The organism is Christiangramia flava JLT2011, from assembly GCF_001951155.1.
GTDB classification, from domain to species: domain Bacteria; phylum Bacteroidota; class Bacteroidia; order Flavobacteriales; family Flavobacteriaceae; genus Christiangramia; species Christiangramia flava.
This window is the reverse complement of record NZ_CP016359.1, coordinates 1,140,001-2,062,746: the sequence shown is the minus strand read 5'-3', so window position 1 is coordinate 2,062,746 and position 922,746 is coordinate 1,140,001. Positions and strand designations below refer to the sequence as shown.

Genomic DNA, 922,746 nt, shown 5'->3' with positions numbered 1-922,746 from the left:
TGTTCCGTATCTATCGCCACCAGCTGGTTCCAATCTGCCCAATATTCCTTTTCACTGAAGTCGAAACCTCCAAGAATGTTGTGATTGATCTTGCCGGTATTGAAATTTCCGTAGAGATAAGTCTGGAAATATTTTCCGGTAGAAAGCGCATCCCAGATGCTTACGTAGCGATGAGCGTCGCCATTATCGGCAAGGTCCAGCAGCCAGGTAGAATTCCCCTCCTGGTCGTAACGAAGGCTCGCCAGCTGAACGCGAACGCTCCAGTTATCAGAAAATTGGTGATTCGCATTGATGAAAGCTGAAAGTTCCCGAATATCGGTCACCGGGTAATTGGTGTCAGTAAACTTAAAATCGCGGTCCAGGCTGCCATACCCATCTTCGCTGGGGGCGAACACATAGGCGGTACCGATGTAGCTTTCGGCCTGCTGAAGATTCAATTCTCCAGTTACCGATGTTTTATCAGAAATCTGGTACGTTAAGGCCGGTGCAACCCCATAGCGTTGCGCATCCTCATTGCCGCGGTGAGAATCTGAAGTCTGGTACATTCCGTTTAAACGATAGAGCAATTTGCCGTTATTGGTCAGTTTCCCGCCAAGGTCCAGCGTCCCTCTATACGTGTCATAACTCCCCAGCATGATAGAGGCCTGGGCGACCGGGTTTTCGGTTGGTTTCTTGGTCACGACATTGTAAAACCCGCCAGGCTCCCCGGCAGACATCATAAAACCTGCCGGTCCTTTCACAAATTCGATACGCTCCACGGTGCTCATATCCTCAGAAAGAGGCCCCCATGTTCCCTGCACATTCACTCCATTCCTAAAGGCTGGCAACCGGAAACCTCTCATATTCACCCTGGCAAAATGGCCCCAATGTTCGATCATGGTCACCCCGCTCACGTTCCTGATCACTCCTTCCATCATATTGGTGACCTGCTGATCCTGTAACAGGTCATTGCTGATCACCTGGATATTTTGCGGAACCTTGAAAATTTCAGTATTCAATCGAAGGCTCGAACTGGGCTCGTTGGTCACGTAGCGGTTCTGGTGGCCTTCCAGGATCACTTCACTTAATTGTTCTTCATTTACCTGCAACACTATCACCGGAACTTTCACAGTTTTACCGGCCTGCACCTGAACTGGAATATCGCGGGAAATATATCCTACGGAAGAAACCTTCAAATTATACGATCCTTCTGCCACATTTTTCAACCTGAATTCTCCGCGTTTATTGGTGATGGTACCAAGATTCAGACTCTCAATCATAATATTCACATCGGGAATAGGCGATTGATCTCCCGAGGTAACTTTTCCCTCAATCACTCCTGACTGGGCATTCAGCGCCAGTGAAACGAATAATACACAAATTAAACTGGTAATTATTTTCATCTAATATTTGCTATTTTTAATTAGTCTAAATAAGTTTGACGCAAATTTATAGAGTTCGCCTGCTATTTAAATGACGGAAAATGATAAAAAAAAGACGTGATTCGGAAAATGTTCCCATACTGGACTTGAGGAATGGACAGGAGTCTCTGGCCAGCAGTATTTCAAGAAAATCCAGCAGTATTTCGACGAGTAAAGAACAATTCGAACTCCATCCCGATTTTGGTACTGGTAATATTCTTCGGTTAAAGACGGGCAGACTCTGCGTCAACATCAGCAAAATCCATCTAACAAAAGATCTTCACTTTTTGCCGAAAGAAACACCGGGATTCCTGCAACTCTTCTTTATTCTTAGCGGTGAAAAGATTTTCAGGACGGCCAATAACCAGGAATATTTGTTAGAAAGCATGCAGGCCTGTATGATCCAAAAGACTTTTGAGAAGGAGGTTCGTATCCTGGCTGATAAGATCCTGAAGGAGATACAGATCGCTGTGCCTCTGGATTATTTAAAGGAATATGACGTTTTTAAGAATGAAGCTGGAATCGAAGAAGAAATCATCCTGCTACCTATTCACGAACAGGCTTTCTCCATTTTAGAGGATATTCAGGAAAATGATTTCAGCGAGCAGGCAGATGTCATCCTGCTTCGGGCCAGGATCCTGGAACTGATTGCCATTCTTCTGAAAACCCACACTAAAAATGCTACGAACGACCTAAGCGCTACTCCTGATCATATTCTGAAAAAATTATCCCATATCAAAAAAACCATCCTGTCTAATCTGCGCACCAATTTTTCTCTGGAAGACCTTGCTATGGAATCTGGCCTGAACGCTCATACCCTGAACAACGAATTTAAAAGGGTCTTCGGTTGCTCCATCAACGAATTCAGTATCTCCCAGAAAATGGAAAAAGCCAGGCAGGACCTGGAAAACACGAATAAAATGATCTACCAGATCGCTGAAGAAGTGGGTTATAAAAACGCCACCCATTTTTCTGCGGCCTTTAAAAGGAAATATCGCTGCACGCCCCGGCAGTTTAGAAACCGACTATAGGCTGACGCGATTTTCAAAGAAATAGGTTAACTTCAGGCGGAAACCACTGGCCTATTCCTTAAAAATGAAATTTTTCCTTTCTAAATTTCCTGTTTTCCTGTTGTTATTGCTGTTGAACATTTGTTGCCAGCGGCCTGTTGAAAAAATCACGAAACATTCGGAAAAAGCCGAAAAAACCACTACTAAAGCATCTGTTGCCATCCTCGGAATGCTGCATTTCGTTTCCAAAAACAACACCGTTAGCCAGGAAGAAACCGACATTTCCAATGAGAAAACCCAACAGGAAATCAAAATTCTTATCTCCAAACTGAAGCAATTTCAGCCTACCAAGATCGCCGTGGAAAGGCCTTATCGATCAGAAGAAGAATTAAATCGGGCATATCAGCAATTTCTCCATGGAAATTATGAACTGACTGATGAAGAAACCGATCAGCTGGCGTTTCGACTGGCAAAAGATCTGGGTCATGAAAAACTGTATCTGGCTTATGCCCCGGTGAATTTTGACTTTGAGTCGGCTATGGAATTCGCCTCCCAGCATGACCAGCAGCAGCTCGTGGATTCCATAATCAGCAACGCCAGGGAACTAGCTCAAAATTATGACCGTATCCTCGCAGAAAAATCACTGACGGCAGCGCTACAGTATTTAAATTCGGAAGAAGCGATCAATAAAAATCATTTTGGCTATTTGCTTACCACCCAGATTGGGGATGAAGAAAATCGCATCGGGACCGAAATTGTGGGAGAATGGTATAAATCGAATCTCAATATCTACCGGAATATTCAAAAATTGGCAAATTCCAATGACGATCGCATACTGGTGATCTACGGGCAGGGACACCTGAAAATACTTGGGCAATTGATCGAAGATTCTCGCGATATGGAATTGGTTCCTATCGAACAGTTTTTAGAATGAATCGAAATACACATGACCTGCCAATAAAAGGTTAAACAGGTCAAAATCATACGCCTGCCGAGGATTTAATATGTATTTTCAAAGCTCTCAAACTCTTTGCAATGCGTATTGAAAAAATCATTTTTTTGCTGCTGAACCTGCTTTTGCTGATTTCCTGCAGGCAGCAAACCGAAAAAACTCGTCAGGCAGACCGAAATTCTGAAGAAGTGACCAATGAAATTTCTGCTCGTGCAACTACTCCCCCCAAAGACCTGGCGACCATTAAAAAACGCTTTTCGGAAATTGAAACCGTGCGGAAAACTGGCAAACTTGATACCATATCTTTCAATTACCATTGCTATAATGAACGCTCCGGGAAAGTCACATTTTATTCGGAAAATGAGAAGCTTGTGCTTATCGAACATCGGTACAATGAATATTCTCACCATGAAGCGACCGACTGGTTTTACCTATATAATAAGGAGCCATTTTTCGTGTTTTTAGATCGGCTCGACTGGAGTTTCGATAGGCAATCTGGCGGCGAAACGCAAACCAGGGACCAGATCACGCAATCGCGCCTGTATTTTCTGAATGGTAAGGCTCTTCAATGCCTGGAGAAAAATTTCGAGAGAACTTCAAATGCCGGATCAGTGGAAACAGAAATTCCCAATACAGAGACTGACTGTTCCAAAGCTTCGGAAGCGCTTTCCGAATTTCAGAAATTATGGAACTCCAGGAATTCCAATTCTTCCGAAGTATTTTGCAACACCGCCTAATTCTCTGAAAAGCTTTTTGAACTGGCAGTTTTATAAGACAATAAGTTTTACTGAAGCTTAATAGTTATTAACTATCAAAATTTTAAAACTATAAGAAATAAACATTGTAAATTTAGATTGTTACTAATTAAAACTTTCAGAAATGGCAAATAACGGAAATCACAATGGTTCTTCAGATAACCATAAGGTTTGGGAAGTGAATGAATCCAGCAAATGCCCTTTTATGGGCGGCGCGGTGAAATTTACGGCCGGAACCGGAACTTCCAACGAAGACTGGTGGCCAAACCAGTTAAATCTTCGCATTCTTAAACAACATTCTTCCAAATCTAACCCGATGGGAGAAGATTTCAACTACGCGGAAGAATTTCAAAAACTGGACCTTGAAGCCGTTAAAAACGATTTAAGACAACTAATGACCGACTCCCAGGATTGGTGGCCGGCAGACTACGGACATTATGGTCCGTTTTTTATTCGTATGGCCTGGCACAGCGCCGGAACCTATAGAATTGGTGATGGTCGCGGTGGAGCCGGATCAGGTTCGCAGCGTTTCGCACCCCTGAACAGTTGGCCCGATAATGCCAATTTGGACAAAGCACGCCTGCTTCTTTGGCCAATCAAACAAAAATATGGTAAGAAAATTTCATGGGCAGATTTGATGATCCTGACCGGAAATATGGCTCTGGAAAGCATGGGCTTCAAAACCTACGGATTTGCCGGTGGTCGTGAAGACATCTGGGAACCGGAAGAAGATATTTACTGGGGAGCGGAAGGCGAATGGCTTGGAAACAAAGAGCGCTATGCTGAAGGCAATACATTGGAAAATCCGCTTGGAGCAACCCATATGGGACTGATTTACGTGAACCCGGAAGGACCTAACGGAAATCCAGACCCAGTGGCTGCCGCTAAAGATATTCGGGAAACATTCGGTAGAATGGCCATGAATGATGAGGAAACCGTCGCTCTTATTGCCGGTGGACACACCTTCGGAAAAACACACGGTGCCGCCGATCCTGAAAAATATGTTGGCGTAGAACCAGCTGGTGCTACCATCGAGGAAATGGGACTTGGATGGAAGAATACGTTCAACAGCGGGAATGCTGAAAATACTATTACCAGTGGTATTGAAGGAGCCTGGACTGATACCCCTACAAAATGGAGCAACAAGTTTTTTGAAAACCTGTTCTCTTATGACTGGGAAGTACATAAAGGTCCCGGAGGAGCTTACCAGTGGAGACCAAAAGATGGCGGCGGAGCAGGAACCGTTCCAGACGCTCATGATCCTTCCAGAAAGCACGCGCCGTTCATGTTGACGACCGATCTTGCTTTGAGAATGGATCCTGATTATGAAAAAATTTCCAAGCGTTTTTATGAAAATCCTGATGAATTTGCCGAGGCATTTTCCAAAGCATGGTATAAACTGACGCACAGAGATATGGGACCAAAATCCCGATATCTGGGACCAGATGTCCCTTCGGAAGATCTGATCTGGCAGGACCCGCTTCCGGCTGTAGATCATGAGTTGATCTCAGACAGCGATGTGGATGTGCTAAAACAAAGCATTCTGGATTCCGGATTATCGGTTTCTGAGCTGGTTTCTACAGCATGGGCTTCGGCTTCTACCTTTAGAGGGTCAGACATGCGTGGAGGTGCCAATGGAGCGCGTATTCGCTTTGCACCGCAGCGTCACTGGGAAGTGAACAACCCGCCACAACTACAGAAAGTGATTAGCAAACTGGAAGCTATCCAGGAAGACTTCAATAATTCCCAATCTGGAAACAAGAAAGTTTCTCTTGCAGACCTGATCGTTCTTGCGGGAAGTGCCGGAGTCGAAAAAGCTGCAGCCGATGCCGGTCACAGTATTCAGGTTCCATTTACCCCAGGCCGCGTGGATGCGCTGGAAGAACAAACCGATGTAGAAGCTTTTGATGCACTTCAGCCAACTTCAGATGGTTTTAGAAACTATTTCAGAAAAATGGATAATGTTTCGACCGCCGCTGAAGAAATGTTGGTGGATCGTGCACAACTCCTCACACTAACTCCTCCTGAAATGGCAGTTTTGGTAGCTGGTTTAAGAGTGATGGATGTGAATTATGATCAGTCTAAACATGGTGTATTTACAGATCGACCAGGCCAGTTAACAAACGATTTCTTTGTGAATGTACTGGATATGGGAACAACCTGGAAAGCTACTGATGACTCTCAGGCGTTTTTTGAAGGAAAAGACCGACGTACTGGCGAGGTGAAATGGACAGGCTCCCGAGTAGACCTGATCTTTGGATCCAATTCTGAATTACGTGCTTTGGCTGAAGTTTATGCCTGCGAAGATTCTAAGGAGAAATTCCTGAACGACTTTGTAGCAGCATGGACCAAGGTCATGGAACTGGATAGATTTGACCTCAAATAATCTCTATATATTTTTGAAAACGGCTCTTTCAAGGGCCGTTTTTTTATACCCTTTTTGCCTTCATTTCGGAAATTCGACCTTTTATGATCCAGCCAATTCCGAAGAAGATCATAATGGTACTAAAAAACTGGTAGTCACTCCGGTCGCTTAGGAAAGCAATGCAAAGGCTCACCATTACGGTGATGATGCCTAATAATTTGATTCGGTTCATTTTAAAAGATTTGGGTTGAGAGTAGTATGAGAATGGAATTTCAGTATGAGTGTTCCTTCTAATCGCAACCAGCTTTCCATCCCGCTTCGGGAATTGATCCTGAGATCTTAAAAACAGCAAAAGCAAATTGAAAAGTTCCTTCGGAAGGTTGAGAACCAGTTGTAGGTTTGAGTAGCGTTTTTTCATACTGACCATTTAGGCGAGCTTACGTAAAACATAGATGTAGGGCCTATCTAAAAAACGTAATCCTCTTTATATCAGAGCCTAAAATATTATTTATTTCGAAATAATTGTTTTGCAAGAGTAAATTTTAACATTTCAGTTGCTTCATTTTCAGTCCTTTGCCATGGGGTCGATGAATTTTTCGAGCCTTTCTGAAGTGATTTCCGGTGTAGCTCCTTCTTCTGAAGCTACCAAAGCTCCCATCGCACAGGCACGATCCAGCGCATGCTGTGGATTTTCCTCCCCTAGCAGGTTAGCCAGTAAGGTGGCTAGGAAAGAATCTCCCGCGCCAACAGTATCTTTCACCTGTACCCTGTATCCACTGTTGTAATATAGCTTTTTGTCGTGCATCAGAACGGCACCATAGGCACCTTTAGTCACGCAAATGCTGCGATCTGGAAATTTCACTGCCATAAACAGCAGATTTTGTTCCAGAGAGTGATACTTGGACCCAAGCATTGCCGCCACTTCATACAGCTCGTCATCATTGAATTTGATAAAATCGGTGTATTCCAAAAGTTTGATCAGCAATTCCTTGGAATAGTGGGGAGGCCTTAAATTGAGATCCAGGATGTTGTAACGGCCCTGTGGGAGCAAGCGGAATAAGCTTTCCCGACTCTTGTCGTCCCGGTTAACCAGGCTTCCAAAAACGAAAAAATCAGCCTCTTTCACACTCTTCTCCATGGCTTCAGTCGCTTCAATCTTGTCCCAGGCCACCGGGTAATCTATAGTATAAGTAGCCGAACCACTTGCCGATAGTTGTACCTGCACTTTGCCTGTTTCGAAGCTGGGGTCTTTTTCGATATTTTCCGTTATGATATTATTGGCCTTGAGGTACGCCAGCAATTCTTCTCCCTTAAGGTCATCTCCTACTTTGCTGATCATTTCCGTAGTTACACCAAGGCTGCTTAGCCGTAAAGCTACATTTAAAGGTGCACCGCCAATTCGTTCTTTATCGGGAAAGACATCGAATAAAATTTCTCCGAAGCAAACCGCATTCAGTTTTTTTGCCATATTTCAAGTTTCTTTTCTAAAGTTAGAAAAAGATTAGATACTAGTTCAGAAGCAGAGCTTACCATTCCGGAAGGGTTTTAACCGGGGCAATAGCCACATCATTGATCTTCCAGTGAAAACCAAGAATTTCCTGGTAGGCCCATTCCATTTTTTCCAAGTTGATTTCCCCATTTGGGATAAAGGCCACCTCGCCCAGGTAAACCTGACCATCTTCTCGAAAACGCACATTTACCGCCTTCACCCAGTCCCAGGTCAGGATCTTTTCTTTCAGTTCTTCGATGATCGGGTCTTTCTCTTCTTTTTCGAGCGTTACGGGGTAGCGGTCCATCAAATCCTGTATCGCGGTGGTCACATAGGTGAGTCCGTCTTTCAAAACAGACACCGAAATAAAAATCGCCGCAACGGCATCTGCCCACCACCATCCGGCACCAAGCCCAATGATTCCCGCTATAGCCGCGAACGCGGTCATATAATCGGCTTTTTGAGCTTTCGCATCCGTAAACAATACTTTATTGTGCAGTTTTTTCGCCAGCGGAAGCTTTTTGAATCCCAGGTACATCGCCGGTAAAGAGCTGTACAGCAAAGCTGCAATCATCACCCAGCCCAGCCATACCTGCGTGTCTCCCAAAAACACCGTTCCAATAGTTGGGTGTTCCCCTTTCAGTAAAGTGATACTGGAATCGATCACCAGAAATAGGCCCATGACCAGCAGGGCCGTGGCACCAATCAGGAAAGCGATCGTAAACACACGGTGGTAGCCATACCGAAATTTATCGTCTGGTTTCTTATTATTGATCTTCGTGGCTATGAGAAAAACCACCGATGGTACCATTCCCAGCGTATCCTCCAGCCAGGCAGATTTCATAGCTTCTGAACTTCCCATAACCAGGAACATTACCACCACTACCGATAACTGATAGCCAATAGTTGCCCATTCCAGCTTTTTGGCTTTTTCGAGAGACTCCTGCAATTCAGGGGGCAATTCAAAACTTCTGATCCCTCTCATGGCTGCTTGTTTTTATGAATGAACAACTCCAGATGCTGCAAAAGTTTATTCTCCCCCTTCGGAATAAGAAATACATGTACACTGTCATACGGCCTGCTAAGCCCAGCTTTTTTAACCCAGATCGTATTTTTATCGAAACCACCGGCCAGGATCGCGATTTCCCGTTTCTCCAGTTTTTCGATCAGGTCACTTTCTGAACCATAGATAAATTCCGTCTCCAGGTTTTCACTACGGGCAAATTCCTTAAGAAAGTCGATTTCTTTACCCTCTTCATTTTTGCTGGTAAACGGAATATTCTCGGTCACACCAATTTTCAACTGGTGTTCCTGGGCGTTTTCAAAAGTGTTTTCCGGATCTTTCGGAAAGTTACAGGCAGTTACCAAAAAGGCTAGCAGCACGTAGAATTTCATAGATTAAATGTACTCCCGGCGACCAGTGAAAAAAAGAAATCGCAGTTAATCTTTTGTGAAATGAATCAGCTCTTCCAGTTTCAGGATGGTTTCCAGTTTCGGGTCGTGGTTTCAACGCCTAGTTTCTTCTCAAAGAATGCGTTTGAAAGTTTCGTTTGGTGATATTTTCCAGGAATTTTCAGGTATACGCCGTGCGAACCTAGCTGGAATTGATCTGCTCCATTCGTATAGGTTTTGTCCCTTTCAAAATCTCTTGAAAAAACTTCGGTTGCCAGGAACACAAAATGCTTCTCGCTCAGTTCTGCTTCAAAAGGATATGCTGAAATTATTTCGGTAACATAATTTCCTTCCAACGCTACCACAGGCACTTCGAATCCAAAACTACTCCAAATCAGCTCTTTGATCATTCCGGCGATGTCCTTGGAGCCAACACCGGGTTTTTCAAGGATCAAATTTCCACTCTGGATATAGGTTTGTACCTGCTCAAAACCTGCTGTTTCCAAAAACTTACGAAGATCCTGCATTTTAATCTTGCGGTGACCTCCCACATTGATCCCGCGTAACAAGGCTATATATTTCATTTTGCTGGCTGACAGTTTACACAAAAATAGCTGGTTCTTCCGGCAATTTTAGCTTTTTCAATCTTTCCATTACCACGCGGACAAGCGGCTCCCGCTTTTCGATATGGCGTGATATAGCTTTGCGGTAAACTCGAACTGTCCATTTTACTTTTCGTTACTCGCAGCAATACTTTTTCAATATTTCGGAAAATTGCCTTCAGTTCTTTTTGATTCAGGTCGTTTACGGCAGTAGCTGGATGGATACGGCTCTGAAACAGTATTTCGTCAGAATATAAATTGCCAATCCCGGAAATGATCTTCTGATTCATCAAAAAACCTTTCATACTGCCTCTGCGACCATCGGCCAGTTCCAGAAATTCTTCTTCTGAAGCCTCCAAAGCATCCTGTCCCAATTCATGTTCTTTCCGGAAAACTTCCGCATCTTCCACTAAATACACCCTGGCGAGTTTTCTTGGACAGGTAAAGAACAACTGAAAATCATTCTCAAAATGCAGCGTGAAATAGGTATATTTTGGTGGTTCCTCTCCCTGCCGGTATTCAAAATTCCCGGTCATCCCAAAGTGAAAGATCAAGGTATTTCTATTTTCAGTAGCTACGAAAAGGTATTTTCCCAAGCGCCTGCTTTCCTTCAGCTGGTCTCCCTGCAATTGCTGAAAAGCGACTTCCTTAGTTCCAAGGATTAGCTCCTCAGGCGCGGAAACTTTCCTGATTTTCTGATGAAGAGCGGTGGCGTCGAGGTATTTTTTAAAATAGGAAACTTCAGGTAATTCAGGCATTTTCAGGTTTTTCTCTCCAGGAAATTACGGAAAAACGCCACGGCTGCTTATTAAGAAACTGGTAATTTTTCATCACACCAATGCCGCAACCAGGAATCCAATATAGGTTCCCAGCGCGGTTCCAAGGGAGCCTACCAGAATTGCCGGAAGCAACAGATCATCCCTTTTAAAACTTTCAGCAAGAGCCAGGGCCGTACTGGAACCACCAATATTGGCCTGAGAAGCGATCGCGACGATCGCCCAGTCTAATTTCAACAAAACCGACATTCCCAGCAGGAAAATTCCGTGGATGGCGACAATACTAACGGTAAAGATCAAGATCTGAAACGCATAATTCCCAACTTCCACCAGGGCACTGATCTCGCAATACGCACCAACTACCGCTAAAAACAGGTAAATACTGAACAATCCCAGCATCCTGGAAGCAGCCATATTTCGGATACTCCGGAATTGCGCCAAAATCAGGGCTACGGTTGTCAGCACCAGGATCGAAGGCAGGTTAAGCCCTTGTTCGGCGAACCAGTTCGCTATACCTTCAGAAAAAAGAATGGTGAGCATCCCCAGGTTCAAGACGATTAGTAATTGCATCAGGCTAACCGGTTTCGCTACATCGGTATTTTTTTCGGCCGTATGCTGAATATTCTTCGGATGCGGAAAAATCTTCTGAAAAACGGGCAGAATAACCAGTGTCACAAGCATCCAGACCGTAGTGACTATATTATCGGCCACGACCAGGCCGGTGTATTCAGCACCTTTCCGAAGCATATCAAATTCAATGGCCAGCGCGTTAAAATTGGCGCTTCCACCAATATAGGTCCCGGTCATCATCCCGCTGATCGCCGCGTAATCTTTCCCAAAAACCAACTGGTAATCGATGATTTGCAAAGCCACAATCACCCCAATCGCTGTTCCCAAAGCGCCCAGGCCAAAAGCAAGCAACATAGGCACTCCCGCTTTCCTGATATTTTTTAGATCTACACCGAGCAGGAGAAAGAAAATACTGGCAGGAGCCACGTAATGGAAAATATGCCCGTATAAGGGAATGGCAGTGGAAGCGCTGGGAATTAACCCAGTGTTTGCCAGGATGGCCCCGAACAAGATCACCAAAAGCGACGCACTGATATTTCGTAAAATTGTATTCCTGGCCAGCCATTCGCTTGCCAAGATGACCAAAATAAGAATTGTAAGAACCGTGAACGCCTGCATTCGAAATTGTAATTTTTAGAAATTTAGACTAAGAATTTTTCATGTTGATGCCAATTATTAGCCTTTACGCTGAAAAGTACGCAAAAGACACTTATTCTTTAACAGTTAAAATTTTCAATTTTTAGATTTTTTTAACTTACTTCCAGTCAAATTACAGAAAATGTCACGATTCCTACTCATCGGTCTTTTTCTAAGCCTTGTTCCTGTTTTGGTGCTGCTGGCTCATCGGTTTTACTATATCCGGAAAATAAGACCTTTCTTCAAACGCCAGAAAAAACTATACGAAAAGCTCAATAGTGAATTTGATAATGATCAGAATTTGCCTGTCTAAAACCGGACTATCACCTCTTTATTTAACTGATATTTGGGTTTCCTCTTGAGAAAACTTTAACTAGCACTGGTCAAAATTTGGCTATTTTTGAGTGGAACTAAGCCTGCACAATGGAAATTTTTGCTCAACCTGATACCTGGGTCGCCCTGCTCACTCTTACTTTCCTTGAAATTGTACTGGGAATCGACAACATCATTTTTATTTCCCTGGTTGCGGGCAAAGTGGAGGAAAAAGATCAAAAAAAAGCGAGGCTTGGCGGTCTTTCCATCGCCCTGGTCATGCGAATTTTACTCCTCCTAAGCATTACCTGGATCATTGGTCTAACCAAACCAGTTCTCACGCTTGCAGATTTTGAATTAAGCTGGCGCGATATCATCCTTATTGCCGGTGGAATTTTTCTACTGGTCAAAAGCACCCTGGAAATACATCATAAAGTAGAAGGTCATGAAGAAAACGGTACCAAAACCGGAAATACTGCTACCCACCTTGGATTTTCCTCTGCCATTATCCAGATCGTCCTGCTAGATATTGTATTTTCCTTTGATTCCATTTTAACCGCGGTTGGGCTAACGGATCAACTAATCCTGATGATCATTGCGGTAATAATTGCTATTATCGTGATGATGATTTTTGCCAAACCGGTAGGGAAATTCGTAAACGATCATCCAACCATTCAGATCCTGGCATTATCATTTTTGATACTGATTGGCGTGATGCTGATCGTGGAAGGCGCTCACTATCATGTTCCCAAAGGCTATATCTATTTTGCAGTATTCTTTTCGCTGGCCATAGAAATGCTGAACATGCGCTACCGGAAAAAGAACGACTAATCTTTTTGCAGTTTTTTGATCGCTGCGGAAAGATCCTGAACTTCAGCATCCATATTTTTCCAGGGATCATCTTTACTTCCCAGTCTTCGGAAGATATTTTTTATGGTATAACGCTGCGCGGAAAGATCTTTTTTGGAAAGTTCGTCCCAGTCTAAAGGCGTCGCGACAGGTGCTCCCTCGATCGGCCTGACGGAATAAGGAGTGACCGCAGTTTGCCCAAAACCGTTCCGAGCCACGTCGAGATAGATTTTTCCATCCCGTTTTGCTTTTCGGGAAGCAGTAGTGAACATTTCAGGGAATTCCGCTTCCAGTTCTTTGGAAGCTGCCTGGGCGAAACTGCGTACCTCATCAAAATCATACTGGCGTTTGATGGGAATACTAATATGAAACCCGCGACTTCCCGTGGTCATGATAAAACTCTTCAGTTCGAATTCCTGCTTCAGATATTTCCTGATTTTTCGCGCAGCCAATTTCAATTTCTGAAAATCGTCTTCTGAAGGATCGAGGTCAAAAATGAGCCTGTCTGGAAGATCTGCCTGGTCTTTTCGGCTAAGCCAGATATGCGGGGTAATGCAGGCCTGGTTTGTGAGATACATGAGGGTGGCTAGATCATTACAGATAACATAATGAGTTTCCCCTCCCTCCTTTTTTTTGATAGTTTTGGTAGGGATCCAATCAGGAAAATAATCAGGCGTATCCTTTTGATAAAACTGCTTGTCATTGATGCCATTGGGAAACCGAATCATGGTAAGCGGCCGGTCTTTCAGGTAGGGCAGGATGACTTCGGAAATTTTCTCATAATAATCCAGCAGATCGCCTTTGGTCAAACCTGCTTCCGGGAAAAAAACCTTTTCCAGGTTACTCAATTTTACATTTCGTTTTCCGAATTTCCGTTCTTGATCCATGCTACATTTCTTTAACGACCTTTTTGGCCGGTTTATCTTTTCTCAGGCCCAGGAACCGCGGGTGTCGCAATTTGTTGGTTTTCGTCCACTCTGTAAAAGCCACCTCGCAAACCATTTTGGGTTGCAACCAGTGTACTTCTTTGGAAGGCAGCGAACCAGGATGCTGAAAAGGGCAATTTTCCTGTGCCACTTCCGTCATGTCAGTTTTGATCTTTTGGAGCATGGAATCTGTAAAACCTGTTCCAACTTTACCTGCATATTGCAGCCCTTCCTGGTCATAAAAACCGATCAGCAAAGCCCCAAAACCCTTCCGCTCGCCCTGAGGATTGGTATACCCGCCGATCACAAATTCCTGCTGATTTTCACATTTGAATTTCATCCAGTTTGAAGACCTGCTGTGCGAGTAGGTGGAATTTGACTTTTTGGCGATGAGACCTTCCCATTTCTTGTGGCAGGCTTCCTTATAAAATTTTTCGCCATCTTTTTTCGGTAGGGAGTAAAGCGGATAGGATCATTAAAATCAAATTCCTTCCGAAGTAATTTTTTCCTCTCCAACAAAGGCGGCAGTCCAACGAGATTAAATCCATCAAGATGCATTACATCAAAGAGATAGAGAAAAACCGCCGTTTTAGAACTGGCAATTTCCTTTTTATCTTTTAAATGCATGCGTTTTTGAAGTTCTGCAAAACTGGTGATCTTTCCTTTGAAGGCGACGATTTCCCCATCTGCTATAAAATCAATTTTCAGCTTTTCGAGGGCTTCAACCAATTCGGGATATGTATTGTTTTCAGACTGCTGATTGCGGGAAAACAACTGCACTTTTTTCCCTTTTTTGAAAACCAGGCAACGTTCCCCGTCCAGTTTTCGTTCGTAGATCCATTCTTCGTCTGAAAAGACCTCGTGGGTGAGTTTTGCCAGCATGGGTTCCATCCAGTCTGGCTGCGCTTCTTTTTGAAGAAGCTCCCGAAATTCTTCAGAAATTTCCGCAGAAAGATCAGCCATTTTTTTCCGCGTCCTTTTGAATTTCTTTCATCGTTCTTCCTGTTAAAACCGATTTCTTCTCGGTGCTCACCGGGTTTCTCCTGGCATCAGCCTGGTCATCATCCACTTTTTTCAGGATCCATTGCTCCTTTTCCCCTTTCCGCGTACGAATAAGCGTATATCCGCCCCGCAGCTTCTTTCCATTCAAAATAAAAGTACTGTGCCCTTCCCTCAATTGTTCGGCCATACTGATCTTCTCGCCCTGATCGTTGGTTTTATCATTCTCGTAAGTACCCGCATCCCAGACCATGACCGTTCCCCCGCCATACTGGCCTTCCGGGATTACTCCCTCAAAATCGGCATAATTCAACGGGTGATCCTCCGTCCTGATGGCCAGTCGCTTTACATGAGGATCTGTGGAAGGGCCTTTAGGCACTGCCCAGCTTTTCAGCACCCCGTCTACTAAAAGCCTGAAATCGAAGTGCAGGTTGGTCGCGTTATGCATCTGAATGACAAAAATCTGTTTGTCTTCGTCCTTTTTGTGCACCTCATCGCCGAACGGTTCCGCGGAAATATCAAAATCGCGCTTTTCCCGGTATTTCTTCAGAAAATCCTTTGCCATTTTTTATAGATTATGGGTTTTTGCGAGGTCATCTGCAAGCTGTGAATCCCCTCCCTTACCACGTTTCCGGAGTTGGTCCATGACCCGGTTCACATCTTCAGGATGATAGGACTGGTGATGCTTGGAAATTCCTTCGATTTTAACTGGCTGCAACCAGAAACCGGTAATAAGAGGAAGGTGATCAGCGAGCATTTTGGCCGGAATTTCATCGTAAAACAGCGGTTTTTCCTCTCCCTTTTCAAAAAATGCTACCAACTCTTTCAGGCTAAGCTCCAGTTCTTCCCGGCTTTGAATCCTGATTTTGGCATTTACGTGAACCGCAGAATAATCCCAGGTGCTGATGTCTTTTTCGCGATACCACGAAGCCGAAACATAGGCGTGTGGCCCCTGGAAAATGATGAGCGCATCTGCACCCTCTTTTAAATACTGCTGCTGTTCGTTGTGATTGGCCATATGTGAAAACAGCAAAAAATCAGTTGCACTTCCCTTAGGGAGGACCGGAATATGGGTTGCCAGCAACCGCTGGCCGTTCATTACTAGAGTGGCAAACGGGTGCTTTTTGATGAACTCATAAAAAAAAGCATTCTCGTCCTTCCGATATTTTTCCGGTCTGTACATTTTATTCTGATTAATGATGAAAAGGGCATTTCCAGCCTTTTTCAACTGCTCTACCGCTATATTGGCGAGCTTCGCTATTACTTCCAAAATCTTCGAGCATCGGGTTGATCGTTCCCTGCAAGGCGCGATCCCGATCACGGATGCGATCCCTGATGGCTTCATACGTTCCCATTTCCCGCAGCTTTTCAAACTGCCAGTGAAGGTTAAACGCCAGAGCCGCATGCGGACTCTGCCTGGCCTTTCTCGAAGCCTGTGGATGCAAACCCACGATATAAAAAGCCTTCCCGCAGAGACTGAAACTGAAATGTTCATTTTCAGGATCGGCACTCACCTCCTGGTCCCAGTCGCAATGATCTGCCTGGTGCAGAAAATGCAACTGTTTCCACAGCAGTTTTTCAAATTCAATTTCGGAATATTTCGGCGAATTCGGAAATACCGCTAAAAATGTTTCAAAATCATTTGATTCAAAATCATAGTTCTCCACGTAACTTTTCAAATCCCTAATCAGTTTCTGCGCAGTTTCCGCGGTTCCGAATGAGGGATATTCAAATAATTGCACCTTATCCATACTGAAAACGGTTTGCGCCATCATACACGGGTGCTCGTTTTCCAGGATAAAATCCTCAAAGTCGGATTTCAGCTTTAACTTAGGATCCTGAGTGATATTCTTAGAATTTCGGGTAGTTGTATCGATGGTTTTCATAGGTTTATTTTTTAACATTTTTCAGAAGCCATTGTTCCAGTTCTGTTTCTTCATCTGAAGTATGCAAAACCGATATATCACCGGTCGTTTCAAAGATTACCGCTCGTACCTGTTGCAGTTTCAGCACATTAGCCTCTCGCAGTTTCGAGCGCAGATCATCTTCACTAACCCTGGCTTTTTTTAAGTTTTTATGTAAGATTTCAGTACCGTTCATCAGCAGCAATGGGGAATTATCTACCGCGGCCTTGATGAATTCAAAACGCCTTAACAGCGCCACGCTCAACTGCAGGAGATAGATCGAGGCCAGCCCAATGATGCCTTCCAGCAAACTCACGCTGGCAGAAAGCACCGTGGTCGCAATGACCGATCCTACGGCCACGGTCATCGCAAAATCAAAACTGGACATTTTGGAAAAACTGCGTTTACCCGCCAGTCTCGTAAAAACGATGATCGCAATGTAGATTCCTACGGCGCTCAAAACAATGGCAAGGAGCGTGACCCAGTCTGTACTGAACCATTTTTCAAAAGAACTACTCATCTTAACCTCCAATGATTTCGCCACCATTAATATGAATTACCTGGCCGGTCATGTAACTGCTGTCTTCACAGGCAAGAAACACATAGGCAGGTCCTACTTCGCTGGGTTGGCCGGGTCTTCCCATCGGCACTTTCTTTCCAAAGTCTGAAACATCATCGAATGTGGAAGGAATTAACGGCGTCCAGATAGGCCCGGGAGCAATGGCATTGACCCTGATCTTGCGGTCCACCAACATTTTCGACAGCGAACGGGTGAAACTGGTGATGGCTCCTTTCGTGCTGGAATAATCCAGTAAATGCTCGCTCCCGCGGTACGCAGTAACAGAAGTGGTATTGATGATCACGCCTTCTTCCAAGTGTTCAAGTGCCGCCTTGACCATATAGAAGTACGGAAATATGTTATTCTCAAAGGTCTTCTGAAATTGTTTTGAGGAGATCTCTTCTACGTCTGATTTTGGGAATTGCATTGCCGCATTATTTACCAGAATGTCCAGCTTCCCGAATTCACTGATGGTTTTTTCCAGGGCTTTGATACAAAAATCCTCTTTTCGAAGATCACCTTTCAAAATCAGGCATTTCTGGCCTTCCTTTTCTACCAGTTTCCTCGTTTCCCGAGCATCCTCCTGCTCCTCGAGATAAATGATCGCCACATGGGCTCCCTCGCGGGCAAAATGCACTGCGACACTGCGGCCAATCCCGCTGTCTCCCCCGGTGATCAGCGCGACTTTACCTGTTAATTTTTCGCTCCCGCGATAATTCTTCCGGATGATTTCCGGTTTCGGATGCATCTGGTGCTCCTCTCCGGGCTGTGACTGCTGTTGATCAGGCACTTCCTTCACTTTACTCATACTACTTTTTTTAGGTTGGTTTTCAGAATATTTCAGCGGTTAGGCCGTTCTTGTTCTTTAAAAAATTAAATTACAGCCTGTTGACGCCAATTAAATGTTAAGCCGTCTTAAGCATTTCAAAAATTCGCGTTTTCGGTGTCATTTGCGGCAACATCCAAAGCGATTGAACTAAATGGAGAATAATTTCAGAATCAAAAGAATTGGTCATCGTGGCGCCAAAGCCCATATGGCCGAGAATACGCTGGAAAGCATTTCAAAAGCCCTGGAAATTGGCGTGGATCTCATCGAGATCGACGTTCATAAGTGTGCCAGCGGTGAACTCTGGATCCTCCATGACTTCACGCTGGATCGCACCACGAACGGCAGCGGGGAAATTGCAAAAAGATCTGCGGAAGAAATTGCCAGTCTGAAAGTTGAAGGCCGCTATAAAATACCATTGCTCACAGAAGTGCTTGATCTTATCGAGGGCCGGTGCGACATCAATATTGAACTGAAAGGCCTGAACACCGCCGGTCCCGTATGCCGGTTGATCGCTAAAAAGATCAAGGCTGGAAAATGGACCTATTCCAATTTTATCATTTCCAGTTTTCAGAAGAACGAACTTTTCAAGGTGCGGCAGTATGATGAGCAGGTGCCAATTGGCATTCTAAGCAAGGCCAGCGTACCGGAAGCGATAGAGCTGGCTAAAAAACTTCATGCCAGCGCGATCCATCCTTCCCTTGGTATCATCACGCGTGATAACGTGAAACGCTGCCACGAAGAAAACCTGAAAGTGAATGTCTGGACCGTTAACGAATATAATGACATCCAACGCATGCTCGAATTTGGTGTGGACGGGATCATTTCCGATTTTCCTGACAGGCTAAATCAGCCTTTCCTGAAACTGAATCCCTGAGAAAGCCTATTTTTGCAGCATGAATACTTCAGCTTACGATATTTTGATAGTAGGTGGTGGCGCAGCAGGATTTTTTGCGGCCATCAATGCTGCGGAATTTAATCCGAAACTGCGCATCGCGATTCTCGAACGCGGAAAAGAGGTGCTGCAAAAAGTCAAAATTTCGGGTGGTGGCCGCTGCAATGTGACTCATGCTGAATTTCTTCCGAAGGAATTATCAAAAAAATATCCGCGGGGTGAGAAAGAGCTGATCGGCCCTTTTCACAATTTCATGACCGGTGACAGCATTGCCTGGTTCGCGGAAAAAGGAATTGAGCTAAAAACCGAAGAAGACGGGCGTATGTTCCCGGTTACAGATGATTCTCAAACCATTATTGATTGTTTTACGAAAAGCTGCCGCCGCCTCGGGATCGAAATTCTCACGAAAACGAGCCTACAGAATCTTCAGCAGGAAGAGGAAGGCTGGAAGTTGAAAACCTCCCAGGGAAACTTTTCCGCCAAGAAATTACTGCTGGCCACCGGAAGCAATTCCAGGATATGGCAGTTACTGGAAAAATTGGGATACGATATGGTAGAAGCGGTACCGTCTTTATTCACTTTCAATATTCAGGATGACCGTATTGACGGGCTTGCAGGGGTCGCCAGGGAAGCAGAAGTGCGCGTTCAGCAAACCAAATTACAAAGTTCCGAGCCACTGCTCATCACACACTGGGGAATGAGTGGCCCTGCCATTCTCAAATTATCGGCCTGGGGCGCCCGTGAACTACACCGGCTGAAGTACCAATTCCAGATCGAGGTCAACTGGATTCCGGGCATGGAGGCTGATGGTATGCTGGAAAAACTAAAAGAACTGAAAATTGCCCATTCCAGGCAGTTCGTTCCCAGCAGACCGCAATTTGATTTGTCCAAACGGCTCTGGCAAAAACTCGTAAGCGCAGCCAATATTCCTGAAAAGACGAACTGGGCAGACCTAAACAAAAACCAGCTGCAAAGTCTCGCTGAAGAGCTAACCGCCTCCGTATTTCAGGTAAACGGAAAAAGTACTTTTAAGGAAGAATTTGTGACAGCCGGCGGGATTGATCTCAAACAGGTGAATTTCAAAACTTTTGAAAGCAAGATTCATCCTAATTTATTCTTCGCAGGAGAAATCCTCAATATCGATGCGATCACCGGGGGTTTTAATTTTCAGAATGCCTGGACGGGTGGTTTTCTTGCCGCAAAGGCAATGGCAAAAAATTAATTCAGTCGCCAGATCTCAAAATTGAGCGCCATGGCGAACAGCACCCAAACCGCGTAAGGAACGAGCAGGTATGCCGCAGTAGCATTGACGATCCTGAACCATCGAATGGTTATCAGGATGAGGATAAAAAGCGCGGTGATATCGATCAAGGCTAAAAAAGGTTTCTGAAAAGCGAAAAAAAGAAGAAACCAGAATCCATTCAGAAAAAGCTGAAACCCGAAATGGTAGAGGGCTGTTTTTACCCATTTATGATAAAAGCCCTTACTCCAAACGATTCCTGCAGAAATTCCCATCAGAATGTACATAATGATCCAGACCGGACTGAAAATTCCCTGCGGTACTTCGAACCAGGGACGTTGGAGGGAAAAATACCAGTTTTCGAAACCAGCCTGCGCTGCCACCACGCCTAAAACCGCAAAAACCAGGCAGACGCCAATGGCAAAAGAACTCCTTATGAATAGCTTTTTAGACATTTGGTGGTTGGTTGGACTACTAAAATAACAATTTATTTGAATTGTATTTCACCTGCCGGCGTGAAGAAAAGTTTAACTTTGACAAAAAATTCTGAAGATGCTTCACAAGGAATTCGTTCCGGAAACCAGCGAGAACCTCCCAGAAAAAGGGAAAGTGACCTGGCAATCTCCCAGCAATATCGCCCTGGTCAAATACTGGGGAAAAAAAGAAAACCAGATCCCGGCAAACCCGTCGGTGAGTTTTACCCTGAGCAATTGCCACAGCACGACCAGCTTTCAGTATCAACGAACTGAGAGCGCTACGCTGGAATTCGATTTCTATTTTGAAGGGGTTAAAAAGGACGATTTTAAACCGAAGATCCAGAAGTTTTTTGAAAGAATCAGGGATTATTCACCTTACCTGCAATCGTATAAATTGGAGATTCACAGTGAGAATTCCTTTCCTCACAGCAGCGGTATCGCTTCTTCGGCCAGCGGAATGAGTGCGCTAGCTCTTTGCGTAATGAGCCTGGAGAAAGCTATTTTCCCGGAAATGTCTTTGGAATATTTTAATCGGAAAGCCTCCTTTCTGGCTCGTCTTGGCTCCGGAAGCGCGAGCAGAAGTATTGAAGGCCCACTAGTAGAATGGGGAAAACATGCAGATTTTGAAGAATCTTCAGATCTTTTCGGAATAAACTATCCACATGACCTTCATGAGGTGTTCAAAACTTATAAGGATACGATCTTACTGGTTGATAAAGGGCAGAAGACCGTAAGCAGTACCCTGGGACACGATTTGATGCACGGTAACCCGTTTGCCGAAGCGCGTTTTAAACAGGCCAACAGCAACCTGGCTAAATTAATCCCGATCCTGCAAAGCGGCGATCTTCCGGCATTCATCGAGATCGTGGAAAGTGAAGCGCTCAGCCTGCACGCCGTAATGCTCAGCAGTATCCCGTATTTCATCTTAATGAAGCCGAACACCCTGGAAATCATTCAGCGAATCTGGGAATTTCGCAGGGAAACAGGTGTCCCGGTATGCTTTACCCTGGATGCCGGTGCCAATGTGCATGTGCTCTACCCGCAACATTCTGAAAATGAAGTTTTAGAATTGATTAAGAATGAGTTAGTTGCGTATTGTGAGAACGGTCACTATATTTGCGACGAAATTGGCAGTGGAGCGCGACGAATTGACAATGGATAATTGACAATGGATAATGGAGTAGAGAGAATGTGATAAAATCCAAGAGTTTTCAGTTCTCAGCAAAAGTTGTTAATTTGTATAAGTTTCTTACTTCTGAGAAGAAAGAATTTGTAATGTCCATGCAGGTTTTAAGATCTGGAACGGCAATAGGAGCATTGGGTCGTGAAGCAGAACATGCTGAGAGCAAGGCAGATTTTATTCATAAATTGTCAATTGGCCTTAAAGAAGCCAACGAAACAGAATACTGAATTGATCTTTTAAATGAATGTAATTATTTAGATAAAGATTAGTTTGAAGAAATAAGAAATGATATTGAGGAAATATTGAGATTACTCATAGCCATTATTAAAAGCTCAAAACAAAAGTAATTTTCAATTTTCAATTATCAATTTTCAATTGAAAGCATATGAAAGGACCTCTATTCTACTCGAAAATACTTTTGTTTGGTGAATATGGAATTATCAAAGATTCCAAAGGCTTGTCCATCCCTTACAATTTTTATAACGGTGCGCTGAAGGTGGATGAAAACCTAAGCGACATCAGTAAAAAATCGAACGAGAATCTGCGGAAATTTGCTGCATACCTGGAAGAATTGCAGGAAAATAATCCGGAGCTGGTTCATTTCGATCTGGAGTCACTTCGAGCAGATATTGAAAGAGGTATGTATTTCGACTCCAGCATTCCTCAGGGATACGGCGTTGGAAGTAGCGGCGCATTAGTCGCTGCTATTTACGATAAATATGCGACCGATAAAATCACTGTCCTGGAAAATCTTACCCGCGACAAGCTGTTGAAACTGAAGAAGATCTTCGGAGAAATGGAATCTTTTTTCCACGGAAAATCTTCTGGTCTTGACCCACTGAATTCTTATTTAAGCATCCCGATCCTGATCAATTCTAAAGAAAATATTGAACCGGCCGGTATTCCTTCTCAGACCGAAAATGGCACGGGAGCCGTTTTTCTTCTGGATTCAGGGATTACGGGTGAAACAGGCCCAATGGTGAGCATTTTCATGGAGAACATGAAACAGGAACCTTTCAGAAAAATGCTGAAGGAGCAGTTCGTTAAGCATACTGATTCCTGTGTGGAAGATTTCCTGAAGGGTGATGTAAAATCTCTGTTTTCTAACGTAAAGAAACTTTCTCACGTGGTACTGGACAACTTTAAACCTATGATCCCGGCGCAGTTCCATAAACTTTGGAAAAAAGGTATCGAAACCAACGATTACTATCTGAAATTATGCGGTTCCGGTGGCGGCGGGTATATTCTTGGCTTTACCGAGGATATTGAAAAAGCCCGTAAAGCGCTTAAAGGTTACAATTTAGAGGTCGTTTACAACTTCTAAAACTTCAATTACATGTCGGCCAGCAACAAACGCCTGCTACTGAAAATTTTCAGCCTTTTTTCGGTGGTTCGCGGTTACAATATTCTCGTGGTCATCATTGCACAATACCTGACCTCGGCCTTTATCCTGGCCCACGATAAGCCTCTTCGCAAGATCCTTTTTGATCCAAACCTGTTTTTTCTGGTGCTGGCAAGCTCCAGCGTCATTGCATCTGGCTACATCATCAATAATTTTTACGACAGCGAAAAAGACCTCATCAACCGGCCCAAGAAAACCATGCTGGACCGCGTGATCAGCCAGCGAACCAAGCTTTCGGTTTATTTTATGCTGAATTTCGCTTCGATCTTCTTTGCCAGTTATGTTTCATTTCGCGCAGTAGTATTCTTTTCGGCATACATATTTGTGATCTGGCTGTATTCTTACCGCCTGAAGCGCATTCTTTTCCTCGGGAACCTCATCGCTTCGATCCTCACCATCACCCCTTTTTTCGTGATCTTCATTTATTACAAGAACTTTGAAACGGTCATTTTTATCCATGCGATGTTCCTGTACCTGATGATCGTCATGCGGGAACTGGTAAAAGACCTGGAGAACATGCAGGGCGACCTCGCACAGAATTACCAGACCATTCCACTGGTGTATGGCGAAAAATGGAGCAAGTTCTTTTTAAGCATCTGTGCTGTTCTGGCGGTCATCCCGCTTATGTTGCTGGTTTCACGTTTTGAAATTGGGCAAATGGACTATTATTTTTACGCTTCCCTTTTCCTGCTGGTGCTGTTTTTACTCCTGTTATTCTTCAGCAAAGCAAAATGGCAGTATCTTTTATTGCATAATATCCTGAAACTGATCATTGTCGCCGGTGTTTTCAGTATCTTATTGATCGATCTGGATGAGGTGATCAACAGGGTTTTTTAGCGCTAAGCGATTCATTTTAAAACATTTCAATAAAATTGGCTTCCCCGAAGCTAAAACGTATCTTCGCAAAAATTTTGAGCTATGAGTAGAGGCAGTAACGATTCAGGATCCAAATACAGCGGAAGACAGGGCGGCGGAAAAAGGCGCAAGTCTTACGCTCGTGGTAACTCTCCTATTAAGAAAAAAATGGAAAAGAGTCCGCTTTCTAATGAAGATGGGATCAGGCTCAATAAATTCATCGCCAATAGCGGCGTTTGTTCCCGTAGAGAAGCCGATATGTATATTGCAGCCGGGAACGTAACCGTAAACGGGCAAACGGTGACCGAAATGGGTTACCGCGTGAAACTTACAGATGATGTTCGGTTTGACAATCGCAGGCTCAACCCGGAAAAACCGGAATATATTTTATTGAATAAACCCGCAGGATTTTTCGTTACCGGGAACCCCGAAAAAGGCGGGCGCACCGTAATGGAGCTTATTTCCAAGGCGACTTCAGCCAGGGTTTCACCTATCGGGAAGCTCGATAACCAGGCAAAAGGCCTGCTATTATTCACCAATGATGGTACGCTGGCAAAGAAACTGGCCAAACCAAAAAACGGGATTCGCCAGATCTACCAGATCACGCTGGATAAGAACCTATCTTCCGAAGATTTTGAAAAGATCAAAACCGGTGGGGTGTTTATTGAAGGTTCCAAAGTTTCGGTTACAGCCATCAGTTTTATCGAGGATCGCCCGCATACTGAAGTAGGACTGGAACTCAACAGTATCAAGGAACACATCGTGACCAAAATCTTCAAAAGTCTTGGTTATAATGTGGAAAGCCTCGACCGCGTGGTCTTTGGCGGACTCACTAAAAAGGACCTACCAAGAGGTCGTTTTCGCAACCTGACGCAGCAGGAAGTGATCAATTTGGGAATGCTATAAATTTTTTAAGCAAGGTTTACTTTTTTTAATACTTTTACATTGTCAAAAAATACAGAAGCCGGGTGAAAATTCCGGCTTTTTATCGATTTGTATGTAATTGAGAAAAAGCTTAAAATCCCGAATCACGCACGCCAGATCGCTGGCCGTCAATGGCATTCGAACTTTCCGAAAATCTTCCGCAGGCTTTCTTAACATTAATTTACCAGTCGATTTTTTTGACCCTTTAAATTATTCTCTAATTTTTAGCTTTAAAAATTTCCGCAAAAATTGAATACCAAGTACAGCGACCTGATCGATCAGACCTATTATTTCCCTCAGGAGGAATTCACTTTAGAAGGCTCTGAACTCAGGTTCCACGACATCGACCTAATGGAGCTGGTTAAGAAATACGGTGCTCCATTGAAATTCACCTATCTGCCAAAGATATCAGACAACATTAACCGCGCAAAAGGCTGGTTTAAAAGTGCTATTGAAAAGCACAATTATAAGGGGTCTTATAATTATTGTTATTGCACGAAAAGCTCGCATTTTGAACATGTGCTGAATGAAGCGCTGAAGAATGATATCCATATCGAAACCTCTTCAGCTTTCGATATCAATATTGTTGAAAAACTGAAGCAAAACGGCAAACTCAGCAATGATAACTGGGTGATTTGTAACGGTTTTAAAAGAGACCAGTACATTGAAAACATCAGCAGGTTATTGAATGGCGGCCATAAAAAGTGTATTCCGGTGATCGACAATTACGAGGAGCTTGACCTGTTGACTGAAAAGATCGACAGTAAATTCCAGGTTGGCATCAGGATCGCCTCAGAAGAAGAGCCGAAATTTGAATTTTATACTTCGAGACTTGGGATTGGCTATAAAGATATCGTTCCGTTCTACAAGAAGCAGATCATGGAAAATGAGCAGGTAGACCTGCGCATGCTGCATTTCTTTATCAATACCGGTATACGTGATACCGCCTATTACTGGAACGAACTCAATAAATGTTTAAAAGTTTACATCAACCTGAAGCGCATTTGCCCTTCTCTGGATAGCCTGAACATTGGTGGCGGCTTCCCGATCAAGAATTCCCTGGCCTTTGATTACGATTATGCCTATATGGTTGAAGAGATCGTGAACCAGATCCAACTGGCCTGTGAAGAGGCAGAGGTAGATGTTCCCAATATTTTCACAGAATTCGGAAGTTTCACCGTTGGTGAAAGCGGCGGTGCGATCTACGAGATTTTGTACCAGAAACAGCAGAACGATCGTGAAAAATGGAATATGATCAATTCCTCTTTCATTACCACCCTGCCAGATACCTGGGCGATCAGCAAAAAATTCGTCATGCTGGCGATCAATCGCTGGAATGATGAATATGAGCGCGTATTACTGGGTGGCCTTACCTGTGACAGCGACGATTATTACAACTCTGAGCAGCACACCAACGCCATCTATTTGCCGAAGTTCAAACGGGAGAAACCGCTCTACATTGGCTTTTTCAATACCGGCGCCTACCAGGAAACGATTGGCGGTTACGGTGGTTTGCAACACTGCCTTATCCCTACTCCAAAGCATATTCTCATCGATAAGGACGAGAATGGGAACATCAGCACTAAAGTTTTTGCCGAACAGCAAAAAGCAAGTGAAATGCTGGAAATTCTGGGATACAACTAATGCCGTTAAATTTTTATACATTTAAACAACTAATAACCAATTAAATAAACCATGAGTAGAAAGAATTACGCCGGGATACCCGATAAATATGCCCGTCTGGACGAGGCTAAGGTGGTATTGATTCCTGTGCCGTACGACGGTACCAGCACCTGGCAAAAAGGAGCCGATAAAGGCCCGGATGCTTTTTTGGATGCTTCAGAGAATATGGAACTCTATGACATAGAAACCCGTTCCGAAGTCTATAAAAAAGGGGTTTATCTTGCACCGCCGGTTACCGAGGATGCTTCTCCTGAAAAAATGGTGGAGGCTGTCTACAAAACGACGAAGAACTACATCAAACAGGAAAAGTTCGTAACGCTTTTTGGAGGGGAGCATTCTATTTCCATAGGAAGTATTCGCGCTTTCAATGAATCGTTTGAAGATCTTACCGTGGTTCAGATCGATGCTCATGCCGATCTCAGACCGGAATATGAGGGTTCCAAATGCAATCACGCCTGTGCCGTTTACGAAGCCAGTAAAGAGACCAACCTCATACAGGTTGGCATTCGCTCTATGGATGTTTCAGAAACGGAACATATGGACGAAAACCAGGTTTATTTCGCTCATGATCTTTATGAAGACTGGATGGATGATGCCATTGGCCAGATGACACCCAACGTATTCCTAACGATTGATCTGGATGCCTTTGATCCTTCCATTATGCCTTCTACCGGAACGCCGGAACCAGGCGGACTTTTCTGGTACGAGACGCTTGATTTTCTAAGAATGATCTTCAAGAAAAAAAATGTGGTTGGCTTTGACATTGTAGAGCTTTGCCCGAATAAAGAGGAGAAATCATCAGATTTTCTTGCGGCGAAGCTTTATTATAAGATGCTCAGCTACAAATTCAAATATTTAAATTATAACGAAGAAGACGACGAAGATGAATAAAGGACATATTTCCCAGTTCATAGAAAAATATTACCTGCATTTCAATGCTGCCGCACTGGTAGATGCTGCTAAAGATTACGAAAAGCAGCTGGAAAATGGTGCTAAAATGCTTGTTTCCCTTGCAGGTGCGATGAGTACTGCAGAACTAGGTAAAATTTTTGCCGAAATGATTCGTCAGGGAAAAGTAGATATTATTTCCTGTACGGGTGCCAACCTGGAGGAAGATGTGATGAACCTGGTTGCACACAGCCATTACAAACGCGTTCCAAATTATCGTGATCTAACCCCGCAGGAAGAATGGGATCTGCTGGAAAAAGGACTGAACCGCGTGACCGATACCTGCATCCCTGAAGAAGAGGCATTCCGCAGAATACAGGAACATATTTTCAAGATCTGGAAAGATGCAGATGATAAAGGAGAAAGATACCTGCCGCATGAATACCTGTACAAATTGCTATTAAGCGGAGTGCTGGAAGAGTATTACGAAATTGACCTGAAAGATAGCTGGATGTACGCCGCTGCGGAAAAGAATTTACCAATAGTTTGCCCGGGTTGGGAAGACAGTACTTTAGGGAATATTTTCGCTTCCTACGTGATCAAAGGGGAATTGAAAGCGACTACTATGAAATCGGGTATCGAATACATGACCTTTTTAGCCGACTGGTATACCGATAATTCTGAAAAAGGTATTGGTTTCTTCCAGATTGGTGGTGGTATTGCAGGTGATTTCCCAATTTGTGTAGTGCCAATGTTATACCAGGATCTTGAAAGAACAGATACCCCTTTCTGGAGCTATTTCTGTCAGATTTCAGACTCTACAACGAGTTACGGTTCCTACTCCGGTGCCGTTCCAAATGAAAAGATCACCTGGGGAAAACTGGATATTAACACTCCAAAACATATAATCGAAAGTGATGCTACGATCGTGGCGCCGCTTATTTTTGCCTATCTCTTAGATATGTAATTAACACAGTTTTACAACAACTTAAAGCTACTCGATGTAAATAATTGCTTAACATTGAGTAGCTTTTTGCTTTATGAAAAAACTGATCCTAACCTTCGTCTCTTTATTTCTTTTCATCCTTAGCTCCTGTCATACACCAAGCTATACTTTTAGCACCAGGTCTTCAAATGATCCAATCAAATTTCAAGAAGGGAACTACCTGGTTTATACAAGAGATATCCCAACACGATTGCAAAAAGATTTTGAAAAAGAATTACTGGAAAATTTTTCAGCTTATGTTGGGCGTAATAATCTAAAGCTGGCCAGTGAAACCAGCGGACTCATTTTGCCAGCCCGAATTCCTATTTCGCCCGATAAAAAATTACTAAACGAGCTGAAAATTGGGGCAGAATCGTTCGATTATCTAATCAATATCCATACGAATATGGCAAGCGATGATATAGGTTCCATGCAAATTGGGAATCTGTCATCATCTGACAGGAACAGTGTTTCGGTGAGCCTCGAAATCATCGATTTAAACGTACCAGGAAGTATTTATATTCAGGAAGTTTACTCCGTTCTGCAGGCTTATAAAGATACCAAAGATTTTTCCTTTGCCGTCACAGCGGAAAAAATGATGGACAAATCTTTCAAAAAGATACTTTCAAGAATTGAGAAAAATTATATCGACTAATTATGGGAAACTGGTTGGTATTCGGATTAGGATTTTTAGCGCAATTGCTTTTTTCAGCGAGGCTGATCACGCAATGGTTAAAATCTGAAAAGTCCAAAAAAGTCGAAACGCCGGTACTCTTCTGGAAACTGAGCCTGCTCGGCGCCATTTTTCTTTTTATCTACGGTTTTCTTCGGAATGACCTTGCGATCATGATTGGCCAGTTCCTAACCTATGGTCTTTATTGGCGTAATCTTAAAATTCAGCATGAATGGAGCGATCGCAATATTATCTTCAAAATTAGCACAACCATTATCCCTTTTCTATTGGTCGCCTACGTGATTTTCTTCGGAAACCTGAACTGGAGCGATCTTTTTAAAGGTGAGAATCTTTCGGAATGGATCGTAATTATGGGAATCGTTGGGCAGATCGTTTACACCTCCAGATTCTTCTATCAGTGGTATTATTCAGAAAAACATAACGAATCCAGCCTGCCTCGAATATTCTGGATTCTTAGCTTAATTGGCTCCTGTATTCTTTTTACTTATGGAATTTTCAGAAAAGATCCGGTTTTAATGTCGGCTCACTTTTTCGGCGCGTTAATTTATGTCCGAAATCTTTACCTCATCAAGAAAGCCAGCTGCCAGGAAGAGCATCCAAAACATTTATGTTAGCAGTGCCTGAAAAGGCTTTTTTCTTCCGAATAATTCCAACATAAAATACGAAGCAACTGCCAGATATTCCAGTGCTACCAGCCATAGATTCTCCTGGTATTCCGGGTTGGAATAGGCAACATAACTAAGAATGATCACCAGGGTCCAGATGATCATATACCTGAAACTTGTAAAAATCGAGAGCATCAATGGGATGGTTAAATACCACGGATGAACGGTCGTGGAAAACAGTAGATATATACTTACCGCAAAAAGCATACTGGTGAAAAGCTGTTTCAGGTTTTCAGCTTTCCGAAGAAAAGTCAGGATCATAATTAGTAAAAAGGTACAGATCGCCAGAGCTGTCCCTGCACTTTCGATAATATTATAGCCTTTATCCAGGTAACCGAACCAGCGAACGATATAATAAATACTCGCATTCCATTCAAATTTATCAAACCACAGCCCTATACTGGAAGAAAAATTTTGAACCACCTCTTCGGAATAAAATGGAAGAAAACTGACCATTACCACGAGGCTGGTAACAAGATAATAAACCGGCAATTTTAAAAGATTTCTCTTTTCCCTGAAATAAGGAATCAAAAATGGCAACAGCACTAAGGGCAAAAGTTTTACCGAGATGGCTAAACCCATCAAAACAGCCGAAAGCAACCATTTTTTCTGATAGAGCAAGTACAGGGAAAACACCAGAAAGAAAGCCATAACACCTTCAAAATGCAGATTACCGGTAAGCTCGATGATCACAAAAGGATTCAGAATATACCAGAAAATACGATGTTGGGGCAAATCAAGCTTTTTTAGCAGCTTCCAGCCAATAAAGAGCGTCCCGATATCTGCCAGTATTAAAATGATGCGCATGACCACCACAGAGCCAAGAATGCTTTCTGGCGATAGAAATCCCGCGATTCCAAAGATCAACTGACTCACCGGAGGATAATTCGAATAATGACCAGCACTTAAATTACCCATTCCGGCAACCAGTTCCCCGCCTTGGGATAAATTAAAATCTGGTTGCTGCATTAGTTGATCTGGCGTAAACTGATATGGATTCATTCCTTCAGCAATAAGCCTTCCATCCCAAATAAACCGGAAATAATCCTGGGAAAGATCTGGAAGCGCCAGTAACCACACTAACCGAAATACCAATGCAGCTCCGGCCAGAAACCAGAAATTATTTTTCTGCATTTGTATCAGATTAAAGCTTAAGTAAAATAATGCCAGGTATAATCCGGCTAATTTGAAAAAATCGGTACGATCGAGATCGTAAGCGAAAGAAAAATAGAAAGCTGTACAGGACAGCACGAAGATGATCGGCAATTTGTAAAGTTGCAATTTCTTAAGATCCATCAAAAAGCTTTGCCGCTAAAATAGCTAAACTTCGGCTTTCAGACTATTGAAGAAAACAAAACCGAATCCGCTGAACAACATAAGGTGAAAAACAAGTAATCCGAAGTCATTTAAATGGAATGCGCTCCAAATGGCAAAACCGAAATAGAGAAACAGCAAACCTTCGATCACGATATTTTTAGAAAAGCGGCCGCTTAAATAACGATTTCCTTTCCAGCTGTCTTTCAGGTTGGAGATATTAAATTTCGGCGTACGAATAAATTCAGATTTTTTTCCAAAATGTCCTTCCAGAACTGCCAGGCTGTTGTGAACAGAAAATCCCATAGCGATAGAGAAAAACGTCAAAAACATCCCGATAAACCTGAAAAATGTTCTGAAAGAATTTCCATGAATACGGGCATAAGCCACATAATAGCAAACAAAAAAGATCAAGGTACTTACGGCAAAAGCGGCAAGAACATTAAAATACCAGCTGAATGCAGGATTGGTGCTTTTTATATACAGAACTGGAACACTTAGGATCGACAGTAGTAAAACGATCAAAAACATGCTGGAATTCAGCAAGTGAAAGAAACCATGAAATTTGGTACTAAAAGAAACCGATGAATCATTCAGCAATTTCCAGTAATTTTTTCTGAAATTTTCAGCTGCGCCTTTATTCCACCTAAATTGCTGACTTCGTGCCGCACTGATCACAACCGGCAATTCAGCCGGAGTTTCGACATTCTCGAGGTATTTGAAATCCCATTTTTTCATCTGGGCGCGGTAACTTAGGTCCAGATCTTCGGTTAACGTATCGCCACTCCAATTACCGGCATCAAGAATACACTCTCTTCGCCAGATGCCGGCTGTACCATTAAAATTGATAAAATTCCTCCCGAAGTTTCTACCGGTTTGCTCCAGAATAAAATGAAAGTCCAGAGCAAATGCCTGAATTCTGGTCAGCAATGAATAATCGCGATTCAAATGACCCCAGCGCGTCTGCACCACGCCTATATTTTCGTTCTTAAAATATGGAACGGTTTCTTTCAGCCAGTTTTCTCCCGGAACGAAATCAGAATCGAATACCGCGATGAATTCCCCGCTGGCGATCTGCAAACCTTCCTTCAATGCCCCGGCTTTAAAACCGACACGTTTTTCTCTTCGGATATGCTGAATATTCAACCCGTCATTTTGTAATTCCGAAATAATTCCTGCCGTTTTTAAAACAGACTGATCGGTGGAATCATCTAAAACCTGGATCTCCAGCTTATTTTTTGGATAATCTATTTTGGCAATATTCCGAAGCAGTCGCTCCACCACGTAATATTCATTGTAAAGTGGCAGCTGGATGGTTACCTGCGGATACCCTTCAACATTAAAATCAAATTTTTCTGAAGTATCGACGCTTCGTTTCGCGCGGAAATAATTGATCAATAAATGCAGTTGGGACAGGCTGTACAGGAAAATCACCAGTAAAGCCAGCGTGTACACAACAATTATCGCACTATCAATCATTTAAAACTGTATTTAAAGATCCAGCCAAGGATTTTTATGCCTGCAAATATAGCACCTTTCACCGTTCCGGAAACTTTTGATACGCCTATCCGGTTTCTGTAGTGAACGGGAACCTCGGCATAGCTTAAGTTTTGTCGTAAAGCTTTCAGCTGCATTTCAACGGTCCAGCCATAAGTCTTGTCTTCCATTTGCAATTGCAGCAATTTCTCATATTTGATCGCCCGAAATGGTCCAAGATCTGTAAACTCTGATTTGAAAAATACTTTCATCAGTGATGTGGCAAGCCAGTTTCCGAAGATCTGCGGAAAGGTCATGGAGCCTTTTTCCCGCCATTCAGCAACCCTGGCACCAATGACCAGGTCTTTATTTTCTTCCTGGATCGGCTTTAAAATCAGGTCCATTTCCTGCGGAAAATCACTATAATCACCATCAAGAAATACGATAATATCAGGCTTTTGGTTTTGTGCGGCGATATGCGCCATTCCGTTTAAACACGCATAACCATAACCTTTCTGAGCTTCGGAAAGTACCGTAGCTCCGGCTTTTCTTGCAACTTCTTCCGTAGCATCGGTCGAATTATTACTTACCACGATCACCTCCTCAACATAGCCTGGAATATCGTTTATAACATGACCAATCGAATCTGCCTCGTTATGGGCTGGAATAATAACCTTGATTATTGAATGCTGCAAGAGTTGCTAAAAATTTTGTGATTGGTCGAAAATTGCCACGGCTCTTACAGGCGAACCGGTTCCTCCTCGTATTTTAAGCGGAAAAGCACAAAATCTGAAACGGCCTCGGTCCACCAGTTTATCCAGGTTGATCATATTTTCATAATGCGTAAATCCCAATTCCCCGCAAATGTGGTGGACTTCTTTATTGGAAATCTTCGGAACGCCTGGCGACATGGTCTCCACACCAAATGCTGAGATCCCATGGTTTCCCATTCACCTGGCGGCTTCAGCTGAAATTCCCGGTCCGTCGGGCCAGTTTTCAGTATTAAAATGCTTTTGATAATGACCCGTATGGAGCAAAATAGTATCGCCAGCTTTCAGAGTTTCATCGATATCTTTTAGTTTTTGCTGAATTTCTTCAGAAGTAATGATCTCCTTCAATCCCTTTTCAGAAAAATCAAGGCAAAGACCCTCCGTATAAAACATGCTCAGCGGCATGGTGTCTATAGATTTACCTTTATCCTCCTTCCGCATATGGCTTAAAGCATCCACATGCGTGCCGGTATGTTCGCTCATTTCCAGCTTATATACACTTGGAGTTGGCTCGCCAATGATCTCTTCCCCATTCCATTCTTCATGCGAAGCATGCATGCAGATTTTCACTTCAGGAAGAACTTTATAGACAGGCATTCCATCGTAAATTTCCTGGCTCAGATCAATAATTTCCATTATTCTGATTTCTGGTTCAGCAAATCTAACAGGTTTACGTCGTTTCCAAGAAGCACTTCTTCAGAATTAATCCTGTTTTTTGTTGAAGCATTTTCCAGTTTTAAAACACCACGCGGACAAACCGCAGAACAAATTCCGCAGCCCACACAACTGGAGCGAACGATATTCTGACCTTTCTGGGCGTACGCGCGAACATCGATGCCCATTTCGCAATAAGTGGAACAATTACCACAGGAAATACACTGCCCCCCATTTGTCGTTATTCGGAATTTGGAAAACAAACGCTGCTGCATTCCAAGGATCGCCGCCATAGGGCATCCAAAACGGCACCAGACGCGACTTCCGAAGATTGGGTAAAATCCAACACCAATTACCCCGGAAAATGCTGCGCCAATCAGAAAACCATACCATTCACGCAATTTATAAGCATCAAAAAAGAAGATATTATAATTCCCACCGAAATAGTTGATCGAAATAATTCCTAAAATGATGGCGAGATACGCAATGGCACCAATTTTGGCATCCTTTGCCAGTTCGTTGCGCTTAAATATCATGATCAAACTGAAAATTACCGTAAGCAGTCCGGCCATGCCCCATAAAAAGAGATCTTTGGTCAGCCAGAAACGATCGGCATTTTCACCGAGGTAGGAATAAACAACGGCAATGGTCATTACCGTTACAAAAACCAAAACGGAATGTATGACCCAGCGCTCGACCTTCCAGGCAAACTGCGATTTATCAGACAAATGGCGATAAGGGTCTCCGGCAGTTTCTGCGAGACCACCACAACCACAAACCCAGGAGCAATACCACCTTTTGCCATACCTGTAAGTAAGGATTGGTGTGATCACGAAAATGGAAATAATTCCGAAGATGAGCATCAAAACACCCAAATTACCAGCAGACAGGAATCCGTCGATGCGATAACCGGCGAACAGGTCGTAATTGAGTGGCCAGATATTTTTGAAATCGTAATAAGGTTCGTTCAGTTTTGCCAGAATCTCCGGGATGATAAACGCGAAAGCAGTCTGGAAGAACATGACCGAAATTGTGCGAATCACTTCGTACCTGTTATGGCGATATTTCAGAATAAATTTAAAGCCGAAAATCAAAATTGCCAGCGTATAAAGCGTTCCGTACACAAACCACTGGCTGGCAGGATTACCACTAATAATTCGGCTTAAAGGATCAAAAAGTGCTATGACACCCGTATTGTCACCTTCCGCATTGAGTCCCAAATATTGTGGAAACCAATAAAGAATAATATAAAACAGTGTGAGGGCAATTCCTGCTATCCAACCCAGAATTCCACGATTGGTCATGGATTTAAACCAGACACCGTCATTTTTGATTCCGGCATGCTTACCATTGTAAGCATGGACCGCAAAAACAATGGTTCCAATGCTGATCAAACCTAAAGACAGACTTAGAAAAAGTGCTTTATTCGGAAAACTGACGTTTGCAACTGCCAACAGCAAAATGCTCAAACCAATTAATCCCGCGGTTGTGGCAATTTTCTGAATTGTTGAAATAGATGCCGGGCTTTCACCGGTCATAGCCATATTATGTTCTATTCTACTCATATCGTTGCCTGCTGCAGGTTATTTTTAAAACTTTGAAATATTTGTTTTTCATAACGATCATAAAACTCCGGATCGAAATTGGCCTCTTTAAGATTTGCCAGTACATAACCAATTTTACGCTGTTCATTCAGCCAGCGATCGATCACTTCATGCCGAAGCCTGATTCCATACGTATTGATTCCCTGAAACAATTCTGTTTCCGAATTAAAAGAAATCGTGATTGCTCTAGGTTCAGTGGTATGTTGCCAGCGAAAGTGTTTTTCATATTCCTTCGGTTTTGACCATACCCAGCCATATGTTTGATATTCCACATCGAAAAATTTAGCCGAATTGAACCAGTTTCCGGGATTGTATTTTTGCTTATTCCCGGTTAAAGTCAGGGCCACAGTTTCACCCATCATACGGCCTGTATACCAAACAGCCTCCACAGGTTTTCGCTGACCGATCGCCTTTCGCTGCTGTGCGCAGTCTCCAATTGCATAAACATCAGGAATATTCGTTTCCAGAAATTCATTAACGAGAATTCCATTATCAGTTTCTAATTCTGAACCTTTTAAAAATTCAATTGCCGGTCTCACCCCGGCACAAAGGCCTACCAGTTCACATTCAATTTCTTCTCCGGTTGAGGTAGTAACCGATCGCACCCTACCATTTTCACCTGGATTGATCGTTTCAAGCTGGGTCTCTTTCAGAATTTTCACTCCGTGAGATTCGATATGTTCAGCAATCATTTTAGCATCTTTTAGTGGCAGAACGCTATGCCAGAACTCTTTTTCCCGAACGAGCATAGTAACCTCGATCTTACGTGTTCTAAGCATTTCTGCCAGTTCCACGCCTATCAAACCTCCACCAACAATCACTGCTTTTCGGGTGAATTTGGTATTTTCTTCCAGCTCGATCAAATCCTGTTTACTAACCAGTCCCTGCACGCCAGGCAAATCCTGCCCTTCCCAACCGAATTTATTCGGGATTGAACCTGTAGCCAGGACTAATTGATCGTATTCTATCGGGCTTCCGGAAGAAAGTCTTAATTTTTTCTGATCAAAATCGATCTTTTCCACCCAGGCTTTCACCAGGTTCAGGTCATTCTTCTCCCAGAACCAGTTTTCATAGGGCTGTAAATGATCCCATTTCATATGACCCATATAAACATACATCAAAGCTGTTCTGGAAAAGAAATAATCTGATTCCCCGGAAATTATCGTGATCTTATGATCTGATCTTTTCCGAATATGACGAGCTGCAGTGATGCCGGAAATTCCGTTGCCAAGAATAACAATATGCTTCATGAAAATTTCATAATTTGGCAATGAACTGTCGCTGAGAATTGCGGAAGTCCTGCATAGTAAAGTACGCAGAAATATAGCAGAATCCCAAGACCGTATTCAATTAAGATGAAAACTACCAAATTGCTTTTTAGAAATGATTTTTCCAGCATGCTTTTGCTGATGTTGCTTTGGGTTTCTGCCAGTTCCTGCCAATCTGATCAATTACTGAAAAAGTACAATGGGATAAGCCTGGTCGCTTCTCGCGATAGCCTAACGGAAAAACAGGCAAACCGATTGATAGATATCAACGCAAACGCCGCTGCGTTGATGCCCTATGCTTTTCTTAGTTCGGAAGATTCTCCCGAGTTACATTTTAATTCAGACAGGCAATGGTTTGGGGAGCGGGTGGAAGGCATTGAACAGGCAATAGACAAATTGCATCAGCATAACATAAAAGTGATGATGAAGCCACACATCTGGCTTCGGAATGGATCATTTACCGGAGATCTTAATTTTAAAACTGATCAAGACTGGGCTCAATTCGAAAACTCTTACCGGGAATATATTTTGCTGTATGTTGAAATCGCCGAAAAACACCAGGTGGAACTTTTCTGTATCGGCACAGAACTCTACAATTTTGTAAAAAACAGGCCTGAATTCTGGGGTGAATTGATTGCTGAAATTCGTGATCAATATCATGGCAAACTTGTTTATGCTGAAAACTGGGATAAAGTAGATCAAACAGAAATTTGGAAATCGCTGGATTATATTGGTGTCGATGCATACTTCCCATTAAGCGACAAAGTCGCACCGAAACTACAGGAAATCAGGTCGGGCTGGCAGAAACATAAATCGATGTTGAAAGATCTTTCCGAGGAATATGACAAACCCGTTCTCTTTACAGAATACGGTTACCGAAGTATTGATTTTGCTGTAAAAGAGCCCTGGCATTCGGGCAGGGAAAAAACTGAAACGAATCATGGTTTACAAGCTCGCGCTCTGGAAGCCACCTACCAGGAATTCTGGACAGAAAACTGGTTTGCAGGAGGGTTTCTTTGGAAATGGCATCAGCATGAAACCAGCGGCGGACTTGAAAACGATCGTTTTACTCCGCAAAATAAACCTGCGGAAAATACCATAAAAGAATACTACAGGAAATTTAAGCGTTAACCCGCTTGTAGTAATGGCTGTAGAGTTCTTCTGCTGTAGCACCTCGCCTTCTCTTCCAGTAAATCTCTATAAAAAGTCGTTGGGTATTCCAAACGCCAAGACGATTGTAGAGCCTGGCAGAAGTAGTGATCCACTGCTTGATAACCGTAAATTGCTTTTTAATATATAGGCGCCTTATTATCTCATTATCCTCATAGACCTTATAATTTTCATCAAAACCTCCTATTTCATGGAATAAGTCCTTTTCGACAAATAAAGACTGATCGCCTCCCCGACACGAAATATGGTTCACTTTGGTGAATTGGCCCATTAAGTTAAGCCACCAGTGATTTTTATCAAATTTCATTTGAAAACAACCGGCTTTCTTTCCCTTCTTGACCGCATCAATTATAAGCTGATCAAAATGCACTGGAGGAAAACTATCAGCATGAAGAAAATACAGGATTTCACCTTTTGCGATACTGGCACCCGTGTTCATTTGCACCGCCCGCCCTTTATCTGAAGGAAGGTAAAAAACCTTTGGATGATCTTTTGCAATTCTGGCTGTACGATCGGTACTACCACCATCCACCACGATTATTTCCTTTATCAATCCTGCGGAAGCAACCGATAAATGTTCCAGCAGCTTCGGAAGTTGTGCCTCTTCATTAAAAACCGGGATGATGATACTCAGCATCCTATTTAATTTCATTTAAATTCCAGTCGTAATCTTTATAAGTAATTCTCACTCCCGAATTGATCTTGGTATTCGAGAACTTGTTCACATAATCTATTACAGTTCCGTTTTCAGTGAAATCCTTTTTATACCAGTCGAAAATTGAAGAAAGTTTCGCTGAATTTTTCGAAATATCATTTTTATCGGAATTGATAAATTCAATGGCTGCTTTATCCAATTGTTCATTGATATGCGCAGCGGTATAGGCCTCGTTCATCAATTTTGGGCAGGACATGGAAGCGCAGTTAATGGCAAAATGAATTCGCGGTTCCTTCATTTTCCGAAGAATACTATTCTCAATTCCTCCCAGCGAAATAGTTTTATCGCCGACTTTCACAAAATCGTTGGTCCATGCTCCTTTAATATCCTTGATACTTTTCACCGGATAATTTTTTAAGATCAGGTCAACCGTATAGGCATTGTACAAATTGATGTAATAGGCCAATTGTTCCTGTACAGACCAGTCTTTCGTTGGCTCCTGGTTAGATAACATTTCCAGGTATTTATTCAGTTTCTCCCGGTCATTTTTAAAATCCTTGTAATCTACCATTCCGTTAGATTTCACGTGTTTTTTCAGTAACTCGTCCCATATAGCGTGATCCACATTTACAGCGGAATTTGCCGTGGTAGAAGTAAGTTTATCTGGCACCTGTGTAGAAGGCAGGCCTTTACTTGTCAGTCCCGCGCTGGAAAGCAACGAGCAGGACGCGCAAAGACAAATACCTATTACAAAAACTGAAAGATTTAAAAATGACTTTTTCATAGTTTAATTTTTAGCAGCAGCCTCCACCATCATAATGAAAAGTAGATTCGCTGATGAATATATCGTCTCGTCCAAGCGCTGCCAGTGCACCCGCAGTTTTATCGCATACTGCCAGTGGCTGATTTTTGAGTAAAACATGACCTTTTTTATCATCAAAATGATCATCTTCTCCATAATAGATCGCCGCCTTACCGGTAAAAATACATGGTCCGTCTTCGGGCATTGGATCTTTAATCGCAGCAACTTCAATAGACTCTATATATACGAGTTCTTCGGTAGGATAGTTTTTAGGATCCAGAATTCGGTAAGGTTTTCTTGCGCGAATTTCAATTGTTCCGAAACCAACATCTGTCAACGCCTTAACATAATCGGCTATTGAAAGGCTTCCGCTTAAGCATAAAGCTCGCAGGCGCTCATCATTACGCAGTTCCTCGTTCATCTCCTGTTCGCAGGTTGGATCGCTCATCACGAGCCTGCCATGAGGCTTCAGTACGCGATACATTTCCTTAAGCGCTTTCGTAAGTTCTTCCGTTTTGAAAATATTGAAAAGACAGTTCTGTGCGGCAACATCGATAGAATTGTCTTCAACAGGGAGATCTGTAGCATCACCTTTTTTCAGGTCCACAAATTCCGATTTGAACCAGGGGTTCTGTTCTTCAGCAACTTTAAAATTCTTCCTGGAAGCTTCCAGCATCTCATCAACCACATCAATGCCCACCACACCATTTTTCTGACGAGAAAAATAGGCGAATTGCAGCAGTTCCATACCTCCGCCAACACCAACATAAAGAATTCGCGGATTATTGGTAAGATCCCTTGCATGAACGGTGCTTCCGCAGCCATAATTCATTTCCTGCATGATCTTCGGAATTTTCAACCCCGGAAGTTCCCAAATAGGATTCGTGGTGCAGCAAAGCCCCACTTCTGGCGTTAAGGCCGCATCTCGATAGACATTCTTGGTTGTTTCTAAGTAACTGCTCATATTAAACTTGCTGAAGTAATTCTTTAAATAATTTCACCATACTGGGTTCTGCTTTCGCGGCATTGGCCAGAATATCCTGAATATCTACCTTTTCAAGGTTCGAAGGATCGCCCTGATCTGTGATAACTGAAATTGCGGCAACAGGAATATGCAAATGATTAGCCACGATCACTTCAGGAACGGTACTCATTCCCACAGCATCTGCGCCGATCATTTTTAAATAGCGGTACTCCGCCCGTGTTTCCAGTTGAGGACCTAAGACCGATGCATAGACACCTTTATGAAGCGTGATATCGTGCTTTTTGGCAGCCACTTCAAAAATATCGTTCATCTCTTTATTGTAGGGTTCGCTCATATCTACAAAACGTTCCCCAAGTTTTTCAACTCCATGGAATGCCAGCGGCGAACCACCCTGCAAATTGATATGATCTTCGATGAGCATCAACTCCCCTTTTCCGAAGTTTAGATTGATCGCACCGGAAGCATTGGAAACCAGCAAACGCTTCATTCCCAAACGCTTCATGACGCGAACGGGATAGGTTACGTCAAAAAGGCTATAGCCTTCATATAAATGAAATCTTCCCTGCATGATTACAACCTTTTTCCCTTCGAGACTGCCAAAGATGAGCTTGCCCTTATGGAATTCGACCGTGGCCGTGGGAAAATAGGGAATATGATTATAGCTTACTTCTTTCTCGATCTCAACATCATCCAGCAACTGCCCAAGGCCGGTGCCCAGGATGATCCCCACTTCCGGCTCCCCGAAGCCGCGGGATTTCAAATAATCTACCGATTCATCTATACGGTCTGTCATAATTCTATAAATTTTTGGAAGGCCGGATGATCTCTAATATCATCCAGATAATCTACATCATTTCGGGGCTCCATCAACTTCAGCTGGTACTCTTGCAAATCCTGAAGCGTATTCTCCAGCACTGTATTGGTTCCCCAATTTTTGTTTTTAAATATTTCCGAATTTAAGGATTTCATTCCTAATAAATAGTATCCGCCATCAGTTGCCGGGCCAATAACGAAATCATGATTATTAAGAGACTCGAAAGCAAGCCGGATATCTTCTTCAGAAATATCATAGAGGTCTGTCCCGATGATTAGAATTCTCTCAAAACCCTCACTGAATCCATTTTCAAAAGCATGTTGCATCCTTTCACCAAGGTCCGGAGAGGACAATTGTTCTTTCTTTTGAAAAAGATCATTATCCCAGATATCACTATTATTGATCTCATCGGAATACCAAACCTGCCTGGTCGCAACGACTTTTGATGTGAATTTAACGGAATGATCTAATAAAAACTGGTAAATCTCCAGTGCTTTTTTATCTCCTACATCTTTTGCAAGCCTGGTTTTGACTTTTCCAGCCACCGGATTTTTAGTAAAGATTAAAAGAAGATTTTTTTCTGATTGTTCTGAGGTCACTAATATACTTTTTTACCGTTCGTAAGCCATTTAGCCCAGTTTTTAGAAAAAACATGCACACTATCAGTGGGCTTTCCATTCCTGAAAACGTCATAACCGGTATTTTTCCATTCAAATATTCCACCGTATAAATTAGATACATTAGAATAACCGGCTTTCCTGATCTTTTCAGCGATATTTTCAGAACGGATACCTATCGAGCAATATACCACGATGGGCGCAGACTTATTTTTAAATTTCTGTGAAAACTTTTCAATGGAAAATTCTTTATAACCAATAAACTCGGCCTGAGGCAGATGACTAACATCATATTCCTTTTTCTCCCTTGCATCTGCAACCAGCACTTTTTGATTAGTCTGCATCATTTTCAATTCCTGAACCGATACATAAGGCACTTCCTGATTATTGTATTTCTCAAGCAAATGCCTGAGATCACGCTGGCCGTGAGCCAGGTTCAGGCCGAAAAGGATCACTATCAGGTTTATATATAATTTCATCATTTTTTAATAGTTACGAAAATATTCAGGCGGTAGATGTTATGGTAATCTAAAACCTGATCAATTCACCCTGCCTGGACGCTTCCTCGGCTGGAAGAATTTCCATATTATCCCAAATTCCAGTTTTAAGAGTAGCTGCATATGCAGCAGGCAGGTTATTTTTAAGCATTAACTCGTTGGCTTTTACGTGATCATATTCCAGCTGCTGAAATTCAACTAAATTACTGGAGCTATCATCCAAGATCGCATACCAGGTCTTGTTTGAGCCGTCGTTGGCCGGCATCCCGATAACCCCAGGATTGATCCAAAGTTTTTCGTTTTTAGAATCTGAAAATGGCAAACCGCAATGCCCCGCCAGGATGATATCACTTTTCGTATGATCGAAATTTTGCTGTTTTTTATCCCAGCTGGTTGATTTGAAAATAAATTCTGAAGTATTGAAAAATGAACCGTGCACCACAAAAACCTTTTTCCCGGCATACCTAAACTGAATGTGTTCAGGGATATTCTTCATCCGGTTAACCGATTCTTTTGAAAGCATCATTTTCGCAAATGGATACCATTCTTTGGAAAAGTCATCACAACGCGAACCTTCGCGAAAATCGCATCCGCAATCCTCCTCATCATTCGCCAACTGGATTTCCACATTCCCGGCAATCGTTTGTGCTCCCCAACTTCTGAAAAACTGGATAGTTTCCTCGGGTTGCGAGCAATAACCGACTATATCGCCCGTGCAAATACAGTTTTCCGGAGAAATATCAAGATCTTCAGCCAGTTCTTGCAGGCTTTGCAAAGCCTGAAGATTGCTGTAAACTCCCCCAAAAACGAGAATTTTTCCAGACAACTCTCCTATATCATTTATTTTTTTATCCATTTCGGAATAAAGAATAAGATTATACAACTTAAAATTCCCCAAACATTGATCCATAACAGCTCTGCATAAGGGCCTTCGGTTAAAATCAGGTTTTTGGGAAAAGTTTCAAAAACGAGCAGCAACCCGAAAAATAATCCGCAGAAAACGCTCAAATAAAAGCTAATTTTCGGAACCTTTTTATTCCAGAAAATAAAAACCGGGGTCAAACCAATGACCATGGTTCCACTTATAGTCGTTGCTGAAAGAATTTCGGCTTCTAGGAAAATTGGGATCGTACCCAAAACTGCCACGCCGATCATCACCAGCCTCCCTATTCTTACTGTTTTCCCAAATTTCAGATCTACCGACAATAATTTTGAAGAGGAAGAAAATGTAGAATCGAGTGTGGAGGCAGCAGAAGTGATCATTATAAAATTAATGATCAGCAATATTCCAACACCAAAAGCTTTTCCTACCTCAACAGCAGCCTGACCTGCCATTCCTTCTTTTTGTGCGTAAACACCAATTATGCTGAAAAGTACGATACAAAGTCCGCCGAAGACACTGGAATACAGAAAGCTCTTTAATGTAATTTTGGGATTGCTAATGAAGCCTCGATCGGTCAACACAGGATCATGAAAAGGATAACTGAAGGATTGTAAAAGTGCCGCCAGGAGTAAATTCAGTCCGGTAGACATGCTCCAGGTTCCGGAATTTATCACTTCAGAAACTTCCAGTTCACCAATACTAAAAATACAGGCGAGAATCACAAAAAGCATCAAACCAAAAAGAACCATCTGGATCACATCGGTAAAAATAGAACTGCTTAACCCGCCTTTTATAGCGTAGGCCAGTGTCAGACCTGTAAAGACAAGAATCGACCAATAATATTCAGATGTTCCAATATCGCCAAAATAGCTACCAATCACCATGGTATTGGACCATACTTCATTAAACAAACGAATACTGATCAAAATGGAAAAAATGGCAATCGCGCCTCTTCCGAATTTCGAAATTAAAAAGTGATGAATACTACTGTAACCGCCCTTCGTTCGTAATAAATAGATCACCACACCAGCTACAGCAAAAGAAAGGTAGTAACCGGCATAAGCCAGACCACCAACAATCCCGAAGTCCAGCCCCAGATTGGCGGCATTGGTAATACTTTTGGCAAAAACCCAGGAAATGATCAGACTTCCCGTGAGCGTTAAAAAGCCGGGAGCCTTTTTTCCCAGCGTGGCACTAAAAAACTGGTTTTTAGATCGCGCTCTTGGAGAAATGATAAATAAGGCAATGCTGGAAAATATCAGCAGCCACCATTGCCAGTAAACCGGGTTTATTTCAGATAAATCTATGAGCATTTATAAATTATTCGCTGTCCCACCATACCGGCGCGTTGATGCTGTTACCATTCGTATTTTCGGCTGCCTGATCATAGTTTTCAGCATTTAAAGCTTCCTCTTCCGCAGGATACGGCATGCGCACAGGCAAAAGATCATTATTCAGACTGGCAGAAATGGGTTTTAAATTAGGAAAGCCCGTTCGTCTCCATTCTATCCAGCCTTCGTAGCCGTTTATCATATTGGCGATCCATTTTTGGGTAATGATCTGTTCCAAAGGATTCTCCCCTGCATCATAAGCCGCAGGACCTTCCAGATAATCACCTGGTAAAGGCGTGTTCCAATAGTCGAAAGCCTGCATCACTCCTTCGTTGTAAAGCATTTCCGCATCGGCCGAAATATACCCTTTTTCGGCAGCCTCTGCCAGCCAGAATTTCGTTTCCCAGGCTGTTAGAAAATTAGCATCCAGCATTGCCGTGTTCTCGCGAAAGATCATTCCAGCATAGGAATAATCTGCTGGAGAAATAGAGGTTTGCGAAGCGTCAATACCATTTATGAGACCGTTATAGGTGTTGCCATCATTGGCTGTTGGACGGAAAAGAACTGCCACCCGAGCATCATTTAATTCAGAAAGAATTTCGTCCATCGTTTCAGCCATCACAAAATTATTAAAATCACCAACTCTTAATTGCTCCATTCGGAAGCTGTTCGGTTCACCGGAAGTAAAATCAAAAACGGCATTCTGCTGGTTATTCATGATATAATCTCCCTCCGAATATATTTGCTGAAGTTCTGCCGAAACATCCATTTTCGAGGAAATTCGCATAAGATGTTTAATTCGAAGAGAATTGGCAAAACGAACCCATTTAGTTAGATCGCCATTGAATAAAATATCACCTTCCAGTGGAATACTGCCTTCATACGCCTGAATCGCAGCGATTCCTTTTGCTAGGTTATCAAGAATTCCTCCTTCACCTAAATAGATATCTTCCTGCGCATCGTATGCGGGAGTCGTAGTAAGTTCTTTTCCTCTAAAAGCATTATAATAAGGAACATCGCCATAAAGATCTGTAAGAGCCGCAGCCATATAAGCCTTTAAGATCAAAGCCGGACCTTCATAAACCCTGTAGGCAGGCTCATTTTGTGATTGTTGCAAAATGATTTCGTTATCCCGTAAATTGGTATAGATAACCGGCCAGGGATTACCACCTAATTGCGGAGATTTAAGTGCATGACGGTCAAAAAGGTTAAAATCCAGGGCTGTTAAATATTGCCCTAATAGATTACCTGCCACAAAACCTTCATAAGACATTTGCTCGCCGTAATCATAAATAACCTCACGAAGCAATAAAGAAGGCTCCACTTCCAGCGGTGCATTAGGATTGGTGTTGATCTCCTTAAAATCCTTGGTACAGGAATTCGCTGAAAGAATCAAAATCAAAATTGCTGATATATAAACTACTTTTTTCATTGCTAATTCCTTTAAAAATTAATTCCGGCTTTAAAGCCAATACTTCTTGTGGTGGCATAAGACATATCTTCCACCCCGCTAACAAAACCATTTCCCTGAACCGCCAATTGCTCCGGATCGAAATGTGGAATCTCACTGAAGGCAAAAAGATTACGGCCGATCAAAGCCAAATTCACCGTCCCGCCTTCTTTCATAAATCCAAGAGCATTCTTTTTCAGGTCAAAAGTATATCCCAGCGAAAACTGGCGCAGCTTCAAATAGGAAGCATCATAAACATTATTTTCTTCATGGTTGCGATCATAGAATTGACGGTAATAAGATTCTGCCGAAACACGCGTGGTGTTTTCTACATAGGTCGGGTTTTCTGGCGTGCCAACATTTACTACTCCGCTTGGCACAATTCCGTCTTCCCTGCCAGGCAAGGTCTCTTCCAACTGTCCACCAACGGCTGCCAGAGAAAGCGTTCTGGAAACCAGAATTCCGCCCTGTCTCCAATCAAATAAAAATGAGAGATTCCAGTTTTTGTAACTGAACTCATTATTAATTCCCATCATGAAATCAGGATTGTAATTCCCAAGTTTTTGCAGGTCATTATTCGCGATATAACGGCCATCTTCAGTTAAAATAAATCTCCCGTCATCAGTTTTTTGATAACCCGTTCCATAGAGGTCACCAATTCTTCCACCTTCTTCCACCTGCAACCAAACGGTCTGGTCAGGATTGTCATAAACCCTGTTGTAAGCCAGGGTAAGACGTCCGGCTTCCTGCGGCAGTTCTTCTACTTCGGAAATATTTCTGCTGAAATTGATCTTTGTATCCCACCTGAAATTATCTGAAAGTACAGGCACAGCCCCGGCAATGATCTCAACACCCTTTGACCGCACTTTACCAGCATTTACCACTTTTTGGGTGTATCCTGAAGAAATTCCGATTGGCAAAGAGAGTATTTGATCTTCTGTCAGCGCATTATAATATGTGAGATCAAAACTCAGGCGATCCCTAAAAAACCTGATATCCGCACCAACTTCAAAAGAAGTGGTCTGTTCCGGTCTTAAATTAGGGTTCGCAATAAAATCCTGATCGCTGAAAGTTGGCTGAGACAAATATGGCGTCTGTGCAACAAAAGCTCCTGTGGTCTGATAGGGATCAGTGTCATTCCCAACCTGCGCCCAGCTGGCCCTCAATTGTGCATAAGAAATTGCCTCTGGAAGATCGGTCACTTCAGACAAAATAAAACTAGAGGAAACAGATGGATAAAAGAACGATGTGTTATCTACCGAAAATGGTGTGGCAAGCGAACTCGACCAGTCATTTCTGCCCGTAACATCCAGAAATAAGAAATCTTTGTAACCAAATTTTGCAATTCCGTAGAAGCTATTGATGCGTTTTTCTGATTCGTACTGGTAAATTTCCACCGGCGATGCTGCATTGGTGAGCTTAAAAATTCCGGGCTGTGCAAGGGTTGAAGCTTGCGATTGCTTGTTGGAAGCATATTGGTCCAGTCTGTTTCCACCAAGGGAAATATCTGCGGAAAAGATTCCGAAATCTCGGTTGTAATTCAGCAAAAAGTCGGTATTCACTTCACGAAAAACTACTTCCTGTTCACCGTATGCTCCATTTTTAAACCTGTTTGAACTGAAAGCTCTTTTAAATTTCCGCAATTCTGAAGAATAATCCATTCCCGAACGAATGTGCAGACTTAGATTTGGTGTGATCTGCTGTTTTGCAGAAATATTCCCAAAAACACGGTCTCTTCCGAAGGAATTGGTGTTTTCGTACATGATGAAATAAGGATTATCAAAATAAGTATAGTTGTACGAAAACTGCTGAATATTTTCCAGCCCAGGCTGCCAGTAATCTTTCAAACTGTTTATGTTTAGAGATCGAGGTCCCCAGGCAACCAAAGAATAATTCAGGTTTTCTGAACCGTAACCGTTAGCAGGCCTATTATCACTGCCAGAATTGACATAATTAACAGTCGCATTTACTACCAGTCCTTTTAAAGGTTTGAAATTCAATTTTGCGGCAACCGTCTGCCTGTCGAGATCTACACCTGGTAAAATTGATTCACTGCGAAGATCGGTGAAGGCGAGGCGGTAATTTCCATTGGAAAAACCAGATGATACTGCCGCGTTATTGATCGTGGTAACGCCAGTTCGGTAAAAATCTTTCAGGTTATCTGGATGCGAAACAAAAGGTGTAGCAGAAATAGCTTCATTCCCATAAACCGAGGTATCCCCACCACGAACCACGGTACCGTCAGCAAGCATTACAGGGCTATCAAATTGCGGGATCATGTTACCTGCATCCAACCTTGGCCCCCAGCTATAAGTGATCAAATCGTTCACACCGCCGCCAAGACCATCCACGAACTCAAATTCTCTAGAATTTCCCTGACCATATTCATTTTGAAATTTTGGCAGCTGAAATGGTGTATCAATAAATACGCTGGAATTAATACTCACTCCCATTCCCTGAGCTTTTGAACCATCTTTCGTTTCAATTATGATCACCCCATTAGATGCCCGCGTACCATACAGTGCAGCGGCACTGGGACCTTTCAGTACAGAAACCGAAGCAATATCATCAGGATTGACCTCCATTGCACCGTTACCAAAATCTACTTCCTGGAAACCGGCAGCAGCTTCAGATGTTCGAGGGAAAACTGTATTATTATTTATAGGAGTGCCATCTACAATAAAAAGCGGGTTATTATTAGAAAAGGATGCTTCTCCCCTAATAACGATCTTAGTGGAAGAGCCGACTCCGGTTGCACCCTGACTGACCGTAACACCAGCCATTTTTCCGCCTAAATTATCTAAGAAATTAGGAGATTTTACCTCACTTATTTCACCGCTTTCCACACTTTGAACCGCGTAACCAAGCTCCCTTGTTTCGCGTTCCAGCCCCAGAGCGGTGATCACCACTTCGTTTAGCAATGCTTCAGCCTCGATCAGGCTAACATTTATTCGATCGCGACCGTTAATAGATACTGTTTTACTTTCAAAACCGAGCGAAGAAAATTCCAGATCTCCGTTGAGATCGGTTAATTGCAATTCATACAAGCCGTCGGAATTTGTTGTGGTTCCAACAGGCGAATTTTTCAGAATAACATTAACGAATGGCAGCGCGGCTCCCGAACTATCGGTGACTTTACCCGTGACGCGTTGCTGTGCAAAAATTGGTAATGACAGGCACATGGCAATGCCTACAAGAATATATTTCATTGGTTAGCCTCTTAAAGGTTTCAGATTTGTTTTATGATCCAGGTTTAAATCTGAAAAGGCGAACCTTTATTAAAAAAATGACGAATGAACACGAGTTGCTGCACTTGAATCATTTCGGAGAAAAATGTCTGTGCAGACTTCGTAATTTTAAGAATTATAGTTCGTAATACATCTCCAACAAACTGAAATGTATTGACGATATGCTTAAGATCAGATTCGTTATCTATATCTCTAAGGCGCTCCAGCCAAACAATGTTTTCGAACTTTTTGCCGAGTAAGCGCCTGATGCATTTAGTTAATTGAGCCGTTTGCCACGGCAGTTTCAGAAATTGTTTTTTACAGAACAACTCCTTCCGCATACCCATTAAGTAAAAACCCCCATCAAAAGATGGCCCCAGAACCATTCCATTGTTTTTAAGCGAGGTCGCGGTTCTTAGAATATGGTTTTTTGACAGCCCCGGTGTATCATTCCCGATACTAATCACATTTTGATAGCCTTTCTGAAAAACAGAGGCAATAGCGTGCGTAAACCGCTCACCAAAATTAGAGCCTTTCTGTTCTTCTTCTGAAAAAAGGAAATAAGGCAGACCGGTGCTTCTGGCAATTTTCAGCACCTTTTGATTAAGATGGTCAAATAGCAGTGCTGACCTTTGGATTTTCTTGGTCTTCAGTTCTTCCGAAGAAGAATTGGCAAAAATGAGTATGGCGGTTTTCCCGGTCATAAAGTTATTCGGCTACAGTTCCCTGGCAACTACTTCCAGCACCGGCAGTACAACCGTAACAATGCTGAGAAATCACGATTTCCCGATCATTCAGCAAGTCCTCGTTATATTCACTGATATGCTTCACTTTACTGTCTACCTTCAGCTCGAGCATCTGGTTGAAATCGCAATCATACAGCCAGCCGTCCCAGCTTATCGAAATGGTGTTTCTGCACATCACATTTTCTACAGCTGCAGGATTATAGGCATCTACCAGTGCATACATATAATCTTCATAATTTTCAGAAGCTATTAAATATTCCAGGAATCGGCTAATTGGCAGGTTTGTAATCGCAAAAAGATTATCAAAATCGATATTAAAGTCCTCTTTCAAAGCAACTTTAAAATCATTTTCCATGGCCTTCTGATTGGTTGGCAGAAAAGCTCCTGCAGGATTGTATACCAGATCCAGTTTTAAACCGGTTCCTTCCTTAGCATAACCAACCTTATTCAGCATTTGAAGAGCTTTTATCGATTTATCGAAAACTCCGCTGCCACGCTGCTTGTCTGTTTTCTCTCTTTTATAGAACGGAAGAGAAGACACCACGTGAACGTTGTGCTTTTTGAAGAATTCCGGTAGTTCGTGGTATTTTTTATTCGCCAGGATTATAGTAAGATTGGAACGAACGATAAAGTCTTTAATTCCGGCTTTTGAAGCTTCCTCCACAAACCACCTGAACTCCGGATTCATTTCTGGAGCTCCCCCCGTTAGGTCCAGGGTATGCGCGCCGGTAGTTTTGATCACTTCCAAACACTGTTGCATGGTTTCCCTGGTCATGATCTCTTTTCGGTCGGGACCTGCATCAACATGGCAGTGCGAACAGACCTGGTTGCACATATAGCCGAGATTTATCTGAAGGATTTCCAGTTTTCCTGGCTTGAACGGCTTATGACCTGTGTTGGCAATCTTATCTTTAAATCGAGGCAGATCACCATCTTCAAACATTCCGTTATCTAATATTTCCAATTGCTTTTTAGGACTGGAAAGATCATCTTTCCGCGCCTTTAGCGATTTAACTGACATAAATTGGTTTTAAAAATTAGTAGCTGAAAGCAAAAATTGCTTACATACTCAGCTTCTTATATTTATTCATCATTTGCACGCCATGAACTAAGGTTGCTCCACTTTCGATGGCTGCGCCCGCATGAACCGCCTCCATCATTTCCTCTTTGGTTATCCCGCGCTGCAAACCATCTTTGGTATAAGCATCGATACAATACGGACATTTTACCACGTGTGCTACCGCCAGTGCGATCAGGGATTTTTCTCTTGCAGACAGTGCTCCCTCCTCAAAAACTTTCCCGTAATAATCGAAAAATTTCGTTCCCAGTTCTTCACTCCACTCAGTGATCTCCCCAAACTTCCGAAGATCTGCCGGATCATAATAATTTTTAGACATGCTGTTGATTCTTTATAATATGTACGAATAGATTGGTCTTCCAGTTTTAGAAGATTTGCATCTGAAGGTAAGGCATTCGTAAACCCTATCCAAAACCAAATACCACTGCGCACGCGGGCGCAACGAAAATTAACAGTTTCGATCGATCAAAATAACGGAAAAGCCCCGTGAACAGGGCTTTATAACGTTTTTCGCACTAGATTTATCCCAATAGCTGATAAATAGCCTTACAATTCTTAATTTTTTCAGCCAAATAATAACTTTACGTTAATATTTTTTTACAATTGAATGTTAAAAAGCGTTAACTTTAATAGCGCTTTTTCTATGAGCTACACCATGAGAATTGACGTTAAAACCCTGCCAGTCAACGAAATAATGCAAGACCTTTCCGAAGGTTTCAAAACCGAATTGTTCAATAATAGCGGAGAATTTCGCATAGATATCCCCAAAGATTGCGGAGTTGGCTATATAAGGGGGAGCAGCTTTGATTCAGGCATTGGTTTTATCACTTATAACTGTCAATTTTACGAGGATGTGGAAATTCATTTCAGTCTTAACACAGTACATCCCTTAAAATTTATATTCTGTTCAGAAGGAATGGTGGGGCATTCTTTTCAGAAGACCGATCAGGTAAACAGCATCGACACTTACCAGAACATAGTGGTGAGCAGCAGCGGTTACGATGGCCATGTGCTCTATTTTAAAAAGAACACTCCCACGCATGTGTCGAGCCTGGAGATCATTCGCTCAGTTTTCGCTCATCGTTCCAATTACGATTTCAAAGATCTCGATCCAACTTTGAAGGAGCTTTTCAAGGATTCCGTTTCCAAGCAACAGTTCTTTTACCAGGGAAATTACAGCATCAAAGCTGCTGATTTGATGGAAGAGATCAACATCAAGGAGCACACCGGTTTCCTTCGAAGCCTGTTCCTGGAGGGAAAAGCTTTCGAGATGCTGGTGATCCAGATCGCACAGTACCAGGATGACGAAAACAGTGACAATCTTCCGCAGATCCTTCGGAAATCAGACATCCAAAAAGTGGATTACGTGGCTAAACGCATCCAGGGCGACCTCAGCACCAATCATACGGTGGAAGCGCTCGCCAAGGAGGCCGGAACCAACGTGAACAAACTTCAGGAAGGCTTCAAATATGTGTACAATCTTACCGTGAACAAATACATGCAGCAGGTAAAACTGGAAGCCGCGAAGGAAATGCTGATGAATTCTGAAAAGAATATTTCAGAGATCGTGACAGCGATAGGTTTGAATAACAGAAGCTACTTTTCAAAAGTATTTAAAGAGAACTACGGCGTGAGTCCGAAATATTTCCTGAAAGCCCGGAAAGCTATCAAGGAAGAACTGGATGACCAGGATTAATTTCCGGTGAATTTCGAAGGAATTTCCCGGGGATCAAAATCCCATAAATACGGCAGACCGAAGTAGATTATTAAGCTGATCACTACTATCGAAAGTATATTCAGCCAGAAACCGGTTCGGATCATATCGGGTATTTTCAGGTATCCGGAACCAAAAACCACCGCATTGGGCGGCGTGGCAACGGGAAGCATAAAAGCACAGGATGCGGCAAGGGTGGCTCCTACCATCAAAAAGTATGGATGCAGGTTAAGGGCCAGCGCCATCGAGGCCAAAATGGGTAAGAGCATGGCTGTTGTTGCGAGGTTCGAAGTGATTTCGGTTAAGAAATTTACGGCGGCTACCAGGATCACAACCAGTAACAATAACGGAAGGTTTTCCAGGTTCACCAACTGACTCCCGATCCATTCTGCCAGGCCGGTCTCGCTAAAACCGGTAGCCAGCGCCATCCCTCCTCCAAAGAGAATGATAATGCCCCAGGGAATCTGCACCGCTTCTTCCCAGGTGAGCAATTTTCGGTCAGCGTCTCCTGCCGGGACGAGGAAAAGCAGGACCGCCGCCGCCATCGCTATGATCGTGTCGTCTATTGCCGGAAAAAGCTTCTGAAGTAAAAAACTTCGGCTGATCCAGCAAAAGGCGGTAATGATAAAAATAATCATCACTCTTTTTTCCGAAGCGCGCATGTTCCCTAATTGCTTCAGAAGCCGCCTGATTTCCTGTTTACCACCGGGAAATTCCTTTTGTTTAAAATCAAATGCCCTGGATGTCAAATATTGATAACACAGGAACAAAACCAGCGCGGAAACCGGGAGACCCAGGACGATCCATTTACTAAAGGAAATTTCGATCCCGTATAATTCTTCCACGATTCCGGCCAGGACCAGGTTAGGCGGTGTTCCTATAAGCGTAGCGATCCCACCAATAGAGGCACTGTAGGCAATGGCCAACATAAGGGCTTTTCCGAAGATCTCGGTTTCATTTTCGACCGTTTTCGGATTATCTTTCAGCTGGGCGATAATAGCCGTTCCAATAGGCAGCATCATTACTGAAGTCGCGGTATTGGAGATCCACATAGACAGGAATGCAGTCGCCAGCATGAAGCCTAAGATAATCTTCTTGATATTCGACCCGATAAGGTTGATGATGTTCAAAGCAATTCTTTTATGTAAACCCCAGCGTTCGATAGCCGCCGCGAGGATGAACCCACCGAGGTACAAAAACACATATTTATGGCCGTAAGATTCCGTCGTAGTTCCAATGTCTATCGCTCCGGTCAAAGGAAAAAGAACGATAGGCAAAAGAGCAGTCACAGCAATCGGAACCGCCTCCGTCACCCACCAGAGCGCCATCCAGATGGTCACACAGAGGACGGAAAAGGCATTTTCAGACAGACCTTCTGGCCCGCCCAGAAATTGCAAGAATAAAAAAATCGCCGGACCGGCGAATAAGGTGATTTTCTTTAAAACTGAAGACATTCCAATCGCGTTTTCATCGGGAAGATACTTAATTTTAGAAGTCTTTCCAGCCAGATTATGGCCTGCCGGAATATTTTTCAGAAATTTAAAAAAACAACGACAATGAACGAACTGGAAATCAAAGCCTCCATACAGGTCCTGAAACCCGCTTCAGAAGTATTCGAAGCGATCGTAAACCCTGAGAAAATGTCTCATTATTTCATTTCTGAAAGTACCGGAAGAATGGAAAACGGGAAAATAGTAACCTGGAGATTTCCCGAATTTGAAGGTTCTTTTCCCGTGGAAGTAGAAAAAGTCGTAGCGGGTGAATTCATCAGTTTCCGTTGGGAAGGTTCCCAGGGAAAACAATTGCTGGTTACGATGAAACTGGAAGAACGGGAGGGGAACAAAACCGTCGTTCATATAACCGAGGGCAAAATGCCTCAGAGCGAGGAAGGTATTGCATGGTACGGAAGGAACAGCGAGGGCTGGGCTAATTTTCTAGCCTGCCTGAAAGCATATCTGGAATATGGCATCAACCTGAGAAAAGGGGCTTTCGATTTTATGAACAACTAAACGCTACAAATGAAAAAATTACCTAAAAAAGAATTACTGAAATGGGCGATCCTGATACTGGTCGTTGCAGCCTGTTACCATATCATACAGGATTGGGAACATTTCAACGATGGTCTAGGAATATAAAAAAACCCGACATACAAGTCGGGTTTTTAATTTATCTATGGGAGATGATTACATCATTCCTGGCATTCCGCCTCCCATTCCACCTGGCATTCCACCACCTTTATCCTCTTCAGGAAGGTCGATCAATGCACATTCGGTAGTTAGGATCATACCGGCAACAGAAGCTGCATTTTCCAGTGCTACTCTGGTTACTTTCTTCGGATCAATGATACCAGCTTTCAACATATCCACATACGTATCAGTCTTCGCATCGTATCCAAAGTCTTTCTTACCTTCCAGCACTTTGTTGATTACTACAGAACCTTCTCCTCCAGCATTCTCAACAATCGTTCTAAGTGGTGCTTCGATTGCTTTTGAAACGATTTGAACACCCGTAGCCTCATCATTATTTTCAGCTTTGATGCTGCTCAATACAGACTGTGCTCTAACCAAGGCTACACCACCACCGGCAACGATACCTTCTTCCACAGCCGCACGCGTTGCGTGAAGCGCATCATCCACACGGTCTTTCTTTTCTTTCATTTCCACTTCTGAAGCAGCTCCCACATATAGTACGGCTACACCTCCTGCTAATTTCGCAAGACGCTCCTGAAGTTTTTCACGATCATAATCTGAAGTAGTTGCTTCGATCTGAGCTTTGATCTGGTTCACTCTTTCCTTAATCGCTTTATCATCTCCTGAACCATTAACGATAGTCGTATTATCCTTATCGATCGCCACTTTTTCAGCAGTACCAAGCATATCTACTGTAGCATTTTCTAAAGAGAATCCTCTTTCTTCAGAAATTACTGTACCACCAGTTAGGATAGCGATGTCTTCAAGCATTGCTTTTCTTCTGTCACCAAAACCTGGAGCTTTTACAGCTGCAATTTTCAGTGATCCACGAAGTTTGTTCACTACAAGAGTTGCAAGAGCCTCTCCATCCACATCTTCAGCAATGATCAATAATGGCTTTCCAGACTGAGCTACTGGCTCAAGAACTGGCAAAAGATCTTTCATGGAAGAGATCTTCTTATCGAAAAGAAGAATATACGGATCTTCCAGATCTGCCGTCATTTTTTCAGAATTTGTCACGAAATAAGGAGAAAGGTAACCTCTGTCAAACTGCATACCTTCTACTACATCAACGTAAGTTTCGGTACCTTTTGCTTCTTCTACAGTAATCACCCCTTCTTTTCCAACTTTCCCGAAAGCCTGAGCGATCAAATCACCAATCACATCATCGTTGTTTGCTGAGATAGAAGCTACCTGCTTGATTTTTTCAGAAGAATCTCCAACTTCTTTTGTTTGCTTGGCAAGATCAGCAGTTAAAGCTTCTACTGCCTTATCGATTCCTCTTTTAAGATCCATTGGGTTTGCACCGGCAGCAACGTTCTTCAAACCTTCTTTTACGATAGCCTGAGCAAGAACAGTTGCAGTGGTAGTACCATCACCAGCGATATCGTTGGTTTTAGAAGCCACTTCTTTTACCATTTGCGCTCCCATATTTTCGATCGCGTTTTCCAGTTCGATCTCTTTCGCCACGGTCACACCATCTTTAGTAACAGTTGGTGCTCCGAAAGATTTACTAATGATCACGTTACGACCTTTAGGCCCTAAAGTTACTTTTACTGCATTTGCCAATGCATCAACACCGCGTTTAATTCCATCGCGTGCCTTGATGTCAAATTTTATATCCTTTGCCATGTTATTTTAATTTTTGAGAGAATGAATTCTCTTAAACTGGTTAATTAATTTTTTTTGAATTGCGGAAGAGAAACCTTCCTATACTTTTTTGAAACTTATACTATCGCTAGTATGTCATCTTCCCGCATGATCAGGTAATCTACCCCGTCGAATTTGAATTCGGTTCCGGCGTATTTTCCATAAAGCACCATGTCTCCTTCTTTTACGGTCATTTCATGATCTTTGGTACCTTTTCCTACGGCCACAACTTTTCCTCTTTGAGGTTTTTCTTTTGCGGTCTCAGGAATGATGATACCAGAAGCAGTTTTGGTTTCTGCTGCAACAGGTTCTACAACAACCCTGTCTGAAAGCGGTTTAACGTTTAGTCCCATTTTTTTCTCTAATTATTTAGGTTAAATAAATTTTTAATGATCGGTAACGAATATTTCGAAAATTATGCCATCAGGGGATTTCTGCCAAAGCCGAAAACAAAAATGCCAGCTTGTCATAAGCTGGCATTTTCATAGTACTATTTTGAGTATTTCTACTGCGCCGTGTCAGCTTGAGTAGCCTGATCATTAGCCGTATTTGTGGCAGGCTGAGCAGGAATATTGGTTTCTACCGGCTCATCGCTTTCAAAGATCCCGCTTTCCTGGGCTACCGGGCTGTCCATGATCGTCACGTTAGACAAAAGGATCAAAACCAGTAAAACCGTAGCCAGTGTCCAGGTAGACTTGTCAAGAAAATCTGTTGTTTTCTTAACTCCTCCCATTTGTTGACCGCCGCCACCAAAAGAAGAAGAAAGTCCGCCTCCTTTAGGATTCTGAACCATGATCACCACCACTAGCAAAAATGCCACGATGATTATTAGCGCTAAAAAGATTGTGAATGTGCTCATTCTTATTCGTTATTAGTATCTTGTAATTTCTGTATTGCCCGAATTTGGTCTGCAAAGAAACCACTTTTTTCGGGATTTTTCAAAATTAAAATTTTATATGCCTGAATGGCTTTTTTATAGTTTTTCTGTTCCAGGTAAACTTTCGCCAGGGTCTCGGTCATCAGGGCCTCCGGAGTTGCCAGGCTCTGCTCTGCCAGGTTGGCTTTCGGAGCCGATTTTACAGGCTGGATCTTCGGATTCTTGGAAATAAACTCTTCGATAAGCTCAAATTTTCGTGAGCGTTCTTCGGAATCTGAATCGGTTTCTGAAACCTGTTCTTCTTCGCGTTCGATCGGCTTTGCCCTCGTTAGCTTCAACCATTCAGAGAAAGAATGTGATTCACTTTTGCTGAATTCCAGAGGCTTTCCAATTCCGAGCTGATCCTTTTCCGAAATTTCCTCTTTGGAAACCTCCTGCTTTGGCGCCCTCTCAAAAAGGCCGGGATCCATCACCCTTTCAGATTCAGACTGCTTCATCTTGATCGCCTCATCGATATCGATGCTGCGGCGACCATGTATTTCCTCCGCCTCGTAAACCGTAATCTCCTTCAACCTTTCTTCCTGTTCCCTGATTTGTTTGGCAATCGAATTCTGGCTGAATTCTTCCGAAGTAATAAAATCGAAAAGTACGCTGCGGTCAGCCGTGTAAGCCGCTGTTTTCTTCAGGGCCGGGTTGTAACTGAATTCCTGGAATTCCTTCAAACCTTTTAACCTGATGGCTCTTGCAGCCTGAAAATAGGGATATTTGGCGATGATCTTTTCCAGCTCACGGGTTTGCTCCGCCGAAATTTCCTTCGGGTGATCGAGTAAATATGTAAGCTGTTCCTGATCCATTACCAGTTACTTAATGCCGCGTTGAATACATCCTGAGTGATGCGGTTGTAGATCTCATCCAGCGCAGTTTGTAAATTAGCCCCTACTAACTGCACATTTGCCGGGTAGTCATAAAAGAACGAAAAACGCCTTTCAAAGTCCTGTTCCGGCACCAGGGTATTGTAATACCGTACGTTTATTCCAATTGTGAGCCGGTTTTGAGCCGCCGTGCTCTGGGCGGTTGCCGACATTGGCGAAATGTAATATTCCACGATCTCGCCTTCAAAGATCAGGTCTCCGTTATTGTTCACCAGGCTTAACCGAGTTTGGTTCTGGATCAACTCCTGAAGCGATTGCGTAAAAGCCCGGTCTATTCCCGGTTCTACCAGATCGGCATTATTCTGGAAAAAGTTCACCTGAAAGGTTTCCGCCTCACCCACGTTAGCGCCGGTAAAACTATATATTCCGCAGGACTGAAGTGTAGACAGCAACACCGCGCAAAATATGATCATTGGTTTTTTCATTCTTATTTAGGCCTTATATTTTTAGCTTTCCGCAGTAAAAACCGGCATGTAAACCGGATTACAGAATAACTGGAAGCTATAAATTATATTGTTTGATCTTTCGGTAAAGCGTGCGCTCGCTGATCCCCAGTTCTTCCGCAGCGGCTTTCCTTTTCCCGTTATGGCGCTCCAGCGATTTTTTGATCAACTCCAGCTCTTTATCCTGCAGGGAAAGCGTTTCTTCTTCCTCAATTTCCTCGGCAAAATAATATTTATCTTTTTCAGAAGGTTTGGAAGGCGTTCCCTGTTGCGGGATTTGAAGCACTTCCAGGTCATCTTCATCGATACTGGCTTCATCGATATCTTCCGCATTACTGCCATAGATTTTCTGGATCAAGCCTTCATTTTCATCCTGCACTTCCTTGGAATTTCCATTTTCCATCAACTTCAGCGTGAGTTTCTTGAGGTCGTTCAGGTCGCTTTTCATATCAAAAAGCACCTTATAGAGGATCTCTCTTTCGTTGCTGAAATCGGAATCTTTTTTGGCTTCAGAAATCACCGCAGGGAGATTACTGCCTACATCGGGCAGGTAATGTTTCAGTTCTTCTGCATTAATGCTTCGTTCCTGCTCCAGAACAGATATTTGTTCCGCAATATTCCGAAGCTGCCTGATATTCCCGCCCCAGCGATATTTCGTTAATAATTCCACAGCATCGTCCTCCAGTTTAATGGTAGGCATTTTATATTTCAACCCAAAATCTGCAGCAAACTTTCTGAAAAGCAGGTGAATATCCCCTTTTCTTTCCCGCAATGGGGGTAAATTGATCTCCACTGTGCTCAGCCTGTAATAGAGGTCCTCGCGGAATTTTTCCTTTTTGATCGATTCAAACATATTGATGTTGGTCGCCGCCACGATGCGCACATCGGTTTTCTGAACTTTGGAACTCCCCACCTTGATGAATTCACCGTTCTCCAAAACGCGAAGTAACCGCACCTGCGTAGGCAGCGGTAGTTCTCCAACCTCGTCCAGGAAAATGGTTCCCCCATCAGCTTCCTCAAAATATCCCGAACGGGTTTGAGTCGCACCGGTAAAAGCCCCTTTTTCGTGACCAAAAAGTTCACTGTCTATAGTCCCTTCCGGAATTGCACCGCAGTTCACCGCAATGTATTTGTTATGTTTACGATGGGACAACGAATGAACGATCTTTGGGATACTTTCTTTTCCCACACCGCTTTCACCGGTCACCAGGACCGAAATATCGGTTGGAGCAACCTGTATCGCTTTTTCAATTGAACGATTCAGCTTGGGGTCATCCCCGATAATTCCAAAACGTTGTTTAATTGCCTGAACTGATTCCATGAAAGTTATTCGCTATATAAAAATTCTAAATACTGGATCACCACGTCTTCCGGACGAAAAATAAAAGTCTGACTCATAATGGCATCGCCATCGTATTCCACCTCTATATCCAGTTTTTGATTTTCAGAATATGTTGAAGGATAAATATTTTTAACACGATTATTAGGACCGAAAGCCCTAAGCGCCGTAGTAATTTCGTAATTGTAAAGTTTCTGTTTTGAACCGAAGATCAGGAAAGGTAAGGTGTAGTTTTGAAAGAAATATTGAAGCGGATTGGCTTTATCGTCGTATTCGTAACCAAAAACTTCTGTAATTGAACCCAGTCCCTCGTAAAAAGTATAGACTGAATTCTGGGTCACATTTCCACTTGCGTCGTAACTCAGATCATCGGAATGCAACAGGGTTCCGCTGCCATTGAAATCTTCAAACAAATCCAGGCGATCATTGTTGAAAGTAAAAACCACTCTGCCGGAATTAGCCTGCGTAGTATTCAATTTCTGCACTTCCAGTTTGTCACCAGACCAGTTTATCTGCCGGTTCACAAAATTGCCACTTTCCGCATCATATTCTTCCACAGCCGATAATTCTCCGGAACTGTCATAAGAATATTTAAGATCGGTATACACTTCTCCAGCCACATATTCGGTCATTCGCACCAGCTGGTCGCTATCGTTATAATCTACTTCCAGCTTCGTTTGCCCGTTGATGGTCGTTTTCAGTAGTTTCCCATCGGCGTAAGAATGTTCATAAACGTCACCTGACTGACTATATGTTTGCTTATAACCGATGAAATTGCCAATATTTCCTGATTCTTCTCCATCATACCTGGGCGAATCTTCTCCCGAACAGGATAATAATACCACGGAAAAGCAAAACGCGTACAGCCAGCCGAAATTCTTCATAAGGTTCTTAGATTTAGTTATTTTCACTGTAACCCACCGCTTCACCAATAAGGGTAGCGCTGGTACAGTCTTCGATCCTGACGTTCACAAAATCCCCGATCTGGTAGTTTTCTTTCGGAAAGACAACCATGGTATTCTGGCTATTTCTTCCAGCCCAGTGAGCATCAGATTTTTTAGATTCTTTCTCAATGAGAACTTCCACCGTTTTACCCAGGAATCTCTCGGTATTGTATTTACTGTGCTCCTGTTGCAGGTTCACGATCTCGGTAAGTCTTCGCTTCTTCACTTCTTCCGGTACGTCATCTTCGAATTTTCGTGCCGCCATCGTTCCAGGTCTTTCAGAATAAGCGAACATAAATCCGAAATCATATTTCACGTATTCCATCAGGGAAATGGTATCCTGGTGATCTTCTTCCGTTTCTGTAGGAAAACCAGTAATCAGGTCATGCGAAATTCCGCAATCCGGAATGCGCTTTTTGATGTTATCAATCAGCTCAAAATATTCCTCACGTGTATGCAGCCTGTTCATTTTCTCGAGCATTTTGTTGCTCCCGCTCTGAACCGGCAGGTGAATATAGTTACAGATATTCTGGTATTCTGCCATCACGTCGATCACATCCAGGGTCATATCCTGCGGATTGGAGGTAGAAAAACGGATCCTCATTTTTGGCTGAGCTTCAGCCACCATTCTCAGCAATGAAGCGAAATTGGTAGCGGTAGCTTTTTGGATTTCCGAAGCATTTTTAAAGTCTTTTTTGAGTCCGCCACCGTACCAAAGGTAACTATCCACATTCTGACCAAGCAGCGTGATCTCCTTGAAACCTTTTTCGGCCAGGTCATTCACCTCTTCAATAATACTTTGTGGATCACGGCTTCGCTCCCTTCCGCGGGTAAACGGAACCACACAAAATGTACACATATTATCACAACCGCGGGTGATCGAAACAAAAGCCGAAACACCATTAGACTGCAGTCTTACCGGCGAAATATCACCATAGGTTTCTTCCTTGCTCAGGATCACATTAACGGCATTTTGCCCTTCTTCTACTTCGTTGATCAAATTCGGAAGATCTTTATAGGCATCAGGACCAACGACGAGGTCTACAATTTTCTCTTCTTCCAGGAATTTGCTTTTCAGGCGCTCAGCCATACAACCAAGCACACCAACCTTCATCCCTGGATTGATCCTTTTTACGGCATTGTATTTTTCCAGTCTTTTGCGAACGGTTTGTTCTGCCTTTTCTCTAATGGAACAGGTATTCACCAGAACCAGATCTGCCTCTTCCAGATTTTGAGTAGTATTATATCCTTCTTTTGAAAGTATGGAAGCCACAATCTCACTATCGTTGAAATTCATCTGGCAGCCGTAACTTTCAATAAAAAGTTTCCTGCCATTTCTCTCCTGAGGCTCCATCACCAGGGTATTCCCCTGCTTTTTTTCGTCTATGATCTTCTCCATAATTCCTTAATAACCTGAAGGTTTTTAGACTGGCAAAGATAGTGCTAAACACCATTCTGACAAAGTGACAGAAAAAAATTTTAGTTTTCTACGCAACCTTTTGAAACCTCCTACATCTAAAGATTGCTAACCTAGTCTAATAATGGCGAAATATTACATATTTATTCCATTCCTGTTACTCAGTTTTTTTCTGGTTTCCTGCGATAAGGAAACCGGAGAAACGGTAACGGTGGCTGTTCCCATCACACAGTCGGTAGCCGATTTCAGGGCCTCCGTCAAAGTGGAAGAGCCGCAATCGATTCGCGAATCTGGAAAAATCTACGCCTACCAAGACTATATTTTTGTCAATGATAAGAATGAAGGAGTTCATGTTATTGATAATTCTGACCGCTTCAATCCGAAAAACATTCAATTCTTAAAAATTCCTCGAAATACCGATGTTGCCGTTAAAGATGACAAACTCTACGCAAACAACGGTATGGATCTGGTCGTTTTCGATATTTCAGACAAAGACAATATCAAGGAAACCGGCAGAATCGAAGATGTTTTTCCCAATTACCATCAGGTGGTTCCGGAAGGCGTCGCGTATATAGATACTCAGGATTTTAATCCTTCCGAAGAAGTGATCATTGGTTACATCATGGAAACCAAGAAAATTGAATACGCCATGGAAACCATTGAAACTGGAGGCGTTTTCTTTTCAGAAAATGGCGCTTTATCCAATGATGCAGGCAGCGGAAGCGGTACCGGTGGTTCTTTTGCAAGATTCAGCATTCTGGACAATCTCCTATATATCGCGGACGAGCAGAAACTTTCTGTCCTGGACATCACCAGCGGCAGCAAACCTTCCGTATTAAACAGCGTGAGTGTAGGATGGGACATCGAGACGCTCTTCCACTATGACGGCTACATGTATATGGGTAGCCCGCGAGGACTTTTTATTTACAGCATCGAAGACCCTCTTAACCCACAATTTGCCTCCTACGTTCAGCACGTTATGGGCTGTGATCCCGTGGTCGTCAAAGATGACCTCGCCTATGTAACGATTCGCGGCGGAAATGGCTGTGGGCAGGAATTTAACCAACTGGACATTGTTGACATCAGTGATAAAACGAACCCATCAATAATAAAAACATATGAAATGAGTAATCCTCACGGTCTTGGCATCAAAGACGACTGGCTTTTCGTTTGCGATGGCAGCGCAGGACTGAAGGTTTACGACATTGAAGAAACCCCCGATCTTAGGTTAATAGATCAATTCAGCAACATTAACACCTATGATGTTATCCCACTTGAGGATAAGCTGCTTATGATCGGGGACGGCATCCTTTATCAGTATAGCTATAAAGGTAACGAGATCAATTTGTTAAGTAGCTTTGCTTTAAATTGATTTCCTTTTTGTTTGGTTTTTTGAAAAATCCCCGTTTGGTCGCGGGGATTTTTTTATTGGTCATTGCCGTAATAGGAATCTAAAAACTGATAGCGGGCTTCCGTTTTGGATGGCACTACTTCAAATACCTCATCCATAATCAGGACAGGAGGCATTTTTTCATCTTTTTCGACGGAAGGCCATTTGACCAGACCTTCGCCATTCGGATTCCCGGTTTTGATAAAATTCACGAGGTATTGCTGAATGGTTTCAGAAATCTCAAAATCAGTTTCTGTGAGATACGGGAAGCGCTCTTTGGAAAGATTGCCTAAGAAATACTCAATTTCCGAAGCATGAGAAGCTCCCACAGGCTGATAGGGCGCATTGGGATCAGAAGGCCTGATCCTGCTGAACAAATAGCGATACACGGGCGCAGTTGAGTGAGCTACCTGAAGAGCTGCCCATTTCCAGGTACTGTACGAAATAAACCGGTCTGAAGCCAGATCTGCAGCAACCATCTTCACAAATTCGTCATTTTCGGGATTATAGAGTTCAGCTACTTCTTCAAAATGATCGGGATACATATTTTTTAAGACCTGCTGAAAATTGGCCTTGTTGATTTCTTTTCCCTGAAAGAGACCTTCGCCGCCAACCTCCGCAGAATTCCAGCCTACCAGAAGCGGGATCTGTGCCTGCTCGCCAGCTCGAAAAATTTCCGGTAAGGTCTTCGGAAAAAAATAGCCGTCCACCACCGTAGGAAAACCAAACTGGCCAGATTCCTGGTAAATTTTATAGATCGTATCGGCCGGGAGTTTCCGGAATTCTTCAAAAGTATATCCCGCCTTTTCCAAAAACTCAACACCTCCCTGTTCCGCTTCGGCCTGTGGCACGGGCGCCAGCGTGGGCTTAATGGATGCGCCACTTTCTCCAATAGCGCCGGCCAGAAATTCTGTAGACAAAGGCGAAGCCATTTGAGCGCTAACAGAAATAGAACCGGCAGATTCACCTGCGATCGTAATCATTTCGGGGTCTCCACCAAAATTTTCAATGTTCTCGTAAACCCATTTCAGGGCTGCAGACTGATCAAGCAATCCGTAATTCCCAGACGCGCCATAATCGGCTTCATTGCTCAATTCCGGATGCGCAAAAAACCCAAAAATATTGAGTCGGTAATTTACTGTGACGCTAACAATTCCCTTTTTCGCCAGTGCGGCGCCATCATATCGGGGCTCTGAGCCATCACCGGCCACAAAACCGCCACCATAAAAATAGACCAGCACGGGTAATTTTTCAGAAGAAGATAAAGCAGGAGACCAAATATTCAAATAGAGGCAATCTTCGCTTTTGCCATCTCCGCGATAGATCATATCTCCAAAAACATTGGTCTGAACGGCTGCCGGCCCGAAATCCCGGGCTGCTTTCACACCGTCCCAATCTTCGGGTTCTTGCGGGGCTTTCCATCGCAATTCGTCAACAGGCGGTTTCGCGTAAGGAATACCGAGAAAATAGTTCAGATCTCCGCGTTTTTCGCCCTGCAACTTTCCGTAGTTTGTTTCAACAACGGGATTTTGAGCAAGAAAGCTGAAACTGATCAACAGAAAAATGGCCGATAAATAATTCTTCATAGATTTTAAATTGCATTAGCAATCACCAATCTAATACTTCTTTTTGGATATCCTGTTACCGGTTATCTGCCTTTGAGCGTTACTTTTAAACCTTTTTACAGAATCTTTCCGCAGTTTCGAATGCTTGGTTTTTCTTCCCTGTACGCGGGCACGCCATTTTCTCCAGTTCCGGGGATGCATTTGCTCCCGCATGAACTGGATGACCTCTTTCTCGGTAAGATTGAATTGATATTCAATGGCTTCAAAGGGCGTACGATCTTCCCAGGCCATAGCGATAATTCTATCTATCTCTCTTTCATTGAAACCATATTCTTCTGCAATCATTTTGTCTAATCTTTTTAATTAAAGATAAAACAATTTTAGAATCTGGCATAAAAAAACCCTTCATATACGGAAGGGTTTCTCTAATCGTTCGGTTCTAATTAAGCTTCAAAAGGCTCGATAGAAACGTATGATTTATCTCCCTGCTTCCTGGCGAATTTTACAATTCCGTCAACTTTAGCATGAAGTGTATGGTCTTTACCTGCGTAAACGTTCGCACCTGGATGGTGAGTAAATCCACGCTGTCTTACTAGGATATTTCCAGCGATAGCAGCCTGACCTCCGAAGATCTTCACTCCTAATCGTTTCGATTCTGATTCTCTACCGTTCTTGGAACTACCAACTCCTTTTTTGTGTGCCATTTTATTTCGTTTTTAGTAGTTTAAATTTTTAGCTTAAAGCTTCGATTAATTCTGCTTTTTTCATTGAAGAATATCCTTCAATTCCTTTCTCCTTAGCCATTTCTCTAAGCTCAACTACAGTGTGGCTGCTCAAATCGTCAGATTTTTTAGCTTCCTGCTTCGCTTCTTTTTTTGGCTCCTCTTTCTTAGCAGCAGATTTTTTCTTTCCGTCGATGCTGATATCCTCGATAAGAATTTCAGTAAGAGATTGACGGTGTCCATTCTTCACACGGTATCCTTTTCTTCTTTTCTTCTTGAAAACGATTACCTTGTCTCCTTTTAGGTGACGGTTGATCTTAGCACCAACCAATGCACCTTCTATAGCCGGGGCGCCAACGGTGATATTGTCACCATCACCAGTAAGAAGAACTTTATCGAAAGAAACGCTGTCTCCTTCTTTACCTTCCAAACGGTGAACAAAAACCTTCTGGTCTTTTGCAACTTTGAATTGCTGCCCTGCTATCTCTACAATTGCGTACATAGCGTATGATTAATTAATTTAGTTTCAAAATTTACCAGCCGCGTTTTCACGCAAGCGGGTGCAAATATACTTCTAATTAATTAATTGACAAAGGTTTTTTGTTTTTTGCAATTATAAGGTATGTTCCTTAGCTTGCTTGGTATTCCATGAATCTTTAAAAAGCTGCATGTAAGCGAGAGCCAGCACGATACTGGTAGAAAAACCCATCAAAGCTATCGTGAATAACACCATTCCTATAGTGGTTCTGTAAAAGGTCGCCCACATGGAAATCAACTGGTCAAGAAAATCAGGATTCAGCTCGGTGGCATAGAGCGCAAAAAATATCAGGAATATGATGGTCGCATTGATCCCGGTGAGAAAGACGGCGGAAAAAGCCTTCTGATATTTGAATTTATTGGCCTTACTTTTCCTGTAAGCCAGCAAGGCCATCCAAAGCCCCACAGCCATAATGATTCCGTTGAAAACACTGAAGACCGGATTTACGTGCAGCCCGAAAACCGATAATAGCAAGAAATAGGCAATAAGGCCTGCTGCGGTAAAAATTCCGTATAAAATGGGGATCTTAAAACTCATCATAACAAGGGTTTTAAGTAAATTTCCTAAAAATGCACCTTTTATTGCCTTAATAGCTTGTTAATTTTAACACAATACATTAAAAACCCATATACTGCCAGAGATTTTGTAACTTTTTCAACAAATCAATACCTATCATTCACATAAATGAAAATTCATTCAAAATGATCAACAAACTAAAACTATTTGCCTGTACGCTTCTTGTGGGAGCTACAGGTTTTGCTCAGGAAGTAGCTTTCACTGAGTATGATTTAGACAATGGCTTGCACGTGATCCTGCACCAGGATAACACTGCGCCCGTTGTTACCACAGCTGTAATGTATCACGTGGGCGGAAAGGACCGGGAAGACGGCCGTACCGGGTTTGCCCACTTTTTCGAGCACCTGCTTTTTGAAGGCACCGAAAATATTGGTAACGGGAAATGGTTCGAAATCGTGAGCTCACACGGCGGAAGTAACAATGCCAACACCACGCAGGACCGTACTTATTACTATGAGATCTTCCCTTCCAACAATCTGGAACTCGGTTTATGGATGGAATCGGAGCGTATGCTGCATCCCGTTATTAAGCAGAAGGGCGTGGATACCCAAAACGAAGTGGTGAAGGAAGAAAGACGTTTGAGATATGACAATTCTCCCTACGGAAATCTGCTTCAGTCAATGTCTGCCAACCTATTCGAGAAACATCCGTATAAAGACCCGAACGTAGGCTATATGGAAGATTTGGATGCCGCACAGTTAGATGAGTTCAAGGCATATTTCGACAAGTATTACGTGCCGAATAATGCCGTACTGGTAGTGGCCGGAGACCTTGACATTAAGGACACCAAGGAAATGGTCCAGAATTATTTTGGCGACATCCCTGCGGGTGAAGCGATTACCCGAAGCTTTCCCGAAGAAGCACCGATCACCGAACAGGTCAACGCCAAAGCATACGATTCCAACATTCAGATACCCGCGACCGTTATAGGCTACAGAACGCCTTCATTCACGGCTAAAGACTCTTACGTACTGAATATGATCTCTGATTACCTGAGCGATGGAAACAGTTCCAAACTCTATAAAAAACTGGTAGACGACCAGAAACAGGCGCTGCAGGTTGGAGCTTTCAACCTCGAACAGGAAGATTACGGAATGTACCTGATCTTTGCGCTTCCGTTAGGAGAAACTTCTTCGGAAATCTTAACCACAGAGATCGAAGAGGAAATCGCTAAACTTCGCAATGACCTCATTTCAGAAAAAGATTTTCAGAAACTGCAGAATAAAGCAGAGAACAGTTACGTGAATTCCAATTCCAGCGTAGCAGGAATCGCCAATTCACTGGCACGAAACTACTTGCTTTATGGCGATACGAACCTCATCAATGACGAGATCAAGATCTATCGCAATATCACCCGCGAAGACATCAAGAGAGTGGCTAATGAATATCTAAAGCCTAACCAGAGAGTCGTATTAGAGTATTTACCTGAAAGCAGCCAGGCTGAGTAACATTCAAAAAAACATGATGATGAAAAAAAATATTTTCGCAATAGCCTTACTCCTGCTTGCCTCAGTTGGAGTAAATGCACAGATTGACCGTAGCCAGATGCCCGAACCGGGACCGGCTCCAAAAGTGAACGTAGAGGAACCGGAAACCTTTGACCTGGATAACGGACTCAAAGTAATGGTCGTGGAAAACCATAAATTGCCAAGAGTCGCAATGTCTCTTCGTTTTGACAATCCGCCGCACGTGGAAGGCCAGAAAGCCGGAGTTTCCGGAATTACCGGCGACCTGCTGGGAACCGGAACACAGAACATGTCTAAAGACGACTTCAATGAAAAAGTTGATTTTCTGGGTGCTCGCCTGAATTTTTATTCAAACGGTGCCAGCGCCAATACGCTTTCAAAATATTTTCCTGAAGTACTGAAATTGATGGCTGATGGAATCCTTCACCCGAAATTCACCCAGGAAGAATTTGACAAATCCATTGCCAGAACAGAAGATTTTCTGAAAAGCAGCGAAAAGGATGTATCATACAATGCCAGAAGAGTTCGCTCTGCCCTGGCCTATGGTAAAAATCACCCTTACGGCGAATTCCAAACGCAGGAAACGGTGAAAAACCTTAGCCTGGCAGACGTTGAAAACTATTACAAAACCTGGTTCTCCCCGGCCAATGCGTACCTGGTAATCGTGGGCGATGTAGATGAAGACGAAGTAAAAGACCTTGTAAAAGGGCAGTTTTCTTCCTGGAAAAAATCTCCGGTTCCAGCGGCCAATGTTCCAGCTGTGAGCAACGTGAACCAGACAGAGATCGATTTTATCGATATGCCTAATGCGGTACAAAGCGAGATTGCCCTGGTAAACACGATTAACCTCAAAAAGAAAGACGATGATTATTTTCCTATCCTCGTAGCCAATAAGATCCTTGGAGGCGGTGGAGAAGCCCGTCTATTCCTGAATCTTCGTGAAGACAAGGGCTATACTTATGGCGCCTACTCCAGTACCGGAAATGACAAATATGCGGCAACTTTCGTAGCCAGCGCAAGCGTACGTAACGAGGTAACCGATAGTTCTGTAGTGGCTTTTCTGGATGAGATCTACAAGATCAGAAACGAGCAGGTAACCGCTTCGGAACTCGCGAGAGCGAAGGCCAAATTAACTGGTGATTTCGTATTGTCTCTTGAACAGCCTTCTACCATCGCAAATTTTGCTATGGAAATAGAAACCGAAGATCTTGATGATGATTTCTATGAAGAATACCTGGAAAAGATAGATGAAGTCACTGCTGAAGACGTACAGCGGGTTGCCAAAAAATATTTCCTAGCTGACAATTCCAGGATCGTTATTGCTGGTAAAGCCAGCGACGTACTGGAAAACCTGGAAAAAATGACCTATAACGGAAAAACCATCCCGGTTAAATTCTATAACCGTTTTGCGGAAGAAGTAGAAAAACCTGTGGCCAAAAAGATGGATCCTTCAGTTTCAGCAGAGACTGTTTTCAATAAATACATCGATGCCATTGGAGGCCGCGAAGCAGTTGAGAACGTGGAAAGCGTGGTAATGCTGGCTTCAGCAACGATCCAGGGAATGGCGCTAGACCTGGAAATGAAACGCACCAAAGATGGCAAATTAAGCCAGACCATTTCCATGAATGGAAATGCAATGAATCAGCAGGTTTTCAACGGGGAAAGTGGCTACCTGATGGCTCAGGGACAAAAAATGCCGTATAACGAGGAACAGATCGAAGCTGCAAAAGGAGAAGCCAATCCGTTTCCAGAGCTGAATGTTGGCGACGCCAGCGTGACCGGAATCGAACAAGTTGAAGGTAAGGATGCCTATGCCGTAAAGCTTAGCGACAATACCGTAAATTATTACGATACCGAAAGTGGACTGAAGGTAAAAATGGTTAAAACAATGTCCCAGGGAGGCCAAACCATGACCATTCCAACGGTTTACGCAGATTATCAGGAAGTAAAAGGTGTGAAATTCCCATTCAGCTTGCAGCAGAGCATGGGACCGCAATCTTTTGAATTCAAGGTTTCTGAAATCAAAGTAAACGAAGATGTTTCCGAAGAAGACTTCAAAGTAGAATAATATTGATATTGCATACTGAAAAAGCCGGCCTGAGTGCCGGTTTTTTTTATGCACCAAACTTTTTTTTAAGAGCAATCAGGTTCCGTGACCTGTTCACGATAAAAACTCCAACAAGAATCACTAAGGCAGAAAGCAACTGCCAGCTACTGAAAATTTCTCCATCCAATATTCCCCAGCCCAACGCCACTATAGGAATGGTATAAGTAACAGAAGTCGTAAAAACCGGGTCAGAGATCTGAACCAGTTTATTGAAAATGATCATCGCGATACCCGTGCCAACAATTCCCAAGATGGCCACAAAAACCAGGGAGGTTTCAATTTCAGAAGTTAATTGCTGTTCAAAGAATCCGCTGAAAAAGAGGATGAGAACAGCCGGTAAAAGCAGGCTGGCAAAATTTCCCGCGGCGATCCCAAGCGGAGAAATATCAGCCATTTTCGTCTTCAAAATATTCACATTGAACGCGTAGCAACTGGCCGCCAGCACCACCAGCAAGGAATACACGTAATTCTGATCTGGGTTTACGCTGGCTCCACTCAGTATAAGACCTGCGGTTCCTAACAAACCAATCACTACCCCTATAATTTTATTCTGAGAAAACACCGACCGGAAGAATAACGCTCCGAAAATAAGCGTCATCAAAGGCGTGGTAGCATTCAAAATGGAGGCAATGGCGCTGTCTATTTCAGTTTCAGCAAAAGAAAAAAGGTAAACGGGGAAGAAAGACCCCAAAAATCCGGAAATCACGATCCACTTCCATTGCCTGGCGTTCAGCTTCATGATTCTTCGGAAACCAACAATGATCAGGAAAATCGCAGCAAATATGATCCTGAAGGAACCAACCTGGTACGCATCCAGCCCAACCAGTGATTTTTTGATAAGAATGAAGGAACTTCCCCAAACCAGTGAAAGGAAGACCAGATAGATCCATTTAAGTTTTCCTGCGGCCATCGCGAATAATTAAGCCGCAAAAATCTGAAAAACTATCGGTTTTAAACAGGACTTTTCAATTTTCCTCTTTCCACCGAAGGCTTTCCATGAGATGGCGAATATCATTCCGGAGGTATTCCGCGGCGGGAACAATACTGTCGTAATTTGGAATGCTGTTGAAATAGACCGATCCGGTTATGAAATGCCTCGTGCTATCAGTAAGATAAAACTGGGCCTGCGAGGCGGCATTCCCTTCAACCTCGTAAAACATTCCGTAGGTTTTATGAAGATCGTTGGTATAAATATCACCCTCGATCACATCAGCTTTGATGGTATGCTGCAATGGCAGTTTTTGAGCATCGGTCAAAAGAGAATCCAGGTTGTTCTGGACCGGGCGGTACGTTAAAAAAATAGTGCCTTCCATTTCCGGGTAGATCAGGTCGATCCAGCAGGGAATCTTATTTCGGGATGGCTGCACTTCGGCGATTTTATTGATATCGAAGGTATAGGGACAACCAATATCCACACGATGGTAATTTGCGGCGGGATAATTAAGTGCCAGAAAGGCCCTGGGTTTCGGGCGAACATCGTCCTGGCAGGAAACCAGAAAACCAAAAATCAACAGGCTCAGTATTCCTAAAATTCTACTCATTCCGCAGGTTCCGTTGACTGTATACTCAGTTTGATTTGTTTGATACGTTTGTCGTCTATCACCTCGATCTTGAAGTGATAATTGCCAAATTCAATAACGTCATTCTTCTTCGGAAATCCTCCCGAAATCTCCAACAGGAAACCAGCCAGCGTATCAGCCTCTCCTTTCTGATCTTCAAAAAGCGAAGGTTCTTCCACTTTTACAATCTTGTAGAAATCTTTGAGCGGCGTTTTACCCTCAAAAACGAAATTCTGCTCGTCCAGTTTGGAGTAAATCAGGTCTTCATCGTCAAACTCATCGCTGATGTCTCCCACGATCTCCTCGATGATATCTTCCAGGGAAATGAGTCCGCTGGTTCCTCCGTACTCATCTACAACGATGGCCAGGTGGTTTTTCTTGTCTTTAAACTCGTTCAACAGGTCGTCCAGCTTTTTATTTTCAGGAACAAAATATGGTTCCCGAAGCAGGCTATTCCACTGAAAGTTTTTTCGATCGATATACGGAAGCAGGTCTTTGATGTAGAGTATTCCCACTACATTGTCTACATTTTCCCGAAAAACCGGGATCCTGGAATACCCATTTTCGATGATCTCCGGAATGATATCTGAAAAATTGCTTTCCTCGTTCAAGGCAAAAATGTCCATTCTTGGACGCATTACCTGCTTAGTGTCAGTATTTCCGAAGCTTACGATACCCTGAAGGATCTTTTGTTCTTCTTTGGAAGTATCTTCCTCACTCGTTAATTCCAAAGCCTGAGAAAGGTGATCGATGCTGATAAAGCTTCGCTGTTTGCCTAATTTCTCATGAAGATACAGCGTTACTTGCCGCATGGGCGTGCTTAATGGGGAAAACAAGGTGTCCAGCACATTGATTGGATACGCCATAAAATTCGAAAACTGTACTTTGTTCCGGCTCGCATACACCTTCGGAAGGATCTCCCCGAAAAGCAGGATTAGAAAGGTAACCAGGCCCACTTCAAAGAGGAAGCGCACATCTATTCCGAAGAATTCGGTATTCATACCACCGAAAATATCATCAGCCACACTGTCAAAAAGCAGCACGATAGCGATATTGATGAAATTGTTGGCCACGAGAATCGTCGCCAGCAGTTTTTTTGGCTTTTCCAGCAGGCTGATAACAATGCTTTGCGTTTTGGTTCTTTTGCCGTCTTCGGTGATAAAATTAGCCGGAGTAAGAGAAAAGAAAGCTACTTCCGCACCAGAAATAAGCGCAGAACATAACAGCAGCACCAATAAAAAAAAGAAGCTTAAATATTGGGTAAATCCCAAAGTGGCTAAAAACAAAAGCAAACTGGGAGGTTCCGAGTCCAAATGCGATAGTTTTAGTTAAACTTTAGAATGGTAAATCGTCATCTTCCTCTTCCTGGGAGTACGATTCATTCTTGTTATAATTTTGATTTGCAGGCCTTGATGGCGTGGCGTTTCCACCACCCTGGCGATTGGAATTGCCCTGGTAACCAGCATTCGAATTCCCCTGATAACCAGATTCGCTCTCACCTTTAGGGGTTAAAAACGTAAAATCTGTACAGTGAATTTCTGTCTGGTAACGTTCATTGCCCTGGTCATCCTGCCATTTCCTGGTTTTGATACGGCCTTCCACGTAAACGCGATCGCCTTTTTTCAGGTATTTTTCACAAATTTCTGCCGCTTTGTTTCGCACCACTACATTATGCCACTCGGTATTCGTCACTCTTTCCCCGGTGGTACGGTTGGTATAACTTTCATTAGTGGCAAGTGGAAAACGACCTATGCTGCCGCCTCCTTCAAAATAATGCATCTTTACGTCATCTCCGGTGTGCCCTATCAACATTACCTTGTTTAAAGTACCTGTCATCTTTCTATTTTTTAAACCGATAAACGGTTGTGATTCTTTAATTTATTCTAAAATACTAAAAATTCTGCCTCAGGCCGAATCGAAAGGCAAAGATATGAACAAGAATTTATTTGTAATCTTCCGGCAGGTATTCATTTAGGAAATTCTGGATCAGAACGGGAACCGGATATGCCGAAATGCTTTCCAGCGGAACCGTATTTTCCTGCTCCTTGACCTGGACCCGCCAGAATGTAGTGTACAGATGCTGGTGAGACAATTTATGGATCACCGGCTCCGGATTGAAAATCTCTACTGAAAAATCTTTCTCCTTAATATATTGCCGAAAAAGTTCATTTTGGCGCAGTTCCTTTTCTGAAATCTTCTTCTTGGTCTCTACCAGCGGAAACTGGTACAAACCGTGCCAGATTCCTTTTCCGGTTCGCTTTTCAATAGCCGTCTCTTCATTCCCGGTTTCAATAACGAGGTAGTTGAAATAGCGCTTTTTCACCCTGGTCTTCCTGAGCTTTACCGGCAGGTCTTTAATTTTATGGGTTCGCAGAGCCACACACTCCTCGTTAAATGGGCAAACTTCGCAGGCGGGATTTGCAGGTTTGCAGTGCAGCGCCCCGAATTCCATGATCGCCTGGTTATAGGTAGAACGATCAAAATTCACCTTTTCCAGCGCCTCTTCCGCGAGCTTTTTAAAAAGTTTTTTGCCTTCCGTAGTATTAATAGGTGTTTCGATCCCTTTAAGCCGGGAAAAAACCCGGAAGACATTCCCATCTACCAGGGCTACCTTTTCATTATAACAAAAGGAAGCAATGGCGCTTGCCGTATAATCCCCTACTCCTTTCAGTTTCAGCAATTCCTTATAACTACCGGGAAATTTTCCGTTTAGCTCATAAGCCACATATTTAGCGGTTTCGTGAAGATTGCGTGCACGGGAATAGTAACCAAGTCCCTGCCAGAGCTTCAATACTTTTTCCGAAGAAGCGGCAGCAAGATCTTCGATCTCTGGGAAAGCCTCGATAAATTTTGTATAATAAGGTAATCCCTGTTCAACACGGGTTTGCTGCAGCATGATTTCGCTAAGCCAGATATGGTAGGGGTCACGGGTGCTGCGCCAGGGCAAATCCCTTCTGTTTTCGAGGTACCAGTTCTGTAAAGCATTGGGAAATTCCATAATTAATAATGAGGGATGGCAATAATAGGAGTTTATTGCGTTATTATTAGTGAATTAGGTTTGAAATATTGAAGATTTAATTCTTATATTTGCCCCCTTGAAAATTAGAAACCCCAATTTATAAAAATTTAAATAGCACGAAAAATGACGAAAGCAGATATCGTAGCAAACATTTCAGAGAAATTAGGAATGGAAAAAGGTGACGTTCAGGCTACTATTGAATCGTTTATGGAAGAGGTGAAGACGTCTTTAGAAAGCGGCGACAACGTATACCTGCGTGGGTTCGGAAGTTTTGTTGTAAAGACAAGAGCTGAAAAAACCGGAAGAAACATTTCAAAAAACACTACTATTAAGATCCCTGCACACAACATCCCTGCATTCAAACCTGCAAAGATATTTGTAGAAGGAGTTAAATCTAACGTAGAGGTAAAATAACCAAAATACGATCCCGGCTTTCGGGTCGGGTTCCAAAGAAATTAGTATTAATCTTTAAAATATTGCACTATGCCAAGTGGTAAGAAAAGAAAAAGACATAAGGTGGCCACTCACAAGCGTAAGAAACGCAGAAGAGCAAACCGCCATAAGAAAAAGTAGTTTTCACACTACTTTTTTTATTTAATCGTTCTTTGAAATCGAAACCCGGTAGGCTATACCGCCGAGGTTTCTTCAGGCTTTAAAACCCTGTGAAATAAATAATGTTTAATCCATCTGTATCCGTCTAGCACAGATACGGATCAAAAATCTGGAAGTGTGGACAAAGAATTAATTATCAGGTCCGAACCTTCTGCTGTAGATTTTGCCTTAACAAAAGATGGAAAACTTATTGAACTCAACAAGGAAGAAGACGGGAATAAATTTAACGTAGGCGATATTTTTATTGCCAAAATACGCAAACCCGTACCAGGCCTTAATGCCGCATTTGTAAATGTTGGCTACGAGAAAGATGGTTTTTTACACTATCACGACCTGGGACCCCAGATATCTTCATTGCTGAAGTTCATCAAACGTGTAAGCACAGGTAAATTAAAAGATTATTCTTTAAAGAATTTTTCTTTTGAAAAGGATATAGACAAGAACGGCGCTATTGCCGATGTCTTAAAATCCAATCAGTCCATTCTGGTTCAAATCGTAAAAGAACCAATCTCTACCAAGGGACCGAGAATTAGCTCGGAACTATCCCTTCCCGGGCGATACATCGTCCTGGTACCGTTTTCCAACCGCGTATCGGTCTCTCAGAAGATCGACAGCAAAGAGGAAAAAGAACGGCTCAAGAGACTGGTTAAAAGCATCAAACCAAAAGGTTTTGGTGTAATCGTGAGAACCGTGGCTGAAGGCAAAAAAGTAGCAGAACTGGACAGAGATCTTCAAAATCTTGTAGGTCGCTGGACAGCCATGTGTAAAAAACTGTATAAACCGCATCACCCGTCAAAAGTACTGGGAGAACTCAACAGGGCATCGTCCCTGTTACGTGACATTTTTAATGACACGTTCACCTCTATTTGCGTAGATGACGAGACGCTTTATACACAAATTAAAGACTATGTGAGCGAAATTGCTCCTGAAAAAGAATCAATCGTAAAACTGTATCAATCCAACCAACCAATTTTCGAAAAATACGGTATCGAAAGACAGATCAAAACCTCCTTTGGGCGTACTGTTTCCATGAGTAAAGGCGCCTACCTGGTAATCGAGCATACGGAAGCCATGCACGTGATAGACGTGAATAGTGGGAACCGCTCGAACAAATCCAAGAACCAGGAAGATACCGCGTTAGAGGTCAATATGATTAGCGCCACAGAGATCGCCCGCCAGCTGAGACTGCGCGATATGGGCGGAATTATAGTGGTAGACTTTATCGACATGAATAAAGCCGATAACCGCAAAAAGCTTTTTGACCATCTTCGGAAAGAAATGAGTGACGACAGGGCTAAACACAAGATCCTGCCTCCGAGTAAATTCGGATTGATCCAGATTACAAGACAGCGCGTAAGACCCGAGATGAATATCAAAACCCGGGAAGACAACCCCAACGGAAACGGGGAAATCGAAGCACCAATCAGTTTGGTGAATAAGATTCAGGTCGACCTGGAAAAACTGGTCAAAAAAGACCATAAAAAGATCACGCTTACCGCGCACCCATTTATTGCAGCCTTTTTAACCAAAGGCTTTCCATCTCCCCGATCAAAGTGGTTTGTTGACCATAAACGTTGGGTGAAAATTTTACCAAGAGACGCTTACACGTATCTAGAATACCATTTCCACGACAAAGACGGGGAAATGATTCAATAAATAAAAACGCCTTTCAAGCAATTGGGAGGCGTTTTTTATTTTTAATACTCTGCCAACAAAGCTTTAGCAGCCCTTTAACCTTCCTGTACATTCTCCTGAAATATCTTTATCTGGTTAACCATTAAATACTAGATCATGAAAAATTTGGAAGAATTATTTGAGCACCAGTTGAAGGATTTGTACAGCGCAGAAAGCCAGCTCATCAAAGCCCTCCCAAAAATGCAGAAGGCAGCTCATGATGACAAATTAAAGAAAGCTTTTGAAGGTCACCTGGAAGAAACCAGGGAACACAAAAAAAGATTGGAAGAAATCTGTAAAGAACTCGGTATTAAACCTACCGGTGAAACCTGTAAAGCCATGCAGGGACTCATCAAAGAATCTGAAGAATTTCTGAAGGAAGACGCTTCTGAAGAAGTACGTGACGCCGGGATTATTGCCGATGCACAACGCGTGGAGCATTATGAAATCTCCGGCTACGGAACCCTCGTACGCTATGCCAAACAACTTGGCCACAAAGCGATCGCGAACAAACTTCAAAAAACTTTAGACGAAGAGTATGATGCCGACAACAAGCTGGACAAGCTGGCAGAAGGTCAACTGAATGCCAAAGCAGTCTAAATGAAACCAGTAAAAATCCCCGGAAAAACCGGGGATTTTTTTATTGCTCCATCTTTTTACTGTAATTATTGTGATGCATTAATCGATACACCTTCCCATTTTCATCGCGCTCAAAAACAACCGTCTCACCAAGCTCCTGATTATCCCTAATCCTTCTAAAAGTATCACCCTCCACATGCTGTAAATAATCCATTCCTTCACCAGGATTGCCGGTTGGCAGATCCAAAGTCACCAGTTTATCACCCCAAACACCAATATACATTTCATTATACCAGGGTTTCAAGTCATAATACCCGGTGTAGTCGGAGAGATTTGGAGCTGTTTTAAGGCTATCTTTTTCAGGTTTCTTTTGAGCTAAAATGCTGCGAATGCCATTAGCATATTTCGCAGGGTTTTCACCACCGGCATTGATCATCACCACATAAGCGATTTTACTCTTTGGATTCAGCTGAAGAACCGTTCGGTAACCCGGGCAACTTCCGCCATGACCAACCCATTTACTTCCGTCAGGACCTTTATAAACCGCAAATCCCAGACCCCAGGTAGTTTCAAAATCAGGATCGGTCCAGTGCACATTCTGCATGTATTTCAAAGTGGAGGATTGGATAATTTCTGTTTGCGAAGAATCCAGTAAGCGGAATTGCCAGGAGGCAAATCGCGCCAGATCTTCAACATTGGATGAAAATCCGGCCGCAGGCTTGATCCCATTTGCCTGAAAAAACTGGACCTTTTTTCGGCTACCATCTCGATATTGAGGGGAATAACCAATCGCCAGCTGGTTTCCGTAAAGATCTTCCGGCAATTCAGTCCTGGTATCGTCAAGGCGCAGTGGCTCTAAAATATTCTTCTGGATATACTCATCATACGGCATTCCGGAAACTTCTTCCACGATCTCACCCAACAGCGTCAAACCCAGATTGCTATACTGAAAATAGGTAGAAGACGGGTAAAGTGTTTCCTGGTTCTTCAGGTTCGAATCGATATCTTTCTTGGCCGGAAACGGAAAATCGGGACCGGTCCAATACGGAAAATTGGCTTCTCTGGGCAAACCGGAAGAATGCGTCATCACTGAGCGAACCGTAACCGGCCAGCTATCATCAAATTGTTGTTTCAGGTCAAACCAGGGTAGCAGATCTTCAATTTTATCATCCAGCCGCAATTTGCCTTCTTCTACCAATTTCATAATAGCTACGGAAGTAAAAAGCTTGGAAATAGAGCAAATGCTGCAAATCGTGGTGGTTTCCGCGGCCACACCAGCTTCCATATTAGACTCACCATAGGCATTTTTCCATAAGATGTCCTGATCTTTTACCACGGCCACGCTAATAGCCGGCAACTTGTCGTAATCGTGCTGGGCATCCAGCCACACATCAATGATCCTGGCAACATCTTCATGGATTTCATCAGACTGGGAAAAGCCGAAATTTGCCAAAAACAGGCATACAATAAAACTGATTTTTTTCATAAGGCGGGTCGATTAGAAGATTGAAATTCGAAATTTTCTTAAAAATAGGATATTTTTGGTTACTGCTAATTTCCTTATCTCGCAGGCATGAATTACCAGGAAAGAAAAAGTTACACCGTAGATGAAGCCATGCAAAAGCTGATGCACTTTTGCGCCTATCGTGACCGTTCGCAAAAGGAGGTCGAAGATAAGCTGGATAAGATGCATATGATCCCGCAGGCCAAGGAGAAGATCATCATTCGGTTGATGCAGGAGGGTTTTTTGAACGAAGAACGTTTCGCCCGTAGTTTCGTCCGCGGAAAATTCCGCATAAAGAAATGGGGAAAGATTAAGATCACTCAGGAGCTTAAATTCCGCGAAATTTCCACTCCCGTTATCAAACTTGGCTTATCTGAAATTTCCGAAAAAGATTATCGTAAAACGCTTTATGAGCTTGCCGAAAAGAAGCTGGAAAAGATCCAGGAACCCAATAGTTTCAAGAAAAAGAAGAAACTCAGTGATCACCTCCTGCGAAAAGGTTACGAAAACAGCCTGGTCTTCGATTGCGTGAATTCGCTTATTGATTGATATGATGCTTTTTGTGAGTGCGCGTTACTGCCTGCCTGTTTTTATAATCTATCCATCGTTGCCCGCGCATTTTCCGCATATAATTATCAAAATGTCTCATAAAAACAAGGTTGTACACGGCTTTTGAAAAATTGGTCAGCGTTCTTGGAGTGGCACGCAAACTCATGGAAAAACCGGCGGTAAGATAGGTCATATGATGCCAGTACCCTTCCGGCATATAAAGCGTTTCGCCATGGTTCAGCTCGGTAATGTAACCCTGTGCTTTCTTCAAGACCGGGAATTTTTCAAAATCAGGATCATTAAAATCGATATCTTCTCTACTGATCAAAGCATGTGGCACCTTGTAGAGATTTTTGCTTTCTGAAGGTGGAAAAAGGATGCATTGTTTCTTTCCGTGGAAATGAAAATGAAGAATATTCGCATAATCGATATCGTAATGCATAAAAACCTTGGAATTTGCTCCACCGAAGAACAGCATGGGCAACTGTTTCAGAAATCGAAGTCCGATATCCGGAAAACTGAAATCCTCCTGGAGTTTTGGGACCTGTTTCAGCAAATTATACAGGAAAATGCGGTAGTTCGTGGGTTCGCGCTCCAGCAGATCGATGTAGTCACTCATTTTCATTTCGGCATGAGCCTCGTTGAACTTGAACCTGGAAGAAATAGGACGATCATCATATAGGGGCACGGTTCGGTCGCCGGCCATTTCCCGAATATATTCGAGATTCCATTTCCTGTAGGCAGGCCAGTCCTGGATCAGCTTTTTGATCACCACCGGCTTTTGGGGGCGCACATAATCCCGTACAAAATCATCTTTCGAAATGCTTTCTATGCGCGTTACCTGTTTCAGCTCCATCTTGACTTCATTTATCAATTCCTGCGTGCCGGTGCGTCTTCCTGATGGCCATTTTGTTCTTATGGTCGATCCACTTCTGGCCCTGTAATTTCCGCATCAAATTATCATAATTCCGCATGAACAAAAGATTATTCAGCACCTCCGCGATCTTTTTAGGTGATCTCGGCAAAGACCTCAAAGTAATAGACAAACTGGGAGTTTCATATTTTATAAAATGCCACCATTTACTGGGTATAAAAAGTCCTTCACCGTGTCCCAGCCTGGCTTCGAAACCTCGAGCCCTACTAAGAGCGGGATAGGTTTGAAGGTCTGGATCATCCATATCGATGATCTCCATGCTCACGATCGAATAAGGCACTTTATAAAGAAAACCGGTCTGATCTGGCGGGTATAGCAACACTTTTTTCTTACCCGTAAAATTAAAATGGAAATTATTGGCCAGGTCCATATCATAGTGCATCACCACTTTGGAACCTGCACCACCCACAAAAAGAACGGGCAGTTTTTTAAAGAATTTCACTCCAAGATCGGGATACTGAAAATCATTCACCAGTTCCGGGCAATTCTGAAGCAGGTTAAAGAAAAACATGCGTAAATCTGAAGGGCCTTTTTCCAGAATATCGATATATTCTGAAAATTTGATCTTCATCGCCGGGCCGTGGCTGTTCTCCCTGCCTTTGGCAGGCTGGCTGTCATAGAGCGGAACCTTGATATCACCGGCTTTTTCCCGAAAATATTCAAAGTTCCACTTTTGGTATGCTGGCCAGTTTTGGGTAAGATCTTCAAAAATGACCGGTTTCTGCGGAACAAAATAATCCCTCTGGAATGCTTCTTTTGAAATTCCCCTGACTCTCGGAATATTTTGAAGATCCAGTTTCAAATTTGGCTGATTTTGTTAGGCCTTGGTTTTGGCTTTTTCCTGCGCCTGAAGATTTCGCTCGATCTGGTGCCCGGGTCTTGACCATCTTGGTTTTTCTCCCTGGGCCTGGTAGGCAGATTGTTCGGCGTCCACACTAACAGGCTGCGCTTTCTTCTCAAATGCTTTCTGCGGATTAAGTCCCAGCATTTTGAACATTTCCATATCCTCATTCACATCAGGATTTGGAGTCGTTAGCAGTTTATCTCCGGCAAAGATGGAATTCGCTCCGGCAAAGAAACACATAGCCTGGCCTTCTCTGCTCATCTGCGTCCTTCCTGCGGAAAGTCTCACCTGTGTTTCGGGCATCACGATCCTCGTCGTGGCAACCATCCTGATCATATCCCAGATCGGCACCGGCGTTTGCTCTTCCATAGGTGTTCCCTCTACGGCTACCAATGCGTTTATTGGCACCGATTCCGGTTGAGGATTCAAAGTAGCAAGAGCAACAAGCATTCCCGCTCGGTCTTCTTTTTTTTCACCCATCCCGATGATCCCTCCGCTACAAACCGTAACATTGGTCTTGCGAACGTTATCAATGGTTTTCAGGCGATCTTCATATCCGCGGGTAGAAATCACCTCTTTATAATATTCTTCCGAAGTATCTAAATTGTGGTTATAAGCATACAAACCGGCTTCGGCAAGTCTTTGCGCCTGGTTCTCGGTAAGCATTCCCAAAGTACAGCAAACTTCCATATCCAGTTTATTGATGGTACGAACCATCTCCAGCACATTATCAAACTCCTCGCCATCTTTCACGTTTCTCCAGGCTGCACCCATGCAAACCCTGGAACTCCCCGAAGCCTTGGCACGTAGCGCCTGCGCTTTTACCTGGTTCACGCTCATCAGGTCGTTTCCTTCCAGATCAGTGTGGTAACGGGCAGCTTGCGGGCAATAGCCGCAATCTTCCGGGCATCCACCGGTTTTAATAGAAAGCAATGTGGAGACCTGAACGGTATTCGGGTCGTGGTACTCACGATGGACGCTTGCCGCTTCGTACAGCAGCTCCATCAAAGGTTTGTTATATATCTCTAGAATCTCTTCTTTCGTCCAGTTATGTCTAGCCATGTAAAATGATTTGTATTCAAAAATAAGGAAAACTAAGCTTTTAAGGCCTTCACCTGTTAGCCGATTTATAAACCGAATAGCTAACAATCACATCCTGCGACCAATAAGTATGGAAACAGCATTGCCGCCAAAACCTACTGAATTCACCAGGATATTGTCCAGTTTTTCGGGTTGCTGCTGAAATTCTGAAAACGGAACCGTCAAAAACTGTTGCTTCTGAAGCATCAAGATAGCCATTTCCAGACTTAATACACCAGATGCCCCAAAACTATGGCCAATTTTCCATTTATTACTGGTCATTGCGGCCAGATCTTTCCCAAAAACCGCCTTTATAGCATTCACTTCAGCAGCGTCCCCGCCAATGGTGCCCGGCGCATGCAGCACCACCGCGTCAATTTCCTTTGGGGCTCTGCCGTTCAATGCCATTTTCATGGCCTTCTGAATGCCTTTGCCATTTTTGGAAAGCGAAGCCCCGTGACGCAACTTTTCCGTAGAAAAACCAATTCCCTTGATCCAGGCCCTGGCGTTTTCTGCCTCTCTTTGCAGCGAAACAATCCCTGCTGCTTCTCCCAGAACCATCGTATTCTCCTGTTTTTTCATATCCAGCGACCTGCATGGAAATTCCGTTTGACGGGAATAGATCTTCATAGCCTGCATCTGCGCGAGGGTAAAACCGGTAAGTGGCGCCTCGCTTCCACCGGCAAGGAAGGCGTCAGAAATACCGCTATTCATCCACGCGATCGCATTCAGGATGGCATGCATCCCGGTGGAACAGGTGATACTATGAGAAAATTCAGGCCCTTCCAGTTTAAGGTCTTGCGCAACCCAGGACGAAATATTTCCAAGGGTCGTGGTGGGAGAGGTATACGTGCTTACTTTTCCGGTTTCGATATATTCCTGATGGTACTTCTCGAAAAGCCTGGTCGCACCACGGCTACTTCCGATATTGATGCCTGCGGATGTAGAAACAGGAACACTTTCAAAGGCTTTCCTTGCGGCCAGCACCGCATAGAGCACCGAATTGTCCAGATTTCGGAATCTCGGATCTTCCGTACGCAGCTTTTCCGCGGAGGTTTTCAAAGCAGCAGGCAACCAGCCCGCAGGCTCGGGAAAATCAGTTTCCGGCCGCTGACTTAAAAAATGCGTTTCTTGGAGGTAACTGTTCCAGATTTCTTCAGAAGTTGACCCAAGTGGCGACACACTCCCAACTGAAACTATTCCTATCGGGTCTTTCAAAACAAAATTTTTGACAAAAATACATCAGAAGCGCTGGAATTACCAGCAAATCAGCTTTAGATTCGGCTCTTTTCAGGCTCATAATATAAATTACGAGTAGAAAGCATCTTTCTCTTTCCGGCGGCCACCTCCGAGATCTCCAACACCAGCTTTTCTTCCAGTAAATTCCATAATGGCTGATCGTTTTTCGGGATTTCAGGAAACACTTTCCGCAGGGCATGATCCCATTCCGTATAATGCTGGAGAATATCATCTGGCATTACCAGTTTTCGCGCAGTTCCTTCATCGATAGGCTGAAAAGATTCAATAAGGTTCAGGTAGCCATAATCATCGGTAAGCTCCTCTCCCGGCTGGATGTCCCGAACTGCAAGTTCAAAATTATACGCGGTAGAAAGACAATTGGACCGGAAACTATGATTGACGAATTTTCCGAAATCCCAACATAACACATGCTCGCCACGACTATTGCGAAAACTGTATTTTTCCAGCATTTCCTGCTCCAACTCGTTCATCCCAAGCGGGGCATCAGGCTCGAATATACTGTCCAAGGCATCCTGAACCCAGGTTATGGTGCCTTTTGGGATGAGTTTGGTGGCAACCACGCCATAACCAACGGCCTCACTAATCCATTTCAACTGCGTATCGGGGTGTATCATCTTCATCAGGATTAACCTCCTAATTTAGCTAATAACCCATTTGGCTTTCAGAAAAAGATTAACGCAAAAGACAATCTTAAAATTCGCTAAAAACCTGCTCGATAACGCTATAGGTATACTGAAGATCTTCCTCCGAGATCACATAAGGCGGAACGATATAGATCGTATTTCCAAGAGGTCTCAGGGCCACTCCCCGATCCATAAAGAACCGGAAAAGCTTATTCCGAAGATTCCCGTAGCGCTCCATTTCCACGTCGAGTTCAAAGGCCAGGATCACTCCGATATTTCGAACATTTTTTGCTTTCGGCTGCCTTTTGAGTTTTTCCGCAAAGGCCTCGTTCGATTTCCTGATCTGCGCTATATTATTCTGCATCTCGGCTGAATGCAACAAATCAATCGCTGCCAGCGCCGCAGTACAGGCCAGCGGATTGGCCGTATAGGTATGACCGTGAAAAAGTCCTTTAGCGATATCTTCGGAATAAAAAGCCTCGAAAACCTTCTGACTGCAGGAAGTGATTCCCATGGGAAGTAGCCCCGCGGTTAACGCTTTAGACAGGCATACAATATCTGGTTTTTCAGAAAGATAATCTGAAGCGAAGAATTTTCCCGTTTTACCGAAGCCGGTCATCACTTCATCGGCCACCAGAATAATATGTTCTTTTCGGCAAAACTTCAGAATTTCATTTAGGCCTTCTGCATCATGGAATTTCATGGCGGCAGCGCCCTGTATCAAAGGTTCATAGATGAAACCGGCAATCCCATTTTCGGCATGCAACACCTGGATTTTTTCGAGGATTTCAGCAGTATTTTCGCCATTTGGTACGGGAATACGCTCCACCCGGATAAAATGATCTTCAAAAGCACCATTATAAACCGAAAGTCCGGAAACCGACATCGCACCGAAAGTATCTCCGTGGAAACCGTCTTCAAAAGCTAGCATGACCTTTCGGTCATTTCCAAGGTTGTGATGATATTGCAGGGCCATTTTAATACCGATCTCGGTTGCCGTGGAACCATTATCGTTAAAAAAGAGCTTTTGCTGTCCCTTCGGAAGAATCGCTATCAGCGCCTCCGAAAGCTTGATGGCCGGTTCATGAGTGAATCCGCTGAAAACAACCTGGTCGAGCCGGGTCATCTGTTCTGCAACCCTACTGGTAATATATGGATTGCAATGACCATATACCGCCGTATACCAGGAGGAAATCCCATCAATATATTTTGTTCCCGAATCATCAAAAAGATGCGCTCCTTCAGCGCGAACGATGGGCAGGGCCGCAGCGGCGGTCTTGTGCTGCGTGAGCGGGTGCCACAAATGTTTTTGATCTCTTTCCCGAAGATCGCTATTTATAGTTTGCATAGATTTTCCTTAAACTTTTCTGCATACTCCTCCACCACCCGCTCATCAAAGTACGGTTCTTCTTCGATACGGCCAATGATCGACACACCGGCCATTTTGGTGATCACATCTTCAGTAGAAGGATGCGCTTTTCCACTAAACAGGATTCCGATATTTTTGATCCCACGACTCTTTAACACCTCCACACTTAGCAATGTGTGGTTGATGCTTCCAAGATAATGGCGCGAAACCAGAACAACCTTATGTTCCGGGCTAATCAGATCGAGAATGGTTTCAGTATCATTCAGCGGAACCAGCAAACCACCCGCTCCTTCGACTACAAGATCCTTTGAAGTTTCCGGAAAACGGATATTCCTGATAGCTATCTCAATCCCGTCAATTTCAGCAGCAGCGTGTGGACTCATTGGTGTATTCAGCGCATAGGCGTTCTCATGAAAATGAACCTCATGAGAACCCAGTAGTCTTTTGATCTTGTGCGTATCACTGTTCTCAAGATCTCCCGCCTGCACCGGTTTCCAGTAATCGGCCTCCATAGACCTGGTCACGATCGCGGCCGCAACGGTCTTTCCAACTTCGGTACTGATCCCGGTAATAAAGAATGTTTTTGGCATTTTTAAACTTTGGATACAAAAGTACCCAAGAGTTTCAAGACCTCCGAAATTTCAGCCCGGGAATTGTAGGCATGAATGCAAAATCGCAGTCGCTCCTCGCCTTTCGGTACGGTGGGAGAAAGAATTGGCTTGACGATAAAACCCGACTTCAGCATTTCTTCGGAAAGCTTTTTGACCGCATCATTTCCCGGAACCAGGCAGCTCCGGATCGCCGACTCTGAAATAATGAAATGCTGTGACAATCCTTTTTTCTGAATTTCCTCTTCGAAAAACTGAAGATTATCCCGGAGTTGCTGCAATTCGCCTGGTTCGCGATCCAGTATTTCTTCAAAATATCCATAAGCCGCAGCAATTGTCGCCACCGAATGTGGGCTCATAGCCGTGGTATAAATGAAACTTCTGGCGAAATTCACGAGATAATCCTTCAGTATTTTGCTCCCCAGGATCGCCGCACCGTGACATCCCATAGCCTTTCCGAAGGTGACGATACGTGCAAAAACCGCTCCTGACTCCTCCTGAAAAAGGCCTTTATAATCCTTCCCGCAAACACCAATAGCATGCGCTTCATCTACAACAAGCAAGGCCTGAAATTCCCGTACGATTTTTAAAAGCTCCTGAACATCGGGCGAGTCACCATCCATAGAAAATACTGATTCTGTTACCACATAAATCGTATCAAAATGCTGAAATTTTACCAGTAGCTCCCGAAGATGCCCAAGATCATTATGCCGGAATTTGAAACTTCTGGCCAGGCTCATGCGCAGACCATCGCGAATGGAAGCATGGGCATATTCATCGAAAAGGATCACATCTCCTTTCTGCGGCACCGAGGAAAAAAAGCCCATATTGGCATCGTAGCCGGAGTTGAACAAAATTGCCGATTCACTTTGGTGAAATTTAGCGACTCGTGCCTCAGTTTCTGCGAAAATTGCCAAGTTCCCGGAAAGCAAACGCGAACCTGTAGCGCCATTTTTAAGCTTTTGGAGCTTCAGTATTTTTTCAGCTTTTTCATAAATAAGCCGGGAAGAGGAAAACCCCAGGTAATCATTCGAATAAAAATCCACTCCTTCCGAGGGTAGTTTTAACTCCCGAAGTGAGTTTTCTAACTTTCTCTTAAGAAGTTTTTTTTCTAATTTCATGGGAAACGCCATAAGACAAAGATAAAACTACTAATCAATGGATTTAAAAGAATTTACGATAAAGGCAGTAATCGCCGTTATTGCCGGTTTATTAATAGGGCTGGAACGCGAGTTCAGAGGCAAGCACGCAGGGCTGAAGACCCATGCGCTGGTCGCACTGGGCGCCAGCGTCTTCATTTGCCTTTCCCTGGAATACGAAGGCGATAAATATGTGGATATTACCCGTGTACTCAGCCAGGTCATTATCGGGATCGGTTTTATTGGCGCCGGAACGATCATGAAAAAGGGTAAGGACGTGGAAGGTTTAACCACAGCAGCTACGATCTGGTGCAGCGCGGGCATTGGCTGTCTTTCAGGTTTTGGAATGTTCCTCGAGGTCGTGGTGGTCACGCTCCTGATCGTAGTCGTAAATTATTTCTTCGGAAAGATTGAAAAGAAAATTCTGAAGCACCTGGACTCCAAGAAGAACTCAACAGATTAATTGCGTTTTTCCTTATTTTCGATCTTGGTGTGATCTACATTATCTTCAGGAGTATCATCTACAACACTTTTCAGAATGTGACTGTTCTTCTGATATTTCCCCTGTAGATCGTCCATCACCGATTTATCCCAGAGTTTGATCCCGACGAAATAAGAGGCACGGCCAATAAGGTGTGCACTCACCGGAGCAGTTAGGAAAATAAACAGGATGATCACAAAGGCCTGGGAAGTCACCCCGGAATTACTGAAGAAAACAGCCGTCGCCATCAAAACCAGTCCAACACCTAAGGTTGCGGCCTTGGTCGTTACAGAAATTCTCAAATACGTATCAGGCATTCGCACCAGCCCGATCGCCGCAAAAAGAACGAATAATGCTCCAAAAGTTGCCAGTGTACCTATGATTATTTCGATCATTTCTTCTTTCTTTTTTCCAGGTAATAAGACAATGCCACCGTGCTCAGGAATGCGATCAATCCCAGGATCAATGCACTGTCCAGTAGGGTGGAATGATTGTAAATGATGCAATACACCCCAATGATCCCGATACCCGTTGTAATCAACAGGTCCAGTGCGATCACTTTATCAGCAATCGTTGGTCCCTTCAGCAGTCTCCAGAAAATCAGGATCGCTGAAAGGATCAAAACGGGCAATATGACATAATATAGATAGTCGTGTAACGTCATGACATTATCTCCAAAATTCTTTTTTCAAAACCGTTTTTGATACTCTTGATGAATACCTCGCGGTCTTTGATATACATCGCGTGAACGAACAACACTTTGCGGTCATTCGATACATCAATACTCAGGGTTCCGGGAGTAAGAGAGATCATATTGGCCAGCAATGTGATCCCGATATTTGATTTCACGTCCAATGGAACCATGATGATTCCCGGTGTCATCTTCAGTTTGGGTGTGATCACCTCGTAAGCAACTTCCAGGTTCGCCTTGATCAATTCATACAGAAAAGTGACCAAAAGCAGGATAAGCTTCGGAACGATCACGAAATATTTGGAATGATTTCTTTTATAGGTAATCAACCAAAGGATATGAAAGTTCAGGAAGAAGCCGAAAACGTAATTCTCAAAGGAGAAATCCCCGGTGAGTGCCACCCAGATAAAGGTCAGTAATATATTTGATATAAACTTGCTCTTCATTTTTTGACAATTAACGCTTCAAAACCGTATCTATATAACCCTGATTGTTCACCAGTTCATCGGCAATCCTGGCTGATACTTCCTGAATATGCTCGGCGCCGAAACCAATATACAAAGATACCAGACTTAACAAAGCCACCGGCACCACCAGCTGAATCCTTTTCAGCTTAGGCAGATCTGTAAAAAACTGAAAATTCCTGCTGCGTTTTATTTCTTTTCCGTCTTTCCAGAAAACTTCTGCCCACAATTTCGCAATGATCACCAGCGTAATAAAACTGGCAAATATAATGGCGGCTACGGTGAAATAGCTACCCTGCGCAAAACCAGCCTTGATCAGGTTGATCTTTGGCCAGAAACCGGAAAGCGGTGGTATCCCAACGAGGGAAAACAGCGGGATGAAAAGTAACAGACTGATCTTTGGCCAGGCTGCATACAATCCGCCAAGATTCCGCATGCTGTTGGAGCCTTTAATCTTATAGATCAGCCCACTGAGCATAAACAGGTTCGTTTTTACCACAATATCGTGAATGAGGTAGAAAATAGCTCCTGCAATGGCAATTTCAGTGAACATTCCCAGTCCTGCAATCATATACCCAATATGGCAAATGATGAGATAGGAGAATATTTTCCGGATATTATTCTGAACCAATGCTCCAACCCCACCACTAATCAGCGTAAAAATAGCGATCACGATGAGTAAAGTGTTGATGAAGTCATCCCCATGGAATATCAGGGTAAACACGCGAAGCAAGGCATACACCCCAACTTTTGTGAGTAAACCACCAAATATGGCAGAAACGGCAAAAGGCGGTGTATGATAGGATGCCGGCAACCAGAAATACAACGGAAAAACCCCGGCCTTAATTCCGAAGCCGATGATAAAGAGAACACCGGTGATCTCCACCAGTCCCTGGTTCGGAACCTGCGAGATCTTTTCAGCAAGATCGGCCATATTCAAACTGCCGGTAAGTCCATAAAGAACAGCAATGGCAGTAAGGAAAATGATTGACGCGAGAATATTCAGCGTAAAATACTTTACGGCTCCTTCGAGCTGTGCTTTTTCACCTCCAATGGTGATGAGCACAAAGGAACTGATAATAATAATTTCGAACCACACATAGAGATTGAAGATATCTCCCGTCAGGAAAGCACCATTAAGTCCCAGCAACAGGAAATGAAAAATGGGAAAATAGCCAAATTTCAAACGCGCTTTTAAAACCGAAGCTGCCGAAAAGATAGATACAGCAAGGCCTGCCAGAGAGGTAAGTACGACCAGGGTAGCGGCAAAAGTATCGGCTACAAAAGTAATCCCGAATGGTGCGGGCCAGTCTCCAGCCTGCACGGTATGAGTACCATCGGTCCACGTGAAATAGAAAACCACTCCGGCCAACGCGACGGCCAGTGTGCTGCCTATCACGCTGAAGATCTTCTGAAAACGGATATTATTCCAGCCGAACATCAAGATGATACTGATGGCGATCTGAAGGAATAACGGGTATATGATTAGTTGTTCTGTCATGAATCTTCGTCGGTTGCGTTCATTTCGTCCAGATCATCTGTACGAACCACGGTATGCGCTCGTTTCACCAGTACAATGGCGAAAGACTGCAGTCCAAAACTGATCACAATGGCGGTTAATATCAGGGCCTGCGGAACAGGATCAGCATAAGCTTCCGTAAGCAGATGTGCGTCCCCCGGGATGATAGGCGGCGAACCTTTGGTAATTCTTCCCAGCAGGAAAATCAGCAAATTCGCGCCATTTCCAATTAGGATAATTCCAATGATGAGTTTCACCAGACTTCGGCGCAGCATCATATAAATACCAGCCGCGTACAAAACCCCGATCATCAATGCGATTAATATCTCCATTTAGGCTGATTCTGAAATTGTAAAGATTATTGTTAAGGTCACCCCGTTTACCACGAAATACACTCCGAGGTCAAAGAACAGGGTCGAACCGATATTTCCTAAAATTGGTACAGCTTCATGAGACCACAAACCGGTCATAAAAGGTTCGTCGAACAAAGCTACCGGTGCCAGACCGCTTAAAAAAGAAATACTAAGACCAATAGGAATCAGGTATCCAGGGTGCATGACCAGCAGATCCTTGGTTCTTTTCAGGCCATTCGCAAATGAATGCAGAATGAACGCGATCGAAGCGATAAGACCACCCACAAAACCACCACCGGGAAGGTAATGCCCCCTCAAAAGAACGAAAATGGAAAACAGCAGCAATACCGGTAAAAGGTAATTCGATGCAGTTCTTAAAATTATCGTGGTTCTCATAATTTTCTAATCGTAATGTCTTCTTTCAGATTTACGCAATCTCAGTTTCATTAACCCAAATACTCCCAGTGCCGCAATCGACAGTACCGAAATTTCAATCATGGTATCAGCTCCCCTGAAATCTACCAGGATCACGTTCACGACATTCTTTCCGTGGGCAGCGATATAGGCTTTTTCAGCGTAATAATCACCAATTTCGGTATTTGCCGGAACTGCCAGTACTTCCAAAGCGATCATTGCGATCATTACCCCGAAAACGGTAGAAAGTACTCCATCCCTGATTCTCGTTTTATAATCTGACAGTTTCAGGTACCGCGGCAGCTTATACAACACCAGCACGAAAAGGATCACCGTAAGTGTATCGATCGAAAACTGGGTCATTGCCAGGTCGGGCGCGCTGTAAAATACGAATATCAAACAAATAGACCAGCCAATCACTCCCATCGCCACAACAGCAGCCAGCCTGGACCTCGTAAATACGGTATAGATACAACCAGCGATCAGCACTAGTGTCACGACGATTTCTGAAATGGTCGTCTCCGTCAACCGCATATAATCTATTTCAAAACGCCCGTCGCGAAGCATAATATAGCCCACAACTCCTACCGTGAACAGGATGATGGTAGAAATGTAATTTCGTAAATATCCATTCTGAAAAAAGCGCGTCCAGTACTGGGAGAATATTTTAAAGCCACCGTTGAATTTCCATAACAGGTTTTCCGGGGCTATAGCGTCTAATTTTGCGATGCCGTTCTCCAGTTTTGCTGAAGGTTTTATCAGGAAATACAAGGCTGTTCCAATTCCGATCGTAATTGCACTCAATAGCAGGACCTCATTGAATCCGTGCCATAGGGCCAAATGTATTTCTGAAGCATCCACGCCCATAGCGGTCACCAGTGGCTTGATCAGTGCGCCTTCGATCAAAAATGGTGCAATTCCTAATACAATTCCCAAAGCTCCTAAAAGCAATGGCGGAGCCCATAAAATAATACCCGGTTTTTTGGTATTCTGAAGGTTTTCCGGAAGTTTTCCGGTAAATGGTTTGATCCCAGCTACAAATCCGGCATATAGCAACAGGATTTTAGTTGAAACGATGGCGATCACCATTAAAATCACCATCCATTCAGCTTTGGAAGTAGATTCATAAATCAGCTCTTTTCCAACGAAACCAATACTTGGCGGTATACCCCCACTGGAAATTGCACCCAGGATTGCGGCAACTCCAACCAGCGGCATAATTTTAAATAAACCTGAAAGCCTGGTCACATCGCGAGTATGAGTTTGGTGATCTATAATTCCCGTAACCAGGAATAGTGTTGCTTTATATAATGCGTGTACGATAATGAAAACTGCGGCCGCCAAATAAGCTTCTTCAGTTCCAAATCCGATTAGAAAAACCAGGATTCCAAGCGCCGAAATCGTGGAATAAGCGAGTACCCCTTTTAAATCGGTTCTGAAGATGGTATGAATCGCCGAGTATAACATGGTAATTGCCCCAACGATTATCAGGGTATAGCTCCAGATATCCTCTCCACCAAGAATGGGACTAAAACGCATCAGTAAATAAATACCTGCTTTAACCATAGTCGCTGAGTGCAGGTAAGTAGAAACCGGAGTTGGTGCTTTCATTGCTCCCGGTAACCAGAAATGAAATGGAAATTGTGCCGATTTCGTGAAGGCCGCCCCGAAGATCAGGATAACCGCAAGCGGATAAAGCTGATTACTTCTGATCGCCTCACCCATTGTAAGCATTTCAGAAATACTGTAAGTTCCGGAAATATAATTCAGTAATAAAGCTGCCGCAAGCAGTAAAAGTCCGCCAATACCGGTAATTCCCAGAGCGGTCATAGCCGACTTCCTCGATGCCTCGCTATCATTATTAAAACCGATCAGGAAAAATGAACTGATACTGGTGAGTTCCCAAAAGGTAAATAAGGTGATCATGTTATCTGAAAGCACCAGACCAAGCATGGCTGCCATAAATAACCCCAGGTAACCGTAAAAACGGTCCAGGTATTTATGACCTTTTAGATAAGAAGATGTGTATAAGAAGACCAGGAAACCAATTCCCGTGATCATAAGCGTGAACAGCATGGATAATCCATCCAGCTTAAAACTCAGATCCACATTGAAAGAAGGAATCCAGGAGTATGTTCTTGTAATTATTTCCCCATTGGCTATCTCACCAATAAACCGGATAAAGTAGATGAAAAGTCCTAAAGGAATTAAAGAAGACAGGATTGCCAGCTTACCTCTAAAAAATTTTCCCGCGAAAACGAGAAAAATGGCAAATAAAAATCCTGTAAGAATTGCGGTAAGCATACTTAGATATATCGTTCCTGGCAAATATAATAGTTATTCTTGAAGATTTCCCGAAACAAAAAGAGATAAATCTTAAGGAAAAAGCAGCTTTTAATTTATTTATTACAGAACTCGTGTTTTAAAGAAATTAATTTAGGAAAAATCTAAAAAACGTAAATTTTCGGTAGAAAGATTTTTTATATCCAATTATCGATAAACAATAATTCCATATCTTTGTTATTGATAAACGATAATAAGTTATATGAGACCACCTTCTTCATTAAAGACGATAATTAATATTTCTTACTTCATTTTAATAATTAAATGGATCATGGAATTAATCCTGTTATTATATGTTTTGTTTGGTGGCAGAGTTAGACCTTCCAGTTATTTTCCTGAAATGCTATCCATAGCAGAATCAAAAATGATTACCATAATATTATTGATCATTCAACTTTTTGTCTCTGCACTATTCATTTATGCTGTAAAAATTATTCTGAAGCTTGTCAGTAATTTTAATTCAGGAAAATTATTTACTCAATACCAAATAACCGGATTAAAACTGGCTGGACAATTGATTATTACCGTTACGTTAGCCAAAGCAGCCTTGAAATTCTTTGAAGAAGCCACAATCAATAGTCGCGTAGGGATTGACATTAATTTCGATGAAGGCTTTGGCAGTTTCTGGCTCGTTATTGCAATCGGCCTGTTTTTTATTTATCTGAGCGGTATATTTTCAAATGCAAAGCAATTAAAAGAAGAAAACGACCTAACTGTATAATTATGCCTATTCAAATCAATCTTGATAAAATTTTGGAAGAAAAAGGCATGAAAAGTAATGAGCTGGCAGAGATCATTGATATCACAACAGCCAACCTTTCCATTCTCAAAACCGGAAAGGCCAAAGCCGTAAGGTTTTCGACACTCGAGGCTTTGTGTAAAGCATTGGAATGCCAGCCCGGCGATATTCTTGAATACACTGCGGAATAAGCCATTTTTCTGAAGACAATTTTTTACTTTAGGACTCACTTCAAAAAAGCAACATGAAAAAAATTCTGATCCTTTTCCTATTTGTCGGTTTTAATCTTGCCGCACAAACCAATACCTATGAAATTTCTTTTGAAAATGCCGCACATCATGAAGCCGTGATCAAAGCACATTTCCCGAATGTTAAGTCAAGAGATTTAACAGTCCGGATGAGCCGTTCTTCTCCGGGACGCTATGCGCTGCATGAATTTGCCAAAAATGTGTACGGATTTAAAGCCACCAACAGCAAAGGAGAGGAATTAGATTTTACCAGAACAGATCCCTATTCGTGGAAAGTTCAGAATACTGATGGAGAGATCAACATTGAATATATCTTGTTTGGAAACCGCGGTGACGGAACCTATTCCCAAATTGATGAAACACACGCCCACCTTAATATCCCGGCGACTTTTATGTATGCCGAAGATCTAAAGGACCGCCCGATTGAAGTCGATTTTGATTTACGAGAAGACCTGGACTGGAAGGTCGCTACACAGCTGAAAAAGATTTCAGGCACTAAATATTCGGCTCCAGATCTTTATTATTTCATGGACAGCCCTACGGAAATCAGCAATTGGTCTGAAAGAGAATTTGAGGTGGATGGCCAGACCATCAAATTTGTTTTGCATCACCTGGGAACCGAAGAGGAGCTTGATCAATATTTTGACCAGGTCCAAAAAATCGTTTTACAGGAAAAACAGGTTTATGGAGAATTGCCAGATTACGATTACGGCGAATATGTTTTCCTGGCCTGCTACCTGATCAATGCTTCAGGAGACGGAATGGAACATCGAAACAGCACCATTTTAACCAGCACTCGTTCATTGGAAAATGGCGGGATGAAAGGAAATATCGGAACTGTAGCACATGAATTTTTTCATTGCTGGAATGTGGAACGTATTCGGCCTGAGGGACTGGAACCTTTTAATTTCAGCGAAACCAACATGAGCGATTGTTTGTGGTTTGCCGAAGGATTCACCAGTTACTATGACGGACTCATCCGCGCGAGAGCAGGGATCACGGAAAACGAGGATTATATCAATGGATTGGCTGGAACTTTCAATTATGTTTGGAATTCACCAGCACACGAGTATTTCAATCCGATAGAAATGAGCAACCAGGCACCTTTCGTAGATGCCGCGACTTCAGTAGACCCTACAAACCGTGAAAATATGTTCATTTCTTACTATTCCTACGGAAGCGTTCTCGGTTTAGCACTGGATCTTTCTCTAAGAGAAAAAGAACTGAACCTGGATGATTTCATGAAGAAAATGTGGAATAAATATGGTAAGACTGAAGTGGCCTACGATGTAGAGGATATTCAGCAAACCTTATCTGACTACGCCGGGAAAGAATTTGCCGATAATTTCTTTAGCAATTATATTTATGAGAGTGAAATGCCAAACTACCAGGAATTATTAAGCAGCGTTGGTGTGAAACTGGAACAGAAGAACGACGATCCGTACTTTGGAGCACGACTAACTACTAAAGACAGTACAGTTTATATATCAGGAAATACGGTGAAAGGTTCCCCGGCATATGAGGCAGGACTGGATAAAGGTGATGAAATTGTTTCAGTTAATGGAAAAATAGTAACTTCAGAAGAAGAAATTCAGGAAATGATGACAGGTAATCAAAATTTGAAGATCACCTTCCGAAGATATGATAAAGAGCAAACAACTGAATTAAAACCCGGAAAAAACCCGGAGTACACCATCAGTATTGATGGAAATGCCAAAAAGGAAGCCGTAAAAAAACGAGAAGCCTGGCTGGCCAAGAAATAGATCAATAAAAAAGGCCTTTCAAATTGAAAGGCCTTTTTGTTTATTCAGTATTGGGAAAATATTAATCTGCCAGAATAATGGCTTTATTATCTTTCATTTCCAAAACTCCTCCTTTTACATGGAAGTAAACCGTATCCGGCTCTGAAGTGGAAGTACGGAACAAATCTCCTTTTGGCTTCACCTCATTTTTACCTCCTGAAGGCAAATCTATTTTTACATCTCCTTCCACTAAAGTAGAAACGATCGGCGCGTGATGATTCAGCATCTGGAATTCCCCATCATGTCCGGGAACTTTCACAGCTTTCGCTTTTGCGCGAAAAACTACTGCTTCTGGAGTTACTATTTCTAAATACATATTCTTTAGTATTGAGTATTTGAGTAGTTAGTGGTTCGAACCAATTGCTCTCTAACCGCTAAATCTCACTTCAATTTATGATTCAGCAAGCATTTTCTCTCCGGCCTCGATAGCTTCTTCGATCGTACCTTTCAAGTTAAATGCTGCTTCCGGAAGGTGATCCAACTCACCATCCATGATCATATTGAATCCTTTGATCGTATCCTTAATATCTACCAACACTCCTTTAAGACCAGTAAACTGCTCTGCTACGTGGAATGGCTGAGAAAGGAAACGCTGCACACGTCTTGCACGAGATACCGCTAGCTTATCTTCTTCTGAAAGTTCTTCCATACCAAGAATCGCGATAATATCCTGAAGTTCCTTATAACGCTGAAGTAACTCTTTTACTCTTTGTGCACAAGCGTAATGCTCTTTTCCTAAAATCTCAGGAGTCAGAATTCTTGAAGTAGAATCAAGAGGATCTACCGCAGGATAAATACCTAGCTCCGCAATCTTACGAGAAAGTACGGTTGTAGCATCCAGGTGGGCAAAAGTAGTCGCCGGCGCCGGATCTGTCAAGTCATCTGCAGGTACATAAACCGCCTGTACAGATGTAATCGAACCGTTTTTAGTAGAAGTAATACGCTCCTGCATCGCACCCATCTCTGTTGCTAGAGTTGGCTGGTAACCTACCGCAGAAGGCATACGTCCAAGAAGTGCCGATACCTCAGAACCAGCCTGAGTAAATCGAAAAATGTTATCTACGAAGAAAAGAACGTCTTTTCCCTGTCCTTCTCCAGCTCCATCACGGAAATATTCAGCAATGGTAAGACCAGAAAGGGCCACACGTGCACGTGCTCCAGGTGGTTCGTTCATCTGTCCGAAAACGAAAGTCGCTTTCGATTCTTTCATAGTTGATTTATCCACCTTTTGAAGATCCCATCCTCCATTTTCCATAGAGTGCATGAAATCATCACCGTATTTTATAATACCAGACTCAAGCATCTCACGAAGAAGGTCATTCCCTTCACGAGTACGCTCACCTACCCCGGCAAATACCGAAAGACCACCGTGACCTTTCGCAATGTTATTAATCAATTCCTGAATAAGTACTGTTTTACCAACACCAGCACCACCAAAAAGACCAATTTTACCACCTTTTGCATAAGGCTCAATAAGGTCGATTACCTTGATACCTGTAAAAAGCACTTCAGTAGACACAGATAAATCTTCAAATTTTGGTGCCTGGCGGTGAATCGGAAGTCCATCTTCACCAGCTTTTGGAAGGTTTCCTAAACCATCAATCGCATCACCCACCACGTTGAATAGACGACCATATACGTCTTTTCCAACCGGCATCTGGATAGGATTTCCAGTAGCAAGAACTTCAACTCCACGGCTTAATCCATCAGTAGAATCCATAGAAATGGTTCGTACTGTATCCTCACCAATATGAGATTGTACCTCAAGCACTAATGTAGAACCGTCTTTTCTGGAGATTTCCAAAGAGTCGTAGATCTTTGGTAGTTCGGCATTTTCTGAGTCGAACACAACGTCAACTACAGGACCAATAATCTGGGCAACTTTACCTGTGACTTTAGACATTTATCTAATTCTTTAAATATTTATGATAACAACTTTAAAAACCTATCCTGCTGATTTCAAATTCTCTAATCACAAAACAGGTCTTTTTCAGGCTGCAAAGATAATTTTTTCTTGCAAAAAACATATTGAAATATCAAGAACTTTTCAGAAGGCAGAATTATAGTAATCAATTACTTGAGAAGCAATTAGAAAACTTCCGTGAGGATTCACATGGCTATCACCGCGCAGGTAGGTTTGCTCTTTGCTATCCAACAATTTTTCCAATACGTTGATATATGGAATTCCCCTTTTATCCATTTCCACATACAACCTATCCAGATTATCCGGACGCTTAGGAAGTGGCACCTTGGAATAATAGATTGTTTCTTTATTCGGAATTGGTAAAAAGACAAAATGTATTCCGTTGTTTTCAGTAAGTTTTTGCATTTTTTGGAGCTGATCTGCAATCCTGCTGATCTGCGCATCAGAAAACACCTCCGCTGACTCCCCTTCCAGAAAATACAAATCTTTATCAATTTTAGACCGCGGAAAAGATTGCGCTTCAGCCAGTAATTCATACTGAAAATATCTCAGTGTAGGAAGATCCAAACCTTCATTTATAAATTTCTTAATACCCGATACTGCCTTCCAGTCACTAAACTCTTTTTCCCGATTAAAATGGAAAGTTTTGGAGGTATCAACTCCAAATATTACCGGTAAATTGCGCTCAACAATTTCATAGACCAGCAATTTTGGTTTAGCATAGCGCGAAGAAATATAATTCAGATTATTATCAAACCCAAAAACCCCTTTTACCCGGATGCTGTTCGCGCGAAGATTTGACAGGTCATTGATTTGCTGATGAATAGTTTCGTCCTGCCGAAGCATTACCAGACTGGAAAAGGAATCTCCGCAAAGCATGATATCAAGATCTTCGTAGATTTTGTTATTACGATTCCCATAATCATCGGTCACCAAATTAGTCTCCCGCGGAACCCTGGACAATTCTTCTTCAACAACATAAGAAGGATCGTTTTCATTAGGATAATAAAATGTGTCGTAAAAAAGATTGGAACCGGGGCGTTTGAAATCTCTATAAATACCAGACATTATATTTTCAAAACCGAAGAATAGCAAAATCAACAGAAAAAAAAGTGTGATATTTTTTAGAAATCTCTTCATCAGAATTGAAAATATATAAAAGGTGGCTGATAGGTGTTAAAAACACTCATGATCCATAGACCTAGAAAAAGGTAAATACCCCATCTTAAAGGCCTTTTCAGCCTATCCAGCGAGGAAAGATTTCCTGGATCATTTCTCAACAGAAAATCAAAAAGAAACAAGATCAGTACTTCCTCCATTCCGGATCGATGGGTATACGGAATCTGAAATTCGGAAAAACATTTCCAAAGATATAGCAGCGCATCTCCAATGGTATCACTTCGGAAAAACGCCCAGGTAAGAGTGACGAGAAAAAAAGTTAATCCAACCTTCAGCCAGTGTACCCAAACGGCATCTCGAGTAGGTTCTTTCCTTTTCCGAATAAGAAAAACCGGAACAAACAACATTGCGTTAGCCAGTCCCCAACCAATAAATGTCCAGTTAGCTCCATGCCAGAAACCACTTAAAAGAAATACAATAACAATATTCCGAACAGCCAAATTTCGAGACACTCTGGAACCCCCCAATGGGATATAGACATAATCTCTGAACCAGGTGGACAATGAAATATGCCAGCGTCTCCAGAATTCAGTTACATTTTTGGAGAAATACGGAAACCGGAAGTTCACCATTAGATCAATTCCCAACAACTTTGCGGTACCAATAGCAATATCAGAATACCCACTAAAATCGCAATATATCTGAACGGCAAAATACAGCAGCCCCAAAAGCAGAACGCCTCCATTTAAAATTTCATAATTCGGGAAAATCTCTTCGACCTTATAAGCCAGAGCATCAGCGATGACAATTTTTTTAAAAAATCCCCATAAGATCATTCTCAGGCCTGTAACCGCTTGAGGATATTTGAATTTTCGTCGATTTCGAATTTGCGGCAATAAGTTCTTTGCCCGCTCGATGGGTCCGGCCACAAGCTGAGGAAAAAAAGATACAAAAGCGGCAAAATTAAGCAGGCTCCTTTCAGCAGGAATTTTTTTTCGGTACACATCTATTGTGTAAGACAGAGTCTGGAACGTGTAAAACGAAATTCCAACTGGTAAAACCACATCAATAGCCCAGTTATTCACGGAAGAAAAGCCAAGGTTCGCCGCCAGATCATACCAGGAATCCAAAAAGAAATTGAAATATTTAAAAGCGGAAAGTATCCCCAGGTTCACCAGTAGACTCAGGTACAAAAATCGCTTTTCACCAGGCTTTCTAGCCAGTTGAAGTCCGCAAAAATAATCTACCAGCGTAGAAAAAACGATCAGGAACAAGAAGCGCCAGTCCCACCAGCCATAAAACAGGTAGGAACCTCCCAAAATCAGCACATTCTGCCACCGAATCTTTCGCGACGGAATTAACCAGTATAAGACAAAAAATAAGGGAAGAAATAATAGGAAATCTACGGAATTAAAAAGCATATGATTACTCTAAAATGATACACTTTTTAATTCCATAGATAAAAATTTATTCCACGGTAACAGATTTCGCCAGGTTTCGTGGCTGATCCACGTTTTTACCAAGCATTACCGCAATATGATATGATAGTAATTGTAACGGTATAGTAGTTAAGAGCGGAGTAAGCGCTTCGATCGTTTCCGGCACTTCGATTACGTGATCTGCCAGTTCGCGCACCTCTTCATCTCCCTGAGTCACGATACCAATGATCTTTCCTTTTCTGGATTTGATCTCCTGAATATTACTCACCACTTTCTCATAATGGCCTTTTTTGGTAGCGATCACCACAACAGGCATCTGCTCATCGATCAGTGCGATAGGACCATGTTTCATTTCCGCAGCAGGATAACCCTCTGCGTGGATATAAGATATTTCTTTTAGTTTTAGAGCTCCTTCCAAAGCTACCGGGAAGTTATAACCCCTTCCAAGATAAAGACAATTTGGAGCATCTTTATAGATTTCAGCGATTTTCGTGACTACCGCATCAGATTCGAGAGCCGTTTTAACTTTGTCCGGAATTCTTTCCATTTCCTGCAGATACATATGGAAGTCAGAATTGGAAATCGTACCCTTGAATTTCCCCAATTTCAATGCCATCAGGGTCAAAACTGTAATCTGAGTGGTAAAGGCTTTTGTTGATGCCACCCCGATTTCCGGACCCGCATGCGTATAAGCTCCCGCATGAGTTTCCCTGGAAATAGAAGAACCCACCACATTACATACACCGAAAGCAAATGCTCCTTTTTCCTTTGCCAGTTTGATTGCCGCCATGGTATCAGCCGTTTCCCCACTCTGAGAAATAGCGATGATTACGTCATTTTCTGAAATTACCGGGTTGCGATACCGGAATTCCGAAGCATATTCTACTTCCACCGGGATACGCGCGATCTCCTCAAAGACATATTCCGCTACCAGACCAGCGTGCCAGGAAGTTCCACAGGCTACAATGATGATCCTTTTGGCATTCGAAATACGCTCCATATTATCATCAACACCCGCCATCCGGATAATTCCTTTATCAACCAGCATTCTTCCGCGGAAGGTATCACTAATCGCATTCGGCTGCTCATGGATCTCCTTGAGCATAAAATGCTCATACCCGCCTTTTTCAATTTGCTCCAGGTTCAACTGAAGTTCCTGCAGATATGGATCGACCAGGGAATCATCTTTGATTTTCCTGATTTTAACTTCTTTTTCTCTACGAATAACCGCCATTTCTCCATCTTCCAGGTAAATCGCATTATTCGTAAATTCGATAAACGGGGAAGCATCTGAAGCCACAAAGAACTCACCTTCTCCCACCCCAATAGCCAACGGACTTCCCAAACGGGCAACTACCAGCTCATCAGGTTTTGTTTTATTAAATACTGCAATCGCGTAGGCTCCAATAGTTTGGTTCAAAGCAATTTGAACCGCCTTACCAAGCTTAACTCCTTCATTTTTGATTACATCTTCAATAAGATTTACCAAAACTTCGGTATCTGTATCACTCTTGAAAGTGTAGCCCCGCTTCTTCAGCTCTTTTTTTAAAGCATCATAATTTTCAATGATTCCATTGTGAATGATCACTAAATCGCCTGAGTTGGAATAATGCGGGTGCGAGTTCACATCATTCGGCTCTCCGTGGGTTGCCCAGCGCGTGTGGCCTATCCCTACAGTTCCATCGGTTGGGATTTCGCTCTCCAATCGCTTTTTAAGATCAGAAACCTTCCCTTTGGTCTTGCTCATCCTCAGCTCATTCCCATTATATAATGCTATACCTGCACTATCATAACCTCTGTATTCCAGCCTTTGAAGCCCTTTCAAAACGATAGGATAAGCTTCTCTATGACCAATATACCCAACTATTCCGCACATAAATTCTAATTATAATCTGTGTAGTAAATTTGTAATTTAAGTCTTTTATCTTCATTTTCAGCTCCACTTCCGTATAATACTGTCCCTCGTGGAGTCAACAAATCACCCGCCGGCACCCGACTAACATCTTCCAGACCTTGCACAGCTGAAAAACCGGTCACATTAATATTTCCCGTAACCACCAAACCTAATTTTGAAGCGTCTAGATCATTGTTCAGGATTTCATTCACATATTGCGTAATCCTAAATTTGTAGTACACACCTTTACCGTCTTCTCCTCTTTCCATTCTTGGAGCAAAGGTAATGGCTGAATTCAGTGGATCTGTAGAAGAAACTAGCGGATCGCTGTAATAATCTATCAGCAACTGATTGTTTTCTACGTCATACAACAACAATCTTTCTGGCTCTTCAGCAATTCCTCTTTCATCCTGGTTGACGTAGAATATTAGGTTTGCTTCATTTATCAGCCAGTCATTCGCCCTTAATTCCGTCAATATTTCCTGATTTGGAAAAAGGTCGATAATAGCCATACTGCCTTCCTGACCTTTCAGATATAGATTTTCAGCATCCTCCACACTATCCTGAGCGGCGATTTGTTGCTCCAGAGCTTCTGAAAATTCACCGGTATACACGTTGAACTGATTGTTCACGGTTGAAGGAGAATAGAAATCCAGATCAAAAGTCCCTCGCTTGTTCACCGTTTCATCGTCTTCTTCAGTATCGTAGGTGTAATACAAACGGATATTAGCCTCTGTATCACTACCCAGATTCAGCAATGCCTGAACCCCTTCAGAAGAATTAGATTCAGCCTTGATATAAATACTTCGGAAGTAATTCTTAAAATTGAAATTATTTAAAAGCTCTTCGCTTCCTACTTTATCGATGATTTTTTTCTGAAAATACTCAACCGGTAATTTTACGCGAAGCGCAGGAGCCTTAGTGAGCGTATCATTATCACCAATCTCATCAATCTCTATCGTTTGATAAGGCTCTTTGGATGGTTGGAAATTTTCCTTTTCGTACAACAACTCCACGATGTTATTTTCGATCTGAGCCTGCTGATCTGAATAGTATTTTTCCCGTTGCTCAAAAGAGGCCTCAGGATCATATTCATTCAGAAAAAATGACGTTTCGTAGATTGCTAAATTGAAGGAACCTGTTCCAAAGATAGAATCCAGTTCATAAATGGTTTCCCCTTCGGTATCAGTGGTTTCTTCAGAATAATAAGGTATGGTAAGCACCACACTGTCTAATTCCACATTATCTCCAAAATCCGGATCCATCAGCCCCAACGACAATTGCGACACGATACTGGCGGTAGTTTCACCATAAATGTCATCTTTATGTGTTCCCAGCGCCAGATTGGAAAGGTTGTTTGTTTGAATGGAATTGATTCTTCTAGTATATGAATTCACCTCCACTTCCCTTAACGAAACATCAGTAGGGTTGTTGATGATTTCTCCACCAACATCTGAAAACTCATCATCACAACCGGTTAAAGTAAAAACAACAGCCAGAACAGCTGTTAAAAGAGTCAGTCTATTTAATTTCATGTAGTCTTAGTTACTATTCAGACAATACTTTTGTAGCATAAAATTCCTGGTATGCCTGGGTAAACGCTTCTTTTTCAGCATACGGAAGAACCGGCAGTCCTAATTTCTCAGAGAATTTTTGTAGTTCCTGCGGCACATTGTCTCCACCCATTACCACGGCATCAGAATTTTCGATGGCCGTTTTAAGAATCCCAACAAAATTCGGGGTCTTCAAATGTTTGACATTTGAATTTTCAAGACCGTCGAAAAGCACTTTTTTATGCATCTCATTATCTAACGTTCCATCGAAACTTTGATTGTAAACAGAAGTCACAATTTTCGAATCTTTGAAAAGCGGCTCATTCCCATAGTAATTTCTAAGGTAAAGCGGTAAAAGAGATGCCAGCCATCCGTGAACATGAATGATATCGGGTGACCAGTTCAGTTTTTTTACTGTTTCGATCACGCCTTTGGCAAAAAAGATAGCACGTTCGTCGTTATCCGGAAAAAGATTTCCGTCCTCATCGGTCAAGGTTGCTTTTCTTTTGAAATAATCTTCGTTATCGATGAAATACACCTGCATGCGCTCTTTCGGGATAGACGCAACTTTGATGATAAGAGGCATGTCCAGGTCATTGATCACCAGATTCATCCCAGACAACCGAATTACTTCGTGCAACTGGTGTCTTCTTTCATTGATATTACCGAATTTCGGCATAAAAATCCGGATTTGTCCTCCCAGATTATTTACCATTTTTGCGGCTTCGAATGATGTAGATGAAATTTCGGTTTCAGGTAAGTAAGGTATAACTTCAGACGAGACGTATAACACTCTCTTATCTTTCATAAATTCTTTGCTTTAGTTACGTTTCCGAATAAAAAACACGCAAAATTACAAAAATTTATGCAGATTGCCTGAGATATATTAAGTTTGCACGCTGTTAATTTTATAATAAAATGCAGATTTTTAGGGAGAAGAGCGCTTTACAGAAGGCCGTTAAGAAGGTGAAATCTAACGGCTTGCAAGTGGGTTTAGTACCCACGATGGGAGCCCTTCATGAAGGTCATCTTTCACTGGTACAAAATGCGCTGGAACAGAGCGACCAGGTAATCGTGAGTATTTTTGTAAATCCCACGCAGTTTGATAATTCGGAAGATTTGGAAAAATATCCCAGAAATCTTCAGAAAGATCTCTCGCTTTTGGAATCTATAGCCCAGGATATATGGGTTTTCAGCCCCGATCCTGCGGAAATGTACGGCGAAGCCATTTCTTCGGAACACTTTGATTTTGAAGGACTTGAAAAAGTGATGGAAGGCAAATTCAGAGCCGGACATTTTGACGGTGTAGGAACCATTGTGAAGCGTCTATTTAAAATTGTCACTCCAGACAAAGCTTTCTTCGGGGAGAAAGATTACCAGCAGCTCCAGATCATCAAAAAACTGATCAGGATCACCGAACTACCCGTCGAGATCGTGCCCTGCCCCATCCTTCGCGAGGAAAATGGCCTTGCAAGGTCTTCCAGGAACGAGCGTCTAAACAGCCGGGAACGAGAAAACGCTGCCTTCATCTACCAGACCCTGCAAGATGCCAGGGAGCTGTTTGGCACAAAAAGTGCTGAACACGTAACCAACTGGGTGACAGCTGAATTTCAGAAGAATCCCGATCTCCAACTGGAATATTTCGAGATCGCAGATTCAGAAACCCTTCAAAAAATTGAGAAAAAGAAAAAAGGAAATCATTACAGGGCGTTTATTGCCGCTTACGCTGGAGAAGTGAGGCTAATTGACAATATCGCACTGAACAATTAAACAAAAAATGCAAATTCACGTAGTAAAATCAAAGATCCATCGCGTAAAAGTTACCGGCGCAGACCTCAATTATATTGGTAGTGTGACCATTGATGAAGACCTTATGGAAGCTGCAAATATCATGGAAGGTGAAAAGGTACAGATCGTCAACAATAATAACGGGGAACGCCTGGAAACCTATGTCATCCCGGGTCCACGCAATTCCGGTGAAATCACTTTGAACGGTGCTGCAGCCAGAAAAGTTGCCAAAGGCGATATTTTGATTATTATTGCTTACGGAATCATGGAGCAGGAAGAAGCTAAAAATTTCAAGCCGGCCCTTGTTTTCCCTGATGAAGAAACAAACCTTCTGAAATAGCACAGTTTGAACAAAAAGACTATCAGATTACTAAAAATTATCATTCCCCTGTTTTTGGGGATTTTTTTAATCTGGTATTCCCTGGGTTCGGCGACACCCGAAGAACGCCAACAGCTTTGGGAAAGCATTCTCGCGGCAGATAAGACCTGGGTCGCTTTATCCTTCCTTCTCGGCACCCTTTCCCATATGTCACGTGCCTGGCGCTGGCAATACATGCTGGAGCCAATGGGATATCAAGCTGGTTTTAAGAATCGTTTTATGGCAGTTATGGTCGCCTACCTTGCCAATTTTGGAATCCCAAGATCCGGTGAAGTGTTAAGAGCGGTCACGCTCACCACTTATGACGACATTCCTTTTGAAAAAGGCTTCGGAACTATCATTTCGGAACGGGTTGCCGATCTTTTTATTCTCATCGCCATCGTGCTGGTGGCCATTTTTCTGCAAACCGATGATCTCCTGGCCTACCTGCATCAGCAAAACATCAACCCACTATATACTTTTCTGATCTTTTTCGGCCTGGTTGGAATCATCATCTTAGGGTTGAATCTTGTAAGACGTTCTACCTGGAAGCCTTTCGCAAAGATCAGGAAACTGGCAAAAGGCCTGCTGGAGGGTATGCGCAGCATTCTGACGATGGAGAAAAAATGGGCTTTTTTAGGGCATACCGTTTTCATCTGGACCATGTACGTGTGGATGTTCTACGTCATTAAATTCTGCCTGCCCGAGACTGCTTCAGTAGCCGCGGGGAGCATCATGGCTGCTTTTGTGGTGGGATCTTTCGCCGTTTCAGCAACTAACGGAGGCATAGGAGTTTACCCGCTTGCCGTGGCCGGGATTCTCATTTTTTTCGGGGTTCCAGATCATGCCGCCGAAGCCTTCGGTTGGATATCCTGGGCCACACAAACCTTTGTGGTTCTGGTTTTTGGAGGTCTTTCCTTTATTTTATTGCCTGTTTTAAACAATAGGAAATAATCCTTACCTTACCCGTCCGAATCAATACGAAACCTATGAAACGATTATTACCTGTGTTAGGGGCAATTTTCTTGCCGCTGCTATGCCTGGCCCAGATCAAATACGAGAATATTTCCTCGGAAAAACTGGGTGAAAGTCGGCAGATCAAGATCCAGCTTCCAAGAAATTACGAAGAAAATACCGATAAGACTTATCCCGTACTGCTGGTACTCGATGGCGATTACCTATTTGAACCGGTAGCCGGTATGGTAGATTATTATTCCTACTGGGAAGATATCCCGGAGATGATTGTTGTGGGGGTGAACCAGGATGGTATCCGCATGGAAGACACCAAATACAGCAAACAGGATTTCCTGCCGGTTGATAAAGGCGCGAAGTTTTTTGAATTCCTCGGAATGGAATTGCTGGCTCACATCGATCAAAAATACCGAACCGGGAATTTCAAGATCATTATGGGGCATGACTTCACCTCCAATTTTATCAATTATTATCTCCTGAAGGAAAACCCGATCTTCCGCGGATATATTAATCTAAGCCCGGATCTAGCTCCCGGAATGGCCGATCATATCGTGAATTCCCTGTCTAAATCTGAAACACGTAGCTGGTATTATATGGCCACCAGCGATGAAGATATTCCCACGCTGAAAAAAGCCATTCTGGCATTTAACAACCAACTGAAGGGAATTGACAATAAGAACCTGCATTATAAATTTGAAGAATTCGAAAATACCTCCCACTATACGCTGGTTGGAAAAGCCATTCCTTCAGCAATTGCCGATATTTTTTCAATCTACAGGCCTATCAGCCAAAAAGATTTTAATGAGACCTTGCTGCAAACAAGCATCTCTCCAACCCAGTTCCTAACTGAAAAATACCAGTCTATCGAAGACCTTTATGGCGTTCGCAAGAAGATTCGCCTGAATGATTTTTTGGCCGTTTACCAGGCGATTGAAAAAACGCGAAATTGGGAAGAATTCAAACCCCTTTATAAAATGGCCTTCGATAATTTCCCTGGTACGATGCTCGGCACTTTTTTCGAAGCCCGGTACGAAGAAGAAACCGGCAACCCCAAACGCGCCATGCGCATTTACCAGAATGCCTACGGCCAGCAAAAAATCGCCTTTATCGATACTGATTTTATGCTCGCAAAAGCCGATGCAATTAAAAAAGATTTCGGTTATTAGCGAAAACTAAAATCAGCTATGGCAAAGGTCAAAACCACCTTTTATTGCCAGAAATGTGGCGCTCAGTATGCAAAATGGCAGGGAAAATGCAACGCCTGCGGGGAATGGAACACGATCGTGGAAGAAATGGTTTCCAAACCCGATCCCAAAGACTGGAAAACTTCTGCTAAAAAAGAAGCGGTAAAGGCGAGCAAACCCCTTTTAGTTGCTGAAATTGAAACCGCCCCGCAACATCGAATGGTCACCAGCAACCAGGAACTCGATCGAGTGCTAGGCGGCGGACTCGTTCCCGGATCATTAACCCTGCTAGGCGGTGAGCCCGGAATTGGAAAAAGCACGCTGCTGCTTCAGATTTCGCTTCAGCTGAAATACCGGGTTTTATATGTTTCCGGAGAAGAAAGCCAGCAACAGATCAAGATGCGGGCCGAACGTATCAACCCGAATCCGGCCAATTGCTATATCCTAACCGAAACCAAGACGCAGAATATCTTCCGCCAGATCGAAAGCATCGAGCCTGAAGTGGTAATTATTGATTCGATACAAACCCTGCATAGCGATTATATTGAAAGTTCGCCGGGAAGTATTTCCCAGATCAGGGAATGTACGGCGGAACTGATCAAATTTGCCAAAGAAAGCAATACTCCGGTCATCCTAATCGGGCACATCACCAAAGAAGGCAGTATAGCCGGGCCAAAAGTGCTGGAGCATATGGTGGATACGGTGCTTCAGTTTGAAGGTGACCGCAACCATGTGTACCGAATTTTAAGAGCTCATAAGAACCGTTTTGGTTCCACACATGAATTGGGAATTTACGAAATGCAGGGCAGCGGACTCCGGGAAGTGCTCAATCCTTCGGAAATCCTGATCTCCAAACACGTGGAGGAATTGAGTGGAACGGCCATTTCAGCTACATTGGAAGGCATGCGCCCGCTCATGATCGAAATCCAGGCGCTCGTAAGCACCGCCGTTTACGGAACTCCGCAACGCTCCACGACCGGTTACAATGCCAAAAGACTGAACATGCTACTGGCAGTTTTGGAAAAAAGAGCCGGGTTCAGGCTGGGTGCCAAAGACGTTTTTTTGAATATAACCGGTGGAATCTCGGTGGATGATCCCGCGATAGACCTCGCAGTGATCGCCGCCATCCTTTCTTCCAATGAAGACATTCCGCTGGAAAAAGACATTTGTTTCGCAGCTGAAGTTGGCCTGGCAGGCGAGATCAGACCTGTGACCAGAGTGGAGCAACGAATCGTGGAAGCCGAAAAACTGGGTTTTGCCTCGATCATGATCTCTTCTCAAAGCAAAATTCCGAAACGGGAAAGCGGCATTCAAATCATAAAAGTATCTAAAATTGAGGATGTTGTGAGCCGTTTGTTTGGGTAATTGGCATAATTGCTGATTATATTTGCGACAAGTTGTTGCAGATCATGTCGGTTAAAAAATCACTCTTTTATTTCCTCATTTTAATACTTACTTCGTGCTCCCAAATCGAGAAAGCGAAAGATAAAATCATCGGTTTATCTGAAAAGGAACAATATCAGAAAGACCGGGAAATTTCAGATGAACTGTTCCGGTTTTGGCAGGACCAGGCAGAGATTGGTCTTCGCGATTCCGTGGCCGTAGAATTGCCTTATTCTGAGATTGGGCGACTGCAGCCCAGGAGTTTTGCAGTTTACAGTTATGAGACCTACCTTTTGCCCGGAGAGATCATTGAAGCACACTTTGAAACCGACAGCAGCCAGGTTCTGATCTTTTCAGACATCTACCGCCAGAATAAAGAAGAAGTTTCCGGTTTTCAAAAACTGGCATCCGGTAAAGCTTCCGAAAAAAATATCCAGTTCGAATCCAGGCAAGCAGGTTTGTATAAAGTCATTTTTCAGCCGGAGATCGAAGCAAACACTCCTTTCCGCATTCACATCTCGAAATCACCGGCCTACCTTTTCCCCGTCATGGGCGGTCGTAACGCCGATATTGGAAGTTATTTCGGAGATATTCGCGACGGCGGAAAGCGCAATCACAAAGGTGTGGACATTTTTGCCAAAAAAGGCACTCCGGTGCTGGCCGCCGTGTCCGGAAATATTGGATACACGGGTGAGAAAGGCCTTGGAGGTAAACAGGTGTGGTTACGTGACCCTAAAAGACGGCAATCGCTTTATTATGCGCACCTGGACAGTATCAAACCGGGAATTGACCGTGTAAATCTGGGTGATACTCTGGGATTCGTGGGAAATACCGGCAATGCACGAACCACGCCATCCCACCTGCATTTCGGGATTTATACCCAGCAGGGCGCGATAGACCCCATTGGCTATGTATACCTGCAGGAAGAAGCTGATAACATTGCTTCGTCGGAAAAAATCATGCCCGCCAGGCTCAGTATTTCAGCCAGAAAAGCCGTATTAAGAAATAAACCGGCCACCAGCAATTCTGAAATTCTCAGAAATGCCGAAGCCGGTGAAATTTTGAGCGTGCAGGGAAAGTCGGCTGATTGGTTTCATGTTCGAGACAGCCTGCATCGTTCGGCTTTTATACACGAAAGCCTGGTAACTCCCATGAATTAAGGTGCCGGATTTGGAATCGAGTGATGGATTTTATCGATCTCCTTCAGAATTTCTTCAGAAAGGACCACATCGATACTGCTGATGTTTTCCTTCAGCTGTTCCATGGAAGTAGCCCCAATGATATTGCTCGTAACGAAAGATTGCTGGTTCACGAATGCAAGCGACAAGTGTGTGAGGCTTAAACCATGCTGATCTGCCAGCTTTTTATAGCGGCGAGTCGCTTCTGTTGCGGTGTCACCGGAGTACCTTTTATACTGCGGAAAAAGACTCAAACGCGTATTTGGCTGGATACCGTCCAGGTGTTTCCCGGAAAGCACGCCCATCCCCAGCGGTGAATAAGGCAATAATCCCACATTTTCGCGATGCAGCACTTCTGTGAGCCCAACCTCATCTTTACGATTCAACAGGCTGTACGGGTTTTGAACGGTACTTACACGCGGCAATTCCTTCTTGCTTTCCTCAAGAAAACGCATCAACCCAAAAGGTGTTTCATTGGAAAGGCCAATATTCCTGATCTTCCCTTTAGCTACCTGCTCCTGAAGATTCTCTAGAACTTCCAGGAAATTATCTTCCCATTCTTCCGAAGTATCGTGACGATATCCTAATTGTCCAAAATAATTGGTATTTCGTTCCGGCCAGTGCAACTGGTAAAGGTCGATATAATCTGTCTGCAGTCGTTCCAGGCTTTTGTTCACCGCATCTTCCACAGCCTCTTTAGAAAAGTCCAGTTTTGGTCGAATATGAGAGGCCATAGCGGCGGGACCGGCAATTTTGGATGCCAGGACCACTTCTTTTCTTCTTCCGGTCTTTTTGAACCAGCTCCCAATGATCTTTTCGGTGCTTCCCTGGGTTTCAGGTTTTGCAGGAACGGAATACATTTCCGCAGTATCAATAAAATTTACGCCTTTCTCCAGCGCGTAATCGATCTGTTCGTGGCCTTCGACTTCCGTGTTCTGCTCCCCCCAGGTCATGGATCCCAGGCAGATCTTGCTTACTTCAATATCAGTATTTGGTAATTTCGAATATTTCATGCAAATTTTTCTTTCAAAGGTAATCGTTCACCTTCACAAATTCAATTTTACGAGTTTCCACAAATTACCATTACCTTAAAACTAATTGCCAAAACCTTAACAGCCAAAACATTATAAGAAGCTTAAATTGTCGCAAAAAACTATGAAAAAATTACTTTTTGTGGCCATCTTTCTGGGATGGTCACCGGTATTTGCGCAACAACCCAATTATCAAAATTCAGCAGTGAACGCCAAACTGCCTCTTACTCCGGAAAAAACGACCGCCAGCACCGAGGCATTACAGGCCACGTTATACGAGCTGATCGAACAGAAACATGCCGTGCACCAGGCTCACTGGAATTTACGCGGACCTCAGTTTATCAGCCTACACGAACTTTTAGAAGAATTATACGGCGATCTTTCCGGTTATATTGATGCTGTTGCCGAACGAAAACTGGCTTTAGGACAACCTGCAGACGGCCGCCCCCCCCAGGCTGGACAACAGGCCAATCTTGGAACTATTCCGGAAGGATTTCAGAAAGATCATGAGGTCGTCGCTTCTTTGACCGATCGATATCAGAAAATTAGCGAACGGCTGGGAAAACGCATCGATTCAGTCGCTGAAACGGACGCGGTCTCCCAGGATTTGCTGATTGGCTTAAGAAATACCATTGATCTGCACCTCTGGAAACTCAGAAGTTTCACATACAACTACTAGTTGCTTTCCTGAAGCAGCTTCGTGATCTCATCCAGTTTTGGAGTAAGGATCACCTCTATACGACGGTTCTTGGCTTTGCCCTGAGCCGTTTCGTTTGTTGCAACGGGAGCAAATTCGCCCCGTCCGGCAGCAGTAAGATTTTGTGGGTCGATCCCGGAATTTTCGCGCAATATCTGCACAATGGAGGTAGCACGCTTGGTAGAAAGATCCCAGTTATCTTTTAACTGGCCGCTTCCGTTATAGGGTACGTTATCAGTATGGCCTTCAATTAGCACGGCGATATCAGGGTTTTCAGCCAGGACCTGTCCCAGTTGCTTCACCGCCTTGCGTCCCTCAGCATTTACAGCCCAGCTACCTGAATCGAATAGCAGCTTATTTTCCATGGATACATATACTTTTCCGTTTCGTTGTTCCACGGTTAGCCCTTTCCCTTCAAAATTGGTCAGCGCATTGGAAACGGCATCTTTGAGCGCGTTCATTTTCGCGTCTTTTTCAGCAATCACACGTTCCAGTTCATCAACTCGCTGACTTCTTGACCGTAAATCTTTTTCTAGTTTTTCCAGCCTGTTCTGCTCCTGCAGCAAAGCGGCTTCTTTCTCATCCAACTGGGCCAGCAATTCCCGATTCTGCCGAGAATTTTCCGCGATGGCTGCGGAAGAATTGGCTTCCAAAGCGTCATACGAGCTTTCAAGGCTCGCATAATTTTTCTTCAGGGCTTCCAGTTTCTGAAAGAGATCGTTTCGTTCGGCAGTGAGACTTTCATGCTCCTCGCGCAGTTTATCCAGGTCGGTCGTTAGCCTCTTATTATTTTCACTGAAATCGTTCAGGTCGTCGTTCATCGCGCGGTTCTCTCGTTGCAAACTGGCATTTCGGCTTTCAAGTTCTTTATACTTCTTAGCCGAAACACAGGAATTCAGCAAAATGCTCAAACTCAGGATGGCTATAATTCTTATTTTCATGATGTTTTCTTTAGTCGATTTCTACTAGAACGGGACAATGGTCACTATGGTATGCTTCTGGCAAAATAACCGCTCTTTTGAGGCGGTCGCGCAAAGGTTCCGCTACCAAATTATAATCGATCCTCCAGCCTTTATTGTTATTTCGGGCATTGGCACGGTAACTCCACCAGGAATAGTGATCGCCTTCTTCATTGAAATGGCGGAAAGAATCGATGAAACCGCTCTTCATAAAACCTTCTATCCAGGCGCGTTCTTCCGGAAGAAATCCTGAAACGGTTTTCAGTCGTACCGGATCGTGGATGTCGATCGCCTGGTGACAAATATTGTAATCGCCGCAAATGATCAGGTTTGGCACCGATTCTTTCAGGTCATCGATATATTCCTGAAAATCATCCATAAAGCGAAATTTGTGTTCCAGCCTGTTTATATTGGTCCCGGAAGGCAAATACAAACTCATGACCGAAAAATCCTCAAAATCGGCACGTATCGTTCTTCCTTCAAAATCCATATAATCTATACCGGTTCCATAAACCACATTTTCAGGTTTGTGCTTGCTGAGAATCGCCACGCCGCTATAGCCCTTTTTCTCGGCAGGATGCCAATAATGGTAAGGGTAGCCAGCCTCTTCAAAATCTTCGAGATTCAGCTGGTCTGGTTGCGCCTTGATCTCCTGAAGGCAAACCACATCGGGATCGCATTGCTGCACCCATTCTAAAAAACCTTTTCGAATGGCGGCGCGTATGCCATTCACGTTATAGGAAACGATCGTCATGAAATTGAATTTTACCCAAAAATAAGGCTATCTATTCAAATTCCAAGGAACAGTTCGTGCTATTACTTCACAATGAATCGCTTGACCTTCCCCACTTTTCGGGTTCCAACGCGAACCAGGTAAACGCCCCGTGCCGCATACGACATATCCAGGTCATACACATAGCCATCGCCATTGTTCTCCAATTTGTTCTCCAGCATTTTTTGGCCGAGAATATTGTGAACGGTAATACGAAGTGGCTGGTCAAAACTGGTTTCCATCACCACGCGGTACTGGCTGTCCCCTTCGGTTAACACCACGAGACTGGCTTCATTCAGGATGAAATCTTCAATATCCAGGGTAGAATCGGTCACGTTTACTGAATAGTCATGCGTGGTTCCATAGTCCATAACAGAACACGGGTCATTCAGATCTCCTTCGTAGCGCGTGTCCCCTGCTCTGATTCTGAGCAGATGCTGACCAAGCGGCGCATCATTCGGAATAGTAAAGTCAAAAGAATAAGAAGTGTTTGGTGCGGCAATGACTTCAGAAGTGATCACACGCTCCTCATCATCAAAAACACCATTGTCGTTCAGGTCTATCCACATCGAGAATTTTTCAAAATCCTCTTCACCAAAATAGGACTGCACGGTTACCGTAAAATTCCCATCGGAACGGTCCAGATCGGTTGACGCACTGATAAAATCGTTATATCCGTCTCCACAAGGGATTCGTTCATTCAGGATATCGCCCAGTTCAAAATAAGAAATTCCATCGCCAAAAGAACAATCTGAACCTTCTGGAATACAGTTCAGGTTGGCCACCGATTTGGTTTCAGAATCATTCGTAGGATCAAAATCGTCTGTCAGGTTCGTTCTTGCCGTAATTTTATAGCGGCCAAACGGTGAGAGATTTGCCGTTTCATTGAACGTATATACCGCAGCACCACCCACAGGAAGTACCTCGTTATACACTTCATTGACGCTGGAATTATTCCCTACCTGGTAGCTCACAGGAATATCCTGCTGCGGTTCCCCTCCAAAGTTTTCGATAGTTACTGTCACCTCTTCTGAAGCAGAAAGATTTTGCCCGGTCGCCGGAGAATCTATGGAAGTCACTCCTACATCTCTTGGCGGAAGGTTCCGAACTTCTTCTTCAATACTGTCATTACCGATAGCCGAGTCGTTGCTCAGGCTGGTAGTGATGGTGATGGTATAGGTAGTTCCAATTTCTGAAAGATCAGCAGGTTCACTGAAAGTAAATTCCTGGGAACTCGTAGCTGCCAGGGTTCCGGTAAATGTTTCGGTCACTGCAGGACCACCATCAATACTGTAAGAAACCTGGAAATTGGATTGCGCATTGGTCCCAAAGTTCCTGATACGCACCGTGATCTGTTCCGAATCTGTAAGCGTTGCATCCTGCGGACTCACCAGGGCAATTGGCCCAATATCATTCCCGGTGCTGGCTGCGATCCTGAAAACTCCAATTTTATTTACCCGATCCACGCCCCGGAACATTTCGGCATTGTGCCAGAAAGTAATTCCATCAGCCGGATCTACGCTTAAATGGGCGTAATCCCCGTACCTCGTATTTGGATCTGGGCTGTCCCCCTCTACGATAGATTGTTCTTCAATAGTCATCAAACCCCGCTGATCATTAGCAAACCTTCCGGTATAGCGAATCGATGGATACACCGGGCTTTCAGGATTATCATCCAAAACGGTAAATCCCAGACCAATATTCCCGCGGGTATCAATACCAATACTTCCGCTGAAACGATCATGATTATCTGGCGCATAAGTTCCCTCCTGGTACACTGTCCAGGCTCCGCCGCCACTAGGCTGTCTCAATTCATACCAGCGAATCCCGGCATGCTCTGCCGGAGAAGGATCTATATCTACCACGAAATTCATCACCACAGAATTGTGATCTGAAAATCGGCGATATTGTGTCATATACATCATCGTTGCCTGCAAGGCATCAATGTCTGGGGCGTTTTCCGGCTGCGAGAGATTGGAAAAAGAGCCTCCGTCAAAAGTTGCAATAAACGGTGATACACCAGCCGCCTCGTTCAGTTCCTGGCTTTCAGCGATCGTGGAACTGGCCACATTGTTCCAGTCTACATTCACCAGCCAGAGCTTTAAATGATCCTCGCTTACACCCGCCCAGGCATCATCCTGCATGAAAACGATCGGTGCATTCCCGCGTGGAGGCAATTGCTTCCCAACGGTGTGAAAGCCAGCCGGACTGTAAAACCCATTAGTTTCAACACCCGGCAACGGAAAAGAAGCCACTTTAGCGGTTTGGCCGAGCAACATTTTATCGCGCTCCAGCACGTAAATCACCTGGCTTTCATCTGCCGTATTGGTGTTTTTATTAGTTGTGATATAATAACCGTCACTCCACACACTGATCTTCGGGTAATCTGGCAAAACGCCATTAGTCTCGAATCTATACGTATACCAGCCATCGTTAACCGGGTCTGGCCCTTGTGAAACCGCTACCAGGAAACTTTCAGGAGTATCACTAAACTGACTTAGAATGAACCTGTCTGCCGCTTCATCATACACCACGATTGGGTCTCCCAAAACCTCATTCTGAAACTCTCCGCCGATACTTGCCAGTGAAGCTGCATCAGTAAGTGGATTTCCGCTTTTATCCCAGATCCTGAAAGCCGAATTCCACGCGCTCAGGTAATGGTTTGGCCCGGCAACGCCAGTGGGATCACTGGGAGTGGAACGGGTTATAGCACCATCAAATGTGAATAAAGGTGCTTTGGCCTTGATCTCCCCCATTTTCTTTTGCAGTGCAGGATCTTCCGTCTTCGGAAGTCCTTTCCCGGGAACCACTTTATTGATCCCACGGTTACGAGGATTATATAATTTGAATTCCGATTCCGGCGGCACCAGTTTCCCTTTGGAAAGTGCCTGCGAAGGCACGGCTTTAGCTGAATCTACGTATACGGGTCCCGCCTGTTGTTTCTGTGCGAAAATGCTGAAATTAAGAAACAGTGAAAAGGTAAAAAGCAGGAGTAATCTATTCTTCATTATAGTATCTTCTTCAAAAATTTCTTAAAAATAGACAATATAGGAATAACTGAAATAAAAAAGGCAATTAATAAATCAATTGCCTTTTGGTTCTCTTGTCTTAAAATTTCGATTATTTTTCGAAACCTTCCATCCAGGTCCTGAAGTCGGTTTCCTTGGCGATCAGCGCTTTAACTTCTGAAATTGGTACGCGCTTCTGCTCCATGCTATCTCTAAATCGAACCGTTACCGCTTTATCTTCGAGCGATTCGTGGTCTACTGTAATGCAAAGCGGAGTTCCGGCTGCATCCTGCCTTCTGTATCGTCTACCAATCGCATCTTTTTCGTCATACTGCACACGAAAATCCCATTTTAGATCGTCCACGATCTGCTGAGCTAGTTCCGGTAAACCATCTCTTTTTATCAAAGGTAATATAGCGGCTTTTGTAGGTGCCAAAACTGCCGGTAATTTCAACACTGTCCTGGTATTGCCATCTCCCAGATCTTCTTCTTTTAAAGACGATGATAGCACCGCCAGGAACATCCTGTCCAGTCCAATGGAAGTTTCGATCACGTAAGGCACATAATTTTCCTTCAGTTCCGGATCGTAAAAACGTAATTTTTTACCTGAAAATTCTTCGTGCGCTTTCAGGTCAAAATCGGTTCTGGAATGAATTCCTTCCAGTTCTTTAAATCCGAATGGGAAATTGAATTCAATATCGGCTGCGGCATTGGCGTAATGCGCCAGTTTTTCATGGTCGTGGAAACGATAATTCTCTTCTCCAAGACCCAAGGATTTATGCCAGTTCAGTCGGGTTTCCTTCCATTTTTCGTACCACTCCAGTTCTTCTCCTGGACGTACAAAAAACTGCATTTCCATCTGTTCAAATTCCCGCATTCTGAAGATGAACTGCCTGGCTACGATCTCATTTCTGAAAGCTTTCCCTATTTGTGCAATTCCGAATGGAATCTTCATCCTTCCGGTTTTCTGAACGTTCAGGAAATTCACGAAAATCCCCTGAGCCGTTTCCGGTCTTAGGTAAAGTTGTGTAGCAGAATCAGCTGAAGCTCCCAGTTTCGTACCGAACATCAGGTTGAACTGTCGCACTTCTGTCCAGTTCTTAGAGCCGGTTTCAGGATCGGCGATCTCCAGCTCTTCGATCAAAGCTTTAACATCTGCCAGGTCTTCATTGGTAAGTGATCTGGCCAAACGCTCCAGGATCTCTTTACGATCTCCTAAATATCTCTGTACCCGCGGATTGGTGTTTTTGAACATTTCTTCGTCAAAATCATCAAAACGCTTTCTGGCTTTTTCGATCTCTTTTTCCGCCTTCTGAAGTAATTTTTCAGCATAATCTTCCACCAAAACATCAGCACGGTACCGTTTTTTGGAATCTTTGTTATCGATCAGAGGATCGTTGAATGCATCTACGTGACCGGAAGCTTTCCAGGTTGTTGGATGCATCAGGATCGCTGCATCGATTCCAACGATGTTCTGATGCAGTTGCGTCATACTTCTCCACCAGTATTCCTTGATGTTTTTCTTTAATTCAGCACCATTTTGTCCGTAATCATAAACGGCACTGAGACCATCATAGATTTCACTGGATGCGAAAATGTACCCATACTCTTTAGCATGAGATATTACGTTCTTAAAAAGATCTTCTTGTTTTGCCATGCCGCAAAAATAAAAAAACCGCCCTGAATTATCTCCAGGGCGGTGGTTATTTCCTTGTTATTATTGTTAATCCAGCGTAAAACTGGCAGTTCCCAGTAAAATATTATCATTATACACGTAAACCTTGTAAGTTCCTTCTATCAGTTTATCTTCTGAAGCTTTGGCAAGGATGCAAACATCCAGCTCTTCGTTTTCATAATAAACTTTTGAAGTAGCACTGTAGACCATTGGGCCGCCGTCATGCTGCACCACGATCTGTTCGCCTACCAGTTCATTTTCCGGGTTATAAACCTGGACGTACATATTCTTTTCGCCGGCTTCGGCCAGGTCGTTATTGGTAATGGTAAAACAGGTTCGTACCTGGTCTACTCTTCGGTTATTATCATTCGGAACGATCTTGCCGCTATTTCTAACGATCACACCTTCTCCCTTGAGATTGGTCACTTTCAGTCTTGCAGCTTTATCCACTTTGGTGCTCAGGCTCTGGTTCGTGGTTTGAAGAGAATCTGAAATCCTGGTTCGCTCCTGCAACGCCACGCTGGTACTATCCAGGGAAGTAGTCAAACGCTGGTTTTGTGAACTCAGGCTGTCTACCACTCTGAAAAGACGTTCCTTTTCAGCTTTCAGATTGCCAATTTCGCGACGATACCTGGAAATAAGCACCAGGTTGGCCTCGTTGTCTTTTACCGAGTCCAGCAATTTGGAAATTCGATCACGGGCATTGACCAGGTCCTGATCCATGATCTCATTTTCCTTGATCGCCTCATCATATTTCACTATCAGATCATTCAGCTCGTCTTCAATGGCTCCTTTTTCCTTTTGAAGAATCGCCTTATTCTCTTTCTCCTCATTATAAAACTTGATGGTATAAATACTGAGAGCAATAAGCGCAACAGCCAGAATACCGGTTAAGATTTTTAATGCGGTGTTGTTCTTTTTTTCTGTCATCACATTTTGATTTAGTTTGTAAATTTAGTCGTTTAAACAGGTAAGCTACAAGCCGTTAACAAATGTTTCACGATTTCCTAAACCTGCTATACCCGCGATTATGCTATATCTGCGGGACAGATTTACTGAAAAATGAGCAGGTGGTTTGCACTTCCTGTCTACATGATTTACCGGTAACGAATTACCATCTAGATAACGACAACCCGGTCAAAAAAGTATTTTACGGTCGCGTGCCGGTAGTCGATGCCACGGCATTGTTGCATTTCCGGAAGAAAGCGGCTGTCCAGCAGCTGATCCATGAGCTCAAATATCGCGGAAAGGAAGAAATTGGGGTTTTCTTCGGAAGATGGCTGGGTGCGGAACTTTCAGAATCTGAAAAATTTACAGGTGTGGACCTGGTCATTCCGGTGCCGCTACATCCTTCCAAACTGAAAGAGCGCGGTTATAACCAGGTTACCAGGTTCGGGCAGGAAATCGCCCATTCACTGAATGCTGAATTTTCCGAAGAAATCCTGATTAAAACTACCGCCACGAAAACCCAGACCTTAAAAGACCGCATTTCCCGATGGGGGAAGATCGAAGAAACACTCCGTCTTCAGCAACCCCATAAAGCCGAAGGAAAACACATCCTGCTCGTGGACGACCTGGTCACCACTGGCGCCACACTGGAAGCCTGCGCCCATAAACTGCTGGAAATCCCAAAAACGAGCATCAGCATTGCGACCATGGCAATTACCGACTAGAACTTTCGTTGTAAACTAAATAATCGTTTCTTTGCTAAACCATTCAGGAGTGATATGAAGAGAAAAATTCCCGGTTTTGTTCTGGTTCTGGCCCTGCTTTTCTGCACGGTGCAATGCGCGAAAAAAGGAACGATCGAAGGTGGACCAAAAGATGAAGATCCGCCAAAATTTGTAAAAGCGAATCCTGAAAACTACACGACCAATTTCGAGGGAGACGAGATCAGGATCTTCTTTGACGAGTATATCAAACTGGATAAGCCTACCCAGCAGATCATCATTTCACCGCCGATGGATCCCAAGCCGAATATCATGCCGCTGGGAACCGCCAGGAAAGACATCAAAATCGAGATTTTTGATACGCTGGCGGAAAACACCACTTATCTCATCAACTTCGGAAAAAGCATTGTAGACAATAACGAAGGTAATTCTTTTGATTATTTCAAATATGTTTTCAGCACCGGCGATTACATCGATTCCCTTTCGGTTTCCGGGAGCGTGAGAGATGCCTTGGAAAAAGAGCCGAAAGAGCCCATCTCGATCTATCTGTACGAAAAAGATACCTCTTACACCGATTCTGCCGTGTACCAGAAAACTCCGCGTTATGTGACCTATTCTAAAGACAGTATTTTCTCCTATTCCCTGGAAAACCTGAAGGCCGGAACGTATAAGATGGTGGCGATCATGGATAAAAATTCCAATTATCTCTACAATCCGAAGAGTGAAAAGATCGGCTTTATAGAGCAGGATATCGTCATTCCTACAGATTCCACTTATGATATTACAGTTTTTAAGGAAGAACTGGCCTTTAAACCGAATCGCCCTTCCCAGCTGAAAGGTAATCAGCTGCTTTTTGGCTATGAAGGCAAAACAAAACTAGACAGCGTGCAGATCAATCTGCTCAATGCCGTCCCAGAAAATTACCAGGCGCGCATCATGAAGGTGAAGGAAAAAGACACGTTGCACTACTGGTTCAACATCCGCCCAGAAAGTGACAGTCTTTCGTTTGAAGTAGTCACCCCCACGACCCGTGACACGGTTTGGGCAAGAGTTTCTCAACAGGACCGTGATTCTCTGAAGGTAAGCACCGAACCCGGTGGAAGCATTGGACTGGAACAGGACTTTAAAATAAGCGCCAATACGCCCATTGTCAAGTTTTCAGAAGAACAGATGAGCATAATGGATCAGGATTCAGCTGCGGTACCATTTACAACGGCTTTCAATCAAGTACAAAACGAGCTCAGCCTGCAGTTTGAAAAAAGGCCCGAATCAAAATACCAGATTTCGCTGCTTCCCGGTGCGGTAACCGACCTCTTCAGCGAAAGCAATGACAGTATCATTCAGAATGTTTCCACCAAATCGCTTCGGGATTACGGAACGATCATCATGACCCTTCCAAATGTGAAGCAATACCCAATTATTGTTCAGCTTACAGATACCAAGGGAAAGGTGCTTTCTGAAAAATATTCAGAAGCCAGCCAGACGCTTAACTTTCAATATCTGAATCCTGGAAAATATCTCGTAAGGGTCATTTTCGACAAAAATGAAAATGGGAAATGGGACACCGGTGATTTCCTGAAAAAGCGCCAGCCGGAAATCATTAAATATTACCGGGATACGCTGGAAGTCAGAGCCAATTTTGATTATCCGAAGGCGATCAATGTAGAGTAAAACGATCGCGATCCTGTAGGAACCTTAGTTTCGAGCGGGTTTCCTGTAAATGTGAGCGGTCTAGGCTTAATTCACTGGTAAAAACCCCGTCTCGCTCCACCTCTGTAAGATCTTTACCTAACGAATCGTAGGCAGCAGAATGCCCATTATAAACATAGCCATCCCCATCTTCACCAGTGCGATTCACACCCACGCAATAACTCATATTCTCGATAGCCCGGGCCTTTAAAAGCGCATCCCAAGCATTCACCCGTTTTTCGGGCCAGTTTGCCACATAAATGAGCAGGTCATAATCTACCGTATTCCTCGCAAAAACCGGGAAACGCAGGTCGTAACAAATAAGCGGGCAAATCTTCCAGCCTTTGTAGTCCACGATCAGGCGATCTTTACCAGCCGTATAGGTAAGGTCCTCCTTAGCCAGTGTAAAGGTGTGGCGTTTATCATAAATCTCATAACTGCCTTCGGGAAACACGAAGAATAATCGGTTGTAATAATGGCCGTTTTCTGAGATGATCACACTTCCGGTAACGGCGGCATTCTTCAGCCTGGCCTGCTCCTGCATCCATTTCAGTGTAGGGCCCTGAGTTGGCTCGGCAAGATTTTCCGCATTCATACTGAAACCGGTCGTAAACATTTCCGGAAGAATGATCAATTCCACCTCGTTTGATATGTTTTCTATTTTTTCGGAAAACATTCGCCGGTTCGCTTCGGCATCTTCCCACTTCAGATCGGCCTGTATAAAGGCTATGTTCAGTTTTTCGCTCATACCCAAAATTACCAATTTTAGCATTGCAATGCCAAATACTTGTTAAATGGTTGGCGATCAAACCGTGATTAGATAGTTTTAATCTGAAAATGCAACTGAATTATGAGCGTAACCACCTTTTTTCAAAACGATTCGTACCTCTCCAAAACCAGCCGCAGCCTCATTTCAGGTTTCGTGGGCGGACTAGCCGGAACGGCTGTGAAATCTTTGATCGAGTACTATTTACCCGTACGGAAAGTACAGGATCGTTCGGCCCAGATCAAAATCATTGACGACCTGTCTACCAAGATCACCGGCACTCCCATCAGCACTTCCAATGAAGCACTGGCCGAGCAGCTGGTAAATGTTCCTTTCGGCGGATCGCTGGGAGCCGCTTATGGCTACGGAAAAAAAGATCGGGAAGGCCTCAGACCCATGGATGGGATTGCATTTGGCGCCACGACCTGGGCATCCACCCATGAAACATCTTTGCCAATTCTTGGCCTGGAAAGAAAACCAACCGATACGCCGGTAAAAATGCAGATGAACGAACTCTTCGCCCATATCGCTTTTGGAGTAACAACTGAAGTGGTTCGGTTTTATGTGAACCGGCAATTACACTACAAACGGGTTCGAAAATAGGCAATTTTCAATCGGTATTTCCTTTGCTGTGAAACTTACTTTTCCAGCTGCTTCAACATTTTCCGAATGCGGTCTTCCAGTTTTTCCGAAGATAGCTTTTCACGGAGTCGGTCTGTAATGATCGGAAAGGAGAAGGGTGTCGGTTTTTCACATTTTTTCCAGACGATCTGCTGTTGCTGAATTCGTTCCAGAGCTATTCGCAATCGGCCTTCCTCCAGCTGGTGCTCAAAAGTTTCCCGAAAAGCCTGCTGATACAGCAAATTATCTTCTTCATAATCCCGAAAAACACTGAACAATAACTGCGAATTCGACTGAAGATGTTTGCTCTTGACCAGTTTATTGGGATAACCGGTAAAAACAAGTCCGGCGATCACCGCAATATCGCGAAATTTTCTCCGTGCCATTTCCGTAGCGTTCAAACTTTTATACAGGTCGTCCATCAAATATTCCGGAGAGAAAAGGTTGTTATCCAACACCTGTTGCATATCAATCTCCTGGTCAGACAGCAATTCAAAACCATAATCGTTGAACGCCAGCGAAAAACTAATGGGCGAAAGCAAACTAATGCGGTAAGCCAGCAAACTTCCCAGCGCTTCGTGCACGAAACGCCCCTCAAAAGGATAGAAGATCGCGTGAAAACCTTCACGGGTTTTAAAAGTTTCGATCAGGAATTCATCTTTTCCCGGGATGATACTTTCACGCTGCTGCCGCTTGAAAATGGGTCGTAATGCATTCAGTTCTTCAGAAGTTTTGGTGGTTTTCTTCAGTTGGGAAGCCTCATACATTTCCTCCCGCAGCAATTCAGACATCTGTGCCGAAAAGGTCATACGCCCACCCTGCCAGCTCGGGATTCTTGCGGTCTTTTTCTTGGAACGCTTCACCAGCACCTGCATATTCTTGATGCGAACGAGTTCCAGGTTGCGGCCTGCAAAAGTAAAGACGTCGCCGGGCTTCAGTTTGGAAATGAACCATTCTTCGATAGTACCAATATAGCCGCCGGTAATATATTTCACGGAAAGCATGGCGTCACTCACGATGGTCCCGATCTGTAACCGGTGTCGCATGGCCACGCCGCGGTTGTGGATCTTGAATTTGCCATCTTCCTCGATCTCCACTTTTTTATATTCATCATACGCCTGAAGACTCTGACTGCCTTTGGTGATAAAATTGAGGATCCAGCGCCATTCATCCTCGGTTATCCCCTGGAAACAAAAGGTCGAGGCAATCTCCGGAAAAATATCTTTCGGGTAAAAACCATCTGAAACTGCCAGCGTATTCAGGTACTGCACCAGCACATCAAAACTCATCAGGTAAGGCACGCGATCTTCCACCGCTTTTTTGGCCACGGCTTTCTGAAGTGCGGAAGCCTCGATCAATTCTATAGCATGAGTAGGCATAAAATAGATCAAACTGACTTTCCCTGGCTGGTGACCACTACGCCCGGCACGTTGCAGGAAGCGCGCGACGCCTTTGGGACCGCCAATTTGAACAATGGTTTCCACAGGAGCAAAATCAACGCCCAGGTCCAAACTCGAGGTGCATACCACCGCTTTCAGACTTTCATTCCTGATCGCCTGTTCCACCCACAAACGCGTTTCTTTGTTGATGCTGCCGTGGTGCATGGCGATTTCTCCTGCAAATTCGGGATATTTCGCCAGGATCTTCTGAAACCAGATCTCACACTGCGACCGAGTATTGGTAAACAGCAGGGTGGTTTTAGATTCCTTGATAATGGGGATAACCTCATCCAGCAGATGAATCCCGAGGTGTCCGCGCCACGGGAATTTTTCCATTTTCTTGGGAATAATTGATCGAACATCGATCTTCTTATTCAGGTTAGCACGGATCATCACCGAATTTTCCAGTTCCGGAGAAGCTGGACCCAATAAGACTTCCCGCGCCTGTTGCAAGTTGCCAATGGTAGCTGAAATTCCCCAAATCCTCAGGTCTTTCGCAACCTGCTTCAGCCGGGAAAGTGCCAGTTCCACCTGCACACCGCGCTTGGAACCTAATAATTCGTGCCACTCATCTACCACCACCGCCTGCAGATCTTTAAAAGTTTTCGCGTAATTCTTGGAAGACAACAGCAAATGCAAACTTTCAGGAGTCGTAATCAGCAAATCTGGTATGGCTTTTTTCTGGGCCGCACGTTCCTTTTGCGGAGTATCTCCGGTACGAATTCCAACACTAAAGTTGGTTCCCAGTTCTTCGGCAAACCTACTAGTAGCCTGTTCAATTTCAACTGAAAGCGCCCGAAGCGGCGTGATCCAGATCGCTTTCAATCCTTTTTGATGCCTACTTTTATAATCAGGATTTTTACGAATATAGTCCAGAACGATTGGCACCCACAGCGCATAGGTTTTCCCACTTCCGGTAGGAGCATTCAGCAGCCCATTCTTCTTCTGAAGATAGGCTGTCCAGGCATCCTTCTGAAATTTGAAAGGTTTCCATCCCTGGTTTTCGAACCAGTCTTCCGCAATGTGTATAAGTTCCTTCCTGTTCATTTTTAAACTGTAAAAAAAGAACCTTCAGAATGCCGATCCTGAAGGTTCTTCTCACTTTTAAATCTCGTTAGATCGTTCCATTTTTCGATTGCTTAGCTGCGGAATTTTTCTCTTCCCGCTTTTCGAAAAACTGCGGATACTGCTGTTTCAAAAATTGCCGGTGCAGGGAATCCATTTCCCGTATTTGCCGTTGAAAACTTTCAGAATTGAAATGATCGGCAAATAAATCACCATGGAAAAAATGGCTATTTCCCGGAATGCTATCATTGAAAAAGGATTGCATAAAGGCCGATTGGTCGTTCATGCCGTTTTGACCTAAAAATTGCTGAAAATGGCTCATGAGCTCGTCCATATCTGCGGCCGAAATCGTATCACCATCTACCGAACTATAGGAATACGTGTAAGTGGAATCATAGCTGATCAGGTTCCCATTTTCGTCATAATCACGGTTAACTTTCCAGCTACCTTTGGGTTTCACTTCATCCTTCCCGGTTTTCATCGCGCTTGGATCAGGATCTTTTTCCTGTGCCTGGCAACTGCTCAAACTGAAGAGCAACATCGCCAATACCAACATTTTCGCTTTCATCTTATTTCCAATTTTAATTCAACGAAACAGTTAAAAATGAACGCAGGAATTTGCACAAGTTCAGTTCCAAATTGCCCATTTTCAGTATTAAAATTTAGCCAAAATTAGGACCTGTCAGGGAATCATCGCCTTCAGGTCGTCTAAGGTATTCGCCTCCTCGATCTTTTTATCGGTTCGCCATCTTAAGATCCGCGGAAACCGCGTTGCCACACCACTTTTATGACGGCTGGATTCCGCGATTCCTTCAAAAGCAATTTCAAAAACATGCTGTGGGGTCACGCTGCGAACCGGTCCAAATCGCTCCAGGGTGTTCTTCTTGATCCAGGCATCCAGTTTACGGAATTCCTTATCAGTGAGGCCCGAGTAAGCTTTGGCAAAAGTGACCAGTTCTTCTTTTTCTTCATCCCAAAGCCCGAAAGTATAATCTGTAAACAAATTGCTGCGCCGGCCGTGGCCACGCATGGCATACGTAAGAACCGCATCGATGGTGAGGGGATCTACTTTCCATTTCCACCAGTCTCCTTTTTTCCGGCCAACTAAATAGGGAGAATCAAACCGCTTCAGCATCAGGCCTTCTGACATGACTTCGCGAGCCTTTTCCCGTTCCTTTGCGGCCTCTTCCCAACTTTCAAAACGAATATTTTCAGATAAATACAACGGTATCCCTTCGGAAGAAACCTCGGCAAATAACTTTTCGAGAATTTCGCGCCTGTACCGAAAACTTTTATTCCTGATATCTTCACCATCCCATTCCAGAATATCGTAGGCTTTCAAAATGACCGGGGTTTTCTCCAGCAGCTTTTTCGTGATGCTTTTCCTTCCAATTCTTGTTTGCAAATCTTTGAAAGTCCCTATCTGTCCTTCCGGAAATGGTAAAATCTCACCATCTATCACCGTTCCATTCGGAATGGTATTAACAAAAGCCTCAAATTCCGGGTATTTATCGGTTACCAGTTCTTCCCCTCTGCTCCACACAAAAAGTTCATTGTTTCGTATGATCACCTGTGACCGGATGCCGTCCCACTTGTGTTCTGCGCTCCACTCGCTCACATCCCCAAGCTCCTGCGGCTCTTCTTCGATCGCGTAGGCGAGATAGAACGGGTAAGGTTTGGATAAAAAATCTTCTTCGTTTTCTTCCAGAATCAGCTTATTGAAAGAAATCCTTGCAGGGTCCCAATTCCCCATCAGTTTATAAGCCAGGATGTCCTCATCAATCTCGGTCGCTCTAGAAAGTGCGCGCGTCATAAGTTTCTGGCTTACCCCAATCCGGAAACTCCCGGTGATCAGTTTCGTAAATACAAAGCGCTCGTAATAGTTCAGGTTGAGCCAGTTCTCAAAAAGGTATTCTTTCTTCTCTTCTTCGGAACGCGGCTTCAGTTCGATGATCTCCTGAAGAAACTGGTTCAGGCTTTTTTCAGTAGACGCTTCGGAAGGTGGAATGACCAGCGCAATGGTTTCCGCTAAATCACCCACAATATGATAGGATTCCTCAAAGAGCCACAACGGAATATTTGCCAGTTCTGAAGCCCAATTTCTCATAAGAGTGGTATTCACAGGTCGTGGCGGACGGCGGTGACTTAAAATCGCGATCGTCCAGACCTTGTCTTTTGAAGGGGCGTTCAGGAAATAATCGGTCAGCGCCTCTACTTTCAAAGTGGTTTTATTCGTGGTGTCGAGTTTTTTGATGAGATCGGCAAAAAGTTTCATTCGCTGTCTTTTTCATTATTGGATTCCAGTTGCCCGGTTTCTCCTTCATACTGCGTTTCTTCGGTTCGGGCGTCATATCCCTGTTCCCGGAGGTAACGAGAAAAAATATCGGTATAACCATGGGTACAGATGATTTTCTCACAACCGGTTTCTTTGATCGAGGTTAGCAATCCCTGCCAGTCACAATGATCGCTGAGCACAAAACCGCGATCGATCGCACGCCTTCTGCGGGCACCCCGAAAAGTCATCCAGCCACTGGCCGAAGCTGTCACGTAGGGCACCATTTTCCGGATCCAAGGGGAACCGTGAGCGCTGGGAGGCGCAATGACCATATGCCCCTTAATTTCCTCTTTTTTCACATCGCGGGTGATTCGCGTGGTTTCCGGGAAATCCATCATGGGGCGGAGCACTTCGGTCATATTCTCCACCGCACCATGTGTAAAAATTTTACCGATGGAAGTGTCTAAATGCTTTAGTAAACGTTGCGCCTTTCCGAGAGTATATCCAAAAAGAATAGACGTTCGGCCATCAGCCTGATTTTCCATCCACCAGTTATTGATGTCCTTCATCACCTGCTCCTGTGGCGTCCATTTAAAGGCGGGAAGGCCAAAAGTACATTCCGTAATAAAGGTGTCGCATTTCACCGGTTCATAAGGTACCGCAACGCCATCATCTTCGGTTTTATAGTCACCAGTAAAAACCCAGACTTCGCCTTTATGCTCCACTCGGATCTGGGATGAACCAATGATATGACCAGCCGGATGAAATGAAAATTTCACATTATTGATAGTGAAGGTTTCATTCCATTCTTTTCCGGAGACCTCAATATCGCCAATGCGGTGTTTGATAATGGGCACATTGGTCACATGGGTAATATATTTTTTATGACCCCACCGTGCATGATCGGCGTGCCCATGGGAGATAATGGCCTTTTCGACCGGGCGCCAGGGATCCAGGTATACATCTGCCGCGGCGCAGTAAATTCCTTTATCGTTGAAAGCGAGTAAGGGTGTTTTCATAGTATTTTCTGAAGAATTCTGAATTTACCTATTATCAACCTCAGCGGGAAGCAGATTAAGAAAAGAATAACGATTGAACAGCATTATTTTTTCCGAAGCCTTTAAACTGAAAAACATTCGCGAATCCCTATATTTGTAACTTAAAACTTTTATAGAATGTCCTTTTCAGATCTATTTGGCTCGGGTGAGCATTTAAGAAATTTAAGTCATTTTGCGTCTATCGTAAACCTTGCTGCCATTGATGGCGAGATCAATGAGCACGAAGAAAAACTACTGAAAAGATTTGCCAGAAAACTGGATATCAGCGAAGAAGAATATGACAAGGTGATGCAGAACCCCAAAGCTTTTCCATTGGTGGGATACAACAGCGTGGAAAAAAGACTGGAGCGTTTGCACGATCTTTTCAAAATAATTTTTGCTGATCACGAAATCGACGACGAAGAAAGCGAGCTGATCAAGCGTTACGCGATCGGGTTAGGCTTTTCGAGCCAGGCTTCTGAAGGTATCATTAAACGTTCCGTTCAGATCTTCAGCGGGCAGTTAAGTTTTGAAGATTACCGTTATTTACTGGAAAAAGAAAACGACTGATAGTCGGTTCTTTCAGCAGATTTCCGCATAAAATTCTCTGCTTTTTCCACCATTTTTTTGCTTCCGCAGAAGAAAGGTGATCGCTGGTGCAATTCATTCGGTACAATATCCAGAATGCGCTGAAACCCGTCGCTGGCTTTGCCGCCGGCCTGCTCGGTGATAAACGCGATAGGATTGCATTCGTAGAGCAGTCTCAGCTTGCCACTTGGAGCTTTCGAGAATTGGGGGTACATGAAGATCCCACCCTTAATCATGTTCCGGTGGATATCTGAAACCATCGAACCGATATATCTAGACGTATACGGGCGGTCATCTTTTTCTTCCTGGCAGTATTTGATATAATCTTTTACACCCTGCGGAAAATGCACATAATTCCCTTCATTGATCGAGTAAATTCGGCCATTTTCAGGGTATTTCATGTTGGGATGCGAAAGGTACCAGCTGCCGAGTGCCGGGTTAAGGGTAAAACCGTTAACCCCATGGCCGGTGGTGTAGACCAGCATGGTGGAAGTTCCGTAGATAATATAACCCGCGGCAACCTGTTTATTCCCGGGTTGTAAGAAATCTTCCATTTGAACCGGTGTGCCAATGGGCGTGACACGCTGGTAGATCGAAAAAATAGTTCCCACTGAAACATTCACATCGATATTGGAGCTCCCGTCCAGTGGGTCCATCAGCAAAACATACTTATTCTTGTCATCACCATTATGCCCTTCGATCCTGATGAAATCATCCTCTTCTTCTGAAGCGATCCCACAAACGATCTCCCGGTTGGTCAGGGTCTGGATGAATTTTTTATTGGCCATTACATCGAGCTTCTGCTGCTCTTCACCCTGAACATTTCGTTCCCCGTAAGCACCGATAATGTCTACTAAACCGGCTTTATTCACTTCATGGTTCACCACCTTGGCAGCCAGCCTGATGGAATTGATCAACCGGGAAAGTTCCCCGGAAGAACCAGGAAAATCGGCCTGATTTTCAATAATAAATTCACCAAGGGTTTGATTTGGTTTAGGCATGGTATAAGTTTGTTGTTAGGGTGGCTAAAATAGCTAAATTAGACCCAACTACAACGTTTTCGTAAATAATCTTGAAATTAATTGATATGGATATAAATGTGAGACCGGCACAACCACAGGATATGGCCTCGGTGCTGGAATTAATCAATGAACTGGCCATTTTTGAGAAAGAACCCGATGCCGTGATCATTGACGAGCAGGACCTGATCCGTGACGGGTTTGGGGAGCATCCCGCTTTTCACTGTTTTGTGGCCGAGGCCGATGGCGATATCCAGGGAATGGCTCTTATCTATTTTCGCTACTCCACCTGGAAGGGAAAGACGGTTCACCTGGAAGACCTGATCGTTCGCGAGGCCTACCGCGGAAAAGGAATTGGTTCGGCACTGTATACTGAAGTGATCCAATTTGCCACCGATCAGGGCGTGAAACGTACTGAATGGGTCGTACTGAACTGGAACAAACCGGCAGCCAATTTTTACCGAAATTCAGGGGCCGATGTCCTGGAAGACTGGGATACCGTGCAGATGCACGAACCGGCTATGCATGCCTACCTTAAAAATAAAGGCAGGCTTTAAGAGTTTATTATCATTCTTCTGAAAAGCAAAGCGTATTTTTGTTAAAACACCGAAATTATGGACTATACGATACGCGAAGCTAAGCGCTCAGACATGAAGATCGTGCTGGAACTCATCAAAGAACTTGCAGCGCATGAAGGCCACCTGGAAGATGTGGAAGTGACCGTGGAGGATCTCGAAAAAGAAGGTTTTGACCAGGGTAATTTCAAATGTTTTGTGGCCGAGGTCAGCGGAAGAATTGAAGGAATGGCGCTGGTTTATTTCCGCTTTTCCACCTGGAAAGGAAGAACCGTTCATCTGGAAGATCTCATCGTAAGAGAAAATATGCGTGGAACCGGTTTAGGTGGAGCGCTATACCAGGAAGTCGTGAAATTTGGCCACCAGCACGGTGTAAAACGTATTGAATGGGTAGTTTCTGAAGGGAATACCAATGCCATCGAGTTCTATGAGAATACCGGTGCCCAGATCAAGGAAAGCTGGAGGACCGTTCACATGGAAGAAAGCGGCATCGAAGAAAATGCAAAGAAAAAGTGATTGAAGTCTATAAATTCGGGGGAGCTTCTGTAAAAGATGCGGAAGGAGTCAAAAACCTCGTACGAGTTTTAGAGAATAATAAAGACAAAAACAAGCTCATCGTTGTTTCAGCAATGGGAAAAACCACCAACGCACTGGAAGTGGTGGTAAACGATTACCTTAACGGACTCCAATCTCCGGAAAGTCTTTCCGAAGTAAAATTATTCCATCGAAACATCCTGGACGGTCTTTTTCACCACGACCAGGAACCGGTTTATTTCAAGGTGGATCAGCTTTTTACCGAACTGGAAAACTTTCTTCAGCATAATAAATCTAATAAATACGATTTCGTTTATGACCAGATCGTGAGTTTTGGAGAACTTATTTCCACGACCATTGTTAGCGATTACCTCAACACCCGAAATATCACCAATAACTGGCTGGATGCTCGCGATTTTATCAAGACTGACAGTACGTATCGCGATGCGCAGGTGAACTGGACGCGCACGCAGGAAAAGATCCTCGATCTGCTCGACCCCGGCAAATTGAATATCACACAGGGTTTCATCGGTTCAGATTCCAATAATTTTACCACTACCCTGGGCCGGGAAGGGTCTGACTATTCCGCTGCGATTTTTGCCTATTGCCTGAATGCGGAAAGTGTCACGATCTGGAAAGATGTTCCGGGAGTGCTCAATGCCGATCCGCGTTATTTCGAGAAGGCTCAGCTGTTGAACAAAATATCTTACGAAGAAGCCATTGAACTGGCTTTCTACGGTGCGTCCGTGATCCACCCCAAAACCTTACAACCCTTGCAGCGTAAGGAAATCCCGCTTTTTGTTCGGTCTTTCATGGACCCCATTCCCATGGGCACCGCAGTGAGTAAGGGCGACGGGATCGATCCGGCCATTCCGTGTTTTATCGTGAAGAAAAACCAGGTTTTGATCTCCCTGTCTTCCCTGGACTTCTCTTTTATGGTAGAAGAAAATATTTCTGAAATTTTTCGGCTTTTCCACCAGTATCAAATGAAAGTGGATCTCATTCAGAACTCAGCGATCAGCTTCCGCGTATGTGTGGATAACAAATTCAACCAACTGGAGAAACTCGTTCAGCATCTGAAGGCCAGGTTCAAAGTGAACTATAAAACCGGTGTTTCCCTCTATACTATCAGGCATTTCAGTGAACAGGCCATTACAGAACTGGAAAAAGACAAAGTGGTTCTTCTGAAACAGCTCACACAAAATACCGTCCAGATGGTCACCGAAAACTAAATTTAGTTTTCCTATTTTTGAGTAACTAAACCAATCTGTTGCCATGGGTATCGTCACCGCGAAAGAGGTCGCCAAAGTCATGAATCTGGATCACCTGGGCTTCCTGGGAACCGGTCTTGGCTGGATGATCCTGAAAACCACCAAACTTTCACGCATCAATAAGGAATACGATAAACGAAAGCACCTGCAGGGTGTGGAGTTCATCGACTCGATCCTAAAGGAATTCGATATTCATTTTGAAATTCCTGAAAAAGACCTGAAACGAATCCCAAAATCGGGCCCCTTCATCACCATTTCCAACCACCCGCTTGGAGGGATCGACGGCATGATCCTGATGAAAACCGTCATCGAGCAGCGACCAGATTATAAGGTCATCGCAAATTTCTTGCTTCATCGCCTGGACCCGTTACGACCTTATATTCTGCCGGTCAACCCCTTTGAGAATCATAAAGAAGCTCAGTCCAGCATTGGCGGGATGAAAAACGCGATCGCACACCTTCGCGAAGGCAATGCACTCGGAATTTTCCCGGCAGGAGAAGTTTCTACTGATAAAGATGACCGCAGAATCGTGGACAAGCCCTGGGAACCCTCGGCCATGAAACTGATTCAGAAAGCTAAAGTTCCCGTTGTACCCATTTATTTTCACGCGAAGAACAGCCTGTTTTTTTACCGACTCGCCTCCATGAGCGATGTGTTGCGAACCGCCAAACTGCCCAGTGAAATGCTGTCGCAACATCGCCGGAAGATCAAGGTTCGCATTGGTCACCCAATTTCAGTCGAAGACCAGCAAGAGCACAGAAACCTGGAAACCTATACGGCCTTTTTAAGACGGAAAACTTACATGCTGGCGAATGTTTTTGAAAAGAAAAAGTTGCTTTCCAAGCTTCCGAAGAATTTTAAAATTCCGCGTTCACCGAAAGATATCGCTTCAGAAACCGAAAAGGAACTGATGGCCGAAGAAGTAGAAAACTGCCGAAAACTGGATAAAAGACTGCTCGTTTCCAAGAATTACGAGGTTTTCCTGGCAAAAAGGGAGATCATCCCGAATATTCTGAATGAAATTGGCCGTTTACGGGAGATCACTTTTCGTGAAGTGGGAGAAGGCACCAATAACAGTACCGACCTGGACCAGTTTGACGATTATTACCACCATTTGTTCTTATGGGACAACGAGGCCAACAAGATCGCCGGCGCCTATCGTATGGGAATGGGCCACGAGATCTATGCCGAGCATGGAATCGATGGTTTTTACCTGCAGGACCTTTTCCGGTTTGAACCCGAACTGCATAAAATGATGAGCCAGTCTATCGAGATGGGGCGTGCCTTCATCATCAAGGAATACCAGCAGAAACCTATGCCGCTCTTTCTACTATGGAAAGGGATTGTTCATTGCACGCTGCGTTTTCCGGAACATAAATACCTTATTGGCGGGGTGAGCATCAGTAATAAGTTCAGCAATTTTTCGAAATCGTTGATGATCGAATTCATGAAATCGAACTACTACGATCCGTACGTGGCCCAATATGTTCATCCGAAAAAAGAATTCAAGGTAAAACTGAAAGATGCTGATAAAGACCTGGTTTTTGACGAAAGTGAGGCCGACCTGAACAAATTTGACAAAATAATAGATGAGCTGGAAACCGAAAATCTCCGGCTGCCGGTGCTGATCAAAAAGTACATTAAACAGAATGCGAAGGTGGTTGCCTTCAACGTGGATCCACTGTTTAACGACGCGGTTGACGGTTTGATGTACATCAGGATCGCTGACCTTCCGGAAAGTACCGTCAAACCGGTAATGGAAGAGTTTCAGAAAGAGTTGGAAGAGCGCAACAGCCACTCCTAACTCAAAATAATCAATAAGCCACAGAGGAATTGGTGAGGAAGAAGAGGCTTTTCCTATTTAGTCATGAAAGCAGTAACCAGATCCCGCTACGGTGGCCCAGATCTTATAAGTATCTCAAAGCTGCCCGCTCCAACCATCCAAAACGATGATATCCTGGTACGGGTTGAATATACGACCGTGAACAGGACCGATTGCGCCCATCTTACAGGCGAACCCAAAATAAACCGCCTGGTAACCGGCATTGTCAAACCCACTAAATTGATACTGGGCACCGATTTTTCCGGCGAAATTGTGGAAACGGGAAAAGCAGTCAGGAATTTTACCAGTGGGGACCGCATTTTTGGTTTTAAAGACACCGGCTTTGCTTCGATGGCAGAATACCTGGTTTGCAAAGCAACAGACCCCATTCTTCAAATTCCGGAAAACGTTGATTTTTCTATAGCTGCTGCTTCCCTGGAAGGCAGCCATTATGCCCTGAATTTTCTCAATAAGGTTAGGCTCAAACCGGGACAAACCGCGCTGGTCAACGGCGGAAGTGGCGCCATAGGTTCTGCCCTGCTTCAGTTTTTGAAAAATTACCAGGTGGAAACCGTCACGACCGGGCCGGCCTCGCAGGTTGAAAATCTGAAAAATCTCGGGGCTTCAGAAGTCATCGATTATAAGCCAGCTGATTTTAGCCAAATTTCAGAAAAATTTGATTTTGTGTTTGATGCGGTGGGGAAGAGCAGGTTTAAGACCTGTAAAAATTTACTGAAGAAAAATGGGATTTATATGTCTTCGGAAACCGGTCCAGGAATGGAAAATCTCTGGCTCAGCTTCCGAAGTATTTTCGCACAGGGACAAAAAGTACGATTTCCATTCCCAAAAGATATCAACGGCAGTCTTCGAATCATGGCCGAACTGCTTAAAAAGGAACAATTTTCTCCGCTTCTGGACCGAAGTTTTCCTAGTGATGATGCTGAACAGGCTTTTCAATATGTCGCCAGTGGGCAGAAAAATGGCAATGTATTATTGCAAATTTCAGCAGATAGATTCCGCAGCTAATTTTCTTGCTACATTGAGCTGTCATCCAGTGTTTTTGGGCTCTACGCCTGTTAAGATACTGTTATATCAGCAACTCCGATTCGGGTTTCTTCACTATCGTTAGTATCTTGCAAAAAAAGACCCTTATGGAAAGAATTCTCATCGCTGGAGCAACCGGGCACACCGGAACCAGGATAATCGAAATATTGAAAAATACCGAAAATTTCAAACCTGTGGCTATGATCCGGAAGGAAGATCAGCAACAGATCTTTGAAGACATGGAGGTAGAAACGGTGGTGGCCGACCTGGAAGGGGATTTGAGCCACGCGTTGAAAGGAATCGACAAGGTGATCTTTGCAGCCGGTTCCGGCAGTAAAACCGGCCCGGAAAAGACGACGGCTGTCGATGAAGAAGGCGCGATCAAACTGATTGATGAAGCCAAGAAAGCAAAAGTGAAAAAATTTGTGATGCTCAGCGCCATGGGCACCGATGATCCATCCAAAAACAAGGAGCTGGAGCATTATCTCACGGCCAAGAAAAAGGCAGACGACCACCTTCGTGAAAGCGGCATTACTTATACGATCGTACAACCGGGACGACTGAGCAATGATATGGGACTGGCCAAAGTTAAACTGGCTGAAAAATTGAACGAAAGGGGGGAAATCTCCCGCGACGATGTGGCGTTCATCATGGTTATGAGCCTGGCCGATCCACTGGTTAAAAATATGTCTTTCGAGGCGCTGGAAGGAGAAGAATCGATCAAAACTGCAATGATCGAGCTTTCCAGACTCTAATAAAAAAAGCCACCTTTCCAGGTGGCTTTTTCAGTTATTGAAAGGCCTTATCTATAGGCTCCCATAATTCGATCTTATTGCCTTCCGGATCCAGGATCCAGCCAAATTTACCGTATTCATAAGTTTCCATTTCACCAACTACCTGCACTCCTTCCTCTTTTAAAACTTTCAGCAGTTCTTCCAGGTTTTCCACACGGAAGTTCATCATGAATTGTTTTTCTGAAGGCTTGAAGTATTCGGTTTTATCGCTCATTGGGCTCCACTGCGTGGAACAGTCGGCCCCATCCTGGTCTTTCCACCAGAACGTGCATCCATACTGATCGGTGTTCAATCCTAAATGATCTTTGTACCAGTTTTTGGTAGCATCAGGGTCTTTCGATTTGAAAAAGAAACCGCCCAGACCGGTAACACGTTTTTTCATACATTATGGTTTATCTCCTTCGCCGAATTCCTTAATGATCTTGCCGGCGATCACCTCTGCCAGCTTTTTATGCGATTCTACCGTCCAGCCGGCGATATGCGGACTCAGGATCGTATTGGGCATGAACATCAGCTCGCGCATCGCTTCCGGGATGGGGTCTGCCGCGCTCATGGCCACGTTCTTTCGGTTTGAAAAAAGGCTTTCAAAAGAAGCTTTTTCATATTCCAGTACATCCAGGCCTGCACCCAGCACTTTGCCATTTTTCAGGGCGCTTACCAGGTCTGCCGTGACAACGTTCTTTCCCCTGGAGGTATTGATGAACCAGAAAGGCTTTTTAAATTTATCAATAAATGCTGAATTAACCATCTGGTTGGTTTCTTCGGTCCATGGAACGTGCAGGCTTACCACATCGGCCTTTTCCAGGAATTCCTCGTAACCTACCTGCCTGGCATTTTCATCAGCAATTCCTTCTTTGATATCAAAGAAAATCACATCCACATCAAAGCCCCGCAGTTTTCTGGCAAAGGCTTTTCCCATATTTCCGTAGCCTATGAGCCCAACGGTTTTGCCATCGAGTTCGATACCCCGGTTTTCCTCGCGCTGCCACAGGCCTTCACGCACTTCTTTATCAGCTTTATTCAATTTATTAAAAAGAGAAAGCAACATTCCCAGCGAATGTTCCCCAACGGCATTGGCATTCCCTTCAGGTGCCGAAAACAGCTTGATTCCCTGCTCTTGCGCAAAATCCACATCGATGCTTTCGAGGCCGGCACCCACCCGCGCGATAAATTTTAAATTCGGAGCCGCTTCTAAAAATTCGCGGTCGATCTTATAGCGACTGCGAATGACGATGCCGTCATACAGGTGTTGATTTTCTAATGTTGTCTCTCTGGATTGTTCGCAACCTTCAATATTATGATGCCCAGCTTCTTCCAGTTTTCGCATAAGCTCCGGATGATTGGTATCAGCATGAAGAATGATCATTTGTTCTGTTTTTGTTAGCAATTTATTTCTACCGAAATTCCCTTCGGTTTCTGAAAAAATCAGAGCTACAAAGTTACAGAATGATTTTTACTGACTGTAAAATTGAGGTTAAAAACCAAGGATCGCCTTCGCGATCAGGAAGTACGTAAGAATCCCGAAAACGTCGTTACTGGTAGTGATAAATGGGCCGGTAGCCACCGCAGGATCTACATTGTTCTTATTCAGAATAATCGGGATAAAAGTACCAATTAAGGCTGCGATCACGATCACAGAGATCAGCGCCACGCCTATACTCACTGATTCGTTGAAGGAGGTATGAAAAAAATAGGTGCTGATCACGAATACAATGAGTGCGATGGAAATCCCGTTGATGAGCGCCAGGCCAAATTCTTTTGCAAGTCTGGAAACAATATTTCCCTTGAGCGTATCATTTGCCAGTCCCTGCACAATGATTGCGCTGGATTGTACGCCTACATTCCCGGCGGTCGCCTGGATCAGCGGTACGAAAATGAGCAATTCCTTATAATCGGTTAAAATGGTCTGGAAACCGGAGATAATACTGGCCGCGCCAAGCCCTCCAAACATACCGATAAGCAGCCAGGGAAGTCTTGCCCTGGTTTGTTTAAAAATGTTATCATCGGCCTCCACATCTTCGGAAATACCCGCAGCCATCTGGTAATCTTTTTCGGCTTCTTCCCTGATGAAATCCACAATATCGTCAATGGTCACACGCCCTACCAGCCGTCCCATTTCATCTACTACGGGAATGGCTTCCAGGTCATATTTCTGCATGATCCTGGCGACTTCTTCCCCTTCCGTATGTACATTCACATAATCTACCTGCGGAATGTACACATCACTGATGTTGGCGTTGCTGGAGGCAGTAAGAAGGTCTTTTAGAGACAGGCGGCCTTTCAGTTTATTCTTGTCGTCTACCACGTAAATGGAATGCACTCGTGTTACATTTTCAGCCTGTTTGCGCATTTCAGCCATACAGCCCGTAACGCTCCAGTTTTCGTTGACCTTGACCAGCTCCTTTGCCATCAAACCACCAGCAGAATCTTCATCGTAACGAAGCAGCTCCACGATATGATCAGCATGCTCTTCATCCTCGATCTCGGCAATTACGTCCTGTTGCAGTTCCGGGGAAAGTTCCGAAATGATATCAGCCGCATCATCGGTATCCATTTCGTTAAGCTCATCGGCGATCTCTTTCGGCGACAGGTTTTCCAGGATGCGTTCCCGCACGCCTTCTTCCAGTTCCATCAGCGCTTCGGCTGTCTTTTCGCTGTTGATGAGTTTGACGAGGTAAGTGGCCTCATCGAGGTTGAGCTCGGTCAGGATTTCAGCAATATCAGCATGGTGCACGTCTTCCAGGTGCAGCAGCAATTCCTCATCGTTCTTTTCTTCGATGAGAAACCTAATCTTTTCAATTAATTCGTCACTTATCTGAAACTGCATACGGCTCAATCATTTTGGTCAGTTCAATAAACTGCTGGAACCCGAGTTGTTCCGGCCGTGAGCCAAATATAGCATCTTCCCTCAAATTATCAGGAAGATTAAGACTTTTTAAACTATTCCGCAGTGTTTTGCGGCGTTGGTTGAAAGAAGTTTTAACAATTCGGAAGAAAAGCTTTTCATCGCACTCCAGGTGAAAATTCTCTTTACGGGTAAGCCGAAGCACCCCGCTGTCTACTTTCGGCGGCGGATTGAAGACGGAAGGCGGGACCGTGAAAAGATATTCCGCCTCATAGAATGCCTGCACCAGAACGCTCAAAATTCCGTAGGTTTTGGAACCCTCTTTTTCACAGATTCTCTTGGCGACCTCCTTCTGAAACATCCCAGAAAATTCCGGAATTTGTTCCCGCATTTCCAGCATTTTGAATACGATCTGCGAAGAGATGTTGTACGGGAAATTCCCGGTTATCGCAAAAGCTTCCTCTCCAAAAACTTCCGTAAGATCATACCTCAGGAAATCCTTCTCATGAATGCGGCCACGCAGATGCAGGTAGTTGTTCTCCAAATATTCCACACTTTCAGAATCGATCTCGATCACGTGGACTTCTACCGGTTTTTCCAGTAAATACTTCGTTAAAACTCCCATTCCGGGGCCAATTTCCAGTACTTTGGAATACTGCTGAAGGTTCAGGGTATCTGCGATCTTTGCGGCAATATTTTCATCTTTCAGGAAATGCTGTCCCAAATGTTTCTTGGCGCGTACATCGCCTGCCGAAGATGCTTTGAAATTTTTACCCATTACTGCTCGCTTATCACTTCCAGTTCGGTACGAAAACTCACCACTTTATCACCAAACCTGGCTGATTGTTCTCTGAGCTCGCTGGCGTTCTCCCGGTAATAACGTTCCAGCAACTGCTTGTTTTGAGCTGTATACTGAATGGAATAGGTAATGCCACCCATAGGTTCCTTGACCAAAACTTTTGTCATCAAAGCCTTGTGAAATTTGCCGGTATCAAGCATGGCGGGAATGTGTTCCGATCTCATCCATTTCACCCACTCATCGTGAATCGTTTCGTGAACATTACAGGTCACGTTATAAATAATCATATCCTGGTTTTTTACTCTAGATTATCGCCACGGAGTATTCGAAATTTCTTCCGGGCATCAACAAAATAAATACTGTCTGCAAAGTTAAAGATAATTTGCTCGTAAAACTCCTTTGCCTTTTCAGGTTGGTTGAGCTGGTTGGCGTACAGTTCCGCCAGGAAGTAATTCGCATTGTCTGCCAGGATATCTTTTCCGTGAAGTTCGATGATCTTGTGATAATTACCTGCAGCTTTTTCAAAATCCTGTTCTTTTTCAAAGAGTTTAGCCTGTTTGTACAGCGCTTCATCTTCAATTTTTTCACCTTTATGACCGGTTAAGACCGAATCCAGAACGGTGATTGCCTGCGTAGGTTTTTCCTGGAAGGCCAGCAGGTCTGCCCGGGCATACTGCTTCAGCGCCGCCTGTGTGGAATCTTCGATGGAATTATCAGAGATCAACAAGCTTAGCTCTAAAGCATCATTGGCGATTAGCTGCGAAGTAGAAGACTTGAGAACCTTCAGCTGGGTTTGCGCCCATTCAAAATCACCTTTGAAATAGCTGGTTTTGGCCACTTTAAATCGTGCTTCCTGGGAGAGTTCATTGTTTTTTACCAAATGCTGCACCTGTGAATAGAAGATGAGTGCCTCATTGAATTTTTCCTGCATCACCAGAATATCGGCCGTAGCCATTTTCACTTTGGCCTGCTCAAACTCGTTCAGATTCGATTTGGAAAGGTTTTTCAGCAGCGCTACGGCTTCCTGTTTTTTATCGAGACGGAAGGCCATGAAATTGGCAAGATCCACCTGTATATCCAGTGTTTCAGACGTGTAACCATACTCTTCCAGCAAACTGCGATATTCCTGCTCCAGTTTTTCCAGTTCTTTACCAGAAACTGTCTTTTCCTTTAAGCCCAATTGAAAATGTCTGCCCCTTAAATTGAAGGTAGGCGACGGTGATTCTTCGATGGCATAGGCAATGATCTCTTCAGCAGCCTCATAGTCCTCGGCGTTCTTTGCCATCACCGCGAGATTCAGGATTCCCTGCAGGTTCTTTTCACCGCGTTTATAGATGGCACGCTCCTGGGCGAAGGCTTTTCCGAAGTCTTTCTGCTGAATAAACAGCCAACTCAGCATTTCGTTATACAGCAACGAGGGATTCTCCTGCGAGCGTTTCAATAGCAGTTTCCTGAAAATGGTATTCCCCTCACTGCTCGCATCTTCTGAAATATACCGGTTGAACTCGCGATTGGCAATGCTGTAGAATTTCATGTCATCCTCGATAAGATCCAGGTAATTGCTGAACATCTTCTCGATCTTCCCCTGCTCGCCGTAGATCCTTGCAAGCTGCAAATTGTAGTTTTTATCAGTATTCATTTCCATGGCCTGCTCGTAAGCGGAAGCTGCATAATCCAAAAGGTTATACCGCTCAAACGAACGGGCGATCGAATAGGCATAATTAGGCCTTCCTGCCAGGCTTTTCAACGCTTCTTCATAAAACTGTTTAGCTCTTTCGGCATTGTTCTGCAGTTCGAAATTGTGGCCCAGTTCTATTAAAATAGACGGATTGTTAGCGGAATTGTTCAAGCGCTGGAATAACAGTTTTTCGGCTTGATCAAATTCCTCCAACTGCTGGAGAGCACCTACCATGCCCTCGAAAAAAGTCATATTGGCAGGGTTCTTTTCATAGAGCTCCTGGTAAATCTGAAGTGCTTTCTCGTATTCTCCCTGGTCAAAAAAATTACGTGCGAGCTGATCAGATTGTGAGAAAACTGAAAAGCTGAAGCCCAGGCAAATTGCTAGAAATAGAAAACAGCGCATATGTAAATATAAAAATTTGCGCTGTTTTTATGGTTTTTCGGTAGAATTAATCGATGGTATCGAAGCCGCAATAAGGCACCAGAACTTCCGGAACTTTAATACCGTTCCCGGTCTGGTAATTTTCCAGGATTCCGGCGAGCACGCGCGGCAATGCCAGGGCACTTCCGTTCAGGGTGTGTGCCAGCTGCTTGTTTCCTTCAGTATCTTTATATCTCAATTTCAACCTGTTGGCCTGGTAAGTTTCAAAATTCGAAACCGAACTGATCTCCAGCCAGCGATCCTGCGCGGTCGAGAACACTTCAAAATCATAGGTCAACGCCGAGGTGAATGTAAGATCTCCCCCACAAAGTCTCAGGATCCTGTACGGTAATTTCAGTTCGCGCAACAGGTTCTTTACGTGCTCCAGCATTTCATCCAAAGCTTCGTATGATTTCTCCGCTCTTTCCAGGCGAACGATCTCCACTTTATCGAACTGGTGCAAACGGTTGAGTCCACGAACGTGTGCACCATACGAACCGGCCTCTCTTCGGAAGCAAGGCGTATAACCGGTGCATTTTACCGGAAAATCTTTTTCCAGCATCAGGTTATCGCGAAACATGTTCGTGATCGGCACTTCCGCAGTAGGGATGAGATACAGGTCGTCGTTGGTAACGTGATACATCTGCCCTTCCTTATCTGGCAACTGGCCGGTCCCAAAACCGGAAGCTTCGTTGACCATCAATGGAACCTGAAATTCGGTATAACCGGCTTCTGTAGCCTTATCTAAAAACCAGGTGATCAAGGCTCGTTGCAGTCTTGCTCCCTTGCCTTTATAAACCGGAAAACCGGCGCCGGTAATCTTGTTGCCCAGTTCAAAATCTATGATATCGTATTTTTTTGCCAGTTCCCAGTGTGGCAGAGAGCCTTCAGCAAGTTCCGGAACTTCTCCTTCACGAAAAACCTCCTCATTATCGGCATCGCTCGTTCCTTCGGGTACCGAATCGTGCGGGATGTTCGGGATGGTATATAACAATTTCTGAAGTTCTTCCACGGCAGCGTTCAGCTCTTCGGAAAGTATTTTGGAATCTTCCTTTAGTTTTCCGGTCTTTTCCTTCAGCAAATTAGCTTTCTGATGTTCCCCATTTTTAAAAAGCAGCCCAATCTCTTTGGAAAGTTTATTGGAAGATGAGAGGGTTTCATCCAGTTTTGCCTGCGTCGATTTTCTTTTTTCATCGAGACTCAACACTTTATCAAAAACCTCTTTTGCATCAAATTTTCTCTTCTTCAATGCCTGGATGTACGCATCCTTATTTTCCGCAATATTAGAAACCTGTAACATGGTCTACTTTTTACAATGATTTATGAGGGCACAAATGTAACAAAAGCCGGGAAGATAATCGACCTGAAATTCGGCTATTCGCTGGCTTCGTCCTTGTTGGCAATTTTGCGGTTCACCCGGTCGAGATCGGCCTGGTAAAATTCCCATTCCGGGTTTTCCGTTCTTTTCACCAGTTTCAGTGCCATCTCATAATTTTCTTTAGCCTTCTGAAGCTGTTGAACCTGTTCATAGGCCATTCCCAAGGTAGAATAAGCGTCAAAAGATTCAGGATGTGCTGCCACATTCGCTCCAAAAGCTTTGATGGCATCTTCCTTAAAATCGTCAAGACGCATCAGTGCAAACCCAAGATCGATCAGCGTTTCCTGGTCATCCACCTGAAAACCATATTTTTCAGTAAGCTTCTCAAAATATTTCTGCACATCCTGTATTACCTGTTCCGGGCCTCCATTCCCAATGATCTCTTCCCTTGTACGCGGAATTTCATACTGCGTTGGCGCAAAGACAAATCGCAACCCGTTGAACAGCGCCGGAAGACCCGTAGATTGATGCGTTTCCTCTGGCATAGGTTCAAAATGGAAACGCAGATCAGCCTTTTCGTGTTTGTTGATGTAATTCATGAACCTTCCGCTGAGCTTATAAGTATCGCCCCGCATCGTGCCTTTATTTTCGCTGGCTATGGTAAGGTAAAAGCTGGCGCTCAGATCCGAAGGATCTTCAAAAACCTCTTCAAATTCTTTGGAAATAAGATCGTTGTGGTACCACAAACTAGGGCTGATGGTAATATAGGCATCGAAAAGTTTCGGATTTTTAAAAAAGGTATACGTGCTGAAAAGTCCGCCCAAGGAATGTCCCGTTAGCACCTCGTAAGGCGCGGCTCGATAGACGGAGCGAATATACGGAATCAGCTCCTGCTCCAGGAAGGCCATAAAATCATCGGCCTGGCCCGTAAGCCCAAGCCGGTCCTGCTCTTCCTGACTCAGATCTGGTGATTCCGGGCTAAGATCACGATTTCTATTGGTATTCCTTACGCCCACGATGATCATTTCCGGAATAAGCCTGTTGAGGTACAGGTAATCTACCGTCCCCACGGCATGCGAAAAATTGAAATAGCTATCCAGAAGGTAGAGAACAGGGTAGGTTTTATCAGGATCTTTGTCGTAATTCTTCGGAAGATGAATTTCCAGGATGCGGTCTTCCTGGAGAATTTCAGAATAAAGATGGCTGGTTTTCCCAATTATGATATCTTCTTGTGCAACGGCGGAAAAACAGCATAAAAAGAAAACTATTAACAGTTGAAATCTCATTTTTAGATCTTAGAATTCGCTCTAAGTTATAGATTCAACCGTTATAAAAAAACTGAAGCTGCTATTTTCCTTCGGAAGGTAAGATCCAGTCGTGGTGCGAGAACTGTTTCCATTCCTCGGCGGCCAGGTCTACTTTGGGATCAATAAGCGGGTGATAGTCCCCGCCGTTTACACTGACTTTTCCTTCCGCAAAAACCGAAACATCCATACCTTTTTCAGCATATTCTTCTTTCAATCGCTGTGCGAACTGCCAGATCATATCCGGCTTGGAAGGTATGGCACGTAACTGCTTTCGCGACAAATATTCGTCTTTATCCACAATAATCGTATCCTGAGTTCCCTTTTCCACCACCTTAAAGGTCACCCGGCCGCTTTTGCCACGCAGCATCATGCGCCAGCTTAAACGATGCCCTTCCTCGGTCCAGAGTACATCATCCTGAAAAAACCAGTGCCTCAGCGGTAAACAGAGCTGCACCGTAAACCAAATTCCGAAGAAAGCGAGAAGGAAATTCCTATGAGATGGAACGATCACTTCATCTCCATCATAAAACGGTTTTTTTCCCCGAAGGAAGACTTTATTGACTTTTTCCACCGGAAAGAAAAAGATACAGAAGGCCAGCGACAGATACGGAAAGATCCCGATATGAAAAATAAAACTGTTGAAAAGGTGAAAGAAGATCGCCGCCAGAAATGCCGGAACCCTGGTTCGTCTCCACAGCAATAACGGAATGATCAAAAAGTCAAAAAAGAGTCCGAAGTACGCGATGGCATATTTGATCCACCATTTCTGGAGAAAATCACCTACCAGCCAGTAATCGGCTTTGGAGCGCATGAGCATGGCCGGGAACGAACCATCCAGCCAGTCAGGATATAATTTTGCGATCGAAGCATATGAATAGACGATCCACAATTGCACGACGATAAACAGCCAGACCCAGCGCGGCATGGAAATCTTCCGAATTTCGGGATGTCGCCAGGCATCGATCGAAAACCAGCGATGTGCTGGCAACAGGCTCATGATGAAACACAGCAACATGAGCAGGTAATAATGGTTGTTATAACTGGATTTCTGCATCAGGTAGACCGATGCCCACATGATGCCGTAACAAATCATGCTTACCCGGTACCGAAAACCAAGCATCACAAAAATACCAAACAGCCCCATGACTCCGTAATACCAAAGCATTCCGTTTCCAGGAAGGGGTTGCAAAAATTCAAAGCCTATAAAATTAAAGGTGAAATTGGGCTCGATCATGGTGCGTCTTACCCAGCCGGAAAATATGGCGCCAAAGGCTTCGATCGAGATCAATAAGCCGAATAGCACGCGAAAGACCACCAGGGCCGCGTTGTCTACCCGTTTAAAAAGCCAGCGATCAAGCATTGATTTCAGCTATATAATTTTCAGAAAATGCACGGTCCTGCTGCATGGCTTTTTTCAATTCTTCCACGGAAGCAAACTTCTTTTCATCCCGAATACGCTTCAGTAGCCGGATTTGCAGTTTTTGATCATACAGGTCCTGGTTGACCTCAAAAAAATTCGTTTCAATGGTCTTTTCCTTACCGCCAACGGTTGGATTAGTACCAATGTTCATCATTCCGTACTTCAAAATTCCGTTAATTCTCGCAGATACGACATACACGCCATTTTTCGGGATCAGTTTATAATCCTCTTCCAGCTGCAAATTGGCCGTAGGAAAACCCAGGTCTTTGCCAATTCCCCTTCCGCGAACGATAGTTCCGCTGAGCATAAATGGATGGGTAAGATAGGTATTGGCCTTTTCTACCTCACCTTCAGCCAGTGCATTCCTGATCTTGGTGGAGCTTACCGCTACTTCCTCCACTTCCTGTTTACTGATCTCCTCGACCTCAAAACCATATTCTTCCCCGAATCGCTTCAGGTCTTCGATATTAGCCGTACGGTTTCTTCCGAAGCGATGATCGTAACCAATAATGATCTTTTTTGCACGGAGTTTATGAACCAGGATGTCGCGAACGAATTCCTGGGCTGTCAACCTGGAAAACTGAATGGTGAAAGGATGAATGACCAGGTGATCGATGCCGGTATCCTCCAGCAACTGCACGCGTTCCTCGATGGTATTGATGAGTTCGATACCGCTTTCCTTCTGCAGCACCATTCGTGGATGCGGAAAAAAAGTAAGCACTACCGATTCCAGGGAATTGGCTTTTGCCGAATTCACCAGTCGCTCAATGATCTTGCGATGCCCGGCGTGAACGCCATCAAAAGTACCGATGGTCACCACCGTCTGGTTTTCACTGGTAAACGAATTCGCGCCTCTATGTCTTTCCAAATCTGCTATTTTCCGTTAAATGAATTCATGGTGTTGGATACCCCGGCCGTTCCAAATGACTGGATGAGTTCTGCTGATATTTTCAGGCGTTCCGGCAACTCCTTTCGTTCCTGCTCGTTCCATTCTCCCAATACGTAATCTACCTGCTGCCCTTTTGAGAACTGGTCGCTGATCCCAAACCGGAAGCGGTTGTATTTCGTGGTGTTCAGTTGCGCCTGGATATCTTTGAGCCCGTTATGCCCGCCGTCACTGCCTTTGGTTTTGAGCCGAAGGGTTCCGAACGGCAAATTGAGATCATCGGTCACCACGAGTAAATTCTCCAGTGCGATCTTCTCCTTCTGCATCCAGTAATTTACTGCCTTTCCGCTTAAATTCATATAGGTATTGGGTTTGAGTAAAATGAAGGTTCGGCCTTTAAAGCGAAAACTAGCGACATCGCCCAGCTTCTGGGTTTCAAAATGCACCTCTTTTTCACCGGCGAGTTCCTCCAGGATCTTAAAACCGATATTATGACGGGTATTCTCGTATTTCTCGCCCGGATTTCCCAGGCCAACGATCAAAAACTTCTTCATGGGATCAATTTTCTCCCCGGGTTTCTTTTTCCGCAATATTCTGCCGAAGAATGAAAGCATCCAACTTTGTTTTGGTAAAGATAAAATTAATAAGACACTTTCAAGAAGTAAAACCGGGTTGCAAGTTTATTCAAAAAAAAAGCATTCCGAAAATTGGAAAAAACCAACCTGGAATGCTTTTAAAATTATGAAAGTAAGACGACTAGTTGTCTTCTCCTTCTTTTACAGCTGCAACATCATCAGTTTCAGTTGCTGGAACCTCATCAGCTGCTACTTCGTCTTCATCCTCATCGTCTTCAAGATCTTCCACGATGTTACGTGAAGTTCTTACCTGACAGATTACAGTGTTATCTGGATGCTGAATCTTGTAATCATCGCTGGTTACGGCAGTCACATACAGTTTCTGACCGATCTTCAGTTTAGTTACGTTTGCAATGATGTAATCTGGAAGATCACCTGGCAAACCTCTAACTTTCAAACGACGAAGGTTATATCTCAATACACCACCATTTTTAACTCCTCTTGCAACACCTTCTGTGTGAATTGGAATTTCCATAGTGATTGGCTTGTCATCAAAAATCTGGTAGAAATCCATGTGCATGATCGCGTCAGTCACCGGGTGGAACTGGATATCCTGAAGGATTGCGGCATAAGACTCACCACTTTTCAATTTAATTTTTACCGTGTGTACATCTGGAGTATACACAAGGTTCTGGAATGCGATTTCCTCAGCTGCAAAGTGTAGTGGATCCCCTTCTACCCCGTACAATACGCAAGGAACCTGTCCAGCATTACGTAGAGCCTTCGTTGCCTTCTTGCCTACGCTTTCTCTTTTAGATCCGTTGATCGTAATTGATTTCATTATAAAACTTTTTTGTTAAGACAGGTGTCGTCAGTCGTTTTTTCAGAAAGCCTTCACCTGCGGAAAAATTTTTCAGGCTGCAAAAGTAAGTTTTTTTCTTCAGCTATAAAACACTGAAACAGAAATTATTCAGTATTTCCGAAGCATTTCCGTATGACGGGCTTTTTTCACAAATACTTAAAACTTTGTCATCCCATTTTTAAGTAACTTGAAATTTGCCAAAACACCGAAAATTCGCTCATGACCACTACTGAAATCGAAACTCCCTTTAAACGAATCGCCGCGATAGACCTGGGTACCAATTCCTTTCATGCCGTGATCGTAGACATCTATCCCGACGGCAGTTTTCGAACGGTGGATAAACTGAAAGAAATGGTCATTCTTGCTGAGAAGGGCATGAGTGACCACCTCAGCGAAGAGGCCATGACACGGGGTCTCGATGCACTCAAGCGCATCAAATTTCTTTGTGACAGCCAGGAAGTGGAAAGCATTCTCGCTTTTGCCACCAGTGCAATTCGAGAAGCCAAGAACGGCGGGGAATTCATTCAGCGAATTTACGCGGAAACCCAGATCAAAGCGCGAGCGATCCCTGGAAAGCGCGAGGCACAACTCATTGGCTATGCCGTGCGCCACAGTATTTCCCTCAATGACGAAATGGTGCTCATGGTGGATATTGGCGGCGGAAGCGTGGAATTCATTATTGGCAATCATAAAGAAATGCTGTACCATAACAGCCTTAAACTGGGCGTCGCCCGGATGTCTGCCAGGTTTGTGGAAAACGACCCGATCTCTGGAAAGGAGATCAAAAAACTTGAAAAACATTTCCGCAAAAAGCTCAAAAAAGTATTTAAAACGGCCGAAAAGCACGAGGTTAAAACCATTATCGGCTCTTCTGGAACCATGGAGAACATCGGGGCGATGGTGGCCAGCAGGCAGTCCCTACCAGCTGATATTACTCTCAACGAACTGGTTTTCGAAACTTCAGCGTTCCAGGAACTCTATAAAGATTTCATCCAGATGGATCGCAAGCAGCGCTCCAATATCAAACAACTGGACGAAAAACGGATCGACATTATCAACCCCGGGATGGTACTGGTGAAGTTGCTGTTGGAAAAGTTACCTATTGAACATATCAAAATTTCCGAAGCCGCATTGAGAGACGGGATGATCCTGGAATTCATTCAAAAAGAACAGCCAAAACTCGCCATGGTGCAGGATTTTCCGCATCCCAGGAAACGCAGCATCTATGAATTGCTTAGAAAATGCAACTGGATGGAGGAACATTCTGCCCACGTGGCAAAAATGGCGCTGCAGATATTCGACGTTTTCAAAAAGGAGCTGGAACTGGAAGAAAAAGACCGCGAATTGCTGGAATATGCCTGCCTGCTGCACGATATTGGCTATTATGTTTCCTACCGGAAACACCACAAACATGCCTTATACCTCATCAGGAACTCAGATTTGCGGGGCTTTACGGAAGATGAGATCAATATCATGGCACACGTTGCACGCTATCACCGCCGTTCCACGCCAAGTAAAAAGAGGCACAAATTCTATAAAAAACTTCGGAAATCTGTTAGGAAAAAGATCCGAAAACTATCGGCAATATTGAGAATTGCTGATGGCCTGGACCGCAGCCATTACCAAAATGTACAAAAACTGGAGATCGAAAACGAGCAGAAGCAGATCCGGTTTTTGATCAAAACCATGGCCGATCCCGAACTGGAAATCTGGGGCGCTACCCGAAAAGCAGGCTTACTGGAAAAAGTTACCGGTAAGAAGCTGGAGATCTTTTCGCTGGAAAAACCCGACGAAATGGAACCGGAACAGCCTCTCACCGCTAAAAATTCTGTATGATTACATCAGGAACTTCGAACTGATGGAACGGTTATCATGCACGCGCTTCATCACATCTGCAAAAAGTTCGGCACAGCTTACCACTTTGATCTTTCTGCTTTCCTGTCGCAACGGAATGGAATCTGTCACGATGAGTTCCAGTAATTTTGATTTTTCGATACGATCGTAGGCCTCACCTGAAAGAACCGGGTGTGTACAGATCGCTCTTACCGACTTCGCTCCTCTTTCCATCATCAAATCAGCCGCTTTGGTCAGCGTCCCTGCCGTATCGACCATGTCATCCACGAGCACCACATTCTTACCGGTCACATCACCAATGAGTTCCATATGAGAAATCACATTGGCCTTGGCGCGCTGCTTGTAACAAATCACCACATCGCTCTCCAGCGCTTTGGAATAGGCATATGCCCTTTTGGAACCGCCCATATCGGGAGAAGCCACCGTAAGATTGTCCAAATTCAGACTTCTCAAATACGGAAGAAAAACGGTGCTGGCAAACAGGTGGTCTACCGGTTTTTCAAAAAACCCCTGGATCTGGTCGGCGTGGAGGTCCATCGTAATAATACGGGTGGCACCCGCAGTTTCCAGGATACTGGCGATCATTTTGGCCGCAATTGGCACACGCGGTTTGTCTTTACGATCCTGTCGTGCCCAGCCAAAATAGGGCATCACCGCGGTAATATGTCTCGCGGAAGCCCTTTTTGCGGCATCCAGCATCAGAAGCATTTCCATAAGGTGATCACTGCCCGGATGCGTGGAACCAATGATAAAAACCCGGGAACCACGAACCGATTCTTCAAAGGAAGGCTGGAATTCACCATCACTATAAGTGGAAGTGATCACATTCCCTAATTTGCTTCCGTAATGTTCGGCGATCTTTTCCGCGAGTTCGCGGCTTTGAGTACAGGTAAAAATTTTAGCTTCAGTAGCAGCCATGTTGTGTTGTTTAGTTGTGTTTTCAGTGCTGCAAATTTAAGAATTATTCCGTCCCGCAGAAGCTAAATCAGGAAGACCTGCAAGAATCCTTTTATTTTTCTGAAAATGGCTAAATTCGAGCCGATTCTGTTGAAAAACAGTCGAAATTTCAGAAAAATGATCAAAAAACTGACGCATCAAAACCGAACCACTTCCGAAGATATTCGCGCCGTATTTCAAATTTCCTATGCGGTAGAGGCCGAACTGCTGCAAGCCACTGATTTTCCTCCGCTGAAAAGACCGCTGGAAGCATTTACCAACAGCGACAATCAGTTCTTCGGATATTATATGAAAGACGAACTGGCCGCTGTCATGGAGATTGATAAAAAAACAGCCTCGGTTCACATCCAGAGCCTGGTGGTCCAGCCGAAATATTTCCGAAAAGGGATTGGCAGAAAACTGGTAGCTCATGCCTTTGAGCAGTACCAAACCCCACTTTTTACTGTGGAAACCGGACTCGCCAATGAGCCGGCAACACAGCTTTACCTCCAAATGGGCTTTTCCAAAGTACTCGAATACGATACCGAGTACGGCATCAGGAAAGTGCGGTTTGAAAAAGTTTGCAGCGATTAAAGCTGGGAAAAAGACAGAGGCCGCAAATAGGTTTGGATGATATTAGACACCGTATTTTCATATTCTTTCATTCCTGAAATTCGCTTCCAGTCGCTGTCAGTTCCAAATCGCTGCCAGGCTTCGCCGTTCTCCTTGCGGTCTTTAGTGACCAGCAGGTAGGTTAGCGAAGGCATCTGGTCACCCGCAATATTCTTCCCGAAGAACACGATTGGAAAATTGATGTTTTTAAAAATATTGAACTCCTCTTCGTTGAACATTTTCAGTTTTCGTCGCAGTGCGTCCTCATTATAACCCTGGTAGGTACGCAACTCGAAAAAATTAGATCCTTCGGCTGGTTTCTGAAGATTTGGAAATCCGCTTTCGGCGAGCATCAAACTGGTTTCATACCGCTGGTACGGAAATTTATCGGGAGAAATCGCCCAAAAAGACGCAGCCGCCTGCTGTAAGGATTCGTCTTCCTGCAACAAGCCCGATATTTGTTCAAATTCCCGCATGTTCTTATAAGGAATGAGTACATACAATTTTTTCGGCAAGGTTGGATCGGCCTCTTCAAAAACGCCTACCACTTCCACTCCGTTACGGTTCAAAGCCGGAATCAGGGCCTGTTCGAAATATTCGTGAAGCGTCTTTTCAGAAGTTCCGAATTTTAAATAATAGGTACGGAGTTCGTAAACTTCGGCCTGAGCAAAAGAAACCAGGTTTACAAAGAGAAAGGCAATCAGGAAAATGGATCTGGAGATCATAAAAAATGAGATTTTGGAATGAACTAAAAAACTGCAGCGGAATTTACGGATTTCCACCAATGATTTCCCAGAAGATTTCAGTTTTCAATTATAATTCATGAAAATCTCAAAAAAATAATACTTCCGTTAATCACAGTTTAGTGAAAAGCTAATATGATCATCACTATTCCACATTAACGGCTGCTGCTGCATTCGATCTAAATGAACCTGATCGACCTTCACACAAGATAAATTATCCATTCTTGTTAAAAACATGCCATTCAGATTTAAATTAGCCGAGATATCGAGAGAGTTGAGAGAGAATGTCGAAAATGAAATATTCTCTAATTTTTGATTGTCGGACAGATTAAGAGTTGAAACATTCTCGGTATTATACAAGAAAAGCTCTCGAAGTTCTTTTAAAGCGCTCCAATTGTAATCATTTATTTTAGTATAGCCTATACTCAGACGCTCCAGATTCGGAAATAAAGAATAGTTTAGTTCCTCTAATACAAAACTATTTAATTGTAGATCTTTTAGATTTGAATCAGTATCGCTTATCAATTCCCTAAAATTTTCACTTTCTATAATGACATATTCCAGATTTGGCTGATTGGAAATATCCATGGTTTCAATCGACTCGGTATAAGTAATTTCAAACCCGCGCAGACTTCCCGATTGAGGAAGCAAAATTGTTTTGGCTTTTCCTCTTTCGTAATAAAAAGATTGGAGCTTTGAATTAGAACTAAGATCTAACGATTCTAAAACCGGAGAACTCATAAAAAGCCGCTCCAAATTCTTATTATTCGAAAGATTGATTTCTGCAATTTTCCCATACCAAATGTCTAGCTTTTGTAAGGCTGTGAAATCTTCTATACCCTCCAGTGAAACATCCATATTTTCATCAAAAGCTAAACTTAGATCGGCTATAATTTTTATTTTCTCCGTAAGAACATAATTGTCTAAAACATTGTCGTAACCTAAACTTATCAGATACCCTTCAAATTCATCATCTGGCACGTAGGTTTTTTCTCCGCATTCCGTTGTCAATAAAGATTCCAGTTCACTTCTTTCTACCGGTTGGTACGCTCTGGATTCGGTGGATTCACCATTGATAAACTCCTTTAGTTCTCCATCAATTATTCCATAGGTATATATCACATTTCCGGAAGTTTTTGAATGAATAAAACTTAAACGATTTGGCGAGTTGTCGGTCAATACCAATTCACCCTCATGGATCTGGTTATTTTCCACCGAATAGCACCTGTAAGCATTCCAATTCTCGTATCGCCTGAACCAGGTACCATTGTCGTAATCCTTAAATTCGATAAATATTTTTGTACCATCAATTTCAGCTTGCCAAACTGTCGCGTCATTACAATTTAGAAATGAATAACACTCACCAACTTCATGAACATTGCCCGGGCTGGACTGAATGTTCTTAGAACAAATATCAGTTAGTTGAGCCGAGAAAGAAAGCGATTCGTTTGTGAACCTTATGTTCCCCAATTCACCAGCATTTCCCAGATCAATTTGTTTTTCACTCTTAACTGTATAATTTCCTGTTAAGGTTCCACCTCGATAGTTGATTATAAATGTTCCATCGGCATGAAAAATAAAGCTGTAAAAATAACAGGCGTCGGCAGATTGTTTCTCGAAGCCTTCACTGGCAAGGGTTTCCGAATTATCCACATTCCATGTTCCAACAATCTTTTCTTCCAGTTCAAAGCTTTCTGTCTCCGGAATATTTTCAGGATCAGACGGTTCATCTTTGGAACAGGAAACGAGAAGGCTCAGGCACAGAAGAACCCGAAGGATTGAAATTTTCATGTGTAGCAAGTTAGATCACTAAAATATTAAAAATTGACTATCAATTACTTACACCATGAATATTAATTTTCACAAAAATCATTTTGATTCTTGCAAAATTTCCTATTTTTGCCGTCCAATTATGCTCGAGTGGCGGAATTGGTAGACGCGCTGGATTCAAAATCCAGTTTCTTCGGAAGTGCGGGTTCGATTCCCGCCTCGAGTACTTAAAATCAAGCCGACTTTTCAGTCGGCTTTTTTGTTTTTACATCCCGATTTCCGTTTCAACATTTCTTTCCAAAAAATAAAACCGCGCTAAATGCCCGTGTAACAAGGGTTACCAAAACTGTTGATTCTGCCATTTACTTTTGTTCCATCAAAATTTAAAAATGGAATTAGTAGAAATCTTTGGTTATTTAGGAGCGATCCTCATCGGTCTTTCTTTAGGTCTTATTGGTGGAGGTGGTTCCATCCTCACCGTTCCGATCCTGGTATACGCTCTGTCACTAAACCCTGTGCTGGCCACCGCCTATTCGCTTTTCGTGGTGGGAACAACCTCGCTGGTAGGCGCCATCAGAAATATGTTCAAAGGGATGGTAGACTTTCGCACAGCGATCATCTTCGCCATTCCCGCATTTATCGCGGTGTACCTTACCCGTGCTTTCCTGATACCCGCACTCCCGGAAAACCTTTTCCAGGTCGCAGGAATTATGATCACAAAGAACCTGGCCATCATGCTGTTCTTTGCTATCATCATGGTGCTGGCGTCTATCTCCATGATCAGAAACAAGCGCAAAGAAAATGACGAAGAGCAGGAAGTCTCTTATAACTACCCGATTATCGTGATCGAAGGCCTCGTGGTGGGAACCATTACCGGGATCGTAGGTGCCGGCGGCGGTTTCCTGATCATACCGGCACTGGTACTCCTGGCGAAATTACCCATGAAAAAAGCTGTGGCCACTTCCTTATTCATCATCGCCATTAAGTCGCTGATCGGCTTCATCGGGGATGTTCAGAATATGGACATAGACTGGGTTTTCCTGATCTCTTTCACCGCGCTTTCCGTCATCGGGATCTTTATAGGAGTGTGGCTCAATAAATTTATCGACGGAAAAAAACTGAAAAAAGCCTTTGGCTGGTTCGTGCTGGTCATGGCCGTATATATTTTAACAAAAGAACTGGTGTGGAAATAAACCTTACCAAAAAACGCTATAATCTTTTTAACTTTAAAAACTGTAGAATGATTCAGCTGAAATTGCTGAAGAAGTTCTCCCTCAAAAAAATACGAATATGAAAATTGAACAAATTTATACCGGTTGCCTCGCCCAGGGTGCTTATTATATTGAAAGCAACGGAGAAGTAGCCATTATCGACCCGCTTCGTGAAGTTCAGCCGTACATTGAAAAAGCTGAAGAAGCCGGAGCCAGGATCAAATACATTTTCGAAACCCATTTTCACGCCGATTTCGTTTCCGGGCACGTCACACTTTCTGAAAAGACCGGTGCGCCTATCATTTACGGCCCTAACGCCAATCCAGATTTCGACGCCATTATTGCTAAAGACAACCAGGAATTTCAATTAGGAAATATCACCTTCAAAGTCTTGCATACCCCGGGTCACACCATGGAAAGCACCACCTATCTTCTGAAGGATGAAAACGGAAATGATCACGCGATCTTTACCGGTGACACCCTGTTTCTTGGTGATGTGGGCCGGCCAGACCTGGCACAAAAAGCAGCCAGTATGACCCAGGAAGACCTTGCCGGAATCTTGTTCGATAGTCTTCGCGAAAAGATCATGCCGCTTTCTGATGATTTGATGGTGTATCCCGCGCACGGTGCCGGTTCTGCCTGCGGAAAGAACATGATGAAAGAAACCGTAGACACGCTGGGCCATCAGAAAGAAATGAATTACGCCTTGCGTGCCGATATGACCAAAGAAGAATTCATCAAGGAAGTAACCGATGGTCTTTTACCGCCACCAGCCTATTTCCCGATGAACGTGAAAATGAACAAGGAAGGATATAAGAATATTGAAGAAGTGATGGAAAAAGGCCAGGTTGCCCTGTCTCCAGATGCTTTTGAAGCTGCCGCTAATGAAACTGGCGCCGTGATGCTGGACATTCGTCACCAGCATGAATTTGCAAAAGGCCATGTGCCCGGATCTATTTTTATCGGGCTGGACGGAAGTTTTGCCCCATGGGTTGGAGACCTCATCAGGGATGTGCAGCAGCCAATCCTTTTGATAGGCGATCAAGACCGAATCGAGGAAGCGATCACTCGTCTCTCGCGAGTTGGTTTTGACAATACGCTGGGATATCTCGAAGGCGGATTCGAAAACTGGAGAAATTCCGGTAAAGAGATCGATACCGTTAAATCTATTCCGGCAACCGAATTCAAAGCGATCAAAGATGCGGAAGATGTTCCTGTTTTTGATGTTCGGAAACCTGGCGAATACCTTTCAGAACATGTGATCGATGCGAATCATACCTCTCTTTCAGAGATCAACGATCATTTAGCAGAATATCCTGAAAACACCGATTTCTATGTGCATTGTGCCGGCGGTTATCGAAGCATGATCGCGGCCTCCATCCTGAAAAGCCGTGGAATTCACAACCTGGTGGATGTACAGGGAGGTTTCAAGGCTATTAAAGAAGCCGGGGTGAAAACTTCAGATTACGTATGTCCTTCGACATTATAATAAACAATCATTCAAATTTAAAAAGGGCGACTGAAAGGTTGCCCTTTATTTTTTTCTGAAAACCAGGGTGGTCATGGCCCGGACATCCTGCACGTTGGTGGTTTTAACAGGCTCGATCAACTCCAGTTCAAAGCTGGTCAATATTTCGGAAATATTATTACGTGTGATGAAATAGCCCGCGCTTTTCTTGTTCTTCGGATCCTGAACTTCAGGACTTTTCCCGTCGAGACCAATATTGGAAGCCACCCGAATAAGCAAACTCCCACCGGGTTTTAAAACCCTCACCAGCTCCGCGAACATATTTCTGAAGTGCTGCTGGTCTTCAGCGAAATGCAGCACGGCGCAGCAAAGCACGTGTTGAAAAAACTCGTTTTCGTAGGGCAGCTCGTCCAGCCTTCCTTCCGTGAAATTATCAGAAAAATCGGGATACTGAACTTTGGCCATTTTCAGTCTTTCCGGGTCCAGATCCATTCCGTAGATCGTAAAATTATTCCGGTAGAACCATTTCAGGTTTCGGCCCTCCCCACACCCGGCGTCGAGAATGGTCTCGGTTTGCTGATAACGTCCCTTCAGTATCTGGTCAATGACATAGATATCCACATTTCCGAAGAGATCCAAAGAATCCTGAAATTTCATAAGACGGGGGTTTTGTGTAACACGAGTTGCTGTAGCAGTGATTTTTGCTGCTTAAATTTACGTCATAATTAAAAGACCTGCGAAAAAATAGATTTTTACTTAGCAACTGTCGTTGTGATTATTGATGTAGTTTTATTTAAATGGTTAGAATAAAAGCGGCAGCTCTGCCGCTTTTTTCATGCTCAAACGTAACACAGGTTACTGCCAGGATCAGTCTTACAGAGTACTTTTACCGGTAACTAAGTAGTAACTAAAATTTAAAAAATATGTTCTTGAACAGGTTATTTGGAACAGGAGTACAGGATGATACGATCAGGGTTCTTTCCCCGGAAGCGTTCAGAGATGCGGTACAAAACAAAAAAGTGCAGTTGATAGATGTTCGTACGAAAGCTGAATTTAGCCAGGGCGCGATCAAAAACGCGGTAAACCTGGATTTTTTTCAGCCACAACAGCTGCTGAACGGCGTTAAGAAACTCGACAAAAACAAGCCGCTTTACCTGTATTGCCGTTCCGGAAACCGCAGCCAGAAAGCCGCAAGATTACTGAAGCAGGAAGGTTTTACAGAGATCTATGACCTGCAGGGCGGTATTGGTAATTATTAGCAACAGCTTTGGACCTTAAATATCTTTTTAATGAAAAAAATCGGGTTAATTGGCGGCACCTCCTATCATTCGACCATAGTTTATTATAAACTGATCAATGAACTGGTGCAAAAAGAGATCGGAACGGCAAAAAATCCGCCTATGCTGGTATACAGCGAAAATATCGAACTAATGCGTTCCCAGGATTTTGAAAAGATCAACGCAGCTTACCTGCAAACAAGCCAGATGCTGGAAAAAGCAGGCGCTCAAGCTATTGTAATCTGCGCGAACACACCGCATCTGGTCTATGATTACGTGCAACCGAAGATCAATATCCCCATTCTGCATATCGCCTCTGCGACTGGAGCCGAAGCCAAAAGTCTTGGTCTAAAAACTTTGGGACTGCTGGGAAATAAACCCACGATGACCAAAGGTTTTATTCCGAAGATCCTAAAAGAAGATTTTGGCATCAATACCCTGATCCCGGAAGCTCACTGCCTGTCTACTGCTCACGATTATGTTTCCTGCGAATTAACACAGGGCCAATTCACGGAGGAAAGCAGAAAATTCTTCCTGAACCAGATGGACCTCCTGAAAGCTCGTGGCGCCGATGGTATTATTTTAGGATGCACCGAACTGCCTATTCTTTTCCAAAATGTGGCTTATGATATTCCGCTACTTTCCACTACCGATTTACATGCGAAAATGGCTGCTGATTTTATCACCGGAAAAATATAATCGCGCTTAATACAGAGAGTTATAACCGCTGTAGTGTAACCAATGTTACCGGAAATTTAAGCCCTGAGGCTTATCTTTAATATCTAAATTCACAACCATGGCAACTAAATTTCAAGTGCTCATCATAGGGGGCGGCACAGCCGGCATCATGACCGCAGCACAACTACTCAGGCAAAAAAAGACAAATAGTGTCGCCATTATCGAACCGGCAGACACCCATTATTACCAGCCGGCATGGACACTCGTAGGCGCCGGAACTTTTGATTATAAGAAGACGGCGAAACCAATGTCCAAGGTCATCCCGAAAGGGGCAGAATGGATCAAAGATAAAGCAACCGGCTTCGACCCAGAAAACAACCTCGTACATACCGCCAGCAGCGGCGATATTTCTTATGATTACCTCGTAGTGGCGCCAGGACTCACATACGATTACAGTCTGATTCCCGGCCTGGGAGAAGCTATGGACAAAGGCGTGGTTTGCAGCAATTATACCGATCCTGAACACACCTGGAAAGTCCTGAAAAATTTCAAAGGCGGGACCGCGCTTTTTACGCAGCCTGCAACACCCATTAAATGTGGTGGCGCGCCGCAGAAGATCATGTACCTGGCGGAAAGTTATTTCAGAAAAAGTGGTGTTCGCTCGAAAACCAATATCGTCTTTGCCACTCCGGGAACGATCATTTTCGGAGTGAAAGAGATCGCCAAAACCTTAATGAACATTATTGACAGGAAAGATATCAACCTGAGGTTTTTCCATAAACTGGTTGAAGTGGACGCCAAGAACCAGATCGCCTGGTACGAACTGGTCAAACAACCGGAAGCAGGCGGCTGCATCCTTCGTTCCGAAGAAACCGATACGGTGAAAATCGACAAAAATTTCGTCTATAATTATAAAGATGTTAAAGTAAGCGTGAAAAACGGCCGGTACGGGATCCATTACGATATGATGCACACCGCGCCGCCAAGTGTTGCTCCTGCTTTCGTGCGCGAATCCTCACTGGTGAACGAGGCCGGCTGGGTAGATGTAGACAAGCACAGCCTGCAACATCGCAAATATCCCAATATTTTCAGTCTTGGGGATGTAGCGGGACTGCCCACTGCCAAAACCGGGGCCGCAATCAGGAAACAGGTGCCCATCGTGGTAGACAATATAGACCTGTTGATGCAACAGGATCGCATTGGGAGCCTGTCTTACAACGGATATTCTTCCTGCCCGCTGGTAACCGATTATGGCAAAATGGTACTGGCCGAATTTGATTACGACCAGAATTTCAAACCCGATCCAAAACTAAAACAGCTCCTGATAAAAGACAGTTCCAAAGAACACTGGAGACTGTGGATCCTTAAAAAATATGGTCTTCCATACCTTTACTGGAACAAAATGCTAAAAGGCAAAGAAGTATAACTACTAACTCTACTTAACTGGAAGGTTGCGGTTTGTACTGCAACCTTCTTTTTTCTAAAAATTTATGTTAGTCGGGTTTATTTTTGGAGACAGATCACTGGAAAACCAACATACAATTTTCTATTTATGACCACTGATGCACAAGAGTTCTGGAATGAGCGCTACGCCGCCTCGGAATATATTTACGGGATTACTCCCAACCTTTTTCTACAAGAGCAACTGGAAAAACTGCAACCCGGCAGTATCTTATTACCGGCAGACGGGGAAGGCAGAAATGCTGTTTACGCCGCTAAAAACGGGTGGAAGGTCACTGCTTTCGATATTTCCGAAGAGGGAATGAAAAAGGCCACGCAACTGGCTTCTAAAAACGAGGTCTCGGTAGACTTTCAGGTTCAGAATGCGGCGGAATTTGAGTCGGCTGAAAAATTTGATGTCATCGCTTTCAGTTATGCGCATTTTCCGGCTGAAATTCGGAAAAATGCCAATCAGCACCTGCTGAAATTTCTGAAGCCCGGCGGCACGGTAATTTTCGAAGCTTTTGCCAAATCCCAGCTCGGCAGAACTTCCGGAGGACCCAAAAAAGAAGCCATGCTGTATTCCATCCCGGAAGTAAAATCAGAATTTCCCGGTCTTCAGTTCAATTTACTCCGGGAAGAACTGGTTGAACTTTCCGAAGGAAAACACCATCAGGGTGAGGGCTGCGTGATCAGGTTTGTAGGGGTGAAAACAGGAAAATAGCACCACTACCAAAGCTCGCCAGCCTGCGATGTAACTTTTGTTACCGTATGAAGCTTAAAAAATCAGCATATTTGTGCCAAAATAATTGATATGAATTTGATAACAGATCCATGGCCGTGGTATATTTCCGGGCCGCTTATTGCCTTAGTCATGTTCCTGCTCCTGTTCGTTGGAAAACAATTCGGGATGTCTTCCAACCTGAGAACTGCCTGTGCAGCCATTGGCGCCGGAAACAAAGCCGATTTCTTTAAATTCGACTGGAAAGCGGAAAGATGGAATCTTACAGTGGTTTTGGGAGCCATAATCGGCGGATTTGTAGCCGCGCATTTTATGAGCAACAACGTAGTGGAGATCAACCCGGAAATCGCAAGCCAGCTGGCGAACGATTATGGTATTACAAGTGCCGGGAAAAGTTACCTTCCGCCAGAATTATTCGCGACAGAAGTCCTCACCAATCCTTTTAACATTGCCATTCTTTTCATTGGTGGCCTGTTGGTAGGCTTTGGCGCAAGGTATGCCGGAGGTTGTACGTCTGGACATGCCATTTCAGGACTGAGCAACCTGCAGTTGCCTTCCCTGATCGCAGTAATTGGCTTTTTTATAGGGGGTCTTTTCATGATCCATTTTTTGTACCCATTAATATTTTAAGATATGAGATATTTCACCTATTTGATCATTGGTATTTTCTTCGGAATTATCATGTATAAATCGGAAGCTGCCTCCTGGTTCCGAATCTACGAAATGTTCCAGTTCGGTAGTTTTCACATGTACGGTATCATTGGTTCAGCACTTGTGATCGGGATTATTGGGGTACAGGTCATCAAAGCCAAGAAGATCAAGGCTTTGGATGGTAGTGATATGAGCCTTGCTCCTAAAGACAAAAGCGTTGCCCGCTACCTTATTGGAGGGATCATTTTTGGTCTTGGCTGGGCGCTGGCCGGTGCCTGTCCTGGCCCAATGTATGTACTGGCCGGTTCTGGTTACGTGACCATTCTGGTTGTGATTCTCGGAGCTGTTTTCGGAACATTCTTATACGGATTGCTCAGAAAAAAATTGCCTCACTAAACTTACTAAATTAGCGGTTTGCCGCTTAGGATATTACAGCCCGAAAATGTACGTTTTCGGGCTTTCTTTTTAGCGGAATTTCAGGCGTGACATCTAATTGAATTTTCCGTAAAATGTTAAAAATTTCGGTTTAACAATCCACTCGAAATCTTCTGAAGATCCAGGCTTAAACACCTGCACCACAACATTTTTAAAGCTATTCTGAAATTTATTTGTAAATTTTCCAAAAATTAACTGTAAGACTTCCCGTACAATACACTAGGCACTCGGGGACTTTTCAGTAAATTTGAAAACCTGGCTAAAATCAAAGTATTGAGAAAATTTTACACGAAGGCTTAAAGGATACACTCCGTTAATCTATGGTCAAACCCATCTTTTATCAGAAATTTATCCGCTACGCCGCTGTCATGATCTGGTGCGTATCTTTCCTAGCAATGCTTGGATGGCTGCTGGGTATTGAAGTATTGACGCAGGTTTTACCAGATCTGCCCACGATGAAATTCAATACGGCATTCTCTTTCTTTTTGCTCGCATGTGTGATTTTCTGTACCCAGGAAAAACGCTGTTTTAAGATTTCCCAGGTTCTCAATTTTCTCCTTTTAGCACTTACCCTTACCACGCTGTTGCAGGATATTGGAAGTTTGAATTTTGGGATCGATCAGCTCATTACTTTAGACCAGAGAGGGATTGACCGCGGGAATCCTACTCCCGGCCGCATGTCTATGGCTACCTCGCTCAGTTTCATCTTACTCAGCATTTCGCTGATGCTTATTCGATCGGGCAACAAAAAAGCCAGGAAACTCGCCTCCTATTTCACGCTGCTTGTGGTACTAACGGCGTTTTTCGCGATCATCGCCTTTATCTACCAGGTCCCAACCTTCAATAAGATCACCTTTATTTCTTCCATGGCGATCCATACTGCGATCGGTTTTTTGATCTCCGGAATGGCCATCTCTCTGATCATCCCAAAATACGGGATCACCGAACTTTTTACCAGCAAGAGACTGGGCAGTTTCATGATCCGGAAGCTGTTCTTCCAGTTGCTGCTCGCCATTGTACTGGTTTCCTACCTTACTTTATGGGCTTTCAGAAAAGGCTATTTCGCTGCTGATTTTTCGATCTCCCTCGTCGCGGTATTACTGATATTTGTTAGCGTTTTGATGCTGATGTTCGTTGCCACGACCATCAACCGGATTGATCGGGAGAAACGTGCCGCGCAGCAGGAATTACAGGCAATACAACTCTACCTCAACGCCACTCCAGATCCCCTGATCGTGGTGAATAAAAAAGGAGCCATCGAAGTCGCCAACCAGCTAATGACCAGTGTTTTCGGATATACTTCGGAAGAACTGGAAGGTAAAACCATGACATCGCTCATTCCGCAGCGATTCCACGCTAAACACCGGGAACATTTGCAGACCTACCTTGAGCAGATCGATTCCGAAAAACGAAATAAAAAGAAACAGCATGGTTCTACGGTCATTGAAGTTTTCGCGGTTAAGAAGAACGGCGAGGAATTTCCGGTGGAAATGACGTTGAATTCCACCCGAACTGCCAACGGCTTTATTACCATTGCCGCTTTCCGCGATATCAGCCGAAGGGTGAATGCCGAGAACAAACTGCAAACTGCCCTCGAAGCATCGATCGTGGGGATTTGGGATTTTGACCTGGTAAACAACCAGCTTCACTGGGATGAAACCATGTACCGCCTCTACGGAAGTAGTTCCAGCACAGAACAGTCTAATTACGAGCTCTGGAAAAGCAGGGTTCACGAGGACGACGTGGATGAAATCGAAACGCTGCTACAGGCTGCCATTGCGGGAAATGCCCATTATGATACCAATTTCCGCGTGATCTGGCCAGACGGTTCCCTGCACTATATCATGGCAAAAGGCACCGTATATCGCGATGAAAATAACAAGCCTGTGAGAATGCTGGGCACGAACTGGGATGTAACCGAACAGAAAGCCCTGGAGAGCTCACTGGTAGAAGCCCGGCGCAAAGCTGAACAAGCCAGTAAATCAAAGTCGGAATTCCTGGCCAATATGAGCCATGAGATCCGTACGCCGCTAAACGGGATCATCGGTTTTACCGATCTGCTGATGAAAACCCCGCTAACCGAAAGTCAGGACGAATACCTTCGAAACGTCAATATATCGGCAAACCTGTTGTTGGATGTGATCAACGATATCCTTGATTTCTCGAAGATCGAGGCCGGAAAGATCGAATTGCACTGGGAAGAGATCGACATCTACGAGCTTTGCGAACAAACCATTGATATTGTTAGGCACCAGGCCGATCAAAAGAAACTTGAAGTCCTGCTGAACATCGATCCGAATGTAAAACGCTACATCTACGCCGATCCCGTGCGACTACGGCAAATTCTCACCAATTTATTGGCAAACGCCGTGAAATTCACGAAAAAAGGGGAAGTGGAATTGAAGATCGAAAGCCAAAAATGCCCAGGAAATCAGGAAAGTAAAGCCTGTTTTCTTTTCAAGGTTCGGGATACGGGAATTGGTATCGCGGCAAATAAAATGCACAAGATCTTTGGTGCTTTTGACCAGGAAGACACCTCGACAACTCGAAAATATGGCGGAACGGGCCTTGGTCTTACCATTAGCAACAAATTGCTGGCTTTGATGGATTCCAGACTACAGGTGAAAAGTGAGCTGCACAAAGGCAGCGAATTTTATTTCGAGGTCGAGTTTGATGCTTCAGACCGTAAACCCTCACAAAAGGGGAACCTGGATCACCACATTCGCAAAGCACTGGTGGTAGACGACAACCAGCGGAACAGGCAAATCCTGGAAGGCATGCTCGCCACGATGGATATTGAGACCGTCCTGGCGGCCAACGGGATCGAAGCCATCAACCTTCTGAAAAACCAACAGTTTGACCTGGCGATTGTAGATTACAACATGCCCTATATGTCTGGGACCGATGTAATCAAATATTTCCGAAAGACGCTGAATTTAACTTCGGAAGAATTCCCGATCATGCTGCTCCACAGCACTTCTGAAGATGCAGTCATCGTACAGGCCACACGGGACTACGAGATCAATTACACGGCGACCAAGCCGATCAATTCAGATCGCCTTAAAAACATTATCGATAAACTCGGTAAGGAGGTGGCTCCAAAGACAGAAAACGAGCATTTTTCCGAAGCAGTTTCCGAAAACAAAAGCACGATCGCTTCCGAAGAAAATATTACCGTGCTGGTGGCAGAAGACAATCCTGTGAACCAGTTGCTCGCCAGGGAGATTTTAGGAAAAGTCGTCCCCAACGCGCGTTTGTTCATGGTTGAAAATGGTCTCGAAGCCGTGGAGGCCTATCAATCTGAAAAACCAGACCTTATTTTTATGGATATCCAGATGCCGGAAATGAACGGTTTGGAAGCGACCAGGGAAATACGGAAGATCGAAGAAACGCTGAAAGTTCATATTCCTATCATTGCATTTACCGCACGGGCCTTGAAAGGGGAACGCGAAACCTGCCTGGCCAATGGCATGGACGATTACCTTTCCAAACCCATCGTCCTGGAAAAATTAAAGACCGTATTAGACCATTACCTGGTTTCCTAGTTTTTATGTAACCTCCTGTATTTTAATTAAATCGACATTTGTTAAGGAAGTCTTACGGAGCACCGTTATTTCTTCAATTTGGCTTATTTTAGGAAAAACAGCTCTTTAATTGCTGAATTTCAACCGTATATGCCGAAGATTTCCCAGCCATTTCAAGGTTCCCTTTATGCTTGCGACAGCCTGCAAAACCCGAGACTATTCAAAATTTTGATTTGGTGCTTTCTTTATCTTCTGTTATTAAATGCCTGCTCCCCAAAACTTAAAAATTATAAACCACCCGTGGAGCAACCTGAAAATTTTTCCTATTCCGGCAGCGAGGTCGTTTCCGAAGAATGGTGGAAGGAATTTAATGATCCTAAGCTCAATACGCTAATCGACTCGGCTCTTACCAACAACCTGAACCTGGCCACCACCTGGGAACAGTTTCAGGAAGCTAAAGCCATCAGGAAAAGGCAATCCACATTTTTACTGCCAGATATAGAAGCGCAGTCCCGTGCCGCTATGAGCAGACCGGAACCCGATTTTGCAGGTGGTGAAAATGTACAATTGGGAGTTTCCGCAGCTTATGAACTGGACTTGTGGGGACGCATCAGAGCTTCCGTACAGGCAGAAGATTTCAGGATGCAGGCTTCGTATTTTGATTACAAAGCAGCGGCCATAAGCCTTTCTGCGGAAATCGCTTCTACCTGGTATGAATTGGTGACCGCAACCGAGCAATTGCAATTGGTTGAAGAACAGATCAAGACCAATGAAGATATCATGAAACTGATTCGTGCTCGTTTTGGTGCCGGGACGATCAGGGCCGTAGATATTCTTAGACAGGAACAATTACTGAAATCTACACAGGACCTTCGCATTATTTACGAGACAGACGTAGCGACACTCCAGAATCAGCTGGCGATATTGGTGGGAAAACCTCCTCAGAATTTTTCTGAAACAGCCTTAGATAGTCTTCCGCAGATTTCGCAGTTACCCGAAACTGGCCTGCCGTTGGAACTCGTGAGGAACCGGCCGGATGTACAGCGACAATATGCCCTTTTAATGGCAGCTGATCGTGATATGGCGGAGGCAGTTCGAAATAAATTTCCCAGGCTTAGCTTGAATCTTACCGCACAGGTTCGTTCCAATAATTTTCAAAATCTATTCAACGAATGGGCTTATACTCTCGCTGGAAATCTCGTAGCTCCGCTTATATACTGGGGTCGTCTAAGAGCGGAAGTTGACCGCACTGAAGCGGTTAAGAATCAGCAGTTATACCAATACGGACAGTCGGTGCTTACCGCTTTTCAGGAGGTGGAAGATGCATTGATAAGGGAACAAAAGCAAAAACAACGTATAGAAATACTGGCAGAACGACTGGAGCTCGCACAAAAAACAAATAAACAGTTACAAATAGAATTCATAAACGGTCTGAGCGAATACCTGGATGTCCTGCTTTCACTGGACCAGCAACAGCAGCTACAGCGGAATATGCTTCAGCGAAAAAGAGAAAAAGTTCAAATCAGGATCGATCTGTATCGTGCGCTTGCGGGCGGATTTGATACCGGAAGATCGCCACCTGTAGAATAAGTTAAGAATATGATCAATAAAAGAATTATACTGATAAGCATGGGAATCCTGGCGGCCGCCATACTGGTCATCGTTCTCATATTTTCTACGGAACCCACCGCGCAAAGTGAAGGTGCCACAAAAGAATCGGCGATGCTGGTGAGCACTGTACCTGCAAAAAAGGGCAATTTCACTCCGAATATCGTCGCCACCGGAACTGTAAGACCACTGAATGATGTAATTCTTAGTCCGTTAGTGAATGGACAGATCACCAGAAGATCTGAAAAGTTCGTTCCAGGCGGTTTTGTAAAAAAAGGAGAAGTACTGCTACAAATAGATCCAACCGATTATCAGAATAACCTGGAGCTACGAAAAAGCGAATTATTACAGGCCCAAACCGACCTGGAAATGGAAATGGGAAGGCAAAAAATCGCACGACAGGAATTACAATTAATTGGTGGCGACACACTTTCCGAAGAACAAAAAGACCTTGTTCTGAGACAACCTCAGCTCAATGCAATAAAGGCCAGAATCCAATCAGCACAGGCAGCCGTTAACCAGGCGCGTACAAATCTAGGACGTAGTACTATCACCGCTCCTTTCGATGCTCATATAGTAAACCAAAATGCCACTGTCGGCTCGCAGGTATCCCCCGGTGACAACCTCGGGCGACTCACCGGAACCGATTTCTACTGGGTCAATATTACCGTTCCTGTAAATAAACTCCGCTGGCTCGATTTTAAACAAGATAGTAATGGTATCGGTTCTATGGTAAAGATCATGAATGAAACAGCCTGGGGAGAAGATGCTTTCAGGGAAGGTTTTCTTGATCAGCAAATTGGTGCGTTAGATGATCAGACCAGGCTTGCCCGTTTGCTCGTGAAAGTGCCTGATCCGCTCGCGACCGAAAAAGATTCTACTGATAAACCGAAAATGATCATTGGTTCATTCGTAGAAGCAAATATCCAGGCAAAGGAAATCGAAGATGTGGTAAGATTGAACAGGGATTTCATCAGAAGCAATAATACGGTATGGGTGATGAAGGACGGGAAACTGGAGATCAGAGAGGTGAAAATTCTGCTGAATGATGCCCAGTATGCCTATATCACTGAAGGAGTGAATAATGGTGAAGAAGTAGTTACCAGTAATATCAGCACGGTAACAGAAGGAGCTGCCCTTCGAAAAGAAAATGACAGTACAGCAACCAGTAATTCCGAAGAATAAGATGGGAGAAAAAGATCAGAATACCGATAAAGGCTGGATCGCATACATGGCAAAGAATTCCATTGCCGCAAACCTGCTCATGTTTATTCTGATTGGCGGAGGTATCTGGACGATGTTTCACATTCAGAAAGAAGTTTTCCCGCAATTTCAGCTTGATTTTGTAGAAATAAATGTGGGCTATCCCGGTTCTGCACCTGAAGAGGTGGAACAGGGAATTCTTATGCCCATCGAGGAAGCCGTTCGCGGCATCCAGGGAATCAAGGAGATCGTTTCCACAGCGCGGGAAGGATCTGGTAATGTAACCATTGAGCTGGTGGCGGGTACCAACCGTATGAAAGCCTTCCAGGACATTGACCAGGCAGTGAACAGGATTCGTACGTTTCCCGATGATATCGACCAACCGGAAGTGAGCCTGCAGGACCGGGTTCGTGATGTGATGGAGGTAAGTTTGTATGGTGAAGTTGATATCTGGACGCTTCGAAAACTGGCAGAAAGGCTGCGAACGAGACTTTTGAGTAACCCGGAAATTACGCAGGTGGAACTGGGCAATATTCCGGAATATGAGACGAGAATTGAAATTCCGCGTCATAATTTAAGACAGTACAATTTAACATTGGGCGGTGTAGCCAACATTATCGCACAATCAAGTGAGGATGTTCCTGCAGGGTCTGTAGAGACCAATTCCGGAGAAATCCTGTTACGCATGCAGGAACGCAAACAATGGGCAAAGGAATATGGTGAAATTACCATAATCAATTCACCTAGCGGTGCGCAGGTAAAACTTCAGGATATTGCTACCATCACCGACGGATTTGAGGAAACTGGTTTTCACGGTCAGTTTAATAGCACTCCTTCTATCGGCCTGGAGATCTTTAGAGTTGGTGATCAGTCACCCATGGAAATTGAAGAAAAGGTAAAGGAAATCCTGGAAGAATTTCAGTTACCGCTCGGAGTTCAGTCCAGGATCGATTCCAATCGTGCTGAAGATTACCGGGAACGTCTTTCACTTTTAACTGAAAATGGGATCATGGCAATTTTCATCGTTTTGATCATTCTTGCCCTGTTCCTCGAATATCGCCTGGCCTTCTGGGTGATGGTTGGAATGACGGTTTCCTTCATTGGAGGAATGATCGTTTTACCAATTATTGGAGTCAGTATCAATATGATCTCCATGTTTGGTTTCCTCGTTGTTCTGGGAATAGTGGTAGATGACGCCATTGTGGTGGGAGAAAATGTTTATGAATACCGGCAGCAAGGAATGAACCCTCTAAAGGCAGCAATTAAAGGAACTAAAGACATTTCCAAACCGGTCGTATTCAGTATTATGACCACGATCATCGCATTTATTCCGCTGCTCTTCATGCCCGGAGAAACAGGAAAGTTCTGGTGGCCGCTACCCGTTGTAGTGATGGTGATCCTGGTGGTTTCTTTAATGGAAGCCTTATTCATTCTACCAGCTCACCTGGCGCACATTAAAAAGAAAAAGAAAAAAGGTCTTATTCTGAAATTGGAAAAATGGCAGGATCGTTTTTCTAATGGTTTTAACCGGGTTATCGACAACTATTACCGGCCATTTTTAGAAAAATGTCTGAAATTCAGATATATCACGCTCAGTGCTGCATTAGCACTTTTGCTGATGGTTGGTGGTTATGCTTATAGCGATCACATGGGAATGATCATGATGCCCGAAGTTGCTGCCGATGAAATTGAAGCCGGTATCAGGCTTCCGGTTGGAACCACGCCAGACCAGGCTGCTGAAGTCGCAGAAGAAGTAACACGGGCCACCCAGAAAATGTTTGAAGAACACAATCTTTATGAAGCTGCGGAAGGGATCAAAACAAATGTGCGCGGTCAGAATTTTATCGATGTGGAGATCGTGATGTTGCCACCCGATGAGCGAACTATGACCGGCCGGGAGATGATCGCACTCTGGAGAGATAATATTGGAGAAATTCGCGGGGTGGACCAGATTACTTTTGAAGCTGAACGAGGTCCAGGTGGTTACCAGCAGGATATCAGTGTGGACCTTAGCCATGAAGATATCAACGTTCTGGAAAAATCAAGCAGAAAGTTCATGGAAAGCATGAAGACTTTTGAAAATACTCGTGATGTAAACGATAATTACAATAAAGGAAAACTTCAATATGACTTTAAACTGTTACCTGAAGGTCGAAATCTGGGATTGACCTCCAACCAAGTGGGTCGCCAGGTACGGGATGCGTTTTTTGGAGCGCTCGCCATGCGACAGTTGAGAGGAAATAATGAAGTAGAGATCAGGGTAAAACTACCATATGAAGAGCGTAAAGATCTAAACAACCTGGAAGAATTTATCGTTCGCACCAATGATAGTATTGAAGTACCACTTCTCGATGTGGTAAGCGTGAACCAGGAAGAAGCATTTACCAGCATCAACCGTCGTGACGGAAGAAGGGTCGTGAATGTGGGTATGGACGTAGAACCTGCAAATACCGTTAGCCAGGTGATTGAACGTGTAGAAAATGAAATTTTACCACAGCTAAGAAACGATTATCCGGGACTTACATGGACATTTGAAGGCAGCCAGGCAGATATGCGCGAATCTACCAGCAGTCTCTGGGGCGGCTTTATCATGGCGCTTTTGATCATTTACGCATTGCTCGCAGTAGCTTTTGGAAGTTATACGCAGCCACTCATCGTCATGTCTGCTATTCCCTTCGGAATTGTGGGTGCAGTTATCGGCCATATTATCCTTGGTTATGATCTTTCACTGGTTAGTTTAATGGGTGTTATTGCTTTAACGGGAGTTGTGGTCAATGACTCGCTGATTATGATCGACTTTGCCAATAAGGAAAAAGAAGGCAAATCGGCATTTGAGGCAATTAAAGAAGCTGGTCTAAGGCGTTTCAGGCCAATCTTGTTGACGACTTTGACAACTTTCGGCGGACTAACACCTATCATCATGGAAACATCCAGCCAGGCTTTCTATCTAATTCCCATGGCGATCTCGCTAGGTTTTGGGATTATCTTCGCCACTTCAATCATCCTGGTCATCGTTCCCTGTTTATTCCTGGCTTTAGAAGACCTGAAGAACTATTTCCGGTCGCACAAGCGGCACACACTACCCAGCCATTCTGCTGGTTAATTGCGGAGTAGCCCATTTTCAGAAAACAGGCAGGGAAAGCTATCAGTTTTCGGTAAATCCAAGTCCGAAGGTAATGATATTGGCATGCAGCCCGGAATCACGCTGGTAATAATCATATTTTAGGTCGATGGTCTTCAGCCCCATACTTCCAATTTTAAGAGAGGTGAAAATATCAGTATAATTGATTCCAATTCCGTACTGGTTCGCCTGAAAATCAGATAAATCAAAATCTGAAGTATAATATTCTTCCGAAGATAAATGGGTGTTATACGGCGCAAAATAATCGGCCGCGCTTTGCTGATAATATCGGTAAGATGGATAAACCGTGAATTTATCGTTCAATTTTACCGGTACCTCCAGGCTGGCGGTATGAGATACGATTCCCCAATCATCGCGGTAAAAGCGGTAATAGGAACGCAGGACAAAGGTCTGGTTCAGGTAATAATTCAACCTGCCGCCCACCGCGGTCTTCAGGCGGGAATCAGGAAGGTGCTCAATATCATCAGCCAGCTGAAAATCATCAATAAAGAAATCCTGAAAATCCTGGAAATACACCCGCTGAAATGGCGTGGAAAGCAATCCCTGCTGCAGCACGAGATCCACCAGTAAAGAACCTTGCAGTCTTTCCGTCAGGATCTGTGAAAAATTCAGGCCTAAAGAATAAGAATTTCGGCCTTTTTCGGTCAACTCTCGAAAAGCCGGGGCATAGCCCAAAGAGGCCGCATTCTGGTAAGTGAAGGTTCGGTTTTGAGCGTAGGGCCGCAACTCGTAAGGATAAATGATCTTCCAGGTATCGAGGTACACATTTCCGTGGAGCGTGAACTCGGTATTTTTTTCATTGAACAGCCAGGTATAGCTTCCGCCAAAGCCAATTGAGGTATAATCGTATTCGTTGGAAAAAGAAACTTTTCCGCTTACGATACGGTTGCGGTCATCGTTGCTATGGCTGTAGCTGCCCGTCACATTTGCCCAGGTGTCGCTGGAGGAAGCCCCGGAAGAGGCGGTAAAAGGATCGGCATAATTAGTATCAAAAGGGTCTATATTGCTGGAAGAAGCCGAAGTATAAGCCGAAATTCCCGCATCGATGGTCAGCACGTCATCGTCATTGATCGGGATCGAAACCACTACGGTCGGAGCAGCATCGGTGAGTTTTTCGGTTCCAAGTCCGCCAGTAACCGCGGCATTGTTTCCGTCCTGCGAATAATAGCTTCCAAGGAAATCGATCTCGGTACCTTCCAGCACTCTTTTCTTAAAAGTACTGGTGGAATCCTGCGCGAAGATCTGCAGGCTTCCCAGAAAAAAAACGAGCAAAATGGTATAATTTCTCATCATCTTTTTCTAGTTACAGCCGCAACCGCCGCCGGTTTTACCTCCGTTCGCTCCGGCAGCTGCTTCCCGGTATGCCTGGAAATTCGTCTCAAAACGATCGGCTTTCCGCGTGCCAAGCAGCATATTGGGATCGTTGATATATACTTTTTGATATTCCTTTACCGCGGTGCAGGAGTTCATTGCCATGAGCAAACCCAGCAACATCAAGAATTTCCATTTCATAAGGAGTCCAGTTTTATATTTTTCGAGGTGTGTACTTTGCCATTCGTATCTACAATAATACAGTCAATACCTGGTAGCTGGTTGATCCGGTCTATGCCGGTTTCGATTCCCATCACAAAGACAGAAGTTGCCAGCGCGTCGGCCAGTTCAGCTTTTGGGGCAAAAACGGTCGCGCTGATGATTCCCGTAGCCGGGTAACCGGTCTTCGGGTTGATAATATGACTGTAGCGCACCCCGTTAAATTTAACAAATTTCTCATAATCTCCGCTCGTCACCACCGCCCTGTCTTCCAGCGGAAGCAAGGCAAAAGCATGTTCTTTGTTCAACGGGTTGGTAATCGCTACTTTCCAGGTATCTCCATTGGGCTGTGTTCCCCAGGTATTCATATCTCCGGAAGCATTGATGATCCCGGCGGTTACTCCTTGAGAGCGTAGGAGATCCTTCGCCCTGTCTGCCGCGTAACCTTTCCCGATCGCCCCAAAACCAATTTTCATTCCTTCCTTCTTCAGAAAAACAGAATGATCATCCGGGTGTAGAATGATATTTTGATACCCCACTTTGGAAACCGAATTTCGGATAGCTTCTTCGGAAGGCATGCTCCTCATGCTGCCGTCAAATTTCCAGATCTTATCCATCGAGGCGTAGGAGATATCGAAAGCGCCATCGGTTATTTCAGAAATTTTTAATGCCCTGCTGATGAGGTTATAGAGTTCAGGATCTACTACCACCGGCTTTATTCCCGCGTTCCTGTTGATCTCCGAAGTCTGGCTGGCAGGATCCCAGCTGGAAATGAGCCGCTCAATGCGCTGAATTTCGCTTACAGCTGTGTCTATATACTGATTTGCTTTTTCTGGATTTTCAGCAGTGACGGTAATTTCAAACCGACTGCCCATGAGTTTCAGCGTGCGTTTATGGATTTCCTGGGCCTGCAATTGCAAGCCAATAAGAAGAACCAGCAAGGAAAAGCACTTTTTCAAACTATTGTTTTATGTTGGCGTTCAACGCGGCGATGTACTGTTTAGGAGATTTTTTTTCGTAACCCATGTTTCCCAAAACTTTCCCGTTTTCATCTAGTATCACTACAAACGGAAAATAGCCGTAAGGATTATATTTTTCGGCCAGTTTTTCATTCTTTGCAATTTGTGCTTCCGGCAGCTGGTGCTCTTTTTTCTTCGGGAAATCAGCCTGTAGCATCACATAATGGTCTTTCGCGTACTGCTGAAATTCTTCTGTGCTCCAAACCTGCTTGTCGAGTTTGATGCAGGGCGCACACCAGTCAGACCCCTGGAAAACCAGGATTATGGGTTTGTGTTCTTTGGCTGCTTCTTTTTTAGCCGTATCAAAATCGGTTTTCCATTCCTGGGCATAAGTAAAACTTCCCAGAAGCAATAGCCCTATAAAAATGAGTTTTTTCATAATGTGAATTTTTATTGTTCCAGTAACTGATAGGCTCCTGTTACTAGAAATTTCGTTCCAGATTTGAATTTTTCCGCATTTTCAATCTCCTGAAAGTTATTAAAATTTTGGCCAGTTTTCACTTTCTCACGAGAAAGGTAATAATCTCCCTGCGAACTAACCGAATCCAGTTGCAACACATACTGCTGCCCGTCCAGATCTGTAATGCTTTCAGATGGCAGCGAGGGCAATTCCCTGGAGCTGGTAATGATACTCGCGTCTACATACATGCCCACCGCCAGCTGCTTTTCCAGGTCCTCTTCAAAATGCCCGTGAACCCTTACAGTGCGTTTTTCGGGATCGATACTCGCGCCGATAAGATGTACTTCAGCCGTGAGGGTATCACGGGAATTTTCGGGAAGCGTAACCAGTATAGGCTGTCCCTTTTCCAGGCTGCCAAGATCTTTCTCAAAAACGCTTAGCTCCACGTGGATGTGATCGGTATCAATGATCTGCATCAGGCTTTGCGCTTCTGAAACATGCGTCCCTTTACTGATCATCACGTCACTAACCTGCCCGCTGATGGGCGAGTAAATATTGATCGTTGAAACGAACTGCCCTTTTTCCACATTTTCGGGATTGATATGAAGCATCTGCAATTGTTGCCGGAGTGCGTTATAACGCGCCTTATTGCGATTATATTCGCTTTTTGCTCTTAAATAATTTTTTTCAGAAGTAATTTGCTCATTATAGAGCGTTTCCTGTCGCTGGTATTCAGATTCCAAATAGTCCATCTGCTCCCTGGTTTCCAGGTAATCCTGCTGCATTTCCACATATTTAGGATTTTCCAGGCTCACCAGTAACTGACCTTTCTTGACCTGGTCTCCTTCCAGCAAATACGTGTTCTTCACGTAACCCTCGGCAAATGTCGTGATCATGGCTTTGTTTTCAGGTGGCACATCGATCACGCCGGTAGCTCTGACAAACTGCGGAAATTCCCGATTTTCGATCGTTCCCAGCTCCATGGAGTTCTGTTGAAACTGTTGCGCGCTTACCCGAATTTCAGAAGAAGATTTCTGGTCGTCTTCGATATTTTTTTCTGAATCGTTTCCGCAGCCGGTAAACCATAAACTTAAGGCAAGAAACGGTAGTATTTGGAATAACTTATTTCTCATTTTCTGAAGGAATTGTTAGGTAATGGTACTCGATCACGGCCTGGTTGTAAGCGTTGAGGTTCTCGAGGTAATTCAGCTGGATCTCGTAAGCATTGCCGAGGCTCTGGATATATTCAAAGAAATCGATCTCTCCTCCTTTGTAGGAGCGCCTGGCCGTTTTCAGCAATTCTTCAAAAAGGCTTCTGCCCTCTGACTCGTAATAATCCAGTTCCTGCTGAAATTTTTGAAGTTCTCCCAGCAAGCTTTGTTCTTCCGCTGCCAGCAGTTTTAAATTATTTTCTTTCTGAAAACGGGCACTTTCGGTCTCCAGCTTCGCCGCTTTGACCCGTGCAGCTCGCCCACTGAAAAGGAAAGGGATCTTAAGGCCTACCTGGTAACCGTGTAAATTCCCGGAGATCTGGTCGTTGCTCCCCTGAAAATATTCTAGGCTCAGGTCTGGCAACCAGGTTTGCTGAGCCAGCAAATTTTGCCGTGCATTTGCCAGTTCAACCTGTTGACTGAAGTAGTCGGTATAAGGAGAATCTCCCGATAAAACATCTATTTTCTGCATATCTGAAACGGCAATTTCTGGCAGCTCATCGGTTTGGACAATTGCCTGCAATTGGGATTTCACAGAATTGATCTGCAGGTTGATCTGCTTTAACTGGGTGTTGATGAGTTGGTATTTGGCTCGAGCGGTGATTTTTTCCAGGTAGTTGGTTTCTCCGAGTTCAAATTTTCTGCTTGCCGCCTTCGAAAATTGCGCATACAAACTATCCAGCGATTCATACACCGTGAGTTTTTGCTGTTGGTATAGATATTCCTGGTAAGCTTTGGCGAGTTCCTTCTTCAGTTTCCACTTTTCGATTTCCAGTTTATCTTCCAGCAATTGTGAACTTTGCTGGTAGAGCTTTTTCCGCGAAAAATAGACTGTTGGAAATTCAAAATTCTGCATGACGCCGAACACTTTCAGAGGTTCATTGTTGGCGAGGTTATTCTGGTCATACTGGTAAAAAAATTCTGTTTTATCCAGTTCCCAGGCGGCATTCATCAGCGCTTGTCCAGACTCCAACCCGGCTTCCGAAGATTTGATTCCGAAGTTATTTTGCAAGGCCAGCTCATACAGCTGCTGAAGATTGCCAATTTCCTGCGCCTGTGAGAAAGTGGGAAGCAACAATAACAGGAGCAGCATAGAAAGCGGTTTGATCTTCAGGTTTCCACCAGCCTTTTTTTGTTTCTTTTCCTTGTTAAAAATCGAATAGATCACGGGCAGCACGACCAGTGTGAGCACCGTGGAAGTGATGAGCCCGCCAATGACCACGGTCGCCAGTGGTCGTTGAACTTCGGCTCCGGCACTGCTGCTTACCGCCATGGGTAGAAAACCGAGCGCCGCTGCGGAAGCGGTCAGGATTACCGCTCGTAAACGATCTTTGGCTCCTTTGATGATGAGCTGGTCGTCATTTTTCATTCCGGTTTTTTGCAATTCCTTGAAATGTTCGATCAGTACGATCCCGTTCAAGACCGCAATTCCGAACAAGGCAATAAATCCAACTCCAGCCGAAATACTGAAAGGCATTCCGCGCAGCCAGAGTAAAAACACACCACCAACCGCTGCCAGTGGTATGGCCGAATAGATCATCGCCGCGTCCCGGATGGTTCCAAAGGCAAAATACAACAGCATGAAAATCAAAATAAGTGCAATGGGAACGGCAATTTTGAGACGTCTGGAAGCGCTCTGCAGGTTTTCGAACTGCCCGCCATAGGTGATATTATAACCTGGAGGCAACTGAATATTTTCATCGATCCGGCTGCGGATGTCTTCCACGACCGATTCCAGGTCACGATTTCGAACATTGATTCCCACTACGATCCTTCGTTTCGTATCATCCCGGGAAATCTTGGCAGCTCTCTTCTGATAGGTGATCTCGGCCAGTTGCGACAAGGGAACCTTTTCACCGGAAGGCGTGTCTATATACAGGTTCTCAAGATCTGAAATATCGCTCCTGCGGTCCTGGGCCAGGCGTACCACCAGGTCGAATTTCTTTTCACCCTCGAAAACACTGCCGGCGCTAAATCCCGCAAATCCCATCGAGATCACTTTGTTCACATCTTCGATATTCAACCCGAAACGCGCAATCGCATCGCGGCGGTACTTCACACCCATTTGCGGCAGCCCCACGATCTTTTCCACCGTGATATCAGAAGCGCCGGGCACATCGGAGATCAGTTTTCGAATTTCGTTGGCTTTGTTGTTCAGGATATCGAGATCTTCCCCAAAAACCTTCACTGCAATATCAGCCCGCACACCGGTAATGAGTTCATTGAACCGCATTTCGATAGGCTGCGTGAATTCAATTCCCAGTCCAGGAATGATAGAAAGCGCCTCCTTGAATTTTTCAGCCAGTTCATCTTTGGTATCGGCAGAGGTCCATTCACTTTTTGGCTTCAGGCTAATGATCACATCGCTTTCTTCCATAGACATAGGATCTGTAGGAACTTCCGCAGCGCCAATGCGGCTTACCACCTGGTCAACTTCCGGAAACTGTTCCAGTAGTATTTTTTCAATCCGGGTGGTCACTTCAATGGTTTCACTCAGGGAAGTTCCTGTTTTCAGCACCGGCTGGATCACGAAATCGCCTTCATCCAGCTGCGGAATGAATTCTCCGCCCATTTTGCTAAAGATAAAAACTGTTAAGGCCAGCAAACCAGCCGCAATTCCCAGAACCAGTTTCTTTTTGCCCAGCGCCCACTGAATGGTCCTGACATATACTTTATTCAGCCTGGCAAGGATCTTTTCAGAAAAACTATAGCCTCCTTTGGAATCGGCCTTCAGAAAAAGGGAAGAAACCACCGGCACGTAAGTAAGGCAAAAGATCATGGCGCCGATCAGGGCAAAACTGAAGGTGAGCGCCATAGGACGGAACATTTTCCCTTCCACGCCGCTTAGCGACAATATTGGAATGAACACGATAAGGATGATAAGCTGTCCAAAAATGGCCGAATTCATCATTTTCGACGCGCTTTCATAGGAAGCCTGGTCTTTCAGGTTCCGGATTTCTCTTCGATCCAGACTTGAAAATTCCCTTTTTTTCCTGATGATCTGGTAAGCGGTATATTCTACAATGATCACGGCGCCGTCAATAATAATCCCAAAATCGATCGCCCCAAGGCTCATCAGGTTGGCATCAATCCCGAAAAGGTACATTAGCGAAAGGGCAAATAACAGGCACAGCGGTATGACCGAGGCCACGACCAAACCGGAGCGAAAATTTCCCAGGAGAATGACCACCACAAAAATAACAATCAAGCAACCTATGATGAGGTTTTCAGCAATTGTATGCGTGGTCTTGGCGATGAGCTCGCTGCGATCCAAAAATGGCCGGATCACCACTCCTTCCGGCAGGTTTTGAGAAATTTCTGCCACCCGCTTTTTCACATCCTGGATCACTTTATTGGAATTGGCTCCTTTCAGCATCATCACCTGGCCTAGTACAGTTTCACCGTTTCCGTTAGAAGTGATCGCACCGTACCGGGGCGCATGTCCAAAACCAACTTCCGCGATATCTTTAATATAAACCGGCGTATTTCCGCGAAGACCCACGACGATATTCCGAATATCCTCCAGCGAAGCAACGCGACCTTCGCCGCGAATGAAATAGGCCTGGTTCAGTTTTTCGATATAACCGCCCCCGGCAATGCTGTTGTTTTTCTGAAGTGCGGCCATGACTTCAGCAATCGAGACATTCATAGCGTTGAGTTTCCCGGAATCTATGGAAACCTCGTATTGTTTTTTATAACCGCCCCAGGCATTGATCTCCACTACCCCGGGAATTCCCGAAAGTTGCCTTCTTACGATCCAGTCCTGTATGGTTCGCAATTCCTGTGCAGAATATTCGTCTTCATAACCTTTTTTAACATCAAGCGTGTACTGGTAAATCTCCCCAAGCCCCGTGGTAATTGGCCCCATCGTGGGTGTCCCGAAACCTTCCGGGATGTTTTCTGAAGCAGCCCTGATCTTTTCAGCAATTAACTGCCGCGGAAGATAGGTTCCCAGATCATCTTCAAAAACAATGGTAACCACGGAAAGTCCGAATTTTGAAACCGAACGGATTTCTTTCACACCCGGGAGATTGGCCATTTCCAGCTCCACAGGATAGGTGATGAACTGCTCCATATCCTGAGTGGAAAGATTTTCTGAAGTAGTGAGGACCTGCACCTGGTTATTGGTAATATCAGGAACCGCCCCGATGGAAATTCTGCTTAATGCGAACAGTCCAAAACCGATCACGAAAACCGTAAAAAGCAGGATAATGAGTTTGTGCGTAAGGCTGAACCGGATAATTTTTGAAAGCATAAGTCCTGTTTAACAGTCCTTCAAAATTATTGAGTACCAGCCTATTCCTGGAATTTACTCCCTTAAGATTGGCTTAAATATGATGGTGACCACGGTTCCTTTCCCTTTGATGCTCTTCATTTCCAGCCTGGCACCAATTTCTTCCGCGGCTTTTTTCACGATTGAAAGGCCCAGGCCGTTCCCGGGAGCTCCGGAAGAATCTTTAGCTCGGTAGAAACTCTGGTACAGATGGTCGAAATCTTCTTCGGCAATGCCCACTCCATGGTCTTTGATGACGCAATGAATGAGCCCGTTTATTTCCTGAACCGCGATTTCCACGAGCCCGGCTTCCGCAGAATATTTAATGGCATTTCCAAGGATATTGTCTAAAATAAGCTGGGAATAATACTCTGGGATCAGCGAATGTTCCAGGGCATCATACTCCAGTTTGACCTGGATATTCTTCTGCTCGATAAACCATTTCTGGCGAGCCAGGCAAATATTGATGACGCTTGTTATGAGGATTCCCTCATCGTTTTCCACCAGGTGCGCCTTATCCATTCTCGCCAGGATGAGTAGCTGCTCCAGGGTGTGAGTCATGGAATCGATCACGTCCAGGCTATAGTTCACTGTTTTCTCGTATTCGCTGGTGGCGCGTTCCTTTCTTATAAGCACTTCCAGGTTCCCTCTTAAATTGGTCAGCGGGGTGCGCAGCTCATGGGAAGCATCCATCGTAAATGCCTTTTCCCGGTCCATCGCGGCCTGAACCCTTCCCAGCAGTTCATTTATCGCTGAAGAAAGTGCATAGAGTTCATCTTCGGTTTCGGGTAACTGCACTCTTTCGTGCAGGTTGTTGCGGGTGATCCTGTTCGTGGTGTGGATGATATTGGCAATTGGTGAAATGTTCTTTCCGGCGAGGTAGCGGGAAATCAGGAACAGCACAATGAGGATGAGCGGGTAAAGGATCAGTAAAGTATACTTTAGTTTGGACAGGAGTGTCAAAGCCGAATTGATCGAAAGCGCCCCGATCATGTACCCTTTCACTTTTCCATTTTTTGTCAAAGGCAATTGTGCCTGCCTGACAGATTTATGGCTGAGTTCTGAATTGAAATAGGAGTTCTCCCCGGTTGCCACCAGTTGAAGAATGTCTTCCTTCAGGTTTGGTGATTTATCAAATACCTGTCCTAACGTATCGGTGATCTGGATAAATACCGGGTTTACCTGGACTTCCAGGTGTTCGCGCTCTTCCAGTTCAGCCTTATTGGTAAAATAAATAGTGTCCTTCGCAATCGTAATTTCCTGGCTGTGCTTCTGTATCTCGAACTGCAGGTCAGCATCAATACTTTCATAGATCGTGTTCCTAACCAGCAGGTAGATCGAGATAAAAGTTCCCAGGATGATCACCGCGGTCACGACGATATAATACAGTGCAATTCTATTTCTGAAATTCAGTTTCATGAGGGATCCTGTGCTAGGTAACCCACACCTCGAATGGTCTGGATGTATTCTTTATCGGTAATGCCCAGTTTTTTCCGAAGGGAATTCATAAAAACATCGATCACGCCCGTATTGTATTCAAAGTGGATATCCCAAACCTCGCGAATGATCTGGGTGCGTTCGGAAACCCGGCCCTTGTTGCGCACGAGAAACTCCAGTAACTGGAACTCCTTCTGGGTAAGGTTCACGGGAGTTCCGGCTTTAGTGACCTCGTATTTCTGAAGATCGATCTGGATATCCCCCAGCTGCAAAATTTCCGTTTCAGTAGTACGGTTTCTCCATTGCACCTTGATGCGTTCCAGCAATTCTACAAAATGGAAAGGTTTCTTGATATAATCGTTGGCGCCCGCCTGCAGCCCATCGATCGTATCCTGTACGGTATCTTTGGCGGTTAGAAAAATAATGGGTGTTGCAGCGTCTTTTTCGCGGAATTCCCGGCAAATTTCAGGTCCGCTCAGGTCTGGAAGCATCCAGTCCAGGATGACCAGGTCAAACTTTTCGTCAAACAGGAGTTTCAGTGCCGGTTTGCCTTCAGTAGCCACTGTCACCATATAACCTTCCTCCTCCAGTCCCTGGCGGATAAAGTTGGCAATACCGGGTTCGTCTTCTACGATTAGGATTTTCATCCCTCAAAATTGTTCAAGATTAGGAAACCTTCGGAAAATTTCTCCTTAAGATTCGCTTAAAATTAATAGAATCAGTCCAGACTCTGCCGATTTTCTGCGGAAATACCCAAAAGCCGCTTTAGAAAGTCTTTAGAAAGCACTTGTAATTTTGACCAAAATAAGATCGTGTTGCGCTTACGCTGGATAATTTTATGCTGCTTTTTAATGGCCAAAATAGCCGTGGCCCAGGAAAATTCGCTGAATTATTTCCTGGCCGCTGCGGAAAATAACAATCCAGATTTACTGCAAAATCAGAACCTCGTGCAGGTAGGAGAACTGCAAACCGAACTGATACGGGCAGAAAATGATTTCCAGTTCTCGGCTACTTCGGAAGTAATGCTAGCACCATATTTTAACAGCAATGGCAATTTTATGGAGGTGACCACCACGCCCTCGCCAAACGCCTACGGGTATGCCGAGCCGGTGAGTAACGGCGCGCTGTATTCCGCCCAGCTAAACATCGCTAAAAACATTTTCAATCGCTCTCAGATCCAGAATCTTCAGTTCCAGAACAAGATCAGTAACCGCGCTATAGAATTGTCTTCGGAAGAAATTTGGCACCAGCTGAAAAAACAGGTCACCGCCGCCTATATACAGGTCTACCAGCTGCAGCTGCGGAAAGAATTGCTGCAGGACCTCATCGAAGGACTAAAAAACCGACTGGAAGTGGTGGAACTGCTGGTAAAAAAAGGAATTTTACTGCAAAGCGACTACCTGCTGCTGCAACTGGAGATCGATAATCGGAATCTGGAAATGCAGCAATTAGAGAATAATTTCCAGTCGAACCTTCTCAGCCTTCAAAATGCCGTTGGCCTGGAAAAAATATCGAACGATACACTTCTGGCTCCCGAAATCCCCCTTTCTGCCGAACTGGAGGTGTTCCTTTCTGCCTCCCAACAGAATTTTCAGGAACACCTTCGTCCTACTGACAGTTTACCTGAAAACCATTCAATAAAAAACCTGTTTTCTTCCTCAATAGCAGGAAAAGACTCCCTGTTCTTCGAGCGAAAATACACGAATGACAGCCTGCAATTGATCGCGGAACAGCAGGTATTTGAAAACAAATACCAACCCCAGCTTACCGCTTACGGCAATATTGGCCTGAATGCCGTAGACCTCGATCAGCTTCAGCATAACCTGGGATTTAGCGCCGGTTTGCGGCTTAGCATTCCTATTTACGATGGCGGGCAGCGGTCCATCAAAAGGCAACAGCAGCAACTGAAGATTGACAATCTCCGCACTCGCCTGCAAAATCAGGAGCTTCAGCGAAACAATACGCTGGAAAGCTTGAGAAATCAACTGGCCGCTATTCAGAAGGGATTGAAGCTGGTATCCAGGCAATTGCAAAAACAGGAAAACATCCTGGAGATCTACAAGATCAGGATGCTGCAGGGGCAGGTTTCGGTCATTGATTACCTTAAAATGATCGAAAACTACCGCGTAGATCTGGAAACTCAACTTCAGATGCAGGTCAATTTCTGGTTGCTTCAAAATGAGTTTAACGCGACAAACTGGTAAGTCATGAAAAAGATCCTGGCATTTTCAATATTTCTAATATTTCTTGCTGTTTCCTGTAAAAAATCAGCCGAAACTTCCGCAGAGAATATTGCACCCATTCGTGTAAAAACCGCCGTGGTACAGCGAAAAGACCTTCAGGAAAAAATCATTTTCAACGGCGTCACCAGTTTCCAGCAACGAGAACAGGTAAGATCCAGGGTGACCGGCTATATTTCGTGGATGCCCTTTGAAATTGGGGATCCCATTCAAAAAGGTCAGGCTTTTGCCAGCCTGCGAACGAAGGAACAGGACGCATTGGGGCAGGCCGCAAAAATCGATTCTTCCCTGGCGAAATTTGCCAAACCTATTGTGGTTACCAGCAACACTAACGGCGTCATTTCCAGTCTGGCCGTTAATGTGAACGATTATGTCGCGGAAGGTGATGTGCTGGCATCGATTTCTCAACCCAATACCTTGGTGGTAAAAGTAAGCGTCCCTTTTGAATTCATCAATCGCATACAGCCGGGCGATTCCTGCCGGGTGCTGCTAAGCGAAAACCGGCAAATCAAAGCCCGGATCAGCCGAAAGCTTCAAAGTACCGACAGCATTGGCCAGGCGCAGCAGTACCTGATTCGGTTACCATATGCTGAATTACCTGAAAATTTAAATGTACAGGTGGAATTCGTGATCAGCTCGGTGACTAATGTGCTGAGTGTGCCCAAAAAAGCGATCCAAACCAACGAGTTGCTGACGCGATTCTGGGTTATGAAAGTTCAGGATAGCCTCGCCATCAGGCAGGATGTTAAACCCGGGATGGAAAGTGACAGCTTGGTGGTCATCGAGTCTAACGGCCTGCAGGCCAACGACCGTGTGATTATCCAGGGGGCTTACCAGATGCAGGATTCCACCAGGATCAGTATAGAAAAACCATGAAAAACCTGCACTCCAAATATAAATATCCGTTGCTGGCACTGGGGGTACTACTTCTTTTGGCGGGAGGCTACACCTACCAGAAAATGCAGACCGGCTTGTTCCCCAATATCACATTCCCGAAAATCAAGGTCATCGCTGATGCCGGCCAGCAACCGGTGGATAAGATGATGACCACGGTGACCATCCCATTGGAAAATATCATCAGGCGTACCGAAGGCTTGCAATATATTCGAAGCGTTACTTCGCGTGGCAGCTGTGAAATTTCAGTTTTCCTGAATTGGGATATGGACATCAATACCGCTCGTAGCCAGATAGAATCCTACATTCAGCAGTCGAAAGAAGAAATCCTTCCCAATACCAGTTTTTCCGTAGAAAAAATGAATCCTTCCATTCTTCCCGTAATGGGATACTCGGTGGAAGGTGATGGCAGCCTGTCGCAGGTAGACCTTAAAAAGATTGCAAAATACCAGATCAAACCCTATTTACTGGCTACTGAAGGGGTTTCAGATATTGCCGTCATCGGCGGGAAAGACAAGGAATATGAGATCATCCTGAAGCCTTATGCGCTTCAGAATCTTCAGATTTCGATAAAAGACATACAGGATGCCGTGAATAATTCCAATATCCTGCAATCCAACGGTTATATCACAGATTATGACCGAATGTATCTCAACCTTACCAATAACGCGATCGAGAACCTGGCCGACCTGGAAAATGTCGTGGTGAAAAGCAGCACGAGCAGGACGATCAGGCTGAAGGATATCGCGGAAATACAGGTAAACCAGGCGAAAGAATACGTAAAAGTCCTGGCCAACGGAAAAAACGTACCGCTTTTGGCCATTATCAAACAACCCGATGCCAATCTCATCGAGGTCAATAATAATATTGAAAAGAAAGTCGCGGAACTTGGAAGCATTATTCCCAAAAATGTAAGGATCAGGCCGTTTTACAAGCAGGCGAATTTCGTGAATTCCAGCATTCGCAGTATTAAAGACGTATTATGGATCGGGCTTGTTCTGGCAATCCTGGTGGTCATTATTTTTCTGCGGTCATTTTCTGCCAGCATGGTCATTGTGTTCAGCATTCCGCTGAGCCTGGCACTCACGCTACTGGTCATGGATGCTGTAGGTTATACCTTTAATATCATGACCCTGGGAGCTATCGCCGCTGCAATTGGGCTCATGATCGATGATGTGGTGATCGTGATCGAACAGATCCATAAAATAAGGGAAGAACATCCCAAAAAACCCCTCAGCTGGATCGCCCGCGAAGCCATTTCGCATCTATTTCCTGCAATGGTTGGATCGTCGCTCAGCACTTTGCTCATCTTCGTGCCTTTTATTTTGATGACTGGCGTGGCGGGCGCTTACTTCAAGGTGATGGCATACAGCATGATCATCGCTCTGGCGGCTTCCTTTCTGGTTTCGTGGATCATCGTTCCCATTCTCGCCGTGGTTTTTTCCCGCGGAAAAGAGATCCGGCGGAAAAAAGAACCCAAAACCCGCTGGATCCATAAAGTATTGGATCTTCCGTTGATCGGGATCGGTTTTGCGGCAATCTGTATAGCGGTACTGATCATTGTTCCTTCAAAGCTGAATTCCGGTTTTTTACCCGAAATGGATGAAGGCAGTATTGTAATGGATTACCAAAGTCCCGGTGGCACGACCCTCGAAGAGACTGCTGCGATGCTCGACCAGGTGAATCAAATCCTGAATGAACAACCGGAAGTTGAAGCGTATTCAGCAAGACTTGGAACCGAAATGGGATTTTTCATCACCGAACCCAACAGCGGGGACTACCTCATCAAATTAAAGGATAAACGCCAGATTGCCACCATGGAAGTGGCCGACGAGATCCGGAAGAAGATCGAAGCCAAGCTACCCGCACTTCAGGTAGATTTTGGGCAGGTAATTGGTGATATGCTGGGTGATCTCATCAGTTCGGTTCAGCCAATCGAGGTCAAGATCTTCGGGGACGATATTTCGCATTTGCAGGAACTTTCAAAAAAGATAGCTTCAGAAATCGAAAAGATCAGAGGAACGGCTGATGTCAATGACGGGATCATACTCTCCGGCCCGGAAATTTCCGTAGAACCGAAAAATGATGTACTGGCAAGAATCGGGATTTCCCCGGCCGATCTGCAGCTGCAACTGCAAACCCGTATTGGCGGTACGATCGTGAGCACAATGATCGATAATGAGCAGCTCATCAATATTCGCCTGATGTATCCGCAGACCTATAAAAATTCTATTCAGGATCTTCAGAATTTCCAGGTAAATATCCCTGGTGGCTCCACGCTGCCGCTTCCGCAACTGGCAAGCATCCAGCTGAAAAAAGGAGTGGCCCAGGTAAACCGGGAAAACCTGAAATCTATGGGCGTGGTGACCGCCAGGCTGGATCATCGCGATCTTGGTTCCACGCTGGCTGAAATTCAGCAGAAACTGGCAAAAAATGTTAGCATGCCAGCCGGATATCATCTAGAATATGGCGGCTCCTATAAAGAGCAGCAACAGGCCTTCAGCGAACTACTACTCATCCTGATCCTCGCGATCCTGCTCGTGTTCATCGTCATTCTATTCCTCTTCCGAAGGATTAAAATTGCCGTGGTGATCGTGGGAATTGCCATTTTAGGGGTTGCGGGATGCCTGTTGAGCCTTTTGTTAACCGGCACGCCACTAAACGTGGGTAGCTATATGGGAATCATCATGATCGTAGGGATCATTGGCGAAAACTCGATCTTTACCTACCGGCAGTACCTGGAAATTGAAAATGAAAAAAGCCATAAGGAAAAGATCGAATATGCCATTGCTGCCCGTTTGCGACCCAAATTAATGACCGCTTTTGCAGCCATTATGGCCTTAATTCCCCTCGCTCTGGGAATTGGTGCCGGGGCTCAATTGCACCAGCCGCTGGCTATCGCCGTGATAGGCGGGATGATCTTTGCGCTTCCCTTACTGCTCATCGTGCTCCCCACCATATTAAAACTGATCAAAGAATAATCAAATAGTTCTGTTATCTTGTAAATTCATTGTTGAAGCTGCTGAAAGAATTATGAAAATACTGATTGCCGAAGACGAAAAAGCCCTGCAAACTTCCATCAAAACCTTCCTGGAAAAAGATGCCCATGTTTGCGAAACAGCTTCAGATTACGAAGAAGCGCTTTATCGCATCTCGCTTTACGATTATGATATGGTGTTGCTGGACATCAATTTACTGAATGGTTCCGGGCTGGATGTCCTGAAACAATTGAAAAAATCCAGGAGCGAAGCAGGTGTCATCATCATTTCTGCCAACAATTCCCTGGACAATAAGCTGGAAGGTCTGGACCTGGGAGCCGATGATTATATCACCAAACCTTTTCATCTGGCCGAACTCAATTCCCGGATCAAAGCGGTGCTTCGCCGGGGCAAATTCGGCGGTAACGAGGAACTGCAATTTCAGGAAATCACCATCCAAACCAGGTCTAAAACAGTGCTCGTAGAGAAGCGGCCCATCGAATTAACACGTAAAGAGTACGATCTTCTGGTCTTCTTTATCACCAACGAAGGGCGTGTGCTTTCCAAAGAGATCATTGCCGAACACCTTTGGGGCGACCAGAGCGATATGCTGGATAATTTTGATTTTATCTATGTGCATATCAACAACCTTCGGAAGAAACTCGGCAGGGCATCCCATTATATCCAGACAGCCTACGGTTCGGGTTATATCTTTAAATCTGCCTGAAATTGAAGAACAAAAGATCCATAACGCTCCTTCAAAAAACCTCCAAGGCCTTTATCCTCATCAGTGTGCTGCTGATTCTTTTCAGCACGCCGGTGCTCTATTTCTTTATCAGTAAACTGATGGAACAGGAAGTGGAAGAAGAGCTGTACTCGCGAAGTTACAGGCTGGAACATTATGCGACTGAAAACGGGCAATTAATAGAACTGCCGCCGGTTTTTGAGATCGTGAAAACGCCGCGTCTTCGTCCTGAGATTTTAAAAGACACGCTCATCTATGATCCGTCGCAGGATGAAACGGAACTTTTCCGCGAATTGAGCACTTTTAGAACCATCAACGGGGAGATTTACCGCATTACCGTGCGATCCATGGTCGTAGAAACCCAGGAGATCGTGGTGATCACGCTGGTATATTTTCTTATCAGTCTCGCCCTGGTATTCGTGATCCAGTTCTATTTCAGCAGGGCCTGGAATCGCAGGATCTGGAAACCTTTTTTCCGAAACCTGGAAGCCATGCAGCATTTTTCCCTGCAGGCGGCCCGCCCGGTTGAACTGGTAGACAGCAATATTGTGGAATTTTCAGAATTAAAGACCGAGATCGAGACGCTTACCTCGCGGGTGATCTACGACTATAACAACCTGAAGGAGTTTACTGAAAATATTTCGCACGAACTTCAAACGGCACTGGCGATCATGCAGGCCAAACTGGAAAATTTCCTGAACGAATCTGCGATTAGCGACCAGCAATTCGAAGAACTTTCCAATTTGCAGCGCCATATTCGCAGGCTGGCCAATCTCAATAAAAAACTGGTGTTACTGGCAACGCTCGATCAACGCCAGAAAAATGATTATCAGGAAATCTCTTTGAATGATTTGCTCGAGGAGATGGTCATCAACTTCCGGGAGATCAGTCCTGTTGAGATCGAACTGGAAAAAAAAAAAAACCTGACCCTCTTTTCAGATCCGGAGCTTATTCAGTCTTTGATCGGAAATCTGCTCAGCAATGCCATCAAGCATACCGAAGGTGATGGACCTATTAGAATAACGATCGACCATGACAGGCTGGAGATCAGTAATCCTGGCGATGCCGAGCTGGAAGATGCCGAGCGAATCTTCAGGCGTTTTTACCGAAAAAACGAGCGTTCCAAACCCGGTAGCGGACTAGGCCTGGCGATCGTTCAGAAAATCTGCGAAGTCCTGCAATATAATGTCACCTATCATTTTGCCGAAAACAGGCATTTTTTCAGGATCATTTTTAATTAAGAAAGTTTTAATAGCCAACTTTAAAAGAACTTTAGAATTCAGCAGTAGTTTCCCTATTCAAATGTTTTAACATGAAAAAGTGGACACAGGCTGGAGTTTTTTTCCTGATGTTCTTGCTGATCGCCTGCGGAAAAAATTCCGAAGTAGACAGCCAGGTACAGGAAGCTTTCAGCAAAAGGTTTCCGGATGCACAGAAAGTGACCTGGGGAAAAGAAAACTCAGAAGAATGGGAAGCGGAATTTGAGCAAAATCAACAGGAGTTTTCCGCGAATTTCAATACCGACGGAAAATGGCTCGAAACTGAAGCTGCAATCCCAATGGAGCAGCTGCCGCAAAAGATTTCCGAAGCGGTGAAAAGCGATTTCTCCGAAGCTCAGATCCGTAAAATCTTCAGAATAGAACAACCTAACGAATTTTTTTATGAACTGGAGTTGCAGCAGGACAATCGGGAAATAGAAGTACTGTACAAGGAATCCGGGGAATTGCTGGAACAAAAAACCGTCCAGCAAATAGAAGAATATCATCAGGAAGGAGACGATTAAATTCTCGTTAAATTGTTAAATTCAAAGGAGCCGCGTGGCTTCTTTTAGTGTTTTTAGAAATATGAATAACGATTTTAAAAACTATATTTTTATACTAATTTTCAGCCTGTTCCTGTCATTCCAGGGACACGCTCAATTCATCAAACAGGAAAGTCCCGGTATCAAGACCGCGGGTGACGTGCTCTTATTTGCAGTGCCTGCCTCCACGCTGGCGACCACGCTCATCTTAAAAGACCGGGAAGGTAGCTGGCAGTTCACCAAAGGTTTTATCCTGAATCAGGTCGTGACTTTTGGACTCAAAGTGGCTCTCAATAAACCCAGACCGCATCACAACGGGGATAACGCTTTCCCTTCCGGCCATACTTCCACCACTTTTCAAAGTGCCGCATTTATACATGAACGCTACGGCTTCAAATACAGCATTCCCGCTTATGCGCTGGCCGGTTTTACCGCTTTTAGTCGCATTAATGCCCAGAAACATGACGGTTACGATATCCTGGCCGGGGCAGTGGTGGGGATCGGGAGTTCGCTTATTTTCACAAGTCCGTATGAACGGGAACACATGGAATTGACCTTTTCCAGCAATGAGCACGCAGCTTTACTGGGTTTCACCTATAAATTTTAAAACGTGAACAGTATTTTAGATTTTTTCCTCCACCTGGATAGTCATCTTTTCACCATGATCATTGATTATGGCGTCTGGATCTATGCCATTCTTTTCGCGTTCATTTTCATCGAAACCGGCCTGGTCGTCATGCCGTTTTTACCGGGAGATTCCCTGTTATTTGCTGCCGGGACATTTTGCGCGGGCGTGGTGAACGATGCCGGGCAAACGGCTGAACTCAATCTTTATATTGTACTCATCAGTCTAGCTGTGGCCGCCATCCTGGGCGACAGTCTGAATTATTACCTCGGAAAGACCGTGGGACTGAAAGTACTGGCCTGGAAAGTTTTTGGAAGAACCCTAGTAAGTGAAAAGCACATTGATAAAACACGGAGTTTCTATGCGAAACACGGCCCAAAAACCATCATTCTTGCACGCTACGTGCCGGTAGTTCGCACCTTTGCGCCATTTGTAGCCGGAATTGGGGAAATGCACTTCGGAAAATTCATTCGCTATAATGTAATTGGCAGGATCTCCTGGGTTTTGCTGCTGGTACTGGTTGGCTATTTCTTCGGAAACCTGGATTTCGTAAAAAACAATTTTGAACTGGTGATCCTGGGAATCGTGATCCTTTCGATCACCCCGATGATCATCGAATTCATCAAATCCAAAACCCGGAAAAAGGAATAAGCCTTGCTATTTTCCAAAATGATCCCACTATAGAAAACTGAAATCTCCGATCAGGCCAGATCACAAAAAATTCGTTATTTTTACAAAATTAAACGTACATTATACATTTATAACGAATGATGGCTATGTTCAGAGATCTTATTGGCCCTATGCTGAAAACCGGGCTGCTTTGCCTGTTATTTTCGGCCTGTTCTTCAGGAACCACTTCGGAAGACCTTCCGGAGACTAATGACGATTCCCCGGTTAGCGAAACTCCGGAAGAAACACCTGCTGAAACTCCAGAAGAAACCAACTTCTATTATGGTGCCGATCTTTCTTACGTGAATGAAATGGAAGATTGTGGCGCGACCTATTACAACGCTGATGCGCAAGCTGAAGATTCTTACCAGATTTTTGCTGATGCCGGTGCCAACCTCGTTCGTGTTCGCCTCTGGCATTCTCCAGAATGGACCAGTTATTCCAATTTTCAGGATGTTAAAAAAAGTATTAGTCGGGCTAAAGCGGCTAACATGCAGGTCTTGCTGGACTTTCATTATTCTGATACCTGGGCAGATCCTTCCAGACAGGAAATCCCTGCAGCCTGGGCGGCAGTGAAAGACAATACGCCGGTTCTGGGAGACTCACTCTACAACTACACCTATCAGACGCTCAAAAAATTAAAAGAGGCCGATCTTTTGCCTAATATCGTGCAGGTGGGAAACGAGATCAATGGGATGATCCTGCAGCAGGGCGAACTGGAGTGGCCTATAGACTGGGACCGCAACGCATATTTGCTCAATAAAGGTATCCAGGCAGTTAGAGATATTGCTTCACAAAACGAATCAAATATCGAAATCATGCTGCATATCGCGCAGCCAGAAAACGGACTCTGGTGGTTCGAGCAGGCGACAGCAAACGGCGTGACCAATTTCGACTGGATCGGCCTTTCCTACTACCCCATCTGGTCTGACTACAACCTGGAGAATGTCTCCTCAGCGCTTCAAACGCTGATCAGTACCTACGACAAAAAACTGATGGTCGTGGAAACCGCTTATCCTTTCACTCTTGAAAATGCCGATTCGGCCAACAACATTCTCGGGGAAGACGCGCTGGTTGATGGTTTCCCGGCGACACAACAGGGCCAGCTGGATTACCTGAATAAATTACAGGAAGTGATCGAGAATGCCGGTGGCAGTGGCCTGGTTTACTGGGAACCGGCCTGGGTTTCTACCAGTTGCAGCACGCAGTGGGCTCAGGGTTCTCACTGGGATAACGCCACGCTTTTTGACCACCAGAACAAGGCGACTCTGGGAATGCAATTTTACAATGCTTCAAAATAGACAACCATGAACAAGCTCTATAAACAATACTTTTTACTTCTTTTTTGCGCGCTTCTGCTGAATCATTTTCAGGTAGCGGCGCAGCGTGAATCCAGGGAACTTCAGAAAGGCTGGAAATTTGCCAAAGGACCACACCCCGAAGCCGTAGACTCTGAATTTGACGACAGTTCCTGGCAGGATGTTCGAATTCCTCATGACTGGGCTATTTCCGAAGATTTCATCAAGGACGGAAATGGCAGCACCGGCAAATTGCCCTGGAAAGCTGAAGGATGGTACCGAAAAAAACTGGAAATTAACGAAGCTTATAAAAACAAGAGAATTTACCTGGTTTTTGATGGCGTCATGGCCTTTCCGGAAGTTTACATAAACGGAAAACTAGCCGGAAAATGGGATTACGGATATAATTCCTTTTACCTCGACATTACCGACTTTCTGAATTTTTCCGAAGAAAACCTGCTGGCGGTTCATGCCGATACCCGCGAGCACGACAGCCGCTGGTACCCGGGTGGCGGCCTCTATCGCAAAGTGACCATGCTTGTCACAGACCCTGTTCATGTAGATATTTGGGGAACCTATGTGACCACTCCCATTATCAACGCTGATACCGCCACGGTACGCATCAGCAATCATATTCTGAATACTTCCAAAATGGGCGATTCTGTTCGCCTGAAACAGGTGATCTTAGACCCTTCGGGCGAGCAGGTTTCCGCAGAAAAAATGACCAGGTTTCTTGCAGCCGGTGAAGCTGCTTATTTTGAAACCAGCGCGAAAGTTCTGAAACCTCAGCTTTGGGATCTCGACGCTCCCAATCTCTATAGCACGCTCAGCCAGGTTTATGTAAACGGGCAACTTCGGGACGAAAAAAAGACCAGTTTTGGGATTCGAAACATTGAATTCACAGCCAACGATGGTTTTCATCTGAACGGCCGCCGGGTACAGCTGAAAGGCGTGAATCTCCACCACGGTCAGGGTCCCTTAGGAGCTGCATTTTATCCCCGTGCGGCGGAAAGGCAGCTGGAGATCATGCAGTCGCTGGGCGTGAATGCCATCCGTAACAGCCATAATGTTGCCGCGCCAGAATTGCTGGAGCTCTGCGATAAGATGGGAATCCTCTTTTTTGACGAGATATTTGATAAATATGATGCCAAGGCTGATATCGTAGACACCACCGATTTTGAGGATTTTGCGCATCGAAATATTCGGAATTTTATTCGCCGCGATCGCAACCACCCTTCGGTTTTCATGTGGAGCGTGGGCAACGAGATCGGTGATGTGCAGTGGAATATCAATAATGGCTTCCGAAGGCTTCACACCATGCTGAACTATGTGAACAAATATGATCCTACCCGCCCCACCACTTTGGTGAATGACCAGTTGCGAAGCGCAGAATTAAGACATTTTGACCTGTATGATGTGCACAGCTGGAATTACGGAAGGCGCTATCGAATTGCCAGAAAACTGCAACCGAATAAAGCTGTGGTCATCAGTGAATCGGCTTCCACAGTAAGCACGCGCGGCTTTTATGAATTTCCGCTGCCAGAGAAAAAGACTGATTTTACCAAATCGCTTCAGGTCAGTTCGTATGATCTCAATGCCCCGGAATGGGCCGAAATCTCAGATGATGATTTCATGTGGCAGCAGCAGGAACCGTATGTAGCTGGCGAATTCGTCTGGACTGGTTTTGATTATCTCGGCGAACCAACGCCCTACACCAATAAAGAAGTCGAAGAGCTGGGCTTTGATGCGGAAGCCGCTTCCAGGAGTTCCTATTTCGGGATTGTGGATCTGGTGGGAATTCCGAAAGACCGGTACTATTTATATAAAAGTTACTGGAAGCCAGAAGAGCAGACAATCCATATTTTGCCGCACTGGAACTGGGAAGGCCGGGAAGGCGAGAAAACTCCAGTTTTTGTATATACCAACGGCGATTGCGCTGAACTTTTCGTAAACGGAAAATCGTACGGGAAACAATGCAAAAAACCCGAATCAACGGTTTCTACTGAACGTTTCCGACTCATGTGGAACGACGTGGTCTATGAACCCGGAGAAGTAAAGGCCGTAGCTTACAAAGACGGTAAGCAAATTGGCGAAAAAATACTGAAAACAGCCGGAAAAGCAACCAATTTCAGCTTAACTGCAGATCGAAAGATCATCCAAGCAAACGGGAAAGACCTGTCTTATGTGCTGGTGGAAGCATTCGATAAAAAAGGAAATCCCGCTCCCCTGGCCAATGATGTTTTGCAGATCGAGGTCACGGGTGAAGGCCATCTGGCAGGCGCTGGAAATGGAAATCCGCAGTCGTTTGAAGCGTTTCAGAACGATACGGTGAATTTATTCTACGGAAAAGCCGTCATCATCCTGGGTTCTGATTTTGAAAAAGGCACACTGAAATTACGTGTGAAAAGTGCCAACCTGGGCACCGAGACCATCAGTATCAAAGCAGAATAGCATAACTGAAATATTCAGCAAACAAAAAACCGGGGAAATCCCGGTTTTTGTATTTATTGATTTTTCTTCATGAACCAACGGTAATAGATCAGGATGCCCAAGACTACCACCAGGATCACCACGCCTCCTATAATCCTCATAAAAACCAGTTTTAAATTCAAAGCATAAAATAGCCAAAATTTTCGTAGTAAACCCGGCTTTTTCAAAACTTTAGGGATATTCTAACATGCCTGGATTCAGTTAAAACGAGTAGGAAAATCAGCTAAAAAATTTGCGGAGTACTGCCCCAAAATGGAACGGGAGGTTGTATATTTGCAGCGTGAAACAGTTGTTGCCTTTATTTGCAATTCTGATCGTGCTACGGCCCGCTATGCCGGTAGCAACCTATTTCCTGAATTACGAGTATATCGCGACCGAGCTTTGCGAGAACAAGGACCGGCCGGAGCTGAAATGTAACGGGCAGTGTTACCTTATGAAGTCGCTGGCAGAAGCCGCCGAAAAGGAATCCCAGGATAAAAAGGAACAATCTGCCAAAAAAGTGGAAATTCCGCTGCTGTTTTTGCAAAGTTTACCAGAAAGCAGGATGACTGCCATCAGTGAAGAACTGCAGCACAACTTTTCTGCGGAAGACCCGCTCTACACATACCTGCTTACGGGTACCATATTTCACCCGCCCTGTAGTTAGCCGCCCACTGCATTTTTTACTAACTACAATTGTATCCTATGATTTTAAATTTGAGAAAAGTCCTGCTGGCAAGCATGACCTTACTGGTATTTTCCTGCGCGGAAGATACTTCTGAAAAATATGCCGAATACGAAAAACTCTTTCAGCAGGTACTGGAAGTTCACGATGAAGTAATGCCGAAAATGGGAGATCTTCCCGGGCTGGAACAACAACTTCAGAAAATTGCCGATACCAGTGCGAATCCGCGCATCTATTTGGAAGCTGAAAAACAGCTGGAAAGATCAGACAGCCTGATGATGGGCTGGATGCACAGTTTCAGTGACGAATTCGTGAAAAAGAAACCTTCGGTTAAGAAAATGAGCAACCAGGAAATCCAGCAGGAAATAGATGCCCTGCAGGCAGAACTCAAAAAAGTTCGGCGTATGGAAGACGAGATTTCGGCCAGCCTGATCAATGCCCAGGAATTAGTGCGATAAACCATGAGAATTACAGGGTCACTGGTGATCCTGATCGTGCTTTTCAGGCCTCTTTTACCGGTTTTCGACTACCTTTTCCACTACGAGTATATCGTAACCGAAGTGTGTGTGAACAGGGATCGCCCCGAGCTGGAATGCAACGGGAAATGCTACCTGATGCGCAGTCTTGCGGAAGAGGCAGAACGGGAACAGGATGATAAAAAGGGCAAACTACAGGAACGCTATGCATCCACGCTCCTCTACCACGAAGCTCGTCCATACGGGCTGGTTGCTGAATTTGTAGCTTCCGGCGAGATTACGCGCATTCCGGTTTGCTGTCGCTGTTCCTACACGTTCCTTTTTGCTGAAAAGCCTCTCAGGCCACCGCAGTTTCAGGTAATTATTTAAGCCTGCTTTTTGGGAAGCACACTTCCCGAACAGCCATACCTATGTCTAAATTTTAAATAATTATCATGAAAAAATATATTCTGAACAGCCTGATGGCCATTCTTACCATCAGCAGTATTTCCTGTTCCACAGATTCTGAAGAACAGCTTAGTGGCCATAATGACCTGGTCATCGAATTCGATAATGGTTTCAACGGCAACGATCTGCTGCTGAACACCTCCGGCTATGAAAGCATCAATCAGGAACAACTGAAGATCAGCCGACTCAATTACATCGTCAGTAATTTCAAATTAACCACCGCTTCAGGAACGGTTTTTACTTATCCTAAAAACGATTCCTATTTCATAATCAACAAGGAAACCGGCCATACCGAGGTGGTTTTGAAGGAGGTACCGGCAGGTGAATATGCCAGTATCAGTTTTGGAATTGGTGTAGACCAGGAAAAATACCTGCAGGGTGCGGAAGGCCAGGGAGATTTTCTCAGCCTGGCGGAAGCGAATGAAATGATGTGGGCCTGGCAGGCCGGCTATAAATTTCTGAACTACGAAGGAAGTTTTACAACCGCCACTACTGCTGAAGCTCAGAACTTCAAGGTCCATATGGGAAGCCACGGCAGCAGCCTGGACAACTACCGTGCACTCAGCTTGGCATTGCCTTCCAGCGCGTTGGTGAGCAGCGAGCTGAAACCGGTGATCCACCTTGCTGTAGACGCCTCTAAAATTCTGAATGGGCAGTACCAGTTAAGTCTGGAAGAGAAATCGGTCATCATGGTCGATGAAAACAAAAGCCCCCAGATCGCTGAAAATCTTACCGGGATGTTCCGCGTAGATCATGTTCATAACGGTGCCAGCGGCACCCATTAATTCATCGCCGGGAGCCTTCGGGTTCCCGGTTTATAAAGAATGTATGATGAACAAGATATATCTGGTTTGGCTGCTGGCTATTTTTACGGCCTGCTCCAAAGACGCGGTGTACATCCCGCTTGATGAAGAAATACAGGTTTCCATACCTGAAAATTTTCCGGAAATCCAGTACGATCTTTCGGCCAATTCTCCTACCAAAAGAGGTTTTGAACTGGGTAAAAAACTGTTTTATGATGGTAAACTTTCGGCAAATGGCGTGATCTCCTGTGGTTTTTGCCATGAACAGCGCTTCGCTTTCACGCACCACGGCCACCAGTTCAGCCACGGGATCGAGGACCGGGAAGGCATTCGCAACGCGCCGGCCATCCAGAACATGGCATTTTTAAAGGAATTTGCCTGGGACGGAGCCACTGCACACCTGGATCTTTTTCCAATCATTCCTATTACCAATGAGGCTGAAATGGGCGAAACCATGACGAATGTACTGGAAAAGCTCCGGGCTGATTCCGAATATCCTAAACTCTTTTCAGAAGCTTTTGAAGAGGGAGCGATCACTCATGAAAACTTTCTAAAAGCGCTTTCCAAGTTCATGCTCATGATGGTTTCCGCGAATTCGCGCTATGACCAGTTCATTCGCGGTGAAAATGGGGAAAGCTTCAGCCAGACTGAATTAAAAGGCATGCAGCTTTTTCAGCAGAAATGCAGTAGCTGCCATCAAACCGACCTGTTTACTGACCAGGCCTTCCGCAATAACGGATTGCCGGTAAACCCTAAAATCAATGACCTGGGACGGGCAGAAGTAAGCGGGAAGGCGGCCGATAATTACAAATTTAAGGTCCCCAGTCTGCGCAATGTGGGCGTCACTGCGCCCTATATGCACGATGGCCGTTTCGGAAGCCTGGAAGCAGTCCTGGATTTTTACGATCACGGCGTGGTTGATTCGCCAACTTTAGATGAGAAATTGCGACAAAACGGCCAGTTGGGAATCCCCATGAAGGAAACTGAAAAAACGGCCATTATTGCTTTTCTCCAAACATTAACCGATACCATATTTTTAAATGATGAACGATTTTCTGAATATTAGTTTGTACCTGTTCCTGCTCATTTCCAGCCTTAAAATGAGCGCCCGAATTTCCAAAGACAGCCTGGCGATAGATGAACCGCGAGGGAACGAAACATATTTTTGTGATGCCTGCGGCTGCGCGTCTACCGGTGGCAGCATGGGTTTTAGCAGCCTGAGCGGTGGCAGCTTCATAGGTTTGCGATATCTCGGGCAGGAGTATCGATCGCGGGATGGCATTTATGAAAATTCAGCCTGGATCGAGGAATATTTCAACACACTTCAGCTATGGGCAAACTATCCTGTTAGTGACCGAATTTCAGTAAGTGCCATCCTGCCCTATCATTTCCATCATCGGCAATTCGCCAATGCCACGTCCCAGCAAATTTCCGGGATTGGGGATTTCAGTATCCTGGGATTTTATAAAGTCTTCAGGGAATACCAGCAGGAATATCTGGACGCTGAGCAAACAGATTTCCGTCAGGAACTTCGGTTTGGCGGTGGAATTAAGCTGCCTCTGGGTAGCTACCAACGCGCTAATAATGAAGGCAGTGTGAATCCTGGTTTTCAGCTTGGCACCGGTAGCTGGGATTTCATCCTCGCGGGTTCCTATCAGCTTAATTACCGGGACTGGGGCGGAAAATTGCAGGCCAATTATATCCTGAAACAGGAAAACCAGCAGGGCTATCGCTTCGGAAATCAGCTCAATACGAGCCTGCTCTTTTACCGGAATTTTTCCTGGATAGACCTGAAAAAAGTACTGCCGGTGAACCTGGTGCTGTATTCGGGAGTCGCGCAGGAAATATTTGGGAAAAACCGTTCGTTCGGGCAGCCTGTTCAGCATACCAGAGGCTCGGCTGTATTTGGAAAACTGGGAGCAGAGTTCAGCTATGGAAAATGGAACATCGGTGCCAGCTATATCAAACCCCTGGCCCAGAATCTGAACAACGGGCAGGTCGTGGCAAAAAACAGGCTGAGCCTGTCGCTGAATTATTTGCTTTAGGAATCTTTGCGAAGATCAGTTCCAGCTCAATTGGTAATTGATATCCTGAAAACCGAGGTAAACCGGCTGATTTTCGCAAAGCACTAAACGCTTTAATTCGGCCAGATCATCTTTTTCCAATTTTAGTAACAGGTTGGGCTGTGAGGTGGGAATAATGGCGAATTTACAGGAACATCCGGGATTGGGACAGCAGGAATCGTAGATGTCCAGATCCTGCACAAAACTCCTGAAAACTTCCATTTCAGAATAGCTGAATTCGTAACAGATATTCCTGAAATTCATCCAGAAAAGTCCGTTTTTTTGTAAATGGAACAGTTGGCCGTTGCGGGTCTCGCTGATCTTTTTTACCTCGCACATACTTCAGAATTTATTATTTAGATTAATTCTAAACTAAAACGAAGATAGCGAGGCTGTGGAGATTAAGCAAATTATTTAGAATCATTTTAAATAAAATTCGGGACTATCAATAACTTCGGCAATTTTAGACGCAACCGAAAAGAAATTTCCGCATCTATCCTAAAAACGTCTAATCTTCAGAATATGAAAACTCTTTCCAGACTGCTACCCATGTTCCTGCTCATTCTTGCCTCCTGTGAAAAAGGCGGTACCGGAGATGCCTATTTTAATAATACTGATGGATTATATTTTGAAGGCTCCGGTGACCAGTACAACGAAATAGAAGAAAATCCCTTTATCGAAACTTCAGAAAACGCCATTTCCACCTTTTCGATCGATGCTGATGGAGGTTCCTACGCCAATGTGCGCCGGTTTCTTCAGCAGGATAACCAGCTACCCGTAAAAGACGCCGTCAGAACAGAAGAGCTGATCAATTATTTCGAGCTGGATTATCCTCAGCAACCTGGTGAAGCGATCAGTTTGAACGGAGAAATTAGTAGCAGCCCCTGGAGTGAAGGTCATCGCCTGCTAAGAATTGGCGTAAAAGGAAAGGATATTCCGCGGGAGGAATTAGGGCCGTCCAATTTTGTATTTCTTATCGATGTCTCAGGATCCATGGGTAGTGAAGACAAACTCGAAATGCTGAAGAACGGTTTTAAAACACTGACTGATGAATTGAGTGACGACGATCGAATCGCCATCGTTACCTATGCGGGAGAATCGGGCGTATTGCTTCCGTCCACACCGGGGAGCGAAAAGAGCACGATCAAGGCAGCGATCAGCAAACTCGGTGCCGGAGGTTCCACAGCCGGAGCCGCCGGGATCACGACCGCTTACGAGATCGCGGAAGCCAATTTTATAGAACATGGCAATAACCGGATCGTTATAGGAACCGATGGTGATTTCAACGTAGGGGCTTCCTCGCAGGAGGAACTCACCGAATTGATCGAGCAAAAAAGAGAATCGGGCGTATTTATTACGGTTTTGGGCGTTGGCCGCGGAAATCTTCAGGACGGGATGCTCGAACAGATCGCCAACAAAGGAAACGGAACCTACGAGTATATAGACAATGTTGAACAAATGCGGAAAGTGTTCCTATATGATTTCAAGAAGTTCTACACAGCTGCCAAGGATGTCAAGATCCAGGTGGAGTTCAGCCCAAAGGTAGTTCAGGCGTACCGACTCATAGGCTACGAAAATCGCGTGCTGAATACGGAAGATTTTGAAGACGATGAAAAAGATGCCGGCGAAATTGGTATTAACCAGAATATTACCGCGCTGTACGAGATCATCCCGGCCGTAAATGCCGATTATGCTTTGCCCGCCATCACCGTAGACTGCAGGTACAAACTGCCAGACAGCGATTCGAGCCTGCCGATATCCTTACAGGTTTTTGACGAGCTTACGCCTTTTTCCCAGTCTTCCGGTTTTATGAAATTCAGCGCAGGTGTGGCTTCTTTCGGGATGTTGCTGAGAGATTCTGAATTTAAAGGCGACACCAGTTACGAAAAGGTCCTGCAATGGCTGCAGGCTGCACAGTTACACGATGAACATGGCTATAAGGCGCAGCTTCAGGAACTGGTTCAAAAAAGCAATAGCCTGTAGATGCGGCACAGAATATCCTGAAAAAGCCGAAAAATGACATTGCTCATATTTCGGCTTTTGGCCTTCCGGTACTTTTGCTGAAATCTTTCTGTCATGAACCAAAACCTGATTTCCAAATACAACGTTCCCGGCCCACGATATACCAGTTATCCAACCGTACCGTACTGGAACGACCAAACATTTTCCTTAAAAGCCTATACCGCTTCTCTGCGGAAAAGCTTCCGCGAAAGCAATGAAAGTGAGGGCATCAGTCTTTACATACATCTGCCGTTTTGCGAGAGCCTGTGTACTTTCTGCGGCTGCAACAAAAGGATCACCCGGCAACACTCGGTTGAAGTTCCTTACCTGCAAAGCCTGCTGAAAGAATGGAAACTTTATTTGGATATTTTCGGCAAAAGACCGGTGATCAGCGAACTGCATTTAGGCGGCGGAACACCTACTTTCTTTTCCCCTGAAAATCTCCAGCGACTTATTGATGGCATTTTTAGTAACGCCAGGCGAGGTCGCCGGATGGAACTTAGTTTTGAAGGGCATCCTAACAATACCACGATGGCACACCTGGAAACGCTTGCCAGTTTGGGTTTTAGCAGGGTGAGCTACGGCGTCCAGGATTACAACGCGACCGTTCAGCAGGCCATTCACCGTATTCAGCCTTTTGAAAATGTGCAGAAAGCGACCCTTCAGGCGCGGGAGGCTGGTTTTATTTCCGTAGGGCATGACCTGATTTTTGGACTGCCTTTTCAGAAGACCGAACATATTGAAAAGACCATTGAGCAAACCATTCAGCTTCGGCCAGACCGCATTGCTTTTTACAGTTATGCGCACACTCCCTGGCTGAAAGGCAATGGCCAGCGTGGATTCAAAGAAACCGACCTGCCTTCCGCCGAAGAAAAAAAGCGACAGTATGAAACCGGGAAAAAAATGCTGCTGGCAAATGAATACCTGGAAATCGGGATGGATCATTTTGCACTGAAATCTGATAGTCTTTCAAAAGCCATGAATTCCAAGACACTGCACCGCAATTTTATGGGCTACACCTCTTCCAAGACGCAGCTCATGGTGGGGCTGGGCGTTTCGGCTATTGGAGACAGCTGGTATGCGTTTGGGCAGAACGTCAAAGGGGTGGAAGAATATGAAGCACTGGTGAACCAGGGAATTTTGCCAGTTTTTCGCGGACATATCCTGAATGAGGAAGACCAGAGCCTGAGAAAACACATCCTGGAACTGATGTGTGACCTGGAAACCAACCTGGAAAATACCCGAATTTCGGCGGAAGAAGAGCAGGCTATTTTAGACAGCCTTTCGGAAATGGAAAGCGACGGATTGATCTTTCTGAGCGACCGGAAAATCCAGGTCACAGAAAAAGGCCGTGGCTTTGTAAGAAACATCGCCATGGCCTTTGACTTGAGACTGAAAAGAAACCGACCCGAACAACGGCTTTTTTCAATGACCGTTTAATGGTGAAGGGCCATTTCTCCCTCGATCTGTACCTCGATTGCTGCAATTTCAGCGATGATCTGTTTTCCCAGATCCTGATTATAAAATACCTGCAGCTGCTTTTTAATCTCGTTGTCTACCCTACCATGCAGCTTTTGGTACTCATTCACCATTTGCGTAGCCATTCTGGACCTTGGCCCCCATTGGGCGAGGACGTTCAGGGCTTCATCGGTGATCAGCAGCTGGAGAATGGTTTTTTGATCCTTCCCTAAACGCTTCATCAAATCCCGGTTTTCATTCATGATCAGGATCTTCAGCTCAATATTTTCAGAAAGCCCAGCGAGCTTTTTGAGTACCGGCAGGGTTTGCGCCGCGTCATCACAAAAGGATTCTGCGAAGAGTAACCAGTATTGCCGGTCTTCCACTTCCTGAAAAATACTCTTTTTTTCAGGTGTTATGTCTACCAGGTGTTCCATGCGTTTCATCCTGGTATAATTCAGGCGGGTCGCATTTACCCGGTTTTGGGTCCATTCACCGGTGGTGCTGGTGGTAAGAATAAGTCGCTCCACCAGCTGCCGGTATTCTCTGTAATTTATTGCCTTTTGCAGGCTTTTTTCCAGCAAGGCCTTCATAATTTAAGTTTTTTAATTCGGAATTTTCATGGTCATCACCGGAACTGTGGAATGATTGGCAATGCTTTCTCCCGCGCTTCCGTAGAAGAAATGAGCCAGCCCTTTACGACCGTGAGTGGGAACGATCAAAAGGTCCACATCCCGTTCAGCAGTATAATTGAAGATACCGCTCTCCAGGGTGTAATCGCTAATGAGATCCACCATATCAAATATCTCCGGATTGTCTACTTCAGCATTTTGAATGAAACGCGAAGATTTGGCCAGGATCTCTGAGGTACTGGAAAATTTCTCCGGCAAATTCACATGCAACAGCCTGGGTTCGCAGCCAAACAATTTCAGGAAGCGGCGAATGTCTTTATAAGGCTGAACAGATTCCTCGTTGAAATCGGTCACGAAAACTGCCTGGCGAATCTGGAAATCTTTTTCTCTTTTTTTGACTACCAGCACCGGAACTTCGGAACTGCGGATCACCTTTTCGGTATTAGAGCCTACGAACACATCACCTATCCCGGAAAGTCCGTGTGAGCCCATGACAATAAGGTCTGCCTGCCACTCGGCTGCCACCTCGTTCAGTTCGTGGAATTTTCGGTAATTGCGCACGGTCACGTGCACTTCAATGCCTTCCAGATACTCCTTTTTCAGGAAGCTTTCAAATTTCTTATGTGTAAGTTCCATGTAATGAAGCACATCAAAGACTTCTTCGGTTTCAGATTTGGTGAAAACCGCATCGGAGAGCCCGAGCATATGAACTACCACAATTTCAGCATTTTCGAGGTGCGCGATCTCGGCAGCCACCTGTAATGCATATTCTGAATAATCAGAAAAATCGACGGGTACAAGTATTCTTTTCATGGTTGAAAGTTTTATACCTAAAATTACCCGAATAGCTCGTGGTAAAATATGACGGGTGTCAGTAAACCCCATTTTCAGCCAGGAGTTTTAGAATTTCCTTAAAACAGCTTCATGGAATTTATGCGTACCTTGAAAGGAAAAAATGAAATTTGGAGGCACATTCTGGCTGGCTGTTTCCAGTGCGTTGCTGGTCGCGCTAACGATCCTCGCGTATTTTGGAGGCGCCTTTCCGCTGGCATTTTTCACCATGCTATCGGGCCAGGCCTGTTTACTAATCGCCGTCTATCGCGTGCTCCGGGAACCCTATACCGGCAGTAAAACTTTCGATGATTTTTACGAAGATCATCCCTCACCTTGAATTCGGAAGGTTTTTTAGCTGACTTTCGAAAATTTCTGAAAATGTTTTTAACTTTAATTCGCCTTTCCGAAAAGGGCGTAACAATCAAAAATCAGAAAACTTGAACGAAAGTCTCCAGCAGAACAAAGACATTTTCAACATCCTGTTCGAAGCGGCTTCTGAAGGGATCATCGTGGTCAATTCCAGTCAAAAGGTAGTGGCCACCAACACCGCGGCAGCAAAGATGTTCGGCTATGAAAAAACCGAATTGCTGGGCAAGGATCTCGACGTGCTGGTACCTAAGAAATACCACCATTCCCACCATCGCCACGTAGATCATTTTATTGAGAACAGTGAGAAACGGCAAATGGGCCACGGCCGGGAATTGTACGGCGTAAAAAAAGACGGTTCGCTGTTCCCGGTGGAAGCAGGACTGAACCCTTTTGAAATAGAGGGCGAGAAATTCGTGATGTCGCTGGTGATCGATATCAGCATCAGGCTGGAAACGCAGCGGCAAATCAAGGAACTCAATACCCAGCTGGAAGAGAAGATCAGGATCCGGACTTCAGAGCTCAGTGAAAGCGTGGAGAAGCTGAAAACTGCCAATCTGGACCTGGAAAGCGAAGTCAAACGCCGGATGGAAGCGGAACGAAAGATCAAGGACGCCCTTCAGAAGGAAAAGGAACTCAGTGATCTCAAAACCAAATTTCTTTCGCTGGTATCGCATGAATTCAAGACTCCGCTTAGCGGCATCCTGAGTTCTGCTACGCTTATCGGGAAATATCAAAAAGAAGAACAACAGGAAAAAAGGGAGAAACACCTGCTGACCATCAGGAACAAAGTGCATTACCTGAACAATATCCTGAACGATTTTCTTTCCATCGAACGACTGGATAGCGGGAAAGGCCAGTATAAATTCATCGAATTCAGCCTGAAAAGACTGATCAATGAAGTGGTGTACAACGCCAATATCACGCTCAAAGACGGCCAGGAACTGCTTTATCCAAAGGAGCAGCAGGACCTGTTGCTCTACCAGGACGAGAAGATCGTCGAGCTGATTCTTTCCAACCTGTTGAGCAATGCCGTAAAATATTCCCCGGAAAATACCACGATCGAATTTCGGGTGAACGTACAGGGTGACCGCATCCTTTTTGAAGTGGAAGACCAGGGAAGAGGAATTCCGCAGAAAGATCAAAAACACATTTTTGAACGCTATTTTCGGGCAGAGAACGCCCTGCTTGACCAGGGAACCGGGATTGGGCTGAACATTGCCAAGGCGCACCTGGAAAATCTCGGCGGAAGCATCAGTTTTAAGAGTATTGAACATAAGGGAACGACCTTCCGGGTAGAATTACCGGTAAAAAAAGTTTAAGATGAAACACCTCCTACTTATAGAAGACGACGTCACGGTTCGTGAAAACACCGCAGAATTACTGGAACTTTCAGATTATGAAGTGACCACTGCCTCCAACGGGAAACTTGGCATTTCCAGGGCGGTTGAAGTGCTGCCAGACCTGATCATCTGTGACATCATGATGCCGGAAACCGATGGCTACGGCGTGCTGGAAGCATTAAGCCAGAACCCGAAAACAGCCAATATCCCTTTCATTTTTCTCTCAGCAAAGACCGAGCATAAAGACATTCGCAAAGGGATGGACCTCGGGGCAGACGATTACCTTACCAAGCCATTTGAAGAGGAAGATCTGCTGAGCGCCATTGAAAGCAGGCTGGCGAAAGTGGCCATTTTGCGATCTTTTGATCAGCGTACGGAAAAGGCAGAACCGGGTTCTTCGCTGAACGATCTCGATGACCTTCGGGAAACCTTCCGGGACCAGGCATTGCTCGATTATAAAAAAGGAGAAGCAGTCTACGAAAAAGGCAAACAGTCCAATTACTTCTACCTTGTCAAAAAAGGCGTGGTAAAGGCACATCGAATGGACAACCAGGGCAAGGAGCTCATCACCGAACTGTATAAGACCGATGATTTTTTCGGCAACCCGGTAAAGAATAGTCAGAGCGCCTACGAAGATTATGCTACTGCGATGGAGGAGACGCAATTGTATGCCGTTTCCCGCGAAGAATTTCACCGCATCCTTTCTCAAAACCCCAGAATCACGCTTCAGCTCATCGAAGTGCTCAACAAGAACCTCTCCGAACTCAAACAGCAGTTGATGGATATGGCCTACGGATCTGTTCGGAAGAAAACGGCCAATACCATTCTCCTGTTTGCGGAGCGCATTGAAAAACATCCGCTGAAAAGCATCCGGATTTCCCGCGCAGATCTCGCCGGTGTTGCAGGAATGGCCCCGGAAAGCCTCATTAGGACGCTGTCAGATTTTAAAAAAGAAGGGCTTATCGAGATCGAAGGAAGGAACATCAAGATTGTGAATGCCGACGCCCTGAAAAAGATCAGCTAAAAAATCCAAAATTCGCAAGAACTGATTTTGGTCATTTTTAAGGCCTGCCTATTCGCGTAATTTCGTTCAGACAAGAATGAACGAATGAACGTACTTATTTTAACCGATTTCTCGGAAGTTTCGTCCAACGCGGCCCGTTATGCGGTAGACTTCCTCCAGGATACTGAAGCGAATTTCTATTTTCTCAATATCCAGGATTTCGATTTTAAGCGTTCCTCGCTGAAGAACCTTGACCGGAAACTCATCGAGATCCTTCATAAACTGGAACAAAGTGCCGCCGAACTGAAGGCTTACAGCACCAGTCCCAGACATCATTTCAACACCATCCTTTCTTCGGAAAACCTTATCAGCGCGGTTCGCAAAGCGCTTACGGAAAAGAAGATCGACCTGATCTTCATTGGCGCAATTAGCCATAAAGTGCACCACCATCCCATTTTGGGCGACCATGCTTATGAGGTTGTTCGAAAAATCCGGTGTAATATTTTGGCCATACCCGCCAATTGTACCTATCGTTTTCCTGAAAAAGTCCTGCTACCCATAGATTATTCGGTGCAACAGGAAGAAGAAATTCCTACTATCATTTCCCAGAACAGTTTTCTGCACCGCAGTGATTTCACGGTCTTGAAATTAAAGGAAAACCAGCGCAGCCTGGTGCTCATTAGCAATCCGCAGCAAACTGAAACCAGCTTGGTGGAAGAAAACCAGGGTGATTTCAGCGAGGAATGGTTCGGCGAGATCCAGCAGGATTATGACCTGATCTTCATCATTGGGAAAAACCTGAGTATTTGTGACCGTTTCTTACATTATAAACACGGCATTACGGCCAATATTGACCTGCATCTGCCCATTTTTGTCTTCCACAACCCACGGTAATTTCCAAATTTTTTACTGAATACTTCGGAAACTGATCGCTCCTTCAGCGGTTGTGCATTTTCCTGCTTTTTATACTGAAAACAAAAAATCCTCCGGCGAAGCTGCTGCTCCTGCCGAAGGATTTCGATCTCTGGTTGGTTTATCTGGTTCAGCTGAGCAGGTTCAGCAGGATAAAAATACTACTAACGCCCAGGCTGAGAATTAACGAATTGAAGACAAATTTTGGCGACAACTGTGATAATACCGCCGCATTGTACCACATGGCTACCACTACGATGAGCCCGAGTTGGATCATGTGGTAGAATTCGTGACCGTTCATAAGCACCAGCATGGCGGCAATGGAACCCAAACCACTCGAAAGAATGATCCCGGTTGTGGCTCCCGCCTGAAAATCCCTGCTAAATTCAGTTAATTGTCTTTGATAGATTGTCATGATTTCCCGTTTTATGATTATCGCATAAAATTAGTTTGAGGCTGTCTCAGAAAATATGACCGACATCAGTTTTAGCTGGATTTCAGGCATTTAATCGCTCATAGGCCTGCCTGGAAAGCTGCTCGCGGAAATCTGGGTGGGCAATCGAAATAAGTGCTTCTGCCCGCTGTTTCAGGTTTTTTCCGAAGAGATCCACCACGCCATACTCGGTCGCGACGTAATGCACGTGGGCCCTGGTAGTGGTCACACCGGCTCCTTCCTTGAGGTACGGAACGATCTTGGAAACGCCTTTATTGGTGAGCGCAGGCATGGCGATAATAGGTTTTCCGCCATCTGAAAGCGCAGCACCGCGAATAAAATCCATCTGGCCGCCCACACCTGAAAACTGCATTTTCCCAATCGTATCGGCACAAACCTGCCCGGTAAGGTCAATTTCTATCGCTGAATTGATCGCGGTCACTTTCGGGTTCTTGCGGATGATCGCCGTATCATTGGTATAGGCCGCTTCCTTGAAATGCACCAGCGGGTTATCATCTATAAAATCGTACAATTTGGACGATCCCACTGCAAAACAGGTCACCAGTTTCCCGGTTTTCACCTGTTTTTCCTCGCCGGTGATCACGCCTTTTTCTATGAGCGGAAGAACCCCATCAGAAAACATTTCCGTATGAATCCCAAGCCTCTTATGATTGGTAAGATTGCTCAGGACGACGTTCGGGATTCCGCCAATGCCCATTTGCAGCGTGGCACCGTCTTCGATCAGCCCGGCTACATGCCAGCCGATCTTCTTCTCGACCTCTGTAGGTTCCGACAGGTTATGAATATGGATAGGATGATCTATCTGCACCGCCGCATCGATTTGGCTGATGTGGATGATCCCGTCACCATGCGTTCTCGGCACCTGTGGATTTACCTGTGCGATCACTTTTTTCGCATTCTGGATTGCCGGAAGCGTAATATCCACGGAAACTCCAAGCGAGCAATACCCGTGTTTATCTGGCGGCGACACCTGTATGAACGCATAATCCAGCGGAAGGATATTTCTTCGGAAAAGCACATGGATCTCACTCAGGAATATGGGAATATAAGCACCGAAATTGGAGTTGACGGCCTTGCGAACATTACCGCCCACAAAACAGCTGTTCGTTTTAAAGGAAGCGTTATAAGGTTCCTGCGTATACAGCGCATTTCCTTCAGTATGGATCTGGATGAGTTCCACGTTCTCCAGTTCCTGGTATCTCTCGCAAAGCGCATCTATTAACGCATTGGGCGTCATGGCGGCACCCTGGAAGAATACGCGCTGGCCCGACTGTACTCCCGAAACCGCTTCAGGAGCTGTTACCATTTTTAGTTCTTTCATGTTTTTAGTTTATAAGGTACTACCGCTCAGAGAATTTTGAAAATTTTCCGGTAGTTATATGGAATGATCAACCTGAAGGTCAAAACTGATCTCGATCTCCTCGTCTACCTCGATCAGGCCCAGCGCTTTTTTAGGCGGCTCCAGGCCAAAATCTCTAATGTTCAGCCGAAGTTTCCCCTGATAATGAGAATCGCTGATCAGCACCGGCAAATCGTATTGTTGCTGTTCACCCGCCAGGCAGATCTTTACAAAAGCTCTGCAATATTGTTCAGAAATTGGCTGAATTTTAAGGATACTGATGCGTATCTCTGGAAAGCGATCAGACTGCAGCAGGTCACAAAAATCCTCGTTCATACGCCGGTTTCCGCAGTCAAAAGCGGCAGCCCTCAGGCGAATATCCAGGTCGTCCAGCAAAATGCACTGATCTTTTACCGTATACAGGATTTCCCGCTGGCCGCTGATCTTTTCGGTGTCAAAAACGCAATGAAATGTGTTCACATTGGTACTGCCGGTGATCATCAGTTTGCTTTGAGGCAGTAACCGAAGAGCGGTGGATTCCACTTCGGTCTGGGCAAGGAGGAGCATATGGATGAAAATAGCGAAAATGGGCAGCAGCTTTTTCATGACTTCAGGTTTTGGTGTGTGTGAAATTATTGAAAGAAGAAAGGCCTGCCCTTTACGAACAGGCCTTCCCAACCTTCGATTTTAGAAAGCAATGGCTGCTTCAACCATAAATCCATTGAACTTTCCGTCGTTATGAATATCTGTTACGGGATAATCATTGTATTTCTGGTTCACATATTCGGCTTTCATCAGGATGTTTTTGGTCATGAACCATCCGGCTCCAAGCTGGAAGCGGTTCACGCTCACATCTTCCCCGCTCACGAGCGTACCGTCTACCACGTTGTAACGGGTGCCGAGGTAGAAATCTTCAGTTTCTCCAAAACGGTAGATCAATTCTCCTGAATACTGGTTCCAGGTACGGCTATCGGTTTCCGTAGAACGTTTTCCTTTGGCGTTTTCATAGATTCCGAAGAATTCGAGTCCGCCAACCTTGAAGAACGGGTTGATCATTACAGAGGTCATTTCGTTTTTAAGATCAGGATTGATCCTACCGGCTCGGAAACCGTCTCCGGCACCATCCACATCGGTAAAAACATTGTAATATCTGGAACCTGCGCGGTCACCGCTATACAGGTAAGCGCTACCGGTTTGGTTGGTGTGGTAAATGGATCCGGTTAGACGGAACCTGAAATCATCGCTGATATAATCGTCATATCCAAATTTGGCAAGGAAAGACGGGCTGGTGGTTTCCGGTCTGGTTACGGCCTGGTTCAGTTTACCATTGGTAAGTCCTAACATCCCGATCCATCCGTTGCTGAAATAGTACACTTCGGCGCCAACTTCAGTAGTAAAACTATCCATCAGGTAGTTCCCAATGAACGGGTTGTGCAAAGACATGGCGTTATCTGTTCTTCGAAAGTGGGCATCACCATAGTTATTTTCCATGTGACCAATTTTCACCCGAACGTGGTTCATCAGATCTTCTGCAAAACCCTGGCTAATGAAATTCAGCTTATCAATCTGGATATAACCGCCTTTTACATAGGTTTCTGTATGGTGCTGAGAAGACAAGTAAGTTCTCAGGTGCATGCGAACCCCGTCGTAAAGCACTACATCGAGATCCAGGTTGGCAGTTGCAAGGTTAAAGTTATCACCAATTTCCTGTAATACCGGTGTGCCCTCGGCACCGGAATTTTCGTGATCCAAAGCCTGGAACTGCAGCGTGGAAGCTCCTCCAATTCGCACGTGAACGCCGTCATAAGAAGTGGTGGAATCTTTCACCGCTTCAAAATCGTTGACTCCGCGCTGGTCTGGTTGCCGGTAGTTGTCCAGGTCTCTCTGCGTCTGCGCAGTTAAAGGTATCGTAGCTAAACTTAGCAGGATCGCACTGAATAATTTGATAGAAGTTTTCATGACTATTGATTTAAAGGTTGAAGTTTTATTTTCTAAATATGGTTTTGAATTTAACGGTGACCATCTTGCCAGTCGTAATGGTGCCGAACATGGCTGATGGTGGCTCTATTTGATAAGCGGTCATATCGATGTCTTTACTGCCTTGCAGCTCCACACGGTCGCTGGCGGTTTTCAGGGTGAACTGCAGTTCGGTATCCCGCTTCACACCGGCTATTTCCAGTTTACCGGAAGCTTTCACCAGGTAAGTTCCTGCCGCAGTCTCTTTCATGGAATTCACTTTTTCCATCCGGAAAACAATGTTCTTATGATCGCCGGTATTTAGCGCCTTATACGTATTCTTATCCATGCCGCTTTTCCCGCTTTTCAGGCTTTCGGCTTCCACGCTAAACTGGAGTTTTTCGATATCATCGATCTTACCCTCATCAGTCTCCAGCGTGATCGTACCAGAACAGCTTTCGGCTTCGATATGCCAGTCGTGGATGTTGGAGGTTCCTTCTACCAAAACGCTGGTCGCATTTTTATTTAACTGGTAGGTTTGTGCCTGAAGGTTGAAGTTCCAAACCAGCCCAAGAAGGCTAAGACTAAGGAATTTCATGGTGCCATTGAATTTCATAATAATTGCTTTTAAAATCATTACAAAATTGGGCCAGGAGTGGTTCTTAAATTATGACGAAAATCAGCTTTTGAAACATTTTACTTTTTTCTGAAAATCTAGTGTTTACAATAGTTTCCAGCTATTTTGAAAAAGATGACAATGGTCATTTTTCCGAAAGATTAAAGAGCGCATTTTTGAAAACTGTTCCAAAAATGTGTATAAATGAATTGCTACCACTGCGGAGAAGAATGCCAGGAAGAACACCTATATTATAAAGACAAGAATTTTTGCTGCAACGGTTGCAAAACGGTCTTCGAAATCCTGGAAACCAATGATCTTTCTTACTATTATGAGCTGGAACAGGCTCCCGGGATCTCTCCGAAAACTAACAAAAACCGATTCGCTTTCCTGGATGATGCTGAAATAGCCGCCAAATTCCTGGAATTCCAGGACGGGGACCTCAGCATCGTTTCATTTTTGATCCCTTCCATGCACTGCAGCTCGTGCATCTGGATTCTGGAAAACCTGAAAAAACTAGAGCCCGGTATTAAGAGTTCACAGGTAGATTTTCCCAGGAAAACCATCAGGTTAAGTTTCAGGAACCAGTCGGTTTCCCTGCGCGAAGTGGTAATTTTGCTCACACGCCTGGGATATGAACCCAACATCTCCCTGGACGATTTCGAGAAAAAGAAAGAAAAGGTGGATCGCCAGCTCATTTACCGGTTGGGCGTTGCCGGGTTCGCGTTCGGCAATATCATGTTCCTTTCTTTTCCGGAATATTTCGAGCTGCGGGAATTTTGGCTGGAGCAGTTTAAACCGGTCTTTCGGTGGCTCATGTTCTTTTTCTCACTTCCGGTCGTTTTCTACGCGGCCAGCGACTATTTTTCCTCGGCCTACAAAGGGCTCCGCTCCAAAATGCTCAATATCGATATCCCGATCGCTCTGGGAATCATCGTACTTTTTGTAAGAAGTTCAACCGATATTCTTCTGAATTTGGGAAGCGGTTTCTTTGATAGTTTAAGCGGACTCGTTTTTTTCCTCCTGCTAGGCAAGTTCTTTCAGCAGAAAACTTATCGGTTTCTGTCTTTTGAAAGAGATTACAAATCGTATTTTCCCATTGCCGTGACACGCCTTCGTAGCGAAAATGGGTGTTTTGAAGAAGAGCAGGTGCAGGTGTACCAGATCCGAAAAGGTGACCGCATTGTCATTCGCAACGCCGAACTCATCCCCATGGATGGTTTACTTTTAAGCGAAGAAGCCCTTATCGATTACAGTTTTGTCACTGGCGAGGCCGAACCGGTATCCCGCAAAAAAGGTGATCACTTGTTCGCAGGCGGCAGGCAGCAGGGTGGGCTCATTGAGATCGAGGCAACCAAAGAAGTAAAACAAAGCTATCTTACACAGTTATGGAGCCATGAAAGTTTTACGAAAAAAACTGAAAAAAGCTTTAAAACCCTTACTGACCAGATCAGTCGGCGGTTCACTCTAAGCGTCATCAGTATAGCGATATTATCAGGAATTTTCTGGCTTTTTTACGATTCTGCTCAGGCCTTAAATGTAATCACGGCTGTGCTCATCATCGCCTGTCCTTGCGCGATTGCCCTGGCCGCACCTTTTACGCTTGGCAATCTGCTTCGCATCTTCGGAAAAAACCGACTCTACCTTAAAAATGCTTCGATCATAGAAAAAATGGCTGGGATCGATACCATAATTTTTGACAAGACCGGAACGATTACCGCGACTGGGAAAAAACAGATCTCCTATGAAGGTATAACCCTGAGTGAGGAAGAACTGGAACTGCTCAGCTCCAGCCTCCGGGCGTCTAACCACCCGCTGAGCCGGTCGTTGTACGCCTTGCTTAAGCGGCACCATATCAAAGTACTGGAGGATTTTGAAGAGATCCCCGGAAAGGGAATTTTAAGCAGGCAGGGTAACAATCATATGAAGATTGGTTCTACCAGCCTGCTTGGCCAGCCGTCAAGCACCGAAAACTTTCAGAAAACACAGGTCCACATCAGCAATAATGAGGAATATAAGGGATATTTTACTTTTCAGAACCTGTACCGCGAGGGAACAGCGGCACTTTTTCAGCAGTTATCTAAAAACTATGAAGTGATCCTGCTTTCCGGAGATAACCAGGGTGAGGAACGACGCCTGAAAGAAATGCTTCCGAAGAACGTCCAGATGCACTTCAACCAGAAACCCGGCGAAAAACTGGAATTCGTCAAACGCCTGCAACAACAGGGTAAAAAAGTGATGATGGTAGGCGACGGACTCAACGACGCGGGAGCTCTTGCCGCCAGCGATGTGGGTATCGCGATTTCAGAAGACATTAACGTGTTTTCCCCGGCATGCGACGGGATCATGGACGCCAGATCTTACCAGCAACTTGGCCGTTTTCTGAAAATTTCACAGGGAGGAATCTCGATCATCCAGTGGAGTTTCCTGCTTTCACTGGCCTATAACCTCGTAGGGCTGGGATTTGCCATAAGTGGCAACCTAATGCCAGTGGTAGCAGCAATCCTGATGCCATTGAGTTCCATTAGCGTGGTCGTTTTTACCACGTTCCTGAGCAACCTGATTTCCCGGAAAATAAAATCGGTATAAAACCCGAAAGCTGACCAATGTCATTTTTTACCAGCCAGGCGGCCAATACTTTTACCACCACAAAATACCGATGATGAATATCATTTACCTCTTACTGGCGATAAGTGTCATAGTAGCACTGGTCTTTTTCGCGGCTTTTATCATATCGGTCAAAAACGGGCAATACGACGATGTTTACACCCCTTCTGTACGCATGTTGTTTGAAGATGAGCTCGTGGATCAAGAGAAGGAAACCCATCAACAATCTACAGTCAATAAAGTGAAATCAAATTAATTATGGAAGTACAGCAATTTTATTACGATAACAAGATCGTAAAGAAATTTATCATCGCCACGATGTTCTGGGGGATCATCGGGATGAGCGTAGGGCTACTGCTCGCTTTTATGTTTCTTTTCCCCAATCTCACTGAAGGCATTTCCTGGCTGAGCTTCGGAAGGCTTCGCCCGCTGCATACCAACGCGGTAATTTTTGCATTTGTAGGGAATGCGATCTTTGCGGGCGTTTATTATTCTACCCAGCGGTTACTGAAGGCGAGGATGTTCAGCGATGCACTGAGCAATATCAATTTCTGGGGCTGGCAGCTCATTATTGTGGGAGCGGCCATCACATTGCCGCTGGGTTATACCACGTCAAAAGAATACGCTGAACTGGAATGGCCTTTTGATATCGCCATTGCAGTGATCTGGGTCTCTTTCGGGATCAACCTCATTGGGACCATGCTTCGCAGAAGACAGCGGCATCTTTATGTAGCCATCTGGTTTTACCTGGCGACATTTGTAACCGTAGCCGTGCTGCATATTTTCAACAATATTGAACTTCCTGTAAGCGCACTCAAAAGCTATTCGGTATATGCCGGGGTGCAGGACGCACTGGTGCAATGGTGGTATGGTCATAATGCCGTGGCATTTTTTCTTACCACGCCTTTCCTGGGCTTGATGTATTACTTTGTTCCGAAAGCTGCCAACAGGCCGGTTTACTCTTATCGCCTGTCTATCGTGCATTTCTGGTCGCTCATTTTTATTTATATCTGGGCCGGGCCTCACCACTTGCTTTATACCGCTTTACCAGACTGGGCACAAAATCTTGGTGTCGCATTTTCGGTGATGTTGTTGTTCCCATCCTGGGGAGGAATGATCAATGGTTTACTGACCTTACGCGGGGCCTGGGACAAGGTTCGCGTGGACCCGGTACTCAAGTTCATGGTGGTCGCTATTACTGGTTACGGAATGGCCACTTTTGAAGGCCCCATGCTTTCCCTGAAAAACGTCAATGCGATCGCTCATTTCAGTGACTGGATCATCGCGCACGTTCATGTGGGCGCACTCGCCTGGAATGGCTTTCTCACCTTCGGAATGGTTTACTGGCTGGTTCCGAAATTGTTCAAAACCCAATTATGGTCGGTAAAACTTGCCAACACCCATTTCTGGATCGGTACGCTGGGCATCATTCTCTATGCCTTACCGATGTATGTAGCCGGGTTTGTCCAGGCTTCTATGTGGAAACAGTTCAATCCAGACGGGACACTTACCTACGGAAATTTCCTGGAAACCGTTACCCAGATCATCCCGATGTACTGGATGCGGGCCATCGGGGGCAGTCTATACATTTTGGGAGCCTTTGTAATGCTCTATAATATTGTAAAAACCGTCAAACAGGGCAGCACCGTGGAAGATGAGCTGGCTGAAGCCATGCCGCTGGCAAAAGTAACCCACAAACGTACTGCGGGGGAAGCCTGGCATAGCTGGCTGGAAAGAAGGCCGGTAAAATTGACCATTTACGCCACGATCGCTATTCTGATTGGTGGAATGGTTCAGATCATTCCCTCGCTGATGGTAGATGAATACGTCCCGGTAATTTCCAGCGTCAAGCCTTATACACCACTGGAACTGGAAGGCAGGGACCTGTACATCAGGGAAGGTTGTGTTTCCTGCCATTCCCAGATGATCAGGCCATTCCGAAGTGAAGTGGAACGCTATGGTGAATATTCAAAAGCCGGCGAATATGTATATGATCATCCGTTCTTATGGGGTAGCAAGCGCACCGGGCCAGACCTACATCGCGTGGGCCAGAAATATTCTGATAACTGGCACCTGAATCACCTGTACGATCCTCAAAGTACCTCCTCCGGTTCGATCATGCCGAGCTATCAATGGCTTATCAATAACGAACTGGACAAATCCAAAACAGAAGAAAAAATGCGTGCGATGCAAACACTGGGCGTGCCATATTCCGAAGAAGAGATCGCCCGCGCCCAGCAATGGATGCAGGAACAGGGCACCCAGATCGAGCAGAATCTGTATACAGATCCTGATTTTGCTGCTTCTTATGAAGCCAGCAAGCAGGCTGCTGCCGAGAATGGGGAAGATTTCATCGACATGCGCAACCGCGAGATCGTAGCACTTATCGCTTACCTGCAACGCCTGGGAACCGATATCAAAACCGGTGACGAAGAACTTTCAAGTACAACCAACTAAAACTGCCAATCATGTTGAAATATGTAAAAGGACCTTTGGAAAATATAGACGGGGTAGCGATCTATCCCATCATTTCGCTGCTCATTTTCTTCCTATTCTTTGCCGCGCTGTTCTGGTGGGTGATAACGGCCAGAAAGGAATACATCTCTGAAATGAGCAATATCCCCCTTGAAACCGAAAAGGCTCATACTAACCTAAGTTCTCTAAAACAAGGATCATGAAAAGACTATTCAGCTTTCTAAGAATTACCGGCTTGGTGGTCCTGGCGATCATCCTAACAGAGATCACACTGGATACGGGAGACCAGTGGGCTTTCGAAAAATATCCTGTGCTATGGCTGATCCTGGCCGTGATCCTTGTACTTGCCATCGCCATCGAAGCTTCCGTAGCATCGCTGGAAAAAATACTTTTCAGGTCCTTATCACCAGAAGCACAGCAACGCTACCTCAACCATACTGCTGAAAAGCGTGCTGCCAGATTTGCCTGGATCAGTCAAACTTATGAGCGCTTGCTGGACAAAAAACCGATTGAAAAGGAAGATGAGATCATCCTGGATCATAATTATGACGGCATCAGGGAACTGGATAACAGTTTACCGCCATGGTGGCTCTATGGTTTTTACGCGAGTATGATCTTCGCCTTCATTTACCTGGTAAATTACCACCTCCTGGGAGGAGATACCCAAAAAGAGGAATATGTGCAGGAAATTACCCAGGCTCAGGAAGCGATCGAAGCTTATAAAAAGACCGCCAAAGGGCTGGTTGACGAAAATACGGTGGAATTGCTTACCGGGGAAGACGACGTCAAAGCAGGGCAGGCCATTTTTACCGCTAATTGCGTAGCCTGTCATAAAGTAGATGCCGGGGGCGGAATTGGCCCCAACCTTACCGATGATTACTGGATCCTGGGTGGTGGAATCAAAAATGTGTTCCATACCATCTCCGAAGGTGGAAGACCCGGAAAAGGAATGATTTCCTGGAAAACCGATCTGAAACCTGATGAAATTGCGCAGGTGGCAAGTTATGTGCTCAGCCTTCACGGCACCCAGCCGGCAGAACCTAAAGAACCACAGGGTGAACTCTGGATAGACCCTAATGCTCCGGTAGATGAAGTGAGCGTCAAAAATCAAGGTGATGACATCGAAATCATCATGGAAAATACAAGCGAAGAATAAGAATTATTTGGTGTGGAAAGGGAGAAGTTCAGAGACAGTATCGCAACCGTAGACCAACAGGGCAAACGCTCGTGGGTGTATCCAAGAAAACCCGCTGGCCGGTTGTATCGCTACCGCCAGTACGTTAGTTACCTCTTGCTGGCATTTCTGGTCGCTTCTCCCTTTATCAAAATTAACGGAAACCAGTTCCTGATGTTTAATGTACTGGAGCGGCGCTTCAGTATTTTCGGGTTCACCTTCTGGCCGCAGGATTTTTACATTTTTGTGCTCATTATGATCATCGGTGTGGTGTTCATCATTCTCTTTACGGTCGCCTTCGGAAGAATTTTCTGCGGATGGATCTGCCCCCAGACCATTTTCATGGAAATGGTTTTCCGAAGAATTGAATACTGGATCGAAGGAGACCGCGGCAAACAGATCAAACTGGACAAACAAAAATGGAACGCTGAAAAGCTGCGAAAAAAACTGATGAAATGGAGCATCTTTTTCTTCATTTCCTTTTTGATTGCCAATATTTTCCTGGCGTACCTCATTGGTAGCGACCGCTTGTTGCTGTATGTTTTTGAAGGTCCATCCGCTCACCTGAGCACCCTGCTCTCCCTGCTTATTTTTACCGCCGTTTTTTATTTTGTTTTTGCCTGGTTTCGCGAACAGGTTTGCGTGATCGCCTGCCCTTACGGTAGGTTGCAGGGTGTGCTGCTGGATGAACGCTCTATCGTAGTGGCGTACGATTACCAGCGAGGGGAAAAGGAAAAAGGTCGGGCCAAATTTAAGAAGAATGAAAACCGCGCCGCGACCGGTAAAGGTGATTGCATTGACTGCCTGCAATGCGTGCAGGTTTGCCCTACCGGAATCGACATCCGGAACGGGACGCAGCTGGAATGCGTGAACTGCACCGCCTGTATCGACGCCTGCAATACGATGATGGAGGCGGTTGATCTGCCCAAAGGCCTGATTCGTTATGCCAGCGAAGCCAATATTCGGAAAAAGGAGCCGTTTCGATTTACCGCCAGGTTAAAGGCTTATTCCGCAGTATTGCTCATTTTGATAGGCGTGCTTTCAGGTTTGCTTTTTCTCCGAAGTGATATTGAAGCCAATGTACTTCGGCTGCCGGGACAGCTTTATCAGCATCGGGAAAACGGGATTATCAGCAACGTTTACACTTATAAACTGATCAACAAGACCAGCCTCGACTATGAAGACCTCCAGTTCCGCCTTTTATCACATTCCGGAGAAATTGAAACGATCGGGAACCAGTTTATTAGCGTAGCATCGAACAGTTTCAGCGAGGGAACTCTTTTTGTGAACATCAGCCGGAAGAGCCTTGCAAAAGAAAAAGAAAAACTGGAGATCGGCGTGTACAGCAACGATCATCTAATTGAAACCACTTCGGTCACTTTTATGGGGCCGAGAACTTATAAATAAAACTCATGAAAACGAAATTCAACTGGGGAACAGGACTGGCGATCGGGATGATTTTGTTCGTTTCTTTCATACTCTTTCTCGTAACCACGATGCTTACCAGTGCAAAATATGAGCACGACCTGGTTACCGAAGATTATTATGCGGCAGAATTGCACTACCAGAACGACATTGATGCAGAACAGAACCTGCAGCGCCTTCCAAGCCCCGCGATCCTTGAAAAAAAACGGGAGGGACTGAAGTTTCATTTTCCTTCGGGAATGGACCCGGAAAAGATCGAGGGCAGGATTAGCCTGTATAGGCCTTCGAACAAGCAATTGGATTTCAACTACCAGCTCAGGCAACCTGAAAATGCTGAAATTGTGATTCCCGCAAAGCTGCTTCAGCCGGGAAGATGGAACCTCATCGTTTTCTGGAATTATGAAGGCAAAGAATTCCTCTATAAAAAAGAACTGGTGTACTGATGTTACTTTCTGCTGTCATATTGGGAATATTCGGTAGTCTTCATTGCGTGGGAATGTGCGGGCCCATTGCCTTCCTCCTTCCGCTGGACCGAAAACATCCCGCAAAAAAATTACTGCAAACCGGGCTCTACCACCTTGGCAGACTACTGAGCTATGCCAGTCTTGGATTATTGGTTGGATTGCTGGGAAGCGGCTTTGCCCTTTTCGGAGTTCAGCAGGAGTTATCGATCGCAGTAGGCGTTATCATGCTCGTTTTTGTGCTCATCCCAAAACTGAATCCAGACAGGATGCAGTTTAACGGAAAACTCTGGTCACTAGCAGGAAACATCAGGAACAAGTTGGGCCAGGAACTGAAAAAGAAAAAGCCGGAAACCTTTTTTCTGGTGGGAGTTCTGAATGGACTGCTGCCCTGCGGACTGGTTTATATGGCAGTATTCGGAGCGATCGCTACCGCCAGTTTACTGGAAAGCTCACTGTATATGATGCTCTTCGGAATAGGAACCATCCCGTTGATGACCACAGCGATATGGCTCGGAACGATCCTGAATCAAAACCTTCGAAAACGCCTGGTACGACTGATTCCTATTATGACTTTTGCGGTGGCGTGCTGGTTTATCATTCGGGGACTGGGACTGGAAATTCCGTTTTTGTCACCTGGCGAAAATGTGGCCGTTCAACAGGTTGGAGCAGCCATCAATTGTCATTGATGCTGTGTAACAGAAGTAGCTTCAGAAACTCAAAACCCGAATTAAATTTATAGTATAACAATCTAAAATTCAACAACATGAAAATAGAACAGATATATACCGGATGCCTCGCCCATGCCGCTTATTATATAGAAAGCAATGGAGAAGCTGCAATTTTTGACCCGCTGAGAGAAGTTCAGCCATACATCGATCGTGCAAAAAAAGACAATGCAAAGATCAAATACGTTTTTGAAACGCATTTTCATGCCGATTTTGTGAGCGGTCATCTCGATCTTCAGAAAAAAACCGGGGCACAGATCGTTTTTGGTCCCGGTGCCAAACCCAATTATGAGGCTATCATTGCAGAAGATGGACAGCTTTTTGCCATTGGGAACTACAAGGTTAAAGCGATCCATACCCCCGGGCATACCATGGAAAGCACCACCTACCTGCTGGTAGACGATAATATGAAAGAACACGGCATCATCACCGGCGACACGCTGTTCATTGGAGATGTTGGCCGTCCGGACCTCGCCCAACATGTGGTGGCCGATCTAACCGAAGAAAAACTGGCCGGTCATCTCTACGATTCCCTGCGCAATAAGATCATGCCTCTAAGAGATGATCTGATCGTGTATCCCAATCACGGCGCGGGTTCAGCCTGCGGAAAGAAGATGAGCAAGGAAACCACCGATACTCTGGGCAATCAGAAAAAGACCAATTACGCCCTTCGTGCCGATATGACCAGGGAAGAGTTTATCCAGGAATTGCTTACCGGACTTACCACGCCGCCGGGTTATTTCCCTCAAAACGTGTTAATGAACATTGGGGGTTACGAAAGCTTTGATGAGATCATGAAACAGGCTGCGACTCCGTTAAAACCTGCGGAATTCGAGGTTGCAGCCGGAGAGCTGGAAGCACTGGTCCTGGATACCCGTGATGCCGAAAATTTTGCGGAAGGACATATTCCCGGCAGTATCAATATCGGGCTGGATGGCAATTTTGCTCCTTGGGTTGGAGAACTGATCCCTGACCTGGAAACACCCATCTTACTGGTTACTGAAATTGGTCGTGAAGAAGAAGCGATCACCCGCCTATCCCGGGTAGGATATGACAATACCCGCGGATACCTGAAAAACGGCCTTGGAAGCTGGAAGAGAGCTGGACTTGCAACTGAAAAGATCAATCGCATCACGGCTGAAGAACTTAAAAAGCTGCTTTCCGAACAAAAAATCAAAGTCATAGATGTTCGTAAAAAGAGCGAATACGATTCAGAACACCTGCTCGATGCCATAAATGTTCCTTTAAACCAGATCAATCAGCATTTAGACCAGTTCGCAAAAAATGAATTTTTCGTCCTGCATTGTGCGGGGGGCTACCGAAGCATGATCGCCGCTTCCATATTACAGCAACGAGGATGGGATAATTTCAGCGATGTGATCGATGGATTTAAAGCTATCAAAGAAGCAGGATTACCGGTATCTGATTACGTTTGTCCTTCTACACTTTTATAAATCAAGCCTCAAGAGGAATAGAAAAGCCGCATGAAAATACGGCTTTTCTATTTCATAATTTAAGAGACGGTATAAATCCTTACCGGTCCAATCATTCCGGAAGATTGCAATTTCTGGTAAGAGGTCCATCCCTGGGCAACCGGGTTATCTTTTAATGATTTCATATAATTTCCCAAAGTTGTTGTAATTTGAACCTGTAGTTGATTACTGCCTATTCTCAAGGCCTTCCCTAAACGATATTGATGTTTGCCGTACCAGACACTCCCCAATTTGTTTCCATTCAGGATAACTTCTGAAATTCCGTAAACTTTACCTAGATCCAAGAAATATTGACCAGCATCTGCGCCAAAATCAAAATTGGTTTGATACAATAGAGTACCCGAAAAATTTTGAAGATCATCCGTTTCCTTTAAATCTTTCAAAAGTGGCCATTCCCGATTTTGCAAATTTCCATCCACTTTATGCAATTTGATTTTCCATGGGCCATTAATCTTTTCCATTTCGGTTAAAATTCCCATTTCTGACACAAATTCTTCGGTTGTCCATTGATCCCGAAGTACTATTAGTTTTGATTCAGCCGGGCCGAGTTTCAGCAAATAAGAACCGTTTGCAGCCAATTTTATACGGAACTTCTCTCCGGTTTCGGGGTCCCAAACTTCAGCAACCTTTCGGGAACTATGGAATATAAGATCTGTTTCCTGTGATTCAGACTGATTATAATTGACAAAAAAATAATAGTCGGCTGCGTCAGAACCATACCTAATGTGACTCAAAAATTTATTTGGTTTTGAGATCTGAATACCTGGATCGATTCCGAAACGCTTCTGAATATTTTGATACCAGCTAATAAAATCTTTTTGAGGTCTATCTACTATCCCGGTTTTAGAATCATCTGGGAAAGCTTCAAAAATTTCCGCAATCTTCCTATTTTCTTCAGCCTGTTGAAGCATTGCCGTTTGAGTTGGTTTTTGACCCACGAAAATAATTTTCCCTCCCTGTCTTTGAAATTCAGCAATTTTCCGGGCGGTTTCTGGCAGCATACTTACCACATCCAACAACATTAGCACGCGATACTTTCTTTCGTTGTAGACAATTTGCTTCGGTTGGATCTGTGATTGTTGAATGATTTTTTCGCTGATATAATCTGCCGAATTTCCGCACTGTTGAATGGCTTCCCAAACCTGATGCTGATAGGAAGGATACGCCATTTCCGGAAAAGGATCGCGCATGGGCCCATGTATTTTCCAAAGATCTGCTATGGGATGCAAAATTGCGATATCTGAATGGAGTTCCGTATTCTGGAAAATAGCATATAACCTTGCTTTATAATCTGCCCATTTTCTGAAATAGGGCCACCAGGTATTGCGCTCATTCAAAAATGTACCATATCGAATCCAGCCTGGAAATGGTGCTTCAGGCGGACTGTAATTGAATCCATGCAATATAGAATGAGTGACACCAGACAAAATACTCTGATCTCCAGCAATCTTAATCTCTTCCAGCGTTGTAGTAAAAACACGATTTGTATTGGTAATCTCTTCGCAACTCACCAGTTTTTTACCAGCAAACCGGGCACCACTGGAAACAAATTTATTGATCATCGTATAGGCACGACCCTCCCGGTAATTTTCATCGGAAAATACCGCCCCTGCGCTATTTCCCATCCAGGTTTCATTTTCAGGAATATCAATATGCATACTGCTTTCCAGGGGATGACATTCCCTTCCGTAGGCCTGCATCCTTGACTGTACCCCGTGAAGATGACACCAGTTTGTAAAAGGTTCTATGAATCGCTCACGGAAAAGATCATTTTTTAGGGTTTCAAAATCATAGCGAACCCTGTTAATCTTCTCCTGAAATTCATCTGAAAATTTCGCTCCATAATCCTCTTGCACGGGATTTCCCATATGCCCGATCTTAAAGAGCAAAAACGGCAGGTATTTTTCGAGGTCATAACCGAAACGTTCCTTAAAAACTTCTGGAAAATCTTCATTCCAATTAGCCCCTTCAAGTTCAATACTATCTGTAAAAAACGCCCGGAAATAATTGCCAAAATTGCCGAGCTTTTCAGTGAGTCTTTTAGACATTCTTTCAAAATAGTTCTGTATTGCAGACTCATTGAAGTGATTCAGGACCGGACCATTTGCTCCTGGCGCACCATTGATCACCGCCATATAACCGGTGATTTTCACCAGATAATAAAGCTCTTTGGGGGTTTTCTGAGCCTGGATCCTGATCATCCCCTCTGCATCTGGTTGAATATCTATTGCAAAATTGGTAGTATTTAGGTTTTGTGGAGCAAGCTTTACCATATGTAGTTCCTTAAAACTGTTGGAGTGGGGAGAATAGATCTTCGGACTTACTTCATCTAGAATATCAGTCACTGGTATGGAATAATCTGTATTGGCTTGCAGGCTACGAGTTCCCAATGCCATTAGCTGAATTTGCTCTTCTTTTTTTAAAAATTCTCCTCCAAACGGCCAGCCTGAACCCACGATCATATCACAAATTAGTCCACGTTTTTTGGCCTCATTTACAGTAAATTCTAACATTTCCAGCCATTCGTCTCCCAGCCATTCTAAAGAAGAAATGCCAAGGTCATTTGTTCGCTCGGGAAATTTAATAGGGTTAATCTCTACTCCTCCAATACCAGCGGCCTGAAGAACATCCAATTCCCGAAGCAATTCTTCCTTACGCAGTTTATCCCCATTCCACCACCATCTTACAAATGGCCTAAATTTATTTTCAGGGTCCTGGAATTTTTTAAAATGATCCACGCTAATATCAGATTCACTCGGAAAAATTTTTGAATAGGAATTGGTATAACTAAAAAATGATATGCCTAATGAAGAAAGTGCTGATAATTGGAGAAAATCTTTTCTATCCATTCGTGTTAAACTTTCTTAAATCTACGCTAAATCGTTTTAGTTAACAAATTTTATTCCTCAAACTGAAAGATCTCTTCGATTTGCAATTTGAATAATTGCGAGAACCGAAAGGCCAGAGGCAAACTGGGATCAAACTTGCCTTTTTCAATAGCATTGATGGTTTGGCGGGAAACACCGGCTTTTTCTGCCAGTTCTGCCTGGGTCATATCCTTTTCTGCACGGAGTACTTTGAGTCGGTTTTTCATTTGAACTGGAAGTGTGATCGAACAATAGAGATTAAATAGGATATTCCCACGAGTAAAACCAGGTGACTGATCTCAGCATCAAATCCAATCACGTTCGTCACATCAAGCGCCGAATAGGTAATTCCGCCAACTACTGCGACGCCAAGGGCAATTCCCATTGCCTGTAACGCAATAAGCCTCTGTAATTCGTCCAGAGATTTCACATACTGGATGTTCGCCCGGATCATCATAATTCCTACACCCAGGTTTATTAAAATGAAAATGATCGTTAGAACCTTATTATCGTTCCATAAAAATTCTGACCCAAATATTGCCAGGGTTAAGCTGAATACCCATAAACCCGTCCACATCGCGAGCTTTTTGGTACGCTTCTTCTGTAAAGTGATGTAAGTCATTGTAAATAAAATTTGATTAATTGTAAAGTTTATTTTACAAATATAAATTTAAAGATTGAATGTCAAGCATACTTTACAAAAAATTTACAATGGAAATATCTGAGGTCCTAATTTAGACCGTTTAATAGGCTGCAGTGAGAGAAAGGCAATAGGCCTCATCTCTGTTTCCATAAATCGGAACAGAGATTTCGTGAAGTTATAGGCGTTCTTGCTTCAGAAGGTATTACGAGGCTAAAACATTGATGACCGCACTTACCACCGCGACTAAAATAAATGCCAAGGTAATGGTCGCCATGATTTTAACAACCGGATGAACTCCTTCTAAAGAATGTTTGTAGTTGTGCAAGAAATCGGTAAAAAGTTCCATACGCTAAAGTTTTAAGGTTATAACTGACTATAATTTAGCATTTTATAGCCTTATTAAGAAATCAAATCGTTGAAGGCGAAGAATATTAGATGTAATGCATAGGCGGATCAAACACCTGTTAAAATTTCCTGCAAAATTGTCAAATGGAGTCCTTATTTTTAGCAAATAGAGTAGTTTCCTCCCATGCGAAAATATGATGCGGTTATAATTGGCTCTGGTCCAAACGGTCTGGCAGCCGGTATTGAAATGAGTCGACAGGGTCTTCAGGTTTTGATCCTGGAAGCACAGGAAACTATTGGCGGCGGAATGCGTTCAGGTTCGTACACGCTTCCAGGTTTCATCCATGATCATTGCTCGGCGGTTCATCCTGCCGGTTATCTTTCGCCGTATTTCAAAACCTTACCGCTTACCGATTTCGGTCTCGAATGGATACACCCGGAAATTTCTGTGGCCCATCCTCTGGAAAACGAACCGGCAGCCATGCTCTATCAGTCGATTGAGAAGACCTCTGCGGAATTGGGACTAGATAATGAAAACTGGAAGAACTCCTTCAGCTATTTCGTAGAACACGGTGAAAAGCTGCTCCGCGCTGGGATGGCACCATTGCAATTTCCGAAAAATCCCTTTTTATTGGCTAATTTCGGTATCAAAGGTTTGCAATCAGCTGAAAATTTTGTTCAGAAAAACCTGGTGACCAACCGGGCAAAGGCTCTTTTTGCCGGTTGTGCTGGACACAGCATACTTCCGCTATCCAAAAGATTAACGGCGGCTGTAGGAATGATGTTCGTCATCCAGGGCCATCTCGCAACATGGCCGGTGATTAAGGGAGGGACCGAAAATTTAGCCGTGGCCCTCAAAAACTATTTTTTAAAGCTAGGCGGAGAGATCCAGACTTCCTTCAGAGTCGAAAATTTTGGTCAGCTACCCGAAGCTTCCTGTTATCTTTTCGATACCAGTCCTGCCCAGTTGATCAAAATTGCCCAGGATCAACTTCCGAATTCCTATACCAAGAAACTGAAAAATTACCGGTATGGGCCAGGAATTTTCAAGCTGGATTGGGCGCTTTCCGGATCAATTCCCTGGAAAGACCCAAATTGTGAAAAAGCCAGCACTGTTCATGTAGGTGGGACTTTTGCTGAAATTGCCCGTAGCGAAGCCTCCGTGTGGAAGGGTCAACACGCGGATGAACCGTTTCTTATCCTCTGCCAGCAAAGTGAAATAGACCGCTCGCGTGCCCCCAGGGCTTCGCATACCGGTTATGCTTATTGCCATGTTCCACAGGGTTCAAGGCTCGATCAAACAGCCGCTATCGAAAACCAGATCGAACGTTTTGCTCCAGGCTTTAAAGACCTTATCCTAGCTCGGAAAAGCACTAATTGCAAAGAGTTTGAGGATGATAACTCCAACTATCTAGGCGGAGCAATCACCGGTGGAGTGGCCGATCTGAAACAATTTTTCTTCCGGCCAGCCATTAAACTGGACCCCTACAGCACGCCCAATAAGAAAATTTTCATCTGTTCGGCTGCTACTCCACCGGGCGGCGGGGTTCATGGAATGTGCGGCTATTATGCCGCCAGATCGGCTTTAAAAAAGGTTTTTGGCAAGAAGGCTTCGACGATTTGAAATACTTCTAAAGATTTTCTTTAAGGAAGGTTAAATAATTATAATTCAACTTCTTAAGCTAAACCATTTCAGTTGATTTAGTTACCTTCAAAAGAAAAACTATGAGCCATACTGTAAAAATCAAGTCGATTAACCAAATTACCCACGACGTCAAGCAGTTCAACCTGGAAAAACCTTCCGGTTACGAATTTACTCCGGGCCACGCCACCGAGGTTTCCATCAACAAAGAGGGCTGGAAAGACGAAAAACGCCCATTTACCTTTACCAGCCTGAACGAAACTCCCGAATTGCAATTTACCATTAAGATCTATCCCGATCATGATGGTGTGACCGAACAACTGGACAAACTGGAAGCGGGCGATGAGTTGATCATTCGGGATACCTGGGGTGCCATTGAATATAAAGGTCCGGGATATTTTATCGCCGGTGGAGCAGGAATTACTCCCTACCTCGCTATTTTTCGTGAACTGGAAAAAAAGGGTGAAACTGAAGGCAACCGACTCATTTTTTCCAATAAAACCGATAAAGATATCATCTTAAAAGAAGAGCTGGACCGCATTATGAATGGGAAAACAACCTACGTGATTACCGACCAGGAAGACACCAGTCACACCAAAGCGTATCTCGACGAAGACTTCCTGAAAAAAGAAATTTCGGACCTGGATAAGCGCTTCTATGTGTGTGGTCCACCGGAAATGACCGAAGAAGTAGAAAAAATTCTGAAAAAACTGGGAGCCAATACTGATTCTATTCAACTAGACGACCAGTAATTCACTGAAAATAAGGCTTTTAAACTACCGTAAAATATTTTTCAGATTTGTATCAGCGAATGGTTTTTCATCTATATTCGCACGGTTTTTAAATCAATGACAAATGAAAAAATTTTTACTTGGTGTACTACCGGTTTTTGCAGTGATCACAATGGTTTCATGTCGCGAAAATTCAGCTGAAAGCGCTGAAGATCTTAGCGAAGAAACCAGCATCAACTCAGAAATGATGGAAGAAGCTCCGGTGATGGAAGAAAAAACTGTAGACAGTATGGAGACTACTGTTGATAGTTTGACCACTGCTGTAGATTCGGTAGCTACCGAAACAGTTGAACAATAAGCTTATTCAAGACTATTTCACAGGGCCCTCATACGAGGGCCTTTTTTTGTCACACACCCCATTTTCTTTGCTTTTAAACCAATAAATCGTACTTTCGGGTTTCTTTGAGAAAAAACCCTATATGTCTCAATTCTGGCTTTACCTTCAACTCGGTCTGGAACACGTTCTGGACTGGAACGCATACGATCACATTCTTTTTCTTGTTGCCCTGGTGGCTTCATACAGTTTTAGCAGCTGGAAGCAGGTTTTAGGCCTCGTCTCGCTTTTCACACTGGGACACACACTGGCGCTTTTTCTTTCCACCTACGGAATTGTAAAAGTAGACACCGCTTATGTAGAATTTCTGATTCCGGTTACGATCATCGTTACTGCACTCTACGATATATTTACCGCCGGAAAGAAACTGAAAAACCAGAATATCAACCTGCTCTATTTCACAACGGTTTTCTTTGGGCTAATTCACGGCCTGGGATTCTCTTCCTACTTCAAAATGATCGCGGCTTCTTCAGATAGTAAACTGGCACCACTGCTGGAATTTGCCCTGGGCATCGAACTCGCGCAGCTTATCGTGGTCCTTTCGGTATTGATCCTGGCCTTTATCCTTCAGAATATTCTGAATATTTCCAAAAGAGACTGGATCCTGGTAGTAAGCTCCATTGTGATTGGGATCGTGCTGCCAATTCTGAAAGAAAATTACCTGGCGCTTTAGATTTTGACCAATAAAACTTTACATTTCCAGATAATCATTTAATTTGCAGAGAATTGTTATCGGAATTTGCCTGAATTAAATGAAAAGGGAAAAACAGCTGAAATACGATAAGGCTTATCTTCGTATTGCCAAGGAGTGGAGCAAGCTCTCCCACTGTAAAAGAAAACAGGTTGGCGCACTGATTGTAAAAGACAGAATGATCATTTCTGACGGTTATAACGGAACTCCAACCGGTTTTGAAAATTTTTGTGAGGATGAAGAAGGATATACTAAATGGTACGTTCTTCACGCCGAAGCAAATGCGATCCTGAAGGTAGCGGAATCTACGCAAAGCTGCAAGGATGCCACTTTGTACATTACCATGTCTCCCTGTAAGGAATGTAGCAAGCTCATCCACCAATCAGGAATTAAACGCCTGGTGTATCAAATTGACTATAAAGACAATTCCGGATTGCAATTTTTAGAAAAAGCTGGCGTTGAACTGGAACAAATATCAGAGCTGGAAGATTGAAAAAGTATCAGAAAATATACACGCCCCTGCTATTGAGCATTGCCTGTGCCCTGGGTATCTTACTGGGAGCACACCTCAATTATGGTGTTTCTGACCAACTTTTCTCTTCCAATCCCAAAAAACAGAAGCTGAACCGGCTCATCGATTACATAGATTATGAATATGTAGATGAAGTGAACACCGATAGCATTGTGGATGTCACGGTGAATAAGATATTGGAAAACCTGGACCCGCATTCGGTTTATATCCCAAAGGAAGAATATGCCTCGGTAAGCGAGAACATGAAGGGCGATTTTGTGGGAATTGGCGTGAGCTTTTATAAAGTGAACGACACAATTGTGGTAATTCGGCCACTGGAAGGTGGTCCCAGTGAAAATATAGGCATTAAAGGAGGCGACCGGATCTTGTATGCCAATGGCGAGAAACTTTTCAATAGAGACATCAGCGATGATTCATTGACCAACCAGTTAAAAGGAAAAGAAAACAGCAGGGTTACGCTGAAGGTCTTAAGAAAAGGCATTCAGGATTTGCTAACTTTTAAGGTAAAGCGTGGGAAGGTGCCTTTGAAAAGTGTAGACGCATCTTATATGCTAACCCCGAGCCTGGGATATATTAAAATCAATCGCTTTGCAGAAACCACTTTTTCGGAATTTCAAAAAGCAATCAAAAACCTGAAAAATCAGGGTGCCAAACAGATCGCCCTGGACCTGAGAGACAATCCCGGAGGTTACCTTTCCGAAGCCATTAATATTGCTGACGAATTTATTTCTGATGATAAGCTCATCCTATTTACTAAAAATAAAAGCGGCTCCATAGAAAAGACTTTCGCCGAGCGTGAAGGAGAGTTTGAAAACGGAAAAGTATACGTGCTGATCAATGAAAATTCTGCTTCCGCGAGTGAGGTAGTGGCCGGAGCGCTTCAAGACAATGACGTGGGAACGATCGTTGGTCGCCGCAGCTACGGGAAAGGCCTTGTACAGCGCGAAATGGGACTTGGGGATGGAAGCGCCGTTCGGCTTACCATTGCCCGATATTATACGCCTACGGGGCGTTCCATTCAGAAGCCTTACGATAATGGCAATGACGCATATTTTAAAGATTACATGCGCCGCTACAAGAACGGAGAACTGAACAGCCAGGACAGCATTCATGTAAATGATTCACTGCGATATACCACGCCTGGCGGAAAAGTGGTTTACGGTGGCGGAGGTATCATTCCCGATATTTTCGTACCCAAAAATACCGACGCTGAAAAGGAAAAACTGATCTTCCTGCTGCGCGGGGGCTATATGAGCCGATTCGTTTTCGATATTCTGGAAAAAGACAGGTCTCGCTACAATGACATGTCTCTGGAAGAATTTGAAAATAAGGTGGAGGTTAGCAATGAAATGCTGAAAGATTTTTCTACTTACCTGAAAAGAATGGGGGATGTACGAATAAACTTAAGTCAAAAACAGCATGAACCCCTCTTAAAGAAATATCTGAAAGCCGAAATGATCCACCAGCTTTTCGGAACTAATGCATTTGAACGATATTTAAATACCGATGACCGAATAATCGATAAAGTTATCGAATTGTCCGAGCAAAAGTCCTAATTTGGACATGGTGTGAATTTTTTAGCCTTAAATCTAACTGCCTTACTGCCTTTTCTACCCCTGATGTTTTTCATCATTGCGGTAAGTTTTCGCCTGCTCGATAATAGCAGTTTACTCTTTCTTCAGAAAGACATTCTAGTTACCTCTTCCAATGTTTCCCGGAAACTATTAAAGAAACAAATTCGCGAGAATGAAGACCGGGAATTTACCCAGAAACTCAAGCGTGCGCTGCTCTTTAGAAACCTTCAGCAAAGTTTCCTGATTTTCAGCGTGGCGACCCTGCCATTTTTGGCAATGTACCTCTTCTAGTATAGCTTATCGTGAACCTTGGTGTGCTCACCACCATTCCAAACCGTTAGAATATCTGTAGCCACCGCTGCGCCACTTCCTGCTGCGATGGAAAACTGGCTTCTCCACCCGGCAAGCGTCCCGGCAACATACAAACCCTCTTTAACAAGATGGTCCTGGTTCTTCAGTTCAATTCGGTTTTTTTCGAGCTTGGCTCTGGTATGCGGGATCACGTAATCCTCCAGTCCGGAAATTCGGTTGGGAGAATTGTAACCGGTAGCGATTACGACCATTTTCGCCTCATAATCGGCCTTATTGGTCTGTACTTTGAACCCGGAACCAGCTTCAGTAACCGACTTGACTTTTTCCTTTTCCAGAATATCCACCCCGGGATATTGCTCGCGAAGATGGTCTTTGGCCTCCAAAAGGATTTCAGCACCACTCTTTCCGGGGATTATTCCGAAGGCATTATAGAGTTTTGCTGATTGCAGATGAGAAGCCTTCTGGTGCATGACAATTCCCACACGTTTGCCCTCACCGAAACTCTTTTGCAGTCCCGAACCAAGCACCAGTGCACAGGAAATTCCTGCCACTCCGCCACCAATGATCATCACATCGTACTGCATCTAAGAATTGGCTTTTTTGGAAATGCTCCTGGAGATCAGCAAAATTCCCATCAGGCAAATTACACAAAAGCTGGCAAGGATCACGATAAGGCCGTTCCCGCTATCTCCCTCAAAAGGAGCCTGAATATCTAATACGCTAATGCTGATACCTATAAATACAACCGCAAGAAAAATGATTGTGAAAATAATGTACTTCATGAAAATAAACTCTGAATATTCGCCGCGAAAAGTTTAACGGCTATCGCCAGAAGGATCACCCCAAATACCTTTCGCACTACATTGATTCCCTGGGAACCCAGAATCTTCTCAATCTTTGAAGAAGATTTCAGGACCAGATATACAAATATAATATTGAAAACGATAGCTACAATAATATTTACCGTTTCATATTCAGCCTGAAGGGAAACCAGCGAGGTCATGGTACCCGCCCCGGCAATCAAAGGAAAAGCCAAAGGCACTATGGATGCCGTCTCCGGCGCATCGTCTTTATAAAGGCTGATGCCAAGGATCATTTCCAGCGCCAGGAAAAATAAAATAAAAGAACCCGCCACGGCAAAAGAATTTACATCAATCCCAATAAGGTTCAGGATCTCTTTTCCCAAAAACAGGAAAACGATCATGATGATCCCCGCCACGATCGAGGCTTTTTCACTCTGAATATGACCCGTTTTTTTTCTCAGGTCGATGATGATCGGGATACTCCCCACGATATCAATCACCGCAAAAAGAACCATTCCAGCCGTAAATATCTCTCTGAAATCAAGTACGTTAAACATAACCCACCTCTTTTAAAATTGGCCGCAAAAGTACTTCAAGCTTTCAGATTTCTAAATACCTTTCCGGGTTAAATTTATGTGAATTTTCAGGCCTTCATTTTTAAGAGAAAATTATCTTTGCAGCATGTTTCAATTAGGCAAAACTTTAGTTTCAGAAGAGATCATTAAAAATGACTTCGTGTGCAACCTCTCGGCCTGCAAAGGCGCCTGCTGCATAGACGGGGAAGCCGGCGCGCCGGTGGAACCCGAAGAAGTTCCTATCCTCGAAAAGATCTACTCGAAAGTGAAACCATTTCTTCGGAAGGAAGGAATTGAGGCCATTGAAAAACAAGGCACCTATATTCAAACTGAAAACGGCGAACTCGAGACTCCGCTCATTGATGGAGCAGACTGCGCCTACGTCATTTTTGATGAAAAAGGGACTGCACTTTGCGGTATTGAGGAGGCGTATAATGCTGGAGAAATAGACTGGAAAAAACCGGTTTCCTGTCATTTATACCCTGTACGTGTGGATGAATATACCGCGTTCTCGGCAGTGAACTATCATCGCTGGCAGATCTGTGATGATGCCTGCAGCTTAGGAAAAGAACTACAGGTACCGATCTATCAGTTTGTCAAGGAAGGACTCATTAGAAAATTCGGAGCAGACTGGTACCGGGAGCTGGAGGAAACCGCAAAGGCTATCAGAAAGTAATTTAACGCTTTTATAACTTTTCAATAGGCTGAATTACAGAATCTTATAAGTATATTTACAAAACTCTCATTTAGAGATCACATAAATTCCCCGGTCTCGACTCCCCCGATTATTTTACTGAAAGATTACCCTAACAAAGGTAAACAGTTTTACCTGTTTCATATTAATTTTTTTATAGGTGAACCAACCAGAAAATTAGGTAATTCTGTTTTCGAAGTAAGCCGGTGAGAACGACCGGCTTACTTTTTTACCAAATCTCTAAAATTTAACATTTATTTTGTCAGATTTTCACTCTTCCCATTCACGCTTAATAATTTAAAATTCACCCCCGGAGCTTTTCGTTCATAAAATTATTAACATATTATAATCGACTAATTTTCAGCTATTTAAATTGAATCTATTCAGTTAAGTAATTCTTCTGCATCATTTCCCGTGTTGAAAACTTTGTTGAAAACGTTTGGGCTGATTTCTTTCATTATCTGTCTCATTTTTAAATATTTGTTAAATACTTTTCAATTAACCATAACCGAAAACACTAAGACCAATGGCGCAGCAGGAACCCATTTTGCAGGAAAATAAAGACCGGTTTGTGATCTTCCCGATCAAACACCATGATATTTGGGACTGGTACAAGAAAATGGAGGCCTGTTTCTGGACTGCTGAAGAGATCGATCTACACCAGGACCTGAACGACTGGAACAACAAATTGAATGCAGACGAGCGCTATTTCATCAAACACATCCTGGCATTTTTTGCCGCTTCAGACGGGATTGTCAATGAAAACCTGGCTGAAAATTTTGTGAACGAAGTCCAGTATTCAGAAGCCAAGTTCTTTTATGGTTTTCAGATCATGATGGAAAATATCCATTCTGAAACCTATTCCCTGCTTATCGACACCTATGTGAAAGACGACAAGGAAAAAGATAAATTATTCAAGGCGATCGAAGTGTTTCCGGCAATTAAGAAAAAAGCCGACTGGGCACTGAAGTGGATCGAGTCTGATTCTTTTGCAGAAAGACTGATCGCATTTGCTGCCGTCGAGGGGATTTTCTTTTCAGGAGCCTTCTGCTCGATCTTCTGGTTGAAAAAACGAGGATTGATGCCGGGTCTTACTTTCTCCAATGAATTGATTTCCCGCGATGAAGGAATGCACTGCGATTTTGCGGTTCACCTTCATAACAACCACCTTCTCAACAAAGTCTCAAAAGAAAAGATCCGCGAGATCATCGTGGATGCCCTAAATATAGAGCGCGAGTTCATTACCGAATCGCTACCTGTTAGCCTTATCGGGATGAACGCGAAACTGATGACGCAGTATCTGGAATTCTTAACCGATCGACTTTTAGTGGAACTGGAATGCGAAAAAGAATACAATGTGTCGAATCCGTTTGATTTTATGGATATGATCAACCTGCAGGGGAAGACCAACTTCTTCGAAAAACGCGTGAGCGAATACCAGAAAGCGGGAGTCATGAACAAAGACAAAGAATCGGATAACATCAGTTTCGACGCCGATTTTTAAAAAGCGCAACTGCGTCGTGCCCCCCAACGCGGCGCAAGTTGGACTTTTCAACAATTCATTTTTTTAAATTTTTCAATTAACCGAAAGTTTCGGGTGGGATCGTTTTGTCCCTTCCGCAGCCCAGACTAACAAAATTTGTAGCGCATGTATGTAGTTAAAAGAGACGGACGAAAAGAACCGGTGATGTTCGATAAGATCACCGCCAGGGTTAAAAAACTCTGTTATGGCCTGAACGAACTGGTAGATCCTGTAAAGGTCGCCATGAGAGTGATCGAAGGATTGTACGATAATGTAACGACCAGTGAACTCGACAATCTGGCTGCGGAAATTGCCGCGACCATGACTACATCCCACCCGGATTATGCAAAACTGGCTGCCAGGATTTCGGTTTCCAACCTGCATAAAAATACGAAGAAGACTTTTTCTGAAGTGATGACCGATCTGTATGAGTATGTAAATCCGCGTACTGAAGAAAAAGCTCCGCTTATTTCAGATGAAGTATATAAAGTGATCATGGATAATCGGGAAAAACTGGATTCTACGATCATCTACAACCGCGATTTTGGCTACGATTATTTCGGTTTTAAAACTTTAGAGCGCTCTTATTTACTGAAGATCAATGGTGAAATTGCTGAAAGACCGCAACACATGCTTATGCGGGTTTCTATTGGTATTCACCCTGATGATCTTGATGCGGCCGTAGAGACCTACGAGCTGATGTCTAAAAAATATTTTACACACGCTACCCCAACACTTTTTAACGCCGGAACTCCAAAACCGCAAATGTCTTCCTGTTTCTTATTAACGATGCAGGATGATAGTATCGATGGTATTTACGATACGTTGAAGCAAACCGCGAAGATCTCACAATCGGCTGGAGGAATAGGATTATCTATTCACAATGTGAGGGCTACCGGTTCTTATATCTCCGGAACCAACGGCACCTCTAACGGAATCGTTCCAATGCTTCGTGTTTTCAATGACACCGCGCGTTATGTAGACCAGGGAGGCGGAAAAAGAAAAGGTTCCTTTGCCATTTATATGGAACCCTGGCATGCTGATATTTTTGATTTCCTGGATCTGAAGAAGAACCACGGAAAAGAGGAAATGCGTGCCCGTGACCTGTTCTACGCGATGTGGATGTCTGATCTTTTTATGAAACGTGTGCAGGAAGATGGAAAATGGACGCTGATGTGCCCGCACGAATGCCCTGGACTGTACGATACATACGGAGACGAATTTGAAGCCTTGTATACCAAATACGAAACTGAGAATAAAGGCCGTAAAACGATCAAAGCACGCGAACTGTGGGAGAAAATATTAGAATCTCAAATTGAGACCGGAACTCCGTACATGCTGTATAAAGATGCAGCGAACAGGAAATCGAACCAGAAGAACCTGGGAGTGATCCGTTCTTCCAACCTTTGCACGGAAATCTTAGAATATACCAGCAAAGATGAAGTGGCTGTTTGTAACCTGGCTTCCATCGCGCTGCCGATGTTCATTAAAAACGGCGAATTTGATCACAAAGAATTGTTTAAAATTACCAAGAGGGTGACCCGCAACCTGAATAAGGTGATCGATCGCAACTACTACCCGGTAAAAGAAGCTGAAAATTCCAATTTCCGTCACCGTCCTGTGGGACTAGGTGTTCAGGGACTTGCCGATACGTTCATTAAACTGAGAATGCCATTTACTTCAGATGAAGCTAAAAAACTGAACCAGGAGATCTTCGAAACTCTGTATTTCGCTGCTGTTTCGGCTTCCATGGAACTGGCAAAAGAAGAAGGACCGTATTCCACTTTTGAAGGTTCACCGATCAGCCAGGGTGAATTTCAGTATAACTTATGGGGAATTAAAGACGAAGACCTTAGCGGAAGATGGGATTGGGCGAAATTGCGTAAGCAGGTGATGAAAAACGGAGTTCGCAACTCCCTGCTTCTGGCACCAATGCCTACCGCTTCGACTTCACAGATACTTGGAAATAATGAAGCTTTCGAACCTTATACTTCCAACATCTACACCCGCCGAGTACTTTCCGGAGAATTTATCGTGGTAAACAAACACCTGCTGGAAGACCTGGTAGCACGCAATCTTTGGAACGACGACGTGAAAAATGCCATTATGAGAAACAATGGTTCTGTTCAGGATATTGACGTGATCCCGGAAGATCTGAAAGAACTTTACAAAACCGTGTGGGAAATGAGTATGAAAGACATTATCGATATGTCTCGCCAGCGCGGATATTTTATCGATCAGTCACAATCGCTTAACCTGTTCATGGAAAATGCCAATTACAGCAAGCTCACGTCCATGCATTTCTACGCCTGGAAAAGCGGACTCAAAACCGGTATGTATTACTTAAGAACGAAAAGTGCTGTAGATGCTATTAAATTTACGCTGGAAAAAGAAACTAAAAAAGAACCGGTTGCTGAAGCTGTAGCAGTAAAGGCTGCTGAAAAAATGCAGGCCCAGGCCGTGATTTCAGCCCAGGCTGAAGAAGAAGGAGCTTTGTCTCCTGAAGAACTACGTGCCATCATCGCCCAAAGCAAGGAAAGCGAAGGAGATGATTGCCTAATGTGCGGTTCATAATTCCATTGCCATAGTTGTTTTAAAGGGGAAGTGAAAACTTCCCCTTTTTTAATACTTTTGAATTCGAAAACCAATATTCATGAACTGGGAACAGCTGTTATCACTCAAACGCTTCGGCGACAAGCATAAAAGACTTCGGAAAGAGCAAAACGAGACCCGCCTGGGCTTTGAAGTAGATTACGACAGGATCATTTTTTCTTCGGCTTTTCGCAGCCTTCAGGATAAAACCCAGGTTATCCCGCTTTCCAAAACTGATTTTGTGCATACCCGGCTCACGCATTCCATGGAAGTTTCCGTGGTTGGGCGTTCGCTCGGGCGGCTGGCGGGACAAAAGATCCTGGAAAAGCACCCGCATTTAAAAGACACCTTTGGGTACCAGATGAATGATTTTGGTGCCATCGTTGCAGCTGCGGCATTAGCACACGACATCGGGAATCCGCCTTTTGGACATTCCGGTGAAAAAGCCATTGGGGAATATTTCAGTCACGGGAATGGAAAGCGATTTAAAAATTTGCTGACCGATAAGGAATTTCAGGACCTGGTGAAATTTGAAGGCAATGCCAATGGTTTCAGAATTCTGACAGAAAACCGGCCCGGCATCACCGGCGGACTTCGCTTGTCATACGCCACGCTTGGAGCTTTTACCAAGTATCCGAAGGAATCCCTTCCGCATAAACCGAGCAGGAATATTGAAGACAAAAAATTCGGCTTCTTCCAGTCGGAAAAAGAGATTTTCCAGGAAATTGCTGAAGAACTGGGACTTCACCCTACTCGAGAAGGAAAAGATACGGGGTATACCCGCCATCCGCTGGCATTTTTAGTGGAGGCGGCAGATGATATTTGCTACACGATCATCGACTTTGAAGACGGAATTAACCTTGGACTGATTGACGAAGATTACGCGCTGGAATACCTGATCAAACTAGTAAAGGACAATATCAATACCTCGAAATACAACCAGTTAGGAAACACCGCCGATCGCCTGGCTTACCTGCGTGCCCTGGCGATCAATACGTTAATCGTGGAAGCGGCTGATATTTTTATTGCTAATGAAGAAAAGATCTTAAATGGCGATTTCCATGAATCTTTGTTCGACAAAAGCAGTTATGAGGCACAGATAAAGGATATCATTAAAATAAGCATCGAGAAGATCTACCAGAGCGAAGAGGTGATCAGCAAGGAAATTGCCGGTTACAGCATGCTATCTTATCTACTGGATTTATACACCCGAGCGATTTTGCCGGAACGCAATGAGGAAAATTCTAATTTTCACAAATTATTACTGAAATCGACTCCGAAAATCGCCATTTTGGACGAAAAAGAATCGGTTTACGAAAAACTGATCGGGATTTGCTCGTACGTGGCTTCTTTAACCGATGGATTGACGGTGGCCTCTTTCAAAAAGTTTAAAGGAGACAGCGTTTAAAATTCATATACCAGACCCACTCCGAGCATCTGCTTCAACTGAACGCGGGCTCCGCTGGTTTCCAGTTTCCCGTCGCCGTTGGTATCTTCCTTGAATTTCACATCATCGTCATAGCGCACGTGTGAACCCACATTGGCTTTGACGTATTTGTTGACTTTCATGTTTACATTCAGCTGCCAGTCTACATCGATATTTCCGAAGTTATTCAGGTAATCTGAATACAGGCTGAGCTGGTTGTCCAAATTGATATTTTCCCAGACCTCTTTCCGGAATTCACTGGTGACCAGTACCCCAAATTCCGTTCGTACATTTTCGCCTTCTTCGATGATATTGCCCAGTTGGTCAGTTTTAGCAGGAGTTACCCCGAACATTCCTTCATTGGCAAGCCGCTGGTCCAGCACAAAGGTCGATTTGATGGTTAAAGGAGAAATATAGGCTGTGAGATCTTCCACAGGATCTGAATATTCGCTTCCAACCCCCAGAAAAGAATAGCCAGGCGCCATAAATTTCGAAATTGGTGTGTCACGATCAGGGTATTTATAACCGTGCGCAAACTGCGTATTGAAACTGAATTTTCCCGAATAATACCAGTTCGAGGTACTATCTGCCCGGAAACCAAACGAAGAATTGAACCTGATCTCATCATCGGTCTTACGAACCTGGCGCCCTTCCTGGGCATTCAGGCCGTAACGCAAAGAAGCTGAATTTTTCCAGATGGTTAGTTCTTTTTCATAATTCCGCTCAAAACTCGAGTAAAAAAGCGCTGATACCGAGTTATTACCACCGGAATTCCAGTTCACAAAAGCCACTTCTGTAAGGTTGACCCCAAAAGTGTTCTTTTCACTCCAGTAAACCAGCATCGTATCTGAAACGGTCGTATCGCTCTCTTTTTCAGTTAAGCGCAGGGAATTGGGAACATGCACTTTCAGGCTATCAGTAGGTTTCGCAAAAGAATTCAGGCTAAATAGTAAGAGGCTTAGTAATAGGAAATTTAACTTCATTCGCTGCTTCAGGTTTTCGGATTCACAAAAATATAAAAATCACAACATAGATTCCAGCTTCTGCCGTATAGCTTCAACGTCAATTTTTGCGATTTCTTGTAATTGCGAGACACTTCCTTGGGAAATAAACGTATCTGGTACGCCTAAAATAGAAATTTTTCCTGAATAGCCTAATTCTGAGGCGGTTTCCAGCACCAAACTTCCGAAACCTCCTCGTGCTACCCCATCTTCTATAGTCACGATCTGGTCAAATTCTGAAAAAATATGCTTCAGCATATCCAGATCGAGGGGTTTGACGAAACGCATGTCATAATGAGCCACAGCACCGGGATTTTTCAGTTTCTGAATGGCTTCGGAAGCATTTTCAGCCATATTCCCGATGCTCAGCACGGCGATCTGATCCCCGTTTTTTAGTTTTTCAGCTTTTCCGATAGCGATCTTTTCAAATGGCAGTTTCCATTCTTTCAACACTCCGCGCCCCCTGGGATACCTGATCATAATGGGATGCTCCAGTTCCTCCTGGACGGTATACAGCAAATTGCGTAACTCGGTTTCATTTCGAGGTGCTGCAATCATCAAGTTGGGAATACAGCGGGCATAGGCAATATCAAAAACGCCGTGATGGGTTGGCCCGTCCTCACCCACGAGTCCTGCGCGATCCAGGCAAAAAATAACCGGCAGGTCCTGCAATGCTACATCATGTATCAGTTGATCATACGCTCGCTGCAAAAATGTGGAGTAGATAGCGCAATAAACGCTAAATCCCTGGGTTGCCATGCCTGCGGCAAGGGTAACCGCATGCTGTTCGGCGATTCCCACATCAAAAGCCCTTTCAGGAAATGCTTCCATCATGTACTTTAATGAACTTCCGGTAGGCATCGCGGGAGTAATACCGATGATTTTTTCATTCTTTTCGGCCAGTTCCACCAATGTAAGACCAAAGACATCTTGGTATTTGCTCGGCAGACCTTCCTGATTCTTCGGAAGCAGTTCGCCGGTTTCGGGTTCAAATTTGCCGGGAGCGTGGTATTTAATCTGGTCTTCCTCCGCTTTCTTCAGGCCCTTTCCTTTCTTCGTGATGACATGTAAAAATTTCGGACCTTTTATCTGTTGAAGCTTTTTTAAGATACTGATCAGACCCGGCAGGTCATGCCCGTCAACCGGACCGAAATAATTGAAATTCAGCGCCTCGATAATATTATCATTCGCCGGTTTATGCCCGATCTTAGCCCTGGTAAGGTATTCCTTCAGTGCTCCTACACTGGGATCAATTCCAATAGCATTATCATTGAGGATTACCAGTAGATTGGCATTGGTAACACCGGCGTGGTTCAGACCTTCAAAGGCCATCCCACTGGCAATAGAGGCATCACCGATCACGGCGATATGCTGTTTTTCCAGTTCTCCCTGCAATTTCGAGGCAATTGCCATTCCCAGTGCCGCAGAAATCGAGGTGGAGGAATGTCCCGTTCCGAAAGCATCATATTGGCTTTCTTCCCGCTTCGGAAAACCACTCAAACCATGAAGCTGACGGTTGGTCTCAAAAATTTCCCTTCGCCCAGTCAATATTTTATGACCATATGCCTGGTGGCCTACATCCCAAATCAGTAAATCCTGAGGTGTATCGAAAACGTAATGCAACGCAATCGTCAATTCCACCACGCCCAGGCTGGCACCCAGATGACCTTCTTTGGTAGCCACGATATTGATGATGAACTTCCGAAGTTCCTGGCTCAGCTGCAGTAACTCCGATTCATCGAGCCTTCGCAGATCTCGTGGAGAATGGATCGTATTCAGAATATTTTCTGCCATAGGCTAACAAAGGTACATTTTGCCATTTTAATGTGCACGCTTCCTAAAATTGAAATTCAAAATTATATCTTTCCGAAAAATTTAGCGATGCTTACTCCGTTCACCGATGATTATTTTATGAAAAAAGCCTTTGAAGAAGCTGAAGCGGCTTATGAAAAAGGTGAAATTCCGGTGGGCGTTGTGGTCGTTATTAATGATCGCATTATTGCGAGAGGCCATAATCTTACCGAAACGCTGAACGATGTAACCGCCCATGCTGAAATGCAGGCGATTACGGCCGCTGCGGGTTTCCTCGGCGGTAAATACCTCCATAACTGCACGATGTACATCACGCTGGAACCCTGCCAGATGTGTGCGGGAGCGCTTTACTGGAGCCAGATCTCGAAGATCGTTTTTGGAGCAAGCGACAGTACGCGGGGCTATAGAAAATTCGGCGTGCAGTTACACCCAAAGACCGAAGTGAAATCGGGCGTTTTAGAGAATGAATGCGGGGAGTTGCTGAAACGTTTTTTTATTGAAAAGCGCAATCTGAATTAAAAGAAAGCCTGCCGGATTTCACTAAAATTGAAACACCCACCGAACAGGCTCTCCAACACAACTATTCCGCGTGTTGTTTCACCCGGATGTAGTCTACATAAAATTTCTGCGGAAAAATAGCATCGTCTACTTCCGGCCCGCCAAAATTGCCTCCAATGGCCATATTTACCAGTAAGTAAAACTTTTTTCGGAAGGGATAGGTCTCTGCGTCGTACGATTCCGGCTCAAATTTGTAAACCGATGTTCCGTCCACGAAAAATTCGATAAAATCCTTATTCCAGTCGACTTTATATACGTGGAAGCCATCTTCAATCCCTTCAATTTTTGTTTTTTGTGTATTCGCATTATCGGCGTGCCTTTTGGGAGTATGCAAAGACGTATAGAGCATTCCCGGCTCTTTGCCCACATATTCCAGCATATCGATCTCGCCACTGGCAGGCCAGCTCACCTCATTAATATCGGCCCCCAACATCCAGACCGCAGGCCAGATTCCCTGACCGGTTGCCAGTTTCGCACGAAATTCAATTTCGCCAAATTGAAACTCTAATTTATCTTTTGTCGTTATTCTACCTGAAAAATATTTTTCTCCATCTTTTACCGCAGTGATTACCAGCTTTCCATCTTCCACAGCGACATAGTCCCTGTTATAGATCTGGCGTTCATTGTTCCCCCATCCGCAGAGATTCGGGCAGCCGTCGCCTTCTTCATAGTTCCATAAATCCATATTCAAAGAGTCTCCGTTGAAATCCTCCTGAAGGATCACTTCCTGTGCAGATAGCTGTAAACTGAAAACACCGAGAAATGTACTAACGAGATAAATACTTAAGTTTTTCATTATTTCAATTCAAATTTTATGCTCTGCACTTCTGCAGAATTAGTGCCAACCATCGCTTCAAATTCTCCAGGTTCAGCAATCCAGTTTTCACCATCATAGAACTGAAGCATTTCCGAAGAAATTTCAAAACTGATTTCTTTACTTTCTCCTGCTTCCAGTTCGACTAATTCAAATCCTTTCAGTTCTTTTACCGGTCTGGCGATTTTCGCAACCAGATCTTTAACATAGAGCTGAACCACCTCTTTTCCTTTAACCGAACCTGTATTTGTTACAGAAACTTTCAACGTTAAGGTACCATCTTCGGTCAGACTTGCGGAAGAAATTCCAGGTTTCGCATATTCAAAACTGGTATAGCTCAAACCAAATCCAAAAGGATATAAAGGTCCATCTTCCACATCGGTATAATGTGAATAGGTCACATGCTGCGGGTTCGACGGTCTACCAGTATTCAAATGATTATAATACAAAGGTTCCTGCCCGCTGTTTCGTGGAAATGAAACCGGTAATTTCCCGGAAGGATTGTATTTTCCAAGAAGTACATCGGCGATCGCGTTACCGCTTTCGCTTCCCAGCTGCCAGGCTTCTACAATAGCAGGAATATTTTCAGCAGCCCAGTTGACCTCAATTGGTCGACCATTGATCAGTACGAGTATAATATTTTTATTTACTTCAAATACCTTGTCCATCAATTCTTTCTGAAGACCGGCAAGGCTAACATCTGCCTGACTTCTTCCTTCTCCTGTCTGGAAAGCATCCTCTCCAAGCACCAGGATCACTTTATCTGCATTCTTTGCAATTTCTACTGCTGCGGAAATTCCCGAACGATCTTCCTTTTCGATCTCCAGTGGCATAAGGAAACTTCTTTCTCCTTTTCCTAATGCCACTCCTTTTTCAAAGCTCATCGACCCTGAAAAATCTGAATTCTTAAACCCTTCGATAACCGAAACAGCCGAATTTTTCTCGCCCTGTGCTCTCCAGTTTCCAATCGGTGTGTCTTTATCATCTGCCAGCGGGCCAATAATGGCAATATTTTCATCCCCTTTTAAAGGAAGAAGCTGCTGTTCGTTTTTCAGTAGCACAATCGATTTTCTGGCAATATCACGAGCCGTGTTCAGATGATCTTCTGTAGAAAATTCAGAAGCCAAACCAGCATCGGAATAGCGATAAGGATCATCGAATAAGCCCATTTTGAACTTAACTCTCAGAATACGACGTACCGCGTCATCTAAAATATTTTCATTAATAGTTCCGTTCTCAACCAGGCTTTTCAGTCCGCTTTCGTAAGCACCACCTTCCATATCCATATCACTTCCGGCTTTAACCGCGATCCTGGCCGCATCGGTTTTATCTTTTGCGATACCGTGCGGAATCAATTCTGCGATCGATCCCCAATCGGAAACCACAAAACCATCCCAGTTCCAATCGCCTTTCAGAATATCCCTTTGGAGGTATTCGCTTGCTGTTGCCGGAATTCCGTCTATCGTATTGAAAGAGTTCATAAATGTGGCCGCACCGGCTTTTGCCGCAGCTTTGAAGGGAGGCAGAATAAAATTGTGTAATTCCCTAATTCCAATATTTCCGGAGTTATAATCTTTCCCTCCTTCTACAAATCCGTAGCCTGCGAAGTGCTTGGCAGTAGCGGCAATGGTTTTGGGATCAGAAAGATCTTCTCCCTGGTAACCACGAATTTTTGCCTCACCAACTTTTGAAGTTAGAAACGGATCTTCCCCGGAGCCTTCCATGATTCGTCCCCATCTGGCATCTCGAGACACATCGATCATTGGCGAAAAAGTCCAGTTTACACCATCTACAGCCGATTCCAACGCTGCGATTCTAGCCGATTCTTCCATTGCTTCAAGATCCCAGCTGGAAGTTTCAGCTAAAGGGACTGGAAAAATCGTTTTATAACCATGGATCACATCATACCCAAACATCATCGGGATTTTCATCCTGGAGTTTTCCATATTGAGACGCTGAGCCTGTTCCGTCGCTTCTACGGAAAGGACATTTAGCATAGAGCCGACCATACCTTTTTTAACCCGGTCTTCTTTCTCCTTATTTCCTTTATCAGAAGCAGGACCGGTAAGATCCCAACTGCCATTATATTGTACCATCTGGCCAATCTTCTCCTCCAAAGTCATCTTTTGAAGTACAGAATCCACCTTTTCTTCCACTCTGTCTACCGAGCTTTTGATCTCAGAGATTTGAGCAAAACTTGTCACGCCGACGAAAGCCGACATAAAAAAACAAAGTATTTTTTTCATGATAAGAAAAATAAAACCCGGAACTTCTGTTCCGGGTAATTATTGCAATTCAAACAATTATTGATAAACTTTTACGTAGTCAATTTCCATTGCTGATTCACTGAAAGCAGGATCAACATCACCTCCAAGATTACCGCCCATAGCAACATTCAGAATCAGGAAGAAATCTTTATTGAAAGGTTTGTCAGAGTCATTATCAAAAGTGAAATACACTTCACCGTCCAAAAGGAATGTGATCGCATCTTCGGTCCATTCTGCGGTATAGGTATGAAATTCTGAAGAAGGGTTTTCAATAGTGGATGGCCCCACCACAGCATTACCGCCAGAGTTTCCAGGAAAATGCAAAGCTGATTGTATTCTGCCAGGCTCTTTTCCTACCCATTCTAAAATATCAATTTCTCCTGTTTCAGGCCAGCCAACCCCATCAAAGTTGGCGCCAAGCATCCAGAATGCAGGCCAGGTTCCAACTCCTTCAGGCAACTTGATTCTCGCCTCTACTCGACCATAAGTGAATTCATATTTATCCTGAGTAGTAATCCTTCCAGAAGTGAAATCAAATCCACTTTCAGATTCTCGTTTTGCTGTAATAAAAAGACTTCCATCCTGTACCGTTACGTTATCCTGAAGGTAATATTGCAATTCATTATTACCCCACCCATTGGTACCATTTCCAGTCTCGAAATTCCAGCTATCAGTATCTAAAGAGTCCCCATCAAATTCATCTGACCATACCAGGTTATTAAATTGAGTCTCAAATTCAGCTTCTTCCTCACCGCCATTTCCGCTTTCCTGCTGCTGATCATAAGGAGTGGTAGTAAACTTCAGGTACCATGCTAATGCAGGGTTGTTACCCATAATAGCCCGAACATACATACTATTCTCATCGATATCTAGAATTTCATAAGTGCTGGTGCCAATATAGTAACTCATAAAACCACCATCAGAAAAATCCATAACAGTACCGGTTGAGCTTTCAATTCCGGAAGTTGCCGGAGACAATGTAACAGTCTTTTCACCACCTGTATCATAGGCGATACACTGGTCACCACTCCCTGTTGGACCGCCAAACTGCCCAACATAATCAACATTGAAGAAAGTTGCACCATTATTATTCAGATTATAAGTGAAATTGTTCTCTCCGGTAGTACTAAATGTTAGCACATCTGTATAAAAACAAGCACTTGCCTCAGCTCCGGCTTTTTCAAATGGAGCCGCAGAATAATAAATAGGACTGTCAAAACCATCTCCTGAGGATGGACCTACACCTAAATGACCCGGCTGGAATGCAGCCACATACCACATCTTAGAACTTCCTCCAGTAAGGAATTCTTTTGTTTCAGGATCTGAGAAGTCACTTTCTACACTAATTTCTATTCTTTTAGAACTGCTAATTCCGCCTTTTCCATAAGCCACAACAAGTACCTGATAGGTGTTCAACCCATTACGGCTATAACGTTTTGTATAAGTTCCGTCTAATGACGTTCCGGTTGTTTCGTCCCCAAAATTGAATTTATAGGTTATCGCATTATCAGCGCTCACATCGAAAACGACAATTCCGGAACCGTCAGTACTGATATCTGTATCTATCTGGATATTTGTGGGCACTACCATGCTTTCCAGCTGGAGATCGTCTTCATCCCCGTCGCATCCGGAAAACATTAATAAAACTACCAATAGGCTAAAAATCATTTTTAATTCTTTCATAGTTCTTATTTTTCCTAGTTATGGAAATAAACATTATCCACATATACATCGGCCTCTCCTGCTGGAGCTGCTGAAAATATCAGCTGGGCGATATTGGAGGTATTTGTCAATCCTGTAAAATCTGACAACGGGATATCCAAACTTACCCAAGTATTTGGTGTTACAGTGAATTCTAATTCATGCTCTGTATCATCACCGCCCTGGTAGGATCCATTTGGGCCAAAATCAACTAATTTCACTCTAAACACAGTCGCATTTCCTGTCCAGTAATCAGTGTGAAAATGAGTCATTCCTGACGCATCAATTTGATTTGAAGTTGTTTCAATACCAACAAAATTCAGGCTACTGTAATATTTTACTACATTTCCGGCAACGCTTACTTCCGCATATCCTGAATCTGACCAATCTGTTTTCCAGGTATCAACTGGAACGTTTGTGTAGGCATCGCTAAACATTGAAATAACTTTTGAAGCTTCTAATGTTGGAGTTGGTGCCGCTGAAGTTGGTTCAGTTCCACTTCCACCAGTTTCTCCATTAAGAACAATATCATCTATATAAAAAGTTCCTGCTGTAGTTCCAGCAAAATCAAGGAAGATAGAGAATTGATTGTATTGACCTGTAGGCGCAAAATCAGCTCCATTTTCAGGATCACCATCAACATAACTTTTTCTTGCATTGTTGAAGTCGAATGTCAATTCTTCCCAACCGGTTCCACCGTGATTCACTTCCACTTCATTAGCTCTTTCACCATTTACTCCAGTTTCAAATTTGAATAATACAGGATAGGCAACTTCAGAATAAACCTTCATTGTGATTGTCTTGTTGTCTGAAGAAAAATCTACCGGCTCATCTAAAGTAAAGGTCACTGCTTCATACTGCTGACCCGCATTTGTTACAGCACCTACATTAGTATCTACATCGTTAATACCATTCTGCTGAGGATTTGCGACTACTTCAAAACCTGCCCCTGAGTTTGTATAAACTACGTTTTCATCATCAAAAGTCACAGGAAGTTTAAAAGGATCGGTCATGATCATTTCCTGCATGATATCATCAAAATAGAAAGTTCCTGCAGTTTCTTCACCTATTTCAACAAATAATACCAATGTATTGTATTGTCCGTCAGGTACGATAGAAGCACCGTTATCATCAGCCCCGTCAAGATAACTTGCAACGGCATCGCTGGCAAAGTTGAATGTCAACTCTTCCCAACCTGTTCCACCATGATCTGCTGACACTTCAACAGGACGCTCTCCATTAGGCCCTCCTTCAAACTTCACCAAAACTGATACAGCTTCTTCGGAATAAAATTTCATCGAGATAGTTTTATTATCTCCACTGAAGTCTACTGGCTCGCCCAAATTGTAAGCACCACCTTCATATAAAGATCCAGAATTGGTAATTGCACCTACTTTAGAAGCTTCAGGATTTGCACCACTTAAAAATGGGTTATCTACTACTTCAAAGCTTGCACCGTTGAAAGTACCCAATGCATAGTTTACTGTTGGTACATCATAAGTGATTGGCAGTTTAACCGGGTCGTTTGCTTCTGGCACGACTACTTCTACGGTTGTCTCGGTGGTTGCAACTCCAGCTCCTTTAGCCACAACTCTTACTGTGTAAGTACCAGGAGCAGCATATGTATATGTAATAGTTTCATCTGGCATCAACTGCGTAGGCTCTTCATCCTCAGCATCTCCAAAATATACATCATACATTGTGGCATAATCTGCCGTAGCACTGATGTTGATCGTTGCAGGATTAGAAGCATCCTGATCGATATTTACCTGAAGATTTTCTGGAGCTTTAAAAGCTATTACCAGTCTCTGGTTAAATTCGCTTGTAAGCCCAGTTGATCCAACCGCAACAATTCTTACCAGGTATTCACCTTCTCCGTATGTATAAGAGATAGTTTCACCGGCAGCAATTTCGGTAGGAGTTTCATTTTCTTCATCGCCAAAATAAACCTGAAAAGTCTGGGCACCTTCACCGCTTGGTGTAATGGTCACAGTTCCAGAATCGTCCTGTGCAATATCAAAATCAGCGGTAACATTTGCAGGTGCGGAAACATCCTGAAATGCATAATTTGTAATCTCTTCATCCTCGCACGCAGTAAAACAAAGTGCTGATATGAATAAAACCATTAATAATCGAAATATTTTCATTTTCTATAATTTGTTTAGTTGTATGATTAGTATCCTGGATTTTGCTCCCAATTGTTACCTGCTAATTCAATCTCTATTTGTGGAATAGGGAAAACTTCATTTTTTCCTGTTTGGAAACCTTCAATTTCTGCGACAGCTCTTCCTGTACGAACCAAATCGAAAAATCTGTGTCCTTCTCCCAACAATTCCACCCTGCGCTCCTGATAAATAGCGTCCAGCAGATCAGCTCCATTTTCTGTAACCGGATTAAGTTCTGCACGTTCTCGAACTCTATTCAGGTACATCTTGGCTTTTTCTGGATCTGAATTTGACTTGAGATAATTGGCTTCTGCAGCCATTAACAACACATCGGCAAACCTGATGGAGCGATAGTTATTTGGGTTTGTAAGGTTCTGATCTCCTGTGTTCAGATCTCCTTTTCTAGCAAGATATTTTCTATTATAATAACCGGTGTGCTCATAACCTTCAACGTAAGTTGCTCCATTTTGAGCAGCGAAAGATTCTATATCCAGGATTGCCACATCTTCACGAATATCTCCGTTTTCAAATGCGTCAACAGCATCCTGTGTTGGAACATTAAAACTGAATCCAGAGTCAAAAACCGGCCCGTTATAGTTTCGAATTCCATTAAAACCAACAGCAACATTCCCTTCACTACACTGAAGACATCCAAAGCCTGCGCCTTCTTTATCGGTATACTGAATTTCAAAAACAGAACCAGGTCCGTTTTCGCCTTCCTGTTCAAAAATTGATGCATAATCCTCAACTAAAGAATACGGCCCATTAATAACCTTTTCCAAAGCAGTAGCAGCTTCAGCATATTGTTCCTGATATAAATAAGCTTTTCCCAGTAACGCATTCGCAGCTCCTGAAGTAATTCTTCCTGCCTGCTCCTGAGTAGCCGGAAGGTTTTCAGCAGCAAAAATCAGATCTGCTTCAATTTGATCATAAACTTCCTCTTTTGGAGTACGCTCAACACTAAACTGATCTCCAAACTCTAATGGTTTATCTACCACAAGGGGCACATCACCAAAGAATTTTACCAATTCGAAGTAATAATAGGCTCTTAAAAATCTTGCCTGGCCAATCACTTCATTTTTCCCAGGAAAATCTGTCTTGTCCTGGTACTGCAAAATATAATTGGCACGATTAACTCCCGCAAACATCCAATTCCATACATCTCGTAATTGCTGGTTTACCGGGGTATGCTGCATATCATCAATTTGCTGAAGACCTATAACATCGTTAGCGCTTTCTCCTCCAGCCAGTGTATTATCTGAAGCAATTTCGCCGATCATCACATTTAAATATGTTGCCTGCAACAAATCGTAAGCACCAATTAATGCCTGCTGGTAGTCTTCTTCAGAATTAAAATAGTTATCTGAACTTTCATTTTCTGAAGTCACCTCAACAAAGTCATCACTACAGGCAACACCTATACAAAGTGCTAAAGCGAAGACTATGCGATTTTTGATTGTATTCATTTTCATCTTCATTTTTTTAGAATTTAAAGTTTAAACCTGCAGTATAAACTCGTGGTACCGGATAGAATCCCTGATCTATCCCTCCTCCAATTGGAGCTCCGGAAGATGCCGATGGATCGTAACCTTTATAATCAGTAATTGTAAATGCATTATTCACAGCCAGGTAAAATCTTAATTTTCTGATGCCTAGCTGTTCGGTGATATTCTCACCCAGGCTATATCCTAGCTGAACATTTTGAAGTCTTAAATAGGACCCGTCTTCTACATAGAAATCTGAGAAAACACTATTATAGTTCGCACCTATGTTTACTCTAGGATAGGTATTTGAAGTTCCTTCTCCTGTCCATCTATTCAAGACATAAGAGGTCTTATTGGTTCGTGTTTCATTACGATCGTAAGCTCGAACAATGTCGTTACCTACAGATGCAAAAGCGTAAGCCGTAAAGTCAAAATTCTTATAGTTAAACCCAAGATTCAATCCCATTGTATAATCTGGAATAGGATCTCCAATTTCTACCCTGTCATCTGGCGTGATCACTCCATCTCCATTTTGATCTACGTAACGCAAATCACCAGGATGAGCATTTGGTTGAGAAGGTCCGGCAGCAACTTCCTCGGCATTCTGAAAGATACCATCTGTCTGCAAACCGTAAAAATAACCTATTGGATGACCTGCTTCCATTCTTGCAGGAGCGTCTCCCTGTCCAACCGCGAAAAATCCTCCTGGTACAAATCCATTTTCATTAGCTACAGAAAGCACCTCATTTTCCAGGGTCGTTAAATTCCAATTGATGTTAAAATCAAAATCATCATTTACAATTTGTCTGTATCCAAGACTGAATTCCCAACCTTTATTTTCAACAGAACCAGCATTAACTATAGGAGCTCCAGCTCCTGGTGCTCCCACACCTAAAATTCCTGAAACCTGAGGTGTAAGTAAAAGCTTATCGGTTTGTCTTTTGAAATAATCTACGGTCAGGTCTAATTTATCTCCAAACAACCTTGCATCAATTCCAACGTCAAAGGCAGTTTGTTCTTCCCATTGTAATTCAGGGTTAGAAAGTCTACCTGCTGCTACACCGTAATAAAGGGTATCGTCAAAAACATAAGTTCCTTCTCCGTTAAGTAGAGACACGTATCCAAAAGCACCAATACGGTCATTACCTAAAATACCGTAACTACTTCTTAGTTTAAGAAAACTGACTAAATCTCCATTTCCGTAGAAGTCCTCTTCACTGATGACCCATCCGGCAGATGCTGATGGAAACCAGCCAAATTTGTTTTCAGGACCAAAGTTGGAAGATCCGTCACGTCTAATTACTCCTGAAAGCAAGTATCTTTCATCATAATTGTATTGCAAACGTGCGAAATAAGACAATAAGCGCTGATCGAAAATTCTGTTACTTACGTTTATATAATTGTCTACTACATCTGAAGCGTTTTCAATACTGGCGTTTTCAAAGCTATTACCAGGAATGTCATAACCGGTAAAACCATAAAAATCACCGGTAGTTCTAAACACAGAAGTTCCTACAAGTGCCTTGACGTTATGAAGATCATTAAAAGTGTTATCATAAGAAAGGAAGGCATCAAATGTATAATCTCTATAGAAATTGGTGCTTTCACTTACCACGTTTCGATCTACGTTAAAGACTTTACCAGATCCGTAATATGCCTGAGGCTGAAAATTAATTCCTCTCACTTCAGAATAATTGAACTGATACCTTGTCTCGGCTTTAAAATGCTCCAGGAAATCATAGCTTAAACCTGCTGTTCCCGTGATCTTATCTACCTGGCTATTGTTATAGGTATTTTGAATCTGCGCAACCGGGTTGATTACCTCGTTCCCAAGTAACTCCGCAAGACTAAAGTCTCCGTTTTCATCATACACCGGTATTGTTGGAGCCATATTGATAGCATTGAACAAAACAGATCCTAAAGCATTCTCTGCAAGTGTCTTTCTATTGGAGTGAGTATAAATAGCAGTTGTAGACAGCTTTAGGTTTTTTATAATATCGTAGTTGAAATTCATTCTACCGGTAAAACGCTCGAAATTGGAAGACTCACCGCCTACGATACCATTTTGATCCAGATAACCAGCACCAAAAGAATAAGCTGTCTTTTCACCTCCTCCGGAAATACTAAGGTTAGTATCAGACATTAGTGCCTGTTGGAAGACCTCATCCTGATAGTCGGTACCCTCTCCTAAATTTCTGTAATTTGGGAACGGTGGATTCTGCCCACCGGCAACGAAAGCTTCATTAAGAATTACCGCATATTCTGTTGCATTTAAAACCGGCAGCTTGCGACTTGTTTCCTGTAACCCTGTGTAAGCATCAACTTCAATTCGTAGATCAGTATTTTTATAACCACCTTTAGTGGTTATTAATATCACACCATTTGCAGCCCGTACTCCATAGATACCTGCTGTTGCATCCTTTAGAACACTGATATTTTCAATATCATTTGGGTTGATAACACTTAGATCTTCAATTACAGCCCCGTCTACAAGAATTAATGGCCTGGAATCTCCGTTGGTTGAAATACCACGGATATTGATCGTAGAAGCACTACCCGGCGATCCTGAGGTAGAAGTGATATTAACCCCGGCTACTCGCCCCTGTAATGCCTGTTCCACACGAACCGGATTTAACTCTTCTATCGTTCCGCTACCAACAGTACTTACTGCACCAGTAACTTCTTTCTTAGATTGAGTGCCATAACCAATAACCACTACTTCATCTAAAGCTTCATTATCAGCGGAAAGTTGAACATCTAGTGTTTGCTGATCTGTAATTCTTATTTCCTGGGTATTAAAACCTAAATATGAGAATTGAAGAATATCTCCAGATGTGATATTCCCGATAGTATAATTCCCATCGAAATCGGTAGTTGTTCCCCGAGACTGATTTTTTACAAGGACGTTTACACCTAATAACGGTATTCCGCTTTCGTCTGTAACATTTCCGCTCACCGAAAACGATTGAGCGTGCGCTGCTAAAAACCCGCTTAGAATTACTATTAAAAGACAGGTAAATTTCTTCATGTGATGAATTGTTAAAATTTTTATTCAATGTACCAATACGGTGTAAAGTTTTATAATGACGCACCTTTACAAAAATTCTACAGCGAATAAAAACTTAATAATCTCACTACATTTTTAATAAATACTTAATAATAATAGCTGTTTTCAAGGATATGATAAGATCGTTAAAAAACTCTGAGAAAGAAGGAATTATGATTAATGTAGAGTTTATGTAGAGTTTTTTGAAGACTCTGTTAAGGTTAAATGGAAAGAATATAGTCTGTTAAATTCTCATTTCGGTCTAAATTCATCTTTTTACGCAAACGATATCGTTTAATCTCTACACTTTTGACCGAAATATTTAGCAGTGGTGCAATTTCTTTTGAAGTAAGATTTAATCTTAAATAGGCACAAAGTTTCAAATCGCTTGAAGTTAATTCTGGATGCAAGCTTTTCATCTTCTTTAAAAAATCCTTATCTGCATTATTAAAAGCTTCTTTGAAGAAATTCCAGTTATCTTCTTCATCAATATCCTTGTCTATGGTTTTAATAACTTTTTTGACCTCAGAAGATCCTTGTTCTTTTTCTAATCTTTCTTTAATACTTGAAAGAAATTCATTCTTTTTAATAAGGCTCATGGTTGATACGGCCAACTCACGGTTCTTGCTTGCCATATCCTGCTCCAGTTTCTCCTTTTGTAGTTTAATGATCTCCTGCTCGGCCTCAAGATTCTTCATCTTCAATTGTCTTTCATTTTCAGCTATAGCCTTTTTATGGTGTCTCCTATATAATAGGTGAGCTGTAAGAAGAATCATTAAAAAGATAAAAATGTAGATTCCGACTGCCAGATTGCTTAAGTAATAGGGCTTTTGAATTCTGAAAGTATAGAACGCGCCATCGGTTACCTGATTGTCGAGTTTAGCCTTCACTTCGAATTTGTATTCTCCGAAGGGAAGATTTTCAAAAGTAGCGATTGATTGATGAGACCAATCGCTCCATTTTTCAGTAAAACCGTTTAGACGGTAACTATATAGCGGCAAATTATATTTTTGATAGCTGGGAATACCAAATTTGAATGTGATATTATTCTGTTTATAGTCGAATTTTGGATCTGTATTTAAGGATACGAGATTATACTCAGTATTTACTCCGCCCGATAAAACTTCTCTGATTGAAATACTCGCCAGATTAGAATTTGGTTCAACAGAAGTATCAGAAAATCTTAAATAACCATTCGCTACGCCTAATAACAGTTTGTCCCCGGCGATTGAAATATTTTCGTAACCCCTTGCAATATTCCGATAGGACTGATCTATATACAGGTTTTGTACCTGATACTTATCACCAAGACCTGAAGGAGTAATTTTAAAAATAGCATCCTGAGAAAAACCCCAAAGTTCACCAGGCTTGGTAACGATCATTTTGCCCGAAACCCGATTGTAATCCTCTGTAAGCTCATTCAAGCCATTTTTCTTGGAAAATGAATTGGACGCCTGGTCGTATTTATAAATATGATCCTGTGAGCTATAGTATAAGGTATCATCAAATTTGAACAGACTGGAAGTAATTCCCGACTCTCCATTGAAGTTATAATTGTCAATTATTTTATAAGCTGATTTTTTAGGATCAACTTCCAAATGAAAGACTCCTTTGTGTTCATTACTCACCCAAACTGTTCCGTCGTTACTCAATATCAGGTCTTTGGAAGAATGCGGAAATTCAGGTAACATTTCTGTACACTCAAATACTTTACCTGTCCTCTTTAAAAAACTAATTCCGTTGTAGTGACCCTGGATATAAATTGAATCGGAATATTTTTTAACCTTCCAGGTTCCCAGGCGATCACAGATTTTTTCAGAAGTTCCAGCGTTGATCAAAAAAGTCCCATTATTATGGCCCATAAATACTTCCCCACCAATTTGATCGAGACTCCAAACCTGGCCGTTCCTTCCAGGAACGAGTTTAAAATCCTGATCATTCGATCTTCTAAGATATAAACCCTGATTAGTACCAACGTATAATCCCAAATCAGTTTGCAGCGCAGTGTAAACAGAACCAATGTCTCCTTTTATATCCTTAAATGCAGTAATTTCAGAATCATAATCGACCATGGCAATTCCATAATCCAGGCCTGCCCAGATATTATTTTCAGAATCTTTGAAAATCTCCAGAACCGTATTATTTAGCAAAAGGTTCTTCTGATCTATGTTGTTAGATATCTGCCCGTCACTACCAATAGTAACCAGGCCTTTGCCAACTGTAGCAAGGACGAGCTGATCATCGATGAGCTCGGCATCGAATATCGCAATCTGGTTTAATTGTTCTTCAGCTTCGGTGTAAAATTTAAATAGAGTATTGCCATCCCACTTAAAAAATTCACTGTTACCACTGACAAATGCTAATTGATTCTCCTTTTCAAATAAAAACATGATAGCAGTTTCTCCCAGCTGCTCATGTGGAATGACTAATTCTGAAGTACCAGCAACAATTTTAAATAAACCTGTATTCACAAGCTGGTAATAAATGGTTCCATTCAGCTTAAATATTCTGGAAATAGGCTCGCCATAAGGGTTATCCAGCAATCGAATGACTTCCGTTTCAGGATTGTAAATATAGATCCCATTAAAGCTCCGAAAAAGAACCAGGTCATTCAAGGTTTCTATCTGCCAGAACTGCTCCCCATCATTGATATCATTCGGAAATTTTGAAACAAGACTATGATATTCCATTTTTCCGAAGTCATTTTCAGTCCAATAACCCGCCTCCATGTAAGCACCGGTATACACACGATCCTTGAAGGCTTTCACCGATCGAACTATGGTTTTATTCGGAACCGGATATAGTGTCCACTCCTCTGCATCATATTTTAAAAGTCCGCTGCTATTGGCAAAGTAGAAACTCTTTTCCTCATCCTGGGAGATCATCCAGTTCTGGTTTCCCGCCGCGTATTCATTTGGGCTGTAATTGATCACCGGTGGTAATTCCTGGCTCTTTAGAATCCCAGAAAGGAATAATACAATGTAAATGATATGGCGTCGCAAGAATGAAGGCATGATTATGTGTTCCGAAAGTTACACAACCGGCTGCAAACATGAAATTTTCCAGCCCAGTTTTGACCGAAAACTTATTAATAAAACTTTTAGCTTTAGATGTTAAATATTGATAAATCCTTATGTTTTCAGGCTGATATTGAATTCTTTTGAAAGTTAAACAGCTAACTACTATTTACCAATCATACACTCTATGTTCTCAAAAATTACGGATCGATTTTTCTGGAATTCCCTTCTGGCTGGTATCTTTTTACTCATTGCGACTGCAGCCACCGCGCAAACCAAAGAAGTGGAACATTCTGTTTATATCACTTCCAATACCGGTCTTCGCACCAACGAAACCAATAGGCAGATTCTCTCTCAAATCGTAGAAGCTTCCAAAAAAGAGGATTCTTCGACCCTAGTGATAATTGGAAATGTAACTCCTGAAGGCGGTTTTCCAAACAAAGATAATGGCCGGGAAGAGGTAGAGGAATATCTTCAAAAGAACATTCTTGATCTGGTAAAAGATTTTAAGGGAAAAGTAGTCTTCACGCCTGGATATAACGAGTGGCAGAACGATGCACCGGACAATATTGATGACCTGGAATCATTTTTACAGGATAACGCCGAAGCAGATGTTGACTTCTGGCCTAATGACGGGTGTCCCATAGAAAGCGAAAGCCTGAGTGATGATGTGCAACTCATCATGATCGATTCTCAATGGTACCTGGAAAATTGGGATGATCACCCTTACATCAATAAAAAATGTGAGATCAAAACCAGAACCCAGTTTCGGGAAGAGTTCAACGATGAATTGGAAGATAACCAGATGAAAACCGTACTGGTTGCAGTGTATCATCCGGTAATGACCAATTCAAAAATTGGATTTTTTCAAAAGATCATCGGTTATGGAACCCAAACACCGCGTAATCCCCAACTGGATGAACTGATGGGAACATTAGCTACTCTCGCACAGCAATACAATGACGTGATTTTCCTTTCCGGAAAAGATCAAAATATTCAGTTCGTTCAGGATGATGGAATAGAGCAGATCATTGCGGGTACCACTGAAAATCCCAAAAAAGCAAAGCCTATTAAACGGCACGGAGATTTTGCCTATTCTGACCTTGGATTTGCGAAAATGTCAGTCTTTAAAGATGGTAGTTCTGAAGTGACGTATTTCAAAAGTACCGAGTCAGGCACAGAAGAATTGCAATCTCAACAAATATCAAGAGAAAGACCAAAACTTTCAGAAGTTAACTGGCCGAATACGAAAATTGGTGCCACAAAAATCACTTCAGTTTATTCCGAAGAAGAAACGGATAAAGACGGACTTTATCGCGCAATTTGGGGAGAACATTACAGACCGCTATACAGTAGAGAATTCGAATTCCCGGTGCTCTATCTGGATACAATCCCCGGAAACCTGGAAGTTTTGGGTGCCGGTGGTGGTCACCAGTCAAGATCCCTTGGTTTTAAAGATGACGAGGATCACGAATATACGCTGAGAGCCCTGAAAAAAAGTGCTCTGCAATACCTGCAAACTTCAGTAGTTACCACCCATTACGTCGAAGATTTTCTAGAAAACACCGTGGCCGAACGCTATGTACAGGATTTTTATACCACTGCCTTTCCTTACGGAACCTTTCCGGCCGGAAGACTGATGGATGAAGTAGGCATTTATCACCCCGACTCTAAATTATATTATGTTCCGAAGCAGGAGGCCTTAGGCATTTTCAACCAGGAATACGGTGACGAACTGTATATGTGGGAAGAACACGTGGGAGGTGAAAATAAAGATCTTGAAGTCTTCGGAAAACCGGACGATATTCTAAATACCGCTGATCTTTTCAAAGAAATCAGGGAGAGCAAGGATGCCTATATCGACGAAGATCTTTTTATCCGTGCCCGATTGCTGGATATGCTCATGGGTGACTGGGACCGTCATGACGGCCAGTACGAGTGGGCTGAATTTGAAGATGAAAATGGCAAAAAGAAATACCTTCCAATTGCCAAAGACCGTGACCAGGTATTCCCAAAAAATGACGGATTTGCGCTTTCACTGTTAAAACTGGGCTTTCCGCAGTTCCGCGCTTTGGAAAATTATACCGATATGGTAAAACATCCAAAATGGTTTAACACAGCGGCGTATTCCATAGATGAAGCCTTTATCAGAAATGCAGGTTGGGAAGACTGGCAGGAACAGGTAAATTATATACAGGAGCATATTACTGATGATGCCATTGAAAATGCCTTTGCCGTCCTTCCGGAAGGCATTCAGAACGACTCTTATACCACGCAAATCAAGGAAACCCTGAAAGCCAGAAGAGGCAATCTTGAAAAGATCGCCAGGGAATATTACAAGCACCTTGCGGAATTTGATATGTTTATCGGGACGGAAGATGATGACCACTTTCTCATTACCCGGAAACCAAATGGCATTACCACTATCGAAGTAAAGGATGAAGATGGTGAGGTCATCGCTGAAAAAACATACGATTCTAAGGATACCAGGATGGTTTGGGTGTATGGTCTCGATGGAGATGATGAGTTCCAGATCACCGGTGAAGGCTCTTCGTTGCTTCCACTGAAAATTATTGGAGGGGAGGAAAATGATGTGTATGATTTTCAGAATAAGAAGAAAGCCAAACTATATGATTATAAGAGCAAGGACAACACTATTAAAACTCCTGGCGCTCGAAAAATGCTGGTAGATTCCTACGATATCAATAATTACGATCCTAAGAAGAAAAGGATCAGGCAGTATACACTTTTCCCAAGTGCCGATTTCAATTCGGATGTTGGTTTAAAATTAGGCCTGAAAAATACGTACACAACTTATGGTCTGGCGCGCAACCCGTTTACCACGAGACAAAGCCTCTCTGCAAACTATTTCTTTACCACTCAGGGCTTTGATGTAAATTATACTGCGGAATTTGCGCATATTTTTTATAACTGGAACTTCGGGTTGAATGCCTATTATTCCAGCCCGAACTTCACGTTGAATTACTTCGGAAGCGGAAACGATTCACAATATGATCCTGATGAGGTGGCAAAAGATTATAACCGCGTGAAGATCCAGCAATGGCGTTTCGCTCCATCCTTGATCTGGAGAAATAACCCAACCACATCGTTTACCATAAAACCCATGATCGAATCTATTGAGGTGGATTATGACGAAGGCAGGTTTGTAGCTGATACTTTTGCACCAACCAATCCGGTTTTTGACAGTCAGATATACGCTGGTGGCGAGCTAAACTATAATTACTGGAATAAGGACCGGGCTGCTTTTCCTTCCCGCGGAATGGAACTGGACCTAACGGCCGGATATAAAACGAATATTGATGACCACCAGAACGAGTTCGCATACATCAGGCCGATGCTGGCATTAGATTATCCGCTACACGAAAGTGGTTTCGCCGCGATAGCTACAAAAATTGGCGGGGAAGCAATCATTGGTGATAATTATGAATTTTACCATGCTGCCCAACTTGGTGGTGGAAATACAAATAGCCTAAGAGGATACAGAAACGAGCGTTTTAATGGGAAATACGCATTTTATCAAAATATTGATCTACGAAGTGGAATCACCCAGTTTAGAACCAATTTCATCCCCTTAAGAATGGGTGCCAGCGTAGGTTTTGACTACGGTCGCGTATGGTTGGATGAAGATAACAGCAATGATTGGCATACCGATTATGGAGGCTCTATTTTCATAAACGCGTTCAAAGCATTTACCGGAAATATTGGCTATTATGTGGGAGATGAAGGCGGAAGGCTGAATTTCACCTTTAACTTTGACTTCTAAAATAAATTGATCGGGTTACTAAAAAAAGCGGCAAGAAAAATCTTGCCGCTTTTTTATTTAGAAAGGTATTGGCGGATCAAAACCTGCCCTGCTTTCCATAATTACTGTTGGCTCTGTTACAGAAGGCATCAAAAGCGTGACTCTGGAAGTTAACCAGAAAACCACTAAGGCAATGAACAGCAGGAAAAGCAATTTAGAGATCCAGCCCACAATGCGAATTTTAGTATCGAGGTTGAAACCATCCAACAGCTTCGCCTGGTATAGCAAATATTTCATTTTGGTTGTAGTTGATGAGGTTTGACGCTGATTTAAATTCAGGCGAAAACCCGCAGGCAAATTAGCAATTAACCCAATTTCAAACACTTAGCCTTCAGAAAACTGTCAACACACATATCAACAATTGTTAAAATAAAAAACCTCCTGTAAAAGGAGGTTTTGAATTACTACGGAAATCAGAATGGCTATTGATCGCTGTAATCAAATTTTTGTCCACCAACTGAAACTTCGACCATCGCACCAGCCTTCGGCATCGTGGCGATCGCCCTTCCGTTATTGAACTCTACCGCTTTTGCCTTTCCTTTATTAATAACGACTGCGGAAGCATTTCCCGAAAGTTTATAATTACCTTCTTTGAATTTGTTCAACTCATTTTCAGTCTGGAACAAAATGATCTGGCGATAAGCCTGACCACCAATTTGCAATCCCACGTCCAACTGGCGCATTTCGGCAAAACCAGCCACTTTGCCATTTTCGAACAGCACCCCGTTCCCAGCGGCACCACCTAAAATGTAAGCTCCTTTTCCAACATTCGGAAAAATTACATAGCCAGCGGCTTTATCCATTAACTCAGAAAGATTCGTACTGTTTTCTACAAATAACTCACTTGCCAGTTCGGCGTCCTCGATCAATTTCGCTTTTTTATCATGATCCACAACCTGCTCATCGGTTTTTTGATCTTCCATGTCAGATTGTGCATTTACATTGACATTCGATAGCATCCCGGCTGCTAATAACAACAGAAATGCTCCTTTTCTCATTTTCATATTCTTCAATTTTTGGTTTTGATCAAAATTAGAAAAGCTTCAGTGGAAGGTTTGTTAAGCAGAAGTTATTTAGCGAAAACTTAGCAGGAAGTTCAAAGAAGTGTTAAGAAGCCGAAAGTCTCTGTCAATAAAAAACCCTGAAGAATTTCAGGGTCTTATTATTAAAGTAGCCTCACCAGGAATCGAACCTGGATCTAAAGTTTAGGAAACTTCTATTCTATCCATTGAACTATGAGGCCAAAGACTCCCGCAAAAATAACTGTTTCACGCAGAAATTAAAAACCAGATTTTAGGATTAATTCTTTTCTTTTCCGTAGGTCTTTACCTAACTTCAGAATTCCTTAAAATAATGATGATGCAAGCAATACGATCCCTACCAGTAAGCTTTTTAATGATCTTGATGACCGCATGTGGCAGTGGGCCCCAGCAACAAACCAAGGAGTACACCGGCACCGTCAAGCCAGCCGGTATCACCAGTTATCAGTACGGCACTCATCGCCTGGAGACAGCAACCGAAAATTTTGCTTTAAAAAGCGACAGTATAGACCTCACTCGCTACGAACAGAAGCAGGTCACTCTTACGGCCACCAGCATAGAAGGCTATCCAATTGATGGCGGCCCTGCTTATCTGAATGTGATATCCATCAAAGAATAATTTGGGCGGGAATAGATACTGCGTTTATATTTGCCCAAAAATCTCCATGAAAAATGCCTATTTAGTACTGCTTCCTTTACTTTTATTCGGTGCCAGCACTTTTGCGCAGGAACACGATTCTAAATGGGGTGCGTGGTATATGTATTTTTTAAATCACCAAATCCAGGATTCCAAATTTGGTATTCAGGCAGATGCGCAATATCGCGACTGGCAGCTGGGTGGCGATTTCCAGCAGTCTATTCTTCGTGGTGCTTTGACCTACCAGCCAATCCCGGAAATAAAGGCGGCGTTCGGTTACTCTTATTTTGTAAATGGCCCGGAAGGAAATGCCAAAACCACCAGTATGGAACATCGTATTTTTCAGGATATCAATTTTCCCCAGAAGGTGGGCAGTTTTATGAGCCTGAATCACCGCTTACGACTGGAAGAACGATGGGTGGAAGACCAGGATTTCAGAACCCGGGTGCGCTATGCCGCGGCATTTACTATTCCAATCACTAAAAATGAACATGGAGCGACAGGTTTCTACCTCGCGATTTTTGACGAGATCTTCATCAATGGTCAGACTCATATCGGGAATGGACGTGAAGTGGGGCTTTTTGATCGAAACTGGTTATATGGCGCGCTTGGTTATGCGCTTTCTAAAAACCTGAAAGTCCAGTTGGGAGCTCTCAACCAGGTAACCGAAAATTCCGTAAAGAACAACCTCCAGGTTAGTTTGATCCATAGCTTCTGAAAATGATGCGGATTCCCTATCTTTAGCTTCCAACAAGCTGAAGATCATGAAAAAAATTATGCTATTTTGTTTCCTGCTTACAGGAATCTTTTCCGTGAACGCTCAGAACGCCGGGATCGATAAAGAGGCTTTTGCCCATACCTTTTCGATCGTTGCCCGTGATACCCTAACAGGCGAAATGGCCGTCGCCATACAGAGCCACTGGTTCTCTGTCGGCTCCCTGGTCTCCTGGGGAAAGGCAGGCGTTGGCGTCGTGGCGACTCAGTCTTTTGTAAATCCCGCGTATGGACCGGAAGGTCTGGCACTGATGGATGAAGGAATTGCTGCGGAAGAAGCCCTGACCCGCCTCATCGAAAAAGATGAAGGCCGTGCTTACAGGCAGGTCGCTTTCCTCGACGCTACTGGAAATGTTTCAGCGTATACCGGGGAAAAATGCGTGGAATCTGCAGAAGATATGCAGGGAAAAAACTTTTCCGTTCAGGCTAATATGATGCTGAACGACCGGGTAGTTCCGGCTATGGCCGAAACATTTGCAATGAATCCCGATCTTCCTCTTGCGGAAAGAATAGTCAAAGTCCTTCAGGCCGCTCAGGAAGCCGGTGGCGATATCCGCGGAAAACAATCAGCCGCACTCATCGTGGTAGGTCCCGATAAAACTGATAAAGAATGGGAAGAAAAGAAGATCGATCTTCGCGTAGACGACAGCGCGAATCCTATCCAGGAACTTGCCAGGCTGCTGAAGGTGCATCGAGCTTACGAACACATGAACAGGGGCGACCTTGCTGTAGAAGCTAACGACATGGAAAAAGCCCTTTTGGAGTATGGCACTGCAGAAAAAATGTTTCCAGATAATCTCGAAATGAAATTTTGGAAAGCCGTTGCCCTGGCTAACAGTGGCCGACTTGAGGAAGCAAAACCCATCTTTGAAAAGATCTTTGAGCAGGACGATAACTGGCGGAAAATGATCTTTCGCCTTCCACCTTCCGGTTTGCTGAATCTTTCCGAAGAAGAAATAAAAAGTATCACCGAATAAAATTATAGGCTTATGAAAATCTTTCAAATCTTAGCAATTCTGGTATTATGTCTTGCAGTTTTCACCTCCTGTAAAGAGGAGGAAAAAAAGGAAACTCCTGTATCAACCGCCCAGCAGCCAGCGACTAATACCGCTGAAACTTCCACTGAGAAGACCGAATTAAAATACAATCCTGAACATGGTAAAGAAGGGCATCGCTGCGACCTGCCAGTAGGAGCCCCACTGGCAAACACTGATGCCATGCAGCAACAGCAGTTGCAGTCACCGGTACGCATCCAGCCAAATACCCCGGCAATCAATCCGCCGCATGGGCAACCCGGCCACGATTGCAGTATTCCTGTGGGAGCCGCTTTGAATTAATAAAACGATAAAAAGCCATCCTGAAGATGGCTTTTTTTATTCCCAGAAAAGATCGGTAAATGCAATGCGGTAGACCTTTTTCTGTTCATCAAAACGAATCTGATAAGAAGCGGCATAGTAGTAGCCAGTCCTGGCAAAGTTTTCTGGCTGTTGAATGCTATAATGATCTTCAAATTCCCTATTGTTCAAAAAGTCCCAGGTGATCATGGGTTCATAGAAGATGAAGTTCCCATCATAAGAACCATAGATGAAAGTATGATCAAAAACCGACCCTGCTAATTCCGGGGAAAGGGCGCTCAACCAGTGCTTACCCATCATAGGCACATAACCTGGTGTATCAAAATAGGTTTCCGGCCAGAACATGGAAGCTGGTAATTTTTCAGCCAGGTCTGGGCTGTTGATCGCCAAGACGTCCTCTTCAGGAATCCAGTAAAAGTGCATATCGAAATGAGGCAGATCGTACACTCCTGGCGGTTCATGCCCCATGGGATTCCATCCCAAAGCGATATGATCAATAATAAGATCTTCCGCCTTTTTAGGCAATTCCAGGATGATTTCAGCATCCAGATCAGGCAGTTTCCGCATGGCTTTTTCAGAAATTTCAAGGCCTACAGCAACGGGATTTCCTTCCTTGGTAAGGCTTAAAAAACTTCGAACTACACCATTGCCAAAAGGTACGGCAGGACCATAGAAATCATTGGAATTTGCCACTTTCAAATCTACAGACTGGAAATTTTCCTCGGGAATAATTTCGGTTTGGCAACTGAATAGAAAAGTTACTAATAGGAAGGTGTAAAGCAGGGATTGGGGCGACAAAATAAATTTTGGATTTTTCATTTTGATCGCGTGTTTGGTTAAACCCCAAATTTACACAATTAACTGTTTTTCAGGTAAATAAAGGAAAATAACTACCATGGGTAAAATCCCTGAATTTTAGACGAGAGAAAAAAGCCGGATTTTCATCCGGCTTTTATTTAATCAGTTATCAGTTCCGTCGCGGTTACCTTCCCGGGCTTCAGGCCAGGTCATTTGTTCCCCAGTTCTCCTGTTCATAGGCAGATTGATCTTTTCCCTCGAAGTTCTGTCTGGATCTTCGCTGGCCATATAGGCCAGAACTGCGGTTAAGATCACATTATTCCGAAGGTCATCCCAAACGATCTTGTCGTACGTATCGCGGTTGGTATGCCAGGTATAATTCCAGTAAGACCAGCTCAGGGAGCTTAAATTAAAAGCGGGAGCTCCTGCAGCTACAAACGATGCGTAGTCTGAACCACCCCTCCCCGGAGTTCCTGGAAAATTCGTCTCGATATGTTCGCTTACCTCATCCGGTACGGCATACAGCCAGCTTCCAAGGTAGTCGTAGGCATTTAGAAATCCGTTTCCGGAAATATTGACCACTCGTCCGGTTCCATTATCCTGGTTGAAAACTGCCTGGACATTTTCCACGATTTCGGGATGATCTTTTACAAAAGATCGTGAACCGTTCAGCCCTTGCTCTTCACTTCCCCAATGACCTACTAGAATGGTTCTTTTAGGATTTGGATAGAGTTTTTTCAGGATTCGCATAGCTTCCATCATGACAAGCGTCCCGGTACCATTATCAGTAGCGCCGGTAGCGCCGTCCCAACTATCGAAATGAGCCGAAAGGATCACATATTCTTCCGGTTTTTCAGTACCTTTTATTTCAGCGATCGTGTTGAAAGTTGGCATTTCACCAAGGTTTTCTGATTCTGCCACTACCCGAATCTGTGGCTTATCACCGTATGCTGCCAGCCGGTATAGTAATCCATAATCTTCCAGGGCCATATCAATTGTCGGGATCTTTTCAGTATACGCTGAAAAGACCTTATTCACGCCAAAACCACGAGACCAGTAAGATGAAATGATCCCCGCAGCACCGGCTTTTTCCAATGCCTTCGGAAGTTCGCGCCTGTCTAGACCCGTATTCCCGGTACGAGTATCCCAGAGTTTCCCCAGCGAATCCCGCTCGGCTTTCATTTTTTCAAAAGAAGCTTCCGTTGCCCATTCTTCCCAGTTATCATCAGGCCTTCCAGTTGGTTGTGGCATGGAGATCATCACGAATTTACCTTTTACCTGTTTTAATTTTTCCACAAAATCAAGCGAATCTGTCGCTTCCGGAAGAACGACTACCTCGGCAGTTACCGGTTTTTTGCCTGTAGAAGGGCTCCAGGCCAGCTGCCTGGCTTCCAGGCTCACCACTCTCGGAGCGACCAGGTCTACATGCGTGATACCGCGTTTCCAGCCTTTCCATTTTCCCCATTGCTGATTTTCAGCCGGGATTCCCCATTCTCCATATTTTGCGACCGCCCAGTCGTGGGCCTGTTTCATTTGCGGAGATCCTACCAGTCGCGGTCCTACCACGTCCAGTAATTCATGTGCCAGTTCTTTTAACTGACTGTTTTCATTGGCTTCCGCAGTGATCTTTTCAACGATTTCCTGTTGCGTCTGTGCAAAAACACCCGCCGTGGCAAATACCGCAGAGAGCATCAAGGTTTTAGTAATTTTCAACATGTTTGGATTGGTTATTTAAGGTATATAAGTTCGGAATTTTCTTAAAACTCCAGGCTTTTGACCCTTCAGGTATTTAAAAGTTTAAAGAAAATCTAAATTTAATTATCTTGGAGCACCTAAAAAGGCCAGACTTTCTAAACTTTTTCCAAATTTGAAATTATGACAAAAAGACTTCTTGTCTTCGCCCTGATGCTTGCCGGAACAGCCGCAGCATTTGCCCAAACCTCTGAACTCAGTGTTGAAAAGATCATGAAAGACCCGAAATGGATGGGGAATTTCCCAAGTGCCGTTTACTGGGGAAATGATAGCCAGAATATCTATTTCGATTACAATCCGGAAGTAAATGAAAGCGATTCTCTTTATCGCATCAACATCAACCATCCTGAAAAGATCTTAAAGGTGTCTGCTTCAGAAGAGAAAGAACTGGTGCCTCGCCGCGGTGATTTTAATGCTGATCGTTCCCGAAAGGTCTATGCTGAAAATGGCAATTTATTCCTATACGTTTCAGCAAACAGGAAGAAGGAAGAACTTCTCGATCTACCGGGCAGGATTGAAAACCCTCAATTCCTGGCAGATGAAACCAAAGTTGCTTTCCAGATCGAGGATAACGCATTTATTTATAATCTGAAAGCCGGTACGGTACTGCAACTCACACACATAGACAAGCAGGGCGCTTCCAGGAAAAATTCAGAAAAAAAATTATCAGCCAAAGACCAGTTTTTGGAAGACGAGAACCTGGAATTGCTGGAAGTGGTACAGGAAAGAAAAGAAAAAAAAGAAAGTTCTGAAGCTTACCGCAATGCGATCAAAGACGAGCCAGATTACACTTTCTACCTCGAAGGAAAAGACCTTGGCGATCTTACGGTTTCACCAAATGCCAAATTTGTCACTTTTAACGTGATCGAACGCGAACGCGGAAAAAACACTGAGGTTCCAAACTACGTAGATGCCAGCGGTTACACGGTAGACCTCCCGGCAAGAAGCAAAGTGGGCGACATGAAATATTCCGCAGAAATGGTATTGTATCAAATTGAAAAAGACACCGCACTGCAGATCGATTTCTCCGGTTTACCAGGAATTTCAAAACTGCCCGATTACGCGGCCGATTATCCTGAAAGAGATTGGAAAGAAACCCCGCGGCAGGTCATCCCAAATTCCGTATACTTTTCAGAAAATGGCGAGAATGCGATTATTAATGTTCGTTCTACTGATAATAAGGATCGCTGGATCGTGACACTGGACCTGGAAACCGGCAAACTTGAAACCCTCGATCACCAGCGTGATGAAGCCTGGCTGGCAGGCCCGGGAATTGGTTATACGTACTACGGTTACCAGACCATGGGCTGGTTGCCAGACAATAAGAATATTTATTTCCAAAGCGAAGAGAGCGGCTACTCCCATCTTTATATTCTGAATACTCAAAATGGGAAGAAAAAAGACCTGACCAAAGGCGATTTTGAGGTTTTCGATCCGTTTATTTCAAATGATAAAAAGCACTGGTATCTCACGACTTCTGAAGTAGATCCTGGCGAAAGACATTTTTACCGCATGCCACTGATGGGTGGAAAAATGGAAAAACTCACCAGCATGACCGGCAACAACGACGTTTCTCTTTCACCAGACGAGAAATACATGGCCGTTTATCATTCTTATATCAACCAGCCCTGGGAATTGTATTTGAAAGAGACCGGAAGCAATTCAGATGCGAAACAACTCACCAGCGGACAATCGGCTGAATTCAAACAATATAACTGGAGAGAGCCAGAGATCATTCGGTTTCAAGCGGAAGATGGCGCCATGGTTCCGGCCAGATTATATGTTCCCGAGGAAAATGCAAAAAATGGCGCCGCAGTGGTATTCGTACATGGTGCAGGATATCTTCAGAATGCGCATAAATGGTGGTCCAGCTACTTCAGAGAATATATGTTCAACAATTTGCTTACCGATCTTGGCTATACCGTTATAGACATCGATTACCGCGGAAGTGCGGGTTATGGGCGTGACTGGAGAACGGGCATTTATCGCCATATGGGCGGAAAAGACCTCAGCGACCAGGTTGATGGTGTAAAATACCTGGTGGAAAATTATGATATCGACCCGGAAAAAGTGGGGATTTATGGCGGCAGCTACGGTGGGTTTATTACCCTGATGGGAATGTTCACTCAGCCGGAAACCTTTAAAGCCGGTGCCGCATTGCGTTCCGTAACCGATTGGGCACATTACAACCACGGCTATACCTCCAATATCCTGAACGAACCTTCAGAAGATCCCATAGCCTATCGCCGTTCGTCCCCGATCTATTTCGCGGAAGGTTTGGAAGGCGACCTGTTGATCGCACACGGGATGGTTGATACCAATGTGCATTTCCAGGATGTGGTAAGACTGGCGCAACGATTGATCGAACTGCATAAAGACAACTGGGAAATGGCCGTTTACCCGGTCGAAAATCACGGTTTTGTGGAGCCAAGCAGCTGGACCGATGAATATTCCCGTATTCTGAAATTGTTCAATGAAAGCTTACTCGGAAAATGATCGACCTTGAATACGTAAGAAATCAATTCCCGGCACTCCAGAAGGATTTTGTATTCATGGACAATGCCGGCGGTTCTCAGGCTCTGGGAAAAGTGATCGAACGCATCAGCGGGTATTTGGTACACCATAATGTTCAGTTAGGAGCCTCCTATAAAGTTTCAGCAGAAGCAGGCCAGAAATTGCGCTACACCATGAACAGGATTGCAGAATTCCTGAATGCTTCCCGACCGGAAGAAGTGGTGATTGGTTCCTCAACGACCATGTTACTCAAATTGCTGAGCCTGAGCATCTCTTCCCAATGGCAAGCTGGAGAGGAAGTGATCGTCACCAATACTGATCATGAAGCCAACGTTTCGCCGTGGACGGCCCTTCAGGAACGCGGGATCATCGTAAAGACCTGGGAAGTCAATAAAGAAACGCTGGAACTGGAGATCGCTGATCTACAAAAGCTTTTGAGTCCAAAAACCAGGCTGGTTGCCGTAACGCATGCCTCCAACGTTTTAGGCTCAATTAATCCCATAAAAGAAATTGCGAAGACCGTGCACGACGCCGGCGCTTTGATTTGCGTGGATGGTGTGGCTTATGCCCCGCACCGGCAAATAGACGTTCAGAACCTCGATGCCGACTTTTATACTTTCAGCTGGTATAAGACCTATGGGCCTCACCTGGCGGTGATGTATGGTAGATTCGAGGAACTGCAGAAGCTGGACAGCCTGAATCATTACTTTATTGGCAAGGCGGATATCCCGTATAAATTACAGCCTGGGAATTTCAATTTCGAACTGACCTACAGTACACTGGGAATTCTAGAATACTACGAAGAACTGGGAACGGTTCACGACCATGAGGCCAAAAATTTTACTTCCAAGATCCAGGCAGCCTTTAAAGTGATGGCCTGGCAGGAGGAAAAACTGGCTGAATTGTTATTATCCTACCTTCGCTCAGTGCCTGAAATAACCATTATAGGTATTACGGAAAGCGACCGGCACAGGCGGGTTCCCACCATCAGTTTTGTGCATGAAAACTTCCGAAGTGATGAAATAGTGGAAAAAGTTGATCCACACCGTATCGGAATTCGATTTGGAGATTTTTACGCTAAAAAACTCATCAAAGCTTTAAAACTGGAAGAAAAGAACGGTGTCGTGCGGGTGAGCCTTGTTCATTATAATTCAGAAAATGAAGTAAAAAGACTGATCAGGATTTTCCAAAGCCTATTTTAATTTTTCTTCCAGGCGTTAATGGTCCAAAAACATTCTAAGAATTGCTTTATTTCAGAATAAAAAAACCGCTTCTACCGAAGCGGTTTCTCTTTATAGTATGCAGGTTTTCTCTTATCCTATAGCCCGCTTTAAATCAGCAATCAGGTCTTCCTCATCTTCCACCCCTACACTCAATCGAATTAGGGAATCCACAACTCCCGTTTTCTGCCTTTCTTCCGCAGGAATTGAAGCGTGCGTCATACTTGCCGGGTGACCTGCGAGAGATTCCACACCTCCAAGCGATTCAGCCAGGGTAAAGACCTTCAGTTTTTCCACGATATCAGTCGCGCTTTTAAGCGTATTTTCCCTGGTCGTAAAGGAAATCATCCCGCCAAAACCTTTCATCTGTTTCTTTGCGATATCGTGGTTCGGGTGATCTTCAAAGCCAGGCCAGTACACCTTATCAATCTTCGGATTGGATTTTAGATATTTCGCCACCGCTTCCCCATTTTCACAATGCCGCTGCATTCGAAGATGCAGGGTCTTGATTCCGCGAAGCACCAGGAAGCTGTCCTGGGGACCGCACACGGCACCACTCGCATTTTGAATGAAATATAGTTTTTCAGCCAGTTCCTGATCTTTTACCACGAGTCCGCCCATGACCACATCGCTGTGACCGCCAAGGTATTTGGTCGCACTGTGCATCACGATATCTGCACCAAGTTCTAGCGGTTGCTGCAGGTAAGGCGTGGCAAACGTGTTATCTACCGCAAGCAGGAGCCCGTGCTTTTTAGCCAATTTCGAAAAGGCCTCGATATCGATAATATTCATCATCGGGTTAGTGGGTGTTTCTACCCAAATAAGCTTTGTATGCTCGTTGATCAGTTTTTCAATTCCATCGGTGTTCTGCATGCCCACGAAATGGAACTTGATACCAAAGTTTTCAAAGATCTTGGTGAACAACCGGTAACTGCCACCATACAGGTCATTGGTCGAAATGATTTCATCGCCGGGCTTGAACAGCTTCATCACAGCATCTATCGCTGCCAGGCCTGAACCAAAAGCCAGCCCATATTCTCCATTCTCGATACTGGCAAGCGATTGTTCGAGCATGGCACGTGTAGGGTTTCCACTTCGGGAATATTCAAATCCTTTGTGGCCTCCCGGAGTGCTTTGGGAATACGTACTGGTTTGATAAATTGGCGGCATCACAGAATTGTATGCCGGATCTGCATTTTCCTGTCCCCCGTGTATGGTTTTCGTATTGAATTTCATCTGCTAAAATTTTGATAAACAAATGTACAGCGCTATTGGGCAATCACAAAATTGCCGTTACCTTTATACAGATTTTAATACGTATTGCTGTGAGAAAATTATGGATTATTCTTGTCGTTGCGGGCTTGTTTTTTTCCTGTAAAAACGATGAGAAAAATGAAAAGATCGAAACCGAGAACACAACTATCAGCTTCAACTCCAAGACATTAGAAAAAAGCCTGGACGATTGCGAGCCGGAACAGGGCGAATGTACTTTTATCAGCATCAATTATCCTATTGCCTTCGGAAAGGATGATGCCGCAGCCCGCATCAATAAAAGCATTCAGAATTTTATTCGGAATACCGTTGATTACGAGGATGAGTCAAGTTCCAAGACTCCGCAGGAACTGGTTGATAATTTCATCGCCAACTACCAGGAAACCGCTTCAGAATTTCCCGAATATGAATTGCCATGGGAGGCGACCATTACCGGCAAAACACTCTTTCAGAATGAAAACATGATCTGCCTGCAGTTCAATACCGATATGTTTACCGGTGGCGCCCACGGTTACCGAAGTGTGAATTACCTGAATTTTGATGCCAAAACCGGGAAAAAACTTCAGAATACCGACCTGTTTACCGCGCAATTCAGGGATTTTGTAGAGCACCGCTTCCGTGAAAAGCATCATATCCCTGAAGGTTCCAACATCAACAGTACGGGAATGTTCTTTGAAAATGATGAGTTTCACCTGCCAGCAAATATTGGCTTTTCCAAAAGCGAGGTCATCCTGCATTATAATGCTTACGAGATCGCTCCTTACGCTGCCGGTGATTTCCGAATGGTTTATCCAAAATCTGAAATCGAGCAGTTTTTAAAAACTTCTTCGGCTAAAAAACAGGCATAAGCCTTCAAAAGCTTATGATTTAAAGGCAGGGATTGCTCAAAAAGTGCAATCTTTGCCTTTTTAATTTTCTGGTAAACTTTCTGGCCATGCAACATATTTTCTACCTCTCCACCTGTGACACCTGTAAACGTATTTTAAAAGATATCGAAGCTCCGGCTGATTTTATACTTCAGGATATCAAAAAAGACCCGATCACAGCGGAACAACTGGAAAAAATGAAGGACCTTTCGGGAAGTTACGAAGCGCTTTTCAGCCGCAGAGCCAGGCTGTATAAAGAACGGAACCTGAAAGATCAGCAGCTGAAAGAAGAAGATTACAAAAAGCTTATTCTCGAACATTATACGTTCCTGAAACGCCCGGTCATCATTAACGATCAGAAAATTTTCATAGGAAATACTGCTAAAACCACCCAGGAAGCCAAAAACTCGATTCATGGCTAACAACCGGATCCTGGCTTTGCTTGCAGCATTCGGTGCGAGCGCTATCTACGGCATCAACCACACGATCGCCAAAGGTGTCATGCCGCTATATATTGAGCCATTCGGCTTCATATTGCTGCGCGTAAGCGGGGCCGCCATCCTATTCTGGCTTCTCAGTTTTTTCGCTCCTAAAGAAAAGATCGCGAACAGTGACTGGCCCAGAATTGTAGGTTGCGCCATTTTCGGGATGGTGATCAACATGCTGTTTTTTTTCAAGGGACTGAGCATGTCAACACCAATCAATAGCTCGGTGATCATCACGCTTTCTCCGGTGATGGTGCTGATCCTTGCTGCCATTCTTATAGGAGAACGCATTACGCTGCTAAAAAGCCTTGGAATCATCATAGGACTTGCCGGCGCACTGGTATTGATCCTTTTCAGCAAAGAAACTGGTGGAAATGGGGAGAATATTCCGCTTGGAAATATGCTTTTTATCGTCAATGCCTTTTCCTACGGGCTTTACCTCATACTGGTAAAACCGCTGACGCAGAAATACCATTCCATTACCCTGATGAAATGGTTGTTCTTAATTGCCATTTTCATCAATCTGCCCGTAACCTATTCTGAATTTGTCGCGGTAGACTGGGCGAACCTCCCATTCGATGCGATCTGGAAGCTAAGCTATGTGGTTTTGGGCACAACATTCATGACCTATTTGCTGAATATTTATGCGCTAAAGCAGCTTTCAGCTGCCACCATCAGCGCTTTTATCTATTTGCAACCGCTCATCGCCATCAGTTTTGCGATCGCTGTGGGTGCCGACGAACTCAATATGACCAAAGCCATTGCGGCACTACTGGTTTTTGTGGGAGTGTATATGGTTAGCATCAAGAAAAAATCAAAAAAAGCCGCGGTGACTGATTAGTGATAGGTCTTTACGATCGGGCTACCGGTGAGAACAGTTAATGCTCTAAGAACAACGACAATCCCAACGGCTATTATCGCGATATTTGCCAGTAATAATACTTCTTTATTCTTTTTCTGAAGGCGAAATTTCGTTTTACTCAAGGGCAAAGCCTGCAAGGTTTTTTTCAGGTGAATGGTATCATGACGTTTCAGCTTTGGTAAGATGTGGAACAGGCGTCCGTAATCCCATAACAACTGTATCAAGATTTTTCGTTCCAGTTAAATTTCAAGCGGCGACCGGCGGTATCGGTTATTTTGACATCAGTTCTTTTTTCCGAAGCTATTTTTAAACTTACAGATCCTGACTGGTACAAGCTGCAACTGTGAAAAAGAAAACCGAATGCGTAAACAGCAGAATTCTTCTGGCTTTCCGAAAACTTTGTCATAAAGTTCATATTGCCAATATTCCGAAAATATTGCAACAGGCCATAAAAATGACCATTTTCCGGAGTCCGCTTATGATAGAATCTTAGAAAGTTTGGGAGCAGCGGAAGTGTTTTTTATCCCTTCCAGTTCGCTGAAATATTCGATCAAACCCTCTTTATCAATATCATAAATCTCTTGAAGACCTTTGGCGATCGTTTTCAAATACGCCGCGCTTGGAGCATTGATCTCTTCGGAAAGGTACAGCGGACTGGTAAAAGAAATGACCGGTTTCCCTTCCAGCTCCCCGAGATACAGCAATTCGCCGTAACGCCCGTTCGGCAAACAATTATAAGAACCATTTTTCCGAAGTGCCTCAAAATCGATCTCTATCACCCCTTCAAAAATAAGCTCCTGCCTCACTAGGTCTTTGAATTGTGAGACCCCGATCTGGTAAACCCTTCCAAGGGATTGTTTGTTGCTTTTCTCCGGATTCAGAAAACAGATCCCGCCACCATCCCAGGTCGCTGATTCCTTCGCAAAATAAACCTCATGCGGAATGGTAAATGCCCTGGAATCCTTAGGTTTTGTTCGATCTTCACAACCTTTGAAATGCTTTTTCGCACCGGCAGGAGTTCCCCCGTTGATGTAACACAAAAACCGGTCTTCGCAGATATTGGAACCATAACAGGCGTACCATACATCTGTTAGTTCAGTGTGCATACTTTATATATTCTGAAGTTCTTCCGCGCTGAGATCCTGCGGCATTCTTCCATGCGCCCGGGTATCTTTACTGGTAAGCACTCTGAAATCTGCTGAATGTTCAATCGAATCGAACTTTTGATACAGCTCCTTTGGTAATGCCGTCAGTTTACGGGCTTTCAGATCGATCCAGGCGCCCATCATTTCGCAGGAGGCACAATGACGGCCTTTATAATCGTACATATTATGAACAAACTCGAAGTACATTCCATCTTCAGAAAGGCCTTTCAGCTCCAGGCTTACCGTAACCGGCTGCCCCCCGAAGATCTCCTTGAAATAATAAATACTTTCGTAAAAGACTACCGGCCCGAGATTGTAAGCGGCCAGTTCTTTTTGACCGAAGCCATTTTCCATTAAAAAACCCATACGGGTATGACTCATAAAATTCATATAAGCCGAATTGGCCAGATGTCGGTTAGCGTCAAGATCGCTCCAACGAACTTCAAATTGCTTGCTGTACATGCTGCTTTTTTATCAAAACTACCAATTAATAGTATGCATGCATAATAAATTTTCGATAAGTTTATATTAAATTCGATGTATGCCCATTATTCGGTCAACCTATAACCCGAAAGGGATTTTCAGGAATCCTGATATTTCCACGATCTATGCCGCTACCTTGCGCCAGGTTCCCGATCCGGGATTTGAAAAAGAGCGTCTCGAACTTAGTGACGGCGATTTCCTGGACCTCGAATGGAGCAGGGTTTTCGGAAGCAAAAAGATCATTATACTGCTTCACGGGCTGGCCGGGAATGCCAACCGACCTTACATGAAGGGAATGGCACGCATTTTTAATCTGCACGGCTGGACTGCCTTAGCCTTGAATTTGCGCGGCTGCAGTATGGAGATGAACCGAAAATTCCGAAGTTATCATGCCGGCGCCAGCGATGACCTTGCGGAAGTAGTGCTCCACGTACTGCATTTAAAACAATTTGACAAAATAGCCATTTGCGGTTTCAGTCTCGGCGGAAACATCAGCCTGAAATATCTTGGTGAAAACCGAAGTATTCCGAAGGAAATAATTGGCGGGGCGGCAATTTCAGTCCCCTGTGACCTTGCGGGTTCGCTGGGCGCCATCAATCGTATGAGAAATTTTATCTACTCCAGCCGTTTTGAAAGAAACCTGAAACAAAACCTGCTGCAGCGGGCAGAAAAATTTCCCGAATACATTTCCAAAGACACCATCAAAGCCTGTAACTCCCTTCGTGACATCGATGAACTCTATACTTCGCGAGCACATGGTTTCGAGAACGCAGCTGACTATTACGACAAGTCCAGCTCGCTTCAGTTCCTGGAAAACCTGCAGCGACCAGCCCTGATCCTGAATGCCAAAAATGACAGTTTTTTATCGCCTTCATGTTACCCGCAGCACCTTGCAGAAAATTCCGCAGAACTATTTTTGGAGACCCCGGAACATGGCGGGCACGTAGGATTCGTGCTTCCCGGAACTCATTTTTACCATGAGAAAAGGTGCCTGGAATTTCTGAATTCGCTGTAAGCCACGTCTTCCTGACAATTGGTAGTGCTATAGAATTGATTATCTTTGCGCAAGCTTTTAAAATGCAGGAATGATTCAATCCATGACAGGCTTCGGGAAAAGCATCTCTCAAATTCCCAACAAAAAGATCACCGTAGAGCTGAAATCGCTCAATAGCAAGAATTTTGACCTAAACGCGCGCATCCCTTCACAGTATCGTGAAAAGGAACTGGAATTGCGCACGCTTATTTCCAACTCGTTGGGTCGCGGCAAGGTTGATTTGTCAATTTTCGTGGAATACACAGGCGAGCAAACCTCTACTAATGTGAATACGGAAGTGGTTAAAGCCTATATGGAGCAACTGAAAAAACTGGTAGACACCAGCGATGTGGAATTGCTGAAAATGGCCGTAAAAATGCCCGATGCCCTGAAAACAGAGCGCGAAGAGATCGATGAGGAGGAATTCAAAGCGATCGAGGAAGCGGTGCAGAATGCCCTGAAAGAGATCAATAATTTCAGAAACGATGAGGGAGAAGCCCTTGAAAAAGACCTGAAACTTCGTATTCATAATATTCAGGAACTTTTAAAACAAGTGATCGAAATGGATCCGGAACGCGTGGAAGCGGTACGCGAAAGACTTCGGAAAGGAATTGACGAAATCAAGGAACAGGTTGATGAAAATCGATTTGAACAGGAACTCGTATACTATATCGAAAAATTTGACATTACTGAAGAAAAAGTAAGACTCGAAAATCATTTGGATTATTTTCTGAAAACCATCAATTCTTCAGAGAGCAACGGTCGTAAACTGGCATTTATCTCACAGGAGATTGGCCGGGAGATCAACACCATAGGAAGCAAATCCAATTTCGCACCCATGCAGCAGCTCGTGGTGCAGATGAAAGATGAACTGGAAAAAATCAAGGAACAAATCTTAAACGTACTTTAATGAACGAAGGAAAACTGATCGTGTTCTCGGCTCCGTCCGGTTCAGGAAAAACCACTATTGTTCGTCATTTATTGAAACACCCGGAATTGAAACTAGACTTTTCCATTTCGGCAACTTCCAGAGAACCCCGTGAAAATGAGGTTCATGGAAAAGATTACTATTTCCTTAATCTGAAAGACTTCAAGCAAAAGATCAAAAACGACGAATTTCTCGAATGGGAAGAGGTTTATCGTGATAATTTCTACGGAACGCTGAAAAGCGAAGTGGAAAGGATCTGGAAAGAAGGCAAGCACGTGATCTTTGATATCGATGTGGTGGGAGGCCTGGATATCAAGAATATATATCCTGAACGCACGCTTGCCGTTTTTGTGAAGCCCCCGAGTATCGAAGAACTGAAGATCAGGTTGAAAAAACGAAAGACCGAGAGCGAAGACAAGATCAATATGCGGGTCGCAAAAGCTTCCATTGAACTGGCTACCGCGCCACAATTCGATTTTATCATTGAAAACAACAATCTGGATATCGCCCTGAAAGAGGCCTACGACCTGGTAGCCAATTACACCAACGCTGTAAAGCCTGGCGATGCATAAGAAAACCGGACTGTTTTTCGGCACGTTCAACCCTATTCATATAGGCCACCTGATCATTGCTAATCACCTAGCTGAATTTTCAGACCTGGAAGAGATCTGGCTGGTGGTCACGCCACATAATCCGCATAAGAAAAAGAAAACCTTACTGGACAATAACCAGCGATTGGAAATGGTTTACCGGGCCTGTGAAGATTACCCGAAATTACAGCCCAGTAATATCGAGTTTTCCCTGCCACAACCCAATTACACGGTGAATACCCTGGCGCATCTCCAGGAAAAGTTCCCCGAAAGACAATTTTGCCTGATTATGGGAGAGGACAACTTGAAGGGTCTTCCTAAATGGAAAAATTATGAGGTTTTGTTGGAAAATTATGAGATCTATGTTTATCCAAGGATTTCCGAAGAGACGAATACTGAAGATCTGGCAAAACATCCGAGGATCCATATGATCGACGCCCCGATCATTGAGATCTCGGCCACCCATATTCGCAACAGCATCAAAGCCGGCAAGAATGTAAGGCCATTGCTACCTAATAAAGTATGGGAATACCTGGACGAAATGAACTTTTACCGGTAAAACCGAGAGGTAAAAGACTGTTTAAAAACCTGCTCTTGAATATTCTTGGTGGCTGATTGAACCTACTTTTTTCATGGTGGAACTACAAGCCCAGAACGTCGACTGCTCTCAGTATAATACCCTCAAAGCTCTTAAACAGTCTTTTTATCTTTTAGATTCCATAGGCGGAATACGGAGTACCTGCCCTGGATATATTTTATCGGGATCCTGAAGCATGGGTTTGTTCGCTTCAAAAATCAACGGATATTGATTGGGATCACCATAATGTTCTTTTGAAATTTTGCTCAGGGTATCGCCACGTTCCACGGTATGGAACACCGCTTCTGGCTCGATATTTTCCACATCCATTCTATCATCTACCTGTGCAATACCTTCAGAATTCCCAACGACGAGCACCACTTTTTCCCGGGTTGCCTGGTCGAGCGCTCTTCCCGAGATGATCGCCATGTCTTCTTCAATGAAAATATCCAGGTTTTTGACCTTCAGGTTGAGATCTTTGATTGTTTCCTCCAGCTTTTTGGCGGCCTTTTCATTTTCTTTTTTCTCGTCTTTAATGAGTTTGTCACTTCGGCCGGCATCAGTAGCCCGTTCTTTATCTACTCCAAAAATCTTTTTACCTGCGTCTTTAATAAAGGAGAATATTCCCATTGGTTGGTTACATTTTGATTATAGTTAAATGTACAAAAGCAATGGAAGTTAATTGTTTACAGCTTTGCTAAAATTTTGCAAAAACTGTAAAAATTAAAAAAACCGCCTCTCGCGAAACGGTTTTTTCAACTAAATAACCAACCAAAAAAACTAAGAAAATTTCTTCTCATTTTTATTTGAGAAGGAAAAAGACATTAGTATAACGCCCATTCTTTCGCTCGCATTGTAATGTTTTGAAATTATTATTGTTAAAGTTTTCAGCCATATTTTTTTACGAATAACGCAACGCATCTACTAAAACACCAATAAAACTTTAAAAACCTTGAAATTTGCCTATTTTTGAGGGAGTAAAAGCAAACTATGGAAGGAACTCCCAGATTTGGTGTAATTGGCGGCGGTAGTTGGGCTACCGCGATCGTAAAGATGTTATGTGAAAACCTGGAAAAGGTGAACTGGTATATGCGCAGTGTATACGCACTGGAACACATCAAAAAACAGGAACATAATCCCAATTATCTCAGTTCTGTGGAATTCGACGTTTCTCAGCTGAACCTGAGCAATGATATCAATAAGATCGTAGAAGAATCAGATTACCTCATTTTTGCGATCCCTTCCGCATTTCTGAAGAGAGAACTGGACGAGCTACAAATTCCATTGGAAAATAAAGTCGTTTTTTCGGCCATTAAGGGAATTGTTCCGGAAAGCAGTTTGATCGTGGGCGAACATTTCAACAGGTATTTTGATGTCCCCATGGAAAATATTGGAGTGCTTACCGGGCCCTGTCATGCTGAAGAAGTGGCACTGGAACGACTTTCCTATTTGACAGTCGCCTGTTATGACGAACAGAAAGCGGAACTGGTTGCCAAATTTCTATCCAGCGACTACATCACCTGTAAGATCAGTGATGACGTGATTGGTACCGAATATGCCGCGATGTTGAAGAATATTTATGCCATCGCTGCCGGGATTGCGCACGGCCTGGGTTATGGCGACAACTTTCAGAGCGTTTTGATGAGCAATGCCATTCGCGAAATGAAGAAATTCATCAAAAAAGTGCACAAGATGAAGCGCAATATCAACGATTCGGCTTATCTGGGTGACCTGCTGGTTACCGGATATTCTATTTTTAGTCGCAACCGAATGTTTGGAAATATGATTGGTAAGGGTTATACAGTAAAGAGTGCTCAAATGGAGATGAGTATGGTCGCGGAAGGCTATTATGCTACAGAAAGCGCATTTAAGATCAATAAAGAACTCAAAGCCAAAACGCCAATTATCAATGCCGTATACAATATTCTCTACGAGGGAAAAAACCCTAAGAAGGTGTTTAATAAACTGGTAGACAAACTGGATTAAATAAGATTTTTCCTACATTTTAAAGTTTTTAAATCGCTGAAAGTAAGTTTTTTATAGTTAATTTGCTTTTATATCGATTTATATACTACTTTAGCCTTCACAAATCTATTTAACCAAATTTGTCATGAACAAAAAACTACTCCTACTGGGAATGGTGGCGGCAATGACGTTTACTGCCTGCCAGCAAGATGAAATTTCTGATTCTATTACTGAAAATGAAGCCCAGTTACCCCTCCCAAAGACCGTAGCGGCAACAGCATCTACCAAAATTCACGAGCCGGTAAGGCTTGACTCTCTTTCGGCCCAGATACACGAACCGGTACTTACCGGCCCTGGTTCTGAAATCCACGAACCAGACTGGTTCGAAGCGAATGCCTGGTTTTCCTGTGGCTCTGCTTACGAAGGAAACGGAAATCTAACCGTGACCAGGAACAAGGAGCAGTCGTACTGCGATCATTTTATAGAATTGAACAAGATCAGTGTGGGTGGAACCCTTAATATGTATGCTGAAGAAGGTCTTCATGTAGCCAATACCGTAAACACTCATTATTATGGAGTGTTCAATTTCATGGGAGATATGGAAATTGGAACTGCTGACGATCCTCAGGATCTGGTAATCAACTATGGTTCACACTTCGTATTCCAGGGGAATATTCATGTTACCGGAAACCTGGTCATTAACAACGGTGGAACCTTTACCATGATGGGACATGACCACCAGGACCATACTTTTATTGTAGATGGTGATATCATCATTGAAGAGGGGGCTATCCTGGAAGATGAAGCCGGAGATCCTTCAGAACATGATGCCGATCATACGCACGAATAAGTTTATATAGTTAATTTGACAGCTTACTGAAAACCGGGTTCTTACGATCCGGTTTTCTTATTTATAGCTTTCCGTAGTACTTTTCTTATAGGAAAATTCGCATTTCAACGAAAATAGCTGGTTTTCAACGATTTTAGATGCCATCATCCAGATTAATGTCTATTTTCGATTACCCAAATTAACCAACTATGAACCGAAAAGTACTACAATTAGGCCTTCTTACAGGCCTGTTATTCACCTCCTGTCAAAAAGACGAATCTTCTGAAACAGATTTCCAGGAGCAGCAATTTAAAACCAACACTTCCGAAGAAGAACTTCAGCAGGCTATCAAGTTTGATGAAACCGGTGTCATTGGAGTGTCTTCTCCAGATCTTAATCGCGATGCTGCAGACGTAGCCTTGTTCGCTATCGAACAAATTGGCTATTTAGAGGCTCCTGTGATCAACAACACAGCCTTACACGCTACCCATGTGGATGTACGCGGTGATTTCGCCTATGTTTCCTATAATAAAGAAGGCGCAACCTATATGGGAGCCATTGATATTGTAGATGTAAGTAATAAATATGAGCCGCGTTTGGTAAGCAGGATGAAAACTGATTATGCCGATATAAATTCTCTTTACGTCGATGCTACTGGAACTATCGTTTTTACAGGAGCTTCTGAAAATGGTGGTGATAATGGTAATTTTACGCTGCTCGGTTTTGTGAATACCGCCAACGGCAATTTTTCTTCAGACTTTTCTATTGACGAAGGTATTTCCGGTTACGCCGGCGTACATGTCTTCGAATATCATGACAATACGGTTTTCCTGAGTGGAGCCAACGGAATTGCCGGCGCCTTGAAGAATTTTACAACCGCGCAGGATTTTTCGAGTTACAGGGAGTTTGACCAGCGTGACATCAGATATGGCGAATTCAACGGTGAATCCATAGCCATGCTATCAGGCGAAGGGAAGTTGATGAATATCAGCCTGGATGACAGCGACTTCAATGAACTTTCAAGCATTTCCATCAGCAATCTTACACCAGAATCTAAAAGAACACTTACTTGGTATGGCGACAATGTAATCATTTCACAGGGTGGCCAGGGAGCAGGAATTTATAATTTCAGCAGTAATACCGAGCTGGCAAATCTTCCTCTTAAAATGCACCCGGATGCTACTTTTGTGAGTGAGGGCGACAAGGTGACGAATGCGGTTTCAACCGATGGAAATTTTGTGTACATGGCTAACGGTGGCGCGGGGCTGGATATCCTGAAACTGGACAGCAGCTTCGGAACCATTGGGGAAGGAATTGCCGAAATTAGCGGGAGCGCCAATTTTGTTCAGGCTAAAGGGGAATATATATACCTGGCTTCCGGAACGGGACTGCATATCTTAAGAATTCTTACCAGCGACGATACGGCGGTTTCTGACTCGTTCCTGGATTGCGAAAGCTATGACATCTATACCGGTGATAAAAATCTTACGATTCCATCTGACGTGGAGGTTTCTTACAGCGGTCTGGTGAACCTGAAACATTTGAACGTGAACGGAACCCTGAATGTGTGTGGAGACCTGATCGTGGAAAAAAGCACAAATCTGGCCAGCCAGAGCTCATTGAATATGAATGGGAACTTCACGCTGGGAAATCAGAAAAATTCAGAAAATCTCGTGATCAATTCAGACAGCAAACTGAAGATCTCCGGAAATATGACCATTTACGGTGATCTTTACATCAGCAGTGGCGGGATTCTGGAATTCGTTGGAGATGATTCCTCCATTTACGTGACTGGGGAAGTGAAGATCAACAGCGGGGGTATGGTAACCGGTACTTTTGAGGACCTGAGCAATAAATTCGATTAATCTAGGAAAAAGAATTTCAGCAATAAAAATAACCCTGGCCCAACGGCCGGGGTTTTATTTTGCGAGTATGCCTTTATTGGGGATGACAGGCAGTTTCTTTTCAGCATTTTTGCGAATGCTTCCTTTCTTAAACAGGAATTTTTTATCGAACATCTGCGAATTCTGAAAATAACTTACCCGGAATTCGTTATTCAGTTTCAGAACATCCTCCTGAAGAAATTCAATTTTAGCAAAAGATTTAGCGGGAAGCAGCTGCATTTTATGGCGCATGACTGAAGTTTCCGTTTTCTTATCAAAACCTTTGGAGACGATGAGCACCATTTCCAGCTCTTGGTTGCTGTCATTTATCAGGTATACATTCCAGTCGTCTGTGCGGAAATCTTCATTATATTCCTGGACCGCAGCCACGTAAACATCAGCTACTTCAGGGATCGAAATATCTTTCTTCAAAACTTATCTTCGGCTTTTTTCTTAACTTTTTTCCATAGGAACCATAAAACGGGGACCGTAATGAGCAGGATGATCGCTCCCACTACCAATTTGATTACCGCGATCACGAAAACCGCGTAGGCGATAAGCGCCAAAACAGCCAGTCCCAACACCAAAATTCCTTTTTCTTTCATTACAGGGCAGATTTGAATTGTTCCAGGAAACGCAGGTCATTCTCATAGAACATGCGAATGTCACCAATTTGATACAACAACATGGCGATACGTTCGATTCCCATCCCAAAAGCAAAACCAGAGTATTCGGTAGGATCGATATTGCAATTGCGCAGCACGTTCGGGTCTACCATTCCGCAACCCATGATCTCCAGCCAGCCAGTACCTTTCGTAATTCGGTAATCGGTTTCTGTTTCAAGACCCCAATAGATATCTACTTCGGCACTTGGTTCGGTAAATGGGAAGTAAGAGGGTCGTAGCCTGATCTTGGACTTTCCGAAGAGTTGCTTGGTAAAATACAACAGGGTTTGTTTCAGGTCTGCAAAAGACACATCTTTATCTATATATAAACCTTCAACCTGATGGAAAATACAGTGAGAACGGGCAGAAATCGCCTCGTTACGGAAAACCCTTCCCGGGGAAATCGTCCTGATAGGCGGCTTATTTTCTTCCATATAGCGTACCTGCACGGATGATGTGTGCGTTCTCAGGAGAATATCTGGGTTCGTCTGGATGAAAAAAGTATCCTGCATGTCTCTTGCCGGATGGTATTCCGGAAGGTTCAGCGCAGTAAAATTATGCCAGTCATCCTCCATTTCTGGTCCTTCGGAAACATTGAAACCAATATTGGAAAAGATCTCGATGATCTGGTTCTTCACGATCGAAATAGGATGTCTCGACCCAATTTCAATAGGTTCTGAAGGCCTGGAAAGATCTCCATAAACTCCTTTTTCGTCCTGGTTCCTGTCTAATTCTTCCTTCAGCGCATGAACACGAGCCTGGGCTGCTGTTTTGAGTTCATTCAATACTTGGCCGAATTCTTTTTTCTGCTCGTTTGGAACATTCTTGAATTCCGCAAAAAAGTCATTTAAAATTCCCTTTTTGCCCAGGTATTTGATACGGAATTGTTCAATTGCTTCCGCATTTTCAGCATTAAAATTTTCAACCTCAGCGATATGCCCTTTAATCTCGTCTATCATGGCTTTTCTTTCAGAAGCGCAAATTTAATAAAATTTCAACCGATACAGAGGCTTTATCAATGCAATTCAGCGTTGATCTGTTTCTGCCGAATTTCCCTTTCCCGGTCCAGAAAAATATAGTTCATCATAAAGAAAACGGAAAGCGCGCCGAAGCAATGCCAGAGCCAGTGACTGCCCATGGGAAGAATATAAACAAAGCGATCCATGATCCGGAAACTGATGGCCAGACAGAAACAAAAAACGGCCAGCGCAACCATGTTCCAGTGTCGCATATGTTCCGTGTACATATAGACAAAGAGCGGTAGCAGCAAACCTAAAGCTGTACCAATATAGCCTGCGGAAGTTTGAAGCGATACCGGCCAGGGCAACATCCTGTTCCCCACGACCAGCAGCAGGACGATCCCGATAAGCAGCGCCCGTCGCTGCCCGCTGGTTCGCAACTTCGCTATAAAATAGACGCTCACGGCGAAACAGAGAATGATAATAGGCAACCAGTCCAGGTACATCCAGAAGTCATGGCTCCGAGTGGCATGATAAACGGTACCCCCCACGTAACCCAGGAAAAGAATGGGCAAACACCAGGCTAGAAAGGCCTGTTTTCGTGCCTGCGGGTAGACTTTAACCGAAAAATAGATGATAATTAGCAGGAACAGGATGTTGCTGTAGGTATTAAAAGGTTCTACCGGCAGTCTCCCCTGCAGGGTTTCCTGATAGATGGGCCCGCTATCCTGCGGAAATGACACCAGAAAATGCCCAAAATCCATTTAAGAAATGTATTCTTTTTGAAGGAAGTAGTTCACGATGGCCTCCTTCATCAAAACTGATTGTTCTCCTGATTTCAGGTTCGGTAACTGCTCCTTGGTTTTAAAATGCGGCCAGCCATCGTCATCATAGAATTCAAATTCATAGTACCCATACGGCTCCAGAAGAGTACAAATGGCTATATGCATCAAATCTAATTTGTGGTCTTTTTTATAGCGGCGGTGTAATTGCCCGAGCTCCTGGACCCCGATCAGGTAAATAATGGCATCCAGCTCCATCAGTTCTCCGTCTGCAAATTGGTGAGAAAGTTTCTTCTGTACTTCATCCCACCGGTGTTTCAATTGTTCATCTCTTGCCATATTGCAAATATAGCATCTGGAATCAATTTATTGTTATATTTGATTTTATGAATTCCGTAGACATCATTCTTAGCCTGGTCCTGCTTTACGGACTGGTTAGAGGTTTTTTCAGAGGTTTCCTGGTAGAACTGGCTTCGCTCGTGGGAATTGTCGCCGGGATCTATGGCGCAGTGCATTTTTCCCAGTATGTAGGTACGTTGCTGTCTGATCTTTTTGACTGGAAACCGGAATACCTCAACCTTATTGCTTTTGCGCTCACCTTTATCCTGATCGTTTTCCTGGTGTCCCTTGCCGGCAAAGCTCTGACCAAAGTGGCCAGCCTGGCTATGCTGGGACTGGTAAATAAATTACTGGGGGCAGTTTTTGGGTTTCTGAAATCTGCTTTCGTAGCCAGTGTGATTATCATGTTCTTCAGAGCTACGAATGAGCACGTGGAAATTGTGGAAGCTGAAACGCTGGAGGATTCGGTTTTGTACGAACCGGTAGAGTCGATTGCCCCGGTCATTCTTCCGTCTATCATTAAACAGGTAAAAGAAAAGGACCTGCTGGAAAAACCCGAAGAGCGGAGCTAAAATTCAAAGATCCGAACAGTGACAAAGTCACTATCCGGATCCTTTTCATGTGCTATATTCAACAAATTATATTTACAGAACTGTTACCTTTCCGGTGCTGATAGAGTACACAGCTCCAACGATCTTGATTTCACCGTTCTCTTCCATCTCTTTCAGAATAGGACTTTTTTCTCGAATTCTCACCAGGGTCAATTCCACATTTTTTTGCACTACTCCGGCGACAAAATCTGCATTCTGAGAGTTTCTTTCACCAGAAGTTTCTGTTGCTTCCACGGCAGGTTGAATGTTGGAAAGCAAATGGGTAATATTTCCCAATTCCACATGATCGCAAGCCGATTTAACAGCACCGCAGGCCTCGTGTCCTAGCACCATCACCAATTTACTACCCGCCACTTTGCAAGAGTATTCCATACTTCCGAGAATATCTGTATTTTCAAAATTTCCAGCAACACGAGCAGCAAAAACGTCTCCTACACCCTGATCAAAAACAGTTTCCACGGGAACACGGGAATCAATACAGCCAAGAATGACCGCTTGGGGCCACTGCCCGCCACTAGTTTTATTGATTTGCGACGCATAATCACGACTGTGCATACGATTTTCGACGAAACGCTTATTGCCTTCCATCAAATCCTCCAGCACTGCCTGCGGAGTTAATTCTGACTGTTTTTCCTGGTCGATAATATCACTAATCATAAGGCTATGTTTTTAATTTTGATTTAAAGTTAAGCAGTCTTTTTTTTCTGCTGAAAGAAATCATAGTAACTCTCAGGATTTTTAACGGTTCCACGTTCCGAAATGATCTGAATATCGATATTTTTTTCCGCTGCCTTAATTTTAAAATCATCCAGAATTTCAATAATATCGTTGTCCAGGTATTTCGTTTTAGTAACATCCATAATAAGAAACGAATCTTTATCAAGGTTGTTCAACTCTTTGATGATCGCTCCTTTGTTGATAAATGTCACTTCTTCCGCCAGGGTCATTTTAACGGTTTTGCTGCCGCTATTTGGGTTCTCGATATGCAGGAAATAAGAGTTTTGGTATGATTTGATTAGAATTACGCAAATTCCCACGACCAGGCCTAAACTGATACCGATCAGAAGGTCACCGAAAACAATTCCCACTACGGTAACCACAAACGGAATCCATTGTTTCCACCCTTTTCGGAACATCTCAATGAACAGTGCCGGTTTTGCCAGTTTATATCCTACAATGAACAGGATTGCCGCCAGGACCGAAAGCGGGATGTAATTCAGAATATTTGGAATAATGATGATCGAAATCAGCAAGAGAAAACCATGCATGATCGCTGAAAGTTTGGTTTGCCCTCCAGACTGGATATTGGCTGAACTTCGTACGATTACCTGTGTTATAGGCAGACCGCCGATCATCCCGGAAAGCACGTTCCCGGTTCCCTGGGCGAAAAGTTCCCTGTTGGTAGGAGTGGTCCTTTTATGCGGGTCAAGCTTATCTGTCGCTTCCACACATAACAAGGTTTCCAGGCTCGCTACCAGTGCGATGGTAAAACCGGTTATCCACATATCCATGGTCCCGATCATTTCAAAGGAAGGCAAAGTGAACTGGCCAATAAAGGAGTCAAAGCTGTCTGGAACCGGTACGGCTACCAGGTGATCTTTCATGATTCCAAAAGTTTCCGAACCCCTGGTCATCAGGTAAAAAATGATCCCGATAGCCACCGCTACCAATGGTCCCTGGATCAATCGAAAGATCTTTGCTTTTTTGGTCAGAACTGCTTCCCATAAGATCAGGATAGCCATACTAATAATAGCGATCGTAGTGGCGCCGGGGCTAATGCCGTTAACCATATTCAATATTTCTGAAAAGGTATTTTCACCGTCAACCTGGAAAAATGCCCAGTCTCCAAGTGGATCATCATCGTATCCGAAGAAATGCGGAATTTGCTTGAGAATAATGATAATCCCAATACCCGTTAACATTCCTTTGATCACCGAAGATGGGAAATAGTAGCCTATGATCCCTGCCTTCAATAATCCAAAGACGATCTGGATAGCACCACCTATAACCACCGCCAGCAACAGGTTTTCATAACCCATATCCGTAATGGCTGCCAGAACGATGGCCGCCAGCCCGGCAGCAGGACCACTCACTCCAAGACTGGAGCCACTTAAAGAACCTACAACAATACCACCAATGATACCGGCAATCAACCCGGAAAACAAAGGGGCGCCACTGGCAAGGGCAATACCCAGACATAAAGGGATTGCTACAAAAAACACGACGATACTCGCCGGAAAATCTTTATTGAGATGTTTGAACATAATATACTGGTTAGGACAGGCAGCAACCTGTATGGTGTAAAATAAATGACGACGACACCCTGGAAATGGGATACGTTAAAAAATCGGGTTGTTCTGTAAAACGAAAATTAGGCCGCTTTGGGCGGAGGGGAAAGTACATTCAGAATCACAAGATAATTCCGCTCCTTGTAGTGAAACTCATCATCATGCTTCTGGTGAAAAAGGATGCTTTCTTCATTCTTACGGATCTCTGCAAAGTGAAACTCCAGGTCTACCTGATTCTTGGAAGAATTTTCTTCTTCATCCATATTGAAAGCCACAGAAATATCAGCCTGGTCGTTGACTATAGTAATGATACTAGGCGCCACGAGAAAGCTGATGAAAATAAAAGAAAGTATGTAAGCTAACTTCTTCACCCGCCAAAAATAGCATTTTTAAATATATAATTTAAAATATAAGGGTTCTTTTGTTAAAAGCGTGAGAATTTTGAAATTATAGCCTTCTTAAATTAGTAGAATTCGTCCAGCCCTGAGCTCCATTAGCCAGTTCGATCCTGGTCCATTCCTGGTAATCTTCCAGAATCTTCGCCTTGGTGCCTTCATGCAACTGAAAACTGGCGTCTCCTCTCAAATTTGGCTCATCACGAACATCGGCTTCTTCACTGAAAATGATCGCATACTGGTTATCTTCCACAAATGCACGCTGCTGAAATCCAAAGACTACGGCCGCGATACAGAAAACCATACTTAATGCAGCAACCCCCAGGAATAGGCGTTTTACAAGTGGTCTTCGGGAATAGTAATAAAGCAGAAACAGCACAACGAACAGAACGGAGAAGAAAATAGCAATTCCCGCCCAGGCCCCGCTGGAAAAAGTAGCAATCAGGTTTTGAAGGCTTTGAGACAGCCCGCGATCTTCCACGTTTTCAATATCATCTATGGCCATATTCCGGGCGAACTCTATGTTATTCTGAATATCCTTATCTGCAGGATCCAGCTGTAAAGCCTTCTCAAAATAAAAAATACTCGGCGCTATATGGTTGAGCTTGTAATGTGCGTTGGCCAGGTTGTAATACAACTCTGCTGAAGTCTCTCCATTGTCCAGTACTTTCTCGTATTGCTGGATGGCGCTTTCATAATTTCCCTCCTGGTATGCAGAATTTCCTTTTTCGAAGAGTTCCTCGTTTTGAGAATACCCCAGCAAACTCACAAAAATCGCTATGACGGTGATCCAGTTTCTCATCTTACAATTGTTTATCCAGAGTTGAAATAACCTGAGCTGCTTTCTCATAATCCTGTTTCATCGCATCAGACGATGCCGGCGTATACCTCGCAAATTCACAACTGGAGAGCAGCGATAGGAATTCCTGAATAGTGCTGTGCTCCACCCCGCGTTCCTGTAGGATCGCTTCGATACGGTCCTTGCTCATATCACTTGTCTGGATGCGAAGTTTAGCCTTCAGGTAATTGTGAAGCGAACGTTCCAGTGCGAGGTAAAATTCCTTTTGGTCGCCCAGATTCCTTTTAGCTTCGGAAAGGTACTTTCGCGCGAGCTTATCGGCTTTACGAATCCTGTTCCCTTTTACATCCCTGGCCCGCTCTTCTCGTTTTTTTCCGAAGAAAATAAATAGCGGAATTAGTGCCAGCGGAAGCACCAGTGCGCTCCAGAAACCTGCCGATCCCAGAAACTGGCTATTTTCAAGTGGCTTTAAACGGGTCTTCAGCTTGATGAAACGGAATTGTGAATCGTTGATAGCCACTGCCTGTTTGTTCGGGTTGCTGATCCCGCTACTAGAATTTGCCGCTACAGGCCCGTTTTCCACATTCAGCAGCAATTCTTCCGAAGTCTTTGTTTTGTACGTTCCTGTCTGCGGATCGAACCACGAGAACGACAATGCCGGGATGGGATATTTGCCTTTTTTCGTGGGCACTACCGTATAATCTTCTGAAATACTTCCCTGCATCCCACCCAGATTCGTGGTCACATTCTCTTTTCTTTCCGGTGAATACATTTCCAGGGATGGCGGTGCGGTAAGTTCCGGAAGATCAAACAATTTCAGATTTCCGTTTCCTTTCACCTCCACGGTGGCCTGCAAACTTTCCCCGGCATTCAGAGTATTCCTCGACAATTCCACATTGAAATCGAAATCTCCAACAGCTCCTGTGAAGTTTGCGGGTTTCCCGTCTGGGAGGGCCTTAACGTTGATTTTCTTATTATCTGCCGCCACCGTCTGGTTCACGGTCTTGTAGATCCTGCTTCCGAAAATGTCCCGCCGATTGCTTGGAACATCTACCGCTACAGAAAGCGCCAGTGGTTCAATATTCAATTCTCCCGTTTTCTGCGGATATAAAATAGTCTTTCGAAGAATGACGTAACGATAAGGTTCTCCCATGTATTCGCCATCCTGAACTCGCATTTTCTGATCGATATTCTGGCTCCAGAAATCGGCATATTTCGGGCTGTCCAGTTCCCGCCAGTTGCTCACACTAATCCGCGGACTCACATAGAGCTTATAAACCACGGTAATCGCTTCGTTCAGGTAGGGATTCGATTTGGAAACCTCAGCCACCAGATGCAGGTTACTGTCCGCAATCATTTCAGAATTATCGCCATCAGTAGGCTTGTCTACAGCCGCGCCAACGTTCACGGCAATAGGAGAGGTTTTATAGATCTTGTTTTCGATCTCTACTTCGGCCTGGCCAATTTCCAGTTTCCCACGCTCCTTAGGCTGAAGATAAAAGCTATAGGTTTTGGAAAAAGACATTTTTCCATTCAGAAAACTCTGGCTTACCTTCTGGTTCGGGCCGCCTACCACGGTAAATCCTTCAAAAGATGGTGGCCTGAAATTGTCCCCGTCATCATTCATTTCAAAGTCTACCCGCAGGCGTTCGTTAATTCCCAGTTGATCCCTGCTCACTTTTGCCTCGAAACGCACCTGCGCCTGAAGCAAACCGCTTGCAAACAGTAAAAAACTTAAAATTAAAAACTTTATTTTCATCGTATTGTTCTGATCTTCGGTCTATTCGTAGGATAAAATTTTTCGTTACCAGTCTTTTTCGGTTCTGACCTTCACTCCTTTTGCCTTTTCAGCATTGATCTTATCCTGAACTTTTTTCTCTTCATTATTCATGGCTTCCAGTAAACTCTTGATCTGCTGTGGAGAAAGCTGTCCCTGAGCGGCCTTTGGCTGCTGTTGCTGCTTTTTATCCCCGTCGCCCTGCTGATCCTTAGGCTGCTCGCCCTGTTCGTTCTGCTGGTCTTTATTCTGGTCGCCTTCTTTTTTATCCTTGTTGTTTTCTCCTTCATCTTTTAGCTGCTGATCCTTGTTTTGATCACCGCCTTCGCCTTCGTTCTGGTCTTTGTTTTGATCCTGATCCTGTTGGTCCTGATCTCCGCCGCCGCCATCGTTTTGCTGATCCTTATTCTGATCTTTATCCTGATCCTGGCCCTGCCCGTTCTTTTGTTCTTCTTCCTCTTTCTGCTTCGCTAACGCCAGATTATAACGGGTCTCATCATCTGAAGGATCGTTCCTAAGTGCGTTTTTATATGCTTCTACCGCGCTGGAATAATCCTTTTTCTGCATATAGGAATTTCCAAGATTGTGATAGATCTGGTGCTTTTCACTTTTGCTCTCGGCTATTTTTGCCGCCTGTTTCAGCCTGTTTTCCGCAGAAACCGTGTTCTCTTTGCCATAATACAGGTTTCCCATATTGTATTTTGCGACCGTATTCGAAGGGTCTTTGGCGATCGCCTTGCGGTACTCAGCTTCTGCGGAAGCATAATCATTTTCTGAAAGCGCTTCCTGAGCCTCGTAAATATAACGATCAGATTCCTTTTTCAGCTTCTTCGGATTTTCCTGCTGTGCATGAACCGAAAACACCGATAGTATAAATGTCAAAACCCCTATTTTAAGCTGCTTCTTCATGCTTCTCCTTCTTGTTTTCGTTGAACAGATTCAGTTTTTGCAACCAGGATGTCGCCCGTTGCAGGATGAATATATCAAGAAATAATAGTGCCAAAGCCAGTCCCAGGAACCATTGAAAATGAGATTCATAGTCGGCAAACTGCTTGGCTTCAAATTCGCTTTTTTCGATATTCTCCAATTCTTCCTGGACTTTTTCCACCACATCGGCTGTCACGCGACCGTCAATATACTCTCCATTGGCGGCTTTTGCAATCTCCTCCAGGGTTCCGGGGTTCAGCTTGGTAATCACCGTTTCGCCCTGCATGTCTTTTTTATAATTCTGAACGATGCCATTTCGTTTGATCGGGATTGGACCTCCTTTTTCGGTTCCCACCCCAATGGTAAAAATACGAATCCCTTTTTTAGCGGCCTCTTTGGTAATATCGTCTACATTCCCCTCATGATCTTCCCCGTCACTGATGATAAAAAGCACCCGGTTCGTCTGCTGCTCGTCATCAAAATAAGTCGTGGAAAGCTCAATGGCATCGCTGATCGCCGTTCCCTGCGAAGAGATCATATCGGTATTGAGCGATTGCAGGAACATTCTGGCTGCGGAATAATCAGTAGTAATAGGCAACTGCGGAAAGGCACCGCCGGCGTAGGCAATGATCCCAATTCGGTCACTGGCCAGACTATTCAGAATCTGACTCACCAGCTGTTTGGATTTTTCCAGCCTGGACGGAGCAATATCTTCCGCATCCATACTTTTGGAAACATCGATCGCGAACACAATATCCAGACCCTCCCGCTTCACTGTTTTCATCTTGGTTCCCATTTTCGGGTTCACCAGGGCCATAATCAAACTGGCAATGGCCAGTAATAATATACTCAGTTTCAAAGCCGCTTTAAAGGAAGACCGGTTCGGTGCGAGGTAGCGCAACATCTGGCTGCTCGCAAATTTCTTGCGGGTTCTCCGCTGCCAGAAGAGAAATGCAAAGTAGAGCAGCAGAATCGCAGGGATGACGAGCAACAACCAGAACCATATTTTTTCTTCTAAAACCACCATCTATATAAAACTTCTGAATAACGTATAACGCAACAGGATCTCAAAAAGCAGCAACGCACCGGCTAACAATACCAGCGGCCTGAACTTTTCATCATAATTATAATAACGAAATTCTTCGATATCTGTTTTCTCGAGCTGGTCGATCTGGGAATAGATTTCCTCGAGTTTCTCATTATCGGTAGCACGGAAATACTGCCCGCCAGTGGCATCAGATATCTGCTTCAGCAAAGCTTCGTCAATCTCTACCGGCACATTCCCGAACTGGAGCCGGCCATTTCCAGTCATCCCGATGGGAGAAAGTGCCATTCCGTTGCTTCCCACACCAATGGTATAGACTTTAATTCCAAATTCCACGGCCAGTTCGCTCGCGGTATTGGGGTCAATAAATCCGGAATTGTTCACTCCATCGGTTAATAAAATTATGACCTTACTATCGGCTTTACTGTCTTTCAACCGGTTTACGGAAGTGGCAAGTCCCGAACCAATCGCCGTTCCGCTTTGCAGCACATTGGTATACTCAATATCCTCCAAAGCCTTCAGCACAATAGCCTTATCACTGGTGATAGGCGTTTTGGTAAAACTCTCTCCGGCATAGACCACCAGGCCAATCCGGTCACCAGGCCTTCCTTTTACAAATTCTTCCGCCACACTTTTGGTAGCGTCCAGCCTGTTTGGTTCCAGGTCCCTCGCCAGCATACTGGCAGAAACATCTATTGCCATCACGATATCTATACCCTTGGTACTGCTGGTCTTTGTGGAAACATCAACCGTTCTGGGCCTGGCCAGTGCGGTGATGATAAGTGCCAATACCAGTAGCCGAAGCACAAAAAGTACCGGGCGTAATCTGGCCAGAAGGCTGCTTTTCGCACGAAAACCCTTCGTGCTGGAAATCTTTAGTTCTGCCGTTTGCCGGTTTCGCTTCCAGATATACCAGGCAATGGCGATTGGCAGCAGTAAAAACAGCCAAAAGAAACCCGGATTTTCAAAATTGAAGTTGGCAAACATTATTCTTCCTGATTAGTATTTAATTCCACTGAATTGATGATGCGCTCTGAAAGTTCCCGGGCGTATTGGTCATCTGCATTGAACACCACGATAACCTGTTCAAAACCGCCCTGCTCGGCAAAATTCAGAATAGCGTATTCATTCGGGATAGACTGCCCGGTAACCGGATTTTTAGCATCCAGCGTTCCGAAGACCTTCATTCCTTTTGCCCCGCCAACAGTAGTGAAATCTTCCTGTTTCATGACGATATTCGTGGCACCCTGTTGTTCCAGTACGCTGTAAATTCCGTCTATCGCCTTTTTCATGTCAAATTTCACTTCCCCTTTGAACTGTATGGTGTTTACGGTGACATAGAAGTTGCTGAGCAGACTTCCGTAACTGAAAGTTTCAGCTCCCAGCATGTTGCTCTTCGCCTCGTCTGGCAAATTCATCTCACCCCTTTTCAGAACTCGCGGGGTGGTAATGGCTACGGAAGGATTTCCGTATTCACTGCGAATCCAGTCACCTTCCAGCAACTCCTTGGTAGGATGCCCGAGGTAAGTATCTTTGACATAGGTAAATCCTTTAGTCACGATGAGAGTGGTAATGCCTATTCCCAGGATCATGATCACGGCCAGAACTCCAAAAATGATCCTTCTGCGTTTGCGTTTGCGCTCCAGTTCACTCTGGTAGGCCTCATCCTGAAGCAATTCTTCTTCGGTAGGCTCAGGAACCGATTCACGAAGCCCCTCGATAATCTGCTGTGTACGGCTGCGATCTTCTTTTGCGGTGATCACATCCGGCTTATTATTGGCAAATTTCGCCAGGTCGGCTCGTTCCAAAATGATCCTGAAATCCTCAATGGTTTTTTCTGAAAGATTTAAATGTCCGCTGTCTTTTTCAGCTTCCAGGTACCTGATCAGTTCCCCGGTAGTACTTTCCAGGCCTCGATCATAGATCTTGCGATCCAGGAATTTCCTGGCAGAAAAACTCAATTGCGAGTAATATTCTTTAATATTTCTTTTTTCCAGCAAATTAGATTCGTCGAGCTGGTGCAGTTCTGCCATTGCCTGTTCGTAAGGCGGCAGTTCTTTTTCTTCGTTTCTTTTCTTTCTTCCGCGGATGATGAGCCAGCCCACCACGGCGGCTACCAAAGCAATGGCCAGCAACCACCAGACCCAGTCTGGGATTTGAAGCCCACCGGAAACCTCAACGGAAGGTTTGATAGGATAGAGTTTTTGTTTGGTGGTATCTACCACGACATCCCGCACTTCCACCGAAATCGAATCAGTATAAAATTTCTGATCGCGAATCAAGACTTCCTGTCGTGGGATCACATACTGGCCGGAATCGAACTGTGTGAGGAAATACTCCTTCAGTAAACGATAGCCGTTTTGATCTTTAATAGTATCTGGCTCGGGCGATTCTACCAGTTCCAGTGGCGAAAAAGTTTCTCCTTCCGGAAAAACGACCATCGCATCTGGATCGCTTTGCACATTGATCTGGTAGGTGATCTGTTCCCCGATCTTGATACTCGAGGAATCGATACTGGCTTGAACGCTTTGTGCAATTGCCGAGTTCCCACAGAAAAGAATGGCTATAAAAAACAGAAATCCCAGGTAGGCTGAGATAGTGGTTAGCGGTCTTCTGTTTTTATTTAAGATTTTCATGCTTTTAGGCTCTCCTTTTAAAATATCCGAGCAATTTTTTCACGTAACTCTCGTCGGTTCTATTACTAATTACTCCGGCTCCGCTTTGAGAAAAACTCTGCTGAAAATAATCCAGCCGCTCACGGTAATACTCTGCATAGGCATTTCTAACCGATTTTGACCCGGTGTTCACCGTTACGTATCTTCCGGTTTCTTCATCATACATTTGTACCAGTCCCAGATTCGGGATACTTTCCTCTCCTTCATCATACACCCTGATACCGGTTACATCGTGCCTGTTAGCCGCAATTTTTAAAGTATGCCGGTAATCGTCTGCCAGGAAATCTGAAAGCACGAAAACGATCGCTTTCTTTTTCATGACATTCGAAAGGTATTTTAGCGCATTGGCGATATCCGTCTTTTTACCCGCCGGTTTGAATTCCAGCAGTTCGCGAATGATTCGGAGCACGTGCAATCTTCCTTTCTTCGGCGGAATATAGAGTTCGATCTGGTCTGTAAACAGCATCAGCCCGATCTTATCATTGTTCTGCGTAGCTGAAAAGGCCAGCGTGGCAGCAATTTCAGTAATCACATCTTTCTTGAACTGCTCCTGCGTACCGAACATTTCTGAAGCTGAAACATCTACCAGCAACATCATGGTAAGTTCCCTTTCTTCTTCAAAAACTTTTACAAAAGGCTCATTATAACGCGCAGTCACATTCCAGTCGATACTTCTCACGTCATCACCAAACTGGTACTGACGCACCTCGCTAAAGGTCATCCCTCTTCCCTTAAAAGTAGAATGATATTCCCCGCCGAAGACGTGATCGCTCAGCCTGCGGGTTTTAATTTCAATTTTCCGTACTTTCTTGAGAAGCTCTTTTGTATCCATGTGGTTCAATGAACAATTAGCAATGATCGATCTAGAGGATCACCACTGTTAATTGATAATTGTCAATTGCTATGGTACTTCAATTTCATTGACGATCTTGTTAACCAGATCTTCAGAAGTAATATTTTCAGCCTCAGCCTCGTAAGTGATACCTATTCTGTGACGTAATACATCATGAACAACGGCACGAACATCTTCCGGCACCACATAGCCACGACGTTTAATAAACGCATAACATTTAGAAGCGATCGCCAGGTTGATACTACCCCTAGGTGATGCACCAAAACTGATAAGCGGCGCGATATCCTTCAAATTATAGTTTTCAGGATTTCTGGTCGCGAAGATGATATCGAGGATATACTTTTCGATCTTTTCATCCATATAAACCTCTCGAACCGCCTGTTGTGCTCGAAGAATCTGTTCCAGATCTACAACGGGATTTACTTTTTCAAAACCGCCTTTAAGATTTGCCCGAATGATTAGTTGCTCTTCAGCCATCTGCGGATATTTGATAACCGTTTTCAGCATGAAACGGTCTACCTGCGCTTCCGGCAACGGATAGGTTCCTTCCTGTTCTACCGGGTTTTGAGTAGCCATTACAAGAAATGGCTTATCCAGTTTAAAGGTCTCATCACCAATGGTCACCTGCTTCTCCTGCATCGCTTCCAGTAAAGCCGACTGAACTTTTGCCGGCGCCCTGTTGATCTCATCTGCAAGGACGAAATTGGCGAAGATCGGCCCTTTCTTAATACTGAAATCGTTCACTTTCATATTATAGATCAATGTACCAACAACATCTGCCGGCAAAAGGTCTGGAGTGAACTGTATCCTGCTAAAGCTTCCGTGAACTGCCTGCGAAAGGGTATTAATGGCTAGTGTTTTCGCAAGTCCCGGTACTCCTTCTAATAAAATATGGCCCTGACCCAATAAACCAATAAGTAATCGCTCAACCATGTGTTTCTGGCCAACAATTACTTTATTCATTTCTCTGGTTAAAAGGTCTACAAAGGCACTTTCTCTTTCAATTTTTTCGTTAATACTGGCAATATCAACTGATGAATCGTTTTCCATCATGATTTTCAGATTTTAGGACGTGAATATACGCACAAGTTGTTAGCGTCGCAAGTCCGAAAATATTGAGTAACGCCCTGTTAAATTTTGGTTAAAACTAAAAAAGGCGATGCTCTCACATCGCCTTCAAAATATTTATTTCTGAATTACAGTTCGATCAATTCCAGTTCTGTAGTTTCATTAGCTTCCACTTCAACCGTTTCAATAGTATAAACTGAAAGTCCGGAAGCTACATCTGGAGTGATGGTCAGCATATACGTTCCCGGAGGTACTCCGTTCAAAGAAAAATGCCCTTCCGCATCAGTATAAGCAGAAATTGTATTGTTCGTGTTGCTGATTTTTACCAGGCTCTGGATATTGGCAGGAGAAACAGATCCTACTACCGTTCCTGAATTGATTTCGGCAGCCACGCGAATTACCGGTTTCAAATTATAACCACCGTTCCCGGTAGTCACAACCGACTGATCTACGTCGAAATCCAGCATATAGGCATAGCTCTCACCAGGTTCAAAATCCTGGTTTAACTGAAGTTTTAAACCAGACTGCTGCGCGCTAGGCGTGTTTAGTGGCTTCGATTCCCCGTCCACTACAATACTGTTATTGGTTCCCAGGACCAGCCTGATCTGGCTCACAAATCCAGCAGGAACTTCGGTATCAGCCAGTAGTTCAGATACTCCACCGGTTAGTTCCAAAAGGTCATACACCCCGGTATTCACATTCTCAACGCTAATCCAGCCATCTCCATCATCATCACCTTCCAGTTCGGCATCGCCTTCAGCGTCGACATGGATCATGATATCCTGAACATCGATCAATACGGCATCATAATCTCCGGGAGCATCGGTCATTCTAACTGTTAGGTTGGCGGTTCCTCCACCATTTACAGACCCATCATCTTCTTTGTCACAACTTGTCAAGCCAACGACTACCATAGCGGCAAGTAAAAGTGTTTTTACATTCAAAGTTTTTAAAATTCTCATATGTAGCAATTATTGGTTTGCCCGAAAAACGACAATCACCATGCAAAATTTCATCTTCCCAGATTTATTAACGAATTTTAACGGACCTTAACGAGGTATTAATATGCAAAGCAATCGCTCAGCAATATTGTTTAGTAATTTAGAGCTAAAAAACTGACTATGAATAAAACTGCCCTGATAACCGGTGCCACCAGCGGGATTGGTAAATCTACCGCCATCCGCTTTGCAGTGGAAGGTTTTCGCCTGATCCTCTGCGGAAGAAGACTGGAACGACTGGAACAATTAAAAAAAGAACTATCTGTGGAAACTGAGGTACACATCCTCAATTTTGATGTGAGGAATCGTGAGGACGTTTTCAGTGAGATCGCTTCGCTTCCTCCGGAATTCAGCAACATCGATATCCTGGTAAATAATGCCGGAAATGCTCATGGCCTGGACCCCATCCAGGAAGGTAGCATTGAAGACTGGGAAGCGATGATGGACATTAACGTGAAAGGCCTCCTGTACGTTAGCAAGGCGGTCATTCCGAAGATGATCGAAAAACAAAGCGGCCACATCATCAATATTGGTTCTACAGCCGGGAAAGAGGTCTACCCAAAAGGTAATGTGTATTGTGCCAGTAAGCATGCGGTAGACGCGATCAATCAAGGAATGCGAATTGACCTTAACGGGAATGGTATTCGTGTGGGAGCCGTCAATCCCGGACTCGTTCAAACCGAATTCAGCGAAGTTCGCTTCAAAGGTGATAGTGATAAAGCCGACAAGGTTTACCAGGGCTTCCAGGCCTTAAAACCCGAAGATATTGCAGATATTATTCATTTTGTGGTCACTCGACCTTACCATGTGAACATTGCTGATCTCGTGGTTCTTCCTACCGCTCAGGCTACCAGCACGATCGTAGACAAAAAGGCCTAAATCTCAGGGCATGATCAACAAGCGTCTTCTTATTAAGAACCTGCTCGCACATAACGACGAGAACAGCTTCTATGACAAGAAACGCCAGCTGAACATTGGGGAAAAAGAAGGAAAAGCCAAATTCCTGAAGCATATCTGTGCACTCTCCAACAGCAACCCGGAAAACAATTCCTATATCGTGATAGGCGTGGAAGATGAAGATAACGCGATCGTGGGAATCGACTTTTTTGACGACAGCAAGATACAGAACCTGGTGAACGCTTATCTCACCAATCCGCCACTTATTTCATATGAAAATATTCCTTTCCCGCACTTGCCTGATAATCTGGTGGTGGGACTGGTGACCATCCGGCCAAACCGCGGCAGGATCTGTTCCCTGCGGAAAAACATCTGGAAATATTACGGCGGCTCTATTTTCCTGCGAGACGGAAGCATCAGCATGCCGAAAGTTTTCGACATTGAGATCAAAGACGTGAATTCCGGTTTGGTTGCTTCGATTGAAAATAATTCGCACAATAATATCGAGCATACGCTGGACGGTGTTTTCGATTTTATGAAAAAACGAAGAGACTATCATCCTGCCTACCAGGTTTTCAAGGAATATTTCGTGGTTTGCTGGGCCGGGAAGGAAAAGAAATCTCATGAGGAAACCTATTTTTCAAGGGTCGATATTGAACTTATTAACGAGCAGGTGAAACTGTTCTATTCAGATCTGGATGAAGTAAGCATTAACGTCACGCCAGAGCAGTTCGAAATTGTGGAATATGTGCATCTCGGGCTTCAGGACCAGTTCAAGTACTACCCCCTGGAGCGGGTCACCATCAGTTTTAAAGATAATGCCAATTACGATATAGACAGCCAGTTGCTTTTTGAACCACCGCAATTCGATAAAAAAGTGCTGCATCATATTTACAATACTAATAAAGCCCTGGTGGAACGCTTAAAAAAAGGCTACGAATTAACCGCAGGCCAGAAAAAGGACCTGAAAAACCTGCCTTCCACCTATTTAATACTTTATTTAAACGATTTTAAAGAAGCTTTAACCCAACTCGAAGTGGCCAAACCCTACCTTAAGGCCTATAACCAACAGGTGTATCAAAGCTATAAGGAGAGTATGCGAATTTTACGAAAAGTAAAATACAATTAAAATGGGAAGAAAACTGGCAATTGGCGATATACATGGCGGGCTGAGAGGCCTGGTGCAACTACTGGAACGAATAGATCTTACACCAGAGGACCAGCTCATTTTCCTGGGAGATTACGTTGATGGCTGGAGCGATTCGGCCAATACAGTCACCTACCTCATCGAACTGGCAAAACAGAATTCCTGTATTTTCATCCGCGGAAACCACGACGACCTGGCACATCGCTGGCTGGAAACCGGCGAGCTCAACCAGAAATGGCTTGAACACGGCGGCCAGTCCAGTATCGATGCCTACCGAAATTTTTCCGAAGACGAGATTAAGGCACACCTGAAGTTTTTCAGCGAAATGTTCAATTATTATAAAGACGATCAGGAACGCCTGTTCGTGCACGCAGGTTTCACCAATCTCCACGGGCCCGATTTCGAATACCATGAAACCGGCTTTTACTGGGATCGCACCCTGTGGGAAATGGCGCTTTCGCTGAACGAAAACCTGCAACCAGATCACCAGTTCTACCCAAAACGTCTTCAGCATTTTGAAGAAATCTTCATTGGGCACACTCCAGTGACCAGGATTGGCGAAACCACGCCGGTTCATAAAGCGAATATCTGGAATGTGGATACCGGCGCGGCTTTCAAAGGTCCCGTTTCCGCGATCGATGTAAACACCAAGGAAATCTACCAGAGTGACCCGGTTCACGAGCTTTATCCGGGCGAAAGCGGTAGAAATTAATTGAAATTTGGTAAATCCTGTCGCTACTTCTTCATATCTTTGAATTTCAATTCATTCCGACTTTGTCTTGGAAAATTTTGGAAATTTGGAAAACTGCATGCTTATTGCAGGAAATTAGAAAAGTAAGCCCCGGAATAATAAAATATACAGAATGGCATTAGAGAATAAAAGGTTAGAGGTAATGCAAACTGTCGAAAAACAGGTTCAGGGTTTTATCGACAAATACCTGATACCTGTTGATGATATATGGCAACCCACCGATCTGCTTCCCAATTTACAGGATGACAATGGCTTTGAAGTGGTACACCAGATCAGAGAAGAAGCCAAGGAACTTGGTTACGATTTCTGGGTAGTGCTGGTAGCCGATATGGTTACGGAAGAAGCGCTTCCAACCTACGAATCCTGGTTGATGGATATGGAAGGCGTGGAACAACACGGCAAATCGCGTGGAGAACAGAATGCGTGGGCAAAATGGGTACGCCACTGGACCGGCGAGGAAAATCGTCATGGCGACACGCTGAACAAGTACCTTTACCTTTCCGGTAGAGTGAACATGAAAGAAATTGAGAAAACCACTCAGCACCTGATCAACGACGGGTTTGATATCGGAACCGGAAGAGACCCTTACCGAAACTTCGTTTATACCAGTTTCCAGGAGCTGGCCACCAATATCTCTCACAAGCGCGTGGGACAGCTGGCCAAGAAAAAAGGAAATAAAATGCTTGGAAAAATGTGTAATATCATCGCCGGTGACGAGATGCGCCACTACATGGCCTACCGCGATTTCGTAAAAACCATTTTCGAGATCGATCCCAGCGAGATGATGTTAGCCTTCCAGGATATGATGAAGAAGAAAATTGTAATGCCGGCACAGTTCATTCGTGAAAGCGGCCAGGGCATTGCCGAAGCTTTTGAAAATTTCTCCAACGCCGCTCAGCGTCTGGGCGTGTATACCACGGAAGATTATATAGACATTCTTCGGAAACTGAATTCCTTCTGGGAGATCGACAATATGCGTTCTCTTACAGATGAAGCCGAAAAAGCAAGGGATTACCTGATGAAATTGCCAGACAGAATGGCAAGGATCGCTGAGCGTATCTCGGTACCTCAGGATGCCCATAAATTTAAATGGGTAGAATCCAACGGAATGATTTAAGAATCAGCAACCTGGAAAAACCCGTTTCTAAGACGGGTTTTTTTATGCGCTAATTTTAGTACTTTCACGACTCAGACTCCGAATTATGAAAAAAATATACTCCTTTTTATTACTGGCACTCACACTTCAATTCCTCCAGGCACAGGAAAAAGCCAATGAGATCAAGCTCAATATTGGTAACACCATCGCTATCGCTTCCGTAGAGTTTGGCTACGAGCGGTTCTTCGATGATCACCAGTCTATAGAAGCCATGATCCTCATCAATGACCGTTTCAATTATAAAACGGAAGGAGATGACAGGAATTTCAATACTACCAGCTACAAAATTGGTTATAATTATTATTTTGGGGAAGAACTTCCGGGCTCCGGCCTGTATGTGAATCCGTTTTTAAAGCTACGAAATGGAGAATTTGAAGAAGAGGTTCTATTAACCGGCAGCAGTGGTACGGTGACCAAAACTACCGATATGAGTTCCCTCGCGATTGGGCTGGGGCTAGGTTACGAATGGAATTTCAACAACACCTTTGTGATAGGGCCATTTGTGAACCTGGGAAGGAATTTTTCCGAAGAAGTGAAAGACCGCTTCTCTGCGATCGAGTTCAATGCAGGCCTTAATATTGGCTACCGCTTTTAGGTATTAAGACTTTATTCGTAATGTTTTCCAGGCCTTGTACTTTGCAAGGTCTTTTTCAATTAAATTCAGGCAGAAAGCGATCACAGCCGCGTCGTCCAGGTAACCCAATACCGGGATAAAATCAGGGATCAGGTCTATAGGCGATAACACATACAGCAAGGCTGCGCCAACAGCAGCCACGATATTAAAAGGAATCTCGCGGTAATTCCCGCTGGCATAATCCCTCACCAGCGAAAACAGGATCTTTGCATCATCCATATAACGCTTCAGTTTCCCCTTGTTTTCAAACTTTTCCAGGATCTTTTCCTCTTCATTGATCACCGTATCCATATCGTTTTTATCGAAATCTTCGGTGCGTTTTCTATGCTCTTCTTTTGCTCTTTCTTCGGAAAATACGCTCATGTGATTCTTGATTTTTCAGATTTTCGAAAATAAAGATTAATCGTGCGTGCGCCAAAACCCCTGAGCGATTTATAGGTTATTTAACTAAGCTACATCCGGCTTTTTTCTTCGGAAAGCGAAGCTTCCTTGATATTTCTGGTTTTCTGGTTTCCGAAGTTGTACGTAAGGGTGAGGGCAAAGACCCGAGTTTCCCACTGATTCAGCCAGTCGGTACGCACATCATCCTGTTCCATGATCGAATGCCATCGCGAACGCTTGAGGATTTGTCTGGCGCTGAATTCAGCCTTGAACCGGTTATTCCAGAATTGCTTCTGAACATTGAGATCGAGATCATAAGCAGGAAAAAATCGGGTATTCCCACTTTCCGAAGCACCGCTGTAAAATGCATTGAAATTAAGTTTCCAGTCGTTTTCCAGGTCAAAATTCTGATAAATAGACAGATCATAGCCAAAACCACCATGATCATAGGTATATCCGGGAATTTCAGATTTTTCATAAGAATGGTAACCACTTGCGTCGAACTGGATCTTCCACCATCCAAACGGCTTATAGGGTGCGGAAAAGGAAATTCCGAGGTTATGACCACGCGCAGCATTGGCCTGGTAATAATTCGTAAAATTGTCTTCCCGGTCAAAATCGATCACCCGCGTGATCTTGTCTTTGTAAAAATAGCCATACAAACTGGTCACCATATTATTATGGCTGTAATTGAACTGAAAACTGTGATAAAACTGTGGCTGCAGGTTTGTATTCCCACGTTGTAGCGTGTAAGGATCCAGGTATTCGTAGAACGGATTCAGGTCTTTATAATCAGGGCGGCCAATTCTCCGACTGTAGGAAAACTGGTATTGAGCTTCTTCCGCTTCATAATTTGCTGAAAATGACGGAAACCACGCGGTGTATTTAGCACCATTCTCGCTATTTTTTGAAACCCCTTCATAACTGATGTATTCTGCACGAAGTCCTGCCAGGAAATTCCAGTTTTCGATTGCATAACTCAACTGCCCGTAGGCGCCCAGCAGCGATTCGTGGTACTGGAAACGATTGTCCAGCAATTCCTCAGCAACCAGCAGCTGCGATGGGTCATTAGCCTCGTAATTGTTCAGGTAATCTGTCCTCACCTGTGACCATTTCCAGCCGGTTTCAAGGCTCATTTTTTCTGAAAACTGCGTGGAAAAATCTAATTGCCCGGAATAAATATCGTACGCAGTTTGGTTGAGCGTGCTTAGCACCAGCATCTCGCGGCCTTCCGGGTTTACTGGATAAGAATTTTTCAACAGAATGGAATTTTCAGCATCATATCTGGAGAAATTCAGCTGTGCTTCCAAATGACTCTGATCTTCGTTCCAGGAATTTTGGTAAAAAACATTTCCCGTCACAGTGCGCGTAGGGATATCAGCTTTTTTATCCAGGAGAACTTTTTTATACAATTCTTCGGAGCGAAATTCCCGGGTTTCCCCATTCGTTTGCTCGGCCGCAGTGCCCGAATTGTATCGCCAGCTGGTACTGATGGACTGGTTTTTTGGCAGTGACCGTTCGACACCCAAACTCAGGCTACGCGAAAAATTGCGTGGCAGCCAAAGGTTGGTTTGAATGATTTTTTGACTATAATTTTTATCGAAAATGTCCTGTTCGATCTTCCGGTCGTTGATCGATTCGCTTTCGTTATAATATCCGCTTACATTCACATTCCAGAGCGAATCACTATAATACAGGTTGGCGCCGTTTCGCCATTTGTAAAATCCCCCATACCCAAAAGAGGTGTAAGTACGACCCGTAATTCCCGGTTTTCTTCCTTTTTTCAGTACAATATTGATGATTCCGGTGGTACCCTCAGCTTCATAACGGGAAGATGGCTGGGCAATGATCTCCACTTTTGCAATATCTTCACCCGTAAGTGAGGAAACGAATTCCCGAAGCGCTTCCCCCTTTAGAAAAGAAGTTTTTCCATTGATCAGGATCTTCACGCCGCTACTTCCCCTAAACTGGATATTCTGGTTCTGGTCCAGTGAAATACCGGGAATTTGCTGCATGACCTGTAAACCGTTCCCCGCGCCAGCAATACCGGCCTTTTCGATATCAAAGATCATTTTATCGCCATCCAGTTTGACGGCTTTACGACCATCGGCCACCAATTCTACCTCATCCAGCTGGTCACTGGAAATTTGCAGGTTAATTTTGAGGTTTTTGAGCGGCAATTCGGTCTTTCTGATCTCCTGGGTGTAATCTTCAAAACCCATGGATTCTGCCTTCAGAATGGCAATTTCAGAAGTTTTTTTCAGCAGTATCTCAAAAAGCCCATTTTCGTCACTGTAGGCATAGCCTAATAAATTTTCAGGATTACCACTTTCGTAAACCGAAATGGTCGCGAAAGGCACCACTTCCCCTTCCGAAGAAATGCTTCCGGAAACCGAATCCTGCGCGGAAATGGCCTGTTGCAACAGTAATGTGATCAATAATGCAATGAATTTTTTCATGATGAATGATTTTCTGAAAACAAGATTAAACAAAGGCATCCTGTTATTTTAAAAGTTCTGATGACCCCCTGCGTTCCTGGGATATTCGGCTTTTGCTGCAACCACAGGGATTTTGTTGTACGGTTTGCGGTGTTCGTCCTGAAAACCGGGATTTCCAACCTAAGATCTCTGAAAATCGCCGGGAATACTGTTATTTTGAAGCCTATGACCAGAGCACAGGAAATACGGTACCATATTATCTTCTGGATCCTGTTCATCGCGATGGATAAAATTGCGGCGTTCATGTTTCGAGAATCGCGCTATGAGCTGGATTGGCGGCTGATGCAGGCGGTGTTCTTCACCACGGTGCAGGTCCTGGTTTTTTACCTTAATTATCTTTTTCTGGCGCCACACACTATTCCGCAGAAAAAATATAAAAGTCTCGCGCTGGGTATTGTGATCCTGATCCTGGTCTTTGCCGGCCTGCGATACCTGTTGGAAGAAGTGATCTTGTTCGAGATCACGGGGAATCACAATTATTTTGGCAATTCCAGGCGCTTTACTTTTTACGTGTACGATAATTCGTTTTTCGCGACGCGCATCCTGATCCTCAGTTTTGCATTCTACCTGGTAAAACGCATGCTGAAAACCAATCAGCAACTGGCGCAACTGGAAATTGAGAAAAAACAGGCCGAGTTGCAAAGCCTGAAATCGCAACTGAGTCCGCATTTTTTGTTCAATACGCTGAACAGTCTGTATTCAGACCTCTATGATACCAGTCCAAAAGCGGGAGCCGATATTCTGAAGTTATCTGAAATGCTGCGTTACGTAACCTATGAAAATGAGCATGACGAGGTGTTGCTGAAGGACGAGATCCAGTTCCTCCAGAATTATATCGATCTTTTTCAGCGAAGGTTTGACCACGAAGCGAATATTGAAGTGTACTTTCCGAAGGAGATCGGCAGCGAAAAGATCCCATCGCTGATGTTGATCCATTTCGTGGAAAACGCCTTCAAACATGGTATTCTGAGCGAGCCGAAAAAACCGGTGATCATTTCCATCACTTCGGAAAAAGACCAGCTTCACATGCACACATCGAATTATTTCCGGACGCAGGTAAGCTACGATGAACAGGGAATTGGCTATAAAAACATCAGAAAAAGACTGGAACTGATCTATCACGAGAATTTCAAACTGGAAATTTCCCAGGAAAATGACCATTTTCAAACCGAATTAAAAATACCTTTTCTATGAGCCTGAAATGCATGATCATCGATGACGAACCGCACGCCATCAGGCTACTGGAAAAATATGTAGACCAGTTGCCGGAGGTGAATTGCGTGGCCATCTCTACCAAACCGGTCGAAGCGCTGGCCCTTTTACAGCAACACCAGCCAGATGTGCTCTTCCTGGATATACAAATGCCAGACCTCACCGGCATCCAGCTTTCGAAACTGGTAAGTAAAGATGTCAGGATCATTTTCACCACGGCCTATTCTCAATTCGCTGTGGAAGGTTTCGAGCTCAATGCGACCGATTATCTTCTAAAGCCAATTTCCTTTCCGAGGTTCGTGGAAGCTGTTGAAAAAGTAAAAAATCAGTCATCAAAAACTGCGGAAAGACCAGCGATTTCTGAAGATTATTTTTTCGTGAAGACCGATGGTAAGAACAACTTCCGTAAGATTGCCTACCGGGAGATCCAATATTTGGAGAGCATCCGTAATTATGTGGTGATCCACCTGGAAAACGAGCAGGTCGTGACCTATAATACGTTGAAACATTTCGAGGAAAACCTGCCGGAAGATGAATTCGTCAAAATTCACAAATCTTTCATCATTTCACTTTCCAAGATCACGAAAACCGATTCGCAGGAGGTCACAGTTGCCAACCAAACCCTGCCACTTGGCGACACGTACCGCCAGCAATTCTTTACAAGGATCAACCAGCGCAAAATATAAAACCCGTTACTTCGCAGCAACGGGTTCAAATTCTTATTACCTCAACCGGTTTACAGATCGAATTTGATTCCCTGTGCCAGAGGCAGTTCAGTGGTATAATTGATCGTATTGGTTTGTCTTCTCATGTAGACTTTCCAGGCGTCAGAACCCGATTCGCGGCCGCCGCCGGTTTCCTTTTCCCCACCAAAAGCACCGCCGATCTCGGCTCCTGAAGTTCCGATGTTGACATTGGCAATTCCGCAATCTGAGCCTTCCGAAGAAAGAAATCTTTCGGCTTCCCGAAGATTATTAGTCATAATTGCTGAAGAAAGTCCCTGTTTTACACCGTTCTGAATCGCGATAGCATCGCTCACATCTCCGGAATATTTCAGTAAATACAGCACCGGTGCGAAGGTTTCATGTTGAACGATCTCAAAATGATTTTCCGCTTCAGCGATTGCCGGTTTCACATAACAGCCACTTTCGTAACCTTCGCCTTCCAGCACGCCGCCTTCCACGAGAATGTTTCCGCCTTCTTCCACCACCTTATCCAGAGCCGACTGGTAATTTTTCACGGCATCTTTGTCGATTAGCGGTCCTACATGGTTGTTTTCATCCAGTGGGTTCCCAATCCTGATCTGCTTGTAAGCGTTGACGATCGCATCCTTCACCTTATCGTAGACTTCTTCGTGAACAATAAGTCTTCGCGTAGAAGTACAACGCTGGCCGCAGGTTCCAACCGCTCCAAATACCGCACCGATCACCGTATTCTTAATATTGGCATCTGGCGTAACGATAATGGCGTTATTTCCGCCAAGTTCCAGAAGCGATTTTCCCAGTCTTGCGGCTACTGCCTGTGCGACAATTTTTCCCATTCTGATGGATCCCGTAGCAGAGATCAGTGGGACGCGTTCATCTTTGGTCATCATTTCACCTACCCGGTAATCCCCGGTAATCAAAGCTGAAATTCCTTCCGGAACACCATTTTCAGCAAAGACCCTGGCAGCAATATTCTGGCAGGCGACTGAAGTTAGCGGTGTTTTTTCAGATCCTTTCCAGATGCAGGCGTCTCCACAAACCCAGGCAAGCGCCGTGTTCCAGGACCATACGGCTACCGGAAAGTTGAATGCGGAAATAATTCCCACTACTCCGAGAGGGTGATATTGTTCATACATGCGGTGTCCTGGGCGTTCGCTGTGCATCGTCAAACCGTGCAGCTGCCTGGAAAGACCAACTGCAAAATCACAGATATCGATCATTTCCTGAACTTCACCAAGACCTTCCTGGTACGATTTACCCATTTCATAAGATACCAGTTTTCCAAGCGGTTCCTTAAGCCTTCGGAGTTCATCGTTGAACTGGCGAACTACTTCTCCTCTTTTGGGAGCCGGCCAGGTTCTCCATTCTTTAAAAGCTTCTTCTGCAGTCGTGATCACTTTTTCGTAATCTTCCGCAGTGGTTGCTTTAACCTTCCCGATAAGAGCACCGTCAACCGGTGAATATGACTCGAGCACTTCCCCGTGGCTGAACCAGTTTTCGCCGGTAGAAGTCCCGTTATTTATTTCGTTTAAGCCTAAATCTTTCAGGGCTTGTTTAATCCCAAATTCTTCAGCGATTTTATTCATTAAATTGCGTTTTTATCTGTTATTTTGTGTAGTTCTTGCGAAAATAATAAATTTTAATCGCTAATCCTCATCAGATACAAAACGCGGATCACTTTCCATCACATGGCCACAATTGTCGCAGGTGCGAAGTTCCTTGCTTCCGTAGAAATGCCTGAAGTGTTTCAGAAAATCGGTTTCAATATCCTGCAACGGAAAATAAACTTCATACAGCTTGTGATTGCAATTATCGCAATACCATAACAGTCCGTCTTTTCCTTCAATATCCAATCGCTTTCGTTCTACAACCAGTCCCAGAGAACCCTCTTGACGGACGGGCGAATGTGGCATTTTTGCCGGATGCAGGTACATATCGCCCGGGCCTAATTTCATCGTTTTTTTCTCGCCCTTATCCTGTACATGTACCTCAATAGTTCCTTCCAGCTGGTAGAAAAGTTCTTCGGTTTCGTTATAATGATAATCTTTACGGGCGTTTGGCCCGGCCACGATCATGACGATATAATCCTTGCTTTCTTTATAGAGGTTCCGGTTTCCAACCGGTGGTTTCAGGCTGTCTCGGTTCTGCTCGATCCACTTGCTGAGATTAAAAGGTTCGTTAACTGGCATAATTTTAAGTTTTCCTAAAATTACCCAATTGAAAAAGATTTACTGGCGAGATTAGCATGAATTTAAGTCTTTGTGGCCTGTTTTAGATCAGGTTGAAATTGACTAACTTTCGGCAAACCAATTTTTATGAAACAGCTTTTACTTTTCCTGAGCCTGGTGTTCTTGATTTCCTGTAACGAACAGAAGGGCGAAAACAATGAGCATACAGCCACTTCTTCAGAAAGAAACCAGCAACAAGAAACCGATACCCTGCCAAACTTTGGTATCGTGATCCATGGTGGTGCCGGCACCATCCTGAAAGAAAACATGAGCGATTCTCTCGAGCTGGCGTATAAGCAGAAACTCGAGGAAGCCATTCGCACAGGTCACGAGATCCTGGCCAACGGTGGTACTGCGCTGGAAGCTGTGCAACGAACCATCAATGTGATGGAGGACAGCCCACTTTTCAATTCAGCGAAAGGAGCAGTTTTTACCAATGAAGGTAAGAATGAGCTGGACGCATCGATTATGGACGGTGCCACGAAGAATGCCGGAGCCGTTGCCGGTGTGACCAATGTTAAAAACCCAATTAACCTGGCGTACGAGGTGATGGTTAATTCCGAACACGTGCTGCTTTCCGGAAAGGGCGCTGAACAATTTGCGAAAGAACAGGGACTGGAAATAGTGGATCCCAGTTATTTTTATACGGAAAGAAGGTTCAAAGCAATGGAAAGAGCCCGTGATCGCGAGAAAGAAGCCACCAATCAAACAGCTTTTTATGACCCTTTTATAAAAGACGAAAAATTCGGAACGGTGGGCTGCGCCGCTCTCGATAAAAACGGCAATCTGGCCGCGGGTACATCTACAGGCGGGATGTCTAACAAAAAATATAACCGTATTGGTGATTCCCCCATTATTGGAGCCGGAACTTACGCCAATAATGCAACTTGTGCCGTTTCCAGTACCGGCTGGGGTGAGTTTTTCATTCGCGGCGTGGTGGCTTACGATATTTCAGCATTGATGGAGTACAAAGGTTTAAGCCTTCAGGAAGCTGCCCGGGAGGTCATACAGAAGAAATTACCGGAAATGGGTGGTGACGGTGGTATCGTTGCTATCGACCACGACGGTCATGTGGCGATGGAATTCAACACGGCCGGCATGTATCGCGCAACGATGAACAGGGATGGCGAACTGGAAATCGGTATTTATTCCGAATAAATTCTTCAGAATTAACAAAGAAAAGTCGGCCGCGTGCCGACTTTTTGCTTTTCAGATTAAACCATTTAGCTGAAAACAGTCTTAATACTAACGGGTCTTAACAAAACTTTAGTTTGTTTGGTTCGGTAAGTTCCGAACTGAACATTTAATTTTGCACCCAAAATCACAGAAAATGAACTGTTGTTCTCCGGAAAAAAGAAAACTGATCGAGGAATTAGGCCTTCATTTTGAAAAGGCGCATCAGCTGGCACCCCTGGCAGCCCGCATCTATGCGACGATGATCCTTTCTCCAAACGACGGTCACACTTTTGACGAGATCATGCAGATCACCGATGCCAGCAAAAGCTCGGTAAGCACCCAGCTGAATTTGCTCATGCAAACCAGGAAAGTAGATTATTTTACGAAACCCGGGGATCGCCGGCGCTACTTCAGGGCCAGCAAAACTTACCTGGAAAATACCCTGAAGGAATATCTGCAGGCCATTTCCGAAGAAATACGGTTAATGGAAAAGGTTATCGCGTTCAATTCAGAAAACAACAAGGAAAAATTTGAAAAAGACGGCCATATCCCATTGATGTTCAAGGATTATTTACTGGCCCAAAAGAAAAATTTACAGCTCACTATCGAGCGAGTTTCAGAACATCAGAACAACTAAACGATCAAAAATTGCTATGAAAAAGAAGAATTTGATTCTTTCCTTATTGGCCCTTGCTAGCTTAGCAGGCCTATATTCCTGCGGCAACGATGAGGCTAAAGCTGAAAATGCCCAGGCCAATACCACAACTCCCGTCTATCCCGTTCTGGAAATTTCCCGGAAGACCGTGACGGCTTACAATGCTTATCCGGCCACTATCGAAGGTTCGGTGAATTCGGCAGTACGCGCAAAAGTATCGGGGTATATTACCAATGTTCTGGTACAGGAAGGCGAAGAAGTGAAAAAAGGGCAGTTGTTATTTCAGTTGGAAACCGAATCCCTTTCGCAGGATGCACAGGCTGCTAAGGCCAATGTGAACGCTGCCCAGGTAGAAGTAGACAAACTGAAACCTCTGGTAGAAAAGAACATCATCAGCGAGGTGCAACTCGAAACTGCCAAGGCAAAACTGCAACAGGCGAAAAGCGGTTATAACAGCATTGCTGCGAATATTGGCTATGCACAGATCAAAAGTCCGGTAGATGGTGTGGTTGGAAAAATTAATTATCGCAAAGGCGCATTGGTGAGTCAGCAAGATCAAACGCCGTTGACGCAAGTGTCTTCCATTGAGGAGATTTTTGCCAATTTTTCGATGAATGAAAAAGAATTCCTAGACTTCATGAGCGAGTCGAAGGGCAACAGCACTTCAGAAAAAATTGACAGTTTACCGAAGGTTCAGCTGGTCATGGCCAACGGAAAGAATTACGAACTGGAAGGAAAGATCGAAACTATTTCAGGAAGCATCGACGAACAGACAGGGACGGTGAATTTCCGGGCGAAATTTAAAAATACTGGTTTACTAAGAAACGGTAGTACTGGAACCATCAGGGTACCGAAAACCTACGAAAAAGCATTGGTTGTTCCGGCTCTTTCTACCTACGAACGCCAGGGTTCTACCTTCGTGTATAAGCTGAAGGGCGATTCACTGGTTTCCAGCGCCATCAGCATTCTAAATGAGGTGAAAAAACTATATGTCGTTGATGAAAATGACGGTGTGAAAGAAGGAGACCTCATCCTGGCGCAGGGAACTTCCAAAGTTCGGCCGGGAATGAAGATCGAGCCCAAAAAGGTGAGCCTGGACAGTATCACTAATTCGTTTGACCAGGTATTCAAATAATCCCAGATTATGCTAAGAACATTTATTGAACGTCCCGTTCTTTCTACGGTTATTTCGATCATTATCGTTATCCTGGGAGTGCTTGGACTCACGCAGCTTCCGGTAACGCAATATCCAGATATCGCCCCCCCAACGGTACAGGTAAGCGCCTCCTATCCCGGCGCCAATGCCGAAACCATCGTGGAAAGTGTGATCATCCCAATCGAAGAACAGATCAACGGGGTAGAAGGAATGAAATACATCACCTCCAGTGCCAGTAATAATGGAACTGCGAGTATTCGCGTGTTTTTCGAACAGGGTTATGATCCAGACATTGCCGCGGTGAACGTGCAGAACCGCGTTGCCAGAGCAAATGCGGTGCTTCCTTCAGAAGTGATCCGCTCGGGAGTAACCACTACCAAAGCTCAGAATTCAGCATTATTATATGCCGGTTTATATTCTACGAATCCCGATTATGACGATACATTCCTTCAGAATTACCTGAATATTAACGTTAAACCTGAACTACAGCGAATCAATGGTGTGGGTGATGTGAACGTTTTCGGCGGAAAGGATTACGCGATGCGCGTATGGCTCGATCCAGCGAAAATGGCCAGTTATGGACTTGTTCCCGGTGACGTCGTTGCTTCTATTGGAGAACAGAGTCTGGAAGCCGCTGCAGGTTCTTTAGGTCAAAATGCCGGGGAATCTTTTGAATATGTACTGAAATATGGCGGGCGTTATAAAACGGCTGATCAGTATGAAAATATCATTATCAAAGCCCAGCCCAATGGAGAATTTCTGCGACTCAAGGATGTGGGCGGTGTGGAACTGGGTGCGCAATCTTATTCCTCGCTTTCCAGGTCGAAGGGTTACCCGGCGCTGAGTTTCGGGATCTTCCAGACCCCGGGATCGAATGCCCAGGAGATTATTGAAAAGATCTATGACCGCCTGGAAGAATTAAAAAAGGATTTTCCGGAAGGAGTGGATTACATTATTAATTATGATACCAATAAATTCCTCACGGCATCGATCTCGAAGGTGCAGCACACCCTGATTGAAGCTTTTATACTGGTGTTCCTGGTGGTTTTCATTTTCCTCCAGGACCTCAAATCCACCCTCATTCCGGCAATTGCCGTACCGGTTTCCATCATAGGAACCTTCTTTTTCCTGAACCTGCTTGGATATTCTATCAATCTTCTTACGCTATTCGCTTTGGTGCTGGCCATCGGGATTGTGGTAGATGATGCGATCGTAGTTGTGGAAGCCGTTCACGCGAAACTCGAAGGTGGTGAAAAAAGCGCCCGTAAAGCGTCCGTTTCAGCTATGAGCGAAATTGCGGGGGCGATCGTTTCCATCACCCTCGTCATGGCCGCCGTATTCATACCCATTACCTTTATCCAAGGACCGGCTGGAGTTTTCTACGAGCAGTTCGGGGTAACGCTGATCATTGCGATCCTGATTTCCGCGGTGAACGCACTGACCCTGAGCCCCGCTTTATGTGCCTTATTTCTGAAACCGAAAGACGAAGAAGATAAAAAAAGGAATTTCCTTCAGAAGTTTTACCGAGCTTTTGATGCCGGTTTTGAAGCCACCAAGCAGAAGTATTCTCGCTCGCTGGGATTTCTAACAAGGCATAAATGGCTGAGTTTGGGTATTCTTGCGCTCACTGCAGTGGGTATCTTTTTCATCAATAAATCCATTCCTTCAGGCTTTGTGCCTACTGAAGATCGCGGGGTAATCTTTGTAAATGGTGACCTGCCGCCAGGCTCTTCACTTGATCGTTCTTTTACGACGGCCACCCAGCTCTACGAGCAAATGCAGACCGTTGAGGGAATACGAACCGCTACCGTGATCGCCGGAAGAAACTTTTTCTCGGGCGCCGGTAGTTCCAATTTCATGGGATTCATCATTCTCGAAGACTGGGATGACCGCGATACCGATGCTACTTCCATAGACAATATCATTGCACAGCTCAACCAGAAATCGGCCAGCTTCAGCGATGCGAAGATCATCTATTTCACACCGCCTTCGGTACCTGGTTTTGGTAGTGCCGATGGTTTTGAGATGCAATTGTTGGACCGTGAGGCCGGCAGCCTGGAAGATCTGGATGAAACCGCCAACGAGTTTGTAACCAATTTGATTCAACAGCCCGAAGTGGCTTACGCTTCTAATCCTTTTAGCACGAATTATCCGCAGTTGCGAATAGATATAGATGTGCCAATGGCGAAAAAAGCCGGCGTGGGCGTAAACGATATTTTGTCGGTATTGCAGGGTTATATTGGTGGAATTTATACGGCGAATTTCAGCCGCTTCGGAAAACAATACCGTGTATTTGTGCAATCTCTGCCGGAAGACCGTGTAAACAAGGCCAGTCTCAACAGCATGTTCGTACGAACTTCGGAAGGAGAAATGGCCCCGGTTTCACAGTTCGTAAGCCTCAACAGAATTTATGGACCGCAAACCATCAGCAGGTTTAACCTGTTTAACGCCGTATCCCTTAACGGAACCGCTGCACCGGGTTACAGCTCCGGGGGTACGATCGATGCAATTCGCAGAACGGCTTCCAAAGTTCTACCACAGGGTTATGATATTGCATTTTCAGGATTGACACGAGAAGAGATCGCATCAGGCGGACAGGCCGGAATCATTTTCATGCTCAGTATCGTATTTGTTTACTTCCTGCTGGCGGCCCAGTACGAAAGCTATTTATTGCCATTTTCGGTAATTCTCTCCCTTCCTATTGGGGTTGCGGGCGCATATATCGCCACCTGGATGGCCGGACTGCAGAATAATATTTATTTCCAGATCGCCCTGATCATGCTGATTGGACTGCTGGCTAAAAATGCCATTTTGATCGTGGAATTTGCGAGGCAGCGCCGCTATGAAGGTCTTTCAATTACTGAAGCGGCACTGGATGGCGCAAAGGTAAGGCTCCGCCCTATCCTAATGACCTCTTTTGCCTTTATTCTGGGGCTTTTACCACTGGTACTCGCGAATGGGGTAGGCGCACAGGGTAACCGCTCCATCGGTACCGGTGCTGCAGGAGGATTGCTTGTGGGAACGATTTTCGGCTTATTCGTGATCCCGGTGTTATTCATCATCTTCCAGTGGTTACAGGAAAGAATTGGGAAAAAGCCAGACGCCGTTATTTCAAAAAATGATACAGCAAATTAGAACTATGACATCATCCTATCTTAAAATATTGATCACGGGTCTTGCCTTTTTAAGTTTGCAATCCTGTTTCGTGGCCAGAACCTACGAACAGCCGGAAGTGGTCAGGGAAGAATATTACCGAACCGATGCTTTCCCACAGGACAGCCTGAATATGGCTGAAGTTTCCTGGAGAAATATGTTTAACGACCCACAGCTTCAGCAGTATATCGAAGAAGGCCTGGAGCAAAATATTGATATTCGGGTGGCCATCCAGCAGGTACTTGTCGCTGAAGCTTACGTAAAACAGGGAAAAGCCGGGTATCTTCCAACTTTGAACGCCAAAGGCCAGTATACGCACCAGGAACTTTCGGCCAACAGCCAGTTTGGAGGGCTTTTTTCTTCAGTAGACCAGTATGAATTAAGTGGAAATCTCTCCTGGGAAGCCGATATATGGGGAAAGATCAGGAGTCAGAAAAGGGCTTTCGAAGCAAGCTACCTGCAAAGTGTTGCCGCCCATCAGGCAGTCAAAACAAGATTGGTAGCCGATATCGCTTCGACTTATTACCAGTTATTGTCCCTGGATGAACAAATTCAGATTACCGAAGAAACGATTGAGACCCGGGAAAATAGCCTGGAAACGACCAGAGCTTTAAAAGAAGCAGGAAATCTTACGGAAGTTGGTGTGAAACAAACCGAGGCCCAGCTATACAATGCACAGGGAATCCTGATAGATTTGAAGAACCAGCGCAAGATTCTTGAAAATGCTTTTTCGATCTTGCTGGGACAAAGCCCAGACGCCATCAATCGTAACAGCCTGGATGAACAAAAGATCACTACTGATCTACAGATTGGAGTTCCGGCCCAGCTCTTGAGGAACCGACCCGATGTGATCGCGGCGGAATATGACCTGGTAAACGCATTTGAACTCACCAATGTTGCCAAAAGTAACTTCTATCCCAGCCTTACACTCACCGCAACCGGCGGACTGCAGGCTTTGAATGCTTCAGATTTACTGGATACCAATTCCCTTTTTGCCACCCTTGTTGGCGGTCTCGCACAGCCGGTCCTTAACGGAAGAAGGATCAGGACGCAATTTGAAGTTTCCGAAGCACAGCAGGAACAGGCCAGGCTCAACTTCAGAAAAGCCATTCTGAATGCCTCCAAAGAAGTTTCAGATGCCTTGTATTCCTACGAAGCGGCCACTGATAAAATTTCAGTAAAAAATAAAGAATTTGAAGCCTACGACCTGGCTACCAGTTATTCCGAAGAATTGCTGAACAACGGTCTGGCAAATTACCTGGAAGTGCTTACCGCCCGGCAAAATGCCCTGAATGCGCGGCTTAGCCTAACCACCGCCCGTTATAACCAGTTGAAGGCCGTCGTAGACCTGTATGAAGCGCTGGGTGGCGGATGGAAATGATTTTTGATTTTGTTTAATGTTAGTTGTTGGTTAGAGTCAGCCCCGGGAAATCCTATTTTCGGGGCTGATTTTTTAGTTTTTCTTCAGATTATTTCTGAAAAGCTCTTTGTATTTTTATAGGAAAATACCGAGTTATGAAAAGTTCCTTCAGCGAAATCATTCAAAGTGAAAAACCTGTACTGGTTGATTTTTTTGCCGACTGGTGTGGCCCGTGTAAAATGCTGGCACCAATCCTGAAAGAAGTCAAGGAAGAACTTGGCGATGACGTGAAAATTGTAAAAATCGACGTAGATAAAAATCAGCCGCTTGCCGCCAAATATCAGGTTCGTGGCATACCTACGATGATCCTTTTCAGGAACGGCCAGCAGATCTGGAGACAATCTGGTGTACTTCCAAAGGAAGAGATCAAGAAAAAGATTGTTTCCGCGTAAAATTTACTGCAATTTACCGCCCTTGGCGACCCACCAGGGGTGCACTTCGACCTCCAGTCTCCCGGCCTTGACCATGGGATCCAGCCGCGCCAGGCTATCAGCTTCCTGCTGCGTTGGCGTGTTGTAAACTATAATCCCACGAAGATCGCCATCATCACCCATCGGCCCGGTTAAACTCGTATAACCTTCGGTATACATCCTGCTGAGATGTTCCAGGTGCCTTTTCTGAAGTTCCGCTGCCTCTGTAGAATCCTGGTTACGGTTGGGACCAGATTTCAGGAAGACCAGGAAGTATTGCTGCATCAAATAACTCGTGTCGTCCTCCTTGTAAGTAAAAGTTTGATAGCCCTTTTCCTGAAGCTCGCGGGCAATCTCTTCCTGTGAGGGAGCCTGCACCGAATCTTTGGTTTCTTCCAGTTCTTCAGCCTGTTGTTCCCGTGATTCCGGGTTGCCACATGACAAAAGTATTAGTGCAAAAAGGAAAATGAATTTATTCATCCTGTTGATTTTTTATCGGTTTCTTGATGAGTTGTGAATTATAGTAGCGCAGGTCCCCGGTCACTTCTTTTCCCAGCCACTGCGGACGCTCAAAATCCTCATCTTCGGTTTTCAGTTCGATTTCGGCAATTATAAGACCGGTATGAGCTCCGAAAAACTCGTCCACTTCAAATGTATGTCCGGCAACAGGAACCAGAAATCGTGTTTTTTCGATCATTCCAGGTTCGCAAATTTTCAGCAATTCTTCAGCTTCTGCGGCTGGAATAGCTTTTTCCCACTCATATCGGGACATCCCCGAATTACTGGACTTTCCCTTGATCGTGAGGTAGCCGGTATCACCAGTCAGCCTCACGCGCACGGTACGTTGTGGATCTGTATTCAGGTAAGCCTGGCGGAAAACTTTCTGTTCCGTGGCTTGTTTTTTAAAATCTTCGGAAGTTACCAGGAATTTGCGTTCGGTTTCGATCATACATTTTCTTTTGCTGCAATATCCTTTATTTCATCTGATTCTAAAATCTTTTTGTCAAAATGATGATTAGCCAGGAAGATCATGGATTTTGCAATCTCTTTGGGATGAATGCTGCGGTATTTCTTTAATTTCCCGCGAAGCAGCGGGTTCAGGGCTTGCATCAGTTTTTTTCCGAAGAATTCCGCGGGACGTGATTCTTCCCGGTCTCCCGAAATCAGGGCAGGTCTTAAAATATGAGTCTTCGAAATTTTGGCATCCAACACGGCGCCTTCCATTTCACCCTTGGTACGGTTATAAAAAATACGACTATTCTGGTTTGCGCCCATGGCTGAAATTACCAGAAAAACCTCAATACCGTTTTCTGCAGCCATTTTTGCGGCTGTTGCGGGAATGCCGAAATCGATTTGCCGATACGTATCCTTATCGGGAGTCTTTTTCTGGGTAGTTCCCACGCAGCAATAGACCTCATCTGCCTGAAAGAGGTTTTTGAATTGTTCCATCTCAAAAAGATCGATCAGGTATTCTTCAATTTTCGGGTTTTTCAGGCCTGTTCGGCTCCTGGTAAAAAGCTTGATCTGCTCATAGCGCTCATCCTTCAGCAAAAGATCCAGCAAAACGCCTCCGGTAAGACCAGTAGCGCCTAATATAATGGCGGTTTTTCCAAATCGCTGCATGAAATGAGGTATTTTTTTAAGGTTTAAAGTCTTCTAAAATTAGTACTTTTAAACCGAATTCCCGACAAACTTTTCAATTCTCCGGTGGAAGACCAGCGAAAAATAATACATATCGATATGGATGCCTTTTATGCTTCTGTGGAACAGCTGGATAATCCCGATCTGCGTGGAAAACCTGTGGCCGTTGGTGGCAGTTCTGATCGCGGCGTAGTAAGCGCCGCCAGCTATGAAGCCCGTAAATTTGGTGTGCGAAGTGCTATGAGCAGCATTATTGCCAAAAGAAATTGCCCGGAACTCATTTTTGTGAAAGCCCGTTTTGAACGCTACCGCGAATTATCGCAGCGCATCAGGGAAATTTTCCTGGAATATACTGATCTGGTAGAACCCTTGTCACTGGATGAGGCTTACCTTGATGTTACAGAGAATAAGAAGGGAAATCCCAGCGCAACGCTCATCGCGCAGGAGATCAGGCAAAAGATCAAGGAAAAAACCGGTTTGAATGCTTCGGCGGGAATTTCCATCAATAAGTTCATCGCCAAGGTGGCCAGTGATGTGAACAAGCCCAACGGCCAGAAAACGGTGGGCCCCGAGGAGGTCATCCCTTTTCTGGAAGAACTCGATATCCGGAAGTTTTATGGTGTTGGAAAGGTGACTGCCGAAAAAATGTACCGTCTCGGGATTTTTACCGGGAAGGATCTCAAGGAAAAAAGCGAGGAATTCCTAACGGAACACTTCGGTAAAAGCGGCGGCCATTTCTACAAGGTGGTGCGTGGTATTCACCTGAGCCCGGTGAAACCCAATCGCATCAGGAAATCTCTGGGTGCCGAAAGAACTTTCAGCGAAAATATTTCTTCGGAAATCTTTATGCTGGAACGTCTTCAGAATATTGCCGAAGAAATTGAACGGAGGTTGCAAAAAAGCCAGGTAGCGGGGAAAACGGTCACACTGAAGATCAAGTACAGTGATTTTACGCTGCAAACACGCAGCAAGACGCTGGCCTACTACATTTCTTCCAAAGACCTGATCCTGGAAATTGCCAAAGAATTACTATATCAGGAGAAAATGAAAAATTCGGTAAGGTTATTGGGGATCTCCCTTTCAAATCTGAATACCGAAGATGAAAAAGAGGAAAAAAAGGAAATTTCGGTTCAGTTAAAATTTAAGTTTTAACCAGTTAATTTTCAGCAGATGAAATCCATATTCAGAATACTCATCATAGCCCTGATAGGCGTGTCGATCGCGATATTAATTGAAATGCTGCTATTGTATTCGCAGAACAAGGCGGTAGGTTTTACGATTTCAGATCTCGGGGAATATTCCATCGTGTTCTTTATCACCTCGTTCCTCGTCTACTTTCAGCATAGAAAACGCAAAAAAAGAAAGCCGCAAAACTAGTTTTGCGGCTTTTCAATTTCCAAATAAATTTTTTATTCGATCTCTGAAACTCTGAGGGTATTGACCATTCCCTTAGCAGTAATTGGCATCGCAGCCAGATTGATGGTAAAATCACCGGCTTCCACGAACTTGTTCTTCTTCGCCAGGTCATTGATATCATCAATAGTTTCATCGGTGCTAACGAACTTATCGTAGAAAAAGGCCTTCACGCCCCATAACAGGCTCAATTGATTCAGGATACGGTGGTTCGAAGTGAACACGAGAATATGTGCTTCCGGTCTCCACGCAGAAATCTGGAAAGCAGTGTATCCGCTATTTGTAAGGGTGCAAATCGCTTTGGCCTTGATTTCGTTTGCCATATGGGCCGCATGAAAACAAACCGCTTTGGTAATGTAGCGTTTGGTGCGTACGTGCGGTGGCTCATGTGGAACCTTGATGAGTGGCGAATTCTCCACGCTTTGAAGAATCGATGCCATCTTCTGAATTACCTGAACCGGGTATTGTCCAACGGAAGTTTCCCCACTTAGCATCACGGCGTCTGCCCCGTCCATCACCGAGTTTGCCACATCGTTCACCTCTGCCCTGGTAGGCGTGAGGCTGGTAATCATGGTTTCCATCATCTGGGTAGCGATAATAACCGGTATTCGGGCTTTTTTTGCCGTTAGAACCAGTTTCTTCTGAATCAGCGGAACTTCCTGTGCCGGAACTTCTACTCCCAGGTCGCCACGCGCCACCATCAGCCCATCACAGTAAGCTACAATCTTATCGATATTGGCTACACCTTCCGGCTTTTCGATTTTGGCGATGATTGGTATTTTATATTGTGAATGCTCACGGATGAGATTCTGCAATTCGATTAAATCTTCTGCGTGACGCACAAAGGAAAGTGCGATCCAGTCTACCTCCAGCTGGCAAGCGAATTTGGCGTCTTTCACGTCTTTTTCAGTCAAGGCAGGAAGCGAGATATTGGTATTGGGAAGGTTGACACCTTTTTTAGATTTCAACGGGCCTCCCTGAATAACCTTGGCCTTTACCTCATCTTTTTCATTGGTGCTGAGTACCTCAAAAATCAGTTTTCCATCATCCAGAAGAATGCGTTCCCCGGCTTTTACATCTCTTGGGAATGAATCATAATTCATATACACCCTTTCAGCAGTGCCCTTAAATTCTTCACCGGTCGCAAAGGTGATCTCATCTCCTTCACTTACCACCACTTCTTCTTTCATGACACCAACACGCAGTTTAGGTCCCTGCAGATCAGCAAGAATTGCAGCATTGAAACCTTCTTCTTTGTTCAGATCCCTGATCATCTGGATGCGCTCCTTTACATCTTCATAATCGGCATGAGAGAAATTTATCCGGAATACATTGGCACCTTCCTGCAGCATTTTTCGCAGGATATCCTTGTTACTTGTGGCCGGGCCTAAAGTCGCGACAATTTTAGTTTTTTTGTTGGTGGGCATTATTCGAATATTAGATTTTGTTTGGATTTTAAATTTTCTGTGTCAACCGCATAGGCTGCCTGGATCTGGGGTATTTGCGAAACCTTTGTTAGCAGGCGGCTGAAATCTTTCTGCTGCATTTCCTCGCTCACTTTCAGGAAATAATCCACCTTATTATACTCGGGTACGAGGTAGACTTCCTGAGGCCTTACTTCCTCTTCAGCAAAGAGCGAACCGGAACTTAAAATACGTTTAGGCTCTCCCTTGAATTTATTGGCTACCAGGTGAAAAATGACGGGACAGGAAGGATCTTTATGAGCGTAAAGAGCGTAAGCAGCCTCGATTTCTCCGTGGTTAAAGTCTATATCCCTTCTTTCGCGCTGGAGCTTCAGATCAAGATACTTATTTAAAAAATACGCCATTTTAAATCCTTCAAGTGAGGAATAAATGGCGATGAGATTAAAAAAGTCGTCTTCAACTTCTAGCAGCATTTTATGCGATTGCATAAATCAACACTTTAAGAGTTTAAAGATAATATATGATTGAGAAAATGACGATTATAGCCCCAAAAAATTCATAATTTTTTACGAAAACGTTTTAGTTTAGGTTAAATCGTTAAAAATTATTCCATTTTATTCTGAAGCGCATAGTATGCTCTCTTCGAGGCTTTTTCCTCTGCCTTTTTCTTGGAGGTTGCTCGCGCTTTAGCCACTACACGGTCGTTGATGCGGAGCTTGACACCAAAATGTTTGAGCTCATCCCGACCGGTATCTTCATACACTTCGTAGTCGAATTCCTTTTTTTCTTTCTGGCACCATTCAATGAGCAAACTTTTGTAACTGATGACCTTCCCTTCCAGTTGCTCAATATCGACATACGGGTCGATCACGCGTTCGTAAATGAAACGCTTACAATATTTATAGCCTTTATCCAGATAGATCGCACCAACCAGCGCCTCAAAAAGATTTCCGTGTACGTTCACTCCAAATTGTTCCTTCGGGATATTGGTCTCGATATGATCGATAAGCCGCAGGTCTTTTCCGAGCTCATTGAGGTGCTTCCTGCTTACCACTTTTGAACGCATCTTGGTAAGGTAACCTTCATTGCCACCGGGAACGGCTTTAAACAAATGGGAAGCAACCACGGCACTGAGCATGGCATCCCCCAAAAACTCCAGCCGTTCAAAATTGATCGCATTTCCATCAGCATCCTTTTTATTCAACGAGCGATGGGTAAAGGCCCTTTTGTAATGGGAAATATTCTTAGGCCGAAACCCGAGAATTTGAGTAAGTACATTAAAAAAATTCCCGCCTTTAGAAGAGCGGGAATTTAATATGTTTCTTATAACACTCATGGATTTACTCGTGAAATTTCTTGAAAGCTACACAGGCGTTGTGACCTCCAAAACCAAAGGTATTGCTCATCACCACGTCAATGTCTCTTTTCTGAGCTTTGTTCAGAGTAAGATTCAACTCCGGATCAATATTTTCATCTACCGTCTCGTGATTGATTGTTGGCGGAATGATACCGTTCTTCATCGACAGGATGGAGGCAATGGCCTCAATCGCTCCGGCTGCACCAAGAAGGTGACCGGTCATAGACTTGGTTGAATTGATATTGATATGCTTGGCATGTTCTCCAAAAACCTTTGAGATCGCCTTCAACTCGGCAACATCTCCCAAAGGGGTAGAAGTTCCGTGAGTATTGATGGCATCCACGTCTTCAGGTTTCAGGCCTGCATTGCGAAGGCAATTTTCCATCACGGCTACCACACCGTCTCCTTCTGGATGCGGGGCAGTCATGTGATAGGCGTCTGAAGACAATCCACCACCCAATACCTCGGCATAAATCTTCGCTCCTCGGGCTTTCGCGTGTTCGTATTCCTCAAGAATCAAAGCGCCTGCTCCTTCTCCAAGAACGAAACCATCTCTGGTAGCATCAAAAGGTCTTGATGCAGTTTCCGGAGTTTCATTTCGGGTTGAAAGCGCATGCATGGCGTTGAAACCTCCCATTCCTGCAATCGTTACGGCAGCTTCAGAACCACCGGTCACGATCATATCTGAATAGCCCAGACGAATGTTGTTCAACGCATCGATCATGGCATTAGCCGAAGAAGCACAGGCAGAAACCGTCGTATAATTCGCACCCATAAACCCGTGGCGAATGGAAATATTACCAGGAGCAATATCTGCAATCATTTTCGGGATAAAGAAAGGATTGAATCGAGGCGACCCGTCTCCCTGAGCAAAGTTGATCACTTCGTCCTGGAAAGTCTCAAGTCCACCGATACCAGCTCCCCAGATAACGCCAACTCGATATTTATTGACTTTGTCCAGGTCTATTCCGGAATCTTTTATGGCTTCATCAGATGATACTAAGGCATACTGAGCAAAACGATCCAGCCTTCTTACTTCCTTTCGATCGAAGTAATCCAGCGGATTGAAATTTTTGAGTTCACAAGCGAATTTAGTCTTGAACTTTTCGGTATCAAAATAAGTGATAGGAGCACTACCACTTTTTCCGTTAACCAGTCCATCCCAGTATTCGTCGAGATTATTACCGATTGGGGTTAAGGCTCCAAGCCCTGTAACTACAACTCGCTTTAACTCCATAAAGGTGTTTTAATTTTTATTTTTTAGCGTCTTCAATATAAGAGATTGCCTGACCTACAGTGGCAATATTTTCAGCCTGATCGTCTGGAATCTGGATATCAAACTCCTTCTCAAACTCCATAATCAATTCCACTGTGTCTAATGAATCAGCACCCAAGTCGTTGGTGAAGCTTGCTTCGTTTACAACTTCGTTCTCGTCAACTCCTAGTTTGTCAACGATGATAGCTTTTACTCTTGATGCAATGTCTGACATAATTTTTTATTTTAATTTTGATTAGGTGGCAAAAATAAAAAACTTTATTTTAAAACCGATTTTTACTCAAAAAATGTGATTCTAATTTACAACAATTTCAATTAAACCGATTAATTTTACCCTTTAATTAATGTTAAGAGCCTTATTTTGAGCAATCAACAAAAACCACCCAAGAAGATTGTAATTTTTGCCTCCGGCAACGGTACCAACGCCGAAAATATCATCAAACACTTTCAAAAGTCAGAAAAAGCAGAAGTTGTGGCTCTTTTCTCCAATCGCCGGTCTGCCGGAGCTCTCAAAAAGGCCCATGATCTCAACGTGAAAGCCCTTCATTTCGATAAGGAAGCAATTTACCATTCCCATGAAGTTCTGAATGTGCTTCGAGATATGAAACCAGACCTTATCGTCCTGGCAGGTTTTCTTTGGCTCATGCCCAAGCGAATCCTTCAGCAATTTTCGAATAAGGTGATCAACATCCATCCTGCCCTGCTTCCGGCTTATGGCGGAAAAGGGATGTATGGATCGCGGGTTCACGAAGCGGTGATCGCCAATAAGGAAAAGGAAAGTGGAATTAGCATTCATTACGTCAACGATCAATATGACGAAGGCCGAATAATTTTCCAGGCAAGAACCCAGCTGGACAATACTGATACGCCAGACAGCCTGGCGCAAAAGATCCACGAACTGGAATACCGCCACTTCCCGGAAGTAATTGAAGAACTCCTAGAAAAACAGGCTTAGTGCAACAACCAACCGTTCATATGTATACCGATGGTGCCGCAAGAGGCAACCCCGGTCCAGGAGGCTATGGTGTTATCCTGGAATGGGTGGGAAAACCCTACAAAAAAGAATTTTCCGCAGGCTATAAGCATACTACGAATAACAGAATGGAATTACTGGCCGTAATCGAAGGCCTTAAAAAATTAAAGAATCCGGGAACCAGCGTCCTGGTTTTTACAGATAGCAAATATGTGGCAGATGCGGTGAATAAAGGCTGGGTCTTTAATTGGGAGAAAAAGGCTTTTGTAAATCGAAAAAATCCTGATCTCTGGATGGAATTCCTGAAAGTATACCGAAAACACCAGGTCAAATTCCAGTGGATCAAAGGCCATAATGATCATCCGCAGAACGAGCGGTGCGATGCACTGGCAGTGATTGCCTCCAAAGGAAAAAAGCTGCTGGACGATAAAGGTTACAAGCCGGGAAATTGAAGTTTACTGCTTGAAAAACAAACTGTATATTTGCAGCGTAATTTTAAAACCAGTTATGAGCAAATTACTAATCGTGGGGACCGTAGCCTTTGATGCTATTGAAACTCCATTTGGTAAAACAGATAAAATCCTTGGTGGAGCCGGAACCTATATTGGCCTTTCTGCTTCCAATTTTGATGTGGAAAGCGCCGTTGTTTCGGTAGTTGGAGAAGATTTTCCTCAGGAATACCTTGACCTGCTCACCAGAAATAATATCAATATTGACGGTATCGAGATCGTGGAAGGCGGAAAAACATTCTTCTGGAGCGGCCGTTACCACAATGATCTGAACACTCGTGATACGCTGGATACGCAGCTGAATGTTTTGGCAGATTTCAACCCAAAAGTTCCTGATACTTTTAAAGATGCGGAATATGTGATGCTTGGAAACCTCCATCCATTAGTGCAATTGAGCGTACTGGAACAGGTGGAGAATCCGAAGCTGGTTGTGTTAGACACCATGAACTTCTGGATGGACAACACTTTGGAAGACCTGAAAAAGGTGATCGCCAGGGTAGATGTGATCACGATCAACGACGAGGAAGCAAGACAACTTTCAGGAGAACACTCCCTTGTAAAAGCTGCGAGAATTATTGCTAATATGGGGCCTAAATATATAGTAATCAAAAAAGGAGAACACGGCGCCCTGCTTTTCCATCAAGAACAGATCTTTTTCGCACCGGCTTTGCCACTCGAAGAAGTTTTTGATCCAACCGGTGCCGGGGATACCTTCGCCGGAGGCTTCATAGGCTATCTTGCCAGAACCAATGATGTGAGTTTTGAGAATATGAAAAGTGCCATTATCTATGGTTCGAACCTGGCCTCCTTCTGCGTTGAGAAATTCGGAACGGAACGCATGGAAAGCCTCGATAGAAGCGAAGTGAACGAACGGCTGAATGAGTTCAGGAAACTGACTCAGTACGAAACCAAAATGAACTAAAATAACATGCCCTGTAATTTCAGGGCTTTTTTTGTGACAATACCTACAACACAACTACAACATGAGTGACGCTTTAAAACATGAATGCGGGATTGCATTGCTTCGCCTACTGAAACCTCTTGATTATTACAAAGAGAAATATGGCACAGCCTTTTACGGGGTGAACAAAATGTACCTGATGATGGAAAAACAACACAACCGCGGCCAGGATGGAGCGGGTTTTGCCAGCATCAAACTCAACACCCTTCCTGGAGAACGCTACATCAGCCGAATTCGCTCCAACCAGGCGCAGCCCATTCAGGATATTTTCGAACAAATCAACCAGCGCATCAATGATGAAATCAAGGCAAATCCGCAGTATGCGGAAGATGTGGAACTTCAGAAAAGGCATATTCCCTATTTGGGAGAATTGTTCCTTGGACATGTTCGTTACGGAACCTTCGGAAAAAACAGCATAGAAAGCGTTCACCCTTTCCTGAGACAGAACAACTGGATGCACCGAAACCTCATCGTAGCCGGGAATTTCAATATGACCAATGTTAACCGCTTATTTAACAACCTTGTGGAACTTGGTCAGCACCCGAAAGAGCGGGCAGATACGGTGACCGTCATGGAAAAGATCGGGCACTTTTTGGATTCAGAAGTTCGAAAGCTCTATAAAAAATTGAAGAAAGAAGGTTTCTCAAAAAAAGAAGCTTCCCCGCACATCGCTCAACAACTGAACGTTGCCAAAATCCTGAAAAAATCTTCTAAACTTTGGGACGGAGGTTATGCCATGGCCGGACTAATGGGTCACGGTGATTCTTTCGTTTTGAGGGATCCAGCTGGAATTCGCCCTGCCTATTATTATAAAGATGATGAAGTTGTGGTGGTCGCTTCAGAAAGGCCAGTGATTCAAACTGTTTTCAACGTAGATTTTGAAGACGTGCAGGAATTACCTCCAGGTCACGCGATTATTACCAAGAAGAACGGCAGCACCAAGATCAAGGAAATTATCGAACCTTTGGAGCGAAAGGCCTGTTCTTTCGAAAGAATTTATTTCTCCCGCGGTAGTGATGCTGAAATTTATGAAGAACGGAAGAAATTAGGTCGTTTGCTTATGCCTCAGGTACTGGAAGCCATAGAAAGAGACACACTCAACACTGTTTTCTCCTTTATTCCGAATACGGCGGAAACTTCATTCTACGGAATGGTGGAAGCCGCACAGGACGAACTAAACCTTCAGAAGAACGAGGCAATTTTAGCTGAAAAGGATAAACTCACCAACGAACGCCTGCAGGAGATCCTTTCTCATCGTCTTCGGACGGAAAAGATTGCGATCAAAGATGTAAAACTCAGAACTTTTATTACGGAAGACAGCAGCAGGGATGATCTGGTCGCCCACGTCTATGATGTGACTTACGGCGTAGTCAAGGAGAGCGACAATCTGGTTATTATTGATGATAGTATTGTTCGCGGGACCACGCTCAAAAAGAGTATCATCAAAATGATGGATCGCCTTAACCCGAAGAAGATCGTCGTAGTGTCTTCAGCTCCGCAGATCAGGTATCCAGATTGTTACGGGATAGACATGGCCAGGCTGGAAGACCTCGTGGCCTTCCGCGCAGCATTAGAACTTTTAAAAGAAGCCGGCCGATACGAACTGGTGGAAGAAGTTTATGAAAAATGCAAGGAACAGGTAGACTTGGAAGATCAGGATGTTCAGAATTTCGTGAAAGAGATTTACGAACCATTCAGCGACCAGCAGATCTCTGATAAAATTTCAGAACTACTATGTGATCCCGAGATCAATGCCGATGTAAAAGTGATCTACCAAACGGTGGAAAACCTGCATGAAGCCTGCCCTAAGAACCTTGGAGACTGGTATTTCACAGGGGATTACCCTACTCCGGGAGGTAACCGCGTGGTTAACAGGGCATTCATGAATTTCTTTGAAGGGAAAAAGGATCGCGCGTATTAAAAATGCATTTCATCTAATTTATAAGCCCTTCGTCTAATAATCTTTGGGCAGAACATTTTTCTATCTACTTTAGTATTGCCATAACATAAGTAGGTTAAGTTCATGGTAGATTTGGGGCAAAAAAAGGTGGAATAACATTCCGCCTTTTTTTATTTTAGGCCGATTCTTCTTTAAAATTCTGTTTAGCCTTTTTTTAACCCAATTCAACAAGAAAAAATTCCATTCTTTTTAACTGATTTTCAGGTAGTTCGTCTAAAATATCTTGACGATACCAACTTTCTTTTTATCTTTATTGAACCATAGCATAAGTAGGTTAAGTTCATGGTAGATTTGGGGCAAAAAAAGGTGGAATAACTTTCCACCTTTTTTTATTGGTAAACTTTTCAGCATAAAAAAAGGCTACGATCCCGCAGCCTTTGATAGGTAAAGTTCAAGGATTATTTCGCTTTAGCGTACCTGCTTGAAACTTCTTGCCAGTCGATCACATTAAAGAATGCATCGATATATTCAGGACGTTTATTTTGATAATTTAGATAATAGGCATGTTCCCAAACATCTAATCCAAGAATAGGTTGCCCTCCGCAGCCAATTCCTGGCATGATCGGGTTATCCTGGTTTGCAGAAGAGCAAACTTCTACTTCGCCGCCTTTATGCACACAAAGCCATGCCCATCCGGAACCAAACTGGCCGGCAGCCGCTTTGGAAAATTCTTCTTTAAAAGCTTCAAAAGAACCGAATTTTTTATCGATCGCTTCAGCCAGCTCGCCTTCCGGCTTTCCTCCACCTTCGGGAGACATGATCTCCCAGAATAAACTGTGGTTATAGAAACCGCCGCCGTTATTACGAACAGCGCTGTTAGACATGTCCAGGTTCTGAAGGATGTTTTCAATATTCTTTCCTTCCATATCCGTGCCTTCAATGGCCGCATTCAACTTACTGGTATATCCTGCATGGTGCTTGTCGTGATGGATTTCCATCGTACGAGCATCAATATGAGGCTCCAGTGCATCGAAAGCATATTTCAATTTTGGTAACTCAAATGACATAATTATTCAATTTTTTTTAGTGATTAGTACTTAAAATACTCTCAAATTTAGCCATTCACATAGTTTCAGGAAATTTTTTCATGTTATAAAATACTTAAAAGGCTTTCAAGGCTCGCCCGCATTTTTATTTTAGTTTTATATTCTGAAATCAACTGAAAACTTCCGGTTTTTGAAAAACTCATTCACCATTTATGATGCCTCCGCCGGCTCCGGAAAGACCTTTACCCTCGTGAAGAAGTATCTTTCCATATTATTGCGTTCGAAGCGGGCAGATACTTACCGCAATGTGCTGGCTATCACCTTTACCAATAAGGCGGTTGCCGAAATGAAACGGCGTATCATCGAAAATCTTTCGGCCTTTACCAGCGAGCGCACGAATTTGGCCAATAATGACATGATGAAAATCCTGGCGGAAGAAACCGGGCTTTTCGAAAATGAGATTCGGCAGAAATCAGCTGAAATTCTTAAAAGTATCATTCATAATTATGCTGCTTTTGAAGTTTCCACGATCGATGGTTTTACACATCGCGTCTTGCGAACCTTTGCCCGCGATCTGGAGATTCCCATGAATTTTGAGGTAGAATTAAATGCTGATGACATACTTTCCGAAGCAGTGGACAGTTTGATCAATCGCGCGGGCAACGACGAGGAACTTACCAAAATATTAATAGAATATACGCTTTCCAAGACCGATGACGACAGGAGCTGGGATATTTCACGCGACCTTTTCCAGATCGCGCGACTACTGACCAATGAAAATAACCAGAAAGCCATTGCGATTCTCAGGGACAAATCGGTTGAAGATTTTAAGAAATTCAGAAAGCGCCTTTCCGAAGAGATTAAAAAAGGTGATCAGCAATTGCAGGATATTGGAACGCAATTTTTCCAGCTGTTGGAACGGAACGGGGTCGATCAAAAAAGTTTCAGTCGGGGTTCCGTTCCCGGATATTTCCAGAAACTGGTAAACGGCGATAAAAACATCAATTTTGAAACCCGCTGGGCTCAGCATATCGATAGCGACACGCTGTACACTAAAACGACTCCGGAAGATCAGAAAGCGCAGATCGATGCTCGCCAGGCAGAGATCGCAGAGCTTTTCGGGCATTCCAAAAAAGTCTTTTTTCACATTCAGTTCCTGGAAGAGGTTCAGAAGAATATCGTGCAATTATCACTGTTGAACGAGATCAACCGGGAGGTAGAACAGATCAAAGCTGATCGCAATATTTTGCTGATTTCTGAATTCAACCCGAAGATCAGCCAGCAGGTGAAAGACCAGCCTGCACCGTTCATTTATGAACGACTTGGAGAACGCTATCGGCATTATTTTATAGACGAATTTCAGGACACCTCGGTCATGCAATGGCAAAATTTGATTCCGCTTATAGATCATAATTTGTCGAGTACCGAGGAAAATTCGAGTCTCACACTGGTAGGAGATGCCAAACAAAGTATCTATAGGTGGCGCGGCGGAAAGGCCGAGCAGTTCATCGAACTTTGCGGGGAACAGAATCCCTTCCCGGTAGAAAAGGAAAAAATTCAGCTGCCCGATAATTTCAGGAGTGGTTCTACCATCGTCAATTTCAACAATGAATTTTTCAGTTTTGCGGCCGACTCGCTCAGTTTTCCGGCATATGCCGAATTATTCCGAAGGGGTTCCCAACAACCTAAAAAGGGTGATTACGGATACGTCAACCTGCGTTTCCTCGAGAATTCCACGAAAGAAGAAGAGCTGGAAAATTACCCGGAAGAGGTTTTAAAGATCATTCAGGAACTGGATGAAGCGAAATTTCAGCGCGGCGATGTTTGTATTCTCACCAGGACGCGCAGAGAAGGAGTGGCCGTAGCCGAATTTCTTTCGGAAAATGGCATTCCGGTAGTCTCTTCGGAAACCTTGCTGCTGTCTCAATCTTCAGAAGTGCTTTTTATTATAGCCCTTTTGAAATTAAGCCTGCAACCCGAAAATGAGGAGATCAGGCTAGAGGTGCTCGATTATTTGATGCAGCAAAAATTTCCTGAAAGTTATACTTACGAGAAATTGCTGGACAGCCTGAAGCATGAAGTTTCCCATCTTTTTGACTGGTTGCGGGAAGAACAGGTCGATTTTCAACTGGAAAAAATCCAGCGACTGTCGCTTTACGAAGCCTGCGAATATATTATCAGGAGTTTTGAACTGGTAACAGAATCAGATGCACATCTGCAGTTCTTCCTGGATTTCGTATACGAAAGCAGCCAGAAAAACCTGGGGGGTATTCATCATTTCCTGGAAAACTGGGAGAAAAATAAAGATCGTTTAAGCATCGTGGTCCCGGAAGCCGATGATGCCGTGAAGATCATGACCATTCATAAATCCAAAGGCCTGGAATTTCCGGTGGTGATCTATCCTTTTGCCAATTCCAAAATGCAGGATACGCGAAAAGACAATCTATGGATCGACCTGGAAGATGAAGATATTCCTGTGGCCTATGTAAGCGCCTCCAAAAAAATGATGGACTGGAACCTGAGCGCTTCGGAAGCCTACCAGGAATTGTTGCATCAAAATGAACTGGATACCCTCAATGTATTTTATGTAGCCTGCACCAGGGCTGCTGAACGACTGTATATTCTAAGCAATAAAAATGACAAACCTTCCGGCACGGTAGCCGATTTGTTGTTTGATTTCGCCGGAAATCAATTATCAGCCAATAAAAATGAATTCCAAATTGGAACAGCGGAACCGGCAAAGACGCAAAAAAGTGAAATTTCCTCATCGGTTACGGCCCGCACTTTCTATACCTCATCTGTTCAGAACGAAGCCGTGAAAATCGTGACGCGCGCGGGAGCGATGTGGGATTCGAGCCAGCAGGAAGCCATCGAAAAAGGAGAAATTCTGCATGAGATCCTGGCTTTCATTCATACTTCGGAAGATTTAGAAGCGGCGATGATTAAAGCTATAGCCATCGGCTTAATTTCAGAAGACGCTAAAGCCGAAATTCAGCAGCAGATCGAAAAAATCATCCATCACCCGGAATTACGCCTTTTCTTTTCCGGAGAAATGAAAAATATCAATGAGCGCGATATCATTGACTCCAATGGGGAACGACTGCGGCCAGATCGCCTGAATATCGATGGAAAAACGGTTCATATTATCGATTATAAAACCGGCGGTTTTACCGATATGCACGAAAATCAACTGCGAAAATATTCCGAAGTACTGGAAAATATGGGATATACTATAGGGGAGCGCCTGTTGATCTATACTCATAATCCTATTCGTATCGAAAAAGTATAAATAGAAGACTAACTTTAGCAAAAAATTCAAAACATGTACGGAGCAATTAAAGAACATCTGGAAAAAGAACTGGAAGAAATTAAAGAAGCCGGGCTCTACAAAAAAGAGCGTATCATTACCACGCCACAGGACGCGGTGATCAAAATCGCCAGCGGGCAGGAAGTGATCAATTTCTGTGCAAATAATTACCTGGGGCTTTCTTCACATCCTGAAGTAGTGCAGGCAGCGAAGGACACCCTGGATTCCCATGGATTTGGAATGTCCAGCGTTCGTTTTATCTGCGGAACTCAGGATATTCATAAAGAACTGGAACAAAAGATCGCCGATTTCTACGGAACGGAAGATACTATCTTATACGCAGCTGCTTTTGATGCGAACGGAGGTGTTTTTGAACCATTATTAACCGCTGAAGACGCGATAATTTCAGATTCTCTGAATCACGCTTCGATCATAGACGGCGTGAGGCTGTGCAAGGCTGCCCGATACCGGTACGAGAACGGAAATATGGAAGACCTGGAGCAACAACTGATCGCTGCGAACGAAAAAGGGGCCCGCTTTAAGGTGATCGTCACAGATGGTGTCTTTTCCATGGACGGCCTGGTGGCACCTTTAGATGAAATATGTGACCTGGCAGATCAATACGATGCCATGGTCATGATCGATGAATGCCATGCAACGGGATTCATCGGGGAACACGGTATTGGAACACTGGAAGAAAAAGGAGTGCTGGGAAGAATTGACATCATTACCGGGACCCTTGGTAAAGCGCTTGGTGGAGCAATGGGCGGCTATACAACCGCCAAGAAAGAAATCATCGAAATTCTGCGTCAGCGCTCAAGGCCTTACCTATTCTCAAATTCCCTTGCGCCAGCCATTGTTGGGGCATCGATCAAAGTCTTTGAGATGTTGAAAAACGATGCCAGTTTAAGAAACAAACTAAAGGAGAATACTGCATATTTTAAAAAAGGTATCAAAGAAGCTGGTTTTGAGATCATCGATGGAGAAGCCGCAATCGTTCCTGTAATGCTGCATGACGCCAAGTTATCCCAGCAGATGGCTGATAAACTGCTCGAGGAAGGGATCTACGTGATAGGTTTCTTTTATCCGGTCGTTCCAAAAGGCAAGGCCAGAATCAGAGTTCAACTTTCAGCAGCACATGAAAAGGAACATTTGGACCAGGCAATCAAAGCTTTCAAAAAAGTGGGAAAAGAACTGGGAATCATCAGCTAAAATTGCCCTATAAAAGTGTTGATATTTAGGAGCTAAAAGCTTCGGAAACGGCCTGTAATCGCGCATCAATTAAGAAAACTTTATTATTTCAAACTTTGTTAATATGCATGAAGCGCATACTTTTGTTTCCAATTAACACTTAAAACTAAACTATTAAATATGAAACATCTTAGCAAAATTGTATTAGCCGCATTCCTTATGTTAGGCTTTACTTCAGTTCAGGCACAGGATGCTGATAATCCTTGGGCTATCGGAATTGGAACTAATGCAGTAGACTTTTACCCTACCGGTGAAGATGCACCTCTTGGTGGTTTCTTCGACGAATATTTTAATGCTGATGAGCACTGGAATATTCTACCTGCCGTATCCAGAATCTCTCTTTCTAGATATATCGGTGCAGGTTTAGTAGCAGAACTTTCTGGTACGATCAACCAAATCGATAAATACGGTGACAGAAGTGTGGCTGACCTTTCTTACTATGGTTTAGATGCCTCTTTGGACTATAGCCTACGAGCCATGTTGAACGACGGATGGTTTGATCCTGTTGTAGGTATTGGTGGTGGTTACACCTGGATTGGTGATCAGGACGGAGAAGATATCTCTAACCTTGATGCTGCTACTTTAAACGGTAAGTTAGGTTTCAACATTTGGTTAGGAGATCACGTGGCTCTTACTGCTGAATCTAAGTACAAGCACGTTTTTGAATCTGAAACTGCTTCACATTTCCAACATGCTGCCGGTATTAAATTCGTATTCGGTGGAACTGATACTGATGGTGATGGAATTTACGATAAAGATGACGAATGCCCAGAACAGGCAGGTCTTCCAGAATTTAACGGATGTCCTGATACTGATGGTGACGGAATCGAAGATCGCCAGGATGCATGTCCAAACGAAGCTGGTCTAGCTGAATTCGACGGATGTCCTGATACTGACGGTGACGGAATTGCTGATCCAGATGATGAGTGTCCAGAAGAAGCTGGTACTGCCGAAATGAACGGTTGTCCTGATGCTGACGGTGACGGTGTAAAAGACAGTGAAGATAACTGTCCTGACGAGGCTGGTCCTGCTGAAAACGACGGATGCCCATGGCCAGATACTGATGGTGACGGTGTACTAGATAAAGATGACGAATGTCCAGAAGAAGCTGGTCCTGCTGCATCTAACGGATGTCCTGAGCCAACTGTAGAAGTGGTTAAAGAATTGAACGAATATTCTAAAACTGTTCTTTTCGATCTTAACAAAGCGACTATCCGTCCAGAATCTGAAGAAGCACTTCAGTCTATCGCTGACATCATGAAAGAATACTCAACTACCGTATTCCACATCGAAGGTCACACAGATAGTACTGGTAGTGATCAGTATAACCTAAAACTTTCTAAAGAGCGTGCTGCTTCTGTAATGAACTGGTTGAGCGAACATGGTATCCCTGCTAACAGATTAACTTCTGAAGGTTATGGTGAAACCAGACCAATCGCTACTAACAGTACTGCTGCTGGTAGACAAGATAACAGACGTGTAGAGATCTCTCTAGATAAAGACAAAGAAATGAAAGAATCTGCTGAGACTGAAAATGACTCAATGCAGTAATCAGATTCGTTTCTGAATAAATAAAAGTGTTAGAAACGCCCCGCAATTGCGGGGCGTTTTTTTATTTTAGAGCAATGAAATCATTCATCTGCGAAGTACTAGAAAAACTTCAAAATTCGGGAAATTCCATCTCAGAAATGGTCTTCGTGCTTCCCAGTAAAAGGGCAGGCGCATACCTTCTAAAAGAGCTTTCTGAAATTGTTACTCAACCTGCCTTTGCACCAAAAGTGCTCAGTATCGAAGAATTCACAGAAGAAATTTCTGGATTACAGGCAATCGACAATACCATTAGCCTGTTTGAGTTTTATGAAGCCTATAAGCGCATCACTCCAGCCGAAGAAAAAGAAGATTTTGAAACCTTTATCACCTGGGCGCAAAGCCTCATCCATGACTTCAATGAGATCGACCGGTATTTGATAGACTATCGCCCGTTCTTTGATTATTTATCGGGAATCCAGGATATCAAGCACTGGTATTTGCAGGATGAAAAGACGGAACTTATCCAGCGCTACCTCAAATTCTGGAAAAAACTACCCGATTTCTACGAAGAACTTCGGGAACGATTACTGAAAAAAGGCAAAGGCTATCAGGGCCTGATCTATCGAAAGGCAGCTGAGAATGTTACCAATTATCTAGTCAACAACAATACCGCCCATATTTTTATCGGTTTTAATGCACTGAATTCTGCCGAACAACACATTTTTCAGCAATTCCTGGAAGATGGTCAATCGCAGGTTTTCTGGGATATAGATAGGGTATTCTATGAAGATCTTGTGCATTCAGCAGGCATGTTCATGCGGGATTATTTCAGCAACTGGAACTACTACCAGCAAAAACCCTTTCAGGAACAGGCAAATCTCTTCAGCAATTCCAAAAAAATGGAGATTATCGGTATTCCAAAGAATATTGGCCAGGCAAAATATCTTGGAGAGATCCTTCAGCAAATCCCAAAAGAGGAACTGGAAAATACCGCGATCATACTCGGCGAAGAAGAATTGCTGCTCCCCACGCTAAATAGCCTTCCGCCATCAATCACTGAGCTGAACATTACGATGGGTTATCCAGTTAAAAACGCGCCTGTAAATGCCCTTTTTGAGGCTTTATTCCAGTTGCACTCTCAGGAGCAATCGCAATATTATTACAAAGACGTGGTGTCTATCCTTTCCCACCCATCCATGGAAAGTATGTTGGGAGAAAGTGCGCAGGTTTTTATTCAGAAGCTTCGGAAAGAAAATATCGTATATTTTGGGTATGAATTGATCGCCGCACACTTCAAAGACCCTGAACATCAGAAGGTAATTCGTGCCGCTTTCCAACCTAAAAAGCAGACGGTAACCGACTTTCTGAAAGATGTCCAGCAGCTCATTTTCAGTTTAAAAACTATTTTAAAGGAACAGGAAGATAAACTGGCACTCGAATTTCTATATCATTATCACACGCTCTTCAATAAACTTTCGAGCCTGAACGCCCAATACGATCATATCCAGACCGTCAAGTCGCTTCATGGCTTTTTTCGGGAACTGGTTGCGACCGAAAACCTGGATTTTCAGGGCAGGCCGTTTCAGGGACTGCAACTCATGGGAATGCTGGAATCGCGGGCGCTGGATTTTGAAACGGTGATCATAACCGGTCTCAATGAAGGAACCCTTCCGGCAGGAAAATCAGATTCTTCCTTTATTCCCTACGACCTCAAAACCGAATACGGCTTACCAACCTATCGAGAAAAAGACGCGGTATACACGTATCACTTCTACAGAATTCTGCAACGCGCCAAAAAGGTTTACCTCCTCTATAATACGGAGGCCGACGGGCTGAACTCTGGGGAAAAGAGCCGTTTCATCACTCAGCTCGAAGTCGAAAAACAGCCCGCTCACGATCTTTTACAAAAAGTGATTAGTCCAAAAGTGACTATTAAACCACAGGAATTACATCAGGTTGAAAAGACCGAAGCGATGATGGCCAAGATCAAATCACTGGCAGTATCGGGCTTTTCTCCTTCGGCTCTCACTACATATATTCGGAATCCTTTGGATTTTTACCGTCAGTACATTTTAGGTGTCCGCGAACAGGATGAAATGGAAGAAACCGTAGCTTTTAATACACTGGGGACGGTGGTACATGACAGTCTCGAGGCTTTTTACAAACCTTTGGAAGGTCAGTTTCTTTCCGAAGAGATTCTTCTAGGTTTTATGGGTCGTGCAGATGCCGAAGTGGCGCGACAGTTCGCAAACACGTACAGCAAGGCACCGATGAATCGCGGAAAAAACCTGCTGATTGCTGAAGTGGCGAAGCGCTACCTTCACAATTTTCTGAAGTTTGAACTGGACCGTGTCAAAAATGGCGATGAAATTCAAATTTTGCAAATAGAGACTAACCTCAAAACTGCCGTAGCGATTGAAAGCCTGGATTTTCCCGTCTACATTCGCGGAAAGGTGGATCGTTTTGAGGCGGTGAATGGTCTTCCGCTGGTGATTGACTATAAGACAGGGCGGGTGGAAAATTCCAAGGTCACCGTGGAAAACTGGGAAGCTATCACGACCGATTATGATAAATATTCTAAAAGCTTCCAGATTTTAACCTATTTGAGTTTGCTCGCCTTAGATAAAGACTTTACTTTCCCCTCCGAAGCGGGAATCATCAGTTTTAAAAACCTGAAATCAGGTTTGCTGAAGTTTGAGAAAAAAGAACCCGGAAGTCGGAAAAAAGATTCCCTCATCACCACCGAAACAATTCAGGATTTTCAGCTTGAATTAAAAAAACTAATAGTCGAAATTTGCGACCCCGAAATTCCTTTCGTGGAAAAAGAAATTAAAACAGCTTATGGAAGTTTCTAAAGAACTGAACCTCGTGATCGAGGGCAAACACAATAAACCCATTACCCTCGACCTTATTTTTAAAGATGATGGCAAACCGAAGCCAATCGTGATATTCTGTCATGGTTATAAAGGTTTTAAAGATTGGGGAACCTGGGAACTGATGGGAGAAAAAATGGCTGAAGAAGGCTTCTTTTTCGTAAAGTTCAATTTCAGTCACAACGGTACCTCTCCTGAAAACCTAACAGAATTCCTCCAAATTGAGGCTTTTGGAGATAATAATTACATGATCGAACTGGACGACCTCCAATCGGTTATCGACTGGCTGTTACTGCCAAATTTCAAATATGCCGGCCAGATCGAGGTAGACGACATGAGCCTGCTCGGGCATTCTCGCGGCGGCGGGATCGCTGTGCTGAAAGCTTCGGAAGAAAGAAGGATCACAAAACTGATCACTCTGGCTTCAGTTTGTGACTTCGCTTCCAGGTTTCCGGAAGGAAAAAAACTGGAACAATGGGAGAAAAAAGGCGTGCAGTATATCGTGAATACCCGCACCAAACAACAACTTCCGCATCACTACCAGTTTTACAAGAATTTCAAGGAAAACAAGGAACGCCTGAACATTAAAAAAGCGGCGAAAAAATTACAAATACCGCATTTGATCGCTCACGGAAGCAGTGATACCAGTGTTTCTATTGGTGAAGCCGGGAATCTTTTTGAGTGGAGCCCTGCGCCGAAACTTCTGCTGGTAGAAAATGCCGATCATGTTTTTGGAGCGAGCCATCCGTGGGAAAAAGAAGAACTGCCAAAAGAATTCAATTATTTTCTGAAGAATGCACTGGAGTTTTTAAAAGCTGATGCTTCCGATCTTTGGGACGAATACCTTTCAGATGATGATAACTAATAAAAAAACCACTGCGAAAACAGTGGTTTTTTTGTGGAGAATATCGGAGTCGAACCGATGACCTCTTGCATGCCATGCAAGCGCTCTAGCCAGCTGAGCTAATCCCCCTTACGCTGGCAAATGTAGTGATTTTTCCGAAATACTAAAATCTTTTACAATTTTAAAATGACTATTAAAAAAGCCGGCATAGAAGAGCTTCCGAAGATCAAGAAATTAACCGAAAAATGCGCTGCAGCGCTCCGCGAACTGGAAATCTTCCAATGGAACGAGCACTATCCTTCCCTGGAAAAACTACGGGAAGACATCGAAAAGCAGGAATTATATAGCATTTCCGAAGCAGAAGAACTGCTCGGCATCATCGTGATCAGTGAAAAGATCGACGACGAATACCTCGCGGTGAAGTGGCTTACCGAGAGCAACCGCAACCTTTATATTCATCGCCTGGCGGTAAACCCGGAAAACTGGGGACAGGGAATTGCCAGGAACCTGATGGATTTTGCCGAAGACCTGGCTCGAAAAGGTAATTTTCTTTCAGTAAGGCTAGACACGTTCAGCCAGAACTTAAGAAACCAGAAATTTTATGAAGCCCGCGGGTACCAACGTTTGGAAGACATTTATTTCCCGAAGCAAAGCGAGTACCCGTTTCATTGCTACGAACTGAAACTCTAAGACAAAATAGCTATTTTTGAGCCCATGTCACAGCTGGAAAATTCAGTTAGTTTTAGAAATATTAATAAAATCGCTATTCCCGCGATCATCGCCGGGGTTGCCGAACCCCTGATCTCGCTTACTGATATTGCCGTGATCGGGAATGTTGGAAAAAATTCGGTGGAAGCACTGGCTGCCGCGGGAATTGTGGGTTCATTTCTTTCGGCAATTATCTGGATCGTAGCGCAAACGAAAACGGCAATTTCTGCAATCGTTTCCCAGCATCTTGGCGGCAACCGCCTGCATGCGGTTAAAACGCTCATTCCACAGGCCATTTTGTTCAATTTTCTTTTCAGCATTTTGATCTATGCCGTCACTGCTTTCTTTGCCGGTGCGATTTTCAAGGCATACAATGCGGAAGGCCTGATACTGCAGTATTCCGAAGATTATTACCAGATCAGGGCGCTTGGGTATCCCCTTACGCTGGTAACTTTTGCTATTTTCGGGATTTTTAGGGGCCTGCAGAATACACTTTGGGCGATGAAATGCAGTCTCACGGGTGCCGGAGTCAATATCGTGCTCGATTACGCGCTGGTTTACGGAATTGAAGGGCTTATCCCGCCAATGCATTTGAAGGGCGCGGCAATCGCCAGTTTATGCGCCCAGGCTGTGATGCTCGTGATGGCTTTCTGGTTTTTCTTCAAGAAAACACCATTTAATCTGAAATTAAGCCTGAATATCAATCCGCGAATGAAAGGCATGCTGTTAATGGCCGCAAACCTCTTCGTTCGTACCGCAGCCCTGAATTTCGCGATCTATCTCGCCAATGCTTATGCTACTGATTATGGCAAGAATTTTATAGCCGCACAAAGTATCCTCATGAACATCTGGCTGTTTTTCAGCTTTTTCATTGATGGTTATGCCAATGCCGGAAACGCTATTGGAGGAAAGTTACTGGGGGCAAAAGACTATAAGAATCTCTGGGAACTCAGCAAAAAGATCAGCAAATATGCCGTGTATATCGCACTGATCCTGATGGCTATCTGCGGACTCCTTTACAACCAGATCGGTCTACTTTTCAATAAAGATGCGGCGGTTTTAGCACTTTTCAGTTCGGTTTTCTGGGTCGTGCTGCTCATGCAACCGGTGAATGCCATCGCTTTTATGTTCGACGGAATTTTTAAAGGCCTGGGAGAAGCCAAATACCTTCGGAATGTGCTCCTGGCCGCAACCTTTCTCGGTTTTACACCAACCTTGCTCCTTGCCGATCATTTTGGCCTGAAGCTGTATGCCATCTGGATCGCTTTTTTCGTGTGGATGCTCATTCGCAGCAGTACTTTGGTGGTCTACTTCCGAAGAAAATACCTGCAAAAAGACGTTTAGATTCTGTTAAGCCATACTTCAGTTCATTCTGAAATCTTACCTTTGGTAAAAACCCGTATTATGACCGATCGCGAAGACGGAAGTCTCTATTCTGTAATCGAAAATGGCGTGGCGAAGATCGAGTTTGGCCATCCCGCCAGCAATTCATTTCCTTCAGTTTTACTCGACAGGCTTGCTAAAAAATTCCAGGAACTTTCCGAAGATCCTGAAGCGAAGGTCATTCTTCTACAATCGGAAGGCGAGAAGGCTTTTTGTGCCGGGGCGTCCTTTAACGAGCTCGTCGCGATCAATGATATGCAAACGGGAAAACTATTCTTTTCCGGTTTTGCCAAGGTGATCAATGCCATGCGAAAATGCCCAAAACTTGTCATTGCCCGGGTTCAGGGAAAAACGGTTGGAGGCGGCGTTGGCCTGGTAGCTGCCTGTGATTATGCAATGGCCACGGAAGCTGCTGCCATCAAACTTTCAGAACTGAGCATCGGCATCGGGCCTTTTGTGATCGCGCCGGCCGTAGAGCGAAAAATGGGAAAAGCAGCCCTGGCGGAACTCACACTTGGCGCACACGAATGGAAAAATGCCTACTGGGCCAAGGAAAAAGGTTTGTATGCCCGGGTTTTTGACAACCTGAAAGAACTGGATGAAGAAGTGATCTTTTTCGCAGAAAAGCTTGCTTCCTATAATCCTGAAGCACTTTTGGAAATGAAAAAACTACTCTGGAAAGGCACCGAAAACTGGGAGCAATTACTCCAGGAAAATGCGGCGATTTCCGGGGAACTGGTGTTATCTGATTTCACCAAAAAGGCACTTGAAAAATTTAAAAAATGATGTCCTTTTCCAATTTTCTTTATCTTTTAATTCAGGATCCGGCACAGAATGAGGCTTATGAATTAGGCTATAAAATTGGCTATATAATTGCTTATGCTATCCCATTTATCATGGCTCTTGGCGTATTACTTTTGATAATTTATTTAATCCGAAGAAAAAGAAAATCGGCATCATGAGTTTATTTCAGCAACCAGAATTACCTCAGGACAAAGCTCCCACCGAAACCCAGAAATGGGGCTGGAAATTGGAAGATTTCATTTCTGAAAATTTCTGGTACCTCTTAGGAATCCTGTTATTACTGGCAGTTTTCTATTTTGCCCGCTATCGCTGGAATAAGAGAAACAGCCGTAAATATAGAAATTGATATGGACCAGGATATTTGGCAGTTTTTCAGTTTTATGAGCGGGATGGGCTTCTGGCTTCTCCTGGCAATCATTTTGATTGGCGTATTCGTCTTCAGAAAGCTGAAAAAATAGTTACCTCGTTTTCAACCAGCCTGTGATACTATATCGCGGCACCTTCACGATTTTCACTTCGTGTTCCAGTTCCTGGCTTTCAAAGATCACAATCCTCCCCGCCAGCGGATAGATGGCGATTTCCTCCTCCACTCCATTTTTGTCCAGGTAGATCGCCAGTTCACCGCCATTTTCCGGAGGCCAGTTTTCCTTGTTCAGGTAGCACACCATGGATAATTTGCGGCGGCCGTCATTCAGGAACGTATCCAGGTGGCGCTTGTAAAAAGTCCCTTCAGGATAGACCGCATAATGAAATTCCTTGTTCAAAATACCCATAAAACAGGTTCGGTTCAGGTAACTTACCAGCGAATTGATCTTGTCAAAATAGATTTTTTCTGCTTCACCGGCTTTTTCTTCATCCAGCCATAAAATAAAATCGCCACGAATGCTCTTTTCAATCACCTCGTTCGTCTTGTTCCCGATCGCAGCTTTCTTGAATTCGTGGTCCTGGTATTTTTCCATGATGCTGTCCCGAAGCAAGTCTACCTCTTCCGAAGCAAAGAAACCGTCGATCACGCTGTACTTGCGTTCGAGCAGATCAGCAATGATTTGTTCATAAAGCGGATTTTCCTCGAAACCTATCTGCTCAAAAAGCTCATCTGTAGTTCCCATTCCTGAAAAAATTTCGCAAATATACTTTCTCTGCATCATTTAAAAACGTTAAAATTTCGGCCTCAAAAAATGCAGTATCTTTGTAGCAAATTTGCAGAAAATGAACAAGATCAGAATCACTAAACAGTTTAATTTTGAGACCGGTCACGCGCTTTATGGCTACGACGGAAAATGCCGAAACGTGCATGGCCACTCCTACAAATTAAATGTGACCGTGATCGGCACCCCTATAACCGATAGTGAAAATGTGAAATTTGGAATGGTCATCGATTTTGGTGACCTGAAGAAGATCGTGAAATCTGAAATTGTAGATAAATTTGATCACGCCACCGTTTTTAATAAAAACACGCCGCATGTGGAACTTGCTGAAGAATTGAAAAGTCGCGGGCATCACGTGATCCTCACCAATTACCAGCCGACCAGTGAAAACATGGTCATCGATTTTGCCGAAAAAATCCAAAAACACCTTCCCTCGCACATCCGCCTGCATTCCCTGAAATTGCAGGAAACCGAGTCCAGTTTTGCCGAATGGTACGCGAGTGATAACGAGTAGGGCGCAACCCTTACGGGTCGGGCTATCCGCTCATAGTCCCGCAAACGCGGGAGCTAACCGCTGCTATCCCTTGCGCACATCACCTCAGCCTGAAACAACTGCTGTTTAAAATTCGAACAAAAATCAGTTTTCCATATCTTTACCCGCGAATTCAGCAATTATGAATATTCCCGAAGGCAAAAAGATCTATTTTTCCAGCGACAATCACCTGGGCGCACCCACCATGCAGGAAAGCAGGAAGCGCGAGAAGGTGTTCCTGGAATGGCTGGAAGAAATCAGGCAGGATGCTGCTGCGATCTTCCTGCTGGGCGATCTTTTTGATTTCTGGTTCGAATACCAGCACGTGGTTCCAAAAGGTTTCGTAAGAACTTTAGGCAAGCTGGCTGAAATTAGCGATAGTGGAATCCCTGTTCACTTCTTTGTCGGGAATCACGATCTCTGGATGGAAAATTATTTTGAAGATGAATTGAACATCCCGGTTTATCGTCAGCCAAAAGAATTCGAATTCAACGGGAAAAAGTTTTTAGTTGGTCATGGAGACGGTCTGGGTCCTGGCGATATAGGCTACAAGCGCATGAAAAAGGTTTTTACCAATCCCTTTTCCAAATGGCTTTACCGCTGGCTGCATCCAGATTTGGGAGTTCCTTTGGCCCAATATTTTTCAGTAAAGAACAAAATGATCTCCGGTGAGGAGGACATGGAGTTTTTGGGCGAAGAAAAAGAATTCCTGATCCAGTATTGCCGCCGGAAACTGGAATCTAAAGACTATGATTATTTCCTGTTCGGGCACCGGCATCTTCCGTTGGATATTCAGCTAAATCAAAAATCCCGGTATGTAAACACCGGGGACTGGATCAATCACTATACTTATGCCGAGTTCGACGGACAGGATCTGCTCCTGAAAAATTTCCGCCAGGCTTAAAACTCTACCGATTCGCGAATATCGCGCAACTTTAACTGCAACGTGGTATTCCCGTTCCAGGTATTTTCATCTATACTATAAACGGCATCAAAACGCTTGTGGTCTTTGATCATTTCCAGTTTCTCTCCAAGATTGAACCCGATCACATTGAAAGCAGGCCCGCCATCCCGCTGTTTAACCTGGCATTTCAGGTGACTCCGGTCTTCTCCCACGCACTTTCCAAAACCGGTATCTATCAGGCCACGAGTCAGGAAAACAGGCGACATATTCCCCGGCCCAAAAGGAGCGAATTGTTTTAAAATCCGGTAGAATTTGGGGGTGATCTCCTCCAGATCGATCTCGGCATCAATGAGGATTTCAGGAGTAAGCAGTTTTTTATCGATCGTTTGAGAAACCACTTCTTCAAATTTCTGTTTAAAATTCTCGAACTGATCTTCCATTAAAGTAAGTCCCGCGGCGTATTTGTGACCGCCGAACTGTTCAATATGATCCTTACAGCCTTCCAGAGCTTCATAGACATCAAAACCGCGTACCGATCTTGCTGAAGCAGCCAGTTTTTCACCACTTTTCGTAAAGACCAGCGTAGGTCTGTACCAGGTTTCCGTGAGTCGGGACGCTACAATCCCAATCACTCCTTTGTGCCAGTGTTCGTTGTAGACCACGGTGGTCATTCGGTTTTCTTCCTCCAGCTCAATGATCTGTTGCCGGGCTTCTTCAGTTATGATCTTATCAGCATCACGCCTGTCGCTATTGAAAACTTCAATTTCTCCAGCCAGTTCTGCGGCCTTTTCCGGATCTTCTTCCGTAAGCAAATTCACGGCATGCTGCCCGTGTTTCATCCGCCCCGCTGCGTTGATGCGTGGTGCGGCGATAAAAACCACATCACTAATCGTTACCGGTTTGCGATTCCCAATCAAGCTCGCGAGTCCGTTTCGGGGCGCCACATTCAGCACATGCAGGCCATGGTAGGCCAGAATGCGATTTTCGCCGGTAATCGGGACAATATCGGCGGCAATGGCGGTCGCAACCAGGTCAAGGTAGGTCACCAGGCTATCGGTTTCTTCATTATGGAATTGGGTATAAGCCTGGATCAATTTAAAACCCACCCCGCATCCGCAAAGTTCATCGTAGGGATAATCACAATCTGTTCTCTTAGGATCGAGAACGGCAACAGCCTCCGGAATTTCAGCACCGGGCCGGTGGTGATCACATATGATAAAATCGATGCCTTTGCTCCGGGCATACGCCACTTTTTCAATTTCCTTGATACCGCAATCCAGCGCGACGATAAGGCTGATGTCATTATCGGCCGCAAAATCGATTCCCTGGAAAGAAATTCCGTAGCCTTCTTCATAACGATCAGGAATATAAGTGGCCACATTGGGGTGACGGAATTTGAGCCACGAGTAAACCAGGGAGACGCTGCTGGTACCATCTACATCATAATCGCCATAGATCATGATGTTTTCACCGTTTTCGATCGCTTCAGAAAGACGTTTTACCGCCAGGTCCATATCTTTCATCAAAAAAGGATCGTGCAGTTTGTCCAGGTCTGGCCTGAAGAAATCTTTGGCTTCCTGAAACGTCTCAATACCCCTTTGCACCAATAATTTGGCTACCGGAAGACTTACGCCAAGCTCTTCGGAAAGTTTTTCAGAAACAATAGAATCGGGTTTGGGTTTGAGAGTCCAGCGCATAAAAATCGTGATTTTTGAATTGAAAAGCCAGTGGTTTCAGGAATGCTAAAATTACAATTTCAGCATAAAATCTCCTGAATTTTCAGCTGAAGTTTTGGAATAATTTCCTGCTCGAACCAGGGGTTTTTAGCGCGCCAGAATCTGTTTACCGGCGAAGGATGCGGAACAGGCCAGAACTCTGGCTGAAATTGCTCAAAATCACGAACTTTCTCTGTTAGTTTTCCAGGACCGAGGTAATAATTCGCTGCATACGCTCCAATCAGGATTTTGAGTTTTACTTCTTCGAGATGTTTCCAAACCGGCTCATGCCAGAGCGGTGCGCATTCTTTCCTGGGCGGTGCATCACCGGTCTTCGCTTTCCCCGGATAACAAAATCCCATTGGCAAAATGGCGAAATTGTTCTTATTGTAAAATGTATCCTCGTCCACGCCCAGCCATTCCCGCAACTTTTTTCCACTTTGATCTTTCCAGGCGATACCGCTTTCGTGTACCACCTTCCCAGGCGCCTGACTAATCAGGATTATTTTGGAATTTTCAGCAGCTTCAATTATAGGATTGGGACCTAATGGCAAATGCTGTTCACAAAGCCTGCAATTTCGTATTTCCGCAAGCAGCTCTTTCATCAATTTTTTCCGGCAACGATAATAACAATTTCTCCTTTTGGGGGATGCTGTGTATAGTGTTCTAGGACTTCAGTTGCTGTGCCGCGAATGGTTTCTTCATGGAGTTTGGTGATTTCCCGCGAAACGGAAACCCTCCGTTCTGAACCAAAATATTCCGCGAAATGAGAAAGTGTTTTCAGCAACTTATGAGGGGATTCGTAAAAGATCATGGTTCGGGTTTCTTCCGCCAATAGATTCAACCGGGTTTGTCGACCTTTTTTAACTGGTAAAAAGCCTTCAAAGACAAATTTGTCATTTGGAAGTCCGCTGTTCACAAGCGCCGGCACGAAGGCTGTGGCTCCGGGCAAACAATCTATTTCAATTCCCGCTTCGACGCAGGCGCGGCTTAGTAAGAACCCCGGATCGGAGATCGCAGGAGTTCCCGCATCGCTGATCAGTGCCATGCGTTCGCCAGATTTGATCCTGTTCACGAGGCCTTCCACGGTTTTGTGCTCATTATGCATATGGTGACTGAGCATAGGAGTGGAAATGTCGAAGTGTTTCAGAAGTTTCCCGCTGTTCCGCGTGTCTTCGGCAAGGATCAGGTCTACCTCTTTCAGGATTCGAATGGCCCGGAAACTCATATCTTCCAGGTTTCCGATCGGCGTGGGAACCAGATAGAGTTTTGACATTAGTCGAATTTATTCTCAATATGAGCCATAAAACGCTCTTCGTATTCTTCTTTGCCCTGCCAGTGATTATAATCTGGCTTCACGATCTTATCGATGAATTTCCTGGCTTCTTCCAGGCTGTTAAAGGTGTTTAATTGTGATAGCACCCGGTTGTAATCAGCCGTATTCCCATCAAACAAATGCCTAATAAAAGCAAGGCGCTCGTTCAAGCCAATATTGATTCCTTTTTTCAACCGGTCGTTTAGTGAGCGAGGTTTGTTCTGCTGGTGCTTTTCCACATGATTTACCGGTTCAAAATTTGGAAGATTGTCGTAATCCACATCAAAATTAAAGCCTCGATCTGGTTCTGGTGTAGGTTCCTGCTTGGGGATTTCCCTGGTAGGAGCAGGCTCTGGCTCATTCATTTTATTCATCATGGTATCCACCTTTGCCGTCTCTGGTGGCATCTGAGCCACAATATCCTTGATCTTTTCGGTGTTGGGCTCCGTAATCGCATCGGTATCCTCGTTGAACTCCATTCCATTGGGATAGCGCTCATCGTAATCGGGCTCCGGTTTCCTGACCGGTGCAACAGGTTCCTGCTTTACCGGTTCTGGTTTCTGTAGTGAAACCTGATTTTCGAACTGAGCTTCGAGATTGTTTTCCGTAAATTCCAAAATAGCTATTTTCTCATATAATTCACGCGCGCGCTGCTTCATATCTGCCAGGTTCGAAGTACCCTGAGCGTTCAGGATTGATTCGGCTAGTTTTTTAAGCTCTGCTTCTAATTTCTTTTTCATCGGTTGTGATTTGTATGATTACGAGTGGATAACATCTGAAATTGTCCAAAATTAATACCAAAAGGCTCTTTCAATGGGTTTAATAACTTTCAGCATAACACTTCAGGCAGGGTTGGATTTTTAATAAATTTGTTCCACCTTTATGCGAAAGAGGTATTTCCCATTTCGACTTGAAAATTACAAAATGTTTCTCGAAAATACAGTAAATCACGAAGAGCAATTTGGTTGGATTGAGGTGATCTGCGGTTCGATGTTTTCCGGTAAGACCGAAGAACTCATCCGCCGGCTCAAGCGCGCCAAATTTGCCAAACAAACGGTTGAGATCTTCAAACCCGCCATCGATACGCGGTATGATGAAGAAATGGTGGTCTCTCATGACGCCAATGAGATTCGTTCCACGCCGGTGCCTTCCGCATCCAATATCAGGATCCTGGCAGATGGTTGTGACGTGGTGGGAATAGACGAGGCCCAGTTTTTTGATGATGAGATCGTGACGGTTTGCAATGACCTTGCGAACCAGGGAATTCGGGTGATCGTGGCCGGCCTCGATATGGATTTTAAAGGAAATCCCTTTGGCCCCATGCCCAATTTAATGGCCACTGCGGAATATGTGACCAAAGTACACGCGGTCTGCACCCGCACCGGCAACCTCGCCCAGTACAGCTACCGGAAGGCGATCAACGACGACCTGGTATTCCTGGGAGAAAATGAAGAATATGAACCGCTGAGCCGGGCCGCATATTACAAGGCCATGCTGAAGGAACGCGTGAAAAAGCTGGATGTGAAGGAGCCGGAAGAACTGCAAATCAAACCCAAAGAAGAGAATGCCTGAAGCCAAAGAAACCGTTCTGGAGATCGATCTCGGGAATCTGGCACACAATTATCAATATTTCAGATCAAAGATCGATAAGAACGTCCGGTTTTTATCGGTTGTCAAAGCCCATGCCTACGGAAGTGATTCCGTTGCCATTGCGCGAAAACTGGAAGAACTGGGAACCGATTATTTTGCAGTCGCTTATGTGGAAGAAGGCATCAGGTTGCGCGAAAACGGGATCACCAAGCCCATTTTGGTGCTTCACCCGCAATTCACCCATTTTGAAGAGATCATCAAACACTGCCTGGAACCCAATCTGTACAGTGAAAAAACACTGCGGGCTTTTATTGAAACGGCGGAAAAACTGCAGCAGCAGCATTACCCGGTTCATATCAAGCTCAATACCGGCCTGAATCGTCTTGGTTTTGATCCGCCTGAACTACCAAGGGTCATCGAGCTTATTCAGCATACCAAAACCTTAAAAGTCGCGTCCATATTTTCCCATCTGGCCGCCAGCGAAGACTGGCAGGAACGAGACTTTACCGTAGGGCAGATCGACCTTTTCCGCAAAATGAGCTGGCAGCTTATCGAAAACCTGGAAGCGGAACCACTGCTACATATTTGCAATACGTCTGGGATCATTAATTACCCGAAAGCCGCATTTAATATGGTGCGAACGGGAATTGGCCTGTATGGCTTCGGAAATGACAAAACCGTGGATCCGGCACTCAAACCGGTAGTGACTCTCAAAACCATTATTTCACAGATCCGAACCATTGAAAAAGGCGCTACCGTAGGGTATAACCGCGTCTTTACGGCACAGGATACCACGAAGATCGCAACGCTACCCGTTGGCCATGCCGATGGCATCAACCGCATCTACGGAAAACAAAAAACCGGAGTACACATCAATGGTCAGTTTGCGCCGATCGTGGGGAATGTGTGCATGGATATCATTATGGTGAACATCACCGGGATCGATTGCGAGGAAGGCGACGAGGTGATCGTGTTCGGCGGCAAGTACCATCCCAATGATTTTGCCGAAGCGGGCGGAACCATCTCCTATGAACTGATCACCGGCATTCAGCGGCGGGTGACCCGAAAAATCGTCAACGGATAATTTTAACAAATATTTTGATTTTTTTAACTAAATTTAGCCTGTAACCTTAAAACTAAAAGCATGGCTTTTTTCAAAGATTTCAAAGCATTTCTTTTTCAGAAAGACATTATCATGCTGGCAACGGCAGTGGTAATTGGTGCGGCATTCAACAAGATCGTATCTTCCGTAGTAGATGATGTGATCATGCCAATCATTGGGCTAATAACCGGGGGAATTGATTTCTCGCAAAAGTTCATTTCGCTAACCGGCGAACATTACGATAGTCTCGACGCAGCCCGTGAAGCGGAAGCCGCTGTGATCACCTACGGAAACCTGATCCAGGCAATTATCTATTTCATTATTATTGGCCTGTTCATCTTCCTGGTGCTCCGTGCTTATGATAATATGAAGAAAAAAGAAGACGTTCCTGCTGCTCCGGCTCCAAAAGGACCAACTCAGGAAGAACTGCTTACCGAGATTCGCGACGAATTGAAAAAACGAAACGTCTAAACCATAAGAAGTACGCTTACCGCTACACTACTTATTTCAACTATAAACCCCGGCCGAAAGCCGGGGTATTTTTTTGAACAAAATCTCTAAATGCGTTTAAAATTCTAAATTTCAGCATAATTTGGAAGCCGAAAGGTTTGGTATTTCAGTACAGTCAATACCTTTGCAGTCAAAATTTTAAATTCTGAAAAAATGAAAGTAGCCGTTGTAGGCGCTACCGGAATGGTAGGAAACGTCATGCTGAAAGTTCTGGAAGAACGCAATTTTCCCGTAACCCAATTGATCCCTGTGGCATCAGAAAAATCGGTTGGAAAGAAGATTGCTTTCAGCGGGAAGGAATACGAAGTGGTAAGCCTGGAAACAGCCGTTTCCATGAAACCAGCGATCGCTATTTTTTCCGCGGGCGGCGATACTTCTCTTAACTGGGCCCCAAAATTTGCGGAAGCCGGTACCACGGTGGTAGACAATTCTTCAGCCTGGAGGATGCACCCAGATCATAAACTGGTCATTCCGGAGATCAATGCCAGGCTTTTATCGAAAGAAGACAAGATCATCGCGAATCCTAACTGTTCCACCATTCAGTTGCTCATGGCGCTGAAACCGCTGCACGATAACTACGGCATCAAAAGAGTCGTGGTGTCTACCTATCAATCGATTACCGGAACCGGTGTCAAGGCTGTAAACCAGCTGGAAAGCGAATATAAAGGTGAAAACGCGGAAATGGCCTATCCGTACCCTATTCATAAAAACGCGCTGCCACATTGCGACGTTTTTCAGGATAATGGGTACACGAAAGAAGAAATGAAACTGACCAATGAAACCAAGAAGATCCTTGGGGATGATTCGGTAAAAGTGACTGCCACGGCCATTCGCATTCCGGTAGTAGGAGGACATTCAGAATCTGTCAACATCGAATTTGAGAGAGATTTCGACGAAGCACAGGTTCGCCAGATCCTTAATGATTTCCCGGGTGTTACGGTTCAGGACAATCCTACGACCAACACGTACCCGATGCCGATCTATGCGGAAGGTAAAAATGATGTTTTCGTGGGCCGCATCAGGAGAGATTATTCCCAGCCAAATACGCTCAATATGTGGATCGTAGCTGATAATCTTCGGAAAGGTGCCGCCACCAACGCGGTTCAGATTGCGGAATACCTAAAAGAACACCATCTTTTGTAGAAAAGTTATAAATATTTCCGAAGCCCGAAAACTGTATTTTTTTCGGGCTTTTTTTGTGCTAACTTTAGGCGACTTAAGAGCTTAAAGATGAAAAAACTAATTACCGGAGTTTTCAGCGCAGGTGTTTTGAGCATCAGCCTGAATGCAAATTGCCAAAATCAACAACAATTGGACTATCCTGAAACGAAAAAAGTAGATACCGTCACCGATTATTTTGGGACCAAAGTACAAGATCCCTATCGATGGCTGGAAGATGACCGTAGCCCGGAAACTGAAGCCTGGGTGAAGGCTGAAAACAAAGTAACCTTCAATTACCTGGACAAAATCCCGTATCGCGATCAATTGCGCAAGCGTTTGACCGAATTATGGAACTACGAAAAACTCGGTGCTCCTTTTAAGGAAGGCGGAAAGATCTATTTTTTCAAAAATGATGGTCTGCAGAACCAAAATGTGCTGTATCGCAAAGATTCGGAAGATGCGGAAGCCGAAGTGTTCCTCGATCCCAACAGCTTCAGCGACGATGGCACCACCTCTCTTGCCGGAATGAGCTTTTCCGATAACGGTAAAATTCTGGCCTACGCAATTTCTGAAGGTGGAAGCGACTGGCGTAAAGTGATCGTAAAAAATGCCGAAACCGGCGCGATCATGGGCGATACGATCAAAGACGTCAAATTCAGCGGACTTTCCTGGAAAGGCAACGATGGTTTCTACTATTCCAGCTATGACAAACCAGACGGAAGCGAGCTTTCCGCAAAAACCGATCAGCATAAATTATATTACCACAAACTGGGAATGGCACAGAGCGAAGACCAGGTAATTTTTGGGGATTCTGACGCTCAAAAGCGCCGCTATGTGGGCGGAAGTGTGACCGAAGATGATCACTACCTCATCATTTCAGCCAGAAATTCTACTTCCGGAGGGGAATTATACCTGATGGATCTTACTGCTGAAAATCCTGAACTCGTAACGATAATTGACAATTTTGACACCGATTCGTACGTGATCGATAACGAGGGCAGCAAGTTGTACATAGTAACCAATCTGAATGCTCCAAACCGAAGGATCGTTACTGTAGACGCTTCTGATCCCACTCCCGAAAACTGGATGGATTTCATCCCAGAAACCGAAAATGTCCTGTCCCCATCCACCGGCGGCGGCTATTTTTTTGCGGAATATATGAAAGATGCGATCTCCCAGGTAAAACAGTATGATTATGACGGGAAACTCGTTCGTGAGGTGGAATTGCCAGGCATTGGCTCGGTTGGTGGTTTTGGTACCAAAAAAGAAGAAAAGGTGAGCTATTACTCATTTACCAATTATGTAACACCGGGAACGATCTATAAATACGATATAGAAAAGGGAACTTCTGAAGTATATAACAAGCCTGATATCGATTTCAATTCCGAAGATTATACCAGCGAACAGGTATTTTACGAGTCGAAAGACGGGACTAAAATTCCGATGATCATCACCTACAAAAAAGGCACGCAGCTGGACGGGAAGAATCCAACGATTCTTTACGGTTATGGAGGTTTCAACATTAGTCTTACCCCTGGATTCAGCACCGCGATGAGCGTTTGGCTGGAGCAGGGTGGTATCTACGCCGTTCCAAACTTAAGGGGAGGTGGAGAATATGGTCGCGAATGGCACGATGCCGGTATCAAGACCAAGAAACAGAACGTTTTTGATGATTTTATCGCAGCAGCGGAATATCTGATTGACAATGGCTATACTTCCAGGGATTATCTTGCTGTTCGCGGTGGTTCCAATGGCGGTCTGCTTGTAGGAGCGACAATGACTCAACGACCAGATTTAATGAAAGTTGCTTTACCGGCAGTAGGTGTTATGGACATGCTTCGTTACCACACCTTCACAGCCGGTGCGGGTTGGGCTTATGATTATGGAACTGCTGAAGATAATGCTGAAATGTTCCAGTATCTCTATAATTATTCGCCAGTTCACAATGTGAAAGCCGGAACCGAATATCCTGCCACCCTGGTGACTACCGGAGATCATGATGACCGCGTGGTACCAGCACACAGCTTTAAATTTGCTGCGGAATTACAGGAAAAACAGGCTGGAAATGAGCCAGTATTGATCCGTATTGAAACCAAAGCAGGTCACGGTGCCGGGAAACCAACCAGTATGATCATAGACGAATACGCCGATATTTTTGGGTTTACGTTCTATAATATGGGCTTTGAAGCGCTTCCGAATGATATTGATAAAAACATGAAGAACTAACTTCCTTTCAAATTATTGAAAAGCGGCCTTTGAGCCGCTTTTTTTATAAGATCAATAATACCAGGAACACCGCGATCTGGAAAAAGATTCCCACAACCATAGCCGCAAGATAAGCCGAAAGGATGCTGAGCATACTTTTAAAAATATTGATCGAGAAAACTTTCCAATATAAATAAGTCCCAATGGCAAAAGTGAGAAACCAGCTCAGGTAAATAATAAATGAATAATCCATAAAGAAAGTCACCAGGCTGAACAAACCACTGAGCCAGTAGATCGTTCCAAAAACGAGGCAGTTAATGGCCATATGTTCCGCAAAATTATAAGCTTTTTTTCGGAAGAACAGGAAGGTCACCAGGGCGATTAAGGGAATGGCCAGGGTAAGCACCAGGTTCTGGTAAGACATATAGATTTCCTGTGCCTGTGTAAATTTTTCGTAGAAAGACAGTCCCGTAGCAGCGTCAAGCTGATCATAATTTCCTTTACTGCTTTGCTGAATGTTACTGATATAATTCCGGAAAGAAGGATTGGCCAGCATGATGAAAGTGGAAAAAGCCACCCCAATAATCAGATAACGAAAGGGATTCTGGATTTTCCGGCGATTTCCATGAAGATAAATCTCAACTGTTTTGGAAGGTCTTTTCAACATGGAGATAAAAGTGGAAAGAAGACCTTTTTCCAGGTAAAGGTGGCTGAGAACTTCGGTTTTGATCTCCTCAATCGTGAGTCGTGGGTACACCGGTTGCGGCTGAAGATCTTCAGATTTCTCCATTGAATTTTCCATGACAATAGCTAAAGGTTTGGCATATAGATAAATATATAAAATTTCGGTTTTGGCTTACAAAAATTAGTAATTTGAGCTTTAAAATTTTCGATTTATGTTAGAACTGCAGAAGGTTTCCTTCGCTTACGACCAGACACCAATTCTCGAAAACATTACATTTTCCGCAGCGGAAGGACAGCATATTTCGCTGATAGGGGAAAGTGGTTGTGGCAAAAGTACCCTTCTGAAACTGATCTACGGTTTACTTCATACTGACGGAAAAATTTTCTGGAAGGACCAGGAACTGCTCGGGCCGAATTATAACCTGGTTCCCGGCGAAGAATTCATCAAGTACCTTGCACAGGATTTCGACCTGATGCTCCCGCTTTCGGCGGCTGATAATGTGGGAAAATATCTCAGTAATTTCTACCCGGTAAAAAAGAAACGACGCATCAGGGAGTTACTCGAAGTGGTCGAAATGGAAGACCTTGCTGATGTCAAAGCGAAGCACCTGAGCGGTGGCCAGCAGCAACGGATCGCACTGGCACGAGCGCTGGCTAAGGAACCGGAACTTTTACTGCTCGATGAACCTTTTAGCCATATAGACCATTTCAGAAAGAATAATTTACGAAGAAAACTTTTCAGTTACCTCAAGCAGCACCAGATCACCACCATCGTTGCCACCCACGACATGACAGATGCCCTGTCTTTTGCCGATCGTACGATCGTACTTAAAAACAGGAAGATCTACGCTGATGCTGCCCCGGAAGATCTCTATAGCATGCCTCCCAATAAATATGTGGCTTCGCTTTTTGGCGATGTGAACCACCTGATGTTGCGAACGCTGGATGTTGAAGATAGCAGGAAACGCGTGCTCATTTACCCGCATGAACTCAAGCCTGCTTCTTCGGAAGCTACTTTGCAGGCAGAGGTTTTAAGATCGTATTTCAGTGGCTCCTATTACTTAAATGAAGCTTTGCTTCAGAAGGAAAAGATCTTTTTCCGAAGTGAGCGCGCGTATGAAAAGGGAGAAGTTGTTCCGCTGGAAATAGATGAACAGCTAATTCGCAGCAGGCTGGCCTAGAACCAGTAACCTATGCTAAACTGAAAAACCCTCGGGTAAGCGGTATACCCATAATAGGATGCGCCATTGGCATCAGCAATTTCCACAAATTCGCGGTTGACCGAAGACGTCCCGAAACAGTAACGAAGGTCAAAGCATAAACCTGATTTCAACTGATAGTCTACTCCGGCAATTCCGCCAAAACTGGATTTTTCATAATATTCTTTTCCGCTTTCCGCAGACAGTAAAAAAGAAAGCTGGTCACCGCCGTAAATTCCAAAATTTCCCCAGTTGGCCCGGAAAAATAATGGCCAGTTCAGGTTGTTCAGCCGGTCATCCTTATGGCCTTCCGCAGCGAACTGTAGTTCAGATTGCATTCCGAAGCCTTCACAAAAGGCATATTTCACCATCCCGCCGGCCTGGTAACCCAACGCAGCAGGTGGATTATAATTTTCAATATTGTAACGAATATCAGCGCTGTTCAAACCTGCCTTGAGGCCGAACTGGAACTGTGCCTGACACAGACTGCTGAAAAATAATAGCAGTAAAAATGAATGTTTCATACCCTACAAAAAAGTGCGTAATAGTAGCAAATTTCTGCACAGCTTGTATGAAGAATTTTTAGGCGATACTGTTAATTTTTGTGGACGTTTCCCGGAAACTGAAAAACTCTCCTTTTTTCTTGCCCAGCATGGCCTGGGCGATGGGTGAATGAACCCCAATGGCATAATAACGCTGGTGATCCAGGTAGATCTCACCGGCCGGCACCGAGATGAAATAGCGTGCTTTACCAGTATCTACGATAGCACCAAGCTGCACGGTTTCTTTAGGTTCCAGATGCTGGACCCGGTTGAGGGTTTTTAACTGCTTTTCAAATTCCACCAGTTGCTGGCTCAGTTTGTTCCATTCGATATTGATCATTTCCCGGCTGGTTTCATACTTATCGCCCGCGCTGCTCTTGGATTCGTTCTCAAGATCTTCCTTGAGCCCGTCCATAGACTTTTTCAGAGAAGCTACTTTCTCATCGATCTTTTCCCTGCAAATCCTGATCAGTTCTTCGCGTATGCCCATCAATCCAGCTTAAATTTTCCGTAGTTCCACATCTGGCGTACGATCCAGTTCTTCCGTCCCTGTATATAGTTACTTGCGGGGTTCGCACGGTATTCCCTGGGATTGGGAAGTATGGCCGCAATCGCCGCTGCTTCCTGAGCGCTCAACTGGCTGGCATCTTTATGAAACCAGAATTGTGCTGCAGCCTGCACACCATACACTCCTTTGCCCATTTCCACACTATTGAGATACACTTCTAGAATTCGTTCCTTGCTCCACATATTTTCGATCAGGAATGTGAAATAAGCTTCCAGGCCTTTCCGAAAATAATTTCGTGCCGGCCACAGAAACACGTTTTTAGCGGTTTGCTGGGAAATGGTGGAAGCCCCGCGCACTCTCTTTCCCTTCTTATTATCTTCGATCGCTTTTTCGATGGCTTCAAAATCAAAACCACTGTGATTAACGAAGTTCTGATCTTCACTGGTGATCACAGCCAGCTGCATGTGACGCGAAATATCTTCCATCGGCACCCAATCATGCTGAATGGATTCCTCAGGATTTTCAAAATACCTGATCGCCATAAGCGGTGTAAAAGGCACCGGCACCCATTTGAACAGCAGGGTGATAAGAATGCTGAAAACAAAAAGATAGGCGATCGCTTTGAGTAAAAATTTGAGTATTCGTTTAATCATATTCTAAAGCTAAATTGGCAAGGTCTGTTCCCACCTGGCTTCCAATGGCAATTCCCATTCCGCCCAGTCGAACTCCGCAATACACATTTTCATCCAGTTTTTTCAGGACCGGTTTTTTCTGGTTGCCAACGCCCATGATCCCGCTCCAGGAGTAATCGATTTCATATGAATGCCCAGGTAAAATGGTGGTTTTCAGCAGCTCTTTCAGTTTTTCCTGAACTACCGATGTTTCACCAAATGTATCAGTTTCTTCTGTTTTAAAATCTAAATTTCTTCCGCCACCAAAAAGAATTCTGTTTCCCACATTTCTGAAATAATAATAACCCCGGTCCAGATGGAAAGTCCCTTCGAACGGCAATTTGGAAAGTGGTTTGGTGATCAGGACCTGGGCCCTGGCTGGTTTCACCTCCTCAATTCCCAGTCTGCTGGCAAATCCGTTGGTTGCGATGAGCAGGTGATCGGTTTGTAAGCGAAATTTATCGGTTTCGATAGTTACCCGCCCATTCTCTGGCTTCATCTTTAAAACCTTACAATTATTGAGGATCCTCACCCCGGCTACCTGGACTTTCTTCAGTAAAGCGGTCATCATTTTCCCGGTATCGATCTGGCCTTCAAACTGACTGTAGATCAATTTTGGCTGAATTTGCCTAAAACCAAATTGATTTGCCTTTTCGCTGAAAACTGCATCGTGAAAAATGGGTCTTAACAACTCGTTTATTTCGGGGATCTTCTGAAGGCATTCAGCATATAAGGCTTCATCTGAAGGCGAAAAAAGCTCGTAACCGCCAAAGCTTTGATACCCGATCGCGCGATCACCCAAATTTTTTCGAAGCAATTCCAGCCCATTTACGCGCTTTTTTACCAGTTCCACCACTTCGTCTTCGGAATGCGTGCGCAAGTCGTCCAGTATCTCCGAAATACTCCCAAAACAGGCAAAACCGGCATTCTTGGTGCTGGCACCTTCCGGCAAAATCCCTTTTTCAAGGATCAGGACATTGGCTTCCGGACGAAGCTCTTTCAGGCGCAAAGCACAGCTGAGTCCGGTAATTCCACTTCCTATTATGGTATAGTCAATTTTCGAGAACCAGGAATCGCGCTCCCAGAAGGAAAAGTTCATACATTCTATTTTCCTGCTGAAATTACAAAAATTAGCGCATTAAAAAACCCCGGAAGATTCCGGGGTTTGATAGTATTAAGCTTCTTTGGGCTTCATCTGGAAGTCTTCCATGAACTTCGTAGTATAATTCCCTTCGATATAATCTGGATGATCCATCAGCTGGCGATGGAACGGAATAGTGGTCTGGATCCCTTCGATCACAAACTCGTCCAGAGCTCGTTTCATCTTATTAATGGCTTCCTCCCTGGTTTGAGCGGTCGTGATCAATTTTGCAATCATCGAATCATAGTTCGGCGGAATGATATACCCGCTGTACACATGTGTATCGATCCTTACTCCATGACCTCCCGGTGCATGTAAATTGGTAATTCTGCCGGGAGACGGCCTAAAGTTGTGGTATGGATCTTCCGCATTGATACGACATTCAATAGAGTGCAGTTGCGGGATGTAATTTTTACCAGAGATCGGCACACCTGCGGCTACAAGGATCTGTTCGCGAATCAGGTCATAGTCGATCACCTGCTCGGTAATTGGATGCTCTACCTGGATACGCGTATTCATTTCCATAAAATAGAAATTACGGTGTTTGTCTACCAGGAATTCCACGGTTCCAGCTCCTTCATATTTAATGAATTCCGCAGCTTTTATTGCGGCTTCCCCCATTTTCTTACGAAGACTGTCAGTCATAAATGGTGACGGAGTTTCTTCTGTAAGTTTCTGGTGGCGACGCTGGATCGAACAGTCTCTTTCTGAAAGGTGACAGGCCTTACCGGTGCTGTCTCCAACGACCTGGATCTCGATGTGACGAGGTTCCTCGATCAATTTTTCCATGTACATGCCATCGTTCCCGAAGGAAGCATCTGCCTCTTTTCGAGCCGATTCCCAAGCTGGCTCCAGGTCTTCTTCTTTCCAAACGGCGCGCATTCCCTTACCTCCACCACCGGCGGTGGCTTTCAGCATTACCGGGAAACCTATTTCCTTAGCAACTTTCAGACATTCTTTATAATCTTTCAGAACACCTTCTGAGCCCGGTACACACGGTACTCCGGCGGCACGCATGGTCGCTTTGGCCGTAGCCTTATCTCCCATTTTTGCGATCATATCTGGTGATGCACCAATGAATTTGATCTCATGCTCTGCACAGATCTTTGAAAATTTGGCATTTTCTGAAAGGAACCCGTAACCCGGGTGGATCGCATCTGCGTTGGTAATTTCCGCGGCAGCGATGATATTCGAAATTTTCAGGTAAGAGAGGTTACTGGGAGCTGGGCCAATACAAACCGCTTCGTCAGCAAATCTTACGTGAAGACTTTCGGCATCTGCAGTTGAATATACTGCAACCGTTTTAATCCCCATTTCTTTACAGGTTCTGATCACTCTTAGAGCGATTTCTCCCCTGTTGGCTATCAATATTTTTTTAAACATACCTAATGCTTTTATGCTGCCGGGGAAACCGGCAGGTTTTTAAACGGGTAGTTAGATTAAGAAGGATCTACTAAGAACAATGGCTGGTCGAACTCCACAGGTGAAGAATCGTCTACCAATACTTTTACGATCTTTCCGGAAACTTCACTTTCAATTTCGTTGAAAAGTTTCATGGCTTCGATAACACAAAGTACGTCACCTTCTTTTACCGTTGCTCCAGTCTCTACGAATGCAGGCTTATCTGGAGAAGGTTTTCTATAGAAAGTACCGATGATCGGGGATTTTACAGTGATGTATTTAGAGGTATCTTCTCCGGAAGATTCGCTCTTTTCAGCGCTGCTTTCCTGAGCCTGTGGCGCCGGCGCCGGGGCCTGCTGCTGTGGCTGTACAGGAATTTGCTGTTGGGGCATCTGCCCACCTCCAACAGGAACCTGTTGAACAATTGTTGTTTCTTTTTCGTCTCCACCTGTCTTGATTGTGATCTTTACATCACCGGTTTCCAGCTTTACTTCGCTAGCACCAGACTTGGCAACGAATTTTATCAGATTCTGAATTTCTTTTAAATCCATAATATTTGGTGTTGGTTTTTTATGAGTTATAGGCCCATTTCAGGTACGCGGCTCCCCAAGTGAAGCCACCTCCGAAAGAGGCGAAAATCAGGTTATCTCCCTTTTTAAATTGTTTTTCGTAATCGCTTAACAAGAGTGGTAAAGTTGCTGAAGTAGTGTTTCCATATCTTTCGATATTCATCAGTACTTTCCCCTCATCGTTCAGGTTCATCCTATTCGCCGTAGCATCGATAATGCGTTTATTGGCCTGGTGTGCTACCAGCCAGTTCACATCAGTATTGGTCAGGTTATTGCGAAGCATGATCTGCTCACTCACTCCGGCCATGTTAGATACGGCGAATTTGAAAACCGTTTTACCATCCTGGTGCACATAATGCAACTTCTTGGCGACGGTTTCTTCGGAAGGAGGCATCAATGATCCTCCTGCGGAAATTTTTAAAGATTCCCGGCCAATACTGTCTGACCTTAAAATCTCGTCCTGAAGTCCAAGTCCTTCCGTATTCGGTTCCAGAAGAACCGCACCGGCACCGTCTCCAAAGATGATACAGGTCGTACGATCTGTATAGTCTATGATAGAAGACATCTTATCTGCTCCAATGACCAGCACTTTCTTGTATCGCCCGGATTCAATATAGGCAGCACCTGTAGAAAGTCCATAAAGAAAGCTGCTACACGCAGCTTGCAAATCATAGGAAAAAGCATTGATAGCTCCGATCTGGCTGGCCACATGAACACCGGTAGCAGCTACTGGCATATCTGGTGTGGCAGTAGCCATCACGATCAAATCTATTTCTTCAGGATTGATATCAGCCTTCTGAATCAGGTTTTTTGCTGCTTCGATGGCCAGGAATGAGGTTCCTTTTGTGGGGTCTTTGAGAATTCTTCTCTCTTTAATTCCAGTTCTGGTGGTGATCCATTCATCTGTCGTTTCCACCATTTCTTCCAACATTTCGTTGGTCAACACATCTTCGGGCACATACCCGCCTACAGCTGTAATTGCTGCTGTGATTTTACTCATAAAATAGGATTTAATTCACCCGTAACCGGCCCACAAACATATTCAACATTCATAGTAAATTACTAAAATTAATTCTAACCGGCTTGCAAATTAAGGTCTTTTTAGGACTTAATCAACTTAAAACAAAAAACTCCCACGATGTGAGAGTTTCTCTAGTTTCTATGCGCTTAAGTTATTAAGCTTCAATTTCTTCCGTATTGTCAATCAATACCTGGCCACGGTAGTATAATTTACCTTCATGCCAGTGAGCTCTGTGGTAAAGGTGTGGTTCACCTGTTACAGCATCTACAGCTACCTTAGGAGCCGAAGCTTTGTAATGCGTTCTTCTCTTATCTCTTCTGGTTTTAGAAATTTTTCTCTTTGGATGTGCCATGGCTTCCTGTTATTATTCGTTTAATAAATTTTTTAGTTTATCCCAGCGAGGATCTGTTTCATCCTCATTTTTCTTTTTCTGATTTTTCAAACTAAGCTCTTCCAGCTTATCAAGTACTTCAGATTTCAAGGTGCCGTCTTCTACTCCCGGATGAATTTTCTTCTGCGGAACAGACAACACGACCAGTTCGTAAACGTATTGCTGAATATTCACCTCATATTCACCGTGAGGCAAAATCAGTAAATCTTCATCTTCATTATTGAATTCCTCGCCAAACTTGATCACCAGAAACAATTTGCCATCTATGGGCTGATCGTATGGTTCGTTGGTAAGGTCACAATTCACATTCACAGTTCCTGTTGCCAGAAAAGTAAGCTCCATCATAGTGGTTTTCTTTTCGAACAGCAGGTCGATCTTCACATCGGCACTGTTGAACTCCTCGTACTCAAAATGTTCAAAGAACTCGTTATCTAACTCATACTCAAACTGGTGTTTCCCAAGTTTTAATCCCTTAAAAGGAATTGTGAACTCATCTAAATTCCTCATCGTCATCAGTTTTGAGCACCTTCCGATCCCGGAAAGGCGGGTGCAAAGATATAAAAATTAATCAATTACAAATGAATTATAAACAAAATTTGTTTATATCTTTCTTCCTTGTTTTTTCAAGGGGTTACTGGTTAATTCCTTGTATTCTTCCCGGGCTTTGAAAATTTCCAAGGCCTTGAAAACCGCTTCTTTAAAAGAATTAATATTCGCTTCGTTCTTGCCGGCAATTTCAAAGGCCGTTCCATGATCTGGTGAAGTCCTTACTTTACTCAATCCTGCGGTAAAATTCACTCCTCTCCCGAAGGATAGGGTTTTAAACGGAATAAGTCCCTGGTCGTGGTAGCTGGCCACGACGGCATCAAAATTTTGGTAATTCTTGCTTCCGAAGAAGCTATCAGCCGAATAAGGCCCAAAAACCAGATGCCCCTTATCCCTGATTTTCTGGATGGTGGGCTTCAGAATTTCTTCATCTTCCTTACCAATCACACCATTATCCCCACTGTGAGGATTGATTCCCAAAACGGCAATTTTCGGTTTTTCTACCCTGAAATCCTGCTTTAAAGTCTGCTGAATGATCGCGATCTTATCTTCGATCAGTTCCGGGGTAATGGTATTGGCGATGTCTTTTAAAGCCACATGATCTGTCAGCAATCCAACTTTCAGATTGTCGGTGATCATAAACATAAGGCTCTTGCCATTCAGTTCCCGCGCCAGGTAATCGGTATGCCCGGGAAAATTAAATTTATCTGACTGTATCGTGTGTTTATTGATCGGGGCTGTGACCAGCACATCGATCTCGTCACTCTTTAACGCCTCGGTAGCCGCTTCCAAAGACCGGAAGGCATAATCCCCGATCCTGGTATCTTCTTCTCCAAAATTGACCTTTACATTCTCTTTCCAGACGTTCATGACGTTGATCTTCCCGTCGATCGCCTTCGAAGGTTCGTCGATACCCTGGAAATGCAAGGACAGGTTAAAATGTTTTTTCAGAAAATTGATAGTCTTGGAATTCGCGAAGATCACCGGCGTGCAGAATTCCAGCATCCTTGGATCGTCAAAAGTCTTCAGCACGATCTCACTGCCTATCCCATTCAAATCTCCTATACTTATTCCCAGTTTGATCATTTCAGAATGTTTCATACACTTTCGCGATATAATATTTACATTTACCCACAAATGTAACAATTAAAGAATACAATGTTTACGGGTATTGTTGAAGAAACCGGCAAAATAAGCCGCATCGAAAAGGAGAATGAGAATCTGCATCTTTTTGTGGAAGCTGAAATGACTCCTGAACTAAAAATAGACCAGAGCGTGGCTCACAATGGCGTTTGTTTGACGGTAGTCCATATTTCTGAAAAAGTGTACCAGGTAACCGCTATCAAGGAAACTCTTCAAAAGACCAATCTTGGCGACTTAAAAACCGGAAATGCTGTAAACCTGGAACGCGGCATGAAACTGGGCGCAAGGCTGGATGGGCATATTGTCCAGGGACATGTAGACCAGACGGCGATCTGCAAAAATATCGAAGAAGCTTCAGGAAGCTGGATATTCAGTTTTGAATACGATCCAAAACAGGGAAATGTAACTATTGAAAAGGGCTCGATCACAATAAATGGCGTAAGCCTCACAGTGGTCAATTCAGCCAGGAACAGTTTCCAGGTAGCGATCATTCCTTATACCTATGAGCATACGACATTTAAAAATCTTCGGAAAGGGGATACGGTCAATCTGGAGTTTGATGTGATCGGGAAATATGTCAAGCGACTGACAGAATTAGGTTAACGAAGTTCAAAATTCCGCATTTTATAGCATCCGTACATGACACCTACAGCCATCAGTAAATAAACGTAGTCATCTATGGGCAGACAAAGTCCTACCGGCGGCGGAACACCGGTGCTGCCTCCATCGCCACTGGTCCCCGGATCACATGGCGGATCAGTATGACTCTTCGTGTCTGGAGCCGGCGGGTCCTGACCCCTTACCGCGAAGGAAAGAGATACTGAAAGTAAAAGGATCAAAACTAAATCTCTGTACTTCCTCATGGATGTTTGGTTACTATCGGGCCCCTTCTAGGGCATAAATTTAGAATATTTTACGGATTTCCTCCATCTCACCACCATAAAATTGGGGAAAGCCGGTCATCGGGTGAAATCTGCTCACAATTATATACGAAAATCAAAATAATTTGGTTTTACTAGTTTGTGGGGATTGCAAAACCATAGGGGTAAGTAAATAGTACTACAAATGTATCAATATAATTGACATATATACATTTAAGAAACTAAAAGTTAAGGGGTTAGTGGCTTTTCTTGAAGACAAATCTAAAACCGGATTACCGCTTTATACGTATGTATAGGAAAACTATATATTCAAATGGCAGATTCTAAAATCGAAAACATCGTTAGTGCTGTGTTGATCTCGATCGCATTGATGGCCATTTTATATATCGTGTTCTTCCAGGCGTGAAAAGGTTCTATAAAAAAGCCCGTAAAACTAACACGGGCTTTTCTTAGAATATTAATTCCAACAAGAAATTTACTGCTTTAAATTAGTGGAATAAAGAGAAATAAAACTAGCACCAGCTGCATTAAATTTCACTTCTCCATTTTGAATTATTTCAGTTCGTCAACAGATACTTTATCCATATCTCCATAATCAAGATTCTCCCCGGCCTTACCCCAGATAAAAGTTAAAATGGAGATCCCGGCACCGGCATGTATAGACCATTGGGGCGAGATCACCGCCTGGTGGTTCTGAAGAAAGATATGTCTTGTTTCCTGCGGCTGTCCCATAAAATGACTTACGGTTTGCCCTTCTGCAAGGTCAAAATAGAAATATACCTCCAAACGTCTTTCGTGAGTATGTGGCGGCATGGTATTCCAGATATTTCCTTCCTGAAGTTCGGTCATTCCCATTTGCAACTGGCAGGTATCTATGACCGAATTTACCAGCAGCTTGTTAATGACCCTTTTATTAGAATATTTTGAATCTCCCAGCTCAACAACCTCAGCTTCTTTTTTAGTCACCTTTTTCGTTGGATAGGATTTATGCGCAGGAGCTGAATTGATATAGAAATAAGGTTGTTCATCGGTAGCCTCGAAAACTACATCTTTAGGACCTCTACCTACATATAGAGCTTCCCTGTGGCCTATCTCATATGACTCCCCATCTACGGTAATCTTTCCTTTACCTCCAAAGTTGATCACTCCCAATTCGCGACGGTCTAGAAAATTATCAGCCTTAAGCTCATCGATAGCTTCCAGTTTCAATGATTTTGATACTGGAAAAGCTCCTCCGGGGATGTACCTGTCGTACATGGTATAAGTAAGTGAAATTTGGTCTTTGACAAATAATTCCGGAATAAGAAAATGCTCCCTTAATTCCTCGGTAGTATATCCTTTAACATCCTTAGGGTGATGTGCATATCTAAATTCTGATCGTGTCCTAATTTCTTCTTTTTGGATTGAACGCAATCGATTACACGATTAAAATGATTTTTTTAAATTTTATATTATCACTCCATTTTTATCCAAAAAACTAGATTTTTTGAATTTTTAGAATTAAATAGTTTTAGGCTTATTGAGGTTTAGAATTGAAGAGGTCCAATTTTTAATTAACTTAAACTTTTATTAGTGCTGATATATTGAATCATGAAACTTCACTTTGTACGTATTCATAATTTCTAATTTAGAACCATTATTTATATTTAGGCTTACATTGTTCAGATTCCAGTTTTTACTAAAATTTATCTGGCCAGCTTTTTCTGAGTGTATATGCACATCTTTTAAATTCATATTTTCGACCAAGGAACTGTCTATACCGTTCACATTGATTGCTCTTTTGGCATTTTTCACTTCAATATTGTATAAAGTTATATCCTTAAATTTAGGAATACCCTTAAATGCAGGCTCTACTTTTTTAAGCATAGTCTTCCAGTGTTCGGGAATTTTATTTATATCATACTCTTTTGGCAATTTGGAATAACTATAAGTTGGATTCCAGTTCATTGAAACTTCCATAAATGTACCCACGCTATCCATTTTTATATTTTCAAGATAAATATCTTCAACAGTTCCTCCACGGGTAGTAGCAGATTTAATGTTAAGTCCATTTCTGGCCCCCATTCCCTGAATATTTGAAACATAAACATGACGAATATCCCCGGAAGTTTCACTTCCTATAGTGAATAGACCTGCACCCTGTCTCGCTATACAGTCTCGAATTACCACATATTCAGTAGGCCTGTCAACCCTTAACCCATCCCAATCCCTACCTGCCTTAAGACAGAAATTATCGTCATTACAATCGATATCACAATTTTGTACCAGTATCCATTGAGAAGAATCGATGTCTATGCCATCAGTACTTGGACCATGCCCCCCAATATTATTCCGAATAGTTAATCCATCTACGGTAACATATTCAGAATAAAGCACCTGGACAGTCCAGAATCCTGCTTTTTGAATATTCAGATCTTTTAAAAAGATATTTTTAGAATTAGAAATTAAAAATGTTCTTGGTCTTTGGGCATCATAGTCAACAATCCATCTCAGACCTTTGGGTTCATACTCCCTACGTGATTTCCAGTAATAATCCCAAAAGACCTTCCCCTGGCCGTCAACAATTCCATTTCCACTTATTGTAACATTTTTTTGATCTCGCACATTTATTAAAGCCGCAGGCCATTCCAGTTCTACTCCGGCAACCCGGGTGTCTATTAATGGATAATCTTCTATATTCTCACTCCCCCGGATTTCGACGCCCTTATGAACAATAAAATGAACACCCTCCTTAATAAATATTGAGCCTGTAAGGTATATCCCTGGTTTAAAAGCAACAGTTCCCCCTCCATTTCTAAAACAATCATCTATAGTCTTTTGAATTGCATTTGTTGTAAGAGCGGAACCATCATTTATAGCATTATAATTGTTGACAAAATAGGTACTGTCTTTGAATTTATTTTCTTTAGCACCTACCTTGTCTACCCAGTCGGGCCGAAATCCCTGCCTCTTTTCTTGTGAATTCATGACTACTTTTCCCTTCTGATTATCCTTATCCTTACAGGAAACCACTAAAAAGAAAAAGATTAGAAATATACGATAAGAGACCATGTTATTTATTTTTTCAAATTAAAGTGAGTGTATTCAATACTTTTATATTCTTTTCCTTTCAGTAAAATAATGCCAATGAAATTCATCCATATAAATATTTAGCAATCTACTCTCGCCTGGTAAAACCTACTTAAAACTAAAAATAATGTCCCACAGAGCAACCAGGCTGGTAATGTTAGAAAAGAAAGAAACACGTCGTATTGAATAGATATGTAATAAAATACTCCGAAGCTAATTATCCAGGCCCAAAAAACTGCCAGATTGAATCGCCCTCCTGTTTTTTGTGCATAAAAGGATTGTATCCCTATCTTTTTCCCAAAGAAATATTCAAATACAATTACTGCACCCACTGGAGCCAGTATAAAGCCATATAAGGCTACAAAATCTAATAAACGCATGGCAAATGCTGGAAATAGACCAGCAATAGTTGCTATTCCTCCGGCAATAATAGTGACCCAGAAGGTAGAAGTTTTGGGCAGAATTGCCTGGAATGCTAAACCGGCTCTATATATAGTTGGGTTCGCAGTTGTCCAGCCTGCAAGAATTACCGCTATAATTCCGAAAAATCCAATTGCATTATAGGCTAATGGACCAGGAGCAACGGGCGGAGCCTCACCGTTATTAAGAAAAACAAGAGCTTCAGGAGATTTTAAATAAACCGCATACAAAAGACAAGCTGATATCCATGCAATAAAATGACCAACATACATACCTGCTGCCGTGGTCCAGCCTGTATTTGCTCTTTTAGCAAAACGAAACACTGAAAGATCAGACATACCTATGTGCATAGCAGCATTTGCAAACCAGGACCATAAAAATACATGCCAGAAAGTATATTTAATTTGTCCTGGAAATGGTTCACTTCCACTCCCCCAAATATTCCAGAAATCACTAAAATTATTCACATTCAATTGAAAAAGGGCTACAATTCCACAAACTATGAAAGCCAAAACAATTATAGGAGACATCCAGTTGGCCGCTTTGGCTACCATTGAATAACCTCTAGCAGCAATAACTGAAATAACGGTTCCTATTGAAAGTACTATAACCACCCATGTGACGCCGTTTGGCAATGTATCTGTAAGCTGAGGCATTTCCATATCAAAAGGAATCCCCACCGCTGTTGCAGAGATTGTAATCATTGCCCCAGCTAGAAAACAAAATAGCATCCCATTTGCTAAATTATATATAATAACCAACCGCGTACCGCAGATTTTTTCTAAATGATAATATAAAGTGAATCTAAATTTAGTTCCGATTTCAGCAGTCAAAAATCGCCAGCTTAATACGGCCATAAGATTTCCCAGGATTAGCCCGAAGATCAAATCGAAGGCACTTACCCCGGTAGTAAGGAATAATGGGCCTATAACGAATTCTGTTCCTGCAGCATGCTCTCCTGCATACATACCAAGAAAGCTTTTCCAGCTTTTCCAGTTAGATTCCGGAACAGCCTCTCTCTCAAATTCACCTCCAGAAATTTCTTTTATTGCCACTTCCTCCTGATTATTTAAGGCCATGCTAAGTATTCTTTAAATTAATTCTTGATTAAATATTTGGGTAAATCTTCTACTTTATCACAGCACAATTGGTCCATCACTTGTTGGAATTGTGTTTTCATCATGCTAATGGTATGATCACCTCCCTGATCTCCTAATGCGGCAGCGCCATACATAAAGGACCTCCCCATAAAGGTGAATTTAGCACCGCAAGCAAGTGTACGAGCAATATCAGGACCTGACCTTAAGCCACTATCCATCATGATTTCAATTTTATCATTATATTTTTCAACAATATTTTGAAGAGAATGGATAGTTGATTCACCAGCATCCAGCTGTCGACCTCCGTGATTTGAAACTATAATACCATCAAAACCCATTCTTATCGCGTCTTCGGTGTCCTGTTTTGATGACACCCCCTTCAGCACCAATTTACCTTCCCATTTATCCCTAATGGGTTTTATCAAATCTTCATTCAGGCGGCCAGAAAATGTTTTATCCATAAACTGCCCAAGTTGTTTTAGATTTAAGCCTTCAGGTGTATAAGGTTTCAAATTCTCAAAAGTAGGTTGACCATATTTTAAAGTATTCAAGGCCCAGGTGGGTTTCCCTAGGATTTGTAAAATATTCTTAAACGACATTTTTGGAGGCAATGCAAGCCCATTCCGTATATCTCTTGGTCGATACCCAAAAGTAGGAACATCACATAGTAGTACCAGTACCGGACAACCTGCATCTTTTGCTCTACTTAAAATATCATTTCTTACAGAATTTTCTACGGGATTATATAATTGGAACCAAGCCTGGCCATCAGTAAGTCGGCTTGCTTCTTCAATATCCATGGTAGTTACTGTACTCAAAATAAAAGGGATATTGTGTTTATATGCAGCCGAAGCAAGAATTTGAGGGGAATTTGGCCACATAAGACCTTGAAGTCCTACTGGCGAAATACCAAAAGGAGCATCGAATTCCATTCCCAGAACTTTCGTTTTTGTAGAACTATTTCCATAATTGCGCAAATACCTTGGTTGCAACTGCACCTCTCTAATTTCTCTGGTATTGCGACTAATATTTACGTCTTCATTACAGCCTCCATCCAGATATTCAAAAGCAAATGCTGGTACTCTTTCTTTTGCTCTTTGCCGAAGATCTTCTACAGAAGGATACTTAGAATTAAAGGCCATTGTTAATTAATTATAAATGGAACGTGCTTTTTCAAAGAGTAATTTTTCTTTAAAAATTTAGAATTTAATTTTTTGTCTGAAATAGAAAGTGCGGCACCAAGAGCAGAGCCCAGAGACGATTTCGTGGTTCTTAAAGACATATTCCGCAAGTAGTGAGACAGCAACTGTATGTAGACATTATTATCTGTAAAGCCGCCATCTACGTATAACTTGTAATTGCTGGAGTTGCCCTCTATAGTTTTAATACTTTCAGCCTGAACTTTTACCAGCTCGATCATTAAATGATGATAGGCCTGCTCTACATTATAGTAATTGATTATAGTTTCAGAAGGCATATTCTCAGTTTCAAGACTAAACCACCTGAACATAGGTTCAAAATCTTTGGTTATCTCGTAATAAATATCATAATCGAACAAGATCTTTTTATGAAAATCTTTCGGAACCTGGTAATAATCTGAAAGAAATTCAATTTGCTTTTTGAACTCGTTCCCTAAAAATAACCTGGAAGCTTTTACCGCTTTCCCGTTAATACGCATATAATTTATACACCCTTTTTCAACTTCCAATTTAGACAATTTAGAGTCTGAAAAAGGATTGAAAGAGATGCTCCAGGTTCCAGTGGAAACCAGGATGAAATTTTCCCTGATGCTGCGTACATACGGCAAAAGTGCCGCCGAGCTATCATGAATACCTACACCAATTTTTATTCTTTTGCCATTATAGTTCATATTAAAACTGGTTTCCGTAGAAACAATTGGCGGCAGGATCAAGTGTATGTTTTCTTCATAGATCCAGCTATGGTAATCCCTTTTCTTGTAATCCCACATGGCCGTATGACAACCTATACTGGTATATTCACTTATTGGAATTCCCGTGAAAATATAACTGAGATATTGTGGTAAATGCAGCGAGTATTTAATTTTTTTAAAGATTTCTGGCTGCGTTTGCTTGATCCAGTAAAGTTGCATGCCCGAATTAAGCAATCCTGCTTTAGGCGATCCTGTTAATTCCTCAAAATCCTCTTCAGGACCATATTTTTCATAAAATGATTCTATTACTGAAGCGTCTATATCTTTCGTATAATTGTATAAGGGAGTAAGAATTTCATTATTTTCATCTAAATGCACCAAACTGGCTCCATAAGTAGAAAAATTGATGGCAGAGATATCGTATTTTTCGGTTTCAAGAATATCGTTAAAGACCTTTCTCATCCAGTTTTTTAAGGATTCCAGATCTTCTGTAGGATATCCATCTTCGTCTTTAATTTCATCGATCCTGATATATTCCCTGTGAAGTTCCTGAAACTCTTCATCGAAAAGAAAAAATTTCTTGTTCGTTTTTCCGATATCAAAAACAGCCGTTACCTTTCCCTGACTCATGTTGATTATTTTTATAGACCCGTAGCGATTGTTTTATTTCCTCTTTCCAGAATTAGATTTTTACGCACGTTAAAACTGCGATAAGCTTCCAGAGGATTTAAAGGAGCATCTTGCTTTAATCTTGCTGCCTGAAGTATAACTCTTACATCGAAGCGATAAGCATCCTGCAGAATTTCCTGGCATTTTACCACATCATGAGCCAATTGTGCTTCTCTAAGTTCCTTTTGATCTATAAGCAATGCCTTTGTGTAAGCCAGCAGAATAGCTTCTATAGACTGTAGCAGATCCTCCAGAGGGTCTTTGATGTTATGACTGGCATCTATCATCCACGCCAGTTCGGGATTGTTAGGATTATTCTCCATGCCATAAACCAGTTCATTAAAAATAAGGAAAAGGGCATATGGTTTAATAGATCCTACCGTAACATCATCATCCCCGTATTTGCTATCATTAAAATGAAATCCTCCCAATTTGCCTTTATACATTAACGTAGCTACAATTTGCTCGATATTGGTATTTGGCAAATGATGCCCAAGATCTACAAGAGTATAAGCTTTTTCGCCGCAGGCATTAGCTAGCATCAGGGAAGTTCCCCAATCCTGAATGGTTGTGCTGTAAAAATTAGGTTCGTAGGGTTTATATTCAATGAACATTTTCCAATCTTTTGGAAGAGTATCATAAATACCTTTCAAGCTGGTATGAGTATTATCCAAGGCTCGTTGAAAATTTAACTGACCAGGAAAACTAGCGCCATCGGCCAGCCAGACAGTAAGACTTTTAGAACCCAGCTCTTTCCCTATTTTAATGACCTCACGATTATGCTCTACAGCAAAATCTCTTATTTCCTGATCTGAATTGTTTAAGGAACCAAATTTATAGCTCTTTTTAGCATCTTTCTGATCCTGGAATGTATTAGAATTCATAGCATCGAAAGTGATCTCATTGCCTTTGGCAATTTCCTTGATCGCCTCAATATCCTTCGGGATATCCCAGGGAATATGTAAAGATACAGATCCGGCCGATCTTGTAAGCGCATGTAATATTCCAACATCCTGAAGTTTTTGTTCCAGGGAGGAAGGTTCTCCTCCATAAGAGAAACGTCCAAAACGAGTACCTCCTGCGCCCAAAGCCCAGCTAGGAATTGCCACCTGGAAATCGCTTACTTTCTTTACGATCTCTTCTATATCGATCCCTTTTTTCTCCAGCTTATCGGAAACAAAATCGAATTCATTCTGGAATGAATTCTTATATTTCTTGTTATGATCTGAAATATTATTTTTATCAATTTTCATAAATCAGCTTAAAATCAGGTATTAAAAAGGGATCGCCATTTACTGAAAATCCCTTTTTGAATTTAAAAACAAACTATTATCTTACAAAGGCGTTAGCCATTCCTCCATCAACATTTATGGTGTTTCCCGTACTTTTATCTAAAATTCCAACACATGCAAATACTCCATTAGCAATATCTTCCGGAAGAATAATTTCCTGTAAAAGATTTCTTTTCGCGTAATGCTTTGGAAGGTCTTTAACCTCAATCCCATAAGCTTTAGCGCGACCTTCTGCCCATTCACCTTCCCATATTTTACTTCCCACGATCACTCCATCAGGATTTACCGTGTTTACTCGAATATGATCTGGCCCCAATTCAGCAGCAAGTAAACGTGTCATGTGCTGCTGCGCCGCTTTTGCAGTCCCGTAACCAACATTATTTGGGCCTGCAACCAGTCCGTTCTTACTAGCAATATTAACAATATCACCTCCAAGACCTTGTTGTTTCATGATCTCCACTCCTTTTTGAGCTATCAGGAATTGACCTTTTACTAAAATATCCTGAAGCAAGTCCCAATCTTTCTGGGTCGTATCTTCTAAAGATTTAGAAATGGCCAGTCCTGCCGAGTGCACGATAATATCTACTCCACCAAAAGCCAAGTTAGCTTTTTTATAGGCGGCATCTATAGATTCTGCTTTGGTAACGTCACAAAGTGCTCCATGTACCTGGTCGCGTTTATATGTAGCAACCGCTTCCTTTAAATTATCTTTATTAATATCTGTAAGCACTACATTGGCTCCTTCTGCTACTAGTTTATCTGCTATCGCTTTACCAATTCCTCCTCCAGCTCCAGTAACCAGTGCTACTCTACGGGAAAGAGGTTGTTCTGCCGGCATTCTTTGTAATTTGGCTTCTTCTAAAAGCCAGTATTCAATATCAAAGGCTTCCTGTCTTGGCAATGAGGTATATTCTGTAATCGCTTCAGCACCACGCATCACATTGATCGCATTTACGTAGAACTCGCTGGCCACTCGCGCCGTTTGCTTGTTCTTGGCAAAACTGAACATTCCAACACCAGGATAGATAATGATCACCGGATTTGGATCTCTCATCGCCGGGCTATTATCATGCTTACAATTTTCGTAATAGTCTTTATATTCTTTTCTATATTGTTCGAAATCTGGCCTTAATTTTCCTAAAACATTTTCTGTTTTTGAAATGTCTTCAGAAGTCTCCAGGTTTAAGATAAGAGGCTGGATCTTTGTTCTTAAAAAGTGATCTGGACATGATGTTCCCATGGGCGCAAGCCTTTCCAGGTCGTTACTATTAATAAATTGCAATACAGTATCAGAATCTGTAAAATGACCTATCATTTGGTTTTCTGAAGATACCAAACCGCGCAGTAAAGGCATTAAAATTGCTGCTTTATCTTTTCTTTCTTCAGCAGGAAGACTTTCTAATTTTTTCCCCCCGAAAACCTCTCCATTTTCTTTGATCTTACTAGCTATGTATTCTGAAGCAGTTTCAATCACCTCAAGACTGTTCATATAACATTCGTAAGAAGTATCTCCCCAGGTAAAAAGACCGTGGCTACCCAGTACAATCCCGCGTATTCCAGGATTTTCCTCCAAACATTTTTCCAGTTGTAACCCCAGATCAAAACCAGGTCGTTGCCATGGCACCCAACCCATAGTACCCCCCCATATCTTTTTAGTTACTTTTTCGCTGTCTTTAGCAGCAGCCACCGCGATAAGCGCATCTGGATGTAAGTGGTCTATATGTGCGAAAGGTAAGAGTCCGTGTAAGGGGGTATCTATAGAAGGAGCTTTACTGTTCAGGTCATATATACAGTGGTTAAACAAGCCAACCATTCTATCTTCATCAGTAATTCCCTGATATACGTTCTTAAGATCTCGCAATCTTTTGGTATATAGTCCGGCAATTCCTTCCCTGGTTAAAGTACCGATATCTCCTCCGGAGCCTTTTACCCACATAACCTCAACATCTTCATTGGTTAGCGGATCTTTTTCAGTGGTTTTACAACTCGTGTTTCCTCCTCCAAAATTCGTGATCCTCAAATCTGCACCCAGAATATTGGATCTATATAAAAATAAGGCCACCTGATCATCTCCTAATGAAGCAGCTTTTTGCTCGTCCCATAGATAGTCTACATACTTAAAAGTTTTTTCCATGATAATTTTTAAAGATTAGCATTTTAATCAAATTTAGGTTTAATTGATATAGAGGCTATCCTGTAGTGTACTGTTCAGGGAAAGTTTTGATATTAAGACTTAATCCCTGAAATAATTAATTAATTTTATAAACTTTTAGCAATTATCGATCAAGAGTATGTTCCCATTAGATATCAAAATCAACGAAGATTCCAGAATTCCAAAATATAAGCAAATCGTAGATTCTATAATTTCCGATATCTCTCATGGAAATATTAAGGTAGGAGAGAAAATACCCTCTATTAATGAACTTAGTGAACATTTACTTCTTTCCAGAGATACGGTGGAAAAAGCTTATCGGCTATTAAAAGAGAAAAAGGTCATCGTCTCGGTAAAAGGAAAAGGATTTTATACCTCTAAAACCGACCTAATTTCCAGGGTGAACATTTTATTCATGGTGAATAAACCGAGTGTTTATAAAATGATCATCTATAATTCTTTTGTAGATGCCCTAGGAGTGAATGCTCATGTAGACATGTTTATTTATCATTGTGATGAATCTTTGTTTCTAAAAACCATGGAAAGAAACATGGGTGCCTATGATTATTACGTAATCATGCCTCATTTTAGAGATGAAAACTCTCATCACGTAACTTTCACACCTTCAGTTCTGGATACTTTAAAAAAAATCCCTACAGATAGTCTCATCATGCTGGATAACGTGAAGGATATGTTGAATACTGAATTTAGCTCCATATACCAGGATTTTAAACAGGACATTTTCAATGCACTTACCGAAGGATTGGAAAAGATCAAAAAATACGACAAAGTGATCTTAGTGTATCCAGAGAAATCTGCCAATCCATATCCCCGTAGAATACGCACCGGCTTCATAAAATTTTGTGTAGAAAACAATTTCGATTATGAGATCCTGCATGAAATCTATGACGATATGGAGTTACAAAGCAAAGATGTGTATGTCACCATACAGGAAAGAGATCTCGTGAACTTGGTTCGCCAAACCAGGAAAAAGAAGCTGATTCTGGGCAAAGACATTGGTATTATATCTTACAATGAAACTCCATTAAAAGAACTCCTGGGAATTTCGGTAATTAGTACAGATTTTAAAACTATGGGGGAATCTGCTGCCTATATGATCCTGAAAAATAAAAAGGAAAATGTAAAAAATGTCTTCAATTATATTGAACGAAATTCAGTTTAAAAAGTGAACTCATAACAGTACAGGATACACTTACTATAAAGCTTTACTAGTTTAGTTACTAAATTAACTCTTAGTACTTATAGATCCCGGCGCCTCCGATATCTAAAGATAGTTCGTTTAGCCTGAAAGATTTTGGAGCTACCAAACCTTATTCTGAAAAAGTACGCCATTTAAATCACCATTAATACTATGGCTGCGAACCACTCGAAATATCTTCTTCAAATAATATGTTTATGTTTTCTGGGCTCTCAAATCTATGCTCAGGAAAGTAAAAAAATATATCTCTCTGGTAAAGATTCTGAAACCGACACTATAATATGGGACTTCAAGGTTACCGATGGCCAGAACAGCGGAAAATGGAGTAAAATAGAAGTGCCTTCAAACTGGGAAATAAAGGGTTTTGGGACGTATACCTACGGCCGCTGGTATAAGGAATTGGAACAGGAAGAACCCAGCAAAGAAGAAGGATTTTATAAATATGAATTCCAAGCTCCAAAAGTATATGATGGCCAACGCGTGATCATCAAATTTGGCGGGGTAATGACAGATACTGAAGTAAAAGTGAATGGTCAACTTGCTGGAGAAATACACCAGGGGGGATTTTATGAATTTCAGTACGATATCACCAATCTTATTAAATATGATTCAGAAAATCTTTTAGAAGTACATGTTTGGAAACATTCTGCCAATCCTACCGTAAATAATGCGGAACGTAAAGCAGACTGGTGGCTTTTTGGAGGAATTTACCGTCCCGTTTGGCTGGAGATCACTCCAGAAACTCATATAAGTCATGTTGCGGTAGCTCCGGAAATGGATGGTTCTTTAAAAGCCAATCTACTGCTGAAGAATATTCCGAAGAATACCGAACTAAAAGTTAGTCTTCAACCAATTGGAAATGATGCATCCTATAAATCTTTCAGCTTTCCTGTAGTCGAAGCATCTGAAGAAACTATTCTTGAATCAAAATGGGAGAATATAAAACCATGGAACCCTGAAGATCCAAATCTTTATGATCTTAAATTAAGTTTGATAAAGGGGAATAAAGTACTCCATGAAGTAACCGAACGTATTGGCTTTCGAAGTATTGATTTTAGAAAGAAAGATGGCATATATGTAAATGGTAAAAAAATTATCATGAAGGGGGTTAACCGCCACACCATCTGGCCGGAATCTGGCCGAAGCACCAGTAAACGCATAAGCATCATGGATGTAAATCTTATTAAGGATATGAATATGAATGCAGTACGTTTTCATTATCCTCCAGACAATCACTTCCTGCAAGCCTGTGATTCCCTGGGATTATTTGTTTTAGATGAACTAGCCGGCTGGCAAAATCCTTATGACACCTCAACCGGTAAAAAACTGATCAAAGAAATGGTACAGCGAGATGTGAATCATCCATCGGTTATTATCTGGGACCAGGGAAATGAAGGTGGCTGGAACGAAGAACTGGATACCGTTTTTTCTGAATATGATCCTCAAAACCGAATCGTTATTCATCCCTGGGCTGACTTTAACGGTTGGGACACACACCACTACCCTACTTATCTTACCGGAGTACATAGGTTTGGCAATGGTGAGAATGTTTTCTTTCCTACCGAATTCATGCATGGTACTTATGACAATGGCCATGGTGCCGGACTTGCCGATTTTTGGGAACGTTATACTAAAAGCCCGTTGTTTGCCGGTGGATTTCTTTGGGTTTTTAATGATGAGGCAGTTAGACGCACAGATTGGGATGGCGATCAAATCTATGATTCTAAAGGCTCTCTCGCACCCGATGGAATATTGGGACCACACCGTGAAAAAGAAGGCAGCTTCTATACCATAAAAGAGGTTTGGGCCCCGGTTCAGTTTCAACCAAAAGAAATCAATAAAAGCTTTGACTGTAGTTTCCTTATTACTAATACATATCTCTTCACCAATTTAGAGGAGATCCTCATGGAATACAAAGTAAAAAAGGCCGGAATAAATTCTTTTTATGAGCAGGATGATGTAGCCATTATCTATTCTGGAAAAATTGATGTTCCTAGTATTGAGCCCGGTGAAACACGAAAAATCAACATTCCGGTAAAAGACGAATTCTTCAGCGGAGACTGGATCGAAATTACCGGAACAGACAAGCATGGCCGGGAGATCTATACCTGGACCTGGCCTATTCATAAAGCGGCATTTTTTGCCGAAAAATTTCTTCAGAAAAAAGAATCGGCAACTGAAGCGACGGTAGAAAAGAATAAAAACGAGATCAAACTTTCCGGCGGCGAAATAACAGTGATCCTGGATGCTGAAAATGGCGAAATCATTCATATTGAAAACACTGTAAATGAGATCGCATTTCTAAATGGTCCGCGTCCTGTTGGCATGAAAGCCGCAGTGGAGAAAGTTGAAATAAAAAATAAGGACGGTAATGCCATTGCTTTGGTAAGCTATGCCGGTGGGATCCATACGATAAAATGGACCATGTTTCCCGATGGAAGGTTAAAAATGGAAATGACCGCCTTAAAAAATGCCGGCACAAGTAGTGGTTTTGACGGTGCCTTTTATGAAGGTGAAATCAATAAGTTCGGGATCACTTTTGATTTTCCGGAAGAGGAGGTAGAAGGTATCAAATGGTTTGGAAAAGGTCCATATCATGTCTGGAAGAACAGGCTGCAGGGGACCGAATATAATATTTGGGAAAAAGATTATAACAATACCATTACGGGTGAAAGTTTTGAAAACCTTATCTATCCTGAATTTAAAGGCTACCACGCCAATCTTCTAGCGGCTAAAATTCTTGCTGGAGAAAACAGCTTCAGGATCTTCAGTGAATCTGATAAACTGTTTTTAAGACTTTTCACTCCTGCAGAACCAAAAAATGCATTCCCCGGAGCACATGCGCAACCTGAATTTCCAGAAGGTAACATTTCTTTTATGTACGAGATCCCCGCGATGAGAGCTTTCAAACCTCTTTCACACCAGGGGCCCAGCAGCCAGCCTACCAATATCAGGATTAAAAAAGGAGATGACGGTATTACCATGAACCTATGGTTCGATTTTAGAAATTTTCAGAGTAATTAAATATTTCAAATGAAAACATTCAATTATTTGATCGTACTAACATTCTCGCTTTTTATGATCAGCTGCGAGGAAAGTGATTCAGGAGAAAAACCTACAGTTTATATGGTTGGCGATTCCACCGTAAAAAATGGCCAGGGTGATGGAGCCGGTGGCCTTTGGGGATGGGGTGATTCCCTCGGCCAGTTTCTGGACACCACTAAAGTTAACGTGCAAAATCATGCACTTGGCGGCACCAGTAGCCGAACCTTTCAGGACAAAGGGCTATGGGAACCAGTTAAAGATAGTTTAAAAAAGGGAGATTACGTATTAATCCAGTTTGGACACAATGATGCCGGGCCCATAAATGATAATTTTAGGGCACGTGGGACTATTAATGGAACTGGTGAGGAAAGCGAAGAAATAGATAATATTCTTACGGGAAAACACGAGACCGTGCATAGTTATGGCTGGTATATTCGAAAACTTGTAAAAGAAACCAAAGAGAAAGGGGCGATTCCAATCATCATGTCGCCTATTCCGCGAAATGACTGGGAAAACGGCAAAGTTCCAAGGAATGCAACTACTTATGGTGGCTGGGCAAAACAGGTGGCTGAAGAGGAAGATGCTTACTTCATCGATCTGAATGAAAAAATGGCTTCTCAAATGGAAGAAAAAGGCGAACAAAACATCACCGGAACTTATTTCTATGACAGAGATCACACCCACACTTCAGCAAAAGGAGCGGTGATGGCTGCATCTCTAATTATCGAAGGCTTAAAAGAATCTGGTAGTTCACTGAAAAAATATCTCCTGGAAGATCCTGAAATTCAAACCCCTACAAAGAAAGACGTATATCTTATTGGTGATTCTACAGTAGCAAATAACAACGATACTTTAGTGGGCTGGGGAGTTCCAATGGATAAATACTTCGATACTACCCGCGTGAATGTGTACAATAAAGCTCGCGGTGGCAGAAGCATTCGTAGCTTTAGAGGAGAAGGTCTCTGGGATGAGGTTTTGAAGGATCTGGATAAAGGTGATTTTTTATTAATACAATTCGGGCATAACGATGGCGGTGAAGTGGACCAGCCTAAATATCGCGGGTCTCTAAAAGGAATGGGAGATGAAACACAAACAGTTGAATTTAAAAAAGATAGTACTGAGGTGGTGCACACATATGGCTGGTATATGAAAAAATATATCACTGAAACAAAAGCTAAAGGGGCCACGCCCATTGTTCTAAGTATGATCCCGAGAAATATCTGGCATGCTGAAAAAGTAATGCAAAATGGGCGAAAGAAGCTGTAGCTATCGCGGGCGGGCATTTTATAGACCTCAACGATTCTATTGCCAGGAGATATGAGCAAATCGGCCGGCAGGAGGTTAAAAATCTTTTCCCGCAGGATCATACGCACACCAATATGGAAGGTGCTGAATTAAATGCCTTAATAGTGGCAAAATCGCTGTACGGTTTAAAACAAAGTGAACTACGAGATTATATCTTTTTCCCAAAAGAATAAATCTCCAATTATATAGTTCGGAATAAATAAAAAACGCTTATTCCGAATTGTTCTGAACTGCATCCCGTGCTCCAAAATCTCCGGTCGTTTTCCTGAAAATTTTCTGGTCCTCGAGGAATTCAGAATCTTTTAAATGGATATTTTCAGAATTTTTCAATCTTAAGATTGGAGCGTTTCCAGCTCTTTGCGCATCTAGGTTATAAAGTTCTGCATCCCGTACATCTTCAAAAATAAGAGCTGGTCTAACCTCTTCTCCTAAATGATAGATATTGATGTTATGCATTTCAACATTTTCAACATGGCGTAAGAAAAAACCATAAGAAGGCATTATTCCCATTTTTGCCGGTTCCGGATAAGTTTTTATATGTTCGGGAACCACTTTTTGAATCTGTGTTTTTACTGAATCCAGAGGTTTATACCATATATTAATATTACTGAATCTTACATTTTTAATATTGTGACCGGGAATTCCGCCAACAATACTGGAAAAATGGGAATCGGCATTATAAACGTTAATGTTACTGATATTCACTCTTCTCAATTCCCCCGGTTCTACACCTTCTGGTCCGCGCATTCTCCCCGCAAGTCGCAAAAAGAACGGAGAGTTAGTTGTGTTACGCATAGTGATGTTGCTTATTGTAACATCTTCCAATAAACCGCCATCCACAGTTTCCAGTGCCAGACCACGGGAACGGTCAAAAACACAGTTACTGATAGTTATATTTTTAAATCCTCCATTGGATTCTGTTCCAAATTTTATCCTACCAGTAGGACCTTCCTGATCGGGAACCAAATGTCCCTCTTCCGTTTTAAAAGTACCATCTATAAGAGTACCCACATCATAGCCAGAAACCTGACAATTCGTGATAGTAACATTTTCTGTAGGCCTGGCATAACCCAAGGCGAAAGAACTTTTCAGGCAGATGGCGTCATCGTTTGGAGAATTCACTGTACAATTGGAAATCCTAACATTTTTACAGGAGTCTATGTCTATCCCATCCCTGTTGGTATCTATCTTTAAATTATCAATGGTAAAATTATCTACTCCTGTAGCCAGAATTCCGAAATGGCCTCCCTTGATAATGGTAAAATCTTTTAGAATTACATTCGTACAAAGTTTGAGGGCGATGGCCTTATTTCCTCCACCTTGCCACATGAGATTCCCTGCAGGAATACCTTTCTCATCCCATTGTTCATGATCATAAAAGCCCCTGCTTAAGTTTTCTCCCAGGATAGTTCCCGGCCCAGAGATAGTAACATTATCCAGGTTCTCTCCCCAAATCAGGCTGTTTCGCCAGTAGCTGTGCCCATAATCCTGGTATTCATTCCCAGCACCTTTACCCGGCGCATCATAACTTCCGCCATCATTCTTTCCTGCTGCCTTTAGAATAGAACCAGCTTCCAGGAAGAGATGAATATTACTTTTAAGCCGAATGGAATAACTAAGATATGTGCCTGTAGGAAAGTAAACCATTCCTCCACCTTTTTTTGCAGCTGCTGTAATAGCTTTATTAATCGCCTCTGTATCTAACGTAGTCCCATCACCGGCAGCACCGAAATCTTTGATATTATACCTTTCAGTAGCGGTACTAATCGCCGATATAAGCAGAAATAAAAGGCAGAAACAGTATTTTTTAAGGTAATTAGGCATTGTACTATTTATTCTTTTTACATATTATTAAAACTTATGGGTATGAAATTCCGGTAAAACCCCCGGAAATCATCTTGCAAGAAAAATTTGTGTTCGATATTTTTTTACTCCATATGAAAAACCTCTTTCAATGGCTTCTCAACGGGTGAATTATCTGGGTTGGTTTCCATAATATCAGCCATATAATCCCACCATTTTCGCAGAATAGGTTCTACGGTAAGATGATCAACGTTCGCATCATCCTTCAATTTCTGAACGGCAAAAAGCGACATCGTTTCTTCATCTAAAAAGATGCTATAGTCGTAAACTCCTCTTTCTGAAAGTAACTTACTCAATTCAGGCCAGATTTCATCATGTCTCTTTTTATATTCTTCTTCAAAACCCGGAAGGAGTTTCATTTTAAAAGCTTTGGATCCCATTTTTAATATTAAATTTTATTCGGATATGTTCTTTGCAGCCAATCTGCCGGTACGGGAACAATTACAATATTCATGGAACGTCCATCTTCTGAAAGCATGGCCGATTGAATTTGAATTTTAGTACCATCGGGCTTAAAGCTTGGATGAAGGTGATCTGCCGCCGTTTGTTTATGTCCGGTAGTTAGCATTTTCATTTCTCTGCTATTCCTGTCTATGAGGTACAGGCTTCTGGAAAAGTCGTCGCCCACTGCCCAGCGCCCGTCTGGGGAACCGTGTACATGCCAGAGTCCGCTTCCACTGGAAGTCTGTCCCGCAATGATCATTTCCCTGGTTCTAAGATTCACTATAGCCAGACCGGTTGGTTTTTCCCTGGTTCCTGAAGGGCCCCAACTGGTTTCCTGGCCAGGATTTTCAGGATCTCTAATTCCGGTACTTGTAGTAGCTTCTTCAAGAGGCTGTTTTTCAATATCAATATCTCTGTGCCCCATGATAGCCATCGCTACTTCATCTTTCGAGATCACGGCTTCATGAGTTACCCATTCATAATCGGCTTCAGGATAGAGCGGACGCAAACCGCTGCCATCTTCCATTACCGTCCAGGTTCTTTGCGGGGATTTGCCCCCTGTTTCCCACGAGAACATTATTTCTCCCGGGTTCCAGAGATTGGACTGAATATGTCCTACCTGGAACGGAACAGAGACCACGTGTTTAATTTCTCCGGTTTTGATATTCATTTTAGCGATACCTCCCGGGCCGGCGCCCATATTCCGTGGTCCGAAATTACCTTTAACTTCTATTCCGGCATTCAGGTGCTTTGCAGCTTCCTCTTTACCAACCCTGAAATACACCCATTCTTCTCCTGCATCTAAAGCCATATCTCCCCCTGCTTCCATAGCTTCGGGAGTCGTGCCACAGCTTCTTTGATATTCTTCTGCAGGTTTCATTGTTCCTGCTGCACTATCGGCAAAGAGTTTAGCGAGATCGGTCTCAACAATTTCAAGCGCTCCATTCCTTTGATCTCCTGTAGCATTCCCTGCCACTTTCCGCATATAGTAAAGCTTCATAGATCGCTGGGCGATATTCAGCATCCCGGTGTAACCTCCTTCAGTAACTTGGACCAGCTCCCCGGTTTTTTCATTTACCGCCATGGCTTCTCCTTTTACCCGGTTAGATCTGAAAATAAGCCATTCTCCATCAGCGGTCCATTGCGGATGCGTAGGATAGATCTTAGAATCTCCAACCGGTGTACTTGTTAAAAAGATTAATTCAGTTCCGGTCACCGTATCCTTCACCACTTTTCGCTCGGATGGAAAACGTTTTCCAATTTGTGCTGATACCGGTAAAATTGTAATTACTGAAATTATTGCAATAACAGCAAAACTGGATTTAATTTTCATTTTTATCGAATTTTACGAGTGTAAGATTTGTTCTGCAATTGGAAAATTCTCTAATTCTTCAACTGAAAATCATTTGTTTTAATTCAGGTTCTTTTGTCCAGACAAATTTAAAAGTTTACAGTTTGTAAATATCCTCTCTTAATGATGAAATATTAAGGACGAAAATTTCAATTTAAAGCTTTTTAATTCAGATAAATCCTATACTATGAACATTTAAATATTACTGAGTTATTTTTGAACTTTAAGTTGAAGAGAACTATCATTGATCTCAAAATCATCATTCTTCAGCATCATGATCATTTCAGCTCCGGCAAGTAGTACAGGTCCATATCCATGAGCTGCATATTTATTGATAGGTCTATAATAGTAGAAAGCGGGATCGAAGCCCATTCCAGTACCTACGCAGGTTCCTTCTACCTGGCCCTGACCATTGACTTTATTCGCCACCGCATTCCAGGCAAGGATAGCCACCGGTGCATAAGACATCTTATCTATATACCCCCGATTGATCGCCCGTGTGATAGAGTATGCGTAGATCGCGGTAGCAGAAGTTTCCAGGTAAGAATCATTTCTATCGATCAACTGGTGCCAGAAGCCTGTTCCGTCCTGATATTTAACCAATCCACGTATATGTGCCCGCAACTGGGCTAGAACATCATTATAACCTGGATGATCCTTTGGTAATACTTCCAGCAATTCTACCATTGCCATTACGGCCCAGCCATTTGCTCTGGCCCAGTGGTACTGAGGTCTGTATTCCATAGCTTCTACCCAGCCGTGCATATATAAGCCATTTTCCTTATCGAACATTCTTTCAGAAAATTGATTTACCTGCTTTACCGCATCATCAAAATATTTTGTTTCTCCGGTAAGATCTCCCATTTGAGCCAGGGCAGGAACTGACATGAATAAATCATCCAGCCATAATGTGTTATCCTGCGGCCTGTTTCTGGCTAGAGTTCCATCCTGAAATCTATACTGGTCATTACTAATATAATCTATGAAATTCTCGATCACAGGGCGTGCATCTGCATTCAAACCTTTTTTCTCTGCTTTGATCATTGCAGCACAAATTGCACCTGCATCATCCAAAGCTCCAGGATGTAAAACAGAATGCACGGGAGATTTGTCATACGACTTTCCCCGGTGCTCACCGGCCAGATCTGCAATGAGCTTCAGCCTGGAATTAGTATATTCTTCAAAATAATCTTCCCCTGTTGCTTCTGAAGCCAGAAGCATACCCGCATAGGTCACTCCCCACTCGTAACTGGTAAGACGGAAAGAGGCCGGAGCAAAAGCAATATTTTCATCCAGGTTCTTAATTTTTTTGATCGCCGAACTGTCTTTGGTGCTTATAATCGCCGCAGGTGTAGAATCATCCAGAAAAGTATAAACCCTATCCAGAACTTCCTTTACTTCAGCTATCTCAGGTGCTTCATAAGGAGTAGGATAATTAGGTTTAAGAAGGTGCAAAGGAGTGGTAGCATCGTTGATTTGCGCGAAAGCACTTTGCGCACCAAAACATACACAAATGAGACAAAAGAGAACAGTAGGCTTATAATTCATTTTGAATAGTTTATATAATTGAAAACGTCATCAATTTAAAGATAGATTTTCTACCAGGTATCCCGCTCTGTCCTGTCCAGGTATTACTTTAAGACCACATCCCAGACCTTTGATCTCCTGGACTTACCATCTGGACCAGAGATCTCCAGGATCACAACATATTTCCCTCCCTTGGAATAAGTGTGTACAGGATCTTTGTCTTCGGAAGTTTTACCGTCGCCGAAATCCCACTTCCAGGTATTCACCCTTCCTATAGATCCATCTGAAAAGCTCACTTTACGTTCATCCATATTCAGAATTTTATAAGACCAGTCGGCCTTTAGCTTTTCCTGATATTCCTTTTCCAAAGGCATCAGTTTAAACGGAAGCGCGTAGGAGGCATTTCCATACATTGTATGCTCTTTTGAAAGGTTCCAAAATCCGTTATTAGATTTTTTATCGACATTATCATAATCTATAATTGCCCAGGAGAGACCTATATTTTTGTTTTCCTCTAAAATTGAGGCAACAGCTCGGGAAGGATCATTGCCGGCATAATCAAAAGGGGTAATCCAGAATTCAAGAATAAGCTTACCTTTTTCTCCGGGCTCAAAATCATAGGAATAGGAAGCGTTGGCATACGGAAGTTCCTTTATCCATGGCTGGCTGCCCCAAACCATGGTCCAGTCTTTCTCCTTCGCCGGAGTGAAAATATGGTAATTTTGCGCATGAACACCGTGAAAAGAAAAGAAGGCATCCAGGGTATCAATATTTTTATTGGGATGAAAACGATCAATAAATGGCCCTCCGGACTGATCCCCATCTACGATCACTTCGAAAGTGTCATTATGTAAACCTGGCGAGGCGAAATCCCAGTAATCATCGTAAGCTTCATACAGAAAGTAGAGCCTGTTCATTCCTTTCACCCAGCCTACTTTTACATGTACTGCCAGATTTGAAGAATCTATTGCCGTATGCTTTCCACTATCTTCCCATAAATCCTGCATTCCTACCGAATAACTATCTGGTACAATACTCCAATCTGATTTATCGCCATTTATCATTGGGATTTTATCAGCAGGAAACTGGAAGATCTTAAAACTTCTGTTATCCTGTGACCAGCAACTGTTTGTAAATAAAACTACCAATAGTATAAATAGATCTTTGAGAAGATTCTTATACTTTAAATTTAATTGCCTCCCCATAGTACGTTTAATTTGATTTTCCATGTAATGAATAGACCCTGAATTCATCAATTTCCTGATGCGATTGTACAGTTCTAAATCCAAAATAGCCCTTTGTTAGAGGCTTTGTATCGCTATATGAGAATAATTCGGTACCATCTACAAATAGCTTAGTGATACCTTCTGAAACCAGGATTTGAATAAAATAGGTTTTATTGGGTTCAAGCAGATATTCCTTATCTGTAAGATCATAAATAAGTTCCCGTTCTCCATTTCCCAGGTACTTTCTAAATCTTGTGGTGGTATTCCTGTTACCGCCTATGCCCGCATAATACATCTGCAGAGGATCATATTCTGCAAAAGAACCGGAACGACTAAAAATATCAGGATTATGAGGGTCGTTAGCCATCCAGAACTGGTTAAGATCAGACAACCGATCGTTCTCACCACCTTTCATTACAACTCTTCTTTTATACTGAATCAGTACATTCTTCTTGTCTATCATTTCCTTAAACCAGACCGTGGATCCCCCGCCAACATCGATGATCATTTTACCATTTTTAGTATAAACTTCTGAAGTTCCTACCGGTTCTTTTTCCACTACCCATTTATCCAGTCCATTTTTAAAAGAATCTTCAAACAGAAGCTCCTTTTGCTCAAATTCAATATCATTTAACTTAATTTCGGCCGGGACCTTACAGGAAAGTAAGCAGCAAAAAACAAGAAAAAATAATACTTGCAGTTTCAGACAAGGCATGCTTAATTCACGGTTATTTCTACTTCTGCAGAGATTTGCTTGGCGGCCCGGACTACATAATTCTTAAAGAATTCAGCATCAGCAAACCTTTGCTCCTGGCTTAATTCCCAACCGGCAATCACATAATAACTAACCGGTTCACTATTCTTAATCTTCAATTTCGCCAGGAAAGAATCTGTAAGTTTCCCTGTTTTAGGCGCTTCCATATATCCATCATAAACTTCCCGCGGAAGTATGAGCGCAAGACCCAGGATCCATTCCCGTTCGTAGGTTTGATGGTCATGCGTGATCAAGGCCACCCAATCTTCATTTATTTCAATTTCCTGCAAAGGATTCTGATTATTAATATTCACGAGACCTACAGCCAGTTTTTCATTTCCCTGTAGTCCGTAAACTTCCACTGTATTCATAAATCCGTATATACCGGGCCAGATAGCAGTAGTTTCCTTAACATTATAAGAATTGCCACCTGCCCGCCAATCCCGATAATTATAAGATAATACCGATCTTACCGGGCCTTCTTCCTGTATTCTGAATTCGGTTCTTTCCACATTACTTACGGTGTCTGTTACAAGAGCCCCTAATCTTTGAACGGTGTCATTAACAATTAAACCAAAACCACCCACTCCTACGGAGTTTCCAACAGCAAGAATATCCCGTCCCCAATCTTCCATAACGTGATAATTATCTTCTACGGCAGCTTCTTTATTTATCCCAACATCTTCCGGTGAAATGCCAGAGATCTTTTTTCCGAAGACATCTTTAGAATACCTGCCATCCAGATACTGGCGAAAACCAACCTTATCATTTTCCCAACTGGGACCATCGGTCTGGTACTTCTGAAATCCTTGTTTCGCCGGCATTTCATTTTTACTCAGCACTTCTTCAGTTGCAGGTTTTACCGGATCTTCTTCGGTTTCCCTTTTCCCAAAACGCACATTCGTTCGCTTAGTGTAATTAGGGATCTTGTGCTCCTCAATCCAGTCCAGTTTTAATTTCTTGGATTCATTAGGTGCAAAATTGGCTACCAGGAATATTTCATCCCAAACTCCATCATTGTTAATATCAGAAACCTGTAAGGGATATATTTCGCTACCTGAAGTTAATACCGGATATTTTGAAGAATCCGTGATTTTAAGTCGGGATTTCTCTATTTGCACCGGCTTATCAAAAAGTGAATCTGAAGAAGTGTTTTTCAGGACTATTTCTTCAGAAGGCTTCGCTTCATTTTTTTTACATTGAACAGTAAGTAGTGAAACTAAAGAAATTGCTGCGATAACTGATCTTTTCATATTAATTGCATTATGAGTTCACACTAATTTTTATCGTTATTCTCAAAGCGAGGGTGATCATTGGGAATTTGATCTCCTGCCAGTTCTAAAAGCTCTATGGCATTTAAGGACCATTGCGCCGTATTATTTGTAGAAACTCCCTGCACTTCCTCAACAGGTTCAAGACTCCCCGGTTCATTATAAATAGTGGTATTAAAATTTGTGTAACCACCCCACGGATTGTCCTCTAAAAAAGTGCTCCAGGCTCTTTGGGCATATTTTTCATCTCCTGTTTGGCTGTAGTAATAAGCGGCAAGCCTGGAATACCAGGGTCCTACGTCGCCTAATTTTTCTTCGCGATCAAATTCTGCCTTAACTTCTTCTACCGGAGCACCATATATTTTACTGAACTGGAACCATAACTTGTTCCATTGTTTATTATCCAGCAAGGGAGTTAACTCAAAAGCCACTTCAGGACCTCCCATCAATACCGATAAGTGTGACTCACCAATATGATCTGGTGCTAACTGATACATTTTCAAACTTTTTGGATCATAACCAAAGGCACCCTCCTTCCCTGAGAAAAATCCATAAGGCATTTTGGAAAAGCTTTTTACTCCCGTTAGGATCCTCTTTTTATATTTATCATCTCCAGTACGTTCCCACTCGGTCATCCAGTTACCTACAAGCGCAAACCAGTCTGGACCCACCCTGGCGTGAGTTGGATATTTACTTTTGTCCAAAATAAGACGCAAGGGATCCAATCCCCCTATTGCCGTATTCGAGGCTTCTACAGATTCTCGCATTAGATCACCGGTACGCTCATCTGTGGTGAGGTAATAATAAAATCTTCCAAGGGCTGCCTGGGCTATACGTACTTCTTTAGCACCGCCGCCCCAATGCAGCACATTATGCCGGGATCCTAGACCTTTAAAAGGTCCATCATGGTAAACATCTACTTCTCCGGTATGTCTTGTCATAGCCTCAGCCATTCGAAAAACCTCCTCATTACCAGTTCTAAGGTATTGATACCAGAGCCACATATTTGGCATCAATTCAGTATTATCCCAGGCGTAGCCTCCAATATCATATTTCCATTCATGGCGGTCTTCATCATAACCATGCATTATATCTCCATAATCCCAGAAGCCATACCAGTTACGCTGTTCTACCTGTGCCTGGTAATAATTAAAGGATTTTTGAAGCTGATCTTCAAGCCACACCTTCCCTTTTGAAGAACGATCTGGTAAGCTCCAGGCTCCAAAAACCGGGATATTATGAATATATTCTGCGCTTGCACTAAGTAAAGGTGGCTTATTTCCTAGTGTTGCTATGTTATTCAATCTTTCTAGGGAAGGAACTTCTGAAGTTGCAAACAGCAAGATCTCACTGGTGCGCGCTATTCCTTCCGGGGTACTGTGACCGGGTTGAGCATCTTCATAACTTGCTCTCAGGGAATGCCCCCATGCAAGCGTATCATAAGGTCTTAGATCCATGGCCGGACCTTCGGGAGACCAAAGCCATGCCTTAATTTCAGCCTTATCAGTCTTTAAATTTTTCACTTCCAGTGCGCTCGGGTATGACTCCCAGAAATTACGGATAGTTACTGCAAGACCTCCGGAAACATCCCCGGCGAAAACAAGTCCGCGTGATCTGTTTCCAGCCCCCGCATCTATCCAAGAGCTTTGATCATTCGTTCTTTTCTGAATAATGAATCCGTCGGCGTTATGCTGCAACAATTTAAAATCATTCCATGAGGCCCAGTGATCCAGCAAAAATTGTTTATTATCAGAAAATTCACTTCTATCAGGTAATCTTTTCCCTAGAAGCTGCCTCTCATACAAATTCGTACTATCCTTATATAATTTAATCCTGCCATTCACAGGTTGGGCGGGCTCGTCCCAGAAAGCTCCATTTTCTCCTGAAAAGCGTACATGGCGGTTGTGAACTTCTTCCTTCATAGGCAATTCAAAGCTCACTCCAAGCCCGCGGATAAAATCTTTATACTGATCTCCATCATAGACAATAGTATGTACCATTTTTACTGATTCCATTCCTGCGTAGAAATACAGTCTCACTATAAACGGAAGCCAGGATTCACCATCTTCACTGGTATGCATTCCTTCAATCTTAAAAACAGCCCTAACCGGTCCATTTTGTTCCATGGTAACTTTTGAAATATTTCCTATGTACTTCTTAAGTGCAGGTGGAACCCCAACTTCAACATCAGGTCCTTCCTGTTTGATACAGATTAAACGACCTCCAGAACTAACCGGTTTATCATTTACTGCTATAGATTCAATGATCTTTTCGCCTTGCTTCGGAATTATAATTTCTGAAACTCCAGTATTTATTTGAAATATTTCAGAATTTTCTCTAATCTGGATGGTATTTTTCATTGAAGCATTCGACTTTTTAACAACACCAAGACTTAGTTTACTGGTCCCTGATTCCATGACAGAAGCAAAACCTGCCCATTTTATGGATCCATCGGGCCAGTATGCGAGTTGCCAGGATTGCACTGGGAATTCAACTCCTTTAGAATTTCTTAGAGTAAAAGCATCATCAGGCTGCACTTGTCCCATGGAAAATGGAACTCCCCAACTCACCCCTGTTTGGATAGGTGGAGCCTTATCGCCCAGCCATTTAAGATCTACTGAAGAAGTCTCCTGGGCTGACAAGTTAGCAGTACCCGAAAATATGAGAAACACCAGAACATATTGTAGTTGTACAATGGGATAAATTAGATTTTTCATGCCACAGGGTTTGGAAAAGTGAATATTGAAAATTTATTTAGTATTATCGGGCCGGAAAGGCATCAGCATTATATCATTATCAGTAAAATAACTTGAATTAAACAGTACCCACTTCCCATCAGGGCTAACCGACTGATGCATATGGGCTTCACTGGTAAAAGGACTTTTACTAAGCAGCCTGTGCCCCTGGGTGAGCAACTTCACGTCTGTACTGTCTAAAGCATTTATCCTGTACAACCGCCCGTCAAAAGTATCTCCCGCGATCCATTTCCCATCCTTGCTGGCATTAACATGCCAATATCCACCACCATCTGCCTGACCGTGATATTGAAGTTTATTTGTTCTTAGGTTCAGAGAGAAAATACCAGTTTTATTTTTTTGCAAACGGTCCAGATGTCCCATGACGTTGAATAAAATATGATCTGGTCCCATAAAAACTTCATGAGTTACCCAATCTGTATCCGATTCTTCAAATACTGGTCGATTATTTACGTCACCATTATCCTTAACTGTTAAATACCACATCCTTTGAGGAGAATCTCCTCCGGTTTCCCAACAATACATTACTTCTCCAGAGACGTATGGATTGGCCTGCAGATGTCCTATACGGAAAGGGACTTCTTTTAGCTTTTCTGTTTTTCCAGACTTAAATTCGGTACTGTAGATAGCAGAAGTTCTTTCATCTATTTTTGCTGAATAGAAAACCCTGGTTTCTTTAGCATCCAGGCCTATTCCTGATGGACCAATACTGTCTGGGATTTTAGCCAGAATCTTTTCATAATTTTCAGGTTCATTTACCGCATCTTTTTCACTGTCTTTTAAAAGACGATCGAGATCCAGTTCTACAATGTTATTATCTCTCATGAAATAAGCCTTTCCACTATTCCATCCTAAGTGGAAGTTCCTTCCACTATCTCCTGTGGTGATCTGTACGATCTCATAATTTTCCATGGATACTGCATAATATTGCCTACCTTTTCCTTCCTGCGCAGTACGATTAGAGGAGAATATAATATACTTACCATCAGCAGTCCATTGAGGATGCGTTTGGTACATTTTTGAGCTATTGTGCCTTGATGTAGTAAGGGCATTAACGTTAATTCCGGTCACTTTATCGGGATAAGTGAAATTTTCAGAAGGGAAACGTTGTCCAAAAATATCTTCTCCAGCCATGTCAAACGTGTGATCAACATCAGATCTTGAAGAATAATCCTTCCCTTCAATCACCTGGCAATAGGAGAACTGGGTAAATCCAAGAACAATAACACCAAGACTTACGAGCATTAACCCTTTGAAGGTTTTATACTTTTTACTTACTGATTTTTTATTTTTCATATTTATAATTTTGAAACAAAAAAGGGCCTTTAAAAAACGGCCCTTTTTCACAATCCAACTAAACTATATAAAAACTAATTCAATTATTAATAACCGGGATTCTGCTGTAAATTCGGGTTAGCATTAAGAGCTGACTGTGGTATAGGATACATGGTTCTAAAAGGCTCAGAAGCAGGTTTCCATTCCCAGGCGTCAGTAAACTTCCCAAATCTTATTAAATCCCTTCTTCGGGTCATTTCAAAAGCCAACTCGCGATTCCTTTCCTCAAGAATATCTTCTAAGGTAATAGAGGTGAAAGGCTCTGCATTGCTTCGTTCCCGAACCATATTAACATAGTCCTTGGCTCCTTCAAGGTCTCCCTGTCTTGCCATTGCTTCTGCTTTTATTAATAGAATATCTGCGTAGCGAATAAAAGCGATGTCATTACCTGCATTTCCTCCCTGGGTATTAGGATCAAGTTGCCATTTTATCCATTTTAAACCTGCATTCATAGGCTGACTTCTAATACCGGTAGCCGGGATTATTTCGTAAGGCACAGGGCCTTCACTGGAAACTCCGGGAACATAAAGAGCTGAATTATTATCTGGCACGATCCTTTCTACCATCACGGTTTCTCCATTTCGAGGATCAATGAGAGGGCCATAACCAATAAATACATCCTTTCTTATATCCTCATCGGTATAGGCATTATAAATAGAAGGTCGGGTTGCAAAACCATTTTGCGGGGTATAAGGCAATCCAAATAAACCACCCGAGATACCAGGAAGAACTTTTTGAACTAATGGATGCCCTATTCCACCGGCGACATCCGGCGAATAAACAGCTCCAAAAATAAATTCAGCATTATTTTGGTTATCTGGCACAAAGTTGTCGAAGAAATTAGGTAAAAGACTATAATTTCCAGAATTAATTACCTTATCTGCATACTCTTCAGCTTCATCATTCATCGCGGTTCCGGTATAAACTTCGGCATTCAAGTAAATCGTAGCCAGTAACGACCATGCTGCTTCCTTAGTTATTCTACCATAATAATCACTTCCAGCTTCCGATTTTGACGGAAGAACTTCAGCAGCAGCTTTTAGCTCAGAGGTTACAAATTCAAAGACTTCAAGGCGAGAATTTTGTGTAGGCAGATTGAGCGGGTCAACTTTAGGTTCAGTAAATATTGGCACATTTCCAAATAAGTCCATAAGGAAGAAATAGGCATATGCTCTTAGAGACCTCAATTCTCCAATTGGACCGGTTACATCTAAATTAGAACCCTCCAGTGAGTTTAAAAGAGCATTAGTCTGCCCTACGGTTCTAAAGAAAGTATCCCAGGTGCCCCCAATATAAGCATGGTCTGGATTCCAGTCATGTTCCATTAATTGCCAGAAATTATCTCCTCCCCACCAGCCCTGGATCTTGGCCTGGACTACCACTTGATCTGCAGATAACTCTAAGGTACGATATTCAACACCCATCCCAGTGATTCCCGCGAAGTTCCTGTAAATACCGGAGAGTGATGAGAGTACCTGGAAATCATTAGAATAAAATGTCTCAGGTGTATAGATTGAATAGGTCTCTTCTTCCAGCGAACAGGAACCCAGTACGAGCATGACCATGGCTCCCATGATTAGTTTTATCCTAAATTTTATATCAATTGTTTTCATAATCACTTCTTTATTTTATTAAAATGTTACACTGCCTCCTATTAAGAATGTAGTAGGTCTTGGATAAGCCAGGTAGTCTACTCCAAAGGCCCTGGTATTCACTTCAGGATCATAACCAGAGTAATCTGTTATCACGAAAAGATTTTTACCGGTAATATAGATTCTAGCTTTTTTTAATAATGCGAGATTCTCTGTATTAAAAGTATAACCCACACTCATATTATCTAACCGAAGATAACTTCCATCTTCTAACCACCTAGATGAATACTCTGCTTGTTCCTCTCTGCTGGTTCCATTAGTAAGAGCAGATTCCAGCACATTTAATCCCGGAGCCGAAACCGGGTAAGAAAATTCGGCAGCAGTATTATTATAAATATCATTTCCCAGTACACCTCGAAGATTGATCGCAGCATCAAATTGCTTAAATCTAAAATTATTATTAAAGCCGTATACTACATCAGGATTAGCATCACCTATTACAAGAAGATCTGCCTGCCCATCATTATCTTCGTCAAGGAAAGTTTCCATTCCCTCGGCATCGAGCCCTGTAAATTTTCTACCGTAAAATGAACCAATTGGCAAGCCCGGGCGAATTATTTGAATACCTGTCTGGAAGCCAACCACTCCCGATCCATCTACCGTTCTTATTTCATCGCGTTGAAAGTTTTCGTTTGAAAGACTTTTTACTTCGTTCTTATTGGTAGAAAAGTTAAGGTTTGATGTCCAGCTAAAGTCATCACTGCTAAATATATCGCCGGTAATACCAAATTCAAAACCTTTATTTTCAACAGCCCCTACGTTTGCCCATTGCGAGGTAACCACAGAAGGTGCAGCAGTGGAAAAATTCAATAATAGATTATCCGTTTGTTTCTGGTAATAATCAATAGTTCCTGTAAGTCTTTGATCAAAAATTCCAAAATCAACCCCAATATTAAACTGGCTTGTTTCTTCCCACTGCAAATCAGGATTTGCATAGTTAGTAGGCAATACACTGGGTACGGCCTGTCCTCCAAAAACATATACACTAGAACCACTAATAGACAGTTGCTCCCTATATAGATTATTCGGAATCTCCTGGTTACCGGTAATTCCATACCCAAGTCTAAATTTCAGGTTACTAATTTCACTGCCTTCCATAAAATCTTCATTGGAAATATTATATGCGAAGGCTCCCGATGGAAAAGTTCCCCACCTATTATTTTCTCCAAACCTGCTGGATCCATCTCTTCGCAGGGTAAAAGTTAAAAGGTACCTGTCTTTAAGCTTATAATTAATTCTACCATAATAAGAAGCCAACCTGTTTGCTTCTTTGAAAGATGTATTGGCCAGGGTATTACCAGACTGGATTAAATTCCATTTGGTAGCCGTAGAAACAAACTGGTTCGCCTGAGTAAAGGTATTTTCATTTTGAAATCTCTGGAAGGAATACCCTACCAACATACTGAGATAATTATCTTCATTGATCTGCTTATCATAATTAAGAGTCGTTTCTATAAGTGCAGTGGTATTTTTAAACTTGCTTATCGAGGCACGACCTCCTTCAGATTCGGCAGAAGGATGTGTTTCTGGTGCCAAAGTATAGCGATCTACTCTTTCATTGGAATACCCTAGATTTAAACCAAAGGTCAAACTTTCAAGAAGATCAAATTTAACATCAGTATTTCCTATGAAATAGTCGGTTTGATTAAGGTCTTCTACTTCCACCCACGAAACCGGATTGATTCTTAGCTCTCCAACCTGATAGAAGCTTCCATCATCATTGTAAACAGGCAATGTTGGGGCCCAGCGTAAAGCATCCTTCAGAATATTACCTCCTTCATTATTTATACTGGAAGATATTGCTACTTTGTCATCCTCTAAATTGGCATAGGTCATGTTTATTCCAATTCTTAAGCGGTCATCCAGAGCTCTATGTGTACCGTTAAACCTACCGGTATATTTTTTCAATTCATTGGAAAGGATAACCCCCTCTTGTGAGGTATAACCAAATGAAGCTCGAAATTTTGTGGTTTTAGAACCTCCTGAGAAAGAAAGGTTATGATTTTGAGAGAATGCCGATCTGAATATTTCCTCCTGCCAATTGGTATTCGCACCAAGGTCTGGATAAGGTTCATTTATGCTTTCGGCATATTCCCGGTATTGAGCTGCCGAGAGAAATGGCAGGGTTTCCCTAACGTTTGCTATTCCAAAATAATTATCATAAGTAATTGTTTCACCTAATCCTTCTTTATTTTTAGTGGTAATTATAATTACTCCATTAGCTCCTCTGGATCCATAAATGGCAGTTGCAGAGGCATCCTTAAGCACATCGATACTTTGAATATCTGCTGGATTAATAATATTCAAAGGGTTGGCCACCTCATTAGAAAAGGCAGTAGTCCCTCCCTGGGATCCTAATTGAACCGAATTATTTGCACTACCAAATTGTAAAGGCACCCCGTCTACAACATATAATGGATTATTACCCGCAGAGATAGAACTTATCCCTCTAATTCTTACAGTGGAAGCTGCACCGGGCTGACCGCTATTCTGAACGATATTCACCCCAGTGACTTTACCCTGTAAAATTTGTTCTGGCGCAACTGGAGGGGCATCTTGAATACTTTCCGCGCTAATGGAGGAAATGGCACCGGTAACATCACTTCGCTTTTGTGTACCATACCCAATAACCACTACTTCATCAAGAGAACCACCATCACTTAGTGTAACGTCTATGTTAGACCTTTTATTAACCGCCTCTTCTTTAGACTGAAACCCTATAAATGAATACACCAGTACCTGATCTGCATCTTCCTCAAGTACTATAGAATAAATTCCATCAAAATCTGTAACCACTCCATTCGAAGTTCCTTTCTGAATAATATTCACCCCGGGTATTGGCATACCATCAGACGATGTCACCTTCCCGGTTACCGGGTTTTGCTGTGCATAACTATTCAGAAAAAAGACCATGGTAAATAGAAATACCGCTGTCTGAAAAGAAAATTTTTTTTGTTCCATAATTTAATGTTTAGTTAACCTTTCCAGTATTATCACTCATTTTTAATCGGATTCGATTTCCGGAAGAAGATCACTGAGTTTTTATGATCAGAATCCTTGTAAGCCCTTTTTTCAATCGATTACATTAAAAATTATTCAAATCTATAGTTTCAAATATATTTAATGCTACCCTGTAAGGTATCCTGTACTGTACTGGATAAATCTTAAATTTTTTACTTTTTTGATGATTTAAACATGAATTTTTTAAGAAAAATTTAGTTTAGAATGAATTATTTTAAACTTTCTCAGTTTTCCAAGCCTACGTTCACTTCTTCCGCATCTTGTTTAAACTGGTCCTGAAGCAATTTTTGAAGCTCACTAACTAATTCTGGTTCATCTACAAATTTTTCATCACTTTCTTCTGGATCTTTTTCGAGATTATAAAGTTCCAATTCCGAAGAATCATTTAAATACCTAGTTCTAATAAGTTTCCAGGAATTTTTGATGATACTTTCCTGCAAATGTCCTCTTACATATATAAAATCATTAGTATTTTTATTTTCAGCAATAGCATTCCACATATTCCTGCCTTCTACATAGGGGACATTTTTATTTGTTCCCGCAACGTTCAAAATAGATGGCATAATGTCTATAACAGATATATAATTATTATTGGTTCCGGGTGAGAGTTTATTTTTCCAGTAGACTATTGCCGGAACTCTAATTCCCCCTTCATAGTTAGACATTTTAAATCCTCTAAAGGGATAGTTACTTCCCAGTGTAGCATTAGGTCCATATTTACCGTTATACTGTGTATTTGGATACCAGCTCTCCTGGGCACCATTGTCGCTCATGAAAATTATTATCGTATTATCTGCTATACCTGTTTCGCCGATCACTTTAAGAATTTCTCCTATGGAATGGTCCATATGAGTCATCGCGGCAGCATAGTCTAATCGTGAACTGTCTAAAATCACGTCGCGATACATTTCTTTCCACTTCTCTGGCTCCTGCAAAGGAATATGTGGCGCACTATAAGCCAATTGTAAGAAGAAAGGTATGCTGTCTGCACTTTTTTGTTGTATATACTTCATTGCGGCCTTACCTAAAAGATCGGTCACATGACCCTCTTCATCTATAAAACTCCCATTTTCGTGCCAGCTGGAATCCCCATTTTTATATGTATGGGCATATTGATCTATCTGCCCATGTAAAAATCCATAAGAGTAATCGAAACCATAAGCTCCAGGGCCACTTTCCGGCCTAAGACCTAAATGCCATTTTCCTAACAGGGCTGTGACATATCCCTCACCTTTTAAAACCTTTGGCAAAGTGTGAATGGTATCTGCCAGTGAAATTTCGCTTTTACCGCTAATTGGCGCAACGATCCCCATTCGGCTTGCCGGTATCCCGGTTAATAAGCTTGCTCTGGATGGAGAGCAGGTTGGATATGCATAAAAATGATTTAACTGAATCCCGTTTATTGCAAGGCTGTCAATATTAGGAGTTTTAATTTCTGAACCGTGGTAACCCACATCGTTCCAACCTGCATCATCCGCAATGATCAAAATAATATTAGGCCTGGAATTGCTAGAAATATTTTCAGCATCTGTCAAAGAATTTTTACATCCTAATAATCCAAACAAGATGGCCAAAATTGCCAGATTTATTACTGAACCAGATTTTGTTAAAGACACCTTCATTCCTGCAGCTATTATTTTAAATAGATAAAATTCACAATAAATTGATATAGCTCAAACTTAATCTACCCTTCCCCTTACTGCATCCTGTACTTTACTGCTGCTCAAATTATAAACCTTATCAGCCTTAGCGACAGGACGGCACAGGATAGACAGATTTGGTTTTTAAATTAATTTTCTGTCCTTGATGACGTTTTACTTAAACCATATTTTTGAGCTCAGGGAAGGTTATTTTAGCCTTATCAATATCTACTGAAAATAAATTTCATTTCTAATAAAGCCTAAATATTGATTCTTCTATGAATATTAAAAACTTTCCGAAAAAGTTTATTTTCCTGTTACATCTCAGCTTGTTTTGTTTTCCAAACTCATATGCGCAGCAACATGTAAGTGATCAAACTTCTGAAAATTTAAATCTTTCTAAGCCTTGGACTCGCTGGTGGTGGATGGGTAATGCCGTAGATAAGGAAAACATAAGAACGAATCTTATTGCTCTTGATAGCGCAGGGATTGGCGGGGTTGAGATCACACCCATCTATGGTGTTAAAGGGGAAGAAGCAAATTTTTTAGACCATTTATCCCCGGGATGGCTGGAAATTGTAGATTATACCATTGAATTGGCAGACAGTCTTGAGATGGGAGTGGACATGGTCCTTGGAACTGGCTGGCCATATGGCGGGCCACAGGTAGAAAGAGAATATGCTGCTACAAAACTTGTGGTGAGAAAATATGAATTGGAAAAAGGCAGGCGTATAAAACAAAAAATTATTCCTGATACTACTAAAGAGAAACAACCTGCAGATCTTTTGTATGTACTGGCCTACGGCAATGAAGGCTCATATAAAGACCTCTCTTCAATATTAAATAATGATGATCATCTTAACTGGAAAGCAAAAAAAGAGAATTTCGTTATATACGCCGTGTTTGCAGGTAAAACCGGACAAAAAGTAAAAAGAGCGGCTCCTGGTGGTCAGGGTTTTACATTAGATCACTATTCCAGCGAGGCTTTGCGGGATTACATTGAGCCTTATGATGAGGCTTTTAAGCATTTGGATAATAAGCCAAGGGCAGTATTTAATGACAGTTACGAAGTATATGGTACAGATTTCACTCCTCAATTCTTTGAGGAATTTAATAATAGGCGGGGATATGATCTTAAGCCATTCTTGCCTTTGCTCATTAGTGAAGAAAAAAATAATGAAAAAGCAAGCCGGGTAAGGAGTGATTATCGCCAGACCATATCAGAATTGTTGCTTTACAATTTTGAAGAAGATTGGACAGAATGGGCACACAGCAAAAAGTTAAAAACCCGACTGCAGGCTCACGGTTCACCCGGTAACCTCATTGACCTTTATGCCGGAGCAGATATTCCCGAGTGTGAAACGTTTGGATCCATGCCTTTTGATATTCCAGGACTTCGGAGAGAAGCGAACAATATCCGGGAGGGGGATGCAGACCCGGTAATGTTAAAATTCTCATCCTCTGCAGCACATATATCAGGCAAACCATTAACATCCTCCGAGAGTTTCACCTGGTTACGTGACCATTTTAAAACCGCCCTATCGCAAACTAAACCTGAAACGGAAGAATTACTATTAAACGGGATAAACCATATCTTCTTTCACGGTACTACTTATTCTCCCGAAAGGGCCAAATGGCCGGGATGGAAGTTTTATGCCTCTGTTAATTTTTCCCCGGTAAATACAATATGGGAAGATGCACCGGCAATGCTTTCTTTTCTAACTAATTGCCAGACCCTGCTTCAATCTGGAAAACCAGATAACGAGTTACTGCTTTACTGGCCGATTTTTGATGTTTGGGATGATTATTTAGATGGTTCGCTCTTTTTCCAATTTAAAATCCATTCCCTAAATGAATGGTTATATGGAAGGGACTTCTATACCACCGCCACAGATTTGATGAAAAAGGGTTATAGCCTGGATTTTATTTCTGATGATTTTATAAAGAAGGCCACCGTGAAAAATGGTAAAATTCAACTTCCGGGAGGTAGTTATAAAAGTATTGTAGTTCCGGACTCAGATAAGATGCCCCTGGAAACTATACAAAAACTGCTTCAGTTAAAAAAAGAAGGAGGAAGTATTATTTTTAAAGGCATTCCGGAGTCTATACCTGGACTTTTTCAATTCGAATCAAAAAACAAAGAACTTAAACAACTCATCAGCTCCAATCAAAACCTGACGAGACCTGATACAGATATTGTTTCAACCCTGAAAAAAATAAATATTTATCCTGAAACCCTTGTAGAGACAGGCTTAAAATTTATTAGAAGGAAAAAGGACGGCCAGACAATCTATTTTGTTGTTAATCATACTTTAAAAGCTTTTGACGGATACCTTCCGCTAAATGTAAATTCAGAAGTGGTTGCAATTTTTAATCCAGAAACCGGCGAAAAAGGCCTGGCTGAATTGCAAGAACTGAAAAACGGAATTAGTGTAAGAGCTAAAATCTTGCCTGGCGAATCTATTTTTCTTATAACAGATCCTGCGGAAGATCTGGTAGAATGGCCATATTATGAAACATTGGCAATAAAATATGAGATTGATAATTCCTGGAATATCGAGTTCTTAAAAGGAGGGCCTGAATTGCCTGAGAATTCTAGGATGGATGAGCCCGAATCCTGGGTTGAACTAAGCGAAACAGCTGAAGCCTTTTCAGGAACAGCAGCCTACACTTCGAAATTTGAAAAACCGAACTCAAATGCAGATGCATGGATTCTTGAGCTTGGAGATGTTCGTGAAAGTGCTAAAGTATGGATTAATGAAAAATTTATAGGAACGGCCTGGTCTAATCCATTTCAGCTTAGAATAGATGAATTAAAACCGGGAGAGAACAGCATTCGTGTTGAGGTCACTAATCTTGCTGCAAACCGCATCAGAAATCTGGAGCAAAGAGGTAAAGAATGGAAGATTTTTTATGAAATAAATATGGTAGATAAGGATTATAAAAAATTTGATGCAACTAAATGGTCTCCTACTCCCTCAGGATTGTTAGGACCAGTAACCTTAACTCCTCTCATTAAACAGAATTAATATTTGAACATGAATGCAAAATCATTTTTAGTTTTTACCTTTTTATTGAGTTTTTACAGCATTATTGCACAGGAAAGTTTTGACCGTACACAAGTTTTAAAACAAATGCAACTGGCCAATAATTATTTTATGCAAAAATGGCCTGATGTAGGCAAAACAATCATTACCAATAAAGAGCGTCCCAGCCACATCTGGACCCGTGCCGTTTACTACGAAGGCTTAATGGCGCTTCATGAAATTTATCCCAAAGAGGTGTATTACCAGTATGCATTAGATTGGGCAAATTTTCATGACTGGGGCTTCCGTAGTGGTAACGAAACCAGAAATGCCGATGACTACTGTGCGGCGCAAACCTATATTGATCTTTATAATCTGGAACCTGATTCAGAAAAGCTGAAAAATACCAGGGCTTGTATGCAGAAATTCCTACATACCTCACAAAATGGCGACTGGAACTGGATAGACGCCATCCAAATGGGAATGCCAATTTTTTCTAAAATGGGAGTTCTGGAAAAGGATTCTCGTTACTTCCAGAAGATGTATGAAATGTATATGTACACCCGTAATAAGGAAGGCGAAAACGGATTGTTCAATGAAGAAGACGGATTATGGTGGCGTGATGCCGATTTTGACCCACCCTATACCGAGCCTAATGGTGAAGATAGTTATTGGAGCCGTGGAAATGGCTGGGTAGCCGGTGCTCTGGCCAGGGTACTTTCAATCATCCCTGAAGATGCACCTCACAGAGACCAGTATATCCATGATCTGAGAACAATGGCTGAGGCCCTTACTGAAGTTCAGCGTGAAGATGGATTTTGGAACGTTAGTTTGCACGATGAAAATCATTTTGGCGGACCGGAGTTATCAGGAACCGCATTGTTTGTTTATGCTATGGCTTATGGTGTAAATAATGATCTCCTGGACAAAGGAAAATATCTACCCGTGATTGAAAAAGGCTGGAAGGCAATGACAGAAAAGGGTCTTCATGACAACGGTTTTTTGGGCTATCTCCAATCAACTGGAAAAGAACCAAAAGATGGACAGCCACTATCTTACGATAAAGCTCCTGATTTTGAAGATTATGGTATAGGATGTTTCCTGCTCGCAGGAAGCGAAGTTTATAAATTGGAAAACGGCTTTGACTAAGACATATATTTAATAAAAGATTATTAATCCTGGTAATAATCCTGTTTCAGTGTGAACTTTTTTTTGCTTAGGATAAAGTTTTGCCAGTGTGGCCCGATCAAATTCCGGGAGGAATAGTAAACGAGAATTACTAGGAGCAACCTGTAATGAGAAATGGAAAGCTAACCGGCACCAGTAAGGTTACCAAAACTGAAATAAGTATTTTTTCTCCTGAAAACCCCAATGGAACCACTGTACTGATTCTACCAGGCGGCGAATATGGTCATCTGGCTATTGAAAAGAAGGATTTAAAGTGGCTAGATAGCTCACTGTGGGGTAACCGGGATTGTTCTAAAGTACCGTCTGCAGCGATGAAATCATGGAAAACAAAGAGAACGGGCCCTTGCAGGATGCACAAGAAGCCATGCGAATAATCCGGCGAAATGCTGAAAAATGGAATCTCAATTAGGATTAGATTGGAGTTATGGGATTTTCGGCAGGAGGTCATCTTGCTGCCACACTTTCAACAAAATTCGATCTTCAAATTTATGAAACTGATCAAATAAGCGCTCGACCCAATTTTTCCGCTCTTATTTATCCCGTGATTTCCTTGGATGAGGATATCACACATATGGGATTCAGAAATAATCTCCTTGGAGAAAACGCATCTGATGAGCAGGTTAATGCATTCTCAAATGAGCTGAATGTTTCATCCAACACACCTCCAGTTTTTCTCGTACACGCTAACGATGATCATGCGGTGCCTGTTCAAAACAGTATTCGCTATTTCAGGTTATTAAAAATGAGTGAATGGCCATTTACTTCTCAGCAAGTATATTACCATAAAAGACACTTAATCAATAGAGTAAATTCAGTTCTTGTATATTATGCTTTAATTATTTTATATTTAATACTTGCTTGAAAAATAAAATGGCTTCGGAGTATTCATTTGTCTTCATTTTCTTCTTCCATGTTGAAAAACTAGACTCAAAGGTTCCGAGATTAAGAGGTTCTCGATCCATAAGTAAGCTTTCATTAAGCATTGAAAAAAACCTATCTTTCTTTTCGCCTTCAAATACTTGGATTCCATTTCGAATTAAACAATGAAAAAGGCAAAATAGCGTTCTATAACACGGCATTTTGTCCCTAACAGCTTTAAATTTGAAGTCAATTTTTTGAGAAACTTTATATCCTGAAATCAATAAATTGAAATCCTATATTTCTTCCTGATCTATTTTAAGCTCCTCATAATTGATTTTATTAAAATCTATCTTATTAAATTGAAACTCGTATGAGCGTGACTTAATTTTTCCTCTACTCTGTTTATATCCAGTAATCAAAACTGTAGAAATAAATATCCCTGCAAATACTACAATTAAATTCTTAATTCTATCGGGAGATTCAGGATAGAAAAAATGAATTTTGTAAAGAGAGAATAGAAGTCGCAAGAATAAATAAAATTAAAAAAACTCCAATTTTACTGTATTTATTTTTCTCTGGAGATTTTAAAGAGTTCGCTTTGATAACCTCTAATCTGGTAAATCCATTTGCGAAAATGGTAACTAATTTCTTCATGGTTGTAGATTTTGGAGATAATAAATGTAACCAAAAGAAAATTAGCTTATTGTACCTATGTTGTGCCCGCCAAAAATAAAAAAGCCCTGCATCTCTGCAAGGCTTATCTTTAAAAGTGGTCCCACTTGGGCTCGAACCAAGGACCACCTGATTATGAGTCAGGTGCTCTAACCAACTGAGCTATGGGACCTGATACTTTGCGTATCGGGACGGCAAATTTAGATAATTGCCCATTACAGACCAAAGAAAAAAATGCTATTCTTTATCCTGGCATAATTCTACCAACACGCCGTTTGCATCTTTCGGATGCATGAAAGCCACCAGCTTATTATCGGCACCCGGCTTGGGAATTTCATTCAGCAATCGGAAACCTTCATTCTGTAATCTTTCAATTTCAGCCTGTATATCATCTACTCCGAACGCAATGTGATGAATGCCTTCCCCTCGTTTGGAAATGAATTTGGAAATCGGGCTGTCTTCAGTAGTGCCAGCCAGTAATTCAATTTTACTCTCGCCAACCTTAAAAAAAGAAGTGATCACACCTTCACTTTCCACCGCTTCCGTTTTATAATGTTCGGCTCCCATTACTTTCCGGTATGTCTCATTGGCTGCTTCCAGGTCTTTCACTGCAATACCTATATGTTCTATTTTTTTCATCATTCCAACTTAATTGCATAACAAATATCCATAATTAAAGCTATTTTCAGCAATAGCGTAAATGACATTTAAAAATTTTACTTTTGTAGCATGGAAACAAACAGACAAAAGAAGATTGGCGGATTGCTGCAAAAAGATCTTGCAGATATCCTGCAGAATTTGCTGAGAGATAGTGGGAAGAACGGGATTCTGATTTCAGTTTCCAAAGTTCGTGTTACCACAGATCTTTCCATCGCAAAAGCTTATTTGAGCATTTTCCCATCGAAACATGCCGAGGAAACGCTGGAACAGATCCAGGAAAACAAATCGGCTATCAAGCACGAAATGGCCCAGCGCACCAAGCACCAGCTTCGTAAAATGCCCGATCTGAACTTTTATATCGATGATTCCCTGGAATATATTGATGGAATTGAGCGTTCTTTAAAAGGAGAAGAAAACCCGATCGAAAACCCGGATTTACTTCAGAAGCGCAAAAAGTCATAATTTGAGGTTTCCGCTCTACATCGCCAAGCGATACCTTTTCACCAAAAGCAAGAGCAACGCCATCAACATCATCACCGTCATCGCGGCTATTGGTGTTTTTGCTGGCGCTTTTTCGCTTTTTATTGTTTTGAGCGGATTTTCCGGACTGCGTGACTTCAGCCTGTCTTTTTCCAATGAATTTGATCCTGACCTGAAGGCTTTTCCTGATAGCGGGAAGGTGTTGAAAATTTCCGAAAAACAGCAAAAAAAGCTTTCTGAGATTCAGGATATTGAAGCCTACACGAAAGTGATCGAGGAACGGGTGTTCCTGGATTTCCGAAATAAAAACCACACCGCTTTTATCAAAGGGGTGGATACGAATTACCGCCATGTGAACCAGATCGACAGTGCGATCGTTTACGGAAACTGGCTTACGAATTCGGAACCGCAGGTAGTTCTGGGCAACGGGATCTCCAGGCAGCTTGATGTAAGTATTTACAATTACCAGAATTTACTGAAGATCATGGTGCCAAAACCCGGAAAAGGCCAGATCACCATGACCAATATCCAGAACGCTTTCAGCACGAAACATGTGATCGTGTGCGGGTTGTATAGTGTCAACGAGGAACTGGACGACAAGTATATTTTCTCGAAAATGGAACTGGCGCGAGACCTTCTGAATATGGAAGATGACGAATATTCGGCTATAGAATTCAAGCTGAAGGAAGGTGCTGATACCGATCAGGTTTCCGAAGAAATCAGTAATATTTTCGATGGAAAAGTAATGATCAAAACCCGAACGGAACTGAATGACGCGCTCAATAAAATGCTGAATTCAGAAAACCTGTTTGTTTACCTTATTTTCACGCTTGTACTTACTATTGCATTGTTTAATGTGGTAGGATCGATCATCGTGATGATCCTGGATAAGCGGGAAAACATCAAAACACTCCATAGCCTGGGCGCAACGCCAAGCCAGATCAAAAATATCTTCTTTATGCAAGGAATGCTAATGACCTGCTTAGGCGGCTTGATTGGCCTTGTGGTAGCGATCATCCTTATCATTCTGCAAATGAACTTTGACCTGGTGATGATCACTCCAAGCCTGCCATATCCTGTAGAAATGAAAGCGGAAAATATCCTGATTGTGATCGTAACGATCTTCGTTCTTGGGCTCATTGCTTCCTACATCGCTGCGGGAAGAAGTCAAAAAGCGCTCGGTTAATTACGCAAATTCGTAATCGGCGAAATCTCTTTCCACCTCATCAAAAGCTTTAAAAACGTCTACGGAATCATCGCTGGTCACCATTTTGGTTCGGTATTCCTTGAAGTGCGGAATTCCTTTAAAATAATTGGTGTAATGGCGACGGGTTTCAAATACCCCAAGTTTCTCACCTTTCCAGTCGATAGCCATTTGTAAATGCCTTCTAGCGGCATCTAAGCGTTCTTTCATGGTTGGAGCAGGAAGATGTTCACCAGTCTCAAAATAATGCTTTACTTCTCTGAAAAACCACGGATAACCAATGCTGGCACGACCGATCATCGCACCATCCAGGCCGTAATCGTCGCGCATCAGTTTTGCCTTTTCAGGAGAATCAACATCGCCATTTCCAAAAACCGGGATGTGCATTCTTGGATTATTCTTTACTTCAGCGATAGGCCCCCAGTTAGCTTCTCCTTTATACATTTGGGCACGGGTACGCCCATGAATGGAAATCGCCTGGCAACCTACATCCTGTAACCTTTCAGCAACTTCAAGAATTTTAATGGAATCGTGGTCCCAACCCAATCTTGTCTTTACAGTAACCGGCAATTTGGTGTGCTTGACCATCGCTTCGGTTAGAGAAACCATCAGGTCAATATCTTTCAGAATTCCGGCGCCGGCTCCTTTGGAAACCACTTTTTTAACCGGGCAACCAAAATTGATATCGATAATATCCGGTCCCGATTTTTCCACGATTTCAACCGATTGTAACATCGATTCCAGGTTTGCCCCGAAGATCTGGATCCCTACCGGGCGTTCCTTTTCATAAATATCCAGCTTCATGGTGCTCTTCGCCGCATCGCGAATCAATCCTTCCGAAGAAATAAATTCGGTATACACCACATCGGCGCCCTGCTCCTTACACAATGCGCGAAAAGGCGGGTCACTCACATCTTCCATCGGTGCTAAAAGCAACGGGAAGTCTCCTACATCTATATTTCCAATTTTTGCCACAACCAGTTTGTTTGAGGTTGCAAAATTACAGAAATACTTGATAAGTAAAAATCAGGGATTTAAGCGATCTCTTTCTGCCTCGTTAATCGTGCGCTCATTATCGTCCAGGCGGAAGTTTCCGAAGTTGTATTTGAAACCAATTTTCACGTTTCTGTTTTCAATAAAGCTGAAGTAACTATTACTTTGATTCAGATAATCTGAAGTGAGCCTGGTATTCGTAGAATTGAAAATATCATTGAAATCCAGCGTTAGCACCGCACGATTGTTCCATAATGTTTTACGAACTCCAACTGAAACAGTCGTCATCGGCTCCATTTTATAAGAGCCAACCAGGTAATTACTCAAATGCTGCGCAAACATATTTCCCTCCCAGGTACCATCCTGAGACAGGGTAAAAATATTATAAACATAAGCCTGGATTCCTTCCACATCCCTGGTCACTTCCACATTGCCACTTTCAAGTGCCTGGAACGTGTTTTCCTCGTGAAATAAGGATGTAAACATTTGTGCATACCACCAATTGGTGATCGACCGGCTATGAAAAATATCCACTCCGTAGGATTTGCTGTTGATCAAATTCTGGCTCACCGTTCTCAGGGTCAGATTCTGATTATCCTGGAAAACAAGATTTTCCGGGGTTTTCCCATTATCACGATAATAGAAATCGAAGAAATACGAGTTCTTCAGCGTATAATTCAAATTGAAATTGTTGCTGATGGAAGCGATCAAATTTGGGTTCCCGGCGTTGTAATTCGTTTCATTCAGAAAATAGCGGAAAGGATTCAGGCTTTCATATCTAGGCCGCTGAATTCTTCGGCTGTAATCAAGCGTAAAACTGTGATCGTCTGCAGCTCGATATTGCAAATAGGCCGTTGGGAATAACTGGAAATATTCGCGATTGATCACCTGGTCGAGCACCAGCGATTCGCCACGCCTGTCGGTATATTCCCCGCGAAGTCCAAGCTTACCGCTCCACTTCTCCCAGTCATGCGATAAACTGGTATACAACGCGTAAATATTTTCAGAATAAATAAAATGATCGGAAAGATTTACATACAAATTACCCTGAATTTCGTCGGCATCCATATAATCGATCTGACTATCAGATTCGATTCCTGAAAATTTCGCGCCGGTTTCCAGAGCCGAACCTCCAAGGGTCGTAGTATAATCTATCTGCCCTGTGAAAATATCGATATTCTGAGTAGCATCGGTATTAAAATCTATGGAATTCAGCAAATTTCCAGAAGGATCGTAGTAATTCGAGTTCACATACTGCTCGCGATCCTGTTGGAATTTGGTGTAATGTGTCTTGACCGAAAGATTGGCGCCATTCTCAAAGTTGGTATCATATCCAAGATTCAACGCGATGTTATCCTGATCGGTAAAAACTTCAGAATCGGTAAGCAAAATCGAATCCAGTTGTCGTTGAGAATCTTTCATTTCGGTCCTCACCGAATTATCAAACTCGGTATTCGGCGTGAAATTCGCGTTTACTGAAAAATTCAGTTTACTATTTTCACTGATCTGGTAATCTAAAATTGCATTGGCATTGTGAGCCTGGCTGTTTGTTTCCCGGGTAAAATCGGTATCCCATCGGGAATACAGCTGCCCGTTACGCATAAAATTGATATAGCTGTCATCATTTTTATACTGTTTCTTAGGGCTGAAAGAATAATTGGCAAAAACATCCAGCTTCTCTCCCTGGAAATAATGGCTGGTTCCAAGCTGGAATTTTGGATAGATCGCCTGTGTATAATTCCCTTCCAGGCTTCCTTTATATCCTGCGGAAATTGCTTTGGAAGTCGTAATATTCAAAATGGCGCCACCTTCAGCATCGTATTTCGCCGGCGGATTCGTAATGATCTCGATCGCTTTAATGTTTTCTGCGGAATAGCTTTCCAGCAGCGTTTTAAGTTCTGAAGCTGATAAATGGATCTTATTCCCATTCAGGTAAACCTGTACAGCAGAGTTCCGAACCATCAAATTTCCCTGATTATCGATCACTCCAGGCGCTTTTCGCAGCACATCCCAGGTGTTGCCACTGGAAAGATTGGAGTTTTCCACATCAAAAACGATGCGGTCTACCTCGCGGGTGATCTTCGGTTTACGCGCATTGATGGTTACTTCATCGAGGGCGTCGCTGGAATACTTCAGCTGAAAATTCTTCAATTTGGTATTTCCATCAACCTCCAGCGCTTTTAAATAATCTTCAAAACCGATGAACGAAACCTTGATCACATATTTTCCGTCTTCGATGTTCTCCAGCAGGAAATCACCATTTTCTTCGGAAACAACACCTTTGATCACGCTGGTCGAATCTTCAGCCAGCAAGATCACGTTCGCATAGGCCACAGGATTTTTCTCCTGGTCACGCAATGAACCTTCAACCCGGTTCTGGGCGTTCAAAAAAGAGCAAAAAATTAGGGAAAAAAGTAAGAAAACGTACTTAATATTCATGGATGGTTTTAGTCTAATTCAGCAAATCAAGCACAAATATAGAATTAATTGAAAATCTGCCAAGCAAAATTTCAATCCTATACAACTGATAACTAAATCGTTAAATCACCCCGAATATTGCCTATTTTCCGGTTTTTATCGCATCATATAAAGCCTGTTGAATTTTAGTGCGCGTGTTCAAACGGTAAAGCCTGGTATTCTCGCGCGTGGGCAACACCCGGTTGGAAAGAAAAACATACAACAGTTGTTCCTGAGGATCCATCCAGACCATCGTTCCGGTAAAACCGGTATGCCCAAAACTGTCACTGCTGGCGTCTTTCGCGGTATTGTTGTCTTCCCCGATGTACTCGAGATTTGGCTTATCAAACGCAAGACCACGGCGGTTATCATTCTCCGGAAACTGCACCTTACTGAATTCTTTCAGGGTTTCTTCGGAAATAAATCGCTCCCCGGCGTATTCACCCATATTGAGGTAAAGCTGCATCAGTTTCGCAAGATCATTGGCGTTGGAAAAAAGTCCTGCGTTGGCTGAAACCCCGCCCATCATGATCGCGCCTTCATCATGCACCCGGCCATGAATGACCTGGTGGCGGAAGAAAAAATCACTTTCAGTGGGAACGATGCGATCGAGTTGAAAACGTTCCATTGGCTCGTAACCCAAGGTTGTGGCGCCCAGCCTGTCATAAAATTCAGAACGTATGTAGTGGCGAAATTCGTCACCCGTGAGGTTCTCCACGATTGACGGTAAGAGATAAAATAGGAGTCCGGAATATTTATATTTTGCTTCTTTTTCCAGCGGCGACTGTTTGATCGCCTTAAAAATCTGGTGTTTATAATTTTTATGAAGCCACAACTCCTCTTTGACCTTTATTGGAAACCTGGCCGAAGAATCTTTTTGAAACGTATTCCATTTAAAACTGCCATTTTTCCGAAGCGTATTCTGCCAGTATGGAATCCAGGGTTTGAAACGTGCCTGGTGCGCCAGGATCTGCCGGAAAGGAACCCCGGCTTTATTCGAATTTTTGAAATACGGAAGATAATCGTCGATCCCCGCCTGCAGGTCAAATTTCCCTTGATCATAAAGCTGCATGACCGCGGGCAAAGCTGAAGAGATCTTGGTAACCGAAGCCAGGTCATACAAATCGTCTTTTTCAACATGTATGGTGTCGCTATAACTATGAAGGCCGTATGCCTTATGAAAAACCACTTTTCCGTTCCGCGCGACCAGGACCACGCCGCCAGGAATCGCTTTCTGGCTGATGGCGTCCTGCATCAGCGAATCGATCTGGGGTACCAGTATTTCTGAATTCATCCCGGCAGCTTCGGGAACGGTATACTGAAAACGTCCAATTCCGTCAATAGAAATTCCATCTCCTGCGCGAAACTTTTGGCCGATGCTTACTGGAAGTTTCCCGCTGGCGCCAATTCCGCCGAAAATGAGCTGTGCCGCAACTTCTTCGGTGATTTGGGAATCCTGGTAGGAAGCGATCAAAACCGGCGAATCTTCGATATTTTCGAGATCATTAATCGTATACGGGTTTTTGAAAAGTGCCGTGATCACGTTCTTCTGCTGAAAAACCGACTTCAGGAATTCCCTGTTTTCTTCGGAATACTGGATCGTGTTCCGCGGAAATTTACTGTGATCGTGCAGCCCTAAAATGACCAGGTTGTAATTTTCCAATTGCTCTTTTATGGAATCAATTTGCTTTTTTCCAGCATCAGCCGGGAGTTGAAAATGGGAAACTTCGGTATAGAGTTCCAGGTAGTCCTGAAATTCGGTCTGCTTCTCTGCTCCTACTGAAATACTTGCCACTTTCAGCGTATCCAGCCTTCGCAATGGCAAAAGCTCATTATTCAGTAGCGTTACCGATGCTTCGGCCAACTGGTGATTGAGATAAACAGCCTGTGGATTGTTCAGGTCCTGCATCATATTTTCGATCGAAGTTGGCTCATATTTGTCGAGCCCCACCCATTGTTTTAAAGCGAGTACCTTCCGAAGTCTGTTATCGATCTGTTGTTGTGAGATCAGTCCGTTTTTAACTGCCTTTCGTACCTCGCTGATCGCTCGCGGCACGTCTTCCGTAAATTCCAGCAGGTCATTTCCGGCTACCAGTGCTTCTTCATCAACCACCCCCGGTTCCTTGCCCTTGGTGACACCTTTCATATTCATGGCATCTGTGATCACAATTCCGCGAAAATCGAGGCTGTCCTTCAGGATGTCGCTGATGATCTTTTTAGACAGGGTGGAAGGCACGCCGGAGGAATCCAGTGAAGGAATGTCCAGGTGGGCGACCATTACCCCGCCAATTCCCGCGCGGATCATTTGCCGAAATGGGTACATTTCAATAGAATCCAGTCTTTGGCGCGAATGGTTGATCTGTGGGAGAGCCAAATGGGAATCGGTATCGGTATCTCCATGTCCCGGAAAATGTTTTGCAGTAGTAAGGATATATTCAGATTGCATTCCCTGCATATACGCAATGCCTTTCCGACTAACGTTTTCGCGGTCTTCCCCGAACGAACGGAAATTGATCACCGGGTTGCCCGGATTGTTATTCACATCTACCACCGGCGCCAGGTTGATATGCAAACCGCTGCGTTTCACCTGCCTGGCCACTTCCTGCCCCATTTCATATAAAAGAGAATCATTTTGAACCGCACCCAGGCTCATCTGGAACGGGTAGCTTATGGTGCCGTCCAGGCGCATGCCCAGTCCCCATTCCGCATCAATGGCGCCCAATAGTGGAACTTCGCTCACAAGCTGATAATCATTCATCAGTTTTGCCTGACTCACCGGATCTCCCTGGAAAAAAACGAGTCCGCCAATTTTTTGTTCTTCGATCAGTTTCAGGATCTCCTGGCGGTGTTCCTCGCCGCGATTGGAATAGGCCGCAACCATGATGAGCTGGGCTACGCGCTCGTCTGGCGACAGCTTCTTCATAATGGAATCTACCCATTTGCTATTGGTGAACTTCAGGAATTCAGGCTCTACCGTGCCGGATTGTTGCGCAAACAGGCCGGAAGCGAGCATGATAAAACCAAGGAAAAAGATCTTTTTTGAGAACATTATCGATATCGTATTTAAACTTTGATGTAAATTTTATTTCTGTCGAGCACATATCCAAGCAACCACAGCGACAGCATGAAAGATAAGGCAAATAATAAAGATGCATTGTATGGATCCAGCCAGCTTTGGAAGACTTCGCGATAGATGATCGCCTTCAGGCTTTCTCCATTGATCTGTATGAAATTGAGCAATTTGATGAGCACGCCAGACATGATAAAAATGAAAAGCGGGTTCCTTCCGAAAGCCTGGAAAAAATAGGTCCACCTGGATATCTTCGCAATTTCGGTTATAAAAATGAGCAGCGCGATAAGGAGCAGATCCCAGCCGGTGCTATAAACCACAAAGGAACTCGTCCAGATTCCTTTATTTATAGGGAAGAAAATATTCCAGAATTTTCCAATTCCCAGCAAGATCACTCCCATGCATAGCAAACTCACGACAAGCTTGATCTTTTTGGGGTTTTTCTGAATGAATCTTCCGCAGAGGTAACCGGCTATGACGTTTACGATTGCCGGCAGGGTGCTGAGCAATCCTTCCGGATCAAAAGACTGCCCGAAGCCTTTCCATAGATTCTCCTTCGGAAAAACCAGCAGGTCAAATTTTAAGGCCGCGTTATTCGGAAGCGAATATGGATCAGGATGAGTCCCGAAAAACCACATGATTCCCCAATAGGCCAGTAAGAAGAATACTGAAAGTGCCAGGGCGCCACGAGATTTTAAATAATGAATGATGATCGACGCGAAAAAATAGCAAAGCGCGATCCGCTGAAGCACGCCCATAATACGCATTTCAGTAAAATCTTTCCACACGATCCCTTCTTCGGTTCGCGTAACCAGCGGAAAGGCCGTTAATAAAAGACCAATTAAAAAGATCAGCAGGCTCCTTTTCAGAATCTTTTGCCAGAAAGCACGTTCTCCGGCAGCTTCATATTTTTTCAGGCTAAAGCTCATGGCGTTTCCAACCACGAACAGGAAGGTAGGAAAAACAAGGTCAGTGGGTGTGAAACCATGCCAGGGCGCGTGTTCAAAGGGCGCATAGATAGTAGACCAGCTTCCTGGAGTATTCACGACGACCATTAAAGCAATAGTGAGGCCGCGAAGCACATCCAGAGACAGATACCTTTTTAAAGAAGTTTGAACCAACATAATATGTTTCAGAATTATAAAAGTATAAATTTTAACCAAATAAAAAATCTTTTATAAAATTTTTAGTTAAGTTTTTATTTTAGAAGTTTTTTTATCTATTTTTAATCTCTCGTTAGACACTTTCTTTTAAAATCTATATTTTAATAGTTTTTAATGCTTTCATGAATTATTGAACTATTACAGCAGCTTATGGCAAAAGATTTAAAGGATTTCCTGGTTAAAGATGAACAACTGGCCGGGATCAGCAATGTGGAAAGAAAAAAATACCTTCAGAAAATTAAGATTATCAAGCATCTGTTTCTGAATGGTGAGACGAGCAATGCAGATATCTGCAACAAATTCAATGTAAGTCTCCCAACCTCCATGGCATTGATCAACCAGTTAAAAGAGGCCGATATCGTTGTCAAGAAAGGCCAGGGAAAATCAGATGGAGGAAGAAAACCCGATCTTTTCGGGTTGCGGGAACACCTGTTTTTTGTCCTGAGCATTCATATTGAACGATCGAACATCAAATTCGCCATCATCGATAACAATCACAGTATCGTAGCCGAGCGAAATGTGGAAAAGGAAATCTCCCCTTCAGCCAATATCGTGGATGACCTTTATGAACTTTCCCAGGACCTTATCAAAGATTCAGAAATCAGCCAGGATAAAATCATGGGTGTGGGAATTAGCATGCCCGGCCTGGTTTCTACGGAAGAAGGTAAAAACTTCACTTATTACCTCAGCGACCAGGAACCGGAGTCACTTCAGAATAAACTGGAGAAAACTTTCAAAAAACCGGTGGCAATTCTGAATGATGCCAAAAGTGCCTGTCTTGCTGAATTTCGCTATGGGCTTGCCAAGAATCGGCAGGATGTGCTGGTGATCTCTATGGACTGGGGAATTGGCCTGGGCATCATCATGGGCGGAAAAATGCATTCCGGCTCTTCGGGATTTGCCGGGGAATTCGGGCATATTCCCATGACCGAAGACGGCCAGCTTTGCCACTGTGGAAAAAGAGGCTGCCTGGAAACCGAAGCTTCCGGCCTGGCGCTGGTGAAAAAGGCCAAGGAAGGCCTGGATGCAGGAGAAACCTCCCTGCTTAACGAATTACTGAAAAATAAATACGATCGCCTGGAACCACAGGTGATCATCGAAGCTGCCAATAAAGGCGACCAGTTCGCCATTAACGTCATTTCAGAAATAGGCATTCAGCTTGGAAAGGGAATTTCCATCCTCGTTCAGATCTTCAACCCGGAACTGATCATTTTGGAAGGAAAGATCGCCGATGCGCGGCAGTTCATCACCACTCCCGTGCAGCAGGCCATGAACACTTACTGTATGATGCAGCTGAAAGAAAGAACAAATATTGCGCTGTCCACACTCGGGCCCAACTCAAGCCTGTATGGTGGGATCATCGCGGTCATGGAAACCATTTTCCATGAACAAACCAACCTGATCAAATCACACATCAATTAAATTGTAACAACTCCAATGGCCAGATTAAACCTCTTAGAAGAAACCAGATTCGAAAAACTTCCGGTTAGTGTTTTTGAAAATGAAGACATCGCCGCTAAAAAAGTGGCACTTCGAATTTCAGACATCATTAAAAGCAAACAACGAAGAGGTGAAAATGCGGTTTTGGGATTGGCAACCGGCGCAACCCCTGTAGGTGTTTACGAAGAGCTGGTACGACTTCACCAGGAAGAAGGCCTGAGTTTTAAGAATGTGATCACTTTCAACCTCGATGAATATTTTCCCATGCAGCCAGAGGCCAAGCAAAGTTATGTTCGCTTCATGGATGAGAACCTGTTCAATCATATCGATATTCGCCGGGACAACATCCATATTCCTGACGGAACCCTGGAAAAAGAAGAAATTACCGATTACTGCCTGGCTTATGAACAGAAGATCTCGGCCGTTGGTGGCCTCGATCTGCAAGTGCTGGGAATTGGTAGAACCGGCCACATCGGTTTTAACGAACCCGGTTCGGCTCCCAACTCCGGAACTCGCCTGGTAACGCTGGATGATCTTACCAGAAGAGATGCTTCCCGCGATTTTGGAGGAAAAGAAAACGTGCCTACCAAGGCGATCACTATGGGTATTGGGACGATTTTCAAAGCGAGGGAGATCATCCTGATGGCCTGGAACAAGAAAAAAGCGCCGATCATCAAAAAAGCGGTGGAAGGGGAAATATCCAGCAGTGTCCCTGCCACTTATCTTCAGCTGGCAGAAAACGTGGAATTTATCCTGGATAAGGAAGCAGCTTCAGAGTTAACCCGTTTTGACACGCCTTGGCTGGTAAAAGATTGCCTATGGGACGAAAGCCTGATAAAAAAGGCCGTGATCTGGCTCTCCCGGAAACTTCAGAAACCTATCCTGAAGCTTACCGAAGAAGATTACAACGCCAACGGAATGGCGCAGCTCATCACCGATCAGGGAACGGCCTACGACATCAATATCAAGGTGTTCAATATCCTCCAGCACAGCATTACCGGCTGGCCGGGTGGAAAACCAAAAGCCGATGATTCCCAAAGACCGGAACGTGCCAGGCCGGCCCGAAAAAGGTCGGTCATATTCAGCCCGCATCCAGACGATGATGTGATTTCGATGGGTGGGACCTTTATACGCCTTGTTGACCAGGGACATGACGTGCATGTGGCGTATCAAACTTCAGGTAACACCGCAGTTTGGGATACAGATGTGCTTCGGTATGTGGAATTTGCTATCGATTTCAATAAAAGTATCGGCGATGATACTTCCAAGCTGGAAGCCACTTACGACAAAATGTGGAAGTTCTTCAGCAAGAAAAAACCTAATGACATAGACATTCCGGAGGTTCGGGATGTGAAAGCCTTCATCAGGAAGACCGAAGCTATCGCCGGAGCGCGTTACGCCGGGTTGAATGATGAAAACATCCATTTTATGGCACTTCCATTCTACGAAACCGGGAAAAAGGTGAAAAAACCAATGACCGAAAAAGATGTGAAGCTTACCATGGAACTGTTACAGGAAATCAAACCGCACCAGGTCTTCACAGCCGGTGATTTTGCCGATCCACATGGGACGCATATCGTTTGCTTCCATATCGTGCTGGAAGCACTCAACGAGCTTCGGAAGACCGAAGAATGGACCAAGGATTGCTGGTTATGGATGTACCGCGGTGCCTGGCAGGAATTCCACGTACATGAAATTGAAATGGCCGTTCCGCTTTCTCCGCAGGAAGTGGAGAAAAAACGAAATGCTATTTTCCAGCACCAGTCTCAAAAAGACCGACCTGTTTTTCCTGGAGATGACGAGCGTGAATTCTGGGTGAGAGCCGAAGAGCGCAACAGGGAAACTGCAGAACAGTACCATAAGCTCGGTCTGGCCAATTACGAAGCTATGGAAGCTTTTGTGAGATGGAAGTTTTAAGATGAAAAAATTAAACCTATACCTGGTCGTTTTAGCTACGGTTTTCGCCTGTAGCCCCAATCCCTACAAAACGACCAACCGTTATTATAAGAAGCGCGCTGCGGAATTTTCTTAGGAACTGAAACAGCTTCCCATTACCGAAAATAGGACCGACACCCTGTTCCTGGATTACGCCGATTATCCTGTGGCGACTACGAATTTCAATCTCCGCAGGCCTAATTATGTGGTAATTCACCACACCGCGCAGGATTCGGTGGCACAAACCCTGAAAACGTTCACGCTTCCCAAAACCCAGGTAAGTGCGCATTACGTGATCGCTCAAAATGGTAAAATCTATCATATGCTGAACGATTATTACCGCGCCTGGCATGCCGGTGTTGGAAAATGGGGTAATAACCAGGATCTGAATTCCTCTTCCATAGGGATCGAGTTGGATAATGACGGGTTTACTGAATTTTCAGCTTTACAGATTCACAGTTTATTGAAACTGCTCGGTTTTCTCAAGGAAGAATACGGCATTCCTCAGGCGAATTTTATTGGCCATTCTGATCTGGCTCCCAGCCGAAAGGTAGATCCCAATAAATTTTTTCCGTGGAAAACCCTGGCAGAAAATGGCTATGGTTACTGGTATGACGAAGAAAAGATAGACCGTATCAAAATGGCCAAAGACAGTCTGAATTCTGAAGAATTTCCGACCGCTTTGCCGAAAGAACTCCTTGTTCCCGAAAATTTTGACCCGCTCCTGGCGCTTCGGATTATTGGATACGATATTTCCAAACCCGAATCGGCCATCCAGGCTTTTGAACTGCATTTCCTCCAGAATGAACCCGACGGAAAACTGAACGACCGCGAAATCAAAATCCTTTACAACCTGGTTTTTAAATATCTCTGAAATTATGAATTTCAACAAGTACCTTCTATTCCTTTTTCTACTGGCAATTTCATTTACTACCCAGTCTCAGGATTTCACATTTGCTCATGTAACTGATACGCATATTGGTACGGAAACGGCTGCGGAAGATCTAAACAGAACGGTTCGCGATCTCAATACCCAAAAAGAAATAGAGTTTGTGCTTTTTACCGGGGATATCACAGAAATGGGAACAGACGAAGAGATAGCAGAAGCTAAAAGCATACTGGATCATTTAGAAATTCCCTATTACATCATTCCAGGTAATCACGACACAGGATGGTCTGAATCTGGCGGTGTGAGTTTCATAAAAACATTCGGTTCAGATAAATTTGTATTCGAAAAACACGGCTATAAATTCATTGGAAATGCCTCTGGGCCTTACGTCAGAATGTCTGATGGTCATATTTCCAGAGATGCGATTATTGCCCTGGATAGCGTTTTGAGAACGACCTCTAAAAAGCAAAAATTGATACTTGTTAATCATTATCCTTTAAATGAAAGTTTAGATAACTGGTATGAAATTACCGAACGCGTTAGAGATTATAATGTTCAGTTCGCTCTTTGCGGTCATGGGCACAGAAACAAAGCTCTAGATTTTGAAGGAATTCCCGGAGTAATGGGACGATCCAATTTAAGAGCAGGCGATAGTATTGGAGGTTACAATATTGTCAAGATTAAAGATGATGTTGTGAGCTTCTACGAAAAAAAACCCGGAGAAACCAGGGAAAATAGCTGGCATCAAATATATTTAAATGACAACGCTAATGTTGAACAGAAAACTTATACCAGACCGGATTACAGCGTCAATGACTCCTTTCCTAATGTGCGAAAAATTTGGAGTTTTCACTCTGAAGCAAATGTAATTTCCACCCCCGCCATTATTAAGAATAAGGTCATTTTCGGCAATAGCACAGGCTTAATCGAAGCGATTTCTTTAAACGATGGTACTTCTATTTGGAAATTTCAGACTAAGGGTGGAATATTCTCATCGCCGGCAGCCTTTAAAAATTCGGTTATATTGGGTTCCGGAGATGGAAATATCTATCGCATCAACGATCGGGGAGAAATGATTTGGAAATTTCTTACTGAAAAATCTGTCCTTGGATCTCCTATAATTGAAGGAGATACTGTTTTTATTGGTGCAAGCGATGGAAAATTTAGAGCCATCAACGCCGAAACAGGTACCGAAATTTGGGAATTTTCAGGCTTGAAAGGTCCCGTGGTTAGTACTCCCTTGATTCATAAAAATCATATCATTTTCGGTGCATGGGATAAAAGCCTTTATGCATTACAGAAGAATACCGGAGACCTTCTTTGGAAATGGGATAATGGTTCGGCTAACCGAATGTTCTCTCCTGCAATGGTCATACCCGTAGGCATCGGGAATACAATATACATTGTAGCACCAGATCGGTTTATCACGGCGATAGACCTGCATACAGGTAAAACACTTTATAGAAGTAACGAAGTAACGGTAAGGGAATCTTTGGGTGTTTCTGAAAAACAAGATCTTTTATATGCCAAAACGATGAATGACACCCTTGTGGCATTCAAACCACAAGGCGAAAATACTTCAATTGCATGGAAAGCCGATTTAAATTATGGTTACGACCACACGCCCTCTATGCTCTATGAAAAAAACAATAACATTTTCTTTGGCGGTAGAAATGGAGTTATTTTTTGCGTGAATAGCGAAAACCGAAATATCCTCTGGAAATATAAACTCGATAATTCCATGATTAACAATATAAAGCTTTTGGGTCGCAATAAAGTTCTTGCATCTTCCATGGACGGAAAAGTGGTTCTTTTAGAATACGATAATTAAATAGAATCCTGAACAAATAGTTTTTCATCCTTTAGGTTGAGCATCAAGTCCCGGTCTTCGTTCAGCAGTCGCTTGGAACGCAGGTAGCGGTTGTAGTTGTATTCATCAAAATCAGTTGCGGTGCTATCAAAATTGCTGATATGAACCTCTCCCATCGAATGCACAAAATGATCGTTCCCAATCCACATTCCCACGTGTACCACACGCTCCGAAGTAGAATCGGTTGCGGGCCTTCCGAAGAACAATAAGTCTCCGGGTTCCAAGTTTTTAAAATTGCGGGTGGAATCCACCAGTTTCCCGGCATGAACCTGTTGCGAAGCATCTCTTGGCAGCACGAAACCGTTCATAAAATATACCGTTTTGGTAAAGCCGCTACAATCTACTCCCTTACTGGAGGTCCCACCCCATAAATACGGTAATCCCATAAGTTTTTCCGAAGTTTTCACCAAGCTTTCCTCGGTTTGGTCTAGCGATGCTAGCCAGTCTTTATAAGGTTCTGCCTGCGACTTCTGGATAAAGGCCTTTTTGGAATTAGGATAACTAACTTCATAAAAACCACCATTCTCACCTTCCAACTGAAGAATGTCACCAGCTACCAGATCACCCACCATGGCCGAGCCCGGGCGAGCTGCCTCCACAGATTCGCCGTAGGTATCTGTAAAAATGAGTTTTTCAGCATCCAGCCAGTTCGTAAATTCCGCTGTGGTCATATTTTGAATGCCTCCGTAATCCACCCATGCCAGGTAACCATCTGGCGCCTGTACGTAATACCAGCCGCCTTCTCTTTTCAGCACTTTCAGGGGCATTCCAAGGGTCACCTGCGTCACCAGCTGCGCCGAATGTTTGGGTTCATCACGAAGATTGGCTACAGAAATTGGCACCACTCCCAAAATTTTGGATTCCAAAGCCGCAGTATCTGGCAATACCCGAACGCTATCCACAAAAGTGACTTCGCTTGCTCTCAGTTTTCTTTTGAGACTGTCGAGGGCTTCCGGCATATTGGTCTCACCCTTCAGAATGATCCCGTCTTCCTGTTTTTCCGCATCGACAGAAAACAAGGCCACTCGACCATCTGGTGCATACGCTTTTTGGATCTGCCCAATTTCATCCTGAAGCGGTGCTTCTGATTCGGTTTTCTCATTTTGATCCTGATCACAGGAGATCAAGGTTAAAAAGGCAAATGCGATGGGTAGTAGGTGTATTTTTTTCATCTTCTGTTGATTTCAGATTCCAAATTAAAAAAACTGCAAGGCTTCTCCCGCAATTATGTTCAAATTTTAAGCCTTTCCGGATTTCAGCAATTTCAGACCAATAACTGTGAGCGCGGCATTGACGATGAGGATCTCAAAGCCAAACTGGTAACCTCCGAACCATTCCGCAGCATTTCGGTCTATTATAAAAGACACTATCGGCGCAAGAATACAAATGTAGGGCACCCAGCGATCTTTAACCTGGGTCTTGCTGAGCAGGCCAAATGCGAACAGGCCCAATAACGGGCCGTAGGTAAATCCTGCGACCTTGAAAACGGCGCTAACCACACTGGAATCATTTAATGCGTTGAAGGCTATGATGACCAGGAAAATTAGCAAGGTAAAGCCAATATGTACCAGCATTCTGGTTTTTTTCGACCCCTTTTCCTTCTTCTGAATATCGAGAATGTCCACACAGAATGAGGTTGTTAAAGCCGTAAGGGCCGAATCGGCACTGGAAAAAGCGGCTGCAACAATTCCGAGTAAAAAGACAATTCCGGCCAGGTTTCCGAATTCATGGAGCGCCAGGAACGGGTAAACCTCATCGCTTCTTTCGGGTAATACGATTTGCTGATCGAATGCGTACTGGTACAACATCACCCCAAGCGCCAGAAACAGGAGCGTGGAAAAGAAAAAACTAACCGAAAACCAGAAAATGTTCTTCTGCGCTTCCTTTTGGTTGCGACAGGTAAGATTCTTTTGCATGACGTTCTGATCCAGTCCGTTCATAGCAATTGTGATGAAAATTCCGGCCAGGAAAGTTTTAAAGAAATTGCGATCAGATTTCCAGTTCCAGTCAAAAACCCTGGAAAGGTCGCTTTGCTGAATCATTTTCACCCCGGAAACCATGTCGAGCGACAGGTGATCCAGGATCACGAGGATCGAAATAAGGACCGCCAGCAGCAGAAAACTGGTTTGGAGAGTATCTGTCCACACAATGGTTTTAATCCCGCCTCTGAACGTATATAACCAGATCAGAGAGATGGTAACCAGTACCGTAACCCAGAAGGGAATACCAAAATTGTCAAAAAAGGCCAGTTGCAGGACAAGAGCGGCCAAAAATAGCCGGAATGAGGCACCAATGGTTTGCGAAACGAGGAAAAATCCGGCGCCGGTGAGATACGAATTCTTTCCGAAGCGGGACTTCAAATATTCATAAATCGAAACCAGGTTCATTTTGTAAAAAAGCGGAATCAGCACCAGTGCGATCACCACGTAGCCCACAATATTTCCGAAGACAAATTGCAGATAGGTCCAGGCGGTATTTCCCACTTCTCCTGGAACCGAAATAAAGGTCACCCCGGAAAGGCTCGCTCCTACCATCCCGAACGCCACAAGATACCAGGGCGACTGTCTATTGGCAGTGAAAAAAGTAGCATTATCGCTACCACGGGAAGTGACGTAACTAATGCCCAATAGCAGCAAAAAATAAGTGGCAATTACTCCAAAAACGAGAATTGGGCTCATAGGCTAGTCGATCACGATGCTGTGAAAATCACTCTGATTCCCGGTTCGGTCTACGGCAGTCACGCCAATTTCCTTTAGTTTTCGCTTCTTATCGCCTACGATATACTGCATCTCGAAATTGCGCTTTTCTGAAGTCAGGATCTTATAGTCCCAATTCCCTTCTTCATATTTAAAATAGAGCACCCAGTGAAAAACGGGTTCGCTACCTTGCGGCAGTTCCCAACTGATGCCGATTCGTTCGCCATTGATTTTTGTACTGATCGCTACGGAAGCCGGAGATTCGCTGTCCAGCCACGGACTTGCAGGTACCAGTGCCGGTTTACTGTAAGGCCCTTTCAGCAAAGCAGTAGATAGGGAATCGTACTGCACCAATGGGCCAATGCTCCAGTGCACTGTTCCTTTACTGTTGGGTAACATTCCGCGTGTGATCATAATCTGGTTGATGGTTTCATCCACATTCTTTTCATCACCACCAAGTCCCACACTGATTCCCGGCCAAAGGTGACGGTCCTGTGTGTTTTCACTTTTCCACCAACCCAGCAGTTCCGGGAAACTTTGGCCAAACTGGTTGATCTTCCAGTAAAGTTGCGGCGTAAAATAGTCGATCCAGCCTTCGTTCAGCCATAATTTGGCATCAGCATACAGTTTTTCGTACTGATTATAGCCGGAAACTGATTGCGGATAACCGGGCTTCCAGATCCCAAACGGACTCAGACCAAACTTCACAAATGGTTTTTCTTCTTTGATTTCCGTATAGACGCGGTGAATAAAAGTGTTCACATTGTCGCGGCGCCAGTCTGCCCGGGAAAGTTTTCCGCCGTTGCTCACATAGGCATTCCAGCTTTTGTCATCAGGGAAATCCTTGCCGTTGTTATATGAATCGTAAGGATAGAAATAATCGTCGAAATGTACACCATCGATATTGTAGCGTTTTACAAGATCCATCACCACCGCAGCGGAATGATCCTGTGTTTCTTGTTGAGCGGGATCTAGCCACCACATCCCATTCGCCAGTTCTACGGCGATTTCGGGCTTTCTTTTGATGATCGATGCTTCGGTGATCTCTTTTCCGGTTGTATGGTGAGCGCGATAAGGATTGAGCCAAACGTGCAGTTCCAGGCCTCGCTCATGTGCGGCTTCTACCCAGAATTCCAACGGATCATAATACGGGTTAGGCGCCTTTCCCTGCGCACCGGTAAGAAAATAAGACCATGGTTCCAACTCACTTTGATAAAGAGCATCGGCCTGCGGGCGAACCTGGAAAATCACCGCATTGAAATGATGCTGTTTCAAGAAGTCTAATAATTTCAGTGCTTCTTCCTGCTGAACCCTGGAAGACAATCCCGGTTTGCTCGGCCAGTTTATATTCGCCACCGTGGCAACCCAGGCTGCCCGGAATTCATAAATATCGAGCGGCGGTGCAAATTTTGAAGGTTCGGCTGTGCTTTGCGATGTTTCGGTTTGCGGTTCTTCCACCGTAGTTTCTTCCGTAGGTGTTTGAGAAACTTCCGGAACACTGGGTTGGGGAACGCTGTTCTGAGTGGTTTTACAGGCAGTAACTGCTATAAAAACAAGTAGCATACAGAGCCTGAAAGTTTTTTCAATCATTCTTTTTAACTAATTCTATAGTATTCAACAACGTATCATTCTCAGTATCTCCTGAAAGTTCCCAAAACATAATTCCGCCCAGATTGTTGTCTTTCACATACTGTACTTTTTGCCGAAGGGATTTTGGATCATCGTAGGTCATAAACAGTTGCTCATCTGGAGAATAATTATAAGTAGCCTGTGCTACGGTATCCCAATAAGTTTTAAATCCTTTTTTCGAGTTTACGAATGAATCAATCTTTTTATAAGAAACGCCCATTTTAAAATCACCTTGCTGATACAGACCGTGATCGGTATCAGGAACGTTTTCCCAGATACGCGCGTAAAATGCGGCCCCAATAATAATCTGTTCCGGCGCCACGCCTACAGAATCCAGAAATTTTACGGCATGATCGGTACTTACCTGTTGTTCTTCCGTGGCGTACAGTGAGGTAAGGTGACCGGTATGCGGAGTGTTTCCGTTCACAAGATCATAGCTCATCAAATTCACATGGTCCACAACAGCCATCACCTCTTTCCATTCTATAGATTTTTCAAGGTATTCATCAAAACCGCCAGCTGCGAAGGAAATTACGGCCGAATCGCCTAAAGTCTTCCGAAGTTCCTCTACTAATAATGTGAAGTTATGCGTGTCTTCTGGTAAAAACTGGTGATCTGGAAAACCGGCAATGCCTGGGTATTCCCAATCCAGATCTATCCCGTCTACCTTATACGTTTCTAAAATTTTCTTTACGGAAGCGGAAAATGCTGCTCGACCGTTTTCAGAAGCAAATACTTCGGAACAGGTTTTACAACCTCCCCAACCACCAAGAGACACCAGAATTTCCAATTTTGGATATTTTTCTTTCAGGCTGGACAGATACATCAGCTGCAAGCTATCCTTTTCCCGGCCTTTCAGTTCTGCACCTTCCAGATGTAGAAAGCTATAAATGATCTGATCCAGTTTTTCCAGGTTCGAATCTTTTATAGGCTGTGGCCGACCTGTCCAGTAGGCAATGGTTTTAAAACCTGCATCTACCGTATCCGAAGTTTTCGATTTGCTTTCAGAAGCTCCTTTTCTTTCCTGATCCTTGCAGGAGTAGAGCGTCAAAAGAGACAACATTAAAAATGCTACTGTATATACTGTTTTGTTCATACTGATAAATTTAAAAAAGGATCGCCAGCAAAACCGGCGATCCTTAAAGCTAATTCAATATTTTTTTACATGCCGTCAGCCCACCAAAGTTCGGTGCCCTGCTCGTCTGGGCCCTGGACTCCAAGTGCAGTTTCCAATTCTTGGCCATTAGTATTATATTCAGCATTTCCATATCTCATTCGCTGAGGATACTTGCCATTCAAAGTTCCCGCAGAATAAATTTCATAATCTGAAACTCCATTGGCCAGTTCTTTTGGATAACCGGTGTCTCTAACGATCGCCCAGGCTTCAAATCCATCAGTATAGGCGGCTATCCATCTCTGAACAGCAATCTTCTCGAGATTCTCTTCCATAGTTCCGTCCAGTTGGGCCATTGGTTCACCACTGAGAAAAGTTGCAATTTCATCTTCGCTCACATTCCAGATAAGCATGGCCTGCCTGATCCCTTCCTGATACAAAGCCTGTGCATCTCCGGAAGAAACACCTTTTACTGCAGCTTCTGCCTGAAGAAAGTTACCTTCAGCAGCGGTCATGACCACTTCAGGGAAAATGGGCTCTCCAGTGTTTTTAGGATTGATGATCCAATCGGCTGGTTCAGAAAATAAATTGTTTTTCACATGCGGATAGATATCCCCATTCAAGCGGGTTGGCTGCCCTACATAATAAGTACCTTCAGCCACATTGATGGTTACTTCATCTGCGGTACCGCTCTTTGTGTATTCCACACCTGCGTTATCCAGTTCTCCCAGAATGAAATCTACATACTTATCGAAAAGCGCCACTCCAGAGCCTTCTTCCGGTCTGGTGAATACCGCTTCACCTCCATCAATAGGTTTGGCATATTTGGAAAGCCTTGGATCGTTGTTGTCTCTCAAGTAGTCAACTAGCGTTTTTCCCACGTTCCAGTGAGAACCTACTCCTGCGAAATTATGCCAAATGTCGCCATAAGCTGCGTTTCCAAACTGATCAATTTCTGTATCTTTTTCCATTAAGGCATTTTCATCTGCGGTATCTAGCAGGTCTGCCTGCAATGCCTCGTTAATAGCAGCATCTGCAAAGCTTTCACCCGGTGCCCCTTTTGCTCTTAGAGCCATACGTAGTTTTAAGGTGTTGGCAAGCTGCTTCCATTTTTGCAAATCACCATTGAAGAAAAGGTCATTTTCAGCCAACAGCTCCAATCCTTCCCCGGTTACAGACTGACTTCCAATAATGCCCATTGCTTCATCAAGATCTGCAATTACCCCCTGGTAGATCTCTGCCTGTGTATCAAATTTCGGAGTAATGATATCTGGGTCAGAAGCTTCCGTATAAGGTACCATTCCAAAAGTATCGGTATACATCTGGTAGTACAGTCCTTTCATAATTAGGCCCAAAGCATAGAAATTCTCATTTTCGAGTTCGCCACCTGGTTTTACAAAATTTTGATATACGCTAAGATTACTTACATAACCCGCCATCCAGTCATAAGTTGCATCGGTATAAGATGAACTATAAGAATAGGCCAGAGCGTCACTCCACCAGCAGCCATTGAACCCAAAGGTGAACTGACCGGCAAAACGATCGGCATGGATCAATTGCGCTCTCCAGTAAGGATATCGGTTTGGAGCATATAATTCAATTTGTATACCTGTTAGGAAGTATTTCGCGCTCACTTCATCTGAAGTAAATGCATCTGGTTTAGTGTTGATTTCCTCAAAATCGGAACAACTAGCTAGTCCCGCGATTAAAAGGCCTGCACTAAGTATTTTTATGATTCCTTTCATATTCATTTTCTTAAAAATTAATATTAACGTTCAAGCCCAAGCTTCGGATAGTTGGAGCGTTATTAAGGGAAATCCCCTGGCCTGAAAGACCGGTCCCGATCGAGTTATCAGGATCGATATCTTCTGCATCCTTGTAGAAGAAGAACAGGTTACGACCTATAAGTCCTACAGATGCTGAAGTAAGTCCAATTCCATCAATTGCATCTGATGGAAATCTATAGCTTAATGAAAATTCACGAAGCCTTACATTGGTCTGGTCGTAGATGTAATTGGAATTGATTCCTGAAACGCTACTCCAGTATTGTTGGGCAGTAATGGAAACAGTATTTGGTTGCCCGGTTTCCTCGTTGATAGCATCCACCACAACTCCTTCACCACGATAATCCAAACTTCTTCTGGAAACACCCGCCGCATCAAGATACGAAGATGTAGCTGAATAGATCTCGCCCCCAAAGCGACCATCTACCAAAACACGAAGGTTCCAGTTGTTGTAGCTGAAGGTATTAGTTAAACCACCAATCCAGTCTGGCTGAGCATTGCCCAGTTTCACTTTTTCTGAAGAAGCTAATGGGAAACCTTCTGCATTCACCAGCCGTTGTCCCTGGTCATTAGTTTTCCAGGTAGTTCCGTAGATATCACCAATACTTCCACCAACCTGACCACGAATGGAGATATTACCCAAAGTGTTTAGGGCGGCAAAATCTAACCCATCGATCAGGTCTACTAATTTATTCCTATTCTTGGAGAAGTTCACAGATACATCCCATCTGAATTTTTCAGTTCTTACCGGAACACCTCCTAACAAGACCTCAACCCCTTTGTTTTCGACCTCTCCTACGTTTTCTTTAAAGTAGTTATAGCCTGTAGCAAAAGGTACCGGGACATTGTAGATCATATCCATGGTGCGGATCTTATAAGCTGAAACTTCTCCATAAACGCGGTTAGCGAACATGTTGAATTCCACTCCAAATTCAGTTGACTGTACACTTTCTGGTTTTAGATCTGGGTTCAATCTTACGCTAGGCCCGTTCAAAACGGTAAGTCCCAGATACCCCTGTGTGGGAACACTGAAAGTTTGGTATAATTGATATACATCGGTATCGTTTCCTACTTCTGCCCAACTTCCTCTTAATTTCAGCATGTTCAGGAAGTTTTTATCTGGGTCAATGAACTGGTTTACCAGCATCGATAAACTCGCTGACGGATAGAAATACGAACGATTGTCTGCGCTTAAAGTAGACGACCAGTCATTTCTGGCAGTAAGGTCCAGATAAAGGAAGTCGTCATACGCAAAGCTGAACTGCCCATACAAAGAGTTAATCTTCTTGATACCGAGTGGAGTATGCGTACTAGTCTGGATATTGGTGTTGCTCAGGAAAGTTCTGGAAGGCAAACGAAATTGTGACCCGCTCACATTCATAGTTTCAAAAGAACGTTTGCTCAAACTCCCTCCGAGATTGGCTACCAGGTTCAGTTTATCTGAAATGTCCTTATTGGCAGTTAGCAGGAAATCAGCATTAAGCTCCGAATTCTTTCTGGTCGTATAGCTTAATCTTCCAGTGTAAAAGAAATGCTGCCCGTATGCCTGGATATAATCTGTTCGGGAGTTGGTAATATCACCTCCTACCCTTCCAAAGATCGAAAGCCAGTCATTAATATCATAAGTCAGTTTTGTAAACCCGATAAAACGATCTCTACGTTCATCATTGGTGTCTTCATTCAACATCCAGTATGGGTTACCAATACTTTTGTTCTGTCCTGCATAACTGATGGAGGCATATTCATCAGAGAACATATTCGGATCGCTCCATAAAGAAGGCTTATATTTTCTTAGATCGTTGATATCGATGTTTCTTGGCATCGTATAAACATAAGCCAGAACCCCTTCAGTTCCCACATTCACCCGGTTTTGAAGTTCCTGAGTGAAGTAGGTAGCCTTCGAATCTATATGAAGCTTGTCTGAAAGATCGACCAGGCCACGTAAATTAAAGTTGTGACTCTGTAATTCAGAATTTGGAATAACAGATGTTGTAGCATTATTGGTATAAGAAAAACGCATGCTATAGTCCTCACCGCCATGCTCAAGAGCAAGGGTGTTAATACTTTTAAGGCCGGTGTCGAAGAAATCCTCTACGTTATTCGGTTGAGCAGAATAGGCTCTTTGTTCACCCGTATAATAGAGTTGTTGAGAACCATCTAATGGTGCACCCCAGGAAGAACTTCCGAAGTTTGCTAAATCGGCATACACCGCTCCATTGGTTCCTTGTCCATATTCATTTTGATATTCAGGTAAAAACATGGTTTCTTCCACTGAAATATTGGAGTTGATCGAAACACCCAGTCCTCTGGTTCTGGAACCTTTTTTGGTAGTGATCAAAATCACCCCGCTCGCCGCTCTGGAACCATAAAGGGCTGCAGCATTCGGCCCTTTCAAAACCGAAATAGATTCAATATCTGACGGGTTAATATCAGTGATCCCTCCACCAGTCACGGTACTATTATAGATACTCCCGCCAGATTCATTTCCAGAAGCATCGATAGGTATACCATCTACCACAATCAACGCCTGGTTGTTACCGGTAAGTGTATTGTTTCCACGAATAGTGATACGAGAACCTGATCCAACACCTCCAGACTGGTTTACGATCAAACCAGGAACTTTACCAACAAGAGAGTTGGCCACGTTGTAATCTTTTACCGTATTAACTTCTTCTGATTCGAGCTCGGTCACCGCATAACCCAGAGATTTCTTTTCCCGGGTAATTCCCAGGGAAGTTACCACAACTTCATCTAGTGCTTCGGCGTCTTCGGAAAGCACTACATCCAATGTAGTTTTTCCTTCAACCGCTAATTCCTGTGATCCATACCCGATCATGGTAAATACCAGGATGGCATCCCCCGGTACATCGATCGTGTATTTCCCGTCGAAATCGGTAACGGCACCGTTGTTTGTTCCTTTCTGGATCACCGTCACTCCAGGTAACGGCATGTTGTTTTCCCCATCGATAACCGTTCCGCTAACAGTTTGCTCCTGGGCGAGCATACTTTGAATTGACAAGAGCGCAATAGTCAATAGAAAAGATAGTTTTTTGACCATACTTTTAAATTTAAGTTAGTTAATAGCTAATTCCAGTTTTGAGTTAGGTGTAATTTTCTGATTGTTTTTGTGTAATTAATTTCCCAAATGTTAACAACCCTTTAAGCTGAAATCTTAAAATGTTTTAAAATAAAAAAAATTAATTCTAAATAGCAATACTTTTTTAAATTTTTTATTAAACATATGCCTATTTATAAAATTTTATTTCTAACCTGCTGCACGATTATATTTAATAGGTGAAGATCAGTCCGTTTTCGCGAATGCCGTAACGAACGGGTGAAGATGGATCAATAATTAGGATATTCCAGCCAGCTGAATGCGTCTCGAGTTTTATTTCATATCCCGATAATATAATTGCTTCAGAAAGTTCCAGTTTGGTTAATTCAGAAGCCCACTGCCCGTGAATGGAGCGGTATTGCTTTTGGGAGCGATACATTTTATACAAGAATCGCTTTTTGCTTTCCGCTTCAGGCAACTGGAAAGTAAAAACTTCCCCAGCCGGCTCGTCTCTGAAATAAACATATCCCCATCTTTCAGGTTCATGCATGTTCACGACATATTGCGGGCTCCAAACCCAATTATATTCCGGAAGATATTGACCTTCAGAAGTTTTTTTACGGGAATATTTTCCTTCTGAAACTTCAAATTGCCAGTTTACCCTGGAAAAATTGATTTTCCAGTAATTTTCTTGATGAGTCTTTCCACTTAAATTATTTTCTTCGAGAACCTTCCATGGCATGGCGATTTCTGCGCTCCAACCCTGATCCACATCAGAGGAATCATTCAAACTGCCAGTAATATGAACAGCGGTCCGAATTCCAGAGATGTTCCAGGTATCGATAACCGCACCACCTTCTCTGTAGGGTTTTGTTAACAATAAATCCCAAACCGTATTCAGCGCGTTCATTTCGAATTCCATATAATTGAAGGTGTCCCCGTCTGGATCTATAAAGATTTCGAAATCATTGTTGTAAAAAATAACGGTGTCTCTCTGTTTCAGATGTGCCCAAACATGAGGCTCCTCCATTTCTGCATAGAAATAAAGATATTCCTCATCCCACAACATTTTCACATTGGTGCGAAATGGCGGAATTTCTTCTCCTTCAATATCAATAAAATCAGAAGTAAATGGAACTTTAGACCAGGATTTTTCATTGGCGATACCATCAATTTTGATACTGTCAACAGTTCTGAAAGCTACATAGGTCCGGGGAAATCCTTCCTGGGAATAAACAATTGATCCTAAAAAGATCAGTAGTACAAATAACCCGGGAAACTTCATATACTCTACACCTTGTAATTCATAAGAACGGCTCTAACGCTGCCGTGTTTTAAAAGTAGTTCCTGGGCTTCATCTTCCGGGATGTCCAGTTCCTCGCAGATCATTTTTACCCCGCGGTTCACCAGTTTCTTGTTAGATAATTGCATGTCTACCATCTTATTGCCCTTAACCCGGCCCATTTTGATCATCGTTGCTGTAGAGATCATATTTAAGATTAGCTTTTGCGCGGTACCAGATTTCATTCGAGTACTTCCGGTCACAAATTCAGGACCCACGATGCATTCTATGGGATATTCTGCAGCCTTTGCTAACGGACTCCCTGAATTACACGTGATACAACCGGTAGTGATACCATTTTTTCGGGCGGTTTCGATCCCCCCGATTACATAGGGCGTGGTTCCCGATGCTGCGATCCCGATCAGCACATCTTTTTCCGAAATTTTGAATTTCTGAAGGTCTTTCCAGGCTTGCGCGGTGTCATCTTCAGCGTTCTCCACAGCATTGCGAAGGGCCGTGTCACCACCGGCGATCAGGCCAATGAACCAGTCGCCAGAAACACCAAATGTAGGCGGGATTTCCGAAGCATCCAGCACTCCCAGTCGGCCGCTGGTTCCGGCCCCAATGTAAAACACGCGGCCTCCTTTTTCCATTTTCGCCACATTGATATCAACGATGGTATTGATCTGCGGAATCACTTTTTCCACCGCCAACGGAACGCTCTGATCTTCTTTATTGATGTTCTTTAACAGACTTTCCGTGCTCATTTTGTCCAGATCATCATAATTAGACGATGCTTCGGTAGTCAGTTTATTCTTTTGCATTTCTTCTGAATTTGAAATATTAGTTATTTGGGCTGAATCCTGAAAAAACATCGGTGTATACTGAATTTACCGGCACCTCTGGCCAGGCAATTCCGGGTGTTGGATAATGGTGAATACCCATCAACTTCATCCGAAGTCCCTGTCTTCCCAGTCGCTGCTTGAAATCTTCAAAATCCAGCGCTTGTTTCGGTGACCAGGAAATTTCCGCAACGGCCATAAGCCGCGGCCAGAAACGATCGTCCATCATCTCATCGGTCAGGACATGCTCGCTCCATACCGGCGCTTCCATCCCCAAAGCATTAGGGTTTTCTGACCGAAAACCGTATACATCAGCCAGCGACACCCCTTCCTTATTGCACCAGTTCAGCGTATTGGGCTGGCCTGGAACATTGGCGTGATCCAGGTAAAAACTGGAACATATAGATTCGATTTGCCTGATATTTTTATTCTTAGGATTCACTTTTCCGTGCCATTGCTGGCTGATCATATTGTTGCTTACCGCTGCCTTGGTGATCTCTTCCCAGCCAATACCGGTCTTCCCGAGATCCTGAACCATTTTATCGATCTTCAGAATGAATTCCTCGTAAGCAGGGTCTTCGATCTCGTCCCCGCCAATATGCAGGTAATCACCCATGGTCATTTCGGCTATTTCACGAAGTACATTCTGGGCAAATTCATAAGTCTTTGGATTATCCATGCAGAATTTGGTCCAGCCAACCTTATAACCTGTGTAAGGCTCCGGAGGCAGGACATGTGCCGGATTGATATTCGACTGATCCTCGCAGTTCAATTCTGGCAGCGACCTCAGCGCCGCGTAAATATGCCCGGGCATATCGATCTCCGGGATCACGATAATATGTCTTTCTTTGGCATATTTTTGAATTTCACTGAATTGTTCCTTGGTTAAAAAACCAGATCTGCCACCTTCCACTGAACTTTTGGAACCGATCTCGGTAAGCTGCGGGTAGGCATCCAATTGAATCCTCCATCCCTGATCATCGCTCAGGTGAAGATGCAGTCGGTTCATTTTGTAGAGGGCCATTCGGTCTATGTGCGTTTTCAGGTAATCCATTCCGAAAAAACTCCTGGCCATATCAACCATAGAACCTCTCCATTCGTAAGCCGGAGTATCCCGGATGTGCACCTGCCTGAAAGCGATCTTCCCGGTTTTGCCGGTTTCGATCTGGGCCGGAAAGAATTGCCTGAGGGTCTGGATTCCGTAGAAAAGCCCGGCCTCGCTCCCACTTTCCAGCAATATTCCGGAATCATTCACCGTAAGAGCATAGCCTTCCTCGCCAATGCTGGAAATAAGATCTTTATTAAGTTTCAATTGCCAGTTTCCACAGCTTTCCGCAGTAAGCATTTTTGGATTAAGATTGGCAGATATCAGCAATTTTTCCAGCCATTTTGCGGCAGTTTCAGTCCCAGGTGCCGCGCAAATAGTGTTTTTCTTCGGAAGCTGATAGACCTCATCGCGCCAGTTCACTTCAGTTGGTAAAGGGATCAAAGCTGGGATTTCCGCAGTAATAGCTGAAGTTTTTTCCGCAGTTTTTACACCGGAACAGGAAGCCATAACAAACAGGAATACCATGGCGATGCGCGCGGAAGTTAGGATCTTACACATAATGCTGAATTTATTGCAACGAAAACCGTACTGTTTTCGATAATCTATTTTCTCACTTTATAACCCATCACGGCGAAATACAGGATGAACAGGTAACAGGGCACCAGAATCCAGTAAGCCTGCTGCGGACTCCAATTTTCAGCCAAAGCACCGTACAATAGCGGAACGATTGCTCCTCCTGCGATTCCCATCACCAGCAGAGAGCTGGCTTCTTTGGTGAATTTCCCCACATCTGCCAGAGCCATGGGCCATATAGCCGGCCACATCAGGGCATTGGCTAAGCCGAGGGCCGCGATAAACGCCAGTGACGTATAACCTTCGGTAAAAATGGCCAATAAGGCAAATATGATCCCGAGTACTGCAGAAACGCGCAGGGCACTCTCCTGTTTGATGAATTTTGGGATTGTAATGATACCCATAATATAGCCCACGACCATCGCGATCATGGTTCCGGTAGCGAAGTATTTGGCACTGGTAAGCGCTATTCCCTGCGAAGCTCCATAGCTGATGATACTATCTGCAGCGATCACTTCTACACCCACATAAAGGAAAAGCGTGATCACGCCAAGGATGACATGCGGAAAATCGAAAACGGTCTTTTTGGAAGCATTTGCTGCCTTTGCCGCCTCATCTTCTTCTTCGGCTTCCACCTCGGGAAGATCAGATTTATAAACCCAGAAAGCCAATAGCAGCAAGACGATGATGATCCCGATATACGGCGGAATAACGCGCATGGCCATGGCGTTGAGTTCAGAAGTCATTTCGGCCTGTGATAAATTGGCAATTTCCGCCTTCAGCTCATCGGCTTTTTCCAGCTGCAGGAAAAACCCGATCAGGATCGGGGCCAGCGCTCCGGCCAGTTTATTACAAATTCCCATGATACTGATTCGTTTGGCAGCGCTTTCCGCAGGACCTATTATCGTAACATACGGGTTCGAAGCGGTTTGAAGAATGGCCAGGCCGCTACCCATGATAAATAAACCGGAAAGGAATAAAATATACATCCTGGTCATCGCCGCAGGAATGAACAACAAGGCTCCAAAAGCCATAATTCCCAGTGCGACCGACATTCCGTTTTTAAAACCCAGTCTATTCAGTGTTCTTGCAGAGACCGGCGCCATGACCACATAAGCGATATAAAAGGCAAAGGTCACGAAATACGACTGAAATTTGGTGAGTTCACAGGCGATCTCGAGATATGGGATCAAGAGGGAATTGAGCCAGGTGACGAAACCAAAAATGAAGAATAACGCGCCGATGATCACAATAGTTCGGCTGGTTGAAGATCGCGAAGTGGTCTTTGTTGTTGCCAAGGTCTATAAATTAAATTTTAATATCGGTTTTTGAAGGCACAATGGCCAGATTTGCCAGTTCCTCCAGGTGATCCTGCACAAGTGCTGCTGCTCCAAGCAGTGAAACTTCAGAAACATCTGAGGTTAGGATCTCGAGGTCGTTCAGGACTCTTTTGAAAGGAAAGGCATTGAGCGATTCGCGAAGGCCTTCTTCAAAAAATTTAAATGAATCACTTACCGAGCCGCCAATGAATATTGCTTCCGGAGAAAGGATCAGAAGGATCATCTTAATGGCTTCGCCCAGGTGAGACCCGTATTCCTTGAAAGCCTGCATAGCTTTAGGATCACCATGCTGCGCCCTTTCAAACAACTCATAACCGGAGCTGCCATAATGCTGCTGAAAGAATTTCCCGCTGCAATAGGTTTCAATGGTACTGTCTTTATAAGGCATACTGCCGAGCTCGCCGGCACTGGCATAATTTCCGCCGTAGAGTCGGTTATTGATAAAAATGCCCGATCCAAAACCGGTACCTATGGTGATTCCTACGAAATTGCGGTAGCCCCTGCCCTTTCCGAAGTATTTTTCACCAAGAGCAAACATATTCGCATCGTTGGTGATAAAAACCGGTTTCTGAAAATGGGCTTCCAGGACTTCCTTTAAATGTACTTCCTGCCAGGATGGAATGTTCACCAGGTCGTAGATAATCCCGTTATCTTCATCCACAAGACCCGGAACCCCGATACCGATCCCGGCAAAACTGGTTTCCAGCGCCTCGATTTGCTGAATGATGTCCTGTATGATTTCTTCCTGAGCAGCGTTCGCCCGGGTTGGAAATTTTATTTTTTTCTCGATCACCCCGTTCAGGATCACGCCCATTTGAATTTTGGTCCCGCCAATATCAATGCCTATAATTCGTTCTTGCTTCATGTAAATGGAAAAAGTGCGCAAGCCTAAAAGTTATGAAATTCATGGAGAAAAGCGAACGCATAATTACAAAGTATATTTAAATTTTAATTATATACAAATACTTTTTTAAAAAATTTATAAAAGTCTGAAAGTTTTTAAGTTTTGAACTTCGATAAATTGATTAGGTATGAGCGTTAATTCAATTATATTTGTACTCTTAAATTGGCCTCAATTGAAACTGGCTGAAAGATAGAACAATCGGAGATGAAGAACATTCGGAATTTTTGCATTATCGCACATATTGACCACGGGAAAAGTACCCTGGCCGACAGGCTGCTTGATTTCACCGGATCGGTTACGGAAAGAGAAAAACAGGAACAGCTGCTCGACAATATGGACCTGGAGCGGGAACGCGGGATCACCATTAAAAGTCACGCGATCCAGATGGATTACGTTCATGAAGGTGAGGAGTATGTGCTGAATCTTATCGACACTCCCGGTCACGTAGATTTCTCTTACGAGGTTTCCCGTTCTATCGCTGCCTGTGAAGGCGCGCTTTTAGTAGTCGATGCTGCTCAAAGCATACAGGCTCAGACCATTTCTAACCTGTACCTGGCTTTGGAAAATGACCTGGAAATTATTCCGGTTTTGAACAAAGTAGATTTGCCAAGTGCGAATCCTGAAGAAGTGACCGATGATATCGTGGACCTTTTAGGTTGTGATCCTTCCGAAGTTATTCCGGCCAGTGCGAAAACAGGCATCGGGATCCAGGAAATTCTGGATGCGATCATCAACAGGATTCCGGCACCAACAGGAAAAGTTGATGCGCCATTGCGCGCCCTGATCTTTGATTCAGTTTATAATCCTTTTCGTGGAGTGGAAACCTTTTTCCGTGTTATTAACGGGACGATCAAGAAAGGGCAGCGTATTAAATTCGTAAATACCGATAAACAATATGACGCTGATGAAGTTGGAACGCTGAAGCTGAAACAACAACCGAAGAAAGAAATTAAAACCGGCGATGTAGGTTACCTCATCACCGGGATCAAAGACGCCCGCGAAGTAAAAGTTGGTGATACCATTACAGATGCTGAAAATCCTACGACTGAAGCTGTTGCCGGATTCGAAGATGTAAAACCAATGGTTTTTGCCGGAATTTATCCGGTTGATACCGAAGATTACGAAGACCTTCGAGCTTCCATGGAAAAATTACAGCTAAACGATGCTTCGCTGACTTTCGTTCCTGAAAGTTCTGCGGCTCTTGGCTTTGGTTTCCGTTGTGGATTCTTGGGGATGCTTCACCTTGAAATTATCCAGGAACGCCTGGAACGTGAGTTCGATATGACCGTTATCACTACGGTTCCTAACGTATCGTACCACGCCTTTACCAACAAACATCCTGATGATGTAATTTTGGTAAATAACCCTTCAGACCTTCCGGATCCTTCCACTTTGAACAGGGTAGAAGAGCCGTTTATCAAGGCAACGATCATTACGAAGGCCAATTATGTTGGCCCTGTAATGTCGCTTTGTATCGAAAAAAGAGGGGAGATCGTGAATCAGACATACCTGACTACTGAGCGTGTGGAACTGACTTTTGACATGCCTTTAGCTGAAATTGTTTTTGATTTCTATGATCGCCTAAAAACTGTTTCCAGAGGTTATGCTTCTTTCGATTATTCACCTATCGGAATGCGTGCTTCACACCTGGTAAAAGTAGACGTGTTGCTTAATGCCAATAAAGTTGATGCACTTTCAGCCTTATTGCACAAAGACAATGCGTATGATATCGGGAAGAAAATGTGTGAAAAACTGAAGGAACTGATCCCAAGACAACAATTCGATATTCCAATCCAGGCTGCGATCGGCGCGAAGATCATCTCCCGTGAGACGGTTAAAGCACTTAGAAAAGACGTTACCGCGAAATGTTATGGTGGAGATATCTCCCGTAAGAGAAAGCTGTTAGAAAAGCAGAAAAAAGGTAAAAAGCGTATGCGGCAGGTAGGAAACGTCGAAATTCCGCAGGAAGCGTTTATGGCTGTTCTGAAACTGAACGACTAAAAATCTTTGAACTTATATATGAAACCCGGTACGAAAGCACCGGGTTTTCTTTTGTTTATCAAATTCTTAAATTTGAAATTCTCATAAAAAGCAGATAGAAAATGGCCGGACATAGTAAATGGGCAAATATCAAACACCGAAAAGGAGCACAGGATAAAAAACGTGCAAAACAATTCACCCGTGCGATCAAGGAGATCACCGTCGCGGTAAAAGAGGGCGGAGGTCCGGACCCCGAAGCGAATCCTTCTTTGCGGAATGCCATCCAGAATGCGAAAGGGGTGAACATGCCAAAAGACACTATTGAACGCGCCATTAAAAAAGCCAGTGGGGCAGATGCTGATCATTATGAAATGGTCACTTTCGAAGGTTATGGCCCAAACGGTATCGCCATTTTCGTGGAATGCACTACTGATAATACGAACAGAACTGTCGCTTCAGTCAGGTCAATTTTCTCTAAAAACGGTGGTAGTCTTGGAACCAATGGTTCCTTGGAATTCCTGTTCGATAAAAAAGGTGTTTTTGTGATCGAGCGTGAAAAGATCGAGATGAACATGGAAGAATTCGAACTCGAACTCATCGAAGGCGGCGCTACTACAATTGAAAAAGAAGAAGATTATATCACGATCTACACCGAATTTACCGACTTCGGAAGCATGTCTTCTAAGTTAGAAGAACTGAAGATCGAACCTAAAAGTTCTGAAGTGCAGCGTATCCCGATGAACACACTGGAATTACCCGTGGAAGATGCTAAAAAGATCATGGGCCTCATCGAAAAGTTTGAAGACGATGACGACGTTCAGAACGTCTACCACAACCTTGACATTTCAGATGAACTGATCGCTGAACTGGAAAAGGAATAAATTTTATTCCCGGTCCTGCTCGATATTCTCTTCGATATTTTCCTTTTCGTCGCTTTTCTGACTTTCCAGTTGTTTTCCTAAATACACCAGCTGGTAACCTTCTTCAATTTCCACATCCATAGAATTGGAAGGAATAATGCTGAGATCACCTTCATTATTTTTCACGAATAAAGGAATAATATCAGGATCGGTCTTGGTAATTTCTATCAGGCCTTCATAATGCTCTGCAGAATTCAGTTCAATTTCATGGATCGAAGGATACTTTCGGGCCAGGTTAGTCAGCTTGATATAATCATCGGTTTGAGAAAAAAGGCCTTCTTTCGGGTTGTTTTCAGGATCATACATTTCATCTGAAGACACGACACGGAAAGAGCCATTTTCACCAAAATGTTTTTTGAACTTATCGATCGCGTTGAGGTTCACCTCGTGGTTTCCGGTCATGGCCATCAAATATCCCACATCGCTCAATTCAATATTATTGATCAGGTCATCTGAATACACGTTTTCCTGGATAGCATCGAGGCCGAGTTCACGCGCCTTGCGAATATTTCCGCCGTTATTATCAACCAGCACCACGTGACGGTTGTTCTTTTTCAGATAAGAGCCGATCAGTCTGGAAATGGTTGAAGCGCCAATGATCAAAATTCCCTGGGAATTCTTCAGAAAAACTCCTACTAATTGGGCAAAGAGTCGGGCAGTAGTGGCATTCAGCAAAACCGTACCTAACACGATCATAAAAACCAGCGGCGTGATATATTCCGCATCCTGAACCCCCTGGCTGGCCAGCTCCAGTCCAAACAGCGAAGCAATACCAGCGGCTACGATCCCTCGCGGACCCACCCAGCTGATAAACATTTTTTCATTGGCCTTCAAAGACGAACCTATGCTGCTCAAAAACACCCCCAGCGGTCTTACAACGAAGACTACAGCAAGGAATAGTAGTGCGGCGTTCACATTATAGATGAGGTAAAGATCTTCCATATTGATGTTCGCAGCGAGCAGGATAAACAGTATCGAAATGAGCAAAACGCTCAGGGATTCCTTGAAATACAACAATTCTTTGAGATTGGGAAGATTGATGTTTCCCATCACCATTCCCATGATCACCACAGCTAAAAGTCCGCTTTCATGAGCAAACTGGTCGGCCATTACGAAAACACCCAGCACGGTGGCAAGCGTTACAACGTTCAGCAAATAATGAGGGATCACATTTTTCTTGATCGCAAATGCGAGACCGTGAGCGAAGGTAAATCCAAAGGTGAAACCAAAAAGCACGATTTTCCCGAATTCCATCATGGCTGTTTCGGTGAATTCTGAACCTTTCCCGGCACTGATGAACTCAAACATCAATACCGCAACCAGTGCTCCAATAGGATCGATCAAAATCCCTTCCCACTTCAGAATGGCGGAAATATCTTTTTTTAACGGGATATTCCGCAGAATGGGTGTAATCACCGTTGGGCCCGTTACGATAATCAGGGAAGCGAACAGGAAGGAAATTTGCCAAGTAAGGTCAAAGATGAAATGCGCAGCAACACCAGCGCCTATAAAGGTAACGATCACCGCAAAAGTGATGAGTTTCACGATCACGGGGCCAACGTTCAGGACTTCATCTTTCCGAAGGGTAAGCCCACCCTCAAATAGAATCACCCCAATAGCCAGTGAAACGAAATAGAACAAGCTTTCCCCTGGAAATAATCCAGATTCCCCGTTCCAGATGGGTTCAATAAGTTTGGCGCCATCAGCTGTGAAAAGCGTCGCCACCGGACCTACAGCAAGTCCTACCAGAATAAGCGGCAGGATAGCCGGAATTTTAAATTTCCAGGCAAACCATTGGGCCAATATTCCCAGGATGATGATTCCAGCTAACTCTAACATATCTTTTTCCTTTGCTTGTCGAGCTAAAAATATAAAAAAGGATTAACTCTGAAAGTCCCACAGGCCGGGAGCTGTAATAATATGTTGTTAAATCAGTCCTATTTACGTAGATTCCCTCCCAGATTCGCTAATTTGCATAGCAATTCACAAAAATCAGCACATGACACTTTATCCTATTGAAGCCGGGAACTTCAAACTGGATGGCGGGGCAATGTTTGGCGTGGTTCCCAAATCTCTTTGGAACAGAACCAACCCAGCAGATTCCAATAATATGATCGATATCGCGGCGCGTTGTCTTTTAATCGAAGATGGCGACAAACTTATTTTGATAGACACCGGAATGGGGGATAAGCAAAGCGAGAAATTCTTCAGTTATTATTATATGTGGGGGGATGATTCCATCGATAAATCCCTGAAAAAACATGGCTTTCACCGGGATGATATCACCGATGTTTTCATGACGCACCTTCATTTTGACCATTGCGGCGGAAGCATCCAGTGGAATAAGGATCGCACCGGCTACGAACCAGCCTTTAAAAATGCACTTTTCTGGAGCAACGAGGATCACTGGGAATGGGCCACCAAACCAAATGATCGCGAAAAAGCCTCATTTCTGAAGGAAAATATCATCCCGATGCAACAAAGCGGAAAACTTCATTTTGTAACTAGAAACGAAGGTGAAAAGTTTTCAGAAATTCAGGAATTAGGATTTGGCGCATTGTTTGTTGATGGTCATACCGATAAGCAAATGATTCCGCATATCAATTACAAAGGAAAAAAACTGGTTTTCATGGCCGATCTTTTGCCAACTGCAGGGCATATTCCCTTGCCGTATGTAATGGGTTATGATACCCGACCATTGTTGACGCTGGATGAAAAACAACAATTTCTGGAAACCGCAGTTCAGGAAGACTATTATCTTTTTATGGAACATGATGCACACAACCAGATCCTGACTTTGAAAAATACCGAAAAAGGCGTAAGGCTGGATAAAAGCTTTACTTTTGATGAAATATTTAACTAAACTTCAACTATGAGAATACCTGTTTATAAACCCTTGATGGCCATCCTGGCCGCCGGGGTTCTTTCTGCCTGTAGCAGTTCTGCTCCAGCAATTGTTTCCACTCCAATTGAAAATATTGATGCCATCCCACTTAAAGTTGCCGATCTTTCAGATGCTCAACTGAAAAGCTGGGCAAACAGTGACCTGTCTACTGATACCATTCCGGGAATGAGCGTGGATAAGGCTTATGCTGAAATCATTAAGAATAACAAGCCTTCAACAGTCATCGTTGGAGTAGTGGACAGTGGTGTGGATATCGATCATGAAGACCTGAAAAGCGTGATCTGGACCAATGAAGACGAAATCCCGAATAACGGGAAAGACGACGACAAGAATGGTTTTATTGATGATGTTCACGGTTGGAACTTCCTTGGAAAAACGGTGGAAGAGAACATGGAATATGTTCGTATTTACAGAATGTTGAAACCGAAATATGATGGGAAATCTGAAAGCAGCATCAGTACGGCAGACCGCGCTGAGTATAACCAGTACTTGGCCGCAAAAGCGGAATATGAAAAGGAAATGGCCGATAGCCAGGGAACGCTTCAGCAGTATAACCAGATCAAACAACAGCTTACGGCAGCTCACCAGGCAGTTTCCAAAGAACTGGGAACTGAAGATTATACCAAAGAGCAACTTTCAGATTATAAACCTGAAAATCAGCAAATGCAGCAGTATAAAGCTATGCTGACTCAAATTCAGAATAACGTAGATGAAAATATTCCAAGCGCGATCGAGCAACTGGACGAAGCCATCGAATACTACCAGGGAAGATTGGATACGCATTTCAACCTGGATCTGAAAGGAAGAAAAACAGGAGATGATCCATACGATATCACTGATACGAATTATGGTGATAACCAGGTTTCAGGACCAGATCCTAAAAAAGAAGACGTCAAACACGGTACGCACGTTGCCGGGATCATCGCTGCTGATAGAACGAATAATATTGGTATCAAAGGTGTGGCAAATAACGCGAAGATCCTTGTGGTTAGAGCGGTACCAGATGGTGATGAATATGATAAGGATATTGCTTTAGGTATTCGTTACGCGGTGGATAATGGCGCTAAAGTGATCAATACCAGCTTCGGAAAATATTTCTCAACGAATCCAGATTGGGTAAGAGATGCGATAAAATATGCCGCAGACCATGATGTGCTGATCGTTAATGCAGCCGGAAATGAAAGCGAGAACCTGGATAATAAGATGGTTTATCCAAACGATCAGACCCCGGAAAATTCTACTGAAATTGCTGATAATTTCCTTACCGTTGGTGCTTTGAACTATGATTATGGTTCTGGACTTGTGGCTACATTTTCTAACTACGGAAGTAAAAATGTGGATGTTTTCGCTCCTGGAGTGAAGATCTGGTCAACCGTTCCGAATAACGAATATGAGTTCTTACAGGGAACTTCTATGGCAGCGCCTGAAGTTTCAGGAATTGCAGCGATCATCCGTGGATATTATCCAAAACTATCAGCTGCTCAGGTAAAACAAATCATCATGGATAGCGGTCTGCCAACTACTGCAACCGTGATCGTTGGTGGCGACAGCAGCAAAACCGGAAAATTCAATACCTTATCAACTTCAGGAAAAATGGCGAATTTATACAACGCGCTGATCCTGGCAAGTCAAGTAGCAAATAAGTAAACCTAAGAAATGAAGAGATTTTTAGTAAGCATATTATTTTTAAGCACGGGCCTTTTAATCGCCCAGAATAACACTTCATACTGGCAACAACATGTAGATTACAAGATGGATGTTGATATGAACGTAGATAATTATCAGTATACTGGTACACAGGAACTTGTTTACACTAACAATTCGCCAGATACTTTAAACCAGGTTTTTTATCATCTTTTCAACAATGCTTTCCAGCCGGGAAGCCAGATGAATGCAAGGTTAAAGGATATCGCTGATCCTGATGGAAGAATGGTCAATAACAAAGGAACTCGTGAAAATCCTGATTACGAAAGCCGTATCAGTAAGCTTTCACCAGAGGAGATTGGTTATTTACATGTAATTTCTTTAACCCAGGATGGGCAAGCCTTGGATTACAAAGAAGTGGGAACTATCCTTGAAGTAAAACTGGCCAAGCCGATCCTTCCAGGAAAAAAGACCACTTTTAAAATGGAATTCAAAGCGCAGGAACCTTTGCAAATCCGTCGTTCTGGACGTGATAACGCTGAAGGTGTAGCGCTTTCCATGTCGCAATGGTATCCTAAAATCGCAGAATATGATTTTGAAGGCTGGCATGCCGATCCATACATCGGTCGTGAGTTCCAGGGCGTGTGGGGTGATTTTGATGTGAAGATCTCTATTGACAAAGATTATACATTAGCCAGTACAGGAATGTTGCAGAATGCCGATGAAATTGGTCATGGATATGAAAAAGAAGGAACAAAAATTCCAAAAACAAAAGGCGATAAGCACACCTGGCATTTTAAAGCTGAAAAAGTTCATGACTTTACCTGGGCGGCAGATCCGGAATATATTCATGATAAGCTGATAGCCGAAGACGGAACTGAACTTCATTTCTTCTACAAGGACAACAAAGACATTATAGAAAACTGGAAAAAACTTCAGCCTAAAACTGAAGAATTACTGATGTTCTATAATAAGCACATCGGTCCTTATCCGTGGAAAAAATACTCTGTAGTACAGGGTGGTGACGGCGGAATGGAGTACGCGATGCTGACGCTTATTACCGGAGAAAGAAATTTCAACAGCTTGTTTGGAGTGACCGCTCATGAGTTTGCTCACGCCTGGTTCCAGCATTTACTGGCAACTAACGAAAGCGAGCACGAATGGATGGATGAAGGTTTTACTTCTTACATTTCAAGTATTGCTGAAAATCAGATCTCAGGAAGCAACAATGAGAATCCGCATACCGGTTCTTACAGAGGTTATTATTACCTGGCTAATTCCGGGCAGGAACAACCACAAACCACGCATGCAGATCGTTACGCCATGAATGCTTTATACGGAACGGCTGCTTATTCTAAAGGTGCAGTTTTCCTTGCTCAATTAGGTTATGTAATCGGTGAAGACAACTTAGCAAAAACACTGAACCGTTATTACGATGATTGGAAATTCAAACACCCAACACCAAACGATTTTATTCGTGTAGCTGAAAAAGTTTCAGGAGCTCAGTTAGGCTGGTATTTGAATGATTGGACCAGAACTGTTAATAAAGTAGACTACGGAATCGAGTCGGTTTCTACTGAAGCTGATAGTACCAAAATCACCTTAAGAAGAAAAGAGCTGATGCCAATGCCAATAGACCTTATGGTTACTTATGAAGATGGTTCAGAAGAATTATTCTACATTCCATTAGAGATGATGAGATGGGATAAACCTGCTGAAAACGATTCAAAAAGAACCATTGCTGAGGATTGGGCCTGGGGATTCCCAACTTACGATCTCAGCATTCCATCTTCAAAAGGAAAGGTTTCAAAAGTTGAGATCGATCCAAGCGAAAGAATGGCAGATGTAAACCAGGAAGATAATGTCTGGGGAGGTTCTTCAGAAGAAACTTCTGAAAATGATAACGAACAGGATTAAATTTAGCTGTTCTTAAGAATCTTATTAATAAAGACCCTTCCGTGATTGGAAGGGTTTTTTATTTAATGCTATTTTTGAGGCATGGATCAAAGCCTGGGAAAGAACCAAAAACTAAAAAGCAAAAAGCTTATCGATAAATTATTTATCGAAGGCCAGAGCGTAAAAGCCTTTCCGCTAAAATTGGTGTATACGGAAATTGATCAGGCTCAAATTTCAGACAATAAGGTCGCGTTTTCTGTCCCAAAAAAACTCTTCAAAAATGCTGCTGACCGCAATCGGATTAAAAGACTCATGCGGGAAATTTTCAGAAAAAATAAGTACCTTTTAACCAAAGATTTATCGGCTCCTCACGCTTTCATGTTAATTTATATTTCGCGAGAAGAGGCCAGTTACCAGAAACTGGAAACGTGTTTTACGGCACTTTCAGGTAAATTCAGGAAAAAATTAGAAGGTCATGAAGAAAAGAGTAGTTAGAAAACTGGCAATTCCGCTAATCCTGATCGGGATTTTTGTTAGTACCGTATCCTTTAAATCAGATTTTTTTGAGATCGCCAAACAGATAGAGATCTTCACCACGCTGTTCAAAGAGATCAACATGAATTACGTTGATGAAACCAATCCGGCGCAATTAATGGATACCGCGATCAAATCCATGCTGTCAGATTTAGATCCGTACACGAATTATTGGAACGAGCAGGATGTAGAAGAGGCCCGTATTTATAGTGCCGGAGAATATACCGGAATTGGTGCGCTGGTCAAAACCGAGCCATCCGTACTCACTATTGTGGAAACTTACAAAGATTATCCTGCCGATAAAGCCGGTTTAAAGCCTGGAGATGAAATTTTGAAGATTGATAATATCGATGTTGCTGAATTTGCAGAAAATGCCGGAGAATTGCTCAATGGCGCTCCAAACAGCAGCATGAATATCACGTATCGCCGCCAGGGGCAAATCAAAACCACCACGATTAAGCGAGCTGCGGTGGAAGTTAGTGCTGTCCCGTTCTTTAAATTATTAGATGATCGCACAGGGTATATCGTACTATCCAGGTTCAACGCCAAGGCCTCCAGCGAAGTTGCACGGGCAGTGAAAGATTTGAAAAGTCAGGGTGCTGAAAAGATCATTTTGGACCTTCGTGGAAACCCGGGCGGACTTTTAGGAGAAGCCATCAATGTGAGTAATATTTTTCTTCCGAAAGACCAGTTGATCGTTACTACAAAATCAGCCATTGAAAAATATAACCGGGAATATTTTACCCAAAAAGAACCTATAGATACCAGTATTCCTTTGGTGGTCTTGGTAAATGGCAGAAGCGCATCGGCCAGTGAAATCGTAGCAGGAGCGATTCAGGATTTTGATCGCGGTGTGATCGTTGGCGCCAGAAGTTTTGGAAAAGGCCTCGTGCAAAGACCTCGTGATCTGGCCTATGGAACCCAGCTTAAAATCACCATTTCCAGGTATTATACGCCCAGCGGAAGGTGTATCCAGGCACTCGATTATCGAAGGCGCGATGAGAATGGAAAACCGGTGAGGACTCGTGTGGAAGATTACAATGAATTTACCACGAAGAATGGCAGAAAGGTTTTTGATGGCGGCGGAATTTTACCCGATGTAAAGTTACCTAGTTCGGAATACAGCGATGTGACACAAGCTTTACTGCAGAATGATGCAATCTTCGATTTCGCTACTGAATATTACTATTCGCATGCCATTGAAAATACCAGCGACTTTATATTCAGCGATAGTGATTTCAACAATTTTAAACAGTTCCTGTTGAAAACCGGTTTCAGTTACCAGACCAAGACCGAGCTGGAATTGGACAAAATCAAACAGACCGCTGAAAGTGAAGATATTGACAAGAAAATAAGCAGTGAAATTCAGGATATTCAGAAGCAGATCGACGCGCATAAAAAGCAGGAAATCGATGAAAAAAAACCGGAGATCGTTAGTTTATTAACAGATGAAATCATCAAACGGTACACCTACAAAGAAGGTTTATACGAATACTATACGAGGCACAACCCTGAAATCCTGGAAGCCCAGAAAATCTTAAACTCACCTTCCCGATATTCTGAAATACTGAAGTAAGATGGAAAAATTTCTGCTGTTCTTTGAAGAGATGCCTTCCTGGCAGAAGTTTTTATGGGTCGTACTGGTGCTGAGTTTCTTTTGGATCCTTGAAGGTTATTATGCATTGATCAAACTCCCATACCGCAAATGGCGGCATGCCCGAACAAATTTCATATTACTGGGATTTGTTATGTTCATCAACCTTATTTATGGCCTAGTCACAGCAGGAATTTTTATCTGGTTGGACAATTCAGGTTTTGGATTGCTGCAACTGGGGCATCTTCCAGTTTGGTTGGAACTTGTTCTCTCGCTGCTCGTGCTGGATCTTATTGCACAGTATTTCGTGCATTTCCTACTTCACAAAGTAAGGTGGATGTGGCGCCTGCACCTGGTTCACCATAGCGATACGCACGTAGATGCCACCACCGGAACAAGACATCATCCCTTCGATTTTATCATTAGGGAAAGTTTTGCCCTGATCGCAGTGATCATCATGGGAATGCCGGTGGGTTTTTACCTATTTTACCGGATATTAAGTGTTTTCTTTACGTATTTTACCCACGCAAATATCTCGCTTCCGAAAAAACTGGATCACGCCCTGAGCCTGGTATTTGTGACGCCGAACATGCATAAATTCCATCATCATTATCAATTGCCATGGACCGACTCGAATTATGGAAATATGCTCAGTATCTGGGACAGGCTCTTCGGAACTTTTACCTATGAAGATACCAATAACATTCGCTACGGAATAGACCTGATCGAAGATGAAAGTAGTGCGGAAAATTTAGCCTTTCAACTGCGCATCCCTTTCAACAAAAACATCAGGCTCAAAAACTGAAATTTCAGCCTTTTACCATGGAAATGTGTGGGATTCCGTCTTCCAGGTAGCCTTCACCTTCCTGTTGATAACCATGAGATTCATAAAATCGCGTCAAATATTGTTGCGCGGAAAGTCGGATATTTTCGGCATGATACTGTTCCCTGATCGCCTTTTCGGAAGCTTTCATTATCTCGTGCCCGTAACCAAAACGCCTCTCAGATTGTTTTACCACCACACGACCAATCGCCGCTTCTTCAAAATAGTATCCCGGTTTGAAGCAACGGGTATACGCCACAATATTTCCCGCTTTTTTACCCAATATATGCAGTGCTTCGCGATCTTTGCCATCAATATCCTGGTATACACAATCCTGTTCTACCACAAACACTTCCGAGCGCAGTTGCAACAGGTCGTACAATTCTTCAATATGGAGTTGGTCAAATGTCTTTACTTCAATTTGAAGCTGCTCCATAGTTATGAACAATTGTTATTAGCAGGAATTTTATCGATGCGTTTCTGGTGCCTACCGCCTTCAAATTCAGTGTTTAGGAAGGTTATCAACATATCAACAGCCAGTTCTTCAGAAACAAAACGAGCAGGGATACTAAGGATATTGGCATTATTATGAGAACGCGCCAATTCAGCGATTTCGGTATTCCAGCATAAAGCGGAACGAACTCCCTGGTGTTTGTTAGCAGTCATATTTGCCCCGTTCCCGCTTCCGCAGATGATCACACCGAGATCTGCGCGGCTATTTTCCACGTCATTCGCCACGGGATGGACAAAATCTGGATAATCCACGCTTTCTTCACTATTGGTACCATAATTTGTAACCTCGTGACCAAGTTCTTCCAGTTTATTCTGGATCAATCTTTTATAAGAAGTTCCGGCATGGTCGTTTCCGATAGATATTTTCATGTTGCTTTAGGTTTCTTACAAAGGTATAAAACGAGGTAGTTAACCGGCCAATTTTTGACTGTTAATTAGTATCTCGAAAACACTGAAAATTAAGGCTTTAAAATTGACAGTGAATTGTGAAAAACCTTTGATGATAAAGTGAGAAAGAAATTTGTTTTTTAAGAAAATTATAACAATACCAGAATTTGGTTGAGATAATCAAATTATAAGTATGGAAATTTTTAGGCAGTTATGAGCATCGAAATTTCAATTGTTGACAACCGAATTTCCAGAAGTTATTCAGAAAACATTTTAAAATTTCTTTATGAACTTTTGTTAAGTTTTTCTTAATACCTCAACAGTATCAATTACTTAGACTTTTCAAGATATGTTGATAACCTGTTGACCAATACTTACAAGTCAAATTCCAAATTTTCCTTCAGAATTTTATTCCACAAATTAACAGGCAATCATATACCATCATTTTAATTTTTAAAAAAAGAAGAAAAAGATAATAATAGTATATAGTGTTTATAACTAAACGATGCGAAGATGGGAAGATTTGTCATTTCGGGAATCGATGATTTCCTTTGCTCTGGAAATATGAGCAGGATGAACCATGAGACGGATTCCTCCGAAGGCTAAGGAAGACATTGGGAAGAGACCTACTAGGGTCTCGTTCTGGAAATAATGCCGGATACCGGCACTTTCGAGTTCCAGTTTCAGGATCGCGCACTCATGCGGATAGGTATAAATAGCGATGCAGGTATAGCTTTGCATAGCGAAAGATTTTCCTATTAAATATACGGAATTAGTCGAAGGTGAGAGCTGTTTTTTCCAGCCCGGTTGAAATTGGATGCGGAAGGATGATCTCGGTCTTTTTATTGAGCGTTCGGTTAATGTAAGCCACAAATCCCAGTACCCCGACCAGGAATATCAGAAAAAAGAAAACCGAATATCTGTAAGACTTGCTCATTTTCATAACGTGACATCGTAAAAGTAGGGTAGTATTCGGACGGAAATGTTAAGTCTAAATTAAGAAAATTTTAAGATAAATCCCCAATTATTTCAAAAAGAGTAATAATAAAATCTTTTGGAATAAAAAACAGAGTAATAAATTAGCCTTCAGCTACTTAACAAAACTTTACATACAAATAATTTTTGTCTGCTGTTAAAGGCGTAATTTAGCTGAATACGAAAGTTTAGAATGAAGAAAAAAAAGAAGACTAGAAATAAGACGCAGGGAAATCTTTCCAAAACGATATTAGACATACTTAGAAAAAATTCCGGTCAGGCGTATAATTACAAACAAGTGGCCGCGGCCATGGGCGTGAACGATGCCAGCAGCCGAAACCAGATTATCAAGAAACTGGCTCAATTAGCGGCTAAAAAACAAATTACACAGATAGATCGCGGTAAGTACGTGATCGAAGACAGCAACGATTATTATACCGGGGTTCTGGATCTAACCACTAAAGGTTATGGTTATGTGATGGTTCCGGAACTGGCTGATGATATATTTATTGCTAATAAAGACCTGAATGCCGCATTTAATGGTGATACCGTGGAGGTATATGTTTTCAATCGTAGACGTAAAAAGCGATCAGAAGGAGAAATTACTAAAATTCTGAAGCGAAAACGTACCGAATTTGTGGGAACGCTTCAGAAGAAAAAGGATTTTGGATTTGTGGTGGTTGATGAGGCATCCATGTATACCGATTTCTTTATCTCCGGCAATAAAATGGGCGACGCCCAGGACGGTGATAAAGTCGTGGTAGAATTTGATGAATGGCCGGAAAGAGCCGATTCTCCCTTCGGAAGGATTACCCGTGTTCTTGGAACACCCGGTGAACATCAAACCGAAATACATTCCATTCTTGCCCAATATGGCCTGCCTCATGAATTTCCGGAAAAGGTCGAAGAATTTGCCAATTCTCTGGATACTTCCATTAACCAGGAAGAGATTGCCAGGCGGCGGGATATGCGGGATATCCTCACTTTTACGATAGATCCCAAGGATGCTAAAGATTTTGATGATGCCTTAAGTTTCAGGGAACTGGAAAATGGCAATTATGAGATAGGAATTCATATCGCTGACGTATCTCATTACGTCAAGCCCAATACGATCCTTGATGAAGAGGCTTACGATCGTGCGACTTCAGTTTATCTGGTAGACCGCGTGGTACCCATGCTCCCGGAGATCCTTTCTAACAATGCCTGTTCACTGAGACCGGAAGAAGAAAAATTCACTTTTTCAGCAGTTTTTGAGATAGATGATCAGGCAACGGTAAAGAAAGAATGGTTTGGTAGAACGGTCACTTATTCTGATGAACGTTTCGCCTACGAAGAAGCGCAGCACATCATCGAGACCAATTCAGGAACTATTCCAGAGGAGATTTCTATCAGGAATCATCCGTATACGGTTAAGGGGCCTATTGTGGAAGCGGTAGTGACCTTGAACCGACTCGCAAAAAAGATGCGTAGCCGTAGAATGAGGGGCGGGGCCATTTCTTTTGATAAAGTGGAAGTGAAATTCAACCTGGATGAAAACAACGATCCTACAGGGGTGTTCTTCAAAGTAGCTAAAGACGCGAATAAACTGATCGAAGAATTCATGCTTTTGGCGAATCGGAAAGTTGCTGAATTCATCGGAAAACAGAAACCGAAAAAAACCTTTGTGTATCGCTGTCATGATGAACCAGATGAAGAAAAGCTGCAAACCCTGCAGAATATCGTGGGAAGATTTGGCCATCAGCTTAATTTGAAAGACCGAAAAACCACCACTTCCTCCCTGAATAAATTACTCGAAGATGTCCAGGGGAGAAGGGAACAGAACATGGTTGATACACTGGCCATTCGATCTATGAGCAAAGCCTATTACGGTACTGAAAATATTGGTCATTACGGGCTGGCGTTTGATTATTACACGCATTTCACTTCGCCCATTAGGCGATATCCAGACGTGATGGTGCATCGTTTGCTTCAGCATTACCTGGATAAGAACGAATCTGCCAGCGAAGAAGAATATGAGAATAAATGTCACCATAGCAGTGAAATGGAAAATCTGGCTTCCAATGCTGAAAGAGATTCCATCAAATACATGCAGGTGAAATTCATGCAGGATCATGAAAATGAAGATTTCCTTGGAGTGATCTCCGGAGTGACCGAATGGGGGATCTTTGTGGAAATTGTTGAAAATAAATGTGAAGGAATGATTAGGCTTCGCGATCTGAACGACGATCATTACGAGTTCGATCCTAAAGAATTTGCGGTGACCGGAAGGAAAACCGGTAAGACTTTTACTTTGGGAGATGAGGTTTACGTAAGGGTTAAAAATGCCGATTTGATCAAGCGTCATCTGGATTTCAGCATGGTTGGAAGTCGGGAAGAAGTGGAAGATTAAATTTTAAGAACCTTCCTGCTTTAAAATGATTGAGATAGCTTAAATTCTGAAAAAATCTAAAAGATTACTTTTGTAAAACAACTGAACTAGATGTTACAGGACGTTTTATCTGCCCTACCGTTAGGACTTTTTCTGGCTTTTCTTCTGGGACCGGTCTTTTTCGTATTGCTTGAAACCGCCGCCATCAAAGGCTTTCGGGCGGCTATTTCATTTGATTTTGGCGTGATCGTGGCAGATTCTATCTTTTTTGCCATTGCCTATCTGAGCACTACGAAATTGCTGGAACGCATCAAGGATGACCCGGCTCTTTTTATTTTCGGCGGAATGATTCTCGCAACTTATGGCTTGATGAGCTTTCTGCAGACCAAGAAAACCTTGCAAACAGATGACGATACTCCTGAAATTCGGAAATTGGGAAAAAGCGACTATTTCGGGCTGTTTGCCAAAGGTTTCCTGCTCAATTTCATCAATATTGGCGTACTGGGATTCTGGCTGGGAGTCATTATCGTTTTTGGACCAAAACTGGATATGCAAATGAACAGGATCGTGGTCTTCTTCGGAACGGTACTGCTAACCTATCTTCTGATTGATGTAGTCAAAATCCTGCTGGCGAAGAAACTGAACAGAAAGCTCACTCCAAACCGAATCTATATCATGAAAAAAGCTATCAGTATTTTACTGATTCTTTTCGGGGTGGTATTGATTTGCCAGGGTTTGTTTCCTAACCAGGTGGAAGAAATCAAGGATCAGATCGAGGAAATTACCCCAAACGATTCGATCATTTCAAAAATATAGGCATAAAAAAAGCCTCCATTGAAGGAAGCTTTTTTAGAGGCATCGAGCGGATTCGAACCGCTGTACAAGGTTTTGCAGACCTCTGCCTAGCCACTCGGCCACGATGCCCTTTTCAGGTTGGCAAATGTAATAAAAATTTTAAGTTTCAAAACTAAAATCTATCTCGATTTGCTTCGGCTTACGGTTACCATCGCAACATTTCCGCCAATAGGAGGGTTAATTTTAGAGACCGCTACCTTGGCTTTCTGTACCTTGAGGAGTTCATCCATGATGCGAACCAGGATTCTTTCCGCAACAGTTTCAAGGAGTTTCGATCGAATCGCCATTTCTTCCTTTACGATCTTGTTCAGGTGAACATAATCAATAGTGTCGCTCAGGTCATCGGTTTTTGCGGAACGGGAAAGATCACCTTTGATCTTGAGATCCACACGGTATTCGCTCCCTATTTTTCCTTCTTCATCAAGGCAGCCGTGATAAGAAAACACCCTGATATTTTTCAGCTTTATAACTCCCACAATAGATTTTTGTTCAAAGATACAGCCTGACAGACGGTATTTCAATTTTTCATTTGTCTTTTTACAGAGTCTTTCTTTGTTTTCAAGGTATTCGATGAGATTTTTGATAAATTTGCCTTTTATTTTTAATCAGATATGGCTGAAGGAAAAAAATCGCTCAATTTCATTGAGCAAATCATTGAAGAAGATCTTAAAAACGATTATAAAAAAGAAGACCTGAAATTCCGTTTTCCGCCGGAACCAAACGGGTATCTTCATATTGGCCACGCTTCCTCTATTTGCCTCAATTTTGGGCTCGGGGAGAAGTATGACGCACCGGTGAATTTGAGGTTCGATGATACGAACCCCATGAAAGAAGAACAGGAATATGTAGATGCGATCAAACGTGACGTGGAATGGCTTGGCTTTAAATGGGCAAAGGAATGCTATGCTTCAGATTATTTTCAGCAGCTGTACGACTGGGCTGTGGAAATGATTAAAAATGGTGATGCGTATGTAGACAGCCAGACTTCAGAAGAAATCGCCGAGCAAAAAGGAACGCCTACCGAACCCGGTAAAATGAGTCCGTATCGCGATCGTTCGGTCGAAGAGAACCTGGAACTTTTTGAAAAAATGAAGAATGGTGACACTCCGGAACGAGGTCATGTGCTTCGCGCCAAGATCGATATGGCCTCACCAAATATGCTGATGCGTGATCCTGTGATGTACCGTTGCCTGCATAAAAGTCATCATCGAACCGGATCTGACTGGAAAATTTATCCGATGTACGACTGGGCTCATGGAGAAAGTGATTTTATTGAAAGTATTTCCCATTCGTTCTGTACGCTGGAATTTCTTCCGCACCGCGAACTATACAACTATTTCGTGGAAAAAGTGAGTAAACCAGGCGAATTCAGACCAAAACAACGGGAATTTGCCCGAAGGAATCTCAGTCATACCATTGTGAGTAAACGGAAATTGCTTCAGCTGGTGGAAAAAGGATTTGTAGAATCCTGGGATGATCCCAGGATGCCCACTATTTCAGGATTGAGAAGAAGAGGATATACCCCAGAGTCCATTCGGAAATTTGCCGATTCTATCGGGGTTGGAAAACGTGAAAACCTGATAGATGTTTCCCATCTCGAATTTTGCGCACGGGAAGACCTCAATAAAATCGCACCTCGTGTGATGGGAGTTCTGGATCCCGTGAAACTGGTGATCACCAATTATCCTGAAGGGGAAGAAGAATGGCTGGAAGCTGAAAATAACCCTGAAGATGAAAGTGCCGGTAGCAGGCAGGTTCCTTTTTCAAGGGAATTATACATCGAAAAGGAAGATTTTAAGGAAAGCGCTAACAGGAAATTTTTCAGATTAAGCCTTGGGAAAGAAGTACGCCTGAAGAATGCGTATATCATCAAAGGAGAAGAGGTCGTTAAAGATTCAGAAGGAAATATCACTGAAATTCACTGTACTTATGATCCAAAAAGCAAGAGTGGAAGCGGTACCGAAGAATCCATGCGAAAAGTGAAAGGTACACTGCACTGGGTTTCTGTAAAGCATGCTCTGGAAGCTGAAATTCGCTTGTATGACCGTTTATTTAGTGTGGATGAGCCAGATGGTGATAAGGAAAAGGATTACCTGGATTTCATAAATCCCGAATCTTTGGAGGTGGTCACCGGCTACCTGGAACCAAGTTTGAAAGATGCTAAAGAACAGGACAAAGTACAGTTCCAGAGAATTGGTTATTTCTGTGTGGATCGGGATTCTACTCCAGACAAACCTGTATTTAACCGTACTGTAGGCCTACGTGACAGCTGGTCTAAGAAGCAATAGGTATTTAAGAATAATTTAGCATAGGATTTTAACATATTAACCGGTTGTTAACAAGGGTGGGCTCTTTCAAGCTCTATCTTTGAGGTTATTACTAATTTTAAAATTCAAAAACTTATGGCAAATACAGGAAATACACTATTGGCTTTAATTACAGGAGCAGCCATTGGTGCTGGTATCGGACTTTTATATGCACCGGAAAGCGGTGAAGAAACCCGTAAAAAACTTCGGAAAGATGCTCAGGATGCTCAGGATCGTTTCAATAAGAAATACCAGGAAACTACTTCCAATTTGAGCGATCGAGCCAAAAAAGCCAGAGTAGATTTTGAACATCGCTTGGAAGAAACACTTTCTTCAGCCAGCCATAAAGCAGATGATATTCTTGCTGCTATGGAAACTAAATTAGACGAGCTTAGGAAACAAAATGCTAAATTGCAGAAAGATAAACCTGAAAAATCTTCAGGAAGTAGCAGTACTCCTGACAAAGCAGTAGTATAATCTTTATGGCATTTGAAAAATTATCTGACAGTGTACATGACTTAAATGATAATATTCAGGCGTTCATGCACAGCAACGTCGAGTATTATAAACTGAAAGCTTTTAAACAGGGGATGAAAGGCGCTACGTCGCTCGTTCGTTTCCTCATTATGGGTTTTCTTTTGAGCACTGCCGGGATTTTAATTTCCTTTGCCATTGCCATTCTCCTAAGTGAAGCAATTGGCACTCCTAGTGCCGGTTATTTTATCGTTGGAGGCTTCTATTTATTGGTTCTTATTTTGATTTATATCTTCGGAAAAGAACCTATTGAAAAACTGGTTTTGAGAAAATTCTCCAAAGTGGTTTTTGACGAAAAAGACAAAGAATGAGAGTTTATTCCTCTTTTGAAGAAATAGATAAAGACCTGAAGATCCTTCGTCTTCAAACTGAAATTGATAAAGAAGAGATCAAACTGAGTCTGGATGAGACCAAATCTAAACTCTCTCCGGTTTCCCTTGCTGGGAGCATGGTGGGAACGATCATTCAGAAGGCTCTGGTACTCAAAGCAGTTTCTAAGATATTTGGAGTGAAACGAGTGGTGACCAGTTCCAGAAAATAATAAATAACACCTATGAAAAAAGAAGCCCCACATTTGGGGCTTTTTTTATTCCGAATCGTTATTACCAGGCTGGTCTTTCTTATTCTTTAAATTTTGTTTTTTCATGGCTTCCCCAATTTGATTGCTGGCCGTAAAAGAAGCCACCATATTATTGAGCATATCGCTACCGGCTTGCGGGGAATTCGGTAATAAAATAAGGTTGCTGTTAGTTTCCTCCCCAATAGCCTGTAGGGTGTCATAATGTTGGGTGACCACGATTAGGGCGGAAGCTTCCTGCGAATTAATGCCTACGTTGTTCAATACATCCACACTTTCTTCGAGTCCACGGGCGATTTCCCTTCGCTGGTCGGCGATACCCTGTCCTTGGAGCCTTTTGCTTTCCGCTTCCGCCCGTGCTTTAGCCACGATCCTGATACGGTCTGCTTCGGCATCATATTCAGCGGCGACTTTCTCCCTTTCAGCGGCGTTTATCCTGTTCATAGCCGATTTTACCTGAACATCAGGATCAATATCGGTAACCAATGTTTTGATGATATCGTAACCATAATCCTCCATAGATTCGTTCAATTCGCGATTTACCGCGATGGCAATGTCATCTTTGCGTTCAAAAACATCGTCCAGCTTCATTTTAGGCACTTCTGCGCGCACAACGTCAAAAACATAGGCCGTAATCTGGTCAGAAGGGCTTTCAAGCTTGTAAAACGCGTCATATACGTTTGTTTTGATGACCTGGAACTGGACGGAGATCTTCAATTTTACAAAAACATTGTCTTTCGTCTTGGTTTCTACCATCACATCGAGTTGCTGAACCTTCAGGTTGATCCTGCCTGCTACGCGGTCTATTAGCGGAATTTTTAACTGAAGTCCGGAATTTCGAATACTTGTAAACCTTCCGAAGCGTTCGATTACCGCGGCTGTTTGTTGTTTGACTATGAAAATCCCGGAAAAAAGCACCAGCAAGGCTAAAATCGCCAGGGCTGGAAAAAGAAATACGTTGAGCATGGATTCAGATTTAATATTTTCTGAATTTACTAAATATTGGCATATCTAAAACGAAAAAACCGCAGGAAGACCTACGGTTTTTATTCCAATTATCGCGGAAATTATAAGGTTTCTATAGCCTTGGTAATTCTGCCTAAGGTACTGGTTTTGCCAATTTTTTCAGCAATTACATACAGGTCTGGTCCCTGCAGTGCGCCAACAAGTGCCAGGCGAAGAGGCATCATTACTTTTCCAAAACCAATTTCTTTGTTCTTGATCCAGGATTTAACGCTTTCTTGTAGATTTTCTGAAGTGAAATCTTCAATGGTCTGCATATAGTCGCGAAGCTCTTTCATCAGCTCCGGAGTATCCTCTTTCCAGGCTTTTTTGGCATCTTTCGGTTCAAAGGAAGTTGGATTGGTAAAAAAGAAATAACCCTCTTCCCAGAAATCTTTAACGAAAACAACCCTTTCTTTTAGTAGTTCCACGATGGAATGCACATAATTTTTTTCCGCGGAAATCTCTTTTTCTTTAAGAAATTCCAGGAAAGAATTGGTTAACTCTTCCGTATTTGCCTGCTGAATATAATGTTGCTGAAACCATTTGGTCTTTTCAGGATCAAATTTGGCACCTCCTTTATGCACGCGTTCCAGCTCGAAAGCTTCCACCAGCTCCTGTAGGTTGAAAAATTCCTGCTCTGTTCCCGGGTTCCACCCAAGAAAAGCCAGCATATTGGTCACGGCTTCCGGAAGGTAGCCTTCTTCCCGATAACCGGTAGAAATATCACCGGTTTTTGGATCCTTCCATTCCAATGGGAAAACAGGGAATCCCATTTTTTCACCATCGCGTTTACTTAATTTTCCTTTTCCCTGTGGTTTCAGTATAAGTGGGAGATGGGCAAATTGTGGTGCTTCCCATCCAAACGCACGGTATAACATATAGTGGAGGGCCAGTGATGGTAACCATTCTTCACCACGAATCACATGAGTGATGGCCATCAAATGATCGTCAACAATATTGGCAAGGTGGTAGGTTGGCATACCGTCACTTTTATATAAAACCTTGTCATCCAGTATTTTGGTATTGATTTCCATTTCTCCACGAATGATGTCCTGAAGATGCAATTCTTCATTTTCGGGAGATTTGAAACGGATCACGTAAGCATCATCCTTTGCAATTTTTTCCTGAACATCGGTTGCATCCATCGATAAGGAATTCTTCAGTTTTTCGCGGTTATGCCAGTTGTAGATAAAGGTTTTTCCTTTTTCCTCGTGATCCTTGCGGTGGGCATCCAGTTCTTCTGCAGTATCAAAAGCATAATAGGCCTGGCCAGATTCGATGAGTTTTTCCGCATATTCCCTGTATATTTCTTTGCGTTCGCTTTGGCGATACGGGCCGCAATCTCCTTCTTTTCCTGGGCCTTCATCATAGGGTATCCCGCACCAGTTAAGGGATTCCACGATATAGTCTTCTGCGCCTTCCACAAACCGATTCTGGTCTGTATCCTCAATTCTCAGGATGAAGTCACCCTCGTGTTTCTTGGCAAAAAGATAATTGTATAAAGCCGTTCGTACTCCGCCAATATGTAAAGGCCCGGTTGGGCTGGGAGCAAATCGCACTCTTACTTTTGATGACATAATTCGCTTAATTTTTAACGCAAAGATACAACCTTCTTGATCCAATCCTAAACTGCGGAAGAGAAGCTTTATTTCCCACTAAAATTGTACTTTTAGGGGTGATCTGCGAATTATGAAGTTTTTTGAGCAAATACGATCTAAATTAGAAGCTTTCATCCGGAAGTTCTACTGGAACCAGATACTGAAAGGTGGCCTTTTGCTGGTCTTTTTCAGTATGCTGTATTTCCTGCTGATAGTCGCACTGGAAAATGCCCTTTGGTTTTCTTCGGAAGGCAGGGCAATCTTGTTCTGGAGTTTCATCGTGCTGCTTGGGGGTTTATTCCTGTGGTTCATTCTGTTACCATTACTGAAATTATTAAAATTACAAGACGGGCTTTCTGCAATGCAGGCTTCGGAAATCATTGGCAAACATTTTCCAGAAGTAGCCGATAAACTGAAGAATTTGCTGCAACTGCAGGCCAGGGGAGAAGCATCTGATTTGTTGCTGGCCAGTATCGAGCAACGCTCCCGCGAACTTTCTCCCGTTCCGTTTTCTTCAGCGGTAGACCTGAAGGCTAATTACCGATACGCCAGATTGCTCATTTTCCCGATACTGATTGTTGTTGCGCTCTTCGTCGCGGGCAAATCAGCTTTTCTTTTTGACGGCTTCAAACGCATTTCAGATTATGAAACGGTGTATTCCAAACCCGCACCTTTTAAATTTCTTATTCCTGAAAATTTAAAGGCTGTGGAAGGGGAAGATTTTATGCTTCAGGTGGAAACGCTTGGGATAATTCAGCCTGAAAATGTATTAGTGCAGTTCGACGGACAGGAAATATTTATGAAACGTACCGAAAAAGGCCATTTTCAATATGTCTTTCCGAATATGAAAGAATCGCTGAATTTTCGGCTGAAATCCAATGAGATTACTTCCGAAGAATTTCAAATCGCTATTCTGAAAACTCCAAAACTGGATAATTTCAGTATGAATTTGGTATATCCCAGCTATACAGGGATAAAAAATGAAATTTTGGAGGGCACGGGTAACGCAAAAGTTCCTGCAGGAACGAAAGTCACCTGGAATTTTGAAAGCCGGAATTCCGATACGATTAATTTTGAAACAGAAGAGAGTCTTGAGTTTATCCTGCAGAATTCCGAGGCAGGTATTTTTAGCAAAATGCTGGTAAAAAATTTAGAATATTCGGTAAGCACTTCCAATGCTGACTTTTCCAATTTTCAAAAAGTACACTATGCTATTGACGTGATACCGGATGAATATCCGGTGATCAAAATGCAACAGAAAAGAGATTCTGTTCAGAAGGATATTCAGTATTTCCAGGGGGAAGTTTCAGATGATTACGGCCTGCAAAAGCTGGTGCTGGAATATTATCCAACCGAAAAAAAAGAGGCAGTTCAGCAAGTTTCCATCCCTATTTCCCAATCGGCAATTGTTCAGTTTTATTTTGTTTTTCCTGGCCAGTTAGCGCTTTCAGAAGGCCAGAATTATGAATTTTATTTCAGAATATTTGATAATGATGGGGTTCACGGTTCTAAATCGAGTAAAAGTGAAACCTACTCTTATTACGAACCAACTGCCGCTGAAATCGAGGAACAGAACTTACAAAATCAGTCTAAGAATATTCAGGAACTCAATGAAGAATTTGAGAAATTCAATAATGATCGTAAGGAAACGGAAGAATTCATGCGTCTGGACAAGGAAGAAAATGAGCTGAAATATAACGAGCGAAAAAAACTGGAAGAATATCTGAAACGAACTCAGCAGCAAAATGAGCTGATGAAAAATTATTCCGAAGACCTGAAAAAGAATTTAAAAGAATCTTCGGAATCGGCAAATCCGGAATTTCAGAAAGAGCTCGAAAAGCGAATGGAGGAAACAGAACAAAAACTGGAAGAGAATGAAGAATTGCTCCGGGAACTGGAAAAATATACCGAGAAAATAGAAAAAGAGGATCTTGGTAAAAAACTGGAGGAGCTTTCAAAAAATAATAGGAATAATGAACGAAGCCTGGAGCAATTGCTGGAGTTGACCAAGCGGTATTATGTGGATGAAAAGAAGCAGAAATTAGCTCAGCAATTGGAAAAGATGGCGGAGCAGCAGGAAGAATTAAGCGAGCAGGATTCTAAACTTGAAGAGCAGAAACAATTGAATAAGGAATTTGAGAAATTCCAGGAAGACTTCAACGAATTGGAGAAAGAAAATTCTGACTTAAAAAGTCCGAAGGATTTGCAAAGGGATACTGGTAGTGAAATGGAAATCGAGCAGGATCAAAAAGAAGCACAGGAAAATCTGGAGAAAAATGATACTGAAAAATCAAAGCAAAAGCAGAAAGAGGCTGCTCAAAAAATGAAGCAAATGGCTTCGCAAATGAAGCAATCTTCCATGCGGATGGAAATGCAACAACTTTCCATGGATGCAGAAGCGCTTCGACAGGTTTTGGATAACCTGATTGTTTTTTCTTTTGGACAGGAATCCTTGATGAATAGGTTTAAAGTTTCGGAGATCAACAATCCTCAATATGCTCAAAATCTTAAGGAGCAGAATACTTTAAGAGAAAACTTCGAATTCATAGATGACAGTTTGTATTCGCTGGCCTTGAGAAATCCACTGATTGGAAATGCTATTACTGATAAATTAACAGATGTGCAGTATAACCTGGATAAAAGCCTGGAAAGACTTGGTGAGAATGCTCTTCCGCAGGGTATTTCCAGTCAGCAATATACGCTTACTGGTTCTAATGATCTCGCTAATTTACTAAGCGATATTTTGGGTAATATGCGGCAAATGATGAGCCAGCCGCAAGCGGGACAGGGTGGGCAGCCTATGGATCAGCAACTTCAGGATATTATCGAAGGGCAACAACAATTAGGGGAGAAAATAATGGAGCAATCTCAGCCTAAGGAGGGTGAAGAAGGGAGGCAAAGCGGCGAACAAATGAATGGCGAAATTTTCCAGATTTATCAGGAACAGCAAAAATTAAGGCAAAAAATGGAAGAGCTTATGAATCAATCTGGTGACAAAAATGGGATCAAGAACCAGATGGAGCAGGTAGAGGAAAAAATTCTAAAGGGAGAATTTGACTCGCAACTGGATAAGATATTGGAGAAATTGAATTATGAATTATTAAAATTTCAGGAAGCTACAAAACAACAGGGCGAAGACACAAAAAGAGAATCAGAAAAGGCTTCGGAAGATTTCCAGAACCCTCTTCAGAATCAAATAAATAGCGCAAAAGATTATTTTCAATCTTTAGAAATTTTAAACCGACAAGTATTACCTTTGCGCCCGATTTTTAAGGAAAAGGTAAACACGTATTTTGGAAGCAAATCAAATTAATTTCTTTAGCGAATGTTCTTTTGAACTTCAGGAGGAAGAACGATACACTAATTGGATACTTAAAGCCGCTGCTTCTGAAGATAGGAAAGTGGGGGAGATAAATTTCATCTTTTGCGACGATGAATATCTGCACAAAATAAATGTAGAATACCTGGATCATGACACCTATACTGATATCATTAGTTTTGACACAACGGAAGGTAACTTGATTGGTGGTGATATTTTTATTAGTGTAGAGCGTGTACGTGAAAATGCGAATGAGTTTTCTGTTGATTTCGATACTGAGCTAAGACGTGTTTTGATTCATGGCATTCTTCATTTTTGCGGCTATGGGGATAAAACTGAAAGGGATGCCGATTTGATGCGACGCAAGGAAGAAGAAAAAATGGAAATGTTCCACGTGGAACAATAAACCAATTTTATGTTTGAAAAGGAATATGATGTAATTGTAGTAGGAGCTGGGCACGCTGGGAGCGAAGCCGCCGCTGCTGCGGCAAATATGGGCGCTAAGACGCTGTTGATTACCATGAATTTGCAGAATATTGCCCAGATGAGTTGTAATCCTGCAATGGGAGGAATTGCGAAAGGCCAGATTGTTCGTGAAATCGATGCAATGGGTGGTTATTCCGGAATTGTAAGCGATACATCTGCGATTCAATTTAAGATGTTGAACAAAAGTAAAGGTCCCGCGATGTGGAGCCCTCGAGTTCAAAGTGATCGAATGCGTTTTGCTGAAGACTGGAGGTTGAAATTGGAGCAAACGCCAAATCTCGATTTTTATCAGGAAATGGTAGCAGGTTTGATCATCGAAAAAGACAAAGTGGTTGGGGTTCGAACGTCTCTGGGTCTTGAAGTCAAATCGAAAACTGTTATTTGTACCAATGGTACTTTTCTGAATGGTTTGATTCATATTGGCGAAAAACAATTCGGCGGCGGTCGGGCAGGTGAACGGGCAGCAACCGGTATCACAAAAGATCTTATAAACGCTGGTTTTGAAGCCGGGAGAATGAAAACTGGAACACCTCCTCGGGTAGACGGTCGCTCTTTAGATTATTCCAAAATGGTAGAACAACCGGGCGATGATATTCCCGGTAAGTTTTCATATTCTAACGAAACACGGCCTCTTTCGAAACAGCGTTCCTGTTATATGACTTACACTTCACCGGAAGTACATAATTTGCTTCGTGAAGGCTTTGAACGATCGCCTATGTTCAATGGTAGAATTAAAAGTCTGGGCCCTCGTTATTGTCCCTCAATTGAAGATAAGATCAATCGATTTGCAGATAAAGATCGTCATCAGCTTTTTGTAGAACCGGAAGGTTGGAATACCGTAGAGGTTTATGTAAACGGATTTTCCACTTCACTACCGGAAGATGTACAATACAAAGCTTTAAAATCTGTTGCTGGCTTTGAAAACGTGAAATTTTTCAGACCAGGATATGCGATTGAATATGATTATTTCCCACCAACCCAATTGAACCATACTTTGGAAACCAAACTGGTCGAAGGTTTGTATTTCGCAGGTCAGATTAATGGAACGACCGGTTACGAAGAAGCCGCTTGTCAGGGTTTAATGGCGGGAATAAATGCGGCTTTGAAAGTCCAGGAGAAAGAGGAGTTTATTCTAAAAAGAGATGAAGCTTATATTGGGGTTTTGATAGATGATTTGATTACGAAGGGAACGGAAGAGCCTTATCGTATGTTTACTTCCCGTGCCGAATATCGTACGCTTTTAAGACAGGATAATGCTGATTTCAGATTAACCGAAAAGGCATATAAAATTGGTTTGGCTAAGGAAGACCGAATGAGAAGGATGGAGGAGAAGAAGAAAAAATCTTCTGAATTCGTTGACTTTCTGAAGGACCTTTCCGTAGTTCCTGAAGAGGCAAATCCTATTTTGGAAGCCAAAAAATCTTCACCTATGAAGCAAAGCGATAAGGTCTTTAAGGTTTTTTCAAGACCTCATGTGGAGATGAATGATGTCATGAATTTCTCCGGAGTGAAAGAATATATCCAGCAGCATGAGTTGACTGAAGAAATGCTGGAGCAAACTGAAATACAGGTAAAATATTCAGGGTATATAGAAAAGGAAAAGAATAATGCCGATAAGTTAAATCGACTGGAGGATATTCGCATTCCTCAGGATTTCGATTACTCCCAGATTAAATCCATGTCGTATGAAGCTCGCGAAAAACTGAATAAAATTCAGCCTAAAACCATATCTCAGGCATCCAGAATCAGCGGGGTTAGCCCGAATGATATTTCTGTGCTCCTGGTTTATTTGGGACGTTAACCTCTAATCGTTCCACGTGGAACATTGTAAATTTTTTCAATTCTGAAAACTGAAAACAAGTTTATTTCATGTAAGGATCACCTTGTAAGTGGTGAGTTGTTTGATATTATGGAGTTCGAACCGGGCGTGTTAAAAACCATTCCTGTTCCAGTGAATCTATCTTCTTATTACGAAAGTGACGAATATGTTTCCCATAAAGATTCAGTCTCTTCTGTTCAGGACTTCATTTACCAGAAGGTTAAGTCTTATATGCTTCAAAAAAAAGCTGGCTGGATTCAGAACTATATTAACGGCGGGAAAATTTTAGACATTGGTTGCGGAACGGGGGAATTTTTAAAAACCATGAAAAGTCAATCGTGGGAAGTTGTTGGAATGGAACCGAATTCATCGGCTCGCAAATTGGCAATGGAGAAAGAAATTTCTGTCTTTTCAAATTTGGATGATATTGATGGAAAATATGACGTGATTAGCCTTTGGCATGTTTTGGAACATTTGCCAAACCCTAAAATAGCTTTTGAAAAATTTTTCTCTTTATTGAACGAAAATGGTTTGCTGGTCATTGCCGTTCCAAATTATAAATCTTTAGATGCAAAAATTTATGGGGAGAATTGGGCGGCCTGGGATGTGCCACGGCACCTTTATCATTTTTCGAGAACAGGAATTCAAAATTTGGCAGGATCTACAAAATTTTCCCTGGTGGAAGAAAAACCGCTGAAATTTGATTCTTTCTATGTGAGTCTACTGAGTGAGAAAATTAAAGGCAGTACTAATTTATTGAAGGCTTTCCGGAATGGATTCAAATCAAATACGGAAGCGAAAAAAACCGGCGAATATTCTTCCATTGCTTATTTCTTTAAAAAATCAGAATAATATTCAATTTAAGCCGATTTAAGCGCGTTTAAAAAGTTTTACAGCATAATCTTACTCCCTTGTCTTGAAACGTTCAAAAATCGAATTAAATCGGGCTATTTTTTATAAAATATATCTATTTATTTCAACTAAAAAATAGGAAATGTCTATTTTTAACAAAATCGCTTTTTGTTGAGTTCCTATTTTATACATTTGCTCTCAAAATCAACGAAACATGAAAAAATCAATTTTAAGCGTTTTTGCACTGGCGGCCATATTGGTTTCCTGTAATGAACAAAAACTCGCTTACGTAGATACCTCGAAGGTCATCGAAGAGTATAAAGAGATGAAAGATGTAGAGGCTGAATTCACATCGAAATCAGATGCGGTTAGGAATCAGCTGGATTCTATCGGTCAGGCTTTTCAGCAGGAGGTGCAGGCTTACCAGTCTGGAATGGGATCAATGTCTGAAGCTCAACGTAAAGCTAAGGAGCAGGAGTTGATGCAAAAACAACAAATGATTCAGCAACGTCAACAAATGCAAACCAATCAGCTTCGCCAGGAAAGTTCACAGATCATGGATTCACTGGTAGAAAAGGTGAAGACCTATGTGAAAGACTACGGAAAGGATCACGGTTATAGCATGGTTTTCGGTTCTAATGAGGGTACAACCGTAATGTATGCTGAAGACGGAATGGATATTACTGAAGAAATTCTGAAAGAATTGAATAATGGCTACGAACCTAAAGCAGGTTCAGAGGAGCCAGCTGAAGCTTCAGAAGAATAACGATACAATTTCCAATAAAAAAGGCTCCAAAAATTGGAGCCTTTTTTATTTGTTTCAGTTTTCTAACTCATGATGTACACACCAAAGATTGTGATGATAAAGTAACCGGTTAAGGTAAAGGCTCCGGCGTAATCTTTTGCAATACGTTGTCCAAACAGGAGCATTAGCAGGGTTAGTGATGCCAGGGAACAGGTTAGTAGGCCTAGTTCATTGGCGCCATAGGCAATGATCCACAAGACCGAAACCATAGCGGCGATCCCCGTCAGGATCTCCAAAACCATGACAATTCCAACCACGAAAGGAACGCTTCCTGAAAGAAAGGTGGAAGCAAAATGTTCTTTGAGCCAGGAAGTATTTCCATTCCAGTCTACAAGTTTGTCAATTCCTGATTGAAGAAATACGATCAGGATAAAAAGAAGGATAAGAACTTCTGTTACATACTGAGAGATGGTCTCCATGTTAAGCTATTTTTTTGTGTAGCAGTCGTGTTAATTTAATAGAAAGATCTGTAAAAATGATCTTGGCATTTCCATTTCGTTCCACGTGATAAATAGCATTTTCCAGAGCCTGTGTAATTTCCGGAATATTTGCTCCGTGGATGAAGGGTGCAAATTTTTCTAATTTAAAATTTTTGGTGGCCGGCTCCAGGTAGACCAGTTCCCTGGCCTCATAATTCAACAGCATCGCCTGGCGGAAAAAATCTATACAATATAATAAAAAGCTTTTTTGTGATTCCCGGTTCAGGGCGGCGATCTCTTCACTCCATTTTACCAGTTCCAGTACCACGCTCTTATTTCCTCTTGCTTTAAAGGCTGCACGAACCCATTGTATGAACCAGCTTTCAAATTGTTCATCTTCACTGTTATGCTTTAAAATGCCCAGTGCGCGGTTGTAATTCCCGTTGCATTGATGAGCGATTTTTAGGGCTGTGGGCTGGTCACAATTTTCATTTTTCAGGAGTGCTTCAGCGATATCGGCTTCGCTTAGCGGCGGAAAGTGTAACCGCTGGCAGCGGGATTTAATGGTTTGAATGATCTGCTCCTCATCTTCAGCAATTAATAGGAAAACCGTGTCTTTTGGGGGTTCCTCGATCAGTTTTAGAAGTTTATTGGAAGCCGCCTGGTTCATTTTATCGGCTTGCCAGATAATCATGATCTTGAAGCCGCCTTCATATGATTTTAGAGAAAGTGCCTTGACGATGTCCTGTGCTTCATCTACCCCGATTTTACCCTGTTTGTTCTCGATCCCAATTTTTTGGTACCAGTCGTAAAGATTTCCGTATGCTTGTTTTTGTAAGAATTCGCGCCATTCTTCCATAAAATGAGCGGAAACCGGGTGGGATTTGATCTTTTCGTTGGTATTGACCGGAAATACAAAATGCAGGTCTGGATGGGCAAACTTGACGAACTTCAGATTACACGAAGATTGTCCGTTTTCATTTTCCCCCTGGGTGTTTCCGCAGAGGATATATTGTGCATAGGCGATCGCCATGGGAAGTACCCCGCTTCCCGCTGCACCGGTAAAAAGCTGAGCATGAGGAATTCTCCCCCTGTCGGCCGTAGTGGTCAGGTGATTTTTGATATGCGGAAGCCCGATGATTTCTTTAAAAAGCATAGGCAAATATAAAATTATATAGAAGAGATTATCTTGGGAAAAATTTATATTTGTAGATAAAGGATGACTATGAAAACAATCGACGACTATAATTTTGACGACAAACGCGCACTGATCAGAGTAGATTTTAATGTGCCATTGAATGATGAAAACGAGGTGACCGATACCAATCGTATCGAAGCTGCAAAACCAACCATTATCAAGATTCTTGAAGACGGTGGAAGTGTGGTGCTCATGTCTCACCTTGGCAGGCCAAAAGGCAAGGAGCCTAAATACTCACTGCAGCATATCGTTTCAAAGGTTTCTGAAATCATTGGCGTTGAAGTGAAATTTGTAGAAGATTGTATTGGAGAAGATGTGGAGAAAGCCGCGAATAATCTGCAATCTGGAGAAGTATTACTACTGGAAAACCTCCGTTTTTATGAGGAAGAGACCAAAGGCGATGAAGATTTTGCCGAAAAACTTTCCAGGCTGGGAGATATATATGTGAACGATGCCTTCGGAACCGCGCATCGCGCTCACGCTTCTACTACCGTCGTGGCTCAATTCTTTGAAGATAAGTGTTTTGGATACCTACTTGCCAAAGAGATCAAGTCTTTGGATAAGGTATTGAACAGCAATGAAAAACCGGTTACGGCTATTTTGGGAGGAGCCAAAGTATCTACTAAAATTACGGTTATTGAAAACATCCTGGACAAGATCGATCACCTGATCATTGGCGGCGGAATGACGTATACTTTCATAAAAGCTCAGGGCGGCCATATTGGTAATTCCCTGGTAGAAGATGATAAACAGGAGCTGGCGCTGGAAATTCTGAAAAAGGCCAAAGAAAAAGGCGTAGAAGTGCATTTACCGGTAGATTCGGTAATTGCCGACAGTTTTTCAGAACAAGCCAGTACGCAAACTGAAAGTGTAGACAATATTCCTGACGGCTGGATGGGTCTGGACGTTGGAGAAAAGACCTTAGAAAACTTCGCGCGTGTGATCAAAGATTCTAAAATTATCCTTTGGAATGGCCCTGTTGGGGTTTTCGAAATGGATACGTTTGCGAATGGAACCATTTCTTTAGGAAAAGCAATTGCTGAAGCGACTAAAGAAGGTGCATTCTCACTCGTTGGAGGTGGAGATTCAGTAGCTGCTGTTAAAAAGTTTGGCCTTGAAGACCAGATGAGTTATGTTTCCACCGGCGGTGGTGCCATGCTGGAAATGCTGGAAGGAAAAACGCTTCCGGGTATCGAAGCGATTCAAAAATAATAGGGTACGAAATTTGCGGTTCTTGCGTTTATTATTTTAAATAAGAAATATGCTGAAACAGATATTATGCATGGGATTGCTCGCAGCCGCAACTTCGGTATTTGCGCAGGAGAAAAAAGAGCGGGTCGAAAAGGCAAATTTCAGAGTACAGATTTTTCAGAAGAGTGATGATACGGAAATAAAACTGGCAGAACCAGATCCGGAATTTGCCAGTAAATTGCCTATTTCCGCCGTCATCCGCGATTCTTCAAAAGTAGCTTTGGAAGATCTTCCGAAAGCGATGAAAATCGATTCCCTCTGGAGAGCCGAGCTCACCAATTCTGATCTTTTTGACAAAATGCAGGAAAGCATCATGGACCAGGATTATGAAGATGTGGTGTATGATGAATTGCCTACCGATACGCTCAAGGCACGGCTGGAACGCCTTAACGCCCGTACTCCTTTCAATATCGAATACAACCCGATCCTGGAGAGTGTCATAAAATCTTATTTAAAAAGAAATAAACACAGTATGGAGCGTCTAATGGCGCTTAGCACGTATTATTTTCCTCTTTTTGAGCAGGAACTAGATAAATATGACATCCCGCTGGAAATAAAATACCTGGCGATCGTAGAATCGGCTCTGAATCCGCGAGCAAAATCGAGGGTGGGGGCGACCGGTCTCTGGCAGTTTATGTTTACTACGGGTAAAATGCACGGTCTGGACGTAAGTTCTTATGTGGACGAACGCATGGACCCGGTAAGGTCTACGCAGGCTGCTGCGGAATATATGGCGAGCCTCTATAAGGTTTTTGGAGATTGGGATTTGGTGTTAGCCTCTTATAACTCGGGACCCGGAAATGTGAGCAAAGCCATTCGCAGAAGCGGCGGAGCTACAGATTACTGGCAATTGAGAAGGTATCTTCCACGTGAAACAGCTGGATATGTACCGGCATTTTTGGCTACCCTGTACCTCTTCGAATATGCCGATGAGCATAAATTCCAGCCCGGAAATCCGGAGGTGGTATATTTTGAAACCGATACCATCCAGGTTAAAAAACTTCTAACTTTTGATCAGATCACGAAAGTTACGGGTGTGGAGAAAGAAATGTTGGAATTTCTGAATCCCAGTTATAAACTGGACATTATACCGTTCGTGGAAGATGAAAAGTATACGCTTCGCCTGCCTAGGCCTGCAACGGGCACTTTCGTTAACAACGAAGCAGCGATCTATAATTTTGCTGAAAGTCAGTTAGCTGAAACCAAAAAAGAACTTCCAAAATACGTTGAGACAGAAGACCGGATTCGCTACAGGGTTCGAAATGGAGATTATTTAGGAAAAATTGCCGCGCGATACGGAGTGGGCGTGAGCAGTATTAAACGCTGGAATAACCTGCGCGGGAATAACATCCGAGTGGGGCAGTATCTCACGATTTACCCGCGCAAACCGGTGAGTGTGGCCAGCAACGAAAACACGTCTAAACCTAGCAGCAGTTCCAGCCAAAAAACCTATACCGTAAGAAAAGGAGATTCACTTTGGAGTATTTCTAAGAAGTTTCCGGGCGTTACGGTACAGAATTTGAGGGCATGGAACGATATGAACAGTAACAGTCTCAAACCTGGAATGAAATTAAAGGTTTCCAAAGGTTAGAGATCGTACCAAAACCACTAAAATGAGACGTAGCTTTATCCTGCTGGCAAGTATCCTATTATTTATTTCCTGTAAAAACGACGAAAAGTCTGAACCCAACAAACGAATCCTTTCAGATTCTTCGGGAAACATCAATCAGTTAACTGTTGTAATCGACAATAATCTCTGGGAAGGAAAGATTGGAGAAGCCATTCGGGAAAAGCTCGCTGCACCGGTAGATGGGCTGCCTCAGGATGAACCACTATTCACATTAAGCCAGATTCCGCCGGAAACCTTTACAGGATTCGTTCGAAACAGTCGGATCTTTTTGAAAGTGGAACAGGCTGATTCTTCCGGAGTAAAGATCATCAAAGATGAATATTCACGGCCTCAAACCGGGATCGTTCTAATGGGTTCTTCAGAAAATGCGATCATTAAACTGGTTGACCAGCGTTCAGAAGAAATGATTGACCTTTTCAAACAAGCGGAGCTCAAAGAGAAACAGCGCCGAATTGGAAAATCACTGAAAAAAGACAATGATCTCGAAGATCGTTTTGGGATCAGCATGAAATTCCCAACGGCCTATCGCTACGCAAAGGAGAGTGATGATTTTGTATGGATCAGGAAAGAAATCCCGAAAGGGAATATGGAAATTCTGGTATATGAAGTGCCAATGAACCAGATCGAGAATGATAGCAGCGTGATCTCAAATATCACCAGAATGCGTGATTCTATTGGGGAAGCAGAGATTCCTGGGCCTGTAGAAGGTTCTTATATGATCACCGAAAAGGCTTACGCTCCATACCTTTTTGAAACCAAGATAGACGGTAAATTTGCTTACGAGACTCGTGGTACCTGGGAGGTGAAAAATGCCTTTATGGCCGGTCCTTTTGTAAATTACGCCATCAAGGATGAAAAGAACAACCGCTATGTGATCGTGGAAGGTTTTGTATTTTCACCATCCAGAGCTAAAAGAGACAACGTTTTTGAACTGGATGCGATCCTGAGATCGGTAAAGTTCGAGGGGTAATTCCAAATAGAAAGCAATAAAAAACCCAACTTTTTCAAGTTGGGTTTTTTATTTAGGGTAAGCTATTACTTATTTTCTTCAGTAACCTTTTTTCCATCATCAGTCGCTGGACCTTTCTCATCATCTTTGGAAGCATCTTTGAATTCCTTGATTCCACTTCCAAGCCCTCTCATTAGTTCAGGTATTTTACGTCCCCCGAAAAGCAACAATATCACCACAACGATTAAAATGATTTGCGGTGCTCCTATAGCTAATGGCAAAATAAATGCGCTCATATCAATAAATTTTGTTTTACAAACTTAACAAGAATACACTAATATAAACGTTAAGTTCTTAATTATTTACGGAGAAACAGGATTTTTGGTTTTCCTTTTTCCGTGATTATTTCCTCGAATTATTTAAAGTATCTTTGTAAAACCTAATTTTAGCTATGGCTGAACAGAAAAAGGAGAAAAGAAAATTCACTAAAAAGCTGCTTCATAAGTACCGAATGGTTGTCCTGAACGAAGACACCTTTGAAGAGCGCTTCTCTTTTCGGTTAACTAGGCTTAACGTCTTTGTCGCGGCGGGGCTTTCAGCAATTCTTCTGATCGCTCTTACAACTGTTTTGATCGCTTTTACACCCTTGCGGGAATACATTCCGGGGTATTCTTCCCCGGAATTAAAAGAAAGAGCAGCGGCGCTGGCCTATAAGACCGATTCTCTTCAGAATGTCATCCGGGTGAACGACCAGTACCTTCATTCCATAAAAAGTGCGCTAACCGGCGAATTTGATCCGGGGAGCCTGAGCAGGGATAGCATCCCGAATGATGGCCGCATGGAAGTAGAGTATGAGGATGTGGCGCCTTCCAGGGCCGATTCCATTCTACGGAATCAGGTCGCGCAGGAGGATAAGTACAACATTCTCCCAACTGCCACCGAAAACCTGAATTTTTCATTGGTGGCCCCGGTCAAGGGAACTATTTCTGAAACTTATAATATCAAGGAAAAACATTACGCGGTGGATGTCGTGGTAACTAAGAATTTGCCGGTTAAATCGGTAGCAGATGGTCGTGTGATTTTTGCGGAATGGACCGCGGAAACCGGTTATGTAATGATCATTGAGCACAGTTACGGCCTTATTTCGGTTTACAAACACAATGCATCGCTTACCAAATCACAGGGAGAAGTGGTTCGCGCGGGCGAGGTCATCGCCACAGCGGGCTCTACCGGTGAATTTTCTACCGGGCCACACCTGCATTTTGAACTCTGGAACGAGGGCAACCCGGTGGACCCTACTGAATATATAGATTTCAACTAGCCTATGTCTATAAAATCTTTTGCATCCAAAATTTTCGCTAAAAGCGTTCGGAAAAAAATTGATAAATGGGCCCAGGACCCTTTTCAAACCCAGCAAAAGGTCTTCGAAAATCTTATTTCTGAAGCGGCTCAGACCGAATTCGGAAAAGATCATGACTTTGCATCGATCTCAAAAATCGAAGATTTTCAGCAGAAAGTTCCCATTCGGGATTACGAACAACTGAAGCCCTACGTGGAGAAAATGGTCGCAGGGGAAGAAAATATTCTCTGGCCCGGGAAACCTTTGTACTACGCCAAGACTTCGGGTACGACCAGCGGGGCAAAATACATCCCTCTCACAAAAGAATCCATGCCGCACCATATCGAGGCGGCAAGAAATGCCATTCTTTGCTACATCGCCGAGACTGGAAATTCCAAATTCGTTGATGGTAAAATGATCTTTTTGCAGGGTTCTCCGGAACTGGATGAGAAGAATGGCGTGAAATTAGGCCGACTTTCCGGGATCGTGGCTCATTATGTTCCGGGATATCTTCAGAAGAACCGGATGCCGAGCTGGGAAACCAATTGTATTGCCGACTGGGAAGAAAAAGTGGATGCGATCGTGGAAGAAACCAAAGGCGAAAATATGTCGGTCATTAGCGGGATTCCTTCCTGGGTGCAGATGTATTTTGAGAAACTGATCGAGAAGACCGGTCAAAAAGTTGGTGATCTTTTTCCAAATTTCGACCTGTTCATCTATGGCGGAGTAAATTACGAGCCGTATCGCGCAAAATTTGAGAATCTCATCGGCCGAAAAGTGCCAAGTATCGAGTTGTATCCTGCTTCGGAAGGATTTTTTGCATTCCAGGATAAACAGCAGGAAAAAGGCATGTTACTTCAGTTGAATTCCGGTATTTTTTATGAATTTGTTGATGCTTCCGAATTCTTTGACGAGAATCCGAAAAGGCTTCAGTTACATGAAGTGGAAAAAGGGGTGAATTACGTGATGATCATTTCCAGCAATGCCGGACTGTGGGCTTACGACCTAGGAGACACCATTCAGTTTACCTGTTTAAAACCCTTCCGCGTGATCGTTTCCGGAAGGATCAAGCATTATATTTCGGCTTTCGGCGAACACGTGATCGGGAAGGAAGTAGAGCAGGCCATGCAGGAAGCGCTCAGGGAGACGGGCGCCAGGATCAGTGAATTTACAGTGGCCCCGCAAATCAATCCGCAGGAAAGTGAACTGCCATATCACGAATGGTTCGTGGATTTTGAGGAAGAACCGGATGATTTGAATAAATTTGCTGAAATAATCGATAAGTCCCTGCAACAGCAGAATTCTTACTATTTCGATTTAATTGAAGGAAATATCCTTCAGAGACTGAAAATCACCAGGGTGCGGCAAAACGCTTTCCAGGACTACATGAAATCTGTAGGAAAGCTTGGCGGCCAGAATAAGCTGCCCAGGCTTTCGAACGACCGGAAGATCGCCGATGCACTCCAGGTTATAAAATAAACACTGTATATGTCTGTATTCAAATTACAGGGGCGAACAAGGGCCCAGGAAAGTTCGAACGCCATTGAGCGTATGTACATCACTATGCGTCACCTCTTCAATCGTGGATTTTACAAGCCCATGGGAGTATCAGGAGAAACGCTTCGGGAGGCGCTTTTAACGCTTCGTCCGGAAATCTATGGTTCCGTAGCCGATGATAAGGCGGAACTTGCCGGATTGTTGTACGTGGTAGATCGTCTTCCGCGGGGAATCGAAGAATGCCGGTTCATCAATCTTACCAGTGATGAAGGCTATGGAAATTCCCATTTTAAGCCTATTGTTCCGCCGAAAAGACGTCGAAACTGTTACCGAATTGATGACGAACAGATGAATATCGAGATCACCCGCGGGCGATCTGAAATCTATGATATTTTAACCCATCTCACTTTCCTTTTTATTGAATCACACAAGATCATGAAGCGAGTGCTTATCGATGAGGAGGGAAGCGTGACCAGGGATTGGCAAAAACTTGAGGTTGCGGTTAAGAAAACCGAAGAACTTAGCCAGATAGACCGTGAAGTAGCGCTTACGCATACTGCGAATATTCTGGGAAGAACCTTTCACGAGATCAACACCCTGTATTCGAAATTTTCTACTGCTGATGATCCGGACAGGTTCCTGAAACTCATCTGGAGCCTTGGAAAACTGGCCATTAATGAAGCGGTTAGAAACGATAAAAGAATTATAACTTTTAGCCCGGTACTTCGCGAGAGATTGGGGCACCACATTCACGGAGAGATGTGGGCCAACGATATCAAGGCGAAGCTCCAGGAGCTGGAATTACTGCAAAGACCTATTCACGTTATCAGTGCGAACATGCACAGCGTGATGAACAGTCTTTTCACACCATACAGCCTAAAAGCCGAGCTCAAAAAGAAACCTGGTTTTGCGATCTACGAGGACCTGAGCGACAGCGCAAATGGCAATTTGCGAAATAAAGTTGCCAAGGCAGCTCTCGAGAACGGGATGACCTTCCTGGAAGATAAGAGCGGTACCAATATCGATGTTCAGATTTTCGACACCGCCAAGCTGAAAGAAGGTTATAAAAGCGCCGATCTTTCAGGCCCAGATTCAGAAAAACCGGTTATCGTGGTTATGGATTATGCTTTTGGAGAGCAGGCCTATGAAACTATGGACGAGCTTCTGAAACCTTATATTTTCGAAGATCAGGAGTTTAAACTGAACGTCAAATCTATTTCCATTATGGGGAAAGCCGGAATTCTGGAAGGCGGGAAGGGAGATATTATGATCCCGGATGCTCACCTTTTTGAAGGAACCGCTGATAACTATCCTTTCGAAAACCAGTTGAAAATGGAGGATCTGGAAGGCAACGGCATCAGCGTGGTAGACGGGGCAATGATCACGGTTCTGGGCACTTCGCTTCAGAACAAGGATATTCTGAAGTTTTTCCATGATTCTACCTGGAATGTGTGTGGGCTGGAGATGGAAGGAGCGCATTACCACAAGGCCATTCAGGCGGCCTCTAAACTCCGCGGAAGCATTTCCGAAGATGTGCAGGTACGTTATGCCTATTATGCTTCAGATAACCCGTTGGAAACCGGTAGTACACTGGCCTCGGGCGGTCTGGGAACTTCCGGAGTGAAGCCCACTTATCTGATCACTGAAAAAATCCTGGAACAAATCTTTAATTCTTAAACAATGATGGAGGTCGAAAAGACACCACTGAAAGACTGTTACCTTATCAAGCCCAAGATCTTTAAGGACCATCGTGGCCTGTTCCTCGAAAGTTTTCATCGCCAGCGTTTTGCTGAAGAAACCGGGATCGATGAAGAATTTGTGCAGGATAACCAGTCGGTTTCTCGATTCGGCGTGCTCCGCGGGATGCATTACCAAACCGGTGCTTTCGCACAGACCAAGATCGTACGTGTGATATACGGGAAAGTCCTCGACGTGGTGGCCGATCTGCGGCCGGATTCTCCAACATTTGGGAAGACCTTTTCGGTGATCCTGGATGATGAAAACCTGCATGAACTCTATGTTCCGAAGGGTTTCGCGCATGGTTTTTTGACACTTTCAGAACAATCTGTATTCGCCTATAAATGCGATCAATATTACCAGCCGGGTTCTGAAGCGGGTATTATTTACAATGATCCAGACCTGGCGATCGACTGGAATTTCCCGGAAGACCAGCTGGTGCTTTCTGAAAAAGACCAGGAACAGCCCACTTTCAAAGAAGTCTTTGGATGAAAAAGGTGTTAGTGACCGGTGCTGCCGGGCAGTTGGGACAATGTTTCCAGAAAATTGCTTCGGAATATCCTAATTTCGAATTCATTTTTAAAACTTCAGCAGCACTGGATGTGACGCAGGAAGCTGCAATTCGATCATTTTTTCAGCAGGAAAAAATTGCTATTTGCATCAACTGCGCGGCGTATACCAATGTGGAACAGGCAGAAACCGAAGTGGAAAAGGCTTTCGAGATCAATGCAACTGCTGCGGGGAAACTTGCGAAAGTCTGTGCAGAAAATGCTGCCATTTTAGTCCATTTTTCAACCGATTATGTTTTTGATGGCACTGCCCGAAAACCTTATGCTGAAACTGATGCTGTCCATCCCATCAACCAGTACGGTGCATCCAAGCTGGAAGGGGAAAAACAAATTCAGCAACAACTGGAAGCGCATTACATCATTCGAACTTCGTGGTTATATTCACAATTTGGTCATAATTTCTTCAATACCATCCGCCGAAAAGCTTCCGAAGGAAACGAACTGCACATTACGACTGCTCAAAAAGGCACGCCCACCAATGCCAATGATCTGGCAAGTTTTGTACTGAAGATCCTAACCCTTGAAAAAGCACATTTCGGGGTATATCATTTCAGCAACGAAGGAGAGGCAACCTGGTATGATTTTGCCAGGGAAATCGTTGAAATTTCCCAATTTCAGACTACGGCGAATCCTAGCGGTTTTTACCAGACAAAGGCGAAAAGACCGGAATATAGCGTGCTTTCCAAAGAAAAGATCGCTGAGACTTTTGGTTTGGAAATTCCGCATTGGCGAGAGAGCCTTCGGGGCTTAATTGCCAAAATTTGATTACTTTTCGGGCAAGAGTTTCATTATGGCTAAAAAAATCCTGATCACCGGTGCTGCCGGCTTTCTTGGTTCTCATCTTTGTGACCGCTTCATCGCGGAAGGTTTTCACGTGATTGCGATGGACAATCTCATTACGGGCGACCTCAAAAATATCGAACATCTTACAGGCAACAAGAATTTTGAGTTTCATCATCACGATGTGACCAAATTTGTTCACGTTCCGGGAAAACTGGATTATATCCTGCATTTTGCTTCGCCCGCAAGCCCGATCGATTATCTGAAAATTCCTATTCAGACGCTGAAGGTGGGTTCCCTGGGAACCCTGCATTGCCTCGGCTTGGCTAAAGAGAAAAATGCGCGCATCCTGATCGCCTCCACTTCGGAAGTTTATGGAGACCCGCTTGTGCACCCGCAGGACGAGGAATACTACGGAAACGTGAACACCATTGGTCCACGTGGAGTTTATGACGAGGCCAAGCGTTTCCAGGAGTCGATCACCATGGCCTATCATCGTTTTCACCATTTGGAAACCCGCATCGCTAGGATTTTCAACACTTATGGGCCAAGGATGCGTCTCAATGACGGGCGAGTGATCCCAGCTTTTATTGGCCAGGCGCTGAGAGGAGAAGATCTTACTGTTTTTGGGGATGGTTCGCAAACCCGTTCTTTTTGCTACGTAGATGACCAGGTGGAAGGAATTTACAGGCTTTTATTAAGCGATTTTTCAGATCCTGTGAACATCGGGAATCCCGAAGAGATCAGTATCCTCGATTTTGCCAAAGAGATCATACGCCTTACGGGAACCGATCAGAAGATTGTATTTCAGGAACTGCCCAAAGATGACCCGATGCAGCGACAGCCAGATATCACCCGAGCCCGAAAGGTGCTGGGCTGGGAACCCAAGGTCTCGCGCGAAGAGGGGATGAAGATCACTTATGATTATTTCCGGGGGATGAGTCCGGAAGAACTTGACAAACGAGAGCACAAAGATTTTTCTGAACATATCAGGCGATAAATGGAAGATTTCGGCAAGGTTTCAGTGGTCATGCCCGCCTATAACAGCGGCCGGTTCATCACCGAGGCCATTTCCTCTGTTCTTGCCCAAACCTATTCCAACTGGGAACTGTTGATCGTGGACGATGCCTCAACCGATGCGACTGCTGAACTGCTGCAAAACTTCCGGCAGGATGATCGCATTAAAATTTTCCGGTTTTCTGAAAATAAAGGCACACAGTTCAGCCGAAATAAAGCCATTGAGGAAGCTTCCGGAGATTTTATCGCTTTCCTGGACGCTGATGATCTTTGGAAGCCGGAAAAGCTTTATTTGCAGCTGCAAATGATGCAAACCAATAAGCTGCCGGCCTGTTTTTCCAGTTATGAACTGATCTCTGAAAATGGCCAGAACCTGCATACGAAGATTGAAGCCTTATCCCTTCTAAGCTATCAGAAGTTGCAGAAGGCAAATTATGTAGGAAACCTCACCGGCATTTACGATGTTCGCCAATTAGGGAAGGTTTTTGCGCCAGATCTCAAAAAAAGGCAGGATTGGGCTTTATGGCTGGAAGTGATCCGGCTGGGAGGGGCAATGCACTCCATCCGGGAATCACTGGCCTATTACCGTGTACGAAAAGATTCCATTTCCGGGAACAAATTGGAAATGCTGCGCTACAATTACAAGGTCTATCACGAGATTCTTGGTTTTTCCAAGGCCAAAAGCCTGCTGAAAATGTGCGCTTTCTTATGGGAACAATTTTTCGTAAAATCCCGTCAGCAGATACGTTTAGACTAGTGAAGTGAACTGTTTCAGTTTACCGCTTGGGCTTCTTTTCAGCATTTCCTTACGTTCGAAATTGATTTTCAGGTCTTTGCCTACGTAGGTTTCAATAGCCTTGAGGATATTTGTTTGTTGCTCGCCGGTTAGCGGGATTTCACTTACGTATTCTATGCGGAAGGTATCCAGTTTTGTTTGTATGATAATGAATTCCTTGATGTTCCCGCTATCTTCGATCAGTGTTTTGGTCACGTAGTAGAAAGTAAGTCCCGGAACGACCTTTCCATCGGCAAGCCTGGCGATATCATTGGTACGGCCCGCCAGTTTTTCCAAAACGGGCTTTTTAGCAGTGCTTTTTTTTGAGAGTGTCGCAGTATCTCCAATATCGTAACGAATCATTGGGTGAGCCCTGTTATATAGCGAAGTGATCACCACACGGCCTTCTTCCCCATGCGGAAGTACTTTTCCGTTTTCGTCCAGTATTTCCAGGTACAGGTCTTCAGAATTCACGATCCAGTCGCCATGATGATCTTCAAAAGCGATAAGACCCACCTCGCTGGCACCATATTCATTGATAACCGGCACCCCAAAACTCGCCTCCATGAGTTTCTGATCCTGTTCGAACAGTTTTTCCGAAGTAACTATACATAATTTTAGGCTGGGACAAAGCTCTTTCAGCACATAACCTTTATCACTGATAAATTTTGCAAAAAGCAAAATGGCGCTGGTATAACCGTTGAGGTAATCAAAATCTGACTGGCGGAAGCGCGTCAGGAATTTTTCCATTTTCTCCTCGCTGAGATCGAAAATATTGAAACGTCTTCGCAGGCTGATGCGGTCTTTCAGCTTTTCCTGAATATTCCCGTAGAAATCCAGTGGAATACCATAGAACCGGGCCTGCAGCGATTTGTTGAGGTCTATTCCATACCATTTGTAACGATCCTGGAAACCCGCCCAGCTGAGTGCATGCGCAAAGCGATCTTTGGCAAAAATGAACGGGTGACCGCTGCTGCCGGAAGTCTTCCCTACATAAGCACTCTTCCTCGAAAAATCCTTGCTCATACGGTATTTCAGTGGCTGCTGCAGGTCTTTTTTTCGCATGACCGGCACGTCCTCCCAATTCAGCGAAGTTTTGCCTGCTTCCGGGAAAAAGTCTTTATAAAAAGCATTATGCTTCAGGTGATACTGCACAATTTTCAGCTTTTTTTCGGAAACATATTCGGCATAAAGATCATCAGGAATAGACTGAATTTGCTCCAATGAGCGCATGGCCCGGTTGATCGGGAATTGGTTGAGCTGCAGAGAAAGTTTGAACCAGTCCAAATGACAGATAGCTTTTTTGCCGAATTTATTGGTGCTTCAATTTACAAACAATTATTTTTGAGCCAATAATTAAAATCTCCTCGAATGAATATTTTGATCCTTGGCTCCGGAGGCCGTGAGCACGCATTTGCATATAAGATAGCACAAAGTTCGCAATGTGAGAAGCTTTATGTGGCTCCCGGAAATGCCGGAACAGCTGAAATGGCTGAAAACCTGGATTTGAATCCGACGAATTTTGAAGCCGTTGCCAGTACTGCCCTGGAAAAAGATATTCAAATGATCGTGGTAGGACCGGAAGACCCACTGGTTCAGGGTATCGCCGATCATTTCAGCACTCAGCCGGAGCTGAAGCATATCATGCTCATCGGCCCTTCCAAAAGAGGTGCTTTGCTGGAAGGAAGTAAAGAACGTGCCAAGGAATTTATGGCCATGTACGATATTCCCACTGCAGCCTATGAAAGTTTTCAGAAGGAATCTTTAGAAGCCGGGAAACAATTCCTGGAAACGCTGAAACCACCATATGTTCTGAAAGCCGACGGCCTGGCTGCCGGAAAAGGAGTGCTGATACTGAACGACCTGGAGGAGGCTAAAGCCGAATTGGAAACCATGCTTTCCGGGAAATTTGGTGCGGCGAGTGAGAAAGTGGTGATTGAGGAATTCCTGGACGGTATTGAACTCAGCGTTTTCGTGCTTACCGATGGGGAGAACTACCAGATCCTGCCTACTGCCAAAGACTATAAGCGAATTGGGGAAGGCGATACCGGTTTGAACACCGGCGGAATGGGCGCCGTTTCTCCAGTGCCATTTGCCAGCGATGAATTTATGCAGAAAATTGAGGAACAGGTGGTCAAACCAACCGTTCGGGGACTGAAGGAGGAAGAGATTGATTACAAAGGCTTTATTTTCATTGGTTTGATCAAAGTGGATGATAACCCGTATGTGATCGAGTACAACGTGCGCATGGGGGACCCTGAGACTGAAGTGGTGCTTCCCAGGATCAAAAGTGATCTGATTGATTTGCTGGAAAAAACCTGGAAAGGCGAACTGCATTCAGCAAAAGTGGAGATCGATGATCGAGCGGCCACCACCGTAATGACGGTTTCTGGCGGTTATCCTGAATCTTATGAAAAAGGAAAAGAGATCAGCGGCATAAAACAAATCAACGATTCGATCGTTTTCCATGCCGGAACCCGTAAAGAAGGGGAGAAGGTGGTAACCAGCGGCGGGCGTGTGATCGCACTAACCTCGCTGGATGAAGATTACAAAAAGGCACTAAAAAAATCTTATCAAAGTGCCGAAAAACTTCACTTTGATAAGATGTATTTTAGAAAGGATATTGGTTTTGACCTAGCCTAAATAAGGGTTTGGCTGAGTTTCTTCCGGTTCTTCCTTTTCGAAGATTCGGAGTTGTTTTAACCAGAAACCAAAGGCAAGGATACCAATAATTAAAAATATCCAGTTTAATGTATTTGCAAGAAACCATGAATCATCCTGAAGATGTCTCAACCAGTCAAGAGGGATAAAAAGAACATCCTCAAAAAGCCATGCAATTGCTTCAAATAAATCTCTCAGCATTTCAGTAATTTTTGTGCTTACAAAAATATAAAAAAACCCTATGCTAACAAGCTTTTTCAATAAATCAAAACCGTTGAGCCTCATCGTGATCATCGTTTTGTTGTGCTTGTTTTATACTGCTTACAATTTTGAACAGTGGTTTTTGGATTTTGAGCTGTTGCTTTTTCTAAAAAAATTAGGTCTTTTACTCACCCTTGTTTTTAGCCTGCTGGTATTGAATTTTATCGCTAAGAAAAATGAACTCACCAAGCGCAGTGCTTATAAAACCTTGTTTTTCACCCTTTTCGCGGTAAGTTTTGCGAATTTGATGCAAAGCGAAACGGCGATTATCGCTAATCTTTTTGTGGCATTAGCCTTACGCCGACTCATCAGTTTGCGTTCCAGGAAGTTTATTCAGAAAAAGATCTTTGATGCCAGTTTTTGGATTGCTATTGCAAGCCTGTATCAATTCTGGAGTATTTTGTTCTTGGGCCTGGTGTTCATGGCGATCCTCAACTTCGCGGCCTATTTTAAGAACTGGCTCATTCCACTGGTCGCGGTCGTGAGCGTAGCGATCTTGACGGTGTGCTTTCACCTGGTTGTTTACGAAGAGCTGTACTATTTAAATGACTGGTTCCAAATGAGCAATTTTGACTTTAGTTTCTACGGAAATCTTCAAATGCTGATTCCGCTCAGTATATTGCTGGGCCTGCTGGTCTGGACGATTCTGAACTATTTCAGTATGATGCAAAAGGCCAGCGTGACCAGGAGACCGGTCTTAGGAATGATCCTTCTCAGCCTGGCGATCGCCGCGGTGGTAGCCGTGTTTGCGCCTACCAAAAATGGCAGTGAACTTATCTTCTTCCTGGCACCTTTCAGTATTATCACTTCGAGTTATTTCGACGGAAAAAAAGACCGGGTTTTCAAGGAAATCGTACTCATCGCATTGCTTGCCATGCCATTCGTGATTTTGTTCCTCATTTAGGAAACCTGCTGAAACTGCCCTAAAATCTTCTGAAAGTAATATCTTTGTAGCCTCGAAATTACAGCCAAAATAAGGCTTCCATAAACCAGAACTTTTATGTTTTCAGATAAAGCGAATCACATTTTCCAGGAGGTTATTGAAAAATACCACGAAAAAGACGATGTATACCAGGATTTTCACAACCCGTATGACGCGGAAAGTGACCTTTTGGAACATCTTCTTTACCGGAAATGCTGGATCGATACCGTACAATGGCATTATGAAGATATCATTCGCGACCAGGACATCGATCCTGTTGCGGCGCTGGACCTGAAGCGTAAGATCGATGCCTCGAACCAGGACAGAACCGATACGGTTGAATACATAGACAGCTATTTTCTGAAGAAATACGGGGACGTAAAACCAGATACTGATGCTACCATCAATTCTGAAAGTCCCGCATGGGCGATCGATAGGTTATCTATTCTGGCCCTGAAGATCTACCACATGAATGAAGAGGCGAATCGGGAAGACGCCAGCCAGCAACACCAGATGGCCTGCAAGGCAAAACTGGATGTATTGCTGGAGCAGCGAACAGATCTTTCTACTGCGATCAACCAGCTGCTGGAAGATATTTCCGAAGGCAGGAAATACATGAAAGTGTACAAGCAAATGAAGATGTACAACGACGAAGAACTGAATCCAGTATTGAGAAACAAGCGATAGAATGAGCACCGAGACCCCGGTATCAGCAGCTCGAAAAGGCCGGCATATCCTGGTGATCAGGCTGTCAGCCATGGGAGACGTGGCGATGGCCGTACCGGTGATCAGCGTGCTCACGCAAACTTACCCCGAGCTTTCTGTCACGGTGTTAACTCGGGCTTTCTTCCGGCCGCTTTTCAGCCATTTGCCTAATGTAGATACTTATGAGGCTGATGTGGATGGCGTGCACAGTGGGGTGCTGGGATTGGGAACGCTTGCAAAAGAACTGCGTGACGAAGAGATCGACCTGGTGGCCGACCTTCATGATGTGATCCGGAGCAACGTGCTGAAATCGGTATTTTATTTCTACGGAATCCCTTTCAAACAAATCGATAAGGGACGTGGCGAAAAAAAGGCGCTTACCCGGGAAAAGAATAAGGAGTTCCGGCAGTTGAAGTCGACCCACCAGCGCTATGCAGATGTTTTTTCCGAATTAGGCTATCCACTGGAGCTTCAGCATTATATTCCGCCGAAAACCCGAAAACTGATTCCCAGGATTACCGAGGTGACCGGCGAAAAGAAGAAAAAATGGCTGGGAATCGCTCCTTTTGCGCAGCATGCTTCCAAAACCTATCCGCTCGAAATGATGGAAAAAGTGATTCAGAATTTACAACTGAACCAGGATATCCAAATCATTCTTTTCGGAGGCGGGGAACACGAGCGCCAGCAACTGGCAAAACTGGAAGAAAAATATGCGAATTGTACCAGTATCGTGGGAAAACTGAGCTTTGCCGAAGAGCTCAGCCTGATCTCAAATCTCGACCTGATGCTGTCTATGGATAGCGGGAACGGGCATCTTGCCGCGATCTACCAGGTTCCGGTCATTACCGTTTGGGGAGTTACGCATCCATATACCGGTTTTCAGCCCTTCGGACAGCCTATGGGAAATTGTATTTTGCCAGATCTGAAGAAATACCCGAAGATCCCTACTTCGATATACGGAAATAAATTTCCCGAAGGATACGAAGAGGTGATGCATAGCATTCCTCCCGAAACCATCCTTCGGAAAATTCACGAAATTCTCTATTAAAGATCGTCGTAATCTACTTTTAAGGTTGGTGTGGTGGGGTGTGCCTGGCAGGTCAATATGAAACCGTCTGCGATTTCCTCATCAGTAAGAATCTGATTTTTAGACATTTCAGCTTTTCCTTCCACGATTTTTGCCATGCAACTGCTGCAGATACCGCCCTGGCAGGAATAAGGCACGTCGATATCTTCTTCCAGTGCGCGGTCAAGAACCACTTCTTTACGGTCCATGGAAAAATTGAATTCTTCATCGTCCACGATCAGGGTCACCTGGGTCATTCCGCTGGTGTCACCTTCGATCTCCTTTTCTTCCACGCTCGAAGTAAAAAGTTCAAAAAGAATTTGCTCTTCCTTCACGCCGTTGTTTTGAAGAACTTCAGAAACATGCTTGATCATGGCTTCCGGCCCGCACAGGTAATAAGCGTCGAAATCATGATCCTTGAACTTGTTCTTCAGCACATAATTAACGGTGCTGGTCTCAATGCGCCCAAAATGGGCATTTTCTTCACGGGTTCTGCTATAGAAAAATTCTACAAAAAGCCTTTCTGGAAATTCAGATTGCAGCTTCAGCAATTCCTTAAAAAAGATGGTCTGATCTACTGATTTATTTCCGTAGGCCAGAACAAAACGGCTGTTTGGTTCGTCCCGAAGCACGGTCTTGATGATCGAAAGAACCGGCGTGATCCCGCTTCCGGCGGCAAAAGCTGCGTAATTTTTTGCTTCAGAACCAGGAGTCAGCGTAAACCGCCCTTCAGGTGGGTGTACCTCCAGGATATCGCCGGCAACCAGCTTGTTATTGGCGATAACGGAAAAGCGCCCGCCTTCCACTTCCTTAACCGTGACCTTGAATTCATCAGAGTTTGGAGCGGAACAAAGAGAATACGAACGGCGCAGTTCTGTACCGTCTGCATCAAATTTTATGGTAATATATTGCCCTGCGGAAAAATGGAATGTTTCCTTCAGGTTTTCTGGAATTTCAAACGATATGCTAACCGCTTCCGGTGTTTCGCGGATGATTTCTTTAATTTTTAGCGGATGAAAATTGCTCATTTTTTACGATTTGTGCGCAAAAATACAAACTAAGCTTGTTTTAAAAATGTAACAATGTTTTAAATTTCCTACTAACTTTCTAAAACCACCTTTCATGTTTAGACGATTTCTCTGGTTAGAATGGAAATCTTTCTTCAGGTCTGCCAGCTTTGGTAAAAGCCTTGGCCTGAAAATATTAATGATTTTCCTGGCGCTTTACTTTGCAGTCATGTTCCTGCTCGTGGGCTTTGGATTGTATCCTATCATGAAAAAGCTCTATCCCGGTGAAGATCCGCTGGAGATGGTCAATCGTTTTGCGCTGGCCTATTTTGCGCTGGAATTTGTGATGAGGTTCATGCTGCAAACGCTTCCGGTAATGGATATCAAGCCGTTGATGATTTTTCCCATCAAAAAGCGCAAGGTGGTAAATTATGTTTTACTGAAATCGCTTTATTCATTTTACAATATTTTGCCATTATTGCTGATCATTCCTTTTGGGATCATCAATATTTACAAGGGGGCTCATGGCGCTGCAACCATGCTTGGCTGGATGGTCGCGGTCTATGCGATGACGCTATCGGTGAATTTTCTGAATTTTATTGTCAAAAAAAGATTCACAGATAATTTGAAAGCGCTGATCCCGCTGATCATTTTAGTAGTGGCCTTACTATTGCTGGATTATTTTGACATTTTCAGCATTACAGATTATTTCGGGCGTTTACTGAATGTGCTGATAGAGATGCCCTACCTGGCCATTGTCCCGGTTGTGGTTCTCGTTGGATTGTACAAATGGAATCAGCTGAACCTGGAATCTAAATTTTATCTCGATGCCGGCCTGAAAGGCAAAGCAAAATCAGTAGATACCAAAGATTTCGGCTGGACGAAGAAATTTGGCAGTATTGCACCGTTCCTGCAGCTCGACCTGAAAATGATCTGGCGAAACAAACGTCCCAAAACAACGGTCTACCTGGCATTCATTTTCCTGGCTTATGGCCTGCTGTTCTATACGAACGACGCATACCAGAACATGCCCGCATTTTTTGTATTTGTCGGCATCTTTACCACGGGAATTTTCATGATCAATTTTGGCCAGTTCGTACCTTCCTGGGATGCAGGATATTATTCGATGATCATGGCACAGAATATCCCTATGAAGCAATACCTCGCTTCCAAACTGGGGCTTATCACTTTTAGCGTAGTGGTATTGGCAATCTTGTCCACGCCTTATGCGTATTTTGGATACGAGATCCTGCTTTTAAATCTTGCCTGCGCGTTGTACAATATGGGGGTGAATGCCCCGCTGTTACTGTATGCGGGCTCTTTCAATAAAAAAAGAATAGACCTGGATAAGAGTCCGTTTATGAATTACCAGGGAACAGGAGCCAGTCAGTGGCTGGTAGGATTGCCGCTGCTGCTCATCCCAATTTTCCTTTTCTGGCTCATTCATAAATTTCTGGGTTACGAAATGGGTGTAGGTTTTCTGGCAGTAATCGGGATCATAGGGCTTCTTACCCGGCCTGCCATCCTGAAATTCCTCGAGACCTGCTACCGAAAAAGAAAATATGCGACCATTCAGGGTTTTAAACAAAAAGGTGAATAATTATGATTACGGCAACCAATCTTTCAAAAGTATATAATGGCACTACGGTGCTGAACATTGAGCATCTGGATATTCCGAAGGGGCAGAATTTTGGCCTGGTTGGAAATAACGGTGCGGGAAAAACCACCTTTTTCAGCCTGCTGCTGGATCTTATTCAGCCCACGACGGGGAATATCTTCAACAAAGAGATCACTGTTAGCCAGAGTGAAGACTGGAAACCCTTTACCTCGGCTTTTATAGACGAGAGTTTTCTGATTGGGTATCTTACGCCCGAAGAATATTTCTATTTCGTGGGAGAATTGCGGAACCGAAATAAAGCCGATATCGATAGCTTCCTGGAACAGTTCACCGATCTTTTCAACGGGGAAATCCTGGGCCGGAATAAATATTTGCGGGACCTTTCTAAGGGAAATCAGAAAAAAGTAGGGATAGTCGCAGCGCTAATCGGGGAGCCGGAAGTGGTCATTCTCGATGAACCTTTCGCCAACCTCGATCCCACCACCCAGATCCGGCTGAAAAAATTACTGAAGGAACTTTCCAAAACAGTTGGTACGACGGTTTTAATTTCCAGTCACGACCTTATTCATGTAACCGAAGTTTGTGAGCGCATCGTGGTGCTGGATAAAGGTTTGATCGTAAGGGATATTGAAACTTCTGAAGCAACGCTCAAAGAACTGGAAGACTATTTCTCCCGCGAAATCGCCGAAGCCTAAAGTCACATACTTGGCTTTTAGAAAAAGAAGTTTACTTTTACATACTAAACCGGCGGTATCACAGTTATTCATGGTACCCAGAAATGGCAGAATTTGAATATCCTAAAACGAGTATTGGCAATTCTGATGCTTTCCGCGGTCATTTTTGGCTGTTCCCGGAAGAAGAATACTTTTATCAGCAGGAATTACCACGCCGTTACTTCGGAATATAATGCGCTGTACAATGGCCAGGTGGCACTGGATATGGGCCAGCGGGAAATTGCCCAGAATTATGCCGATAATTACTGGGATCTTCTTCCCGTAGAACGCCTCGCCATTGACGATAAGATCCTGCTTCCAGACAGCGTGCGGAATCAGAATTTTGGCCGTGCTGAAGAAAAAGCAGTTAAGGCCATCCAGAAACATTCGATGCAGATCGGCGGAAAGGAGCGTAACCCGCAAATGGATGAGGCCTACCTTTTACTCGGTAAAGCACGGTATTTTGACCAACGATTCGTGCCGGCGCTGGACGCTTTCAATTATATTCTTTACCGGTATCCTGCGAGCGACAATATTACGCATGCACGGATTTGGCGGGAAAAGACCAATATCAGGCTGGGAAACGAAAAACTGGCCATCAAAAACCTTAAAAAGATTTTAGATTCTGACAGGCTCGAGGATCAGGATATTGCTGATGCCAATGCCAGCCTTTCCCAGGCCTATATGAACCTGAACCATTTAGACAGTGCGCTCGTGCCATTACAGGCCGCTGCTTCCTATACCCGCGAAAATGAAGAAAAAGGGCGCTATCTTTTTATCACCGGGCAACTGTACAATCGTCTGGGACAAAAAGAACTGGCCAACCAGGCTTTTGATGAGGTGATTGACCTGAACCGAAAGTCGCCTCGTATCTATTACGTCAACTCCTACATTAAAAAAGCCCAGAATTTCAATTATAACCAGGGTGATAATGCCTATTTACTGAATATGCTCCGGGAACTTGAGGAAAACCGTGAAAACAGGCCTTACCTGGATAAGATCTATTTTCAGTTAGGCGAATATTATAACCGGATTGATTCGACGCGCCTGGCCGAAGAATTTTACAATAAGTCCCTGCGATCTCCTTCGAGTGATGTGTATCTAAAATCGGTAAACTACGAGGTGCTCGCAAATATTAATTTCGACCGGGCAAATTACCAGATGGCCGGGAAGTATTATGATTCCACGCTCACCAGCATGTCGCCCGAACTCCTGGAATATCGAACCATTAAAAAGAAACGGGAAAACTTGGACGATGTGATCAAGTATGAACTGATCGCTGAAGAAACCGATAGTATTCTGAATCTTGCAGCCCTTTCCGAAGAAGAGCGCCTGGCCTATTTCACAAAATATACTGATGAACTTCGCGCCAAGGCACTGGAACAGGCAGATAGTGCAGAATTGCCCGTTTATGCGGCAAACGTTGGGAATTCCAATACTTTTCCTTCGGCAGCAACCACTCCGGCTGCAGGCCCAAATACCGGAGGAACCTCCAACAGTTTCTATTTTTACAACCCGTTACGGGTTTCCCGAGGCGCACAGGAATTTCTTCGAACCTGGGGAAGCCGGGAACTAACTGATAACTGGCGCTGGGGCGGGAGCACCACCGGCCCGAGTACGGTCAACGCCCAGGAGCGTATCATGGAGGTCAATTTTGACAATAATCCTATTTACGATCCCGCTACGTATATCGCACAATTTCCTTCAGACAGGCTAATCCTGGATAGCCTCGCCACCCAGCGGAACCTGGCAAATTACCAGTTAGGGATCATTTATAATGAGAAATTTGGCGAACAGGGTCTGGCAGCACAGCGACTGGAATTTTTATTAAAAAATGAACCAGGTGAAAATTTAGCGATTCCGGCAAAATATAATTTATACCGGATCTATGAAGCCATGGGGCAGCAACAGCGGGCCCAGGAACTTAAGACAGATATTCTTACCAATTATCCTGATTCTCGATACGCGGCATTTATCAATGATCCTTCCAGTATCCAGGCCGACGAAAATAGTCCGGAAGCTTTATATAACCGGCTTTTTATTCAGTTTGAAGAGGGCAATTTCGAAGAGGTGATCGAAAAATCGAGTGAATATAGCAGGCAGTTTACGGGCAACAGGATGCTTCCGAAATTTGAATTGCTGAAGGCCCAGGCGACGGGTAGATTATACGGTTTGCAAGCTTATAAGGAATCACTGAATTATGTGGCGATGAATTATTCGCAAACTCCGGAGGGACAGCGCGCCCAGCAGATCCTGAATTCGACTATTCCTGAATTGGAAAACCTGGAATTTAACCGGGATGACCTTCAGGCGAATTATAAACTTGTTTTTAGTTTTGATCATGCTGAGCAGGAGAAGGGGCAACAGTTCCGGGAAAAACTTGCTGAAGTTTTGCAGGAATTGGGCTATGACAAGCTCAGTATCAGCAGAGAACGGTATGATTCGAATACCGATTTTGTGACGGTGCACGGTCTTGACAATCGGTCTAAAGCTTTGGGCTTCCAGGAGTTGCTTCAGAAAAATAAAGAATACAAAATTGAAAGACAGGGTTTTGTAATCTCGGCGGAAAATTATAGAATTGTAATTCTTAAGAAAAATTTAAGAAATTTTCTCGACCAGGATTAAACAAGACCAGACATGTTTTCAGAAAAAAAGACCAAGCAAAGCTCCGGTAACGAGGAGCAAAATCGTATCGCTTCCGGTACGGTGATTACAGGAGAAGTTAGTGCAAAAGGCTGTTTCAGGATTGAAGGAACCTTAAAAGGCCATCTAAATACACCGGGTAAAGTGGTGATTAGCGATGGCGGTTTCATAGATGGAACGCTGGAATGCGGTAGTGCCGACATTGAAGGCAAATTCACCGGCAAACTGGTGGTGACCGATGTGCTCAGCCTTAGAAAGACCGCACAGATTGAAGGTGAAGTGGTGGCCGGAAAACTGGCGATCGAGCCCGGCGCCGTATTCAACGCAACCTGCGAAATGGGGAAACAGGTAAAAACTTTGAAGAAAGAAGATGAAAAACGATCGGCGTAACAAATACCTGCAATTTGTCAATATCGCCTTTCAGATGGGAATTATCATCGCGGCGGGTGTACTCATAGGCATCTGGCTGGATGGAAAATTCCCCAATAAATTTTCAGGTTTTACCATTTCGATCTCCCTGATTGGCGTATTCGTAGCGCTGTATCAGGTTTACCGAAGTGTGAAAAATCTCAATGAAGACTAAATGAAGCAACAAATCACCGCTTTTCTGCGGATTCTCCTCCCGTTCACTATTGGATTGGCCATTTTACACTATTTGATCCTTCACTTTGTGCTGCACCTGGATTTGTATTACAACATCTGGCTCATCTATCTTTTTCATGCGCTGATCACTTTCGGGATATACCTGGCTTTGGTGTTCGTGCACGAAAGCTTTAAAGAAAAGACCGGTTTTGCCTTTATGGCGGGAAGCCTGTTCAAAATGTTGCTCTCGGTACTCTTTCTTTTGCCATTGATGCTGAGTGATTTTGAAAAACCTTTGAACGACATTTTTTCTTTTTTCATTCCCTATTTTCTGTATCTTATCCTCGAAACTTTATTTGCCGTAAAATTGATTAACTCAAAATAATTGGCTGTTTATCAGATCAATCAATAAATATCGGCTTAGGGTTAAAAAATTAAACAGGGTTCTTTCAGAAACAAATTAAAAGTATACCTTTGCACGAAAATTTAGAGCCCGTAATTTTAAGATGAAAGGTATCATGATAGCACAGAAATCTGTTAAGATTATAGTGACCCTACTTTTAGGCTTAGTCCTTTTCCCGTTCACTGCTTTTTCAAATGAGTCCAAATCTCTGAATGAAGCTGAGGAAGAATTCAATGCAACTGAAATGATCATGCATCACATTGGTGATGCTCATGGTTGGCACTTTTTTGGTGAAGGTGAAAGTTCTGTAACACTGCCGTTGCCGGTCATTCTTTATACTGATAATGGTTTGGTTACTTTCATGTCTAGTGAATTTCATCATGATACAGAGGGTCATCATATTGTGGAGAAAAACGGGATGCGTTTCGTGAATTTGCATGAAGATATTTACATGCTGAATGATGGGGCTGAGACTGTGGAATTTGATGCAGAACATCACCCGGTAAATGCCAGCAAGCCTTGGGATATTTCGATTACCAAGAACGTGGCTGCCATGTTCTTAACAGTGATTTTGATGTTGTTGTTCTTTAGCGCTGGTTTAGCCAGGCATCATAAAAAGAATGAACATGCGCCTAAAGGCCTTAACAACGTTCTTGAAACCCTTGTGTTGTTTGTGAGAGACGAAATTGCGATCCCTCAGATCGGTGAGAAGAAATACATGAAATTCATGCCATTCTTACTTACGGTTTTCTTCTTTATCTGGATCACTAACTTGTTAGGTTTGCTTCCCGGAGCCGCTAACGTAACTGGAAATATCGCGGTTACTGTTTCTCTAGGGTTGTTTACACTTGCCCTGATCCTGATCAACGGTAATAAAGATTACTGGAAGCACACACTTTGGATGCCAGGTATCCCAACATGGGTCAAGCCAATCCTGGCGGTAGTTGAAGGTGCGGGTGTGTTTATTAAGCCAATTGCCTTGATGATTCGTTTGTTTGCGAACATTACTGCAGGGCACATTATTATCCTGAGTTTGATCGGGTTGATATTTATTTTAGAAAGTGCAGGCGTTGCGGGAATTTCGGTTCCTTTCGCCTTATTTATAACAGTATTGGAATTGCTTGTAGCATTCCTTCAGGCGTTTATTTTTACGATCCTGTCGGCCCTGTTTATCGGGATGGCAGTTGAGGAACATGAACATCATTAATTTTAATTTTTAATTTTTTCAACTATGGAATTATTGTATGTAGGTCTTGCAGCTTTAGGAGCTGGACTAGCGGTTCTTGGAGCCGGAGTTGGTGTAGGTAAAATTGGTGGTTCTGCCATGGAAGCTATCGCACGTCAGCCAGAAGCTTCTGGAAAAATCCAGACAGCTATGATTATCGCTGCTGCACTTGTAGAGGGGGTTGCTCTTTTTGGAGTGGTTGCTTCTCTTCTAGGTGTATTAAGATAATTAATTTCAGAAGGTCTTTTTCGCAACGGTTGGTTGCGAAAAAGACTCTTTTAAAAATGATGTTTTAAAGAAGATTTTTTAAAAATAGATTATGGATTTAATTACTCCTGATTTCGGATTATTTTTCTGGCAGACAATTGTCTTCCTGGTTCTGTTATTTCTTATGGCAAAGTTTGCCTGGAGACCGATCTTGAATTCGGTTAAAAACAGAGAACAGTCTATCAATGACGCTTTAGCTTCAGCTGAAACAGCACGTAAGGAAATGGAAAACCTTCGAGCTGATAATGAAAAGCTGATGCAGGAAGCACGTGCAGAAAGAGATGCGATCCTGAAAGAGGCTCGTGAAATGAAGGAAAAAGTGATTACTGATGCTTCAACCGAAGCTCAGAAAAAGGCAGACAAGATCGTGGAAGATGCTAAGAGAAGTATCGAAATGGAGAAAAAGTCGGCTATGGCTGAATTGAAAAATCAGGTTGCCGAGCTTTCTGTAGAGATCGCCGAGAAAGTAGTAAGAAAAGAATTATCAGATAAAAAAGAGCAGCACAGGATGATCGAAAAGATGATCGGTGATGCTAAGCTAAACTAAACCGATGGTAGGAGCCAGAGCTGCGAAAAGATACGCAAAAGCAATTCTTTCCCTTGCAAAAGACAAGGGAACTGCTAAGGCTGTTTATAGTGATATGCAGAGTATCAGACAAACCATGCTTGGAAGTCGAGAGCTTCAGGGATTTTTGGGAAGTCCAATAATTAAGAACTCTCTAAAGAAAAGCAGCCTGTTAGCTATTTTCAAAAATCTGGATGAGACTACTAAGGGTTCTATTGATGTGCTGTTGGAAAATGGTCGTATCAATATCCTTGAAGTGGTTGCCAGAGAATATATTTCCTTTTACAACAAGGATAACCAAATTCAGGAAGCGGTGGTTACTACAGCAGTGCCATTAGATGCTGACCTTGAGAAACAGGTTTTGGCAAAAGTGAAGGAGCTTACGGGTTCTGAAGCGAGCCTGAAGAAAATGATCGATGAGAGTATCATTGGAGGTTTTATTTTGCGAGTAGGCGATTTGCAGTATGATGCAAGCGTTGCCCGTAATTTAGCCGATGCAAAAAGAAGATTAAAAGACAACACATACGTTTCAAAAATTTAATGAAAACAGGTGCGCTGCCGGTGTACCATTATTTTGAATAATTATGGCAGAAGTGAATCCTGCTGAAGTTTCAGCAATATTAAAAGAACAATTATCAGGTTTTGAATCCAAGGCCTCTTTAGACGAGGTTGGTACCGTACTGAAAGTAGGTGATGGTATTGCCAATGTTTACGGACTTTCAAACGCACAATACGGTGAGTTGGTACAGTTCGAAAGCGGTCTTGAAGGTATTGTATTGAACCTTGAAGAAGACAATGTTGGGGTAGTACTTTTAGGTCCTTCAAAAGAAATTAGAGAAGGTTCTACAGTAAAAAGAACTCAGCGTATTGCTTCTATCAATGTTGGTGATGGTATCGTAGGTAGAGTAGTTGATACTTTGGGACAACCAATAGATGGTAAAGGTCCAATCGAAGGAGAGACATTTGAAATGCCATTGGAGCGTAAGGCTCCTGGTGTAATCTATCGTCAACCGGTAACAGAGCCACTTCAAACTGGAATTAAGTCTATCGATGCTATGGTACCGGTAGGAAGAGGGCAGCGTGAGTTGGTTATTGGTGACCGTCAAACTGGTAAAACAACAGTTTGTATCGATACGATCCTTAACCAGAAAGAATTTTATGATAGAGGGGAACCAGTTTACTGTATCTATGTAGCGGTTGGGCAAAAAGCTTCTACTGTTGCTGGTATTGCCAAGGTTCTTGAAGATAAAGGTGCGCTAGCTTATACCACGATCGTGGCTGCAAACGCATCAGATCCTGCTCCAATGCAGGTTTATGCTCCTTTCGCTGGTGCAGCGATTGGTGAGTACTTTAGAGATACAGGTCGTCCTGCCTTGATCATTTATGATGATCTTTCCAAGCAGGCGGTAGCATACCGTGAGGTATCTTTGCTACTTCGTCGTCCACCGGGACGTGAGGCGTATCCTGGGGATGTATTCTTCCTCCACTCAAGATTACTGGAGCGTGCTGCAAAGGTGATTGCCGATGATGATATCGCGAAGAATATGAACGACCTTCCGGAGACTTTAAAAGATAACGTGAAAGGTGGTGGATCACTTACCGCTCTTCCAATTATCGAAACTCAGGCAGGTGACGTTTCAGCATATATCCCAACGAACGTAATTTCGATTACTGATGGTCAGATCTTCTTAACGTCAGATTTATTTAACTCTGGTGTTCGTCCTGCGATTGATGTGGGTATTTCTGTATCACGTGTTGGAGGTTCTGCGCAGATCAAATCGATGAAGAAAGTTGCTGGTACTTTGAAACTAGACCAGGCTCAGTTCCGTGAACTGGAAGCGTTTGCGAAGTTTGGTTCAGACCTGGATGCGGCAACTCTTGGAGTGATCGAAAAAGGTAGAAGAAACGTGGAGATCTTAAAGCAGGGACAGAACGATCCGTATCCGGTTGAAAACCAGATCGCGATCATCTATGCAGGTTCTAAGAACCTTCTAAGAGAAGTTCCTGTAGATAAAGTGAAGGAATTTGAGATGGAATATCTTGATTACCTGAAGAACAAGCACCGTGATGTGCTGGATACTTTGAAAGCTGGAAAACTGACTGATGAAGTGACTGATACGTTAACTTCAGCTGCAAAAGAGCTTTCTGCGAAGTACAAAAAATAAAAAATCTGAAAGATTCCGGAGGAGTGAATTCTCCGGAGTCTAATTCGATATACAAATGGCAAACTTAAAAGAATTACGTAGCAGGATCACGTCGGTTTCTTCAACGATGCAGATCACCAGTGCCATGAAAATGGTATCGGCTGCCAAGTTGAGTAAGGCTCAGGATGCGATCACCGCAATGAGACCTTATTCTGAAAAACTGACACAGTTGCTACAGGATTTAAGTGCGACCCTTGATGACGAATCTGGAAGTAAATATTCTGAAGAGCGTGAGGTTAACAAAGTGCTGATCGTTGCTGTTTCTTCTAACAAAGGTTTGGCGGGAGCGTTTAATACCAATATCATTAAAAAGGTAAAATCTCGAATTCAGGAAGAATATCAAGGTAAGGAAGTTGAAGTGCTGACGCTTGGTAAAAAAGCCAATGATATTCTGAAGAAAACGTTTACCATTTATAAAAACAACAACGGAATTTTTGACGAATTGACTTTCGAAAATGTTTCCGATGTCGCTGAAGACCTTATGAAGGCTTTTGTTGATGGCAAGTATGATAAAATTGAAGTGGTTTACAACCAGTTCAAGAATGCTGCTACTCAGGTGGTGATGACCGAACAATTGCTTCCAATTCAAACAGCCGTTGAAAGCGATGAAAACAAGCAACTGGATTATATTTTTGAGCCTTCCAAACTGGAGATCGTTCAGGAGCTAATTCCGAAGTCTTTAAAAATGCAATTATTCAAGGCGCTTAGAGACTCTTTTGCTGCGGAGCATGGTGCGCGTATGACCGCGATGCACAAAGCGACAGATAACGCGAAAGAATTGAGAGACGACCTTAAATTATCTTACAACAAAGCCCGTCAGGCTTCCATTACAAACGAGATCCTGGAGATCGTTGGTGGTGCCGAAGCATTGAACGGATAATTAGCTGAATTCATTTCAGTTTAGATAAATCAAAGCCCGCAGAAACTGCGGGCTTTTTCTTTGGTACAGGTTTTGTTTTTCTAATACCAAATCAAAAACCCATCATTATGAAAAATACATTACGTTTCCTTTCAGCAGCAATTGTATTAACCCTTTTTGCCTGCGGAAGCAGCCAGGAACTTCAGGAACGAGTGCCAGCTCAATTTGGTAAGGTGACCTATACCTATTCTTCAGATGGCATTCAATTAGAAATTCCGGTTGTGGCTATTCAGGATAACAGGATGAGCCTCGATTCTGTGTATTTCCACGGAATGAAATCGGGATTGGTTCAGGATGAGGAAAAGCCGAACAGGTATGTTGCGAATTTCAGCGTTGGAAGTTCAGATATGGTGATGAGCAGCGATCCTGCTGAAGAGTATGGTAACAAAGCTCCTCAAAAACCTGAGAAAAGTCCGTTTAAGATCAATGAAGACGAAGCGATACTTGTTTTTACACAAGATGAGCAGACCAAATATTACAAGCTAACAGGAATTGTGGAAAAGGAATAAGCAGCTTCTTCAAAAAACTGCTGATTTATTCTGATATTTGTGATAAATCAACCCGCTCCTGTTGAGTACTTTAAAACGATTTTTTCAGGATACCCTTATTTACGGTTTTGCAACGGTTTTCCCACGCCTAATGAATTTTGTGCTGGTTCCATTGCATACCGATATCCTGCCACGTGAAGAATACTCGGTTAATACCATTTTCTACGTCTGGGCGGCATTTTTCAATGTGCTGTTAACTTATGGAATGGAAACTTCCTTTTTCAGGTTTTTCAGTAAATCGAAAGATAAGAACCTGGTTTTTTCCACTTCATTTATCGCCCTGACTGCTTCCACCATTTTGTTCGCGGTATCGGTTTTTGTTTTTCAGGACCAGGTAATTCAGCTGTTGGATCTGCAGCCGTTCTATTTCCAGTTGTTATTCAGCGTGATCGTGCTGGATACTCTGGTAGTGGTTCCATTCGCCTATTTACGGGCTACGGGAAGACCTATCAAATTTGCCGGGATCAAGATTCTAAATGTTTTGATCTATTTCGGTTTGAATTATTATTTCCTGAAAATCGTTCGGAACTATCCGTCTCTTGCGCCAGATGTGGTTTTGAATAATTACGAGATTCAGGATATAGTAGGTTATGTTTTTATCGCCAATCTTGCCGCCAGCGGAATTACTTTTCTACTTTTATTGCCCTATTTTTTCCGAACGAAGATCAATTTCAGTTTTGATATTTTCAAACAAATGTGGAAGTACGGCTGGCCTATCATGGTAGCCGGTATCGCCTTTGTCGTCAATGAAAACCTGGATAAGATCCTGATAAAAGATATGGTTTCAGATGAAGTGATGGGGGCCTATGCCGGTTGTTACAAACTGGCGGTTTTTATGACCATTTTTGTACAGGCCTTTAAAATGGGAGCTGAGCCCTTCTTCTTCAATCATGCTGAAAAGAAAAATGCGAGGGAAACTTATGCTGTTATCCTGAAGTATTTTGTGATCTGCGGAAGTTTGATGCTGCTGATTCTGGTTTCCTTTATCGATATTTTCAAGGAATTGCTTATTAAAGATTCAGAATACTGGATGGCGATCAGCATTGTGCCGATCATTTTACTGGCGAACCTGTTCCTTGGTATCTATCACAATCTTGCAGTATGGTACAAATTGACTGATCGAACGCGTGCCGGAATGTATATTTCCATCTTTGGCGCTTTGATCACAATCGCTATCAATATTCTTTTGATTCCGGTTATTGGTTTTATCGCGGCAGCCTGGGCAACGCTTTTGGCCTACGGAGGTATGATGGTGGTGTCTTACTTCTTTGGCAGAAAGTACTATCCCGTGCCTTATAACGTTAAAAAAATAAGTTTTTATCTGATATTGTCTGTTGGGCTTTCCATAGTTTGTTTCCTGTATTTCAGGGAGCAGTATATCGTAGCGGTTCTGGTGAATTTGGTCTTTATCGCTACCGTTTATTTGATGGAAAGGAAACAGCTTGCTAAAATTATAAGTTCATGAACGTAAGAGTAATTAATAAATCAAAACATTCACTCCCTAAATACGAAACTGGTGCTTCCGCCGGAATGGACCTTCGAGCCAATCTCGACGAACCAATTATGTTAAAACCTTTAGAACGCGCTATTGTAAAAACAGGATTATTCATAGAATTGCCCGTTGGTTTTGAAGCGCAGGTTCGTCCGCGAAGTGGTTTGGCTGCCAAGAAAGGTGTAACCGTTCTGAATTCTCCCGGTACGATCGATGCCGATTATCGCGGAGAAATAGGCGTGATCCTGGTGAATCTCTCTAACGAAAATTTTGAGGTGCAGGACGGAGAGCGTGTTGCACAGCTGGTGATCGCCAAACATGAGCAGATCAGCTGGGAAGAAACCGACACACTGGAAGAAACAACCCGCGGTGCGGGCGGCTTCGGAAGTACAGGAAGTGAATAAATTCTAATTAAATCAAACATAAATGAAAATTATTGTCCCAATGGCAGGTCGTGGTTCCAGACTGCGTCCGCATACTTTAACGGTTCCAAAACCACTTATTCCAATCGCCGGAAAACCTATCGTTCACAGGTTGGTTGAAGACATTGCAAAAGTTTTGGATGAAAAGATCGATGAAGTCGCTTTTATCATTGGAGAAGATTTTGGAGAACAGGTGGAGCAGGACCTTATGAAAATTGCCAATTCGCTTGGAGCCAAAGGAACGATCTATTATCAGGATATGCCACTGGGTACCGGTCACGCGATCATGTGTGCAAAGGAATCTCTTAGTGGTCCTGCTGTAATCGCTTATGCTGATACGCTTTTTAAAGCTGATTTCAATTTGGATAAATCGGCAGATGCGGTGATGTGGGTTAAAAAAGTGGAAAATCCTTCGGCTTACGGTGTTGTTCAGCTGAATCAGAATGGCGAAATCACCGACCTGGTTGAAAAACCTGAGGAATTCGTCTCAGACCTTGCGGTTATCGGTATCTATTATTTCAAGGATGTGGCAGTTCTGAAGAATGAACTTCAGAATGTGTTAGACGCGAAATTAACTCGCGGTGGAGAATACCAGATCAACGATGGAATTGAGCAGATGCGCGCCAGCGGACTACGCTTTGTTCCGGGAAAAGTTGATGAATGGATGGACTGCGGAAATAAGAATGTGACTGTTGAAACCAACGGTCGTATGCTGAACTTCCTTCATCAGGATGGCGAAAAACTAATCGCAGATTCTGTAAAAATCTCGAATGCTGAAATTACCGAGCCATGCTATATCGGCGAAAATGTTGAGCTGATCAACGCGAAGATCGGACCGAACGTCTCTATAGGCGATGGAACTAAGGTGGAAAATTCGACTATCAAGAACAGTCTTATTCAGAAGAATGCTGAAATCAAGAATGCGAAACTGGATAACGCGATGATCGGAAACTTCGCTAAATTCGATGGTGAGTTTACTCAGATCAGCATTGGTGATTATTCGGTGCTGGAATAGAAATAAATGAAAAACCTTTTTAACATCCTGATCGTTTTCCTTATTTCCGGGGCCAGTATCGCTCAGGAACCGGAAAACCCTTTTCAGGATATTAATAAGGATGACCTTGGTAATGTAACCGATGCTTTCCAGGAGAGCTTCTTTGAAGCGCTAAAACAGAAAGGAATCGAGAATTACGACAAAGCGATAACCGCTTTGGAGAAGTGCCGGGAAATCGACCCAAATAAAGCCGTAGTCTATTTCGAATTGGGAAGGAATTACCGGGAACTCGAAAATTACCGTAAAGCCTCGGAAAACCTTCAGAAGTCTCTGGAACTGCAACCGAACAACGAACCGGTTTTGGTTTATTTATACGAAACTTACGGGTTGGCAGAAAATTATTCCGAAGCGATCCAGGTTTTGAAGAAATTGATTCCGTTAGATCAGGATTATGAAGAAGACCTGGCCAATTTATATTTTCTAAATCAGGAATTTGATCAGGCGCTTTCGGTGTTAGATCGGTTAGACCAGCAACGCGGTGCGGATTCTTACCGAAACAAGCTGAGAAGACAGATCTATACGCGCACTAATAATACCGGTGCTCAGATTGAAAATCTTCAGAAGAATATTTCAGATAATCCGGAAGAAGAGCAGAATTACCTGAACCTGATCTACATGTATAGCGAGCAGGGCGACGAGGAAGAGGCGTTTCGAGTGGCCCAGGAATTGCTGGATAGTCATCCCGGTTCTTCGCTGGCACACCTGGCACTGTATAAATTTTATCTGAACAGAAATGAACCGGAGCAGGCGATCGAATCGATGAAAATCGTGTTTGAAAGCGAAGAGATCGATGTGGAATCAAAATTTAAGGTGCTGAACGATTTTTTGAACTTTGTGGAAGAAAATCCGGAATATGAAGAGGAGTTGGTTGCCGTTTCAGCCGAATTGAACCAACTGGAAAATGCGACCGGCCTATTCGAAAAGTTGGGAGATTTCTACTTAAAAAAGTCTGATAAAGAACATGCGCTTCAATTCTATGAGATGGGAGTGGAAGATGATCCTGGCAATTTTGAGTTGGCTAAAAACACCATTTTGCTGCAAATAGATTTTCAACAATACCAGCAGGCGGCCGAGCTTAGCGCCAATGCGCTGGAAATTTTTCCGTCCCAGCCAATTTTCTACCTGCTTCGTGGTGTTGCCTTTAATAATCTTAATAATTTTGAGGAAGCGGAAACAGTTCTGAAAGAAGGCCTGGATTACCTGATCGATGATCGCAAAATGGAAATCGATTTTTATACGGAACTGGCCAAAGCATATAACGGCATGAAAAATGAAGAGAATGCCAGTGAATATTTGCAAAAGGCCAAAAGCCTGGAACAAGAAATAGATTGATTGTGAAGAAGCTAATTGTACTTTTTATTATAGCCCTTTTTGCTGTTTCCTGCGGAACTACAAGAAGAGCAAAGATCGCAACCGAAGATGCTGAGGCGGTTTCGGTGATCCAGAAACATTACCAAAATGAAGCCGATTTTAAGACGGTGATGGGCAAACTGCGTGCGGTTTACCAGGATGACGAAAGAACACAGTCTGTAAACCTCAGTTTTCGGATGGAAAAAGACAAGGCCATCTGGATGAGCGCAAGCATTCTTGGGTTTCCGGTTGCTAAAGCCTACATCACTCCGGAGCGCGTGAGTTACTATGAAAAGGTGACGCAAACTTATTTTGATGGAGACTTCAGCCTGGTGAGTGACTTTGTGGGGACACCTTTGGATTTCGAAAAGCTTCAGAATTTACTCATCGGCCAGGCGATCTATGACCTTCGCAACGAAAAATATGATTTTTCTGCGACCGGCCGCGGATTTCAGTTTGCTTCCGCAGAAGGGGAATTCATAAAAAAAATGTTCCTGCTGAATCCTTCTAATTTTAAGGCTTCGGCGCAGCAGCTTACCCAGGAAAAGGATAATCGTGGCGTCACCATCACGTATTCTGATTACCAGTCTACCGACGGCTTTATTTTTCCGGAAGAAATCAAAATTATCGTCAACGAAGGCAATTCCAGCACCAATATCGAGTTAACCTATAGATCGCTTAGTTTCAACGAAGAAGTGACATTTCCTTTTGAAATACCTTCTGGATATGAAGAAATCAGCTTAAAATAATGATTAAAAAACCGGCCTTCCAATTCTTAATCTGCTTAATTATTTTCCTTTCGATGGGCGCCAGTGTTTTTGCCCAGAGCGGGAGGGAAGAACTGGAAAAAAGAAGGATTGAACTTCAGAATGAGATTCGCAGGATCAATGAACTACGGGTTTCCAATCAGAAGAAAAGGCAATCGGTTTTAGGGCAGGTGGAAGACCTGAATCAGCAAATCCAGAGTACGGAAAACCTGATTAAGGTAACGAACCAGCAGGCAAACCTGCTCACCCGGGAGATCAATACCAATACCAATAAGATTGCTAAACTGCGGAAGGACCTGGAAGAGCTTAAGGATGATTACGCGAAAATGATCAGGCGGTCCTACAAAAGCAAATCCCAGCAGAGCAGGATTATGTTCTTGTTGTCTTCTCAAAGTTTTCTGCAGGCGTACAAACGTTTGCAATACATGAAGCAATACTCCAATTATCGCCATCAACAGGGCGAGGAAATCAAGGCGAATACCATGGAGTTGCAGCAGCTCAATTCCCAGCTGGTCCAACAGAAAGAACAAAAAGAAGCGCTCATTGCTGAGAATCGTAAAACACGCGCTCAGCTCGAGATCAACCGCAAGTCACAGCAGGATCTCATGGCCACCATTAAACAGAAGGAAGGACAGTTTGCAAGCCAGATCAGGCAAAAACAGCAGGCAATTGACGAGATAGACCGTGCGATCGAGCGAATGGTTCGGGAGTCTATTGCTAAAGCCAATAAAGAAAGCGGATCTTCGGAACGGGATACTTACGAATTAACGCCGGCAGCCAGGGCGCTTGCAGCCGATTTTGCCAATAACAAGGGAAAACTGCCATGGCCGGTGCGATCAGGAACCGTTAGTATGCGCTTCGGAAAACACCCTCACCCGGTTGTAAAATCGGCGATGGTGAACAGTAACGGGGTTCGTATCGATACCGAAGAAGGCGGAAAAGCACGTGCAGTTTTTAACGGAACCGTTAGTGAGGTACAGGCCGTAAAAGGAGCCAATAAAGCTGTGATGCTGCGTCACGGTGATTATATTACGATTTATAATAACCTTGATGAGGTGTTTGTAAAAAGAGGCCAGCAGGTAACGACCGGCCAGGATATTGGAACGATCGCTACCAGCAAAAGTACTGGAAAGACCACCCTACACTTTCTGTTGTTCAAGAATACTGAAAAAATGGATCCTGCCTCCTGGATCTATAAAATGTAGGCGGTTGTAAGAAACCATTTTTCAGCAATTATATCTGAAGTATAAAACCGTCTTTTTTATGAAGAAATTGAATTTTTTCTGCCGTCGGGCTTTTTGTGCACGCACGATTTGCTGATCAAATCTGGCAGTCGAGTCCAATAAGATGTTTATGCTGAATACAGGTCTCGGATTTCGGGTGCATTATTATAACCCGAATGAGTGAATTAATTGTCAAAAAGCGCTTTCAGCTCGGTAGCTTCATTAGGTTTCATTTTACCGGCGAGAACAAGGCTCAATTGTTTTCTCCGTAGGGCTGCGGCAAAACGTTCTTTTTCAAGATCGGTTTCCGGCTCGAGTGGTGGGATTTGAACCGGCATTCCGGTTTCATCTACCGCTACGAAGGTGTAAATTGCTTCGTTTGCTTTGGTTCTGCGGCCACTTTCGCGATCTTCCACCCAAACATCTAGGAAAATCTCCATAGACGATTTAAAAGCCCTGGAAACGCTTGCTTCCACGGTCACCACACTTCCCAGTGGGACAGCTTTATTAAAGGCTACGTGATTTACAGAGGCGGTCACCACGATTCTCCGGCTGTGCCTTCTGGCCGCAATACTCGCTGCACGATCCATCCGGGCTAATAATTCCCCTCCAAAAAGATTGTTTAGTGGATTGGTTTCACTAGGTAAGACTAAGTCAGTAAGCGTAGTACGAGATTCCCGGGGTGCTTTTGGCTCCATAAAAATTTTTTTGCAAAAATAAGGTGCTTTGGGAGAAGCCTCCCTTAAAGAAGTATTAAAGTTCCTGGACTAACAACCAGGCAGCATCATTGGTTTTCTTGACCCTGTAAAGTTCATTGGTCGCATCTCTTCTGGTTTCATGACTGGAATAAACCACCTGGTGCAAACCATATTTATTTTCACCAATGTAGCGCGCTTTGTAGCCCTCTTCACGCAATTCCTCCACCTTTTTTTCGGCATTTTCCTTTACTCGGAAAGCACCTGCGACAATATGGTAATCACCGCTTTGTTTTTCGATCTCGAAAGTTACCGCAGGCAGTGGATTATCGATTACGAAAGTCGCCTGCTGTATTTGCTGCTGAAGCTGGCTTTCAGCTTCCTGTTGTTCTGCAATATTGTGTTCAGACACCTGGTTGCTGTAGATATTCAGTCCGGCAAAAGCTGAGAGACCAATGGCGATAACTCCAACGGCAGCGTATTTCCAGATGGCGGTGCGCCTTCTGTTAGGGGTGAAAAGGATTGGTGCTTTTTCTTCCAGTTCTTCCACCTGCTCTCTATACAGCTCACGCTGAATTTTTTCGGTGTGAAAAGAGCTTAGCCCGAAAGACTGTGTAAGGAAATTGATTTCGGTCTGTGGTTCGAATTGCAGTTTATCTTCCGCATCCAGGTAAAATTTTCCAATTTTGGTTAATTCTACATGGTTCTCTTTCTGTAGCGAACTTTCGAGCTCATACACGAATTCACGAATTATATTATTCGCCGTGTTATACGAGACATCCTGAACTTCCGCGATATAATTTGCCAGTAAGCCGTCGTTTTTGATCAATTGGCGGTTAAAGGAAACTACTTTTTTAGGCGGAAAGAATTTATTTTTCGCCTCATCGATAATTGCCGAATGCTTTTGTGTCAAAAACGCTCCGAAACCTGGAAGCACCACGCATTCATATCGGTATAAAAGATCCTGGATGTAGTTCGAAATATTCATTGGCGGCAAAAATAGAAGATTTGGCATTTTGTTAAAGTTACCCAAAGAATTTTTATTAACAAATCTTTTTTTGAGTAATTTTAATCACTTATGCACAGGGACTTATGACGCCGGAAAATTTATTGTACACTCTCGCTTTACTGCATATTCCGCAGCTTGGCGACACTACCGCGAGAAAATTGATCCAGCGCTGCGGGAGCGCTCAGAACATTTTTAAGGAAAAGATCAGTACGCTGGAAAAGGTCAAAGGCCTTGGGAAGACACGTCTGGCAGAAATACAAAATGCGGCGCATATTAAGGCTGCTGAAAAAGAGCTCGAATTCATTGCTAAAAACAGGATCCAGGTTCACGATTTCAGCTCCCATACCTACCCGGAAAAATTAAAACATTGCGCTGATGCCCCGGTGTTATTGTTTTCCAGAGGAACTATCGATCTCCACCGAAAGAAGATCATCAGTGTGGTAGGCACTAGACAGGTCACCCCGCAGGGAGCCGAATTTTGCCGGAAATTAGTGGAGGAAATTGCCATTTTTGACCCGGTCATCGTTTCAGGTTATGCTTACGGCGTGGATATCACCGCTCATCGGGCCGCCTTTCAGCATCGTTTGCAAACTGTGGCCTGCCTGGCACATGGTTTCAACCAGATCTATCCGAAAGTGCATCAGAAATACTGCCGGGAGATGGAAGAGAACGGAGGGTTTTTTACCGATTTCTGGAGCACCGATAAATTTGACCGTAATAATTTCCTGAAAAGAAACCGCATTATTGCCGGACTTTCCGAAGCAACCCTAGTGATTGAAAGTGCTGAAAAGGGGGGCGCACTGGTCACTGCTGATATTGCTGCTTCTTACGACCGGGAAGTATTTGCGGTTCCGGGCAGGCCTGGAGATACTTTTAGTACGGGTTGTAATAACCTGATCAAAAGTCAGCAGGCTCATGTATTAACTTCAGCAGCTGATCTTGCTTATATTCTGAACTGGAAAACCACTACTTCCGAAGAAATAAAACCGGTACAAAAACAGCTATTTGTTCAGCTGGATTCAGAAGAACAGTTATTGTACAATTTCCTGGAACATGCCGGTAAAAGTGAACTGGACCAGATCGCTTTAAACTGTCACCTGCCCACGTTCAAGACCGCTTCCATGTTGTTAAGCCTGGAATTGAAAGGAATTGTAAGGCCCTTGCCGGGAAAATTGTTTGAAGTGATCTAGTAACCAACCTTTTTACGAACTTTCGCCAATACGGTATTGGCTACTTCTCGAGCCTTTTCGGCACCAATTTCCAGGGCTTTATCAACTTCTTCCAGGTTGTTGCTGTAGTATTCGTATTTCTCCCTGATTTCCTGGAAGTCATCCCGAATAAGTTCGAAAAGCGCCTGTTTGGCATGGCCATATCCATAACCGCCAGCCTCGTAATTCTTTCGCATTTCAGCAACCTGCTCATCACTGGCCAGTAACTGGTAAAGGGCGAACACATTACAGGTTTCCGGGTTTTTTGGTTCTTCCAGTGGCGTACTATCGGTTGCGATCCCCATGATCTGCTTGCGCAGTTTCTTATCGGTTTGGAAGATATTGATAGTATTCTCCTTAGACTTGCTCATTTTAGCGCCATCGGTTCCAGGAACGTACATAGTGTCTTTTTCCACTTTTGCTTCAGGAATCACGAAAACCTCACCCATTTTAGCATGAAAACGATTGGCGACATCACGGGTCATTTCCAGGTGCTGCAACTGGTCTTTTCCTACGGGAACGATTTCCGCGTCATATAACAAAATATCAGCAGCCATAAGCATCGGGTAGCTGAATAACCCACTGTTCACATCTTCCAGCCTGTCGGCTTTGTCTTTGAACGAATGCGCAAGGGTCAACCTCTGGTAAGGGAAAAAACAGCTGAGGTACCAGCTGAGCTCCGTCACCTGCGGGATATCGCTCTGGCGGTAAAATACGCTGCGATTGATGTCCAGGCCACAGGCCAGCCAGGTTGCCGCTACCGAGTAGGTATTTTGTCTCAGGGTTTCTGCATCTTTGATCTGCGTAAGAGAGTGTAGATCAGCGATGAAGATAAAACTGTCATTATTCGGGTCATTGGCCATTTTAATTGCGGGCAAAATGGCTCCGAGTAAATTTCCTAGGTGCGGAGTTCCTGTGCTTTGTACGCCGGTAAGTATTCTGGACATCTGCTTTTTCTAATTTTTGGGCAAAGGTAAATTTTTTATGGCATACAATACTTCCAATTTAGTACTTTTGAGGAATGCGCGTACTTAAAGCACTGGCTATTTTATTGTGGAGAATCTGGTTCTACATTCTTTTGGTAGTTCCCATTGTGGTCATGCTTCCTGTGCTCCTGGTATTCACTTCTTCGGAAAAATTTTACCCACAATTTTTCGTCTGCGCGAGGGCCTGGGCGAAATTTATCCTTTTCGGGATGGGCTTTCGAACGAAAGTACTGGCAGATCAGCTTCCGGAGAAGAATAAAAGTTATATGCTGGTGGCCAACCATGCTTCGATGGTCGATATTATGTTAATGCTAAGCGTTATAAAACAGCCTTTTGTGTTCCTCGGAAAAAAGGAGCTGGCCAAAATTCCGGTTTTCGGCTTTTTCTACCGAAGAACCTGTATTCTGGTGGACCGCGGAAATCAAAAAAGTAGGCAGGAAGCTTTTAATGAAGCTCAGCGAAGGCTGAAACAACAAAATAGTGTGTGCATTTTTCCGGAAGGAGGAGTGCCAGATGATGAAACTATTATACTCGACGAGTTTAAAGACGGGGCTTTCAGGCTGGCGATCGAACACCAGATCCCTATTGTTCCGCTAACTTTTCACGACACTAAAAAGCGCTTTTCCTATACCTTCCTTTCCGGTGGTCCGGGCAAATTACGCGTTCGGATCCATGAATTCATTCCAACCAAAAATCTTCAGGCGGCAGATAAGCGGGAACTGAAAGAAAAGGTACGTGGCATCATCCTGCAGGAATTGCAGCATCCTTCGCTCTAATACCTAAAACCGTATACTGAGGCCTGAATAGATCCCAAAGTTCACCGGTTGTACATTATTAACGTTGGAAAACGTGTTGAGCTGATACTTGAAAATAGGCTCTACACCAATGCTGAAATTCTGGTTCAGTTCATAATCCAGTCCAATTCCCACATTCGTGCTAAAACTCGTTTTGTTGATGTTGCTGGCTTCTCCAAGTTCCGTCGAAGCGGTTTCCGTCACAAGGCTCACGCGGTTGTCATCCAGGAAGAGCCCACTGGCACCCCCAATAAGGTTGAGATTAAAACGTTTGTCCACCAGGGCATATTCTAGTTCCAGGGGAATTTCAATAAAGCCAAATTCCTGGTGAATTTCTCCCGGATTGTAGATCGTATTGGAAGCTAACGAATACATCGAACCAAAAGAACTGGAGTTTGTCTCACTTGCTGGGCCAGTCCTGTTCGGGGCTGGCGCATTAATGATGTTGATATTATCGCCGGAACCGGAAGGTGAAATATTCTCGACCTGGTTCATTAAAGCCGATGGAGAAAAAGCGATTCCTTCAATATTATTATTTACGCTCAGTTTGCTCACGCCGGTCCTGATCTTGATCTTTTTCGAGACCTGGTATGCCAGTTTCATTCCTACGGAAACGGTCACATCAGAAGTTTTGGAATTAGAAGAGAACTGGTTGGCCAGCTCGTTTCCAGAGCCAAGGTTTTTATAGAAAATTGGAGCCGCGAAGGTCGAAAGCTGAAATTTCTTTTTCGTCGCTTCGGAAAGATCTTCTTCCAGGTCCTCTTCCGGTAACGGGTCTTCTTCATTTTCAGCAATCAGGCTTTCCGGTTCCTTCAGCAATTCCTCGGAAGCGATCGAATCCTGGATCAGCTCATTTTTAGAATTTTGCGCTTCAGCAATGATGCCGGATTTTTTTTCCGGGCCAGGCTCCGGCATATTGCTGGATTTCTCTTTTTCAAAATTCTCTGTACTGGTGGTAGTATTGGCCACTCGCGAACCGGTAAGATCAGCACTCTGGGTTCTTTCGTTTTTTTCTGAATTTTCTTCGGAAGTATTCGCTGCCGCAATTTGTTGATTAGTACGAGCGCTGGTATTATCGGTACCGCCTGTCCTGCTTTCCGAAGAAGTGGATTGACGGGAAGTATTGCCAACTGCTTCAGAATTTTCTGAATGTTCCTCAGCCAGACTTGACGAATGGTTCCCAGTGGCCGATTTGCCACTTTCACCCGGAATATTCCCAATTTGGGTATTGTTTTCTTCACCTGGAACAGCTTGTTCATTTGCTGGCTGTTCCTGGTTGGTTTCGCTTTCCGCTTCGTCGTAAACGATTCCCGGTTCTGTTTTTTCGGGGGTGTTGCTATTTTGCTGGAGTAGCACGGTAGAAAGAATGATGGCCAGGATGGCGGCAACGCTTCCTACTTTTAACCATAGCGGAATAATCAACGCTCGGGAAGGTTTTTCCTTCTTGTCCAATTCTTCCGAAATCCTATTCCACATATCCTCCTGAGGACTCTTTTCAAAGTCCTTGAACTTCTCCTGGAATAACCGGTCTATGTTCTTCTTTTCCTTCATAATGAATGGGCCGAATTGAGGTCTTCCTGTTGATTTTCTATTCTGTCTTTTAAAGCCAGCCTGGCTCTTGCCAGGTTCGATTTCGAGGTTCCTTCAGAAATCTGGAGCATCTTTGAAATCTCCCGGTGCGAATAACCGTCCAGCACGTAAAGGTTAAAAACCTGCCGGTAGCGTTCGGGTAATTCCTGAACACAACTCAGGAGAAAATCAAGAGAGATATCTTCCTCTGCTTCGACCTCGATATTTTCGTCTTTCAGTAGTTCTTCGTTGGTAAGCCCGTAAACCTTTTGTTTCCGGTGTTTTTGAAGTGCAGTATTAATGATGATGCGCTTCATCCAGCCTTCGAAGGAACCACTGTCGTTATACTGAGAAATCTTTGCAAAAATAGTGAGAAATCCATCCTGTAAATTGTCCTGGGCCTCTGCATAGCCACCGGAATATTTTAGACATAAGCCAAACAGCTTAGCCGAGTAAAGTCGGTAAAGCTGTTCCTGGGCTTTCCTGTCCTGTTTTTTACACAGTTGAATGAGTTTCTCTAAACTCACAAATTCGTTCCTCTTTTAATTATGCGCCGGTACCTGGTTCATTTACAGGTACAACGACTTCATCATAAATTGGTTCTCCTGCGACTTCTCCTGTAAGAAAGTAGAAGGTGTAAGAGCCGCTCTCTGAAATGGTAATGTTCAAAGAATCTGTTCCTTCTTCACCAGGTGCGGTATCATCACAGGATGATGAGGTAGAAACCTTGGCAAAAGCAGAAATATACACCTGCCTTCTTCCTTGTGACGAGTCCCCGCCGTAATTGGCATATAACCCGTCATAAATACTACAGTCGCTCTCCAGCTGATAATCTACATTGATGGTGTAGCGTTCACCAAAGTTAAAAGATTCCGGTAGATCATTTCCGGTTATTTCCGCGATCTCATACTCGATATTATCTGCCTGCTCGGAATTGGAATCTAATGAACAGCTGCTCAAAACCAGCATCGCGGTAATCAAATAAAAATACTTTTTCATCTCTCGTTTCAAAAAATTTGTAGGGTTCTTTTATAGCTAAGATGCAAATGGATGAAAAAGGTTGCGTGAGCGCACAAAAAAAATCCCCTTCCGGGGATTTGATTTATTGTTTGGCGATTTTGATGGCTTCCTTGATTTTAGTTTCCAGCTCTTCCATCAAATCAGGATTGTCTTTCAGCAGCGTTTTAACGGCATCTCGACCCTGGCCTAATTTGGTGTCTTCGTAGCTGAACCATGAACCGCTTTTCTTGATGATCTCGTAATCCACACCTATATCAATGATCTCTCCAATTTTTGAAACTCCTTCACCATACATGATGTCAAATTCAGCAGTTTTGAAAGGTGGCGCAACCTTATTCTTAACAACCTTCACACGGGTTTTGTTACCGGTAACTTCATTATTGCTGTCCTTGATCTGTGTGGATCTTCTAATGTCCAGTCTTACGGATGCGTAGAATTTCAGTGCGTTACCACCGGTAGTGGTTTCCGGGTTCCCAAACATCACCCCGATCTTCTCCCGCAACTGGTTGATGAAAATCACGGTACAGTTGGTTTTACTGATCGACGAGGTTAATTTTCTCAAGGCCTGTGACATCAATCTCGCGTGAAGACCCATTTTAGAATCTCCCATTTCTCCTTCGATCTCACTCTTTGGTGTCAATGCGGCAACCGAGTCGATCACGATGATGTCTATGGCTCCGGAACGGATCAGGTTATCGGCGATCTCCAGTGCCTGTTCCCCATTGTCTGGCTGGGAGATGATCAAATTATCGATATCCACATCCAGTTTTTCTGCATAAAAACGGTCAAACGCGTGTTCCGCATCAATAAAGGCGGCAATACCACCTTTTTTCTGTGCTTCGGAAATAGCATGGAGGGTAAGTGTTGTTTTACCCGAAGATTCAGGACCGTAGATCTCAATCACACGGCCTCTAGGGTAACCGCCTACTCCCAGTGCCAGGTCAAGACCAAGGGACCCGGTTGAAATGGCGTCTACATCAGCAACAGCCTGATCGCTCATCTTCATTACGGTTCCTTTCCCGTAAGTCTTGTCCATTTTATCAAGGGTCAGCTTTAAAGCCTTTAATTTTGCTTCTTTTTCTTTATCGTTGCTCATATCGGAAATTAAAAATTGTAATCTGATTAAGGTGTGCTAAAATACTATAACTTTTTCATCATCACAATAATATATCAGGCTGCTTTTGAACAATTTATAAAGGAAATTTTCAGTGGGAAGATTCCCTTCAGGGAGCCTTGTTTTCAGGCTGATTTTCAGCATATAAAGCTTTCGGGAGCAGATTTTCATTTCACTGAGAATAAACCTATATTTGCCGAAATTTTTCTTTAACACTGAAATATTAGTATAGCATGCAACTGTACAATAAATTAAGCGCTAAAGAGAGAGAAGCGCTATTAGAGGAAGCCGGAGAAGACAGGCTTACGCTCTCTTTCTATGCCTACGCAAAAATCGGTAATCCGCATTTATTCAGAAATCATTTGTTTTTGGCCTGGGACCAGATGGAAGTCCTTGGAAGGATCTATGTTGCCCACGAAGGGATCAACGCCCAGCTTTCCGTGCCCGCCAAACGTTTCAATGAATTCAAGTCTTTCATCGACGGGATTTATTTCCTGGAAGGAGTTCGACTGAATATTGCCATCGAACACGACCTGAAATCGTTCCTGAAACTGAAGGTGAAAGTTCGTGATAAAATTGTGGCCGACGGTTTGAACGATGAAACCTTTGATGTAACCAATAAAGGAGTTCATGTGGATGCCGCCAGGTTCAACGAACTAATTCAGGATCCCAACACGGTCCTGGTAGATATGCGAAACCATTACGAAAGCGAAATTGGCCATTTTAAAGGAGCGGTAACCCCAGATGTGGATACCTTTAGAGATTCGCTGCCTATTATTGAAGAAGACCTCAAAGAACACAAAGAAGATAAAAACCTGGTCATGTATTGTACCGGTGGGATTCGCTGTGAAAAAGCGAGTGCCTATTACAAACATCGCGGCTTCAAGAACGTTTACCAGCTGGAAGGCGGAATTATTGAATATGCCCGCCAGGTAGAACAACAACAACTCGACAACCTGTTCATTGGAAAGAATTTCGTTTTTGACCATCGTCGTGCTGAACGGATTTCTGAAGATGTCATCGCACATTGCCACCAGTGTGGAAAACCCTGTGATACGCATGTGAACTGTGCCAACGAGGCCTGTCACCTGTTGTTTATCCAATGTGAAGAATGTGCTGAAAAAATGAATCATTGCTGTTCTACGGAATGCCAGGAAATCGTCGCTTTACCCTACGAAGAACAAAAAGCCCTTCGCCGCGGAAAGCACAACAGCAATAAGATTTTCAAAAAAGGCAGGTCTGAGGTTCTGAAATTTAAGCAGTAGAATTTTCTCGAATGGCGTTGCCAATTAATATTGGTATATTTACGTTTGAAAATTTTTATGAACCCGCGAAAGCGTCGGCTGGATCAAGAGTCTTCTGGTCGCCGGCAGCTTTCTCAAGATATATAACTTATGGCTTGCAGCACATGCTCGACCGGGAAAGACGGTCAGCCTAAAGGATGTAAGAACAACGGTACCTGTGGTACCGATGGATGTAATAAATTGTCGGTTTTTGACTGGCTTTCCAATATGTCTCTTCCTAATGGCGTTGAGCCTTTTGACTTTGTAGAGGTGCGTTTTAAGAACGGCCGCAAACATTTCTTTAAAAATTCTGAAAACCTGAGCCTGAGCATTGGTGACGTGGTGGCCGTGGAGGCCAGTCCCGGTCATGATGTGGGAGTGGTAAGCCTTACCGGAGAGCTGGTGAGGGTACAGATGAAAAAGAAAAAGGAAGATCCCAATTCTGCCGAAATCCTGAAGATCTACCGAAAAGCCTCGCAAAAAGACATCGATGTCTGGCAGGAATGCCGCGAGCGGGAAGAGAAGATCAAGCAGCGTTCCAGGCAGATCGCGATCCGGCTGAAACTTCAGATGAAGATCAGCGATATCGAGTTCCAGGGAGATGGTTCCAAAGCCACTTTCTATTACACGGCTGATGACCGGGTAGATTTCCGTCAGCTTATCAAAGAATTTGCAAGAGAATTCAGTACGCGAATCGAAATGCGCCAAATCGGTCTTCGCCAGGAAGCCGCAAGACTGGGCGGGATTGGTTCCTGTGGAAGGGAATTGTGTTGCTCGACCTGGTTAACCGATTTTCGTTCGGTGAGTACTTCCGCAGCGCGATACCAGCAATTATCGCTCAATCCCCAGAAACTGGCGGGTCAGTGCGGGAAGCTGAAATGCTGCCTGAACTACGAACTGGATACTTATCTCGAGGCCTTAAAATCTTTTCCGAAATCTGACGTTAAGTTAAAAACCAAGAAAGGAACAGGCGTTTGCCAGAAGGTGGATATTTTCAAAAATATGCTCTGGTATGCCTACGAAGGAGAATGGATGAACTGGCACCGGTTAACACCGGAGCAGGCTAACAAGATCATCGCCAAGAACAAAAAAGGCGAAACCGTGGGCAGCCTGGAAGAATTCGAGGTGGAATTGCAGCTGGACGATGAAAGAACCCCAGATTTCAACAATACAGTGGGGCAGGATAGTCTTACACGTTTTGATAAACCGAAGAAAAAGCGGCGTAATACCAGCAGCAATAAGAACAAGAAAAGAAGAAAGCGGAAGAACAACAATACTTCAAAATCTAAGAATGCATAAGCTTTGCAAGGGATCGCTGCTTATTTTGTCACTGGTGCTTTTGATTTCCTGCGACAAAAAGAGGGTTTATGATGCGTATGAGTCGGTTGGGAACTGGCACAAAGATTCCCTGGTAAGTTTTAAGATCGAGGATATTGACACCACGAAACAGTATAATTTATTTCTGAATATCAGGAACGATAATCGCTACGCTTACAGCAACCTGTTCCTTATTACGAGAATGCATTTTCCAGAAGGAAAAGTGATCACTGACACGTTGGAATACGAAATGGCCAAACCTGATGGCGAATGGCTGGGAACCGGTTTTGGCGATGTGAAGGAGAGCAAACTCTGGTACAAGGAAAATGTGCGCTTTGATGAGGCCGGTGAATACACGATTGATATTCAGCAGGCTATGCGTAAAAACGGGGAAACAACTGGCATCGAGGAGCTGAAGGGCATCACCGATGTAGGTTTTAGAATTGAAAAAGCTACTACTAATAACTAAATAATGGCCGCGACGAAGAAGAAACAAGCCAAGACACAGAGCAATTCAAGATATATTATTGGGTTCTGGACGATCTTTGGAATAGGAGTGCTGATAGGTATTCTTATTTTCCTACTGGCAGGATGGGGTGCTTTCGGGAAAATGCCCACTTTTGAAGAGCTGGAAAATCCGGAAACCAACCTCGCAACCGAGGTGCTTTCCGCAGATGGGGAAACCATCGGGAAGTATTATAACGAGAACCGGACGCCGATCAAATACGAAGATCTCCCGGAACACCTGGTTCAGGCGCTGGTGGCTACTGAAGACGAGCGTTTTTACAAGCATGCCGGAATCGATGCGCGAGGGACGCTGCGAGCGGCGGTTTTTCTGGGTCAGCGCGGTGGTGCAAGTACCATCACGCAGCAGTTGGCCAAACAGCTGTTCACCGAGAATGTTTCAGACAGTTTCCTGGAGCGGGTTTTTCAGAAGGTTAAAGAATGGGTGATCGCGACCAGGCTGGAGCGACAGTACACGAAGGAAGAGATCATCACCATGTACTTCAATAAATACGATTTCGTGTACCAGGCCGTTGGGATTCGTTCCGCAGCGAAGATCTACTTCGGGAAAGAGGCCAAAGACCTGAATATTCAGGAATCGGCGGTACTGGTTGGAATGCTGAAAAATGCTGCGCTTTACAACCCGGTGAGAAGGCCAGATCTGGTGGAAGACCGCCGGAATGTGGTTTTTGAACAAATGGCCCGCAACGGGTATATTTCAGAAACCGAAATGGATTCGCTGAAGAAGCTGCCAATGAAGATCGATTTCACTCCGGAAGGTCACGACGAGGGCATGGCTACTTATTTCCGAGCCTATCTTCAGGGATTCATGAAAGACTGGATCGAGAACAACCCGAAGCCTGATGGCTCCAAATACAGCCTGTACCGCGACGGACTCAAGATTTACACCACGATCGATTCTAAAATGCAGTCTTATGCGGAAGATGCGGTACACAAACACATCGCACACCTTCAGAAGGAATTTGACAGGCAAAATGAAAGTAACCCTACCGCACCGTTTAGAGATATCGATAAAGACGAAGAAGAGGGCTTGATCAGGCAGGCGATGCGCCGGTCAGACAGGTGGTATACGATGAAAGCGGAAGGAAAATCAGAAGAAGCTATTATCGCCTCCTTCGAAAAACCCCGCGAAATGCGAATTTTCAGCTGGAAGGGAGATATCGATACCACGATGACTCCAAGAGATTCGATCAAATATTATAAAGCCTTTTTGCAGGCAGGAATGATGTCTATGGTACCACAAACCGGGGAAGTAAAAGCCTGGGTTGGAGGAACCAATTTCAAGCATTTCAAATACGACCATGTTAAACAGGGAAAAAGACAGGTGGGTTCTACCTTTAAACCTTTTGTTTATGCCACGGCCATCGATCAGCTGAAATTTTCTCCATGCGATACCATGCCTAAGAGCCGATTCACGATTGAAGCCGGTAAGTTCGGGAACCTGAAAGACTGGACCCCGAAAAATGCCGGGAATAGCGATTATGACGGGATGGTCACGCTAAAGCAGGCGTTGGCTCAGTCCATCAATACCGTGACCGCCAGGCTTATCGATAAGACAGGCCCGCAGCCGGTGATCGATCTGGCTGAAAAACTGGGTATCGATGTATCTGAAATTCCTGCGGTGCCGGCAATCGCGCTGGGTGTGGCGGATATCAGCCTGTACGAAATGGTTTCTGCCTTCAGTACCTTCGCGAACCAGGGGGTTTATATCAAACCGGTGGTGATCAACAGGATCGAAGACAAGAATGGAACCATTTTGTATCAAAATACTCCGGTGACCAAGGATGTCTTGAGTAAAGAAGCGGCCTATGTGACCGTAAACCTGCTGGAAGGAGTTACTCAGTCTGGATCTGGGGTTCGGTTACGAGGAAAATGGGCTGGAGAACGCATCGATTACAAGCGTGCCGTAACCGGTTATCCTTATGACTTTACAAATCCCATTGCCGGTAAAACCGGTACCACTCAAAACCAGAGTGACGGGTGGTTCATCGGGATGGTGCCAGATCTTGCCACGGGTGTTTGGGTAGGAGGTGAAGACCGTTCGGTGCATTTCCCAACCGTAACCTATGGCCAGGGAGCGACCATGGCATTGCCTATCTGGGGAATGTATATGAAAGACGTGTATGCCGATGAAGACCTGAATGTTTCCAAAGGTGAATTTGAACGTCCTGAAAATCTAAGTATCGAGATCAATTGCTCGGAATATGGCAAAAAACAGGAATCTCAGTCAGACATTCCAGATGAGCTCGATTTTTAATGAATTTTCAGTTTTAACAGAAATTACTGAATAAAATATAATAACCAGCTGCATTCTCATTGCAGCTGGCTTCAGTTTTTCGTATTTTCGGGTAAAAATCTGAAAGAATGATTACGAAAACTGTTGAAAATGTTCAGGAGGCATTGCAGGGCGTGAAAGATGGCATGACATTCATGCTGGGAGGTTTCGGCCTTTGTGGTATTCCTGAAAATTCCATAGCCGAACTCAAGCGGCTGAATATAAAGAATCTTACCTGTATTTCGAATAATGCCGGGGTCGACGACTTTGGGTTGGGTTTGCTGCTTCATAAGAAACAAATTGATAAGATGATCTCTTCCTATGTTGGGGAAAACGAGATTTTCGAAAAACAAATGCTAAGCGGGGAACTCGAAGTGGAACTGATTCCGCAGGGGACGCTGGCTGCAAGATGCCAGGCCGCGCAACAAGGCTTTCCGGCGATCTATACACCGGCGGGCTATGGAACAGAGGTAGCCATGAACAAGGAAACCCGGGAGTTTGATGGCAAAATGTATGTTTTGGAAGAAGCTTTTAAAGCTGATTTCGCCTTTGTGAAAGCCTGGAAAGGCGACAGGGCAGGAAACCTGATTTTCAAAGGAACGGCGAGAAACTTTAACCCGGTGATGTGCGGTGCGGCGAAGATTACCGTGGCTGAGGTGGAAGAACTTGTGGAGCCTGGTGAACTCGACCCGAATCAGATTCATATTCCGGGGATTTTCGTGCAACGAATTTTTCAGGGAGCGAATTATGAAAAGAGAATTGAACAACGAACTGTAAGACAAAAAGCATAAGATGGCACTAGATAAAAACGGAATCGCGCAGCGCATCGCACGGGAAGTCAGGGATGGATATTATGTGAACCTTGGGATTGGGATACCTACCCTGGTCGCCAATTTTGTAAGGGATGATATTCAGGTGGAATTCCAGAGTGAAAACGGGATCCTTGGAATGGGGCCTTTCCCGGTAGAGGGCGAAGAAGATGCTGACCTCATCAATGCAGGAAAACAAACCATTACCGCTCTGCCAGGTGCCAGCTATTTTGATTCGGCGATGAGTTTTGGGATGATTCGTGGAAAACATGTAGATCTCACCATTCTGGGCGCTATGGAAGTTGCTGAAAATGGGGATATCGCCAACTGGAAAATCCCTGGCAAGATGGTGAAGGGTATGGGGGGCGCTATGGATCTGGTCGCTTCCGCGGAAAATATTATCGTGGCGATGATGCATACCAATAAAGCCGGAGAATCGAAATTGCTGAAAAAATGTAGCCTTCCCCTTACCGGTGTGGGCTGCGTGACGAAGATCGTCACTAATCTGGCAGTGCTGGAAGTTACCGCTGAAGGTTTCAAATTAATTGAAAGAGCTCCTGGAGTGAGCGTGGAAGAAATTCAGGCTGCTACCGAAGGAACTTTACTGATAGAAGGTGAAATTCCGGAAATGGACCTGGTTTAAATAAAACCGAATATATTGGTACAACCCGAAAAATGATTTTCGGGTTTTTTGTTGAAGTATCTTCTGGTAAATCAGGTGAAAGGTTAAAATTTATCGATTAAAAGCGTTAAAATTTTAATAGACGCTTTAATTTTTTTACATTCCGGCGATCTATTAACCTAAACCTAATCACGTGAAGAAAAAATTACTTCTCAATTCCGCATTATATGCGGGATTATCTCTATTTGCGTTCACAAGTCAGGCGCAAAATTCAGACAAAGATGTTAAAAAACGGATCAACGATGAACGGGGAAAACCCACACTGATCGTTTTTAAACAAGACGCGAAAACCAATGCCAGTGAGCATTCAAAAATCTTCAGCGAACAGTTGCATCTCAACGACCGTTCCCGCTTTTCAAAAGTAAAAACCGAAACCGACAAGGCGGGGTTTACTCATGAAAAATACCAGTTGCAATATGACGGTATAAAAGTGGAGTATGCCACGTATACGCTGCATTCCCAATCTGGTGCACTTCGTTCGATGAGCGGGGAATTTTATCGTATCGAAGACGTGGATACCAAACCCGGAATCCCAAAACAAGTAGCTTTTAGAAATGCCCTTCGGAAGATCGGTGCTCAAGAATATCTCTGGGAAGATCCACAAAGCGCTGCTGAAATTGGTTACCAGAAACCGGAAGGAGAACTCGTACTGTTACCTACGCTGCAATTTCAGGAAACTGAATCCAAAAAGCGAAAGGAAGAAGTTCGACTCGCCTGGAAATTTGACATTTATGCAACCAATCCCGTTAGTCGCGGGAATATGTATGTAGATGCTCAGAATGGGCAAATTTTACTCTACGATGCCATTATAAAGCATGTAGGAAAATACAGTCATACTTCAAAGTCCGGAAATAGTCTTACCAAGACTGCCGCAAGCGCTGCATTGGCAACTGGGACGGCAGCGACACGTTATAGTGGTTCCAGAAATATTCAGACTTCTTTAAGCGGTTCCTCCTACATTCTTTCAGATAATACTCGAGGGAATGGAATCCAGACCTACGATATGAATACGGGAACCAACTATAACAGCGCGGTGAACTTTACCGATAATGATAATAACTGGACCGCTGCGGAATTTGATAATTCTGCTAAAGATAACGGGGCGCTGGACGCTCACTGGGGCGCGGAAAAGACCTATGATTACTGGTCTGCCGTACACGGTCGAAACAGTTTTGACAACCAGGGTGCGAAAATCAAAAGTTATGTTCATTATGACACGGCTTATGACAACGCTTACTGGAACGGTAGTGTGATGACTTATGGTGACGGTAGCGGTACGTACTTTGACATTCTAACCTCTATCGATGTGGCCGGGCACGAAATTGGTCACGCGGTGTGTACTTATACTGCTGACCTTGCTTATCAAAAGGAATCAGGAGCGATGAATGAAGGTTTTTCCGATATCTGGGGAGCCTGTATCGAGTATTATGCTGATCCTACAAAGTCTACCTGGCTGATAGGTGAGGATATCGAGAGACGTTCCGGTCATGCGGCGTTGCGATCGATGAGCGACCCGAATGCTGAAGGTCAGCCGGATACTTATGGCGGGACTTATTGGGTAAATGCCAATTGTACCCCTACAGATGCCAATGATTATTGTGGCGTGCATACCAATAGCGGGGTTTTGAACCACTGGTTCTATATCCTTACGGTGGGTAAGAACGGCACCAACGACCTTGGAAATTCATATAATGTAAGCGGAATAGGGATCGATAAATCGGCTGCGATCGCTTACAGGCTGGAAAGCGTGTACCTTTCGGCTAATTCAACTTATGCAAATGCCCGTACCTACGGAATTCAGAGTGCGATCGACCTTTACGGAGAAGGTTCCGCAGAAGAAATTGCCGTAACCAATGCGTTTTATGCAGTTGGTGTGGGCGCAGCCTACGGGGAGATTAGCTATTGCGCTTCTAAAGGTAACAGCGTTGCAGACGAGTATATTGGAAGAGTCCAACTAGGTGCTATCGACAATACTTCTTCGGCTTCCGGTGGGTATACTGATTTTACTTCGGTCTCCACCAATCTTTCCAAAGGAAGTGCCAATACGATCACGATCACACCAACCTGGACTGGCACCACCTACAGCGAAGGATACGCGGTGTGGATCGATTACAACCAGAATGGTGATTTCGGAGATTCCGGAGAATTGGTATGGAGCAAAGCAGCTTCGAAGACCACGCCGGTTTCAGGAAGTTTCACGGTTCCTTCCGGAGCAAAAAGCGGTGAGACCAGAATGCGCGTTTCCATGAAATATAACGGGATTCCTACGCAATGTGAATCATTCTCTTATGGTGAAGTCGAAGATTATACGGTAAATATCCAGTCTGGAGCTGCCGATACTCAGGCCCCAACAGCGCCTTCCAGCCTCACGGCCAGTGGAACCACGCAGAATTCGACTTCCCTTTCCTGGAATGCTTCTTCAGATAATGTGGGCGTTACCGGTTACGATGTGTATCAAAATGGAAGTTTCCTGGCAACGACTACTGCTACCAGTTATTCGGTTAGCGGGCTTTCTGCCAGCACGACTTACAGTTTTTACGTCAAGGCCACTGATGATGCCGGGAACGAGTCGGCCAAATCGAATACGGTTTCCGTTACAACTGATGAAAATAGCCTTTCCTACTGTAGCTCTAAAGGTTCCGATTCCAGCTATGAATGGATTGACCTGGTGCAGCTTAACGGTTTGAACAATGCTTCCGGAAATGATGGTGGCTATAAGGACAACACGGCGATGAGCGCCAGCCTGCCTTATGGTTCGAACACCATTTATATCAGCGCCGGTTTTGCCAGTTCTTCTTATACCGAATACTGGAAAATCTGGATCGATTACAACCAGAACGGGGTTTTTGAAACTTCTGAAGCGGTGGTAAGCGGTTCTTCTTCCAGCAGCGGAACGCTTTCGGCAAGTTTCAGCGTTCCTACAACCGCAGTAGCGGGAGCAACCAGAATGCGCGTTTCAATGAAATATAACGCTTCTCAAACCGCCTGCGAAACTTTCTCTTATGGAGAAGTGGAAGATTATACGGTGGTCGTGGGGCAGGCCGCTGCAGCCTTCGCCGGAAGTTCAAAAGCTCTGAACGCCCAGGAAATGGGGAATGAGACGAGTGTTTTTGATGTTCGACTGTTCCCGAATCCCGTGGTGAGCGGTAACCGATTGAACGTTGGTGCTCCAGAAGACAGAAGCCTGAATTATGCCATTTTCAATGCGGTTGGTTTCCAGGTTTCGCAGGGTGTACTTGGAAAATCCATCGATGTTTCGCAGCTCACTCCCGGAACTTACATTGTTCGTTTCAGTGACGGGCAGAAGGAAATTGTCAAGAAATTCATCAAGAAATAATTGCTGAATTGATGAGTACAGAAGCCGGATGAAAATCCGGCTTTTTTTATTCTATGGAAGTAATCTCGGTATCGCTTAAAAGATTTTCCTGGCGCAGTTTGAGAATGACCTGGGCGATCGCTACCACGTCTCTTTCGCAATATTCCACGATCCTGTCAATATCCTTTTCCTTATAAAAAACTTCGCGGACCATCGACCCGTCAATATCCTCCTTTGGGGAAGGAATGCCCAGCACATGAGTGAGCAGCTTCAGGGAAGTATAATGTTTAAAATCTCCAAATTTCCATAGCTCCATGGTATCCAGATGTGGCACTTCCCAGGGTTTTTTTCCGAAGAGGTTCAGCTTCGAAGGAAGACGCATATTATGAATAAGCATTCTCCGGGCGATATACGGAAAATCAAATTCTTTCCCGTTATGTGCGCAAAGCAGGTGATATGGCTGAAAAAAATATTCTTCGAGTAGCGCCGTGAAATCGCGCAGCAGCTTTTCTTCTTCGCCTTTGAAACTGGTCACCCGGAAGTTTCGGCTGCCATTCCGGAAACTAAAAAAACCTACGGAAATGCAAATGATTTTTCCGAATTCAGACCAAATCCCCGCACGTTCGTAAAATTCTTCCGGAGTAAACTCCTCTTTTCGCTGGTATTTCGATTTCTCATCCCATAAAAGCTGTTTCTGCTCGTCCATTTCTTCGTAACTGGAAAATTCAGGAACGGTTTCTATATCCAGGAAAAGGATGTTTTCAAGATTGATTTTGTGCAGCATCTTCGATCATTTTATAGGCCTCATCAATATACATATAAAAGTCTTTGTAGTGTTTGTCATCACCGGTTTTGCGAATGAATTTCTGCCCCAGCCGGGTGATGATAAGATGGTCTTCCGGAATGATGATCACATACTGCCCAAGAACACCACGCATGTAAAAGATCTCTTTATTGCGGTAATTGCTAAGCCAGAAGCCGTAGCCGTAATAAGGGCTTTTTTCAAATCTAGGCCTGGAAGCCAGCGCCACATAAGAAGAGTCGAGAAGTTGGGTCCCGTTCCAGTCGCCGTAATTTTCGAAAAGCCTGCCAAATTTGGCAAAATTCCTGGCGTTGCTGGCAATACAACAATAGGCTTTTTCCAAGTTGCTCTTCCTGCTGTCTATCTGCCAGAGAGCATCATCGTTCATGCCCATGGGTTTCCAGAAGCTTTTGCTGAGGTATTCACTCAGGCTCATTCCTGTTGCTTTTTCGATCACCATCCCGAGTAATTCGGTATTTCCGCTGAGGTATTTAAATTCTTTTCCGGGCGTTTCAGTTACTTGTAGTTCAAGGATCTGTTCGCGGTTGTTTTCGCCGAAGTAAGAGCGTGCGGTGGAAGCAAAGGGATTGTAATAATTTTCGTTCCAGTTCAGTCCTGATGACATTGAAGAAAGATCGCCCAGGCTGAGTCTTGGATCAAATTGCGGAAAAAAGTCGGATACCGGTTGCTGAATATTCCTCAAATATCCGTCCTGGATGGCTTTGAACATCAGTGCTGTCACAATGCTTTTTGCCATGGAAAAGGAATTGGTCCTGGAAAGTTTTCCGTAGTCCTGGTAGTATTTTTCGAAAACGATACGGTCATTCTTGATGATCAGGAATGCCGCGGTACCCAGCTTCTCATTCAGGCTGTCCAGGGTTTTGGTGGCTTCTGTCTTATTGTAATTATCGGCAATTTCCCAGGGTTGAACCGAATCGGCATTTTCAATCAGGTGATTTTCGAAGTACGGGTAATCATCGATAAATGCCGTGGTGTGACCGGTAAAATAAACCGTTCCAATCGCCTTGAAGAGGTAGGAATACCCGAAAATATACAACAGGAAACTGGCGAGAAGCAAAAAACCCGTGAACAACAATAGAAACCTGGTTAGTTTTTTCAACATTTTCAGAAATTTAGAAAAGGCTTTGTTGAGCCGGAGGATTTTCAAAATCCAGTAGCCATTTTTTGCGATGCAGTCCGCCCGCGTAGCCCGTCAGGCTTCCATCGCTGCCAATTACCCGGTGGCAGGGAACAATGATCCATAAAGGATTTTTTCCATTGGCAGCGGCTACCGCCCTGATGGCCTTCACATCCCCAAGTTTTCGGCTCAATTCCAGGTAGCTGGTGGTGTTCCCGAATGGAATCTTCAGTAATTCTTTCCAGACTTTCTGCTGAAAATCGGTTCCTTTAGGTTGCAATTTTAGATCGAAATGCTGGCGTTTTCCCTCGAAATACTGCTGAAGCTGTTTGACGGCTTTCTGCAGTTCCGGAGGGATTTCCAGTGATTCTTCGGTTTCTTCAGAAATTTTCACAGCGGCAAGACCATTTTCATCGCCGGTTAGTTCGGCCATTCCGAGCGGGGTCTTAAATCGTATCTTCTTCACTTTCTTCTAGAGAATCTTCTGAATTGTCAATTTTCTGCTCCTCTTTCCGCTGAATGAGTCCGAGGCGTTTGGCGCGTCTTTCCCAGCTTTTCCGGGCCAGCACCTGCATATCTTCCACGCTGTCGCTCTCGTCCATGATTTCAAGTCCTAAGAGCGTTTCAATAATATCTTCCATCGTGACAATTCCGGTGGTGTTCCCGTATTGGTCCACGATCATGGAAATATGCGCACGTTTCTCTACAAAAATATCAAAAAGCTCCGGAATGGGCGTGCTGTCTTCGGTGACCAGAATTTCCCTTTTGATGCTGCTGAGGGGTAGCTGTCCCTGTTCATCGATCATTTTTTCCAGCACATCGTCTTTAAGGATGAACCCGGAAATATTGTTGGATTTGTCTTTGTAAACAGGCACTCGCGAAAACTTCAGGTTGCGATGGGTTTTATGGAATTCTTCAAGCGTGGTAGATTCATCTTCTGTCATCGCGACTGAAAATGGCGTCATTACGTCTTTCGCTTCGACTGATTTGAATACGAGCAGGTTCTTGATCACCGTGCTTTCACTTTCTTCAAAAACGCCTTCCTCTTCCGCAGCATCCGTAATGGCGGCAAACTCTTCCCGGCTCATCGTGCTTACGTGGGCCGATTTCCCGATAAGCTTGGTGGTTAACATCATCAGCCATAAGATACCGGTATATTTCAGCGGAAAGATCATGATCTTTAAACTCCGTGCGGTAAAATTGCCCAGTGATTTCCAGTAGGTCGCACCAATGGTTTTCGGGATGATTTCCGAAAGTACCAGAATGGCGAGAGTCATAATCGCCGAAACGATCCCGACCTGGTTACCGCCGGAACCGAAGGTTTGTTCGGCCTGCACCCCAACTAAAATAGCCCCTACGGTGTGAGCGATAGTGTTCACCGTAAGAATAGCGATCAGAGGTTTATCAATGTCTTTTTTAAGATTGGCGAGAATGGTCGCGTACTTTTTTCCTTCTTTTTTCTTGATCTTGATGAAAGAAGGGGTAATGCTCAGCAACGCTGCTTCCAGGATCGAGCACATGAAAGAAAAGAAAATTGACAGTACGGCAAATACCAGTAATAAGGCCATAGATTGATTGGTTAGACTGGCTAATTTATTGAATCTGACCTCATTTTATTTAAAAGAAATGATAAAACCGAAAAATAAAAAAGGTTTCTGCGTTTAGCAGAAACCTTTCCTCTAACATTCCAGGGTTTTTAATAAACCATGGCTTTTCTCAGCAGGTCGTCCCATTTTCTGGCATCGTTCAGCCTGATCTCTGCATCGATGTCGTCTTCATCTTCCTCGCTGTAGAAAATGATTTCCGAAACCTGTTGCTGCCCGTTCTGAAGGTCGAGGCTCAGTTTCTGGATACGGTCTTTCTTTATTTTATTAATGACCATGTTCTCTGATTTTTTCGAGAGGTTCACACTGGAAACAGCGGTAAGATCGATTACTTCTGTGGCTTCGTGCGCGCCTTCCTCGATCCGGATCAGGCGTTTGTTGCGGGTGTCAAGGCCAAGCGCGAGGCTGCCATAGATGTTGATCACATCGAGCTCCAATTGATTTTCTGCTGCGATTTTTTTCAGGGCTTTTGCCTGTTTTCTTTCTTTTGAATTTTGTTTTACAAGTACGTAAACGATCGGGAACATGAAAAGTACGAACAATCCCAATCCTATGATTAATGAGGTAATATCCATTTTATTCTGAATTTATGATATACGATTGCCGCCCGAAAACGCGGTGTTTCAGGCAGTGATTTTTCCGAAGTTCAGTTCAGAATTACCAGAAGAAATGGAAAGGGAAAATGCTTCGGCTTAAAACCGATTTTCTGTCGGGCAGCCGGTTGTTTTGCAGTTTTTCAGCCTGTGAAATGCCGGGAATTTCCGCAGGGATTTGCGAGGCAATTCCGCTGTGAAAACTACTGCCTTCCTTATCAGGTAAATTTTGAGAGGGCGAAAAACTTTCCGGCTCCTCGAAAAAGAAGATTTTCTGGGTCCCAGTGGTCTTATACTGTTTACCGTTTTGAAGGTTGTTGGCGATCAGCCCGGGATTGCTGGCAAAAGAACTGGAACCCGCAGCGATCAGGAACAGCTGCAGGAAAACAATAGGAACAAGAAATTGCTTCCAGTTTTTCATCACTTCAAAAGTACGCAGAAAGCCCATGCGGCCTTTCTAAAATTGCGTTATTTTTTTAGGAAATAAGCTTTACGGCTTCCTTGGCAAAATAACTGGCGATCATATTTGCACCCGCTCGCTTGATGGCGGTGAGTTGCTCCAGCATCACGGCATCGTGGTCCAGCCAGCCTTTTTCGGCAGCGGCCTTGATCATGGCATACTCGCCACTTACCTGGTAAACCGCTACCGGTATGTTCACCGCGTTGCGAATGTCACGAACAATATCGAGATAGCACAGCCCCGGTTTTACCATTACGATATCAGCTCCTTCTTCAATGTCCATCAATGTTTCGCGAATGGCTTCTTCCCGGTTGGAAGGATCCATCTGGTACGTTTTTTTGTCCTTCGGAATATTAGCAGCATCAACGGGAGCCGAGTCCAGCGCATCCCGGAAAGGTCCATAAAACGCTGAAGCATATTTGGCGCTATAGCTCATAATTGCCGTGTCGTGAAAACCTTCGTCTTCCAAAAGACTTCTCATTTCGAATATCCTGCCATCCATCATATCGCTGGGAGCCACAATATCAGCGCCGGCTTTGGCGTGAGAAAGACTCATTTCTGCAAGCACGGCGGTGGTGTCATCGTTCAGGACTTTTCCGTCGGCAATAATCCCGTCATGTCCAAATTTGGAATATGGGTCAAGGGCAACATCGGTCATAACGATCATTTCAGGCACCGCATTTTTCACGGTTTTGATCGAGCGCTGCATCAAACCTTCCGGATTGAGTGCCTCTTTCCCGGCATTATCTTTTAATTCTTCAGAAACTTTCACGAAGAGCAGAACCGATTTCAGTCCCAAATTCCACAATTCTTTGACTTCTTTTTCCAAAAGATCCAGGCTTAACCGGAAATATCCCGGCATCGAACCGATCTCTTCCTTGACATTTTTTCCTTCCACCACGAATAACGGCACGATAAAATCGTTCGGAGAAATCACGGTTTCTCTTACTAAAGATCGTATGGATTCGTTGGTTCGTAATCTGCGGTTTCTGCGTAATGGGTACATCTCTATAATTTTATATGATCCACTCCCGTGGCTGCTTTAAAACTTTTAGCAATTTTTCTTCTTCGCTTCCCGGCTTGGGATGATGGTCATATCGCCACTGCACCTGTGGAGGCAGGCTCATCAGGATACTTTCAATACGGCCGTTGGTCTTTAAACCGAACAGCGTGCCTTTGTCATGAACCAGGTTGAATTCCACATAACGGCCGCGACGAATTTCCTGCCATTCCCTGTTTTCTTCGGAATAATCCAGGGCTTTTCTCTTTTCCACGATTGGTACATAAGCTTCCAGAAAAGAATTACCAACTTCGGTTACGAAATCATACCAGTCAGCAGCCGATTTCAGTGTATTAGGCTTCAGGTAATCGAAGAACAGTCCGCCAATTCCACGGGCTTCTTCACGATGGCTGTTCCAGAAGTATTCATCGCATTTCTTTTTATATTCCGGGTAGAGCGTGATCCCGTGCCTGTCACAGGCAGTCTTTGAGACCTTGTGAAAATGCCGGGCATCTTCCTCAAAAAGGTAGTAAGGCGTCAAATCCTGACCGCCACCAAACCACTGATCCACGATCTCACCATTCTTGTCGTACATCTCGAAATATCTCCAGTTTGCGTGAACCGTAGGCACCATGGGGTTTTTAGGGTGTATCACGAGACTGAGGCCGCAGGCGAAAAAATCTACATCGCCTACTTTAAAATATTGCTGCATGGCGGGGGCAAGCGGCCCGTGTACGGCAGAAATATTCACGCCACCTTTTTCAAAGACAGCTCCGTTTTCAATGACACGCGTTCTTCCGCCGCCGCCTTCTTCCCGTTTCCAGATATCTTCGTGAAATTTTGCTTTTCCGTCGATCTCCTCCAGCCGGGAAGTGATCTGGTCCTGCAAATTCTCGATATATTTCTGAAATTGTTCTTTCATTTTAAGCGTTTTTTGCGGAATTTATTTTTTCAATAAGACTGAAAGAAAAGGTTTTGCTTTGAATCTGCGAATGTTCGTAAAGTGCAACCGCGTGAGCCGATAATTCCAGGTGGTGTTCCGGCTCGACCCTGGAAATATTGAAAAGCAGGTCACCAAGTTGCTCATATTGCGCAGCGGTAAATTCCTGTTCCTGCAACTTCAGCAGCAAGACATCAGGAGAAATGTCATATAGTTCAGAAATGCCAATTCCAGAGAGTTCTTCCAGGATCTTGCTCACCTTTTCACGTTGCTGTTTCCGCCACAGATCGGGTTCAAAATTCTCTTCCAGCAAGCCGGTTAAAACCTGTCCTGCTTTTTCATTTTCTTCGTCTCTGAAACCTTTACTGAGCATATTTCTGAATTTTTAGGAACGATATTCTTTTACGGCATCCACGAAAGCCCGTGCATTGTCTACCGGGATATCCGGAAGAATTCCGTGGCCCAAGTTTGCGATATAGCGATCTTTTCCGAATTCGTTGATCATCTGGTGCACCATATGGCGAATTTCAATTGGCTTGGAATACAGCCTGGCCGGGTCAAAATTCCCCTGTAAGGTGATGTTTCCACCGCTGAGATAACGTGCGTTTCTGGCTTCGCAGGTCCAGTCTACACCCAGTGCAGCCGCACCGCTCTGGGACATTTGTTTCAATGCGAACCAGCAACCTTTTCCGTAGGCGATCACCGGGACTTCGTTTTTCAGTGCGTTGATGATCTGCTGCATGTATTTCCACGAAAATTCCTGGTAATCTTTCGGTTCCAGTAAACCGCCCCAGGAATCAAAAAGCTGAACGGCATCTACACCGGCTTTTACTTTTTCCTTAAGGTAGGCGATCGTGGTATCAGTAATTTTTTGCAGTAAACGGTGAGCCGCAATTGGTTCCATAAAGCAGAATTTCTTGGCTTTATCAAACGTTTTGGAACCATGGCCCTGAACCAGGTAGCAGAGGATCGTCCAGGGTGAACCGGCAAAACCGATAAGCGGCACTTCTCCATTAAGTTCCTGCTTGGTGAATTTAATAGCCTGGTATACATAGTCCAGCTCTTCCTGAACATCTGGCACAATGACCTGCTCCACTTTTTCCGGAGTATTGATGGGTTGCGGCACCACGGGGCCTTTTCCGGGTTGCATTTCGATATGAATACCCATCGCCTGTGGTACGACCAGGATGTCACTGAAAAGTATGGCGGCATCCGGACCAACCTGCCTGATGGGCATTACGGTGATTTCAGTGGCGAGTTCCGGGGTACGGCAACGGGTGAAGAAATCGTATTTTTCTTTCAGTTTCATGAAATCTGGCAGGTATCTTCCTGCCTGTCTCATCATCCATACCGGTGGTCTTTCCACGCTTTCGCCGCGAAGGGCTCTTAATAAAAGGTCATTTTCGATCATTACTGATGTGTTTCTTTTCTAAAATGATTCACCGCTTTTGCGATGAGGTTTTCGATGCCGGGCCTGGCGGCGACCACGATATTTTTGGTATGTTTCCGGGCTTCGGAAGCAGTGGTTTCGCCAATGCAAAAAGCAGTTCCCTGCATCTGGTTTTGTAGGTGGTAGCTCTGTACACCACTGGGGCTGAAAAACAGGATCCCGTCAAATGGCTGCGGAAATTCCATCGCCTGCAAGCTTGTGCGGTATACCTCGATTTCGTCTATTTTGACACGATGCTTTTTCAATGTTTCCGGCAGTTCGTCCCGGCGTTTATTTCCGCAGAAAAAGATAAAATTTACTTCGGAAAAATCAGTGGTAATTTTCATTGCTAATTCTGAAGCATCCTGGGCTTTCACTTTCACTGAAATGCCCTGTTCCTCCAGCAAGGCGGCCGTTTTATCTCCCACGCAAAAAGCATTTTGTATTTCAACCGCTTTCTGCAGAATGGCTTTTACGGCATTTTTACTGGTGAAAACAGCATTTTCTATGGGCTGCTGCGGAATTTTGAACTCGCTCATTTCGATCCTGATCGCGTCATACTGTACCAGGCTCAGGCCGGCATTCAGGAGTAATTCTTCCTGATTTCGTTCGAGCTTTTTGGTAGACAGGATGCGAACCATTTTATGTATTTAAAATCTTCCGAAGTTCCTGCATCAGTTCCTTTCCACCGTTTTCCAGCAGCTCGATAGCGGCATTTTTACCTATTTCGGCATGCGCTCCCAGGGGCAGGATCTTTTCGGTTTCGAATTTCTGCTTTCCGTCCAGGCTGAATAGCGCACCGCGAAAATGTACATTTCCGTCTACTATTTCTGCCAGCGCACCAATCGGCGCGGTACAGCCGCCTTCGAGGGTCCGCAAAAATTGCCGTTCAATATGCACGCATACTTGAGAGGCTTCATGGTTCAGGGCAGCAAGTGCCTTTCTGCAATAATCGTCATTTTCCATCGCCACGATGAGCATCGCGCCTTGTGCTGGCGCGGGAAGCATCCAGTTGAGGTTGATATGGTTTTCTGGTAAAACTTCGATGCGTTCGAGTCCGGCAGCCGCAAATATCGCCCCGTTCCAGTCATTATCCTGTAGTTTCTGAAGCCTGGTGTTCACATTTCCGCGAAGATCGGTGACCCGGTGTTTTGGGTAACGATGCAGCCACTGTGCCTTACGGCGTAGGCTTCCGGTTGCGATCATACCTTCAGTTTCCAGAAAATCGGTGCCCTTATGCACCAGAATATCCAGGGTATTCGCTCTTTTCATCACCGCTCCTTCCACTATGCCTTTTGGCAAGGCTGTAGGCACATCTTTCATGGAATGCACCGCGATGTCTACCTCGCCTTTGATCATGGCCACGTCCAGGGTTTTGGTGAAAATCCCGGTAATTCCCATTTCATAAAGCGGTTGGTCCAGGTTGAGGTCGCCGGTAGATTTTACCGGAACAAGCTCGGTTTGGTGACCGGTATGTTCCAGTGCTCGTTGTACGGTTTTGGCCTGCCACAACGCGAGTTCGCTGTCGCGGGTTCCAATTCTGATCACTTTGCTCATTGGTGTACTTCTTCAAGCTGAAACACTTTCTGGATCAGTTCCAGGCTTTCATCAGTAGAAGCAGCGTCTTCCTTGAGGTGATTGGCGAAGTGTTTCATGATTTTCTGGATCATGCGGTTGGTCACGATTTCGGCATGTTCATCATTGAAATCGGCGATCTTTTTGCGCTGAAAATCCATTTCCGCATCTTTCATCGATCGCAATTTTTTCTTCAGTGCCTTGATTGTTGGTGCAAATTTGCGGGTTTCCAGCCACTGGTTGAATTCCCCTTCGATCTCTACGATGATCTTTTCAGCCTGTGGAATGAATTGTTTGCGGCGCTCGAGCGTTTCATCAGTCATCTGGGACAGATGGTCCAGATGCACGAGCTGCACATTTTCCAGTTCGGTCACGTCTTCGGCCACATTCTTAGGGATGGATAGATCGAGGATCAGTAATTGTTTTTTGGAATAGATCAACTCTTTGGAAATAGTGGGATTTTGAGCGCCAGTTGCGACAATCAGGATATCGGCATTGCGAATTTCAGCCTGAAGGTCGGCATAATCTTTAACGATCAAATTGAATTTCCCTGCGATCTTTTCCGCTTTATCCTTGGTGCGGTTGATGAGGGTAATATGGTTGTTGCGCGTATGTTTGACGAGATTCTCACAGGTGTTTCTACCAATTTTCCCGGTTCCGAAGAGCAAAATGTTCTTTTCAGAAACTTTTTCGATGGTATTGAGGATGTACTGTACCGAAGCAAAAGAAACGGAAGTAGCTCCACTGGAGATCTCCGTCTCGTTTTTGATCCTTTTGCTCGCCTGAATCACCGCGTTGATCAGTCTTTCCAGATAGGCATTTACCAGTCCCAGGTTTTTGGAACGCACAAATGCGATCTTCAGCTGACTGATAATTTCAAAGTCACCAAGAATCTGACTGTCCAGCCCGGTTCCTACACGGAACAGATGAGAAACAGCCTGCTTGTTTTTGTATACATAAGCCACTTTCTCAAATTCTTCGACCGTACCGTGTGTATGTTCGCACAGCAACTTGATCAGTTGAAAAGGGTGTTGGGCAAAACCGTAAATTTCAGTACGGTTGCAGGTTGAAGTAACGAGAATAGCATCGATCCCTTCCTCTTTGGCCTGTTCCAGCAAACGTTCCTTTGCTTGCTCGTCCAGGCTGAAGTGACCTCTTATATGGGCATCGGCCTTTTTGTAGCTCAGGCCAATGATGTAAAAATGTTTTCCTTTCGAATTTTGAGTTCCTTCCATAAATGATTCAGGAGATTCGCTGGCAAAATTAACGGAATGCTTATTTAAAAAATAACGCTGCAGGTACTAAATATGTCGATAGATGATAATTATCATCTTTTGAAGGGCAAAATTAGTCAAATACGTTACATTTGTAGTAAACATAGCTGTTTTCAGGCTTATTGTTTAGATTGATTCTAAATAAACATAAATTCTGAAAGATGGAAACCCGGGAAAAAAATAACGCTGTAAGTATTTCTGAGGAAATTAAAGTTGAAGAAGGTTTTTTTATACTGAAGTTTCAGAACGATACCGGAGACAGTAAGCTCATGTCCAGGGCGATAGACAACAACTACATTCAGTTTCACTTCAATGTAAAAGGGCACAGCAAGTTCCTGTTCAATAATAATTCCTACGAACTTCCGCTGGCAGAAGAAAATTCGCTGCTGCTGTATAACCCGCAGCGCGATCTCCCGCTGAACGTTACCCTGGCTGCAGAATCCTGGCTGGTTTCCCTGGTGATCTCCATTAAAAAATTCCATTCGCTGTTCTCTCAGGAAGCCGATTATATTACTTTTTTGAGCGCGGAAAATAAGGATAAGAAATATTATCGCGATGCGGCGATCACCCCATCGATGGCGGTGGTGCTCAATCAGATCATGAATTTCAACCTGACGCCGAGCATCAAAAATTTGTATTTTCATGCCAAGGCTTTTGAGCTTTTGAGCCTCTATTTCAATAAATCGGAAAATCCCGATGTGGAGCAGTGCCCGTTTTTAAGCGATGAGGAAAACATCAAAAAAATCCGCAGGGCCAAGGATATTGTGATCTCGAGAATGGCCGAACCGCCATCGCTTCAGGAGCTTTCAGATGAAATTGGGCTGAGTCTCAAAAAACTGAAAGAAGGTTTCAAGCAAATCTATGGCGACTCGGTTTACAGCTTTCTTTTCGATTATAAAATGGAGTACGCACGAAAATTGCTGGAGTCTGGTGAATATAATGTGAACGAAGTGGGGTTAAAAGTGGGTTACAGCACGGCGAGCCATTTTATTGCAGGTTTCAAGAAAAAATTTGGAACCACTCCAAAAAAGTATATTCTTTCAATCAATTAATATGAAGAACATTGCCATAATGGGCATTTTTATGCTCCTTTCCCTTTCGACCTTTGCACAGAAAAAAGTGCTGATATTTTCTGAAACTGCCGGCTATCACCATAATTCGATACCTACCGGTGTCGCCGCTCTGAGCGAGATTGCGCGGGAGCACGATTTTCAGGTAGATACCACCAGTGTTTCTGATATTTTTCAGAATACACTGGATTATGATCTCATCATTTTCCTGAATACGACCGGTGATGTTTTAAACGATTTGGAGCAGGGAAATTTTCAACAGTATATTGAAAACGGCGGAAATTATTTTGGTATCCACGCCGCAGCAGATACTGAATATGACTGGCCTTTCTACGGAAAACTGGTCGGCGCTTATTTCGAAAGTCATCCGCATATCCAGGAGGCAGAGGTCGATGTGGTTTCGGATAGCCCGTTGGTTTCCTTTCTTCCGAAAAAGTGGAAAAGAACAGATGAGTGGTACAATTATAAAGACATCCAGGACAATTTAACCGTACTGCTTCAGCTGAATGAAAGTTCGTATGAAGGCGGGAAAAATGGCAAATTTCATCCAACCGCCTGGTACCAGGAAACCGGTTTTGGAGGCATCGCTTTTTATACCGGTGGTGGCCATACCGATGAAGCGTATTCCGAACCACTTTTCAGGAAACACCTTGAAAATGCGATGCTTTTCGCAATGGGTGAAAAACCGACTATCAAACAATAGAAAAGGCTGATTTACTTGCTGCGTTTTTGCGGAGCAGGAATTTTATTTTTGTGTTGAAAAAGAAAAATTATGAGTAAAGGTGTGCTGCTGGTCAATCTGGGTTCTCCAGAGAGTACCGATCCTAAAGACGTAAAGAAATATCTGGGAGAATTCCTGATGGACGAGCGTGTGATCGACGTTCCTTTATGGGCCCGAACCTTACTGGTTAAAGGAATTATTCTGAATACCCGCCCGAAGAAATCAGCTGAAGCTTACAGCAAGATCTGGTGGGAAGAAGGCTCTCCTCTTATTGTGCTTTCAGAAAGACTTCAGGATAAAATTGACAATATTACTTCTGTGCCGATCGCGCTGGCAATGCGTTATGGGACGCCATCGATTTATGACGGTTTAAAAGAACTGGAAGAAAAAGGAGTTGATGAAGTTCTTATTTTTCCGCTTTACCCGCAATTCGCCATGGCCACTACGGAAACGATTCTGGTTTTGGCTGAAGAATTACGCCAAAAGTATTTTCCGAAGATGAATTTCACCAGTGTTCCGGCCTTTTATAATCATCCAGATTATATCAGAACTCTTGCAAATAGTATTTCTGAAAGACTGGAAGGTGTGGATTATGAGCATTTACTGTTTTCCTATCACGGTGTTCCGGAAAGACATATTCGTAAAAGCGACATCACCAATTCTCATTGCAAGATAGATGGCAGTTGTTGCCAGACAGCTTCTACGGCACACCAGTTCTGTTATCGTCACCAGTGTTTTGAGACCACGCGCCTGGTTGCAGAATATTTAGGGCTTAAACCAAATACTTTCAGCGTTAGTTTTCAGTCCAGATTAGGATTTGATCCGTGGCTAAAACCATATACCGATCGTACGATCGAACGCTTCGGAAACCAGGGAATGAAAAAGCTGGCGATCGTAACTCCGGCTTTCGTTTCAGATTGCCTGGAAACTTTAGAGGAGATCGCGATGGAAGGGGAAGAGATCTTTCATGAAGTTGGCGGAAAAGAATTTACCGTGGTGCCTTGTTTGAATGATCGCGAAGAATGGGTGAAGGTATTGGCCAGGTGGATTGATGAATGGGCTCACCAAAAGCCTGTTGAAGCCTGATGCAGCGCAAGGAGTCAGCTGAATTAGGCCAGAAACCCATCAGTAAACTACTGATTGGTCAGGCGGTCCCGGCATCCATCGGGATCCTGGTCATGTCGCTGAACATTCTTATCGATACTATTTTTGTTGGAAACTGGATCGGCCCGATCGCTATTGCAGCGATCAATGTTGTTCTGCCGGTTTCCTTTTTTATTGCCGCACTCGGGATGGCGATCGGAATCGGAGGTTCTTCGATCATTTCCCGCGCCCTTGGTGCGAATGACAAGCTGAAGGCCCTCAAAACTTTCGGAAACCAGATCACGCTCACGCTCATTCTGACTATCGGGATGGTTGTTCCCGGACTGATCTTTATGGATTCCATCATTCCAACATTTGGAGGGAAGGGCGATATCTTTGATCCCGCAAAGATCTATTACACGGTAGTACTCTATGGAGTTCCATTTCTGGCGCTTTGTATGATGGGCAACACGGTAATTCGTGCAGAAGGAAAACCGAGATTTGCCATGATCGCGATGATCATTCCTTCGGTTGGAAATCTTATTCTGGATTATATATTGATCAATCAGCTCAATTGGGGAATGGCAGGAGCAGCCTGGGCTACCACTGCTTCTTACCTTTGCTGCTTCGCTTATATCCTCTGGTTTTTTCTTTCGGGTAAATCGGAATTAAGAATTTCCAGGACTCACTTCAGGCTGGATGTGCCAATTCTAAAAGAAATTGGTTCGCTCGGCGCAGTAACGCTTGCGCGGCAGGCGGTAGTGAGTATTGTTTACTTATTGATGAACAACATTCTTTTCAAACTGGGCGGCGAAACTTCGATTACCGTTTATGCCATTATTGCCAGAATGCTGATGTTCGCCTTGTTCCCGGTTCTCGGGGTAACCCAGGGTTTTTTACCAATTGCCGGGTTTAATTACGGAGCTGAAAAATATCAACGGGTACGGAAAAGTATTAATCTGGCGATCCTGTATTCCTGTACACTGGGACTGGCCATTTTCGCCGGAATCATGTTTTTCGCGGAAGATATCGTCCGCATCTTTACGCAAAATGAAACAATTATTGCTGAAACACCTTCAGCCATGCGCTGGGTTTTCGCTGCCACGCCCATTGTGGCTTTGCAGCTGATCGGTGCGGCCTATTTCCAGGCGATCGGTAAAGCGATCCCTGCATTTTTACTCACACTTTCAAGGCAGGGATTCATCTTTATTCCGCTGGTACTTATACTTCCGAAGTTCTATGGCGAAACAGGGGTTTGGGTGAGTTTTCCGCTGGCAGACCTGTTTTCAACCATTATTACAGCTTATTTTCTGAACCGTGAAATCGTACGCACGCTGAAATAGCCTTTTCTTCAACGGTGAATATTGTCTATATTTAAGTGCAATTTGAGCTGTTTTCCTATGAATAAATTTCTACGCTTGCCGGTTGTATTCCTTTTTCTGATCACCGGCGTCATTTCTTCCGCACAGAATTTTGACGAAAAACTTTATGAATCGCTGGAATATCGCCTGATCGGTCCTTTTCGTGGTGGCCGCAGTGCGGCAGTTACCGGCGTTCCCGGTGAGCCGGATCTCTATTATTTTGGAGCTACTGGTGGTGGAGTCTGGAAAACCGAGAATGGCGGGGAAACCTGGGAAAGTATTTCAGATGGATTTTTTGGTGGATCGATAGGTGCAGTGACCGTAGCGCCGAGCGATCATAATGTGATCTACGTGGGCGGAGGGGAATCAACCATCCGCGGAAATGTTTCTTCAGGTAATGGCGTTTGGAAATCAGAAGACGCTGGGAAAAGCTGGACATACATGGGTTTGCCTGAAAGCAGGCATATTCCTAGGATTGTGGTAGACCCAAATGACTATAACACGGTTTACGCGGCTGTTCTTGGAAATATCTACAAGCCAACCGAGGAACGCGGAGTTTATAAATCTACCGATGGAGGTAAGAACTGGAAAAAGATATTATTTGCCAATCAGGATGCCGGGGCGGTAGATCTGGTTATGGATTCGACGAATCCACGAATTCTATATGCTTCTACTTGGAACTTAAGAAGAACTCCTTACAGTCTTTCCAGTGGCGGGCCCGGTTCAGCATTATGGAAAAGTACCGATAGCGGGGAAACCTGGAAGGAGATTTCAAAAAATAATGGTTTTCCAACCGATACTTTAGGAATTATTGGGGTGACCGTGTCGCCGGTAAATAGCGATCGCGTTTGGGCTATCGTGGAAAATAAAGATAAAGGCGGCGTTTACCGTAGCGATGACGGTGGCCAGAAATGGAACCACGTAAACGATGATCGTTCGCTTCGCCAACGTGCCTGGTATTACACCAAAATTTATGCAGATTCGCAGGATGAAAACACGGTTTACGTGATGAACGTAAGTTATCATAAAAGCACTGATGGCGGAAAGACTTTCAGTAGTTACAATGCGCCGCATGGCGATCACCATGATCTATGGATCGCTCCCGAAGACAATTCACGAATGATCATTGCCGATGACGGTGGGGCACAGGTCACTTACGATGGCGGAAGCAATTGGAGCACGTATTACAATCAGCCGACCGCGCAATTTTACAGGCTCACGACCGATAATGCTTTTCCTTACCGAATCTATGCTGCACAGCAGGACAATTCCACGATTCGAATTCCGTATAGAACAGAAGGCGGGAGCATAGGCGAAAATGACTGGGAGGAAACTGCCGGCGGTGAAAGTGCACATATTGCCGTAGACCCTGAGAATCCTGAAATAGTTTACGGCGGAAGTTATGACGGATTTTTGACACGTTATAACCACGAAAAAAATACAGTTAGAAGTGTAAGTGTCTGGCCTGATAACCCAATGGGTCATGGCGCCGAGGATATGAAATACCGATTTCAGTGGAATTTCCCGATCTTCTTCTCTCCGAATGATCCTGATAAGATCTATACTGCTTCCAATCACCTTCATATGAGTACCAATGAAGGGCAGACCTGGGAAGTGATCAGTCCGGATTTGACAAGGAATGATCCTGAAAAGCTGAAATCTTCTGGTGGACCGATCACCCAGGATAATACTTCCGTAGAATATTACTGTACGATTTTCGCTGCTGCGGAATCGGCTGTAAAACCTGGTGTACTTTGGACGGGAAGCGATGACGGACTCATTCATGTTTCGCAGAACGGGGGAGAAAGCTGGGAAAATGTTACTCCGAAGAATTTACCAAAATGGGCTATGATCAACAGCGTTGAGCCATCAGCTTTTGACGCCGGGACCTGTTATGTTGCTACTACCACCTATAAACTAGGTGATTTTGCACCATATCTTTTCAAAACTACCGATTACGGAAAGTCCTGGAAAAAGATCACCAACGGTATTGCTGAGGAGGATTTTACACGTGTTGTACGTGAAGACCCAAAACAAAAGGGATTGCTCTATGCCGGAACAGAAAACGGAATGTATATCTCATTTGATGATGGAGCGAACTGGCGCTCATTTCAGCTGAATTTGCCAATCGTACCAATTACCGATTTATTGATCAAGGACAATGACCTGATAGTGGCTACGCAGGGTAGGAGTATCTGGATCATCGATGATCTTTCGCTTTTACATCAGTTGTATAAAACCAATAGCACAGCAACTAATCTCTTTCAGCCTGCGAAAAGCTATCGAATGGGCGGTTATTCCAGGAAAAATTCCAAAACTGCCGGAACCAATCACTTGCCGGGAGTGGTGACCTATTTCTACCTGGAAAATGATCCGGAAAACGATACAATAAAACTCAGTTACCTGGATAAAAAAAACGATACTATTAAAAGTTTCAGCAATAAGTCTGAAAAAAATAAGCTGGAGGTCAAGCAGGGAGCCAATATGAATGATTGGGACCTGCGAGGTGAAGGTGCAGAACGACTGGACGGAATGATCTTATGGTGGGCAAGTACCGAGGCGCCACAGGCCGTTCCGGGAGAATATCAGGTGGTGCTGGAAGTGAACGATGAGGTGATGAAAAAAGACTTTGAAATCGTTCCAGATCCTAATGCTGAAACCGATATTGCCGGAATGCAGCAACAGTTTGATTTTATTAGTGATATAAATGCCACTGTTGATAAGGCGCATAAATCGATCAAGAAAATGCGAGATCTGGAAAGCCAGTTGAAAGCTTTTCAGAAGCAGTATAAAGGAAACGAGAAAACGAAAGAGCTGATCGAAAAAGCTGGAAAACTAAGCGATTCCATTTCAGAAATTGAAAATGCGTTGTACCAGACCAAGAACAGGAGTAACCAGGATCCGCTGAATTTCCCTATAAAACTCACCAATAAACTGGCGCATTTGAACAGTCTGGTTGGAATGGACGATTTCCCACCAACAGATGCTGATATTGAAGTGAAAAATGAATTGACTGCAAAGATCAATGCAGAATTGGATAAATTTGACGCGTTGTTGAACGAGGAAGTAGCCGATTTCAATAGAAAGTTCAATGAACTGAACCTGAATTATCTTTTTACTGAACCAGCCGATTAATGGAGTACTACAATTATATCAAATCCCTGCATCTCATTTTTGTGATCACCTGGTTTGCGGGCTTGTTTTATATACCACGACTATTCATCTACCAGATCGAAGCTTCCGAAAAACCGGAACCGGATCGGTCAATTTTGACCACTCAGTTGAAATTGATGGCGAAGAGATTGTGGTTTATCATTACCTGGCCTTCAGCGATCCTGGCAACGATCTTCGCTATAATTTTACTGCTCATGATGCCGGCCTGGCTGCAGCAGGGATGGATGCACGTGAAACTGTTTTTTGTGCTGCTGCTTTTCGCATATCATATCAAAACACACCTGATATTTAACCAACTACAGAATGATGTGGTAAAGTGGACCTCTTCGAAAATGCGGATCTGGAATGAAGGTTCTACGCTGATCTTGTTTTCGGTAATTTTCCTGGTGATCGTTCGTAGCGCGATTAACTGGATTTTTGGTGTGATCGGGATTTTTGTTCTGGCGATCATGCTGATGTTAGGCATCAGGTTGTATAAAAGAATTCGCTCAAAAAACCCGAATGCCTGATATGGTGCGATAATTGTTGAAAAACAGGCAAGCTTGTTTGTATGAAACTCCTGAAACTCTCTTTACGAACCCGGATCTTTATCTCGATGATATTACTGGTGCTTGGCGCCTCCATTTTGATCCTTGTTGTGACCGTATTTCAGTATAAGGAAGAAGCAGAGAGCTACCACAAGGAAAGACTCGATCGCAAGGAGGAAGCGATCATGGAAAACATCAAATTCGTCCTGGAGTATACAACTTACGTGGTAAATACCGAAAATCTCTCGATGATCTTAAAGAAAGATGATAAGATCGACGAGATGGCACAGGTGCACGAAATGAAGATTTACATCTATGACCTGGAAGGCAATTTACTGATCAAGAGCGACGAATCTTTTTTTCGGAATATGGCTGAAGAAAAGATCGATCCGGCAATTATCAAACAGCTGGATGCTTCGGTGAATAAAAGGATCATCGTCAAAAATGAGCGTGACGGGCAGAAATTTCAGTCGTCTTATACCTATATTTTAGACAGTCGGTTTAAACCGCTGGCGATACTCTATTTGCCGTATGTACAGGATGATAGTCTGCTGAATCGGGATTTACACGATTTCCTGGTAAAAATGGCTGAGGTATATCTCTTTATGCTGCTTATCGCTATCATTTTGTCATTTTTCCTTTCAAAATACATCACCAAATCGCTGAAGATTATTTCTGAAAAAATCAACCAGACGCGACTGGATAAGCGAAACCAGAAGATCGAGCTCAGCAACGCGACAGAAGAGATCTATTCCCTCGTTTCGGCCTATAACAGCATGATCGATGAGCTGGAAGAAAGCGCGGTAAAACTGGCTACCGGTGAGCGGGAACAGGCCTGGCGAGAAATGGCAAAGCAGGTAGCGCATGAAATTAAAAATCCGTTGACGCCTATGCGGCTAAGTGTGCAGAGTTTCCAGCGAAATTTTGATGAAAACGATCCCAATATCAGGCAAAAGGTAGACGAATATAGCAACACGCTCATTAACCAGATCGATACGATGAGTTCGATCGCTTCCGCTTTTTCCAACTTTGCCAAGATGCCGGCGCAACAGAGCGAAACGCTCAATGTGGCCAAAATCACCAAGCTGGCGCTCGATATTTTCAATGAAAAATATATTGAATTCAAATGCGACAAGGAGGAGATACTGGCCAAATTCGACCGTACGCAGCTTATTCGCGTAGTTACCAATCTGGTGAAAAATGCCATTCAAGCCCTTGGCGAGACCGATGATCCAAAGATTGTGGTATCGGTGGAAGATGAAGAGGAAACGGTGTTACTTTCGGTTTGTGATAATGGTTCGGGAATTTCCGAAGAAAACAAAGAGAAGATTTTTGAGCCAAAATTCACTACCAAAAGTAGCGGAATGGGACTTGGTCTGGCAATGGTGAAAAATATCGTGGAAACCTATAACGGAAGCATCAGTTTTGTGTCAAAACAAAATAAAGGCACTATCTTTAATGTACGATTTCCAAAATAAACTATATGAGTTACTACAATATTTCCGAAGAACTGGAAGATGCGATTTTAACGATCAGGATAGACCGTCCCAAAAAACTCAATGCGCTTAACCGGGAGACCATCCAGGAGCTGCATGAGGCTTTGAAGGAGGCCAGGGAGGATGAAGAGGTGAAAGTGATCATTTTGACCGGGGCAGGGGAGAAAGCATTTGTAGCCGGTGCCGATATTAGTGAATTTGCTGATTTTTCACCGAAGGAAGGAAAAAGGCTGGCGGCCGAAGGACAAGAGAAATTGTTCAATTACGTGGCAGAATTTCCGAAGCCGATAATTGCAGCGATCAACGGTTTTGCGCTGGGTGGCGGTTTGGAACTGGCAATGGCAGCTCATTTCAGGATCGCCAGCGACAATGCAAAAATGGGCCTTCCGGAGACTTCACTCGGGGTGATCCCTGGATATGGCGGAACACAGCGATTACCGCAATTGGTTGGTAAAGGTCGAGCCATGGAAATGATCATGACAGCAGGAATGATCGATGCCAATCAGGCACTTCAGTATAACCTGGTGAATCATGTGACCGAAGTGGAGGATTTGTTGGATTTCACTAAAGAAATCGCTCGTAAAATCCTTAGAAATTCGACCGTTGCCATTTGCAATGCGATTTCGGCGATCAACGCCAATTATGAGGCCGGAAAAGACGGTTTCGGGGTGGAGATCGATATGTTCGGAAAGTCTTTCGGAACCGAAGATTTTAAAGAAGGCACCACCGCATTTTTGAACAAGCGAAAAGCCGAATTTCCAGGAAAATAAATTATTAGCCGGAAAAACCTTCCGGCTTTTTTAGATTTAAATATTAGGAATATTTCCTTTTAATTGGAAAAAATCCATAATTTTGATTTATGGAAGAATTTCAGAAAGGAAGAGGAGCGCAGATCAATATTTCCAATCGGTTTTTGGAAAATTCGCATGAAGATCGGGATGATTTTCTGAATTATTGCGCGGCAGAAGGAGATGAGCCTCATGATACCAGGACGAGCATCATCGAGACCTTTCCGAAGACGATCGTGAATAAGGTCACCAGTCCCGATGTAGGAATGAACTTTTCTTTAAACCCTTACCAGGGCTGTGAACATGGTTGTATTTATTGCTATGCCAGGAATTCACATGAATACTGGGGTTTTAGTGCCGGAAAGGATTTCGAGCAGAAAATACTGGTCAAACGCAATGCGGTTGCCCTTTTGGAGAAAAAGCTCAGCAGTAAATCCTGGAAGGCGGAACCTATCGTCGTTTCGGGAAATACTGATTGTTACCAGCCGGTGGAAAAAAAGCTGGAGATCACCAGGAATTTGCTGAAGACTTTTCTGAAGTACCGCCACCCCGTAGGAATGATCACCAAAAATTCCCTGGTACTTCGTGATCTGGATATTTTAAAAGAATTGGCGGCAGATAACCTGGTGCACATCAATATTTCCATCACTTCTTTACAAGAGCATACGCGCCGCATCCTGGAACCCAGAACGGCAAGCATTCCGAAAAGACTGAAAACAGTGGAGACCCTGTCAAATAATGGCATTCCTGTGAGTGTGATGATGGCACCTATCATTCCTTCCATCAACAATCATGAGATCATGCCGCTGGTGAAGGAAATTGCGGAAAGGGGAGCCCTGGGAGTGGGGTATACCATCGTTCGGTTAAATGGAGCTATTGGAGAAATTTTTACTGACTGGGTGCGGAAGGCGCTTCCGGAAAGAGCAGATAAAGTCTTGCATCAAATCGAGCAGATCCATGGGGGAAGTTTGAATGATAGCCGATTCGGCGTTCGTATGAAAGGAGAAGGTGAGTTTGCCGATCAGGTGAAGCAGCAGTTTAAGATCGCCAGGAAACTATACCTTGGAGATCGAAGCTCCAAACCTCTGAATTGCGAACTTCATGAACAATATAAAACCGGGCAGATGAAACTTTTTTAAGTTTCGCCATTCCATTCGGCATAGAACTGCTTCAGATAGTTTTCCATAAAACGGTGTCTATCTGCCGCGATTCGCCGGCCGGTTTCGGTATTCATACGGCCCTTCAGCAATAAGAGCTTTTCATAAAAATGATTGATGGTAGGCGCGGTGGAAGCTTTGTATTCTTCTTTGGTCATGTCCAGCTTTGGCTCAATCTCAGGATCATAAAGAGCCCTTCCTTTGAAACCTCCGTAATTAAAGGTCCTGGCAATGCCTATGGCACCAAGCGCGTCCAGCCTGTCGGCATCCTGAATGATATCCAGTTCGATGGAGTGAAATTGCTGATTGGTATTTCCGCCTTTAAAAGACACATTTTCAATGATCTTCACTACGTGTTCTATCACGGTAGGATCAGCTTTTTTAGATTCCAGAAACTCTCTGGCCATTCTTGGACCCACGCTTTCATCACCGTTGTGAAATTTAGAATCGGCAATATCGTGGAGGAGTGCGCCCAGCTGTACGACGAGCTCATTGGCCTGCTCGTCTCTGGCAATTAGCTGTGCATTCTTGAAAACGCGATGAATATGGAACCAGTCGTGTCCACCTTCGGCATGTTGAAGGCTTGTTTTAACGAAATCTATGGTTTCGAGGATCAGGTCTTTTTCGGTCATATTAAATGATGTCTGCGGTGATCGTGCGCTCCACTTCAGCTACCAGGCTTTCTGCTTCCTGGGAATTTACCGGGATCGGTTTATGGGTTTTCAGCCGTACGTGTACGCCCACGTCTATAGGATAATTGCCGTGTTTGAATAATTTCCAGGAATTATTGATGGTGATGGGTACGACGACCGCATCTGGCAGTTTTTTAAAGAGCATGAGCAGTCCGTTCACCTGGAACTTTTTTGGTTCACCGGTTCGGCTTCTGGTGCCTTCCGGAAAGATAACGGCAGAACGTTTAGTTTCGGCCAGATAATCTGCAAACTTGCTCATTTTGACCAGTGCTTCACGGCGATTTTTGCGATCGATCAATACGGAACCTCCGTGTCTCAGGTTGAAACTAATACTGGGAATCCCTTTTCCGAGTTCTTTTTTGGAAACAAATTTTGGATGGTGTATTCTGAAATACCAAATAATTGGTGGGATATCATACATTCCCTGGTGATTCGCCACGAAAATCACGGTTTTGTCACGTGGGATATCATATTGATTTTCCACACTGAAGCGGGTTCCCAAAATATTCAGGCAGCGCATGAGGCAGAAATTGAAGATGTCCACGCTTCGTTTGTGCGCTTCATATCCTCCTAGCTTCAGGCAGAGCCACTGGATGGGATGAAAGATCACCAGTGTTATTCCGAAGAACAGGTAGAACAGGATCGATAGCGGGTAAGAGAGTAGTTTCTTCATTCCGAAATAAAAATACAAAAATAGCTTTTTTGACCGCCGGGCATAAAAAAACCGGCAAATTTGCCGGTCTTTCCTTTATGCTGAAGAATTCTTAGCAGAATTCGTTGTAAGCACCGATAAGGTTTTCTGCAATCATTTCAGCCGGACGCCCTTCAATATGATGGCGCTCCAACATATGAACCAGTTCCCCGTCTCTGAAAAGCGCCATAGATGGCGACGATGGAGGGAATGGAACCATATAATCGCGAGCCTGTTCTGTAGCTTCTTTGTCCACACCTGCGAAAACCGTGAATAAATTATCAGGTTTTTTAGCGTTTTGTAACGAAAGACGAGCTCCTGGACGGGCATTTGCAGCAGCACATCCACAAACCGAATTCACTACCATCAGGGTAGTTCCTTCTTTTTTCATGGCTTCATGAACCGCTTCAACTGTATGCAATTCTTCAAAACCAATGCTGGTAAGGTCTTCACGCATCGGTTTTACTAAATCTGCTGGATACATATTTTGATATTTTAGAATATTAAACGTTCAGTGAGTCGCAAAGATACAAATTAACTTTCGGCCTGCGCATTTCAAATTCCTATGTTTTAATAGGTTGAATTTATCAGTTTCGGCAGAACTTCTGGCGCGATCTTGCCGGTTTTCGTTAGTTTGCCTTATCTTTGGAAGCAAAGAAAATTGCCTCATGATTAAATGGCTGGCCGCAGTTTTTGGGTATATGTATGCCCGCTTTCCTGGCGCTATTTTGGGATTCATCATTGGTACACTGCTGGATAATTATGTTCGTTCCAGTGGTGGCATCTTCAGTTCTCTGTTTAGCGAGCGCAAGCCGGAGGTTTCTCCAGGTGATTTTGAATTGAATCTACTTTCGTTATGTTCCATTGTGATCAAGGCAGATGGTCATGTTTCTCAAACCGAACTGGATTACGTGCGTGCCTATTTCGTGCGCGCCTACGGAAAGGAACGAGCCAATGCCACTTTTCGCACTTTTAATGAAGTGGTGAAGAACCGGCAGGTTTCTGCTTCGAGGATCGCCCGCTACCTGGCTGCCAGGACGAAGTATCCTACGAGGCTGCAAATTGTGCATTTTTTGTTCGGAATAGCCCAGGCAGATGGTCGCGTGAGCGAATCTGAATCGAACGTGATCCGGGAAATTGCCGGTTACCTGCAATTAGGCCGAAGTGATTTTGAAAGTATCAAGGCCATGTTCTTTAAGAATACAGACAGTGCGTATACGATCCTGGAAATCGATAAAAACGCTACAGATGCCGAGGTGAAGAAAGCCTACCGGAAAATGGCCAAAAAATACCATCCTGATAAACTGGGACATATGGATGAGGCTTACCGTAAAGGAGCAGAGGAGAAATTCCGAAAAGTACAGGAGGCTTATGAACAGATTCAGAAGGAACGCGGCTTCTAAACTTGTTACTGAAGAAGTTTGTTCCCCAGTTTTAAGCCAATAAAATAGGTCCTGGGTCTCGAAGGACCGTAGATATAATTGGCATCACGCTCGACCCCGAAGTCAAAATCCTGCTGGTATTCATTTAAAAGATTTTGCACACCTGCATTGAGTTCCAGCTGGAAACTTTTTGTCAATTGAAAAGTATAGGCCGTCTTCAGGTTGAATTCCATAAAATCCCTGGTTTTTTCGAGTCGGTCGTTCGCAATATAACCAGCGAGGTGCGGCACATACATGCTCCCGGTGTACACCCCCGAAATGTTATTCTGCCAGGCTTTTATCGGTGCGTAGGTTAGAATAAAATTGCCGTAAAAGTTGGGCGATTTAAAGAAGTTTTCGGCATTTTCCAGCGAAGCTTCCGTGTCGTCACTATACTGAACCGGGCGGTCATATGCCGCTTTCTGTATCGTTCCCCCCGCCTGGAAAATCCAGTCTTGATTGGGAGCCAAGACAGCATCCAGGTTTATTCCGTAGACATCGGCGCCCTGGCCGTTGCGTTTTTCAAAAATGGTTTCTGAAGTTCTTTCCAGTACAAACGGATTTTCCAACCGGGTATAAAAACTTTCAAAAGTGAATCGGTAATCCTGATCGAGCGTGGATTGGCTCCATTCCGCGGAAACCAGAAAACTATGGGAAGTTTCAGATCGAAGGTCTTCAGAAAGCCTCACCAGGCTGATCTCCCCGGCCGCGATCCGGGCGTGAATATCCTCGGTGAATACTTGTGGCGCACGGAAACCCTTTGCGTAACTGGTCCTGAATTGCAGGTTTTCCGTGAGGCTGTAAAGAATATTTAACCTGGGATTGATGACTACATTTTCTTCTGCGATATTATGAAAATCGGCTCTTAGCCCGCCAAGGACCTTTAAATCTTCGGTAGCCTGCCATTCCTGTTGAGCGTATACTCCAAGAATGTTTAGTGTTTGATCGATGTAGGCATTGTAGCCAGGTTTGGAATCGGCCATTTCGCTATGTTTAAACTCGGTTCCAGTGGTAAAAGTTGCCGGCCCACCTAGGAAGTTTGCCTGGTTGTATGATGTCTGACCGCCAAGTACAAATGTTTCATCTTTGGTATTTCCGAAGCCTTTTAAACTTTCTTCCAGGTTTTCTCCTTTTCCGCCATAAAAATTGTTGTTTTTGGACAATTGCGCGGTTCCGTAAACGGAATATTGCCAGTCTTTACTGGCTGAATACGTTTCGTAAGTGAGTCCGCCGCCCACCACATCGCTTTCGATCTGCTCGGTAATATCAGCCTCGTAGGGAAGGAGCTGTATTTCATTTCCTCCGCGCCGGAATTCATGGATCGTATGAAAATCCAGACTTAGCTTGCTCCTTTCACCTGGTTTGAAAAAAGAGTTAAAACCAAAAGTCTTGTTTTCTACCTTAGTGATTTCAGTAAAACCATCCCCATTCTGGTCAAAGGGGTTACGATCCCTGAACATCCCGAAAATACTTAATCCAGTCTTATAATCATTAGAGAGTAAGGTCCCATTGAGACTTACAGCCTGATCTCCGGCCTTGCCGCCAATAGCAGCGAAATTACTGGCGATTTCAAAGAGGTTTTCGGTGGGTTCTTTGGTGATGATATTGATGGTTCCTGCAATGGCGTTCGAGCCATACAGAGCCGACCCGCCACCACGAACTACTTCTACCCGTTCAATGGAATTCGCTGGGATCTGGTCCAGACCGTAGACGCCATTCAGCGCACTGAATATGGGCCTGCTGTTAATGAGGATCTGGGAATAGGCACCATCCAAGCCATTCATCCTGACCTGCGAAAAACCACAATTCTGGCAATTGGTTTCCATTCGAAGGCCTGGTTGAAAATTGAGCCCTTCACTAAGACTGATAGATTGGGTGGCCTGGAAATCTTTTGAGGAAGTAACCGAGACAATCACCGGTGCGGTTTGCCTTAACTGGCCTGTTCTACTGGCCGAGACTACCACCTGGTCCAGGCCAGTAATATCTTCCTCCAGGTTAAAATTCAATTCTTTTGGCTCTTGGCTGAGAATTTCGAGATGGTATTTGATCTTTTTATAACCTACCGCCTGGATGATGAGCTCATAATGTCCTTCCGGAATTTTTAATTCATACACTCCCTGCTCGTTGGTAGTGGTTCCAATATCGGTTTTCTCGAGATACACGCTGGCAAAAGCTGTAGGGATGCCTTCTGCCGTTACCACGCCTGTTACCTCTGCCTGTTGGGCTGAAGCACAGAATATTGAAAAGAACAGAACCAGATGAGCAGGGAGTTTCATAAGTTTATTTTTAGCAAATCTATAATTTAAATTTAGATGAACCTAAAAATATGATTGTTTCAATAAAAAAATGTATTTTTGGTTATAGAAAATATACCTGGATGATTAGTTTATCTGAAGAGAATTATTTAAAAGCAATCTTTCACCTGGAAACCACTTTCAAAAAAGGGGTTAGCACGAATGCCCTGGCAGAAGAAATGGAAACCAAAGCGTCTTCGGTGACAGATATGGTCAAGCGCTTATCTGAAAAGAAACTGGTGAATTATAAGAAATATCAGGGCGTCAAATTGAGTCCGAAAGGTCGAGCCACGGCTGTAGAGATCATCAGGAAACATCGGCTGTGGGAATGTTTTCTGGTGGAAAAGCTCAATTTCAACTGGGATGAGGTGCACGAGGTGGCTGAGCAGCTTGAACATGTGAAATCTGAAAAGCTCACGCGCGAAATTGATCGTTTCCTTGGATTTCCGAAGACCGATCCGCATGGCGATCCCATCCCGGATGTAGAAGGCAATTTTATTAAGACCTCTCGCGCTCTTTTGATGGAGTGTGATGAAGGAGAAACTGTTGTGATAGTGGGGGTGAAGGATTCCTCTACCGCTTTCCTGAGGTTTCTGGATAAGAACAACCTGAAACTGGGGAGCAAAATGAAGCTGATGCATAAGGAAGATTTTGATGATTCCGTTCTGGTGGAAACTGAAACCGGTGAGCTTCATCTTTCCAAAAAGATCGCAGCCAACCTATTCATCAGGTTAACCAATGAATCCTAAAATGTCTGGCAAGTCACTGGAAGAGGTCCACGGTTCTATCGATACCGAGCAGCCAAAAAGCTGGTGGCGCAAGATCCTGGCTTTTTTAGGCCCGGCATACCTCGTGAGTGTTGGCTACATGGATCCCGGCAACTGGGCGACCGATATTGCCGGGGGGAGCCAGTTTGGATATTCCCTGCTCTGGGTGCTCCTGATGTCGAATATCATGGCACTCGTCCTGCAAAGCCTCTGTACCCGACTGGGAGTAGTCAGCGGACTCGATCTTGCACAGGCTTCACGAAAGGAATACCCGAAATTCGTTAATTTCATCCTTTATATTCTCGCTGAAATTGCCATTGCAGCCTGCGATCTGGCAGAAGTTGTGGGAATGGCCATAGGTCTGGAGCTGCTATTTGGCGTTCCGCTGCTCTGGGGAGTGAGCATAACCGTTCTTGACAGCTTTTTATTGCTCTTTCTCATCAATCAGGGAATGCGAAAAATGGAGGCCTTTATCATTTCGCTGGTAGCCCTCATCGGTTTATGTTTTTTCCTGGAGTTGTTCTTTGCCTCTCCTGATATGGCTGATGTCGCCTCTGGATTTGTTCCTGAAATTGAAAACGGCCGTGCGCTTTACATCGCTATTGGGATCATTGGGGCGACCGTGATGCCACATAATCTCTACCTGCATTCTTCCCTGGTGCAAACCCGGAAGATCAAACCTACTAAAAAGGGCATTAAACAGGCGCTTCGGTTTAATTTTATCGATTCTGCCATCGCCCTGAATTTTGCCTTTTTTGTGAATGCCGCGATCCTGATCCTGGCAGCGACCGTATTCTATAAAAATGGCATTTTTGAAGTTGCCGAAATTAAAGATGCACATGCCCTGCTTCAGCCATTGCTGGGAACTTCGCTGGCACCTGTCCTTTTCGCTCTGGCGCTCATTGCGGCGGGACAAAGCTCCACTCTAACGGGAACCCTGGCCGGGCAGATCGTTATGGAAGGTTACCTGAATCTTCGAATTCAGCCCTGGGTGCGCAGGTTATTGACCAGGCTGGTGGCCATCCTGCCTGCTTTCATCACCATTTACCTGTTTGGGGAGAATTCAACCGGCGAACTGCTGGTTTTAAGCCAGGTCGTCCTAAGTTTACAGCTCGGTTTTGCCATTATTCCGCTAATCCATTTTGTAAGCGATCAAAAACTGATGAAAGGTTTCCATATAAAATGGCCCCTGGCAGTTTTAAGCTGGCTTATTACTTTGACCGTAGTAGGTTTAAATGCGAAACTGGTCTGGGATGAGATCGGGAACTGGCTTCAAAGCAGTGAAAATCCTGTTTACATCTGGATCTTTGTGGTGCCTGTTGCGATCGGTGCGGCTTTGCTGACGCTATTTATAATTCTCTGGCCACTTCTGAAAAATTCTTTCAGATCAAACAACGAGAATATGGTTCCGCACATCACTTCCGCGGAAATTGGAAAACTGGCCATTCCTGAAGCATATAACCATATTGCGGTATCGGTAGATTTTTCGGTTTCTGATAAAAAAAGTATTGCTTCCGCTTTACAGATTGGCGGAAAGGAGGCTTTATATACGCTCATTCACATAGTAGAAACTCCGGGTGCGATCATCTACGGAAAGGAGATCAAAGACCTGGAAACTTACAGCGATATGAAATTCCTGGAAGATTACCGGGAGGAACTCGAACGCAAAGGCTACCAGGTTGCGGTGCAACTAGGATTTGGTGTCCCCAAAAAAGCCATTCCGAAGATCATTAAATCTGGAAACTATGAACTGCTGGTCATGGGAAGTCATGGTCATGCATTATTTAAAGACCTCATTTTCGGGACGACGGTCGACGCAGTAAGACATCGCGTTCAAATCCCCGTTTTCATTTCTTAAAATCAACAAATATGGATGCTATAATTACCTATTTTAGAGATATTGACCCGGTACTGGCGGCTTTTTATGCCACCTTGTTTACCTGGGGGCTAACGGCGCTGGGCGCCTCACTGGTTTTCGTCTTCCGCGGGATGAACCGCGCATTTTTTGACGGTATGCTGGGTTTTACCGGCGGGGTAATGGTTGCGGCGAGTTTCTGGAGCCTGCTTGCTCCGGGAATTGAAATGAGCCAGGGGGAAGGCTTCGAAAAAGTGATCCCGGCGGTGGTTGGCTTCGCTCTGGGCGCGCTGTTCATCTTTGGGCTGGATAAAGTACTGCCACACTTACACGTAAACTTTAAAATGAGCGAAAAGGAAGGAATCAAGACTCCCTGGCATAAATCAGTATTGCTCACCCTGGCGATCACCCTTCATAATATCCCGGAAGGCCTGGCCGTGGGAGTGCTTTTTGGCGGGGTTGCAGCTGGTTTTGAGGGTGCTTCCATCGGTGGAGCAGTGGCTTTGGCAATAGGTATCGGACTTCAGAATTTTCCGGAAGGTTTTGCAGTAGCCATGCCGTTGAGGAGACAGGGTCTAAGCCGCTGGAAAAGTTTCAATTTTGGTCAGCTTTCAGCGATAGTAGAACCGGTAGCGGCAGTTTTGGGTGCCTGGGCCGTCATGACCTTTCAGCCAATATTGCCGTACGCGTTATGCTTTGCTGCCGGGGCCATGATTTTTGTCGTAGTGGAAGAGGTCGTTCCGGAAGCGCAACAGGGGAATTATACTGATATTTCTACACTGGGTTTTATTGGCGGATTTATGGTCATGATGACGCTGGATGTAGGGCTGGCTTAAAAAAGCTGCAACAGGCCCCAAATTTGATCGTCTCTTTAGTAAACGCCCGATATGATTTTTCTTATTAATCTTGTGACCGCTCTTTACTGTTCCTGTTTGCCAGTTCCTGAAATCACCTTACAGGAAAACCCGCCCAAACAGGAAGTCATTCAGTATTCTTCTCGTTTATGCGAAGGAGACCGGTTGCAATTCGGGAATAAGGCTATTCAGTTTAAAAAAGTGGTGTCAGATTCCCGTTGTCCTAAAGGTACGACCTGTATCTGGGCTGGGGAAGTGAAAGTGCTGGTGGAGTTTTTCGAGGACGGGCATTCGCTGGGAGAAGAGGTGATCAATGGCGCCAATTTCAATCTCGCGCAAATCTTCGGAAAAAAGAGCTGGAATTTGAACGGTTTTCAGGTTTCGCCCTACCCGAGCATACATTATAAAATTGAGCCGGAAGAATATTCGCTGAGCCTGAATATTTCAGAAACCATAGTGGAAGAAAATTAATCACCGCACTTACAGTCGGAAGCTACTCCGCAACTGCCGGTTGCTTTTTTCTTTCCGCCAAGAAATGCCGGTTTTCCCACAAAACGAGTGATGAGGTAGCCAAGAGCTATCAAAAAAGTGATCAAAACCAATATTTGTTGTAAGAGTTCCATGATCTTTCGGTCGTTTAAATTTTCTGCTTCTTACGTTTTTATTTCAGTAATTGGAAAGCGGCCAGGGCCACGAGGTAAGCGAATCCGCTCATCGTGATCAGCTGTAATAATGGCCATTTCCACGTATTCGTTTCACGCTTTACGATCGCGAGCGTGCTCATACATTGCATGGCAAAAGCATAGAATAACAGTAGGCTCACACCGCTAGCGAAGGTAAATAAAGGTCCGCCAAGAACGGGATTGGTCTCTGCTGCCATTCGGTTTTTGATCGTTTCTTCCTGGTCACTTCCCACGCTGTAAATCGTGGCCAGTGTACCTACAAAAACTTCCCTTGCGGCAAAGGAACTGATAATCGCAATACCAATTTTCCAGTCATAACCCAGAGGTTCCACGGCAGGTTCGATAAATCGTCCCATATGGCCTATATAGCTATGCTTCAGTTTGTAGGAAGCGATCTCTTCTTCCAGTATATCCTGCTCTGGCATTTCGGAAGGATTCTCATATTTTGCCGTGACGATCTCATCAGCTTTATTAAAATCATCGCCCGGACCGTAACTGGCCAAAACCCACAATATCACTGAAATTGCCAAAATGATCTTTCCAGCGCCAAAAACGAAGGATTTGGTTTTTTCCACCACGTTGATCGCCACATTTTTCAGCATCGGAACCTTATAATTCGGCATTTCGATGACGAAATAACTTTTGGAGCGGGTTTTCATGATCTTATCCAGCGCCCAGGCTGAAAAAATAGCCATTCCGAAGCCGAGTAAATATAAGATCATTAGAGTAAGTCCCTGCAGGTTGAAACCCAGGAAACTGCGGTCTGGGATCACCAGCGCGATAATAATCAGGTAAACCGGGAGTCGTGCAGAGCAGGTGGTAAAAGGCACTACCAAAATAGTAATGAGCCGTTCTTTCCAGTGCTCGATATTTCGGGTGGCCATCACCGCAGGAATGGCGCAGGCCGTTCCTGAAACGAGCGGCACCACACTTTTTCCGCTTAAACCGAAACGGCGCATGATCCGGTCCATTAGAAATACTACGCGGCTCATATAACCAGATTCCTCCAAAATGGAAATGAAAAGGAATAAAAAGGCAATTTGCGGGATAAAGATCACGATTCCACCAAGTCCTGGAATGATCCCTTCTGCAATGAGGCTGGTAAAATCCCCGGGAGGAAGACTGTTTCTGGCCATTTCGCCCAGGCTGGCAAACGCGGCGTCGATTAAATCCATCGGGTAGCTGGACCAGCTATAAATAGCCTGGAAAATAAGTAATAATATTCCGAAGAAAATAACATATCCCCAGACCTTGTGGGTCAAGATCCGGTCGAGTCTTGAGCGAAGATCGGTCGCGGCATCTTTGTCTACGGTCATGGTTTCGCGCAGCACCCCGTTGATGAACTGGTAGCGCAATATGGTTTCCTTCTGCTGAAGGCGCTTCAGGTCACTTATTGATTTGGTATGAAAATCGGTATTACTGGTGATTTCACTTCGGTTGATATTTCCGAAGTTGACGTCCTGGGTGATCACCAGCCATAATTTATAAAGCGACTGGTTAGGGAAAGCCTTCCGCAGTCGTCCGAAATAATCTGGATCAATAACTGAAGCATTCACGCAGGGCTCCACCGGAATGTGACGGTAGTTGATGATCATTTCCTTGAGCTCCTCAATTCCCATGTTTTTCCTGGCACTAACAAGGGCGATCTTTGTCTTTAGTCGCTCTTCCATGAGCTCTACGTCCAGGCTAATACCTTTTCGTTCCATCCTGTCTGCCATATTAATGACCAGAATGGTAGGAATTCCAAGGTCCTTGATCTGGGTAAAGAGCAGTAAATTTCTTTTGAGGTTTTCCACGTCGCTTACTACGACGGCGACATCGGGATAATCTTTATCATTTTTGTTGAGCAGCAGCTCAATCACCACATTTTCATCGATGGAGGAGGCATTGAGGCTGTATGTTCCTGGCAGATCCAGGATGTGGGCCCTGAGGCCGCGGGGCAATTTGCAGATTCCCTCTTTTTTTTCCACGGTGATCCCGGGGTAATTCCCAACCTTCTGGTTGAGGCCGGTTAACTGATTGAAAACGGAGGTTTTACCGGTATTCGGATTCCCGATTAAGGCAACATTGATCTGTTTAGCCATACTAGCCTATTATCTCAATTTCTATAAGCAGAGCGGTTTCCTTGCGAATCGCCAGGTGACTCCCGTTGATGTTGAGGTACATCGGGTCCTGGAACGGCGCGGTTTGAACCAGTTCTACTTCATTTCCAGGAAGGCAGCCCATTTCCAAAAGTTTGAGCGGGATCATGTCTACGGAAAAATCCTTGATTATCGCGCGTTGTCCCCTTTTCAGATTCGCAACAGTCACCTTCACTTTATTTAGATTGAATTTAAACAAGGCAAAAGTAATGGAATTTGAAGCAATACAAAAGTTAAAGGCCTAAAAAGTACCTAGCTGCGATATTCTTTTTCAAGAACCTCGATGTCGTGGAGCAGTTTGTCGATGGCTTCAGGATCAGTCCCGTCATAAAACCCGCGAATGCGTTTATCTGGATCTACCAGCACAAAATTTTCAGTGTGGATCATGTCGTACTTGCCGCCATCGCCTTTGGTCTTGGTTGCGAGGTACGATTTTCGGGCTAGTTCATAAATCTGTTTCTTATCTCCGGTAACCAGGTTCCATTTGGAATCGACCACACCTTTTTCCAAAGCATATTTTTTCAGAACCGGTACACTGTCTGTCACCGGGAAGACCGTATGAGACAGGAGTTGGACCATGGGGTCGTCCAGGGTTTTTTCCTGGATTTTCACCATGTGATCGGTCATGATCGGGCAAATGGTCAGGCAGGTGGTAAAAAAGAAATCGGCCACGTAGATCTTTCCTTTGTAAGTATCCTGGGTAATGGTGTCGCCATTCTGGTTTACCAGTTTAAAATCGGCTATTTTATGATATTTCCGAACGTACTGAACGGTAGAATCTACAAGTTCTTTAGAAACCATATCGGGCTGGTAAACGGGGAGGCGTTCATCTGGAACCTTCAGCTTATAAATAAAGAAGACAATGATGGCTGAAAGAATGGTGAAAACAATGGCAAATGTCTTGTAGCGGGCAAAAAACTTCAGCATCGGTCAACAATTTTCTGCAAAGTTAAGGGCTGGACTTCAATTTCCCGAAGAACGAGCTCAAAATTTAAAATCAGTCTCTTAGCCTTGAAATTTTAATTTTTTCTAGGCGGATATAAAAACTTACTTTTGTGCGATTTTAATTTTGAAGTTGATAGATGGATCCATTTATAGTTAAAGCGATACAATTAATCCTCAGTTTATCCCTGCTGATTGTTTTACACGAGTTGGGACACTTTATACCTGCCAAATTGTTCAAGACCAGGGTGGAAAAGTTCTTCCTGTTCTTTGATGTGAAATTTGCCCTTTTCAAGAAAAAGATCGGTGAAACCGTTTACGGGATCGGGTGGCTTCCGCTGGGAGGTTACGTGAAGATATCCGGAATGATCGATGAAAGCATGGATAAGGAACAGATGGCACAGGAACCCAAAGAATGGGAATTTCGCAGTAAGCCGGCCTGGCAGCGATTGATCATTATGCTGGGTGGAGTTACGGTGAACCTGGTATTGGGTTTCCTCATCTATATGATGATCATTTTTGTTTGGGGAACCGCTTTTATTGGTCCGGAACAAATGCCAGAAGGTTTTGCGGTAAACGACAGTTTTAAAGAATACGGGTTTCAGGATGGCGATCGAATTTTGAAGCTGAACGGCGAGGAATTTCAGAATAGCCTTGACATCAATAAATATTTGTTCATGCGTGACGTGAACAGTATTACCGTGCTGCACCAGGACGGGGAAGAGCAAACCATCGATATCCCAGAAGATATTGGAACACAAATGTGGGATGCCGGGATCATGCAGCCGTTTGTGCCCATTCAGCACCCCGTGCTGGATACGGTTGTAGCCGATATGGCAGCGGGAAAAGCCGGACTCCAAAAAGGGGATAGCATCATTTCCCTGAATAATGAAGAAATTGGTTACTGGCATGATGTGGCGCCGATCGCGACCAATAATAAGGAAAAAGAGATCGAGGTGGTTTTTAAACGCGACGGAAAAATCCTGAGCAAAAAGCTTACACCGGATGATGACGGGAAATTGGGAATTGCACCGCTCAGCGATATCAAGATCGAACGAAAGAAATACGGTTTTTCAGAAAGCATTTCTGAAGGTTTTAAATATGGTTACTGGACTTTAAGGGATTATGTGGCCCAGTTTCAATATGTCTTCACCAAAAAAGGAGCCACCCAATTAGGAGGTTTTGGTGCCATTGGTGGGCTTTTCCCAGATACCTGGAACTGGTACGGCTTCTGGAATACCACCGCTCTCATCTCCATAATCCTGGCTTTTATGAACATTTTGCCCATTCCGGCACTCGACGGAGGGCACGTGATGTTCCTGATTTATGAAATGGTGACCGGAAGAAAACCGAATGACAAGTTTATGGAAGTAGCACAAATGGTAGGCTTCTTCATCCTAATTGCCTTAGTATTATATGCTAACGGAAATGATATCTACCGGGCAATTCGGGACTCAGGAATTTTTAATTAAAAAATTGAAAAATTCTTTTGACAGCATTTAAAAATTGACTTATATTTGCAACCGCTTTTAAAGCAAAACCTTCCTCAGTAGCTCAGTTGGTTAGAGCATCTGACTGTTAATCAGAGGGTCGTTGGTTCGAGCCCAACCTGAGGAGCAAAAAGCCATCTCGTTCGAGGTGGCTTTTCTGTTTTCTGACAGTTATTTTTCTTACACGGCTTCATCATTTCAGCTTTTATCTTTGCTTTTTGCAGTTTATCGATATAATCTTTAAGAGGTTCTTAAAAATTGTTAGAATTTGCTTCGGAATTTGGCAAGTAGGAATTGTCTGAATATTTTCGGGTCACCCCAAAATTACCTTCGGTCTTGCCTACGATCGAAAACAAAACAAATGACAATACCCCAACGCACCAACCCTAAAGGTGCCCAAGCCCCACAACACACTTTTTCCAAAACTTTTGTATTTCTAATTGCCCTGGCTTTTGCAGGATTCTTCCAGAGCTGTGACCCTGCCGCACTCGTAGATACCAGCAAAAAACAGAAATGGGACAATGCGTACCTCTGGTTCGAACCCGGTAATATGGAAAGTATTTATGTTTCTGATGATGCCAATATCAAACATGCCCAGCAAATCCCGAACGACAGTGAATACCTTATCGAATGGGAGAAGAGTGGAGAAACTTATTCTTTAAAGGTGACCTCCTATAACCAGGAAATTGATTTCGCCTGGTTCACGGGTTATGATGCGGCCAGTTCTTCGGAAGAAATTCCATGGATCAAAACCGGGCATAGCATCGAGCTGGTAAGTTCCAAGCTTAAGCCTGCCGAAAATGGGAAATACCAGGTATCCATTTCAGATGATCTAAAGAACTGATTCGACTGTAGATTTCCGTTTTTGCTAAAAACTTAACAATTTCGTTTCCTTCTGAATCTTTTTTTAATACAAGGGTAATATTGTTCTTGCGTAACGGGTGTTTATTTGTAACATCATTGTTACACACTTGGAAATCAATCTTTAGTTTTTGTCAATAGATCTAAAAGTGTGCGGGCCGCCTTTATTCAGGGTGGCCCTTTTTATTCCCTAGCTTTTGGAGTATATTCGCGCACTTTTAAAAGTTGATAGATTTTTGAAATTCATTTTCAGTAGATTATAAGGATATGGAAGGAATTTATTTGATGATTTTGATCGCCCTCGTGGTGCTGGCAGTGATCGACCTGGTGGTAGGAGTGAGCAACGATGCAGTGAATTTCCTGAATTCGGCAATCGGTTCCAAAGCGATCTCGTTCAAGACCATTATGATCGTAGCCAGTCTCGGTATTTTCCTGGGCGCAGTCTTTTCCAGCGGAATGATGGAGGTGGCGCGGAAAGGGATATTCATGCCCGGCGAATTTTATTTTGACGAGATCATGATCATTTTCATGGCGGTAATGATTACTGATATTCTCCTGCTGGATTTTTTCAATACGCTGGGAATGCCAACTTCCACTACCGTTTCCATTGTTTTTGAGCTCCTGGGAGCAGCCGTGGTGATGGCACTTATTAAGATCAGCGCTTCAGATACCGAAAGTTTTACCCATTTACTGAATTATATCAATACTGATAAAGCGACGGAAATCATTTCCGGGATCTTTCTTTCGGTGCTCATCGCCTTTAGCGTGGGAGCCATTGTACAGGTTCTTTCCAGGCTGGTATTCACTTTTGAATACGAGAAAAAAATGAAGAATTTCGGTGCTGTTTTTGGCGCTTTCTGTCTTACGGCAATCGGCTATTTCATCTTTTTTAAGGGACTGAAAGGAACACCTTATTACGACAGTTTTAAAGACGTGCTGTCCAATCAGGTCTACCTGGTTCTTGGGATCAGCTTCTTATTCTGGCTTCTCGTTTCGTTTTTAGTGACCAAATTTCTGAAAAAGAACATTCTGGTATTGGTCATCGCGGTAGGAACTTTTGGACTGGCGCTGGCATTTTCCGGGAATGACCTGGTAAATTTTATCGGTGTACCAATGGCGGCCTATCACTCTTATGAAGCCTGGGTAGCTTCCGGTGTGCCGGCTGCGAATTTTTCCATGGATGTCTTGCAGGAAAGCGTACCGGCTGAACCGTTTTTGCTGTTTATTTCGGGAGGAATTATGGTGCTTACTCTTTGGTTTTCCAAGAAAGCACGCAGCGTTGCCGAAACCGAGATCGGTTTGTCCCGGCAGGGCCATGGTTCCGAAAAATTCAATCCGAACCTCGTTTCCCGTACACTCGTAAGCGGAAGTACGAACCTGTTCGAATTCTTTAAAAGTATCATGCCCGCTTCGGCAAGGCAAAAAATGAGTCAGAGTTTCAGGAAAAAGGATTCCGAATTTTTAAAAGAAGAGGACAAACCGGCGTTCGACCTGATTCGTGCTTCGATCAATCTCACCGTAGCGGGAGTTTTAATTTCCATTGCGACCTCTTATAAATTGCCACTTTCCACTACCTATGTAACCTTCATGGTGGCCATGGGAACTTCGCTGGCCGATCGTGCCTGGGGTAGAGAAAGTGCCGTGTACCGCGTTGCCGGTGTACTGAACGTGATCGGGGGATGGTTTTTTACTGCCTTCAGTGCGTTCGTGGCTGCCGGAACACTCACTTACCTGATCTTCCTCGGAAAAGGTGCTGCGATCGCTCTTTTATTGATCATCGCCCTGGGACTGCTGGTTCGGAATTACCTTTCCTATAAGAAAAAATACACTCCGGAAGCGGGTGCGATGAAGTTGAAAAAATCAGAAAGCAAGACCGTACAGGGTATTATTTCAGAAAGTGCAGATAATATCGTAAGCGTGATCCATCGCTCGAACAAGATCTATTCCGACGTGTTCCGTGGCCTCGCCAAGCAGGATAAAGCACAACTGAAAAAGTCTAAAAAAGGAGTGGCAAAACTGGATGCTGAAATAGAAGAACTGCGGGACAGTATCTTTTTCTTTATCAAAAGCCTGGACGAAACCAGTGTTCGCGGAAGCAGTTTTTACATTACTGTTCTGGCTTATCTCACAGATATTGCTCAATCCCTGGAGTTCATTTCCAAAAAGAGCTATAAGCACGTAAATAACAATCACAAGCCGCTTCGGTATAACCAGATTACTGATTTGAGGGAGATCGATGATTTGCTGGAAAACTTTCTGAAGGAAATCGAAGAGATCTTTGCCAACCGAAAACTGGATCAGATCCAGAAGATCGTTGAACACAAGGAAGAAGTACTGGCCAAACTTTCCGAAAAAATTGAAAAACAGGTCAAAAGAACCAGGACTGAAGAATCCAGCCCAAAAAATACCACTTTGTATTTCAATTTGCTGCTGGAGACCAAAGATCTCGTCAATGCGGTTATGAACCTGATTTCCGAATACAATTCCAGCTACAAGAAGGTATAAAACTGGGTTTTTGTTCTGGGATTTTCTCTGTACCTTTTTCGTATGGAAATAGTCCTGCATTCCGTTAAGATCGAAACCGTCCAAGGGGATATTACCCGGCAGCCAGATCTGGATGTGGTGGTCAATGCGGCCAACGCGCAACTGGCTCCCGGCGGAGGAGTGGCGGGAGCCATTCATCAGGCTGCGGGCAGGGAGTTGTATGAGGCCTGCAAGATCCTGGCGCCTATCAAACCAGGGGAAGCGGTGATCACCAAAGCATTTCAATTGCCCAACCAATTCGTTGTACACTGCCTTGGACCGGTTTACGGAAAGGATAGCCCGGAAGCGGAATTGCTGGCTTCCTGTTATCGGAACAGTTTGCAGCTTTGTGAGGAAAACGGGCTGAAATCTATAGGATTCCCGGCTATTTCCACCGGAATTTTTGGTTATCCTGTTCGGGAGGCGGTGAAAGTGGTCTTCCGTAGTCTGGCCGAAAATTTATCCGAAACCGAAAAGATTAAAAGGATTAAATTTGTGTTATTCAGCAGGGAGGATCTTGAGGTGTATGACCGCGAAATGACCCGTTATGCTGAGGCAACCAAATAAGTTTTCATGAACAATTTTACAGCTACTTATACCGATCAGTACCAACTGGCGATGGCGGAGGTATATTTTAAGCAGGGCCGGCACCGGGAAAAAGCCGTTTTCGATTATTTTTTCCGGGATTTGCCATTTTCCGGGGGATTTGCCGTTTTTGCCGGTCTCGAAGAGGTTTTAGAGATCATCCGCGACCTGCATTTTTCCAAAGAAGACCTGGAATATTTAAGCGACCAGGGGTTTTCAGATGATTTTCTGAAATTCCTGAAAGATTTTCGTTTCCGCGGAACGATCTATTCCTGTAAAGAAGGTGATGTGGTCTTTCCCACGCGGCCGATTCTTCAGGTGGAAGCCAGTATTATCGAAGCTCAGATCATCGAGACGCTGCTCCTGAATATTCTGAATTACGAAACCTTGATCGCTACAAAGGCCAGCCGAATCAGGCTGGTGGCCGGTGACGGCATTCTCCTCGATTTTGGAATGCGTCGCGCACAGGCTACCGGGGCTTACTTCGGGAGTCGGGCCGCAATGGTAGGAGGTTTTGACGGTACGAGTAACGTGATCGCTGGTAGGAATTACGAAATCCCGGTGAGTGGGACCATGGCGCATTCGTTTATTCAGTCTTATGACGATGAACTGAAGGCTTTCCGTGATTTTGCTCAGGGTAGACCGGAAGGCTGCGTGTTTCTGGTAGATACTTATAATACCCTAAAAAGTGGCGTGCCCAATGCGATCAAAGTGGCGAAGGAGATGGAGGCGCGGGGCCAGAAATTACTGGCTATTCGCCTGGATAGCGGTGACCTGGCGTACCTGGCTAAGAAGAGTCGGCAATTGCTGGATGATGCCGGACTGGAATATGTTAAGATTGCAGCTTCCAATCAGCTGGATGAGTATGTGATCAAAAGTTTGCTGGAACAGCAGGCGCCAATCGATATTTTTGGTGTGGGAACGAACCTGATCACCGGCGATCCCGATGCCGCGCTGGACGGTGTGTATAAGCTGGCCTGGTTTAACGGGAAACCCCGTATAAAAATTTCAGAAAGCATCATTAAGGTAACGCTGCCGCATAAAAAACAGGTGTTCCGAATTAAGGATGCCAGCGGAAAATGCGTGGGAGCCGATGCGATTGGCTTGTACCATGAAGACCGAATCGATGAAATGTATCATCCTTTTGAACCTTATAAATCCATGAAACTTTCTGAATTCAGGCAGGAAGCCTTGCTGAATAAGGTGATGGAAAACGGTAAGATCCTTCAGGAGCACCGGAGTCTTTCGCAGATCGCGGAGTACAGTGTGAGCCGACTTTCGGAATTGCCAATAGAATACAAACGGTTCAATAATCCGCATATTTACAAGATCGGGATTAGTGAGACGCTAAGGCAGGAGCGCGACAAACTCATTCATAATTACAAACAGTCACTGTCATGAAATGCCTATTATTAATAGACGTACAGAACGATTTTATGCCCGGTGGTGCCCTCGCGGTGCAGGAAGGCGATGAGATCGTCCCGGTCATTAACAAAATTCAGGAAAAATTTGAACTCGTGGTAGCTACACAAGACTGGCACCCTGAAGGACATGCGAGTTTTGCCTCTTCGCATCCCGATCATTCGGTTTTTGAAACGATCAGGCTGGAGGGTCTGGACCAGGTTCTTTGGCCAGACCACTGTATTCAGGATTCTGACGGGGCGAATTTCCATCCTGATCTTGTGGAGTCTCGAATTGAAGCGGTCTTCAGAAAAGGAACCAACCCGAAAATTGACAGTTATAGTGGCTTCTATGATAATGCCCATTTGAAATCTACGGGCCTTTCAGGATATTTGAAGGATAAAAAGGTGACGGAAATTTACGTAGCCGGTCTGGCTGCCGATTACTGCGTGTACTTCAGCATCAAGGATGCACTGGCAGAAGGTTTTGAAGTTTGTTTATTAGAAGATGCGACTCGGGCGATAGACGCTGAGAATTACCAGAAGGCAAAAACAGATATGCTTCGGAGGGGCGCCAGGATTCTGACTTCCGAAGAATTAATTTTTTAAAAGTTCAGGTAGAAGATATAGCCCATGTTCACCCACATTACAAAATCGTTGAATTTGTTCTGTGGCCCCTGCACATCCAGCCCGTCGATATAATCACTGTTATAATACTGCAGTTTACCTTCGATCATCAGGTCGCTGTTTCGACCAATTCGATAGCGAACACCGGCATTCCCGATAATGGCAAAAGTGGTCCCGCGTTCCAGGTTAAGACCGCCTTCAAAGGTGGAAAATAACACTTTCGGACTGTCAAAATCTCCAAGATCTGAATAAGCCGAAGGATTGAAGTGCACGGCGTGCACACCAACTCCTATATATGGAGCGAAAAGTGTTGCGAAATCCCGAAATTCCCTGATGCCGAGCGGATGGTATTCCAGGGAACCGCCAAATTGTATAATCTGGGTTTTCCCGTGCATGGCACGCAATTGCCTTCCGCCTTCACTGTCGGCTTCGGCAACGGGACCAAAATGTTCGAGACGGGATTGGAAATAATCAATTTCACTGCGAACCTTGAAGTAGCGACTAAACCAGCTTTCATCAGCCTTGCAGCTGCATTTTGGGCGGTAAGCGAAATTGATATAATATACGAGACCTACTCCAAAACCGCCATTTTCCAGGTTATTCTTGACGTTCCAGCGCTCACCATAATCAGTAAAAAAGCCGGCAGGCCCCGCCAGAATTCCAACTTCCTGGCCCACACCTATCTGGGAAAACGAATTCTTCGGGCAGAAGAAGAGTGCTAACAAGATCACAAAAACTACCCTGGTTTGTATCATGATTTCCGGCTTGGAGTTCAGCAAATATAGTAAATCTGTATTAACGTAATTTTAGACAAACTTAGTATCTAACGGGCCTCAGGATTAAAAGTTAATTTTATATGAAAAAGTGAAATGAAACTTTTAATCATTAAAGAATATCTATATTTGCACGGTAAAATAGACCTATTTTTTATAAATATTTAATTGCTTCGGTCGTTATGGATAAAAATGTCAAAAATTTCCTTGATAAGGTTTCTGCAAGAAACTCTAATGAGCCTGAATTTATGCAGGCTGTTCATGAAGTAGCAGAAACGATCATTCCTTTTATCGAAAAAAATAAAAAATACCAGAATAAAATGCTCCTGGAGCGCATGGTAGAGCCAGAAAGAGTGGTGATGTTCCGTGTGTCGTGGCTGGATGACGAAGGTAACATCCAGGTGAACCGTGGTTTCCGAATCCAGATGAACTCTGCGATTGGACCTTACAAAGGTGGTTTGAGATTCCACCCATCGGTTAACCTTAGTATTTTGAAATTCCTTGCTTTCGAGCAGGTTTTCAAAAACAGTTTGACCACGCTTCCCATGGGAGGTGGTAAAGGTGGATCTGACTTTGATCCTAAAGGAAAGTCAGATAACGAAGTGATGAAGTTCTGCCAGAGCTTTATGACCGAATTGTACCGCCATATTGGTGCTGATACCGATGTGCCTGCGGGAGATATTGGTGTTGGAGGTAGAGAAGTTGGGTACCTTTTTGGACAGTACAAAAGAATCCAGAATGAATTTACCGGGATCTTGACCGGTAAAGGTCGTTCTTATGGAGGTTCTTTAATGCGCCCTGAAGCTACCGGTTACGGTAACGTATATTTCGCTCAGAACATGCTGAAGACCAAAGGTGAAAAACTGGAAGGTAAAACAGTGGTCATTTCAGGTTCTGGTAATGTTGCGCAGTTTGCTGCTGAAAAAGCGATCCAGCTTGGAGCAAAAGTGGTGACCATGTCAGATTCTGGCGGGTATATCTATGATGCTGATGGAATTACTGAAGAAAAACTCCAGTTCATCATGGAATTGAAGAACGAAAAGCGTGGAAGAATTAAGGAATACTTAGAGGAGTATTCTTCAGCTAAATACCATGAAGGAAAAACTCCATGGGCCGAGAAATGTGATATCGCCCTGCCTTGTGCCACTCAGAACGAACTGCAGGAAGAAGACGCGAAAACATTGGTGAAGAACGGATGTATGTGTGTGGGTGAAGGTGCGAACATGCCTTGTACTCCGGAAGCGGTACAGGTTTTCCATGAAAACAAGATCTTGTTTTCTCCAGGAAAAGCTTCAAATGCAGGTGGTGTAGCAACATCAGGTCTTGAAATGTCTCAGAACTCTTTGAGATACAGCTGGACTTCCGAAGAAGTGGATAAAAAACTTCATGAGATCATGAACGATATTCATGAAAAATGTGTGGAATACGGTACTGGTGAAGACGGATATGTAGACTATGTAAAAGGTGCGAACATAGCCGGTTTCGTAAAGGTTGCCGATGCGATGCTTGCACAGGGTCTGGTATAATTCCAGATTTTCAAAATAAGATAAGCCGTTCGAAAGAGCGGCTTTTTTTATAAATTCACGCCAAATCCAGCGATGCTCGTCACCACCAATGCCATAGTTGTTAGCGCCCTGAAATACGGAGAGGCCGATCTTATTGCGAAAATTTACACACTTTCGCACGGGCTTCGCACCTTTATGCTGAAGGGCGTGCTGAAGTCTAAAAAAGGTAAATTTCGGGCTTCTATGTTTCAGCCGCTTACCAGGCTGGAAATCGTTTTCAATCATCGTGACACGGGGAAAATGGAATATCTGAGGGACGCGAAAGTGCGCGAGATGTATGTGGAACTGCACCTGAATCCCATCAAATCCAGCCTGGTCATGTTCCTGGCAGAAATGCTGAAAAACACCATCCACGAGGAAGAAGAAGATCCGCTATTATTCGAGTACCTGGAAAACAGTTTCCATTTTTTGGATCAGGCTTCTAAATTTGCCAATTTTCACCTGTTTTTCCTGTTGAATCTAAGCCGTTACCTGGGATTTTTGCCGGAAAGAACAGAGCAGGACCTGCCTGTTTTTGACCTGCTGGAAGGAGTTTTTCAAACAATTCCCACGAACGATTATTGCGTGGAAGGCAAAAATGTAACTCTTTTAAAGCAATTTCTGGAAGCAGATTTCTTTACCTTGCAGGGCTTAAAACTGAACCAGTCTTCGCGTAACGATTTCCTGAATATGCTGTTGCTGTATTACGAATTGCATATTGAAAATTTTAGGAAACCGAAATCGCTGAGCGTTCTCAATGAAATCTTTAGCTAATGCGAATAGGTGCTTTCCTGTTGTTCTTTTTCTGTTTAATAAAACTTTCTGCCCAGGAAGTTAAAGTTCTGGATAGCGATTCCAGGAAACCCTTGGCCGATGTGGCAATTTTCAATCAGGATCGCTCCACTTCTGCAATTACCGACACCCTTGGAATCGCCGATCTATCTTCGTTTTCTTCGGAAGAATTGCTGACCTTTTCCATCATCAGTCATGAAGACCTGTATCTTCGGAAGAAGGAAATTCTGAACAATACGGTGCTGCTGGAAGCTGATAATAATCAGTTAGACCAGGTAGTGCTTTCGGTTTCCAGGTTCAAACTGGATCGTGATGAGGTGCCTCAAAAAATTGTGAGCATTACTCCTTCCGAAGTGCAACTAGCAAGTCCGCAAACTTCAGCCGATCTTTTGGAAAGTACCGGCCAGGTTTATGTGCAGAAAAGTCAGCTGGGTGGAGGAAGCCCGATGATCCGCGGATTCTCGACCAATAGATTGCTCATAACGGTAGATGGCGTTCGTATGAATACCGCCATTTTCAGAAGCGGGAACCTTCAAAATGTGATTTCCATAGACCCGATGTTCCTAGATAAAGCCGAGGTTATTCTGGGGCCGGGATCTGTTGTGTATGGTAGTGATGCCGTTGGTGGCGTGATGAACTTTTATACCCTCCAGCCAAATTTCAGCTTTGATGGAAATACCAGTTTTTCGGGAAATATCTATACCAGATTTGCCACTGCCAATAATGAAAATACCGTTCATGCCGATCTAAATATTGGTCGGGAAAACTGGGCGTTCACTTCCGCAGTGACCTATTCCGATTTTGGCGACCTGAAAATGGGAAGTCACGGACCAGATGATTATCTAAGACCTGATTATGCGATTCGGGAAAATGGAGAGGATCTGATGGTTGAAAATGATGATCCGGAAGTGCAGAAGCCAACGGGATACAATCAGCTTAATTTGTTGCAGAAAGTAAAATACATGCCTGCTGATGACTGGGATCTTAGCCTTGGGCTGATCTATTCGGAGACTTCAGATTTTCCCAGGTATGATCGTTTATACAGAAAGCGTGATGGCATTCTGAGAGCAGCAGAGTGGTATTACGGGCCTCAAAAATGGTTCCTGGGAGATGTCAATATCAACCATCGCAGCACTTCAGATTTTTTTGATAAAGTACAGTTTACGGGAGCGTATCAGTTTTTTGCCGAAAGCCGGAACGATCGGGATTTTGGAAAACCAACTCTTTATTCTACGGAAGAAAATGTAGATGCTTATTCGGCTAACCTTGATTTTGAGAAGGAATGGGCAAATTCTAAATTCTTCTACGGCTTAGAATATGTTTTGAATAATGTGGCTTCTAACGGAAGTTTCAGAAATATTGAAACTAATGAAACCGGGGAAACCGCAAGCCGCTATCCGGATGGATCACAGTGGCAATCCATAGCTGTATATTTGGGCCATCAATGGCGCATAAGAGAAGACCTGTCATTGCAATCTGGACTTCGATATAATCATATTTTGGTAGACACGCGCTTTGACGATCGGTTTTATGATTTTCCATTCGAAACCGCCGATATTTCTACGGGAGCACTAACTGGAAGCCTCGGAATTAACTGGAAGCAGAGTGATTTCTTAAGGCTTCGTGCTGGAGCGTCAACCGCTTTCCGTGCACCGAATATTGATGATATCGGGAAGATCTTTGATTCCGAACCCGGATCGGTAGTTGTGCCGAACCCTGATCTAAAGCCAGAATATGCCTATAATGGCGAGATCGGTGCAGACCTTAATTTTAATGATTTTATCAGGCTGAATCTGACGGGTTACTATACCTACCTCGATAACGCCATGGTTCGAAGGGATTATAGTTTGAATGGTGAGACTGAAATTGATTATCAGGGAGAGCCAAGCCGCGTGCAGGCCATTCAGAATGCTGCTCATGCTTATGTTTACGGGATCGAAACCGGCCTGGAAGCCAATCTTTCAGTGGCACTTCGGTTAACTTCGCAATTCAGTTATACCTACGGAAGAGAAGATGAAGGCGGGGAATACGTTCCGCTGCGACATGCGGCACCGCTTTTCGGGAATACGCACCTGATCTGGAACAAACGAAAGCTGAAATTTGATCTTTTTGCCGAATATAATGGTCAGTTTAACTTTGAAGATCTTGCTCCCGGCGAACAGGACAAACCTTATTTATATGCTTTAGATTCAAATGGAAATCCGTATTCTCCTTCCTGGTATACGCTTAATCTGACAGGGCAGTATAAAATGACCAGTAACTGGTTGGCGACGGTATCCTTAGAAAATATTACAGATCAGCGTTACCGCACCTATTCTTCAGGAATTTCAGCTGCTGGCAGGAACCTGATCATCGGTTTGAATTATACTTTTTAAAATTTCGTTTCGAAAATATTAAGCTTCAATTAATTATCCTTGCGAATGCGACGGATAGAAGTATCATTTTACCGTTTTATAACCTACTCTTTTGTTAAAAATCATTATTTTCGCACATCATTTGAAAAAAGGATAGAATGAGCAAAAAGTTTCCTGAATATAAAGGACTTGACTTGCCAAAAGTGGCGGAGGAAATCTTAAGCTATTGGGAAGAGAATGAAATTTTCAAAAAAAGCATCACGACTCGTGAAGGCAAAGAGCCGTTTGTGTTCTTTGAAGGGCCGCCATCTGCCAATGGTTTGCCGGGAATTCACCACGTGATGGCTCGTGCAATCAAAGATATATTTTGCCGCTATAAAACTCAGAAAGGCTTTCAGGTAAAACGAAAAGCCGGGTGGGATACACATGGGCTTCCGGTAGAACTTGGAGTGGAGAAGGAGCTTGGTATTACGAAAGAGGATATCGGAAATAAGATCAGCATTGAAAAGTATAATGAAGCCTGTAAGAATGCAGTAATGCGTTATACCGATGTTTGGAATGACCTTACCCGAAAAATGGGTTATTGGGTAGATATGGAAGATCCATACATTACCTATAAGTCCAAATACATGGAAACGGTTTGGTGGTTGCTTTCTGAAATTTATCAGAAAGACCTGATCTATAAGGGTTATACCATTCAGCCATATTCACCTAAGGCTGGAACCGGTTTGAGTTCTCATGAGCTGAATCAGCCAGGAACATACCAGGATGTGACCGATACCACGGTAACGGCCATGTTTAAAACGAAAAAGGAAACGCTTCCGGAGTTTTTGAAATCTGAAGAAGATATTTTCTTTATCGCCTGGACAACAACTCCATGGACGCTTCCATCTAATACAGCTTTGACCGTTGGGCCGAAGATCGAATATGTAAAGGTTAGAACCTATAATCAATATACGTTTGAGCCGATCACTATCGTGGTGGCGAAAGATCTTGCTGCAAAACAATTCGATAAAAAATTCAGAAAAGTAGAGTCTGAAGAAGACTTGAAATCTTATACTGAAGGAGATAAAAAGATACCATTCCTGATTTCCGAAGAAAGCTTTGTGGGGAAAGAATTGGTGGGCATCGAATATGAGCAATTATTGCCATATGCCTTGCCGCATGATAACCCGGAAAATGCCTTCCGTGTTATTTCCGGAGATTTCGTAACCACTGAAGACGGTACCGGTATTGTTCATACTTCGCCAACGTTTGGTGCCGATGATGCCATGGTTGCCAAGCAGGCGATTCCGGAAGTTCCGCCGTTATTGGTTAAAGATGAAAACGGCAATTTGGTTCCGTTAGTAGATCTTCAGGGTAAATTTCGCCCGGAAATGGGAGAACATGCCGGCAAGTATGTGAAGAATGAATATTATGATGATGGTGAGGCTCCGGAAAAGTCGGTAGATGTAGAGCTGGCAATTAAATTAAAAGAAGAAAACAGGGCTTTTAAAGTTGAAAAATACGTTCACAGTTATCCGAACTGTTGGAGAACAGATAAGCCTATTTTATATTATCCATTGGATTCCTGGTTCATTAAGGTGACCGAATTCAAGGATCGGATGCATGAACTGAACAAAGGCATCAACTGGAAGCCAAAATCTACCGGGGAAGGTCGTTTTGGGAACTGGCTGGCAAATGCCAATGACTGGAACCTTAGCCGTAGCCGTTACTGGGGTATTCCGTTGCCGATCTGGAGAACAGAGGATGGGAAGGAAGTTAAGGTAATGGGCTCTGTAGCTCAGCTTCAGGAAGAGATGAAAAAATCGGTTGAAGCCGGTTTCATGAAGGAGAATATCTTTGCCGATTTTGACCCTGGAAATATGAGCGAAGAGAACTACGAAAAAGTAGATCTTCACAAAAATGTTGTGGACGAGATCACGCTGGTTTCCGATTCTGGAAAACCAATGAAGCGCGAGGCAGACCTGATCGACGTTTGGTTTGATTCCGGTTCCATGCCGTATTCTCAGTGGCACTATCCATTCGAGAATAAGGAAAAAGTAGACGATAAATGGCGAAAAGCCGATTTCATCGCGGAAGGTGTTGACCAGACGCGTGGATGGTTCTATACGCTTCACGCCATTGCCACGATGATCTTTGATGATGTGGCCTATAAAAATGTGGTTTCTAACGGACTCGTTTTAGACAAAAATGGTCAGAAAATGTCCAAACGTCTAGGAAACGCGGTAGATCCATTTGAAACGCTTTCGGTTTATGGGCCGGATGCGACACGCTGGTACATGATCTCGAATGCAAACCCCTGGGATAACCTGAAGTTTGATATTGAAGGGATCGGAGAAGTTCAGCGTAAGTTCTTCGGAACACTTTATAATACGTATTCTTTCTTTACGCTTTATGCCAATATCGATGAGTTTACCTATTCCGAAGATGATATTGCACTGGAAAAAAGACCGGAGATAGATCGCTGGATCCTCTCTGAATTACACACCCTTATCGAAAAAGTGGATAAGTTTTATGCCGATTATGAGCCAACCAGGGCGACGAGAGCGATTTCAGAATTTGTTCAGGAGAACCTTTCCAACTGGTATGTGCGCCTAAGCCGAAGAAGGTTCTGGAAAGGCGATTATGAAAAGGATAAGATTTCAGCTTATCAAACGCTGTATACCTGTTTAGAGACAGTTGCGAAACTGGGAGCTCCTGTTGCGCCATTCTATATGGACCAGTTGTTCAGGGATCTGAACGCTGCCACCGGAAAAGATTCAGCAGAATCGGTGCATACTGCTGATTTCCCGGTTTATAAACCAGAATTTGTTGATAAATCTTTGGAGGGCAAAATGGAAAAGGCACAGACCATTTCCTCGCTGGTACTTTCTCTTCGGAAGAAAGAGATGATCAAAGTACGCCAACCCTTGCAAAGAGTAATGATTCCGGTACTTGACGAAGCAGCAAGACAGGAAATCGAGGCGGTTGAAAACCTCATAAAATCAGAAGTTAACGTCAAGGAACTCGAGCTGATCGATGATGCTTCGGGTATTCTTGTCAAGCAGATAAAACCAAATTTCAGAGTTCTTGGCCCGAGATTTGGTAAGGATATGAAGCTGATTGTCAATAAGATAAATCAGTTTACTCCTGAAGACATCGCGAAGATGGAGCAGGAGGGGAACATCGAGGTTGACATTAATGGAAATTTAATTAATTTGTCGCTCGATGAAGTCGAGATCACTTCACAGGATATCGAAGGCTGGCTGGTAGCCAGCAGCGGTAGCCTAACGGTTGCTCTGGATGTGAGCATTAGCCCGGAACTCAAGAAGGAAGGTGTTGCCAGGGAACTGGTGAACAGGATTCAAAACCTTCGGAAAGATTCAGGTTATGAGGTAACCGATACTATAGATGTGACCCTACAAAAAGATGGTATTGTCGAGGATGCTGTCAACGAAAATATGAATTATATCAAAACAGAAACATTAACTGCAAGGCTCGAATTTGCAGAGGTGGTAGAGGAAGGAGCTGCTATTGAATTTGACGATATCGCCACCAAATTGTTTATAAAAAAGCACTAAAGCCATGTCAACAGATGTAAAAGAACGTTACAGCGATGCTGACCTTGCTGAATTCAAGGAGATCATCAAAAAGAAGATCGCAAAGGCTCAGGAGCAGTTGGAAATCTATCAAACTGCCTACAAAAACGATGGTAACAACGGGACCGATGACACGTCGCCTACTTTCAAAGCCTTTGAAGAAGGTAGCGAAACGATGAGCAAAGAAGCGAATTCTCAGCTGGCAATTCGCCAGGAAAAATTCATCAGGGACCTGAAAAACGCACTGATGCGCATCGAGAACAAAACCTACGGAGTTTGCCGCGTAACCGGGAAACTGATCAACAAGGAAAGGTTGAAACTCGTGCCTCACGCTACACTAAGTATTGAAGCTAAAAATATGCAACGATAATTCGGAACATATTTTGATCATATTTAAGCCCTCCGCAATAGAGGGCTTTTTTAATGAAGATGGAAGAATGAACAGTTTGAGAATAGGGATAGCAGTGGCTTTTTTAATGTTTGGTGTGGTGGCCATCGCCCAGAAGGACACGCGCCAGAGCATCGATGCCCAGGCTGTAGAGCGCCTGGTCATTCATACTGATGAGGTTTTCAGGATCAGTCTTCATGCCGAAAAAACCAGCCAGATCAGTATCAATACCCATTCTGAAGGGGAATATTTTGATAATATTCTGCTGCAGTCAGAATTGGCAAACGGCACGCTGCAATTGGTTACAGAGTATCCCGAGCGCCTGGCCGGCGGATTTGACAAACTGAGTGCCCACAAGGTTTTCTCGCTCGAAATAGACCTGGTGATCCCTGAAAATCTCGAAGTGGAAATTCGCTCCAATATCGCATCAGTCATAGCTGACGGGAGTTTTTTAAGCCTGTTCGCCGATCTCAATCAGGGATACTGTAAGCTTCAGAATTTTACGGGCAGCGCCGTGGTCAACACCTTCCGTGGAAATATCGAGGTGGAGACAACAGGCGGAATAGTGGAAGCCACCAGTCGTCACGGCCAGGTAGAAATTCCAGATTTTATGACCGGTCGTAATCCGTTAAAACTTACCTCGATAGATGGGAACATTCGCGTGGTAAAAACTAAATAATATTAGTATTTTTGAGCCGTTTTGGACCTAAACCATATAAATGTCACTTAAAAAAGCCGGATTCATCATTGTCCTGATCTTATTAATCGATCAGGTTTCCAAGATTTACATAAAAACGCATTTTGCCCTTGGCAACGAAGTAGAGGTTTTTGACTGGTTCAGGATCCTGTTCGTGGAAAATGAAGGCATGGCCTGGGGAACCAAGATACCGGGACAGTACGGCAAGCTGGCACTCACACTTTTCAGGCTCGTGGCGATCATGGGGATTGGATACTGGCTGTGGGATTCGGTTAAAAAAGAGGGTTCTAAAACGTTGATTCTCTCTGTGGCGTTGATCTTCGCAGGTGCCTTCGGAAATATTATAGATTCTGTTTTCTACGGAATCCTCTTCAGTGACAGTTACGGACATATAGCCGAGTTTTTACCGGAAGCTGGCGGCTACGGAACTTTATTCCATGGAAAAGTGGTAGACATGCTTTATTTCCCGATCTGGAAAGGTTATCTGCCTTCCTGGATCCCGATTTGGGGTGGGGAGTATTTTACCTTTTTTGAGCCTGTTTTCAATATAGCCGATTCGGCCATCAGTGTTGGTGTGGCCATCCTGTTGATCTTCAATAAAAAAGCATTCCCGAAGAATGCTGAAGAACAGGAAGCTTAGGCAGCGGTCTTTTCAAAAATCTTTTCGAACTTCTTCAACTCGATAGGCTTGATAAGATAATCGGTCACCAAATTGAATGATTTGGCGCGTTCCAGATCACGAGGATCAATAGAAGAGCTCACCACGTATAATGTGATCTTTTTGTTCAAATGATTTTTGATCTTGATGAATTCGTTCAGGAATTCCCAACCATCCATTACCGGCATATTCAAATCCAGGAAAATGATGTCCGGAAGTTTTTCTTCGTCTGTCGCGCCTTCCATCGTGTCTTTGAAATAGTCCAACGCTTCTTTCCCGTTCTTGTAAACCAGAAGGTTTTCAGAGAGTTTTTTGATCTCGATGATTTTCTTGACGAGGTTGACGTATATTTTGTCATCATCGATGATACACGCCAGTTCTACTTTCTGCCCCATAAAAATAGATCTAGAATTTTATTTTAAAGGTGGTTCCAATATCTATGGTACTGCTTACCGATATGGTTCCGCCCAATGCTTCAACCTGATTTTTTGTTATGAATAGCCCGATACCTTTGGCTTCCGGATTGTTTTGATGGAAGGTTTTGTACATCCCAAACATCTTGTCTCCATATTCCTCCAAATCGATCCCCATTCCGTTGTCACTTATCTCCAGATATTCTTTTTCGTTCTCGATATAAGTCTGAATAAAGATCACCGGTTTACGTCCCGGCTGCCTGTATCTGATGGCATTCGTGATTAAATTTAGTAAAATACTTTCAAGATATTCAGGAACGTAGCGAATTTCTTTCAACTCTTGAAATTCAGCGACGATTTTTGCATTTTCTCGATTAATTAACGAAGAAATCGAAGCCAAAACGATTTCGAGAGCCTCTTCAAACTTAATCCATACTCTTTCTTTTCGCAAGGAAGTTTGGATACTTACAATATCATTCAGTCTGGAAATTGCGGTATCAAGGTTGCCTGAAATATCTTCCACATTTGCCAGGAGATCCAGCTTGTCTTTATCTGATTTTGCTTCGCCAAGCAATTCCACGATCAGGCTTAAATTGCTGCTATGTGAACGAAGATGATGGGAAACGATATGCGCGAAATTGAAAAGGCGGGAATTCTGACTTGCAATAATGTCCAGAGAGTTCTGCAAATTCAATTCGTTATTCTTGTTTTCATCGATATTCTGTATCACCCCACGAATCCCCACGATCTGCTGTTCGTCATTATAAACCGGTTTTCCGGTAAGGCCAACCCAAAACTCGCGATGCTGAAAAGAGACCATTTTCAATTCGAGTTTGAAAGGGATCCCGTAATTCTCGCATTTATCAAAAGCATTGTGCATGCGGGAATGATGTTCCTGAGCGTAAAATTTCAGGTGATCGTCGTAGCGGGGCTGGAAATCACGAGGACAGTCGAGAATCTTTTTCGAAACATCGTCCCAGTAGATATTCTTGGTAATTGTATCGATATACCATCCACCGGTAGAAGTCATCTCTGCAGTTTCGCGATAATAGAAGAAATTCTCTTCAATGGTATACTGGTCGCGCTTGGACTGGTGAATGTTCACAAAGAGCAGCACAGCGGTTTCCTTAAAGTTCTGACCCTTAGACCTCAGGTTCTTGCATTCGAACCAGCGATATTTACCATTGGCCAGTTTCAGTTTGATCTCAAAACTGAAGGGTTCATTTTTCTTCAGCAACTCTTCGAAATGTATACGGAAGTCGTACCGGTAATCGGCATGCAGGATCTGGTTGATGAAGAATTCAAACCGGTCTTCCCGGATCTCGGGATTTCCTACCAGCGCGTTAAAATGCTCAGACCAGGTTATTTCCTTCGAGAACAAATTCACCTTCCAGTAGGCGATATCAAAATCTTCCAGAATGCTATTTAACTGCAGGTCACTGAGCATCGAAGTGATTTATGGGTTAAAAATAACTGAATAAGCTTACCAATACAAAAATTATTTAGTTGCTGAATTTATAGGTCTTAGACGGTGTAATACAATAATTTAAAGGAATATCGCTGCTGAAAACATCCCTGATTTCTGGCACGGCTTCGAAAAAGGAAAGCCCAATTTTGAGTACGTCTGGCCGGCATTTGGCTAAAAAACGATCATAAAATCCCTTTCCATAGCCTACGCGGTGACCATTTTCATCGAATGCCAGCAAAGGGATGAATACAACTTCTATCTTATCATGTGAAATTTCGATGCCATCCTGCGGTTCCGGAATATTCCACCGGTTTTTTTTGATTTTAGTTTGATCTGTAAGCAAATAATTGACCATTCCGCCGGTTTTAGGTTCCGACTTCGGGATCACTACGTGTTTGTCTTTCCCCTGGATAATATGCAGTAAAAATTCGGTATCAACCTCTTTTTGTTCGGCAATACTCAGAAAAAGATGGTAAAATTCGGCATTCCAGATAGGAAGTTCCAGGGCCTTATTGGCAATTTCGAGGCTATATTCTTCAATTTCTTCGGAAGATAATTTCAGCCGAAGGGCTTTATACTGCTTGCGGATTTCAGTCTTCGTCATGCGCCTCTTCTGTTTTAGCCGGTAAGCTGATATGGAAAATCGCATCTCCCTGGTACACGATAGGAGATTCGTTCACATTGATGATATAGCCGGAATTTCCCGCTTTGATCTTGTGTCGAAATTTTCCGTAGGGATCGGTAATGGTAGCGATATATTCTCCTTTTTCGACGTGTTTTCCACAGGGAATTTTAATATGCAGGAGACCACTGTATTTGGCGCGCATCCAGGTCGTGTGCTCGATCACCACGGTTTCCTGGTGCACATCCGGATAGTCGAATTTGTTGCTCAGCATATCCAGGTGGCTCAGAATTCGCATCGCGCCTTCCACTCCAACTTTTGCCACCTCTTTATTGCTGTCCTGGGATTTTCCACCTTCAAAAAGGAGAACGGGAATTCCCAGTTTGGAGCAGGTTTCGCGGTAGGATTTTGTAATTGTTTTGGAATGGATGGTAAATGGTGCATTGAAGATTCTGGCGTATTTCAGGCTTTGTTCGTCACCTTTCTTGACCCTGATTTGCGGAGCGTTGAACCTTGCTGCCCCGCCAGTATGGAAATCCAGGCAGAAATCGGCGATAGGCAGGATTTTCTTTACGAACTGGTAAGCGAATCTACTGGCCAGGGAGCCGTGTTTGGTACCAGGAAATACGCGGTTCAGGTCACGACCGTCCGGGAATTCCCGGGTCATATTCAGGAAGCCGAAAATATTTACAATGGGAATACAAATGATGGTCCCAATACGTGGTTTATTAATGCCTTTTGAAATAATTTGCCTGATGATCTCTACACCGTTGATCTCATCGCCGTGGATGCCGGCTGTTAAAAGCACTACGGGGCCGGGTTTTTTAGAACGCTCGATGATGACGGGGACCTCTACAGATGTAGTGGTGTAGAGCTTGGCCATATTGAAGTTAATGGTGGCTCCTTTTCCGGGCATCACTTTTTCACCCAGGATCTCAAGAACATTGTTCTTGTCTATTTTGGGCATAGGCTACATGTTTCGTTCAATATATCTGATAATAGATTTGGCGATGTCTTTCCCGGTTGCCTGTTCAATTCCTTCCAGTCCAGGAGAACTGTTTACCTCCAGGATCAGCGGTCCGCGACTACTCTGAAGCATATCCACACCGGCAACTCCAAGAGCCATAGCTTTTGCAGCTTTAATGGCAGCGTTTTCTTCCTCATCACTTAACTGGATCACTTCAGCGGTTCCTCCTCGGTGAAGGTTGGAGCGGAATTCCCCTTCTTTTCCCTGTCTTTTCATGGCGCCAACCACCTGCCCGTCAACGACGAACGCCCGAATATCGGCTCCGCCGGCTTCTTTGATGAACTCCTGTACGATCACACGGGCCTGTAAACCGTTAAAAGCTTCGATAACCGATTCTGCTGCACTTTGAGTTTCGGCCAAAACAACGCCAAGACCCTGTGTTCCTTCGAGTAATTTGATAATGACCGGTGCTCCGCCAACATGATCGATGATCTTGGTCACATCTTTGGAATAATTAGTGAAAATAGTCTTCGGAAGACCCAGTCTTGCGCGTGATAATATCTGCAGACTTCTGAGTTTGTCCCGGCTTCTCACCAGCGCCTGAGATTCAGTAGTCGTGAAGGTTCCCATCATTTCGAATTGGCGTACCACGGCCGTTCCGTAGAATGTGATGGACGCCCCGATTCTTGGAATTACGGCATCGGTATCATCCAGAAACTGATTTTTATAATAAATGGAAGGTTTTCTTTTTTCAATAACGAGGTCACACTTGGTAGGATCGATCACCTCTACGTCATGATTTCTTTTCCTGGCGGCCTCGACCAGTCTTTTGGTAGAATACAGGCGGCTATTTCGTGATAGAATTCGAATCTTCATTTAATTTCTTCTTGAAAGACACATCGGTAAGTTCCGTGTCTACGATGAATTTTTTGGTTAAAAATTTTCTGCCAATCAGGACAGGATATCTCATTTCCTGGCGGTCTGAAAGGGTTAGTGAGATTTTATATTTTTTACCGAACAGCCTGATATTAGACTGGATCTGGTATCTTTTCTGGATAATCCCGTTACTGCTTCTCACAAAGGCAGTGTCAAAATCAGTAAAAACAAAATGCTTCCCGTTGTAATGGGGATGTTCTTCATCAAAGAAGGTGCAATGCAATTCGTTTCCTTTTTCTTCAATATTCTCGCAATGTATTGAGGAAGTGTATGCTCCGGTATCGATCTTCACAGCGATATCGTTTAGATTCAGAGCAGGGAAGTCAGCTTTGTCAAACCTGCCAATAACGAGCTTCTCCATAGTGCAATATACTAAAATGCCATAAATTTTTGGGCTTTGCCGGCAGATGCAAAGATTTGGTAAAATTTTAAATGATTGGAAAATCTTTTGAATTTTTTAGGGTTTATAGTCTGAAATTATTCCTGTGGCTGCTATTAAAATTTTAAATTTGGGTTAATGGAAAAGCCTGCTCTGGAAGTTCAGTTAAAAACCTTGCCCAACGGTCCCGGGGTCTACCAGTATTTCGATAAGAACGGGAAGATACTCTACGTGGGAAAGGCGAAAAACCTGAAAAAACGCGTGACCTCTTATTTTACCAAGAAACACGACAGTCACCGTATAGGTGTGATGGTGAAGAAGATCAGGGAGATCAGGCATATTGTGGTGGCTTCGGAAACCGATGCATTACTGCTCGAGAATAACCTGATCAAGAAACATCAGCCACGGTTCAACGTCATGCTGAAGGATGACAAGACCTATCCGTGGATATGCATTAAAAATGAGCGATTTCCCCGGGTTTTCCCTACCCGCCGACTCATTCGCGACGGTAGCGAATACTACGGTCCTTTCACCAGTTTTAAAACAGTGAACACCTTACTGGACCTCATCAAAGGTCTCTACAAACTGCGAACCTGTAATTATGACCTGGCAGAAGATAAGATCCGGGATGGCAAATACAAGGTTTGCCTTGAATATCACCTCGGAAATTGTGAAGGGCCCTGCGAAGGTTTTCAGCCTGAGGAAGAATACAACCGGAATATTGAAGCGATCAGGCAGATCGTAAAAGGAAATTTCAAAGATTCCCTGCAGCAGTTCCGGGAGCAGATGAAAACACATGCCGAAAATATGGAATTCGAGGAGGCACAGCGCATCAAAGACAAGATCGATGTCCTGGAGAATTACCAGTCCAAATCAACTGTGGTAAACCCCAAGATCAATAACGTGGATGTTTTCTCGGTGGTTTCAGATGAAGGTTATGGCTATGTGAATTTCCTTCAGCTTTCACATGGATCGATCATTCGTTCCCATACCATCGAAATGAAGAAAAAGCTGGATGAAAGCGATGAGGAATTGCTGGAGCTGGCCATTACCGAGATCCGGCAGCGTTTCAATTCCAATTCCAAAGAGATCTTTGTTCCCTTCAAGGTCGATGCCGGCGAAGAGATCAAGGTCACGGTTCCCAAATTGGGAGATAAGCGAAAGATCGTGGAACTTTCCGAAAGAAATGCCAAATACTACCGCCAGGAACGCTTTAAGCAAATGAAGATCGTTGATCCAGACCGGCATGTAAATCGTGTGATGGCGCAGATGAAGGAAGACCTGCGGCTGAGCAAAGAGCCCCGTCATATAGAGTGTTTTGATAACTCGAACATCCAGGGAACCAACCCCGTGGCGGCCTGCGTCGTTTTTAAGGATGGAAAACCCAGTAAAAAGGATTATCGTAAATTTAATATCAAGACGGTGGAAGGTCCAAATGATTTTGCATCAATGGAAGAGGTCGTTTTCAGGCGCTACCGAAGATTGCTGAATGAAGATGGCGACCTGCCGCAGCTGATTATCGTGGATGGGGGGAAAGGTCAGCTTTCCAGTGGAGTCAAGGCCCTAGAGACTTTAGGATTACGCGGAAAGATCGCCATTATCGGGATCGCAAAACGACTCGAGGAGATTTTTTACCCGGAAGATCCCATTCCGCTGTACCTGGACAAAAAATCAGAAACTCTGAAGATCATCCAGCAGCTGCGGAATGAGGCGCACCGTTTCGGGATCACCTTCCACCGAAGCAAGCGCAGCAAGACCGCCTTGAATACCGAACTGGAATCGATTCCCGGGATCGGGGAAAAAACCGTAGTGGAACTACTGAAGCATTTCAGGTCGCTCAAACGGGTGAAGGAAGCTTCGGAAAAAGATCTGGCTGAAGTGGTTGGGGCTTCCCGCGCTGGGATCGTCTATAATTTTTATCACAAGGAAAATGCGTAAAATTCTCGCACTTCTTTTCAGTTTCTACCTGTTGCAGGGAATGGCTCAGGAAAACCGGCCTAAAGTAGGGCTGGTGCTCAGCGGTGGTGGCGCAAAAGGCCTCGCACACATTGGGGTGCTGGAAATACTGGAAGAAGAAGGAGTGCAGATAGATTATATCGGTGGGACCAGTATGGGGGCCATCGTGGGCGGGTTGTATGCCGCAGGCTACTCGGCAAAGGAGCTGGATTCCATTTTCAACCAGACGAATTTTGACATTCTCATCCAGGACGACCTGCCGCGTAACGCCAAGACTTTTTATGAAAAGGAAGACGCTGAAAAATACGCCATCACCCTGCCTTTCGATAATTTTACCATTTCCTTTCCCACCGGCCTTTCCAAGGGGCAGAATATTTATAACCTGATGTCGCGGCTTACGCTGCATGTGAGCGATGTGAACGATTTCAACGAGCTCTCTATTCCTTTCTTTTGTGTCGCCACCAACGTGGAAACCGGCGAAGAGGTGATCCTGGATAAAGGTTCGCTGGCAAAGGCAATTTCGGCATCGGGTGCTATTCCCAGCTTGCTAAGCCCGATCAAAATGGATGATAAACTGCTCACAGATGGCGGTGTTTCCAATAATTTTCCGGTGGAGGAAATGAGAAAGCGCGGCGCCGATGTGATCATTGGGGTAGACGTGCAGGATAGCCTGGTGGATCAGAAAAAGCTGAAATCGGTTATCGAGATTATGAACCAGATCAGCAACTTCCGAAGAATTCAGGATATGCGGAATAAAAAGCCGCTTACGAGCATTTACATTAAACCCGACATCACGAACTTTTCGGTATTGTCTTTTGAAATGGGCAATGCGATCATCGATTCAGGTCGAGTGGCTGCTGAAAAGAAGCTGGATCTCATCAGGGAACTCCCGAAGAAACGACCTGGAGATACACTAACCCGGGATCACGTTCCGAAAGTGGACGATTTTAATATTTCCGGGCTTACGCTGGAAGGAAACAACACCTACCCGCGTTCGTACGTGCAGGGAAAGTTGAAGCTGAATTATGATAAGCCCTACAATTTCGAAGACCTGAGCATTGGCCTGAACAACCTTTCGGCTACGGGCAATTTTGACCGCATCAATTACCGGTTGATTCCGCAGGATGAAAATGGCAATTACTGGCTGGCGATGCAGATGCAGGAAAGCGAAAATAAGATGCTGCTTCGCCTGGCGCTGCATTACGACGAGCTGTATCGAAGCGCCGCGCTCATCAATCTCACCCGCAAAAGTTTGTTGTTTACCAATGATGTGGCTTCGCTGGACCTGATTGTGGGTGACAATCTTCGGTATAACTTCAATTATTATCTCGATAAGGGTTATTACTGGAGCGTGGGAATCAATTCGCGCTACAATACTTTTGAGACCGATCTGGACCTGAACCGCTTCTTCGCTGAGGTTGCCGATGAATTTGGCGTGCGCGAACTGCAGATGAATTTTAAGGATTTCACGAACCAGTTGTATCTGGAAACCTTATTCAAACAGGTTTTTTCGATCGGTGCGGGAATCGAGCACAAATACATCAAACTTAGAAGCACCACGATTGGAGACCCGGAAAATAACCGGCCGGAGCTCATTTTCGAAAACAGCCACTACGGAAGTGTTTTCGGTTACACCAAATTTGATTCCTACGATAACAAATATTTCCCTCGCAGGGGCTTCAGTTTTCAGGGGGATTTCCATTTGTACCTCTATTCTTCAGATTTCAATAATACATTTTCTGAATTTTCCATCGCCAAAGGCGCGCTGGGCTATGCGGCCACGCCTTTTCGGAATTTCACGACCAGGCTTTCCACTGAAACCGGTTTCAAAATAGGAAATGACGGTACCGAAATCTTCGATTTCATCCTGGGCGGCTACGGGAATGATTTTATCAATAATATGAAACCATTTTTCGGCTATGATTTCGCGAGTCTATCGGCTGATTCGTATATCAAAGCCATGCTGGAGCTGGATTACCAGCCCTTTAAAAAGAATCATGTCATTGCCGGGATGAATATCGCCAACGTGGAAGACGGCCTGTATAAGACCGGAAACTGGCTTTCCTTACCAGATTACACCGGTTATGCGCTGGGTTATGGCCTGGAGACTTTCCTGGGGCCAATGGAAGTGAAATACACTTATTCTCCTGAAATTCGAGAGAGTTACTGGTTCTTCAGCCTTGGATTCTGGTTTTAGAATACTGCTTCAGGTTTTTAGTCTTGTTTTAAGAATATTTCCTTAGAAATTCATGATATTTGTAGAAATCGAAATTTATTCCTGAAATCGCTTAAATATTTCAGAATTTCATAAAATTCGAAACTCACAAAAATTTTAGCTATGCCATTTTATCATAAACTGGGTAAGATTCCTCACAAGCGACATACGATTTTCAGAAAACCAAATGGTGATCTTTATTACGAACAGCTTTTCGGAACGATTGGTTTCGACGGAATGTCTTCCAACCTCTACCACGAACATCGCCCCACGCAGGTGAAGGAAGTGCGAGGCAGTTATGATGTAAAACCGAAAGTGGCTGTAGATAACAATATCAAATCATACCGTTTCAAAGGTTTCCAGATCACGCCGCATCCAGATTATTTAAAAAGTCGGAAAGCCGTTTTAACAAATTCTGATGTGGACATCATTCTGGCAGCGCCGCAAGACCTGAGCCAGGACTATTTTTACAAAAATGCTGATTCAGATGAGCTCTTGTTCATTCATAAAGGCTCCGGAAAGTTGCGCACGCACCTGGGAAACCTGGATTTTAAATACGGGGATTACCTGTTGATTCCGCGGGGAACGATCTACAAGATCGATTTTGATGATGAAGATAACAGGCTTTTTATCGTGGAATCCAGAAGGCCTATTTACACTCCTAAGAAATACCGAAACTGGTTTGGGCAGTTGTTGGAGCACTCGCCATTCTGTGAGCGCGACCTGCGGCAGCCTTACGAGCTCGAAACGAACGATGAGCGTGGTGAATTCCTGATAAAGATCAAAAAACAGGGTAAGATATTCGATATGGTGTATGCCACTCACCCGTTTGATGTGGTGGGCTATGACGGGTATAATTATCCCTATGCTTTTTCCATTCACGATTTTGAACCCATTACCGGCCGAATCCACCAGCCGCCACCGGTACACCAAACTTTTGAGACCGATGCTTTTGTAGTGTGCAGTTTCTGTCCGCGAAAATATGACTATCATCCGGAAGCTATTCCGGCGCCATACAGCCACAGCAATATCGATAGCGATGAGGTATTATATTATGTAGACGGGGATTTCATGAGCCGTAACGATATCGAAGCGGGACATATTTCACTCCACCCGGCGGGAATCCCGCATGGACCACATCCGGGAGCCGTGGAGCGCAGTATTGGCCAGACCGAAACAGAAGAACTTGCCGTGATGGTAGATACTTTTAAACCTTTGAAACTAACGGAAGATGCCATGGAAATCGCTGATGATACCTATCACAAATCCTGGCTCGACAAGGAAGATCATTAATATGAAAGAAGATTTATCAGCTCAGGACCGGGCAATGTGGTAATTCACCCACAAATTCCTGAAATTTTGTACAATCTTTAAATTTGAAAAATTATGACTACCGATAGCACATCATTAAAATTAGAAAAAGTAGTTCCGCAGGCGGATGATTTTCTGCCGATCCTTGGAACTGATTTCGTAGAATTATACGTTGGGAACGCCAAGCAGGCCGCTTATTATTACCAGCATGCCTGGGGCTTTCAGCCGGTCGCGTATTCCGGAATGGAGACAGGGAACAAGAACAGTGTTTCCTATGTATTGCAGCAGGGAAAGATCAGAATTGTATTGACTTCGCCTCTTCAACCAGATGGCGACATCAATAGGCACATCAATCAGCACGGTGACGGAGTGAAATTTGTGGCTCTTTGGGTGGATGATGCCCGAAAAAGCTATGAAGAAACCACTAAACGGGGAGCCGAATCCTACGTGGAACCTTATGTGATGGAAGATGAGAATGGAAAAGCGGTGATCTCCGGGATCCATACTTACGGGGAAACCGTGCACTTGTTCGTGGAAAGAGGCGAGTACGAGGGCCCGTTTTTACCGGGATATCGCGTTTGGAATACCATGGCCGAGGTGCCAGATAATGGTCTTCGCTATATCGATCATATGGTTGGTAATGTAGGCTGGAACGAAATGAACAAATGGGTGGAATTCTACGCGAAAGTGATGGGATTTGCTCAGCTGGTGTCTTTTGATGATAAGGATATCTCAACGGAATACACCGCCCTGATGAGTAAAGTGATGAGCAACGGCAACGGCCGAATCAAGTTCCCGATCAACGAACCTGCTGAAGGAAAGAAAAAATCGCAGATCGAAGAATATATTGATTTTTATAATGGAGCAGGAGTGCAGCATATCGCACTGGCGACCAATAATATTATCGAAACAGTAACCGCTTTAAGGGATCGCGGTGTAGAATTTCTGTATGTTCCGGAAACCTATTACGATGACCTGCTGGATCGTGTTGGGGATATTGATGAAGACCTGGAGCCGTTGAAAGAGCTTGGAATTTTGGTAGATCGGGATGACGAAGGTTATTTGCTGCAGATCTTTACCAAGCCGGTTCTGGACCGTCCAACCATGTTTTTTGAAATCATTCAAAGAAAAGGAGCGCAATCTTTCGGAAAAGGGAATTTTAAGGCGCTTTTTGAGGCCATCGAGAGAGAACAGGATTTGCGAGGAACGCTAAATTAAAGATAAAAAACTGCTAAAACTGAAGTGCTGGAATAAAAAGCCTGAATAATTATCACTCAAACAGTTAAAGTTAAAATTGCTATTGCGGAGAAGGTAGAAATATCAGACTTTTGCATCCGCATTTTTGGAGTGGTTACCAGGAATGTTTAATTTTTTTCATAATTTAAGTTTTAGTTGGTTAATAAGACAAAATTCCCCGTCATTAATTTGACGGGGTTTTTTGTTTTAATACTTTTGGAATAGTAATTGTAAAATATTCAGAGCCTTATAAGCACTATTACTACGGAAACTTACCATAATGAAGAAATTTTTTACAGTTACGCTACTATTACTTGTTTGCTCCTCGTTCAACCTGAAATCCCAGGAAGCCTTTGGCGATGGGGAATGGTTCAAATTCCGAATTCATTACGGGATGTTCAATGCGAGTTATGCTACTCTGCAGGTGGAAGAAACCAGCTTGAACAGCCAGCCGGTCTATCATATTAAAGGTAGAGGAAAATCTACGGGGCTGTTAAGCATCTTTTTTAAGGTAGATGACGATTACCAGACCTATATCGATAAGAAGACCACCCTTCCGTATAAATTCATCAGGAGGATCAATGAAGGGGGGTATACCAAAGACCTGGAAATAGATTTCAATCAGCAATCAAACATTGCCCGCGTTCATAATAAAGAGACCAACGAAGTAAAATCGTATGCAACTCCGGATGATATCCATGATATGTTGTCGGCGTTTTATTATATTCGCAACCAAATTAACAACGATGAGCTTCGGCCCGGGTATGAGAAGCGTTTAAAGATGTTTATCGACGATGAAAACATCGATTTTAAACTGAAATTCCTTGGGCGAGAGGTGATTAAAACAAAATTCGGAAAAGTCGCCACGCTGAAGTTTAGGCCATATGTTCTTGCCGGAAGAGTTTTCAAAGAGAAGGAAAGTCTTACATTTTGGGTGAGCGACGATAAAAATAAAATTCCTGTAAAGATTGAAGCCGATCTTGCAGTAGGCTCGCTGGAAGCTGATCTGGAAGCGTATAAAGGTTTAAAACATCAATTCAGGATCATAATGGATTAGCATGGAAATAAAGCCCGAGATCGCCGAACGGATTTTAAAACTGGAAGAAAAATTCCGCAATTCGGGACAGGACATGGGCTCTTACCTAGATGGCTTGCTCTACGACCGCTACCTCTCTTACTGGGACTACGTGAGTCTTGACACGCTGCTGAGCCTTCAGAAGACCAATACGCATTTCCCTGATGAAAAAATTTTCATCACCTACCACCAGATTACCGAGCTGTATTTCAAACTGATCATCCACGAACAGAAGCAGATCATTGCCCGCGAAAATCTTTCCGTTTCCTTTTTTACTGAAAAACTGACGAGGATCAACAGGTATATGCGCATTCTTATCGATAGTTTCGATGTGATGATCAAAGGAATGGAGCGCGAACAATTCCTGAAGTTTCGTATGGCCTTATTACCTGCCAGCGGATTCCAGTCGGCACAATTCAGAATGATCGAATTCTACTCCACACCAATGCATAACCTGGTTTCGGCAGATATTCGTGAGAATTTTTCCGAAGCGAACAGCCTGGAAGAACTTTACGAGGAAATTTACTGGAAAAAAGGAGGCATCGACCTGGAGACCGGTGAGAAAACGCTTACCCTGAAGCAATTCGAATTTCGGTACACGCCAAGATTCCTGAGAATTGCCAACGAAGTGAAGAACAAGACCATCTGGCATCGTTATTTGGGGCTGAATGAAGAGGAGCGGAACAATAAAGAGCTCATTCGCGCGTTGCGAACACTGGATGTGAATGTCAATGTTAACTGGTTGCTGATGCATATGGGTGCGGCATACCGGTATTTGAGTAAAAATAAAGAGACCATCAAGGCCACTGGAGGCACGAACTGGAAGCAGTTTCTGCCACCCGGCTTTCAGAAAATATCTTTTTTCCCGGGAATCTGGTCTGCTGAAGAGCATACGGAATGGGGGAAACAATGGGTTAATCACAGGTTTAACACAGAAAAACAAACAAACGAAAATTGAGAAAATTAAGCTTACTGTTATTGCTGATGCTGGCTATTGTTAGCTGCAAGAATGAGGAGGAGAAGAATGAGGCTACGGAAGTGGCTGTGAAAAAGAAACCGAAAGTAGAAAAATTATACGGTTTCGTATTTGATGATTATGATGTGGTTCGGGATACGATCAAGAGAGGTGACTTTTTTGGTTCGATCATGGACAGAAATGGTGTAGGGCCTGGAAAAGTTTATGAAATCACCGAAGAAGTAAAAGACAGTTTTAATCCGGCGAGGATCACTGCCGGGAAGAAATACTTCGTGCTGCGCGCCAAAGATTCGGCAAAAACTCCGGAATATTTCATTTATGAGAACGACAAGATCAATTACACGGTTCTGGCTTTGGGGGACAGTGTCTATGTTCAGAAAAAGAAAAGACCGGTAACGATCAAAAAACGCGAAATTTCAGGTGTGGTCACCTCTTCGCTTTCCGAAGCCATGCAGGCACAGGGATTGAGTAATATGCTCGTTTACGAACTTTCCAATATTTACCAGTGGAGCATCGATTTCTTCAAATTGCAGAAGGGCGATCAGTTCAAGATGGTTTACCACGAAAAATATATTGACGACACCATTTTCGCCGGAATTGAAAAGGTAGATGCAGCGGTTTTCAAGCATCAGGATAAACCTTTTTATGCTTTCAGGTATAATACCGACACGGTGTCTGGAAAGCCTAGTTTTTATGATTCTGAAGCCAAAGCTTTGCAGAGCTTTTTTCTGAAAGCACCGCTGAATTACACTCGTATTTCTTCGAGGTATACCAAGAGAAGATTTCACCCGGTTCAGAAAAGATGGAAAGCCCATTTGGGAACCGATTATGCTGCTCCTTACAATACGCCTATCGTAAGCACTGCCAATGGAACCGTGATCGCTTCCAGCTATACCTCTGGTAACGGAAACTATGTAAAGATCAGGCATAACGGTAAATACACCACCCAGTACCTGCATATGACGAAAAGAGCAGTTAGAAACGGTGAATACGTAAGGCAGGGCCAGGTTATTGGTTATGTAGGTAGTACCGGTCTGGCTACCGGTCCGCACGTATGCTATCGCTTCTGGGTTAATGGTAAACAGGTTGATCCTTTCAGACAGAATTTACCATCTGCAGAAAAAATAAAGGATTCGCTAAAAGACGATTATTTCGCTTACATCGAGCCTCTTAAAAAAGAATTAGATCAAATTCCCTATAAACATATTTAAATGAAGAATATCAATCCAACCCAAACACAGGCCTGGAAAGAATTAGAAGAACATTTCAAAGAAGTTGGACAGTTTCACATGCGTGACCTGTTCAGGGAAGATCCGGGACGAGCCGATAAATTCAGTATTGAGTGGGAAGATTTTTATGTCGATTTCAGTAAGAACCGCTTCGATCAAAAAGCCCAGTCCTTATTGCTGAAGCTAGCCGAAGAATGTGGCCTGGAAGAAGCTATTGATTCTTATTTCAAAGGAGATGCGATCAATAGAACAGAAAATCGCGCCGTGCTGCACACGGCTCTACGTTCCCTGCCAGACGCTGAGGTGATGGTGGGGGCAGAAAACGTGATCCCAGAAGTGGAAAGCGTCAAGAAGAAAATCAAAGAGTTTACAGATGAAGTGATTTCCGGCGCGCGAAAAGGACATACAGGGAAAGCTTTTACCGATGTGGTAAATATCGGGATCGGAGGCTCCGATCTTGGTCCAACGATGGTTACAGATTGTTTGACCTTTTACCAGAATCACCTGAATCTTCATTTCATTTCGAATGTGGATGGTGACCATGTACATGAAAAAATTAAAAATCTCAACCCGGAAACCACTCTTTTTGTCATTGTTTCCAAAACTTTTACCACACTTGAAACCTTAAGCAATGCGACCACTGTTCGTAACTGGTTTTTAAGAAGTGCGCCGGAAGAAGTGGTTGCCAAACATTTTGTAGCAGTGTCTACCAACCTGGAAAAAGTTCAGGATTTTGGAATCGCCCCGGAAAATATCTTCCCAATGTGGGACTGGGTAGGTGGCCGTTTTTCGCTTTGGAGTGCAGTGGGACTTTCAGTAAGCCTGGCTATAGGATATGAGAATTATGCGGCGTTGCTGGAGGGAGGCCGAAAAATGGACGAACATTTCAGGAATAGTTCGTTCAAAAAGAATATCCCGGTACAGCTTGCGATGCTGAGCATTTGGTATAATAACTTTTTCGATGCCGAAACTGAGGCGGTAATCCCTTACAGCCAGTACCTGGAGCTTTTCCCCACCTATTTGCAACAGGCGATCATGGAAAGTAACGGGAAGAGTACCGATAGGAATGGGGATCCTGTAAATTACCAAACGGGGACCATAATCTGGGGAGAGCCCGGCACCAATTCGCAGCACGCGTTTTTTCAGTTGATCCACCAGGGAACTAAGTTGATCCCAGCAGATTTTATCGGTTTCAAAAAAAGTCTTTTTGGAGATCAGTCACATCAGGACAAGTTGATGGCGAATTACTTTGCTCAAACCGAAGCTTTAATGAATGGAAAAACCGAAGAGCAGGTAGTGGAGGAACTGAAGGCGAAGAAGTTCAGTTCCGAAGAAATTGACCGTATCAAGAATTTCAAGATTTTTGAAGGGAACAAACCTACCAATACCATTTTCGTGGAAAAACTGACTCCTGAAAGTTTAGGGAAACTCATCGCGTTGTATGAGCATAAAATTTTCGTTCAGGGAGTGATCTGGAATATTTTTAGTTATGACCAATGGGGAGTGGAATTAGGGAAACAGCTCGCAAATAAGATAATCTCAGAATTTGAGTCAAAAGATTTCGAAAATCACGATTCTTCTACCAAAAAGCTGTTAAGTCTGTATAAAAACTAAGAAATCAACAAATTGTTTACAAAACGTTGAATGTTTTAAAGTGCCTTTAATCAGGCACTTTCTTTTTTTGATTAGTTTTGTGGCGGCATGTTAAAGTTAAAAACCTTAACATTTGGGTAAACTTAAATTAGAAGGAATTAGCTTTTTTTGCCGCGAATTTTAAATCAAACTCAAACTATTAAAACATGAGGAAATTATTACTGTTAGCGATGTTGTTGGCATCTGCTACCATTTTTGCTCAAGGAACTATTACCGGTACGGTAATCGATTCTGAAATGGATGGTCCTCTTCCAGGGGCTAACGTGAAGATTGCTGGTACTAATACCGGTGCAATTACTGATTTTGACGGGAAGTTTTCACTTTCTGCTGATCAGGCTACTGGTAAGTTGGAGATCAGCTTCGTTGGTTACGAAACTAAAGTTGTTGATTTCTCTGTATCAGGAGGAACACAGGATCTTGGAAGAATCGTTCTAAGTCCAGACGCTGATGCGCTAGACGAAATCGTCGTGACCAGCTACTCTCTTGCGATCGACCGTAAGACTCCGGTGGCTGTTTCTACTATCAGCGCTGCTGAAATCGAAACTAAAATTGGTAACCAGGAATTCCCTGAAGTATTGAAATCTACTCCTGGGGTTTACGCGAACAAGTCTGGTGGTGGTTTTGGTGATGCAGAACTTCGAATGAGAGGTTTTGAAGGTGAGAACATCGCAGTAATGATCAACGGTGTACCGGTGAACGACATGGAAAATGGTCGTGTTTACTGGAGTAACTGGGCTGGTCTTTCAGATGTGACCAGAACGATGCAAACTCAGAGAGGTCTTGGAGCTGCGAAGGTTGCTGTGCCATCTATTGGTGGTACCGTAAACGTGGTTACAAAATCTACTGATGCTGAAAAAGGTGGTAACATCTATGCTGCAACTGGTAACGATGGGTACACTAAATTTGGAGCTACTGTTTCTACCGGTAAAATGGAAAACGGTCTGGCTGCTACAGTTTCTGCTTCTAAAACAACTGGTAACGGTTATGTAGACGGAACGGAATTTACAGGTTACAACTACTTCGTGAATATCGCCAAGAAATTTAACGATCAGCATGAACTTTCTTTTACTGCTTTTGGAGCACCGCAAAGACACGGTCAGCGCCAGAACAGATATTTGATCCAAACTTACCGCGAGAGCGAAAGAGGAATCAAATTCAACGGAGACTGGGGTTATTATAACGGTCAGGTTACTCACATCGAGGATAACTTCTACCACAAACCTCAAATGTCTTTGAACCACTTCTGGAACATCAACGAAAAGACGCTTCTTTCTACAGCAGTTTACGCTTCCTTCGGTACTGGAGGTGGTGGCGGATGGGCCGGTGATAACAAATTCGGTTTGAATTCTGATTATCGTCAAGGATACCTTCAGCCGGTGAATCTTGATATGATCGCTCAGGAAAACGTTGCTAATGGAGCAGATGGTTCAGAAACGATCTTAAGAGCTTCTCGAAACGACCACAACTGGTTTGGAGCCCTTTCAACTCTTTCTACTGATATTACTGAAGACATCGAGCTTTTGGCTGGTGTTGATTTAAGATACTACAAAGGAAAGCACTTCCAGGAAGTAACTGATCTTTTAGGAGGACAGTACTGGTATGACGATTCAGATGCTAACAACCCGGTGAATCTTGCGCAGGTTGGAGATAAGATTAGCTACTGGAATGATGGTATCGTTCTTTGGGAAGGTGGATTCGTTCAGGCTGAGTACTCAAAATCTGATTTTGATGCATTCGTTTCGCTTGCAGCTTCGAACACTTCTTATAAGCGTGTGGATTATTTCAACTACCTTGATTCTGATCCAAACCAGGAAACAGATTTCTATAACTTCTTTGGTTACCAGATCAAAGGGGGTGCAAACTATAACTTTACAAGAAGTAGTGGTGTTTTTGCGAACATCGGGTACTTCGAGAAAGCTCCTTTCTTTGATTCAGTATTCCTGAACTTCGTAAACGACGTGAACCCTGATGCTGAAAATCAGAAGATCTTTAGCGTGGAAGCTGGTTATACTTTCAGAAATGACAAGTTCAGAGCCAACGTGAACGCTTACAGAACTAACTGGAATGACCGTTCATTAACATACTCTTACAACAACCCTGATGGTTCTCTTGGTGTGGCTAACATTCTTGGTGTAAACGCACTTCACCAGGGTCTTGAACTGGATTTCGAATACCGTCCAACTGATGAGTTGAGCATTACAGGTTTCGGATCTTTTGGAGACTGGACCTGGGCTGATGATGTAACTGGAGTTCAGATCTTTGACGAGGAGCAAAACCTTGTTGACGAAATTAATCTTTATATTGGTGGTGATAAAGTTGGTGGTCAGCCACAAACTACTGCCGGTTTAGGATTCGATTACGAATTCCTTGAGGATATGAGATTGAGAGCGAACGGGAACTATTTCGCCGATTTCTACTCAGATTTTGATCCGGTAAGCCGTAACAATCCTGATGCTGTTGAAGTATGGAAATTACCTGCATTTGCTACTCTTGATGTAGGTCTTACTTACGATTTCGATTTTGGAGGTTTCAAAACAACGCTAAACGCGAACGTTTACAACCTAACAAATACAGAATATATTGCAAATGCTCAAAACGGTCTTGGAAATGATGCCAATACAGCTCTTGTATGGTATGGATTTGAAAGAACCTGGACTGTAGGTGCTAAACTTAATTTCTAAAAAACACATAATGAAAAAGACATTCTATTATCTAACGATGTTATTAGGAGTTATGGCTTTTGTGGGCTGTAACCCTATGGAAGACATCCATGATGAAATCGACGCTGAGCTGGACGGTCAGCTAGCCGTTGCAGATGCCGATTATACACTTACAGAGGATGATTATGAGGAGCTTGGGCAAAACTTTCCAAACTTCAGCTCTCTGGATGATGCTAAAGAATTGATCCCGACTTTGTTGAGTGACCTATATCCTACTTACGGTGCAGGTTCTCAATTGAACGTATCTTTCGATCTTTATGATCCTTTGAGAGTAGAGGAATATACAGTAACTTCTTCTGATTATGCTTCAATTGATCTTTCTAATGGGTATTTCTCAGGCATGGGGGAAATCGCAGATTTCCTAGATGCTAAATATCCTCAGGCAGAAGAAGGAGCTTACGTAAAGCTTACTTACATGATTTTGGCTGAAGAAAAGAGCTATACTTTAACTGATGCTGATTTTGACCTGATCGGCGAAGAATTGGCTGATGAGTATCCAGATGCTGCTTCCAGCGCTGCACAGTACGGTAACTTCGATCGAAGATCAGATAGAGACGCTTACTGGAGTAACGAGATGATCGTAAAAGCTCTTGCAATTGTGATTTCAGAAGAATTTGGAGATGTAAAAGGTCAGAAATACAATGTGACTTATGACATTTATGATGGTAGTTCAGGAACTGAGAGCATGACTGTTCAGTTTGACGGAAATGCCTACATCGCTGTTGGAGGAACTTCTTATGAATTTGATTCTCCGGAAGATTACGATTTCATCGGTGCTGAATTTGCAGAAGCTTATCCAGGACCTGCCGGAAACGTAGCTCAGTATCACAGTTTTGATATCAGAAGCACCAGCGCTAACTACTGGAGCGATGCCATGCTTTTGGAAGCTTTCAACGCATTGCTAATGGAAAAATATCCAGATGCTACTGAAGGTACTCAATTCGAAGTTTCTTATGCTACTTACAGCGGTTCAGTTTCTACCAATGTGATCTCTTTGATCTTGCAAGGTGACGCGTATGTAGTAGATACCAATGCTTCTGTCTCAACGATTGAGGAAACAAAGGTATTTGCTTACACTAACGGAAGCTGGGATGAGCCATTTATGATTCCAGATTCTGCGTACACAGAAGAATTCGGTCAGTCTTACTCAAACTTTGATGACGAAGACGAAGCTTTCGCTAAAATTGCTACGTATTTGAAATTGAACTTCCCATATGCGGAGGAAGGTGAAATGAAGGCTGTTGCTTATAAGTTTTATGATGGTGGTACCACAACAGAATACGCGAACTTCTTGTTCGAGAACGGAAGCTGGTCTGTAATCCCATCTGTTGTAACTGAAACGCTGAAGTTCGGTTACCAGGATGGAATGTGGGTGCCAGATAACACCATTAAATATGCTTTAGGCGGTACAGATTATGGTATCATTGCGGATGCGCTTGCAGGAAATGCTGATTATGCTACTGCTGTAGCCAGTATGGAGCGTTATAACAATTTTGACCGCAGACCAGGGGCTAGCGCTTACTGGAGTGATGAAATGATCCTTGAGGCGATGAACGCCCTGCTTGATGAAATCGCTGGCGGCGCTGCTGAAGGACAAAAATATCTTTTGACATACGATATTTACAACGGATCCAATACTACTGAAGATATCTACCTGATCAAACAAGGTGGAGAATGGGTTCTGTTCGAATAAGCTTTAGTATTTGAGTTATGATAAAAAACCTCTTGATTGTGATAATCAGGAGGTTTTTTTATTGCCTTAATTAACCGATATTTGTAGCCCTTAAAATTGATTTCATGAAGAAGTTCTTTTACCTATTTGCTTTTATCATTATTGTCGGTTGTAGTAAAGAAGACAATCCCAGTCCCACTCCTATACCCGAACCCGATAAAGATCCTGTCGCTAACGCTGATGCACTGTCTGCCGTTCAGGATGAACCTTATACTTTTGAAGATGATATCCTGTTAGATAACGACGATATTGTTGATAATGCCAGAATCTTCGACTTCGACACCGAAACCACCGAAGGCGGAACTGTGGAAGATAACAGAGATGGGACATATACCTATACGCCGGCCAGCGGCTTTAAAGGCGATGATACATTCACTTATACGATTTGTGTTCCTGGAGATTCAGACCGCTGTTCTACCGCAAAGGTGACTGTAACAGTAGGGGATGCCGGGGAACCGGTCGCCCAGGATGACGCCTATCAGGTAGAGGAAGATAAAAGCCTGGAAATTAAAAATTACCTCGAAAATGATACGGTTATTGATAATGCCGTGGTCACCGAAGTTACTTCAGAAAGCGGAAATGCTACGGTTACTCTTCAGGAAGACGGTTCCATTTTATACGAGCCTAACACGGGTTTTTCCGGAAAAGATACTTTTACCTATACGCTTTGTGATGATGATGATACGCCAAATTGCTCCACCGCGACCATCACGATGACGGTTGTGGATACCGGATCTCCTTCCGCAGAAGATGATACGGAAATCGTGGAATTTGGAACATCTGCTGTAACCTTTGATGATCTTCTGGCAAATGATGATCTTTTGGATGATGCCACGCTATCATCCATCGATGATACAGGTAGCAAGGGAACCATAACTTTAAATGCTGACGGAACCATAACCTACAAACCAGCTTCTGGTTTCAAAGGTGATGATACGTTTACCTATACGATTTGTGACGACGATGCGGTCGCAACCTGTTCTACTGCAACGGTTACCGTAAGTGTTGTTGAAGCGGTATCCTTTAATATTCCGGCAAGTCTTCAGGATTATTACGATTCCATGGTATTTATCAGTAACTCAGATTTGCTATACACCAGCCTTGCTGAATTTACCACTACTATGCACGTGAACCGACTCGAATATTCAGATCGTCATGATTATTTGTATGATGCTGACGCTGATCCTGATGATGCGAGCATGGTGATCCTGATGTATTCTGGTGAAAAGCGCCCGGATGATGAGTACCAATTGGGAGATCTTAGCGAAGGGGAAACCTATAATACCGAGCACATCTATCCGCAATCTTTATTGAACGAAGATGAAGCGGCTAATGATATGCATCATATGAGGGTTGCTGATACCGAGGTGAACTCAGAACGACTGAATTACCCGTATACCGATGGAAGCGGGGAGTACAAGCTGATTAATGGCAATAGCTGGTACCCTGGAGATGACTGGAGAGGAGATGTTGCAAGAATGGTGATGTATGTGAATCTTCGCTATGGAGATGAATTTAACGAAGTAGGTTCCCTGGAACTATTCCTGGAGTGGAATAGGGAAGATCCTGTTTCTGAATTTGAAATGCAGCGAAATAACGTAATCGAGGATGCGCAGGGTAACCGTAATCCGTTTATTGATAATCCGTATCTTGCAACCATGATCTGGGGCGGTGCTGCTGCCGAAAATCGTTGGGAATAATCTAAAAATTATCTTTATGTACGAAGTTGTTCAGTTTATACATTCATATTGGGCCTATCTGGTGCTCTTCATGTTGCTGATTGCCAGTTTTAATGCCATCATTGGTTTTGTGACTAATAAAGAATATGGTTCCACCAATTTCCAGATAGCGCTCTTTACCCTGATTGTTAGTCATATTCAGTTACTAATCGGGATTGTGCTATATTTTTCTGCTCCCTATTTCAAAATGTGGGCAGAAGAAGGCATGGGAGGCGTAATGAGTGATTCTACTTTGCGGTTATACAATGTAGAGCATCCGCTAATGATGATTATTGCCATCGCCCTGATCACCATCGGGTATTCCAAACACAAGAAAAAACTGACCTCGAAACCCAAATTCAAAACCCTGGCGATATTTTATACGCTGGCATTGATCGTGGTACTTTCGCGCATTCCCTGGAGTGCATGGTTCTAACATATTCAGCCCGGTTTATCCGGGCTTTTTTATTCCGAAGAATTCCTGATCAGGTACAGATATACCGGGAAGTGATCACTGTAACCACCTTCGTAACCGGAATAGCCATAAGTGCGATATGGATAACCTCTGAATTGTCCGCTTTGGGTAATTAAATAAGGAGCAGTGAAAATTTCAGCTTTATAGAACTGGAAGCCTTCGTGTTGACTGTTTACCAGATTCCCGCTCATATAGAACTGGTCAAAAAGGTTCCAACTATCCCGATAAGCCAGGCTGCCCTTTCCGTTTTTCAGCATCAGTTCCATAGGATTATACAATTCATCAGGTTTTAGATTTTCCTTGCTGGATTTGGTTTGCAGGATTTTCTTAAAACTCTTATCGGTAGGATCGTCATTAAAATCGCCCATTGCGATGATTCGGGCATCTCCATGTTCTTTCCGAAGCGAGTCAATAATTCGCCTGTTCAGCGCCGCTGCTTTTTCCCTTTTATAGGAACTTTTCAATTCCCCGCCACCTCTTGAAGGCCAGTGATTCACGATAAAACTGATCTCTTCTCCGTGAAGCAGACCGCTTACCACGAGTTGATCCCTGGTGTAATCTCTTTTTCCAGGTTGATCGGCTTCAAAGATGAGCAGTTTGTGATTTTTAGATTGTAAAGGCCGAAAGGCCGCTTTACGGTATAAAAGCGCCACATCCACACCTCGCTCGTCGGGGGAATCAAAATGAATATAGGCATATTGATAAGCCGAAAGTGCCGGCATTGCAACCAGGCGATCCAGCACCGTCCGGTTTTCAACCTCGCAAAGCCCGATTACCGCAGGTGGATTGGTGTTCATGCCGGTTCCAATTTCTGAAAGTACCTTACTGATATTTTCCAGTTTTCGTTGAAAACGTTTGTCATCCCAGCGATCCTTTCCGTTTGCCGTACGATCATCATCGAACGTATTCGGGTCATCAACCGTATCAAAAAAGTTCTCGAGATTATAAAAGGCGACAGTTTCCAGCTGATAAGCACGTTCCCCTTGCGCAAAATTGTAGGATGAATAACTCATAATGGCTACAAACATCCCTATTTTCCTGATCATTTCAAAATTAACGTTCACGCATAAAAATTTTGTTGTAAGAATTTAAATTACTCAAAATTACTTTGTTATATATTTGATTCTGCGGAAATTTTTAAGCTTTCCATGAGGCATTTAAATGAAGAGAGAATATGTGCTGTATGCCGTTTGCCTGTTGTGGGTTTCGGGTATTTCTGGGCAGGAAATTAAAGTGGAAGGTAGCTTCCTGGATGCTTTCACGGAAGTGGCCCTTCCGCAGGTAAAAATTTCCATCGAAAGCCTGAACTATGAAGGGTTTTCAGACGAAAACGGGCTTTTTGACATCAGTATTTCTGAAGTTGCCGCTGAAGAATATATTCTAAAAATAGAGAAAGCAGGTTATCTTCCTAAACGGATCCCGGTTAGAACCTCCATTGATAAGAGGTCGCTGGGAGTGCTGTACCTCGAACCAGATATTTCTTTCGAGAATACGCAGCTGGCAACCGTATTTCTCACAGAAGCGGAATTGAACGACGAGGAAACCGTAGCCGATAATATTTCTGGAATTCTGCAGTCTTCGCGAGATGTCTTTCAAAATGCAGCTGCCTTTGATTTTAGTCAGACTTTTTACCGGCCGCGCGGTTTGGGTTCAGAATATGCCAAAGTCCTCATCAACGGCTTTGAAATGAGCCAGGACAATAATTCCAGGCCCATCTGGAGCGAGTGGGGTGGTCTCAATGATGTGCAAAGGAATCAATCGTTCACTACCGGTCTTTTTCCGGCTGAAAATGCTTTTGGTTCGCTGGCCGGAACGATCAATTTTACCATGCGCGCTTCCCGCTACGCCAGGGGTGGGCGTATCACCGCCTCGGTATCGAACAGAAGTTACAATGGTAGATTCATGGTTACTTATGCTTCCGGAGAGGTGGGTAATGGCTGGTATTATACGGTTTCGGGCAGTAGGCGGTTTGCCGATGAAGGTTTGGTAGAAGGCACGTTATACGATGCGGCTTCTTTCTTTGCAGCGGTAGAAAAAAAACTGTCTGAAAAGTCTTTTCTGAATTTGGCTTTTTTCTATACTCCTTCAGAAAGAGGGAAATCGGCACCCCTTTCAGAAGAAATTTTTGAGCTTAAAGGGCGCTATTATAATCCTTACTGGGGTTACCAGGAGGGAGACATTCGGAATTCACGGATCAAAAAAATTACGCTTCCCGTAGTACAATTACTGCATTCCTGGCAGCTGAATGCAAGTTCTGAACTCCTTTCCGGAATTATGTTGGAAGCTGGCGAAATGAGCAACTCCAGAATCGATTACGGTGGCAGCACGGCAAACCTGGTAGATTCGCAGTACTATTATTCGGTTCCGGGAACCAACCCGGACCCTGCCTATTATCAAAATTTACCGTCTTATTTCCTGCGATCAGCAACAACGACCAATTACGAATCGGCCTGGAGGGCACGACAGGAATTGGAGGAAAATGGCCAGTTAGACTGGAGTGCCTTATACGAAGCAAACTTACAGGCTGCCACTCACGGGCAAAATGCGATCTATGCTATGGTCAGTGATGTGATGAGTCCCCAGAGAATATCGGGAATGTCCAATTTCTCCCATCAATTTTCTCCTCATCTGAAAATTGACGCAGGGGTGAATACCCGGATTTTCCGGAATGGACATTTCGGAAGAATCGAAGATTTGCTTGGAGGAAAATCTTTTCTGGATGTCGATATTTATGCGGAAGACCCTGCTGCCACCGGATCATCCAAGCAAAGTGATTTGCAGAATTTTAACCGACTCGTTTCCGAAGACCAGCGATATAAATATGATTATGCGGTTTTGGGCTATCATTCCAGTTTATTCGGAAAAGTGGAATTTTCCGGACCAAAATGGGAGCTTTTCGGAGCGATCCAGGCCTCGGGAACGGCTTATCGAAGGAATGGAAATTATCAAAACGGACTTCATCCGGAAACTTCACTGGGGAAAAGCGAGCTTTCCGATTTTAAGAATTTCGGTTTGAAGGCAGGAAGCATTTATAAAATATCCGGAAGGCAAAATGTGGAGGCAAACTTCGCCTGGTTTGGGAGGGCACCTGGCTATGAATCGGTTTTTGTGAATCCGCGCCAGACCGATCTTTTGGTTCCTGATGGACAATCAGAAAAAATTTTGGCAGGGGATTTTTCTTACCGTTTTCGCAGTTCTGATTTTAACCTGAGGCTTACCGGTTATATTTCCGAAGTTCGAGATGCTACCGAGATTTCTTTTTATTTCACGGAAGGGCTTTCCGGACTGGAGCGCGAAAATACGGCGGCATTTGTCCAGGAGATCCTTCAGAATATACATAAAAGATACTACGGAATGGAATTCGGAACGGAATATCAGCTTACTCCCAGCCTGAAACTGAAATCTGCCCTCGGTCTGGGCGAAAATAGCTATGCTAATAATCCCAATTTGATGCTGTCTTCATCTGCTTTCGCTGAAATTTTAAATTATGGCGAGGCTTATTTAAAAAATTATCACCTGCCGGGTGGTCCGCAAACTGCTGCCCAGTTGGGTTTCGAATATCGCGATACCGATTTCTGGTGGTTCAGTTCGAGCCTGAATTATTTTGATCGCAGCTTTATTGACAGCAATCCGCTCAATCGAACGCTGAATTTTCAGCGAGATTATGATGGGCTGCCATTGGTAGGTTATGATGAGGATGTTGCGAGAAAGCTGCTCAAACAGGAACAATTCGACAGTTATTTTCTGTGGAATGCCACTGGAGGAAAATCCTGGAGACTGAAAGATAAATATCTGGGGCTTTTTGCCAGTTTGAATAATATTTTGAATACGCTTTACAAAACCGGAGGCTTCGAACAATCCAGGAATTCGAATTATCGGGAGTTAAAAGAAGACAGCGACCGGGAATTTCCGCTCTTCGCTTCCAAATACTGGTATGGCCCCGGTACCTCCTTTTTTATCAATTTAAACCTGCGATTCTAACCAATGAAAAATTTCCTCGCTTTAAGCCTGTTGCTACTACTAAATTCCTGTGTGACGACTGATGATTATGATCTGCCTGACCTTACTATTATAGAACCCGAATTCACGGGAAACCTCACGAGTATTAAAGCTGTCAAAGGCAATTTTGATTTTTCTACCGGGGAAGTATATACTTTTCGATATACCAATACCTGGTTCGAAGCCTATGTGGTAAGCAGTGACCTGGCTGGAAATTTCTATAAAAAGCTGGTGCTCCAGGACCGGCCGGAAAACCCTACTGCAGGAATCCAGATATTACTTGATGATAATTCTCTGTCTTCGACCTTTGACTTCGGAAGAAAGCTGTATATCAAACTAGATGGATTGAGCATGGCCTTTAGTAATGGCGTTTTACAACTCGGCCTTCAGAATAGGGGAGATGTCGTGGCGATTCCTTCTTCCATGATCGATGATTTTGTGATGAGAAGTGACAAAATTTCGGAAATAGTTCCATTGAGCCTTCGAATAGCTGATTTCAGCAGCGACCTGAATAATCTTTATATACGGCTGAACAACGTACAGTTTGACCGCACACTGGTGCGAGAAAACGATCTATATTCTTTTGCTTCCAATATTGCCGATCAGTACGACGGGGCACGAGAGCTGGAAAGTTGTGAAACCGGCGAAACCACAATTTTGAGCACCAGTACTTATGCTGATTTTCGTTCATTACTACTCCCCTCTGGTTCAGGGAGTGTGGAAGGAGTTCTGACACGAGATTTTTATGATGAACATTTTGTGATCGTTTTGAATTCGCCTGAAAAAATACAATTCAATGGTGAACGATGCGATCCGGAATTTGCTAATTGCAGCGATAATCCCGAAATGGGATCGCAGGTGATTTTTGAGGAGAATTTTGACGGAGTGACTTCCAATACTACTCTCAATTCCCGGCACTGGACAAATGTGAATAGTAGCGGAGGTGAAAAGAAATGGACGCCAACACTTTCCAATGGAAATCGGGTTTTAAGAATCACCGCTTACAACACCAATGAAAGTCCGCTGGAAGCCTGGCTGGTTTCTCCCGAGCTGGATTTGTCTGGTTGGAACACCGCAACGCTTAGTTTTGACCTGTTGGCAGGGTACGATAATGGGATGTTCCTAAAGGTTTTCGTGACCAGGAATTTTTCGGGAGATCCTCGAACTACCAACTGGGAGCCACTAGATGCGAACATTCCTTTGGGGCCTTCCGGGGCTTACCTGTCTAATTTCAGAAAATCGATGATCGATGTTTCCTGTCTTGGAGACAAGATCTGGATCGGGTTTCAGTATCTCGGTGCCGCACCTGATAAGACCACGACCTACGACCTGGATAATTTCAGGCTTTCCGGAAATTAAGCGCTTGCGGGCTCTTCAATATTTCTGAAATCCAGCGGTTGCAGCACTTTTAATGCTCTTTCTACCGATGTGATCTTTTCAAAAGTCAGCAATAACCGAAGACCATTTCTGGTTTGTTTTTCCTTCATTTTGCAGGTATGCGAATGGGTTTGTACATACTGCAGGATCTTCGTGAAATTTTTTGTCTGGTAAAATCTGGAATTTTGATCTGCAATGAAATAACCTACAAATTTGCCTTTTTTCATGATGATTTTCTCCAGGCCTAAATGCGCGGCGATCCATTTGATACGAACACTATTCAAAAGATCGGTGGCCTGCGTTGGCAATTCTCCAAATCGGTCTACCAGTTCAGCTTCAAATTGCTGCAATTCATTTTCGGTCTTTAACTCATTCAATTTGGTGTAAAGATTCAGTCGTTCTGAAATATTATTGATGTAGTCATCTGGGAACAATAGCTCAAAATCGGAATCGATCTGCGTGTCTTTTACAAATTCCTTGGTTTCCAGGTTTTCCTGATCACTATACAATTCGCGGAATTCATTTTCTTTTAGCTCTTCGATGGCCTCGTTCAGGATCTTTTGATAAGTGTCGAACCCAATTTCGTTGATAAACCCACTTTGTTCACCTCCTAAAAGATCGCCTGCACCGCGAATTTCAAGGTCTTTCATAGCGATATTGAAACCGCTTCCCAATTCTGAAAACTGTTCCAGGGCGGTGATGCGTTTACGGGCATCTTCGGTCATTGCCGAATAAGGCGGAGTGATGAAGTAGCAGAACGCCTTTTTATTGCTTCGGCCAACTCTACCACGCATCTGGTGAAGATCAGACAGCCCGAAATTATTAGCGTTATTAATGAAAATGGTATTGGCGTTGGATACGTCCAGGCCACTCTCTACGATCGTGGTGGAAACCAGCACGTCAAATTCCCCGTTGATGAAGCTCAACATCAGTTTTTCCAGTTTTTTCCCATCCATTTGGCCATGTCCCACGCCAATTTTGGCATCCGGAACCAGTCTCTGGATCATCCCGGCCACTTCCTTGATGTTTTCCACGCGATTGTGAATGAAAAAAACCTGCCCGCCACGCTGAATCTCGTAACTCACCGCGTCGCGAATAGTTTCTTCCGAAAAACGGATAACATTGGTTTCAATAGGGTAGCGGTTGGGAGGCGGGGTCGTGATCGTAGATAGGTCACGAGCGGCCATCAGGCTGAATTGCAGGGTTCTTGGAATTGGTGTGGCGGTAAGGGTAAGCGTATCTACATTCTCCCGAATCGTTTTCAGCTTATCTTTTACGGCAACGCCAAATTTTTGTTCCTCATCAACAATGAGCAGCCCAAGATCTTTGAATTTTACTGTTTTGTTTACCAGTTGGTGGGTCCCGATGATAATATCCACTTTTCCGTCAGCAAGGTCCTGCAGGGTCTCTCTTTTTTCCTTGGCAGTTCGAAAACGGTTCAGGTAATCAATTCGTACCGGGAAATCCTTCAGTCTTTCGGTGAAAGTTTGATGATGCTGAAAGGCGAGAATTGTAGTAGGAACCAGGACGGCTACCTGCTTGCCATTATCAACAGCTTTGAAAGCAGCCCTGATGGCCACTTCTGTTTTTCCGAAGCCTACATCTCCACAAACCAGCCGGTCCATAGGTTGCAAAGATTCCATATCCTTTTTGACCGCTTCCGTAGCCGAGCTTTGGTCTGGCGTGTCCTCGTAAATAAAGGAAGCTTCGAGTTCGTGCTGTAAATAGGAATCGGGCCCATACTGAAAACCTTTTTCCAGCCTTCTCTTGGCGTATAGCTTTATAAGGTCGTAGGCGATATGCTTGACGCGGGCCTTGGTTTTCTTTTTCAGGTTTTTCCAGGCGTTGCTGCCCAGTTTATAGATCTTAGGCGCTTTCCCGTCTTTCCCGTTATATTTTGAAATCTTGTGTAGCGAATGAATGCTCAGGTACAGGATATCGCGTTCACCGTAGATGAGTTTGATGGCTTCCTGTTTTTTGCCTTCCACATCAATTTTCTGAAGCCCGCCAAATTTGCCAATTCCGTGGTCAATATGTGTGACATAATCGCCTACTTCGAGGTTCGTAAGCTCTTTCAGTGTAATTGCCTGTTTTTTAGCGTAGCCATTTTTCAGGTGAAATTTGTGATAACGCTCAAATATCTGGTGATCTGAGTAAACAATGGTTTTGGAATCTTCATCAATAAAACCCTGGTACATAGAAAAAACAGGGGTTTGATATTCCACTTTTTCTTTCTGATCTTCGAAAATGTCATGAAAACGTTTGGCCTGCTGTTCGCTAACGCAGCAAATGTAATTGGTATAGCCGTTACGTTGGTTTTCCAGCAGGTTTTCAATGAGCAGTTCAAACTGTTTATTAAAAGAAGGTTGTGGTTTGGTATGAAATTCCAGGATCTTTTTGGGGTTAAGGAAAGCCTGGTTCCCGAGTTCTGCCGTTGTAAAGTTGAGCAATTCCTTCTTGATCAGTTCCGCGTTGCAAAAAAGTTCTTTTGGTGCGCTGTGTTTGACGTTTTCTGAAAGTTCTTTAAACGCATCTTCTGCCTTGGCGAACAGCTTATCGGTTTGTGCGGAAAGCAGGTCCAGGTTACGGAGAAAAACTATGGTTTTATCTGAAATATACTTTAGGAAGCTTTCGCGAATTTCGTCCAAATGCTTGTTTTCCACATTTGGCATCACCGTGATTTTTTTCTTTTTATCAGTTGAAAGCTGGGTTTCCACATCGAAAGTACGAATGCTGTCGATCTCGTCCCCAAAGAATTCAACGCGATAGGGTTCGTCATGGCTAAAAGAAAAAACGTCTATTATACCACCCCGAACCGAAAACTCACCGGGTTCCGTGACAAAATCGACCCGTTTGAACTGGTATTCGAAAAGCATTTCATTGACAAAATCGATAGAAAGTTCATCTCCCACGGAAATTTTCAGGGTGCTGCGATCCAGTTCTTTTTTGGTAACCACTTTTTCAAAAAGTGCTTCCGGGTACGTAACGATGATCGCCGGCTTTTTCCGGGAATTCAGGCGGTTGAGTACTTCGGCGCGAAGCAACACATTGGCATTGTCTGTCTCCTCGATCTGGTAAGGGCGGCGATAGCTGCCAGGATAGAAGAGAACCTGTTTGTCTCCAATTAGTTGTTCCAGGTCATTTAGGTAGTAAGCGGCCTCTTCCTTGTCATTAAAAATCAGTAAAAACGGATTTTCTGCCTGTGAAAAGGCATCAGCAACCACAAATGAAAGGGCAGATCCCACAAGACCTTTCAGCTGCATTTTTTCAGAATTGGCAATAGCTTCCCGCAATTCCTGCTGAAGCGGGGATTGTGCAAAGTTCTTCGCGATAAGATTTGTACTCATTGCTGCAAAGATAATTTCGCTCTTAAAGTCTTACAACCCAAGCTGTCATATTTAACTATATAATAGCATTTTGAAGGAATTTATCATAATACTAACACAGATAGACTGGGGCTATTAGTATCTTTTTCAGCTGAAATACCTGCCGATACACCGTGATCGCAAGAAAATAAAGGATATGGGATTTGAACATTTTGATGTTTTTGTAATTGGAACCGGAACAGCCGGTAAAAGTGTAGCCAGAGAATGCGTGGAAAGCGGCAAAAAAGTTGCGATCGCCGATAACCGGGAATTTGGAGGAACCTGTGCCAATCGGGGATGTGATCCTAAAAAAGTACTGGTAGGGCTGACTGAGATTCTCGATCGTGCCGCTAAAATGAAAGGGAACGGGATCGCGAAGCTGCCTGAATGGAGCTGGTCTGAACTCTTGCAGTTCAAGAAGAAATTCACCAGCGCGGTACCAGCAGCCACCGAAAAAAAGTTTCAAAAACTTGGTCTTAAAATGTACCATCAGTCGCCCAAATTTCTGGATGAAACAACACTTTCAGTAGAAGGGAAAACGGTCACTGCCGATAAGATCGTGATTGCAACGGGAAATAGACCGCTGGAGTTAAAAATCCCGGGCAGGGAATTTCCCATTAACAGCGATGATTTTATGGAACTGGAAGAGCTTCCGGAAAGCATGATCTTCATTGGAGCCGGATATATTGGGATGGAATTTGCCCATATCGCAGCACGCTGTGGGGTAGACGTGACGGTGATCGATGGCGCGTCCCGGCCGCTTAGCAATTTTGATGAGGATATGGTGGCTTATTTGCAGCGGGCTTCCGAAGATATCGGGATCAAATTCGTATTCAACGCGAAGGTCACTGAAGTGGAACAGCTTCGGAAAAATTTCCGGGTTCACGCCAACGGAAAAAATGGTGAAAAGATCGAACTGGATGCGCGATTGATCGTAAACGCCGCAGGTAGAGTGCCTTCAATCGATGAATTGGAACTGGAAAAAGGAAACGTGGCCTTTTCAGGAAAAGGGATCGAGGTGAACGAAAATCTTCAAAGTACTACCAACCCGAACGTGTATGCCTGTGGAGATGTATCGGCTAGTGAAGGATTACCGCTCACACCGCTTTCCTCGCAAGAAGCGCGGATTGTAACCGCAAATATCCTGAATCTGGAACGAAATAAAATTGCTCATTACCCGCCTCAACCATCGGTTGTTTTCACCCTGCCTAATCTTGCTTCCGTGGGATTACATGAAAAAGAGGCACGGGAAAAAGGCTATGACATTCAGGTTGAACAGAAGAATGTCCCTGGCTGGTTCAATGCAAAACGCATTAATTCCAGTTATTACGCGTATAAAACGATCGTGGATAAGAAAACCGGACTCGTTTTAGGCGCACACCTTATTGGAGATGATGCTTCAGAAATGATCAATATGTTCGTGATGGCCATCTGCGGAAAACTGGATTGCCGCACCCTTAAGGGGATGATCTTCTCTTATCCCAGCTGGGCCAGTGACATCAAGGCGATGGTTTAGGAACCATTGATAAGCCTGTAAATGGGGTTGGTCTTACGATTTTTATAACCGTGGTATGCAGCATTCAGAAATATCAAAATAGCTCCCGCCATAGCTACTCTTGCCAGCATCTGGTTTTCACTATTTTCAGCAGAATGCCTTACATACAGGCCAACGAGCGCCCAAATTCCTACAGCGGCAAATTCCCGCATATTCCGCAAGTAGATCATCAGGATATTTAAAAGCACGGTAGCGGCTATCATGATCATGGTCCATTCTGGTGGAGTGAGACCGGATCCCTGCCAGCCGTATTCCGAAAGAAACGAAGCGACATTTGTAATACAGGCAACGGCGACCCAGCCTGAATAGAGGCAGATGGGCCACCAGTAGAATGCGATTACCTTGAAAGGTGCATTGTAGAGCTCCATATCCGTATTCAGGATGATCTTGATGAGTTTCATCATCATCAGGAACAGTAGTACCACCGCCATCCCGCTGAATTCGTATAACCAGGCTATCACCCAGAGGCAATTCCCAATATTGGTAATTATGAACCAGAAAGAAGTTTTCCTGATGAAAGCCACCTCTTTTTTGCGTTCTTTCGAAAAGGCTTCCGTGAGCATATAGCCGGTAAATAGCAGGAGTGACAGGTAAATGAGGCCCCAAATGCTGAACGTATAATCGGCTGGAGTAAATAGGTTCGGGTATCGATGGCTCACTTCACCAATGGTTTGATCGTTGATCTTCCCAAGCTGCGCGAGGACATTAACGGCTATCGCCAGCAGTAGCGAAAGGAAATTCAGGACGGCTAGTCTTTTAATCATGATGGTAGGCAGATTTAGGCGATTAAAATTACTTCTTTTCCCGTAATCGCAAAAACCTTTTCTCCGTCGATGGGTTTTAGAAAATAATTTCCGGTAAATTCGCCGAAAGCCGGAAGGATCATTTTCCTTTTCCGCATAAAAAAACAGCGTAATTTTAAAGACTGCCTGCCGGCACCGTACATTTTATAACCGGGATGGATGTGACCGCAAAAATTGAAGTACGCACCGTCTTCCTGCGGGTGATGCGTAAACTGAAATTCATCGATGATGATTTCTGAATGAATTCTGATGCCGATAGCTTCATATTTCAGCGGTGAAATGATGTCATGATTCCCGGCAACCAGATGAATTTGCTGATCGGTTTCCCACACCCATTTTTCGAACAATTTCCATTCATTGTTCAGCGAACTGTGGAATAGATCACCGAGAAACACAATATGTTCGGGATCGAAGGTCTTCAGCAGCTGGTCTAATTTGGCAAAATTGGAACTTATTGCAGGCAACGGCACGGCGCTGCCATACTTCCGGAAGTGGCTCACTTTTCCCAGGTGCACATCAGCAATCAGCAGGATTTCCTGCTCCGGCCAGTAGATCGCACCTGAAGCGTGTAAAATAAAGTTCTGCCCGTTAACCTGAATGTTCAGATGCATATTACAAGGTACACAGAATTTCGGCAGCTCTCTCCAGCGTTTCGTCAGTTTTCGCGAAACAAAACCGCAGTTGGTGATGATCTTTCTGATCTAAATTGAAAACGGAAACCGGGATGGAAGCCAGGTTGTGCTCGGTGATCAGCCTTTTGGCAAATTCCGTATCTCGTTCCCTGGTGATTGCCGAAAAATCAAGAAGTTGGAAATAGGTGCCTTCACTTGGTGTGTAGCTGAATTTGGAAGATTTGATGAGGTTCAGGAAAAGATCTCGTTTCTGCTGATAGAAATTCGGTAGATCCAGGTACGTTCGTTCATCTTTCAGGTATTCGCTATACGCGCGCTGCATAGGATGGTTGACCGAAAACGTGGTCATTTCATGAATTTTCCGGATCTCTTTCATCAATTCCGCAGGAGCGACGCAATATCCGGTTTTCCAGCCGGTGTTATGAAATGTTTTTCCGAAGGAAGCGCAAACAATCGCCCGTTCTGCAAGATTTGGGAATTTGCTGGCGCTTTGATGCACTTTTTCGTCGAAAATAAGGTGTTCATAAACTTCATCACTCAGCAGCAAAATAGCCGTATCCTTCAGTAGCAATTCGAGTTTTAGCATATCCTCCTCCGAAAAGACTTTCCCCGTGGGATTGTGCGGAGTATTGATGATGATCATCCTGGTTCTGGAGGTAATTGCCTGTTCCACTTCCTGCCAGTCTAATTCGTATCCAGCTCCTTTAAGCTGAATTGGAACCACTTTTCCGCCGCTGAGCTCTACGGTTGGTTCATAAGTGTCGTAGGCAGGTTTGAGCACGATCACTTCATCTCCCGGGTGAACAAAGGCGGTTATGGCGCAGTAAAGCGCTTCGGTGGCGCCCGAAGTAACGGTGATTTCAGAGATGGGGTCGTAAAAGGTGTCGTGAAGTGCTTCGATTTTGTGACTAATGGCTTCCCGAAGAGCGATCACACCGTTGGCTGGAGGGTACTGGTTATAGCCATTCTTCATGGCTTTATTGACTAGTTTCTTCAATTTCTTATCGGTTTCAAAATTTGGAAATCCCTGTGATAAATTGATGGCCTGGTGTTGTGTGGCCATTTCGCTCATGACGGTGAAAATACTAACCTCGTTTTTTGGCAATTTTGACTCGAATTGCAGTGCTCCCATAACTCCTGATTTTCGATAATATGCATAAAAAATCCCAAACTCCATAGGAATTTGGGATCGATTTATAAGGTGTTGAGATCTTAGCTCTTGGTGCTGGCTTTCATGAATTCGCGGTTCATGCGCGCAATGTTTTCAAGGGAAATTCCTTTTGGACATTCTACTTCGCAGGCCCCCGTGTTACTACAGTTTCCGAAGCCTTCTTCGTCCATCTGGCGAACCATGGCCATCACCCTTTCCGTAGCTTCCACACGACCCTGAGGTAACAAAGCGTATTGAGAAACCTTTGCGGAAGTGAACAGCATGGCGCTGGCATTCTTACAGGCAGCCACACAGGCTCCACAACCAATACAGGTCGCGGCGTTGAAAGATTCATCGGCATGTTCTTTTTCAACCGGAATGCTGTTCGCATCCTGTGTATTTCCAGAGGTATTCACGGAAATATATCCCCATGCCTGCTGAATCCTGTCAAAAGCTGAACGGTCTACCACCAAATCCTTGATCACCGGAAAAGCCTTTGCCCGGAATGGTTCAATCACGATGGTATCGCCATCGTTGAAAGAACGCATGTGAAGCTGGCAGGTTGCGGTTAATCTATTAGGACCATGAGGTTCGCCGTTGATCTGTAGCGAGCAGGAACCACAAATACCCTCACGGCAGTCATGGTCAAACTCTACTGTATCTTCTCCCTTGGCTACCAGCTGCTCGTTGAGCACGTCCATCATTTCAAGGAAAGACATATCCCCATCCACGCCGTCGATATCATAATCTACGAACTTCCCGGTGGCCTGGGCATTTTTCTGGCGCCATATTTTAAGTTTGAGCTTCATAATATTCTTGAAGATTTAAAACTGAAATTCTCAGCTTTCAGATTATTTATAACTTCTGGTTTTTAATTCGATATTTTCAAACACGAGGTTCTCTTTGTGAAGTACTGCTTCACTTGGTTTGCCGGTATATTCCCAGGCAGCAACGTATTTGAAGTTTTCATCATCCCTTAAGGCTTCCCCTTCTTCGGTCTGGTATTCTTCACGGAAGTGACCTCCGCAGGATTCTTCGCGGTGCAATGCATCTTTTGCGAATAGTTCTCCAAGTTCCAGGAAGTCGGCCACACGGCCTGCCTTTTCCAATTCAGCATTCTTCGAATCGGTAGTTCCGGGGACTTTTACGTTCTTCCAGAAATCCTCTCGTAATTCCTGAATTTCAGTAATCGCCTCTTTCAGACCTTCGGCATTACGGGACATTCCGCATTTGTTCCACATGATCTTACCAAGTTTTTTATGGTAATAATCTACGGAATGCTGTCCTCCGGCATTCATCAGCTTATCGATCTTCTCGCGAACGTCTTTTTCTGCCTGATCAAATTCCGCAGAATCGGTTGGAATGGCTCCTGTACGGATATCTTTGGAAAGGTAATCACCAATGGTATACGGCAATACGAAATAACCGTCTGCCAGACCCTGCATCAATGCAGAAGCTCCAAGACGGTTGGCACCGTGATCAGAGAAATTTGCTTCCCCGGCTGCATAACATCCAGGAATGGTGGTTTGCAGGTTGTAATCTACCCAAAGGCCACCCATGGTGTAGTGCACTGCAGGATAGATCATCATTGGGGTTTCGTATGGATTTTGCGCGGTGATCTTCTCGTACATTTCGAAAAGGTTCCCATATTTAGATTCCACTACGTCTTTTCCTAATTTCAGGATCTCTTCCTGAGTTGGGTTTTTATGACCGGAAGAATAGGCTTTTTCTTTTCCGTAGCGCTCAAAAGCACTTCCGAAATCAAGGAAAACAGCCTCCCCGGTTTTATTCACTCCGAATCCGGCATCACAACGTTCCTTGGCTGCTCTGGAAGCAACATCTCGGGGTACGAGGTTACCAAATGCCGGGTATCTTCTTTCTAAGTAATAATCTCTTTCTTCTTCGGAAAGTTCGGTTGGTTTCTTCTTTCCTTCCCGAATCGCTTCTGCATCTTCTTTCTTCTTCGGAACCCAGATTCGACCATCGTTTCTCAAAGATTCAGACATCAACGTCAATTTTGACTGATGATCTCCAGAAACCGGAATACAGGTTGGGTGAATTTGAGTGTAACATGGATTGGCAAAGTAAGCACCTCTTCTATGTGCTCTCCAGGCTGCCATCACGTTACTTCCCATCGCGTTCGTAGAAAGGTAAAATACGTTTCCGTAGCCACCAGAGGCAAGAATGACCGCGTGAGCCGAATGACGCTCGATCTCACCGGTTACCATATCTCTGGCAATGATCCCGCGTGCTTTCCCGTCAACCAATACCAAATCCATCATTTCATGACGGTTGTAAGGTTTGATCTTACCACGGTTGATCTGGCGGTTCATTGCTGAATAGGCACCAAGTAATAATTGTTGCCCGGTTTGTCCTTTTGCGTAGAAGGTTCTGGAAACCAAAACCCCACCAAAAGAACGGTTATCTAAAAGACCACCGTATTCACGAGCAAAAGGAACTCCTTGTGCCACGCACTGGTCAATAATATTTCCTGAAACTTCCGCAAGACGGTAAACATTCGCTTCTCGAGAGCGGTAATCTCCCCCTTTAATAGTATCGTAAAAAAGGCGGTAATCTGAATCACCATCTCCCTGGTAATTTTTGGAAGCGTTGATTCCTCCCTGCGCGGCAATCGAGTGTGCACGTCTTGGAGAATCCTGGTAGCAGAATGTCTTAACATTATATCCTAACTCCGCCAATGTCGCGGCAGCACTTCCTCCCGCAAGACCGGTCCCGATCACGATCACATCGATGTTACGTTTATTAGCAGGGTTCACCAGGTTGATGTTATTCTTGTGGTTGGTCCATTTTTCTGCTAAAGGACCTTCTGGTATTTTAGACTCTAAAACTGACATAAATCTCTCCTAATTAAACGTTAGTAATGTAATGAAACAGGGCGATGAAAATAAACCCAAGCGGAATGATCACAGAAAAAGCTACCGTCGCCTTCCTGATCCATGGCTTGTACTTACTATGCCATCCAGCACTCTGGAAAGAGGCTGAAAACCCGTGAAGCAGGTGCAGCATCAGGAATATGAATGAGATCACATACAGCCCAACACGAATAGGATCCTCAAATTTTTCCACAAGTTCCCCATAGTAACGGCCTGCATCTTCCGGGCTTCCTTCCACATACTTGTGAACAATCTCCGGAATCCAGAAATCGTAAAAATGCAGTCCCAGGAAAGCCAAAACCACAAGACCGGTAAAGATCATGTTTCTGGACATCCAGGATGAATTACTGCCTCCGTTGAATTTTTTGTATTTCACTGGTCTGGCCTTGTTGTTCTTTACTTCCAGGTAAATGCCCATCACGAAATGGAATATGATCCCAAGTATTAAAACCGGCTGAAGCAGGAACTGGACCAAAACATTGGTTCCCATGAAATGAGAGGTCTCATTGAAAAGTTCCGGACTTAAAACCGATAAAAAATTGATGGAAAAATGCTGAAGTAAGAAAAGGACCAGAAAAAGCCCTGATAAGGCCATAGCAAACTTTTTTGCTACTGAAGATTTTAGAAATCCACCCATTAGCTTGAATGTTTTATGAAATTTTAACAGCAAAAGTACTGTATGAATTAGTTACTAGCAAAAAATTACTCCTATTTCACCTACTATTTAGAACTAATTCAAAGTACTTTATAATTTGTTCAATCTTTTTGCGTTGCCGAACCTAAAAAGTTTCCTAAAATTCCCGGTTTCAGGCGTTTTTGGCAAAAGCTTAACGAGCGACAGGGGCCAATTTTCGTAATTTCCAATAGAAAATGAGAACCATGAATCAAAAGGTGCAAAATTATATTCGCTCCATGTCTGAAGTTTTTGAGGGCGATCCATGGTACGGAACTTCAGTCATGCGAAAACTGGAAAATGTGCCTCATGTCATTGGCTTCAAATCCTGTATTCCAGATTCTCATACTACAGCAGAGATCGTGATGCATCTTATTCAGTGGAAAAAATTTGCATTGGAAAAACTCCAGGGAAATGAATTGCACGACATTGAAATAGATTCAGCGAACGACTGGCCTAAGATCAGGGTCGATTCCAAAGAAGAATGGGAAAAACTTAAGCGGGACCTGGTTTCCGCCCAACAGAAAATTTACGAGTTTTTGGAACAGAAAAACGACGAGTATCTCGAGGAAATTGTTCCGGGTCGTGATTATGACATCGCTTATCTTCTGCGAGGAATCATCCAGCATGATATTTACCACCTGGGGCAGATCGGTCTCATCGGGAGTCAGTTAAAACTGGAAGAAAACAATCATACCGGAGTGTTTAATCTCAAAGAATAGTTGTTCATGGAGTTCATAGATTATTATAAACTACTCGAACTGGATCAATCGGCAACTGCAAAAGACATTAAAAAAGCCTATCGAAAACTGGCGCGGAAGTACCATCCTGATCTCAATCCAAACGATAAAGAAGCCCAGGCACGTTTTCAGCAGATCAATGAAGCTCACGAAGTTTTAAGTGATCCTGAGAAACGGAAGAAATATGACCAGTATGGAAAAGACTGGCAGCATGCCGAGCAGTTTGAACAGGCTAAAAGGCAGCAAAGTGCTGCCGGAGGTAGTGGTTTTGGCGGAGGCTTCGGCGGGGGGCAGCAGTATGCCTATTCCGGGAATTTTGATGACGATACGTTTTCTGACTTTTTCGAGCAGATGTTCGGTGGAAGGGCGAGGGCTCATGGTTCCGGTCGTGGCGGTCATTACAAAGGCCAGGATTTTAACGCAGAGCTGCAGCTTCGGTTGAGCGATATTTACGAAAGCCAGAAGCAAACGCTTACCGTCAATGGTAAAAATATCAGGTTAACGATTCCAGCCGGCGTGGAAGACGGGCAGACGATCAAAATTAAAGGTCACGGCGGCCCGGGGATCCAGGGTGGTCCCAAAGGGGATTTGTATATTACCTTTAATATCCTGAATGATACTTCCTTTAAACGCGAAAAGGAGCATTTGTATGCTGAAAAACAGATCAGCCTTTCCACCGCAGTTCTGGGAGGGGAAATCGAGGTAGAAACCTTTACAGGAAAGGTGCGGCTTAAAGTGAAACCCGGAACCCAGAATGGCGCGAAGGTAAAATTAAAAGGAAAAGGTTTTCCGAAGTATAAAAAAGAAGGTTTTGGGGACCTATTCGTGACCTATAAGGTGAACATGCCGGAAAAACTGACGGCCGAGCAGAAAGAATTATTTGAAAAACTTCAAAAATCAGGATTATGAAACGTGAAGATCTAATCCCGGCAGAAGAAATTTGTGTTCGCTATAAAGTAGAAAGGAAATTTGTGCGATCGCTTTTTGATAGCGGGATCATCGAGGTGATCACCATTGAAAAGACAGAATACATTCCGCAGGACAGCTTAACGAATTTTGAAAAAATGATCCGTCTTTCGCGCGATCTGAAGATCAATCTCGAAGGTCTCGAAGCGATACATCACTTACTGGGGCAGATCGAAAAGCTCCAAAAAGACAACAGGCGATTAAGAAATCGCCTGGGCCTTTATGAATAATATGTCAGGAAACTAATTAATAAGTTTCACCCGGCTCCCCGTAGGCTTCCGGTTCTGGCTCGCGATTGCCACCGCGACCGCCTGTGACTTCAAATTTCGTTTCAGCGGTTTTCCCATTTAATTGGAGCTGCATCGTATACTTTCCAACCGGAATATAGAATTTTTCGTTGGCCGCTTTGGAAATGGTCGTTTTTTCATCAGCTTTCTGAAGTTGCTCCTTTCCGCTTTCGGTGATCGTAAGATCGTATTCCGCAGTATTGAAACCCTTATCGGCGTCTACCTCGAACTTCTGAAGTTCGTTTCCTTTATCATCCTGAATAGTGATCGTGGCTTTGCCAGCTTCAGAAGTATAAAAGCTAATAGGCAATTCCGGCACATAAGGATCCATCCATTTGCTGTAGCTGTTGCCCCATCTCGGGGAAAAGCGAATTTCCTTGGCTGATGAAACGCTGAGCGCGTCCTCCATTTTATCGAGGTCCATATCTGAAATCGGTGAAATATCAGCGATGTAAATCGAGCGTCCATGGGTGCCCACCACCAGGTCTTTGTCTCTTTCCTGAACACGAAGATCGTGAACCGGGACATTAGGGAAATTGGCACTAAAAGCCTGCCAGCTTGCGCCGCGATCAAGCGATACATACAAACCGTTGTCTGTTCCCAAATAGAGGATCTTTTCATTTGCAGGGTCTTCTCGAATCACATTCACCGGTGATAATGGCAAATTAGAGCTGATCGCTTTCCAGGTCGTTCCGTAATCTTCGGAAACATATACATAAGGTTTAAAATCATCCCAGCGATAACCGTTCAAAGTTGCATACACGCGCTCTTTAGAATGTTCCGAAGCTACCAGCCTGGAAACCCAAAGATCCTGCGGAAGCTTGTCGCTGATCTTTGTCCAGCTCCCGCCACCATCCTTGGTGCGGTAAATATAGCCATCGTCGCTTCCGGTATAGATCAACCCGAACTGAAATGGCGATTCTGTCACCGAAGCCAAAGTTCCATAAGGTACGTCGCCTTCTTTTCCACCATGCGTCAGATCTTCGGAAATTGGCTGCCAGTTTTCTCCCTGGTCCATGCTGCGCATCAGCTTATTTGTTCCGAAGTACACGATATCCTGGTTGTGAGGAGACAGTAAGATCGGGCTTTGCCAGTTAAAACGATAAGGTGCTTCTCCCAGAGAATGCTTCGGCTGGATGTAAGAGCGCTCTCCGGTTTTGCGATTGATCCTGAAATAGCTTCCGAATTGGAATCCTGTATACACAATATCAGCATCCCGCGAATCAATTTCCACCTGCATACCGTCACCACCCATGATCGATTCGTAACCATATTCTCCGGAAGCCTGCCATCCCGGTCCTTCTTCATAATTGTGAGGACCTACCCAAACACCATTATCCTGGAGTCCGCCGTAGACATTATAATTTTTCTCATTGTCGACATTTACGCTGTAAAACTGGCCAACAGCGGGAGTGTTATTTTTGATCCAGGTCTCGCCATCATCGTAACTGATGTTTACACCCCCATCGTTCCCGTTAATTAGGTGGCCGCTTTTATTAGGGTCGATCCAAAGAGTGTGGTGATCGGAATGGACGTTGCTGGCATCTATGGATTTGAAAGTTTTTCCGCCGTCTTTAGATTTGATGATGGGTACACCATAAATATAGATGCCGTCTTTATCCTGTGGGTCTACATGAACCATCCCGAAGTAATAACCATAACTGTAATACAGGTCATCCAGGTAATCGTCATGGGTTCTTTTCCAGGTTTTCCCAGCATCGTCAGAGCGGTAGACTTCCGCGCCAATAACCGGAGTATTCAGCATGTTTTCCATCGCATCTTTACCAAGGTAAATGGAAAGATCTTTTGGTTCGATCGAACCTTTACGAACCATTTCCTTGACGCTTTCAGCGGTATATTGATCCTGAAATCCGTTAGACCGAAGGAATTTTTCCAATTCTTCATCTTCGAGTTTCAGGAATTTCGACTGACTCATTTTATCGAAATCTTTCTTCTGAAGACCTTCCGGTTTTTCCTCTTTTTTATCTTCATCCGGGCGGTGGTTCTGGTTGTCGACAATTGCGTAAACCGTATTACCGTCGAAAACTGAAATCCCGATTCGGCCAACACCATCCCCGGTAGGAAATCCTGAAGATTTAGTGGAGATCAACTCCCAGGTATCCCCAGAATCGGTGCTTTTGTAGATTCCACTGGATTCTCCACCTTCTTTAAAATCCCAGGCTTTTCGGTCTTTGTCCCAGGCTGCTGCATACATTTCAGCATAATTATCAGGATTGACCGCAACATCTATAATTCCGGTATGCTCATTGATGAATAACTTTTTCGTCCAGGTTTGGCCACCATCGGTAGTTTTGAAAATTCCTCTTTCCGCATTATCAGAATAGAGGTGACCCGTTACTCCAACCACGATTTCATCAGGATTTTCAGGATTGATCAAAATCCTGCTTATATGGTGTGAATCTGGCAAACCCATTACTTCCCAGGTTTCCCCATCATCTTCCGTTTTCATCATCCCGATTCCGGCATAAGAAGAACGGGAGGCATTCACTTCCCCGGTTCCTACCCAAAGTGTCCCGTTTTTCCAGTCTTTGGCGATATCTCCAATTTTTAAAGTTGGAGCATTATCTGTTACAGACTGGAAGGTGGTTCCGTTATTTTTGGTATGCCAAACTCCTCCCGTAGCGTAGGCTACATAGAACTCGGTTGGATCTTCCGGGTTCACGGCCAAATCGGTTACCCGGCCGCTCATTACTGTAGGTCCCACATTTTTAAAAGGGATGTTCTTAACGATCGATTGTTGGTTGAGTTCCAGTTTTTTCTCAATGGCCGCCCGGTAATCTTTCCCGGAAGTAACCTCTTGTTGTGCAAAAATGCCGGTTCCTGAAATCAAAAGAGACAGGCCCAGCGTCGTGTAAAGTTTTTTCATGTTTTAGCCTTAATCGCCTAAAAATACTAAAAGATGGCTTCAGTTGAAATTTTAAATCAATATTCTGGTTATTGCCATCAAATCCAGTTAATTTTGAGGAAATTGAAATAAACTGATATGAAATACGATAAAATCGATTCAAAACTGTTCGTGAAAAACCGCAAGAACTTCATGGAGAAAATGAAGCCGAACAGTCTGGCGGTTTTTAATTCGAATGATATTTATCCAATTGGGGCCGACAGTACCATGCCTTTTCAGCAGAACAGGGATATTTTTTACCTGAGCGGTGTGGATCAGGACAAAAGTATCCTGGTTTTATTTCCCGATGCACCAGATCCAAAACATCGCGAAATTCTTTTCCTGACTGAAACAAACGATCATATCGCGGTTTGGGAAGGTGCGAAACTTACCAAAGACGATGCTTTTGAGACCAGCGGAATTAAAACCGTTTACTGGCTGAAGGATTTTGATCGTGTGTTTTTTGAAGTGATGACGCAGTGCGATACCGTTTACCTGAATACTAATGAACATTATCGCGCCGCACACGAAACCGAAACCCGCGATGACCGCTTTATTAAATGGTGTAAGGAGAAATATCCGGCGCACCAGGTAGCAAAAGCAAATCCTATTCTACAAAGATTGCGTTCCGTTAAAGATCCAATTGAGCTGGATCTAATGCAGAAGGCTTGTGATATCACCGAAAAGGCATTCCGAAGAACACTTGGTTTTGTAAAGCCGGGCGTTTGGGAATACGAGATTGAAGCAGAATATTACCATGAAATGATCAGGAATCGATCTAAAGGTTTTGCTTACACGCCAATTATCGCCAGTGGGAAAAATGCCTGCGTGCTGCATTATATTGAGAACAATGCGCAGTGTAAGGAAGGCGAATTGATTTTGCTTGATACCGGTGCGGAATATGCCAATTATTCCAGTGATTTAAGTAGAACGATCCCGGTTTCCGGAAAGTTTACCAAAAGACAGAAAGAAGTTTACAATGCTGTGAATAAGGTGAAGAATGAGGCCACAAAATTGCTTGTTCCGGGAACTCTTTGGAAAGAATATCATGTGGAAGTTGGAAAAATGATGACTTCGGAATTATTAGGCCTGGGATTGTTGGATAAGGCTGATGTTCAGAATGAAGATCCAGACTGGCCGGCCTACAAGAAATATTTCATGCACGGAACTTCACACCATATTGGTCTTGATACACATGATTACGGAATTTTGACCGAGCCTATGGAAGCCAACCAGGTTTTCACGGTGGAACCGGGAATTTACATTCCAGATGAAGGTTTCGGAATTAGATTGGAAGATGATGTGGTGATCCAGGAAAAAGGAGAGCCATTCAATTTGATGCGAAACATTCCTATCGAAGCCGATGAGATTGAAGAGATCATGAATTCTTAATATAGGATTAACCAATTTTAAATAGAACGGGTTCATTTTTGAACCCGTTTTTTGATGATGGAAATACAGTTTCGAAATAAGAATGTGCATTATACCAGCGCAGGGAAAGGAAATCCGCTGGTTTTGTTACACGGATTTCTGGAAGATTCCCGGATATGGGACGAACTGGTGAATGATCTTCAGAAATCGCGGCAGGTAATTTGCATCGATTTGCCCGGCCACGGAAAAACCGATGGATTTGCTGAGATTCACGAAATGTCTTTGATGGCCGAAGTGGTAAAGGCAGTGACAGATCATGTTGGAATAGGGGGATTTAGCATTGCCGGTCACAGCATGGGTGGCTACGTGAGTTTGGAATTTCTACGGAAATTTCCTAAGATGTTGAAAGCGGTGGTGTTGATTAATTCAACACCGGCTGAAGATTCTGTAGAAAAGAAGGCGATCAGGGATAAATCGGTCAGGCTGGTGGGAAGAAATAAAAAGGCATTTGTGAGCATGGCAATTTCTAATTTGTATACCGATGAAAGCAGGAAATTATTCGCTGCGGAAATTGACTCTTTGAAGAAACGAGCCGGTCAACTTTCAGCAAAAAACATTCAGGCAGCATTAAAAGGTATGAAAATTCGTACAAATTATGTAATGGAGCTTCAATCTTTCGATAAACAGAAGCTTTTCATCGCTTCGGAAGATGACCCGATATTGGATATCAATGGATTAAAGCTTCTGGCAGAGGAATGTCGGGCAGATTTTGTTCCGTTGAAAAGAGGGCATAATTCCTATATGGAAGATCGAGATAATTTAACAAAAACTATGCATTTCATCGATTAATTAATACTTTTTGTCGAAACATTAACTATATTTTATATTTTAGAATTCTATAAATCAGAAAATTAACCTTATATGAAACATAAACGTCCTACTTCGTTTTCCATATCACAGGTTTATTGCCGGGTTTTTGGGCATCAGTTAAAAGTGTCAAAAAACATTACAAATCATGTGCACGAATACCAGTGCGCGAAGTGTGGTATGGAAATGACCGATACGGCAGATGGGTTGCTGGCGAGACTTACCCCAAAATTTAAGGAAACCAATGCTTACCTTGCGAAGATTCACAAAAGGCGCAAGCGGGTTTTCTTCGCAAAAGCTTCTTAATCTTCTTTGGGCATCGAGTTCCAGCCGCGGGCGATCAGTGGTAGTTTTTGATTGGCCCTGGTGATGAGGTGCATCCCTTCTTTTTCTTCCGCGATATGCCCGATAACCGTTAAATTTGGGTTTCCTTTGATTTTATCATAGTCTCCCTGGTCGATGGTGAACAGTAATTCATAGTCTTCACCACCGCTGAGCGCCACAGTCGTGCTGTCCAGTTCAAACTCCTCACAAACTGAAATCAATGCAGGATCAAGCGGAATTTTTTCTTCGAAAAGATTGGCGCCTACTTTGGAATTTTTACACAAATGAATGATTTCAGAAGAAAGTCCGTCACTAATGTCGATCATCGAGGTTGGCTTCACGTCAAGAGCTTTCAAGAGCGGCGGGATGTCTTTCCGGGCTTCCGGTTTCAGCTGTCTTTCGATGAGGTAAGTATATTGATCGAGATCTGGCTGGGCATTCGGATTTGCTTTAAAAACTTGCTTTTCGCGTTCCAGAATCTGAAGTCCCATATAAGCGGCTCCAAGATCACCGGTTACCACCAAAAGATCATTGGCTTTCGCACCAGAGCGGTAAACAACTTCTTTTTCTTCCGCATAACCTATTGCGGTAACTGAAATGATAAGCCCGGATGTTGAGGAGGTCGTGTCGCCACCCACCACATCTACCTGATACATTTTGGCCGCCAGTTGAATCCCGGCATACAGCTCTTCCAGGGCTTCGACCGGGAAACGATTGGAAACGGCTATGCTCACGGTGACCTGGCTGGCCGTTCCGTTCATCGCATAAATGTCTGACAAATTTACCATGACCGCTTTGTATCCCAAATGCTTCAATGGCATATAGGCCAGGTCAAAATGAACTCCTTCCACCAGGAAATCGGTACTCACAAGCGTTTGCTTGTGCTTGAAATCGATTACCGCGGCATCATCACCAATGCCTTTGATCGTTGATTCCTGTTTGCTTTCGAGCTGTTTGGTGAGATGGTCAATAAGCCCAAATTCTCCAAGCTCTGAAAGGTTTGTACGTTGTTCCTGACTATTTTCAAACATAATAGCAATTTTAAGGTGCAAAATTACAGCATTATTCTGCAAACGCGAAAACCGAAGGCAGAAGTTTTGATTTACAGGAGCCTGATCACATATTCTATTGAGGAAGTCTATAAATCAATTCTTAAAACATATGCGGGCTCTATGGTAAAACGTTCGTATTGTAGTATATTTGTGCCCAATTTAGAATTAATCTTGGTAGTCTATGATTAAAGTAAGTAACGAGGCTAAAACGAAGATCTCTGCTCTGATGACCGAGGAAGGTTTCAACGCTCAAACCGATTATGTTCGAGTGGGCGTTCGAAGCGGTGGATGTTCGGGGTTATCGTATGAATTGAAATTCGATAAGTCTCAAAATGAAGGGGATAAGGTGTTTGAAGACAACGATGTGAAGATCGTGGTAGACAAACGAAGTGTGTTGTACCTTGCCGGAACCATTTTGGAATATTCTGGTGGGTTGAACGGCAAAGGTTTTGTGTTCAATAACCCGAATGCACAGCGGACCTGTGGATGTGGCGAAAGTTTTTCGCTATAGGCTATAAGATGAAGTAGTAAAACGCGGTTTTTACCGCTGAAGCAAATTTAGAATTAGACGACATGGCATATACCGAAGATGATTTAAAGAAAGAACTGGAATCCAAAGAATACGAATACGGTTTTTACACCGATATCGAATCTGATACGCTTCCTGTTGGTTTGAATGAAGATATCGTTCGGGCAATTTCGAAGAAGAAAGAAGAGCCGGAATGGATGACCGAATGGCGCCTCGAGGCTTTCCGCTACTGGGAAGAGATGGTGGAGCCAGACTGGGCGAATGTTCATTACAAAAAACCAGATTTTCAAAATATCAGTTATTATTCGGCACCCAACAAAAAGCCGAAATATGACAGTTTAGACGATGTGGATCCAGAATTGCTGGATACCTTCAAAAAGCTGGGAATCTCTATTGATGAGCAGAAGAAATTGGCTGGTGTGGCCGTTGATGTAGTGATGGATTCGGTTTCTGTAACCACTACTTTTAAAAAGACACTTGCTGAAAAAGGCATTATTTTCTGTTCGATTTCTGAAGCGATCAAAGAACACCCGGAACTGGTAAAAAAATATATCGGTTCGGTAGTTCCGAAGAAAGATAACTTTTATGCGGCGTTGAATTCCGCAGTATTTAGTGATGGGTCTTTCTGTTATATTCCAAAAGGTGTTAGATGCCCTATGGAACTTTCCACCTATTTCCGAATCAACCAGGCAGGAACAGGACAGTTCGAAAGGACCCTGGTTATTGCAGATGAAGACAGTTACGTGAGTTATCTTGAAGGTTGTACCGCGCCGATGCGGGATGAAAACCAGTTGCATGCCGCAGTAGTGGAGCTTATCGCGCTGGATGGAGCAGAGATTAAGTACAGTACGGTACAAAACTGGTTCCCCGGAGGGAAAGACGGGAAAGGCGGGGTTTTTAACTTCGTAACCAAACGCGGACTTTGCGAAAAGAACGCCAAGATCTCCTGGACCCAGGTTGAAACGGGTTCTGCCGTAACCTGGAAATATCCTAGCTGTATCCTGAAAGGGGATAATTCAGTTGGAGAATTCTATTCGATTGCGGTGACCAACAATTTTCAGCAGGCAGATACGGGAACCAAAATGATCCATCTTGGAAAAAATACCAAGAGCACGATTATTTCCAAAGGTATTTCCGCGGGAAAATCACAGAACTCGTATCGTGGGCTGGTTCAGGTAAATCGCCGTGCAGAAAACGCAAGGAATTTTTCACAATGTGATTCCCTTTTGATGGGGAATAAATGCGGGGCGCATACGTTCCCGTATATCGAGGTGAATAATAAATCGGCAAAAGTGGAGCATGAGGCTACGACCAGTAAGATCGGGGAGGACCAAATCTTCTATTGTAACCAACGAGGTATTGATACTGAAAAAGCGATCGCCCTGATCGTGAACGGTTTCAGTAAAGAAGTACTGAATAAATTGCCGATGGAATTTGCTGTAGAGGCGCAAAAATTATTGGAAATTTCACTGGAAGGTTCTGTAGGATAGAACCGGAATTTTGGAGTTATGAAGAAGATTTTTGGATTGCTATTGAGCCTGATGATGTTGGTTGCCTGCCAGGATGATGGCCGTAAGGAGCTGATGAGTCAACCGAAACAGGAGAAGCTGCCAGACAGTATACAGGTTTTGAAAGGTGAATTCGTATACGGCGCAGATGCAGCGGTGATTAGGGGAGAAAATTTTGTGTACGGGGTGACGCTGGATTCCATGTCAAAAAAACTGGCCGAAGAGATCGCGCCATTAAAATCAGATGATTTTGAAATGGTTCCGGTAACGGTAAAAGCGAAGATCGTTCCCAATCCCGAGCAGGAAGGCTGGAAAGAGGTGATCGAAATTCAGCAAATTCTGGAAATCCCAGAGTCAATTTCTGAAAAAGATACGATAGAAAACAAGAAAAACGATAAAGAATAAAAACTGCCCATGGCAGTAAATAGATAGACAGGTATGTTACATATAAACAACTTACACGCAAATATTGAAGATAAGGAAATCCTGAAAGGGATTAATCTTGAAATCAAACCTGGAGAGGTGCACGCGATCATGGGGCCGAACGGTTCCGGAAAAAGTACGCTTTCTTCTGTGATTGCAGGAAGAGAAGAATACGAGGTGACGAACGGTGAAATGATCTTTGAAGGGGAAGACCTTCAGGAATTGGATCCGGAAGAGCGTTCCCATAAAGGTATTTTTCTTTCTTTCCAGTATCCGGTTGAAATTCCGGGCGTGTCAGTAACCAACTTCATGAAAACGGCCATCAACGCACAGCGTAAAGCCAGAGGTTTGGAAGACATGCCGGCGAATGAAATGCTGAAGCTGATTCGCGAAAAATCTGAAATGCTGGAAATTGACAGGAAATTTCTTTCTCGTTCCCTGAACCAGGGCTTTTCCGGAGGAGAGAAGAAGCGTAACGAAATTTTCCAGATGGCGATGCTCGATCCAAAATTGTCTATTCTTGATGAGACTGATTCTGGCCTGGATATCGATGCATTGAAGATCGTAGCCGATGGTGTGAATAAATTGAGAAGAGAAGACAACGCGGTTCTTCTAATTACGCACTACCAGAGACTGTTGAATTATATCGTGCCAGATTTTGTTCATGTATTGGTTGATGGTAAAATCGTGAAGTCTGGAGGAAAAGAACTGGCTTACGAACTGGAAGAAAGAGGCTACGACTGGATCAAACAGGAAAAAGCAGTTTAAACATTTGCTTTCAGGGTACTGAAATAAGTGTTGAACAGATTAATTGAACGAAATGGAATTAAAAGATAAACTCATCTCATCCTTCATGGCTTTTGAAGAAAGCCTGGACCCAGACAGCCATCTGAACCCGGTTCGGACTCAGGCTATCAGGGACTTCGAAAACTTTGGTTTTCCAAGCCGAAAGGATGAGAACTGGAAATATACCTCGCTAAACTCTATTCTGAAGCACGATTACAGCGTGTTTCCGAAGAAAGAAGATGCGATAGATTACAAAGACATCAAAAAGTATTTGATCCACGATATTGACAGCTATAAACTGGTTTTTATTGACGGGATCTACTCTTCACATTTATCGGAAACCACCCATGACAAGATCGATGTGTGCCTGATGTCTTCCGCGCTGAACAAGGAAAAATACCAGCCGGTCATTGAAAATTATTTCAATAAGATCGCGCCAAAAAGTGGTTTGAATAGCCTGAATACGGCTTTCGCCCGCGAAGGAGCTTTCATCCACATCCACAAGAATAAAATGGCTGATAAGCCTATCCAGATCATCAATTTTTCAACTGGAAATGAAACGTCTCTGCTGCTTCAGCCAAGAAATTTGATCGTAGCAGGAGAGAATTCACATGTTCAGATCATTGAAAGACATCAGAGCCTTACCGATCATCCGGTTTTAACCAATTCGGTAACCGAAATTTTTGCTGAAAAGCGTGCGATCGTAGATTATTACAAGATTCAGAATGATAAATCTTCAGCTTCATTGATTGATAATACCTTTATCGAGCAAAAAGGCGAGACCGAAGTTTCTGTTCACACGTTCTCTTTTGGCGGAAAACTGACCAGAAATAACCTGAATTTTTATCAGAAAGGTGAACGCATCAATTCTATTCTGAAAGGTGTGACGATCATCGAAGATAAACAACATGTAGATCACAATACGCTTGTTCACCATATCGAACCAAATTGTGAAAGCCACCAGGATTATAAAGGAATTTTTGGTGACAGCTCAACCGGTGTTTTCAACGGAAAGGTACTGGTAGAGAAAGAAGCCCAAAAAACCGATGCTTACCAGGCGAATAACAATATCCTGGCTGATGACAAAGCAACGATCAACTCCAAACCTCAGTTAGAGATTTTTGCTGATGATGTGGCCTGTAGTCACGGTTGTACTATTGGTCAGCTGGACGAAGAGGCTTTGTTCTACCTTCAGTCAAGAGGGATTCCACGAAAAGAAGCCCGCGGATTGCTGATGTATGCTTTTGCCAACAATGTATTGGAAAGCGTAAAAATTCCCGAGGTGAAATCGCGTATCAATAAACTGATCGCTACGAAACTTGGTGTAGAACTGGGTTACAACTTATAATATAAATCTGAAAATTAGACGGAGATGAGTCGGCAAACTGCGACTTTAGATGTAGAAAAGATCAGGAAAGATTTTCCTATTCTGAAGAGAAAAGTGAATGGCTATCCGCTGGTTTATTTTGATAATGCGGCGACTTCTCAAACTCCGCAGCAGGTGATCGATACCATTTCAGATTATTACTCGAATTACAACGCGAATATTCATCGCGGTGTTCACGCCCTGTCGCAGGAAGCGACTGATAGATACGAACAGGCTCGTGAGACCGTTCGCCAACATTTCAATGCAGCCAAGGCTCATGAAATTATATTTACTTCTGGTACCACACATGGTATCAATTTAATTGCCAATGGTTTTTCTTCGGAATTACGCGAAGGTGATGAAGTCCTGGTTTCAGCCATGGAGCATCATTCCAATATTGTTCCGTGGCAAATGCTTTGCGAGCGAACCGGAGCGAAACTGAAAGTGATCCCTATGGATCTGAAGGGGGAATTGCTGATCAGCGAGTTGGAAAAACTGATTTCTGAAAAGACCAAAATGGTCTTCGTAAATCATGTTTCCAATGCGCTGGGAACCGTAAACCCCATTAAAAAGATCATTGATAAAGCCCACGAATTTGGAGCCGCTGTCCTGGTCGACGGTGCACAGGCTGCACCACACATCAAGGCTGATGTACAGGCTCTCGATGTAGATTTTTATGTGGTTTCTGCTCATAAAATGTGCGGTCCAACCGGGGTTGGTATGCTTTACGGTAAGGAAGAATGGCTGGAAAAACTGCCTCCTTATCAAGGTGGAGGTGAGATGATTGCTACGGTTACTTTTGAGAAGACAACGTATGCCGGCCTGCCTCACAAATTCGAAGCCGGTACACCAAACATTTGCGGCGGGATTGCCTTTGCAGCAGCACTGGATTATATGAATGCGATCGGTTTTGAGAATATTGCGGCTTACGAGCAGGAATTACTTCATTACGCCACCAATAAACTGAAGGAGATCGACGGAATGGTGATCTATGGAGAGGCTGCTGAAAAAACTTCGGTGATCTCTTTCAATATCGATGGTTTGCATCCTTATGATATCGGTACGCTGCTGGACAAGATGGGTATTGCCGTGAGAACAGGTCATCACTGTGCCCAGCCAATTATGGATTTCTTCAATATTCCAGGTACCGTAAGAGCTTCTTTTTCTTTCTATAATACTTTTGAAGAGATCGATCGGTTTATCGAAGCCGTAAAAAAGGCCAAAATGATGCTTCAATAGCAGTGGCATTACAGCTGCGTGAATTTCAGAAGAAAAATTTCTGAAAAATCGTTTTCAAAAGCCACCGGGCTCTTATTCGGAAGACTTTCTATTAATTGAACCTATTCAGGGATTATCAGAAAATGTTGAATAGCAGATGTTCTTATTGTACTTTTGCTTAAAATTAGTCTATGAGTATAGAGGAAAAACAACAGGAGGTAATTGACGAATTTGCCATGTTCGACGACTGGATGCAGCGTTATGAATATATGATCGAACTCGGTAAATCGCTGCCGCTTATTGATGAAAAATATAAGATCGATGAAAACCTGATCAAGGGCTGCCAGAGCAAGGTTTGGGTTCATGCAGAACTGGACGGGGATAAACTGGTTTTTACGGCTGATAGTGATGCGATCATCACTAAAGGGATTGTCGCCATTCTGATCAGGGTGTTTTCCAACCAGCATCCTTCGGAAATTATCGAAGCAAACACCAAGTTCATCGACGAAATTGGCCTGAAAGAGCATCTTTCTCCTACCAGGGCTAACGGACTCGTAAGCATGGTGAAACAATTAAAAATGTATGCAGTGGCATACCAAACTCAATTGAAATAAGATGGAAGACGAAATAAACACACAGGAACTCGGGGAGAAGATCGTAAAGGTTTTAAAGACCATTTATGATCCTGAAATTCCTGTAGATATCTACGAGCTGGGCCTCATTTACGATGTGATGGTCAGCACTGATCATGATGTAAAGATCCTGATGACCTTAACGACTCCTAATTGCCCGGTAGCGGAAACGCTTCCGCAGGAAGTGGAAGAAAAAGTGAAATCACTGGATATGGTGAACGATTGCGAGGTGGAGATCACTTTTGACCCGCCATGGAGCCAGGATTTGATGAGCGAAGGAGCGAAACTGGAACTCGGACTTTTATAAAATTCTGAAAAAATGGCTGAAGAGATCGTAAACAGAGTAGCGCAGAGCAAACTGGTGACCTTCAACCTGGAAGAGTACTATCCGGAAGGACCGCGCGTGAGCTTCGACATCAGTGACTGGTTACAGGACGGTTTTGTACTGCGGGAAAAAGAGTTTCGCCAGCAAGCTAAAGAATACGACTGGGCAACCTTTAAAGGCGCTTACGTGGCGCTGAACTGCTCAACCGATGCTATTGTGCCGGCATGGGCGTATATGCTGGTTTCCACGTACCTTGAAGGTGTTGCAAAAAAGACGGTTATCGGTGATCTGGAAATGCTGGAAACCGTGTTGTATGCTGAAATTATCGATAAGCTGGACGTTTCAGGTCTGGAAGATCAGCCGGTCATTATTAAAGGTTGCTCCAGAAAACCTGTTCCGAAGAACGCGTATGTACTGCTCACTAACAAATTGCAACCGGTGGTAAAAAGTTTGATGTACGGGGAGGCCTGTTCATCGGTGCCACTATACAAAAAACCAAAAAATCAAATATGAAAAAACTATTAGCGATGGGCCTTACTTTGGGCCTTTTTCTTACTGCAAGTGCGCAGGAGACAGAAACTGATTCGATCCCGAACGGCTGGAAAACCGATGGAAACATTCAATTATTGTTTAACCAGTCTGCCTTTAATGCGGAATGGACCGGAGGAGGTACTTCCAGCATTGCCGGGAACCTGAACCTGAACTACGATTTCAATTATAAGATGGACGATTTTACCTGGGACAACAAAATCCTGGCGAACTATGGTCTTACCAAGGTAAAGGGTGATGATTTTGCCAGAAAGACCAGCGACCGCTTTGAACTGAATTCCGTAGCTGGAAAAAGAGATCAATAATAGCAATTTTTACTATTCCTGGTTTTTGAACTTCAGAACACAATTTGCGAAGGGTTATGAGTTTTCCGAAGATGCCGAAACAGGCGAAACGATCAGAACAGAAACCACGCATGCCTTTTCACCGGCCTATTTACAAACCGGTCCCGGTATCATGTGGAAAAAAGGAGATGATTTCATGGTGAACCTGGCGCCTGCAACCGCTCGTTTTATTTTTGTAGACAAAGCCTTTACTTCAGGTCCAGAGTATATGGATGGTGATTATTTTGGTGTGGATGCCGGCGAGGGGATGCGTTTTGAATTTGGTGCCTCGCTAACCGCTCTTGCGGCTTTCGACATTGTTGAAAACGTAAGAATGGAGAATTCCATCAACCTGTATTCCAATTACCTGGACAAGCCTGGGAATGTGGATATAGATTACCTGATGAACCTGCAAATGGGAATCAACGAATTTCTTTCTGCAAACTTATTGTTCCAGGCTATTTATGACGACAATGCCGTAGGCGCTTTCCAGATCAGGGAGGTATTCGGAGTTGGTTTCAACTATAAATTATAGAAATAAAAAATCCCGGCAATTCGCTGGGATTTTTAGCTTTATAAGGTGCGTAAACTTTCGTGTTCGTTGATCTTTTCGATCATCGATCGATCTGCCTCAATGGATTTATCGGTCTGCGCGTATGCTTCTTTCAGAAATGGATAATCCTCCAGTAACAACTCCATATTGCGATTGTTCAAAACGGTGGTAATGCCGGTCTGGGTATCCAGGATAATTCCGAGGTGCCGCATCGATATGAGCGTTCCTGCCAGTCCACCGGCTGCGGTCGCGGCAGAACTGGCATACTGGTCTTCAAAATAAATATACCTGCCAATCATTTTGGATTGAATGAAATATTCGCCCTGTGTGTATCGCGAGGCATTCAGGTAAACATGAGTGCCATCAGAATATCCAAAAAGATTTTTGATGCGCTTTTTCTTATTGCTTTCAAAAACCTGATAATGCTGTGCTTTTTTAGACTGGGAGATCATTTTGGAATAATACGGAATATCGGTTTTTGGGGAGTTGCTTTTCAGTTCCCCGAAATGATGGTACAGCCCTTTTTTTAAATTTTCCAATGGCTGAAAATGCTGCTCGTTCTGTACCAAAACATTTTTAACTTCTAAATCGTCCCAATTACTCATGGCGAATTGCTCTATGCATTCCTGGATGGCCTGCCTGATGCGTTTATCGTGACCTGCCGTTACATCCAGGCCACCATTTTCTACTTTGCTGGAAAACTGGCCTAAAGAGTATTGCCGGCCGTTTTCCTCCTTCAAAAATTCAAGATTTACGTCACAGCTGCCAAGTTCAGACATCGCTGCGGTGCGCTCGGAAATGTATAGCTGGTGCACCTTCAGTATCAACGGCGTTTTGGAGGCTTCGGAAGGAAGAAGCCCATTAAAATAAGACTGTAAATGTGGAATGAAATCTTCCGAAAACTGCGCGGAAACCTGTTTGTTGAACATTCCTCGTTGAGCTACGCCGATATTTTCCTTCAGCGGCCTGGCATCGATTATTTCGGAAATATAAAAATTGGTACTCAGTGGCAGATCAGGTGTAATTGTGACCTGCAATTCCTTCTGCGCCCTCAGTCCTGAAAAGGATACTATCAGAAAGGAAAAAATAAAAAATTGTTTCATGGAAGTAGCGTTAGCGGAATTTTAGAGATCGATTGATTTTGCTCGATCTGGTCCAAAACGCTTACGAATGTAATTAATTTTTCAATCTGAAAATCAACTGCTAAAAAATCCTAAATAAATGTTGAAGTTACAGCAGTTTCCAGCCGATTCTATACCTTTGCAGGTATGATTGAAAAGACCGATTTACAATACGAAAAAACCGTTCTCATAGGGATCGTAACTCGTGAACAGGACGCCGATAAACTGGAAGAATACCTGGATGAGCTGGAATTTCTAACCTACACCGCAGGCGGTGAAGTCGTGAAACGGTTTTCTCAGAAAATGGATATGCCAAATCCCAAGACCTTCATTGGTACGGGAAAGATGGAAGAAGTACGTGAATTTGTGAAGGAGCATGAGATCGGTGCTGTAATTTTTGACGATGAGCTTACTCCTGCGCAGCAAAAAAACGTGGAAAAGATCCTGAAATGTAAGATTCTTGACCGTACTGGTCTAATTCTGGATATTTTCGCCCAGCGCGCGCAGACCAGTTATGCGAGAACACAGGTGGAACTTGCCCAATATGAATATTTACTCCCCAGGCTGGCCGGGATGTGGACGCACCTGGAGCGCCAGCGTGGAGGTATCGGGATGCGAGGTCCCGGAGAAACAGAGATTGAGACCGACCGTCGTATTGTTCGGGATAAAATTGCTCTGTTGAAGAAGAAATTGGAAACCATCGACAGGCAAATGGAAGTGCAGCGAGGAAATCGCGGCCAGCTCGTGCGTGTCGCTTTAGTGGGGTATACCAACGTTGGGAAATCCACGCTGATGAACGTAATTAGTAAAAGCGAAGTTTTTGCTGAAAATAAATTGTTCGCCACACTGGACACTACCGTTCGAAAAGTGGTGATTCGAAATCTTCCTTTTTTGTTGACAGATACTGTAGGTTTCATCAGAAAACTGCCAACCCAGCTGGTAGAGTCTTTTAAATCGACCTTGGATGAGGTGCGGGAAGCAGACCTGCTTTTACACGTCGTGGATATTTCTCATCCAAATTTCGAAGAACATATCGATTCGGTAAACCAGATCCTTCGCGAGATCGATACTCTGGATAAGCCAACCCTTATGGTCTTCAATAAAATTGACGCCTATAGACCGGAAGAGATCGATGATGACGACTTGGTGACCGAGCGAACCTCTGCGCACTACAGCCTAAAAGAATGGAAAAAGACCTGGATGAACAGGATGGGAGATGATGTATTGTTTATCTCGGCGATCAATAAGGAAAACATGGAAGACTTCCGAAGAAAAGTTTACGAAGCGGTACGACAGATCCATATCACGCGTTTTCCATACAATAATTTCCTGTATCCGGAATATGATAAATATGGAAAAGAACAGCAGTAACTTACCAAAGCTTTAACCTTTCTGTTTCGTAATATTTTTAACTTTATCATAATCAGAAATTTACGATTATGAAGAAGTTCTATATTGCGATATTCCTGTTTTTTCCTGTATTGCTTTCTGCGCAGACTTTGGAAGGCTCCTGGATATTGACCCAGCGAAATGGTAGCCCCGTTCAGGATACGCAGGCTGTCAGGATCTATCAGGATAACTATTTTTCCGAAGCCGCCAAGAATACGACCAATAACGAATTCCTTTGGGCTAAAGGTGGCGAATTTCAAACCAGGGACTATCGGGAATTAATCGATTTTGACACCCGCGAACCCGCACTTGTGGGAGATACACTCGATTCTAAACTCAGCTTTGTTTCAGCAGATCAAATCAGGATCAATCACGGGGCTGAAGAAGAGGTGTGGCAACGTCTATCCAGCTCAGCCAATGATCTTTCAGGAAACTGGGTGATTACCGGGCGGCAGCGCAATGGAGAAATGAATACCATGACCCCGGGTGACAGGAGGACCATTAAAATTTTAGGAGGTGAGCGTTTTCAGTGGGTGGCTTTTAATTCAGCAACCGGTGAATTTTTTGGTAGTGGTGCCGGAACTTATACTGCAAAAAATGGAAAATATGAGGAAATGATCGATACGTTTTCCAGGGATAAGAATCGGGTAGGAACCAGGCTGGAATTCCACTATGAAGTGAAAGACGGGCAATGGCATCACTCGGGAAAAAGTTCCAAAGGCGAAGATATGTACGAGATCTGGTCGGCGTATGCGGAAGCTTATGTTAAATAGGATGCTGAAATTTAAAGCCTAAATCGATCAATTTCCTGGAGCTGATGATCTTTCCTTTCTGTTTCTTGTTTTCAAGAAATTCCGGTATTTCCAAGCCTTTTTCCCTGGCCTCCCTTTGGTAATAATCACGGCGCGTAGGATGTTCGGGGTAGACGACATTCCAAACCGAATGATCTTTTTTGAGACCGATCAGTTTTTCCAGCGCATTAATGCAATCTTCACGATGTACCAGATTCACCGGAGCATCAGGATTTTTCAGTTCTTTTTTGCCAGCAAGGTATTTTACAGGGTGCCTGTCGCCTCCAAATAAACCTCCGAAACGTACCACCGAAATATTCCAGTTTTTATGATTCAGGAACAATAGTTCAGCATTGCGCAGCTGGATAGCTTTATCACTGGAATTATTGGTGGACGCGTTTTCATCATATTCCGGGAAACCGGGTTCGTCTTTATAAACCCCGGTGGAACTGATATAAATGATCTTCTGTGGATCGGCTTTTTCCACATAAGGCAATACCTTGCGCATCTTTTTTACAAAATTGACCTTCGGATTTTTTCTCAGCCCCGGCGGAACAGCAACAATAATCACGTGACAACCTGAAAAAAAAGAACGAATATCACCCTGAACGCCTTTTTCAAAAAGCTTAATATTATAGGGGATGATCTTCGCTTCCCGCAGTTTTGCCATATTCTCGATATTGGCCACCGAGCCCCTAACTTCGTGATTTTCTTTCTTTAATTTTTTAGCGAGTTCAATTCCCAGCCATCCGCATCCCAGTATCGCGATTCTCATTCTTTTTCCAGACTTACAGTTTTCTTTAAAATAGTGGCATCGTTCAGGATAAATGGCTTCGGAATCATTCCTTTAGGCCTTTTCTCCACTCCCAGTTCCCTGTTTCCTATCAGGTCGTATGCCGACTCGTAAATTACGAATTTTGGTTTATGATCTGGCCTGTTTTCAAAACTGAATTCCAGGCTTAACGTATCGCGGTTGGTTACATAGTAGGTGAGCACGCGTTCCTGCCACCTTTTGCCGTGCACATGGTAGGTTTCTTCGGCTTTTTTAAGCGAGCCAGCAGCGAGTCCGTTGGCGCTGAAATCCTGGAAATTGATGTCGTTCAACTCGTAGATCTCGATGCGATTGACCGGCCTGTTCGGTGCGATTTTCATGGAATACCGACTAATATTGGCGGTATCGTTCTCGATTTCTGAAAGGATGACCGAAGGCTGCGGAAGGTCGATCATGGGAGCTTCAGCTGAAAATGTGAATCCGTTGCCATATTTACTGCTGAAATTTGATTCGGGATTCGTATGTACCTGCGGGTCATCACCAAAAATTTTTTCCGTCCAGTCATCTGAAATATGGTCATAAGAATAGAAATTAGCCGTTTTTTCATCTAAATCCTGCACATATACGAGGCTGTTGGGCTTCGGGCGGTTCTCATTAAAACCTGACCGAAAATGTGCAATGATTACCAGTACAGCGAAAGCGATGAGGCAAAGCGTTCCGAAGGTTTTCAGTTTTTTAAAATAGCCGAAAACAGGAATGTGCAACAGGAACAGCAGCGCCGCTAAAATTCCGGAAGCAAAAAGCATTTTTAGTCCGAGTGCCACCGGAAGGCTCCATACAAATGGGGCGATCAGGACGATTGCAGGAAAGCATAACAATGCCATCAATGCCCGGTTGGGTTTTTCCTGCCTGATCATGACAAATAGCTGGATGAGTCCAAAAAATACCGGTAGCAGGAAATAGGATGCGCCCGTTAAATAAACCGATAGCAGGGCACAGACGATGATCCATAATAGCAGGGGGGCGATAAAAAGGTTTTTTCCGCCGCTTTTTTTCCTAAAAAGATGGTAAACGTAGAAGCAGATCCCGATTGCCAGGAGGATGCCGGCAGCCAGGTAATTATAACCATTATAGGGAAAACCCTGAAGAATTTCATCATATCCCGGATACAGGAACAGGCAGGCTTTCCAAAACAACCAGACCCCGATACCCGATGCGATAAGACTTATCAACATAGGAAGAAATCCGAAGAAAATATCACCAATTTTAAAGGCCTGTCTTCGCATTCCGTAGATAAGCAGCAGGATAAATGCCGAGATGGCGACGATGAGCATGGGAATGATCCAGTCGTATGGATAGGTCACAAATTCACCAAACGGCAGGTTAAAGTAGATCAGATCGCGATCACTGTTCAGCTTATCAAGGTCAGCATCTTTAAAATAATCCAGTAAAGGCATCAGGTAAGAACCCTGCTGTTTCAACGTGGAACGATCTAGTCGTGCCGGAAGATCCATCGCGGTATGATAATCAAAATGGTCATCTATAAAAGCGAAATTATAGCCGTTGATATTCGCATCTTCTCGCAGAACCGTAAGATCAGTATCGTTTGGAAGCATTTTATAAATACTGTAGGCCAGCGAGTTGCTGACCGGGAATTTTGGGTTTGCTGCTTTAAAAGCCTTGATTAGCCGGGAATTGCTTCCGTTAGTTTCCAGCAACATAAAACTGTTGCCGCCACTGCCTCGCGCTTCAAAGTTCAGTGCCAGTTTAGCATCCCTGGCCCAGGGATGATCTTTTACAAATAGTTCGGCGCCGTTGAGACCTAACTCTTCAGCATCTGTAAAGAGGATGATAATATCGTTTTGATGCGGTGTTTCTTTTTCAAGAAACGCCCGTAGCCCTTCCAAAATGGTAGCCACGCCGCTCCCCGCATCACTGGCTCCATTAGAAGAATGCGGCGCACTATCGTAGTGTGTCATCAAAATAAGCGCATTGCCATTGCCGGAACCTTTGATCCTGGCCAGGATGTTTTCAGGCAGCACCAGCGTACCACGGGCATCCAGGTTATAGCCTTCCTGCGTTTGGACTTCCAATCCCATTTCCTGAAGCTGGTCTACGATATAATTTCGCATCTCACTATGTGCAGCACTGCCTACATAATGGGGGATGCTTCCAATTTTTTCTATATGTTTCAGGGCTCTATCAGTCGAAAAGGCCGTTGCCGTCATGCTCTCGCCGGAATGGTAATTAGACTGATCAAAATTAAAACTGATCCAAACAGCCAGGATCAATAGTAAAAAGGCCAGAAGGCCGGTTAATCTCTTACTCATCAGTGGGTTTTGAACTGATTTAAAGTTAAATAAGTTTTTAGGCTTTTGATGAATAATTTAATAAAATCATAATTTTTTCAAAATTTCGTATATTTAATAGGTTAGCAATCAAAAAGTTATAATTATGGGAATTAAAAGTTTTATGGGTCGCCGGGCAGAGCCGGTGAAACCCGCCGAAGCGCCGATGTTGGTAAGAGATTATATGAGTTCTAACCTGGTGACCTTTACGGAAAATGAACACATCCTGGATGTGATGGATAAACTAATTCGCCATAACATTTCGGGAGGCTGCGTGATCAATGATCAAAATGAATTGATCGGGATCATTTCAGAAGGGGACTGCATGAAGCAGGTTTCAGACAGTCGCTATTATAACATGCCTATGGAAGATCTCACGGTTGGCAAACGCATGAATTGCCGCGTGGAAACCATAGATGGCAATATGAACGTGCTGGATGCCGCTAAAAAATTCATTGAAATGAAATTCCGAAGATTTCCAATCGTTGAAAACGGAAAACTCATCGGGCAGATCAGTCAGCGGGATGTCATGCGAGCAGCGCTCACCCTGAAAGCGCACAACTGGCAATATTAGACGCCAATATATACCCAGGCTCTTTTTCCAGATTTCAAATCAAGCCTTATGCGGCGATAGTTTTCGCCTTCATAAGCGTCTGCTTTTAGTAATTCCTGTTCTTCTATTTCATAAAGGCTGCCTTTGATGATAGAGTCGCTTGTTTCAGATTGGTAAAGAATGGGGTATTCGGTGCCAGATTCTTCATCGGGAATACGGATGAAACGCCGTTCAAATCCGTGGAGTTCGTCCGGCCAAGCCTTTAATTTTCTTCCGAAGACTTCCAGTTGAACAGTTTCCTGCTGAAGCGTTCCGTAGGTAAAAAGCAGCACGGGTGTCACCTTCGTCCCTGTTTCCTGATATCTGCCTGCCTCATGGGCATGGAATCGATCGTAGAAAATAAGCGTTTGGTAGTGAAGGGGGAGGCCTGTCGTAGCTTGACGCCACCGTCCAGGCCAATCAGCAGGACTTCAAAATCTTCCGAAGCCATTTTGCGATATTTATATAATTCGGGATCAGGTACCCAGCCAGAAGTGGAAGGAAAGATCTCCCGATATTTACCGGGGACGGCAAGGATCAGTTGCAGTTTTCGCTCCTCGAATTGTGGTGTTTCTTTGTTCAGGATCTCTAACTGTTCCCTGTACGAGGGATTGGAAATCGTATCGGTAAAAACTACCACCAGCCGGTTTTTCCATTGATAATCTTTTAGTGATTGCGCGTTCATATGCTGGGAAACAAGTATGATCGTAAGTAGTACAAGGATGCTTCGGAAAAAAGTTTTCATATTTTCTTTTTTACCAGTGCGTAAAATTCGTTTTCCAGTTTCAGGTAACCCTGATCGTAGACGAAAAAATACTGATTGCCGGTCTTCGTGATGTAATTGCTGGTAAAATATTCAAAATTGAAGCCTTCCTGTTCCAGTTTTTTCCTGGGAACCGAGGTCTTTTCTTCCGGATTCAGTTTTTCCAGAATCCGGTAGTTCATGGCCAGGATCTTGTTTACTTTCCTGATCATGGCTGAAGATTCTTTGTTGCTCCGGTTGTGAAAGCTATTCCGGCAATAATCACTGCAGAATTTTTTATCGGTTCTGCCCATCAGGGTTTCACCGCATTCCGCACAGGTGTTTTTCATACTTGAATATACAAAATATGCACATAACCTGCTCGCAATCTTTTAGCTATGACCAGAAAAAATACTTCAGAAAAATCGAATCGGGCTACAGTTTGACCTTATAAACATAAGTAGTCGCATCCTGTTCTACATCCGCGCCGGTGATTTCAAAATCATTCACCTGCGTGTAAAAGCAACAATCTTCAGTAACGCCTTCCGCATCGACAGCAACCTGGAAAACTTCTTCGCCGGAAATTTGAACGGAATAGGTCACGCCTTCAAAAGTGGCAATAGAAAGAAGGTTCACGTCATCTTCAGAAATAAAACTCCAGCTTCCTTCCCCATCTTCCGAAGTTTTCACCAGGTTTAACTGGTCTTCTTCAAAGGTTCCGTTGGTAAAAAGGTTTTCGCCGGTTTCACTATCTACCAGCTCGATTATAAAACCAGCAGGACCAGAATTACAGGCAAAATCTGAACAATCATCAGAACTGTCACAGCTCATAAAAACGACAAAAACAAGGGCGAAAAGGAATTGGAATTTTTTCATTTTTCAATCTTAAGGTTTGGGTTTAGGTGGGTTACGGCAGGATAAAACTTGCAATAGCCGTTAAAATTTCAAAGAGTAATGCTAACATGATTAGTTGGTTTTTTATGTTCAGATTCACAGTTGCTCCTGAAACACATATTTGGAAGTTTCTGTTGGTTCAAATTATAGATGCTTTGAACTTCAAAAGGTTGCGTTCGAAAGACTGGAAATTAAAACCGGTAATCGCGTTCCACCAGGGCAATTCTTACCTTATAAGCTTCGTACCAGGTAGATTTACCCAGTTTTTGCGCGAGCAGGTGTTCAGAATGACTTTTCCAGTTCCTGATGCTGTCCAGGTCTTTCCAGTAAGAAACGCTGATCCCAATTGCAGATTTTGCCGATTCAAATCCAAGGTAACCCGGCTGGTGAATAGCCAATTCCAGCATTTTTTGCGCCATCTCGCCATATTCCTGGTCATTTTCATCGGTACGCAAAGAAGTAAAAATTACAGCGTAATAGGGAGGTTCTGGCGTCTTCGCGATCATATCTTCTGAAAAATTAGGCTGAGCAGTCGCGGGAGCTCCTGCCGGTCTTCATCAAAATGTTCTTGCAGGGATTGAAGTTGCAAATCGGCTTTTTCAGCGCTGTGGATAAAATCGGAAACATGGTGCTGGTAAGTTTGCAGTTCCTGTAGTTCATGGCCGTTATGAAAGCGCGCTTTCGTCCCCGCATATTGTTTGAAAGGATGGAGTTCTGAGACAAAAATATGGCCTCCCGGTTTTAAGGTCTTACTGGCTTCGGAAAAGATGAAGTCCAGGTTTTCGATGTGTTCCAAAACCAGGCTAAAAGTCACAAGGTCGTACTTCCTTTCTCCAAAGTTCCATTTCTGCGTTATATCCGCCTGAAGAAACTCTACTTCGGGTTTCAGAATTTTGGTTCTGGCAATGGAGAGCATTTCTTCTGAAAAATCAACAGCCGTAATGTGCTGAGCGCGCGTAACCAGAAACCGGGTATTTTTGCCCGTTCCACAGCCAATCTCTAAAACATGGTCAAACTGAAGTGCAGAAAGCCTAGTTTTTGTGATCTCCTCATCCATATCGCGCGTGCGATTCTTATTAGAATCGTATTGCTCTGCCCAGGAATTGTATGCCGCGCGAATAGACACTAGACCAGTAGAACGATAAGGGTGAGTACGATCCCTGCAATGGTGAAAATGATCCCTTTTCTAAAGATTTTGGTGGACGGCAGGAACATCCAAAAAGCGGATAACACGAAGAAAAGCAGCGACAGTCCGAAGAAAATATTGAGGAAAAACAGGGGTTTATCGGTGGTTGCTTTATGGAATTTGGTCATGCTTTCCAGTATCACCGGAAGACGTTTTTCAGTATAGGTGGCGGTGCCCGTAGAGCGATCAAAAACTCCCTGCTCAAAATAGACTTTCTGCCCCTCGGTTTTCGCTACTTTAAAATTTCTGATCCGCAATTCCTTTCCCAGTTGGTTTTCGCTGATGTCCTGTGGAAGTTGCTTTTCCACGGTGTTCTCTACCTTAAAAGCGTCAGTATTCCTGAAGATCATCACGATCCCGCTGATGGCGTAAACGGCCATAATTCCCGCGAGGAAAAAACCGAGGTAACGGTGATAGATTCTAAAATTGTTACTTACTTTTCTATTATTCATGGCATGTTAGATTGAAGCCTTAAAAATACTGCTTCCAGTTTAAAAACCGCATTAAATTTTAAATTGTTGAATCCCAGTCTAAAAATCGTTTTTAAACGTTTGTAAACGAATTTAAACGTAAGCAAATGTTTGAAATACAACTTCAAACTTATTGCTGAAGCATCTTTGTTTCGCTGAAATGAACGAATGATTTTCAGCTGCAAAAAATTCTTTAGTTATGAGCACTTTAAGAAACACCGTACAACTGATTGGACATGTAGGGAATGATCCTGAAATCGTGAATTTGGAATCTGGAAAGAAACTGGCCAAGTTTTCCATCGCGACCAATGAAAATTACAAGAATTCCAAAGGAGAAAAAATTACTGATACCCAGTGGCACAATATTGTTGCCTGGGGCAAGACCGCAGAACTGATCGAAAATTATGTTCCGAAGGGTAAAGAAGTGGGAATCGAAGGTAAGCTCACCAGCAGGAGTTATGAAGACAAGGATGGTATAAGGCGTTATATTACCGAAGTTGTTTGTAATGAGATTCTGTTACTCGGAAAATAATTTTTGGGAAAAAGTTTCTCAGTTTGATTTTGATCCTGGTTCGATTTTCGGAATGAATCAATGTTCCTGCGCTTTTCCTGCACCATTGGGAATCCTGATGTTTTCAACGATTTCCTGAACATCTTCCGGTGGTGCGGGACTAAGTCGGGAAATAGTTATGGCGAGCACGAAATTAACGAGCATGGCTATTACACCAAAGCCTTCGGGAGAAGTTCCGAACCACCATTCCGAAGCGGGCAAAGGTTCCATAATTCCCACTAGACCGGTTTTAAAGCGGATCATATAAAAAAGCATCAGGCTCATCCCGGCGATCATCCCGGTAATGTCACCCTGTTTATTCATGCGTTTATCAAAGATACCCAAAACGATTGCAGGGAAGAATGATGCTGCGGCAAGTCCAAAAGCGAGGGCCACCACGGCAGCGACAAATCCCGGGGGATAAATGCCAAAAATCCCGGCGACGATCACGGCTACCAGAATACTGATCCTGGCTGCGATTAATTCACCTTTATCAGAAATATCAGGTTTCAGTTGTTTTTTGATGAGGTCGTGGGATACCGAAGTGGAAATCACAAGAAGAAGTCCTGCGGCGGTGGAAAGTGCTGCTGCCAGTCCGCCGGCTGCTACTAATGCGATCACCCAATTTGGAAGTCGTGCGATTTCAGGATTTGCCAGGACCATAATGTCACGATCAACATATAATTCGTTTTCAGAACTGGTAGCGTTTCTTACAAGTCGGTTACCGGCAGCTCCCCGCTCTTCTGTAAAAATGGGTTTGCCTTCAACGGCTTCGGAATTTCGGTACTGGATCTTTCCGTCATTATTTTTATCAGTCCAGGAAATAAGGCCGGTATTTTCCCAATTCTTGAACCAGTCTGGAATATTGCTGTACGCCGTTTCGTTTACAGTATTGATCAGGTTGGTCCGGGCAAATACTGCTACTGCCGGGGCTGTTGTATATAAGATCGCAATTAACAGAAGGGCATACCCGGCAGATTTTCTTGCGTCTTTTACTCTGGGAACGGTGAAAAATCGAACAATAACATGGGGAAGTCCTGAGGTTCCTGCCATGAGTGCCAAAGTAATCGCGAAAATATCCCAGGTAGATTTACTTCCGCTGGTGTATTCTTTAAAACCGAGTTGTGTATGCAGGCTGTCTAGTTTTTCCAGTAGGAAGGTGCCATCTTCAACCCGGCCACCCATGCCAATTTGAGGCAGGGGATTTCCAGTCATTTGAATCGAAATAAAGATGGCGGGCACCATAAAGGCAAAGATCAGGACGCAGTATTGAGCGACCTGTGTATAGGTAATACCTTTCATTCCGCCGAGAAATGCAAAGGTAAGCACTACGGCCATGCCTATCAGCACTCCGTTGGTTATTTCGACCTGAAGAAATTGTGAAAAGACAATTCCAACTCCGCGCATTTGTCCGGCTACATAGGTAAAGGAAACAATCAGTGCGCAAATTACCGCGATAGTTCGGGCAGAGTTTGAATAATAACGATCTCCTATAAAATCGGGAACGGTGAATTTTCCAAATTTCCGAAGATAAGGAGCAAGCAGCAGGGCGAGGAGAACGTAACCCCCGGTCCAACCCATAAGGTAAACAGAGCCGTCATAGCCACTAAAGGAGATGATCCCGGCCATCGAAATAAAAGAGGCTGCACTCATCCAGTCGGCTGCAGTGGCCATTCCATTGGCTAAAGGTGACACACCACCACCGGCAACATAAAAGTCTTTTGTGGAAGATGCTCTTGCCCAAATCGCGATGCCAAAATATAATGCAAAGCTAATCCCAACCAGGATCCACGTCCAAACCTGTACGCTCATATTATCGATTTTTGAATGGGTTATTCGTCATAGCCATATTTTTTATCCAGATGATTCATCAGGCGGATGTATACGAAAATGAGAATGACGAAAATGTAGATAGAGCCCTGTTGGGCGAACCAGAAACCAAGCTTGAATCCTCCCAGGTGAAACTGGTCCAGAAAATCTTTGAAAAGGATGCCGGCTCCAAAGGAAACCAGGAACCAGATACTCAGCAGGATGAAGAGATATTTAATATTTTCTTGCCAGTATCTTTTAGCGTGTGATTTTTTATTCATGAAAACTGTTCGATTCTAAAATTTCTGATATTTTACCTAATATCGATAAAATATTTAAAAATTCAGTAAATCGATTGCGTAATTCAGAATTTTTTAGAAATAAATCTGCTGTGCCAGGCGATACGTGTTGGCATGAGCGTCGATTATGATCTTGATGTCCTGGGAATATCCTCCACCCATACTGCACTGCAGAGGAATGTTGCGATCATGTATCGTTTGCAGTACAAAGCGGTCTCGCTCCTTGCAGCCCTGTACGCTACATCCCAGTCTTCCGAGTTTATCAGTGGCAAGAATATCCACACCACAGAGATAGAAAATAAAATCGGGTTGCTGCTGTTCGATGAGTTTTGGTAAGGTGGCTTTTAAAATTTTCAGGTATTCTTCGTCTCCAGTTTGATCTGGTAAGGCAATGTCCAGATCTGAGCGCTCTTTCTTAAAAGGATAATTACTTTTCCCGTGCATGGAAAAAGTAAAGACCTGATCGTTTTTCTGAAAAATTTCAGCGGTGCCATTTCCCTGGTGCACGTCAAGGTCAACAATGAGAACTTTTTTTGCAAGAGACTGGTCGATGAGATACTGGGCGGCAATAGCCTGGTCATTCAGCAGGCAAAAAGCTTCCGCGTGATCGGAATATGCATGGTGGGTGCCACCGGCGATATTCATGGCGATTCCGTTTTCCAAGGCATAATGAACGCCTTTGATCGTTCCATCTGCGATGATCTGTTCCCGATCTACCAGAACCTGGGAAAGAGGGAAGCCAGATTTTCTGACTTCCTTCCGGTCCAGTTCTAAATTTTTAAGTCTTCGGAAATAATCGCGATCATGAATAGCAAGAATGTATTTTTCATCCGGAAACTGCGGTTCAAAAAAATTTTCTTCGGAACAGGTTCCTTCATGCAAGAGTTGCTGCGGCAGCAGCTCATATTTTTCCATTGGAAACCTGTGGCCCGGCGGCAGCGGATGTTTATAGATTGGATGATAGGCAATCTTGAGCATCCAAAATGATTAGGAAATGATCGTTCCCGCCTTCACATTTTCACCATCAGGATTCACAAAAACCAGTTTGCCTTCTGCATTTTCAGTCATCAGGATCATTCCTTCGCTTTCCACGCCGCGCAAAGCACGTGGGGCAAGATTGACCAAAACGGTGACCTGTTTTCCAATGATCTCTTCGGCACTGAAATGCTCCGCAATTCCGGAAACGATGGTGCGTTGATCAATTCCCGTGTCGACCTTCAGCTTCATCAGCTTTTTGGTTTTCGGCATTTTTTCAGCTTCCAGAATTTTCCCTACACGCAGGTCCATTTTGGTGAAATCATCAAATGTAGCAAGATCTTTCTGAGGTTCGGCTTTCTGATTTTCCATTTCGTTGGCGGCTTTGGTAGCCTGAAGTTTTTCTAATTGTTTTTCGATCGCAGTATCTTCAATTTTGCTGAACAGCAGTTCAGCTTTACCAATCTGGTGTCCCGCAGGAAGTAAGGTTTTCTGAGTTTCGATTTTATCCCATGCAGGGATTTCTGAAATTTCTTCTTGCTGGTTCAGCATTTTCTTAAGTTTTGCTGAAGTGAACGGCAGGAATGGTTCGCTAAGAGTTGCCAGCGCTGAAGCGATTTGCAAGGCGACGTACATGATCGTTTTTACACGAGCCTCGTCTTCTTTGATCACTTTCCACGGTTCTTCATCTGCCAGGTATTTGTTACCAAGCCTGGCAAGATTCATCAATTCTCCCTGTGCTTCTCTAAAACGGTATTTTTGGATAGAACTGGCGATTACTGCAGGATAGGCTTTAAGTTCGGCGATGGTTTTTTCATCAATTTCCAGAAATGCTTCCGGCTGTGGAATTACCCCGTTGTAATATTTGTTGGTGAGCACGATCACACGATTTATAAAATTTCCGAAGATCGCGACCAGTTCATTATTATTTCTGGCCTGAAAATCTTTCCAGGTAAAGTCGTTGTCTTTGGTTTCGGGTGCGTTGGCGGTAAGTACATATCTCAGAACATCCTGCTGTTCCGGGAAATCTTCCAGGTATTCGTGTAACCATACCGCCCAGTTCTTGGAAGTAGAGAGTTTATTGCCTTCCAGGTTCAGAAACTCATTGGCCGGTACATTTTCGGGTAGAATATAGTCTCCATGCGCCTTTAGCATTACCGGGAAAATGATACAGTGAAAAACAATATTGTCTTTCCCGATGAAATGAATCAGCTTGGTATTTTCATCTTTCCAGTATGGTTCCCAATCCTTGCCTTCTCTTTCTGCCCATTCTTTGGTGGACGAGATATAGCCGATGGGCGCGTCAAACCAGACATACAGCACTTTTCCATCGGCACCTTCCACAGGAACAGGAATTCCCCAGTCCAGATCCCGTGTCACTGCTCTGGCACGAAGGCCGTCATCGATCCAGCTTTTTACCTGTCCATACACATTGCTTTTCCAGTCGGCTTTATGACCTTTCAGGATCCATTCTTTTAGCCAGTCTTCGTATTGATCCAGCGGCAGGAACCAGTGACGGGTTTCTTTTAAAGTGGGAACAGCGCCGGTGATGGTCGATTTTGGATTGATCAAATCGGTTGCGTTCAGTGAAGTTCCACATTTTTCGCACTGGTCACCATAAGCCTCTTCATTGCCGCATTTTGGACAGGTTCCGGTCACGAAACGATCAGCCAGAAATTGTCCTGCTTCTGCATCGTACAGTTGTTTGGTAGTCTCTTCAATAAACTTTCCGTCTTCGTACATTTTTCTGAAAAAATCAGAAGCGGTGTCGTGGTGCGTCTTTCCAGAAGTACGGGAATAATTGTCAAAACTGATCCCAAATTCTTCAAAAGACTTTTTTATGATGCCGTTATATTTATCAACCACATCCTGCGGTGTAATACCCTCTTTTTTAGCTTTTATCGTAATTGGCACACCGTGCTCGTCACTTCCGCAAACAAAAGCCACATCGTGGCCCTGCATTCTTAGGAACCGGGAGTAAATATCAGCCGGGACATACACGCCGGCAAGGTGACCAATATGAATAGGCCCGTTCGTGTAAGGAAGGGCTGCTGTAATGGTATATCGCTGAGGATTTTGGGTCATTCTTTATTTAAATTTTAAGTGCCGCAAAGTTAAGCAAAGACGCCCGATTACGCGTTAAATTCTTGTAAAAGGCAGTAGTTCGCATCAATAACTTTCTACTTTTACTCTAAATGTGAGCAAAATGAAAAAGCTATTCTTACTACTCTTTGTAGGTCTTGTGGCCTGTAACAGTGCAAAAAAAGCAACTTCCAACCCGAATGCCAAGTTTACGGTAGAAAATCTTGGGAGTTTGAACGCCATGGAAATAAGCCAGCGTTACGCAGATGCAAATATCGAGGAAGGTTCAGAAATGTATGAAGAAGGAACCGTGGAGCGGGCCTATACCATTTTGTATCCGGGAACGGAAGATGAGCTGCATATCACCTGGGAAGATCGGGGAAAATCAAAGATCCATGATATCCGGTTTTCAGGGAATGGCCAATGGAAATCTGATACCGGGATCGATATCGGTACCACCTATGCCGAACTGACTAAAATGAACGGAAAGGATATCTCCTTTTATGGCTTCGGATGGGATTATAGCGGTGCGGTGCTTTGGAATGGCGGAAAACTCGAAAAAAGCGGACTCCGCGTTTTCCTGAGCCCTGAAAATGAGCCGGGAAATAAATATTACGGTGATCATATTATCAAGGCCAGCCCCGGGGAAATTGAGTCTATGAACCTGAAAGTCTCATCGATCATGATCAATTATTCCATTTAACTCTATGGCAGATCATAATCTTTTAGGAAAAGAAGGCGAAAATCTGGCAGTGGAATATCTAATGCTGAAGGAATATGAGATCCTTGAGCGCAATTATCGGTACCAGAAGGCTGAGGTAGATATTATCGCGCAAAGGGACCAAACGCTCGTGGCGATCGAAGTGAAAACCCGAAGCACGGCTAATTTTGGCAATCCCGAAGAATTTGTGAAGCCGAAACAGATCAAGCGGTTGCTGAAGGTGATGAATCATTATGCAGAAGAGAATCAACTGGAGCTGGATATCAGGTTTGATATTTTGGCGATCGTGCTGAATAAAGGCAATTCAAAAGTAGAGCATATCCAGAACGCCTTCCTGTATTTCTAGAGCCCGTCTTTTTTAAAAATAAATTTAATTCCCTCTTCATCCCCGGCAGAAATAGTGGCGATCAGTTGCCTATTTTCAGCTTTATAATGGATCTTTTTTGGGAATTCATTTTGTGCATTTTCAGCGATGAATTCAGAATCATTGAAGGAGGATAACGGAAAGTCTACCGGCTCTTCCTGCACGCCGGTCACGCGGAAGACCCAATTTTCATTTTCCTGCAGCAACGCAATTTCTTCTTTGAAAACCGTATCCTGCTGTTGGAGCGTAAAACCTAAACCCTGGTATTCTTTATCTGAAATTTTTTTCCACATTTCCCGGGTAACCTGGCCTTCTGCTTCGTTCATACGGGTCCAGTTTCCTGTTAACCAGTCAAAATGATCTTTTTTGTGCTGGCAGGAATTCAACAGTAATCCTAATAAAAGTAATAGCAGTAATTTTTTCATCATCTGGAAATAAACGGGAAATTAGCTAATATTCAGGTTAATAAATGAAAAAAGCCGGAAGATTTTCCGGCTTTAAGATTATTGAACGGGTTTTGACCTTACCAGATTCGAACTCGCTCTTCCGGTTTTACCCACATCGGGTCGCCTTCTTCAATCGCGAAAGCATCATAGAATGCATCGATATTTTGAAGTGGAACATACGCGCGGTACATTCCCGGAGAATGAGGATCGGTCTTGATCTGGTTTTTCAAAGCCTCGTCTCTCATTTTGGTTCTCCAGACAGTTGCCCAGGATAGGAAAAATCGTTGTTCCGGAGTAAAGCCGTCGATCTTTCCTGGATCACCATGTTCTTTTAAATGAATTTGAAGTCCGTCGTAGGCAGCATTGACACCGCCAAGGTCTCCGATGTTTTCACCCAAGGTGAATTTTCCGTTGATGAAAGTACTATCAGCTACCTCGATCGCGCTGTACTGATCGGCAAGGCTTCCGCCTAGCTCTTCAAACTGCTTCAGGTCTTCATCTGTCCACCAGTTGTTCAGGTTTCCTTCTGCATCAAAACGAGCACCGCTATCGTCAAAACCATGAGAAATCTCGTGGCCAATCACGGCACCAATTCCGCCGTAATTCACGGCAGCATCAGCTTTGTAATCATAAAATGGCGGTTGAAGAATGGCTGCAGGAAATACAATTTCGTTAAAACTTGGGTTGTAGTATGCGTTTACCGTTTGAGGCGGCATATACCATTCAGTCTTGTCTACAGGTTGTCCAAGATCGGCCAGATTATCAGCCACTCTCCATTTCTGAGCGTTCAGCATGTTCTGGAAATAACTTCCGCCGTCCTCCGGGCTGGCAATTTCCAGTTCACTGTAATCTTTCCACTTGTCAGGATATCCTACCTTTACGGTAAAAGAACTCAGTTTTTCCAAAGCTTTTTTCTTGGTATCCTCGCTCATCCAGGTCAGGTTGTTGATTCGGTTTTCGTAAGCTTTTACGATGTTCCCGATCATTTCCTGTGCTTTTTCCTTGGCTTCCGGCGGGAAATTCTGCTCTACATACAGTTTTCCGAGCGCTTCGCCGAGCGTTCTGTTCACGGTTTGCAACGCTCTTTCATCCCGTGGTCGCTGCTGCTGCGCGCCACGAAGGGTCTTGTCGTAGAATTCCCAGTTCTTTCTTTCCAGTTCTGTAGTCAGGGCTGGAGCGGCGTCATTGAAAAGGTTCCATTTCAAGTAAGCTTTCCAGTCTTCTACGGAATTTTTGGCCAGCAATTGCTGAAGCGCCTTCATGTAACCAGGCTGTGACACTACGATCGTATCCAGATCTTTGGCGCCAATTCCTTCAAAATAAGCTTTCCAGTTCATAGCCGGAACGTTTTTCTGAAGTTGCGAGATCGAAGTTGGATTGTACGTTTTACGCGCGTCGCGACGTTCCACTTTGTCCATTTGCGGCTCGGCAAGACTGGTTTCAAAAGCCAGTATTTTATCGGCTTCTGTTTTGGCATCTTCTTCGGAATAATCTAAATACTGAAGCATTTCAGCGATGTAGGCCTTGTATTTTTCACGCTTGTCCTTAGAATCGGCATCATCTTTTACATAATAATCCCTGTCAGGAAGCCCCAATCCAGATGGGTTAAGATAGGCCACGTTCATGTTGCTGTCTTTTCTATCGGCACGAACACCAAAAGAGAAGAAGCCGGCGCTACCGTATTCACTCATATCGATCAGGAATTTCTGAAGATCTTCCTTGTTTTGGATAGAGTCGATCTTGGCAAGATATGGCTGAAGTGGCTTCACGCCCTGTTCGTTTCTGGAAACCGTATCCATGATACTTTCATAGAGTTTCACAGCTTTTGCTTCATCTGAAGCTGGGTCCAGACTGTCATTTTTCATGGCGCCGTTCAAAACAGCCAGCACATCATCGTCTGTTTGTTTTCTAAGTTCATTGAAACTTCCCCATCTTGTCTGGTCTTCGGGAATTTCAGTAGAATCCAGCCAGGTTCCGTTCACGTAACGGAAAAAATCTTCCTTAGGGCTGGTAGTGGTATCCATGTAAGCCAGGTTGATACCATGTAGCTCTTCTTTTTCTTCTGTTTTCTTGTCGTCATCGTCACAAGCCGTGAACAGACTCGTGGCAAAAACCGACAAAAACAGCAAACTGCTTATTTTCTTCATTGTTTACTAATTGGTTTTTTAATGCTCGGTAATTCTTAAAATTTTCCTGTAAACCAAAGAAACTGAATCGGTTTACGGGATTTGGATGGAAAATTAAGGAAAAGGTTTAATTATTGGTTAGTTTTTGAATGAGATTTGCATCAAAATCCTTTTTCATTTCGGTAAGACGATCTACATTTTCATTGGGTACGGCGATTGAAAGTACGTAATGCTGAATTTTCCAGGTTCCGTCTTCTTTTTTCATGACACCTGAACCACGGCAAATTCCCATATGGGTATCTAACAATTCGTCAAACCAGGCGGTCTTTTTATTCCCGTCAATATAGACGTGACGTTCGATAGGTGTAAAGGCCCAGGCTTTTCCCTTGTCAAAATAAGGCTTGCTAAAATTTTTAAATTCTTCTACATTCCAGTTTTCCGTAGCGTCGGTGCCGATGAAAATGGCATCGGAAGTCATCAGGTTGAAATAGGCGTCAAAGTCGGCTTTGGCTGCCGATCGGTGCCATTGATTGATGCTGGCTTCGATCTTATTCTGGATCTGTACCAGCTGTAGATCGGTTTTACGTGTTTGTGCCTTGCCTGGCAGGACAAAAAGTACCAGTAATACGGTTATAATGCTGATTTTCGTTTTCATTGTTGGCTGTTTTGTTGGAGACTGTCGTTGGTTTTCAATTGGTTGATACTATCCAGTTCCCGTTGTTTTCGTTCTTCTTCCTCGAACTTATCCAGTTCTTCTTCGAAATCTTCCAGGGTTTTCAGGAATTTTTCGTTCATCTGGCGCTTTAAATTGTTGAATTCTGAATATAGTTCGGTGGTGGTTTGTTCGATCTTTTTAGCGTCTGGCTCCCGCTGACCCGCAAATTGTTTCAGTAGTAAGGACTTGGTGAGGACCACGGTAAGCCTGGATTCCACCGCATTTGATCGCAACGTATCTGGCAGTGAGGCTTTTAAAGACTGCATGATCTCCGTGATTGCGGGGGCTTTGTCGGCCACGTCAATAACCTTTGAACCACGCAAATTCCTGATCTCATTTTCCGCAGTGATGAATTCCACCCATTTCAGGGCAATATTCCTTGGAGTAGAATCGAGTTTGACTTCCTGTTGTGGCAATACCAGTGGTTTTTGAAAAGCGATGGAATCACTTGCCGCGTTGGGGTCCTGGGTATCCTGAGGTTCACTTTTGCAGCTGGCCAGCACCAGAAGTATGAAAAAGATGAAAATTGAATTTCTCATTCCTGAAGTTTCGTTCCTTACAAAGTTATCTAATATAACTGAAAATCCAGATGCCAGATTGTGTTGAATAATTTCTAAAAAACCTGTTGTAATACACTTAAATGTTACGATTTCCTCTGCGTAATTGAATATATTTGCACAAATTTTTATTTATGGCAGATAAGATTTTGATCATTGGCGCCTGTGGCCAGATTGGAACCGAGCTAACTTTGAAATTGAGAGAGATCCACGGAGCGGAAGCGGTGGTAGCAAGTGATATTCGTGAAGGGGCAGAGGAGCTGATGCAATCCGGGCCATTCGAGATCCTTGATGCTACTGATGAACCCGGGATCAGGGCTGTCGTAAAAAAATATGAGATCAACCAGGTGTATCTAATGGCAGCCATGCTTAGCGCAACTGCTGAAAAAGCACCGATGAAGGCCTGGAACCTGAATATGAACAGTTTGTTCCATATTTTAGAAATGGGAAAAGAAGGGCTGATAGATAAAATTTTCTGGCCATCCAGTATTGCAGTTTTTGGCCCTACAACCCCAAAAGACCAGACGCCACAAATCACCGCGATGGAACCCACTACGGTTTACGGAATCAGTAAACAAACTGGAGAAAGATGGTGTGAATATTTCCATCGTAAATTTGGGGTGGACGTAAGAAGCATTCGTTACCCTGGGATTATTAGTTATAAGACTTTACCGGGTGGCGGGACAACCGATTATGCGATCGAGATCTTCCACGAAGCCTTAAAAAACAAATCTTACACGAGTTTTCTCGCAAAAGATGCCGAACTACCGATGATGTACATGGATGATGCGATCAAAGCTACTATCGATATCATGGAGGCTCCTTCGGAAAAGATCAGTATCCGTTCTTCCTATAACCTTGCGGCTATTAACTTTACTCCGGAAGTGCTTGCGAAAGAGATTCAGAAACACCTGAAAGATTTTGAGATCAGTTACGAGCCTGATTTCCGCCAACAAATCGCAGAAAGCTGGCCCTCGAGTATTGATGATTCGCAGGCTAGAAGCGACTGGGGTTGGAAACACGATTATGACCTTGAAAAAATGACCAGCACCATGCTGAAGGGAGTGGGAGAACGGCTGGAAAAATCAACAAAGTAATATTATAGAGAAGAGATAAAAAAGAAAAGCCGCTGAGAAGCGGCTTTTACATTGTAATCAGAAAAAATATATTATTCAATCACGCGAACCTGAGTTGCGTTCAATCCTTTTCTTCCTTCTGTTTCTTCGTACTCAACTGAATCTCCTTCCTGAATAGTTTCTCCGTTCAGTCCTGTAACATGTACAAAGATGTCTCTTTTGGTTTCGTTGTTAGTAATGAATCCGTAACCTTTAGACTCATTAAAAAATTTAACTGTGCCTTGCATAAAAATAATTATTAATAAGGCACAAACATAAAATAATAATAAATAGAAAGCGCTGAAAATCAGATTTTTTTTAGATAAAATTTTAAAATTCAGTCTACACCCTTATCTCGCATCTTCTTCATATTCTCCTCTGATAACGTATAGTCCTTCAGTCTTTTACCTCTCCATCGCACAACCAGGAATATTGGCATCAGTATAAACGAGGTCGCTAAAACAGCGATTCCGATGATCTTATCGCCGGTAGCAATATCACCGCTGAGCCTGAAATAAAAGCCCACTGCAATAGCTGCCAGAATAGCTATCCCGAAGATTTTCATGAAAACTTTCATACTACACAGTAAATTCTATTAATTTTTGACGATACGCCGTAAGCAGTTTCGATTTGGAAATAAACCCCACATATTTCCCGTCTTTAACCACGGGAAGGTTCCAGGCGTTGCTATCTTGAAATTTTGCCATGATCTCCTTCATTCGGTCATTTTCAATATCAATGATTGCCGGAGCGCGTTGCATGATATCACTCACCTTTACCTCGTCGTACATTTTTTCATCGAACATAATCGGGCGGATGTCGTCCAGCAAAATAATCCCGATGAAATTCCGCTTATCGTCTATCACCGGAAAAATATTTCGGGAAGATTTGATCACGCCTTCATGGATCACCTCCCGCAGGTTCATATCTACATGCAGCGGGATAAAATTCTTCTCGATGACCCTGGAAATATTCATCAGCGTGAGTACATTATGATCTTTGTTATGGGTTAGCAGGTCACCGCGCTGGGCCAGCTCCATGGTATAGACCGAATGTGGTTGGAATTTCGTAGTAATCATAAAAGAGATGGCGGCGGTGATCATGAGCGGAATAAAAAGTTCGTATCCGTGCGTGAGTTCGGCAATTAGGAAGATCGCGGTTAAGGGTGCCTGAAGCACTCCTGCCATCAAACCGGCCATTCCAACCAATGTGAAATTACTTACCGAAATCGGGTTTCGAAGCAATCCGCTGTTGTTCATGATTAGTGCAAAGCAATGGCCCATGGCACTTCCCATAAACATTACCGGTGCAAAAATACCACCCACACCGCCTGCTGAAAATGTCAAAGATGAAGCCACTATCTTAAAAATGACCAATCCAGCGAGTAAGGCCACAACCACCCAGATATTTTCCAGGTAATCGTTAAAAAAATTGGTGCCCAAAGCCTGCAGGTAGTTTTCGTGCAGGAGGTTGTTCACGACGTTATAACCTTCCCCATACAAAGGCGGAATGAAATAAATCAGTACTCCAAGTCCCAGTCCCGCAACCATCATCCGGGCAAACGGCGAGGTAATTCGGGAAAGCATTTTGGTGGAGTTAAAATATATTTTTGAAAAATAAATGGATGTTACCGAAGCTAAAATTCCCAGCATGATATAAAAAGGAACTTCAGAAATCTGGAAGGTATCCTGCAACTCGAATGGTAAAATAATCTGACTTCCGAAGAAAAAATAAGAGGTCAGAATCGCAGAAACTGATGCCAGTAGTAATGGTAATAATGATGCAAGAGTGAGGTCCAGGCTAAAAACTTCGATTGCGAAAATGATCGCGGCGATAGGCGCTTTAAAAATGGAAGACATGGCGCCGGCCGCGGCACAGCCAATTAATAAGGTGCGTGAGGCCTGGTTCATAAGGAACATCCTCGAAATGTTCGAACCCAGCGAAGCTCCAGTTGCTACGGTTGGGCCTTCCAGTCCCACAGACCCACCAAAACCAACTGTAATTGGAGCTGTGATCAATGAGGCATACATCTGGAACCGCTTCATAATCCCTTTCTGTCTCGAAATGGCGTATAGCGTGGTGGGAATTCCGTGGCCAACATTCTTCCGAAGAATGAATTTGATAATGAACCAAACGATCAACAAGCCAATCACCGGGAAAATGAAGTAAAAAGCTTCGTGATAATTTGCGATAAATTCTCCTTCCAGTAAATGCTGAATAAGGTGAGTGAGGTTTTTGATGATCACAGCGAACAATCCCGCTACAAAACCGATTATCGCACTCAGCATCATCAGGAATTGCTGATGGGTGAGGTGCTTGGATTTCCAGCTCAGGAACTTGTGAAGCAGGGTCTTGGTGAATTTTGCCACTACTATTGTATTAATGGTCGAATTTAAAAAATCCCGCAATATGCGGGACTTTAATTATTCTATTTTGACTCTTAAGTGTAATTCTTCTAGTTGTTCATCGTCCAGCGGTGCTGGTGCATCGATCATAATGTCCCGTCCCGCGTTATTCTTCGGAAAAGCGATATAATCCCGGATGCTTTCCTGGCCGCCCAGAATGGCAGTTAGCCTGTCAAATCCAAAAGCGATTCCACCGTGAGGCGGCGCTCCATATTGAAACGCATCCATCAGGAATCCAAACTGAGCTTTCGCTTCTTCTTTGGTGAAGCCTAAGAGGTCGAACATTCTCGACTGCATTTGCTGGTCATGAATCCTGATGGAACCACCACCAATTTCGTTACCATTCAACACAAGATCATACGCATTGGCTCGTACTTCTCCGGGAGCTGATTCCAGTTTGGAAATATCTTCGGGTTTCGGAGAAGTGAATGGATGGTGCATCGCGTGGTATCGCTCTGTTTCTTCATCCCATTCCAGCAACGGGAAATCTACTACCCAAAGAGGAGCAAATTCCTCGGCTTTTCGAAGGCCGAGTTCATTCCCTAAATGCATTCTCAAAGCGCTTAGTTGGGTACGGGTTTTATTGGCGTCGCCTGCCATCACGAGTATAAGGTCTCCAGGTTTGGCCCCTGTTGCTTCTGCCCATTCTTTCAGGTCTTCTTCAGAATAGAATTTATCTACGGAAGATTTCATGCTGCCATCTTCGTTATACTTGGCATAAACCAATCCGCTGGCTCCAACCTGGGGTCTCTTCACCCAGGAAATCAAAGCATCCAATTCTTTCCTCGTAAAAGAAGCAGCTCCTGGAACGGCAATTCCCACCACCAGTTCCTGCTGGTCGAAAACGTTGAAACCTTTGTTTTTAGCCAGCTCATCCAGTTCGGCAAATTCCATCCCAAAACGGATGTCCGGTTTGTCATTCCCGTATTTTTTCATCGCTTCGGCATAGGTCATTCGTGGGAATTTTTCAACTTCCACACCTTTGATTTCTTTCAGTAAATGGCGTGTCAATCCTTCAAAAATATCCAGAATATCTTCCTGCTCCACGAAGGTCATTTCGCAGTCGATCTGGGTAAATTCCGGCTGCCTATCGGCGCGAAGGTCTTCATCCCTGAAACATTTTACGATCTGGAAATATTTGTCCATTCCGCCAACCATCAGCAACTGTTTAAAAGTTTGAGGCGATTGAGGCAAGGCATAAAACTGCCCTTCGTTCATTCGGCTTGGCACCACAAAATCACGGGCACCTTCCGGAGTAGATTTGATCAAATAAGGAGTTTCGACTTCAATAAAACCCTGATCTGAAAGGTAATTACGAACCTGCATTGCCACTTTGTGACGAAACATCAGTTTGTTTTTCACGGGATTTCTTCGAATATCCAGGTAGCGGTACTTCATCCGAAGATCTTCCCCACCATCGGTTTCTTCTTCGATCGTAAATGGCGGAGTTTTAGAATCATTTAAAATCTGGAGTTCTTTTACCAACACCTCGATATCCCCGGTTGGGATATTCGGGTTTTTAGATTCGCGTTCAATCACCTCGCCCTTTACCTGGATCACAAATTCCCGGGCCAGTGTTCCTGCCAAGTTCATGAGGTCTTCAGCACTTCGCTCTTCATCAAAGATAAGCTGGGTGATCCCATAACGATCTCGAAGATCTACCCAGATCATAAATCCTTTATTCCTAACTTTTTGAACCCATCCGGCAAGGGTGATCTCCTGGCCAATTGCTGATGCGTTTAACTCTCCACAGGTATGACTTCTGTACATTAGCTACTTTAAATTTTGAACGGGCACAAAAGTAAGAAGTTAAATGCTTTTCTATAAGGATAATTGCTGAAAATTATAGGGAAAATAGGCCAATGTTACCAAATGGTTAATGTGTAATTAACTGAAAATCAGAAAAAAACAGTTCCAATGTTAACTTAATGTTACGTAAATATTGCTTGTTTGTAAACTTTGTGTATATTTGTAAGGTAAACGTTAACTGAGAGGTCATGAAGACAATGAAGAATATACTATGTGCTGCGCTTTTCGCTACAGGAAGTGTGGCTTTCGCACAAACTGAAGCGCCTAAGCCTGTATTTGAGAAGCAGGGAGAATTAATGAAAGGAACTTTTTATTATGATGACGGAAGTATTAGACAGGAAGGTACGTACAAGAACGGGAAGCTCCATGGAGAGTGGATTTCTTACAACCAGAACGGTGAGAAGACTGCGATCGCGCAATACAAACAAGGTGAAAAAGACGGAGTCTGGTTTTTTTGGTCTGGTGATAAACTTACTCAGGTAGAGTATAACCAGAACAATATCGCTTCTGTGGATAGCTGGAAAAGCGACTCACCAATCGTAAGCAACGAATAAAAAATTTATATCTGTTTAAAGAAAAACCCGGAGCATTTGCCCCGGGTTTTTTTGTTTTAGCTATGTGCGGGCGTTCCGCCTCTTTTTTCTTTGATTCTCAGTTTTCCCCTGTTCACCAGGTAGAACATAACCGGAACCACGATCAGGGTGAGGAAAGTCGCGAAGACCAATCCAAAGATCACCGTCCAGGCCAGAGGTCCCCAGAAGATCACGTTATCACCACCAATATAGATCCCTGGATTGTAATCAATGATCAGCCCGAAGAAATCAATGTTCAGCCCCACCGCCAGCGGAATCAAACCTAATACGGTCGTGATCGCCGTTAACAATACGGGTCTCAGCCTTGATTTACCTCCGCGTACGATACAATCGAAATACTGTTCACGCGTAAGCATCTGGTCGCTGTCAATTCCCAGTTCTTCTTTTTTACGATCGATCAGGATCTGTGTGTAATCGATCAGTACGATCGCGTTATTTACTACAATTCCGGCCAGAGAGATGATCCCCATCATGGTCATGATAATTACAAAGTCCATCTGGAAAATAATGAGCCCTAAGAACACACCCACCAGACTGAGGATTACGGCCATCAGGATAATTACCGGTTTGCTGACGCTATTGAACTGTGCTACCAGGATTAACAGAATACCTCCAATTGCGATAAGCAGAGCTTTCAGCAGGAAGTTCATGTTTTCTGCCTGTTCTTCCTGTTCCCCTGTAAATTTCAGGTTCATATCTTCTGGCAACTGGTAATTCTTCAGTTCAGTTTTCAATTGTTCCACCACCTGGTTCGGGTTGTAGTTTCCTAGCACGTTGGAATAAACAGTGATCACCCTTTTCAGGTCTTTTCGGTTGATAGAACTAAAGGAAGAGGCGACCTTGGTTTCTACCAGCGAACTAATTGGAACCTGGATCAACTGTCCTGAATTCTGATCGCGGAAGGTAATTGGCTGGTTGAAAAGTGCATTTTCATCATAGCGATACTGGTCATTCAGCCGCACATTCACCTCGTAGTCATCATCCCCGTCTTTATAGGTGGAAATTTCCTCGCCATAGATCGCGCGTCTTAAAGTTTGTCCAACCTGTGCCGTAGAAACTCCAAGTTGTCCTGCTTTTTTCCGGTCTACCCGAACATCCAGCTCTGGTTTGGATTTGTTTACGTCAATTTTTAATTCTTCGATCCCGCCCACATTTAGGTTTTGAATATAGGAACGAATATTTTCGGCTTCCGCGAGCATTTTCTCATAATCCTCACCGCTCAACTCGATATTGATTGGGTAGCCGGTAGGAGGGCCAGCGGCATCTTTTTCCACAATAATGGAAACCCCTGGAAAGCCACCCACTGCTTTTCGTACTTCTTCCAGCACCTCGCTACTCTTTACGCCGCGACGTTCTTTGAATTCACGCATTACGAGGGTCACTTTTCCACGATTCGGCATTTCACCCTGCTGCCCACCATTGGTCATCGGGTTTCCGGCACCTTCACCAACCTGTGAAATGGCCGATTCTACCATGAAGTTGTATCCCTCTTCATCTTCATATTGCTTGATCACTTCAAAAATTCGCTGTTCTACTTTTTTGGTAAGTTCATTGGTCTTTTCAATATCGGTTCCTTCCGGGTATTCGATATAGGTGATCACCTGCTTAGGCTGATTTTCAGGGAAGAACAGAACGTCTGGCTGCACCAGTCCAATCAGGATGAACGAGAAGAACAACATCAGTAAGGTTCCGAAGAAAAAGACATAGGCTTTTTTTCCTCTTAGGGCATATTTCAGCAGTCGGCCATAATTGAATTCCAGTTTTTTCAGGGCTTTAAACTGAAAATATTTCACGCCTTTTGCCAGTACATATTTATAGAACCAAAGCAGCAAAACGGCTAAAATCGCAAGATTTCCGAAGGCTCTCATGGCCCCAATGTTCAGTACAAATCCGCCGAAAAGCAATAATACCCCAATAGCTCCTAAAATGATACTAATGCGAACGAGTCTTTTTTTGCTAATATGACCTTCTTCGGTTTTCATGAACTGGGAGGTCAGCATCGAGTTGATAATGAGCGCTACAAACAGTGACGATCCCAGTACTATAGACAAGGTGATTGGAAAAATCACCATAAATTTACCAATTGTTCCCGGCCATAGTCCCAGAGGGAAAAAGGCCATAAGTGTAGTAGCCGTGGAGGCGATAATTGGCCAGGCGATCTCACCTAGACCCTGTTTAGCCGCACGAATTCGTGGCATGCCTTCATCCATGAGGCTGTAAACGTTTTCTACAACCACGATCCCATTGTCTACCAGCATCCCGAGCCCCATAACCAGCGCAAAAAGTACCATGGTGTTTAGCGTATAACCCAAACTGGAGAGAATGATGTAGGACATGAGCATGGATAGCGGAATGGCCAGCCCTACGAAAAGCGCATTTCTGAAACCAAGGAAGAACATCAATACCAGCACCACCAGGATTACCCCGAAAATGATGTTATTTACCAGGTCGTTCACCTGGTTACGGGTATCTGTAGAAAGGTCGTTCGTGAGGCTGATGTGCAGTCCTTCCGGCAGGTAACTTTCTTCTTCTTCCTGGATGATCTTCTTGATCTCGTCTACGGCTTCGATCATGTTCTTTCCGCTACGCTTCTTCACATCCAGCATCACTACCGGGTCTCCATATTCCCGTGCGTAAGTGGTTGGGTCTTTTTCGTGAAATTTGATCTCGGCAATATCCTTCAGGAAAATATTCCCGCCGTCCCTTTTCACCACTACGTTCTGTAATTCCTGTGGATCCTGGATCTCACCAATGATCCGGATGTTCTTCTGAACACCACTCGTGACCACGTTTCCACCGGAAATTGTCCTGTTTTCGCTGCTTACCGCGTTGACGATATCGTTGAAACTGGTTTTGGAAGCCGCCATTTTGTACAGGTCTACCGCGATCTCTACCTCCATTTCTTCGGCACCGCGAATACTGGCTTCCTTGATTTGAGGCAGTAGCTCGATCTTTTCCTGAAGATATTCGGCGTAATCCTTCAACTGCTGTACAGTATAATCTCCCGTGAGGTTAATGTTAAGAATGGGCTGTTCTTCAGAAAAGTTCAGGTCAAAAACGTTTGGTTCTACCTTGGCTCCGTTGTCCAGGGTTGGCCAGGTGGTCTCGGCCTTGGCGAGGTCTACCTTATCTTTGATCTTCTGTTTCGCCACATCCACGCTCACATCTTCTTCAAATTCCACGAGCACCATAGAGTAATCCTGAAGCGTGGTGGAGGTGATCTCTTTCACGCCGCCCACGTCATTGAATTCTTCCTCCAGCGGTTCGGTGATGAACTTCTCCACGTCTTCCGCAGAGTTCCCCGGGTTAATGGAGCTTACATAGATCTTGGTTTCGATAATTTCGGGGAAGGATTCCCGCGGCATACTGTAATAAGATAACAAACCACCCACCATCAAAATAGCGATGATCACGTACACCGTCATTTTGTTATCAATGGCCCAGGAGGAAAGTTTAAATTCCTTGTCGATATTTTTCATATGCTTATTTTCTGAATTTTATTTCCTGGCCGTCACGCAGGTTTTTAGCACCTTCTATGATGAGGATCTGGCCAGACTGCAGGCCTTTGGTCACCTCGATGCTGTCGTTATAGGTGTAGCCGGTTTCCACGATGACCTTTTGGGCCACGCCGGTGCTGTCGTTGGAACTTTCTCCAAGAATATAAACCAGGCTTTCTCCCATGGCGTTCTTCTGAATGGTGCTCTCCGGTATGATCACAGATTCTTCTGAAGTATAATCATTCAGCATAATCGTTGCGATCTGGTTTGGTTTGATCACCCCTTCTGAATTAGGGATCGCGATCTGCACCTTGAACGTACGGTTGTTCGGGTTAATATTGTTCCCTACCTGGGAAACCTTTCCGTCAAGCTCCTCACCAATGGAACTGATCTGGATCTTTACATTGGTTCCTTTCTTGATCTTGGTAAGGTAATTTTCTGGAACGTCGGCCTCTACGTACATGTTTTCGAGGCTGATAAGCCTGAAAAGTTGACTCTGTCCCGGGCTAACCACTTCGCCATTCTCGGTAAAAACCTCGTCGATAACCCCGGAAAATGGTGCTCTTACCACTGTTTTGGAGATCTGTGATTTCATCTGGTTTACCGAATTCTGGGTAGATTCATAATTGGTTTTTGCGTTGAGGTATTCGATCTCTGAACCAATATTTTGCTCCCACAGTCTTTTTCTTCTTTCATAAGTGGTTTTGGCAAGGGAAGCCTGAGCCTCCAGTTGAGCTAACTGGCTCGACAAACCACCATCGTCGATACGTGCCAGTACCTGCCCTTTCCGAACACGGTCTCCTTCATCTACGTTCACCTGCGTTAAAAGGCCGGAATATTCCGGGTAAATAATGATGTTTTCATCAGTAGCAACATCCCCCTGAACTTCCGCATAGTGGCGGAAGGTTTCCTGTTTCAGAGTATCTACTGAAACTAATGGCAACTGCCTGCTTTTGTCCAGTTCCCTGATCTTTTCATCCAGTTTATTGATATTCGCACTAAGCTGACTTTGGAGGCTGCTCAATTCGGCTTTTTTGGCTCTGATCGCCTCGAGGTCTTCGCTTTCAATGACCTGCTCAACCGATTTTTCGTCGTTTCCGCAGCTGGCCAGAACAAGGGTCAGACTTGCGAGAAGGAAAAACTTTTTCATAAATATTTGGTGTGGGAAATTAGTTTTCATCGTTATAGGTTCTGGTATCTAGTAAATTTTCAAGGGTCACCTTGGAGTTGATCACCTGCAGCATGGCATCCAGGTAATTCTGCTGGGCAGAATAAAGCTGGCTTTGTGCTTCGCTTAATTCAAAACTGCTGGCAATCCCTTCGAAGAATTTAACCTGGTTTTTATTTTCAATTCTTTCGGCCAACTCCAGGTTTTTCTGTGCATTCTCATAGTTTTCCAGGCTAAATTCATAATCGCTTTTGGCCTGTTTGATCTGTTGCTTCACCTGGTTTTCGGTCTGCTCCAGTTCCAGTAGCGCCTGCTCGTATTCGATCTCTCGCTGCTGGGTTTTGGCCCCGCGCATTCCGCTGCTGAAAATTGGAATATTCAGGCTCACCCCTAAAATAGACTGTCCAAAATATTCCTGGTCCCCATTCAAAAATGTGAACGTATCGCTGTAGCCCTGGTACCCGTAGTTCACGAAACCTGAAAGGGTTGGCAATGCTTTTGCCTTCTGAAGTTTTACCTGGATTTCTGCGCTTTCAGCTGAATTTTTTGCAATTCGGTAATCGATATTTTCTTCCACGGGAATCTGTTCCTGCAAAAGGTTCAGATCATAGTAACGCATGGCGAGTTCCTTCAGGTCATCGGTCAAAATCACTTTTTCCTCCACGGGAATTCCGAGACTCATATTCAGCATTTCGTAGGCGATACTGCGCATACGCTGACTTCGGCTCAGCTGGTTTTTTAAATTTAACAGCGTGATTTCCAATTGCTCTACGTCTTCCTGCTCAGTTAATCCGTTTTCATAGATCTTCTGTGTCTCATCAAAATTCTTTTGAACCGTTTTGACGTTTTTCTGAAGAATATTCACGCTTTCTTCCGCGAGCAGCACATTTCCGTAAGCGTTGATCACGGCTTTTTTGACTTCCAGATCGGTCTTGGTTTTGGCATTTTTGGAGATCTGAAGCAGGGTTTTCACTGATTGGATTCCCACGATATAGGATCCATCGAAGATAAGCTGGTTCCAGGTTGCCGTCGCGTTCATGCTTTGCTTGGTCCCGAATCGAACAGGAATGAAGCCCTGTGGCGCGTTTACCGGGGTGCTATTGCGCTGCACATTATCAAAATACTGTTGAACCACATCAATAGTGCTTTGGGTATTGTCAAAAGCCGCCGCGGGAAGCAGGGTGACCGGCTGCTGCAAATAATTTTGATAATCTACCGAACCCGAAATTTGCGGTAATCCCTGGGCAATGATCTCCCATTTTTGTTTTAATGCCTTGTCAACATCTTTTTGAGCGATTTGCGACTGGTAGCTGTTTTCCAAACCAAAACTTATGGCTTCGCTGAGGGAAAGCTGGTAAGTTCGGCTGCTATCTGCAGAGATTTCCTGTGCGAAAAGGCCGGAAGCCTGCAGGCTCAAAAAGCTTAAAACGATCAGTATTCTATTTTTCATGGTTGTCTTCTAAATATGCTTCAAGTATTTCTATTCCTTTTGGGGTGCAAATGGCGCGAAGGTGATATTCCAGGAATTCCTGCATCAAATGGGATTCGCTGAATTCCTCTGCCGGGAAAATATCTTTGTCTTTGATCCCCATCATCCCCACAAAATGCAGCCTGCTAATAAACGTGACATCGATCTGGTCCCGATAAAAACCGGAATCGATCCCGCGCTGGATGTTCTGCCCCACGCAATCCTGCAACAGGTCAAACTGATTGCTGATGAGTTTCGAAAAGATCTTCGGGTAGTATTTCTTCAGCTGAAAATGCGGAGAAGTTTTTTCTCCTTTCAGGTTTTGGTTCACAAAGCGCTTGATCTCGAAATTTTCGATCACCGGATTCAGGTTTTGCTGTCTTATTTCATTAATTCCTTCAGTAACCATTTGTAAAATATGGTTTCCCGAGGCATCGATCAGTTTCGTTTTGGTGGAAAAATGGGCGTAAATGGTCTTTTTGGAAATACCGAGTTTATCGGCAATATCATCCATGGTGACGCTTTTAAACCCGTAATTCAGAAACATCTCAACCGCTACTTCTATAATTTGTTCTCTCACTTTTCTGAAAAATTTGGTGCAAAAGTAAGTCAGGAAACTTTAAAAACAAAAAAAGTTTCCATAGTTTTAATTACCACAAGAAATTTTTGTGACATTTTTGTTTCCAGACCTGTCTGAATTTTTCACGTTGCTCGGGAGACATGCGCTTCAATTTTTCCTTAAAATCACCCCGGGAACGAGGGCCGCTTTTTCTGCAGCCGGAAAAACCCCCAAACAGGATCTTACTTAAAACCAGTATTCCCATGGCCTGCCAGTATGTGATGTGCTTTACGCCGGTTATTTCGGGTAAAATCCCGTTCCAAAGCCACATGACGATCGTGGTGACCACGAACAGTATGGCTATGGGAACCAGGATGAATTTTGCTTTGAATCGTCCTTTTTGAAACATGATGTGTTATTTTAGTAATTATCCAGGTCTTTATACAACTGGTGAAGTCGCTTGCGAAGGTGTTTCACTGCATATTGTTTCCTGCTGATAATGGTTTTAATATTCGTTTGTTGCTCCTCTGCGATTTGTTGCAGTGTTTTTTCTTCAATTTCATTCTGGATGTAGACCAGTCGCTGTGTTTCAGGAAGTTCTTCGAGTGCTTCAAACAGCGCTTTCCAGATCTCATCCTGGAAAAATTTCAATTCCGGGTCTTTAGAAGTGTCCAGAAGCAGTAATTCCTGTATGGATGAATAGCCTTCTTCTTCCTCCTGAGGCTCGTAATCTTCAATATTCCCCGTCTTTTTCTTTCGGTAACTGTCGGTAATTTTATTTCGGGTTACCCTGAACAGCCAGTTTCCCACGTTGACGATCTGCGAAATATTGGTAAGGTTGCTGAACTGGAACCATACTTCCTGCAGGATATCTTCCGCATCTTCATCATTGCGTACCTTTGGTTTGATGAATGCCAGCAATTTTTCACTGTAGTCATTTACCGTGTTTTCAATAATATGTTCCTTTTTATGCTGGGACATTGATCGTTTTAGGCTGCCTTATACTATTAAAGACGAATCAGGATTCGTTTTACTTTAAAATTTCTGAAAAAATTTAAAATTTAGGAATCATTTATAAAGTTGAAGTGTTTTTAGAGTTGTCATTTTGAGCACAATTGCCTTATTTTTGGCGGATGCAAAACATTTCATTTCTTCGAGAAGAATTTATCCAGTACCTGAATGCAAAGGTAAGTGTAAAAGAGCCTGCAAATCTGTACGAACCAATGGTTTATATTCTGGACCAGGGAGGCAAGCGTCTGCGCCCGGTACTCGTACTGATGGCTGCTGAAATTTTTGACTGTCCCTATCAAAAAGCGCTGGATGCGGCTTTGGCGATCGAGATCTTTCATAACTTTTCGCTGGTGCATGACGATATCATGGATGACGCGCCGCTTCGAAGAGGGAAGGAGACCGTTCATGAGAAATGGGATGTGAATACCGGGATCCTTTCCGGCGATGCGATGCTGATCAATGCCTACCAATTATTTGAAAATTATGAAGGCGAGGTTTTTCGTGAGCTGGCTAAACTCTTCAGTAAAACAGCAATCGAAGTGTGTGAAGGGCAGCAATATGACATCGATTTTGAGACGCGGGACAACGTAACGATCAGCGATTACCTGAAAATGATCGAATATAAGACTGCCGTGCTGGTGGGGGCCTCCCTGCAAATGGGAGCGATTGTAGCCAAGGCTTCATCGTCCTGTAAAAAAGCAATTTATGAATACGGGAGATTGCTGGGAATCGCCTTTCAGTTACAGGATGATTATCTTGACGCCTTTGGCGATCCCGATACCTTCGGAAAGCAGGTTGGGGGAGATATCATTGAAAACAAAAAGACTTTCCTCTACCTTAAAACGCTGGAAGCGGCCAATGAAAACGAGGCCCGCCAATTAGAACACCTGTATACTATAAGCCCGGCTGATAATTCCGGAAAGATCGAAGCCGTAAAAAATCTTTTCGAATCCAGCGGTGCGGCTGAGATCACCCGTCGTGAAATTGAACGATATACCCGGAAGGCCTTTTTGATCTTAGACAAGATCGACCTTCCGGAAGCTAAAAAAGAACCACTTCGGAAATTCGGTGAAATGCTCATGGAGCGTCAGGTCTAATTTCCAAAAAGCAGGCTTTCCAGTTTTCCGGTGACTTTCCGAACATGTTAAAATTCCTATAATCCGATAGAGAATTATCATAATACGTCCCGGCTGTTTTTCTTAAAAATTGTATTTTTGTTCCTGTTTTTTAGACAGGAAGAAACATTTGTTTCAATTTTATGGAGAGATTTTCATTTCTAAATGCCGCGCACACTGCGTATCTGGCAGAGCTTTATGACCAGTATTTACAGCATCCCGATAGTGTAGAGCCCAGTTGGAGGGCTTTTTTTCAAGGTTTTGACTTCGGAAAAGAGAGCTCGAACGGGATTTCAGAAGAAGTTCTGGAAGAAGCACAGATGGATTTTGCTGAAGGTGAAGTACCAGAGCAGGTTGTTAAAGAGTTTCAGGTAATCAGGCTTATTGATGGTTACCGTACCCGCGGACATTTATTTACCAAAACAAACCCGGTAAGGGAACGCAGGAAATATTCACCCACGCTGGATATCGAGAATTTTGGCCTTGAGCAAAAAGACCTCGATACCGTGTTCAATGCCGGTGAAATTCTGGGCATTGGTCCAAAACCGCTGAAGGATATCATTACCCATTTGCAAAAGGTGTATTGCCAGAGCATCGGGATAGAGTATATGTACATCCGGAAGCCGGAAGAGATCGAGTGGATCCAGGATAAACTGAACATCAACGAGAACCAGCCAAAATTCGATGCCGATCGCAAAAAGCAAATTCTGAAGAAGCTGAATGAAGCGGTTTCCTTCGAATCTTTTCTTCATACCAAGTACGTTGGGCAAAAGCGTTTTTCACTGGAAGGTGGAGAAAGTTTGATCCCGGCGCTGGATGCTTTGATCGAAAAGGCTGCAGAGTTTGGCGTGAAAGATTTCGTGATGGGAATGGCACACCGTGGTAGGTTAAATACCTTAACCAATATCTTCGGAAAAAGTGCCAAGGATATTTTCAGTGAATTCGACGGAAAGGATTACGAGCAGGATATTTTTGATGGAGATGTAAAATATCACCTGGGATGGACCTCTTGCCGTACAACTGATTCTGGAAAAGAGATCAATATCAATATTGCTCCGAATCCGTCTCACCTGGAAACAGTAGGATCTGTAGTTGAAGGAATTTCCAGGGCAAAGCAGGATCGCCATTATGATGAAGACGATTCCAAAGTTTTGCCAATTCTGGTTCACGGGGATGCAGCGATCGCCGCACAGGGAGTGGTATACGAAATTGTGCAAATGGCTCAGCTTGAAGGTTACAAAACCGGAGGGACGATTCACATTGTAGTGAATAACCAGATCGGATTTACCACCAATTACCTGGATGCGCGAAGTTCTACCTATTGTACCGATGTTGGGAAGGTGACGCTTTCACCCGTTCTGCACGTGAACGCAGATGATGCGGAAGCAGTGGTTCATGCCATTCTTTTCGCACTGGATTTCAGGATGAAATTCCGTCGTGATGTGTTCATCGACCTGCTAGGATATAGAAAATACGGGCATAATGAAGGTGATGAGCCTCGTTTTACCCAGCCAAAATTATATAAAGCCATCGCGAAGCACGAAAATGCCCGCGATATCTATTTCGAGAAACTGAAAAGTGAAGGGGTTGTAGATGACGAATACCTCAAAAATCTCGAAGAAACCTACAAAGCTTCGTTAGAAGAAAAACTGGAAGATTCCAGGAAAGAAGATACTACACGCATTACGCCGTTCATGCAGGACGAGTGGGATGGTTTTGAAAACGTTCAGGAAGACGAGATGATGAAAGACGTTGATACGACTTTCCCAATCGAAAAACTGGACAAAGTGGCCGAAGCAGTTTCACAATTGCCGGAGGACAAAAAATTTATGCGGAAGATCAAAAAGATCATCGACCTGCGTAAAACAATGTATTTTGATGATAATAAGCTGGACTGGTCTATGGCCGAGCATCTTGCTTATGGTTCGTTGATGCAGGAAGGCTATAACGTGCGAATTAGCGGTCAGGATGTGGAAAGAGGGACTTTCTCTCACCGTCACGCCGTTTTGAAGGTGGAAGACAGCGAAGAAGAGATTATTTTGCACAATAATATTGAAGATCGAAAAGGAGATTTCTTTATTTATAATTCACCACTTTCGGAATACGGAGTAGTTGGCTTCGATTATGGGTATGCCATGGCGAGTCCAACCACACTTGCGATCTGGGAAGCACAGTTCGGGGATTTTGTGAACGGTGCACAGATCATGATCGACCAGTATATTTCTGCTGCGGAAGATAAATGGAAATTGCAGAACGGCCTGGTGATGTTCCTGCCTCATGGCTACGAAGGCCAGGGAGCAGAGCACTCTTCCGGTAGAATGGAGCGATTCCTTCAGCTTTGTGCCAAAGACAATATGTATGTGGCTGATGTGACCACACCGGCCAACCATTTCCATTTGTTAAGAAGGCAGATGAAGGCGAAGTTCAGAAAACCGCTGATCATTTTTACGCCAAAAAGTTTGCTGCGTCACCCAAAAGTGATCTCGACAAAAGAAGAATTCGCCAACGGAAGTTTTCAGCCTGTGCTGGACGATCAGGATGCGAAAACCGATAAGGTGAAAAGTCTTGTTTTCTGTACCGGTAAGTTTTATTACGACTTGCTGAAATTCAAGGAAGACAACGAACGTGAAGATGTGGCGCTGGTTCGAGTGGAGCAATTGTTCCCGGTTCCTTCAGAAAAAATGAAGGAGATAATGGCCAAATATGACCAGGCAGATGATGTGGTTTGGGCACAGGAAGAGCCAAGAAATATGGGAGCTTACGGGCATATGCTGATGCATTTCCCAGAAGCCAGAAAATTCAGGGTATGCAGCCGTAAATTCTACGGTTCACCGGCAGCCGGTAGTTCCGTAAGATTCAAAAAACGACACGAGCGTGTGATCGCTAGTGTTTTCGATAAAAATTTAAACGAAGAAGAAAATAATTAAGAATCTTTTTCCTGGTTTTCAGGAAACAAAATAAATAACAATCATGGCCTTAGAAATGAAAGTTCCTTCTCCCGGGGAGTCCATCACTGAAGTAGAGATCGCTCAGTGGCTGGTAGAAGACGGGGATTATGTTGAAAAAGACCAGGCGATAGCCGAAGTAGATAGCGACAAAGCAACCCTTGAATTACCTGCGGAAGCCAGCGGAATCATAACCCTGAAAGCAGAAGAAGGTGACGTGGTGGAAGTTGGAGAAGTGGTGTGTTTGATCGATACGGAGGCTGAAAAGCCAGGAGGCGGTGACGACAAACCTGCGGAAAAAGAGGAAAAAGAAAGACAGGATTCCAAAGACAGCAAGGCAGATAGCGAAAAGGCTCCTGCTAAAACGGAAGAACCTTCGAAATCCAGCACTCCCGCTCAAAAGCAGGATGATACGTATGCCACCGGAAGTCCTTCTCCTGCTGCAAAAAAGATTCTTGATGAAAAAGGCATTGCAGCCAAGGATGTAAAAGGCAGTGGCAAAGATGGTAGGGTAACCAAGGAAGATGCTGTACAGGCTAAGGCTTCTATGGGAACTCCGGGTACAGGTAAGCGGGGCGAGTCTCGTAAAAAAATGTCCATGTTCCGTCGTAAACTTTCTGAACGTTTGGTAAGTGCCAAAAATGATACAGCGATGTTAACTACTTTCAATGAAGTAGACATGTCGGCCATTTTTGCGCTAAGGAAAAAATATAAAGAGGAATTTAAGGACAAGCACGGGGTGAGTTTAGGCTTTATGTCATTCTTTACGTTGGCTGTCGTTCGCGCGTTGGACGAATATCCTGCGGTAAATTCCATGATTGATGGTGATTATACCATCAGCTATGATTATAAAGATATCAGTATCGCGGTTTCTGGTCCAAAAGGACTGACGGTACCGGTGATCAGGAATGCTGAAAACCTTAGTTTCCGAGGAGTGGAAGCTGAAGTGAAAAGACTGGCGTTAAGAGCACGCGACGGGCAGATCACCGTAGATGAAATGACCGGTGGAACCTTTACCATTACCAATGGTGGAGTATTCGGTTCCATGCTTTCTACGCCAATTATCAACCCTCCACAGAGTGCGATTCTGGGAATGCACAATATCGTAGAAAGACCAGTGGCTATTGATGGCCATGTAGAAATTAGGCCGATCATGTACGTGGCACTTTCTTATGATCACAGGATCATCGACGGAAAGGAATCTGTTGGGTTCCTGGTAGCCGTGAAGGAAGCGATCGAAAATCCGGAAGAATTGTTGATGGATAATGATGTAAAAAGAGCGCTGGAACTTTAGTTTCGGTAATATTCTATAAAAAAAGGCAGCCAATTGGCTGCCTTTTTTGTTCCTAACAATAGATTAAAACAAAACTAACAAACGAATTATATTCAAAGAAAGCACTCCCAGTATTAGGATAACTAACAGTGCCATGAGAATCTGGGTTAAAAGCCGGGTTTTGATAACGAACTAATTTTAACCAAAAATAGCCAAAGACTACACGGTGGGAAAGGGGAAAAATACCCTTATTTCAGGTAAAGTGCTTTATTCTTATAGTCGATTACCGCTTTGCCGCGCTTCAGGATGTCTGCGCCAATAATACCATGAACCTTATCGGCTTTATGATTTTCCAGGGCTTCGTTCACATGCCTCAGGTCAAAAAGAACGAGATCTACCTTTTTCTTTTTCCAGCCTTTGATCTCGATCCTGTTTTTTTGGGAAATCTGGGTGAGCATATTGGTGGCACCCGCGCCGGCAGCTTTAATATCACTATCTTCTGAAAGCAGTTCAAAATGGGTAATTGCATCGATGCCCACGCAGGTACTGGATGCCCCGGTATCCAGGATAAAACTCCCTTCTATATCATTGATTTTTGCTACCAGTTCCAGGTGATTGGTTTTGGTATATTTCAGTTTGATTTGGTGATAGCCTTTTTCCTTCAGCAGTTTTTTTAAAGACATAGCATGCTTTTCCTGCAAATATAATGCTTTCCTGTGGGGGCTTTAGGCAGGAAGTTTGACTTTGTGAGAGGAATTAACAAGTCTGGGATCGGTATGGGTAGCCTGCCTTTTCAGCCATTTAATATCGATACAGAGGTGCCCGAGATCTTCCGTGACTGTACCATAACAGGCATAAATCCCGTAATTGAAATAATCGTAGTGTCGTGCCACCTGCGGGAAAAGGACGATATCGAATATGCCACCCTGCTGGTCGTAAAAAGTCCCGAAGAACATGTATTTTCCGTTAGAAGTGGGGTTCTTCTTGTAGTTCACAAGATTTCCATAGATCTTCACTTCCTTTCCAATATGTTTCTTGAGATCTTTAGCGAGGAGAGCACTTTCCGGTGGTTCCTTCAGTAATTCAAAATGACTGCAGAGCGGGAAGCCCAGCAATTCCATCTGGTCGTAGGCTTCGGAAATTCTGGAAAACTCAAATTCCGGAAGTTCAAAATCGCGATGTGGCGGTTTGAAAAGTACCGCCTGCCCGCTTCTTTTTGCGGAATGATTCAGTTTGAAATACGCTTTCCAGAGCAGGTGATGTTTATTGTAACCGGTAAAACGGAAGGCATTGATCTTCAGCAACAGGCTCAGCTGCTCGATCGAGATGGGGACGCGATCTATGAAATCATCCAACGACTGAAATTCCCCAAAAAATTGCCGGTTTTCGAGAATATGCCTGATGGTCTTCGCTTCCAGTTCCCTGATGTACCCAAGGCCAAGATAGATGTCTTTTCCGTAGATCGTATTGGGATGGTCGCTTTTGTTGATGCAGGGGGCATGCACCCTCCCGCCACACCGGCGAATTTCCTGGATGTATGTTTCAAGGCGATAAAACCCGCCGCCGTTATTGATGGCCGCGACCATGAATTCCAGCGGGAAATAGCGCTTCAGGTAGAGGCTCTGGTAACTCTCCACGGCGTAAGAAGCCGAGTGCCCTTTGGGGAAAGCATAGCCAGCAAAAGACGAGATCTGCTCCCATACTTCATCAGTGAGTTGATTCTGGTAACCTTTTTCTTTACAGTTTCTGCGGAAGGTTTCCTCGATCTTTTCCATTTGTCCTTGGGAAGTTTTTTTACCGCTCATGCCACGCCGCAGCACATCGGCATCGTCCAGGTTGAGACCGGCAAAATGATAGGCCACTTTCATCACATCTTCCTGGTATACCATCACTCCGTAAGTGTCGGGCATGATCTCTAAAAGGACAGGATGTGCATTTTGCTGCAGCTCAGGGAACCGATGCCGCCGAATGAACTCCTCTTTCATTCCCGCGCTGGAAATTCCAGGTCTAATAACCGAACTGGCTGCTACGAGATTCAGGTAATTATCGGTTTGAAGTTTGGTCAACAACCCGCGCATGGCAGGGGATTCTACATAAAAGACACCCATACAGTCACCAACCTTCAGAAGGGCATTGATTTCAGGATCATTTTTAAAAGCATCAATATTTTCGATATTTTCAAGTTTGGCTTCTGGCTGATTTCTTTTGATAAGCTCGATGGCATCAGTAATCTTGGAGAGACCGCGTTGCGCCAGGATATCAAATTTATGAATACCCACATCTTCCGCAATGTTCATATCGATCTGGATCGTTCGAAAACCCTTTGGCGGCAGGAATGTACCGGCATAATTGTGAACCGAATCGTCTAAGATCAATATCCCGCCGGAATGTACACTGAGATAATTGGGAAAACCGGCAATAAGCTGACTGTATTGCAGGACCAGTTTTTCCAGGTGATCCAGTTCCTGATAATTGAAAAATCCCTGGGACAATTTGTCGATATTCTCTTTAGGTAAACCGAAAACTTTTCCCAGTTCCCGGGCTACCGCTCGACGTTTGAAGGTTACATAAGTTCCCATGAGCGCCGTATTTTCGTAGGTATCAAAAATATACCGGGTGACATCGTTGCGGTCTTTCCAGGAAAAATCAATGTCAAAATCTGGAGGGGAACTCCTGTTGGGGTTGATAAAACGTTCAAAATACAGGTCCAGCTCGATAGGGTCCACGTTGGTGATGCCGAGAATGTAAGCCACGATAGAATTGGCGCCACTGCCACGCCCTACAAAGGGATAATGGTTTTTTTTGGCATAGTTCACAATTTTCAGGTTGATCAGGAAATACGACACAAATTTTAACCGAATGATCGTATTCAATTCTTTCTCAACTCTTTTGTAGACGGTTTCATCGGCTTTCGGGTATTTTTCAGGCAGTTTATCGTAGCATAATCTCCGGATCTCATCGGCATCTTCTGCGAAGCTGTTGCCGGCCACCTGCAGATTTCGATTTTCCAGTTTGCTGAATTTGAAATTGACCTGGCAGGAATCCATCAAAACTTTGGTGTTATCCAAGATGTGAGGAAAATCTTCAAATTCTTGTTCCAGTTCTGAAAGCTCCGGCATACGATGGGAGTAGGAGCCCTGCTCGGTTTCGGGTAGCTGGCTTAACAACATGTTGTTATCAATAGCCCGAAGCAACCGGTGTGCATTAAAATCTCGTTTATTTCTGAAAGTAACAGTTTGCAGTACCACGAGTTTATTTTTCAACTCCTTATATGCTGAAAACTTCAGCTTTCGAAGGCTTTCGATGGAAACGCCGATCAACTCATTTTCTTTAAAATCCCTTTTTTTAGCCGAAATGACTTTTTCCAGCGGATAGATCACAAAGCAGTCGGGTAGGAGCGGTGCGCGGTCGTCGAAATTTTTAGAAGCGTGTAAATGATTGGAAAGGTGTTCGTTCAATTGGCGATAACCTTCGTTATTCCGGGCAATTCCCACATATTGCTGCTGCGCACCATCTCGGAAATCTATTCCCACCAGAGGCTCTATTCCGAAATCTTTAGCAATTTTCAAGAATTCCAGGCAGGCGGTGGAAGTATTGATATCGGTTACCGCCAGTTTTGCAGCACCTTTTTGGTTAGCCAGTTTGCATAATTCAGCCACCGAAAATGTTCCGAAGCGCAGGGAGTAATATGTATGACAATTTAAATACATTTTTTGTGAGTTTCCAAAGGCTGAACCTGCTAATTCCCGGCTGTAGGCTGGCGAAAATTAGAAATTCGCTTATAGCTGAAGCAGAATAATCTGGTTAAAAATCCGCTTAAAAAAATGTCACTTTTTCTTTTTTAAATGACCGTCACCAATAATTTTAATTCTCCATTCTCCATTCTCCATTCTCCATTCTCCATTCTCACTGTTTTCTATGCGCCAACACAATGGGTGGCTGGCCGTTGAAAGGATTTCCCATCCTTCCGATGGTTTTCACATCCATTGTGACGGCTCGTTTTACACTGCCTTCTCCAAACCGGTTCCGGATCTTATCCAGAGAGTTGTAGAGATTCAGCATTTCTTCAGAATCATCAAAAAGACTGATCTGGTAATGCCCTCCCACGAGCCCGCTGAAGCGTACCCCAATAAGCCTGATGAGCATCCGGCGCGAATACAGTTGCCTGAAGAGTTCTTCCACCTTTGGGATGAGGATATGATCGGCGCTGGTATAGGGTATTCTGGCCTGTTTACTCTGCGTCTGGAAATCAGAATATCTGATCTTCACGCTTACAATGGAGGTGAGTTTGTTTCCACGCCTGAGCTGGTACGCCAGGCTTTCGGCCATCGCTACGAGCGTGGCATGCAAGCGAACCATATCGATGGTGTCCCGATTGAACGTACGCTCCGTAGAGATCGATTTTCGTTCATGAAAAGGAACGATGGGCGGATTGTCGATCCCGTGCGCCCGTTTCCAGATGGTTCTCCCGTTCTTACCCAAAACACTTTCCAGTACTTCGACCGGCATTTTCTGAATGGTCTCTACTTTTCGAACGCCAAGATTCAGCAGTTTCTGAAAGGTTTTGCTTCCAATCATTGGGATTTTATTGACGGTGAGTGGTGCTAAAAAGCCTTTTTCCGTGCCGGCTTCAATGATCTTTTGGGCATATGGCTTGCCTTCGCCCGTAGCTATTTTTGATACGATTTTGTTTTGTGAGAGGCCAAAGGAGATAGGAAGCCCGGTCTCTTTTTTGATGGTGCTCTGCAAATCTTTCGCAAAGGACTGGATGCCGAAAAAGCGATCCATGCCCGTAAGATCTGCATAAAATTCATCCACACTTGCTTTTTCAAAAGAAGGAACGCGATCCTGTATGATCTCGGTCACCTCATGGGAGAGTTTGGTGTAGGTGGAAGCATTCCCTTTGATCACAATCGCCTGAGGACAAAGCTGCCGGGCGACTTTCATCGACATACCGGAATGCACGCCGTAAGGCCTGGTTTCATAGCTGCAGGCGGCTACCACGCCCCGGTCACCAAGACCACCCACGATCACCGGTTTATCGTTCAAACGGGAATCGTACCGCCTTTCCGCAGAGACAAAAAATGTGTCTAGATCCAGGTGTATGATCGATTTTACTAATTTCATAAGGAAATATTCCTATTAAATGGAAATATTCCAAAATTAAAAAATATTCTTTCAACTGGCTAAGATGAAAAAGTTAAAATTGAAGGGAAATAGATTCTGAAATTCGATGTAGAAAATGAAATGAATTGAATTTTTCGTAAATTAATACGGTTAACATTTAAAGATCAGCAATATGGGGAATTCTGGTAAACGAAAACTTATCAAAAAATACGTGTCTGATTTTATTTTTTCTGAAAAGACGCGGTTCATACTCGATGGTTCCAACTACCATCTTTCGCTCGCACATCCTGAAAGCCGATTCATCAAATTTAAATTTGAAAAGGGCGCCCAGAAGCAACCGAAAAAGCAAATTTTTCAATGCATGTATAAGATGATGCGAAAATTCCAATACAGCCTGAATTAGAATTACTTTTTTAAACTTCTGAAAAAAATAAAGGCCTTTCCGGAGAAAGACCTTTTTCCATGTTTTAAGTAATTATAAGTCAGTTAAAACGCTACTTATTAATTATAATCAGCGTTTTCAGGGATTCGGGTACTATCCGAACTCATATCATCAGCGATGTTCATCACGTCGATCTTCCAGTTATCTCCCTGTCTTTTCCAGATGATCGTATAAGCGCCACGGTAAGTCATATCCAGGCTGTCACCTTTTAACTGGTGCTGGTAGGAACCTGCTTCATACGCCACATCCTTTCCGGAATAACTCGCAGTAGATTGGGTTTCCAGGTTTTCCATTTGTGGCGCTGCCACCTGGTACCACGAACTAATACTGTCTGAATCTACCTGCTTTCCCTGCATATAGAGGCTAGCGCCCGGGCCGGTAAGACTGTCCAGCGAAGCGGGATCATTGTTATTCCAGGCGGCGATCCAGTCTTTACTGGCATCTTCCGGCTTTTGCATGTTTGCTTCTTCAGCTTTCATGTCGTCTACATCATCAGCCTCCTCGTGAGCTTCATTACAGGAAATAAAAAAGGTCAGGGCAACTAGCGGAATCATTTTAAAGAAATTCATAGGTTGGTTTTTTAAAATTACTATCTAATTTACTGATTATTAGAGACTGATGTATTTCAGTTGATGAATATTTAACGTAAGAATATGGGATTACGGGGGGAAATGCTAAATTGAAACACGAACTTAAAAACTGCTTCATGAGAACGATCTTCAAAATATCTATTTTTCTATTCTTGTGTTTTTCGGTGAATTCTTTACAAGCGCAGGAACAGCCAGCGGAATTTGATCAGCATTTTACCCACGTAGTATATTTCTGGTTGAAAAACCCGGATAGTGTGCAGGATCGTAAGGATTTCCTGGTTTCATTGGAAAAATTTCTCGAAAACAGTGAGTATGCTAAAACCAAATTCATCGGAAAACCTGCGGGAACACCGAGAGAAGTAGTAGATGGCAGTTTCACGTTTTCTTTAATCCTAACGTTTCCTTCAGCTGAAATCCAGGATCTGTACCAGAAAGAACCTGCTCACCTGAAGTTTATTGAAGAATCGGAACATTTGTGGGAAAAAGTAGTGGTGTACGATTCCCTGCCGGCAACTTCCGAAGAAGAATAACATAAAAAGCCCCGCAAATTGCAGGGCTTTTTCAATTATTTTCATTGCTTACTTCATAGAGCCAATCCAACGATCGATTTTTTGCTCAAGCAGTTCCAGCGGGATACACCCGGTTTCCAGAACCTGTGTGTGATATTCCCGAATATCGAATTGTTCACCCAGTTCCTGCCTGGCTTTTTCCCGCAATTCCATGATCTTCAACTGTCCTATCTTATAGGAAAGTGCCTGGCCGGGATTGGCCATATATCTTTCAATTTCTGCGGTGACGCTGGCTTCAGATTCTGCTTCGTTTTCCAAAGAATACTGAATAGCTTCTTCGCGTGTCCAGCCTTTGCTGTGCAAACCGGTATCGACCACCAACCGAATGGCACGGTGCATTTCGGCACTCAGCATTCCGAAGTACTGGTAGGGATCTGTATAAAGCCCCAGCGTTTTTCCAAGTGATTCGGAGTACAGCGCCCAGCCTTCTCCGTAGCCACTATACCAAAGCGTTTTTCGGAAATCTGGCAATTTGTCGTTCTCCTGCGTTAGAGAGATCTGGTAATGATGCCCGGGAATGGCTTCGTGCAAAAAAAGGGATTCATCGCTGTAAATGTTATAAGATTTGGCATCTGGTACCGGAACATAGAAAATTCCCGGCCTCGTACCATCAATGGAACCGGGATTGTACTCGGCACTGGCCGAATTTTCCCGGAAAGCCTCCGTTCTCCTGATCTCAAATGCGGTTTTTGGAGCTACATTGAAAAGTGAATCCAGATGCGGTTTTACAGTGTCGTAAATAGCCTGGAAATGTTCGATCACTTCGTCGGCCGTGGCATAAGGCATTAATTCCTTATTATTTCGAACATAATCGAAGAAATCCTGCAGTTCTCCTTCAAAACCGACTTCCTTTTTCACTTTTTCCATTTCCGAAGAAATGCGCGCGACTTCATCCAGGCCAAGTTGGTGGATCTGGTCAGCAGTCATTTCGGTAGTGGTGTAGAGCCTGATCTGGTGCTGGTAGTATTCTTTTCCCTCCGGAATATCGGCAATCCCACTGCTTTCTCTTCCTTCTGGCAGGTATTCTTCCTGTAAAAATGTATGCATCTTTTCGTAAGCCGGGATCACTTTTTCGGTGATCATTTTTTCATATTTTTCCTTTAGCTCACTTTTTTCTTCTTCGGAAAAACTTTCAGGAAAATTGTTCACTGGCCCATAGAACAGGTGGTTTTCCACGTCGCCATTGGTCATGGCTTCCATTTGCGGAATGACTTTACGGATCAGAGAAGCCGGAAGCACATAGCCTTTTTTCATTCCCTCGCGCATATTTTCTTCCGCAGAGTTCAGCCAATCCAGGTAACTGTCTACGCGATGGAGCCAGTTTTCATAATCCTGAACGGTCTTAAAGGGCTGGGCTCCGGAACCGCTGGCCATTTGGCCCATGAACAAATTCACAGACCACATCTGGTCAATAGGCATATACTTGTCTTTTTGAAACTGAAGTGTTTCGAGGTTCATATCGCATTCCCAGAGCAGGATATTCTTGCTCATTTTCTGCGTTTCAGTTAGATCGGCATCATCAATTTTACGTACCTGGTCTTTGTAACGCGTGTAATAGGCACGGAGCGAATCGCGGTAAGAATCGGTCAGCGTGTTTGGGAACTGGTCGTTATACCGCATGTCCCCGGCTGTGGTGGCTGAAACCGGGTTCAGTTTCAAGCCATCTTCGTAATAATTGTGGAGAATGCCGTTAAGCAATTCTGCTGTTTCTTCGTTTGCATCAGTTTGCGGCCTTTTTTCATCGTTCTTGCAAGCAGTGAAAAGGGCCACCAAACAAACAGCCAAAAAGATCTTTTTACTCATATTGTAGTTTTATCTTGAAAAGATAAGGAAATACGAAATGACCTGTACTATGAGCACTTGCAAAATAGCGTTTTGGAATTGGGGTGTGCTGACGCAACCTTTTTTCCTTTCGAGCATCTTATTAAAAATGAAGGCATTATGAATAAGTATTTTACAGCGATTGTAGGATTGGTGGGATTTCTCTTTATTTCGTGTTCGTCAAATGATCAGGAGGAACAAGAAATTAATGCGGTCGATTTTACTTTGGGGTCTTTTCCTCAGGAATGGAAGCTTGTTGGAGTAGAAGGTTCCATGATTCCCAATGCGTCAATTCAGTCTCCTGAAGATGATCAAATGGAAATTTATGTTTTCGAAAATGACCATTCTTTTACCAAGAAAAAGAAAATCAATGGGGAGGAAATCACAGTGAGTGGCTCCTTTTCTCTTACTGAGGAAAAAGGCCTAAAACTTAGCTTTGATGATTTACCAGAAAGCATCGAGGACAATTACGCCATTATTTCCAGTTGCAGCAGCAGGGCAAAAACAGAATATTTCAGGTATAATGGGAAGTCATTGATCAATAATGGATGGGCGCCATGCGACGGGCCTTACCTGTATTTTGAACGGGTAGTAAAATAAATAAAAAAAGCCCCTCCATTGGCAGGGCTTTTCTAATATCTAATGTCTCAGATCTATAATCTTCTTAGTATCTGTAATATTCCGGTTTGAAAGGACCTTTTACTTCCACACCAATATATTCGGCCTGGTCTGGTTTTAGCTCGGTAAGCTCCACCCCGATTCTTTCCAGGTGAAGTTTGGCCACTTTTTCATCTAAATGCTTCGGAAGCATATAAACCTCATTCTCATATTTATCAGAATGGTTCCAAAGTTCCATCTGGGCCAACGTCTGGTTCGTAAAGGAATTACTCATTACAAAACTTGGGTGACCGGTTGCACAACCAAGATTTACCAGTCTACCTTCCGCCAGAAGAATGATGTCTTTTCCGTTGATGGTGTATTTGTCTACCTGTGGTTTGATCTCCACGCGAGTATTTCCGTGGTTCTTTTTCAACCAGGCGACATCGATCTCATTGTCAAAATGGCCAATATTACAAACAATGGTCTTGTCTTTCATCGCCTCAAAATGCTCTCCGCGAACGATGTCTTTATTTCCGGTAGTGGTGATTACGATATCAGCCTTCGGAAGCACGGTTTCCAGGTGTTTCACTTCGAAACCGTCCATCGCTGCCTGTAAAGCACAGATCGGGTCAATTTCAGTAACGGTTACAATAGAACCGGCTCCACGGAAGGAAGCGGCAGTTCCTTTTCCAACATCACCATATCCGCAAACGACTACGCGTTTTCCAGCAAGCATGACGTCAGTAGCACGACGAATCGCATCTACCGCACTCTCGCGACAACCATATTTATTGTCAAATTTCGATTTGGTTACCGAATCATTTACGTTGATCGCCGGCATTGGCAAGGTTCCTTTTTTCATTCTTTCGTAAAGGCGGTGAACTCCGGTCGTGGTCTCTTCAGAAAGTCCGCGAACGTCTTTGGCCAGTTCCGGGTATTGATCCAGCACCATATTGGTCAAATCTCCACCATCATCAAGAATCATATTCAATGGCTTGCGCTCTTCCCCGAAAAACAGGGTTTGCTCGATGCACCAGTCAAATTCCTCTTCCGTCATTCCTTTCCACGCATAAACCGGGATTCCGGCAGCGGCAATCGCAGCGGCGGCATGATCCTGGGTTGAAAAAATGTTACAGGAACTCCAGGTCACTTCGGCTCCCAGTTCTACCAGTGTTTCAATAAGAACCGCAGTCTGGATGGTCATGTGCAAACAACCGGCAATTCTTGCTCCTTTCAGTGGTTTTTGTTTTCCGTATTCTTCACGAAGTGCCATAAGTCCAGGCATTTCGGCTTCGGCAAGTTCGATCTCTCTGCGTCCCCATTCTGCCAGGGAAATATCTTTAACTTTGTACTCTGTATAAGGCACTGTTTTCGTTGACATATTGTTATATTTGAATATTAGCGTTTAATCAGCTGCAAAAATACGTAAACTCCCAGAAAATCTATGCCTCTTTTCAAAACAATAACAGTTGATCAAGATACTAAAGTCCTCATTTGGAAGGTGGAAGAGCCTTATGAATGGCTGGCAAAAGGTATCGAACTTACCGATCACTGCCGCAAGAGGGTAGAAGGCATGAAATCTGAAATTCACCGTCGTGGGTTTATGAGTATTCGGCATTTGATGGCTGAAGCCGGCTATGACGATCACGATCTTTATTACGACGAGCTGGGCAAGCCGCATTTAAAAGACGAGCACTATATCTCGATCACGCATTCCTTCAATTTTACCGCGATTATCATCAGTAAACATGACGTGGGCATCGATATTGAAAAGCAACGGGACAAGATCATGAAAATTGCCAATAAGTTCACGCCTTTGGATGAATATCATACGCTGGCAAATGAGGAAGCGCTCATCCGGAAACTCACCATTGTCTGGGGTGCCAAGGAATCGGTTTACAAGTTGTACGCCCAGCCGGGGCTTGCATTTCTGCAGCATATCAACGTAACCGACTTTGATTTTGACGATGCGGAAACCACCGCGAAAGTTACATTCAAAGGTCAGGAAAGCTGGTACCACATCAACTTCCTGGAATTTGAAGATTTTACCTGCGTCTACGCACAACCATTAAAGGTAAATTTTAACTGATTTGGTCCAGTCACAGGCATACCTTCAGGAGATCGAAGAAGCCCGGCGCTCCTCTCAAAAACTGCTGGCAGTACTCATCGATCCCGATAAATTCGAAGAACATACTGCGGAAGCATTTCTTCGGAAATTACCTTCTGATGTCACTCATTTGCTGGTTGGAGGCAGTAGCGTGGCCAATGGCCGTACCTGTGAGGTGGTGAAATGGCTGAAGCATTTCACAGCTCTTCCCATCATCCTGTTTCCGGGAGATCAAAATCAGATCTCTGCCCATGCCGATGCGATTTTGTTTTTAAGCCTGATTTCCGGGCGAAATCCGGAATATCTGATCGAGCAGCAGGTGCGATCTGTAGAAAAGATCCGGCAAACCCAGCTGGAAGTGATCCCCACCGGCTATATTTTGATCGACGGAGGTCATGAAACCGCGGTACAACGGGTGAGTAATACGATCCCACTCCGGCAGGAACAGGTGCAGGATATTGTGAATACGGCACTTGCCGGGCAGTATTCTGGAAAAAAACTGATCTATCTGGAGGCAGGCAGCGGGGCGAAATTTCCGGTTTCGGAAAAGATCATTGCGGAGGTACATACTGCCACGACTATTCCGGTAATCGTGGGCGGCGGAATTCGTAACACGGCCCAGTTGCAGCGTGCGTATGCTGCCGGAGCAGATATGGTGGTGATCGGGACGGCTTTTGAAAATGGCAGTTTCCGGTAATCCTTTTAGCTGAAGTGCCTCTAAAATAAGGAATGTGAAGCTTTCAGAACACTCCATTCTAACACCAGCTCTAAAATATCAGTTTTCAGCTTTTTGCGGCAGAGAGCCATACTTCCGAAGCAAAAAATCAGTATTTTTAAGAGTCTAATTTTTAATGTGTTGCTTATGAAACCGAAGAATCCTGTTGTCTGGTTCGAAATATATGTGAACGATATCGAGCGCGCCCGCAAATTTTACGAAGAGGTTTTCCAATTTGAATTTGCTGAACTGGGAGATCCCACGGAAGAATCTTTCAAAATGCTGGCTTTTCCAGCCGATATGGAAACAAAAAATAGGGCTAGCGGCGCGCTGGTTCAGGTCAAGGGTGTGGCGGCAGGAGGGAACAGCACGATCGTTTATTTTTACAGTAAAGACTGCAGTGTGGAAGAGGCTCGAGTGAAAGTGGCCGGAGGGGAAGTGGCTCGGCCAAAAATGAGCATAGGCGAATATGGTTTTATCACGCTGGTAAAGGATACCGAGGGGAGTATGATCGGGATCCATTCGATGGCCTGATCATTTTTCCCGTGCCTCTGTGATCACTCGCAGCGGGTAGTTAATATCTATCGCGGTGCAAATGATATACTCATCTTGATGAGCTTGCCTGATCTTCAATCGCAGTTCCAGGCCTTCGATCTTGTACTGTTCAGGTAGGTTGTATTCTGAAAATATGCCAAAATCATTTGATGTGTCGGTTCTGTCCAGATCCTGTATTTTCCAGCTGTTACAACCGCTTCGCATTTCCAGGACCTTGGCATTGATCCAGAATCCTTCCGAAGCATCCTCTTTTGTACAGGAAACCAGGCACAGGAATAGGAATACAAGCAAAATATTTTTCATTGGTAGTTTTTATAAAGATGCAATGTTTCTGAATTCGTTGCTTCGGTTTTGCCATTTTTCTGTTCTAAAAATCATTTAGCGATTTTGCAGCTGGAGGAATATGGCTAACTTTGAGACTAAGACCCAGCAGCCAGCTTTGCCCATGCAGCAAATTTTTGATTTTTTCCTTGATCCTTACCGGGAAGCCACGATGATCTCCATCTTACTGGAAGTGGTGGTTTTCATTTTCGGGATTCTGAGCGTATATTATTCTAAAAAAGAAAATATCCTCGTGTATCCCACGGGCCTGATCGCCACCGTTCTTACGGTGTATTTGCTTTACAAGGCCGGGTACTATGGTGATATGATGATGAATTTTTACTATTCGGTCATGAGTATTTATGGCTGGTGGAACTGGTCCAGAAAGCGCGATGGCGAATACGTAGTGCCGATTACCCGAACCAACTTCCGGGAGAAAATAATTGGTTTTGGTTTATTTTTACTCACGATGCTGGTGACCTATGGCGTTTACCGGGCTTTTGGTCGCGAGATCGAAGCGGCGAACTACATCGATATTTTCACTTCCGGAGTATTTTTTACAGCCATGTGGTATATGGCGATCAAGAAGCTGGAGAACTGGACGCTATGGATCTTTGCTGATCTCATCACCGTCCCACTGTATGCATACAGAGGCTTGGGCATGCTGTCGTTGCAGTATGTGATATTCACCATTTTGGCAATTCAGGGATATATAGTATGGAAGAAAAGTTTAAACAAAGGCCATGTGACTGCCTGAAGATTGTCATTTTTGGCCCCGAATCCACCGGGAAAACAACGCTATCCGGAGACCTGGCCAAATATTATGGCGAACCGGTAGTTCCTGAATATATGCGGGAATACCTTCAGCAGGTTTGGGATGCGGAAAAAAGGATATGCGAACCCCGAGATCTTCTGCCCATCGCTGAAGGACAGATGAGGCTGGAAAATGAACTTTCCGAAGAATGCGATCAATTGCTCATCAGCGATACCAACCTGTTGGAATTAAAGGTGTATTCTGAAGCCTATTATGATGGCTACTGCGACCCGCGACTTCTTAAACCTGCGTTAAACAACACTTACGATTGCTACTTTTTGACGTATATTGATGTTCCCTGGATACCCGACGATCTTAGGGATAAACCTCACGACCGTGAGGGGATGTTTCAAAGATTTGAAAATGAGCTGAAAAAACAGCAATTACCCTATCAGATTCTGAAAGGGAACCGGGAAGAGCGGCTGGAGGCAGCCGTGAAAACCATTAACCAACTATTAAAAGAAACCATATCGTGAAATTTAGTGAAAAGGATATTCTCCAGATCGAAGACAAAGGCTTAACCACCAAAGAAGTTGAAGAACAGATCGCCATTTTTAAAAGAGGTAATCTAAAGGTAAATATCACCGAAGCCGCGACCATTGGGAAGGGAATCAGCGGGATCGAAGATCGGCACCAACGGGAACTGATCCAGTATTACGATTCTGAAAAAGCCAATCATTCCCTGCTGAAATTCGTGCCGGCATCCGGGGCTGCGACCCGAATGTTCAAGGCTTTACATACCCTGGCTGATGAATACGATGCCGATAATGAAGACCTGAGAGATTACCTGGACCGTGCCGGTGATTCCAGTCTGCAACTGTTTTTCTCAAAGATCGAAGAGCTACCGTTCTATGAGCATGCACTGGAAAAGACGAAAAAGAATCATAGCAATTACGAGGAACTCAATTCGCACCAGCAACATAAACTGCTGGTTGAAACCATTTTGAGTTCGAAGGGTTTGTATTTAAGCGATCTTCCGAAGGGACTGGTGCCTTTTCATCAATATGATTCCCATACCGCTACCGCTTTTGAAGAGCATTTGGTGGAAGCTGCGCGCTATATCGCCATAGATGATAAGGCCAAAGTGCATTTTACCGTGGCGCCGGAAGATAAACAGAAGTTTCAGCAGGAATGGAAAGAAATCCAGCCGAGGCTGGAAAAGGAAACCGGGGTGACATTGGAAATTGAATATTCCTACCAGGACCCTAAAACCGATACCATTGCAGTAGATGATCATTTTGAACCATTCCGGACCGAAAAAGGGGATCTTTTCTTCAGGCCTGGTGGGCACGGGGCATTGATTGAAAACCTGAATCAGCTTCATGAAGAGATCGTTTTTGTGAAAAATATCGATAATGTGGTGACTGAAAAATCCCTTCAGCTGGTGGTAGACTATAAAAAAATGCTGGGCGGAAAATTGTTCCAGGTACAGAAGCAGATCTTCCAGTACCTCGAAGAACTGGATGCCGGGAACCTTTCCGAAGAAAAACTGAATGAGATGAAGCATTTCCTTTCTGAAGAGCTCTTCGTGAAAAATGAATCTGGAGCCCCGATTACAGAATCTTATATTCAGGAGAAACTGCACCGCCCGTTGCGAGTTTGCGGAATGGTAAAGAATGAAGGAGAACCTGGCGGAGGCCCTTTCCTGGTAAAAGATAAAAACGGGGAGATTTCTTTGCAGATCATCGAAGGTGCACAGATTGACGACAGTAACCCGGAACAGGCCAAGACGGCGAAAGAGGCAACGCATTTCAATCCGGTAGATATTGTTTGCTGCCTGAGAGATCACCAGGGAAAAGGCTTTGACCTTCACGAATATGTAGACGAAGACATGAGTTTCATCGCAGATAAAACAAAAGACGGTAAGCCGCTGAAAGCACTGGAACGTCCCGGATTGTGGAACGGTGGAATGGCCAAATGGAATACTATTTTTGTGGAAGTGCCGGTGGAGACCTTTAATCCTGTAAAGACCGTTTCAGACCTGCTGAAAGATTCGCACCAGCCCGAAAGGAATGGATAAGGAGCAGCTTCTTGCCGAATTACATTTTAAAGCCGTTCGCAGTTCCGGTCCCGGGGGGCAACACGCAAATAAAACGGCTACCAAAGTGGAACTGAGTTTTGAGGTGGATGCTTCGGAAGGGCTTTCCGAAGAGGAAAAAGCGCGAATTCATAAAAGACTATCGAACCGTATTACCAAGGAAGGTATGCTGAAGATGCAGTGCGAAGAATCCCGCAGCCAGCATACCAATAGGGAACTGGTGACCGAAAGTTTTTTAAAGGAAATCCAGGACGCACTTAAAAAGAAAAAAGTTCGGAAAAAGACCAAACCCACCAAAGCTTCCAAAATAATACGCTTGAAACAGAAGAAGCAGAAATCTGAAATTAAGGCCAACAGGAAAAACCCGTTAAAATGAAAAATTGTGTGGAATTTTCCTCACTTTTTTGTCCACTTCCACACAAATTGCACAGTTTTTAAAAACCTTCATTTTCGATATTTAAGGCTTAAGTGCTTGTTTTGCTGGTTTTTAAGTGTGCGGGTGCTAAATTCTACGTTCTGGTACAGTTTTTCATATTACTTAAGCAGGTTAGTATTGGGAATGGAATAAATAGCTAACTGGCTTTAATTTATTCTGTTTTATAATTTAGATTTTCGGATTGAAGAGGCTCCTTACGGGGCCTTTTCTATTTTAGGACATTCCGAAGCTTCTTATACGAGCATGTATTCTTCATTTGTAACAGCTAACTGAGGAAAAATCTCCCCATAATTGTAGGCCGGATTCTCATTTTTCTACATAAAATTTTCAGAATAAGTGAGCCCTTCTAACTGGTATGCTGTTCATAATAAGCATTTTAACTAAAATGTTTCAAATTGGCACAATTTCTTCTATTTCTATGATAACCACAAAAACTTAAATGATTATGAAAAAAATGATCTTCGGTTTAATGACCATGGGAGCGATCTTCTTCAGTAGCCAGAATATCCAGGCACAGGAAGATAAGGAGCAGGAAGTAGAAGTTGAAACAACGGTAGAGACTGAAGTAACAGTTCAGGAAGATTTCACTGATCTTGATGTGATGCAGTTGCCACAACCGGTAAAAGATGCGATTATGACCGATTATAACGGTGCATTTGCCTCTCAAGCCTGGGTGAAAACAGAGGGTGACCAAAAGATCTATAAGATCGACATCGATGTGAAAGGTGAAACTGAAACTGCCTTCGCAGACCAGGATGGCAATTGGCTGGAAATGGAAGACGAGGGAGATGAGTAAACAGTTCTAAAAAGGAGAACCCAAACTCCGGGACGGCAGGTTCATGAAGTAACTTAATACCCCAACCGGCAAATTTAAAAGTGGCTTTTGCGGTTTACCGCACTATTAACGACCAGAAAACTAACACTATAAAGCCACTTTTTCCTTTTGCCCCTGGGCAGGAAGCAGAAAACCTGTTGAAATTGGATCTTTAGAAAGACATAAAATAAATGTTAGATTTCTTGAAAAAGGAAGATGATTCGTATCGTCTTCCTTTTTTTATAATTTCTTTTGAAACCTAATGAGTTAAAGATTACTACCTTTGCCATGTTTTAATTGAAATGTATGTCTAAAGTTCTGGTCGTAGAAGACGATGTTGCCTTCGGAACCATGTTGAAAACCTTCCTTGAAAAAAGGGATTATTCGGTTTCACTGGTTTATTCCGCTTCAGAAGCCTTTAAAAATATTAGTGACACTAAATTTGATCTCGTTCTCACAGATGTTCGTTTGCCCGATAACGACGGATTGGAGATCCTTCAGAAGGCAAAAGACAGGAACGCGGCGACCCCGGTGATAGTCATGACCAGTTATGCAGAAATCAGCATGGCGGTGAAGGCGATGAAGGAAGGCGCCTTCGATTATGTGTCAAAACCCTTTAGACCAGAAAGCATCCTGCAAACCATCGAAAATGCTCTTAAAAGCACCGATGTGGCGCCAGTTGCTGAAAAAATTTCCAAGCCTAAGACAGCTAAAAAATCTTCAGCAGGAATCAACGAGAACCTGAACCTCGTAAGCGGCGTGAGCGAACCTTCCAGAAGATTGAACGATTACGTCGAGCTGGTTGCGCCAACCAATATGTCGGTTTTAATTACCGGAGAGAGCGGTACCGGTAAGGAACAGATCGCCAAAAGCATCCACCTGAACAGTAAACGAAAAGCAGCTCCTTTTATCGCGGTAGATTGCGGCGCTATTCCGAAGGAACTGGCTTCCAGTGAATTTTTTGGGCACTTAAAGGGCTCTTTTACCGGTGCGATCAATGATAAAACCGGGCATTTTGAAGCTGCTAATGGCGGAACCTTGTTCCTGGACGAGATCGGGAACCTGAGTTATGAGCTGCAAGTGCAATTATTAAGAGCGCTCCAGGAAAGACGGGTTAAACCTGTTGGAAGCAATAATGAGATTGAAGTAGACATCAGGGTGGTTACTGCGACCAACGAAGACCTGAGCAAGGCTGTAAAGGAAGGCGATTTCCGTGAAGACCTGTATCATCGCTTGAATGAATTTTCCATAAAGGTTCCGGCGCTTCGCGAACGGAAAGAAGACCTTATGTTGTTTGCCAACCAATTTCTGGATGAAGCCAATGCTGACCTGGAAAAGAATGTTGTAGGATTTAGCGACGAGGCGATCCATGCCTTTCGGAATTACAGCTGGCCTGGAAACCTTCGGGAGTTGAAGAACATGGTGAAAAGAGCTGTATTGCTTACCCAGGATGAGCTGATTCCCCTAAAAGTGCTGCCACACGAGATCGCAACCGCAAGTCGTACCAATGAAAATGATTACGGACTTTTCAAAAATAAGAACGAGGAGCAGTTGATTCTTGACGCACTGGAGAAGGCGGGAGGTAATAAAAGTAAGGCGGCCCGGATGCTTTCCATAGACCGCAAAACGCTCTACAATAAGCTAAAACAATACGGAATTAAACTGTAACGCTTTCCAGATCCTGCATCAGGTTGGAAAGATTGGTCTTTAAAGATTCGAATTCTTCTTCCGGAATACTTTCTCGTTTTTCCAGTTTCAATAAACTGGGCGTGATAGTAACCGCTTTCATTTGTCGAAGCATAGGCAGCATACGATGAGCGATCTTGGCAGTTTCTTCACTATCCTCATTGCGGTATGCATCCTCCAGCTCTTTCAGGCTGCTGGCGGCTCCCTCCAGGAAAGCCTGGATGATCGTGTTCATGGCCTCTTCATCGTTGCCCGAAAATTCGTAAATCTCGCTGAGGTCATAATTCTTAAAACGGAATTTATCGGTGTCCCCATCTATTGCTTCCTGATCTTGCTGGTCTAATTCCAGTAGCTCGGCAATGGCGGCTTTTAAATTTGCCGGTTTATAAGGTTTTAAAAGATTATCGTCAAAACCGGCATCAGCGTAGACTTTATCCTCTACATCAGTACGGCCAGACAGCGCGATAACGGGGATATCCTGCCAGTCGTTATTATCCCTGATGGCTTTGATGAGTTCAAAACCATCTTTGACCGGCATCTGGATATCGGTTAAAATGATATCGTACATTTTTTCGGTCAGCTTCTGAAGCGCAATTTTACCATTTACTGCAGTTTCGATCTCCAGGCCCATTGATCTGGCCAGTTCCACAGTAAGGGAAAGTTGCCCCGGCTCATCATCCACGATCAAAGCGGTTTTTCCAGAGCTTTGGATCTCCGGAATTTCTTCCGTTTCTTCCATTTCTTCTGAAGAATCTTCCAGATCCCCAATTTTTATGACCGGGATTTCGATAATAAATTCGCTGCCTTCGCCCTGTTTGCTTTTCAGGCTGATTTTTCCCTGAAGCAACTCGGTAAGTCGCTTGGTGATCGCGAGTCCCAGTCCGGAACCGCCAAAACGTTTTTCAATGCTGCTGTTCTCCTGAGAAAACTCCTCGAAAATGGCTTCCTGCATGGCTTCGGAAATACCAATCCCGGAATCTTTTACCCGAAACTGTAAAATACGGTCGTCTTCCCGCAGCTGTTGCAGTTCTGCCGAAATGACGATGCTGCCTTCTTCGGTAAATTTCCAGGCATTCGAAATGAGATTTGCCAAAATTTGCTTGATCCTGAAAGGGTCGCTTTTCACCTGTACATTCACTTCCGGTGGAGTATCGATCCTGATCTTGACCTCTTTTTTCTTTTCTGCAGGAATGATATTGTGAACGGTGTCTTCCACCAGTTTTTTCGGGTTAAATGGCAGGCTTTCTATTAACATTTTTCCGGCCTCCAGTTTGGAAAGATCCAGTAGGTCGTTTACCAGTCTCAGGATAAATTCTGAAGACTTCTTAACCTGCCTAATGTAGTGACTCTGTTTCTCGTCCAGTCCTGTCTTCTGAATAAGATCTGTATACCCCATGACGGTGGTTAACGGGCTGCGCAGGTCATGAGTGATGGCAGCCATGAACTGCTCCCGGCTGGCCAGCAATGATTCAGCAAAACTTTTAGACTCTTCCAGCTGCATGCGGTATTGCTGACTTTTGGTGATGTCTCCAACAATATTAATGATGAAAAAGAGAATGATAACCGCTATAATGATCCCACCAATAATAATGTTGTTGCTGGTTTCCCGTAGCATGGACTGGAAAATTTGGGAACGCTCCATGGAGTTCTCACGCTCCTTGATCTCCATGCCGGTAAGGATGTTCCGGAGGCGCTGGTTCAGGATCATATCGTTATTCAGCAGCTCGGTCTCCTTATCATTCACCTTGCTGAGGAACTGCCGGTTGGCATATTCCAGCTCGATAAGTACTTTTCGTACAGATTGCACGATGGAATCCAGGCGCTGGTTGGTGAGTTGCTCTGCATTATCTTCCCGGGAATATTCCAGCAATTTAATGAGCACATCTCTTTGGTAAGGTTTTAGGTTTCTGAAGCGATTTTCATAATTATAATCCTGGAAAGACTGGTCGATGCTTTTCAGTTCCTTGAGCACTTTCGCGTAGTAGTTGGTATTGCTTTCGGTAGCGCGCAGGGAATCGAGGTCTTTAAGATTTTCCTTTTTTTGCTCCAGCAGTTGGGCAATACTGTCGGTTTCTGCTTCCAGGTCAAAGTTGGGATAAATAGACTTTAGCTGATCCAGTTTTTCCTTAATCGTGTCGATCTGCGCGTCATAAATACTGAGATCCTCATCATTTCCGGCCTGTATGAGCCGGCGGCTGGTGTTTTCAGATTTGTTGAGATCGGCAGTGATCTCGCTCAGGAGAATGAGCTGCTGATTATTTTCGGCATTAGATTCGGCAATTTCAGAATAGGAAACTACCTGCTGGTAGATAAAATATACAGAAAAACCGGCTACGATGGCGACTATCAGGTAGCCAGCCACCACTTTGAGCGTTAAGGATCGTCTGGAATTCTGCATCGGGCAAATTTGTGTAAAAATAAAGCAATTCTGGTAAATGAAAATAAAAGCCTTGTATTTCTCAAAAAGCGTCTTACATTTGCCGCGAATCTCAAAGGGGTGCCCGTCGGGCTGAGATCATACCCAATGAACCTGGGCAGGTAATGCTGCCAAGGGATTAGCGCGAAAGCGCTGTGTATGTACTCCTGAATATTGCCGAAAACCGGTAGTTTCAGGATTTTTTTTATAAATTTTTAACCTAAGAATAATCGCCCCTTTTATTCGTAAAAAGCTTTACGAATGAAAAATGTATTATTTTTTGCAGGCTTGTTACTCTTTTCCATACAGGCCTTTTCACAACAATTTGAAATTTCGGGAATTGTTACCCAGAATGGCAAACCGCTCAAAGACGCTTCGGTGTATGTGCAAAGCACGGGTTCCGGGACGTTCACCAATGAGTTGGGTGCTTATTCTCTGGAACTGGAAGAAGGCATTTACACTATTGTTTTCTCTTACGGAAACCAGAAGACAAAGAAAGTAGTTTTGAACCAGGATCTTGTTCTCAACATGGAATTGGCCGGGGCTGAAGAATCTTTGGAGGAAGTTTTCCTTTCCGCGGTTCGCGTGAATGCCCAGTCGCCTATTACCTACAGCAATCTTACCAATGAGGAAATTGCCGACCGTAACCTGGGCCAGGATATTCCTGTTTTGATGAACTACATGCCAAACGTCGTTACTACGACTGATGCCGGAGCGGGCGTTGGCTATACAGGCCTGCGCGTGCGTGGTAGCGATGCAACCAGAGTGAATGTAACCATCAACGGAATTCCTTACAACGATGCGGAGAGCCAGGGTTCCTTTTGGGTGAACCTGGGAGATTTTGCGTCTTCTGTTCAAAACCTGCAATTGCAGCGTGGAGTGGGAACTTCCACCAACGGGGCCGGGGCTTTTGGTGCCAGCCTGAACATTTTGACCGATTCTTATAAAGAAGAAGCCCAGGCAGAATTGGCGAACAGCATTGGGTCTTACAATACTTTCAAGCACACCATGAAATTCAGCACCGGTTTGATGAACGATCACTGGGAATTTGCGGGCCGCGCTTCCAAAATTCGAAGCGATGGGTATATTGACCGGGCCAGCTCCGACCTGAAATCCTATTTTCTACAGGGTACTTATGTAGACGATCATACGCTGGTTAAAGCACTTACTTTCGGCGGAAAGGAGCGCACTTACCAGGCCTGGTACGGGATTGATCAGGAAACTCTAGAAACAGATCGTACTTTTAATCCTGCCGGAATTTATACCGATGAAAACGGGAATGTAAAATTCTACGATAACCAAACCGATAATTACCAGCAGGATCATTACCAGCTGCTTTGGAACCAGGAATACAACGAGAACTGGTCTTCCAACATCGCGTTTCATTATACCATCGGGCGGGGTTATTACGAAGAATACCAGGAAGATGAGACCTTGAGCGATTTCGGGATGCAGCCTTTCGATTCGAATGGCGAAACGATAGAAACTTCAGATCTGGTGGTACGTAGCTGGCTGGATAATGATTTCTACGGAACCGTTTTCAGCATGAATTACCAGGACACCAACTGGGATGTCACCCTTGGCGGGGGCTGGAACAAGTATGAAGGGGACCATTTTGGCGAGGTCATCTACAGCCGTTTTGCCCACAATAACGATCCTTATGATCCCTATTATTTCAATACGGCTGATAAAACCGATTTCAATATCTACGGAAAGGCCAATTTCGCCATTACTGAAAAACTTGCCGGTTATGCCGATCTTCAGTTGCGAACCGTTACTTACCAGACTGATGGAATCGTGGATGACGGCAGCCAGTTCCTGAACGATGATCATTTCAGCTTTTTTAATCCGAAAGCCGGGCTAACATATGAGATCAGGCAAGATAGTCAGTTATACGCTTCTTATGCCCGTGCGCATCGGGAACCAAGTCGAAATGACTACGAGAACGGTGATCCGGAGCCGGAGGAACTCAATGATTTTGAGCTGGGATGGAGATGGAAAAATGAGAATTTTCAGCTGAATTCCAACCTGTATTTCATGGATTATCAAAACCAGCTGGTGCTTACGGGCGGTATCGATGATGAAGGTGCATTCATTCGCCAGAACAGCGGGAATAGTTACCGGTTGGGACTCGAAGTAGATGCGATGTTCCGCCTTTCAGAAAAATTCAGCATTCGCCCAAATATTGCCCTTAGCCGAAACAAAAACGTTGATTTCGTAAGTACTTTCAACGGGGAACTGGTGAATTATGGCGATACCAATATTTCATTTTCTCCGGAAATCGTGGCCGGGAACATGTTGGAATATCGCCCGGTACAAAATCTGGAACTGAAACTCTTAAGCAAATATGTGGGGGAGCAGTTTATGAGCAATACCGAAGCGGAGGCTTCTAAACTCGACGCGTACTTCACATCAGATTTCAATGTGCAGTATACTTTGCAGAAACCCTGGATCTTCCGGGAAGTCGTGTTGACCGGTCTTGTGAACAATATTTTCAATAAAAAATATGTCTCGAACGGTTATTATTATACCTATAATGTTCCTAATACCGATTTTCCTTCTGGGGAAGAAACCTTCGAAGGAGCAGGATATTATCCCCAGGCGACAACCAATTTCTTATTGGGCTTGAACCTGAAATTTTAAAAGTAAACTTTAGCCAGTTTTGAGGCCTCCTTTCTGAGCGTAGGGTGCAGGAAGGGGGTTTTTTAATTCCAGACTTCAATGATCGAACCCGACTGCTGAATGCGGTAAGGTTTCATGGTATACTGCAGGTTTTCCTCGCTGGCCGGCTCACCGGTGATGATATTATAAGAATTGCCTTCACAACTACAGGTCGCGATCACGCCATTTACGGTCATTCCTGAACAACTGCTAGCCGGGTGATTCGGGTCGCTGAGTTCGAAAGCCGTGAACTGGCTGCCATTGATGTTGTAGATCACAATCCCCTTGACGCCATAATTATAAGTGACATACGAATTGCCCGCATATTGCAACTGGTTATATTCCGGTAAAGTGAGGTTCAACCGTAAACTGAAATTTAGATCTGCCAGGTTTGGATTTCCTCGATAATCATCATTTCCTGAACAGGAAAACAGCATCAGGACCAGCAGACTCAAAAGTGTAATTTTTCTCATAAAATTGGCGTTACGGCTAAAATAATATAATTGTACCGAATCATTAAATTTCTTACATTTGTTAAAAGAAATCCCGGTAAAAATGGGATTTTTTCTGTTAATGATGCAATAGTTCTCCGGTTTGACAACGAAAACCGGACTTTCCTGAAACTTTACAGGAATCAATAGTATTACAGATCATTATTAGGGTTTTTCGGTTAAGGGATTTTTCCCTCAGGCCGTCAATTACTAAAACGTAGAAGTTATGAGCAAAGTATCTTATTATACCCCAGAAGGGTTAAAAAAACTGAGAGATGAGCTGAATCATCTTAAAGACGTGGAAAGACCAAAAGCTTCGCAGGCGATTGCTGAAGCCAGGGACAAAGGAGATTTAAGTGAGAATGCCGAATATGATGCGGCCAAGGAAGCTCAGGGATTGCTGGAGATGAAGATCTCTAAAATGGAGGAAATTGTGGCAAACGCCAGGGTAATAGACGAATCACAGCTGGATACGTCCAAAGTATTGGTACATTCCCATGTGAAGATCAAGAACCAGACGAATGGAGCTGAAATGAAATATAAGCTGGTGGCACAGAGTGAAGCCGATTTAAAATCGGGTAAGATCTCAGTAGATTCGCCGATCGGGAAAGGCTTGCTGGGTAAGGAAGTAGGCGATGTGGCTGAAATCCAGGTGCCAAACGGAACCGTTAAATTCGAAATTCTCGAGATCTGGAGAGACTGATCTTCAGGTAAGCATTAAAAATGAATCCTTTTCTGGTCCGCTATTTTTCGGAATTCAGAAAAGGATTTTTTAATTTTAAGAACCAACTAAAAAGTATATGTCTTCAATATTCACCAAAATAGTACACGGAGAAATTCCGGCTTATAAAGTAGCTGAAAACAGCCAGTTTCTGGCGTTCCTGGATGTCAATCCCAATGCAAGAGGCCATGTGCTTTGCATTCCGAAGAAAGAGATTAATAAGATCTGGGATCTGGAAGAGAATCATTATCGGGAATTAATGCTTTTTACGCGCTGTGTGGCGATCGCTTTGGAAAAGACCGTACCCTGTAAACGCGTGGGAATGGCAGTTGTGGGCCTGGAAGTGCCTCATGTGCATGTGCATTTGATCCCACTGAATAATATGGACGGAATGAATTTTTCGAATTCCGTGGAAATGAGTCAAGAGGAATTTGAAAAACTGGCTGCAGAGATCAGCGAGAATATCGAGCTGTGATCCCCTTGGAAGATTATAAACTCAGCCTGGAAATCAGGATAGACTGGAGCGATCTCGATATGTACGAGCATGTGAACAACGTGTCGTACATGCGCTATTTGCAAAGCGGGAGAGTGAATTTCTGGGAAGCCAGCGGTATTCATGCCAAATTTCGTGAAACCAACCAGGGAGCCATGCTGGTTTCCACGAAATGCGATTTCAAAAAATCACTGTATTATCCCGGCAAAGCCCTCATTAAGACCAGGCTTGATTTCATCGGCACAAAAAGCTTCGGAATAGAGCACAGGATCCTGGATGAACAAGGGGAAACTTGTGCTGAAGGGAAGGATGTAGTGGTATATTTTGATTTTAATAAGAAGGAAACCATTCCGGTTCCGGAAGAAATACGGAAAATAATTTCCAGATTCTAGACTTTTTTCAGGCTGATCTGGAAAGTAGTGCCTTTATTGATCTCACTTTTCGCCACTTTGATCTTGCCGTTATGGTATTCTTCCACAATGCGTTTGGCCAGGCTAAGACCCAGTCCCCAACCTCTTTTTTTCGTGGTTTGGCCCGGGTCAAAGATCGTCCTGAAACGGTTCTTCTCAATCCCCTTCCCGGAATCGGTCACATAAATATGCGCCTGTTTCAGGTCGTGCTTGATCTCGATGCTGAGACTGCCCTTTCCGCGCATGGCATCAATGGCGTTCTTTACCAGGTTTTCGATCGTCCAGCTGTATAATTGCTCGTTGAGCATCACAAAAATGGGCTGGCGCGGGGTCCTGATCTGGAAATCTATCAAAGTGGAAGAACGACTTTTCAGGTATTCGAATGTTTCCCGGGTAGCGCGAACCACATCGGTCTCCTGTAAATTTGGCGAAGAACCGATCTTTGAAAATCGCTCGGTAATGGTTTTCAAACGCTCGATATCTTTTTCCATTTCCAGCACAAAGGATGGGTTGACTTCTTCGGCTTTCAAAATTTCAGTCCAGCCAATGAGCGAGCTAAGCGGAGTTCCGATCTGGTGTGCCGTTTCCTTGGCCATCCCCGCCCAGAGCTTGTTCTGTTCACTATTTTTGGTCGTGGTGTAAAAGAAGTAGACCACGCCTACGAACAGAAAGCCTATTAGTGTTAAACCAATTGGGTAATATTTCAGTTTGTTGAGTGCCGGGGAGTTGCCGTAATAAATATACTGTACCTGTCCTTCGCCAAGGTCAACCGTTATCGGTTCGTTCTCATCCATCAGTTCCAGGCGGTACTCCTCGAGCTTTTCGGCATTATCGGTAATTTCAGCTTCGATGTTTGAAGTATCGGCAATATCGCCTTCCTCGTTCACATAGATGATAGGGATGGTGGTGTTGTTATTGAGAATTTCGAGGATGAGTTCCAGGTGTGCATCGTCTGAAGCGGAATCTATTCCCTGGTAGGCTTCGGCCCAGATGTTCATTTTCGAGCGCTCGTCTTCCTTCAGTCTCTGGAAAAAAATACTGGTATTCCAGAGAACCAGGGTGATCACGACAAGACAGGAGAAAATGATAAACCAGCGGTTAAAGCTGCGTTCGTCGGGTAGATTCATGAATTTCTTGATACGATTCTTCAATTAAATATAAGCGTTTTAAAGCAATTTTTATTGTAAGGCGCGGCTTTATATTCCCTAAGCAATTCTTTACCTTTGCGAAAAACGAATCTATGCTCACGATTGAACCAAAAGATGTAAGCGTTGGTAAATTGCACCAGTACCTGTTGGGAGCCGTTGGGCCCAGGCCTATTGCGTTTGCCAGTACCATAGACGAACAGGGCAGGCCGAACCTTTCGCCGTTCAGTTTTTTTAACGTTTTTGGTTCCAATCCGCCGGTGCTGATCTTTTCTCCGGCTCGCCGCGGAAGGGATAATACCACCAAACATACTTACGAGAATACCAAGAAAATAGATGAGGTAGTGATCAATATTGTGAATTATGATATCGTTCAACAGATGTCTCTTTCCAGTACTGAATATGACGAAGGTGTGAATGAGTTTGAAAAAGCGGGACTCACTCCGTTGAAGTCAGATTTGGTAAAGCCTTTCAGAGTTGCAGAATCCCCGGTGCAAATGGAATGCAAAGTGCACGAAGTGATGGAAACCGGGCAGGAAGGTGGTGCCGGAAACCTCGTGATTTGCCATGTGCTGAAAATGCATATCAAAGAAGAAATTCTCGATGAAAACGGTTATATTGATCAGCATAAAATAGACCAGGTTGCAAGAATGGGCGGGAACTGGTACACCCGGGCAAACCTGGGGATGTTTGAAGTTCCGAAGCCATTGTCAACACTGGGGATCGGGGTGGATCAGATTCCGGAAGAGATCAGGAAAAGCAAGGTTCTTACCGGTAATGACTACGGAAAATTAGGAAATGTGGAGAGCCTTCCGAAGGAAGCAGCTATTCAGCAGTTTTTAGCAGCGAACCCGGAAGCAGCCGAAATCATTTCCGAAGGGAACACCGAAAAAATACATAAAATGGCGCAGGTTTACCTGGACCGGAATGAGCCGAAAAGCGCCTGGAAAATATTATTAGCAAAATAGGAAATATGGAAGTACAAGGGAAAATCAAGCTTATTGGCGACACTAAATCATTTGGAAATAACGGGTTTCAAAAGCGCGAAGTGGTGGTAACCACTGAGGAGCAGTACCCGCAACATTTAATGATCGAGTTCGTACAGGATAAATGCAGTCTTTTAGACACGTTTCAGGTTGGGCAACCGGTAAAGATCGGGATTAACCTGCGCGGTAGAGAATGGGTAAGCCCACAGGGTGAAACTAAGTATTTCAATTCGATCCAGGGTTGGAGAATTGAGAACCTGGCTGCTCAGCAACCGGGAGGACAAAATGTGCCACCCCCAGACCAGTTCGAGCCTGCAAATGATTTGAATGAAGAAGATTACGATGATCTTCCGTTCTAGTAATAATAGAATTTAAGAGAAAGTCCGGTCATGTTTTGGTCGGACTTTTTTATTTTCAACAAAAATTTCTCTCGTGTATTTTTTAAGACCAGAAGACGATTTTCCGCCGGTTGAGATGGCCGATGATGAAGGCCTTTTGGCGGTAACCAGTTTCCTGAACAAAGACCGGATAAAAAATGCCTATCAAAAAGGGATCTTTCCCTGGTACAATGAGGGACAGCCTGTTTTGTGGTGGTCGCCAGACCCGCGAATGGTATTATTTCCCGAGGAACTGAAAATAGCCAAAAGCATGCGCCCGTATCTCAATCAGCAGAAATTTCAGGTTACTTACAACGCGCATTTCGAGGCCGTGATCGATGCCTGTGCCCAGGTGCCCCGGGAGGGCCAGGACGGAACCTGGATTACGCCCGAAATCAAAAAGGAATATGCGTCCCTGTTCCGGGAAGGTTTTGTACAGAGTGTGGAAGTTTGGGATGGCGAGCAGCTGGTTGGCGGACTTTATGGTGTGTACCTTCGGAAAAAAAAAGTTTTCTGTGGCGAAAGTATGTTTTCAAACAAGAGTAATGCTTCTAAATTCGGTTTTATTAAACTCGTTCAGAAACTTCAGGGAGAAGGCGTGAAGCTTATAGATTGCCAGGTTTATACCAGTCACCTGGAAAGTCTTGGTGCGCGTGAAATTCCGCGGGAAGAATTTTTAAAGTTCCTTAAATAGAAATGCTGAGCTGCGTGGAAATAAAAAGTTCGCCGGCCGTCTCCTTCATATAATCATTTAGGCGATATTCAGTTCCCAGTTCCAGTTTGGCATCTTTGGAAATGGCGCGGCCTAGGCTTACTCCAAATCGCTGTTCTAGTGACGGTTTCTCTTGTTTTCCAAGACTCCATAAAGCTTCGGTTTCTGTCACCAGGAAAAATTCGTTACGGTTCACGCGATCGCCATTCAGCGGAAATTCTACCGAAAAACGGTACCGGTTTCTGAAAGTGGTTCGGTCTCTAAAACGCTCCTCCAGCCTGAAGCGATGTGCAACAGCCACCCGGTTGAAGCTTCGTTCACGTGCATATTGCTGGATAATCCGTACCTCGTTATGATTAGCGTTGTCAAACATTTCCCGAAAACGGTAGCGCAAACCCAAACTCAGCTTGCCATAAAAGCCTACTTCATAACTGGTAAAATGGGTTAGCTCGAGATGCTGAACGCTAAATTGCGTTTCTTGCCTTTCGTGTAGAATATCACGGTTCCCAAATGCAAAATTGAAGGACCAGCGATTGGGCCTGTTCCAATTGATGGAAATTTCCGGTTCGAGGAAGGCAGAAAAAGCATCCTGCGCCCGCATTGGAAAACTTATAAAAACAAGGCAGATTCCGAAGAATAGAAATTTAAAAAATGAGGTAGTCATACGAAATTCTGGTGGCTTTTCTCTTTTTTACAAAATTTCCCTGTGCATCAAAGGTCATCTCGAATTTTTCCAGTTTTCCCGAATTCTTCGTAGCGACGATTAGCTCGTAGTTGGCAGGCTGGGCCTGAAAACCGACTTTCTCAAGAGGTAATTTTCCGGTGGTGTCCGGCAGAAACTGCAACTGGATCTTTTCAATCCTGAAACGCTCATTTTCGCGATCTATATGCCGGCTGATCTTCTGAAAAATCTCCTCGTCCAATTCGTTGTGATCTACTTCGATCTCGATGTCTTCCAGTTGACCCGGCGCACTGAATTCCACGCTGTACCGATGCTTCTGAAACTTAAATTTTGCTTCGTAACTTTTCCTGTCGCCATCCGTTTCAAAATAATAGCGGACTTTCCTGGCATGCTGCGGAAGATTTTCAGCAAGATACTGCTGAGCTTTTTCAGGCATTTCAGTCCTGTTAATACTTTCCTCTTTTTCAGCTTTTTCATTTTGTGAAAAAACCGAAACAGATATCAGAAGGAATAATAAGACAAGTTTTTTCATGACTGCTGCATTTTCTTGGCCAAGTCCTGAACAGGTTTGTATCTGAAACAATCTACCTGATGATCGTTCACCATCCCGGTCGCCTGCATGTGGGCATAAATCACGGTAGAACCCACGAATTTGAACCCGCGTTTTTTCAGGTCTTTGCTGATCTGGTCACTTAGTTCGGTAGTCGCCGGCGCCTCTTTATAGTATGGAATATCGTTCTGAATGGGTTGGTAATCCACAAACTGCCAGATATACTTGCTAAAACTGCCAAATTCATCCTGAACCTTCATAAAAGCAGCGGCATTGGTCACGGCCGCCCGGATCTTCATCTGGTTCCTGATGATCCCGGCATTATCCATTAATTCAGCAATTTTTGTTTCGTCGTAGGTGGCGATCTTTCGGTAATCAAAATGATCGAAAGCTTCCCTGAAATTCTGCCTTTTCCGCAGGACTGTGATCCAGCTAAGACCGGCCTGGAACGTTTCCAGCGTCAGAAATTTGAATAGGGTTTCGTCATCCAGTACCGGGACTCCCCATTCCTCATCGTGGTACGCCTCGTACAGCGGGTCGCCAACGCACCAGCCACAGCGATTCAAATCATCCATATCTAAGATTTAAAATAGTAAGTAATAGTACCAATTTGGCCATTTTGACCATTCAGGCGGGTAAACCTGGCGCCCAAAGCATATTGCAGTGCGCGCTCGGTAAGGCATTCATTGTTCGACGAGGAACTGCCTTTATTGATCGCGGCATCTGTCACTGCTCCGGCTTCGTTAACCGTAATATTAACCACGATCTTCCCGGCCTGGTCACAGGTATAAACAGGATTCGGGATCTTCACGGCGTTCCTGCCTTTGAGGCTAAAGGAGATCGAGCTGTAGTCGTAAGCAGCTGATTTCTGGCCCAGGTTTTTAGTTTGATCAGCTCCTTCGGAAGCAGTTTGTTTTTTAGTAGCATTCTTTTTCCTGACGGAATAATTTCCTTCAGAAGCCGAAGTGCTCTCGTTTTCCAGCTCTTCCTGCTGGGCGCTGTTCTTTTCGAAAATTTCGTTCAACCTGTTGTCCATATCAGCCTCACGCTCGGCTTTATTTTCGTTGAATGCCCGGTTGGTCTGAATTTTTCGGGTATTCTGAGGCTGTTTTTCGGTTTCCGGAGCTTTTTCAGGTTCCTGTTCTTCCATGGTTTTGAACTGCTCGAGATCTACCAGCATTTCAGCGGCTTCCCGGTTACGATTGGAAAGATTCAGGTTGTAGAGTGATAGCAACAGCACCGCAAAAATCAGTGAAGTAATGATCAGGGCTTTATGCTTGTCAAAAAAATCCATATAAACCGTACCGTTCCGGGGATCAATCCTGTTCCCGTGAAGGTAATGAATTTTCAAATGATGCAATGTCCATTCCGTTTTCTACGGAATAATCGCCAATTTTGGTCCTTCTTAATTCGGAAAGATGAGCGCCACTGTGGAGTGCCTGCCCAAATTCGTGTGCGAGGCTACGAATATATGTTCCCTTACTGCAAACCACGCGGAAGCCGATCTCCGGGAAAGCCGAAGTATTTATTTCAAATTCCGAAATTTCAATTTTGCGTTTTGAAACTTCCACTTCCTCACCTTTACGAGCATATTCATAAAGCCGTTTTCCGTCTTTCTTTAAAGCTGAGAAAACCGGTGGTGTTTGTTCTATCTCGCCGCTGAATTTTTCCACAGTCTGCTGAAGTAGTTCTTCGGTAATATGATCGGTGGGATAGTGCTGATCGATTTCGGTTTCAAGATCAAAAGAGGGTGTTGTTGATCCCAGAGTGATAGTGCCGGTATATTCCTTGATCTGTCCCTGTAATTCCGGAATCGTTTTGGTAAATTTTCCCGTGCAGATGATCAGGAGCCCGGTGGCAAGCGGATCCAATGTTCCGGCATGCCCGACCTTTATCTTCTTAATATGATGACGTTTTCTTATTAACCAGCGAACTTTGTTCACTACCTGGAACGAGGTCCAGTGCAGTGGTTTGTCGATGAGTAAGATTTGGCCAGTTTTAAAATCTTCAGCCGTGAGTTCCTTATTGCGCATACGCAAAAATAATGGCTATCAGCCCCACTACAAAACAGTAAATAGCAAACCACGAAAGTTTGCTTCGTTTTACCAGGGCGATCATCCAGGTACAGGCGGCAAGACCGGCAAGAAAGGCAGCGACAAAGCCAATGGCGAGTGGAGCAAATCCTACGTTGCTGTGCAAAAGTTCTCCGCTCAAAAGGTCTTTGGCGATCTTTCCGAAGATCAGTGGAACGACCATTAAAAACGAAAACCTGGCGGCTTTTGTTTTGTCATTTCCCAGTAGTACGGAAGTGGAAATGGTAGCGCCACTCCTGGAAATTCCGGGAAGCATCGCAATGGCCTGAGAAACGCCAATCACGAAAGCATTGGAATAACTTACTGATTTTCCCGTGTTTTTGGCTTTATCTGCCAGCCACAGCAACAGGGCGGTAATGAGTAGCATAAATCCAACAAAAATGATATTGCCGCTGAACAATGATTCCAGTTCGCTTTCAAAAAGCACTCCGATCACCGCGGCCGGGATCATGGAAATAATGATCTTGAGAGAAAATTGCGTTTCTTCGTTCCATTTAAACTGTAGCAAACCGCTTAAGATCTCCCAAACATCTTTTCTGAAAACTACCAGTGTGCTCAAGGCAGTTGCAAAATGCAGGATAACGGTGAAAAGCAGCGATTCTTCCGGTACGCTCAGGTCTCCAAGAATGGCTTTTCCAAGTTCCAGGTGACCGCTGGAAGAAACGGGTAAAAATTCGGTAAGTCCCTGGATGACTCCAAGGATCGCGGCGTCTAATGCGTCCAACTTAGTGCTTCTTTTTATCCGGATTCAACAAAATGGCATAGGCTTCGATCCCAAAACCGATCAATACCAGTGCGGGAGCCAGGCGAATTCGCTGGAAGTTGTAGATCGCATCGCTGAATTCATTGGGATCTTCACTGCCGCCACCGGCCATCAAAATAAATCCCAGCGCGATCACGCCCAGACCTATTAGCATAAAATTGTAGTTCTTTTTTCCGAACACGAAGCCGGTGTTAAAACTGTTTCGATGCTGTTGTTCACTCATTTTAATATCTTTTTGCTTCAGTGGAAGCTAATAATACAATTCATCTGTTTGCAGGTTCAGGAATCTGGAGGTGGCAAAATAGGTGCTGATCCAGGTAATGACAATTCCCGCAACCAAAATTCCGACGAAAAGGACCGTGAGCATTTTGACATCACCCAGCAGATCCAGTTCTCGAAAACTGTCGTTCAGGTAATACAGCACTCCCGCCATACCGATGATCGCCACAATCGAACCTACCAGCCCCAATTTCATACTCTGCCAGATGAATGGCTTCCGAATAAATCCCTTGGTGGCACCCACCATCTGCATGGTTTTGATCGTAAATCTCTTGGAGTAGACCGAAAGCCTGATGGAGCTGTTGATCAGAAGCACCGCGATAAAAGTAAATAAGGCGCTGGCTACCAAAACCCATAGGCTTATTTTTCGCACATTTTCGTTCAGTAGCGAAATTAGCGGTTTATCGTACACCACATCATCTACAAAATTCTTTTCTGCAAGTCCGCTGGCGATCGAGTCGACCTGTTTGGAAGAAACGTAATCGGCGTTCATGAATATGTCAATGGAATTTTGCAGCGGGTTGTAGCCCAGGAAGTCCATAAAATCCTCGCCAATATCTTCGCTATGTTGCTCGGCTGCCTGCTCCTTGGAAACATAATTGGTTGATTTGGTATAATCGGCCATCGCCAGGCTTTTTTTCAGCTGTTCGATTTCCACGTCTTTCGCGTTATCTTTCAGGTATACCGTCAGCGCGATCTGTTCCTTGAAATGATCAGCCACCTTTTTCGTATTCAACACTAAAAGCCCTAGAATTCCCAATAAGAAAAGGACTAACGAAATACTGATAATCACTGAAAAATAGGAAGATATGAGTCGGCGTTTCTGATATCTTTCGAAAGATGTGGTCATAAAGAGACTGCAGATTTTTTGTAAAAATAAGAAAGTTCAGCTTTCCCGGTCTTTAAAACGCTGAAAGTTTCGGTTTTATTCTTTCAGAGGAAATTTTACAGGTTTTATTAAAGCCTGAAGGTGCTTTTCAGGAATTTTCCAGGCATGTAAAGTTTGGAATTCTGCATAAATTTGGGAAAAACAGGTTATGAAAATATTGATTTACGGTGTTGGCGGTGTAGGTGGCTATTTTGGTGGAAAACTGGCAAAAGCTGGTTATGAGGTAACGATGATCGCCAGGGGGAAACACCTGGAGGCGATCAGGAAAGACGGACTCGAAATTGAAAGTATTGATGAGACTTTTACCATTCATCCAAAATTGGCAACTGATGATCTATCGGAAGTGGAAACGCCAGATCTCGTCATTCTTGGAGTGAAATCCTGGCAAATTCCGCAGGTTGCTTCGGAAATTAAGTCGGTAATCGGTGATAAAACCATGGTATTACCACTGCAAAATGGTGCCGATAACGCCGAAAAACTGCTGGAAATTCTTCCGAAGAAAAATGTACTGGCCGGACTTTGTTTTATCATTAGTTATATCGAAAAACCAGGAAAGATCAAACACGCCGCTTATGAACCGAGAATTACTTTTGGCGAGATCGACAACGTGAAAACCGAAAGAGTTCAGGAGGTTCATCAGGTGTTTGAGAATGCCGGGATCAGTAACTCGATTGCTGAAAATATTCAGCTGGAGATCTGGAAAAAATTTCTTTTTATCTGCACGGTTAGCGGAATTGGCGGTCTCACCCGTGTGAGTATTGATAAGATCAGGGAAAGCGACTATTTATATGATCTCATGCAAAAAACTGCGCGGGAAATGATTGCGGTTGCCAATGCGAAAGGTATTCCGCTTTCCGAAGAACATTTTCAGAAAACTTTTGAGATCATCAACGCGCAACCCGAGGGCACCACGGCTTCCACACAACGGGATATCATGCAGGGAAAACCTTCCGAACTGGAAAATTTTAATGGCTATATTGTCAAAGAAGGCGAGAAACTTGGAATCGAAACTCCGGCCAATAAATTGATCTACGAATGCCTGAAACCTATGGAAAACCAGGCTCGAAACACCTCCAAATAGACTGCTGAATCATTCTTTCTAAGTGGTTTAAAATTGTATTTTTGCAGGCAAGTTCTAATCAGGCTACGTTGTCATTGCGAAGGAGGGATCATGACTTAAGCAATCCCGATTTTTAGAGATTGCTACGCTTCGCTCGCAATGACGCCAATTGCTTAAGACTAAAAATAAAATGAGATACGATTTCAATAAGATCGAGGAGAAATGGCAGAAATACTGGGCCGAAAACCAGACTTTCCAGGCTTCGAACAGTTCTGATAAACCAAAATATTACGTGCTGGACATGTTTCCGTATCCTTCGGGAGCTGGTCTTCACGTGGGTCACCCGCTTGGGTATATCGCCAGTGACATCTATGCCCGTTTCAAGCGCCATAAAGGCTTCAATGTGTTGCATCCGCAGGGCTATGACAGTTTTGGTCTTCCTGCAGAGCAGTATGCGATCCAGACGGGTCAGCATCCGGCTTTGACGACCGAGAAGAATATCAATCGCTATCGCGAGCAGCTGGATAAGATTGGTTTTTCTTTTGACTGGAGTCGGGAGGTGCGTACCAGTAATCCAGAATATTATAAATGGACGCAGTGGATCTTTATTCAGCTTTTTGAAAGCTGGTACGACCAGGAAGCTGAGAAGTCCAGGCCAATTTCTGAACTTATTGAACTGTTTGCTGCGGAAGGAAATAGCCGTGTGAATGCTGCCTGCGATGATGATATCGAAGAATTTTCAGCGTCAGACTGGAATGGTTTTTCTGAAGAAGAAAAGCAGCGCATTTTATTGAAATATCGCCTGACCTATTTAGCGGAAACCGAAGTGAACTGGTGTCCGCAATTGGGAACAGTTCTGGCAAATGATGAGATCGTAAATGGTGTTTCGGAGCGTGGAGGTTATCCTGTTATTAGGAAAAAAATGACTCAGTGGAGCATGAGAATTTCGGCTTTTGCTGAAAGACTGCTTCAGGATTTAAATAAAATTGATTGGACCGAGAGTCTGAAGGAAAGTCAGCGTAACTGGATCGGGAAATCGGTTGGAGCGCAGGTGGAATTCAAGATCATGAATACCGAGGAGAAATTTGAGGTTTTCACGACCCGCCCAGATACCATCTTCGGAGTGACTTTTATGACGCTTGCTCCGGAACATGATTTAGTTAAAAAAATAACTTCCGAAGAACAAAAGGCGGAAGTCGAAGCATATATTGAAGCGACCGCCAAACGAAGTGAGCGCGACCGAATGGCCGATGTAAAGACTATCTCCGGAGTATTCACCGGTGCTTATGCCGAACATCCTTTTACCAAAGAACCGGTACCGATCTGGATCGGGGATTATGTTTTGGCGGGATACGGAACAGGAGCCGTGATGGCAGTTCCTTGTGGGGACCAGCGTGATTACGACTTTGCAAAGCATTTCGATCTGCCGATTCATAATATCTTCAAAAACGCCGATATTTCAGAAGAGGCACATGCCGGGAAAGAAGGAACGGTGATCGCGAATTCCGATTTTCTTAGCGGACTCGAATACAAAGAAGCTTTAAATAAAGTGATCCTGGAACTGGAAAAGACTGGTCAGGGTTACGGAAAGACAAATTACAGGTTGCGCGATGCGGTTTTCAGTCGCCAGCGATATTGGGGTGAACCGTTCCCGGTTTATTATGTGAACGGAATGCCGCAAATGATCGAATTGGAGCATTTGCCGTTGCGTCTTCCGGAAGTGGAAAAATACCTGCCTACCGAGACTGGAGAGCCGCCACTGGGAAATGCAACTGACTGGGCCTGGGATACCGAAAATCACGAGGTGGTTTCGAATGATAAGATCGATCATCAAACTATTTTTCCACTAGAGCTGAATACCATGCCGGGATGGGCTGGAAGTAGCTGGTATTTGTTCAGATATATGGATCCTCATAACGACGGTGAATTTGTTTCTGAAGAAGCGCAGAAATACTGGGAGAATGTTGATCTGTATATTGGAGGAAGCGAGCACGCCACTGGCCACTTACTGTATTCTCGATTCTGGACAAAGTTTTTGCATGACCGCGGATATTTAACGGTGGAAGAACCATTTAAAAAACTGATCAACCAGGGGATGATTTTGGGAACTTCAGCGTTTGTTTACAGGCTGGAAGGTGAGAATGTCTTCGTTTCCAAAAATCAGATTAATGGTAATAGTGTGCAGCCTATCCATGCCGATGTTTCTTTGGTAAATTCTTCAGATGAACTGGATATAGAAGGTTTTAAAAATTGGCGACCTGAATTTCAGGATGCTAAATTTCTGACCGAAGATGGTAAATATGTAGTTGGCAGAGAAGTCGAAAAAATGTCCAAGTCCAAATACAATGTGGTGAATCCAGATGATATTTGTGAGGATTATGGCGCAGATACCTTGAGAATGTACGAGATGTTCCTTGGTCCGCTGGAACAGGCGAAACCATGGAATACCGCCGGGATCACGGGAGTTCATAATTTTCTGAAGAAGCTTTGGAAATTATATCATAACGGAGACGAATTTTCAGTTTCTGATGAAAAAGCTTCGGCCGATTCTTTAAAGACATTGCATAAAACGATCAAAAAGGTAACTGAGGATATTGAGAATTTCAGCTTTAATACATCGGTTTCCACTTTTATGATCTGTGTGAATGAGCTAACCGCTCAAAAATGCAGCAGTCGTGAAGTATTGGAGCCGTTGGCTATTTTGATCGCACCTTATGCTCCACATATCGCGGAAGAACTATATTCAAAATTAGGGAACACCGAATCGGTTGTTTTTGCGGAATATCCTGTTTTTGATGAAAAATTTCTGGTGGAGAGCAAGAAAAATTATCCTGTTTCCTTCAATGGAAAAATGCGTTTTACGATGGAATTGCCGCTGGATATGAGTAAAGATGAAATCGAAAAAGCGATCCTTGATGACGAAAGAACAAAAAATCAACTTGAAGGATCAACCCCTAAAAAAGTAATAGTTGTTCCGGGTAAAATCGTCAATATTGTAGTTTGACCCCCTTAAAAAATAATTAACAAGGGGTTGAAAACAACTTTTTTTAGTTTTTAACCCCTTGTTTTGTTTCTATTTTATATTTTTCGGAATCTAAATTCTTTCACTATGAAAATCGGGATTCCAAAAGAGATCAAAAACAATGAGAACAGGGTAGGGATGACCCCTGCCGGAGTTCTGGAACTTACCAAACGCGGGCACGAAGTCTATGTGCAGTCAACCGCCGGTGAGGGCAGCGGCTTTGATGATGAAGATTACTATGTGGCTGGTGCGAAGATTCTTCCAACCATCGACCGGGTTTATGACCAGGCACAGATGATCGTGAAAGTGAAAGAACCCATTCAGCAGGAATACGAGTTGATCAAAGAAGACCAGGTGGTCTTCACTTTTTTCCATTTTGCATCTGATAAGCGTCTTACAGAGGCGATGATGAAAACCAAATCGGTTTGTATTGCTTACGAGACGGTGGAAGATAAAGATGGTACACTACCGCTATTAACCCCTATGAGTGAAGTGGCTGGAAGAATGGCGATCCAGCAGGGAGCAAAATACCTTGAAAAACCCGTGAAAGGTAAAGGTTTGCTTTTAGGCGGAGTTCCGGGGGTAAGACCTGGAAAGGTTCTGGTTATTGGTGCGGGAACTGTTGGAATACAGGCGGCAAAAATGGCGGCGGGCTTAGGTGCTCAGGTGACTATTCTTGATGTGAATATGAATAAGCTGCGATATGTCAATGATGTAATGCCGAGTCATGTGGTGACCGAATTTTCGAATGAATACAACATCAGGAAACATATTAAGACCAGTGACCTGATTATCGGCGGAGTATTGATCACCGGTGCGAAAGCGCCAAAACTGATCACCCGCGATATGCTGAAGGAAATGCAGCCGGGAGCGGTAATCGTTGATGTGGCAGTAGATCAGGGTGGTTGCTTTGAAACTACAAGACCAACCACTCATGAAGATCCTGCTTATATAATTGACGATGTGGTGCATTACTGCGTGGCCAATATGCCTGGAGCAGTACCGCATACTTCGACCGTGGCATTAACGAATGTGACCTTGCCTTACGTGCTAAAACTGGCTGATGAAGGTTGGGAAAAGGCATGTAGGGATGACGATTCCTTAATGAAAGGGGTGAATATTGTAAAAGGAAGGGTGGTTTGTGAACCAATTTTAGAAGCCTTCGGGTGGAAAGAAGCGATGGCTTAAGAAAGATACAGGTCGATCAATCCTTCAGGGGTCTGAAGATAGATCTTCTGATTTTTTTTATCGATTTTCTCAATAAAATCATCATTCATGGGGACAAGAATTTCTTTGTCTCCATTTTTTATTTCGAACAGTGGCTGCGCCGTGGTATCGTTTACCGAGATGACTTCGCCAATGTTCCCGTGGGAGGCGTCGATCACTTCAAAGCCAATGATCTCGTGGAAATAGAACTGGTCTTCATCCAGTTCCGGCAAGAAAGACAATGGGAGGTAGAGTTCAGCTCCGATCAGGTCTTCGGCATCCTCCTCAGTGTCGATGTCTTCAAATTTCACTCGAAGCAGGGTGCTTTTATGAAGTGAGGAGGCATCAATAAAAAATGGAACCAGATTATCATTGTAGTCAATGAACACTGATTCCATTTCTGTGTAAGTTTCAGGCTCGTCGGTATCAAGTTTGATCAATACCTCGCCTTTGAAGCTGAATTTGGCTACGATTTTTCCAAGATAGAAACATTCTTCCTTAGTCATCGTTACCAGACTGAATTAAGCGTCTTTCTTTTCTTCAGTTTTAGCTTCTTCTGCAGTAGCAGCTCCTACTTCCTCTTCAGCACTTTCTACAGTGGCTTCATCGGTAGCTTCTGCTTCTCTTTCAGCTTCAGCAGCTTCGGCAGCAGCTTCCTGAGCTTCAGCCTCACGCTTCGCGTTCACTTCTTTTTCAGCTTCAAGAGCTTGAGCTTTCTGCTCTTCTTTAGCTTTTTCTACAGATTCTTTTTTGGCTCCAATCTTACCTTCTTTTTCATCTAACCAGGCCTGGAATTTTTCTTCAGCCTGCTCTTCTGTCAAAGCGCCTTTACGAACACCAACTGCTAGGTGTTTTTTCAATAAAGCTCCTTTGTAAGAAAGGATTGCACGAGCGGTATCAGTTGGTTGTGCACCATTCTGTAGCCACTGTACAGCACCGTCTACATCTAATTCAATAGTTGCAGGATTGGTGTTTGGATTGTAGATCCCTAGTTTTTCAAGGAATTTACCATCTCTCTTTGCGCGTGAATCTGCGGCGACAATCCAGTAAAAAGGTTTTCCTTTTTTACCGTGTCTTTGTAATCTGATTTTTACTGGCATAAAAATTAAATTTTGGGGTTCTCGACCCCGGTTATTAATAAGGTGTGCAAAGATACTACAAATTTCTAATTTTCAAGACTTTCCTGCTTTGTTTTAATTTCTGAAAAAGAATAGCGGTGATGAACGGATTCAATTTACAGAATTTGGGAGGAATTTTTCATAAAAACGCGGCCGCCTGTTAAAAGCAGTTAATTAGTGCTAAACCCTGTTAAATAGGTTGTTGGGGCGTGTACAGGAGTGTATCTTTACCATAAGAAAATTGCAAAAAAAGAAAGTTATGAGTTATTCAGAAGAAGTTTCTAATAAGTTGAACGAGCTATTAGAAAAGAATTATGATGCAGAGAAAGGATATAAACTCGCTGCTCAAAAAGTGAAAAATGAGCGTTTAAAAGCTTTTTTTACTGAAAGGGCGCAGGAACGATATGATTTTGGTCACGAATTGAAATCTGAAATTCGAAACTTTGGGGAGAATCCAGATAAAGGAAGCAGTCTTGCCGGAGATGCACACCGTTCCTGGATGAACCTGAAAGCTAGCCTGTCCAATGATAAAGATGAGGCGGTATTGGAAGAAACAGTTCGTGGCGAAAAAGCGGCTGTAGAAGAATACGAGGATATTTTAAAAGATTCCAATATTCCAGCTTCTACCGGCAATATCTTAATGAAGCAGAAAAATGCGATCGTAGCCTCGCTTAATGAAGTGAAAACTTTAGAGCGTCAGGCCTGATAGAAATGTAGAACTTCTTTTCGGGCACACCGTCCCCAAAGACCAGATACTGAAATGAAGTAGCAATGATGCGAGCAATGTTTGATTGAAGTAGTAGTAGTTTTAGTGTTCGTATCAGACCTCACAGGATTTCCTTTACGGAGTCCTGTGAGGTTTTTTTTATGGTTAATAATTCCTGAAAACAATCTTTTCATTCACGAGCAAACTTCCTTATTTTAGCCCGGATGGTTTTTAAGCAAAAACCATTTTCTCAACTTCTCTAACAGGCTAAAATACAACAGGATGTACCTCATTTTTGATACCGAAACCACCGGACTTCCCAAGCGTTGGGACGCCCCTTTGACCGATTCGGAGAACTGGCCGCGATGCATACAGATCGCCTGGCAGTTACACGATGAAATGGGCAGGCTGGTGGAACATCAGGATTACCTGGTGCAGCCAGAGGGTTTTGATATTCCGTATGACTCAGAAAGGATTCACGGTATTAGTACAGAGCTGGCCAGGGAACAGGGTGTACCGCTTCGCGAGGTTCTGGAGAAATTCCGTACGGCCCTGGGAAAATCAAAATTCGTAGTGGGTCAAAATGTAGGTTTTGACGTGAATATTATGGGTGCGGAATTCATTCGGGAAGATTTTGAAAACAACCTTCAGGAATTGCCTGTTCTTGATACCTGTACGGAGGTGACTGCCGATCTATGCAAGATTCCCGGTGGTCGCGGTGGTAAATTCAAATTACCAACGCTTACCGAGCTACATGAATTCCTGTTTGAAGAGGCTTTCGCCGAGGCGCATAATGCGACCGCCGATGTGGAGGCAACCACTCGGTGTTTCCTGGAACTTATCAGGAGACGGATCTATACTATCGAGGAGTTGGATGTGCCGGCAGATTATTTTCAGAATTTTTCTGAAGAGAACCCGCAGCCGGTCAAACTTATCGGTTTAAAACATATCAACCTTAAAAAAGCTTCCGATGAGATCAGGAAAAAACTGGCCAAACAGCAGCCTTCTGATGAAATTTCTCATGAGGAAATTCAGGAAAACCTCGAGAAACTGGACGAAGTGCCATTCGCGCACCTTCATAACCATTCCCAGTTTTCTGTTTTGCAGTCTACCATCAGCATTCCAGACCTGGTAGCCGCCGCAGCTGAAGAAGACATGAATGCCGTAGCCCTTACGGATCATGCCAATATGATGGGCGCCTTTCATTTTGTAAAGGAAGTTGGAGTTTACAACGGAAAAATCAAAGAGCATAATGCAACTGCTGAAGAAAACGGCGAAGCTTTAAAGCAACCTATCAAGCCAATTGTGGGTTGCGAATTCTTCGTTTGTGAAAATCATACCGATAAAACCCGGAAAGACAACGGTTACCAGATCGTAATGCTGGCCAAAAACAAAAGAGGTTATCACAACCTGGCGAAAATGTCTTCCCTGGCCTATACCGATGGGTTTTATTACGTCCCGCGAATTGACAGGGATGTTATTCAAAGATATAAGGAAGATATTATTGTTTTGACGGGAAACCTCTACGGGGAAGTACCAAGCAAGATCCTGAACGTTGGGGAAAATCAGGCCGAAGAAGCCCTGATCTGGTGGAAAGAACAGTTTGGGGACGACCTTTATATAGAATTGATGCGTCACGGGCAGGAAGACGAAGACAGGGTAAACCCTGTTTTGATCGAATTTGCCAAAAAACATGCAGTAAAAATCGTAGCGACCAATAATACCTACTACTGGAAACAGGAAGATGCCAATGCGCATGACATTTTACTGTGTGTGAAAGACGGCGAGAAGCAAGCCACGCCTATTGGCCGAGGTAGGGGTTACCGCTATGGTTTGCCAAACCAGGAATACTATTTCAAGAGTGGGAATGAGATGAAGAGCCTTTTTAAGGATCTTCCGGAAGCGATTACCAATATCCAGGAAGTAGTTGATAAAATTGAACCATTTGAACTGGCCCGTGATGTACTGCTGCCAAAATTTACCATTCCGGAGCAGTTCCAGCATGAAGAAGATCTGGTTGATGGCGGTAAGCGCGGCGAAAATGCCTATTTAAAGCATATTACTTTTGAAGGCGCGCGCCAACGATATCCCGAGATCACTCCCGATATTGAAGAACGACTCAATTTCGAATTATCAGTAATTGAAAATACGGGTTATCCCGGTTACTTCCTGATTGTGGAAGATTTTATCAGGGCGGCTAGAGATATGGGCGTTTCGGTAGGTCCGGGTCGTGGATCGGCTGCAGGTTCTGCCGTGGCTTATTGCCTGGGTATCACTAATATTGATCCTATCAAGTACGACCTCCTGTTTGAGCGTTTCCTGAATCCGGATCGTGTGAGCATGCCTGATATTGATATTGATTTTGATGATGAAGGACGAAGCAGGGTAATGGAATATGTGATCGATAAATACGGTGCCAACCAGGTAGCCCAGATCATTACCTACGGAACCATGGCTGCGAAATCCTCTATACGTGATACTGCCAGGGTACTGGACCTTCCGTTGATGGAGGCTGACAGGATTGCCAAGCTCATCCCCAACACCAAACTGGCTAAAATCTTCGGAATGGACGACAAGGCCATCCGAAGCAAGTTCCGCGGCGATGAGGTAGAAAAGATCAACGAACTTTTAAATATTTCCGAAGGGGATGACCTGGAAGCAGAAACGGTAAACCAGGCGCGTGTGCTGGAAGGATCGGTTAGGAATACGGGAATCCACGCTTGTGGAGTGATCATTACCCCCGGGGATATTACTGATTATGTTCCGGTTTCGGTAGCGAAAGACTCCGATCTATATGTTACGCAATTCGATAACTCGGTTGTTGAAAGTGCAGGACTGCTGAAAATGGACTTTTTGGGTCTTAAAACGCTGACCTTAATTAAGGACACGGTAAAGATCGTGAAAGGGCGCCACGGAATTGAGCTGGACCCTGATAATTTTCCGCTTGATGATGAGGAAACCTACAAATTGTTCCAGCGGGGAGAAACCATTGGGATCTTCCAGTACGAATCTCCCGGGATGCAGAAGCACATGCAGGCACTAAAACCAACGGTTTTTGATGATCTCATTGCGATGAACGCCTTGTATCGTCCAGGGCCGATGGAATATATTCCAAGTTTCATTGCGCGGAAACACGGGGATGAGGAGATTTCTTATGACCTGCCGGAAATGCAGGAATATCTGGAAGAAACTTACGGAATTACGGTTTACCAGGAGCAGGTGATGTTGCTTTCTCAAAAGCTGGCCGGTTTTACGAAAGGTGAAGCTGATATGCTTCGGAAGGCGATGGGAAAAAAGATCGCAGCCTTACTCGCACAGTTAAAACCGAAATTTATTGACGGCGGAAAAGAAAAGGGACATCCGGAAGAGGTGCTGGAAAAGATCTGGAAAGACTGGGAAGCTTTTGCTTCGTATGCTTTTAACAAGTCGCATTCAACCTGTTACGCCTGGATCGCCTACCAGACAGCCTATCTAAAAGCGCATTATCCTGCCGAATATATGGCGGCCGTGCTTTCTAATAATATGAATGACATTAAGCAGGTTACCTTTTTCATGGAGGAGTGCAAGCGCATGAAATTGAATGTTTTGGGGCCAGATGTTAACGAATCGTATTACAAGTTCTCTGTAAATAAAAATAATGCCATCCGTTTTGGAATGGGGGCGATAAAAGGAGTTGGTGCGGGCGCAGTAGCTACTATTGTGGAAAATCGAAAGACCAAGGAAGGACCTTATCGTTCCATTTTTGATATGGCAAAACGTATCGATTTGAGAGCAGCCAATAAAAAGGCTTTTGAAAACCTTGCGCTTGCTGGCGGCTTCGACGGTTTCGGCGGAACCCACCGCGCACAGTATTTCCATGATGACGGCAGCGGAATGAGTTTCCTGGAAAAAGTGGTGAAATACGCTCAAAAATTCCAGGAAAATGAGAATTCTTCGCAGGTGAGTCTGTTTGGTGAAGCCAGTGAGGTCCAGATTCCTGAGCCTGAAGTGCCGCCCTGTGACAGCTGGGGAACGATGGAAAAACTGCGGCGTGAAAAAGAGGTCGTGGGCATCTATATTTCCGGGCACCCGTTGGATGATTTCAAGATCGAGATGAACTATTTCTGCTCCGCGAAACTTTCAGACCTGCGGCAGCTGGAAAATATTGTGAATCGGGATTTGACGCTCGGTGCAGTGGTTAGCGATGTGCAGCATAAAGTTTCTAAAAACGGAAAAGGCTGGGCGATCTTTATGATGGAAGATTATGACGATTCGTATGAGTTCAAGATTTTTGGTGAGGAATATCTACGACTGAAACATTTCCTGGTGCCGAATAATTTCGTACACATGAAGTTCTTTGTGAAAGAGGGCTGGGTGAACAAGGACACCGGCAGTAGGGGAGAGCCGAGGATCCAGTTCCGAGAGATGAACTTGCTGCATGACGTAATGGAGAAGTATGCCAAAAAACTTACCATACAGCTCAATATTTCTGACCTGGAAAATGAAAAGATCGAATGGCTGGAAGATACTTTCAGAACGCATAAAGGGGAGCATCGTTTGAATTTTGTGGTCTACGAAATGAAGGAGCAGGTGAAGTTGCATATGCCCAGTAGAAAGCATAAAATCAAGATCTCCCAGGAATTACTGGAAATGTTGGAAAAAGAGCAATTCCTCTATAAACTGAATTAAGGTGGCAGGGATTGTAGCGAGCTGCCGTGCAGCGCGAAAAGCCCGGCCGCAGCCGCAAAAGGCTGCGGGCCACTCACATAAACACTCCTAATACGCTCATAATTAAATAAAATATGGCACTTGTAAGGTTTCAGAATATTATTGACTACTTTTACGAATCTTAAAAGAAATTAGTAAAACCAGATAACATTATACTATTATGGCTGTTGAAATAACTGATGCAAACTTTGAAGAAAAAGTATTAAAAAGCGATAAACCGGTAATGGTTGATTTTTGGGCCGCATGGTGTGGACCTTGCCGCATGGTTGGGCCAATCATTGACGAGCTGAGCAGTGAATATGAAGGCAAAGCGGTTGTTGGAAAACTGGATGTAGATGCAAACCAGGAATTTGCTGCAAAATATGGTGTGAGAAACATTCCTACTGTTTTGGTTTTTCAAAACGGGGAAGTGGTTGGACGCCAGGTTGGAGTTGCTCAAAAACAAACATATTCGGAAGCTTTAGATCAGCTTTTATAAGATAAAAGAACAGAATTAAAATGAAGCCGGTTTTTACCGGCTTTTTTTATTTCTGAAACATGCTTACTTTCACAGGAATGGATATTCAGAAGGAAATACAGGATACCGGTGGTTTTTTACATCTTGATCTGCTGGCCAGGGAGGTGGTGGAAGGCTACATTTCAGGTATACATAAAAGTCCGTTTCATGGCTTTTCTGCGGAATTTGCTGAACACAAGATCTACAATTCCGGCGAAAGCACGCGGCATATCGACTGGAAACTCTTCGCTCGAACCGATAAGCTGTATACCCGCCGATACGAAGAGGAGACTAATTTGCGCTGCCACCTCATTCTGGATAATTCGGCTTCCATGCATTATCCCAAACTAAAGTCGCAGCAACTGGGAAACCTGAATAAAATTGGTTTTTCGGTACTGGCATCTGCCTGCCTGATGCAGATCCTGAAAAGGCAACGAGATGCGGTAGGATTGAGCGTTTACAGCAATGAATTTGAATACTATGCACCCGAAAGAGGCGGGGAGCGTCATCACCAGATGCTTATTAGTAAAATGAACGATATTTTGAAGGCTGGCGGCTCCGGAAAAAATACCGACACCTATACGTATCTTCATCAGATCGCAGAGAAACTCAAGCGTAGATCACTCGTATTCCTGTTTACTGATATGTTCCAGGCAGATGCAGAAGAATCAGAACTTTTTGAAGCCCTACGGCATTTGAAATATAACCGGCACGAAGTGGTTCTTTTCCATGTTATGGATCGAAAAAGCGAGCTGGAATTTGATTTTGAGAATACTCCCAGGCGTTTTACCGACGTGGAAACAGGACTGGAAGTTGATCTATATTCAGATAATATTCGGGAAAACTATAAAAAAGCTGTGGAAAGTTATCTTGCTGATCTTAAAATGCAGTGCGCGAAATACCAGATCAAATACGTAGAAGCAGATATTCGAAAAAATTTTGATCAAATTTTGACCACATATTTAGTTGAAAAACAAAAGTTTGGATAAGCGCAAAAATTAGGCTGCGAAAAAAAATTAAAAAAGGTTTGGTGAAATTAAAAAGGGTAGTATATTTGCCCTCGCAATAACGCAACGGTCTGGTAGTTCAGTTGGTTAGAATACCTGCCTGTCACGCAGGGGGTCGCGAGTTCGAGTCTCGTCCAGACCGCAAAATTGCAAAAGAAAGCTCCTCAAAATGGGGGGCTTTTTTTGGCACTAAAGATTAGTTGTGTTGTTTGTCCCTGGAAGCAGGGATGTGTAGTTAGCCTGCGATTTCTACAATTGTTAGGATACTGGGCTAGCCAATGAGAAGCTTTTTTCCGATTCTTCGGGAGAAGGCTTTTTTGTTTTTAGGGCTTTCCGTTAATTTCTTCATTCACTCCAATTTCACTTCATTTTACATATAAAAAGGTACTAAATAAGGTACCCCCTCCAATATAAAAAGGTACCCCCTTACAAAAATGTATTACTAACTAATAACTAAATATTTATGAAAACTCTATTTTTAATAATTAAACAAAAAACCAACAAGGCAGGTTTAACACCTATTATGTGTAGAATAACCTATGAGAAATCAAGGAAACAGTTCTCAACTGGATTATTCATTAATCCAGCTTATTGGAATAAGGAGAAGCAGAAAGTATTAGATAAAGCAGAAAATTCTGATTTTGTGAATAAGCAAATGAGCCTGATTAAGCAACAACTTGGTCAGGCTTTTTTAATGCTTCAAATTGAGCAGAATTCTTTTGATGTAGATGATTTATTTAAAAAGTTTAAAGGTGAAGAAACTAAAAAAGAGCTCGGAGTTATATCAGCTTATAGTGAGCACAATACCTATTACAAAAAGTTGATAGGAAAAGATATTAAAGAGGTGTCCTATCAGAAATTTGAAAATACTAAAACTCATCTTCAAGCTTTTATAAAATGGAAGTATAACCAAGGTGATATTAAACTTAATAAGTTGAAATATCAGTTTATCAAGGATTTTGAATATTACCTTAGGACTGAAAAAGAGATGCAACAGAGTACCATCAATAAGAACTTACAAAGGTTTAAAAAGATGATAAATTTTGCTGTTGCTCAGGATTACTTAAACAAGAATCCCTTTCTGATGCATAAACCTAAAGCTGTAAAGAAAGAGGTTGTTTATCTGACTAAAACTGAGCTTATCCATCTACAAGAAAAAGAGATAGGTAATAAGCGATTAGAGGAAGTTAGAGACTGCTTTGTATTCTGCTGCTATACTGGATTAGCATTTAAGGAAATGAGTAACCTGAGAAGCCATCATATCGTGGTGGGTAAGGATGGGAGAAATTGGATAAAAATGAAACGCCAAAAAACTGATAAATCTATTTCAGTTCCTATTCTACCTGTAGCACAGAAACTCTTAAATAAGTATAAGGGAAAGCTAAAGGAGGGTAAATTATTACCGTCCAAAACAAATGCTCACTTTAATGCCTATTTAAAAGAAATAGCAGGTTTATGCGAGATTAAAATTAATCTTACTCATCATATAGCCAGAAAAACTTTTGCAACTACTGTTTTGCTTTTAAATGATGTCCCAATGGAAATTGTGAGTAAACTATTGGGTCATTCCAGGATTGGAATTACTCAGGCTCATTATGGACAAATTTTAGAGGAAAAGGTTATCTCTGAAATTGATAAGCTGTCTGATAAAATGGATAAGGGAATTTAATTAAGAATCACCCAGTTAAATTGCTGGGTGGTTTATTTTGAAAAATATAATATCTTTAAGGATATGTAAATTAATTATTTAGGTGGAATAAGTCTTTTAAATCTACTTTTAAAGCCTTTGCGATAGCATTTACATTCCCTACTGATGTATTTATTATCCCTCTTTCAATTCTACTGATTTGAGAGATTTCTACGCCAATATCATTGGCTAGTTGTGCTTGAGTAAAACCCTGGGCTTTTCTAACCTTTCGGAGGTTTTTACCAAATGCTATTAAAAAATCTTTCTCATTTAAATATTCCACGAGTTAAAATTCGTGGAGCTGCTAATTTATTTTATAGGCATATTTGCCTATTTTTATTTTAACCAATCAAAACCTATCATGAATGAAGCTAATAACCAATTATTTCAAACCCAATCCGAAAAAAATTAAAGAGAAGAATGCCAGAAAACTAAACAAATTATTATACGCATTTGCCAAGTCAGAATATTTGACTCACCCTGTCTCCTACGAAAAAAAGTTTAGGGTACACACATTTTGGGATAAAATGGATTCCATAATTCCTGATATGTTTGAGAAGTGGTCTGAAAGTAGGGGAATTAAGATTGAAAAATTAAACTCAACTTATAACCTTAATGGATTTTTATTTAAATGGAAAAAAGTAGAGTATAAATTTTCCAATTATGGAGATTTCTACGTAGGATATCAAATTGTACCTGAAAACAACGAAGCTTATAAGCCTTATAAATATCTAGTTCACTCCATTGTAATTAGAATTGAAAACAGCTATCCAAAAGAAGTTCTCTTATTTTATTTAGATAATAAAAAAAGCAAATACACTTTGCTTACGAAATATGGTAAGGATAAGTATTTATCCAACTTTGAAGATGAGACTTTGAGGTCATATTTCCTAAGTGACCTGAAAACAAAAGAAAGAGTTGATAAAACTTTGCGAAATGTTCAAATAGGACTGGAACAGTATAATGAAATTTTAGTAACCGTAAGGTCTAGAGCTGAAAGGGATTTCAGAAACATTGCTGAAACACATTTACAAGAAATGGCAAGTAAAGGTATGCCACTTCAGGGGATTCCATTTAAAGAGGAATTGGATAAACATGCAGAGTGGTTAAGTAATAATATTTTGGATGATTATGATTTAAACTTCTGGCAAACTAATAAATACCAGCTTGACAGGGCAATTAATACCGCAAAAAATAAAATTATAAATAAATATTAAAGATATGATTTGGATAATACTGGCTGGAATCGCCATTTTTTTTATAGTAAAAATGACCGTTAGTTATCAAAAGGATAATGTTGAATTACAAGAGAGAAATCTACGGGAAAAATTTCATGTACTCATTGGTAGATTAAATGAATATGCGTTTAATAATGCAGGGACTATTACCTTAATTGACAAAAGGGAGTGTAACCTTTATAAAGAAGGAGCAAATCAAATAATCAACTTTTTATATAGTCAAGGGACATTAAATATCACCTGGAAATATAAATATTTTCAAAAAGAGGTTATCCATAAAAAAAGCTTTGTCAACTGTAGAAATTTAAGTCTATTTGAGCAAGGAGATATGGCATCTTCTGTAATAAGTGAGATGCATAAAATAGTGGAAGAGCATAAGAATAAGGTTTTACCTCCTGAAAGAATGGAAAGTTTTAAAGCTGAGCAACCAACTAGAAAAGAAAATCATAGTTCCAGTATTTATGAACTATCTAATAAAAAAAAGGAAGGAATTGCTAGTTTATTGATAGTGCTAGCTGGAGCTGACCAGGATGAAACAAATGGAATTCAAGATGAAGAATTTAAAGTAATAAACAAGTATGTTGAGAAATTTGGGCTAACAGATGAATTTACCTTACTTCAGAATGAAGGCTTATCTGGTGTAATTGAATTATTGAAGAATTTAGATAAATCCCAGAAATATGAACTCTACAGCATTATAGAAGAATTATTAGAATCAGATGGAGAAATCAATGAAAGTGAACTTAATCAAACCAATTTTATTTTTACAGAATTGAATATGTCTGAGTTTATAATCAAAACAATGCCTCCTGCTTAAATTTTTTTTCTGAAAAATTTCTGTAGTTTTCTCTATGAAAGTGCATAATAATCTAAAGAATACCCCCCTGCTTTACTTAGCTTGGGGGATACCCCCCCTCCAAACCTCTGGTTTAAATTTCAAATTATTTAATTCAGGTAATTTCTGTATTGAGAAAACCTAAAATTCAACCCCAACTCCTCTAGACCCTAGGGGAATGGTCCTCGTATAATCTTATAAATTGAAAAAACCATGGTTACAATCGTAGATTACAAAACATTCGAGAATGAGGATGAAGAAAAATTTCATGTTCTAATTGTTCAAGGTGGACTAGAAGCAGTTAAAAGTAAAGAAACTGGTCAAACTTACTTTACAGCTAAAACTGCACGTGTCTCTTGTACATTTGATGAAAACACCTGTAAATCTTTAATGGGTACTGAGATACCTGGTACAATAAAAAAAGTAGAGGTGGAACCTTATGAAATGATTAATTCCCAAACTGGGGAAGTTGCAATGTATTCAAAAAGAAATGTCTTTATTGGAGAAGGAGAAAATGAGGAGGAAGTAGGTAAGGAGAATGCTATTGAAAACAATATAATAGCTGAGGAAGAAGTAATATAAGTAATACCATTACCAAAATTATTAAAGAGAGTTCTTAACAGGGCTCTCTTTTTTTATGTCTAATCGTTGCGTTGATTCATTGTATATGGATTAATGACAACTTCTAATCAAAAATAATGATGAAACTACAACAGGCTCAGAGAAGCCAAGTAAAATTAAGGATAGGGCTTAGTGGTCCAAGTGGTTACGGTAAAACCATGTCTGCCTTGTTATTAGCCTATGGAATTACCAATAACTGGAATAAGATTGCTGTAATAGATACAGAGAATAATTCAGCCAGTCTTTATTCCCATTTAGGAGAGTTTAATGTTTTAAACCTAGAGGAACCATATTCACCTGAGCGATATATAAAAGCTATTCAAACTTGTGAGGAAGCCAATATGGAAGTCATAATAGTAGATTCAATAAGTCACGAATGGAGTGGAAAAGGTGGCTGTCTTGAGATGCATGAAAAACTAGGAGGGAGATTTCAAGATTGGGCTCGTATAACACCCTTACATAATCAATTCATTGATTCGGTAATACAGTCCAAATGTCATGTTATAGCCACGACTAGAAGAAAAGTAGATTATTCTCTTGACCGTGATATGAATGGTAAAACAAAAGTTATGAAATTGGGTACTAAAGAAATTACGAGAGAAGGCTGGGAGTATGAATTGACAGTAAATTTTGAATTTATCAATGATAATCATTTGGTAAAAGCTTCAAAGGACAGAACAGGCTTATTTATGGATAAACCTGAATTTGTAATAAATCCAGCGACAGGTAAAAAGTTGAAAAGTTGGTGTAGTGAAGGTGTCTCTTTAGATAAAGTTAAGAAGGAGATTGCCAAGTGCCATCACCTGAATGGATTGAAACATATCTATGAGAAATATCCTGCCTTAGCCAAGGATCCACTTATTATGGAGCGTAAAAGCGTTATTGAAAATACAAACGCTCAAGTAATTGAAGAAAATAAAGTTGAACAACCAAAAACTACAGAAAATGGAATTAATCGTAAATAACCATCTACAAAAAAATATAGTGGATGAAAATGAGGTAGTTACCACCTCAAATAGAAGCTTTATTGAAGCTAATACAAAAGATGTGACTTTAGAGCATTTAAGAAAAGATTGCATTATTCCTGTATTCGCAAAGGATAATGAAAGCACTATTAGTCATTATCAATTTGTACAAAAGACCAGGGAAATAGCTCAGGATTTATTTCCAGAATTTGATATTGCTGAACCTAATATCAGAACATCTCATTTGATAAAGGGAAGAATACCCTCTGCAATAGGTAAACCTGCAAAAGAGCTGAAAGAGCATGAGAAAACACTCTATTATGAAAGATGTGCCTTTGTCATGGAAATACCTGCTGTTGTAGAAAATATAAATGGCAATAATCTGGCACTTACTATTGGTGGTGTAAGAGCATATAATCAGGAGAATCTATTTAGTAAGAAAAGTCCTGAGAAGTTCAAGGTCTTTATTGGCTTTAAAAATATGGTATGCACCAACCTTTGTATTAGTACAGATGGACTAGCAGACCAGATTAAAGTAACCAATACAGACCAACTCTCTTATGCTGTAGAAGGCTTGTTGCAACAATACGATAGGGAGCATCATTTAGGATTGATGGAAAGAATGAGCAGGCATTATTTAACTGAGAAACAGTTCGCTCATTTTATAGGTAAACTTAGAATGTTTCAATTCATGGATAAATCTGAACAGAAGAAACTATTTCCTGTGGCTTTAAATGATGGACAGATAAATAATGTAGTCAAGAACTATTACACCTGTCCTAACTTTAAACGAAGTGATGATGGTTCTATTAACCTGTGGAGGCTTTATAACTTGTTTACTGAAGCCAATAAGAGCTCATATATTGACAACAATTTTGAGCGGAGTGTAAATGCATACGAATTAACGAATAACCTTGCTAATTCACTGCAAAACAAGTCTGAGAACTGGTTTATCCATAATTAATTATATAGCTCTTTTGAGTAAGATGAATGAGAAACAGTTAGCAGAAATATTGAAATATAGCTCGCCTAATACATTATATATAGTTACCTGGAATAATCTATTAAAACTACTATTCTGTCCATTTGAAGTGATGGTAAAACATCCAATTGGGGATTTAAATGAGGGAGAAAGAGTTCTAGTGGATGCAGTTAAAGTTACCGCTGATATTAAAACTGTATTTATTGTAAAAGGGCGGGCATATTTCTATAGTCATTTCAGGATATTAGATGACCCTTCAGGTTGAAAGATGCCTCATACAAACAAACAAAAAGTTATAAAGTTTAAAGTAAGCGAAGTGGAAGTTTATCTCTTATTAATATTATAGCGAATTAATGTTTTTAAGATAAATTTCCACTATACTTAAACAATACTTAACCGAAACGGATTTTAAACAGAATTCCTTACTTCACTTCTTCCAATTCATTGTTGGAATTCTCTAAAATCTTATAATATGAATTTGCTGTTATTGAATGTAGATATAACTTTTTATTGTTAAAAATTCGAGTTGTTGTGTTGAGATTTAATCTTTTGCCAAGCTCACGAGTTGGAATGTCATATCTTTTTACAATAGATTCATTTAATATTGAAATCCTTTCTTCTTTTTGTGTCTGATTGATAGCAGTTTCTGGATTGGGTAGTTCTTTCTGAAATCTAATAGTTAATAGTCTATTGCCAGTAACAGGGTGTGTTTCTCTCTTACCTTTTTTATGTAAATAGAATAGTCCGTTACATATTCCTATCAATAAATTTCTCTCAAATTTAATAGGCATATTATTGCCATCTATACTTATTTCTTGTAGAAGGATATCTTCAGTTTTATAAGGGACCTCTCGCTGAAATGTCCTTACTAGATAATCATTTAGGTCATTATAATTTATATATTCTGACCAGGCTATTTGGTCATAAATGGCTTTAATCAAATCCAATTTTAACCTTAACTCTTGGTCTCTTTGTAAAAGAAATTTATTGACTGAGGATTTCAGTTTTAATTCTGGTGGAAGACTCGGAATTTCCTCAAAATCATAGCTGAACATAGATTTAATTAAATCCATTACGTGAAATGCTATTAAATGAGGTTTTCTTTTATTAGTATTAACCTCTTTAATGAATTGAAGGCTTTTGCCTCTATCCTTGAAGAACTCATCTATTTCTAAAAGAGGTTCTAACACTTCTTTTATAAACCGTGTATGGATAAAAATTTCATTTAATTTTTTATCAATATCATGAATACCTATCAGTCTTGTTTCAATTTCGGGTAATAAGTATGTTTCGAGATTATAATATAACGTAGTAATCTTATTCTTCTTAGCATACCAATAGGCAGTTTTTAAGAATAGTTCTTGATGAATAATAAAGTCATCAATAAAGTTTTCTAGTTCTTGATTTTTTAAATCTTCAATTTCTTTTTCACCCAAATTTGTATTAGTATAGTCCTCTGTATAATATTTTGTGGTAACACTAATTACATCTTCATAACTGTTAAGAGCATTCGCTAACTCTTCCTCAGAATTATATGTCTGAGCTATCTTGTCAGCAAAGTATGCTTCCTGAATGACCATTCTTGTAATAATATCATTTATTAATTTTCGAGGAGAACCTACTTTATCAGGGTGATAGGCGCTGTCAATTTCTAAAAAAGGTTGATGTTTCTCAGTGTTAATTAATAAATTAACTAGGGTGAGTTCGTAGAACATTCGTTGATGTAATCTTTCTTTATTTACTTCCTTTCTTAGATTACTCATATCTTCATCAGAAGTTCCATATTTATGATTGAGTACATCTATTTCAATATCTAACTTTTTGCGAAACCTTTTCGAAAATTGTTTGATTTCAGTAGGGTTATATTCATTTAGCATTAAAGCTTTACCAATATTGTCATTAAGTATATTAGTCCCTGTACTTATCACATTGGTAGTAATTAAAAAGGTAATTCCTTCAGAAATTATTGAGTTTGTTTCTAACTCATGATAAACCTGACTGCTTTTTTTACTTGCAGTTAAAACAAAGGCTTTTACATTCAAATATTTCTCAATAATATCTTTTATAAGTTCACATTTCCTTGTACTCTTAATATAGATTATATTAAGGCTATCCTTACCAAATTTCTTTAGGCAGTTCTGAGCGAATGAAAGAGCAAGCATAGTTTCCCTTTCATTTGTGTATTGAATATTAACTGTGGCATTTTTGTTTTCCTTCAGTACTTTTATTTCAAATAAGTTCAGAATTTTTGTAATCCCACTATAGGGAGTACCTGTCATTAAAACGACTTTAGCATTCGTGTTGAAAAGTACTTGAACAGTTTTACTAAAAAATTCTCTTTTCTTTCCTGCTCCATATGTGAAAAGTAGAGAATGAGCTTCATCAATAATGATTAAATCATCCTTTCTTAAATCAGAATTAATTTTGCGAAGACTTTTAAAGGTTGAAGTAATTATCCTGTCTTTGGAATTAATATGCTTCCTTTTATTAGTATGATTGAGCTCTAAATCAACTTTGAGACCTTTTTTTTCAATAGTAGTTTTAAATTGACTTTGAATTATGAGAAAGGGACTGCAAAATATAATTCTTCCTGGTCTCTTTTCTTGTAGATGCTTGATACATAAGTTGGCGAAGAATGTGGTCTTGCCACTACCAGGACTAGCATTTAAAAGAATTTTTCTTTCCTCTTCTATGATTGAAGTTATTTCCTTCGAAATTTCGGAGATGTATTTGTTTATATGAATTTCTAATTTTCTAGATTTTTTATTCTTCATAATTACTGTGGAGCAAATATTATTGAGGCATAATTACGCAATTTTTATTTAAAGAAAAATATTGAATAAGATGAAAAAACATCAAAAATGATGAATTAATGTCATAAATGATATTCTAATATATGTTAATGATATTTTATTTCATTTAGTGTATATTTGAATTTATCCTAACATATCTGAATTTGCAGGATTGGAATGAACATTTAAAGAGACTTTTGAAGTCTGAAATGGCTAAAAAAGGTGTCAAGAATGCTGAGCTAGCTGATAGATTGTCTCAACTGGGGATAGATATCAATACGACTAGTTTAAGTAATAAAATAAGTAGAGGAACCTTTTCCGCTACCTTTTTTATGCAATGTTTATATGTATTAGGCTGCCATAACTTAGAAATAATATCACCGTATAAAACAAACTCTGAAAGAGATGAGTTTTATAAGAATCTTTATAAAAAAAATAAATGAAAAACTTATTCTGTAATTCAACTGACCTAAGAAATGAAGCGGATGTAGAAGCCCTTTTTGTTGAAAGACTATTAAATTACTTTTCCTATCCAGATGATAAGGTTCTTAGAAAGAAGTCATTAGATGAAATTGTAATTGGGCGAGGTAGTAAAAAAGAAAAATATAAACCAGATTATGTTTTATTAGATTCTGCAGGTGACCCAATTGTGGTTATTGATGCAAAGTCTCCTAGTGAAAAAATAGAAGACTACTATTATCAAGTATCATCTTATGCTTTGAGTTTAAACCAGAAATATAAGGACCGTAATCCTGTAATATTTACTGTACTAACTAATGGTTTGTATTTGTCAGTATATCCTTGGGATAATAATAATCCTGAACATTTTTTAAGATTTGAAGACTTTATTGCACATAATGAAAGCTTCATTGAACTAAGGTCAAAGTTATCTTTTTCAGCATTTGCACACGCAAAAGCTACCAAGGGTGTTTTTGAACACGAAAGACCAACCTTACATACTTTATTGAAGAAATTTAATGAATGTCACGATTTAATTTGGAAAAAGGAGAAAGTTAATCCTACTGATGCATTTTATGAGTTTGCTAAAATTATGTTCATCAAAATTAGGGAGGATAATAAAATTCATGACTTATTTAAGAGTGGTAAACAGCTTAAAAAAGAAGACTTTGTGTTTTCTGAGCATTGGTTAAATACAATGACAAAAGTAGAAAGTCATCCATTTGATAAAATACTATTTTCCCAAGTTCAAGAAGATTTAGAGGACCAAATTAAAAATAATAAGAAAAAAAGAGTTTTTGAAAAAGGAGAGGGGTTAAACTTGAAAGCCTCTACTGTATTAGAGGTAGTAAAAAAGCTTCAGCATTTTGATTTGTACGGAATAGATGAAGACTTAAATGGACGAATGTTTGAAACATTTTTAAATGCAACTGTTCGTGGAAAAGGTTTAGGACAATTCTTTACTCCAAGAGGTGTTGTGCACTATATGGTAGAGTCTACTCCATTACATGTGAGGGTAAATAAGGCTAATGAAATATCAGAAAATATTCCATTCGTATTTGACGGTTGTTGTGGTAGTGGAGGTTTTTTGATTGATGCGATGGCTCAATTCGTAAGAGATATCCTTAATAAGAAAAATTTATCTAAGCAGGAAAAAGAGGATTATCTAGAAGAGGTTAAAAACAACCATCTATATGGTATCGAAGCAAATGGTAAAATAGCACGTATTGCTAGGCTTAATATGTACCTGCACGGAGATGGTGGTAGTAAAATATTTAAGGCTGATGCTTTAGATAAAATGATACAAGCGGAAGATGGAATTTTAAAGGAAGAGAAGGAGGGGCTTGATGAATTACGTGATGAATTCAATAAAAAGAATTTAAAGTTTGATGTAATTCTTTCCAATCCACCATTCAGCATGAAGTATGATTCAAAGGACCCTAATGAAAAGGTGATTTTGGACCAGTATAAAAAGATTAACAGGGTAGGGACAGCATATTCAAAATCCGAAAAATCTAATGTTTTATTTTTAGAAAGATATTTTGATTTGTTGAAAGATAGTACGGGGGAATTATCAACAGTAATAGATGATACGGTTATTAATGGGCAAAAAAGCCAACGTTATAGAGATTTCATTCTAGAAAATTTCGTGATACTTCAGATAGTTTCACTACCATTTAATACCTTTTTTGGGGCTGAAGCAAATGTGAAGACTTCAATAGTTCATCTAAGAAAGAAATCACCAGGAGAAAAGCAAGGTGAAATTTTTATGGCTATTGCTAATAACATTGGTCATGACGACCATAAAAAGCCTACTCCTGAAAGAAATAATCTGCGGGAAATTATTAGGTATTATGAAAGATGGCAACAAGGCGAAGAAATTGAAGACGTAATAATTAAAAATGAATCTTATGATGAACCTTTATCATGTCCTCTTCAGATATTTACTGTAAAACCAGAGGATTTAAACCCTGAAAGATTAGATGCCTTTTATTACTCACCAGAATTAAGACAAACTAAAGATAAATTAATAGAACTAGGTAAAAAGGGCGTAATTAAATTACATTACGGTAAAGATTTTAATATTATTAAGGATATTAAGAAAAGTCAGGCAAACAAATTATCTGGCTCTACATTCAAATATTTCGAAATTGGAGATGTTACAATTGACGGTACAATTGTAAAATTTAGAGAAGATGAATTTAATAGTTTGCCAACTAGAGCACGTTTACAAGTTAAAAAGGATGATGTGATTTTTGCCAAGAATAATAGTAGTAGGGGAACTACAGTTATAATACCAAAAGAATTTGATGACCAATTAGTAACAACTGGATTTATCGGGATTAGACCTAAAAATCAGGAGGAAAAATATTTATTATGGGGAATTATGGAATCGGAATTTTTTAGGAAACAAATTTATTACCTTTCTATTACCGCATCTCAGCCAGAGGTGAGAGAAAACATTTTTAAGGAGGAAATTATTATTCCAATTCCAGTCAAAAAAGAAATGAGACAGGAAATTATAAACAACGCAATCCAGGCGGAAAAAGCTAGAATTCAATTGAACAATGCAGTGAAGGGTTCTAGTAAGGCAATATCAAATATTTTTGAAGCTTAATAAGCAGAAAAAGGGTACCCTCTTTTAATTAATTTCTGTAAGTGGTTTGAAGATAGCATGGTAAATTAGAATTTTAATCTCTCGTCCAGACCGCAAAATTGCAAAAAGAAAGCTCCTCAAAATGGGGGGCTTTTTTTGGCACTAAAGATTAGTTGTGTTGTTTGTCCCTGGAAGCAGGGATGTGTAGTTAGCCTGCGATTTCTACAATTGTTAGGATACTGGGCTAGCCAATGAGAAGCTTTTTTCCGATTCTTCGGGAGAAGGCTTTTTTGTTTTAGGACCTTTTGGATTTGCGGATTTTTGAAACCTTCTGTTTGAATTTTTGAATTGGAGATTTCCTGGCGATAATGGCCAGACTTAAAGATACCAGGAGCGAGATCGCTGCGGTGGTACCCAGGCCGCCGCCAAACCCCTCAAAAAACCTGCTGCTATTAATGAATAGGATGGAGAAGATCGTTCCGGAGATCGCGAGCAACACGTAACTGCTAAGGATCCTCGAGGAAACCATTCCTATAAAGCTTCCGCCAATAAACACAACGGGTATTTGCTGGGTCAGTTTTTCAGAAAAAAGATCCGGAAAAAAGTAAAAAAATAGTCCTACTAGGAGAGAAAGCAGCGCAGATGCCCGAACAGCACCTTGTTTCAGGTTGTTATTAAGAACATAAGTACTAACTGCTGCCAGGATTCCGGTGAGTATCAGGATTGTTATTTCCATTTCAGAAGATCCAGTAAATTACCGCTGAAGCAAGGGCCACACCACCAAACGCAATGGTGCCTAACTTTCCGCCGAAACCATTAAAAATGTTCTTCGCCAGTAATAGAAAAGTACCGGCAATAAAGCCTGCAAAAATGATGAAATGGAGATTTCCTGCCACTGCAGGCGCCGTCATTCCTACAAATGCGCCGCAATAAACTGCTGCCGGAACTTCTTTGACCAGGCCTTTGCGTTTTTCAGACTTTATAAAACTAGGGATAAAAGATGCCACGGTGCCCGTAGCTCCGGCGGCAATGACGGGTCCCATTTTCAGGTTGATCAGATAGGAAATGATCGCACCGCTCACTACAAAAAGTATTAGAAAACTATCTTTTATGAAGAATCGCTCCTCAGACCTTGGGGACTGGTAATAAGCAAAACTCAGTAAGCCAGAAAGCACCAGAATGATGCCTACCAAAAAGGGAGTTTCAAGTTTCTCAAAAAGAATGGAAAACAGGAAGCTAAATTGTAGGAAGAGAAATAAAAAGAAGGCCAGCCGGCGTAACATTCGATTCATGCCAGCGAAATTAAGGGATTTCTGCTGCAAACAAAAAATGGGTAGCTTTTATTCTTTTATTTGGTGCTCACCACACCGATCATGCTGTCTGCGGTTCCATAGTAGAGAAACCATTTCTGCTGAAAATATACCAGACCCTCAATGAAAGTTGTACCATCCTGGTATTGTCCCGATTTTTCAAAGTCGGTTTCCGGTTGTATAAAAGGTTTTGCTGATCGATCCAGTAATTTCCAGGGTTCGGTAGCGCTGAATAAAGCCTGCCCGCCCGTGTATATTCGGTTGGCAAGATCCTGCTGACCGATATTCCGGGAATTTCCGGCATTGTACAGCACCACGATCCCATCTTTGGTAAGCACTGGCGGTGGTCCTGCTTCCACCAGCCAGGAATCAAAATAACCCGTTCGCGGTTTTAAAACAGCGGCAGCTTTTCCCTCGAAATCTTCCAGCGGGATCCAGTTGATCAGGTCTTCGGAATATGCCAGGTTGATCGTAGGCACACCATAATACATCCAGTATTTTCCATTGATTTTTGTTGCTACCAGCCTGCCATTTTCCAGTTTTGTGACTATTGCACCAGATTTGGTTTCCTGCTCCTGATAGCTTCCATCTTTGTAATTCTGAAAAACCGGGCCGTGTTTATCCCAGTTTATAAGATCTTTAGAAGTTGCTACGGCCAGTTTTGGAACCTTTCTGTTCCACTGCGTATAGGTAAGTACGAATAGCCCTTCTTCGGTTTGTACCAACCTGGGGTCTTCCGTTCCGCCTGGCCATTCATTTGCTTTTTGTGAGTCGTTATCGGGATAGAAAACGGGTTGCTTGTTCTTCTGAAAAGTGATCCCGTCTCCCGAAGTCATGAGTCCAATTCTGGAGCGATGCCCTCCAATCTCCTTTTCTCCCAGTTTTTCTTCTGCGCGATAAAAGACCTGGACTTTGCCATTTTTGACGATAGCTGCCGGGTTAAAGGTGGCCATCGATTCCCAGTACGCCACGTTGCCGGTAATGGGGTCTTTGAAACTGGATTCCGGATCGCTCTGGCTGATAGGTTTGGGATCTTCGGATCTGAAAAACGGACCCAGCATCCAGGTTTTCAGGGAATCCTGAGCATTTAAGGTCTGGAGACTAGCCAGTACGAAAGCAAAAAGAAGCAGGTTTCTGGTCATTTTCTGAATTTTCATCCAAATTAGCATTTTCTGAAATTTTCTTTCGATGCATGGGATATCTTTTATCTTTGGCAGCCAAAAATCTGATTTATGATTCAGCAGGTCTCGACAGAAGAACAGGAATTTTGTCGAATTCACAAGCTTAGCGAATTTGATCTCCAATACCAGGAAATGGCCGAAGAATTCGGGCAAATCACCGATCTTGCAGCTACTATTGCCGGAACAGAGATTTCTTTCCTGAACCTTATCGATAATTACAACCAGTGGTCTATTTCAGCGAACGAATTTCGGAATATTCCGCGAGAAGATTCCATTTGTAGTGTCACCATCCAGTCTGAAGCAGATCATATGGAAGTGAATGGCCTGCACCTGGACGAGCGTTTCCAGTCCAAGGAATATGTGAAAAAAGAAGACGGTTTTCGCTATTATTTCGGTGTGCCACTGCAGCTGGAAAGTGGCGAGAAGATCGGGGCGCTATGCGTGCTGGACCGTGGCGAAAAATCGATCAGTGAAAAGCAACGGCGGTTCCTAAAGTTGCTGGCCGAGGAAATCGTGGGGAAACTCGAAATGAAACGCAAGATTCATGAGTTGGAATATGCCTTGATCACCGCGGAAAAATCCAGAAACCAGATCGCTCATGACGTACGAGGCCCGGTATTTGGAATTTCAGGCCTGGCAGACACCCTTCGGGATGAGGAGATCACCGGGGAAGAAATGCGGGAATACCTAGACATGATCAGTAAATCAGCAAACGGGATCATCGAAATGACCGATGATATTCTAAACAGGGAGGCCCGTCATCATCTGCTGAATGCCCACCTGCTCAATATTCAGGAACTTCGGAATAAGATCCTGGAACTATACCGTCTGCCGGCCGGCGCAAAGGAGCTTTCGCTAAATGTACAGCTTTCCGGGGAACACCAGCAAGTGACTTTCTCTCGAAGAAAATTGTTATCGATCATTGGAAACCTGGTTTCCAATGCCATTAAATTCACTTCGGAAGGTGGAGAAATCAATGTGAATCTGGAAATCCTTCAAAAAGAAGCGTGTTATTTTTTGCAAATTCTGGTAAGTGACAGCGGTGATGGGATTTCCGAAGAAGGCTTACAAAAGATCAATGACCTGGAGCCTGGAACTTCCCTGGGAACCGATGGTGAAAGAGGTTTTGGTCTTGGTTTGCCACTGGTAAAGCAGATGGTTGCCGAGCGAAACGGCGAATTTCATATTTCAGCAGGAAACATAAAAGGTACAAAAGTAGCGATCCAGATACCGATCAAATAAAAAAAAGCCGGGCAGAACCCGGCTCTTCAATTATTTCAGGTCTGGCCAAATAGCCTTATCGTAATAAAAACGTTCGTAAATAATGTGATCCCCGGCCCATTGCTGAACAGCAGTTTGCTCCATCTGGTAGCGTTTGCCATCCTGTAGCGTGGCATCCATCATAGATTCTACGAAAGTAGACTTTTCATTTTCATTAGATCCCACGTTCCTGATCTCCAGATTATGGAATTCCTTAACATTAGAAAGGAATTTTTCCTCATAATCCCGGCAATCTTTTTTGCCTTTGCGCGTTCCTCCTTTTGGCTCGGTCATCACCACATCATCATGGTAATACTGGTCAAAAGCATCCAGCAATTTTCCCTGCTGGAGCTGGCTGTAAATGTCTTTTGCTTTTTCTAAATAACTCATAACAATTTTATTTTTGATCTACCATAAAATCGGTAAAAATGCTGATAATCAATGATCGTTTAACGAATATATAACGCTTGTCACACGATAAATGCTTGCTGTTTTCCTGTTTTACGTAAGAATCGATATTTTTGAACGACCTTTTATGGGTGAGCTTCGGCTTAACGATTGAATTAAACGGAACCAAATTTTTCAGAATCTATGTTTCAAACTCTTATTCGGAAAGGCTTTTTACCGCTTTTCCTGCTCTTTCAAACCATCGCTTTTTCCCAAATACTGAATCCGGTACACTGGGAAACCGAGTTAAACAAGATTTCTGAAACCGAATATGAGCTGATCTTTCATGCCGAAATTGAGCCGCACTGGCATTTGTATGCTACGGAAATGCCTGCGGAAGGTCCCAATCCAACTACTTTCACATTTGAAGCTGCGGGGGAAGATTATGAATTGGTCGGGGGCGTAACACAATCAGAACCAGAAGTGGAATATGACCAGGTTTTTGAAATGGATTTGGCCTATTTTTCTGATGAGGCGCAGTTCCGGCAAAAGATTCGTCTTAAAAATCCCGATCTAACCAGGATCAACGCGGAGATCGAATACCAGTCCTGTGATGACAAAGCCTGTACTTATGATACCAAGAAATTCGCTTTTTCGTTAAATGGCGAGCCAATTGAAGCGGAAACTACTTCGACTTCAGCAAAAGATTCAAGCACTTCAGCTGCTGCGACGCCTTCCGAAGAGTCTATAGAAACGGCTACTTTAGAACCAGAACAAAAACAAAATTTCTGGGGGATCTTTTTCATTGCTTTTTTATCAGGCTTTGCGGCATTGCTGACTCCCTGCGTTTTTCCCATGATCCCGATGACCGTAAGCTTTTTTACCAAGCAGTCACAATCCCGTGCTGCGGGCATCAGGAATGCGATTTTTTATGGTCTAGCGATCATTGTGATTTACGTTTTTCTTGGGACGCTGGTGACGGTGATCTTTGGTGCCGATTCTTTGAACGCTTTATCCACCAATGTCTGGTTTAATATTATTTTCTTTATCCTGCTGCTATTCTTTGCCTTTTCTTTTCTGGGGGCTTACGAGATCGTCCTGCCTAGTAGCTGGGGAACAAAGATCGATTCAAAGGCTGATAAAGGGGGATTTGTCGGGATATTTTTCATGGCTCTCGCCCTGGCTATCGTATCATTTTCCTGTACCGGTCCCATTGTGGGAACATTGCTGGTGGATGCGGCATCAAAGGGCGGTATGGCGCCCGTGATCGGGATGCTGGGCTTTTCTTCCGCGATCGCACTGCCATTCGCATTGTTCGCAGCTTTCCCTGGATGGCTGAATTCATTGCCAAAGTCTGGGGGCTGGCTTAACACGGTCAAAGTTTTCCTTGGATTTCTGGAACTGGCGCTGGCATTTAAATTTTTATCGAACGCCGACCTCGTTTTGCAGATGCACTTTTTGGAAAGAGAAGTGTTTCTGGCGATCTGGATCACAGTGTTTGGAGCCTTGGCCTTCTATTTATTCGGAAAAATAAGGTTGCCTCACGATTCGCCACTGGAACATATTTCAGTGGGCCGATTGCTGACCGGTTTACTGGTGCTGGCTTTTACGATCTACCTTATTCCGGGTTTATGGGGAGCGCCCCTGAAGCTTATCAGTGGTTTCCCACCACCCTTACAATACAGTGAATCCCCTTACGGTGTAGGAAATTCCAAGGGAGGCGGAGTATCCAACGCTTCGGGATTACCGGAAAATGCCGTTTTGGGGCCACACGATATTATCTCTTTCCATGATTATGAAGAAGGAATGGCATACGCCAAAGCACAAGGCCTGCCGGTGATGATCGATTTTACGGGCCATGCCTGTGTGAATTGCCGTAAGATGGAAGAGAGGGTCTGGAGCGAGCCGCAGGTTTTAAACGTGCTAAAAAATGAGATCGTGTTGATTTCTCTGTACGTAGATGACAAACGAGAATTGCCGGCTTCCGAGCAATATGTTTCAGAAGAAACCGGGAAAGATATTGAAACCATCGGGAATAAATGGAGCGATTTTCAGATCACGCGTTATGGGGCGAATGCCCAGCCCTATTACGTTTTGATCGATCACCAGGAAAATAAACTGAATGCGCCAATAGGTTACCAGCCAGATACCGATTCTTATTTGGAATGGCTTCGTGAAGGTATTGATGCATTTTCAGGCGATACAACTATGGAGTCAAAAACGGCTATTTTTCAGTAATGTTTTTTCGGTAAATACCTTCAAAAGCTTTTTGTGTGACCTTCCCGTTGGCATCCAGCACTTCCCAAAGCTGGGTTACGCTGCCATCGTCATTTAAGGTCCAGGTGATCTTATTGTGAACTTCACCAGGCTTTTGTTCGCTTTGCAGCACCATTTTGCTTTCTGAACCAGTGCCCTTCAACTTCAGGATATTACCAGTATTACTGATCCAGAGCTGGTTCCAGGTATGGTCATTTTTATCGAAGTAATTAAAGCTTTTGCCGGAACCGCCGCTGGCTCCGGTCCAGTTTTCCGCAATAATGCAGTGGTCTTCCAGGGCTATCACTTTGTTTTCTCCAATTTTCTTCCCTTCAGGGTTATAGACTTCCCAGTCGCCGATCCAGAAATCGAAACCCCTGAAATCAGCCGAGCAGCAGGCACATTCCTGTGCTTCAATTGTTGGAAACGGAAATATGCTGAGGCTAATAAGTAAGATGAGTGTTTTCATGTGGCTAAAAATATGTAATTTCCTTGCTTATAACCTGAAAGGCAGTTGAATACCCCGTATTTTGATGTGGGCGCCTTCATTTTGATAACGAAACAATCAGAAATATGGAATCCATGATGCAGAACTATCTTCAGAAAGACCGAAAATGGAAGGCAGAGATTGGGCAACTACGCGAACTAGCAATGGCTGCAGGCTTAAGCGAGGAACTCAAATGGGGAAAACCCTGTTACACTTCCGAAGGGAAAAACATCGTGATCATTCAGCCGTTCAAGGATTCCGTGGCACTCATGTTCTTTAAAGGTGTTTTGCTGAAGGATCCTAACGGATTGCTGGAGGAACAGGGACCCAATTCAAGATCGGCCAAGCGATTGAGTTTTAGGAATCCCGAAGAAATTGAAGAGAAACGAATCGCCATCCAGGAATTTTTAAAAGAGGCGGTGGATATTGAAAATCGGGGTGTTCAGCTACCTGAAAATCAGGAAGAACAACGTCTTCCGCCAGAACTGGAAACAATTTTTGAACAGGATGAACCGCTGCGATCGGCCTTCCAGAAATTAACTCCAGGTCGTCGAAGGATGTATCTCATTCATTTTAACGAGGCACAACAGGAAGCGACACGTTCCAGGCGAATTGAAAAAAGCAGGCCGAAAATCATAGCGGGAAAGGGATTGAACGAACGATAATCTCCTTGATTTTCGTAAGCTTCTCTTAAAAATTCTGCGATATATCAGGAATATTTTAAGTTTGCGGGAACCTTGTAAGCTCATAACATGTTACGAAAAGCGTTTTTGATCATTTGCGGTTTGGGATTTTTACATTCCTGCAGCAAGGACGAACCTTCGACTAAAGTTCAGATTTCGAAGAATTCTTTCCTTTTTGCTGCAACCCAGGAAGGGCAGGTGAAACGTTACAATATCAATACCGGGAAAGTTGGGACCTATTCCAGTGGAGCCGGCGATATAACAGGTTTATATGGTTTGGATGTCGATTCGCTCGCGATTCTTTCGATGACCGATAAATCACTGAAAACTTTTGGGATTTCTGGAAATGCACTGGAGGAGAGGTTGGAAGGTTCGCAGTCTCTGGAGCATCCCCACGACCTGGCCGTCAATAATTCCTTTTTCGTAGTGGCTGATGACGCCGATGCCGATGGAGATCCGCTTACCGAAGATAGCAGGTTGTTTGTGTTTCAGCATGAGGGATCCAGTTTGAAATTGCGGAACGTGATTTTTTTGAATTTTCGTGTTTGGGCGGTGGAATTCATGGGGGACGACCTGCTTGTATCACACAAAACCTCTAATAAACTGGCAGTTTTCAACGATTTCCTGGAAAACAGGATCACCAATGTGGTTCGCGCGAATAAAACGGTGACTATAGAAGGCGTAACGCGTATTTACGGGATGGATTTCGAAGATAATCTTTTGGTGCTTTCTGATATTGGTACGGAGACCGCTGACAATGACGGGAGTTTACAAATCATGCCCGATTTTCAGGGCGTTCTAAACGGAGTGGCTGATGGAGCGGCAATCCCGGTTGACGATCAGCTGGTGTTGCAGGGCGCCAATACCAAGTTGGGAAATCCGGTAAAAGTAGTTTACGATTCAGCATATAATGTGATATTTGTGGCCGAACAGTTAAATGGCGGCGGAAGGATCGTAGCTTTTAATAATGCACGTTCGGCAAAAGGGAATCTTGCGCCAGATCTTAATTACCCGCTTGCGAAAGTGTCGGCAATTTACTTTTACACGAGGTAAAAGCAGTTCACAGAAAAATCTTTAAATTCTGAAAAGCCTTGATTTTATTGGTGTTTTCAGAAGTTTTAATAGCAGCAAAAGTCCAGGTTGAACAACTTGAATAAAAATTTGATATACTTTTGCACTTACAAAGCACATAATCTATGGCAAAAAATTTAGTGATTGTAGAGTCCCCGGCAAAGGCCAAAACCATTGAAAAATTTCTGGGCGCCGATTATAAGGTAGCTTCCAGCTTTGGTCATATAGCCGATCTGCCAACCAAAGAAATCGGGGTGGACACCGAGGGTGACTTTACACCTAAATATATAGTATCGCGGGATAAAAAGGATGTTGTAAAGAAACTGAAGAGTCTTGCGAAATCAGCAGAAACCGTCTGGCTGGCGAGTGATGAGGACCGGGAGGGAGAGGCGATTGCCTGGCACCTGGCGGAAGAACTCGACCTGAAAAATACCAATACCAAACGAATCGTTTTTCATGAGATCACCAAACAGGCGATTCTGAAAGCGATCGAAAATCCCAGAACGATCGATTACAACCTTGTAAACGCGCAGCAGGCCCGGCGAGTACTGGACAGGCTGGTTGGTTATGAGTTGTCTCCGGTGCTATGGCGTAAGGTCAAGGGCGGACTATCGGCTGGTAGGGTACAATCGGTTGCCGTACGGCTGATTGTGGAAAGAGAACGCGAAATTCAGGATTTTACACCTGAAGCTTCTTACAGGATCGATGCAGAATTTTCTACGGAAGACGGAAAAAGCCTGAAAGCTAAAATTCCGAAGAACTTTGAAACCCGCGAAGAAGCTGAACAGTTTCTGAAAGATAATATTGGCGCGAATTTCAAGGTGGCTGATCTTACGACCAAACCGGCGAAGAAAAACCCTGCGCCGCCGTTTACTACGTCCACCCTTCAGCAGGAAGCATCCAGAAAATTATATTTTTCAGTAGGGAAAACTATGACTTTGGCGCAACGACTATACGAGGCCGGGCATATTACCTATATGAGAACTGATAGTGTGAACCTTTCTGACGAGGCTCGAAAAGGTGCCAAGGAAGAGATTCTGAAAGCTTACGGCGAGAAATATGCTAAATCCCGCCAGTTCAAAGGAAAGGCCAAAGGAGCTCAGGAAGCTCACGAAGCCATCAGGCCTACGAATTTTGCCAATCACAGCATTTCTGCGGAAAGAGATCAACAGCGGCTGTATGAACTGATCTGGAAGCGTGCGATCGCATCGCAGATGAGTGATGCGCAACTGGAGCGTACCAACGTGAAGATCGAGGCAGATAAGCACGATAATATTTTTACCGCCAATGGTGAAGTATTGAAATTTGAAGGGTTTCTAAAGGTTTACCTGGAAGGCAGCGATGAGGAAGATGAAGAACAAAGTGGTATGCTGCCCGCCATGAAAGCTGGTCAGCCGCTTTTCAAGGATTACATCACCGCAACCGAGCGATTTACGCGTCCGCCGTATCGCTATACGGAAGCCTCCCTAGTAAAGAAACTGGAGGAACTGGGCATTGGAAGACCGTCAACTTATGCGCCTACCATTTCCACGATCCAAAGCAGGAATTATATCGAAAGAGGTTCGGTAGATGGCACTGAAAGAGAATATGTACAATTTACCCTGAAAGGAGATAAGCTTACCGAGAAGAATCTTACCGAAACCGTAGGTAGCGATAAAGGGAAACTGGTTCCTACCGCTACCGGAATGGTGGTAAACGATTTCCTGGTAAATCATTTCAGCAATATCCTGGATTATAATTTTACCGCGAAAGTCGAAGAAAGCTTTGATAATATCGCGGAAGGAAATAAAGAATGGACCAGCATGATGAAGGAATTCTATAAAGATTTCCATCCTCATGTTCAGGACGTTGCTAAAAATGCCGATCGTGAAGTGGGCGAGCGAATCCTTGGGGAAGATCCGGAAACCGGAAAGCCAGTGAGTGTTCGTTTAGGGAAATTCGGACCAATGGTGCAGATAGGTAGCGTGGAAGATGAAGAAAAACCACAGTTTGCAAGTCTGGCACCAGATCAGAACATGGAAACCCTTACCTATGAAGAGGCGATGGCCTTGTTTGATCTTCCGAAGAAATTAGGGGAGTATAAAGGTGAAAGCGTAGAGGTGAATAATGGTCGATACGGGCCGTACGTGCGCTTCGGAAAAAAATTCGTTTCACTAGAAAAGGGTGAAGATCCGCATGACGTAAGTTTTGATCGTGCGATGGAGCTTATTAAGGAAAAAGAAAAGGCCGACGCACCAATCTATGAGTACCAGGATAAACCGGTGCAAAAAGGAGTTGGTCGATTTGGACCTTATTTAAAATGGAACAATATCTTCATCAACGTAAATAAGAAGTATGATTTTGATAATCTTTCCGGAGATGATATCGAGGAACTGATCGAGGACAAACTGAAAAAAGAGCGTGAGAAGATCATTCATAATTGGGAAGAAGAAGGGATTCGTGTGGAAAAGGCCAGATGGGGACGTTTCAACATAATTAAAGGTAAGACTAAGGTGGAAATGCCAAAAACTACCAAGGTCGAGAAAATGACTCTCGAAGAAGCCAAAGCTATTATCGAGAAAAAGGCTACCAAGAAAAAAACGACCAAAAAGAAAACGACCAAAAAAACCACCAAAAAGAAGTAATCAATGGAGATCGATTTTCTTGCTCCCCTGAGTCAGGACCTGCTTGATCAAATCAAGAACTTAGACCAGCATTCCCTTGGAGCGAAAACCCTGTTCCATAGCGAGCGTTCGGGCTTACCTGATCTGGAAAATGTTCACGTGGCTATTTTTGGCGTGAAAGATAACCGCCGAGCGGTACGGAAAAGCGAAACCCCTGAATTTTCACAGCTTAGAAGAAATTTTTACAGACTATTCCCCGGGAACTGGCGTGTGAATATTGCTGATCTGGGGGATGTGGAAGCAGGCGCAACCGTTGACGATACCTATTTCGCGGTACAACAAATCGTTGAAAGCCTGATAAAAAAGGATATTTTGCCGGTGATACTGGGTGGAAGCCAGGATTTGATTTATGCCCAATACAGGGCGTATGATAAACTGGATCAGATGGTTAACCTGGTAAATATCGATAGTAAATTTGATCTTGGCGATGCTGACAAGGCGATTACCAGTGAGTCTTATGTAGGAAAAATCGTAGTTGATCAGCCTTATAATTTATTTAATTATTCGGCTTTAGGCTACCAGACCTATTTCAATTCTCAGGAAGAGATCGAATTAATGGAGAGGCTGTTTTTTGAGGCTTATCGACTGGGAGAAGTCACTGCGGATATTGCGGCGATGGAACCGGTCTTCAGGAATGCCAATCTGGTTGGAATGGACCTGAATGCGATTGATTCGGGCTCGATGAATTCAGCTTATTTCAATTCACCTAATGGTTTTAACGGAAGGGAGATTTGCGCTCTGGCTCGTTATGCCGGGATTAGTGATAAAGTTTCTTCTTTCGGTGTTTATGAATATCAGAATAACCTGGGAGACTTAGCAAATACGCTGGTTGCCCAGATCATTTGGTATTTCGTAGAAGGCGTGAACTACCGTACGAACGAGAATACTATTTCCGCTAAAAAAGAGTTTATAAGATACCAGGTGCCTATTGAAGATGAGGTGTTGGTGTTCTTTAAAAGCCCAGTGAGCGGCAGGTGGTGGATCGAGATCCCGTTTTTGGATCATGTGAATACTAAATTAAAAAGGCATACGTTATTACCTTGCACAGAGGAAGATTATCTGGAAGCATGCAACCAGGTGATCCCTGAAAGATGGTATAAAGCAAAAAGAAAAAACGAAGTTTAAAAAATACATCAGACATTATTTGATTTAGGCTATTTTTATCTGAAATATTGTTTTTTAGAAAATAATTAGATAGGTTTACTGCCGTAAATCAAAATGTCTTAACCTAAGATAACTATGAAGAAGTATATTTCGCTCATTGCTGTTCTAGCCTTGCTTTCCAGCTGTGGTGGAGGCGATCGTGGACAGCTTGTTGGTGCGGAGGGTAAGAAGTGGAATCCGGAGAAACCTTATGGTATGACATTGATTCCTGGCGGTGCCTTCGTCATGGGTAAATCTGATGACGATATTGCCGGGCAGAGGAATGCCCCTCCAAAGACCGTTACGGTTCGCTCATTTTACATGGATGAGACCGAAATTACTAACTCAGAGTATCGCCAGTTCGTGAACTATGTTCGCGATTCGGTCGTTCGGGTGAAACTTGCGATCATGGCAGAAATGCAGGGCGCTGTTCCCGGCGATGATGGGATTGGGGAATATGCGTTTGCTGATGCTGATCCGGAAGATATGACTCCGTATCAGGAATATATGATGAATACTTACGGTCAGGGCGGTCCTTCAGACGATTATGCCAACCGTAAACTGAATAAAGACGTAGATTTGGTTTGGGAGACAGATAAGTATCCCGATGTATATTACGCGGAAGTCATGGATTCGATGTATATCCCGATGGATGAAGTATACAATGGCCAGCGTACGATCGATGTGAAAAAACTGAAATTCAGATACAGCTGGATGGACATCCAGTCTGCCGCGAAACAGCAGGGAGACCGTAGCGATTACATTAAAACCGAAGAAGTTTCCGTATATCCTGATACCACCGTATGGATCAAGGATTTCAACTACTCTTACAATGAGCCCATGCACAACGATTATTTCTGGCATAGTGCTTATGATGAATATCCTGTGGTAGGAGTGAGCTGGAAGCAAGCTCGTGCTTTTACCCAGTGGAGAACAAAATATCATAACGATTATAAAAAATCCAAGGGAGATGCCAATGTTCCTTCTTACCGCTTACCAACTGAAGGGGAGTGGGAATATGCTGCGAGAGGCGGCCTGGATGGAGCTACCTATCCTTGGGGTGGACCGTACACCAAGAATGATCGTGGGTGTTTTATGGCAAACTTTAAGCCGCTTCGAGGAGATTATGCCGCCGATCAGGCTTTGTATACCGTAGAAGCAAAATCTTATGACCCGAACGATTTTGGGTTGTACAACATGGCCGGGAATGTTTCGGAATGGGTAGATTCTTCATATGATCCAGGATCATATGAATACATGTCTACCATGAACCCCACCGTTAACAATCCTGATGATATGAGAAAAGTAGTTAGAGGAGGGTCATGGAAGGATGTCGCTTATTTCCTTCAGGTAAGTTCCAGAGATTATGAATATGCTGATTCAGCCAGAAGTTATATCGGCTTCCGAACAGTTCAGGATTATTTGGGAACTGATGTAACCTTAAACCAATCTTCTAACAAATAGACTTGGATGAATTTAACCTATTTATAAAAAACCAAGAAATCTAAACATTTAAGTTATGGCAAAATCAAGAGCAACGAAAAAAGTGACCAACATGGTCTACGGTCTTGGAGCATCTGTAGTAATTCTGGGTGCCCTTTTTAAAATTATGCACTGGCCGTTTGGTAACGCAATGCTTATCATCGGTCTTTGTGTGGAAGCTTTAGTATTCGCATACTCGGCTTTCGAACCGGTAGACGATGAACTGGACTGGTCTTTAGTTTATCCAGAATTGGCAGGAGGTGAGCCTGCTAACCGAAAAGCAGCTTTAGTAGAGCAGCAAGAAACTCAGGGTATGTTGAGCAAGAAACTGGACGACATGCTACGCGAAGCGAAAATTGACGCTAATTTGATGAGTTCATTAAGCGAAAGTATCCGAAATTTTGAAGGTGCCGCCAAAGGAATAGCCCCTACCGTAGATTCCATGGCTTCACAGAAAAAATACAGCGAGGAACTTAGTGTTGCAGCTGCGCAGATGGAAACTTTGAACAATATTTATAAAGCTCAGGTAGATTCAGCTTCACGTCAGGCTGAGATCAACCAGGAAGTAGCTGAAAATGCCGGAAAACTGAAGGCACAGATGGATTCTCTTGCAGAAAATATGGCTTCCCTAAACAACGTTTATGGTGGAATGCTTACTGCAATGAACGGAAAAGCGAGAGTCTAATTGAAATTTTCAATTAAGCTAAATTTTTAACTTAAAACGAATTAATTAGACATGGCATCCGGAAAACAATCGCCACGGCAGAAGATGATCAACCTAATGTACCTGGTGTTCATCGCGATGATGGCGTTAAATATGTCCAAGGAGGTGTTGACAGCCTTCGGATTGATGAATGAAAAGCTTGCCGAATCAAGTACGGCAACCACTCAGCGAAATTCGGCATTTATGGCTGGTCTTGCTGAAAAAGTAAGCGAGCAACCTAAGAAATATGCTCCTCTTAAGGAAAAAGCAGATAAGATCGATGAGCTATCTTCTAACTTTACTGCTTATATAGACAATTTAAAAAATGAACTACAAGCGACGGTAAGTGATCCTGAGGATTATGAAACCATGGACAAATCGAACGAACTGGACGAAATGTTTTTCCAGAGTGGGACGATTTCTCCGAAAGGTGAGGAATTCCTGAACCAGATCGAGATCTACCGTGAGGGCGTGGCTTCTACTATTGAAGATGCATTTCCTCAGATCGCTCAAAAAGTAAGAAGTGAATTTTCCACTGGAGAAGTCACAACTCGTGAAAATATCAAGAAGCCCTGGTTGGATTATCATTATCAGGGGTTCCCATTGATCGCTTCTATTACAAAACTTACTCAAATGCAGGTTGATGTAAAAAGCACCGAGAGCCAGATTCTTTCGGCTATGCTTTCTGGGCAGCTGCAGAGCGAAGTCTCATTGACCAACTATCAGGCGATCGTGGTTCCAGACAAGACAGCATTCTTTAGCGGTGAAAACTTCAAAGGAAAGGTGGTACTTGGCCGTGTGGACAATACGCTTCAGTTTGATAATGTAACGATCAATGGAAAAAAAGTTGAAAGCACTCAGGCCGGGCAGGTTGTTCTGGATTTTCCAGCTGGAAATATCGGAGAGCAGGATATCAAGGGGCAATTGGAATTCAAGGAAGGTGATTCAACCGTGGTAATTCCGGTAAGCAGTTCGTACACTGTGATTCCGAAACCTAATAATGCAGTGATTTCTGCTGATAAAATGAACGTGGTGTATCGTGGAGTTCAAAACCCGATGACTATTTCCATTCCTGGAGTACCAAGTGTGAGTGCGAACGCACCTGGATTGCGTCAGGCTGGTGGTGCCGGAAAATATACTATGGATGTAACCACGCTTCAGGCGAGAGAAGTTGCCATTAAAGTTAGTGGTAAACTACCTACCGGTGAAACAGTTTCAGATAGCAAGACCTTCCGAATTAAAGATATTCCTCGTCCTGTTGGAACTGTTAGAGGTGAAGATGGTTCTGTATCGATGCAGCGAAACAGCCTGGAAATTGCCAATATTGGCGCTTCCCTGCCAGATTTCGATTTCGATCTGAATCTTAATGTAACCGGATTTAAATTTAAAGTTCCTGGGCAGCCAACAATTATTGTACGTGGAAATCGTTTAGATGATAGGGCAAAAGCAGCCTTACGTCGTGCCGGACGTGGAGAAAGCGTTCAGGTATACGACATCGAGGCTTCTTTAGCAGGTAATTCCAGCTATAAGTTGAAAAAAGTAGCTCCGGTATTTATCGAGCTAACAAATTAAAATTTACAAAATGAGCTTGAAAGGATTTTTAGTGTTTGGTTTTACGATGATGATGGGCGCTGCATCTTTTGGGCAGGCAAACATCCTTAATGCTGATAAGCCCGAGGATATTGGGAAAAAATCTGAGGCTCAGCTTGCCGTAGACGAAGAAGATAAACCTTTGGAATACGGATACGTGGGAGACCGCGATATTCTATGGTCAAAAGGCACCTGGGAGATCATCGATCTGGATGAGCGTGTGAATTTCCCGTTGTACTATCCTATTGATACCAACAATATTGGGACCAGTAGACGTTCCCTGTATGATGTATTGATCAGAGCTATTAAAGATGGTAAGATCCAGAATATTTATGCCGATTCTTATTTCAATGAGAAAAGAACGCTGAAGGATATTCGGGCAACGCTTTCAAAAGTTGATACGACCGATCTTGGTATCGAGCAGTATAACGCAGGTGAAGAGGTAGCGGCGCAGTATATCGATCGTCGAGATCTTGGTGCAGCTGATATCGCTGAATATCACATCCGCGGGATGTGGTACTTTGATAAGCGTTTAGCTGAATTGAAATATCGTTTACTTGGAATCGCACCAGTGGCCCCAGATGTAAACTTTATTGATTCGGGCCAGACAGACCTGGTAGAACTTTTCTGGGTTTGGTATCCAGATGCACGTGAAGTGCTTCATGAAGCCAAGGTTTTCATGGGCGGAAACACTTCAAATACCGTTTCTTTTGATCATTTATTGAACTCACGGCGCTTTGATGCCGTGATCTATAAAGAAGATAACGTGCAGGGTGACCGGCAAATTGATGATTATATCGTGGATAATGCCTTTATGCAGCTGCTCGAATCTGAAAGGATCAAAGAACAGATACGTAATTTCGAACAGGACATGTGGAATTACTAATCCTGAAAAAATATATTTTGAAAAAGCGCTCTCTTGGAGCGCTTTTTTAATTTTGCTGAAAAGCATTTCATGAAACAAGATTTTTTGGTAGTGGGACTTGGCCTTAGCGGACTCGCCATTTGTGAAGAACTGGAAAAACGAGGGCATAGTTTCAGGGTATATGAAGATAACAGCCAGAAGTCTTCTTTTGTGGCCGGTGGAATTTTCAATCCCGTTATTCTGAAGCGCTTTACATTAGCCTGGGATGCCGATGAACAATTGAAGGTATCCATCCCTTTTTATCAGTCGCTGGAGCAAAAGCTACATATCCCGCTGGTGCATTTCTGGAATATTTTCCGAAGATTCCATTCGGTGGAAGAACAGAACAACTGGTTTGTGGCGACCGATAAGGAACGATTAGGTGAATTCCTGGATACGAAATTGCACCAGATCGATAATCCACATATCAGTGCTCCGTATTCCTACGGAAAAGTTCAGCAAACCGGGCATGTAGACACCGGGAAAATGTTGGCTGCCTACCGCAAGTATCTGGCTGAAAAAAACAGCATTCTTTTTGAAAATTTCGATTATGATCAATTACAACTAGAAGACGGAAGGGTCAAATACCAGGATGGCCATTTTGAATCGGTGATTTTTTGCGAGGGCTTTGGGTTGCGTCGCAATCCGTATTTTCAGTATTTACCGCTTCGCGGAAACAAAGGGGAGTATATCACCATTCGCTCCAGGGAACTGCAGTTAAAAGAGGCGATAAAATCTTCCGTATTTATTCTTCCGCTAGGCGATGACCTTTATAAAGTGGGAGCGACTTATGATAATCAGGATAAAAGCCCCGAGATAACGTCCCAGGCATGTGAAAGACTGGTTCAGCAGGTGAGGCAGGTGATCAATTGTGATTTCGAGGTGGTAGATCAGGTGGCAGGAATACGGCCGGCAATGATCGATAGAAGACCAATTATTGGGAGGCACCCGGAACATTCCAATCTTTATTGTTGCAACGGCTTCGGAAGTCGTGGGGTGCTGGCTGGCCCGGTAATGGCCAGGCAATTGCTTGATTTTATTGACGACCAATCAGGAATTGATGCGGAGGTGGATCTTAACCGCTTTACCAAAAAATATTTTCAGCATTAGTTTTCAGCTTTTTCCGTGCCTTTATAGGAAAAGAAAAAGTTGATCCAGATATTCCTGGAAAGGCGCATGATGATCGGCATAAAAACGATCAGGGTACCCGTAATCGCAAAAAATGCAGTCAAGGGACTGCTTTCGAAGAAAAAATAGGAGATGATAAAAGCGGCAACCGCAAACGCAACACCAACGGCATAGCTTACATACATGGCGCCGTAGAAAAAAGAAGGCTCGATTTTATACTTCGTACCGCAGTGAGAACAGCGTTCGTGCATTTCCAGGACCCTGCTCAATTTGTAGGGATTTGACTCCAGGTACATGCTTTCTTCGTGGCAAACGGGACAGGTACCGGTTAAAATACTATAGAGCTTGGTTCCTTTAAGAGCTTTCATCTAATTTTTTTTGCATTACAAATTTAAGCATCTTTGCAGGAATTTAGAGTTACAATTGTTACAGGGATGCTGAATATTCATAATCTTTCCGTTTCGTTTGCAGGAGAATACCTTTTTAAGGACATCAGTTTCAGGCTGGGTCCGGGAGATCGAGTAGGTCTTATTGGGAAAAATGGCGCGGGAAAATCTACGATGCTAAAGATTATTGCCGGGGAGCAGGAATACGATTCCGGGCAGATCTCGAAAGATAAAGCCTTAAAAATTGGATTTTTAAAGCAGGATCTCGATTTTGAAAAGGGCCGTACGGTGCTGGATGAGTCCTACCAGGCTTTTACCGAAATCAAAAAACTGGAGGCAGAAATGACTCATATCAATGAGCAGCTGGCTACGAGGACCGATTATGAAAGTGAGTCGTATAACCAGTTGATCCAGGATCTGAGTGAGATCACGCACCAGTACGAGATCATTGGCGGATACAATTACGAAGGTGATACCGAGAAAGTGCTTTTGGGACTGGGTTTTACCCGCGACGATTTTCATAAGCAAACCGATACATTTTCCGGTGGATGGCGTATGCGTATCGAGCTGGCCAAACTACTGCTCCAAAACAATGACATTTTGCTGCTGGATGAGCCCACCAACCACCTCGATATCGAAAGTATCATCTGGCTGGAAAGCTTTCTTAATAATTATCCTGGCTGTGTAATGCTGGTCTCTCACGACAAGATGTTTCTGAACAATGTGACCAATCGCAGTATTGAAATTTCCCTCGGAAATATTTACGATTACAAAAAGCCGTATTCAGAATTCATGGAATTTCGGAAGGAACTTCGCGAACAGCAGCTGGCAGCTCAGAAGAATCAGCAGAAAGAGATTGAGCATACCGAAAAGCTGATCGATAAATTCCGTGCCAAGGCCACCAAGGCTTCGATGGCGCAATCCCTGATGAAAAAGCTTGAGAAGATTGACAGGATCGAGGTTGATGAAGATGACAATGCCGTGATGAGCGTGAATTTTCCCGTGAGTGTGAACCCGGGAAAGGTAGTGATCGAAGCGCACCACCTTGAAAAAGCTTACGGTGATAAAAAGGTGCTTGATGATATCAATTTGCTGGTGGAGCGGCAGAGTAAGATCGCGTTTGTTGGACAGAACGGCCAGGGAAAAACCACGCTCGCAAAGATCATTATCGGGGAACTTCAGCATGAAGGTGAACTCAAACTGGGTCACAACGTACAACTGGGTTATTTTGCACAAAACCAGGCGGATTACCTGAATGGAGAAAAATCGGTTTTAGAAACCATGGTCGATGCGGCAAATGAAACCAACAGGACCAAAGTACGCGATATGCTGGGCGCTTTCCTATTCCGTGGGGATGAAGTGGAAAAGAAAGTGAAAGTGCTTAGCGGAGGGGAGAGAAACCGGCTGGCACTTTGTAAAATGCTGCTGGAACCTTTTAATGTGCTGGTGATGGATGAGCCCACCAACCACCTGGACATCAAATCCAAAAATGTCCTGAAAGAAGCTTTGAGCAGATTTGAAGGGACCTTGCTTTTGGTTTCTCACGACCGGGATTTTCTGCAAGGACTTACTGATAAGGTTTATGAATTCCGAAATCACCAGATCAACGAATATTTGGGTGATATTGATTATTACCTGGACCAGCGGAAACTTCAGGACATGCGAGCCGTGGAAAAAAGGGAAGTTCAGAAGAAAAATTCTGCTGAAAAAAGCGGAGCACAGAAAGGATCGCAGGTTAACCAGAAAGAGCGCAAGAAACTGAAGAATCGCCTGAGCAAGATTGAAATGAAGATTACGAAGATGGAGGCCGATATCAAGGCGAAAGACAGGCAGCTTGCCGAAAATTATGAAAAAACGATCACGCAGGCAGATTTTCTTCCGAATTACAATGCTTCCAAGAAGAAGCTGGAGAAACTGATGGAAGAGTGGGAAGACCTGCAGCTGGCTCTGGAAAAGAATTAAAAAAGTTACGAAATGAACGAACACTTTTTTCAATGCCCATATTGCTGGGAAGAAATTTCGGTTTTACTGGATCCTTCGATCAACCATCAAACCTATATTGAAGATTGTGAAGTTTGTTGCCGTCCCATTGAATTTGAAGTGGCATTTGAGGATGGGGAACTTGTTCAATTCGAGGTGCGGGATATTGAACAATAAGTTGGATATTTTTTAGTACTTTGTGCATCAAATAATTACGTAAATGGTATCAAGTTTTGAACTGGCCGGTCATGTCGTGGGAATTATGGTAGATCGCGATCTTACCGAAGAATATCTCGAAGAAATTCATAAAATCATCCTGGAGAAGATAGCGCTTCACGGGAAGATCAATTTGTTCTGTGAAATTCAAAAGGGACAACAGGTACCATTAAAAGTATTGATGAAAGAATTGAAATTTAAATACGAGAATTCAAAAAACCTTAATAAGTTGGCTTTCATTTCTGATGCCTCCTGGATGCGTACTTTTATGGGAATCAACGACCTGGTATTACCGTGCGAGGTGCGTACGTTTGATTCCACAAACAGGCTGGATGCCATCAACTGGATTTCTCATTAATTTTCTGAAAAAAGTTTGGTAGGAACCTTTTTTCTGCCTTATATTTGCCATCCAATATCGCGGGATAGAGCAGTAGGTAGCTCGTCGGGCTCATAACCCGAAGGTCACTGGTTCGAGTCCAGTTCCCGCTACTAAGAAAGACAAGCCACCTTTTCGGGTGGCTTTTTTTTTATTTATTACCTTCTGAAAACAGCCTATTTAATGGTTATGCTAAGATTGACCAGTTCTTCGTAGCTGATGGAAGGATTGATCCCATTTTTCATTTTGATTATAACCAGTTCTGCTACTTCGCCGGCGTCCTGTTTCGTGTGAAATTTCTGATTGCACTGGATAACCGGAATCTTTTTCTGTTTAATTAATAATCGGTGGTTATAGAATATGGAGTATCCGTATCCAGCTGATTTGTATTCGTCGATTTGGTAAGTGTATTCTTCCGGTTTTACTTTCAGGTTTATAACAAATATGAGGCTGAATAGAAAAACTAGGATCCCCACTACATAAATGATTTTTTGAAACATAGTATATCAATAAAAAACCCAAAGACCATGATGTGAGTGAGCAGGCCTTTGGGTCAAGAAATCCAACAAAATTAAAATCCAAACAACTTAGTCTTCATCATCGTATTCTTCTTGCGAATGCAATTCATAAATATCGTCCATATACAGGGATCCAGACCTTCCTAAAAGGACGTAGGCACGATCCCCATTAGAAAATCCCAGCGCATCCTGGCGAATATTGCCTTCCAGTGCGGTGATCTCTTCCCAGGTGTCGGTAGTTGGGTCATATTCCCAGGTAGTAGCGGTAGCGCCGCCAATATAACCAGTGGTGATATAGCCGTAGCCACCGAGTTCAAAAGATACCGCGTTCGATCTCGTAATGCTGTAGTCGTCGTCTTCATCCAGGTCATTCAATCGGGTAAAAATTTCTGTATTAGGATCAAACACCCAAAAGTCTTCTTTGTATAGGCCGTTACTCACACCCGTTCCTAGATAAACTTTCCCGTTAATGCTAAATGCGGTCGCGTTGCGTCTTTTCTCACCTCCAAAACCTACCAGTAGGCTCCATTCATTTTCGACAGGGTCGAACTTGTAGAAATCTTTAAGATCGTTATCTCCATCGTAACCGGTACCAATGAACCCGTTTCCATTTATTCCGAATCCAATAGCTGCTCGCCGTGGTCCTCCCATAAAATCAGCTTTTTGCGTCCAGGAATTCGAACTGGGATCATATTCGTAAAAATCTTGAAGTTCTTCCTCGCCATTATAGCCAATACCAATGTATCCCTTACTGTCTATCGCAAAACCGGATGCGCTGCTGCGAGCTTCGCCCGGAAAATCGGTTAACTGTTCCCAGTAATCTCCTTCGATATTGTAGGACCAGAAATCGGTTAAATAATCATCTCCGTCATAGCCTGTTCCCATATAACCGGTACTGCCAATGGTGAAGCCTGCTGCGTTACTTCTTGGTGTGCCATCAAAAACCGATCGTTCGATCCAGTTCCCTCTTTCAGAGTCATCGTCGTCGCTACTGCAGGAAATTAGTGTAGTAACCAGCAGTGCATATAAAAAGTATTTCAAATTATAAATTGTCATTAGTTGAAGTTATTTAAAGTTTAATATTGAATCCTGCATTGATGGAGAAAGCATTGAGGGAATTGTTATATTCTTCATCCCCGCCAGGCGCAGGGATGTTGGTTTCACTTTTCAAAATATAATCGCTTCCTAAATGGAATGACCAACTTTGAAAAAGTTCATGCTGAAAGGAAATTCCCAATTTTTGCAATGCTATGCTGGCAGTTGCCCCTGAAGGATTTTCTGAAAGTTTATAGAAAGAGCCTTCGAAAACATGAGCGAGTTTAATCGTATTTTGATCATTCAAATGAAATGCCAGAGCGCTATATGGAAAACCGGCTGTAAGAGATACATTCGGGCTTATAGGTGTACGGAATGCAATTACCGGTAAAATGGCAGGTTCCCCAAGGTAGGTTTCGTAAGCTATACCGGCTTCCAGGGAGGTCTCTAAATTTCCTTCCTCGCCCCAGGTTTTAATGAAAGTAGATATACCGGTAAAAACCAGGTCATTCAGGTTCAGGTCTCCTTGATAATTGGTATATACCCCGATTCCCAGCTTTGTTTGAAAACTGAAATTCGGCATGACTTTATAACTGGTTTGAATATGGTTTTCCAGGTTAAGGAATGATTGCTGAAAACTGTTATAATTGCTGGAATACCTTAAAATTCCTGCCTGTGTTTCATTTTTAAAGGCAAACCTCCCGGCCGTTGCCGAAATTTCATTCAGGAGCTGATAATTTTCCAATCCTCCGCTCGAGGCATTCGAAGGAATATAATCATAGGTCCATCCTATACCGTCTTCCTTTAGTTTTACCTGGCTAAATGTTTTACCAGTAATACAAATAATAAAGAGCAACATGAGATTTCTTTTAGCCATTCATCGAATCTTAACCGGCTCAAAACTAGTTACAGATTGCGAAAGCCTCAACTGAAATAGACGAGCGTGGAAAAGGCCTAGACGAAGCCGGGAATTTTTACGATGGCAGCTTCAAAGCTGTTTCCATCGATAAAATATCAGGGCCTGTCTACATGTTTGCTGGCCCCATCTATTGCATTTTGAATAGAATACTTCTTTGGGATAGGTTCGTAAAAAATTTACATGCAGAAAACAGTTCTTGCAATTAGTTACCTCATAAGCTTATGTAGTTTGTTGGTGGCCTGTTCGGAAGAAGAAACCGCTTCGGGGGTTGGTGAAGATTGGATACGAAGCAATACCAAGGCGTATTTTATTGATACTCTCACAGTTCGAAGCTCTACCTTTAAGTTCGATTCTGTCCAGGTTTCTTCTACCGATAGGTTGCTGATTGGCTCCTATGAGAATGACATCTTCGGCAGAACCAGTGCCTCATCTTATCTCAGCTTTTTGAATACAACTTATAATTTGGATGATGATGCCGAGTTGGATTCCATTCAGTTAATCATGAAATATGATGGCTATTATTATAACGACACCCTTTCCAGCCAAACATTCGAAATACATCAGGTTCTGGAACAAATTGAACCGGAAGAAGATGATTATTTCTATAATACTTCAGATTTTCAATACGATTCAACGGTTATTGGCGCCCTGCAGTTTAAGCCTTATACCCATATTCAGGATTCGATTAAAATTCCAATGGATTACCTGTTTGGGAATGCCATTTTTGAAGGTATTCAGCAAAATGAAATCAACAATGCAGATGATCTGCTACGGGAATTTCGCGGTCTCCTCGTAATGGCTTCGGCTAACAATTCTGCAGTGCTGGGATTTGATAAAAATGAAAGTTATCTGCGGTTTTATTATTCGGTGCCCGATGAACTGGAAAATGAAGAACACATCATGGATTTCACCCTGGGTTACGCCAACAGTTTCCATCACATTTCTTCAGAAAGGAACAATGGCCTATTAGAGCAACTTAGTCAGGAAGAACAGCTATACAGTGAGGAAACTGGCAACAGGTCTTATATGCAGGCTGGAACGGGAATTTCTACTAAAATTGAAGTTCCTTATCTGGAAAGACTTTATGATATCGAAGGAGAGGGATATATCGTGAGCGCCAATTTGAAGATAGGGCTAGATCGTTCCCGGTTTCGTGAACTACCCGTACAGGATTCTCTACAATTTTTTTTAGTCGATTCCAAATCGGAAATACTTGGCCAGCTTTATAACATTCTGGGCACTGATGTCGCATATGCCATTCTTACCGAGGAAGATGAGGAATACAATACGGCGAGCTATAGCCTGGATGTAAAAGCATTTTTAGATTCCAAGCTTACGGAATACGGAGGAGAAAAATGGTCTTTGGCGATAGTGCCTTCAGAAAACAATCAAGCTGTAGACCAATATATTTTCTTTAGAAATATGGCTTCAGATGAAGAACGAATCAAACTGGAAATCACCTATGCAATATATCATGAAGAATAAGCTGGCTTTTATCCATTTTTTAGGATTATTATGGCCCATCTTGATGAATGGACAATTGAGTACACTTTCTTCATCACCTTATTCACTGTACGGTTTAGGTGTGTACAATTACCAAACACCGGGGAAAGCTAACGCCCTTGGATACACTGGTATTGCTGATAATAGCTTTGGATCTATCAACAAGCTGAATCCGGCATCTTTTGCCGGTATTCCGTTAAACACCTTCACTTATGACGTTGGCTTGCGATATGAAGTGCAGAACCTTCAGCAGTCGTACGAATCAGAAACCAAGAACAGCGGCAATTTCTCCGGTATTTCGTTTGCATTTCCGGTTACGGAAAAATCAGGAATGGGAATTATTCTGGCTCCCTATACCAACGTAGGATACGAAATTTCGGATATTCAAAGCAATATAGAAGGAACTGACGAGATCTTTTTAACCAACGTGGAAGGACATGGAGGATTGAATGACCTAAATTTGAATTATGGCTATGCGTTTTCTGAAAATCTGCGGGTAGGCCTGTCTTCTTCCTTCCTTTTTGGGAAAATTACGGAAAATGAATACAACTATTTTGTCAACAACACTTTGTATCTCCGGGAAGATAACAGCTATTCCGGCTTTCGGTTTGGCTTCGGGATTCAATATGATTTTTTTAAGAATACTTCCCTGGGAGCGGTCGTAAACTCCCCGGTAAACCTTAAAAGCGTACAGGAACAGGAAATATTTCAGTATAGGGGAGGAATAACCGGAACACTGCTCGGTACTGAGACGATCGAGACCAGTAATGATGATTTTATTCTTCCGCTGGAAATAGGTATGGGTTTCAAGACTGAATTGATAAAAGAGCTGATGATTTCAGCCGATTACAGGCATGAATTCTGGGATCAAACCAATCAAACTGATGATATTGGTGATTTCATAGATCGCGATTTTTATGGTTTGGGGCTCGAATACCTTCCAGAGAACAGGATGAAAACTAAAGCAATGGAATATCGACTGGGATTAAAATACGATAGCGGAAATATGAATTTTAACGGTGAGAATGTATCGGGTTACGGGTTGAGCACTGGTGTGGGTATTCCACTTAACCTTAGTCTGGGTTCCATGATCAATCTTTCATATACCTATGGTGACCGGGGCACCATTTCAAATGGGCTGGTTCGTGAAAATTACCACCTGTTGACGCTAAATTTGAGCCTGATAGGAAACTGGTTTACCAAGAGAAGATTCTATTAGTTCAGGAGTCTGGTAAAATAGAATTTTTAGAAAGGTAATTTTGAAAATCAGCCTTATATTGTTCGGAAACTTTGATCCTTTTACCGTCAATTATGACATGGCTCCGTTCGATTTCTTCAATTTTATCCAGGGAAATAATATAGGAACGATGAATGCGCATAAATTTTTCAGGAGAGAGGATGTTTTCAAGAGCTTTTAAACTTTGTAAAGTTAAAACAGGTTTGGTGGAGCTACCAAGTTTGATTTTAATGTAATCTTTCAAACCTTCAAAATACAGGACATCAGCCAGGTCGATCTTTAATTGGCGGTATTCTGATTTTACAAAGAGGAATTTTTTAGTTTCAGAATGACCTGGAGAGGCAGAATATGGGTGTTTTCCTCTTTTCAGGTCAAACCATTCATAAGCTTTATTCACAGCCGTCAGGAATTCAGAATAATTGAAGGGTTTCAGTAAAAAATCCAGCGCATCCACTTTAAACCCATCCAGCGCATATTTGTCAAAAGCGGTTGTGAAGATCACTCGTGTATTCTTGTCCAGGGTCTTGGAAAACTCAATTCCATTTAGATCGGGCATCTGGATATCAAGCAGGATGAGATCTATGGACTCCTGAGATTTAACCTGCTGAAGTGCTTCAATAGCATTATGACATTTGCCCTTTAATTCCAGAAAAGGAGTTTTTTGAACGTAACTTTCGAGTAGGTTCAAGGCCATCTCCTCGTCATCTACTATCAAACAATTTAATTTTAGTTCTTCCATTTACGAGGCTGTTATGGGTAGTGTTAATATGGCATGATAGCGATTCTCTTTTAAATAGTTTTCCAGGCTATATTTCTCGCCATAGATTAAATTTAAGCGTTTTCGCAGGTTTTGAAGACCAATTCCGGAACCACTTTTATCCTGCTCATCTTTCGGGTAATAATTATTGATGGCTGAAAAAATCAATTCAGTAGCAGTGATCTCCAGGCTAAAATCGATATTCGCCACAGCCTCTGAAGAGACGCCGTGCTTAAAAGCATTCTCCATCAATGTCACAAATAGCAGTGGGGCTACTTTGCTGTGGTTCAAATGTTTCGGAAGGGAAAAGGTAATTTGCATGCTTTTAGAAAATCGCTGTCGCATCAGTGCGATATAGGTTTGCATGAAAGAAACCTCTTGCTGTAGCGCCACATACGTTGAATTCGTTTCATATAGCAGGTAGCGCATCAGCTTACCAAGGTTATGAATCGTACTTTTAGCTGTTTCTGGATTAATATCTACTAGCGCATAAATATTATTCAGTGCATTAAAAAAGAAGTGCGGTTGCAACTGGTATTTTAATTGAATAAGTTCAGATTCCAGTCGCTCTTTTTCAGCTTCCTTATTCTTTTCTTCAACCTTTTTCCATTTCTCCAAAGATTTTAAAGCTACTGAAAAGACGATTGGCACCAGGAAGGTTAGTAGATCAAAATAGATGAAAAAATTAATCGGCGGTTTACGCAATTCTCGCATTCGCTCCCCGGGAGGAGGGCCGGGATCATTTTTAAGACTGATCTTGATATAGGTGAGAACCACTACCAGAAGAACATTTAAAAGAAAAAACCATATCGTTCTTGAATTCCCAAAAAAGAACCGATCGATCAAAAAGAAGTAATTGGCGTAAAACGCAATTCCAAAGAGAGCTAGTGAAACCCATGTATTCTTCAGGAAAAAGGGATCAGGATCGCTGCCTGTGAGATAATAAGGTAGAATAAATAGCATGGCCCAAACGAGGAAATGCAGCGTTGCGATAATAGATTTGTTAGACCAGTTCAATTGAGCCATAATTTTCTTATTCATACCTCAGGGCTACTATAGGATCTAATACCGATGCCTTCCGGGCAGGGTACCATCCAAAAAATATCCCGGTGATCGCGCAGACTAAAAATGACACGATTACCGAGTATAAGGTAATGATCACAGGCCAATGTAGAATATTTTTAATTAGCAGGGTAGTGGCAAACCCCAAACACACGCCAATTATTCCGCCTGTAACACTAATTAGAACAGACTCGATAAGGAATTGAAGTAAAATATCACCGCTCTGGCCACCTACGGCCATTCGTAAACCAATTTCCCGTGTGCGCTCCTTTACAGAGACATACATAATATTCATAATCCCGATTCCTCCAACAAACAAAGAAATTGCGGCGATGGCAACTAAAAGTACCGTAAGCATTTCACTGGTTGAGCTGAAGGTGCTTATCAATTCTTCCATAGAAAATACATTGAAATCATTTTCTGCCGAAATGGATAGGTTATGGCTTTTTCGTAAAATGCTTTCCACTTCTTCAACTGCAGCTGGAGCGTTTTCTTCACTGGTCGCGGAAGCCACAATGGTCTGAAGATAATCAACCGCCAGAATACGTTTCTGAACGGTGGTATAGGGAGCTAAAATAAGATCATCTTGGTCCTGACCAAAAGTGTTTTGTCCTTTTGATTCCAGAACCCCTATGACCTGGAACGGAATTTTATTAAACCGAATCATTTTTCCGATTGGATCTTCATTAGGAAATAGATTGTCTACCACCGTTTGCCCCAGTACGGCTACCTTCGAGGCCGAAGAGACCTCTTGTTGTGAAAACATGCTTCCCGAACGCATCTCCAATTTTCGAATTTCAAGATAGGCTGGTGCCACGCCATATATTTGAGTTGGCCAGTTTTCACTACCGTTAATGGCCTGCCCGGAGCCTTGAACCTGGGGAGATAGATGAGACAGGTTACTGGCATCAGAAAGGGCTTCATAATCGCTTAATTTCAAAGACTGGGATTGACCAGGATCCATTCGTACTCCGCCCTGCATTCCCGCGCCGGGCCTAATGGTGATCATATTGGAGCCCATGCTGGAAATTTGGGATTTGATGCTTGCTTTGGAACCCTCGCCTATAGCCAGCATCGCGATCACTGAAGCCACACCAATAATAATCCCTAACATGGTGAGGAAGGTTCGGGTTTTATTCAGGCTAATAGCACGCCAGGCGATTTTTAAAAGGTTGCGTATTCTCATTCTGAAGATTGCTGTATATTTTCTAGTTCTTCCTTTGCGATTAAAATCTGGTTATTGAGCTTATCATGCTTGATTTTTCCATCCTTTAAAATGATGGTCCGGCCGCTGAAAGCAGCGATATCTGGTTCGTGAGTGACAAAAATGATCGTTTTGCCCTGGATATTGAGATCCTGGAACAAACTCATAATTTCATAAGAAGTTTTGGTGTCAAGATTTCCAGTGGCTTCATCTGCCAGGATAACCACCGGGTCATTTACCAGGGAGCGGGCAATTGCCACTCGTTGTTGCTGACCTCCTGATAATTGCGCTGGAGTATGATGCAAACGTTCCCCGAGACCTACCATTTCCAGAGACTTGATAGCACGCTTCCTCCGTTCGCCGGAAGAAATAAGGGGATTGTAGAGTAGCGGAAGTTCCACATTTTCGATAGCTGAAGTTCTCGCGAGAAGGTTGTACGATTGAAAAATGAAACCAATTTTTTTATTCCTGATCTTGGCTAACTGGTCTTTAGTTAAATTGCGTGTTTTGCGCTGGTCTATCTCGTAATCCCCGGAAGTTGCCGTATCCAGGCAACCGAGTATATTCAATAAAGTGCTTTTACCCGAACCACTGGAACCCATGATAGTTACAAATTCTCCTTGCTCCACACTAAAGGAAATATCGTCTAAAGCCCTGATGATCTCCTGGCCCATCCGGAATTCCCGCGTTAAATCATCTACCTTCAAAATTCCCATGTTCATTTAATTTTTTTTATTATTTCGACCCGGTGGCTTCGGCATAAACGGACTTTCTTCGGCTTGAATTGCTGAAGGAGTACTTTCCCCAGAAGTATTGAGACGGTAGACGACCTTTTCTCCTGCTGCCAATCCTTCTATTATCTGAATATTAATTCCATCGCTTTCGCCGGTGATTATGGGAGTTGGAACCAGAGTATTTTGATCATATTTCCATACCATATTTTTCCCGGTACTGGTTTCTGAAGAGGATTCTTTTTGTGCGGGGACACGCGGTTTATATTCAGACTGTAATTTTTTCAATTCTTCAGGAGAAGGCTGGAAATTCAGTGCCTTCATTTCCAGAGATAAGACATTGTGGAGTTCGAGGGTTTTGATCGATACAGTTGCAGTCATGCCCGGTTTCAGCTTCAGGTCTTTATTTTCAGCCTGGATAACTACCTTGTAGGTGATCACGTTCTCTTCATTGGTGGGGTCGAGGCGCACCTGCAGCACTTTCCCGGTAAAAGTCATATCTGGAAAAGCATCTACGGTAAATGTTACATTTTGTCCTTCTGCAACGTGACCAATATCAGCTTCATCTACATTAGCTTCAACCTGCATTTGTTCGAGGTCCTGGGCTATGGTGAACAGGGTTGGCGCTTCAAAATTGGCGGCAACCGTTTGGCCTTCATCCACCTCTCGAGATAAGATCACCCCGTCTATAGGCGAGTAGATATCAGCATAACCCAGGTTTGTTTTTGCCTGCTGAAGATCAGACGCTGCCTGGTTTACAGCCAGTCTGGCATTTTGATAGTTGAACTCCGCTTCTTCAAAATCAGATTTACTAATAACCTCCTCCTGAAAAAGGCTGTTTTGACGATTATAAATTCGCTCGTAGTAATTCTTTTCATTTTGCCGGTTTTGATAAGTGGCCTGAGACTGTTGCAGGGCGGCCTTTAAATTGGTCTTGTCTAATTCGGCAATTAAATCACCCTTTTTAACCTTGGTATTATAGTCAACATATATTTTTTCAACTTCTCCAGATACCTGAGTTCCTACCGCCACTTCGTTCACTGGCTCGATAGTTCCCGTTGCGGTGACTAATTTGGAAATATCAGCCAATTTCACGGTAACTGTTTCAGGTGCAATGGATTGTTCTTCATTTTTCCTCAATACTAACCAGGCGGTCAGCGCTACAACCAGTAACACTAAAGTGATTAAGAGGCCTTTTTTTTGAATTGCTTTCATAGATCAGTAAAGTTGATTGGTATTATAAAAATTCAGCAATCTGGAATACAGGATCACCATATATTTTGCCTGAAGGTGATTTTGCTGGGCAGTGGTGTAATTGTTTTGGCTAACAATAAGATCAGCTGAGTTAATCAAACCCTGCTCAAATTGCTTACTTGCCAATTGGTAGGAGTCTTTCGCGGCATCAATTGCCAATTTCGCGGCATTAAATTGTTCTTCTGCCGAGGTGTAGTTCTGCCAGGCCGTCGTGATATTTTGATACAGCTCATTTTTGGAATTTTCTAATGCGATGTTTGCTTGTTCTTTGCGAATTTCCGCCTTCCTAACACTGGCTTTGGTAGCTCCCTGGTTGAAAATAGGAATACTCAGGGCAAGTCCCACTCGCTGGTTAAAGTTCAGGTCATATTGATCCAGAAAGTTCATATCCTGGATGCTGGTATAACCGCTGCCCAGGCTGCCGCTCAGGCTCAGGGAAGGTAAAAAGTCGGCTTTTGCGATATCAATATCTTTTTCTGAGATCTCGATGTTCATGCTGGACGCCTGGATCGAGGGTGACTCTTGCAGAGAATGAAGGTAGATCTGTTCCGCACTGAATGGTACAGGGTAGAGATAGGTCTCTTGAGGTTCTGTAATTTCCAGCTGTTGTGACTGCGGAAGATTCAGCAGCTGTTTTAAGAAAGTAATTTCAGCTGAATAATTGTTCCTGGCATTGAGAAGTTCATATTGGTTTTTTGCTTCCTGTGATCGGGCATCTGAATAATCCTTTTTGGCAATAGCTCCGGCCTCATATCTTTTTTTGGAAAGCAAGGTCTCCTGCTGGGAATTTTCAAGGCTTTTGCGAGCTATAGATATAGATTCTTTTAAATATAATGCCTGTAAATACGATTGTATGATGCTTAGGCCAATATTATTTTTAGCTTCTTCTACAAACAAATTGCTTTGCTGTACTAGGAGTTTATTTTGGGCAATCTGGTTGTTGAGCTTATTGCCATTAAAAAGACTTACCTGGGCGTTGAGGTACGAGCTGGTAGAACTTATTTGTTCATTGATATAACTGCTGGTAATAGGGTCAATGCTGTACCCATTGGTCAAACTCTGTGAAATATTTCCGGTAATGCTTGGGATTTTTTGTAGCTTGGATTGATCGTAGGTGACTTCGGCAACAGCTTGATCCAGTAGCGCATCGGTAATCGTAAGGTTATGATCTTCCGCATATAGCAGGCAATCTTCCAGAGACCAGACTTTTTTTTCCTCCTGGGAAAAAGACCGATTGTAAAAGGATAAAAAAACTAATATTATGAGAGCCGTCCGTGTCATAAACAAATTCTTGACTACAAATTTTATGACGCTGTTTCCGGAAATAATAATCTTATATACCAATAAGGAAATTCACTAGATAGAAGCAATGATTTTATCGATCGTTCTAATGCTTAATTTTAATAGATGCCTTCCTAAAAAGCTGGGATTAGCTAAATCTCATCCAATCTTGGATATTTTCGTATCTTCAGCGCAGCGAAACCAAACGCTAAGGATATTTTTATAGTTTATGATGAAGGGTGCTGATGACCATCGCGCCCTTTTTTATTATCTCATTTTGAAGTTACCATTTTTTAATCGTAATATTGCGATGAATATGGGAGTCACAAAATCACAAAAATTTTCAGCAGAACAAAACCGGTTGGCCAATATGGCCAAGGTGCTCGGTCATCCCGCACGTATCGCGATCTTACAGGAGTTGGCCAAACGCAATACCTGTGTTTGCGGTGAGATCGTGGAAGTAGTTGGTCTTGCGCAGGCAACCGTTTCCCAGCATTTGAAGGAACTGAAACAGGCTGGCCTGGTCAGGGGAACCATAGAAGGAACATCGGTTTGCTATTGCCTGGATGCCGTGAAATGGGAAAGTATGAAGGCTGATTTTAATGCTTTTCTATCCCAGTCTTTTAAAGGAGCCGATTGCTGCTAAAAAAATTTAAAACAATTAATCGTAAAATACCGATAAATGAAACTTTCAGAAATTAAAAAAGAATTGGCAGGACTGGAATGCATTGCCTTCAAACTGCCTGACGGAAATCTCGTGCCAAGGCATTTTCATGTAACCGAAATTGGTAAGATCGCTAAGAAATTTATCGATTGCGGCGGAACGCTTCGCGAAGAAACCAAAATCAGTTTTCAGCTATGGGAAGCAAACGATTATGATCACCGGCTGCATCCCGAGAAGTTGCTGCACATCATCGAGCTTTCCGAAAAAGTGCTGGAATTGGGTGACTGGGAGATCGAAGTGGAATACCAGTCCTCCACAATTGGTAAATATGACCTGGATTTTGACGGTGCTGATTTCCTGCTGATCAATAAAGCCACGACCTGTCTCGCGCAGGAAAAATGTGGGGTAGTGGAGAAACCAAAGAAAAATCTGGCAGAATTAACTACGTCGTGTGCACCGGGGTCAGGCTGTTGCTAAAATGGAATTTCGACCGATATCCCGTAAGAATTTTAACGATTTTCGGCGTATTTACCAGCAAGGTATTGCCACGGGAATGGCAACCTTTGAGACTGAAACTCCTTCATTTGAAAAATGGGATGCCAGCAGAAAACCTTTCGGGAGGATTGCCCTGTATGATCATGGCGAGATGCTGGGATGGGCAACGCTTTCACCGGTGAGCGACCGTTGCGTTTACCGCGGAGTGGCCGAAGTGAGCGTGTATGTGAGTTCCGAAAATAGAGGAAAAAAATATGGGGAACTGTTGCTGAAGGAATTGATTCGCATTAGCGAGGACAATGAAATTTGGACACTAAATGCCGCCATGATGCGGGAAAATACCGCCAGTTTAAAACTGCATGAGAAATGCGGATTTCGGGTGGTAGGCTACCGGGAAAAGATTGGCAGGCTGAATGGCATCTGGCGCGACAATATCCTGATGGAAAGAAGAAGTAAAATCATAGGCATCAAATCATGAGAATTTTTAAGAAGATCGAAGATTTTTTAAGCGCACTGGATACTGCGGAAATTACTCCGGAAAGACAGGAAATCCTGCAAGTATTTATAGAGCATATGGTCTCTCAAATAGCTTCGGAAGAAGCTGTTCGACTGAATTTTATCTGCACTCATAATTCCAGAAGGAGTCATTTTGCTCAGATTTGGGCACAAACGATCGCCGCCTGGCTGGAACTTCCGAAGATCGAATGTTATTCTGGTGGGACTGAAGCGACCGCCGTGTATCAATCGGTAATTTCGAGCTTACAGCATTCGGGTTTCGAAATTGCTGAACTAGGCAATGGTGAAAACCCGATTTTCAGTATTCGATATGGCGAAAATCAGCTGCCAATTATTGCATTTTCCAAAGAATTCGATCACCCATTTAATCCCAAAAATTTTGCTGCGATCATGACCTGTGCCGATGCAGATGAAAATTGCCCTTTTATTCCTTCCGCTTCCATTCGCCTGAAAATGACCTTCGAAGATCCGAAGATCTCAGATGGCAGCAGCGAGGAAGCCAGGCATTATCAGGAACGCAGCAATCAGATTGCAACAGAAATGCTGTATGTTTTTCAGCAGGTAAAAGCCAGGCTATATGAAAACTGATATTAAAAAGCTGGATTTCCTCAGCAACTACCTTACTTTATGGATCTTTCTGGCCATGCTTACAGGAGTGGGCCTCGGCTATTTTTTCCCTGGATTTGCTGAAAATATGAACTCTTACAGCCAGGGAACGACCAATATTCCTATCGCGGTCGGGCTGGTATTGATGATGTATCCACCACTGGCAAAAGTAGATTACACCCTGTTACCCAAAGTTTTTAAAGATGTCAAAACCCTCGGAATCTCGTTACTCCTCAACTGGATTATAGGCCCGGTACTGATGTTCGCTCTAGCCTTGATCTTTCTCCAGGACCATCCTGAGTATATGGTGGGTTTGATCTTAATTGGCCTGGCACGCTGCATTGCCATGGTGCTGGTGTGGAATGACCTGGCGGAAGGGAGTAGCGAATATGGAGCCGGTTTGGTGGCCCTGAACAGTATTTTCCAGGTTTTTGGTTACAGTTTTTACGCGTGGTTATTTATCACCAAACTGCCGCCTTTACTGGGCTTTGAAGGAGCGATCGTCAATATTCCAATTTCCACGATTGCTGAAAGTGTGCTGATTTATCTTGGTATTCCCTTTTTATTAGGAATTTTGAGCCGACTCCTACTCACCGCCTGGCGAGGAAAGCTGTGGTATGAAAAGCAGTTTCTGCCCACAGTTTCGCCAGTCACCCTCATCGCGTTGCTGGCAACGATCATCATGATGTTCAGTTTAAAGGGAGAAATGATCGTAAAAATTCCGTTTGACGTGCTATTGATCGCGATTCCCTTATTGATCTATTTCCTGGTCATGTTCATAGTTGGCTTTTTCATTAGCAAAGCCCGCGGAGTGGAATATGACCGAAATGCAGCCATTTCGTTTACCGCCGCCGGGAACAATTTTGAACTGGCGATCGCTGTAGCTATTGCAGTTTTCGGGTTGAATTCAGGGCAGGCTTTTGCCGGCGTGGTTGGGCCACTGGTGGAAGTGCCGGCGCTTATCTTGCTGGTGAGATTCTCCTTTTATCTCAAGGCTAAATATTATAGTCCCAAAAAGGCCGTTTCGGGATAATTTTTCAGTTGAATAGATCGTTAAGCGCCAAGGTTCGTAAATTGAAAAAATGCAGTGAAGATCCACTGCATTTTCGATTTAATCATTTACAAGGAAGGAAATTTTGGCGGTGACACCATACGAAACAATTTTATTGTCCTGGACTTTTCCGTTCATATCTTTCACATAAACCGATTTAATGTTCTTAACCGTCCTGCCGGCTTCTGTTACCGCATTTTTAACGGCTTCTTCAAAACTGTTTTCGGAAGTCGCAATGACTTCTATTACTTTTATAACACTCATGATTTATTGATTTTTGGTTGAACAATCCTTCAAATTAAAAAGAAAGGCAGCTTTACTCAAATGATTAACAAAAGATTATGGCAAAATGTTCCAGTTGTGTTTCGAAACTGCTGAAGGATTGTTTTTTCTGAGATCGGAGCCAATTCTTAAGAGAATTTTACCATTGACAGGCCGCAGAAATTTCTATATTATCTTTTGAAAGATTCAACCAATGGAACACCCAGAACTAGCACTCACCTTGCCTGTCAAAATTCCTTACGAAGTACTGGAAGAACACCTTCGCGAAAAACTGGTGGGTGAAATGATCAAAAAAGAAAAAGATGATGGTTCGGCGCGTAATTATGCGCAGATTCTCGATGCAGGTTTGCACCACAGTGATAAGCCAGAATTTGACCTGGCGCTGATCGTGACTTTCCAAACGCTTACCACGCTTTTCAAAAATAAGCAGGGAGCAGCGGTTTTTCATCTGAAAATGGAACTCCAGGAAGAATTGCAGCAAATCTTCATCAGTGAATTTGAAGTGGAGGGCAAAACCAACAACTGGCTCGGCGACACCCTTTTGGAAACGCTGCTGAACAACTGGATGCATGACAAGATCAAGCAAAAGATGAATTTTGATTTTATGCCGCAGATCGAGGAAAAGCTAATGGAAGTGAACGAGAAGCTGGAAGACAAGATTGAAGCTAAGGAAGGCATTGAGCTTTCCGGGAGGCTCAATGATTTACACCTATCCCAGATCGAAGCAGGGCCCACACATCTTTGGGTGCATGTGAGCATCAGGGGAAATGCCGTGATCGAGCTCAATAAATTACATATGTGAGACCGCTGAATGGCTGCTTCGGAATTTTTCAGGGGCTGAAAATCAGGCGTTTTCATAATTTACTACTTGTACGAAAAAACTGATGTTTTTGAAACCGACTGATTTTACTGATGGTTTGCCGCGATTCGTTCGTTTTTCTCTGTTAATATCATCTTAATAAATTCGTTTTAAAACTTTTAGAGTCGGGATCGTTTGCCTCGATGTTTTTTTAATTTACAGGAAATCATCATTCAATATTTAAGATTTGGGGCATTTTAGATGGAGATTTCTGTTGGTTCTGGTTTTTATTTCCGGAATTGCCGGTACGCTAACCGGGCAGAATACAAGGTCAGTTCAAAAAGTTAATGCGATCGAGCCTTTTATCAAGGCTGATGAAGTGCATATTCAGCAGGATTCCAGGCGAAATCTCTGGATCACCACAGCGGTTAAAATTCTTAAATACAATTCCGGAGACACCGAGGTTTTCAACAAATTTATGGGAATCCCCAAGGAAGTAGGCGGGGAATATCTGGAAACGTATACTGACTCTCAGGGAAACGTATGGCTGGCAGGCTCTGCCGGAATTGCGGTGCTCGAAAACGGGCAAAGCATTTTCCGTTTTGTGAGTGGAGTGACCGGAAAAATTTATGCGCTCCGGGAGGATGCCGGCAACCAGCTGTGGATCGCTGCGGAAAATGGTGTTTATAAGTTGAATACCAACTCAGAAAAAGATGATTTTGGACTTTCTCGTTTTCTTTCTGAAAATACCATGGCCGCTGGGATCGTACTTCATGGGAATCAGATTGTTTTTGCAGGCCCCAACGGAGTCCTGACTATCGACCGGAAATCGGGGAAATTCAATAAGATCGATATGGGATATTACCAGAATCTCCAGATCACCAGCATTCTTTCCTTGCCCGATGCGATCATCTTCGGCACAAAAGATAGCGGTTTATATAAAACCGATCCCGATTTCAAAAAATTTCAGCGAGCATACCTGCCTTACGAGGTGTCCAGTTCGGAGATCACTTCTCTGCAATTGTTTAACCAGGAAATCATTGTTTCCACTCGCGGAGCCGGGGTGGTGGTGCTGAACAATAAACTCGAATTGCTTAAAAAAGAATCGGCCGGTTACCCTAATAATGTTTATGCCACCTGCCTGGACAACCAGAATCTGCTTTGGATGGTTTCTAATAAAGGTTTGTATTTGCAGAATTTTTCAGGAAATGTCGTGGCCAACGTCACTCATGATCCTGCGAAATATTCCAGCCTGGGAGATGATTTTGTAACCGCTTCAGAAAAAGACAGTGAAGGGAATCTCTGGGTTGGTACTGCAAAAGGGCTAAGTATTTGGAACCCGGAAACCGATCGTTGGCGGCATATAGAAAACCTGAATTATACCAGGAATATCAAAGATCCTGATAAGATCACTGATATGGCCAGCGTGGATGATCATATGTGGATTGCCACGGCAGATGACGGCGTATATAAGGTCAATATTCACACATTGCTTCGGGCCCATTATTCCGTGGACGCACTGTACAAAACGCCTATCCAGGCGGCCAATGCCGTTTTTATAGATGGTCATAAAAATATATGGATAGGAGGCAAAGACGGGTACCTCACCCAGATCAAACCAGATAATACCTTCAAAAGTTACCCGATCAAGAACGTGGAAGCCATCTCAGAACTGGGGCCGAAGCAACTCATCGTTGCCACGAAATCCCGAGTCCACTCGCTCAATCCGTACACCGGAAGGATCACAGACCTCACCAAGCTCACTGCGAAGGCAAATATGGTCTATTATGGGATGAATGATCTCCAGATTACCAACCAGGGAATTGGACTTTTTGCGACGGAAGGTGCCGGTCTCATTCTATATGATTTCGACAAGGAGCGCACGCAGCAACTTTCGACCAGTGACGGCCTGCCCTCGAACAATATTTTGGGCGTGGACTGGGAGCATGAAGGTGCGATCTGGATTACGACAGATAACGGACTCGCTTATTATAACCAGAACACTAAAGATCTGAGGTTGTTTTCAGAATTAAACGGGCTATCAACTAATGAAATTACCACAGGCATTACGAAGCTGCGAAAAGAAGACCTCATGTTCGGCAGCACTAAAGGGCTCAATATTTTTAAACCGAAAGAACTGCTCGCGCAGCAGGAATTTAAACCAGAGCTGACGCTGGAAAAAATGATTCTGCCTTCCAAAACCAGGGAAGAAGCCGGGAAAATTGATCTTGCCGGTTTAGGTGAGGTCGAAATTCAGGAAGAGGCAGCCTTCCAGCTGAAGTTCAGGGGGCGTTCCAATCTGGATCCGGAAGGGATTGAATATAGCTGGAAACTGGCTAATTTTGATGATGACTGGACCAAACCAACGAAATTGAACTCCGTGAGTTATGCCAGTTTGCCACCTGGAGATTACACTTTTATGGTTCGATCCAGGATTAGCGAAGGAGGCTGGAGTAACCCAAAATTGCTGGATATTCGCGTGGCCGATACCGGCGGAACCATCAGTACCGTGTATCTCTTCATGGGAATCAGCGTGCTGGCAATGATCGCCATTTTCGTGATTGTCTTTGTGAAGCGTTCTAGAAGTGCTGATCGCCAGGCGAAAGCGGAACTTCGGGAAAAACTGAAGCAGGAATTCGGCAAACCAGTGGAAAGCGCTGTGCATTCACTCAGCAAAATTTCCGAAGCAGCTGAAAATTCTCCGGAAGATCTTCAGCGGTATGCAGCCCGGTTTGACGATCTTTTCAGGCAGATTTTGAATTTCAATTACGAAGAATCTGTTTATGAAATTTCAAAAATAGATATGCACAAACACCTCAGCGTCATGCTGAAGGATATGAAACCTTTGTTCGAAGATAAAAAACTGGAATTCAGTATCAATGATCAATGGGGTGAAGAAGCATTTTTCTATAACCTTGAGGTACTGGATAAGATCATTTTCGGTCTGGTGTCTGCCAGCGCACAATATTGCCATGAACATGGGAAGATCATCGTGAATTTGATCGAAACCAGCGTGGGCGATCTCAAATTACAGATCACTGATAATGGCCGTGGTGTACCCGAATCCCACCAGCGAACGCTGGATCGTATGACCAGTATGCCGAAGGGTAGGAAATACCGTGATGCTAATGGCCTGGCTTCCCTGATCCAGGCACGTGAACTGGCCCAGAACAGCGGCGGAAGCTTCAGTTACGATACGGAGAAAAATGAAGGCTCCACGTTTACGGTGATCCTGAAGAACCGAAAACAGGATTACCGCAAGGTTCCATCCAGGGCTGCGCAGGTTTTCCTGGCAGAAAAGCAGAAAAAGAACCCGAAGACCAAATTTCCGAAGGCTATTGCCAATTATAGCGACAGCAAGATCCTGGTGATCGAAAACGATGCTAAAATCAGGGAATTATTGCTTCGGAATATTGGAAAATATTGCCAGGTCTACCAGGCCGCAACCGCGGAGGAAGGGATGGAAAAGGCAGGGATGATCTTCCCGGATATCATTATTTCCGCAAGTGTGCTGCCAGATATGAATGCCTTTCAGCTCGCAAAAATGCTGAAACGCAATATTGGTCTGAATCATATCAATATTTTCATGATTGCCGATGGCGAGGTACAATTGAGCGAAGAACAGCTGGACGGTTTTTCAGAAGTCATCAGGAAGCCGATAGATGTGAACCTGCTGCTCACCAAGATCAGTGAGAAACTGGCGTGGCAGCAACAGCTTCGAAGCAATTACGTCAAAGCTTACGTGGAAGATAAAACACCCGAGTTCAGAAGCGCGAACGATGAAAAATTCATTCAGAACCTGGGGGAGATCATTTTGGAGAACATCAAGAATGAGAATTTTACAGTGCATGATCTCAGTGCGGCGGTTGGCATCAGCAGTAACGCCCTGTTCATGAAACTGAAAAACCTTGTGAACCTTTCTCCACAGGATTTCATGGAGTTCACCAGGTTGAACTATGCTCGTGAGCTGATGGATCAAAATGAATACAATAGTATGGAAGTAGCTTATAAATCAGGGTTTTCGAGTCCTAAATTGTTCTACAGTTCCTTCAAAAAGTTTTATGGCTATTCACCGACCGGTTCGGTTGATAAGTCGCGTTGATCAGTTTGTCCCGATACTGAAAACCGCCGAACTGGACGAGCCAGTCGGCGGTTTTTTATTGATCAAAATCAGGTTTTATTCAGCCGTATTCCCGTTCGAATTTCCCACGATATGGAGTTCAGAAAAATCTTTATGCACGATCATTGTCTGGTTTTCTTTGTCATAGTGCAGATCTTCCACGTTCACTTCTTCATTTTCAAAGAATACCCGTTTGATCTCGAAAGGCATTCCGTGGAATTTTAATTTGAAGGTGGTATAGGGAGCAGAGAATTTCCCCTGTTTATGCTGCTGAATGATCATCTCGCCTTCTTTCCCTGTAAATTTGAAAGTACGGTGGCTGTAAATGCCCTGGCGGTACTCGTAACCATCATGAGAATCTTCATAAAATTCAGAATTTTCCTTACCAATTTTGTAGTAAATGTCCAGTGACATTTCTTCCATTTTTACCTCATCAACATATTGCTGAACCGGGTATTTTGGTATGATCGCTCCTTCCTTGATATAAATAGGAATGATATCCAAAGGTGCATCTACCCACATTTCCTTGCCTCCGGTGACCAGTTTGTCATTCCAGAAGTTGTACCATTTTCCCCGTGGAATATACATCCTGCGACCCTGAACGTTAGGTTCCTGGACAGGACACACTAAAATCTGGTTTCCGAAGATGAATTCATCAGCACGGTAATGCGTCTGGACATCTTCCTGATCGTAATAAACCAGTGGTTTCAGAATTGGCGTGCCTTCTTCCACATACTTCTGGAAAGCGGTGTAGAGGTACGGCAGTAACTGGTATCGCAACTCTACATATTTCCTGGTAATTTCCAGTACATCTTCCCCAAAGAACCAGGGTTCCTGTTCCCCATGATCGCCAGAGGAATGTACGCGGCAGAAAGGGTGGAAAATACCCAATTGCAGCCAGCGGGTGAAAAGTTCTCCGGAAGGTTGTTCGGCAAAACCGCCAATATCTGATCCGGCGAAACTCATCCCGCTCATACACAGGCGCTGGATCTGTACGTTTGCCAACCAAAGGTGTTCCCAGGTGGCCACATTGTCGCCGGTCCAGGTAGAGGTGTAGCGCTGCCCTCCGGAATAATTAGCCCTCGTGATGATGAAAGGTCGTTTCGGAAAATTGAATTTTTTAACTCCTTCATAGGTAGCCCGTGCCATTTGCATTCCGTAAACGTTATGAGCCTTGCGGTGGCTGCAGGGATGCCCATCAAAATCATGGCGAACGTCCAGCGGGAAAGTCTTCCCGGGAACTTCCATCACTGCGGGTTCGTTCATATCGTTCCAGATACCTTTAACACCGATCTCGCCTATAATTTCACGGTACAAACTACTCCACCATTCGCGCACTTCAGGGCGGGTAAAATCTGGAAAATAGCACTCTCCGGGCCACACTTTTCCTCTCATATAAGGTCCGTCTGCACGGCGGCAGAAATAATCGTTTTCAAGCGCTTCCTTAAAAACCGAATAATTCAGGTCTATTTTGATTCCAGGGTCAATGATGGCAACGGTTTTAAAACCATCGCTTTCCAGTTCCTTCACCATTCTTTTGGGGTCCGGGAAATATTCCTTGTTCCAGGTGAAACAGCGAAACCCATCCATATAATCTATGTCCAGGTAGATCGCGTCACAGGGAAAATTCAGTTCCCGGAATTTGGAGGCGATCTCCTTTACCTTGCTTTCCGGGTAGTAACTCCACTTACACTGGTGGAATCCCAATGCCCACATAGGCGGAAGTTCCGGTTTCCCAGTAAGATCAGTATACGAAGTGAGTACATCGCTCATTTGAGGGCCATAGATGAAATAATAGTTCATCTCGCCTCCATCTGCCCAGAAACTGGTCACGTTGCGGCGTTCGTGGCAAAAATCAAAATGAGTTTTAAAGGTATTGTCGAAGAAAATTCCGTAGGCAGAATTACCATGAAGGCCCATGTAAAATGGCACAGCTTTGTATAATTCTGCAGTATCTTTTGCAAAGGCATACTGATCGGTATTCCATAGGCTGAGCCTTTTGCCTTTCAGGTTAAAATTGGTGGGTTTATCTCCAAGCCCAAAATAATTTTCCTGATCGCGTGACATTTTGCTCATTTTCACAAAGTTTCCGCCGAATTCGAAGGTTTCTTCCCAGTGAAATCCCTGTTCATCTTCCAGGATCGGTTTACCGTTAAGCTCATACGTGCCTACTCTCAGGTCGTCTTTGGCAACCTTGCAGATGATTTTTTCAGTAGTTATGATGATATGCGTTTCATCTTCGGAAACATCCAGATGGCTAAAACCGTGCAGGTTGTCTTCGTCTATCGCGTAGGAAAAATCATTTTCAAAAATCCCATTGGTCGCATAGCGAAAACGCAACATATTATCCCGCAAAACCGTCACCTGAAGGCGAACACCATTTTTCGAGATAAAATTGATGGTGTCCTGGTCATGCTCGTAAGAAATCAATCCCGAGGGGTAGAGATTCCCTTTATATTCCAGTTCTGTATTGGTAATCATAGTCTTACAATCTTTTTTGGTGCTTTAAAAAAAAGCTATTTATGGCAAATAATGATGTGATTGTTTATAAAATTTGAAAAACAACCGCTGCCAGTGGCGGAATAGTGATTTTTACTGAGTGTTCGCGCCCGTGCCAACTTTCCGGTGCAGTTTTAACCTGTTCATTTTTAACCCCAGAGCCGCCTAATTCTTTCGCGTCAGAATTAAAAATTTCCTTGAGTTTTCCTTTGCGAGGTACGCCGATCTGGTAATTTTCTAAAATCCCCGGCGTAAAATTGCAAACTACGAGCAGGTCTTTCTTCTCGTTTTCACCTTTTCTCATATAAGCTAATACGGAGTTCTGGGCATCATCATACGAAATCCATTCAAAACCGCGGGCTTCGAACTGTTTTTCGTGCAGTGCAGGTTGTTTTTTGTACAGGCTGTTCAGCTGCGTAATGGTCTCCTTCACTCCTTTGTGAAGATCATATTCCAACAAATGCCAATCCAGGCTTCCGCTGAATTTCCATTCTTCATGCTGCCCAAATTCACTTCCCATGAACAACAAATTGGTACCCGGATGGGTAAACATATATGAATATAGTAACCTCAGGTTGGCAAAACGCTGCCATTCATCGCCAGGCATCCTGCCTAAGATCGATTTCTTGCCATATACTACTTCATCATGGCTTAAAGGAAGGGTGAAATTTTCAGTAAACGCATAGGTCATACTGAAACTGATATCGTTCTGGTGGTATTGCCGGTAGATCGGGTCTTTTTTGAAATATTCCAGTGTGTCGTGCATCCAGCCCATCATCCATTTCATTCCGAAACCGAGACCGCCGATATCAACAGGTTTGGAAACCATGGGGAAAGAGGTAGATTCTTCTGCAATGGTCTGTACCCCTTCAAAACTTCGGTAAACTTCCGTATTGAGTTCCCGGACGAATTGTATGGCATCCAGGTTTTCTCTTCCGCCGTGTTCATTCGGCTCCCACTGGCCGTCTTCCCTGGAATAGTCCAGGTAAAGCATGGAGGCCACCGCGTCTACCCGGAGACCATCAGCATGATATTTATCCAGCCAGAAGACCGCGTTGCTGATGAGAAAGGAACGCACTTCATTTCTTCCGTAATTGAAAATAAGACTTTTCCAGTCTGGATGATAGCCTTTCCGTGGATCGGGATGCTCATAAAGATGCGACCCGTCAAACATTCCAAGACCATGCTTGTCTTCTGGAAAATGTGAAGGCACCCAGTCGAGGATCACACCAATTCCGGCTTTGTGAAAAGCGTCGATCAGCGCCATAAAATCCTGTGGATCCCCAAAACGGGAAGTGGGTGCGAAATAACCGGTGAGCTGATAACCCCACGAGGGATCATACGGATACTCCATAATAGGCATAAATTCCACGTGAGTGAAACCACATTCTTTGACGTATGACACCAGTTCCTGGGCCAGCTCCAGGTAACTTAAGGCCCTGTTTTCTTCCACTTTTCTTTTCCACGAACCCAGATGGACTTCGTAGATCGAAAATGGCTTATCCAGGCTGTTTGTTTCTTTCCGTGACTCCAGGTATTTTTTGTCTTTCCATTTATAGTTGAGGTCCCAGACGATGGAAGCCGTATTTGGTGGCCGTTCGCATTTCAGGGCATATGGATCGGCTTTTTCCAGTTTAGCATCGTTAACGCTGGACTGGATCTTGTATTTGTATTTATCGCCAAGCTTTACCCCGGGAATAAAACCTTCCCAGATGCCGCTTTCATCCCAGCGAACATTTAAGGGGTGCTCGCCTTCAAGCCAGTAATTAAAATCACCGATCACGGAAACATTTTTAGCCGAAGGAGCCCACACTGCAAAATAAACTCCTTCCTCGCCCTGAAGTTCCATGGGATGTGCACCAAATTTTTCGTAGAGCCTGAAATGTTTACCCGACTTGAAAAGATATATATCGAATTCTGAAAACAGCGAATGTACCTGTACTTCCTTTTTCATAATTGTGTTAAGTTATTTTGTTTTTCAGGATACTGGCAATACCACGCAGCGGGATGATAGTCCATCTCGGCCTGGAATTCAGTTCATATCCCAATTCATAAACGGCTTTTTCAAGCAGGCAGTAATCGAGTAAAAATTCGATTTCCTGCTTATAACCGATATTTAGATTCTCCCGCTGTACCTTATCTACATAAGTTTCCATAAAAACCCCGATCATGTAGCGGTATAATACTTCGCCGGCTTCAAAAAGTTCATCCTGCGATACCTTGAATTCTTCATCGCTATTAAAAATACTGGAGTAAATGGCATAGTGAAAGGAGCGGAACATGCCAGCCACATCCTTCAGCGGCGGTTGCTTGACCTTGCGATCCTGTATCGTTGATTCTGGTTCGCCTTCGAAATCCAGCAGGAAAAAATCGTCGTTGGCAACAAGGACCTGCCCCAGGTGATAGTCCCCGTGGATCCTGATGCGCTCGCTTTTCATGCGTGTCCAGTTAAAATTGAGAAAATGTTCCCGAATTTCTTTTTTTCGATCCAAGAATTCTTTGGCCAGTTCCAGTGCCTCGCCGTCCAGCTTGTGCATATTGTTTTCAATGGTGTTCAGCCGGTTCTGGAACATGTAGATGAGCCTGTTTTTCAACCATACGGCATAATCTCCATTATATTTGGTAGGGGTGAAGGCGGTGTCCTGCATATCACTACCTAGAGCCACGTGCATTTCCGCAGTTCTTACCGCGAGCTTGGCGACCTTCAGAAAAAGATTGAGACCGGCAAAATCGATAATCTCCGGCGGAATGGTATTGATGGGCTGTCGCTGGTACATCCTGATCTTCGGCAACCTGGAGGCTTTGATTTTTTTGCGTTCCAAATTGGCAAAAACACCCTTGAGCTCATTCAGCATATATTTCCAGGCATCGCCTTCATTTTCGATCAATTCCTGCATCAGCCCCAGCGTGACGGTCTCGCCATTTTCAAAAGCCACGTTCATGCTGCTCACGTATCCGGGAATGTTCTTGAAATCGGTCTTTTCAGTAATAAAACGAACGATCTCATAATCAGGGTTTTTGCTGGTATAAATCCTTCGGAAGAATTTCATCACCATGGAATCATTAAAAATGATCGAAGTATTGCTTTGTTCGCCACCCATAAAACGGGAAGATTCGTAGGCAACGGGATGCGTGGTCTCTGAGCGGTGAAAAACGGTCTTTGCCGGGGCCGCTTCCGCAGAATATTGCATCATATTCTCAAATACGAGCTTGCGAAAATCTTCAATATGGATGGCATCTATCAAAAAACCTTCCTCATTTTTAAAACTAACCGGTGCAATGACCGTACTGGTTTCCAGCGCATCTTTTTCCTGGTTGATAAAACTCAGCGGAATAAAATAATCCTGAAAAAAGGCTTCGCTGAAGTTCACCTCGAACAGCACACCGTAATAAGTGTTTTTTTCAGATTTTAATTCGAAATAATCTACGATTTCAATGTATTTGAGCGTACTCGATTTTCCCGCATACCAACGTTTTTTCAGGATGTAGTTCTCCAGTATTTCGGTACTGAAGGTCTTGATGAATTCAGGGTCTTCAAAGGCTCCATTCCAGTCACATTTAAAGTTGAACTCGGTTTCCTGCATTTGCGTTGGTGCTTTGGTTGACATGGATCTTAATTTTTATGGATTCGGAAGAGGTGAAAGGGCATACCGGGATGTAATTCCACGAAAGACCATTCATCGTTCCAATTATAGGAATTTCCGGTAACCAGGTCTTCCACGGTAATTGACTGGCCGTCGTTCAATCCCAGTTGGTGCCGAGGTACCTGCACATGACCTTTTTGCGAATAATAGGGGTCGAGGCTCACGATCATGAGTGTATGATTCTCGCGCTGGTCATCATATTTGTGATAGGCAAGCAGGGCATCGTTATGGATCTCGCAAAAATTGATATTATTGGTTTGCTGTAGCGAAGCATTTTCTTTTCTCGCTTTATTGATCCTCGCGATAATGCGCATCAGTTTATTTTCAGCCTGCCAGTCCCAGTGCCTGATCTGGTATTTTTCAGAATCATGATATTCTTCTTTTCCGGGAACGGCATCAGAGATCATGAATTCAAAAACGGGTCCGTAAATACCGGTATTGGAACTCAGCGTTGCGGCCATAAAATAGCGATTCATATACATCGATTCATTGGCACCTTGCAGCGCGTATGGATTGATATCGGGCGTATTTGGCCAGAAATTTGGCCTGAAATATTCCCGCAAGTCACTCCTGGTAAGCTCGTTCACATATTCAGTGATCTCGTGTTTGTTGTTTCGCCAGGTAAAGTACGTGTAGGATTGTGTAAACCCCTGTTTGGCCAGTTGCGCCATGATCTTTGGCCGCGTGAAGGCTTCGGAAAGAAAGAGCGTATCCGGATATTTCTTTTTGACTTCGGAAATAAGCCAGCCCCAGAAATAGAAAGGCTTGGTATGCGGATTGTCTACCCGGAAAACCTTGATGCCTGCTTCCCTGATCCAGTACAGAACAATATCGAGGAATTCCTGCCACATCTTTTTCCATTCTTCAGATTCGAAGAAAATTGGCAGAATATCCTGGTATTTTTTCGGCGGATTTTCAGCATATTGTATCGTTCCATCGGGTCTCCAGCGGAACCATTTTGGATGCTCCTGCACATAGGGATGATCTGGGGCTGCCTGTAAGGCAAAGTCCATAGCCACTTCAATTCCCATATCCTGGGCTTTTTTGACCAGGTTTTTAAAATCTTTTAAACTGCCAAGCTCGGGGTGGATGTCTTTGTGCCCGCCTTTTTTCGAACCAATTCCCCAGGGCGAACCTACATCTCCCGGAGCAGCGTCGGTCGCGTTGTTCTTTCCCTTGCGGTTCACTTCTCCAATAGGATGCACGGGCGGGAAATAGAGCGTGTCAAACCCCATCTCGGCAACACGCGGCAAAATGTTTTCACAGTCTTTAAAAGTACCGTGTTTCCCCGCCTCACTCGAAGCTGACCTGGGAAAGAATTCATACCAGGTGCTGAAAAGTGCCTTTTTGCGGTCTACGTAAACCGGATATTCCTGGCTTTCATTAGGAACAGCCTTATGTGGGTACTTCAATAGAATTTCTTCAAGATATGGATCGGTACAGGTGGCGCAGGCTTCGTCCATTCGGTCTTCGTCAGTAAAATCAGCAATCGCTTTTTTGATGAAAACCGCCTCCTGTTTCGTGCATTTTTTCAGTAGCGGTTTGAGGATTTCAGCTCCTTCCAGCAATTCAGATTTAACAAACTGGCCGTCTTCGATCTTTTTGATGATCCCATGTCGCCAGTTGAGACCATGATCCTCCCAGGCTTCGATTTTAAAAAAATAATCGCCCTGTTTTTCCACGCTGAAGTGGCCCTGCCAGTGATCATTTTCAGTCGGGCGCATACGCACCTCTTTCCAGTTTTTTTGAGTTTGATGTTTATACTGAATAGCGGCCTGAATAATATCGTGACCATCTCCAAAAATAGCTGCCTGCACCGTAACGATCTCTCCAATGACCCGCTTTACTGCAAATTCCCCGCAGTTGATAACGGGCTGTATATCTTCAATGACCACTCGTGTTTTCTTAAGCATAGAATCTTTTTTAAAAAAGCTGGAATCTTAAATGTACTAAACTGATCCTTAAATTTATATCTATTGAGATACTTGTTTCAAATTTTGACAATTAATTAAGGAAATGGAAAAGCTGATCTTCAGAAACTTGAAAGATTGTTAGGAATACTGCTGGAATTTTAAGAAATTTAAAATGCCCATCCATGCGCAACCTCCTTTGTGGCAACTAACTAAAACCAAAAATTATGATTTCTTCACTATTAAGAGGGACAGCCTCAGCCTGGGTTTGTGCATGCCTGACTTTCGCCTTATTCTCCTGTAAAAACGAATCCAAAAAGAACCTGGAAACCTCAGCCAGCGATTCCCTGGCGAAGCAGGAACTTCCGAGACAAAAAGCTGCTGAGAATTTTAAGATCGTCACCAATTCCATGGAATTTATTCTTCCGAAGGATACTTTACTGAGCGGCTGGAACCCTATAGTTTATAAGAACAACAGCAACGAGACGCATTTTATCGTTTTTGAAAAATATCCCGAAGGCAAGCGCCTGGAAGATACTGAAAAAGAAGTGGGGCCGGCTTTCCAGGAAGGTATGGACTATATAATGGAAGGCAATATGGATAAGGCAATGGAAGCCTTTGGGAAATTACCCGAATGGTTTAGTCAGGTACAATTTTATGGCGGGACGGGTTTGGTTTCCCCGAAATCGACTACACAATCTACCCTCAAACTGGATCCCGGTATTTACGCGATCGAGTGTTATATGAAGATGCCTAATGGCCGTTTTCATTCCGTAGAAGGGATGGTGGACGAGATTATTGTAAAAGACAGTCTCAGTGATATTCCGGAACCTCAAGCCGATTATCAGATTTCCATTGGCAGCGAAAATGGTATGCTACTCGAAGGAAATCCAAGCACTGGTAAGAAAGTTTTTAAAGTGTATTTCGAAGATCAGAAAGTTCATGAGAATTTTGTGGGGCACGACGTACAACTGGTGAGAAAGGAAAAGGAGGCTAACCTCAATACGCTTGCCAACTGGCTAAACTGGAGTACGCCTAAAGGTTTGATGACTCCTGCGCCCAAAGGCTTCAAATTTATAGCAGGAATGCAGGAAATGGCTGCTGGTAAAAATGGTTATTTTACTGCTGAACTCACACCGGGAGATTATGTGCTGATCTCTGAAGTGCCCAACCAGAGAGAAAAAGGATTGCTGAAAGAATTCCATGTAGAATAAAAAAACCGGCAGATCTGCCGGTTTTTCGCTTAGGATGTGGCCAAACTATCCAGTTTGGTTGGCGGTATAGGAGCCGGAACCGCATTTTCAACAGGTTCCGTGCTTTGCAAATATTTGAACATCGATTCCAGGTCTTCATCAGATAGTTTGGCGAAATTCTGCCACGGCATTGGAGGCAGCATCATCCGGCCACCTTTGTCGCCTTTCAGTTTTCCTTCACGCATGGCGGTTTTAAAACGCTCCATCGTCCAGTTTCCAATTCCCGTATCATCCGAAGTAAGATTGGCAGAAAAAGAAATCCCCCAGGGCCCTACCGCGGCCGTAAGGTCTCCGGTCATCAGCATCCAGCCTTTCTGCATGGCATCCATGGAAAGAGGAGGTAGCGTATCTCCTGCCGGGTGGCCAGAGAGGGCGAGTTCCGGTATTTCTTCAGGGCCACGCTCGGTCATTCTTTTCGGAGAATGACAATCGGCACAACCAATGGTGGTGACCAGGTATTTGCCGCGGGCAATACTGTCCTGCAGGCTCATTTCAGCTGATTCGCTTTCCTGGTCTTCATATTTTTTATCGTTACAGGAAGTAAGTAACAGCAACACCAGGCAGAAAGTTCCCGCCCGGATTGCGATCTTTTGGTGAATACTTTTCATAAGAATGTTTGATTGGTTAATTAGAGTTAATTTACTATAAGTTTTTGACTTATAGCATGTTAATGGATGAACAGCTGGAAAAAATCTGTAAAAGGAAGGCCGGAATTAACAATTTCAGAATCCTTAAATTTGCAGCATGTTGATAGATACTTTAGACCAGGGCTTTTTTGGAATCGGCATTCAGAATGGGAAGACTCCCGAAAATCTGGGAGTTTTATGGCGTTCGGCGCAGAACATGGGTGCCAGCTATATTTTCACCATTGGGAACCGCTATGCGAAGCAGGCTTGTGATACTCATAAAGCCGTGGGTGCAATGCCCTATTTTCATTATGAAACTTTTGAAGATTTTTATGCGCACCTTCCTAAGGGAGCGATGCTGGTAGGAGTAGAGCTGGATGAAAAGGCAGAACCGCTGGAGCGCTTCAAGCATCCCAGGCGTTGTGTGTATTTGCTCGGCGCTGAAGATCACGGACTTTCCAATGAAGCGAAGGAAAAATCACATTTTCTGGTTAAATTTCAGTCTACGCTGAGCCTGAACGTATCGGTAGCCGGAAGTATCGTGATGTACGACCGTGCTTCTAAAACCGAATTTTCAACCTAATTCTCGGTCTTTTCGCGTTTGCGCATCCCGAACATCTGGTTTTCCTTGATCATTTTAGCTGTTAGACCGGGAACCATTTTTTCCCATTCCTTATCGCCGTCCAGCATCATCTGGTACACCTTTCGAGGATGAATTTTCAGGGTTTCTTTATCGTAATCTTCAATATCTACCACCTTGTTATTATCGGTAAAGAATTTGTAAAGTTCCTTTAGTCTCGGATGCACTTTCAGGTTTTTACTATTGATGATCTCACCGGTCTCCTCGTTCAGAATAGGATAGAGGTAGATTTTCAGGTTTTTGAAGAATAGTTTTCCGAAGGCTTCCAGCATACCGCCGCTTAAATTCCGGTAGTATTTTTCATTAAATATATCTAGGAGGTTATCCACTCCCATGACCAGTCCCATCTGGGCTTTGGTATGTTGCGCAAAATATTCCACGACTTTGTAATATTCCTGGAAACTAGAGATCATCACCGTATGCCCGGAAGAACAGAGCAGATCTGCGCGATCCAGAAAATCCTTCTCGTCGATCTCCCCTTCAGATTTCAGGTTGTTAATGGTCATTTCAAAAATGATCACCGTTTTTTCAGGGTCTACTTCCTCTTCCTGCAAAAACAGTCTTTTTCCCGTTTTGTACATATGCAGGTTGAGATTGGTCACCGGGCGGAAACTTCCGCGAAGCGTAAGCAGATTCTTTTTGTATAGCACGTTGGCAGGCAGGATGTTGTGACCGTCTTTTGAAAACATCACGGCTTCGGTAATACCTTCTTTAACGAGTTCGAGACTCATGAGCCTGTTATCCACATTCTCGAAAACCGGCCCGGTGAAATTGATGGCATCGATCTCGATCTTGTCCACGCTCAAATGATCGTATAACCGCCTGATGAGTTCCCGCGGGTCTTCACTTTGGTAGTAGGCCGCGTAGATGAGGTTTACCCCCATGATCCCGAGGCTGATCTGCTGCTGCGAAGCATTGTTCTCATGAAACTGGACATGCAGTACGATCTCGCTGTATTCCTGTTTCGGAACCTTCTGAAAACGCACGCCCAGCCAGCCGTGACCTTTGTATTTTTTAGCCCAGTCGATCGTTGCCACCGTGTTGGCATAGCTGAAAAAGAGCTTGTTCGGGTGCTTTTTTCGGGAAATACGCTTTTCGATAAGCCCGGTTTCATATTCCATCATGCTCTTGAGGCGGTGCTCGGTCACATAGCGGTGCTGCGGGTCCAGCCCGTAGATCGCATCACTGAAATCCTTATCATATGCACTCAGCGTTTTGGCTATGGTTCCCTTGGGATTTCTCGCCCTGAAAAAATGCCTTACCGTTTCCTGGCCGGCACCAATTTCAGCGAAAGTTCCATAAATGTTTTCATTGAGATTTAGACGGGTGCACTTATTCTCGATGGAGAGCACGCTTTCAAATTTATCGTCGTTTTCATCAATTATAGACATACCGGTGGCTTTTTTTTGGTCTCTGAAAGTTAGTAAACTTCAGCAAGCCTGCCCGGTTTTTTAAGTAATGTTTACAATAAATCTTCGGAAAAATTTTCAGCAGCTTCTGAAGTGGAAGATCGCCAGGCTTTAATAAACTTCCGAAGAAATGCCTCGAAACGCAATCGGTAAAAAAGGCTATCTTTAAAAACTATAATTTCTGAAAAATGAGAGTTTTCATCTGTATTATATTAGTTATGAGCATGAGCAGCCTTTCCGCGCAAAATCCATTTCAACTGAATAAAGACCACGACGCCTTGCTGGTGAAAGACCTGAAAAAATCGGCCGATTTCTACGGAAATGTACTTGGGCTGAAGGAGATCCCCAATGGCGGTCTGCCAGATCATATTCGATGGTTTCAGCTGGGTGACAAAGTCCAGATTCATCTAATCCAGAGCGATGAGATGACCGAAAAGAACAAAGGGGTTCATTTTGCCTGGAATACGGCTGAGCTTCCGAAGCTGATGGAATACCTGAAGTCGAAAAACATCCATTTTGAGAACTGGCCGGGCGAGGCTGGTACGACCAATACGCGCCCGGATGGTGTGAAACAGATCTATCTTCAGGACCCTGATGGGTACTGGATCGAGATCAATGACGGCAGCCTATAACCTGTCTGTTGCAACCTTGTAGGTAGGATCTTCCAGGATGTTCACCTCGATGATCTGTTCGGCATTGTCCAGCAACTGTCGGCAATCCTTGCTCAGGTGCTTCAGGTGCAGTTTTTTGCCGTATTTCTGGTAGCGTTCGGTAAGTTTGTTGAGCGCTTCGATGCCCGACATGTCTACCACACGGCTTTCAGAAAAATCGATCACCACTTCTTCCGGATCATTCTGTACATCGAATTTGCTGTTGAAAGCGCTGATCGATCCGAAGAAAAGCGGCCCGTAAATTTCATAATATTTCACCCCATTTTCGTCGATATGCTTGCGGGCCCTGATCCGTTTAGCGTTATCCCAGGCAAAAACCAGTGCGGAAATAATCACGCCAATCAGTACCGCCAGGGCGAGATTGTGAAGCACGATGGTCACCGCGGTTACCAGGACCATCACGATCACGTCAGATTTCGGCATTTTGTTGATGGTTTTCAAACTGGCCCACTCAAAAGTTCCCACTGCAACCATGATCATCACCCCGGTTAGTGCGGCCATCGGAACTTTTTCAATAAGATCGGCTCCAAACATGATGAATACCAATAGCATGACCGCCGCGGTAATTCCGGAGAGACGAGCGCGAGCTCCCGAAGAAACGTTGATAAGACTTTGCCCAAGCATGGCACAACCACCCATTCCGGAGAAAAAACCTGAAAAGATATTTGCGGTTCCCTGTGCCACGCATTCTTTATTGCCACGGCCGCGGCTTTCGGTAATTTCGTCTACGATATTCAGCGTGAGCAAACTTTCGATCAATCCCACACCGGCCATGATCAATGCGTAAGGGAAAATAATTTGCAGCGTTTCAAAACTCACAGGGATTTCAGGAATATGGAAAGGAGGGAAGCCACCGCTGATAGATGCCATGTCGCCCACATTTTTAGTGTCTATTCCAAAAAACATTACCACTGCGAAAACCGTGAGGATCGCCGCCAGGGAAGCCGGGAAAACTTTGGTAAGCTTCGGAAGGCCCCAGATAATGAGCATGGTGATCAAGACCAGTCCCAGGAAAATGAACATGGGTGTCCCGGTCATCCACTCCAGTTCCCCGGCGGCATTCGGCGCCTTGAACTGGTTGAGCTGGGAGGTGAAAATGATGACCGCAAGCCCGTTCACGAAACCAAAGATGACCGATTGCGGGACGAGCCTAATGAGCTTTCCGAGCCTGAAGACACCGGCCAGGATCTGTAAAATTCCAGCCAGAACTACGGTTGCAAAGATATATTCCGGCCCGTGAGAAACGGAAAGACCTACGATCACCACGGCTACCGCCCCGGTTGCTCCAGAGATCATCCCTGGACGACCACCAAGAATGGCCGTGATCAATCCCATCATAAAAGCCGCGTAAAGACCGGTAAGCGGGGATAGTTTGGCGATCATGGCGAAAGCCACTGCTTCCGGGATCAATGCCAGGGCAACGGTGAGCCCGGCAAGAATTTCGGTTTTATAATTTACTTTTTGAGAAAAATCGAACAGGTTCAGCACTTTTTTCATTCCTATTTGGCTTGAATTTTAAGCGGGCAAAAATAGTCAATTTAATTTGAATGAAAAGCCTGAGGCTAATTATCTGATTATCATTGAGGAATTGCTAAAATAGCCTGCTGAAAACTACCAATTTCAGAAGAAGCCTTGCCGAAATTCAAAATCCCGCTGTTCGGATGATTCTGTGGGCAAGATTGTTCGTACTTTTGCAGAAACTTCAGCAAAATGGAACATAAGGCAGGATTTGTAAATATCATCGGGAACCCGAACGTGGGAAAATCAACTTTGATGAATGCGTTCGTGGGTGAACGTTTGTCGATCATTACCTCCAAGGCCCAGACCACTCGCCATCGTATTCTGGGGATCGTGAATGGTGAGGATTTCCAGGCCATCTTGAGCGATACACCGGGAATCATTAAGCCTGCTTATGAATTACAAAGCTCGATGATGGATTTTGTGAAATCGGCTTTTGAAGATGCTGATGTGCTGATCTACATGGTGGAAATTGGTGAAAAAGACCTGAAGGATGACGATTTTTTCCATAAAATTACCCATGCGGAAATTCCGGTTTTGCTATTGCTGAATAAAATTGACCAGTCCAACCAACAAGTGCTGGAAGAACAGGTTTCCTACTGGCAGGAAAAAGTACCGAATGCGGAAATTTTCCCGATTTCGGCTTTGGAAGGCTTCAATGTTTCGAACGTTTTTCAACGTATCGTGGAATTGCTTCCAGAGGGCCCTGCTTTTTACCCGAAAGATGCGCTAACCGATAAACCCGAACGCTTTTTCGTGAACGAGATCGTACGGGAAAAGATCCTGCTGAATTACAAAAAAGAGATTCCGTACAGCGTGGAAGTGGAGACTTCAGAATTTTTCGAGGAAGAGGAGATCATCAGGATGCGCAGCGTGATCATGGTGGAAAGAGAGACGCAGAAAGGGATTATCATTGGTCATAAAGGTTCTGCCCTGAAACGAGTGGGAGTGGAAGCGCGCAAAGACCTGGAAAAGTTTTTTGGAAAACAGGTCCACCTGGAGCTTTTTGTGAAGGTGAACAAGAACTGGCGAAGCGATGAGCGACAGTTGAAACGTTTTGGTTACAATAACAAGTAATCGCTAACCTATCCTTCTGATTGCCATAACCTTCACGTTAAATGCAGTGGTTAGATTTGAAACGAATCAATTAACCACACATGAAAAAAATTACCATTCCTTTAGTCCTGGCAGGTTCCCTGCTGTTGTTTTCCTGTGCGCAGGAAAATTTTTCTGAACCATCTCCAGTCAATGAGATCAATGCCGGCGGAAGCTGGTCTGAAATCCATTTCCACCCCGTTAGCAGCATTCAGGTTGGCGGGGAGGCTTCGGCTGAGATTTCAGCTTTTGATCCTGCTTCGCAAAGAATTTTTACCGTGAATCCTGCGGAAGACCAGATTTCAGTTTTTGACCTGAGCGATGTTCAGCATCCGAAGAAATTAGAGCCGATCAGTATTCCCGGTGGCAGTCCTAATAGTGTAGCCGTAAGCCATGGTAAAGTGGCAGTGGCGGTGGAGGCTGCAAACAAGCAAAACCTAGGAAAAATCTATGTTTACGATGCGAAAAGCCTGGGTTTACTGCAATCGTATCAGGTCGGTGCCTTGCCAGATATGCTGAGCTTTTCGCCAAACGGAAAATTTTTGGTTGTTGCCAATGAGGGAGAACCCAATGATGATTATACGGTAGATCCTGATGGTAGCGTAACGATTATTGAAGTGCACACCGGGGCTATCACCAATTTGGATTTTTCGGCATTTAACGACCAGGCTTCGGAATTAGCTCTTGGCGGGTATCGCGTATTCGGGCCCGGAGCCGATCTGGCGGCCGATACCGAACCGGAATACGTGGCAATTTCCGAAGATTCTCGTTTTGCCTGGGTTTCGCTGCAGGAAAATAACGGAATTGCCAAGATCAACCTCGAAACTAAAAGTATGGAAGCTATCTATCCGTTGGGGTTTAAAGATCATTCCCTGCCTGAAAATTCCCTGGATGCCAGCAATCGCGACGGGGAAAAAGCTTTGAAGACCTGGCCGGTCTACGGAATGTATCAGCCAGACGCTATTAAATATTTCAAACTTCGAGGTGCGGCATACCTCATTTCAGCCAATGAAGGAGACGCCAGGGATTATGGCGGGTTCAGCGAAGAAGTGCGGATTAAAGACCTGCAGCTGGATCCCGTCGCTTTTCCTAATGCTGAAATTCTGCAGCAGGATGAAAACCTGGGCAGGCTCAATAGCACTACGACTCTTGGCGATCTGGATGGTGATGGCGATTATGACGAATTGTACAGCTATGGCGCGAGGTCTTTCAGTATCTGGTCTCCCAATGGCGAACTGCTTTATGATAGCGGTAATCTGATCGCTGAAATCACACTGGCACTAACTCCAGATCGTTTCAATGATGACGACGGAAGAAGTGACGATAAGGGCGCTGAGCCAGAATCTATTGAAACACTTCAGGTAAACGGGAACAGGCAGCTGCTGTTCGTGGGTCTGGAAAGAACTGACCAGGTGCTGGTTTTCGAGATCACCGATCCGCTGAATCCACAGTTTATCCAGATCCTCTCTCATGAAGGCGATGAAGCTCCGGAAGGCGTGCTGGCAGTGGCTGCCAAAGACAGCCCCAGTAAAAAAGATCTGCTGATTGTAAGTAACGAAGACAGCGGTACGGTAACGATTTATCAGAATAATTAAGAATTTATAAGAGTTCCGGAAAAGCGCGAGCCCTTGGCCGCGCTTTTCTTTTTTATAAAATCCTTGTTTCCTGCAGATATGATTATCTTTGCAGCAAATTAAAAAAGCAAAATGGGCAATATTGTTGCGATCGTAGGAAGACCGAATGTTGGAAAATCTACTTTTTTTAACCGACTCATTCAGAGACGGGAAGCTATCGTAGATTCGGTAAGCGGGGTGACGAGGGATCGTCATTATGGAAAGTCTGACTGGAACGGAAAGAAGTTTTCGCTCATCGATACGGGCGGTTATGTGAAGGGAAGCGACGATATTTTTGAAGCGGAGATCGATAAACAGGTCGAACTGGCTATAGAAGAAGCCGATGCAATTATTTTCATGGTAGACGTGGAAAGCGGCGTGACCCCTATGGATGAAGAAGTAGCCAAATTGCTTTACCGAGTGGAAAAGCCGGTTTTGCTGGCGGTAAACAAGGTTGATAACAACAAGCGCCGTGAAAATGCAGTGGAATTCTATTCGCTCGGTCTTGGTGAATATTACCCGATTGCGAGTACCAACGGTAGCGGTACTGGTGATTTGCTGGATGCGCTGGTGGCAGCATTGCCAGAGCGGGAAGCAGAAGAAGAGACCGAACTGCCAAGGTTCGCCGTGGTGGGACGCCCCAATGCCGGGAAATCTTCTTTCATCAATGCGCTGATCGGCGAAGATCGCTATATCGTCACCGATATTGCCGGAACCACCAGGGATTCGATGGACACGAAATACAATCGTTTCGGGTTCGAGTTCAATCTGGTTGATACGGCAGGAATCCGCCGGAAATCCAAAGTAAAGGAAAACCTGGAATTTTACTCGGTTATGCGATCTGTTCGTGCGATCGAAAACAGTGATGTTTGCCTCGTAGTGCTGGATGCTACCCGTGGTTTTGACGGGCAGGTTCAAAATATCTTCTGGCTGGCGCAGCGCAACAATAAAGGGATCGTGATCTTGGTGAACAAATGGGACCTTCTTGAAAAAGAAACCAATACGATGAAAGAATACGAAGCCAGTATCCGTAAGGAAATGGAACCTTTCACCAATGTGCCTATCGTATTCATTTCAGTTTTGAACAAGCAACGAATCTTCAAGGCGATCGAAACGGCCGTACAGGTCTTCGAGAATCGAAGCCGAAAAGTGAAGACCCGCGAGCTGAACGATATCATGCTGCCGATCATTGAAAAGAATCCGCCGCCGGCCTATAAAGGTAAATACGTGAAGATCAAATTCTGCACGCAGCTGCCAACGCCGTATCCGCAATTTGCATTTTTCTGTAACCTCCCGCAGTATGTGCGTGATCCTTACAAGCGCTTTATCGAAAATAAATTGCGTGAGCAGTTTAATTTTGAAGGCGTTCCGGTCACGATATTTTTCAGAAAAAAATAAGCGTACATTAAACTTTTATCCGAAGTAGCAGTCAAATAGGACGTTAGACAGGTCTTAAAATTCCTGTTTTCCTAATGCCTAACCTGTTTATTGGATGAAAATATACCTTTTTCTCGCAGTACTTTTTGTTTCCAACCTGGCCATCGCGCAGGGTTTTGAGATCACCGGAAAGATCGTAGACCAGGACAACGCGCCGCTGGAATCGGCCACCGTCTATCTCGAAAAAGTGGCAGACAGCAGTCTGGTTACCTACACCATTTCAGAAAAAGATGGGAGTTTTGTGCTCAGCGATCGGTCTGAAACTGGAAAAGCCCGACTGATCGTGTCTTTCGCGGGTTTCAGAACTCACCAGCAACAGCTCGATATCAAGGGAAACATGAAACTGGATCCTGTGAAAATGCAGGTGATGGACAATGAACTGGAGGAGATCACCGTCACCGCGACGCGACCTCCCATCAGCATCAAAAAAGATACACTGGAGTTCAATGCTGATTCGTTTACTACCCGTAAGGATGCGAACCTCGAAGAACTGATGAAGAAATTGCCGGGAGTCGAAGTGGATAACGAGGGGAATATTACCATAAACGGGAAACCGGTTCAGCGCATCCTGGTGAACGGAGAAGAATTCTTCGGAAATGATCCTAAAATCGCCACGAAAAACCTTCCGAAGGAGATCATCGAAAAAGTGCAGGTGACTGATACCAAGACGAAATCGGAAGAATTTACAGGGAAGGCCGGAGACCCGGATAATAAAACGGTAAATATCACCATTAAAAAAGATAAGAATAAGGGCTATTTTGCCCGGGCCACGGCAGGTGGCGGTACCGATGATCGCTACGAACTCAGCGCGATCGGGAACTATTTTAAAGATAAGATGCGGGTGACTGCACTGGGAAGTTCAAACAATATCAATGCCTCCGGTTTCAGTTATGATGAGGTTTTCGGGATGATGGGCCGTAATGCCGGAAGGAATATTTTTTTTGGCGGCGGCGGTGGAATTACCAAAGCCGAGACTGCAGGCCTCAATTTCAGCGATAAATGGAACGAAAAGTATACGCTGAATACCGACTATCTTTTTGAACGCGGAAATACGGAAAGCCGAACTACCATTGCACGTGAAAATATCCTGCCAGATTCCCGCTATTTCACCAATTCTGAAACACGAAACAATCAGCTGAATGACAGCCATGAGGCGAGTGCCCGCTTTGAGGTGGAATTCGATACACTTACCCGCCTATCGATCAATCCGCGGTTTAATGGAAATTACGGAAAATCGAACCGCTTGAGTACGGCAGAATCGTTGGACGAGGACCAGAATTTGATCAACAGCACGGAGAACTATCAGAATGAAGACCTCGAAAACCAGAATTTTTCGAACAGCATTGATTTCATCAAGCGTTTTGGAGGTCGGGGTTCCTATTTGCAAATAGGCTTCAGCGACAGCCACCGGAAACAGCAGAATGACAATTTCTATTATTCCGAAAGCATTTTTGTGAGAGATGGAGTGGAGACCAGCCAGGTACAGGACCAGTTTATCGATGAGGAAGAGCAGGAAGACAATTATTCGGTGAACCTGAGCAAACGTACAGTGCTGGCCGATCAACTCTTCCTGGATGTCTCTTATGATTTTCGATATTCCGGTTCCACCAATGAGCGGTATGTGTACGAGGCAAACGAGCAGCAGAATTATTCCAGTCTTATCGATTCATTGAGCAGTAATTTTGAAGTTTTCAGTCGCAGACACCGCCCGAGTGCGGGAGTAAATTATGAAGGCGATACCTGGAGGATTGGTTCCGAAGTTGGTTTGCTTCATACCAGCCTGGAAAACACCAATTTTCTACGCCAGACGTCTTTCAATAACTCCTATGACAATGTGTTCTTACGCGCGAATGTGCGATTTGAGCCCGAACGTTCCAAGAGTATTTCCTTTCGTTATGATACGGATGTAAATATTCCATCCATTCAGCAGTTGCAACCGGTACGGGATGTGACCAATCCGCTGAATATCGTGGTTGGAAATCCTGCGCTGCAGCCGGCTTTCACACAAAGTTTTGACCTGAATTTCCGGAATTTTGATTTTGCTACCCGCTCCGGGATCTTCAGCTATGTGAATATGCAGCTCACCGATAATAATGTGGTTGCGGTGACGACGATCGATGAAGACCTGGTGCGTACGACCACCTATACAAATGTGGATGGCCGCATGAGCGCTAATGCCGGCGTTTTCTATAACAAGCAGATCAAGAACGAAAAAAAGACTTTTCGGTACAGTTTAGCGATGAACGCTTCCTATAACCGGAATGTGGGGTTTACCAACGCCGTGAAATTTACCTCTGAGCGTTATACCTTGAGCCCCCGGGTAAGACTGGACTATGAGATCGAGGAATTCCTGAATATTGAACCCTATTATGATGTGACTTTCAATAGTTCGAGATTTGATATCAACCCCAACCGTAATGAAGATTTTCTGAACCACCAGGCGGGATTGGAGACCACTTTATACTGGCCTAAAAATGTCACATTTGGGAACGATATTTCCTTCAATTCCTACGGAAACGTCTCACCGGGATTCGACAATACTTCGTTGCTCTGGAATGTAAGTCTGGGTTATGAATTCTGGAAAAACCAGGCATCGCTGAAGCTGAAGGTGTATGATATGCTGGACCAGAACATCAGTACCAGCAGAATGATCGGGGATGATTACATTCAGGATGTGAACAATTTGATCCTGACGCGCTATGCCATGCTGAGCTTCACTTATAAACTGAGCAGTTTTGGTGGTGGACAAATGCCAAATAGCGGGGGAAGAGGACGATACAGGAGACATTAATTGGCTTGCTGAATAATATATCTAAAAAACTTGCGTTTTTAACTATATTTATAGTTCTTCGTAGAACCGAAATCATTCATCAATCACTAACCATTTTACATGAAGTTAAAATTATTCGTGGCCCTCTTGTTTTTTACGGGCCTCAGCCAGGCCCAGGATTTTGAGATCACGGGAAAAGTAACCGATACCTCTGGAGCTCCTTTGGGATCTGCCACCGTATACCTCGAAAAAGTAACCGATAGCTCGCTGGTGACCTACACCATTTCCGAAGACAACGGAAGTTTTGTGCTTGACGGGAAATCCAACGACAAAGAACTGAACCTGATCGTTTCTTACGCAGGATACAGCCCGTATTTTAAAAAGGTGCAGCCAAAAGATCAGGATCTTGGCAACTTAAAAATGAATATTTCCAGCAACGAGCTGGATGAAGTAACACTTACCGCGGCACGAGCGCCGGTAAGCATTAAAAGCGACACCCTGGAATTTAATGCTGCTTCTTTTAAAACAAGGGAAGACGCCAATCTTGAGGAAGTGCTGAAAAAACTACCGGGTGTTTCGGTAGATAATGCCGGGAATATCACCGTCAACGGAAAACCGGTTTCAAGGATCCTGGTAAACGGAAAAGAATTTTTTGGGGATGACCCTAAGATTGCGACGAAAAACCTTCCGAAGGAATTGATCAATAAGATCCAGGTGGTCGATACAAAGACCAAATCCCAGGAATTTACAGGGGAAGAAGGAGATTCAGAAAACAAGACCATCAACATTACCATTGATGAAGACAAGAACCGCGGCTATTTTTCGCGGCTAACTGCCGGCGGCGGAACTGATGACCGCTATGAACTCAGTGCCATCGCCAATTATTTTCAGGATAAACAACGGGTTAGTTTCCTGGCCAGCTCCAATAACATCAACTCGTCGGGCTTTACATTTGACGAAGTCTTTGATTCGATGGGACGAAATGCCTATTCCATTTCTACCAATTCCAACGGTTCCTTCGCGATCAATGGCGTGAGCTACGGAAATATGGGCGGTGGAATTAGTGAAACAGACAATATTGGCCTGAACTATGTTGATGAGTGGGCCAAAAAGACGGAACTCGGCCTGAATTATTTTTACAATCACGGTGATAATACGAACCGTACCAAGATCGAGCGAGAAAATATTTTGCCTGATGGCCGATTCTTTATCAATTCCAATTCTTCATCGAACCGCCTGAGCGATAATCATCGTTTTTCGACCAGTTTCGAAACCCAGCCTGATACACTAACGCGCATCTCCTTTAGGCCTAATTTCAACGTGACCAATGCGCAGTCTTACAGCGATAGTTATACGGAATCGCTGGCAGAAGATGGTACCATGCTCAACAACGCCACCACTACGAATGATAGTAAAGTATTCAATACAGACTTCAGTAACCGGGCCTATTTTACTAGAAAATATGGCAGTAGAGGCGGTTTTTACAGCGTGAATTTAGCTAACAACAACACGAACAGGATCCAGAAAGATTATTTTTATTCAGAAAGGGAAACTTTTAATGAGAACGGGGACCTAACCAATTCCCAGATTCAGGACCAGTTCATTGATGAGGATCGTAAATCCAACCAGTACACCGCGGAGCTTCGTGGAAGATTGCCAATTTCTGATAACTGGAACTTTGACATGAGCCTGTACTATGACGACGAAACTTCCAAAAATCAACGATTGGTTTATAACGCTTCCGGAGAGGAGGCTTACGATGACCTGGATGCGAACCTGAGCAACGATTTCCGTTCGGAGATCAGTAACTTCAGGCCAAGTGCAGGAGTGAATTATAATACCGATACGTTGCGCTTTACGCTTACTGCTGGCCTGCACCACACGAATTTACGGAATACAGACCTGTTTTCAGAAACACGAATCAACAATACCTATAACAACCTGTACACCAATGCTTTTTTGTATTATAAATTGTCTAAAAGCAAGTCTATTTACTTCAATTACAGCAACAGCCGGCAAACTCCGTCCATAGACCAGTTGCAACCGGTAAGCATTACGGTGAACCCGCTGAACATTCTTACGGGTAACCCGAGCCTGGATCCAAGTTTCAACCACCGTGCGTATATGAATTTCAATAATTATGATTACGCCAGCCGTTCGGGTTACTATACCTATTTTGGAGCCAATTACCAGAAAGATGCGATCGTGCCCATCACTTTCACCGATGAAAACCTGGTTCGAACCACAACCTATACCAACGTAGACGGGACTTATAGCATTTACGGCGGTGGAAACCTGAATAAAAGTATCGAACTGGATTCGCTTTCCAGCCTGAAGGTCAATCCTGGAGTCTATCTGAATTACAATAAAAACCTCGGTTTTTCGAACGAAGTGCAGTATGAATCCAAGATTTTGCGGGTGACGCCGAATGTAGGTTTGGTTTACGACATTAAAGATCTGCTCACCCTGGAGCCGGTGTACCGCATGACGATCAACCGTGCCGATTACAGCCTGAACAACCGACAGGAAAATTACCTGAACCACGAATTGAACTTCCAGGTGACCTCGTACTGGCCTGAAAATTTCCTGCTGGGAAGTGATTTCAGCTACCAGAAATTTGGAAATATCCCGCCTGGTTTCAAGAATTCCTTTCTGCTCTGGAATGCGAGCCTGGGTTACAAATTGTTAGGTGATGACGGAATTTTGAAACTGAAGGTTTTTGATATCCTGAATGAGAATACCTCTACCAGGCGAATGGCCGGGGAAGACTTTATTCAGAATACGGAAGAACTGGTACTGAAACAATATTTTATGCTGAGTTTTACCTGGAAGCTGAAGAAATTCGGAGGTAAGGATCCGAACAATCGCCGAGGACCTTTTTAATAGAAACTTGACCCGGAAATTTTTCCGGGTTTTTTATTCCATATTAATGACTCCGGCGACCAAGCATTTGGCAATGAGCTGCGCGGTATTGGTGTAGCCGGTTTTACTAAGCATGTTACGGCGATGCGTTCGCACAGTATGCGGGGAAAGATTCAGTGCTTCGGCAATATCTTTGGCATTGTGGCCTTCTGCCAGCATCTTAATGATCTCCTTTTCCCGGTCAGAAAACAACTGGTTCAGGTTATTGTCTTCAAATTCGGTATTTTTTGGGTCAAAGCTACCGGTATCAGTTTTGATGTTGCAATACGAAATTCCGCCGTCCATATGGATAAAAGAGATATCATCGTTCGGGCTGAGGTTAAGATGTGATACATCGGTGTGCATGGAAAACGCGTGCCTGATGATCCCATTTTCATCGGTAGAAAGAATGGTAGCCTGGTGGAGCATATTTTTGATTTCCCCATCCAGCCCCGTGGAGCGATAGCTGTACACCACTTTATAGGAAAGGATCTCTTCTTTAGATAAGAAACGATTGTAAAAATCTTTGATCACGCCTTCCTTGTTGGCCACACCTTTCAGATCTTCGGGGATGATCGTGGCCAGTAGGTCTTCCATCCTGATTTTTTCGTAGTCTTTCTGCACGAATTTAGTAACCGATTTTGATAACTCATCCAGCTGCAGATCATGGAAATTCACGATGTAATAAAAGGAACGGCCTGGTGTAAATATAGAGGCAACCCTGCGGAACTGTTCACCGGCATCATACGAAGAATATTCTTTGAGGTGACTGGAGTATTCTTCTTTCCAATACTGTACGATTCCATTCAATTCATCGTTCATGCAACTATCATTTTGTTAGGGCCGCGCAAGATAAAAATTATTGAATTTGATAGAATTTTAAGAAGCTTTTGCGTTAAAAAATTACGCAAAAAAAATCCTCCGGAAGAATTTCCGAAGGATATTTTAAAGTTTATGATTGGATGAAGGAGGGTCCTAAATTTCGTCCCTACTCAAAATCAAGGCTTTAGACTCAATCATCTTTTCAAAAATAGGTTAAGCATTCCTTTTAACCAATACCTAAAAAGGGGTATTTTATAATTTACTTAAACCTTTTACTTCTTTTTTGGTCGCCTGTACGATGCTAATGGCGAATCCGCCGCCGGGCACAGAAGCCTGTTTCAATTTGGATTTACTGGTGATCCTGAACTTTTTGATCATGTAATCCTGTGGATTGTTCAGGTAATCGGCTTTTGGACCATCTGCATAGATCGTCGCGATATAATCCTGACCCTTTTCTAGAAAATCGAAGCTGATGCTGGCGGTTCTTTTCTCATTACCGTTCACATTCCCGATAAACCAGTTTTCACTGTTCTTGTCCTTCCTGGCGATCGTAAGATAGGCTCCAGGTTCCGCTTCCAGGTAAACGCTGCGTTCCCATGCTACCGGAACGTCTTTGATGAACTGAAAAGCATCCGGAAATCTTTGATAATTCTCCGGAAGGTCGGCCGCCATTTGTAACGGACTGTACATGGTCACATACAGCGCCAGCTGATTGGCAAGTGTGCTGTTCACGTGAGAATCATTCGCAGGGTTTAGTTTGCTGATGTCCATTTCAAAAATACCCGGAGTATAATCCATCGGTCCACCAATCAGTCGGGTGAAAGGTAAAATGGTCACGTGGTTTGGCTTGGAACCGCCAAAAGCCTGGTATTCCGTACCTCTAGCCGATTCGTTGCCAATAAGGTTTGGCCAGGTACGCGCCACCCCGGTTGGGCGCGCTGCTTCGTGCGCATTCACCATGATCTGGTAATCAGCAGCCTTTTTCACAGCGTAGAGGTAATGATTTACCATCCACTGGTTATAGTGGTTTTGCCCCTTGGGAAGAATATCGCCCACATACCCGCTTTTCACGGCATCATAATGATGCGCTTTCATGAACTGGTACGCGGTATCCATATGTCTCTCATAATTTCTAACAGAAGAGGAAGTTTCGTGGTGCATGATCATTTTCACCCCTTTTTCCTGGGCATATTTTTCGATCGCCTTCACATCAAAATCAGGATAAGGTGTTACAAAGTCAAACACATAATCTTTCGCATGGCCAAACCAGTCTTCCCATCCAACGTTCCAGCCTTCGACCAAAACACCATCAAATCCGTTTTCCGCAGCAAAATCAATATATTCTTTCACGTGTGCCGTGTTCGCGGCGTGCTTCCCATTCGGCTTGGCTGCTGCAAAATCAGTTTCTCCAAGTTTTACCGCTTTGTACTCATCGGTATAGGCCCAGCTGGACTTTCCGGTGATCATTTCCCACCACACACCTACGTATTTGGTAGGTTGGATCCAGTTGGTATTTTCGATTTTAGAGGGTTCGTTAAGGTTGTACGTTATGCGTGAAGCCAGGACTTCACGGGCATCATCGCTGGCGATGATCGTTCTCCAGGGAGTGGTTGCGGGCGCGATCATATTAGCCTTGGTGCCATCTGGTTGCGGTGTGAGCCAGCTCTCAAAAATCATATTTTCATCATCGAGGTTCAGGTGCATGACCGGGAAGTCAATAAGAGCAGCCTCGTGCAAGTTGATGTAGAGGCCGTCTGAAGTTTTCATCATTAAAGCGGTTTGCACACCGGTTTTGGAAAATTGCTGTTGCGAAGCGTTCGAAGTCACCGCCGCATCAAAATTCTTCCTGATTTCAGAAAGTTTCGAGGTGGTATAATCGTATTCCTGGGTGTCATAATCGCCCGGGATCCAGAATGCTGTATGATCGCCGGTCATCGCGAACTCGGTTTTTTCATCCTGGATCACGAAATGTCCCAGGTTGTCCTGCTTCGGAAATTCGTAACGGAAACCCAGACCGGTGTTGAACAGTCTGAAACGAATTAGCATGATTCTACCGGTTTCCTGCTGAAGCAGCGTGACGGCCATCTCCTTATAATGATTCCGAATGCTGCTTTCCTCTCCCCAAACCGGTTTCCAGGTTTCATCAAAAGATGTCGTATCGATACTGGAAATTTCAAAATTTTGATATAGACCTGGTTTTTCGCTGAGTTCGAAGCCCATTTTACTATCAGCGATCACCGGCTTTCCCTGGAAAGTCAGGGAGTAAACAGGGATGCCTGAAGTGGTGGTTTGGAATTTTAAACTGAACCGTGAATCGGGTGATTGGATGCTTTGCCCAAATCCAAGGTTGAAAGAGATCATTACGAGTGCAAGGATCCATGTGAATTTCTGAATCATGTATGTTTTTTTAGAAATACAAAGATATTCATTCATAAGCAAAACACCATTTTGTTAGTCAATTCTGAAGGTATTCCCAATTCTGGACTGATTAACATTCTACTAACACAAATCGAGGGCGGTTTTGGCTAACTTCAGCTTTCACCTCCCGAAAAAAGTTGCTTATGAAAGAATTTGACCATTGGGATGAGCAAGAACATGCTGATCTCACCGAAGACGAAAAGCAGATCCTGGACGATTTGGGGCTGCAGGGAAGTACCCGCCGCAAATTCCTGAAACAGGTATCGGCAGCCAGTCTCAGCCTTTGGGCTGCTTCCACATTTTCATCCACCTTATTGGCACATCCCATGAAAGAAACACCAACCAAACCGGCATTTTTGCAAAACGAAGTAGCGGTAAGCTTTAGCGTGAACGGCGAAACCCACCAATTAAACCTGGACTCCCGAACCTCTCTGCTCGATGCTTTACGCGAACATCTGGGTCTTACTGGTTCCAAGAAAGGCTGCGACCACGGCCAGTGTGGCGCCTGTACCGTGATGATTAACGGAAAGAGAAAACTTTCGTGCCTTACCCTGGCTGCGACCTGTGAGTCTCATGAGGTCACTACGATCGAGGGACTTGCAAAAAACGGGAATATGCACCCCATGCAACAGGCTTTCCTGAAACACGACGGATTTCAATGTGGCTATTGCACCCCGGGACAGATCTGTTCTTCTGTGGCCCTGCTGAAAGAAGCCGAAGAAGGCGAAGCCAGTTACGTTACAGAAGATTTTCGCAAGATTTCGTCAAACCTGGAACTTTCCGAAGAAGAGATCAGGGAAAGAATGTCTGGGAATATCTGTCGCTGCGGAGCTTACAACAATATCGTGCAGGCTTTTCGCGAAGTGCATAGCGGAAAAGAGGAAATGCCATCCTGGGAGTTCGCTACGGAAGAGCAAATGAAAAAAGCCAAAAATGCCTGAATTTAAACTGAAATTATGAGACCATTCCAATATACAAAAGCTGAAACCGCCCAGGCGGCTCTGCAGGCCCAAGCTACACAAACCAGTTATCTGGGCGGGGGTACGAACCTCGTGGACCTGATGAAGGAGGATGTAGCGCGCCCGGAACGACTTATCGATGTTTCCAGCCTGCAATACGACCAGGTTAGTTCTAACGAAAATGGCGGTTTAAGCCTCGGTGCGATGATGAGCAACGCAGAAACCGCCAACCATGTCGACATCCGAAAAAAATATCCTCTTTTATCCATGGCCATGCTGTCTGCGGCCACGCCTCAAATTCGCAATATGGCGACCAACGGCGGCAACCTGCTTCAGCGTACAAGATGTCCTTATTTTTTTGAGACGTCCATGCCTTGTAACAAGCGAGAGCCGGGATCTGGCTGCGGCGCCCGTAATGGCATGAATGCGTTGCATGCCATTTTTGGGTATAGTGATTCCTGTATTGCCACGCACCCGTCAGATATGTGTGTTGCTTTAGCGGCAATAGGTGCGCAGGTGGAAGTCATTGGTGAAAATGGGAAATCGCGGAAGATTGATTTTTCAGACTTTCATCGTTTGCCCGGTGATCAGCCAGAGAAGGATACTGTCCTGGAAGCGGGTGAATTGATCACGGCCATCCATCTCGATGCTCCGGTTTTTGCTGATAATTATTACTACCTCAAGATTCGGGAGCGCTCGAGCTATGCTTTTGCTCTAATTTCAGTAGCAGCCGGTTTTCAGCTGAATGGCGGGACGATCACTAAAGCGGGCCTTGCCATGGGCGGCGTGGCTCATAAACCATGGAAACTCCGTGAAGCTGAAAAATTCCTGAAGGGGAAAGCTCCAAAACTGGAGCATTTCGAGCAGGCCGCGGAAATAGAAATGGCTGAAGCAAAGCCATTCAAAGATAATGAGTACAAAGTGGAAATGGGAAAAAAAGCGATCGTAAGGGCGCTTACCCAGGCTTACGAAAGAACAGCCTAATAAACGGAGATGATATGAGCAGTATTGTAGAAAAAACGGCAGTAGGCCAGGCGATCGATCGGGTAGAAGGACATTTGAAGGTGACCGGAAAAGCAAAATATGCTTCGGAATTCCCTGTTCCAAATAAGGTCTACGCACAAGGCATTAACAGTACCATCGCCAAAGGAGAAATTGTATCTATAGATACTTCGGAAGCAGAGAAACAGGAAGGAGTGCTAAAGGTGATCACTCATCAAAATGCCGAAAAGCTGAAGACTTTTGAGGAGGAACCGGCCGCTATTTCCACCGATAGTATTGCACCGGTTCTCCAGGATCATAAAGTGCACTATTACGGGCAGTATATTGGCGTGGTGATCGCAGAGACTTTTGAACAGGCCCAATATGCCGCACGACTGGTAAAAGTAGAATATCGAAAAGAGGCATCTCCCGCCATAATTTTTGAAAAGAATAAAGACAAGGCGTATCGACCAAAAGAAAGTTCAGATTATTCGCGAGGAGACCTTGAAAAAGGACTTTCCGAAGCAGATGAGATCATAGACGCAGTATACAATACACCAATTGAACATCATCACCCCATGGAGCTTCATGCCTTGATCGCGTCCTGGGAAAACGGCGGAGTAACGGCCTATGCGAGTCAGCAAATGGTCGAAGATGCGACTATCGCGATTTCAGAAACTTTTCAGATTCCGCAGGAAAAGGTACGGGTCATTGCTGCTTTTGTGGGCGGAGGATTTGGTTCCAAACTAAAAGTGGAACGCCAGGTGATTTTGGCAACGATGGCTTCAAAAATGATCGGCCGGCCGGTGCAGATGACCGTTACCCGTCACCAGATGTTCACCAATACCGGGATGCGGCAACGGAACGAGCAACATATGCGAATAGGTGCCAAAAAGGACGGGACACTTACCGCCCTGGCCCATGAAACGCTTTCCCATACCTCTATTAATGAGGAATTCCAGGAAAGTTGCGGAATGGTTTCTAAAATGCTGTACAAGGTTCCGAATAATCTCGTGACCCACAGGCTTATGCCAATGAACCTGCAAACGCCTTTCGCCATGAGGGCTCCCGGAGAAGCTACAGGTAGTTTCGCCCTGGAATGCGCAATGGATGAAATGGCCTGGAAACTGAAAATGGACCCGATCGATTTCCGAATAAAGAACGATACACAAACCGATCTAAGCGAGGATCAGCCTTTTTCCTCACGCCTGCTCGTGGAATGCCTGCGTATAGGAGCGGAGAAATTTGGATGGGAAAAGCGCAATATGAAACCGCGCACCAATAAAGAAGGCAACTGGCTCAAAGGTTATGGTGTGAGCGCGGCATCCCGAAATTCTCCTTACAAGGAAACTCATTCCAAAGTGATCCTGAAACAGCATAAAGATTTGGTGGAGGCAACCATCAAGATGGACGCAACAGATATTGGTACCGGTAGTTACACCATTATCGCGCAGACCGCTGCCGAATATTTAAAGATTCCGGTGGAACAGGTGAGCGTAGAACTGGGGGATTCTGATTTTCCCGTCACACCGGGCTCTGGTGGTTCCTGGGGAGCTGCTTCCTATTGCAATGGTGCAAGGGCCGCCTGTGAAAAGGCTTTGCAGGAACTCAAGAAGAAACTAAATATTCCTGAAGCGGAAGAAGTTCCCGTGGCAGAACTGCTTCAGAAGAATAACCTGATGGAATATGAAGCAGAAGGCAGTGCGAAACCCTCCGAAGAATTTGAAAAGCATTCGGTTTACAGTTTCGGAGCCAATTTTTGCGAAGTCTGGGTTGATAAAGATACCGGTATGTGGCGAATCAACAGGATGGTCAATGTTGGATCGGCAGGAAGGATATTGAACCCAAAAACCGCCTACGGGCAGATCATTGGCGGGCTCACCATGGGAGCAGGGATGGCACTGGCAGAACAGACCCGTGTCGAACCGAATTTCGGGAATTTCATCACCCGCTCTTTTGCTGATTATCATGTCCCGGTGAACCTGGACCTTGCCCAGATCGATGTAATCTTTCTTCCGGAAGAAGACAAGATTGCCAATAAAATGGGAATTAAAGGTATCGGGGAATTGGGTATTACCAGTGTGGCAGCTTCGATTGGAAACGCGATTTTCAACGCGACCGGGAAGCGTATGCGTGATCTCCCGATTACTCCGGAAAAGCTGATCACTGCTCCGCTGGAACCCGGGGTTCAGGCTTAAAATATCAATTTAACTACCGGTATTCGTTAGTGATAGCGGTAGTTTTTTTGCACATTTGGCTGAAGTGCTTCGGGTATTTAAATCCCAGTTTATAAGCGATCTGGCTTTCCGGTCTTGTGGATTCAACAATTCTCTATTTTTCCGAGGCGTTACCCGCTTTAACGGGAAGTGATCCTAAGCCTTTTTTCAGATTCTTTTTTGACCAGATCTCCAAAATGATCTGTGGAAATATGGTGCGCCGTTTTTTCTTTGGAGTATTATTATCTGAAACAAAATGTTCTGGACAGATCCTGTACAGCAGGCTTTATTTCAGTGGCAAAAAAGATATTCCCGTTTCCGTAGAAAACATCGTAAACAATGCTATTGATACGGAAAGTCTCCCTAATCCGAATTTCGTTTGGAACATTTTGCTGGTCTATAGTTTTGATTAGGTGTAAAATCGCCGGTTGGACTGGCATTATATAGAATTAATTAGTAATTTTTGAAAAAATTAAGGCCATGGCAGAATTCAGTTTAGAAATTAATGGAAAGAGTCATACCGTTGAGGTAGATCCTGATACTCCTTTACTGTGGGTATTGCGTGATCACCTGAAACTGGTTGGGACGAAATACGGTTGCGGGATCGCCCAGTGTGGTGCCTGTACGGTGCACTATAATGGCTCGGCGGTGAGAAGCTGCCAGTTGCCGGTTTCTTCGGTTGCGGAAAGCGAGATCACCACGATCGAAGGTCTTTCAGAAAATGGAGATCACCCGGTACAAAAAGCCTGGCTGGAGATCGATGTCCCTCAGTGCGGCTATTGCCAGGCGGGCCAGATCATGAGTGCTGCGGCGCTGCTTGAAAGAAATCCCAATCCCAGCGATACAGATATTGAAACCGCGATGAACGGAAATATTTGTCGTTGCGGGACGTACACGCGAATAAAAGCGGCCATCAAAACAGCTGCCAGATCACAAACAGCTTAGGCTGTAGTTCAATTTAAATTCTGAAGAAAATGAGTAAAGTAAAAACTGGAATAGGCAGAAGATCCTTTATCAAAAGCGTATCCCTAGCGGGTGGCGGCCTGGTGATCGGGTTTAACTGGATGGCGTGTAAGCGGGCTGCGGAAGCAGAAGCAGAAGGAACAGCAGTATTGGAAATGCCAGATGAATGGTTTGAGCTAAACGGCTATTTAAAAGTTGGGGACAACGGCGTGGTAACCATATTTTCACCGAATCCTGAAATTGGCCAGAATGTAAAAACGTCGATGCCTATGATCGTGGCTGAAGAACTGGATGTTGACTGGAATAATGTTGTAGTGGAACAGGCACCGCTCAATACCGATGTTTTTACCCGGCAGCTTGCCGGGGGAAGCCAATCCATACGTCAGGGTTGGGAAACGCTGCGCATGGCCGGCGCTACTGCCAGGCAAATGCTGGTGATGGCGGCAGCTAATCAAATGGAAGTTCCTGCGGAAGAATTGACCGTCGAGAATGGAGTCATTAGTCATAAAAACAGCGATCAATCACTTGGTTTTGGGGAGGTTGCGGGAGCGGCTTCCAAACTCGAAGTTCCAACTGAAGTGGAACTGAAGAATAATGCCGATTTCAGGATTATTGGTACTTCCCGCAAAAATGTTGATGCAAAAAAGATTGTGACCGGCCAGCCGCTTTACGGTCTGGACACCTATAAAGACGGAATGTTGATCGCCATGATCGTACAGCCCCCGGCCTTCGGAATGGAATTGAAGTCCATGGATGCCGATAAGGTTAAGGAAATGCCGGGAATTGTAGATGTTTTCACGATAGATACCTATCCGGAAGACATGGAAAAAGAATGGAGCGATGTGGCTGCTTTTTCCAAATTAGCCGTGGTGGTGGGCGAATCTACCTGGCAGGTCCTGAAGGCAAAGAAAGCATTGAATGTAGAATGGGACCTGAATCCAGAACTGACCAAAGAGATCGAAATTTTGGAAAAATCGGCAGGAATGAAGGATGCTACGGGTCTCGAAAATACAGATATTCATTATTCCCTGATGGCCGATGTAGGTTCCAAAAAAGCTGAAGTGGTTCGCAAGGATGGAGAGCCGGAAAAGGCCTTCGAAAATGCCGCCCGGGTTATCGAGCGATCCTATACCTGCCCGTTCCTGGCCCATAATACCATGGAGCCTATGAACTTTTTCGCGGATGTTAGCGGCGGAAAAGCGGAACTGGTAGGACCAATACAGACGCCGGAATATGCCGAAAAAAGTATCCAAAAGCGCCTGGGGATGGAACTGGAAGATATTGATGTTCAAATGACGCGTATGGGTGGTGGTTTTGGTCGCCGGTTGTATGGTCATTTTCTTGTGGAGGCTGCGGTCATTTCAGAAAAAATGGGCAAACCCATCAAGCTGGTTTACACCCGGGAAGACGATATGACGAATGGCGTGTATCGCCCGGCTTACCATGTAACCTATCGCGCGGCGCTCGACGGAAATAATAATCTTACTGCTTTTCATGTTAATGCGGGGGGAATTCCGGAGAGTCCGTTATTTGCGAATCGGTTCCCGGCCGGAGCTTTAGATAATTACCTGGCGGAAAGCTGGACACTGGATTCCAATATTTCAGTAGGAGCATTTCGTGCGCCCAGGTCCAATTTTATTGCGGGAGCCGAACAGTCTTTCCTGGATGAACTTGCCGAAGAAATGGGTAAAGATCCTATCGAATTCAGATTGGAAATGCTAGACCGTGCCAAAAATGATCCGGTGGGCGAGGAGAACGATTATGATCCGGCGCGATACGCCGGAGTGCTGGAAATGGTTCGTGACAAATCTGGTTGGACTTCCAATTCCTCGACTGGTGCGCGGGGCGTTTCAGCTTACTACTGTCATAATTCCTACGTCGCCCAGATTCTGGATATGAGTATAGAAAATAATGAACCGGTGATTGATAAAGTGGTTTGTGCAGTCGACTGCGGAATTGTGGTAAACCCTGATGCTGCCACGAATATGGTAGAAGGAGGAACCATAGACGGCATCGGGCACGCACTTTACAGCGAAATGAGCTTTAAGGAAGGCGTGCCGCAAATGAGCAATTTTGATAAGTATCAGCTGATCAGGCATAAGCAGGCGCCTAAGGCGATCGAGGTACATTTTGTGGAAAATGGAATTGATCCTACAGGATTGGGAGAACCGCCATTTCCGCCGGTACAGGGAGCACTGGCCAACGCGCTGTATAAGGCGACCGGTCAGCGTTTTTACAAACAGCCATTTATCAACCAGTTGAAAAACACTTCATCAGATCTGAAAACCTGATAATTGGTATGAAAAAGATCAATTTCAAGTGTTGGATAGAACAGGAAGGCGAAAAATTTTACGGTCCTGGCCCGCATGAATTGCTGAAATGGATACAATCTGAAGGTTCATTATCCAGGGCAGCTGCGGAAATGGGCATGTCTTATAAAAAGGCATGGGAAATGGTGCAGAGGCTGAATCAGTTTTCAGGAGAGCCGATGGTTATTGCCAAAAAAGGAGGCTCTCACGGCGGCGGTGCAGTAGTTACCAGCCAGGCAGAAATCCTGATGCAGGAATACGAACAGCTGAAGTACAGGCTTGCGGAGACACTGGAAAAAGAACGTACACATTTAAGGTTCTTAAATTAGCATTAAAGGCCGGGGCTATGTCTTCGGTCTTCTTTAAATTTAAACTTCGATATATTCACCAATACATAACGCTTCAAAGATGTCTTCAGGCGAGCTCATTTATCTGGATTACAATGCGACCACTCCGCTGGATCAGCGAGTGCTGGATTCCATGCTGCCATTTTTCACCGAAGATTTCGGAAACCCCAGTAGCGATCATGTTTTTGGATGGCAGGCTGCGGAAGCCGTGGAGCATTCTCGTGAACAAATCGCCAGGTTAGTACATTGCCGGCCGGCCGATCTCACTTTTACTTCTGGTGCAACGGAAGCTGCAAATATGGCTCTCTTCGGTTTTTGCGAGAAGAACGGCCATAAAGGGAAGCATATTATTTCCTGTAAAACCGAGCACAAAGCGGTTTTGGATTGCCTGCAGGCCCTGGAAAAAAGCGGTTGCAGGGTCTCTTACCTTGATGTTGACAGTGATGGGAATATAGACCTGGAGCAACTTCAGAAAATGATTTCTTCGGAAACCATTCTCGTCAACCTGATGCTAGCTAATAACGAGACGGGCATTATCCAGCCCATGAAGGAAATTTCAGAGATCGTACATCGTCACCAGGCAAGTATGATGAGTGATGTCACGCAGGCGGTGGGGAAGATACCGGTGAACCTGGAGGAACTGAACCTGGATGTGGCCTTCTTTTCGGCTCATAAAATGTATGGCCCAAAAGGTATCGGTGCATTGTATATCAACAAAAAGAATAAAGTCCGCTTGGGGCCGCGGAATTTTGGTGGTCAGCAGGAAAAGGGCATGCGCCCCGGTACTTTGAACGTTCCGGGAATCGTGGGATTTGGAAAGGCTGCCGAGGTGGCCCGTGCAGATATGAAAGCAGAAGCGGACCGCCTGCAAAAACTACGGAAGCAACTGGAAAGCGGATTAAAAAGGCTCAAAGGGGCGCGGATCAATTCTTATAATTCTCGCAGATTACCCAATACGACGAATATTTCGTTCGAAGGCATAGACGGTCAGCAGCTCATCAGGAAACTGAAAAACCTGGCTGTGTCCAGAGGTTCTGCCTGCTCGGCCAATGAAATGAAGGCCTCTCATGTGTTAAAAGCCATGAGACTAAGCGAAGAACTTGCACTCTCCTCATTACGCATCAGTCTGGGGAAATTCACTACTTCCGAAGAGATCGATAAGGCCATTGCTGAAATTACCAAAAGCGTGCAACAGCTCAAAAAAGCCGAAGTATGAGAGAAATCGAGCAAATACTGAAAAAATACCGGGAGCTGAAAATGGCTAAAACAGAAGCTATTCTGGCCACGGTCGTTCACGTGGAGGGCTCGTCTTATCGTCGTGCCGGTGCGAGGATGCTGGTAGATGAATTGGGGAATATTACTGGAGCGATAAGCGGTGGCTGCCTGGAAGGTGACGCGCTGCGAAAGGCTTTGCTGGCAATGCATCAGCGAAAAAATAAACTGGTGACCTATGATACCAGTGATGAGGACGACGCGGTGATCGGCGCACAGCTGGGTTGCAATGGGATCATACAGGTGTTGTTCGAACCGATTGATTTTGAGAATGCTTATAACGCCTGTGAAATGCTGCAAAAAGCGGTAGATTCTGACAAAAAGCAGGCGATCGTCATTGGCTTTAATTTGGATCGAACGGCGGAGCAGCCTGGTACCATATTGTTGATCGATGAAGAAACCATCACTCACGGAATGCATATTAGCGCAGAACAACTCGAAATTCTGAAACATGAAGCGAAGCTGGTTTTACAAGGAAATGATTCTCAATTTGTGGAATTTGAAGAAGCTTCTGAAGTTTCACAATTTTTTATTCAAAATTACCAGCCGCCCGTCAAACTGATCCTGGTAGGTGCGGGCAACGATGCTCAAATATTGGCTCTTCAGGCAGAACTGCTTGGCTGGAAGGTGAGCGTAACCGATGGCAGGCCGAGCCGCGCCAATTCCACGCGATTTTCAAGTTCCTGCCAGGTGATCGTTTCCAAACCGGAGCAAACACTGGAAAATTTGAAGATCGATAATCGAAGTTGTTTCGTGCTGATGAGTCATAATTACAACTATGACCTGGCGGTTTTAAAATTGCTGCTGCAGGAACAGGAATTGCCTTATATCGGTATTCTTGGGCCAAAAAAGAAATACGATCGCATGCTGAAGGACCTGGCGGAAGAAGATATCCAACTTTCTAAAGCGTTGCTAAAAAAAATTCATGCACCTGTTGGACTTGAAATTGGAGCAGAAACACCGGCAGAGATCGGATTGTCGATTTTAGCAGAAATACAATCGGTTTTAGCCGGGAAAGAGGCGAGACCATTAAAGGAAAAAGATGCTCCCATTCACGAAAAACGAGGTAAACAATTTAAAAGACTGGCGATTTGAGCAATCAGCAAAAAATAGGAGTGATCATATTGGCGGCTGGCGAATCAAAACGTCTGGGCCGGCCTAAACAGCTGGTTCGGTTTAGAGATCAGTACCTTTTGGATCATGCCTTGAAGGTGGCGGGAAGTATTGATTTTGTTACAAAAACTCTGATTCTTGGGGCAAATTATTCTGCAATTACCAAACAAATTCAAAAACATTCTTTTGCCGTGGTGCAAAATGAACACTGGCAGGAAGGAATGGCTTCCAGTATTCGGAAAGGAGTTGAAGGTTCACTGAAAAACTGCCCGAAACTGGAGCAGATCATGATCCTGGTTGGCGACCAGCCATTTGTAAACAGGCAGCATTTGCACAACCTGATCGATAGTCAGTTACAAAATAATTCAGAAGCCAGTTTTTCAGAATATGGAGGGAATCTGGGAGTGCCGGCAATTTTTTCAGCGAGATTGTTCCCCGAATTATTGAGATTAAAAGGTGATCACGGGGCTAAAAAACTGCTTTTCAAAAGTAACCTTGAATATTCAACAGTGAAATTGGAAGGAGGCCATTTTGATGTGGATACCGAGGCCGATGTGGAACGATTAAAAGCAATGGAACAGGAATGAAAGTACAGGTGAAATATTTCGGGATGATCGCGGAAGCCGTGGGGAAACCGGAAGAAGAACTCGAATTAGATCCCGGAACCAGCGTTTCAGAATTAAAAATGAATCAGGTGAAAAGTTACGGAATTAAGGATCCGGATTCGGTGCAAATAGCCGTAAACCAGCATCTAAATCAGGAAATTGAACTAAAAGAAGGCGATGAGGTGGCCTTTTTACCGCCTTTTGCAGGAGGATGATGAGGTACGAAAGACAAATAAAACTTGACGGGGTTGGAGAAGAAGGGCAAGAAAAGCTTCAAAACTCCAGCGTTCTGATCGTGGGCGTTGGTGGCCTGGGGTGCCCGGCAGCGCAATACCTGGCTGGGGCCGGTGTTGGCAAAATCGGTTTGCTGGATCACGATCGGGTTTCGAGAACCAATCTGCACCGGCAGTTGCTTTTCGAAGAAGGAGAGGTGGGCAAGGCGAAGGCTACGGTTGCGGGGGAAAGGCTTCAGAAGATCAACTCAGAAATTGAAATTGAGGTTTTTGAGCAGGCTCTCACTGTAGAAAATGCGGAGGAATATTTCGAAAATTTTGATATTATCATTGACGGGACCGACAATTTTGAGACCAAATACCTGATCAATGATGCCTGTATTTTAACCGGAAAACCCTGGGTGTACGCTTCGATCTATAAGAATGAAGGCCAACTTTCAGTCTTCAATTTTGAAAACGGACCGTCGTATCGTTGTCTTTTTCCGAAGACCACCCGGCAAAATATCAGCTGTGAGGCAACGGGAGTGTTGGGAGTGACTGCCGGAATGCTTGGAATTATGCAGGCTACGGAAGTTCTCAAGATGTTACTGGGGATTGGAAATGTCTTTTCCGGGAAGCTGAAACTGTTACAGGTATTAAGCGGACAGGAACAGCACCTGACTATTGCCAAACGGCCCGAAGAGATCGAAAAAGTGCTGAAAAACGGGATTATTCCGGTGAAGATCAATTGCCGGATTTCTGATGAAAACAAAACCTACCTGGATATTCGGGAAATTTTTGAACAACCAAAAATAGATTCAGAAAAAGTCATACAAATCCCGCTGAGCAGCCTGGACGAACGAATTTGGGAAATTCCGAAGGAGGAAGAAGTATTGGTTTTCTGCCAGTCGGGTAAACGCAGTGGCAAAGTGGTGGAACTTTTACAGGCAGAATACGGCTTTGAAAATTTGAAGAATGTTGAAGGAGGAATAGAAACAATTATTGATGGATAAGAAACAACCGAAAAAAGTATTCATGCAGGGAGCGATCCCTCCGGAAAAAATTGCGACTTCCATCGCGAATCACCAGTCGAAAACCAATATTGGGGCGCACAGTATTTTTCTGGGACAAATACGTGCGGATGAAATTGATGGAAAAACGGTGAGCGCGATTGAGTATACCGCTTATGAGGAAATGGCCGAAACGGTTTTTCATGAAATTCGGGAAGCCGCATTTTCAAAATTCGATATGACCTGTTGCCATATTTATCACAGTCTTGGACCAGTCAAAACCGGCGAGATCTGCCTGTTCGTCTTTACTTCTTCCGCACACCGGAAAGTGGCGATCGAGGCCTGTAATTTCCTGGTGGAAGAAATCAAAGCCAGGGTACCCATCTTCGGCAAAGAGATTTTTGAAGACGAAACACATCAATGGAAAGTGAACAGTTAGATGGTTGATATTACACATAAAATCACCACGCTCCGGGAGGCTACGGCCATTGCCACGCTTAGAACGAGCAGTGAAGAAACGATAAAAGCGATCAGGGAGAACAAGGTTCCAAAAGGGAATGTTTTTGAAATGGCTAAGGCCGCCGGACTTCTTGGAGTGAAAAAAACCCCGGAATTACTGCCAGACTGCCACCCGTTACCCATAGAATATACCGGGATCGAGTATGAGATAGACGGCCTTGAAATTCATATTTCCGTAAAGGTGAAAACGATCTATAAGACCGGGGTGGAAGTGGAAGCGATGCACGGGGCGAGTATCGTGGCGCTCACGATGTACGATATGCTGAAACCCATTGATAAGAATGTGGAAATTGGAACGATCAGGCTGCAACAGAAAAAAGGCGGGAAATCTTCTTTCAAGGTGAATTCAGAAGGATTGACGGCGCAGGTGATTGTTTGTTCCGATACTATTTCAAAAGGAGAAGGAGAAGATAAAGCTGGCGAAGCGATCATTTCCAAACTGATGGATTTGGGGATAAATTCAGAAAAATGGATCATCCCTGATGAGGCTGAAAAGATTAGAAACAGTATTTCCGAAGCCACTTCAGATATACTGATTTTTACAGGTGGAACTGGTGTGGGACCAAGGGACGTGACACCGGAAACCATTGAGCCTTTGCTGGATCTTCGGTTAAAAGGCGTAGAAGAACAAATGCGTGATTTCGGTCAGCAGCGAATGCCTTATGCCATGCTATCCCGGTCAATCGCGGGGATGAAAAACGGAAAACTGATCCTTGCCTTGCCCGGTTCTACTAAAGGCGCGGCTGAGTGTATGGAAGCTGTTTTTCCGCACGTGCTGCACGTGTTTAAAGTGATAGAAGGAAAAAGACATGATTGAGAAGAAAGGACAGATAATAGATAATTTCGGGAGGCTTCATAATTACCTCAGGATTTCGCTCACCGATCGCTGCAACCTGCGTTGCTTTTACTGCATGCCGGAAGAAGGTATCGAGCTGATGGAGAAAGAAAGTATTATGAGCCTCGAGGAAATCCTTTCGCTGGCAGGGACTTTCCGAAGCCTGGGAGTTGACACGGTCCGGCTTACAGGAGGTGAGCCACTGGTGCGGAAGAATTTCGGCTATTTAGTGGAAGAACTGGCGAAAATGGGTTTTACGCTGAAGATCACGACCAACGGTATTCTGCTGGATAAATACCTTGAGCTGTTCCAGAAGATAGGCCTGAGGAAGATCAACCTCAGCCTGGATACGCTGGATAAAGCCAAATCTGTTTTTATCAGTAAACGGGATTATTTTGATCGGATCTGGAAAAATATCAATTCGGCCCTGAATAGGGGAATGGAGGTTAAGCTGAATATCGTCCTGATCAAAGGTGTGAACGATAACGAAATCCAAGATTTTATCGAATTGACGCGCCACAAAAAGCTGACGGTGAAATTTATCGAATTTATGCCTTTCAAGGGAAATAAATGGGATTGGAGCAAAGGGGTAGGCAAGCAGGAAATTTTGGATATGGTTTCTGAAAGATTTGGCGCTGTTGAGGAGCTGGAAAACCCGAAACACAGTACTTCCACGAATTTTAAAGTTCCCGGTCATACCGGTAGTTTTGCCATTGTGAGTACGATTACCAACCCGTTTTGTGACGAATGTAATCGTATCAGGCTCACGGCTGATGGTAAGATGAAAAACTGCCTTTTTGCCAATTCTGAAACCGATCTTTTAACCTCTCTCCGCAATGGAGAACCTATGGAAAATTTAATCATCAACGCTATCAAGACCAAAAAGCATTCCCGCGATGGGATGGATGTAAAAATGGAAGCCGATCATTATGAAAAGAACCGGTCTATGATCTCAATTGGAGGATAATGTTAAAAATTGAAGAAGCTTTACAGGTCATCAATGATCAGCAGATCGAATTATCTACGGAAATACGAAAATTGAGCGATTCTCTTGGTTTCGCTGTTTCTTCGGAAATTCGTGCACCGTTTGATATGCCGGCTTTCGACAATTCGGCAATGGACGGTTATGCGTTATGCGGAATTTCAAAAGAATACCAGATCATTGGGGAAGTTGCGGCAGGTGATGCTGAAGAATTAGATCTCCGGGAAGGAGAAGCCGTTCGGATCTTTACCGGGGCTCGTGTGCCTGCCGCTGCTTCGGCGGTCATGATGCAGGAAAAAACCAGGGTGGAAGGAGAGAAGCTTTTCCTGGATGAATTGCCAAAGGAAGGCCAGAGCATTCGAAGAAAAGGGGGTGAATTACAGAAAGAACAATTGGTTTTTGATAAAGGTTATACCATTACTCCAGCCGGAATTAGCATGATCGGAGCACTTGGAATGGACCAGGTTGAAGTTTTCAAAAAACCGATCATTAATCTGATCACCACCGGGAACGAACTGGTGCAGCCCGGGAAAGCAAAAGGCGAAGGGCAGATCTATGAATCTAACAGTTTCGCAATTTCTGCTGCTGCTGAAAATTTTGGATTTCCCGTACACAAAAAACATAGCCTTCCGGATGATTTTGAGCAGATCAAGACTGGAATTTCCGAAGCATTGGAACAGGCAGATATCCTGCTTCTTTCCGGCGGAATTTCGGTAGGAGATTATGATTTTGTGAAACAGGCGCTGGAAGAAAATGGAGTGGAGCAGCAATTTTATAAAGTTTTTCAGAAGCCCGGAAAACCGCTGTATTTTGGGAGAAAAGCAAACAAATTTGTCTTCGCGCTTCCGGGGAATCCTGCTTCTTCACTCAGTTGTTTTTATATCTATGTCCTGCCGTTCTTGCAGCAATTCAGTGGATTTCAGCAGAAGGGACTTCCAAAATTCCAATTTCCTTTAAAAGAACCTTATTACAATCGTTCCGACAGGCCTTCTTTTTTAAAGGCGAAGATCGAGAATGATGAGGTAAGGATCCTGGACGGGCAGGCTTCCTCCATGATCCTTTCGATGGCTCATGCCAATGCCCTCGCTTTTATTGATGCGGAAACAAATCTTCAAATAGGCGATTTGATAACTTGTTATCTAATAGGCTGATATGTTGCTGGAATATTTGCCCTATATCTTCTTTTTGATCGCGCTGTTCTATAGCTCTGTGGGTTTTGGCGGCGGTTCCAGTTACCTCGCTATTTTAAGCCTGGTATTGCCTGATTTCTATGAAATTCGTTCCACCGCACTCATCCTGAATATCTGCGTGGTGAGCATCGGGACTTTTTTGTTCATCAAAAACCAGGTGCTGAAGCCGAAATTATTATGGCCGTTCTTTGTCTTGAGTATGCCCATGGCCTATCTCGGCGCAACGGTCAAGCTCTCACAAAGCACTTTTTTTCTCATCCTGGGTAGCGCTCTGGTGCTTGCGGGAATTTTCATGATGCTGAAATTCGTTAAAAGCAGGTTGACTTCTGAAGAATTTTCCAATCCGAAGAAATTTTTTCTTGGAGGCAGTATTGGCCTGTTGTCGGGCATTTCAGGAATAGGCGGTGGGATTTTTCTTTCCCCGGTTTTAAATTTGCTGAAGTGGCAGAATCCGCGTACCATCGCTTCCCTTGCTTCCGTATTCATTCTGGTCAATTCTGTTGCCGGTTTGGTTGGCTTGCAAATGGCGGGAACTTTTCAGCTAAACGAGGAACTGATTTTTCAACTATCAATAGCAGTGATTCTAGGCGGCAGCCTGGGCTCATACCTTTCCAATAAAAAATTCAACCTGAAATTTTTGGGTATTCTTACGGCGATACTGGTGTTTTATGTAGGCCTAAGGCTGGTGCTGCTACACGGCTGGGATATTGCGATTTGATCAATACGAACCGCCAAGCGTTTTTTCTCGTTGTATTCGGGTTCTCACAAGTTCGGACAGGGGGATCTCGTATAAGTGACTGGAAGGAAAATATTCAAATTCTCTGGCTATAAATCCACCGAAAATATACAGTTTGTCGTCTCTGTAAGCGATACCGGGTTCCCGTTCGTCCAGGTCAATTTGATATTGTTTCAGTTCTTCGGTCATCGGGTTGTAGGAAAGTAATTTTCCGTGATCATAGATGTAGATATAAGTGCCGTCAAAAGCGAGGGATGGTTTCCTCATATTCTCAAAAATGCGCCCGTGACGTTTCCATTTTCCGGTTTTGAGATCATAAGATTCCACAAAAGCCAGCGCATCGTTTTGTTCCCCTCCAATAAAGTAGAACTTATCGCCGGCCAGCACACCGTTCACCTCCTTAGGTTGTGGCAGGTAGCTTAGCTCGCGCCAGAACCCGGTTTCAGGGTTGAAAACATGCATGACGTTGCTGTATTGTTTGATCGAGGTCGTGGTGGATTGTTTATTGGAACCGCCGGCTACAAAAAGCAGGGAATCGTAGACGAAACTGGCAAAATTATTGGCCATGTGCGGATTGGTTTCGTCAATTTCCAATTCATCGGTGGCGGGATCGTAAATTTCAATAATATTCGGAAGTAATTCTTTTTTTCCACGCAGGCCGGTGGTTTTTCCGCCGAAGGTGTAGACTTTCCCGTTTAAAATGGCGGAATTCTGGTTGATTCTTTCGGTAACTTTTGGGGTCGCGGTTTTCCATTTCTGAGTTGCAAAATCATAGCTGAAGATTTGCTGATTGTAATGCAGGAAATCAAAATTCCGGTTCAATCTCATGGCCTTGATATAATCTGAAAAATCGAGATTTGACATGAACATACGGTCCTGCAGCTTTCCATTTTTGTCATGTTTTTCAGCCAGGCTACCGCCTACCACAAACAATTTTTCAGAGGAAGAAGCGTAACCGAAATTGGTCACCGCCTTTGGCATGTCTTCCAACTTCCTGTATGGAACCGATTTTCGAAGCGAGCCGTTTCCGGAGATCATGACATCTTCCAGGCTTTCGAGCTTCGGAAATAATAGTACTATGAAATTTCGGTCTTTCAGCTCGGTCAGCGTTAGCGTTTCTTTTTGAAAGCCGACATAGCTGAATTGGATACTATCGGTCTCGGCTGTTCTGGTGCCCAGGTTAAAATCTCCCAGGGAATTGCTCACCGTTCCAAAACCGGAATCCAGGTTCTGGATGTTCACGTTGGATAGTGGTTTACCCGTTTCGGCATTTTCAACTCGGCCAATGCGTTGTGCCATTCCTGAAAATGAGAAGCTCAATAGGAATAAAATAACGGCGAATCGCTGTAAGTTCAACATGTAGTAATATTTAATGAGTATAGAAAAGCTTCCGGGTAGGGAAAGGAACGCTCGAGCAGAAAGATACGAATTTCTACGTGAGTTTACTGTAGGAGCTGACATTGAATAGCGAGTCCCGGGAGTTTTAAATATTCGGAAAAAACTGGGTATAAAAAAACCCGTTTCCATGAAACGGGTTTTTAAAGGTGGTGCCTCCAGAAGCTAATCACTTTAGATTCCTTTGGAGAAATTTGGAGTAAGTCGCACGATTTTAAAATTAGGATTTTAGGAAAAGAAACATTTTTGGAATTAACTGAACTGGAAAAAACTTAAGCGTATTCTATAGCAAACATGATTATAAAGATTTACTCTATTTTCTAATTGTTTAATACATATTACTTAATTGTAGATTTTATTCGACAACCAGCATTCCTATTAATTTGTATTATCATTCACTTTATTACGCAATTGTTTCAACTCCGCCATTTCTAACCAAGGCCTTCTTTTATGTACCATTTTGTGACAATTCGAACATAGCATTGCCAGATCCTCAATTTTGGTTAAATGTCCTTTTTGCATTTCGCTAACTGGAATTGTGTGGTGGGCTTCAATGAAATCTACACCAATTTCTCCGTACTCCTTCTCAAAGTCGAATTCACAAATTTGACAAAACAACCGACCATGTTGATTCTTGAAATTCTCCTTTGCGATTTGAGAAACTCTTGAATTACGCTCACGAAATTTATGTTTTCGCTCAATTATTCTTCCTTCAGGAAAGTCACCTTCTAAGTTCACATTCGCTTTAAAATCTTGTGACAAATTGTGTGTCCAATATTTTCTCTTTTTCTTATATGGTTCTATTCCGAGATTTCGACAATATTTCAGAAACGAAATTTCTAACTTCTCATTAATTCCGAGTTTGTTGTCTAACAATTTTTCGATTATAACATTTGTCTCACGCCCGTCTTTTTCCGAGTTAAAGTGTTTTTCCAATTTATTGTTTTTATAACCTACAAATCTACTGGGTGCAAACCTTAGCTCGTCGTCAATTTTATATGCTACAAAGCAAGCTCCAGCACGAATTAGTTTGGTTGTCTTATTGTTTTCAGAATTTGTTCCTTCCGATAGATAAAACTCTACTGTCTCTAGATTCTGTTCTAATTCTTTAATACTTTCTATATGTTTCATTTATTTGGAATATCGTTTTATTTAAGGTGATTAGCGAAAAGTATAAACACGGTCCTTTCCCAAGACTTCCAGAAGTTTGACTCATTCTTTTAATCCTCTCACGAGGCTACAATAATTTCTGATGCTTTAACTTGAAATAAAAATACATCTCGGTCATAGACTGAAATAACTGTATTTTTATTTTTCACATACTCAAACGGGATAATATTTCATCTATAAATTTGTATCTAGCTCCCTATTTCTTAATTTATCTTGAAGCTCCCAATCCTCTAATCTATGTATAAAAGGAATCTCTCCAAGTGCTTCAGCTTTGTCTTTTCTTAGATCAATATATTTATTATTGAAACCTGCTTTAAGGAATATATCAACTATTTGCTTATTACTTTCTAATCTTTGTGATATATCACTAACATAAAAAACTGTAAAATCAAGCTTAGCTTTAATGAACCTGATCTCAAATCGTTCACCTATTCTCGGTATACTTGCAAGGTGTTTTAATTTTAGGTAGTGATGTTTTTTGAAGATCCTTATGTGAAGATTATATTCTATCTTATCAAAATTTAGAAGTCCCTCTTGCTCGATCATTAATGAGTATAGACCTTTGATTTGTTTTCTTAACTGATAAGTTTTTAAGCCTGTTAATTTCTCGACTTCCTTTAGTGTTGGATATCTGACATTATCATCAGAATAGAAATCCTTTGATTTAATGAAATCAATTAACTCCCAATATTCTTGAGCTTCCATTTTCAAATGGATTAGTTGATCTGAAATTGAAAAAAGATCGAATAGAGCCTGTTTTATGGATATATCTTCCAATTTGGTATTATTGAAATAAACTTTTCCAAGTTAAACAATCTATCAAAGTTTTAAAATTTTAAATTTACCGTTCCTACTCAAATCGTATCATTTGGGAAAAATTCTTAATTTATCCTAACTTATAAAGATTAATGTCAACAAAGTTTTTTACTAATAAATCAGACAACAGCTTATTAAAGAAGTTTGAAGGTGTATTTCAAAACCTTCCTAATATTCACCATTTTGACGCTCTTGTTGGCTATTTTAGGGCAACAGGATATTTTAAAATAAGGCCATTCCTTGATAATATACCGGAGATAAGAGTTCTTGTTGGGATTAATGTAGACTTACTTTTAGAAAAGTATCATTCTGTTGGTCAGCAGTATTTAATGGACCCAAAGGAAACCAAAGATCAATTTCTTGCAAGGTTAAAAAATGATATTCAGGATGCTGACTATTCCGAAGAGATAGAAAACGGAGTTATTCAATTTATTAAGGATGTTGTAGACAAGAAGATTGTAATCAAAGCTCATCCCGAAAAAAATCTTCATGCTAAGATTTACATATTTAAGCCAAAAAACTTTAATAGCCATTCAGCGGGTAGTGTAATTACAGGCTCATCTAATTTAACGGAGCCAGGATTAGGTTCAAGAGAAAAGTCCAACTATGAATTCAATGTAGAACTACGTGACTACGATGATATAAAATTTGCTTCAGAAGAATTTGAAAGCTTGTGGAACGAGGCTATTGATATTCTGCCTGTTGATATTGGGAAGCTTAAAGAAGAGACTTATTTAAATGAAGATTTTACACCATTTGAAATCTATATTAAGTTGCTTATAGAATATTTTGGAACTAGAATAGAATATGATCCGACCAATATAGATTTATTACTGCCAGATAAGTACAAAAGACTAACCTATCAAGCTGAAGCTGCAATAGAAGGCTATGAAAAATTAATGAAATATAATGGCTTTTTCTTAGCAGATGTAGTTGGTTTAGGTAAAACTGTTATTGCCTCAATAATTGCCAAGAAATTTGTTTATGAAAATGGATATCACTCAAAAATACTAATCGTTTATCCACCTGCTCTCGAACAAAACTGGAAAACAACGATTAAAGATTTTCATGTAAGGCAAAATACCTACTTCGTTTCGACTGGTAGCCTACACAAAGTGATTGATGGAAGAAATTTAAATTATCCAGATCCTCAGGAGTACGATTTAATTATAATTGATGAGGCTCATAAATTCAGGACAGACACCTCGGCGATGTATGAGAAACTTCAAACTATTGCTAAGACAGATAGAAAAATTCCAGGAGCAAATGGAGATATTCGTAAAAAGGTCATGCTCTTATCGGCAACGCCTCTGAATAACCATCCTTCCGATATTGAAAATCAAATATACCTCTTCCAAGATAAGCGTAATTCAAACTTGCCAAGCATTAAAGATTTACAGGGCTTTTTTCAACCACTTAAAGATGAGTATGATGACCTGAAGAAAGAAAGAATCTTAAATGTTGAAAAACTTAAACGAATCTTTGACAAAATTAGGGATAAGGTAATAGAGCCATTAGTTATTAGAAGGACTAGAACAGATATTTTAAATAATGATGACTTTAGAAAAGATATCGAACTACAAGGAATTAAATTTCCGAAAATAAATCCACCAAACGAGGTTAAATATGAATTTGACGATAACTTAAGTCTGCTTTTTGATGAAACTATCACCCTCCTCACTTCTTTGGATGAAGACAAAAATAAGGTAGATGGTATAGGCTTTTATAGGTACAGAGCCATAGGGTTTTTAGTAAATGAAGAAGATAGAAAAAGATACGGAAATGTAGAGGATATTGCCAATAGGCTTTCAGCCATAATGAAAACGCTACTTATAAAAAGGTTGGAAAGTAGTTTCTTCGCTTTCAAAAAGTCTCTTCGTAGACTACACCGTAATACAGTACATATGATTAATATGTTCGAAAAAGATAAGGTGTATATAGCGCCTGATGTTGATGTAAATAAATACTTGAATGATGGAAATGAAGAAGCACTAGAAGAGAAGATGAATGAAAAAGGTGGGAATAATGTCATCTTTCAAAATCAGGATTTCAAAGAAGACTTCCTATTGCTATTAAAAGAAGATGAAAAAATGATTTCCAATCTAGTTGAGAGATGGAATAAGGTAGATTATGATCCAAAACTTGAAAAATTTCTTAAAGATTTGAAACCTGTTTTTCTAAACAAGAAAAATAATTTAACTGGGAAACTAGTCATTTTTTCAGAATCTAAGGAAACAATAGATTATTTAAGCGATTCACTAAAAGATATTGGAGTAAAAAAGATTATTTCAATAAGTGCAGATAACAGAAAAGATAAGCACTCCACGATCGTTCAAAACTTTGATGCTAATCTGGATCGACATGAATGGAAAGATGATTATGATATCATATTTACGACAGAAGTATTAGCGGAAGGAGTTAACCTGCATAGATCGAACGTTATTGTTAACTATGATGTGCCTTGGAACTCTACTAGGTTAATGCAAAGAATCGGCCGAGTCAATAGAATAGGTACTGAGGCAGAATCAATCAACGTGTACAACTTCTATCCTTCTGATAAGTCCGATAATCAGATCCGGCTTACAAATACAGCAATTAAAAAGCTTCAAGCTTTTCACTCTGCTTTTGGAGAAGATAGTCAGATATACTCTCAACTTGAGGAAGTTGGAGAAGCAGGACTTTATGGTTCTAAATTAAAAGAAGAGGTCAATGAAACTTTGGTCTTTTTACAAGAATTGAGAGACTTTAAAAAGAATAGCCAATCTCATTTTAACAAAATAAAGTCTATTCCTAAAAAATCGAGGACTGCAAGAGATTCTACGAAGATAGATTCATTTTTTGATGTAGCAAGCTCATCTATAACATATATCAAAAGTGCTGGGCATCCAGGGGTTTTTTACAAAACTGATGAAAATGATGTGGTAAGTGAGCTAACTTTTGTTAACGCTGCTAAAATCTTTAAGGCCAGAGTAGAAGAAAATTCCTTTAAACTACCGAAAAATCATCATCATCAAGTCTCTAAAGCCTTAAACCACTTCAAAACCATTACAAAGAACGTCGAGACTAAAAACGTTACTAAGTCTCAGCTTTCAGCCGCCGAAAAAAGGGTAGTAAGTAGACTTGAATTTTTTATTGGTATTGCGAATGATGATTTTTCCAAGGATCAACTAAAAAGAGCGCTGGATGAGATTTACAAAGGATCCCACCGCCAACTACCGAACAAGCTAAATAAATTTTTTAAACAAAACACGGAAAATGATCCTCAGAAGGTTATAGATAACCTATATCATGATGTTTTGAAAAAAATGAACTTTAGTGGTGCCGGCCACACTAAAGAACAGAGAAAGTCACTTTTCAGTAAACCCCAAATAGTAATTTCCGAATCCTATATTGAAAGAACCTAATGGATATAGTTTTACAACAAATATTTAAAAATCAATATTCTAGAAAGACGTTTGAAAGCGAAGTTCTAAGACCAATTTTCCAAAAATCCACTAAAAACTTTACTCTCTATAGTAAAGAAGGAGAGCAAAGAATCGAATTGACAGAAACTGATAGACGAACAGCCAAAGAGGTAATTAAATTTGGTGAGTTTACAACTTTTGATGATCGAAAAGTTGAGTTATACGAAGTTACGGTTGAAGACTTTAGGCAGGTAAAAATAGCTAGAGTAGGTTTAGGAGCTCTAGTTAAGAAATTGATAATAGGTAACAATGCTGTTTTTGCTGTCTTTAAATATGAGAATACTGTCGAAAAACATTGGCGCTTTTCCTTTATAGCGTATGATAGCTTTTTTGAAGATGGACAGGTTGTTACTGAAGAAACTAATCCTAAAAGATACACTTATGTCTTTGGGGACAAAGACGAATCTTATAGAACTGCTTTAGATCGTTTCCAGGTTCTTGACAACCAACTTGAATTAAAAGTTAAAAATATTCAAGAAGCTTTCGCGGTGGAAGCAATGTCAGAAAAGTTTTTTGAAGAGTACCGTGAGACACACTATGGTAATTTTGTTAGATACCTTACTGGAGAGGAATTCCAAAAGAAAGGTGGGAAATATAAACTAGTAGAAGTTCAAGATCCATCGCCCTTTCTCACTTCGGTGTTTAACAGTGATAAGAAGGCAGCTAGGGACTTTTGTAAGAAACTCTTAGGGCAAATCGTGTTTCTTTACTTTCTTCAGAAAAAAGGATGGATGGGATCACCTACAGGCAACTATAAATTAGCTGATGGTGATAAGAATTTTATGGAAAACTTTTTTTATAATGCCGGGGCGGATGATAATTTCTACTCTAATTGGTTAACTAAATTATTTTACGAAACGCTGAATAAAGAAAGAACGCAAGATAATTTTATCATGCCTGATGAGGCAGTGGTAAAAATTCCATACCTGAACGGAGGATTGTTCGAAAAGGAAACTGAGAAGTTTGATCTTTTAGAGTTTCCTTCCGATTTATTTGCCAATCTTTTCGAGTTTTTCAACCGATATAATTTTACTATTTATGAAAATAGTCCTGAGGAACATACCATAGCAGTTGATCCTGAAATGTTAGGACACATCTTCGAGAATTTGTTAGAAGATAATAAAGATAAAGGGGCATTCTATACGCCAAAGGAGATAGTTCATTATATGACTCAAGAATCGATTATAGAATATTTATCCACGCATCTGAATAACGATAAGTCCTTCTCAAAGCAAAGTGTAAGCAAATTTGTTAAGCAAAAAAATAGAGAAGACCTAACAAATACAGAACTAGCCGACATAAATACTTTACTAGATAAAATTAAAATATGCGATCCTGCTATAGGGTCCGGTGCATTTCCGATGGGAATGTTACAGGAAATCTTCTCATTAAAAGAAAGAATCGCATTTGACCTTGGTTATAAAGTATGGAGCCCAGCAACTGTCAAAGAAAATATCATTCAAAATTCTATTTATGGTGTAGATATAGAAAACGGAGCTGTGGACATTGCGAAATTACGTTTTTGGTTAAGCTTAATTGTAGATGAAGAAGAACCAAAGCCTTTACCTAATTTGGCTTATAAAATAGTAGGAGGTAATTCACTTGTAAGTAAATTCGGAGATGAAATTATTGAAATTGATTGGGAAAAAGATGAAGGATCTCAGAATAATTTATTTGGGAATCCATTTCAAGAAGATATACAAAACCTATTAAAACAAATTTCTGTAAAACAGATAGAATACTTTACTGCAAACAATAGTTTAAAAATATTATTAAGTAGAGATATCAGAAAACTTAAGCTTAAAATTCTAAGTAAGAAGCTTGAATTAATGATAGCTGCCAATCCATTTCATGAACAAAAAGGTAAAAAGTTATCTAAAGCTCAAACTGAAAGAGTCAATGAAATAAAAAGATGGAAACGTACCTTGAAGGAGGTTGATGATTTAAAAAGTAATCAAAGAGCTTTTGAACACTTTGACTGGCGATTAGATTTTCCAGAGATTTTAAATCCAATTGTAAATAAAGAAACAGGTTTTGATATTGTTATCGCAAACCCCCCTTATCTTGGCGAAAAAGGAAATAAAGAACTTTTCCAGGAGGTGAAAAAAGGCTCATTGAAAAAGTTTTACAAGTCAAAAATGGATTTGTTTTACTTCTTTTTTCATCGAAGTTTTGAAATGCTCAAGGAAAAAGGTATTTGCACTTTTATTACAACAAACTATTACCTTACTGCTGATGGCGCTTTGAATTTACGTCGAAGTTTTAAAGAAGAGACCACTCCCTTAACACTAGTCAATTTTAATGAATTTAAAATATTTGACAGTGCCTACGGTCAACATAATATAATTACCATATTAAAAAAAGGAAATTTTGAGGGAGTAGGATGTAATATAATTAATACAAAAAGAAAAGCTCTTTATGACACTTCGATTCTGTCCGATATTTTATCGAACAAGGATAGGGAGACTAATTATTTTGTTTCAAAAAATATTTTTGAAGGGGACAAAAGTTATATTCGAATTAGTTCATCTAAAACAAGTTCCACATTTGGAATACTCAATGTCATTAAAGACAACCACAGTAGATTAAACGAATTTGCAAATATTAACTCTGGTTGCGATATCACCATAAGTAAGATCAGTAATAAACATTTAAAAGAATTCAATAATAACCTAGTTAAAAATGAAGGGGTATTTGTTCTGTCGCCAAGTGAACTAAAGTCACTATCTCTAAATGATTACGAAAAAACGCTCGTTAAGCCTTTTGTGAAGAATAGCAACATTAAAAAATATACTTATGATTTAAGTAGTGATGTTTTAATTTACACTAATTGGGACACGGAAGAAAGAAAGATTCCAAACTTGATTCAACATCTTCAAAAGTTTAAGCCTATAATCGATGACCAAAAATTAAGATATAATGAACCGAATTGGCCTTGGTACAGTATTCACCGGCCTAGGGAATTAAGTATTTTCAATTCAACGGATAAAATTATTGTTCCTTATCGGTCATTAAAAAATAACTTTGCGTATTCAGATAAACCTGTTTTCTCATCTAGAGATGTGTTCTTCTTAACTAACATAACTAGGATGAGTGCTAAATATCTCTTGGCCTTACTAAATAGTAAATTAATTTATTTCTGGTTGTACTACAGAGGAAAAAGAAAGGGAGAGACTTTAGAATTATATGCAACTCCTTTATCAGAAATACCTATTGCAGAAACTAATACAGCAACTCCCTTTACAACTTTAGTGTCTTACCTATTATTTCTTTACAATAGTGATAAGGATATTTTAGGTCATACAAAAAATGAAAGGATAGCCTCTCATATAGCTGACGTTCTAGACATGATGGTGTACGAACTGTATTTTGAAAAACATATGAAGGAGAATGGACTAAATGTTTTAAAATTCATCAAGCCTGAATCAATTCAAAATATTGAAAATGAAGATGAGATACGAGAAATTATAAAAAGATTTTATTCTTGGTATCAAAAACCTGAAAATGAAGTGCGGCAAAGAATCCTACTTATAGAAACACGTAGTAAGGATATTTTGGCCGTAATAAGAGATTTAGCGACTTTATGAGGAAGATAGATACCTTACAAATAAATAACTTTAAGTTTTTTGATGAGCAGGGGCCAATAGAGATTGGAGGTAAGCATCTTTTGCTTTATGGTGAAAATGGTAGTGGTAAAAGCTCTATATACTGGGCCTTATATACCCTATTTGAAGCAACATTAAAAAAGGATACTGAAGAGATAGCCAAATATTTTAAACATCACACAGCTCATCCGCAATCTCTGGTTAATATCCATGCAGATCGTATCCCATTACCTCATCACCCCAAGTACAATGAGCATTTTAATTCATTTATTAAAGTAAAAACCAAAAGTCCTTCACCCACAGAATATCAACTATCATTATTAAATACGAATATTCAAAATGATTCTGTTGCAAAAGAGATAAATCAAGCATCAGATTTCATAAGCTACAAAGTGCTTTACAAGTTTCAAGATTTTTGGAATGGTGAGAAAATGGATTTAGCCGACATTTTCATAGGTCATATACTCTCCTATATTAGTTTCCCAGGCAAAGATTTACTTAGAAATGGTGTGGTCAAGACGTTTACCAATGCCTCGGATATGTACGAGGAAATTAAAAAAGGTCCTGGGATGACCACTAATTCAAAAGGAAAGAAAATACAAGTTTATAAATACAGTGAGGAGAACAAAAAGTTTATTGCGTTTGCAAAGCATTTCAATAATGAGCTTAAAAACCTTATTGACTTTATTAATATTAACGCCCCTGCAATTCTTAAGAAATTAGGTCATAATATTGATTTTGAGTTACGCTTTGAAGAGTTAAAATATAAAAAGGCAGATGTGAACTTTCATTTTACACCCTTCAAAATTCATTTTATAATAACAGCTTATGCAGGTAATCCTATCACGATAAATAGACCTCAATCTTTCTTAAATGAGGCTAGAATAACAGCTATTGCGATTGCAATAAGGTTAACCGTTTTAAGAAAAAGAATTAATGCCCAAGCAGGAGATATTCTTAAGTTTATCGTTTTTGATGATGTAATGATTAGTTTGGACATGAATAACAGGGATAAACTAATTGATTTTCTATTAGATCCCTCAAATAAATTTATATATGATTATCAAATATTATTTCTGACCCATGACAGAAGTTTATTTTTCTATTTAAAAGATAAAATTAAAAATTCAGGTAATAATGATGAGTGGGTCTACAAAGAAATGTATGTCAATTCATTATCCACCTTCGAAAGACCTTCGATCAATAATCATCCAAATAAAATTGAAAAGGCCGAATACTATCTTCAGAAAAATGATTATCCGGCCTGTGGAATATATCTAAGAGTTCTATGTGAAGAGATTTTAGATAGGATTTATCCAGATACTTCAAGGTATGAAATTAAAAAAAATGAAGAGGGGATTTACGAGACTAGACTTCAAAGGTTAAATGATAAAATAAATCATCTCAAAATATTCTGTACTGAGGAGGGGTTGGACTTTAACGACTTTAAAGATTTAAAAACTTATAAAAGTGTAATTTTAAATTCACTTGCTCATAATGATATTGAGTCTCCGATATACAGAGTTGAATTAATTAAGATCTTAGATGTGCTTAAGAAGCTTGAACTAATTAAACGTGATGTACAATTAGCTAAACCAAACTCTACATTTTTGATATCCTTCACCAAAAAGGATGGGAAGCCATATATAATTGGAATAACTATAAAGGATCATTTAATGATTTTAGAGAAGAAAAATGAGTTTAAGAGACTTTCTAGTTTTTGTAAAGCAAACATTACTTATATAAACGACGATGGTGTGGAAACGAAAAAGATTAATATCGAAAAAGAATCGATCAAACAGATAGTTATGGAAAAATGTAAGGAGCTGGATATCGATATGATAAATATTGAAGAGAATATGGTTGACAGGAAAAAGATGTTAGTAAAGGATCTACTGGCTCAGTAAGATCACCCCTCCTCTAAAAACTAGAGCATTTTCTGTAGCTTCTTTCACCCTTGTTGGTTTAAAGCCAACAATACTGGTAGGTATACCAATTTTCTTGTGGTACTGTTCGAACCTATTGCCAGCAAAATTAGCTTAAAAAGGTATAGTTTTAATTTTTTATAGGTAACCTTATTTGAACGACTTTGTCAATCCTAGACTTGACGGAGAAGCTTTCCTATGTGATCCAGCTTTTTCTCTCAAATCTGCAAGAGTTTCTTTAAGCCCTGAAATTTTTGCAGTATCTAATGTTAAATTAAGTGCAGTTCCATTAATGGGTGTATCAAGGAATCGGGATTTTTTCTCAGATAAGTATAACCCTTTAGTTCCACTTGCTATAAAAAAACTACCACCATTTCTACAAATATTACTTGTCATATATAATCCAAATCCTGAGTTTACCCAATCGCCTCTAGGCCTTCTTTTTTGTCCTTTAAAAACCTTGCCAGAAACCCCCGGTTCAATTGCTATTTTTAGAGCATCTTCATCTGATTGTAAATTTAAGTTTGGGTTATTAGAGAGTGATTTTTTGATTCCTATCCCTCTATCTAAAATTGCTAAGGAAACTCTATTCATGGACGGCCAATATTGCGCGCATAATCCGAACTCTATACATCGACTATGTTCAACCACATTTCTAAGCATTTCTCGCAGAGAGTAAACTAGCATATCATAAAGATCGCCTTCCTTTGTTTGAGTAAGAACTTGCGTGAGTTCTTTAGATAAACCCTCTAAAATTTCTCCTGGATTAACTTTCATTTCTGCTGCATCGTTCCTAATCTCCCGCGCATTTAATAAAGTAATAGGCAAATAACTTTGACTCCCTCTCGCTTCTCCAGGTGATTTTCCGTGATTTAAACCAAACGCTTTGAAGAATCCCATATGCGACTGATAAGTTAAATGAGAAAAGTTCTTAGCTCTAAAATCTGCCTTCTCTCTTCTGTGTCTGCAGAACTGTAATTCACTACTTAGGTATAATAATGAAAAAGGGTCTATTTTGTCTGCTTTCTTAAAATCAAAAATATAAGTTCCCTCTTCCGGTAAATCTTTTAAAGTCGAAGCAAATTTGATAGTTTCTTCAAATACAAGAAATTTTGGAACCTCAATAGTTTTTTTCATTCAAAATAATTTTACCTAACGGGTTCGTATAACATAAGTTGGCGGCGTAGGGAACCCGGACTTATATGCGTAAGCCTAGTTAGTTGGTGAAGATAATTATTTTCTTTCTAACGGTGCCGCCTATTTTGGTTATGCGGTGTTGTGCATAGTGTTTAAATCTAGCCTAAATTAGTTCTCTGGACTCTTTGTTAATAAAAACTGAAAACTTAATATATAAAAAAATGTATGGATGCAATCTTTCTATTAATTTTGATTGAAATATTAATCATAAAAATTTTGATCAATTAATTAAATGAACAAATTTAGCTCCGATAGTGATGAAATTTTAAAACGTTTGTTTGATCCTAAACCAACTAAAGTAAAGGAGTCTTTAGAAGATTTATTTCTTGATCGCCTTGATAGTTTAGACATTCCAAAAACAACTGCTCTAAATATTATGGGTATGAGTCTACGTACCTTGGATGGAATAATTTCGGGTGAGCAAAAAATGTTAGATTACACGAATTTGATAAAGTTAGCTAACTTTTTAGGCATCGATCTTGAAAAAGTTGCAACACTGTATTTACAAAAAATTAAGGAAGTACATTTTGTTAGTAATGATATAAATCGAACTAGCGAGAAAATAGAGTTTATTAATGAGAAGTTCAATTTAGCCGATCTTAAAAAGGTTGGGTTGATAAAATCATTAAAGGATTATGATGAAATAGAAAGTTCCATTTGTAAATATTTTGGTTTAAAAAACATTTTTGAATACTCTGAGCCAGATTTAAATGTTGCTTTTAGTTCTGGAAAGAGGGCAAAACGAAATTGCAGTATTAAAAATTGGGTATATCTGGCGGAACAAAAATGTATTGAACTGAGAAATACTAATGAATATACTCGTGAAGGATTAATCGAGTATTTTCCGCAAATAAGATGGCAATCTATGGATGTAGAAAATGGACTTGTCAATGTCATCCAGCAACTATATCAATTAGGAATAACTGTTGTATTTATACCATCCTTTACTTCTCTCCATATTCGGGGTGCAACTTTTGAAGTGAATAACAAACCTTGCATAGCACTAACAGATTATGTTGGTTTTTACCCAACATTATGGTTTGCTTTAGTTCATGAGCTATATCATGTTTTATTTGATTGGGATGAAATTAGGCTCTCAAATTATCATATTTCGCAAGAGAATCAGAAAAGTCTAAATAGTCAATCTCAGAACGAAATTGAAGCAGATAATTTTGCAAGGGAATATTTTTTCTCTAAAGATAAAACTCTGGAAGCGAGTAGATTTATTAATAATCATGATATGATACAACAGTATGCTCTATCAAATAACGTTGATCCAAGTTTTGTTTATGTTTTTTATGCTTTTGATGCTCCGAAAAATGACAAGTATGCGTGGGGGAGAGCTAAAAAGCTGAATCCAAATATTGATACGTTGAAATCAAAACTGCAATATGATTTTGGAGCAACTATCCCATTCTCTGAACATATAAAAAAAGTTAGGAATAAAATTTATAATTAATGAAAAGCTCCAAATTAACCCCGAAGAACTAGAACAGTTAAAAGCGTTACAAGAGAAAAAGAATCAAGATCAATTAAAGAGATTCATTCTTGAGCAGACAGAGTCAAAAGTCAAGGATAAATTTTCTGATAAAGAACTTGACGCAAAAAACGTAAAGAGGAAAATTCTTGATTCTATCCATGATTTATGGAAAATCAATGAGGTTGATTCTAATATTTTAAGAAAGCCTGCTGATTATGAAGCAATTTTCACTCAGGATTACTATCGTGAAATGTTTCGTTTAAACAACTGGGAATTTAAAGGTGTAATTTCTGAAAAACCTTGGCAAGCAGGCAGATTTACCAATGAAATTATTTATTATCGTTTTTCACAGGAAGTTCTACCAATTCTACGCATAGTTAACCCATGTGTTATTCCTGGTTTAAGAAAACATAAGCATCATCAATTTCTTACTCCAGGTGCTAGAATTGAACTCTCGAGATTTATTTCTGAAGCAACTGATGTTATGAAACAATTTAATGATTGGGATAGTTTTAGAATTGAATATTGTAAAAGATATAATGTTCCATATCAATTAAAGTTTCAACTTTAAAAACGGGAGCATTATGAAGTATTATGCACAACCAATTATACCCAAATCAAGATAGTCACTAATCGAAAATGTTCCGAGATAAAAACATGTCTGAGTTTCATTTAATGTAAGCATATTCTTAAGTATGGATATTACAACCGAGTATTTATTACAAATTTCTGCGCGCTCAGAAAATATTTGGGTGGTATGTCGTGAACCTTACTACTATTTTAGAATTGGAAAATCTACTGACCTTTCCCAATTGCCCTGATGATCTTTAGCTCTATTCAGTTCTGTTATAAATTCTCCATTTATAATATCACAGGTTACTATAACGGTCTGACTTGAGCAATATCCAAAATTGTGTTTATATAGTTTTAAAAGACCAGCATGATTCAAAGATTTGGTATACTTTGTTACAGTCTCTACGCTAATTGCTAATTGCCGAGCCGTAGTTTCTCTTTTAGCAAAATAATCTTTAAAACCTCTGCTTACTGAATTGTACAATCCCCATAACAACTTTTCGCCTGATTTAATAATTTTGAGATTGTAGACCTCATAAGGCAAATGAACACTCTGATTGGAGCACTCAAGTAGTTTGACTGATTTCTCCGTTAGCTGATATTCCCTGCCAGTTTTTTTTAAAAACTCTTGCTGTACTAATGCTCTTCTGGATTTGGAGATACTATTCACATGTAAACTAAACAGCTTGCTTAGGTAATCATTTTTATAACTATTATACCCAAGTTTGTCTTTCAGGGCCAAGTCTACTCCCAATACTAACTTATCATTATTTGATAAAGATTGTTCTGTTAGTAATTTGGAAGGTATTACAAGAGTGAGTTGTCTTGCCTTTGAATTTGATTGAAGTTTACACATATTCCTAATATTTTGATTTAGGGAGAGAACTTACTTCGAAGCCAAGTCTCTCCCTTTTCTATTTTCGGTAACTTTCAACTCTTTTTATCAAATACACCAAATAGCCACTCTAATATTTTTTTCTAAACGATTTGATAGAGTGCCAAATTAAAAATACACTAAACAGCCACTCTATTTAGACCAAACAGCCACTTTAATTACACCAAATAGACACTTATATCTAATAAGCTAACTAGAGATTGAACTAGATATAAGAATAGAAGCATTCAACTAAAGTCGAATACTTCTAAAAAAGTATATAGAACAAAAAAGTTCCACCACTCGTTGCTTCGCAACTCGGCGTACCTTTTTCGTTATTTCACTTCAAATTAATATTCACTTGAAAGGATTAATGTGGCATAGTTATCAGAGACACTGAATCCTCCTGATTCAATCATCTCTGTATTTAGATTATCAATGAAGAACAACTTACAATCCTGATCAATACTGTAAAATGTCTGAAGGTAATCTATTCCATTGTGCTGTTTGACCAGCTTTCTTGTGAAGTTAAGAATCTCAGCTATTTCTTTATTGGGAATATTGCTAGTTACTCCTTTGCTGAGGTAGTAATTACCATTAAAGAAGTACTCACCATTTTGTTCTGCGATTTGATACTCCAAACTAGATTCAAACTCATACTGGCTTATAATATACCCTAGCTGTTTTCTTGAAATCTTAAGCTGTTCCGCAATAAGATGATTACTTATGCGAGATCTACTCATATTCTCGTAGGCTCTAAACAATTCTAAATGCTTATCGGTTGGTGATTTACTGGCAATTGTCATATTTCTGAATGTTTATATAACATTCAGCTGAATATCTCAGAAATACAACGTTGTTATCTTTTTATTTTCTGCTGATCTTTCCTTACCGCCAGGTACCTACGTATTTATAAATGCAATCTTGCGAAGAGGTTACGTCGTATTTCTTTAGTAAGCTAACCAGCCCAAGTTTCTTTGAGTGTGTTCCTCTATAATAAAAAAAGACACTGAAAGAAACTTTTTATCAATTCAGAAGCTTGTTTAGTATTGAGAGTCTTCAGGTTTGCCCAAGATTGAATTTAGTATGGCATCTTGCTTTTCTTTGTCAATCATTCTCTCAGGTGAAGCCTCTTTATCTTGATTTAAATCAGGTTTAGAGTCTCCAGTTTCCTCATTTTGTTTTTCATAAATTGAAACTTCCTCACTTCTATTTTCCAAATTTTTGGTGCCTTCATCTAAGTATTTTTGAACATCAGTATAATCCGAAAGAGGTATTACTTTTCCTAAAAAGCCTAACCCCAAATCCAGTTTCTTATTTCGTGATGGGGAATAGATATAAGACTTAGAGAATAGGTAATAGTCTTTAATTTTGATGTTACCTTCAATAGTACTTGTAGCGAAACTGCCTATCAAACCTCCTAGAATACCGTAGTTTTCATCATCTTCATTCACATCGAACAATATTTCTGTAGCTTTCTCCGAGTGTTTTTTTCTATCTGGATTGGTTATAAAAGCAGTAAGTAGTATTCCAATTAATAACAGAATCGAAAATTGACTGGTTTTCATAGTTGCATTTTTAAACTACCAGTCCCAAATAGAAGTTCATAAAAGAAAAAAGCGTGGAACTGCAGCTTACTGTAGTTGAGGTACCGCCAGATACCCACGCACAAATAAACACAGCCCACGCCGAAGCGTGAGCGTTGGTCTATCTAACTTGTGCGTATTTAAAAATTGGCGGTTTTCAACTACAAGTATAAATAGCTAACGCTATTACTTATTTTCAATATTTTCTGACAGTAAATGTAGTAAACTATTTTAAAAGCTATTAAAACAAAAGGCTGAACGTAAATTCAGCCATTTAAACTACTTAGAAGCTTCCATTTGTTTGAGGAAAGCTTCTCCGTTTTTGTATTTGATGAATTTCTTTTTACAGATATCCAAGACATCTTTTGTCTGGAAGCTCTTTTCAATCTCAGGGTTTTCAAAAAGAATAGCCTCTAAGGTTTTAGAGCATAAGTTCTTTCTAACCAAACTTCGAAATCCAATTGATGGCTCCGGACTTGAAACCAATTTTTCAAACAACTGCATTTTTTCCTTTTCTGACTTCAATGATTTCCACTTTGGTTTAATTCTTCGAGGGTAATACACTCCTTTAGTTCCCATATTATCAATACGGTCACCTACAATTTTTAAAATTTCACTAGTTTTCATTGTTACGGTTTTTATTTAGTTCAAGAATTCTTTTGGCATTCTCTTCCTGAGAAACCTTTATATAGTTCATAAAGACCTTCTCGCTGGAATGCCCTGTAATTTTCATTATAGATATTGCATCCCATTTTCTGAGATACATATTGGTGGCAAATGACCTTCGGGCAGTATGGGTTGATATCATTTCCCATTTCTTAAATGTGTTTTTCAACCGCTGAGTTCCTTTGTTAGTGTAAGTATTAAAGTCACCATCAATCTCTGCGAGCTCTCCCAACTCCTTTAAGTATCGGTTCATTACTTGGTTGGTGTAAGGTTTGGGCAGATTACCTTGGTACTTATCGATAATTGGTCGGATCTCAGAAAGGATTGGAATAACTACATCCTTACCAGTTTTTTGAGTTTTAATACGAATATACTCACCTTGAATATTCTGATAATTTATTTGACCAAGATCACTAAAGCGAACTCCTGTATAGCAACCAACCACAAATAAATCACGAACCTTTTCTAATTTCTTCGAGTTGGAGAAGTCTAAGTCAAGGAGGGTCCTAAGTTCTTCCTCGTTGAGGTATATATTATCGACATCCTCTTTGAGAACTTTAAAATTCTTTGATTTATAGGTCTTGTTTGTATTGTACCCTTGATCGGTTGCATCATTTAAGATGGTTTTCAATAGTTTGATAATCTTACCTACGCCGTTCATTTTAAGATCAAGAAAGTTCAAGTAGTAATCCTGATAATCATAATAGAAATCCATATCAATATTATGCCAGTCTAACTTAACTCGCGCATGTCTCTCATATTTTTGAAGGTTCTTGATACTGGTTTTATAAGACTTTAAAGTGTTTTTGGTTAAACGTTTCCGTGCATTAGGCATGAACTTCTCATTTACAAAGTCCCAGAAGGATAAATTTTGTATCACGGTTTTGGATTTATATCTGCCTTGAAACTGATCTTTGACATAAGAAACAGTAGGATCAATCTCCTCTATAAAAGCAGTGTTCACAATGTCTTCTACTTTCTGGTAGTAGGTGTTGAGGTATACATTACCCTTTAGATACCCAGGATATTTTCGCTTAAAGCGTTGATTCTTCTTATCCCAACAATCCTTATGAACAATTTTTTTGGTGTAAAAATGAACATTTTTACTTCTATGGGAATATCTAAGGAATAACTGAGCCTCCTTTGATTTTCTTTCTCTTTGTTTGACGGTCTGTATAAGTGTATATTTTAGTGTTGGCATGGTATTACAATTCTGATATTAAACAGTTATCTTTTGGGAAGGTCATCGATAAGGCTTTAAAATCCTCCGGAGGTTCGAGAAAATCCATGAGAGAATTATGTTCTAAAGACTTCATTTCACTCACTTTCTTCAGAAGTGATTTTCTTCTTGCTGATTTTTGACTTGGAGTAAGGTCTGCTAAATCGATCTGCTTTTGGATCTCGCTAAAGACAACCTCATAAGAGCAATGGTTCCATCCGATATTAATTAAGGCCATAAAAAGAATATCTGGATAAGTGGTTCCCTTTGTTCCGATGGGGCATATTGATATTTTATCTTGCAGATATTGAAGTAAAATTTCCCTGTCATGCTCAATCTCCGTTGTTAAATAATCCAACAAACAATCGCTCTGGGATCTATTGAAGTGTAATTCTACCTTGACTATATCTTTTGCAGCTTCCCAAGGAAATCTACCCGTTATTGATCGATCTACTTTACCCTTCAAATTTGGAGCAACTTCGTAGATTTTACATTTCAGTTTGGAGTTGCCAAACATTAACAAGTGAGGAGTTTTCTTAAGTAATTCCATTCCTTCCACACCTCCTATCAACCTCTTCAGCTGTTTAAATCGAAGCTTCGATTTCTGAAGTATGGCATATTCACGGTTTTTAATTTTTGCTTTAAATAAATCCACTTCAAGAATTTCAGAAAGGTCTTGGAAGGTAACTTGAACATCGCTAGTACTAAAGGCAACAAGGTTGTGTCCATTCCTAAGGTAAGGGAGGCTGGATTTTATATTCAACCTATCATTCCCATAGTAGATGTCTATGTTATCTCCGTAGTAACGCCTCCCATTGAAGCTACCTTTAGAAAGACTGAGTTTGTACCGATTTTTAATGGTTGGGTGCGGTTTGAGATAACTTGTATTTACCTGGTTAACCTCTGAAAGTTCTACGTGAAAATAATCTGATTGTAACATAGTTGTGTGTATTAAAAATTAAGATTTAGTTTATGGGATTAGTGAACTTCTTGCCAGGTCTGGCCGACCTTGAGTTCTACTTCTAAAGGGATTGATAGTGATACAGCGTTCTTCATTTCTTGCTTAACCAATTTTTCCATTAACTCCTTTTCGCCCGTAGGCACTTCGATAAGTAACTCATCATGTACCTGAAGGAGCATCTTGGATTTTAAGTCTTCGTTTTGTATCCTATTATAAATATTGACCATCGCTGTTTTGAGGATGTCAGCTGCAGTACCTTGGATAGGAGTGTTGAGTGCCTTGCGTTTCCCTGCCTCCCTTTTAGAAGTGTCGTTTGATTGTAATTCTGGAAGTGGTCTTCTACGGCCAATCATAGTTTCTGCATAGCCTTTGATCGTTGCCCTTTCAATAAGCTCGTCTCTAAACTTTGCTACGCCTTCGTATAGTTCGAAGAAATCATTGATAAATTGTTGACACTGCTCAGGAGAGTAATAATCCTCCTCTCTGGAAAGTCTCTCAGAAAGTCCTTGAGCGGTCATACCATAGAGCAAACCAAAATTAACAGTCTTGGCTACATCCCTTTGTGGTTTGCTTACCTTCTCAATATCATCTACATTGAAGATTTTACTCGCTGTAAGGGAATGAACATCAACTCCAGTTCTATAGGAATTCAGCATATTTTTATCCTGGCTTAGATGAGCAGCAACCCGCAATTCAATGTTTGAGTAATCAGCACCGATAAACACATGACCCGTAGGCGGAACAAAAACAGCCCTAAGTTGTTTCCCTACCGACCTGGAAGGAATGTTTTGCAAATTAGGCTTAGAACTACTTAACCGTCCTGTTGAGGTCACTGTTAAATTGAATGAAGTATGCAGCCTGCCTGTCTTTGGATGGGTCGCTTTTAAAGCCTTAATAAAAGTGCTTTTTACCTTAGTTAATGCACGGTAATCGAGTAGGGCACTTATTATTTCGTGTTCCCCTACCAACTTAGTCAGTACATTCTTTGATACACTGTAGTGCCCACTCTTGCCCTTCCCGCCTATAGGATTGAGGTGGAGCTGTTCAAATAGGAATGAACTAATTTGAGAAGATGAGGCTAAATTGACTTCTCCTTTGGTGAATTTTTCGATAGTAGCTTTTGCTTCTGCAATACCGTTGACAACCTTTCTCTCAATTTTCTCCAGCTCATTTTTGTCAATACATACCCCGTTATATTCCATTGAAGCCAAAACCTTGACTACCTCAAAGTCTAACTGACACGGGGTATTGAGTTTGTATTTATCGATGATTGGTTGAAGATGGTTACGTAGTTGCAATGTCTGGTCTACATCTTCACAAGCGTAATTGGTTACTATTTTAGGATCGACTCCTTCAAGTGTTAATTTGTTTTTATTTTTCATTTGCTATGTCTTTAAAAGTTAGTTGCTGATAGTTCAAGTGTAATAAGGAAAGGTGCTTCAAGCCGTGTTTTTTATCATCAGGTCTACATACATAATCCATAACCATCGTATCGATGATCGGTCCGTTTACTTCAATTCCACGGGAACGAAGGACATTGATATCGAACTTCAGATTATGACCGATCTTAGTTATTGTCTGGTCTTCAAAAATTGGCTGTAACCTCTTAAGTATTTCATTTGATCTTTTTTTATCTTCAGGAAGACTTACATAGAAGGCTTTATAAGGTTCTATGCATAAGGCTATTCCAAGTATCCTACAGGTATGTACATCCAAGCCTGTGGTTTCTAAGTCAAAACATATTTGTTTCATTTTTCTTGATTTAATTGTTTAAACATTCGAGTGATTTTATTGTCAGTATCAACAAGCTTATAGTCTATATCAAAGTCTTTTAGCGACTTCACTGATTCTTTCTGAACAGTCCTATCGGTGATGATTTCTATGTAAAGTTTTTTGTCTGCAGGAACCTCACGGTAGGGGATATGATTGTACTCCATATACTTCTTGACCCTCCGAGTGAAATTGTTCCTGCGAGGAACATACCGGGCATCTACAAATCCTCCCTTTCGGAACTCATCAAATGTGTCTTTCTTGTGAAATTTGATTTGTCCTTGTTCTATTTTTTCGTCAAGGAATTCCTTAAGCTCGACCCCAACCTCCAATAGTAGTTTTCTTTTTTCAATGTTGATCTTTGGTGGGGCAATCAATCCGTGCTTTAAATACACCTGAATGCACTGTATCATAAACTGATCAAAAAGCTGCCATTGTAGCTGGTCCCAATCATAAAAAAGACTGTGTCCGAATTCCTCCTTGGGATTATGATCTGCGCCATAGTAATCTGACACTTCATATTCTTGTAACCGCCTTTCAGAACTGTTGCCTTCAGGACGCTTGATCATGTGGTTGGTTGTCATACAAATCTTGGGAGACAGGCTTGCAGGAATGACTACTTCTGTCTTATATTTCCTTTCAATGGTGAAGTCATCCGCACTGTAGTTATACCAGTTTTCGATAGATTCATGCCGTCCTACATCGTTGACTAAAATGATATCAGTGAAAGCATCAACCCGTTGCATAAGAAATCGGGGAGAACCTTTCTTTTTTCCACTGAGCTCTACCATGTTACGCATGTATGATAGGGCCTTAAATAGCAGACTCTTTCCTGTACCGCCATTATGGGTTTCTTCTTCACCAATGATCTGGTCTATCAAAACAATAATCTTGGGATTGGCCGGGTCTTTATATTGATGTAATAAATACCCGATAGCAGCCATCAGAGATAGGTATCGCATGCGCTCCCTGCCACACAGATTCCAAACGAACTGCTTAAATTCCCCTCGCTTACGTTGTAGTTTTCTACGGTATCTTCTTGGGATAATGCTGCCCTCAAAAACCTTGTTTTCAAAGACGGTGTAGGCGATCTCCTCAACGCTGTCTGCAGTTGTCTTTATTATGCAGTTTTGGTAGAAGAAAAAACAAGCCTCCTTACTGTCATGTTTGGTTATCCCTTCAATGTGAGGAAGAAAATCCAGTGCATTCTTTTCTAAAGAGTACCGACTTGTTTCAGTGATCAAGTTTAATATTTCAGAAGCAGTGATCTCCTTGGAATTCTTTGGAAAATGCTTTTCGACATATTGAACAAGTATTTTCCTGAGCTCGGTGCCATCAATTACCCGAATAATATTGCCTGAAACTTGACAAAGGTGAGTGTTGCCAAAAATATCACAGAGATAAATTCCTACCCGGACATTTAGAAATTGTATCAGGGTATAATAAAGAAGAACAATTCTTTCTTTCTTGAAAGTCCAAAAGACCAGATTTTGTTTTCGCATCTGGTCAATGAACTCGTTGGCCGCTAAAAATTTTCGAACATCAATTCTATTTTCCATCTTGAACAGATTTTAGAAATGATTCTATTTCCGATTGCTTGTAGCGAACAGCTTTTCCAATTTGGTGATAAGGAAAATTCTTGTGTTCTCTTCTCAGATTGTAAACCTGGCTTTTGGAAATTTTAAAGATTGAACAGACCTGCTTGATATTAATGAAACCTTCTTCCTGAGAGGAAGGATTTGCAGGTTTGAACTGTTGTAGTGCTGAGCCTACTGAAGAATTGATTTCTTCCCGAAGCTCTCTTCTGAAAATCTCAAATAATTGAGAAGAGTGGTAACTTAATTTTTCTGTAAACATCATTAACTAATTTTGAATTAATGATGCAAGTATATAGAGTATAGCCCGCTAAATTAGAGGTGTTAAGATCGACGTAGAGAACTACGTATTGTGCGTAGAATGCGTAAATTATTTAACCCTGGAAATCAAAAATGTTCGCTTTTTTTTGAGCTTTCTTTAGTTCCGCTGTAATAAGTGATACGGTATTTTTTGCAGTATTATTATAATGTGTTTCCAAAATTGATTTCTGGTCTTCAAGACTTTTGTTAACATTCAATGTTTTGCTCAAAGTTTTACGGGCATAATGAAAGTTAATAAATTGTATAAAACCAATTTTCGGCTTTTCAATATCCAAGTCTTCATATAATTTAAATAAGTAGTGTCTGAACAATTTTAAGGTTACACCACTTTTTAATGAAATATTCAAAAATCTGAGATTAGTATCATTGTTTTTGAAATTAAAACTGTTAAATAGTAACGCATTAAAGCTATCTGGGGATAAGCACTGTTGTATATAGTGGAAAGTCTCTGTATGTGAAGAAAGAAAATCTTCAAGAGATTGATCTATATTAATCCTATCAGAATTACTGTAAACAGACTCTAACTGTCTATTTATCAAAGTTTTTGGGAATGAATACTTTTCTAAATTATCAGGATCTAAAGAATGGGTTAGAGATAGAGAAGTCTTAGAAAATGAAAAGTTGTTTAAAATTTCAGGCAACACAGCGAACTCATTTTGCTTTCTATTTATCCAAGAATCTGTAAGAGGAAATTCAAAGGGGTAGAAATGCTCAGCAATGTCAAATTCACGATAGGGGTCTTCAATTTGTTCTGTAATAGCGGGAGACCTATAAGAAAGCAAATCTATTTCCTTATCCTCTAGGTAAGAATATATCTCTGGTTTTTCATGTAAATAGCGATACACATAATCGAAATGGCTTTCGCTGCGATTTCTTTTCAAGTTAATAATTGATCTCGGATTTTTATACTTTGCCTTGTAGTAAGTTTTAAAGATTTCATCCCTAACAAAATTTTCAATAATGCTCATAAAAGCATTTCGCTCTGAATTTGGTAATTCTAGAACACGCAATTTTAATAAATCGACGGTTGATTCTTTTGTCTCCAATAACTCTACTAGTGTATGCCGGTATTTTTCAGGAAACCCATCAACAATCTTCTGATGGCTTAATTTCTGAGTAGGATCAATACTCATTTTTCAAAACTTTTTCTGCTTTTAAGTCCACCAAATATAATGGTTTGTCATGAGAAAATGTTTTAATACACCAAGGTCTCATTTTATCATCCAATTTGAAAATACAGAAACCACTCGATCTCTGTAAAGTGTTTCTGGGCGGGACTTGCGAAAGAATCGTGAGTATATTCTGAAGCAGAACTATTTTTATAGGATTGAACACTGTGGAAATTTAGAGAATGAATTTAGAGGAGAAGTCAATAATATTGCGAGCTACGAATGAAAATCAACAAAAAAACCCGCAACATTGTTACGGGTTTCTTGGGTGGTGCCTCCAGGAATCGAACCAGGGACACAAGGATTTTCAGTCCTTTGCTCTACCAACTGAGCTAAGGCACCAGTTGCTTTTAAAAGCGGTCGCAAATATAATTTCATTTTTAAAAACTCACAAAGGAAATTTTAAAAATTTGCTTTTGTACCTTTGATTTTTCAATTGAAATTGCATGAATTTAGTGTTGGATGTCGGGAACACCCGAGTGAAATTGGCTGTTTTTCAGCAGGATGAAATTTTAGAGAAGGCGATTTGTTCGTCGGAAAATTTTTTTGAAATCTCTGGAAAATTATTTCAGAAATACCCGGGAATTGGTCAAGGAATTGTTTCCAATGTGGGGAAATTACCCGAAAATATGCTGGAGAAGCTTCCGGAAAACATCAAAATGCTGCATCTGGATGGGGGAATGAAGCTGCCTTTCCGCATTAAATACACTACACCCCAGAGCCTGGGAAAAGACAGGATCGCGCTGATAGCTGCTGCGGTACAGCAATATCCCGGAAAGAATGTTCTGGTGATCGATGCCGGCACCTGTATAACCTATGATTTTAAAAATTCCCATGAGGAATATCTTGGTGGGGCCATTTCGCCCGGAATGAAAATGAGATTTAAAAGCTTGCACAAGTTTACAGCGAATTTGCCGTTAATAACAGCGAAGCCGGAAGCCGATCTTATTGGTAACTCCACCGAAAACAGCATTTTATCCGGAATTATTAACGGTCTAAAAATGGAATTAAAAGGCATTATCCAGTCGTATGAGTCTGAATTTGAACATTTAACAGTTATTTATACGGGAGGAGATAGTCAATTTTTGTCTATACCATTAAAAAATAGCATATTTGCGAACTCAAATTTTTTGTTGGAAGGACTGAATTTCATTCTAGAATTTAACATCAATCAATGATTAAACGATTATTAGCAATCGTACTTCTCTTTATAGTCTTTAAGGCTGAAGCCCAGGAAAATGTATCGTCTCCCTATTCGTACTACGGAATAGGCCTGACTAATTTCAAAGGAACAGTGAGCAATCGCTCGATGGGTGGACTGAGTATACTTACCGATAGCATTCATGTAAATCTTCAAAATCCTGCCAGTTATGGTAGGCTGAAACTTACGAATTTCGTCGTGGGCGGAAGTCATGAACGCGTAACTTTGAAAACCGATGAAGCAAGTGATAATGCGAAGATCAGCTCGCTGGATTACCTGGCCCTGGCCATGCCGCTCGGGAAAGGATTTGGAGTTGGTTTCGGGGTAATCCCTTACACTTCAGTAGGATATCGAATTCTTGATTTAAATGATACAGATGGTGCGCGCCTGAGTGGTAGAGGCGGTATGAACAAGGTATTCTTTTCCGCAGGTTATGAGTTTAGCCAAGCCTTAAGTATTGGTCTGGATGCGCAGTATAACTTCGGGAATTTCCAGAATCGCCGTACCATCGTAGAACAAGGCTTGCAGTATGGAACCCGTGACATTAATAGGTCTGATATCAAAGGTTTTAATTTCAATATCGGCGCAAATTATCAGAAGACCTTTGAAAACAATCTCCAACTCCATGTTTCGGGAACTTATTCCCCGGAAGTCGACCTGAACTCGGATAACTTCCGAGAAGTATCAACGATCCTTTTAGGGTCTGATGGTAGTGAGAATGTGGTAGATAGCCGTGAAATTAATGTAGATAATAGTACCTTTACAAATCCGTCTAAGTTGAGTTTGGGTGCAGGTATTGGGAAACAGAATAAATGGTTCATCGGTGCAGAATATGTGGCACTGGGGACTTCCTCTTACCAGCGAAGCTTTGATTTTCGTAATGATGGGGGAGAATTTGAAGATGCGACGCAGGTAAAGCTTGGAGGTTATTTCATTCCGAAATATGATTCTTTTACCAATTATTTCGATCGAGTGGTGTATCGTGCAGGATTTCGTTATGAAGGAACCGGTTTGATTGTTCAGAACGAATCTATAAAAGAGTTTGGCATGTCTTTTGGATTAGGATTGCCGATGGGTCTCAGATCTACTGATCCTTTCTCCAATATTAACCTCGGAATCGAGCTAGGACGGAGGGGTACGACAGATCAGGGACTTATTCAGGAAAACTTTTTAAGACTGTCTATAGGGCTGTCTTTAAATGATAAATGGTTCACCAAAAGAAAATTTTATTAACCACAATAACAAGAAGATGAAAAAGAGAATTTTAATGCTTTTAACGGTTGCCTTAGCAGGTTCGGGGTTGGCCAACGCACAAGCCGACTGTGCCAGAGAAGCTGCTTTAGCATATGACCAGGCTAAAGCAAAGAACTATGACGCGGCATTACCGGCTTTACAGAAAATTAGAGAAACCTGTCCTAAGTACAGTATGGCTACCTATCAGTACCTGGAGAGAGCTTTAGAGGCTAAGATCGATAAGGCTCCGGAAGGACAAAAAGAGCAATATGTAGAAGACCTGATCGAGGTTTGGGAGCAAAGATTAGAGCTTTACCCAGAGAAAACTCAAAAAGGTAAAATCTATGCAGATATCGCTCAGTTAAAATATGATAACAAACTAGGTGATGAAGAAGAGCTTTATGAAGCTTATGATAAAGCCTGGAATGAAGATAAAGAGAGCTTTACCAGCCCAAAAGGTCTTTATGCTTACTTTGATCTTGTAGTGAATATGCAGGATGCTGGTGAGAGAAGCCTTCAGGATGTTTTTGATCAATACGATAAAGTATTCGGAAAGATCGAGCAGGAAGAAAATGATGCTGCCGAAGCATTGGCTCCATTGTTGAAAAAACAGGAAGAAGGTGAAGAATTGACTGCGAAGGAGAAAAAGCAGATCAAATATTCTGAAATCAACCTGAACAACTATAGTAAAGTTAAAGCTGCTTTGAACGCTAAATTAGGTGCGAGAGCAGATTGTGATAACCTGATCCCGCTTTACAAGAAAGATTTTGAAGCTAAGAAAACAGACGTAAGCTGGTTGAGAAATGCCAACGCAAGACTTTCAGCTAAAGATTGTACTGAAGACCCACTGTTCGTTCAGGTTTCTGAAGCACTTCATAAACTAGAACCTTCTGCAAAATCTGCCTTTTCATTGGGTCAGTTAGCAGAAGCTAATGGAGACGGAGCAAAAGCTTTACAGTACTATAACGAAGCTGCTGAATTAGAGACTAACAAGTCAGACAAAGCGAGAATCTATTACAGAATCGCTGGTAACTACAAAGATAAAGGTAGCTACGGTCAGGCCAGAAGTTTCTACAGAAAAGCACTTGACGCGAAGCCATCACTAGGATCAGCTTACCTGCAGATCGCCAGTATGTATGCAAAAAGCGCAAACAGCTGTGGTACTGATACTTTTACAAAAAGAGCGGTGTACTGGTTGGCAGCAGATTATGCTTCCAGAGCGGCGAGGGTAGATCCATCGATCGCAAGCAATGCAAACCAGGCTGCCAGTTCTTATAGAGGTCTTGCTCCACAGAAGTCTGATATCTTCCAGTCTTCTTACAATGCAGGACAAACAATCAGCATAGGATGCTGGATTGGTGAGAGCGTTCGCGTTCCGAACCTATAAAATGAAACAAACATATAGGAATATAATTTCAGGCATTGTCACGCTAATTGGCGTGACAATGCTTTTTTCATGTGAAGGGAATCTACAGCAGGTGCGAGCTTTCGGGATGGAAGGTGATGCGCCGCAAGCCATTGCAGAAGGGATTAATTTAAAGTATACTGATTCTGGCCGACTCGTTGCCACGCTGAAAGGGGCTAAAATGTATGATTATACCAATAAATCCTTTCCGTACCGCGAATTTCCCGAAGGTGTGCAGGTAGAATTTTTTGATGAGAACAATAAGAAAAGCACTGTTTACGCAAATTATGGAATCATTTACGATCAGACTGATCTCATCGACCTGCAGGGAGATGTGAAAATTGTTACGGCAGATAGCACTATCCTGGAAGGCGATCAGTTGTTCTGGGATCAGGCGAAGAGCTGGATCTTTACAGATGAACCCAACACCATATGGTTTCCCAATGGAGCCGTGAACCGCGGGAGTGGTTTTGATTCTAATCAGAATTTCACTAATTTCCGTTCAAGAACAAACACCGGAGTACAAATAATAGAAGAGGAAAAAGATGAGTAAATATTTTCGATATTTTGAATATGCGTACCTGATTTTTGCCGCATTTTTCCTGTTTGAAGCAGTGAGAATTTGGAATTCAGAAAGAAGTCGTGCCTATATTTTCCTGTTTTTCGTCGCAATTGCCGTATTCATGTTTTTCTTCAAGCGTCGTTTCAGGCGTAGATTCGAGGAGCGAAACAAATAGCCCTGATGGAGGTTGATTTATTGATCATTTTTCTGTGTTTGCTGCTTTCAGCCTTTTTTTCGGGTATGGAGATCGCATACGTCTCGTCTAATAAGATATTTATCGAAATTGAGAAAAGACAGAATGATTTTCTGGCCAAAGTTCTCAAAAGACTCACCAAAAAACCTTCCAAATTCATTGCAACCATGCTCGTGGGGAACAATATTGCCCTGGTGGTGTATGGTTTTTTCATGGGTGACCTGCTCATGGCCTGGCTGGAAGGAATGCGTCCTTTGGAAAGTGCGTTTCTGAATTATCTGGTAACCGATCTGAGCCTCTTTACCCAAACCATCATTTCTACGCTCATCATTTTGCTTACAGCAGAATTTCTTCCGAAGGTGTTCTTTCAGATCTATGCCAACAGCATGCTGAAGCTTTTTGCCATTCCGGCTTACCTTTTTTATATCGTTTTTAGCTTTATTTCGTCTTTTGTGATCTGGATTTCAGATCTTATTCTGAAGCGTTTCTTTAAAACCGAGGGAGACGAGGTGCAGCTTGCTTTCAGTAAAGTGGAATTGGGAAATTTTATCACCGAGCAGATGGAAACGGTGGAAGAAGATGATGAAGTAGACAGTGAAATCCAGATTTTTCAGAATGCATTGGAATTTGCCGATATCAAAGCCCGCGAAGTGATGATCCCGCGTACCGAAATTATTGCGGTAGATCAGAATGTGGCGCCAAAAGACCTTGTTCAGACTTTTACCGAAACCGGTTTGTCTAAAATCCTCATTTACAACGATACCATTGATGATATCATTGGATACGTGCATTCTTTTGAACTCTTCAAAAAACCAAAGACCATCAAGTCGATTTTGCTTCCGGTAGTGTTTGTGCCCGAAACCATGTGGGTGAAGGATGTGCTGAACATCCTGATCAAAAAACGGAAAAGTATCGCGGTGGTGATCGATGAATACGGAGGCACCAGCGGCATGATGACGGTGGAAGATATCGTGGAGGAACTTTTCGGGGAGATCGAAGATGAACATGACTCTGCCGTACTCACCGAAGAAAAACTGGGAGACGCGCACTTCAAGTTTTCAGCAAGGCTCGAGGTGGATTATCTGAATGAGAATTACCGGGTGGAAATTCCGGAAGGAGAAAATTACGAAACGCTCAGTGGTTTTATCCTGAATCACACGGAAGAAATACCCCAACAGGGAGAGCTAATTAACATTGATCATTTCGAAATAAATATCCTTGAAACTTCCAATACGCGCATCGAATTAGTCGAGCTTAAAATCAAAGAAGAAGACTAATTTCGGAAAGTTAAGATTTTGCTAATTTTAAATTTTATTATTAGCCTAAAAGCCTTATTTTCGCCCCCTGTATTTTGATAAAATAATTCCAAATGGCAGTTTTAAATAAGATCAGACAAAGGTCTGTTTTCCTGATTATTATTATCGCTTTAGCGCTATTTTCTTTCGTGCTGGCCGATGTGATTAGAAATGGAGGTTTGAGTTCGGGGAATTCCCAAAATGTGATCGCTACCGTGAACGGTAAAGATATCGATCGCCAGGAATTTGCCCAGCAAGTAGAGAATTTCGAAAGAAATATGGGTGGTAACATGAGTACTACTCAGGCAGTGAATCGTATCTGGGATGAAAGACTTCGCCAGGTGATCATTGAGGAGCAAATCGAAGAACTTGGGATTCGTGCCGGGGACGGCCAGGTGACTAACCTGGTTCGCACGCAAATGGCGAATAACCCAAATTTCCTGAATGAGGCCGGAATGTTCGACGAGAACAGGCTTCGTGAGTATGTGGCAAATCTAAAGGCTTCTTCCCCGCAGGCTTATGAACAGTGGGTACAGTTTACAGATAATCTTCGCGAAACTGCCAAGATCAATAACTACTACACGATGGTAGGTGCCGGTATTGGTGCTACCGAAAAAGAGGGAGAGCTGGCTTACCAGTTTCAGAACAATAACGTGAACCTGAAATATGTTCAGATTCCTTACGACAAGATCCCTCATAGTGAAGCCCAGGTAAGTAAATCTGAAATCAGTGATTACATCAAGTCACACCCGGAAGAATTCAAGAAGGAAGCTTCCAGAAGCATTCAGTATGTGGTATTTGATGAAACTGCTTCAAACGATGACAAGACGGAATCTCAGGATGCTCTTAAAAAACTTCGCGGTGAGCGTGTAGAGTACAACGCGGCGATTAGCGCGAACGATACACTTCCAGGTTTTGACAATGCCGATGACTACGAAGATTTCGTGAACAATAATTCAGATCTTCCTTTTGAAGGGCGTTATAAATTCCGAAATGACCTGAAAGGGGAATACAGTGATACTTTGTTCAACCTGAATGAAGGCGACGTGTATGGTCCTTATGAAGAAAATGGATACTGGAAAATGAGCAAAATGCTCGAGTCTAAGGAAATTCCAGATTCAGTTAAAGCCAGCCATATTTTGGTGGCTTACCAGGGTACGCGCCTTGGTGCCGGGCTTTCCAGAACCAAATCTGAAGCAAAGGAACTGGCAGATAGTATCGCCCGTGTTGTTAAGGCAGATACGGCTAAATTTGCACAATTAGCTGTTGAATTTTCAGCAGATCAAACTGCTCAGCAGAATAATGGAGATTTAGGATATTTTACTCCCGGAGCCATGATTCCTGAATTTGAACAATATGCTTTTGGTGCAAAAACCGGAGATGTTGGAGTGGTGGAAACTCCGCTTGGATACCATGTGGTTGCCGTAAAAGATCAAACAACTCCTGCGAAGGCGGTTAAGATCGCCACAATTGCCAGAGAGATTACTCCTTCTGAAAAGACGATGAACAATCTTTTCAATGAAGTGACCAAGTTTGAGATCGCTGCTGCTGAAGGTGACTTTTCAGAAGTTGCTAAAGAAGGTGGTTATGAAGTCAAGACGGTTCAGGATATGAAAGCTATGGACGAGAACATTCCTGGAGCCGGTGCTCAGAGAAGAATCGTTCAGTGGGCGTTTGGCGAGGATGCGAAAACAGGAGATGTGAGAAGATTCGATACCAATAATGGTTATGTGGTCGCCCAGTTGACTGAAAAGAGTGATGAAGGCCTGATGAGCGCAGAAGATGCTTCTTCTATCGTTACGCCAATTCTTCAGAATAAGAAAAAGGCAGAGATCATTAAATCCCAGATCAAGGGTCAGTCTCTTGACCAGATCGCCCAAAATCAGGGTGTGAGCGTTCAATCGGCTGATGCGATCAACCTGGCGCAACCAACACTTACAGGTGCGGGTAGTGAGCCACGAGTGGTAGGGACTGCTTTTGGATTGAAAGAGGGAGAAACCAGCCAGCCGATTGCCGGTAATAAAGGAGTGTATGTGGTGCAGGTGGTGAGCAAATTCGAAGCTCCAAAAATGGATTCTTACAAACCATTTGCCCAGCAGCAAAGCATGGCTACAAGGGCTCAGGCAACCATGGGTGTTTTTGAAGCGCTCAAAGAGAAAGCTGAGATTGAAGATAATCGTTCAAGGTTCTATTAATAGAAACCGAAAACAATAGAAAAAAGCCCCGCAATATTGCGGGGCTTTTTTTATAAGATCAAATCCTGATATCGGAAAATGGTATGATAATTTTTATTTCGGAAGTAATTTTCTGCTTGCTCGTTGCCTGTGGCCAGAACAAAATCACCACCCCAGCCGCCGAGGCTTTTGATGCTTCCTGGAAAATCCGGAAACAGTTCGTTTTTTACCTGCGGAAGGGCAATTGCCTGCGAGATGAGCGCTTCGTGGGTATTTAACAGTAGTTCGAATGTCGGCAGATCTTCGCACTGCATGATCTGTTCGGTCAATCCGGAAATTTTTTCTACCAGCTTTTGGATCTCGCTCTCCTGAGCCTTATAGCGGGCAATTGCCTGCCTGCTGTTTTGCTTGCGGTTAAGATACACGAAGAACAGCTCGTCCTGGAATGGCGGATTAAAATCGGCCTTGAAAACTGCTGGTTTCCCGGTTCCGAGTTGATAGGTAATAGGTTGGTCATTTGCCGCTGCAGCCAGGTCGTAACCGCTCCCTCCAAACGTATTGGCGAGTAGGTCAAAGGCGTCGATTTCCAGCCACTGCGCTAGGTTGTTGATTAATGTGGAGGAAGTTCCCAGTCCCCAACTTCTGTCAAAATCTAGTCGCGTGGTGATAGTAAAACCCTTTCCGTGGAAAAAACCAGGCTTTTTATCAAAACAGTGATTAAGGATCTGCTCCAGTCTTTCAACCAGCTTCTTTTCTTCCTTATCAGCTGAATGGGCTGCACTCAAAATACCGTTTTCAGAAATTTGCATACGCGTTTCAAACCAGGTGTTGCCATTCGCATCCAGGCTCTTCCATTGAATGATACCCGGACTTCCTGAAAGACTGACTTCCATGCTCTGGCCAAATTTCGTGGGGAGGGCCAGTGCTTTTGCTCCGTCCAGAACAGCATATTCCGCAGTTAAAAGAATTTTTCCGTTGCTCTTAAAGTTCATTGGCACGAAGTTTTTCCAGTTGCTCGATGACGCTGCTGTGAGTGATTGTATGATGGGTGAAGAAATCTACCATTTTTTTCTTCTCTTCCTTGGTGGCCTGGTGCTGGTTCAGGATATTCATCAGGTGCATTTTCATATGTCCCTGCTGGATGCCAGTGGTGATGAGCGATCGCAGGGCGGCAAAATTTTGAGCCAGTCCGGCAACCGCAGCGATTTTCATTAGTTCCAGGGCGTTCGGTCGCTGGAGAATGTCCAGCGCCAGTTTTACCAGTGGATGCAGGCTGGTAAGGCCGCCAACGGTTCCCAGGGCAAGTGGGATTTCGATCCAGAACCGGAATATCCCGTTTTTTATTTCGGCGTGCGTCAGGCTGGTGTATCGGCCATCTTTAGAAGCGAAGGCGTGCACACCGGCTTCCACTGCCCGAAAATCATTTCCGGTAGCCAGAACAACGGCATCGATCCCATTCATGACACCTTTGTTATGGGTCACCGCACGATAGGGTTCCACTTCAGCGATATTCACTGCCTGCACAAATTTCTCAGCGAATTCCTCACCGCTCAAATGACTGTCTCCGCCAAGGTCATCAACTTTGCACGAAACTTCGGCGTAAACGAGGCATTCCGGGACATAATTGGAAAGGATGCTCATGATCACGGTGAGCTGCTCTTTTGGTAAATTTGTTTCCAGTACTTCGGCGAATTTCTCCAGGCAGGAATTGATGAAATTGGCACCCATCGAATCGCGTGTGTCGAAAGTGACAAATAGCTGGAAATATTCTTTGAGTTCTTTTGTTTTGTCTACCAGGTCGATGCTGAGGATGCCGCCTCCTCTTTTTTCCATATTTTGGGTGATGGGCTTTGCAGCTTCCAGCATTTTTGGTTTTAATTGTTCGATGGTTTTCTCCAGTTCGATCCGGTCACCACTATACTTGAAATGAACCTGACCAATTTTCTCGGTACTGATCACGCGGGCTTTGAAACCACCTCTTTCACTCCAGAATTTCGCTGCTTTACTGGCTGCTGCAACCACCGAACTTTCTTCGATGACCATAGGGAGCGTCAAATATTCTTCATTGATCAGAAAATTGGGAGCGAGCCCTAGCGGAAGGTAGAAGTTCGATATGGTATTCTCGATGAACTCGTCATGAAGTTGCTGAAGTTTAGCATCCGCATTCCAGTATTGTTTCAGGACTTTTTCAGCTTCCGGAGAACCTTCGCAAAAATTCTCCACCAACCAGTCGATTTTTTCAGTTTTTGGTAGTTTGGAGAACCCGTTTATAGATTTTGCCATTTTATCATGTTTCAGGATTTCAAAGATACAATTCCTGAATTTACCCGGTTCTGCAGAAAATGGAATTCCCTACCGATATTCCTCAATTTTTTAACACATTGTTAGTATTTAACAGCATTCCATCATCATTTTTTGCCTAAATTTTAGTAAACTTGGCCTTCGTTAAATATTCTCAAATTTTTATGAAGTTCTCGAAACTACTGGTTGCATTTCTTTTTGCAACAACCACTGCGATCTTCGCGCAGGATAAAAAAATTACTCTCGAGGAGATTTGGAGTGGAAATTTTGTTCAACAGCGACTGCAATCGCTTCAGTCTTTAAATAATGGCAGTGAATATGTGGTGCTGAATTACGATCAGGCCAATGGTACCACGAGCATCGATGCGTATAGTTACAAAACCGGGAAACAAACCCGCACAATACTGAATTCGGCTAATCTGGAAGCAATCAAAAATTTCCAGGATTTCAGTTTTAGCAAGGATGAAAAGAAGATCTTATTATCTACGGAAGTGGAACCGATCTATCGTCATTCCAGCCGGGATATTTTTTATGTGTACGATACCGAATCTGAAAAACTTAGCAAGCTTAGCGATAAGAAGATTCAGGAGGCCAGTTTTTCTCCTGATAATTCCAAAGTGGCCTATGTTTATGAGAACAATATTTATTACCTCGATCTGGCAACCGGAAAAGAAACTCAGGTCACTACAGATGGTGAAATCAATAGCGTGATCAACGGGATTACCGATTGGGTTTACGAGGAAGAATTCAGCTTTGTGAAAGCTTTTGCCTGGAACCCAACCGGGGAAAAGATCGCTTACATGCGTTTTGACGAAGCCGGCGTGCCGGAATTTTCAATGGATCTGTTCGGGAAAGATCTCTATCCGCAGCAGGAAGTGTTCAAATATCCAAAGGCCGGAGAAAGCAATTCTAAAGTGAGCCTGCATATGTATGATGTGGCAGGTGGAAATTCCGAAGAAATCAAACTTGGCGACTACAATGATTTTTACATTCCGAGGATCAAATGGACGAATGACCCGATGCTGCTGAGCGTTCAGGTCCTGAACCGTCATCAGAATAACCTGGATTTGATTTTCGTGAATGCGGCTGATAATTCTGCTGCAGTGGTGATGAACGAAACCGATAAGGCTTATATTGATATTACTGATAATTTGACCTTCCTGAGCGATAACAGTTTTATCTGGACTAGCGAAAAGGATGGATGGAATCACATTTATCATTATTCCGAAGAAGGAAAGCTGAAAAACCAGGTGACCAGCGGTAATTGGGAAGTGACCAATTATTACGGCTACGATCCCAAATCCAAAAAGATTTTTTACCAGAGTACGGAAAACGGAAGTGTAAACCGTGATGTTTACTCGATCAGGCTTAACGGAAAATCTAAAACACGATTGACGAACCAGACAGGGACAAATAGTGCTGATTTCAGTGCGGATTTTACCTTTTTCATCAATGCTTTTTCAAATACTGAAACTCCTACGATCTATACTTTGAGAGATTCAAAAGATGGGAAAATCGTACGCGAAATTCAGAATAATAAGAAATTGCTGGAAAAAGAACAGTCATACCAGTTTTCGCCTAAAGAACTTTCTACTATTGAGGTTAACGGCGAGGAACTGAATATGTGGATGATCAAACCGGCTAATTTCGACGCTTCCAAGAAATACCCACTGTTGATGTATCAGTATTCCGGGCCAGGCTCACAGTCGGTTTCCAATTCGTATTTCGGTACGAACGATTACTGGTACCAGCTTCTGGCGAATGAAGGTTATATCATCGCCTGCGTGGATGGTCGTGGAACCGGGTTTAAAGGAGCCGATTTCAAAAAGGTGACTTACAAGGAACTTGGGAAATACGAAGTGGAAGACCAGATCGCGGCGGCGCAGAAACTGGGAGAAAGAGCGTATATCGATGCCAGCAGAATGGGAATTTGGGGATGGAGTTACGGAGGTTTCATGTCTTCCAACGCCATTTTGAAAGGGAATGATACCTTTTCCATGGCCATTGCCGTCGCACCGGTGACAAGCTGGAGGTTTTACGATTCCGTTTATACGGAAAGATATATGCAGACTCCGCAGGAAAATGCTTCGGGTTATGACGAGAATTCCCCGTTGAACCATGTTGAAAAACTAAAAGGCGATTACCTGCTCATCCATGGTGGTGGAGACGATAATGTGCATGTTCAGAATACCATGCGCATGGTTGAAGAGCTGGTGCAGGCCAATAAGCAATTCCGCTGGGCGATCTATCCGGACAGGAACCATGGGATTTATGGAGGCAATACCAGGCTGCATCTGTATACGATGATGACCAATTTTATACTTGAAAAACTTTAAGAACGAATTCAAAATTTATGAATAAAGCAAAGGCAATCGAGAATCAAAAGGAATTATTCGGGCACCCGCTGGGGCTTTACATCCTTTTCTTTACAGAATTATGGGAGCGTTTTTCCTATTATGGGATGCGCGCCCTGTTTACTTTATTCCTGGTGGCTGAAACCACTTCAGATAATCCAGGTTTTGGCTGGACCAATGAAGAAGCGCTGGCATTATACGGCTGGTATACCATGCTCGTGTACGTGTCGTCTATCCCGGGCGGATGGGTGGCAGATAAGCTGCTTGGCCAGAAGAAAACAGTGATGTTGGGAGGAATCCTGCTCTGTATAGGTCACTCGGTGCTGGCTTTTGATTCTGAAATTTCTTTTTATATCGGTTGTCTATTTATCATTCTTGGGGTTGGAGGTTTAAAACCGAATATTTCCTCGATGGTAGGTGGATTGTATAAGCAGGGCGACGAACGTAGAGATCTAGGTTTCTATATTTTTTATATGGGAATTAATATTGGTGGTTTTCTGGCCCCTATTCTCTGCGGAATCCTGGCTCAGAAATACGGGTGGCACTACGGTTTCGGTCTTGCCGCTATCGGGATGTTCCTTGGTCAGGTCGTTTACATCTGGGGGCAAAAGCATCTGAAGCATGTTGGAAATCTTATTTCCCGAAAAAATGAAGCCGATAAGGCCATTCTCGATAAACCACTTACCAGCATCGAAAAAGATCGAATCAAGGTCTTGTTATTGTCCTTCCTGCTCATTATCCTTTTCTGGGCTGCTTTCGAACAGGCCGGAGGTCTAATGAACTTATATGCACAGCAAAAGACCGATCGTACGATCTTCGGAATGACCATTCCGGCTTCCGTATTCCAGTCGGTTAACTCCTTCTTTATCATTACGCTGGCAACAGTGGTGGGAAGATTCTGGTACAAATGGAAACAAAAAGGTAACGAAGCTTCTTCCATTTTTAAAATGGCAGTGGGGATTATCATCATGGCCTTAGGGTTTGGATTCATGAGTGCCGCTTCGGTTCAATTCGAAGAAACAGGTTCCTCGGCCATGTACTGGTTGATTCTGGCTTATTTGTTCCATACTATTGGAGAATTGTGTGCGTCGCCGGTTTCCCTTTCTTTTATTACCAAACTGGCTCCGCTGAAATATGCTTCCATCATCATGGGGCTTTACTGGGCCGCTACCGGCTTCGGAAATAAAATTGCCGGTCTCATCGGGGAATCTGCCCAGTCATTAGGAGATTTCGAAGTTTTTACGGGTATCCTGGTGATCTGGTCTTTGATCGGGGTGGTGGTGATCCTGCTTCTGAAGCCTTTAAAAAGATTGACTCATGGAGCGGAAGATGCGACCATGGAAGAAGGAATTCCAGAAGAAACAACGGTGGAATAATCTAAAAAACTTACAGCAATGGATATAGCATTATGGTTACTGATCATTGGTTGGATATTCGTACTACTATGGGTGCCGTTCATTATTTACACCAATAAAAAGTCACATCCCAAAGCGCTTTTTGTTCTATTCTTTGCTGAAATGTGGGAACGTTTCTCCTACTACGGGATGCGGGCGCTGCTGGTGCTGTACATGACGAAAGTCCTGTTCATTGACCTGGCTCAGAATGTCGCGGAATCCCAGGCTTACGGGATCTATGGGTCTTACACCGCAATGGTCTATCTCTTCCCGGTTATTGGAGGTCTGGTGGCCGATAGGCTGCTGGGTTTCAAGAAAACGATTATCTGGGGAGGTATCCTCATGGCGCTAGGTCATTTTACCCTTGCCTTACAGGGAATTGAAAACCTGGAAGGGAATATGCCGTTTTTCTTTGCAGCTTTGTCGCTGATCATCGTAGGAAACGGTTTCTTTAAACCCAATATCAGTTCTTTCCTGGGAACTTTCTACGAAACTGATGATCCAAGAAAGGATGGAGCTTTTTCCATTTTTTATATGGGGGTTAACATCGGGTCATTCCTGGCGACACTTACCTGCGGTTACGTAGGTCAGGAAATCAATTGGCATTACGGTTTCGGCCTCGCCGGTATAGGGATGATGCTGGGACTGATCATGTTTTATCTCGCTTCTAAAACCAATATGCTTCAGGGAAAAGGTGGAGAACCTGAAGAAGTTACCGCCGGAGATCGAAAATTGTTTGGAATGAAACCAACAATTGCGGTTTATGCCCTGTCGCTGCTGGCAATTCCCGTTTGTGCTTTCATGCTTGATTTAAGTGACTTTATGGCGGGAGCCCTAATCGTCATTTCATTGGGGATCATTGCGTACCTCATATTCCAGGCTGTTACCAATAAAAATAAAGTGGAGGGCCAGCGAATACTTGTAGTTGTCGTATTATTCTTTTTTCATGCTGTTTTCTGGGCGTTGTTTGAACAGGCCGGAGGTAGTTTAACCATTTTTGCTGATAAAAATGTAGACCGGTTGGTTGGTGGAACCGAAATACCGGCCTCCCTTTTTCAAAGTTTGAATCCGTTCTTTATCATGGTGCTGGCGCCGGTTTTCTCCTGGTTGTGGATCACTTTGAATAAAGCCGGAAAAGAGCCAAGTACACCCATGAAATTTGTGCTGGGACTGGCACAACTGGCACTAGGGTTTGCCGTGATCGTCCTGGGAGCGAAATTTTTTGCTTCGGGAGACGGGCTTGTCCCAATCGTTTTCCTGGCGCTAATGTATATGTTGCATACTATGGGGGAATTATCACTTTCACCCATCGGTCTTTCGATGGTAACCAAATTATCGCCTGCTAAGATCGTAGGTTTCGTTATGGGAGCCTGGTTCCTGAGTATCGCGCTTGCCAATAAAATGGCTGGTTTGATCGGTACGCTTACAACCAGTGAGGCAGTAGATGATAATACACCGGCAGCCGTGACACTTGGCATTTATTCCAATACTTATTTCATCTGGGGAGTTTGCGTAGTGGGCGGTGCCGCCTTACTTTTATTAGTTTTGGTACCTTTGTTACGGAAGTGGATGCATGGAATTCATTAAATTTGGGAATGAATTTTGTTTAACACGAGAAAAGGAAAAATGATGAAGAAAATTTTTGTATTGTTCGCGCTTCTATTGATTGCAGCTGCATCGCAGGCCCAGGAAATTAAATGGATGAGCATGAACGAAGCGCTTGCTGCACAAGAAAAGAACCCAAAGAAAATTTTTGTTGATGCATACACTACCTGGTGTGGTCCCTGCAAAATGCTGGATAAAAATACGTTCGGCAATAAAGACGTGGTCGAATACATCAATGAAAACTATTATGCTGTAAAGTTTAATGCGGAAGGAAACGAAACGATTCAGTATCGCGATAAAACCTTTAAAAATCCCTCTTTTGACGCTAACAGAACCGGGCGCAACAGTGTTCACGAATTTGCCCTGGCCATGGGGGTAAGCGCTTATCCTACTATGGTCTTTTTCGATGAAAAAGGAGAATTCCTAAGTCCGATTAAAGGGTATATGACTCCTAAACAATTGGAGATTTTTCTGAAGATCTTCGCGACCGATGATTATAAGACGGTCAAAACCGAGGAAGAATGGAAGAAATACCAGGAAGAATTCAAAGGGACTTTTTCCAGCTAGGTTAATCGCAATTTAAAATATAAGCTCCCTTTTCGGCAATCGCATGAAAAGGGATTTTTGCTTTTAGGGCCGTTCGTTTCCACCTGTCCTGGAAAGCCGGATAGTTACCGGCCGAAATAATAAGCTCATCGGGTTGCATTTCGGAAATGAGTCTGTCCAGGTTGATTTGCGGCGAATTAGTGAGTATGATCGCTTTGAAATGAACTTCGGAAGGTGTGTAAAGAGCGGCGCTATCCAGGATCAGAAAATTTTCCTCACAAAAGCTGAAAGTGTTTGGTAAATCTTGCATTTCCTGTATACGATTTTCACGGTGGTAATTCTGAATATTTTGATCATACAGTGAAAACTGTCTCGTTAGCAGCTGATGTTGTTTTTTCAGAATTATTTGATCGTTGTAGTTATCCAACACCAGTAACTGATCGGGGGTATTTCGGAAAAGTTGACACAAACAGATCACTTGAAAAACCAGTATTGAAAACAAGAATCCAATAACAAACCTGGAAGATTTTGAATAAAGCAGTAGGATCAGCAAAACCAAAATTCCATATGCACTCAGCAGTTGTAATTCCGAAAATGGAATGTCCTTCCAGATAAAGTTTTCCATGGAGGCAATTTTAAGAATGATCCAGTTCATGACCTTTAAAAGTTCACCGAGACCAACCAGCAGGAAACCGGGAAGCAGTTGAAAACTGGCTAGGATCACAACCAGAAAACCATAGATCAGCACGATTGCCAGGATAGGAATGATCAGGATGTTGGTGAGCAAAAACAAGCCCGGGAACTGATGAAAATAATATAGCGACAAGGGCAGGATCGCCAGTTGCGCCGCGATACTTACTGAGACCAGTTTCCAGAAATATTCCAGGGCTTTATGGGCAGGATGAACCAAATTTTCAATTTTCGGCTCGAAGAGAATAATTCCGAACACCGCAAGATAACTTAGCTGGAAACCAACCTGCAAAATATAATAGGGATTCAGCAGCAGTAGAAAAAAGAGGGAAACCAGAACGCTTTGGACCACGCGGGTTTTACGGTTCAACTGCATTCCTATAGCGATAAATGAAAACATGGCGGCGGCACGCACAACTGAAGGACTGAAGCCTGTTAGAAGTGCGAAGAACCACAAAATGATCAGGATTAAAATTATCTTCAGGATCTTCCCGTGTTTCAATTTTTCCAGAGGTTTCAGCAGAAAATTCAGGAAAAGCAGGAGTATTCCAATGTGTAGCCCGGAAATGGCCAGAATATGAACCGCGCCGGCCGCAGCATAATTTTTGTAGAGCTGTGTAGAGATTTCTGATCTTTCGCCTAACAGCAAGGCTTTCAGGATGGCTGATTCCTTGGATTTCAGGCCTTTGTTTTCCAGGTTTTTGATTACTTTCTTCCGAAGACTTTGAAAGGAAAAGTCGGTTTTTGGCAGGTAAAAGAGTTCCGCTGAAGATTTCAGGTAGCTTACTCTTTCAATTTTCTGGTTCTTCAGAAACCTGGAATAATCGAACCCACCAGGAATGTCATTTATAACGGCTTTGGTTAAATTATCGGGAAGTAATATGTGATTTCCTGGCTGAGGAAGCGTATCAGTCCCTTTTGGCAAATGCAGCAGGACTTTTCCCTGTATATGTTCCGTTTGATGGTTCTCATAGGTGGCTTCGATTTCTAAGAGGTAACGAAAATATTTTTCGGTTGGTTTCCATTCCTCTAAAACTTTAGCCTGAAGCACTTGTTTCTGTCCCTTTTTATGGATTACGTGGTCCGGGAGATGTTCCGGCATGGACATACTGGTAGCAAAAGCTCCGAGGAGAACCACAACGATAGCCATATTGAATGCAAACCAGTGGTCATCAAAAACCAGCTTTCGACTTCGGAAAAAACTGAAAACAAAAGTAGCGAGACCAATGAACAGCAACAGTGCCAGCATTTGAAGGTCCAGGCTGAAATTAAATGCCAGAATGATCCCGGAAATGAGATAAAAATTAAGCCTAAAGAAAATGGAATTCAGACTTTTCAAGCGCTGTGATTAACCCGCTGAAGATAAGTAAAAAATCACATGACCCGGCGGGCCATAACAAAATTTTGGTTCCAGTAAGGTTCTGACAGTGAGGAGATAATAACTCCTGCCGAAGTGGTAGAGTGTATGAAATAAATATCGTTATTTTCCACATTTATTACGAGTCCAACATGGTTGATGACCTTCTTGTTCTTGTTGGTTTCAAAAAACAGCAGATCGCCTTCGGCTACTTCCCGTAGGAATAATCTTTTTCCCTGAAGCGACATCGCTCTCGAGGTACGCGGAAGGGAAAGACCCTCTTCCTGAAAACTAACGTATATCAGGCCGGAACAATCCATTCCTTTTTTGTCGGTTCCGCCGTAACGATACTTTACTCCTTCGAATTTTTTTGCGTTTTTGATCACTTTGAAAGCTACTTTGCTGGCAGGTTCTGCATTTTCATCAACTTTATAATCGTTGATGGGTGCAGGGTTGTCACGAGATGATTCTTTTTTTGTGGTAACCACGTGATGTTTTGCCCCGCAGGAGCTGAGCGCGATCGTTAGTAAAAGGAGTAAGATTTTTCCACGCATATTAAGAACTGATTTTTTGATAGATCAATTGAGCTGTTTTCGCGCTGGCACCGGCTCCTCCCAGTTTTTGCTCCAATTCGAAATACTCATGAAATATTTTCTCCCGAACAGCAGGTTGCAGGATCTTTTCCAGTTCTATTTTCAGGTTTTTTGCCTGGAAATCATGTTGGATCAGTTCCTTCACGACCTCACGATCCATGATCAGGTTCACCAGGGAAATATAATCAAGATTGATGATTCTTTTCGCGATATGGTAAGAAATCGTGCTGCCTTTGTAGCATACGACTTCCGGAACCTTGAACAGTGCAGTTTCCAGTGTTGCGGTCCCCGAAGTGACGAGTGCCGCATGAGCCAGGCTCAGCACATCGTAAGTTTCGTTCATGACCAGACTGATATTTGATTTCTTCAGGAAATGCTGGTAGAACTCGCGATCCTGACTGGGCGCACCTGCGATGACGAATTGATATTCCTTAAAATCTGAAGTAATGCTAAGCATCACCTCCAGCATCTTTTCAATTTCCTGTTTTCGGCTTCCGGGCAACAATGCAATTACCGGACGTTCGTCTAGGTTATGATTTTTTTTGAATTGCTGGATATCCAGTGAAGGGCGGGCCTCAATGGCATCGAGCAGTGGATGCCCCACAAAGTGCACCTTAAAATCGTGTTTTTCCGTGTAAAATTTTTCTTCAAACGGGAGTATCACGTACATTTCATCTACATCCCGCTTGATTTTTTTGATACGGTTCTCTTTCCAGGCCCAGATCTGCGGAGAAATATAATAATGAGTTGGAATAGACTGTTTCTTGGCCCATTCCGCAATACGCATGTTAAAACCTGGATAGTCTATAAAGATAATGGCATCAGGCTGAAATTCGAGGATGTCTTTCTTACAAAAACTGATGTTTTTCAGAATAGTCCGTAAATTCATCAGCACTTCAGCAAAGCCCATAAAAGCCAATTCCCGGTAATGCTTTACAAGAGTGCCTCCCTGAGCGGTCATGAGATCCCCGCCCCAAAACCGAAATTCGGCATTGGAGTCTTCTTTTTTCAGGGCCTTCATGAGGTTGGAGGCGTGCAGGTCTCCAGAGGCTTCTCCAGCGATTAAATAGTATTTCATTTACAGGAATTTTACGATCGCAACGACCACGGCAACTGAAATAGTTGCTAAAAGTACGCCTCGTGCATGATATGACTGTTTCTTCTTCAGAAAAACGAAGAACGGCAAAAAATTCAAAACCGCTCCCAGAGCGATGATCTTACTGAGGTAGTGATTTTGCCAGGCATCTGCCAGGGTGGCATCGATTCCTGCTTTTGAAAAGAGGGCCACGTAGAGGAAAACTCCTGCGATATTCGCGGCAATACCCGTTAAAAATCCTATGAAAATTTGCTGTTTAATCATTCAGAGACCAGCTGCTTAAATCTTTTATCACATGGTGCGCGGTAAGATCGAACTGTACCGGCACGACCGATACATATCCTTCTTCCAGCGCTTTTTCATCAGTATCCTCACCATCATCTTTATTGACGAACTTTCCGGTAAGCCAGTAGTAGTCACGCCCCTGCGGATTGGTTCTCTTATCGAACTCCTCTTCCCAGTGTGCGTTAGCCTGCCGGCAAATTCTGATACCTTTTATTTCTTCGGAAGACAATTTTGGGAAATTCACATTTAAAACCACCCCTTTCGGGAGCCCGTTTTTAATCACATTTCTGGTGATCGTTTTGATGTATTTGCGAGTGGGCTCAAAATCAGCATTCAAAGAATAATCCAGGAGGGAAAAGCCGATGGCGGGAATGCCTTCGATGCCGGCTTCTACCGCCGCGCTCATCGTTCCTGAATAGATGACGTTGATAGACGAGTTGGAACCATGATTGATGCCGCTCACGCAAAGATCCGGCTTTCGATGCAGGATTTCCTGGGTGGCGATCTTCACACAATCGGCCGGAGTACCCGAACAGCTATATTCCTTATGCTTGTAATTTTCCTTGATGGTCACCTGCTCGCAGAAAAGGGTGTCGCTAATAGTGATGGCGTGACCCATTCCGCTTTGCGGGCTATCTGGTGCTACGACCACCACATCTCCAATTTCTTTCATCACCTCTACTAAGGTCCTGATTCCCGGGGCGGTGATGCCATCGTCGTTAGTTACCAGGATAAGCGGTTTTTCCTTGTTCATCTGCAAGATTTGTTTCTGCTAAAATAAGAATTTCAGAAGGAAAGCTTATATTAGTGGTTCGACAAAAAAATGCTGATATTTATAGGTGTTGGCACAATTTTTAATACAATATTGGTGTTAACCACACGATGAGGAAATTAAAACGAGTTATGAAAAGGAACTTTAAAATCTTGGCAGTAGTGTTACTTATGGCTGCAGCTGCCTGTAGTTTTACTACCAAAACCTTCAGTGACCCCAATAAAGACAAGCTTTTGATAGATTTGATCACTTATGTTCTGAACCAGGGACATTATGATGCAAAAGATATCAATGATAGTTTTTCTGAAAAGGTTTATGACAATTACCTGGAAAATTTAGACGGAGCCAAAAGATTTTTCTACAAAAAAGATGTAGAAGAATTTAGCGCTTATCGAGATAAAATTGATGACCAGATTGAAGAGAAACAGATCGAATTTTTCGATCTTACCTACAACCGCCTGATCGAAAGAGCCAATGAAGCCAAAGCACTTTATAAGGACATCCTTGCAGAGCCTTTTGATTTTGCCGAAAATGAGGAGATCAATACCGATTATGATAAGCTGGATTTTCCTGCTAACAAGGAAGAAATGCGCGATCGCTGGAAAAAACAGCTGAAGTTCAACACCCTGATCAATTATTATGACCTAAAACAGGATGAGCAGACTAAAAAAGCCGATTCTTCTGATTATGTCATGAAAACCGATGCAGAACTGGAAAAGAAAGCGCGCGAAGCAACAAAATCGAACCTGGACAATTATTTTGATTTCACAGACGACCTGGAAAGGGAAGATTATTTCTCGCTGTATGTGAACGCGATCGTGGAAGAATTTGATCCGCATACCTATTACTTTGCCCCTCAGGATAAAGACCGATTCGATATCGCTATGTCTGGAAAACTGGAAGGAATTGGAGCCAGGTTGATGAAAGACAGTGATAATATTACCATTTCTGAAGTGATTTCCGGAGGACCCGCCTGGAGAAGTGATGAACTTGGTGAGGGAGATGTCATCCTGAAAGTGAAACAGGAAGATCAGAATGAAGGTGTCAGTATCGTAGGAATGAAACTGGATGACGCGGTAGACCTTATTAAAGGTCCAAAAGGAACCAAAGTAACCCTTACGGTACGTAAAAAATTAATGGGAAATATCGAAGATGTGACCCTCACCCGTGATGTGATCGAAATTGAGGAAACTTATGCGAAATCTTCCATGGTAGAGAAAGACGGGCGAAGATTTGGGGTGATCAACCTGCCAAAATTCTATTTTGATATGGAAGATTACAACCAGAGAAATGCCGCTTCAGATATTAAAAAAGACATTATCCGTCTGAAAAAAGAGGGAATGGAAGGATTGGTACTAGACCTTAGAAACAACGGTGGAGGTTCACTCAAAACTGTGGTTGATATTGCCGGGATGTTCATCAAAGACGGCCCGATCGTTCAGGTGAAATCTAACGGCGAACGCAAGGAAGTACTGGAAGATGAAGATCCGAGCATCGTTTGGGATGGTCCTTTGGTGATCATGGTTAACGAGCTTTCTGCTTCTGCTTCAGAAATTTTAGCGGCCGCCATGCAGGATTATAAACGAGCGATCATTATTGGTAGTAAACAAACTTACGGTAAAGGAACGGTTCAAAACGTGATCGACCTGAACCGTTGGTTGAGGAATAATGATCTTGGTGATATGGGCGCGCTGAAGATCACCACTCAGAAATTCTATCGAGTTAACGGTGGTTCCACCCAGCTAGAAGGTGTGAAGAGTGATGTGGTGGTGCCAGATCGTTATAGCTACGTAGATATTGGTGAAAAAGACCAGGAAAACCCACTGCCTTGGGATAAGATCGATGCGGCAAATTATAAAATTTGGGATGGATATGTAGATTTTGATGAAGCCATTTCAAACAGCAAAAAGCGCATGAGCGAGAATGAACAATTGAAACTGATCGATGAAAATGCCAAGTGGATCAAGCAGCAAAGTGAGGAAACCAGCTATTCTCTAAATTATAATCAGTATGCTGATAATGCTGAAAAGGAAAAGCAAATGGCCAAACAGTTCGATGCTTTAAAAAATTATAAAACCGATCTAACGTACACTTCTTTGCCTTATGAGCAGGAATTGTTCACCTCTGATACGATTCTGAAAGAAAAGCGGGAACGCTGGCATGAGAGCCTGAGTAAGGATATTTATATGCAGGAAGCGATCAATGTTTTAGAAGACATGAAAATGAACAATATTAAAAGAGGCAAATTGGCCGAATCTAATAGAAATCCTGATATGAATAATTAGGATAGAAAAATATAATTATTTCAAAGCTGCTCTTTTGAGCAGCTTTTTTAATACCTGAATCTTATGAAATGGATTGGTTTAGTAATAGTAGCTGTCTTTTGCTCCTGCGCAAATGAGGTTAGAGAAGCCGGGAAATTTAAAACAGTTATGATCAAAGCTACGGGAGAAGATGAAATTGTTCCAGACGTGGCAAAATTCCAGATCAGACTGGAGTGTCTCAGATCAAAAGTCAATGATTCTCGGGAATGTCTAGTAAAGCAATCAAATGATCTGGAAGCTAAATTAAAGAGTTTTGGTATTGAAGAGAAAGATCTGCTTACGACCAATATTGATCTTCAGAAGCGATATACCTGGAGGAATAATTCTCAGGTTTTTCTTGGGTACGCCGCAACCACGAATCTGCTTGTTACGGTTCGTGATCTGGATAATATGGATAAGATCTACACCGATTTGATCGATGATCAAAACATCAATATTTCAGGCTTGACATACGAGCATTCCAAGATTGATAGCCTACGAAATGAGGTATATGTTCAGGCAATGAATAATGCCAATTCATTAGTTGAGAAATTGCTGGAAAAGCTTCCGGAAGATCATTATGAAATTGTTCAGGTGGGCAATACCCAGTTAGAATCATCTTCTGCAGATAGGATCTATGCTTCCCGGGATATGGAAATGAAGGTTATGGCTGAAGAAGTGCAGTATGAAAGCAAGAATATTTCCTTTAGCCGAGGTACATTGCCGGTAAAAGCCACTATTTTTGTGGAATATTCCATTGACTAATGAAAAGAAAATACATCTATCCCTTTTTAATATTACTGGTCGCTGCAATTTTACTGATGGTTGATAAATGCTCCTAAATGGTAACAGGAAGCTTTTTTAGAAGGAAAGTCTTTCTGAATCCAGCTTGATGAAAATAAAGAGCAGTATGGTGAAACCCCAGAGACCGGAGCCTCCGTAGCTGAAAAATGGCAATGGAATTCCCACCGTTGGAAAAACGCCTAAAACCATCCCGATGTTCACCAGGAAATGGATGAATAAGATGCCAATAACCGAATAGCCGTAGATGCGGTTAAACTGTGATTTTTGTCTTTCTGCAAGGACCAGAAGTCTAATCAGCAGGAACACGAATAGAATGACCACACCGGCACTTCCGGCAAAACCCCATTCCTCTCCTACGGTACTAAAAATATAATCGGTATGCTGTTCCGGCACGAAATGCCCTTTGGTCTGGGTGCCTTCGGTCCAGCCCTTACCCAGCCATCCGCCGCTTCCAATGGCGATCTCACTCTGGTTGGTGTTGTAGCCAATTCCGCGGGCATCCACCTCTTTTCCGAGGACGATATTGAAACGGTCCCGGTGTCGTTGCTCAAAAACGTTTTCAAAGATGTAGTTTACGGAAAAGCTCAAAACGATCGCGCAAATGGCAAAAGAAGTGATCAGGATTCTGCCAGGTCTTTTCTTTCTTTTTCTGAAAAATATAAGCGCTCCTAAGGCCAGAACACCGGCTGTGACATACATTGGTCCCACCAGCAGTGTCAAAACGAATACTGCGACACCTGAGAGTCCTGTCACCAGGTAAAATCCAGAGAGCCCTTCGCGGTAAAGCGGAAAAAAGAAAGAGGCATACACCAGCGCCGATCCCGGGTCTGGTTGTGGGATGATGATAAGCGCCGGTAAGGCAATAATGATAAAGGCTCGAACCTGGTGGCTCAATCGCCTGATATTGGTTTGAATATCACTGAGATATTTTGCCAGGGCCAGCGAAGTGGCAAATTTGGCAAATTCAGAAGGTTGTAATCCAAAACTTCCGAAGCTGTACCAGGAGGTGGCCCCGGAAATGGTTTTTCCGAAGACAAAAAGGCCGGCGAGCGATAAAAGGGAAATGATATAGATCACACTGGAAAACCGCTGGTAGAATTTCGCTTCTACCGAAAGAATGATGACGATCAGGAAAATGCTCAGGCCTATGAAAAGTGCCTGTTTCCCGTACGGCTGACTAAAATCCAGGAAGGAACCACTGGTGCTTCCCAACGATGCGGAATAAATGTTCGCCCAACCGAAAAGCACTAAAATGAAATAAAGAAGTATGGTTATCCAGTCGAAGCCTGCGCTGCTTTTCGCCATTTATTGATTGATTATAAAAGGTTCTCCACTTAGCGGTTTCGCGTATTCATCTTCCAGGCTATGGTTTAAAATCCAATCCTCCAGGTCGGTGCGGGTAATAGTGCCTTTGAGATATTTCTCGATCATCAAACTGGCAATCCTGCCGGCGTAGCGGCTACCCCAGTACCCGTTTTCAACAAATACGGCGATGGCGATTTTCGGTTTATCAACGGGAGCGAAAGCTACAAAGATCGAGTGATCTGTTAGCTGGGTCCTTTTTCCGTTGATCTTGGTGTAGTTTTCTGCAGTTCCTGTCTTACCCGCAATCTCGATACCAGGAATCTGTAAGGTAGAAGCGGTTCCGGCTTTATACACCTGGTGCATTCCTTCCACTACCGGTTCAAAGTTAGCAGGATCAATGGTAGTATGATGTTTTGTGGTAAAATCTTTGATTTCAATGTCTTCTCCATCGATCTTTTTTAGAATATGAGGCGTGTAATACCAGCCACGATTTCCGATGGTTGCTGCCATATTTGCCAGCTGAATAGGTGTCATCAGCACTTCTCCCTGGCCAATAGCATTTGAAAGCGTGGCAGTTGCATACCATTTGTAAGTTGGGTAATCATAAATCTGGTTATAATAATCAGAATTCGGGATCTTCCCAGGCTGCCCGGTGCTTAAATCGTTACCCATATATTGTCCCAATCCGAAACTCTTTAAGTGGGCATTCCAGACGTCGATTCCCTCTTGCGAAGTCGGATATTTTTCAATAATTCTTCGGTAGACATTGGCAAAATAGGCATTACATGATTGCGCGATACCGGGAATCATGTCCAGCGGACTCGAATGCGAGTGGCATCCAAGTTTTCTTCCGCGACCATACACATATCCATTATGGCAGGCGAACCGGTCGTGAGTGTCTACGACACCTTCCTGCAATCCAATTAGAGCATTTAATGTCTTAAAAGGGGAGCCGGGGGGATATTGCGCCAATAAAGCCCGGTCATATAGCGGCTTGGCGATAGAATCGTAATACAATTCAGTGAAATTGGCCGATCTCTTACGGCCAACGAGTTTGGCGGGATCATAAGTAGGAGCGGTGATGAGCGCCAGAATTTCCCCACTTTCGGGTTCGATCGCTACGATCCCTCCACGTTTGTGCTGCATGAGGCGGCTGCCATAGGCCTGCAGGTCATTGTCTACCGTAATGGTGAGATCCTGTCCTTTTTCGGGAAGCGTGTCGTAAATTCCTTCTTTGTAAGGTCCAATATCGCGGTTAAACCGGTCTTTCTGGATATATTTCACTCCCTTTACGCCACGCAGGATTTCTTCATAAGTACTTTCCACGCCGGCACGCCCCATCAAATCTCCGGAAATATAATACGGGTTTTTGTTGATGATTCCCTGGTTCACTTCGGCGATATAACCCAGCACATTGGCGCTATGGTCAACCTGGTAATCCCGTAAAGATCGCTTCTGAATATAAAAACCCTCATAATTCCGCATTTTCTCCTGAAGTACGGCGTATTCACTTTTAGTTAACTGCGGAATGACGACAGAAGGTAACATTGGAGAATAAATTCGTGCTTTATCCAGTTTGGTTTCCAGCTGCTCGCGAGTCAAATTCAGAATACTGCAGAATTCAGTGGTGTCAAAAGGTTTTAGATTCCGAGGAATAACCATGACATCGTAAGAAGGCTGGTTGGAAACCATCAATTCCCCATCGCGATCGTAAATATACCCCCTTTGCGGATAATCATACACCACCTTGATCGCATTATCCCTGGAACGAATAGCCAAAGAAGTATCAATAACCTGTAAATAGAAAAGCCTGCCAATGAACAAGAGGCCGGTGGTTAACACAGTGATGTAAAGCAGAAACTTTCTCATCTATATTTCCTGGTGAAAAGTGTAAGACTCAATAATATCAAAATGACGGTAAATATTCCTGAAAATAACGTTTTTTTCAGGATCAATATTATATGACTTACGCTGAACATTTCCAAGGAAAAAAGAACAAAATGATGGATGAGTACCATCAGAGAAATATAACTGAGTTTTGCGCCAAAAGGGGTGTTGGCCAGCCTGATATTCTGGTGGTCATAACTTACTCCAAAAGAGAAACGCAGTAAGTTAGGGCGCACGAATGCCGCAACCAGGCAGGCAGCCGCATTAATGCCTCCACTGTCTTCAAAAATATCGATGCTTAAACCCAGTAAAAAGGCACAGAAAATAAACAAAGTCTGATTTCCTGTAAACGGAAATAATAGCAGGAACAGAACGTACAGATACGGGTTGATATACCCAAGGAAATTGATGTTGTTCAAAACCAGCACCTGAAGCAGGATCAGGAATACAAACCGCAGGACATTATTTACGATGCTACTGTTCATTTTCCAGTTCTTTGATTTCTTCTTTATTCAGGTTCTCGATCACGTACACGTAACCAATATTGGTCATGTCGTTAAAAAGCTTAATCTGGATCGTATAATAACTTTGCGTCTGGTCCAGTTCGAAACTCTCAATACTTCCAATCGGCAGGCCTTTTGGGAAAATAAGTGAGCGACCACCGGTGATGATGGTGTCTCCCTGCTGTACCGGAGCCTGTCTCGGCACATCGATGAGCTGTACGGTGTTCGGATCTTTACCGTTCCACATCAAACTTCCGAAGTGGTTCGTATTTTTAAGTTGCGCATTGATCCTTGACCGACTGTTCAGAATGGAAATTGCCCGGGAATAATTATTATTAGTGCGATCGATGATTCCAACGATCCCCTGGCTGGTGATTACACCCTGTTCTTCTCGAATTCCCGAATTTTCCCCGCGATTCAACGTGAGGTAATTATCGGGTTTATTGAAATTGTTATTGATCACCCTGGCTGTGCGGAACTGGTAATTCCCTTCAAAAGACGTGCTGTCCAGTTTTTCTTCCAGCGAAATACTGTCGTTCACGTTCAGCAGGATATTTCTGAGCTGTTTGTTCTCTTCCAAGAGTCGCTCGTTATATTCGTCGAGGTGCAGATACGTATTGATATTGTTTGCCCAGTTATAGACTCCGCCGGTTACAAAATTGGCAGAACTGATGAACCTGCTTTTCTGATAAGAATGATTCTGAATGGTAAGAAACACAGATACAGCAAGCAGGATTAAGAATAAAATCGAATTCTTATTCCGTATAAGAAAATTAAAAATCTGCTGCATAGGTCAGGTTCTTCCTACTTGATCAAAATTCCTTTGTAACGGTTCAGTGTTTTAAGGGTAATTCCGGTTCCGCGAACAACGGCTCTAAGCGGATCTTCAGCAATATAAACCGGAAGATCGGTCTTTTGAGAAAGCCGTTTATCGAGACCTCTTAACATCGAACCACCACCGGCTAAATAGATACCAGTATTGTAAATATCGGCAGCCAGTTCTGGTGGTGTTTGCGAAAGCGTTTCCATCACCGCATCTTCGATACGAAGAATAGATTTATCCAGCGCTTTGGCAATTTCACGGTACGAAATATTCACCTGTTTTGGTTTACCGGTAAGAAGGTCACGTCCCTGAACGCTCATTTCCTCTGGCGGAACTTCAAGATCTTCAGTTGCCGCACCGATCTGTATTTTTATTTTTTCCGCAGTACGTTCTCCAACATACAGGTTGTGCTGCGTACGCATATAGTAAACGATGTCATTAGTAAATACATCACCGGCAATTTTGATAGACTTATCACAAACAATTCCACCAAGTGCGATCACCGCAATTTCAGTAGTACCACCACCTATATCCACGATCATGTTCCCCTTCGGTTGCATGATATCCACACCGATTCCAATCGCTGCGGCCATTGGCTCATGGATCAGGTAAACCTCTTTACCATTCACTCTTTCGGCACTTTCTTTTACCGCACGCATCTCCACTTCCGTAATCCCAGATGGGATACAAATAACCATTCTTAAGGCAGGAGTGAAAAGTTTTTTCTTAAGTGCCGGAATTTCTTTGATAAACATGGTGAGCATTTTCTCACTGGCATCAAAATCGGCAATTACACCATCCTTAAGCGGCCTGATGGTTTTGATATTCTCATGGGTTTTACCCTGCATCATTGCGGCTTCTTTACCTACCGCGGTAATTTTTCCTGAAGTACGGTCCCTGGCTACAATCGAGGGACTATCAACTACAACTTTATCGTTGTGAATAATCAAAGTGTTGGCCGTACCTAAGTCTATCGCAATTTCTTCAATGAGAAAGTCAAAAAAACCCATAGTGTATTATAAGTGTTGAGGTTTGGTAAATGTACTAAAATTAATGTTTAAAATGGCGCGTTCCCGTCATCACCATGGCGATATTATTTTCATTGCAATAATCGATACTCAAATCGTCTTTTATCGAGCCACCTGGTTGAATTACAGCAGTGATCCCAACATTTCCGGCGATCTCCACGCAATCTGGGAATGGGAAAAACGCATCGCTCGCCATTACGGCGCCATGCAGGTCAAAATTGAACGAATGTGCTTTTTCAATGCTCTGCTTTAAAGCATCAACTCGGGAAGTTTGTCCCGTTCCGCTGGCGCAAAGTTGTTTGTTCTTGGCTAAAACGATGGTATTCGATTTGGTATGTTTGCAGATCTTTGAAGCAAATATCATGTCAGATAACTCCTCATCTGTCGGTTTATTTTTCGTGGCCTGGTGTAAATCTTCTGCCGCATCGGTTTTCAGATCTTTATCCTGAACCAAAACGCCATTAAGACAGGTTCTTACCTGGGATTTTGGCAATTCAATGTCTTTCAGGATTAACATGATCCTGTTTTTCTTGCCCTTCAGAATTTCTAATGCTTCATCAGAATAAGATGGAGCAATCACCACCTCACAGAAAAGTTTGTGGATTTCTTCAGCAGTTTCGGCATCAATTTCCACATTGCTGATCAATATTCCGCCAAAAGCTGAAACAGGGTCGCCTGCAAGCGCATCTACATAAGCCTGTTTAATGGTGTCACGTTGTGCAAGCCCGCAGGCATTATTATGTTTTAAAATGGCAAAAGTTGGAGCTTCGCCTTTAAATTCATTCATCAAATTCACGGCAGCATCAACGTCCAGTAAATTGTTATAAGAAAGTTCTTTTCCGTGGAGTTTGTCGAACATCGCATCAAAATCACCGTAGAAAGTTCCCTGCTGGTGCGGATTTTCGCCGTAGCGCAATTCCTTTCCGGAAAGTTCACTTTGTTTGAACGAATTCACCTCACCTTCAGCGTTGAAATAATTGAAAATAGCCGAATCATAATGAGACGAAATATTGAAGGCTTTCGTAGCAAAACGTTTACGCTGGGAAAGACTCGTTTTTCCGTTGTTTTCAGAAATAACTTCCAAAAATTCCGCATAATCGTCTACCGAAGAAACGCACAGTACATCCTTGAAGTTTTTGGCAGCAGCACGGATCAGAGAAATCCCACCAATATCGATCTTTTCGATGATATCTTGTTCCGAAGCTCCTGAAGCAACCGTTTTTTCAAATGGATACAGGTCTACAATCACAACATCAATCTGCGGAATTTCATATTCTGCCAGTTCGGCAACATCAGAATCGTTATCCTGGCGATTCAGGATCCCACCGAAAACTTTCGGGTGAAGGGTTTTTACCCGACCTCCTAAGATGGAAGGGTAAGAAGTGATATCTTCAACCGGGACCACATCGATACCCTGATCTTTGATAAATTTTTCAGTTCCGCCGGTAGAATAAATGGTAAAACCGAGTTCATCCAGTTTCCTAACGATAGGTTCCAGCCCGTCTTTACTAAAAACAGAAATTAAAGCAGATTTTGCTTGTTTTAATTCGCTCATTGTGTTGTGTTTGTTAAAGCTGCAAAAGTAACCAATTCAGCTAAAAAAGCAGAAGGAGCAAAGGCTGAATTCTAAATAAATTTTGTAACGAATTTCAGGAACAAACGTCCTATCTTTAAATTGTACAAAACCAGCTGTTTTCCATGCTTATTTATCTGCGGGTACTTCGGGAGAGTTTTATCTTCGCCATCAATGCGCTAAAGAACAATAAACTCCGAACATTTTTATCGCTTCTTGGGGTGACGATCGGGATCTTTTCGATCATTGCGGTGCTGGCCGCGGTAGATTCCCTGAAGAAGGAAATCGAAGGCAGTATCAGCGCACTGGATAACAGTACGGTGATCCTCATGCGTTTCAGTTTTGGCCCTACTGATGTGCCCCGTTGGAAAAGAGAACAATTTCCAGACATGTCTTACGAAGAATACCAGCATCTCAAGCGGACTTTACCCGATGCGGAAGCGGTTAGTTTTGGATTGGGCGTTCCCAGTGCCAGCATCAAATACCAGGAAGTGACCACTGCCGGGGTTGATATTGGTGCAGTAACCAGCGAATATTATGATATCGAAGCGATGGAACTTTCCAACGGGCGATTTTTCAACGAGTCAGAATCAGTTAGTGGTGCGCCGGTGATCATTCTTGGAAGCGAGATCAAAGACAATCTTTTTGGAGATTCCAATCCCATTGGGAAGGAGTTGCGGCTTTACGGCCAGCGGGTTACGGTAATTGGGGTTTTGGAAAAGCAGGGGCAGTCGCTTATGGGTTCTTCCCGCGATGGCCAGGCTTTTGTGCCTGCGAATTTTGCCAGGCGTATCTTCGGAACCAAAAAAGGAACGGTTTATCCCCAAATTGTGCTGAAGCCAAAGCCGGATGTGGATTACGATGAATTTATCGCTACAATTGAACAGCAAATGCGGAATGTACGAGGGATCAAGCCCGGAGACGATAACAATTTCTTCGTGAACCAGATCAAAGGATTTACTGATTTTATCGACAATATTACCGGGCAGCTGAATGTGATTGGACTGGTAATTAGTGGGTTTTCCCTGCTGGTTGGTGGCTTCGGAATTGCCAATATCATGTTTGTAAGCGTGAAGGAACGCACCAACCTGATTGGGATCCAGAAATCCCTGGGCGCCAAAAACAAGTTCATTTTGTCTCAATTCTTATTCGAAGCGGTGATCCTGGCTGTGATTGGCGGTCTCGTGGGACTGTTTTTGGTCTGGATCGTTTCCCTGGTGGCTTCCCAGTTTACCGGTGATTTCGAATTTGTGTTGTCGCCTTTTAACATTTTTATCGGAACTCTGGTTTCTGCAATTATTGGCCTGATTTCAGGAATTATTCCGGCGATTTCCGCGTCCAAGCTAGATCCTGTCGAGGCTATCCGAACAGGAATGTAGCAGTAGCCACTTATTCAACTGTTAATAAAGAAATCTTAAGGAATTTTAAAAATGGCTAAAGTTCGTTAAATATCTCATTTTCAGTTCTTCCCTAAGTTATCTTAGCAATCCGAAAAAGCTATAACGATGGGAAATGAAATTGAAAAAAACTACGCCATGTCTATCTTACAACTAGTAGCATTTTTGCTATTAATTGTAGTGACCATATTTCTACAGGCATAACGATTTTGAATTAGCCGAAAACAAAAAGCCCTCGTCGCTAGACAAGGGCTTTTTGTTATTTAAAACGGTATCTGGTAAAGTATTTTCAGCTTAAATTATTTCAGCAACTTTTTCATTCACCCATTCCAAGAAGCTTTCATCTTCCTGCGAGAAAGGATCGGCCGTATGACTGTCTATATCTATCTGCCCGATGTTTTCACCATTTTTGAAAAGCGGAACTACGATCTCTGCTTTTACATGAATGCTGCACGCGATGTAATTATCCTGGGCTTTGACATCTGGAACTACGAAATTTTTATTGGAAACAGCTACCTGCCCGCAAATTCCTCGCCCAAATGGGATGATCTCATGATCTGTAGGTTCGCCCGCAAAAGAGCGCAGTTTCAATTCTTCTTTATCTCCATTTCTGAAATAAAATCCAACCCAGTCGTAATACGGGATAGTTTCCTGTAACAACGTGCAAACCGCGGTCAACCTGTTATCCACACCTTCCTCAGGATTGCGGAGGATGGTTTCTATTTCTGGTCGTAATTTATCAAAAGGCATATTAACAATTTTTGGTGCAAAAGTATTCAATTTTTGATTCCGAAGCGGAAGGGATTTGGCTAAATTTGTGAAAAACACAATTTTAGGATTGCTCAGACTCTTCAGGAAATATAGACTCGTCATTCGTTTCATTTTTATATTCCTGGGCAGTTATTTCCTGCTCTCCAGTCTGTACAGCGGCTACCTTCATTTTTTTGAGAAAGATCCGCCGGTGCCAGATCCTGTTACCCGACTGGTAGCCCGGCAAAGTGGCGAATTGATGGCCGCCCTCGGCTATGAGGTGCAGGTGGTCATGCATTCCAGCGGACTCTCCATGAAATTAATGGTGGAAGATGTTTTCCTGGCCGGTATCGTGGAAGGTTGTAATTCCATTAGCGTGATCATCCTGTTCCTGTCGTTCATTCTTTCTTTCTACGGAAAAGCTTCAACTACTTTTTTATATATCCTGGCTGGTTCGGCAATTATTTATAGTATGAACATCCTGCGAATCGTCCTACTTTCCGTAGGTTTATTTGAATACCCGCAATATTCCGGATTCCTACATTCGGTATTTTTTCCTTTGGCCATCTACGGCACGGTGTTTATCTTATGGATTATTTGGGTCAGAATCTATTCGAAATGGAAAAAGAGCGCGTAAGCAAAAACGTCCGGATCATCCTGATCATTTGCCTGGTATTGATGCTGGCGGGCGTTCGGCTTTTTGAAGAACACCTCTTTTACGATCCGTTTATCCGTTTTTTTAGGTCAGATTACCTTCTGGGCGATCTTCCAGCGTATCAAATGCCAAAATTACTGCTGAATCTTACTTTTCGCTTTGTTTTGAATACATTGATTTCTCTGGGAATTATCTACCTGGCTTTCCGCGACCGGCAAATCATGAAATTCTCCGGTTTGCTCTACGGAATATTATTTCTGGTAGGCATCAGTATTTTTATTTTTTTGCTGCTGAATCTTGAAAAAGAACATTTCCTAGCGCTTTTCTACGTGAGAAGGTTCCTAATTCATCCCATTTTCATTCTTTTATTACTACCGGCTTTTTACTATTACCGGCTCAGCATTTCCAGGAATTCCGAAAGTATTTCCTGAAAATTTGAAATTCAGAAAGCTTCTAATTCAGTAATTTTGATGCCATTAAGTTTTTCAAAACTCCGTTTTCTGAAAAATTACTTATTTTTGTTTTCGTGAAGAAAGTTCTGCAAAATAGCATTTCCGTGATAATGGCACTTTTAGTGCTGTTTTCAACATTTTCTTTTACAGTAGATAAGCACTACTGTGGTAGCTATTTGGTAGATTCTGCGGTTTTTTCAAAAGCTGTTTCCTGCGGAATGGATATGGGTTCCTCCATGGACGATAAAATGAGCGAAGATCACTGCTGCTCGAACAAGAAAGTGAGCGTAGATGGGCAGGATGAATTGAAATTGAGCTTTGACCAGCTTCAGTTGCACCAGCAAATGATCTTCACGGCTTTCACCTATGTTTATTTCGACCTTTTCGAGCCAAAACCGGAACAGGTCATTCCCTTTAAAGATTATTCCCCGCCTTTGCTGGTGAGCGATATACATATCGTGGACCAGGTTTTTCTCATTTGATTTAGATAATTCTGCTTTCCGCTAAGGGAAAGTTATGCCTTGTTTCCAAATTTTTTCGGAAACGATCAATCCCGTATGGATTATTCTAAATTATCTGAAAATGTTCAATCAAATTATAAAATACTTTTTGTATAACCGGCTGGTTTCCATTCTGCTGGTCATCTTTTTGGTGGGCTGGGGATTGGTAACGGCACCTTTCAGCTGGGATACTGGTTTCCTTCCGAAAGACTCTGTTCCGGTTGATGCCATTCCCGATATTGGCGAAAACCAGCAGATCGTTTTTACCGAATGGCCGGGCCGTTCCCCTGAAGATGTTGAGGACCAGATCACCTATCCTTTAACGAGTACTTTATTAGGTATTCCGGGCGTGAAATCAGTTCGAAGTTCTTCTATGTTCGGTTTTTCCAGTATCTACATCATTTTTGAAGAAGACATTGAGTTCTACTGGTCACGTTCCCGCGTGCTTGAAAAATTGAATTCTTTGCAATCTGGTTTACTACCTGAAGGAGTACAGCCATCTTTGGGGCCAGATGCTACCGCCTTAGGTCAGGTTTATTGGTACACGTTAGAAGGTCGAGATCCTGATGGCAATGTGACCGGAGGCTGGGATTTGCATGAATTGCGCAAGATCCAGGATTATTACGTGAAACCAGGTTTGAGCGCTACGAAGGGAGTTTCGGAAGTTGCCTCAATTGGTGGTTATGTCCAGGAATACCAGATCGATGTGAATCCCGATGCTTTAAAAGCGTATAATATCGGGATCGATAAGGTGATGATGGCCGTGAAAAATTCGAATCGCGATGCAGGGGCCAAAACGCTAGAGGTTAATAAAGTCGAATACCTTGTTCGCGGTCTGGGTTATATAGAATCGATCAGTGATATCGAAAATACGGTGGTTACTGAAAAAGCCAACACACCGATTCTTATAAAGGACATCGCTAAAGTTCATCTAGGTCCTGCACAACGCCGCGGATTACTGGATAAAGGTGGTGCTGAGGTCGCTGGTGGAGTAGTGGTAGCTCGCTATGGTTCAAATCCGCTGCAAGTCATTGAAAATACCAAGGAGAAAATCGCTGAAATTTCCAGCGGACTTCCTAGCAAAACTTTGGAAGATGGAACCAGGTCCCAGCTGACGATCGTTCCGTTCTATGATCGTACGCAACTCATCAATGAAACCATCGGTACGCTGGAAAGTGCCCTGTCACATGAGATTTTGATCAGCATAATTGTAATTATCGTTCTGGTTCTGAATCTTCGGGCTTCCGTATTAATTTCCAGTTTGCTGCCAATCGCGGTGCTAATGACCTTCATTGCAATGCGTTATTTTGGTGTGGACGCAAATGTCGTGGCACTTTCAGGGATAGCGATCGCTATTGGTGTGATGGTGGATGTAGGAATTGTTTTCGTGGAAAATACCATTCGCTGGCTGGAGATGAAAGAAAATAAAAATGCTCGTGGTGCAAAACTGGCAAATATTATTTACCGGGCAACCATCGAAGTCGCTCCGGCGGTTACTACGGCTTTACTTACGACCATTGTGAGCTTTATCCCGGTCTTCTTTATGGAACATGCAGAAGGGAAATTGTTCAGACCGCTGGCTTTTACTAAGACCTTCGCCATTGGTGCGGCATTTTTGATCGGCGTTTTTATCCTGCCAATGTTTTCTTATTTCTTCTTCAATTTTAAAACCGATAAGAAACAAACGCGTCGAGCCTGGAACTACATTCTGATCGTTTCCGGAATTGTCCTGGCAATCATTTTCGGCTTCTGGCTTCCTCTGGCGCTGACGATTATAGGAATTCTGAAAGTGCTGGAAGAGCATAACCCGAATATCTTCGGAAGGTATTCAGATAAAATTGTGCTTGGAGTGACGCTGGCAGTAACGCTGTTCTTTCTGGCGGAAGAATGGATGCCGCTAGGTTTTCAGAAACCGGTCATCTACAACTATATTTTCGTTATTCTTTTACTGGCTATTACGCTGGTATTATTGCTCGGTGTGGTTCGTTATTATGAACGGATTCTGAGCTGGTGTCTTGAAAATAAAGGTAAATTCCTGGCAGTGCCGATCGTTACCATCCTCTTCGGAATTATGATCTGGTTTGGTTTTCCAAAGATCTTCGGCTTTGTCGCTAACGGATTTAATATAGTAAATATTGATATTCGAAAAACTTCAGTCTGGCAGGGAATGGCAACTACGTTTCCGGGAGTCGGGAAAGAATTCATGCCATCTTTGAACGAAGGTAGCTTTTTGCTGATGCCAACGGTTATGCCGCATGCGGGAATTGAATATTCTCATGAAACAGTTCGAAAACTGGATCTTGCAACCTCCAATATCCCGGAAGTGGATGTAGCAGTAGGAAAGCTGGGCCGCGTGGAAAGTGCACTTGATCCGGCTCCGGTTTCAATGTTCGAAAATATTATCAACTACAAGCCGGAATATATCTTATCGACTTCAGGCAAACCGATGCGTTTTAAGGTAGACGATGACGAAAATTTTATTCTGAAATCTGGCGATACTTTGTCCAACCTGGATGCGATCAGCGCAAAAACTACTCGGGAGCAATTGATCGCAGATGAGGATGGAGAATACTATAGAAACTGGCGTCCCGAAATTCAAAGTCCGGATGATATCTGGGACGAGATCGTAAAGTATACTGATCTGCCCGGCGTGACTTCTGCTCCAAAATTGCAGCCAATAGAAACGCGTTTGGTCATGCTGCAAACTGGAATGCGAGCACCGATGGGAATTAAGGTTTTCGGGCCAGACCTTCAAACCATTCAGGATTTCGGAATCAAACTGGAAAATCTACTGAAACAGGTACCTTCAGTAAAAACCGAAGCTGTTTTTGCAGATCGCGTGGTTGGGAAGCCTTACCTGGAATTGGATATTGACAGGAATGCGATTTCACGATTCGGTTTGAGTATCGAAGATGTGCAGAAAACCATTGAAACTGCTGTGGGTGGTATGGAGATCACCTCAACGGTAGAAGGTCGTGAGCGTTTTCCTGTTAGAGTACGATATCCTCGTGAATTGCGTGATAATCCGGAGTCGATTAAGCAAATTTTAGTTCCAACATCTTCCGGAGCCCAGATTCCGCTTGGTGATCTGGCTGAGGTGAAATACACCCGAGGCCCGCAAATGATCAAGAGTGAGAATACATTTAAAGTCGGGTATGTGCTATTCGATAAAAGAGAAAATTTTGCTGAGGTAAATGTGGTAAATGACGCCAGGGATTTTATTCAGCAGAAGATCGATAATGGCGAATTACAGGTGCCGGCAGGCATCAGCTATAAATTTTCAGGAAATTATGAAAACCAGGTTCGCGCAGTAAAAAGGCTGGCGATCCTGATCCCTATCTGTTTAATCATCATCTTCCTGTTGCTGTATTTTCAGTTTAAAACGGTAATCGCTTCAACCATTCACTTTTCAGGAGTCTTTGTGGCGTTCGCTGGCGGATTTATCATGATCTGGCTTTATGGCCAGGGCTGGTTTATGGATTTCGCCTTATTCGGAACCAACATGCGGGACCTGTTCCAGATGCATGAAATCAACCTGAGTGTAGCCGTTTGGGTAGGTTTTATTGCCCTCTTCGGAATTGCAACCGATGATGGCGTGCTGATGGGAACTTATATTCACCAGGTTTTTGAACGAAGAAAGCCAGATACGGTGGCTACTGTTCGGGATGCGGTGATGGAAGCCGGTAAAAAACGAGTGAGACCCGCCATGATGACCACCGCGGTAACGATAATTGCCTTATTCCCGGTTTTAACTTCAACAGGAAAAGGTTCAGATATTATGGTGCCAATGGCAATCCCGATCGTAGGCGGAATGATCATCCAGATCATGACCATTTTCGTGGTGCCGGTTTTACAGGCTTACTGGCGGGAAACAGTGGTTAAAAATCAAAATTCTGAAGTATGAAAACGATGAAATTATATATACTGCTGGCATTTGTCTTCTTCGGAATAACTTCTGAAGCACAAAGCGTGGAGCATTTCCTGCAGATCGCTGCGGAAAATAACCCGGAGATCCAGTCGGCTTACAGCGAATTTGAAGCAGCTTTGCAAAAATCGCCACAGGTTTCCAGTTTGCCAGATCCAACTTTGACGGTCAGCGCCTTCGGAAGAATGATGGAAACCAGGCTTGGGGCGCAGGAAGCACGATTTTCCCTAATGCAGATGTTTCCGTGGTTTGGAACCCTTTCAGCAAGAGCCAATTCTGCCGACCTGATGGCGGAAGCAAAATTTCATGAATACCTGAATACGCGGGAAAAGGTATTTATGCAGGTAAAGAACGCTTATGCCGTTACTACAAAGCTTCCGGAACCATCGCTGCTAAAAATGATAACCTGGAAATCCTCGATTCGTATCGCGATTTAGCCTTGAACCGTTTTGAAGCCGGGAACGCACCGATGGTCAATGTGGTAAAGGTCGATATTCAGAAGGATGAAGCGGAAACTGAGATAGAAATTCTAAAAGAAGAACTGGAAACTCGAAAAGATCAGTTGCGATTTCTGATCAATGATTTAGGAGATGTAGAAATAGCCGTTCAGGATACGTTAGTTGTAAAATTTGACAGTTTCGATGAACAGGATTTTACAGAACATCCAAGACTGGCAATGCTTCAGAAGAAAACCGAAGCATATCAAAATGATGAACTGATCGCAGAGAAAAACGGACTGCCAAATCTTGGCGTCGGTGTAGATTACAGTATCATTTCCAAAAGAACCGACGCGAATCCCGAAAATAATGGTCAGGACGCGATCATGCCAATGGTTTCGATCAGCCTGCCGATTTTCCGAAAAAAGTATAGAGCGCAAAAGGAAGAAGCCCGATTAATGGCGCAGGCTTCTGAACAACAGAAAGAGGCTGTTGCCAACGAATTGAGAAGCGAAATTTCGATGGCGAAGTATCAATTGAAAAAGTCGGAAAGACTGCTGGAATTGTATTCCAGCCAGATCAAAAAGTCGAATCAGGCAAATAAATTACTGATCTCAGGATTCAGCAATGCGAATTCAGATTTTCAGGAAGTGTTGCAAATGAACAGTGACATATTACTATATAAAATCCAACAGGTTTCGGCATTAGCGCAGGCTTACAAAGCAGCGGCAAAGCTTGAATATCTACAATACCAGAATAGCGATGAGAACGAATAATAAGAATATTCTCGTAATGGCCGGGCTTCTCGTGCTGGGAATCTTACTCGGCTGGATATTTTTCGGTGGCAATGATGCTGCGGAAAATGAGCATAATCATGCCGATAATGAGGAAAAAGGACAGGTCTGGACCTGTTCGATGCATCCGCAGATTCGCCAGAGTGAACCGGGGCAATGCCCTATTTGCGGGATGGACCTGATACCGGCTTCTTCCGGAGGTGATGAACTGGATGCGAGCGTTTATCAAATGAGCGAAAATGCGATGAAACTCGCCAATATAACGACGATGGAAGTGGGAAATGGTGAAGTTTCCAAAAACATTCGGTTAAACGGAAAGATCGAGGTCAATGAGAAGAACAGTTATACACAGTCGACTCACATTCCGGGTAGGATCGAGCAGATGCGAGTGAATTTTACGGGTGAAAAAGTGAATCGAGGGCAAACATTAGCCATTGTGTATTCTCCTGCGATCGTTACCGCACAGGAAGAATTACTGCAGGCCGCAAGAATAAAGGAAAGTCAGCCGGAGTTATTTGAAGCCGCCAAGCGAAAATTGAGGAACTGGAAGATCAGCGAGGCGCAGATCAATAATATGCTGAATAGAAATGAACCGATAGACCGTTTCCCGATTTCAGCAGATGTTTCAGGTGTGGTCACCGAATTAATGGCAGAGCAGGGCGATTACCTGGAGCGCGGAATGCCGATCTACCAGATCGCGAACCTGGATAAGGTCTGGGTGCTTTTTGATCTCTATGAAAGCGACCTGAACTGGGTAAAGGAAGGTAGCCAAGTGGCATACACTGTCCAGTCGATTCCGGGAGAAACTTTTGAAGGAACGATCAGTTTTATAGATCCGATTTTGAATGACAATACCCGGGTGGCAACGGCGAGAATAGAAGTAGATAACTCTAACGGACAATTTAAACCAGGAATGTTTGTAAGCGCACAGATCGAAACGGACATGAGCCAGAATGGTGAGCAGCAAATGGTGATTCCAAGATCGTCAGTTTTATGGACAGGTGAACGATCGGTGGTTTATGTGAAAAAATCTTTAGAAAGCGGGGTAGGCTTTGAACTGCGCGAAGTAAACCTGGGAACTGCAACCGGTGATTCGTATGTGGTGAAAAGCGGATTGCAGCCTGGAGAAGAAATCGTGGTGAACGGAACTTTTACAGTTGATTCGGCCGTGCAGCTGGCAGGAAAACCGAGCATGATGAATCCAGATATGAACATGCAGGCTGGAAAGGAAATCGCGGAAAAAGATAAGAAAGTACTGATGCCTTTATTTATGAATTATCTTCAGTTGAAAGATCAGCTCGTGGCAGATGATTTTGATTCGGCTAAGAATACGATTTCCAAAATTCAGCAAAATTCCGAAGCAATTTCCGAAGAAGGTCTAACCGAAGAAACTGCGGAAAACTGGGAAAATTTCAAACCAGGACTTCAGAATTCAGTTCAGAAAATGAAGGAAGCCAAAGATATTTCCGCATTACGGGAAAACTTTGACGAACTCTCTTCGGTAATGATCGGTATTGCGAAAATCGCCAATCCAATGCCGGGAATGTACGTATTGCGTTGCCCGATGGCAAACAGCAATCGGGGTGCCGACTGGCTGAGTATGAACAGTGAAATCAAAAACCCTTATTATGGGCAGTCGATGCTGACCTGTGGGGAGATCAAAGCAGAAATAAAATAAGATGATCGTAAAAAGAAAAACCTCGCTGCGAATTCGGAAAATTCACAGGTATCTGGGAATTTTTATCGGGCTGCAATTCATTATGTGGACGGTGAGCGGCCTGTATTTCAGCTGGACCGATATTGATGAGATCCACGGCGATCAATTTAAAAAGCTGCCACCTGAGACTATCGCGTTCAGTAACCTGAAAGGAATTGGCGACCTGTTGCCCGGTGAGGCAGTGACGAGCGTAGACCTGAAAGACATCAGCGGTGAGCCCTATTATTTCATCAATTCTGAAAAACTGGTTCATGCCGAAAATGGTAAAATTCTGAATGAAATTTCCGAAGAACAGGCATTGGATATTGCAGCGAGGCATGTACGCGACGAGTTGCAGGTTTCAGGAATTCGGAAGATCGACAGTCTGGGCGCTCATCACGAGTATCGCGGCGGAAGCCTGCCAGCTTACGAAATTTCTTATGATACCGGTGAGAATCTCAAAGCCTACGTGGGCGCCAGGGATGCCAGTTTCAAAAGTGTGCGTTTTCGAGACTGGCGATGGTTTGATTTTCTATGGATGATGCATACGATGGATTACCAGACGAGAGATGACTTTAATAATTGGCTGCTGAGAATCTTCAGTGTAAGCGGACTCGTTGCCGTTCTGAGCGGATTCGTTCTCTGGTATGTTTCTTCACCCAGTGTAAGAAAGGTGTTGAAATAGCAAAAAATAATTGTGTAACTTATTGAATAACTTTGTTTTAAATCAAATAATATGAAAAGAGTAATTAGAAATATTACGGTAGCAGGAATGCTAATTTTAGGACTGAGTTTTACTTCTTGTAAAAACTCTGCTGAAAAAGATGCTGATCAGATGACCGAACAGTCGTCGGGAGAGCAGGATAGTCATCCAGAAGGAGGGATGGGAAAAATGGATCACGCTGGTGATTCTGAAAGTATTTCCGAAGATAACCAGGTGAAAACTACCGGGATGGCAGCATTTGGAGATAAAAAAGTGGCTGATTTGTATGATACATACCTGGAGATCAAGGATGCCCTTGTAGCAACCGATTCGAAGGCTGCTGCACAGGCTGCTTCTCATATGGTATCAATCGGAAATGGGAATGTAACCTCTATCGCAAAGCAGATTGCTGAAAGTGATGATATCAATGTGCAGCGTGAAGCATTTTCGCAGTTAACTTCCCGTATTGAACCTCAGTTAAAAGGGACTTTGGCTTCCGGGCAGATCTATAAGCAGTATTGCCCAATGGCTTTTGAAGGAAAAGGTGATTACTGGCTATCAGATTCAGAACAGATCAGAAACCCTTATTTTGGGAATCAGATGCTTACCTGCGGGAGAACAGAAGAAATTATCAAAAAATAAAAAAATGCCCGGCAGGAATGTCGGGCTTTAAATACTTTGGAGGAAAACAGGATCTATATCAAAAATATGGTGTGCCAGCGGTGCATCATGACAGTTTCGGAAATTCTCAAGAGCAAAGAGATCGCGTTCCGGGAAATTGGGCTGGGTTTTGCCGAGCTTGAAAAACTTCCTGCAGATGGGAAATTGCTGGAACTTGGAACTCAGCTAAGCGAAGTGGGCTTTGAACTTATCGAGAAACGAAACGACCGGCTCATTAGCCAGATCAAATCACTGATCATCGCTGAGGTATATGCGGAAGATTATTCCGGAGCAAAGCTTTCAGAAATACTGACTTCCAGGCTGGCGTATGATTACAGCCACATCACGCATATTTTCACGCAGGCCGAAGGGCAGAGTATCCAAACATTTTATAATTCAGTGAAGATCGAGAGGATCAAGGAACTGCTCGCCTATGATGAGTTCAGTATTGCCCAGATCGCTGATCGCCTAGGTTTCTCCACACCGGCTTACCTGTCTACCTTCTTTAAAAAATCAACGGGTTATACACCATCCCAGTTTCGGGATTTGCCGGAGAAAGATCGAAAATCCTTAGATTCGATTTAAGTGTGAAGTTTTTTATAAAATGAAGGTTCCAGGGTTAAAAAGCTTTAAAACCATAATTTTTTTGCAAAATATTAAAAGCCTCTTAGGTAGATACTGGCTAATTTGAACTTATAACCAATAAAATCAACGTTATGAGAAATGAGAAGCTGATATCAGCCTTGGGGAATTGCATCAACCACTGTAATTATTGTGCCGATGCCTGCCTGGATGAAGAGAACGTTAAAATGATGAAAGACTGCATCCGTACAGACCGGGTTTGTGCAGAAGTTTGTTCCAGTTTAAACCAGATACTGGCTACCGGATATCAAAACGTGCAGGGACTAATTGATTATTGTATTGAAGTTTGTACAGCCTGTGCAGATGAATGTAGCAAACATGAACACGATCATTGCCAGGCCTGTGCAAAAGCCTGTCGTGAGTGTGTAGAGGCCTGTAAGGCTTATTAAACAGTATATTTCAAAGATTACTGCCTGGAAAATCTGGTGAGGGTTAAAGAGAATTGATAATCCGGGTTTTTCAGGCAGTTCTTATTTCAGAAGTTTCCACCCAAAATTTAGAACTTAGAAGTAGCACATTCAGCTTAATTTTACCATAAATAAATTAGTCCATGAAACATACATATAAAATTACCGGGATGACCTGCAACGGCTGCCGGTCTCATGTGGAGCATACGCTGAATAATGTGGAGGGAGTGGAGCAGGCTTTTGTAAACCTGGAAAAAGCTGAAGCTGTAATCGAGATGAAACAGCATCTAAAGGTCGAAATCTTTGAAAAGGCGCTTCAGGAAGAAGGTGGCAATTATCATATTATGATGCCTGGTGAGGAAAGGACTCATCAGGAACATGCGCATCCAAACAAAGAAAAGAGAAAATCAGGGAAAGGAACAGGCACCTGGTATTGCCCAATGCATTGCGAGGGTGAAAAGACCTATGATCAACCCGGAGACTGCCCGGTTTGTGGGATGGACCTGGTCGAAGAGGTGAGCTATCGTTCACAGGGAAGTCACTACACCTGCCCCATGCACCCGGAAATTATTCGGGATCAACCTGGAGATTGCCCAATTTGCGGGATGGATCTGGTGCCCATAGAACCTGCACCTTCTGCTGAAGACCAATCCTATAAAAAACTGCTGAAAAAATTCTGGATCGCGGTGGCGTTTACTTTGCCAGTTTTTTTAATAGCCATGTCTGAAATGCTGAATCAGAATCCGCTGTATGATCTTGCTGATCTGCAGGTCTGGAACTGGGTGCAGTTCGGTTTGTCCCTACCGGTAGTATTTTACGCCTGCTGGATGTTCTTCCAGAGAGCCTGGCGATCAGTGAAAACCTGGAATTTGAACATGTTTACGCTTATCGGAATTGGTTCAGGGATCGCCTGGATTTTCAGTGTATTTGGCTTGCTTTTCCCAGACTTTTTCCCGGCACAATTTAAAACAGAAGCGGGGACCGTACACGTATATTTTGAAGCTGCCACAGTGATTTTAACACTGGTAATGCTGGGGCAGGTACTGGAGGCGAGAGCTCACAGCCGAACCAATTCAGCGATCAAAGAATTGCTGAAACTGGCTCCTAATACTGCCGTTCGCGTTAAAAATGGCCAAGAGGAAACAGTGGCTATAGATGCGATTGAAAAAGGTGATGAGTTAAGAGTGAAACCTGGTGGAAAAATTCCGGTAGACGGAAAAATCAAAACCGGTAAGAGCAGTATTGATGAATCCATGATTACCGGGGAACCGGTTCCTGTTGAAAAAACCGAAGGAGACAAGGTGAGTTCCGGAACCATTAACGGTAATCAAAGCTTTACGATGATTGCCGAGAAAGTTGGCGATGAAACCCTGCTCGCACAGATCATCAAAATGGTTAATGAAGCCAGCCGTTCCCAGGCGCCTATTCAAAAGCTGGCTGATAGGATTTCAGCTTATTTTGTACCAATTGTGGTCCTGGTATCGGTAATCACGTTTATTGTTTGGGCGGCAATTGGTCCGGAACCGGCCTACGTTTACGCTTTGGTAAATGCCATCGCGGTTTTGATAATCGCCTGTCCCTGCGCTCTGGGTCTGGCCACGCCAATGTCGGTCATGGTTGGCGTAGGGAAAGGCGCCCAGAACGGCGTACTGATCAAGAATGCGCGAGCTTTGGAACAAATGAATAAGATCGATACGCTGATCATTGATAAAACCGGGACGATTACTGAAGGAAAACCTTCAGTTGAAAAAGTGGTAAGCCTTCAGGAGAACTTTTCCGAAGAAGAACTGGCGGGGATCATTGCAGCGGTCAATTCGCAAAGCGAGCATCCGCTTGCCAGGGCAACTGTTGAGTATGCTGAAAATAAAGCGATTCAACGTTTCGATGCTACTGAATTCGAAGCGGTAACCGGAAAAGGGGTGATTGCTGAGGTAAATGGAAAAAAGATCGCTATAGGGAACGATGTCCTATTTAAGGAAAGAAAAATTTCACTTCCCGAGGTGGCTGTTCAGAAAGTGACTGCCGAGCAGGAAAAGGGCAAGACGGTTTCTTATGTGAGCGTGGAAGGGAAACTTGCCGGCTTCGTGGTCATTTCCGATAAAATAAAGGAGAGCAGTAAAGGCACCCTTCAAAAATTACAAAGTGAAGGCGTGAAAGTGGTGATGCTTACCGGCGATAATCAGAAAACCGCGGCGGCCGTCGCTTCGGAATTAGGCCTGGACGATTTCAAGGCTGAAATGGTTCCGCAGGACAAACAGGAAGTGGTGAAAAAGCTACAGGCTGACGGATTGAAGGTTGCCATGGCCGGTGACGGAATCAATGATGCTCCAGCCTTGGCTCAGGCCGATATTGGGATCGCGATGGGTACTGGAACCGATGTGGCTATCGAAAGCGCAGAAATAACCCTGGTGAAAGGAGACCTTCAAGGTGTGCTGAAAGCGATCAGGCTGAGTGAAAAAGTGATGAAAAACATCAAAGAAAACCTGTTTTTCGCACTGGTCTATAACACTATCGGAGTACCGATTGCTGCGGGGGTCCTTTACCCTGTTTTCGGAATCCTTTTATCGCCCATGATCGCAGCACTCGCCATGAGTTTCAGCTCTGTTTCAGTGATCGCGAATGCACTGCGATTAAGAAGCGCAAAATTAAACTAGCAAAAATTTTATAATGATGCAGGAAGATTTTTTAAGCAAATGGGGAGAAGCGGCGAATACTTCAGCCGGGTTTTTCTGGATGGCACTCTGGGCATTTGCCCTTGGATACGTGATTAGTAGTTGTATCCAGGTATTTGTCACCGAAAAACGAATGCAGCAAACCATGGGAAAAAACGAATCGAAGGGAGTTTTGTTAGGCACTTTTTTCGGTTTCATCAGTAGTTCCTGCAGTTTTGCCGCTCTGGCTTCCACCAAAAGTTTGTTTAAAAAAGGAGCAAGTTTTGTCTCTTCTATCGCATTTCTCCTGGCATCCACCAACCTGGTGATCGAATTAGGAATCATTATCTCGATCTTTCTTGGCTGGCAGTTCGTGGTTGGCGAATACCTGGGCGGAATCATCCTGATTCTTATCAGCTGGTTATTGATACGACTGATCAATCCTAAGAAACTGATCAAAAAAGCAAAGGAGCGCCTGGACAGCTCCGATGATGATGAAGACGAGACCAGCAAGTCCTGGAAAGAAAAAATGAAGTCGGAAACCGGGTGGGCGAAGGTTTCGCAGCAGTATGGGATGGAGTGGAAGATGGTTTGGAAAGATGTCACCGTTGGATTTACCATTGCCGGGATCGTTGCGGCTTTCGTTCCAGATTCTTTTTTCCAGACGCTTTTCATCAATAGTGGTCAGGGTGGAAATACTGATTTTGGATTTTTTACCATCCTGGAACATATTATCGTAGGTCCGGTAGCAGCTTTTTTGACCTTTATAGGCTCCATGGGAAATATTCCGCTGGCTGCGTTGTTATTCGGAAAAGGGGTGAGTTTTGCCGGAGTGATGGCTTTTATTTTTAGTGACCTGGTAGTGTTCCCCATTCTTCGGATCAATGCAAAATACTATGGATGGAAAATGAGCTTTTTTATCCTGTTCCTGTTATTCACCTCGCTGGTGGGAGCGTCACTGGCCCTGCATTATGGTTTCGATCTACTGAATATGTTGCCAGATCCTTCTTCCGTAAAAATTCAGGATACGGAATATTTTAAAATTGATTATACGTTCTGGCTGAATATGGTTTTCCTTTTAATTTCCGGTTACCTGATCTACCTCGGATTCTTCAAAAGAAAAGATGTGATGTTTATGAAAGAAATGGCTCCGAAAAGCAAAGTTTTGGAAAACACGCTAAAATATCTTGCATTCGCTTGTTACCTGTGGTTAGCCGGCGGACTCATCGTGAAATATTTTGTGTCATAAAATAAAAAAGGAGGATCTAAAAAGATCCTCCTCGCCAACACAAACAAGTATAAAATTAAACTAGTTGTAACCTTCAATGCGTTGCCTGCCTCTGCTGCGTTTTTCCTGTAATTGCAGGAATTTCGTGTACTGCTCGGCAGTTAATATTTCTTTAATCTGTGCGTTATACTTTTCGGTGAGTTTCTGGCGGTCTGCTAACCGGGCGTCTTTTTCTTCTGCCAGTTCCTCCTGCTGTCCTTTCAGTTTCTCCTGTCTTTCCGCACGCAATGTTTTTTCTTCATCTATCCTTTTCAGGTAGATTTTTTGAAGTGCCTGCTCCTGGTCTGCACGGAGTTCCAGCTGCATCGCAGTTCTTTTTGCCGCAAGGGTCGCCATTTCTTCTGTTGAAAGATTGCTATCTCTCGAGGGGCGTTCTTGGGAAAAAATTACCGCTGTGCTGAACAACAGGTATAATAATAGAAATTTTTTCATAATAAATAAAGGATTTTTTAATACAATTATTTGATTGTCAAAAAAATACTGGATTTAAAAAAAGGGGCATTGTTTTGCCCCTTCGTAAATTATTGGTTTTTGTTCTTATTTCCAACTTGAATTATCATCATCAGAATCTTCAGATTCCATCTTCTGATCCTTCATTTTATGCATCTTCATCTTGTCGCCTTTGTGCTTTCCTTTCATCATTTTCATTTCTTCCTGATGCATGTTTTCCCACTTGGCATATTGTTCTTCATTGAGAATGGACTGCATATCATCTTTAAAATCTTCCTGGATTTTCATTCTTTTTTCCTTCATGTCGGCAGTTTGATCGGCCATATCCTCTGCGTCTGCCATTTGATCTTTACGCTTGGCCATCAATTCTTTCTGGTCTTTCAGGCGTTTCATTTGTGCTTCCTTGATTTTTTCTTTTTGCTCGGAGGTTAAACTCAACTTCGAACTTACTTTTTCAGCATACATCATGGCCATTTCATCGCTGCTTTTCTTTTCCCATCCCTTCTTTTCCTGGGCGAAAGCTACCATAGTCATGAAAACCATGACCAGTAATAAACTATATTTTTTCATCGTAAATGTTTTTATGGTTTCTCCTAATTTACTACCAGTAACAGCCTGAATACGAAAGTTTAACACAAAAAAAACTATCGCTGTTAAAACGATAGTTTTTTGATCTTCAGTATTTAAGAAAACTTTAGTTTACAGGATTCAGAATAAGATCGATTCTTTTCAGGGCATCCTGCAGGTGGTAACGGGTTAGCCTGTCACCGGAGCTGTAAAGTGAATTTCTGATCTGTCTTTCCAAAGTGTTAAGTTCTCCACGAACCACCGGGCGAATATCACTTTGAGAAACGTCCACGTCACTTCTGGAGACCCATCGGCGATATCTGGAAGGAATTTCATCCTGTTCCTCCTTCATCAAATACGCCATTCTTTCGATATAAGCTCTTTGAAGGTTACGACGGTAACGGTCCACCTTCTGGCCAGAATAGATTTCACTCCAGATACCTTTTCGAAGATCGGTCATCATGTCTAAAAGAGAGTAAGCTTTGTTGCCATTGATCTCTTCATTTTCCATCAAGCGAGACATTCTTCCGAAGTCCAGGATGTTGTTCAGTGCGCGTTGCTGCATCCCGCGAACCCGTTCGATATTTCCGTCGAATTCAATTTTATTGAAAATATCCTGATTGATCAGCCATTCCGGAGTTTCAAAAAGGTTTTCCTGAAGAAACTTCATGGCACGTTGCTGTGTTTCTTTATCTACATGTGTATATACGGCGCCTTCCTGGTCGTAGGTTTTATAGATTTCGTAAACACCGCCTACGTTGGCCGCCACATGGCCCATATAGCGGTTGTATTGGGAAAGCACCTGTCCGTAAAGGTCGTCAAGGTCTTCGTAATCCTTACCATCTTCCGCTGTCCATTCGATGAGGTTTGGAACGATGCGCTTCAGGTTCTTAATTCCGTATTCACTGGCCAGCATGGCATCGTCGCCAAGATCTTCTGTCTGTGAGCTTGGGTCAATAACTCCGCCACTTTGCTGTCTTCCGAAGCGATACATCGGGTCACCGGCGTGTTCCAGGATCCAATCGTCCAAAATAGGCTTTTCTTCAGTTGCATTTTTCCCCGGAATTGGGCGGTATCCCCATTCGATCGCATATTTATCATACGGGCCAATATTTGGCATCATTGCCACATCTCCATCTTCCGGTTGCGCCACGTAATTAAAGCGCGCATAGTCCATGATGGAAGGCGCTGTTCCATATTTTTGAGTAAACTCGGGATCTCTAAGATCTTCTACTTTGTAGGCCACACTGCTTCCCATGTTATGCGGAAGCCCAAGCGTATGCCCAACTTCATGCGAGGAAACGAAACGAATCAGGCGTCCCATGATCTCGTCTTTAAATTTCACATTCTGAGCTTCCGGATTAATGGCAGCTGTCTGCACAAAATACCAGTTTCTCAGAAGGGTCATGACGTTGTGATACCAGTTAATATCAGATTCCAAAATCTCCCCGGAACGCGGGTCGCTCACGTGAGGTCCATTAGCGTTGGGAATTGGAGAAGCCAGGTAACGAACAACTGAATACCGAACATCCTCCGGGCTCCAGTCTGGGTCTTCTTCCGGCGTGGGAGCATCTTTAGCCAAAATGGCATTTTTGAAACCGGCTGCTTCAAAAGCTTTCTGCCAGTCTTCGATACCTTCTTTGATATATGGTCTCCACTTTTCAGGGGTTGCACGATCGATATAGTACACGATTGGTTCTTTGGGCTCCACCAGTTCACCGGCCTTGAATTTCTCCATATCTTCCGGTTTCACTTCCAGTCTCCAGCGATCCAGGTACTGAATGGTTTTGCTTTTTTGCTCATCCAGGCCATAATCTGTCTGGCCGGTTGTGAACCAACCTACGCGTTGATCGTAATAGCGACGTTGCATTGGCACTTTTGGCAATAAGATCATGGAATTACTGAATTCCATGGAAATGGACCCGGTACTTTCATTCGAAGGCGGCTCACCCGCATTATAAGTTTTCACGTGCCTGATCTCGATGTTCTCCGGGTAACTCCTGATGGTATCTATATAAGAACGGGAATCGTCCAGCCTGGAAACTTTATAGCGTTTACGCGTGTTGTCCTGCAAACCAAGCGCCTGTACATCCTTGGTATAAAGATCGGTCACATCTATTACCGCGGCAGTGCCGGTAGAATCTTTCTTTTCCGTTTTGATATCGAAGCTCTGGATGATCGGTTCGAAATTGGAATTGACCACCGCTTCGTGGATGGGAAGAGAATCGGCTGCGTAGATCTCGTGAGAAACCACGCGAAGCAGTACTTTATCTCCTTTTCGTTGCCAGCGATGCACCTGCGTGTTTTCCTTTCCGCCACCAAAACCAATTCCTGTCGCCGTTTTGGCAATCCTGGTTACGGTAAGCATTTCACGATTGAAAAGGCTGTCTGGGATTTCGTAGTAATATTTGTCTTTTACTTTGTGAACGGTAAAAAGTCCGGCGTCGCTTTTAGCATCCTTAGTAATAACCTTATTATAAGGTTTCATGCCGTCTTTATCGTCTTTCTTAGTTTCCTCACCCGCTGCCTGTGCAACAGGCTCTTTCATGGAATCGGGATTGAAAACGGCGCAGCCCGAAGCAGATAGGGAAAGCGCCAGCAGCAGTAGCCGAAGGCTCTGTTTTCTAATCATAAGTTGGTTTTTTTCAGTTAATAAGCTTATTCAGCTTCTTAGACGCTGAATTTTTGAAAAGGTTTAAGAAAAAGTTAAAATAAATATAAATGCGTTTGATTGCCAATTGTTTACTCGGTTTTTGATAATTTCAGGTTAGATTAAAATTCAAAAAATAGCATTATGGATGAAGTAGTCAAAATGGTAGCTGAAAAAGCTGGAATCACTGAAGGTCAGGCTAAAATTGCCGTACAGGTGGTCGCCGGAATTCTAAAAGATCGTATGCCAGATGCAATGGCAGGGCAGGTTGATGCCTATTTGAAGGGTGAAGGAAATGCGAAAAACATCAGCGATATGGCCGGGAAGCTCGGCGGGATGTTCGGAAAGAAATAAAAAAAAGCCCGTTTTAGCGGGCTTTTTGACTTTTAGGCAACTTTGATCTTCAGATCTTCACCTTCTTTGAAAACTTCGATCATCTTATGTTTTCGAAGACCCTTCAAAGCTTTATCCCATTTTTTATTGCTGAGACCAGACTGGTCTTTAATTTCATTTAGTTCGTGTACTTCACCATTTTTCAGTAGCTGAAAAACCGCTTTTTCCTCCTCGCTTAATTCCACGGCTTTTTTCTCCGGCTTCATTTGTGGGAAGAATAGAACTTCCTGGATTGACTGGTTATTGGTTAGAAACATAATGAGCCTGTCCATTCCAATTCCTAGCCCGGAGGTTGGAGGCATCCCATATTCCAGCGCGCGAAGAAAATCATTATCGATAAACATCGCTTCATCATCTCCTTTTTCAGATAATTTTAGCTGCTCTTCAAAACGTTCCCGCTGATCGATCGGGTCATTTAATTCAGAATATGCATTGGCGATTTCTTTTCCGCAGACCATCAACTCAAAACGCTCGGTCAATTCCGGATTTTCGCGATGTTCCTTACAAAGCGGGCTCATTTCCTTCGGGTAATCAGTAATAAATGTTGGCTGAATGAAATTGCCTTCACATTTTTCACCAAATATCTCATCGATGAGCTTGCCTTTACCCATGGTTTCGTCTACTTCGATCCCCATGCCTTTGGCGGCTTCGAACAGTTCTTTTTCAGATTTCCCGGTGATATCAAAACCGGTGAATTCAATAATCGCATCGGTCATGGTCACCCGTTTATATGGCGCTTTGAAATCTACCTGATGCTGCCCGAAAGTGGCTTCAGTAGTACCATTTACGGCAATCGCACAGTGCTCCAGCAGTTTTTCGGTAAATTCCATCATCCAGTTGTAGTCTTTATAGGCTACATAGATTTCCATGGCCGTAAATTCCGGATTGTGCGTGCGATCCATTCCCTCATTTCTGAAGTTTTTGGAAAATTCATAGACACCGTCAAATCCGCCCACGATCAGTCTTTTCAGATACAGTTCGTTCGCAATTCGCAGGTATAGCGGAATATCCAAAGCATTGTGATGCGTGATAAAAGGTCTTGCTGCGGCTCCACCTGGAATAGATTGCAGGATGGGTGTTTCCACCTCAAAATAGCCTTTATCATTGAAGAAATTTCGCATCGCATTGAACAATTTTGTGCGTTTCACGAAAATCTCCTTCACTTTGGGGTTCACGACAAGATCTGCGTAGCGCTGGCGGTAGCGTTGTTCTGGATCATTAAAACCGTCGTGCGTATTCCCTTCTTTATCGGTCTTAGGCAGCGGAAGCGGTCTGAGCGATTTGCTCAGCAGGTGAAAATCTTTCACCATCACCGTCATTTCACCTACCTGCGTTTTGAAAAGGGTTCCTTCAATCCCGATAAAATCACCTATGTCCAGTAACTTCTTGTAGACATCGTTGTACTTGGCCTTATCTTCGCCAGGGCAAATTTCATCCCTGTTAAAATACACCTGGATCTTTCCCTTGGAATCCTGAAGCTCCGCAAACGAAGCTTTTCCCTGGATCCTTCTCGACATCAGTCTTCCTGCGATCACCACCTTTTTATCCTCTTCGAAATGCTGTTTGATTTCTGAAGTAGTGTGGTCTACCGGGAAAAGATCGGCCGGGTAAGGGTTGATCCCGGCTTTGCGAATTGCCGAGAGTTTCTCACGTCTAATTTGTTCCTGTTCTGATAGATGCTGCATAAAATCTTTTTTAAAGCATTCAACAAAATGCGGATGCAAATATACACACTATCAGCCTGTGAAACAACGACCTTAAAAGCCGAAATAATAATTCTATCTTTGCCTTAAAATTTCAGTAATTATGAGCGTTTGGAGAGCGATCTTATCGGTGCTTTTTCCGCCCCTGGCCGTGTATGACAAAGGCTGCGGTTCCATTCTTATTGTATTGATTTTGACCATCCTGGGGTGGATTCCCGGTGTGATTGCTGCGCTGATTATTCTGAATAATCCAAAATATTCGTGATGAACAAGGAGGTAGAAGTACAGAATCTCGGAAAGAAGGATTACAAAGAAACCTGGGATTATCAGGAACAACTTTTCCAGGAGACCCTGGATCTGAAGATCAGGAACAGGCGGGAGAATGCAAATGAACCAACCCAAAATTACCTGCTTTTTGTGGAGCATCCTCATGTATATACGCTCGGAAAAAGCGGAGATGTTTCTCATCTTTTGGTATCGGAAGAAGACCTGAAAAAGAAGAACGCTACTTTTTATAAGATCAACCGCGGAGGCGATATAACCTATCACGGCCCGGGTCAGATCGTGGGGTATCCCATTTTAGACCTCGATAATTTCTTTACGGATATTCACAAATACCTTCGCTTATTAGAAGAAATGGTGATACTAACGCTTGCTGAATACGGTCTGAAAGCTGAAAGAAGTAATGGAGAAACAGGTGTATGGCTGGATGTGGGAACACCTTTTGCCCGAAAGATCTGTGCGATGGGCGTTCGAGCCAGTCGCTGGGTGACCATGCACGGGTTTGCGCTCAATGTCAATGCTGATCTTGGCTATTTTGATCATATCGTACCCTGCGGAATACAGGATAAGGCCGTCACTTCCCTCCATGTAGAATTAGGAAAAACGGAAGTGAACATGCAGGAAATACAGGAAAAGCTACTGAAGCATTTTGCAAACCTTTTTGAAGCAGAATTGATATAATTTACCATCTTCTTAAAAAACCTCTTCCCAACCAATCATTTTTTTACTCAGAAACGTTTTACTTCAGCATATTGATAATTCGCTGAAGAATTTGGGTTATTTAAGACAAATTCTTTCACTATTTCGGTGGTTTTCGCCAAATTTACTTTGAAACATAAATCTTAAAGTATGAAGAAACAGTTACTTTTTCTATTCATTCTGCTGTTTACATTTATCACTTCGAGCGGTTTTGCTCAGAGTAAGACCGTGACGGGAACCGTGAACGATGTTCAGGGAATTTCGTTGCCGGGTGTGAATGTGATCGTGCAGAATACCAATCGCGGTACACAAACCGATTTTGATGGGAATTTTAGTATTTCCGTGGAAGAAGGGGAAGTCCTGGAATTTAGTTACCTGGGCTATGCCACTCAAACGGTCACTATTAGCCAGGACGATGTGATCAACATCAGTTTGCAGGAAGATGCCGGTGAGCTGGATGAGATCGTTGTCGTGGGTTACGGTACCCAAAGCAAGCGGAAGCTTACAGATAATGTGGCCAAGCTTACTTCCGAAGATATCGATGAAGTACCCGTGCCAAGTATCCAGAGCACTATTGCCGGTAAAGCAGCCGGTGTGCAAATCTCCCCTACCAATGGTAAGGTGGAAGGAGGCGTGAATATTCGTATTCGCGGGATCGCCAGCATTGGAGCCGGTTCAGAGCCGCTCTATGTACTGGATGGGGTGCCTTTGATCAATTCAAATGAATCGAACAACGGTTCGCCTACCAACCCATTGTTGACGTTGAGTTCTAATGAGATCGAATCTATCGATATTCTGAAAGATGCTTCCGCAGCGGCCGTGTACGGTTCCAGGGGAGCTAATGGAGTAGTCATTATTACGACCAAAAAAGGGGCGAATAAGAAGGCTTCTTTTAACCTGAATTATTCCTACGGAATCAGTGAGCCTACCAATACGAGGGAATGGCTGAATGCTGATGAGTATGTGGAACTTTTTACCGAAGCAGCACTGAATTCTGTAGACGATGGGGTGTTCAGCACTGATGCCGAAGCGACAGATTATATTAATGGGATCTTCGATTTCCTTTCGAACGGAACCGACTGGCAGAATCGCGAGGTAGACACAGACTGGCAGGACCTGGCCCTTCAAAATGGGCATGTACAGGATGCAAGTCTATCGGTGTCTGGAGGAAATGAGGCCACACAATATTTCTTTTCCGGAGCTTATAATGATACCGAGGGTATCGTAACCGGCAATATGCTGGAGCGAATCAATGGTCGGGTAAATGTGACGCATTCCTTCAATGATCGTTTTCGTGCGGGGATGAATATGAGCTTTTCCAGGACTGATATTGACAGGATTGCCAATGATAACGCCTTTGTTACTCCGTTACAGGCCATTGCACAGCCGGCTCTATCGCCAGCTTACACAGAAGATGGGGAGCCAAATCCAAATACCTTATATCCAAATTTCCTGCTTCAGGATAAACACGCATTTTATAATACGGTTATCAGAAGGGTGACCGGAAGAGCTTTTGGAGAATACCGCTTCTTTGACTTCCTGAAATTCAATTCAGATTTTGGATATGACCTTTATTACCAGACGGAAGATAGCTACACGGGAAGACTTGCACCATTTCAGTCTACAAATGGAGAGGCCTATGCTTCCAGCGTTGGAACCGAGTCGTACGTGAGCTCAAATTATTTTACCTATTCGCAGACTTTTGGAGACGACCATGACTTGGAATTTGTTGCCGGTATGGAATACAACCAGTCCAAACGCCGGTTCCAGGATGTTACGGGAATTCAGTTTCCAACAGATGATTTCCAGACTATTAATAGTGCTGCCGAGATCACTGCGGGTTCAGGTTCAGAAACCGCTAATAGTTTCCTTTCTTACTTCGGAAGGCTGAACTATATTTTGATGGATAAATACCTTTTTAAAGCAAGTATTCGTAGGGACGGTTCTTCCAGGTTCGGTGAAAACGTTCGTTACGGTACGTTCCCTGCAATTTCAGCAGGATGGATCCTTTCAGAAGAAGATTTTCTGTCTAGTTCCAATGTCCTGTCTTTCCTGAAAATACGGGCGAGTTACGGGGAGACCGGTAACGCCAATATTGGGGATTTTGCTGCCCTGGGTCTTTTCGGCGGAACGTCTTACAATCAACGTCCCGGGATCACTCCAACACAGGCTGCTAACCCGCAGCTTACGTGGGAAAGTGTGAAACAGACTGATATCGGTTTGGAATACGGTTTTCTGGATAACAGAATTTCCGGAGAGATTGATTACTATAATAAGAAATCTGATGGTTTGATCTTCAATCAGCCGCTTCCCGGAACTTCCGGCCAGGCCAGTATCGTCAGGAATATCGGGGTTCTGGAAAACAAGGGTGTGGAGTTCGTTTTAAATACCAAAAATGTGGAAACCGACGATTTTACCTGGAGCACCAATTTCAATATCTCCAAGAACAATAACGAGGTAAAGGAATTACCGAACGGGGCCGATGTGGTTTCCGGGCAAACTATCCTGAGAGAAGGGGAGCCACTTTCTGCTTTCTACCTGGTGGAATATGCCGGAGTAGATCCTGAAAATGGAGACGCCCTGTACTATATTAACGGTGAAGGTAGCGGTAGAGAAACCACTACCAACCCGAACGAAGCAAATCGGGTGATCGCCGGTCAGCCATATGCCGACTGGATTGCGGGTCTAACCAATACCATTTATTACACGGGTTTTGATCTGAATTTCACTTTTGTGGGAGAATGGGGAGCCAGTATCTATAATGGCGGTGGAATCTACCAGTCTGCCAATGCCGACTATTTCGACAACCAGAGCAGGGACCAGTTGAACAGATGGCAACAACCCGGAGATATCACCAACGTTCCGGAAGCTCGTCTTTTTGGTGGAAACGGAACCGCTTCTTCCACTCGTTATTTGCAGGATTCAGACTTTATCAGGTTACGAAACCTGACGCTTGGCTATACCTTGCCTGGCAGTCTTACTGAAAATATTGGTTTGGAAAAATTCAGGGTCTATTTTACGGGAATTAACTTGTTGACCTTTACAGATTATGATGGATATGATCCTGAGTCTACCAGTGATGCCGGGCAGGGAGTAGGAGTAACCTTCTATTCTGCACCCGCTGTGAAAACCATGTCTTTAGGCGTTAACATTAACTTCTAAAAAAAATCTATGAAAAATATCTATAAAACAATCGGTCTTCTGTGTTTTGTCCTCGCTTTTGCAAGCTGTGATGACAAGCTGGATATTGAACCGAGACAATCAATTTCAACCAGTACCGCAATTTCTACCGGCGAGAATGTGAAGAATATTCTTATTGGGGCTTACAGCGAAACTGGGCAGGACGACAGCTATGGAGGCTATTTGCAACTACTGGCAGACCTATATGGCATTACTGATCAGGCGACCTGGGGAGGAACATTTCAACCGCCACGCCAGGTTTTCAATAAAAGCATCTTTGTGGATAATGCCTTTGTGGCGAATCTTTGGCTGAACGCTTATGACGCGATCAATCAGGCGAATCTGGTGCTGGACTACGCAGATTTGGTGGAGGAAGCCGATAGGGATCAAGTGATGGGTGAAGCGTATTTCTTGCGTGCCCTGAACTATTTTGACCTGAACAGGCTATATAGTTCTCCTGATGGTTCTCTGGGAGTGCCCTTGAGTCTTAACGGAATTGTTGATTATTCTCAGGACCTTCAGTTGCCCCGAGCTACTTCAGCAGAAGTTTACCAGCAGGTAGTGGCCGATCTTGAAAATGCGATCAACCTGTTGCCGGAAAGCAATGATATTTTTGCGGATAAATATTCCGCGGAAGCCTTGCTGGCCAGAGTGCAGCTTCAAATTGGCAATTATGACGAAGCCCTTGCCGCGGCAGATGATGTGATCGAGAACAGCGGGCACGAGCTAACCGATTCATTTTCTGAAGCCTTCAACAATGATAGTGACTCCAGTGAAGATGTTTTCGCGTTCCAGGTGACCACCCAGGATGGAGCAAATGTGTTGGTAACGCATTATGCCGATCAGTCTTTTGGAGGCCGCGGCGGTGATGTCACCGTAAACCAGGCTTATTTGGATCTTTTTGGTGAAAATGATGAAAGGGGCAGCTTTTTCTATGCCAGTGCCCAGAATGGCGGAACGCTGACTTCTAAATACACCAATCAATTTGGCAATATATCGTTGATCAGGCTGGCAGAAATGTACCTGATCAGGGCAGAAGCTAACGTGCGGTTGTCTTCTGAAGTAGGAGCGAGCCCTGTTGATGATGTGAATATGATTCGTGAAAGAGCGGGTGCAGATCTGCTGGAAGAAGTGAGCCTGGATGATATTTTGCTCGAGCGCGAACTGGAATTGATGTTCGAAGGTTTTACGATTTTTGACTATAAGCGAACAGGTCGTATGGTGGGGGAACTCCCGGCCAATTCTCCTGCGCTTTCCTTTCCCATACCGCAACGTGAAATGGATGTGAATGACCTTCTCGTGCAGAATCCTGGCTACGGAAGTTAATTCTGGTCAATCCTATAAGAAGAAGCCGCTCCTAAGAGCGGCTTTTTTTATTGAAATTCGTAGATCAATAATTCGTTCTCTTCCCCGATGCAGAGCAGTTCCAGAGCGGGATCTGTATCAGCATTGGCGATGGCTGCCTGTGAAGTGCCGAAAACCGGGAAACCATCCAGTAATTCCCCATTCGTATTGAAAACATATATTTTCTCGGCCTGCGTGTCACAGATACTTACCAGACTTTTACCATTTACTTCCGCTATCTGTGGGTTCGTATAGAGGCCGTAATCCAGTTGGATCACCTGGTCATTAATATGTAACTCGTTTTCCGTTAGGTAAACAAGCGTATTTTCGTTAGCTACGAGTCGGGCGTTTTCTGCCAAAGCCAAATCTCGTTTACTGATATTTCCATTTTGGGTGATTTCCAAAAGCTCATTATTCGTTGTCAAATTCACAAATTTGCCATTGTAGCCATACCATTCCTGGTTCGTAGCCCCCAAAGCTTCTTTCAGCGGAACCCGAACGGAACCCTGCCGGTTTAAAATGTGCAATTTCCCTGATGCCTCTGAAATTAAAATGTAATCTTTCGTTCCCAGCCGAATGTGCCTGGGAGGTTTGGCAATATTGGTCGATCCACGGGAAAAGTCAAAACCTTTGATAGCCTTTCCGTTTGATCCAACCATGTAGACATTTTCGTTCTGCACCAGAACAAAACGGTATTTTCGGTTATTGTCGTAGTCAAAAACTGCCAGTGGCTGGGTGATGGCGTCGTTGAATTCGATAGGGAAGTGCTCAACATTTTTGCCATTTCGGTCCAGAACATAAAACTTGTAGCCGGTGCTGAAGGCCAGTTGCTGAAAGCCATTTCGAAAAAGGTCAACCCCGTATATTGGACTTTCAATTGCCGTTTTCAGAGCTTTATTCCAGAAAACACTTCCGCGGTTTGAGAGGAGATATAAATTGTTTTGATTGTCCTGTACCGCAATATCCATCTGGTCTGACGTATGATTTTTGAAAAATACGGGCTGGCCGGAAATGGGATTTTCAAGGCTGATAGTTTGGGTAAGCTGGGCTCCGGAATTTTGGCTCGTGCTAACTTCTTCGGAAGACATAAAGGCATGAAAATGCGCATAATTTTCCTCGGCGATGAATTGAACCGCGGCAATGGCAGGGTTTTGCTCGTCTTCCAACTGAAACCTGGAAATAAACAACTGGTTTGACTGGCTGGCGACATTATTAAAAACCACTTCGTAACTGCCGGTTTTTGAAAAATTCTGTTCGTCTTTCTGAGCAGCAATCAGGGTTTTCAGGTTTGCCTGCTCGCCTGTTAGAATGACAAACTGGTCTAAAACGCTGTAAAATTCTTTATCCTGAAAATGGAGAAGTTCTTGAAGTTCGGCCGGGAAAAGGGGTGGATTTTCAAGTCGGAATATATCGGTATTTCGGTAATTGCTGATCGGTTCGCCGCTTCCGGCCATAAATAAACTTGCTGATTCCTTATCCAGAAATGACAAAATCATCGCTTCTTCATTGGCAATTTTCAATAGGGCCATGTTCTTCACGGGAAGTTCGCTGGAAGTGGAATCTGTAAGCTGTAACGCAGCAATATCTAAATTGTAATAGGAGTTGAACTGATTCGGGAGAATTTCAGTAGTAATATTTTCCCCGCGGTCCCTTCCGAAAATGCTCGATTTCCTGGTTGGCGTTGCAAGGCCATTCCACGAAACTTTATCTGGAGAAAGATCGATATCAGCAGCGATCCAGCTCCAGTAAGGTGTCACTTCCGGGAAACCGGCCTTGTGCAAGAAACTTTTGAAGCTTTCCGGAAAGGCGGTATTCTGAATGTAAACATTGGTTTTTTTAGGATCAGTAGTTTCAAAAACCTGGTCAAAATCAGGGTTTGCAAGATGTTTTTTTTCGGAGATCAGGCTTATTAGGCTCGCCGCCCTATTGCTAAAAACCGCCAGTTTACCCTCCTGATACAGGTAAAAACTGCTGTTTTCCAGTGTTGCTTTCTGAAAACTGATGCTATTTTGCGTGATAGTTTCTAATTGTTTGTTTTTGATGGAATCCAGGCTGATGCGATAGTCGATACTTTCCGAAGCTAATACAATCTCCGGTTTATCTTTATTCAAACCAGAAAGGCTGAGAAGCGAGCGGCCGGCTATTTGGTAAAACCTGAGGAATTCTAGTTGCCCTTTCAGTTTGGTAAATAGTGGCTCCTGCTTCAAAAATTTATTTTCCTCAGCCGATTGCAAAAATTTTTCCAGTTCTGGGGATTGTAAGATAATTTCGGCATTTTCAGGAATGAATTCCAGGGAGTTGAAATGGGCATTTTGAGGCTGGCTGCAGGCCAGTAGCAGGAAGAATGCAAAAACAGAAAGGAGTCGGTTCATTTTCAATATTCGGCTTTCCGCAAATGTAGGAAATCTTAAAAATTGAGGCTGAGCTGTTCGGGCAGCAGGCGGAAACTTTTTCGGTGATACGGGGTGATCCCGAATTCCCGTATGGCGGCTCGATGTTCTTTTGTGGGGTAACCTTTGTTCTTTTTCCAGTTATATTCCGGGTGCTCCTGGTGAATTTTTTCCATATAGGCATCGCGATGGGTTTTTGCCAAAACGGAAGCCGCGGCGATCGCACTATATTTTCCATCCCCTTTTATTATGCATTCATGTGGAATTTTTTTGAAAGGTTTGAAGCGATTTCCATCTACGATGATATGCTGAGGTTGGGTGGTAAGCTGTTCTATGGCGCGGTGCATGGCCAAAATGGAGGCATTGAGAATGTTAATTTCGTCAATTTCTTTCATGAAAACATGGGCCACGCCATAGCACAATGCATCATTTTCAATACAGTCCCGAAGTTCGGTACGGGCTTTTAGGCTCAGTTGTTTGCTGTCATTCAGTAACTTATGACTAAATCGTTTTGGAAGGATAACGGCAGCTGCAGTTACTGGCCCGGCAAGGCACCCGCGACCGGCTTCATCGGTTCCTGCAACCTGTAATTTGACATTATATATTTGAAGCATTATGAGTAAAATTCAGTTTTTGTTCAATATTTTTTTACGTTTTTCGCTATTCACAAACAATCATCTATTGGTTAAATGTTAAAACGCAATGAATTTAAAAAGAAAAAAATTTTGTTTTATTAAGAATTTATTATGATTTTTGGCCAAGGCTAATTCAAATTAACGAAATAATGAGAAAAAAATTACTTGGAATTCTAACGCTTTTCATGGTGTTAGTAGTGCAAATTGCATTTGCGCAGGAAAAAACCGTTACAGGAACGGTTTTAGATGATGAGGGTTTACCGCTACCAGGGGTGAACGTAATTGAAAAGGGGACTAATAATGGTGCTCAAACCGACTTTGATGGAAATTACTCTATTTCAGTTGGAGAGGGATCAACACTTGTTTTTAGTTATGTTGGTTTTTCCCCGAAAGAGGTTGTTGTAGGCTCTGCTAATTCTTACAACGTTACATTGGAAACTGACTCAGGTGCTTTGGATGAAGTAGTTGTAATGGGTTATGTTTCTAAAAAGAGAGAAGATTTAACTGGTTCGGTTGTTCAGGTAGATTCTGAGCAGCTTCAGCAAACTCCAATGGCTTCTGTAGATCAGGCTTTACAAGGTAAAGTTTCCGGTCTTCAGATTTCTACGAGTTCAGGTACTCCTGGTGCTACTCAGGATATCCGTATTCGTGGTATTAGCTCGATTAACGCTGGTAACGACCCGTTATATGTAATTGATGGTGTTCCGGTAATCAACAACAACGTTGCTGGTTTCGGTTCAGGTTCTTCACTTTCTGCTTTAGCGAGTTTGAACTCTAATGACATTGAGAGCATCGCTGTGTTGAAAGACGCTTCTGCTACTGCAGCTTATGGAGCAAGAGGTGCGAACGGGGTAATCGTAATTACTACTAAGAGCGGTAAGAGCGGGAAGACTTCTGTAAATGTTAGTTCATACTATGGTTTCACCAATAACGCTACTGATGGTCCAGATATGTTGACCGGTGCTGAAAGAGAAATTCTTTACTATGAAGGAATCGTAAACACCTATGGTGCAGATTACGGTCTTTCTAATATTGATGACGCCAGAGATTTTGAAGCTACTTACTTAGGAGATTATGCGGGTTATATAGCCTGGAACGAAGCAGGTCGTCCTGAAGGAAACTGGGATGAGGTTATTAAGAATAACGATGCGCCTGTTCAGGAGCACACTATTTCTGCAACTGGAGGTGGTGATGATCATAACTTCTATACTTCTCTTGGTTATTACAAGCAGGAAGCTACTGTAATTGGATCTACTTTTGATAGAATTACAGGTTCCTTGAACCTTACTAAAGATATCACTGATAATCTTAAGTTTACCACATCTAACACTGGTTCACATACTTTCCAGGATGGTATTCTTGAGGGAAGTGCTTATTTCTCTTCTCCTCACACTGCGAGATATTTCATGTCTCCAATCGATCAGCCATATAATGAAGATGGAACTATTAACTTAAATACTGGTGTTCCAAACCCATTATACATTTCTCAAAATGATATTGATGAGTCTAAACTTACAAGGATTCTGACTAACAACGCTTTGTCATGGCAGACTCCAATCGAAAACCTTTCTTTGACTTCAAGAGTTTCGATTGACTACCAGGTATATGATGCAAAACGTTACAGAAACCGTGTTCTTGGAGATGGTTCTAGTACTGATGGATATGGAGCTAGAGTGAGCAGAAATACTGTTACTTATGTTTTCCAGAACTCTATTGACTACCTAACTAATTTCGGTGATCATAACTTTGATTTCAAATTGCTTCAGGAATTCCAGAAGTATAAGAGAAATTACCTTTTTGCTGATGGAGACAGCTTTGTGACCGATGGTCTTTCAAACCTGGCTTCTTCAGGTAACCCAACATCAGCTTCTTCTGAATTTACAGATTGGGCGGTAGCTTCTTACCTTGCAACTGCTTCGTATAACTACGATAACAGATATGTTTTGAACGGAACTTTCCGTCGTGAAGGAAACTCAAGATTCGCTTCAGATAAGCGTTGGGGAGATTTCTGGTCAGTTGGTGCTGCCTGGAACCTGCACAGAGAAGAATTCCTTTCAGGAAGCGATTTTGTAAACAATCTTAAATTACGTGCTTCTTACGGTAAAACTGGTAACGCAAACATTGGTATCAACCAGTACCAGGTATTATTTAACTATGATGCTGATTATGCTGGAAGTGGAGCTTCTTACCCTGCAACATATGGTAACGAAGACCTAACCTGGGAAACTGGAAATACCTTCGATGTTGGTATCGATTTTGGTCTATGGCAGAACAGGTTGACTGGATCTCTTGCATACTATCGCAGAGAGTCTAAAGACCTTCTTCTTGATGTACCGTTATCTTATACTACAGGTTTCTCAAGCCAGTTCAGAAACATCGGGCGTATGGAGAACAAAGGTTTTGAAGCTGAATTAAACGTTAAAGTTGTTCGTACTGATGATTTCAACGTAAGCCTAGGTGGTAACGTAGGTACTGTTGAAAACGAAGTTCTTGAGGTTGCTCAGGATGCGAACGGTAACGAGATCGCTGTAACGAGTATTTACTCAACTTACCAGAGATCAAAATCTGGATCATTGGTTAACGAGTGGTTCTTACCTGCTTGGGCTGGTGTAGATCCAGAAACAGGTTTAGATACTTATTATACTAATGGTGAAGGAAGTGAAATCGCTGCAAGCTATACTCAGGCGAATAGAGTTTACACTGGATACAGTGCTCTTCCAACTATTTCTGCTGGTATGAATTTCCATGTTGATTTCAAAGGTTTCTTCCTTGATGCTTCAGGATACTACGCCGGTGGTCATAAAGTTTACGAGTCTTGGCACCGATACATCAACCAGAACAACCTGTATGCTACTGCATTCTACAATGGGTATGATTACTTATTGAACAGATGGCAACAGCCTGGTGATGTGACCAGAGTTCAGAAATCAAGGTTCGCTGGTGAGCCATGGCAGTATAGCACGAAGTTCCTTCACGATGGTGACTTCTTCCGTCTAAGAAATGTGACTGTTGGATATGATTTCAACCCTAGCATTACAGAAGCTATCGGAATCAATAGCGCCAGAATTTTTGTAAGAGGAACTAACCTTTATACTTGGGTGAAAGATGATAATTTGCTGCATGACCCAGAAATTGATGCTTCAGGATTCACTAGTATCACTACTCCTCCTGTAAAATCAGTAGTATTAGGTGTTAACTTAAAACTTTAAAAAATTATGAAAAAGTACATGAATAAAATAATTTATATGGCCCTTGCAGTGGTGTTAGTGACTGCAGGTTCATGTTCTACAGATGACCTTGAGCCGTCTTTGGAACAATCTAAAAGATCTGAAAATGCCATCCTAAGTGTGGGTGACATGGAAGGACTTATCAAAGGAGCTTATAACCGACTTTCTAGTTCGGGGTACTACGGTAGAGATTACCTGGTAACCAACGAAGTTCGTACTACGAACGTATTTTCAAATGGTAACTCAGGTCGTTTCAGTACAGAAGCAGCTTTAGCTTACCTTCCGAACAGTACTTATATCTGGGATAACGCGTATGGTGTGATTGCTGTAGCGAACATTCTTATTGGTACTGACGTTTCTACCCTGGAAGGAGATCAGGCTTACGGTCAGCACATTCAGGGACAAGCTTACGCAATCAGAGCCCTGGCACATTTTGACCTTCTGAAAACTTACGGTCAGCAATATGTTGGTGGTGATCTTGGTGTTCCTTATGTGAAGTCTTTTAAAGGCGGGAATGATTTTCCATCTCGTGATTCAGTTGATTCAAACATCGCTGATATCATGAGCGACCTTCAAACTGCTTTTGATCTAATGAGTTCAGATTACTTCGATTCTTCAAAAGAATTCATGTCGAAGTATACAGCTAAAGCTTTGGAATCTAGAGTAGCTCTACAGTTCGGAATGTGGACTGAAGCTCGTGATGCGGCAAAAGCGGTAATCGATTCTGGAATCTATTCAATCGTTCCAGCTTCAGATTATGTTGCTTCTTTCGATCAGGATGGTGGTGCTAACTCTATCTTCGAAATCGCTTACAGCGGAACCGACAACCCAGGAAGTGATTCTATGGAATTCATCTATAGAGGTTCTACTTATGGAGATATCCAGGTTCTTCCAAACGTTCTGGATCTTTATGAAGAAGGAGATGTTCGTGCTGATATTCTTGGTTACGAAGGTGAGAGACTTAGAAACATTGGTAAATATCCAAACAGATCTGCTAACGTAATTGTTATTCGTTATGAGGAAGTAGTGTTGAACTATGCTGAAGCACTTTACCAAATTGATGAGAACGATGAAATGGCATTGACCTGGTTGAATAAAATTCCAGAAGCAAGAGGAGCTACTCCTTATGATGATGTGACAGTGGAAAACATCCTTCAGGAAAGAAGAAGAGAGCTAATCTTTGAAGGTCTTTATTTCTGGGATCTTATGAGATATGGAATGGACATCGAAAAAGTGGATGTTCTTCAGAATATTTCAGCTACAATTCCATTCGGAGATTACAGATTGGCATATCCAATTCCGTTGAATGAAATCGATGCGAATTCAAACATTACTCAGAATCCAAACTACGGTTCTTAAACAGTAATTTCAATAATCATAAAAAAACCACCCGCTTTGGGTGGTTTTTTGTTTTTATAATTCTTCCGCTATTTTTGAGTTATATTACTACTTTTGCTGCAATACCTGACTACATGAAGAAAAGCTTAATTTATTTCTGCCTGCTTATTTCCATATTTGCTTTCGGTCAGGCACCCCAGGGAAAACCTGGAAATACCAAGGTTTCAGATTCCGCAAAAAAAGCACCTATCGATCTTTACAAGATCATCAGCATAGAAAATGATACCACGCACCTCGATACCACGCTCACGATCGAGAAGGATTACAAGTTCAATTACTTGCGGAAAGACAATTTTGCGCTTTTGCCATTTTCTAATACCGGGCAAACCTATAATGCACTCAGTCTCGAAAAAGACTATGATCAGACCTTTTCCGGCTTTGGAGCAAGGGCCCGGCATTACAACTTTCTGGAGGCTGAAGACATCAATTATTATTTTGTACCCACGCCATTAACGGAACTGTATTTTAAAACCGTTCCCGAACAGGGCCAGCAGCTGGATGCCTTTTTCACTGTGAATACCTCGGAAAATCTCAATATGTTCATTGGCTATAAAGGCCTGCGGGCGCTTGGGAAATATCAGCACATCTTAACCAGTACCGGTAATTTGCGGCTGGGCTTCAGTTATCAGTCAGATAATGACCGTTATCGCATCAAGGCGCATTTTGTGGCCCAGGACCTGCTAAATGAGGAAAATGGTGGGTTGACCACGCAATCTCTTCAGCAATATCTGGACCGGGAGGAAGAATTTAGCGATCGTTCGGTTCTGGATGTAAACTATGAAAATGCTGAAAATGTGCTCTACGGAAAACGTTTTTTCGCAGAACAGTCGGTCAATATTAATAACCCGGCCGATTCTACCAATAATTTCCTTTTTGGTCATCGGATCAATTACAGCTGGAAAAAGTATGTTTTCAAGCAGGATGCCGCTGTGAATTCTTTATATGGTAATTCATTTGAAAGTTCCGATTTAAGGGATGTGACCAAATATGCCAATTTGGAGAATGAAGTTTCGCTAAGCTTTAAAAATAAATACGCCGGTAAAATTGAAGCACTGGCCGGGATCACCAATTATGATTACGGGTATAATTCTGTTGTGATTAAGGAAAATGATACCGTTGGGAATCGCTTGCGGGGGAGTGTAATGCATCTTGGTGGCGGTTATTCAGCTCAATTTGGAGGTTTTAACCTGGAGGCAAAAGGAAAATTGAACCTTTCGGAAGAATTTCCTGGTAATTTCCTGGATGTTTCTGCGGGCTATGATTTCGATGAGCAGAATAGAATTCGGTTTGGGTTTAGTCAGAATAGTACACGACCAAATTTCAATTTTCTGCTCTACCAGAGCGATTATCTCAATTATAACTGGCAGAACGATTTTGATAATGTTTCCTCCCAGCGGCTATATGCCCAATTTGATTCAAAAAAGATCGCTGCTATTTCGGCCATTCTGGCCCAGATTCAGAATTATACCTATTTTGCCCAGGATGACAGTTTGAATGTTCGCCCCTTTCAATCGGGTAACGCCGTTCGTTTTTATAAAATTAAGGCTGAAAGAGGATTTGATTTCGGTCGCTTCGGGATGCATCATACTATAATGTATCAGGATGTGGTTGAAGGATTCGATGTGCTGAATCTACCGAAACTGGTAACAAGGAATTCGATTTATTACAAAGATTACTGGTTTGATAAAGCGCTTTATCTGCAAACGGGGTTTACCCTGAACTATTTCAGCAAATATCAGATGAATGCTTATGATCCTGTTTTAGCTGAATTTTACGTTCAGAACGATCAGGAACTCGGCGGATATCCGGTTGTAGATTATTTTTTCAATGCAAAAGTAGACCAGGCCAGGATCTTTTTTAAGCTTCAGCATTTGAATGCGCTGTTAAAACAGAATAATAATTTGGTTGCGCCCAACTATCCTTACACCGATTTTTTGATAAGATTTGGGCTGGTTTGGAACTTTTTCTTCTAGTTTTTCGAGTGGGTAGGTTGCTGAATTCTTAGTGCTTTTACCAAAAAGCTGTTTATTTACAGCGAACCGCAAATTTTGCCGTCTTTTTCTGCTTGAAATTTCTCTTCGGAAATGAATATTTCACAAAAATTGAAATTTTTAAAAAGGCTATTGTGTAATTAAAAATCGGCTGTATATTTGCACCCGCTTTCGCAGGAAAGTATTGTTCATTGAGAGTTGGTTTTTTGCTGAGTTGTTGGGGGTGTAAGGAGAGGAAAGAAGAAAAAACAGCTGCTAAAAATTTTTTCAAAAAAGTTTTGGTGGAAAGCAAAAAACAGTTGTATATTTGCAGCCGCTTTGAAAAACAAGTGGTGTTGAAAAAAAGGAGCTGCCGTCGGGGCATGTAGAGGGGTTCGAGTCCTTAAGTTCTAACAAAGATGAAGATCATTGACATATTGAATTGACAGGGATTATATAGAGGTATATAATTCAGTGTATAAGAATTAAGACGAAACGTCAGACCTGAGCAATTTCTTGGTAGTTGTTACATTATATAAGAATTAACGATGAAGAGTTTGATCCTGGCTCAGGATGAACGCTAGCGGCAGGCCTAACACATGCAAGTCGAACGGTAACAGGAATTAGCTTGCTAATTTGCTGACGAGTGGCGCACGGGTGCGTAACGCGTATACAATCTGCCTTTAAGCGGGAAATAGCCCATGGAAACGTGGATTAATGTCCCATAGTATTATGGATTCACCTGGATTTATAATTAAACATTTATGGCTTAAAGATGAGTATGCGTCCTATTAGCTAGATGGTAAGGTAACGGCTTACCATGGCAACGATAGGTAGGGGTCCTGAGAGGGAGATCCCCCACACTGGTACTGAGACACGGACCAGACTCCTACGGGAGGCAGCAGTGAGGAATATTGGACAATGGAGGCAACTCTGATCCAGCCATGCCGCGTGCAGGAAGACTGCCCTATGGGTTGTAAACTGCTTTTATACAGGAAGAACCACACCTACGTGTAGGTGCTTGACGGTACTGTATGAATAAGGATCGGCTAACTCCGTGCCAGCAGCCGCGGTAATACGGAGGATCCAAGCGTTATCCGGAATCATTGGGTTTAAAGGGTCCGTAGGCGGGACAATAAGTCAGTGGTGAAAGTCTTCCGCTCAACGGGAGAATTGCCATTGATACTGTTGTTCTTGAATTAGTATGAAGTGGTTGGAATGAGTAGTGTAGCGGTGAAATGCATAGATATTACTCAGAACACCTATTGCGAAGGCAGATCACTAATACTATATTGACGCTGATGGACGAAAGCGTAGGTAGCGAACAGGATTAGATACCCTGGTAGTCTACGCCGTAAACGATGGTCACTAGCTGTCCGGCCTAATTGAGGGCTGGGTGGCTAAGCGAAAGTGATAAGTGACCCACCTGGGGAGTACGTTCGCAAGAATGAAACTCAAAGGAATTGACGGGGGCCCGCACAAGCGGTGGAGCATGTGGTTTAATTCGATGATACGCGAGGAACCTTACCAGGGCTTAAATGCAGTCTGACAGGAGTGGAAACACTCCCTTCTTCGGACAGATTGCAAGGTGCTGCATGGTTGTCGTCAGCTCGTGCCGTGAGGTGTCAGGTTAAGTCCTATAACGAGCGCAACCCCTTTCGTTAGTTGCCAGCGAGTCATGTCGGGAACTCTAGCGAGACTGCCGGTGCAAACCGTGAGGAAGGTGGGGATGACGTCAAATCATCACGGCCCTTACGTCCTGGGCCACACACGTGCTACAATGGTAGGGACAGAGGGCAGCTACCCCGCGAGGGGATGCGAATCTTTAAACCCTATCACAGTTCGGATCGCAGTCTGCAACTCGACTGCGTGAAGCTGGAATCGCTAGTAATCGCACATCAGCCATGGTGCGGTGAATACGTTCCCGGGCCTTGTACACACCGCCCGTCAAGCCATGGAAGCCGGGGGTACCTGAAGTCCGTCACCGTAAGGAGCGGCCTAGGGTAAAACTGGTAACTGGGGCTAAGTCGTAACAAGGTAGCCGTACCGGAAGGTGCGGCTGGAACACCTCCTTTCTAGAGCCAAGCTGTACTTATAAACAGCCAGCGCAATTACCAGATAGGGAGTTGTTACTAACAGAGAAGACCTCTTTGGTCTTGATTCTTATACTGTCAATTTGATTATATGTGAGATGTATACTGTATAAAGTATGCTGTATATGGAAGTTTTTTTCTGATACATTATACAATTGACCTTATACATGACACAAAGGACAGTCTCATAGCTCAGCTGGTTAGAGCGCTACACTGATAATGTAGAGGTCGGCAGTTCGAGTCTGCCTGAGACTACTTAAGAAGTAATTTTTTAAGCCTTAGGGCGAAAAGGGAATTACGAAGTTCATTAAAAGATATTGAAAGGAAATTTTAGAAGTTGGGTTTGTTACGAGTTGGAAAGACTCTTAACTCATAACTAAGAACTCATAACTGAAAAATGGGGGATTAGCTC

Annotated in this window: 823 protein-coding genes, 11 tRNA genes, 1 rRNA gene and 2 pseudogenes (2 of these 837 cut by a window edge); 432 read left to right on the top strand and 405 right to left on the bottom strand. The window is 43.3% G+C overall.

Annotated features, from left to right (window positions below):
* Positions 1-1,382: the 5' portion of a TonB-dependent receptor gene (locus GRFL_RS08985; protein WP_083644300.1), read on the bottom strand. 952 nt of this gene lie to the left of the window's left edge; the window shows 1,382 of its 2,334 coding nt (coding positions 1-1,382); its start codon is at positions 1,380-1,382; the stop codon falls past the left edge of the window.
* 80 nt (positions 1,383-1,462) lie between these two features.
* Between GRFL_RS08985 and GRFL_RS08980 the strand changes: the two genes are divergently transcribed.
* The 4 genes from GRFL_RS08980 to katG all read left to right on the top strand — a co-directional run bounded on the left by GRFL_RS08980 (position 1,463) and on the right by katG (position 6,503).
* Positions 1,463-2,431, top strand: coding sequence for a helix-turn-helix domain-containing protein (locus GRFL_RS08980; RefSeq protein ID WP_083644299.1), 969 nt, complete (start codon positions 1,463-1,465; stop codon positions 2,429-2,431).
* Between the two features lie 64 nt (positions 2,432-2,495).
* The gene (locus GRFL_RS08975; protein ID WP_083644298.1) at positions 2,496-3,344 is read left to right on the top strand and encodes a DUF5694 domain-containing protein; all 849 of its coding nucleotides are present in this window, start codon (positions 2,496-2,498) and stop codon (positions 3,342-3,344) included.
* 101 nt (positions 3,345-3,445) lie between these two features.
* Positions 3,446-4,099: a hypothetical protein gene (locus tag GRFL_RS08970; RefSeq protein WP_083644297.1), complete on the top strand. Its 654-nt coding sequence runs from the start codon at positions 3,446-3,448 to the stop codon at positions 4,097-4,099.
* Between the two features lie 142 nt (positions 4,100-4,241).
* The gene (gene katG / locus GRFL_RS08965) at positions 4,242-6,503 is read left to right on the top strand and encodes a catalase/peroxidase HPI (protein WP_083644296.1); all 2,262 of its coding nucleotides are present in this window, start codon (positions 4,242-4,244) and stop codon (positions 6,501-6,503) included.
* Between the two features lie 43 nt (positions 6,504-6,546).
* Here katG and GRFL_RS08960 read toward each other — a convergent pair whose 3' ends face one another.
* From GRFL_RS08960 to GRFL_RS08930, 7 genes are all read right to left on the bottom strand, one after another.
* A complete protein-coding gene (locus GRFL_RS08960; protein ID WP_083644295.1) occupies positions 6,547-6,900 on the bottom strand; it encodes a hypothetical protein in 354 nt (117 codons plus the stop codon).
* Between the two features lie 147 nt (positions 6,901-7,047).
* A complete protein-coding gene (locus tag GRFL_RS08955) occupies positions 7,048-7,950 on the bottom strand; it encodes a carbohydrate kinase family protein (protein ID WP_083644294.1) in 903 nt (300 codons plus the stop codon).
* Positions 7,951-8,008: 58 nt separating this feature from the next.
* Positions 8,009-8,956, bottom strand: coding sequence for a cation diffusion facilitator family transporter (locus GRFL_RS08950; protein WP_083644293.1), 948 nt, complete (start codon positions 8,954-8,956; stop codon positions 8,009-8,011).
* Complete coding sequence (locus GRFL_RS08945) at positions 8,953-9,366, bottom strand: transporter substrate-binding domain-containing protein (protein ID WP_083644292.1); 414 nt, start codon at positions 9,364-9,366, stop codon at positions 8,953-8,955. Before GRFL_RS08945 ends, GRFL_RS08950 begins: the two co-directional genes overlap by 4 nt.
* An 80-nt stretch (positions 9,367-9,446) precedes the next feature.
* Positions 9,447-9,947, bottom strand: coding sequence for a DUF1697 domain-containing protein (locus tag GRFL_RS08940; RefSeq protein ID WP_083644291.1), 501 nt, complete (start codon positions 9,945-9,947; stop codon positions 9,447-9,449).
* Complete coding sequence (locus tag GRFL_RS08935; protein ID WP_083644290.1) at positions 9,944-10,723, bottom strand: Fpg/Nei family DNA glycosylase; 780 nt, start codon at positions 10,721-10,723, stop codon at positions 9,944-9,946. Before GRFL_RS08935 ends, GRFL_RS08940 begins: the two co-directional genes overlap by 4 nt.
* 72 nt (positions 10,724-10,795) lie before the next feature.
* Entirely contained in the window at positions 10,796-11,929 is a 1,134-nt protein-coding gene (locus tag GRFL_RS08930) for a DUF819 family protein (RefSeq protein ID WP_083644289.1), read from the bottom strand.
* Positions 11,930-12,089: 160 nt separating this feature from the next.
* On the opposite strand from GRFL_RS08930, the gene GRFL_RS18020 reads away from it, so the two are divergent.
* Together GRFL_RS18020 and GRFL_RS08925 are read left to right on the top strand one after the other, a co-directional pair.
* Positions 12,090-12,260 (top strand): hypothetical protein, encoded by a 171-nt coding sequence (locus tag GRFL_RS18020; RefSeq protein ID WP_157493000.1) that lies wholly within the window; start codon positions 12,090-12,092, stop codon positions 12,258-12,260.
* Between the two features lie 110 nt (positions 12,261-12,370).
* Complete coding sequence (locus GRFL_RS08925) at positions 12,371-13,090, top strand: TerC family protein (protein ID WP_083644288.1); 720 nt, start codon at positions 12,371-12,373, stop codon at positions 13,088-13,090.
* Here the strand turns inward: GRFL_RS08925 and ligD are convergent.
* The 8 genes from ligD to GRFL_RS08890 are packed head-to-tail and all read right to left on the bottom strand — an operon-like array spanning position 13,087 to position 18,304.
* The gene (gene ligD / locus GRFL_RS08920) at positions 13,087-13,995 is read right to left on the bottom strand and encodes a non-homologous end-joining DNA ligase (RefSeq protein WP_083644287.1); all 909 of its coding nucleotides are present in this window, start codon (positions 13,993-13,995) and stop codon (positions 13,087-13,089) included. The genes GRFL_RS08925 and ligD overlap by 4 nt on opposite strands.
* A 1-nt stretch (position 13,996) precedes the next feature.
* Positions 13,997-14,425, bottom strand: coding sequence for an ATP dependent DNA ligase (locus tag GRFL_RS18155; RefSeq protein WP_423738267.1), 429 nt, complete (start codon positions 14,423-14,425; stop codon positions 13,997-13,999).
* Entirely contained in the window at positions 14,371-14,997 is a 627-nt protein-coding gene (locus tag GRFL_RS18150) for an ATP-dependent DNA ligase (protein WP_206601042.1), read from the bottom strand. The genes GRFL_RS18155 and GRFL_RS18150 overlap by 55 nt, the downstream gene beginning before the upstream one ends.
* Entirely contained in the window at positions 14,990-15,598 is a 609-nt protein-coding gene (locus tag GRFL_RS08910) for a DNA polymerase ligase N-terminal domain-containing protein (RefSeq protein WP_083644286.1), read from the bottom strand. Before GRFL_RS08910 ends, GRFL_RS18150 begins: the two co-directional genes overlap by 8 nt.
* 3 nt (positions 15,599-15,601) lie before the next feature.
* Complete coding sequence (locus GRFL_RS08905) at positions 15,602-16,216, bottom strand: FMN-binding negative transcriptional regulator (RefSeq protein WP_083644285.1); 615 nt, start codon at positions 16,214-16,216, stop codon at positions 15,602-15,604.
* Between the two features lie 10 nt (positions 16,217-16,226).
* Complete coding sequence (gene gntA, locus GRFL_RS08900) at positions 16,227-16,919, bottom strand: guanitoxin biosynthesis heme-dependent pre-guanitoxin N-hydroxylase GntA (RefSeq protein WP_083646045.1); 693 nt, start codon at positions 16,917-16,919, stop codon at positions 16,227-16,229.
* A gap of 4 nt (positions 16,920-16,923) precedes the next feature.
* Positions 16,924-17,457, bottom strand: coding sequence for a DUF421 domain-containing protein (locus GRFL_RS08895; protein ID WP_083644284.1), 534 nt, complete (start codon positions 17,455-17,457; stop codon positions 16,924-16,926).
* Between the two features lies 1 nt (position 17,458).
* Complete coding sequence (locus tag GRFL_RS08890) at positions 17,459-18,304, bottom strand: SDR family oxidoreductase (RefSeq protein WP_083644283.1); 846 nt, start codon at positions 18,302-18,304, stop codon at positions 17,459-17,461.
* 172 nt (positions 18,305-18,476) lie between these two features.
* Here GRFL_RS08890 and GRFL_RS08885 point away from each other — a divergent pair, with 172 nt between their 5' ends.
* A complete protein-coding gene (locus tag GRFL_RS08885; protein ID WP_083644282.1) occupies positions 18,477-19,199 on the top strand; it encodes a glycerophosphodiester phosphodiesterase in 723 nt (240 codons plus the stop codon).
* Between the two features lie 19 nt (positions 19,200-19,218).
* On the top strand, positions 19,219-20,439 hold the full coding sequence (locus GRFL_RS08880) for a BaiN/RdsA family NAD(P)/FAD-dependent oxidoreductase (RefSeq protein ID WP_083644281.1): 1,221 nt from the start codon (positions 19,219-19,221) through the stop codon (positions 20,437-20,439).
* Here the strand turns inward: GRFL_RS08880 and GRFL_RS08875 are convergent.
* Positions 20,436-20,912, bottom strand: coding sequence for a TspO/MBR family protein (locus GRFL_RS08875; RefSeq protein WP_083644280.1), 477 nt, complete (start codon positions 20,910-20,912; stop codon positions 20,436-20,438). The two genes, GRFL_RS08880 and GRFL_RS08875, sit on opposite strands and share 4 nt — an antisense overlap.
* A 97-nt stretch (positions 20,913-21,009) precedes the next feature.
* Here GRFL_RS08875 and mvaD point away from each other — a divergent pair, with 97 nt between their 5' ends.
* The 10 genes from mvaD to GRFL_RS08825 all read left to right on the top strand — a co-directional run bounded on the left by mvaD (position 21,010) and on the right by GRFL_RS08825 (position 30,161).
* Positions 21,010-22,095 (top strand): diphosphomevalonate decarboxylase, encoded by a 1,086-nt coding sequence (gene mvaD, locus GRFL_RS08870; RefSeq protein ID WP_083644279.1) that lies wholly within the window; start codon positions 21,010-21,012, stop codon positions 22,093-22,095.
* Positions 22,096-22,124: 29 nt separating this feature from the next.
* Positions 22,125-22,343 carry a four helix bundle protein gene (locus GRFL_RS18340; protein ID WP_341475741.1) on the top strand — a complete coding sequence of 73 codons (219 nt, stop codon included), beginning with the start codon at positions 22,125-22,127 and terminating at the stop codon, positions 22,341-22,343.
* A gap of 158 nt (positions 22,344-22,501) precedes the next feature.
* Entirely contained in the window at positions 22,502-23,440 is a 939-nt protein-coding gene (locus GRFL_RS08860) for a mevalonate kinase family protein (protein ID WP_083644278.1), read from the top strand.
* 12 nt (positions 23,441-23,452) lie between these two features.
* A complete protein-coding gene (locus GRFL_RS08855; RefSeq protein ID WP_083644277.1) occupies positions 23,453-24,355 on the top strand; it encodes a geranylgeranylglycerol-phosphate geranylgeranyltransferase in 903 nt (300 codons plus the stop codon).
* 81 nt (positions 24,356-24,436) lie between these two features.
* Positions 24,437-25,279: a pseudouridine synthase gene (locus GRFL_RS08850; protein WP_083644276.1), complete on the top strand. Its 843-nt coding sequence runs from the start codon at positions 24,437-24,439 to the stop codon at positions 25,277-25,279.
* A 267-nt stretch (positions 25,280-25,546) separates the two neighbouring features.
* Positions 25,547-26,941, top strand: coding sequence for an arginine decarboxylase (locus GRFL_RS08845; RefSeq protein ID WP_083644275.1), 1,395 nt, complete (start codon positions 25,547-25,549; stop codon positions 26,939-26,941).
* Between the two features lie 51 nt (positions 26,942-26,992).
* On the top strand, positions 26,993-27,871 hold the full coding sequence (speB, locus tag GRFL_RS08840) for an agmatinase (protein WP_083644274.1): 879 nt from the start codon (positions 26,993-26,995) through the stop codon (positions 27,869-27,871).
* The gene (locus GRFL_RS08835; RefSeq protein WP_083644273.1) at positions 27,864-28,835 is read left to right on the top strand and encodes a deoxyhypusine synthase family protein; all 972 of its coding nucleotides are present in this window, start codon (positions 27,864-27,866) and stop codon (positions 28,833-28,835) included. Before speB ends, GRFL_RS08835 begins: the two co-directional genes overlap by 8 nt.
* A 73-nt stretch (positions 28,836-28,908) precedes the next feature.
* Complete coding sequence (locus GRFL_RS08830; RefSeq protein WP_083644272.1) at positions 28,909-29,508, top strand: hypothetical protein; 600 nt, start codon at positions 28,909-28,911, stop codon at positions 29,506-29,508.
* Positions 29,509-29,510: 2 nt separating this feature from the next.
* Positions 29,511-30,161, top strand: coding sequence for a lipid-A-disaccharide synthase N-terminal domain-containing protein (locus GRFL_RS08825; protein WP_083644271.1), 651 nt, complete (start codon positions 29,511-29,513; stop codon positions 30,159-30,161).
* On the opposite strand, the gene GRFL_RS08820 is transcribed toward GRFL_RS08825, so the two are convergent.
* From GRFL_RS08820 to GRFL_RS08795, 7 genes are read right to left on the bottom strand one after another with little or no spacing between them, the layout of a single operon-like run.
* Positions 30,153-31,508 carry an MptA/MptB family glycosyltransferase gene (locus GRFL_RS08820; protein WP_083644270.1) on the bottom strand — a complete coding sequence of 452 codons (1,356 nt, stop codon included), beginning with the start codon at positions 31,506-31,508 and terminating at the stop codon, positions 30,153-30,155. The genes GRFL_RS08825 and GRFL_RS08820 overlap by 9 nt on opposite strands.
* 24 nt (positions 31,509-31,532) lie before the next feature.
* The gene (locus GRFL_RS08815; protein ID WP_083644269.1) at positions 31,533-33,005 is read right to left on the bottom strand and encodes a cellulose synthase family protein; all 1,473 of its coding nucleotides are present in this window, start codon (positions 33,003-33,005) and stop codon (positions 31,533-31,535) included.
* Positions 33,002-33,697, bottom strand: a complete 696-nt coding sequence (locus tag GRFL_RS08810; protein ID WP_083644268.1) for a glycosyltransferase family 2 protein — start codon at positions 33,695-33,697, stop codon at positions 33,002-33,004. The genes GRFL_RS08815 and GRFL_RS08810 overlap by 4 nt, the downstream gene beginning before the upstream one ends.
* Positions 33,698-33,703: 6 nt before the next feature.
* Complete coding sequence (locus GRFL_RS18220; RefSeq protein ID WP_236995782.1) at positions 33,704-33,952, bottom strand: cyclase family protein; 249 nt, start codon at positions 33,950-33,952, stop codon at positions 33,704-33,706.
* Positions 33,953-34,408, bottom strand: a complete 456-nt coding sequence (locus GRFL_RS18215; protein ID WP_236995781.1) for a cyclase family protein — start codon at positions 34,406-34,408, stop codon at positions 33,953-33,955.
* On the bottom strand, positions 34,408-35,991 hold the full coding sequence (locus tag GRFL_RS08800) for a 4Fe-4S binding protein (RefSeq protein WP_083644267.1): 1,584 nt from the start codon (positions 35,989-35,991) through the stop codon (positions 34,408-34,410). The genes GRFL_RS18215 and GRFL_RS08800 overlap by 1 nt, the downstream gene beginning before the upstream one ends.
* Positions 35,988-37,280 carry an NAD(P)/FAD-dependent oxidoreductase gene (locus GRFL_RS08795; protein ID WP_083644266.1) on the bottom strand — a complete coding sequence of 431 codons (1,293 nt, stop codon included), beginning with the start codon at positions 37,278-37,280 and terminating at the stop codon, positions 35,988-35,990. The genes GRFL_RS08800 and GRFL_RS08795 overlap by 4 nt, the downstream gene beginning before the upstream one ends.
* A 105-nt stretch (positions 37,281-37,385) precedes the next feature.
* Between GRFL_RS08795 and GRFL_RS08790 the strand changes: the two genes are divergently transcribed.
* Positions 37,386-38,429 carry a glycoside hydrolase family 113 gene (locus tag GRFL_RS08790; RefSeq protein ID WP_083644265.1) on the top strand — a complete coding sequence of 348 codons (1,044 nt, stop codon included), beginning with the start codon at positions 37,386-37,388 and terminating at the stop codon, positions 38,427-38,429.
* Here GRFL_RS08790 and GRFL_RS08785 read toward each other — a convergent pair.
* Genes GRFL_RS08785 through GRFL_RS08725 form a run of 13 tightly spaced genes read right to left on the bottom strand, consistent with a single transcriptional unit; the run spans position 38,419 to position 51,872 of the window.
* On the bottom strand, positions 38,419-39,105 hold the full coding sequence (locus tag GRFL_RS08785; protein WP_083644264.1) for a TIGR04283 family arsenosugar biosynthesis glycosyltransferase: 687 nt from the start codon (positions 39,103-39,105) through the stop codon (positions 38,419-38,421). The genes GRFL_RS08790 and GRFL_RS08785 overlap by 11 nt on opposite strands.
* 1 nt (position 39,106) lies before the next feature.
* Complete coding sequence (locus GRFL_RS08780) at positions 39,107-39,907, bottom strand: DUF547 domain-containing protein (RefSeq protein ID WP_083644263.1); 801 nt, start codon at positions 39,905-39,907, stop codon at positions 39,107-39,109.
* A gap of 10 nt (positions 39,908-39,917) precedes the next feature.
* The gene (gene arsM / locus GRFL_RS08775; RefSeq protein WP_083644262.1) at positions 39,918-40,889 is read right to left on the bottom strand and encodes an arsenosugar biosynthesis arsenite methyltransferase ArsM; all 972 of its coding nucleotides are present in this window, start codon (positions 40,887-40,889) and stop codon (positions 39,918-39,920) included.
* 1 nt (position 40,890) lies between these two features.
* Complete coding sequence (locus tag GRFL_RS08770) at positions 40,891-41,703, bottom strand: purine-nucleoside phosphorylase (RefSeq protein WP_083644261.1); 813 nt, start codon at positions 41,701-41,703, stop codon at positions 40,891-40,893.
* Entirely contained in the window at positions 41,700-42,323 is a 624-nt protein-coding gene (locus GRFL_RS08765) for a TIGR04282 family arsenosugar biosynthesis glycosyltransferase (protein WP_083644260.1), read from the bottom strand. The genes GRFL_RS08770 and GRFL_RS08765 overlap by 4 nt, the downstream gene beginning before the upstream one ends.
* Positions 42,323-42,823 (bottom strand): rhodanese-like domain-containing protein, encoded by a 501-nt coding sequence (locus GRFL_RS08760; protein ID WP_341475740.1) that lies wholly within the window; start codon positions 42,821-42,823, stop codon positions 42,323-42,325. The genes GRFL_RS08765 and GRFL_RS08760 overlap by 1 nt, the downstream gene beginning before the upstream one ends.
* Before the next feature lie 46 nt (positions 42,824-42,869).
* Complete coding sequence (locus GRFL_RS08755) at positions 42,870-43,694, bottom strand: metallophosphoesterase family protein (RefSeq protein WP_083644258.1); 825 nt, start codon at positions 43,692-43,694, stop codon at positions 42,870-42,872.
* A complete protein-coding gene (locus GRFL_RS08750) occupies positions 43,679-45,034 on the bottom strand; it encodes an SLC5/6 family protein (RefSeq protein WP_423738266.1) in 1,356 nt (451 codons plus the stop codon). Before GRFL_RS08750 ends, GRFL_RS08755 begins: the two co-directional genes overlap by 16 nt.
* A gap of 7 nt (positions 45,035-45,041) precedes the next feature.
* Positions 45,042-46,484 (bottom strand): SusD/RagB family nutrient-binding outer membrane lipoprotein, encoded by a 1,443-nt coding sequence (locus GRFL_RS08745; RefSeq protein WP_083644257.1) that lies wholly within the window; start codon positions 46,482-46,484, stop codon positions 45,042-45,044.
* 11 nt (positions 46,485-46,495) lie between these two features.
* The gene (locus GRFL_RS08740) at positions 46,496-49,711 is read right to left on the bottom strand and encodes a SusC/RagA family TonB-linked outer membrane protein (protein WP_083644256.1); all 3,216 of its coding nucleotides are present in this window, start codon (positions 49,709-49,711) and stop codon (positions 46,496-46,498) included.
* Positions 49,712-49,755: 44 nt separating this feature from the next.
* Complete coding sequence (locus GRFL_RS08735; protein ID WP_083644255.1) at positions 49,756-50,433, bottom strand: TIGR04282 family arsenosugar biosynthesis glycosyltransferase; 678 nt, start codon at positions 50,431-50,433, stop codon at positions 49,756-49,758.
* A gap of 4 nt (positions 50,434-50,437) precedes the next feature.
* Positions 50,438-51,496, bottom strand: a complete 1,059-nt coding sequence (gene arsS, locus GRFL_RS08730; RefSeq protein ID WP_083644254.1) for an arsenosugar biosynthesis radical SAM (seleno)protein ArsS — start codon at positions 51,494-51,496, stop codon at positions 50,438-50,440.
* Positions 51,497-51,536: 40 nt separating this feature from the next.
* On the bottom strand, positions 51,537-51,872 hold the full coding sequence (locus tag GRFL_RS08725) for an arsenosugar biosynthesis-associated peroxidase-like protein (protein ID WP_083644253.1): 336 nt from the start codon (positions 51,870-51,872) through the stop codon (positions 51,537-51,539).
* 324 nt (positions 51,873-52,196) lie between these two features.
* Between GRFL_RS08725 and GRFL_RS08720 the strand changes: the two genes are divergently transcribed.
* Positions 52,197-53,249 carry a helix-turn-helix domain-containing protein gene (locus GRFL_RS08720; RefSeq protein ID WP_236995780.1) on the top strand — a complete coding sequence of 351 codons (1,053 nt, stop codon included), beginning with the start codon at positions 52,197-52,199 and terminating at the stop codon, positions 53,247-53,249.
* Here GRFL_RS08720 and GRFL_RS08715 read toward each other — a convergent pair.
* The gene (locus GRFL_RS08715; RefSeq protein WP_083644252.1) at positions 53,246-54,721 is read right to left on the bottom strand and encodes an SLC13 family permease; all 1,476 of its coding nucleotides are present in this window, start codon (positions 54,719-54,721) and stop codon (positions 53,246-53,248) included. The two genes, GRFL_RS08720 and GRFL_RS08715, sit on opposite strands and share 4 nt — an antisense overlap.
* Positions 54,722-54,823: 102 nt before the next feature.
* Between GRFL_RS08715 and GRFL_RS08710 the strand changes: the two genes are divergently transcribed.
* Entirely contained in the window at positions 54,824-55,276 is a 453-nt protein-coding gene (locus GRFL_RS08710) for an SRPBCC domain-containing protein (RefSeq protein WP_083646039.1), read from the top strand.
* Positions 55,277-55,450: 174 nt separating this feature from the next.
* On the opposite strand, the gene groL is transcribed toward GRFL_RS08710, so the two are convergent.
* From groL to miaB, 8 genes are all read right to left on the bottom strand, one after another.
* Entirely contained in the window at positions 55,451-57,088 is a 1,638-nt protein-coding gene (gene groL, locus GRFL_RS08705; RefSeq protein ID WP_083644251.1) for a chaperonin GroEL, read from the bottom strand.
* A 95-nt stretch (positions 57,089-57,183) separates the two neighbouring features.
* Positions 57,184-57,459 carry a co-chaperone GroES gene (locus GRFL_RS08700; protein WP_083644250.1) on the bottom strand — a complete coding sequence of 92 codons (276 nt, stop codon included), beginning with the start codon at positions 57,457-57,459 and terminating at the stop codon, positions 57,184-57,186.
* A gap of 152 nt (positions 57,460-57,611) precedes the next feature.
* Positions 57,612-57,965: a preprotein translocase subunit SecG gene (gene secG, locus GRFL_RS08695; protein WP_083644249.1), complete on the bottom strand. Its 354-nt coding sequence runs from the start codon at positions 57,963-57,965 to the stop codon at positions 57,612-57,614.
* A gap of 2 nt (positions 57,966-57,967) precedes the next feature.
* Positions 57,968-58,837: a hypothetical protein gene (locus tag GRFL_RS08690; protein ID WP_083644248.1), complete on the bottom strand. Its 870-nt coding sequence runs from the start codon at positions 58,835-58,837 to the stop codon at positions 57,968-57,970.
* Positions 58,837-59,340 carry an LptE family protein gene (locus GRFL_RS08685; protein WP_083644247.1) on the bottom strand — a complete coding sequence of 168 codons (504 nt, stop codon included), beginning with the start codon at positions 59,338-59,340 and terminating at the stop codon, positions 58,837-58,839. The genes GRFL_RS08690 and GRFL_RS08685 overlap by 1 nt, the downstream gene beginning before the upstream one ends.
* Positions 59,341-59,416: 76 nt before the next feature.
* Complete coding sequence (locus GRFL_RS08680; protein WP_083644246.1) at positions 59,417-60,679, bottom strand: sigma-54 interaction domain-containing protein; 1,263 nt, start codon at positions 60,677-60,679, stop codon at positions 59,417-59,419.
* Between the two features lie 5 nt (positions 60,680-60,684).
* Complete coding sequence (locus GRFL_RS08675) at positions 60,685-61,581, bottom strand: hypothetical protein (RefSeq protein WP_086047628.1); 897 nt, start codon at positions 61,579-61,581, stop codon at positions 60,685-60,687.
* Between the two features lie 13 nt (positions 61,582-61,594).
* Positions 61,595-63,040, bottom strand: coding sequence for a tRNA (N6-isopentenyl adenosine(37)-C2)-methylthiotransferase MiaB (miaB, locus tag GRFL_RS08670; protein WP_083644244.1), 1,446 nt, complete (start codon positions 63,038-63,040; stop codon positions 61,595-61,597).
* A 142-nt stretch (positions 63,041-63,182) separates the two neighbouring features.
* Between miaB and GRFL_RS08665 the strand changes: the two genes are divergently transcribed.
* Positions 63,183-64,430: an LVIVD repeat-containing protein gene (locus GRFL_RS08665; RefSeq protein WP_083644243.1), complete on the top strand. Its 1,248-nt coding sequence runs from the start codon at positions 63,183-63,185 to the stop codon at positions 64,428-64,430.
* A 53-nt stretch (positions 64,431-64,483) separates the two neighbouring features.
* Here GRFL_RS08665 and GRFL_RS08660 read toward each other — a convergent pair whose 3' ends face one another.
* From GRFL_RS08660 to GRFL_RS08640, 5 genes are all read right to left on the bottom strand, one after another.
* Positions 64,484-66,034 carry a carboxylesterase/lipase family protein gene (locus GRFL_RS08660; RefSeq protein ID WP_083644242.1) on the bottom strand — a complete coding sequence of 517 codons (1,551 nt, stop codon included), beginning with the start codon at positions 66,032-66,034 and terminating at the stop codon, positions 64,484-64,486.
* 30 nt (positions 66,035-66,064) lie between these two features.
* The gene (locus GRFL_RS08655) at positions 66,065-66,358 is read right to left on the bottom strand and encodes a TIGR03643 family protein (protein WP_083644241.1); all 294 of its coding nucleotides are present in this window, start codon (positions 66,356-66,358) and stop codon (positions 66,065-66,067) included.
* A gap of 98 nt (positions 66,359-66,456) precedes the next feature.
* Positions 66,457-66,717 carry a 50S ribosomal protein L27 gene (gene rpmA, locus GRFL_RS08650; RefSeq protein ID WP_083644240.1) on the bottom strand — a complete coding sequence of 87 codons (261 nt, stop codon included), beginning with the start codon at positions 66,715-66,717 and terminating at the stop codon, positions 66,457-66,459.
* A 28-nt stretch (positions 66,718-66,745) separates the two neighbouring features.
* Positions 66,746-67,237, bottom strand: coding sequence for a 50S ribosomal protein L21 (rplU, locus tag GRFL_RS08645; protein WP_083644239.1), 492 nt, complete (start codon positions 67,235-67,237; stop codon positions 66,746-66,748).
* Positions 67,238-67,348: 111 nt separating this feature from the next.
* Positions 67,349-67,813 (bottom strand): DUF4199 domain-containing protein, encoded by a 465-nt coding sequence (locus tag GRFL_RS08640; RefSeq protein ID WP_083644238.1) that lies wholly within the window; start codon positions 67,811-67,813, stop codon positions 67,349-67,351.
* A 161-nt stretch (positions 67,814-67,974) separates the two neighbouring features.
* Between GRFL_RS08640 and GRFL_RS08635 the strand changes: the two genes are divergently transcribed.
* Positions 67,975-69,297 carry a M16 family metallopeptidase gene (locus tag GRFL_RS08635; protein WP_083644237.1) on the top strand — a complete coding sequence of 441 codons (1,323 nt, stop codon included), beginning with the start codon at positions 67,975-67,977 and terminating at the stop codon, positions 69,295-69,297.
* Between the two features lie 19 nt (positions 69,298-69,316).
* On the top strand, positions 69,317-71,383 hold the full coding sequence (locus tag GRFL_RS08630; protein WP_083646037.1) for a M16 family metallopeptidase: 2,067 nt from the start codon (positions 69,317-69,319) through the stop codon (positions 71,381-71,383).
* Positions 71,384-71,429: 46 nt separating this feature from the next.
* On the opposite strand, the gene GRFL_RS08625 is transcribed toward GRFL_RS08630, so the two are convergent.
* The 5 genes from GRFL_RS08625 to mutY all read right to left on the bottom strand — a co-directional run bounded on the left by GRFL_RS08625 (position 71,430) and on the right by mutY (position 75,979).
* Positions 71,430-72,332: a DMT family transporter gene (locus tag GRFL_RS08625; protein WP_083644236.1), complete on the bottom strand. Its 903-nt coding sequence runs from the start codon at positions 72,330-72,332 to the stop codon at positions 71,430-71,432.
* A 55-nt stretch (positions 72,333-72,387) separates the two neighbouring features.
* Positions 72,388-72,963 carry a gliding motility lipoprotein GldD gene (gene gldD / locus GRFL_RS08620; protein WP_083644235.1) on the bottom strand — a complete coding sequence of 192 codons (576 nt, stop codon included), beginning with the start codon at positions 72,961-72,963 and terminating at the stop codon, positions 72,388-72,390.
* Complete coding sequence (locus tag GRFL_RS08615; protein WP_083644234.1) at positions 72,960-74,294, bottom strand: gliding motility-associated protein GldE; 1,335 nt, start codon at positions 74,292-74,294, stop codon at positions 72,960-72,962. Before GRFL_RS08615 ends, gldD begins: the two co-directional genes overlap by 4 nt.
* A gap of 22 nt (positions 74,295-74,316) precedes the next feature.
* Positions 74,317-74,817 (bottom strand): single-stranded DNA-binding protein, encoded by a 501-nt coding sequence (locus tag GRFL_RS08610; RefSeq protein ID WP_083644233.1) that lies wholly within the window; start codon positions 74,815-74,817, stop codon positions 74,317-74,319.
* A 106-nt stretch (positions 74,818-74,923) separates the two neighbouring features.
* The gene (gene mutY / locus GRFL_RS08605; protein ID WP_083644232.1) at positions 74,924-75,979 is read right to left on the bottom strand and encodes an A/G-specific adenine glycosylase; all 1,056 of its coding nucleotides are present in this window, start codon (positions 75,977-75,979) and stop codon (positions 74,924-74,926) included.
* A 144-nt stretch (positions 75,980-76,123) separates the two neighbouring features.
* On the opposite strand from mutY, the gene GRFL_RS08600 reads away from it, so the two are divergent.
* From GRFL_RS08600 to GRFL_RS08590, 3 genes are all read left to right on the top strand, one after another.
* Positions 76,124-76,414 carry an HU family DNA-binding protein gene (locus tag GRFL_RS08600; RefSeq protein WP_072554128.1) on the top strand — a complete coding sequence of 97 codons (291 nt, stop codon included), beginning with the start codon at positions 76,124-76,126 and terminating at the stop codon, positions 76,412-76,414.
* A gap of 315 nt (positions 76,415-76,729) precedes the next feature.
* A complete protein-coding gene (locus tag GRFL_RS08595) occupies positions 76,730-78,268 on the top strand; it encodes an Rne/Rng family ribonuclease (protein ID WP_083644231.1) in 1,539 nt (512 codons plus the stop codon).
* A 135-nt stretch (positions 78,269-78,403) separates the two neighbouring features.
* Positions 78,404-78,886: a YciE/YciF ferroxidase family protein gene (locus GRFL_RS08590; RefSeq protein WP_083644230.1), complete on the top strand. Its 483-nt coding sequence runs from the start codon at positions 78,404-78,406 to the stop codon at positions 78,884-78,886.
* A gap of 40 nt (positions 78,887-78,926) precedes the next feature.
* On the opposite strand, the gene GRFL_RS08585 is transcribed toward GRFL_RS08590, so the two are convergent.
* Positions 78,927-80,351 (bottom strand): serine hydrolase, encoded by a 1,425-nt coding sequence (locus tag GRFL_RS08585; RefSeq protein WP_083644229.1) that lies wholly within the window; start codon positions 80,349-80,351, stop codon positions 78,927-78,929.
* A gap of 87 nt (positions 80,352-80,438) precedes the next feature.
* On the opposite strand from GRFL_RS08585, the gene GRFL_RS08580 reads away from it, so the two are divergent.
* Positions 80,439-80,918: a regulatory protein RecX gene (locus GRFL_RS08580; RefSeq protein ID WP_083644228.1), complete on the top strand. Its 480-nt coding sequence runs from the start codon at positions 80,439-80,441 to the stop codon at positions 80,916-80,918.
* On the opposite strand, the gene GRFL_RS08575 is transcribed toward GRFL_RS08580, so the two are convergent.
* The 8 genes from GRFL_RS08575 to GRFL_RS08540 form a co-directional block, all read right to left on the bottom strand.
* Positions 80,908-81,774 (bottom strand): cupin-like domain-containing protein, encoded by an 867-nt coding sequence (locus GRFL_RS08575; RefSeq protein ID WP_083644227.1) that lies wholly within the window; start codon positions 81,772-81,774, stop codon positions 80,908-80,910. The two genes, GRFL_RS08580 and GRFL_RS08575, sit on opposite strands and share 11 nt — an antisense overlap.
* A gap of 7 nt (positions 81,775-81,781) precedes the next feature.
* On the bottom strand, positions 81,782-82,654 hold the full coding sequence (locus GRFL_RS08570) for a cupin-like domain-containing protein (RefSeq protein ID WP_083644226.1): 873 nt from the start codon (positions 82,652-82,654) through the stop codon (positions 81,782-81,784).
* A gap of 15 nt (positions 82,655-82,669) precedes the next feature.
* Positions 82,670-83,758, bottom strand: a complete 1,089-nt coding sequence (gene bioB, locus GRFL_RS08565; RefSeq protein ID WP_083644225.1) for a biotin synthase BioB — start codon at positions 83,756-83,758, stop codon at positions 82,670-82,672.
* A gap of 87 nt (positions 83,759-83,845) precedes the next feature.
* Entirely contained in the window at positions 83,846-84,994 is a 1,149-nt protein-coding gene (locus tag GRFL_RS08560; protein WP_083644224.1) for a beta-ketoacyl synthase N-terminal-like domain-containing protein, read from the bottom strand.
* Between the two features lie 56 nt (positions 84,995-85,050).
* Complete coding sequence (locus GRFL_RS08555; protein ID WP_083646035.1) at positions 85,051-85,650, bottom strand: SET domain-containing protein; 600 nt, start codon at positions 85,648-85,650, stop codon at positions 85,051-85,053.
* A 76-nt stretch (positions 85,651-85,726) separates the two neighbouring features.
* On the bottom strand, positions 85,727-87,007 hold the full coding sequence (gene bioA, locus GRFL_RS08550) for an adenosylmethionine--8-amino-7-oxononanoate transaminase (RefSeq protein WP_083644223.1): 1,281 nt from the start codon (positions 87,005-87,007) through the stop codon (positions 85,727-85,729).
* On the bottom strand, positions 86,995-87,618 hold the full coding sequence (gene bioD / locus GRFL_RS08545; protein WP_083644222.1) for a dethiobiotin synthase: 624 nt from the start codon (positions 87,616-87,618) through the stop codon (positions 86,995-86,997). Before bioD ends, bioA begins: the two co-directional genes overlap by 13 nt.
* 2 nt (positions 87,619-87,620) lie before the next feature.
* Positions 87,621-88,682 carry an aminotransferase class I/II-fold pyridoxal phosphate-dependent enzyme gene (locus tag GRFL_RS08540; RefSeq protein ID WP_341475771.1) on the bottom strand — a complete coding sequence of 354 codons (1,062 nt, stop codon included), beginning with the start codon at positions 88,680-88,682 and terminating at the stop codon, positions 87,621-87,623.
* A gap of 112 nt (positions 88,683-88,794) precedes the next feature.
* On the opposite strand from GRFL_RS08540, the gene GRFL_RS08535 reads away from it, so the two are divergent.
* Positions 88,795-89,238 (top strand): MgtC/SapB family protein, encoded by a 444-nt coding sequence (locus tag GRFL_RS08535; RefSeq protein ID WP_083644220.1) that lies wholly within the window; start codon positions 88,795-88,797, stop codon positions 89,236-89,238.
* Here the strand turns inward: GRFL_RS08535 and mnhG are convergent.
* From mnhG to GRFL_RS08500, 7 genes are read right to left on the bottom strand one after another with little or no spacing between them, the layout of a single operon-like run.
* Entirely contained in the window at positions 89,235-89,651 is a 417-nt protein-coding gene (gene mnhG / locus GRFL_RS08530; RefSeq protein ID WP_083644219.1) for a monovalent cation/H(+) antiporter subunit G, read from the bottom strand. The two genes, GRFL_RS08535 and mnhG, sit on opposite strands and share 4 nt — an antisense overlap.
* On the bottom strand, positions 89,648-89,920 hold the full coding sequence (locus GRFL_RS08525) for a cation:proton antiporter (protein ID WP_083644218.1): 273 nt from the start codon (positions 89,918-89,920) through the stop codon (positions 89,648-89,650). Before GRFL_RS08525 ends, mnhG begins: the two co-directional genes overlap by 4 nt.
* Positions 89,917-90,393 carry a Na+/H+ antiporter subunit E gene (locus GRFL_RS08520; protein WP_083644217.1) on the bottom strand — a complete coding sequence of 159 codons (477 nt, stop codon included), beginning with the start codon at positions 90,391-90,393 and terminating at the stop codon, positions 89,917-89,919. Before GRFL_RS08520 ends, GRFL_RS08525 begins: the two co-directional genes overlap by 4 nt.
* A gap of 10 nt (positions 90,394-90,403) precedes the next feature.
* The gene (locus GRFL_RS08515; RefSeq protein WP_083644216.1) at positions 90,404-91,912 is read right to left on the bottom strand and encodes a proton-conducting transporter transmembrane domain-containing protein; all 1,509 of its coding nucleotides are present in this window, start codon (positions 91,910-91,912) and stop codon (positions 90,404-90,406) included.
* Positions 91,909-92,262 (bottom strand): Na+/H+ antiporter subunit C, encoded by a 354-nt coding sequence (locus tag GRFL_RS08510; protein WP_083644215.1) that lies wholly within the window; start codon positions 92,260-92,262, stop codon positions 91,909-91,911. The genes GRFL_RS08515 and GRFL_RS08510 overlap by 4 nt, the downstream gene beginning before the upstream one ends.
* Positions 92,263-92,679: a Na+/H+ antiporter subunit B gene (locus GRFL_RS08505; protein WP_083644214.1), complete on the bottom strand. Its 417-nt coding sequence runs from the start codon at positions 92,677-92,679 to the stop codon at positions 92,263-92,265.
* Between the two features lie 6 nt (positions 92,680-92,685).
* Positions 92,686-95,001, bottom strand: a complete 2,316-nt coding sequence (locus GRFL_RS08500; protein WP_083644213.1) for a putative monovalent cation/H+ antiporter subunit A — start codon at positions 94,999-95,001, stop codon at positions 92,686-92,688.
* 310 nt (positions 95,002-95,311) lie between these two features.
* Between GRFL_RS08500 and GRFL_RS08495 the strand changes: the two genes are divergently transcribed.
* The 3 genes from GRFL_RS08495 to GRFL_RS08485 are packed head-to-tail and all read left to right on the top strand — an operon-like array spanning position 95,312 to position 97,790.
* The gene (locus tag GRFL_RS08495; protein ID WP_158091593.1) at positions 95,312-95,761 is read left to right on the top strand and encodes a DUF2975 domain-containing protein; all 450 of its coding nucleotides are present in this window, start codon (positions 95,312-95,314) and stop codon (positions 95,759-95,761) included.
* Positions 95,762-95,763: 2 nt separating this feature from the next.
* Positions 95,764-95,970, top strand: coding sequence for a helix-turn-helix domain-containing protein (locus tag GRFL_RS08490; RefSeq protein ID WP_083644211.1), 207 nt, complete (start codon positions 95,764-95,766; stop codon positions 95,968-95,970).
* 53 nt (positions 95,971-96,023) lie between these two features.
* Positions 96,024-97,790, top strand: coding sequence for a M61 family metallopeptidase (locus GRFL_RS08485; RefSeq protein ID WP_083644210.1), 1,767 nt, complete (start codon positions 96,024-96,026; stop codon positions 97,788-97,790).
* A 61-nt stretch (positions 97,791-97,851) separates the two neighbouring features.
* On the opposite strand, the gene GRFL_RS08480 is transcribed toward GRFL_RS08485, so the two are convergent.
* The 7 genes from GRFL_RS08480 to GRFL_RS08450 all read right to left on the bottom strand — a co-directional run bounded on the left by GRFL_RS08480 (position 97,852) and on the right by GRFL_RS08450 (position 106,566).
* Positions 97,852-98,145 (bottom strand): F0F1 ATP synthase subunit delta/epsilon, encoded by a 294-nt coding sequence (locus tag GRFL_RS08480; protein WP_083644209.1) that lies wholly within the window; start codon positions 98,143-98,145, stop codon positions 97,852-97,854.
* 75 nt (positions 98,146-98,220) lie between these two features.
* On the bottom strand, positions 98,221-99,732 hold the full coding sequence (gene atpD / locus GRFL_RS08475; RefSeq protein ID WP_083644208.1) for a F0F1 ATP synthase subunit beta: 1,512 nt from the start codon (positions 99,730-99,732) through the stop codon (positions 98,221-98,223).
* Positions 99,733-99,876: 144 nt separating this feature from the next.
* Complete coding sequence (locus GRFL_RS08470; protein ID WP_158091594.1) at positions 99,877-100,821, bottom strand: alginate O-acetyltransferase AlgX-related protein; 945 nt, start codon at positions 100,819-100,821, stop codon at positions 99,877-99,879.
* 71 nt (positions 100,822-100,892) lie between these two features.
* The gene (locus GRFL_RS08465) at positions 100,893-102,200 is read right to left on the bottom strand and encodes an MBOAT family O-acyltransferase (RefSeq protein WP_341475770.1); all 1,308 of its coding nucleotides are present in this window, start codon (positions 102,198-102,200) and stop codon (positions 100,893-100,895) included.
* Between the two features lie 139 nt (positions 102,201-102,339).
* Positions 102,340-104,187, bottom strand: a complete 1,848-nt coding sequence (gene glmS, locus GRFL_RS08460; RefSeq protein ID WP_083644205.1) for a glutamine--fructose-6-phosphate transaminase (isomerizing) — start codon at positions 104,185-104,187, stop codon at positions 102,340-102,342.
* Positions 104,188-104,192: 5 nt separating this feature from the next.
* Entirely contained in the window at positions 104,193-105,740 is a 1,548-nt protein-coding gene (gene bamH, locus GRFL_RS08455; protein WP_083644204.1) for a BamH family beta-barrel-assembly machinery protein, read from the bottom strand.
* A gap of 13 nt (positions 105,741-105,753) precedes the next feature.
* On the bottom strand, positions 105,754-106,566 hold the full coding sequence (locus GRFL_RS08450; RefSeq protein ID WP_083644203.1) for a glycogen/starch synthase: 813 nt from the start codon (positions 106,564-106,566) through the stop codon (positions 105,754-105,756).
* A gap of 110 nt (positions 106,567-106,676) precedes the next feature.
* Here GRFL_RS08450 and panC point away from each other — a divergent pair, with 110 nt between their 5' ends.
* The 6 genes from panC to GRFL_RS08420 are packed head-to-tail and all read left to right on the top strand — an operon-like array spanning position 106,677 to position 112,603.
* Positions 106,677-107,528 carry a pantoate--beta-alanine ligase gene (panC, locus tag GRFL_RS08445; RefSeq protein WP_083644202.1) on the top strand — a complete coding sequence of 284 codons (852 nt, stop codon included), beginning with the start codon at positions 106,677-106,679 and terminating at the stop codon, positions 107,526-107,528.
* 7 nt (positions 107,529-107,535) lie between these two features.
* Complete coding sequence (panD, locus tag GRFL_RS08440) at positions 107,536-107,886, top strand: aspartate 1-decarboxylase (RefSeq protein ID WP_083644201.1); 351 nt, start codon at positions 107,536-107,538, stop codon at positions 107,884-107,886.
* 6 nt (positions 107,887-107,892) lie between these two features.
* Positions 107,893-108,858 carry a lysylphosphatidylglycerol synthase transmembrane domain-containing protein gene (locus GRFL_RS08435; protein ID WP_083644200.1) on the top strand — a complete coding sequence of 322 codons (966 nt, stop codon included), beginning with the start codon at positions 107,893-107,895 and terminating at the stop codon, positions 108,856-108,858.
* A gap of 35 nt (positions 108,859-108,893) precedes the next feature.
* Positions 108,894-110,042: an alpha/beta hydrolase gene (locus GRFL_RS08430; RefSeq protein WP_083644199.1), complete on the top strand. Its 1,149-nt coding sequence runs from the start codon at positions 108,894-108,896 to the stop codon at positions 110,040-110,042.
* A gap of 18 nt (positions 110,043-110,060) precedes the next feature.
* Positions 110,061-111,425 carry a DNA repair protein RadA gene (gene radA / locus GRFL_RS08425; RefSeq protein WP_083644198.1) on the top strand — a complete coding sequence of 455 codons (1,365 nt, stop codon included), beginning with the start codon at positions 110,061-110,063 and terminating at the stop codon, positions 111,423-111,425.
* 44 nt (positions 111,426-111,469) lie between these two features.
* The gene (locus GRFL_RS08420) at positions 111,470-112,603 is read left to right on the top strand and encodes a M23 family metallopeptidase (RefSeq protein WP_083644197.1); all 1,134 of its coding nucleotides are present in this window, start codon (positions 111,470-111,472) and stop codon (positions 112,601-112,603) included.
* Here the strand turns inward: GRFL_RS08420 and GRFL_RS08415 are convergent.
* Positions 112,600-113,634 (bottom strand): NADP(H)-dependent aldo-keto reductase, encoded by a 1,035-nt coding sequence (locus GRFL_RS08415; protein ID WP_083644196.1) that lies wholly within the window; start codon positions 113,632-113,634, stop codon positions 112,600-112,602. The two genes, GRFL_RS08420 and GRFL_RS08415, sit on opposite strands and share 4 nt — an antisense overlap.
* Positions 113,635-113,776: 142 nt before the next feature.
* On the opposite strand from GRFL_RS08415, the gene GRFL_RS08410 reads away from it, so the two are divergent.
* Positions 113,777-114,331 carry a Dps family protein gene (locus GRFL_RS08410; RefSeq protein WP_083644195.1) on the top strand — a complete coding sequence of 185 codons (555 nt, stop codon included), beginning with the start codon at positions 113,777-113,779 and terminating at the stop codon, positions 114,329-114,331.
* Here GRFL_RS08410 and GRFL_RS08405 read toward each other — a convergent pair.
* From GRFL_RS08405 to GRFL_RS08385, 5 genes are all read right to left on the bottom strand, one after another.
* Positions 114,328-115,290 (bottom strand): OmpA/MotB family protein, encoded by a 963-nt coding sequence (locus GRFL_RS08405; RefSeq protein WP_083644194.1) that lies wholly within the window; start codon positions 115,288-115,290, stop codon positions 114,328-114,330. The two genes, GRFL_RS08410 and GRFL_RS08405, sit on opposite strands and share 4 nt — an antisense overlap.
* A 10-nt stretch (positions 115,291-115,300) precedes the next feature.
* Positions 115,301-116,062, bottom strand: a complete 762-nt coding sequence (locus GRFL_RS08400) for an exodeoxyribonuclease III (RefSeq protein ID WP_083644193.1) — start codon at positions 116,060-116,062, stop codon at positions 115,301-115,303.
* Between the two features lie 62 nt (positions 116,063-116,124).
* A complete protein-coding gene (locus tag GRFL_RS08395; RefSeq protein WP_083644192.1) occupies positions 116,125-119,088 on the bottom strand; it encodes a T9SS type A sorting domain-containing protein in 2,964 nt (987 codons plus the stop codon).
* A 112-nt stretch (positions 119,089-119,200) separates the two neighbouring features.
* Entirely contained in the window at positions 119,201-120,745 is a 1,545-nt protein-coding gene (locus tag GRFL_RS08390; RefSeq protein WP_083644191.1) for a glycine--tRNA ligase, read from the bottom strand.
* A 66-nt stretch (positions 120,746-120,811) separates the two neighbouring features.
* The gene (locus GRFL_RS08385; protein WP_169833971.1) at positions 120,812-121,693 is read right to left on the bottom strand and encodes a hypothetical protein; all 882 of its coding nucleotides are present in this window, start codon (positions 121,691-121,693) and stop codon (positions 120,812-120,814) included.
* A gap of 62 nt (positions 121,694-121,755) precedes the next feature.
* Between GRFL_RS08385 and GRFL_RS08380 the strand changes: the two genes are divergently transcribed.
* Both GRFL_RS08380 and GRFL_RS08375 read left to right on the top strand, forming a co-directional pair.
* Complete coding sequence (locus tag GRFL_RS08380; RefSeq protein ID WP_083644189.1) at positions 121,756-122,436, top strand: ComF family protein; 681 nt, start codon at positions 121,756-121,758, stop codon at positions 122,434-122,436.
* 54 nt (positions 122,437-122,490) lie between these two features.
* On the top strand, positions 122,491-124,104 hold the full coding sequence (locus GRFL_RS08375) for an Ig-like domain-containing domain (RefSeq protein ID WP_083644188.1): 1,614 nt from the start codon (positions 122,491-122,493) through the stop codon (positions 124,102-124,104).
* On the opposite strand, the gene GRFL_RS08370 is transcribed toward GRFL_RS08375, so the two are convergent.
* Positions 124,091-124,870: an amidohydrolase gene (locus GRFL_RS08370; RefSeq protein WP_083644187.1), complete on the bottom strand. Its 780-nt coding sequence runs from the start codon at positions 124,868-124,870 to the stop codon at positions 124,091-124,093. The genes GRFL_RS08375 and GRFL_RS08370 overlap by 14 nt on opposite strands.
* Positions 124,871-124,972: 102 nt before the next feature.
* Between GRFL_RS08370 and GRFL_RS08365 the strand changes: the two genes are divergently transcribed.
* Positions 124,973-125,491, top strand: coding sequence for a DUF1440 domain-containing protein (locus tag GRFL_RS08365; protein ID WP_083644186.1), 519 nt, complete (start codon positions 124,973-124,975; stop codon positions 125,489-125,491).
* A 35-nt stretch (positions 125,492-125,526) separates the two neighbouring features.
* Here the strand turns inward: GRFL_RS08365 and GRFL_RS08360 are convergent, their stop codons facing one another.
* The 4 genes from GRFL_RS08360 to GRFL_RS08345 all read right to left on the bottom strand — a co-directional run bounded on the left by GRFL_RS08360 (position 125,527) and on the right by GRFL_RS08345 (position 131,307).
* Positions 125,527-127,995, bottom strand: coding sequence for a ligase-associated DNA damage response DEXH box helicase (locus tag GRFL_RS08360; protein ID WP_083644185.1), 2,469 nt, complete (start codon positions 127,993-127,995; stop codon positions 125,527-125,529).
* Positions 127,996-128,062: 67 nt separating this feature from the next.
* Complete coding sequence (locus tag GRFL_RS08355; RefSeq protein ID WP_083644184.1) at positions 128,063-128,581, bottom strand: hypothetical protein; 519 nt, start codon at positions 128,579-128,581, stop codon at positions 128,063-128,065.
* A gap of 114 nt (positions 128,582-128,695) precedes the next feature.
* Positions 128,696-130,288, bottom strand: a complete 1,593-nt coding sequence (locus GRFL_RS08350; RefSeq protein ID WP_083644183.1) for an ATP-dependent DNA ligase — start codon at positions 130,286-130,288, stop codon at positions 128,696-128,698.
* On the bottom strand, positions 130,285-131,307 hold the full coding sequence (locus tag GRFL_RS08345) for a ligase-associated DNA damage response exonuclease (protein ID WP_083644182.1): 1,023 nt from the start codon (positions 131,305-131,307) through the stop codon (positions 130,285-130,287). Before GRFL_RS08345 ends, GRFL_RS08350 begins: the two co-directional genes overlap by 4 nt.
* A 156-nt stretch (positions 131,308-131,463) precedes the next feature.
* On the opposite strand from GRFL_RS08345, the gene GRFL_RS08340 reads away from it, so the two are divergent.
* Entirely contained in the window at positions 131,464-131,895 is a 432-nt protein-coding gene (locus GRFL_RS08340; RefSeq protein ID WP_083644181.1) for a hypothetical protein, read from the top strand.
* Here GRFL_RS08340 and fbp read toward each other — a convergent pair.
* A complete protein-coding gene (gene fbp, locus GRFL_RS08335; RefSeq protein ID WP_083644180.1) occupies positions 131,868-132,914 on the bottom strand; it encodes a class 1 fructose-bisphosphatase in 1,047 nt (348 codons plus the stop codon). The genes GRFL_RS08340 and fbp overlap by 28 nt on opposite strands.
* A gap of 86 nt (positions 132,915-133,000) precedes the next feature.
* Between fbp and GRFL_RS08330 the strand changes: the two genes are divergently transcribed.
* From GRFL_RS08330 to GRFL_RS08305, 6 genes are all read left to right on the top strand, one after another.
* Positions 133,001-133,489 (top strand): GNAT family N-acetyltransferase, encoded by a 489-nt coding sequence (locus tag GRFL_RS08330; protein ID WP_083644179.1) that lies wholly within the window; start codon positions 133,001-133,003, stop codon positions 133,487-133,489.
* 57 nt (positions 133,490-133,546) lie between these two features.
* Positions 133,547-134,023 (top strand): GNAT family N-acetyltransferase, encoded by a 477-nt coding sequence (locus GRFL_RS08325; RefSeq protein WP_083644178.1) that lies wholly within the window; start codon positions 133,547-133,549, stop codon positions 134,021-134,023.
* The gene (locus tag GRFL_RS08320) at positions 134,023-135,273 is read left to right on the top strand and encodes an aspartate kinase (RefSeq protein WP_083646033.1); all 1,251 of its coding nucleotides are present in this window, start codon (positions 134,023-134,025) and stop codon (positions 135,271-135,273) included. Before GRFL_RS08325 ends, GRFL_RS08320 begins: the two co-directional genes overlap by 1 nt.
* 43 nt (positions 135,274-135,316) lie before the next feature.
* Positions 135,317-137,116 (top strand): GNAT family N-acyltransferase, encoded by a 1,800-nt coding sequence (locus tag GRFL_RS08315; protein ID WP_083644177.1) that lies wholly within the window; start codon positions 135,317-135,319, stop codon positions 137,114-137,116.
* Between the two features lie 63 nt (positions 137,117-137,179).
* A complete protein-coding gene (locus GRFL_RS08310) occupies positions 137,180-138,160 on the top strand; it encodes an NAD(P)-dependent alcohol dehydrogenase (protein ID WP_083644176.1) in 981 nt (326 codons plus the stop codon).
* Positions 138,161-138,285: 125 nt separating this feature from the next.
* The gene (locus tag GRFL_RS08305; protein WP_083644175.1) at positions 138,286-138,933 is read left to right on the top strand and encodes an SDR family oxidoreductase; all 648 of its coding nucleotides are present in this window, start codon (positions 138,286-138,288) and stop codon (positions 138,931-138,933) included.
* Positions 138,934-138,967: 34 nt separating this feature from the next.
* Here the strand turns inward: GRFL_RS08305 and GRFL_RS08300 are convergent, their stop codons facing one another.
* The 12 genes from GRFL_RS08300 to GRFL_RS08245 all read right to left on the bottom strand — a co-directional run bounded on the left by GRFL_RS08300 (position 138,968) and on the right by GRFL_RS08245 (position 151,064).
* Positions 138,968-139,354 (bottom strand): VOC family protein, encoded by a 387-nt coding sequence (locus tag GRFL_RS08300; protein WP_083644174.1) that lies wholly within the window; start codon positions 139,352-139,354, stop codon positions 138,968-138,970.
* Positions 139,355-139,357: 3 nt separating this feature from the next.
* Entirely contained in the window at positions 139,358-140,338 is a 981-nt protein-coding gene (locus tag GRFL_RS08295) for a 2-hydroxyacid dehydrogenase (protein WP_083644173.1), read from the bottom strand.
* Positions 140,339-140,446: 108 nt separating this feature from the next.
* Positions 140,447-141,799, bottom strand: coding sequence for a magnesium transporter (mgtE, locus tag GRFL_RS08290; protein ID WP_083644172.1), 1,353 nt, complete (start codon positions 141,797-141,799; stop codon positions 140,447-140,449).
* On the bottom strand, positions 141,780-142,595 hold the full coding sequence (rsmA, locus tag GRFL_RS08285) for a 16S rRNA (adenine(1518)-N(6)/adenine(1519)-N(6))-dimethyltransferase RsmA (protein WP_083644171.1): 816 nt from the start codon (positions 142,593-142,595) through the stop codon (positions 141,780-141,782). The genes mgtE and rsmA overlap by 20 nt, the downstream gene beginning before the upstream one ends.
* Positions 142,595-142,903, bottom strand: a complete 309-nt coding sequence (locus GRFL_RS08280) for a DUF4286 family protein (protein WP_083644170.1) — start codon at positions 142,901-142,903, stop codon at positions 142,595-142,597. Before GRFL_RS08280 ends, rsmA begins: the two co-directional genes overlap by 1 nt.
* A gap of 11 nt (positions 142,904-142,914) precedes the next feature.
* On the bottom strand, positions 142,915-144,699 hold the full coding sequence (locus tag GRFL_RS08275) for a tetratricopeptide repeat protein (protein WP_083644169.1): 1,785 nt from the start codon (positions 144,697-144,699) through the stop codon (positions 142,915-142,917).
* A gap of 46 nt (positions 144,700-144,745) precedes the next feature.
* A complete protein-coding gene (serS, locus tag GRFL_RS08270) occupies positions 144,746-146,017 on the bottom strand; it encodes a serine--tRNA ligase (RefSeq protein ID WP_083644168.1) in 1,272 nt (423 codons plus the stop codon).
* A 74-nt stretch (positions 146,018-146,091) separates the two neighbouring features.
* Positions 146,092-147,321 carry an alpha/beta hydrolase-fold protein gene (locus tag GRFL_RS08265; RefSeq protein WP_083644167.1) on the bottom strand — a complete coding sequence of 410 codons (1,230 nt, stop codon included), beginning with the start codon at positions 147,319-147,321 and terminating at the stop codon, positions 146,092-146,094.
* A gap of 61 nt (positions 147,322-147,382) precedes the next feature.
* The gene (locus GRFL_RS08260) at positions 147,383-148,702 is read right to left on the bottom strand and encodes an HTTM domain-containing protein (protein WP_083644166.1); all 1,320 of its coding nucleotides are present in this window, start codon (positions 148,700-148,702) and stop codon (positions 147,383-147,385) included.
* Complete coding sequence (locus tag GRFL_RS08255) at positions 148,695-149,630, bottom strand: bifunctional riboflavin kinase/FAD synthetase (protein WP_083644165.1); 936 nt, start codon at positions 149,628-149,630, stop codon at positions 148,695-148,697. The genes GRFL_RS08260 and GRFL_RS08255 overlap by 8 nt, the downstream gene beginning before the upstream one ends.
* A gap of 5 nt (positions 149,631-149,635) precedes the next feature.
* Positions 149,636-150,262 (bottom strand): aminoacyl-tRNA hydrolase, encoded by a 627-nt coding sequence (gene pth / locus GRFL_RS08250; protein ID WP_083644164.1) that lies wholly within the window; start codon positions 150,260-150,262, stop codon positions 149,636-149,638.
* Positions 150,263-150,404: 142 nt separating this feature from the next.
* On the bottom strand, positions 150,405-151,064 hold the full coding sequence (locus GRFL_RS08245) for a 50S ribosomal protein L25/general stress protein Ctc (RefSeq protein ID WP_083644163.1): 660 nt from the start codon (positions 151,062-151,064) through the stop codon (positions 150,405-150,407).
* Positions 151,065-151,304: 240 nt separating this feature from the next.
* On the opposite strand from GRFL_RS08245, the gene GRFL_RS08240 reads away from it, so the two are divergent.
* Positions 151,305-152,921 (top strand): Ppx/GppA phosphatase family protein, encoded by a 1,617-nt coding sequence (locus tag GRFL_RS08240; RefSeq protein WP_083644162.1) that lies wholly within the window; start codon positions 151,305-151,307, stop codon positions 152,919-152,921.
* On the opposite strand, the gene GRFL_RS08235 is transcribed toward GRFL_RS08240, so the two are convergent.
* Positions 152,922-153,857, bottom strand: a complete 936-nt coding sequence (locus GRFL_RS08235) for a ribose-phosphate pyrophosphokinase (protein ID WP_083644161.1) — start codon at positions 153,855-153,857, stop codon at positions 152,922-152,924.
* A 156-nt stretch (positions 153,858-154,013) separates the two neighbouring features.
* On the opposite strand from GRFL_RS08235, the gene GRFL_RS08230 reads away from it, so the two are divergent.
* Positions 154,014-154,469, top strand: a complete 456-nt coding sequence (locus tag GRFL_RS08230) for a GNAT family N-acetyltransferase (protein WP_083646031.1) — start codon at positions 154,014-154,016, stop codon at positions 154,467-154,469.
* Here GRFL_RS08230 and GRFL_RS08225 read toward each other — a convergent pair.
* Positions 154,466-155,212 carry an NIPSNAP family protein gene (locus GRFL_RS08225; RefSeq protein WP_086047629.1) on the bottom strand — a complete coding sequence of 249 codons (747 nt, stop codon included), beginning with the start codon at positions 155,210-155,212 and terminating at the stop codon, positions 154,466-154,468. The two genes, GRFL_RS08230 and GRFL_RS08225, sit on opposite strands and share 4 nt — an antisense overlap.
* A 126-nt stretch (positions 155,213-155,338) precedes the next feature.
* Entirely contained in the window at positions 155,339-157,021 is a 1,683-nt protein-coding gene (locus GRFL_RS08220; protein WP_083644160.1) for a leucine-rich repeat domain-containing protein, read from the bottom strand.
* A 123-nt stretch (positions 157,022-157,144) separates the two neighbouring features.
* Here GRFL_RS08220 and GRFL_RS08215 point away from each other — a divergent pair.
* The 3 genes from GRFL_RS08215 (at position 157,145) to GRFL_RS08205 (ending at position 159,700) form a co-directional block, all read left to right on the top strand.
* Positions 157,145-157,226, top strand: a tRNA-Leu gene (locus tag GRFL_RS08215).
* A gap of 163 nt (positions 157,227-157,389) precedes the next feature.
* The gene (locus GRFL_RS08210; protein ID WP_083644159.1) at positions 157,390-158,193 is read left to right on the top strand and encodes a sulfite exporter TauE/SafE family protein; all 804 of its coding nucleotides are present in this window, start codon (positions 157,390-157,392) and stop codon (positions 158,191-158,193) included.
* 97 nt (positions 158,194-158,290) lie between these two features.
* A complete protein-coding gene (locus GRFL_RS08205) occupies positions 158,291-159,700 on the top strand; it encodes an MBL fold metallo-hydrolase (RefSeq protein WP_083644158.1) in 1,410 nt (469 codons plus the stop codon).
* 45 nt (positions 159,701-159,745) lie between these two features.
* On the opposite strand, the gene GRFL_RS08200 is transcribed toward GRFL_RS08205, so the two are convergent.
* Positions 159,746-160,336 (bottom strand): class I SAM-dependent methyltransferase, encoded by a 591-nt coding sequence (locus tag GRFL_RS08200; protein ID WP_083644157.1) that lies wholly within the window; start codon positions 160,334-160,336, stop codon positions 159,746-159,748.
* A 266-nt stretch (positions 160,337-160,602) separates the two neighbouring features.
* Here GRFL_RS08200 and GRFL_RS08195 point away from each other — a divergent pair, with 266 nt between their 5' ends.
* From GRFL_RS08195 to GRFL_RS08150, 10 genes are all read left to right on the top strand, one after another.
* Complete coding sequence (locus GRFL_RS08195) at positions 160,603-160,938, top strand: rhodanese-like domain-containing protein (protein WP_086047630.1); 336 nt, start codon at positions 160,603-160,605, stop codon at positions 160,936-160,938.
* Between the two features lie 30 nt (positions 160,939-160,968).
* Positions 160,969-161,655: an aspartate/glutamate racemase family protein gene (locus GRFL_RS08190; protein WP_083644156.1), complete on the top strand. Its 687-nt coding sequence runs from the start codon at positions 160,969-160,971 to the stop codon at positions 161,653-161,655.
* A gap of 97 nt (positions 161,656-161,752) precedes the next feature.
* Positions 161,753-163,060 (top strand): NAD(P)/FAD-dependent oxidoreductase, encoded by a 1,308-nt coding sequence (locus tag GRFL_RS08185; protein WP_083644155.1) that lies wholly within the window; start codon positions 161,753-161,755, stop codon positions 163,058-163,060.
* Between the two features lie 126 nt (positions 163,061-163,186).
* Positions 163,187-163,798 (top strand): class I SAM-dependent methyltransferase, encoded by a 612-nt coding sequence (locus GRFL_RS08180; RefSeq protein WP_083644154.1) that lies wholly within the window; start codon positions 163,187-163,189, stop codon positions 163,796-163,798.
* 90 nt (positions 163,799-163,888) lie between these two features.
* Entirely contained in the window at positions 163,889-164,446 is a 558-nt protein-coding gene (locus GRFL_RS08175) for a YeeE/YedE family protein (protein WP_083644153.1), read from the top strand.
* Between the two features lie 3 nt (positions 164,447-164,449).
* Positions 164,450-164,863: a DUF6691 family protein gene (locus GRFL_RS08170; protein ID WP_083644152.1), complete on the top strand. Its 414-nt coding sequence runs from the start codon at positions 164,450-164,452 to the stop codon at positions 164,861-164,863.
* A gap of 359 nt (positions 164,864-165,222) precedes the next feature.
* Positions 165,223-168,447, top strand: a complete 3,225-nt coding sequence (locus GRFL_RS08165; RefSeq protein WP_083644151.1) for a response regulator — start codon at positions 165,223-165,225, stop codon at positions 168,445-168,447.
* Between the two features lie 279 nt (positions 168,448-168,726).
* Complete coding sequence (locus GRFL_RS08160) at positions 168,727-170,016, top strand: efflux transporter outer membrane subunit (protein ID WP_236995906.1); 1,290 nt, start codon at positions 168,727-168,729, stop codon at positions 170,014-170,016.
* Between the two features lie 9 nt (positions 170,017-170,025).
* Positions 170,026-171,219, top strand: a complete 1,194-nt coding sequence (locus GRFL_RS08155; protein WP_083644150.1) for an efflux RND transporter periplasmic adaptor subunit — start codon at positions 170,026-170,028, stop codon at positions 171,217-171,219.
* Positions 171,185-174,340 (top strand): efflux RND transporter permease subunit, encoded by a 3,156-nt coding sequence (locus GRFL_RS08150; RefSeq protein WP_236995905.1) that lies wholly within the window; start codon positions 171,185-171,187, stop codon positions 174,338-174,340. The genes GRFL_RS08155 and GRFL_RS08150 overlap by 35 nt, the downstream gene beginning before the upstream one ends.
* A 42-nt stretch (positions 174,341-174,382) precedes the next feature.
* Here the strand turns inward: GRFL_RS08150 and GRFL_RS08145 are convergent, their stop codons facing one another.
* From GRFL_RS08145 to GRFL_RS08110, 8 genes are read right to left on the bottom strand one after another with little or no spacing between them, the layout of a single operon-like run.
* Positions 174,383-175,672 carry a DUF3570 domain-containing protein gene (locus tag GRFL_RS08145; protein ID WP_086047631.1) on the bottom strand — a complete coding sequence of 430 codons (1,290 nt, stop codon included), beginning with the start codon at positions 175,670-175,672 and terminating at the stop codon, positions 174,383-174,385.
* A 6-nt stretch (positions 175,673-175,678) separates the two neighbouring features.
* Complete coding sequence (locus tag GRFL_RS08140) at positions 175,679-175,891, bottom strand: DUF4266 domain-containing protein (protein WP_083644148.1); 213 nt, start codon at positions 175,889-175,891, stop codon at positions 175,679-175,681.
* Positions 175,888-176,868, bottom strand: a complete 981-nt coding sequence (locus tag GRFL_RS08135) for an FAD:protein FMN transferase (RefSeq protein ID WP_083644147.1) — start codon at positions 176,866-176,868, stop codon at positions 175,888-175,890. Before GRFL_RS08135 ends, GRFL_RS08140 begins: the two co-directional genes overlap by 4 nt.
* Position 176,869: 1 nt before the next feature.
* Positions 176,870-177,307: a thioredoxin family protein gene (locus GRFL_RS08130; RefSeq protein WP_083644146.1), complete on the bottom strand. Its 438-nt coding sequence runs from the start codon at positions 177,305-177,307 to the stop codon at positions 176,870-176,872.
* A gap of 11 nt (positions 177,308-177,318) precedes the next feature.
* Positions 177,319-178,461: an efflux RND transporter periplasmic adaptor subunit gene (locus GRFL_RS08125; RefSeq protein ID WP_083644145.1), complete on the bottom strand. Its 1,143-nt coding sequence runs from the start codon at positions 178,459-178,461 to the stop codon at positions 177,319-177,321.
* A complete protein-coding gene (locus GRFL_RS08120; RefSeq protein WP_083644144.1) occupies positions 178,451-182,794 on the bottom strand; it encodes a CusA/CzcA family heavy metal efflux RND transporter in 4,344 nt (1,447 codons plus the stop codon). The genes GRFL_RS08125 and GRFL_RS08120 overlap by 11 nt, the downstream gene beginning before the upstream one ends.
* 54 nt (positions 182,795-182,848) lie before the next feature.
* The gene (locus GRFL_RS08115; RefSeq protein ID WP_083644143.1) at positions 182,849-184,231 is read right to left on the bottom strand and encodes a sensor histidine kinase; all 1,383 of its coding nucleotides are present in this window, start codon (positions 184,229-184,231) and stop codon (positions 182,849-182,851) included.
* Positions 184,228-184,896 carry a response regulator transcription factor gene (locus GRFL_RS08110; protein ID WP_083644142.1) on the bottom strand — a complete coding sequence of 223 codons (669 nt, stop codon included), beginning with the start codon at positions 184,894-184,896 and terminating at the stop codon, positions 184,228-184,230. Before GRFL_RS08110 ends, GRFL_RS08115 begins: the two co-directional genes overlap by 4 nt.
* 204 nt (positions 184,897-185,100) lie before the next feature.
* On the opposite strand from GRFL_RS08110, the gene GRFL_RS08105 reads away from it, so the two are divergent.
* The 16 genes from GRFL_RS08105 to GRFL_RS08030 all read left to right on the top strand — a co-directional run bounded on the left by GRFL_RS08105 (position 185,101) and on the right by GRFL_RS08030 (position 202,424).
* On the top strand, positions 185,101-186,453 hold the full coding sequence (locus GRFL_RS08105) for a TolC family protein (RefSeq protein WP_083644141.1): 1,353 nt from the start codon (positions 185,101-185,103) through the stop codon (positions 186,451-186,453).
* A gap of 3 nt (positions 186,454-186,456) precedes the next feature.
* The gene (locus tag GRFL_RS08100; protein WP_083644140.1) at positions 186,457-187,365 is read left to right on the top strand and encodes an efflux RND transporter periplasmic adaptor subunit; all 909 of its coding nucleotides are present in this window, start codon (positions 186,457-186,459) and stop codon (positions 187,363-187,365) included.
* On the top strand, positions 187,362-190,364 hold the full coding sequence (locus tag GRFL_RS08095; RefSeq protein WP_083644139.1) for an efflux RND transporter permease subunit: 3,003 nt from the start codon (positions 187,362-187,364) through the stop codon (positions 190,362-190,364). Before GRFL_RS08100 ends, GRFL_RS08095 begins: the two co-directional genes overlap by 4 nt.
* A gap of 52 nt (positions 190,365-190,416) precedes the next feature.
* Complete coding sequence (locus GRFL_RS08090; RefSeq protein WP_083644138.1) at positions 190,417-191,088, top strand: response regulator transcription factor; 672 nt, start codon at positions 190,417-190,419, stop codon at positions 191,086-191,088.
* A 2-nt stretch (positions 191,089-191,090) separates the two neighbouring features.
* Positions 191,091-192,347, top strand: a complete 1,257-nt coding sequence (locus GRFL_RS08085) for a sensor histidine kinase (RefSeq protein WP_083644137.1) — start codon at positions 191,091-191,093, stop codon at positions 192,345-192,347.
* Between the two features lie 71 nt (positions 192,348-192,418).
* Complete coding sequence (locus GRFL_RS08080; RefSeq protein WP_083644136.1) at positions 192,419-192,889, top strand: PepSY-like domain-containing protein; 471 nt, start codon at positions 192,419-192,421, stop codon at positions 192,887-192,889.
* Positions 192,890-192,950: 61 nt separating this feature from the next.
* Positions 192,951-193,514, top strand: a complete 564-nt coding sequence (locus GRFL_RS08075; RefSeq protein WP_083644135.1) for a phosphatase PAP2 family protein — start codon at positions 192,951-192,953, stop codon at positions 193,512-193,514.
* A 3-nt stretch (positions 193,515-193,517) separates the two neighbouring features.
* Positions 193,518-194,183, top strand: a complete 666-nt coding sequence (locus GRFL_RS08070) for a DedA family protein (RefSeq protein WP_257787369.1) — start codon at positions 193,518-193,520, stop codon at positions 194,181-194,183.
* A 125-nt stretch (positions 194,184-194,308) separates the two neighbouring features.
* Positions 194,309-195,502 (top strand): glycoside hydrolase family 53 protein, encoded by a 1,194-nt coding sequence (locus GRFL_RS08065; RefSeq protein ID WP_236995904.1) that lies wholly within the window; start codon positions 194,309-194,311, stop codon positions 195,500-195,502.
* A gap of 6 nt (positions 195,503-195,508) precedes the next feature.
* Positions 195,509-197,950, top strand: a complete 2,442-nt coding sequence (locus GRFL_RS08060; RefSeq protein WP_083644134.1) for a glycoside hydrolase family 2 TIM barrel-domain containing protein — start codon at positions 195,509-195,511, stop codon at positions 197,948-197,950.
* Positions 197,951-198,221: 271 nt separating this feature from the next.
* Positions 198,222-198,635 carry a hypothetical protein gene (locus GRFL_RS08055; protein ID WP_139839178.1) on the top strand — a complete coding sequence of 138 codons (414 nt, stop codon included), beginning with the start codon at positions 198,222-198,224 and terminating at the stop codon, positions 198,633-198,635.
* Between the two features lie 50 nt (positions 198,636-198,685).
* Positions 198,686-199,111, top strand: a complete 426-nt coding sequence (locus GRFL_RS08050; protein WP_139839179.1) for a hypothetical protein — start codon at positions 198,686-198,688, stop codon at positions 199,109-199,111.
* Between the two features lie 3 nt (positions 199,112-199,114).
* A complete protein-coding gene (locus GRFL_RS08045) occupies positions 199,115-199,498 on the top strand; it encodes a hypothetical protein (RefSeq protein ID WP_083644131.1) in 384 nt (127 codons plus the stop codon).
* 65 nt (positions 199,499-199,563) lie between these two features.
* Entirely contained in the window at positions 199,564-200,361 is a 798-nt protein-coding gene (locus tag GRFL_RS08040) for an MbnP family protein (protein WP_083644130.1), read from the top strand.
* A 43-nt stretch (positions 200,362-200,404) separates the two neighbouring features.
* Positions 200,405-201,445: a cytochrome-c peroxidase gene (locus GRFL_RS08035; protein ID WP_083644129.1), complete on the top strand. Its 1,041-nt coding sequence runs from the start codon at positions 200,405-200,407 to the stop codon at positions 201,443-201,445.
* Positions 201,420-202,424, top strand: a complete 1,005-nt coding sequence (locus GRFL_RS08030; protein ID WP_083644128.1) for a hypothetical protein — start codon at positions 201,420-201,422, stop codon at positions 202,422-202,424. The genes GRFL_RS08035 and GRFL_RS08030 overlap by 26 nt, the downstream gene beginning before the upstream one ends.
* Positions 202,425-202,439: 15 nt before the next feature.
* Here GRFL_RS08030 and GRFL_RS08025 read toward each other — a convergent pair whose 3' ends face one another.
* Complete coding sequence (locus tag GRFL_RS08025) at positions 202,440-202,781, bottom strand: DUF6686 family protein (protein WP_083644127.1); 342 nt, start codon at positions 202,779-202,781, stop codon at positions 202,440-202,442.
* A gap of 183 nt (positions 202,782-202,964) precedes the next feature.
* Between GRFL_RS08025 and GRFL_RS08020 the strand changes: the two genes are divergently transcribed.
* Complete coding sequence (locus tag GRFL_RS08020; RefSeq protein WP_083644126.1) at positions 202,965-204,425, top strand: vWA domain-containing protein; 1,461 nt, start codon at positions 202,965-202,967, stop codon at positions 204,423-204,425.
* A 93-nt stretch (positions 204,426-204,518) separates the two neighbouring features.
* Entirely contained in the window at positions 204,519-205,883 is a 1,365-nt protein-coding gene (gene hemN, locus GRFL_RS08015) for an oxygen-independent coproporphyrinogen III oxidase (RefSeq protein ID WP_083644125.1), read from the top strand.
* On the opposite strand, the gene GRFL_RS08010 is transcribed toward hemN, so the two are convergent.
* Both GRFL_RS08010 and GRFL_RS08005 read right to left on the bottom strand, forming a co-directional pair.
* Positions 205,880-206,494, bottom strand: coding sequence for a thioredoxin family protein (locus GRFL_RS08010; RefSeq protein ID WP_083644124.1), 615 nt, complete (start codon positions 206,492-206,494; stop codon positions 205,880-205,882). The two genes, hemN and GRFL_RS08010, sit on opposite strands and share 4 nt — an antisense overlap.
* A gap of 12 nt (positions 206,495-206,506) precedes the next feature.
* Positions 206,507-207,346 carry a universal stress protein gene (locus tag GRFL_RS08005; RefSeq protein WP_083644123.1) on the bottom strand — a complete coding sequence of 280 codons (840 nt, stop codon included), beginning with the start codon at positions 207,344-207,346 and terminating at the stop codon, positions 206,507-206,509.
* 142 nt (positions 207,347-207,488) lie between these two features.
* On the opposite strand from GRFL_RS08005, the gene GRFL_RS08000 reads away from it, so the two are divergent.
* From GRFL_RS08000 to GRFL_RS07985, 4 genes are all read left to right on the top strand, one after another.
* Positions 207,489-207,704, top strand: a complete 216-nt coding sequence (locus GRFL_RS08000) for a hypothetical protein (protein WP_083644122.1) — start codon at positions 207,489-207,491, stop codon at positions 207,702-207,704.
* Positions 207,705-207,804: 100 nt separating this feature from the next.
* A complete protein-coding gene (locus tag GRFL_RS07995) occupies positions 207,805-209,055 on the top strand; it encodes a PAS domain-containing sensor histidine kinase (protein WP_083644121.1) in 1,251 nt (416 codons plus the stop codon).
* A 1-nt stretch (position 209,056) separates the two neighbouring features.
* Complete coding sequence (locus GRFL_RS07990) at positions 209,057-210,100, top strand: response regulator (RefSeq protein WP_083644120.1); 1,044 nt, start codon at positions 209,057-209,059, stop codon at positions 210,098-210,100.
* An 84-nt stretch (positions 210,101-210,184) separates the two neighbouring features.
* On the top strand, positions 210,185-210,973 hold the full coding sequence (locus GRFL_RS07985) for a universal stress protein (RefSeq protein WP_083644119.1): 789 nt from the start codon (positions 210,185-210,187) through the stop codon (positions 210,971-210,973).
* 148 nt (positions 210,974-211,121) lie between these two features.
* On the opposite strand, the gene GRFL_RS07980 is transcribed toward GRFL_RS07985, so the two are convergent.
* The 5 genes from GRFL_RS07980 to GRFL_RS07960 form a co-directional block, all read right to left on the bottom strand.
* Positions 211,122-211,406 (bottom strand): hypothetical protein, encoded by a 285-nt coding sequence (locus GRFL_RS07980; RefSeq protein ID WP_083644118.1) that lies wholly within the window; start codon positions 211,404-211,406, stop codon positions 211,122-211,124.
* Between the two features lie 82 nt (positions 211,407-211,488).
* Positions 211,489-212,766 (bottom strand): acetyl-CoA hydrolase/transferase family protein, encoded by a 1,278-nt coding sequence (locus GRFL_RS07975; protein ID WP_083644117.1) that lies wholly within the window; start codon positions 212,764-212,766, stop codon positions 211,489-211,491.
* Positions 212,767-212,820: 54 nt separating this feature from the next.
* On the bottom strand, positions 212,821-213,390 hold the full coding sequence (locus tag GRFL_RS07970; RefSeq protein ID WP_083644116.1) for a YceI family protein: 570 nt from the start codon (positions 213,388-213,390) through the stop codon (positions 212,821-212,823).
* An 81-nt stretch (positions 213,391-213,471) separates the two neighbouring features.
* Positions 213,472-214,743, bottom strand: a complete 1,272-nt coding sequence (locus tag GRFL_RS07965; protein ID WP_083644115.1) for a hypothetical protein — start codon at positions 214,741-214,743, stop codon at positions 213,472-213,474.
* 25 nt (positions 214,744-214,768) lie between these two features.
* Positions 214,769-215,356 (bottom strand): YceI family protein, encoded by a 588-nt coding sequence (locus tag GRFL_RS07960; protein WP_083646020.1) that lies wholly within the window; start codon positions 215,354-215,356, stop codon positions 214,769-214,771.
* 204 nt (positions 215,357-215,560) lie between these two features.
* Here GRFL_RS07960 and GRFL_RS07955 point away from each other — a divergent pair, with 204 nt between their 5' ends.
* The 9 genes from GRFL_RS07955 (at position 215,561) to GRFL_RS07915 (ending at position 225,680) form a co-directional block, all read left to right on the top strand.
* Entirely contained in the window at positions 215,561-217,945 is a 2,385-nt protein-coding gene (locus GRFL_RS07955) for a heavy metal translocating P-type ATPase (protein WP_083644114.1), read from the top strand.
* Between the two features lie 73 nt (positions 217,946-218,018).
* Positions 218,019-218,219 (top strand): cbb3-type cytochrome oxidase assembly protein CcoS, encoded by a 201-nt coding sequence (ccoS, locus tag GRFL_RS07950; RefSeq protein ID WP_083646018.1) that lies wholly within the window; start codon positions 218,019-218,021, stop codon positions 218,217-218,219.
* A 2-nt stretch (positions 218,220-218,221) separates the two neighbouring features.
* Positions 218,222-220,420 (top strand): cytochrome-c oxidase, cbb3-type subunit I, encoded by a 2,199-nt coding sequence (gene ccoN / locus GRFL_RS07945; protein ID WP_083644113.1) that lies wholly within the window; start codon positions 218,222-218,224, stop codon positions 220,418-220,420.
* A gap of 11 nt (positions 220,421-220,431) precedes the next feature.
* Positions 220,432-220,641, top strand: coding sequence for a cytochrome C oxidase subunit IV (locus GRFL_RS07940; protein WP_083644112.1), 210 nt, complete (start codon positions 220,432-220,434; stop codon positions 220,639-220,641).
* Positions 220,638-221,594 carry a cbb3-type cytochrome c oxidase N-terminal domain-containing protein gene (locus GRFL_RS07935; protein WP_083644111.1) on the top strand — a complete coding sequence of 319 codons (957 nt, stop codon included), beginning with the start codon at positions 220,638-220,640 and terminating at the stop codon, positions 221,592-221,594. The genes GRFL_RS07940 and GRFL_RS07935 overlap by 4 nt, the downstream gene beginning before the upstream one ends.
* Positions 221,595-221,606: 12 nt before the next feature.
* On the top strand, positions 221,607-223,019 hold the full coding sequence (gene ccoG, locus GRFL_RS07930) for a cytochrome c oxidase accessory protein CcoG (RefSeq protein ID WP_083644110.1): 1,413 nt from the start codon (positions 221,607-221,609) through the stop codon (positions 223,017-223,019).
* A gap of 5 nt (positions 223,020-223,024) precedes the next feature.
* Positions 223,025-223,480 (top strand): FixH family protein, encoded by a 456-nt coding sequence (locus tag GRFL_RS07925; RefSeq protein WP_083644109.1) that lies wholly within the window; start codon positions 223,025-223,027, stop codon positions 223,478-223,480.
* Positions 223,480-224,187, top strand: a complete 708-nt coding sequence (locus GRFL_RS07920) for a sulfite exporter TauE/SafE family protein (protein ID WP_083644108.1) — start codon at positions 223,480-223,482, stop codon at positions 224,185-224,187. The genes GRFL_RS07925 and GRFL_RS07920 overlap by 1 nt, the downstream gene beginning before the upstream one ends.
* A gap of 77 nt (positions 224,188-224,264) precedes the next feature.
* Positions 224,265-225,680 (top strand): MBL fold metallo-hydrolase, encoded by a 1,416-nt coding sequence (locus GRFL_RS07915; protein ID WP_083644107.1) that lies wholly within the window; start codon positions 224,265-224,267, stop codon positions 225,678-225,680.
* 59 nt (positions 225,681-225,739) lie between these two features.
* Here the strand turns inward: GRFL_RS07915 and GRFL_RS07910 are convergent, their stop codons facing one another.
* From GRFL_RS07910 to GRFL_RS18085, 4 genes are all read right to left on the bottom strand, one after another.
* Positions 225,740-228,568, bottom strand: coding sequence for a glycosyl hydrolase (locus GRFL_RS07910; RefSeq protein WP_083644106.1), 2,829 nt, complete (start codon positions 228,566-228,568; stop codon positions 225,740-225,742).
* A 50-nt stretch (positions 228,569-228,618) separates the two neighbouring features.
* Positions 228,619-228,813, bottom strand: coding sequence for a helix-turn-helix transcriptional regulator (locus GRFL_RS07905; protein WP_083644105.1), 195 nt, complete (start codon positions 228,811-228,813; stop codon positions 228,619-228,621).
* Positions 228,810-229,208 (bottom strand): hypothetical protein, encoded by a 399-nt coding sequence (locus tag GRFL_RS07900; protein ID WP_083644104.1) that lies wholly within the window; start codon positions 229,206-229,208, stop codon positions 228,810-228,812. Before GRFL_RS07900 ends, GRFL_RS07905 begins: the two co-directional genes overlap by 4 nt.
* A 223-nt stretch (positions 229,209-229,431) precedes the next feature.
* The gene (locus GRFL_RS18085) at positions 229,432-229,575 is read right to left on the bottom strand and encodes a hypothetical protein (protein WP_169833970.1); all 144 of its coding nucleotides are present in this window, start codon (positions 229,573-229,575) and stop codon (positions 229,432-229,434) included.
* Between the two features lie 183 nt (positions 229,576-229,758).
* On the opposite strand from GRFL_RS18085, the gene GRFL_RS07895 reads away from it, so the two are divergent.
* The 7 genes from GRFL_RS07895 (at position 229,759) to GRFL_RS07865 (ending at position 235,429) form a co-directional block, all read left to right on the top strand.
* The gene (locus GRFL_RS07895; RefSeq protein ID WP_083644103.1) at positions 229,759-231,198 is read left to right on the top strand and encodes a phytoene desaturase family protein; all 1,440 of its coding nucleotides are present in this window, start codon (positions 229,759-229,761) and stop codon (positions 231,196-231,198) included.
* Between the two features lie 101 nt (positions 231,199-231,299).
* Positions 231,300-231,968, top strand: a complete 669-nt coding sequence (locus GRFL_RS07890; protein WP_083644102.1) for an FAD-binding oxidoreductase — start codon at positions 231,300-231,302, stop codon at positions 231,966-231,968.
* Between the two features lie 103 nt (positions 231,969-232,071).
* Complete coding sequence (locus GRFL_RS07885; RefSeq protein WP_083644101.1) at positions 232,072-232,305, top strand: hypothetical protein; 234 nt, start codon at positions 232,072-232,074, stop codon at positions 232,303-232,305.
* Between the two features lie 121 nt (positions 232,306-232,426).
* On the top strand, positions 232,427-233,014 hold the full coding sequence (locus tag GRFL_RS07880; RefSeq protein ID WP_083644100.1) for a HupE/UreJ family protein: 588 nt from the start codon (positions 232,427-232,429) through the stop codon (positions 233,012-233,014).
* A 79-nt stretch (positions 233,015-233,093) separates the two neighbouring features.
* Positions 233,094-233,525, top strand: a complete 432-nt coding sequence (locus GRFL_RS07875) for a deoxycytidylate deaminase (protein ID WP_083644099.1) — start codon at positions 233,094-233,096, stop codon at positions 233,523-233,525.
* On the top strand, positions 233,522-235,120 hold the full coding sequence (locus tag GRFL_RS07870; RefSeq protein ID WP_083644098.1) for a S41 family peptidase: 1,599 nt from the start codon (positions 233,522-233,524) through the stop codon (positions 235,118-235,120). The genes GRFL_RS07875 and GRFL_RS07870 overlap by 4 nt, the downstream gene beginning before the upstream one ends.
* Positions 235,121-235,132: 12 nt before the next feature.
* On the top strand, positions 235,133-235,429 hold the full coding sequence (locus GRFL_RS07865; protein ID WP_236995903.1) for a hypothetical protein: 297 nt from the start codon (positions 235,133-235,135) through the stop codon (positions 235,427-235,429).
* On the opposite strand, the gene GRFL_RS07860 is transcribed toward GRFL_RS07865, so the two are convergent.
* Genes GRFL_RS07860 through GRFL_RS07850 form a run of 3 tightly spaced genes read right to left on the bottom strand, consistent with a single transcriptional unit; the run spans position 235,426 to position 236,810 of the window.
* Entirely contained in the window at positions 235,426-236,034 is a 609-nt protein-coding gene (locus GRFL_RS07860; protein WP_083644096.1) for an FAD-dependent oxidoreductase, read from the bottom strand. The genes GRFL_RS07865 and GRFL_RS07860 overlap by 4 nt on opposite strands.
* Positions 236,035-236,232, bottom strand: a complete 198-nt coding sequence (locus GRFL_RS07855; protein WP_083644095.1) for a hypothetical protein — start codon at positions 236,230-236,232, stop codon at positions 236,035-236,037. It lies immediately after the preceding gene.
* Positions 236,229-236,810, bottom strand: a complete 582-nt coding sequence (locus tag GRFL_RS07850) for a MarC family protein (protein ID WP_083644094.1) — start codon at positions 236,808-236,810, stop codon at positions 236,229-236,231. The genes GRFL_RS07855 and GRFL_RS07850 overlap by 4 nt, the downstream gene beginning before the upstream one ends.
* 124 nt (positions 236,811-236,934) lie before the next feature.
* Here GRFL_RS07850 and GRFL_RS07845 point away from each other — a divergent pair, with 124 nt between their 5' ends.
* From GRFL_RS07845 to GRFL_RS07830, 4 genes are all read left to right on the top strand, one after another.
* Positions 236,935-237,504: a DUF3109 family protein gene (locus tag GRFL_RS07845; protein ID WP_083644093.1), complete on the top strand. Its 570-nt coding sequence runs from the start codon at positions 236,935-236,937 to the stop codon at positions 237,502-237,504.
* A 544-nt stretch (positions 237,505-238,048) separates the two neighbouring features.
* Positions 238,049-239,026 carry a ribonucleotide-diphosphate reductase subunit beta gene (locus GRFL_RS07840; RefSeq protein WP_083644092.1) on the top strand — a complete coding sequence of 326 codons (978 nt, stop codon included), beginning with the start codon at positions 238,049-238,051 and terminating at the stop codon, positions 239,024-239,026.
* A 144-nt stretch (positions 239,027-239,170) separates the two neighbouring features.
* Positions 239,171-241,618 carry a ribonucleoside-diphosphate reductase subunit alpha gene (locus GRFL_RS07835; protein WP_083644091.1) on the top strand — a complete coding sequence of 816 codons (2,448 nt, stop codon included), beginning with the start codon at positions 239,171-239,173 and terminating at the stop codon, positions 241,616-241,618.
* 79 nt (positions 241,619-241,697) lie between these two features.
* Complete coding sequence (locus GRFL_RS07830) at positions 241,698-243,044, top strand: deoxyguanosinetriphosphate triphosphohydrolase (RefSeq protein WP_083644090.1); 1,347 nt, start codon at positions 241,698-241,700, stop codon at positions 243,042-243,044.
* On the opposite strand, the gene GRFL_RS07825 is transcribed toward GRFL_RS07830, so the two are convergent.
* Both GRFL_RS07825 and dxs read right to left on the bottom strand, forming a co-directional pair.
* Positions 243,041-244,045 (bottom strand): DUF3078 domain-containing protein, encoded by a 1,005-nt coding sequence (locus GRFL_RS07825; protein WP_083644089.1) that lies wholly within the window; start codon positions 244,043-244,045, stop codon positions 243,041-243,043. The genes GRFL_RS07830 and GRFL_RS07825 overlap by 4 nt on opposite strands.
* A 39-nt stretch (positions 244,046-244,084) precedes the next feature.
* Complete coding sequence (gene dxs / locus GRFL_RS07820) at positions 244,085-245,857, bottom strand: 1-deoxy-D-xylulose-5-phosphate synthase (protein ID WP_083644088.1); 1,773 nt, start codon at positions 245,855-245,857, stop codon at positions 244,085-244,087.
* Between the two features lie 87 nt (positions 245,858-245,944).
* Between dxs and GRFL_RS07815 the strand changes: the two genes are divergently transcribed.
* On the top strand, positions 245,945-246,394 hold the full coding sequence (locus GRFL_RS07815) for a nucleoside deaminase (protein WP_083646016.1): 450 nt from the start codon (positions 245,945-245,947) through the stop codon (positions 246,392-246,394).
* A 61-nt stretch (positions 246,395-246,455) separates the two neighbouring features.
* Here the strand turns inward: GRFL_RS07815 and GRFL_RS07810 are convergent, their stop codons facing one another.
* The 7 genes from GRFL_RS07810 to GRFL_RS07780 form a co-directional block, all read right to left on the bottom strand.
* Positions 246,456-247,229 (bottom strand): glycoside hydrolase family 16 protein, encoded by a 774-nt coding sequence (locus tag GRFL_RS07810; protein WP_083644087.1) that lies wholly within the window; start codon positions 247,227-247,229, stop codon positions 246,456-246,458.
* Positions 247,229-249,469, bottom strand: coding sequence for a beta-glucosidase BglX (bglX, locus tag GRFL_RS07805; protein WP_236995902.1), 2,241 nt, complete (start codon positions 249,467-249,469; stop codon positions 247,229-247,231). Before bglX ends, GRFL_RS07810 begins: the two co-directional genes overlap by 1 nt.
* Positions 249,470-249,550: 81 nt before the next feature.
* Complete coding sequence (locus GRFL_RS07800; RefSeq protein WP_083644085.1) at positions 249,551-251,197, bottom strand: family 16 glycosylhydrolase; 1,647 nt, start codon at positions 251,195-251,197, stop codon at positions 249,551-249,553.
* A gap of 14 nt (positions 251,198-251,211) precedes the next feature.
* Positions 251,212-253,362 carry a PKD domain-containing protein gene (locus tag GRFL_RS07795; RefSeq protein ID WP_139839180.1) on the bottom strand — a complete coding sequence of 717 codons (2,151 nt, stop codon included), beginning with the start codon at positions 253,360-253,362 and terminating at the stop codon, positions 251,212-251,214.
* 26 nt (positions 253,363-253,388) lie between these two features.
* On the bottom strand, positions 253,389-254,846 hold the full coding sequence (locus tag GRFL_RS07790) for a RagB/SusD family nutrient uptake outer membrane protein (RefSeq protein WP_083646014.1): 1,458 nt from the start codon (positions 254,844-254,846) through the stop codon (positions 253,389-253,391).
* 16 nt (positions 254,847-254,862) lie between these two features.
* Entirely contained in the window at positions 254,863-257,892 is a 3,030-nt protein-coding gene (locus tag GRFL_RS07785; RefSeq protein ID WP_083644083.1) for a SusC/RagA family TonB-linked outer membrane protein, read from the bottom strand.
* 239 nt (positions 257,893-258,131) lie between these two features.
* A complete protein-coding gene (locus tag GRFL_RS07780) occupies positions 258,132-260,924 on the bottom strand; it encodes a helix-turn-helix and ligand-binding sensor domain-containing protein (protein ID WP_083644082.1) in 2,793 nt (930 codons plus the stop codon).
* Positions 260,925-261,114: 190 nt separating this feature from the next.
* On the opposite strand from GRFL_RS07780, the gene GRFL_RS07775 reads away from it, so the two are divergent.
* Positions 261,115-264,711 carry a BamA/TamA family outer membrane protein gene (locus GRFL_RS07775; protein ID WP_179946857.1) on the top strand — a complete coding sequence of 1,199 codons (3,597 nt, stop codon included), beginning with the start codon at positions 261,115-261,117 and terminating at the stop codon, positions 264,709-264,711.
* A 57-nt stretch (positions 264,712-264,768) separates the two neighbouring features.
* Here the strand turns inward: GRFL_RS07775 and GRFL_RS07770 are convergent, their stop codons facing one another.
* From GRFL_RS07770 to GRFL_RS07760, 3 genes are all read right to left on the bottom strand, one after another.
* Positions 264,769-264,987 (bottom strand): hypothetical protein, encoded by a 219-nt coding sequence (locus GRFL_RS07770; RefSeq protein WP_086047634.1) that lies wholly within the window; start codon positions 264,985-264,987, stop codon positions 264,769-264,771.
* Between the two features lie 185 nt (positions 264,988-265,172).
* Positions 265,173-265,754: a lipid-binding SYLF domain-containing protein gene (locus GRFL_RS07765; RefSeq protein WP_236995901.1), complete on the bottom strand. Its 582-nt coding sequence runs from the start codon at positions 265,752-265,754 to the stop codon at positions 265,173-265,175.
* A 167-nt stretch (positions 265,755-265,921) separates the two neighbouring features.
* A tRNA-Arg gene (locus GRFL_RS07760) sits at positions 265,922-265,993 on the bottom strand.
* A gap of 110 nt (positions 265,994-266,103) precedes the next feature.
* On the opposite strand from GRFL_RS07760, the gene GRFL_RS07755 reads away from it, so the two are divergent.
* From GRFL_RS07755 to GRFL_RS07740, 4 genes are read left to right on the top strand one after another with little or no spacing between them, the layout of a single operon-like run.
* Positions 266,104-266,409, top strand: coding sequence for a hypothetical protein (locus GRFL_RS07755; RefSeq protein ID WP_157492998.1), 306 nt, complete (start codon positions 266,104-266,106; stop codon positions 266,407-266,409).
* A gap of 46 nt (positions 266,410-266,455) precedes the next feature.
* Positions 266,456-267,145: a DUF2490 domain-containing protein gene (locus GRFL_RS07750; RefSeq protein ID WP_083644079.1), complete on the top strand. Its 690-nt coding sequence runs from the start codon at positions 266,456-266,458 to the stop codon at positions 267,143-267,145.
* Positions 267,146-267,191: 46 nt separating this feature from the next.
* A complete protein-coding gene (locus GRFL_RS07745; protein ID WP_083644078.1) occupies positions 267,192-268,178 on the top strand; it encodes a DUF1028 domain-containing protein in 987 nt (328 codons plus the stop codon).
* 12 nt (positions 268,179-268,190) lie between these two features.
* Positions 268,191-268,538 (top strand): hypothetical protein, encoded by a 348-nt coding sequence (locus tag GRFL_RS07740; RefSeq protein WP_083644077.1) that lies wholly within the window; start codon positions 268,191-268,193, stop codon positions 268,536-268,538.
* Between the two features lie 36 nt (positions 268,539-268,574).
* Here GRFL_RS07740 and GRFL_RS07735 read toward each other — a convergent pair whose 3' ends face one another.
* Both GRFL_RS07735 and GRFL_RS07730 read right to left on the bottom strand, forming a co-directional pair.
* Positions 268,575-269,375, bottom strand: coding sequence for a DUF5602 domain-containing protein (locus GRFL_RS07735; protein ID WP_083644075.1), 801 nt, complete (start codon positions 269,373-269,375; stop codon positions 268,575-268,577).
* A 141-nt stretch (positions 269,376-269,516) separates the two neighbouring features.
* Positions 269,517-271,070 (bottom strand): M20/M25/M40 family metallo-hydrolase, encoded by a 1,554-nt coding sequence (locus tag GRFL_RS07730; RefSeq protein ID WP_083644073.1) that lies wholly within the window; start codon positions 271,068-271,070, stop codon positions 269,517-269,519.
* 159 nt (positions 271,071-271,229) lie between these two features.
* Here GRFL_RS07730 and GRFL_RS07725 point away from each other — a divergent pair, with 159 nt between their 5' ends.
* On the top strand, positions 271,230-273,602 hold the full coding sequence (locus GRFL_RS07725) for a S9 family peptidase (protein ID WP_083644072.1): 2,373 nt from the start codon (positions 271,230-271,232) through the stop codon (positions 273,600-273,602).
* Positions 273,599-274,822, top strand: a complete 1,224-nt coding sequence (locus GRFL_RS07720) for a cysteine desulfurase-like protein (RefSeq protein WP_083644070.1) — start codon at positions 273,599-273,601, stop codon at positions 274,820-274,822. The genes GRFL_RS07725 and GRFL_RS07720 overlap by 4 nt, the downstream gene beginning before the upstream one ends.
* 111 nt (positions 274,823-274,933) lie before the next feature.
* On the opposite strand, the gene GRFL_RS07715 is transcribed toward GRFL_RS07720, so the two are convergent.
* Positions 274,934-276,076, bottom strand: a complete 1,143-nt coding sequence (locus tag GRFL_RS07715; protein ID WP_083644069.1) for a cystathionine gamma-synthase — start codon at positions 276,074-276,076, stop codon at positions 274,934-274,936.
* Positions 276,077-276,165: 89 nt separating this feature from the next.
* Here GRFL_RS07715 and GRFL_RS07710 point away from each other — a divergent pair, with 89 nt between their 5' ends.
* The 3 genes from GRFL_RS07710 (at position 276,166) to GRFL_RS07700 (ending at position 278,304) form a co-directional block, all read left to right on the top strand.
* Entirely contained in the window at positions 276,166-276,960 is a 795-nt protein-coding gene (locus GRFL_RS07710; protein WP_139839182.1) for a DUF3298 and DUF4163 domain-containing protein, read from the top strand.
* Positions 276,961-277,046: 86 nt separating this feature from the next.
* On the top strand, positions 277,047-277,400 hold the full coding sequence (locus GRFL_RS07705; protein WP_083644067.1) for an arsenate reductase family protein: 354 nt from the start codon (positions 277,047-277,049) through the stop codon (positions 277,398-277,400).
* Entirely contained in the window at positions 277,393-278,304 is a 912-nt protein-coding gene (locus GRFL_RS07700; RefSeq protein ID WP_083644066.1) for a DMT family transporter, read from the top strand. Before GRFL_RS07705 ends, GRFL_RS07700 begins: the two co-directional genes overlap by 8 nt.
* Here GRFL_RS07700 and GRFL_RS07695 read toward each other — a convergent pair.
* The 3 genes from GRFL_RS07695 to GRFL_RS07680 all read right to left on the bottom strand — a co-directional run bounded on the left by GRFL_RS07695 (position 278,301) and on the right by GRFL_RS07680 (position 279,932).
* Positions 278,301-278,549 carry a hypothetical protein gene (locus GRFL_RS07695; protein ID WP_083644065.1) on the bottom strand — a complete coding sequence of 83 codons (249 nt, stop codon included), beginning with the start codon at positions 278,547-278,549 and terminating at the stop codon, positions 278,301-278,303. The two genes, GRFL_RS07700 and GRFL_RS07695, sit on opposite strands and share 4 nt — an antisense overlap.
* 252 nt (positions 278,550-278,801) lie before the next feature.
* Positions 278,802-279,431 (bottom strand): hypothetical protein, encoded by a 630-nt coding sequence (locus tag GRFL_RS07685; protein WP_083644063.1) that lies wholly within the window; start codon positions 279,429-279,431, stop codon positions 278,802-278,804.
* Positions 279,432-279,434: 3 nt separating this feature from the next.
* A complete protein-coding gene (locus GRFL_RS07680; RefSeq protein ID WP_083644062.1) occupies positions 279,435-279,932 on the bottom strand; it encodes an acyl-CoA thioesterase in 498 nt (165 codons plus the stop codon).
* Positions 279,933-280,011: 79 nt separating this feature from the next.
* Between GRFL_RS07680 and GRFL_RS07675 the strand changes: the two genes are divergently transcribed.
* The 4 genes from GRFL_RS07675 to nadD all read left to right on the top strand — a co-directional run bounded on the left by GRFL_RS07675 (position 280,012) and on the right by nadD (position 283,063).
* Positions 280,012-280,968 carry a YheT family hydrolase gene (locus tag GRFL_RS07675; RefSeq protein WP_083644061.1) on the top strand — a complete coding sequence of 319 codons (957 nt, stop codon included), beginning with the start codon at positions 280,012-280,014 and terminating at the stop codon, positions 280,966-280,968.
* A 70-nt stretch (positions 280,969-281,038) separates the two neighbouring features.
* A complete protein-coding gene (locus GRFL_RS07670) occupies positions 281,039-281,896 on the top strand; it encodes a YicC/YloC family endoribonuclease (protein WP_083644060.1) in 858 nt (285 codons plus the stop codon).
* Positions 281,896-282,486 carry a guanylate kinase gene (gmk, locus tag GRFL_RS07665; RefSeq protein WP_083644059.1) on the top strand — a complete coding sequence of 197 codons (591 nt, stop codon included), beginning with the start codon at positions 281,896-281,898 and terminating at the stop codon, positions 282,484-282,486. The genes GRFL_RS07670 and gmk overlap by 1 nt, the downstream gene beginning before the upstream one ends.
* Positions 282,479-283,063 carry a nicotinate (nicotinamide) nucleotide adenylyltransferase gene (gene nadD, locus GRFL_RS07660; protein ID WP_083644058.1) on the top strand — a complete coding sequence of 195 codons (585 nt, stop codon included), beginning with the start codon at positions 282,479-282,481 and terminating at the stop codon, positions 283,061-283,063. Before gmk ends, nadD begins: the two co-directional genes overlap by 8 nt.
* 144 nt (positions 283,064-283,207) lie before the next feature.
* Here the strand turns inward: nadD and lysM are convergent, their stop codons facing one another.
* Positions 283,208-283,711: a peptidoglycan-binding protein LysM gene (gene lysM / locus GRFL_RS07655; RefSeq protein ID WP_083644057.1), complete on the bottom strand. Its 504-nt coding sequence runs from the start codon at positions 283,709-283,711 to the stop codon at positions 283,208-283,210.
* 360 nt (positions 283,712-284,071) lie between these two features.
* Here lysM and GRFL_RS07650 point away from each other — a divergent pair, with 360 nt between their 5' ends.
* The 3 genes from GRFL_RS07650 (at position 284,072) to GRFL_RS07640 (ending at position 287,740) form a co-directional block, all read left to right on the top strand.
* On the top strand, positions 284,072-285,067 hold the full coding sequence (locus GRFL_RS07650) for an NAD(P)H-dependent glycerol-3-phosphate dehydrogenase (protein ID WP_083644056.1): 996 nt from the start codon (positions 284,072-284,074) through the stop codon (positions 285,065-285,067).
* Positions 285,068-285,191: 124 nt separating this feature from the next.
* A complete protein-coding gene (locus tag GRFL_RS07645) occupies positions 285,192-285,896 on the top strand; it encodes a hypothetical protein (protein WP_083644055.1) in 705 nt (234 codons plus the stop codon).
* Positions 285,897-286,084: 188 nt separating this feature from the next.
* Positions 286,085-287,740: an LVIVD repeat-containing protein gene (locus GRFL_RS07640; protein WP_083644054.1), complete on the top strand. Its 1,656-nt coding sequence runs from the start codon at positions 286,085-286,087 to the stop codon at positions 287,738-287,740.
* A gap of 54 nt (positions 287,741-287,794) precedes the next feature.
* Here the strand turns inward: GRFL_RS07640 and GRFL_RS07635 are convergent, their stop codons facing one another.
* The 5 genes from GRFL_RS07635 to GRFL_RS07620 are packed head-to-tail and all read right to left on the bottom strand — an operon-like array spanning position 287,795 to position 290,503.
* Positions 287,795-288,190, bottom strand: coding sequence for a hypothetical protein (locus GRFL_RS07635; RefSeq protein ID WP_083644053.1), 396 nt, complete (start codon positions 288,188-288,190; stop codon positions 287,795-287,797).
* Complete coding sequence (locus GRFL_RS18015) at positions 288,187-288,363, bottom strand: hypothetical protein (protein ID WP_157492997.1); 177 nt, start codon at positions 288,361-288,363, stop codon at positions 288,187-288,189. Before GRFL_RS18015 ends, GRFL_RS07635 begins: the two co-directional genes overlap by 4 nt.
* On the bottom strand, positions 288,363-289,382 hold the full coding sequence (gene pheS / locus GRFL_RS07630; protein WP_083644052.1) for a phenylalanine--tRNA ligase subunit alpha: 1,020 nt from the start codon (positions 289,380-289,382) through the stop codon (positions 288,363-288,365). The genes GRFL_RS18015 and pheS overlap by 1 nt, the downstream gene beginning before the upstream one ends.
* Positions 289,383-289,438: 56 nt before the next feature.
* The gene (locus GRFL_RS07625; RefSeq protein ID WP_083644051.1) at positions 289,439-290,146 is read right to left on the bottom strand and encodes a hypothetical protein; all 708 of its coding nucleotides are present in this window, start codon (positions 290,144-290,146) and stop codon (positions 289,439-289,441) included.
* Complete coding sequence (locus GRFL_RS07620; RefSeq protein ID WP_083644050.1) at positions 290,147-290,503, bottom strand: hypothetical protein; 357 nt, start codon at positions 290,501-290,503, stop codon at positions 290,147-290,149.
* A 47-nt stretch (positions 290,504-290,550) separates the two neighbouring features.
* On the opposite strand from GRFL_RS07620, the gene GRFL_RS07615 reads away from it, so the two are divergent.
* Entirely contained in the window at positions 290,551-291,075 is a 525-nt protein-coding gene (locus tag GRFL_RS07615) for a CvpA family protein (protein WP_083644049.1), read from the top strand.
* A 72-nt stretch (positions 291,076-291,147) separates the two neighbouring features.
* Here the strand turns inward: GRFL_RS07615 and GRFL_RS07610 are convergent, their stop codons facing one another.
* The 12 genes from GRFL_RS07610 to GRFL_RS07555 all read right to left on the bottom strand — a co-directional run bounded on the left by GRFL_RS07610 (position 291,148) and on the right by GRFL_RS07555 (position 303,903).
* The gene (locus GRFL_RS07610; protein WP_083644048.1) at positions 291,148-291,771 is read right to left on the bottom strand and encodes a carbonic anhydrase family protein; all 624 of its coding nucleotides are present in this window, start codon (positions 291,769-291,771) and stop codon (positions 291,148-291,150) included.
* A 29-nt stretch (positions 291,772-291,800) separates the two neighbouring features.
* Positions 291,801-293,378, bottom strand: a complete 1,578-nt coding sequence (locus GRFL_RS07605) for a SulP family inorganic anion transporter (protein WP_083644047.1) — start codon at positions 293,376-293,378, stop codon at positions 291,801-291,803.
* Positions 293,379-293,485: 107 nt separating this feature from the next.
* Positions 293,486-293,773, bottom strand: coding sequence for a hypothetical protein (locus GRFL_RS07600; protein WP_083644046.1), 288 nt, complete (start codon positions 293,771-293,773; stop codon positions 293,486-293,488).
* Between the two features lie 76 nt (positions 293,774-293,849).
* Positions 293,850-294,599 carry a tetratricopeptide repeat protein gene (locus GRFL_RS07595; RefSeq protein WP_083644045.1) on the bottom strand — a complete coding sequence of 250 codons (750 nt, stop codon included), beginning with the start codon at positions 294,597-294,599 and terminating at the stop codon, positions 293,850-293,852.
* A 1-nt stretch (position 294,600) separates the two neighbouring features.
* A complete protein-coding gene (locus GRFL_RS07590) occupies positions 294,601-296,355 on the bottom strand; it encodes a BatD family protein (RefSeq protein ID WP_083644044.1) in 1,755 nt (584 codons plus the stop codon).
* 45 nt (positions 296,356-296,400) lie between these two features.
* Positions 296,401-297,282, bottom strand: coding sequence for a tetratricopeptide repeat protein (locus GRFL_RS07585; RefSeq protein WP_083644043.1), 882 nt, complete (start codon positions 297,280-297,282; stop codon positions 296,401-296,403).
* Positions 297,266-298,327 carry a vWA domain-containing protein gene (locus tag GRFL_RS07580; RefSeq protein ID WP_083644042.1) on the bottom strand — a complete coding sequence of 354 codons (1,062 nt, stop codon included), beginning with the start codon at positions 298,325-298,327 and terminating at the stop codon, positions 297,266-297,268. Before GRFL_RS07580 ends, GRFL_RS07585 begins: the two co-directional genes overlap by 17 nt.
* Positions 298,328-299,332: a vWA domain-containing protein gene (locus tag GRFL_RS07575; RefSeq protein WP_083644041.1), complete on the bottom strand. Its 1,005-nt coding sequence runs from the start codon at positions 299,330-299,332 to the stop codon at positions 298,328-298,330. It lies immediately after the preceding gene.
* A complete protein-coding gene (locus GRFL_RS07570) occupies positions 299,332-300,981 on the bottom strand; it encodes a DUF4381 domain-containing protein (protein WP_083644040.1) in 1,650 nt (549 codons plus the stop codon). The genes GRFL_RS07575 and GRFL_RS07570 overlap by 1 nt, the downstream gene beginning before the upstream one ends.
* Before the next feature lie 4 nt (positions 300,982-300,985).
* Positions 300,986-301,852 carry a DUF58 domain-containing protein gene (locus tag GRFL_RS07565; protein ID WP_083644038.1) on the bottom strand — a complete coding sequence of 289 codons (867 nt, stop codon included), beginning with the start codon at positions 301,850-301,852 and terminating at the stop codon, positions 300,986-300,988.
* Positions 301,853-301,921: 69 nt separating this feature from the next.
* Positions 301,922-302,926, bottom strand: a complete 1,005-nt coding sequence (locus GRFL_RS07560) for an AAA family ATPase (RefSeq protein ID WP_083644037.1) — start codon at positions 302,924-302,926, stop codon at positions 301,922-301,924.
* Positions 302,927-303,069: 143 nt separating this feature from the next.
* Positions 303,070-303,903, bottom strand: a complete 834-nt coding sequence (locus GRFL_RS07555; protein WP_083644036.1) for a DUF4382 domain-containing protein — start codon at positions 303,901-303,903, stop codon at positions 303,070-303,072.
* A gap of 159 nt (positions 303,904-304,062) precedes the next feature.
* Here GRFL_RS07555 and GRFL_RS07550 point away from each other — a divergent pair, with 159 nt between their 5' ends.
* The 5 genes from GRFL_RS07550 (at position 304,063) to GRFL_RS07530 (ending at position 308,485) form a co-directional block, all read left to right on the top strand.
* On the top strand, positions 304,063-304,818 hold the full coding sequence (locus GRFL_RS07550; protein WP_083644035.1) for an SDR family NAD(P)-dependent oxidoreductase: 756 nt from the start codon (positions 304,063-304,065) through the stop codon (positions 304,816-304,818).
* Between the two features lie 10 nt (positions 304,819-304,828).
* Complete coding sequence (locus GRFL_RS07545) at positions 304,829-305,965, top strand: ATP-binding protein (RefSeq protein ID WP_083644034.1); 1,137 nt, start codon at positions 304,829-304,831, stop codon at positions 305,963-305,965.
* Position 305,966: 1 nt separating this feature from the next.
* Positions 305,967-306,695: a metallophosphoesterase family protein gene (locus GRFL_RS07540; RefSeq protein ID WP_083644033.1), complete on the top strand. Its 729-nt coding sequence runs from the start codon at positions 305,967-305,969 to the stop codon at positions 306,693-306,695.
* 151 nt (positions 306,696-306,846) lie between these two features.
* A complete protein-coding gene (locus GRFL_RS07535) occupies positions 306,847-307,851 on the top strand; it encodes an acyl-ACP desaturase (protein ID WP_083644032.1) in 1,005 nt (334 codons plus the stop codon).
* Positions 307,852-307,936: 85 nt separating this feature from the next.
* Positions 307,937-308,485, top strand: a complete 549-nt coding sequence (locus tag GRFL_RS07530) for an autotransporter outer membrane beta-barrel domain-containing protein (RefSeq protein WP_083644031.1) — start codon at positions 307,937-307,939, stop codon at positions 308,483-308,485.
* A 78-nt stretch (positions 308,486-308,563) separates the two neighbouring features.
* On the opposite strand, the pseudogene GRFL_RS18385 reads toward GRFL_RS07530, so the two are convergent.
* Together GRFL_RS18385 and GRFL_RS07520 are read right to left on the bottom strand one after the other, a co-directional pair.
* Positions 308,564-308,668: pseudogene (locus GRFL_RS18385) on the bottom strand (YkvA family protein); the annotation flags it as partial.
* 308 nt (positions 308,669-308,976) lie between these two features.
* Positions 308,977-311,364, bottom strand: coding sequence for a TonB-dependent receptor (locus GRFL_RS07520; protein WP_158091596.1), 2,388 nt, complete (start codon positions 311,362-311,364; stop codon positions 308,977-308,979).
* Between the two features lie 60 nt (positions 311,365-311,424).
* On the opposite strand from GRFL_RS07520, the gene GRFL_RS07515 reads away from it, so the two are divergent.
* Positions 311,425-312,597: a sensor histidine kinase gene (locus GRFL_RS07515; RefSeq protein WP_083644028.1), complete on the top strand. Its 1,173-nt coding sequence runs from the start codon at positions 311,425-311,427 to the stop codon at positions 312,595-312,597.
* Positions 312,594-313,301, top strand: coding sequence for a LytR/AlgR family response regulator transcription factor (locus GRFL_RS07510; protein ID WP_083644027.1), 708 nt, complete (start codon positions 312,594-312,596; stop codon positions 313,299-313,301). Before GRFL_RS07515 ends, GRFL_RS07510 begins: the two co-directional genes overlap by 4 nt.
* A 50-nt stretch (positions 313,302-313,351) precedes the next feature.
* Here GRFL_RS07510 and amaB read toward each other — a convergent pair whose 3' ends face one another.
* Both amaB and GRFL_RS07500 read right to left on the bottom strand, forming a co-directional pair.
* A complete protein-coding gene (gene amaB, locus GRFL_RS07505) occupies positions 313,352-314,905 on the bottom strand; it encodes an L-piperidine-6-carboxylate dehydrogenase (RefSeq protein WP_083644026.1) in 1,554 nt (517 codons plus the stop codon).
* Positions 314,906-314,965: 60 nt separating this feature from the next.
* The gene (locus tag GRFL_RS07500) at positions 314,966-315,508 is read right to left on the bottom strand and encodes a 3-hydroxyanthranilate 3,4-dioxygenase (protein ID WP_083644025.1); all 543 of its coding nucleotides are present in this window, start codon (positions 315,506-315,508) and stop codon (positions 314,966-314,968) included.
* 126 nt (positions 315,509-315,634) lie between these two features.
* On the opposite strand from GRFL_RS07500, the gene GRFL_RS07495 reads away from it, so the two are divergent.
* The 6 genes from GRFL_RS07495 (at position 315,635) to trxA (GRFL_RS07470) (ending at position 323,499) form a co-directional block, all read left to right on the top strand.
* Complete coding sequence (locus tag GRFL_RS07495; RefSeq protein ID WP_083644024.1) at positions 315,635-316,705, top strand: isoaspartyl peptidase/L-asparaginase family protein; 1,071 nt, start codon at positions 315,635-315,637, stop codon at positions 316,703-316,705.
* A gap of 172 nt (positions 316,706-316,877) precedes the next feature.
* Entirely contained in the window at positions 316,878-317,360 is a 483-nt protein-coding gene (locus tag GRFL_RS07490; protein ID WP_083644023.1) for a GbsR/MarR family transcriptional regulator, read from the top strand.
* Between the two features lie 16 nt (positions 317,361-317,376).
* Positions 317,377-318,513, top strand: coding sequence for an efflux RND transporter periplasmic adaptor subunit (locus GRFL_RS07485; protein ID WP_083644022.1), 1,137 nt, complete (start codon positions 317,377-317,379; stop codon positions 318,511-318,513).
* A gap of 9 nt (positions 318,514-318,522) precedes the next feature.
* Positions 318,523-321,669 (top strand): efflux RND transporter permease subunit, encoded by a 3,147-nt coding sequence (locus GRFL_RS07480; protein ID WP_083644021.1) that lies wholly within the window; start codon positions 318,523-318,525, stop codon positions 321,667-321,669.
* Complete coding sequence (locus GRFL_RS07475) at positions 321,653-323,068, top strand: efflux transporter outer membrane subunit (RefSeq protein ID WP_423738282.1); 1,416 nt, start codon at positions 321,653-321,655, stop codon at positions 323,066-323,068. The genes GRFL_RS07480 and GRFL_RS07475 overlap by 17 nt, the downstream gene beginning before the upstream one ends.
* Before the next feature lie 134 nt (positions 323,069-323,202).
* Positions 323,203-323,499, top strand: coding sequence for a thioredoxin (trxA, locus tag GRFL_RS07470; protein ID WP_083644019.1), 297 nt, complete (start codon positions 323,203-323,205; stop codon positions 323,497-323,499).
* A 3-nt stretch (positions 323,500-323,502) separates the two neighbouring features.
* Here trxA (GRFL_RS07470) and GRFL_RS07465 read toward each other — a convergent pair whose 3' ends face one another.
* From GRFL_RS07465 to GRFL_RS07455, 3 genes are read right to left on the bottom strand one after another with little or no spacing between them, the layout of a single operon-like run.
* The gene (locus GRFL_RS07465; protein WP_083644018.1) at positions 323,503-323,997 is read right to left on the bottom strand and encodes a YciI family protein; all 495 of its coding nucleotides are present in this window, start codon (positions 323,995-323,997) and stop codon (positions 323,503-323,505) included.
* The gene (locus GRFL_RS07460; protein ID WP_083644017.1) at positions 323,990-324,466 is read right to left on the bottom strand and encodes a CYTH domain-containing protein; all 477 of its coding nucleotides are present in this window, start codon (positions 324,464-324,466) and stop codon (positions 323,990-323,992) included. The genes GRFL_RS07465 and GRFL_RS07460 overlap by 8 nt, the downstream gene beginning before the upstream one ends.
* Complete coding sequence (locus tag GRFL_RS07455) at positions 324,463-325,140, bottom strand: NAD(P)H-binding protein (RefSeq protein ID WP_083644016.1); 678 nt, start codon at positions 325,138-325,140, stop codon at positions 324,463-324,465. The genes GRFL_RS07460 and GRFL_RS07455 overlap by 4 nt, the downstream gene beginning before the upstream one ends.
* Positions 325,141-325,224: 84 nt before the next feature.
* Here GRFL_RS07455 and dinB (GRFL_RS07450) point away from each other — a divergent pair, with 84 nt between their 5' ends.
* Together dinB (GRFL_RS07450) and GRFL_RS07445 are read left to right on the top strand one after the other, a co-directional pair.
* Complete coding sequence (gene dinB, locus GRFL_RS07450; protein ID WP_083644015.1) at positions 325,225-326,310, top strand: DNA polymerase IV; 1,086 nt, start codon at positions 325,225-325,227, stop codon at positions 326,308-326,310.
* Between the two features lie 18 nt (positions 326,311-326,328).
* Positions 326,329-326,535: a hypothetical protein gene (locus GRFL_RS07445; RefSeq protein WP_083644014.1), complete on the top strand. Its 207-nt coding sequence runs from the start codon at positions 326,329-326,331 to the stop codon at positions 326,533-326,535.
* 32 nt (positions 326,536-326,567) lie between these two features.
* Here the strand turns inward: GRFL_RS07445 and pyk are convergent, their stop codons facing one another.
* The 5 genes from pyk to GRFL_RS07420 all read right to left on the bottom strand — a co-directional run bounded on the left by pyk (position 326,568) and on the right by GRFL_RS07420 (position 330,842).
* Positions 326,568-327,998 carry a pyruvate kinase gene (gene pyk / locus GRFL_RS07440; RefSeq protein ID WP_083644013.1) on the bottom strand — a complete coding sequence of 477 codons (1,431 nt, stop codon included), beginning with the start codon at positions 327,996-327,998 and terminating at the stop codon, positions 326,568-326,570.
* A complete protein-coding gene (locus tag GRFL_RS07435; RefSeq protein WP_236995899.1) occupies positions 327,998-328,468 on the bottom strand; it encodes an IPExxxVDY family protein in 471 nt (156 codons plus the stop codon). Before GRFL_RS07435 ends, pyk begins: the two co-directional genes overlap by 1 nt.
* 131 nt (positions 328,469-328,599) lie before the next feature.
* A complete protein-coding gene (gene rnc, locus GRFL_RS07430) occupies positions 328,600-329,331 on the bottom strand; it encodes a ribonuclease III (protein ID WP_083644011.1) in 732 nt (243 codons plus the stop codon).
* Positions 329,332-329,335: 4 nt separating this feature from the next.
* A complete protein-coding gene (gene fabF / locus GRFL_RS07425) occupies positions 329,336-330,589 on the bottom strand; it encodes a beta-ketoacyl-ACP synthase II (RefSeq protein WP_083644010.1) in 1,254 nt (417 codons plus the stop codon).
* Positions 330,590-330,605: 16 nt separating this feature from the next.
* Positions 330,606-330,842, bottom strand: coding sequence for an acyl carrier protein (locus GRFL_RS07420; RefSeq protein ID WP_013069791.1), 237 nt, complete (start codon positions 330,840-330,842; stop codon positions 330,606-330,608).
* A gap of 147 nt (positions 330,843-330,989) precedes the next feature.
* Here GRFL_RS07420 and purN point away from each other — a divergent pair, with 147 nt between their 5' ends.
* The 4 genes from purN (at position 330,990) to GRFL_RS07400 (ending at position 334,992) form a co-directional block, all read left to right on the top strand.
* The gene (purN, locus tag GRFL_RS07415; protein ID WP_083644009.1) at positions 330,990-331,583 is read left to right on the top strand and encodes a phosphoribosylglycinamide formyltransferase; all 594 of its coding nucleotides are present in this window, start codon (positions 330,990-330,992) and stop codon (positions 331,581-331,583) included.
* Positions 331,583-332,053, top strand: a complete 471-nt coding sequence (gene rnhA / locus GRFL_RS07410; RefSeq protein WP_083644008.1) for a ribonuclease HI — start codon at positions 331,583-331,585, stop codon at positions 332,051-332,053. Before purN ends, rnhA begins: the two co-directional genes overlap by 1 nt.
* Positions 332,054-332,108: 55 nt before the next feature.
* Complete coding sequence (locus GRFL_RS07405) at positions 332,109-333,032, top strand: PfkB family carbohydrate kinase (protein ID WP_083644007.1); 924 nt, start codon at positions 332,109-332,111, stop codon at positions 333,030-333,032.
* 61 nt (positions 333,033-333,093) lie between these two features.
* A complete protein-coding gene (locus GRFL_RS07400; protein WP_083644006.1) occupies positions 333,094-334,992 on the top strand; it encodes an amidophosphoribosyltransferase in 1,899 nt (632 codons plus the stop codon).
* A gap of 437 nt (positions 334,993-335,429) precedes the next feature.
* Here GRFL_RS07400 and GRFL_RS07395 read toward each other — a convergent pair whose 3' ends face one another.
* Entirely contained in the window at positions 335,430-336,038 is a 609-nt protein-coding gene (locus tag GRFL_RS07395) for a superoxide dismutase (RefSeq protein ID WP_083644005.1), read from the bottom strand.
* Positions 336,039-336,207: 169 nt separating this feature from the next.
* On the opposite strand from GRFL_RS07395, the gene GRFL_RS07390 reads away from it, so the two are divergent.
* The 5 genes from GRFL_RS07390 to GRFL_RS07370 all read left to right on the top strand — a co-directional run bounded on the left by GRFL_RS07390 (position 336,208) and on the right by GRFL_RS07370 (position 345,843).
* Positions 336,208-339,306 carry a UvrD-helicase domain-containing protein gene (locus GRFL_RS07390; RefSeq protein WP_083644004.1) on the top strand — a complete coding sequence of 1,033 codons (3,099 nt, stop codon included), beginning with the start codon at positions 336,208-336,210 and terminating at the stop codon, positions 339,304-339,306.
* Positions 339,307-339,339: 33 nt separating this feature from the next.
* Positions 339,340-340,536 (top strand): glycine C-acetyltransferase, encoded by a 1,197-nt coding sequence (kbl, locus tag GRFL_RS07385; protein ID WP_083644003.1) that lies wholly within the window; start codon positions 339,340-339,342, stop codon positions 340,534-340,536.
* A gap of 159 nt (positions 340,537-340,695) precedes the next feature.
* Positions 340,696-342,126 carry an OmpA family protein gene (locus GRFL_RS07380; protein ID WP_083644002.1) on the top strand — a complete coding sequence of 477 codons (1,431 nt, stop codon included), beginning with the start codon at positions 340,696-340,698 and terminating at the stop codon, positions 342,124-342,126.
* A 74-nt stretch (positions 342,127-342,200) separates the two neighbouring features.
* Entirely contained in the window at positions 342,201-344,960 is a 2,760-nt protein-coding gene (locus tag GRFL_RS07375; RefSeq protein ID WP_083644001.1) for a PD-(D/E)XK nuclease family protein, read from the top strand.
* A complete protein-coding gene (locus tag GRFL_RS07370) occupies positions 344,947-345,843 on the top strand; it encodes an alpha/beta hydrolase family protein (RefSeq protein WP_083644000.1) in 897 nt (298 codons plus the stop codon). The genes GRFL_RS07375 and GRFL_RS07370 overlap by 14 nt, the downstream gene beginning before the upstream one ends.
* Before the next feature lie 34 nt (positions 345,844-345,877).
* Here the strand turns inward: GRFL_RS07370 and GRFL_RS07365 are convergent.
* A tRNA-Ala gene (locus GRFL_RS07365) sits at positions 345,878-345,951 on the bottom strand.
* 57 nt (positions 345,952-346,008) lie between these two features.
* Here GRFL_RS07365 and GRFL_RS07360 point away from each other — a divergent pair.
* From GRFL_RS07360 to GRFL_RS07345, 4 genes are all read left to right on the top strand, one after another.
* Positions 346,009-346,512, top strand: coding sequence for a GNAT family N-acetyltransferase (locus tag GRFL_RS07360; RefSeq protein WP_083643999.1), 504 nt, complete (start codon positions 346,009-346,011; stop codon positions 346,510-346,512).
* 24 nt (positions 346,513-346,536) lie between these two features.
* The gene (locus GRFL_RS07355) at positions 346,537-347,874 is read left to right on the top strand and encodes an MATE family efflux transporter (RefSeq protein ID WP_083643998.1); all 1,338 of its coding nucleotides are present in this window, start codon (positions 346,537-346,539) and stop codon (positions 347,872-347,874) included.
* Positions 347,875-347,931: 57 nt separating this feature from the next.
* On the top strand, positions 347,932-348,699 hold the full coding sequence (locus GRFL_RS07350) for an enoyl-CoA hydratase/isomerase family protein (RefSeq protein ID WP_083646010.1): 768 nt from the start codon (positions 347,932-347,934) through the stop codon (positions 348,697-348,699).
* 172 nt (positions 348,700-348,871) lie between these two features.
* On the top strand, positions 348,872-349,063 hold the full coding sequence (locus GRFL_RS07345) for a hypothetical protein (RefSeq protein ID WP_083643997.1): 192 nt from the start codon (positions 348,872-348,874) through the stop codon (positions 349,061-349,063).
* A 112-nt stretch (positions 349,064-349,175) separates the two neighbouring features.
* Here the strand turns inward: GRFL_RS07345 and GRFL_RS07340 are convergent, their stop codons facing one another.
* A complete protein-coding gene (locus GRFL_RS07340) occupies positions 349,176-349,865 on the bottom strand; it encodes a 2OG-Fe(II) oxygenase (RefSeq protein ID WP_236995898.1) in 690 nt (229 codons plus the stop codon).
* Between the two features lie 61 nt (positions 349,866-349,926).
* Between GRFL_RS07340 and GRFL_RS07335 the strand changes: the two genes are divergently transcribed.
* Positions 349,927-350,379 (top strand): 6-pyruvoyl trahydropterin synthase family protein, encoded by a 453-nt coding sequence (locus GRFL_RS07335; RefSeq protein WP_083643996.1) that lies wholly within the window; start codon positions 349,927-349,929, stop codon positions 350,377-350,379.
* A gap of 160 nt (positions 350,380-350,539) precedes the next feature.
* Positions 350,540-351,301: a UDP-2,3-diacylglucosamine diphosphatase gene (locus GRFL_RS07330; protein WP_083643995.1), complete on the top strand. Its 762-nt coding sequence runs from the start codon at positions 350,540-350,542 to the stop codon at positions 351,299-351,301.
* Here the strand turns inward: GRFL_RS07330 and recJ are convergent.
* The 4 genes from recJ to GRFL_RS07310 are packed head-to-tail and all read right to left on the bottom strand — an operon-like array spanning position 351,298 to position 355,071.
* Complete coding sequence (gene recJ / locus GRFL_RS07325) at positions 351,298-352,998, bottom strand: single-stranded-DNA-specific exonuclease RecJ (RefSeq protein WP_083643994.1); 1,701 nt, start codon at positions 352,996-352,998, stop codon at positions 351,298-351,300. The genes GRFL_RS07330 and recJ overlap by 4 nt on opposite strands.
* Before the next feature lie 59 nt (positions 352,999-353,057).
* Positions 353,058-353,621 carry a uracil-DNA glycosylase family protein gene (locus GRFL_RS07320; protein WP_083643993.1) on the bottom strand — a complete coding sequence of 188 codons (564 nt, stop codon included), beginning with the start codon at positions 353,619-353,621 and terminating at the stop codon, positions 353,058-353,060.
* Positions 353,621-354,292 (bottom strand): 16S rRNA (cytidine(1402)-2'-O)-methyltransferase, encoded by a 672-nt coding sequence (gene rsmI / locus GRFL_RS07315; protein WP_083643992.1) that lies wholly within the window; start codon positions 354,290-354,292, stop codon positions 353,621-353,623. Before rsmI ends, GRFL_RS07320 begins: the two co-directional genes overlap by 1 nt.
* Positions 354,292-355,071, bottom strand: coding sequence for a hypothetical protein (locus GRFL_RS07310; protein WP_083643991.1), 780 nt, complete (start codon positions 355,069-355,071; stop codon positions 354,292-354,294). The genes rsmI and GRFL_RS07310 overlap by 1 nt, the downstream gene beginning before the upstream one ends.
* Before the next feature lie 184 nt (positions 355,072-355,255).
* Between GRFL_RS07310 and GRFL_RS07305 the strand changes: the two genes are divergently transcribed.
* The 5 genes from GRFL_RS07305 to GRFL_RS07285 all read left to right on the top strand — a co-directional run bounded on the left by GRFL_RS07305 (position 355,256) and on the right by GRFL_RS07285 (position 360,920).
* Entirely contained in the window at positions 355,256-355,903 is a 648-nt protein-coding gene (locus GRFL_RS07305; protein WP_083646007.1) for a thymidine kinase, read from the top strand.
* Positions 355,896-357,005 carry an alanine racemase gene (alr, locus tag GRFL_RS07300; RefSeq protein WP_083643990.1) on the top strand — a complete coding sequence of 370 codons (1,110 nt, stop codon included), beginning with the start codon at positions 355,896-355,898 and terminating at the stop codon, positions 357,003-357,005. The genes GRFL_RS07305 and alr overlap by 8 nt, the downstream gene beginning before the upstream one ends.
* 60 nt (positions 357,006-357,065) lie before the next feature.
* Positions 357,066-357,494 (top strand): large conductance mechanosensitive channel protein MscL, encoded by a 429-nt coding sequence (gene mscL / locus GRFL_RS07295; RefSeq protein ID WP_083643989.1) that lies wholly within the window; start codon positions 357,066-357,068, stop codon positions 357,492-357,494.
* 192 nt (positions 357,495-357,686) lie between these two features.
* Positions 357,687-358,676, top strand: coding sequence for an aspartate-semialdehyde dehydrogenase (locus GRFL_RS07290; protein WP_083643988.1), 990 nt, complete (start codon positions 357,687-357,689; stop codon positions 358,674-358,676).
* 87 nt (positions 358,677-358,763) lie between these two features.
* Positions 358,764-360,920 (top strand): prolyl oligopeptidase family serine peptidase, encoded by a 2,157-nt coding sequence (locus tag GRFL_RS07285; protein WP_083643987.1) that lies wholly within the window; start codon positions 358,764-358,766, stop codon positions 360,918-360,920.
* 43 nt (positions 360,921-360,963) lie between these two features.
* Here GRFL_RS07285 and GRFL_RS07280 read toward each other — a convergent pair whose 3' ends face one another.
* The gene (locus GRFL_RS07280) at positions 360,964-361,701 is read right to left on the bottom strand and encodes a DUF3667 domain-containing protein (RefSeq protein WP_083643986.1); all 738 of its coding nucleotides are present in this window, start codon (positions 361,699-361,701) and stop codon (positions 360,964-360,966) included.
* A gap of 94 nt (positions 361,702-361,795) precedes the next feature.
* Here GRFL_RS07280 and GRFL_RS07275 point away from each other — a divergent pair, with 94 nt between their 5' ends.
* Positions 361,796-362,764 carry an ABC transporter ATP-binding protein gene (locus tag GRFL_RS07275; RefSeq protein WP_083643985.1) on the top strand — a complete coding sequence of 323 codons (969 nt, stop codon included), beginning with the start codon at positions 361,796-361,798 and terminating at the stop codon, positions 362,762-362,764.
* On the opposite strand, the gene GRFL_RS07270 is transcribed toward GRFL_RS07275, so the two are convergent.
* From GRFL_RS07270 to pdxA, 10 genes are all read right to left on the bottom strand, one after another.
* Positions 362,761-363,306 (bottom strand): outer membrane beta-barrel protein, encoded by a 546-nt coding sequence (locus tag GRFL_RS07270; RefSeq protein ID WP_083643984.1) that lies wholly within the window; start codon positions 363,304-363,306, stop codon positions 362,761-362,763. The genes GRFL_RS07275 and GRFL_RS07270 overlap by 4 nt on opposite strands.
* A gap of 58 nt (positions 363,307-363,364) precedes the next feature.
* A complete protein-coding gene (locus GRFL_RS07265; RefSeq protein ID WP_083643983.1) occupies positions 363,365-363,814 on the bottom strand; it encodes a transcription elongation factor in 450 nt (149 codons plus the stop codon).
* Entirely contained in the window at positions 363,814-364,485 is a 672-nt protein-coding gene (gene mtgA / locus GRFL_RS07260; protein WP_083643982.1) for a monofunctional biosynthetic peptidoglycan transglycosylase, read from the bottom strand. Before mtgA ends, GRFL_RS07265 begins: the two co-directional genes overlap by 1 nt.
* Positions 364,478-365,602 carry an NAD(P)/FAD-dependent oxidoreductase gene (locus GRFL_RS07255; RefSeq protein ID WP_083643981.1) on the bottom strand — a complete coding sequence of 375 codons (1,125 nt, stop codon included), beginning with the start codon at positions 365,600-365,602 and terminating at the stop codon, positions 364,478-364,480. Before GRFL_RS07255 ends, mtgA begins: the two co-directional genes overlap by 8 nt.
* A gap of 75 nt (positions 365,603-365,677) precedes the next feature.
* Positions 365,678-367,027 (bottom strand): acetyl-CoA carboxylase biotin carboxylase subunit, encoded by a 1,350-nt coding sequence (gene accC, locus GRFL_RS07250; RefSeq protein ID WP_083643980.1) that lies wholly within the window; start codon positions 367,025-367,027, stop codon positions 365,678-365,680.
* A gap of 56 nt (positions 367,028-367,083) precedes the next feature.
* Positions 367,084-367,596 (bottom strand): acetyl-CoA carboxylase biotin carboxyl carrier protein, encoded by a 513-nt coding sequence (gene accB, locus GRFL_RS07245; RefSeq protein ID WP_083643979.1) that lies wholly within the window; start codon positions 367,594-367,596, stop codon positions 367,084-367,086.
* Positions 367,597-367,615: 19 nt separating this feature from the next.
* Positions 367,616-368,614, bottom strand: a complete 999-nt coding sequence (locus tag GRFL_RS07240) for a beta-ketoacyl-ACP synthase III (protein ID WP_083643978.1) — start codon at positions 368,612-368,614, stop codon at positions 367,616-367,618.
* A 175-nt stretch (positions 368,615-368,789) separates the two neighbouring features.
* Entirely contained in the window at positions 368,790-368,987 is a 198-nt protein-coding gene (gene rpmF / locus GRFL_RS07235; protein WP_083643977.1) for a 50S ribosomal protein L32, read from the bottom strand.
* Between the two features lie 12 nt (positions 368,988-368,999).
* Positions 369,000-369,533, bottom strand: coding sequence for a YceD family protein (locus GRFL_RS07230; protein ID WP_083643976.1), 534 nt, complete (start codon positions 369,531-369,533; stop codon positions 369,000-369,002).
* A 93-nt stretch (positions 369,534-369,626) separates the two neighbouring features.
* A complete protein-coding gene (gene pdxA, locus GRFL_RS07225) occupies positions 369,627-370,673 on the bottom strand; it encodes a 4-hydroxythreonine-4-phosphate dehydrogenase PdxA (RefSeq protein WP_083643975.1) in 1,047 nt (348 codons plus the stop codon).
* Between the two features lie 57 nt (positions 370,674-370,730).
* Between pdxA and GRFL_RS07220 the strand changes: the two genes are divergently transcribed.
* Positions 370,731-371,318 (top strand): riboflavin synthase, encoded by a 588-nt coding sequence (locus tag GRFL_RS07220; RefSeq protein WP_083643974.1) that lies wholly within the window; start codon positions 370,731-370,733, stop codon positions 371,316-371,318.
* Here the strand turns inward: GRFL_RS07220 and GRFL_RS07215 are convergent.
* The 8 genes from GRFL_RS07215 to GRFL_RS07180 all read right to left on the bottom strand — a co-directional run bounded on the left by GRFL_RS07215 (position 371,315) and on the right by GRFL_RS07180 (position 382,171).
* Positions 371,315-371,578 (bottom strand): hypothetical protein, encoded by a 264-nt coding sequence (locus tag GRFL_RS07215; protein ID WP_083643973.1) that lies wholly within the window; start codon positions 371,576-371,578, stop codon positions 371,315-371,317. The two genes, GRFL_RS07220 and GRFL_RS07215, sit on opposite strands and share 4 nt — an antisense overlap.
* Positions 371,579-372,148: 570 nt before the next feature.
* Positions 372,149-373,009 carry a 5-dehydro-4-deoxy-D-glucuronate isomerase gene (gene kduI / locus GRFL_RS07210; protein WP_236995897.1) on the bottom strand — a complete coding sequence of 287 codons (861 nt, stop codon included), beginning with the start codon at positions 373,007-373,009 and terminating at the stop codon, positions 372,149-372,151.
* 156 nt (positions 373,010-373,165) lie between these two features.
* Positions 373,166-374,563 carry a glycoside hydrolase family 28 protein gene (locus GRFL_RS07205; protein WP_086047639.1) on the bottom strand — a complete coding sequence of 466 codons (1,398 nt, stop codon included), beginning with the start codon at positions 374,561-374,563 and terminating at the stop codon, positions 373,166-373,168.
* A 182-nt stretch (positions 374,564-374,745) separates the two neighbouring features.
* Positions 374,746-376,164 carry a purine-cytosine permease family protein gene (locus GRFL_RS07200; RefSeq protein WP_083643971.1) on the bottom strand — a complete coding sequence of 473 codons (1,419 nt, stop codon included), beginning with the start codon at positions 376,162-376,164 and terminating at the stop codon, positions 374,746-374,748.
* 17 nt (positions 376,165-376,181) lie between these two features.
* The gene (locus tag GRFL_RS07195) at positions 376,182-377,327 is read right to left on the bottom strand and encodes an alpha-hydroxy acid oxidase (protein WP_083643970.1); all 1,146 of its coding nucleotides are present in this window, start codon (positions 377,325-377,327) and stop codon (positions 376,182-376,184) included.
* Between the two features lie 2 nt (positions 377,328-377,329).
* Complete coding sequence (locus tag GRFL_RS07190; protein WP_083643969.1) at positions 377,330-378,706, bottom strand: FGGY-family carbohydrate kinase; 1,377 nt, start codon at positions 378,704-378,706, stop codon at positions 377,330-377,332.
* Between the two features lie 11 nt (positions 378,707-378,717).
* Positions 378,718-379,998 (bottom strand): sugar isomerase, encoded by a 1,281-nt coding sequence (locus GRFL_RS07185; RefSeq protein WP_083643968.1) that lies wholly within the window; start codon positions 379,996-379,998, stop codon positions 378,718-378,720.
* 76 nt (positions 379,999-380,074) lie between these two features.
* Entirely contained in the window at positions 380,075-382,171 is a 2,097-nt protein-coding gene (locus tag GRFL_RS07180) for a bifunctional aldolase/short-chain dehydrogenase (RefSeq protein ID WP_083643967.1), read from the bottom strand.
* Between the two features lie 157 nt (positions 382,172-382,328).
* Between GRFL_RS07180 and GRFL_RS07175 the strand changes: the two genes are divergently transcribed.
* From GRFL_RS07175 to GRFL_RS07165, 3 genes are all read left to right on the top strand, one after another.
* A complete protein-coding gene (locus GRFL_RS07175; RefSeq protein ID WP_083643966.1) occupies positions 382,329-383,372 on the top strand; it encodes a GntR family transcriptional regulator in 1,044 nt (347 codons plus the stop codon).
* A 189-nt stretch (positions 383,373-383,561) separates the two neighbouring features.
* On the top strand, positions 383,562-386,432 hold the full coding sequence (locus GRFL_RS07170) for a glycoside hydrolase family 2 TIM barrel-domain containing protein (RefSeq protein ID WP_083643965.1): 2,871 nt from the start codon (positions 383,562-383,564) through the stop codon (positions 386,430-386,432).
* A gap of 9 nt (positions 386,433-386,441) precedes the next feature.
* Positions 386,442-387,719, top strand: a complete 1,278-nt coding sequence (locus GRFL_RS07165; RefSeq protein WP_236995896.1) for an SGNH/GDSL hydrolase family protein — start codon at positions 386,442-386,444, stop codon at positions 387,717-387,719.
* Positions 387,720-387,968: 249 nt separating this feature from the next.
* Here GRFL_RS07165 and GRFL_RS07160 read toward each other — a convergent pair whose 3' ends face one another.
* The 12 genes from GRFL_RS07160 to GRFL_RS07105 all read right to left on the bottom strand — a co-directional run bounded on the left by GRFL_RS07160 (position 387,969) and on the right by GRFL_RS07105 (position 406,580).
* Positions 387,969-389,582 carry a rhamnogalacturonidase gene (locus tag GRFL_RS07160; protein WP_083643964.1) on the bottom strand — a complete coding sequence of 538 codons (1,614 nt, stop codon included), beginning with the start codon at positions 389,580-389,582 and terminating at the stop codon, positions 387,969-387,971.
* Between the two features lie 104 nt (positions 389,583-389,686).
* Positions 389,687-389,980 carry an L-rhamnose mutarotase gene (gene rhaM, locus GRFL_RS07155; protein WP_236995895.1) on the bottom strand — a complete coding sequence of 98 codons (294 nt, stop codon included), beginning with the start codon at positions 389,978-389,980 and terminating at the stop codon, positions 389,687-389,689.
* Between the two features lie 29 nt (positions 389,981-390,009).
* Positions 390,010-391,398 (bottom strand): TolB-like translocation protein, encoded by a 1,389-nt coding sequence (locus GRFL_RS07150; RefSeq protein WP_083643962.1) that lies wholly within the window; start codon positions 391,396-391,398, stop codon positions 390,010-390,012.
* A 228-nt stretch (positions 391,399-391,626) separates the two neighbouring features.
* Complete coding sequence (locus tag GRFL_RS07145; protein ID WP_083643961.1) at positions 391,627-392,964, bottom strand: glycoside hydrolase family 88/105 protein; 1,338 nt, start codon at positions 392,962-392,964, stop codon at positions 391,627-391,629.
* 83 nt (positions 392,965-393,047) lie between these two features.
* A complete protein-coding gene (locus GRFL_RS07140; protein ID WP_083646003.1) occupies positions 393,048-394,148 on the bottom strand; it encodes a PKD domain-containing protein in 1,101 nt (366 codons plus the stop codon).
* A 7-nt stretch (positions 394,149-394,155) separates the two neighbouring features.
* Complete coding sequence (locus GRFL_RS07135) at positions 394,156-394,884, bottom strand: DUF6250 domain-containing protein (protein ID WP_083643960.1); 729 nt, start codon at positions 394,882-394,884, stop codon at positions 394,156-394,158.
* 2 nt (positions 394,885-394,886) lie between these two features.
* Positions 394,887-396,176 carry a DUF4861 domain-containing protein gene (locus GRFL_RS07130; RefSeq protein ID WP_083643959.1) on the bottom strand — a complete coding sequence of 430 codons (1,290 nt, stop codon included), beginning with the start codon at positions 396,174-396,176 and terminating at the stop codon, positions 394,887-394,889.
* Between the two features lie 23 nt (positions 396,177-396,199).
* Positions 396,200-398,911 (bottom strand): exo-rhamnogalacturonan lyase family protein, encoded by a 2,712-nt coding sequence (locus tag GRFL_RS07125; protein ID WP_086047635.1) that lies wholly within the window; start codon positions 398,909-398,911, stop codon positions 396,200-396,202.
* Positions 398,912-398,944: 33 nt separating this feature from the next.
* Entirely contained in the window at positions 398,945-400,246 is a 1,302-nt protein-coding gene (locus GRFL_RS07120; protein WP_083643957.1) for a PD40 domain-containing protein, read from the bottom strand.
* 86 nt (positions 400,247-400,332) lie between these two features.
* Positions 400,333-401,898: a RagB/SusD family nutrient uptake outer membrane protein gene (locus GRFL_RS07115; RefSeq protein ID WP_083643956.1), complete on the bottom strand. Its 1,566-nt coding sequence runs from the start codon at positions 401,896-401,898 to the stop codon at positions 400,333-400,335.
* Positions 401,899-401,916: 18 nt separating this feature from the next.
* Positions 401,917-404,898, bottom strand: a complete 2,982-nt coding sequence (locus GRFL_RS07110) for a SusC/RagA family TonB-linked outer membrane protein (protein WP_083643955.1) — start codon at positions 404,896-404,898, stop codon at positions 401,917-401,919.
* Between the two features lie 284 nt (positions 404,899-405,182).
* Entirely contained in the window at positions 405,183-406,580 is a 1,398-nt protein-coding gene (locus GRFL_RS07105) for a sulfatase-like hydrolase/transferase (RefSeq protein WP_083643954.1), read from the bottom strand.
* A 296-nt stretch (positions 406,581-406,876) separates the two neighbouring features.
* On the opposite strand from GRFL_RS07105, the gene GRFL_RS07100 reads away from it, so the two are divergent.
* From GRFL_RS07100 to GRFL_RS07085, 3 genes are all read left to right on the top strand, one after another.
* Positions 406,877-409,627: a glycosyl hydrolase gene (locus GRFL_RS07100; protein ID WP_083643953.1), complete on the top strand. Its 2,751-nt coding sequence runs from the start codon at positions 406,877-406,879 to the stop codon at positions 409,625-409,627.
* Positions 409,628-409,636: 9 nt separating this feature from the next.
* Positions 409,637-410,773: a glycoside hydrolase family 88/105 protein gene (locus GRFL_RS07095; protein ID WP_083643952.1), complete on the top strand. Its 1,137-nt coding sequence runs from the start codon at positions 409,637-409,639 to the stop codon at positions 410,771-410,773.
* 463 nt (positions 410,774-411,236) lie between these two features.
* Positions 411,237-411,674: an alpha/beta hydrolase gene (locus GRFL_RS07085; protein ID WP_083643950.1), complete on the top strand. Its 438-nt coding sequence runs from the start codon at positions 411,237-411,239 to the stop codon at positions 411,672-411,674.
* A 769-nt stretch (positions 411,675-412,443) separates the two neighbouring features.
* On the opposite strand, the gene GRFL_RS07070 is transcribed toward GRFL_RS07085, so the two are convergent.
* A tRNA-Ile gene (locus GRFL_RS07070) sits at positions 412,444-412,517 on the bottom strand.
* A gap of 65 nt (positions 412,518-412,582) precedes the next feature.
* Complete coding sequence (gene mce, locus GRFL_RS07065; RefSeq protein WP_083646001.1) at positions 412,583-412,984, bottom strand: methylmalonyl-CoA epimerase; 402 nt, start codon at positions 412,982-412,984, stop codon at positions 412,583-412,585.
* Between the two features lie 90 nt (positions 412,985-413,074).
* Here mce and rbfA point away from each other — a divergent pair, with 90 nt between their 5' ends.
* Positions 413,075-413,467: a 30S ribosome-binding factor RbfA gene (rbfA, locus tag GRFL_RS07060; protein WP_083643947.1), complete on the top strand. Its 393-nt coding sequence runs from the start codon at positions 413,075-413,077 to the stop codon at positions 413,465-413,467.
* A gap of 1 nt (position 413,468) precedes the next feature.
* Positions 413,469-414,671: an ABC transporter permease gene (locus tag GRFL_RS07055; RefSeq protein WP_083643946.1), complete on the top strand. Its 1,203-nt coding sequence runs from the start codon at positions 413,469-413,471 to the stop codon at positions 414,669-414,671.
* Here GRFL_RS07055 and dusB read toward each other — a convergent pair whose 3' ends face one another.
* From dusB to GRFL_RS07035, 4 genes are all read right to left on the bottom strand, one after another.
* Positions 414,672-415,664 carry a tRNA dihydrouridine synthase DusB gene (gene dusB, locus GRFL_RS07050; protein ID WP_083643945.1) on the bottom strand — a complete coding sequence of 331 codons (993 nt, stop codon included), beginning with the start codon at positions 415,662-415,664 and terminating at the stop codon, positions 414,672-414,674.
* A 51-nt stretch (positions 415,665-415,715) separates the two neighbouring features.
* The gene (locus GRFL_RS07045; protein WP_158091597.1) at positions 415,716-418,070 is read right to left on the bottom strand and encodes an outer membrane beta-barrel family protein; all 2,355 of its coding nucleotides are present in this window, start codon (positions 418,068-418,070) and stop codon (positions 415,716-415,718) included.
* 172 nt (positions 418,071-418,242) lie between these two features.
* Positions 418,243-421,188 (bottom strand): serine hydrolase domain-containing protein, encoded by a 2,946-nt coding sequence (locus tag GRFL_RS07040; protein ID WP_083643943.1) that lies wholly within the window; start codon positions 421,186-421,188, stop codon positions 418,243-418,245.
* Positions 421,189-421,202: 14 nt separating this feature from the next.
* On the bottom strand, positions 421,203-422,333 hold the full coding sequence (locus tag GRFL_RS07035; RefSeq protein WP_083643942.1) for an acyltransferase family protein: 1,131 nt from the start codon (positions 422,331-422,333) through the stop codon (positions 421,203-421,205).
* A gap of 189 nt (positions 422,334-422,522) precedes the next feature.
* Between GRFL_RS07035 and GRFL_RS07030 the strand changes: the two genes are divergently transcribed.
* From GRFL_RS07030 to GRFL_RS07015, 4 genes are all read left to right on the top strand, one after another.
* A complete protein-coding gene (locus tag GRFL_RS07030) occupies positions 422,523-423,794 on the top strand; it encodes an ROK family protein (RefSeq protein WP_083643941.1) in 1,272 nt (423 codons plus the stop codon).
* Positions 423,795-423,809: 15 nt separating this feature from the next.
* On the top strand, positions 423,810-425,729 hold the full coding sequence (nagB, locus tag GRFL_RS07025; RefSeq protein WP_083643940.1) for a glucosamine-6-phosphate deaminase: 1,920 nt from the start codon (positions 423,810-423,812) through the stop codon (positions 425,727-425,729).
* A gap of 184 nt (positions 425,730-425,913) precedes the next feature.
* Positions 425,914-426,621, top strand: a complete 708-nt coding sequence (locus GRFL_RS07020) for an N-acetylmuramoyl-L-alanine amidase (protein WP_236995894.1) — start codon at positions 425,914-425,916, stop codon at positions 426,619-426,621.
* Positions 426,622-426,625: 4 nt separating this feature from the next.
* A complete protein-coding gene (locus GRFL_RS07015; RefSeq protein WP_083643939.1) occupies positions 426,626-428,467 on the top strand; it encodes an outer membrane protein assembly factor BamB family protein in 1,842 nt (613 codons plus the stop codon).
* Here the strand turns inward: GRFL_RS07015 and GRFL_RS07010 are convergent.
* From GRFL_RS07010 to GRFL_RS06960, 11 genes are all read right to left on the bottom strand, one after another.
* Positions 428,464-429,678 (bottom strand): C40 family peptidase, encoded by a 1,215-nt coding sequence (locus GRFL_RS07010; RefSeq protein WP_083643938.1) that lies wholly within the window; start codon positions 429,676-429,678, stop codon positions 428,464-428,466. The two genes, GRFL_RS07015 and GRFL_RS07010, sit on opposite strands and share 4 nt — an antisense overlap.
* 66 nt (positions 429,679-429,744) lie before the next feature.
* Complete coding sequence (locus GRFL_RS07005; RefSeq protein ID WP_083643937.1) at positions 429,745-431,184, bottom strand: sodium:solute symporter; 1,440 nt, start codon at positions 431,182-431,184, stop codon at positions 429,745-429,747.
* Between the two features lie 3 nt (positions 431,185-431,187).
* Positions 431,188-432,765 (bottom strand): glycoside hydrolase family 10-like protein, encoded by a 1,578-nt coding sequence (locus GRFL_RS07000; RefSeq protein WP_236995893.1) that lies wholly within the window; start codon positions 432,763-432,765, stop codon positions 431,188-431,190.
* 19 nt (positions 432,766-432,784) lie between these two features.
* Entirely contained in the window at positions 432,785-433,927 is a 1,143-nt protein-coding gene (locus GRFL_RS06995) for a glycoside hydrolase family 18 protein (RefSeq protein WP_206601043.1), read from the bottom strand.
* 65 nt (positions 433,928-433,992) lie between these two features.
* The gene (locus GRFL_RS06990; protein WP_083645999.1) at positions 433,993-435,690 is read right to left on the bottom strand and encodes a SusD/RagB family nutrient-binding outer membrane lipoprotein; all 1,698 of its coding nucleotides are present in this window, start codon (positions 435,688-435,690) and stop codon (positions 433,993-433,995) included.
* A 10-nt stretch (positions 435,691-435,700) separates the two neighbouring features.
* Complete coding sequence (locus GRFL_RS06985; RefSeq protein WP_083643934.1) at positions 435,701-438,787, bottom strand: SusC/RagA family TonB-linked outer membrane protein; 3,087 nt, start codon at positions 438,785-438,787, stop codon at positions 435,701-435,703.
* Positions 438,788-439,016: 229 nt separating this feature from the next.
* Positions 439,017-440,069: a carbohydrate-binding family 9-like protein gene (locus GRFL_RS06980; RefSeq protein ID WP_083643933.1), complete on the bottom strand. Its 1,053-nt coding sequence runs from the start codon at positions 440,067-440,069 to the stop codon at positions 439,017-439,019.
* A gap of 5 nt (positions 440,070-440,074) precedes the next feature.
* Positions 440,075-440,890 carry an N-acetylmuramic acid 6-phosphate etherase gene (murQ, locus tag GRFL_RS06975; protein WP_083645997.1) on the bottom strand — a complete coding sequence of 272 codons (816 nt, stop codon included), beginning with the start codon at positions 440,888-440,890 and terminating at the stop codon, positions 440,075-440,077.
* 19 nt (positions 440,891-440,909) lie between these two features.
* Positions 440,910-442,514 (bottom strand): beta-N-acetylhexosaminidase, encoded by a 1,605-nt coding sequence (locus GRFL_RS06970; protein ID WP_083643932.1) that lies wholly within the window; start codon positions 442,512-442,514, stop codon positions 440,910-440,912.
* A gap of 44 nt (positions 442,515-442,558) precedes the next feature.
* Positions 442,559-443,827, bottom strand: a complete 1,269-nt coding sequence (locus GRFL_RS06965) for a sugar MFS transporter (RefSeq protein ID WP_083643931.1) — start codon at positions 443,825-443,827, stop codon at positions 442,559-442,561.
* Between the two features lie 10 nt (positions 443,828-443,837).
* Positions 443,838-444,734, bottom strand: coding sequence for an ROK family protein (locus tag GRFL_RS06960; RefSeq protein ID WP_083643930.1), 897 nt, complete (start codon positions 444,732-444,734; stop codon positions 443,838-443,840).
* A gap of 243 nt (positions 444,735-444,977) precedes the next feature.
* On the opposite strand from GRFL_RS06960, the gene lepA reads away from it, so the two are divergent.
* Positions 444,978-446,774, top strand: coding sequence for a translation elongation factor 4 (gene lepA / locus GRFL_RS06955; RefSeq protein WP_083643929.1), 1,797 nt, complete (start codon positions 444,978-444,980; stop codon positions 446,772-446,774).
* A 101-nt stretch (positions 446,775-446,875) separates the two neighbouring features.
* Positions 446,876-447,634, top strand: a complete 759-nt coding sequence (locus tag GRFL_RS06950; RefSeq protein WP_083643928.1) for a YebC/PmpR family DNA-binding transcriptional regulator — start codon at positions 446,876-446,878, stop codon at positions 447,632-447,634.
* A gap of 3 nt (positions 447,635-447,637) precedes the next feature.
* Here GRFL_RS06950 and GRFL_RS06945 read toward each other — a convergent pair whose 3' ends face one another.
* Positions 447,638-449,512 carry a cation:proton antiporter gene (locus GRFL_RS06945; RefSeq protein ID WP_083643927.1) on the bottom strand — a complete coding sequence of 625 codons (1,875 nt, stop codon included), beginning with the start codon at positions 449,510-449,512 and terminating at the stop codon, positions 447,638-447,640.
* 160 nt (positions 449,513-449,672) lie between these two features.
* Here GRFL_RS06945 and GRFL_RS06940 point away from each other — a divergent pair, with 160 nt between their 5' ends.
* From GRFL_RS06940 to GRFL_RS06915, 6 genes are all read left to right on the top strand, one after another.
* Positions 449,673-450,536 (top strand): MBL fold metallo-hydrolase, encoded by an 864-nt coding sequence (locus tag GRFL_RS06940; RefSeq protein WP_083643926.1) that lies wholly within the window; start codon positions 449,673-449,675, stop codon positions 450,534-450,536.
* A 9-nt stretch (positions 450,537-450,545) separates the two neighbouring features.
* Entirely contained in the window at positions 450,546-452,225 is a 1,680-nt protein-coding gene (locus GRFL_RS06935; protein ID WP_083643925.1) for a S8 family peptidase, read from the top strand.
* A 9-nt stretch (positions 452,226-452,234) separates the two neighbouring features.
* Positions 452,235-454,139 carry a M1 family metallopeptidase gene (locus GRFL_RS06930; protein ID WP_083643924.1) on the top strand — a complete coding sequence of 635 codons (1,905 nt, stop codon included), beginning with the start codon at positions 452,235-452,237 and terminating at the stop codon, positions 454,137-454,139.
* A gap of 81 nt (positions 454,140-454,220) precedes the next feature.
* Positions 454,221-454,613: a ribonuclease P protein component gene (gene rnpA / locus GRFL_RS06925; RefSeq protein WP_083643923.1), complete on the top strand. Its 393-nt coding sequence runs from the start codon at positions 454,221-454,223 to the stop codon at positions 454,611-454,613.
* Positions 454,594-456,228: a S41 family peptidase gene (locus GRFL_RS06920; protein WP_083643922.1), complete on the top strand. Its 1,635-nt coding sequence runs from the start codon at positions 454,594-454,596 to the stop codon at positions 456,226-456,228. The genes rnpA and GRFL_RS06920 overlap by 20 nt, the downstream gene beginning before the upstream one ends.
* Position 456,229: 1 nt before the next feature.
* Positions 456,230-457,051 carry a sterol desaturase family protein gene (locus GRFL_RS06915; protein ID WP_083643921.1) on the top strand — a complete coding sequence of 274 codons (822 nt, stop codon included), beginning with the start codon at positions 456,230-456,232 and terminating at the stop codon, positions 457,049-457,051.
* A gap of 4 nt (positions 457,052-457,055) precedes the next feature.
* On the opposite strand, the gene GRFL_RS06910 is transcribed toward GRFL_RS06915, so the two are convergent.
* The 4 genes from GRFL_RS06910 to GRFL_RS18010 form a co-directional block, all read right to left on the bottom strand.
* Entirely contained in the window at positions 457,056-457,505 is a 450-nt protein-coding gene (locus GRFL_RS06910; RefSeq protein ID WP_083643920.1) for a GNAT family N-acetyltransferase, read from the bottom strand.
* A gap of 2 nt (positions 457,506-457,507) precedes the next feature.
* The gene (rpiB, locus tag GRFL_RS06905) at positions 457,508-457,951 is read right to left on the bottom strand and encodes a ribose 5-phosphate isomerase B (RefSeq protein ID WP_083643919.1); all 444 of its coding nucleotides are present in this window, start codon (positions 457,949-457,951) and stop codon (positions 457,508-457,510) included.
* A 516-nt stretch (positions 457,952-458,467) separates the two neighbouring features.
* Positions 458,468-458,710 (bottom strand): putative signal transducing protein, encoded by a 243-nt coding sequence (locus tag GRFL_RS06900; RefSeq protein WP_083643918.1) that lies wholly within the window; start codon positions 458,708-458,710, stop codon positions 458,468-458,470.
* A gap of 31 nt (positions 458,711-458,741) precedes the next feature.
* On the bottom strand, positions 458,742-458,906 hold the full coding sequence (locus GRFL_RS18010; protein WP_157492996.1) for an OadG family protein: 165 nt from the start codon (positions 458,904-458,906) through the stop codon (positions 458,742-458,744).
* A gap of 231 nt (positions 458,907-459,137) precedes the next feature.
* Here GRFL_RS18010 and rnr point away from each other — a divergent pair, with 231 nt between their 5' ends.
* Positions 459,138-461,333 (top strand): ribonuclease R, encoded by a 2,196-nt coding sequence (rnr, locus tag GRFL_RS06895; protein WP_083643917.1) that lies wholly within the window; start codon positions 459,138-459,140, stop codon positions 461,331-461,333.
* Positions 461,334-461,423: 90 nt separating this feature from the next.
* Positions 461,424-462,128, top strand: a complete 705-nt coding sequence (locus GRFL_RS06890) for a LysE family translocator (protein ID WP_083643916.1) — start codon at positions 461,424-461,426, stop codon at positions 462,126-462,128.
* Positions 462,129-462,165: 37 nt separating this feature from the next.
* Here the strand turns inward: GRFL_RS06890 and GRFL_RS06885 are convergent.
* A tRNA-Cys gene (locus GRFL_RS06885) sits at positions 462,166-462,236 on the bottom strand.
* A 50-nt stretch (positions 462,237-462,286) separates the two neighbouring features.
* A complete protein-coding gene (gene folB, locus GRFL_RS06880; RefSeq protein WP_083643915.1) occupies positions 462,287-462,643 on the bottom strand; it encodes a dihydroneopterin aldolase in 357 nt (118 codons plus the stop codon).
* A 135-nt stretch (positions 462,644-462,778) separates the two neighbouring features.
* Here folB and GRFL_RS06875 point away from each other — a divergent pair, with 135 nt between their 5' ends.
* From GRFL_RS06875 to GRFL_RS06860, 4 genes are all read left to right on the top strand, one after another.
* Positions 462,779-464,455 (top strand): glutamine--tRNA ligase/YqeY domain fusion protein, encoded by a 1,677-nt coding sequence (locus GRFL_RS06875; protein ID WP_083643914.1) that lies wholly within the window; start codon positions 462,779-462,781, stop codon positions 464,453-464,455.
* 114 nt (positions 464,456-464,569) lie between these two features.
* Positions 464,570-464,950 (top strand): YtxH domain-containing protein, encoded by a 381-nt coding sequence (locus GRFL_RS06870; RefSeq protein ID WP_083643913.1) that lies wholly within the window; start codon positions 464,570-464,572, stop codon positions 464,948-464,950.
* A gap of 5 nt (positions 464,951-464,955) precedes the next feature.
* On the top strand, positions 464,956-465,318 hold the full coding sequence (locus tag GRFL_RS06865; protein ID WP_083643912.1) for a phage holin family protein: 363 nt from the start codon (positions 464,956-464,958) through the stop codon (positions 465,316-465,318).
* A complete protein-coding gene (locus tag GRFL_RS06860) occupies positions 465,315-465,548 on the top strand; it encodes a DUF6327 family protein (protein WP_083643911.1) in 234 nt (77 codons plus the stop codon). Before GRFL_RS06865 ends, GRFL_RS06860 begins: the two co-directional genes overlap by 4 nt.
* Before the next feature lie 45 nt (positions 465,549-465,593).
* On the opposite strand, the gene GRFL_RS06855 is transcribed toward GRFL_RS06860, so the two are convergent.
* On the bottom strand, positions 465,594-466,550 hold the full coding sequence (locus GRFL_RS06855) for an SPFH domain-containing protein (protein ID WP_083643910.1): 957 nt from the start codon (positions 466,548-466,550) through the stop codon (positions 465,594-465,596).
* A 101-nt stretch (positions 466,551-466,651) separates the two neighbouring features.
* A complete protein-coding gene (gene gltX / locus GRFL_RS06850; RefSeq protein ID WP_083643909.1) occupies positions 466,652-468,166 on the bottom strand; it encodes a glutamate--tRNA ligase in 1,515 nt (504 codons plus the stop codon).
* Positions 468,167-468,278: 112 nt separating this feature from the next.
* Between gltX and GRFL_RS06845 the strand changes: the two genes are divergently transcribed.
* The 5 genes from GRFL_RS06845 (at position 468,279) to GRFL_RS06825 (ending at position 475,429) form a co-directional block, all read left to right on the top strand.
* Positions 468,279-471,500: a DUF4175 family protein gene (locus tag GRFL_RS06845; protein WP_083643908.1), complete on the top strand. Its 3,222-nt coding sequence runs from the start codon at positions 468,279-468,281 to the stop codon at positions 471,498-471,500.
* Positions 471,481-471,912, top strand: coding sequence for an rRNA maturation RNase YbeY (ybeY, locus tag GRFL_RS06840; protein ID WP_083643907.1), 432 nt, complete (start codon positions 471,481-471,483; stop codon positions 471,910-471,912). Before GRFL_RS06845 ends, ybeY begins: the two co-directional genes overlap by 20 nt.
* A 9-nt stretch (positions 471,913-471,921) precedes the next feature.
* The gene (gene mnmG, locus GRFL_RS06835; RefSeq protein ID WP_083643906.1) at positions 471,922-473,793 is read left to right on the top strand and encodes a tRNA uridine-5-carboxymethylaminomethyl(34) synthesis enzyme MnmG; all 1,872 of its coding nucleotides are present in this window, start codon (positions 471,922-471,924) and stop codon (positions 473,791-473,793) included.
* Between the two features lie 108 nt (positions 473,794-473,901).
* Positions 473,902-474,663, top strand: a complete 762-nt coding sequence (locus GRFL_RS06830) for a class I SAM-dependent methyltransferase (protein ID WP_083645995.1) — start codon at positions 473,902-473,904, stop codon at positions 474,661-474,663.
* A 214-nt stretch (positions 474,664-474,877) separates the two neighbouring features.
* The gene (locus tag GRFL_RS06825; protein ID WP_083643905.1) at positions 474,878-475,429 is read left to right on the top strand and encodes an OmpH/Skp family outer membrane protein; all 552 of its coding nucleotides are present in this window, start codon (positions 474,878-474,880) and stop codon (positions 475,427-475,429) included.
* A 62-nt stretch (positions 475,430-475,491) separates the two neighbouring features.
* Here the strand turns inward: GRFL_RS06825 and GRFL_RS06820 are convergent, their stop codons facing one another.
* Together GRFL_RS06820 and GRFL_RS06815 are read right to left on the bottom strand one after the other, a co-directional pair.
* Entirely contained in the window at positions 475,492-475,887 is a 396-nt protein-coding gene (locus GRFL_RS06820) for a DoxX family protein (protein WP_083643904.1), read from the bottom strand.
* A 1-nt stretch (position 475,888) separates the two neighbouring features.
* Positions 475,889-477,043: a DNA polymerase III subunit gene (locus GRFL_RS06815; RefSeq protein WP_083643903.1), complete on the bottom strand. Its 1,155-nt coding sequence runs from the start codon at positions 477,041-477,043 to the stop codon at positions 475,889-475,891.
* Positions 477,044-477,112: 69 nt separating this feature from the next.
* On the opposite strand from GRFL_RS06815, the gene GRFL_RS06810 reads away from it, so the two are divergent.
* Genes GRFL_RS06810 through GRFL_RS06800 form a run of 3 tightly spaced genes read left to right on the top strand, consistent with a single transcriptional unit; the run spans position 477,113 to position 480,936 of the window.
* Entirely contained in the window at positions 477,113-478,297 is a 1,185-nt protein-coding gene (locus GRFL_RS06810; RefSeq protein WP_083643902.1) for a phosphoglycerate kinase, read from the top strand.
* A 49-nt stretch (positions 478,298-478,346) separates the two neighbouring features.
* Positions 478,347-479,927: a lytic transglycosylase domain-containing protein gene (locus tag GRFL_RS06805; RefSeq protein ID WP_083643901.1), complete on the top strand. Its 1,581-nt coding sequence runs from the start codon at positions 478,347-478,349 to the stop codon at positions 479,925-479,927.
* A 22-nt stretch (positions 479,928-479,949) separates the two neighbouring features.
* The gene (locus GRFL_RS06800; protein WP_083643900.1) at positions 479,950-480,936 is read left to right on the top strand and encodes a DUF4837 family protein; all 987 of its coding nucleotides are present in this window, start codon (positions 479,950-479,952) and stop codon (positions 480,934-480,936) included.
* A 65-nt stretch (positions 480,937-481,001) separates the two neighbouring features.
* Here the strand turns inward: GRFL_RS06800 and tatA are convergent, their stop codons facing one another.
* Positions 481,002-481,211, bottom strand: a complete 210-nt coding sequence (gene tatA / locus GRFL_RS06795; RefSeq protein WP_083643899.1) for a twin-arginine translocase TatA/TatE family subunit — start codon at positions 481,209-481,211, stop codon at positions 481,002-481,004.
* 155 nt (positions 481,212-481,366) lie between these two features.
* Between tatA and GRFL_RS06790 the strand changes: the two genes are divergently transcribed.
* From GRFL_RS06790 to GRFL_RS06760, 7 genes are read left to right on the top strand one after another with little or no spacing between them, the layout of a single operon-like run.
* Complete coding sequence (locus tag GRFL_RS06790) at positions 481,367-482,236, top strand: M23 family metallopeptidase (RefSeq protein ID WP_083643898.1); 870 nt, start codon at positions 481,367-481,369, stop codon at positions 482,234-482,236.
* A gap of 3 nt (positions 482,237-482,239) precedes the next feature.
* Positions 482,240-483,733, top strand: coding sequence for a GH3 auxin-responsive promoter family protein (locus GRFL_RS06785; RefSeq protein WP_083643897.1), 1,494 nt, complete (start codon positions 482,240-482,242; stop codon positions 483,731-483,733).
* A gap of 9 nt (positions 483,734-483,742) precedes the next feature.
* Positions 483,743-485,428: a DUF6909 family protein gene (locus GRFL_RS06780; RefSeq protein ID WP_083643896.1), complete on the top strand. Its 1,686-nt coding sequence runs from the start codon at positions 483,743-483,745 to the stop codon at positions 485,426-485,428.
* A gap of 6 nt (positions 485,429-485,434) precedes the next feature.
* A complete protein-coding gene (gene rfbC, locus GRFL_RS06775; protein ID WP_083643895.1) occupies positions 485,435-485,980 on the top strand; it encodes a dTDP-4-dehydrorhamnose 3,5-epimerase in 546 nt (181 codons plus the stop codon).
* Positions 485,977-486,822, top strand: a complete 846-nt coding sequence (gene rfbD, locus GRFL_RS06770) for a dTDP-4-dehydrorhamnose reductase (RefSeq protein ID WP_083643894.1) — start codon at positions 485,977-485,979, stop codon at positions 486,820-486,822. Before rfbC ends, rfbD begins: the two co-directional genes overlap by 4 nt.
* 25 nt (positions 486,823-486,847) lie before the next feature.
* Positions 486,848-487,837, top strand: coding sequence for a UDP-glucuronic acid decarboxylase family protein (locus tag GRFL_RS06765; protein WP_083643893.1), 990 nt, complete (start codon positions 486,848-486,850; stop codon positions 487,835-487,837).
* The gene (locus GRFL_RS06760; RefSeq protein ID WP_083643892.1) at positions 487,838-488,611 is read left to right on the top strand and encodes a glycosyltransferase family 2 protein; all 774 of its coding nucleotides are present in this window, start codon (positions 487,838-487,840) and stop codon (positions 488,609-488,611) included.
* Here GRFL_RS06760 and GRFL_RS06755 read toward each other — a convergent pair.
* Complete coding sequence (locus tag GRFL_RS06755) at positions 488,603-489,916, bottom strand: phenylacetate--CoA ligase family protein (protein ID WP_083643891.1); 1,314 nt, start codon at positions 489,914-489,916, stop codon at positions 488,603-488,605. The genes GRFL_RS06760 and GRFL_RS06755 overlap by 9 nt on opposite strands.
* Positions 489,917-490,000: 84 nt before the next feature.
* Between GRFL_RS06755 and purD the strand changes: the two genes are divergently transcribed.
* Positions 490,001-491,272, top strand: coding sequence for a phosphoribosylamine--glycine ligase (gene purD / locus GRFL_RS06750; protein ID WP_083643890.1), 1,272 nt, complete (start codon positions 490,001-490,003; stop codon positions 491,270-491,272).
* Here purD and GRFL_RS06745 read toward each other — a convergent pair.
* Entirely contained in the window at positions 491,264-491,491 is a 228-nt protein-coding gene (locus GRFL_RS06745) for a DUF6341 family protein (protein WP_341475769.1), read from the bottom strand. The two genes, purD and GRFL_RS06745, sit on opposite strands and share 9 nt — an antisense overlap.
* Before the next feature lie 40 nt (positions 491,492-491,531).
* On the opposite strand from GRFL_RS06745, the gene GRFL_RS06740 reads away from it, so the two are divergent.
* From GRFL_RS06740 to GRFL_RS06730, 3 genes are all read left to right on the top strand, one after another.
* On the top strand, positions 491,532-492,455 hold the full coding sequence (locus GRFL_RS06740) for a DUF6427 family protein (protein WP_083643889.1): 924 nt from the start codon (positions 491,532-491,534) through the stop codon (positions 492,453-492,455).
* Between the two features lie 96 nt (positions 492,456-492,551).
* Entirely contained in the window at positions 492,552-493,160 is a 609-nt protein-coding gene (locus GRFL_RS06735) for a DUF4254 domain-containing protein (RefSeq protein WP_083643888.1), read from the top strand.
* A gap of 1 nt (position 493,161) precedes the next feature.
* Complete coding sequence (locus GRFL_RS06730) at positions 493,162-494,226, top strand: glycosyltransferase family 9 protein (RefSeq protein ID WP_083643887.1); 1,065 nt, start codon at positions 493,162-493,164, stop codon at positions 494,224-494,226.
* On the opposite strand, the gene GRFL_RS06725 is transcribed toward GRFL_RS06730, so the two are convergent.
* Complete coding sequence (locus tag GRFL_RS06725; RefSeq protein WP_083643886.1) at positions 494,223-495,272, bottom strand: ferredoxin--NADP reductase; 1,050 nt, start codon at positions 495,270-495,272, stop codon at positions 494,223-494,225. The genes GRFL_RS06730 and GRFL_RS06725 overlap by 4 nt on opposite strands.
* 94 nt (positions 495,273-495,366) lie before the next feature.
* Between GRFL_RS06725 and GRFL_RS06720 the strand changes: the two genes are divergently transcribed.
* From GRFL_RS06720 to GRFL_RS06630, 19 genes are all read left to right on the top strand, one after another.
* The gene (locus tag GRFL_RS06720) at positions 495,367-496,851 is read left to right on the top strand and encodes a DUF5687 family protein (protein ID WP_083643885.1); all 1,485 of its coding nucleotides are present in this window, start codon (positions 495,367-495,369) and stop codon (positions 496,849-496,851) included.
* A 2-nt stretch (positions 496,852-496,853) separates the two neighbouring features.
* Positions 496,854-497,564, top strand: coding sequence for an ABC transporter ATP-binding protein (locus GRFL_RS06715; RefSeq protein WP_083643884.1), 711 nt, complete (start codon positions 496,854-496,856; stop codon positions 497,562-497,564).
* Positions 497,565-497,657: 93 nt separating this feature from the next.
* Entirely contained in the window at positions 497,658-500,207 is a 2,550-nt protein-coding gene (gene porW, locus GRFL_RS06710; protein ID WP_236995892.1) for a type IX secretion system periplasmic lipoprotein PorW/SprE, read from the top strand.
* 12 nt (positions 500,208-500,219) lie between these two features.
* Positions 500,220-500,615, top strand: coding sequence for a bactofilin family protein (locus GRFL_RS06705; RefSeq protein ID WP_083643882.1), 396 nt, complete (start codon positions 500,220-500,222; stop codon positions 500,613-500,615).
* Complete coding sequence (locus tag GRFL_RS06700; RefSeq protein WP_083643881.1) at positions 500,596-500,808, top strand: AtpZ/AtpI family protein; 213 nt, start codon at positions 500,596-500,598, stop codon at positions 500,806-500,808. Before GRFL_RS06705 ends, GRFL_RS06700 begins: the two co-directional genes overlap by 20 nt.
* Positions 500,809-501,192 (top strand): hypothetical protein, encoded by a 384-nt coding sequence (locus GRFL_RS06695; protein WP_083643880.1) that lies wholly within the window; start codon positions 500,809-500,811, stop codon positions 501,190-501,192.
* 133 nt (positions 501,193-501,325) lie between these two features.
* Positions 501,326-502,417 carry a F0F1 ATP synthase subunit A gene (gene atpB / locus GRFL_RS06690; protein ID WP_083645991.1) on the top strand — a complete coding sequence of 364 codons (1,092 nt, stop codon included), beginning with the start codon at positions 501,326-501,328 and terminating at the stop codon, positions 502,415-502,417.
* Between the two features lie 24 nt (positions 502,418-502,441).
* A complete protein-coding gene (gene atpE / locus GRFL_RS06685) occupies positions 502,442-502,663 on the top strand; it encodes an ATP synthase F0 subunit C (RefSeq protein ID WP_083643879.1) in 222 nt (73 codons plus the stop codon).
* Between the two features lie 91 nt (positions 502,664-502,754).
* Positions 502,755-503,249, top strand: a complete 495-nt coding sequence (locus GRFL_RS06680) for a F0F1 ATP synthase subunit B (protein WP_083643878.1) — start codon at positions 502,755-502,757, stop codon at positions 503,247-503,249.
* A 4-nt stretch (positions 503,250-503,253) separates the two neighbouring features.
* Positions 503,254-503,808: an ATP synthase F1 subunit delta gene (atpH, locus tag GRFL_RS06675; protein ID WP_083643877.1), complete on the top strand. Its 555-nt coding sequence runs from the start codon at positions 503,254-503,256 to the stop codon at positions 503,806-503,808.
* 43 nt (positions 503,809-503,851) lie between these two features.
* Positions 503,852-505,432 (top strand): F0F1 ATP synthase subunit alpha, encoded by a 1,581-nt coding sequence (gene atpA, locus GRFL_RS06670; protein WP_083643876.1) that lies wholly within the window; start codon positions 503,852-503,854, stop codon positions 505,430-505,432.
* Positions 505,433-505,487: 55 nt separating this feature from the next.
* On the top strand, positions 505,488-506,351 hold the full coding sequence (gene atpG, locus GRFL_RS06665; RefSeq protein ID WP_083643875.1) for an ATP synthase F1 subunit gamma: 864 nt from the start codon (positions 505,488-505,490) through the stop codon (positions 506,349-506,351).
* 107 nt (positions 506,352-506,458) lie between these two features.
* Positions 506,459-506,899 (top strand): hypothetical protein, encoded by a 441-nt coding sequence (locus GRFL_RS06660; protein ID WP_083643874.1) that lies wholly within the window; start codon positions 506,459-506,461, stop codon positions 506,897-506,899.
* A 61-nt stretch (positions 506,900-506,960) separates the two neighbouring features.
* The gene (locus GRFL_RS06655) at positions 506,961-508,403 is read left to right on the top strand and encodes an oligosaccharide flippase family protein (RefSeq protein WP_083643873.1); all 1,443 of its coding nucleotides are present in this window, start codon (positions 506,961-506,963) and stop codon (positions 508,401-508,403) included.
* Positions 508,400-508,834, top strand: coding sequence for a dUTP diphosphatase (dut, locus tag GRFL_RS06650; protein ID WP_083643872.1), 435 nt, complete (start codon positions 508,400-508,402; stop codon positions 508,832-508,834). Before GRFL_RS06655 ends, dut begins: the two co-directional genes overlap by 4 nt.
* 22 nt (positions 508,835-508,856) lie before the next feature.
* Positions 508,857-509,867, top strand: coding sequence for a sugar phosphate nucleotidyltransferase (locus GRFL_RS06645; protein WP_083643871.1), 1,011 nt, complete (start codon positions 508,857-508,859; stop codon positions 509,865-509,867).
* A gap of 6 nt (positions 509,868-509,873) precedes the next feature.
* Entirely contained in the window at positions 509,874-511,238 is a 1,365-nt protein-coding gene (locus GRFL_RS06640; RefSeq protein ID WP_083643870.1) for a tetratricopeptide repeat protein, read from the top strand.
* 2 nt (positions 511,239-511,240) lie between these two features.
* On the top strand, positions 511,241-512,005 hold the full coding sequence (lolB1, locus tag GRFL_RS06635) for a lipoprotein insertase outer membrane protein LolB1 (protein WP_236995891.1): 765 nt from the start codon (positions 511,241-511,243) through the stop codon (positions 512,003-512,005).
* Positions 512,006-512,058: 53 nt separating this feature from the next.
* Positions 512,059-513,228 (top strand): murein hydrolase activator EnvC family protein, encoded by a 1,170-nt coding sequence (locus GRFL_RS06630; protein WP_236995890.1) that lies wholly within the window; start codon positions 512,059-512,061, stop codon positions 513,226-513,228.
* A 203-nt stretch (positions 513,229-513,431) separates the two neighbouring features.
* Here the strand turns inward: GRFL_RS06630 and GRFL_RS06625 are convergent, their stop codons facing one another.
* Positions 513,432-513,944 (bottom strand): acyl-CoA thioesterase, encoded by a 513-nt coding sequence (locus GRFL_RS06625; RefSeq protein WP_083643868.1) that lies wholly within the window; start codon positions 513,942-513,944, stop codon positions 513,432-513,434.
* 55 nt (positions 513,945-513,999) lie between these two features.
* A complete protein-coding gene (locus GRFL_RS06620; protein ID WP_341475768.1) occupies positions 514,000-514,956 on the bottom strand; it encodes an HU domain-containing protein in 957 nt (318 codons plus the stop codon).
* 77 nt (positions 514,957-515,033) lie between these two features.
* Here GRFL_RS06620 and dprA point away from each other — a divergent pair, with 77 nt between their 5' ends.
* A complete protein-coding gene (gene dprA, locus GRFL_RS06615; protein ID WP_083643866.1) occupies positions 515,034-516,140 on the top strand; it encodes a DNA-processing protein DprA in 1,107 nt (368 codons plus the stop codon).
* Here the strand turns inward: dprA and trpS are convergent.
* Complete coding sequence (gene trpS, locus GRFL_RS06610; protein WP_083643865.1) at positions 516,137-517,105, bottom strand: tryptophan--tRNA ligase; 969 nt, start codon at positions 517,103-517,105, stop codon at positions 516,137-516,139. The two genes, dprA and trpS, sit on opposite strands and share 4 nt — an antisense overlap.
* Before the next feature lie 74 nt (positions 517,106-517,179).
* On the opposite strand from trpS, the gene GRFL_RS06605 reads away from it, so the two are divergent.
* Complete coding sequence (locus tag GRFL_RS06605) at positions 517,180-517,920, top strand: lysophospholipid acyltransferase family protein (protein ID WP_083643864.1); 741 nt, start codon at positions 517,180-517,182, stop codon at positions 517,918-517,920.
* Positions 517,921-517,923: 3 nt separating this feature from the next.
* Here the strand turns inward: GRFL_RS06605 and GRFL_RS06600 are convergent, their stop codons facing one another.
* The 4 genes from GRFL_RS06600 to recA form a co-directional block, all read right to left on the bottom strand.
* The gene (locus tag GRFL_RS06600) at positions 517,924-519,489 is read right to left on the bottom strand and encodes a porin family protein (protein ID WP_083643863.1); all 1,566 of its coding nucleotides are present in this window, start codon (positions 519,487-519,489) and stop codon (positions 517,924-517,926) included.
* Positions 519,486-520,034 carry an RNA polymerase sigma factor gene (locus GRFL_RS06595; protein WP_083643862.1) on the bottom strand — a complete coding sequence of 183 codons (549 nt, stop codon included), beginning with the start codon at positions 520,032-520,034 and terminating at the stop codon, positions 519,486-519,488. Before GRFL_RS06595 ends, GRFL_RS06600 begins: the two co-directional genes overlap by 4 nt.
* 19 nt (positions 520,035-520,053) lie before the next feature.
* The gene (locus GRFL_RS06590) at positions 520,054-520,506 is read right to left on the bottom strand and encodes a membrane lipoprotein lipid attachment site-containing protein (protein ID WP_083643861.1); all 453 of its coding nucleotides are present in this window, start codon (positions 520,504-520,506) and stop codon (positions 520,054-520,056) included.
* A gap of 103 nt (positions 520,507-520,609) precedes the next feature.
* Positions 520,610-521,623, bottom strand: a complete 1,014-nt coding sequence (gene recA / locus GRFL_RS06585; protein ID WP_083643860.1) for a recombinase RecA — start codon at positions 521,621-521,623, stop codon at positions 520,610-520,612.
* Between the two features lie 251 nt (positions 521,624-521,874).
* Between recA and trhO the strand changes: the two genes are divergently transcribed.
* From trhO to GRFL_RS06545, 7 genes are all read left to right on the top strand, one after another.
* The gene (gene trhO, locus GRFL_RS06575; RefSeq protein WP_083643858.1) at positions 521,875-522,906 is read left to right on the top strand and encodes an oxygen-dependent tRNA uridine(34) hydroxylase TrhO; all 1,032 of its coding nucleotides are present in this window, start codon (positions 521,875-521,877) and stop codon (positions 522,904-522,906) included.
* A gap of 129 nt (positions 522,907-523,035) precedes the next feature.
* A complete protein-coding gene (locus tag GRFL_RS06570) occupies positions 523,036-524,223 on the top strand; it encodes a PSP1 domain-containing protein (protein WP_083643857.1) in 1,188 nt (395 codons plus the stop codon).
* Positions 524,216-524,710, top strand: a complete 495-nt coding sequence (locus tag GRFL_RS06565; RefSeq protein ID WP_083643856.1) for a gliding motility lipoprotein GldH — start codon at positions 524,216-524,218, stop codon at positions 524,708-524,710. Before GRFL_RS06570 ends, GRFL_RS06565 begins: the two co-directional genes overlap by 8 nt.
* Before the next feature lie 3 nt (positions 524,711-524,713).
* On the top strand, positions 524,714-527,023 hold the full coding sequence (locus tag GRFL_RS06560) for a penicillin-binding protein 1A (protein ID WP_083643855.1): 2,310 nt from the start codon (positions 524,714-524,716) through the stop codon (positions 527,021-527,023).
* A 107-nt stretch (positions 527,024-527,130) separates the two neighbouring features.
* The gene (locus GRFL_RS06555; RefSeq protein WP_083643854.1) at positions 527,131-527,832 is read left to right on the top strand and encodes a CoA transferase subunit A; all 702 of its coding nucleotides are present in this window, start codon (positions 527,131-527,133) and stop codon (positions 527,830-527,832) included.
* Between the two features lies 1 nt (position 527,833).
* A complete protein-coding gene (locus GRFL_RS06550; RefSeq protein WP_083643853.1) occupies positions 527,834-528,493 on the top strand; it encodes a CoA transferase subunit B in 660 nt (219 codons plus the stop codon).
* 172 nt (positions 528,494-528,665) lie between these two features.
* On the top strand, positions 528,666-531,869 hold the full coding sequence (locus GRFL_RS06545; protein ID WP_083643852.1) for a M4 family metallopeptidase: 3,204 nt from the start codon (positions 528,666-528,668) through the stop codon (positions 531,867-531,869).
* Positions 531,870-531,915: 46 nt separating this feature from the next.
* Here GRFL_RS06545 and GRFL_RS06540 read toward each other — a convergent pair whose 3' ends face one another.
* The 13 genes from GRFL_RS06540 to hemA all read right to left on the bottom strand — a co-directional run bounded on the left by GRFL_RS06540 (position 531,916) and on the right by hemA (position 542,624).
* Positions 531,916-532,632: a 3'-5' exonuclease gene (locus tag GRFL_RS06540; RefSeq protein WP_083643851.1), complete on the bottom strand. Its 717-nt coding sequence runs from the start codon at positions 532,630-532,632 to the stop codon at positions 531,916-531,918.
* Positions 532,610-533,773, bottom strand: a complete 1,164-nt coding sequence (locus tag GRFL_RS06535; RefSeq protein ID WP_083643850.1) for a serine hydrolase domain-containing protein — start codon at positions 533,771-533,773, stop codon at positions 532,610-532,612. The genes GRFL_RS06540 and GRFL_RS06535 overlap by 23 nt, the downstream gene beginning before the upstream one ends.
* Positions 533,774-533,783: 10 nt before the next feature.
* Complete coding sequence (locus GRFL_RS06530; protein ID WP_083643849.1) at positions 533,784-534,254, bottom strand: methylated-DNA--[protein]-cysteine S-methyltransferase; 471 nt, start codon at positions 534,252-534,254, stop codon at positions 533,784-533,786.
* The gene (locus GRFL_RS06525) at positions 534,235-535,356 is read right to left on the bottom strand and encodes a CNNM domain-containing protein (protein WP_083643848.1); all 1,122 of its coding nucleotides are present in this window, start codon (positions 535,354-535,356) and stop codon (positions 534,235-534,237) included. Before GRFL_RS06525 ends, GRFL_RS06530 begins: the two co-directional genes overlap by 20 nt.
* Positions 535,357-535,484: 128 nt before the next feature.
* Positions 535,485-535,967, bottom strand: coding sequence for a hypothetical protein (locus GRFL_RS06520; RefSeq protein WP_139839189.1), 483 nt, complete (start codon positions 535,965-535,967; stop codon positions 535,485-535,487).
* 82 nt (positions 535,968-536,049) lie between these two features.
* Complete coding sequence (locus tag GRFL_RS06515; RefSeq protein WP_083643846.1) at positions 536,050-536,433, bottom strand: hypothetical protein; 384 nt, start codon at positions 536,431-536,433, stop codon at positions 536,050-536,052.
* 28 nt (positions 536,434-536,461) lie between these two features.
* Positions 536,462-537,451, bottom strand: coding sequence for a porphobilinogen synthase (gene hemB, locus GRFL_RS06510; protein WP_083643845.1), 990 nt, complete (start codon positions 537,449-537,451; stop codon positions 536,462-536,464).
* Positions 537,452-537,461: 10 nt separating this feature from the next.
* Entirely contained in the window at positions 537,462-538,367 is a 906-nt protein-coding gene (gene hemF, locus GRFL_RS06505) for an oxygen-dependent coproporphyrinogen oxidase (protein WP_083643844.1), read from the bottom strand.
* Between the two features lies 1 nt (position 538,368).
* On the bottom strand, positions 538,369-538,758 hold the full coding sequence (locus GRFL_RS06500; protein ID WP_083643843.1) for a hypothetical protein: 390 nt from the start codon (positions 538,756-538,758) through the stop codon (positions 538,369-538,371).
* A gap of 12 nt (positions 538,759-538,770) precedes the next feature.
* Positions 538,771-539,796, bottom strand: coding sequence for a uroporphyrinogen decarboxylase (hemE, locus tag GRFL_RS06495; RefSeq protein ID WP_083643842.1), 1,026 nt, complete (start codon positions 539,794-539,796; stop codon positions 538,771-538,773).
* Complete coding sequence (locus GRFL_RS06490; protein WP_083643841.1) at positions 539,796-540,455, bottom strand: uroporphyrinogen-III synthase; 660 nt, start codon at positions 540,453-540,455, stop codon at positions 539,796-539,798. The genes hemE and GRFL_RS06490 overlap by 1 nt, the downstream gene beginning before the upstream one ends.
* Before the next feature lies 1 nt (position 540,456).
* Positions 540,457-541,371, bottom strand: coding sequence for a hydroxymethylbilane synthase (hemC, locus tag GRFL_RS06485; protein ID WP_083643840.1), 915 nt, complete (start codon positions 541,369-541,371; stop codon positions 540,457-540,459).
* Positions 541,368-542,624, bottom strand: a complete 1,257-nt coding sequence (gene hemA / locus GRFL_RS06480) for a glutamyl-tRNA reductase (protein WP_083643839.1) — start codon at positions 542,622-542,624, stop codon at positions 541,368-541,370. The genes hemC and hemA overlap by 4 nt, the downstream gene beginning before the upstream one ends.
* A 200-nt stretch (positions 542,625-542,824) precedes the next feature.
* On the opposite strand from hemA, the gene GRFL_RS06475 reads away from it, so the two are divergent.
* The 9 genes from GRFL_RS06475 (at position 542,825) to GRFL_RS06435 (ending at position 554,022) form a co-directional block, all read left to right on the top strand.
* Complete coding sequence (locus GRFL_RS06475) at positions 542,825-543,715, top strand: AraC family transcriptional regulator (RefSeq protein ID WP_083643838.1); 891 nt, start codon at positions 542,825-542,827, stop codon at positions 543,713-543,715.
* A 1-nt stretch (position 543,716) separates the two neighbouring features.
* Positions 543,717-544,436: a ThuA domain-containing protein gene (locus GRFL_RS06470; RefSeq protein ID WP_083643837.1), complete on the top strand. Its 720-nt coding sequence runs from the start codon at positions 543,717-543,719 to the stop codon at positions 544,434-544,436.
* Between the two features lie 69 nt (positions 544,437-544,505).
* Positions 544,506-545,540: a ferrochelatase gene (gene hemH, locus GRFL_RS06465; RefSeq protein ID WP_083643836.1), complete on the top strand. Its 1,035-nt coding sequence runs from the start codon at positions 544,506-544,508 to the stop codon at positions 545,538-545,540.
* The gene (locus GRFL_RS06460) at positions 545,540-546,880 is read left to right on the top strand and encodes an MATE family efflux transporter (protein WP_083643835.1); all 1,341 of its coding nucleotides are present in this window, start codon (positions 545,540-545,542) and stop codon (positions 546,878-546,880) included. The genes hemH and GRFL_RS06460 overlap by 1 nt, the downstream gene beginning before the upstream one ends.
* A gap of 57 nt (positions 546,881-546,937) precedes the next feature.
* Positions 546,938-550,033 carry a VPS10 domain-containing protein gene (locus GRFL_RS06455; RefSeq protein ID WP_083643834.1) on the top strand — a complete coding sequence of 1,032 codons (3,096 nt, stop codon included), beginning with the start codon at positions 546,938-546,940 and terminating at the stop codon, positions 550,031-550,033.
* The gene (locus GRFL_RS06450; RefSeq protein WP_083643833.1) at positions 550,033-550,581 is read left to right on the top strand and encodes a CopD family protein; all 549 of its coding nucleotides are present in this window, start codon (positions 550,033-550,035) and stop codon (positions 550,579-550,581) included. Before GRFL_RS06455 ends, GRFL_RS06450 begins: the two co-directional genes overlap by 1 nt.
* Before the next feature lie 41 nt (positions 550,582-550,622).
* On the top strand, positions 550,623-552,077 hold the full coding sequence (locus GRFL_RS06445; protein ID WP_083643832.1) for a sensor histidine kinase: 1,455 nt from the start codon (positions 550,623-550,625) through the stop codon (positions 552,075-552,077).
* Between the two features lie 5 nt (positions 552,078-552,082).
* A complete protein-coding gene (locus GRFL_RS06440; RefSeq protein WP_083643831.1) occupies positions 552,083-552,865 on the top strand; it encodes an enoyl-CoA hydratase/isomerase family protein in 783 nt (260 codons plus the stop codon).
* A gap of 89 nt (positions 552,866-552,954) precedes the next feature.
* Positions 552,955-554,022, top strand: a complete 1,068-nt coding sequence (locus GRFL_RS06435; RefSeq protein ID WP_083643830.1) for a PA0069 family radical SAM protein — start codon at positions 552,955-552,957, stop codon at positions 554,020-554,022.
* On the opposite strand, the gene GRFL_RS06430 is transcribed toward GRFL_RS06435, so the two are convergent.
* From GRFL_RS06430 to GRFL_RS06420, 3 genes are all read right to left on the bottom strand, one after another.
* The gene (locus GRFL_RS06430; protein ID WP_083643829.1) at positions 554,019-554,672 is read right to left on the bottom strand and encodes an HD domain-containing protein; all 654 of its coding nucleotides are present in this window, start codon (positions 554,670-554,672) and stop codon (positions 554,019-554,021) included. The genes GRFL_RS06435 and GRFL_RS06430 overlap by 4 nt on opposite strands.
* A 1-nt stretch (position 554,673) precedes the next feature.
* Entirely contained in the window at positions 554,674-555,405 is a 732-nt protein-coding gene (locus GRFL_RS06425; RefSeq protein WP_083643828.1) for a lysophospholipid acyltransferase family protein, read from the bottom strand.
* Positions 555,406-555,496: 91 nt separating this feature from the next.
* Entirely contained in the window at positions 555,497-555,907 is a 411-nt protein-coding gene (locus GRFL_RS06420) for a BrxA/BrxB family bacilliredoxin (RefSeq protein ID WP_083643827.1), read from the bottom strand.
* Between the two features lie 184 nt (positions 555,908-556,091).
* Here GRFL_RS06420 and GRFL_RS06415 point away from each other — a divergent pair, with 184 nt between their 5' ends.
* Complete coding sequence (locus tag GRFL_RS06415) at positions 556,092-556,826, top strand: TerB family tellurite resistance protein (protein WP_083643826.1); 735 nt, start codon at positions 556,092-556,094, stop codon at positions 556,824-556,826.
* Between the two features lie 5 nt (positions 556,827-556,831).
* Here GRFL_RS06415 and GRFL_RS06410 read toward each other — a convergent pair whose 3' ends face one another.
* On the bottom strand, positions 556,832-559,120 hold the full coding sequence (locus GRFL_RS06410; RefSeq protein WP_083643825.1) for a TonB-dependent receptor: 2,289 nt from the start codon (positions 559,118-559,120) through the stop codon (positions 556,832-556,834).
* Between the two features lie 101 nt (positions 559,121-559,221).
* On the opposite strand from GRFL_RS06410, the gene GRFL_RS06405 reads away from it, so the two are divergent.
* Genes GRFL_RS06405 through GRFL_RS06390 form a run of 4 tightly spaced genes read left to right on the top strand, consistent with a single transcriptional unit; the run spans position 559,222 to position 563,085 of the window.
* Complete coding sequence (locus GRFL_RS06405; protein WP_083645987.1) at positions 559,222-559,887, top strand: metal-dependent transcriptional regulator; 666 nt, start codon at positions 559,222-559,224, stop codon at positions 559,885-559,887.
* A 1-nt stretch (position 559,888) separates the two neighbouring features.
* Positions 559,889-561,763, top strand: a complete 1,875-nt coding sequence (locus GRFL_RS06400; protein ID WP_083643824.1) for an Nramp family divalent metal transporter — start codon at positions 559,889-559,891, stop codon at positions 561,761-561,763.
* 11 nt (positions 561,764-561,774) lie between these two features.
* A complete protein-coding gene (locus tag GRFL_RS06395; RefSeq protein ID WP_083643823.1) occupies positions 561,775-562,596 on the top strand; it encodes a ZIP family metal transporter in 822 nt (273 codons plus the stop codon).
* 51 nt (positions 562,597-562,647) lie between these two features.
* A complete protein-coding gene (locus tag GRFL_RS06390; RefSeq protein WP_083643822.1) occupies positions 562,648-563,085 on the top strand; it encodes a hypothetical protein in 438 nt (145 codons plus the stop codon).
* Here GRFL_RS06390 and GRFL_RS18080 read toward each other — a convergent pair.
* From GRFL_RS18080 to GRFL_RS06375, 4 genes are all read right to left on the bottom strand, one after another.
* Positions 563,082-563,237, bottom strand: coding sequence for a hypothetical protein (locus GRFL_RS18080; protein ID WP_169833969.1), 156 nt, complete (start codon positions 563,235-563,237; stop codon positions 563,082-563,084). The two genes, GRFL_RS06390 and GRFL_RS18080, sit on opposite strands and share 4 nt — an antisense overlap.
* Before the next feature lie 38 nt (positions 563,238-563,275).
* Positions 563,276-565,381 carry a ferrous iron transport protein B gene (feoB, locus tag GRFL_RS06385; protein WP_083643821.1) on the bottom strand — a complete coding sequence of 702 codons (2,106 nt, stop codon included), beginning with the start codon at positions 565,379-565,381 and terminating at the stop codon, positions 563,276-563,278.
* 1 nt (position 565,382) lies between these two features.
* Positions 565,383-565,613, bottom strand: coding sequence for a FeoA family protein (locus GRFL_RS06380; RefSeq protein ID WP_083645985.1), 231 nt, complete (start codon positions 565,611-565,613; stop codon positions 565,383-565,385).
* A 77-nt stretch (positions 565,614-565,690) separates the two neighbouring features.
* Positions 565,691-566,365: an SCO family protein gene (locus GRFL_RS06375; RefSeq protein ID WP_083643820.1), complete on the bottom strand. Its 675-nt coding sequence runs from the start codon at positions 566,363-566,365 to the stop codon at positions 565,691-565,693.
* Positions 566,366-566,520: 155 nt separating this feature from the next.
* Between GRFL_RS06375 and rseP the strand changes: the two genes are divergently transcribed.
* From rseP to pncA, 7 genes are all read left to right on the top strand, one after another.
* Positions 566,521-567,852, top strand: a complete 1,332-nt coding sequence (rseP, locus tag GRFL_RS06370) for an RIP metalloprotease RseP (RefSeq protein WP_083643819.1) — start codon at positions 566,521-566,523, stop codon at positions 567,850-567,852.
* 71 nt (positions 567,853-567,923) lie between these two features.
* Positions 567,924-567,997: transfer RNA gene (locus tag GRFL_RS06365), tRNA-Asn, on the top strand.
* Between the two features lie 234 nt (positions 567,998-568,231).
* A complete protein-coding gene (locus tag GRFL_RS06360; protein ID WP_083643818.1) occupies positions 568,232-568,714 on the top strand; it encodes a hypothetical protein in 483 nt (160 codons plus the stop codon).
* A 284-nt stretch (positions 568,715-568,998) separates the two neighbouring features.
* Positions 568,999-571,236 carry an inorganic phosphate transporter gene (locus tag GRFL_RS06355; protein ID WP_083643817.1) on the top strand — a complete coding sequence of 746 codons (2,238 nt, stop codon included), beginning with the start codon at positions 568,999-569,001 and terminating at the stop codon, positions 571,234-571,236.
* A 42-nt stretch (positions 571,237-571,278) separates the two neighbouring features.
* Positions 571,279-571,821: a macro domain-containing protein gene (locus GRFL_RS06350; protein WP_083643816.1), complete on the top strand. Its 543-nt coding sequence runs from the start codon at positions 571,279-571,281 to the stop codon at positions 571,819-571,821.
* Between the two features lie 6 nt (positions 571,822-571,827).
* The gene (locus tag GRFL_RS06345) at positions 571,828-573,240 is read left to right on the top strand and encodes a nicotinate phosphoribosyltransferase (RefSeq protein WP_083643815.1); all 1,413 of its coding nucleotides are present in this window, start codon (positions 571,828-571,830) and stop codon (positions 573,238-573,240) included.
* On the top strand, positions 573,237-573,848 hold the full coding sequence (gene pncA, locus GRFL_RS06340; protein ID WP_083643814.1) for a bifunctional nicotinamidase/pyrazinamidase: 612 nt from the start codon (positions 573,237-573,239) through the stop codon (positions 573,846-573,848). The genes GRFL_RS06345 and pncA overlap by 4 nt, the downstream gene beginning before the upstream one ends.
* On the opposite strand, the gene GRFL_RS06335 is transcribed toward pncA, so the two are convergent.
* The gene (locus GRFL_RS06335) at positions 573,845-574,621 is read right to left on the bottom strand and encodes a THC0290_0291 family protein (RefSeq protein WP_083643813.1); all 777 of its coding nucleotides are present in this window, start codon (positions 574,619-574,621) and stop codon (positions 573,845-573,847) included. The genes pncA and GRFL_RS06335 overlap by 4 nt on opposite strands.
* A gap of 200 nt (positions 574,622-574,821) precedes the next feature.
* Here GRFL_RS06335 and gdhA point away from each other — a divergent pair, with 200 nt between their 5' ends.
* From gdhA to GRFL_RS06300, 7 genes are all read left to right on the top strand, one after another.
* The gene (gene gdhA, locus GRFL_RS06330; protein ID WP_083643812.1) at positions 574,822-576,165 is read left to right on the top strand and encodes an NADP-specific glutamate dehydrogenase; all 1,344 of its coding nucleotides are present in this window, start codon (positions 574,822-574,824) and stop codon (positions 576,163-576,165) included.
* A gap of 72 nt (positions 576,166-576,237) precedes the next feature.
* Positions 576,238-576,957, top strand: coding sequence for a DNA repair protein RecO (recO, locus tag GRFL_RS06325; RefSeq protein WP_083643811.1), 720 nt, complete (start codon positions 576,238-576,240; stop codon positions 576,955-576,957).
* Positions 576,957-579,350, top strand: coding sequence for a TonB-dependent receptor plug domain-containing protein (locus GRFL_RS06320; protein ID WP_083643810.1), 2,394 nt, complete (start codon positions 576,957-576,959; stop codon positions 579,348-579,350). The genes recO and GRFL_RS06320 overlap by 1 nt, the downstream gene beginning before the upstream one ends.
* Positions 579,351-579,487: 137 nt before the next feature.
* Positions 579,488-582,892 carry an isoleucine--tRNA ligase gene (ileS, locus tag GRFL_RS06315; RefSeq protein ID WP_083643809.1) on the top strand — a complete coding sequence of 1,135 codons (3,405 nt, stop codon included), beginning with the start codon at positions 579,488-579,490 and terminating at the stop codon, positions 582,890-582,892.
* A 4-nt stretch (positions 582,893-582,896) separates the two neighbouring features.
* Entirely contained in the window at positions 582,897-583,280 is a 384-nt protein-coding gene (locus GRFL_RS06310; protein WP_083643808.1) for a TraR/DksA family transcriptional regulator, read from the top strand.
* A 67-nt stretch (positions 583,281-583,347) separates the two neighbouring features.
* Positions 583,348-583,977 carry a hypothetical protein gene (locus GRFL_RS06305; protein ID WP_083643807.1) on the top strand — a complete coding sequence of 210 codons (630 nt, stop codon included), beginning with the start codon at positions 583,348-583,350 and terminating at the stop codon, positions 583,975-583,977.
* A 40-nt stretch (positions 583,978-584,017) separates the two neighbouring features.
* Positions 584,018-584,635: a lipoprotein signal peptidase gene (locus GRFL_RS06300; RefSeq protein WP_083643806.1), complete on the top strand. Its 618-nt coding sequence runs from the start codon at positions 584,018-584,020 to the stop codon at positions 584,633-584,635.
* Here the strand turns inward: GRFL_RS06300 and GRFL_RS06295 are convergent.
* From GRFL_RS06295 to GRFL_RS06270, 6 genes are read right to left on the bottom strand one after another with little or no spacing between them, the layout of a single operon-like run.
* Positions 584,632-585,048 (bottom strand): response regulator, encoded by a 417-nt coding sequence (locus tag GRFL_RS06295; protein WP_083643805.1) that lies wholly within the window; start codon positions 585,046-585,048, stop codon positions 584,632-584,634. The two genes, GRFL_RS06300 and GRFL_RS06295, sit on opposite strands and share 4 nt — an antisense overlap.
* 10 nt (positions 585,049-585,058) lie before the next feature.
* Entirely contained in the window at positions 585,059-586,513 is a 1,455-nt protein-coding gene (locus tag GRFL_RS06290; protein ID WP_083643804.1) for a PAS domain-containing sensor histidine kinase, read from the bottom strand.
* A gap of 55 nt (positions 586,514-586,568) precedes the next feature.
* On the bottom strand, positions 586,569-587,138 hold the full coding sequence (locus tag GRFL_RS06285) for a 5-formyltetrahydrofolate cyclo-ligase (protein WP_083643803.1): 570 nt from the start codon (positions 587,136-587,138) through the stop codon (positions 586,569-586,571).
* A complete protein-coding gene (locus GRFL_RS06280; RefSeq protein WP_083643802.1) occupies positions 587,125-588,123 on the bottom strand; it encodes a succinylglutamate desuccinylase/aspartoacylase family protein in 999 nt (332 codons plus the stop codon). Before GRFL_RS06280 ends, GRFL_RS06285 begins: the two co-directional genes overlap by 14 nt.
* Before the next feature lie 3 nt (positions 588,124-588,126).
* Complete coding sequence (gene rimK / locus GRFL_RS06275; protein ID WP_083643801.1) at positions 588,127-588,999, bottom strand: 30S ribosomal protein S6--L-glutamate ligase; 873 nt, start codon at positions 588,997-588,999, stop codon at positions 588,127-588,129.
* Complete coding sequence (locus tag GRFL_RS06270; protein WP_083643800.1) at positions 588,971-589,420, bottom strand: ATP-dependent zinc protease family protein; 450 nt, start codon at positions 589,418-589,420, stop codon at positions 588,971-588,973. Before GRFL_RS06270 ends, rimK begins: the two co-directional genes overlap by 29 nt.
* Before the next feature lie 156 nt (positions 589,421-589,576).
* Here GRFL_RS06270 and uvrC point away from each other — a divergent pair, with 156 nt between their 5' ends.
* From uvrC to GRFL_RS06210, 12 genes are all read left to right on the top strand, one after another.
* Positions 589,577-591,376, top strand: coding sequence for an excinuclease ABC subunit UvrC (gene uvrC / locus GRFL_RS06265; protein ID WP_083643799.1), 1,800 nt, complete (start codon positions 589,577-589,579; stop codon positions 591,374-591,376).
* The gene (locus tag GRFL_RS06260) at positions 591,369-593,591 is read left to right on the top strand and encodes a patatin-like phospholipase family protein (protein ID WP_083643798.1); all 2,223 of its coding nucleotides are present in this window, start codon (positions 591,369-591,371) and stop codon (positions 593,589-593,591) included. The genes uvrC and GRFL_RS06260 overlap by 8 nt, the downstream gene beginning before the upstream one ends.
* A 141-nt stretch (positions 593,592-593,732) precedes the next feature.
* Complete coding sequence (locus tag GRFL_RS06255) at positions 593,733-594,902, top strand: homogentisate 1,2-dioxygenase (RefSeq protein WP_083643797.1); 1,170 nt, start codon at positions 593,733-593,735, stop codon at positions 594,900-594,902.
* A gap of 93 nt (positions 594,903-594,995) precedes the next feature.
* A complete protein-coding gene (gene hppD, locus GRFL_RS06250) occupies positions 594,996-596,138 on the top strand; it encodes a 4-hydroxyphenylpyruvate dioxygenase (RefSeq protein WP_083643796.1) in 1,143 nt (380 codons plus the stop codon).
* Between the two features lie 298 nt (positions 596,139-596,436).
* Entirely contained in the window at positions 596,437-597,213 is a 777-nt protein-coding gene (locus GRFL_RS06245) for a DUF3108 domain-containing protein (protein WP_083643795.1), read from the top strand.
* A gap of 1 nt (position 597,214) precedes the next feature.
* Positions 597,215-598,189, top strand: coding sequence for a tryptophan 2,3-dioxygenase family protein (locus GRFL_RS06240; RefSeq protein WP_083643794.1), 975 nt, complete (start codon positions 597,215-597,217; stop codon positions 598,187-598,189).
* Positions 598,186-599,418, top strand: coding sequence for a peptidoglycan DD-metalloendopeptidase family protein (locus GRFL_RS06235; RefSeq protein WP_173850087.1), 1,233 nt, complete (start codon positions 598,186-598,188; stop codon positions 599,416-599,418). The genes GRFL_RS06240 and GRFL_RS06235 overlap by 4 nt, the downstream gene beginning before the upstream one ends.
* Positions 599,419-601,050, top strand: coding sequence for a glucose-6-phosphate isomerase (gene pgi / locus GRFL_RS06230; protein WP_083643792.1), 1,632 nt, complete (start codon positions 599,419-599,421; stop codon positions 601,048-601,050). It abuts the gene before it with no gap.
* A 185-nt stretch (positions 601,051-601,235) separates the two neighbouring features.
* Positions 601,236-603,770, top strand: a complete 2,535-nt coding sequence (locus GRFL_RS06225) for a TonB-dependent receptor (RefSeq protein ID WP_083643791.1) — start codon at positions 601,236-601,238, stop codon at positions 603,768-603,770.
* Between the two features lie 10 nt (positions 603,771-603,780).
* Positions 603,781-605,502: a hypothetical protein gene (locus GRFL_RS06220; RefSeq protein WP_083643790.1), complete on the top strand. Its 1,722-nt coding sequence runs from the start codon at positions 603,781-603,783 to the stop codon at positions 605,500-605,502.
* Positions 605,503-605,606: 104 nt separating this feature from the next.
* Positions 605,607-607,241 carry an Ig-like domain-containing protein gene (locus GRFL_RS06215; protein WP_083643789.1) on the top strand — a complete coding sequence of 545 codons (1,635 nt, stop codon included), beginning with the start codon at positions 605,607-605,609 and terminating at the stop codon, positions 607,239-607,241.
* Between the two features lie 16 nt (positions 607,242-607,257).
* Entirely contained in the window at positions 607,258-607,695 is a 438-nt protein-coding gene (locus GRFL_RS06210) for a hypothetical protein (protein WP_083643788.1), read from the top strand.
* 29 nt (positions 607,696-607,724) lie between these two features.
* Here GRFL_RS06210 and GRFL_RS06205 read toward each other — a convergent pair whose 3' ends face one another.
* Positions 607,725-608,780 carry an endonuclease/exonuclease/phosphatase family protein gene (locus tag GRFL_RS06205; protein WP_083643787.1) on the bottom strand — a complete coding sequence of 352 codons (1,056 nt, stop codon included), beginning with the start codon at positions 608,778-608,780 and terminating at the stop codon, positions 607,725-607,727.
* Positions 608,781-608,895: 115 nt separating this feature from the next.
* Here GRFL_RS06205 and GRFL_RS06200 point away from each other — a divergent pair, with 115 nt between their 5' ends.
* The gene (locus tag GRFL_RS06200) at positions 608,896-611,715 is read left to right on the top strand and encodes a TonB-dependent receptor (protein WP_083643786.1); all 2,820 of its coding nucleotides are present in this window, start codon (positions 608,896-608,898) and stop codon (positions 611,713-611,715) included.
* A 3-nt stretch (positions 611,716-611,718) separates the two neighbouring features.
* Positions 611,719-613,092 carry a DUF5689 domain-containing protein gene (locus GRFL_RS06195; RefSeq protein WP_083643785.1) on the top strand — a complete coding sequence of 458 codons (1,374 nt, stop codon included), beginning with the start codon at positions 611,719-611,721 and terminating at the stop codon, positions 613,090-613,092.
* Here the strand turns inward: GRFL_RS06195 and mfd are convergent.
* Positions 613,089-616,457, bottom strand: coding sequence for a transcription-repair coupling factor (gene mfd / locus GRFL_RS06190; RefSeq protein ID WP_083643784.1), 3,369 nt, complete (start codon positions 616,455-616,457; stop codon positions 613,089-613,091). The two genes, GRFL_RS06195 and mfd, sit on opposite strands and share 4 nt — an antisense overlap.
* Before the next feature lie 175 nt (positions 616,458-616,632).
* Between mfd and GRFL_RS06185 the strand changes: the two genes are divergently transcribed.
* Complete coding sequence (locus GRFL_RS06185; RefSeq protein ID WP_083643783.1) at positions 616,633-617,991, top strand: dihydrolipoyl dehydrogenase family protein; 1,359 nt, start codon at positions 616,633-616,635, stop codon at positions 617,989-617,991.
* On the opposite strand, the gene GRFL_RS06180 is transcribed toward GRFL_RS06185, so the two are convergent.
* From GRFL_RS06180 to GRFL_RS06155, 6 genes are all read right to left on the bottom strand, one after another.
* Positions 617,988-618,794, bottom strand: coding sequence for a hypothetical protein (locus tag GRFL_RS06180; RefSeq protein ID WP_083643782.1), 807 nt, complete (start codon positions 618,792-618,794; stop codon positions 617,988-617,990). The genes GRFL_RS06185 and GRFL_RS06180 overlap by 4 nt on opposite strands.
* A 14-nt stretch (positions 618,795-618,808) precedes the next feature.
* Complete coding sequence (pdeM, locus tag GRFL_RS06175; RefSeq protein WP_083643781.1) at positions 618,809-619,444, bottom strand: ligase-associated DNA damage response endonuclease PdeM; 636 nt, start codon at positions 619,442-619,444, stop codon at positions 618,809-618,811.
* 1 nt (position 619,445) lies between these two features.
* Entirely contained in the window at positions 619,446-620,597 is a 1,152-nt protein-coding gene (locus GRFL_RS06170) for a methionine aminotransferase (RefSeq protein WP_083643780.1), read from the bottom strand.
* Positions 620,598-620,677: 80 nt separating this feature from the next.
* Positions 620,678-621,424 carry a succinate dehydrogenase/fumarate reductase iron-sulfur subunit gene (locus GRFL_RS06165; protein WP_083643779.1) on the bottom strand — a complete coding sequence of 249 codons (747 nt, stop codon included), beginning with the start codon at positions 621,422-621,424 and terminating at the stop codon, positions 620,678-620,680.
* Positions 621,425-621,466: 42 nt separating this feature from the next.
* The gene (locus tag GRFL_RS06160; protein ID WP_083643778.1) at positions 621,467-623,470 is read right to left on the bottom strand and encodes a fumarate reductase/succinate dehydrogenase flavoprotein subunit; all 2,004 of its coding nucleotides are present in this window, start codon (positions 623,468-623,470) and stop codon (positions 621,467-621,469) included.
* Between the two features lie 13 nt (positions 623,471-623,483).
* The gene (locus GRFL_RS06155) at positions 623,484-624,146 is read right to left on the bottom strand and encodes a succinate dehydrogenase cytochrome b subunit (RefSeq protein ID WP_083643777.1); all 663 of its coding nucleotides are present in this window, start codon (positions 624,144-624,146) and stop codon (positions 623,484-623,486) included.
* A 242-nt stretch (positions 624,147-624,388) separates the two neighbouring features.
* Here GRFL_RS06155 and GRFL_RS06150 point away from each other — a divergent pair, with 242 nt between their 5' ends.
* The 3 genes from GRFL_RS06150 to GRFL_RS06140 are packed head-to-tail and all read left to right on the top strand — an operon-like array spanning position 624,389 to position 626,118.
* Entirely contained in the window at positions 624,389-624,904 is a 516-nt protein-coding gene (locus tag GRFL_RS06150; RefSeq protein WP_158091601.1) for a DinB family protein, read from the top strand.
* A 6-nt stretch (positions 624,905-624,910) separates the two neighbouring features.
* Positions 624,911-625,831 (top strand): DnaJ C-terminal domain-containing protein, encoded by a 921-nt coding sequence (locus tag GRFL_RS06145; protein WP_083643775.1) that lies wholly within the window; start codon positions 624,911-624,913, stop codon positions 625,829-625,831.
* The gene (locus GRFL_RS06140; RefSeq protein ID WP_083643774.1) at positions 625,828-626,118 is read left to right on the top strand and encodes a chaperone modulator CbpM; all 291 of its coding nucleotides are present in this window, start codon (positions 625,828-625,830) and stop codon (positions 626,116-626,118) included. Before GRFL_RS06145 ends, GRFL_RS06140 begins: the two co-directional genes overlap by 4 nt.
* Positions 626,119-626,134: 16 nt before the next feature.
* Here the strand turns inward: GRFL_RS06140 and GRFL_RS06135 are convergent, their stop codons facing one another.
* On the bottom strand, positions 626,135-629,062 hold the full coding sequence (locus GRFL_RS06135; protein ID WP_083643773.1) for a VPS10 domain-containing protein: 2,928 nt from the start codon (positions 629,060-629,062) through the stop codon (positions 626,135-626,137).
* Between the two features lie 117 nt (positions 629,063-629,179).
* Here GRFL_RS06135 and GRFL_RS06130 point away from each other — a divergent pair, with 117 nt between their 5' ends.
* From GRFL_RS06130 to GRFL_RS06120, 3 genes are all read left to right on the top strand, one after another.
* Positions 629,180-630,472 (top strand): aminopeptidase P family protein, encoded by a 1,293-nt coding sequence (locus tag GRFL_RS06130; protein WP_083643772.1) that lies wholly within the window; start codon positions 629,180-629,182, stop codon positions 630,470-630,472.
* A gap of 54 nt (positions 630,473-630,526) precedes the next feature.
* Entirely contained in the window at positions 630,527-631,300 is a 774-nt protein-coding gene (locus GRFL_RS06125; RefSeq protein WP_083643771.1) for an alpha/beta fold hydrolase, read from the top strand.
* 72 nt (positions 631,301-631,372) lie between these two features.
* Positions 631,373-631,624, top strand: coding sequence for a hypothetical protein (locus GRFL_RS06120; protein WP_083643770.1), 252 nt, complete (start codon positions 631,373-631,375; stop codon positions 631,622-631,624).
* Here GRFL_RS06120 and thiL read toward each other — a convergent pair.
* On the bottom strand, positions 631,621-632,673 hold the full coding sequence (gene thiL / locus GRFL_RS06115) for a thiamine-phosphate kinase (protein ID WP_083643769.1): 1,053 nt from the start codon (positions 632,671-632,673) through the stop codon (positions 631,621-631,623). The genes GRFL_RS06120 and thiL overlap by 4 nt on opposite strands.
* Positions 632,674-632,875: 202 nt before the next feature.
* Between thiL and GRFL_RS06110 the strand changes: the two genes are divergently transcribed.
* The 10 genes and pseudogenes from GRFL_RS06110 (at position 632,876) to GRFL_RS06065 (ending at position 640,888) form a co-directional block, all read left to right on the top strand.
* Positions 632,876-633,205: a HesB/IscA family protein gene (locus GRFL_RS06110; RefSeq protein WP_083643768.1), complete on the top strand. Its 330-nt coding sequence runs from the start codon at positions 632,876-632,878 to the stop codon at positions 633,203-633,205.
* A gap of 62 nt (positions 633,206-633,267) precedes the next feature.
* A complete protein-coding gene (sufB, locus tag GRFL_RS06105) occupies positions 633,268-634,713 on the top strand; it encodes a Fe-S cluster assembly protein SufB (RefSeq protein ID WP_083643767.1) in 1,446 nt (481 codons plus the stop codon).
* Positions 634,714-634,731: 18 nt separating this feature from the next.
* A complete protein-coding gene (locus tag GRFL_RS06100; RefSeq protein WP_083643766.1) occupies positions 634,732-635,136 on the top strand; it encodes a hypothetical protein in 405 nt (134 codons plus the stop codon).
* A gap of 33 nt (positions 635,137-635,169) precedes the next feature.
* On the top strand, positions 635,170-635,922 hold the full coding sequence (sufC, locus tag GRFL_RS06095; protein ID WP_083643765.1) for a Fe-S cluster assembly ATPase SufC: 753 nt from the start codon (positions 635,170-635,172) through the stop codon (positions 635,920-635,922).
* 52 nt (positions 635,923-635,974) lie between these two features.
* Positions 635,975-637,288 carry a Fe-S cluster assembly protein SufD gene (gene sufD / locus GRFL_RS06090; protein WP_083645984.1) on the top strand — a complete coding sequence of 438 codons (1,314 nt, stop codon included), beginning with the start codon at positions 635,975-635,977 and terminating at the stop codon, positions 637,286-637,288.
* A gap of 24 nt (positions 637,289-637,312) precedes the next feature.
* Positions 637,313-638,545 carry an aminotransferase class V-fold PLP-dependent enzyme gene (locus GRFL_RS06085; protein WP_083643764.1) on the top strand — a complete coding sequence of 411 codons (1,233 nt, stop codon included), beginning with the start codon at positions 637,313-637,315 and terminating at the stop codon, positions 638,543-638,545.
* Positions 638,546-638,715: 170 nt separating this feature from the next.
* The gene (locus GRFL_RS06080) at positions 638,716-639,138 is read left to right on the top strand and encodes a SufE family protein (RefSeq protein ID WP_083643763.1); all 423 of its coding nucleotides are present in this window, start codon (positions 638,716-638,718) and stop codon (positions 639,136-639,138) included.
* Position 639,139: 1 nt separating this feature from the next.
* A complete protein-coding gene (locus GRFL_RS06075; protein WP_083643762.1) occupies positions 639,140-639,463 on the top strand; it encodes an SUF system Fe-S cluster assembly protein in 324 nt (107 codons plus the stop codon).
* Positions 639,464-639,475: 12 nt separating this feature from the next.
* The gene (locus GRFL_RS06070) at positions 639,476-639,994 is read left to right on the top strand and encodes a DUF2480 family protein (RefSeq protein WP_083643761.1); all 519 of its coding nucleotides are present in this window, start codon (positions 639,476-639,478) and stop codon (positions 639,992-639,994) included.
* Positions 639,991-640,888, top strand: a pseudogene (locus GRFL_RS06065) (DUF3078 domain-containing protein). The gene GRFL_RS06070 and the pseudogene GRFL_RS06065 overlap by 4 nt, the downstream one beginning before the upstream one ends.
* Before the next feature lie 38 nt (positions 640,889-640,926).
* Here GRFL_RS06065 and GRFL_RS06060 read toward each other — a convergent pair.
* A complete protein-coding gene (locus tag GRFL_RS06060) occupies positions 640,927-642,009 on the bottom strand; it encodes a hypothetical protein (RefSeq protein ID WP_083643760.1) in 1,083 nt (360 codons plus the stop codon).
* Between the two features lie 165 nt (positions 642,010-642,174).
* On the opposite strand from GRFL_RS06060, the gene hflX reads away from it, so the two are divergent.
* Positions 642,175-643,398, top strand: a complete 1,224-nt coding sequence (gene hflX, locus GRFL_RS06055) for a GTPase HflX (RefSeq protein WP_083643759.1) — start codon at positions 642,175-642,177, stop codon at positions 643,396-643,398.
* Positions 643,399-643,466: 68 nt separating this feature from the next.
* On the top strand, positions 643,467-644,189 hold the full coding sequence (locus tag GRFL_RS06050) for a hypothetical protein (protein WP_083643758.1): 723 nt from the start codon (positions 643,467-643,469) through the stop codon (positions 644,187-644,189).
* Here the strand turns inward: GRFL_RS06050 and GRFL_RS06045 are convergent.
* Both GRFL_RS06045 and GRFL_RS06040 read right to left on the bottom strand, forming a co-directional pair.
* Entirely contained in the window at positions 644,182-644,982 is an 801-nt protein-coding gene (locus tag GRFL_RS06045) for an NAD(P)H-binding protein (protein WP_083643757.1), read from the bottom strand. The two genes, GRFL_RS06050 and GRFL_RS06045, sit on opposite strands and share 8 nt — an antisense overlap.
* Entirely contained in the window at positions 644,979-647,309 is a 2,331-nt protein-coding gene (locus GRFL_RS06040; protein WP_083643756.1) for a M28 family peptidase, read from the bottom strand. The genes GRFL_RS06045 and GRFL_RS06040 overlap by 4 nt, the downstream gene beginning before the upstream one ends.
* A gap of 124 nt (positions 647,310-647,433) precedes the next feature.
* Between GRFL_RS06040 and GRFL_RS06035 the strand changes: the two genes are divergently transcribed.
* The gene (locus GRFL_RS06035; RefSeq protein WP_083643755.1) at positions 647,434-647,901 is read left to right on the top strand and encodes a CBS domain-containing protein; all 468 of its coding nucleotides are present in this window, start codon (positions 647,434-647,436) and stop codon (positions 647,899-647,901) included.
* Here GRFL_RS06035 and GRFL_RS06030 read toward each other — a convergent pair.
* The 7 genes from GRFL_RS06030 to GRFL_RS06000 all read right to left on the bottom strand — a co-directional run bounded on the left by GRFL_RS06030 (position 647,898) and on the right by GRFL_RS06000 (position 651,193).
* Positions 647,898-648,221: a gamma-glutamylcyclotransferase family protein gene (locus tag GRFL_RS06030; RefSeq protein ID WP_206601047.1), complete on the bottom strand. Its 324-nt coding sequence runs from the start codon at positions 648,219-648,221 to the stop codon at positions 647,898-647,900. The genes GRFL_RS06035 and GRFL_RS06030 overlap by 4 nt on opposite strands.
* Positions 648,218-648,664 (bottom strand): DUF4174 domain-containing protein, encoded by a 447-nt coding sequence (locus GRFL_RS06025; RefSeq protein ID WP_083643754.1) that lies wholly within the window; start codon positions 648,662-648,664, stop codon positions 648,218-648,220. Before GRFL_RS06025 ends, GRFL_RS06030 begins: the two co-directional genes overlap by 4 nt.
* Complete coding sequence (locus GRFL_RS06020) at positions 648,661-649,011, bottom strand: hypothetical protein (protein WP_083643753.1); 351 nt, start codon at positions 649,009-649,011, stop codon at positions 648,661-648,663. The genes GRFL_RS06025 and GRFL_RS06020 overlap by 4 nt, the downstream gene beginning before the upstream one ends.
* An 85-nt stretch (positions 649,012-649,096) precedes the next feature.
* Positions 649,097-649,537: a hypothetical protein gene (locus GRFL_RS06015; protein WP_139839188.1), complete on the bottom strand. Its 441-nt coding sequence runs from the start codon at positions 649,535-649,537 to the stop codon at positions 649,097-649,099.
* 209 nt (positions 649,538-649,746) lie between these two features.
* Positions 649,747-650,061 carry an antibiotic biosynthesis monooxygenase family protein gene (locus tag GRFL_RS06010; protein WP_083643751.1) on the bottom strand — a complete coding sequence of 105 codons (315 nt, stop codon included), beginning with the start codon at positions 650,059-650,061 and terminating at the stop codon, positions 649,747-649,749.
* On the bottom strand, positions 650,058-650,681 hold the full coding sequence (locus GRFL_RS06005) for a class I SAM-dependent methyltransferase (RefSeq protein ID WP_083643750.1): 624 nt from the start codon (positions 650,679-650,681) through the stop codon (positions 650,058-650,060). Before GRFL_RS06005 ends, GRFL_RS06010 begins: the two co-directional genes overlap by 4 nt.
* On the bottom strand, positions 650,681-651,193 hold the full coding sequence (locus GRFL_RS06000; protein ID WP_083643749.1) for a PepSY domain-containing protein: 513 nt from the start codon (positions 651,191-651,193) through the stop codon (positions 650,681-650,683). Before GRFL_RS06000 ends, GRFL_RS06005 begins: the two co-directional genes overlap by 1 nt.
* Before the next feature lie 217 nt (positions 651,194-651,410).
* Between GRFL_RS06000 and GRFL_RS05990 the strand changes: the two genes are divergently transcribed.
* Positions 651,411-651,743, top strand: coding sequence for a single-stranded DNA-binding protein (locus tag GRFL_RS05990; protein WP_083643747.1), 333 nt, complete (start codon positions 651,411-651,413; stop codon positions 651,741-651,743).
* A gap of 57 nt (positions 651,744-651,800) precedes the next feature.
* On the opposite strand, the gene GRFL_RS05985 is transcribed toward GRFL_RS05990, so the two are convergent.
* From GRFL_RS05985 to metG, 4 genes are all read right to left on the bottom strand, one after another.
* A complete protein-coding gene (locus GRFL_RS05985; RefSeq protein ID WP_083643746.1) occupies positions 651,801-653,573 on the bottom strand; it encodes a sodium:solute symporter family protein in 1,773 nt (590 codons plus the stop codon).
* A 20-nt stretch (positions 653,574-653,593) separates the two neighbouring features.
* Positions 653,594-653,851: a DUF4212 domain-containing protein gene (locus GRFL_RS05980; protein ID WP_083643745.1), complete on the bottom strand. Its 258-nt coding sequence runs from the start codon at positions 653,849-653,851 to the stop codon at positions 653,594-653,596.
* Between the two features lie 93 nt (positions 653,852-653,944).
* Complete coding sequence (locus GRFL_RS05975) at positions 653,945-654,847, bottom strand: histone deacetylase family protein (protein ID WP_083643744.1); 903 nt, start codon at positions 654,845-654,847, stop codon at positions 653,945-653,947.
* Between the two features lie 9 nt (positions 654,848-654,856).
* The gene (metG, locus tag GRFL_RS05970) at positions 654,857-656,929 is read right to left on the bottom strand and encodes a methionine--tRNA ligase (protein ID WP_083643743.1); all 2,073 of its coding nucleotides are present in this window, start codon (positions 656,927-656,929) and stop codon (positions 654,857-654,859) included.
* Between the two features lie 121 nt (positions 656,930-657,050).
* Here metG and GRFL_RS05965 point away from each other — a divergent pair, with 121 nt between their 5' ends.
* Together GRFL_RS05965 and GRFL_RS05960 are read left to right on the top strand one after the other, a co-directional pair.
* The gene (locus tag GRFL_RS05965; RefSeq protein WP_083643742.1) at positions 657,051-657,629 is read left to right on the top strand and encodes a hypothetical protein; all 579 of its coding nucleotides are present in this window, start codon (positions 657,051-657,053) and stop codon (positions 657,627-657,629) included.
* 4 nt (positions 657,630-657,633) lie between these two features.
* A complete protein-coding gene (locus GRFL_RS05960; protein WP_083643741.1) occupies positions 657,634-657,993 on the top strand; it encodes a YraN family protein in 360 nt (119 codons plus the stop codon).
* On the opposite strand, the gene GRFL_RS05955 is transcribed toward GRFL_RS05960, so the two are convergent.
* The 4 genes from GRFL_RS05955 to GRFL_RS05940 all read right to left on the bottom strand — a co-directional run bounded on the left by GRFL_RS05955 (position 657,990) and on the right by GRFL_RS05940 (position 661,837).
* Positions 657,990-658,439: a DUF6265 family protein gene (locus GRFL_RS05955; protein ID WP_157492995.1), complete on the bottom strand. Its 450-nt coding sequence runs from the start codon at positions 658,437-658,439 to the stop codon at positions 657,990-657,992. The two genes, GRFL_RS05960 and GRFL_RS05955, sit on opposite strands and share 4 nt — an antisense overlap.
* A gap of 95 nt (positions 658,440-658,534) precedes the next feature.
* Positions 658,535-660,604 carry a M13 family metallopeptidase gene (locus GRFL_RS05950; RefSeq protein ID WP_083643739.1) on the bottom strand — a complete coding sequence of 690 codons (2,070 nt, stop codon included), beginning with the start codon at positions 660,602-660,604 and terminating at the stop codon, positions 658,535-658,537.
* A 106-nt stretch (positions 660,605-660,710) separates the two neighbouring features.
* Positions 660,711-661,238, bottom strand: coding sequence for a nuclear transport factor 2 family protein (locus GRFL_RS05945; protein ID WP_083643738.1), 528 nt, complete (start codon positions 661,236-661,238; stop codon positions 660,711-660,713).
* A complete protein-coding gene (locus GRFL_RS05940) occupies positions 661,235-661,837 on the bottom strand; it encodes a hypothetical protein (RefSeq protein ID WP_083643737.1) in 603 nt (200 codons plus the stop codon). Before GRFL_RS05940 ends, GRFL_RS05945 begins: the two co-directional genes overlap by 4 nt.
* 152 nt (positions 661,838-661,989) lie before the next feature.
* Here GRFL_RS05940 and GRFL_RS05935 point away from each other — a divergent pair, with 152 nt between their 5' ends.
* Positions 661,990-662,952 (top strand): NAD-dependent epimerase/dehydratase family protein, encoded by a 963-nt coding sequence (locus GRFL_RS05935; RefSeq protein WP_083643736.1) that lies wholly within the window; start codon positions 661,990-661,992, stop codon positions 662,950-662,952.
* A 71-nt stretch (positions 662,953-663,023) separates the two neighbouring features.
* Here GRFL_RS05935 and GRFL_RS05930 read toward each other — a convergent pair whose 3' ends face one another.
* The 4 genes from GRFL_RS05930 to aspS form a co-directional block, all read right to left on the bottom strand.
* Positions 663,024-663,218: a cold-shock protein gene (locus GRFL_RS05930; protein ID WP_083643735.1), complete on the bottom strand. Its 195-nt coding sequence runs from the start codon at positions 663,216-663,218 to the stop codon at positions 663,024-663,026.
* 89 nt (positions 663,219-663,307) lie between these two features.
* Complete coding sequence (locus GRFL_RS05925; RefSeq protein ID WP_169833968.1) at positions 663,308-663,547, bottom strand: hypothetical protein; 240 nt, start codon at positions 663,545-663,547, stop codon at positions 663,308-663,310.
* Position 663,548: 1 nt separating this feature from the next.
* Positions 663,549-665,339, bottom strand: coding sequence for a chloride channel protein (locus tag GRFL_RS05920; RefSeq protein ID WP_083643734.1), 1,791 nt, complete (start codon positions 665,337-665,339; stop codon positions 663,549-663,551).
* Positions 665,340-665,393: 54 nt separating this feature from the next.
* On the bottom strand, positions 665,394-667,145 hold the full coding sequence (aspS, locus tag GRFL_RS05915) for an aspartate--tRNA ligase (RefSeq protein WP_083643733.1): 1,752 nt from the start codon (positions 667,143-667,145) through the stop codon (positions 665,394-665,396).
* 227 nt (positions 667,146-667,372) lie between these two features.
* On the opposite strand from aspS, the gene GRFL_RS05910 reads away from it, so the two are divergent.
* A complete protein-coding gene (locus GRFL_RS05910) occupies positions 667,373-667,738 on the top strand; it encodes a toxin-antitoxin system YwqK family antitoxin (RefSeq protein ID WP_083643732.1) in 366 nt (121 codons plus the stop codon).
* 56 nt (positions 667,739-667,794) lie between these two features.
* Here the strand turns inward: GRFL_RS05910 and GRFL_RS05905 are convergent, their stop codons facing one another.
* The 6 genes from GRFL_RS05905 to GRFL_RS05880 all read right to left on the bottom strand — a co-directional run bounded on the left by GRFL_RS05905 (position 667,795) and on the right by GRFL_RS05880 (position 675,450).
* A complete protein-coding gene (locus tag GRFL_RS05905) occupies positions 667,795-671,256 on the bottom strand; it encodes an efflux RND transporter permease subunit (RefSeq protein ID WP_083643731.1) in 3,462 nt (1,153 codons plus the stop codon).
* Between the two features lie 4 nt (positions 671,257-671,260).
* Complete coding sequence (locus GRFL_RS05900) at positions 671,261-672,424, bottom strand: efflux RND transporter periplasmic adaptor subunit (protein ID WP_083645981.1); 1,164 nt, start codon at positions 672,422-672,424, stop codon at positions 671,261-671,263.
* A gap of 19 nt (positions 672,425-672,443) precedes the next feature.
* A complete protein-coding gene (locus GRFL_RS05895) occupies positions 672,444-673,892 on the bottom strand; it encodes a TolC family protein (protein ID WP_083643730.1) in 1,449 nt (482 codons plus the stop codon).
* Positions 673,882-674,490 carry a TetR/AcrR family transcriptional regulator gene (locus GRFL_RS05890; protein ID WP_083643729.1) on the bottom strand — a complete coding sequence of 203 codons (609 nt, stop codon included), beginning with the start codon at positions 674,488-674,490 and terminating at the stop codon, positions 673,882-673,884. The genes GRFL_RS05895 and GRFL_RS05890 overlap by 11 nt, the downstream gene beginning before the upstream one ends.
* Positions 674,491-674,560: 70 nt before the next feature.
* Complete coding sequence (locus GRFL_RS05885) at positions 674,561-674,878, bottom strand: hypothetical protein (RefSeq protein WP_083643728.1); 318 nt, start codon at positions 674,876-674,878, stop codon at positions 674,561-674,563.
* 11 nt (positions 674,879-674,889) lie between these two features.
* Positions 674,890-675,450 (bottom strand): RNA polymerase sigma factor, encoded by a 561-nt coding sequence (locus GRFL_RS05880; RefSeq protein WP_083643727.1) that lies wholly within the window; start codon positions 675,448-675,450, stop codon positions 674,890-674,892.
* A 152-nt stretch (positions 675,451-675,602) separates the two neighbouring features.
* Between GRFL_RS05880 and GRFL_RS05875 the strand changes: the two genes are divergently transcribed.
* From GRFL_RS05875 to odhB, 3 genes are all read left to right on the top strand, one after another.
* Positions 675,603-676,577 carry a polyprenyl synthetase family protein gene (locus tag GRFL_RS05875; RefSeq protein WP_083643726.1) on the top strand — a complete coding sequence of 325 codons (975 nt, stop codon included), beginning with the start codon at positions 675,603-675,605 and terminating at the stop codon, positions 676,575-676,577.
* A 161-nt stretch (positions 676,578-676,738) separates the two neighbouring features.
* Positions 676,739-679,522, top strand: a complete 2,784-nt coding sequence (locus GRFL_RS05870; RefSeq protein ID WP_083643725.1) for a 2-oxoglutarate dehydrogenase E1 component — start codon at positions 676,739-676,741, stop codon at positions 679,520-679,522.
* A 43-nt stretch (positions 679,523-679,565) separates the two neighbouring features.
* On the top strand, positions 679,566-680,834 hold the full coding sequence (odhB, locus tag GRFL_RS05865; RefSeq protein WP_083643724.1) for a 2-oxoglutarate dehydrogenase complex dihydrolipoyllysine-residue succinyltransferase: 1,269 nt from the start codon (positions 679,566-679,568) through the stop codon (positions 680,832-680,834).
* Between the two features lie 227 nt (positions 680,835-681,061).
* On the opposite strand, the gene GRFL_RS05860 is transcribed toward odhB, so the two are convergent.
* The 4 genes from GRFL_RS05860 to GRFL_RS05840 all read right to left on the bottom strand — a co-directional run bounded on the left by GRFL_RS05860 (position 681,062) and on the right by GRFL_RS05840 (position 686,951).
* Positions 681,062-681,496 (bottom strand): retropepsin-like aspartic protease, encoded by a 435-nt coding sequence (locus GRFL_RS05860; protein WP_083643723.1) that lies wholly within the window; start codon positions 681,494-681,496, stop codon positions 681,062-681,064.
* Positions 681,497-681,538: 42 nt separating this feature from the next.
* Positions 681,539-684,523, bottom strand: a complete 2,985-nt coding sequence (locus tag GRFL_RS05855; RefSeq protein ID WP_083643722.1) for a DNA polymerase III subunit alpha — start codon at positions 684,521-684,523, stop codon at positions 681,539-681,541.
* 196 nt (positions 684,524-684,719) lie between these two features.
* A complete protein-coding gene (dinB, locus tag GRFL_RS05850) occupies positions 684,720-685,940 on the bottom strand; it encodes a DNA polymerase IV (protein ID WP_083643721.1) in 1,221 nt (406 codons plus the stop codon).
* Between the two features lie 501 nt (positions 685,941-686,441).
* On the bottom strand, positions 686,442-686,951 hold the full coding sequence (locus tag GRFL_RS05840; protein ID WP_083643719.1) for a YybH family protein: 510 nt from the start codon (positions 686,949-686,951) through the stop codon (positions 686,442-686,444).
* 137 nt (positions 686,952-687,088) lie between these two features.
* Here GRFL_RS05840 and GRFL_RS05835 point away from each other — a divergent pair, with 137 nt between their 5' ends.
* Positions 687,089-687,502, top strand: a complete 414-nt coding sequence (locus GRFL_RS05835) for a Dabb family protein (RefSeq protein ID WP_083643718.1) — start codon at positions 687,089-687,091, stop codon at positions 687,500-687,502.
* A gap of 48 nt (positions 687,503-687,550) precedes the next feature.
* On the opposite strand, the gene GRFL_RS05830 is transcribed toward GRFL_RS05835, so the two are convergent.
* Positions 687,551-689,344 (bottom strand): DUF885 domain-containing protein, encoded by a 1,794-nt coding sequence (locus tag GRFL_RS05830; protein WP_083643717.1) that lies wholly within the window; start codon positions 689,342-689,344, stop codon positions 687,551-687,553.
* Positions 689,345-689,482: 138 nt separating this feature from the next.
* On the opposite strand from GRFL_RS05830, the gene GRFL_RS05825 reads away from it, so the two are divergent.
* A complete protein-coding gene (locus GRFL_RS05825; protein WP_083643716.1) occupies positions 689,483-689,962 on the top strand; it encodes a hypothetical protein in 480 nt (159 codons plus the stop codon).
* 64 nt (positions 689,963-690,026) lie between these two features.
* On the opposite strand, the gene ahcY is transcribed toward GRFL_RS05825, so the two are convergent.
* On the bottom strand, positions 690,027-691,343 hold the full coding sequence (ahcY, locus tag GRFL_RS05820) for an adenosylhomocysteinase (RefSeq protein WP_083643715.1): 1,317 nt from the start codon (positions 691,341-691,343) through the stop codon (positions 690,027-690,029).
* Positions 691,344-691,406: 63 nt separating this feature from the next.
* On the opposite strand from ahcY, the gene GRFL_RS05815 reads away from it, so the two are divergent.
* From GRFL_RS05815 to GRFL_RS05805, 3 genes are all read left to right on the top strand, one after another.
* The gene (locus tag GRFL_RS05815) at positions 691,407-692,051 is read left to right on the top strand and encodes a 4'-phosphopantetheinyl transferase family protein (RefSeq protein WP_083643714.1); all 645 of its coding nucleotides are present in this window, start codon (positions 691,407-691,409) and stop codon (positions 692,049-692,051) included.
* Position 692,052: 1 nt separating this feature from the next.
* Positions 692,053-692,766 (top strand): phosphoglycerol geranylgeranyltransferase, encoded by a 714-nt coding sequence (locus tag GRFL_RS05810; RefSeq protein WP_083643713.1) that lies wholly within the window; start codon positions 692,053-692,055, stop codon positions 692,764-692,766.
* A gap of 165 nt (positions 692,767-692,931) precedes the next feature.
* On the top strand, positions 692,932-693,318 hold the full coding sequence (locus tag GRFL_RS05805; RefSeq protein WP_083643712.1) for a VOC family protein: 387 nt from the start codon (positions 692,932-692,934) through the stop codon (positions 693,316-693,318).
* On the opposite strand, the gene GRFL_RS05800 is transcribed toward GRFL_RS05805, so the two are convergent.
* Complete coding sequence (locus GRFL_RS05800) at positions 693,319-693,642, bottom strand: hypothetical protein (protein WP_083643711.1); 324 nt, start codon at positions 693,640-693,642, stop codon at positions 693,319-693,321. It abuts the gene before it with no gap.
* Positions 693,643-693,784: 142 nt separating this feature from the next.
* Between GRFL_RS05800 and pnuC the strand changes: the two genes are divergently transcribed.
* The 6 genes from pnuC (at position 693,785) to GRFL_RS05770 (ending at position 699,430) form a co-directional block, all read left to right on the top strand.
* Positions 693,785-694,417, top strand: a complete 633-nt coding sequence (gene pnuC, locus GRFL_RS05795; RefSeq protein WP_173850088.1) for a nicotinamide riboside transporter PnuC — start codon at positions 693,785-693,787, stop codon at positions 694,415-694,417.
* Positions 694,378-694,950, top strand: a complete 573-nt coding sequence (locus tag GRFL_RS05790) for an AAA family ATPase (RefSeq protein ID WP_083643710.1) — start codon at positions 694,378-694,380, stop codon at positions 694,948-694,950. The genes pnuC and GRFL_RS05790 overlap by 40 nt, the downstream gene beginning before the upstream one ends.
* Positions 694,947-696,494, top strand: a complete 1,548-nt coding sequence (locus GRFL_RS05785) for a DUF4301 family protein (protein WP_083643709.1) — start codon at positions 694,947-694,949, stop codon at positions 696,492-696,494. Before GRFL_RS05790 ends, GRFL_RS05785 begins: the two co-directional genes overlap by 4 nt.
* Positions 696,487-696,888, top strand: a complete 402-nt coding sequence (gene arfB / locus GRFL_RS05780; protein ID WP_083643708.1) for an alternative ribosome rescue aminoacyl-tRNA hydrolase ArfB — start codon at positions 696,487-696,489, stop codon at positions 696,886-696,888. Before GRFL_RS05785 ends, arfB begins: the two co-directional genes overlap by 8 nt.
* Before the next feature lie 499 nt (positions 696,889-697,387).
* A complete protein-coding gene (locus tag GRFL_RS05775; protein ID WP_083643707.1) occupies positions 697,388-697,744 on the top strand; it encodes a hypothetical protein in 357 nt (118 codons plus the stop codon).
* Between the two features lie 324 nt (positions 697,745-698,068).
* Entirely contained in the window at positions 698,069-699,430 is a 1,362-nt protein-coding gene (locus GRFL_RS05770; protein ID WP_083643706.1) for a sigma-54-dependent transcriptional regulator, read from the top strand.
* On the opposite strand, the gene GRFL_RS05765 is transcribed toward GRFL_RS05770, so the two are convergent.
* Entirely contained in the window at positions 699,420-701,846 is a 2,427-nt protein-coding gene (locus tag GRFL_RS05765) for a hybrid sensor histidine kinase/response regulator (RefSeq protein ID WP_083643705.1), read from the bottom strand. The two genes, GRFL_RS05770 and GRFL_RS05765, sit on opposite strands and share 11 nt — an antisense overlap.
* Before the next feature lie 279 nt (positions 701,847-702,125).
* On the opposite strand from GRFL_RS05765, the gene GRFL_RS05760 reads away from it, so the two are divergent.
* Complete coding sequence (locus GRFL_RS05760; RefSeq protein WP_083643704.1) at positions 702,126-704,507, top strand: TonB-dependent receptor; 2,382 nt, start codon at positions 702,126-702,128, stop codon at positions 704,505-704,507.
* A 62-nt stretch (positions 704,508-704,569) separates the two neighbouring features.
* Here GRFL_RS05760 and GRFL_RS05755 read toward each other — a convergent pair whose 3' ends face one another.
* Positions 704,570-704,998 carry a Rieske (2Fe-2S) protein gene (locus GRFL_RS05755; RefSeq protein WP_083645979.1) on the bottom strand — a complete coding sequence of 143 codons (429 nt, stop codon included), beginning with the start codon at positions 704,996-704,998 and terminating at the stop codon, positions 704,570-704,572.
* A 244-nt stretch (positions 704,999-705,242) separates the two neighbouring features.
* On the opposite strand from GRFL_RS05755, the gene greA reads away from it, so the two are divergent.
* The 3 genes from greA (at position 705,243) to GRFL_RS05740 (ending at position 706,622) form a co-directional block, all read left to right on the top strand.
* The gene (gene greA / locus GRFL_RS05750) at positions 705,243-705,719 is read left to right on the top strand and encodes a transcription elongation factor GreA (protein WP_083643703.1); all 477 of its coding nucleotides are present in this window, start codon (positions 705,243-705,245) and stop codon (positions 705,717-705,719) included.
* A 97-nt stretch (positions 705,720-705,816) separates the two neighbouring features.
* Positions 705,817-706,212: an HIT family protein gene (locus GRFL_RS05745; protein WP_083643702.1), complete on the top strand. Its 396-nt coding sequence runs from the start codon at positions 705,817-705,819 to the stop codon at positions 706,210-706,212.
* Complete coding sequence (locus GRFL_RS05740) at positions 706,209-706,622, top strand: acyl-CoA thioesterase (protein ID WP_236995889.1); 414 nt, start codon at positions 706,209-706,211, stop codon at positions 706,620-706,622. The genes GRFL_RS05745 and GRFL_RS05740 overlap by 4 nt, the downstream gene beginning before the upstream one ends.
* Here GRFL_RS05740 and GRFL_RS05735 read toward each other — a convergent pair.
* A complete protein-coding gene (locus GRFL_RS05735; protein ID WP_083643701.1) occupies positions 706,619-707,767 on the bottom strand; it encodes a sensor histidine kinase in 1,149 nt (382 codons plus the stop codon). The genes GRFL_RS05740 and GRFL_RS05735 overlap by 4 nt on opposite strands.
* A 113-nt stretch (positions 707,768-707,880) precedes the next feature.
* On the opposite strand from GRFL_RS05735, the gene GRFL_RS05730 reads away from it, so the two are divergent.
* The 3 genes from GRFL_RS05730 to aat all read left to right on the top strand — a co-directional run bounded on the left by GRFL_RS05730 (position 707,881) and on the right by aat (position 709,842).
* Entirely contained in the window at positions 707,881-708,753 is an 873-nt protein-coding gene (locus GRFL_RS05730) for a flavin reductase family protein (RefSeq protein WP_083643700.1), read from the top strand.
* 5 nt (positions 708,754-708,758) lie between these two features.
* The gene (locus GRFL_RS05725) at positions 708,759-709,130 is read left to right on the top strand and encodes a DUF3127 domain-containing protein (protein WP_083643699.1); all 372 of its coding nucleotides are present in this window, start codon (positions 708,759-708,761) and stop codon (positions 709,128-709,130) included.
* 73 nt (positions 709,131-709,203) lie between these two features.
* On the top strand, positions 709,204-709,842 hold the full coding sequence (gene aat / locus GRFL_RS05720) for a leucyl/phenylalanyl-tRNA--protein transferase (RefSeq protein WP_083643698.1): 639 nt from the start codon (positions 709,204-709,206) through the stop codon (positions 709,840-709,842).
* Here aat and GRFL_RS05715 read toward each other — a convergent pair.
* Genes GRFL_RS05715 through GRFL_RS05680 form a run of 8 tightly spaced genes read right to left on the bottom strand, consistent with a single transcriptional unit; the run spans position 709,835 to position 715,077 of the window.
* Positions 709,835-710,524, bottom strand: a complete 690-nt coding sequence (locus GRFL_RS05715; RefSeq protein WP_083643697.1) for a DUF2490 domain-containing protein — start codon at positions 710,522-710,524, stop codon at positions 709,835-709,837. The genes aat and GRFL_RS05715 overlap by 8 nt on opposite strands.
* Positions 710,505-711,074: a hypothetical protein gene (locus GRFL_RS05710; protein ID WP_083643696.1), complete on the bottom strand. Its 570-nt coding sequence runs from the start codon at positions 711,072-711,074 to the stop codon at positions 710,505-710,507. Before GRFL_RS05710 ends, GRFL_RS05715 begins: the two co-directional genes overlap by 20 nt.
* Positions 711,071-711,667, bottom strand: coding sequence for a DNA-3-methyladenine glycosylase I (locus GRFL_RS05705; protein WP_083643695.1), 597 nt, complete (start codon positions 711,665-711,667; stop codon positions 711,071-711,073). Before GRFL_RS05705 ends, GRFL_RS05710 begins: the two co-directional genes overlap by 4 nt.
* 2 nt (positions 711,668-711,669) lie before the next feature.
* A complete protein-coding gene (locus tag GRFL_RS05700; RefSeq protein ID WP_236995888.1) occupies positions 711,670-712,452 on the bottom strand; it encodes an energy transducer TonB family protein in 783 nt (260 codons plus the stop codon).
* On the bottom strand, positions 712,409-713,125 hold the full coding sequence (gene truB, locus GRFL_RS05695) for a tRNA pseudouridine(55) synthase TruB (RefSeq protein WP_083643694.1): 717 nt from the start codon (positions 713,123-713,125) through the stop codon (positions 712,409-712,411). Before truB ends, GRFL_RS05700 begins: the two co-directional genes overlap by 44 nt.
* Positions 713,115-713,909: an undecaprenyl-diphosphate phosphatase gene (locus GRFL_RS05690; protein ID WP_083643693.1), complete on the bottom strand. Its 795-nt coding sequence runs from the start codon at positions 713,907-713,909 to the stop codon at positions 713,115-713,117. The genes truB and GRFL_RS05690 overlap by 11 nt, the downstream gene beginning before the upstream one ends.
* A 1-nt stretch (position 713,910) precedes the next feature.
* On the bottom strand, positions 713,911-714,171 hold the full coding sequence (locus tag GRFL_RS05685; RefSeq protein ID WP_083643692.1) for a DUF3098 domain-containing protein: 261 nt from the start codon (positions 714,169-714,171) through the stop codon (positions 713,911-713,913).
* A gap of 27 nt (positions 714,172-714,198) precedes the next feature.
* The gene (locus tag GRFL_RS05680; RefSeq protein ID WP_083643691.1) at positions 714,199-715,077 is read right to left on the bottom strand and encodes a cell division protein FtsX; all 879 of its coding nucleotides are present in this window, start codon (positions 715,075-715,077) and stop codon (positions 714,199-714,201) included.
* 187 nt (positions 715,078-715,264) lie between these two features.
* On the opposite strand from GRFL_RS05680, the gene GRFL_RS05675 reads away from it, so the two are divergent.
* The 3 genes from GRFL_RS05675 to ald all read left to right on the top strand — a co-directional run bounded on the left by GRFL_RS05675 (position 715,265) and on the right by ald (position 720,386).
* Positions 715,265-716,197, top strand: a complete 933-nt coding sequence (locus GRFL_RS05675) for a ketopantoate reductase family protein (RefSeq protein ID WP_083643690.1) — start codon at positions 715,265-715,267, stop codon at positions 716,195-716,197.
* 169 nt (positions 716,198-716,366) lie between these two features.
* Positions 716,367-719,180: a leucine--tRNA ligase gene (gene leuS / locus GRFL_RS05670; RefSeq protein ID WP_083643689.1), complete on the top strand. Its 2,814-nt coding sequence runs from the start codon at positions 716,367-716,369 to the stop codon at positions 719,178-719,180.
* Between the two features lie 105 nt (positions 719,181-719,285).
* On the top strand, positions 719,286-720,386 hold the full coding sequence (gene ald / locus GRFL_RS05665) for an alanine dehydrogenase (protein WP_083643688.1): 1,101 nt from the start codon (positions 719,286-719,288) through the stop codon (positions 720,384-720,386).
* Here ald and rimM read toward each other — a convergent pair.
* Both rimM and GRFL_RS05655 read right to left on the bottom strand, forming a co-directional pair.
* Entirely contained in the window at positions 720,383-720,910 is a 528-nt protein-coding gene (gene rimM / locus GRFL_RS05660; RefSeq protein WP_083643687.1) for a ribosome maturation factor RimM, read from the bottom strand. The two genes, ald and rimM, sit on opposite strands and share 4 nt — an antisense overlap.
* A 15-nt stretch (positions 720,911-720,925) precedes the next feature.
* Positions 720,926-721,504 (bottom strand): 30S ribosomal protein S16, encoded by a 579-nt coding sequence (locus GRFL_RS05655; protein WP_083643686.1) that lies wholly within the window; start codon positions 721,502-721,504, stop codon positions 720,926-720,928.
* Positions 721,505-721,781: 277 nt separating this feature from the next.
* On the opposite strand from GRFL_RS05655, the gene GRFL_RS05650 reads away from it, so the two are divergent.
* From GRFL_RS05650 to GRFL_RS05625, 6 genes are all read left to right on the top strand, one after another.
* Complete coding sequence (locus GRFL_RS05650) at positions 721,782-722,228, top strand: ferritin-like domain-containing protein (protein WP_083643685.1); 447 nt, start codon at positions 721,782-721,784, stop codon at positions 722,226-722,228.
* A gap of 282 nt (positions 722,229-722,510) precedes the next feature.
* On the top strand, positions 722,511-726,896 hold the full coding sequence (gene dnaE, locus GRFL_RS05645; RefSeq protein WP_083643684.1) for a DNA polymerase III subunit alpha: 4,386 nt from the start codon (positions 722,511-722,513) through the stop codon (positions 726,894-726,896).
* 199 nt (positions 726,897-727,095) lie between these two features.
* On the top strand, positions 727,096-727,413 hold the full coding sequence (trxA, locus tag GRFL_RS05640; RefSeq protein WP_083643683.1) for a thioredoxin: 318 nt from the start codon (positions 727,096-727,098) through the stop codon (positions 727,411-727,413).
* A gap of 77 nt (positions 727,414-727,490) precedes the next feature.
* A complete protein-coding gene (locus tag GRFL_RS05635) occupies positions 727,491-728,420 on the top strand; it encodes a DUF58 domain-containing protein (RefSeq protein WP_083645976.1) in 930 nt (309 codons plus the stop codon).
* An 86-nt stretch (positions 728,421-728,506) separates the two neighbouring features.
* Positions 728,507-728,580: transfer RNA gene (locus tag GRFL_RS05630), tRNA-Asp, on the top strand.
* A 321-nt stretch (positions 728,581-728,901) separates the two neighbouring features.
* Positions 728,902-730,107 carry a site-specific integrase gene (locus GRFL_RS05625; RefSeq protein ID WP_083643682.1) on the top strand — a complete coding sequence of 402 codons (1,206 nt, stop codon included), beginning with the start codon at positions 728,902-728,904 and terminating at the stop codon, positions 730,105-730,107.
* A 70-nt stretch (positions 730,108-730,177) separates the two neighbouring features.
* Here GRFL_RS05625 and GRFL_RS05620 read toward each other — a convergent pair whose 3' ends face one another.
* On the bottom strand, positions 730,178-730,408 hold the full coding sequence (locus tag GRFL_RS05620; RefSeq protein ID WP_083643681.1) for a helix-turn-helix domain-containing protein: 231 nt from the start codon (positions 730,406-730,408) through the stop codon (positions 730,178-730,180).
* An 82-nt stretch (positions 730,409-730,490) separates the two neighbouring features.
* Here GRFL_RS05620 and GRFL_RS05615 point away from each other — a divergent pair, with 82 nt between their 5' ends.
* The 6 genes from GRFL_RS05615 (at position 730,491) to GRFL_RS05590 (ending at position 735,031) form a co-directional block, all read left to right on the top strand.
* Positions 730,491-731,342 (top strand): hypothetical protein, encoded by an 852-nt coding sequence (locus tag GRFL_RS05615; RefSeq protein ID WP_083643680.1) that lies wholly within the window; start codon positions 730,491-730,493, stop codon positions 731,340-731,342.
* Between the two features lie 4 nt (positions 731,343-731,346).
* The gene (locus GRFL_RS05610; RefSeq protein WP_083643679.1) at positions 731,347-732,180 is read left to right on the top strand and encodes a hypothetical protein; all 834 of its coding nucleotides are present in this window, start codon (positions 731,347-731,349) and stop codon (positions 732,178-732,180) included.
* Between the two features lie 231 nt (positions 732,181-732,411).
* The gene (locus tag GRFL_RS05605) at positions 732,412-732,780 is read left to right on the top strand and encodes a hypothetical protein (RefSeq protein WP_083643678.1); all 369 of its coding nucleotides are present in this window, start codon (positions 732,412-732,414) and stop codon (positions 732,778-732,780) included.
* A gap of 116 nt (positions 732,781-732,896) precedes the next feature.
* Entirely contained in the window at positions 732,897-733,784 is an 888-nt protein-coding gene (locus GRFL_RS05600; RefSeq protein ID WP_236995887.1) for an AAA family ATPase, read from the top strand.
* Positions 733,765-734,748 carry a DUF3871 family protein gene (locus GRFL_RS05595; protein ID WP_083645975.1) on the top strand — a complete coding sequence of 328 codons (984 nt, stop codon included), beginning with the start codon at positions 733,765-733,767 and terminating at the stop codon, positions 734,746-734,748. The genes GRFL_RS05600 and GRFL_RS05595 overlap by 20 nt, the downstream gene beginning before the upstream one ends.
* Positions 734,749-734,770: 22 nt before the next feature.
* Positions 734,771-735,031, top strand: a complete 261-nt coding sequence (locus GRFL_RS05590) for a hypothetical protein (RefSeq protein WP_083643677.1) — start codon at positions 734,771-734,773, stop codon at positions 735,029-735,031.
* Positions 735,032-735,188: 157 nt separating this feature from the next.
* Here the strand turns inward: GRFL_RS05590 and GRFL_RS05585 are convergent, their stop codons facing one another.
* Entirely contained in the window at positions 735,189-737,540 is a 2,352-nt protein-coding gene (locus tag GRFL_RS05585) for a DEAD/DEAH box helicase family protein (RefSeq protein ID WP_083643676.1), read from the bottom strand.
* Positions 737,541-737,722: 182 nt separating this feature from the next.
* Here GRFL_RS05585 and GRFL_RS05580 point away from each other — a divergent pair, with 182 nt between their 5' ends.
* Complete coding sequence (locus GRFL_RS05580) at positions 737,723-738,001, top strand: DUF6471 domain-containing protein (RefSeq protein WP_083643675.1); 279 nt, start codon at positions 737,723-737,725, stop codon at positions 737,999-738,001.
* Positions 737,998-740,634, top strand: a complete 2,637-nt coding sequence (locus GRFL_RS05575) for an N-6 DNA methylase (protein ID WP_083643674.1) — start codon at positions 737,998-738,000, stop codon at positions 740,632-740,634. Before GRFL_RS05580 ends, GRFL_RS05575 begins: the two co-directional genes overlap by 4 nt.
* Positions 740,635-740,908: 274 nt before the next feature.
* On the opposite strand, the gene GRFL_RS05570 is transcribed toward GRFL_RS05575, so the two are convergent.
* From GRFL_RS05570 to GRFL_RS05560, 3 genes are read right to left on the bottom strand one after another with little or no spacing between them, the layout of a single operon-like run.
* The gene (locus GRFL_RS05570) at positions 740,909-741,349 is read right to left on the bottom strand and encodes a hypothetical protein (RefSeq protein ID WP_083643673.1); all 441 of its coding nucleotides are present in this window, start codon (positions 741,347-741,349) and stop codon (positions 740,909-740,911) included.
* A gap of 1 nt (position 741,350) precedes the next feature.
* On the bottom strand, positions 741,351-741,905 hold the full coding sequence (locus GRFL_RS05565; RefSeq protein WP_139839186.1) for a hypothetical protein: 555 nt from the start codon (positions 741,903-741,905) through the stop codon (positions 741,351-741,353).
* A 56-nt stretch (positions 741,906-741,961) separates the two neighbouring features.
* Positions 741,962-743,080, bottom strand: a complete 1,119-nt coding sequence (locus GRFL_RS05560) for a glycoside hydrolase family 130 protein (RefSeq protein WP_236995886.1) — start codon at positions 743,078-743,080, stop codon at positions 741,962-741,964.
* Between the two features lie 75 nt (positions 743,081-743,155).
* On the opposite strand from GRFL_RS05560, the gene GRFL_RS05555 reads away from it, so the two are divergent.
* On the top strand, positions 743,156-744,346 hold the full coding sequence (locus tag GRFL_RS05555) for a GAF domain-containing sensor histidine kinase (RefSeq protein ID WP_083643671.1): 1,191 nt from the start codon (positions 743,156-743,158) through the stop codon (positions 744,344-744,346).
* Positions 744,347-744,376: 30 nt separating this feature from the next.
* On the opposite strand, the gene GRFL_RS05550 is transcribed toward GRFL_RS05555, so the two are convergent.
* Positions 744,377-744,754, bottom strand: coding sequence for a nuclear transport factor 2 family protein (locus GRFL_RS05550; RefSeq protein WP_083643670.1), 378 nt, complete (start codon positions 744,752-744,754; stop codon positions 744,377-744,379).
* Between the two features lie 201 nt (positions 744,755-744,955).
* Here GRFL_RS05550 and GRFL_RS05545 point away from each other — a divergent pair, with 201 nt between their 5' ends.
* A complete protein-coding gene (locus GRFL_RS05545) occupies positions 744,956-746,989 on the top strand; it encodes a protein-disulfide reductase DsbD family protein (protein ID WP_083643669.1) in 2,034 nt (677 codons plus the stop codon).
* Here the strand turns inward: GRFL_RS05545 and GRFL_RS05540 are convergent.
* Positions 746,976-747,476 carry a hypothetical protein gene (locus GRFL_RS05540; protein WP_083643668.1) on the bottom strand — a complete coding sequence of 167 codons (501 nt, stop codon included), beginning with the start codon at positions 747,474-747,476 and terminating at the stop codon, positions 746,976-746,978. The genes GRFL_RS05545 and GRFL_RS05540 overlap by 14 nt on opposite strands.
* A 113-nt stretch (positions 747,477-747,589) precedes the next feature.
* On the opposite strand from GRFL_RS05540, the gene GRFL_RS05535 reads away from it, so the two are divergent.
* The 9 genes from GRFL_RS05535 to GRFL_RS05495 all read left to right on the top strand — a co-directional run bounded on the left by GRFL_RS05535 (position 747,590) and on the right by GRFL_RS05495 (position 758,843).
* A complete protein-coding gene (locus GRFL_RS05535) occupies positions 747,590-748,159 on the top strand; it encodes a YdeI/OmpD-associated family protein (protein WP_158091600.1) in 570 nt (189 codons plus the stop codon).
* Positions 748,160-748,246: 87 nt separating this feature from the next.
* Positions 748,247-749,230 (top strand): hypothetical protein, encoded by a 984-nt coding sequence (locus GRFL_RS05530; protein ID WP_083643666.1) that lies wholly within the window; start codon positions 748,247-748,249, stop codon positions 749,228-749,230.
* 143 nt (positions 749,231-749,373) lie between these two features.
* The gene (gene topA / locus GRFL_RS05525; protein ID WP_083643665.1) at positions 749,374-751,872 is read left to right on the top strand and encodes a type I DNA topoisomerase; all 2,499 of its coding nucleotides are present in this window, start codon (positions 749,374-749,376) and stop codon (positions 751,870-751,872) included.
* A gap of 3 nt (positions 751,873-751,875) precedes the next feature.
* The gene (locus GRFL_RS05520) at positions 751,876-753,036 is read left to right on the top strand and encodes a formimidoylglutamase (protein WP_083643664.1); all 1,161 of its coding nucleotides are present in this window, start codon (positions 751,876-751,878) and stop codon (positions 753,034-753,036) included.
* 114 nt (positions 753,037-753,150) lie between these two features.
* Entirely contained in the window at positions 753,151-754,518 is a 1,368-nt protein-coding gene (porK, locus tag GRFL_RS05515; protein WP_083643663.1) for a T9SS ring complex lipoprotein PorK/GldK, read from the top strand.
* A 55-nt stretch (positions 754,519-754,573) separates the two neighbouring features.
* Positions 754,574-755,221 (top strand): type IX secretion system motor protein PorL/GldL, encoded by a 648-nt coding sequence (gene porL / locus GRFL_RS05510; RefSeq protein ID WP_083643662.1) that lies wholly within the window; start codon positions 754,574-754,576, stop codon positions 755,219-755,221.
* Between the two features lie 51 nt (positions 755,222-755,272).
* Entirely contained in the window at positions 755,273-756,811 is a 1,539-nt protein-coding gene (porM, locus tag GRFL_RS05505; RefSeq protein WP_083643661.1) for a type IX secretion system motor protein PorM/GldM, read from the top strand.
* Between the two features lie 10 nt (positions 756,812-756,821).
* On the top strand, positions 756,822-757,715 hold the full coding sequence (gene porN / locus GRFL_RS05500; protein WP_083643660.1) for a type IX secretion system ring subunit PorN/GldN: 894 nt from the start codon (positions 756,822-756,824) through the stop codon (positions 757,713-757,715).
* A gap of 69 nt (positions 757,716-757,784) precedes the next feature.
* Positions 757,785-758,843, top strand: a complete 1,059-nt coding sequence (locus tag GRFL_RS05495; RefSeq protein ID WP_083645972.1) for an NAD(P)/FAD-dependent oxidoreductase — start codon at positions 757,785-757,787, stop codon at positions 758,841-758,843.
* Here the strand turns inward: GRFL_RS05495 and GRFL_RS05490 are convergent.
* On the bottom strand, positions 758,840-759,229 hold the full coding sequence (locus tag GRFL_RS05490) for a DUF983 domain-containing protein (RefSeq protein ID WP_083643659.1): 390 nt from the start codon (positions 759,227-759,229) through the stop codon (positions 758,840-758,842). The genes GRFL_RS05495 and GRFL_RS05490 overlap by 4 nt on opposite strands.
* A 66-nt stretch (positions 759,230-759,295) precedes the next feature.
* On the opposite strand from GRFL_RS05490, the gene abc-f reads away from it, so the two are divergent.
* From abc-f to GRFL_RS05470, 4 genes are all read left to right on the top strand, one after another.
* Positions 759,296-761,209 carry a ribosomal protection-like ABC-F family protein gene (abc-f, locus tag GRFL_RS05485; protein WP_083643658.1) on the top strand — a complete coding sequence of 638 codons (1,914 nt, stop codon included), beginning with the start codon at positions 759,296-759,298 and terminating at the stop codon, positions 761,207-761,209.
* A 12-nt stretch (positions 761,210-761,221) separates the two neighbouring features.
* Positions 761,222-761,404 carry a CPXCG motif-containing cysteine-rich protein gene (locus GRFL_RS05480; RefSeq protein WP_083643657.1) on the top strand — a complete coding sequence of 61 codons (183 nt, stop codon included), beginning with the start codon at positions 761,222-761,224 and terminating at the stop codon, positions 761,402-761,404.
* Positions 761,405-761,447: 43 nt separating this feature from the next.
* Complete coding sequence (locus tag GRFL_RS05475) at positions 761,448-761,801, top strand: SpoIIAA family protein (RefSeq protein WP_083643656.1); 354 nt, start codon at positions 761,448-761,450, stop codon at positions 761,799-761,801.
* 58 nt (positions 761,802-761,859) lie between these two features.
* Positions 761,860-761,932 (top strand) — tRNA-Met (locus GRFL_RS05470).
* 63 nt (positions 761,933-761,995) lie between these two features.
* On the opposite strand, the gene GRFL_RS05465 is transcribed toward GRFL_RS05470, so the two are convergent.
* From GRFL_RS05465 to GRFL_RS05455, 3 genes are all read right to left on the bottom strand, one after another.
* On the bottom strand, positions 761,996-762,319 hold the full coding sequence (locus GRFL_RS05465) for a DUF4907 domain-containing protein (protein WP_083643655.1): 324 nt from the start codon (positions 762,317-762,319) through the stop codon (positions 761,996-761,998).
* Between the two features lie 87 nt (positions 762,320-762,406).
* Complete coding sequence (locus GRFL_RS05460; protein ID WP_083643654.1) at positions 762,407-763,393, bottom strand: Kelch repeat-containing protein; 987 nt, start codon at positions 763,391-763,393, stop codon at positions 762,407-762,409.
* Positions 763,394-763,406: 13 nt separating this feature from the next.
* Positions 763,407-764,249, bottom strand: a complete 843-nt coding sequence (locus tag GRFL_RS05455) for a DUF6268 family outer membrane beta-barrel protein (RefSeq protein ID WP_083643653.1) — start codon at positions 764,247-764,249, stop codon at positions 763,407-763,409.
* A gap of 222 nt (positions 764,250-764,471) precedes the next feature.
* On the opposite strand from GRFL_RS05455, the gene GRFL_RS05450 reads away from it, so the two are divergent.
* Together GRFL_RS05450 and bamG (GRFL_RS05445) are read left to right on the top strand one after the other, a co-directional pair.
* Positions 764,472-765,776 (top strand): DUF4270 family protein, encoded by a 1,305-nt coding sequence (locus GRFL_RS05450; protein WP_083643652.1) that lies wholly within the window; start codon positions 764,472-764,474, stop codon positions 765,774-765,776.
* A complete protein-coding gene (gene bamG / locus GRFL_RS05445) occupies positions 765,724-767,013 on the top strand; it encodes a BamG family beta-barrel-assembly machinery protein (RefSeq protein WP_083643651.1) in 1,290 nt (429 codons plus the stop codon). The genes GRFL_RS05450 and bamG (GRFL_RS05445) overlap by 53 nt, the downstream gene beginning before the upstream one ends.
* A gap of 1 nt (position 767,014) precedes the next feature.
* Here the strand turns inward: bamG (GRFL_RS05445) and GRFL_RS05440 are convergent, their stop codons facing one another.
* From GRFL_RS05440 to GRFL_RS05415, 6 genes are read right to left on the bottom strand one after another with little or no spacing between them, the layout of a single operon-like run.
* Positions 767,015-767,770 carry a LytR/AlgR family response regulator transcription factor gene (locus GRFL_RS05440; protein ID WP_083643650.1) on the bottom strand — a complete coding sequence of 252 codons (756 nt, stop codon included), beginning with the start codon at positions 767,768-767,770 and terminating at the stop codon, positions 767,015-767,017.
* A complete protein-coding gene (locus GRFL_RS05435) occupies positions 767,771-768,829 on the bottom strand; it encodes a sensor histidine kinase (RefSeq protein ID WP_083643649.1) in 1,059 nt (352 codons plus the stop codon).
* Positions 768,822-770,036 carry an ABC transporter permease gene (locus GRFL_RS05430; protein ID WP_083643648.1) on the bottom strand — a complete coding sequence of 405 codons (1,215 nt, stop codon included), beginning with the start codon at positions 770,034-770,036 and terminating at the stop codon, positions 768,822-768,824. The genes GRFL_RS05435 and GRFL_RS05430 overlap by 8 nt, the downstream gene beginning before the upstream one ends.
* A complete protein-coding gene (locus GRFL_RS05425) occupies positions 770,033-770,776 on the bottom strand; it encodes an ABC transporter ATP-binding protein (RefSeq protein WP_083643647.1) in 744 nt (247 codons plus the stop codon). Before GRFL_RS05425 ends, GRFL_RS05430 begins: the two co-directional genes overlap by 4 nt.
* Positions 770,777-772,000, bottom strand: coding sequence for an efflux RND transporter periplasmic adaptor subunit (locus tag GRFL_RS05420; RefSeq protein WP_083643646.1), 1,224 nt, complete (start codon positions 771,998-772,000; stop codon positions 770,777-770,779). It abuts the gene before it with no gap.
* A 3-nt stretch (positions 772,001-772,003) separates the two neighbouring features.
* Complete coding sequence (locus GRFL_RS05415; protein ID WP_083643645.1) at positions 772,004-773,320, bottom strand: TolC family protein; 1,317 nt, start codon at positions 773,318-773,320, stop codon at positions 772,004-772,006.
* A gap of 229 nt (positions 773,321-773,549) precedes the next feature.
* On the opposite strand from GRFL_RS05415, the gene GRFL_RS05410 reads away from it, so the two are divergent.
* The 5 genes from GRFL_RS05410 to arsB are packed head-to-tail and all read left to right on the top strand — an operon-like array spanning position 773,550 to position 776,634.
* Positions 773,550-773,966 (top strand): ArsR/SmtB family transcription factor, encoded by a 417-nt coding sequence (locus tag GRFL_RS05410; protein ID WP_341475767.1) that lies wholly within the window; start codon positions 773,550-773,552, stop codon positions 773,964-773,966.
* A 36-nt stretch (positions 773,967-774,002) separates the two neighbouring features.
* Positions 774,003-774,461 carry a DUF6428 family protein gene (locus GRFL_RS05405; RefSeq protein WP_083643644.1) on the top strand — a complete coding sequence of 153 codons (459 nt, stop codon included), beginning with the start codon at positions 774,003-774,005 and terminating at the stop codon, positions 774,459-774,461.
* Position 774,462: 1 nt separating this feature from the next.
* Complete coding sequence (locus GRFL_RS05400) at positions 774,463-774,957, top strand: GNAT family N-acetyltransferase (protein ID WP_083643643.1); 495 nt, start codon at positions 774,463-774,465, stop codon at positions 774,955-774,957.
* Positions 774,954-775,583: a low molecular weight phosphatase family protein gene (locus GRFL_RS05395; RefSeq protein WP_083643642.1), complete on the top strand. Its 630-nt coding sequence runs from the start codon at positions 774,954-774,956 to the stop codon at positions 775,581-775,583. The genes GRFL_RS05400 and GRFL_RS05395 overlap by 4 nt, the downstream gene beginning before the upstream one ends.
* Positions 775,573-776,634: an ACR3 family arsenite efflux transporter gene (gene arsB, locus GRFL_RS05390; RefSeq protein WP_083643641.1), complete on the top strand. Its 1,062-nt coding sequence runs from the start codon at positions 775,573-775,575 to the stop codon at positions 776,632-776,634. Before GRFL_RS05395 ends, arsB begins: the two co-directional genes overlap by 11 nt.
* 78 nt (positions 776,635-776,712) lie before the next feature.
* On the opposite strand, the gene GRFL_RS05385 is transcribed toward arsB, so the two are convergent.
* Complete coding sequence (locus GRFL_RS05385; RefSeq protein ID WP_083643640.1) at positions 776,713-776,916, bottom strand: dodecin family protein; 204 nt, start codon at positions 776,914-776,916, stop codon at positions 776,713-776,715.
* Between the two features lie 211 nt (positions 776,917-777,127).
* Between GRFL_RS05385 and GRFL_RS05380 the strand changes: the two genes are divergently transcribed.
* Both GRFL_RS05380 and GRFL_RS05375 read left to right on the top strand, forming a co-directional pair.
* Positions 777,128-777,736, top strand: coding sequence for a DUF4403 family protein (locus tag GRFL_RS05380; protein ID WP_083643639.1), 609 nt, complete (start codon positions 777,128-777,130; stop codon positions 777,734-777,736).
* Positions 777,737-777,980: 244 nt separating this feature from the next.
* On the top strand, positions 777,981-781,835 hold the full coding sequence (locus GRFL_RS05375; protein ID WP_139839185.1) for a hybrid sensor histidine kinase/response regulator transcription factor: 3,855 nt from the start codon (positions 777,981-777,983) through the stop codon (positions 781,833-781,835).
* Positions 781,836-781,910: 75 nt separating this feature from the next.
* Here the strand turns inward: GRFL_RS05375 and GRFL_RS05370 are convergent, their stop codons facing one another.
* The 4 genes from GRFL_RS05370 to GRFL_RS05355 form a co-directional block, all read right to left on the bottom strand.
* Positions 781,911-784,334, bottom strand: a complete 2,424-nt coding sequence (locus GRFL_RS05370) for a glycoside hydrolase family 31 protein (RefSeq protein ID WP_083643637.1) — start codon at positions 784,332-784,334, stop codon at positions 781,911-781,913.
* A gap of 64 nt (positions 784,335-784,398) precedes the next feature.
* Positions 784,399-786,306, bottom strand: coding sequence for a 1,4-alpha-glucan branching protein GlgB (gene glgB / locus GRFL_RS05365; RefSeq protein WP_083643636.1), 1,908 nt, complete (start codon positions 786,304-786,306; stop codon positions 784,399-784,401).
* Between the two features lie 7 nt (positions 786,307-786,313).
* Positions 786,314-787,960 (bottom strand): maltokinase N-terminal cap-like domain-containing protein, encoded by a 1,647-nt coding sequence (locus GRFL_RS05360; RefSeq protein WP_083643635.1) that lies wholly within the window; start codon positions 787,958-787,960, stop codon positions 786,314-786,316.
* A gap of 5 nt (positions 787,961-787,965) precedes the next feature.
* Positions 787,966-789,909 carry an alpha-1,4-glucan--maltose-1-phosphate maltosyltransferase gene (locus GRFL_RS05355; RefSeq protein ID WP_083643634.1) on the bottom strand — a complete coding sequence of 648 codons (1,944 nt, stop codon included), beginning with the start codon at positions 789,907-789,909 and terminating at the stop codon, positions 787,966-787,968.
* 224 nt (positions 789,910-790,133) lie between these two features.
* On the opposite strand from GRFL_RS05355, the gene GRFL_RS05350 reads away from it, so the two are divergent.
* Positions 790,134-791,120, top strand: a complete 987-nt coding sequence (locus GRFL_RS05350; protein ID WP_083643633.1) for a hypothetical protein — start codon at positions 790,134-790,136, stop codon at positions 791,118-791,120.
* Between the two features lie 29 nt (positions 791,121-791,149).
* Here the strand turns inward: GRFL_RS05350 and GRFL_RS05345 are convergent, their stop codons facing one another.
* Positions 791,150-791,767 carry a c-type cytochrome gene (locus GRFL_RS05345; protein WP_083643632.1) on the bottom strand — a complete coding sequence of 206 codons (618 nt, stop codon included), beginning with the start codon at positions 791,765-791,767 and terminating at the stop codon, positions 791,150-791,152.
* A 136-nt stretch (positions 791,768-791,903) separates the two neighbouring features.
* On the opposite strand from GRFL_RS05345, the gene GRFL_RS05340 reads away from it, so the two are divergent.
* The gene (locus GRFL_RS05340; protein WP_083643631.1) at positions 791,904-792,368 is read left to right on the top strand and encodes an RNA methyltransferase; all 465 of its coding nucleotides are present in this window, start codon (positions 791,904-791,906) and stop codon (positions 792,366-792,368) included.
* On the opposite strand, the gene GRFL_RS05335 is transcribed toward GRFL_RS05340, so the two are convergent.
* Complete coding sequence (locus tag GRFL_RS05335; protein WP_083643630.1) at positions 792,365-793,816, bottom strand: nicotinate-nucleotide adenylyltransferase; 1,452 nt, start codon at positions 793,814-793,816, stop codon at positions 792,365-792,367. The genes GRFL_RS05340 and GRFL_RS05335 overlap by 4 nt on opposite strands.
* A 206-nt stretch (positions 793,817-794,022) precedes the next feature.
* On the opposite strand from GRFL_RS05335, the gene GRFL_RS05330 reads away from it, so the two are divergent.
* The gene (locus tag GRFL_RS05330) at positions 794,023-794,466 is read left to right on the top strand and encodes a VOC family protein (protein ID WP_083643629.1); all 444 of its coding nucleotides are present in this window, start codon (positions 794,023-794,025) and stop codon (positions 794,464-794,466) included.
* Here GRFL_RS05330 and GRFL_RS05325 read toward each other — a convergent pair.
* Entirely contained in the window at positions 794,461-796,002 is a 1,542-nt protein-coding gene (locus tag GRFL_RS05325) for a SulP family inorganic anion transporter (RefSeq protein ID WP_083643628.1), read from the bottom strand. The two genes, GRFL_RS05330 and GRFL_RS05325, sit on opposite strands and share 6 nt — an antisense overlap.
* Before the next feature lie 213 nt (positions 796,003-796,215).
* Here GRFL_RS05325 and era point away from each other — a divergent pair, with 213 nt between their 5' ends.
* From era to GRFL_RS05300, 5 genes are all read left to right on the top strand, one after another.
* Entirely contained in the window at positions 796,216-797,100 is an 885-nt protein-coding gene (era, locus tag GRFL_RS05320) for a GTPase Era (protein WP_083643627.1), read from the top strand.
* An 80-nt stretch (positions 797,101-797,180) separates the two neighbouring features.
* Positions 797,181-798,713: a choice-of-anchor I family protein gene (locus GRFL_RS05315; RefSeq protein WP_083643626.1), complete on the top strand. Its 1,533-nt coding sequence runs from the start codon at positions 797,181-797,183 to the stop codon at positions 798,711-798,713.
* Between the two features lie 111 nt (positions 798,714-798,824).
* Positions 798,825-800,129, top strand: a complete 1,305-nt coding sequence (gene der / locus GRFL_RS05310; protein WP_083643625.1) for a ribosome biogenesis GTPase Der — start codon at positions 798,825-798,827, stop codon at positions 800,127-800,129.
* Positions 800,130-800,223: 94 nt separating this feature from the next.
* A complete protein-coding gene (locus GRFL_RS05305; RefSeq protein WP_083643624.1) occupies positions 800,224-802,959 on the top strand; it encodes an outer membrane beta-barrel protein in 2,736 nt (911 codons plus the stop codon).
* A 99-nt stretch (positions 802,960-803,058) separates the two neighbouring features.
* Positions 803,059-805,821, top strand: coding sequence for a TonB-dependent receptor (locus GRFL_RS05300; RefSeq protein ID WP_083643623.1), 2,763 nt, complete (start codon positions 803,059-803,061; stop codon positions 805,819-805,821).
* A gap of 33 nt (positions 805,822-805,854) precedes the next feature.
* Here GRFL_RS05300 and GRFL_RS05295 read toward each other — a convergent pair whose 3' ends face one another.
* Together GRFL_RS05295 and GRFL_RS05290 are read right to left on the bottom strand one after the other, a co-directional pair.
* Positions 805,855-806,661 (bottom strand): response regulator transcription factor, encoded by an 807-nt coding sequence (locus GRFL_RS05295; protein ID WP_083643622.1) that lies wholly within the window; start codon positions 806,659-806,661, stop codon positions 805,855-805,857.
* A 252-nt stretch (positions 806,662-806,913) separates the two neighbouring features.
* Positions 806,914-809,058: a glycoside hydrolase family 97 protein gene (locus GRFL_RS05290; RefSeq protein WP_083643621.1), complete on the bottom strand. Its 2,145-nt coding sequence runs from the start codon at positions 809,056-809,058 to the stop codon at positions 806,914-806,916.
* Between the two features lie 164 nt (positions 809,059-809,222).
* Between GRFL_RS05290 and GRFL_RS05285 the strand changes: the two genes are divergently transcribed.
* The 17 genes from GRFL_RS05285 (at position 809,223) to GRFL_RS05205 (ending at position 825,310) form a co-directional block, all read left to right on the top strand.
* A complete protein-coding gene (locus GRFL_RS05285) occupies positions 809,223-810,020 on the top strand; it encodes a 2Fe-2S iron-sulfur cluster-binding protein (protein WP_083643620.1) in 798 nt (265 codons plus the stop codon).
* A 15-nt stretch (positions 810,021-810,035) separates the two neighbouring features.
* Entirely contained in the window at positions 810,036-811,022 is a 987-nt protein-coding gene (locus GRFL_RS05280) for an FAD binding domain-containing protein (protein WP_083643619.1), read from the top strand.
* A 14-nt stretch (positions 811,023-811,036) separates the two neighbouring features.
* On the top strand, positions 811,037-813,217 hold the full coding sequence (locus tag GRFL_RS05275; protein ID WP_083643618.1) for a xanthine dehydrogenase family protein molybdopterin-binding subunit: 2,181 nt from the start codon (positions 811,037-811,039) through the stop codon (positions 813,215-813,217).
* Positions 813,218-813,333: 116 nt separating this feature from the next.
* Positions 813,334-813,648 carry a hypothetical protein gene (locus GRFL_RS05270; RefSeq protein ID WP_083643617.1) on the top strand — a complete coding sequence of 105 codons (315 nt, stop codon included), beginning with the start codon at positions 813,334-813,336 and terminating at the stop codon, positions 813,646-813,648.
* A 67-nt stretch (positions 813,649-813,715) separates the two neighbouring features.
* Positions 813,716-814,180 carry a (2Fe-2S)-binding protein gene (locus GRFL_RS05265; protein WP_083643616.1) on the top strand — a complete coding sequence of 155 codons (465 nt, stop codon included), beginning with the start codon at positions 813,716-813,718 and terminating at the stop codon, positions 814,178-814,180.
* Between the two features lie 29 nt (positions 814,181-814,209).
* Positions 814,210-816,489: a xanthine dehydrogenase family protein molybdopterin-binding subunit gene (locus tag GRFL_RS05260; RefSeq protein WP_083643615.1), complete on the top strand. Its 2,280-nt coding sequence runs from the start codon at positions 814,210-814,212 to the stop codon at positions 816,487-816,489.
* Positions 816,490-816,497: 8 nt separating this feature from the next.
* Positions 816,498-816,836, top strand: a complete 339-nt coding sequence (locus GRFL_RS05255) for a winged helix-turn-helix domain-containing protein (protein ID WP_083643614.1) — start codon at positions 816,498-816,500, stop codon at positions 816,834-816,836.
* Positions 816,837-816,915: 79 nt separating this feature from the next.
* A complete protein-coding gene (locus GRFL_RS05250; RefSeq protein WP_083643613.1) occupies positions 816,916-818,070 on the top strand; it encodes a cysteine desulfurase family protein in 1,155 nt (384 codons plus the stop codon).
* Positions 818,067-819,221, top strand: coding sequence for an XdhC family protein (locus GRFL_RS05245; protein WP_083643612.1), 1,155 nt, complete (start codon positions 818,067-818,069; stop codon positions 819,219-819,221). The genes GRFL_RS05250 and GRFL_RS05245 overlap by 4 nt, the downstream gene beginning before the upstream one ends.
* Complete coding sequence (locus tag GRFL_RS05240) at positions 819,218-819,826, top strand: nucleotidyltransferase family protein (protein ID WP_083643611.1); 609 nt, start codon at positions 819,218-819,220, stop codon at positions 819,824-819,826. Before GRFL_RS05245 ends, GRFL_RS05240 begins: the two co-directional genes overlap by 4 nt.
* Complete coding sequence (locus GRFL_RS05235; protein WP_083643610.1) at positions 819,823-820,059, top strand: MoaD/ThiS family protein; 237 nt, start codon at positions 819,823-819,825, stop codon at positions 820,057-820,059. The genes GRFL_RS05240 and GRFL_RS05235 overlap by 4 nt, the downstream gene beginning before the upstream one ends.
* Positions 820,056-821,069: a HesA/MoeB/ThiF family protein gene (locus GRFL_RS05230; RefSeq protein ID WP_236995885.1), complete on the top strand. Its 1,014-nt coding sequence runs from the start codon at positions 820,056-820,058 to the stop codon at positions 821,067-821,069. Before GRFL_RS05235 ends, GRFL_RS05230 begins: the two co-directional genes overlap by 4 nt.
* On the top strand, positions 821,062-821,505 hold the full coding sequence (locus GRFL_RS05225; RefSeq protein WP_083643609.1) for a molybdenum cofactor biosynthesis protein MoaE: 444 nt from the start codon (positions 821,062-821,064) through the stop codon (positions 821,503-821,505). The genes GRFL_RS05230 and GRFL_RS05225 overlap by 8 nt, the downstream gene beginning before the upstream one ends.
* A complete protein-coding gene (gene moaCB, locus GRFL_RS05220) occupies positions 821,506-822,402 on the top strand; it encodes a bifunctional molybdenum cofactor biosynthesis protein MoaC/MoaB (protein WP_083643608.1) in 897 nt (298 codons plus the stop codon).
* Positions 822,395-823,387 carry a GTP 3',8-cyclase MoaA gene (gene moaA / locus GRFL_RS05215; protein WP_083643607.1) on the top strand — a complete coding sequence of 331 codons (993 nt, stop codon included), beginning with the start codon at positions 822,395-822,397 and terminating at the stop codon, positions 823,385-823,387. The genes moaCB and moaA overlap by 8 nt, the downstream gene beginning before the upstream one ends.
* A complete protein-coding gene (locus GRFL_RS05210; RefSeq protein ID WP_083643606.1) occupies positions 823,387-824,553 on the top strand; it encodes a molybdopterin molybdotransferase MoeA in 1,167 nt (388 codons plus the stop codon). Before moaA ends, GRFL_RS05210 begins: the two co-directional genes overlap by 1 nt.
* Position 824,554: 1 nt before the next feature.
* Complete coding sequence (locus tag GRFL_RS05205) at positions 824,555-825,310, top strand: sulfite exporter TauE/SafE family protein (RefSeq protein WP_083643605.1); 756 nt, start codon at positions 824,555-824,557, stop codon at positions 825,308-825,310.
* On the opposite strand, the gene GRFL_RS05200 is transcribed toward GRFL_RS05205, so the two are convergent.
* The 3 genes from GRFL_RS05200 to GRFL_RS05190 all read right to left on the bottom strand — a co-directional run bounded on the left by GRFL_RS05200 (position 825,311) and on the right by GRFL_RS05190 (position 828,670).
* Positions 825,311-826,687, bottom strand: coding sequence for a Kelch repeat-containing protein (locus GRFL_RS05200; protein ID WP_158091599.1), 1,377 nt, complete (start codon positions 826,685-826,687; stop codon positions 825,311-825,313).
* Positions 826,688-827,101: 414 nt separating this feature from the next.
* Complete coding sequence (locus GRFL_RS05195; RefSeq protein ID WP_083643603.1) at positions 827,102-827,854, bottom strand: HNH endonuclease; 753 nt, start codon at positions 827,852-827,854, stop codon at positions 827,102-827,104.
* 213 nt (positions 827,855-828,067) lie between these two features.
* Positions 828,068-828,670: a hypothetical protein gene (locus GRFL_RS05190; RefSeq protein WP_083643602.1), complete on the bottom strand. Its 603-nt coding sequence runs from the start codon at positions 828,668-828,670 to the stop codon at positions 828,068-828,070.
* 131 nt (positions 828,671-828,801) lie between these two features.
* Between GRFL_RS05190 and GRFL_RS05185 the strand changes: the two genes are divergently transcribed.
* Genes GRFL_RS05185 through GRFL_RS05175 form a run of 3 tightly spaced genes read left to right on the top strand, consistent with a single transcriptional unit; the run spans position 828,802 to position 837,685 of the window.
* Positions 828,802-832,113 (top strand): helicase-related protein, encoded by a 3,312-nt coding sequence (locus GRFL_RS05185; protein WP_083643601.1) that lies wholly within the window; start codon positions 828,802-828,804, stop codon positions 832,111-832,113.
* Positions 832,113-835,760: an Eco57I restriction-modification methylase domain-containing protein gene (locus GRFL_RS05180; protein ID WP_083643600.1), complete on the top strand. Its 3,648-nt coding sequence runs from the start codon at positions 832,113-832,115 to the stop codon at positions 835,758-835,760. Before GRFL_RS05185 ends, GRFL_RS05180 begins: the two co-directional genes overlap by 1 nt.
* Positions 835,757-837,685: an AAA family ATPase gene (locus tag GRFL_RS05175; protein WP_083643599.1), complete on the top strand. Its 1,929-nt coding sequence runs from the start codon at positions 835,757-835,759 to the stop codon at positions 837,683-837,685. Before GRFL_RS05180 ends, GRFL_RS05175 begins: the two co-directional genes overlap by 4 nt.
* Before the next feature lie 168 nt (positions 837,686-837,853).
* On the opposite strand, the gene GRFL_RS05170 is transcribed toward GRFL_RS05175, so the two are convergent.
* Positions 837,854-838,840: a hypothetical protein gene (locus GRFL_RS05170; protein ID WP_083643598.1), complete on the bottom strand. Its 987-nt coding sequence runs from the start codon at positions 838,838-838,840 to the stop codon at positions 837,854-837,856.
* A 292-nt stretch (positions 838,841-839,132) separates the two neighbouring features.
* On the opposite strand from GRFL_RS05170, the gene GRFL_RS05165 reads away from it, so the two are divergent.
* A complete protein-coding gene (locus GRFL_RS05165) occupies positions 839,133-840,359 on the top strand; it encodes an ImmA/IrrE family metallo-endopeptidase (protein ID WP_083643597.1) in 1,227 nt (408 codons plus the stop codon).
* Positions 840,343-840,951, top strand: a complete 609-nt coding sequence (locus tag GRFL_RS18335; RefSeq protein WP_341475772.1) for a P63C domain-containing protein — start codon at positions 840,343-840,345, stop codon at positions 840,949-840,951. Before GRFL_RS05165 ends, GRFL_RS18335 begins: the two co-directional genes overlap by 17 nt.
* A gap of 204 nt (positions 840,952-841,155) precedes the next feature.
* Here the strand turns inward: GRFL_RS18335 and GRFL_RS05155 are convergent, their stop codons facing one another.
* From GRFL_RS05155 to GRFL_RS05100, 12 genes are all read right to left on the bottom strand, one after another.
* Positions 841,156-841,809 carry a hypothetical protein gene (locus GRFL_RS05155; RefSeq protein WP_083643595.1) on the bottom strand — a complete coding sequence of 218 codons (654 nt, stop codon included), beginning with the start codon at positions 841,807-841,809 and terminating at the stop codon, positions 841,156-841,158.
* 368 nt (positions 841,810-842,177) lie between these two features.
* Positions 842,178-842,633, bottom strand: coding sequence for a hypothetical protein (locus GRFL_RS05150; protein ID WP_083643594.1), 456 nt, complete (start codon positions 842,631-842,633; stop codon positions 842,178-842,180).
* A gap of 237 nt (positions 842,634-842,870) precedes the next feature.
* Entirely contained in the window at positions 842,871-843,395 is a 525-nt protein-coding gene (locus tag GRFL_RS05145) for a hypothetical protein (protein WP_083643593.1), read from the bottom strand.
* A 297-nt stretch (positions 843,396-843,692) separates the two neighbouring features.
* Entirely contained in the window at positions 843,693-844,040 is a 348-nt protein-coding gene (locus tag GRFL_RS05140) for a hypothetical protein (RefSeq protein WP_083643592.1), read from the bottom strand.
* Positions 844,030-845,280, bottom strand: a complete 1,251-nt coding sequence (locus GRFL_RS05135; protein WP_083643591.1) for a site-specific integrase — start codon at positions 845,278-845,280, stop codon at positions 844,030-844,032. The genes GRFL_RS05140 and GRFL_RS05135 overlap by 11 nt, the downstream gene beginning before the upstream one ends.
* 4 nt (positions 845,281-845,284) lie before the next feature.
* On the bottom strand, positions 845,285-846,238 hold the full coding sequence (locus GRFL_RS05130; RefSeq protein ID WP_083643590.1) for a hypothetical protein: 954 nt from the start codon (positions 846,236-846,238) through the stop codon (positions 845,285-845,287).
* Positions 846,239-846,276: 38 nt separating this feature from the next.
* Positions 846,277-847,641 carry a DNA polymerase gene (locus GRFL_RS05125; RefSeq protein ID WP_083643589.1) on the bottom strand — a complete coding sequence of 455 codons (1,365 nt, stop codon included), beginning with the start codon at positions 847,639-847,641 and terminating at the stop codon, positions 846,277-846,279.
* Complete coding sequence (locus GRFL_RS05120) at positions 847,631-848,011, bottom strand: ribonuclease H-like domain-containing protein (protein ID WP_083643588.1); 381 nt, start codon at positions 848,009-848,011, stop codon at positions 847,631-847,633. Before GRFL_RS05120 ends, GRFL_RS05125 begins: the two co-directional genes overlap by 11 nt.
* Entirely contained in the window at positions 848,008-849,588 is a 1,581-nt protein-coding gene (locus GRFL_RS05115) for a primase-helicase family protein (protein WP_083643587.1), read from the bottom strand. Before GRFL_RS05115 ends, GRFL_RS05120 begins: the two co-directional genes overlap by 4 nt.
* Positions 849,578-849,889 carry a helix-turn-helix transcriptional regulator gene (locus tag GRFL_RS05110; protein ID WP_083643586.1) on the bottom strand — a complete coding sequence of 104 codons (312 nt, stop codon included), beginning with the start codon at positions 849,887-849,889 and terminating at the stop codon, positions 849,578-849,580. The genes GRFL_RS05115 and GRFL_RS05110 overlap by 11 nt, the downstream gene beginning before the upstream one ends.
* A 109-nt stretch (positions 849,890-849,998) precedes the next feature.
* A complete protein-coding gene (locus GRFL_RS05105; protein WP_083643585.1) occupies positions 849,999-851,078 on the bottom strand; it encodes a hypothetical protein in 1,080 nt (359 codons plus the stop codon).
* Between the two features lie 305 nt (positions 851,079-851,383).
* Positions 851,384-851,456 (bottom strand) — tRNA-Phe (locus GRFL_RS05100).
* A 104-nt stretch (positions 851,457-851,560) separates the two neighbouring features.
* Here GRFL_RS05100 and GRFL_RS05095 point away from each other — a divergent pair.
* From GRFL_RS05095 to GRFL_RS05065, 7 genes are all read left to right on the top strand, one after another.
* Positions 851,561-852,292, top strand: coding sequence for a type III pantothenate kinase (locus tag GRFL_RS05095; protein WP_083643584.1), 732 nt, complete (start codon positions 851,561-851,563; stop codon positions 852,290-852,292).
* Positions 852,289-853,548, top strand: a complete 1,260-nt coding sequence (gene bamG / locus GRFL_RS05090) for a BamG family beta-barrel-assembly machinery protein (protein ID WP_083643583.1) — start codon at positions 852,289-852,291, stop codon at positions 853,546-853,548. The genes GRFL_RS05095 and bamG (GRFL_RS05090) overlap by 4 nt, the downstream gene beginning before the upstream one ends.
* A 16-nt stretch (positions 853,549-853,564) precedes the next feature.
* The gene (locus GRFL_RS05085; protein WP_083645969.1) at positions 853,565-854,935 is read left to right on the top strand and encodes a tetratricopeptide repeat protein; all 1,371 of its coding nucleotides are present in this window, start codon (positions 853,565-853,567) and stop codon (positions 854,933-854,935) included.
* 1 nt (position 854,936) lies between these two features.
* Positions 854,937-855,506 (top strand): LPS export ABC transporter periplasmic protein LptC, encoded by a 570-nt coding sequence (lptC, locus tag GRFL_RS05080; protein ID WP_083643582.1) that lies wholly within the window; start codon positions 854,937-854,939, stop codon positions 855,504-855,506.
* Positions 855,499-855,690 (top strand): hypothetical protein, encoded by a 192-nt coding sequence (locus GRFL_RS05075; protein ID WP_083643581.1) that lies wholly within the window; start codon positions 855,499-855,501, stop codon positions 855,688-855,690. Before lptC ends, GRFL_RS05075 begins: the two co-directional genes overlap by 8 nt.
* A gap of 5 nt (positions 855,691-855,695) precedes the next feature.
* Positions 855,696-856,985: a hemolysin family protein gene (locus tag GRFL_RS05070; protein WP_083643580.1), complete on the top strand. Its 1,290-nt coding sequence runs from the start codon at positions 855,696-855,698 to the stop codon at positions 856,983-856,985.
* Between the two features lie 92 nt (positions 856,986-857,077).
* Positions 857,078-859,198: a peptidylprolyl isomerase gene (locus GRFL_RS05065; protein ID WP_083643579.1), complete on the top strand. Its 2,121-nt coding sequence runs from the start codon at positions 857,078-857,080 to the stop codon at positions 859,196-859,198.
* Between the two features lie 50 nt (positions 859,199-859,248).
* Here GRFL_RS05065 and GRFL_RS05060 read toward each other — a convergent pair whose 3' ends face one another.
* The gene (locus GRFL_RS05060; protein WP_083643578.1) at positions 859,249-860,169 is read right to left on the bottom strand and encodes a GYDIA family GHMP kinase; all 921 of its coding nucleotides are present in this window, start codon (positions 860,167-860,169) and stop codon (positions 859,249-859,251) included.
* Complete coding sequence (locus GRFL_RS05055) at positions 860,159-861,460, bottom strand: hydroxymethylglutaryl-CoA reductase, degradative (protein ID WP_083643577.1); 1,302 nt, start codon at positions 861,458-861,460, stop codon at positions 860,159-860,161. Before GRFL_RS05055 ends, GRFL_RS05060 begins: the two co-directional genes overlap by 11 nt.
* A 182-nt stretch (positions 861,461-861,642) precedes the next feature.
* On the opposite strand from GRFL_RS05055, the gene GRFL_RS05050 reads away from it, so the two are divergent.
* From GRFL_RS05050 to GRFL_RS05035, 4 genes are read left to right on the top strand one after another with little or no spacing between them, the layout of a single operon-like run.
* On the top strand, positions 861,643-863,814 hold the full coding sequence (locus GRFL_RS05050) for a S9 family peptidase (RefSeq protein ID WP_083645968.1): 2,172 nt from the start codon (positions 861,643-861,645) through the stop codon (positions 863,812-863,814).
* Between the two features lie 17 nt (positions 863,815-863,831).
* On the top strand, positions 863,832-865,208 hold the full coding sequence (locus tag GRFL_RS05045; RefSeq protein ID WP_083643576.1) for a peptide MFS transporter: 1,377 nt from the start codon (positions 863,832-863,834) through the stop codon (positions 865,206-865,208).
* 18 nt (positions 865,209-865,226) lie between these two features.
* The gene (locus tag GRFL_RS05040; RefSeq protein ID WP_083643575.1) at positions 865,227-866,813 is read left to right on the top strand and encodes a peptide MFS transporter; all 1,587 of its coding nucleotides are present in this window, start codon (positions 865,227-865,229) and stop codon (positions 866,811-866,813) included.
* A gap of 42 nt (positions 866,814-866,855) precedes the next feature.
* Positions 866,856-867,398: a thioredoxin family protein gene (locus GRFL_RS05035; protein ID WP_083645967.1), complete on the top strand. Its 543-nt coding sequence runs from the start codon at positions 866,856-866,858 to the stop codon at positions 867,396-867,398.
* A 1-nt stretch (position 867,399) separates the two neighbouring features.
* On the opposite strand, the gene GRFL_RS05030 is transcribed toward GRFL_RS05035, so the two are convergent.
* The 5 genes from GRFL_RS05030 to surE are packed head-to-tail and all read right to left on the bottom strand — an operon-like array spanning position 867,400 to position 872,152.
* Entirely contained in the window at positions 867,400-869,406 is a 2,007-nt protein-coding gene (locus GRFL_RS05030; RefSeq protein WP_083643574.1) for a ComEC/Rec2 family competence protein, read from the bottom strand.
* Between the two features lie 35 nt (positions 869,407-869,441).
* Complete coding sequence (locus tag GRFL_RS05025; RefSeq protein ID WP_083643573.1) at positions 869,442-869,978, bottom strand: C40 family peptidase; 537 nt, start codon at positions 869,976-869,978, stop codon at positions 869,442-869,444.
* A 1-nt stretch (position 869,979) separates the two neighbouring features.
* Complete coding sequence (lpxB, locus tag GRFL_RS05020) at positions 869,980-871,095, bottom strand: lipid-A-disaccharide synthase (protein WP_083643572.1); 1,116 nt, start codon at positions 871,093-871,095, stop codon at positions 869,980-869,982.
* Positions 871,096-871,377 (bottom strand): hypothetical protein, encoded by a 282-nt coding sequence (locus tag GRFL_RS05015; protein ID WP_083643571.1) that lies wholly within the window; start codon positions 871,375-871,377, stop codon positions 871,096-871,098.
* Positions 871,370-872,152 carry a 5'/3'-nucleotidase SurE gene (gene surE, locus GRFL_RS05010; protein WP_083643570.1) on the bottom strand — a complete coding sequence of 261 codons (783 nt, stop codon included), beginning with the start codon at positions 872,150-872,152 and terminating at the stop codon, positions 871,370-871,372. The genes GRFL_RS05015 and surE overlap by 8 nt, the downstream gene beginning before the upstream one ends.
* A gap of 149 nt (positions 872,153-872,301) precedes the next feature.
* Here surE and GRFL_RS05005 point away from each other — a divergent pair, with 149 nt between their 5' ends.
* A complete protein-coding gene (locus tag GRFL_RS05005) occupies positions 872,302-874,455 on the top strand; it encodes a carboxy terminal-processing peptidase (RefSeq protein ID WP_083645966.1) in 2,154 nt (717 codons plus the stop codon).
* A 147-nt stretch (positions 874,456-874,602) separates the two neighbouring features.
* Positions 874,603-875,238 (top strand): SIMPL domain-containing protein, encoded by a 636-nt coding sequence (locus GRFL_RS05000; protein WP_158091598.1) that lies wholly within the window; start codon positions 874,603-874,605, stop codon positions 875,236-875,238.
* 96 nt (positions 875,239-875,334) lie between these two features.
* On the opposite strand, the gene rodA is transcribed toward GRFL_RS05000, so the two are convergent.
* The 6 genes from rodA to purH are packed head-to-tail and all read right to left on the bottom strand — an operon-like array spanning position 875,335 to position 882,378.
* Positions 875,335-876,582 carry a rod shape-determining protein RodA gene (gene rodA / locus GRFL_RS04995; RefSeq protein WP_083643568.1) on the bottom strand — a complete coding sequence of 416 codons (1,248 nt, stop codon included), beginning with the start codon at positions 876,580-876,582 and terminating at the stop codon, positions 875,335-875,337.
* Entirely contained in the window at positions 876,583-878,451 is a 1,869-nt protein-coding gene (gene mrdA / locus GRFL_RS04990; RefSeq protein WP_083643567.1) for a penicillin-binding protein 2, read from the bottom strand.
* Positions 878,448-878,954 (bottom strand): rod shape-determining protein MreD, encoded by a 507-nt coding sequence (locus tag GRFL_RS04985; RefSeq protein ID WP_083643566.1) that lies wholly within the window; start codon positions 878,952-878,954, stop codon positions 878,448-878,450. Before GRFL_RS04985 ends, mrdA begins: the two co-directional genes overlap by 4 nt.
* Positions 878,944-879,762, bottom strand: a complete 819-nt coding sequence (gene mreC / locus GRFL_RS04980) for a rod shape-determining protein MreC (RefSeq protein ID WP_083643565.1) — start codon at positions 879,760-879,762, stop codon at positions 878,944-878,946. The genes GRFL_RS04985 and mreC overlap by 11 nt, the downstream gene beginning before the upstream one ends.
* A gap of 14 nt (positions 879,763-879,776) precedes the next feature.
* Positions 879,777-880,805: a rod shape-determining protein gene (locus tag GRFL_RS04975; protein ID WP_083643564.1), complete on the bottom strand. Its 1,029-nt coding sequence runs from the start codon at positions 880,803-880,805 to the stop codon at positions 879,777-879,779.
* A 40-nt stretch (positions 880,806-880,845) separates the two neighbouring features.
* Positions 880,846-882,378 carry a bifunctional phosphoribosylaminoimidazolecarboxamide formyltransferase/IMP cyclohydrolase gene (gene purH, locus GRFL_RS04970; RefSeq protein ID WP_083643563.1) on the bottom strand — a complete coding sequence of 511 codons (1,533 nt, stop codon included), beginning with the start codon at positions 882,376-882,378 and terminating at the stop codon, positions 880,846-880,848.
* Positions 882,379-882,521: 143 nt separating this feature from the next.
* On the opposite strand from purH, the gene GRFL_RS04965 reads away from it, so the two are divergent.
* The gene (locus GRFL_RS04965; RefSeq protein WP_083643562.1) at positions 882,522-883,775 is read left to right on the top strand and encodes an ABC transporter permease; all 1,254 of its coding nucleotides are present in this window, start codon (positions 882,522-882,524) and stop codon (positions 883,773-883,775) included.
* A gap of 312 nt (positions 883,776-884,087) precedes the next feature.
* On the opposite strand, the gene GRFL_RS04960 is transcribed toward GRFL_RS04965, so the two are convergent.
* Positions 884,088-884,543 (bottom strand): GAF domain-containing protein, encoded by a 456-nt coding sequence (locus GRFL_RS04960; RefSeq protein ID WP_083645965.1) that lies wholly within the window; start codon positions 884,541-884,543, stop codon positions 884,088-884,090.
* Between the two features lie 88 nt (positions 884,544-884,631).
* On the opposite strand from GRFL_RS04960, the gene xrtF reads away from it, so the two are divergent.
* The 13 genes from xrtF to GRFL_RS04895 all read left to right on the top strand — a co-directional run bounded on the left by xrtF (position 884,632) and on the right by GRFL_RS04895 (position 899,314).
* The gene (gene xrtF / locus GRFL_RS04955) at positions 884,632-885,180 is read left to right on the top strand and encodes an exosortase family protein XrtF (RefSeq protein ID WP_083645964.1); all 549 of its coding nucleotides are present in this window, start codon (positions 884,632-884,634) and stop codon (positions 885,178-885,180) included.
* Positions 885,162-885,629 carry an exosortase F system-associated membrane protein gene (locus GRFL_RS04950; RefSeq protein WP_083643561.1) on the top strand — a complete coding sequence of 156 codons (468 nt, stop codon included), beginning with the start codon at positions 885,162-885,164 and terminating at the stop codon, positions 885,627-885,629. The genes xrtF and GRFL_RS04950 overlap by 19 nt, the downstream gene beginning before the upstream one ends.
* A 95-nt stretch (positions 885,630-885,724) precedes the next feature.
* A complete protein-coding gene (locus GRFL_RS04945) occupies positions 885,725-886,132 on the top strand; it encodes an HYC_CC_PP family protein (protein ID WP_083643560.1) in 408 nt (135 codons plus the stop codon).
* A 100-nt stretch (positions 886,133-886,232) separates the two neighbouring features.
* Entirely contained in the window at positions 886,233-890,054 is a 3,822-nt protein-coding gene (locus GRFL_RS04940; protein WP_083645963.1) for an efflux RND transporter permease subunit, read from the top strand.
* Entirely contained in the window at positions 890,051-890,512 is a 462-nt protein-coding gene (locus GRFL_RS04935) for a TolC family protein (RefSeq protein ID WP_083643559.1), read from the top strand. Before GRFL_RS04940 ends, GRFL_RS04935 begins: the two co-directional genes overlap by 4 nt.
* A 2-nt stretch (positions 890,513-890,514) precedes the next feature.
* Positions 890,515-891,288 (top strand): TolC family protein, encoded by a 774-nt coding sequence (locus GRFL_RS04930; RefSeq protein ID WP_083643558.1) that lies wholly within the window; start codon positions 890,515-890,517, stop codon positions 891,286-891,288.
* The gene (locus GRFL_RS04925; RefSeq protein ID WP_083643557.1) at positions 891,275-892,984 is read left to right on the top strand and encodes an efflux RND transporter periplasmic adaptor subunit; all 1,710 of its coding nucleotides are present in this window, start codon (positions 891,275-891,277) and stop codon (positions 892,982-892,984) included. Before GRFL_RS04930 ends, GRFL_RS04925 begins: the two co-directional genes overlap by 14 nt.
* A 4-nt stretch (positions 892,985-892,988) precedes the next feature.
* Positions 892,989-893,687, top strand: a complete 699-nt coding sequence (locus GRFL_RS04920; protein WP_083645962.1) for a PepSY domain-containing protein — start codon at positions 892,989-892,991, stop codon at positions 893,685-893,687.
* Between the two features lie 51 nt (positions 893,688-893,738).
* On the top strand, positions 893,739-894,347 hold the full coding sequence (locus tag GRFL_RS04915; RefSeq protein WP_083643556.1) for a DUF3347 domain-containing protein: 609 nt from the start codon (positions 893,739-893,741) through the stop codon (positions 894,345-894,347).
* An 87-nt stretch (positions 894,348-894,434) separates the two neighbouring features.
* Positions 894,435-894,950: a helix-turn-helix transcriptional regulator gene (locus tag GRFL_RS04910; RefSeq protein ID WP_236995884.1), complete on the top strand. Its 516-nt coding sequence runs from the start codon at positions 894,435-894,437 to the stop codon at positions 894,948-894,950.
* A 131-nt stretch (positions 894,951-895,081) separates the two neighbouring features.
* Positions 895,082-895,396, top strand: a complete 315-nt coding sequence (locus tag GRFL_RS04905) for a four-helix bundle copper-binding protein (protein ID WP_083643555.1) — start codon at positions 895,082-895,084, stop codon at positions 895,394-895,396.
* A 161-nt stretch (positions 895,397-895,557) separates the two neighbouring features.
* Positions 895,558-898,068 (top strand): heavy metal translocating P-type ATPase, encoded by a 2,511-nt coding sequence (locus GRFL_RS04900; RefSeq protein ID WP_083643554.1) that lies wholly within the window; start codon positions 895,558-895,560, stop codon positions 898,066-898,068.
* Between the two features lie 13 nt (positions 898,069-898,081).
* The gene (locus GRFL_RS04895; protein ID WP_236995883.1) at positions 898,082-899,314 is read left to right on the top strand and encodes a permease; all 1,233 of its coding nucleotides are present in this window, start codon (positions 898,082-898,084) and stop codon (positions 899,312-899,314) included.
* A gap of 60 nt (positions 899,315-899,374) precedes the next feature.
* On the opposite strand, the gene GRFL_RS04890 is transcribed toward GRFL_RS04895, so the two are convergent.
* From GRFL_RS04890 to GRFL_RS04880, 3 genes are all read right to left on the bottom strand, one after another.
* Positions 899,375-899,785: a hypothetical protein gene (locus GRFL_RS04890; protein ID WP_083643553.1), complete on the bottom strand. Its 411-nt coding sequence runs from the start codon at positions 899,783-899,785 to the stop codon at positions 899,375-899,377.
* A 105-nt stretch (positions 899,786-899,890) separates the two neighbouring features.
* Positions 899,891-900,373: a hypothetical protein gene (locus GRFL_RS04885; RefSeq protein ID WP_083643552.1), complete on the bottom strand. Its 483-nt coding sequence runs from the start codon at positions 900,371-900,373 to the stop codon at positions 899,891-899,893.
* Between the two features lie 124 nt (positions 900,374-900,497).
* Positions 900,498-903,002 carry a zinc-dependent metalloprotease gene (locus GRFL_RS04880; protein ID WP_083643551.1) on the bottom strand — a complete coding sequence of 835 codons (2,505 nt, stop codon included), beginning with the start codon at positions 903,000-903,002 and terminating at the stop codon, positions 900,498-900,500.
* A 162-nt stretch (positions 903,003-903,164) separates the two neighbouring features.
* Here GRFL_RS04880 and GRFL_RS04875 point away from each other — a divergent pair, with 162 nt between their 5' ends.
* A complete protein-coding gene (locus GRFL_RS04875; RefSeq protein ID WP_083643550.1) occupies positions 903,165-903,374 on the top strand; it encodes a DUF2267 domain-containing protein in 210 nt (69 codons plus the stop codon).
* A gap of 32 nt (positions 903,375-903,406) precedes the next feature.
* On the opposite strand, the gene lysS is transcribed toward GRFL_RS04875, so the two are convergent.
* Positions 903,407-905,098: a lysine--tRNA ligase gene (lysS, locus tag GRFL_RS04870; protein WP_083643549.1), complete on the bottom strand. Its 1,692-nt coding sequence runs from the start codon at positions 905,096-905,098 to the stop codon at positions 903,407-903,409.
* A gap of 121 nt (positions 905,099-905,219) precedes the next feature.
* Between lysS and GRFL_RS04865 the strand changes: the two genes are divergently transcribed.
* The 4 genes from GRFL_RS04865 to GRFL_RS04850 all read left to right on the top strand — a co-directional run bounded on the left by GRFL_RS04865 (position 905,220) and on the right by GRFL_RS04850 (position 910,603).
* Positions 905,220-905,381, top strand: a complete 162-nt coding sequence (locus GRFL_RS04865) for a YqaE/Pmp3 family membrane protein (RefSeq protein WP_083643548.1) — start codon at positions 905,220-905,222, stop codon at positions 905,379-905,381.
* Positions 905,381-906,079, top strand: a complete 699-nt coding sequence (gene lipB / locus GRFL_RS04860) for a lipoyl(octanoyl) transferase LipB (protein WP_083643547.1) — start codon at positions 905,381-905,383, stop codon at positions 906,077-906,079. The genes GRFL_RS04865 and lipB overlap by 1 nt, the downstream gene beginning before the upstream one ends.
* A 168-nt stretch (positions 906,080-906,247) precedes the next feature.
* Complete coding sequence (locus tag GRFL_RS04855) at positions 906,248-909,259, top strand: SusC/RagA family TonB-linked outer membrane protein (protein ID WP_083643546.1); 3,012 nt, start codon at positions 906,248-906,250, stop codon at positions 909,257-909,259.
* A 9-nt stretch (positions 909,260-909,268) separates the two neighbouring features.
* Positions 909,269-910,603, top strand: a complete 1,335-nt coding sequence (locus GRFL_RS04850; RefSeq protein ID WP_083643545.1) for a RagB/SusD family nutrient uptake outer membrane protein — start codon at positions 909,269-909,271, stop codon at positions 910,601-910,603.
* Positions 910,604-910,650: 47 nt separating this feature from the next.
* Here GRFL_RS04850 and GRFL_RS04845 read toward each other — a convergent pair whose 3' ends face one another.
* Both GRFL_RS04845 and GRFL_RS04840 read right to left on the bottom strand, forming a co-directional pair.
* Positions 910,651-912,993, bottom strand: coding sequence for a hypothetical protein (locus GRFL_RS04845; protein ID WP_083643544.1), 2,343 nt, complete (start codon positions 912,991-912,993; stop codon positions 910,651-910,653).
* A gap of 35 nt (positions 912,994-913,028) precedes the next feature.
* Positions 913,029-913,625, bottom strand: coding sequence for a ribonuclease HII (locus GRFL_RS04840; protein ID WP_083643543.1), 597 nt, complete (start codon positions 913,623-913,625; stop codon positions 913,029-913,031).
* Positions 913,626-913,795: 170 nt separating this feature from the next.
* On the opposite strand from GRFL_RS04840, the gene GRFL_RS04835 reads away from it, so the two are divergent.
* The 3 genes from GRFL_RS04835 to GRFL_RS04825 all read left to right on the top strand — a co-directional run bounded on the left by GRFL_RS04835 (position 913,796) and on the right by GRFL_RS04825 (position 920,244).
* Entirely contained in the window at positions 913,796-916,855 is a 3,060-nt protein-coding gene (locus tag GRFL_RS04835; RefSeq protein WP_083643542.1) for a SusC/RagA family TonB-linked outer membrane protein, read from the top strand.
* Positions 916,856-916,873: 18 nt separating this feature from the next.
* A complete protein-coding gene (locus GRFL_RS04830) occupies positions 916,874-918,232 on the top strand; it encodes a RagB/SusD family nutrient uptake outer membrane protein (RefSeq protein WP_236995882.1) in 1,359 nt (452 codons plus the stop codon).
* A gap of 113 nt (positions 918,233-918,345) precedes the next feature.
* Positions 918,346-920,244 (top strand): putative porin, encoded by a 1,899-nt coding sequence (locus GRFL_RS04825; protein ID WP_083643540.1) that lies wholly within the window; start codon positions 918,346-918,348, stop codon positions 920,242-920,244.
* Between the two features lie 52 nt (positions 920,245-920,296).
* Here the strand turns inward: GRFL_RS04825 and GRFL_RS04820 are convergent, their stop codons facing one another.
* A complete protein-coding gene (locus GRFL_RS04820) occupies positions 920,297-920,533 on the bottom strand; it encodes a hypothetical protein (protein WP_157492994.1) in 237 nt (78 codons plus the stop codon).
* A gap of 253 nt (positions 920,534-920,786) precedes the next feature.
* On the opposite strand from GRFL_RS04820, the gene GRFL_RS04815 reads away from it, so the two are divergent.
* The 3 genes from GRFL_RS04815 to GRFL_RS04805 all read left to right on the top strand — a co-directional run.
* Positions 920,787-922,316: ribosomal RNA gene (locus GRFL_RS04815) — 16S ribosomal RNA — on the top strand.
* A 199-nt stretch (positions 922,317-922,515) separates the two neighbouring features.
* Positions 922,516-922,589: transfer RNA gene (locus tag GRFL_RS04810), tRNA-Ile, on the top strand.
* 144 nt (positions 922,590-922,733) lie between these two features.
* A tRNA-Ala gene (locus GRFL_RS04805) sits at positions 922,734-922,746 on the top strand (it continues 64 nt past the right edge of the window).

Bases quoted from the DNA above. Each gene is read 5' to 3' on its own strand.
- GRFL_RS07010 (WP_083643938.1), bottom strand. From the start codon at position 429,678: ATGAAAAAAATACACCTACTACCCATCGCATTTGCCTTTTTAACCTTG.
- GRFL_RS04940 (WP_083645963.1), top strand. From the start codon at position 886,233: ATGTTCAATCAAATTATAAAATACTTTTTGTATAACCGGCTGGTTTCC.
- GRFL_RS06160 (WP_083643778.1), bottom strand. From the start codon at position 623,470: ATGTCAGTTTTAGAGTCTAAAATACCAGAAGGTCCTTTAGCAGAAAAA.
- GRFL_RS08035 (WP_083644129.1), top strand. From the start codon at position 200,405: ATGATGAACAAGATATATCTGGTTTGGCTGCTGGCTATTTTTACGGCC.
- GRFL_RS07335 (WP_083643996.1), top strand. From the start codon at position 349,927: ATGAACAAGATCAGAATCACTAAACAGTTTAATTTTGAGACCGGTCAC.
- GRFL_RS05600 (WP_236995887.1), top strand. From the start codon at position 732,897: ATGATGAAACTACAACAGGCTCAGAGAAGCCAAGTAAAATTAAGGATA.
- GRFL_RS05155 (WP_083643595.1), bottom strand. From the start codon at position 841,809: ATGTGTAAACTTCAATCAAATTCAAAGGCAAGACAACTCACTCTTGTA.
- GRFL_RS07850 (WP_083644094.1), bottom strand. From the start codon at position 236,810: ATGTTTAACGTACTTGATTTCAGAGAGATATTTACGGCTGGAATGGTT.
- GRFL_RS07205 (WP_086047639.1), bottom strand. From the start codon at position 374,563: ATGAATTCACAAGAAAAGAGGCAGGGATTTCGGCCCGACTGGGTAGAC.
- GRFL_RS06970 (WP_083643932.1), bottom strand. From the start codon at position 442,514: ATGTGTAAGATCCTAACTTCCGCGCGCATCGCCATGGTATTCCTGTTT.
- GRFL_RS05045 (WP_083643576.1), top strand. From the start codon at position 863,832: ATGAATAAAGCAAAGGCAATCGAGAATCAAAAGGAATTATTCGGGCAC.
- GRFL_RS07815 (WP_083646016.1), top strand. From the start codon at position 245,945: ATGCTTACTCCGTTCACCGATGATTATTTTATGAAAAAAGCCTTTGAA.
- atpG (WP_083643875.1), top strand. From the start codon at position 505,488: ATGGCAAACTTAAAAGAATTACGTAGCAGGATCACGTCGGTTTCTTCA.
- GRFL_RS06830 (WP_083645995.1), top strand. From the start codon at position 473,902: ATGGAGTTCGAACCGGGCGTGTTAAAAACCATTCCTGTTCCAGTGAAT.
- GRFL_RS05685 (WP_083643692.1), bottom strand. From the start codon at position 714,171: ATGAGTGAACAACAGCATCGAAACAGTTTTAACACCGGCTTCGTGTTC.
- GRFL_RS07125 (WP_086047635.1), bottom strand. From the start codon at position 398,911: ATGAAAAATCTAATTTATCCCATTGTACAACTACAATATGTTCTGGTG.
- GRFL_RS07310 (WP_083643991.1), bottom strand. From the start codon at position 355,071: ATGAAAAAGAAATTAGAAGCAGAGCTTAAAAAACTAGCCGAATCAATC.
- GRFL_RS07465 (WP_083644018.1), bottom strand. From the start codon at position 323,997: ATGAATAAATTCATTTTCCTTTTTGCACTAATACTTTTGTCATGTGGC.
- rseP (WP_083643819.1), top strand. From the start codon at position 566,521: ATGGATCCATTTATAGTTAAAGCGATACAATTAATCCTCAGTTTATCC.
- GRFL_RS05675 (WP_083643690.1), top strand. From the start codon at position 715,265: ATGAAAATATTGATTTACGGTGTTGGCGGTGTAGGTGGCTATTTTGGT.
- GRFL_RS08315 (WP_083644177.1), top strand. From the start codon at position 135,317: ATGGGTATCGTCACCGCGAAAGAGGTCGCCAAAGTCATGAATCTGGAT.
- GRFL_RS05075 (WP_083643581.1), top strand. From the start codon at position 855,499: ATGAGTAAATATTTTCGATATTTTGAATATGCGTACCTGATTTTTGCC.
- GRFL_RS06255 (WP_083643797.1), top strand. From the start codon at position 593,733: ATGCCATTTTATCATAAACTGGGTAAGATTCCTCACAAGCGACATACG.
- GRFL_RS05540 (WP_083643668.1), bottom strand. From the start codon at position 747,476: ATGAAAACACTCATCTTACTTATTAGCCTCAGCATATTTCCGTTTCCA.
- ccoS (WP_083646018.1), top strand. From the start codon at position 218,019: ATGAATATCATTTACCTCTTACTGGCGATAAGTGTCATAGTAGCACTG.
- GRFL_RS05400 (WP_083643643.1), top strand. From the start codon at position 774,463: ATGGAATTTCGACCGATATCCCGTAAGAATTTTAACGATTTTCGGCGT.
- GRFL_RS05415 (WP_083643645.1), bottom strand. From the start codon at position 773,320: ATGACACGGACGGCTCTCATAATATTAGTTTTTTTATCCTTTTACAAT.
- GRFL_RS05335 (WP_083643630.1), bottom strand. From the start codon at position 793,816: ATGTCTATAATTGATGAAAACGACGATAAATTTGAAAGCGTGCTCTCC.
- GRFL_RS05040 (WP_083643575.1), top strand. From the start codon at position 865,227: ATGGATATAGCATTATGGTTACTGATCATTGGTTGGATATTCGTACTA.
- GRFL_RS08740 (WP_083644256.1), bottom strand. From the start codon at position 49,711: ATGAAATATATTCTTGTAGGCATTGCCATGTGCCTGTCATTACCAATT.
- GRFL_RS05475 (WP_083643656.1), top strand. From the start codon at position 761,448: ATGGTATCAAGTTTTGAACTGGCCGGTCATGTCGTGGGAATTATGGTA.
- GRFL_RS07905 (WP_083644105.1), bottom strand. From the start codon at position 228,813: ATGAAAAACCGACTCAAAGTACTCCGTGCAGAAAAGGATATGACCCAG.
- GRFL_RS07320 (WP_083643993.1), bottom strand. From the start codon at position 353,621: ATGAAAGAGCTGCTTGCGGAAATACGAAATTGCAGGCTTTGTGAACAG.
- gdhA (WP_083643812.1), top strand. From the start codon at position 574,822: ATGGATAAAAATGTCAAAAATTTCCTTGATAAGGTTTCTGCAAGAAAC.
- GRFL_RS08095 (WP_083644139.1), top strand. From the start codon at position 187,362: ATGAAAAACCTGCACTCCAAATATAAATATCCGTTGCTGGCACTGGGG.
- GRFL_RS05210 (WP_083643606.1), top strand. From the start codon at position 823,387: ATGTTAAAAATTGAAGAAGCTTTACAGGTCATCAATGATCAGCAGATC.
- atpB (WP_083645991.1), top strand. From the start codon at position 501,326: ATGATAGCACAGAAATCTGTTAAGATTATAGTGACCCTACTTTTAGGC.
- GRFL_RS07240 (WP_083643978.1), bottom strand. From the start codon at position 368,614: ATGAGTAAAATCACAGCAGCAATTACAGCTGTAGGCGGGTATGTGCCC.
- GRFL_RS06225 (WP_083643791.1), top strand. From the start codon at position 601,236: ATGAGGAAATTATTACTGTTAGCGATGTTGTTGGCATCTGCTACCATT.
- GRFL_RS05715 (WP_083643697.1), bottom strand. From the start codon at position 710,524: ATGACTACCTCATTTTTTAAATTTCTATTCTTCGGAATCTGCCTTGTT.
- pheS (WP_083644052.1), bottom strand. From the start codon at position 289,382: ATGATAGACGAGATTAAAGGGCATATCGCTGAGGTTGAAAATTTTAAT.
- GRFL_RS04960 (WP_083645965.1), bottom strand. From the start codon at position 884,543: ATGCCTTTTGATAAATTACGACCAGAAATAGAAACCATCCTCCGCAAT.
- GRFL_RS05905 (WP_083643731.1), bottom strand. From the start codon at position 671,256: ATGAAAAATATCGACAAGGAATTTAAACTTTCCTCCTGGGCCATTGAT.
- GRFL_RS08115 (WP_083644143.1), bottom strand. From the start codon at position 184,231: ATGAAACTGAATTTCAGAAATAGAATTGCACTGTATTATATCGTCGTG.
- GRFL_RS06500 (WP_083643843.1), bottom strand. From the start codon at position 538,758: ATGCTCAGTAAAGGTTTCAGAGACGAAGAAAATGAAAAAGCAGGACAG.
- GRFL_RS07270 (WP_083643984.1), bottom strand. From the start codon at position 363,306: ATGAAACATTCATTTTTACTGCTATTATTTTTCAGCAGTCTGTGTCAG.
- GRFL_RS08165 (WP_083644151.1), top strand. From the start codon at position 165,223: ATGGTCAAACCCATCTTTTATCAGAAATTTATCCGCTACGCCGCTGTC.
- GRFL_RS04910 (WP_236995884.1), top strand. From the start codon at position 894,435: ATGACAGTTTCGGAAATTCTCAAGAGCAAAGAGATCGCGTTCCGGGAA.
- GRFL_RS07490 (WP_083644023.1), top strand. From the start codon at position 316,878: ATGAACTGTTGTTCTCCGGAAAAAAGAAAACTGATCGAGGAATTAGGC.
- GRFL_RS06720 (WP_083643885.1), top strand. From the start codon at position 495,367: ATGTTTAGACGATTTCTCTGGTTAGAATGGAAATCTTTCTTCAGGTCT.
- GRFL_RS08075 (WP_083644135.1), top strand. From the start codon at position 192,951: ATGAATAACGATTTTAAAAACTATATTTTTATACTAATTTTCAGCCTG.
- GRFL_RS07360 (WP_083643999.1), top strand. From the start codon at position 346,009: ATGACTATTAAAAAAGCCGGCATAGAAGAGCTTCCGAAGATCAAGAAA.
- GRFL_RS05745 (WP_083643702.1), top strand. From the start codon at position 705,817: ATGTCTTCAATATTCACCAAAATAGTACACGGAGAAATTCCGGCTTAT.
- pdeM (WP_083643781.1), bottom strand. From the start codon at position 619,444: ATGCATCTGAACATTCAGGTTAACGGGCAGAACTTTATTTTACACGCT.
- GRFL_RS06780 (WP_083643896.1), top strand. From the start codon at position 483,743: ATGTCTGTATTCAAATTACAGGGGCGAACAAGGGCCCAGGAAAGTTCG.
- GRFL_RS08205 (WP_083644158.1), top strand. From the start codon at position 158,291: ATGAAAATTGAACAAATTTATACCGGTTGCCTCGCCCAGGGTGCTTAT.
- rhaM (WP_236995895.1), bottom strand. From the start codon at position 389,980: ATGAAACTCCTTCCGGGTTTTGAAGAAGAATATAAAAAGAGACATGAT.
- GRFL_RS05490 (WP_083643659.1), bottom strand. From the start codon at position 759,229: ATGAAAGCTCTTAAAGGAACCAAGCTCTATAGTATTTTAACCGGTACC.
- recJ (WP_083643994.1), bottom strand. From the start codon at position 352,998: ATGCGCTGGACTCTCAAACCCAAACCCGATTCTATTGTTTCTGAAAAA.
- trxA (WP_083644019.1), top strand. From the start codon at position 323,203: ATGAAAAGTTCCTTCAGCGAAATCATTCAAAGTGAAAAACCTGTACTG.
- GRFL_RS05495 (WP_083645972.1), top strand. From the start codon at position 757,785: ATGAAACAAGATTTTTTGGTAGTGGGACTTGGCCTTAGCGGACTCGCC.
- GRFL_RS04935 (WP_083643559.1), top strand. From the start codon at position 890,051: ATGAAAACGATGAAATTATATATACTGCTGGCATTTGTCTTCTTCGGA.
- pncA (WP_083643814.1), top strand. From the start codon at position 573,237: ATGAAATGCCTATTATTAATAGACGTACAGAACGATTTTATGCCCGGT.
- GRFL_RS06100 (WP_083643766.1), top strand. From the start codon at position 634,732: ATGAAGAAGATTTTTGGATTGCTATTGAGCCTGATGATGTTGGTTGCC.
- GRFL_RS08820 (WP_083644270.1), bottom strand. From the start codon at position 31,508: ATGGATCTTAAGAAATTGCAACTTTACAAATTGCCGATCATCTTCGTG.
- GRFL_RS08835 (WP_083644273.1), top strand. From the start codon at position 27,864: ATGAATAAAGGACATATTTCCCAGTTCATAGAAAAATATTACCTGCAT.
- GRFL_RS07885 (WP_083644101.1), top strand. From the start codon at position 232,072: ATGAAAAAATTTTTACTTGGTGTACTACCGGTTTTTGCAGTGATCACA.
- trpS (WP_083643865.1), bottom strand. From the start codon at position 517,105: ATGTCCAGAATACTTACCGGCGTACAAAGCACAGGAACTCCGCACCTA.
- GRFL_RS08500 (WP_083644213.1), bottom strand. From the start codon at position 95,001: ATGCTTACCGCAATTCTTACAGGATTTTTATTTGCCATTTTTCTCGTT.
- glgB (WP_083643636.1), bottom strand. From the start codon at position 786,306: ATGAAAAAGGAAGTACAGGTACATTCGCTGTTTTCAGAATTCGATATA.
- GRFL_RS06550 (WP_083643853.1), top strand. From the start codon at position 527,834: ATGGCACTAGATAAAAACGGAATCGCGCAGCGCATCGCACGGGAAGTC.
- arsB (WP_083643641.1), top strand. From the start codon at position 775,573: ATGAAAACTGATATTAAAAAGCTGGATTTCCTCAGCAACTACCTTACT.
- gmk (WP_083644059.1), top strand. From the start codon at position 281,896: ATGAACGAAGGAAAACTGATCGTGTTCTCGGCTCCGTCCGGTTCAGGA.
- GRFL_RS06165 (WP_083643779.1), bottom strand. From the start codon at position 621,424: ATGAAGCTCAAACTTAAAATATGGCGCCAGAAAAATGCCCAGGCCACC.
- GRFL_RS05520 (WP_083643664.1), top strand. From the start codon at position 751,876: ATGGAGATCGATTTTCTTGCTCCCCTGAGTCAGGACCTGCTTGATCAA.
- ileS (WP_083643809.1), top strand. From the start codon at position 579,488: ATGAGCAAAAAGTTTCCTGAATATAAAGGACTTGACTTGCCAAAAGTG.
- GRFL_RS07965 (WP_083644115.1), bottom strand. From the start codon at position 214,743: ATGAAAACTTCTATCAAATTATTCAGTGCGATCCTGCTAAGTTTAGCT.
- GRFL_RS07935 (WP_083644111.1), top strand. From the start codon at position 220,638: ATGAAAAGACTATTCAGCTTTCTAAGAATTACCGGCTTGGTGGTCCTG.
- GRFL_RS06200 (WP_083643786.1), top strand. From the start codon at position 608,896: ATGAAGAGAGAATATGTGCTGTATGCCGTTTGCCTGTTGTGGGTTTCG.
- GRFL_RS08340 (WP_083644181.1), top strand. From the start codon at position 131,464: ATGTCCTTTTCAGATCTATTTGGCTCGGGTGAGCATTTAAGAAATTTA.
- GRFL_RS06860 (WP_083643911.1), top strand. From the start codon at position 465,315: ATGAGAGTTTATTCCTCTTTTGAAGAAATAGATAAAGACCTGAAGATC.
- GRFL_RS07455 (WP_083644016.1), bottom strand. From the start codon at position 325,140: ATGCAGCGATTTGGAAAAACCGCCATTATATTAGGCGCTACTGGTCTT.
- GRFL_RS06070 (WP_083643761.1), top strand. From the start codon at position 639,476: ATGGCTGAAGAGATCGTAAACAGAGTAGCGCAGAGCAAACTGGTGACC.
- GRFL_RS06815 (WP_083643903.1), bottom strand. From the start codon at position 477,043: ATGCTTTTTAAAGAAATCATCGGGCTTCCGCATATCAAAAATCACCTG.
- era (WP_083643627.1), top strand. From the start codon at position 796,216: ATGGAACATAAGGCAGGATTTGTAAATATCATCGGGAACCCGAACGTG.
- pyk (WP_083644013.1), bottom strand. From the start codon at position 327,998: ATGCCCACCAACAAAAAAACTAAAATTGTCGCGACTTTAGGCCCGGCC.
- GRFL_RS06540 (WP_083643851.1), bottom strand. From the start codon at position 532,632: ATGCTGCACAAAATCAATCTTGAAAACATCCTTTTCCTGGATATAGAA.
- tatA (WP_083643899.1), bottom strand. From the start codon at position 481,211: ATGAGCGCATTTATTTTGCCATTAGCTATAGGAGCACCGCAAATCATT.
- GRFL_RS06810 (WP_083643902.1), top strand. From the start codon at position 477,113: ATGAAAACAATCGACGACTATAATTTTGACGACAAACGCGCACTGATC.
- GRFL_RS07230 (WP_083643976.1), bottom strand. From the start codon at position 369,533: ATGAGGAATTTAGATGAGTTCACAATTCCTTTTAAGGGATTAAAACTT.
- GRFL_RS08110 (WP_083644142.1), bottom strand. From the start codon at position 184,896: ATGAAAATCCTAATCGTAGAAGACGAACCCGGTATTGCCAACTTTATC.
- GRFL_RS05530 (WP_083643666.1), top strand. From the start codon at position 748,247: ATGTTACGAAAAGCGTTTTTGATCATTTGCGGTTTGGGATTTTTACAT.
- GRFL_RS08700 (WP_083644250.1), bottom strand. From the start codon at position 57,459: ATGGGACTAAACGTTAAACCGCTTTCAGACAGGGTTGTTGTAGAACCT.
- GRFL_RS06400 (WP_083643824.1), top strand. From the start codon at position 559,889: ATGTCTGGCAAGTCACTGGAAGAGGTCCACGGTTCTATCGATACCGAG.
- GRFL_RS05425 (WP_083643647.1), bottom strand. From the start codon at position 770,776: ATGAACATGGGAATTTTGAAGGTAGATGATTTAACGCGGGAATTCCGG.
- GRFL_RS05610 (WP_083643679.1), top strand. From the start codon at position 731,347: ATGATTTGGATAATACTGGCTGGAATCGCCATTTTTTTTATAGTAAAA.
- GRFL_RS07875 (WP_083644099.1), top strand. From the start codon at position 233,094: ATGAAAAGGGAAAAACAGCTGAAATACGATAAGGCTTATCTTCGTATT.
- GRFL_RS08950 (WP_083644293.1), bottom strand. From the start codon at position 8,956: ATGAGAGGGATCAGAAGTTTTGAATTGCCCCCTGAATTGCAGGAGTCT.
- GRFL_RS05175 (WP_083643599.1), top strand. From the start codon at position 835,757: ATGAGGAAGATAGATACCTTACAAATAAATAACTTTAAGTTTTTTGAT.
- GRFL_RS08635 (WP_083644237.1), top strand. From the start codon at position 67,975: ATGATCAACAAACTAAAACTATTTGCCTGTACGCTTCTTGTGGGAGCT.
- GRFL_RS06820 (WP_083643904.1), bottom strand. From the start codon at position 475,887: ATGGAGACCATCTCTCAGTATGTAACAGAAGTTCTTATCCTTCTTTTT.
- GRFL_RS06570 (WP_083643857.1), top strand. From the start codon at position 523,036: ATGGCTTGCAGCACATGCTCGACCGGGAAAGACGGTCAGCCTAAAGGA.
- GRFL_RS05285 (WP_083643620.1), top strand. From the start codon at position 809,223: ATGAAAGAATTTGACCATTGGGATGAGCAAGAACATGCTGATCTCACC.
- GRFL_RS05940 (WP_083643737.1), bottom strand. From the start codon at position 661,837: ATGAGAAATTCAATTTTCATCTTTTTCATACTTCTGGTGCTGGCCAGC.
- GRFL_RS05005 (WP_083645966.1), top strand. From the start codon at position 872,302: ATGAAAAGGAACTTTAAAATCTTGGCAGTAGTGTTACTTATGGCTGCA.
- GRFL_RS07840 (WP_083644092.1), top strand. From the start codon at position 238,049: ATGGCGCAGCAGGAACCCATTTTGCAGGAAAATAAAGACCGGTTTGTG.
- GRFL_RS07800 (WP_083644085.1), bottom strand. From the start codon at position 251,197: ATGAAAGAATTAAAAATGATTTTTAGCCTATTGGTAGTTTTATTAATG.
- GRFL_RS07970 (WP_083644116.1), bottom strand. From the start codon at position 213,390: ATGAAAAAGCTGCTGCCCATTTTCGCTATTTTCATCCATATGCTCCTC.
- GRFL_RS06705 (WP_083643882.1), top strand. From the start codon at position 500,220: ATGTTTTCAGAAAAAAAGACCAAGCAAAGCTCCGGTAACGAGGAGCAA.
- GRFL_RS07765 (WP_236995901.1), bottom strand. From the start codon at position 265,754: ATGAAAATGAGAAAAGGAGCATTTCTGTTGTTATTAGCAGCCGGGATG.
- GRFL_RS07675 (WP_083644061.1), top strand. From the start codon at position 280,012: ATGCCCATTATTCGGTCAACCTATAACCCGAAAGGGATTTTCAGGAAT.
- GRFL_RS05065 (WP_083643579.1), top strand. From the start codon at position 857,078: ATGGCAGTTTTAAATAAGATCAGACAAAGGTCTGTTTTCCTGATTATT.
- GRFL_RS08720 (WP_236995780.1), top strand. From the start codon at position 52,197: ATGAGCTACACCATGAGAATTGACGTTAAAACCCTGCCAGTCAACGAA.
- GRFL_RS05290 (WP_083643621.1), bottom strand. From the start codon at position 809,058: ATGATTCAGAAATTCACATGGATCCTTGCACTCGTAATGATCTCTTTC.
- GRFL_RS06640 (WP_083643870.1), top strand. From the start codon at position 509,874: ATGAAAAACCTTTTTAACATCCTGATCGTTTTCCTTATTTCCGGGGCC.
- GRFL_RS07685 (WP_083644063.1), bottom strand. From the start codon at position 279,431: ATGCACACTGAACTAACAGATGTATGGTACGCCTGTTATGGTTCCAAT.
- GRFL_RS05395 (WP_083643642.1), top strand. From the start codon at position 774,954: ATGAGAATTTTTAAGAAGATCGAAGATTTTTTAAGCGCACTGGATACT.
- GRFL_RS05435 (WP_083643649.1), bottom strand. From the start codon at position 768,829: ATGAATAAGAAAATTATGGCTCAATTGAACTGGTCTAACAAATCTATT.
- rpiB (WP_083643919.1), bottom strand. From the start codon at position 457,951: ATGAAAATATCTATCGGAAACGACCATGCCGGAACTTCTTATAAAAGA.
- GRFL_RS06445 (WP_083643832.1), top strand. From the start codon at position 550,623: ATGAAACTCCTGAAACTCTCTTTACGAACCCGGATCTTTATCTCGATG.
- GRFL_RS05635 (WP_083645976.1), top strand. From the start codon at position 727,491: ATGGATATTCAGAAGGAAATACAGGATACCGGTGGTTTTTTACATCTT.
- GRFL_RS05615 (WP_083643680.1), top strand. From the start codon at position 730,491: ATGAAGCTAATAACCAATTATTTCAAACCCAATCCGAAAAAAATTAAA.
- ahcY (WP_083643715.1), bottom strand. From the start codon at position 691,343: ATGTCAACGAAAACAGTGCCTTATACAGAGTACAAAGTTAAAGATATT.
- GRFL_RS05250 (WP_083643613.1), top strand. From the start codon at position 816,916: ATGTCTTCAGGCGAGCTCATTTATCTGGATTACAATGCGACCACTCCG.
- GRFL_RS06935 (WP_083643925.1), top strand. From the start codon at position 450,546: ATGAGAATACCTGTTTATAAACCCTTGATGGCCATCCTGGCCGCCGGG.
- GRFL_RS05800 (WP_083643711.1), bottom strand. From the start codon at position 693,642: ATGAAAAATATTTTGCTTGTATTCCTATTCCTGTGCCTGGTTTCCTGT.
- GRFL_RS08715 (WP_083644252.1), bottom strand. From the start codon at position 54,721: ATGTCTTCAGTTTTAAAGAAAATCACCTTATTCGCCGGTCCGGCGATT.
- rimK (WP_083643801.1), bottom strand. From the start codon at position 588,999: ATGAAGATTCGAATTCTATCACGAAATAGCCGCCTGTATTCTACCAAA.
- GRFL_RS08000 (WP_083644122.1), top strand. From the start codon at position 207,489: ATGAAATTTGGAGGCACATTCTGGCTGGCTGTTTCCAGTGCGTTGCTG.
- GRFL_RS05825 (WP_083643716.1), top strand. From the start codon at position 689,483: ATGAATAAGTATTTTACAGCGATTGTAGGATTGGTGGGATTTCTCTTT.
- GRFL_RS08925 (WP_083644288.1), top strand. From the start codon at position 12,371: ATGGAAATTTTTGCTCAACCTGATACCTGGGTCGCCCTGCTCACTCTT.
- GRFL_RS06410 (WP_083643825.1), bottom strand. From the start codon at position 559,120: ATGAAACTCCCTGCTCATCTGGTTCTGTTCTTTTCAATATTCTGTGCT.
- GRFL_RS08360 (WP_083644185.1), bottom strand. From the start codon at position 127,995: ATGAACAGGAAGGAACTTATACACATTGCGGAAGACTGGTTCGAAAAC.
- GRFL_RS08385 (WP_169833971.1), bottom strand. From the start codon at position 121,693: ATGACAGAAAAAAAGAACAACACCGCATTAAAAATCTTAACCGGTATT.
- GRFL_RS06660 (WP_083643874.1), top strand. From the start codon at position 506,459: ATGAAAAATACATTACGTTTCCTTTCAGCAGCAATTGTATTAACCCTT.
- GRFL_RS08060 (WP_083644134.1), top strand. From the start codon at position 195,509: ATGAACAAGCTCTATAAACAATACTTTTTACTTCTTTTTTGCGCGCTT.
- GRFL_RS07890 (WP_083644102.1), top strand. From the start codon at position 231,300: ATGAGCCATACTGTAAAAATCAAGTCGATTAACCAAATTACCCACGAC.
- mvaD (WP_083644279.1), top strand. From the start codon at position 21,010: ATGCTTCACAAGGAATTCGTTCCGGAAACCAGCGAGAACCTCCCAGAA.
- GRFL_RS06745 (WP_341475769.1), bottom strand. From the start codon at position 491,491: ATGCTGAGAGATTTATTTGAAGCAATTGCATGGCTTTTTGAGGATGTT.
- GRFL_RS06180 (WP_083643782.1), bottom strand. From the start codon at position 618,794: ATGATTAAAAGACTAGCCGTCCTGAATTTCCTTTCGCTACTGCTGGCG.
- GRFL_RS08525 (WP_083644218.1), bottom strand. From the start codon at position 89,920: ATGACGTTACACGACTATCTATATTATGTCATATTGCCCGTTTTGATC.
- GRFL_RS07755 (WP_157492998.1), top strand. From the start codon at position 266,104: ATGATGATGCAAGCAATACGATCCCTACCAGTAAGCTTTTTAATGATC.
- GRFL_RS06020 (WP_083643753.1), bottom strand. From the start codon at position 649,011: ATGAAAAACACCTGTGCGGAATGCGGTGAAACCCTGATGGGCAGAACC.
- GRFL_RS05180 (WP_083643600.1), top strand. From the start codon at position 832,113: ATGGATATAGTTTTACAACAAATATTTAAAAATCAATATTCTAGAAAG.
- GRFL_RS08190 (WP_083644156.1), top strand. From the start codon at position 160,969: ATGAAAAAAATCGGGTTAATTGGCGGCACCTCCTATCATTCGACCATA.
- GRFL_RS05170 (WP_083643598.1), bottom strand. From the start codon at position 838,840: ATGAAAAAAACTATTGAGGTTCCAAAATTTCTTGTATTTGAAGAAACT.
- GRFL_RS18150 (WP_206601042.1), bottom strand. From the start codon at position 14,997: ATGGCTGATCTTTCTGCGGAAATTTCTGAAGAATTTCGGGAGCTTCTT.
- GRFL_RS06050 (WP_083643758.1), top strand. From the start codon at position 643,467: ATGAAGAAGTTCTATATTGCGATATTCCTGTTTTTTCCTGTATTGCTT.
- nadD (WP_083644058.1), top strand. From the start codon at position 282,479: ATGCATAAGAAAACCGGACTGTTTTTCGGCACGTTCAACCCTATTCAT.
- GRFL_RS07575 (WP_083644041.1), bottom strand. From the start codon at position 299,332: ATGTTTGCCAACTTCAATTTTGAAAATCCGGGTTTCTTTTGGCTGTTT.
- GRFL_RS05420 (WP_083643646.1), bottom strand. From the start codon at position 772,000: ATGAAAGCAATTCAAAAAAAAGGCCTCTTAATCACTTTAGTGTTACTG.
- GRFL_RS08200 (WP_083644157.1), bottom strand. From the start codon at position 160,336: ATGAAATTTCAGGATTCTTTGGATCTCTTCGGAAATGTGGATATCTAT.
- GRFL_RS06910 (WP_083643920.1), bottom strand. From the start codon at position 457,505: ATGGAGCAGCTTCAAATTGAAGTAAAGACATTTGACCAACTCCATATT.
- GRFL_RS07705 (WP_083644067.1), top strand. From the start codon at position 277,047: ATGCAACATATTTTCTACCTCTCCACCTGTGACACCTGTAAACGTATT.
- GRFL_RS08010 (WP_083644124.1), bottom strand. From the start codon at position 206,494: ATGAAGGCCTTGCTGGAAAAAAGCCTGCAAAAGGCAATAAATTACAGA.
- GRFL_RS08750 (WP_423738266.1), bottom strand. From the start codon at position 45,034: ATGCTCATAGATTTATCTGAAATAAACCCGGTTTACTGGCAATGGTGG.
- GRFL_RS07400 (WP_083644006.1), top strand. From the start codon at position 333,094: ATGAGTGACGCTTTAAAACATGAATGCGGGATTGCATTGCTTCGCCTA.
- GRFL_RS05965 (WP_083643742.1), top strand. From the start codon at position 657,051: ATGAAAAAGCTATTCTTACTACTCTTTGTAGGTCTTGTGGCCTGTAAC.
- GRFL_RS07160 (WP_083643964.1), bottom strand. From the start codon at position 389,582: ATGCCTAATTACCTTAAAAAATACTGTTTCTGCCTTTTATTTCTGCTT.
- GRFL_RS08300 (WP_083644174.1), bottom strand. From the start codon at position 139,354: ATGAAAAAACGTGTTACCGGTCTGGGCGGTTTCTTTTTCAAATCGAAA.
- GRFL_RS18015 (WP_157492997.1), bottom strand. From the start codon at position 288,363: ATGAAAGAAAAAGGAATTTTGGTGTTGGGACTGGCTGTTTTGGCGCTT.
- GRFL_RS06450 (WP_083643833.1), top strand. From the start codon at position 550,033: ATGGAGTACTACAATTATATCAAATCCCTGCATCTCATTTTTGTGATC.
- GRFL_RS06320 (WP_083643810.1), top strand. From the start codon at position 576,957: ATGCGAATAGGTGCTTTCCTGTTGTTCTTTTTCTGTTTAATAAAACTT.
- GRFL_RS06620 (WP_341475768.1), bottom strand. From the start codon at position 514,956: ATGCCAAATCTTCTATTTTTGCCGCCAATGAATATTTCGAACTACATC.
- GRFL_RS05910 (WP_083643732.1), top strand. From the start codon at position 667,373: ATGAAGACAATGAAGAATATACTATGTGCTGCGCTTTTCGCTACAGGA.
- GRFL_RS08175 (WP_083644153.1), top strand. From the start codon at position 163,889: ATGAATTTGATAACAGATCCATGGCCGTGGTATATTTCCGGGCCGCTT.
- GRFL_RS08415 (WP_083644196.1), bottom strand. From the start codon at position 113,634: ATGAAATATTCGAAATTACCAAATACTGATATTGAAGTAAGCAAGATC.
- GRFL_RS07380 (WP_083644002.1), top strand. From the start codon at position 340,696: ATGAAACATCTTAGCAAAATTGTATTAGCCGCATTCCTTATGTTAGGC.
- mnmG (WP_083643906.1), top strand. From the start codon at position 471,922: ATGTTTGAAAAGGAATATGATGTAATTGTAGTAGGAGCTGGGCACGCT.
- GRFL_RS06555 (WP_083643854.1), top strand. From the start codon at position 527,131: ATGATTACGAAAACTGTTGAAAATGTTCAGGAGGCATTGCAGGGCGTG.
- GRFL_RS05985 (WP_083643746.1), bottom strand. From the start codon at position 653,573: ATGAGCGTACAGGTTTGGACGTGGATCCTGGTTGGGATTAGCTTTGCA.
- GRFL_RS06025 (WP_083643754.1), bottom strand. From the start codon at position 648,664: ATGAAAACTTTTTTCCGAAGCATCCTTGTACTACTTACGATCATACTT.
- GRFL_RS05015 (WP_083643571.1), bottom strand. From the start codon at position 871,377: ATGATTAAACAGCAAATTTTCATAGGATTTTTAACGGGTATTGCCGCG.
- hemC (WP_083643840.1), bottom strand. From the start codon at position 541,371: ATGAGCAAAGTGATCAGAATTGGAACCCGCGACAGCGAACTCGCGTTG.
- GRFL_RS05035 (WP_083645967.1), top strand. From the start codon at position 866,856: ATGAAGAAAATTTTTGTATTGTTCGCGCTTCTATTGATTGCAGCTGCA.
- greA (WP_083643703.1), top strand. From the start codon at position 705,243: ATGAGCAAAGTATCTTATTATACCCCAGAAGGGTTAAAAAAACTGAGA.
- GRFL_RS08970 (WP_083644297.1), top strand. From the start codon at position 3,446: ATGCGTATTGAAAAAATCATTTTTTTGCTGCTGAACCTGCTTTTGCTG.
- GRFL_RS08395 (WP_083644192.1), bottom strand. From the start codon at position 119,088: ATGAAGAATAGATTACTCCTGCTTTTTACCTTTTCACTGTTTCTTAAT.
- bamG (WP_083643583.1), top strand. From the start codon at position 852,289: ATGATTAAACGATTATTAGCAATCGTACTTCTCTTTATAGTCTTTAAG.
- GRFL_RS07640 (WP_083644054.1), top strand. From the start codon at position 286,085: ATGAACCGAAAAGTACTACAATTAGGCCTTCTTACAGGCCTGTTATTC.
- GRFL_RS08390 (WP_083644191.1), bottom strand. From the start codon at position 120,745: ATGGCAAAACAAGAAGATCTTTTTAAGAACGTAATATCTCATGCTAAA.
- GRFL_RS07955 (WP_083644114.1), top strand. From the start codon at position 215,561: ATGAATTGCTACCACTGCGGAGAAGAATGCCAGGAAGAACACCTATAT.
- GRFL_RS06220 (WP_083643790.1), top strand. From the start codon at position 603,781: ATGAAAAAGACATTCTATTATCTAACGATGTTATTAGGAGTTATGGCT.
- GRFL_RS06990 (WP_083645999.1), bottom strand. From the start codon at position 435,690: ATGAAAGGAATCATAAAAATACTTAGTGCAGGCCTTTTAATCGCGGGA.
- GRFL_RS08955 (WP_083644294.1), bottom strand. From the start codon at position 7,950: ATGGCAAAAAAACTGAATGCGGTTTGCTTCGGAGAAATTTTATTCGAT.
- GRFL_RS07715 (WP_083644069.1), bottom strand. From the start codon at position 276,076: ATGAAATTCAATACGAAAACCATACACGGGGGACAGGAAAATGCAGAT.
- GRFL_RS08150 (WP_236995905.1), top strand. From the start codon at position 171,185: ATGACAGTACAGCAACCAGTAATTCCGAAGAATAAGATGGGAGAAAAA.
- GRFL_RS07615 (WP_083644049.1), top strand. From the start codon at position 290,551: ATGAATTCCGTAGACATCATTCTTAGCCTGGTCCTGCTTTACGGACTG.
- GRFL_RS05300 (WP_083643623.1), top strand. From the start codon at position 803,059: ATGAAGTTAAAATTATTCGTGGCCCTCTTGTTTTTTACGGGCCTCAGC.
- GRFL_RS07725 (WP_083644072.1), top strand. From the start codon at position 271,230: ATGACAAAAAGACTTCTTGTCTTCGCCCTGATGCTTGCCGGAACAGCC.
- GRFL_RS05555 (WP_083643671.1), top strand. From the start codon at position 743,156: ATGATTCAGCAGGTCTCGACAGAAGAACAGGAATTTTGTCGAATTCAC.
- GRFL_RS07095 (WP_083643952.1), top strand. From the start codon at position 409,637: ATGAATGCAAAATCATTTTTAGTTTTTACCTTTTTATTGAGTTTTTAC.
- pth (WP_083644164.1), bottom strand. From the start codon at position 150,262: ATGCTTTCATTCTTCGGCAGAATATTGCGGAAAAAGAAACCCGGGGAG.
- GRFL_RS07330 (WP_083643995.1), top strand. From the start codon at position 350,540: ATGAATATTCCCGAAGGCAAAAAGATCTATTTTTCCAGCGACAATCAC.
- GRFL_RS05860 (WP_083643723.1), bottom strand. From the start codon at position 681,496: ATGTCTTTAAAAAAACTGCTGAAGGAAAAAGGCTATCACCAAATCAAA.
- GRFL_RS08140 (WP_083644148.1), bottom strand. From the start codon at position 175,891: ATGAAATGGAAATTCTTGATGTTGCTGGGTTTGCTCATGGCAATGAAC.
- lpxB (WP_083643572.1), bottom strand. From the start codon at position 871,095: ATGAAATACTATTTAATCGCTGGAGAAGCCTCTGGAGACCTGCACGCC.
- lysM (WP_083644057.1), bottom strand. From the start codon at position 283,711: ATGGGAATATTCTCCTTTATTAAAGACGCAGGTAAAAAGATTTTTGGA.
- GRFL_RS07175 (WP_083643966.1), top strand. From the start codon at position 382,329: ATGTTCCCATTAGATATCAAAATCAACGAAGATTCCAGAATTCCAAAA.
- GRFL_RS05840 (WP_083643719.1), bottom strand. From the start codon at position 686,951: ATGAATTTCTTTAAAATGATTCCGCTAGTTGCCCTGACCTTTTTTATT.
- der (WP_083643625.1), top strand. From the start codon at position 798,825: ATGGGCAATATTGTTGCGATCGTAGGAAGACCGAATGTTGGAAAATCT.
- GRFL_RS05430 (WP_083643648.1), bottom strand. From the start codon at position 770,036: ATGAGAATACGCAACCTTTTAAAAATCGCCTGGCGTGCTATTAGCCTG.
- GRFL_RS08590 (WP_083644230.1), top strand. From the start codon at position 78,404: ATGAAAAATTTGGAAGAATTATTTGAGCACCAGTTGAAGGATTTGTAC.
- mreC (WP_083643565.1), bottom strand. From the start codon at position 879,762: ATGCAGCAGATTTTTAATTTTCTTATACGGAATAAGAATTCGATTTTA.
- GRFL_RS06725 (WP_083643886.1), bottom strand. From the start codon at position 495,272: ATGAGCAATTTTCATCCGCTAAAAATTAAAGAAATCATCCGCGAAACA.
- GRFL_RS06130 (WP_083643772.1), top strand. From the start codon at position 629,180: ATGAAATACGATAAAATCGATTCAAAACTGTTCGTGAAAAACCGCAAG.
- GRFL_RS06350 (WP_083643816.1), top strand. From the start codon at position 571,279: ATGGAAATAGTCCTGCATTCCGTTAAGATCGAAACCGTCCAAGGGGAT.
- GRFL_RS04865 (WP_083643548.1), top strand. From the start codon at position 905,220: ATGAGCGTTTGGAGAGCGATCTTATCGGTGCTTTTTCCGCCCCTGGCC.
- rodA (WP_083643568.1), bottom strand. From the start codon at position 876,582: ATGGCGAAAAGCAGCGCAGGCTTCGACTGGATAACCATACTTCTTTAT.
- GRFL_RS07375 (WP_083644001.1), top strand. From the start codon at position 342,201: ATGAAATCATTCATCTGCGAAGTACTAGAAAAACTTCAAAATTCGGGA.
- GRFL_RS06285 (WP_083643803.1), bottom strand. From the start codon at position 587,138: ATGACGAAGACTGAAATCCGCAAGCAGTATAAAGCCCTTCGGCTGAAA.
- GRFL_RS07170 (WP_083643965.1), top strand. From the start codon at position 383,562: ATGGCTGCGAACCACTCGAAATATCTTCTTCAAATAATATGTTTATGT.
- GRFL_RS05535 (WP_158091600.1), top strand. From the start codon at position 747,590: ATGATGCAGAACTATCTTCAGAAAGACCGAAAATGGAAGGCAGAGATT.
- rnc (WP_083644011.1), bottom strand. From the start codon at position 329,331: ATGAGTGTTATAAGAAACATATTAAATTCCCGCTCTTCTAAAGGCGGG.
- GRFL_RS05085 (WP_083645969.1), top strand. From the start codon at position 853,565: ATGAAAAAGAGAATTTTAATGCTTTTAACGGTTGCCTTAGCAGGTTCG.
- GRFL_RS08675 (WP_086047628.1), bottom strand. From the start codon at position 61,581: ATGAAGAATTTCGGCTGGCTGTACGCGTTTTGCTTTTCCGTGGTATTA.
- GRFL_RS08880 (WP_083644281.1), top strand. From the start codon at position 19,219: ATGAATACTTCAGCTTACGATATTTTGATAGTAGGTGGTGGCGCAGCA.
- GRFL_RS07015 (WP_083643939.1), top strand. From the start codon at position 426,626: ATGAATTTCAACAAGTACCTTCTATTCCTTTTTCTACTGGCAATTTCA.
- GRFL_RS08365 (WP_083644186.1), top strand. From the start codon at position 124,973: ATGAGCGTAACCACCTTTTTTCAAAACGATTCGTACCTCTCCAAAACC.
- GRFL_RS07110 (WP_083643955.1), bottom strand. From the start codon at position 404,898: ATGGAACAAAAAAAATTTTCTTTTCAGACAGCGGTATTTCTATTTACC.
- GRFL_RS06040 (WP_083643756.1), bottom strand. From the start codon at position 647,309: ATGAGTAAGAGATTAACCGGCCTTCTGGCCTTTTTACTATTGATCCTG.
- GRFL_RS06280 (WP_083643802.1), bottom strand. From the start codon at position 588,123: ATGCCCAAAATAGACAAGAACAATGTTCTTGAGATCCTGGGTGAAAAA.
- accC (WP_083643980.1), bottom strand. From the start codon at position 367,027: ATGTTTAAAAAAATATTGATAGCCAACAGGGGAGAAATCGCTCTAAGA.
- GRFL_RS05955 (WP_157492995.1), bottom strand. From the start codon at position 658,439: ATGATGAAAAAATTACTGCTATTACTTTTATTAGGATTACTGTTGAAT.
- GRFL_RS06155 (WP_083643777.1), bottom strand. From the start codon at position 624,146: ATGGGTGGATTTCTAAAATCTTCAGTAGCAAAAAAGTTTGCTATGGCC.
- GRFL_RS06475 (WP_083643838.1), top strand. From the start codon at position 542,825: ATGGAAACCCGGGAAAAAAATAACGCTGTAAGTATTTCTGAGGAAATT.
- GRFL_RS07545 (WP_083644034.1), top strand. From the start codon at position 304,829: ATGATCAACAAGCGTCTTCTTATTAAGAACCTGCTCGCACATAACGAC.
- GRFL_RS07180 (WP_083643967.1), bottom strand. From the start codon at position 382,171: ATGGAAAAAACTTTTAAGTATGTAGACTATCTATGGGACGAGCAAAAA.
- GRFL_RS06145 (WP_083643775.1), top strand. From the start codon at position 624,911: ATGGAGTTCATAGATTATTATAAACTACTCGAACTGGATCAATCGGCA.
- bioD (WP_083644222.1), bottom strand. From the start codon at position 87,618: ATGCCAAAAACATTCTTTATTACCGGGATCAGTACCGAAGTTGGAAAG.
- GRFL_RS05050 (WP_083645968.1), top strand. From the start codon at position 861,643: ATGAAGTTCTCGAAACTACTGGTTGCATTTCTTTTTGCAACAACCACT.
- porL (WP_083643662.1), top strand. From the start codon at position 754,574: ATGGCAAAATCAAGAGCAACGAAAAAAGTGACCAACATGGTCTACGGT.
- GRFL_RS08470 (WP_158091594.1), bottom strand. From the start codon at position 100,821: ATGTCTGGTATTTATAGAGATTTCAAACGCCCCGGTTCCAATCTTTTT.
- GRFL_RS06870 (WP_083643913.1), top strand. From the start codon at position 464,570: ATGGCAAATACAGGAAATACACTATTGGCTTTAATTACAGGAGCAGCC.
- thiL (WP_083643769.1), bottom strand. From the start codon at position 632,673: ATGTTTGAAAATAGTCAGGAACAACGTACAAACCTTTCAGAGCTTGGA.
- GRFL_RS05935 (WP_083643736.1), top strand. From the start codon at position 661,990: ATGGCAGATAAGATTTTGATCATTGGCGCCTGTGGCCAGATTGGAACC.
- GRFL_RS06645 (WP_083643871.1), top strand. From the start codon at position 508,857: ATGAAAATTATTGTCCCAATGGCAGGTCGTGGTTCCAGACTGCGTCCG.
- GRFL_RS07280 (WP_083643986.1), bottom strand. From the start codon at position 361,701: ATGGAAAATTCAATGGAGAAATCTGAAGATCTTCAGCCGCAACCGGTG.
- GRFL_RS06730 (WP_083643887.1), top strand. From the start codon at position 493,162: ATGAGCACCGAGACCCCGGTATCAGCAGCTCGAAAAGGCCGGCATATC.
- pdxA (WP_083643975.1), bottom strand. From the start codon at position 370,673: ATGAAACATTCTGAAATGATCAAACTGGGAATAAGTATAGGAGATTTG.
- GRFL_RS08350 (WP_083644183.1), bottom strand. From the start codon at position 130,288: ATGAAACTTTTTGCCGATCTCATCAAAAAACTCGACACCACGAATAAA.
- GRFL_RS08815 (WP_083644269.1), bottom strand. From the start codon at position 33,005: ATGATTGATAGTGCGATAATTGTTGTGTACACGCTGGCTTTACTGGTG.
- GRFL_RS05775 (WP_083643707.1), top strand. From the start codon at position 697,388: ATGATTATGAAAAAAATGATCTTCGGTTTAATGACCATGGGAGCGATC.
- purD (WP_083643890.1), top strand. From the start codon at position 490,001: ATGAATATTTTGATCCTTGGCTCCGGAGGCCGTGAGCACGCATTTGCA.
- GRFL_RS05460 (WP_083643654.1), bottom strand. From the start codon at position 763,393: ATGACAATTTATAATTTGAAATACTTTTTATATGCACTGCTGGTTACT.
- GRFL_RS08210 (WP_083644159.1), top strand. From the start codon at position 157,390: ATGGAATTAGTAGAAATCTTTGGTTATTTAGGAGCGATCCTCATCGGT.
- amaB (WP_083644026.1), bottom strand. From the start codon at position 314,905: ATGAATAAAATCGCTGAAGAATTTGGGATTAAACAAGCCCTGAAAGAT.
- miaB (WP_083644244.1), bottom strand. From the start codon at position 63,040: ATGGAGAAGATCATAGACGAAAAAAAGCAGGGGAATACCCTGGTGATG.
- GRFL_RS08825 (WP_083644271.1), top strand. From the start codon at position 29,511: ATGGGAAACTGGTTGGTATTCGGATTAGGATTTTTAGCGCAATTGCTT.
- GRFL_RS06395 (WP_083643823.1), top strand. From the start codon at position 561,775: ATGGATGCTATAATTACCTATTTTAGAGATATTGACCCGGTACTGGCG.
- GRFL_RS05330 (WP_083643629.1), top strand. From the start codon at position 794,023: ATGAGAGTTTTCATCTGTATTATATTAGTTATGAGCATGAGCAGCCTT.
- GRFL_RS06735 (WP_083643888.1), top strand. From the start codon at position 492,552: ATGTTTTCAGATAAAGCGAATCACATTTTCCAGGAGGTTATTGAAAAA.
- GRFL_RS08785 (WP_083644264.1), bottom strand. From the start codon at position 39,105: ATGCTGAGTATCATCATCCCGGTTTTTAATGAAGAGGCACAACTTCCG.
- GRFL_RS08080 (WP_083644136.1), top strand. From the start codon at position 192,419: ATGAAAAAGTGGACACAGGCTGGAGTTTTTTTCCTGATGTTCTTGCTG.
- GRFL_RS05595 (WP_083645975.1), top strand. From the start codon at position 733,765: ATGGAATTAATCGTAAATAACCATCTACAAAAAAATATAGTGGATGAA.
- GRFL_RS07405 (WP_083644007.1), top strand. From the start codon at position 332,109: ATGAGCAAATTACTAATCGTGGGGACCGTAGCCTTTGATGCTATTGAA.
- atpH (WP_083643877.1), top strand. From the start codon at position 503,254: ATGGTAGGAGCCAGAGCTGCGAAAAGATACGCAAAAGCAATTCTTTCC.
- GRFL_RS04875 (WP_083643550.1), top strand. From the start codon at position 903,165: ATGGATGAAGTAGTCAAAATGGTAGCTGAAAAAGCTGGAATCACTGAA.
- GRFL_RS08895 (WP_083644284.1), bottom strand. From the start codon at position 17,457: ATGAGTAGTTCTTTTGAAAAATGGTTCAGTACAGACTGGGTCACGCTC.
- GRFL_RS05135 (WP_083643591.1), bottom strand. From the start codon at position 845,280: ATGCCAACACTAAAATATACACTTATACAGACCGTCAAACAAAGAGAA.
- secG (WP_083644249.1), bottom strand. From the start codon at position 57,965: ATGAGCACATTCACAATCTTTTTAGCGCTAATAATCATCGTGGCATTT.
- GRFL_RS08410 (WP_083644195.1), top strand. From the start codon at position 113,777: ATGAAAAAATTACTTTTTGTGGCCATCTTTCTGGGATGGTCACCGGTA.
- GRFL_RS06940 (WP_083643926.1), top strand. From the start codon at position 449,673: ATGACACTTTATCCTATTGAAGCCGGGAACTTCAAACTGGATGGCGGG.
- GRFL_RS18010 (WP_157492996.1), bottom strand. From the start codon at position 458,906: ATGAGCAAGTCTTACAGATATTCGGTTTTCTTTTTTCTGATATTCCTG.
- mrdA (WP_083643567.1), bottom strand. From the start codon at position 878,451: ATGAGAAAGTTTCTGCTTTACATCACTGTGTTAACCACCGGCCTCTTG.
- lptC (WP_083643582.1), top strand. From the start codon at position 854,937: ATGAAACAAACATATAGGAATATAATTTCAGGCATTGTCACGCTAATT.
- GRFL_RS06425 (WP_083643828.1), bottom strand. From the start codon at position 555,405: ATGAAGAAACTACTCTCTTACCCGCTATCGATCCTGTTCTACCTGTTC.
- GRFL_RS08480 (WP_083644209.1), bottom strand. From the start codon at position 98,145: ATGTATTTAGAAATAGTAACTCCAGAAGCAGTAGTTTTTCGCGCAAAA.
- GRFL_RS08515 (WP_083644216.1), bottom strand. From the start codon at position 91,912: ATGACAGAACAACTAATCATATACCCGTTATTCCTTCAGATCGCCATC.
- GRFL_RS18220 (WP_236995782.1), bottom strand. From the start codon at position 33,952: ATGGGAAACCATGGGATCTCAGCATTTGGTGTGGAGACCATGTCGCCA.
- GRFL_RS05755 (WP_083645979.1), bottom strand. From the start codon at position 704,998: ATGAGAAAAATTACACTTTTGAGTCTGCTGGTCCTGATGCTGTTTTCC.
- GRFL_RS08535 (WP_083644220.1), top strand. From the start codon at position 88,795: ATGGATTTAAAAGAATTTACGATAAAGGCAGTAATCGCCGTTATTGCC.
- GRFL_RS08380 (WP_083644189.1), top strand. From the start codon at position 121,756: ATGTTTCACGATTTCCTAAACCTGCTATACCCGCGATTATGCTATATC.
- rsmA (WP_083644171.1), bottom strand. From the start codon at position 142,595: ATGGGTAAAAATTTCAAAGCATCTTCGGCAGGCGATGTACGCGCCAAG.
- gltX (WP_083643909.1), bottom strand. From the start codon at position 468,166: ATGTCATCAAAAGTAAGAGTGCGATTTGCTCCCAGCCCAACCGGGCCT.
- GRFL_RS07495 (WP_083644024.1), top strand. From the start codon at position 315,635: ATGAAACAGCTTTTACTTTTCCTGAGCCTGGTGTTCTTGATTTCCTGT.
- GRFL_RS06335 (WP_083643813.1), bottom strand. From the start codon at position 574,621: ATGATACAAACCAGGGTAGTTTTTGTGATCTTGTTAGCACTCTTCTTC.
- GRFL_RS08195 (WP_086047630.1), top strand. From the start codon at position 160,603: ATGTTCTTGAACAGGTTATTTGGAACAGGAGTACAGGATGATACGATC.
- GRFL_RS05070 (WP_083643580.1), top strand. From the start codon at position 855,696: ATGGAGGTTGATTTATTGATCATTTTTCTGTGTTTGCTGCTTTCAGCC.
- GRFL_RS05710 (WP_083643696.1), bottom strand. From the start codon at position 711,074: ATGAAAAAACTTGTCTTATTATTCCTTCTGATATCTGTTTCGGTTTTT.
- GRFL_RS08310 (WP_083644176.1), top strand. From the start codon at position 137,180: ATGAAAGCAGTAACCAGATCCCGCTACGGTGGCCCAGATCTTATAAGT.
- GRFL_RS07610 (WP_083644048.1), bottom strand. From the start codon at position 291,771: ATGATTAGTGATATTATCGACCAGGAAAAACAGTCAGAATTAACTCCG.
- kbl (WP_083644003.1), top strand. From the start codon at position 339,340: ATGTACGGAGCAATTAAAGAACATCTGGAAAAAGAACTGGAAGAAATT.
- GRFL_RS06295 (WP_083643805.1), bottom strand. From the start codon at position 585,048: ATGGGGCAGAAAGTAGAACTGGCGTGTATCATCGATGATGACAAAATA.
- GRFL_RS05565 (WP_139839186.1), bottom strand. From the start codon at position 741,905: ATGAATCGAATGTTACGCCGGCTGGCCTTCTTTTTATTTCTCTTCCTA.
- GRFL_RS18020 (WP_157493000.1), top strand. From the start codon at position 12,090: ATGTCACGATTCCTACTCATCGGTCTTTTTCTAAGCCTTGTTCCTGTT.
- GRFL_RS05830 (WP_083643717.1), bottom strand. From the start codon at position 689,344: ATGAGTAAAAAGATCTTTTTGGCTGTTTGTTTGGTGGCCCTTTTCACT.
- GRFL_RS08240 (WP_083644162.1), top strand. From the start codon at position 151,305: ATGACCACTACTGAAATCGAAACTCCCTTTAAACGAATCGCCGCGATA.
- GRFL_RS08600 (WP_072554128.1), top strand. From the start codon at position 76,124: ATGACGAAAGCAGATATCGTAGCAAACATTTCAGAGAAATTAGGAATG.
- GRFL_RS05545 (WP_083643669.1), top strand. From the start codon at position 744,956: ATGTTTCAAACTCTTATTCGGAAAGGCTTTTTACCGCTTTTCCTGCTC.
- GRFL_RS05280 (WP_083643619.1), top strand. From the start codon at position 810,036: ATGAGACCATTCCAATATACAAAAGCTGAAACCGCCCAGGCGGCTCTG.
- GRFL_RS06125 (WP_083643771.1), top strand. From the start codon at position 630,527: ATGATGGAAATACAGTTTCGAAATAAGAATGTGCATTATACCAGCGCA.
- porN (WP_083643660.1), top strand. From the start codon at position 756,822: ATGAGCTTGAAAGGATTTTTAGTGTTTGGTTTTACGATGATGATGGGC.
- GRFL_RS04925 (WP_083643557.1), top strand. From the start codon at position 891,275: ATGAGAACGAATAATAAGAATATTCTCGTAATGGCCGGGCTTCTCGTG.
- dut (WP_083643872.1), top strand. From the start codon at position 508,400: ATGAACGTAAGAGTAATTAATAAATCAAAACATTCACTCCCTAAATAC.
- GRFL_RS07475 (WP_423738282.1), top strand. From the start codon at position 321,653: ATGATACAGCAAATTAGAACTATGACATCATCCTATCTTAAAATATTG.
- GRFL_RS08025 (WP_083644127.1), bottom strand. From the start codon at position 202,781: ATGTGCGAGGTAAAAAAGATCAGCGAGACCCGCAACGGCCAACTGTTC.
- GRFL_RS05760 (WP_083643704.1), top strand. From the start codon at position 702,126: ATGAAAAATGTATTATTTTTTGCAGGCTTGTTACTCTTTTCCATACAG.
- GRFL_RS06210 (WP_083643788.1), top strand. From the start codon at position 607,258: ATGTACGAAGTTGTTCAGTTTATACATTCATATTGGGCCTATCTGGTG.
- GRFL_RS07585 (WP_083644043.1), bottom strand. From the start codon at position 297,282: ATGAAGAAGCAGCTTAAAATAGGGGTTTTGACATTTATACTATCGGTG.
- GRFL_RS18085 (WP_169833970.1), bottom strand. From the start codon at position 229,575: ATGGAACTTTTTACCGATTTCTTGCACAACTACAAACATTCTTTAGAA.
- GRFL_RS05230 (WP_236995885.1), top strand. From the start codon at position 820,056: ATGATGAGGTACGAAAGACAAATAAAACTTGACGGGGTTGGAGAAGAA.
- GRFL_RS05895 (WP_083643730.1), bottom strand. From the start codon at position 673,892: ATGAAAAATAGAATACTGATCGTTTTAAGCTTTTTGAGCCTGCAGGCT.
- GRFL_RS07895 (WP_083644103.1), top strand. From the start codon at position 229,759: ATGCGAAAATATGATGCGGTTATAATTGGCTCTGGTCCAAACGGTCTG.
- rplU (WP_083644239.1), bottom strand. From the start codon at position 67,237: ATGTACGCAATTGTAGAGATAGCAGGGCAGCAATTCAAAGTTGCAAAA.
- GRFL_RS05185 (WP_083643601.1), top strand. From the start codon at position 828,802: ATGTCAACAAAGTTTTTTACTAATAAATCAGACAACAGCTTATTAAAG.
- GRFL_RS18215 (WP_236995781.1), bottom strand. From the start codon at position 34,408: ATGGAAATTATTGATCTGAGCCAGGAAATTTACGATGGAATGCCTGTC.
- GRFL_RS05385 (WP_083643640.1), bottom strand. From the start codon at position 776,916: ATGAGTGTTATAAAAGTAATAGAAGTCATTGCGACTTCCGAAAACAGT.
- gldD (WP_083644235.1), bottom strand. From the start codon at position 72,963: ATGAGTAGAATTTTAGGAATACTGAGCCTGTTGATTTTTGGTTTTCTG.
- GRFL_RS08495 (WP_158091593.1), top strand. From the start codon at position 95,312: ATGGAATTAATCCTGTTATTATATGTTTTGTTTGGTGGCAGAGTTAGA.
- GRFL_RS05925 (WP_169833968.1), bottom strand. From the start codon at position 663,547: ATGAAAGTTTTCATGAAAATCTTCGGGATAGCTATTCTGGCAGCTATT.
- GRFL_RS04975 (WP_083643564.1), bottom strand. From the start codon at position 880,805: ATGGGTTTTTTTGACTTTCTCATTGAAGAAATTGCGATAGACTTAGGT.
- lysS (WP_083643549.1), bottom strand. From the start codon at position 905,098: ATGCAGCATCTATCAGAACAGGAACAAATTAGACGTGAGAAACTCTCG.
- rnr (WP_083643917.1), top strand. From the start codon at position 459,138: ATGAAGAAAAAAAAGAAGACTAGAAATAAGACGCAGGGAAATCTTTCC.
- GRFL_RS07595 (WP_083644045.1), bottom strand. From the start codon at position 294,599: ATGAGAAACTGGATCACCGTCATAGCGATTTTTGTGAGTTTGCTGGGG.
- GRFL_RS07825 (WP_083644089.1), bottom strand. From the start codon at position 244,045: ATGAAGTTAAATTTCCTATTACTAAGCCTCTTACTATTTAGCCTGAAT.
- katG (WP_083644296.1), top strand. From the start codon at position 4,242: ATGGCAAATAACGGAAATCACAATGGTTCTTCAGATAACCATAAGGTT.
- GRFL_RS05960 (WP_083643741.1), top strand. From the start codon at position 657,634: ATGGCAGATCATAATCTTTTAGGAAAAGAAGGCGAAAATCTGGCAGTG.
- GRFL_RS07345 (WP_083643997.1), top strand. From the start codon at position 348,872: ATGAGTTTATTTCAGCAACCAGAATTACCTCAGGACAAAGCTCCCACC.
- GRFL_RS06360 (WP_083643818.1), top strand. From the start codon at position 568,232: ATGACAATACCCCAACGCACCAACCCTAAAGGTGCCCAAGCCCCACAA.
- GRFL_RS08890 (WP_083644283.1), bottom strand. From the start codon at position 18,304: ATGAGTAAAGTGAAGGAAGTGCCTGATCAACAGCAGTCACAGCCCGGA.
- GRFL_RS07645 (WP_083644055.1), top strand. From the start codon at position 285,192: ATGAACAAAAAACTACTCCTACTGGGAATGGTGGCGGCAATGACGTTT.
- GRFL_RS08105 (WP_083644141.1), top strand. From the start codon at position 185,101: ATGGCCAAAATAGCCGTGGCCCAGGAAAATTCGCTGAATTATTTCCTG.
- GRFL_RS06430 (WP_083643829.1), bottom strand. From the start codon at position 554,672: ATGACCGAAAAAGACCTGATCCTCGAAACCATAGATTTCGTTAAAACA.
- GRFL_RS06150 (WP_158091601.1), top strand. From the start codon at position 624,389: ATGAATCAAAAGGTGCAAAATTATATTCGCTCCATGTCTGAAGTTTTT.
- GRFL_RS04965 (WP_083643562.1), top strand. From the start codon at position 882,522: ATGCTTATTTATCTGCGGGTACTTCGGGAGAGTTTTATCTTCGCCATC.
- GRFL_RS05880 (WP_083643727.1), bottom strand. From the start codon at position 675,450: ATGTCCCAGCATAAAAAGGAACATATTATTGAAAACACGGTAAATGAC.
- lepA (WP_083643929.1), top strand. From the start codon at position 444,978: ATGAAGAACATTCGGAATTTTTGCATTATCGCACATATTGACCACGGG.
- GRFL_RS06440 (WP_083643831.1), top strand. From the start codon at position 552,083: ATGAGTTACTACAATATTTCCGAAGAACTGGAAGATGCGATTTTAACG.
- GRFL_RS07540 (WP_083644033.1), top strand. From the start codon at position 305,967: ATGGGAAGAAAACTGGCAATTGGCGATATACATGGCGGGCTGAGAGGC.
- GRFL_RS08420 (WP_083644197.1), top strand. From the start codon at position 111,470: ATGTCGGTTAAAAAATCACTCTTTTATTTCCTCATTTTAATACTTACT.
- GRFL_RS06920 (WP_083643922.1), top strand. From the start codon at position 454,594: ATGAAGAAAAGAGTAGTTAGAAAACTGGCAATTCCGCTAATCCTGATC.
- GRFL_RS05345 (WP_083643632.1), bottom strand. From the start codon at position 791,767: ATGAAAAGTATTCACCAAAAGATCGCAATCCGGGCGGGAACTTTCTGC.
- GRFL_RS08830 (WP_083644272.1), top strand. From the start codon at position 28,909: ATGAAAAAACTGATCCTAACCTTCGTCTCTTTATTTCTTTTCATCCTT.
- hemF (WP_083643844.1), bottom strand. From the start codon at position 538,367: ATGAAAGAACAATTTCAGAAATATATCGAGAATTTGCAGGACCAGATC.
- GRFL_RS06625 (WP_083643868.1), bottom strand. From the start codon at position 513,944: ATGGAGCCAAAAGCACCCCGGGAATCTCGTACTACGCTTACTGACTTA.
- GRFL_RS05410 (WP_341475767.1), top strand. From the start codon at position 773,550: ATGATGAAGGGTGCTGATGACCATCGCGCCCTTTTTTATTATCTCATT.
- GRFL_RS08275 (WP_083644169.1), bottom strand. From the start codon at position 144,699: ATGCGCTGTTTTCTATTTCTAGCAATTTGCCTGGGCTTCAGCTTTTCA.
- GRFL_RS07720 (WP_083644070.1), top strand. From the start codon at position 273,599: ATGATCGACCTTGAATACGTAAGAAATCAATTCCCGGCACTCCAGAAG.
- GRFL_RS07370 (WP_083644000.1), top strand. From the start codon at position 344,947: ATGGAAGTTTCTAAAGAACTGAACCTCGTGATCGAGGGCAAACACAAT.
- GRFL_RS05975 (WP_083643744.1), bottom strand. From the start codon at position 654,847: ATGCTCAAGATTGCCTATCATCCAATCTATAAACATCCGCTGCCGCCG.
- alr (WP_083643990.1), top strand. From the start codon at position 355,896: ATGCCTGAAGCCAAAGAAACCGTTCTGGAGATCGATCTCGGGAATCTG.
- GRFL_RS05790 (WP_083643710.1), top strand. From the start codon at position 694,378: ATGGAAGAAAAGTTTAAACAAAGGCCATGTGACTGCCTGAAGATTGTC.
- GRFL_RS08225 (WP_086047629.1), bottom strand. From the start codon at position 155,212: ATGATCTCCAGATCCATTTTCCTGATTGCCTTTCTCTTTGTAAACCTG.
- GRFL_RS04985 (WP_083643566.1), bottom strand. From the start codon at position 878,954: ATGAACAGTAGCATCGTAAATAATGTCCTGCGGTTTGTATTCCTGATC.
- GRFL_RS05200 (WP_158091599.1), bottom strand. From the start codon at position 826,687: ATGTTGAACTTACAGCGATTCGCCGTTATTTTATTCCTATTGAGCTTC.
- GRFL_RS06765 (WP_083643893.1), top strand. From the start codon at position 486,848: ATGGCTAAAAAAATCCTGATCACCGGTGCTGCCGGCTTTCTTGGTTCT.
- GRFL_RS05835 (WP_083643718.1), top strand. From the start codon at position 687,089: ATGAGAACGATCTTCAAAATATCTATTTTTCTATTCTTGTGTTTTTCG.
- GRFL_RS06605 (WP_083643864.1), top strand. From the start codon at position 517,180: ATGCGCGTACTTAAAGCACTGGCTATTTTATTGTGGAGAATCTGGTTC.
- GRFL_RS04895 (WP_236995883.1), top strand. From the start codon at position 898,082: ATGATGCAGGAAGATTTTTTAAGCAAATGGGGAGAAGCGGCGAATACT.
- GRFL_RS06405 (WP_083645987.1), top strand. From the start codon at position 559,222: ATGATTAGTTTATCTGAAGAGAATTATTTAAAAGCAATCTTTCACCTG.
- GRFL_RS07940 (WP_083644112.1), top strand. From the start codon at position 220,432: ATGTTGAAATATGTAAAAGGACCTTTGGAAAATATAGACGGGGTAGCG.
- GRFL_RS06060 (WP_083643760.1), bottom strand. From the start codon at position 642,009: ATGAAACAATTTTTTATTTTTTCCTTTCTGATAGTATCCTTTTCAGGA.
- serS (WP_083644168.1), bottom strand. From the start codon at position 146,017: ATGTTACAGGTTTCTAATATTGCGGAAAATAAGGATGCGTACATCCAG.
- GRFL_RS07530 (WP_083644031.1), top strand. From the start codon at position 307,937: ATGAAAAAAATATACTCCTTTTTATTACTGGCACTCACACTTCAATTC.
- GRFL_RS07980 (WP_083644118.1), bottom strand. From the start codon at position 211,406: ATGACAATCTATCAAAGACAATTAACTGAATTTAGCAGGGATTTTCAG.
- GRFL_RS05140 (WP_083643592.1), bottom strand. From the start codon at position 844,040: ATGAAAACTAGTGAAATTTTAAAAATTGTAGGTGACCGTATTGATAAT.
- GRFL_RS08405 (WP_083644194.1), bottom strand. From the start codon at position 115,290: ATGAAAATAAGAATTATAGCCATCCTGAGTTTGAGCATTTTGCTGAAT.
- GRFL_RS06420 (WP_083643827.1), bottom strand. From the start codon at position 555,907: ATGTATCCAGCAGATTTAGTAAAACCGATGCGTGAAGACCTTACCAGC.
- GRFL_RS07150 (WP_083643962.1), bottom strand. From the start codon at position 391,398: ATGAAAATTAAATCCAGTTTTGCTGTTATTGCAATAATTTCAGTAATT.
- GRFL_RS06490 (WP_083643841.1), bottom strand. From the start codon at position 540,455: ATGGTTCGCATCCTGTCTACCAAAAAGCTCGAACGAAATCAGGAAGAA.
- nagB (WP_083643940.1), top strand. From the start codon at position 423,810: ATGGCCAGATTAAACCTCTTAGAAGAAACCAGATTCGAAAAACTTCCG.
- GRFL_RS07855 (WP_083644095.1), bottom strand. From the start codon at position 236,232: ATGAAGTACATTATTTTCACAATCATTTTTCTTGCGGTTGTATTTATA.
- GRFL_RS07605 (WP_083644047.1), bottom strand. From the start codon at position 293,378: ATGTTCAAACATCTCAATAAAGATTTTCCGGCGAGTATCGTCGTGTTT.
- GRFL_RS05150 (WP_083643594.1), bottom strand. From the start codon at position 842,633: ATGACAATTGCCAGTAAATCACCAACCGATAAGCATTTAGAATTGTTT.
- GRFL_RS08120 (WP_083644144.1), bottom strand. From the start codon at position 182,794: ATGCTTTCAAAAATTATCCGGTTCAGCCTTACGCACAAACTCATTATC.
- GRFL_RS08725 (WP_083644253.1), bottom strand. From the start codon at position 51,872: ATGTCTAAAAATTATTATGATCCGGCAGATCTTCGGAAGTTTGGGGAG.
- GRFL_RS06590 (WP_083643861.1), bottom strand. From the start codon at position 520,506: ATGAAAAAGTATTTTTATTTGATTACCGCGATGCTGGTTTTGAGCAGC.
- sufB (WP_083643767.1), top strand. From the start codon at position 633,268: ATGGCATATACCGAAGATGATTTAAAGAAAGAACTGGAATCCAAAGAA.
- GRFL_RS06805 (WP_083643901.1), top strand. From the start codon at position 478,347: ATGCTGAAACAGATATTATGCATGGGATTGCTCGCAGCCGCAACTTCG.
- GRFL_RS05145 (WP_083643593.1), bottom strand. From the start codon at position 843,395: ATGAAAACCAGTCAATTTTCGATTCTGTTATTAATTGGAATACTACTT.
- rpmF (WP_083643977.1), bottom strand. From the start codon at position 368,987: ATGGCACATCCAAAGAGAAAAATTTCTAAAACCAGAAGAGATAAGAGA.
- GRFL_RS08580 (WP_083644228.1), top strand. From the start codon at position 80,439: ATGAATTACCAGGAAAGAAAAAGTTACACCGTAGATGAAGCCATGCAA.
- GRFL_RS06170 (WP_083643780.1), bottom strand. From the start codon at position 620,597: ATGGGAGCACTGCAATTCGAGTCAAAATTGCCAAAAAACGAGGTTAGT.
- mce (WP_083646001.1), bottom strand. From the start codon at position 412,984: ATGAAAAAAATAGAACATATAGGTATTGCAGTGAAAGACCTGGAAGCA.
- GRFL_RS05900 (WP_083645981.1), bottom strand. From the start codon at position 672,424: ATGAAAAAGTTTTTCCTTCTCGCAAGTCTGACCCTTGTTCTGGCCAGC.
- GRFL_RS08100 (WP_083644140.1), top strand. From the start codon at position 186,457: ATGAAAAAGATCCTGGCATTTTCAATATTTCTAATATTTCTTGCTGTT.
- GRFL_RS08930 (WP_083644289.1), bottom strand. From the start codon at position 11,929: ATGCAGGCGTTCACGGTTCTTACAATTCTTATTTTGGTCATCTTGGCA.
- GRFL_RS04825 (WP_083643540.1), top strand. From the start codon at position 918,346: ATGAAGAAAAGCTTAATTTATTTCTGCCTGCTTATTTCCATATTTGCT.
- GRFL_RS08235 (WP_083644161.1), bottom strand. From the start codon at position 153,857: ATGGCTGCTACTGAAGCTAAAATTTTTACCTGTACTCAAAGCCGCGAA.
- GRFL_RS07570 (WP_083644040.1), bottom strand. From the start codon at position 300,981: ATGAAAATCTTAAATAAAAACAGAAGACCGCTAACCACTATCTCAGCC.
- dprA (WP_083643866.1), top strand. From the start codon at position 515,034: ATGACGCCGGAAAATTTATTGTACACTCTCGCTTTACTGCATATTCCG.
- GRFL_RS07790 (WP_083646014.1), bottom strand. From the start codon at position 254,846: ATGAATACAATCAAAAATCGCATAGTCTTCGCTTTAGCACTTTGTATA.
- GRFL_RS07915 (WP_083644107.1), top strand. From the start codon at position 224,265: ATGAAAATAGAACAGATATATACCGGATGCCTCGCCCATGCCGCTTAT.
- porK (WP_083643663.1), top strand. From the start codon at position 753,151: ATGAAGAAGTATATTTCGCTCATTGCTGTTCTAGCCTTGCTTTCCAGC.
- GRFL_RS07920 (WP_083644108.1), top strand. From the start codon at position 223,480: ATGTTACTTTCTGCTGTCATATTGGGAATATTCGGTAGTCTTCATTGC.
- GRFL_RS07580 (WP_083644042.1), bottom strand. From the start codon at position 298,327: ATGGTGGTTTTAGAAGAAAAAATATGGTTCTGGTTGTTGCTCGTCATC.
- GRFL_RS05655 (WP_083643686.1), bottom strand. From the start codon at position 721,504: ATGCCAGTAAAAATCAGATTACAAAGACACGGTAAAAAAGGAAAACCT.
- GRFL_RS05815 (WP_083643714.1), top strand. From the start codon at position 691,407: ATGCCTCTTTTCAAAACAATAACAGTTGATCAAGATACTAAAGTCCTC.
- GRFL_RS08795 (WP_083644266.1), bottom strand. From the start codon at position 37,280: ATGAAGCATATTGTTATTCTTGGCAACGGAATTTCCGGCATCACTGCA.
- sufD (WP_083645984.1), top strand. From the start codon at position 635,975: ATGGAATTAAAAGATAAACTCATCTCATCCTTCATGGCTTTTGAAGAA.
- fabF (WP_083644010.1), bottom strand. From the start codon at position 330,589: ATGGAGTTAAAGCGAGTTGTAGTTACAGGGCTTGGAGCCTTAACCCCA.
- GRFL_RS06950 (WP_083643928.1), top strand. From the start codon at position 446,876: ATGGCCGGACATAGTAAATGGGCAAATATCAAACACCGAAAAGGAGCA.
- surE (WP_083643570.1), bottom strand. From the start codon at position 872,152: ATGAACAAGGAAAAACCGCTTATCCTGGTAACTAACGACGATGGCATC.
- moaCB (WP_083643608.1), top strand. From the start codon at position 821,506: ATGGTTGATATTACACATAAAATCACCACGCTCCGGGAGGCTACGGCC.
- bamG (WP_083643651.1), top strand. From the start codon at position 765,724: ATGAAGAACGAATCAAACTGGAAATCACCTATGCAATATATCATGAAG.
- rbfA (WP_083643947.1), top strand. From the start codon at position 413,075: ATGGAAACAAACAGACAAAAGAAGATTGGCGGATTGCTGCAAAAAGAT.
- GRFL_RS06630 (WP_236995890.1), top strand. From the start codon at position 512,059: ATGGGCGCCAGTGTTTTTGCCCAGAGCGGGAGGGAAGAACTGGAAAAA.
- murQ (WP_083645997.1), bottom strand. From the start codon at position 440,890: ATGCAAAAGAATAAACTGACTACCGAAGCATCGTCTAATTATGATGAT.
- GRFL_RS08125 (WP_083644145.1), bottom strand. From the start codon at position 178,461: ATGAGAAATAAGTTATTCCAAATACTACCGTTTCTTGCCTTAAGTTTA.
- GRFL_RS05405 (WP_083643644.1), top strand. From the start codon at position 774,003: ATGAAACTTTCAGAAATTAAAAAAGAATTGGCAGGACTGGAATGCATT.
- lipB (WP_083643547.1), top strand. From the start codon at position 905,381: ATGAACAAGGAGGTAGAAGTACAGAATCTCGGAAAGAAGGATTACAAA.
- GRFL_RS06800 (WP_083643900.1), top strand. From the start codon at position 479,950: ATGAGACGTAGCTTTATCCTGCTGGCAAGTATCCTATTATTTATTTCC.
- panD (WP_083644201.1), top strand. From the start codon at position 107,536: ATGCAAATTCACGTAGTAAAATCAAAGATCCATCGCGTAAAAGTTACC.
- GRFL_RS07120 (WP_083643957.1), bottom strand. From the start codon at position 400,246: ATGAAAAATAAAAAATCAGTAAGTAAAAAGTATAAAACCTTCAAAGGG.
- GRFL_RS05095 (WP_083643584.1), top strand. From the start codon at position 851,561: ATGAATTTAGTGTTGGATGTCGGGAACACCCGAGTGAAATTGGCTGTT.
- GRFL_RS07500 (WP_083644025.1), bottom strand. From the start codon at position 315,508: ATGCCAGTTAACGAACCTTTTAATCTCAGCAAGTGGATCGAGCAGAAC.
- GRFL_RS08280 (WP_083644170.1), bottom strand. From the start codon at position 142,903: ATGATTATTTATAACGTGACCTGTAATGTTCACGAAACGATTCACGAT.
- GRFL_RS07730 (WP_083644073.1), bottom strand. From the start codon at position 271,070: ATGTTGAAAATTACTAAAACCTTGATGCTCTCTGCGGTATTTGCCACG.
- abc-f (WP_083643658.1), top strand. From the start codon at position 759,296: ATGCTGAATATTCATAATCTTTCCGTTTCGTTTGCAGGAGAATACCTT.
- purH (WP_083643563.1), bottom strand. From the start codon at position 882,378: ATGAGCGAATTAAAACAAGCAAAATCTGCTTTAATTTCTGTTTTTAGT.
- GRFL_RS08260 (WP_083644166.1), bottom strand. From the start codon at position 148,702: ATGCTTGATCGCTGGCTTTTTAAACGGGTAGACAACGCGGCCCTGGTG.
- GRFL_RS04890 (WP_083643553.1), bottom strand. From the start codon at position 899,785: ATGAAAAAATTTCTATTATTATACCTGTTGTTCAGCACAGCGGTAATT.
- GRFL_RS06110 (WP_083643768.1), top strand. From the start codon at position 632,876: ATGATTAAAGTAAGTAACGAGGCTAAAACGAAGATCTCTGCTCTGATG.
- mgtE (WP_083644172.1), bottom strand. From the start codon at position 141,799: ATGCAGTTTCAGATAAGTGACGAATTAATTGAAAAGATTAGGTTTCTC.
- GRFL_RS08980 (WP_083644299.1), top strand. From the start codon at position 1,463: ATGATAAAAAAAAGACGTGATTCGGAAAATGTTCCCATACTGGACTTG.
- GRFL_RS07195 (WP_083643970.1), bottom strand. From the start codon at position 377,327: ATGGCCTTTAATTCTAAGTATCCTTCTGTAGAAGATCTTCGGCAAAGA.
- GRFL_RS07460 (WP_083644017.1), bottom strand. From the start codon at position 324,466: ATGATCGAAACCGAACGCAAATTCCTGGTAACTTCCGAAGATTTTAAA.
- GRFL_RS08430 (WP_083644199.1), top strand. From the start codon at position 108,894: ATGAAACGATTATTACCTGTGTTAGGGGCAATTTTCTTGCCGCTGCTA.
- GRFL_RS08020 (WP_083644126.1), top strand. From the start codon at position 202,965: ATGAAAACTCTTTCCAGACTGCTACCCATGTTCCTGCTCATTCTTGCC.
- dinB (WP_083643721.1), bottom strand. From the start codon at position 685,940: ATGAAATTAGTAAAATCGATCATACACCTGGATCTAGACACATTTTTT.
- mnhG (WP_083644219.1), bottom strand. From the start codon at position 89,651: ATGATCGAAATAATCATAGGTACACTGGCAACTTTTGGAGCATTATTC.
- GRFL_RS06785 (WP_083643897.1), top strand. From the start codon at position 482,240: ATGTCTATAAAATCTTTTGCATCCAAAATTTTCGCTAAAAGCGTTCGG.
- GRFL_RS05265 (WP_083643616.1), top strand. From the start codon at position 813,716: ATGGCAGAATTCAGTTTAGAAATTAATGGAAAGAGTCATACCGTTGAG.
- GRFL_RS06290 (WP_083643804.1), bottom strand. From the start codon at position 586,513: ATGCTCAGTGACCTGCAGTTAAATAGCATTCTGGAAGATTTTGATATC.
- GRFL_RS07340 (WP_236995898.1), bottom strand. From the start codon at position 349,865: ATGATGCAGAGAAAGTATATTTGCGAAATTTTTTCAGGAATGGGAACT.
- atpE (WP_083643879.1), top strand. From the start codon at position 502,442: ATGGAATTATTGTATGTAGGTCTTGCAGCTTTAGGAGCTGGACTAGCG.
- GRFL_RS06700 (WP_083643881.1), top strand. From the start codon at position 500,596: ATGAAAAACGATCGGCGTAACAAATACCTGCAATTTGTCAATATCGCC.
- GRFL_RS06390 (WP_083643822.1), top strand. From the start codon at position 562,648: ATGATTTTTCTTATTAATCTTGTGACCGCTCTTTACTGTTCCTGTTTG.
- GRFL_RS04915 (WP_083643556.1), top strand. From the start codon at position 893,739: ATGAAAAGAGTAATTAGAAATATTACGGTAGCAGGAATGCTAATTTTA.
- GRFL_RS06035 (WP_083643755.1), top strand. From the start codon at position 647,434: ATGGGAATTAAAAGTTTTATGGGTCGCCGGGCAGAGCCGGTGAAACCC.
- GRFL_RS05110 (WP_083643586.1), bottom strand. From the start codon at position 849,889: ATGATGTTTACAGAAAAATTAAGTTACCACTCTTCTCAATTATTTGAG.
- GRFL_RS05025 (WP_083643573.1), bottom strand. From the start codon at position 869,978: ATGCGTGGAAAAATCTTACTCCTTTTACTAACGATCGCGCTCAGCTCC.
- GRFL_RS07900 (WP_083644104.1), bottom strand. From the start codon at position 229,208: ATGACTTACATCACTTTACAGAAGAAGCGTACCAAAAAGCTCGCGATG.
- rnpA (WP_083643923.1), top strand. From the start codon at position 454,221: ATGGATCAAAGCCTGGGAAAGAACCAAAAACTAAAAAGCAAAAAGCTT.
- GRFL_RS07555 (WP_083644036.1), bottom strand. From the start codon at position 303,903: ATGAGAATTTTAAAAACTTTGAATGTAAAAACACTTTTACTTGCCGCT.
- GRFL_RS06140 (WP_083643774.1), top strand. From the start codon at position 625,828: ATGAAACGTGAAGATCTAATCCCGGCAGAAGAAATTTGTGTTCGCTAT.
- recO (WP_083643811.1), top strand. From the start codon at position 576,238: ATGCTCGTCACCACCAATGCCATAGTTGTTAGCGCCCTGAAATACGGA.
- uvrC (WP_083643799.1), top strand. From the start codon at position 589,577: ATGGAAAAGCCTGCTCTGGAAGTTCAGTTAAAAACCTTGCCCAACGGT.
- GRFL_RS08935 (WP_083644290.1), bottom strand. From the start codon at position 10,723: ATGCCTGAATTACCTGAAGTTTCCTATTTTAAAAAATACCTCGACGCC.
- GRFL_RS06345 (WP_083643815.1), top strand. From the start codon at position 571,828: ATGAACAATTTTACAGCTACTTATACCGATCAGTACCAACTGGCGATG.
- GRFL_RS06865 (WP_083643912.1), top strand. From the start codon at position 464,956: ATGGCATTTGAAAAATTATCTGACAGTGTACATGACTTAAATGATAAT.
- GRFL_RS06260 (WP_083643798.1), top strand. From the start codon at position 591,369: ATGCGTAAAATTCTCGCACTTCTTTTCAGTTTCTACCTGTTGCAGGGA.
- ald (WP_083643688.1), top strand. From the start codon at position 719,286: ATGAAAATCGGGATTCCAAAAGAGATCAAAAACAATGAGAACAGGGTA.
- GRFL_RS05055 (WP_083643577.1), bottom strand. From the start codon at position 861,460: ATGGCAAAATCTATAAACGGGTTCTCCAAACTACCAAAAACTGAAAAA.
- GRFL_RS06085 (WP_083643764.1), top strand. From the start codon at position 637,313: ATGAGTCGGCAAACTGCGACTTTAGATGTAGAAAAGATCAGGAAAGAT.
- GRFL_RS06715 (WP_083643884.1), top strand. From the start codon at position 496,854: ATGATTACGGCAACCAATCTTTCAAAAGTATATAATGGCACTACGGTG.
- mfd (WP_083643784.1), bottom strand. From the start codon at position 616,457: ATGAGTACAAATCTTATCGCGAAGAACTTTGCACAATCCCCGCTTCAG.
- GRFL_RS08040 (WP_083644130.1), top strand. From the start codon at position 199,564: ATGAAAAAATATATTCTGAACAGCCTGATGGCCATTCTTACCATCAGC.
- GRFL_RS08145 (WP_086047631.1), bottom strand. From the start codon at position 175,672: ATGATGAGAAATTATACCATTTTGCTCGTTTTTTTTCTGGGAAGCCTG.
- sufC (WP_083643765.1), top strand. From the start codon at position 635,170: ATGTTACATATAAACAACTTACACGCAAATATTGAAGATAAGGAAATC.
- GRFL_RS04900 (WP_083643554.1), top strand. From the start codon at position 895,558: ATGAAACATACATATAAAATTACCGGGATGACCTGCAACGGCTGCCGG.
- GRFL_RS06915 (WP_083643921.1), top strand. From the start codon at position 456,230: ATGGAAAAATTTCTGCTGTTCTTTGAAGAGATGCCTTCCTGGCAGAAG.
- GRFL_RS05480 (WP_083643657.1), top strand. From the start codon at position 761,222: ATGAACGAACACTTTTTTCAATGCCCATATTGCTGGGAAGAAATTTCG.
- GRFL_RS07275 (WP_083643985.1), top strand. From the start codon at position 361,796: ATGTTAGAACTGCAGAAGGTTTCCTTCGCTTACGACCAGACACCAATT.
- GRFL_RS06000 (WP_083643749.1), bottom strand. From the start codon at position 651,193: ATGAATAATAGAAAAGTAAGTAACAATTTTAGAATCTATCACCGTTAC.
- GRFL_RS08690 (WP_083644248.1), bottom strand. From the start codon at position 58,837: ATGGATCAGGAACAGCTTACATATTTACTCGATCACCCGAAGGAAATT.
- GRFL_RS06080 (WP_083643763.1), top strand. From the start codon at position 638,716: ATGAGTATAGAGGAAAAACAACAGGAGGTAATTGACGAATTTGCCATG.
- GRFL_RS05725 (WP_083643699.1), top strand. From the start codon at position 708,759: ATGGAAGTACAAGGGAAAATCAAGCTTATTGGCGACACTAAATCATTT.
- GRFL_RS07215 (WP_083643973.1), bottom strand. From the start codon at position 371,578: ATGAGGAAGTACAGAGATTTAGTTTTGATCCTTTTACTTTCAGTATCT.
- truB (WP_083643694.1), bottom strand. From the start codon at position 713,125: ATGCGCAATAAGGAACTCACGGCTGAAGATTTTAAAACTGGCCAAATC.
- GRFL_RS07680 (WP_083644062.1), bottom strand. From the start codon at position 279,932: ATGTACAGCAAGCAATTTGAAGTTCGTTGGAGCGATCTTGACGCTAAC.
- rpmA (WP_083644240.1), bottom strand. From the start codon at position 66,717: ATGGCACACAAAAAAGGAGTTGGTAGTTCCAAGAACGGTAGAGAATCA.
- GRFL_RS07750 (WP_083644079.1), top strand. From the start codon at position 266,456: ATGAAAAATGCCTATTTAGTACTGCTTCCTTTACTTTTATTCGGTGCC.
- groL (WP_083644251.1), bottom strand. From the start codon at position 57,088: ATGGCAAAGGATATAAAATTTGACATCAAGGCACGCGATGGAATTAAA.
- GRFL_RS05165 (WP_083643597.1), top strand. From the start codon at position 839,133: ATGAACAAATTTAGCTCCGATAGTGATGAAATTTTAAAACGTTTGTTT.
- GRFL_RS06960 (WP_083643930.1), bottom strand. From the start codon at position 444,734: ATGAAGCAAGAACGAATTATAGGCATTGATATTGGCGGGACCAAAATT.
- GRFL_RS07565 (WP_083644038.1), bottom strand. From the start codon at position 301,852: ATGGATACAAAAGAGCTTCTCAAGAAAGTACGGAAAATTGAAATTAAA.
- GRFL_RS08640 (WP_083644238.1), bottom strand. From the start codon at position 67,813: ATGATGAGTTTTAAGATCCCCATTTTATACGGAATTTTTACCGCAGCA.
- GRFL_RS07140 (WP_083646003.1), bottom strand. From the start codon at position 394,148: ATGGGGAGGCAATTAAATTTAAAGTATAAGAATCTTCTCAAAGATCTA.
- GRFL_RS08155 (WP_083644150.1), top strand. From the start codon at position 170,026: ATGATCAATAAAAGAATTATACTGATAAGCATGGGAATCCTGGCGGCC.
- GRFL_RS08940 (WP_083644291.1), bottom strand. From the start codon at position 9,947: ATGAAATATATAGCCTTGTTACGCGGGATCAATGTGGGAGGTCACCGC.
- GRFL_RS05370 (WP_083643637.1), bottom strand. From the start codon at position 784,334: ATGATTACCAATACAGAACTGGAATATAAAGGGAATCTCTACCCCTCG.
- GRFL_RS05765 (WP_083643705.1), bottom strand. From the start codon at position 701,846: ATGCAGAATTCCAGACGATCCTTAACGCTCAAAGTGGTGGCTGGCTAC.
- GRFL_RS07535 (WP_083644032.1), top strand. From the start codon at position 306,847: ATGGCATTAGAGAATAAAAGGTTAGAGGTAATGCAAACTGTCGAAAAA.
- GRFL_RS07520 (WP_158091596.1), bottom strand. From the start codon at position 311,364: ATGAAAAAATTCATTGCATTATTGATCACATTACTGTTGCAACAGGCC.
- GRFL_RS07435 (WP_236995899.1), bottom strand. From the start codon at position 328,468: ATGCTGCTAGAAGTTGAAGACGACTTTTTTAATCTCATCGCCATTTAT.
- rfbD (WP_083643894.1), top strand. From the start codon at position 485,977: ATGAAAAAGGTGTTAGTGACCGGTGCTGCCGGGCAGTTGGGACAATGT.
- GRFL_RS06930 (WP_083643924.1), top strand. From the start codon at position 452,235: ATGAAGAGATTTTTAGTAAGCATATTATTTTTAAGCACGGGCCTTTTA.
- GRFL_RS05465 (WP_083643655.1), bottom strand. From the start codon at position 762,319: ATGTTTCAAAAAATCATTTATGTAGTGGGGATCCTAGTTTTTCTATTC.
- GRFL_RS07785 (WP_083644083.1), bottom strand. From the start codon at position 257,892: ATGAAGAAATTTACCTGTCTTTTAATAGTAATTCTAAGCGGGTTTTTA.
- hemE (WP_083643842.1), bottom strand. From the start codon at position 539,796: ATGATCGAAAATGACCTTTTATTAAGAGCCCTTCGCGGCGAAAGCGTG.
- GRFL_RS06680 (WP_083643878.1), top strand. From the start codon at position 502,755: ATGGATTTAATTACTCCTGATTTCGGATTATTTTTCTGGCAGACAATT.
- GRFL_RS07590 (WP_083644044.1), bottom strand. From the start codon at position 296,355: ATGAAAATAAAGTTTTTAATTTTAAGTTTTTTACTGTTTGCAAGCGGT.
- GRFL_RS06435 (WP_083643830.1), top strand. From the start codon at position 552,955: ATGGAAGAATTTCAGAAAGGAAGAGGAGCGCAGATCAATATTTCCAAT.
- GRFL_RS06240 (WP_083643794.1), top strand. From the start codon at position 597,215: ATGGAAATAAAGCCCGAGATCGCCGAACGGATTTTAAAACTGGAAGAA.
- speB (WP_083644274.1), top strand. From the start codon at position 26,993: ATGAGTAGAAAGAATTACGCCGGGATACCCGATAAATATGCCCGTCTG.
- GRFL_RS08325 (WP_083644178.1), top strand. From the start codon at position 133,547: ATGGACTATACGATACGCGAAGCTAAGCGCTCAGACATGAAGATCGTG.
- GRFL_RS05950 (WP_083643739.1), bottom strand. From the start codon at position 660,604: ATGAAGAAAATAAGCAGTTTGCTGTTTTTGTCGGTTTTTGCCACGAGT.
- GRFL_RS06565 (WP_083643856.1), top strand. From the start codon at position 524,216: ATGCATAAGCTTTGCAAGGGATCGCTGCTTATTTTGTCACTGGTGCTT.
- gntA (WP_083646045.1), bottom strand. From the start codon at position 16,919: ATGAAAACCATCGATACAACTACCCGAAATTCTAAGAATATCACTCAG.
- ccoN (WP_083644113.1), top strand. From the start codon at position 218,222: ATGGAAGTACAGCAATTTTATTACGATAACAAGATCGTAAAGAAATTT.
- radA (WP_083644198.1), top strand. From the start codon at position 110,061: ATGGCAAAGGTCAAAACCACCTTTTATTGCCAGAAATGTGGCGCTCAG.
- GRFL_RS08375 (WP_083644188.1), top strand. From the start codon at position 122,491: ATGAAGAGAAAAATTCCCGGTTTTGTTCTGGTTCTGGCCCTGCTTTTC.
- GRFL_RS05340 (WP_083643631.1), top strand. From the start codon at position 791,904: ATGTTGATAGATACTTTAGACCAGGGCTTTTTTGGAATCGGCATTCAG.
- GRFL_RS08710 (WP_083646039.1), top strand. From the start codon at position 54,824: ATGAACGAACTGGAAATCAAAGCCTCCATACAGGTCCTGAAACCCGCT.
- GRFL_RS07985 (WP_083644119.1), top strand. From the start codon at position 210,185: ATGAACGTACTTATTTTAACCGATTTCTCGGAAGTTTCGTCCAACGCG.
- GRFL_RS05380 (WP_083643639.1), top strand. From the start codon at position 777,128: ATGGAACACCCAGAACTAGCACTCACCTTGCCTGTCAAAATTCCTTAC.
- GRFL_RS05560 (WP_236995886.1), bottom strand. From the start codon at position 743,080: ATGAAAATTCAGAAAATGACCAGAAACCTGCTTCTTTTTGCTTTCGTA.
- GRFL_RS05575 (WP_083643674.1), top strand. From the start codon at position 737,998: ATGAAAAACTTATTCTGTAATTCAACTGACCTAAGAAATGAAGCGGAT.
- GRFL_RS04830 (WP_236995882.1), top strand. From the start codon at position 916,874: ATGAATAAAATAATTTATATGGCCCTTGCAGTGGTGTTAGTGACTGCA.
- GRFL_RS07925 (WP_083644109.1), top strand. From the start codon at position 223,025: ATGAAAACGAAATTCAACTGGGGAACAGGACTGGCGATCGGGATGATT.
- GRFL_RS08005 (WP_083644123.1), bottom strand. From the start codon at position 207,346: ATGAAAAGAATACTTGTACCCGTCGATTTTTCTGATTATTCAGAATAT.
- GRFL_RS08655 (WP_083644241.1), bottom strand. From the start codon at position 66,358: ATGATTGCAGAAGAATATGGTTTCAATGAAAGAGAGATAGATAGAATT.
- GRFL_RS08665 (WP_083644243.1), top strand. From the start codon at position 63,183: ATGGCGAAATATTACATATTTATTCCATTCCTGTTACTCAGTTTTTTT.
- GRFL_RS07000 (WP_236995893.1), bottom strand. From the start codon at position 432,765: ATGCTACTTGTTTTTATAGCAGTTACTGCCTGTAAAACCACTCAGAAC.
- GRFL_RS05570 (WP_083643673.1), bottom strand. From the start codon at position 741,349: ATGGAAATAACAATCCTGATACTCACCGGAATCCTGGCAGCAGTTAGT.
- GRFL_RS08905 (WP_083644285.1), bottom strand. From the start codon at position 16,216: ATGTACAGACCGGAAAAATATCGGAAGGACGAGAATGCTTTTTTTTAT.
- GRFL_RS18080 (WP_169833969.1), bottom strand. From the start codon at position 563,237: ATGGAACTCTTACAACAAATATTGGTTTTGATCACTTTTTTGATAGCT.
- GRFL_RS08660 (WP_083644242.1), bottom strand. From the start codon at position 66,034: ATGAAGAATTATTTATCGGCCATTTTTCTGTTGATCAGTTTCAGCTTT.
- GRFL_RS06515 (WP_083643846.1), bottom strand. From the start codon at position 536,433: ATGGGCTTTCTGCGTACTTTTGAAGTGATGAAAAACTGGAAGCAATTT.
- GRFL_RS06305 (WP_083643807.1), top strand. From the start codon at position 583,348: ATGAACAGTTTGAGAATAGGGATAGCAGTGGCTTTTTTAATGTTTGGT.
- GRFL_RS06120 (WP_083643770.1), top strand. From the start codon at position 631,373: ATGAAACATAAACGTCCTACTTCGTTTTCCATATCACAGGTTTATTGC.
- GRFL_RS06470 (WP_083643837.1), top strand. From the start codon at position 543,717: ATGAAGAACATTGCCATAATGGGCATTTTTATGCTCCTTTCCCTTTCG.
- GRFL_RS08305 (WP_083644175.1), top strand. From the start codon at position 138,286: ATGGAAAGAATTCTCATCGCTGGAGCAACCGGGCACACCGGAACCAGG.
- GRFL_RS05355 (WP_083643634.1), bottom strand. From the start codon at position 789,909: ATGCTTAAGAAAACACGAGTGGTCATTGAAGATATACAGCCCGTTATC.
- GRFL_RS06375 (WP_083643820.1), bottom strand. From the start codon at position 566,365: ATGCTGAAGTTTTTTGCCCGCTACAAGACATTTGCCATTGTTTTCACC.
- GRFL_RS06215 (WP_083643789.1), top strand. From the start codon at position 605,607: ATGAAGAAGTTCTTTTACCTATTTGCTTTTATCATTATTGTCGGTTGT.
- accB (WP_083643979.1), bottom strand. From the start codon at position 367,596: ATGGATTTAAAAGAAATTCAGAATCTGATAAAATTCGTTGCCAAGTCT.
- dnaE (WP_083643684.1), top strand. From the start codon at position 722,511: ATGTACCTCATTTTTGATACCGAAACCACCGGACTTCCCAAGCGTTGG.
- GRFL_RS06520 (WP_139839189.1), bottom strand. From the start codon at position 535,967: ATGGATATTACCTCATTAATCATAGGATTGGGATTGTTCGTACTTTTC.
- pnuC (WP_173850088.1), top strand. From the start codon at position 693,785: ATGCAGCAAATTTTTGATTTTTTCCTTGATCCTTACCGGGAAGCCACG.
- GRFL_RS06825 (WP_083643905.1), top strand. From the start codon at position 474,878: ATGAAAAAATCAATTTTAAGCGTTTTTGCACTGGCGGCCATATTGGTT.
- GRFL_RS07220 (WP_083643974.1), top strand. From the start codon at position 370,731: ATGTTTACGGGTATTGTTGAAGAAACCGGCAAAATAAGCCGCATCGAA.
- GRFL_RS07185 (WP_083643968.1), bottom strand. From the start codon at position 379,998: ATGAAAATTGATAAAAATAATATTTCAGATCATAACAAGAAATATAAG.
- trhO (WP_083643858.1), top strand. From the start codon at position 521,875: ATGCAACTGTACAATAAATTAAGCGCTAAAGAGAGAGAAGCGCTATTA.
- GRFL_RS06525 (WP_083643848.1), bottom strand. From the start codon at position 535,356: ATGGCCTTATTACTGGTATTTGCCGTACTGTCAATTTTCTTTTCTTTC.
- GRFL_RS05735 (WP_083643701.1), bottom strand. From the start codon at position 707,767: ATGAATCTACCCGACGAACGCAGCTTTAACCGCTGGTTTATCATTTTC.
- GRFL_RS08555 (WP_083646035.1), bottom strand. From the start codon at position 85,650: ATGATACACCCCGATACGCAGTTGAAATGGATTAGTGAGGCCGTTGGT.
- GRFL_RS04835 (WP_083643542.1), top strand. From the start codon at position 913,796: ATGAGAAAAAAATTACTTGGAATTCTAACGCTTTTCATGGTGTTAGTA.
- GRFL_RS07550 (WP_083644035.1), top strand. From the start codon at position 304,063: ATGAATAAAACTGCCCTGATAACCGGTGCCACCAGCGGGATTGGTAAA.
- GRFL_RS08790 (WP_083644265.1), top strand. From the start codon at position 37,386: ATGAAAACTACCAAATTGCTTTTTAGAAATGATTTTTCCAGCATGCTT.
- GRFL_RS06760 (WP_083643892.1), top strand. From the start codon at position 487,838: ATGGAAGATTTCGGCAAGGTTTCAGTGGTCATGCCCGCCTATAACAGC.
- GRFL_RS04855 (WP_083643546.1), top strand. From the start codon at position 906,248: ATGAAGAAACAGTTACTTTTTCTATTCATTCTGCTGTTTACATTTATC.
- GRFL_RS08755 (WP_083644258.1), bottom strand. From the start codon at position 43,694: ATGGATAAAAAAATAAATGATATAGGAGAGTTGTCTGGAAAAATTCTC.
- GRFL_RS05450 (WP_083643652.1), top strand. From the start codon at position 764,472: ATGCAGAAAACAGTTCTTGCAATTAGTTACCTCATAAGCTTATGTAGT.
- GRFL_RS06790 (WP_083643898.1), top strand. From the start codon at position 481,367: ATGGCTGAACAGAAAAAGGAGAAAAGAAAATTCACTAAAAAGCTGCTT.
- GRFL_RS07290 (WP_083643988.1), top strand. From the start codon at position 357,687: ATGAAAGTAGCCGTTGTAGGCGCTACCGGAATGGTAGGAAACGTCATG.
- GRFL_RS05885 (WP_083643728.1), bottom strand. From the start codon at position 674,878: ATGTTTCAAAAAGGACGATTCAAAGCAAAATTCATCCTGGTTCCCATA.
- GRFL_RS05105 (WP_083643585.1), bottom strand. From the start codon at position 851,078: ATGAGTATTGATCCTACTCAGAAATTAAGCCATCAGAAGATTGTTGAT.
- GRFL_RS07305 (WP_083646007.1), top strand. From the start codon at position 355,256: ATGTTTCTCGAAAATACAGTAAATCACGAAGAGCAATTTGGTTGGATT.
- GRFL_RS05225 (WP_083643609.1), top strand. From the start codon at position 821,062: ATGGATAAGAAACAACCGAAAAAAGTATTCATGCAGGGAGCGATCCCT.
- mtgA (WP_083643982.1), bottom strand. From the start codon at position 364,485: ATGATTAAACGAATACTCAAATTTTTACTCAAAGCGATCGCCTATCTT.
- GRFL_RS07165 (WP_236995896.1), top strand. From the start codon at position 386,442: ATGAAAACATTCAATTATTTGATCGTACTAACATTCTCGCTTTTTATG.
- bglX (WP_236995902.1), bottom strand. From the start codon at position 249,469: ATGTCGGCTTTCGTCGGCGTGACAAGTTTTGCTCAAATCTCTGAGATC.
- GRFL_RS05255 (WP_083643614.1), top strand. From the start codon at position 816,498: ATGAAAAAGATCAATTTCAAGTGTTGGATAGAACAGGAAGGCGAAAAA.
- GRFL_RS08485 (WP_083644210.1), top strand. From the start codon at position 96,024: ATGAAAAAAATTCTGATCCTTTTCCTATTTGTCGGTTTTAATCTTGCC.
- GRFL_RS08130 (WP_083644146.1), bottom strand. From the start codon at position 177,307: ATGAAAAAACTCATTTTTATAGGGCTATTGCTTCTGGGAAGTTTTACT.
- GRFL_RS05585 (WP_083643676.1), bottom strand. From the start codon at position 737,540: ATGAAGAATAAAAAATCTAGAAAATTAGAAATTCATATAAACAAATAC.
- GRFL_RS05990 (WP_083643747.1), top strand. From the start codon at position 651,411: ATGAGCACTTTAAGAAACACCGTACAACTGATTGGACATGTAGGGAAT.
- GRFL_RS08630 (WP_083646037.1), top strand. From the start codon at position 69,317: ATGAAAAAAAATATTTTCGCAATAGCCTTACTCCTGCTTGCCTCAGTT.
- GRFL_RS08355 (WP_083644184.1), bottom strand. From the start codon at position 128,581: ATGAAAGCGAAAATGTTGGTATTGGCGATGTTGCTCTTCAGTTTGAGC.
- GRFL_RS08770 (WP_083644261.1), bottom strand. From the start codon at position 41,703: ATGACAGACCGTATAGATGAATCGGTAGATTATTTGAAATCCCGCGGC.
- GRFL_RS08510 (WP_083644215.1), bottom strand. From the start codon at position 92,262: ATGGAGATATTAATCGCATTGATGATCGGGGTTTTGTACGCGGCTGGT.
- GRFL_RS08370 (WP_083644187.1), bottom strand. From the start codon at position 124,870: ATGAGCGAAAAACTGAACATAGCCTTTATACAGGCCGATCTGAAGTGG.
- GRFL_RS07395 (WP_083644005.1), bottom strand. From the start codon at position 336,038: ATGTCATTTGAGTTACCAAAATTGAAATATGCTTTCGATGCACTGGAG.
- GRFL_RS06855 (WP_083643910.1), bottom strand. From the start codon at position 466,550: ATGCTCAACGTATTTCTTTTTCCAGCCCTGGCGATTTTAGCCTTGCTG.
- GRFL_RS05980 (WP_083643745.1), bottom strand. From the start codon at position 653,851: ATGAATAAAAAATCACACGCTAAAAGATACTGGCAAGAAAATATTAAA.
- GRFL_RS07795 (WP_139839180.1), bottom strand. From the start codon at position 253,362: ATGAAAATATTTCGATTATTAATGGTTTTATTCATATCAGCACTTTGT.
- GRFL_RS06875 (WP_083643914.1), top strand. From the start codon at position 462,779: ATGGCTGAAGGAAAAAAATCGCTCAATTTCATTGAGCAAATCATTGAA.
- fbp (WP_083644180.1), bottom strand. From the start codon at position 132,914: ATGCCTAAACCAAATCAAACCCTTGGTGAATTTATTATTGAAAATCAG.
- GRFL_RS08960 (WP_083644295.1), bottom strand. From the start codon at position 6,900: ATGAAAAAACGCTACTCAAACCTACAACTGGTTCTCAACCTTCCGAAG.
- GRFL_RS06980 (WP_083643933.1), bottom strand. From the start codon at position 440,069: ATGAAGTTTCCCGGGTTATTTGTACTACTGATCTTTTTAGGATCAATT.
- moaA (WP_083643607.1), top strand. From the start codon at position 822,395: ATGATTGAGAAGAAAGGACAGATAATAGATAATTTCGGGAGGCTTCAT.
- ligD (WP_083644287.1), bottom strand. From the start codon at position 13,995: ATGGATCAAGAACGGAAATTCGGAAAACGAAATGTAAAATTGAGTAAC.
- GRFL_RS07975 (WP_083644117.1), bottom strand. From the start codon at position 212,766: ATGAAAGAACTAAAAATGGTAACAGCTCCTGAAGCGGTTTCGGGAGTA.
- GRFL_RS07030 (WP_083643941.1), top strand. From the start codon at position 422,523: ATGGCAAAAGATTTAAAGGATTTCCTGGTTAAAGATGAACAACTGGCC.
- GRFL_RS07040 (WP_083643943.1), bottom strand. From the start codon at position 421,188: ATGTTCTCAAAAAAGATCTTTTTCCTTGGTTTTATCATGCTCGCTTCC.
- GRFL_RS07485 (WP_083644022.1), top strand. From the start codon at position 317,377: ATGAAAAAGAAGAATTTGATTCTTTCCTTATTGGCCCTTGCTAGCTTA.
- recA (WP_083643860.1), bottom strand. From the start codon at position 521,623: ATGAGCAACGATAAAGAAAAAGAAGCAAAATTAAAGGCTTTAAAGCTG.
- GRFL_RS05550 (WP_083643670.1), bottom strand. From the start codon at position 744,754: ATGAGTTATTTAGAAAAAGCAAAAGACATTTACAGCCAGCTCCAGCAG.
- GRFL_RS07835 (WP_083644091.1), top strand. From the start codon at position 239,171: ATGTATGTAGTTAAAAGAGACGGACGAAAAGAACCGGTGATGTTCGAT.
- hemH (WP_083643836.1), top strand. From the start codon at position 544,506: ATGAGTAAAGGTGTGCTGCTGGTCAATCTGGGTTCTCCAGAGAGTACC.
- GRFL_RS04880 (WP_083643551.1), bottom strand. From the start codon at position 903,002: ATGATTAGAAAACAGAGCCTTCGGCTACTGCTGCTGGCGCTTTCCCTA.
- GRFL_RS08265 (WP_083644167.1), bottom strand. From the start codon at position 147,321: ATGAGATTTCAACTGTTAATAGTTTTCTTTTTATGCTGTTTTTCCGCC.
- GRFL_RS07445 (WP_083644014.1), top strand. From the start codon at position 326,329: ATGAAATCCATATTCAGAATACTCATCATAGCCCTGATAGGCGTGTCG.
- atpA (WP_083643876.1), top strand. From the start codon at position 503,852: ATGGCAGAAGTGAATCCTGCTGAAGTTTCAGCAATATTAAAAGAACAA.
- GRFL_RS05625 (WP_083643682.1), top strand. From the start codon at position 728,902: ATGAAAACTCTATTTTTAATAATTAAACAAAAAACCAACAAGGCAGGT.
- GRFL_RS05590 (WP_083643677.1), top strand. From the start codon at position 734,771: ATGAATGAGAAACAGTTAGCAGAAATATTGAAATATAGCTCGCCTAAT.
- GRFL_RS08945 (WP_083644292.1), bottom strand. From the start codon at position 9,366: ATGAAATTCTACGTGCTGCTAGCCTTTTTGGTAACTGCCTGTAACTTT.
- GRFL_RS06900 (WP_083643918.1), bottom strand. From the start codon at position 458,710: ATGCAAAGCTATACCTGCATCGCTATTTATACCTATCCGCATGAGTGC.
- mscL (WP_083643989.1), top strand. From the start codon at position 357,066: ATGGCTTTTTTCAAAGATTTCAAAGCATTTCTTTTTCAGAAAGACATT.
- GRFL_RS08860 (WP_083644278.1), top strand. From the start codon at position 22,502: ATGAAAGGACCTCTATTCTACTCGAAAATACTTTTGTTTGGTGAATAT.
- GRFL_RS07145 (WP_083643961.1), bottom strand. From the start codon at position 392,964: ATGAATTATAAGCCTACTGTTCTCTTTTGTCTCATTTGTGTATGTTTT.
- GRFL_RS08735 (WP_083644255.1), bottom strand. From the start codon at position 50,433: ATGACCGGGAAAACCGCCATACTCATTTTTGCCAATTCTTCTTCGGAA.
- GRFL_RS08090 (WP_083644138.1), top strand. From the start codon at position 190,417: ATGAAAATACTGATTGCCGAAGACGAAAAAGCCCTGCAAACTTCCATC.
- GRFL_RS05275 (WP_083643618.1), top strand. From the start codon at position 811,037: ATGAGCAGTATTGTAGAAAAAACGGCAGTAGGCCAGGCGATCGATCGG.
- GRFL_RS05455 (WP_083643653.1), bottom strand. From the start codon at position 764,249: ATGGCTAAAAGAAATCTCATGTTGCTCTTTATTATTTGTATTACTGGT.
- GRFL_RS07650 (WP_083644056.1), top strand. From the start codon at position 284,072: ATGGAAGGAACTCCCAGATTTGGTGTAATTGGCGGCGGTAGTTGGGCT.
- GRFL_RS05350 (WP_083643633.1), top strand. From the start codon at position 790,134: ATGATTTCTTCACTATTAAGAGGGACAGCCTCAGCCTGGGTTTGTGCA.
- GRFL_RS05260 (WP_083643615.1), top strand. From the start codon at position 814,210: ATGAGTAAAGTAAAAACTGGAATAGGCAGAAGATCCTTTATCAAAAGC.
- metG (WP_083643743.1), bottom strand. From the start codon at position 656,929: ATGACCCAAAATCCTCAGCGATATACCATTACAGCAGCCCTTCCTTAC.
- GRFL_RS06415 (WP_083643826.1), top strand. From the start codon at position 556,092: ATGATTAAATGGCTGGCCGCAGTTTTTGGGTATATGTATGCCCGCTTT.
- porM (WP_083643661.1), top strand. From the start codon at position 755,273: ATGGCATCCGGAAAACAATCGCCACGGCAGAAGATGATCAACCTAATG.
- GRFL_RS08850 (WP_083644276.1), top strand. From the start codon at position 24,437: ATGAGTAGAGGCAGTAACGATTCAGGATCCAAATACAGCGGAAGACAG.
- GRFL_RS08585 (WP_083644229.1), bottom strand. From the start codon at position 80,351: ATGAAAAAAATCAGTTTTATTGTATGCCTGTTTTTGGCAAATTTCGGC.
- GRFL_RS06995 (WP_206601043.1), bottom strand. From the start codon at position 433,927: ATGAACAAAACAGTATATACAGTAGCATTTTTAATGTTGTCTCTTTTG.
- arsS (WP_083644254.1), bottom strand. From the start codon at position 51,496: ATGTCAGTTAAATCGCTAAAGGCGCGGAAAGATGATCTTTCCAGTCCT.
- feoB (WP_083643821.1), bottom strand. From the start codon at position 565,381: ATGGCTAAACAGATCAATGTTGCCTTAATCGGGAATCCGAATACCGGT.
- GRFL_RS07910 (WP_083644106.1), bottom strand. From the start codon at position 228,568: ATGGATAGAAAAGATTTTCTCCAATTATCAGCACTTTCTTCATTAGGC.
- GRFL_RS07990 (WP_083644120.1), top strand. From the start codon at position 209,057: ATGAAACACCTCCTACTTATAGAAGACGACGTCACGGTTCGTGAAAAC.
- GRFL_RS08800 (WP_083644267.1), bottom strand. From the start codon at position 35,991: ATGAGTAGAATAGAACATAATATGGCTATGACCGGTGAAAGCCCGGCA.
- GRFL_RS05325 (WP_083643628.1), bottom strand. From the start codon at position 796,002: ATGAAAAAAGTGCTGAACCTGTTCGATTTTTCTCAAAAAGTAAATTAT.
- GRFL_RS07105 (WP_083643954.1), bottom strand. From the start codon at position 406,580: ATGAAGGTGTCTTTAACAAAATCTGGTTCAGTAATAAATCTGGCAATT.
- hemN (WP_083644125.1), top strand. From the start codon at position 204,519: ATGAACCAAAACCTGATTTCCAAATACAACGTTCCCGGCCCACGATAT.
- GRFL_RS05205 (WP_083643605.1), top strand. From the start codon at position 824,555: ATGTTGCTGGAATATTTGCCCTATATCTTCTTTTTGATCGCGCTGTTC.
- arfB (WP_083643708.1), top strand. From the start codon at position 696,487: ATGGATAAGGAGCAGCTTCTTGCCGAATTACATTTTAAAGCCGTTCGC.
- GRFL_RS05305 (WP_083643624.1), top strand. From the start codon at position 800,224: ATGAAAATATACCTTTTTCTCGCAGTACTTTTTGTTTCCAACCTGGCC.
- trxA (WP_083643683.1), top strand. From the start codon at position 727,096: ATGGCTGTTGAAATAACTGATGCAAACTTTGAAGAAAAAGTATTAAAA.
- GRFL_RS07960 (WP_083646020.1), bottom strand. From the start codon at position 215,356: ATGAAATTCAATGGCACCATGAAATTCCTTAGTCTTAGCCTTCTTGGG.
- topA (WP_083643665.1), top strand. From the start codon at position 749,374: ATGGCAAAAAATTTAGTGATTGTAGAGTCCCCGGCAAAGGCCAAAACC.
- leuS (WP_083643689.1), top strand. From the start codon at position 716,367: ATGAGATACGATTTCAATAAGATCGAGGAGAAATGGCAGAAATACTGG.
- GRFL_RS08490 (WP_083644211.1), top strand. From the start codon at position 95,764: ATGCCTATTCAAATCAATCTTGATAAAATTTTGGAAGAAAAAGGCATG.
- GRFL_RS07420 (WP_013069791.1), bottom strand. From the start codon at position 330,842: ATGTCAGACATTGCATCAAGAGTAAAAGCTATCATCGTTGACAAACTA.
- GRFL_RS05805 (WP_083643712.1), top strand. From the start codon at position 692,932: ATGAAACCGAAGAATCCTGTTGTCTGGTTCGAAATATATGTGAACGAT.
- GRFL_RS07670 (WP_083644060.1), top strand. From the start codon at position 281,039: ATGATTCAATCCATGACAGGCTTCGGGAAAAGCATCTCTCAAATTCCC.
- GRFL_RS05730 (WP_083643700.1), top strand. From the start codon at position 707,881: ATGCTCACGATTGAACCAAAAGATGTAAGCGTTGGTAAATTGCACCAG.
- GRFL_RS05875 (WP_083643726.1), top strand. From the start codon at position 675,603: ATGCAAAACATTTCATTTCTTCGAGAAGAATTTATCCAGTACCTGAAT.
- GRFL_RS06185 (WP_083643783.1), top strand. From the start codon at position 616,633: ATGGGATTTGAACATTTTGATGTTTTTGTAATTGGAACCGGAACAGCC.
- GRFL_RS05870 (WP_083643725.1), top strand. From the start codon at position 676,739: ATGGAGAGATTTTCATTTCTAAATGCCGCGCACACTGCGTATCTGGCA.
- GRFL_RS07285 (WP_083643987.1), top strand. From the start codon at position 358,764: ATGAAAAAACTAATTACCGGAGTTTTCAGCGCAGGTGTTTTGAGCATC.
- GRFL_RS07775 (WP_179946857.1), top strand. From the start codon at position 261,115: ATGTTCTCAAAAATTACGGATCGATTTTTCTGGAATTCCCTTCTGGCT.
- GRFL_RS06455 (WP_083643834.1), top strand. From the start codon at position 546,938: ATGAATAAATTTCTACGCTTGCCGGTTGTATTCCTTTTTCTGATCACC.
- GRFL_RS05680 (WP_083643691.1), bottom strand. From the start codon at position 715,077: ATGACCACATCTTTCGAAAGATATCAGAAACGCCGACTCATATCTTCC.
- GRFL_RS08975 (WP_083644298.1), top strand. From the start codon at position 2,496: ATGAAATTTTTCCTTTCTAAATTTCCTGTTTTCCTGTTGTTATTGCTG.
- GRFL_RS06535 (WP_083643850.1), bottom strand. From the start codon at position 533,773: ATGTTGAAAAAACTAACCAGGTTTCTATTGTTGTTCACGGGTTTTTTG.
- GRFL_RS05000 (WP_158091598.1), top strand. From the start codon at position 874,603: ATGATCAAAGCTACGGGAGAAGATGAAATTGTTCCAGACGTGGCAAAA.
- GRFL_RS07745 (WP_083644078.1), top strand. From the start codon at position 267,192: ATGAAAAAAATTATGCTATTTTGTTTCCTGCTTACAGGAATCTTTTCC.
- GRFL_RS08345 (WP_083644182.1), bottom strand. From the start codon at position 131,307: ATGAAAACACCCTTACTCGCTTTCAACGATAAAGGAATTTACTGCGCC.
- GRFL_RS08220 (WP_083644160.1), bottom strand. From the start codon at position 157,021: ATGAAAATTTCAATCCTTCGGGTTCTTCTGTGCCTGAGCCTTCTCGTT.
- aspS (WP_083643733.1), bottom strand. From the start codon at position 667,145: ATGTACAGAAGTCATACCTGTGGAGAGTTAAACGCATCAGCAATTGGC.
- bamH (WP_083644204.1), bottom strand. From the start codon at position 105,740: ATGAAATTAAATAGACTGACTCTTTTAACAGCTGTTCTGGCTGTTGTT.
- GRFL_RS04905 (WP_083643555.1), top strand. From the start codon at position 895,082: ATGAGAAATGAGAAGCTGATATCAGCCTTGGGGAATTGCATCAACCAC.
- GRFL_RS06015 (WP_139839188.1), bottom strand. From the start codon at position 649,537: ATGAAAAAATTCCAATTCCTTTTCGCCCTTGTTTTTGTCGTTTTTATG.
- bioB (WP_083644225.1), bottom strand. From the start codon at position 83,758: ATGGCTAGACATAACTGGACGAAAGAAGAGATTCTAGAGATATATAAC.
- GRFL_RS05440 (WP_083643650.1), bottom strand. From the start codon at position 767,770: ATGGAAGAACTAAAATTAAATTGTTTGATAGTAGATGACGAGGAGATG.
- GRFL_RS07115 (WP_083643956.1), bottom strand. From the start codon at position 401,898: ATGAAAACAATTGATATAAAATTTAGGATAAAACTAATCATGGGAGCC.
- odhB (WP_083643724.1), top strand. From the start codon at position 679,566: ATGGCCTTAGAAATGAAAGTTCCTTCTCCCGGGGAGTCCATCACTGAA.
- GRFL_RS06560 (WP_083643855.1), top strand. From the start codon at position 524,714: ATGGCCGCGACGAAGAAGAAACAAGCCAAGACACAGAGCAATTCAAGA.
- GRFL_RS08610 (WP_083644233.1), bottom strand. From the start codon at position 74,817: ATGACAGGTACTTTAAACAAGGTAATGTTGATAGGGCACACCGGAGAT.
- GRFL_RS06245 (WP_083643795.1), top strand. From the start codon at position 596,437: ATGAAGAAATTTTTTACAGTTACGCTACTATTACTTGTTTGCTCCTCG.
- GRFL_RS08245 (WP_083644163.1), bottom strand. From the start codon at position 151,064: ATGAAATCAATTACGATCAACGGATCTAAAAGAGAAAGCGTAGGCAAG.
- GRFL_RS07135 (WP_083643960.1), bottom strand. From the start codon at position 394,884: ATGCCTTGTCTGAAACTGCAAGTATTATTTTTTCTTGTTTTTTGCTGC.
- GRFL_RS05605 (WP_083643678.1), top strand. From the start codon at position 732,412: ATGGTTACAATCGTAGATTACAAAACATTCGAGAATGAGGATGAAGAA.
- GRFL_RS07100 (WP_083643953.1), top strand. From the start codon at position 406,877: ATGAATATTAAAAACTTTCCGAAAAAGTTTATTTTCCTGTTACATCTC.
- GRFL_RS08745 (WP_083644257.1), bottom strand. From the start codon at position 46,484: ATGAAAAAAGTAGTTTATATATCAGCAATTTTGATTTTGATTCTTTCA.
- GRFL_RS07035 (WP_083643942.1), bottom strand. From the start codon at position 422,333: ATGTTGGTTCAAACTTCTTTAAAAAGGTATCTGTCTCTGGATGTGCTT.
- GRFL_RS04840 (WP_083643543.1), bottom strand. From the start codon at position 913,625: ATGCTTCAAATATATAATGTCAAATTACAGGTTGCAGGAACCGATGAA.
- GRFL_RS07735 (WP_083644075.1), bottom strand. From the start codon at position 269,375: ATGAAAAATCCAAAATTTATTTTGTCGCCCCAATCCCTGCTTTACACC.
- dxs (WP_083644088.1), bottom strand. From the start codon at position 245,857: ATGGCAGAAAATATTCTGAATACGATCCATTCTCCACGAGATCTGCGA.
- GRFL_RS06270 (WP_083643800.1), bottom strand. From the start codon at position 589,420: ATGGAGAAGCTCGTTATTGGCAGGTTTGACAAAGCTGACTTCCCTGCT.
- GRFL_RS08065 (WP_236995904.1), top strand. From the start codon at position 194,309: ATGTTCAGAGATCTTATTGGCCCTATGCTGAAAACCGGGCTGCTTTGC.
- GRFL_RS08045 (WP_083644131.1), top strand. From the start codon at position 199,115: ATGAGAATTACAGGGTCACTGGTGATCCTGATCGTGCTTTTCAGGCCT.
- GRFL_RS07355 (WP_083643998.1), top strand. From the start codon at position 346,537: ATGTCACAGCTGGAAAATTCAGTTAGTTTTAGAAATATTAATAAAATC.
- panC (WP_083644202.1), top strand. From the start codon at position 106,677: ATGCAGATTTTTAGGGAGAAGAGCGCTTTACAGAAGGCCGTTAAGAAG.
- GRFL_RS06135 (WP_083643773.1), bottom strand. From the start codon at position 629,062: ATGAAAAAACTTTACACGACGCTGGGCCTGTCTCTTTTGATTTCAGGA.
- GRFL_RS04845 (WP_083643544.1), bottom strand. From the start codon at position 912,993: ATGAACCGACTCCTTTCTGTTTTTGCATTCTTCCTGCTACTGGCCTGC.
- GRFL_RS08885 (WP_083644282.1), top strand. From the start codon at position 18,477: ATGGAGAATAATTTCAGAATCAAAAGAATTGGTCATCGTGGCGCCAAA.
- GRFL_RS07255 (WP_083643981.1), bottom strand. From the start codon at position 365,602: ATGAACTTTTCCTTCTGGGAGCGCGATTCCTGGTTCTCGAAAATTGAC.
- GRFL_RS08450 (WP_083644203.1), bottom strand. From the start codon at position 106,566: ATGAAAGATAAGAGAGTGTTATACGTCTCGTCTGAAGTTATACCTTAC.
- GRFL_RS07700 (WP_083644066.1), top strand. From the start codon at position 277,393: ATGGCTAACAACCGGATCCTGGCTTTGCTTGCAGCATTCGGTGCGAGC.
- GRFL_RS06310 (WP_083643808.1), top strand. From the start codon at position 582,897: ATGTCAACAGATGTAAAAGAACGTTACAGCGATGCTGACCTTGCTGAA.
- GRFL_RS07480 (WP_083644021.1), top strand. From the start codon at position 318,523: ATGCTAAGAACATTTATTGAACGTCCCGTTCTTTCTACGGTTATTTCG.
- GRFL_RS04850 (WP_083643545.1), top strand. From the start codon at position 909,269: ATGAAAAATATCTATAAAACAATCGGTCTTCTGTGTTTTGTCCTCGCT.
- GRFL_RS07845 (WP_083644093.1), top strand. From the start codon at position 236,935: ATGTTTCAATTAGGCAAAACTTTAGTTTCAGAAGAGATCATTAAAAAT.
- glmS (WP_083644205.1), bottom strand. From the start codon at position 104,187: ATGTGCGGAATAGTTGGGTATATTGGTCATAGAGAAGCTTATCCTATC.
- GRFL_RS05650 (WP_083643685.1), top strand. From the start codon at position 721,782: ATGAGTTATTCAGAAGAAGTTTCTAATAAGTTGAACGAGCTATTAGAA.
- GRFL_RS05120 (WP_083643588.1), bottom strand. From the start codon at position 848,011: ATGAAACAAATATGTTTTGACTTAGAAACCACAGGCTTGGATGTACAT.
- GRFL_RS05770 (WP_083643706.1), top strand. From the start codon at position 698,069: ATGTCTAAAGTTCTGGTCGTAGAAGACGATGTTGCCTTCGGAACCATG.
- GRFL_RS07085 (WP_083643950.1), top strand. From the start codon at position 411,237: ATGGGATTTTCGGCAGGAGGTCATCTTGCTGCCACACTTTCAACAAAA.
- GRFL_RS08685 (WP_083644247.1), bottom strand. From the start codon at position 59,340: ATGAAAAAACCAATGATCATATTTTGCGCGGTGTTGCTGTCTACACTT.
- rsmI (WP_083643992.1), bottom strand. From the start codon at position 354,292: ATGTCAAAACTCTATCTGGTTCCCACGCCGATCGGAAACCTGGAAGAT.
- GRFL_RS05360 (WP_083643635.1), bottom strand. From the start codon at position 787,960: ATGTCAACCAAAGCACCAACGCAAATGCAGGAAACCGAGTTCAACTTT.
- GRFL_RS07265 (WP_083643983.1), bottom strand. From the start codon at position 363,814: ATGGGCATACGCGAAGAACTGATCAGGATTTGCAGGGAAAAGATCGAT.
- GRFL_RS08625 (WP_083644236.1), bottom strand. From the start codon at position 72,332: ATGGCCGCAGGAAAACTTAAATGGATCTATCTGGTCTTCCTTTCACTG.
- GRFL_RS06845 (WP_083643908.1), top strand. From the start codon at position 468,279: ATGAAGTTTTTTGAGCAAATACGATCTAAATTAGAAGCTTTCATCCGG.
- GRFL_RS07510 (WP_083644027.1), top strand. From the start codon at position 312,594: ATGAGCCTGAAATGCATGATCATCGATGACGAACCGCACGCCATCAGG.
- GRFL_RS07190 (WP_083643969.1), bottom strand. From the start codon at position 378,706: ATGAGTCAGGGAAAGGTAACGGCTGTTTTTGATATCGGAAAAACGAAC.
- GRFL_RS05125 (WP_083643589.1), bottom strand. From the start codon at position 847,641: ATGAAAAATAAAAACAAATTAACACTTGAAGGAGTCGATCCTAAAATA.
- bioA (WP_083644223.1), bottom strand. From the start codon at position 87,007: ATGCAAACTATAAATAGCGATCTTCGGGAAAGAGATCAAAAACATTTG.
- GRFL_RS08520 (WP_083644217.1), bottom strand. From the start codon at position 90,393: ATGAAGAGCAAGTTTATATCAAATATATTACTGACCTTTATCTGGGTG.
- GRFL_RS06890 (WP_083643916.1), top strand. From the start codon at position 461,424: ATGTTACAGGACGTTTTATCTGCCCTACCGTTAGGACTTTTTCTGGCT.
- atpD (WP_083644208.1), bottom strand. From the start codon at position 99,732: ATGTCTAAAGTCACAGGTAAAGTTGCCCAGATTATTGGTCCTGTAGTT.
- GRFL_RS05115 (WP_083643587.1), bottom strand. From the start codon at position 849,588: ATGGAAAATAGAATTGATGTTCGAAAATTTTTAGCGGCCAACGAGTTC.
- GRFL_RS05855 (WP_083643722.1), bottom strand. From the start codon at position 684,523: ATGTATTTAAATTGTCATACATATTACTCCCTGCGCTTCGGAACATTT.
- GRFL_RS05705 (WP_083643695.1), bottom strand. From the start codon at position 711,667: ATGGATGATTTGAATCGCTGTGGCTGGTGCGTTGGCGACCCGCTGTAC.
- GRFL_RS06985 (WP_083643934.1), bottom strand. From the start codon at position 438,787: ATGGTCAAAAAACTATCTTTTCTATTGACTATTGCGCTCTTGTCAATT.
- GRFL_RS06300 (WP_083643806.1), top strand. From the start codon at position 584,018: ATGTCACTTAAAAAAGCCGGATTCATCATTGTCCTGATCTTATTAATC.
- GRFL_RS05235 (WP_083643610.1), top strand. From the start codon at position 819,823: ATGAAAGTACAGGTGAAATATTTCGGGATGATCGCGGAAGCCGTGGGG.
- GRFL_RS04885 (WP_083643552.1), bottom strand. From the start codon at position 900,373: ATGAAAAAATATAGTTTATTACTGGTCATGGTTTTCATGACTATGGTA.
- GRFL_RS08330 (WP_083644179.1), top strand. From the start codon at position 133,001: ATGGATATAAATGTGAGACCGGCACAACCACAGGATATGGCCTCGGTG.
- GRFL_RS05315 (WP_083643626.1), top strand. From the start codon at position 797,181: ATGAAAAAAATTACCATTCCTTTAGTCCTGGCAGGTTCCCTGCTGTTG.
- GRFL_RS08180 (WP_083644154.1), top strand. From the start codon at position 163,187: ATGACCACTGATGCACAAGAGTTCTGGAATGAGCGCTACGCCGCCTCG.
- hppD (WP_083643796.1), top strand. From the start codon at position 594,996: ATGACTACCGATAGCACATCATTAAAATTAGAAAAAGTAGTTCCGCAG.
- GRFL_RS05245 (WP_083643612.1), top strand. From the start codon at position 818,067: ATGAGAGAAATCGAGCAAATACTGAAAAAATACCGGGAGCTGAAAATG.
- hemB (WP_083643845.1), bottom strand. From the start codon at position 537,451: ATGTACCCATTACGCAGAAACCGCAGATTACGAACCAACGAATCCATA.
- GRFL_RS05295 (WP_083643622.1), bottom strand. From the start codon at position 806,661: ATGAACGATGAATTGAATGGAATCGTACAGTATTGGAAAGAAGAATAC.
- GRFL_RS06695 (WP_083643880.1), top strand. From the start codon at position 500,809: ATGAAGCAACAAATCACCGCTTTTCTGCGGATTCTCCTCCCGTTCACT.
- GRFL_RS05060 (WP_083643578.1), bottom strand. From the start codon at position 860,169: ATGAACTTTAAGAGCAACGGAAAAATTCTTTTAACTGCGGAATATGCT.
- hemA (WP_083643839.1), bottom strand. From the start codon at position 542,624: ATGGAAGGAACTCAAAATTCGAAAGGAAAACATTTTTACATCATTGGC.
- GRFL_RS06460 (WP_083643835.1), top strand. From the start codon at position 545,540: ATGCAGCGCAAGGAGTCAGCTGAATTAGGCCAGAAACCCATCAGTAAA.
- GRFL_RS08295 (WP_083644173.1), bottom strand. From the start codon at position 140,338: ATGATCATTCTTCATGCTGATACCAATCATCCGGAGCTTATGCGAAAA.
- GRFL_RS07005 (WP_083643937.1), bottom strand. From the start codon at position 431,184: ATGAGCCCAATTCTCGTTTTTGGAGTAATTGCCACTTATTTTTTGCTG.
- GRFL_RS07560 (WP_083644037.1), bottom strand. From the start codon at position 302,926: ATGATGGAAAACGATTCATCAGTTGATATTGCCAGTATTAACGAAAAA.
- GRFL_RS06600 (WP_083643863.1), bottom strand. From the start codon at position 519,489: ATGAAGGAAAAGAAGAACATAGACCGGTTATTCCAGGAGAAGTTCAAG.
- GRFL_RS06045 (WP_083643757.1), bottom strand. From the start codon at position 644,982: ATGAGAATCGCGATACTGGGATGCGGATGGCTGGGAATTGAACTCGCT.
- GRFL_RS08230 (WP_083646031.1), top strand. From the start codon at position 154,014: ATGATCAAAAAACTGACGCATCAAAACCGAACCACTTCCGAAGATATT.
- GRFL_RS06945 (WP_083643927.1), bottom strand. From the start codon at position 449,512: ATGTTAGAGTTAGCTGGAATCATCATCCTGGGAATATTGGCCCAATGG.
- GRFL_RS04950 (WP_083643561.1), top strand. From the start codon at position 885,162: ATGGAAAAAGAGCGCGTAAGCAAAAACGTCCGGATCATCCTGATCATT.
- GRFL_RS07830 (WP_083644090.1), top strand. From the start codon at position 241,698: ATGAACTGGGAACAGCTGTTATCACTCAAACGCTTCGGCGACAAGCAT.
- hflX (WP_083643759.1), top strand. From the start codon at position 642,175: ATGATTGAAAAGACCGATTTACAATACGAAAAAACCGTTCTCATAGGG.
- GRFL_RS08910 (WP_083644286.1), bottom strand. From the start codon at position 15,598: ATGGCAAAGGATTTTCTGAAGAAATACCGGGAAAAGCGCGATTTTGAT.
- GRFL_RS08855 (WP_083644277.1), top strand. From the start codon at position 23,453: ATGTCGGCCAGCAACAAACGCCTGCTACTGAAAATTTTCAGCCTTTTT.
- GRFL_RS08875 (WP_083644280.1), bottom strand. From the start codon at position 20,912: ATGTCTAAAAAGCTATTCATAAGGAGTTCTTTTGCCATTGGCGTCTGC.
- GRFL_RS07740 (WP_083644077.1), top strand. From the start codon at position 268,191: ATGAAAATCTTTCAAATCTTAGCAATTCTGGTATTATGTCTTGCAGTT.
- GRFL_RS08030 (WP_083644128.1), top strand. From the start codon at position 201,420: ATGATGAACGATTTTCTGAATATTAGTTTGTACCTGTTCCTGCTCATT.
- GRFL_RS07200 (WP_083643971.1), bottom strand. From the start codon at position 376,164: ATGGCCTTAAATAATCAGGAGGAAGTGGCAATAAAAGAAATTTCTGGA.
- GRFL_RS06075 (WP_083643762.1), top strand. From the start codon at position 639,140: ATGGAAGACGAAATAAACACACAGGAACTCGGGGAGAAGATCGTAAAG.
- GRFL_RS06010 (WP_083643751.1), bottom strand. From the start codon at position 650,061: ATGATCGCGAAGACGCCAGAACCTCCCTATTACGCTGTAATTTTTACT.
- GRFL_RS06205 (WP_083643787.1), bottom strand. From the start codon at position 608,780: ATGATCAGGAAAATAGGGATGTTTGTAGCCATTATGAGTTATTCATCC.
- GRFL_RS08760 (WP_341475740.1), bottom strand. From the start codon at position 42,823: ATGATGAAATTATATATAAACCTGATAGTGATCCTTTTCGGCCTGAAC.
- GRFL_RS08185 (WP_083644155.1), top strand. From the start codon at position 161,753: ATGGCAACTAAATTTCAAGTGCTCATCATAGGGGGCGGCACAGCCGGC.
- GRFL_RS07810 (WP_083644087.1), bottom strand. From the start codon at position 247,229: ATGAAAAACTTAAGTATTTATCTCGTTAGTACATTTCTCGGTGTTTTC.
- GRFL_RS08680 (WP_083644246.1), bottom strand. From the start codon at position 60,679: ATGGAATCAGTTCAGGCAATTAAACAACGTTTTGGAATTATCGGGGAT.
- GRFL_RS07515 (WP_083644028.1), top strand. From the start codon at position 311,425: ATGACCCCCTGCGTTCCTGGGATATTCGGCTTTTGCTGCAACCACAGG.
- GRFL_RS08505 (WP_083644214.1), bottom strand. From the start codon at position 92,679: ATGAGAACCACGATAATTTTAAGAACTGCATCGAATTACCTTTTACCG.
- GRFL_RS08780 (WP_083644263.1), bottom strand. From the start codon at position 39,907: ATGAAAAAGTCATTTTTAAATCTTTCAGTTTTTGTAATAGGTATTTGT.
- GRFL_RS05930 (WP_083643735.1), bottom strand. From the start codon at position 663,218: ATGCAAGGCACAGTTAAATTTTTTAATGAGTCTAAAGGTTACGGATTC.
- rfbC (WP_083643895.1), top strand. From the start codon at position 485,435: ATGGAGGTCGAAAAGACACCACTGAAAGACTGTTACCTTATCAAGCCC.
- GRFL_RS08400 (WP_083644193.1), bottom strand. From the start codon at position 116,062: ATGACGATCGTTTCCTATAACGTGAATGGCATACGCGCCGCCATTCGA.
- GRFL_RS07780 (WP_083644082.1), bottom strand. From the start codon at position 260,924: ATGCCTTCATTCTTGCGACGCCATATCATTTACATTGTATTATTCCTT.
- GRFL_RS07130 (WP_083643959.1), bottom strand. From the start codon at position 396,176: ATGAAAAGATCAGTTATCGCAGCAATTTCTTTAGTTTCACTACTTACT.
- GRFL_RS07880 (WP_083644100.1), top strand. From the start codon at position 232,427: ATGTCTCAATTCTGGCTTTACCTTCAACTCGGTCTGGAACACGTTCTG.
- GRFL_RS07860 (WP_083644096.1), bottom strand. From the start codon at position 236,034: ATGCAGTACGATGTGATGATCATTGGTGGCGGAGTGGCAGGAATTTCC.
- GRFL_RS06355 (WP_083643817.1), top strand. From the start codon at position 568,999: ATGGAAGGAATTTATTTGATGATTTTGATCGCCCTCGTGGTGCTGGCA.
- rimM (WP_083643687.1), bottom strand. From the start codon at position 720,910: ATGACTAAGGAAGAATGTTTCTATCTTGGAAAAATCGTAGCCAAATTC.
- GRFL_RS05130 (WP_083643590.1), bottom strand. From the start codon at position 846,238: ATGTTACAATCAGATTATTTTCACGTAGAACTTTCAGAGGTTAACCAG.
- GRFL_RS05945 (WP_083643738.1), bottom strand. From the start codon at position 661,238: ATGAAAACGAAAATCAGCATTATAACCGTATTACTGGTACTTTTTGTC.
- GRFL_RS08575 (WP_083644227.1), bottom strand. From the start codon at position 81,774: ATGGAGCTGAAACAGGTAACGCGCATAGAAAGCATTTCGAAAGATGAT.
- GRFL_RS05195 (WP_083643603.1), bottom strand. From the start codon at position 827,854: ATGAAACATATAGAAAGTATTAAAGAATTAGAACAGAATCTAGAGACA.
- GRFL_RS07620 (WP_083644050.1), bottom strand. From the start codon at position 290,503: ATGGCAAGAGATGAACAATTGAAACACCGGTGGGATGAAGTACAGAAG.
- GRFL_RS07770 (WP_086047634.1), bottom strand. From the start codon at position 264,987: ATGAAATATTTGCTATACCAGGCGAAGCTGTTGGATGGTTTCAACCTC.
- GRFL_RS08170 (WP_083644152.1), top strand. From the start codon at position 164,450: ATGAGATATTTCACCTATTTGATCATTGGTATTTTCTTCGGAATTATC.
- GRFL_RS06740 (WP_083643889.1), top strand. From the start codon at position 491,532: ATGCTAACAAGCTTTTTCAATAAATCAAAACCGTTGAGCCTCATCGTG.
- mutY (WP_083644232.1), bottom strand. From the start codon at position 75,979: ATGGAATTTCCCAATGCTTTACAGAACTGGTACCTCGAAAACAGAAGG.
- GRFL_RS06195 (WP_083643785.1), top strand. From the start codon at position 611,719: ATGAAAAATTTCCTCGCTTTAAGCCTGTTGCTACTACTAAATTCCTGT.
- GRFL_RS07625 (WP_083644051.1), bottom strand. From the start codon at position 290,146: ATGGATTTTGGGCATTTTCTGGTGTCATTTCCGCAGGATAGCGGGCCC.
- arsM (WP_083644262.1), bottom strand. From the start codon at position 40,889: ATGAGCAGTTACTTAGAAACAACCAAGAATGTCTATCGAGATGCGGCC.
- pgi (WP_083643792.1), top strand. From the start codon at position 599,419: ATGAAGAATATCAATCCAACCCAAACACAGGCCTGGAAAGAATTAGAA.